Consider the following 922,746-nt stretch of genomic DNA (forward strand, 5'->3'; position numbering starts at 1 on the left):
GGCCATCCGGAGTATGTGGGCACGGTCGGCGAGGAGGTGTGGTGGACCGCGCCGCGCCCCGAGGAGGGCGGCCGCCGCGCCCTGATCCGGCGGCGGACCGACGGCGCGGAAGTGGCGGTGCTGGCCCCGCCGTGGAATGTGCGCAGCAAGGTGATGGGGTACGGCGGGATGCCCTGGGCCGCGGTGGACCGCGCGAGCGGCGGCCCGCTGGTGGTGTTCGTCCACTTCGCCGATCAGCGGCTGTACGTCCATGAGCCGGACGCCCCGGCCCAGGGCCCGCCGCGCCCGCTGACCCCGCTGTCTCCGGTGGGGGAGGGGCTGCGCTGGGCGGATCCGGTGATCCATCCGGACCGCGGCGAGGTGTGGTGTGTGCTGGAGGAGTTCACGGGCGAGGGGCCGACGGATGTGCGGCGGGTGATCGCCGCCGTGCCGCTGGACGGTTCGGCCGCCGAGGACCGGACGGCGGTGCGGGAGCTGACCGGCGACCGGCACCGCTTCCTCACCGGGCCCCGGCTCTCGCCCGACGGCCGGCGGGCCGCCTGGATCGTCTGGGACCACCCCCGGATGCCCTGGGACGGCACCGAGGTGATGCTGGCCGATGTCGCGGAGGACGGCTGCCTCACCGGCGCCCGGACCGTGCTGGGCGGGCCGGAGGAGGCGGTCGCCCAGATCGAGTGGGCCGAGGACGGCGCGCTGCTCGCGGCCACGGACCGCACCGGCTGGTGGAATCTGCACCGCCTGGAGCCGCCGGCGGAGGCGGCCGGCGCCACGGCGTGGGACCGGGCCCGGCCGGTGGCGCTGTGTCCCCGGGAGGAAGAGTTCGCCGGGCCGCTGTGGAAGCTCGGCCACCGCTGGTTCGCCCCGCTGTCCGGCGGTCTGATCGCGGTGCTGCACGGCCGGGGCGCGATGACCCTCGGCATCCTCGATCCACGGACCGGCGATCCCGCCGATGTGCCGGGCCCCTGGACCGAATGGGAGCCCACGCTGGCCGTCAACGGCACCCGGGTGGTCGGCGTCGCGGCGAGCCCGCACAGCGGCCATGAGGTGGTCGAGCTGGACGTCTGCACCGGCCGCTCCCGGACCATCGGCAGCGCCCACACCGACCCCGTGGACCCCGCATACCACCCCCGGCCGCGGACTCGCACCTTCACCGGTCCGGGCGGCCGGGAGATCCACGCCCAGGTGTATCCGCCGCACCATCCCGGCCACACCGCGCCGGAAGGTGAGCTTCCGCCGTATGTGATCTGGGTCCACGGCGGGCCCACCGGCCGCGCCCCGCTCGTGCTCGACCTGGAGATCGCCTATTTCACCTCACGCGGCATCGGCGTCGCCGAGGTCAACTACGGCGGCTCCACGGGCTACGGCCGCGCCTACCGCGAGCGGCTGCGCGGGCAATGGGGCGTGGTCGATGTCGAGGACTGCGCCGCCGTGGCCGAGGCGCTCGCCGACGAGGGCACCGCCGACCGCGCCCGGCTCGCGATCCGCGGCGGCAGCGCGGGCGGCTGGACGGCGGCCGCCTCCCTCACCGCCACCGAGCTGTACGCCTGCGCCACCGTCAGCTACCCCATCCTCGACCTGGTCTCCTGGGCCACCGGCGGCACCCATGACTTCGAGTCCCGCTACACCGAATCGCTGGTCGGCCCGCTCGCGGAGGTGGCGGACCGCTACCGCGAGCGCTCTCCGCTGTACCGGGCCGACCGCGTCGGCTCGCCCTTCGTACTGCTCCAGGGGCTGGACGACACCATCTGCCCGCCCGAGCAGTGCGAGCGGTTCCTGGCGGCGGTCTCCGGGCGCGGCGTACCGCACGCCTACCTCACCTTCGAAGGCGAGGGCCACGGCTTCCGCCGGGCCGATACGATGATCCGCGCCTTGGAGGCCGAATTGTCGCTGTACATCCAGACCTTCGGACTGCACAGATCCGATGTGCCCACCCTGGAGCTGCTGACGTCAGCGGCCCCGAACTCCACTGGAGGAGCGAGTTGACACCCCCACCGGCCCCGCGCGTCCTCGGCCGTGAGCCGCTGCCCGCCGCCGTCGCCGACGCCTGGCCGCAGGGCGGCGAGCCCGAGACCTGGCTGCTGAGCGTCTCCCGGTACACGGCGGCCATGGACACGGGCGCACCCGGCAAGACCCTGGACGCCGAGGAGCGGGAGCGGGCCGCGAAGTTCCTGCGGGCGGAGGACGGCGAGCGCTATACGGCGGCCCATATGGGGCTGCGGGAGCTGCTCGGCGCCTATCTGGGCCTGGCCCCGTCCGATGTGCCGTTCACCCGTGAGCCGTGCCCCGGCTGCGGCGGTCCGCACGGCCGCCCCGCCGTCTCCGGCACGCCGCTGCACTTCAACATGTCACACGCCGGTGATCTGGTGCTCTTCGCCTTCGCCGGCACCCCGGTCGGCGTGGACGTGGAGAAGCTCCAGCCCGTCTCGGTGGTCGACCAGGTCGCCGAGAGCCTGCACCCGAGGGAGCGCGCCGAGCTGAGCGCGCTGTCGCAGGCCGACCGGCCCGCCGCCTTCGCCCGCTGCTGGACCCGCAAGGAGGCGTATCTCAAGGGCCTGGGCACCGGTCTCTCCCGGGACCCGGCGGTCAACTACGTGGGCACCGGGCTCACCCCCGTGCCGGTCGGCCCGTGGACGATGACCGACATCCCGGTGGACGAGGGCATATCCGGTGGCGCCGGTTATGCGGCGGCCATGGCGCTGCTGTCATCATCGCCGCATGTCTGACATCCGGTACGTCAGCGAGGGAACCAGGGCGGCCATCCGCCGCACCCGCCGCGAGGACGGTGCGGAGTTCATCCGGCGCGCCCGGGAGAGCGTGGGGTTCCACCGCCCCTGGCTCACCCTCCCCACCACGGAGCAGGCGTATGAGTACTACATCAGCCAGCTGGAGCGCGAGGACCGCGAAGGCTTCCTCGTCTGCGTCCGGACCACCGGTGACCTCGCCGGATTCATCAACATCAACAACATCGTGCGCGGCGCCTTCCAGTGCGGCTCGATCGGCTACGGGGCCTTTCCACCCACCGCCGGACAGGGCTATATGTCCGAGGGGCTCGGGCTCGTGCTGCGCTACGCCTTCGGGCCGCTGGGGCTGCACCGCGTGGAGGTCAACATCCAGCCGGGCAACAAGGCGTCGATCGGGCTGGTGAAGCGCCATGGCTTCCGGCTGGAGGGATTCTCCCCCGACTTCCTCCACATCGAGGGCGCCTGGCGCGACCACGAGCGCTGGGCCATGACCAGCGACATGCTGGACAGCGGCCCGGAGCCGGCCGACGGCCCCGCCTGACAGGGCGGCATGATCGGTCCCGTAGCGCTCTGTTCAGCCGGCCCGCGACGTTGTTCCATGGTCACCTGACGGTCGCCGCAGCCGAGGTGGCCCAAGGCAGTCGGAGCGAGGGAGCCCGTGGCCACGAGCGTGCGACGCACCACCCTGACCCTTCCCACCGCCCCTCTCGGGCCGGACAACCCCCTGCCCGCGCTGCACCCCCTCGACGAGGTGCACCGCGTGGACGACCGCGTCCGGGCCACACTCCCGGCCGACATGGCCCGTCAGGTCGCCTATGAGCCACTGCGGTCGGTGCTGCCGGTGCGGCTGCGCGACGGCTACGGCCGCGACCGCGCCCCCGCCGCGCTCGACACGATCGTCCTGGAGAACGACCGGCTGCGGGCCACCGTGCTGCCCGGACTCGGCGGCCGCGTCCACTCACTCGTCCACCAGGTCACCGGCCGTGAGCTGCTCTACCGCAACCCCGTGTTCCAGCCCGCCGACTTCGCGCTCAACGGCGCCTGGTTCTCCGGCGGGATCGAGTGGAACATCGGCGCCACCGGCCACACCACCCTGTCCTGCGCACCCCTGCACGCCGCCCGGGTCCCCGCCCCCGACGCCGCCGACGGGGGCGCGATGGTGCGGCTGTGGGAGTGGGAGCGGCTGCGCGACCTGCCCTTCCAAGTGGATCTGTGGCTGCCCGCCGACTCCGCGTTCCTCTACGTGGGTGTCCGGATCCGCAACCCCCACCACCACCCCGCCCCCGTCTACTGGTGGTCCAACATCGCCGTCCCCGAGGACGAGCACACCCGCGTCCTCGCCCCCGCCGACGACGCCTGGCACTTCGGCTACGCCCGCACCCTCCGCCGGGTCCCGGTCCCCGAGTGGGACGGCGCCGACCGCACCTATCCGCTGCGCGGCGCCTACCCCGCCGACTACTTCTACGACGTGCCCGAGGGCGCCCGCCGCTGGATCGCCTCGCTCGACGCCGACGGCAGCGGCCTCGTCCAGACCTCGACCGATCTGCTGCGCGGCCGCAAGCTCTTCGTCTGGGGGGCCGGGCCCGGCGGGCGGCGCTGGCAGCGGTGGCTGACCGAGCCCGGCACCGGCGGCTACGCCGAGATCCAGGCCGGGCTCGCCCGCACCCAGCTGGAGCACGTCCCGCTGGAGGCGGGTGAGGAGTTCGCCTGGCTGGAGGCGTACGGACCGCTGTCCGCCGACCCGGCCGCCGTCCACGGCGCCGACTGGGCGGCCGCCCGCCGCGAGACCGAGACCCGCCTGGAGGCGGCGCTGCCGCGCGCCGCCGTCGACGCGGCCTACGCCGCCTGGCGCCCGCACGCCGACGCGGAACCCGCCGAGCACCTCGCCACCGGCTCCGGCTGGGGCGCGCTGGAGGTGGAGCGCGGCGGCTTCGAGCTGCCCGGTACGCCGTTCGACCCGGGCACGCTGGGCGAGGAGCAGGAACCCTGGCGCCGGTTGCTGCGCACCGGCGCCCTGCCCGACTGGGCGCCGGACGCCTCCCTCGTCGACCCCGGTGCCTCCCTGGTCGCGCCCGCCTGGCGCGACCTCCTCGAAGCGGTCCCCTCCACCGCCGCCGCCGAGTACCACCTGGGCGTCGCCCAGTGGCATGCGGGCGACCGCGCACAGGCCGAGCGCAGCTGGGAGCGGTCGCTGCGGTGCGCCGAGACGCCCTGGGCACTGCGCTGTCTGGCCGTAGCCGACACGGCGTCGGGTCATCCGGCGCGCGCGGCGGAGCGGCTGCTGCGCGCCGTACGGCTCCTCCTCGCCTCGACCGCCGCACACGCCGCCCAGGCGTCCGCGCCGGTCCCGGTGCTGGAGGCCCCGGTGCCGGACGTCCCGGTGCCGGAGGCGGCGGGCGCGGCAGCGGGGGCGGGGGCGTCGGCCGCCGTCTCCCTGGCCGCGCCGCCCGTCGCCGCCGATCCGGTCGCGCTGGAAGCGGCCGAGGCGTCCGAGGCGGCCGAGGCGGCGCTCGGCCGGGAGGCGATCGCCGCGCTGCTCGCGGCCGGCCGCGCCGACGACGCACGGGCGGTCCTCGACGCGCTGCGCCCCGCCATCCGGGCCCGCGGCCGCTTCCACCTGGTGCGCGCCCAAGTGCTGCTGGCCCAGGGCGATGCCCCGGCCGCACGGGCCGTCTTCGACGAGGGTTTCGAGGTCTGCGATCTGCGCGAGGGCGACGAGGCGTTGAGCGACACCTGGTACGCGGTCGCGGAGCGGCTGGTGGCGGGGGCCGGGGAGCCGCTGACCGAGGAGGTGCGGCGGCGGGCGCGGGCCGAGCATCCGCTGCCCGAGCGCTATGAGTTCCGTATGCGGCCCGCGTAGGGGTCTGCGGCCTGCAAGGGACCTGCGGCCTGCATAGGGATCTGCGGCCCGCTGGGCGCCGTCCTGCGCGGGGCACCACGAGCGTGGAGGCGCGTGAGCGGGAATCGCTGCACGGGCGGCTGACCGATGGGGCCGGAGGCGGGGGAGTCGGCCGGGCCCGGGGACGGGCCGGTGAGGTGGCTGGAGGACGAGCCGGCCCCGCGCTCCCGCGAGAGCGGGACGCTTCCTCCCAGGAGGGCTCGACCGGCGGGCCGGCCGCCGCGGCGGAGGCGGTCCGGATCGAGCGCGATGACTTCCGTGACGTGGACGATCTCTGCGAGGAGACCGACCACGAGGAGATCACCGCGGATCCGGGACCGTCCTCCTGGCGGGTCTGGCCCTCTTGAAGGGTCTGGCCCTCCTGACGGGTCTGCCGGACGGTGTGTTCACGGGCGGGTCACGCCATCGGATTCCGGTCGACGTACTCGAAGATCGAGCCGTCGGGGTGGCGGGCCACCAGGGTGCGGCCCACCGGGGCGGGCAGCGGACCGGCGACGATCTGCCCGCCGACCGCCGTGAGGTCGGCGACCGCCTGGTCCACGTCCTTCACCGCGATCGTCGCCGTGATCTTACGGAGAATCGACAGCTCCGACTCCGGGCCGCTCATCAGGAAGAAGCAGCCGACCGCCGCGACCGAGACGGGGCCGCGCTGGAAGCGCACCGCCTCGGCTCCCGTCAGCCGTTCGTAGACGGCGATCGCCGCGTCCAGATCGTCGACGCACACACGGAGTGAAGTCCCCAGAATATCCATGCGGGCGAGCCTAGTTGAACTGCTCAGACGCGGCAGAGGATCTCACCGTGCAGGACGGCGAACCAACCGTCCGGGGCCTCGCCCCAGGTCCGCCACGCCTCCGAGACGGACCGCAGCTCATCCTCGGTGGCATGGCCGCCGTCCACCGCGAGCCGGGCGTACGAGGAGGCGACCGTGCGGTCCGCCCACAGACCGCTCCACCACGCCCGCTCCTCCTCGGTGGCGTAACACCACGCCGTGGCGGTCGAGGTGATGTCGGTGAACCCCGCCTCCAGGGCCCAGGAACGCAGCCGGCGTCCGGCGTCCGGCTCGCCCCCGTTGGCCCGTGCCACCCGGTGGTACAGATCCAGCCAGCCGTCCATGCCCGGGACGGACGGATACCAGGTCATGGTGGCGTAGTCGGCGTCGCGCACCGCCACGAGCCCGCCCGGCGCGCATACGCGCCGCATCTCGCGCAGCGCCCGCACCGGATCGCCGACGTGTTGCAGCACCTGATGGGCGTGGACCACGCAGAAGGAGTCGTCGGGGTAGTCCAGCGCGTGGACGTCGGCGACCGCGAAGGAGACATTGGCCAGTCCGCGCTGCTCGGCCAGCGAGCGGGCCTGCTCCAGGACCGAGCCCGCCGCGTCGACGCCCGTGACCTGCCCCTGGGGGACCAGCTCGGCCAGGTCCGCGGTGATGGTGCCGGGCCCACAGCCGATGTCCAGGACGCGCATATGCGGCTTGAGGTGGCCGGTCAGATACGCGGCGGAGTTGGCCGCCGTGCGCCAGGTGTGCGAGCGCAGCACCGACTCATGGTGACCGTGGGTGTAGACGGCGGCGTCCTTCGACATGGTGGAACTCCCCCTTCGGGCCGGTGTTCGGTAGCTCCACCGTAGAGGGCATCTCGAATCACGAGAAGAACTGTCTCACGATGTGAGTGAGGGGTGCATGGCGAAGGGGGCGGTGGGGTCTGCCCCACCGCCCCCTTCGGGGCACGGGATTTGCTCAGGGCGGTTCGGTTACGTCGCCGAGGCTGATCACGCCTAACGGACGCCCCGCCTCGACCACCGGGAGCCGCCGCACCGCATGCCGCCGCATCAGCGCGGCCGCCTCGGCCACCTCCTCGTCCGGTCCGATGGTCACCGGGTCCGCGGTGCACACCGCATGGCAGGTGACCGCGAGGGGGTCGACGCCCTCGGCGACCGCGCGCAGGGTGATGTCGCGGTCGGTGAGCACCCCGAGCAGCTTCCCGCCGTCGGCCACCAGCACTTCGCCGATGTCCTGTGCGCGCATCAGCTGGGCGGCCTCCACCAGCGAGGCATCGGGGTGGACCGAGACCACGGGCCGTGTCATGACGTCCCGCACATGGCGCGGCGGGTCCTGGGACATCTGTGACATCTGTCCACTCCTTCGTGGGTGATGTGCTGCCCGCAGTACCCCGGCCGCGCCCTGCCATTCATGCGCGACGGAGACGCGCCGAGACCTCGGTCTCCTCGCCCTTCCTTACGTTCCCAGAGCTCCTACGTCCCAGGGCGCAGCCCCAGTGCCGAGACCACCTCCTGCACGGTGTGGAACGTCTGGTCCGCGGGCAGCTCCTCGGCCAGGTCCATCAGGCCGTCCGGTGCGTGCCGATCCTCCAGGGTGCGCAGCAGCGCCTCGCGATCGGCGGGGAACGACGTACGCCCCAGGCGGCGCGCGAATTCGAACCGCACCGCCTCTGCCTGACCGGTCGTCCCACGGGCCGGGACCGGCCCCAGGGTCACCTCCGGGTCGTCGTCGGCGGACGGCTCCGGGTCGTGCCACTCCTCGGCCCGGGTGGGGTGCCCGGAGCGGATCAGTCCCTGGAGCTCGTGCTTCATCTCATCGTCCTTGTGGACGCTCAGCCGGTCGCTGCCTCGCTGCATGTCGGTCCCCTTCCTCAGCGGGTCCGTTTGTCTCTCGGGTCGGTCGCGGTCCCGAGACGTGTCACTCCGTATCGCCCTCGTACGGCCAGCGCAGCAGTGCGCCCAGGCCGCCCACCGGGATGTCGCCGCCGTCCGTCTCCTCGTCGGCGGGCGCCACCGTCAGCACCTCGGCGCCGGTGACCACGGCCGAGCGGATCAGCGCGTCGTCGGCGCGGGCCGGGGACGGACGGGCATCGCCCAGGTACTGGACATCGGTACGGCGCAATGCGACCTGGTCCGGTTCGGTGCCGACCCATACCTCGCGGTAGAGGTCGACCCCGTCGGGGCGTACCAGCAACGAGCCTATGCGGTGTTCACGCGCCGCGTCGACCAGCGCCGGAACCCCTTCGGCGGCCGCCACGCGGCCGCCCGAGGGCGTCCGGCCGGCCCGGAACCGCTCCATCGCCGCCTCGTCGCGCTCCCGTGTGTACTGTGCGCGCGCCTCGTCCACTTCCTGTTCCAGCAGCCGGGCGGCGTGGGTGCCGGGCGGGGCGGAACCGGCGGCGCGGCCCCCGTGCGGGGTCTCCACGGCCGCCTCGCGCAGCGGCTTGGGCAGCTGGTCGTGGACCGCGCGCCGCTCGCGCGCGTCCCCGGCCAGCACCAGCAGATCGGCGTGGGTCTCCTCCTGGCAGGTACGCAGCTCATCGGCGATCAGCGCCGCGTTGTGCTCCCAGGTGTTCTCCGTCTTGAGCTGGAAGTGGCGTTCCGACCAGTCGGCACTGGCGGTCCGGTGCACCGGCCACTGCCGTCCCCGCACCGAGCCGACCCGCTCGCCACCGCGCCCGTGGCGCAGCTCGACGTCCGCGCCGGTGCGGTCGATGTAGGCCACCAGGCAGGACGGGTCCTCGCCGGTCAGCTCCAGCAGCGGCCCCACGTGTGGCAGCGCCGACCAGCACGGTGGTTCGCCCATCGGCGGCGGGGTCAGCAACGGCAGGTCGACGACCACCTCACCGGCCGTGGCGAAGACGGCCCACCCGGCCGGCCCGGCCGACCCGGCGGCGGGCGGCAACGCGGTCAGCCTGTCGTACACCGCACGGCAGGTGTCCTGGTCGGCGCCCTGCCGCTCCAGCCGACGGCTCGCCTCGCGGGCGGCGCGTTCCCGTTCCTCGGCCGCGGACTCGTCGGGGTGCGAGGTGTCGAAGTAGACGCTGGCCCACGGGCCAGGACGGTCGTAAAGCGGTTGGAGATGTCCGAGTCGCATGTACTCCCTCCAGGTTTTGCGTCCCCCACGCGTACCCCTCACCACGTCGTCAACACGGGCTCGTGCGGACGTTTGACGACCCCGGGGAGGGGGACCCGTCGATCGGCCGAGCGGCCCGTAGGGAGTGAGGAGCGGCGTCGGACGTGGGACATCAGGGGCCGCGTCCGACGCCGTGCCCTGCGTAGGTCCGGGTACCCGTGCCCCTGTTAACGGCGGTGGGGCACGGGTACCCGGCGGTACATGACTGACAAATCGGCCTATCCCAAGGCGGGTCTGCCGTCGGCCGGGGACCTGGCGGAACCGGTCGCACGGGCAGTCCGCGAAGAAGTACGCAGAGAGCTGCGCGAGCAGTCCGGGCGGCGCGCCGTCCGCCTCTACGGTGGCGCGGCGGCGGCCGCGCTGTACGCGGGAGGTGCGCTGACGGCGTGCCTGGTGCTGCTCTTCGCCATCGCCATTCCGGCGTGGGCGGCGGCACTGGTCGTGTTCGTGCTGTTGCTGGTGGCGGCCGGGTGGCTCAAGAATTCGGCGGGGCGGGGGGCGGGGCCTGCGGCTGTGCCGCGGCACGCTGCTCCTTCGGCGCCTTCGGGTCCTGGTGGTCCTTCCGCGGGCCAGGGCGCTCCTTCTGGCCCCTCCGGCCCTTCGGCCGGGCCCTCGCCACCGGAGCCTCCGCCGCCGCCTCCGTCTCCGGGGGCGGGGGGACCTCCGCCGCCTCCGCCGTCTCCGGGTGCCGGAGGGCCTCCTCCGCCGCCTCCCCCTCCGCAGACGGGGTGATCGTCCATGGCTGAGAATCCGCTACTGGCCAGGCATCGCGAGGCGCTCGACCTCTTCACCGAACGCGTACACGCCATCCGGCCCGATCAGTGGGACGGCCCGACGCCGTGCACCGAGTGGACCGTGCGCGATCTGGTGAACCATCTCGCGGTCGAGCAGATGTGGGTGCCGCCGCTGATCCACGAGGGGACGAGCGTCTCCGACCAGGGCGATGCGCTGGAGGGCGATCTGCTCGGGGACGACCCCGTCGCCACGTGGGACGCGGCGGCGGCCGCGGCGCGGGACGCCTTCCGGGAGCCGGGGGCCCTCGACCGGATGGTCGAGCTCTCGTACGGGGAGAGTCCCGCCACGCATTACTGCGCCCAGATGACGGCCGACGCGGCCGTGCACGCATGGGACCTGTCCCGGGCCATCGGGGCGGACGAGCGCATTCCGCGGTCGTTGGTGGACTTTTCGGTGCGGGAGGTCGCGCCGTACGCGGCGGATCTGGAGGAGAGCGGGCTTTTCGCGGCGCCCGTCGATCCGCCGCCGGGGGCGGATGCGCAGGCCCGGCTCTTGGCGCTGCTGGGGCGCGAGCCGTAGGCGTGTGAGTCCCCCACCCCGCCCCTTCCCGAACCGATGGGGCTCCGCCCCCTCGACCCCCACCGGAACTCCGCCCCGCCCCCGCGCACAGCGGACCCGGCGATGGCGCGGAGACCACAGTGGCGTGCCCACCCGCGCACAGGCCGCACGGGTGCGGCTTCACGCGGCCGGACGGCGCGGGCCATGCCTACCCCGTGGACGGTGCGGGTGGGGCACACCTCTGGGCGGTCGGGGGTCGCGAGGACGCCCACCGGCGGGCGGGCGGTGCGGCCGTGTCCGCGGGTGCCGGTGCGGCTACCCGTGGGCGGGCGTTGCGGGTGTGCCTACCCCGCCGTAGGCGGGGCGGTGTGGGCGTGCCCGCCGCCCCCCCGGTGGGTGCGGGTGCGGTTGCCCACCCGTGCGCCCCACCCGTGCGCGGCGACGCGCCGGGCGCGCCCGCCCCTGGGTGGGCACGCGGGCCTGTCGGACAGGCGGCGGCGCGGGCGATGGCGATGCGCACCCGTGCGCAGACGGTACGGGTGGGGCACCCCTTGGACGGGGCGGCACGACGGGTGGGCATACCCATGGACAGGTGGCGCGGGCGTGCGCACCCGTGCGCAGGCGGCGCGGGTGGGCACGCCCATGCTGGGCGCGCCCCGGGGGCGCGTGGGGGTGGGTGTGGGGCGGAGGGGGCTTCGCCCCGCGCCCCCAGGGGTGAACCGCGTCCCGCGGAATTCAGCAGCGGACTGCTGGGCGGTCCCAGTGGCGGTGGGCGGCTATCGCTTCGGTGAAGGCTTGGGTGAACTCCTCGCTCGCCGTGCCCGTGGTCGCGTCCGTGACCACGCCGCGGTCGGCGCAGACGTGGCCGTGGCCCGAGGCGATGTGGAGGCCCTCCGGTTCCAGGGTGGCCAGGATGCCGACGCCGGAGCCGAGTGCCCCGATGGGCTTGCCGTGGCGGTAGGCGTCGCGGACGAAGCGCATGGCGGTGCTGTCCGAGGCCAGGTCGGGGGTGCCGGTGGGGCCGCCGGGGAGGAGGACGGCGTCGTAGAGGACGGAGGCGACCGTGGGGAGGGCGCGGTCGACCGCGTAACCGTTGCCGTCGGCGCCGCGCACCTTGCCGTCGTGCGCGGCGAGGGCCTCGACGACGGCGCCCTGGGCGGTGAGCGCCTCCTGGGCCTGGGTGAGCTGCTCGGTGTCCACCCCGTCGGTGACCAGGACCGCGATCTGGCGGGTGCGGATCGAGCCGTCGCCCTGGAGGTTGTCGATGCTCAGCGCGGGCGAGGCCTGCGGCTTGTGGTTGGCGGCGCCCGGTTCCGGGTTCGCCACGCCGATGCCCTGGGCCACCTGCGAGGCCAGGTCGTAGTCGACGTGGGCCAGCTGGTCGACGGTGCGCTCCCGTACGTGCACCGCGCCGACCTTGCCCAGTTCGAAGCGGAAGGCGTCCACGATGTGGCGCTTCTCCCAGGCGCTCATGCTGTTCCAGAACAGCGCGGCCTGGCTGTAGAAGTCCTTGAAGGACTCGCTCCGCTTGCGGATCTTGTGGCCCTCGACCCGCTCCGCGTAGTGGGAGAAGGCATAGCCGTCCGCGCCGGCGATCGCCGGGCAGCCCCCGCCGAGGGAGTTGGGGGAGTAGTTGGTGCCCTGGTGGATCGCGGTCTGGTGGTAGCCGTCCCGGTGGTTGGTCCGGGCCGGGGCGACCGGCTGGTTGACCGGGAGCTGCGAGAAGTTGGGGCCGCCGAGCCGGATCAGCTGGGTGTCCAGGTACGAGAAGTTCCGGGCCTGGAGCAGCGGGTCGTTGGTGAAGTCGATACCGGGGACGACGTTCCCGGTGTGGAAGGCCACCTGCTCGGTCTCCGCGAAGAAGTTGTCCGGGTTGCGGTCCAGGACCATGTGGCCGATGGGCCGCACCGGCACCTGCTCCTCCGGAATGATCTTCGTGGCGTCGAGCAGATCGAAGTCGAAGTTGAACTCGTCCTCCTCCGGGACCAGCTGCACCCCCAGCTCGTACTCGGGGTACTCACCCGCCTCGATCGCCTGCCACAGGTCGCGCCGGTTGAAGTCCGGGTCGCGGCCCTGGCACTCCTGCGCCTCGTCCCACACCAGCGAGTGGACGCCGAGTTTCGGCTTCCAGTGGAACTTCACGAAGGTGCCGCGCCCCCGCGCGTCCACGAAGCGGAAGGTGTGCACGCCGAAGCCCTGCATCATCCGGAAGCTGCGCGGAATCGCCCGGTCCGACATCAGCCACATCATCATGTGCATGGTCTCGGGCTGGAGCGAGACGAAGTCCCACAGGGTGTCATGGGCGGAGGCGCCGGTCGGGATCTCGTTCTGCGGCTCCGGCTTGAGCGCGTGCACGAAGTCGGGGAACTTGATCCCGTCCTGGATGAAGAAGACCGGCATGTTGTTGCCGACCAGGTCGTAGTTGCCCTCCGAGGTGTAGAACTTCGTCGCGAAGCCCCGCACGTCGCGCACCGTGTCCGCCGAGCCCCGGGGCCCCTGCACGGTGGAGAACCGTACGAAGACCGGGGTGCGCACGGACGGGTCCTGGAGGAAGGCGGCGCGGGTGAACTCCGCGCACGACTCGTACGGCTCGAAGTAGCCGTAGGCGCCCGCGCCCCGCGCGTGCACGACCCGCTCCGGGATGCGCTCATGGTCGAAGTGGGTCATCTTCTCGCGGAAGTGGAAGTCCTCCATCAGGGTCGGGCCGCGTTCGCCCACCGTGAGGGAGTCATCGGTGTGGTCGACCGCCACACCCTGGTCGGTGGTCAGTGGTCCTTCGGCGGGATCGGCGGCACGGTACTTCTCGCGCTGCCGCTCCTTGCGGTTCTCCGTCATCGTGCCGATCCCTTCGTCGAGCCCTTCGCCGTCTTCGCGAACTCCTCCAGGAACGCCTCGTGGAACGCCTTGAGGTCATCGGGCTTACGGCTGGTGATCAGGGTGTTGGGGCCGCCGGTGCAGACCTTGACCTGCTCGTCCACCCACGTCCCGCCGGCGTTGGTGATGTCGGTGCGCAGGCTCGGCCAGGAGGTGAGGGTGCGGCCGCGTACGACGTCGGCCTCCACCAGCGTCCAGGGGGCGTGGCAGATCGCGGCCACCGGTTTGCCGGCGTCGAAGAAGCCCTTGGCGAAGGCGACGGCCGCCGTGTCCAGGCGCAGGAAGTCGGGGTTGGCGACGCCGCCGGGCAGTACCAGGGCGTCGTACTCGTCGACCGTCGCGTCCTTCACGACCTGGTCGACCTCGAAGGTGTCCGCCTTGTCGAGATGGTGGAAAGCCTGGACGCGGCCGGGCTTGGTGGACACCAGCCGGGGGGTGCCACCGGCGTCCCGGACCGCCTGCCAGGGGTCGGTCAGCTCAACCTGTTCCGTGCCTTCCGGGGCGACGAGAAAGGCGACCTTCATTGCTGTTCACGTCCTTCCGGTCCGGATATCGCTCTCGCATCTCGCATGCGTGCGTCCGGTGCGGCGGGTAGCCAGCCGGACGGGGTCGAAACGGGTACGTCACGCCTTTTCGGAGGATTTATTCCGGTGCGGCAGGAAGTCCTGCACCTTCGCCTTCAGGCCCTGCCGGACCATGCCCGCCCGGTCCGGGTCGCCCTTGACGATCGACTCGACCGTGGCCTCCATCTGCTCCCAGGTGGCGTGCGGCGGGATCGGCGGCACGGCCGGATCGGTGAGGAACTCCACGACCGCCGGGCCGTCCGCGTCCAGCGCCCGGCGCCACGCGTCCGCCACCTGCTCGGGCTTCTCCACCCGGATGCCGGTCATGCCGAGCGATTCGGCGAACCGCGCGTAGGACACGTCGGGGATCTCCTGCGAGGGCCGGAACTGCGGTGCGCCGCCCATCGCCCGCATCTCCCAGGTGACCTGGTTGAGGTCCTGGTTGTTCCAGACGCCGATCACCAGCCGGGGGTCCTCCCACAGGTGGCGGTACTTCGCCACCGTGATCAGCTCCGCCATGCCGTTCATCTGCATCGCGCCGTCCCCGACCAGCGCCACCGCCGGCCGGTCCGGACGGGCGAACTTGGCGCCGATCGCGTACGGCACCCCGCAGCCCATCGTGGCCAGCGTGCCCGACAGCGAGGCGCGCATCTCGCCGCGCATCGTCAGATGGCGGGCGTACCAGTTGGCGACGGAGCCGGAGTCGCAGGTGAGGACGGTGTCGGAGGGGAGCAGCGGGTCCAGGCAGTGGGCCACGTACTCGGGGTTGATCGGGTCGGCGGACACCTCCGCGCGCTGGGCCATCACCTCGCGCCAGCGCCGTACGCCCCCGATGATCTCCTCCTGCCAGTCGCGCGCCTCCTTGCGCTCCAGCAGCGGCAGCAGCCGCAGCAGGGTCTCGCGGGCGTCGCCGACCAGATTGACCTCGTAGGGATAGCGCATCCCGATCATGTGCGGATCGAGATCGATCTGCACCCCGCGCGCCTTGCCGAACTCCGGCAGGAACTGGGCGTACGGGAAGCTGGAGCCGATCGTCAGCAGCGTGTCGCAGTCCCGCATCATCTCGTACGAGGGGCGGGTGCCCAGCAGCCCGATGGGGCCGGTGACGTACGGCAGCTCATCGCCGAGCGCGTCCAGGCCGAGCAGCGCCTTGGCGACACCGGCGCCGAGGGTGTCGGCGATCCGCTGGACCTCCTTGCGCGCCCCGGCGGCTCCCTGGCCCACCAGGATCGCGACCCGCTCGCCCGCGTTCAGCACCTCCGCGGCCCGGTCCACGGCGGTGCTGGAGGGCACCGCGGACCAGCCGCTGCGGTCCAGGCTGGAGGGCACCATCTTGAACTCGTGGGTGGGCGCGGAGTAATCGAGCTCCTGCACATCCGCCGGGATGATCACGGCGGTGGGGGCACGGCGGGCGTAGGCGGTGCGGATCGCCCGGTCCAGGACGTTGGGCAGCTGCTCGGGGACGGTGACCGTCTCCAGGAAGTCGGAGGCCACGTCCTTGTAGAGGCTGTGCAGATCCACCTCCTGCTGGTACGAGCCGCCCATCGCGCTGCGGTGGGTCTGGCCGACCAGGGCCACCACCGGCACATGGTCCAGCTTGGCGTCGTACAGCCCGTTCAGCAGATGGATCGCGCCGGGGCCCGAGGTGGCCGCGCACACGCCGAGGCGGCCGCTGAACTTGGCGTAGCCGACGGCGTCGAAGGCCGCCATCTCCTCGTGCCGGGCCTGGATGAACCGGGGCTCGTTGTCGGCCCGCCCCCATGCGGCGAGCAGGCCGTTGATGCCGTCCCCCGGGTAGCCGAACACATGCTCGACGCCCCATTCGGACAGCCGGGCGAGGAGGTAGTCGGCCACTTTCATGGTCATGTGGGTCATCACTCCGTTCGGGGTTTCTTTCGGCCACTCGGCGATCCGGCCGTGACCGCTCGAGGTCTCAACCGGCCACCTGCGGCAGCACCTTGGTGCGGTAGAAATCGAAGAAGCCGCGCTGATCGGGACCGATCTGGTTGACGTAGACGGTGTCGAATCCGGCATCGGCGTACGCCTTCAGCGCGCCGACATGCGCCTCCGCGTCGTCCCCGCAGATCACCCGCTCGGCCAGCCGCTCGGGGGTGACCAGCTCGGCGGCCTGCTGGAACTGGCCCGGGGTGGTCAGCGTCGACAGCAGCGAGCCGGGCAGCGCCTCGGTCGGCCACAGCCGGTGGACGGTGCGCAGCGCCTCGTCCGGGTCCGGGCCGTAGCACACCTTCAGCCCGCCGCGGGCCGGCTTGCTGTTGCCGCCGGCGCCGCTGCCGCGCCGGAACCGCGCCACCAGCTCCGCGTCCGGGACCACGGTGATGAAGCCGTCGCCGACCCGCCCGGCCAGCGCCGCGGCGGCCGATCCGAAGGCCGCGATGTCGATGGGCACCGGCTCCTCGGGCACCGTGTACAGCCGTGCGTTCTCCACCGTGTAGTGCTTGCCGTAGTGGGTGACGCGGCGCCCCTCGAACAGCTGCCGCATCACCATCACGGCCTCCTCCAGCATCTCCAGCCGGACCGGCGCGGTCGGCCAGTGGTCGCCGAGCACATGCTCGTTCAGCGCCTCGCCGCTGCCCACGCCCAGCCGGAAGCGGCCCTCCAGCAGCACCGAGCTGGTCGCGGCCGCCTGGGCCACGATGGCGGGGTGCATACGGATGATGGGGCAGGTCACCGCCGTCTGCACGGGCAGGCTGGTGGCCTGTGCGAGGGCGCCGATCACCGACCAGACGAAGGGACTCTGACCCTGGGCGTCGTTCCACGGGTGGTAGTGATCCGAGATCCACAACGCGTGGAACCCGGCCTGCTCCGCCATCCGGGCCTGCTCGACCAGCTCCGCGGGCCCGTGTTCTTCGGCGGCCAGGAAATAGCCGTACTCGGTCATGGGGCCCTCCTCGAGCGCGGGATGCGGCAGATGCGACGGGTAACCGGCGCTCGGGGAAGAAAACCTCGGTCGGCGGGGCGCGGGGCGGGCACGGGGCGGCCCGTGGACCCGCGGAACCGGGGCGCGCCCCGGTCCCGCCCGTGGCCCGCCGGGAGCCGCCCGTGGCCCGGCCGGGCCACGCCCGGTGATCGTGTGGCGTGGGCGGGGGTTAGGTGATCGTGTGGCGCGGGCGGCGCTCACGTGGCCGTGCGGCGTACGCGGCGCCTACGTGTCCACGCGGCGCACGGCGGTTACGTGCCGTGGGCGGCGGCTGCGTGGCCGCGTGAAGTGATCGAGTGGTGCGGGCGGCGGCTGGGCGCGGGCGGCGGTTACGTGGTCACCCGGCGTGGGCGGCGGCTGCGTGGTCGCGCGGCGTGGGCGGCGGCTGCGTGGCCCGCGTGGCGCTGGCGGTGGTACGCAATCGCGTGGCGCTGGCGGCGGCAGTCGGCCGGGTCCTGCTTGGCCAGGGATTCCGTACGGTCGCCCGCCGCTTCCGGCGGGCCGAGCGCCACTACCCGGTGCGGGGCGTCGGAGTCGACCTCCGGATCACCGTCGCCAGATCCGGCCGGAACTCCGCGTGCCACGCCCCGGCGGCCGTCCCCGCGCCCGCCGGGGCGACGCGCGGCGGTGACGCGTTGGTGGGCGCGGTTACGTCCGCGTGGGTGTTCCCGGGCGGCCTTGGTGCCGCCCGGGGTGTCCCGTGCCGCTTACGTCTCGGCGGCCGGGGTGCGGGGAGTCGTGCGGGGCATGGTCAGGGCGATATGGCGGGAGATGCGGTCCGCCGCGCCCGCCTCCGCCATTTCGAAGGCCGCGCGCCCGCCCGTACGGAAGAGCGTGAGCGCCCCGCGGACCGGGTCCGTGGCGGAGGTGCGCAGGGGTATGCACAGCAGCGAGGTGACCTCCTCCCGGACCAGGACAGGCGCGCCCGTCGCATCCCGCCCGAAGGCGTCCGCGTCGGGCTGGCCGACCCGTAGCGCGGAGACCCCGTCGGACAGCGCGTCCACCACCAGGGGGCAGCCGGCCGGGTCCTGCTTGGCCAGGGATTCCGTACGGTCGCCCGCCGCGTCCGGCGGGCCGAGCACCACCACCCGGCGCGGGGCGTCGGAGCCGGTCTCCGGGGCCAGGTCGGCGATCACCCAGTCCGCGAACCGGCCGTGCAGCACCTGCGCCGCCCGGACCAGCACGGGCTCCGGCCCGCCGCCGTCGAGCGCCACTTTCAGCAGCGCCGTCGTCATGTCGTCGACCAGGTCCAGCAGCTGGGCATGGCGGGTCACCTCCGCCAGATCCGGCCGGGACTCCGCGTGCCACGCCCCGGCCGCCGTCCCCGCGCCCGCCGGATGGCCGGCCATCCCGGGCTGGAACGCCGCCAGCACCGCCGGATGGGGCTCGCCCGGCGGCCGCAGCGCGGCCAGGGTCACCCGCGCCTCGCCGTCGGCCGACGGCTGCGACAGCCGCACCGTCAGGCTGCGGTCGCCCTCGCCGCGGGCGACGGCGGCGACCTGCGAGCGCAGCGCCGCCTGCCCGTCGCGCCGCAGCGACGCGGTGAGCGGGCGCCCGGTGGCGTATCCGGCGCGGGTGTTGAACAGCTGGGTGGCGGCGAAGTTCATCCGCCGCACCACGGATTCGCGGTCCAGCAGCACCGCCGCGACCGGCATCCGCTGGAACAGCGCCCGCAGCAGCTGCTGTTCCTGCGGGCCGCCCCGACCGCCACCGGGGCGCGGGGAGGCGGCCGCCAGCTCCTCGTACCTCGGCCACAGCACGTCCACCACATGCTGGAGCTCGAAAAGAGCGGCGTCCAGCAGGGACAGCCGCTCCTGCGAGGGCAGCGCCCGCGCGGCCCGCAACTCGCCCACCCGTCTGCGGAAGTCTCTGAGCTCCGCACCAAATTCCTGCGCCCCTGGCATGGGCACACCGTAGCCTGACCGTTCGCGGCGCACGGCATGGGTGGTGTTTTCGGCTCAATGGCGTGGGAAGTCGAAAAAATCGGGGCCCCGCGGGGACGGGGCCGGACAGCGCAGCACACGGGAGCGAAAGGACCGGACTCGGCGATGCCCGGACGCACGCACGGCCGCCCGATATGCCAGACCGACGCGCCGACCCTCGGCCGCGGCCTGGCCGAGCTGGCGGAACAGGCCGCCGCCGGCACCCCGGACAGCTGTGGGGCCACCGCCACCGCCGTGCTCGCCCAGGACCCCCTCCGCGACGCGGACGCCGACCCGACCACCGCTGCCACCCACCCCGATCTGTCCGCGCTGGTGTCGGTCCAGCTGAACTCGGGCGAGGGCCCGATCCTCGCGGCGATCGACACCGGCCGCCCGGCGGGCGCCGACGACCTGCTCCACGACGACCGCTGGCCGCGCTACCGGGCACGGGCGCTGGCCGCGGGCGTACGGTCCACCGCCTCCCTGCCGTTCGCCTGCGACGGGCTCACCGTGACCGTCTCGGTCTACGGACTGCGCCCCGGCCCCCTGAAGAAGGCCGCCCAGGGCGTCACCGGGCTGCTCGGCGATCTGGCCACCGAGAGCATGGCCCGGGACCGGCTCTACCGCGCCGCCCTCGCCCAGGTGGACCAGCTGGACGCGGCGCTGCGCAGCCGGCCGGTGGTCGACCAGGCGTGCGGCATCGTCATGTACGTCCTGGGCTGCGACGCGGACCAGGCGTTCGATCTGCTGCGCCGCATCTCCCAGCGGTCCAACCGCAAGCTCGCCGAACTCGCCGAGACCGTGGTGCGCAGCCGCGGCCGCGGTCTGGAGAAGAACCTCATCGCGCTGGAGAAGAACCTCATCGCGTTCGACCGGTCAGCTGCTCCCGGACCCGGTCGGCCAGCGTCCGCCCCGGACCAGGGCCTTCCGGGCTGATCGGTTCCCTGACCGGTTCGCTGACCGGTGCCACGCCCCGCGCCGCGGCCGTCGCCTCGCTGACGCGCAGGCCCAGCGCCATCCGCTCCTCGGGGGTGAGCCGCTCCCGCAGCTCGGGGAAGACCAGGTCCTCCTCGCCGCGGATATGCATGGACACCACGTCCATCAGATCCCGGACCAGCGGGTCGAACCGCCGGTCCCGGGGGTCCACCGCGTCCAGGTCGGACAGGATCCGCTCGGCCTCGGTCAGCTCCTCGATCTCCTCGTCGGCGATCCGGTCGCCGTTCGGCAGCGCCTTGCGGACCGTGGGGTACAGATGGGCCTCCTCGGCCACGGAGTGCCGCACCACCTCCACCGTGATCCGGTCGACCAGCTGCCGCCGCAGCTCGGGCTCGGTGGCCGTCCGGTACCCCTCGAAGAGGGCGCGCACCGCGCGGTGGTCCGCGGTGAGCACGTCCACCACATCGTGTTGTTCCGGCGTCGCTGTCATGGCACCCGGGTCCCCGGCCGTCCTTCCGCGAAACGGAGCCGGGGATCTGCGAAGGTGGACAGAAAGGGGACAGAAGGAACAGAAGACGGACAGCGGACAGCAGACGGCGAACAGCGGAGAGAAAGAGTGGACGGAACCGGGCGGAAGGTGGACGTACGCCAACCGTGACGCGCTGGGAACAGGGCGGAGGTGTGGACGAATGCAGCGGCAGTGGACCGCCCCGGCTCCGGCCGACCGGGACGACGGCGGGCTGCCGGTCCTCCCGGAGCTGCTCGACAGCTTCGTCGCGGCGGCCGGCCACACCGCGCCGGAGCCCGTCGCCGGCTCCGCGGAGCTGCGCTCGGCCGCCTGCGGCTACTGGTCGCGGCGCGGGCTGTGGACCGACCCGGAGCACGTGGTGGTCGCCCCCGGCGCCGAGCCGCTGCTGCTGGCGCTGCTCGCCTCGGCCTCCCGAGGCGACGTGCTGCTGCCCCGTCCCTGCGCCGCCTGGTACGCACCGCTGGTGCGGCTGGTGGGCCGGCGCGGCCACCCCGCGCCCGTCCCGGCCGAATGCGGTGGGCTGCCCGATGCGTTCGCGCTGCTGGAGACCGTGCGCAGAATCCGCGCCGAGGGCGGCGTGCCCCGCATCCTGCTGCTGTCCGTGGCCGACGACCCCACCGGCACGGTGCCCCCGCCCGAGCTGCTGCACGAGGTGTGCGAGGCGGCGGTGGCCGAGAAGCTGCTGATCGTCAGCGATGAGACCTGGCGGGACACCGTCCACCATCCGCGGGGCACGGTGCTGCTCAGCCCCGCCGAGATGAGCCCCGAGCATGTGATCGTGCTCTCCGACCTGGTGGGCGCCTTCACCCCGGCGGGCTGGCCGGCCGCGATGGCCCGGTTCCCGGCCACCGAGCGCGGCGTGGAGCTGCGCGGCCGGGTGCTGTCCCTGCTCACCGCCGTACGGTCCGGGCTGCCCGCGCCCGTCGCCGCGGCCGCCGGGTACGCCCTCGGCGAGCCCGAACCGGTCCGGGACCGGATGGCCGCCGCGGCCCGAGCACACGGGGCCGTGGCCGCCGCGGCGTATCGCACGCTGACCGCCGTCGGGGCGCTGTGCCGCCCGCCACAGGCCGGCCGCCACCTCTACGCCGACCTCGACGAGCTGCGCGGGGTGCTCGCCGCCCGGGGCATCACCGACTCGGTGGAGCTGGAGCGCGAGCTGACCCGGCGGATCGGCCGGAGCGTGGCCGGAGGCCATCGCTTCGGCGACCCCCCGCACACCCTGCGGCTCCGGCTGGCGACCCTGCCGCTGCTCGGCGCGGCGGAGGAGCCGCGGCTGCGGGCGCTCCAGGCGCCGGACCCGCTGGAACTGCCCCATGTGGCCATGGCGTTGGCCGCCTTCGAGACGGCCTTCCGCGATCTGATCGGGGATGCCGAGGTGACCTGAGCCTTCGTGGACCACCACCTTCACGACACGCCGGCGCGGCAGGGCCGGCCCGGATACGGAAGGGAGCCAGGCCATGACCGATCACGCCGAACCGACCGAGCCGCCCGAACCGGCCGAACGGAGCCGCCCCCGCCCCGGCGCCACACCGCCCGAGCCAAACCCCACCCGCCCCGACACCGTTCAGCCCGGTGCCGCCCGGCCTGACGCCGCTCCGGGCGAGCCGAGTCGCGCCCGGTCCGACACCGTTCAGTCCGGTGCTGCTGCGCAGTCCGGTGCCGTACCGGCTGAGCCGAGCCGCGCCCGGCCCGATGCGGCCCGGTCCGATTCCGCCGCTCGGGCCGACACCGTTCAGCCCGACGCGGTTCAGCCCGGTGCTGCCGTTCAGTCCGGTGCCGCATCGGCTGAGCCGAGTCGTGCCCGGTCCGATGCGGCCCGGTCCGGTGCCGCCGCTCGGTCCGACGCCGTTCAGCCCGGTGCTGCCGTTCAGTCCAGTGCCGCATCGGCTGAGCCGAGTCGCGCCCGGCCTGATGCGGCCCGGTCCGATGCCGCCATCCGCCCCGACGCCGTCCAGCCCGGTGCTGCCGCGCAGCCCGGTGCCGCATCGGCTGAGCCGAGTCGCGCCCGGCCTGATGCGGCCCGGTCCGATGCCGCCATCCGCCCCGACGCCGTCCAGCCCGGTGCTGCCGCGCAGCCCGGTGCCGTACCGGCTGAGCCGAGTCGTGCCCGGTCCGATGCGGCCCGGTCCGGTGCCGCCGCTCGGCCCGACACCGCCCAGCCCGGTGCCGTCGCCCGGTCCCTGTTGGTTCCGGCCGTTCCTGAGCCGGCTGTTCCGCGGCCGTTGGGCGAGATCCGTAGCTGGCCGCGGTCTTTCCTCGATCGGCTCACCGCCCCGTTGCCGGGGGTGCGGGCGCTTGCCCGGCTGGCTCGGGAGGGGCGGCTGCGGCCGCCGGTGGAGTCGTTGCGGGAGATTCCCGAGCTGCCCTTCGAGCCGGGGCCGCTGCCGCTCACCGGGGCCGGGCGTACCGCGGTCATCTGGGCGGGGCACGCCAGTTGGGTGGTGCGGACCGGTGGGCTCACCGTGCTCACCGATCCGGTCTGGTCCCGGCGGATTCTGGGCACCCCGGCCCGGGTCACCCCGGTGGGGGTCCGCTGGGAGGATCTGCCGGGTGTCGACGCCGTCGTCATCAGCCACAACCACTACGACCATCTGGACGCGCCCACGGTCAAACGGCTGCCGAAGGCGACGCCGGTGTTCGTCCCCGCCGGGCTGGCTCACTGGTTCCGGGTGCGCGGATTCACCCGGGTGACCGAGCTGGACTGGTGGGAGGCGGCCGAACTGCCCGGTGAGACCGGCCCGGTCCGCTTCGACTTCGTCCCGGCCCACCACTGGAGCAAGCGCACCCTCACCGACACCTGCCGCTCGCTGTGGGGCGGATGGGTCATCACCGCGCCCGGCGGGCACCGGGTGTACTTCGCCGGGGACACCGGCTACGGCCACTGGTTCCAGCAGATCGGCCGCCGTTACCCGGGCATCGATCTGGCGCTGTTGCCCATCGGCGCCTATGAGCCGCGCTGGATGCTCGGCGCGGTGCACACCGATCCGGAGGAGGCCGTACGGGCGCACCGGGACCTGGGGGCGCGGGTGCTGGCGCCCATGCACTGGTCGACCTTCCTGCTCTCGGCCGAGCCGCCTCTGGAGCCGCTGCACCGGATCCGCGCTGCTTGGGAGGCCACCGGTCGCCCGCGCGGGGAGCTGTGGGACCTGCCGGTCGGAGGCTCCCGCGTGCTCGAATAACTCGAATAAGCAGCCGCAACGCCGGTTGCAGCGTGCGTCCCTCCCTGCCTGCCCTGCCTGCCTGGTAAACCCTCCGCCCCGCCCGCCCCGCGCCCTTCCCGGCGTCCCCCGCCCCAAACACAGAGGCCAAGTGGGGTAATCCGGCGCACAACTGGTAGATGGATCATAAGTGGCGAATGGTGCGGTCCACACCTAACTTCCTTTTCATGCGCACACCGAAACTTCGTCACCTCGCGGGCCTCACGGCCGTCCTCGTCATCGAACTCGCCCAGCTCCCCGGAGCCCACGCCGCCCCCGTCGATCAGACGGGGACCGTTCATGTGGTCGCGCCGGGCCAGTCCATCCAGGCCGCCGTGGACGCCGCCGAGCCCGGCGACACCATCGAGATCCAGCCCGGCGTCTACCGGGAGAACATCCAGATCACCACCGACCGGCTGACCCTGCACGGCGCGGGGGAGGCCACCGTGCTCTCCCCGGCCGATCAGCCGTCGGACAACGCCTGCGGCGCGGCCGGCCACGGCATCTGCGTCACCGGGACGGACCAGCAGCCCGTCTCGGATGTACGGATCAGCTCGCTGAAGGTCACCGGCTTCCCGAAGAACGGCATCTGGGGGTCCGGCACCGACCGGATGACCGTACGGGACACCGTCACCGAGCAGAACGGCCAGCAGGGCATGGGCCAGGAGCTGTCCACCCGTGGCGCCTTCGTCCACAACGTCTCGCGGGACAACGGGCAGTCCGGTGTCTTCCTGGCCAACACCATCGACGCCGAGGGCGGCGCCACCGACGCCCTGGGCACCGTGGTCGCCGCCAACGAGCTCAGCGGCAACCGGTCCGGTGTGGTGGTCCGCCGGCTGCGCGACCTCACGGTCGAGCGGAACACCATCACCGGCAACTGCGCCGGCGTGTTCATCGTCGGCGACGAATCGACCCCGCGCGCCGGGGACCTGACCGTGCGCTACAACGCCGTCACCGAGAACAACGCCTACTGCGCGGCCACCGACCGGCTCCCCTTCATCCAGGGCGCCGGAATCGTGCTCACCGGCGCCGAGGGCGCCCGGGTGACGGCCAACCAGGTGCACGACAACGTGGGCACCTCGCCCATGTCCGGCGGGATCGTGCTCTACACCAGCGTGGTCGGCGCCCCCAACGCCCAGAACGCCATCAGCCGGAACGTGCTGAGCGGCAACAAGCCGGCCGACCTGGCCGACCGGGACAAGGGCGAGGGCAACACCTTCACCGAGAACGTGTGCGAGCTGTCCGAGCCCACGGGCCGGTGCTGAGAGGCGGCGACATGACCACCCAAGAGAGCACCGACCCCGCGGCCGCCGGTCACCCCCCGCCGGCCGCGCTCCCGCCGGCCATGCAGCTGCGGGAGATCGTCTTCGGCGCCGCACGGGCGGCGTCGGTGCGCGCCGCGGTCCGGCTGGGGATCGCCGACGCGCTGGGGGAGCGGCCCGCCACCATCGGCGAACTGGCCTCCGCCGTGGACGTCGAGCCCGATCCGCTGCGCCGGCTGCTGCGCTCCCTGGCCTGCTGCCAGATCTTCGCCGAGACCGACGACGGCCGGTTCCGGCACACCGAGATGTCCCGGCTGCTGCGCGAGGACACCCCGGGCAGCCTGCGGAACATCGCCCTGTGGTGCACCGAGCCGTGGACCTGGGAGGCGTGGCCGCTGCTGGAGCGTGCGGTGCGCACCGGCGGCTGTGTGGTGAACGAGATCTACGGCAAGGGCTTCTTCGAGTATCTCCACGAGGACGCGCCCGAGTCGGCCCGGGTGTTCGACGCGGCGATGACCACCTCCAGCCGGCAGTCCGCCGCCGATGTCGCCGCCTTCCTCGACCTCGACGGGGTCAAGGAGGTGGTGGACATCGGCGGCGGCCAGGGACATGTGCTGGCCGGCCTGCTGGAGAAGCACCCGGCGCTGCACGGCGTGCTGCTGGACCTGCCGCAGGTGGTGGCGCACGCGGACGCGCGGCTGCGGGACGGCGGGCCACTGGCCGCGCGGGCGACGCTGGTGCCCGGCGACTGCCGTCGTGAGGTCCCCGTCGAGGCGGACCTGTACATCATCAAGAACATCCTCGAATGGGACGACGAGAGCACCCGCCGGACGCTCGCCAACGTGGTCGCGGCGGCCCGGCCCGGCGCGAGGGTGGTCGTCATCGAGAATCTCGTCGACAACAGCCTCTCCTCCTTCACCACCGCGATGGACCTGTTCCTGCTGCTCAATGTGGGCGGCCGGAAGCACACCGAGGACAGCATGGTGGCGCGGATGACCGAGGCCGGTCTGAACGTGACCGACATCCGGCCCGTCAACGGCGCTCTGCACGCCTTCGACTCCACGGTGTCCGCCACGGCCCGCCGCTAGCGGGTACGAACGCCACGGTGCCCGCGTCGTCCTTCCTCGACGACGCGGGCACCGCGGTGTGTCAGGCGTAGCGGTACGAGGCGAGGTGCGCGAACGCCACCACATTGGCCGTGTAGTCGTTGACCGTGTGGTCATAGGCGCCGCCGCAGGTGATCAGCCGCAGCTGGGCGTTGGGGGTGTCCCCGTACACCTCGCGGTCCGGGAACGCGTCCTTCTCGAAGGTCTTGATCCTGTCGACGACGAAGGTCGCGATGATCCCGTCCTCGCGGGTGATGGTCAGCTTGCTCTTGGGCTTGAGCTGGCTGAGGTTGTAGAACACCGCGGGACCGGTCTTGGTGTCCACGTGCCCGGCCACGATGGAGTTGCCGCGCTCACCGGGTGAGGGGCCGCCCTCGAACCAGCCCACCAGGTTCTGCTCGGTGTCCGGAGGCGGGACCAGCACGCCCTGGGCGTCCAGCGACAGCGGCACGAACGGCGCGCTCACCCCGATCGAGGGGATGTCCAGCTGGACCGCGGGGGAGCGCGGCAGCGCCGGTCCGGGCCGGGACTCGGGGGCGGCCGAGGACTCCGTGGAGGCGTCCGGGGATTCTTCCTCGAGCGAGGTGTCGTTCTCCGGTGTGGAGATGGACGTGGGGGACGTGGGGGACGTGGAGACGCCGGCCGTGGGTCCAGCCGGTGTCGCCGAGGTGTTCTGGGAGGCGGCGTCGACGGAGTTGTAGATGAGGAAGACGCCGATGAGGGCCGACGCGGCGGCCCAGCGGAGAGTGCGGGTGTTGCTGTCGGCAGCGCCCTGTTTGGCCGGCTTTCCCATAGGGGTGTTCGCCTTTCTCACAGCGCTTTTCTCCCAGCGCTCGTGGCGCCGCCGTGGCACCACCGCTGAGCGGTCGTGCCACGGCGGCAGGAAATTACGAAAGCGTCAGGCTCAGATCGCGGTGCCGGTCGGCTTGCGGCGGCGCAGGGCGTAGGCGCCCGCGCCCAGGCCACCGAGGAGCAGGACCGACCCGGCGGCCATGCCGCTGCCCGTGGTGGCCATGCCGCCACCACCGGTGTGGACGCCACCACGCGGCTTCTCGCCCTTCTCGTGGTCCTTCCACGAGCCGCCGGACCACTCGTGGTCGTCCTTCTTGCCGGACCACTCGTGCTCGCGCTCCTCCTTGCCGTGGCCGGACCAGTCGCGCTCGTCCTCGTCCTTGTCCCGGCCGGACCAGTCGCTCTCGTGCTCCTCCTTGCGCGGCTCCTCCTTGCCGTGCTCTTCCTTGCCCTGCTCTTCCTTGCCGTGCTCTTCCTTGCCCTGCTCTTCCTTGCCGTGCTCTTCCCGGTCCTTGTCCTTCCAGGAGCTGCCGCCCTGGCCGTAGCCGTCCTCGGAGGACTCCTGGCTGCTCGAGTACCCACCGTGACCGCCCGGGTCCGAGACGTCGGCGGCGAACGCGGCGGCGGGGGCGCCCAGGGTCAGGGTGGCGGCGATCGCCGCCCCGGTGAAGAGTGCGCGAGTAGATCGCATGAGTCATTCCTTCCGGCGCCGTCGCGATACTGACTATTTGCCAGATAAAGGGATCGCAGCGGCGTCTCATCCACCGTCAGCGAAGAGGACGCCCCCTGCCACTCGGCACGGCCCGCTATCTGCCGGGTTGTAAGCCCTCTGGGTGGAGATAAGCGCAATGATCACTCATTCGCCGCGCGAACGGGCTGATGCCGTGTCACCGGCTCGGCGGATATCCATCCGATGAGCCCAGTAGTGTGCCCAGTGCGCCCGCTGAAACGGAAATCCGAGTGCGCGTACGAAAAGGGGCCGCCGGGGGAGTGGAAACTCCCTCAGCGGCCCCGGGGTGCGGGCGATTCGGTTCGGCGGCACCATGAACCCGGCGGTTTCCGGGTGGATATGGCGCCCGGGTCCGGTGTGCTCCGCATCAGCCCGGATCGCGATCCCAGCGGTAGAACTCATGCGCCATGGCGTCCTTGGGCTCACGCCAGGTCGCCGGGTCGTACGCCTGCATATACGGCTGGAGCCGCGCGCTGACGTCGCGGAATGCCGGGTGCTTGGCGTACTTCATGACCTCGTCGGCCGGCGGCCGCTCGGCCTCGATCAGATGCAGATAGACATCGCCGAACTGGAACAGGCTGCGGCCGGTGACGCCGATCAGCTTGGGCAGTTCACCGCGGTCCGATTCCGCGAAGATTTCGGCCACTTTGGGGCCGGCGTCCCGTTGCATCTTGGCGACGATCATGGTGCGGTACATGCTCATGCCCCCACCGTTTCGCGGGCCCGCTGCTCGATTTTCTCCCGGATCAGATCCATCTGAATGCGGGAATTGCGATTGATGTGGTCCGCCATCGTGGGGTCGTCCACCGGTGCGTCGGGCCGCATTTCGAAGTCCTGGGTCCAGCGCATGCGGGTGCCGTCGGACTCCTCCTCGTACTCCCAGCGGATGTTCATGTAGGCGAAGGGGCCGGGCTCGACGCGGCGTGCCCAGACCGTGCGCACATCGCGGGCCGTCTCCCGCTCGGACACCCAGCTCCAGACCTTGCCGTTCTCGTCGGGGTGCATGGTGAGGCGGAAGGTGGTGGTGTCCCCGTTCCGCTGGAGCACCTCGACCGAGGCGTACTCGCTGAACAGCTGCGGCCAGTTCTCGAGGTCGTTGGTCATGTCCCAGACGAGGTCGAACGGCGCCTTGATCATGACCTCGTTGTCGGTGTGGCCTGCCATCTTCATGCTCCTGAGGTAAGTGAGGTGTTGATGACCTCGAGGAAGTCACCGGGGGTCTTGCAGCTTTCGGCACCCGGTTCGATCGGGGTGCCGTACCGGTTCTCCAGCTCGCCGACGATGGCGAGCAGACCGAGCGAGTCCAGGCCGTACTCCTCGAAAGTGGAGTCCGGCCGGTCCCGCATCGTGTCCGGGTCGACGGTGAGCCCCGCGCACCGCTTCATCAGCGTGGCCAGTTCGGCGTAGGACAGTTGGCTGGGCATCAGTAATCTCCTTCCGGTCCGCGGAGCACGAGCGCCGCGTTGCATCCCATGAGCCCTCGGCTGAGCACCAGCGCCGTCCGCAGTTCGGCGGGTCGGGAGCTGCGGGTGACGAGGTCGAGGTCATGGCAGACGTCGGTGACGTACGGGGTCGGGGGCACCACCCGGTGCTCCATGGAGAGCACCGCGGCCACCACGTCCAGCGTGGGGGCCGCGCAGTGCACCCGGCCGAAGCCGGCCTTCGGCGCGGTCACCGGGACCCGGGTGCCGTGCGGCCCCAGGGCGTCGGCGATCGCCAGCGCCTCGGCGCGGTCCGCCTCGGGCACCCCCAGCGCGTCGGCGAACACCACGTCGATCTCCTCGGGCGCGCACTCCGCGTCCTCCAGGGCGACCCGGATGGCCTGGGCCAGCCCCTCCCGGGACCGCTCCCACCGGGACGCCCCGGTGAAGGTCGAGCCGTAGCCGGCGATGAAGCCCCGGATGCGCACCCCGCGACGCCGGGCGGCCCCCTCCTCCTCCACCACCAGCATCGCCCCGCCCTCCCCGGGCGCGAATCCGCAGGCGTCCTCGGTGAACGGCAGATAGGCCCGGCCCGCGTCACGGGCCCGGCTCACCTCGTCCCACCCGAGCATGCAGACGACGGAGTACGGCGCCAGCGACGCCTCGGACGCGCCCGCGACCATCGCGTCCGCCCCCCGCCGGATGGACCGGCGGGCGTGCGCGAGCGCGTCCAGACCGCCGGCCTCGTCGTTGGCCACCACCCCGCAGGGTCCCTTGAACCCGCCCCGGATGGAGACCTGGCCGGTGCTGGCCGCGTAGAACCACGCGATGGACTGGTACGGGCCCACATGGCGCGGCCCCTTGCCGTACAGCTGCTGGAGCTCGCGCTGGCCGAACTCACCACCTCCGGAACCGGCGGCGGTCACCACGCCCACGGCGAATGGCGACATGTCGTCCACCGGCAGCCGGGCGTCCTCCAGTGCGAGATCGGCCGAGGCCATCGCGAAGTGGGTGAAGCGGTCGGTCTGGACCAGGAACCGCTCCTCGATCATCGAAGCCGGATCGAAGCCGCGGACCTGGCCCGCGATCCGGACCGGGAAGTGCTCACTGCCCTCACGGGAGAGCCGGTCCAGGAAGGTGATCCCCTCCCGGGTCGCCTTCCAGAAGGCATCGGTGCCCACCCCGTTCGGGGCGATCACACCGATGCCCGTCACGGCCGCACCCCGGTTCCGGGTGTTCATCGCGGCGTTCATGCCACCCTCCCGTCCGCCCGGCTCAGCACCACCGCCGACTGGAAGCCGCCGAACCCGCTGCCCACCGACAGCACATGGCGCAGCGGGAGGGCGCGGGCGGTGCGCGGGACGTAGTCGAGATCGCATTCGGGGTCGGGGGTCTCGTAGTTGGCCGTCGGCGGCACCACGCCATGGGCGAGGGCCAGGGCGCAGGCGACCACCTCGATGGCGCCGATCGCCCCCAGCGAGTGGCCCACCATGGACTTGATCGAGCTCATGGGGGTCCGGTACGCGTGCTCGCCCAGGGACCGTTTCACCGCCGCCGTCTCGTGCCGGTCGTTCTGCTTGGTGCCCGAGCCGTGCGCGTTGACGTAGTCCACGTCGGAGCTGTTGACGCGGGCGTGGCCGAGGGCGTGGTCGATCGCCTCGGACATCTCCAGCCCCTCCCGGGTCAGACCGGTCATGTGGTACGCGTTGCCATAGGTGGCGAACCCCCGGAACTCGCAGTAGGCCCGCGCCCCCCGGGCCCGCGCGTGCTCCAGCTCCTCCAGCACCAGCACGGCGGCGCCCTCACCGAGGACGAAACCGTCCCGGTGGGCGTCGAACGGCCGGGAGGCGGTGGCCGCGTTGTCGTTGTTCGCCGAGGTGGCCTTGATCGAGTCGAAGCAGGCCACCGTCAGCGGGGTGATCGGCGAGTCCGCGGCCCCGGCGATGCACACATCGGCCCGCCGCTCCTCGATCGCCTGGAAGGCGTAACCGATCGCGTCCAGACCGGAGGTGCAGCCGGTGGAGACGGACTGCACCGGGCCCTGCGCCCCGGTCAGCTCCGCCACTCCGGAGGACAGCGCGCTCGGTGAGAACGCGTGCTGGAGATGCGGACCGGCCTTGCGGTGGTCCACGTCCCAGTGCTCACCGGCGTCGCTGACCTTGACGTAGTCCTGCTCCAGCCGGGTGGACGCGGCGACCGCGCTGCCCAGCGAAACCCCTATCCGCCAGGGGTTGATCGCCTGGAGGTCGAGACCCGAGTCCCGGACCGCCTCCTGCGCCGCCACCAGGGCGAACTGCACATAGCGGTCGGAGCGTTCGATCTGCTCGAAGCTCAGACCGCAGGCCACCGGGTCGAAGTCGCATTCGGCGGCGATCCGGGAGCGGAACCGCTCCGCGTCGAAGAGGGTGATGTTGCGGGTGGCCGTACGGCCCGCGGTGAGCATGTCCCAGAACGCCGGAACGCCCAAGCCCCCGGGGGCGACGATGCCGAGCCCGGTGACCACCACTCGTCGGGTCACGACGCCGCCTCGGCGGGTTCGGCGGCCTCCGTGTCCACGTGACCGAGCTCGGGGCGCGGCGCCAGGGGCCCGAGGTGGAAGACCATCCGGGCCTCGGTGTCCCCCACGTTGCGGAACCGGTGCCGCATGTTGATGGGGATCAGGATCGCCTGGTCGGGGCGGAGCGGATGCGCCGTGCCGTCCAGGTCCACCTCCACCTCGCCGCACACGAGGTACACGAACTCCTCGGAGTACGGGTGGTAGTGCTCGGCGACCCGTTCACCGGGTCCCACGATGGCCATCCCCATGAAGCCGCTCGTGGCACCCGCCAGGCTCGGGGTGAGCATGGCGCGCACGTCACCACCGCGTCGGCGGTTGGGGGCGACCGCGGCGAGGTCGACGATGTGAGGGGACTGCGTGGTCATGATGAGTTCCTCCAGGTAGCGTCGCGCGGTCCGCGCCACGGGGTGGAAAACGGGGGAAGCGGGAGAAGCGGCGGGGAAGCGGGGCGAGGGGCGAGGGCGAAGGGCGAGGGGTGGACGGGACGGAACGGGACGGGACGGGACGTCAGTGGTCCGCCGCTCGGCGGTCGGTGACCGGGGTCATGTCGCAGTCGGCGAGGAAGCGGCGCAGCCCGTCGTCCACGGACAGGTCGATCGCCGCCCCCTCCGCCCCGAGGTCGAGCAACCGGCCCAGCACGGCGGCCGCCCGCCGTCCGCTGACACCGGCCGCCATGGCGGGGTTCCGGTCCAGCGGCACATTCAGATCCACCAGCCGGACCACGATGTCGTCACGCTGGAAGATGGTGCTGCTCAGCAGGGTCCTGGCGGACTGCTCCGCGGCCACCTCCCGGTTCACCGCCAGCTCGTCCTGGCGCGCCAGCAAGCTGGCCACCGCGGGTCCGCAGCCGGCCTTGACCGGGTAGAGCAGGGCGTGCCGGTGGACGTCCTCGGTGGGGCGCGGCCCGGCGGCCGTCATGTGGTGGACCACCGGGAGGGAGGCGCGGGCGAAGAACTCCCGTGCCGAGGCGGGGTCGTCGAGGTTGCGGTCCTCCTCCAGATACGGGTTGATGGCCTCCTCGACCGCCCTGATCTCCGGCTGCCGGGCCACGAACCGCAGCGCCGCGGTCAGATCCCCCTTGATCTCCACCGCCCGCACCACACGGTTGCCCCCCATGAACACGGAGGTGCGCACCAGCTCGGTGGTCTCGTCGACCCGCGCCTGGGGCGAGGCGTAATCGGCGAGGAGCTTGGCGACGGCGTCCTCGCTGCCGGGCTGCACCGTGAAGGTGAGCGCCTGCCGGACCAGCCCGTCGCCGACCCGCAGCGCGGCCTCCACCCCACGGGTGGTGACATCGACCGGCGCCGATCCGGCGGTCAGCGTCTCCCGCAGGATGCTGAACCGCAGCGAGCGGGTGTCCTCCACACATCCGTGGAAGGGCTTGACCATCTCCCGGTGCGCGGGGCTGTCCACCCAGGCCAGGAACGGAGGGGCGCTTTCCCACTCGCTGGTGATCAGCCATTGCGAGGGGTTCTCGATCGACTGGCACAGCTGGTCGCTGATGTGCCCGGGTACCGCGGCCACCTGCTGCGACAGCTGATCGTAGGCACGCAGAAAGCGCTGCTCGGCACCGCTGTTGACCTGCACCAGCAACACGACGCGCAACCTGGTGTCGGTGAGAGCGGATTCCACGGTCGTCGGTGTCTGATCCGCCGTGGCATCCGGCATCTCGGACAGGGTGCTCATATTCCACTCCTTATCTCGCGGGCGGGTCCTTCCGGGCATCGAGGACACCCGCCCGTTAGACGATCGTGGAGTGCTCCCACCAATGGCGCGAGATATGTGAGCCATCCGAGCGAACGCCTGGTCGGCGCATCGGAAGGGCCCGGAAGCACCGGGCATAGCAGCACAATGAACCGTCTTCCCGACAATGCTGAGCGTGTGCCCGTCCTCATCGCGGGCGGCTCCCTGGTGGGCCTGTCCGCCTCACTGTTCCTGGGCCGACTGGGGATCGGTCATCTGCTGGTCGAGAAACACCCGCGCACCTCGCACCACCCGCGCGGACGGGGGAACAACATTCGCACGATGGAGCTGTTCCGCACCGCCGGAGTGGAGCCCGCGATCCGCGAGGCCGCGTCCGTCCTGGCCGACAACCACGGAATCCTCCAGACGCCGTCCCTCACCGGTACGGAGGGCAACTGGCTCTTCCGGGAACTGGACCCGGACGGCAGAGCCGCCCGGATCAGCCCCTCCGGATGGTGCCTGTGCAGCCAGAACGACCTGGAGCCGGTGCTGCTGGGCGCCACCCGGGGACTCGGTGGCGAGGTGCGGTTCTCCACCGAGCTGATCTCCTTCGAGCAGGACGCGGACGGGGTCACCGCCGTGCTCCTGGACCGCAGGTCCGAGCGGCGCTCCACGGTCCGCGCCGACTACCTCATCGCCGCCGACGGCCCGCGCAGCCCGGTGCGCCGGGCGCTCGGCATCGGGCAGAGCGGACGCGGCGAGCTCTTCCACAACGTGTCCATCACCTTCCGCGCCAAGCGGCTCGCGGACGCGGTCGGGGACCGCCACTTCATCGCCTGCTACCTCACCAACCCGGAGGCCGACGGGGCCCTGCTGCCCGTCGACAACCAGGAGCAGTGGGTCTTCCACGCCCCCTGGCACCCCGAGCACGGCGAGCCGCTGGAGGCGTTCACCGACGAGCGCTGCGCCCAGCACATCCGCACCGCCGTCGGCATGCCCGACCTGGAGGTCGAGGTCACCGGAAAGGCGCCCTGGCATGCCGCCGAGCGAGTGGCGGACCAGTACTCCGACGGCCGGGTCTTCCTCGCCGGGGACTCCGCGCACGAGATGTCCCCCACCGGCGCCTTCGGCTCCAACACCGGTATCCAGGACGCCCACAACCTGGCGTGGAAGATCGCCGCCGTGCTCGGCGGCTGGGCCGGCCCCGGCCTGCTGGAGACCTACGGCACGGAGCGGCGGCCGGTCGCCCAGGCCACCAGCGCCCGCGCCGCCGCCCGTTCGGCCGAGCACAGCCACCCCGGCTACTCGGCACCGGCCACCGAGGGCCCGCAGAGCAATGTCATGGCCGTCGCCATGGGCTACCGCTATGTGCGGGGCGCGGTCGTCGGCACCGACCCCACCGCCCCCTGCGTGCCCGAACGCTTCAGGGTCTCGGCCGAACCCGGCAACCGCGCCCCCCATATGTGGGTCCACCGCTGCGGTGTGCGGCTGTCCACCCTCGATCTGTACGAGCGCACCTGTGTGCTGCTCACCGGGCCGGGCGGTGCCTCCTGGTACGAGGCGGGCCACCGCGCCGCCGACGCCCTCGGGGTGCCGCTGGACTGCTACCGGGTGGGCGAAGGACCGGACCACGAACTCGCCCCCGAACCGGGCGCGGACTGGGCCGAACTCCACGGCACCGCCCCCGACGGAGCGGTCCTCGTCCGCCCCGACGGCTTCGTCGCCTGGCGCGCGGAACGCTCGGTGCCGGACCCGGAAGCGGCGTTGACGCGGACCCTGCGAGAAGTACTGAACCTCACCCCCTGACCCCCGTCCCCCGGCCCCGCGCCTCCGTTTCCCCGGCCCCGCCGCCCCCGCGGGAGCGCTGCCGCGGCCACCGACCCGGCACGTGACCGGGCCCCGCGGCCCTCCGTCCCTGCGGGGGAGCCGTGTTGGGTGTCGGGCCGGGGCCACAGGGGCCAGCCGGGTCAGTCGCGCCAGCCGGGTTGGTCGGTCGGGTCGGCCCAGCCGGGCCAGTCGGGTTGGCCGGTCGGGCTGGCCGGGCCACGCGGGTCGGTCGGTCGGGTTGGTCGGGCCAGCCGGGCCACCGGGGCCAGACGGGCTAGCCGAGTTGGCCGGGCCACGATGGGTCGGCTGGGGCAGCCGGGTTGGTTGGGCCAGCCGGGTTGGCCGCGTCGGCTGCGTCGGCCGGGCCGGTCGGGCCACGACGGGTCGGTCGGGTCGGCTGGGGGGCGGAGGCCGGTGACATGGTCGGGGCGGGGGCAGCAGGGCTCCCGTCCCGGCGGCGGGGTCAGCCTGGGGCCTCGCTGTGGGCGTCGCCGGTGGTGCGGCGGCGCAGCCGCCGCCACAGTCCGGGGGCCGTGCTGATCACCACCGTCAGCACCACGGCCGCCGCCACCCCCTCCCACGGCTCGGGGAAGAGCGAGCCGCCCAGGATTCCGATCAGCTGATACGTCACCGCCCAGGCCAGCGCCGCGGGCCCGGCACCGCGCGCGAACCTGCGCAGTGGCCAGCGCGCCAGCAGACAGGCCAGCATCACCGGTATCCGCCCCGCCGGGATCAGCCGGGACAGCACCAGGACCGCCACCCCGTGCTCGTTCAGCCGGTCCCGCGCCTGGTCCAGCCGCTCCGGCGCCGCGTGGTCGTGAATCCGCTCCAGCCACCGCGAGCCGTTCTTCGAGCGCACTCCGCGCCGCCCGAGCCAGTACAGCATCACGTCCCCGCAGAAGGCCGCCAGCGCGGCCACCGCGAAGACCACCAGCAGCGACAGCGGGGGAGCGGTCTGGTGGATGGCGACCACCGCCGCCGAGGAGACCACCGCCCCGGTGGGCACCACCGGCACCAGCGAGCCGAGCACCACCAGCAGGAACAGCGAGGGATACCCCACCGCCTGCTGGGTCGACTCGGACGGCACACTGCGCGCCAAATCCGCCACGTTCGCCAAATCCGCCAAGCCCGCCAAAGCCCCCATCACCTGGCGGGCTCCAGCCGAACGCACTCCCCGTGCCCCAGCCGGTGCACCACCGCGTCGGGGGCCAGCCGCCCGGCGTGGCGTACGAAGTCGTCGCCCGGGGCGTGGAATTCATGCGGCCGGATCGCGTCCATCCCGATCGGCCAGTACGTCCCGTAGTGCACCGGCACCGCGCAGCGCGCCCCCAGCCGCGCCAGCGCCTGTGCCGCGCGGCCCGGGTCGAGATGGCCGTGGCCGAGGTACGGCCCCCAGCCGCCCACCGGCAGCAGCGCCACCTCGCACGGGCCCACCGCCTCCGCCATCCGGTCGAACAGCCCGGTGTCCCCGGCGAAGTACGTGGTCGACTCGCCGCTCAGCACATAGCCCAGCGCGGGCACCCGGCTCGGCCCGTACGGCAGCCGCCGTCCGTCGTGCGCGGCCGGTACGGCCCGGATGCGCACCTCGCCGACCGTGCACACATCCCCCGGGGCCATCTCCGTCACCCGCAGCCCGCGCGCCGCCACCACCCGCCGCAGTCCGGGCACGGCACGCCCGGCCCCGCGCGGCACCACCAGCTGGGTGCCGGGCGCCAGCTTGGCCAGCGAGCCGAGGTGCAGATGGTCGGCGTGCAGATGGGAGACCAGGGCCACGTCGGCCACCGCCGCGGCGGCCGGCGGTACCGGGCCCCGGCGCCGCCGCAGATGGGCCAGGCGCCGTACGAAGAGCGGATCGGTCAGCACCCGCACCCCGGAGTCCCGCACGGTCGCGGTGGCGTGCCCCCACCAGGTGATCTCCACCGACATCTCCCGCCTCCGTCCCTCGGGCCGTCCAACCGATCCTCTCACCCCACCGGGCGGACCCGTCCGGGCGGCCCGGCGGGGTGGAAATTCCATGGACCGGCGGGCGGCGCGTACGCCACGATGACCGGTGGCCCAGCCGCCGCTGCTGCCCGCCGACGGTGAACCCCTTCAGCGGGACCGGGCGCGACAGAAAGCGAAGCATCCGTATGAGCCGTGCGCTGCACCGGCGCGCCGTCGTCGCCGACGCCCACAACGACCTGCTGATAGCCGTCACCGCCCGCCCGCCGCACCGCTGGGCCGGCTACTTCCGGGAGCGCTGGCTGCCCCAGCTGCGCGAGGGCGGGGTGGACCTCCAGGTGCTGCCGGTCTTCATCGACGACCGGTTCCGCCCCGAGGGCGCGCTGCGCGAGACGCTGCGGATGATCGAGTGCGCCCACACCCTCGCCGAGGGCAACGCCGATGAGGTACGGCTGTGTCTGGACGGCGACGACATCGACGCCGCGCTCGCCGAGGGCCGGATCGCGCTGGTGCTGGCGCTGGAGAGCGCCCCCGGGCTGGACGCCGATGTGGAGCTGTTCTCCACCGTGCACCGCCTCGGGGTGCGCATCGCCTCGATCGCCCACTGGGGCCGTACCGCGCTGGCCGACGGCAGTGGTGAGGACGCCACCGGGAGCCGGCTCACCGAGGCCGGGGTCCGGGCGCTGCGCGAGATGGAGCGGCTGGGCATCCTCTTCGACGTCTCCCACCTGGGCGCCTCCGGGGTGGCCCATGTACTGGAGCTGGCCACCCGTCCCGTGCTGGCCACCCACTCCTCCGCCCGCGCGCTGCTGGACCATCACCGCAACCTCACCGATGAGCAGTTGCGCGGGATCGCCGCGACCGGCGGCCTGGTGTGCGTGAACTTCCTCGGCGAGTTCCTGGCCACCGACCAGGCCGACCGCACGGTGGACCGGCTGGCCGACCACATCCTCCACATCGCGGAGGTCATCGGCGTCGACCGGGTGGGTCTCGGCCCGGACTTCATCAAGGAGGTCAGCGACGACACCACCCCGCCCTGCTGCGAGGACGTCGAGTACGCCCGACTGCTGGTCCCCGGCCTCGAAGGCCCCCGCGGACTGCCTCTGGTGACCGAGGCGCTGATCCGCGGGGGCCTTCCGGAGGCAGACGTCGAGAAGATCCTCGGCGGCAATGTGCTGGACATCTTCCGCAAGGAACTGGGCCGCCCCCGTTGACACCCCCTTCCCCCGCCCGGCCCGAAGGGCGGTGCCCTACGGCCGGTGGCGGGGGCGGTGCCCTACGGCCCGACATGCCGGGGCGGTGAACTACCGCCCGGCGGCGGGGATGCTGCCCTACGGTCCGGCGGCGGGGCTGGTAAGCCACCGGCCGGTGGCGGGGACGTTGCCCTACCGCACGGTGCCGGGGATGGTGACTACGGCCCGGCAGCGGGGGTGGTGAATCACCGGCCGGTGGGGGCGGTGAGTCCATCGGCCGGTGGCGGGGATGGTGCCCTACGGCCCGGTGGCGAGGGCGATGAACTACCGCCCCGCGGCAGGGGTGGTGAGCCACCGCCCGGCGGCAGGGGCGGTGAATCACCGCCGGCAGCGGGGGCGGTGAACCACCGCCCGGTGGCGGGGACAGTGCCCTACGGCCCGACAGTGGGGGGTGAGCCACCCCCGGCCACGGTGCCCTACCGCCCGGCGGCGGCCAGGAAGGCGTCGATCGTGGCGAAGGTGGCCTGCGGTGCCTCCCGGGCGGGGAGGTGGCCCGCGTCCCGGATCAGCTCGAAGCGCGCCCCGGGGATGGCGGCGGCGTACGCGCGCCCGAAGTCGGGCGTGACGACCGTGTCGTTCTCGCCCCACACCGCGAGGGCGGGCACCTTCACCCGGGCGAGCCGGTGCAGCAGCTTCGGATCGGACAGCGACGGCCCGGTGTAGGCCAGCATCGCCCGGATGGCCTCGGGCGAGGGGCCCCGGGGCGGTTCCGGTGCGCCGGAGCCCTGCCCGGACGGCGGGGCAGCCGGGGCAGGCGAACCAGCCGGAGCAGCCGAACCAGCCGGGGCAGCCGGGGCAGGCGAACCAGGCGGGGCGGTGGGAATCCGCACCTCGTGCCCCTCGACCCGCGGTCCGATGGCGTCCACGATGATCAGGGCGCCGATGCGCCGGCCCCGGTCGCGCACGGTCATCTCGGAGGCGATCCAGCCGCCGAAGGAGCTGCCCAGGACGACGACATCGCTCAGGTCGCGGTCGTCCAGCAGTTCCAGATAGGTCTCGGCGAGGTCGCCGACCCCGGAGAACCACTCGGGCCGCGGGGTGCCGTCCCAGCCCGGGTGGGTCGGCGCCAGCACCCGGGAGGTGGCGGCGAAGTGGTCCACGACCCCGGTCATGGTGGCGGGGCCGCCGCCGCCATGCAGGACGAGCACGGGCCGGCCAGCGCCCACGTCCCGCACCGTCAGGGGGAGGCCGGGGTAGGGCTCGATGGTGAATCCCGTGGTCTGCTGGCTGGTCATCGGGCCGCACCCCCCGAGGTGACCGCGGTGAAGGCGTCCCGTGCGGTCCGCAGACCGTCCGGGCCGAAGAAGCCGGTGAGGTGCTCGGCCGACAGCGCGGCCGCCTCTTCGGCGCGCGGGAACATGGGTGTCTCGTAGGCGTTCAGGGCTGTCTCCAGGTCGTCGTGGGTGGCGAGGGCGAGGGCGAGTTCCGCGCCGTCGAGCATGGCGAGGTTGGCGCCCGCTCCCGCGAAGGGGGACATCAGATGGGCGGCGTCGCCCAGGAGCGTGACGCCGGGCACCCGGTCCCAGCGGTGGCCGATGGGCAGGGCGTGGATGGGCCGGGGGACGAGGGGGCCGTCGATGCCGGCGATCAGCGCGCGCAGTTGCTCGTCCCAGTCGGGGAAGAGGTCCAGGAGCCGCTTCTTGGACGCCGCCGGGTCCGCCGGGTCGATGAGGCCCGAACGGCTCCACTCCTCCGGCACCTTGACCGCGCTGTAGACGCGGATGCGGTCGCCGCCGTTGCGCTGGGCCGTCAGCCCCTTCTCGTCGGCCAGGGCGAACATCATGCCCTGTCCGACGAGTTCGGCGATGGCCGGGTGCCGGGTGCCGACGTCGCGCAGCAGACCGTCCACGAACGACAGGCCGGAGTAGACCGGGTCGGCGTGGGACAGCAGGGTCCGCACCCGGGACCACGCCCCGTCCGCGCCGACCAGCAGATCCGGCTCGACGGTCCGGCCGTCGGACAGGGTGAGCGTGGGCCGCCCGGCCGCCCCCATGGCGACCGTCCGCACCTTGTGGCCCCAGCGGACGGTCCCCTCGGGCAGCGAGCCCAGCAGCAGGTTCCGCAGTGCGCTGCGGTCGATCTCGGGGCGTTCCTCGCCCTCGCCCGGTTCCGGCGGGGGGATGCGGAGGCCGACGGTGGCGTCCTTGTCGAGCAGGCGCAGCTCCCCGCCCTCGGGACGGCTCAGCGGCCGGAACTCCTCGAGGAGTCCGGCGAGCAGCAGCGCGCGCTGGCCGGACTCCCGGTCCAGGTCCAGCGTGCCGCCCTGGTCGCGTGCGGTCGGCGACGCGTCCCCTTCGTAGACGGTCGAGGCGATGCCGTGCACGTGCAGGACGCGCGCCAGCGTCAGCCCTCCCAACCCCGCGCCCACGATGGCGATTCGGCGTTCTCCGGACATGGTGGTGCCTCCTTGGCTCGGCGGCGCCGGTGCGCTGCGGACGACAGGAGAGTAGGGCGACGAACGCGTTCGTGGCAAACGCGTTCGTTACGAACGCGTTCGTCAACGGGTACGATGACCCCATGACAGCGCACCCCACCGCCCCGCGGAGCCGCCGGGAACGTCCGGCGAAACCGGCCCTGACCCGGGAAGGCATCATCGCCACCACGGTCGACCTCATGCGTGCCGAGGGCCTGGAGCGGGTCACGATGCGCCGCCTGGCCCGGGAGCTGGACACCGGGCCCGCCTCGCTCTACGTCTACGTCCGCAACCTCGCCGAGCTGCACGCGGCCGTCCTGGAGGAACTCCTCGGCACGGTCGACCTGAGTCCGGCCGGTGCGGACGGCGACTGGCGCGACCGGCTGGTGCGGATTCTCACCTCGTACACCTCGCTGCTGTTCGAGTACCCCGGTCTCGCCCAGTCCGCCCTGGTGGCGCGCCCCTCCGGGAAGAACTATCTGAATCTGGGGGAGGCGCTGCTGACGCTGCTGGACGAGGGCGGTCTCGAGCCCGGCCGGGCCGCATGGCTGGTCGACCTGCTGATGCAGTTCGCCACCGCGACCGCGGCCGAGCACGCCCACCGCGCCCCCGGCGACACGCCCCAGAGCGAAGCGGACTGGCAGGCGCTCGCCGCGCGGGTGCGGGGCGCCTCCCCGCGCACGTATCCGCACATCGCCGCGCTCGGCCCCCGGCTGCTGTCCGGCTCCCCCCAGGACCGGCTGGTCTGGGGCTTCCACGTCCTCATCGCCGGGGCGCGGCACACCCCACTGCCCGAGACGCTCGCCCCGTCCCCGGTGGACGGCGGCGCGATCACCGCCGCTCGCCAGGACTGATATGCCCCGCTTCGACCCTCTGTGCCATGCTGTGAGGGGAGAAGCTTGGCGGTGCTATCTGCGGGATCTGCGGGATCTGCGGGCTTTCTCCTTCCGGGAGGCATGACTCGGGTACGCCCACGAAACCGGCGGTCCGCGCACGGAGGCGGTGCAGGCGGCTGTGACCGGGCATGTGCTGACGTTCACCGGGACCGCGTTGGTGGCTGTCTACGTGCTCGACGCGGAGGGGGCCGAACTGCGGCTGGCCGAGACGGTGAGCAGCGCCGGACGGCCGTACGCGCTGCCGGCCCGCTATCTGCTGTCCGGCCGGTCCCCCGTGGCCGACGCCTTCCGCACCGGGCGCCCCCTGTGGCTGTCCCCCGACGAACTCGCCGGCTACGGCCCCGGCACACCCGAAACCGACACCGCGCCCGGCACACCCGAAACCGGCGCCGCGCCCGGCACCGCGCCCGGCGTCTCGCTGGGCGCGCTGCCGCTCGGCGGGGACGGCAGGGGGCTCGGATGCCTGGTGGTCGTGGACGAGGCGCCCGACGGCATCGACGCCGACCGCCGGGGATTCCTCGAGCTCTACGCCCACCACGTGGCCGCCGGGCTCGAAGCGGCCGGCCCGCGCGCGCTCGCCCAGCCCGGATGCGAGCTGCCCGGCCTGACCCCGGACCGGCTGCGGGTCGGCTCGTTCGTCCTGGTCCTCGGCACCGGGCGGATGACCGCCGACCCCCAGGTGCTGGAGCTGTTCGGCTTCGCGCCGGAGGACTTCGACGGCCGGGTGGAGACCCTGCTGGCGGCCGCCGTACCGGACGACGTGCCCGTCCTGATGTCGGTCCTGGAGCCGGACATGCTGACCTCGGGCGCCGCCCACCTGGAGTTCCGCATCCGCCGGCCCAACGGCGAACTGCGCTGGCTGGGCCTGCGCTCCCGGGTCGAGACCGGGGCGGACGGCAGGCCCCGGCGCATGCTCGGCGTGGTCGCGGAGACCTCCTACCTGCGGCCCAGCGCCGACGAGGTGTCCCTGGTGCAGCGGCTGTCCGCCGCCCTGGCCGGGGCCACGACCATCCGCGACGTCGGCCGGGCCGTGGTCGGCGCGCTGTGCGAACCGCTGGGGGCGAGCCGGGTCGCGGTCGCCGAGCTCCAGGCCGACCAGCTGGTGGTCGGCCTCCTCGTGCCCGCCGAACCCGGCGCCTGGCCCGAGGTGTGGCGGTCCGCCTGGCGCTCCGAATGGCCCGAGCCGCCCAGCCACGCCCTGCCCTCGCTGACCGAGGCGCTGCGCGTGGGCCAGGTCAGCATCTGGCCCGAGGGCGCCGATCTCGAACCCGGCCTCGCCGGCATCGGCCCCGGCGGCCTCGCCCTCCTTCCGCTCCCGGCGGACGGCCGGACCGTCGGGGTGTGCCTGATCGGATGGGAGCGGCGGCACGCGTTCGGCCCGGAGGAGCGCTCGCTGCTGACCGCGACCGCCGGTCTGGTGGGGCAGGCCCTGGTGCGCGCCCACGCCCTGGACGCCGAGCACGAGCTGGCCACGATGCTCCAGCGCAGTCTGCTGCCCCGCAAGGTGCCGGAGCTGCCCGGCGGGGTGGCCGTCACCCGCTATCTGCCCGCGACGATGGGCCTGGAGGTGGGCGGCGACTGGTACGACGTGATCCCGCTGACCGAGAGCCATGTGGCGCTGGTCATCGGGGACGTGCAGGGCCACAGCGCCGCGGCCGCCACCATCATGGGCCAGATGCGCACCGCCATCCGCGCCTACGCCGTGGAGGGCCATCCACCCGATGTGGCCGTGGCGCACGCCAACCGCCTCCTCGTCGGCATGGAGACCGACCTCTTCGCCACCTGCTGCTACGCCGACCTCGACATGGAGGAGGGCGAGGCGTGGCTCGTCCGGGCCGGACACCTCCATCCGTTGCTGCGCCACCCGGACGGCAGCACCGAGGTCCTGGAGATCGAGGGCGGCCCGCCGCTGGGCGTGGTCGCGGACGCCGAGTTCCCGATGACCGCGGCCGGGCTGTCCGCCGGCACCCTGCTCGCCCTGTTCACGGACGGCCTGGTCGAGTCCGCCCGGCTCGACCTGGAGGACGGGATGCTCCGGGTCCGCCAGGCGCTCGCCCGCGCCGACCCGGCCGACCCCGGAGGGGTGGCGGACGAGCTGCTCGGCGGCGTCAGCCACCGCGAGGACGATGTCGCGTTGCTGTTGCTGCGCTACGACGGGATGCGGGTGCGGCCCACCCGGGCCGGCTGGACGGTGTGGCGGCTGCCCGACGCCGTCATGCACACCCGCCGCTTCACCGCGCGCACCCTGCGCAACTGGGGCGTGAAGGAGGAGCTGGACGTGGCCCTGCTGGTCACCTCCGAGCTGGTCACCAACGCCCTGGTGCACACCCAGGGCGAGGTGCGGCTCAGCCTGACGCTGACCGCGGACCGGCTGCGGATCGCCGTCAACGACCCGTCGCCGCGCACCCCCGTCAAACCGGCCACCGTGGACTGGGAGGCGACCGGCGGACGCGGGCTGCTGCTCGTCGAGGCCGTGTCGCAGTCCTGGGGCTCGGTGCCGCTGAGCGGGGGCAAGCAGGTCTGGAGCGAGGTCGCCCTGTCGTTCCGGCGGGAGGAGCCACCGGCGGCCGGAAGGGGGACGACCAGATGAGGTGTTTCCGTACCTACCCCCGTACGCGCCCGCACCCGCACCCGCGTACGCACCCCGGCCCGCACCCCCGTACGACCCGTGCGCGCCTCCGTGCGGCCGTCGCCGTCGCGGCGGGCCTGGTCCTGGCCGTGTCCCTCGCCGCGTGCGGCAAGGCGGCCCAGGTCGGCGAGACGTCCGGCCCGACCGGGCACCACCGCGGGGCCCTGCGGATCGGCCTGCTGCTCCCGGACAACGAGATCGCCCGGTTCCAGCGCTTCGACAAGCCACTGATCCAGCAGCGGGTCAAGGAGCTGTGCCCGCGCTGCACGATGACCTACGCCTACGCCCAGCACGACCCGGCCGCCCAGCGCTACCAGGTCGAAGCCATGATGGCGAACGGGGCCGACGTCCTGATCCTGGACGCGGTGGACACCAAGGCCATCCGCCACTCCGTGATCCAGGCCCACCAGGCCCATGTCCCGGTCGTCGCCTACGACCGGCTCGCGGAGGGACCCGTGTCCGGCTACGTCTCCTTCGACAACTATCGCGTCGGCCAACTCCAGGGCCAGGCGCTGCTGAGGGCCCTGGGCCCGGACGCCCGCGACCGCCAGATCGTCATGATGAACGGCTCCACCACCGACCCCAACGCGGCCTGGTACGAACGGGGCGCGCTGTCCGTCCTCAGGGGCGAGGTCAGGATCGGCAAGTCCTACCAGACCGTCGGCTGGCGGCCGGAGAACGCCAACCACAACATGACCGCCGCCATCGCCATCCTGGGTCCGCACGCCATCGACGGCGTCCTGGCCGCCAACGACGGCGTGGCCTCGGGCGTCATCGCCGCCCTCAAGACGGCCCGTATCCATCCGCTGCCACCCGTCACCGGCCAGGACGCCGAGCTCAACGGCGTCCAGCGGATTGTCGCGGGCGAGCAGTACATGACCGTCTACAAGCCGTTCAAACCCCAGGCGTACGCCGCCGCGGAGATGGCCGTCGCGCTCGGACACGGCAGGTCGCTCACCGGGATCGCCGACCGGAGGGTCGACAACGCCACCGCCCGCGACATCCCGACCGTGCTGCTCACGCCGCTGGCGGTGACCGTGCACAACATCAAGCAGACCCTCATCAAGGACGGCATGTATCGCGTCGATCAGATCTGTACCGCTAAGTACGCGGACGCGTGCCGCGAGGCCGGGCTCATCGGCTGACACGGCTCACCGAGCGAGCACGGCTCACCGAACGACGGGAAGGGAGGAGCGGATGGCTCATCAACCGCCGGCCCCGCCCCTGCTGGCGCTGCGGGGCGTCTCCAAGCGCTTCGGCGCGGTCCAGGCGCTCGCGGACGTCGAGCTGGAGATCCACGCCGGTGAGGTCATCGCGCTGGTGGGCGACAACGGCGCCGGGAAGTCCACCCTGGTCAAAGTGATCGCGGGCGTCGAACCGGCCGACGCGGGCACCCTCGAATGGCAGGGCCGCCCCGTCCACCTCGGCCGCCCGCACGACGCCCAGCACCTGGGAATCGCCACCGTCTACCAGGACCTCGCGCTCTGCGACAACCTCGACGTCGTCGGCAACGTCTTCCTCGGCCGCGAGATCCGCCGGGTCGGCGTCCTGAACGAGGTCGAGATGGAGCGCCGTACCCGGGACCTGCTGGCCACCCTCGCCATCCGCGTCCCCGATGTGCGCAGGCCCGTCGCCTCCCTCTCCGGAGGCCAGCGGCAGACCGTCGCCATCTCCCGGGCGCTGCTCGGCGAACCGCGCCTGGTCCTGCTGGACGAGCCCACCGCCTCCCTCGGCATCGAACAGACCGCGCACGTTCTCGACCTGGTGGAACGGCTCCGTGACCGGGGACTCGGGGTGCTGCTGATCAGCCACAACATGGGCGATGTCAAGGCCGTTGCGGACTGGGTCGCGGTGCTGCGGCTCGGCCGCAACAACGGGTTCTTCGACGTCACCACCACCTCCCAGGAGCAGATCGTCTCCTCCATCACCGGCGCGTCCGACAACGCGGTGACGCGGCGGAAGGAGGAGCTGTGAACGGATTCGGCGACCCGGGCGGCCCCGCCGAACGCTTCCCCCACGCGTTCGTGCGCCGACTGCGCGCCGGTGAACTCGGCTCCGTCCCCGTCGTGGCCGGACTCCTCCTGATCTGGATCGTCTTCCAGCTCCTCAACTCCCACTTCCTCTCCCCGCGCAACCTCTCCAACCTCAGCGTGGACATCGTCGGCACCGGCATGATCGCGGTCGGCGTGATCTTCGTCCTGCTGATCGGCGAGATCGATCTGTCGGTGGGCTCGGTGAGCGGCCTGGCCTCCGCCCTGTTCGCCGTGTTGAACGTCAACCACGGCATGCCCGAACCACCCGCCGTCATCCTGGCCGCACTCTGCGGTACGGCGGTCGGCCTCGTCCACGGCTTCTTCACCGCCGCCGTCGGCGTCCCCGCGTTCGTGGTCACCCTCGCCGGACTGCTGGGCTGGTACGGACTGATGCTCGCCCTCATGGGCAGCTACGGCTCCATCAACCTCGACGATCAGGGCCTGGTCGTCCAGTTGACCAACTACTACTTCGGCGATGTCGCCGCCGCGTACGGGCTCGCGGCGCTCGGCACCGCCGGATACTTCCTCGCCGCCCGACGAGACGCCAAGCGCCGCCACGCCGCCGGGGTGCCCGCCCGCTCCCGTGGCGAGATCGCCGTACGCACGGGGGCGCTCGCGGTGGTGGCCTTCGCCGCCGCGTATGTGCTCAACCAGTTCCAGGGCCTGCCGCTGGCCCTGCTGATCTTCCTGGCCGTCCTCGTCGTCCTGGACTACGTCCTGCGCCGCACGGCCTACGGGCGGATGATCTTCGCACTGGGCGGCGGGGTCGAGGCGGCCCGCCGCGCAGGCATCAACGTGACCTGGGTGCGGATCTCCGCGTTCATGATGTCGGGCCTGATGGCCGCCATCGGCGGACTCTTCCTGGCCTCCCGGATCAGCTCGGTCAGCCAGACGGCGATCTCCACGAACCTGTTGATGAACGCCATCGCGGCCGCCGTCATCGGCGGCACGAGCCTCTTCGGCGGCCGCGGCAGCATCTGGTCCGCGCTGCTGGGCGTCCTGGTCATCCAGTCGATCGCCTCCGGCGTGACCCTCCTGGACATCCAGGCCGCCGTGCAATACATGATCACCGGTGGGGTGTTGTTGCTCGCCGTCGTGATCGATTCCCTGTCCCGCCGTGCGCAGAAGACGCACGGCCGGGCTTAGGGGGTCAGCGGGTGGCGAAGGCCACGAAGTCCGTCCAGGCGGTGGCGGCTATGCGGAGGTGGGGACCGCCGGGGTTCTTGGAGTCCCGTATGTGGACGGTGGTGGGGGTGGTGGCGACTTCGACGCACTGGCCGCCGCTGGAGTCGCTGTAGCTGGACTTGTGCCAGTCGTAGGCGACCTCTATGCACTCGCCGCCTGTGTTATCGCTGTAGCTGCTCTTGAACCACACGAGTCTGCTCATAGCTCACCCATCAACTTCTCGATGAAGCTTGCGGATTCCTCCGGCCTGAGGGCCTGGGACCTGATCATGGCATAGCGGCGGGCCAGAACGCCCACCTCGTCCGGCTTGGACAACAGGATGCTCTGGCCGTGGCCTTCGAGGTAGGCCACGGAGGTCTCCTCGGGCGTCTCGAGCAGTGTCATCGGTCCAGGAAGCCCGGCGTGCCCAGCTTGGCTCATGGGCATGGCCTGAATGACGACATTCGGACGGGCTGCGCACTCGATGAGATGCGCGTACTGGGCACGCATGACCTCTGGCCCGCCGATTTCGCGCCGTAGCGCTGCCTCTTCGATGATGACGTTGACCACGGCTGCCGGTTTGCGGTCGAAGAGTGCCTTGCGGTCCATACGGGCCGCGACCAGCTTCGTGACCTCTTCCCTGTCAAGCGGGGGGAATGCGTAGTCGAACAGCGCGGTGGTGTACTCCTCCGTCTGTAGCAGGCCATGAATCAGTTGCGTGCAGTACGACGACAGACTCAGCGCTTCCTGCTCCAGCTGGGCGAGGCCCTGGAAGTGGGCCGGGTACCGCTCAAGCCGCAGATACTTGATCGCAGAACGCAGCAACCCGCCCGCGTCCAGAGCCTTCTCGGCCGCGTCGATGAACTCGTCCGTGGGTGGCTTCGCGCACGTCTCGACGGCGCTTACCGCCGACCCGGTGTAGTTCATCAGCGCGCCCAGCTCGTCCTGGGTGAGCCCCGCCCGCTCTCGTAGAAGCCGCAGCACAGCAGCGAAGTACTGGACGGTCGGCGGCGCGGAGTCCTTCTTCTTCGACGGGGCCATACAGGCCACCCCCCTCAACTTCGGTCAACGTCAATCAACCGGCGTTCGACAGGAGTTGCCGGTCGCCGCAGTCGACGCTCTGTTACTGGTGAAGGTAGCCGCCTGCACTGACAGTGGGAGCATGAACGCGGAAAGTCACGACGTAAATCCGCTCCATGGCTGGAAGCAGAGGTTTACGCCCGTCCCCCCATCCGTCCCTCACGCCCGCCGTGCCGCCGGTGCCGCTCTGCGGGCCTGGGGCCTGGACAAAGGCTCAGCCGGCCTCGTACTTCTGGTCCTCTCCGAGCTGGCGACGAACGCCGTCTGCCACGGGCGCGTACCGGGGCGGTACTACGAGGTGCGTATCGCATACGACGCAGAAAAAATGGTCGGGGTGGAGGTGTCCGACCCGAGGGAGGGCCGCCCCCGCCTCGCGGCCCCGGCACCGGAGGACGAATCCGGACGCGGTCTGGCGATCGTGGATGCCCTGGCCGAGGCGTGGGGCATCCGGGAGCGCATCGTCGGCAAGACGGTCTGGGCCCGCATCCGCTTGTAGGTGCGGCTTGTCAGCTGGTGCCCAGGGCATCGCGGAGGACGGTGATGGCCTGGGTGATCGCGGCCTGGGCCGCGTGCGTGCCGCGCAGGGCGTTGAGCATGACGAAGTCGTGGATGACGCCCTGGTAGCGGGTCGCGGTGACGGGGACACCGGCCTGGCGGAGCTTGTTGGCGTAGGACTCGCCCTCGTCGCGCAGAACGTCGGCCTCGGCGGTGATGACGAGCGCCGGGGGCAGGCCGGCGAGCTGGTCGACGGTGGCGCGCAGCGGTGAGGCGGTGATCTGGGCGCGCTCGGCCGGGTCGGTGGTGTACTGGTCCCAGAACCACTGCATGGCGTCGCGGCGCAGGAAGTAGCCCTCGGCGAACTGGTGGTAGGAGCCGGTGTCGAAGGCGGCGTCGGTGACCGGGTAGAACAGGACCTGCTGGGCGAAGTACAGATCGCCGCGTTCCTTGGCCATGAGGGTGAGGGCGGCGGTCATGTTGCCGCCCACGCTGTCACCGGCCACCGCGATGCGGGTGGCGTCCAGCCCCTTGGCGGCGCCGTCGGTGACGACCCAGCGGGCGACGGCGTAGTTCTGCTCGATGGCGACGGGGTAGCGGGCCTCGGGGGAGAGGTCGTACTCGGGGAAGACCACGGCGGCCTTCGCGCCGACCGCGAGTTCGCGGACCAGGCGGTCGTGGGTGTGGGCGTTGCCGAACACCCAGCCCGCGCCGTGGATGTAGACGATGACGGGCAGGGTGTCGGTGGCGCCGGCGGGCTTGACGATGCGGGCCTTCACGGAGCCGGTGGGTCCGCCGGACACGGTGATCCACTCCTCGTCGACCGCGGGCTTGGCGATCTCGCCGGACTGCACCTCGTCGACGGTCTTACGGCCCTCGACGGGGCCCAGGTCGAACAGGAACGGCGGCTGAGCGGTGGCGTTGGCGAACTCGGCCGCGGCCTGTTCCAGTACCGGCGCGGTCGGGGTGTATGCGGACACGGCGAACTCCTTGGCTGAAGGGAGCCTGGGGGCCCCGTCTGCCAGAAGACTATGACGCGATTAGATTGTGCACAAGTAAAAAGTGGGCGTTGAATAATTCGGTCGTAACGGTAGGCTCGGCTGAATGAGCACACGAGCGGAGGACAGGCACATGGCGCGGAACGACGGGCACGAGCAGGCCCGGGAGTTCTCCCTGCTCCTGGACGACCAGCTGTGCTTCGCCCTCTACGCGGCCTCGCGCGCGGTGACGCACCGCTACCGGCCGCTGCTGGAGGAGCTGGGGCTGACCTACCCGCAGTACCTGGTCATGCTGGTCCTGTGGGAACACGGCACGGTGTCGATCAAGGACGTCGGCGCCGCCCTCCACCTGGACTACGGCACGCTCACCCCGCTGGTGAAGCGCCTGGAGGCGGCGGGCCTGGTCCGCCGCGAGCGGCGCCCCGACGACGAGCGGACCGTCCGCGTCAGCCTCACCGGCCAGGGCGCGGAACTGCGGGAGCGGGCCGAGGCGGTGCCGAGCGCCATCGGCGCGGCCATGGCCCTGTCGACACAGGACTTCGACGAGGTCAAGCGTATTCTCCGGCAACTCACGACCAACGTTTCCACCGGGCCCTGACCGCCGGTCAGGCGCGGCGCCGTCTCGCGCCTTCGGCGCACTTGAGCAGCGGGGCAGGGGGGCGGGGGCCCGGCGCCGCCGCCGACTGACGGACCGGTGGGGGCGGAGGCCGGTGGCGGCTCGGCGTCGCGGGCGGTGCGGCCCGACCCGGAGTGCGAGCAGGGTCCGGGTACCCCTCCCCAAAACGCTTGATCTGACGCAACTAATTTGTCAATCAGTTTCCAGAGGGGTACCCACCCCCCGCCAACCCGGAACGAATCCGGCACTCCGGCAACGGCCCTGGCCCCCGAGCACGGAAGCCGCCACCGGCGCCCACACCCACGGACCCGGCGGACGGCGGCGGCGCCGCGCCCCCCACCCCCCGCCGCCGCTGCTCAATTGCGCCGAAGGCGCGAAACGGCGCCGCACCCAACCAACGACCCCAGCGCCCCGTAGCAGCCGTAGGACGTGAGCCGTACTCGTGGCCGCTTCCCGTAAGCGGAATCGATCCGTCCTGGTAACCCACCGTCCGCCGCGTCGCGGAAACGCTGTGCCACGCTTGAAGCCGGCTCGCGCGCCTGGCGCGGGCCGGTGATGCGAAGTGAGGGCGCGGCGTGCAGAAGCCCCGATGGAAGACCGTGGGGGGAGCCCTGCTGCGGGTGACGGCGGTGTGGGCGGTGTCCACGCTCACGATGCTGGCGCTCGCCGGGATTCTCCCCGACTTCAGCCTGAAGTCGGGCGACGGTGACAGCGCGACACGGATCGCGGTCACGGCGGCCAGCGGGGCCGGCGCCTTCGGGGTGCTCAGCGCGCTGGTGTGGCCGCTGCTCGTACGGGCGCTGCTGCTGATGCCCGCGCTGGTGCTGGGGCTGCTGGTGTTCGCGCTCAACGGCTCGATGCTGCTGATCGCCCTCAGCCTGATCCCGGACGGGCCGGGCACCGCCGAGCCGGAGACCGCCGTCGTGGTCGCGGCCGTGATGTCGGCCGCGTCGTCGGCCACCAGCACGTTCCTGACCGTGCGGGACGACGGGGCGTACCGGCGGCGGCTGGCGCGGCTGGCCGGGCGGCGCAGACGGCGGCTCGGTCAGGACGAAGGGGACGAACAGTCCCCGGGAACGGTGTTCCTCCAGCTCGACGGGGTGGGGCACGCCGTACTGCGGGAGGCGCTGCGGGAGCGCGAGAACCGGCCCCCGGTGATGCCCACCGTCGCGGGCTGGGTCCGCACCACCCACCGGGTGATGCCCTGGCGCACCGACTGGTCCAGCCAGACCGGCGCCAGTCAGCTCGGCATCCTGCACGGCTCCAACGAGGACGTGCCCGCCTTCCGCTGGTACGAGAAGAAGAGCGGGGAGGTGATGGTGAGCAACCGGCCGACCAGCGCGGCCGTGCTTCAACGCCGCGCGGCCGCCCGCGCGAGACACGACGGACTGCTCACGGTGGACGGGGCCAGCCGGGGCAACCTGTTCACCGGCGGCGCCGATCAGCTGGCCCTGGTGCTGTCGGTCGCGGCGCGGCGCGGCAAGCACAACCGCTCCCGGTCCGGATACTTCGCGTACTTCTCCGACCCGGCCAACGCGACCCGCACCGCCGTGTCGTTCCTCGCCGAGGTGGTCCGGGAGATCGGCCAGTCCACACGCGCCAAGCTGCGCCGCGAGACACCCCGGGTCAAACGGGGCGGGCTGTATCCGCTCATCCGCGCGTTCGCCACCGTCGTGGAGCGGGATGTGGTGGTGACGGCGGTGATGGGGGACATCCTCTCCGGCCGTACCGCGATCTACGCCGATCTGGTGGCCTACGACGAGGTGGCCCACCACTCGGGGCCGCGCGGCCGGGACGTCCAGCAGGTGCTCGCCCGGCTCGACCGCTCCATCGCGCTGATCGCCAACGTCGCCGAGTACGCCCCGCGCGACTACCGGATCGTGCTGCTGTCCGACCACGGACAGAGCCCCGGCGAAACCTTCTCGGGGGCGTACGGGCTGACCCTGGAGGACCTGGTGCGGGCCGGCTGCGGTCTGCCCGTGTCACGGCGGGCCGGGCGGACCTCGAGCGGTGCGGAGGCGCGCGAGGCGGGGCGGGCGGCGCTGCGCCGGCCGGAGAAGCCCGAGGTGGAGCCGGACGGGCGGGCCGGTGCCGCCAAGGCCGACGAAGACGTCGCCGCCCGCCATGCCACCGTGTCCGATCCGATCGTGCTCGCCTCCGGGAACCTGGGCCTGATCTCCTTCCCCGATGTGCCGGGACGGATGAGCCGCGAGCAGATCGACGCCCGCCACCCCACCCTGTTGCGCACCCTCGCCGACCATCCCGGGGTGGGCTTCCTGCTCGTACGGTCCGAGGCGCATGGCGCGGTGGTGCTGGGCGCGGACGGCGCCGAGCACCGTCTGGACACCGGGGAGGTGCTGGGGGGCGTGAGCCCGCTCGCCGCCTTCGGGCCCGGCGCCGAGGACGCCGTGCGGCGCACCGCGCACTTCCGGAACACGCCCGACATCATGGTCAACTCCGCCTACGACCCGGTGCGCGGCACGGTGCACGCCTTCGAGGAGCAGATCGGCTCGCACGGCGGACTCGGCGGCGAGCAGGGGCACCCGTTTCTGCTGTGGCCGGCCGAGCTGACCGCGCCGGTGGCGGCGGGGGAGGAGCTGATCGGGGCGGAGCAGGTGCACCGGGTGCTGCGGCGCTGGCTGGCGGAGGCGGACGGGCCCCAGGTGCCGGAGGAGGAAGCGGAAGCGGAGACCGCGGGGGAGGCGCGGGCCGGGGCCGACGCGCGGGCCGGGGCCGACGCGCGGCCGCCGGCCGGCGCGGAACTGCCGGAGGCGGCCGGCGCGGCGCACACCGTGCCGGAGTCCCGGCGCGACGGCGCCCCCGCCGCACCCTTCACCGTGGTCAGCCGGGGCGTACCGGACCAAGCCCGGTGATGCGGGCGCGCCGCGCCGCCGGGTCGCGGTCCGCGCCGCGCCCGGATCGGGTGTAAGCAAGAGATATGCGTTTGCCGCCCGACCTCACCCGGTTCGGTGGGGAAACGCGGTCGAGCCGGGCACTGTTCGCCCTCCCGCTCGCACTCATCGTGGCCGTCACGCTGATCGACATCCTCACTCCGGCCAGCGTCCACCTCGGCCCCTTCCTGATCGCCGCGCCCGCGATCACCGCGTCCTTCGCGGGTGCGGGCGGAACCGCCGCGATCGGCGCCCTGGCCTTCGTGGCCCAGGTCGTCATCGCCGTGTTCCACGGCGGTGTCACGACCACCAACCACGAGGCGCAGCTCGCCGCCATCGTCGTGCTCTCCGGCCTGGTGACGGCCTTCCGCTACGTCACCGACCGGCATCGGCGCCGGCTGCTCAGGGTGCGCTCGGTGTCCGTGGCCGCGCAGGAGGTGCTGTTGCGGCCGCTGCCCGAACGGATCGGGGAACTGAGCATCGCCTCGCTGTATCTCGCGGCCGACGAGGAGGCGCAGATCGGCGGTGATCTGTACGCGGCCGTCCGCACCCAGGGGGCGACCCGGCTGGTCATCGGGGACGTACAGGGCAAGGGGCTGGCCGCGATCGGCGACGCCGCCGTGCTGATCGGGGCCTTCCGCGGGGTCGCGTACCGCCATCTCTCGCTGCCGGCAATCGCCACCCACCTGGGCAGCTGCATGTGCTGGAACTGGCAGCACGTCCCCGGTGGCGGCCGGAACTGCCTGGAGTCCTTCGTGACCGCCGTGGTGGTGGACGTCTACGACGACGGCCCGATGGCCGGAATGGTGAACTGCGGGCACCCGCCGCCGCTGCTGCTGCACCGGGGCGAGGTCGCGACACTGGACGTGGACCAACCCGCGATACCGCTGGGCCTGGAGGTGCCGCGGGAGGGGGACTACCGGGTGGAGACGTTCCGCTTCGAGTACGGAGATCTCCTGGTGCTGCACACCGACGGGGTCATCGAGGCCCGGGACGCCGACGGCGCCTTCTACCCGCTCCCCGAACGGCTCGCGGCCTGGAAGGGCGGCGGCCCGCAGTCGCTGGTGGACCATCTCCACGCCGATCTGCTCCGGCACACCGGCGGGGTCGTCGACGACGACGCCGCCATCGTGGTGATCGCCCGCCGCGCCTGAGCCGGTCTCCTCCCTCCCGTGCTCTCCCGCCGCTCGCCCCCTCACCCCGTGGCCTCCGTGACCTGGACCGGCCCGCCGGGCGCGGGGGCGGCCTCCGGCGGCCGGCGGGACCAGCGGCCCGCGATGACCGCGCACACCATCAACTGGAGCTGGTGGAAGAGCATCAGCGGCAGGATCACCGGCCCGGCCGCGTCGCCGAACAGCACCGCGGCCATGGGCAGCCCGGTGGCCAGCGACTTGTTGGAACCGCAGAAGACGATGGTGACGCGGTCCGCCCGGCTGAAGCGCAGCCGCCGGGCGGTCAGCGACGTCGTGGTCAGCGCCAGCCCCAGCACGGCCGCCGCCACGCCCAGCAGCGCGCCCAGCCGGGCCGGGGTGACCTGGTGCCAGATGCCCTCCGTCATGCCCCGGCTGAACGCCGTGTAGACCACGAGCAGGATCGAGCCCCGGTCCAGGAGGCCGAGCACCTTCTTGTGGCGGCCGATGAAGGACGCGGTCCAGCGGCGCAGCGCCTGCCCGGCGAGGAAGGGGAGCAGCAACTGGGTGGCGATGGCCAGCAGCTCGTCCGCCGAGAAGCGGACGTCCGAGCCGATCAGCCACGCCGCGAGCAGCGGCGTGGCGATCATGCCGAACAGGCTGGAGTACGTACCCGCGCAGATGGCGGCCGGGACATTGCCCCGGGCGGTGGAGGTGAGGGCGACCGAGGACTGGACGGTCGAGGGCACCACACAGAGGAAGAGCAGACCGGTGGCGAGCCGGTCGGTGAGGAGGAACCGGGCGAGACCGGTCGCGGCCAGTCCCAGCAGCGGAAAGAGCACGAAGGTGCTCGCGCCCACCACCAGGTGCAGCCGCCACTGCCGCAGTCCGTGCAGCGCCTCGCGGGTGGACAGACGCGAACCGTAGAGGAAGAAGAGCAGCCCGATGGCGATGTCCGCGGCGGTGCCGGCGGCCGTGGCCGCCGGGCCGCTCGCGGGCAGCAGCGCCGCCACCGCGACCGTCCCGAGGAGGGCGGCGACATAGGGGTCCACCGCCCTCCCGAGCCGGCCCGGCCACGACAGCGGCCAGGATGTCCAGCGCACATCAATCACCGCTCTCGCCCTGCCACGGCGGGTGGCCGAGCTGTGCCACCCAGTCCGCACCGGCGGTGTCGCCGGCCACGACGTCGATGGCGCCGCCGCCCCCGTCGTGGTCGCTGCCCGCCGTGCCACGGCTCAGCAGCAGGGTGTTCAGGGTGCGGTCGACCTCCAGCCAGGAGTCCGCGAAGGAATTGTCGATGACCACCAGACCGTTGTGCCCCCCGGTGACGACCGATGGGGTGGCGTCCGGCTCGCAGTCGTCGCCCGGGGCGCTGCCCGTGGCCGGGTGGGCCGTGGCCATGGCGGGGGCCGCGGGGCCCGCGCACAGCACACTCGCGGTGGCGGCGAGGACGAGGCCCGTCGCGGACGGCCGGGGCGAGCCGGTCTCTTTTCTCGGCTTACGGCGCCGGCCGGTGCCGGGCCCGAGGAACGTCGAGGACCTGAGGAATGTCGAGGGCATGGCGTGTGGCCCCGGCTCAGACCTTGGCCGGCCGGCGGTTGCCGTGGTGCCTGCTGATGTTCTTCTCCAGCAGCTCCGTGGCGCCCTTGACCCCGATGGCCCCGGTCTCCCGGGTGTCCGGCAGCCGCCCGTCCGACGTCTTGAGATCGCTCAGCGCGCCGTCGATCGCCCCATGGGCGGCGAACAGACACGGGGTGCTGTAGATCGCGACATCCACCCCCAGTCCGGACAGTTCGGTCAGGGAGAGCCGCGGCGACTTCCCGCCCGCGATCTGGTTGAACAGCAGGGGCTTGTCGCCGATGACCCTGCGGACCTTGCGGATCCACTCCACGCTGCGCACCCCGTCGACGAGGACGACGTCCGCGTCGGTCTCGGCCAGCGCGGCCGCCCGGCGCAGGATCTCCGACTCCTCGGAGGCGTCCGTGCGCGCCACCACCACCAGGTCCTTCCTGGCGCTCAGCACCAGGTGGAGCTTTTCGAGGTACTCCTCGAGCGGCAGGAGCAGCTTGCCGTCCGCGTGGCCGCAGCGGCGCGGGCGCCGCTGGTCCTCCAGGATCACCCCGGAGGCCCCGGTACGCTCCAGCCGCTGCACCACATGGCAGGCGACCTCGTGGTCCACATAGCCGTCGTCGATGTCCACCAGCAGATGGTGTTCGGGGAAGGCGAGCCGCAGCCGCTCCACGAAGGCGAGCATGTCGGGCCAGGCGATGAAACCGATATCCGGCAGCCCGTAATGCGAGGCGGCGAAACCGAATCCGGATACGAAGAAGCCGTTGTAGTGCTGGGCGGCGATGGATGCCGAGTACATGTCGTAGATGCCGATGAGGGGTGTGGTGTGAGGCGAACTGATGGCCTCTCGGAGGGAATTGCCGTAGAGCATGATGTCCCCTTGATTCAGGAGCCTTTCGGCGGTGCATGACGGTTACGGGACTGCGTGCGCAGGTTTACGGGAGGTCAAGAGGCGGTAAAGCAACGCGCCGTGCATTCCCAGAAGATGCCTGGCCCGACTCGGGTTGGGGTCGAACGTTCCTCGAGTGCCGTGGACCGCGTCGCGAGTGGTGTGCGACACGCTTGGCATGCCGCGGGTCGCTCGGGGTATGCGCAACGAGCCTGTCCACGGAAAAGAGTTGCTTGTGCCTGTCCGAACCGATGTCGAAGCCTCCGCGTCCGCCGTCTCCCGGCACCGCCTGCTGTGGCGTGCCATCCAGCGACGCAAGAACCCCCCACTGCGCCGGAGCGACATCACGGTCACCGAGGAGAAGACCGTCCGGAAAGCGGTGAAGGCCGCGGCGCTGGGTAACGCCATGGAATGGTTCGACTTCGGGATCTACAGCTATCTCGCGGTCACCATCGGAAAGGTTTTCTTCCCGTCAGGTAATGATACGGTCCAGGTGCTTTCCTCCCTCGCGACCTTCGCGGTGGCCTTTCTGGTCCGCCCGGTGGGAGGCATGTTCTTCGGTCCGCTCGGTGACCGGATAGGCCGTAAGAAGGTATTGTCCTTCACGATGATCATGATGGCGTCCAGCACGCTCGCCATCGGACTCATCCCCGCCTATACGACCATCGGCTTCTGGTCGCCCGCGCTGCTCATCCTGTTCCGTATGCTCCAGGGATTCTCCACCGGTGGGGAATACGGCGGCGCCTCCACCTTCATCGCCGAATACGCGCCCGACAAACGTCGCGGGTACTACGGCAGCTTCCTGGAATTCGGCACGCTGATCGGCTACACCGCGGCGGCCGGACTGGTCACCATTCTCACCGTGACGCTCGCCGACTCCTCGATGGATTCCTGGGGTTGGCGCATTCCGTTCCTGGCCGCCGCGCCGATCGGACTGGTCGGTCTGTATCTGCGGCTGAAGCTCGACGACACCCCCGCGTTCCAGAAACTGGAGGACGAGGGCTCCACCAGCGCGGCGGACCGCGAGAGCCTGCCGTTCTGGCAGGTGTTCCGCACCCAGTGGCGGGCGATGGTGCTGTGCATGGCGCTGGTCGCCGCGTACAACATCACCGACTACATGCTGCTGTCCTACATGCCGACCTATCTGTCGGACACCCTCCACTACAGCAGCACCAGCGCCCTGGTCCCGATCATCATCGTGATGCTGGTGCTCATGGCCGCCATCACCTTCGTCGGCCGGTTCTCCGACCACATCGGCCGCAAGCCCGTGCTGATGGCCGGCTCCGTCGGCTTCCTGGTGCTCGCCGTGCCGTGCTTCCTGCTCATCAAACAGGGCGGGATCGTCCCGGTCTTCGCCGGGCTGCTGCTCCTGGGGCTGTGCCTGCTGCCGTACGTGAGCGTGATGTCCGCCTCGCTCCCCGCCCTCTTCCCGACGAATGTGCGCTACGGCTCGCTCTCCATCGCCTTCAACATCTCCGTCTCGCTCTTCGGCGGCACCACCCCGCTGGTGACCGAGGGCCTGATCAGCTCCACCGGGAACGATCTGATGCCCGCCTTCTACACGATGCTCGCCGCGGTCGTCGGCATCATCGCCGCCGCCGTGATGAAGGAGACGGCCCGCAAGCCGCTGGAGGGCTCGCCCCCCGCCGTGGCCACCAAGGAAGAGGCCATCGCGCTGGTGGAGTCCCAGCGCTCCTGAGCCCCCCCGGCCGGTGTCCCCGCCCCCGGCGCCCCCGGCCGCCATTACCTCGGCGGTAATCGACCCCCGCGCGCGACGGCGGCAGGGTTGAGCCATCGGGTTCCGGGCCGGCGCCCTCCGGTCCGGAACCCGGTTCGCAGCTGGGAGCTGGTCTCCACGGCCGACGGCTCCGCACCGGTCGCCGCGACCGACGTGATCGTCCTGGCCGAGGACGGCCGAATCCGCTCCGTCCTCGGCTTCCTGGACCGGGTCCCTACGGCCGGCTGAACCGCCCCAGCGCGGCGGCGGTCTCCGGGTCGGCCGGCAGGAACGTCTCGATGGCCAGCTCGGAGACCGTGACGTCCATGGGGGTGTTGAAGGTCGCGATCGTCGAGATGAACGACAGCACCCGCCCGTCGTGCTCGATCATCATCGGCAGCGCGAAGGGCGGGGTGTCACCGGCGGTGGCCGTCTCCCGGCCACCGGTCCCGGGCAGCGGATACGCGGCCACCTCGTCGTACAGCGCGCGCAGCGGCGCGGAGCGCATCAGCGCCAGCTGCCGGTCCATCTGGTCCAGCAGATGGCCGCGCCACTCCCGAAGGTTTCGGATGCGCGGGGCCAGCCCCTCGGGGTGGAGGGTGAGGCGCATCGCGTTCAGCGGCGGCTTCAGCAGATGCTCCGCCACCCCCTGAAGGAGCGCCGTGATGCCCCGGTTCGCCGCCAGCACCTCATAGGTGCCGTCCACCACCAGCGCCGGATACGGCTCATAGCCGGTCAGCAGCCGCTCCAGGGACGCGCGCAGGGCGCTCATCGACGGGTCGTCCACCGAACGCTCCGGGTAGTGCGGGGCGTAACCGGCGGCGACCAGCAGGGCGTTCCGCTCGCGGACGGGCACATCGAGCCGGTCGGCGAGCCGGAGCAGCAGCTCCTGGCTCGGCCGCGACCGGCCGGTCTCGATGAAACTGATGTGGCGGGCGGAGGAGTCGGCGCGCAGCGCGAGCTCCAGCTGGCTCAGCCGGCGGCGGTCCCGCCATGCGCGCAGCAGTGTGCCCACCCGGGGCGGCGCGGCAGTCGTCATGCCCCGAAGGTAGCCGACGCCCGGCGGCGCCCATCCGCCCATGGCAGGGTGGAGGGGCCGACCGGCGACCCGCGACGAAGGGAAGTGTCATGGCAGTCGAGCCGCTCACCGACCAGGAGATCCAGGGACGTCTGGAGCAGCTTCCCGGCTGGTCGTTCGCGGACGACCGGCTGACCCGGACGTACGTCTTCAAGGGGCACCCACAGGCGGCCGGGCTGGTCGCGGAGGTGGCCACGATCCAGGAGGAGCTCGACCACCACTCCGACCTGACCCTCGGCTACAACAAGGTGGCCGTCTCGGTGAACACCCACAGCGTCGGCGGCAAGGTGACCGCGCTCGACTTCGACCTCGCCGCCCGCATCGAAGCAATCGCCCCCCAACACGGCGCCCGCACCGACTGACTGGCCGGCCGACCGGTCGCCGCGCCGCGAGGGACGGTGCGCCGGGCTGGGCGGGCGCCGCGTCGCGCCGGGTGGGGCGGGATGGTTCCGCGTCGGGCCGCGCCGCGCCGGGCTGGGCTGGGCGGGATGGTCCCGCGCCGGGCCGGGTGGGTGCTGCGCCGCGCCAGGCCGGGTCGGATGCCGCGCCGTGTCGCGCCGGGTGGGTGCTATGCCGTGCTGCGCCGGGCGGGTGCTGCGCCCGGGTGGGTGCTGCGTCGCGCCGGGCCGTGCTGCGCCGCGCCGGGCTGGCGCTGTGCCGCGCCGGGCCGGGCTGGGCTGGGCGGGATGGTCCCGCGCCGGGCCGGGTCGGATGCCGCGCCGTGTCGCGCCGGGTGGGGCGGGATGGTTCCGCGTCGGGCCGTGCCGTGCCGGGTGGGGCGGGATTGGTGCGCCGGGCCGGGTGGGTGCTATGCCGGGCTGGGCGGGTGCTATGCCGGGCTGGGCGGGTGCTATGCCGTGCTGCGCCGGGCGGGTGCTGCGTCGCGCCGGGCCGTGCTGCGTCGCGCCGGGCGGCTGCTGCGCTGTGCCGGGCTGGGGCGGGTGTCGCGTCGGGTCGTGCCGGTAGCGCCTGCTCGCGCTCGCGTGGGACCGCCCCCGGCTTGGGCCGGGGGCGGTCTCGGCGCCCGGCGTCAGCCGGTGGTGAGGGTGAGCCCGTAGGTCGTCAGGATCGGGTTCACCGGCTGGTAGTACGTCGTCCCGCCGACCGTGCAGTTGCCGGAGCCGCCGGAGGTGACGCCCTGGGCCTCGCTGCCCGAGATGAACGAGCCGCCGGAGTCGCCCGGTTCGGCGCAGACGTTGGTGCGGGTGACCCCGCTGACCGTGCCCTGCGGATACTGCACGCTGGTGTCGTGCTGCTGGATGGTGCCGCAGTGCCAGCCGGTGGTCGAGCCGGAGCGGCAGACGGAGGAGCCCACCGGCGACTGCTGGGAGCCGGAGACGGTGACGGTGGTGGACTCGGGGCCGATCACCCACGGCTGCGGCACCCAGTCGGCGTTGGTGGACACCCATGCGTAGTCGTTGCCGGGGAAGCTGGAGCCCTGGAAGCTGCCCTGGGCCACCCGGTTGAAGCCGGTGGTGGTGTCGCCGGGATCGCCGCAGTGGCCGGCGGTGACGAAGCCGTTCTGGGTGCCCTGGGTCACCGAGAAGCCGATCGAGCAGCGGGCGGCGTCGTTGATGTAGAACGCCTCGCCGCCCCGCAGGTCGTACAGCGGCTTCGGCCGCTCGGCCGACTTCACGATCCGCACCACGGCCTGGTCCGCGCCGCTCGCGGCGACGAAGGCGGCCGCCTCGTCGGGCTCGGCCGACTGCACCACGACGCTGTTGGTCTTGACGTCGACGTACCAGGCGGACGCCACGTGGATCGCCGGGGCGCGCTGCGCGGCGGTGCGGTCCAGGGCGTCCTTGGCGTCGGTGAGGGCCTCGAGACTGTTCTTGACGACGGCGGCCTTGGCGCCGCCGGCCGTGATGGTGCCGCTCTGTTCCTCGTCGGTGGTGGCGACGGTGAGTTCGGCGGTGTTGCCGGACACCCACGCGCCGCCGTAGGCGCCGCCCAGGCTCTTGCGCAGCTCCGGTTCGGCGGCCCCGGCCCGGTATTCGTTGGATATCCGCGTCCGCGCCTCGTCGGCCGTCAGGCCCAGATCGCGCTGCATCGAGGCCAGCATCTCGGGGGGTATCTCCCGCCGGGGGCGGGGGGAGGGCTCGCCGGGGTCGGCCACCGCGGGCAGGCCGTTGCCCAGGAAGAGGGCGGCTATCGCGAGGGTGCAACCGGCGGCCAGCTCAAGGCCGGGACGGCGTCTGCGGGACATCTTCGGTCTCCTCGGCTAGGGAAATGGTCACGCTCTGTGCCCTTCTGGGCGCCAAGCGTAATAGCCGGGGAGGTGCCTCGCTCGGTGGGCGCATACGGGTCCGCCCCGCCGCGGGGGACGCGACGGGGCGGATGGGGCCGGATGGGGCCGGGCGGCCGGGGCCGGGTCTCAGACCGCGTTGAAGGTCTCGGGGTCCGAGCCCAGACGCTTGCCGGCCTCGAGGGAGTCGATCGCCGACAGGTCCTCGGCGTCCAGCTGAAAGTCGAAGACGTCGATGTTCTCCTTGATCCGCGACGGGGTCACGGACTTGGGGATCACCACATTGCCGATCTCCAGATGCCAGCGCAGCACCACCTGGGCGGGGGACTTCCCGTGCTTCTCGGCGATCGCCGCGAGCGTCGGGTCCGCCAGCAGGCCCTTGCCCTGGCCGAGCGGGGACCACGCCTCGGTGGCGATGTCATGGCGGGCGTTGAAGGCGCGCAGCTCCGCCTGCTGGAGCTGCGGGTGCAGCTCGATCTGGTCGACCACCGGGACGATCGAGGTCTCGGAGAGCAGCCGCTGGATGTGGGCGGGGTGGAAGTTGGACAGGCCGATGGCCTTGGCGCGGCCCTCGGCGTAGATCTTCTCGAACGCCTTCCAGGTGTCCAGGTACTTGTCGACCTTGGGCAGCGGCCAGTGGATCAGGTAGAGATCCACATAGTCCAGGCCGAGCTTGGCCAGCGAGGTGTCGAAGGCGCGCAGGGTCGAGTCGTACCCCTGGTCCGCGTTCCAGAGCTTGGTGGTGACGAACAGCTCGTCGCGCGCGATGCCCGACGCGGCCAGCGCCTTCCCCGTGCCCTCCTCGTTGCCGTATATCGCGGCGGTGTCGATGCTGCGGTAACCGGCCTCCAGCGCGGTGCCCACCGCGGTCCGCGCCTCGTCGTCCGGTACCTGCCAGACGCCGAAGCCGAGCTGCGGCATCCGGACGCCGTTGTTGAGGGTGATGAAGGGGACCTTGCTCACGAGCGGTCGATCCTTACGTCGGTTGTGGATGCTTGCTACCAGAGCCACAACGATCAGCGGCCGGCCCGCATTCCCGCCATCAGGTCATCGAATGGCCTGATCACTACCGTGGTGCCGCCAGGCGCAGCGGGTCCGCGAGCTCGTGCCGGAAACGGCGCAGGGTGTGTCCCTCGCGCACCGTCGCGCCCACCGCGACCGCCGCCCGGCTCACCGCCGCGCGCGGCGCCCGCACCACCATGGCCAGCCGGTACGTACCGTCGATGCGCACCGCTGAGGTGCGCCGGATCTCCCAGCCCGGGTCGGAGCGCAGCTCCCGCCGCGCCTCCAGCCAGACCCGCTCGCCGTACGCGGTGGGGACGCCGTGGCGGAATCCGAGCCGCGGGCCGAGGTGGGCCGCGCGCTCCGCTGCCCCGGCAACCGCCTGCCCGGTGAGCTGGCGCGGGGTCATGGACCAGGCCACCGGCTGGAAGACCGTGCCGCCCCGCCGCACCGGTTCGGCCGTGAGGGTGACATCGAGGTTGACCGAGTGCAGAACGGGGCCCGGGGTGTCCCGGGCGCAGGTCACCGACAGGTGCACCAGGTGGTAGACGGCGTTGTCCGCCTCCGTCCGGAGGAAGTCCAGCAGATCCGGATCCGGTCCGACGAGCTCCGCCGTCACCGGTAACGCCACCGGTCCGCCCAGGATCACGCGTCCGGCCAGCCTCGGGCCGGTGGGCTGGGGTGTCTCCTCGGACAGCAGGGCCAGTTCGCGTTCGGGAAGGTCGGGGAGAATGACATCGATCATTTCGTGCCCCCTTCGCGGCTCAGGAACGGTACAGCGCCTCGACCTCGGCGGCGTACGCCTGTTCGATGGCCTGTCGCTTCAATTTGAGCGACGGCGTCAGCAGACCATGCTCCTCAGAGAACTGCGCGGCAAGTATGCGGAAGGTACGAATCGACTCCGCCTGGGAGACGGTGGTGTTCGCCGCGACCACCGCCCGCCGGATCTCGGTCTCCAGGTCGGAGTCATGGACCAGGTCACCCGGCGGCAGCTCCGGTTTGCCGCGCATCGTCAGCCAGTGCGCGACCGCCTCCGAGTCCAGCGTGACCAGCGCCGCGATGTACGGGCGGTCGTTGCCCACCACGATGCACTGGGCGACCAGCGGATGCGCCCGCACCCGCTCCTCCAGGCCCACCGGGGAGACGGACTTGCCGCTGGAGGTCACCAGGATCTCCTTCTTCCGCCCGGTGATGGTCAGATAGCCGTCCTCGTCCAGCGTGCCCAGGTCGCCGGTGGCGAGCCAGCCGTCGCGCAACACCGCGTCGGTCGCCTTGGGGTCGCCCAGATAGCCGGCGAAGACCTGGCCGCCGCGCACCCACACCTCGCCGTCGTCGGCGAGGTGCACCGTGGTGCCGGGAATCGGCACGCCGACCGTCCCGAAGCGGGTCTGCTCGGGCGGGTTGGCGGTGGCGGCGGCGGTGGACTCGGTGAGGCCGTACCCCTCGTAGATGGTGACGCCCGCGCCCGCGAAGAACAGACCGAGCCGCCGCTCCATGCCCGAACCGCCCGACATGGCGTGCCGGACCCGGCCGCCCATCGCGGCACGCACCTTGCCGTACACGGTCCTGTCGAAGAACTGGTGCTGCATGCGCAGCGCGGCCCCCGGGCCCGGCCCGGTGCCGAACGCCCTGGCCTCCTGCGCCTCCGCGTACCGCACCGCCACGTCCACGGCCTTCTCGAACACCCCCGACTTGCCCTCCGCCTCGGCCTTGCGGCGGGCCGCCGCGAACACCTTCTCGAAGATGTAGGGCACCGCGAGGATGAAGGTCGGCTGGAAGGTCTGCAGATCGGGCAGCAGCGCGGCGGCCGAGAGCTTGGGCTGGTGCCCGAGCTTGACCTTGCCGCGGATGGCGGCGACCTCCACCATCCGGCCGAAGACATGGGCGAGCGGCAGGAAGAGCAGGGTGGCGGCCTCGTCGCCCCGCTTGGAGTGGAAGGCCTCCTCGTACCGCTCGACGATGTTGTCGCACTCGGCCATCAGATTGGCGTGCGTGATCACACAGCCCTTGGGGCGGCCGGTGGTGCCCGAGGTGTAGATGACGGTCGCGGTCTGCTCGGGCGTCACGGCCAGCCGGTGCCGTTCGACCACATCGTCCTCGATGGTCCGCCCGGCCGACAGCAGTTCCTCCAGCGCCCCCGCGTCCAGTTGCCACAGCCGCTTCAGATGCGGCAGCCGGCCGACCACCGAACCGACCGTCATCGCGTGGTCCTCGTGCTCCACGACACAGGCCGAGACCCCCGCGTCATGCAGCATCCAGCAGACCTGCTCGGCGGAGGAGGTGGGGTAGAGCGGGACGCTCTGGGCGCCGAGGGACCACAGGGCAAAGTCGAAGAGCGTCCATTCGTAGCGGGTGCGGGACATGATGGCGACGCGGTCGCCGAACCGGACACCATGGGCCAGCAGCCCCCTGGCGAGCGCCGTCACCTCGTCCCGGAACTGGCCCGCGGTCACGTCCTGCCACCGGCCGTCCGCCGCCTTGCGGGCCAGCGCCACCCGGTGGGGGTCGGACCGCGCGTGCTCGAAGACGGCATCCGCCAGTCCTCCGGCCTGGGGCGCCGTCGCCATCGGGGGGACGGTGAACTCGCGCAATACCTGCTCCTTGAAGCCGCTGGGCACAGCGCCGCGACCGTACCCGATCCGGCCCGGATGCGGGAGAGGTGTTTTGTGCCCGGAACGCACGGAATGCCGGGCGGCCGGTGAGGTGGCGGGCAGGCCAATCAGGCGTCGGCCAGGGCGGATTGCGAGGAGTCCGGCCCTATGCGCCCCGGCTGTGGCTCATATGTAACGGTCTTCTGCACGAAATCTTCCCGATCGCGGCACAGGGCCCGCCAGGATCGCGGCGGCGAGCCGCTCCGCCGCGGCGTGCGAGGCACCGTCCTGTCGCCGCCTTCCGTACAACAGCACGAAATCCACCGGGCCGAGGTCGGGCAGCCCGGCCCGTTCGGGCACCGGCGCCAGTCCGGGCGGAATCAGGCCATGGGTGTGCGCCATCACCCCGAGCCCGGCGCGCGCCGCCGCGACCAGGCCGTTGAGACTGCCGCTGGTGCACACGATCCGCCATGACCTGCCGTGCCGCTCCAGCACGTCCAGGGCGCGGGCCCGGGTCAGCCCCGGGGGCGGAAAGACGATCAGGGGGAGCGGACGGTCCGGATCCAGCCGCAGCCGTTCGGCGCCGATCCACACCAGCCGGTCCCGCCACACCAGCTGTCCCCCCGGCCGCTCCTCGGACCGCTTGGCCAGCACCAGATCGAGCTTGCCCGCCTCCAGCCGCTCGTGCAGCGTGCCCGACAGCTCGACGGTGAGCTCCAGATCCACCTCGGGGTGATCGCGGCGGAACCCCTCCAGGATCTCCGGCAGCCGGGTCACCACGAAGTCCTCCGAGGCGCCGAACCGCAGCCGTCCGCGCAGCCGGGTGCCGCGGAACCAGCTCGCCGCCCGCTCGTTCGCCTCCAGGATGGAGCGGGCGAACCCCAGCATCGCCTCGCCGTCCTCGGTCAGCTCCACCCCGTGGGTGTCCCGGGTGAACAGCTGCCGCCCCACGGCCGCCTCCAGCTTGCGCACCTGCTGGCTCACGGTGGACTGGCGCACCCCGAGGCGGTCGGCGGCCTGGGTGAAGCTGAGGGTCTGGGACACCGCGAGAAACGTACGGAGCTGGGCGGGGTCGTACATGGGGCCACCGTACGGGAGGTCATCACGGAACGCGATGACAGTCAGAGCGGTATGCGGGATTCCCGATGACGGTGATCAGGAGCACCATGGACGGGGCCCCGTCCGTGTCCATGGGCCGTGCCAGGGTCCACGCCAGGGCCAGGGTCCACGCCAGGGTTCACGCCAAGCCGGAGAACAGCGAGAAAGAGAACGAATGCCCAGCCCGCACCGCCCGCACCGCCCGTTCCCGCGCACGATCTCCCTCCCTTCCTGGCTCCCCCTGGACGGTTTCATCCTCGGACTCGTCGGCACCGTGGCGCTCGCCGCGCTGCTGCCGGTCAGCGGCCGGGCCGCCACCGTCACCGACGGCGCCACCACGGTCGCGGTCGCCTTCCTCTTCTTCCTCTACGGCGCTCGGCTCTCCACCCGTGAGGCGCTGGACGGGGTGCGCCACTGGCGGCTCCACCTGACCGTGCTGGTGTGCACCTTCGTCGTCTTCCCGGTCCTCGGCCTGGCCGCCCGCGGCCTGGTGCCGTACGTGCTGACGCACCCGCTCTACACCGGGCTGCTCTTCCTGTGCCTGGTGCCCTCCACGGTCCAGTCCTCCATCGCCTTCACCTCGATCGCCCGGGGCAATGTCGCCGCCGCGATCTGCGCGGGCTCCTTCTCCAGCCTGCTCGGCGTGGTCGTCACCCCGGTGCTGGTCGCGCTGCTGCTGGGCGGCAGCCAGGGCGGCTTCTCGGCCGACTCCATGGTCAAGATCGCGCTTCAGCTGCTGGCCCCCTTCCTCGCCGGTCAGCTGCTGCGCCGCTGGATCGGCGGCTTCATCTCCCGGCACCGGGCGGTGCTGCGCCTGGTGGACCGGGGCTCGGTGCTGCTCGTGGTCTACGCGGCGTTCAGCGAGGGCATGACCCGGGGCATCTGGCACCAGGTCACCCCGGCCCGGCTGGCCGTCCTGCTCGGCGTCGAGGCGGTCCTCCTCACACTGATGCTCACCCTCACCTCGTACGGCTCGCGCAAGCTCGGCTTCGTCCGCGAGGACCGGATCACGATCGTCTTCGCGGGGTCGAAGAAGAGTCTGGCGGCCGGGTTGCCGATGGCGAGCGTGCTCTTCGGCGCCCAGGCGAGCCTGGCGGTGCTGCCGCTGATGCTCTTCCACCAGATGCAGCTGATGGTCTGCGCGGTGCTGGCCCGCCGCTTCGCGGCGCGGGCGCCGGAAGCGGCGGATGCGGAGGCGGGGACCGAGGCGGATGCGGACGCGCCGGCGGGGTCCGGTGCGGACCCCGCGCTGACCCGCGTCTAGCTGTCCAGCCGCCGCGTCACCGCGTCAGCTGTGGGAGGACCGCACGCGGTCCAGGGGGAGGCGGACCAGGGTGCCCGAGTGGGGACCGTCGAGCGGGGCGTTGAACTCGCGGACCCGGCGCAGTTCGGTGTCGGTCAGCGCGCGGGCGTAGAGGCGGAACTCGTCCAGGTCGCCGGTCATCCGGGAGCGGCTGTCCACGGCCTGGCCGAGGTGGAGGCCGAAGGGCGCGGTGCGGCTCACGGTGCCCGGGGCGTCGGGGGCGGTGGCCGGGGCGCCGCCGTCCACGGCGAGGGAGAGCCGTCCGCCGCCGCGGATCAGGGCCAGGTGGTGCCACTGCCCGTCGTTGTACGGGGTGCCGGTGGCGACCGAGGCGCTGGTGAAGTTCGCGAAGCCGTTGACCGTGGTGATCAGCGCCCGGATCCGGTGACTCCCGGGCTCACCGCGCAGCCAGACCTGCGGCTGTTTGGTGCCGATGCCGCCCATCCACAGGAACGGATGCTGCCCGGAGGCGGCGGAGTAGCGGAACCACAGGCTCACGGTGAAGTCGCGGGTGCCGAGCGGCAGGGCGGTGCGGTACGGGACGCGTACGGCGTCGTCCGTGCCGTCGAAGGACAGCGCGCCGCCGAAACGGCCGTCGTCGCGCACCGCCGCACCGCCGAGCACGGTCGCGGACCGGGCGCCGGGCGCGCGGTCGTCGGTGGTGGGGGCGGGCGCCTGCCGGGGGCCCAGCCAGTCCTCGGTGAACCGGGCGAAGCGGATCTCGTCCCGGGCGTCCACCGCACCGCCCTCGTACAGCAGCCCCACCGTGTCCCGCGAGATCGCGACCATGTCGGAGTAGCCGGACCAGTCGGTGGTGACCACCGTGCCGCGATCGACACCGTCCCAGGTGCGGCCCTCGTCCCAGGAGGAGCGGATCATCATGGTGCGGCGCCGGTCGGGATCGGCGGGGGCGGAGAAGAGCAGCCGGCCGGGACCGTCGCGGCCGGGGTCGCGCAGCCGCAGGATCGACCCCTGCACCTGGGGAGTGGGCAGATCGGGGATGGTGCGGAAGGGCGCGGTGAAGCTCTCACCGCCGTCGCGGCTGATGGCGTAGTCGCGGTGGCCGAGGTCGGTGCCGTCCTGCTCCCGCCCGCTGACGTAGATCGCTCCGTCGGCCCGCTCCACCAGCGTCATCTCGGACGGCTTCTGGCGGAACGTGCCGTCGTCCGCGAGCGGGAAGGTGTCCACCGCGCCGATGCGCCAGCTGTCGCCGCCGTCGTCGCTGTAGGCGAGCGCGGCGTGGTTGTCGGTGATCCGGCCGCCGCCGTAGCTCTCGGTGTTGAGGGTGAAGACCAGCCGGCCCTTGTGCCGGCCGCGCTGGAGCTGGATGCCGTGGACGGGGCCGGTGGCGTACCAGGAGTTCCACTGGGGCGGCAGCAGCGAGGGGCTCAGATCGCGCGGGGCCGACCAGGTGGCGCCGTTGTCGTCGCTGTACTGGAGATGCGGGGTGCGGTCACAGGGGACGTCGCAGCTCTGGGAGTCGTCGCGGCCGGTGTTGTAGGTGCTGGCGAGCATGATGCGACCGGTGCGGGTGTCCACGATGGGCGCGGGGTTGCCATGGGTGTCACCGTCGCCCTCGTTGATCACCTGGAGCGGGCCCCAGGTGCGGCCGCCGTCGGTGGAGCGCTTGAGGACCAGATCGATGTCCCCGGCGTCACCGCAGTTGTCGACCCGGCCCTCGGCGAAGGCGAGCAGGGTGCCGTCCTTCGCTTTGACGACCGCGGGGATACGGAAGCAGGAGTACCCCTGCTCCTGGGCGGACGTGAAGAGGACCTGCTGGTCGAAGCCGGAGTCGGGGGAGGAGGCGGTACGGGCCGCGGACACGGATTCGTCCGTGTCCGCGGCCCGTACCGGAAGCGGAATCAGGGCCAGCGCCGCGGCGGTGAGGAGCACACCGGCGCGGCGGCGCCAGGGTCTGGTACGGGGACGTGTGCGGAGAACTGACGCCATGGTCACGGACCTGCCCTTCGGACCGCCCCTTGGGGGGCATCTGGCCATCACACCTGGACATCACGACATCAAGACATCCCATGTCTCGCGCATGGCTGCGGCAGAAGTGTCTCGTCCGGCGGCATCCCGGGACAAGAACCGTGCGTCATCTCTGTGTGACGCAGCGGAAGTTGGGCCAAGGGGCGGCAGGTGCGCCGCCGGGTCGGCCCATGGCCGGTGTCAGAGCTCATGGCGCCGCCGAGCGCCCGCACAGCGCGTGGTCGATCAGCTCCTTCACCGCCTGGTCCGCGGCGTCCTGCCGTCCCTCGTCCGCCTCGTCGAAGCTGTTCGTCGCGACGGTCACGGCCCGGCGGCCATCCGTGGTGATGCCATTCTCACTGCTGTAGCCCAGGGCGTTGCCGCCGTGGTGCCAGTAGAAGCCACCGCAGCTCAGCGGGGTGGTCTCCAGGCCCAGGCCCACGCGGCGCCCCGGCTCTTCGGGCATCGGCACGGTGCGCCGCATCTCGTCCAGTTCGGCGGGGCGCAGCAGCCGTCCGGTGAGGAGCGCGGTGAACAGGCGGTTGACGTCGCGTGGGGTGGTGACCAGGTCGCCCGCGGCGTCCGCCGCCGTGCCGTTGAACAGCGTGGTGTCGACCGGGCCCCCGCCGCCCTCCGCGTAGGTGTGGTAGCCGCGGGCGTAAGGAGCGGGAAGCACCGGGGCGTCGCCCGGCAGGGAGGTGCCGGTGAGCCCCAGCGGCCGGATGAGCCGGTCGCGCACCTCCGCGCGCCAGCCGCGCCCGGTGACCTTCTCGATGATCATTCCGGCGAGGACATAGCCGGTGTTGGAGTAGCGGTAGCCGGTGCCCGGCTCGAAGTCCGGGGCCTGCCGCACCGCGGCGGCGACCAGCTCCTCGGCCGTGTAGTGCCGGAACCGGTTCCGGTAGTAGCCGTCCGCCGAGTACAGGGCGGGGAGCAGCTCGGGGAGCCGGGTGACGTTGGGTACCCCGCTGGTGTGCTGGAGCAGCATCCGTACGGTGATCCGGCGGCCGTCGTTGCCGTGGCCGCTCACCACGCCCGGCAGCCACCGGTCCACCGGATCGCCCAGCGACAGCCGCCCCTCGCCCACGAGTTGGAGAACGACGGTGGCGACGAAGGTCTTCAGCGTGCTGCCCGCCCGGTAGTGGTCATCGGGCCGCATGGGGCGCCCCGTGCGGGTGTCGGCCGTGCCGCTGTGGGCGGTGGCCGTGCCGGACGAGGTGTCCAGGACGGCCGCCACCCCGACCGCCCCGGCCCGGTGGACCGCATCGGCGTCCTGGGCGAGCCGTGCGGTGTGCGACGGCGGCGGCGCGGCCGCCACCAGCGCGGCGACGGCCAGGCAGACGGCGGTGGCCGCGCGGGCGGGGGCGGCCGCGGTGGCCGCGGTCACCCGCCGGATCATCGCGCGCCGCCGCACAGCACGCGGTCGATGAGGCCCTGGAGGGCGCCTTCGGCCCTGAGCACCTGCTCGTCGTCGGCGGTCTTGCCGCTGCTGCTGATGGTCACCGAGCGCCGCCCGCCCTCGGCGAAGCCGGTGCGCACCGTGGCCCCTTCGAGATCGCCGCCGTGGCCCCAGCGGTAGCCGCCGCAGCTGAGCGGCTGCCGCATCATCCCGAGCCCGTACTGGAGGTGAGGGAACGCCACCTCGAAGTCCTCCGCGACGGGGACCGTGCGGCGCATCTCGGCGAGCTGCGCCGGGGGCAGCAGACGGCCGCTCAGCAGCGCGGTGAAGAACCGGTCCAGATCGCGGTCGGTGCTGATGAGCGAACCGGCCGCACCACCCCAGGAGACATTGCGGAGCGTGGTGTCCGTCCAGGTGCCGGAGCCGGGGAAGCGCTGGTACGTATGCGCGTACGGGCCCTGGAGCCGCGGATCGTCCCCGGGCTCGTAAGTACCGGTCAGGCCCAGCGGGCGGATGATGCGGTCGCGGACCTCCTGCGGCCACGTGTGCCCGGTGACCTTCTGGATGATCATCCCGGCGAGCACATAGCCGGGGTTGGAGTAGTTCCAGTCGGGCTCGGGGTCGTCGGCGGAAGCGGGCGGGAAGTCGGGCTGGTGCTTCACCGCCCCGGCCACCACCTGCTCCGGGGAGACATGGTCGAACCGGGTCCGCTCGAAGTCCTCCGCCGAGTCGCCGGTGTCGTCGCTGTAGGAGTAGTTGTGGATGCCGCTGGTGTGCTGGAGCAGATTCCGTACGGTGATCCGGCGGCCGTCGTTGCCGTTGCCGCTCACCACGCCCGGCAGCCACCGGTCCACCGGATCGCTCAGCGACAGCCGTCCCTCGGCGACCAGCTGGAGGACGACCGTGGCCACGAAGGACTTGGTGACGCTCGCGGCCCGGTAGTGCGCCCCGTACGGCATGGGACGGCCCGTGTTCAGCTCGGCCTCGCCCGCACGCGCGTGGATCCGGCGGTGGCCGTCGCGCACCTCCACCGTGATGCCGATGAAACCGGCGTCCTTCAGCGTCCGGGCCACCTCGCGGCGCAGCTCGTCCTCGGTGAGCCGGTGGCCGGCGGACGAGCCTGCGGACGCGGCGGTGGCGGGCGCTCCGGTGGCGGCGGCCGGGACGGCGGCCGCTCCGCCGACGAGGGCGGCGGCCACGGCGGCGGCCGTGGCGAACCGTAAGCGAGGGCGTTTCGTGGATGCGTTCATGCCTCACCAGCCTCCAGGCGCGGCAGCGCCCCGGCCATGCGGCAGGCCCCCGCGTTCAGGTGGGGACAGCCCCACGGCGGGGCTCAGCCCCACGGCCGGGTCCAGTCCCGTGGCCGGGCTCTGGTCGGCCGGTGCAGGGCGGAGCTATGGCGTCCGGTAGGGGCCGGCCGGCGCAGGGGGCGCTCCTCGCCGGCCGGCCCGCCAACCCGTGCAGCGGGCCGACCGCTCCTCAGGCCCCGCCGACCGCTGTCCGCAGGGCGAGCCGGTGCTCACCCGCGTACACGTTCATCGAGGTGCCGCGGAGGAAGCCGACCAGGGTCAGCCCCGTCTCCGCCGCCAGGTCCACCGCCAGCGAGGACGGCGCGGACACCGCCGCCAGCACCGGGATCCCCGCCATCACCGCCTTCTGCGCCAGCTCGAAGGAGGCGCGCCCGGAGACCATCAGCACCGAGCCCGACAGCGGCAGCAGACCCTGCTGGAGCGCCCGTCCCACCAGCTTGTCCACCGCGTTGTGCCGGCCCACGTCCTCCCGCAGGTCCAGCAGCTCACCGTCCGGGGTGAACAGCCCGGCCGCGTGCAGCCCGCCGGTCCGGTCGAAGACGCGCTGCGCCGCGCGGAGCCGGTCCGGGAGCGCGGAGAGCGTCTCCGGCTCGATCCGCACCGCAGAGCCTTCAGAGCCGCCAGAGTCCTCAGAATCTTCGCGGTCGTCCCCGAGCGGCCAGCGCGCGGTCGTCCGCACCGCGTCCAGGCTGGCCTTGCCGCACAGCCCGCAGGACGACGTCGTATAGACGTTGCGCTCGAGGGTGATGTCCGGGACGGGCACGCCCGGGGCGAGCTTCACGTCCACCACGTTGTAGGTGTTGGAACCGTCCTCGGTCGCGCCCGCGCAGTAGACGATGTTCGCCAGTTCCTCCGCGCGCCCGAGGACGCCCTCGCTCACCAGGAACCCGGCGGCGAGGGCGAAGTCGTCGCCCGGTGTGCGCATGGTGATCGCCAGCGGTTTGCCGTTCAGCCGGATCTCCAGCGGCTCCTCCGCCACGAGGGTGTCCGGCCGGGTGCTGACCGCCCCGTCCCGGATGCGGATGACGCGGCGTCGCTCGGTGACCCGTCCCATGTCGATCAGTCCTGGTTCTGTGCGTGGTTCTGTACGTGTTGGTAGCCGAAGCGGCCCTTGATGCACAGGTTCCCGTGTGTCACGGGATTATCGTGCGGCGAGGTGACCTTCACGATCTCATTGTCCTGCACATGGAGAGTGAGATTGCAGCCCACACCACAGTAGGCGCACACCGTCGTGGTCTCCGTCTGCGCCGACTCGTCCCAGGTCCCGGCCGCCCGCATGTCGAACTCGGTCTTGAAGCTCAGGGCGCCCGTCGGGCACACCTCGACGCAGTTGCCGCAGTAGACACAGGCCGAATCGGTGAGGGGCGCGTCGTGCTCGGTGGAGATACGGGCGTCGAAACCGCGGCCCGCGACCGCGATCGCGAAGGTGTTCTGCCACTGCTCGCCGCAGGCGTCCACGCATTTGTAGCAGAGGACGCATTTGCTGTAATCGCGGACGTACAGGTCGTTGTCCACCTTCGGCTCCTCGGCCACCCGGGCCGCCTCGGCACCGAACCGGTCCGGCTCGGCCCCGTACTCCTCGATCCACTCGGCGGCGCCCGGGGTCGTCGACAGATCGGTGGAGGAGGCCAGCAGCTCCAGGACGACCTTACGGCTGTGCCGGGCCCGCTCGGTGTCCGTGCGCACCTCCATGCCCGGCTCCACCCGGCGGGAGCAGGCCGGGGCGAGGGTGCGGGAGCCCTCCACCTCCACCACGCACACCCGGCAGGCGTTCTTCGGGGTGAGCGTGTCGCCCTGGCACAGGGTCGGGACGTCCTTGCCCGCGGCGCGGCACGCGTCCAGCAGGGTGCTGCCCTCCGGGGCGCGGACCGGCTCGCCGTCCAGGGTGAGGTCGACCAGACGGCGCGGGGGTCGCAGCGGTATCGCGGTCACTTGAAGGCTCCCAGACGGTCGATGGCGGACTCCACGGCGTTCCAGGCGGTCTGGCCCAGACCGCAGATCGAGGCGTCCCGCATGGCCCGGCCGACCTCGCGCAGCAGCGCGATGTCCCCGGCCGCGGCGTCGCCCGTAAGGTCCTTGATCCGGTGCAGCGCCTCCTCCTGCCGTACGGTGCCCACCCGGCAGGGCACGCACTGGCCGCAGGACTCGTCGCGGAAGAACTCCGCGATGCGCAGCAGGACGCGGGGCAGCTCGACACTGTCGTCCAGCACCAGCACCACCCCCGAGCCGAGCGTGGCGCCCGCGGCGCGGGTGCCCTCGAACGTGAGCGGGACGTCCAGCTCGTCGGGGCGTACGAAGGCGCCCGCCGCGCCGCCGAGCAGCACCGCGCGCAGGGTCTTCGGCGGCCCCGCGAGCTCCAGCAGCTCCCGCAGCGTCGCCCCGAACGGCAGCTCGTAGACGCCGGGGCGGGCCACCGTGCCGGAGACGCAGAACAGCTTGGTGCCGGTGGAGGCGGAGGTGCCGGTGCGCGCATACCCCTGTGCGCCTTCGATCAGAATGGGCAGCACATTGACCAGCGTCTCCACGTTGTTGACCGCGGTCGGCTTGCCGAACAGCCCTTTCTCGACCGGGAACGGCGGTTTGCTGCGCGGTTCACCGCGCCGCCCCTCGATCGAATTGAAGATCGCGGTCTCCTCACCGCAGATGTACGCGCCCGCGCCGCGCCGGATCTCGATGTCGAACGCGAACCCCTGGCCCATCACGTCCTCGCCGAGGAGGCCGCGGGCGCGGGCCCGGTCGATGGCGGTGCGCAGCCGGCGCAGCGCACGCGGATACTCGCCGCGCAGGTACAGATAGCCGCGGTGGGCCCCGGTCGCGTAGCCCGCGATGGTCATGGCCTCGACGAGGGCGTACGGATCGCCCTCCATCAGGACCCGGTCCTTGAAGGTCCCCGGTTCGCTCTCGTCGGCGTTGCAGACCAGATAGTGCGGATGGTCGGGCTGCTGGGCGGTGGCCGCCCACTTCCGCCCGGTCGGGAACGCGGCCCCGCCCCGCCCGACCAGACCCGCCTCGGTCACCTCCCGGATCACCCCGGCGGGCCCGAGCGCGAACGCGCGCCGCAGGGCGGCGTAACCGCCGTGGGCGCGGTAGTCGTCGAGCGACCCCGGGTCCACCACCCCGACCCGACGCAGCAGCACCAGACCGTCGCGCCCGGCCTCCGGCGCCGCGAGTGCGCTCCCGGGCGCGGAACTCCCCGTCCGCGCAACGGCGTTCGCGGTCTGGCCTGACGCCTGGCCTGACGCCTGGCCTGACGCCTGGCCTGACGCCTGGCCTGACGCCCTGCTGGGCCGTGGCGCGGGCGTGGGGGCGGGCAGGGCGGCAGAGGTGCCCGCCTGTGCGGGCTGGGCGGCCGGGGTTCGTGCTTGCGGCGCGGCGGCCGCCGCTTGCGGCTCGGCCGCCGCCTCGTGCGGCGCCGTCGCCGCGTCGGCGACCGCCTCGGCCGTGGCCGGGGCGACGACCGCCGTCCGCGGGGCCTCGCCCGCGCGGATCACCAGGGCCGCCGGGGCGCGTTCGCACAGGCCCAGGCATGGGCTGGGCTGCCAGACGGCTCCGGACCCCGCCGAGCCCGCCGGGCCCAGGTCCCGTTCGATCTTCGTGCACACCCGCGCGGAGCCCCGGGCGGCGCACGCCAGGTCCGTACAGACGTGGACGACGGTCGCCGGACGGGGTTTCACCGCGAACATCGCGTAGAAGGTCGCCACCCCGTAGCCCTCCGCCGGAGGGACCGTCAGCCGTCGGCACAGATAGGCCAGGCCGCCCTCGCTGATCCAGCCCACCCGGTCGTTGAGGGCGTGCAGCCCCGGCAACAGCAGATCGCGCCGCTCACGCGCCTCGCGGCCGCCGCGCGCCCAGCGCAGATCGGTGTCCGTACGGTCGTCCGCGCCCTCCCAGGCGGACGCGGGCGGGCCGAGCAGCGCGTCGACCGCCGCCCGCTCCTCGTCCGTGGGCTTGCTGTCACCGAAGCGCAGATCCACGATCAGCTCCTTACGGCGGTCACGGGAAGCTTCTCGATCCTTATGGCCGACGCCTTGAACTCCGCCGTCCCCGCGATGGGGCAGTTGGCCTCGATCGTCAGGGAGTTGGTGTCCACCTCGTCGGGGAAGTGCATGGTCATGAAGGCGAGTCCCGGCCGCAGCCCGGGGTCGATCCACACCGGCGCCACCACCGAACCGCGCCGCGAGGTGACCCGCACCCATTCCTCGGCCTCCACCCGGTAGCGGTCCGCGTCCTCCGGGCAGAGTTCGATGTACTCGCCGCGCCGCAGCGGGGAGGCGAACCCCCCGCTCTGCACCCCGGTGTTGTACGAGTCCAGGCGCCGCCCCGTGGTGAGCCGGATCGGGTAGGCGTCATCGGTCAGATCGACCGGCGGATCGTGCTTGACGGGGCCGAAGGGGGCGCGGGCGCCGCGCCGGGCCGGATCGCTCTCCCAGAGGCGGCCGTGCAGATAGGTGGGCTCCAGGCGGTCGGTGCTGGGGCAGGGCCACTGGATGCCCTGGTGCTTCTCCAGCCGCTCGTACGTCATCCCGAAGTGGTCCGGGGAGACGGCGCGCAGCTCGTTCCAGACCTCCTCCGCGTCCGCGAACTCCCAGTCGTGGCCCAGCCGCCGCGCCAGCTCGCAGAGGATGTCGATGTCCTCGCGCGCCTCGCCCGGCGGCTCCACGGCCTTGCGCACCCGCTGGACGCGCCGCTCGCTGTTGGTGGTGGTGCCGTCCGTCTCGCACCACGCGGCGGTCGCCGGGAGCACCACATCGGCCAGTTCGGCGGTCCTGGTCAGGAAGATGTCCTGGACCACCAGGTGCTCCAGGGACGTGAGCCGCCGGATGGCCTGCTCGGTGTCGGCCTCGGACTGGGCCGGGTTCTCGCCGATGCAGTAGACGGCGCGCAGCTCGCCCGCCTCCATCGCCTCGAACATCTCGGTCAGGTTCAGTCCGTAGCGCGGCTGGATGACCACGTCCCAGGCGCGTTCGAACTTCGACCGGACGGGCGGGTCCAGGATGTCCTGGAAGCCGGGCAGCCGGTTGGGGATGGCGCCCATGTCGCCGCCGCCCTGGACGTTGTTCTGGCCGCGCAGCGGCTGGAGCCCGGAGCCGTACCGGCCGACGTGGCCGGTCAGCAGGGCCAGATTGATCAGCGCCCGGACGTTGTCGGTGCCGTTGTGGTGCTCGGTGATGCCGAGGGTCCAGCACAGCTGGGCGCGTTCGGCGGTGGCGTAGGCGTGCGCGAGATCGCGGATCGCGTCGGCCGGGACGCCGGTGACCTTCTCGGCGACGCTGGGGGTCCAGGGCTCCACATGGGCCGCGTACTCCTCGAAGCCGCTGGTCGCGCGCTCGATGAAGGCGTGGTTGGCGAGCCCCGCGTGGATGATCTCGCGGCCCACGGCGTGGGCGAGCGGGATGTCGGTGCCCACGTTGAGCCCCAGCCAGCTCTCCGCCCATTCGGCGGTCGAGGTGCGGCGCGGGTCGACCGCGTACATCCGGGCGCCGTTCCGGATGCCCTTGAGGACGTGGTGGAAGAAGATCGGGTGCGCGAAGCGGGCGTTGGAGCCCCACATCACGATCAGATCGGTGTCCTCGACCTCCCCGTACGAGGAGGTGCCGCCGCCGGAGCCGAACACGGCGGACAGCCCCGCGACGCTGGGCGCGTGGCAGGTGCGGTTGCAGGAGTCGACGTTGTTGGTGCCCATCACCACCCGGGCGAACTTCTGGGCCACGTAGTTCATCTCGTTGGTGGCGCGGGAGCAGGAGAACATGCCGAACGCGTCGGGCCCGTGGGCCGCCGTCACGGCCCGGAATCCGGCGGCGGCCCGGCTGAGCGCCTCGTCCCAGGAGGCGGGGCGGAGTTCACCGCTCACCGGATCGCGCACCAGGGGGTGGGTCAGCCGGGGGTACTGCTTCTGCTGTCGGTCGCGCTGGCGGTTACGGGCCACGACGGGCTCCTTACGGCGGTCACGCCGCGCTGCGACGTGAGGGAACCGAGCGTCCGGGTATCGTCGACAGAATATTGAATACAGTATTCCCGAGAAGGGGGTCAAGGCATCGGACGCACCTCGATCCCACCGTGTCGCCCGGACCGCGAGGACATGCGGCGAGTGGCTGACCCGGCGTCAGAACCGCCGAACCCGTCTGACACATGGACAGTGTGGGTAAACTGTAGACAATAACCAATCCATGTATCCGGAAAACGACGAAGCCAGAGGGGGCGCGATGCCGGCCAGGGGACTACCCCAGGGTGCGGTGCCGAAGCTGGAGCGGCCCGGCCCACTCCGCGAGCGTGTCTACGAGGCGCTGCTCGAACTCATCACCACCCGCGCCCTCCGTCCCGGCCAGCACCTCGTGGAGAGCGAGCTCGCCGGTCATCTCGGGGTCTCCCGCCAGCCGGTGCGCGAGGCCCTCCAGCGGCTGAACACCGAGGGCTGGGTCGATCTGCGGCCCGCGCAGGGCGCGTTCGTCCACGAGCCCACCGAGGAAGAGGCCGATCAGCTCCTTACGGTGCGCACGCTCCTCGAGGCGGAGGCCGCCCGGCTGGCCGCCGCCGAGGCCGACGCGGCCGGGGTCGCCGCGCTGGAGGACCTGTGCGCCAAGGGCGAGCGCGCGGTGCTGGACGACGATGTGGACGGCGCGGTCGCGGCGAACGCCGAATTCCACGCCAAGGTGATGCGGCTGGCCGGAAACGCGGTCCTGTCCGAGCTGGCCGCCCAGGTGGACCGCAGGGTCCGCTGGTACTACACCCCGGTCGCCCGGCAGCGCGGCAAGCAGTCCTGGATCGAGCACCGCGAGTTGATCGCGGCCATCGCCGCCGGCGACGAACAGCGCGCCACGGCCGTCATGCGCGCCCACACCGAACACACCCGCCGCACCTACCACGAGCGCGACCGGTCCTGACCCTCCCGCCGCCCTTCCCGCCTCGCCACATCTCCCGCCGCCCCGCCTGTCGCCGGGCGGCGGCACCTTTTGGCGCCGGTGGACCGTGACGCCCTCGATCTCCTCACCCTCGCGCAGCAGGTCTGTCCCGAAATCAACTCCGCTTTGTCCTGCGACAGGAGAAAGTCGACGGCAATTCCGGCGCAAGTTCTTCCCACCCCCGACAACCGCTGCTACGTTCCCCGTGAAAGCCCGGCAGCGGGGCTCCAGGGATGCCGATATGACGGCGGGAGGGGCGGCGTGAGGCGCATGACGGCACGACCGGCCAACGCGCATCAGGCGCGACTGCTTCGCCTGCTGCGCGACGGCGGCCCCAACTCCCGTGCTCAGCTGGGCGATCAGATCGACCTCTCGCGTTCGAAGCTCGCCGTGGAGATCGACCGGCTGCTGGAGACCGGGCTGGTGATCGCGGACGGGCTCGCCGCCTCGCGCGGCGGCCGGCGCTCGCACAACATCCGGCTCGCGCCCGGTCTGCGGCTGCTCGGCGTGGACATCGGCGCCACCTCCGTGGATGTTGCCGTGACCAACGCGGAACTGGAGATTCTCGGCCACCTCACCCAGCCCATGGATGTGCGCGAGGGACCCGTCGCGGTCTTCGAGCAGGTGCTGGACATGGCCGCGAAGCTCCGGGCCTCCGGGGTGGCCGAGGGGTTCGACGGGGCGGGCATAGGAGTGCCCGGCCCCGTGCGGTTCCCCGAGGGCGTGCCCGTGGCGCCGCCGATCATGCCGGGGTGGGACGGCTTCCCGGTACGGGAGGCGCTCAGCCAGGAACTGGGCTGCCCGGTCATGGTCGACAACGATGTGAACCTCATGGCGATGGGGGAGCAGCACGCGGGCGTCGCCCGTTCCGCCAAGGACTTTCTCTGCGTGAAGATCGGCACCGGTATCGGCTGCGGGATCGTCGTCGGCGGTGAGGTCTACCGCGGTACGACGGGCAGTGCCGGCGACATCGGCCACATCCAGGCCGAACCCGACGGCCGCCCCTGCGCCTGCGGCAACCGCGGCTGCCTGGAGGCGTACTTCGGCGGCGCGGCGCTGGCCCGCGACGCCGAGGCGGCCGCCCGCGACGGCCGGTCCGCCGAACTCGCCGCCCGGCTGGAGGCCGCGGGGAGCCTCGCCGCCACGGACGTCGCCGCCGCGGCGTCCGCGGGCGACGCGACCGCGCTCGACCTCATCAGGGCGGGCGGCACCCGTACGGGCCAGGTCATCGCCGGGCTCGTCAGCTTCTTCAACCCCGGTCTGGTGGTCATCGGCGGCGGTGTCACCGGGCTCGGCCATACGCTGCTCGCCGCCATACGGACCCAGGTCTACCGCCAGTCCCTGCCCCTGGCCACCGGCAACCTCCCCATCGTGCTGGGCGAACTCGGCCCGGCCGCCGGGGTCACCGGCGCGGCCCGCCTGATCAGCGACCACCTCTTCTCCCCGGCCTGACGGCCCGCTCCGCCCGCTCCCCGTCCGGCCACGGCCGTCCGGCCCCGTCCGGCGGCTCGCAACTCCGGCACAGCGCACCAGCACGGCAGCAACACCACAACAGCACCACGGCAGCACGGCATCCGCACCGCCCCTCGGCGCACGCCACGCCGGGGCACGAGCCGCACCACCGGCGCACCATCGCGCCGCACCACTGAGCCGCACCACCGGCACCACTGAGCCGCACCACCGCGCCGCATCACCGCGCCGCGCCGTACCCCGTCGCGCCCCGCACCGCTCCACCGCGCCGCGCCGTACTCCGCCACGCGAGCGAACGCGAATGTGCGACCGACCCGCCCACCGCATCGAGCGACAGCGCACGTGCGAACCGCCGAGGAGGCCCGCCATGGCACCGGCACCACCCGACCCGCGCCCGCTCCTCACCCTGTCCGCGATCACCAAGTCCTTCCCCGGGGTCCGCGCCCTCGACGGCGTCGACCTCGATGTCGAAGCGGGTGAGGTGCACTGTCTGCTCGGCCAGAACGGCGCGGGCAAGTCCACGCTCATCAAGGTGGTGGCCGGGGCGCATCAGCCCGACGGCGGCGAGATCCGCTGGCAGGGCGCGCCGGTCACCCTCAAGTCGCCCGTCGCCGCCATGCGGCTGGGCATCGCCACCATCTACCAGGAACTGGACCTGGTGGAGGGGCTGTCCGTCGCGGAGAACGTCTTCCTCGGCCATGAGGTGGCCACCGCCGGTTTCGTCCGCTCCCGCGCCGCCCGCACCGCCACCGCCGCCCTCCTCACCCGGCTCGGCCACCCCGAGATCGACCCGGGCCGGCTGGTCGGGGAGCTCTCCGCGGCCGGGCAGCAGATCGTCTCCATGGCCCGCGCGCTCTCCCACGACGTCCGGCTGATCGTGATGGACGAGCCGTCCGCGGCCCTCGACCCCGACGAGGTCGACAACCTCTTCCGCATCGTCGGCGATCTCACCGCCGCCGGGGTCGCCGTCGTCTACATCTCGCACCGGCTGGAGGAGATCCGCCGGATCGGCGACCGCGTCACCGTGCTCAAGGACGGCCGCGCCGCCGCCCGCGGGCTGCCCGCCCGCACCACCCCCACCCGCGAGATCGTGGCCCTGATGACGGGCCGGGACGTGGAGTACGCGTTCCCGCGCCGCACCACGGCCGCTCCGGCGCCCACCGCCGAACCCGTGCTGCGGCTGGAACACCTCGCCAGGGAAGGGGAGTTCGAGCCGATCGACCTCGACCTCGCACCCGGTGAGATCGTCGGGCTCGCCGGACTCGTCGGCTCCGGGCGGTCGGAGATCCTGGAGACCGTCTACGGCGCCCGCCGCCCCACCTCGGGCCGGGTCTTCGTCGGCGGCCGCCCGCTGCGCCCCGGCAGCGTGACCGCCGCCGTGCGCGCCGGGCTCGGTCTGGCCCCCGAGGAGCGCAAGGCGCAGGCGCTGCTGATGCTGGAGTCCGTCACCCGCAATGTCTCGGTCTCCTCCCTGCCCCGCTTCTCCCGCGCGGGCTGGGTGGACCGCGGCGCGGAGCGGGCGGCGGCCCGCCGGTGCGTGCGGGAGCTGTCGCTGCACCCCGACGACCCCGAGCGGCCGGTGCGCACCCTGTCCGGCGGCAATCAGCAGAAGGCCGTGCTGGCCCGCTGGCTGCTGCGCGGCTGCCGGGTGCTGCTGCTGGACGAGCCGACGCGCGGGGTGGACGTCGGGGCCCGCGCCGAGCTGTACGCCGTGATCCGCCGGCTCGCCGACGACGGCATGGCCGTCCTGCTCGTCTCCAGCGAACTGCCCGAAGTCCTGGGCCTCGCCGACCGGGTGCTGGTGCTCCGCGAGGGCCGCGTGGTGCATACGGCGCCCGCGCGGGAGCTGGACGAGCACCGCGTCCTCGATCTCGTCATGGAAGGGAGCCCGTCGTGAATTCACCCGGGAGCAGGCCGGCGGCCGGCACCCCGGCCGACCCCGCACCGGTGCCGGGAGCGGGCGCCACGCTGACGGCCGGTCCGGCCGGCGGACCGCCGGCCGGCCGTGCCGGCGCCGACCCCCTGGGCCGGCTGCGGCGCCTGGCCGATCTGCGCAACCTCTCCCTCGTCGGGGTGCTGGCGGTGCTGATCGCCGTCGGCGGCTTCACCAAGCCCGATGAGTTCCTGAGCACCGACAACCTCCAGCTCGTGCTCACCCAGGCGTCCGTCATCGGCGTCGTCACCGTCGGCGTCACCTTCGTCATCACCAGCGGCGGCATCGATCTGTCGGTCGGCGCGATGGTCGCCCTCGCCTCCGTATGGGCCACCACCGTGGCCACGCAGGACTACGGACTCGGCGGCATCCTGCTGTGCGCGGTCCTGGTGGGGCTCGGCTGCGGACTGGTCAACGGGGTGCTCATCGCGTACGGCGGGATGGTCCCGTTCATCGCCACCCTGGCGATGCTGGCCTCGGCCCGTGGTCTGGCCCTGCAGATCAGCGACGGCAGGACCCAGGTCGTCACCGTCGACCCGGTCCTGGACCTCGGGCTCCCGGACGCCTACGTCCTCGGCATCCCCCCGCTGGTGCTCATCTTCGCGGCCGTCACGGTCCTGGGCTGGCTGGTGCTGAACCGGACGACCTTCGGCCGCCGCACCGTCGCCATCGGCGGCAACGCGGAGGCGGCCCGGCTCGCGGGCATCGACGTCAGACGGCAGCGGCTGATGCTGTATCTGCTCTCCGGGCTGTGCTGCGGTGTCGCCGCCTTCATGCTGATCGTCCTCACCGGCTCCGGCCAGAACACCAACGGCAACCTCTACGAACTCGACGCCATCGCCGCCGCGATCATCGGCGGCACGCTGCTCAGCGGCGGCCGGGGCACCATCACCGGCTCGGTCCTCGGCGTCCTCGTCTTCACCACCATCACCAATCTGTTCGCCCTGAACAACCTCCAGAGCGATGTCCAGCAGATCGCCAAGGGCGCGATCATCGTCGCCGCCGTCCTGGTACAGAAGGGTCGTTCGACGCCATGAGGTACGTCATGAGGGACGCCAAGAGCTCCGCCACCAGTCGCAGAAACCTGCTGCTGGGCACCGCCGCGGCGGGCGCGCTGTTCGCCGCCGGGTGCACCAGCAACGAGAACAACGACAGCGACGGGAGCAGCAAGCCGGCCGCCAACACCTCCGACGACAAGCCCGGTAAGGAGGTCACCATCGGCTTCGCCGGGCCGCAGGCCGACCACGGCTGGCTCAACGCCATCAACGAGCAGGCCAAGCGGCGCGCCAAGGAGTACCAGGACGTCACGCTGGAGGCCACCGAGGGCTCCAACGACACCGCCCAGCAGATCGGCCAGATCGAGACCCTCATCAACAAGAAGGTCGACGTCCTGGTCATCCTGCCCGCCGACGGCAAGGCGCTGACCCAGGTCGGGCTCAAGGCGATGCGGGCGGGCATCCCGGTGGTCAACCTCGACCGCGTCTTCGCCTCCCCGCAGGCGTACCGCTGCTGGATCGGCGGCGACAACTACGGCATGGGCCTCAACGCCGGGCACTACATCGGCGAGCAGCTCAAGGACAAGAAGAACGCCAAGGTCCTCGAGCTGGCCGGGATCGACAACCTGGAGCTGACCCGGCAGCGCACGAAGGGCTTCGACGACGCCCTGAAGAACTACCCCAACATCGAGAAGGTCGGCCGCCAGGCCGCGGAGTTCACCGTCGAGTCGGGCCAGGCGAAGATGGCCCAGCTGCTCCAGGCCCACTCGGGCTTCGACGCCCTGTGGAACCACGACGACGACCAGGGCGTCGGCGCGGAGCGCGCCATCAAGCAGGCCGGGCGGGACGACTTCCTCATGGTCGGCGGCGCGGGCGCCAAGCACGCCATGGACGCCATCAAGGCCGACAACACCGTGCTGAAGGCCACCGTGCTCTACCCGCCGACCATGGCCGCCTCCGCCATCGACCTCGCCCGCGCGCTCGGCCAGGGCAAGGGCGTCGGCGGTCTCGCGGAGCTGGAGATCCCGGCCTCCCTCACCCTCTACTCCGCCGTCGTCACCAAGGACAACGTGGACCAGTACCTCCCCACGGGATTCAGCTGAGCCCCGCACGGGCCCGGACCCCCCACTTCGCGTCGGTTTGCGATCGTCAGAAGGAGTCCCATGGAAAGTCCTGAAGCCTCAACGCTCGGCGTCGGCATGGTCGGCTACGCCTTCATGGGCGCCGCCCACTCCCAGGGCTGGCGCACCGTCGGCCGGGTCTTCGACCTGCCCGCCCGACCCGTGATGTCCGCCGTCTGCGGGCGCGACGCGGACGCCGTACGGGCCGCCGCGGAGCGGCACGGCTGGGCCGCCGCCGAAACCGACTGGCGGTCGCTGATCGCCCGGGACGATGTGCAGCTGGTCGATGTGTGCACCCCCGGCGACAGCCATGCCGAGATCGCCATCGCGGCCCTGGAGGCGGGCAAGCATGTGCTGTGCGAGAAGCCGCTGGCCAATTCCGTCGCCGAGGCGGAGGCCATGGTGGAGGCGGCGCGACGGGCCCGGGAGCGCGGACAGGTGGCGATGGTGGGCTTCAACTACCGCCGCGCGCCCGCCATCGCCCATGCCCGCACGATGGTGGCGGAGGGCCGGATCGGGGTGCTGCGGCACGTACGGGTCAGCTATCTCCAGGACTGGATCGTCGACCCGGAGTATCCCCTGGTGTGGCGGTTGCGGCGGGAGTACGCGGGCTCCGGCGCGCTCGGCGACCTGGGCTCGCACATCGTCGACCTCGCGCAGTACCTGGCGGGGGAGCGGCTGATCGGCGTCTCGGCGCTGACCGAGACGTTCGTACGGGAGCGGCCGCTGCCCGCCGGGGCGGTGGCGGGGCTCGGCGGCTCCGGGTCGGGCGGGGTGGCGCGCGGACCGGTCACGGTCGATGACGCGGCGCTGTTCACCGGCCGGTTCGGCTCGGGGGCGGTGGCGTCGTTCGAGGCCAGCCGCTTCGCCGCGGGCCGTAAGAACTCGCTCAGGATCGAGCTCAACGGCGATCGCGGGTCGCTCGCCTTCGATCTGGAACGGCTCAATGAGCTGTCGTTCCATGACCATACCGAGCCCGCGACCGACTCCGGGTTCCGCCGCATCCTGGTCACCGAACCCGACCACCCCTACCTCGAGGGGTGGTGGCCGCCGGGCCACGCCCTCGGCTACGAGCACACCTTCGTCCACCAGGCGCGGGACATGGTGCTCGCGATCGCCGGGGGGACCGGCCCCGAGCCCTCCTTCGAGGACGGGCTCCAGGTGCAGCGGGTGCTCGCCGCCGTCGAGGACAGTGCGGAGAAGAACTGCGTCTACACCCCCGTGTCCGCCTGAGGAGGAGGTCCGCATGCCCAGACCCTTCACGCTCTTCACCGGCCAGTGGGCCGACCTCCCCCTGGAGGAGGTCTGCCGGCTGGCCCGCGACTTCGGCTACGACGGCCTGGAACTCGCCTGCTGGGGCGACCACTTCGAGGTGGACCGCGCGCTCGGCGAACCCGGCTACCTGGACGGGCGGCGCCGGCTGCTGGAGAAGTACGGCCTCACCTGCTGGGCCATCTCCAACCACCTGGTCGGCCAGGCCGTCTGCGACTCCCCCATCGACGAACGCCACCAGGCCATCGTGCCCGCCCGGATCTGGGGCGACGGCGAGGCGGAGGGCGTCCGGCGGCGGGCCGCCGCGGAGATGGCCGACACGGCCCGCGCGGCGGCCGCCTTCGGGGTGCGCACCGTCATCGGCTTCACCGGCTCCTCCATCTGGCATCTGGTGGCGATGTTCCCGCCGGTGGTGCCGGGGATGATCGAGCGGGGCTACGAGGACTTCGCCGAGCGCTGGAACCCGGTCCTGGACGTCTTCGACGCCGAGGGCGTGCGCTTCGCCCACGAGGTGCACCCCAGCGAGATCGCCTACGACTACTGGACCACCCACCGGGCCCTGGAGGCCGTGGGCCACCGCCCCGCCTTCGGGCTCAACTTCGACCCCAGCCACTTCGTCTGGCAGGACCTGGACCCCGTCGGCTTCCTGTGGGACTTCCGGGACCGGATCTACCACGTCGACTGCAAGGAGGCCAGGAAGCGGCTGGACGGCCGCAACGGCCGCCTCGGCTCCCACCTGCCCTGGGGCGACCCCCGCCGGGGCTGGGACTTCGTCTCGGCGGGCCACGGCGATGTGCCATGGGAGGACGTGTTCCGGATGCTGCGCTCGATCGGCTACGACGGCCCGGTGTCGGTCGAGTGGGAGGACGCCGGAATGGACCGGCTCACGGGCGCCCCGGAGGCGCTGGCCCGGCTGAAGCGGTTCGACTTCGACCCGCCGACGGCGTCGTTCGACGCGGCCTTCGGCGGCGGCGAGAAGTAGCCCCCGGCCGGGCCCGTAAGCGGGCCGGGCCCGTAAGCGGGCCGGGCCCGTAAGCGGGCCGGACCGTAGGCGGGCCGGATCGTAAGCGCGCCGGACCGTAGGCGACCCGGCCCGTAACCGACCGGGCCGGTAACCGACCCGGCCCGGCCGGGCGGTCGAGGAACCCCACAGGCCCCTGGGTGGGGGACGGCACACACCGCGCCCCCACCCGGCTTTGTCCTGCCCGTGGACCAAGAGCCACCCGCTTTATGTCAAAGGGGTTTCCGGACCGGACAAACCCCGCTACGGTCCTTGATATGTACCGGTCACCCAGGGACCCCTCTCCCCGGACCGGTCACCCCGGCGCGACGGCGCGCGCCTGTGCCAGTCACGGCGGCCTGACGGCCCGCCCGTACACCCCCTCTTTCCACGGAGGATCAGCGTGCACAGGAAAAGGCTTCGACTGCGCGGGCCCCTCGCGCTCGTCACGAGCGGACTGCTCGTCGGCGCGGGGCTCGCGTTCACCGCTCCGCCGGCGGGCGCGGACCAACCCGCCCCGGTAGCGGAGGAGTTCCAGCAGGTCACCCTCGCCAAGGGGGTGGAGGAGACTGGCGAGCCCATGACGCTCGCCGTACTGCCGGACCGCTCGGTCCTGCACACCTCGCGCGACGGCACCCTGTGGCTGACCGACGAGGGCGGCGACACCAAGGTGTCCGGCAAGCTCCCGGTCTACACCCACGACGAGGAGGGGCTCCAGGGCGTCGGCATCGACCCCGGCTTCAGCGAGAACCGCGCCATCTACCTCTACTACGCGCCCCCGCTCGACACCCCCGCCGGTGACGCCCCCAACGAGGGCACGGCCGCCGACTTCGCCAAGTTCGACGGCGTCAACCGGCTCTCCCGCTTCACCCTCAACGCCGACGGCACCCTGAACACCGCCAGCGAGAAGAAGGTCCTCGACGTCCCCGCGTCCCGCGGCATCTGCTGCCACGTGGGCGGGGACATCGACTTCGACGCCGACGGCAACCTGTACCTGTCCACCGGCGACGACAGCAACCCGTTCGCCTCCGACGGCTTCACCCCCATCGACGAACGGGAGAACCGCAACCCCGCCTACGACGCCAGGCGTTCCGCGGGCAACAGCAACGATCTGCGCGGCAAGATCCTCCGCATCAAGGTGGCCGACGACGGCTCGTACACCGTCCCGGACGGCAACCTCTTCGCGCCCGGGACCGAGAAGACCCGGCCCGAGATCTACGCGATGGGCTTCCGCAACCCCTTCCGGATCAGCGTCGACAAGCCCACCGGCACGGTCTACGTCGGTGACTACGGCCCGGACGCGGGCGCCGCCAACCCCGAGCGCGGGCCCGGCGGCTCGGTGGAGTTCGCCCGGGTGACCAAGCCCGGCAACTACGGCTGGCCGTACTGCATCGCCGACAACAAGCCGTACCGCGACTACGACTTCGCCACCGGCACCTCCGGCCCGGCCTTCGACTGCGCCGCGCCCGAGAACACCTCGCGGTACAACACCGGGCTCACCGAGCTGCCGCCCGCCCAGCCCGCCTGGATCCCGTACGACAACGACTCCGTGCCCGAGTTCGGCTCCGGCTCCGAGTCGCCCATGGCCGGGCCGGTCTACCGCTATGACGCCTCGCTCGACTCCCCGGTGAAGTTCCCCGAGAGCTACGACGGGAACTTCTTCGCGGGCGAGTTCGGCCGCCAGTGGATCAAGCGGATCGAGCAGGGCGACGACGGCGCCGTACAGAAGATCAACGACTTCCCGTGGAGCGGCACCCAGGTCATGGACTCGGCCTTCGGCCCGGACGGCGCGCTGTACGTGCTCGACTACGGGCTGGGCTACTTCAACGGGGACGAGCACTCCGCGCTCTACCGCATCGAGAACGCCACCGACGGCCACTCGCCCATCGCCGAGGCGAGCGCCGACCGCACCTCCGGCAAGGCGCCCATGAAGGTCGCCTTCTCCTCCGCGGGCACCTCCGACGCCGACGGCGACACCCTCAGCTACCACTGGGACTTCGGCGACGGCGTGACCTCCGCCGCCACCAACCCCACCCACACGTACAAGAAGAACGGCACCTTCACCGCGACGCTCACCGTCAAGGACCCCACCGGCCGCACCGCCGGCGCCAACGTGCACCTGACGGTCGGCAACACCGCGCCCAAGGTGACGCTGCGACTGCCGGCCGACGGCCAGCTGTTCAGCTTCGGCGACGAGGTTCCGTTCAAGGTCACGGTGACCGACCCGGAGGACCGGACCATCGACTGCGCCAAGGTCAAGATCACCTACATCCTCGGCCACGACAGCCACGGCCACCCCGTCACCTCGGCAGGCGGCTGCTCCGGCACCATCAAGACCAACGCCGACGGTGAGCACGACCCCAACGCCAACATCTTCGGGGTCTTCGACGCCGAGTACACCGACGGCGGCGGGGGCGGCCAGCCCCCGCTGACCACCCATGACCAGAGCATCGTCCAGCCCAAGCACCGGCAGGCCGAGCACTACGGCGACGGCGAAGGCGTCTCGGTCGTCTCCCACGCCCCGGCCAACGGCGGCAAGACGGTCGGCGACATCCACAACGGCGACTGGATCTCCTTCACCCCCTACGTCCTGGGCAACGCCAAGGACTTCACCGCACGGGTCTCCTCGGCGGGCACGGGCGGCACGCTCGAAATCCGCGCCGGGTCCGCGACCGGACGGCTGCTCGGCACCGTCACCGTCCCGGTGACCGGCGACTGGGAGACCTTCCAGGACGTCAAGACCACGCTGCGGAACCCCCCGGCCCGCAGCACCACGCTCTGCCTCGTCTTCAAGGGCGGCGAGGGAGCCCTCTTCGACGTGGACGACTTCACGATCGGCACCACCGGCTGACGACCGGGGCCGGGGGCGGCCGCGCAGGCCGCCCCCGGCCCGGAGGAAGGAGCACGACGGATATGCATCCGCACCCTTCTCCGCACCCCAGACCCCACCCAGCCTCCGACCTAGGGTTTCTATCGGGCCCCAACTCCGGCCCCGGCCCGGGACCCGACTCCGGGTCGGGTTCCGGGTCCCGTTCCGGGGCCGACGCCGGATCCCGCCTCGAACCTCGCCCGAGGTCCGACCCCGGGTCCGGCTCCGGTCCTGACGCCAGATCCCGTTCCGGGTCCGACTCCCGATCCCGCCTCGGGTCCGGCTCCGGGCTCGACTCCGGGCCCCACCTCGGGGGCATCCCCGGGTCCGACTCCGGATCACATTCCGGGCCTGACGCCGGGTCTCGTTCTGGGTCCGGCTCCGGGTTTCTTCTCGGGTCCGGCCCTGGGGCCCGCTCCGGGCCCCACTCCGGACGTCGTTTCGGGCGTCGCCGCGGATCCCCGCGTGGGGCGCGCCTTGCTGCCGTCGGGGCTGCCCTGCTGCTCGCCCTGACGGCCCTGCCCGCCACCATGTCCGGGGCCGCCGCCGCCTCGGACCCGTCCGGCCGGGTGCTGGTCTTCTCCAAGACGGCCGGCTTCCGCCATGACTCGATCCCCGAGGGCATCGCCGCCATCGAGGAACTCGGCGAGCAGGGCGGCTTCGCCGTGGACGCCACCGAGGACGCCGCCGCCTTCACCCGCGCCAACCTGGCCCGCTACGACGCCGTCGTCTTCCTCTCCACGACCGGCGACGTCCTGGACACCGCCCAGCAGGCCGCGTTCGAGCGCTATGTGCGGGCGGGCGGCGGCTACGTCGGTGTCCACGCGGCCGCCGACACCGAATACGACTGGCCCTTCTACGAGGGCCTCGTCGGCGCGTACTTCCGGTCCCACCCCGCGATCCAGCAGGCCACCGTGGGCGTCGAGGACCATGCCCACCCCGCGACCGCGCACCTGGGGCGGACATGGGAGCGGACCGACGAGTGGTACGACTACCGGACCAACCCCCGGGAGCGGGTGCGGGTCCTCGCCACGCTCGACGAGTCCTCGTACCAGGGCGGCGCGATGGGGGAGGACCACCCCATCTCCTGGTGCCAGGAATACCGCGGCGGCCGCGCCTTCTACACCGGCTTCGGCCACACCAAGGAGTCCTACGCCGACCCGGCCTTCCGGCAGCACCTGCTCGGCGGCATCCGCTACGCCACCGGCGCCGCGCACGCCGACTGCCGCCCCGAGCGGGGCTACCGCCCGCTCTTCGACGGCACCTCGACGGACGGCTGGCAGCAGGCGGGCCCGGGGTCCTTCACCCTCGACACCTCGGCCGGAACGCTCACCTCGACGGGCGGCATGGGCCTGCTCTGGTACCAGGCGCGCGAGCTGCGCTCGTACTCGCTCAAGCTCGACTGGAAGCTGACAGGCGACAGCAACTCCGGGGTCTTCGTGGGCTTCCCGGCCTCCGACGACCCCTGGTCGGCGGTCGACAACGGCTACGAGGTGCAGATCGACGCCACGGACACCCCCGACCGCACCACCGGGTCGGTCTACGGCTTCCAGTCGGCGGACCTCGCCAAGCGGGACGCGGCGCTGAACCCGCCGGGGGAGTGGAACACATACGAGATCCGTGTGCAGGACGAACGGCTGCGGATCTGGCTCAACGGCGTGAAGATCAACGACTTCACCAACCGGGACCCGGCGCGCAGCCTGCGACAGGGCTACGTCGGTATCCAGAACCACGGGGAGGGGGACGAGGTCTCCTTCCGCGACATCCGCGTCAAGGACCTGCCGACGAAGGGCGGCGGCCACCACGACCGCTAGGCGCTACGACCACTAGGCCACCACGACCGCTGGGTCACCACGACCGCTGGGCGCCCCGGTCCGCCGCCCCGACGGCCCGAGGGGAGCCGTGGGGGCGGCGTGGCGGCGGGAAGGAGTACGCCGCCTCCTCCCCGCCGCCACCCAAGCCGCCCCACAGGAGCCGGGGCCCGACGGCCCCGACCACCCGGCCTCCGCCCTGGGGCCCCGGCCACTCCACACGGGTCCCCGGGGGCGGCAACCTCGTCTCGGCCCGGCGGTGGCCGCCGAGCCTGGCCACGGCCTTCCGCCACGGCCACGGCCACGGCCACGGCACGGGCTGTTGGGACAGATCCCGGGTCTCGGGACTCGGCCCCGAGCCTGGTGGCCGGACCCCGGTCCGGCCCTGGGACCGGTGGCCACTGATGCGGCCTTGGCCGTACCGCGTGTCCGGCGGGCCGTGCGCCTGGCGGGCCGTGCGCCTGGCGGACCGCTGCACCCCGCCCCCGTACCCGCACGGCCGCCCGACCACCCGGCAGGGCCCCACCCGACACCGACCACCCGACCGCGACAGACACCCGCAGGACGCAACAGACCCGGCGCCGCACCCGCACCCCCGCCGCCGCGAACCACCTGCGCAACCCACGCCCACCCGGGAGGCAGCCAGTGACCACCCGCCCCGACGACATCACCCCACCCCGCGACGCACCCCGTACGGGGGTCTGGCTCATCGGCGCTCGCGGTTCCGTCGCCACCACCGCCGTGGCGGGCTGTGCCGCCGTCGCCGGGGGGTTGCAGCCGGCGACCGGCATGGTCACCGAGACCCCGCCGTTCGCGGACAGCGGCCTTCCCGCGCTCGCCGACCTCGTCTTCGGCGGCCATGACACCGCCGCGACCCCGCTGCCCAAGCGGGCCGAGGCGCTGGCCGCCGACGGGGTGCTGCCGCATGGGCTGCCCGCCGCCGTACGCGCCGAACTCGCCGCCGCCGACGCGGCCGTCCGCCCCGGCGGACCGCAGCCCGGCGACGGCCGCGGTGCGGAGGAGCTGATCGCGGCCTTCGCGGCCGACCTCACCGACTTCCGCCGTACGCACGGGCTGGCCCGCGCCGTCGTCGTCAACGTCGCGTCCACCGAAGCGGCCCCGGCGGACGCCGACGCCCTGCCGCCCAGCTCCCTCTACGCCGCCGCCGCGCTGCGCGCCGGGTGCCCGTACGTCAACTTCACCCCCTCCACCGGTCTCCACCACCCCCGGTTGCGCGAGCCCGCCCGCCGCTCCGGTCTGCCGTACGCGGGGCGCGACGGCAAGACCGGGCAGACGCTGCTGCGGTCCGTACTCGCGCCGATGTTCGCGCAGCGGGCACTGGCCGTACGGACCTGGTCCGGTACGAACCTCCTCGGCGGCGGCGACGGCGCCGCCCTCGCCGACCCGGGCGCCGCGGCGGCCAAGAACGCGGGCAAGGCGCGGGTCCTCTCCGACAGCCTCGGCGAACTCCCCGACGGCGAGCTGCACATCGACAACGTGCCCGCGCTCGGCGACTGGAAGACCGCCTGGGACCATGTCGCCTTCGACGGCTTCCTCGGCTCCCGGATGATCCTCCAGACCATCTGGCAGGGCTGCGACTCGGCCCTCGCCGCACCGCTCGTCCTCGATCTGGCCCGGCTGACCGCCCGCGCCCATGAGCTGGGCCTCGCCGGGCCGCTCCCCGAACTCGGCTTCTACTTCAAGGACCCGGACGGCGGCCCGCCCGCGCTCGCCGACCAGTACGCGGCGCTCGTCGGCTTCGCCGAGCGGCTGCGGGGGCGGTCATGACGCGGACGGACAAGAAGAGGGCGGTGGGGACCTGGGGGGACTGGGCCGAACTGCTCCGCGTATCGGCCCTGTTCACGGTCCCCGGTGACGCCCTGGCAGGCGCGGCCGCGGCCGGCCGCGGCCCCAACCGGGGTACGGCGCTCGGGGTCTGCGCGTCGCTGTGCCTGTACGAGGCGGGCATGGCGCTCAACGACTGGGCGGACCGGGACGTCGACGCCGTGGAACGCCCCGGCCGCCCACTCCCGTCGGGCCGTATCGCCCCGGTCGCGGCGCTGACCGCCGCGACCGGGCTGACCGCCGCCGGACTGGCCTGCGCCGCCGCCGCGGGCCGCCCGGCCCTCGCCACGGCTACGACCCTGGCGGGCACGGTGTGGGCGTACGACCTGGGGCTGAAGAACACCCCCGCGGGCCCGCCCGCCATGGCCGCGACCCGCGCGCTCGACCTCCTCCTCGGCGCCACGGCCTCCGCCGGTCACCTGCGCCCGGCCCTGCGCCCGGCCGTCCTCCTGGGCGCCCACACCCTCGCGGTGACCACGGTCTCCCGGCGGGAGGCGGTCGGCGGCTCCTCGACGGCGCCCCTCGGCGCACTCGCGGCGGCAGCGGCGATCGCCTGGACGGCCACCCGTCACCCACCCCGCCCGGCCGCCACCCCGACCGGCGCGGGACCCGACCGCGTAGTGGTCCGCCACGCGGCGGTCGCGGCCGCACCCGGGGCCACCGCCCCGGAGCGTGGCCCGGCTGCCGGTGTCGCCGTCAGCCGGGGGCTCGGTCGCCTGCTGAGCCAGGGTGCGGGGAAGGCGCGGCGTGGTGGCCCGTCGGGGGGACTCGCCGGGGCCGTCCTGGCGGCCCCTGCCCCCATGAGAGGCGGCCCACCGGGCGGGCGGCGGGTCGGCCGTCGCCCCTCCGTGGGACCTGACCGCGTGGTGGGCCGCTCCGCGGTGGTTGCGGCCGCCGCAGGGGTCGGCAGCGCGGTTGGCCGGAGAATCGCTCGTGCGGGTGGCCAGGGCGCGCAGTTGCGGCGGGGCGGCCCGTCGGGGCGACTCGCCGGGTCCGCCGTGGCGGGCTTGGCCGCCGGCGTGGCCAAGCGACATGCGGTGGCCACGGCCCGCACCGGGCGCGGTGGCTCACCGGCGGGGTGGCCCGCCCGGCGGGGCACCCGAGGCGCGGGCGCTTGGCACCGCACGCGATCGACGAGCCGCTTCGCGGCCGTCGCGGCGGCCGTGCTCGCCGGGGGGTACGTCGCCACGGTCGCCCGGCCGTTGGCGCACGCCGCGCTCAACCCCTCCCCGTACCTCCTCCAGCGCGCCGTCGGCAGTGGCATCCGCGCGACGATCCCGCTTCAGGCCGTACTCGCCTCCCGCGCCGGGGCGCACCGTACGGCCGCCGGGCTGCTCGCGCTCGTACCCGTCGCCCGCCGGCTGGCGAGAAAGGTGAGCGCGACATGAGCCGCCCCACCCCGGAAGCCCTCCGCTTCGCCTACGGCACCAACGGTCTGACCGACCTCCGCCTGACCGACGCCCTCGCGCTGCTCGCCGACCTCGGCTACGACGGCGTCTCGCTGACCCTCGACCATATGCACCTCGACCCACTCGCCCCGGACCTCGCCTCCCGCACCCGCCGAGTCGCCCGCGACCTCGGGCGGCTCGGCCTCGGTGTCGCGATCGAGACCGGCGCCCGGTACGTCCTCGACGCCCGGCGCAAGCACCACCCCACCCTTCTCGACCCGGACCCCGAGGCCCGCGGCGCCCGCGTCGATCTGCTGCTGACGGCCGTCCGGGTGGCCGCCGACCTCGGGGCGCCGGCCGTGCACTGCTTCAGCGGAGTGCTGCCACCCGGTGAGTCGGAGCGGACGGCGTGGCGTCGGCTGGCGGACGCCATCGGGCCGGTGGCCGACGCCGCCGGGGCGGCGGGCGTGGCCCTGGCGATCGAGCCGGAGCCGGGGCATCTCCTCTCCGACCTCGCCGGATTCCACCGGCTGCGCACGGCGCTCGGCGACCCGGCGGCCCTCGGCCTCACCCTCGACATCGGCCACTGCCAGTGCCTGGAACCGGCCCCGCCCGCCGAGTGCGTCCGCGCGGCGGCGCCATGGGTGCGGCATGTACAGATCGAGGACATGCGGCGCGGGGTCCATGAGCATCTGCCCTTCGGCGACGGAGAGATCGACTTCCCGCCCGTGCTGGAGGCGCTGCGCGCCACGGGCTACCGGGGGCTCGTCGGCGTCGAACTGCCTCGCCATTCACACGCCGGTCCCGAACTGGCCCGCACCTCCCTGCGCTTCCTCAAGGACGCCGAACGGCTCGCCGAACGCGCCGCGATCGAGGGAGGCGTCCGGTGCTGACCCCGAGGGAACTGCGCGTCGCCGTGGAGAAGCGCCTGGACGAGGCCGGACGCGCCTGGCTGGACCGGGCCCTGACGGAAGCGGAAGCCGCGAAAGCGGCGCATACCGGCCCGCAGCCCGGCGCTTCCGGTCCCGCCCGCTGGGAGCTGGACTTCGCCTCCGCCGGCCGCCACGTCCGCCCCACACATGCCCGGCAGGCCGGGAACACGCAGCGGCCCGAAGGCACCCCCGAGACCCGCGAGGCCCGCGACACGCGTGAGGCCCCGGGCACTCGTGAGGTCCCGGGCACTCGCGAGGCTCCCGGTGCCCCGGAGGTGCTGGGTGCTCGTGAAGTCCCGGGCACTCGCGAGGCCTCGGGTGTCCGTGAGGTCTTGGGTGCCCTGGAGGTGCCGGGCACTCGCGATGCCAGCGAGGCTCGCGACGCGCGTGAGGCCCCGGGTGTCCCGGAGGTGCCGGGTGCCCGTGGGGCCCCGGGTGTCCCGGAGGTGCCGGGTGCCCGTGAGGCCCCGGGTGTCCCGGAGGTGCCGGGTGCCCGTGGGGCCCCGGGTGTCCCGGAGGTGCCGGGTGCCCGTGGGGCCCCGGGCGTCCCGGAGGTGTTGGGTGCCCCCGAGGGCGCCCGCGATGCCAGCAGGGCGCGCGATGTGCGTGAGGCCCGTGTGGCCCCGGGCGCCCGCGAAGTCCACGGCAGCCGCGGACCCCACCGCGCCCGAGAGGCCCGAGAGGCCGGGGCGGCACCGGATCTCCCCGACGCCGTCCGCGTCCTGCTCCTGCACGCCGCCAACGTGGACGCGCGTACAGCCGCGAGGCTGTACGCGCACGGCACCGGTGCCGAGCGCCGCGCCGTGCTCCTCGCGCTGCCGTATCTACGTATCGACGGGGCGGACGCCGTTCCCCTCGTCGAGGACGCCCTGCGGACCAACGACACCCGGCTCGTGGCGGCCGCCGTCGGCCCGTTCGCCGCCCGTCACCTCTCCCCGCACAGCTGGCGGCAGGCCGTGCTGAAGTGCCTGTTCACCGGCGTCCCGCTGACCGCCGTCGCCGACTGGGAGCGCCGTGCGCGCGGCGACGCCGAGCTGGCCCGCATGCTCACCGACTACGCCCGCGAGCGCACCGCCGCCGGCCGCCCCGTGCCCGGCGACCTCGACCCCGTGCTGGCCCGGACCCGCGCCCCGCTCGGCGAGGAGCCCCTGACCCGAGCCCCGTCCCGAGAGGCGTCCCTGCCCCGCGCCGTGTCCCGCGAGGAGTCCTGATGCGCATCTTCGATCCCCACATCCATATGACCTCCCGCACCACCAACGACTACGAGGCCATGTACGCCGCGGGGGTGCGCGCCGTCGTCGAGCCGTCCTTCTGGCTCGGGCAGCCCCGCACCTCGCCCGCCAGCTTCTACGACTACTTCGACTCCCTCCTCGGCTGGGAGCCCTTCCGGGCCGCCCAGCACGGCATCGCCCACCACTGCACCCTGGCCCTCAACCCCAAGGAGGCCAACGACCCGCGCTGCGTCCCCGTCCTGGACGAGCTGCCGCGCTACCTCGTCAAGGACGGCGTCGTGGCCGTGGGCGAGATCGGCTACGACTCGATGACCCCCGCCGAGGACGCCGCCCTCGCCGCCCAGCTCCAGCTCGCCGCCGAGCATGGTCTGCCCGCCCTCGTCCACACCCCGCACCGCGACAAGCTCGCCGGTCTGCGGCGCACCCTCGACGTCGTCCGGGAGTCCGCGCTGCCCCCCGACCGCGTCCTGGTCGACCACCTCAACGAGACCACCGTCGAAGAGGCCAAGGACAGCGGCTGCTGGCTGGGCTTCTCCGTCTATCCGGACACCAAGATGGACGAGGAGCGGATGGTCGCGATCCTGCGCGCGTACGGGCCCGAGCGGGTGCTGGTCAACTCCGCCGCCGACTGGGGGCGGAGCGATCCGCTCAAGACCCGCAAGGTCGGTGACCTGATGCGCGCCGAGGGTTTCACCGAGGACGACATCGACCTGGTGTTGTGGCGCAACCCGGTCGCGTTCTACGGGCTCAGCGGCCGTCTGGACCTGGACCTCGACAGTGAGGAGACCGTGGCCACCGCCACCCACGAGGGCAACTCCATCCTGCGCGGCGGCGCCCCGGCCACCCCGGCCACCTCGACCCCGGTCACCCCGGCAACCTCGACCCCGGCCACCCCGGCAGCCGCTGCATCGACGGGACGGTGAGTACCCCATGCGCTTCCGCCACCCCGACGGCTCCACCGTCCACCTCGCCTACTGCACCAACGTCCACCCCGCCGAGGACCTCGGCGGCGTCCTGGAGCAACTGAAACTGCACTGCGAACCGGTGCGCCGCCGCCTGGGCCGCGACCGGCTCGGCATCGGCCTGTGGCTGGCCCGCGACGCCGCCCGCGCCCTCAGCGCCGATCCCGCCGAACTGCGCCGGCTGCGCACCGCGCTGGACACCCGTGGTCTGGAGGTGGTCACCCTCAACGGCTTCCCCTACCAGGGGTTCGGCGCCCAGGAGGTCAAGTACCGCGTCTACACACCGGACTGGACCGACCCGGAGCGGCTGGAGCACACCACCCACCTGGCCCGGCTGCTGGCCGCGCTGCTGCCCGACGACATCGCCGACGGCTCCGTCTCCACCCTGCCGCTGGCCTGGCGCACCCCCTTCGACGCCGACCGGGCCCGCGCCGCCCGCCGCCACCTCACCACCCTCGCCCAGCGGCTCGACGCCATCCAGGAGCTCACCGGGCGCTCCGTCCGCATCGGCCTGGAGCCCGAGCCCGGCTGCACCGTCGAGACGACCGCGCAGGCCATCGAGGCGCTCACCGGGCCCGGCGGTCCGCCCCTGGAGCGCATCGGCGTCTGCCTGGACACCTGCCATCTGGCGACGCAGTTCGAGGATCCGCACGCGGCCGTCGACGCGCTCACCGCCGCCGGGGTCCCCGTCGTCAAGGCGCAACTGTCCGCCGCGCTGCACGCCGAGGACCCGGGCCGGCCCGCCGTACGGGAAGCCCTCGCGGCCTTCGCCGAGCCCCGCTTCCTCCACCAGACCCGCACCCGGGCCGCCGGAGGCGGCGTCCACGGCACCGACGACCTCGACCAGGCGCTGGCCGGCGGGCTCGACGACACCGCGCCCTGGCGATCCCACTTCCACGTGCCGCTGCACGCCCCGCCCGAGCCCCCGCTCACCTCCACCCTCCCCGTGCTCGCCGACGCCCTCGCCCGCCTCGTCGGCGGGCCCGCCCCGCTGACCCGCCACCTGGAGGTGGAGACCTACACCTGGCAGGCGCTCCCGCCCGAGCTGCGGCCCCGCACCCGCGAACGGCTCGCCGACGGCATCGCCGCCGAACTGGCCCTCGCCCGCGATCTGCTCACCGACCTCGGCCTCAAGGAGCTGCCATGAGCGCCCCGAGCCACGGGAGCGGCCCGACCCCGCTCCTCGTCCTCGACGTCGTCGGGCTCACCCCACGCCTGCTGGACCACATGCCCCGTCTCAAGGCGCTCGGCCGCTCCGGCTCCCACGCGGCGCTGGGCACCGTACTGCCCGCCGTCACCTGCGCCGCCCAGTCGACGTTCCTCACCGGCACCACCCCCGCCGAGCACGGCATCGTCGGCAACGGCTGGTACTTCCGCGAGCTGGGCGAGGTGTTGCTGTGGCGGCAGCACAACGGGCTCGTCGGCGGCGACAAGCTGTGGGACGCCGCCCGCCGTGTCCACCCGGACTACACCGTGGCCAACGTCTGCTGGTGGTACGCGATGGGTTCGGACACCGACATCACCGTCACCCCGCGCCCCGTCTACTACGCCGACGGCCGCAAGGAGCCGGACTGCTACACCCGGCCCCCCGAGCTGCACGACGAGCTCACCGAGAAGTTCGGCACCTTCCCCCTCTTCCACTTCTGGGGCCCCGGCGCCGACCTGGTCTCCTCGCGGTGGATCATCGACGCCACCCGCCACATCCTGCGTACCCGCCCCACCGATCTGGTCCTGGCCTACCTCCCGCACCTGGACTACGACCTCCAGCGGTACGGCCCCGACGATCCCCGCGCCCACACCGCCGCCGCCGAGCTCGACACCGCCCTCGGCCCGCTGCTCGACGACGCCACCGCCCGCGGCCGCACCGTCGTCGCGCTGTCCGAATACGGCATCACCCGGGTCTCCCGGCCCGTGGACATCAACCGGGCGCTGCGCCGCGCCGGGCTGCTGGAGGTGCACACCCAGGACGGCATGGAGTATCTGGACCCCGGCGCCTCCCGGGCCTTCGCGGTCGCCGACCACCAGCTGGCCCATGTATACGTGCGGCGCGCCGAGGACCTGGACGCCACCCGCACCGCGCTGGCCGGTCTCCCGGGGATCGCCGAACTCCTCGACGACGCGGGCAAGAAGGCCCACGGCCTGGACCATCCCCGCTCCGGGGAGCTGGTCGCGGTCGCCGCGCCGGACGCCTGGTTCACGTACTACTACTGGCTCGACGACGCCCGCGCCCCCGACTTCGCCCAGCTGGTGGAGATCCACCGCAAGCCCGGCTACGACCCGGCCGAGCTGTTCATGGACCCCAAGGACCCCTATGTGCGAGTGCGGGCCGCCACCGCGCTGGCCCGCAAGAAGACCGGGATGCGCTACCGCATGGCCGTCGTCCCGCTCGACCCCGCCCCGGTGCGCGGCAGCCACGGCCGCCTCCCGGACCGAGACGAGGACGGGCCCGTCCTCCTCTGCTCCCGGCCCGGCGCGGTCGGCGGCCGGGTGGCCGCCACCGATGTGAAGACCCTGCTCCTCCGACTCGCCGGCCTGACGAACGCAACCGAAGGAGACACCCCGTGAAGAGCGCCCACGACCACCCCGAACTGGCCGAGACCCTTCGCCGCCGCAGATTCCTCGGCGTCGCCGCGGGCGCCACGGCCGCCGGTCTGCTCGGCACCGGCACCGCCGCGGCCGCCCAGACGGGCACCACCACCGCCGCCGCCCAGCGCGGCCGGGGCGGTCCGCTGGTGCCCCGCGGCCATCTCGGCATCCAGCTCTACACCCTCCGCGACCAGGTGCAGTCCATCGGCTTCGCCCGGGTCTTCCAGGAGCTGGCCCGGTACGGCTACGACCAGGTGGAGTTCGCCGGATACACCCAGGGGTCGGCGGGCGCCATCACCCTCGAGCAGCTGAAGCGGCTGATGCGGGACCACGGGCTGCGCGGTATCGGCAGCCACGTCGGCTACTACTCCGACGACCCGAAGGCCTACACCTTCGCCACCAACCTCACCCAGGTGCTCGACGACGCCGAGGCGCTGGGCCTGCCGAACGTGGGCACCGCCTCCGGGCCCTGGCGCTACGGCACCACGGTGGACGGCTGGAAGCGGTGTGCGGAGGAGTTCAACACCTACGGCGCGGCGGCCAAGGCGCGCGGGCTGAAGTTCTACCAGCACAACCACGCCGAGGAGTTCTCCTTCGCCACCGACCGGCCGGACGTCCGGCTCTACGACGTGCTGCTCGCCGAGACCGACCCGGAGCTGGTCCACCTGGAGATGGACATCTACTGGGCGTACGTGGCCCAGTACCGCTTCGGCAGGAAGGCCGACGGCTCCCCGGCGCCCTTCGAGCCGCTGGACTACGTGTTGCGCGCTCCGCACCGCTATCCGCTCTTCCACGTCAAGGACGGCGAACACGACGAGACCGTCCCCGACGGCTACCGGATGGTGGACGTCGGGGACGGTGACATCGACTACCGCCGTTTCCTGACCGCGGTCGGCAGGACCCATGGCGGGCGCCGTGACCACCACTGGATGGTGGAGCACGACCAGCCCGCCGATTCGCTCACCACCGCCCGCCGCTCCGGCCGCTATCTGCGGTCGCTGCGGTGCGGCGGACGGGGCTGAGCGAGGGCCCTGTCACCGACCTCGGCGGAGAGAACGGCTAGACCGCCTCGCGGCTGATCGGGTGCGGGTTCGGGGCGATGCCCCGGATCCGCGGCCGGCCGGGCTGCCGCAGCAGCAGGGCCACCGCGGCGGCCACCATGGAGATGCCTCCGGCGAGCGCGTACGCGCCGTCGTAGCCCCAGGCGTCGACCACCATGGAGCCGAGGCCGCCGCCGAACAGCCCGCTGATCAGCTTTCCGCTGTAGACCAGGCCGTAGTTGGTGGCGTTGTAGTTCTCCCCGAAGTAGTCCGGGGTCAGCGCCGCGAACATCGGGTAGAAGGCGCCGCCGCCGAATCCGGAGAGGAAGGCGAAGAAGAGGAACAGCACCTCGTTGTGGATGTTGCCGGCCCAGATCACCCCGAACTGGGCCAGGCCCAGCACGACGATGACGAACACCAGGGTGGTCTTGCGGCCCCACAGGTCCGAGAGCCAGCCGACCACACCGCGTCCGATGCCGTTGATGACGGACATGATGCCCATGGACGAGGCCGCGACCAGCGGGCCGAATCCCACGTCCTTGGCGTAGTCGACCTGGAAGGAGATTCCGAAGATCGACACCCCGGCGGTGAGCACCAGGGACACCCACATCAGGGGCAGCATGCCGGTCCTGATGGCTTCCTTGGGCGTGTACTGCCGCACCGCCGGAGGGTTCTTCGCCAGGCTCGCCGCGCTCTTGGCGTTGCCGGAGTAGCCGATCGGGTCGATGTCGGCGGGCCACCAGTTCTTCGGCGGGTCCTTGAAGAACCAGGCGCAGATCGCCACGATGATCAGCACGTAGACGCCGATGAGGTCGAGGACCTCGTCGTAGTTACCGGTGTCGAACCAGTAGTTGAAGATGAAGATGAACGGCAGCGCGCCGTAGGCGAAACCGCCGTTGACGAAGCCCGTCTTCGCGCCGCGCCGCTCCGGGAACCACTTGCCCACCATGTTGATGCAGGTGGCGTAGACGAGTCCGGAGCCGAGCCCGCCGACGACGCCGAAGCCGACGATCGCCGCGAAAACGTTGTCGAGGTGGGCGAGGGCCACGAAGCCGATCAGACACAGCCCCGACCCCAGGTACATGGCCCTGCGGGCGGTCAGTAACCCCTTCTCCCGCAGCCATCCGGCGGGGAAGGCGATACCCGCCTGGAAGAACACCCAGACGCTGAGGATCCAGAAGGTGTTGCTCTGGGTCCAGCCGTGCGCGTCCGAGAGCGTGTCCTCCGCCGAGCCGTACGCGTACTCGGACACGCTGATGGCCATCATCGCGACCCACGGCAGATAGACCATCAGCTTCCGGCTGTGGCCCAGGATGTCGCGGTCGGTCTCGCCGATGCGATACGTGCGTCCCTTGCTGTCCTGCACTTCCCGGTAGGGGAGAACCCCTTCCGGCCGTTCTGCTGTGCTCATGTCGTCCCCTTGGCTTCGAAGGAACCCGGCCAGCGCCCCCTGTCCAAACTCTTCGTGCTCCGGGAAACGTGGCCGGCTATGTCGTGAGCAGCCCCGCTGACCTGGCCCAGCGGTACTTGGCGCCCAGGACGGCCACCGGCTTCTCGGTGGTGTACGGATAGGCCACCACCCCGCGCTCGAAGAGGTACGCGCACGCCTCCTCGACCTCGGTGTCACCCGCGAGCGAGGCCACCACCGGTTTCGAGATGCCCCGCTCCCGGAATTCCGCCACGACCCGCGCGGTCAGCTCGGCGAACACCATCGGCGGGGTGACGATGGTGTGCCAGTAGCCCAGCACCAGGGCGTGGATCCGCGGGTCCTCCAAGCCCAGCCGGATGGTCGCCTCGTAGGTGGCCGGCGGTTCGCCGCCGGTGATGTCCACCGGGTTGCCGGCCGCGCCGAACGGCGGGATGTAGCGGCGGAAGGCGGCGTCCAGATCCTCCGGGATCTCCATCAGGGAGAGCCCGTTGTCGACGATGGCGTCCGACAGCAGCACCCCGGAGCCCCCGGCGCCGGTGATGATGACGACGTTGTCACCCTGGGGGGTGGGCAGCACGGGCAGCGCCCGCGCGTACTCCAGCATCTCGTTCAGGCCCGGTGCCCGGATCACCCCGGCCTGTCGCAGGATGTCGTCGTAGACCGCGTCGTCCCCGGCCAGCGCTCCGGTGTGGGAACCGGCCGCCCTGGCGCCCGCCGCCGTACGGCCCGCCTTGAGCACCACCACCGGCTTCCTGGGCACCGTGGCCCGCGCCGCCGCCACGAAGGCGCGGCCGTCCTTGAGGTCCTCCAGGTGCATCGCGATGCACTGGGTGCGGTCGTCCTCACCGAACCAGGTGAGCAGGTCGTCCTCGTCCACGTCCGACTTGTTGCCGAGGCCGACGATCGCCGAGACACCGGTCCTGGTGGTCCGGGCGAAGCCGAGGATCGCCATCCCGATGCCACCGGACTGCGAGGTGAGCGCCACCGGGCCCTTGACGTCGTAGGGGGTGCAGAAGGTGGCGCACAGGTCCTGCCAGGTGGAGTAGTAGCCGTAGATGTTGGGCCCCAGCAGCCGGGTCCCGTGTGCCTCGGCGATCTCCACGATCCGCTGCTGGAGCTCGTGTTCACCGGTCTCGGCGAAGCCGGACGGGATCAGCACGGCGTTCGGGATGCCCTTGCGGCCGACCTCCTCCAGCGCGGCGGGCACGAACTTCGCGGGGATCGCGAAGACCGCCACGTCCACCTCGCCGGGGACGTCTCCGACGCGTCGGTACGCCTTGCGGCCCAGGATGTCGTCGGCCTTGGGGTTCACCGGGTGGATCTCGCCGGGGAAGCCGCCGTCGATGAGGTTGCGCATCACCGAGTTGCCGATCTTGCCGGGCTCGTTGGAGGCGCCCACCACCGCCACCGAGCGCGGCTGCATCAGCCGGCGCATCGTGCCCAGGATCTCCTCGCGCGAGTAGCGGCGGCGGGGCGGCGGGGGAGCGTCGCCGATCAGCAGCCGCACATCGGCGGCGAGCACCCCGCTCGCGGTGGCGAACACCGGGTTGAGATCGACCTCGGTGATCTCGGGGAAGTCCGCCACCAGCCGGGAGACCCGCACGATCAGGTCGGCGAGCGCCCCGCGGTCCACCGCCTCCCCGCCCCGCACCCCGCGCAGCACCTCGGCGGCGCGGATCCCGTCCAGCATCGACAGCGCCTCGTCCTCGCTCGCCGGGGCCAGCCGGAAGGTGATGTCCTTCAGCACCTCCACCAGCACCCCGCCGAGCCCGAACGCCACCACCTTCCCGAAGGTGGGGTCGGTGACCGCGCCGACGATGACCTCCTGTCCGCCGTCCGGGATCATCTGCTGCACCTGGACGCCCTGGATGCGGGCCTTCGGGTCGTAGGTGCGGGCGTTGGCCACGATCGCGGTGAACGCCCCCCGCACCTCGGCGCCGGACGTCAGCCCCACCCGGACCCCGCCCGCGTCGGTCTTGTGCAGGATGTCCGGGGACACGATCTTCAGGACGACCGGGAAGCCGATCCGGTCGGCGAGCGCCACCGCGTCGTCGGCGGACTCCGCCAGCCCCTCGGCCGGGGTCGGGATGGAGTACGCGTCGGTGATCCGTTTGCCCTCGGGCGCGGTCAGGGCCGTGCGCCCCTCGGCGCGGGCGGCGTCCAGCACCGCGCGCACGGCGTCCTTGTCGTACGTCACCGTCAGATCACTCCGTCCGTCTTGAGCAGCCGCACTTCCTCGTCGCCGAGCCCCAGCTCGCCGATGTAGATCTCTTCGTTGTGCTCACCCAGCAGCGGGGAGCGCTCGACCCGGACCGGGGAGTCGGAGAGCTTCAGCGGGGAGCCGACCGTGGTGAAGGAGCCGCGCTCGGGGTGGTCGACCTGGACGATCATCTCGTTGGCCGCGAGCGACGCGTCCTCCACGATCTCCTTGGTGGACAGGATCGGCCCGCACGGGATGTTGTGGGCGTTGAGCCGCTCCAGCACCTCCCACTTGGGCAGGGTGCTGGACCACTCCTCGATCAGCTGGAACATCTTGGCCAGCTTCGGCAGCCGCGCCTCGGGCGTCGCCCACTCCGGGTCCTCCGCCAGCTCCGGGCGGCCGATCAGCTGCGTGATCGGCGCCCAGCCGACCGGCTGCACGATGACGTACACGTAGTCGTTGGGCCCGCCGGGCGCGCATTTGACCGCCCAGCCGGGCTGGCCGCCACCGCTGGCGTTGCCACTGCGCGGCACCTCGTCGCCGAAGTCCTCGTTCGGGTACTCCGCCAGCGGCCCGTGCGCCAGCCGCTGCTGGTCGCGCAGCTTCACCCGGCACAGGTTGAGCACCGCGTGCTGCATCGCCACATTGACCCGCTGGCCGCGCCCGGTGTGGACGCGCTGGTAGAGCGCGGCGAGGATGCCCGCCACACAGTGCACCCCGGTGCCGGAGTCGCCGATCTGGGCGCCGGTGGCCAGCGGCGGACCGTCCTCGAAACCGGTGGTGGACATCGAGCCGCCCATGGCCTGCGCGACCACCTCGTACGCCTTGAACTTGGTGTACGGGCCCTCGCCGAACCCCTTGATCGAGGCGTACACCAGCCGGGGATTGATCTCCTGGATGCGCTCCCAGGTGAACCCCATGCGGTCCACCGCGCCCGGACCGAAGTTCTCCACCAGCACGTCGCTGCGGCGGATCAGCTCGGTCAGGATCTCCTTGCCGCGTTCGCTCTTGGTGTTGAGGGTGATGCTGCGCTTGTTGCAGTTGAGCATCGTGAAGTAGAGCGAGTCCACGTCCGGGAGATCCCGCAGCTGCTTGCGGGTGATGTCGCCGCTGGTGTTCTCCAGCTTGATCACATCCGCGCCGAGCCAGGCGAGCAGCTGGGTGGCGGACGGACCGGACTGCACATGCGTCATGTCGAGGACACGGATGCCGGCCAGGGCTTGACCGGGCTGGGCTTGACCGGGCTGGGCTTGATTGGCCTCAAGAGCCTGGGACATGGTGCGGCTCCCTCACTTGTACATCGTCTGGTTCATCGTTCCGGGGGCGTACGCGTCCGGGTCCACCCAGACGTTGATCAGCGACGGCTTGCCGGACTCCCGGGCGCGGCGCAGCGCCGGGCCGATGTCCGCCGGGTCCCGGACCTCCTCGCCGTAGCCGCCGAGCATCCGCGCGAACTGGTCGTAGGGCACATCGCCGAGGGTGTTGCCGACCCGCTCGCGCTCCTCGCCGTACTTGGCCTTCTGGCCGTAACGGATCTGGTTCATCGAGGAGTTGTTGCCGACGATGCCGACGAACGGGAGGTCGAAGCGGACCAGCGTCTCGAAGTCCCAGCCGGTCAGGGAGAACGCGCCGTCGCCGAAGAGCGCCACCACCTCCTTGTCGGGGCGGGCCTGCTTGGCGGCCATCACGAACGGCACCCCGACGCCGAGCGTGCCCAGCGGTCCCGGGTCCATCCAGTGGCCGGGCGACTTGGGCTGGACCACCTGACCGGAGAAGGTGACGATGTCGCCGCCGTCGCCGATGTAGATCGAGTCCTCGGTGAGGAAGTCGTTGATCTCGCTGACCAGGCGGTAGGGGTGGATGGGGGAGGCGTCGGAGCGGAGGTTGGGCAACCGCTTTTCGAGCGCCTTCTGCTCGGCGGCCCGCAACTCGTCCAGCCACTCCTTGCGCTTGCCCGCGCCGCCGTTGATGCGCCCCGAGGCGGCCTGGGTGACGGCGGAGAGCACCAGCCCCGCGTCGCCCACGATGCCGAGGTCGATGTCGCGGTTCTTGCCGACCGTGCGGTAGTCGAGGTCGATCTGGACCACGGTGGCGTCCGGGGAGAGCCGCTTGCCGTAGCCCATGCGGAAGTCGAAGGGCGTGCCGACGATGATGATGAGGTCGGCGCCCGCGAACGCGTAGCGGCGGGAGAGCTGGAAGTGGTGCGGATCGCCGGGCGGCAGCGTGCCGCGCCCCGCGCCGTTCATGTACGCGGGCACATTGAGGGTGCGCACCAGCTCGATGGCCGCGTCGGTGGCGCGGGTGGTCCACACCTGACTGCCCAGCAGGATCGCCGGCTTCTCGGCCCGGACCAGCAGGTCCGCGAGCTTCTGGACGGCCTCGGGGTCGCCGGCGCTACGGGTGGAGGCGCGGTAGTGCCCGGCCTGGGGGACGCGGGCCGTCTCCACCGGCACCTTGGCGTCCAGCACATCGCGCGGGATCTCCAGGAAGGAGGGGCCGGGGGCGCCGTGGAAGCACTCGCGGAAGGCCATGGAGACCATGTCGGCGGCGCGCGCGGTGTCCGGGACGGTGGCGGCGAACTTGGTGATCGGCGCCATCATGTCGACGTGCGGAAGGTCCTGGAGCGACCCCATCTTGTGCTGGCTGTGGGCGCCCTGGCCGCCGATGAGGAGCATGGGTGACTCGGCGCGGAAGGCGTTGGCGACGCCGGTGACCGCGTCGGTGGTGCCGGGGCCGGCGGTGACGACGGCGCAGCCGGGCTTGCCGGTGATCCGGGCGTAGCCGTCGGCGGCGTGGGCGGCGACCTGTTCGTGGCGTACGTCGATGACATCGATGCCCTCGTCGACGCAGCCGTCGTAGATGTCGATGATGTGGCCGCCGCAGAGGGTGTAGATGACCTCCACGCCCTCCGCCTTGAGTGCTTTGGCGACCAAGTGCCCGCCGGAGATGAGGTTCTGGCTGTCGTCGGGCATGGCGAATCGCGTCCCTTCGTAGGGGTCGGTGCTGCTCCGCAGGTGGATCGATGGATCGTGGATTGCATACAGTCGACGTTATCCTGTATGAACTTTGTTATCCCACCATCGGCCGAGCGATGTCCAGGGGGCGTGCGCCACTCGTTCGATCCAGCGCCGGATCAAGCGCTGTTGACCGGTCATCAGGGAGCGGGCTATGGACCTGTACGAACATCAGGCACGGGAACTCCTCGACCACGGCGGGGTGTTGGTGCCCCGGGCGGAGGTCGTGGACTCGCCCGAAGCCGCCCGCGCGGCCGCCGAACGCCTCGGCGGACGCGTCGTCATCAAGGCCCAGGTGAAGACCGGCGGCCGGGGCAAGGCGGGCGGGGTGAAACGCGCCGAGGACCCGGCCGCGGCCGAGCTGACCGCGCGCCGGATCCTCGGCATGGACATCAAGGGCCACACCGTCCACCGGGTGATGGTGGCCGAACCGGTCGAGGTGGAGCGCGAGCTGTACCTCGGCTTCACCCTCGACCGGGCCGCGGGCCGGTTCCTGGCCATCGCCTCCGCCGAGGGCGGGATGGAGATCGAGGAGGTCGCCGCGCACCGCCCCGAGGCGGTGGCGCGGATCGCGATCGACCCGGCCGAGGGGGTGACCGGGGCGAAGGCCGCCGAGATCGCCGCCGCCGGCCACCTGCCGCCGGAGACGGCCGGGACCATCCGCCGGCTGTGGACCGTCCTGACCACCCACGACGCTCTGCTGGTCGAGGTCAACCCGCTGGTGGTGACCCGCGACGGCGCGATCGTGGCCCTGGACGGAAAGGTCACCCTGGACGACAACGCCCGCTTCCGGCAACCGTCATGGGACGGCTCCGCCGACCGCACCGAGGCCCGCGCCGACGACCGCGACCGCACCCGGGAGTCGCTGGAGGCCCGCGCCGCGGCCGCCGGACTCGGCTACGTCAAACTCGACGGCCAGGTGGGCGTCATCGGCAACGGCGCGGGCCTGGTCATGTCCACCCTGGACGTCGTGGCCGGCTGCGGCGCCCGCCCCGCCGACTTCCTCGACATCGGCGGCGGCGCCTCCGCCCGGGTGATGGCCGACGGACTGTCCCTCGTCCTCGACGACCCGGATGTGCGCTCGGTCCTGGTCAACGTCTTCGGCGGCATCACCGCCTGTGACGCGGTGGCCGACGGCATCGTACGCGCCCTGGACACCGTCACCCTCACCAAACCGCTGGTCGTCCGGCTCGACGGCAACAACGCCGCACGTGGCCGGGCCATCCTCGGCCAATTGGCTCATCCACTCGTCCACCAGGCCGACACCATGGACGGCGCCGCCGCGCGGGCCGCCGAACTCGCCGCGTAGGGGGCTCACCTCATGGCCATCTTCCTCACCAAGGACAGCAAGGTCATCGTCCAGGGCATGACCGGCGCGGAGGGCATGAAGCACACCCGCCGGATGCTCGCCGCCGGCACCGATGTCGTCGGCGGCGTCAACCCGCGCAAGGCCGGCACCCGGGTCGACATCGACGGCCGTACGGTGCCCGTCTTCGGCTCCGTACGCGAGGCCATGGACGCCACCGGCGCCGACGTGAGCGTCCTGTTCGTCCCGCCGCCCCACGCCAAGGCCGCCGTCACCGAGGCCGCCGACGCCGGCATCCCGCTCGCCGTCGTCATCACCGAGGGCATCCCGGTCCACGACACGGTCGCCTTCCAGGCGTACGCACGGGCCCGCGCCACCAGGATCATCGGCCCCAACTGCCCCGGGCTGATCTCCCCGGGCCAGTCCAACGCCGGCATCATCCCCGCCGACATCACCAAACCGGGCCGGATCGGCCTGGTCTCCAAGTCCGGCACCCTCACCTACCAGCTGATGTACGAGCTGCGCGACCTCGGCTTCTCCACCTGCGTGGGCATCGGCGGCGACCCGGTCATCGGCACCACCCACATCGACGCGCTGACCGCCTTCGAGGCCGACCCCGACACCGACCTCATCGTGATGATCGGCGAGATCGGCGGCGAGGCGGAGGAGCGCGCCGCGGACTTCATCAGGGCCCACGTCACCAAGCCGGTCGTCGGCTATGTGGCGGGCTTCACCGCCCCCGAGGGCCGCACCATGGGCCACGCGGGCGCGATCGTCTCCGGTTCCTCGGGCACCGCCGCGGCCAAGAAGGCGGCGCTGGAGGCGGCGGGTGTGCGGGTAGGAGCGACCCCCACGGAAACCGCCCGGCTGGTGTTGGCCCTTCTGGCCGAACCATCCGGCAACCCAGCGTGATGTGAGCCGTACCCGCTCCGCGATCCGGCCACTGCCACGCCCCGTGCCGCTACCTTCCTCTCCGTACGGCCACGGACTGTGGGCTGTGCCCATGGACATGCGTCCATGGGCACAGCCCACGGACACACACCCGTACGGACCGCCACACCCCGCCCCGCCCGTGCAACGAGAGCGGAGACCACCGATGGCACCCACCCTCACCCTCAAACCCGGAACCGCCTGGGACGACGCCTGGCAGCGCTGTCTGGCCCTCGCCCCCGAGGCGTTCCAGGACGACCGAGTCCTCAACCTCTGGGACGGCACCTGGCACCGCGACGGCCGGGCCCTCCCCGCCACCACCCCCGTCGACGGCACCCCGATCGCGGGCCCGCCCCGGCTCGACGCCACCACCGCCCACCAGGCCGTACGCGCCTCCCTCGACCAGCACCGCCGCTGGCGCCACATCGCCCTCCCGGAGCGCCGGGCGCGGGTGGCCGCCACCCTCGACGCCCTCGCCGAACACCGTGAGCTGCTCGCCCTCCTCCTGGTGTGGGAGATCGGCAAACCCTGGCGGCTGGCCCAGGCCGATGTGGACCGGGCCATCGACGGCGTCCGCTGGTACGTGGGGGAGATCGACCGCATGACCGAGGGCCGCGCCCCGCTGCCCGGCCCGGTCTCCAACATCGCCAGCTGGAACTACCCGATGAGCGTCCTCGCCCACGCCATGCTCGTCCAGGCACTGGCCGGCAACGCCGTCATCGCCAAGACCCCGACCGACGGCGGACTGGCCTGCCTCACCCTCGCCTGCGCGCTCGCCGCCCGCGAGGGCATCCCGGTCACCCTCCTCAGCGGCAGCGGCGGTGAGCTCTCCGAGGCCCTGGTCCGCTCACCCGAGATCGGCTGCGTCTCCTTCGTCGGCGGCCGCGACACCGGCGCCCGGGTCGCCACCGCCGTCGCCGACCTCGGCAAACGCCACATCCTGGAACAGGAGGGGCTCAACGCCTGGGGCGTCTGGAACTACACCGACTGGGACGCCCTCGCCCCGCTGATCCGCAAGACCTTCGACTACGGCAAGCAGCGCTGCACCGCCTATCCGCGCTTCGTCGTCCAGCGCTCGTCCTTCGACGCCTTCCTGTCCGTCTACCTCCCGGCGGTGCGCGCCATCCGCGTGGGCCACCCGCTGGCGGTGGAGAACCCCTCCGACCACCTCCCCGACCTGGACTTCGGCCCCCTGATCAACGCGGCCAAGGCCAAGGAGCTGAGCGATCAGGTGGCCGAGGCCATCGACCGCGGCGCCGTCCCCCTCCACCGCGGCGACCTCGCCGACGGCCACTTCCTCCCCGGCCAGGACCTCTCCGCCTACGCCGCCCCCGTCACCCTCCTCAACCCGCCCTCGACCTCCCCGCTGCACCACGCCGAGCCCTTCGGCCCGGTCGACACCCTCGTCCTGGTCGACACCGAGGCCGAGCTGCTCGCCGCCATGAACGCCAGCAACGGCGCCCTCGTCGCCACCCTCTCCTGCGACGACCCGGCCACCTTCGACCGCCTGGCCCCCCAGATCCGCGCCTTCAAAACCGGCCACGGCACCCCCCGCTCCCGCGGCGACCGCGCCGAACTCTTCGGCGGCTTCGGCGCCTCCTGGCGCGGCGCCTTCGTCGGCGGCGACCTGCTGGTCCGCGCCGTCACCGAGGGCCCCGAGCCCGAGCGCCTCCCCGGCAACTTCCCCGACTACCAGCTGCTGCCCGACTGATCACCCACCGTGCCCACCCCCGCGTCTCCCCAGGTGAGCGCGGGGCTGGGCGGACGGCATACGCAGGTGAAACGCACTCCGAAACCTTGGTATCGTTGTGCCTGTCACCGCGGCCCACCGCGGGGACACACCTGGTCCGGGTGGCGGAATGGCAGACGCGCTAGCTTGAGGTGCTAGTGCCCTTTATCGGGCGTGGGGGTTCAAGTCCCCCCTCGGACACGTACCATTTCCCCACGGTTGTTCGTCGACCGTGGGGATTTGTCGTTCTTCGGGTCGAGCGTGACCTCGGCGTGCACGGTCGCTTGCGCTGGAGCGTAGGTGAGCCGGAGCCCCAGCAGGCGGTAGATCTCGGCCTTGTCTTCGGCCTCGGCTTGCTGAATGACGGTCGTCAGATCGCTGATGGACCGGACGAGCCGGGCGATCTCATCGCGGGACATTCTCGTGCCCGGCCCCTTCGATGCCGTACGGAGTTCGGCTTCGGCCCTGGCCCGACGGGTTTGTGTCTCGGCGATCCACTGTGTGACGAGGGTGGGGTCGGCGCCGGCTTCGAGGGCGGCTCGGTGGGTGGCCAGCTTGGCATCGCAGTCGGCGATGGCCTCACGGGCGGCCGCGACAGCGGCGGACTCTGGTTCGGGTGCCGCTGCGGTCGTCGCCATGAGGTCGATCGTGTCGTCGAGCCGGTGCGGCAGGAACACGGTCGCCAGCCAGCTGTCGAGTGGCACGGTGATCCAGCTCTCGCGCAGGTAGATGTTGCGCGGGTGGTGGACGCGGTTGGCCAGGGCGTATTCCTCGGGGAAGCGGCAGCGGTAGTAGGCGTCGCCGTGGGACCACTGTCCTTGCATCCGACGTGTGCAGATCCCGCAGGTAATGCGTCCGCGGTACAGGTAGGAGTTGCGGTGCGGTGCTTCTGGTGAGTGGTGCCGGGGCGCGAACGGACCGCGAAAAGGTCCTGGACGCGGGCGAAGACGTCATCGTCGACCAGCGGAGTGTGGACGATCTTCTTCGAGACGATCCACTTGTCCTGGCTGTTCGAGCGCATGGCGGTGGTGTAGCCGAGGGTGACGTCGTGGATATCGAGCAGTGCTTCGTGTTTGTGCTGCCGGTTCCAGACCTGACGGCCGGTGTAGCGGGGATTGCCGAGGATCGCGCGGACGGCGCTTTTGGCCCATGCACGAGTGTCGCGATGGGGGTTGCGGGCCCGGTCGTGGGCGGAGGGGCTGGGGATGCCGTCGCGGGTCAGGCCCTCGGCGATGGTGAAGATGCCGTGGCCGCTGAGGAACTCGGTGAAGATTCTGGCCACGACCGGGGCGGTGTCCGGGTCCGGTTCGAGGCCGTGCAGACGTTTGCCGTCGGCTGCCTTGCCGGGATTGGGGTGATGGCCGAGGTCGCTGAGCCGGTATCCGTACGGGGGCCTGCCGCCGAGGTAGCGGCCCTCCATCAGGGCCTGGGAGGCCATTGCGGAGTGCACGCGGACTTTGATGCGGTTGCGCTCGCCCTTCGACATGCCGCCGAAGACCGACATGATCAGGTCGTGGGCCTCGTTGTCCGGATCGATGGGACCGCCGACTTCCGGTACCCACAGCGGCACGCCGTAGTGGACGAAGAGTGGGAAGGTGTTGCCGAACTGGCTGCCGTAGAAGGCTCGCTGGGGCTCACCGATGCGTCGGCGAAGCGGGTGCGCGTGTCATCGGGACAAGGCGCACCGCTTCAGTTGATTCTGCCCGCCGCCGTAAATCGGATGTGATGCACACCACAGGGATTGCATGAGGAACCCGCGTAATGACTCCGGCGCCGCGCTCTCTCCATACCAGGTACCGCCGAAACCCACGTGCGGACCGCACTGCCGGGAGGGCTCTTACTCATGGACGGTCAGATGAACCAGCGGACGGTTCTGTTGCTGCTGGCGGGCGGCGGCTCTGTGTACGTCGCATTCGAACATCCTTCCTTCGGCGCTGCCCTCTTGGTCGGCGTCGGCGTGGTGACGCTGCTGCACCTTCTGCTGAAGGACCACTGACCCGTGCTGCCGGTTCGGCTGGCCCTCTGCATGGGGTATCGCCGAGATACGCGTCAAAGGGGCAATGAGTTGATCTTGGAGCCCTGAGCGCCTCGGCCCGTCACCCGTTCGGCTCAGTGTCGTTGGCTCCGCCCATCACGGCAACTTCTGGGAAGTGCTGCTGTACGGGCAGATCGGTCGGGACCGCGCGGTGATGTTCGACCTGGCAGAGAAGCTGGAGTTCACCGCCACGTCGGAGGACTGGACGGTGTTGAACGCGCTCGCGCACGCGAAGCGGCACCAAGGCGCTCGGGGCGAGTACATCACCGCCTTCGACGAGGAGGGCAAGGAGGTGGACATCTCCTTCGCCACGCAGAATTGGCGCAAGGCCGTGGTCGACAAGACCCGTACGGGGCAGTTCGTGCGCAAGCACTTCGAGGCGATGGTCTTCACCGCGCTCGCCGAGGAACTGCGCACCGGCGACGTCGCGGTGGTCGGCTCGGAGGAGCACGCGGACTGGTCCAAGCAGTTGCTGGACTGGGAGGTCGTGAAGGAGAAGCTGGGCACCTATCTGGTCGAGGTCGGCCTGTGCGAGGAGAGCGAGACCGGCGCGTTCGACGCGGCCTGTTTCCGTCGGCAGCTGGAGGACAAGCTCACCGCAGCCGCCGCGGCGGCGGATGCCGGGTCCCCGGACAACGAAGGCTTGGTCATCGACCCGGAGACCGGTATCCCGTCGCTGAAGCCGCACCGCTCGAAGGGGCAGCGGCCTTCGGCGAGGCGCCTAGGGCGTGTTTCGAAAGTAGCGCCGTCCGCCCGGAGGGCGGGCCCCGCGGCGTCTGGTGCGTGTGATCGCAAGGCGGAGGGTCGTCCTCGTAGTGGGCCTACTCGGACGATCCCGACAACGCGGCGAGCGCGCGTGCCAGGCGTCGCGGGGCAGGCGGGAGTTTCGAAACACGCCCTAGAGCAGGAGATCAAGGCCCGGATGCCGGAGCGCTCCCTTATGGGGATCGTAGCGAGGACCGCGTACTGGGTGGATTGGTGGCAGCGCTTCGGACCGGCCTCCGGCAACGAGCCGAAGTTGGACGATCCCTTCGGCCGCTACGTCATCACGACCTTCGTCAAGGGCACCAACATGGGCCCGTACGAGGCCGCCCGGCACATTCCCGGCGTGAGCGGGCACGAGCTGGCGTACGTGGCGAACCGGCACTTCTCGATCGTGCTGCTGAACGAGGCGATCGCCGACCTGGTCAACGCGCACGCCCGCTTGGACATCTCCCAGGCGTGGGGCGACGGCACCACTGTGGCGGCTGACGGCACCCACATGGACACCTACCTCGACAACCTGCTCGCCGAGACCTCGGTGAGGTACGGCAAGCCGGGCGGCATCGCCTACCACCACATCTCCGACACCTACGTCGCGCTGTTCACGCACTTCATCCCGTGCGGGTGTGGGAGGTCGTCTACATCATCGAGGGTCTGCTGAAGAACTCCTCCGAGGTGAAGCCGACCACCGTGCACGGGGACACCCAAGGCCAGTCCCAGCCGGTATTCGCGCTCGCGCACCTGCTGGGCTTCGATCTGATGCCCAGGATCAGGAACTGGAAGGGGCTGACCTTCTACCGGCTGGCCAAGACCACCGAGTACGTGCACATCGACGCGCTGTTCGGCGAGAGCGGCAAGAACGTCATCGACTGGGACCTGATCGAGTTCCAGTTCCGCCACCTGATGAAAGTCGCCGTCTCTGTACGGGAGGGGGCGATCTCCTCGTCCACGCTGCTCAAGCGGCTGCGCTCGGGCTCCAAGAAGAACGCCACCTACGCCGCGTTCCGTGAGGTCGGCCGCGTGATCCGTACCGGGCAGCTGCTGCGCTATCTCTCTGATCCGGCGCTTCGCCGTCGGGTGACCGCGGCGACGAACAAGACCGAAGCATTCAACGGCTTCTCGCAGTGGATCGGCTTCGGCAACCGCGGCGTCATCGCCGACAACGACCCCGTCGAGCAGGAGAAGGCGATGAAGTTCAACGCCCTGCTCACGAACGCCGTCATCTTCCATAACGCCCTGGACATCGCGGAGATCGTGCGGCAGCTGCTGGACGAGGGGTTGACGATCGAGCCGGAGGACCTGGCCCACATCTCGCCGTATCTCACCGAGCACATCAACCGATTCGGCGAGTACAGCACACACGAACTTGGCATCAAGCCCGACGCGTACGACCCGAAGCTGGACGTCGACTTCACCCCGCTCCGGGACGACACTCCAGGCAGTGACGACTAACCTGCGAGCCGCCTGACGAAGCGGATCGCAGGTGGGAACCTCACCGGCTCCCGGTGAGGTTCCGGCGGCCGGATGCCGGTGCGGCCCCCTCCTTCCCCGGTTTGGGCAAGAAGGCGTAGGCGAGGACGGAGCCGATAATCCTGGCCGCCGCGGCAGCGATCAGGACCCGGTTCAGGCCCTCGGACATGTCGGCAGCGCCGGGCTGGAACAGCACGCCGAAGGCCGCGACCCCGAATGTCTGTCCCAGCTGTCGGAAGGTGGTCAAGAATGCTCAGACCGCTGGGATCGTAGTCACCGACGTTTCTCCGGGGCGCCACGAGTGTGCGGGTTGGAGTTTCCGCAGTTCAGGAGCGGTCGCGAGCACTGTAGCTGATGCAACATGTGTGGTGCACGGGGCCTACACGTCTTCGTCGTCTTCGGCGACCGGCTCGGCGGACGCGCGGCGAACGATCTTCCTCACTGTCCCTCGCAGGGAGCGCAGCAGCTCCCGCTCGGCATCTTCCGTCCGGGCCTCGATGTTCCACTGCCGGATGTCGTCGACCAGGCTTCGACGGAGTGCACAGCTCGTCGGAGATCCTCCGGGGCCGACGGCACCGCCGTACGCGGCGGGCCGCCGCTTCGAAAGGAGGTCGTCCGTCCATAACGGACGGCAAAAGGCAAAGGCAAGGAGGTTACCCACTCCTTGCCATGCTCAACATATAGCGCACCAGGGGGCTTGCGGCAAGACCCCCGGCGTGCCACAGAATCGCCGGTCGAAGCCAGAACCTACAGAAACGGGTGTCGCGAAGTGCGTGTGTTGTTATCGACTTATGGGTCGCGCGGGGACGTCGAACCGCTGGTGGGACTCGCGGTGCGGTTACGGGAACTCGGCACGCAGGTGCAGGTGTGCGCGCCGCCGGACGAGGACTTCGCGCAGCGGTTGGGCGGTGTGGGCGTGCCGCTGGTGCCCGTCAGCCGGTCGGCGCGGGCGTTGACGAAGGAGGCCCCGCCGGCGTCGAGCCTGCCGCAGCGCGCGGCTGAGGTGATCGCCGGGCAGTTCGACGCGGTCACCGCGGCGGCCGAGGGATGCGACGTGCTGGTGGCGACAGGGATGATGCCAGCCGCGGCCGGAGCGCTGTCGGTGGCCGAGATGCTGGGCATCCGATCCGTGTCCGTGACCTTCCAGCAGCTCACCCTGCCGGCGCCGCACCGCCGGCCACTGGCGTATCCGGGGCGGCCGTTCCCGCCGGAGGTGACCGACAACCGGGTGCTGTGGGATCTGGACGCTCAGAGCATCGACGCGCTGTTCGGCGAGGCGCTCAACACGAACCGGGCGGCGGCCGGTCTGCCCCCGGTGAAGCACGTCCGCGACTACGTCATCGGCAACCAGCCATGGCTGGCGACGGACCCGATCCTGGATCCGTGGCAGGAGACACCCGACCTCGACGTCGTTCAGACCGGCGCGTGGATGGTGCCGGACGAACGCCCGCTCCCGGCCGAGTTGGTGGCGTTCCTGGAGGCCGACGCGCCACCGGTGTACGTGGGCTTCGGCAGCATGCCGATGCACGCCTCGACGGACGTCGCCCAGGTGGCCATCGAGGCGGTCCGCGCGCAGGGCCGCCGCGTCGTCATCGGGCGCGGCTGGGCGGACCTGGCGCTGATCGACGGCCGGGAGGACTGCTTCGCCGTCGGCGAGGTCAACCATCAGGCACTGTTCGGCCGGGTAGCCGCTGTCGTGCACCATGGCGGCGCGGGTACGACGACGACGGCCGCCCGGGTCGGCGCCCCCCAGGTAGTGGTTCCCCAGTTGGCGGATCAGCCGTACTGGGCCGGCCGGGTGGCCGAGTTGGGCATCGGCGCGGCACACGACGGTCCGACCCCGACCTTCGAATCCCTGTCGGCCGCGCTGAGCACGGCCCTGAGCCCCGAGACCCGCGCACGAGCGACCGCCGTGGCCGGCACGATCCGCACCAACGGGGCGACGGTGGCCGCGAAGCTGCTGCTCGACACGGTCAGCGGAAAAAGGCCGGCAATGTCCGTGTAAACCACGCCGGATCGTCGAGCCCCACGCCCCACGCGGAGGCCACGGGCAAAAGCACGCCCCCAACGCTGCACTCTCGCACCAGACCTCGACGCGGCGGCTCTGCGGGGCCCACAGGTTGCGCCGGTAGCCTTCCGCAGCGCGCTCCATGGCTCCTCGATGGAGTCGTACTGGAGCTCCTGCCGCACCATGCGGGTTCCGTCGGTGATCCATTCCCACGGGATCTTCCCGGACTCCCGCATATAGCCCAGTTCCCGGACGACGACCGAGTAGTTCCGGCACGAGGTGCCGGTGTCCTTGTCCCACAGCCGTCCGATGCCCAGGTAGTAGACGTGGCGCACGCTGCACGGCCGCGCCCCTTCCGCGATCGAGGACATCGCCTCGCGCAGGGCCTCCACCTGGTCCTTTGTCCAGCGGGAGCTTTTACGAAGCTAGCGTCGTAAAACGCCATACTTCCAGTGAACGCCCGAGGCGGTGTCGCCGTCACCGCCTCGGGGCGCCCTGTGCCGACTCCCGGCCGTGCAGCGGCTGGGAACCGGGCCCTCGCGCGTTTCAGCTGGTCACGGGCTGCTTGATCAGTCGGTGTGGCGGTTGAGCTGGGCCATCAGCTCGCGGTTGGCGGCGCGGGCGGCGGCGAGGTCGTCGTCACGCTCCTGGCGTTTCAGCTCCAAGTCGATCACCTGTTGTTCGAGGGTGGTGATCCGGGCCTTGAGCGGTTCGGTGTCCTCGGGGCCGCCGATGCCGGACTCACGCCAGACCTGCTCGCCCAGGACCTCGCTGAGGCGCGCTTCGAGGCGGCGGACCTGGGCGGCGAGCCGGGCGGTTCGGGCGTCGGCGGCCAGCAGATCGGCTTGCAGGGAGGTCCGGCTGACGGCAGGGCCTCGATCCGGGCCTGCCACGTCGCTTCCTGACGGATACCGGGTGTGAGTAGTTGCGGTACAGAAAGTGCCGTTGAGATTGATCATGGTCCGGCTGGCGTCGAGGTGAGCGGGTCGTCCGGCCGCCGGATGCGGACTCGGCGGGGGCGGGGGATGTCGTCGGCGTCCTGGAGGTCGGCGAAGTCGGCATGCGCCTGGGCGACGGCTTCGGGGGCGGCCTCGCTGTCGTCGACGCGTTCTCGCGGACCTGGGGCGTCGAGATCCTGGACGGTGGGAAAAGGGTCTGGGCCGAGCTGGAGAGCACCCTCGGACCGCGTATCGCCCAGCTGGCGGCTGCGGGTGACGGCGTTCCCGCGGCGAACGCGTGGGCCGACAGGCTCGTCGCCTTGCGTGATGCGACCGGCGCATTCGCTGTCCGCCTACATCAGCTCCACAGTCCCGCCACACGGGTCTGTATCGCTGAGGTCCTGGACCTTCACGCACCGCAGCGCTCACTGCTCGGCCGGCTCGCACCTCTGAGGGCTGACCCTGTCACCTTGACGTTCCTCACCTGGCAGTCGAGCCGGTCCGGTGGTGCAGGAGTCTCCGCCGCCGTTCCTTACAGGGCCGACACGCTGGCCCGGACTCGGCGCCGGGGTTGGGTGCAGGGCTTCGGCGGCCGTGACAACTGTGTCGCCATCGTCGCTGCTCCCGTCCTGGACCGGCGCAAGCGAGTTGTGGCCGTCTTGGAGATCTCCGGTCCGGTCGCGGTCCTCACCGATACTCCGGGGCGGACGCATGGCGAGTCACTGATCGCCGTTGCATCGGAGAGCGACGTGATCAGTGAATGCCTCTACCGCAAAGGCGCTGCAGTACCCGGCGCGCCGGCACAGAGGGTGAGCAGCCTGCACCTGCTGACCACCAGGCGGAGGACCGGATGAAAACAGCGTTCCAAGGCAAGATCCGGCCTCCGCGTGAGGGTGAGGCGCCCGCTGCCGCTGCGCTGGTCGTCGGGGCGTACCTGCGGGCCGTACGGCTCTCGCGTGGCGTGAGCGGCAAAGAGGCCGCGTGGGCGATTGGTGGTTCGGCAGCTAAGGTGTCGCGGCTGGAGACCGGCCGTCTGCACCGCGTTGCGGATGTCATCAGACTCCTGGAGTACTACGGCATCGATGGCAAAGCGCACCTGCGCGCCGTCGACCACCTGTTGCAGAAGCCGCACCGGCACGTGCTGCACGACGCGGTGCCGGGCTGGCTGGACCGGCTCCACGCCTGCCAGCGCCAGGCGGACAGCACGGTCATCCACACCGGACATGCCCTTCCGGACTTCCTGCGCATCCCGGACTACCCGGTGGGTCTGATGGCCCAGCACTTCCGCGCCGAGCTGCAACTCCATGTCCCGCCACGCGCGCCACTGACCGCCGGCACCGGCGAGGATGTGACGCTGCTGCTGGACGAGATGGGGTTGCACAGGCCCCTCGGCGAACCGGACGTGATGCCGGACCAGGTCGCGCATCTGCAGCAGCTCACCAGGTCGCCACAGGGACCGCGGATTCTGGTGGTGCCTCAGCGGGTCTTACCGCCCCGCGGCCTCCTGCTGTACCAGATGACACTCCACGGGCACACCCTCGTCGCGGAGGAACGGGCCGACTTCGTCATCTACCACACCGGTGAGGCCCTGGGCCCCTGGCAGCACAGGCTGCGAGTCGCCATGGACGCCGCCGTGCCCCTCGATGACGCAGCAGTGTGCGTGAACGATGGGGCGCGCCCCCGTTGAGGAGCGGGCCGCCGCACCGAGCCCTCCGGCGCGCCCGGTGCGCACTGAGAGCCGCCTGTACCTCGCCCCGGGAGGGGAGGGAGTCCTGTGAGCAACCACGTTGACCGTGCCCCAGCCGGCCGCCGGTGGATCAGCCTCGGCCTGCTGTTCGGCGGCCACTCATGCCACATCCCCGGCCCGCTCAGCGCCTTCCGCCCAGGCCAGGAGACACCCCTGAACTGGGACCCGGCCGCCCAATTGGACTCGGCACTGTGGGAGGTGCGGCACGCCGGATTCGACCCGGATGAGGACTACCCCCGCACGACGGACCGCCCCTGGCGACTCGTCTGCACCGGATGCGGCACTCCCCGGAGGTTGAGCCTGACCGCCATCCGTGGCGGCAGGCGGTGCTGCGGGCCCGAGCCCACGCCCTGACCGGGCGGGCCGCTGACCGTCCGGCCCCACCCGGACACACCCCAGGTCAGCAGCCCGCCCCTCTCTTCCGTCCCGCGCCAGCGTCATGCCGGGGCGGACATCACCGACATGCACCACCAATGAGAGGACAGCTATGAGCGGGGCCGTGCCCGCCAGCCTCCGACCGGACACCCCGATCGGCATCAAGTACGCCGACGACACCTGGCACGCGATCTCCACCGCGAACGACTGGGGCCGCTGCGTCCTCGACGCCCTGGGCGACCACACCGGCGCGGTCCTCGAAGACACGGCGTTACGCCACCTGGTGTGGTTCGTGCCTCCGGGAGGAGTCGACGGCTGGCCCACCCCCGAACCACTGCGTCTGACCCTGTACCGGGCTGGAGACAGCCTCCTCGTGCCCCGACTGAATGGCTACCGGGGAGTCAACGTGTGGCTCCGCACCCCGAAGGCGAACGGACTGTTCACCGACCCCAACACGCTGCGCTCGGCCATGGAAAGCCTGGTCGGGCCGCTGGATCAGGCAGCGGGACGAAGCCCCGTGGTGGTGTGCCACTTCTGCGCCACCCCCACGCGTGACGCTCAGGTGATCGACGCATGCGAGTCGTTCAGTACCGGCACCCACGTCCGCTACGCCTGCCACCCCTGTCTGAGCACGACCGGTGGCGACCGCGTCCACCTCCTCGCTCACCCGGAAGGCCCGCGATGAGCCCCCGTACCGAGCAGATGCTGTACGTCCTGGCCGTGGCCGCGCTCCTGGGCGTGCTCAGCTACGGCATCACCCACCACCCATGACCCCCACCCCGACCGGGCGCGCCCACGAGCCCCGGCCGGGGTGGTCCCAGGCTCCGGCCGCCGCTTCCTACCCCCGAGGGGAGGGCGGCCGGAGCCGTCACGACAGAAAGGAGACCGCTCGTGCGGCGGAGATGGGCTCTGGGCGAGTGCTGGCTGTGGTGCGAGCGCACCGCGGTCCCGGTGCTGTGGCTAGGGCCGGTCATCTGGTGGGCGGCAATGCCCCCCTGCACGCCTGCGAGCGGTGCATCCGGCACCTGGAACACAGAGACCAGGACGCTGCCCTCACCCGCGACGCGGATCCAACGAGGGCCGAGTGGCGGGGGCGACGGTGGGCCCCGGGCGAGTGCTGGCTGTGGTGCCAGCGCGTCGACCGGCCGACGCTGCTGCTCGGCACGGTCGAGCACGCGGATCACCAAGTGTCGCTCTACAGCTGCAACCTGTGCATAGAGCGCCTGGAGGACAAGGTGCGCGTCGCCCTTCCGTACGTCCCCGCCGGATGAGACTCCCGCCCCCGGCCGCGCTGACCTGAGCGTCGCCCGGCCGGGGCGCGGGCACTACCGCCAACCGTGGAGGCTCGTATCGCCGATCTGGAGGGCTGTGACCGCCGTGCTCGCCGCCACAGCGGCCCTCGGCGGCGCCACGGCCACGGCCGCCGCTTCCCCGCAGTCGGCAGCCGGACCGCCATAAATGGCCAGCCTCCTCTGCGTCTCAGGCTGCTCTAGGCCCAGGGGCGGGCACCACAGGGTGCCCGCCCCTGGGCCTTGCCGTTCCCGGGAGCGATCGATGCCCACCCATGCCGTCTCCCTTCCGAAGCCGCCTCTTCGGAGCTCCGCCCGTTAGCGCGCGAGCACGACGGCCGAAGGCGTGACCCGGCTGTCCCACTGCGGCACGCGACCCTCAATGGCCTGGGCCGCTACAGCTTCCGCGCCGCCGTCCCCACCGACGGGGCGCCTGCTGAGGGACCCGTCACAGCCGGTGCGGTGACAGACGACGAGGGATGGACCGGGAGCCGGGGCCGGGTCTGGGATGGGGTGTGGTCAGCCGTCGACGGCTTGGCGGATACGGCGGGAGGGGGTGAACGCATACAGGTCGAGCACGTCGGGCGGGTCGGCGAGCCCAGGGCCGCCCGAGCGCACCCAGGCTGCGATGTCGTCGGTGGCGTCGAGGTCGTTGACCAGGCCCAGCCAGATGGGGCGTCCGCCGGCGGCTCGTCCGGCGGTGGAGGGCTGGACGACGATGACGTTGGCGTGTTCGCAGGCGTCCAGGCAGTCGGTCACCCGTACCTGAGCGGTGCCCTCCAGCGCCCGGCGCAGTCCGGCGAGCTGGGCGGCGTGGTCGACGCCGGGGATCTTGGGGGTGCCGCAGCAGCAGCCGCGGCAGACGGTGACGGTACAGCGGGCTGCCCCGGCGGTGGCGGGGGCGGCCTTGCGGGCGCGGCGGCTCACCGGCCGGTCCCGGTGCGGGCGCGGCGCCAGGTGCCGTCGGCGAGCAGGCGCAGGCCGTTGAGGCCGACGATGACGGTGGAGCCCTCGTGGCCTGCGACACCCAGCGGCAGGGGCAGGTGGCCGACCAGGTCCCAGATGACCAGTCCGGTGATGAAGATCCCGGCGATGACCAGGTTCTGCACCACCAGGCGGCGCGCTTGGCGGGAGAGGCGGACAACGGTGGGGATGGTGGCCAGTTCATCGCGGACCACGACGGCGTCGGCGGTCTCCAGGGCGAGGTCGGACCCGGCGCGGCCCATGGCGATGCCGGTGTGGGCGGCGGCGAGTGCGGGGGCGTCGTTGACCCCGTCGCCGACCACCAGCACTTTCCGCCCGGCCTGCTCCATCTCCTGCACAGCACTCACCTTGTCCTGCGGCAGCAAGCCGGCGCGGACGTCGGTGATGCCGACCTCGTCGGCGAGCCGGGCGGCCGCGCGCGGGTTGTCGCCGGTGACCAGCACCGGGGCGGTGCTCGTCAGCTCTCCCAGGGTTGTGACGGTGGCAGCGGCCTCCTCGCGCAGCCGGTCGGCGATGCCCAGCACCCCCACCGGCGTGCCGTGCAGCGTGACCAGCACGGCCGTGCGGCCCTCTTCCTCCAGCCTCGCGGCCGCTGTGGCGGTCGGGTGGCTGGTGGGATTGTCCAGGAGGCGGGCGGGACTGCCGACCGCGACGGTGCGGCCCTCGACCTTCGCGCTCACCCCGGTTCCCGGGGAGGAGGCGAAGTCCTCCACCAGCGGGATGTCGAGGTCGCGGGCGCGGGCGGCGTCCACGATCGCGCGGGCCAGCGGGTGCTCGCTGGGGTGCTCGGCCGCCGCTGCCAGCCGCAGCAGCTCATCCTCGCTCAGGCCGGAGGAGGCCAGCGGGCGGATGTCGGTCACACGGGGGGTTCCCTCGGTCAGCGTGCCGGTCTTGTCCAGGGCAACCGCGTCCACCTGCCCGAGGCGCTCCATGACCACCGCGGACTTGACCAGCACGCCGTGGCGTCCGGCGTTGGCGATGGCGGACAGCAGCGGCGGCATCGTGGCCAGCACCACCGCACAGGGCGAGGCGACGATCATGAAGGTCATGGCGCGCAGCAGGGTGGACTGCAGATCGGCGCCGAAGATGAGGGGAAGGACGAACAGGGCGAGGGTGGCGGCGACCATGCCGATGCTGTAGCGCTGCTCGACCTTCTCGATGAACAGCTGGGTGGGCGCCTTGGTCTCGGAGGCTTCCTCGACCATGGCCACGATTCGGGCGATCACCGAGTCCGAGGGGTCGCGCTCGACCTTCACCCGCAGGGCGCCGGTGCCGTTCAGGGTGCCGGCGAAGACCTCGTCGCCCTCTTCCTTGGCGACGGGGAGGGGCTCGCCGGTGATGGTGGCCTGGTCGACCTCACTGGCCCCGTCCAGCACCCTGCCGTCGGCGCCGATCCGCTCGCCGGGCCGCACCAGGATGGTGTCGCCCACACTGAGCTGATCGGTCGGCACCGTCTCCTCGGTGCCGTCGTCGGCGAGCCGAGTCGCGGTCGTCGGGGCGAGATCGAGCAGGCCGCGTACGGAGTCGGCGGTGCGAGCGGTGGCGATCGCCTCCAGAGCGCCGGAGGTGGCGAAGATGACAATCAGCAGCGCACCGTCCAGCACCTGCCCGATCGCCGCCGCCCCCAGTGCCGCAACCACCATCAGCAGGTCGACATCCAGGGTCTTCTCCCGCAGCGCCTGCAATCCGGCCCAGCCGGGTTCCCAGCCGCCGGTGGCGTAGGTGAAGGCGAACAGCGGTCCCCACGCCCAGGCCGGCGCCCCGGTCAGATACAGCGGCAGCGCGATCAGGAACAGCACCAGCGCCGCGGCCGCCCAGCGGGCCTCGGGCAGCGCGAAGATCCGGGTCCTGCGCCTGGGCGCCACCGCTTCGCGCGCAGCGTCGCCAGGCGGGGCCGGACGGGTGAGAGTGGAAGACATCGAAACAGTCCTCTGGATGCGGAATCGACGACGGACAGAGTCCAACCCCACCACCGTAACAGGAATAAATGAACACTGATTCATGCGTTGATGGCGAGGCGTACCATGGGCGCATGGGTCACGGAGCCGCACCGCCTACCACGAACGTCCCGCGCGCACGCCTGGACGCAGCCGGCGCCGCCAAGGTCGCCACCACCCTGCAGGCCCTGGCCACCCCCTCACGCCTGCTCATCCTCGCCCGCCTGCGCGAAGGCCCCCTGCCGGCGACCGAGCTGGCCGCCGAAGTCGGCATGGAGCAGTCCGCCTGCTCCCACCAGCTGCGGCTGCTGCGCAACCTCGGCCTGGTCACCGGCACCCGCAAGGGCCGCTCAGTCGTCTACGCGCTCTACGACAACCACGTCGCCGAACTCCTCGACCAAGCCCTCTACCATGTCGAGCATCTCCGCCTCGGCATGAGCGACGCCGCAGCGCCCGCCCAGGAGCCGGAGCGCGACACCGCCGCCATCACGAGTGCCTGAGCCGCGCGGGCACTGCTCGGCGTGCGCGCGCTGCGAGAGGCCCGGACTCGATCAGGCTTCCACAGGCCGCCGTTCGTAGAAGTCCTCTCCAAACCCCCGGCGTTCTGCGAGACAGTGCTGAAACGCTGTCGGGGCGATCAGCCCCCTCGACCAAGTCGCAATCGCGGTGGACCGAAACGACGGTCCGACGTGTGAAGTCCCGGGCGGAGTCCGTGCCGCACCCGCGGCGGGAAAACCGCGACGAAGAACCACACCGCTCTCTTCATTCCTCGTGACCGCGCTCCGGGGGAGCCGGAGGTGCCGGTACCGCAGTGCCGCGGCCCGGGTCGGCCGTGACAGCCGGGCCCGCCCGTCCAGACGGCGCCGGCCGCCGCGGCGTCCAAACCGATCCGGAGGGTACGCGCGTTGCTCGACCGCCCAGCAGGAGTTGCAGAGCCAGCTGGATGTGCTCGAACCGGTGTGCAAGCGGAACTTCTCCGAGAAGATCAGCACGCGCCTGAAGACATGGCCGGAACTGGAGAAGGCGCTGAAGCTGGCGTACGACCTCCAGGAGGCCGCCCGACCAGGAAGCCATCCTCACCATCCACGAGCTCAAGCGCCTAGACCGCCGAACTGATGCCCCTGTCCAGCCGGCTCCATCGCGCTCTACGTGGGGTCGAGGCCGTGGCTGCGAAGCCAGGCCAGCGGGTCTATCGCGTCGCCGCCACCGGGGTGGACTTCAAGGTGTAGGTGTGGCCCTGACGAGTTGCCGGAGCTGCCTGCGAGACTGTGGCGTCTGTCGCGGCGGGTTGACGGTGTGGTGTCGAAGAACGGTCGAGCAGGCCGATTGCCCCGTAGCGGCGGTAGCGGTTGACCCACTTCGATGCACAGGCGCGCGAGATTCCCATCTCGGCGGCGACGTGCGCTATTGGACGAGTCCGGCAACGCTCGACAAGTCGGCGTCGACCCTCGACGGTCAGTGGAGCATTGGCGTGCCTCATGGGCAGTTTCCCGTGACGGTTTCGACATTGTCGGGGAAGCGATCTTCGGCCGTCATCACACCGGTTAGAGACTGACTGATGTGTGTGGTCATGGCCGCGGGCCGAACTCGGTGCTGTGGTCGATGGCCCACTGCGCAAAGGGGCGGGCCGGCCTACCGGTCAGGCGCTCGACATCATCGGTGACAAGGCGTGATTCAGGTCGTCGCGTTGACGCCGTGATGAGGGCGTCGACCAGCCGTTCGGGACGGCCGTCCGCGAGCATTCGTGCGCGCGCGATATCCACGGGGACCGGCTCGAAGCGCAACTTTCGTCCGAGGGCGGCACCGAGGATTCGGACCTGGTCGGCCCTGCTGAGCGGCTCGGGCCCGGTCAGCAGGTAGGGGGTGCGATCCGAATCGTCCTGGCGTCGAAGGAGGACCTCCGCGGCTGCGGCCGCGACATCCCCCTCGTCCACGACTGCTGTGCGCGCTATGTCCGGACCTCTGACCACGTCGCCTGCGCGCAGCTGTGCCGCCCAGCCCCGGGTGTTGGACGCCAGCGTGTCGCTGCGCAGCACGGTGGGATGCAGGCCGGCATCACGGAGCCGGCGTTCCATGTCCGCGTGTACCTGCACAATCGGGTCGCTTTGGCGAAATGAGGCGTCATCGATCGCAGTCGAGGAGAGGTAGACGACGCGCGGTGCTGCTGCGGCGAGTTCTGCGATCAGGGGCTCGGCGGGGGCGGTGTCGAGCAGCGGCCATATGAGGAAGACGGTGTCGATGTCGTCGAGCGCCGCACGGACGGAGTCGGCGTCGGTCAGGTCACCGCGCACCGACTCGATGCCGGGTCGCGGGCCAACACGGCGACGATCGAGGCACCGCACAGCTGTTGCGCGCGCATGCAGCCGGGCGAGGAGCTCACGGCCCAGGTTGCCCGTCGCGCCGGTGACCAGGACCGATCGGGAACAAGCAGGAGTAGGCGGGGTGGGAGAACTGTCAGGCATGCTGGGGAGGCTAAAGGTTCAGGTCGACATCAAGGCAAGGGCGGAATGGCGATAACGATCGGCGAGGCGGCTGCGCAGCTTGGAGTCGAGGCCCATGTCCTACGGCACTGGGAGCACGTCGGAGCACTCACGGTGCACCGGGACGCGAACGGTTACCGCCTCTACGACCACGACGTCCTGGAGCAGGCACGAACCGTGCTGAAACTGCGAAAAGTCGGGCTCTCGTTGCCAGAGGTCACCGCAGCGATGTCCCCGAAGAAGTCCGCAGCGCAGGAGGTCGTGCGCGCGAAGATCGCTGCGCTCGAAAGTGAGGTCCGCAGCAGACAGCAAGCGATCACCTTCCTCCGGCACACCGTCGAGTGTCGCCATCGGTACCTCGAGGAGTGCGCGGACTGCGCGACATTCGTCTGGGACCCTTGATCATCCGATGTGAGGAATTCGCGGTCGATGACCATGGCCCTTGATCAGTAGCAAGTGACCGCTGACATCAACGTCTTGGCCCGCAACACCTAGACAAGCCTCATCACCAAAGCCCAGAAGGCACTTTCGTGTTTCCGCTCAAGACCTGGACGCCACCGCAAGTGAAAGGCGGAGGCTAATAGCCTGATCGACCTCGCCTCGCGCCGCCTGACCGGCTGGGAGATCGCGGATCACATGCGCACCGATCTCGTCACCGGTGGCCTGGCCGCCGCCGAGCAGACCCGCGGCAGCCTCGCCTCGGCGATCGGTGCACACTGACCACGGCGCCCAGTACACCAGCCGGGCATTCGCCGACGCCTGCCGCAGAGCCGGCGTCCTGTTGTCCATGAGCGCGATCGGCTCCAGCGCGGACAACGCGCTCGCCGAGTCCTTCAAGGCAACGTTCAAACGCGAAACGCTCAAGGGCCGCAAGACCTGGTTCAGTGAGTGCGAAGCCCGCCTCGACACGTTCCGCTGGCTGCACCGCTACATCACCCGACGCCGTCACTCCCGCCTGGGGCACCGCAGCCCGATCGTCTACGAAACCGCGTCCCGAACAACACCAACTACGCTGACGTCAGCCGCATTATCCATGCCAGGCCGATCGTGACTCCGATCCATCCGAAGGAGTACAGAACCAGCATGTGCTGCGCCGACCAGTTCTGGTATTGGAGTCGACCGACCAGAATCATGCCCGAGACAGCATGCTAAAGATATGAGAGGCCATGCCGTTTGCCCTTTCGGACCGGAATCCACTTGGCCATGGCGAAGGAGAAAGGAATGTCGCCGCGGCGGCCATGAGTAACAGGTATACGAGGGGAAGCGAAGTGAGCATGAGGTACTCCTTTCGGCATGCATGAATGTGTGTGACCGCTACTTCAAGTCAGAGTGTCCAAGGTTTCTTGATCTTGAAGGGACCAGCCATGTCGAACATCACCCCGTACCTGGAGCGCAACCGCGCTTTCGCGGCCTCCGGCGCCCAGGCCGACGTCCCCGGGATTCCCTTCGTCCCGTTCGGACAGGTGTACCTGATCACCTGTATCGACCCGCGCGTGGAGCCCGCGGCCGTCCTCGGCGTCCGGCTCGGGGAAGCGATCGTCGCGCGCAACGTCGGCGGCCGCGTGACCCCCGCGGTCATCAGGGACCTCGCCTGGATCGTGCACCTGCACGAGAACAAGACCCCCGACGCGGACTGGTTCGAGATCGCCGTCATCCACCACACCGACTGCGGCTCGGGACTGCTCGCCGACGATGACCTGCGCGCCGGCTACGCCGCACGCGGCGGCTGGGACGAGCAGACCTCCTTGAAGATGGCCGTCCTGGAACCGTCCAAAACGGTCCAGGAGGACGTCGCCAAGCTGCGCTCGGCGCCCGAGCTCGCGCCGGGCATCGGCAACATCGCGGTCGGCGGCTACGCCTATGATCTCGCCACGGGGAGGGTCACCACGGTCGTCCAGTGAGTGATCGCGGACGCTCAGCGTCGGTCCAGCTGGCCGACACCGCTGTGACCGAGGTCCGGTGAACCGCACAGCGCCATCACCGCGGCCCGCGCAGGCGCGCAGCGTAGCGTGAGGGTGCGTGACGCCGTTGCCGACGACCGGAATCCGGGTGCTCATCACCGGCCGCTCGATGTGGGTCCAGGCCACCATGGCATCGATACGCTCTGGCTCGTCCAGGTACATCCACACCGCGGAGAGCAACGAAGCCGAAGGTCTCGCGGAGACCAGTCAGTGAGGGAAGAGCGTCGTCAGTTCAGTCGACCGCAGAATCCACGTGAAAGCGCCGCCCGACGGCCGGAGTTCCGGTGCGGGCTCCACGCCATGACGTGCCGCCGCCGGACGCGGATGTGGCAGCGGCGGGCCGTAGTCCACTACGGCAGAAACAGCTCACCGCGCAAGAGCGGTGTGTGCGTATGGTGCGTGTCGGTCCTCGGACACTCTCCATACGTACATGAGGGCTGTGATTCCACGATCACGGTCCTCTTTTTCACGTCGAAGATCAGTGCGAGTCCGAGGCTCTCGTACAGGGGCTGCTTGCGTCCGGGGGCGGCGGCGAGGAGCCGGTCCTTGACGGAGCCGAGTTCGGTGACCATCCGCTGGATCTGCTCGGTCGTGAGGTTCGTCGTCCGGCTCCGTGCCATGGCGAGGAGATCCTGCGGGGCTGCTGTCTTCTCGCTCTGTGCCGGCTCCTGCGTCGAGTGCGGCCCGGTACCGGGTGATACGGCGCTTGCAGTCGGCAACAGCGCGGCGGACGGTTTCGGCAGCCGTATCGGGCGCGGTGTCTGTTTCCTGGGCTTGTTGTAGTGCACGGAGAGTGGCTGTCAGCCGTCGGGGGCGAAGGCTGTGGCGATCCATTGGTCGAGAGGGGGCAGGATGACTTCCTCGCGTACGTACACGGAGAGTGGATGGTCCACTGCGGCGCTGCGCGCATACTCGGCGAGGCGACCGAGGCCAGCGCCTGGCGGTGACGACCGGGACCCTGGGGTGCCGGATCGGGCCCGGCTGATGGCTCCTTCGGCGTCGGCCGAGATCCCGGTGAAATCCCGCCAGTTCCGCGCCCGGTCGGTCCGCCTCGGCGAAGGCCCGGGTCCGCCGGGAAGAGATCGGCGATCGACCCCTCCTGCTGGTCTGCCGCGACGAGCGGTGAACCGCCGCTGCTGCCCGCCGTTGAGGAACGCGGCACCGTGCCACGGCGCCGCCCGTAAAACCGGTGGGTACCGTGCGCTACACTTGATCACGACGAGGCCGCCCGAACTCCGGGCAGCCGGACGTGCGTTGGTGGTCCAAGGAAAGGCGCCCCGCTTCCTGCGGGGAGATGCAGGTGCAAGGCCTGCCCAGCGCTCAGAGGACGAGCCCCCACCCCGCCCGCGGGGTGGGGGCTCGGTGCTGTTCTTCAGGACCGCGGGGCCAGGCGCAGCGTGGTGGCGCGGGCCTGTTCGCCGACCATGGGCTCGACGTAGCCGCTGTAGTGGCCGTACTTGGCCTGGTAGGCGGCATCGACCCGGTCGTTGATCGCGGGGTCGCCGACGGGGGCGAAGGTGACGTCGGCTTCGACTCCGCCGGCGGCGATGTGGCCGGCGTGGGTGGCCTGGGCGGTTTTCCACCAGGTGCCTCCGGTTCCGCGCCAGGAGCGGACGTACAGCTCGTCGCCGTCCCGTACGACCCAGATGGTGGTGGGCTCGCGCAGTGATCCGTCGTCGCGGCGAGGGGCGATGCGCAGTTCCTCGGCCGCGGCGATGCGCTTCAGCGTCTCGGTCTTCCAGGTGTTCATGAACCGGCCTCCTTCGTGGTGCGGGCACGGGCGTTGCGTTGTCCTGCCCGGGTCTTTCCTCCCGGGCCGTGCGGGGAGCGGGACCCGGCTGCCGAGGACCCTGTTCAGCGCCTGCCGGCGCGGCCGGCGTCCGCGGATACGTCCTCGGTGGCCGCCCAGGTGGCCAGCAGCCGCAGCGCGTCGTGGCCCGGGGTGTGGGGTCCGGCGCTGTACGCGGTCAGGGTCAGGCCGGGCTGCGCGGGCAGTTCCATGGCGTCGAAGTCGAGGGTGATCTCACCGATGGCCGGGTGACGGAAGGCTTTGCGACCGGTGTGGTGCAGGCGCACGTTGTGCTTGGCCCACGCGGTACGGAACTCCTCGCTGCGGGTGACGAGCTCGCCGATGAGCCCGGTCAGATCGCTGTCGCCGGGAGCCCGTCCGGCCTCGGTGCGCAGCAGGGAGACGGTCGTGTTCACGGACTGCTCCCAGTCGGGGAAGAAGTCGCGGCCGCGGGGGTTCAGGAACTGGAAGCGGGCGATGTTCACCGGGCGCGAGGTGTCATCGGTGAACAGCGGCGCGTACAGGGCGCGGCCGAGGCGGTTCACGGCGAGGATGTCGACGCGGCCGTTGCGGATGAAGGCCGGGGAGTCGGTCATGGAGTCGAGGACGCGCAGGACGCTCTCCGGGAGCGGCCCCCGGGGGCGTCTGGTGCGGCGGGAGGGACGCCTGGCGACGGCGCGGGCCAGGTCGTAGAGGTGTGCACGCTCGGCTTCGTCGAGCCGCAAGGCGTTCGCGACGGCGTCGAGGACTTCCTCGGAGGCTCCGGCGAGATGGCCCCGTTCGAGGCGAACGTAGTAGTCGACGCTGACACCGGCGAGCATCGCGACTTCCTCGCGGCGCAGACCGGGCACGCGCCGGTTGCTGCCGTAGGCGGGCAGTCCGGCCTGCCGCGGGGTGACCTTCGCGCGCCGGGAGGCCAGGAACTCGCGGATGTCGCTCTCGGTACTCACGTGTTCCAGGCTAGGGCGGACGGCACAGACGAGGGGGGTCCTGTCAGTACCTGGCACAGCCGTACCTTCCTCAGGCGCGTGACCCGCGGTTTCCTCGGTAGTGGGCGTTGCCGCGGCCCCCGGCGCACCCACCCCGCAAAGGCCGCCGAGAGGCTTCGGGCCGTCGGGACGGGCCCCTGACCACGGCACGGATGCCCGGTTTCCAGACTTTCACCACATGAGGAGTCGTCCTATGGCGAAGCAGTCCGCACCCCAGGAGCTGGCCGGAATCGCGCCCAAGCTCGTCGAGGTCACCGATGAGGTTCTCTTCGGCGACGTCTGGGAGCGGGCCGGGCTCTCCCCGCGTGACCGCAGCCTGGTCACCGTGAGCGTGCTCGCCGCGCTGTACCGCGGCGAGCAGCTCGGTTACCACCTCCGGGTGGCGCTGGAGAACGGGCTGAGCGTGGCGGAGCTGTCCGAGGCGATCACCCACCTCGCCTTCTACGCCGGATGGCCGAACGCCATGACCGCGATCACCCGGCTCAAGCAGATCGCCGACGAGCAGGCTGCCGCCTGACCGCGCGACGTGCCGCAAGGAGCACCACCTCATGGAACTGTTGAACAAGCAGCCGACGATGAAACTGCCCGCCGAGTGGTTCACCGGGGATGCGTGGGCCGATGTGATCCACCGCGGCGAGGAGCCCTCCCGCGCCCGCGCGAACGCGGTGCGTTTCGCGCCCGGTGCCCGGACCGCCTGGCACTCCCATGGCCTGGGGCAGACCCTTTACATCGTGGAGGGCATCGCCCTGATCCAGTCCCGCGGCGGTGAGGTCCTCGAAGCCCACCCCGGCGACGTGATCTGGACCCCGCCGGGGGAGGAGCACTGGCACGGCGCCGCCCCGGACCACTTCATGACACACCTCGCGCTGTGGGAGACCGACGAGGTCGACTGGCTCGAGCACGTCACCGACACCGAATACGGCGGCCCGCGCACCAGCACCCGCCGCTGAAACCCACGCCCCAGGAGTTCCTTGACGACGGCACGGCCGACGTCCCGCTCCCGGAGCGGGCCGCGCCGCGTGCCGGAGGCCAGGGGACCGGATCGTCCGTAGCCGTGCCCGGCAGGAGGGCATCGCAGGGGTTCAGGAGACCCTCAGCGCTCCCGTGTCGTGGGCGATCCGGCCGCCGACGACGGTGGCCCCGACCGTCACGCCCGCGATGCGGTCCGGGGCCACGCCCAGGAGGTCGTCGCTGAGGACGGCGAAGTCCGCGAGCTTGCCCCGGGACAGAGCGCCCTTGACGTGCTCCTCGTGGACCGCGTGGGCGGAGCCGATCGTGTACGCGCGCAGCGCCTCCGCTGCCGTCACCGCCTCGTGCGGGGCGATCGGCGCACCCGAGGCGGTCCGCCGGTTGACCATGTCGTGGATGCTCAGCAGCGGGTCGGACGCGACGACGGGCGCATCCGATGATCCGGGCAGCTCGATCCCCGCGTCCAGGAACGAGCGCATGCGGTAGGCCAGTTGGCCGCGGACCGGTCCGAGGGCGGCGAGCAGCCCGTCACCGGTCTCCGACAGGAAGCGGCCCTGCGGCACCGGGATCAGCCCGAGCCCGGCGATCCGGGCGACCTGTGCGTCCGAGGTGACCGCGGCGTGCTCGACCCGGTGGCGCACATCGGCTCGCGGGTGCCGCCGCTGCGCCTCCTCGTAGGCGTCCAGGACGATGTCCAGGGCCCGGTCACCGATCGCGTGCGTGGCGATCTGCCAGCCGCAGCGATGTGCCTCGCCGATGGAGCGGCGGATCTGCTCGGGGTCATGCTGGAGCAGGCCGCTGTTGCCGGGAGAGTCGTGGTAGTCGCAAGCCATCGCGGCCGACCGGCCGATCAGCGAACCGTCCGACATCATCTTCGTCGGCCCGACGCGCAGCCACTCGTCACCGAACCCGGTCCGCAGGCCGAGGTCGAGCCCGTACCAGTGGGAGCCCGGTTCGAAGACACCGCAGTCGTGCAACGCGGTGATGTACGGCATGACGGTCATGCGCACGCCGAGCTCGCCACGTTCCCGCACCCGCAGGTAGGCGTCCAGGTCGGCGGGGCCGTTGCCGATGCCGTCCGTGACCCCGATGCCCGGCTCGGTCACGCTGGTCAGGCCGACGGCGAGGGCGGCTCGCGCGCCGGCGGCGATGTTCGCGGTCCACTCGGCGGCGGGCTCAGGACGCAGTGCCCGCTCGACCAGCCCCATCGCGGTCTCCTGGAGCAGCCCCTCCGCCCGCCCGGCGGCGTCGCGCACGACCTGGCCGCCGGAGGTGTCGGGCACGGCGGCCAGGTCGGCGAAGCCGGCCCGCCTGAACGCCTCTGTGCTGGCCACGCCCATGTGGTGGGAGGTGTGCACCAGCCACACCGGGTGGCCCGGGGCGGCCTTGTCGAGCCCCTCGGCGGTGGGATGTGCACCGATCTTGTTCTGGTCGTAGCCCGCGCCCAGCACCCAGGCGCCCTCGGGCAGGGTCGCGGCGCGCTCCGCCACCGCCGCGTACAGGGCCTCCAGGCTCGGCGTGACGGCATAGGACACGTCGAGCTCGCGCAGACCCTTGCCGACCAGACTGAGATGGTGGTGGGCGTCGTTGAAACCGGGGACGGCGTGCGCGCCGCCGAGGTCCACGACCACATCGGCCGTGCATCCCGCCACCTCGTCGTCCAGGGCCGCGATACGGCCACCGAGGACGCCGATGGTGTGGACGGCGGGACGGCAGGGGTCGAGGGTGGTGAAACGTCCGTTGTGGAAGACAGCGTCGAGACGCACGGTGGTCAACTCCTTGAGGGGGGTAGTGTGCGGCGGCCGGCGCAGCGCCCTCGCGCGGCGGCCGCCGGGGCGGGACAGGGCCGTCAGACGGCCGCCGGCACCGGCCGCGACCGCGGTGCGTGCCGCCCGGTGAGGCGGGCGAGCGCGGCGACGCACGCCGTGGTGGCGAGCAACAGGGCCGCGTAGAACCCGGCCACGGGCCAGACGGAGCCGCCACCGGACGTCAGCAGGGCCTGGGCCACCAGCGGCGTGGTGCCGCCGATGAGTGTCGAGCAGAGCTGGTACGACAGCGAGATCCCGGTGTAGCGCAACCGGGAGGGGAAGGCGCGGGCGAGGAATCCGGCCAGGACGGCGTAGTACCCGGAGCCGCTGACGATGCCGAGCGCGATGCCGCAGAAGACCAGGACCGGACGCGCGGTGTTGACCAGCATGAACATGGGGACCGCTACGACGACGTTGCCGAGCAGGGAGCACACCATGAAGCGGCTCTCGCCGACCCGCTCGGAGATCAGGGCGGCGATCGGCTGCCACAGGAACTGCACCACGGAGATGGCGAGCAGGATGTACAGCATCGTCTGCCGGTCCATGTGCAATTCGTTGGTGGTCCAGGACAGGACGAAGGTGTTGGTGAAATAGGCCGCCGAGATTCCCATGATCGAGGCGCCGATGCCGAGCAGCACCGTCCGCCAAGCCGTCCGCAGCACCTCGGCGATCGGCAGCTTCACCACGTCGCCGCTCTCCTTGACCTGCGCGAAGTCCTCGGACTCCGCGACCTTCAGGCGGATCATCAGGCCGACCACGACGAGCAGCCCGGACAGCAGAAACGGCACGCGCCAGCCCCAGGACATGAAGGCGGAGTCGTCCAGGGTGGCGGCGGCCAGGAAGACCAGGGTGGCGAGAATCGCCCCGGCCGGGGAGCCCTGCTGCGCGAGCATCGCGTAGAGCGACCCCCGGCCCTTGGGGGCGTTCTCCGAAGCCATCAGGACGGCGCCGCCCCATTCTCCGCCCACGGCGATGCCCTGCACGGCCCGCAGCAGTGCCAACAGCAGGGGCGCGGCGATCCCCATCTGGGCGTGTGTGGGCAGCAGTCCGATCAGGAACGTGGCGGTGCCCATGATCACCAGCGTGGTGACCAGCGTGCCCTTGCGGCCCATCCGGTCTCCGAAGTGGCCGAAGACGATCCCGCCGAGCGGCCTGGCCAGGAATCCGACCCAGAAGGTCGCGAAGGAGGCCAGCACGCCCGCAGCCGGTGACACACCGGGGAAGAAGAGCTTTCCGAAGACGAGCGCGGACGCGGTGCCGTAGATGAAGAAGTCGTACCACTCGATGGTCGTGCCGACGAATGCGGCGAGGCCGGCGCGACGGGCCTGGCGAGGAGCGCCTGCGGTCCCGGCGGCAGCGGCGGGCTGGGGAGCGTTCATGGGGCCTCCGGACGGAGCGGGCCCTCGGGCGAGTGCACCGGGCGGTGGATGAGGACCGACCGAGCCCTTCGGCGGAGGGGCCGGGACGTTGAGCGGACAGCCACAGTTTGATTTCGGGCGCTCATGCCGTCTAATGCTTGGTTTCTACAGAAACCATGCCTGTGGGGCATGGGCAGGGCGAAACCTCGGGAGGCCCTCATGGAACTGCGGGTGCTGCGCTATTTCCTCGCCGTCGCCGAGGCGGGGTCGGTCACGGCGGCGGCGCGCCAGGTGCATGTCACCCAGCCTTCTCTCTCCCGCCAGTTGAGCGGCCTGGAGAAGGAGCTGGGTGTCGTGCTGTTCACCCGCCGTCCCGGCTCGCTCACCCTGAACGCCGCGGGCCACCGCTTCCGCCCCGTCGCGCGGGACCTGGTCCGCCGCGCCGAGCAGGCCGCCGAGACGATGGCCGCCGTAGGAAGGGGGGAAGGGGCGGCGCTCACCGTCGTCGCGTCCGCCCCCACGGTGGCGTACCTCCTGGCTCCGTTCATGGCGGAGGGCGGCGCCGCCGGGCCGACCCTCCAGGACGCCATCCAGGAGGAGCCCAGCAGGGTCTTCGACACGCTGCTGCGCAGCGACGCGGACCTCGGCGTCTCCACCAGCCCGGCCCCGGCTCCCCTGGAGTCGGCGTTCCTGGGCCGCACCCCCGTCATCGCGCAGGTGCCCCCCGACCACCCCTGGAGCGAGCGCGCGACCGTCACCCTCGCGGAACTGGTCACCGAGCCACTGATCGTGATGCCCCGCTCCCACGTTGCCCGGCTGGTCGTCGACGAGGCCGTCAGCCGCGCGAACCTCAGCCCCGCGGACATCGCCGAGAGCGGCTCCCCCGCTTTCGCCCAGGCCCTCGCCGCACGGGGCCGAGGAGTCTGCCTGGTCACCGATGACGCGCGCTTCGGGCTGCGCGAACTGATCGTCCACACCTCCGACGGGCCCCTCACCGTGCCCCTGTACGCCGGCTGGGACGCCTCCCACTACGCCCGCGCCTCCATTCACGCCCTGATCGACGGTTTGCGGACCCACATCGCCCACCGCGTCCAGCGGTTCCCGGGGCACGTGGACGCCACGGCACCGAGCCGGTCCCCGGCGTGGCCTCCGCCCGAAGCGGCGCCCGGACGCGGAGGCGGGGAGCCTCGCGGCGCGGCCGGCTCCTAGCGTTCCGCCCGCTCGACCGCCCGGCGCAGGAGACCGAAGAACTGGTCCCGCTCCTCGGCGGTGAACGGCGCGAGCATCTGCTCGTTCACCCCGACCACCGCGGGGGCGAGGCGGACGGCCAGCTCCCGGCCGTCGTCGGTGATGCGCACCAGCTTGCGCCGCCGGTCGCGCTCGTCCCTGGTGATGTCCACCAGGCCCCGTCGGCGCAGCCGTTCGAGCAGCGGAGCGGCAGTCGACTTGTCGAGATGCGCGAGCGCGCCGAGTGTGCCCTGGTCCATGTCTCCGTGGGCGTCCAGCAGGCTCAGCACGGTGAACTGCGGCCCGGTGAGGTCCTGGTGCACCTGCTCGTACCACAGCCGGGTGTGCACCTGGTTCAGCCGCCGCGCCAGAGGGCCGACCCCTCCGATGGCCTCGAGCAGGGCGTGGCGCTCCGCGTTCTCGTGGCCCATGGTCGGCGCCTCCGCTGCTGATTCGACGAGGACGTACGCAATCCTCCATGGAGGATACGTGGGCCCGCGCCTCTCCCGGGTCGCGCGTATCCGCAACGCCGTGACGTGCGCGGACACCGCTCACCGGACCTGCGTGGACGCCTCGCCGGACCTGCGCGGACGCCGCTCACCGCAGCCGCGCACGCCCGCGGGCCACGGAACTCGGGAACAACTTGATGAGGACGTACACGTCCTTTACGCTCGGCGGTATAGGACGTACACGTCCTAACTTGCCGGAGGAGGTCGCGGAGTGAAGCTGGTGGTGGCGATGACGGGGGCCACTGGTGCGCCGATCGGGGTGCGCCTGCTGGAGGCCCTCAAAGACCTGGGCGTCGAGACCCATCTGATCGTCAGCCGGTGGGCGCGGGTCACGCTGGCACAGGAGACGAACTCCTCGGCGCGTGACCTCGAGAGCCTGGCCACGGTCTCCCACAGCCCGGATGATCAGGGAGCTCCGGTCTCCAGCGGATCGTTCCGGGTGGACGGAATGGTGGTCGTGCCGTGCAGCATGAAGACGCTTGCCGCGATCCGCACCGGCTGCGGCGAGGGGCTCATCGGCCGTGCCGCGGATGTGATGCTCAAGGAGCGGCGCCGGCTGGTTCTCGTGGCCCGGGAGACTCCCCTGTCGGCCGTGCACCTGGAGAACATGCTCGAGCTGACCCGGATGGGCGCCGTGATCATGCCGCCAGTGCCCGCGTTCTACAACCAGCCCGCCACCCTTGACGACCTCGTCGAGCACATCGTCGCCCGCGTCCTCGACCAGTTCGGCCTGGACCTGCCCACTGCGCGCCGGTGGCAGGGGACGGTGAAGCCGGTCCGCCGATCCCGGCCGTCTCGCGGCGCCCGCGACCTCAACGGCCGCCTCGTGGGCGGCCACGCCATCGCTCCGGGATCTCCCGGCACCCCGTCGGACCCCACCCCGCCCTCCTGAACTCCGTTCACGCCGCGGCCGCACCGCCGGCCCCTCTCGCTTCTCACGCCAGGAAAGGCCCAGCCATGACACAGCACGGCACCGCACTCAACTTCCGTGACTTCGTGGAGGAGTTGCTCGCGGAAGGTGACGCGGTGGACATCCGCACCCCGGTCAGTCCCACCCTGGAGGCCGCGGCCATCACCAGGCGCGTCTACGAAACGAGGAGCCCCGCCCCGCTCTTCAGCAACCTGTCCGGGGCCGAGGCGGGATTCCGGATTCTCGGTGCGCCCGCCGGCCTCAGCGGTGCGCGGAAGGGCACCTACGGCCGGCTCGCCGCACATTTCGGTCTGCCCCGTGACACCACGCCGCGCGAGCTGCTGGAAAAGCTCATCTCCGCCATGCACGCCGACCCCGTCGCCCCCCGGGTCGTGGACACCGGACCGTGCAAGGAGAACGTCCTCACCGGGGACGACGTCGACCTGGAGCGATTCCCCGTTCCGCTGCTGCACGAGCGGGACGGCGGCCGGTACCTCGGGACCTACGGCTTCCACGTGGTGGCCACCCCCGACGGCCGGTGGACGAGCTGGTCGATCAGCCGGACCATGCTCCACGGCCGCACCACCCTGGTCGGCCCGTGCATGCCCCAGCAGCACCTCGGCGCCATCCACCGGATGTGGCGCGAGAGGGGCGAGCGCACCCCCTGGGCGATGGTGCTCGGCGCACCGCCCGCCGCCCTGGCCGCGGCCGGCATGCCCCTTCCCGCCGAAGTGGACGAGAGCGGCTACGTCGGCGCCCTGACCGGCAGCCCGGTCGAAGTGGTCCGCACCGAGACCAACGACCTGTACGTCCCGGCCAACGCCGAGATCGTGCTGGAGGGGTACATCAGCCCCGACGAGACCGCCCCCGAAGGGCCGATGGGGGAGTACCACGGCTACCAGTTCGCCGAGGGCAGGCCCCAGCCCGTCTTCCACGTCGAGGCCATCACCTTCCGCGACGACCCGATCCTGCCGATCTGTGTCGCGGGCCTGCCCCCCGAGGAGAACCACACGATCTGGGGCACCATGATCGCCGCCACCGGCCTGGACCGGTTGCGCTCCAGCGGCCTGCCCGTCTCGATGGCCTGGTGCTCCTACGAAGCCGCGACCTGCTGGATCGTTGTGTCCGTCGACACCCGTCGGCTGGCCCGGACGCGCCTGAGCGAACGCGAACTGTCCGACGCCGTGGCCGAGGTGCTCTTCGGCTCCCACACCGGATGGCTGGTACCCAAGGTCATCCTGGTCGCCGACGACATCGACATCACCGACATCGACCAGGTGGTGTGGGCCATGGCCACCCGCTACCACCCTGGCACCGGCGAATACCTCTACCCGGACGCACCGGGGATTCCCCTGGTGCCCTACCTCACCGAGGAGGAGGTGCGCACCGGGCGCGGCGGCAAGTCCGTCATGAGCTGCTTGCAGCCCGAACAGTTCGAAGGCCGCGCCCGGGGCACGGCTGCCGGCTTCCGCCACTCCTACCCCGAGGACGTGCGAAAGCGCGTATGCGAGAACTGGACCGACTACGGGTTCTCCGCGACAGGGCTTCCGCCTCGGTGAGTACGCGCAGGGGATCACCTCGCCGGGGCGCCGGTGTCCTGGACCTCGTGGTGCCCAACTTCCGGTTCATGGCCGCGACGGTACGCGTGACGGCCGTACGGGGAAGGAACCGCGGCGCCCATGAACTCACCCGGTGCAGCCTCCGGCCCGGATACGAGGCGGCCTTGCCGCGGGCGAAGTCGTCCAGCGTTTGCGCGGCGACCACCTCGGGCCGGTCGGTCACCCTGGGGTCCATGACGGCGGTGGTGTGGTCGAAGAAACCGGTGTCGGTCGCGCCGGGGTGGGCGCCCATGACACGCACCCCGGTGTCCCGCAGCTCCTCCGCGAGCGCCTCGGTGAAGAAGAGGACGAACGCCTTCGTCGCGGCGTAGTGACGGCCACGGCAGGCACGGGATGAGACCACCTGATCGTTGATCAACACGTAGAGTGCCATCAGACGAGTGTTGTTCAGTTCTTCGCTCACATATCAAGCTGAATGCCCTCCTCCCACGCCTGCGGACCGATCTCACTTCACGCGGTCTTCACGTGATCAACCACCTAGTTCGGCCTCGAGCGCACATGGTGTGCGATCGCCGCGTCGTCGTTCGCGCCGTACATGTCGTCGATCAACGCTGCGAACGAGTTCACGACGGCATTGCGCTTGATCTTGCCGTTCGCGGTCCGCTCGCCGCGCTCGACTTGCAGGGACCGCGGCAGAACGCGAAAGTCCTTCAACTGCTCTACGCGCGCGAGGTCCGCGTTGACCCGGGCGACCTCCGCTCGCAGGCGTTCGGCCAGCACCTCTGCCGACCGGGCCGCTGCGGATGTGCTCGGCTCGAGCAGGACGGTGAGGTACTTGCGGGCGTCGCCGACGACGATCGCTTCGTTGATCAGCGAGCTCTCCTTCAACCGGGTTTCGATGGGCTGAGGATTGATCGTTTTGCCGCCTCGGGTGATGATCACGTCCTTCTTCCGGCCGATGAGCCGGATGTCGCCGTGGGCTGTGCGCTCCATCAGGTCACCGGTGCGGAACCAGCCGTCCTGGAAAACAGCCTCGGTCTCCGCCGGGTTGCGCCAGTATCCGTCGAAGAGCAGGGGCGCGCGGATCAGCATTTCGCCATCGTCCGCGACTTTCACCTGGAACCGTGGGTCCGGGAGTTCTCTGCCGATGAAGCCCGGACGGGGGAACGGCTGGTTGAAATGAGCGATGGGACACCCGGCGGTCTCGGTGAGGCCGTAGTTCTCGCGAAGGTCGAGCCCCCAGATCTGCCAAATCGCGATGACACTTTCGGGCATGGCGGCAGACGCGGTGTAGGCAACGCGGATGCGATCCATTCCGACGGTTGCCCGCAGTGGCAAGAACACCCAACGAAGTGCGGCAGCGTACGCCATCCGCAGCGGTACCGAGGGCCGACGACGGGACCAGCGGCGTTCGGCTACTCTGCGGCCGGCCCACATGGCGGCGCCATAGGCGTAGCGACGACGTCGCGGCCAGACCTCCGTCTGTGCGATCAGTTCGCCGGCGATCTTCTCGTAGAACCGCGGCGGCCAGAGCACTGCTGTCGGCCGCACCGAACGCAACACGTCTTCGTAGTCAGCAATGCGGCAGTATGTGACCACCAGCCGTGAGAGCAGCGGCGCGAACACCGACACCAACGCCGGCGCCACGTGGGCCAACGGCAGGAAGCCCACGGCATCGTGCTCGTGGCGGAGGAGCTGCGGGTAGAGGCCGACGAAGGTCTGAACCGCGTGCTGAAGCGTGCGGTGCGTGTGGGTGACGCCTTTGGGAACTCCCGTGGATCCCGACGTGTAAAACAGCACCGCTGGATCGTCGACGGATCCGTCGGCGACCAGCTCGGACAGAGGATCGGCGCTGTCGGCTGCGTACCGTGTTCCTTCTTCGCACAGCGCTTCCCACGTTGTCCTTTTGATCACCTCGGGCAGCTCCGGCGGAGTGGCGTCGATTCCCACCACGAGCCGCAGCTTCGGTGTGTGTGCGGCGACCTCCGCCACCTTGATGAGCTCCGTCGTCGTCTCGCCGATGAAGGCGACGGCCTCGCTGTGTGCGAGGAGTTGCTCGATCTCGGCAGGTGAGTTGGTCGGATAGACGCCGATCACGACGCCGCCGACACTCTGGACGGCCAGCGCGGCGAACACCCACTCCGGGCGTGCGCTGCTCATCACCGCGACGCGATCGCCGTGCCGCACACCGTGCGCGACCAGGCCGAGTGCGAGATCTTGCACGCGATCCCGGTACGTTCGCCACGTGATCGCCTGCATGGCCCCATCCCGCCAGTAACGCAGCGCGACGGCGTCGGGTTCCCTGTTCGCGCGATCGAGCAGCAGTCCCGGTAGCGTCCGGGTCGGCTCGAAATTGATCAGATCCATGACACGGCCTCTCTTCCAGAGCCGACAAGCCCGGGTCCGATGAGATTCATGCGGCACTCTCCCCGAGGTGCAGGAAGTCACCTCGGTACCACGTCACCGGCTTGCCGCTGCCTGTCCGCGCGTCGTGTACACGGCCGATGAGGATCACATGATCTCCGCCGGGTACGACGTGATCCAGTGCGCAACGGATGACTGCCGCCGCATCGGGCAGGAGCGGGTGACCACTCTCATCGAATGCGAAGGCTCCGTACGCGAACTTGTTTTCACCTTTTGTCGCGAACTTGATCGCTAACTCCGCGTGTGCGGGTGTCACGATGTTGACGATGAACCGCTCAGCCGCCATGAAGACGGGAGAGCAGTTCGCTCCTCGGTCCAGGCACACCAGGACGAGCGGCGGATCGAGTGACAGCGCCGCGAAGGAACTCGCGGTGAACCCGTGCAGCGTGCCTGACGTGCTTCGCGTCGTCACGATCGTCACGCCTGAAGGGAAGCGGGCCAACGCCGAGCGGAAGGCGGCCGGGTCCAGCCCTTGACATTGATCAACCACGATATCCCTCGCGAGCAGCTCGGGCGGCAGGGTCGTTGAAGACCGTCCGCGCGTCGGCAACCGTGACGCGGAGCTGCTCTTCAACCGGCCAACGGGAAGTCCCTGAGTGAAGGGCCCGTTTCAGCGCCGCGAACACGGCAGGTGGTTTCGCCGCTGCCGCCCGTGCGTCCGCCATCGCGGTCGCGAGCAGGTCGCCCTGCTCGACCACCTGGTCGACGATGCCCATCCGCTCCGCGTCGAACGCGTCGACGGGCTCTCCGTTCAGCAGGAGGCGCCGGGCCGCGCGGTCGCCCAGGACCCCGCGCACTCGAGTGATCCCCTTCACGGCCGGCAGCATCCCGTGGTTGATCTCGGGGAAGACGAAACGCGCCTCAGCCGACGCGTACACCTTGTCGGCGAACAGGGCCATTTCGATGCCACCACCGACGCACCAGCCGTTGACCGCACACACCAGCGGCCGGGCAAAGTCCTCCAGCGCGCAGAGCAGCGCGTGAAACGACGCCATCCGCTCGACCATCGAATCGGCCCCGAAGCCGATGGCTTCCTTGATGTCGCCACCCGCGCAGAAGAAGCGCTCACCAGCTCCCGTCAGGACCACCGCGGGGGTGCCGGGGCCGTCGGCGAGGGTTTCCAGCGTCGTTGTCAGCTCGCTGACGAGCGAGTTGCTGAGCGCGTTCGCCGGCGGGTGGTTCAGGGTGAGTACCACCACGCCGTCCACTTCGTCGGACGCGTGCACAGCGCTGGGCGCTGTGTTGTGCGAGGCAATGCTCATGCTCGCCTTCCCTCAGTTCGCCAGTCCGCCGGCAGTGCGAGCGGAGGGGAAGTCCACGGGGCGCTTCTCCCGGAAAGCCTGGCGTGCTTCGGCGTAGTCGGCACCGGCGAAGTCGAGGATCTCGAGTGCCGAGGACAGCTCGTGCTGGGGCATCGCGTTGGTGAGCCAGGCGTTGAGCGCACGCTTGGTGAAACGGAGCGCCTGCTGGGAACCGCGGGCCAGCTGGGACGCGACCTCGAGGGCGCGGGGCAGCACCTGCTCGCGGGGAACGGACAGGCTCACGAGCCCGATCCGCTCGGCCTCGGCGCCCGTCAGCTTCTCGGAGGTGAGCACGTAGTACTTGGTCTTGGCCATGCCGACAAGCAACGGCCAGATGAGTGCGGCGTGGTCGCCGGCGGTCACACCGACCTTGGTGTGGCCTTCGATCAGCACCGCGTCGTCCGCGGCGATGCTGATGTCGGCGAGAAGCGCGGTCGACAGCCCGTAGCCGACCGCGGGGCCGTTGATCGCGGAGATGATCGGCTTCTCGATGCGCAACATCGTCGCGACCCGCTTGCGTTCGGTCTCCAGTATCGCGAGCGCGTCCTGGGGCGTGGGATCGGGCTGAGCGACGTCCATCCCGGTACAGAAGGCTTTGCCGGCCCCGGTGATGACGACGACCCGGGTCTGGTCGTCGCGCTCGACGTCGGCCCAGATCTGGTTCATCTCCTCGAACATCGGCAGGGTGAGCGAGTTGTACCGGTCGGGTCGATTGATCGTGATCTGGAGGATGCCGTTGTCGTGGCGTTCGGTGAGGACGTTGCCGGTGCCGTGGTGGTAGAGGGTGGTCATCGGCTGGTCTCCTTGGGGTGTGTGGGGTTGTGCTGGGAGTGGAACTGGCGGAGTGCTTCTTGGTGGGCGGGGCGTGCGGCTCGGATGTCGGCGAGTACGTCGTCGGCGGGGCGGATGACGTTGCGGGGGTTTTTGAAGTGGGGGATCACGTACTTGCCGAAGAGTTCGATCGAGCGCAGGAGCTGGTGGTGGGGGAGGCTGTCGACGCGGAGGACGAGTGCGTCGACGCCCATGTCGGCGTAGCGCTGTACGTGTTCGATGCAGTGGTCGGGGTCGCCGACCATGAAGCCTTGGGAGCGTTCGAACATGTACTCCTCGTCGTTGAAGTCGATGTTTTTGACGGCGCCCATGTAGGCGTAGTCCTGGGAGAGTTTGGAGAGCCGTTCGTAGGCGTCGGTGGAGAGTTTGGCCATCTCGAAGAGGGGTTTGGCCTCGGTGCGGGCTTGTGCTGTTGTCTCGGCGCAGTGCATGCCGCCGGAGATCGCGACCATCTTGCGGGGTGTGATCGGGTGGGGGTGGTCGGTGGCGGCGAGTGTGGTGTCGTAGAGCTTCACCATGTTTTCGACGAGGTCGAATCCGAGGTAGAGGCCGCCCATGATGGCGCCGATGCCCATGGTGGCCGCGGTTTGGACCGAGCTGGGGCTGCCGGCGGCGGCTGAGATGGGCGGGTAGGGCGTCTGCAGGGGCTTGGGGACCAGGCTGCGGGGCGGGATCTTGTAGTGCTCGCCCACGTAGGAGAAGGGGTCGTCGAGGAAGGCGCGGCGGATGAGTTCGACGCCTTCTCGCCACTGGGACTTGTTCTCGGACGGGTCGACTTCGAAGGCGCGCAGGGCGAGGGTGGTGTTACCGCGTCCGGTGCCGAGTTCGATGCGTCCGTTGGAGAGGATGTCCTCGGTCGCGACGCGTTCGGCCACGCGCAGGGCGTGGTTCATCCGTGTCGGCAGCAGTGTCACCAGGTGGATGAAGCGGATCCGGCTGGTGAGAGCCATCAGGTACGGGTAGAGCACCTCCGGAGCGGAGACCGAGGCCGTCCCGAGGGCGACGTGCTGCTCGGAACTGCCGAAGGCATCGAAGCCGACGCGCTCTGCGAGCAGTACCTCCTCGATCAGTTCCCGGTAGCGGTGCTCATGGGTGAGCCCGACCGGGGTGTCCCCCTCGGTCATGAGGATGAAGTCCATACCGACCCTTCCATCGAATGTTATTCGCCGCTAACGTAGGGCGTAGCACAGCCCAGGTCAAGACCACGAGAGAGAGCGAAGGCGTTAGTTCTGATTAACGTGCATGAGCCTCGACTGCGGGCCTGTCCCCATCCGTCGAGGAGTGACGCATCCGCGAGGTACTGGCCGAGCAGGCACAGGAGGAGGAGTGACCACACGTGAGCGAGTTGCGGATTGAGCGTTTGACCTCGCCTGACATCGCGAGTGCCATCGCGAGCGGTATGCGTACGGCGGTCCTGCCACTGGGCGCCACGGAGCAGCACGGTGCGCACCTGCCGATGTCGGTCGACAGTGATCACGCCGATCGACTGGGTGTTCTTGTCGCCGAGCGGCTTGGCGACGCGCTCGTGCTACCGACGGTGCGGATCGGCTGCTCGTCGCACCACCTCGGCTTCGCCGGAACGCTCTCGCTCCAGGCCGAGACGCTCGAAGCGATCTGCGCCGACTGCTGCGTGAGCCTTGCCGCGCACGGCTTCCGCCGGGTGCTGATCTTCTCGGCGCATATCGGCAACTACCCGGTGCTCAGTGACATCGAGCCGAAGCTCGCCGCGCGGCTTCCCTCCGACCTGGATGTCATCGCGTTCGCGGACTCGGCAGCGGTCCTCCGCGCGTGGCGCGATGCTGCTCAACGCGTCGCCGGCCTCGCCGGCCACGTCGGAGGCCATGCCGACGTCGCCGAAAGTTCGATCATGCTAGCGGTGCGGCCGGACGCCGTGAGGAACGATCGCGCCGCCGCGGGTTTCACCGGGTCCATGGATGACGCGTTGCTGGCCCGCGTATTCACTGACGGTGTCAAGGCAGTCGCACCTGGTGGGGTGCTCGGTGATCCGCACGGCATGTCGTCTGAGCTGGGCTTCGCCTGTCTGACCGCGGTGGCCGATCTGCTCGCGGAACACGCAAGGGCACGTTATCGGCCACTCACCTAGACTAGACTTCACATGTGTCGAGCTCACCTACCCCCCGTACCGCATCTCCCCGCACCACCCGTCGGCAGGTGCTGATCAAGGTCGCCGGAGAGTTGTTCAACGAGCGTGCCTTCGATGCGGTCACCACTGAGATGATCGGCGCGCGTGCCGGTGTGACCGGCCCCGCGCTCTACCGGCACTTCCCGAGCAAGCAGGCGTTGCTGATCGCCGTGCTCGAGGATCCGCTCAACGAACTACTGGCTCATGCCCGCAAGACGGCAGCCGAGGTGACGGATCCACGCAAGGCACTTGAGGAGATGATCGATTACCACGTCAAACGCAGTCTCCAGAACGTTCCGTCCACGCTGGTGTTCCTGAAGAACGAACACAACGTCCCCGAGGACGAACGCCATCGCATGCGACGCATGATGCGCCTCTACGCCGAAGAGTGGAGCGGACTGGTCACCCGGCTGCGGCCCGACCTGTCAGACGCGCAGACCCGCGTTCTCACACACGCCGTCTTCTCGATGATCAACGCGGTACCCCAGTTCAACAGCGGCCTCGATCCCGACGTCGTCGCGACGACCATCCGCACCGCCGCGATCAACGCGCTGCTCATCCCCGCGGACGCGATCTGACAAGAGTGGGAGTCCTGGACGCCCCAGACGAGGCCGAGGGTGACGTGCCCGTACACATGAACTGCGGGAACGGCGGTCAGCGCGGACAGTGTGGTGCCGACGACAAGAGGGACAGCGTTGGCGGCGACGAATGCACGCCGGGCACGACGCGTGGTTCCGCGGAGACTTTCACCGTGTTGCAGTCGGAGGGCATCGAGCGATGGGTCCGGTGCCGGCGGTGATCCGGTGAGGGCGAGGAGAAGGCGGGGTGCACGGAAACCTTCCGGGCTTCGAGGGCGGGTGACTCAGCCGGCGAGTATGGGTGCCTCGGACGCGCAGCTTGTTCCGGTGCGGAAAAGGTCGAGGATCTGGCCGACGGCTTGGGAGGGACACGAACAGGAATGTCAACGGCATCCGACGACGTCTCGGTCCGGGGCATGGCGGAGGCCGACCCGCTGCCGGACTGACCGCTACCGCAGCCCGTAGATCACTACGGTGTTGCCCCATGGGTCCCGGGCCACGGCCCGGACCTCGTGCGGGCCCTGCTCGGGCTCCCGGACTACGGATCCGCCGCCTTGTACGAGGGCGGTGAGCGCCGAGGTCACGTCGGGGACCTTGAACGACGCCGCGGGCACCCCACCGGTGACGTCCTCGGCCGGGCCGGTCAGGGCCAACGTGGTGCTGCCGGCGTCGAGGGCGGCGTAGCGGTCGCCGTCGACGAACTTCGTGGCCAGGCCGAAGGTGTCGGTGTAGAAGCGCACGGCGGCGTCGATGTCGGCCACCGGGTGCAGCACGTTCCCGATCTTCACGAGGTCGATCTCCACGGAATCACTCACCGGACGGCCGTAGCACGGCCTGAGCGGAGAGTCCCGCTACACCGCGCGCCGCGCGTGGATGAACCACTGGCGCGATCTGGCGGACGGTGGCGGTGTCGACACTGGTGGCCATGGCGGCATAGGTGCGAAGGGCCTTCGTCCGGGTCGGTTCAGAATTCTTCATCAGATCCATCACACGGCCTCTCCGCAAATCCACCAGAGCTGACGAGCCGGGGCCGATGTCATTCATTCAACGCTCTGCCCGAGGTGGAGGAAATCACCGCGGTACCACATCACCGGCTTGCCGCTACCTATGCGCGCGTCGTGCACGCGACCGATGAGAATGACGTGATCGCCGCCGGGTACGGCTTGCTCCAGCTCGCAGCGGATGACCGCTGCGGCGTCGGGCAGTATCGGGTGTCCGCCCTCGTCGGACTCGAAGCTCCCGTGTGCGAACTTGTCCTCGCCCTTCGTGGCGAACCTCATGGCCAACTTTGCATGCGCGGGCGTCACGATGTTCACGACGAACTGCTCAGCCGCTACAAAAGCCGGGAAGCAGTCCGCTCCTTGGTCCAGGCACACCAGAACAAGTGGTGGATCAAGCGACAGCGCCGCGAAGGAACTCGCGGTGAACCCATGCGGCGTGCCCCCGGCACTTCGGGTCGTCACGATCGTCACGCCGGCGGGGAAGCGGGCCAACGCCGAACGGAAGGCAGCCGCGTCCAGCCCCTGGACTTGATCAGCCATTCCACACCTCGCGGACACCTCGGACGGCAGGGTCGTGGTAGACGGTGCGCGCGTTGGCGAGGGCGGCGCTGGGCTGCTTCTCGTCAGACCAGTTGGCATCCTCGACCAGTTCCCGGTAGCGGTGTTCACGCGCGAGTCTGGTCGGGGTGTCCCCCTCAACCATGACGATGACGTCCATATCAGCCCTTCCTTCGAATGTTATTGGCGACTAACTTATGGCCTGGCTTGGGCGTGGTCAAGGCCCGTCTGGGGAGGCAGATACGTGAGTGCGCGGTAACCAGGGAGGGCGTCAGGTCGGTCCGTGGCCTAACTGTGCAGCTCTCGGTCGGTGACGCGACCGGGGTTGCGCTGGTCGCCCCTCCCGTGTGTGCTTGCTGGGCCTTGGTGTTATCGACAGGTAACGCCTTTGCCCTCTCTCGGCGCCTTGACCTGGGCTGGGCTACGCCCTACGTTAGCGCCGAATAACATTCGATGGAAGGGTCGGTATGGACTTCATCCTCATGACCGAGGGGGACACCCCGGTCGGGCTCACCCATGAGCACCGCTACCGGGAACTGGTCGAGGAGGTGCTGCTCGCAGAGCGCGTCGGGTCCTCCCCGGGTGTCCGTACCGAAGGCGGTGGTCGCGGAGGATCTTCCAGGTCTTCATGTGGGCGAAGACGCGCTCGACGCGGGCGCGGACCTGTTTGTGGGAGTTTGTGCGACCGGGTGGCCGAGATCAGGGGAAAGGTTCAGTTGCCGAGCACGGTCAGCAGCCCGAGCTTTTCCGCGGCGTCCGTGCCGTCGACGGGGGTGAGCCAGATGAGCCGTTGACGATTATCCTCGCTGAACAGGTTGAGGCAGTTCAGTTCCAGAATGCCTACTGCGGGGTGGACGATCCGCTTGCGTTCGTTACGTCGCACCGCCACCTCGTGCTGCCCCCACAGGTGCGCGAACTCGTCGCTGTGCTGTTCGAGCTCTGTGACCAGGCGGGCCGTTTCCGGATCGCCGTCATCACGGCGGCCGCTGGCAGCACGCAGATCGGCGACGTACGCGCGGGAGTGGTAGTCGTGGTCGTCCTCTGGGAAGACCTCGCGTGAACGCAGGTCGGTGAACCATCGGTATACACAGCTCGCCTCGAGCCCTTTCGCCGCCACGGGCGGGCCGAAGACCGTCTCTGCAACGGAGTTCTGTGCGAGTGTGACGTGCAGGTCGGTGACGATCTGGGCCGGGGTGTCGGCAAGGCGGTCGAGCAGGCTGAGCATCGTTGGTTCGACGTGCGAGGCTGGACCGCCCGGGATCGGCAGTGCTCGGTCGGCAAGGCGGTAGATGTGATCGCGCTCGTCGCCGGTGAGGCGCAGGGCGCGGGCGAGCGCGGCGAGCATCTGCTCTGAAGGCTGGGCGCCGCCTTGTTCCAGCTCGGTGTAGTAGTCGCTCGAGGCACCGGCCAGCATGGCAACCTCGTCCCGGCGCAGCCCCGGCACACGGCGCCTGGGACCGGTCGGCAGACCGACGTCGGAGGGACGGACGCGCTCGCGTCTTGATCTGAGGAACGCTCCCAGTTCACCAAGGTTCACACCGGCATTGTGCCCACATGGGCCGGTGCCCGGCCAGGGGGGCACCGGCTCCGCCCCAGAGCTCGCCTGCGTTCCAGCTACTCCAGCCCTCAAGGTAGGGATGGCGGCCCTAGGGAAAGGACCCGCTGGCTGCCCCTGCGCGGGTGCCGCACGGTGAATACAAGACATCGCTGCACAGGAAAGCCGGGAAACAGCATGCCCACATCCATTGAGAAGATTGCACTCGTTACAGGGGGCAACCGTGGTATCGGTCGCGCCACGGTCGAGGCCCTTGCCGCCGACGGCGTCGATGTCGTGTTCACCTACCGCTCCCACGAGGATGAGGCCGAGCAGGTCGCCGATGCCGTGGCCGCCGTCGGCCGAACCGCCCGGGCGATCCGGCTCGACGTCGCCGATACGGCTTCCCATTCCTCGTTCACCGCGACCCTGGCCGAGGTCCTGCGGGCCGCGTGGAGCCGGGAGAACTTCGACATCCTCGTCAACAACGCCGGCTTCTCCGGGGACAGTGCTCTGGGCACGACCGATGAGGAAACCATCGATCAGCTCTATCAAGTCCACTTCAAGGGCGTCTACCTGCTCACCCAGGCCCTCGCGACCGCACCCGAGGGCTCCCAGCCCCTGCTGGCCGACGGCGGCAGGGTCATCAACTTCTCCTCCTGCCTTTCACGGATCGTCACCGCGCCGTTCTCGGTCTACTCGGCGATGAAGGGCGCGATCGAGGTGCTGACCCGCTACTGGGCCATCGAGCTCGGCGGGCGCGGCATCAGCGTCAACACCGTCGCGCCCGGCCCAGTAGCCACTGACTTCGCCGGCGGATACCTGCGCGTCAGTGAGGAGTTCCGGAAGGCCATGAGCGAGATGACGGCCCTCGGCCGAGTCGCCTCTGCCGAGGACATCGGTCCGGCCGTGACGGCTCTGGTCAGTGACGCCACCGGATGGATCACGGCCCAGCGCATCGAGGTCAGCGGCGGAATCCACCTCTGACCCGCCCACCAGAAGGCTTTCGCGACTGCTGCATGACTGGGTGACAGCGGGTTCATGCCGCCAGCGTTGCGGGTGGGGTCACGATGGTCTTGTACTCGACAAGGGTCAACCGGACCGAGTCTCTCACATTTCGTGAGCCGGCTGGGGCTCGGTCTCCCAGCGCTGGTCGAGGAAGGCTACGACGTGTTCTGACAGCTCGTCGACTCCGCCGGTGGTCATCAGGTCCGGGCCGAGTGCTCCACCGTCTATGGCCGCTTCCGTCTACGGCCGCGTGTCGGGGTCTCCCATGCCATGACGGAAGCGGAGTTCGCCGGGACAGCCGCGCGTGGCCAGACCGACCTCGGCCCGGGCCCATCACCATGCGGCCGCCATGGTGATGGATCCGCACCTGCTGGCGACCCTGGAGCAGGCCGTCGCTGAGGAAAGGAGCTCCTCGAAAGGGACAAGAAACCCCAGTGACAGGCAGGAACACGGCGACGGACGCACGCCACTTCTCCGAGAACCCCCATGGACGCAACCCTGCCTCCATGCACGATCGCAGTGCTGGGGCAACGCGCTTGTGGGCGCTGAGCGGGGCGGCTTGCCGATGGCAAGCCGCCCTGGGCCGCTGCTACGACGGTTCGGGAGCTTTCCAGCGGGTGATCGAGAAGGTCACCGAGGCGGGGGCCTTGGCGGTTACGGCGGTCACCTTCAGCAGAGCGACGTCCTTGTCGAGACTGTCGAACCTGCAGAACCGGTCCCCGGTCCGCAGTTCGGAGACCGGTACCTCGAGTTCGTTGCTCTCGCCGCGCGCCGCGGCGTCCTGGCAAGCGGTGAGGTCCAGGTCGGCGGTGCCCTCCACCCGGGCCACGTATCCGCGGAACCACATCTTCGGGCTTCCGGACAGACAGCTCGGGGAGTACTCGATGTCTCCGCCGCCGCCGTTCAGCCTGCTCCTGTAGGTAACGACCGGCATGTCCGAACCGAGCCCAACGCTGCCCAGGACGCAGCCGCGCGCCTTGGCCACGTCGTCGGACACTGTGACGGGCTGGTTCTCGTAGACCTTGTCACCGGGTTGCGCCGGCGCGCCCTCGGTCTTCGCCGGCCCGGCCCACACGGTCGCCGACAATGTCAGCTCACCGACGGGGGATCCGCTCACCTTCACCACGCGCAGGAGGACCACGCGGCCGCCCGCGGCGAAGTCCTCGCAGAACCGGTCCCCCGCCGCCAGGGCCCCGGTCTTGTAGCGGTCGACGTGCGTGCCGTTGCCGACCGCTGCCCGTGCGGCAGCTTGGCAGCCCGCCTGGTCGAGGTCCCCGGCGTCCGCGGCAACCTTGGCGACGGGCACGTCGTCGAAGTCCAGCACCTCGTTGTCCCAGGAGCAGGGAGGCTCCCATGACAGGACAGGCGGCCTGCCCTCGTCCGTCTGGTCCCCGTCGTCGTTCAGGCGCGGGTTCGACTCACGGGGCCCGAGGACGCGCGGCCCGCTGTCCGCGAACTCCACGTAGAAAGAGAAGTCGGAAGGGCATCCGTTCTTGATCGCCTGGACATTACTCAGCGAGACTTCCTTGTCCCGGTAGAGCAGCCCGGTTCTGGAATCCGCCGACGCACCGGACGCTGACCCTTTCGGCGCACCGGACGCTGATCCGGTCAGACCCTCGGACTGCCCATCGCCGCCCCCACAACCTGCGAGAACCGCTGCCAGAAGCAGCACCAGGCCACCGCCCCGTAACGCCTTCCCCTGACGACCGTTGGTCCGCCACACGTCAACTCCCCCATCGGATTGGAAGCCACCCACCGTACCGAAGCGACTACCGGGGCGGTACCGACAGCAGCGGAGGATCGCACACCTGGCCTTCTTCTCGTGGTTGGCCGCGTGACGCCCGCCTCTGGCATCAGGCGGTTACGGCGTCCGGCGCCTGTAGGCCATGCGCCTCCACGGCTGCATGGACCACGTCGGTCGTGATGCCGCGGGATATCAAGGCCTGACGAGTACGGACCTCGTATCCGGCTGCGCCGTACAGACCTTCTGCCACGTGTTCGCGTGCCGACAGCGGCCGCGGCCCGGTGGCCGCGGCCGCTGTCGGCTCGGCGGTCCGTCGACGACCTGCCCGGCCATCCGTCCCGTGGCCGGGGGCGACATGGCTCGGCCGCGCTCGTCCAGGGGGGTCGGTCGGTGCAGGCGTGAGCGTTTGCGCGGGCTCAGGGGGACGTGGTCCAGCGGGGCGCGGTCTCGGCCCACTTGGCGTCCCACTGGGCGAGATTGCGGCGACGCAGGACCACGGTGACGCCGCGGTAGGCGGCGGCACCGGCGAGGGCCACGGTCAGGAAGGCGATGAGCGCCCAGCCCATGGTCCGGCTGCGGATCTGTTTGGCGGGCATGGGCGGCTCGGCGATCGCTCCGTCCGCGTCGAGCCATACGTCGACGGAGCTGCCCGCGCTGAGTCCGGGCAGGACGTCGGTCTTGGCGGTGCGGATCCGTCCGTCCGGGTCGGTGTAGCGGACCGTGGCCGGATAGCGGTTCTCTCTCGCCTCCGCCGACCCGGGCTCCGGATGGTCCGGGGCGTCGTGGGTGAGGACGGCGGTGGTGAGGTGCAGGGTCTGCCTCTGGTGCTCGGCGGCGGCGCGGTAGTGCCGGTGGGCGGCGTCACCGATGGCGAACATGGCACCGAGCCCCAGGACCGGTACGAGCAGCAACATCGCCAGGGCGATCCGGCCCTGGAGGCGGTCGGTGCGCCGGTACAGCGGATTGCGCCGCCAGCGCCACAGCGACAGGGGGTGCACGAGCTCGTGGTGCGGGGGATCCGGGGGCTGTGCGGGTGGTGGCACGCCGGACACAGTGGTTCTCCTTTCCGGGGCAGGGGGGTGGCGTACGGCAGACCCCGGCCGGTGAGGCGGCGGGGTCAGGGGGGCAGCGGGGCCAGCGAGGTCAGCGGAAGAGCGGGCCGGGCCCGGGTGGGGACGTGCCCCTGGCCGACGGATGTCCGTGCGCGGCCCGCAGCATCTTGGCGGCGCCGCGGATCGCCGCGGTGTGCGGGGTGGGAACCGTCCGCAGGGGCGCGTGCGTGCCGCCGACGAGCCGGTGAGTGAGGTCGGGGCGCAGTGCGCCGCCACCGGCCAGGAGGGCACCCCGGCTCAGGGCCTCGGCGGTCAGGGACGTGCGGTCCTGCCGGAGCATGGAGGTGATCATGATGCTGATGGCTTCGCTGATCTCCGCCGTGGCGGCGGCGTCCGCGAGGTCGGAGGTGCCGGCGAGGTCGGTGGCGCCGGCGAGGTCGGTGGTGCCCAGGGCGGTGCGGCGGGCGTCGAAGACCAGGCCGTCGACGAGGAGGACCACCTCGGTGAGGTGGGCGCCGATGTCCACCACGAGCAGCGGCAGGGAGAGGTCGGCGCCCGCGGCCAGGGCGATGGCGCGCGCGGTGGGGACGGTCAGGACCGCGCGGGGGCGGAGCACTTCCACGGCGGCACGGGCCCGTTCCCGGTAGGCGGGGCCGCCCAGCACCGGCGCGGTGACCACCACCAGCGGGCGGGTGAGGCGGGGCAGGCGGTGGCTGAGGAGCCGGTCGAGCATCCGGGCCGTTCCCGGAACGTCGACGATGGCGCCGCGCTGGACCGGGTACCCGCCCCAGCACCGGGGAAGGTGATGGTGGGTACGTCTAGGACCATCCCGCGGCCGGCTATCCAGGCACGGGTGCGGGCGCTGCCCAGGTCCAGGGCGAGGCCGCAGCAGTGCCGGCACAACGGCCAGGGCCGGTGCCGGTGCCCGGCGGGGGAGCCGGGCCGGAAGCGGCGGCGGACGGTCATCGTCCGGCCTCCCGCACCTGCTGGCACCGTGCGCAGTAGCGGGCCTGTGGAACGATCATCAGCCGGTCGCGCTCGATAGGGCGACGGCACAGGTGGCACGTGCCGTAGCGGCCCTCGGCGATGCGTCGCAGCGCCGCCTCCACGTCGGCGAGGACCATGCGCGCGGAGGCGGCGACTTCGACGTGCACTTCGGCCTGTGCCGCGGAGCGGCGCCGGAGCAGGTCCTCGGCGCGGGACGGCGCGGCGATCTCCCGCAGCTGTTCCTGGCGGAACAGGCGCTGTTCGTGGAGGTTCTCCCGCAGCGCGGCGAGATCCTCGGGCGACAGGTGCGCGGCACGGTCGCCGATGGTCTGATGGTTCACCACTTCACCCCTTTGAACAGGGCGGAGACGAAAACAGGGGGCTGGCGGAGCGGGTCAGGCGGTGGCGCGTCCCTGGCAGGCGACGCAGTACCGGGTGTAGGGGAGGATCTCCAGGCGTTCGGCGGGGACGGGCTTGGCGCAGCCCTGGCAGGTGCCGTAGGTGCCGTCCTCCACGCGGGCGAACGCCTCGTCGATCTCGGTGAGGACGCGCTGGATCGCCTCCCTCTGCGCGGACACCAGATGGGCGTCCGTGCTCGGGGCGCTCTCGTCGAGGGCACGCAGCTGAGCCAGCCGGCTGTTGCGGGCGTGTTCGAGGCGCTGACGGGTTTCATGAGAGGTCAGCCGCCCGGGGCGGGGACCGGTCTGGGCGGTGTCGAGCGGCACGATGAGGTCCTTTCGCGAAAGCGCGCCAGGCGCGGCAGTGGCCGCCCGGTACCGCCGGCCGCGGTCTCCACGACCGCGAGCACGGGCCGTACCAGGCGGCTCGATCACCTTCGACTCTGCTCGACCCGGCGTCGGAAGCCCATCGGGCGCGGACCCCATTTGCCCGGGGCAGCGGTGACCATGGGGCGATGGCGGGGGAGGGCGCATGGGTACCCGATGACCTCGGATATGGGTGACGGGCCCCATCGACCGCGCGCGGTGCGGGAGGCAGGCTGTGTCAGGCTCGGTCGTGATCAGTTGTGGCGGCTCCGCCGGGGTGCGATGGGCGACAGTAGAGCTGATCAGTAGAGCTGATCAGTAGAGCTGATCACACGCGGAGCGCAGAAGGAGGAACGTCCCCGGTGTCGCTGTTCTGGCGGATCTTCGGGCTCAACGCCCTGGTGCTGGGCACCGCTACGGCGCTGCTGCTGTGGGCGCCGGTGACCGTCTCCGTGCCGGTGCTGCTGACCGAGGCGATCATCCTGGTCGGCGGTCTCGCCGTCATGCTCGTCGCCAACGGCACCCTGCTGCGCTGGGGCCTGGCCCCGCTGGACCGGCTGACCAGGCTGATGACCACCGTCGACCTGCTGCGACCGGGCCAGCGGCTGCCCGTGCCCGGCGCCGGCGGCGGTAGCGAGGTGTCCGAGCTGATCCGCACCTTCAACGCCATGCTGGACCGGCTGGAGCACGAACGCGCCACGTCCAGCGCTCGGGCGCTGCTGGCCCAGGAGGCGGAACGCCGCCGCATCGCCCAGGAACTGCACGACGAGGTCGGGCAGAGCATGACCGCGATCCTGCTGGTGCTCAAGCGCGCCGCGGACGACGCCCCCGAGCCGCTGCGCGAGGAGCTCCAGCAGGCCCAGGAGATCACCCGGGAGAGCCTGGACGAGGTCCGCCGCCTGGTGCGCCGCCTGCGGCCCGGCGTCCTGGACGACCTGGGCCTGATCAGCGCACTGACCTCGCTCACGCAGGACTTCGCCACCCACACCGGGCTGCGGGTCGTGCGCCGCCTCGATTCCGATCTGCCCACCCTCGACCAGGAGAGCGAGCTCGTGCTGTACCGGGTGGCTCAGGAGAGCCTGACCAACGCCGCCCGCCATGCGGACGCGCGGCAGGTCGAGGTGAGCCTGCGCCGGGTGGGCGAGGCGGTGGTGCTGGAGATCACCGACGACGGCCGCGGCATCGAGGCCGCCTGCGAAGGCGCCGGGATCCGCGGCATGCGCGAACGGGCCCTGCTCGCCGGGGCCACCCTGGACATCACCTCGACGCCCGGCACCGGTACCCGGATCCGCCTCACCACACCCGCCCCCAGGAAGCAGCTCTGACCATGCCCGATCCGACCCCGCCCGGACCCACCACGGCCTCGGCACCGTCCGCCACGACCGGGAAGCCCATCCGCATCCTGCTCGCCGATGACCACGCTCTGGTACGCCGCGGCGTACGCCTGATCCTCGACAGGGAACCCGACCTGGAGGTCGTCGCCGAGGCCGGGGACGGTGCCGAGGCCATCGAGGCGGCCCGGAGCCAGGAGATCGACCTGGCCGTGCTGGACATCGCCATGCCGCGCCTGACCGGTCTTCAGGCCACCCGGGAGCTGGTGGCGCTCAAGCCGGGGCTGCGCATCCTGATGCTGACGATGCACGACAACGAGCAGTACCTGTTCCAGGCACTCAAGGCCGGGGCCTGTGGCTATGTGCTGAAGTCGGTTGCCGACCGCGACCTGGTCGCCGCCTGCCGGGCCGCGATGCGCAACGAGCCGTTCCTCTACCCCGGCGCGGTCACCGCCCTCATCCGCAACTACCTGGAGCGCGTCCGCCACGGCGAGGAAGACCCCGACCAGCTCCTCACCCCTCGTGAGGAGGAGGTCCTCAAACTCGTCGCCGAAGGGCACTCCTCCAAGGAGATCGCCGAGATCCTGTTCATCAGCGTCAAGACCGTGCACCGCCACCGGGCCAACCTCCTGCACAAGCTCGGTCTGCACGACCGGCTGGAGCTGACCCGCTACGCCATTCGCGCAGGTCTCATCGAACCCTGACGCCCGCCCCGCACCGACGTACGGGGCTCCGGTCGTCCACTCCCCGGCCGGAGCCCCCCCGGCCGGAGCCCCCCCCCGGCCGGAGCCCCGGACCGGCACCCCACGCCGAGCACCCCGCAGGAAGTCGAGCACCCAGCAGGAAGGGGACGGTGCATGCGCCCAGCGCCCCGCAGCACCCCGACCGCAGGTCACCGGCTCGCGGGGACGCTCATCGCGCTCCTCGCGAGCCTGCTGGCGTGGGTTCCCGCCGATGCCGCGCGCGCCGCTTCCGCTCCGGCGCCCGCGGCGTCCGCTCCGGTGCTCGATCCTGCCCCGGCGGCCACGGGCGCCGAGCGCCCCGACACCGGTCCCCACGCGGACGACCCGTATGCCATCGGCTGCGCGGCCCAGGCCAGGGTCCGCCACGACCACCTCGGCGAGCGCCCGTGCCCACCGGATCACCACGCCACCGACCCCCCGGACGCGGATGCCGGCCCGGCTGTCGGTACCCGTGCTTCAGCGCCTTCCGCATGCGCGCCCGTCTCTCCCGGCCGGTCGGCCCACGACCGCGGCCGGGCCCCTCCGGCACCCGCAGGTATCTGACGCGACCCATCACCCTTTCCTCCGTCGCGGCCGCGCGGGCCGCTGCCGCGGCGTGCCTGCCGGAGGCTCGTGTTGAAACGCCGGAACAACCGCCGGAACAACCGCACCAGGTCCTTGCGCGTGCGTGCGCTCCTCGCCCTCGCCGTGATCGCCGGATCGCTGGCCATCGCCCTCACCACGCCCGTCCGCCTCGGCCTCGACCTGCGCGGCGGCACCCAGATCATGCTGGAAACCCGCTCCACCCCCACCACCGACGCCGACGCCGCGGCCACCGACCGCACCGTGGAAGTGCTGCGCGGCCGCATCGACGCGCTCGGCGTCGCCGAACCGACCCTCGTCCGCTCCGGCGACCACCGCATCCTCGTCGAGCTGCCCGGCGTGCATGACCCGAAGAAGGCCGCCGACGTGCTGGGCCGCACCGCGCAGCTCACCGTCCACGCGGTCCTCGGCCCGGCCCGGACCGCCGACGGCGCCACCGCCCCGGCGACCGATCCGGCCAAGGAGCGCGTTCTGCCCGACGAGTCCGGACAGCCCCTGCGGCTGGGGGCCGCCGATCTGACCGGACGGGACGTCGAAGGCGCCGACGCCGGCTTCGACCAGCAGGGCGGTGCCGGATGGCACGTCGCGGTCGACTTCTCCAAGACCGGCCAGGACCAATGGCGGCAGGTCACCGCACGGGCCGCCTGCCACCCGGCCGGTGACCCGCAGCGCCGGGTCGCCATCGTCCTCGACAACAAGATCATCTCCTCGCCGCAGGTCGACCCCTCCGTACGGTGCGGGACCGGCATCCCGGGCGGCACCACCCAGATCACCGGCTCCTTCGACGACACCGAAGCCCGCGAACTGGCCCTGCTCATCTCCGGCGGAGCCCTGCCCGTACCGGTCGAGACCGTGGAACAGCGCACCATCGGCGCCACGCTCGGCGATGCGGCCATCGAGGCCGCGGCCTGGGCCGCCGGCATCGGCACCGCACTGACCGCGCTGTTCATCATCGCCGTCTACCGGCTCATGGGCCTGCTCGCGACCGCGGCCCTGGCCTGCTACGCCCTCATCTCCTACGCCGCCCTGGCCGCGCTCGGCGCCACACTGACCCTGCCGGGCCTCGCCGGGTTCGTCCTGGCGATCGGCATGGCCGTGGACGCCAACGTCCTGGTCTTCGAACGGGCCCGCGAAGAGTACGCGGCCCGCAGCCGCCCCACCCCCCGATCGGCACTGACGGCCGGGTTCCGCGGAGCCCTCAGCGCGATCGCCGACTCCAACATCACCACATTGATCGCCGCGGCCCTCCTGTTCGCCTTCGCCTCCGGCCCGGTGCGCGGCTTCGGCATCACCCTCGCCATCGGCGTCCTCGCCTCGATGGTCAGCGCCCTGGTGATCAGCCGGGTGCTCGCCGAGTACGCGGCCAACCGCCCCGCGGTCTTCCGCCGACCCCGCGTCACCGGCATCGCGAGCACCGGCTGGGTCCGCGACCGGCTGCTGCGCCGCGACCCGTTCCTGATGCGCCGTCCGCGCCGCTGGCTGGCCGCCTCCGCCGCACTCGCCGCCCTGGCCGCGTCGGGCATCCTCGTCCGCGGCCTGGACTTCGGCATCGAGTTCACCGGCGGCCGGCTGATCGAGTACACCACCAGCACCTCCGTCGACCCCGACCGGGCCCGCACCGCCCTCACCGACGCCGGGTTCCCCCGCGCGGTCGTGCAGTCCTCCGGTGACACCGGGCTCACGGTGCGCGCCGAGAACCTGACCAACGCCGACGAGGCCACCGTCACCGAAACCATCAGCGACCTCGGCGGCGAGACGAAGAAGGTCCGCGACGAGCTGATCGGCCCCAGCATGGGCGACGAACTGCGCCGCAACGCCCTCATCGCGCTCTCCCTCGCCCTGGGCGCCCAACTGCTGTACCTCGCGGTGCGCTTCCGCTGGTTCTTCGGGACCGCGGCCGTCGTCGCGCTCGCCCACGACGTGGTGATCCTCATCGGCGCCTTCGCCTGGCTCGGCAAGCCCATCGACGGGGTCTTCCTGGCCGCCCTGCTGACCGTCATCGGCTACTCGGTCAACGACTCCGTCGTCCTCTTCGACCGCGTCCGCGAACTGCTCGACCGCGACCGCACCACACCGCTTCCCCGCCTGACGAACCGGGCGATCCTGCAGACTCTGCCCCGTACCGTCAACACGGGCATGGGCGCGGCACTCATCCTCACCACCCTCGCCGTCCTCGCCGACGACACCCTCGCCGACTTCGCCCTCGCCCTGCTCATCGGCCTGGCGGTCGGCACCTACTCCTCCGTCTTCACCGCCGCCTCACTCACCATCGAGCTCCACCCGCCCCGGAAGGCGTCGCGTCCGCGGCCGTCGCGATTCACCCGGCGACACTCCCCCTCGGGGCAGAACGCGGTGTCGACCCCCGAGGAAACCGCTCGATAGTGTCACCGTCGTTTCCGAGCTCACGTCCTTCCCCACGGCGCCCGCCGCGCCGACCACGTGCCACCCGCTCGGTCACTCATCCAGAACGGCGGGCCCGTACCCGTGACACAGCGACGAAAGGACAGCGTCATGCGCAAGCGCTCCCTCACCCTCGTGGTCTTATCCGCCGCCTTCGCGGGCATCGCCGCCACCGCGCCCAGCGCGTCGGCGGCGGGCAGCAGCGCCTGCCCGGACGGCAACTTCTGTCTGTGGCCCACCTTCGCGTCCTACCCCACACCCGTCGAAACCCCGGTCCTGATGACCAGCGGTGACTGGTCCGGAGACGCCGACGGGCTCGTGTTCCAGAACACCGGGTCCCGCGCCGTCGACGTGGAATACACCACCTACATGAACGACGGGACCGTCCCGGTGGACGGCACGGTGTGCGTCACGACGAGCAAGGCGAGCAGGCAGTTTTTCTACAACCCGACCACCGTGCACAAGGTCACCTGGCGCGCCGACAACACGTGCTGACATGACCGCACCGCGGGCGCTTCCGGACCGGAGGCGCCCGCCTCTCCGCCAGCCCCGGCCACCCCGGCCTTCTCATGAGCGCTGACATCCTCGACGGGATCAGCGCCTCACGGGTGGCGACGTTCCGGTACAGCGTCGCACTGCCCACGTCGCCCGGCTCGTGCTCAAGCGCCTGACGGACGTGGCGGTCGACCGGTTCGGCCGGCTCGATGTCCTGGTTTCCAACACCGGCACGATGGCGGTGTCACCGTTCGACGAACTGCGCCAGGACGACTGGGACGCGCGACGAGATCGCCATCCCACCCTCCGCCGTCACCTCCGCGATCGGTTACGCGATCGAGCAGCCCGTCGGCATCGACATCAGCGAGGTCGTCGTCCGGCCCACCGTGCAAGCCTGACAACCGGGGGAGACAACCGCGTCTCCGGTAGCGGCAGGCTCGGGCACGTTTGACGTAAGGAACGGCATTCCCGGGCGCCAACCGGGTCGACCTCGACAGGCGGGCAGCAACCCGGAGTCGGCGTAGAACCGCTAGGCGCTTGCAGTCAGCCCACTGCGCCGGGCGAAGGCCCCGATCGGCATCAGCTTGGAATTCGGCACCCGCCCACGGCACATGTCAGAGCTTCGCCCTACGCTGGATCCGCTGCGCGTCGGTGCGGCAACGCAGGTGACCGTGCCGCACGTGCAGCAGACTTCGGTAGGGAAATGACGCGGGACGGGATGGACGGGTATGTGCCGGACCAGAGCTCCCCTACACGCCCGATCCGACCCGGGCGAATCAGTCCGAATCGCACCGCGCCGCGACCAACCGCGTTGCGTGCGTCACGCCTTGCACGGGAGGATGTTCCATGCGCACGAGACGTCACAGCGACGAGCGCAAACCGCGACCATCGGTTATCAAACGGTACGCGAGGCGTCCGGGGGAAGATGTATGAAGTTCGACATGGGAAGTACGACTCTGTCGACTCTCGGGAAGAGCACGATGGGGTCCAGCGACGACCTGGGGGCACTGATCCGGCTGCTGATCGCCGCCGCGGAGCCGCTGGAGGGGAAGTTCAACGGTGCCGGCAAGGTGGCGTTCGACTCGTTCAAGCTCCGCGCTGATGAGATCTCGGCCGCGCTGAACGGTTCCCTGCAGTCCATCCTGGGCGGACAGTCGGGCATGGACACCGCGTTCGCCACGGGTGATCAGGAGCAGGAGGACAACGCCCACCAGCACATGGCCAGTGCGAATTTTGAGGCCGCCCGCTTCTCCGGGCGATAGGGGGATTCCCGATGGGGCAGAGCCAGGACCGTAACTCTTACGACGTGGGCGCCTCGGTGGAGGTGCAGGGCAGCCTGCAGGGGATTATCGGCCAACTCGAGCAGGTCCTCGCCGACCGGGACCGTGCGGTGAAGGCCGCGATGGCGGACTTCACCGCTGACGGCGTCTCGGACGAATACCACGGCAAGGAGGTCCGCTGGAACCGTGCGGCGGCCGAGGTGCGGGAGATCATCCGCCTGGTGCGCTCGACACTGGAGAAGAACGACGGCACCGCTCAGTCGACGCTCGCCAAGGCCAAGTCGGCCGTGGACAACATCGGTTGATCCGTGAGACTCGAGGGCGCGGTGAGCAGGTGACGGGGCGGTAACTGGGGGATTTGGGCAATGTCCAAGTGGGACATCACCCCGTCCGGGGTCGAGTTCGTGACCTCGCTGGTGGGTGACGCGATAGACGACATCGACGCAGGCGTCAGGTCATACGGGAAGAATATGGAGAGCGCGGCCACCTCGGCCGGCACCATCAGCGAGCCCATGTGCGGGGCGGCCACGACCGGCCCGGTCGGGGCGGCTCTGGCACTGTTCGTCGAGAAGACCACGCGCGAGGCACTGTTCATCGGGGCACGGGCGGCCCAGTCGGCGAACGGCGCGCGCGAGGCCACCGCGTACTACATCGCCGGACATCACCACATGGCTGCCGACGCGCAGCACAAGGCCCTCGCGGCACCCACGATCGACTTGCCGGGCGACGACAAACGGGGTGGCGGCCACAAGTGAAGATGATCGATCCGGCGAGCATCCCGGAGTTCACCGGCGATCTGGAGCAGCTGGACAAGGACATCTCCGGGCTGCGCGGCGATGCGATCACCATCCGCGACGGCGGGATGCACGCTCACTCCCGTTTCCAGATGCTGGAGGCCTTCTACACAGCGCCGGAGGCCGACCAGCTGTTCGCCTCCACATGGCCGGCGGCTGTGAAAGCCGACGCCTTCGCCGGCGACCTGGAGACAGTGGCCGACGCGCTGGACACGTTCGCCTATGAGATCCGCCCGCTCGTCAAACGGCTGAAGCAGCTCAAGGCGGATGCTTTCGCGTTCGTCGACAGCGTCGAGGGTGATGACGACTGGACCGAGGACGAGGGCAAGGTCGACCGTCATCAGCAACTGTGGGACGGCGTGAACGCTGCCGTGGCCGCCTTCCAGGAGGCCGAGCGGAAGGCTTCCACCACCATCTCCGGGCTCGTGGGCGGCCCGAAGTTCGTGGCGGACGACGGTAGCCACACGCACAACCGCAAGCAGGTGATGTACGGCTACGATCTCGACAGCCTCGAACAAGCCAAGGAACTCCCCTGGGGCAGTCCGGTCAGCCAAACCTACGACGCTCTTGACTTCGGCCACCATTTCAAGAGCTTCGTCTGGGACGGCCTGATCGTCGACAACATCTGGGGCGGACTCAAGGGCCTCAAAACCCTCACCGGACTCGACGGTGGCGACGCGGCCGGCAAGGCCTGGGGGCATCTCGGAGATGTCGTCGGCGGCGTCGGCCAGTACACCATCAAGCCCTACGACGCGTTCATGGACTGGGCGTTCGGGGAGGACCAGGACAGCCCCGAGGAGACTCGGCAGAAGCAGGCCGCCAAGGACTTCGGCAAGTCCCTGGTCGCCTGGGACATGTGGAGCGAGAACCCCGCCCGTGCATCGGCGACCGTGGTTTTCAACGCCTTAACCCTCGGTACGGTTCCGGCCGCGCGAGCCATCAAGGGAGGCAAGGCAGGCGCGGCAGCCCAAGGGGCTGCCAAGATCGGCGAGTATCTCGACCCGCTCTCCGCAGCCTTCAAGGTAGGAGGCAAAGCAGCCAGTTCGCTGCCCAAGCTCTCTGAGCTCACAGCCACCATCCACGCCCTCGACAACGCCCCCGGTACGCACCGCCTCCACAGCCAGATCGAACTCTCTGACGGCTCCAAGGTCCGCATCGAGGACGGCGCGTTCATCCGTCTGGATGCGGACGGCAATCCCGTCCACGACACACCACGCCAGGAGCCGCGGGCGGACCAGCGAGCTTCCCAACACGAGGCCGCACCCGCGCAGCGGGAACCAGCCGCAGTCGGAGGTCATTCCCGGGCTGAGTCCATGCATTCTGGAAGTGCCTCGGGTGAAGGCGCGGGCCCTGCGTCCGACAAAGCGCCCGACAGGAAGCACCATGATTCCCCTAACTCATCCACCAGCCGCGACGTACCACACAGCAGTGGGCACACAGAAACAGGTGACAGCCGCCCTGGCTCTGGCGGAAGCGCCTCAGGCGGTCACGACAGCGATCTGATGCCAGACCACAGCAGCGAAGGAGGCGATACTGCCAAGACTCCACCGGAAGGAGACCCGTCCGGCGCGTCATCTACTGAGCGTGTGAATGATCCGCCGCCCGAAATGACTGCCGCGCAGAGAGCAGCGCATTGGACACATCTAGAAGAAGTGGAGAAGCGAAGTACAGGCGACTTCGATCACCTTCAGCGAGATCCAGACAAGAATGGCGGTATCTCCGAGCCTTCGAAGGACGAAGCGAGAGTTGGCCTGGACCTACGCGAGCAGGGCCGTCTTCCAGACGATATTCGCCGTCCCGTAGAAGCTGACCGCGGAGAATTCTACTCACCTAGCACCGGGAAGTACTACGACATCAAGGGTGTCCATTCTGACTGGCCGCCTTTCAACAACGTGCGCGACAAGTCTCAGTCTTTCCGGGGTGCATATAATCCGGCGAACAATGGCAAATGGGTCAAGAAGTTGTCGGAGCAGATAGTCGAGAAACGTCGCACGGTTATCATTGATGTACGAAACGCAAATCAAGCGGCGATAGACGACGTTAAGTCCATTGTCCAGAGGAACGGCTGGGAAGATCATGTCATCTGGTACCCGTAAAGGCTGGGCTCCGGGTCAATACCCTGACGACTCCGAAGCGGCACAGCGCCTGCGGGAATGGCTGCAGAGTGAGGAAGGAGGGCTCGACGCCGTCGGGCTCGATCTGAGTGGCGCCGATCTTTCGCAAGGCGATTTCTCCGAGTCCTGGTTCACCGACTCCAAGTTGGTCAACGTAAAGTTGATCGACGCCGACCTTTACCGCTCGGACGCGCAAGGCGCGGACTTCACCGGGGCAGACCTGACCCGGGCATCCCTCGTGCGGGCGAATTTTGACGACGCAGTTCTGCGGGGAGCCACCCTCGACGGGGCAGACCTCGTCAAGGCATCTCTGTGCGATGTCGACGCTTCACGGACGCACTGTCGTGGTACACAGTTCATGGGGGCATCGCTGCTCGACGTGGACCTCCGCGACGCAGACTTGACCGATGCAATGTTGCGGGAGAACTCGTTTAAGGTCCTCATGAATCATTCGACCATCCTCCATGGGGTATCGGGATCAGTCTTTGGCCCTGTGAAAATCTTCGAGCAGGACTCTGTTCGCACGCTGGGGGGCGCTGCCCTGGAAGATTGGATAAGAAGAAAAGGCGGCAACGTCCACGTAATCTCTGGAAATTAGACCGTGACAGGTCACCTAAATCCCGAGGTGGCGACGTACACCGTTGTAAGAGGTAATGAACGACCATGGCAGCGCAGGACTACGACAGTCAATTGCTGGAATCGGTGTCGGTGCGGCGTCGGCGGTTGCGGGATGCCTTGTTGCTGGGAACGCAGCGGCAGCGGCGGTCGGTGGATGAGCGGCTGGGAAAGGTTGTTGTCGGGACGGTGATTGCCGGGGTGTTGTGTGCCGGATGCGTGGGCTGGTCGTTCATTTCACACCGGGTCACCGGACAGAGTCCGTATGGGCCTTCGGCGCCTTCGATCGCGCCATCCGTGGGGAGTTCGGCCCGATGATAGGTTCGAACGCGTGGTAGCAGCGGGGACGACAAGCGGTACGGAACTGAGTCGGGTCACTCTCGTCGGCGAGCGGCGACGCATTGATCTCGTCCTTCCTTCTCAGGAACCGATCGGTCGGCTGCTGCCGGAAATTCTGCGGCTGCTGGACGATGAGGTTGCGGCGCGGCCTTCGTCTCGGCACCTCGTGACCGTCAGCGGTTCGGCGTTGGCGCAGGACAGCACGCTGGAGTCGGCCGGGGTGCCGGATGGTGCGGTGCTGCGGCTTGTGCGTGTCGAGGACGCGCCGTCGGCGCCGGTGGTGCATGACGTCAGCGATGAGGTGGCGGAGGACCTTGGCCTGCGCGCCTGGCGCTGGCGCCCGGCGGCGCGTCGGGTGTCGGCGGGGGTCGCCATGGTCGTGTGGGTGCTGGCCGCGGGGTTGGTGGCTCGTGGCGAGTTCGCGTCATCCTCTGTCATGTCCGTCGTGCTGTTCGCGGCGCTGGTGCTGGCTGTGGCGGGCGCGTTGACCGGGCGTACGGGGCGTGCGGGGCGTCGTGGGGTGGCCACGGCGCTAATCGTCGCGGCGGGTGCGCTCGGTGTTCTGGGCGCGTGGACGCTGGCCGACGCGCAGGCGTGGTCGGGTGCGGCGCGGCTCGCCGGGACAGCAGGGGCCGTGGCGCTGACGCTGTTGCTCCTGGGGTGGTTTTCGCCGCTGGGGCGTGGTGGGCTGATCGGGGCCGGGGCGGTCGCGGTCATGGCCGTCGGCTGGGAAGTTGCCTTGGCGTTGCAGGGCGGCGGTGCGACGGCTGGGGAGCAGGCCCGTGTGGGAGCGGTTCTGGCGGTCGTGTCGGTCGTGGTGCTGAGTGTGGTGCCGCGGCTGGCGATGATGGCGTCGGGGCTGTCCGCACTGGACGACCGGCGCTCGGGTGGAACGTCGGTGAGCCGCCACGAAGTGGCCACGGCGTTGACGGCCACACATCGCGGGCTGGCGCTCGCCACGCTCGTCGTGTCCGTCTCGGCAGGTGCGGCCGGGTTTATCGTGCTGCGTTCGCCCACGGTGTGGACGGTTCTGTTGGCCGTGGTCGTGGCCGTGGTGGTGGCGCTTCGCGCCCGGGCTTTCCCGTTGACCGTCGAGGTCGTGGGCGTGCTGCTGGCCAGTGTGGTCGTGGTCTTGCGGTTGATCGTGGTGTGGCTGGAGCGTTCCTCGGCCTACGGGCCGCTGGCCGTGCTCGTCGCGCTCGCGGTCATCTCGCTCGGGGCTTTGGCGGTGCAGCCCGCCGAGCATGTCCGGGTGCGTCTGCGGCGTGCGGGGGATCTGGTCGAGTCGGCCGGGGTGTGTGCCTTGCTTCCGCTGTTGATCGGGGTGTTCGGGGTCTACGGGCGCCTGTTGGACACCTTCGCGTAGGAGTGGCGGCATGTCTCAAGGGGACTGGCAGCAGGACGTGTTGCGGGAGCTGGGCCAGAGCCGAGCCGAGGAGAACGTGCAGAGGGGTTCCGCGGAGGTGCCGCCCGCCTCGGCATCGCTCTCGCCTTCGTCCGCACCTCCGGTGGATGCGGGGTCCGACTCCGCGCGGACCGACGCCCAGGTTCCGGCGCCTGGACCACAACCGCCCGGCAGCCGGGGGTCCCGGGATCCGGGGCTCCCCGTACACACGCCGGAGTCCGCTCCGACGGTCGATCCCCGGCTGTCGGGCGCGTTGGGGCGTCCGCTGCACGGGGATTCGATGGCGCGGCGGGCCCGCCGCGCCGTGCGCATGCTGGGGAGTTCCGTGGCTCGGGAGGTCACGGAGGGCACCCGGCTGGCGCAGGAGGTGCAGCAGCCGGTGACCACCGGGCGGGTGATCGCCGTGACGTCCATACGTGGCGGAGTGGGGAAGTCCACGGTGACGGCCTTGCTGAGCCGGATCTTCAATCACTACCGGCGGGATCCGGTGCTCGCGCTGGAGGCGGACACGGCTCTGGGCACGTTGCCGGTGCGGCTCGGTGCGGAGTCCGTGCGCTGGTCGTGTTCGGATCTGGCGCAGATTCTCACCCCATCCATGCAGTTGACGGATGTCATCGGTTATCTGGTGCCGGTGGCCGACGGCGGCTGGCTGTTGCCCGCGAGTCAGGGGCGGGTGGGGGCACCGCTGGATGTCCGCACATACCGCACGGTGACGATGGCGCTGCGCCGGTACTTCGCGGTGACCGTGGTCGATTGCGAGACGCTGCCGGGTGAGGTGGCGCGCACGGCGATGGACACCGCGCACGCCCGCGTGGTCGCCGCGCCGATGACCGCCGAGGGCGTCAACGGCACCCGTGTCGTCCTGGACTGGCTTGCCCAGTTGCCACACGCAGCCCTGGACAGCACGGTGGTGGCGCTCACGGCGAGTTCCCCAGACACGACACTTGATGTGCGGGCGGCGAGCGCGTACCTGCGGGAGACGGGAGCGGCGGTCGTACCCGTTCCATACGACCGCCATCTGGGCGGAGGAGGCCCCATTCTGAACGCCATGCTGGGACGGGACACCCGGGAGGCCGCCACCATGCTGGCCGCCGAAGTGATGCGGCGCGCTGTAAGGGTGCGGTGAGGACGGAATGACCCAGCGTGTGATCCACCGGCCCGCCCGCAGCACCCGTCCGCTTCCCCCCGCCTCCCCGCGCACCGTAGAGCCACCGCCCAACCTGCCCGAGGGCAAGATCGGCAATGCGGCGACCACGATGCTGCCGCTGGCCGGCGTCATGAGCTCGGTCGTGATGATGACCGTCATCCGCAACAGCCAGTTCGCCGCGCTCGGTGCCATCGTCCTGGTCTTCGCCCTGCTGGGGGCCGTTGCCCTCTTCTGGTCCCAGCGCGGCAAGGCGCAGCGCACGCGCCGCACGCAACGGGAACGGTACCTGGAGTACCTGGAAGAGCTCCGCGAGGAGTTCGGGCGGCTGGAGCGGGAGCGCCGTCAGGGGGCGCGGGTGCTGAATCCGCCGCCGGAGGCGCTGTACGACATCGTGCGGGATCCGGCGCGGCTGTGGGAGCGTCGTCGGCTGGACGGTGATTTTCTCCGGGTGCGGGTGGGCGTCGGCGAGGTGCCGGTGCAGGAGCTGACGGTGGGGCAGCATTCGGGCAGCGTTCTGACCCCGCCGGACCCGTTCATGCTGAACGAGGCCCGTGCGCTGCTGGGCCGCTTCGCAATCGCCACCGACTTTCCGCTCACGGTGCCGCTGGACCGGGCGGGCGATGTGTCGATCGTCGGCGACCGTGAGGGCGTACTGCGCGTTGCCCGAGCGCTGCTGCTCCAGGCCGCCGTGGCCCACGCGCCGGACGACCTCGCCGTGGGCTTCGCGTTCCCCGCGGAGCGGGAGGAGGACTGGTCCTGGGGCAAATGGCTGCCCCACGTGCTGGACACGGACGAGGGTGATGGTCCGGTGGCTGCCCGCCGTATCGCGGCCGGCCTGCCGCAGCTGTCCAAACTGCTGCCCACAGAATTGCGACGCCGCGCCTCGTACGCCGCCGAGGTACGACGCGGTCTGTCCGACCGGAACGCGCTACAGCTCACCGACCGGCTCCTCGTGATCAGTGACGCGTACGGGGAGGCGGCCTGTGAGCTGCCGCGTCCGGACGAGGCCGTGGCCCTGCGCGACATGGGCGTCACCGTGCTGCACCTGTTGGAGCGGCAAGTCCACGAGCCGGACCAGGTGAGTGTGCGCATCACCGTCGACGGTGAGCGGATCGAGGTCGAAGACTTGCGCACGCCGGAACCCGTACGCGCGACGGGCACCGTGGATGCCGTCACGCTCCCGGGTGCGGAAGGTCTGGCGCGCGAGCTCGCGCCGCTGAGGCTGTCGGCCACGTCCGCGCCCGAGGGCGCTCCCGTGGCCGGGCCGGTGGACTTCCCCGAACTGCTCGGCATCGACGACCCGGCCGCGCTGGACCTGGACCGGCTGTGGGCGCCGCGAGGCGAGCGGGCCTTCCTGCGCGTGCCGATCGGGCTCAGCGACCGCCACGAGCCCGTACTCCTCGATGTGAAGGAGTCCTCGGAACTGGGCATGGGCCCGCACGGGCTGTGCGTGGGGGCCACCGGCTCCGGTAAGAGCGAGCTGTTGCGCACCCTCGTCCTCGCCCTCGTCACCACCCACCCGCCCGAGGACCTGGCGCTGGTGCTGGTCGACTACAAGGGCGGCGCCACCTTCGCGCCGTTCGAGGATCTGCCCCATGTCGCCGGTGTGATCACGAACTTGGAGAACCAGGCGGGGCTGGTCGAGCGGGTGCACACGAGCCTGGCCGGAGAGGTCAAACGCCGCCAGCAGGTACTCAAGGACGCCGGGAACGTCGCCGACATCGGCCACTACGCGGCGCTGCGCGCGACGCGACGGCCGGAGCTGGAGCCGCTGCCGCATCTGTTCGTGGTCATCGACGAGTTCGGCGAACTGCTCACCGCAAAGCCCAACTTCATCGACCTGTTCTTGTCGATCGGCCGCATCGGCCGGTCGATCGGGGTGCACCTGCTGCTGTCCAGCCAGCGCATCGAAGGCGGCAAGCTCAAGGGCCTGGACACCTATCTGTCCTACCGTCTGGGCCTGCGCACCTTCTCCGCCGACGAGAGCCGCACGGTCCTCGACACCACCGACGCCTTCCACCTGCCGCCGCTCCCGGGCTTCGGCTATCTCAAGGTCGACACCTCGACCTACGAGCGTTTCAAAGCGGGCTACGTCTCCGGCGGCTACCGAGGCCCATCCCTGCGCAAGCCCCAGGACGACGAACCGCTCGCCCTGCCGTACCCGACCTTCAACACCCAACAAGCGCCGGAGCACGTGACCGCTCCCGAGCTCGAGAGCACCAAACGGGACACCGGACCCACCGTGCTGTCGGTGATGGTCGACCAACTACGCGGGGCTGCAGAGCCGGTACGCCGCATCTGGCTGCCGCCCCTGCCGGAGGCCATCACCCTCGACGCCGCGGCCGGGCCGGTCCAGGCATCGGACCGCGGCCTGCACCTCACCAGACGCCCAGACCACATGCGGGTGCCGCTCGGTGTCCTCGACGATCCGGCCAGGCAGTGGCAGGACCAGTGGCTGCTGGACCTGACCGTCGCGGGCGGACACGCGGCGATCATCGGCGGCCCGCAGTCCGGCAAGACCACCCTGCTGCGCACCCTCGCCCTGTCCCTCTCCCTGACCCACACCCCCCGCGAGGTCGCCGTTTACGGACTGGACCTGGCTGGCGGCGGACTCAGCGCCCTCACCGACCTGCCGCACGTCGGCGGCATCGCCGGACGCTCCGACCACGAACGAGCCACCCGCGCCGTCGCCGAAGTCCGCGCCATGCTGAACGAGCGCGAACAGCTCTTCCGCGACCACGGCATCGACTCCATCGCCCAACTCCGCACCCTGCGCGCCCAGGGCCGCCTGCTCGGGCTCTCCTCCACCGACATCGTGCTGCTCATCGACGGCTTCGGCGCGCTGCGCGACGAATTCGCCGACCTCGAGGACGCCATCACCGACCTGCTCAAGCGCGGCAGCGGCTACGGCATCCACGTGGTAGCCGGGATGCTGCGCTGGAACGACGTACGCATCGCCACCCAGTCCATGTTCGGCACCCGCGTCGAACTGCGGCTGAACGACCCCGCCGACTCCAGCATCGACCGCAAACTCGCCGAAACCCTCACCTCCGACACCCCGGGACGGGCCCTGACCGACGCGAAACTCTTCGCCCAGGTCGCCCTGCCCCGCATCGACGCCCACCCGGCAACGGGCGACCTCGCCGCCGCCCTCGAAGAGGCCGCACGCACGGTCCGCGCCACCTGGCACGGCGAACTCGCCTCCCCCGTACGCGTCCTGCCCAGCCGCCTTCCCCTGACGAAACTCCCCTCGCCCGCCATCGAACCCTCACGGATCCCCATCGGCCTCGACCAGGACGCCCTCGCCCCCGTACACCTGGACCTCTTCGCGCACGACCAGCACCTGCTGATCCTCGGCGACAACGCATGCGGCAAGACCAACCTCCTGCGGCTCATCGCCCGGCAGCTCACCGACCGCTACACGGACGACGAACTCGTCTTCGCCGTCTTCGACCCCCGTCGGGGACTGCGCGGAGTCATCCCCGAGCCCTACCGAGGCGGCTACGCCCACAACCCCAAGCTCTCCGCAGCCCTCACCACGGGCATCGCCAAGGAACTCGACAAGCGCCTGCCGGACGCAACGGTCGACCACGACGCCCTCGCCGACGAACCCGCCTTCAGCGGGCCACGCATCGTCATCCTCGTCGACGACTACGACATCCTCACCACCGCAGGGCAACAGCCCCTGGCCGGCTTCCTGCCCTACGTCCCCTCCGCCCAGGACATCGGACTGCACTTCGTCATCGCCCGCCGCGTCGCCGGATCCTCCCGAGCCCTGTACGAGCCACTGCTGACCACCCTGCGGGAGACCGGGACCGCCGCCCTCGTCATGACCGGCGACCGCACCGAGGGCCAGCTCTTCCCCGGCCTCTACGCCTCGGCCCAGCCACCCGGCCGCGGCACCCTGGTCCGCCGCGGCCGCCCCCACCAGCTCGTCCAGACCGCCCTCGCACCCGAGACCACCCCCGCCACCACCCCGGACCACGCCACGTGACCAAGGACGTCATCGCCCTCACCCCGACCATGCCCGACGTCCGCACCCTGCTGGCCGGGCTCTACGCGGGCGGCCCCGACGTGCGCGTACGCACCGCCGCCGACGGCGCCGTCGTCCAGCTCTGCACCCCGGACGGAAGCACCCTCGTCTCCATCGAGGCCCCCATCCTCATCCACACCCCCGGCGAACCGGCCCGCCTCCTCGGCACCGCAACCACCGGCCCGGACACCCCTGTCTGGTGGACCGAAGCACGCGCCACCACCGCCGTACCCGAGGCCGGAGCGCTCGCCGGCTCCTTCGCCGGACGCCTCGCCACCGTCCTGGGCGGCACCACCTGGCCACCGGAAGCGGCAACCACCGACGTCATCCCCCTCACCACCGACACCACAACAGTCCCCGCCAACACCGCCCCCCACCCAGCCATAGACGTCCTGACCGACACGACAGCGGTCGTCCTCCAGGACCGTCCCGTCATCCCCATGACGAGCTGGCTCTCCGACGCCCTGCGCACCGCCATCACCAGCGACCGCGCCCTCCACATCGTCACCCCCAACACCGCCCGCCTCACCCTCCCCACCCGCAACGCCCTGGGCGGACACCCCCACCGCTGGGTCGTCCAAGACCCACAAGAGGGCTACTACGACGGCCTCTCCGGCGCCGTACTGCGCTGGCACAACGGCACCTTCACCCCCACCCACACCACACCCGGCACCACGCCCGTCGCACCAGCCTTCACCAACACCCCGCACACCGGCGACCGCCAACTCATCCTCGCCCTCCGCACCCGCCACCCCGCAGACGACCAACTCATCCTCGGCCGCGCCCTCGAAACCACCTGGCGCCACCTCACCGGCACCCCACCCGCCGGATGGAGCACGGCCGAGCCCGTCAACCTGCCCTGGTCCACCCGCCAACTGACCGACCTCGCCCGCCGACGCGCACCCCAACCCACCTCGCTGATCGCCATCGGCCACCTCGACTGCCCCGCTCTCGCCACCATCCGCATCGCCCGCACCACCGCCGGAGTCGAAGAAGACATCACCCTTACCCTCGGCTACGGCGAACACGAACCCCCGCCACTGGAGGCGATCCCCAGCCTGGCCGAGGCCCTCACCGCCGCCGACCACGGCCTGACCTCGATGCTCACCTCACTGCGCCACGGCCCACGCGACCTCACGATCCCCCCGCACATCGCGACACCCCCCAACCCCATCGCCCTCACCCTCGGCCCCGAAACCGTCCACGACATCGGCACCCACCACGCCCAGCACCCACCCCTCAACCTCACCCCCGTCCAACTCGGCCCCACCTCCCGTCCCGCCCTCCACTACCCCCTCGGCGACGGCACCAACGACCAGACCTGGACCACCCTTAAACGCCTCACCCAACACCTGCGCGCGGGAACCTGACCGACAGTCAGCCCCTCACACACGACCCACGACATGCTTGGACGCCCCTGGTTTCGCATGGTCTGTTGACGGCGTCAACGCATATGTGCGACTGTCGTTAGCGAGTTAAGGTGTACGCTTCGTGCGGGGCGTACACACCTTGCAAGTGATGGGTGACACGGGGAGGGGCAGTGGGCTTGGAGGCGGTCGACGGACGGTTCCGCATCACAGGGATCGTGGGGCGCGGGAACATGGGGGAGGTGCACCGGGCCCACGACCTTCAAGCGGCCCCCGACTCCCCACACCAGGAGGTCGCGGTCAAGACGGTGCTGCGTGCCCGGACCGGAGTCGCCGTCGACGCGTCGAGTCCGAACAAGGACGTCGACCGTTTCCGCCGCGAAGTGCGGATCATGCGCATGCTCTCCCAGGGGCACCCCAATCTCACCCTGCTGATCGGCGGTGGTGTGGATCGGACACCGGGCGGCAGCGGCCTGCCCTACCTGGCCATGGAACTCCTGGACGGCCATCCGCTCGCGGACCTCATTGACGAAGAGCCTCAGCTGCCCGTTTCATGGGTCGCCGCCATCGGGGCGCAGATCGCCGCTGGTCTCGCCGCCGCCCACACCGCCGGGGTCGTCCACCGCGATCTGAAGCCGGCCAACGCGATGCTGACCCGCGACGGCACCGTCAAGATCCTCGACTTCGGCATGGGCTCGGTCGTCGACGACCCCGACCAGACGCGGCTGACGAGTACAGGCGTCAGCGTCGGCACGGCCCGGTACATGGCACCCGAGCAGTTCCGTGCCGAGCGGGTCTCCGCACCGGCCGACCTCTACGCGCTCGGCTGCATCCTGTACGAGCTGCTGATCGGACGGCCGCCCTTCTCCGCCAGAACCCCCTACGAGCTCTCCGAACAGCACCAGCACGAGAAGCCGCCGCGGCTCACCCTGGTGCGCCCGGACCTGCCCCCCGAGCTGGTCCGGCTGGTGGGCCGCCTTCTGGAGAAGGACGCCGAACTACGGCCCGAGAATGCTGCCCTTGTGCATGAGGCGCTGGTCCCGCTCGCGCTCGCATCGGACGATACCGCTGCCCTGCTGGCTCCGCACTGGCAGGTGATGGACCCGGTGGCACGGCTGCGTGCCCTGCTGCCCGAACCTGCCCCGGCCGCTCCCGCACCCATGCCGCGCAGGGAGCCGCGCCTGCCCGAGGCGATGGACGTCTTCGGTATCCACGCCGATCTGGTCAGCGAGTACGAGGACTTCACCAAGAGCGCCACGGTGATCCGGGACGCCCGGATCGAGGACTTCGTCGATGCCGACCTGGCGGCGAAGTCGCAGTGGCCCGACCCGTGGCTGTCGCTCAACCCGTTCTTCGCCGACGGCGGCCAGGTCACCGACCTCGTGCGGGACCACGTGCTGCATCCGAAGTGCGCGGAGATATTCCAGGCCGGCAAGAAGGAGACCTCGCTACGCCCGGACGGTCGGCCCCTGACCTTCCATCTCCACCAGCGGCAGGCAATCGAGGCCGCGCAGGCGGGCGACTCCTATGTGCTCACCACGGGCACCGGTTCGGGGAAGTCGCTGTCGTACATCGTCCCGATCGTGGACCACGTGCTGAAGGAGCGCCAGGCGGCGGGGCCGGACGCGGGTGCCCGGGTGCGCGCGATCGTCGTCTACCCGATGAACGCGCTGGCCAACTCCCAGCTGGGGGAGTTGGAGAAGTACCTGCGCCACGGATTCGGGAAGGGCCGGGAGCCCGTCACCTTCGCCCGCTACACCGGCCAGGAGTCCGATGAGGACCGCCGGGCGCTGCGCAAGAACCCTCCGGACATCCTGCTGACCAACTACGTGATGCTGGAGCTGATGCTGACCCGGCCGGACGACCGGTCCAGCCTCATCCGCATGGCCGAGGGGCTGCAGTTCCTCGTCTTCGACGAGCTGCACACCTACCGGGGCCGGCAGGGCGCGGACGTGGCGTTCCTGATCCGCCGGGTGCGCGAGGCATGCCGCGCGTCCGCGACCCTGCAGTGCATCGGCACCTCGGCGACCATGTCCACCGAGGGTTCCTGGGAGGACCAGCAGCGCGAGGTGGCCCGGGTCGCCGGCCGGCTGTTCGGTACGACGGTGCTGCCGAAGCGGGTCATCGGCGAGACCCTGGTCCGGGCGACCGAGGAGGCCCCCGAGACCGTGCCCGCCGAGCGGCTGCGGGTGCCGGCGGCACCCCGCTCGTACGAGGCACTGACGAAGGACCCACTGGCCCGCTGGGTGGAGTCCCGCTTCGGTCTGGAACGCGAGGAGGGTACGGGGCGGTTGCGCCGCTGTGCCCCGGGCACCGTCGAGGAGGCGGCGGCCGAGCTGAGGGCGCGGTCCGGGGTGCCTGAGGAGAGCGTGCGCGAGGCGATCCGGACGACCCTGGAGGCGGGGGCGCAGGCCAAGCATCCGGTGACGGAACGGCCGCTGTTCGCGTTCCGGCTGCACCAGTTCCTCTCCAAGGGCGACACCGTCTACACGACACTCGAGGATCCGCTCACCCGGCCGCTCACCCGCACCTACCAGCTGGAGTACCCGGACAGCGACGGCAAGCCGCTGTTCCCGCTGGCGTTCTGCCGTGAGTGCGGCCAGGAGTACCTGACCGTCTGGCGCACCGAGGACGGCGGCGCGTTTGGTTACGAACCGCGCCGGGACACCTCCGCCTCCGGGGGCCGCCAGGGCGAGGGCTACCTGTACCTGGGTATGCCCGGAGAGGACTACGAGTGGCCGGCCGACCCGCAGAAGGCCGTGGACGACCGGCGGCTGCCGGAATCGTGGCTGGAGCCGGACGCGCAGGGCGTGACGGTCGTCAAGAAGTCCTACCGGCCGCGTCTGCCCAAGCGCGTCGTCGTGGACGCCCACGGGAACGAGTCGGGCGAGGGGCTGGTGGCGGCGTTCGTCCCGGCGCCGTTCCTCTTCTGCGTGCACTGCCAGGTCTCCTACGAGCAGACCCGCGGCCGGGACTTCGCCAAGCTGGCCACGCTCGACCAGGAGGGGCGTTCCTCGGCGACCTCGCTGATCTCCGCGTCGATCGTGAAGTCCCTGCGGGCGGTGCCGGAGGAGAGTCTGGGCAAGGAGGCGCGCAAGCTCCTCACCTTCGTCGACAACCGGCAGGACGCCTCCCTGCAGGCCGGACACTTCAACGACTTCGCTCAGGTGACCCAGTTACGTGGCGCCCTCTACCAGGCCGCGGTGCGCGCCGGTGACGAGGGGTTGCGCCACGACGACCTGGCGGAGGCCGTCACCGAGGTGATGGGCCTGACGCCCCGCGAGTACGCGGCGGGCACCGACCTGCCCCCGTCCATGGAGCGCCGGGCCACCAAGGCCTTCCGGGACGTCGTGGGATACCGCCTCTACCGTGATCTCGAGCGCGGTTGGCGCATCACGATGCCGAACCTGGAGCAGACGGGGCTGCTGCGGATCGACTACGAGGACCTGGACTGGATCGCCGCCCACCCCGAACGCTGGCAGTCCGCGCACGCCGCTCTGCGCGACGCCGATCCTGCACTGCGGCAGGAGATCGCCCGGACGCTGCTCGACTTCATGCGGCGCGCCCTCGCCATCGATGTGCAGTACTTCCGCGACGACTTCGACACCTTGCAGCGGGCGAGCGAAGAGCGTCTGACCGGGCCATGGGTGCTCAGCGAGAGCGACCGGCCCGCGGTCGGCACCGCCTACCCTTACGGCTCGCGGCCGGGGATGGAGCGGACCGCGCAGTTCCTGTCGGCCCGCGGCAAGTTCGGCAAGTACCTGCGGCGGAACGTGCCCGACCTGCGCGCCGCGACCCTGGACGACGTCCAGTCCGTCATCGAGGACTTGCTGAAGGTGCTGCGCGACGCCGACCTGGTGCGCGAGGTGGACGCGACCCCCGAGCAGTCCGGGCCGGCCTACCGCCGCCGTGCGGCTCAGAAGCGCACCGGTTACCGGGTGTCGGCCGCCGCGCTGATCTGGCGGGCGGGGAACGGTGAGCGGGGCGCGATCGATCCCCTGGCGCGCACCTACACCAGCGGCGAGGGCCCGCGCGTCAACCCGTTCTTCCGTGACCTGTACCGCACCGCGGCCGCCGAGCTGGCCGGTCTGTACGCGCGGGAGCACACCGCGCAGGTCACCCCGGAGGACCGGCTGGAGCGCGAGCGGCTGTTCCGCGACGCCGAACTGCCGCTGCTGTACTGCTCGCCGACGATGGAGCTGGGCGTGGACATCTCCTCGCTCAACGCGGTGATGATGCGCAATGTGCCGCCGACCCCGGCGAACTACGCGCAGCGCTCGGGCCGGGCGGGCCGTTCCGGTCAGCCCGCGCTGGTGACGACGTACTGTGCGACGGGCAACAGCCACGATCAGTACTACTTCCGCCGTTCCCAGGACATGGTGGCGGGGCAGGTGGCCCCGCCGCGTCTGGATCTGGCCAACGAGGATCTGGTCCGCTCACATCTCCAGGGCATCTGGCTGGCGGAGACCGGGATGAAGCTCGGCACGGCGATACCCGAGGTCGTCGACGTCGCCTACGACCCCGACGGAGACGACCGCCCCGACCCCCAGATGCCGCTGCCCCTTCTCCCGGACATCCTTGGCGCGTCCCTGGACGAGGACGCCCGCAGGCGCGCGGCCGCCACCGCCCGTACCGTCCTCGCCCCGCTGATCGCGGAATTCGAGTCGACCACCTGGTGGTACGACGAGTGGATCGAGGACCGGATCGAGCGGGCCCCGGAGAGGTTCGACGCCTCCTTCGACCGGTGGCGGGATCTGTTCCGGGCGGCGGTCATCGACCAGTACGAGCAGAACAAGCGCGTCGTCGACCACACCCTCTCCCAGGGCGAGCAGAGCCGGGCGCGCTCGCGCCGGCGGGAGGCGGAGACGCAGACGAACCTCCTGCTGAACCGCTCCGCCGACAGCAAGTCGGTGATGAGCGACTTCAATCCGTACCGCTATCTCGCGTCCGAGGGGTTCCTGCCCGGTTACAGCTTCCCGCGGCTGCCGCTGGCCGCGTACATCCCGCGCTCCGGCAACCGCCGCAATGCCGACGGCGACTATCTGCAGCGTCCCCGCTTCCTCGCGATCCGCGAGTTCGGCCCGGGAGCGCTCATCTACCACGAGGGCGCCCGCTATCAGGTCACCCGGGTGCAGCTGCCGCCGGACGCATCGGGCGAGCTGGCGACGGCGGAGGCCCGCCGCTGCGACGGCTGCGGCTACCACTACGCCGTCAAGCCCGGCTCCGACACGTGCACGATGTGCGGGGCGGAGCTGTACGGCAAGCGCACCGGCCTGCTCCACCTGCACACCGTGTACACCACGCCGCGCGAGCGGATCTCCTCCGACGAGGAGGAGCGTCGCCGGGCCGGTTTCCGTCTGGAGACCTCGTACGCCTTCCAGGACCACGGTGCCCGCAAAGGGCGCCTCACCTCGCATGTCGCCGACGCCGACGGGGCGCCCGTCCTCGACCTCGACTACGGCGACTCCGCGACCGTCCGCATCACCAATCTCGGCCGTGTCCGCGACAAGGAGGGCGAGCCGGACGGCTACTGGCTGGACCTGGGCGACGGCCGCTGGCTCAACGACCGGGCCGCCGCGGACGCCATCGAGGGCACCGGCATGCCGGTGGTCGACGAGGACGGCAACGAGAAGCGCCGCAAGAAGCGGGTCCTGCCCTTCGTCGAGGACCGCCGCAACATCCTCGTGGTCACCCTGGAGGAGCCGCTGCCCGAGCCGGTGGCGTGGTCGTTCCTGTACGCGCTGGAGCGGGGCATCGAGGCGGCGTTCGAGCTGGAGGACTCCGAGCTGACCGCGGAGTTGCTGCCGCCGGAGGACGGTCCGCGCCGGCGCATGCTGTTCACGGAGGCCGCAGAGGGCGGCGCCGGTGTGCTGCGCCGCATCCAGCACGACAAGCACGCCCTCGCCAAGGCCGCCCGGACGGCACTGGAGATCTGCCACTTCGACCCGGAGACCGGCGACGACGAGGGCGGGCCCGCGGACGGCGAGAAGTGCGCCCGCGGCTGCTACGCCTGCCTGCTGACCTACGCCAACCAGACACACCACCGCCAACTCAACCGGCACGCCGCCCGCCCGCTGCTGGTGCGGCTGTCCGGCGCCCGCACCGAGCGGGAGGACCGCGGCGAGTCCCGAAGCGAACGCTTCCGCAGGCTCGCTCCGGCCGACGCGTCCCCGAGCGCCCAGCCGACCCCGGCGGAGGCGGATCTGGCGGCCCTTGTCGCGCAGGGTGACCTGCTCGGCTGGCTGAGGGCGAAGGGCTACCGGCTGCCGGACGAGGCCGGCGTCCTCGTCCCGGAAGCCGGAGCGTGCCCCGATCTCGTCTTCCGTCTGGAGGGGGCCAGCGTCGCCGTGTTCGTCGACGCCCCCGGCCAGAGGCCCGACTCCACCCGCGACATCGATGCCGGGTACCGCCTGGAGGAGGCCGGCTGGGACGTCGTGCGCTTTCCCACGGATGCGGACTGGGACGCCGTCGTCGAGCACAACGCCTCCTACTTCCACCTGCGTTGACCGCCGCACCCTCTTTCGATCCCAAGGAACTGAGACAGCTCATGAGCCTCACGTACACAGCCGGCTCCCTGGTCGCCGCCCGTGGCCGGGAATGGGTGGTGCTGCCCGAGAGCGCCCCCGACATGCTGGTGCTGCGCCCCCTGGGCGGGAGCGAGGACGACATCGCGGCCGTCTTCCCCTCCTTCGAGGAGGTGCGCCCGGCCGAGTTCGCGGCGCCGAGCCCGGCCGACCTGGGCGACCAGCGGGCCGCCGGTCTGCTGCGCACGGCGCTGCGCATCGGGTTCCGGTCGGGTGCGGGCCCGTTCCGTTCGCTGGCGTCGATCGCTGTGGAGCCCCGGGCCTACCAGCTGGTTCCGCTGCTGATGGCGTTGCGGCAGCGCACCGTGCGGCTGCTGATATCGGACGATGTGGGGATCGGCAAGACGGTCGAGGCGGGGCTGATAGCCAAGGAACTGCTGGCGCAGGGGGAGGCGACCCGGTTAGCCGTGCTCTGCTCTCCGGCGCTGGCCGAGCAGTGGCAGGGCGAGCTGCGGGAGAAGTTCGGCATCGACGCCGAGCTGGTCCTGGCCTCCACGGTGACACGACTCGAGCGCGGCCTGGAGCTGGGCCAGTCCCTGTTCGACAAGCACCCCTACACCATCATCTCGACGGACTTCATCAAGTCGACCCGGCACCGCGAGGACTTCATACGGCACTGTCCCGACCTGGTGATCGTCGACGAGGCCCACACCTGCGTGGCCGCCGACGACACCGCGCAGGGCGGCACCTCGTCCGCCGCGAACCAGCTCCGGTACGAGCTGCTGCGCAGGATCTCCGCCCAGACCGACCGGCACCTGCTCCTGCTCACCGCGACCCCGCACTCCGGCAAGGAGTCCGCGTTCCGCAACCTGCTCGGCCTGGTGCGGCCCGAACTCGCGACGCTGGACCTGGAGCCCGCGACGGGGCGAGCAAAGCTTGCCGAGCATTTCGTGGCCCGCAAGCGCGCCGACGTCCGCGACTACCTCACCAAGGAGGACGGTCTCGCCGACGACTCCCTCGCCGAGCGCACCGCCTTCCCGTCCGACCGCTGGACCAAGGACGAGCCGTACAAGCTGACGCCCGCCTACCGGGCGCTGCTCGACGACGCCATTGCCTATGCGCGGGACCGCGTCACGGCGGCCGGGGAGCAGGGCAAGCGGGAGGCCCGGATCGCCTGGTGGTCCGTGATCGCGCTGCTGCGCTCGATGGTGTCCTCACCCGCGGCCGCGGCGCAGACCCTGAAGACGCGGTCGGAGTCCGCCACCGCCCGCACCGCGCAGGAGGCCGACGCGCTGGGCGCCCCGGTGGCCGCCGACTCCGCCGAGAACGACCGGCTGGAAGGCATGGACGTCGCGCCGGGCGCCGCCGAGTCGGAGGAGGCGGGCGCCCGGCTGCTCGAACTCTCCCGGCGGGCGGCGCAGTTGGTGGGGCCGTCCGAGGACGCGAAACTCAAGGCGCTCACCCGGCATCTGAAGGGCCTGATCGCCGACGGCTACCACCCGATCGTCTTCTGCCGTTACATCCCCACCGCCGAGTACCTCGCCACCCAGCTCGAGGGCAAGCTCGGCAAGAAGACGAAGATCGCCGCGGTGACCGGTACCCTGTCCCCGCAGCAGCGTCTGGAGCGCATCGAGCAGCTCGCCGCCGAGTCCGCCGGTTCTGCCGAGGGGGCCGGTGACCCAGCCGTCCGCCGTGTCCTGATCGCCACCGACTGTCTCTCCGAGGGCGTCAACCTCCAGCACTACTTCGACGCCGTCGTCCACTACGACCTGGCCTGGAACCCCACCCGCCACGACCAGCGGGAGGGCCGCGTCGACCGGTACGGGCAGAAGCGCGACCAGGTCCGTGTCATCACCATGTACGGCGAGGACAACGGCATCGACGGCAAGGTCCTGGAGGTGCTGTTCAGGAAGCACCGGCAGATCAAGAAGGACCTCGGCATCTCCGTCTCCGTCCCCGACGAGACCGCCTCCGGCGTCACCGACGCGGTGGTGGAGTGGCTGCTGCTGCACGGACGGCAGGGCAGCCAGGAGAGCCTGTTCGACTTGGACGGCCACCAGGAGTCGTTCGACCGCATCGAGCGCGAGTGGAACTCGGCCGCCGAGCGGGAGAAGACCTCCCGCTCCAAGTACGCCCAGCGCGCCATCCATCCGGAGGAGGTGGCGCGCGAGGTGGCCGCCGTACGGGCCGCGCTCGGCGGCGCCGACGAGGTGCGCGATTTCGCCCTGGAGGCGCTGCGCGACCTGGACGCGCTGGTCCGCGACCCGCGCGACGGCACCGGCGACTTCACCGCCCAGCTCGGCGGCGCCCCGGCCGGCCTGCGCGATGCCCTCGCCGCAACCCTCGGCGGACGGCTGATCGAGGAGGACCGGGAGATCCCCTTCCGTACGACACCGGCGATCGCCCGCGGCGAGGCCGCGCTGGTCCGCACCGACCCGGCGATCGGCGCCATCGCCTCGTACGTCCTGGACTCGGCGCTCGACGCGAACACCCCGGGTCCCCGCCCGGCCCGCCGCTGCGGGGTGGTCACCACGGACGCGGTCACCATCCGCACCACGCTCCTGCTGGTGCGCTACCGCTTCCACCTCACCCTGCCGTCCCGCACCGGCGAGCGACAGCTGGTCGCGGAGGACGCCCGGCTGCTCGCCTACGAGGGGATGCCGTCGCGCGCCCGCTGGCTGGACGACGACGCGGCCGCCGCGCTCCTCGCGGCTCGCGCCACCGCCAACACCCACGAGCAGCTGGCCCGCAACCAGATCACCCGCGCGCTGGACGGCCTGCCGGGCCTGTCCGCCCACCTCACCGAGTACGGCACCCGCCTGGCCGCAGAACTCGACGCCTCGCACCGGCGCGTGCGCAAGGCCAACGAGGAGATCGTCCGCGGCCTGAAGGTCGTCCCGCAGGAGCCCGCCGATGTCCTCGGCGTGTACGTCTACCTGCCGCAGCCCGCCTCTACCGTGTCCGGAGCCGAAGCCTGATGTCCGCCGCCACCCGCACCGCCCTGGCCTTCACCGCCGTCACCACGGTCGGCGGACTGCTTCCCGCCGACATGCTCCTGCGCATCGCCGAGGCGCGGAACCTGCCGGGCACCAAGTCCGCCGACTACGGTCTGCCCGCGTCAGTCCCTGTGCGGGACGAGGCCGAGCGCGCCTGGGAGTACCTCAAGCCGCTCTGGCGCGACCTGCGCGCCGCCCTGCCCTCCGACCCGGCCACCGGCGCCCCCGCCGCCGACCCCACCGGCCGGGCCGGCACCGACTGGCTCGCCCAGCTCTTCCGCAAGCTGGACTTCGGCGCCCTGACGGAGGTCGGCGCGGCGGGCATACCCGCCGACTCCGACCCGGAGAAACGCTTCCTTGTCTCCCACCGCCACGGCCCGGCCCTGGTCCACCTGATCCCCTGGAACCAGGAACTCGACAAACGCCCGGCAGCGGGCCAGGTCCCGGCCCAGTCCATGCTCCAGGACTGCCTCAACCGCACCGAGGCCCACCTGTGGGCCGTCCTCACCAACGGCCGCCGCCTGCGTCTGCTGCGCGACTCCTCGTCCTTCTCCACCGCCGCGTACGTCGAGTTCGACCTGGAGGCGATATTCGACGGCGAGCTGTTCAGCGAGTTCGTGCTGCTGTACTGCGTGCTGCACGCGTCCCGGTTCGAGGTGGCGGAGGGGACGGCAGCTTCGGGGTGCTGGCTGGAGAAGTGGCGTACGGAGGCCGTCACGTCCGGGGCGCGAGCGCTGGACCAGCTCCGGTTGGGCGTGCAGAACGCGCTGACCGTGCTGGGTACGGGCTTCCTGCGCCACCCGGACAACGCCCGGCTGCGGGAGGACGTCGACCCGAAGGCGCTCCGGGATGCTCTGCTGCGGCTCGTCTACCGTCTGCTGTTCGTCTTCGTCGCCGAGGACCGGAACGCGTTGCTCGACCCGGAGGCCGATGAGCGGCAGCGGGACGCGTACGAGCGGTACTTCTCCTCGGCGCGGTTGCGTGAGCGGGCCCGGCGTCGTCAGGGCACGGCTCATGGTGACCAGTACGCGGCGCTGCGCATCGTCCTCGACGCCTTGGGTACGGAAGGTGGCCGTCCCGAGCTGGCCCTGCCGGGGCTGGGCGGTCTGTTCACGCACACGGACGCCGATGCCCCGCTGGACGGCCTGAAGCTGTCCAACGAGTCGCTGCTCGCCGCCGTACGGCACCTCGCCCAGGTCCGCGACCCGGGCGCGCGGCGCTGGCGGGCGGTCGACTACAAGCACCTTGACGCGGAGGAGCTGGGCTCGGTGTACGAGTCCTTGCTGGAGCTGGAGCCGAAGCACTCGGCGACGGACCGCAGCTTCGAGCTGATCGAGGTGGCGGGCAACAGCCGCAAGACGACAGGCAGTTACTACACCCCGTCCTCGCTCATCGAGTGCCTGCTGGACACGACGCTCGACCCGGTGATCAATGACGCCATCAAGCGGGGTGAGCAGCGAGCCACGGCGGCCGGCCGTCCCGACCCGACGGACGACATCGTCGATGAGCTGCTGTCCTTGACCGTATGTGACCCCGCGTGTGGATCAGGGGACTTCCTTGTCGCGTCGGCCCGCCGTATCGCCAAGCACGTGGCGTCCGTGCGTGAGCGAAACCCGGAGCCGACGGTCGACGCCATGCGTCACGCGTTACACGAGGTTGTCGCGCGCTGCGTCTATGGCGTCGATCTCAACCCGATGGCCGTGGAGCTGGCCAAGGTCTCCCTGTGGATCGAGGCCATGGAGCCGGGCAAGCCGCTCGGGTTCCTGGACGCCCATGTCAAGCACGGGAACGGCTTAATCGGTGCCACGCCGAAACTACTGGCGGAGGGTGTTCCGGACGACGCCTTCAAGCCGATCGAGGGCGACGACCGGAAGTACGCGTCCGGACTCGTCAAGCGCAACAAGGCCCAGCGGGGCGGCCAGGACGAGCTTCTGTTCGATGCGGATGTGCTGCCGGGCAACGAGCGCTACGCCGCCGAGCTGGCCCGCATCACCGCCGCCCCCGCCGACTCCTTGGAGCAGGTGCGGGCGCAGGAGTCCGCCTACCGGGCCTCAACGGGGTCGGCCGCGTACGTGCAGGACCTGCACGCTGCCGACGCGTGGTGCGCCGCGTTTGTGTGGCCCAAGCACGAGGGGGCGCCGGAGGCGCCGACGGATCAGGTGTTTCGGGCGCTGCGGGGGCGGGACCAGTCGCCTGTGCCGGATGCCACGCACGCCGAAATCCTGCGGCTTCGGGATGAGTACCGGTTCTTCCACTGGCACCTGGAGTTCCCGGAGGTTTTCGCCGTCCCGGAGTCGGGCGTCGGGGTTCAGGGGGGTACGGGTTGGGCCGGGGGGTTCGACGCGGTGGTGGGGAATCCGCCGTGGGAGCGCGTGAAACTCCAGGAGCAGGAGTTCTTTGCCCAGCGGGACCCCCGCATCGCCGAGGCCAAGAACGCCGCCGCGCGTAAGCGCCTCATCGCCGAGCTGCGCGACGACCGCGACGGTGCGCGCCTGTACGCCGAGTTCGGAGCCGCCAAGCGGCGGGCGGAGGGCGAGAGCCACTTCCTGCGCACCAGTGCGCGTTTCCCGCTGACGGGGCGCGGCGACATCAACACGTATGCGGTCTTCACGGAGACGGACCGCACACTGACGGGACCGCGCGGGCGGACGGGCGTGATTGTGCCGACGGGGATCGCGACGGATGCAACGACTCAGTTCTTCTTCAGAGACTTGATCACCAAGGGGCACCTTGCAGCGCTGTACGGCTTCGAGAACGAGGAGAAGATCTTCCCCGGAGTCGACCACCGCGTGAACTTCGCTCTGTTCTCCATGGTGGGTTCCGGCTCCCCCGACGAGCCGATCTCCATCGCCTTCCGGGTCCGTCAGACCGAGCAGATCCCGGAGCGCTCCTACCCCCTGACGGGCCGCGACATCCAGCTCCTCAACCCGAACACCGGCACATGCCCTGTCTTCCGCAGCCGTCGCGACGCCGAGATCACCCTGGGAATCTACCGCCGAGTGCCGGTTCTCATCGACGAGACAAAGAAGGCAAGCGGAAACCCCTGGGGCATCGCGTTCACGCGCATGTTCGACATGTCGAACGACTCTCACCTGTTCCGCCCCTCCGCCCAGTACGGCGAGACCTTGGACGATCTCCTCAAAGAAGGCTGGGCGCCCGACGGCAACGTCCTCTTCCGTGGTGAGGAGCGTCTGCTCCCGCTGTACGAGGCGAAGATGCTGCACTACTACGATCACCGCTTCTCCACGTACGAGAACGCCACGGAGAAGCAGCTTGCTGTGGGCACCCTGCCGCGTTTCACCGTGGAACAGCACGAGGATGCCTGCGCCGTACCGCTGCCCCGCTACTGGGTGCCGGAGCAGGATGTCCCGACTGGCGAAGTCGACAAGAACGGCCAACCCATCATGGAGCCAGGCGTCTGCAGCCGTCTGTCCGCCAAGGGTTGGGACCGGCAATGGCTCCTCGGTTGGCGTGACATCTGCCGAGCGAGCGATTCCCGGACTGCAATCACCGCGTTCCTGCCTTTGGCTGGCGTAGGTGACAAGTTCCTGCTGGAGCTCCCAGGGGTACCTCCGGCGCTCGTTCCGCTCTTGGGTGCCTGCCAATCGTCTTTTGTCTTCGACTACTCAAGCCGTCAAAAGCTCGGCGGCACCAGCATGAAGTACTTCACCTGGCGGCAGCTCCCCGTTCCAACCCCAGATTCCCTGAGGCCACACGCCGAGTTCGTCACCCCCCGGGTCCTCGAATTGGCCTACACCGCGACCGACATGGCCCCCTTCGCCCGCGACCTCGGTGACACCGGATCCCCGTTCCGCTGGGACGAAGAACGCCGTGCCGTGATCCGCGCAGAGCTGGACGCTCTCTTCTTCCACCTCTACGGCATCACCCGCGACGACACCGCGTACATCCTGGACACCTTCAATGTCACCCGCGACAACGACATCAAGGCACACGGCGAGTACCGCACCAAGAACCTGATCCTCGCCGAGTACGACCGGATGGCCGCCGCTGGCCTCACCCTGGAGACCCCGCTCACCGAGGGGGAGTTCGGTACCTACCGCTCCACTCTCACTCCGCCCCCCGGTCAGGGCCCCCGCCACGGCTGATCCGCCCCTCACCCAAGGAACCAACACCTCGTGGTGCGCCGAAGCCATACCAGTAACCCGCGCTCGGCCGTCGTTCTGACGTCGGGCGCGGACTGGGGTACGCGTGTCGCAGGGCAGCGGCGGGGGAGTGGGGCCGAGTTGCCGATGCCTCGGCGGCAGGTGGCGAAGGTCAAGGCGTTGCGGGAATCCCTCGGGCTGATAGGCGTGGCGATCAACGCCAAGCGCTGGGCTCAGGCGCGCTACATGCTCAGCCGGACACGGGCCTGGTCAACGCGCTGCCCGTCGACCAGACCATCAAGGAACGCAGGCAACTTGCCCTGCTACGGGCGAAGTTCAAAGCGAGCGGCACTCCCGCAGCCAAGCGCGCCGCGAAAACCAAGGCCGCTCCCGGGGTGCGGGCGGACGGCAAGAAGTCGGCCGCGGAACCCGCACCCCGGGAGGCTGCGCCGAAGTCGACTCCCGACCTCGGCGACCGCTACATCAACCGTGCCGCGCTCGGTTACGCCTCCGAGGCGCCCGACACGAAGCTCACGAACGACGCCCAGCCCTCGCGGCCCACAGCGAAGGGCGGGCGGGACAGGTCCTTCGAGTCCCTTACGTGAACGGCTCCTTCGGCTATCGCGACCTCCACGCAGCTGTCGCCCTCACTGCCGCTGTAGCTGGACTTGAACCAGGCAAGTTCCCTCGCGCCGCTGCTCATAGCTCTCCTCGCAGTCGCTCCAGCAGGACCCGGGATTCGTTGGGGTTCAGGGCCTGCGAGCGCAGTGTTTCATAGCGATGGCAGAGCACACTCACCTCTTTCGGGTCGGCGATGAGCCGCCCGTTCTTCTGCCCTTCGGCGTAGCCGAGCCGCCGCCCCTCCGGCGTCTCCAGAACCTGCACCGGACCATCCAGACACGCATGCAACCCCGCCTCCAGCGGAACCACTTGCAGCGTCACATTGCGCGGAGCGCTCCGCTCCAGCACGTGGTCCACCAGCCCCCGCATAGCCTCCGCATCCCCGAACCGCCGCCGGAACACATGCTCTTCGACGATGAAGCTGAACGGCACCTTCGGCCGGTCCCGCATCATCCGCTGCCGCTCCATCCGCGCCGCGAGCTGCTCCTCCAGCTCCTCGTCCGTCCGCAGCGGGATCGTGCCCTCGAACACCGCCCGCGCGTACGCCTCCGACTGCAACAACCCCGGCACCAACCGGCACTCGTACGTGCACAGGCTCACCGCCTCCCGCTCCAGCCGTGCCCACCGCCGGAACCAGGCGGCGAGCCCCACCTCACCCCGGGTGAGATGGCGGGCGGCCCTGCGCAGCGCACCCGTGTTGCCGGTCGCCTCCTCCGCGCGCTCCACGAACGCCTGGTCCGGCATGCGGCGGCCCAGCTCCACCGACTCCACGGTGTGCTTGGAGTACTGGACGACGGCGGCGAGTTCACACCGGCTGAGCCCCGCGTGTTCGCGTAAGGCCTGGACGACCGCGCCGAAGGTGCGCAGACTGTCCGAGGGCTGGGGTTCCCGCTCGACTTCTCCCGCCGGAGCCGTCCGGCCACCCCCACCCGTGGCCGCCTCCGTTTCGACGATGCCCATCCGCCGCCCCTTTCTCCAGCCCCCTCGGGCCCGCACACGTTCAGCCCCAGCGTGGCGGCCGAGCATGCGTACCGTCCACTCCATGTGCCCGTACGCTGACTCAGCGTACGTGATGTGAGCCTCGCCACAGGCCGATACGTGCGCCACGCTGGCGCCATGAACCAACCCGCTCCCCAACCGGCTCCCCACGTCACCACCGCCCCGCTCACCTTCACGCAGCTGATCTCCCCAACGCGGCGCGGCGCTCGGCTCGCCCGGCTGCTCAGCGCCGATCAACTGCGGTCCTGGGGCGTCCCGCAGGACCTCACCAAACGTGCCGAGATCGTCGTCGCGGAGCTTGCCGCGAACGCCGTGCTCCATGGCAGCCTGCCCGGCCGCAGCTTTCGGCTGACCCTCACGTTCGACACCGCACCCGGCCGCCTTCGCGTCGACGTCACCGACTCGCGCGGGGAACAAGTGGCCGCTGGTCCGTCCCGCGAGCGCCGCGCCCGACGCATCGCTCCCCACCAGCGGGCGCGGCCTCTCGCTCGTCGCCGCGATCGCCGACCGCTGGGACACGCTCCCCTATCCGCCCAGCGGCAAAACGGTCCGCGCCCTCCTCACGACACCCGTTCCCCCGCTGCACCCGAACTGACGACGTTCCGTCGGACACGCGTCCTCAGTTTGCGAGCGGCTGCGCGGGCCTTCGCGTCTGCCATGGCGATGGGCCGCTTGCGGCTGCCCTCGGTCTGGACGTCTGTACGACACGGTTTTCGGCACCCACTGGTTCTGGGACTATTCCGGAAACCGACGTTACGCAGTTGAATCCCCCGATTCAGGGCCGAAGGGCACCTCGTCCCCGCGATCATCCTCGGCCCAGCTCGACGGGGGCTGTCCGAAGATGGCACGTGCGGACTTGATCGTCAGTCGCCCGAGGACATGGTTGCCGCCGGCGCCGAGTGCAGCACCGATTCCCAGTGGCACCTGTTTGCTCAGCACCAGGACCCCCTGCTGGGTCCCGTACTTGGTGACGAACCGTGGTCCCAGCACCTTGTTGACCCGGTTGATCGCGCTCATGGGGATCGCACCGACGATGCGCCGTGCCCAGTAGGGGCCGGTGCGCCCGATGGCTTTGTCCAGAACCCGCACCGCCCCGTCGCCGAGGAGGACGGTCAGGACCAGGAGCTTGCGTCGCTCGAAGTCCTCAGGATGTATGGCATGAACCTCGGCCAGCGACAGCGTGTACAGCACTGACGCCTCGGTGAAGACCATGGCATCGGCCAGAGCCGTCGGGATACCGGCGCCGGGCACGATCCCTGCCGCGCCGGACGCTCCTCCGGACGCGGTGATGCCGGCGAGGTAGTAACGGTCCAACCGACGAATCAACTCCTGTGGAGTCTCGCCGGAATAGACTCGCCGCAGGCGCTCGACATTCTTTCTCGCCAGCGGCTGCTGGGCGACCAACGCCTTGTCGAGAGCCTGCTGAAGCATGCTCTTGACGTCATCGGCCTTGCTCATGGAGGTTCTGGTCCTCTCGGATCGCGAGCGCCTCGAGGGCGTCGACATACGGCCAGGTCTGAAGCTGGCGCTGACGGTGTGGGTGGGTGCGTCGGTTCTGGCACACGGGTCCGTCACTTCATCTGCACCCACCCGTGCAGCCCCTCCAGGTGGCGCGGCAGCCGGCTGCCCTGCCAACCCAGCACCAGCCGCTCCCGTGCACGGGTGACCATGACGTAGTACGCCATGCGCAGGGTCGCCGACGTGGGGTCGGTGGCGGCGTCGGTCTCGGTGTCCGCGATGACGACCGTGTCGAAGTCGAGGCCCTTGGTGCTGGCTCGGTGTACGAGGACGACGCCGGGGCGGGCGAGGTCGAGGTCGCGGTAGCGTCCCGAGGAGGCCGCCGAGCTGTACAGCTGGGGTTGGTGGGCGAGCCCGGCGCGTTCGAGGCGGCGCATGAGATCAGCCGCAGTGCGCGACGAGTTGGTGATGACGCCGATGCGGTCCTTCGGGTGCCGGGCCGCCATGGTGGCGATATGGCCGACGACGTCCTGGTTGCCGGAGTAGTGTCGGACGACGGGCAGGGCGCCGCTGCGGAAGGGCATCTCAGGACGGGTACCACCGGTGCGGAAGTGTTCGGCGAGGGAGGCGATCTCGCGCGTGTTGCGGTGGTTGCCGGTGACCTCTGCGCGTCCGGTGGAGCGCCCGAGGGCGTCGGTTATCTCGGTGAGGGTGCAGTTCGTCTCGGTGAGGCGTTGGCACTCGTCGGCGAAGACCGTGACGGAGGCGGCGGCGAGGCGGACCAACCGGTAGAAGCCTGGGGACAGGTCCTGGCCTTCGTCGACGACGAGGTGGGGGGTGGCCGCCTCGTTCTGGCCGAGGGTAGCGGCGGCCTGGTGGGTGAGGGCCGTCCAGTCGAACCAGCCGTCCTGGGTGCGCGGTGCGCCGTATCCGAAGTGACGCAGGACCCAGCCGTGGACGGTGGCGGCCTCGATGGGTGCGCCCGGGACCGTGAGGCCCTGAAGGGTGTCGCGCAGGAGCTGGCGCAGGAGGTTGGAGCGCGACAGCAGCAGGGTGGGTCGGCCGGTGAGGGCGAGGTGGACGGCGCGGTGCGCGGCGAGCAGGCTCTTGCCGCTGCCGGGTGGGCCGGTGACGACGTGGTTGCCCGTCAGCGGCAGGACGTCCAGGCAGTCGCGCTGGGCGGGGGTGAGGTCGGGGTGGAGGACGGAGGTGTGCGCGGCGGTCATGGGTCGTGTCATCCCAGGGCGGTGGCGGCCGCGTACTCGCGGCTGGCGGTGAGGACGTCGGTGAAGTAGCCGGGGACGAGGGCGGAGCCGACGACCAAGGCGCGGTCGAGCAGGGTGTTGCCGGTCTGGCAGCTCGTCTCGGGCAGCAGGGTGCAGGCGTGGCAGGCGGCGCGGTTGAGGTTGCCGAAGCCCTGGCCGGTGTGTTCGGCGCACAGCGGGTCGGCGGAGCACCAGGCGGCTGCCTCCAGCATGCGGATGAGTGTTTCGGCGAAGTGCGGGGCCTCGCCCTGCCGGACCAGGCCGCCGAGGGTGCCTTCCGCGTCGCCGGCGGCGGTGTAGATGAGCAGGCCGCGCTGGCCGTACTCGGTTCGCCCGTAGACGCGCTCGCGCAGGCTGGCGGTGGTGTAGCCGGAGTCGAAGGAGAGCTGGCGGATGAGCAGGTGGGCGAGGGTGTGCAGGAGCAGGAAGCGAGGGGAGAGTTCGCTGCCGAGGGTCTCGGCGAGCTGCTCGTCGCGGAACGACGCGTCGAGGTCGGTGCGGATTCCGTGGACGTGGGCCCGCACGCGGGGGTCGTTCTCCCAGGTGGTCAGGCGCTGCTCGTCGAGGGTGAGGACGATGCCCTCGCCGTAGACCTCGGTGGCGGGCAGCCAGCGCAGGCGGCCGCTGGTGTCGGCGGGTACGAGGGTGCCGCCCAGGGAGTGGCGGCGGAATCCGGTGAGTGCCCGCACCTCGCGGAGGCGGTCGGCGAGGATGACGCCGTCGATGTGCGCGTCGAGGGTGGCCCACGGCTCCTCCGCCTCGCCGTCGAGTCCGAGGCCGCCACGGCGGATCGCGAAGTCACCAGTCGGCTCGGGGAGTTCGATGGCGTCGAAGGCGTGCCACTCGTCGCGGCTGAGGTCGATCTTTCCCGACTCCGGGCGGTCGGCGGGCTGGGGCGCGGTGGAACCGGTGGCCTCGGCGATGAGCTGGTCGATGAGGCTGTCGGGGACGTGGGTGTCGTCCTGGATCATGGAGCGGAAGGTGTCGGCTCGGGGCGTATCGAGTACGTCGAGCAGGATCGGCCAGTAGCCGTGGCCCCGGACGGCCTCCGCCGCGTCCTGCTCCGCGCGCGGCAGCTCGGCGGACTGGGGGATGTCGAGAGCCGAGTAGACAACCGGGTAGTAGACATTGCCGGCGGTGCGCTGAACGATGTGCACCTGCTGGCCGCAGGAGGTGCTCTGGTGCGGGCGCTGCCAGGGGTTGCGGCCCGAGCAGCGTCCGCCCTGGGGGCCGAGGATGTCGAGCAGGTCGCGCTCGGCGCCGCAGGGCTTGCCGTCTTTCCCGGTCGCTCCGCAGTGCACCGAGAGCGCCTCGAGTCCGGAGGCGCGGTCGGCGACGCGGAAGCTGAGCCGGCGGGCCTTCCACGCGTCCTTCGCCTCGGAGCACTCGGCGCGCTGGTCGGTCGGGAGGTGGGAGTGGGCCCAGTACCACCAGTCGACGTCGTCGAGGTGGCCGTCGGCGCAGATGCGGACGAACCGCATCGGCGTAAGGCGGGGCGCGGCGGCGCAGGACGTGCAGACGGGAGGCTCGCCGGGCTTTTCGTGCTCACGCAGGAAGCGGACCATGCTCCGGCAGGCGCCGCAGAACAGCCAGCCGGGGAAGCGGACGTAGGGGACGCCGGGGCGGTCGGGCTGGTCGTAGCGGTCGTTGAGGGTGTGGGGCGCGGCGTAGAAGCCCGTGACGCCCAGCCGGGCGGCGAGCCGTGCGGAGGGGACCGCGGTTTTGCCCTGCGGCCAGGTTTCGATGCCGGCGGCGACGAACGACTCGCCCTGGACGTCGAGGACGGCGCCGACGCCGAACGGCAGCACGGTCTGTGCCTGGCGGACCCGCAGTTTGCGCTTCACTTTCCTGCTCCCGTCACAGTGATCTGGCATTCGCGGTCCACACTCCGCATGGAATTGAGGGTTTCCCACAGGCCGTAGCGCTGCTCGAAAACCTTGAGCAGGTTCCGGTGACCCTTCCCCTGGCTGCGGTAGAAGAGGTCCTTGCTCTCGGCGGCGGCTGTCCGGGCCTCCCGGTACCAGTCGGCCAGGAGATTGCCGAGTTCGGTGCGGACGTCGGCCCGTACGCCGTCGGCGCGGGCTCCCGTGGCGCCGCTCTCCGCGATGGCGGCGCGCTCGGCGAGGGCGTCGGCGATCCGCTCGGCCTCTTCCTGGTGGCGGGTGATGTGTCCGGCCTGGTTCTCGGCGGCCAGGCCGAGCCGGTGGCGGACCAGGATGACGAGCGCGGCGTGGAGGGCGCGGTGGCGGGCGGGTGGGGACCAGGGGGTGACGCTGGCGGGTTCGACGTAGCGGTAGAGCGCCCGGTGGTAGTCGAAGAAGGTCTCGTAGTGGGACCGGTCGCGCGGGCGGGTGGCGTTGAAGTAGGTGACGACGAGTCCGGGCACGCGGTGGCGGCCGACGCGGCTGGTGGCCTGGATGTACTCGGCGGTGGTCTTGGGCTGGCCCTGCATGAGCAGGTAGGCGAGCCGCTTCACGTCGACGCCGACGGAGAGCATGTTGGTGCACGGGAGGAAGGACACCGACAGCGGATCGTCCCAAGGTTTTTCGAGGCGGTCGAGGAGGATGGGCTGCTCGGCGCGCGGCAGGTTGCTGGTCAGTTCCTGTACGTCGCCGTGGCCGAGGGCGCGGACGCCGGCGCCTTCGTCGAGGCCCCGGAGCTGGGCGGGGATGTCGTCGCCGGCCGCGGTGACGGTGCGGCCGAGTTCCCGCAGGCTGTGGTGGTAGGCGACGAGGGTCCAGTAGTCGTCGCGGTGTTCCTCGGGGAGCTGGTGGACGCCCTGGAGCATGGCCGCCGTGGTGGCGACGGCGCCACGGCCCGCGGTGTGGCCCTGCGCCATGACGCCCAGGTAGAGGCGGCCGGGGCGGCCGGTGTCGGGGACGGCGAAGAAGCTGTCGCGGGCGTCGAGTCCGGACGGCGGGAAGAGCTGGACGTCCTGGTGGTGCAGGGCGCGGACCTGTTCGGCGGAGCGCCGGATGGTGGCCGTGGCGGCGACGACCTTGGGCGGGCGGCCGTCCGGGCCTGTGCACAGCTCCAAGATGGCCGCCTCGTAGAGGCCGACGGTGGTGCCCAGCGGGCCGGTGAGCAGGTGCAGCTCGTCCTGGATGATCAGGGACGGGGGCGGGTTGCCGACGCCGCTTTCGGTGCCGGTGGCGGCGCCGAAGAAGCTGCCGGATTCGGACTCCCAGGCGAGCCGGGCGAACTTGTCGACGGTGCCGAGGACGAAGGTGGGCGGGTGCCGGTAGAGGTGCTGGTCGACGACGGCGACGGGCAGGACGTCGTGGAAGGCGCACTTGTCGCGCGGGCAGTAGAAGGCGAAGGCGTCCGCTTCGGCGCGGATCCCGTAGTCGGCGCGGACGCTGGACCGGGTCGGCGGCAGGATGCGGGTGCCGCACCACGGGCAGCGGTCGAGGATGAAGACGTCCTCGGGGTGGGTAGCCTCGCGCTGCTGGTCGAAAGCGTCCTTGGCCTTCTGGAATGTGTTGGGGGTGGTGGTCTCGCCGACCCACAGGCCGATGGTGATCGGCTTGCCGCCGAGGCCGAGTCCGGGCTCGTCGCGGCGGAGGTGTTCCAGGGCGCAGATCGTGGTGGCGGCGCGCTGGAACTGCTGGGTGGTGAGCAGGCTGAGGGTGTAGCGGCTGAGCACGGTGGTCCCGCCGCCCTCGTCGCGGAGGCGGCGCAGGGCGATGGTGAAGGCGGCCAGGAGCAGGTACGCCTCGGTCTTGCCACCGCCGGTGGGAAACCAGATCAGGTCGGTGGTCGCGCGGTCGGGGTGGTCGGGTTCGGCGACCCCGTCGAGGGCGAGGAGGAAGAAGGCGAGCTGGAAGGGGCGCCAGGTGGCGTCGGGGTCGACGGGCGGGTCAAAGGCCACGGGCTCCGAGCGCGGGCGCCGCAGGCCGGCCTGGTCGGGGGCGGAGTGCCGCATCTGGAGCAGCATGGCGCGCTGCGCGATGCGGAAGGCGGCCAGCAGTTCGGGGCGGTCCGGGTCGCACAGGGTGCGCACGCCGGCCTCGATGCGGGCGACCGCCTGGTGGACACGGCCGAGGATACGATCCGCGGCCTCCCGCCCCCAGGGCGGCACGTCGACGGACCGCTGGCCCACGTACCAGGCGTGGTAGGAGGCGGCGAACTCCGCGAGCTCCTCGCGGAGTTGGTCGCCGCTGACAGCGGGGTCGGCCAGGTGGGCGAGGCGGAGCGCGGGTGCGTCGAGCGGGCCGCCGGCCCGGATGGCGGGCACCTCGGCACGTGGCAGGACCTCGGAGGCGAGACGTTCCACGGCGCCGTCCTCGCCGCGGTCCTCGCGGACGGCGCAGCCGTGGCCGACCGCATGAGTGACGACATGCCGGTACTGCAGGCGTAGTTCGCGCTCCTCGGGGTCCCGGCTGGCGAGCCGGACGCTGGGGTACGGCAGCACGGCGCCGTCGGCGGGGCGGACCGTGAGGCCGCACTGGAAGAGCATGTCATCCCAGCTCGGCGCCTTGCCGTCGGAGCCATCGTGGCGGGCCGTGTTGACCAGGGCCACGGTGATGAGCGTGCCGTCGCCGTAGGAGCGGCGGCGCAGCCGGATTTCCGCGCGGCCGTCGAGGACGGGCACGGTCTCCCGGTCCGGGCCGATGGTGTGGGTCTCGGCCGCGAGGGGGACACGGCGCCAGTGCCGGCCGCGCCCGGGTTCGCTCCGCCGGGTCTCGTAGCAGGCGGCGGCGCAGCCCACCTCGATGTGTGCGGCGTTGGTGTAGAAGCTGAGGCCGAGGGAGGCGGGTAGCCAGCTGTTGGTCTCGGGCACAGGGTCGGGGGCCGGATCCACGTCGGGGGCGTCCTGCTCGGCTCCGGGCGCATCGGGGTCGTCGGCCGCGAGGGCGAGCTGCCGCTCCAGCTCTGCCTGTTGCGGGTAGAGCGTGCCCATGAGGTACTGCCGGTCGGGCGGGGCATCGAGCATCTCGTCGTCATCGCCGACGGGGCCGACGAGCTGGCGAGTGAGGTAGTCGACCAGCTCTTGGCGCGGGTCCATGCACGGTTCCTTCGGATCAGAGGTATGTGTGGAGCGGGGACGGCGGGGTCCGCGGTGGACGCGGACGTTCAGGCGGCTGGCGGCTTCAGCCCGTGGCGGGCCAGCTGGCCGTGGAACTTCGCCCTGGCCTTTCCTTCGATCTGGCGAATGCGCTCTCGGGTGACGCCGAAGACGGCGCCGATGTCCTCCAGCGTGTCCGGCTCGTCACCGTCGAGACCGGTGCGCCGGACGAGGACGTGCCGCTCCCGCTCGGAGAGGTGCTCCAGAACGTGTCGCACGCGCGCCTGGAACTCCTTGCGGATCAACACGGCGGCGGGGCCGGGCAGTCGGCTCGGCCCGATGACGAGGTCACCAAGGGCCGTGTCGTCGCCGATGACCCGGTCCAGGGAGTCGGTGGGCCGGCTGATCCTGCGTATCCTCTCCACTTCGGCGAAGGTGAGACCGCTGACGTAAGCCACGTTGTCGACGGTCCTGGGTCGGCCTTCGCTGAGCAGCTTGCGTTCGGCCTTGGCGACCTTGGCGACCTTTTCATGAAGGTGCACGGGCAGCCGGATCAGAGTGCCTTCGTCGGCGATGGCCCGCGTGATGGCCTGCTTGATCCACCAGGTGGCGTAGGTCGAGAACTTGTAGCCCTTGGTGGCGTCGAACCTGCGGACCGCGCGCAACAGTCCGATGGTGCCGTGCTGGACGAGATCGTCAGTATCCAGCCCGCGTCCCTGGTGGTACTGCGCGATCTTCCATACGAGCCGCCGGTTGTGCAGGACGAGGCAGTCGTGAGCGCGTCGCCGCTCGTCGTCGGGGGACAGCGCCGCGATCTCCTCCTTTGGTACGTCGCGGCTGAGATGGTCGGCACTGCCGCGGAGGAGAACCGCGAGGCCCACTTCCTCCTCCGCCCTCAGCGTCACCCGGGCCGGGTTCCGGCGCCACCGGTCCGCTTCCAGCACGGCCCGCGCGGCGCGGACGGCGTCGGACAGTGTGTCGTGCGGGGCGACAGCGGCGGAACGGGTGCGCTTGGTGGTGTGCGGCGGCCTCGCGGAGGCGGCAGCCGGAGCGGGATCACGGCCCATCGGCCGGGCCTCACCGGGTACTGCCGGCTCGGCCGGTGTGCCGTGCGGGCGGGGACGGGCGATGGGGAAGTCGGCGGTCAGCTCACGGGCTTCGGCCAAGCTCAGCCGGTGGAGCCGCACCACGCCATCGTGGGCGAGCTTGCTGACGGTACCGTCGGCTGCGGCGTAGCGGGCCAGCATCCGCCGGGCCTGAGCCAGGCGTGCGGCCGCCTCGGTGGCGACGGGGCCGGGCGCGGCGGCGACGGGCGGTAAGGCAGCCGCTTTCGCAGATGGGGCTTTGGCCCGGGTCGTGAGGTCGGAGGCGGGCGTGGGGCGGTGGTTGGCGCGACCCCGGGGCGAGGCCTTCACGCGGAGGCCGACGGCGACGAGTCCGGTGCGCAGCCCTCGCCGCTGCTCGTCGGTCGTGAGCCCGAGTCGGTCCGTTTCCAGAGCGAAGGCCCGCTGACTGATGACTCCGCCACGAGTGGCGCCGCGTTTGAGCCTTTCGATGACGGACGGCAACTCTGCCTCGATCGCGCGCCGTTCGGCGTCGGTCATCGGCTCTCTCCCCATGAGACCCCCCTTGTCCGGCACTCGAGCGCCGGTTCCGCCCGGCGGAGTTGGCCGGACAAATCACACTGTAGGAGCACTGTGTTTACAGTGTCAACACGATCTTCGCTCCCCTTGCGTCACTTGACGGCGTCAACGGGTACAGTGATGCGGGTTCGCGCAGGCCTCGCCCTACCCGGAGGGTCATCCATGCCGCAGCCCGACCGTCTCCCCGGCACGCCCGACTTCCGCATCGCGCTGCCCAAGGACAGCGGTGAGGCGCACGGGCATCTGCTCACCGAGTTCGGCGGCAACGGCACGTACAAGTTCTGCCTGCACAAGGGGTCGATGGTGGCCGCCGAGGCATGGCCCGGACTCGGCGACCACGCCCGCCGCTTCCGCGCGGAGCTGCGCGCGAGCGGTGGGCTCGTGGACGCCCCCGCCGACCCCGGTCGGCCGCAGGCACCGCCGCGCTGGGTGGCGACCCGGGACATCGCCTGCAACTCCTCCTCGGCCGCCGCCGCGCTGGTGTACGGCTACGACGCCTCCGGGCCCGAGTCCTGGCGGACCGCCGAGGGTCACCCGCTCGCCGACTACCTGTCCACCACCTGGCGCGCCCCGCGCAAGGCGTGGCTGGTCCGCGGCTCCAACGTCTCAGGGCACAACCTGGTGCGGCAGCTGTGGCTGGAGGAAGGGTTCGTCTCACTTGCGGGCGCTCATCTGCCGCCTCTTGAGGAGGCCGATCCCACCAAGAGCGCGCTGCGCCGCTACGTCGAGGACGGGTACGAGGGGGCGGCCTCGTACCACCAGAAGCGGGGCCTGGTCGACGAGTTACACGCCTTCCTGACACAGATGCGGGTCGGTGACACGGTGGCCACCATCGACGGTGGCCGTCTGCTGGCCGGGCGGATCACCGGGGAGGCCGTGCAGACCCCGTCGCCGGGCGGGTTGTCGAATCTGCGGCGGGCCGTCAGCTGGCAGACGGACAGCCACGCGTACGAGGAGCTGCCGGACGAGGTGCGGCAGAAGCTGTCCGCGCAGCATGACGTCGTCGATCTGACCGGGGTCATGGACGCGCTGGACGAACTCACCGGGGATACGGAGCGGGCCTACCCGACGGCGGCCGGCGGCAGCGGCGAGCACCCGGGCGGCGGGGTGGCGCAGCGGGAGCCAGCACTGCCGGACATCACCGACGCCCTCGCCGCCGACCTCCTGGTCCACGACCGCGCCTGGCTGGAGGAGCTGCGCGAACTGCTTGTTGACGAAAAGCAGTTGGTGCTCCACGGCCCGCCGGGCACCGGCAAGACGTACACGGCTATGAAGCTGGCCGAGCACTTCGGCGGCGGCCCGGAACAGGTCAAGATCGTCCAATTCCACCCCTCGTACACGTACGAGGACTTCTTCGAGGGGTTCCGGCCCATGGAGGATCCCGAGACGCGGGACGTGGCCTTCCGGCTGACGGCGGGCCCGCTCCGGGAGCTGGCCGACCTCGCCTTACGCGAGGGGAACCGGCACGTCCCGCACTTCCTGATCATCGATGAGATCAACCGCGCCAACCTGGCGAAGGTCTTCGGCGAGCTGTACTTCCTCCTCGAGTACCGGAAAAGGTCCCTGCGTCTCACGTACTCCGGGGACGACTTCTACCTACCGCCCAACCTCTTCATCATCGGCACGATGAACACCGCCGACCGGTCGATCGCCCTGGTGGACGCGGCGATGCGACGCCGTTTCGCGTTCGTGGAGCTGTCCCCGCGCACCGAGCCGACCGCCGGACTGCTCGAGCGCTGGCTGAAGCGCGAGGGCAGGAACACGGAGCCCGCCCGCCTCCTCGACGCCCTCAACGCCCGTATAGACGACCCGGACTTCGCCATCGGCCCTTCGTATCTGATGAAGCCCGGTGTCTACCGCGAAGGCGGCCTGGAACGGACCTGGCGCACGAAGATCCTGCCGTTGCTGGAGGAGCACCACTACGGCGACGGTCTCGACGTCGCCGCCCGCTACGGCCTCGACGCGCTGCGCGAGCAGCACCCGTGACCGTGCCCGTGCCCGTGAGCGAGGTGACGCTGCGCGAGTACGGGCCCGCCGTCTCCGTCCCGCTGGGCGCCGGGGCCGGGCGGGCCCTCGCCGCCTCCGGCATCCTGCAGAGCGCCACCCCGGATCCCGGCCGGGACGGGCACTGGCTGCTGCGGGCGGGCAGCCGGGTCGGCGCCGTGCGCACGCCCGGCGGACCGGTCGTGCGGATCGTGCCCAAGACCCCGGTGAGCCGGCTGTTCTTCCTGCTCGGGTTCAGCCTCGACCCGGCGCGCGCCTGGCGCGACAGCCGGGAGGGCACCGTCGACACCGGCGCCTACGATGACGTCGTCCCCGGGCTCGCGCACGCCGTGGAGCGGCAGATCGACGCGGCGCTGCGGCAGGGGGTCCTCCAGGGCTACCAGGAGGTCGAGGAGACCGCGCTGGTCGTGCGTGGCCGGATACGCGAGGCCGAGCAGATCCGGCGGCACTTCGGCCGTACGCCGCCCGTGGAGATCATCTACGACGCGTACACCGCTGACACCGCCGAGAACCGCATCCTGCGCGCCGCAGCCGAGCGGCTGCTGCGGCTGCCGGGCGTCCCCGGGCCCGTCCGGCGGCGCCTCGCTCACCAGCGCGTACGTCTGGCCGACGCCTTGCCGCTGTTACCGGGACAGGAACTGCCGAGGTGGCAGCCGTCCCGGCTCAACTCCCGCTACCAGCCCGCGCTGCGGCTCGCCGAGGCCGTCCTGCGCGGCTCCTCACCGGAACATCGGCTCGCCGGGCCGGAGCCGCTCGCCGTGGACGGCTACCTGCTCGACATGAACAAGCTGTTCGAGGACTTCGTCACCGTCGCCCTGCGCGAGGCCTTTCGCGAGCACGGTCTGACCGCGCGTCTCCAGGATCTCCACCACCTCGACACAGCGGGTCTCGTACGGATGCGCCCCGATCTCGTCGTGCGCACCGGGGACGGCCGCACCCCGCTCGCCGTGGTCGACGCCAAGTACAAGGTCGAGAAGGCCGACGGGCTCCTCAACGCCGACCTGTATCAGGCGCTCGCGTACGCCACCGTGCTGGGGCTGCGCGAGGCGCACCTGGTGTACGCCGCCGGACGGCAGCCCGAACGCCGCCACGAGGTGCGCGGGACGGCGGCGGGGCCGGACAGCCAAGGGATGCACCTGTACCAGCACAGTCTCGACCTCTCCCGCGAACCAGAACAACTCCTGTCGGCCGTCAGGGACGTCGCCGGACGGCTGGCGTGGACGGCGTCACCTTCGTGATCACGCAACCCCGTCAGGCTGAAAGAAAGGAACCCCATGCCCCGGCTCGCCTTCGCCCAAAGCTTCTGGGACGGCTACGAGACGTTGGAGAAGCCGGTGCGAGCCGGAGTACGCAAGGCCATGGCGAAATTCCACACCATGAGCGCCGCCGAACTCAACGCCGATAAGGGACTGCACCTGGAGTCCGTCGAGAACGCCCGTGACCGGCGGATGCGCACTATCCGCGTCACCGACTTCTGGCGGGGCGTCGTCCTCGCCCCCGACGACGGCAGCGATGTGTTCCTGCTGGTCAACGTTTTGCCGCACGACGACGCCTACACCTGGGCGGCGAAGCGTCTGTACAGCGCGAACTCCGCGACCCGGGCTCTGGAGGTACGCGACGCCGTCGCCCTGGACGAGCTGACACCGCTGTACGAGACGGCCGCGCGCACGGCTCCCCGACTGCTGTTCGCGCACGTCTCCGACGGCACGCTGCGCGAGCTGGGCATCGACGATCAGGTGCTGCGCGCCGCGCGCTCCCTGGTGGACAAGGCCCAGCTGGAAGCGTTCGCCACGCTCCTGCCGGAGGACCAGCTGGAGGTGTTGCAGTACCTCGCGCAGGGCTTCAGTCCGGAAGAGGTCTACCGCGATGTCGTCGCCGTCCGCCGGCCCGCCGACGCGCCTGCCGAGCCGGTCGAGGACCTGGCCACGGTCATCGCCAACACGTCCGCCCGTATCCGGCTGGTCACCGGGGGGCGGGAGCTGGCGGAGATCCTTGAGAAGCCGTTCGCGGCCTGGCGGATCTTCCTCCATCCCTCCCAGCGGCGTGTCGCCTACCGCACTTCCTACGGTGGCCCCGTCCAGGTCACCGGCGGCCCCGGGACGGGGAAGACGGTGGCCGCCCTGCACCGGGTGGGGCACCTGCTCGGCCGTTCCGCCGACGGCCGGGTCCTGCTCACCACGTACACCAACGCGCTGGCCGCCGGGCTACGTGAGATGCTCGGCCTGCTTCTCGACGGGGACGAGAAGCTGCTGGCCCGGGTCGATGTGACGACCGTCGACGCCTACGCGCACGCCGTCGTGCGCGCCACGTCGGCGGCCCCGCCCAAGCCCATCGGCGACCGGGAACAGCGGCAGCTGTGGGAGAAGGCCGTCCATCAGCTCGGCCTGCCGTTCACCGCCCAGTTCCTGGCTCAGGAGTACCGGCACGTCGTGCTCGGCCAGAACCTCCGCGATCTCGACGCCTACCTCGGCGCGAGCCGCCGCGGCCGCGGCACCGGCCTCGGCCCTTCGCGCCGCCGGGAGGTGTGGCGGGGCGTGGAGCGGTTCGAGCAGCTCCTGCACGACCGCGGCGAGACCACGCACCTGCGGGTCTGTGCCCACGCTGCGGAACTCCTCGCCGGTGAACCGGCCCCGTACGCCCATGTCGTCGTCGACGAGGCACAGGACCTGCACCCCGCACAGTGGCGTGTGCTGCGCGCCGCCGTGTCCCCCGGCCCCGACGACCTGTTCGTCACCGGTGACCCGCACCAGCGGATCTACGATTCCCGAGTGTCGCTCGCCTCCTTGGGCATCGCCACGGCCGGCCGCAGCTTCCGGTTGCGCGTCAACTACCGCTCCACCGAGGAGATACTCGCCTGGTCGGCGCGGCTCCTCGCGCCCGTCACCGTCGACGCACTCGAAGGCGAGGGGACGGACTCGCTGGCCGGATACCGCTCGCTGCTGCACGGGCGCCGACCCCAGGCGCAGGGGTACGCGACCCGGCAGCAGGAGACCGAGGCCCTGGTGGGCCGGGTACGGGCGCTGCTCGCCGAAGGCCTCGCACCGCATGAGATCGGCGTGTGCGCGCGCTTCAACCTCTCCCTGGACGCGGCCGAGGAGAAGCTGAAGGCCGCCGGCATCCCGGTGCTGCGGGTCAAGGGGCAGACCACGCGGGGAGCGGATGGGGTACGGCTGGCGACGATGCACGCGATGAAGGGGCTGGAGTTCCGGGCGGTCTCCGTCCTCGGGGTCAGTGAGGGCGCTGTCCCGTTCGCCCGTGAGATCACCCCGCGCGAGGCGGACCCACTGCAGCACGACGCCGACCTGCTCCGGGAACGCTGCCTCCTCTTCGTCGCCTGTACGCGCGCCCGCGAAGCCCTGAGCGTGACGTGGAGCGGGACCGCGAGCCCGTTTCTGCCGCGCGCCGCCTGACCGGCCACCCGGAGCGGACGGGTGCGGGACACCTACCCGAGGCGCCCCGCACCGTCCTCACTCCGGCGGCGTCAGGGCGCCCGTGGCGAGGCCGTCACGGGCGACTTCGGCGAGCTGCCGGCTCAGCTCGTCGACCCTGCGCATTCCCGCCTCGAATGCGGACAGGGCCCGGAAAGCGGAGCCGTACCGCCGCTGGTCGTCGATGCCCATGCGAGGGATACGTGAGCCCCTGCTGTCGAAGCGGTAGGTCCCACTGGCACTGGTGGACCGGCGGGCGTTGACGGAGCTGCGCACGAAACCCTGCAGAAAGTCCGTGTCGAGCTGCTCGCTGGCCGACACCGGTTCCGGGCCGGCGTCGTGCGCGACGAGTCCGGCGCGGACGAGATCCGCGACGCTGGTGGTGGCCCCGTCCAGGGAGCCTGGGCCGCCGCCCGGCGCAAGCTCGGGCAGGAGGGTGGCGAGGCGACGGATCTGGTCCTCCAGCTCCTCGCGGAGGGCGGCGTATTCACCCGGATAGTCCCGGTGCCGGACCCGCAGATGGCTGCCGGGGGTCAGGTCGACCGTGTCGTCGAGAAGCTCGATCAGCGGCACCTCGGCGACCTGTTCGGGGCGTGGTTCCAGGCTTCCGTCGGGGCTGTTGCCGGTCAGGTCGACCATGCGCACGGTGTGGTTCGCGTCCGCGGCTCCCGTGTTCTCGGGGCGCCGCAGACACCACAGGTGGACGGGCAGGGCGTGAGAGGTCGCCGTCCCCGGTGGCAGGGCGACCACTTGGCGCACGATGCCCCGGCGTACGAGCTCCGCCCGGATGCGGCGGCCTGCCTTTCGGTAGGCGACTGAGGCAGGCATGACCATGAGGACGTGTCCGCCGGGTTCGGTGTGCGCGTAGGCGTGCTGGAGCCACGCGAGCTCCCCTTCGGCCTTGGAGGGGGTACCGAGTTCCCAGCGGGAGTCGAGCAGCAGCTCTTCCCGCCCCCACTCGGTTACGCCGGCCGGCGGGTCACAGACGACCAGGTCCGCCTTGAGATCCGGCCACGCGTCCGCGCGCAGCGAGTCACCTGCCACGACGAGTACTTCCGAGCGGCCCAGGAGATCGGCGCGGAGCTGTGCGAAACGGGCGCTGTCGGCGTCCATCTCCTGGCCGCGGCAGCACATCCCCGATGTGGAGGCTACGGACAGGAGCAGCACCCCGATTCCGCAGGCCGGATCGAAGACCGTGGAGTCGGCCGGCAGCTCCGGGGTGAAGTGACATACAGCCCGCACCACGCGCTCGGGAGTCACCTGGTCCGATCCCGTACGACGAGCGGAGTCCATGAACCGTTCGGTCAGCCCGTGCACGAGGTCGGCGGGTGCTCCCGTCCGGGCGAGACCCCGTACCCGGACGGCGATGTCATCCGGCAGTCCCGGCTCGTGTCCTCCTGCCAGCGCCCCGGCCACCTGCGCCAGGCCCGCGACCATCTGTTCGCCGTACGCGGCCCGCATGGCCTGCCACAGCTCGACCTCGGGCGATACCTCCCGACCTTTGCGCTGCCTGTCCAGCCATTCCTGGACCTCGGTGAGCGCGTAGAGCGGACTGTTCGCAGCACCTCCCGCCGGCGCGGGGAAGTCGTCGTAACGCCGACGCCAGTTGGAGACAGCGGCCCGTGTCACTCCGGCCAGCCGAGCGATCTCGGAGCCGGTGACAAGAGGTCCGACCGATGAAGCGGCACTGTCCGTCATGGTTTCAGTGTACACGGGCTGTCGCCCATATTCGTGACCAATATCCGTTAACTACATACACATGCCGATGTCAAAATCTTGCGTGTACTGGACCGGTGTGATGTCACGTGTTCTCGACCAGTCGCCCTCGCTCTGGTCCTGAGTGCAGGGTGGCCCGATTCCTTCCGGCTCCCCGCTGACGCGGAGGTGACGCGCAACCAAACGGGCAACAAAGTGATAATCCGTGCGCTGCCTGTCAACGTCTGGGTGGCGAAAGCACGCTGATGGACCCACGAAGCAGACGCTGCGCGAGCTTGAGCCTGCAGCTACGTCGGCGTCAGCACGGTCGTGAGGGGCGTCGACCGTGGGGATGTGCCGTTCCTCGGGCCGACGGCGGCCTCGGCGCGGCCGCTGTCGGCGGGATGGCCCGCGTCGGCACCCTGTGCGGTGGGGGCCGAGCGGACGGACGGGGTCGGCCCGCTCGTGATGGTGGGGAAGTGGTGTCACAAGATCCGCGCGTACCCGGTCTAACGATTGAGCCGGGAAGGAGGACGCCGTATGGATCACGGTGACGTGGTGCCGATCGCGGAGTTGCTCGACGAGCGTCGGTATCTGCTGGATGTGGCCTACTGGATGCTGGGCAACCGCGGTGAGGCGGAATGCGTCGTCGATGAGACCTATCGCCGGTGGTACGGGCTGTCGGACGCGGGGCGCGAGCAGATCACGGCTCCTCGCTCCTGGCTCGCGAAGACCGCCGGCGGGATCTGCCTGGGACGTCTCGTCCTGCCCGGCCGGGGCGCGGGAGGCCGCGCGGGCGGCCGCGGGGGAGGGCGCCGAACACGGGCGGCGGACGGCGAAGGGCCGTGGGCGGTGGTGGAGGGGGAGGTCAGCCGGGCGCTGCTGGACGCGTTGGACTCCGTGTCGCCCGCCGAACGGGCGGCGTTCGTGCTCAACGACGTCTTCGGGATGACCTCCGGCGCGATCGCCGACATCGTGGGACGCACGGAGGCGGAGTGTGCCGAACTCGCCCACCGGGTCCGCCGCGGGCTTCGCGCTCAGCGCTCACTCCCCACGACACCCGAACGGCACGACTCCCTCGCCCGCGCCGTTCGCGACGCCTGCGCCGCCGAAGACGCCGCACTGCTCGCCTCGCTCCTGTCCCCGGACGCCACGGCGTTCTTCGACGGCGGCGGTAAAGTCCGGGCACTGGCCGGCCCCGTCCACGGCAGCCGACGGGTCGCGCACAGCCTGCTCACCCTGCTGGCCGACCGCCCCCGCACCACCCTGGCCACGCACTCCGTCAACGGCCGCACCGGGCTCGTCGTCCGCTACGACCGCCAAGTCGCCGCCGTCATCAGCCTCGACATCGCCGACCGCCACATCGCACAGGTCTGGGTCACCCTCAACCCCGACAAACTCGATGCCTGGAACCACACCCCGGAAACCGGTGGCTCCGGCTCCGGCCGGAGCCCGGCACACCGGGGCGACGGCTGGTCCTGATCACTCAGCGGCCGGCGCCGTGCCGCGGTCACACACCAGGCGCAGGGCTGACGCCGGTCGCGAAGCGGGAACGCGAACCGAGGAATGCGGCGATCTTGCTCGGGCTCAGCACCCACATCAGCTTGTGGATGCCCTCCGTCGAGGCGGCTATCGCCACGAACGCGGAGGGCTTGCCATCTCGGTGGATCATCAAGCTCGTACGGCCGTTGGCATCGACCAGCCCGAGGTCCACATCCCGCCAGAACCGCGGATAGGACGTCGAGAGGTTGGCCACGCGGGCACGGCCCAGCACAGGGATACGAGCGGCGCCCCGCATCCCGTTGCCATCGGTCAGACTGACGACGTCGGGCGCGAAAAGTGCTTCCAACGAGGCCACGTCCCCCGTTCGAGCCGCTGAGACGAAGGCGTTCAGCAGGCGTCGGTGCTCCGTCGTGTCCACGCTCTCGCGCCGCTCGTCCGACAGGTGCTGACGAGCGCGGCTCACGATCTTCCGCACGTTGACGACACTGAGGTGAAGGATCTCGGCGATCTCGGGATAGGAGTAATCGAACGCCTCGCGCAGTACGTATGCGGCGCGCTCGGTGGGACTCAGCTTCTCCAGCACCAGCAGCAGAGCCATCTCCAGGGCCTCCGCGCGCTCCGCGCCCAGTGCGGGGTCCGCACTCGTGTCGACGGGCTCGGGCAGCCACGGTCCGATGTAGGTCTCCCGACGGACCCGCGCCGACTGTGCGACGTTGATGGCCAGACGGGTCGTCGTGCTCGAGAGAAAGGCCACCGGGCTGACCACCGCGGAGCGGTCGGTCCTCTGCCAGCGCAGCCACACTTCCTGGAGCACGTCCTCGGCCTCGGCCGCGCTGCCGAGCACGCGGTAGGCGATTCCGAAGAGACGTAATCGGTGCCGCACGAAGACGGAGACGGCCTCTTCGAGATCACTTGCCGTGGGGGACTCCGTGGGAGACGGTTCGACATGCATGATCCTGAGGTCTCCGTTCCTCCGGTTGTGGCTGTCCCGTGACAGGAGCACACGGTTGTCGCACGGCTACGGTACGGCGGGACGGCCGAGGCCGTCCCGCACCTCGGACGCGCTCGGTCGCGGAAGCACCGGCAGCCGTGTCGTCAGAGGTTGGAGAAGCGACCGGCCTGGGCGAGGAGCTGCTCGGCGTCGTCGAGCGGGGGGTAGATCCACACCGTATTGATGTCCTGCTTGAGACGCTTGGCCTCCTCGCCGGCCATCCGCACCACCCGGTCCCAGCCGGCTGTGGAGACGGCGCCGACCGGTCCGAGGTCCAAGGTGGTGGTGTAGGGATCCGGAGCGAAGGGCAGGGGCTCGGCTCCCAGAAGGTCAGCCGCCACATTGTGTCCGGCGAACTTGCCCATCGGCAGGGCGTGCTGGCAGCTTTGCAGCGTGAGGTGCCCCTCCTCCGCCGGCGCGACCGCGGTGTCGCCGGCCGCGTACACGTCGGGAACTCCGGGCACCCGGAGATACGCGTCCACGCCGAGCCGTCCCAGCCGGTCCCGCTCTCCAGGAATCTGGGCGGTCAAAGGGCTGGCGGCCATGCCGGCCGTCCATACGACGGTCGCCGCGGGGATCACCTCGCCATCGGAAAGGGCGACCTCCTCGGCGGTGGCCGAAGCCACGGTACGTCCCAGCCGGCACTCAATCTTCAGTTCGTCGATCGCACCCTCGATGCTCGGACGCGGGCCAGGGCCGAGCTCCGGGCCGAGGACATCGGCACGGTCGACCAGTACGACCCGCACCTCCTCGCCCGTACCCTGCGCACCGGCGAGGGCGCGCAACCGCTCGCCAAGGCCGGTGGCGATCTCCACGCCGGTGAATCCGGCGCCCACGACGACTGCCGTGTACCGGCCCGCGGAGGCGGCACGCCGGGGCAGCCGCCGCAGGTGGTGATCGAGCGCCGCGGCCGAGGGCAGGGTGTCGATGTCGAAGACGTGCTGTGCGCCGGGGACGTCAGGGCGCACCAGCTGGCTTCCGGTGGCCAGGACGAGCTTGTCGTAGGCGAGGGTCCGTTCCCCGCCCGTCCGCTCGACGGCCCGGACGGTACGGGCTCGGGTGTCGATGCCCGTCACCGTCGCGGTGACGCGGCGGACGCCGATCGGGCCGAGGACACGGTCCAAGGGCACCCGCTTGCTCTCCGGGTCGTCCTCGTAGAGGCGGGGACGAATCACCAGGTCGTCACCGCCGCTGATCAGGGTCACCCGGAGTTCCTCACCGGCCTTGCCGGCCTGCCGCGCGGTCCGTACGGCTCCCGCCGCGGCCCACACACCTGCGAAGCCACCGCCAACCACCAGGACGTTCTTCATCGTTCCTCCCTAGCCTGCTGACTGCCACATGCGTGGCGGGGGCCTGGCACACCGTCCCGCGAATGCCGCGTTCGGGCGCCCAGGTCCCACGACCGTTCCGCAGTCATGACCGAGTGCGGTGCGCATCTGTGACAGGTGTGGCCGGCTGACGTCGAACTCCGCCGTCCGCCGGGGACAGGCCCGGGGGACAGGCCGGAGGGAAGGGGGCCAGGGGGACAGGCCGGATGAGAGGCACGTCACCTCCGACGTCCTGTCACACACAGCCGGGTCACCCCGGTCATCACTGTGCATCCGCAACACGGCGAGGAGATCACCGTGGAATCCCTCCGCTCCGCCACCGCGGACTGAAGGAGAAGAGACATGTCCCTGTCCCTCCCGTTCGTCATCGATCCAGGCGGTGCCGACCGACACGCGGAACACCGGGCCCTGCGGGCTCGTGGTCCGGCCACCCGCGTGGACATCCTCGGCCTGTCCGCCTGGGCGGTCAGTGACCCTGCCCTCCTCAAAACCCTGCTCACCAGCCCTGATGTCTCCAAGAACGGCCGCGCTCACTACCCGGCTTTCGAGGAGACGACGCGCACGTGGCCGCTCGCCCTGTGGATCGAGGTGCAGAGCATGCTCACCGCCTACGGCGCGGACCACCGCAGACTGCGGCGGATGGTCTCCCCGGCCTTCAGCGCACGCCGCATCGCCACGCTGAAGCCGACCGTAGCGGCCATGGTCACCGAACTGATCGACGACCTTGCCTCGGTGCCCGCCGGGCAGGTGGTGGATCTGCGTGAGCGGCTGGCCTACCCGCTGCCCATCAATGTGATCGGCCACCTGATGGGTGTGCCGGAAGACCAGCGGGACGATTTTCGGCAGCTCGTCGACAACGTCTTCGACAGTACGCTCACGCCTGAGCAGGCCCAGGCCAATACCGCGCGTCTCTTCGAGACCACCGACCAGTTGATCGCCACCAAGCGCCGCAACCCCGGCGACGACATGACCTCCTTCCTCATAGCGGCCCGTGACGAGGAAGCGGACGGCTCCGGCTTCACCGACGCGGAATTGCGCGACACGCTGATCCTCATGATCAATGCCGGGTACGAAACGACCGTCAACGTCATCGACCAGGCCGTCTTCGCCATGCTGACCGCACCCGACCAGCTTCACCTCGTCCGCACCGGCCAGGCCGCCTGGGAGGACGTGGTGGAGGAGACCCTGCGCACCGAGCCCGCCATCACGTACCTGCCCATGCGCTTCGCCGTCACCGACATCGACCTGCCGGACGGGCAGACCATCTCCGCGGGGGACCCCATCCTCGCCGCGTACGCGGCCGCCAACCGTCACCCCGAGTGGCACGGGCCCGACGCCGACACCTTCGACGTCACCCGCGAGGTCAAGGACCACCTGGCATTCGGCTACGGCGTGCACTTCTGCCTCGGCGCTCCCCTGGCCCGTCTCGAAGTCGCGGAAGCCCTGCGTCAGCTCTTCGAGCGTTTCCCCGCCGTGTCGCTCGCGGTACCGGCCGACGCTTTGCCACCGGTACCCACCCTCATCAGCAACGGTCACCAGGAACTCCCCGTGCGGCTGCGCGCCGTCGACCAGCGGTGAGCCGCGGACGCGTGCCGGCCGTGCGACCGGTCAGGGGCAGTGGGCGATGGCCCGTACGGGGGCGCCCGAACCGTCCTTGACGGCGAGCGGGGCCAGGGTGAGCAGGCTCCAGCCGGTCAGCCGGTCGAGGTGGGTGAAGTTCTCGCCGATGAGCACGTCCGCGCCGAGCAGCAGCCGGTGCACCGGGCATGCGCGTGAGTCGGACGGATCGGGGGACGGTGTGTCCACGGCGATCATCCGCACTCCCCGTTCGAGCAGGGCGGCGGCCAGTTCGACGGATACGTACGGCCATGGCTCCAGGTAGGTGGGGGTGTTCCAGCGGCCGGCCCAGCCGCAGTCGACCAGGGCGAAGTCCCCGGGGCCGACCGGGCCGTACGCCGCCTCGAACTCGGCGAATGCGTTGCCGCGGTGTCCGCGGGAGCGGACGGACACCACGTACGGGGATCGGGCATGGCGCGCCGCGGGAGACAGGTGCCGGTGGACTTGCAGGGAACGGCCCGCCCGGATCGGGGAGGCTCGGCCCGCTCCTGCGGGGATGCCGGAGAACGCGGCGTGAACGCCAGGCGGCCCGCTGACGTATCAGTCGTGGTATACAAGCGCCGGTCGAACAGCCGGTCAAGAGTGTGCTGTGACACGAGCGCACCCTGGCGACGGACGCACCGGGGCGACGGTGAGGTGTTACCGGCGGCGGCGCATGGTCAGCGGCCGCGCGGCGCTGGGGCGTGGCGGGGGAGGCGCTCGGGTGGCCGCCTGTCGCGGCTCACTCGCAGTGGCTCACTCCCAGACGACGACGTTCCGCCGCACCGGCACCGCTTGGGTGTTGGAGGCGAACAGCTCCGGCGAACGCTCCCGGATCTGCTCGATGTCCTCGAAGACCGCGCGCAGGTGGTGCCGCATGGTGCTGCGGGCGCGCGTGAGGTCATGGTCGAGGACGGCCTCGAAGATCTTCTCGTGCTGGTCGGCGAAGACCGCCGGTGAGCTGGCCTCGAGGCCGAGGCGGCGGGCGCGGTCCAGATGGCCCTTGGCGGACACCACGGTCGACCAGGCGCGGCCATGGCTGCTCAGGTGCAGGAGCCCGTGGTGGAACGCCTCGTCCAGCGCGAAGAACTCCTCCACGTCGATCCCGGGTTCCCGCTGGCGGGCGAGGTTGCCGCGCAGATCGGCGACCAGACCTGGGTCCAGGTCCGCGGGAAGGTCGTCGAGCGCTGCCAGCTCCACGGCCTCGCGGATGAACTGGGCGTCCGCGACGCGGTCCGGGTCGACCCGTGAGACGAACGAGCCCACCTGCGGGAAGACCTGGACGAGGCCCTCCTCGGCCAGCAGGATCAGGCTCTCGCGCACCGGGGTCCGGCTGACACCGAGGGCCGCGGCCAGCTCGTTCTCGGACAGCGCGCTGCCCGGCGGGAGATCCAGGGTCAGGACTCTGCGCCGGAGCGTCTCGTAGACGACGCGGCGATTGGTGCGCCGCCTGTCGGGTCCAGCCATGCGCCCACCTTAGTAGACAGGGCTGAAGGACTAGTACACCAGCTTGACCGGCTCATCGACCGGTGCTTGTATACCAGGGCTGCTATGCCAGGACACGCCATGTCGGACGGGGCGAGGAAATGGGGAACCCATGAGCAGGATCGAACGGGCCGAGGTCCTCGTGGCCTCGCCGGGCCGCAACTTCGTCACCCTGCGGCTGACGACCTCGGACGGCGTCACCGGACTGGGGGACGCCACACTGAACGGCCGGGAGCTGTCGGTGGCCGGTTATCTGCGCGACCACGTCGTCCCGCTGCTGATCGGCCGCGACCCGGCCCGCATCGAGGACATGTGGCAGTACCTGTACCGCGGCGCGTACTGGCGCCGCGGCCCGGTGACCATGACCGCGATCGCCGCGGTCGACACCGCCCTGTGGGACATCAAGGGCAAGGTCGCCGGGCTGCCCGTCTACCAGCTCCTCGGCGGCCGCTCCCGGGACGGCGTACTGGTCTACTCGCACGCCAGCGGCACCGACGTGCCCTCGCTGCTCGACGATGTGGCGCGCTTCCGCGACCTGGGCTACCAGGCCATCCGGGCGCAGGCCGCCGTCCCGGACATCGGCGGCAGCTACGGAGTGCGCAAAGGCACCGTCTACGAGCCCGCCGCCCACTCCCTGCCGGATGAGCAGCCATGGTCCACGGAGGCGTACCTGGACTTCGCGCCCACCTACCTCGAGGCCGTCCGTGACCGCTTCGGCTTCGGCTTCCACCTGCTGCACGACGTCCACCACCGGCTGACGCCCATCGAGGCGGCCCGGTTCGGCAAGCGGGTGGAGGACTACCGGCTGTTCTGGATGGAGGACCCGACCCCCGCGGAGAACCAGGAGGCGTTCCGGCTCATCCGGCAGCACACCACCACCCCGATCGCGGTCGGCGAGGTGCTCAGCTCGATCTGGGACGTGCAGCACCTGATCACCGAGCAGCTCATCGACTACGTGCGGACCACGGTCGTGCACGCCGGCGGTATCACGCATCTGCGCCGGATCTTCGACCTGGCGGCCCTCTACCAGGTCCGCACCGGATCCCACGGAGCGACGGACCTGTCACCGATCACGCTCGCGGCAGCGGTCCACGTCGACACCGCCGTGCCGAATTTCGGCATCCAGGAGTACATGCCGCACGTCGCCGAGACCATGGAGGTCTTCCGCAGCGAGGTCCGCTTCGAGGACGGCATGCTCCACCCCGCGGACGTCCCCGGCCTGGGTATCGAGTACGACGACGAGGCGGCCGAGCGCTTCCCGTACGAACGCCGCTACCTACCGGTGGCCCGCCGCCTGGACGGCTCGGTCCACGACTGGTGAGGAACCCGTGACCACGCACCACCCGCTCCGCCGGGCCGCCCTGGACCGGCTCCCGCCGGCCCAGCGCCCGCCCGTCGACCCCCGCGAGCTGCGCCCCCGTATCGTCCACTTCGGACTGGGCGCCTTCCACCGGGCCCACCAGGCGGTCTACACCGAGACCGCCGCGGCGCGCTCCGGCGAACCATGGGGCATCGTCGCCGTCGCGCCCCGTTCCGCCGCGACGGCGACGGCCCTGCGCGCCCAGGACTTCCTGTACTCGGTGACCGACCGCACCCTGGGCCGGGGCCGCACCCGCGTGGTCGGCTCCGTCGTGGACGCCCTGGTGATGCGTCCCGACGCCGCCCGGATCGACGCACTGCTGGCCTCCCCGGAGGTGACCACGGTGACGCTGACCGTCACCGAGAAGGGCTACGCGCGCCACCCCGGCACCGGCGGTCTGGACCTCCGGGAACCCGGGATCGCCGCCGACCTCGCCGCCACGGCCGAGGCGGGGCGCGCCGAGATGGCCACCGTGGTCGGACGGCTGGCCGGCTCGCTCGCCGCCCGCTTCCGCCGCTGCGCGGCCCCGGTCAACGTCGTTTCCTGCGACAACGCGGCCGGCAACGGCGCGGCCCTGGCCCGTGTGGTGCGCGAGTTCACCGAAGCCTCGGCCTGGCCGGACCGGCGGGCGATGCTGGACTGGCTGGCGACCGCGGTCGCCTTCCCCGCGACGGTCGTCGACCGCATCGTCCCGGCCACCACGCCCGAGGACCGCGACGCCGCGTCGGCCGCCCTGGGCCTGCGCGACGAGATGGCCGTGTCCGGCGAGCCCTACCGGCAGTGGGTGCTGGAGGACTCCTTCCGGGCGGCGCGGCCGCGCTGGGAGCTCGACGGCGCGCTCGTCGTACCGGACGTCGCGCCGTACCAGCTGACGAAGCTGCGGCTGCTCAACGGCGCGCACTCGGCCCTGGCCTACCTGGGCGCGGCCGCGGGCTGCCGGACGGTCGCCGAGGCGATGGACACCGACTGGGGGGAGCGGCTCGTCCGCGGCTTCGGCGCGGAGGTCGCCCGCACCCTTCCGCCGGCCGGACCGGACCCGCAGAAGTACGTCGAGGACCTGGTGACCCGCTTCCGCAACCCGGCGATACGGCATCTGCTGCGCCAGATCGGTTCGGACGGCTCCCTCAAGATCCCCGAACGGTGGCTGGACGCGCTGCGCGCCCTCAGAGCGGACGGAACCCCCACACCCGTTATGGAGCTGGCGCTCGCGGCGTGGGCCGACGCCACCCGGCCCGGCGACGCCGGCGGCCGGCTCCACGGGATGACCGATCCCGCCGCGGAGGCGCTCGCCCGCTGCTGGCAACGGGCGACCGACCCGGCGACACCGGTCGCGCGGCTGCTGGCGGCGATCGGCGCACCCGACCTGGCCGAGCAGCCGGATCTCGTCTCCGCGGTGGCCGCCCGGCTTCCGGCGCTGCGCGCGGGCCGGATCGAACTCTGAACATCCAACCGGACCACTCCCGCCAAGACCCGACCCCAAGACCCGACCCGCACCGAACGGTCGCGCCGGCCTGCCCACCGGCCATCCGATCCACACCACAGCGACAGGGGCGAACGGCACGTGACGCAAGGAGGCGCACGATGACGCACACCACCCAGACGCCACCCGACCGCGCCACCCGGTCGACCCGGGACCTGACCCGGGCCGCGGTGTCCGGCTGGCTCGGTACGGCGATGGAGTTCATGGACTTCCAGCTGTACTCGCTCGCCGCGGCCGTCGTCTTCGACAAGATCTTCTTCCCCGACGTCAGCCCCGCCATCGGGCTGATCGCCGCGATGGCGACCTACGGGGTCGGCTATGTCGCGCGCCTGGCCGGTGCCGTCTACTTCGGTCGCCTGGGAGACCGGATCGGCCGCAAGAAGGTCCTGTTCATCACCATCGTCCTGATGGGAGCGTCGACCACGCTCATCGGCGCGCTGCCGTCCTACGCGACGATCGGGATCGCCGCCCCGGCCCTGCTCGTCGCGCTGCGCCTGATCCAGGGTTTCGGCGCGGGCGCGGAGATCGCGGGCGCCACCGCGATGCTGACCGAGTACGCACCGGTCAGGCGCCGTGGCCTGATCGCCTCCCTGGTGTCCCTCGGCACCAACTCGGGCACGCTGGCCGCTTCCGCCCTGTGGGCCGTGCTGCTCGGCGTCCTCTCCGACGAACAGCTGCTCAGCTGGGGCTGGCGGCTGCCGTTCCTGAGCAGCTTCCTGCTGCTGCTCTTCGCCGTGTGGCTGCGCTCGAACCTGAAGGAAAGCCCCGTGTTCGAGGAACGGCCCGACGTCGTCGACGGCGTCGCGCTGCCGCGCGAGGAGGCCGAGGCGGCCACCGCCGCCGAACAGCGGAGCGGCCTCGGGACCGGGCCGCACCGGCGCAAGGGCAAGGCGTTCTTCCTGGCGCTGGGGCTGCGCTTCGGCCAGGCCGGCAACTCGGGTCTCATCCAGACCTTCCTCGTGGGCTACATCGCCACCACGCTGACGGTGGACCGGTCCGTCCCGACCACCGCCATCGTCTACGGCTCGCTGCTCGGCTTCGTCACCGTCCCCGTGGCCGGAGCGCTCGGCGACCGGTTCGGCCGGCGGCCGGTCTACCTCGCGCTGACCGGGCTGACCATGGTCCTGGCGCTGCCCATGATGGCCGTCGTCGCCCACGGCGGCAGCGTGGCGCTGACCCTCGCGGTCGTCCTCGGTCTGAACATCGCCGTCCTCGGCCCGTTCTCCCTGGAGAGCGTCACGATGGCGGAACTCTTCGGCTCCCGCACCCGCTTCACCCAGCTCGCCGTGGCCAAGGAGATCGGCGGCATCCTGGCCACCGCCGTCGGACCCGTCATCGCGGCGACGCTGACCGCCGCCACGCACCACTGGTGGCCGATCGCCGCCATGCTCATCTGCTACTCGCTCATCACCTTCGTCTCCGCCTGGCTCGCCCCCGAGACCCGGGGACGCGATCTCGTCCGATGGGAGGACGCCCTGTGAAGGCCGTCGTCGTACACGGTGCCGGTGATCTGAGGATCGATCACCTGCCCGATCCGGTCCCCGGCGCCGGGGAGGTGCTCATCGCCATGGAGTGGGGCGGCATCTGCGGCTCCGACCTCGCCTACTGGCGCCACGGCGGGTCCGGCACGGCCGTCCTGAAGCACCCCATGGTCCTCGGGCACGAGGTCGCCGGACGCATCGTCCGGCTGGGGACCGGGGTAGCGGGGTTCGAGGCCGGGCAGCCGGTCACCGTCCACCCGGCCCGGACCGTCGGGGACGGGGCCCTGCCGGACCGGATCGCGGGGCGCACCAACCTCCACCCGCGCGTGCGGTACTTCGGCTCGGCCGCCTTCGACCCGCACACCGACGGCGGCTTCAGCGAGTTCAGGGCCGTCCGCGCCGAGCAGCTCAGACCGCTGCCCGACGGTGTGAGCACGCGGCACGGTGCCCTGGCCGAGCCCCTCGCCGTCGCGCTGCACGCCGTGCACCGCGCCGGTGACCTGCGCGGCCGGCACGTCCTCGTCAACGGAGCCGGCCCGATCGGATCGCTGGTCGTCGCCGCGGCGAAGCTGCGCGGCGCGGCCACGGTCGTCGCCGCGGACATCAACGACTCCTCCCTCGCCGTCGCCCGCGCCCTGGGCGCCGACGAGCTGCGCAACACCGCGCGCGGCGACCTGCTCCCCGACGACGTCGAGCTCGTCTTCGAGGCATCGGGAGCGCCGGCGGCACTGGGCCCCGTGCTCCGCGCCACCGCCCGTGGCGGCACCCTCGTGCAGGTGGGCAACCTCCCCGGCACCGCCGCCCCCGCCGTCCTCGGCGACCTGGTGACCCGTGAGATCACCTGGATCGGCTCCTACCGGTTCGTCGACGAGATCAGTGACGCACTGCGGGCCATGCGCGACGGCCTGGACGTGACGCCGCTCATCACCCACACCTTCGACCTCGACCAGGCGGCCGAGGCCCTGGCCGTGGCGGCCGACCGCACCAGCGGCAGCAGCAAGGTCCTGCTCCGGCTCGGCCAGGACCCGGCAGGAGGCCCGCGTTGACCACCGCGCACCGCGACGGCCCCCACCCGCCCGCCGGCACCGCACCCGGAGCGGTGGTGACCCTGGGCGAGACCATGGCGCTGCTGACCACGCCGGCGCAGGGCCGCGTGACCGCCGGGTCGGCCCTGCCCGTCGGGATCGGCGGAGCGGAGTCCAACGTCGCCATCGGACTCGCCCGGCTGGGCGTCCCGGCCACCTGGATCAGCCGGGTCGGCGACGACGCCCTGGGAACCTACGTCATCCGGGAGATCCGCGCCGAAGGGGTCCAGGTCGTCGCCCACCGGGACGACACCGCCCCGACCGGGCTGATGCTCAAGGAACTGCGCGGCGGTCTGCCCCGGCGGATCCGCTACTACCGGAGCGGAAGCGCCGCCTCCCACCTGTCCGCGGCCGACGTCGACGAAGCGGCCGTCGCGGCGGCCGACGTGCTGCACCTGACCGGCATCACCCCCGCCCTCGGCCCCGGTCCGCTCGCCGCCGTCGAACACGCCATCGCCACCGCCCGGTCGTCGGGAACCCTCGTCTCGTTCGACGTCAACTACCGGGCGACGCTGTGGCCGCGGTCCGAGGCGGCCCCGGTGCTGACCCGGCTGGCCTCCCTGGCCGACCTCCTCTTCGCCGGGCCCGCCGAGGCGGCGCTGCTGCTCGGCACGGACGAGCCCCGGCACGAGCCGGCGGACGTCGAAACCGGTGCGGCCCTGGCCCGGAAACTGGCGCGGCTGGGGCCCGGAACGGTCGTGGTCAAGCTCGGCGCCCTCGGCGCCCTGGCCCTGCGCCACGGCGAGACCCACCGGGCACCGGCCCGGCCCGTCACCGTCGTCGACGCCGTGGGGGCGGGCGACGCCTTCGTCGCCGGCTACCTCAGCGGTGTCGTCGGCGGCGCCCCCGTAGCCGACTGCCTCAGCACCGGGAACCTCCTCGGCGCCGCGGTCTGCGCCGCGCCGGGCGATTGGGAAGGGCTGCCCACCCGCGAGGAACTCGCGGCCCGGTCCGACGACGAGGAGGTCATCCGATGACCTCCCGCTGTGCACCGAACCCACCGGACCGGGGAAACACCATGAACCCACCGGACCGGGAAAACGCCGTGAACCCACCGGACCGAGGGAACGCCGTGCCCGCCCAGTCCCTGCTGCACACCTGCCCCGTCGTACCCGTGGTCGTGCTCGACGACCCCGCGCAGGCGCTGCCCCTCGGCGAGGCACTGCTCGCCGGCGGCATCGACGTCGTCGAGATCACCCTGCGCACCGCCGCCGGCGTCGACGCCATCCGCGCCCTGGCGGCGCTGCCCGGGATGCGCGTCGGCGCGGGCTCGGTGCTGGTGCCCGACCAGGTCGACCACGTGGTGGCCGCGGGGGCGCGGTTCGTCGTCAGCCCCGGCCTCTCCGCCGGTGTGGTCGACCGGGCCCGCGCGCTCGGGGTCCCGGCGCTGCCCGGCGTGGCCACCGCCTCGGACCTCATGGCCGCGGTCGGCCTCGGCCTCACCGAGGTCAAGGTCTTCCCGGCGGGACTGCTGGGCGGCCCGGCCGCCATCCGCGCCCTCGCGGCCCCTTTCCCCGGCATCTCCTTCATGCCGTCGGGAGGGGTGACCGCCGCCACCATGGCCGACTACCTCGCCCTCCCCGCCGTACCCGCCGTCAGCGGCAGCTGGATGGTGGACCGGACCCTGCTCGGCGAGGCCCGCTGGGACGAGGTCACCGCCCGGTCCGCGGCCGCGATGCGGCACGCGACCCGCTGAGGAACGGGGCCGGCGTGATGGTGCCGGCGAGTCAGGGTGAGCCTGTGGCGGCCCGCGCCATTCCGGCGGTCAGGGTGCTGCCGTCGGCCGGGTCGATCAGCAGGAACGAGCCGGTGCGGCGCGACGCGGCGTACGGGTCCACGGCCAGCGGCTCGGCGGTGCGCAGGACGACGCGGCCGATGTCGTTGGCGGCCAGTTCGCCGGGGTCCGGGTGCTGTGAGAGGTCGGCCAGGGTCAGGCGGGTGGGGATCTCCTTGACGATGGCCTTGACGGTGCGAGTGGTGTGCTTGACCAGCACCCGGTCACCGGGCCTGAGCGGGCGGTCGTGCAGATGGCAGACGGTCGCGGCCAGATCCTGGCCGGCCCGTACCGGGGCGTTCGCGGGTGCGATCAGATCGCCGCGGGAGATGTCCAGGTCGTCGGCGAGCCGGAGGGTGACCGACTGCGGCGCCCAGGCCACCTCCACCGACTGCCCCAGCGCGTCGATCGCCGCGATGGTGCTGGAGCGGCCGGCGGGGTGGACGGTGACCCGGTCGCCGACCCGCAGCACGCCGGACGCCAACTGGCCCGCGTAGCCCCGGTAGTCGGGATGCTCGGCGGTGCGCGGCCGGATGACGTACTGGACGGGGAAGCGCGCCGGGTCGTCGGTCGGGTCGTGGGTCACCGGGACCGTCTCCAGGTGTTCGAGGACGGTCGGCCCGCTGTACCAGTCCATGTGCGCCGAGCGGGTGACCACGTTGTCGCCCGCCAGCGCGGAGATCGGGACGGCGGTCACCTCCGGCACGCCCAGGGAGGCGGCGTAGCCGGCGAACTCGTCCGCGATCGTGGCGAAGGCGGCCTCGGCGTAGTCCACCAGGTCCATCTTGTTGACGGCCAGCACCACGTGCGGGACGCGCAGCAGCGCGGCCACGGCGGCGTGCCTGCGGGTCTGCTCGACCACGCCGTTGCGGGCGTCCACCAGGACCACGGCGAGTTCGGCGGTGGAGGCGCCGGTGACCATGTTCCGGGTGTACTGCACATGGCCGGGGGTGTCCGCGAGGATGAACCGCCGCCGGGGGGTGGCGAAGTAGCGGTACGCCACGTCGATGGTGATGCCCTGCTCGCGCTCGGCCCGCAGCCCGTCGGTGAGCAGCGCCAGGTCGGGGGTCTCCTGGCCGCGTGCCCGCGAGGCCCGCGAGACCGCCTCCAGCTGGTCGGACGGCACCGACGTGGAGTCATGCAGCAGACGGCCCACCAGGGTGGACTTGCCGTCGTCGACACTCCCGGCGGTGGCGAACCGCAGCAGCGCGGTGGCCGCCGACGGCTCGGTGCTCTCGGCTGTCGTGCGCATCGTCTAGAAGTAGCCTTCCCGCTTGCGGTCTTCCATCGCGGCCTCGGAGAGCTTGTCATCGGCCCTGGTGGCGCCCCGTTCGGTCAGCCGGGAGGCGGCGATCTCGGCGATCACCTTCTCGACCGTGTCCGCGTCCGAGTCCACGGCGCCGGTGCAGGACATGTCGCCGACGGTGCGGTAGCGCACCAGCCGGGTCGCCACCCGCTCACCGTCCTTGGGGCCGCCCCATGCGCCGGGTGCGAGCCACATCCCCGAGCGGGAGAAGACCTCCCGCCGGTGTGCGTAGTAGATCGAGGGGAGGACGATCTTCTCCCGGGCGATGTACTGCCACACGTCCAGTTCGGTCCAGTTCGACAGCGGGAAGACCCGCACGTGTTCGCCGGGGGAGTGGCGGCCGTTGTAGAGCTGCCACAGCTCGGGGCGCTGGCGGCGCGGGTCCCAGCCGCCGAACTCGTCCCGCAGCGAGAACACCCGCTCCTTGGCGCGGGCCTTCTCCTCGTCCCGGCGCCCGCCGCCGAACACCGCGTCGAACCGGTGCTCGTTGATGGCCTCCAGCAGCGGCAGCGTCTGGAGGGGGTTGCGGGTGCCGTCCGGACGCTCGCGGAGCCTGCCGTTGTCGAGGTACCGCTGCACCGAGGCCACGTGCAGCCGCAGGCCGTGCTCGGCCACGGTCTCGTCCCGGAAGCGCAGCACCTCGGGGAAGTTGTGGCCGGTGTCCACGTGCAGCAGCCCGAAGGGCAGCGGCGCCGGGGCGAACGCCTTCAGCGCCAGGTGCAGCATCACGAGGGAGTCCTTGCCGCCGGAGAAGAGGATCAGCGGGCGTTCGAACTCCCCCGCGACCTCGCGGAAGATGTGCACCGCCTCCGACTCCAGCGCGTCCACATGCGTCAGCGTGAACGGTGGGTACGTCACACCGGTGAAGGATGAGCCCGTCACACCAGCCCCCTCTCCATCAGGTGGGCGTAGAGCCTGCCGGCGCAGGCGGAGACGGTGCTGTCCCGGGTGTCCAGCCGCAGGTCCGGGCTCTCGGGCGGCTCGTACGGGTCGTCGACGCCCGTCAGCCCCGTCGGCTCGCCCGCCGCCTGCTGGGCGTACAGGCCCTTCACGTCCCGCCGCGAACACACCTCGACCGGCGTGGCCACATGCACCTCGACATAGGGTGTGGCCTCCGCCTCATGGCGGGTGCGGACGGCGGCCCGGCTGCCGGCGTAGGGAGCGATCACGGGGACGAGGACGCAGGCACCCCGTGCGGCCATGCGCTGGGCGGCGTAGCCGACGCGCCGCACATGGGTCTCGCGATCGGCGCGGGAGAAGCCGAGCCCCAGGGAGCCGGTGGCGCGGACCTCGTCGCCGTCCAGCACCTGAACCCGGCGGCCCGTGGCGCGCAGGAGTCCGGCGAGCGCGGTGGCGATCGTCGTCTTGCCCGCGCTCGGCAGGCCGGTCAGCCATACGGTGAAGCCGGTGGCCGGTGTCGCTTCCGGCTTGTCCCGCCTGGTGCGGGGGCCGGCTGCGTCCGAGTCCGTCAGGGGAGCGGTCGCTCCCTGGGAGGCCAGGTCCGTCACGCGGGCCTCCCCGGTCGGGCACCCCGGGAGGCGGGGTGCAGGGTCTCGAAGAGGCGCTGCCAACGCGGCTGGATGGAGTCGGGCGCGTAGGCGCGTGCCGAGTCGAGCGCGGCGGCTCCCATGTCGGCGCGCCGGCCCTCGTCGTCCATCAGCCGGGTCAGCGCTCCGGCGAGCGCGGCGGTGTCGCCCGGTGGGACGAGGAAGCCGTCCTTGCCGTCGGTCAGGACGTCGCGCGGCCCGGTGGGGCAGTCGAAGCTCACGATGGGCAGCCCGAGCGCCATGGCCTCGATCATGACCATGGGAAGGCCCTCGAAGCGGGAGCTGAGGACGTACAGGGACGCCTTGGTGAGTTCCCCGTCCAGGTCGGAGGTGTGGCCCATCAGGAACACGTTGTTGTAGAGGTGGTGTTCGTCGATGAGGTTGCGCAACGCCGTGTGCTGGGGTCCGGAGCCGTAGATGCGCAGCTGCCAGTCCGGGTGGTGCTCAAGGGCCCGGCCGAAGGCCGGGATCAGCAGGTCGAAGCCCTTCTGTGGCAGCAGCCGCCCGGCCGCGACGGCGATGTGCGCGGGGTAGTTGCCCGCTTGGCGCGGCGGTTTGTGCACCGCGTTGGGGACGCACACCACCCGGGCGCCGGGCAGCGTCTGTTCGTACGCCTCGCGATCGCCCTCGGTGAGTACGGCGATGATGTCGAAGCGTCCGTAAGTCCGGGCTATCGCCGCCTGGACGTCGCGGCGGTGCGAGCGCAGATTCATGTGTTCCTGCGCGACGAGGGGCAGGTGTCTGGGCGCGAAGCGGGCCGCGAGGAGGTTGAGCCCGGGGCGGGTGGAGACCAGGACGCCGTCGTCCAGACCGCGCAGATGGCGGATGACGGCGCGTTCCACCTCGGGGGTGAAGAACTGGGCGCCGAACTCCCCCGCCGGTACGTACGCCGGCCGGTGTTCGCGCGCGCTCCTCGTGCGCCGGGACCGCAGCCAGGCGAACGGGCTGTCCTCGCCGGCGGGTCCGGCTCCGGCTCCGGACTTCTCCCGCTCGCGTTCGTCGACGAGGGGGACGAGCCGCACCCTCGGATCGAGTGGAAACCTGGGTTCCGTGCGGCCTCGGCGGGCGCTGACGATCTCCACCTCGTGACCGGCGGCGGCCATGGCGGATGCCTGGTTGAAGACGGTGCGAATGGTGCCGCCCATCCCGTAGGCGTGCAGCAGCAGATAGCGGATCATCATGTGCGGGTCCGCACCTCACCGGGGGTCGGCACGCACTCGATGGACAGGTTGTCCTTGACGGTGTAGTACGGCCTGGCCGCCACGTCCGTCCCCGTCCCCGCACCCGCCGGCAGCGGCTGCGCGGGAAAGACCATCACCTTCTTCTTGTCGGCCACCCCGTCCAGCCGCCGCCCGAGACGCAGCCGCACCGCCCCGCCGTCGTCGTCCTGTCCGCTCAGGTACGCGTCCCACACGGCGGGCAGTTCGACCTCTCCCGGCGCGAGTTCGGACAGCGGTACGGTCACATCGAAGCGGACGCCGTCGAGCGGCGCCGCGTAGGTGCGCCGACGCTCGGGGTGGCCGCGCAGGACGAGGGCGAGCTGCCAGGCGTGGGGAGGGGCGCCGGGCGGTGCGCCGTGGATGTCGCCGGCCACGCGGATGCTCCCCTCCCGCGCCCAGACCTGGGCGACCTCCGCATGCCCGCCGTCAGCGGCCCGAGGCGCGTCCCGCCCATCGGCGGGAGCTGTGGTGTAGCCCCAGGCCGCGCTGATACATCGCAGGGGTTCAGGGATCTCGTCGTGGGCGGGCAGTGCGCGGCCGGGCTGGACACGTCCGGTGCGGATCTTCTCCTTCCAGTCCCCGAGGCCCTTCCGGAGCTGATCCTCGCCCCGGGCACCGTATGCGAGCATGCGGGGCTCCCACTCGACGCCGAGGAACGCGCAGATGCCCCGCAGGGCCGCCTCGGGATCGGCGGTCAGCTCTTCGTACCGCACGGTGTGGCCGGGCAGCGCCTTACGGGCGCGCTCGACGGCTCGCATATAGCGCAGCGCGTCCAGCGCCGCCTCGTCCGGGTCGCGCTTGTCCGGATCGGCCTCGTGCCAGGAGCGGGCGATGGAGGCGGGGTGGCGCAACAGGAAGAGGAAGCGGGCGTCGGGCCAGCACGCGGCGAGCCGCTGATAGGCGAAGGCGTTGCTGGGCGTCTTCTCGACGATGACGGGCTTGCCCACCCGGATCAGCTCCCGGTGCATCACCCGGTCCCACAGCAGGTGTTCCAGATCGGCGCGGTCCAAGTCCAGCTCCGCCATGGCCCGCTCGCTCAACGTGGTGCCGGGGCGGACCTCCAGCCTCCGTACGTGCAGCTCATGCGGGGAGTGCAGCTGGGAGTGGGCGTTCAGCAGCAGCCGCAGCAGCGTCGAGCCGGACCGTACGGGCGAGATGATGAAGACCGGTTTGCGCAGCAGCCGGTCGGTTTCCGGTTCGGCGGGTGGCCGGAAGGTGACGCGAGCCGCCCCGGACGTGACGGCGGCTGCTTTCGAGGAGGCCCCGGCGGTGGCTTTGGACACCGCCCGCGCGGGCGGTGCCACCCGGCGGATGGCGTAGCCCGTCCGGGACCCCAGCTGTGCGTTGAGCTGACGGAGGAACTTCATGTCGCGCCAAGTTAGGCACCGTTCCTGAGAGGAGGGACGGAAGACCCTGAGAATTCCGTAAGACGCGTTTCGGCCGACGCCGGCGGTGATGGCGGAACCCGCCAGCCGAACCCGTCAGGCGAACCCGCCAGCCGAACCCGTCAGGCGAATCCGCCAGCCGAACTCGTCAGGCGAATCCGTACAGGGCCGCCGGGTTGGTGACCAGCACCCGGTGGGTCGGTTCCTCGCCGAGCAGCGTCGTGAGCAGGGTCAGGGACCGCTCGTCGTCCACGGGCAGGTACGGCTGGACACGGCGCGGGTTCCGGTCGGCGGGGGTGCCGCCGGTGTGCGGCCAGTCGGAGCCCCACAGCAGGCGGTCCGGGCGGGCCGCGACCAGTGTGGCCAGGATGTCCCGCACATCGTCGTAGTCACCGGCGACCCGGTAGGGGGCGGAGAGCTTCAGCCACACGTGCCCGGTTTCCAGGAGTCCGAGGACGGTTTTCAGCGCGTCGGGCTCGTCCTTCGCCCCCGGCGTGACGCGGGCGAAGTGGTCGAGGACGACGGGAACCGGGAGGTCGGCGAGCGTGTCGGCCAGGGACGCCAGAGTGCGGGAACCGGCGTGCAGCTCCAGGTGCCAGCCGACCGCGCTGATCGTGCGGACGGTCTCCTCGATCCGCCGCCGGGCGCGCTCGGCGTCCGTCGTCGTGTGGACGCCCAGGTTGACGCGGGTGCCGCGGACCCCTGCCCGTTCCATCGTGGCCAGTGACGCGCGGTCGGTGCCGGGCGCGATCACGGCGATTCCCCGCGCGCTCGGGCCGAGTGCGCCGAGCGCGTCCAGCAGGCGGGAGTTGTCCGTGCCGTAGGGACTGGGCTGGACCAGGACGGTCCTGGTGATGCCGAGGCGGCGGTGCAGGGCGGTCAGTTCGGCGGGCAGGGCGTCGGGCGGGGTGTAGCCGCGGTCGGGTGCGTAGGGGTAGCGGGTGGCGGGGCCGAAGACGTGCGCATGGGCGTCACAGGCGCCGTCGGGGAGGGCCTCGGGGAGGGGTACGGCCACGGGGGCGGCTCCTTGTTTCACGGGTTTCGCCGGGGACCCTACTCCCGAATTTCTTGGTACAACAGTCTTCCAAAAAACCAAGCCGTGTGTTTGTGTATCCCTGGCGGTGGCATGCCGAGGACGCGGCGGCCACCTGCCTGATCCCCGTCCCTTGAGCCCCCTGGGCCAGCCTTCTGAGCCCCTTGAGTCCCTGAGCCCCCTTGGGCCCCCTTGAGCCGCAAAAGGACACCGCTATGTCCGATATCACCAGCTCCTCAGGCATCTCCTCCGGAGCGAAGCACTCCGCCGAAGCGCCGGTGGCCACGGATTCCGTGCCGCCTTCGACGCGGGCGGGGCGCCTGTGGCGCCGGGGGATGGACTTCGACATCGGGATCGTTCCGCTGCCGGTGTTCATCGCCCTCGCCGCGCTGATCGCGGCGCTGACCGCGACGGACAACATCACCGGTGAGCTCGCCGTGGTCATCGGCGTCATGTGCGTGTTCGCCTTCGCCCTGGGCGAGCTCGGCAAGCGGCTCCCCCTGGTCCGCGGCATCGGCGGGGCGGCGATCTTCGTGACGCTGGTGCCGTCGTACCTGGCCTACCAGGGGCTGATCCCGAGTGCCGCGCTCACCTCCATCGGCGGTTTCTTCGGCGACACCAAGGTGCTGAGCCTGTTCATCGCCTTCGTCATCGTCGGCAGCATCATGGGCATGGATCGCGGGGTGCTGGTCCGCGGCTTCGGGAAGATCTTCGCGCCGCTGGTCGCGGGCAGCGCCGTCGCCCTGGTGGTCGGCACCGCCGTGGGCACCGCGACCGGCCTCGGCTGGAAGCACACCGTGTTCTTCATCGTCGTCCCCATCATGGCCGGTGGCGTGGGGGAGGGCGCGATCCCGCTGACCATCGGCTACGCCGGCGTCCTGAGCGCCACCCAGGGCGAGCTGCTCGCCCAGGTGCTGCCCGCGGTGTTCGTCGGCAACCTCACCGCCATCCTCCTCGCCGGTCTCCTGAACCACCTCGGCAAACGACGCCCCGACCTGACCGGCCACGGACGCCTGGACGTGGCGGGCGGACCGGACCCGCTGGCGGCCGCCGAAGGCGAGCGGCCCGCCGCCCCGGTCACCGTGCAGCAGGTCGCCGCGGCCGGGGTCACCGCCGTCACCCTCTATCTGGCCGGTGTCCTCGCGCTGGATCTGTTCGACCTGCCCGCGCCCGTGGTGATGCTGGCCCTCGCGGTCCTGCTGAAGCTGGCGCACGGTGTCACGCCCCGCCTCCAGCAGGGCGCCGGGTTCGTCTACGACTTCTGCCTGGCCGCCATGGCGTTCCCCATGCTGTTCACCTTCAGCGCCACCCAGACCCCCTGGCAGACGCTGGTGAAGGGCTTCTCCCCGGCCCCGCTGGTCACCGTGGTGGCGACGGTCTGCGCCCTCGTCGGCACCGGGTTCGTCGTCTCCCGCTGGGTCAGGCTCCACCCCATCGAGGGCGCCCTGGTCACGGGCACCCACAGTGGCATGGGCGGCGCGGGCGACGTCGCCATCCTCACCGCGGCCGGCCGGATGCGGCTGCTGCCCTTCGCGCAGATCGCCACCCGGATCGGCGGTGGCATCACCGTGGCGCTGGCCCTGCTCGCGGCGCACACCGTGGGGCTGTGACCGCCCCGCCCACAGTCCCCGCCCACAGTCCCCGCCCACAGCGCCCCGCCCACAGCCCCCCGCCCACACCCCTCGCACACCCCCCACACCCTGGAACAGGAAAGGCAATCCGTGAACATCCTGGTACTGCCCGGCGACGGCATCGGGCCCGAGATCACCGCGGCCACCCTCGACGTGCTGAACGCCGTGGACAAGCGGCTCGGACTGGGGCTGACGTACGACACCCACGACATCGGCCTCGCCTCGCTGGCCGCCTCCGGCTCCACCCTGCCGGACGAGGTGCTGGACCGCGTCCCGCGCGCCGACGGTGTGCTGCTCGGCCCGGTCTCGCACTACGACTATCCGCCGCGCGCCGAGGGCGGCATCAACCCGTCCGCCGAACTGCGCACCCGCTTCCGGCTGTTCGCCAACGTCCGCCCCTGCGTCTCCCGCCCCGACCTGAGCGTTCTGCGCACCCCGATGGACCTGGTCATCGTCCGCGAGAACACCGAGGGCTTCTACTCCGACCGCAACATGTACGCGGGCGCCGGTGAGTTCATGCCCGACGAGGACCACGCCTTCTCCATCCGGAAGGTCACCGCCGAGGCCAGCCGGCGGGTGGCCCGCGCGGCCTTCGAACTGGCCCGGGGACGCCGTAAGAAGGTCACCGCCGTCCACAAGGCCAATGTGGTCAAGCTGTCGGACGGACTGTTCCTGCGCGAGGTGCGCGAGGTGGCCGCCGAGTTCCCCGACGTGGAGCTGGAAGAGCTGATCGTGGACGCCACCGCGGCGCTGCTGATCCGCAGCCCGGAGCGGTTCGACGTGATCGTGACGACGAACATGTTCGGCGACATCCTCTCCGACGAGGCGTCCGAACTCTCCGGCAGCCTCGGCCTCGGTGGCTCCATCAACGCGAGCGACACCCTGTGCGTGGCCCAGGCCCAGCACGGCTCGGCTCCCGACATCGCCGGTCAGGGCATCGCCAACCCCACGTCGCTGATCCTGTCCGCCGCGATGCTGCTGGACTGGCGCGGCCGGCGCGACGGCGACGACCGGCTCGTCCGCGCCGCCGCGGTGATCACCGCCGCGGTGGACACCACCCTCGACAACCCCGCCACCCGCACCCGCGACATCGGCGGCACCCTCGGTACCACCGACTTCGGCGCCGAGATCCGCCGTGTCATCGAGCGCACTGGAGAAACCGCCTGATGATCATTTCCAGCAACCCCGCCACCGGCGCCGAACTCGCCCGCTACCAGCCGCAGTCGGACCAGGAGGTGGACGCTGTCCTCGACGCGGCGGCCCACGCCCAGGCCGCGTGGCGCCGACGCGCCATCACCGACCGCACCCCCCTGCTGCGCGAGATGGCCCGTGTGCTGCGCGAGGGACGGGACGGCTACGCGGCGCTGATCACCGCCGAGATGGGCAAGCCGATCACCGAGGCCCGCGCGGAGATCGAGAAGTGCGCGGTGACCTGCGAGTACTACGCCGAGCACGCCCCGGCCCAGCTCGCGGACCGGCCGGTCGCCGCCGGCGCCACCGAGAGCGCCGTCGTCTACGACCCGCTGGGCGTCGTCCTCGCGGTGATGCCCTGGAACTACCCGTTCTGGCAGTTCTTCCGGTTCGCCGCCCCCGCGCTGGCGGCGGGCAACGGCGCCCTGCTCAAGCACGCGGGCAACGTGCCGCAGTGCGCGCTCGCCGTCGAGGAGGTCGTCCGCGAGGCCGGTGCCCCCGAGGGCCTGTGCCGGACCCTGCTGATCGAGGTCGACCAGGTGGCGGGTCTGATCGCCGATCCGCGCGTCGCCGCGGTCACCCTCACCGGCTCCACCGAGGTGGGCGCGATCGTCGCCGCCCAGGCCGCGGCCGTCCTGAAGAAGCAGGTGCTCGAACTCGGCGGCTCCGACCCGTTCGTCGTCCTGGCCGACGCCGATATCGCGCGGGCCGCCGCCACCGCCGTCGGGGCCCGGTACCTCAACGCCGGTCAGTCCTGCGTCAACGCCAAGCGGTTCCTCGTCGAGGAGCGGGTGGCCGATGAGTTCGTGGCCGCGTTCACCGCCGCGGCGGCGGCCCTGAAGGTCGGCGACCCGGCCGACCCGGACACCGCGATCGGCCCCATGGCCCGTGCCAACCTCCGCGACACCCTGCACGACCAGGTCACCCGCACCCTCGCCGCGGGCGCCGTGCTCGCCCTCGGGGGCGAGATCCCCGACGGTCCGGGCTGCTACTACCCGCCCACCGTCCTGGACCACGTCCGGCCCGGCATGGCCGCCTTCGACGAGGAGACCTTCGGCCCCGTCGCCGCCATCACCCGCGTCGCCGACGCCGACGAGGCGATCGCCCTGGCCAACCGGACCGAGTACGGCCTCGGCGCCGCCCTGTGGACGGGCGACCTCGACCGCGCCCGCCGGCTCGCCCGTGTCCTGGACGCCGGAGCGGTCTTCGTCAACGGCATGGTCGCCTCCGATCCGCGCCTGCCCTTCGGCGGCATCAAGAAGTCCGGCTACGGCCGTGAACTGGGCGCCGAGGGCATCCGCGAGTTCGTCAACACCAAGACCGTGTGCATCAACCACCCGGACCCGGCCGCCTGACCGCGTCGCACATGAACAACCACACGTACCGAAGCACCACCCCCACCCGACCAGAGAGGGAGACACCGCGCATGAGCTCCACCCCCGTCCCCGACCGGCCCTGCTGCGGCGGCTTCGCCCCCGCCGTGCTGCGCCCCGCGGAGCTGACCGCCTTCAGCCGCGGTGGCGGCGCCCGTACCATTCCGCTGGTCACCCGGGCGGTCGGCGCCGAGGTCTTTCTGACCGGCCAGACCCTCTTCGAGGGCGGCGCGGGCATTCCCCTGCACACCCACAACTGCCCCGAGAGCGTCACCATCCTCGAAGGCGACGCCATCGTGGAGATCGACGGCACCGAGCACCACGTGACCCGCTTCGACACCACCTACGTGGCCGCCGGCACCCCGCACCGCTTCCGCAACGCCTCGGACACCGCGCCGATGCGGATCCTGTGGATCTACGCCTCGGTGGACGCCACCCGCACCCTCGTGGAGACCGGCGTCACCGCCCGGGTCGACGCCGAGCACACCAAGCCCACCGGCACGACGAGCTGAGGACGGACCAGAACATGATCACGGAGATCGCCCAGATCGAGGTCCGGCCCGGGAGCGAGGAGGAGTTCGAGAAGGCCGTGACGGAGGCCCTCCCACTCTTCCTCGCGGCGGACGGCTGCGACGGAGTCGATCTGCACCGCGGCGTCGAGCAGCCGTCCCGCTACCGGCTCATGGTGCGGTGGGAGACCGTCGAACACCACACCGTGACCTTCCGCGAGTCCGAGGGCTTCGCCCGGTGGCGGGCCCTCGCCGGCCCGTACTTCGCCGCTCCGCCGCAGGTCGAACACGTATACTCCGTCCTTGCCCCATGACCGGCGGCCGGGATCGCACCGGTCCCGGCCAGCCCCGGCCACCCCTGCGGAGGCGCCAGCGATGAACCCGCCACCAGCGCGGAAGCGGACACCCGGCGCGGACGGCGCGGACGGTGCGGACGGCGTGCACGGTGCGGGCGGCGGCGCGGGCCAGGGGGCGACACCGCTGACCCGGCAGACGGCCGCCCGCATCGTGGAACACATCGCCACCGGCGGTCTGCCGGAGGGCACCCGGCTGGTCGAGCGCAACCTCGCCGACCTGCTGAAGGTCTCCCGCTCGCCCGTCCGCCAGGCCCTGCGGCTGCTGGCGGACGAGGGCGTGGTCGCGCCGGCCGCGCGCGGCGGCTTCACCGTGGCACTGACCGGCGAGGCCCTGACCCGGACGGCCACGGTCCCGCCCGCCGAGGACGACATCGAGGCGAGCTATCTGCGCATCGCCGCGGACCGCCTCGACGGCCGGCTGCCCGACCGCGTCACCGAGAACGCCCTCGCCCGCCGCTACGACCTCCCGCCGGGCCAACTCGCCCACATCCTGCGCCGCATCGCCGTCGAGGGCTGGATCGACCGGCTGCCCGGCTACGGCTGGGAGTTCCAGCCCATGCTCACCTCGATGGACGCCTACCAGGACAGCTACCGCTTCCGCCTGACCATCGAACCCGCCGCCGTCCTCGAACCCGGCTTCGTCCTCGACCGCGACGCGCTGGAAACCGTCCGCGCCCAGCAGCAACGCCTCGTCGACGGCGACATCTGGACCATCGGCAACGCGCAGCTGTACGACCTCAACAGCCGCTTCCACGAGGTCGTCATGGGCTGCAGCCACAACTCCTTCTTCATCGACGGCCTCCGCCGCGTCGACCGCCTGCGCCGGCTGATCGAATACCGCCGCTCCCTCAAACGTGACCGCGCCGTCGTCCGCTGCGCCGAGCATGTGCGGATCGCCGACCTCCTGCTGGTGGAACAGCGCGCCGAGGCGTCGGAGGCGCTCAGGGAGCACCTGACCACCGTCAGCAAGGAGAAGACGGACACGGACGCGCCAGGGGACATCGCCTGACGGCCGCCCACCCTTCCGGCCCCGCCGCCGCGCACTGCGCCTCGCGCGCCCGCGGAAGCACCGCGGGCGCGCCACCGTTCAGGAGCTGCCCGCCCCCGCGAACGGCACCTGCGCGGTGGGCTGTCGGGCCGGGGCGGGGTGGAAGGGGTGGGACCACAGGCCCTGGCGGCGCAGCAGGGGCAGGACGCCTTCGCCGAACCAGTACGCCTCCTCCAGGTGCGGATAGCCGGAGAGGATGAATTCGTCGATGCCGATGCCGTGGTATTCGGCGATCCGCTCGGCGACCTCGGCGTGGCTGCCCACCAGCGCCGTGCCCGCGCCGCCGCGGACCAGGCCGATACCGGCCCAGAGGTTGGGGTGGATCTCGAGGTTGTCCAGGCTGCCGCCGTGCAGGGCGAGCATGCGCCGCTGGCCCTCGGACTCGCTGCGGCCGAGGCCGGTCTGGATGGAGCGGACGGTCTCCGGGCCGAAGCCGTCCAGCAGCCGCCGTGCCTCCGCCCACGCCTGCTCGGCGGTGTCGCGGGTGATGACGTGCAGCCGGATGCCGAAGCGGACCGTGCGGCCCTGCTCGGCGGCGAGCGAGCGGATCCAGGCGATCTTCTGCGCGACCTGGGCGGGGGGTTCGCCCCAGGTGAGGTAGACGTCGGCGTGGCGGGCGGCGACCTGGCCGGCGGCGGAGGAGGAGCCGCCGAAGTAGATCTCCGGGACCGGGTCGGGGAGCCGGTTCAGCTTGGCGCCCTCGACGTGGAGGTGTTCACCGGCGAGGTCGACGGTCTTGCCGTCCCACAGGTCGCGGACGATGCTCAGGAACTCGCCGGTGCGGGCGTAGCGGGCGTCCTTGTCGAGGAAGTCGCCGTAGGCGCGCTGCTCCTGGCTCTCCCCGCCGGTGACCACGTTGAGCAGCAGCCGCCCGCCGGACTGCCGCTGGTAGGTGGAGGCCATCTGGGCGGCGAAGGTGGGCGAGAGGAAGCCGGGGCGGAAGGCGACCAGGAACTTCAGCCGCTCGGTGTGCTGACTGACCATCGCGGTGGTCAGCCAGGCGTCCTCGCACCAGGCGCCGGTCGGGGTGAGCGCGCCCACGAAGCCGAGGTGCTCGGCGGCGCGGGCGATCTGGGCGAGATAGCCGACGGACGGCGGGCGGTCCCCGCCGGCCGATGTGACGGGCGTGCCGTGGCCGCCGCCGACGACGTGGCGGCTGTCACCGTTGGTGGGCAGGAACCAGTGGAAGGTGAGGGACATGGTGCGACTCCGTTCAGAGGGCTACAGCAGCCCGTGCCGGGGTGGTTTCGTTCCGCTCAGCACATAGCGGCCGATGTGCTGGATCTTCCAGCGGGCCGGGTCGTGCAGGGTGTGGGTACGGGCGTCCCGCCAGTGGCGGTGCAGGCCCAGGGTGTCCAGGGCCGAGCGGGTGCCGGCGACCTCGAACAGCGAACTGCCCGTCTCCACGGCCGCGTTCGCCGCCGCCACCTTCGCCGCGGCCACCGCGATCGACGCCTCGGCGGCGGTGTCGTCGTCGAGGCGGGCCCGTGCGGCGTCCACCGCTCGGGCGGCGGCCGCCAGCAGGGCCTCGGCGCCACGGATCTGGAGGGCCAGTTCGCCGAAGCGCTGGATGAGCAGCGGATCCTCGGCGGCGGTGTCCACACCGCTCTCGAACCAGGGGCGGCTCTTGGTGCGGACGAAGGTGACCGCCTCCGCCAGCGCCCCCGAGGCGATCCCCGCGTCGATCGCCGCGTGCAGCAACTGCGCGACCGCGCCGTGCAGTTGGGGCCCGCGGAAGGTGAGGTGGTGCGGTACGACCCGGTCGGCCGGCACCGGCACGGCCGCCAGCCGGACGGTGCCGCTCGCGGTCGTCCGCTGGCCCATGCCATCCCAGTCGTCCACGACGGTCAGACCGGGCGCGTCCCTGGGCACATAGGCCACCTGGAGGTCGTCGTTCTCGCCCCGGGCCAGCACCGGGATCCAGTCGGCGAACAGCGCGCCGGTGGAGTAGTGCTTGACACCGGTCAGGGTGTACGAGCCGGCGGCGCCGGGGTCCAGCCGGGTGCGGATGTCCTGGACGTGCCGGGTGCCCGCCTCCGACTGGGCGTTGCCGAACCGCTTGCCCGCCAGCACCTCGCCGAAGAAGAACTCCCGCTGCGCCCGCGTGCCCTGTCGGCGCAGCACGTTGATGTACACGAAGTGGCTCTGCGGGATCTGGGCGAGGCTGGCGTCGGCGGCGGCGAGCAGCCGGAACACCTCGGCGAGGGTCACCGCGGCGACGTCCGCGCCGCCGTGCCCGGCCGGGACGGTGATCCCCAGCAGTCCGGACGCGGACAGCCGGTCCAGTTCGGCACGCGGCAGCCGGCGCCGCGCGTCGCGCTCGGCGGCGCCCGTACGGAACTCCTCGGCCAGCGCCGCGGCCACCTTCAGCGCCTCGGTGTCATCGGCGATGACATGGGCGGGCTCGGGCAGGGGCGACATGGTCAGCTCGCCGCCGCCAGCACGGTCGGGTGCGGGCCGAGCGCCGCCGAGAACTGGTCGACCACCTGCTCCAGCGCCTCGGCGGCCCCGGCCGCCACACGCACCCCGCCGTCCGGCTCGACCGTGATGTCCTTGTCGAGGGTGAACCAGCCCTGGACGATATGGGACGCGCCCATGGAGGACAGCACCGGCCGCAGCGCGTAGTCGATGGCCAGCACATGGGCCACGCTGCCGCCGGTGGCCAGCGGCAGCACGGTCTTGCCGGTGAGCGCGTACTGCGGCAGCAGATCCAGCAGGGACTTCAGCAGCCCGGAGTAGGCCGCCTTGTAGACCGGCGTCCCCACCACGACCCCGTCCGCCTGCTCCACCAGCGCCTTGGCCCGCACGATGGCCGGGTGCGAGAAGTCCGCGCCGAGCAGCGCGGTGGCGGGGAGGGTGCGTACGTCGAGCGGGATCACCTCATGGCCCTGGGCGGTCAGCCGGGCGTCCAGGTGGCGCAGCAGCCGGGCGGTGCGGGAGGTGGCGGAGGGGGAGCCGGAGAGGGACAGGACGGTGGCCATGAGCAACCCTTCGTGGTGCGGTCGGGGCAGGGGGACGGGAGGGGACCGCGGCGGCGGTCAGGACAGTGCGGGCTCGGGCTCCGGCAGCCGCGCCTCCAGCTCGCGGACCAGGGGCAGCACCCGCTTGCCGAAGTACTCCACCTCCTTGGGCACCCAATAGGCGAAACGCAGGGGTGCTGCGGGCATGCGGAACTCCCGGTGGAACGAATACGGGCATGGGGAATCGGCGCCACGGCGTCGAGCGGAATTCATCGCGGACGGGGCGGGGAAAGATCGGGCGGCGCGAAGGGGACGAGCGCCGGGGCGGGGCGGCCGCATTTCCTCGAGCGGCGGCCGGGACCCTTCCCGCGGGGCTTTGCGGGGCTCTGCGGGACTTTGCGGAAGAAGGGCCCTAGAAGCCTTTCCCGATCATGGGAGGCGAGGGGCAGTGAAGCGGAGGCGGACCCTCAGCGCTCGCTCGGACCCGATGGCAGGTCAGCCCGGACAGCAACAGAACGCGCTGGAGACACGCGCGAGGTCGACGTGGCGTCGCCGCGTGAGGTCCTGTCGCTTCATGTCACCGATCCAACCAGGGGGAAGTCCTGCCGGTCAAGAACGCCCGGGGCGTATTCCATATCGCGGACGCATGGACTGGGCTGCGGAAATTCCGCGGTGCCTGCTTCGAGATTACCCGGGAGGCGGGCCGGGGAGTGAGTCGGTATTCATGAGACCGTGATAGGGATCCCCTTGAACGGCGCGGACCGGGACGGGCATTCTGCGGCGTGTGCGTATCGAACAGCTGGAATACATCGCCGCGGTCACCCGCCTCGGCTCGCTCCGCCGCGCCGCCGAGGAACTGCATCTGTCCCAGCCCGCGCTCAGCGAGACGGTGCGCAATCTGGAACGCGAACTCGGCGTGGACCTGCTGGAGCGCAAGCGCTCCGGCGCCACGATCAGCGCCGAGGGACGGGAGCTGCTGCCGCATATCGTCAGCGTCATCGAGGCCGTCGACCGGCTGCGCGGCGCGGCCGGCGACCAGCACCGGGTCAGCCGGATGATCCGGCTGGGCACGGTCAACACCGCGACCGTCCCGCTGCTGATCCCGGCCGTCCGGGAGTTCCGCGCGACGCACCCGGTGACCCAGGTCGAGGTGGTGGCCGCGCAGCAGGCCGAGATCCACCGGGCGCTGCTGGAGGGGAGTTTCGACCTGGGCCTGGTCAACTACCTCCAGGGGGACGACGTCCCGCCCGCGCTGGAGACCACCGAGCTGCTGCGCGGCCGCCCGGTGGTCTGTCTGCGCCCCGACAGCCCGCTGGCGGCCCGGCCGACGGTGAGCGTGGCGGATCTGCTGGACGAGCGGGAGCCGCTGATCGTCATGCGCTCCGGCTATCTCATGCACCGTTTCATCCACCGGCTGCTGGCCGGGCGCACCCCGTCCTTCTCGTACTCCACCGACGGGGCCGAGATGGGCAAGCTGATGGTCGCCGAGGGGCTCGGCGTCACCGTGCTGCCCGACTTCAGCGTCATCGGCGACCCCCTGGAGCGCGGCGGCGCGATCACCTACCGGCCGCTCGCGGACGGCGAGGCCACCGAGGTGGCGCTGGTGATCCAGCGCCGCCGCTCGGGCTCGGTCCCGCGCGCCGTCCGCGATCTGCACCAGCTCTTCGTACGGCGCGCGGGGACGACGCCCTGAGCGGCTACGACGCCGACGCGGCAACGACCGCCTGCGCGGGCTACAGCTCCCTGAGCGCGGGCAGCAGTTGCTTCTCGGCCCAGTCCAGGAACGGCCGCTGGTGGTCGCCGCCGATCTGGACGAGGGCGACGTCCGTGAAGCCCGCGTCCACGTAGGGCCTGATCCGCTCGGTGAACTCCCCGATGTCGTCGCCGCACGGAATGGACGCGGCCACGTCCTCGGGCCGTACGAACTGGGTGGCGCCCGCGAAGGAGGCCGGCCCCGGCAGCTCCGAGTTGACCTTCCAGCCGCTCCCGAACCAGCGGAACTGGTCATGGGCGCGGGCGATCGCCGCGTCCCGGTCGGGGTCGTAGCAGACCGGGATCTGTCCGATCCGCGGCTTCCCGCTGCCGCCGTTGCGGTCGAACTCCGCCACCAGCTCGGACTTCGGCTCCGTCGCGATCAGGATGTCGGCCAGCTGCCCGGCCAGCAGGCAGGACTGCCGCCCGGAGACGGCGAGGCCGATGGGCGGCGGCTGGTCCGGCAGGTCCCACAGCTTGGCCGAGTCGACGTCGTAGTGGGTGCCGTGGTGGGTGACATAGCCGCCGGCGAACAGCGCGCGGATGATCTCGATCGCCTCTTGCAGCATCTCCTGCCGCACATCCGCCGACGGCCAGCCCTGGCCGACCACGTGCTCGTTCAGGTTCTCGCCGGACCCGAGCCCCAGCCGGAACCGCCCCTCGGACAGCAGTTGGAGCGTCGCCGCCTTCTGGGCGACCACCGCCGGGTGGTAGCGCACGGTGGGGCAGGTGACATACGTCGTCAGCGGGATCGAGGAGGTGGCCTGCGCGGCGGCACCCAGCACGCTCCAGGCGTAGGGCGCGTGTCCCTGGGAGGCCAGCCACGGGAAGTAGTGGTCGGAGGTCACCGAGAAGTCGAACCCGACCTGCTCGGCCCGGACCACGTCGTCGACGAGCTGACGTGGACCGGCCTGCTCGGTCATCATCGTGTATCCCCATCGAACCATGGCCCACGAGTACCGTCCGGCCCGGCTCCCAAACGTCCCAAACCGGCTTCCGGGGCGGGAAACGACTGGTCACGGCGTGCGGCGGCGGCTCACCCGGCGTAGCCGTCAGCCGAGCCTGGCGGAGATGACGGGGGCCAGGCGGTCGGTGATGGTGCGGTGGCCCTTGTCGTTGGGGTGGACGGAGTCGGAAAGGTCGTCGGAGGCGAGCCAGCCGGTGGTGTCGACGTAGGAGACCCGGGTGTCGCCGGAAGCGGTGACGGCGGCCTGGGTCTCGGTGCCGAACCGGCCGCTGAAGGTGCGCAGCGCGAAGATCCACGCGTCCGGGTAGGCGGTGCGGACCTTGCGCAGCAGGCTGGCGTAGGCGGCCTGGAACTGCGCCGAGCCGACCCCGCGGCCCACGTCGTTGGTGCCGAGGTTGATGACCACCGCGTCCGCCTGGTAGCGGGAGAAGTCCCAGTCGGGGGTGGCGGCGTTCGGGTTCAGCTTGGTGAACTGCTGCTCCAGGCTCATCCGGTCGTCCGCCGTGTCGACGAGTGCGGCGCCGCCCTGGGCGATCTGGGTGTGGTCGGCGCCGAGCCGCTCGCCGATGAGCCAGCCGTAGGCGGTGCGGGCGTTCTGCGAGGTGGTGGTGCCCACCGTGATCGAGTCGCCGACGAATTCGATCAGCTTCTCCGGGGCCGGCGGGGCGAAGGTGGTGGCGCCGCTGTCCAGGGTCAGGCCCTGGAAGACCGCGTCACCGTGGTAGGAGCCCGCGACCACCTGGTAGTTGACCTGGAGGGTGTGGTTTCCGGCCGACAGCGGGGTCGGGGTGAGGTTCACCGTGCCCTTGGCCTCGTCGTAGAAGGTGGCGGGGCCGCCGTCGATGCTGACCCACAGGTCGATCGCGTTCCGCTGTTTGAGCCCCACGGTGCGGCCGGTGAAGCCGGTGCGGAAGTAGGCGCCCGCCCAGTAGGGGGTGTAGGCGGTGGCCGAACTCCGGGTGTCCCAGCGGCCGGTGAACCTGATGTTGGGGTCGCCCGGCTGGCCGGGGGCGACGGCGGCCGCCTTGGTGGCGGCGGCGCCCACGTCGGCGGCGATGACCGGGGCCAGGCGGTCCGCGAACTTGGTGTGCCCGGCCTCGTTGGGGTGGCCGTTGCCGTCCTCGTAGTCGGTGCCGTCGGTGAGCCAGCCGGTGGTGTCCACGTAGCGCACCCGGGCGTCGCCCGCCGCGTTGCGCGCGCTCACGGCCGCCTTGGTCTCCGTCACATAGCGCTTCTTGAGGGTCTGTACGGCGAAGAGGGCCGCGTTCGGGTACGTCGCGCGGATGTCGCGCAGCAAAGTGGTGTACGCCGACTGGAACTCGGCGCCCGTGACACCGTGCCCGATGTCATTGGTGCCCAGGTTGATGACGACCGCGCTCGCCTGGTAGCGGGAGAAGTCCCAGTTCTGATCGCCGGTCGAGGCCGTCTTGAAGAACTGCGTGGCCAGTCCCACGCAGCCGTCCTTGCCCACCAGGCAGTAGCCCGAGCGGGCGATCTGGGTGTGCCGCATGCCCAGCAGCTCGCCGGTCTTCCAGCCGTACGAGTCCAGCGCGAGCCGGTCGGTGAGGGCGCCCGCGGTGATGGAGTCGCCCACGAACTCGAGGAGCCCGGACGGCACCCGAGGAGCGACGGTGCCCGCGCCCGCGTCCAGGACCAGGCCCTGGAAGACGGTGTCGCCGGAGCGGTAGGAGACCCGGAGGGTGTGGGTGCCCTGGGGCAGCGGCTGGGGGGTGAGGGTGACGGTGCCCTTGACGCCCGCGTAGAAGACGTCGGCGCCGCCGTCGACGCTCGCGTAGAAGTTCACCGCCTCCCGGGCCTTGATCTTCACCGTGGTGCCGGTGAACGCGGTCTGGAGGTAGCCGCCGGTCCAGTTGGGGACGGCGGCGGTGGCGGAGCTCAGGTCCCAGCGGCCGGTGTAGACGATGTTGGGGTCGGTGACTGAGCCGTCCCCCAGGGCCGCCGCCGGGGTCGCCGCCGGGGCCGCCGCCGGAGCCGACGCCCGTGCGGTGGCGCCGAGGCCGACCCCCAGTGCGCAGAGCGACGCGGTCATGACAAGAACGAAGAGCGTGCGTAAGGAACGTGAGGCGGGCGAGGCGTGCGGGATCGATGGCATGAGGGTCCCCTCGAGGAGGTGATGGCTGCTGCCTGGGAGCGCTCCCAGGCGTCCGTGGCTCCACGATGGAAGCTCTGAATCGGTTCAACGTCAAGGTGTGCGGCGATGGTCGTCCACGGCGGACGTTCACGGCGTAAGTCCACGGCGGACCCACAGCGAACCTCTTCAGGGATGCCGCCGCACGAGCATGTCCGCGCACTTCTCGCCGATCATCATCGTCGTGACGCACGGATTGACGGCGATGAGGAACGGCATGGCGGAGCCGTCCGCGACCCGCAGCCCCCGCACGCCCTTGACCCTCAGCTGCGGATCGAGCGGCGCGTCCGGGTCCTCGGGCGGGCCCATCCGCACGGTGCACGCCGGGTGGTAGGCGGTGTTGTGGGTCTCGCGGACATAACCGGCCAGCTCGTCGTCGCTGTGCACATCGGGCCCGGGAGCCAGCTCGGCGCCCGCCCACAGGGCCAGTGCGGGCCGGGCGGCGATCTTGCGGGCGAGCAGCAGACCGCGGGTCATGATCTCCATGTCGTAGCCGTCGGTGAAGTAGCGCGGGTCCACCCGCGGCTTGTCGCGGAAGTCCCGGCTGGCCAGCCGCACGGTGCCCCGGGAGCGGGCGCGGGTGACGTTCGGGGTGAGACAGAAGGCGTTCTCCGAGGTGGGATAGGAGCGGCGGTAGGTGTTCAGGTCGAAGGGCACCGCACCGTAGTGGAACATCAGATCGGGGCGGTCCAGGCCGGACTCGGTGGCGGCGAAGATGCCGATCTCCCACCACTGGGTGGAGGTGGTGACCATGGGCTGCTCGGCGTTCCACATGATGACGCCCTCGGGGTGGTCCTGGAGGTTCTGCCCGACACCGGGGGAGTCCACCAGCACCTCCACCCCCGACTCCCGCAGATGCGCGGCTGGGCCGATGCCGGAGAGCATCAGCAGCTTCGGGGTGTCGATGGCGCCGCACGAGACGATGACCTCGCGCCGGGCGTGCACCCGCAGGGTGCGGACCAGATCGGGAGGGAGGTAGTCCACCCCGACACAGCGCCGGTCCTCGTCCAGAACCAGCCGTTTGGCCCGCAGTTCGGTACGCACCCGCAGATTGGGCCGGGAGTCCATGACGGGATGGAGGTAGGCGACCGAGGCGGAGCAGCGGGTGCCGTCCTCGCGGGCGTTGATCTGGAACCAGTTGGCGCCGCGCAGCACCGTCGTGCCGGTGTTGAACGGGGTGACCGGGATGCCCGCCTCCTCGCAGGCCGTCAGCACCGCCCGGCCGCACGGGTCCTCCGGCGGCACGGTGCGGATCCTGACCGGGCCGTCGCGGCCGTGGTGGTCGCCGGGCGCGTCGTTGTCCTCCAGGCGCCGGAAGAGCGGGAAGCAGTCGGCGGCCGACCAGCCGTCCAGTCCCATGGCCGCCCATTCGTCGAGGTCCTCGGCGGGCGCCCAGAAGGCGATGCAGGAGTTGTGCGAGGAGCAGCCGCCCAGCACCTTGGCGCGGGCGTGGCGCAGAAAGCTGTTGCCCCGCTCCTGCGGTACGACCGGGTAGTCCCAGTCGTAGCCGGACCCCAGCAGCGACATCCAGCGGTTCAGCCGCAGCACGTTGTCGTCCCCGAGGTCCGACGGGCCCGCCTCCAGCAGGCATACGCTCACCGAGGGGTCCTCGGACAGCCGCGCCGCGACCACCGAACCGGCCGTACCGCCGCCGACCACCACATAGTCGAACTCGTCCACGGGCCTCTCGCCTCTTCTCACGGGGGATGGTGACGGCGGCGTGCTCGGCGAGCACACCCGTACCCGTCGTCGTCCGTGCCGTTGTGCGAGGACCCCTCCGGCCGGGGCTCCGACGGAGGTCCGGGAGGTCCGGCCGCCGTCACTCTCACTCGAACCACCGCTGCGGGCGGGGCGCGGTGTTGCGCCAGACGTGCTTGAGCTCCTGGTATTCGTGCAGCCCCGACGGGCCCAGCTCACGGCCGATACCGGACTGTTTCATCCCGCCCCACTCGGCCCGCGGGACATACGGATGGAAGTCGTTGATCCAGACGGTCCCGGCCCGCAGCCGGGACGCCACCCGGTGCGCCTTCTCCGCGTCCTGCGTCCACACCCCGCCCGCCAGGCCGTACACCGTGTCGTTGCCGAGCGCGACCGCCTCGTCCTCGTCCCGGAACCGCTCCACGGTGAGCACCGGACCGAAGGACTCCTCCTGCACCACGGACATGTCCGGGGTGCAGTCGTCCAGGACGGTCGGCAGGTAGTAGAAGCCCCTCTCCAGCGCCGGGTCGTCGGGCGGCGTCCCGCCGCAGCGCAGCACCGCGCCCTCGTCGATCCCCGCCGCCACATAGTCGGCGATCTTCCGGCGGTGCTCGGCGGAGATCAGCGGACCGGCGCGGGCGTGCTCGTCGAACGGTCCGCCCAGCCGGATGTTCCGGGCCCGGTGCACGATCTCGTCGACGAACGCGTCATGCAGCTGCTGCTGGACCAGCAGCCGGGCACCGGCCGAGCAGACCTGCCCGGAGTGCAGGAACACCGCCGTGAGCGCGTAGTCGACGGCCGTGTCGAAATCGCAGTCGGTGAAGACGACATTGGGGTTCTTGCCGCCCAGCTCCAGGGCGAGCTTCTTCACCGTGGGCGCGACCGCCGCCATGATCCAGCGGCCGGTGGCCGCCCCGCCGGTGAAGGACACCATGTCCACCCGATCGTCGGTGACCAGCGGCGCGCCCGCGGTGGCCCCCGAGCCGAGGACCAGATTGGCGGCACCCCCCGGCAGCCCGGCCTCCGCCAGCAGCCGCATCAGATGGATCGCGGTGTGCGGGGTCAGCTCGCTGGGCTTGAGGACGAAGGTGTTCCCGGCGGCCAGCGCGGGCGCCACCTTCCAGGCCGTCTGGAGCAGCGGATAGTTCCACGGCGTGATCAGCGCACACACCCCGACCGGTTCGTGCACCACCCTGCTGTCGATCTCCGGACTGCCCACCTCCACCACCCGCCCGGCGCCGGCGGAGGAGATGAGATCGCCGAACCAGCGGAAGCAGTTCGCGATGTCGTCCAGGTCGTACTCGCTCTCGACCAGCCGTTTCCCGGTGTCCATGGACTCGGCGCGGGCGAGCGTCGACTTCTCGCGCACCAGCAGATCGGCCACCCGCAGCAGCAGCCCGCCCCGCTCGGCGGCCGGGGTGCCGGGCCAGGACCCGCGGTCGAAGGCGTCCCGGGCGGCCGCCACCGCGGCGGCCGCGTCCTTGGGCCCCGCCTCGTCGACCACGGCGACCAGCGAGCCGTCCGCGGGACAGCGGACCTCGCGGCTGTGTCCGTCGAGGGCGGTCGTCCAGTGGCCGCCGATGAACAGCTCCGGCATGGGTGCCTCCGGGCTCGGACGACGGTGGCCGGCCCCGGGGTGGATCCGTCGACGCACCCGGCCGGCCCACACACCGAGCCTAAGTGGCGCCGGTCCCGCTCGCACGGCGTACGGAAGGCGTCGGGCGGGGGAGGCTCGGGGCGAGGAAAGCTCCGGGCGAGGCGGGAGGCGATGGCTCCCGGGAACGAGTGCCGCGGGAACGAGTGCCGGGGGAACGGGTGTCCCGGGAAACCATCTGCCGACCGTGCTCGGCTCAGCCGCTCTGGTGCCAGGCCCCGTCGGCGTAGTCGTACCCGTATTCGGGGCGCCCCTTGACACCGCTGGTGCGGAACGGCGAGCCGTGGTCGTCGATCCGCAGCGTCCCCGAGCGGCCGCCGCTCGTCCAGTCCAGCTCCAGGTACCAGCTGCAGTCGCAGCCGGACGTCCGGGCGTTGACCAGCAGCACCTCCGGATCGGAGGCCGAAACCCGGTAGGGGAGGCGAACGGCCGGGATCGGCTCGCCGCCGTCATTGCCGTCGGTGGGGCGGGCCAGCGGACGGGCGGCGTCCAGGTCGACCGAGAAGGCGCGCGGGGTGAGGGAGCCCCCACAGCCGTTCTCCATGGCGAACGACGACCACGCGAGCGGGGCGCGGCGGCCCACGACCCGTACGTGCAGGGCCTGGAGGACGACCGCCGACGAGGCGCGGCCCTGCACCGTGACCTCGACATTGGTGGTCCCGCCGTGCACCGCGCCATGGGCGGCGGCCCAGGTCGGGGCGTCCTGCTCGGTGGGCGGCGGGGCAACCTCGGAGGGGGGCCGGTCGATGAGATAGCGGTGGTCGCAGCCGTTCTCCCAGACATGGGAACGGGTGGAGAGGGTGAGCGGGGCCCGGGTGGAACCGCCATCGCCCGGCCCCTTGGCCGAGCCGGTCCCGGGGGAGCCGGAGGGAGCGCCTCCGGCCTTCCGCTCGTCGTCGCGTTCGCCCTTCGCGCCGTCGCGGGGCGCGCCGGACGCGTCGTCGCCGTTCGTCTCCTGACGGTCCAGCCGCCCACGGGCGGTCGGCCCGGCGGACGGGGCGGACGAGGGGGCGGTGGCGGTGGGGGGTGAGGCCGCCGTGTCCTGCCGCCCGTCCGCGCCGGGCGGCCGCACCTCGACCGCCGTGACGGCGAGCACGACGACGGCGGCGGCCCCGGCCAGCAACGCCCACGGCCGCCGCACCCGTGCCCCGACGACGGCCTCCCCACCGCCCCCCGCCACCGCCCGCAACCCCCGCCGCCCACCGGCCACGGACCCGGCCTCCGCCTTGACGCCACCCCCGAAGCCGCGCGGCCCCCGCCCGTCGCCGCCCCGCTCGGTGGTACCCCTGGGGCGGTGTGCGGTCCCGCGTTGGGGTGCGGTCCCGGGCTGGTGTGCGGTCTGGGGCTGGTGCGCGTCCTCGTGCCGGGGTGTGTCCCCGTGCCGGGGTGTGTCCCCGTGCCGGTCCGTGTTTCCGCGCCGGGGTGGGTTCCCGGGCTGGTGTGCGGTCCCGCGTTGGGGTGCGTCCCCGTGCCGGTCTGCGTCGGCGTGCTGGGGTGTGTCCTCGTGCCGGTCTGCGTCGGCGTGGTGGCGTGCGGTCCTGGGCCGGTCCGTGTCCTGGTGCCGGTCCGTGTCCGCGCGCTGGGGTGTGTCGCCGTGCCGGTGTGCGGTCCCGCGCTGGAGTTCGGTCCTGGGCCGGTCCGCGCCGCCGTGCCGGTGTGCATCCCCGGACCCGTATGCGTCCTCGGGCTGGGGTGCATTGCCGGACCCGTGCGCGTCCTGGGGGTGGGGTGTGTCCTCGTGCCGGTCTGCGTCGCCGCGCTGGGGCGCGTCCTCGTGCCGGGCCGCGTCCTCGTGTCGGTGTGCATTCCCGGACATGTTCGCGTCCTGGGGCTGGTGTGCGGTCCTGGGCCGGTCCGTGTCCTGGTGCCGGTCCGTGTCCTCGTGCCGGTCCGTGTCCCCGCGTTGGGATGCGTTCCCGTGGCGGTGTGTGGCGTCACGGCCGGGTGCCGTCTGGTCCGGCTCGGTGCTGACGGCGGGGTGGCCCGGTGAGGGGGCGGCCGCGATGTCGGTTTGGTGCGCGGGCGGGCGGGTGTCGGTGGCCTTCGCCAGGTTCTCGGTCCCGGTATCCGTGGCCTCACTGGGAGGAGGGGCCGGTCGGGCGTCGGGGCTCGCGATGACGGTCCCGGCGGCGTCCGACGGGGCGTCAGGCGCGTCGGACGGGTCGTCGTCGACGCCGCCTCGTGCGGCGGCCGCTCCCTCGTCGCCGACCGGGCGTACGGCGTCGGCCGCGCCCCCGCGCGGGGCCGACGCCGTGCCCTCACGGTCGGCCTCGCGGTCCGCCGCGCGGGCGCGGCGTTTGGCGGCGTCCGCGCGGACCCAGCGGCGGTGGAGGGCGAGCAGTTCCTCAGAAGTGGCGCCGCACAGCCGGGCGAAGCGCTCGACGGGGGCGTAGTCCGCCGGGACCGCGTCGCCATTGCAATAGCGGTGCAGCGTGGACGCGCTGACGTGCAGACGCGTGGCCAGCGAGCCGTAACTGCGGCCCGAGCGCTCCTTCAGCGCACGCAAGCGTTCGGCGAAGTCCTCGACCTCTTTGGCGTTCCCCACGCCCACCACCCCCCATATCGGCCCCGGCGCCGCGGCATCGTCCCGCGGGCGTCCCGCGAGCTCCTCGTGAGCGCGTTCCAGGGTGTTGTCATACCCCCAAGTCAGCGTACGTGCAGGCATTCCAGCGTCCCGAATGCCACGCCAGCCGTAGCGGCCACGGCCACGTGGCGCACACGCTTGTCCCGCCGTCGCGACCTGCCGGTGCGGCGGCGACATGCTGAGATCCTGAGATCGGGAAGAGACGAGGAACCACCTCATGCGCAAGCCCACGCACGCACTTCGCGGCGCCGCGCTCGGCGCGGTGTCCGCGGCCGCCGCCGTGGCCGTGGCCGTGGCCGGGACCGGACCGGCCCACGCCCAGACCCACACGCCGGCGGCCCGGACCACGGCGCAGGCCGTCCCCCGGAGCACGCCCGCCCACCTCGTGCCGAGGGAACTCCCGCCGCATCCGAAATCCGACTGGTACGCGAGCGATGTCACCAAGGGCCTGCCCGAGACCGCTCCGTTCTGCGTCGAGAAGACCCTGCCGTCGGCTGGGGCGACCCACCGCGCCTTCTGGACCGAGTACGACACCGGCGCCACCCAGATCGTGGTCAGGACCGGCACGGTGGAAGCCGCCCGTAAGCTCGCCGCCGCGGCCGAGCAGAAGATCCGCAACTGCGCCGCCGACTGGCAGCGCGACTACCCGCAGGGCACCGCCTCATGGCGGGACTACGGCGCGCTGACAGCCGAGGACGGCGCCCACGTCTACGGTGTCCACACCTCGTATCCGGACTCGGAGCCCGGCATCCACCTCTTCGGGGTGGGGCGCGACGGCCGGACCGTCACCGTCGTGGCCTGGGGGCAGATGGGCGACTACGACCAGGCGCCGCTGGCCGACTTCAAGCGGACCACCGCCACCGCCGTGGTCAAGCTGTACCACCCGTGACGGGGACGGGTCCCAAGAGGGTCCGAGGAAGATGACGGGCCCGAGGGGTCTGACGGGGAGCCGGGCCTGAGGGGGAGCCGGGCCTGAGGGGGAGCCAACGGACAGCTGATGGGGGATCAGTCGGCGACCCGAGGGGGAGGGCCCGAGAGGGGAGGGCCCGAGGGGAGGGCTCGACGGGGGCTGGAGGGGAGGGCTCGACGGGGGAGGGGGACCGGTGGCGGCAACGCGGGGGCACGGGGGTGCGCGCGTCGCCGTCACCTCCTCACCTCCCCGGAGCCCGGTGGCTCGCGCGTCCCGCGCTCACTCCGCCGAATCGGCGTCAAGCCCGACGGGCTGGGCCGCCATCTCCCGCAGGCCGGCATCAAGACTGATCCGCGGTCGATAGCCGAGGTCGGTGCGGGCGGCGAGCGGCGACTTCCGCCGGATGGGGGCCGAGCACGAGGTGGCGGTCAAACGAACGGATCGCAAGACCGTGATCCACCCACGGGTGGGCCGCCTGCTCCTGGACTGCGAGACGCTCGTCGGACTCGACCGCCAGCAGCGACTGATGGTGCTCACCCCCGCCGACCACGAGAGCCGCGAACGCCTGCGACTGCTCCAGGTGCTCGGCCTCCAAGAATTTCCCCAGGCGTACGGAACGCCGTCCCCGGACGGTGACGTCGCCGCCTCCTAGCGAGGCCGCACACCCGGGCGGGTGGCCGATATGGTCGGAAGACGCCGCACCACAGGACGCCCGACCGTCGGAGGTTATCCGTGCCGAACGGCTCGCTCTCCCTCGCCGCCTCGCTCTACCTGCTCTCCTACGACCCCGAGACCGGCCGCCCCACCGGTGCTCACACCGCCCTCCTGGTCCGCGCCGCCGCCCTCACCGAACTCGTCCAGCGGGGCCTGCTCACCGACAGCGACGGCAGCCCCTGTCCGGTGGCCGACGCGCTCACCGGGGACCAGGTGCTCGACGGGCTGCTGGAACTGATCGGTGAATCCCGGCCACGCAGCTGGCAGGTCTGGGTGGGGCACCACCCGCGGCTCACCGAGCACGCGGTCCGCGACCAGATGGTGGCGGCCGGCTATGTGCGGCAGAAGGGGAGGCGGGTGCTGGGGCTGTTCCCGGCCAAGGAGTACGTGCTGGAACGGCCCGAGCAGGCGGCCGGGATGCGGGACGACGCGGTGCGCGCGCTGCACGGTGGGCAGCCGGCGGCCGATGTGTCCGAACGGGACGCGGCGCTGGTCACCCTCGCGGCCGCGGGCGAGCTGCGGACGGTGGTGACGGCCACGGACGCCAAGGTCCGCAAGGACCGGATCCTCGAACTGGGGGAGCGCTGCGGAGGCATGGGTCCGGTGCTGGAGAAGGCGATCGCGCAGGTGCGGACGGCGCTCGCCGCCGCCGTCGTCACGACCATGCTGACGACGACCACGGTCACGACCACGACCTGACCCCTCACCGTGGCGGCCGCTCAGCCGCCGGTACCGGCCTCAGCCGGCTGTACGGCCTCAGCCGCCGGTACCGGCTCAGGCGTCGTTCAGCAGCGATGCCAGCCCCCCGTCCAGGTCGAGCTCCCCGGCCTCGTGGCCCTCGGGCACGACGGCGTACGAGCGGCCGAGGAATCTGCGGAGGTCGCCGGTGTCGAACTGGACCATGGCCATGCCCTCCGGGGCGTGGAACTCCAGGACCGTCCGCTGCGGTCCGCACGGCCACATCTGCACGTCCCCGCTGCCCGCCGGGCCCCGCAGCCCGGCCGCGAGCAGCTCCCGCCCGAACGTCCACTCCACGGCGGAGCCGTCGAGGGACGCCGAGGGCGGAAAGGAGACATGGACGGCGAACGGGTCGTTCCGCTCATAGTGCAGACACGCCGGGATCGCGCGTGACTCGGGTGTCGACGCGATGAGCTGCGCCTGGACGGCTTGGTCGATGACTGTGGTCACGTCGGCTCCCTTGCGATGGGTGCGGGGCGCTGTTCCCTTACGACTTACGACTCCCTACGACCGTTAAGACGTCTGGGCGATGAGGGCAGTGCACCCGTTTTCGGAGTGACGTGCGTCACGACTGATTTTTCGCCGGGACATACGGCATTTAGGGTGGCCAAACCATGCAAGGTCTCGGGCGCCGTGCGGAGCTGTTACAGAACGTCGGCAGTGTCGAGGCACCCGTCCCAGGGGTTGTTCCACCATGACCGAAGGTCCCGCGGCGCTCGACGCGGCCGCGTACACCCGTATCTACGAAGCCGAATATCCGCGTCTGTGCGGATATGCCCGAACTCTTACCGATAACCCCTGGGTTGCGGGGGACCTGGTGGCCGAGGCGCACTACAGCGTCTGGCGCCGGCTGCGCGCCGGGCACCCCCTCGGTGCCGACGCCGTCCCGGCCGAGCTGACGGGCGCCGTAAGGGCGCTGTCGGCCGGGGTGGGGAGCTGGGGTCCGCCGCAGCAGGCGTCGTACCTCGAACCGCTCGTCCAGGTCCTCGACGAGCTGCCGCAGCGATGGGTCAAGGCGCTGTGGCTCACCGAGGTGGACGGGCTCCCGCCGGAGGAGGTGGCGCGGCGGGCCGGGGCCGGTCCGGACGGCGCGGCGGCCCTGGTGGAGCGCGTCCGGGAGAGCGTGCGCCAGGAGTTCCTGCGCGCCCAGCCCGGCTATCCGGCGAGCGCCGCGTGCGGTGGGTACTGGGAGCGGCTGCCCGGCCATGTGCGGGGCACGGACTCCCCGCACGAGGCCGAGCAGCTCGCGGTGCACGTCGACGGCTGCCGGGACTGCCGGAGCCGGATGGAGCAGCTGGTGGCGGCCGACGGGCGGCTGCCCGCGCTGACCGGCCCGGCCCTGCTGGCGCTGTACGACCGGGACCAGGCGCGCTTCCTGGCGCCGCTGGTGGCCGCCGGTGCGCTGGGCGCCGTGGGGGCCGCCGGGGCGAGTGCCATGGCGACCGGCGGTGCGCATGCGGCCCGCTCGGGCGGGCCGCTGGTCACCACCCGCCGGTCCATACGTCACCTCGCTCGCGGGCAGGTGCGCCAGGCGGGGCCGGTGGCGGTCGCGGCGGCCGGGGCCGGGGTGATACTGGTCGCCGGGGCGGCGATCATGACGGGACTGGCGCTGACGGACGGCGGCGCGGCGGAGGCGCAGCAGCCCGCGGCGGCGTCGACACCGCCCATATCGAGCACGTCGGACTCTTCTTCCGGTTCCTCTGGTTCTTCTGGTTCCTCCAGCCCGTCCGGCTCCCCGTCCCCGACCGGTTCCGACGCGTCGGCCACGTCCGGGGCCTCGCGGCATGCGGACGGGGCGCGGTCGGGCGCTCCGGGGGAGGCGTCCCGGAGCCGGCCGGCCACGTCGAGCGCGCCCACGGGACACTCCCCGACGGATGTGCCCTCAAGCGCCGTATCGCCCTCGCGGAAGGCACCGTCGCCCTCTTCCTCCGCTTCCTCGTCCTCGTCGGGCGGCCCGTCGCACCGGCCGACCGCCGAACCGACCCAGGAGCCGACCGACGCCGGGACGACGGCCCCGCAGGACACCCCGAGCGAGCGGCCGACACGGCCCACGGCGAAGCCGACCGACAACGGCTCCGACGACGGCTCCGGCTCCGACTCCGACGGTTCCCGGGACTGCGTCTCGCTGGTGGTCCGGCTCTGCGTACGCTGACCTCGCCCCGGTGGTCGTACACGGTCACCGGGGTTCAATTCGTTCAGCCTCAATCACGGACTGTGTCAAGAGCGTTGCCCTCCGGAGCGTAAGCTCGAAAACGAGCCAGCGGTCCCAGCCGGACAGCGGGACCAGGAGGGATGGACCAATGACGTTCCAACCGCGCGAACTCTTCCCTGACCGCTCCGCACGCGACCTGTTCGGCGCGGAGGTCCGTCGCCACCGCGAGAAGGCGGACATGTCGCTGCGGCGGCTGTCCGAGGTACTGAACTACAGCAAGTCCCACTTGGCGCGCATCGAGGCGGCCGAATCGCTGCCGTACGACGACCTACCGGCGAAGCTGGACGCGTGCTTCGGCACGGACGGGTTGTTCGCGAGGCTGCACGCGCTCGCGAAGAACGAGCCGTTTCCCGGTAAGTACCGTCGGGTGGTGGAGATCGAAAGCCGGGCGGTCGTCATCGAGCAGTACATCAGCGGAAGTGCTTCCGGACTGCTCCAGACGCCGAAGTACGCGGAGTCATTGATGCGCAGTGTCCATCCGCATGCGCCGCACGCGGAGATCGAAGCGATGGTCAAGGCTCGTGTCAACCGGCAGGCGTTGTTGGATCGCCCCAAGCCGCCACGCTGCTGGTTCATCCTCGACGAGGCTGTACTGCGCCGCTCCGTTGGCGGGCCAGAGGTAATGCGTGATCAGTTGGCGTCTCTGATCCAGCGTGGGACAGAGTCACATCTGAGCATCCAGGTGCTTCCCTTCTCGGCGGGAGAGCATTCAGAGATGCTGGGCGGCGCGCTGACGCTCTACACGATGCCCGAGGGACCACAAGTGGCCTACGAGGAAGGCAGCCGGTCCGGGAGCATCGTCGAGGACCGAGAGGGAGTCGCAGTGCGCCGAGAGAACTACGATCTGCTCAGGGCCATGGCCCTCTCGCCTCGCGACTCGAAGGCGATGATCCGAGCCGTCATGAAGGACTGGACCCATGTCGATCAACCCGGACCTGAGCACTGCCGCGTGGCGCAAGAGTAGCTACAGCAATGGTGATGGCGGCGAATGCGTCGAGGTCGCCGACAACCTTCCCGGCCTCGTCCCTGTCCGCGATTCCAAGAACCCGGACGGCCCCGCCCTCATATTCCCCGCCGGATCGTGGGCCGCGTTCCTGGCCTCCTTCAAGGCATAGAAGATCGCCGCATGCTGGAACACGAACGGCTTCATGACCACGCACCGTAGCGTCGTGGCGGTGAACAGGCGTCCATAGCAGTCGAGTTGAGCACGGCCGACCGAGGTCATTCGGATTGGTGGTGGAGGCGAGCCATGAGAAAGGCACGTGCGGGTCTTACGGCGTTCGAGGCCCGTGCGGGAGAGGCCGCGCGGACTCTGCTGCACAACCAGGGCTACGACGGCGGGTGGGGTCTCACGCTCACGTCGGTGTCGTCGATCGTCAACACGAGTGAGGTCCTTCCGATCCTGCGGGCTGCCGGCCTCGCGGGGCAGCCGGTGCGCCAGGCGCTCGACTTTCTGACCGGCGCCATTCCGGGGCACTGCCGACCACGTCACAAGGGCGGTCGTGGCGAGCACACCCGCTTCGTCGCCTTCGGTCTGACCGGACTGCTGTCGCACCCACGTTTCTTCCACCATGACGGTGTGGTGGAGGCCGCGGCCTGGTGCGTCGGCTGGCTCGACGACCATCGCGTCGACCACGGCTGGCCCGAGGTACTCGGTCTCGACGACACCTCGCTGCACCAAACCGCCCTTGCAGTGCACGGGCTCGCCCAGCTCAGGGACACCCTCCACGAACTCGGCCCGGGTCTCGTCCTCCCCGGCGGAGTGGACACCACGAGCCTGCTGGGGCGAGTCGAGCCACTGATCGACCACGGCGTCCACGGTCTTCTCTACCACCGTCGACCCAGCGGCGCCTGGGGGTGGCGCACCTACGTCGATACGGACCCGAGCCCGAGCAAGACCGCGCTGTGCCTGTTGGCCCTCTCCGCGGTTGCCTCCGGGGCCGGTCCCGGAGGCGAACCGGCCTACCGGGACGCGCCCCGGGAAACCGGAAGCGCCCACGGCCCGGTGCGGAAGAAGCGGCTGTCCGAGGCGGTCGTCGAGGCCGGGCAGTGGCTGCTGCGCAACCACCACCGCTGGGAGACCTTCGTCGAGGACGACAAGGACGTACAGGGCACTGCCTGGGAGCATATGGCGTACGCGCTGTGCACCCAGGCCGCCATCCGGCCGGCGCCAACCCACACGATCCCCGGCTGTCCAAGGCGTGGCGGCTGATGGACGACCTGTGGGAGCCCGAGGCCGGGATGTGGAACGAACCCGGCGCATCCGGCAAGCGTTCCACTATCCGCGCGGCGTACTACACCGTCTCGGCCTACCAGGAGGCCCTCGGCCGTCTCGCCCGGATCGGCCTCGGCGAGGAGGCGGCCGGGTCCGGTGACAGCGACATTGCGGCGGAGATCCCCTTGAGGAGCGCTGAGCTTGCCGCTGGGTACAGGGTCCTGCTGACCACACCAGACATCGACGGCCCGGTCGTGTGTGAGCTGTCGGAGCGGCTGTTCGACCTGGCGAAGGTCGTGCACGACGGCCCCGGCGAGGGCATGTCGACCGAGCAGATCGCCCAGGCGCTATTCGTTGCGCCGTCCTCGGTGCCCAAGTACGTCCAACGCCTGAACCAGGCGGTGTCCGCCGCCCTCGGCGGCGCCCCGGCCCGGCTGCTGCTGCCCGGCACCGCGAACGGGGTCAGCGGCTACGCTTGGGCGCGCTCGAAGGCGACCGGGTAGTTCAGCAGGGCGAAGCGTGCCAGGGAACGGACCTGCTCGAAGGTCGGCAACTGCTCCAGGTCCTCCAGGCCGAACCACCCGGCCCCGTGCACCTCCTCCAACTGTGCCTCCACGGCCTGCTCGCCGGTGCCCGCCTGGCGGCGGACGTAGAAGAACTGGGCCAGGGCGGGGGTGGCGAACCCTTCCCGCTCGATGTCCACGTAGAACGGTGTCGGCTCGGGGGTGGCGTTGTCGTCGGCCGGATGGATGGCGGGCTGGCTGGAGATCGCCTCCACCAGCAGGCCGGTCTCCTCCTTGAACTCTCGCACCGCTGTTCCGGCGAAGGACTCCCCGGGCTCGATGTGGCCGCCGGGAGGGACCCACTTGTCGAAACGGTTGTGGTGGACGAGCAGCACTTTGCCGCGCTCGACGAGGTAGCCCGAGCAGATGTACACCAGGCCGATGTCGCGGGCGGTCCGGCCGTCGTGAATCAGAATCGAGCGAGGCACGCCCGCCACCATAGCCCACTCGCCCGTTCCCGAACTCGGGAGCACCGCCGAGGACTTGACCCGGATGTCATCGGATGCCGGATGACACGTCATCGGCGATGACATCGCAATGTCATCGCGTTCGCGTCATGACAGGCCGGAGGGTGGACACGTGTCCGCCGATGCCGATCCGGCAGTGGCGGGCGAAGGCCCCGCTCGGCGAGGGAAGGACCGTGATGCGCACCCGCACTCGCACCCCAGGCTGGCGTGCCCGTTACGACCAGTGGTTCACGGCCCCGCAGACTGTGGTTGTCCAGCCCACGACCTGGTGCAACCTCGACTGCCATTACTGTTACCTGCCTTTCCGCAAGCTTAGGCACCACATGGGCCCGGACGTCGCCGCCGCCCTGGCGATGTCGGTCGCCCAGCTCACAGCCGGCGGCGGCCCGCCCATCGGGATCGTTTGGCACGGCGGGGAGCCCCTCGCGATCGGCCCGCAGAAGTTCAGCGCGCTGCTCGCCCCCTTCGAGGATCTGCGCCGCGCAGGCCGCGTCCACCACTACGTGCAGACCAACGCCACCCTGATCACCGACATCTGGTGCGAGCTGTTGACCGCATACGACATTCGCGTGGGCGTGAGCGTCGACGGCCCGGCCGCCTTGAACACCGAGCGGGTCGACCTGCGCGGCAAGCCTGCCTTCCACCGGATTCTCCACGGCGTCCGGCGACTGCGTGCGCACGGCATCCCGTTCTCCGTGATTTCGGTCGTGGCCACCGAGTCCATCACCCAGCCCGAAGAGCTGCTGCGATTCCTGGCGGAGCTGGGCTGCCACTCGGCGGGGTTCAACATCGAGGAGGTTGAGGGTGTCAACACCCACCGGCAGTCGCCCACGCCTGCGCAAGCCGAGGAGTTCTGGTGCCGCACCCTCATCTGGACCCGCTCCCACGGCGACCGCCTGAAGGTGAGGGAACTTGAACGCCTCGCCGAGTACTTGCACCTGATCCGCTCTGGACAGCGCGCCGCATGGGACGAGCGGCGCCTCGATCCGATCCCCACCGTCTCCGTCACCGGTGACGTGGTGCTGCTCTCCCCGGAGCTCGCGGGCACCACCGATCCTGCCTACGAAGACTTCCGTGCCGGCAACATCCTCGACCAGCCCCTGCCCGTGATCTTGAGCGGCGCGCACCGACTCCGCTACGTCCGTGACTTCCTCACCGGCCTCGACCGCTGCCGGGGCGGGTGCGCCTTTTTCGACTTCTGTCGCGGCGCCCAGGCCGCCAATCGCTACTTCGAGAACGGCAGCCTGAGGTCCACCGAGACCAACTACTGCCGGGTCTCCCGGCAGGCCCTGGTCACGGCCCTGTCCACCCTCGCAACCAAGGAGAAAGGGCAAGCAACATGACACTGCTCGACGGATTAACCACTTCCGACGCCCCGGTCGTGGTGGACTTGATCTCCACCCACATCGCTTCGGTCCCGGTGGCTACTGGGGAGACATGGGACAACCGCCCCACATGGGACAACTGGCGGAAGAGTCCCGCACCTTTCGATAATAGGCCCACATGGGACAATTGGAATAAGAAGAAGTAGCCCGCCGTCGGCGGCACGCCCGTGCGAGGGCGCGCGGCCGGTGCCGCGTCAGGCCCATCGTTGGAAGGCATCTCAATGGGAACCCGCACGATCCGCCGCACGAGCGTCACCCTGCCCTCGCTGGACGAGTCCGGCCTGTATCTCTCCCATGTCACCTCGCTCGAAGGCGGTCGTGGCCGGGTCGCGGAGTTCCACTACGGCGACGCGGATCTGCGCGCGCTGGACCTGGCCGACACGCACCTGATCGATGGACGGATCTCCGGACTCAAGACCCAGCGCGCCCGGCTGGAGAAGCTCCGCGTCGACTCTGTGGAATTCACCGGGTGCGACCTGTCTTCCCTGCGCTGGGTCGACAGCAAGGTCACCCGTGCCGTCTTCCGAGACTGCAAGCTGATGGGCGTCATGTTGGAGGACATCACCCTTGATGACGTTTTGTTCGAGAACTGCAAGCTCGACTACAGCACCCTCACCCGCGTCCGGGCCGTCGGGCCCGTGATCTTCTCCCAGTGCTCCCTGCGCGAGACCACGTTCGACGCGGCCGACCTGAGTACAGCCGCATTCGACGGCTGCGATCTACGACTCGCCGAGTTCGACGGCGGCACGTACCACCACCTGGACCTGCGCGGCAACGACCTTTCCCAGCTCCGCGGCCTTGCCTCGCTCAAGCAGGTGATCATTGACCACGGACAGACGCTGCAACTGGCCGAGGCCCTCGCCGTGGAGCTCGACGTCACCTATGGCGAAGACCTCGGCGACAGGTAGCCCCTCACTCGCCCTCAGGAGGCCGCCATGGGTCCGCGGCTCTTATGCACAGCGTTCGACGACGTATGCGGCCGGTGTGACATCACACCGGTCCGGCTGACCCACGGTGAGCCCGGCTACGACGAGGCGCCATCGGCCCCGGCGGCGACTGGGCGCCCCTCACCGCCGCCGAGGCGGTGTACGTGATCTCCAGTACGAACATGACGAGCAGGCTCGTAACGTGGTCCGCATGATGACCAGTGCTGTCGATCCACGATATGAACTGCCCCGCGACTGGCCCACGACCGAGGCCGGGGCGATCGCCCTCCAGGAGCGGACGCGGGCGTCCGTGCTGATCGGCGGGGAGGTGCCCGCGCCGGGCACCGGGACCGGCGCGGTCGTCGGGGTGGACGTGGCGTACGACGACGAGCGCGACCTGGTCGCGGCCGCCGCCGTCGCCCTGGATGCCCGCGACCTCGCCGTCGTCGCGGAGGCGACCGCGGTCGGCCGGGTCAGCTTCCCGTACGTCCCCGGGCTGCTGGCGTTCCGTGAGATCCCGGCCGTCCTCGACGCGCTCGGCGACCTCCACCGGCGCCTCGGCAGCCGTCCCGACCTGGTGGTGTGCGACGGCTACGGGCTCGCCCACCCGCGCCGGTTCGGGCTGGCCAGCCATCTCGGGGTGCTCACCGGGCTGCCCACCATAGGCGTCGCCAAGAACCCCTTCGGCTTCCGCCATGCCGATCCGGGGCCGCGCCGCGGCGACTGGGCGCCGTTGCTCGACGGGGACGAGGAGGTGGGCCGGGCGCTGCGTACCCGCGACGGTGTGAAGCCCCTGTTCGTCTCGGTCGGCCACCGGGTGACCATCGCGGACGCCTGCGCGTACACCCTGCACCTGGCCCGCGACTACCGGCAGCCCGAGACGACACGGCGCGCGGACGCGCTGTGCCGCCGGGCCCTCAAGGCCGCCGGGATGTGACGAACCCTCCGGTGCCGGTGCCGCTGCCGCTGCCGGTGCCGGTGCCGGTGCGTTCCGGGGCCGTCAGACCCGTCGCGTCTCGGCCAGGAAGCAGCCGAACTCGACGGCGCGCACATGCACCGCCGCCACCCGAGGGTCCCGGTACAGCTCGGCCAGCCCCTCCTCGAGCGTCGGTTCGCAGCCGTCCAGCAGCCGGCCGCCGAGGATGCCGCCTTCGGCGGAGTACGCCCGCAGCACCCGGCGCGTGCCCCGGATGCCGTCCGGGATACCGGGGCCGGTCCAGCCGTCGCACTCCTCGGGGTGGATGAAGACCGGACCGACCTCGTCGTACGGGCCGGGTGTGGCGCCCGTCTCCGCGGCCCAGCGGCGCAGCGGGGCGTAGGAGACCAGCGCGATGGTCTCGTGCGGCCGGCTCCGGCCCAGGCAGCAGCGCATCGGGCTGCCGCCCTCCTCGCCCTCCACCACCGTGCGCGGCGGCTGCCCCGCGTCGTCGGCGGTCCGCAGCAGCTTCAGCGCCTCGGGCGCGATGGCCCGCAGCTCGTAGTTCTCGCTCATGCGGTCCAGGGTGGCCGGTGGACCCCCGGCGCGCTGGCGGGATTCGGACCAGGCGCTGAGGTGGGCGAGGTACTTGACAGGGCGGTGGTGCTCCGTCAGATTCGGGCCACCACAGGACGTCCGACGTCCGTATTGTCCCGCTGCCCAGGTCGTCCCGCTCTCCAGAAAGCTGGTGTCGATGAGTCTTCCGGCGCCCCTCACCGGTGTCGTGCCACCTCTGTGCACCCCGCTCACCTCCCTGGGCGAGGTCGACACCCGTTCCCTCGCCGCGCTCGCCGAGCGGCTGATCGACGCGGGGGTGAGCGCGCTGTTCGCGCTCGGCTCCAGCGGAGAGGCCGCCTATCTGGACGACCGCAGCCGCCGTACGGTCCTCGAGACGGTCATCGGGACCGCGGACGGCCGGGTGCCCGTGCTCGCCGGGGTGATCGACATGACGACCGCGCGGGTGCTGGACCACGCCCGTACGGCGGCGGAGCTGGGCGCGGACGGGATCGTGGCCACCGCTCCCTTCTACACCCGCACCCACCCCGTGGAGATCGCCGACCACTTCCGGCGGCTGCGCGACGGCGCGGACCTGCCGCTGTTCGCCTACGACATCCCGGTCTCCGTCCACTCCAAGCTGACGCCCTCGATCCTGCTCCCGCTGGCCGCCGACGCCACGCTGGCCGGGGTCAAGGACAGCAGCGGGGACGACGGGGCGCTGCGGCGGCTGCTCGTCGAGGTGCGCCGGCGCGGCCTGGGTGACTCCTTCACCGTGCTCACCGGCTCCGAGCTGTCCGTGGACGGCGCCCTGCTGGCGGGGGCCCATGGCGTCGTTCCGGGCCTGGCCAATGTCGATCCGGCCGGTTTCGTCCGGCTGTACCGGCACGCGCGCGCGGGACGCTGGGAGCAGGCGGCCGCCGAACAGGACCGGCTGGCCGCGCTCTTCGCCATCACCGACGCCGGGGACCCGGCGCTGATGGGCGGCAGTTCGTCGGGGCTCGGCGGCTTCAAGACCGCGCTGCGGCTGCTGGGCGTGATCGAGTGCGCGGACACCGCCGCCCCCCAGGTCCCGCTCGGCGAGGCGGCCGTCAAGACCGTACGTCAGCTGCTGGAGGAGGGAGGGCTGTTGACGTGACCGCAGCCGCCGAGGTGCCCTGGTACCGCGAGGTCTCCCCTGGCCAGTGGAAGTCCATGTTCGCCGCCTGGATCGGCTATCTGCTCGACGGTTTCGACTTCGTGCTGATCACGCTCGTCCTGACCGAGATAGCCGACGAGTTCGACCTGAGCACGGCCTCGGCGGCGACCCTGGTCTCCGGCGCCTTCATCACCCGCTGGCTCGGCGGGGCGGTGCTGGGCGCGCTGGGCGACCGCTACGGACGCAAGGCCGCGATGATCGTCAGCATCCTGCTCTACTCGCTCGGCACCTTCGCGTGCGGCTTCGCCTGGAACTACACCAGCCTGTTCACGGCCCGGCTGGTGATTGGCATGGGCATGGCCGGTGAGTACACCGCGAGCGCCACCTACGTCCTGGAGAGCTGGCCCGCGCGGCTGCGCAACCGCGCCTCCGGCTTCCTGATCTCGGGCTACTCCGGCGGCACCATCATCGCCTCCGAGCTCTACAAGTGGGTGGTGCCCCACTGGGGCTGGCGCTGGATGTTCTGGATCGGCGTGCTGCCGGTGCTGGTCGCGCTGTGGGTGCGGCGGGCCCTTCCGGAGGCCGGGGAGTGGGACGAGGAGGTGGCGACGGCGCGGGCGCGGCCGAACCCCTTCCGGCCGCTGTTCGCCGGGCGTTCCCGCGCCAGTGCCAACACGGCGCTGGCCGTGGCCGCGAGCACCGCGCTGTTCTGCGTCTTCACCCCGTTGGGCGCGGGCTGGCGCTGGCCGCTGTCGGTCCTGGCGGCGGGGTGTCTGGTCGCCTTCGCGGCCCAGCTCGGCGGACGCCGCCGCTGGTCGCTGTACATCGCCCTGACGTGCACGGTCTTCTGCGCGTTCCTCTACAGCTGGCCGATCCAGGCGCTGCTGCCCACCTATCTGAAGGAGCAGCTGGGATACACCCCCTCCGAGGTCACCGATGTGATGTTCTACGCCGGGTTCGGCACGATGGCCGGGTGCTGGCTCGCGGGATTCGCGGGCGACTGGCTCGGCACCCGGCGCGCCTACGCCTCCACCCTGCTCGCCTCGCTGGCCTTCGTCTTCCCGGTGTTCGCGGTGCGCGACAGCCTGGTCGGACTCGGCGTGCTGCTGTTCTTCCTGCTCGCGCTGAGCCAGGGGATCTCCGGCCTGCTGCCGAAGTACACCGCGGGTCACTTCCCGACCGAGAGCCGGGCCGCCTCGCTCGGCTTCGTCTACAACACCGGGGCGCTCGGCGGCGCGGTGGCGCCGGTGCTCGGCGCCCATCTGGCCGAGGGCATGTCCCTCGGCCGGGCGCTGGCGGTGCTCACCTTCGGGCTGACGCTGCTGGTGATCGTGCTGGTCGGTGCCGACGTGCCGCGCCGGCTGGGCCGGCTGACCGATCCGGCGGGCGACGAGGACCACCTCGGGCCCGGCCGGCCGCTGCCGGTGGCGGAGCCCGGCGTGGAGCGGACCTGATCCGGGGGCCGGCAGGGGCGGAGCGGCACTGATCCGGGACGCCGGCCGGGGCGGCACCCTCGAGGCACGCGGTTCCGCCACCCCGAGGCACTTGGCTTCGGCGCCACAGGCACGCGGTTCCGCCACCCCGAGGTACGCGGCTTCGGCCCCGAGGCGCGCGGCTCGGCGCCCCGAGGCACTTGGCTTCGGCGCCTACGGCCACGAGACTTCGGTGCACCGAGGTACGCGGCTCAGCGCCCCGAGGCGCGCGGCTTCGGTGCCCGAGGCACACGGCTTCGGTGCTCCGAGGTACGCGGCTTCGGTGCTCCTAGGCACACGGCTTCGGCGCCACAGGCACGCGGTCTCGCCACCCCGAGGTACGCGGCTCGGCGCCCTCGAGGTACGCGGCTTCGGTGCTCCGAGGCACACGGCTTCGGCGCCTACGGTCACGAGGCTTCGGTGCACCGAGGTACGCGGCTCGGTGCTCCGAGGTACGCGGCTCGGCGCCCTCGAGGCACGCGGCTTCGGTGCTCCGAGGTACGCGGCTTCGGCATCGGGGCGCGCGGCTTCGGTGCCGGCGAGGCACTTGGCTTCGGCGCCCACAGCCACGCCGCTTCGGCACCCCGACGCGCCACACCCGGCCCGCCGTACGGCCGCGGGGCCCAAGCCCCTCGTCCATCAAGGGGTTTGGTTGTCCACAGGCCCAGGAGGGGGCTTGTGGAATGCGGACCGCGTTCTTAGCATCGGCGGTGTTACAGCGGTGGTGTCACATGATGGGGACGGGATGATGGCGATGGAGGAGGGGGCGACCGCGGCCGGCCCGCTGGCCGGAGTGCGTGTGGTGGAGCTCGCGGGGATCGGTCCTGGCCCGTTCGCCGCCATGGTCCTCGGCGACCTCGGCGCCGATGTCGTCCGCGTCGACCGCCCCGGAGGCCCCGGGGGTCTGCGGATCGACCCGGACTACGACCTGGCGAACCGCAACAAGCGCTCGGTGCTGCTGGACCTGAAGACCGAGGAGGGCGCGGCCGCCGTGCTCGACCTCGTGGAGCGCGCCGACATCCTCATCGAGGGCTACCGCCCGGGGGTCGCCGAGCGACTGGGCGTCGGGCCGGACGCCTGTCTGGCCCGTAACCCCAAGCTGGTCTACGGCCGGATGACCGGATGGGGGCAGCAGGGCCCGCTCGCCGGGGTGGCCGGCCATGACCTCGGCTATATCGCCGTCAGCGGCGCCCTCAGCATGATCGGCGCAGTCGACGGCCCGCCCATCGCCCCCGCCAACCTCCTGGGGGACTACGCGGGGGGTTCGCTCTATCTCGTCATCGGCGTCCTCGCCGCCCTCCAGCACGCCCGCGCGGGCGGCCCCGGTCAGGTGGTGGACGCCGCGATCGTCGACGGCACCGCCCATCTGACCTCCGTCATCCACGGCATGATGGCCGCCGGTGGCTGGCGGGACCAGCGCGGCACCAATCTCCTCGACGGCGGCTGCCCCTTCTACGGCACCTATGAGACCGCCGATGGCGGCTATATGGCGGTCGCGCCCCTGGAGCGCAAGTTCTACGCGGAGTTCATCGAGCTGCTGGGGATCGCCGACCAGGCCCCCGCCCGCGACGACTTCGACAGCTGGGCCGAGCTGCGCGCCGCCATCGCCGACCGCTTCAAGCAGCGCACCCGCGAGGAGTGGACCGCCGTCTTCGGCGCCTCGGACGCCTGTGTCGCCCCCGTGCTGTCGCTGCGGGAGGCCCCGGCCCATCCGCAGCTCGCGGCCCGCTCCACCTTCCTCGACCACGGCGGGATCACCCAGCCCGCGCCCGCCCCGCGCTTCTCCGCCACCCCGGGCGCGGTGCGCCGCGCGCCCGCCCGGCCCGGGGCGGACACCGCCGAGGTGGCCCGCGACTGGGGTGTCACCTCCCTCGGCGAGGGAAGTCCGTCATGAGCCCCCGGTCCGTTCCCGGCCGGTCCGCCGAGCCGCCCCCGCCCCGCTGAGCCGTCCCGCCCAAACCCTCCCCGAAAGGCCGCTGACGTGAGCACCGAAGCGTATGTGTACGACGCCATCCGCACCCCGCGCGGGCGCGGGAAGGCCGACGGCGCCCTGCACGGCACCAAGCCCGTCGACCTGGTGGTGGGCCTCATCCAGGAGATCCGGCGGCGGTTCCCCGAGCTGGACCCGGCGGCCATCGACGACGTGGTCCTCGGCGTCGTCAGCCCGCTCGGCGACCAGGGCTCCGACATCGCCAAGATCGCGGCCATCGCGGCCGGGCTCCCGGACACGGTCGCCGGCGTCCAGGAGAACCGCTTCTGTGCCTCGGGCCTGGAGGCCGTCAACCTGGCCGCGGCCAAGGTCCGTTCCGGCTGGGAGGACCTGGTGCTCGCGGGCGGCGTCGAGTCGATGTCGCGGGTGAAGATGGGCTCCGACGGCGGGGCCTGGTTCGCGGACCCGATGACCAACTACGAGACCGGTTTCGTACCGCAGGGCATCGGCGCCGACCTCATCGCCACCATCGGCGGCTACAGCCGCCATGACGTGGACAGCTTCGCCGCGCTCTCCCAGGAGCGGGCCGCGCGGGCCTGGAAGGAGGGGCACTTCGACCGCTCCGTGGTCCCGGTCTGCGACCGCAGCGGGCTGACCGTCCTCGACCGGGACGAGCACATCCGCCCCGGCACCACCCCCGAGACCCTGGCGGGCCTCAAGCCGTCGTTCGCCACCATCGGCGAAGCGGGCGGCTTCGACGCGGTGGCGCTTCAGAAGTACCACTGGCTCGAGGCCATCGACCACGTCCACCACGCCGGGAACTCCTCGGGCATGGTGGACGGCGCCGCCCTGGTCGCCATCGGCAACCGCGAGGTCGGTGAGCGCTTCGGGCTGACCCCGCGCGCCCGGATCGTCTCCGCCGCCGTCTCCGGCGCCGACCCCACCATCATGCTCACCGGCCCGGCTCCCGCCACCCGTAAGGCGCTCGCCAAGGCCGGGCTGACCATCGACGACATCGACCTGGTCGAGATCAACGAGGCGTTCGCGGCGGTGGTGCTGCGCTTCGTGGACGACATGGGCCTGAGCCTGGACAAGGTCAATGTCAACGGCGGCGCGATCGCGATGGGCCATCCGCTGGGCGCCACCGGCGCGATGATCCTCGGCACGCTGATCGACGAGCTGGAGCGGCGCGGCGGGCGGTACGGGCTGGTGACGCTGTGCGTGGGAGGTGGGATGGGCATCGCGACGGTGGTCGAGCGGCTCCGCTGACGCCGAGTTCCCTCCCGCCCCTCCCCACCCCCGCCCCCCCGCGCCCGTCCCCTTCGCCCTGGAGACCTCAGATGACCCACCCCACCACCGCCTCCACCATCCGCTGGGAGCAGGACGACGAGGGCGTCGTCACCCTGGTGCTCGACGACCCCGGCCAGTCCGCCAACACCATGAACGCCGCGTTCATCGACTCCCTCGACGCGATCGCCGACCGCGCCGAGGCCGAGCGGGACGCCATCCGCGGCATCATCGTCACCTCCGCCAAGAAGACCTTCTTCGCCGGCGGCGACCTCAACGACCTCCTCCAGGTCGGGCCCGACCAGGCCCAGGAGGTCTACGAGAAGAACCTCCGCGTCAAGCGCGGGCTGCGCCGGATCGAAACCCTCGGCAAGCCCGTGGTCGCCGCGATCAACGGCGCGGCGCTCGGCGGCGGGCTGGAGATCGCGCTCGCCTGCCACCACCGCGTCGCCCTCGACGCCCCCGGCTCGCGCATCGGCTTCCCCGAGGTCACCCTGGGCCTGCTCCCGGGCGGCGGCGGAGTCGCCCGTACGGTCCGGCTGCTCGGCGTCTCCGACGCGCTGCTCAAGTGGCTGCTCCAGGGGACGCGCTACAACCCCCGGCGCGCCCAGGAGGCGGGGCTGGTGGACGAGGTGGCGGCCACCCCGGAGGAGATGCTCACCCTGGCGCGGGCGTTCATCGCCGCCCACCCCGAGTCGGCGCAGCCCTGGGACGAGAAGGGCCACCGGATCCCGGGCGGCACTCCGGCGCAGCCGAAGTTCGCCGTCAACCTGCCCGCCTTCCCCGCCAATCTGCGCAAGCAGCTGAACGGCGCCCCCTACCCGGCGCAGCGCAACATCCTGGCCGCCGCCGTCGAGGGCTCCCAGGTGGACTTCGAGACCGCGCAGACCATCGAGGCCCGGTACTTCACCGAGCTGGTCATCGGCCAGACCGCCAAGAACATGATCCAGGCGTTCTTCTTCGATCTCCAGGCGGTCAATTCCGGTGCCAACCGCCCCCAGGGGATCGAGGCCCGTCAGGTCCGCAAGGTCGCGGTGCTGGGCGCCGGGATGATGGGCGCGGGCATCGCGTACTCCTGCGCCAAGGCGGGCATCGAGGTCGTCCTCAAGGACGTGTCCGTGGAGGCCGCCGCCAAGGGCAAGGCGTACTCGGCGGGGCTGCTGGCCAAGGCGCTCGCCAAGGGCCGTACCACCGAGGCCGAGCGGGACGAGCTGCTGGCCCGGATCACCCCCACCGCCGACCTCCGCGATCTTCAGGGCTGTGACGCGGTCATCGAGGCGGTCTTCGAGGACCCGGCGGTCAAGCACAAGGTCTTCCAGGAGATCGAGGGCGTCGTCGCCCCGGACGCCCTGCTGTGCTCCAACACCTCCACCCTCCCCATCACCCTGCTCGCGGAGGGGGTGCAGCGCGCCGACGACTTCATCGGGCTCCACTTCTTCTCACCCGTCGACAAGATGCCGCTGGTCGAGATCATCAAGGGCGAGCGCACCGGCGACAAGGCGCTGGCCCGCGCCTTCGACCTGGTGCGGCAGATCAACAAGACCCCGATCGTGGTCAACGACTCCCGCGGCTTCTTCACCTCCCGCGTCATCGGCCACTTCCTCAACGAGGGCGTGGCGATGGTGGGCGAGGGCATCGACCCGGCCTCCGTGGAACAGGCCGCGGCCCAGGCCGGCTATCCGGCCAAGGTGCTCTCCCTGATGGACGAGCTGACCCTGACCCTGCCGCGCAAGATCCGCGAGGAGACGCGCCGGGCGACCGAGGAGGCGGGCGGCACATGGCGGCCGCATCCGGCCGACGCGGTCATCGACCGCATGGTGGAGGAGTTCGGGCGCCCCGGCCGCAGTGGCGGCGCGGGCTTCTACGACTACGACGAGACGACTGGCAAGCGCACCCGGCTGTGGCCCGGACTGCGTGAGCACTTCGGTTCGGGCGGTTCGGGCGGCTCGGGCGGCTCGGACACCGGGGGCACCGGCATCCCCTTCGAGGACATGAAGGAGCGGATGCTCTTCTGCGAGGCCATCGACACGGTGCGGCTGCTGGAGGAAGGCGTGCTGACCTCCGTCGCCGACGCCAACATCGGCTCGATCCTCGGCATCGGCTTTCCCGGCTGGACGGGCGGCGTGCTCCAGTACATCAACGGCTACGAGGGCGGTGTGGCCGGTTTCGTGGCCCGCGCCCGGCAGCTGGAGGCGGCGTACGGGGAGCGGTTCGCCCCGCCCGCGCTGCTGCTGGAGAAGGCGGAGCGCGGAGCGCGCTTCACGGACTAGCGTGCGCACGGGGCCGCGTGCGCTGACGGGGGCTCCCGTGCGCTGACGGGGGCTCCCATGCGTTGGCATGGGCTCCATGCGCTGACGGGGCTCCCGTGCGCTGACGGGACTCCATGCGCTGACGGGCCGGCCGGTGCGGCCCGTCAGCGCGGGCCGAGACGGCGTTCGAGCCGCTCGCTCACCTCCGGGCACAACTCCCGGGTGATATCCAGGAAGGCCGTCAGGACGGGGGAGCGGTCCTGGGCGCGGAACGACATCACCAGCTCCGGCAGCTCCACCCGCGGACTCACCTCGCACACCCGGGTGCCCGGCCGCGCCGCCACCCGCAGACACGCCGGCCCGAGCCCCACCCCCACCCCGCACGACGCCAGCCCGATGATGGTGTGCACATCCCGCGCCTCGGTGACCCCACCGGTCCGCGCGGGTGCGTCGGCGCCCTCGCCCAGCAGCCCGGCCAGCCAGCCGGCCACCACCGGCTCCTCATCCGCGGGCGCGACGATCAGATGCTGCCCCTTGAGCTGGTCGGTGCTCACCTTGCGCTGCCTGGCGAAGGGATGGGCGGCGCCGACGACCGCGACCAGATGGTCCCGGCCGACCGTGACCGCCACCAGATCCTCGGCACCCGCGCCCCGAGGCGCCCCGCGCCCGATCGCGACGTCCAGCTCGCCCGCGAGCAGCGCCGCCGTGGACCGGCGGGTCGACATCTCCTGAAGCCCCAGCCGCACCCCGGGGTGGTCGTGGACGAACCGGCCCAGCACGGACGGCAGCAGCTCCAGCAGCGCCGAACCGATGAAGCCGAGCCGCAGCCGCCCCGTCTCGCCCCGGGCGGCCCGGCCCGCGTCGGACACGGCTGCCGACATCTCCGCCAGCGCCCGGTGCGCCCTGGCCAGGAACGCCTCGCCGGCGGCGGTCGGGAACACCCCGCGCGCCGTACGGTCGAAGAGCCGCGCGCCCAGCTCCCGCTCCAGCGCCGCGATCTGCTGGGACAGCGGCGGCTGGGCGATGCCCAGGGCGGCCGCCGCCCGTCCGAAGTGCTGATGTTCGGCCAGCGCCAGGGCGTACCGCAGATGACGTGCCTCCATCGGGCCGAGGATACCGCGACGCGATATGCGGCGGATATCGGCGGGACGGTTGTCAGATATAGCGGTGGATGACGCCGTGCCGTCCGGGTGGACTGTCCCCCATGAGTTCCACGAGCGCCACGCATCCCGAGACCCCCGTGAGCGATTCCCGCCCCGGCCCTTCCGACACCGTGTTCGTGCTGGTCCACGGCGCCTGGCACGCCTCCTGGCAGTGGGCGTCCACCCAGCGCGCCCTGGCCCGGCGCGGCGCGGCGAGCCTCGCCGTCGACCTGCCGGGGCACGGCTTCGACGCCCCGCTCCCCTCGGGCTACCACCTCCCCGGCCAGCCGGACCTGGCCACCGAGAAGTCCGCGCTGGCCGGGCTGACCCTGGAGGAGTGCGCCGGGGCCGTCGTCACCGCGCTGCGATCGGTCCGCCGCCATCGGAAGGTGGTCCTCGTCTCGCACAGCGCCGGGGGCGCCGCCGCCTCCCTGGCCGCGGAGCGGGCGCCCGAGCTCGTCGACGAGCTGGTCCACCTGTCGTCCTTCGTCCCCGCCGGACGCCCCCGCTTCGCCGACTACCTGGCGTCCCCCGAGCAGACCGCGACCGTACGGGGGCAGGGGCTGATGCTGGGCGACCCAGAGGCCCTGGGCGCGTTCCGGATCAACCCGTTCTCCGCCGACCCGGACTACGTGGAGGAGCTGCGGCTGGCCTACTACCACGACGTCCCCGCCGCGTCCTTCGCCCGCTGGCGCCACGCCCTGAGCCCCGACCTGCCCTTCGCGGTGCCGACCACCCCGATCGCCCTGACCCGGGAGCGGTGGGGCAGCGTCCCGCGCACCTTCATCCGCTGCGCCGAGGACCGGGCGTGCACCCCCGCGCTCCAGGACCTGATGATCGCGGAGGCCGACGCGGCCATGCCGGACCACCCCTTCACCGTGGTCACGCTGCCGGGCAGCCATTCGCCGTTCGCCGCCCGCCCCGACGAGCTCGCCGCCGCGCTCACCGGGGGCCGCTGAACTCAGTCGGCGTCCTGCCCGTACCAGGCCCGCAGCTCGTGCTTCATCGACCGCTGGAACGCGATCACCAGGGCCTCCACCACCAGCGGCTGCATATGGGCCGACAGCGACTTCTTCGCCCGCATCCGCTCCGGTCCGCTCCCGGACTCGTGCTCCCGCTCGGGCCCCCACACCTCGTCCCGGAACAGCCGGCTCAGCTCCCGTGCCGCCGAGCGGGTGTGTTCCGAGACGACCGCGTGGGCCGTGCGTATCGTCTCCAGCTCGATCGGCATGTCCAGCAGCCGCAGCCCCAGGTGGAGCACCTTGGGGTCGATCCGGAACCGGTCCGGGTCGTCGGTGCGCTCCAGCGCCTCCAGCGCGGCCAGCCGGTCGATGTCCCCCTCCGTGAGCTCCCGTCCGGCCCGCCGGTCCAGCTGCTCACGGCTCGCCTCCTCGGGGGCGTCCGGACCCCAGGAGGCGACCAGGGCGCGGTGGATCGCCAGATCGTCCTCGCTCAGATCCCGCGGCAATTGGCTCAGATAGCGTTCGATGGCGGACAGGGTCATGCCGTGGCGCTGCAACTGTTCGATCAGCGCGAGCCGGGAGAGATGCTCGGGGCCGTAGTGGCCGACCCGGCGCGGGCCGATCACCGGGGGCGGAAGCAGCCCGCGGGTGCCGTAGAAGCGGATGGTGCGCACGGTCACCCCGGCGCGGGCCGCCAGCTCGTCGACGGTGAGGGTGGGTTCCTCGGTGCCGGGGATGGTCATCGGCCGTGCCTCGCTCTCCGCGTCGTCCTGTTCCGCCGTACTGCTGCCCGATCGGGCCCATCAGTATCGCTGTCGCACCAACACTGTGAAACCTCTCGCCGCGACGGGCTCACCCCCCGGACCGGTCCGCTCACCGGCGGCGCGGGCGCGCACACTGGAACACGAGAGGAGTGACCGCGTCACCGCGCCACCGCGTCATGCGTCACCGCACACCCGCTGGTCCCATGAGCACGCAGAGCCCCCGCGCCACCACCGAAGGCCACGACCCGCCGCCTCCCGGCGGCATCCTGTGGGCGATCGCGGGGGAGCTGCGCAGCGTGCTCGCCCTGCCGGCCGCGATGACCATGCAGGTGGCCCATCCGGCCGTCGGGGCGGGCGTGGACCGGTACTCCGTCTTCCGCACCGACCCCTGGGGGCGCGGCGAGCGCTCGCTGCGGTCGGTGCAGCTGTGGGTGTACGGCGGGGCGGAGGCCGAGGCGGAGGGCCGCCGGCTGCGCGGGCTGCACGCGTCCATCCAGGGCGTCGACGCGCACGGCCGCCCCTACCGCGCGCTCGACCCGCCCGTCTACGCCTGGGTGCACGCCACCGGCTATCCGGTCTATCTGCGGGCCCAGCGCTATCTGGGCATCCGCCCCTTCACCGCGGCCGAGGAGCGGCAGCTGTACGGGGAATGGCTGCGGATCGGGCGGGTGCTGGGCATCGACGACCGCGCCATGCCGGGGTCCGTCGAGGAGTTCTGGCCCTACTACCGCGCGATGGTGCGGGAACGGCTGGAGCCGACCGTCGTCGCCCGTGAGCTGACCGCGCCCGACGCGTCCGTGCCGCCGCCGGGTCCGCTGCCGCCGCGGCTGCTGTGGCCGCTGCTGCGCCCGCTGTTCACCCGGTTCCGCGCGTTCCTCACCGTGGGGCTGATGCCGCCGGACGCGCGGGAGGCGATCGGGCTGGAGTGGACCCCAGGACAGGAGCGGCGGCTGCGGTGGTTCGGGAGGGGCGTCCGGGTGGTGGTCCCGCTGCTGCCCGAGCGGCTGCGCTACCTCCCCATCGCCCGCGAGGCCCGGCGCCGCGCCCGTGCCGGACGGCGATGGCACCGTGGACGGCGCGGGTGGCGCATGGGCCCGAAGACCGGTCACCGCGCCTGATCGTCCTCGTCAGGTGCGCCGGCCCGATGGCGCTCGGCTGTCTCCGCCCGCGGGCGGCCTACTGCCGCGACGTCAGCCGGTGGGTCGTGCGCCAGGCGGCAGACGGTGCAACCGCCGGTAGGCTGTACGTCACCCGGTAGGCCGTGAGCCAACCGGTAGGCCGTGCGCCAGGCGGTAGACGGTGCAATCAGCCGGTGGGTCGTGCGTCAGCCGGTGGGTCGTGCGTCGGCCGGTGGGTCGTGCGTCGGCCGGTAGGTCGTGCGCCAGCTGGTAGACGGTGCGCCAGCCGTAGGCTGTGCGCCGACGGTAGACCGTACGAATGCCACGCGCCGTGGACGCGCGAGGCCCCGGCCGGGGTGGTGGAACACCCGGCCGGGGCCCCGAAGGCTCAGTGGCCGTGGGCTCAGTGGCCGTGCGCCCCGTGGCCGTGGGCGCTGTGCGTGTCCTGGATGCGCTGCCACGACTTCGGCCGCGCCGGAGTCTTGGCCGGGCTCAGCTCCGCCGCCCGCGCCTGCGCCGCGGCCGGCTTGCCAGGGGTGAACAGCCAGGTGTCGAAGAGCGAGGCCAGCGGCTTGCCCGACACCTTCTCCGCGTAGGTCACGAAGTCCTTGACCGAGGCGTTCCCGTACCGGTGCTCCGCCGTCCAGCCCTTCAGGATCGCGAAGAAGTCCTGGTCGCCGATGTGGTTCCGCAGCGCCTGGAGGGCCAGCGCGCCCCGGTCGTACACCGCGTCGTGGAACTGGTTCTCCGCCCCCGGGTCGCCCGGCTCGACCTGCCAGAAGGGGTCGTCGGCCGGGTAGGAGGCGTAGGTGTAGTCCGCCAGCTCCTGCGCGGTGCCCTCGCCCTCCTTCTCCGACCACAGCCACTGCGCGTAGCTGGCGAAGCCCTCGTTGATCCAGATGTCGCGCCAGTCCTTCAGCGAGACGCTGTCGCCGAACCACTGATGGGCCAGCTCATGCACCACCAGCGAGGTGTTCGCGCCCTTGGCGAACCCCTTCGGGCTGTAGAACGGCCGGGTCTGGGTCTCCAGCGCGTAGCTCGTCGGCACGTTGGGCACATAGCCGCCCAGTGCGTCGAAGGGGTACGGGCCGAAGACCGTGGACTCCCAGTCCACGATCTCCGCCGTCCGCTCCACACTGGCCCGCGCCGCGCCCGCGTTGTCCCCGAGGTCCTTGCTGTAGGCGTTGATCACCGGCAGACCGCCCGCGGTGGTGTCCGTCGTGATGTCGAACTTGCCGACCGCCAGCGTGGCCAGATACGTGGCCTGCGGCTTGCTGGAGCGCCAGTTGTAGCGGGTCCAGCCCAGCTTGGAGCTGGTCGACCGCAGGGTGCCGTTGCTGATCGCCTGTGTCCCGTCCGGCACCGCCACCGACACGTCGTAGGTGGCCTTGTCGAGCGGATGGTCGTTGCTCGGGAACCACCACCAGGCCGACTCCGGCTCGTTCGCCGCGATCCCGCCGTCCGGGGTGCGCAGCCAGGAGGTGAAGCCGCTCGCCACGACCTTCGAGGGGGTACCGCTGTAGCGCACCACCAAGGTGAAGGGGCTGCCGGAGGTCAGCGGCGCGGTCGGGGTGACCTCCAGCTCGTGGTCGCCGGTCGCCTCGAAGGCGGCCTTCTTGCCGCCCACCAGCACCTCGCTCACATCGAGCGCGAAGTCCAGGTTGAACCGGGACAGATCCTGCTTGGCGTCGGCCACGATCGTCGCCGTGCCCTCCAGCCGGTCCGTCGTCGGCTGGTACTTCAGCCGGAGGTCGTAGTGGGAGACGTCGTACCCGCCGTTGCCGTACGAGGGGTAGTACGAGTCCCCGATGCCGGGGGCGCCCGGCGTGGCGTCGGCCGCCGACGCCGGGATCGCCAGCAGCAGGCAGGCCGCGGCCGCGCCCGGGACGAGAAGTCTGTGGTGACGCACGAGTCCTCCAACTCGTTGGGGAGAACGATCACTGGCGACCTTATGTACTCCGCGCATCCACTCCGCGTCCATCACGCCGTCCGACATCCAATCGACATCCGGCCGCAACGCGCACCGATCCGGACCCGTTCGGACCCGCATCGCCCTCTTCTGCGCGGGAGTTGACTCGCGCTACCGTCCGGCCGTGCTGTTACCGAGGCGGACATCCCGCATCCCCTGGACCATGCTCGTGCTGTCGGCGGTCACCGCGCTGGTCGCCACCGCCGTATCGCTGCTGCCACCGCTCGGCGCCCCGGCCGCCCACGCCGCTTCCGCCGGACCGAACGGGCCAAACGGACTGAACGGTCCGGCCGAACCGCAGAGCGAACCCGTCTACTCCTACCAGAACGCCATCCGGGAATCCGTATGGGTGGACACGAGAGTCGACGGCGACGCGGACGGGCGCACCGACCGGGTCGCCGTCGACATCGTGCGGCCGCGCGAACCCGCTCAGCAGGGCCGCCGCATCCCGGTCATCATGGACGCCAGCCCCTACTACTCCTGCTGCGGACGCGGCAACGAGAGCCAGACCAAGACCTATGACGCCGCCGGGAATCCGGTCCTCTTCCCGCTCTTCTACGACAACTACTTCGTGCCGCGCGGCTACGCCACCGTCCTGGTCGACCTCGCCGGAACCAACCGCTCCGACGGCTGTGTGGACATCGGCGGCCGCTCCGACATCCAGTCGGCCAAGGCCGTCGTCGACTGGCTCAACGGCCGCGCGACCGGATACACCACCCGCACCGGCACCCGGACCGCCAGGGCGAGTTGGTCCAACGGGGCCACCGGCATGATCGGCAAGAGCTACGACGGCACGATCGCAGGCGGCGTCGCCGCCACCGGCGTCAAGGGGCTCAAGACCATCGTGCCGATCGGCGCCATCTCCTCCTGGTACGACTACTACTTCGCCAAGGGCGCCCCGCTCTTCGACTCCGGCCCGGACGGACTCTCGGACGCCGTCGAGAGCGATGACGCGCACGCCCGCTGCGCCGCCGTACAGCGACGCCTGGTCGATGGCGCCCCACGGAACGGCGACTGGACCGGTCTGTGGAGCGCCCGCGACTACGTACCGGCCGCCGGCGAGGTGCGGGCCAGCGTCTTCGCCGTCCACGGGGCGCAGGACCTCAACGTCCGCACCAAGCACCTCGGACAGTGGTGGGACGCCCTCGCCGACGCGGGCGTCGAGCGCAAGATCTGGCTCTCGCAGACCGGCCACGTCGACCCGTTCGACTTCCGGCGCGAGGAGTGGGTGCGCACCCTGCACCGCTGGTTCGACCACTACCTCCTCGGCATCGACAACGGCATCGAGCGCGAGCCGATGGCCGATGTCGAACGCGCCCCCGACCAGTGGTCAACCGACCGCGTCTGGCCCCCGTCCGGCACCCGGCAGACCACCTTGCGCCCGCGCGGCGGCACCACGGCCGGGGTGGGCGTGCTCGGCACCGAGCGGGCCGAACCCGGCGCGACGGAGAGCTTCACCGACGACCCCGCGCTGAGCGAGGCCGACTGGGCCGCGGCGATCGACACCTCGACGCCCGGCAAGGCGGGCTTCACCACCGGCCCGCTCAAGCGGGACCTGCGGCTGTCCGGCTCCGGCACGGTCACCGTCACCGCCACGCCCTCCGCCGGCAGCGCCCATCTCTCCGCGGTCCTGGTCGACCTGGGCCCGGCCACCATCCGGGACTACACCGCGGCCGGCGAGGGGATCACCACCCTCGACCGGCGCGACTGCTGGGGCAGCGGTACGGCGGGGGACAGCGGCTGCTTCAAGGAGACCGTCGCGGACCGGGAGAACGTCGACTACACGGTCTTCAGCCGCGGTTGGGCCGACCTCGGGCACTTCGCGGACGACGGCAAGGGCCGCCCGCTGACCCCGGGTACGGCGTACACCATCACCCTCGACCTCGCGGCGACCGACCATGTCGTCCCGGCCGGCCACCGCCTCGGCCTGATCATCGCCGGTACCGACGCGGGCCTTCTGGAACCGCCGTCCACCACCCCGCGGCTGACGCTGGATCTGTTCCGCACCTCGGCCCGCCTTCCGCTGGTCGGCGGTGCCCCGAAGGCCGCGGCCGCCCCCTCGCACCCGGCGGCCGCACCGCCGCTGAAGGGCGTCCGGGCCCCGCGGCGCCACACCCCGCTCCCGGCCCTGTCCACCGACCACATCACCGCAGGCCGGCCCGTCAACAGCCGCTGACCGAAGCCCTTTGCGGCACGCGAAAACCCCGGCCGTCGGCCGGTTGGCATGCCTCTCCAGGTCCTGGGTAGCCGCAACTCCACCACCTAAACCCAGTGAAAGGTTTTTTTGCGTGCCGCAGACAGGATCAACTTCGGGGGACGTCAGCGGCGTTCCTCCCGTCACCGTGGAGCTTCCCGGCCCTGACCCCGCCGGGCCCCATCGGACCCCCCGGACGGACCGCGTGGTCTTCGGCGTCTCCGCCGCGCTCACGCTGGCCTTCGTCGTCTGGGGGGCCGTTGCCACCGACACCCTGGAGAGCGTCTCGGACAGCATGCTCTCCGGGCTGATCCACAACGGTGGATGGGCCTTCGTCCTCGCCGCCTCGGGCTTTGTGATCTTCGCCCTCTGGCTGGCCATGAGCCGCTACGGCAAGATCACGCTCGGTAAGGAGGGCGAGGAACCCGAGTTCCGCACCGTCTCATGGGTCGCGATGATGTTCAGCGCGGGCATGGGCATCGGTTTGATGTTCTACGGGGTCAGCGAGCCGCTGGCCCATTTCATGGACCCGCCGCCCGGGACCGACCCCGGCAGCGCGGCCGAGAAGATGCAGACCGCGATGTCCACCACGCTCTTCCACTGGACGCTGCACCCCTGGGCCATCTACGCGGTGGTCGGCCTGGCCATCGCGTACAGCACCTTCCGCCGCGGCCGCAGGCAGACGATCAGCGCGGTCTTCACCCCGCTCATGGGCTCGAAGAACGCCAATGGCTGGGCCGGCCGGGTGATCGACATCCTGGCCATCTTCGCCACGCTCTTCGGCTCCGCCGCCTCGCTCGGCCTCGGCGCGCTCCAGATAGGCAGCGGTGTGGAGGTGCTCGGCTGGAAGAGCGATGTGGGCACGGGGCTGCTGGTCGCCGTCATCGCGGTCCTGACGGTCGCCTTCATCGCGTCCGCCGTCTCGGGTGTCGCCAAGGGCATCCAGTGGCTGTCCAACATCAACATGGTGCTGGCGCTGTTCCTCGCCGTCTTCGTCTTCGTGGCCGGCCCGACGATCATCATCCTCGATCTGCTGCCGACCTCCATCGGCTCGTACCTCGGAGACCTGCCGCAGCTGGTGGGCCGCACCGAGGCCACCGGCGGCCAGTCGGTCGCGGACTGGCTGAGCAGCTGGACGGTCTTCTACTGGGCCTGGTGGATCTCCTGGACGCCGTTCGTGGGCATGTTCATCGCCCGGATCAGCCGCGGCCGCACCATCCGGCAGTTCGTGGGCGGTGTGATCCTGGTCCCGAGCACCGTCAGCCTGATCTGGTTCGCCATCTTCGGCGGGTCGTCGATGAAGCTCCAGGCCGCGGGGAAGCTGGGGGAGGAGTCCACCCCTGAGGGGCAGCTGTTCGGGGTGCTGGACCAGTACCCGGTCGCCGGTGTGATGAGCGTGCTGGTGATGATCCTGGTCGGCATCTTCTTCGTCTCCGGCGCCGACGCGGCGTCCATCGTGATGGGCACCCTCTCGCAGAAGGGCGCCTTCGAGCCGACCCGTTTCGTCGTCGTCTTCTGGGGTGTGGTCACGGGCGCGGTGGCGGCCGTCATGCTCCTGATCGGCGGCGGCGGTGACGACGCCCTCACCGGGTTGCAGAATCTGACGATCCTGGTGGCGGCGCCCTTCACCCTGGTGATGGTGGGCCTGTGTTGGGCCCTGCTGAAGGATCTGCGCCGCGATCCGCTGATCGTCCGGGGCGAGAAGGGCGAGGAGGCCGTCGAGATGGCGGTCATCGCCGGCCATGAGAGGTACGACGGCGAGTTCGAGATCCGTATCGGCCCGGCGACCCCGTCCGACGCCGACACCCCGTCCTCCGACGACCCGTCCGCCTCCGACAGCCCGTCCGAGAACGAGGACGGCGCGGCCGTACCGGGCGACCGCGACCCCATGGCCAAGGCCCGCTAGCCCGCCAGCCGCCTCGGCCGACCCCGCCGTCTCCACCGGGTACGGCCTTCGCCCGCCGCCCGGACCCCACGGTCCGGGCGGCGCTCCGCGCAGGGGGGAGCGGCGACGTCGGGGAAGCGGCGACCCGGGCCGCCCGGCACACCGCCGTTTCCCCTGATACCGGCCCGAACCGGGAATACTTGGGCCATGATCTCCGAGTACGTGACCTTCGGGCTGGCGCCGGCGATGCGCGCGGGTGGTGTGCTGGCCGATGGCACGTACCAGACGCACCGCGACTTCCTGGACTTCGTGGTGGACGGCCGGCCCCTGCTGGCCCGCCTGGCCGACCTGGACGCGGTCTCGCCGCTCGCCGCCGGCCTCGGACCCTCCGTCTTCGCCGAGCAGGTGCGCAGGCTGCTGCTGGAGACGGAGTCGCCGCTGGAGGGGAGCCGGTTCGTCATCTACGGCTGCCCGGAGTGCGAGGGACCGGCGTGCGGGGCCGTCACCGCCGTCGTCGAACGGGACGGTCCGGACGTCGTCTGGCGTGACTTCGGCTGGCAGACCGACGAGACCGCGGACGTCGAGCGCGACGGCTACCACGGCATCGGCCCCTACCGCTTCCGAGGCGAGGAGTACCGCGCCGCGCTGGAGCGGCTGCTGTCCGCCGACGGCGCACCCGCGCCCGAGCTCCCGGCCGGACCGCGGGCGCTGCTCATCGGGCAGCGCGCCGCCGTCCTCGCCAAGCTCGCCGCCGCGCTGCGCCGGATCGGCATCGGCGCCGAGATCACCCTGGACGCGGCCTGCGCCCACGCGGACGAACTGCGCAAATACGGTGCGGTGGTGTTCGGCCGGACGGTGGGTCAGGAGGAGCGCGACGCGGTCCGGGACGCCTTCGCCGCGGCGCGCTCGGACGCGGTGTGCGTCACCGCGCTCACCCCGCTCGTCCCCGTGCTCGTCGCCCAGGTCGAACAGGCCCTGGACCGCACCCCCCACGACCGCCGCCGCCTCCTGCGCCTGACGGCGGTGGCGGGCGGCGCCGAGGCGGTGGTCGAGATCGCGTCCGCCTGCCGGGTGCGGCTGGTGGCCCACCGCCTCGACCGGCTGTCCCGGCACCACGCGCGCGAACTCTTCGACGACGTGCTGCACCCGGGCGCCCACCGCATCCCCCTGGACACCCGCGCCCTCCGCGGCCGATCCTTCCTGGAGGCCCGCACCAGCGACACGGTGCTGGTCACCCCCGTGAAACGGTAGGGCAGACGCCGCCCCCAGGTCCCACTGAGCGGCCCGGGGCCGACCAGGGCGATCATCCCGGGCAGCCCCCGCCCCCCCGCCCCCGGCCTCGCCGTGGCAAGGCCGGGGGCGGGGGGCGAACCGCGTTGCCGCCTGGAGGGCTAGCGCTGCTTCGGGTCCAGGAGGCCCGCGCGGCGCAGGGCGTCGGCCATTGCTCCGTTCACCGGGCCCGCGTCGCGGCCTCCGCCGCGCTGGCCACGGCCGCCGCCCTGGCGCTGCTGGGGCGCGCCGCGACGGCCTCCGCCGCGCTGGCCGCGGGCGTCGTCGGAGCGGCCGCGGTCACGGCCGCCGCCGGACGGGGTGCCCGCCTCGTCGTCGAGCCGGAGCGTCAGCGAGATCCGCTTGCGCGGGATGTCGACGTCCAGGACCTTCACCCGCACGATGTCACCGGGCTTGACCACATCCCGCGGGTCCTTGACGAACGTCTTGGACATCGCGGAGACGTGCACCAGGCCGTCCTGGTGCACCCCGATGTCGACGAACGCCCCGAACGCCGCCACATTGGTGACCACGCCCTCCAGGATCATCCCGGCCGACAGGTCGCCGATCTTCTCGACGCCCTCCTTGAAGGTCGCGGTCTTGAAGGCGGGACGGGGGTCGCGGCCCGGCTTCTCGAGTTCCTTGAGGATGTCACTGACCGTCGGCAGGCCGAAGGCGTCGTCCACGAACTCGTCCGGCCGCAGGCCGCGCAGCACCGCCGTGTTGCCGATGAGGGCGGACACATCGCCGCCCGCCTTGGTGGCCATCCGCCGCACCACCGGATACGCCTCGGGGTGCACGCTCGACGCGTCCAGCGGGTCGTCGCCGCCGCGGATGCGCAGGAAGCCCGCACACTGCTCATACGCCTTGGGGCCGAGCCGGGCCACGTCCTTGAGCGCCTTACGGTTGCGGAACGGGCCGTTGCTGTCGCGGTGGGCCACGATGTTCTCCGCGAGGCCGGTGCCGATGCCCGACACCCGGCTGAGCAGCGGGGCGGAGGCCGTGTTGACGTCCACCCCCACACCGTTGACACAGTCCTCGACGACCGCGTCGAGCGAGCGGGAGAGCTTCACCTCGGACAGATCGTGCTGGTACTGGCCGACCCCGATCGACTTCGGATCGATCTTGACCAGTTCGGCCAGCGGATCCTGGAGCCGGCGCGCGATGGACACGGCACCGCGCAGCGAGACATCGAGATCCGGCAGCTCCTGTGAGGCGAAGGCGGAGGCCGAGTACACGGAGGCGCCCGCCTCCGACACCATCACCTTGGTGAGCTTCAGCTCGGGGTGCTTGCCCAGCAGCTCGCCCGCCAGCTTGTCGGTCTCGCGGGACGCCGTGCCGTTGCCGATCGCGATGAGCTCCACATCGTGCTCACGGGCCAGCCTGGCGAGCTTGGCGAGGGACTCGTCCCACTGGTTGCGGGGGACGTGCGGATAGATCGTGTCCGTGGCCGCCACCTTGCCGGTCGCGTCGACCACGGCCACCTTCACACCCGTACGGAAGCCGGGGTCGAGGCCCATCGTGGCGCGGGTGCCCGCCGGGGCGGCGAGCAGCAGATCGCGCAGGTTGGCGGCGAAGACCCGGACGGCCTCGTCCTCGGCGGCCTGCCGCAGCCGCAGCCGCAGATCGATGCCGAGGTGGACCAGGACGCGGGTGCGCCAGGCCCAGCGCACCGTGTCGGCCAGCCACTTGTCGGCGGGGCGGCCGCGGTCGGCGATGCCGAAGCGCTGGGCGATGGAGCGCTCGTAGGAGGTGGGGCCGGTCTCCTCGGAGGGCTCCTCCGGCTCCAGGGTGAGGTCGAGGACCTCCTCCTTCTCCCCGCGGAACATCGCCAGCACCCGGTGCGAGGGCAGCTCGGTGAACGGCTCGGCGAAGTCGAAGTAGTCGGCGAACTTGGCCCCCGCCTCCTCCTTGCCCTCCCGCACCTTGGTGGCCACCCGGCCGCGCGTCCACATGCGCTCGCGCAACTCGCCGATCAGGTCGGCGTCCTCGCTGAACCGCTCGGTGAGGATGGCCCGCGCTCCCTCCAGCGCCGCGGCGGCGTCCGCGACGCCCTTCTCGGCGTCCACGAAGGCGGCCGCGGCGGCCATGGGCTCCACGGTCGGGTCGCCCAGCAGCCCGTCCGCGAGGGGCTCGAGCCCCGCCTCGCGGGCGATCTGCGCCTTCGTACGCCGCTTGGGCTTGTAGGGGAGGTAGATGTCCTCCAGCCGGGCCTTGGAGTCCGCGGCGAGGACCTGCGCCTCCAGGGCCTCGTCCAGCTTGCCCTGGGAGCGGATCGACTCGAGGATCGCGGCGCGCCGCTCCTCGAGCTCCCGCAGATAGCGCAGCCGCTCCTCCAGGGAGCGCAGCTGCGCGTCGTCGAGCATCTCCGTCGCTTCCTTGCGGTAGCGCGCGATGAACGGCACGGTGGAGCCGCCGTCGAGCAGCTCGACGGCGGCTTTGACCTGCCGTTCCCGTACGCCGAGTTCCTCGGCGATCCTGCCTTCGATGGACGTCGTCACGATCACGCTCCGCTTCCGGTCTGCACTGCCCCTGCATTGTGGCAGGTGGCACCGACGAAGCGGACGCGGCGGACCCATTCGGCGGGCCGGGAGGGTCGGGGGCGGGAATCACACATGCCTGCGACGGCGCGGCCCGCCCGCCGCGTCCGAGGCACCGCCGAAGAGGCGGGCCAGCGCGCGGAAGGGAAGTGTCACCACGGTCGCGATGGCGGCACCGATGGCGCGGAGCACGTCGGCGATGGCACGGAACACGGGGACCTCCTGTCGTCCGGTGGCGGGGTCGGCGGCGGCCGCCGGGCACCGTTCGCTACGCGGCGCACGGGCAAGCGCCGGCGTGCGCGGCGCGCGTTGTGGGCGCCCGGTTGTCAGACGGCCGATCGCGCACGACAAGCGGGTATCCCGGTGTGCTGCGGCCAAACCCCGCCCGGCCGGGCGGGGCTTGTGCCGGTCCCACCGAGTCGGGGGGCTCGGCGCCGCGGCCCGCCCCGCTCGCGCCGTGCTTCCCCCCGGAGGCACGGAACGGGCGCGGGGCGGACCCCCTCGACCGGTCCGGTCCGGGCCGACCCGATCCGACCCAGTCCGGCCCGGTCCGGATCAGCGGCTCAGCGGTTGCCCAGCAGGTCCGCCGGGAAGGCGCCGTTCTCGCGGGCGGTCTTGGTGAAGGAGGCGGCCAGCTCGGTCAGCCGGGCCACGCCCGCGGCGCCCAGGTGCTCGTACGGCGCCGCGTCCAGGCGGTCCGTCTCGTCCTCCAGGGACTGGCGCAGCCGCGCGCCCTCCTCCGTCAACTCGTTGTCGGCGGTGAGCAGTCCGCGGTCGCGCAGCCGCTGCCGGCCCGCCTCCCACTCCTCGGCGCTGAAACCGCGGGTGAGCAGGACCCACTTGGTGGACATGCCCTTACCGGTCGCGGTGTGGGAGGCCAGCGCCTCGACCGCGTCGAGCCCGGCGCCGACCAGCGTCATCAGATGGCCGTCGCCGCGGTACTCGCGCAGCAGCGTGGCGGCGTGCCACAGCGCCAGATGCGGGGCGTCCGGGACGGGCAGATCGGCGTGCGCGGCGTACAGGGGGCGCGCCAGGCGGGAACACGCCTCCGTGGCGCGCAGCGCCAGCTCCGCGGCCTCGGCCATCTCCTTGGAGGCGATGACCTCCTCGCCCAGCACCCGCCGCAGCACCGAGTCGGCTGCCCGCAGCCGGGCCTCCAGGGCGGCCTCGGGGGAGACCACGTCCCACGCGGCCGGAAGGTGGCGGGCGACCAGCTCATGGCTGAAGTGGAAGAAGGTCGCGGTGACGGTGCCCGGACCCACCCGTCCCATGGCCGCCGCGCGGGAGACGAAGTAGGCGGCGGAGCTGTCCTCCAGGCCCAGCTTGGCGAGTTCCTCGCCGCAGTCGGGGGAGAAGTAGATGGTGGAGTGGATCGGGTTGACGGCGCTGTAACACTGATACGCGGCGCGCTCGGGAAGTGTGGTCATGGACCGCACGTTACCGACAGGTAGTCACATCTGGTAACCCGGAATCCCTCACAATGCGTCAGGTCTCCCCGGCCGCCGCCGGATCGCCGTCGGACCGCGCCGGTTCCCCGGCCGGCGGGGTCCAGCCGAAGCGCGCGGGGCGGCCTTCCAGGAAGGCCGCGACGCCCTCGGCGGCCTCCTCGCTCAGCCGCGCCTGCTCCTGCCAGTACGCCACCCGGTCCGGCCCGGCGGGCCCGGCCGCGAACTCCTTGGCCGCCGCCTGGGTGAGCCGCGACCGGGAGGCCAGCGTCCGCGTGAACTCCGCCACCCGCTTGTCGAGCCCGCCCACCGGCAGTACCTCGTCCACCAGCCCGGTGCGCAGCGCCCGTTCGGTGTCGATCAGCTCGCCCGAGAACAGCAGGAACTTGGCGGTGGCCGGTCCCACCAGCTCGACCAGCCGGCGGGTCGAGCCGGGGAAGTAGACGATCCCGAGCTTGGCCGGGGTGATCCCGAAGCGGGCGCCCTCTTCGGCGAACCGCAGATCGCAGGCGGCCGCGAGCTGACAGCCGCCGCCCACGCAGGAGCCGCGCACCGCCGCCAGGGTCGGCTTGGGGAAGGCGGCCAGCGCCTCCTCGGCGGGCAGCGCGAGCCCGGTGGTCTCCTCGTGCGCGTCGTACGTGGTGCCCAGCGAGCCGATGTCGGCGCCCGCGCAGAAGGAGTCCCCGTGCCCGGTGAGCACCAGTGCCCGTACGGCGGGGTCGGCGGCCAGCCGGGCCAGCAGCGGGGGCAGGGCACGCCACATGCCGGGGGTCATCGCGTTGCGCTTGGCGGGGTGGCGGATGACCACGGTCGCTATGCCGTCGGCGACCTCGTGCTCCAGACAGGGCTCCATGCGGCGGATCGTATCCGGGCCGCGTCGGAATCCTGGTGAGCAGGAACAGTCGAGCGCGTGACCCCGGCATACGCCAACGATCAAAAACGTTCGATAAGAGCCAAGTTGTGCTCAGTTCGCCGGTCCGTACCAAAGCTTCCCAACACTCGGTACGAGTGGTCGGGCCGCGGCGAGGGGTGGGTGTCGGACATGGAGACCGTCGGAAGAGTCCCCGCCGAACCGGGCCATGCCCCGCCCCCGCCCCCGCGCCCGGCCCCGCCTCCGCCGGTCGCCTACGAGGGGGTGTGGCGGTTCACCGCACCCGCCCTCGACTCCTCCGTGCCCCAGGCCCGGCACGCGGTGCGCGAGCTGCTGGCCCACCAGCGGGTTCCGGCCGACGGCGAACTGGTGGAGAGCCTGCTGCTGATCGTCTCCGAACTGGTCACCAACGCCGTACGGCACGCCGCGCTGCTCTCCCCCGAGATCGCCGTCGAGGTGGCCCTGAGCCGGGACTGGGTGCGGGTCGCCGTCGAGGACAACCACCCCTACCGGCCCGTCGCCCTGGTGGCGGACCAGGGCCGGACCGGGGGGCGTGGACTGCTGCTGGTGACGGCGATCACGGAGGCGGCGGGCGGCGTCTACGACGTCGACCACACGGCGAGCGGCGGCAAGGTGGTCTGGGCCGCCCTGCCGCTGCCCGGCGCCGCTACCAGCCCGCAGCCGTCCCGGTGAGCTCCCGGATCGCCGGACGGGCCGCGTCCAGCACGGTCATGAACCACGCCGAGAACGGCCCCTCGGTGCGCAGCTTCTCCAGCTCGTCGGGGGTGACGAAGGCGACCTCGGCGATCTCCTCGGGATCGGGGCGCGGCGCCACCCGCACCAGCCCCGCGAAGAGGTGGTTGTACTCCTGCTCCACCAGGCCCGAGGCCGGGTCGGGGTGGTTGTAGCGGACCGTGCCCGCCTCCCGCAGCAGCGTGGGCGCCACGCCCAGCTCCTCACCGGTGCGCCGGGCGGCGGCCACGAACGGCGGCTCACCGGGGTAGGGGTGGCCGCAGCAGGTATTGGACCAGACCCCGGGGGAGTGGTACTTGCCCAGTGCGCGGCGCTGGAGCAGCAGGCGTCCTCTGTCGTCGAACAGGAACACGGAGAACGCCCGGTGCAGCCGGCCGGGCGCGAGATGCGCGGAGAGCTTCTCCGCGGTGCCGATCGTCGTACCGTCCTCGTCGACCAGCTCGAGCATGATCGGTTCCGCGGAACCACTCGGTGCGGAGGGCGCGGCCGTCTCGGCGGAGCCGCCGTTGGCAGGTGTGATCGGCATGACCATCCTCATAGTTCCGACTCGTGAACGTCCAAGTCTGCCGCAACTGTGCCGCCTGACCGTGTCAGTGGCACAGTTCGGCTTTGTGACCAGCATGCCCATCCGGTTCCCGCTAAGGTGCGGTGCCCGACGTCGAAACGCTCAGCCGCGCCGGGCCTCGGGGTGGTGCCGGCACCACCCCGCCCAGGCCGACTCCACCATCGCGCGGACATCGTGCCGGGCGCTCCAGCCCAGCTCCTTGGTGATCAGTTCGGTGGATCCGACGACCCGGGCCGGATCGCCCGCCCGGCGCGGACCGGTCACCGGAGTCAGTTCCGGGCGGCCGGTGATCTCACCGATCAGATCGGCCATCTCACGTACCGAGACGCCCTGACCGGTGCCGATGTTCACCGTGAGATCGCCCGGCGCCCGCTGCGCGGCCAGCCGGCGGGCCACGGCCAGATGGGCCGAGGCCAGGTCCTCGACATGGATGTAGTCGCGCACACAGGTGCCGTCGGGGGTGTCGTAGTCGTCACCGAAGATCAGGGGCGGCTGCCCCGCGGTGATCCGCTCGAACATCATCGGGATGACATTGGACACTCCGGTGTCGGCCAGCTCGGGGCGCGTGGCCCCCGCCACATTGAAGTAGCGCAGACAGGCCGTGGCGAGGGAGTGGGCCGCGCCCGCCGCCCTGACCAGCCATTCTCCGGCCAGCTTGGTTTCTCCGTAGGGATTGATCGGCCGGCACGGGGTGTCCTCGGTGACACGTTCCACATCGGGCATGCCGTAGACGGCGGCGGAGGAGGAGAAGAGGAAACGGCTGACCCCGGCCGCGACCGCCGCCTCCAGCAGCACCGTGAGCCCGTGCACATTCTCCCGGTAGTAGCGCAGCGGCTGCTCCACGGACTCCGCCACCTGCTTCTTCGCCGCGAGATGCACCACACCGGTCACGTTCAGCTCGGCGAAGGCGCGGTCCAGCAGCTCACGGTCGAGGGTGGAGCCGCATACCAGCGGGACGTCCTCGGGCAGCCGCGTCCGGACGCCGTCGGACAGATCGTCGAGCACGGCCACCGGCTCACCCGCCTCGGCCATGGCCCGCACGACATGCGACCCGATATATCCGGCACCACCTGTGATCAGCCATGTCATGCCCCGCACCCTATCCGCGGCGGGGCGGTCGCCGTTTGTGAAGGACAGCCGCCATCGACCATGATGATCGGCGGCGCGGAAGCGGTCGTTCCCCCGATCGTGTGGTGAATGTGCGGTGAACGGACGCTTCCATCGATCCGATAGCCTCTGCCGGACGTGCCGCCCGCCCCTCGTGGGGCCAGGGCGTGCGATGCCCGTTGTCCGCAGGGCCCAGGCCGGTGCCGCCAGTGGCGCGGCCACCATGTCAGCTGCCAAGGAGTGAGTTCGTCTGTCGACCGCGATTCTCACCGGTGCGCCGATCGCCGGCTCGTCCCTCGAGGGCGACCTGCGGTCGCTGGGCTTCGACGTGCGTACGGCGGCCGACGCCGCCGGCGTCACGGCGGCGCTCGCCGCCGTCCCCGCCCGGGAGCGGGTGGCCCTCGTCGACCCCCGCTTCGTCGGCCACGTCCACGCCCTGCGGCTGGCCCTCACCGACCCCCGCTTCCCCGCGGCCGCGACGCGCGGAGCACTGAGCGTCCAGCCCGAGGCGCGTACGGCACTGGCCCGCGCGGCGGCCGCTTCGGCCGCCGGGAACGGCGGTGGGGCGCTCCCCGCCGTCCCGGCATCGGTGCCCGCCACCGTGCCCGGCGGGGCGGGACCGGCCCAGCCGCCCGTCGGCTCCGCGCCGGACCCCGGCGCCGGGGCGTCCGCCGTCGGCGCGCTCGCCGCCGCGCCCGGTGAGGCCGCGCCCGCGGCCACTCCGGGCGCTGCCGACGCCCCCTCCTGGGTGGACGACATCGCCGCGCGTCTCGACGCCGACGGCGTCGCCGTCCACCGGCCCGAGCTCGGGGTGCTCGTCGCCGCCGTGCCCGGCGACGCGCCGGCGCGGGCGAGGGCGCGTGACGCCGTGGACGCGGTGGACGACGAGCGGGTGCGGCTGCGGAGTGCCGTGAAGTCGCGGGACGGCTTCTTCACGACCTTCTGCATCAGCCCCTACTCCCGCTATATCGCCCGCTGGTGCGCCCGGCGCGGGCTGACCCCCAACCAGGTCACCACCGCCTCCCTCCTCACCGCGCTCATCGCGGCGGCCTGCGCCGCCACCGGCACCCGGCCCGGGTTCGTCTCGGCCGGGGTGCTGCTGATCGCCTCGTTCGTGCTCGACTGCACCGACGGGCAGCTGGCCCGCTACTCGCTGCAGTACTCCACGCTCGGCGCCTGGCTGGACGCCACGTTCGACCGGGCCAAGGAGTACGCCTACTACGCGGGCCTCGCCCTCGGCGCCGCCCGCGCCGACGGCGATGACGTATGGGCGCTCGCGCTCGGCGCGATGGTGCTCCAGACCTGCCGCCACGTGGTGGACTTCGCCTTCAACGAGGCCAACCACGACGCCACCGGCAACACCAGCCCCACCGCCGCCCTCTCCGGCCGCCTCGACAGCGTCGGCTGGACGGTCTGGCTGCGCCGCATGGTCGTGCTGCCGATCGGTGAGCGCTGGGCGATGATCGCCGTGCTGACCGCGTTCACCACCCCCCGTATCACCTTCGCGGTGCTGCTCATCGGCTGCGCGCTGGCCGCCTGCTACACCACCGCCGGCCGGGTGCTGCGCTCGCTCACCCGCCGGGCGGAGCGTACCGACCGGGCGGCCCGCGCCCTCGCGGAGCTGGCGGACTCCGGTCCGCTCGCCGAGTCGGCCGCCAAGGCGGCCGCCCGTAAGGCGGGTTCCTACCTCGCCCCGCTCTCGGCCGCCCTCGGGGCCGCGGCCGTCCTGGCCGGCACCGCGGCCGCCGGTTTCGGCTCCTGGGTGCCCGTCGGATGCGCCGTGCTCTACGCGGTCCTCGCGGGGGTCGCCGTCGCCGCGCCCCTCAAGGGCCCGCTCGACTGGCTGGTGCCGCCGCTCTTCCGCGCCGCCGAATACGGCACCATCCTGATCCTGGCGGCCCGCTCGGAGGTGAACGGCGCCTTGCCGGCGGCTTTCGGGCTGGTTGCGGCGGTCGCCTACCATCACTACGACACGGTGTACCGCATCCGCGGTGGCACCGGGGCGCCCCCGCGGCGGCTGGTGCGGGCGATCGGCGGGCACGAGGGGCGGACGGTGGTGGTCACGCTCGCCGCTGCCCTGCTGCACCACCAGAACCAAGGTTTCACCATCGCGTTGACCGCTCTCGCGGCGGCCCTCGCGCTGACGGTGCTCATCGAGAGCATCCGCTTCTGGGTGTCCTCCAAAGCACCCGCAGTACACGACGAAACAGGAGAACCCGCATGATCGGCCTTGTGCTCGCGGCCGGCGCCGGACGGCGTCTGCGTCCCTACACCGACACGCTCCCCAAGGCCCTGGTGCCCGTAGGACCCGAGGGGAAGGAAGGCGAGACGACCGTCCTCGACCTGACCCTCGGCAACTTCGCGGAGGTCGGTCTGACCGAGGTCGCCATCGTCGTCGGCTACCGCAAGGAGGCCGTGTACGAGCGCAAGGAGGCCCTGGAGCAGCGGTACGGCCTCAAGCTCACGCTGATCGACAACGACAAGGCCGAGGAGTGGAACAACGCCTACTCCCTCTGGTGCGCCCGTGACGCGATCAAGCACTCCGTGATCCTCGCCAACGGCGACACCGTGCACCCGGTCTCCGTCGAGAAGACCCTGCTGGCCGCGCGCGGCAACGGCCAGAAGATCATCCTCGCGCTGGACACGGCCAAGCAGCTCGCCGAGGAGGAGATGAAGGTCGTCGCCGACCCCGACAAGGGCGTGCGGAGGATCACCAAGCTGATGGACCCGGCCGAGGCGACCGGTGAGTACATCGGCGTCACCCTCATCGAGGGCGAGGCCGCCGCGGACCTCGCGGACGCGCTGAAGGCCACGTACGAGCGCGACCCCCAGCTGTACTACGAGGACGGCTACCAGGAGCTGGTCAACCGCGGCTTCCAGGTCGACGTGGCCCCGATCGGCGACGTCAAGTGGGTCGAGATCGACAACCATGACGACCTGGCGAAGGGCCGTGAGATCGCGTGCCAGTACTGACGAGGCTCATCCCCTCGCCGCTCGTCGTCGACATTCGCGCGGGCGCCCTGGACGATCTCGCGGGGGTCCTCGCCGACCAGCGGATCTCCGCCTCCGGCAAGCTGGCCATCGCCATCAGCGGCGGCTCCGGCGCCCTGCTGCGCGAGCGGCTGGCGCCGGCGCTGCCGGGCGCCAGCTGGTACGAGGTCGGCGGCGGCACCCTGGATGACGCGATCAAGCTCGCCGACGCCATGAAGTCGGGCCACTACGACGCGGTCGTGGGGCTCGGCGGCGGCAAGATCATCGACTGTGCGAAGTTCGCCGCGGCGCGGATCGGCCTGCCGCTGGTCGCCGTCGCCACCAACCTCTCGCACGACGGTCTGTGCTCCCCGGTCGCGACCCTCGACAACGACGCGGGCCGCGGCTCGTACGGGGTGCCCAACCCGATCGCCGTGGTCATCGACCTCGATGTGATCCGCGAGGCGCCGGTCCGCTATGTGCGCTCCGGTATCGGCGACGCGCTCTCCAACATCTCCGCGGTCGCCGACTGGGAGCTGTCCAACCGCGAGACCGGCGAGCAGATCGACGGACTCGCCGCCGCCATGGCACGCCAGGCGGGCGAGGCCGTGCTGCGCCACCCCGGCGGGGTCGGCGACGACGCCTTCCTCCAGGTGCTGGCCGAGGGACTGGTGCTCACCGGCATCTCCATGTCGGTCGCGGGGGACTCCCGCCCGGCGTCCGGTGCCTGCCACGAGATCAACCACGCCTTCGACCTGCTCTTCCCCAAGCGCGCCGCCAGCCATGGCGAGCAGTGCGGCCTGGCCGCCGCCTTCGCGATGCGGCTGCGCGGGGCGCACGAGGAGTCGGCGCACATGGCCGAGGTGCTGCACCGGCACGGTCTGCCCGTGCTGCCCGAGGAGATCGGCTTCACCGTGGACGAGTTCGTCCAGGTCGTGGAGTTCGCTCCGAAGACGCGCCCCGGCCGCTACACGATCCTCGAGCACCTCGACCTCTCATCCGACGCGATCAGGGACGCATACGCCGACCATGCCAAAGCAGTCAGTCAAGCCATCAGTGGCTGAACTCCGCCCGGTCGTCCACCCCGCGGGGGTGAAGGACCGGCGGAGCGGTGAGCACTGGGCCGGGCGCCTCTACATGCGCGAGATCTCGCTGCGCTGCGACCGGCACCTGGTGAACACGCGGGTCACGCCCAACCAGCTGACGTATCTGATGACCGTCTTCGGCGTCCTCGCCGCCCCGGCCCTGCTGGTGCCGGGGATCGCGGGCGCCGTGCTCGGGGTGCTGATGGTCCAGCTCTACCTGCTGCTGGACTGCGTGGACGGCGAGATAGCCCGCTGGAAGAAGCAGTTCTCGCTGGGCGGTGTGTATCTGGACCGGGTCGGCGCCTACCTGTGCGACGCCGCGGTGCTCGTCGGCTTCGGTCTGCGCGCGGCCGACCTGTGGGGCTCCGGGCGGATCGACTGGCTGTGGGCGTTCCTCGGCACCCTCGCCGCGCTCGGTGCCATCCTGATCAAGGCCGAGACCGACCTGGTCGGGGTCGCCCGGCACCAGGGCGGTCTGCCACCGGTCAAGGAGGCGGCCTCCGAGCCGCGCTCGTCCGGTATGGCGCTGGCCCGCAGGGCGGCCGCGGCGCTGAAGTTCCACCGGCTGGTCCTCGGGGTCGAGGCGTCGCTGCTCATCCTCGTGGTGGCGGTCGTGGACCAGGTGCGCGGCGACCTGTTCTTCACCCGGCTGGGCGTTGCCGTACTGGCCGGTATCGCCCTTCTGCAAACCCTGCTTCACCTCGTGTCCATCCTCGCGTCGAGCAGGCTCAAGTGAACCCGAGCACCATGAAGGTCGGAGCGATCGTCCTGACGATGGGCAATCGCCCCGAGGAGCTGCGCGCACTCCTCGACTCGGTCGCCAAGCAGGACGGCGACCCGGTCGAGGTGGTCGTCGTGGGCAACGGATCGCCGCTGCCCACGCTTCCCGAGGGCGTCCGGACCGTCGAGCTGCCCGAGAACGTGGGCATCCCGGCGGGCCGCAACGTCGGCATCGAGGCGTTCGGACCCGGTGGGTCGGACGTCGATGTGCTGCTGTTCCTCGACGACGACGGGCTGCTGCCGGGCACCGACACGGCCGAACTGTGCCGGCAGGCGTTCGCCGCCGATCCCGGGCTCGGCATCATCTCGTTCCGCATCGCCGACCCCGACACCGGTGTCACCCAGCGTCGCCATGTGCCCCGGCTGCGTGCCTCGGACCCCCTGCGGTCCTCCCGGGTGACCACCTTCCTGGGCGGCGCCAACGCGGTCCGTACCGCGGTGTTCCAGCAGGTCGGAGGGTTGCCGGACGAATTCTTCTACGCGCACGAGGAGACCGATCTGGCCTGGCGGGCGCTGGACGCCGGCTGGATGATCGATTACCGGTCGGACATGGTGCTGCACCATCCGACCACCGCGCCGAGCAGGCACGCGGTCTACCACCGGATGGTGGCCCGCAACCGGGTCTGGCTGGCCCGGCGTAACCTTCCTGCCCTGCTCGTACCCGTCTACCTGGGCGTCTGGCTGCTGCTCACACTGGCCAGACGTCCGTCGAAAACCGCACTTCGGGCCTGGTTCGGAGGGTTCAGGGAAGGCTGGAAGACACCGTGTGGTCCACGTCGGCCCATGAAGTGGCGTACGGTATGGCGCCTGACCCGACTGGGCCGACCTCCTGTCATCTGACAAGCTCGTATCGAAGAGCATCGGGCGCGACCCGGGGCGCGGCCCCGCTCAGCGCACCCTGAAGACGAAAGTGTCAACTGTGAGCGAGACTACGCACGACGGTGCGGTAGCCGTGAGTGCCCCGCCATCAGCCGACGACGGCCTGTCCCCGGCCGAGCTGGCGAAGAAGTACGGGCTGTCGGTGAGCGGCGCCCGGGTGGGCCTCGGCGAGTACATCCGCCAGATGTGGGGCAGGCGCCACTTCATCCTGGCCTTTTCGCAGGCCAAGCTCACCGCCCAGTACAGCCAGGCCAAGCTCGGCCAGCTGTGGCAGGTGGTGACCCCGCTGCTCAACGCCGCGGTGTACTTCTTCATCTTCGGCCTGCTGCTGGGCGGCCGGGGCGGTATGAAGAACGACATGTACATCCCGTTCCTGGTGACGGGCGTGTTCGTCTTCACCTTCTCGCAGGCCTCCGCGATGGCCGGGGTGCGTGCCATCTCGGGGAACCTGGGCCTGGTGCGGGCCCTGCACTTCCCGCGTGCCTCGCTCCCCATCTCGTTCGCGCTCCAGCAGCTCCAGCAACTGCTCTTCTCGATGATCGTGCTGGTCGTCGTCCTGCTGGGCTTCGGGCACTTCCCGGACTTCGCATGGCTGCTGGTCGTCCCGGCCCTGGCGCTGCAGTTCGTCTTCAACACCGGTCTGGCGCTCATCCTGGCCCGGATGGGGGCCAAGACCCCGGACCTGGCGCAGCTGCTGCCGTTCCTCCTGCGCACCTGGATGTACGCCTCCGGCGTGATGTACCCGCTGGAGCACATGCTCAACAAGGCGGGAGCGCACCCTTGGGTGTCCGATCTCCTGCTGGCCAACCCGGCGGCGGTCTACATGGACCTGATGCGCTACGCCCTGATCAACGACTACCCCTCGTCGAACCTGCCGCCGCACGTCTGGGCGCTGGCACTGGGGTGGGCGGTGCTGATCGGCTTCGGGGGTTTCGTGTACTTCTGGAAGGCAGAGGAGCAGTACGGCCGTGGCTGAGCAAACCCTTGACAAGGCAGATAAAGCCGCCAAGGCGGACAAGACCGCCGAGGAGGGCCGGGCCGCCAAGGCGGGCGAGGGGGTCCAGGGGGCTCGCGCCGAGGCGCGGGTGCCCACCGTCATCGCCGACGACGTCCACATCGTCTACCGCGTCAACGGCGGCCCCAAGGGCCGGGGCAGTGCCACCGCCGCCCTCAGCCGCATCCTGGGCCGCAAGGGCGCCCCGGGCATGCGCGAGGTGCACGCTGTGCGCGGGGTCACCTTCGTGGCGTACAAGGGTGAGTCGATCGGTCTGATCGGGTCCAACGGCTCCGGCAAGTCGACCCTCCTCAAGGCCGTCGCGGGGCTGCTGCCCACCGAGCGCGGCAGTGTCTACACCGACGGCCAGCCGTCGCTGCTCGGTGTGAACGCGGCGCTGATGAACGACCTCACCGGTGAGCGGAACGTCATCCTGGGCGGTCTGGCCATGGGGATGTCGCGGGAGCAGATCCGTGAGCGCTACCAGGACATCGTGGACTTCTCGGGCATCAACGAGAAGGGTGACTTCATCACCCTGCCGATGCGGACCTACTCCTCCGGTATGGCGGCCCGGCTGCGCTTCTCCATCGCCGCGGCCAAGGATCACGACGTGCTGATGATCGACGAGGCGCTGGCCACCGGTGACCGGAAGTTCCAGAAGCGCTCCGAGGCCCGCATCCGGGAGCTGCGGAAGGACGCCGGAACGGTCTTCCTCGTCAGCCACAACAACAAGTCCATCCGGGACACCTGCGACCGGGTGCTGTGGCTGGAGAAGGGCGAGCTGTTGATGGACGGCCCGACCGACGAGGTCATCAAGGCGTACGAGAAGGAGACCGGCAAGTAGCCGCACCGCGAACGCCGGCCCTATAGACCATCAGGCCCCGCCGGGCAACCCGGCGGGGCCTTGTTGTCCACAAGCGGACCCCTGCCCCGGTCGGGGAATGCCCGTGCCCGCCTGGTGCGTTGAGCAGGGCGACGGGGGAGTCTGCACAGGGGGCTGACGGGGTGTCCAGTAGCGGTGCCGTGGGGGGAAGCAGCCATGCCGAGAGGGTGTTCCGGGTGCAGCGGGCCTTCACCCGGCTCGGCGGACGGGCCCATGGGCCCGGTGCGTTGGCCAGAGCGGCCGGTCTGGACGATTCGAGCGTCTACCGGATACTCCAGTCCGGGGTGCACGAGGGCATCTTCGTCCGCGAGGGCAGGGGGCTGTACCGGCTGGGCTCGGGCGCCCCGCAGCTCGGCCTCAAGGCGCTGGCCCACTCGCCCGCGCCGGAGGCCGCCCACGCCCTTCTGGAGGGGCTGCGCCGGGCCACCGGCGGCGCGCTGACCTTCCTCTATCTGCTGGCGCCGTTCGGCGGCGCACACCGGCAGTGCGTCGACATGGCCGTCGGCGACTCCGATCTGACGGAGCTGGGGATGACGCCGCGTGCGGTGCAGACCGTCGAGCACTCGCTGCGGGTGGGCGCGGCGGGGCGGGCGATCCTGGCGTATCTGCCGGAGGCCATCCAGTCCGAGGTGCTGGAGCGGCCGGTGCCCGCCGAGGCCGGGCCCGGCGCCTACCGGGACGACGTCCGGCTGGTCGCCTCGCTGCACCGGATCAGGGCGCGGGGCTACGCCCTGGGGCACGAGGAGTGCGCGGCGGGGTGGAACGAGTGCGCGGCGCCGGTCACCTGGGACGGACTGGTCATGGGCTCGGTGCTGGTGATGAAGCCCAAAAGGGTCATGCCGCGGTGTCCGGTGACCGTCATCGACGCGGTCGAGCAGACGGCGGCCGGGCTGGCCGATCTGGGGCGCGGCGGTCCCGTCCCCTCGAACGGGAATGATCCGACGCCCAAGTAAATTTACGGTAACAGGGGTTAACGCGAAGCGCATTCGGAGTGCTTCACCTGCCCTTTCTCGCGAGGCGAGAAAGGACCGGAAATCCTTGACTCGTACGGGCGTGCGGCCGCAATAATCAAGGTGGCAATCCAGTCTGATTCTTGCACGGGCGGCGGCTTGGTGCGCCGCATACAAGGGGGAAATCATCGTGTCCGACAGGGGCGGTCTTGCCGTCGTGTCCGATACTCCCGTGCCCAGCTGGTCACGGGAGCTGGAGCGGGTGTCGCTGTTATCGGCCCGGGAGGCCCAGACGTTCGCGCTGCTCGGCGCGGGCTGGTCCAACCGCCGTATCGCACTGCGGCTCCAGGTGACCGAGCGCACGGTGAAGGCGCACGTGGCCTCAATACTCGCGAAACTGCAGGTGGAATCCCGGCTGCAAGCCGGTCTGGTCGCCCTCAGCTACCGGCACCTGTACCAAAGTACAGTTTCCGAGCGGAACGTGGCCGGTTAGCGTTGCCCTGTCTGCCTCATTATCCGTCGGCCGGATATCGCATTGCACCAATCCGTCGCACAGCAATCGCGCCGTCATAGGAAAGGTATTCATGACTGACCGTTCCGGCCCGAGCGGAATGAACCCCGTGTGGACGCTGGTGGTGTCCGGACTCACCGTCTTCATGGCCGCCTTGGACAACCTCGTCGTCATCACCGCGCTGCCCGCCATCCAGCAGGACCTGGGCACCAGCCTCCAGGACCTGGAGTGGACGGTGAACGGCTACACCCTCACCTTCTCGGTCTTCCTGATGGCCGGCGCGGCCGCCGGGGACCGGTTCGGGCGCCGCCGGGTCTTTCTGGCCGGCCTGGTCGTCTTCACCGGGGCCTCCGCCGCCGCGGCGCTGTCCGGCAGCGCGGACGCCCTGATCGCCGCCCGGACCGTACAGGGCCTCGGGGCCGCCGTGGTGATGCCGCTGACGCTGACCCTGCTGACCGTCGCCGTCCCCGAGCGCCGACGCGGTCTGGCGCTCGGCGTCTGGGGCGCCCTCAGCGGGCTCGCGGTCGCGCTCGGCCCGCTGATCGGCGGGGCCGTGGTGGAGAAGATCTCCTGGGAATGGATCTTCTGGGTCAATGTGCCGATCGGTGTGGTGGTGCTGGTGCTCGGCCTGTGGAAGCTGGCCGAGTCCACCCGCCCGGACACCTCGCTCGACCCGGCCGGCACCGTCCTGGTCAGCCTCGGGGTGTTCGGGGTGGTCTACGCGCTGGTGTCCACCACCGAACACGGCTGGTCCAGCGGCCGGGTGCTCGGGTTCCTGGCCGGCGGGGCGGTGGTCCTCGCGCTCTTCGTCCTCTGGGAGCTGCGCAGCGCCGAACCCATGCTGCCGATGCGGCTGTTCCGCAATCGCGCGTTCAGCGCGGTCAACGCCGCCAGTCTGCTGATGTTCGCGGCCATGTTCGGACTGGTCTTCCTGCTCACCCAGTTCATGCAGAACATCCAGGGCTTCTCGCCGCTGGAAGCGGGCGTGAAGATGCTGCCGTGGACGGCGATGCCGGTCGTGGTCGCCCCGCTGGCGGCGCTGCTGACCGCCCGGCTCGGCAACCGCCTGGTGGTCGCCGCGGGGCTGCTGTTCGAGGCCGCGGGGCTGGCCTGGCTGGCCTCCGTGGTGAGCGTGGACACCGCGTACGCCGACCAGGTGCCCGGTCTGGTGCTCGGCGGAATCGGCCTGGGGCTGTTCTTCTCGCCCGTCGCGGAAATGGCGATGAACATCGTCGCACCCCGCGACCAGGGAATCGCCTCGGGCGCCAACAACACCTTCCGGGAGCTCGGTGGCGCACTCGGCGTCGCGGTGCTGACCTCCGTATTCACCACGCTGGGCGGATACGGATCGCCCCAGGAATTCGTGGACGGGCTGCGGCCCGCCTCCTGGATCGGCGCCGGAATCGCCGCCCTCGGCTGTCTGGCCATTCTCACGGCACCGCGCGGGCGCACCGCGCCGGGTGAATCGACGGTGATTTCCTCGGGCGCCGGCGAGACGGTCGAGGACGCACACCCGGGAAACCTTCCGAGCCGGTCGCGCAACTAGATTCGACAGGCCGAAGACAGCAGATCGAAGACAGGCCGAAGACAGAGCCAAACCAGAGCGAAGCCAGAACGAAGACAGAGCGAAAAGATGATCCAACCGGCCCCCGGAACCCGGGTGACCGTTGGGTATGGGGGTCGCTATGTACGACGTCATTGTGGTGGGAGCGCGCATCAGCGGGGCATCGACGGCGATGCTCCTGGCGCGAGCGGGGTACCGCGTCCTCCTGCTCGACCGGGCGAAATTCCCCGGCGGAAAGGGGGCCGCGACCAATCTGGTCCACCCCCCGGGAATTCTCCGGCTGAAGCGCTGGGGACTGCTGGACGAGGTGGCCGCCACCGGCTGCCCGCCCATTCACTCCTACGGTCTGCAGAGCGGCCCCGTTCACCTCATGGCCAAGCTGCCCGCCGTCGAGGGTGTGGCCGAGGCGTACTCCCCGGAGCGCCGCAAGCTCGATGAGATCCTGCTCCAGGCCGCCGTCAAGGCCGGGGCGGAACTGCGGGAACAGGTCGCGCTGCGCGAACTGCTGACGGATGAGCAGGGCACCGTCATCGGCGTCCGGGCCGAGACCGAGGACCGCACCCCCCTCGTGGCGCACGCCCGGCTGGTGGTCGGCGCCGACGGCTCGAACTCCACCGTCGCCCGGCTGGTGGGCGCGGAGAAGTACGAATCCCATCCGGTGCTCAACAAGAGCCACTGGTCGTACTGGGCCGGTCTGCCGCACGACGGCAAGGTGCGCACCTACCGCCACCGCCATCGGCACGCCTTCACCTGGCCCACCCACGACGGGCTCACCATCGTCGGCGTGGCCCTGCCGGTCAAGGACTTCAAGGCGGCGCCCGACGAGGAGCGCGACGCCACGGTCATCGCCGCCTTCGAGGACGTCGACCCCGAGTTCGCGGCGCGGCTGCGGGAGACCCGGCGCGCCGACACATGGATGACCGGCGCGGTCCCCAACTTCCTGCGCCACTGTCACGGCCCCGGCTGGGCCCTGGTCGGCGACGCGGGCTACACCCGCGACCCCATCACCGCGGCCGGTATCACCGACGCCCTGCGCGGCGCCGAACTGCTGGCGGAGGCCGTGGAGCCCGCCCTGTCCGGCGACCGCGACCTCACCGCCGCGCTCACCGACTACGCCCGGCGCCGCGACGCCCTGGTGAGCGGCCACTTCCGGTACACCCGCGACCATGCCGCGATCGCCGACTACAACCGCGAGGAGCTGGAGTTCATCCGGGCGATGGCCCGCAGCCCGCAGCACGGCAGTGGGATGGTCGGGATGTTCGCCACGATCGTCCCGCCGGCCGAGTTCTACTCCCCGGCCAACATCCATGCCCTCTTCGACCACATCCCCGCAGGCCCCGAGCCGGGCTGGAAGATCCGGATGGTGCGCTGGCTGGTGCGCGGCGCCCCCAGGCATCTGCCCCCGGCGACCCGGCTCGCCGACCGGCTGATCGCCGCCAACCTCGGGAGCATGGGCGCCTTCCTGCTCGGCTCCCCGGTCGCCCGAGCGGCCTAGCCCCGCCCTTCCGGCGCGCCCACGCGCCGGGGGCACTTCCGCGGCCCGCCCACGCGGCACGGCCGCGACCTCACAACGGCCATCGGCCGTCCACAGCGCCGCGTCACCCGTGCGGGTGGCGCACCTCATCCATCGTCACCCCTTCCACCAGGAGGTTCGGCATGTCCACCCACCTGCCCGTCGACGCCATGACGGCCTTTCTCTTCCCCGGTCAGGGCGGCTTCGACGGCGAGGCGCTCCGCCGCGCCAAGGAGCTCCACCCCCAGATCGGCCGGGTCTTCGAGCGGCTCGACGCCGTGACCGAGGAGCTGTACGCCCGCCGCCTCTCCGATGTGCTCTTCGGCGAGCGCAAGGCCGATCTGCGCGATCTGCTCGACAGCGACCCGTGGGCCTCCCAGGTCGCCATCTACGGCGCGGGCCTGGCCGCCTACGAGATCCTCGCCGCCCGGGGCGTCACCCCCGACGTCCTGGCCGGCCACAGCCTCGGCGAGATCACCGCCCTGGTGGCGGCCGGGGCCTTCTCGGTCGAAGACGGCGTCCGGATCGTCGCCCAGCGCGTCGCCGTGATCGAGCGGCAGGGCGGTGTCGACGGCCGCATGGTGGCCCTGTCCGCGAGCGCCGAGCGCACCCGCAAGCTGCTGGAGCTGGTGGACGAGCCGCTGCTGGCCGTCGCCACCGAGAACCACGACGAGCAGACCGTCGTCAGCGGCCCCGCCGGAATCCTGGACCGGGTCGTGGCGATCGCCGGACAGCTGGGCGTGGGCGCCATCGAGATCGACACCCCCTTCCCCTTCCACACCCCGGCGCTGGCCCCCGCCGCCCCCGAGTTCGCCGCGTACGTACGGAAGCTGGACCAGCATCCGCTGAACCGCCCCGTCTACTCGCCGATCCTCCAGCGCTACTACGAGCCCGGGGACGTGCTCGCCGACCTGCTGGCCGAGCACTTCACCCAGCCGGTGCGGTTCGCCGCGGCCGTGCGGCACCTGCGGGAGACCGGCGTCGGGGTGTTCGTGGAGGCGGGCGGGCGCGCCGCGCTCTCCAAACTGGTCGCCAAGGTGACCACGGGCTCCCCGGTGCGGTCGCTGCCCACGCTGGCCCTGACCGGCGGACGGCTCGCGCTCGACGGAACCCTCGAAGAGCTGCGCGAGGCCGGTCTCGCCGCGCCCGAGCGCGGCGGGCTCGCCGAACTGCTGGCCCCCTCGGTGCCCGCCGAGGTGTTCGCGGCGTACTGGAGCGAGCGCGGTCAGATGGTGCTGGAGCTGGTCCGCACCGAACTGGACGCCTTCCGCAAGTCCACCGAGTCCCGGCGCGCCGAGCCCGAGCCCGCCGCCGAGACCGCCCCGGCCCCGGCTCCGGCCGCCCCGGCTCCGGCCTCGCCCGGGTCCGGGCCGCGGCCGGAGGCGTACGACCGTGAGCGGCTCTTCGCGGAGCTGCGCACCCTCTACGCCGAAGCGCTCGAATACCCCGAGGACGTCTTCGAGGACGAGGTGCAGCTGGAGGCCGAGCTGGGCGTCGACTCCGTCAAGCAGGTCGAGCTCCTGTCCAGGGTCTCCAGCCGTTACGGGCTGCCGCCGCGCGAGTCCGGCTTCCGGCTGGCGACCTACAACACCATGGGCAAGATCACCGACTTTGTGCTCCAGCAGCTGAACGACCAGGGGGCCCACGCGGCGGCCTCCGCCGCGGGCTGAACCGCCCACCCCCTCGTCGCAGAAGTCGCAGAAGGAGTCAGTCGTTCCATGAAAGACCTCACGGGGAAGGTGGCCCTGGTCACCGGAGGTTCCAAGGGCGTGGGCAAGGCGATCGCGCGGACCCTCGCGGACCGCGGCGCCGCTGTCGTCCTCAACTACTTCCACTCGCACGACCAGGCCAAGCGCACCAGGGACGAACTGGTGGCACGCGGCGCCCGGGTCGAGCTCGCACGGGCCTCGGTGGCCCGGCAGGAGCAGGTCGACCGGATGTTCGCCGAGATCGAGGAGCGCCACGGGCGGCTGGACATCCTCGTCAACAGCGCCGCCAACGGGGCTCTGCTGCCCCTGGCCGAGGTGACCGACGAGGACATCGCCAAGGCCATCGACACCAACTACAAGGGCGGACTGCGCTGCGCCCGCGCCGCGGCCCCGCTGATGGCGCGCACCGGCGGCGGGTCGATCGTCACCGTCTCGGCGCTCGGCGGCTCGCAGATGGTGATGGCCAACTACTCGGCCTGCGCCCCCGCCAAGGCGGCCGCCGAGGCGGCGACCCGCTATCTCGCCGTGGAGTTCGCCCCGCTCGGCATCCGGGTGAACACGGCGTCGGCCGCGATGCTCGAAAGCGAGGTCGCGGACAAGTTCCCCCGGGCCCGGGAGATGCAGGAGGTGATCGCCAAGGCGACCCCCTTCGGACGGCTGGGCACTCCGGAGGAGTTCGCGGACGTCGTGGCCTTCCTGGCCTCCGACGCCTCGCGGTGGATCACCGGACAGGTGGTGCTCGCCGACGGCGGACTGACCCTGGGCGCGGCCCTCCTGTCCCCACCGACCGCCGCCCCCGCGGCGGGGGATGCCCGGGTGTCGGGGGTGGCCCCCGCGCCGGGGATGGCTGCCGCATTGGAGGAGACCGCCGCAGCGGGGGGAGTTTTTGCAGCGGGGGTGGCCGCCGCGCCGGGGGAGGTCCCCGTATCGGGGGCGGCTGTCGCGTCGGGGGTGGCCCCCACAGAGCAGGAGAACGCCGCAGCGGGGGTGGCCGCCGCGTCGGGGGAGGCCCCCGCGTCGGGGGTGGCTGCCGTATCGGAGGATGCCCGGGTGCCGGGGGTGGCCCCCGCGTCGGGGGTGGCTGCCGTATCGGAGGATGCCCGGGTGCCGGAGGCGGCTGCCGTGTCGGGGGTGGCTCCCGCAGAGCAGGAGAACGCCGTAGCGGGGGTGGCCGCCGCGTCGGGGGAGGTGCCCGCGTTGGGGGTGGCCGCCGTAGCGGGGGAAGTCCCCGTATCGGGGGCGGCTGTCGCGTCGGGGGTGGCCCCCACAGAGCAGGAGAACGCCGCAGCGGGGGTGGCCGCCGCGTCGGGGGAGGCCCCCGCGTCGGGGGTGGCTGCCGTATCGGAGGATGCCCGGGTGCCGGGGGTGGCCCCCGCGTCGGGGGTGGCTGCCGTATCGGAGGATGCCCGGGTGCCGGGGGTGGCCCCCGCGCCGGGGGTGGCTGCCGCATCGGAGAAGACCGCCGCGTCGGGGGAAGCCCCCGCGGCTGCCGCGCCGCAGGCGGTCGCGCCGGAGGGGGCCCCTGCACCGGAGTCCGCGGCCGTCGTGGCGGAGGCCGTACCGGAGTCCGCGCCCGCGCCCGTCGTGCCGTCCGAGCCCGTGGGGGCCACGGGCCCGGCCGCCGGCGTCGCCGAGGTCCTGGAGGCGCCCGATCCCGCCGGGCTCCCCGGCGTCCCCGGCGGCCCCGATGTCCCCGATGACGCGATCGCCGTCGTCGGCATGGGCCTGGCCGTTGCCGGGGCGAACAGTCCCGAGGAGTTCTGGAAGCTCCGTACGACCGGTGACGAGCTGTTCGTCAAGATCCCCCGGGACCGCTGGCGGCACGAGAACTTCCACGCCGTCGACACCGCCGCCGAGGACAAGGCGTACGCCGACCGCTGCGTCTTCATCACGGACTTCGAGGCCGTCCCCGGCTCGGTCGACAGCATGGCCGACGGCGCCGACGACCACGAGTTGACCACCATGTGGCTGCGCCACAGCCTGGTCCAGGCCCTCGGCGGGGTGCGCCGCCGGGACACCGACCGCTGCTCCTTCGTCGTCGGCTACACCCCCGACGGCAGCCAGCACCTCGAAGAGGCCGGGGTGCTGGACAGCGTCACCCGGATGACCCGCGACATCCTCCGAGACCTGCCGCTGGACGATGCAGAGCGCGCCGCCCTCGGCGGCGACATCGAAGCCGCCCTCGCCCGCCGCTACTGGCGCGCCGGACACGACCGTTCGCGGTTCCTGCCGCACCGGGTGGGCGAGTTGGCGATGCGCGGTCTGCTGCCGCCGTCCACCGAGCTGCACATGGTGGACACCGCCTGCTCCTCGTCGCTGTACGCGATCGACATCGCGGCCAAGGGCCTGCTCATGGGCAAGCAGGACATCGCCGTCTGCGGCGGCGCCTTCGCCCTCGCACCGCGCGGCACCGTGCTCTTCTCCAAGCTCCAGGGGCTCTCCAAGCGCGGTGAGGTGCACGCGCTGGACGAGGACGCCGATGGGGTGATCTTCGCCGACGGCGCCGCGCTGGTCGTCCTCAAGCGGCTGAGCCGGGCGCGGGCCGACGGCGACAAGGTGCTCGGGGTGCTCCGGGCGTTCGGCTCGTCCTCCGACGGCAAGGGCAAGGCCATCTACGCGCCCAACGCCGCCGGTCAGAGCCTGGCGGTGCGGCGCGCCCTGGAGGCGGGCGAGGTGGAGGGCGGCGCGGTGCAGTGGGTCAACGCCCACGCCACCGGCACCCCGGCCGGTGACCTCGCGGAGTTCACCACGCTGCGGGAGTACTACGGCACCGCCGGACCGGCCGCCGTGACCTCCAACAAGTCCCTGATCGGGCACACCGGCTGGGCGGCGGGCGTGGTCTCGCTCATCGAGAACCTGCTGGGCCTGGCCGAGCACACCATCCCCGGGCAGTTCCGCTTCTCCAGGCCCCGCGAGGACTTCCGGCTCGCCGAGACCGGACTGGAGATCACCCCCGAGCGCAAGGACTGGCCGGGCCGGCCGGACGGGCCGCGGCTGGCCGCGGTGTCCGGCTTCGGCTTCGGCGGTACCAACGCCCACCTGATCGTCTCCGAGTACTCCGAGTACCGCAGGCCCGCCGCCTCGCCGAACGCCAACGCCAAAACCACCGCCCCCGCCACCGTCACCAAGGTCCCGGACACCGGCAGTCGGGTGGCCATCGTCGGCTGGTCGGCCCATCTGCCAGGACTGGACGGCCGCGAGGAGGTCACCCGCTGGCTGGGCGGCGGCCCGCGCCCCCGTGACAGCTTCGGCGAGGAGTACCCGGCGCCGCCGTTCAGCAAGGTCCGGCTGCCTCCCAAGACCATCCGCGCCCTGGACCGCTGCCAGCTGATGATCGTGGAGTGCGCCCATCAGCTGCGCGACCGGATGCCCGAGTTCTGGCAGGAGCGGGCGCTCAAGACCGGGGTGTTCGTCGGCCACATGGGCCCGACCCGCGCCGCGATGCTCTACGCCAACCGCTGCTACCTCGACGACATCGCCGAGGCGCTCGGCGAGCTGCGCTCCGAGGCCCTGCCCGGTGTGCTGGAACGGCTCGGCGACCGCGTACGCGGCCTGATCCCGGCCTCCAACGAGGACTCCTTCCCCGGCCAGATGCCCAACATCATCTCGGCTCGGGTGGCGAACTACTTCGACCTCAACGGCCCGAACATGACGATGGACTCCGGATTCGCCTCCGCCGTCTCCTCGATCACCTCCGCGGCCCGCTATCTGCGCACCGGGGAGCTGGACTTCGCGCTCGCGGGCGGCATCAACGGCAACAGCCTCCCGGAGTACCGGACGCTGATCGGCGCGCTGCTGCCGCCGGAGGCCGAGGAACTCGCCGAGGGCGCCTTCCTGTTCGCCCTCACCACCGAGGAGCGGGCCCGCGCCGCGGGGCTCACGGTGCTCGCCTACGTGGACGAACCGCTCGGCGCCGTCGAGGCGGGGCGCGGCGAGTCCGCCCCGGACGAGGTCCTGCTGTGCGGTGCGCCCGCGCCCGAGCACGCCCGCTATCTGGGGGCGGCCGGCGGTCTGGCCGTCCTCAAGGCGCTGCACCGGCCCTCGGGGACCGTGGAGATCGCCACCGACGAGAGCGAGGGCGCCGCCGGGGCCCGGCTCCGGCTGACCATCCCCGGCGACGAGGTGGAACCCGGCGACGACCCCGGTTCCGGCGGCGCCGAGGCGGCCCCGGCCACGCTGCCAGCCGAGGCGGTCCCGGCCACGCTGCCCGCCGAGGCGGCCCCGGCCACGCTGTCCGCCGCGCGCCCCGCCACGCTGCCCGCCGCGTTCGCCACCGACGGGCGGCTCGCGGACGGCACCCCGGTACGGGTCCGCCGCCAGGTGCCCGTGCTGACCGAACTGCCCGCGCGCACCGTGCGCGAGCGCGTCCCCTTCCTCCCGGCCGGCGCGGTGGTGCTCACCGACGCCCCCGGGCCGCTCGCCGAGGTCGTGCCGCCGGGCGCGGACCTCACCGTCCTGTCCACGGCGCCGCTTGCCGCCCCGCGCTCCGGCTGGCACCACCTGTCCGAGGTCACCGAGGAGTCGGTCCGCCGGGCCCTGGCCGGCGCGGGCCCCCGGATCACCCACCTCAGGGTGGTCGGCGACCTCGGCGCGGCGGCCACGGACGGCCCCGCGCCCGCCCTCACCGCCCTGCACGACGCCGCCTACCTCACGCTCCAGCAGGCGTACGACGACCTCGGCGACCCCGGCTCCTCGGCCGTGGCGCTGCTGCTGGGCGCCGCTCCCGGCGGCACCCCGCACCCGTACACCGGGCTGTTCACCGGGCTGTGGAAGACCGCGGCCCTGGAGCGCGACGCGTGCCTGGCCTTCGCGCTGTGCACCTCCGCCACCGGCCTCGCCGGGGCCATCGCCCGCGCCGAGGAGGAGAGCGCGGCCGAGCGGGTCTTCCCCGTGGTGTTCGACATCGAGGGCGTACGGAAGGCGTATCTGCTCTCCGACGAGCCGAACGACCTGCGCGAGGGGGCGCCGGCCGTGCTCGGCCCGGACTCCGTCGTGGTGGTCGCCGGCGGCGCCCGGGGCATCACCGCCGAGGTGGTCAAGGCGGTCGCCGAGCACTTCCGGCCCCGGATCTACGTTCTGGGCAGCAACTCCCTGGACGACTACCCGCCGGAGACCTATCAGGGGACCGACGAGGAGTTCGCCGCCCGCCGCTCCGGCTACATCAAGACGGAGATCGCCCGGCGTGACGGCCGTACCGTCGCCGACATCAACCGCGCCTTCGACCGCATGGTCAACGCCCGCTGGGCGCGCCGGAACCTGGACGAGATGGCCGCCCACAGCGGGGCCGGCCGGGTCACCTACCTCACCTGCGACATGCGCGACGGCGCCGGGGTGGACCGGGCGATCGGCCGGGTCCTGGCCGAGCGGGGGCGGATCGACCTGCTGGTCAACGCCGCCGGGCTACAGCGCTCGGGGCTGATCAAGGACAAGGGCTTCGCCGAGTTCACCGCCATCCGCGATCTGAAGCTGGACTCCTATCTCCACCTCAAGCGTGCCCTGCGCACCGCCCCGCCCCGGCTGTGGTGCAACTTCGGCTCGCTGCTGGGCTACTTCGGGCAGCTGGGGGAGGCCGACTACGCCGCGGCCAACGACTTCCTGGCCGCCGCCGCCACCCACGCCCGCGCCACCGATCCGCAGGCGGACGAGGTCACCATCGGCTGGACGCTGTGGGAGGGCGTCGGCATGGGGGCCAACGAGCTGACCAAGGCGTACTACGAGCGCGCCGGCTCGTACAGCAACATGGCCGTCGCCGAGGGCGTCCACCACTTCGTCCAGGAGCTGCACGTCCCCGTGCGGCGCCCCTCCGTCGTCCACCTCGGCGACGCCGAGCGCGCCACGGTCGAGCGCTTCTACCCCGGCTACCTCTCCACCAGCGGCGAGCCGCGGCGGCCCGGGTTCTTCCTGCGCCGGCTGGTGGCGTCCGATGAGCGGTCCCAGGTCCACGAGTGCGCCTTCGACCTGGAGACGGACGGCTATCTGGAACACCACACGGTGCGCGGCGAGGCCACCCTGCCCGGCACCTTCGTCACCGAACTGGCCGCCGAGGCGGCCCGCGCCCTGGTCCCCGGCAAGCGGGTGATCGCCTTCGAGGACCTGCGCTTCGAGCACTTCCTGCGGGTCTACCGGGACCACCCGGCGGGCCCGAAACGCATCCGGGCGGAGCTGGTCGACGGCCCCGGTGAGGTGACCGCCGTCCAGGTGCGGATCAGCGAGGACGTGGTCGCGCCCAGCGGGGTGGTCCTGGTCAAGGACCGGGTCCACTTCCGGGCCCGGGTGCTGCTGGACACCGAGGCGCCCACCGCGCCGCGCTGGGAGGAGTGGCCGCCGGGGGAGGAGACGCCCGTCCCCGACCCGTACCACCAGCCCGGCTCCCCGGTGCGGCTGACCGGCCCCTTCGTCTCCACCACCGACACCCGCATCCACCCCCGGGGCAAGCGGGCCCGCTACGCGCCCGCCATCCCGGCCGGCGATCCGGTGTGGTCCCGTTTCACCGTGCCGGCCATCCTGCTCGACGGGCTGGCCCGGGTGGGGGTGCTGGACCTGGTCGACGGCCATCTGGTGCCGGTGGCCGCACCGCTGTCGATCCGCCGGATCGATCTGTACGAGGAGATCAGCGACCACGATCTGGCCGTCTCCCAGGCGGCCGTCGACCTCTTCGTCACCCCGCCGGGCTTCGATCTGACCGCCGACGCCATCAGCAACCGCTTCGTCGCGGTACGGCCCGACGGCCGGATGCTGCTCCAGATGAAGGACATGCGGGCCACCCTCATCGGCTACATCGACACCGAGACCGGCGAGGCCGTCCCGGCCCCGCAGCCGGCACCCGGGGAGGGCCTGGTATGACGGCGGCCGCTCAGGACGGGCCGGTCCAGCCGGTGACCCGGATGGTGTGGCGGCTCACCGAGCTGCCGCGCCCGGCCGGGCCGCACCCCCGGCTGGCCGGCATGCGGGTGCTGCTGATCGGCGGCGAACAGGACGTCGCCGCCGGGGTGGAGCGCGCACTGAAGGAACACGGCGCGCTGGTGCGCCGGGGGCCGGACGGTCCCGGCCCCGTGGACGCCATCGTCGACCTCACCGTGGGCCGGCCGTACGGTCCGGACCCGGCAGCCTCCGCCGGGGTCTGGCGGCGGGCGCTGACCGAGACCGTGACCGCGCTGCGCGGCGCTTACGACGACTGGGCCGCGGAGACCGCCGCGGACCGGCTGTTCTACCTCGCCGTCAGCTACCTCGGCGGCGGGATGGGCCAGCACCCGCGGGACGGTCTGGAGCAGCCGCTGGGCGGCATCTGGGCGGGGCTCGCCAAGACCCTGCACCGGGAGTTCCCCAACGTGGGCGCCCGCGTCGTCGACATCGACCTGGCCGCCTCCGCCGAACTGCCCGGCATCGTCGCCGCCGAACTCGGCCGCACCGGCGAGATCGAGGTCGGCTACCGCGACGGCCGCCGGTTCACCCTCACCCCCGAGGCCCGGCCGGTGGCCGCGCCCGCCCTCACCCTCGGCCCCGAGGACACCGTGCTGATCTCCGGCGGCGGCCGGGGCATCGGCTGGGAGCTGGCCCGGTCGCTGGCCGCCCGGCACGGCGCACGGGTCGTGGTGACCGGCCGGGAGCCGTTCCCGAGCGGGGACGAGCCCTGGTTCGGCGCGGACGAGGCCGGGTGGAAGCGCTACGAGAAGGACGTCTGGGCGGGCCGGGCCAAGGGCGAGTCGCCCGCGCTGATCCGCGGCCGGCTGGCCCGTACCCGCCGGCTGTGGGAGCTCGCCCGCCATATGACCGGCGCCCGGCGGGAGGGGCTGCGGGTGGAGTACGCGCGCTGCGACGTCACCGACCGGGCCCAGGTGCGCGAGCTCATCCGGCGGGTGACCGGGCCGGCGGGCGGCAGGCTCGCCGGGGTGGTGCACAACGCCGGGGTGGACACCGCCGCCCGGCTGCCGAAGAAGACCGACGAGGAGATCCTGCGCACCGTAGAGGTCAAGATCGAGGGCTTCCTCAACGTCTTCGAGGCGGTGCGCGACCGCGACCTGAAGTTCTTCTGCAGCGTCGGCTCCCTCACCGGACGGCTCGGCGGCATGGTCGGCCAGCTCGAATACGCGGCGGCCAACGACGGACTGGCCCGGCTGGGCCAGTGGGCCGCCCGCCGGGCCGCGTTCCCCGTGATGACCCTCGCCTGGCCCACCTGGGACCGCATCGGGCTGATCGCCAACTTCGCCGCGGCCCTGCGCTACATGGCCGCGATCGACGTGGCGGACGGTCTGGAGCGCTGGCGGGCCGAACTGCTGGGCGCTTCCGAGGGCGAGGTCACCTTCGTCGGGCCGCTGGGCCGGGCCATCGACCCGGGCCAGGCCGTCGGCTATCCGGTGGTGCCCGCGCTGCCCGGTTTCGCCACCGCCTACCCGAAGATCTTCCACCTCGGCGAGGTGACCGCCTACCAGCCGCACGCCCACCTGGCGGCCCGGGTCGTCCTCGACCCCGAACGCACCCCCGCGCTCGGCGACTTCCGCATCGACGGCGCCCCCGCCCTGCCGCCGTCCCTCCTGCTGGAGAACGCCCTGCGGGCCGCCGAATGGCTCGTCCCGGAGGACTTCCCCGAGCTGCGGGCCGACCGGCTGGAGGAGATCGTGGTGCCGCTGTCGCTGCTGCGCCTCGACGGCCCCGCGATCCGGCTGGTCCGCGAGGCCCGCGGGTTCCACGACGGGCACGACTGGATCGTGGAGGTCCGCTACCGCCACGAAGGCGCCGGGGACGGTGCGGAGGCGAGCCTGCGCATCGTCCACCAGACCGGCGGGCCGCGGCCGCCCGCCCCGCCGCGCCCCGCCGTCCGGCAGACCACCACCCTGCGCTCCGGGCCGCCGTTCCTGCTCTGGCGCGGCGCCGTGGTGCCGGTGTCCGGGTGGACCCCCGGGGACCGTCCGGTGGCCGAGGTCCCGCGCTGCCCGCCGGCCGACCTGTGGGCCACGCCCCTGGTACCCGGGACGGCTCTCCCGGTCGGCGCGCTGGAGAACGTGGTGCGGCACGGCACCACCCAGGGCGACGGGCTCTCGGCCACCGCCGACCCGCTGGTCATCGGCCGTATCGCGGTGCACTCCGCCGAGCGCGGACCCACCCGTGTCGAGGGCGATCCCTCGCTCGGCGTGTGGCGGATCACCGACGCACATTCCGGGGACCCCGTGGCGACCGTCTCGGGGTTCCCCGGCCCGCTGGGAAACACGACGGAATAGGAAGGCGATCCATGTCCACTCCCGAACAGAACAAGGCCGTCCTGGAGCGCTACTACGAGGAGTGCCTCAACAAGGGCAACCTGGACGTCATCTACGAGGGCGCCACCAAGGACCACATCAGCCACGGCACCGCCGCCAACGGCAAGGAGGGCGTGGAGCACCTGAAGGAGTGGGTGCGGCTCCAGCGCGCCTCCTTCCCCGACCTCCACGTCACCGTGGACGACTGGATCCTGGACGGGAACAAGGTCGTCAGCCGGTTCACCGCACGCGGCACCCACACCGGCGACGCCTACGCGGGCCTCATCCCGGCGCAGGGCCGCAAGCTGGAGATCCCCGGCATCGTCATCGACGAGTTCAACGACGAGGGCCTGATCGTGGAGAGCTGGTTCTCCATGGACACCTACGACCTGGCCACCCAGCTCGGGGCGTTCGACGCGCCCCCGGCGTGACCGGCCGCGAGCCGGCCCCGGGCTCCGGGGCCGGCACCCCGGTCCTCATCACCGGCTGCTCCTCCGGTATCGGCCGCGCCTGCGCGCTGCGGCTGCACCGGGCCGGGCACGTGGTGTACGCCACCGCACGGCGGCCCGAGACGCTGACGGAGCTGGCCGCGCTCGGCATCCGCACCATGCCGCTCGACGTCACCGACGAGCCGTCCATGGCCACCGCGGTCGCCGAGGTCGAGGCGGCGCACGGCGCGGTCGGTGCGCTGGTCAACAGCGCCGGCTACGCCATGTCGGGCTGTATCGAGGAAGCCTCCATGGCCGAGGTGCGCGAGCAGTTCGAGACCAATGTCCACGGACTGGTCCGGCTCAGCCAGCTGGTGCTGCCCGCGATGCGCGCCCGGGGCGGCGGCACCATCGTCAACATCTCCTCCATCTTCGGCCGTTACGCCGTCCCCGGCTCGGGCTTCTACAACGCCACCAAGCACGCGGTGGAGGCGCTGAGCGACTCCCTGCGGAACGAGGTGGCCGACTTCGGGGTGCGCGTCGTGCTCGTCGAGCCGGGGCCGGTGCGCACCACCCGGTTCGGCGCCACCTACGTCAGCAATCTGCGTCCGGTGAGCGAGACGTACGAGAGGTTCCGCCAGGAGAGCGCCGAGTACTTCGAGGCGATCTACACCGGCAGCCGCCGGACCCTGGCGGGCACCTTCGCGATCCAGGCCGACGACGTGGCCCGCAGGGTGGCGAAGGTGGTGGCCAAGGGCGCCCGCGGCGCCCGGCCGCGCGCCCGCTATCCCGTGGGATTCCTCGCCCACAGCACGATCGCCCTGCGGCGCCTGGCCCCCGACGCCCTTTTCGACCATCTCTTCGTGCGCCGCCTGTTTCCGGTGCCCCGCGGGCCGCGGCCGCGAAAGCAAGGAGACCACCGATGACCACAGCGACCTCCGCGCCGCGCCTCGCACCCGGCCCCAAGGGCGCCCCGCTGCTGGGCAGTCTGGGCCCCTGGAAGCGGAACACCGCCGAATTCCTCCTCGGTCTGCAGCGCGACTACGGCGAGATCGTCCGGATGCGGCTCGGCCCCTTCCTGGTGCACCAGGTGACCGACCCCGAGGCGGTGCGCCGGGTGCTGGTGGAGAACAACGGCAACTACGTCCGCGGCCCGCTCTACGAGCAGTTCGGCGTGGTCATGGGCAAGGGCCTGCTCACCACCGACGGCGAGTTCTGGCGCGGCCACCGGCGGACGGTGCAGCCGGTGTTCCTCAAGAACGCCATCACCGACATCATCCCCAACATCGTCCGGGCCACCGAGGAGATGCTGGAGACCTGGGAGCGCAAGGCCGCCGCCGGGGAGCCGGTCGATCTGATGACCGACATGCTGCGGCTGACCCTGGTCACCCTCAGCCGCTCGCTGTTCGCCTACGACATCAAGCCGGACTCGGCCCTGCTGAAGACGATCGTGGACGATGTGGTGGAGGTGATGTTCCGGCGCGGCACCGCCACCGAGATGCTGCCCTCCTGGGTGCCGACGGACCGTCAGCGCAAGATCCTGCGCATTCACCGGGTCTTCGACCGCATCGTGGCCGATGTGCGCCGCGCCTACGCCGAGACCGGGGAGGGGCCGCTGATCGCGCTGATGGAGCAGGCCACCGACCCGGCCACCGGGGAGCCCTGGACCGATCAGCAGATCAAGGACGAACTGCTCACCGTCTATCTGGCCGGCCATGAGACCACCGCCGTCGCCCTGTGCTGGACGCTGCTGTCGGTCGCCGCCCACCCAAGCGTCCAGGAGGAGCTGGACGCCGAGATCGCCACGGTGCTCGGCGGCGGGCCGCCGGACGCGCGGAGCGCCGAATCGCTCACGTACACCAAGATGGTCGTCGACGAGAGCCTGCGCATGCATCCGCCCATCTGGATCTTCCCCAGGGCGGCGGTCCAGGCGGACACCCTCGGCGGCTACGGCATCGAACCGGGCTCCTCGGTGCTGCTGTCCCCGCTGGTCTCCCACCACAACCCGCGCCACTGGGACAACCCGCTGGCCTTCGACCCGTACCGGTTCACCCCGCAGGCCATCAAGGAGCGGCCGCGGCTGGCGTATCTGCCGTTCGGATCGGGACCCCGGCAGTGCGTCGGCAACTTCATGGCGCTGCTGGAGCTGCGCATCATCGTGGCCATGGTGAACCAGCGCTTCCGGATCAGCCGGATCCCGGGGACCGAGCTGCGGTACGGCTCACCGGTGATCTCGCTGCGGCCGCTTGAGGACGTGCTGGTGACGGTGACCCCGCGCGAGCGGAGCACCGCCACGCCCCGGCCGGCCCGGCGGACCGCCCCCGTCGCCCCCGCCGCCTGCCCGCACCATCCGTAGGCCCCGCCGTCACCCGTCCGTGACCGCCGTGCTCCGGTATTCCTCCGGTGCTTATGGTCAAAGAATCGTAAACGCCGTACGGGCGGCCCGGGGCCGGAAGCCGGCCCCGGAGGGGGCCCGGGGCGGAAGTGGAAGCGGAGTTTCGGGTCCGGCTCGGCGCCGTCGGCCGCCGGTTATGCGCGCACCGCGGCCGGTGGCGGACGGCCCGCGCCGCCGGGAAGCCGGATCGGGGAAAGCGCTCACCGAATTGGCGGGCGGCGAGCGTAAAGGCGTCGGCGAAACGCGGTGAGGCTCGCGGCGTCGCCCGCGGGACGCGGGGGCTATGGGGGGAAAGGGTGTCCCGTCGGGCCGCGGCGGAGAATACGGGCGACGCGCGCCGGGCCACGTGGCCTGGCTCGTATGCCCCGGACCGCTCACCGAACGTGGGCGCCCGCGATTTCCGTGCCGTCGCGCCCGTTCCTGGTGGAACGGGCCGCGCGGGTGCTTTTCCGCGGGTGCGCCAAGGCCGTCCAGAACTCAAATTCACCTCCGCTACGATCGTTTACCGCAGGGTGGTGCCGACGATGACAGCAAACTTTTTTCCCATGCTCGGCGGGGCGCTCGCGCGCATTCTCTGCGAATGAATGTCCGACGCAAATGCGGCCGCTTCCGCGCGTCCCCCGGTGACCCGGACGGTGCCGGATGAGCCGTCCGGCGGAGCATCCCCCCGGATCTGTGGCAAGGTCGGGGAGCTAGCAGATGAGCCAGAGGTGCTGTCGTCGCCGCTGTTCACTAAACGGAGGCGCTGTATCGTGTGCGTGTACGCCGGGTTGTCGAACGGCGCAGCATCAGGGAGGGGGACGCGTGTCGCCAGGGGAAGCGCACGTCGCACCGTACTCACGGCGCGAGCGGCTGCGCATCGCGACCATCCGTGAAATCAAGGACGTCGCCCGGACGCTCCTGGTTCAGGAGGGCCCGGAAAATGTGACCATCCGGGCCATCGCGCGTGAGATGGGCATGACGGCTCCGGCCGTCTACCGCTACTTCAGTAGCCGGGATGCGCTGATCCTTCAGCTGCGCGTGGACATTTTCGAGGAGATGGCCCGCTTCATGCAGGGGGTCCTCGGACAGCATCCCGAGGAGGAGCCGGGCCGCCGGTGGATCAGCGGCGCTCGGGCGCTGCGCGTCTGGGCGATCAAGCACCCCCATGAGTTCGGGCTCATCCTCGGCCCGTGGGCCCCGGGGCTCGGCCGTGAGGAGACCAAGCCCGAGCGCCATATGAGCTGGGTCTTCGGCTCCGTCTACTCCGATCTGGTCGCCGATCTGTGGCGGGTGCGGGGCTTCCCCGCCCCCGCGGTCGAGGAACTCGACCCCGGGCTCGCGCGCACGCTCACCGCGCTCAGCGAGGACCAGGACGTCGACATGCCCCCCGGTGCCATCGCCGTGATGCTCCGCTGCTGGGTGCGGCTGTACGGGGTGATCTCCATGGAGGCGCTGGGCCATATGTCCTTCGCGCTCTCCGAGGGCCAGCACTTCTTCGAGTTCGAACTGCGCGATCTGTGCCGGGTGCTGGACATCTCCGAGTTCTACGAAGAAGTGGTCTGACCGGGCCCGACGAGGTCCGAAGGACCGTCCGAGGCCGGCCGCGGGCCCCCGGAACCGGTCCGGGGCCCGCGCCTGCCGGGTGGCCCGCGACCACCCGGCCGGGTCCGCCCGAAGGTCACATCGGGGTATCGCCCCGTACGGCTGTAGACCGGGAGGCGTAAGCTGTGGCAGTGCTCATCCGGATCATGTCGGAGCCGGACCGGTGTCCCCTGTTCGGGGGCTCGGGGCCGGAGCCAGTTGACAAGGCGGAGCGGCGTGTCCGGATCGGCCGACCCTGGCAACCGGTGTAGAACGGGGGATGTGACGGCATTGGCTACACGGCCCATCTCCAGCGCTCCCGCGGGGCCCGGTCGCCGGGATCCACGTGGCGTCCTGGGTCTCGCCCGTATGCCTGGCTGTCCACGGTGACCGTGGAGGACGAGCGCAGCGGGTCCCATACCACGTCGAGCGGCCGGAGTGGCGGGCAGGAAGCCGCCCGTGCCGTGCTCGACAAGGCCGCCCACGAGAACTTCCCCGTGGCCCCCTTCTTCCTGCCCCGCGCCTGGCGCACCGACCTGATGGCCGTCTACGGCTACGCCCGGCTGGTCGACGACATCGGCGACGGCGACCTGGCCCCCGGCGGCGCCGACGCCGAACTGCTCGGACTGGACCGCGAGCGGGCGGACGACGCGCTCGCGATGCTGGACGCGTTCGAGGCCGATCTGCACCGGGTCTTCCGGCCGTCGGCGGAACCGCGCCATCCGCTGCTGCGGGCCCTGCGCCCCACCGTCCGCCGTCACGGGCTCACCCCCGAGCCCTTCCTCGGCCTGATCGAGGCCAATCGCCAGGACCAGCGGGTCCGGCGGTACGCCACCTACCAGCAGCTCCTCGACTACTGCGAGCTGTCCGCCAACCCGGTCGGACGGCTCGTCCTCGGTATCACCGGCACCGCCAGCCCCGAGCGGATCCGCCGTTCGGACGCCATCTGCACCGCCCTCCAGATCATCGAGCACCTCCAGGACGTGGCCGAGGACCTCCGCAGGGACCGCGTCTATCTGCCCGCCGAGGACATGAAACGCTTCGGTGTGACCGAGGCCGACCTCGCCGCCCCCAGGGGCGGCGCGCGGTTGCGCGCGCTGGTCGCGAAGGAGGCGGAACGCGCCGGAGACCTGCTGAATGAAGGCACCCCCCTGGTGGGTAGCGTCCACGGCAGGCTCAAGGTGCTGCTCGCCGGATTCGTGGCCGGGGGGCGGGCCGCCTTGCGGGCGGTCGCGGCCGCGGGACATGACGTACTCCCTGGACCGCCCAGGCCCACCAAGCTCAGCCTGCTGCGCGAGGTGGGGGCGACACTGCGAAGAGAGGGGTGAGCCGGACCGTGAAGGGATCTCCGCACGCGTCCGCGCCAGTGCTCGCGGCGTACCGTTACTGCGAGGCCGTGACCGGACACCAGGCCCGTAACTTCGCCTACGGCATCAGGCTGCTGCCGACGGAGAAGCGCCGCGCGATGTCGGCCCTGTACGCCTTCTCCCGCCGTATCGACGACATCGGTGACGGCCCCCTCGAGCCCGCGGCCAAGCGCGCCCGGCTGGCGGACACCCGCGCCCTGCTGGACCGGGTGCGCGGCGGCGGGATCGAGGAGGACGACACCGACCCCGTCGCCGTCGCCCTCTCCCATGCCGCGCACCGCTTCCCGATCCCGCTCGACGCGCTGGACGAGCTGATCGACGGCGTGCTGATGGACGTGGCCGGGCAGACCTACGAGACCTGGGACGACCTCAAGGTCTACTGCCGCTGCGTGGCGGGCGCCATCGGACGGCTGTCGCTCGGCGTCTTCGGAACGGCCCCCGGCACCGGCCGCGGCGAGGACGAGCTCGAACGCGCCCCGCACTACGCCGACACCCTCGGGCTCGCCCTCCAGCTGACCAACATCCTCCGGGACGTCCGCGAGGACGCCGCCACCGGGCGCACCTACCTGCCCGCCGACGACCTCGCCAAATTCGGCTGCACCGCCGCCTTCCGCACCTCCACCGCGCCGCCCGACGCCGATTTCACCGGTCTGGTCCACTTCGAGGTGCGGCGGGCCAGGGCGCTCTTCGACGAGGGCTTCCGGCTGCTGCCGCTGCTGGACCGGCGCAGCGGGGCGTGCGTGTCCGCCATGGCGGGCATCTACCGCAGGCTCCTCGCCCGGATCGCCAGGGACCCCGCGGCGATCCTGCGCGGCCGCGTCTCGCTGCCCGGCCACGAGAAGGCGTATGTGGCGGTGCGCGGACTGGCCGGGCTGGACGCCCGCGCCGTCGAGCGCCGCGACCCCGGGAGGCCGGTGTGACCCCTTCGCCCCTGGGCCCCGCGGCTCCCGCCGGGCGCCGCCCCGCCGGACGGAGCGCGCTGGTGATCGGCGGCGGGCTCGCCGGTACCACGGCGGCGCTCGCGCTGGCCGACGCCGGGCTGCGGGTCACCCTGGTCGAGGGGCGCCCCCGGCTGGGCGGCCTCGCCTTCTCCTTCCACCGCTCCTCCCCGGCGGGCGAGTTGACCGTCGACAACGGCCAGCATGTCCTGCTGCGCTGCTGCACCGCCTACCAGTGGTTCCTGGACCGGGTCGGCGCCACCCGGCTCGTCCCGCTCCAGGACCGGCTGGACGTCCCCGTCCTCGACGCCGAGGGCCCGAGCGGACGGCGGCTCGGCCGGCTGCGCCGCACCGCCCTGCCGGTGCCGCTCCACCTGTCCGCGAGCCTGGCCACCTATCCCCATCTCTCCCTCGCCGAGCGCGCCCTGGTGGGCCGCGCCGCGCTCGCCCTGGGGCGGCTGGACCCCGAGGACCCGGCCCTGGACGGGGCGGACTTCGCCGGCTGGCTGCGCCGCCACGGCCAGTCGCCGCGCGCCGTCGAGGCGCTGTGGGACCTGGTCGGCGTGGCCACGCTCAACGCCACCGCGCACAACGCCTCGCTGGGCCTGGCCGCGATGGTCTTCAAGACCGGGCTGCTCTCCCGGCCCGGCGCCGCCGACATCGGCTGGGCCCGCGCCCCGCTCGGCGAGCTGCACCACACCCGCGCCCACCGCGCCCTGGACGCGGCGGGCGTGACGACCGAGCTGGGCACCCGGGTGGCCGCCGTCAGCCGCACCCCCGAGGGCCGCTGGAGCGTGCGGCGCGCCGGACGGCCGGGGGAGGAGCCGCCGGCCGGGGCGGACGGCGCGGATGTGCTCGTGCTCGCCGTACCGCAGCGCGAGGCGCACGCCCTGCTGCCCGACGGCGCCCTGAAGGACCCCGGCCGGCTGCTGCGGATCGGCACCGCGCCCATCGTCAATCTGCATGTGATCTACGACCGCACGGTGCTGCGCCGCCCGTTCTTCGCCGCCATCGGCTCCCCCGTCCAGTGGGTCTTCGACCGCACGGACGCCTCCGGGCTGCGGGGCGCGCCCGGGGCCGGGGACAGCCAGTACCTGGCGGTGTCGCAGTCCGCCGCGTACGACGACGTCGACCGCCCGGTCGCCGAGCTGCGCGCCCGCTATCTGCCCGAACTGGAGCGGCTGCTGCCGCTCGCCCGCGGGGCGCGGGTGCGTGACTTCTTCGTCACCCGGGAGCGCGCCGCCACCTTCGCCCCCGTCCCCGGCGTCGGGCGCCTGAGGCCCTCCGCCCCCACCGACGCGCCCGGCCTCTACCTGGCCGGTGCGTGGACCGCCACCGGCTGGCCCGCGACCATGGAGGGCGCCGTGCGCAGCGGTCTTTCCGCCGCCCGCGCGGCCCTCACCGACCTCGGCCGCCCGCATGTGAACCCGCTCCCCGCCCCGGGCGGGGGGACGCCCAAGGAGGCGGCATGAGCACCACCACCAAGAACAAAAGAGGAGAGACCGTGACCCCGGCGACCCCAGCTGTCGACACCGCAGGCGTCATGGCGCTGCTGGAGCGCGGCCGTACGCTCGCCACGCCGGTGCTGCGCGCCGCCGTGGACCGGCTGGCCCCGCCCATGGATACCGTCGCCGCGTACCACTTCGGCTGGATCGACGCCGAGGGAAAGCCGGCGGCCGGCGACGGCGGCAAGGCCGTGCGTCCCGCGCTCGCCCTGCTGTCGGCCGAGGCGGCGGGCGCCACCCCCGAGACCGGTGTGCCCGGCGCGGTCGCGGTCGAGCTGGTGCACAACTTCTCGCTGCTCCACGACGACCTGATGGACGGGGACGAACAGCGCCGGCACCGCGACACCGTGTGGAAGGTGCACGGCCCGGCCCAGGCCATCCTCGTCGGTGACGCCCTGTTCGCCCTGGCCAACGAGATACTGCTGGAGCTCGGCACCGTGGAGGCCGGGCGGGCCACCCGCCGGCTCACCTCCGCGAGCCGGAAACTGATCGACGGTCAGGCGCAGGACATCTCCTACGAGCACCGCGAGCGGGTCACCGTCGAGGAGTGCCTGGAGATGGAGGGCAACAAGACCGGCGCCCTGCTCGCCTGCGCCGCCTCCATCGGCGCCGTGCTCGGCGGCGCCGACGACCGCACCGCCGACACCCTGGAGCGCTACGGCTACCACCTGGGCCTCGCCTTCCAGGCCATCGACGACCTGCTCGGCATCTGGGGCGACCCGGAGGCGACCGGCAAGCGGACCTGGAGCGATCTGCGGCAGCGCAAGAAGTCCCTGCCCGTGGTCGCCGCGCTCGCCGCCGGGGGCACCGACTCCGAGCGGCTCGCCCAGATCCTCGCGGCCGACGCGCACAAGCCGGAGGAGGAGTTCGCCGACTTCTCGGAGGAGGAGTTCGCCATCCGGGCCGCGCTGATCGAACAGGCCGGCGGCCGGGACTGGACCTCCGCCGAGGCCCGCAGACAGCACGCGACCGCCATGGAGGCGCTCGACTCGGTGGACATGCCCGCCGAGGTCCGGGCGCGGTTCGTGGCGCTCGCCGACTTCGTCGTCGTACGAGAGAGATGATCGCCATCAACACCACCTAGTTCGCAGTCGCCGGCCGGCACCCAGCCGGGGTGCCGGCCGACGGAAGCCCCAAAGACGGCAGATGCACACACTGCAGAGGGGAAGCCATGACAGCGACACCGACCGTTCAACCCTCCGAGTCATCCGAGTCCAAGACGCTGACCGTCGCCCGTGAGGCGACGGCCCGTGCGGTGGAGCACCTGCTGTCCCGCCAGGACGAGCGGGGCTGGTGGAAGGGCGACCTGGAGACCAACGTCACCATGGACGCCGAAGACCTGATGCTCCGGCAGTTCCTCGGTATCCAGGACCCCGACACGCTCGCCGCCGCCGCCCGCTACCTGCGCTCCCAGCAGGCCGCCGACGGCACCTGGGCCACCTTCCACGGAGGTCCCCCCGACCTCTCCACCACCATCGAGGCGTATGTCGCCCTGCGGCTCGCCGGTGACGAGCCCGACGCCCCCCATATGGCCGCCGCCTCCGCCTGGGTGCGCTCCCGGGGCGGCGTCGCGAGCAGCAGGGTCTTCACCCGGATCTGGCTGGCCCTCTTCGGCTGGTGGCGCTGGGAGGACCTGCCCGAGCTGCCACCGGAGATCATCTACTTCCCGAAGTGGTTCCCGCTCAACATCTACGACTTCGGCTGCTGGGCCCGGCAGACCATCGTGCCCCTGACCATCGTCTCGGCCAAACGCCCCGTGCGCCCGGCCCCCTTCCCGCTCGACGAGCTCCACACCGACCCCCGCAAGCCCAATCCGCCGCGCCCCCGGGCTCCCCTCGCCTCCTGGGACGGCGTCTTCCAGCGGCTGGACCGGGCGCTGCACGCCTACCACAAGGTCGCCGTCCGCCCGCTGCGCCGGGCCGCGCTGCGCTCCTGCGCCCGCTGGATCGTGGAGCGGCAGGAGAACGACGGCTGCTGGGGCGGCATCCAGCCACCCGCCGTCTACTCCGTCATCGCCCTCCATCTGCTCGGCTACGACCTCGACCACCCCGTGCTGCGCGCCGGTCTGGAGTCGCTCGACCGGTTCGCGGTGTGGCGCGCGGACGGCAGCCGGATGATCGAAGCCTGCCAGTCCCCGGTCTGGGACACCTGCCTGGCCGCCATCGCGCTCGCCGACGCCGGTCTCGCCCCCGACCACCCGGCGCTGGTCAAGGCCGCCGACTGGATGCTGGCCGAGCAGATCGACCGGCCCGGCGACTGGTCGGTCCGGCGGCCCGCGCTGCCCTCCGGCGGCTGGGCGTTCGAATTCCACAACGACAACTACCCCGACATCGACGACACCGCCGAGGTCGTCCTGGCGCTGCGCCGGATCGACCACCCCGAACCCGAGCGGGTCGAGGCGGCCGTGCGGCGCGCCATGCGCTGGACCCTGGGCATGCAGTCCAAGAACGGGGCGTGGGGCGCGTTCGACGTCGACAACACCAGCCCGCTCCCCAACAAGCTGCCGTTCTGCGACTTCGGGGAGGTCGTCGATCCGCCGTCGGCCGATGTCACCGCGCACGTCGTGGAGATGCTGGCGCACGAGGGCAGGACCTACGACGCCCGCACCCGGCGCGGTATCGCCTGGCTGCTGTCCGAGCAGGAGCCGGGCGGCGCCTGGTTCGGCCGCTGGGGCACCAACTACGTCTACGGCACCGGCTCCGTCGTCCCCGCGCTGATCGCCGCCGGGGTCCCCGCCTCCCATCCGGCGATCCGCCGGGCCGTCCGCTGGCTGGAGAGCGTGCAGAACGAGGACGGCGGCTGGGGCGAGGACCAGCGTTCCTACCTCGACCCCGAGTGGATGGGCCGGGGCGCCTCCACCGCCTCGCAGACGGCGTGGGCGCTGCTCGCGCTGCTGGCGGCGGGGGAGCGGGACGGCACGGCGGTCGAGCGCGGGATCACCTGGCTCGCCGAGACCCAGCGGCCGGACGGGGGCTGGGACGAGCCGTACTTCACCGGCACCGGCTTCCCCTGGGACTTCTCCATCAACTACCACCTGTACCGGCAGGTCTTCCCGGTCACGGCACTCGGCCGGTATGTCCACGGCGAGCCCACCGGGGCGCGGCCGCGGAGCAGCTGATGTCCGCCGACCCGGCCCCGGAGCCCGGCGACGGGCCGTTGCTGATCGCCTGTGCGCTCGGCATCGAGCGGTTCGCCCTGCGCGGCGCCGGACTCGGCGCGGGGCTCCGCGCCGGTCCCGGTGCCGGCCCCGGTGCCGGGAGGGCGACCGTGCTGCGCACGGGCATGGGGCCGCAGTCGGCCGAGCGCGCCGTGACCCGGGCGCTGACCGGCGGGGCCGGTGCGTCCGGGGGGCGGCGCACCGCCGTCATCGCCACCGGCTTCTGTGCCGGACTGGCCCCCGGGATGCACCCCGGGGACCTCGTCGTCGCCGACGAGACCCGCGATCCGGCGGGCCGCACCGCGTGCACCGGCATCCGGATCCTCGCCGACGCGCTGTCACATCCGTCCCACGACGCCCCCCGCCGGGCCGTCCACATCGGTCCGGTGGTGGGATCCGACCATGTGGTGCGCGGCGCGGAACGGGCCGCGCTGCACCGCACCGGGGCCATCGCGGTGGACATGGAGTCCGCCGCGACCCTGCGCACCGCGGTTTCCCACGGCGTCCGTCCGGTTGCCGCCGTACGGGTGGTCGTGGACGCTCCCGAACACGAACTCGTCCGTATCGGCACACTATGCGGTGGAATATCGGCTTTCCGGGTACTACGGACTGTTCTTCCGGCTTTCTTTCATTGGTACCGTTCTTCGCTGCTCCCAGGAGGTGAGCTAGATGGCCATGCCGCTCCGCCAGACCATCCGGGTCGCGACGTATCTCTTTGAACAGAAAATGATCAAGCGGCGGGACAAGTTTCCGCTGATCGTCGAGCTCGAGCCGCTGTTCGCCTGCAACCTCAAATGCGAGGGCTGCGGAAAGATCCAGCATCCGGCGGGGGTGCTCAAACAGCGCATGCCCGTCGCCCAGGCGGTGGGCGCGGTGCTGGAGTCGGGCGCGCCCATGGTGTCCATCGCGGGCGGCGAACCCCTGATGCATCCGCAGATCGACGAGATCACACGGCAGCTGGTGGAGCGGAAGAAGTACGTCTTCCTCTGCACCAACGCGATGCTGCTGCGGAAGAAGATGCATTTGTTCACCCCGTCCCCGTATTTCGCCTTCGCGGTGCACATCGACGGACTGCGGGAGCGGCATGACGCGTCGGTGGCCAAGGAGGGGGTGTTCGACGAGGCGGTGGAGGCGATCAAGGAGGCCAAGCGGCGCGGCTTCCGGGTCACCACCAACTCCACCTTCTTCAATACCGACACCCCGCAGACCGTCATCGACGTACTCGATTTCCTCAACGACGAACTGAAGGTGGACGAGATGATGATCTCGCCCGCCTACGCCTATGAGAAGGCGCCCGACCAGGAGCACTTCCTGGGCGTCACACAGACCCGCGAACTGTTCCGGAAGGCGTTCGCCGGTGGCAACCGCCGCCGTTGGCGGCTCAACCACAGCCCGCTCTTCCTCGACTTCCTCGAGGGCAAGACGGACTTCCCGTGCACCGCGTGGGGCATCCCCAACTACTCCCTCTTCGGCTGGCAGCGCCCCTGCTACCTGATGAGCGACGGCTACGTCCCGACCTACCGCCAGCTGGTGGAGGAGACCGACTGGGACAAGTACGGCCGAGGCAAGGACCCCCGCTGCGACAACTGCATGGCCCACTGCGGCTACGAGCCCACCGCGGTCCTGGCGACCATGGGCTCCCTCAAGGAGTCGCTGCGCGCGGCCCGGGAGACCGCCGCCGGAGGCCATGGGTGAGGTGCCGCGTTCCGCGGCACCGGTCGCATCCGGCCTGCCCGCCGTGCGCGGGCAGGCCGCTGCTTCCGGTGGCCGCGGCCGCGCCGATCCGAGCACGACGAACACCGCGCGGCACACGGCGGACGAGGGGGGTCCCGTCGGGCCCCGGACGTCGCCGTGGGCTCGCGCACCGAGGAGGGGAACCGAGCATGCCGTTGCTGGAGAACATCCGGGGCCCGCACGACCTCAAGGCGCTGACCGGCGAGGAGCTGGAGGCGCTCGCCGATGAGATCCGAGAGTTCCTGATCACCGCGGTGGCCAGGACCGGAGGCCATCTGGGACCGAATCTCGGCGTGGTCGAGCTGTCCATAGCCCTGCACCGCGTCTTCGACTCACCCGCCGACCGCATCCTGTGGGACACCGGGCACCAGTCCTACGTCCACAAACTGCTCACCGGACGCCAGGACTTCTCCAAGCTCCGCCACAAGGGCGGGCTGTCCGGCTATCCGTCACGGGCCGAATCCGAGCACGACGTCATCGAGAACAGCCACGCCTCCACCGTGCTGGGCTGGGCCGACGGCCTGGCCAAGGCCAATGAGGTGCGCGGCGCCACCGACCATGTCGTCGCCGTCATCGGGGACGGGGCGCTGACCGGCGGAATGGCCTGGGAGGCGCTCAACAACATCGCCGCCGCCCGGGACCGCCCGCTCATCATCGTCGTCAACGACAACGAACGCTCCTACGCGCCGACCATCGGCGGGCTCGCCAACCACCTCGCCACCCTCCGGACCACCGACGGCTACGAGCGCTTCCTGGCCTGGGGCAAGGAGATGCTGCGGCGCACCCCCGTGGTCGGCCAGCCGCTGTACGGATCGCTGCACGGCGCCAAGAAGGGGTTCAAGGACGCCTTCGCCCCGCAGGGCATGTTCGAGGACCTGGGGCTGAAGTACCTCGGCCCCATCGACGGCCATGACACCGCGGCCGTCGAGTCGGCCCTGCGCCGCGCCAAGCGGTTCCACGGCCCCGTCCTCGTCCACTGCCTCACCGAGAAGGGCCGGGGCTATCCGCCCGCGCTGGAGGACGAGGCGGATCGTTTCCACACCGTCGCCGCGATGGACCCGCTCACCTGCGCGCCGCTGGTCCCCTCCGGCGGCCGGTCGTGGACCTCGGTGTTCGGCGAGGAGATGGTGCGGATCGGCGCCGAGCGGCCCGATGTGGTCGCCCTCACCGCCGCGATGCTGCACCCCGTGGGCCTGGCCGGTTTCGCCGAGGCGTATCCGGAGCGGGTGTGGGACGTGGGCATCGCCGAGCAGCACGCGGCGGTCTCCGCGGCCGGGCTCGCCACCGGCGGACTCCACCCGGTCCTCGCCGTCTACGCCACCTTCCTCAACCGCGCCTTCGACCAGCTCCTGATGGACGTGGCCCTGCACCAGTGCGGGGTGACGTTCGTCCTGGACCGGGCCGGTGTCACCGGCACCGACGGGCCGAGCCACAACGGCATGTGGGACATGTCCGTCCTTCAGGTGGTGCCGGGGCTGCGGATCGCCGCCCCGCGCGACGCCGACCAGCTGCGCGCCCAGCTGCGCGAGGCGATCGAGGTGGCCGACGCGCCGACCGTCATCCGCTTCCCCAAGGAGTCGGTGGGGCAGCCGATTCCGGCGATCGGCCGCGTCGGCGGGATGGACGTCCTGCGCGAGGGCGAGGATGTGCTCCTCGTCGCGGCCGGGGTCATGGCCACCGTCGCGCTGCGCGCCGCCGAACTGCTGGCCGAGCGCGGTATCGGCTGCACGGTCGTCGATCCGCGCTGGGTCAAGCCCGTCGACCCCGAGCTGCCCGGACTCGCGGCCCGCCACCGGCTGGTGGCGGTCGTGGAGGACAATGTGCGCACCGGCGGGGTGGGCGCGGCGGTCGCCCAGACGCTGCGGGACGCCGAGGTGGATCTGCCGGTGCGTACGTTCGGCATCCCCGAGGCGTTCCTGGCCCACGCCAAACGCGGCGAGGTGCTCGCCGACATCGGGCTCACCCCCGCCGAGATCGCGGGCCGGATCGGGTCGGCCCTGACCCGTACCGCGGCCCTGACCCGTACCGCCGCCGGGACCGGTACCCTCACCGGGCCCCGTACCGCCGCCGCCAAGGAGAGCCAGGGATGACAGCAGTTCAGCAGCGGCGTTCGGACTTCGACCTCGGAAAGCTCCTGGCCGAGCGTGGGTCGGAGCGGTACGACCTGCACAGCCGGCACCTCAACCACCAACTGCCCCGGATGCTGCACACCATCGGCTTCGACAAGGTCTACGAACGGGCCGAGGGCGCGTACTTCTGGGACGACCAGGGCCAGGACTACCTCGATATGCTCGCCGGCTTCGGGGTGATGGGCCTGGGCCGCCACCACCCCGTGGTCCGCAAGGCGCTGCACGACGTCCTGGACGCCGACCTGGCCGATCTGACCCGCTTCGACTGCCAGCCGCTGCCCGGTCTGCTCGCCGAGCGGCTGCTGGCCCACGCCCCGCATCTGGACCGGGTCTTCTTCGGCAACAGCGGCACCGAGGCCGTCGAGACGGCCCTGAAGTTCGCCCGCTACGCCACCCGGAAGCCGCGCATCCTGTACTGCGCACACGCCTTCCACGGGCTGACCACCGGCTCGCTGTCGGTCAACGGCGAGGACGGCTTCCGGGACGGATTCGCCCCGCTGCTGCCCGACACCGCGATCGCGATGGGCGATCTGGCGGCGCTGGAGCGGGAGCTGGCGCGCGGGGACGTGGCGGCGTTCGTGGTGGAACCCATCCAGGGCAAGGGGGTGCACGAGAGCCCGCCCGGCTTCCTGCGCGCCGCGCAGGAACTGCTCCACCGCCACAAGGCCCTGCTCATCGCGGACGAGGTACAGACCGGCCTCGGCCGCACCGGGGACTTCTTCGCCTACAGCCACGAGGACGGCGTCGAACCGGATCTGGTGTGCGTGGCCAAGGCCCTCTCCGGCGGCTATGTGCCGGTCGGCGCGACCCTCGGCAAGGACTGGATCTTCAGACGGGTCTATTCGTCGATGGACCGGGTGCTGGTCCACTCGGCCAGCTTCGGCTCCAACGCCCAGGCCATGGCGGCCGGACTCGCCGTCCTCGCCGTCATGGAGGACGAACAGATCGTGGCGAACGCCCGCCGCACCGGTGAGCTGCTGCGCACGCGCCTGGCCGCGCTCGTGGACCGCTACGAACTGCTGCACGACGTCCGCGGCCGGGGACTGATGATCGGCATCGAGTTCGGCAGGCCCAGCTCGCTGGGGCTGCGCAGCCGCTGGGCGATGCTGCAACGGGCGCGCAAGGGGCTGTTCGCGCAGATGGTCGTCGTCCCGCTGCTCCAGCGCCACCGCATCCTCACCCAGGTCTCCGGCGACCATCTGGAGGTCATTAAGCTGATCCCGCCGCTGATCATCGGCGAGCGGGAAGTGGACCGTTTCGTCGAGGCGTTCACAGCGGTCATGGACGACGCGCACGGGGGCGGCGGCCTGATGTGGGAGTTCGGCCGGACTCTTGTCAAACAGGCGGTGGCCCACCGCTGACCGATGGGGGACCGGCATGATCGACGCGACCACCGTACGGGCCGTCAACGCGATGACGGCGAGGTGGGCGCGGGCCACCGCCACCGACGGCGGCACGGTCTTCACCGCCGCTGGCGTCTGGCCGCTGCTCGCCCTGCTCGCCGGCGGGGCCGACGGCCCGGCCCGCCGGGAGCTGGAGGGCGCGCTGGGCGTCGGCGCGGACGCGGCCGGGGCGCTCGGCGGCGCGGCGCTCGGGGCGATGGCCGCCATGGCCGGAGTCGACGCGGCCACCGGGCTGTGGACCCGTCAGGACCTGCCGATCCGGCCCGAGTGGGAGGCCACGCTGCCGCCCGGCGTCCGCTCCGCCCTGACCGGGGACAGCGAGCGCGACCGCAAGGCGCTGGACGCCTGGGCGTCCCAGCGCACCCGGGGCGCGATCCCCGAGCTGCCGATGGCGCTCGACACCGGCACCCAGCTGGTGCTGGCCGGCGCGCTCACGGTGCGGACGGCCTGGCGGCAGCCGTTCCGGCCGGCGTGGCTGAAGCCGGAGAGCGGCCCGTGGCAGGGCCGTTCGCTGGCCGGGCTCTCCCGCACCATGGAGGACCTGGACGGGGTGCTGCGGGTCGTCCCCGACACCCCGGCCGGTCCGCTCACCCTGTCCGGGATCGCGGGCGACAACGGACTGGACGTCCATCTGGTCCTGGGCGCCGAGGGCGTGCCGGGCGGCGCGGTGCTGGAGGCCGGGACCGGCGCGCTGGCCGGGCAGTACGCGGGCTGGCCCGGCTCGGCGCTGCCGCTGGGCGCGGCGGGCCCCGGCGTCCAGGTCATGGACGTCCCGAGCTGGGACCCCACCCCTCGGGTCACGCTCACCACCCCGCAGTTCACCGTGCGGGCCCGGCACGATCTGCTGCGCCACGACGAGCTGTTCGGGCTGCGCACCGCCCAGGACGACTCCCGCGGCCACTTCCCCGGGATCAGCCCCGTGCCGCTGGCGCTGTCCGCCGGAGAGCAGTCCATGACCGCCTCGTTCAGCGCCGAGGGCTTCTGGGCGGCGGCGGTGACCGCGTTCTCCATGGGGGTCGGTTCGGCGCCGCCGCAGCGGACGGCGCGGGTGATCGTGGTGCGGTACGACCGGCCGTTCGGCTTCCTGGCCGTGCACCGGGCCACCGGCCTGGTGCTGACGGCGGGCTGGGTCACCGAACCGGAGGCCGGGTCCGAGACCATGTGGTGAGCAGTCCTCCCGCCCCCGGTCCGGGAGAGCGGGTCAGCCGGTGAGCAGCCGCTCCCGGAGCCGTTCGCGCCGCTCGGGGGTGAGCCCGAGCCCCTCGGAGAGATAGCGCTCGGTGCCGCCCCAGGTCTCCTCGATGGTCGCGAAGGCCGCCGCCAGATATTCGGCGCGTGCGTCGAAGAGCGGCAGCAACAGCGCCATGACCTCGGGGGACATGGGGTCGGAGCCGTCCTTCGGATCGCCCTTGCGCCAGATCTTGTACCGCCGGTGGGCGGCGGCCGACGCGAGGTAGTCGGCCTCGATGGCCTCCCGGTCGACACCGAGGGCCAGCAGGGTCACCGCGATGGACAGCCCTGCCCGGTCCTTGCCGGCCGAACAGTGCATCAGCGCCGGTGAGCTGTCCTCGGCCAGGTCACCGAGGACGCGGCCGTGCTCGACGATCCGGGTGGTGATGATGGCGCGGTAGGAGGCGGTCATGCGCTTCTCGGCCCGCCCCTCGGCGAGCAGCTTGCGCAGGGTGTCCAGATCGCCCTCGCGCACCATCGTCCAGAACCCGGCGCCGTCAGCCGGGTCGGACAGCGGCAGATTGACGTTCCGGACCCCGCTGAGCGTGACGTCCGGGCCCTCCAGCTTGATGTCGGCGGCGTTGCGGAAGTCGAAGACGGTGTGCAGCCCGAGCGAGTCGAGGAAGGCCGTGTCGGCCTCGGTGGCATGGGCGAGATGGCCGCTGCGGAACAGCACACCGGGGCGTACCCGGCGGCCGTCGGCAGCCGGCAGTCCACCGAGATCACGGAAGTTGCGCACCCCCACCAGCTGGGGTTCGGCCTGGGGGACCTGCGGCGACTGCGACTGCTGCGTCACGGGCTCTCCTTCACCATCGGCCGCCGACGCGGCTCGTCGACAAGGCGGCTGGAGCCGACCCTACGACATGGGTGCAACAGGCAACCGGTCCCGTGGAAGGCGCGGGGGCGTATTGCCGCGCCGCCCGCACTCTCCGATCCTTCCTGTGGAGACCTGTGGAGACGTGCAGAGAGCTGTAGAGACCCGAAGAGACCTGCGCAGACTGTGCGGACCTGTGCGGACCTGTGGCGATGGGTGGGGAACGCGATGATCGAAACCGGTGGCGGCGGTCGGCTCTGGGTGCTCTCGGGGCGGCACAGCGGCTACGCCCTGCACCTGACCGACCGTGATGAGCTGATCCATCTCCACTGGGGCCCGAGAATCGCGGTCGCGGACGCCGAGGCCCTGGCCGCCGAGCCGGAGCCGCCGGAGCGGGGGTTCGAATCCCCGCTGGACGGGCGCGAGGAGTACCCCGTGGAGGGCGGCCCGCGCTTCGCCCGCCCCGCCCTGTCCGTACAGGCCCAGGGCACGACCAGGTGTGGACCTCGGACAACACCGATCCGCTGCACCGGCTGGCCATCCAGCACGGCTTCAGCCAGCTCCACCCGGCCCGGGTGATGGCCGCCTGGGTCACCGACAGCCCCAACGCCATGGGCAACGCACGCGTCAGCTCGCTGCGCTTCCGCTTCGTCAGCGCGATGGCCGGAGTGCTGGGCGTCGGCGGCGACCTGACCCGCTGGAGCGCGGCGGAGCCGGCCGAGGCCCGCGACTGGGTGGCGCTCTACAAGCGGGTGCGCCCGGTCGTCCGGCACGGTGAGCTGTACCGGCTGCGGCCGCCGGACGGCGACGGGCTCAGCGTGGTGCAGTACGTACGCGGCGCGGAGACCGTGGTGCTGGCCTGGCTCCAGGCGCAGCACTACGGCCAGCCGCAGCCCCCGCTGCGGCTGCGCGGGCTCGACCCGGCGGCCACCTACCGGGATCTGGCGACCGGGCAGGTGCACCGGGGGGGGCGGTGCTCTGCCACCGGGGGCTGCGCACCGGGCTCAGCGGCGATCTGGACGCCGCCGTATTCCACCTTCGCCGAAACTGACCGGGTGGGATACATCACCCCACGTCAAGCCCTGGTTACGGTGGCGTAGGTCACGCCCTCGGGTGAATGATGTCCCGACGTGGCAGACGATAAGGAGAGATTCAGCAACGGTTCCATCGGGTCGTACGCAGCCGTCGGCGACAGCTTCACCGAGGGCGTCGGCGACCCCGGTCCCGATGGGGTGTTCGTCGGCTGGGCCGACCGGCTCGCGGTCCTGCTGTCCGACCAACGACCTCAACACGATTTCCGCTACGCCAATCTGGCCGTACGCGGTCGACTCCTTGACCAGATCGTGGCGGAGCAGGTGCCGCGCGCGATCGAGCTCGGCCCGGATCTGGTCACCTTCTGTGCGGGGGGCAATGACATCCTGCGGCCCGGCAGCGACCCCGACGATGTCGCCGAGCGCTATGAGGCGGCTGTCGCCGGCCTCAAGGCCCACGTCGGCACGGTGCTGCTGTGTACGGGCTTCGACACCAGAGGGGTGCCGGTACTACGCCATCTGCGGGGCAAGATCGCCACGTATACGGCGCACGTCCGGGCGATAGCCGACCGGCACGGCTGCCCGGTGCTCGACCTGTGGTCGCTGCGCTCGGTGCAGGACCGCCGGGCCTGGGACGCCGACCGGCTGCATCTGTCGCCGGACGGTCATACCCGGGTCGCGCTGAGGGCCGGTCAGGTGCTCGGGCTCGACGTCCCCGCCGACCCCGATCAGCCCTGGCCGCCGGAGGGCCAGCGCAGCGCCGCCGAGGTGCGCCGGGACAACATCCACTGGGCGCGCGAATATCTGGTGCCGTGGATCGGCCGGCGGCTGCGCGGAGAGTCGTCGGGCGACCATGTGGAGCCCAAGCGGCCGGATCTGCTGCCGCTGCGGCCGTGACCGTCCGGTGACCCGAAGCGGTCCCGGAGGAATAGGGGCAGACCCCCGTTGGCGCCCCGAGGCGTCCGCCCCGTGCGCTGTCGCTGCCCCTATTCCCTCGGCACCGCTCGTTCCGAACCCGTCGTCCCCCCGCGCCGTGCCTCAGACCGCCAGATAGGCCCAGACGGCGCGGCCCGCGTTCCCCTGGTTCGGCCTGACCCCCCATGCCTCCGAGAGGGCTTCCACCAGCATCAGCCCCCGGCCGCCCTCTTGGTCCGCGCTCACCGACCGGGCCTCCGGCACCGTGCGGGCGCAGCCCTGGTCGGCCACCTCGAGCCGCAGCCGGGTCCCTATGAGCTGGAGCGAACAGCGAACCTCCTCGCTGGAGGTGTGGCGCACCGCGTTGGTGAACAGCTCGGAGACGATCAGCTCGGCACTGTCCCGGGTGTCCTCGTCGATGCCCCATGAGCGCAGCCGCCAGACGACATGCCTTCTCGCCTCGGCCACGGACGTGCTCAGCGCCGGGAGACGGAACACGTCGTGGCGGGGCGGAGCGACCACGGTGCCGCCGCGCCCTAACCGGAGAGCCTCATAGGAAGGAGCCACGCCGACACTATGCTCTGTCACGATCGCGTCTGGCAAGGTTCAATCTGTAAATTACAGAATCGGAAGCGCAGGCTGTTCGGATTGCTGAGCCCATGCCAGACTGCTGTGTCGTGAAGGTACTTGGAGGGGGACGATAGTGGCGGATGCGCGGGCGGGCGGAGCCCCGACCGTCCTGCGAGTCGTGCTCGGCAAGCGGCTCCAGGACCTTCGGGAGAAGGCCGGGCTGTCGTTCGAACAAGCCGGGCGCGCCCTGGACGTCACCCATGCCACGATCCGCCGGATGGAGAAGGCCGAGGTCGGCCTGAAGCTTCCGTATGTCGAGAAGCTGCTGCGGACGTACGGCGTCACCGACCCGGAGGAGGTCGAGGGGTTCCTCGCGCTCGCGCGCGAGGCCAACAAGGCGGGCTGGTGGCACCGGTTCCGCGACGTCCTGCCGGAGTGGTTCAACACCTTCGTCAGCCTGGAGGTGGAGGCCAATCTGATCCGGGCCTACGAGCCGCACTACATCCCCGGGCTGCTCCAGACCGAGGACTACGCCCGCGCCGTGCTCCGCGCGGGCATGCCCCACGCACCCGAGACGGAGATCGAGCGCAACGTCGCACTCCGGATGGAACGCCAGGCCCTGCTCACCCGGGACAATCCGCCGATGCTGTGGGTGGTCATGGACGAGACGGTGGTGCGCCGCCCCATCGGCGGCACCGAGACCATGCGTGCCCAGATCTCACGCCTGATCGAGGAGGCGGAGGCGCCTCATATCCGGCTGCAGATCATGCCGTTCGACGCCGGCCCGCACCCGGCGATGTACGGTCCCTTCCATATCTTCCGGTTCCCGATCCCGGAGCTGCCCGATATCGCGTATACGGAGACGCTCGTCAGCGGCTCCTACTTCGACCAGCGCGATGATGTATCGGCGTTCCTGGAGGCCCTGGACCGGATGTGCGCGCAGGCCGCGCCTGCACAGACGACTCAGGCGATTCTGGGTCGCATTCGCAAGGAGATCTGAACGATGGATCGCATATGCGGGAACCGCGTCTACAGCGGCATGCCGGCCAGGGAACTCGGCAGCGAGGGCTGGCACAAGCCATGGAGCGGTGGCAATGGGGGAAGCTGCGTCGAGGCGATGAGACTGAAGGACGGCCGGGTGGCGCTGCGCCAGTCGACCGATCCGGACGGACCGGCCCTGATCTACACCCATCTGGAAATGAAACGCTTCATCCAGGGGGCGAAGGCCGGGGAAGCGGACTTTCTGTTCCTATGACGTCCGGTGTGACGTCCCGCGTGACGTCCCGTTCTGTGGCGCTCATCGTGACCAGGGGGATCGAGGGGGAAGCAGTGTGACCGACAGGATGACCGACCGACCACGAACCGACCGGCGGGGGCGGCGCCGGGATGCGTTCCAGCACACCGCCCGCGAACACGTCGTACAGCGGAAGCGACTCCAGGTGCACATAGCCGATATGGCAGTCGCAGACGGCCAGCGGACACCGGCGGGGCCGTAGCGCCGCGCGGTACGACCCGTCGTAGAGATTGCCCAGTTCGGCGGGGACGAAATGGCAGCGGCGCACCGTGCCGTCGCCGTCCACCGAGATCACCGAGGCGCCGGTCCGGCATGGCAGACCGGCGCTTCGGTGCGGATGGCGGCTGTATCCGAAGAGCGGGTCCAGCGCGGTCCACTCGGCCGCCTCGGCGTCCGTGTAGGTGTGGCCCTCCGCCGCGTTCACCCACAGGTACACCTGGTCGGGCAGGTCGGCGCGCAGCCGGCGGGCCCGGTCGAGGTGGGCGGGCAGCCCCACGATGCCGACGCTGTGGCGCACCCCGCGCGCGGCCAGCTCCCGGCACTTGGCCAGGAACCGGTCGTACGGCGTCTGGTCCGGGTGGTAGGTGCACCACAGGGCGAGGGTGGCGGGGTCGGCCTCGGCCGTCCAGCCGGTCCGGCAGCTCAGATTGGTCTGGATGGCGACGCGTCGCACATGGGGCAGATGGCTGAGCTCGATGAGCGCACGGCGGTACCAGGAGCGCACCAGCCCCTCGCCCCACGGGGTGAACAGCACCGACAGCCGGTCGCCGGTCTGCGCCGCCGCCCAGGCCGTGAACCGCTCCAGCGCGGCGCGGTCGGCGCGCAGCCGCTCCGGGCTGTCCCGGCGCTTGGCGAACGGGCAGTACGGGCAGTCGTAGTCGCACGAGGCGAGCGGGCCCCGGTACAGCAGGGTCAAGTCCATGCCTGCCTCCCTCACTTCAGCTCGTACGCGGCCATGGCGGCGCGCACGGCGGGCGAGAACAGCTCGGGGCCGAGCGCGTCGGAGTGCGCGAGACCCTCGGGGGACAGCCGCAGCCGTTCGGGAGCCGCGTCCGTATCCAGCCAGCCGCGCGCCGAGAACCGGTCCAGCTCGGCGGCGAAGTCCTGGGCCGGATCGGTGCCGAACCGGGCCCGGTATCCCGCCTGCTCCATCCCCTCGGCCTGGAGGACGGACTGCAGCAGATGGCGCCGGCGGGCCTCGTCGCCCGTCATCCACCGGCCGTGCTCGGCGCGGGCGAAGTCGGCGGCGGGCCGGGAGACATAGTCGTCGATGATGCCGCGGATCTCCCGCATGTCCACCGCGTAGTCGAAGGAGTAGTGCAGTTCGGAGGTGTAGGAGCGGGCGCCGCAGCCCAGGCCCACCATGCCGTCCGTCTGGCAGGCGTAGTCCTCGGCCCCGGTCGCGGGCACGTCGGCGCGGCGGAACATCCGCATCGAGACCTGCTCATAGCCGTGGCCGAGCAGATGGTCACGGCCCGAGCGGTACAGCCGCAGCCGCCGCTCGTCCCACTCCGCGTCCCACTCCGCCTCCGCCACTGCCTCCGCCACTGCCTCCGCCTCTGGCTCTCTGGCCTCCTTACGGCCGAGCCCGGTCAGCGGGCGGACATAGAGAGGGTAGAGATACAGCTCCTCGGGACGCCAGGCCAGGGCGGCGTCCAGGGACCGGCGCCAACTGTCCTCGGTCTGCCCGTCGATACCGTAGATCAGGTCGATGTTGAGCACCGGGATGCCCGCCTCCCGGACCCGGGCCAGCGCCGCCTCCACATCGGCCCGGCGCTGCGGGCGCACCGCCGAGCGCGCCTCCGCGTCGACGAAGCTCTGCACGCCCAGGCTCAGCCGGGTGGTGCCGCGCCCGGCCAGCACCGCGAGCCGGTCGGCCGTGGCGGTGGCCGGGGACGCCTCGACCGAGAGCGGCACGGCCGCCAGATCCGCGCCCATGCCCTTCTCGGCGATGTCGCACAGCCGCTCCAGCTCGGCCGCCTCCAGGAACGTGGGGGTGCCGCCGCCGAACGCCGCGGTGGCGAACCGGGCCCGCTCACCGAGCGCCTCGCGCACCGCCCCCGCCTGCCGCTCCAGCGCGTCCAGATAGGCGGTCACCAGCCCCTCGGGCGCCCCGATCCGGGTGAAGAGATTGCAGAAGCCGCAGCGCACCTCGCAGAAGGGGATGTGCAGATACAGCGACAGCGCGTCCTTCGGCTCGGCCGCCCACAGCTCGCGCAGCGCGGGACGGTCCGCGAGCGGCCGGTAGGCGGTTTTGTGCGGATAGGCGTAGACGTACGACTGGTAGGGGCGGACGGTGGAACCGAGCGTGCTGATGTTCATCGGGCCTCGAGAAAGAAGTGGGTGTACGGCACGGTCCAGACGACCTCATGGCCGAGCCGGTGGCCGGTGTAGCCGTCGTCGCCGTACGCGGTGCCGTGGTCGGAGCAGACGATCGCGAAGGTGGGGGCGCGGTCGCCCATGGCGGTGAAGAGCCGGTCGACATGGCGGTCCACGTACTCCAGGGCGGCGGCGTGGGTGGCGCGCGAATCGCCCGCCTCGCGGGTGGCGCCGGGCAGATGGAACCAGTTGGGCTGGTGCAGTGCCGAGACGTTGACGAAGAGGAACAGCCGCCGGTCCGGGGCCAGACCGGCGATCACCTTCTCGGCGCGGTCGATCTGGGCCTCGAAGGAGGTGGGCGACGGCACGCCGAACTCCGGCTCCCAGTGGCTCTCCTGGAAGTAGCCGGGCAGCACCGAGCCCAGCGGACCCCGCTTGTTGAAGAAGCCGACCCCGCCGATGCACACCGTGCGGTACCCGGCCGCCGCGAGCCCCGACACCAGATCGGGGGTCTCGAAGACATAGGTGCCCGCCGCGGTGGTCTCACTGCCCGCGAAGCGGGCCGCGAACAGCCGGCGGTGCGGTCCGGGGGCGGCCGGGGTCGGCAGGAAGCCCGCGAACATCGCCTGGTGGGAGGCGTAGGTGAAGCTGCCGGGGGCATGCCGCTCGTCCCAGACCCCACCGGGCAGACGGCTCGCCAGCCGCGGCGTCCGGCCGGCGGCCGCCAGCTCGGCCGCCACGTCGTAGCGGAGCGTGTCGAGAGTGATCAGCAGCAGGTCGTGGCTGCCCACGACCTCGTTCATATCGGGCTCAGCCAGCGGCATCGCGGTGGTGCCCCTTCCGCTCGCCGTGGTCGGTGCGCGTCTGGCCCGGCGCGTGGCCGCGGCGCACGGCGGCGACCTGCGCCGCGTAGGTGTCCAGTCCCTCGGCGCCGCTTCCGGCCAGACCGGTCAGCCGGGGCAGCAGATCGCCGAAGGCGTTGACCTCACCGACGGCGAACCGCCGCCACCTCAGCCCCGGCAGCAGATCCACCCCCACGCACAGGGTGTCCGGGAACTGCTCGGCCGCCCGCTCCGCGATGCCCAGCACCTCGCCCCAGGACACCCCGGCCTCCTCCGCCGCCGCGCGGGCGGCGGCCAGATCGCCGCGCACACCGCCGAGATGGAGATTGGTCATGGGGGAGCGGCTGGTGCGCACCACGGCGTGCGTCGCCCGGCCGGCCACCACCACGACCCGCAGATCGGCGACGCGCTTGCCCTGGGACGCCTTGGGCAGCCAGCGCTCGATGTGCAGCCCGTCCGGCGCCAGCCGGTCGACGATCGAGGCGACCTCCGCCTCGGTGTCGTACCGCCGCACCCGCAGCGAGTTGAACAGCCGGCCGTCCTCCGTGCGCTCCACGGAGGTGGTGGCCCGCACCCGGCCGGGACCCGCCGTCTCCACCGCGAGCACCCCCGACGCGGACGAGCCGTGGGCGAGCTTGACGAAGGCGCGCCGCATCCCCGAGGTGCCGAGCGCGGCGCGGACGTCCTCCCAGCCGCGCACCGGCGGCGCCTGCGGACCGGAGGTCGGCGAGGGCGGGACCGGCACCCCGGCGCGCTCCAGCACCCCGTGGCACAACCGCTTGTCGAACAGGACGGCCAGCTCGCCGGGGTCGTCCAGCAGGGTGGCACCGGCCGTGCGCGCCGCCGCCGCGATGCCCCGGACGGCCTCGGTGAACCGCGCGTACCAGCGGGCAGTGCCCTCCACCCGGGTGAGGTCCAAGGCGCCGCGCAGCAGCCACTCCACCTCCTCGTCCTCGCCCGGCGAGTCGATCCGTACGGTCTCGCCCGGCTCGAACGCGGCACCGCCGGTCAGCACATCGTGCCAGGCCAGCACCCGGGGCGCGGGCAGCCCGGCGGCGAGTGCGGCGTCGGTGAACATCTCCACCCGGCGGTTGCCGGGGTTGCCGACCACGGCGAAGCGCGTCTCATGCGGAGACGGCGGCATAGCGGAACTCCTCGTCTGGGGCGCGGGTGTCACTCGGAGACGGCGGTGTAGCGGAACACCTCGTCCCCGTCTTCGTCCTCATCACCCTTCTCGGACATCTCGACCTTCACCCCGGACGGCTCCAGGGCCGTGCGCAACCGCTCCTCCATGGCCGCGGAGAAGTAGTTGTGGTCCAGGTCGAGCCGCTTCAGGTGAGTGAGCGGCTGGCCGTCGAGCAGCGCCGCGGCGCCCTCGTCGGTGAGCACACCCATGGACAGGTCGAGGGATTCGAGCTGGGCGACCACGGGGGCCGCCGCCACGGCGGCCGCGATCTCGTCCTGGATCTCGCTGTTCTGCACGCCCAGGTGGCGCAGCGCGGGGAACCTGCCGCCGGCCAGGATCGGGGCGAGGTCGGCGACGGTGGCGTCGCCCCCGTACTCGTCCACCCCGAGCCACATCTCCAGGTGCTCGAGCGCGGGCAGGTCGCTGGCGGCGACACCGCGCACCACCGCGCCGGGCAGCCCGCCGGTCTCGAAGCGCAGCGTGCGCAGGTTGGCGTGGGTGACGGCGGGGAAGGACAGCTCGCTGCCACCGCGAACACCCAGCTCGCGCAGGCCGGGGAAGGCGCGGAGGACCGGTGTCACATCGGACTGCTGGATCCAGGAGATCTCCGACTCCTCCTGGGTGATGTCGCCGATGAAGACCGCCTCCAGCGAGGTCAGCCGGTCCTTGGCCATGAGCAGCTGCTCGATGGCGTCATCGGCGTCGCCCTCGTAGGTCTCGCCCCACAAGCCGATGATCACCGCCCGCACCCGGGAGGGGTCCACCGTGGTCAGGAAGCGCTGGAAACGCCCGTCGAAATCCTCGTCCGACTCATCGCTGTAGGGATCGTAGGAGATCCGCCAGGCGACCGCGCCCGGCTCGGGCAGCTCGGTCTCCGTGTCGGGCAGCGGGAAGTCGAAGGCCGGAAGACCGTACAGGTTTTCCAGGTGGTAGACCGACATGGGTGGTATCTCCTGATGCGTTCGCGTGGGCGTGCCCGATTCCGAATGGCGTGCGAAGAGTTGTACCAAGCGCCACCGACAGCCGCCCCGGCGGGCGTTGCCGGAGGCACGGAGACGGGCCGTCGCACGGCGTTGTCAGTACCTCCTCGTAGCGTCATGACCATCGACCGGGCCCCGTGTGGCGCGGTGGGTCCAACAGTGCTGCGTCTGAAAGGGAATGGGCATGTACCGACAGGGCGACGTCCTGATCGTTCCGGTGGCGGCGGAGGCGCTGCCGCCGGGTACCGACGCGCTGCCGCGGCAGCCGAGGGACGGTCGGGGCCGGCTGGTGCTGGCGCTCGGCGAGGTGACCGGGCACGCCCATGCGGTGGTCGGGCCGGGCACGTTGGTGCGCGAGCCGGGCCCGTTCGGCGTCTCGTACCTCCATCTCCCCGACGGCGGGCGGGTGGTGCACGAGGAGCATGCCGCGATACCGCTGCCCAAGGGCTGGTACCGCGTGGTGCGGCAGCGGGAGTACACGCCGGGCGCCGTGCGCGTCGTGGCCGACTGAGCGCGGCGGAGCGGACGATGACGACGGCAACGGTGACGGTGACGGAAACGGTGACGGCGACGGCGGGGGAGAACGGCATGAGTGGTGGGCACGCGCTCGCGGACGAGGACCGGGCCGCGCGCTGGCGCACGGTGGCCGCGGCCACCGGCCCGGCCGATCGCGAGGCGGCCGAGGCGGGCATCCGCCGCGCCTATGCGCAGGCCGGGCTCGCCGCGCCCGAGCGGATCGTCTGGGCCGGTTCCCCGCTGGCGGCCACGGCGGCCGTGCTGCTGCTGACAGGGAAGGAGGAGTGGCTGCCCCGGGAGTTGGCCGAGCGGGCGGCCGGTACCCTGCGGGCGGCCGGGGTCGAGCCGGTCGCGGGCGGCGCGGGAGCGTCGGTGCGGGAGGCCGTGCGCACCCAGCCGTGGGCGCGCGCCAGGCAGCGGCTCCATGACGACCTGGGCCCGGCGGGCTGGGCCGGGCGGTGGGCGCTCGCGGCGGCGCCGCTGTGGGAGGTCACCCGCGCGCTCACCGAGCGCGTCCGCACCGGGGTGACCGAGGCCCTGGCGCCCGCTCGGGACCAGGAGACGGCCGTCCGGCTCGCCCTGCTGGACGCGGTGCTGGGACAGCACGACGCGCCCTGGCTGGCCGCCGTCACGGACGAGGCGGAGTCCGGCCCGCTGGCCGGTGTCGCCGCGGTGGCCCGCGCCGCCGGCTGGTGGTGGCCGTACGAGAGGGTCGTGATCGTCGCGGAGCGCCCGGTGGAGCTGCACCGCGACGAGGCGGGCCGGCTCGACCGCGGCGACGGTCCCGCGCTCGCCTTCCCCGACGGCTTCGCGCTGTACGCCTGGCGGGGCATGCCGGTGCCCGCGGCCTTCCTCGAGCAACTGGACGAGCTGACCCCGGAGCGCATCCGCGAGGAGGAGAACGCGGAGCTGCGCCGGGTGATGCTGGAGCACTACGGCTATGAGCGCTATCTCCAGGAGTCCGGGGCGCAGCCGGTGCACCGCGACGAGACCGGGGTCCTGTGGCGCATCGCGCTGGACGGGGACGAGCCGGTGGTGATGGTCGAGGTGGTCAACTCCACGCCGGAGCCGGACGGTACGCACCGCACCTACTGGCTGCGCGTACCGCCCCGCGTCCGGACCGCCCGCGAGGGCGTGGCCTGGACCTTCGGGGTGGACGCCGACGCCTACCACCCCGAGCGCGAGACCTGACCCCGGACCCGCTCGCGGACGGCGGACCTTGCCCCGGCCCGCTCCCGGGCCCGGCCCTCGTCCCGGACTCGGTCCTGGCCCTGGCCGCTGGCTGGCCCTGGCCCTGGCTGCCGACCCTGGGCTCCCAGCGGGCCCTGCCCTGGCCGCCGGCTGCCGACCCCGGGCCCCCGGGCCCGGCCCTGGCTGCCGGTCCCGGCCTTGGCTGCCGACCCTTGGCTGCTGGTCTCGGCCCTTGGCGCCTGGCTGCTGGTCTCTGGCTGATGGCCCTGGCCCTGGCTGCCGACCCCGAACCCCCGGGCCCGGCCCTGGCTACCGATACCGGCCCCTGGCCCTCGTCCTGGCCGCCGGTCTCGGCCCTGGCTGCCGACCGCCGACCGCCGACCGCTGGCCCCTGGCCCCGGCCGCCGGTCCCGGGCCCCCGGGCCTGATTCCGGCCCTCGGCCCCGGGACGGATTCTGGCTTGGTCCCGGCCTGGTCCCGGCGAGGGGCACCGCCTCGTCCCTGGCCGGCTTCCGGGGTCGATTCGGAGCCCGGTTCCGGGCTCGCGGTCCGCGGCTCGCCGGTGCGCGGTGGTCTACGGCGGGCGCCTCCGGGCGGGCCGGCCCTCGTGCTTTTACTCATCTCCGTACAAAGGTCTGGTCTGGACCTTGACTGGTATAGACCAAACCGGTTTGAGTGTCCCCGGAGCCTCGAAGTTCCCCGGGGCATTCATTGAGAAGGAGATCGGCCCATGCGGAGAAGACGCGTTCTGGCGCCGCTCGCGGCGACCGCGGCGGTGTGCGCGAGTGTGCTTGTCATGCCCATGGCCTCGGCTTCGGCCTCGTCGGCGGGGACCACCGCCCAGGCGGCCTGTAGCGCCGCGAACTGGGTGGCGGGCAAGTGGTACGTCACCGGTGACATCGTCCGGTACACCGACGGCAATTACTACCGCGCCGAGCACGACAACCCGGGCTATGACCCGGTGATCAGCACCTGGTACTGGGAGCCGTACAACTGCGGCGGCTCCGGGGAGCAGAACCCGAGCGGCTTCGTGGTGACCGAGGCGCAGTTCAACCAGATGTTCCCGAACCGGAACTCGTTCTACACCTACCAGGGCCTGACCGCCGCCCTGAGCGCCTACCCGGGCTTCGCCAACACCGGCAGCGACACCGTCAAGAAGCAGGAGGCGGCCGCCTTCCTGGCCAACGTCAGCCACGAGACCGGCGGTCTGGTCCACATCGTGGAGCAGGACACCTCCAACTACCCGTCCTACTGCGACTGGAGCCAGTCCTACGGCTGCCCCGCCGGCCAGTCGGCGTACTACGGCCGCGGACCGATCCAGCTCAGCTGGAACTTCAACTACAAGGCCGCGGGTGACGCACTCGGCATCGACCTGCTGAACAACCCCTACCTGGTGGAGCGGGACGCCGCGGTGTCCTGGAAGACCGCCCTGTGGTTCTGGAACACCCAGACCGGGGCCGGCACGATGACGCCGCACAACGCCATGGTCAACCAGCGCGGCTTCGGCGAGACCATCCGCAGCATCAACGGTGCCAAGGAGTGCAACGGCAACAACCCCGGCCAGGTGCAGAGCCGGGTCGACACCTACCAGCGCTTCGTCCAGATACTCGGCACCACCGCCGGCTCCAACCTCTACTGCTGACCGTCCGCTGAACGGCCATCGGGCTCAGTAACGGGGAAACAGCGGGGAAATTGAGGTGCGCCGCGCCGCTGCCGCGCGCCAGCCTGGGCACATGGCGTGGACAGTGACGTACGACCTCGATGAGTTCCGGGCCGCGGCGGGTGGCTTTCTGCGCGCCCGCCCGGCCCGGCACACCACCCTGCTCACCGTGGTCTCCTCCCTGGTGGCGGCGGGCAGCGGCAGATACGGCGACCAGCCGCCGGTCTACGGCTGGTGGACCGGCGAGGAAGCGGACCCCGTATCAGCAGTGCAGGGCTCCGTACACGGCCCCGCGCAGGGGGCGTTTCTGTGCACCCCGCCCTACCCTCCGCTGCTCTCCCCTCTCTCCGGCGAGGCGGCCCAGGAACTCGCCCGCATCCTCGCCCGGGACCGTGAGTGGCAGATCACCGGCGTGAACGCCGGGCGCGAGACCGCCGAGACCTTCGCCACCGCCTGGCAGCGCCTCACCGGTGCGTCGAGCAGTGTCGAGCAGTTCCACCGGCTCTACCGGCTCGGTGACCTCATCCCGCCCGACCCCGCCCCGCCGGGCCGGGCCCGGACCGCCACCACCGCCGACCGCGATCTGCTGATCACCTGGTGCGAGGGGTTCGCCCGCGACACCGGCGCGCTGATGGGCGATGCCGCCAAGCAGGTCGACGACAAGCTCAGCCACGACGGGATCACGCTGTGGGAGCTCGACGGCCGGCCGGTGGCCTGCGCCGGCATCAGCCGTACGGTCGCGGACATGGCCCGGGTCGCCCTTGTCTACACCCCGCCCGAGCTGCGCGGGCGCGGTTACGCCGGCGCCGCCACGGCCGCCGTGAGCCGGGCCGCGCGGGCCGCCGGGGTCACCGAGGTCCTGCTCTTCACCGATCTCGCCAACCCCACCAGCAACGCCCTTTACCAGCGTCTCGGTTACCGCCCGGTGGAGGACCATCTGCTGCTGTCCTTCACCTCGGCCGACCACCCGGTTCCGGAACAAGGCCACCCCTCGTAAGAGTTGTGTCATTGCAGCCCGACGGCACAGCGCGTCGGGGTGCTCCGCAGCCCCCCTCACCATGGAGGATCCGTGACCGGCTCCCATCCGAAACGTTCCCGGCTCGCCGCCGCCCTGCGCCCCGCCGCCTTCGGGGCGGATCCCTCCGGGGAGCGGATGGAGCGCATCCGACGGTCGCCGAACTTCGCGAACGGTGTGTTCGTCAACCCGGTGGGCGCCCGCACCGCCCCGTCCGGTTCGATGCTGAAGTTCGCGGCCACGTACTTCCGCAAGGAGGAACGGATCCGCAGGGCCCCGGCCGGGACCGTGCCGGTGCACCCCACCACCGTCGCCGATCTGGCCGTTCCCCCCGCCTCCGGGCTGCGGCTGACCTGGATGGGACACTCCAGCGTGCTCGCGGAGATCGACGGGCGGCGGGTGCTGTTCGACCCCGTATGGGGACAGCGCTGTTCGCCCTTCGCGATGGCGGGGCCGAAGCGGATGCACCCGGTGCCGGTGCCGCTGCGGGAGCTGGGGCCGGTGGACGCGGTGGTCATCTCCCATGACCACTACGACCACCTGGACATGCCCACGATCCGGGCGCTGGTGCGCTCCCGCGCGATGTTCGTCGTCCCGCTCGGGGTCGGCGCCCACCTGGAGCACTGGGGCGTTCCGGCCGACCGGATGACCGAACTGGACTGGCACGAGTCCACCGAGGTCGCCGGTCTGCAGCTCACCGCCACCCCCGCCCGCCACTTCTGCGGGCGCGCGCTGCGCAACACCCAGCACACCCTGTGGGCCTCCTGGGTGGTGGCCGGTGGCGAGCACCGGATCTACCACAGCGGGGACACCGGCTACTTCCCCGGATTCGCGAAGATCGGCGCGGCGTACGGGCCGTTCGACGCGACCATGATCCAGATCGGTGCGTACTCCGAACACTGGCCGGACATCCACATGACCCCCGAGGAGGGCATGCGGGCCCACGTCGATCTCCAGGGCGGGGACCCGGCGAAGGGGATCATGCTGCCGATCCACTGGGGCACCTTCAACCTCGCCCCGCACCCGTGGGAGGAGCCCGCCGAGGGCACGGTCACGGCGGCACGGGCGGCCGGGGCGAACGTGGCCGTTCCGCGCCCGGGGGAGCCCTTCGAGCCGGTGCGCGGTCTCCCGCTGGAGCCGTGGTGGCGGGCGATCGCGGCCCGGCCGGTGACGGAGGTGCCCGCCGCGGCCGAGGGCGCGGCCGAGCCGGCCGGTTCCACCGGTTCCACCAGTTCCGCCGGTTCCACCGGCGCGTCGGGAGCGACCGGGGCGACCGGTGTGACGGGTGGCGCGGACCCCGCGATGCCCATTCCCCAGCCGTAACACGGCGGTTGGCGCCGCCCGCGTCTTTGTCGAATGGTGTCGAAACCCTTGTGGTGGACACGACGCGCTCGCTTCAATGGTTAGGAAAGGTTCCTAACGGATCGTCCCTGAGGGTCCAGGGCGGCCCCAGTGTGCCGGGGGCGGCCCCGGCGCACCCTCGGACGGCCGTGCGCACTTCCCCCACAGTCGACAAGGAACGGAGTCCCCATGTCCCCCATGTCCTCCAGGTTCGGGAGGGTCGGCCTCGCGGCGGTGGCGGTCACGGTACCGGCCGCGCTCGTCCTCACCGGCGTCGGCGTCGGGCAGGCATCCGACCACCTGCCGTCGTCGGCGGACGCGCGCCCCCACCACTCGGCGCCCAAGGCCGCCGCGGCGACCGGCCTGGACGACCCGGCGAAGAAGGAGATCGCCATGAAGCTGGTCTCCAGCGCCGAGAACTCCTCGCTCGACTGGCGCGCGCAGTTCTCCTACATCGAGGACATCGGCGACGGCCGTGGCTACACCGCGGGGATCATCGGATTCTGCTCCGGCACCGGCGACATGCTGGAGCTCGTCGAGTACTACACCCGGCAGAAGCCCGACAACGTCCTGGCCAAGTACCTCCCCGCGCTGCGCGAGGTCAACGGCGGCGACTCCCACGACGGCCTCGACCCCGGCTTCACCGAGGACTGGCGGAAGGCCGCCGCCGACCAGGCGTTCCAGGACGCCCAGGAGCACGAGCGCGACCGCGTCTACTTCAACCCCTCCGTCGAACAGGGCAAGGCCGACGGACTGGGCGCGCTCGGCCAGTTCATCTACTACGACGCGATCGTGATGCACGGCCCCGGGAACAGCCGGTACAGCTTCGGCGGCATCCGTAAGACGGCCCTGTCCCAGGCGAAGCCCCCGGCGCAGGGCGGCGACGAGGCCACGTACCTGCACGCCTTCCTCGACGCCCGTAAGGAGGCCATGAAGACCGAGGAGGCGCACAGCGACACCAGCCGGGTCGACACCGAGCAGCGGAAGTTCCTCAACGAGGGGAACCTCGACCTGACGCCCCCGCTGCGGTGGGAGGTCTACGGCGACCCGTACGAGATCAACTCCTGAGCCGGACCCCAGAGTTGGACCCCGGAGCCGGACTCCTGAGGCCCGCACCGGCGGCGCGTCTCGGGCTCGAGATCAGCCCGACGCCGCCGCCACCAGGGCCCGCATGATCCGTACGTCGTCGCCCGCCTCCGGGTGCCACTGCACGCCCAGCGTGAACGCCTCCGCGTCCGGCAGTTCCACCGCCTCCACCGTTCCGTCGCCCGTGGCATGGGCTGCCGGGATCAGGCCCTTGCCCAGGTGGGCCACGGACTGGTGGTGGAAGGTGGGGACGGACACCGGGGCCGGGAGGATCTCGGCGAGGCGCGTGCCCGGGACCGGTGTGACCTCGTGGTGGCCGAAGACGCCGGGCGGCCCCGCGTGGCCGTCGAGGTGCTGAAGGAGTGTGCCGCCGAGGGAGACGTTCAGCAGCTGATGGCCGCGGCAGATGCCCAGCAGGGGGACGCCGGCCGACAGGGCCGCGTCGATCAGGGCCAGTTCCCACGCGTCGCGCTCCCGTGCCGGCGGCCCCGTGCGCGGGTCGGCGGCGGCCCCGTACCGTACGGGTTCCACGTCCGGGCCGCCGGAGACGACCAGCCCGTCCAGACGGGCGACGACGGCGGCGGCCGAGCCGTCCGCGCGGTCCGGTGGCAGCATCGTCGCCAGGCCGCCCGCGCGCTGGACGAGGCGGTGGTAGCCCGAGGGCAGCAGCGCGGCGGGGAGGTTCCAGACGCCCCAGCTCGCCGAGGGTTCGAGGTAGGTGCTGAGGCCGATCAGAGGGGGCACGGTCGGTCCAATCTCAGTCGCGGGACAGTTCCGCCTCGGCCTCCGCCAGCGCCGCGAACTCCTCCTCCGGCGCGGCCGCGACCAGGCGGTGGCGGCTGTAGAAGGCGAAGTAGGCCAGCGCCACCGCGTAGACGCCCAGCGCGATGAAGGCCGCGTCCTTGTCCACCAGGAAGGTGGCCACCAGCGCCGAACAGGCCAGGACGAAGGCGAGGGACGACGTTACCGTGCCGCCGGGGGTGCGGTAGGGACGCTCCAGGCCCGGTTCGCGGCGGCGCAGGACGATGTGGGAGAGCGACATCAGGGCGTACGAGATGGTGGCGCCGAAGACCGCGGCGTTGAGCATCCGGGCGCCGTCGCCGGACCAGGCCGCGAGGGTGAAGCCGATGGCGCCCGGGACGAGCAGGCCCAGGTACGGGGCCTTGCGGCGGCTGGTCAGGGAGAGGAAGCGGGGCAGATAGCCGGCCCGGGAGAGGGCGAACAGCTGGCGCGAACCGGCGAAGATCAGCGAGAAGAAGGAGGCCACGAGCCCGGCGAGGCCCGCGTAGTTGACGACGCGGGACAGCGCGGTCGCCTTGCCTCCCGGCTGGAGCGCCTCGACCAGCGGGTTGCCCGCGTCCTGGAGGGCACCGGAGCCGCGCGCCCCGGTCGCGGCGAGGAAGGTGAGCAGGGCGAGGCACAGCAGGATGCCCATGGACCAGGCCATGGCCCTCGGCAGGGTACGGGCCGGGTCCCGGGTCTCCTCAGCCGCCAGCGGCACCCCCTCCACCCCCAGGAAGAACCACATGCCGAAGGGGAACGCCGACCAGATGCCGAGCAGTCCGAACGGCAGCCAGGAGGTGGCGCCGAACGCCGAATGGTCCACCGCGATGTCGTCGAGCGAGCCCGCGTCGAAGTCGGTGAACGCGCCGATCGCGAAGACCAGCAGCGCGGCGACCGCGACGGCGGTCACGACCAGGCTGAACCGCAGGGCCTCGCCCACGCCCCACAGATGGATGCCGATGAAGAGGACGAAACACGCCAGATAGACCGGCCAGCCGGACTCCAGTCCGAAGAGTCCGAGCGACTCGACGTAGTCGCCGATGAAGATGGAGATGGCGGCGGGGGCCAGGACGTACTCGATGAGGATCGCCGTACCGGTGAGGAAGCCACCCCAGGGGCCGAGGGCGCGCCGCGCGAAGCCGTAGCCGCCGCCCGCCGTGGGCAGGATCGCGGCCAGCTCGGCCAGGGCGAACACCATGCAGGCGTACATCAGGCCCATCAGCAGCGCGGCGATGGCCAGACCGCCGAAGCCGCCCTCCGCCAGGCCGAAGTTCCAGCCGGAGTAGTCGCCGGAGACGACATAGGCGACGCCGAGGCCGGTCAGCAGCAGCGGGCCCGCGCTGCCGCGCCGCAGGGTACGGCGCTCCAGATACCCGTCGCCGGGGGCCGGCGCCGACGCGCCGCCCGGTGGTGCGCCGACGGCGGAGGCGCGGGCGGACTCGGTGCGGGCGGACTCGGTTCCGTCGGCCATGGAGGCTCCTGCTCGACGCGGGGGGCGATGGCAAAGGTGTGGGGCCATACCTTTGCCTTCCGGCCGGCGATGCGCAAGACCTCCGCGTAAAACCGGCGTTACGGAGTGACGGGCGGAGGGTGGGTGGACGGCGGGCGGAGGGCGGACGGACCGCTGGCGGACCGTGGGCGGACCGCGGAATGGACGGCGGGTGGAGGGCGGACGGACCGCGGGTGGACGGCGGGTAGAGGGCGGACGGACGGCGGGCGGACCGTGGGCGGGCGGCGGACGGACCGTGGGCGGACAGGCGGGGCCGGACAGTGACGGACGGACCGCGGGCAGACAGGCGGGGCCGGTCCAGGGAGCTGCTGGGCGGGGCCGGTCCAGGGAGGCGCTGGGCGGGCCGGTCCGGGGAGCTGCTGGGCGGGGCCGGTCCAGGGAGGCGCTGGGCGGGGCCGGTCCGGGGAGCTGCTGGGCGGGGCCGGTCCAGGGAGGCGCTGGGCGGGGCCGGACCAGGGAGCCGCTGGGCGGGTCAGACCAGGAAGCCGCGCAGCAGCGCCGCCGTGCCCTCGCAGTGCTCCCGCATCACCTCGCGCGCCCCGTCCGCGTCCCGGTCCAGCACCGCCTCGACCAGCGCCGAGTGCTGGGCCTGTGAGTGCTCCAGGTTCTTCACCAGCAGCGGGATGCAGTCCAGCAGGTCGTTGACGGTCGCGCGGACGGCCGCGTACTGGGCGGCCAGCGACGGCGAGCCCGCCAGCTCCGCGAGCGTCAGGTGGAGCATCGTGTCCAGGCGCCGGTAGTCGGTGAGCGGGGCGTCCCGCGTCGCGTCGAGGGCCGCCTGCAGCCGGCGCGCCTGCCCGGCGTCGAGCCCGTGCGCGGCGCACAGCCCCGCCGCGCCCACCTCCAGGACCTCCCGGAACCGCAGAGTGTCCTCGACGTCGACGGCCGCGACCCGGCGCCGCAGTTCGTCCCCGTCGCCCCGGTTGGGCTCGGGCCTGGCCCGGACGAAGGTGCCGCCGTAGCGGCCGCGGCGGCTCTCCACCAGCCCCTGGTCCTGGAGCACCTTCAGCACCTCGCGCAGGGTCACCCGGCTGATCCGCAGCCGGTCGGCCAGCTCCCGCTCGGCCGGGAGCCGGCCGCCGTCGGGGACCAGGCCCAGCCGCAGCACCTGGAGTATCTGCTCCAGCGCCTCCTCGAAGCCGTTCCCGGCGCGCACCGGGCGCAGCACCGGCGCCAGCCGGTCGCCGCCCCCGCTCCGGCCCCCGCTCCCGGCCCCGCTCGCGCGCTCGCTCCCGGCCCCGCCCCCGTTCCCGTTTCCGATTCCGTCCATCGAACCGTCCGCACCTCCTTCCCAACCAATGGTCTGCGGTATTACCTTAAACGCCACCCCGCGCCCCCAGCCCCGCTCCGACGCCAGGAGGCCCCACCGTGGCAGACCGCACGCCCCCGCTCTCGGTCGACGAGCTGACCAGACTGGTCGCCGCCGGGGAGATCGACACCGTCGTCCTGGCCTTCACCGATATGCAGGGAAGGCTCCAGGGCAAGCGGTTCGCCGCCCGGTTCTTCCTCGACGACGTCCTGGAGCACGGCACCGAGGGCTGCAACTACCTCCTCGCCGTCGACGCCGAGATGAACACCGTCGACGGCTACGCCATGTCCTCCTGGGAGCGTGGCTACGGCGACTTCGCCATGCACGGCGACACCGTCACCCTGCGCCGCACCCCCTGGAACCCCGGCACCGCCCTCCTCACCGCCGATCTCGCCTGGCACGACGGCACCCCCGTGGCCGCCTCCCCGCGCCAGATCCTGCGCCGTCAGCTCGACCGGCTCGCCGAGCGCGGCTGGACCGCGTACACCGGCACCGAGCTGGAGTTCATGGTCTTCAAGGACAGCTACGAGCAGGCGTGGAACACCGGTTACCGCGGGCTCACCCCGGCCAACCAGTACAACGTCGACTACTCCGTCCTCGGCACCGGCCGGGTCGAACCCCTGCTGCGCCGCATCCGCAACGAGATGGGCGCCGCCGGGATGACCGTTGAGTCGGCCAAGGGGGAGTGCAACCTCGGCCAGCACGAGATCGCCTTCCGTTACGCCGACGCCCTGACCACCTGCGACCAGCACGCCGTCTACAAGACCGGTGCCAAGGAGATCGCCGCCCAGGAGGGCATGGCGCTCACCTTCATGGCCAAGTACGACGAGCGCGAGGGCAACTCCTGCCATATCCACCTCTCGCTGCGCGATGAGGCCGGGCGCCCCGTGCTCGCCGACGACGACGGCCCGTACGGCATGTCGCGGACCATGCGCCACTTCCTGGCCGGGCAGCTCGCGGCGATGCGCGACTTCACCCTGCTCTACGCCCCGAACATCAACTCCTACAAGCGGTTCCGCCCCGGCTCCTTCGCCCCCACCGCCGTCGCCTGGGGCCCGGACAACCGCACCTGCGCACTGCGCGTCATCGGCCACGGCCCCTCCCACCGGCTGGAGAACCGGCTGCCCGGCGGCGATGTCAACCCGTACCTGGCGGTGGCCGGGATGGTGGCCGCCGGGCTGTACGGCGTCGAGCGGGAGCTGGAGCTCCCCGAGGTCTGTACCGGCAACGCCTACAACGGCGCCGCCGCACACGTCCCAACCTCGCTGCGGGACGCCGCCGAGCTGTGGCGGAACAGCCCCATAGCGCGGGCCGCCTTCGGCGACGAGGTGGTCGAGCACTACCTCAACATGGCCCGCGTCGAGCAGGACGCGTACGACACCGCCGTCACGGACTGGGAGCGCTTCCGGTCCTTCGAGCGCATGTGAGGAACCACCAGGTGAGCAACGAGCACCCGCACCCCGCCGGCCACCCCCACGAGCACCGGGTCCTCAACCCGGCCACCGAGGAGGTCATCGCCACCGTCCCCGCCGCCACCCCGGGCGATGTGGCCGCCGCCGTCGCCCGCGCCACCGGGGCACAGCGCGGCTGGGCCGCCCTCGCCCCCGCCGACCGCGCCCGGCTGCTGCGCCGCTTCGCCGCCGTCGTGGACGATCACCTCGAGGAACTGGCCGTCCTCGAAGTCCGCGAGGCGGGTCACCCGATCGGCAACGCCCGCTGGGAGGCGGGCAATGTCCGCGATCTGCTGGACTACGCGGCCGGTGGAGCGGAGCGGCTGAGCGGCGCCCAGATCCCGGTGGCCGGCGGTCTGAACGTCACCTTCCACGAGCCGCTCGGCGTGGTCGCGGTCATCGCCCCGTGGAACTTCCCCATGCCGATCGCCGCCTGGGGCACCGCCCCCGCCCTGGCCGCCGGGAACGCGGTGGTCCTCAAGCCGGCCGAGACCACCCCGCTCACCGCGCTCCGGCTGGCCGAACTCGCCCTGGAGGCGGGCCTTCCCGAGGGGCTCTTCCAGGTGCTGCCCGGAGCCGGGCCGGTCGCGGGCGCCGCGCTGGTCGAGCACCCCGGCGTCGCCAAGGTCGTCTTCACCGGCTCCACGGCCGTCGGCAAGGAGATCATGGCCAGGTGCGCGGCGGGCGTGAAGCGGGTGACCCTCGAACTCGGCGGCAAGAGCCCGAACATCGTCTTCGCCGACGCGGACATCGAGCGGGCCGCGGCCTCGGCACCCGGCTCCTTCCTGGACAACACCGGCCAGGACTGCTGCGCCCGCAGCCGCATCCTGGTGCAACGGAGCGTCTACGACCGGTTCATGGAGCTGCTGGCGCCCGCCGTGACCTCCTTCGCGGTCGGCGATCCGGCCGACCCCGCCACCGCCATGGGCCCGCTGATCTCCGCCGCCCAGCGGGAGCGGGTACGGTCCTACGTCCCCGAGGACGCGCCCGCCGCGATCCGCGGCGAGGCCCCGAAGGGCAAGGGGTTCTGGTACCCGGCCACCGTGCTGGAGGCCACCGGCCCCGCGGACCGCGCCGCCGTGGAGGAGATCTTCGGCCCCGTCGCCGTCGTCCTCCCCTTCGAGGACGAGGCCGACGCCGTGCGGCTGGCCAACGCCACCGACTACGGCCTGTCCGGCTCGATCTGGACCCGCGACGTGGGCCGCGCCGTCCGGGTCTCGCGCGCCGTCGCCGCCGGGAACCTGTCCGTGAACTCGCACAGCAGCGTGCGGTACACCACCCCCTTCGGCGGCTACAAGCAGTCCGGCCTGGGCCGGGAGCTGGGCCCCGACGCCCTTACCGCCTTCACCGAGACCAAGAACGTCTTCATCAGCACCGAGGAGTGACTGACGTGACCGAGACCCCCGTGTGCCGCCGTCTGGTGGGCCGTACCGCCGTCGTCACCGGAGCGGGCAGCGGCATCGGCCTGGCCACCGCGCACCGCCTCGCCTCCGAGGGCGCGCAGGTCGTCTGCGCCGATATCGACGCGGGCGCCGGCAAGGCCGCGGCCGACGCGGTCGGCGGGCTCTTCGTCCAGGTGGACGTCACCGATCCCGAGCAGGTCGAGGCGCTCTTCAAGACCGCCTTCGACACCTACGGTTCGGTGGACATCGCCTTCAACAACGCCGGTATCTCGCCGCCCGACGACGACTCGATCCTCACCACCGGACTCGACGCCTGGAAGCGGGTCCAGGACGTCAACCTCACCTCCGTCTACCTGTGCTGCAAGGCCGCGCTGCCCTACATGCGGCGGCAGGGCAGGGGCTCCATCATCAACACCGCCTCCTTCGTGGCCGTGATGGGCGCCGCCACCTCGCAGATCAGCTACACCGCCTCCAAGGGCGGGGTGCTGGCCATGTCGCGCGAACTGGGCGTGCAGTTCGCCCGCGAGGGCATCCGGGTCAACGCGCTGTGCCCGGGGCCGGTCAACACCCCGCTGCTGAAGGAGCTGTTCGCCAAGGACCCGGAGCGGGCCCAGCGCCGGCTGGTCCACGTGCCGGTGGGCCGGTTCGCCGAGCCGGCCGAGATCGCCGCCGCCGTCGCCTTCCTGGCCAGCGACGACGCGTCGTTCGTCAACGCCGCCGAGTTCCTCGTGGACGGCGGGATCGCCGGGGCGTACGTCACCCCGCTGTAGTCCGCACGCGCGGTCCGGTCGCCGCGGTGTACGGAGCCGAGCCATGGCCATAGGCTGACCGAGTGACCATGAACACGCCCCCCGGCTGGTACCCCGATCCCGGCTACGCAGGCAGTGGCCCCGCCATGGAACGGTGGTGGGACGGCGCCGCCTGGACCGAGTACACCCGCGACGCCTCCGGCGCCGCGGACCCGGCCTTCGGCCCGCCGCCGCCCCCCTACCCGCCAGGGCGGCAGCAGGGCCGGGGCCGCGGTCCGAAGATCGCGGCGCTCGCCGTCGCGGTCGGGGTCGTCGTCGCCGCGATCGTCGGCGGCATCGTGCTGCTGGGCGACGACGGCGACGGCGGCGGGAGCGCCCAGGCCGGGTCCGCCTCCAGCAGCTCCGCCCCGCAGGACGGCGGCGGCCCGGACCCGGGCGTCCCGGCCCCGGGCAGCCCCTCGGACGGGCCCACCGACGCGCCCAGCGCGGCGCCCAGCTACGACCCGGACATCGCCCCGGACCCCGTCAACGGCATCAGCCTGCCGGTGCTCGACGGCTGGCAGGCGGGGCGCAGCAGCTCCGGCGGCGCGGGCGTCACCACCTCCCGCTACCCCTGCCCCGGCGACCCGTCCACCGACTGTGTGCGCGGCGGCGCCTTCTCCCGCACCGCCACGGGCTACCAGGCCACCTCCGCCAAGGGCATAGCCGAGGAGGACATCGCGCAGAACGCGGAGGAGTCCTACGGCCAGGACGAGGACACCGACCGCAAGGCGTACGGCGGGATCACCTCCCACAAGCAGCTCAAGGAGTCGGCGGTCGACGTCGCGGGCCAGAAGGGCTACCTGGTCCGCTGGAAGGTGGTGACGAAGAAGGGCGACGACGGCATCGTCCAGTCGGTCGCCTTCCCCTCGCCCACCGTGCCGGACACGATGGTCGTGGTGCGCTTCGGCTTCGACGCGAGCGACGAGGCGCCGCCGCTCAGCGACATGGACAAGATCGTCAAGGGCATCGAGGCGCTGGCGGGCGACGGCCAGTCCGTCTAGGCGGGGTACGCAAAGCGCCGTATTTCAGAGGAACGTGTCGGCCAGCCGGTCTGCCGAACGCGCCGGTCAGTCGGTCAGCTGGTCAGCCGTCCAGCCGGTCAGAGGAAGGTTTTGCCCTCGCCCCGGTACGTCGGCACGCTCGCCACCACCCGGTCCCCCTCGATCAGCCGCAGCGTGTCGAACCGCTCGCACAGCTCACCGGCTTTGGCATGCCGGAACCACACCTTGTCGCCGATCAGCAGATCGTCGGCGGCCGTGCCCAACAGCGGGGTCTGCACCTCGCCCGGCCCCTCCATCGAGTCGTACGAGAGTCCCTCGGGCAGATACGGAACCGGCAGCCGGTCCCGCCCCGCCGCGCCCGATGCCGGATAGCCGCCGCCGAGCACCGTCACCACGCCCACCCCCGGCCGGCGCACCACCGGCTGGGCGAACAGGGCGGCCGGGCGGCCGCGGAAGGAGGTGTAGTCGTCGAAGAGGCGCGGCTGGTAGAGCCCGGACCCGGCGGCGATCTCCGTCACCGCGTCCTCCGCGGCGGTGTGCTGCACACTGCCCGTGCCGCCGCCGTTGACGAACTCCAGGTCCGCCACGGCCCGCACCGCCCGGACGGCCGCGGCCCGGCGCGCCGCGAGCTCCCGGCGCGCCACGGACTGCATCAGCCGGACGGCGCGCGACCGCAGCGGGCGCCCCGCCACCGCGTCGCCCACGCCCGCCACATGGCCCTCGTACGCCATCAGCCCGACCAGCCGGAAGCCGGGGCGGCGGTCGATCGCCCGCGCCAGCGCGGCCAGTTGCTCCGGTGCGCGCAGCGGTGAGCGCAGCGCTCCGACCCGCACCCGCCCGCCGAGCATCCGCAAGGACGTGTCCAATTCCAGACAGACCCGGACCTCTTCGGCCCCGGCGCGAACGCTGTCGATCAGATCGAGCTGGGCGAGGTCGTCCACCATGACCGTCACGGCGGCGGCCAGCTTGGGGTCGTTGGTCAGGGTGGCGTACCCGCCCCGGTCGGTGGAGGGATAGGCGAGCAGCACATCGTCGAACCCCTCGCGGGCCAGCCACAGCGACTCCGGGAGCGTGAAGCTCATGATCCCCGCGAAGCCGTCCCGTGCCAGCACCCGTTCCAACAGCGCCCGGCAGCGCACCGATTTGCTGGCGACGCGGATCGGCTTGCCCTGCGCCCGGCGGACCAGATCCCGTGCGTTGTCATCGAAGGCCTCCAGGTCGACAATCGCCATGGGCGCTTCGAGATGGGCGGTGGCCCGGTCGTACCGGGCCCGGTCAGCGGCGGCAGGGGGCATGGACGAAGCTTGCCAGACCGCTGTTACCACTTGGTAGAGGGCGGCCGGTGCGCAGCGCCCCCGGCTGCCCGTAGAGTGTCGCGCACGCCACGACCGGCAGGTCAGCGGCGTGTTGTCCGTATAGGAGCCCGCCTGCCCGAAAGGCGGGTCGGCGGCGCGGCGAACCGGACGGAGCCAGGTGAACCAGGTGTCGACGGGTGCGAGGGGGTGCCGGTGAGCACCGACGCGGAACAAGCGCACTCACCTCACGACACGCCCCCACCACGCCCCGCACATCCTCCTCGCACGGCGCCCGCGCGACCCTCCGCGCCCCCGCCACGCCCCTTCGCGCCACCCGGGTTCACCCCGGACCCGGACACCCCCATCCTCGGCGTACGGGCCAAGGTCCCCCTCCCCAGGGGCGGCGCCGGGACCTCCGGCACCCGAGTGCCACCGCGCCCCCTCGCACCGCCGCGCCCCACCGGGCCCCCCGCGGCCGGCGGGCCGGGCGGCCGGCGCCGTGCGCCCAGCCGTACGGCGGCCGCCGCCGCATGTCTCGTCCTCGGCCTCGGGCTGCTCGGCGGGGCGGCGGCCGGCAGCTGGCTGGGCGACGACCCCGATGCCCCGCCGTCCACCGCCGACACCTACGCCCACGCCCGCTCCGCCTGGCACAGCGTCCCCGTGGCCGACCTCTTCCCGCGCACCCTGCGCGGCAAGGGCGCGGGCCCCGGCGGCGCCGACCGCGTCTGGACCCGGATAGCGGTCGCCCCGGACAGCAGCTGCGGCGGCGGATTCGACCCGCTGCTCGGCAAGGCGCTGGCCCCGGTGGGCTGCGAGCGGCTGGTGCGCGCCACGTACACCGACGCCACCAGCACCAGCGTCACCACCGTCGGAGTGCTGATCACCACCTCGGGCCCCGCCGGGATGCGGGCGCTGCACCAGCGCTTCGTGACCGAGAAACTCGACGAGCGCACCGACCTGATGCCCCGCACCTACGCCGCCAAGGGCACCGCGGCGGCTGGCTTCGGCGACGACCAGCGCGCCAGCTGGCGCATCCGCGTCCTCACCGACGCCCCCGCCGTCGTCTACGCCGTCAGCGGGTTCGCCGACGGCCGTAAGGTCACCGACCCGCAGTCGGCGGGCGAGGCGACCCAGCGGGGCGCCACCTCGGCCCCCGCCCAGTCGGGCCTCGGCAACGACGCCCGCGGCATCGCCGACGCGATCGAGACCGGATTCCGGCACGCCCTGTCCACGAGCACGGAGACCACGTCATGACCCGGACCGCCGGGATCGGGCGGCGCCTCGCCGTGGCCCTCGCCGCCGCCGGGCTGACCCTGGTGCCCGCCGCGCCCGCCGACGCCGACGGCATACAGGCCCAGGAGTGGGCGCTGGACGCCCTCCACGTCCGCGAGGCGTGGCAGACGACCAAGGGCTCCGGGATCACCGTCGCCGTCCTGGACACCGGTGTCGACGACCGCCACCCCGACCTCAAGGGCCAGGTGCGGACCGGCAAGGACCTGATCGGCTTCGGCGCCCGGCGCGGCGAGCGGGCCTGGGCCCGCCACGGCACCGCGATGGCCGGGATCATCGCCGGGCACGGCCATGGCGCGTCCGGCGACGAGGGCGTGCTGGGCGTCGCGCCCGAGGCGCGGATCCTGCCGGTGCGGGTGATCCTCGAGGACACCGACCCCGACCGTAAGAAGGCCCGTTCCAGCCGCGGCGGCGCGCTCGCCACCGGTATCCGCTGGGCGGCCGACCACGGCGCCGACGTCATCAACCTCTCGCTCGGCGACGACAGCGCCTCCGCCCACCCCGAGGCCGCCGAGGACGCCGCCGTACAGTACGCGCTGCGCAAGGGCGTGGTCGTGGTCGCCTCCGCGGGCAACGGCGGCGAGAAGGGCGACCGGGTCTCCTACCCGGCCGCCTACCCCGGTGTGATCGCCGTGACCGCCGTGGACCGCTACGGCGCCCGCGCCGCCTTCTCCACCCGCCGCTGGTACGCCACCGTCTGCGCACCCGGCGTCGACGTGGTCATCGCCGACCCCGACAAGCGCTACTACGAGGGCTGGGGGACCAGCGCGGCCGCCGCCTTCGTCTCCGGCTCCGTCGCCCTCGTCCGCGCCGCCCACCCCGAGCTCAGCCCCCGCCAGATCCGGCAGCTCCTCACCAAGACCGCCCAGGACGTCCCGGAGGGCGGCCGCAGCGATGATCTCGGCGCGGGCCTGGTGGACCCGGCGGCGGCGATCGCGGAGGGCGGCAAGGTGGAGCCGCAGACCCAGACCCCCGCCGTGGCCGGCTCCGCCCCACGCTTCTTCGGCAAGGGCCCGGACCACGCCCAGAGCGCACACGAGGAGTCCGGCCCCAACCGGATGGCGCTCCTCGCCGGACTCGCCGGCGCCGCCCTGGTCATCGCCGCGATCGCCCTGTGGCGCGGCTCGGGCCCCCTACGCCTGCCCCCGAGCCTGCGCGCCCTGCTCCCGCCAAGCCGAACGCGCTGAGCCGGACGGGGCCGGCGGCGGCCCGTTGGGTGTTGGGCCGGGCGCCGGGGGTGGTCGTCATGGTGGCGCCTTTTGGTGGTGGGCCGTTGGGTGGTGAGCCGGGCGCCGGGGCGGTCCTTCGCGGCCGGGGCCCGGCGGTGGACCGGACGCGTTGAGCCGGGTTGCCGGTGCGAGTCGTTCCGCGTTGTGCCGGGTCGGGGTGGCGGTGGCCTGTTGGGCGTCGAGCGGGGCGCCGGGACGGCCTTCGCGGCCGGGGCCCGGCGGTGGGCCGTCGGCGCGGGCTCACCGTAGGGGCCGCTCGCGGGGGTCCGTGGCGCCCCGCCCGGCCATCGGTGGCACCGCGCGGCACCCCCAACCGTTCCTCAGCCGGGTCCCGGCGCGGCCGCCCCTTGGCCCGCGCCGTTCGCTGCCGTGCCGCACCACGGCGCCTGCGTCGACATCGGTCGCCGCTGCCGTAACGGCGGCCGTGGCCGGGAGGGTCCGGTACGGATCACGGTGAGTCCGAACCGGCCGCTGATGCGCCACGGCGGCGGCCACAGCGCGGTCGCCACAGTGCGGTCGCCCTGCCCGCCGCGTCCGGGGCGCACCGCCCTCGATACCCTCATGGCGTGGCGCTCAAGAACATTCCCGACCCAGGCTTCTCCGGCGACGACGGCTCCGCCGATCCCCGCCTTACCGCGGCGCTCGCCGCCTGGGCCGATGACCGCTCCGCCGAACCGGAGGTGCTCGCCGCGCTCACCGAGGCCCGTCTCCTCGTCCCGGTGGTCGCGATGCTCGGGGAAGCGGAGGTGGGCCCCGATGGGCTGCGGCGCGACAAGACCAGCGATATGGCGGTGCCCACGCTGGAGGCCCCCGGCGGCCGGCGCGCCCTGCCCGCCTTCACCTCGCTCGAGACGCTGGCCCGCTGGCGCCCGGACGCCCGGCCGGTGGCCGTACCGCTGCGCCAGGCGCTGGAGGCCGCCGCCCATGAGAAGGCGGACACCCTGGTCCTGGACCTCGCGGGCCCGGTGCCGTACCAGCTGACCGGTCCCGCGCTGCTGGCCCTCGCCGAGGGACGGACCAGCGCCGATCCGCTCGCCGACCCGGCCGTCACCGAGGCGGTGCGCACCGTGCTGGCCGCCGAGCCGGAGGTGGTCCGGGCCCATCTGGCCCCGGCGGCGGACGCCGACGGGATGCTCGCGCTATCCCTGGCCCCCACCGCGCCGGCGCGGGAGACGGCGCACCGGGTGGCGGGCGCCCTGGCCGCCGACGAGGTGCTGCGGGCGCGGCTGGTGCGCGGGCTGACCCTGGCGCTGCTGCCACCGGACGCGAGGGTCCCCGGCGAACCGCTCTTCAGCCGCTGAGCGGCGGGCCCGCCGCTCCGGCCCGCTTCTCCGCATCCTCCATTCGGACCAACAGGCGAATCGTCCCGGTTCCCCCCACAATGCTTAGGCGACTGGCGGTCGGAATCTGCGTGAGGAGAGCGCCATGGAGACGAGAACGGTCGTAGCGGAGTGCATAGGGACCGCGATGCTGGTCCTCTTCGGAGTCGGTTCCCTGGTCCTGGCGGGCGACTACATCAACGCCCTCGGGATCTCGCTCGCCTTCGGCTTCACGCTGATCGCGATCGCCTACGCGTTCGGACGCGTCTCGGGCTGCCACATCAACCCGGCGGTGACCCTCGGGGTGCTGCTGGCCAAGCGCATCGACATCCGTACGGCGGTCGAGTACTGGATCGCGCAGTTCGTGGGCGCGATCGTGGGCGCGGCGGTGCTGTTCCTGCTCGCCAAGCAGGTGCCCCGGCTGCAGACGGCCGGTGCGTTCGGCAGCAACGGCTACGGCGGCCGCTCGCCGGTGGGCCTGGGCGCGGGCGGGGCCTTCCTGGCCGAGGTGCTGCTCACCTTCCTGCTGGTCTTCGTCTTCCTCGCGGTGACCAGCTCGGTGATGCCGGCCGGCGTCGAACCGGTCCCGGTGGGCCTCGCCTACGCCGCGGCCAACCTGATCGGCATCCCGCTGACCTGGGCCTCGGTCAACCCGGCGCGCAGCTTCGGCCCCGCGATCTTCGCGGGCGGCGACGCGCTGGGCCAGCTGTGGCTGTTCATCGTCGCCCCGCTGGTCGGCGGGGTGCTGGCCGCCGTGGCGCACCGGTTCACCCATCTGCACCCGGCGGCGGGACAGGCCGAGCAGGAGGGGGCGCCGCACCCGACGCCGGCGGCCGGACCGTGGGGACGGCTGCGCGGCGGCCACCGCCCCGAGGCGGGCGGCCCGGAAACCAAGGGCCCGGAGGCGGCCTGAGCCCGAGCCGGAGCCGCTCCGGGGACCCGGCCCGAAACGCCCCGGGGCCCGGTCCCGAAAGCTCCCGGAACCTCACGTGGCACCGAGCCCGCGAGGGGGCCCGGCCCGGGTCAGCCGAAGACCGGGCCCGTGTACTTCTCGCCGGGCCCCTTCCCCGGCTCGTCCGGCACCACCGACGCCTCACGGAAGGCGAGCTGGAGGGACTTCAGACCGTCCCGCAGCGGGCCGGCGTGGAAGGAGCTGATCTCCGTGGCGCTCGCCGTGACCAGCCCCGCCAGCGCGTGGATCAGCTTCCGCGCCTCGTCCAGGTCCTTGTGCTCGGGGCCCTCCTCGGCCAGGCCCAGGTTGACCGCGGCGGCGCTCATCAGGTGCACCGCGACCGTGGTGATCACCTCGACCGCGGGCACATCCGCGATGTCCCGGGTCATACGGTCGAAGTCGGGGGCCGGTGGCTGCCCGGCGTTGGCGTCGCTCATGGTGGTCGGGGCTCACTTCCTGATGGATGGTGCGCCCCAGCCTAGGCGGCCGCCCGGCGGGCGTTCGTACCGGTCGGGGGAACGGGGCGGGACGGACGCCGTTGACACCGCGGATGAGCATCCTGCGCGGGTGCTGGTATCGTAGATAAACGACCGGCCGGTCACCTGAGTGTCCGGCCCACAAGTGGAGGCTCCGCACTCCCACCTTCCGGTCCCCAGGGTCGGCAGGTCATCGGTCAGGCTGCGCCCCGCGGTGATATCGCGGCGGTGCTCCCGGTCAGTGAGGAGCCCCGCCTGTGTACCGTCCGGGGCGTTTTGTGCGCCACGGCGCGGTGGTCTCAACCGATACAGACTTACGCGGCAGTCCGCCAGGCGGTCGCGTGGTGCAACCGAGGAGGATCCATCAGCGCCGAGCCCCGCATCAACGACCGGATTCGCGTCCCCGAGGTGCGACTCGTCGGTCCCAGTGGCGAGCAGGTCGGCATCGTGCCGCTTGCCAAGGCCCTGGAGCTTGCGCAGGAGTACGACCTCGACCTCGTCGAGGTGGCGGCGAACGCCCGTCCGCCGGTCTGCAAGCTCATGGACTACGGAAAGTTCAAGTACGAGTCGGCCATGAAGGCCCGTGAGGCGCGCAAGAACCAGGCGCACACGGTCATCAAGGAGATGAAGCTCCGGCCGAAGATCGACCCGCACGACTATGACACCAAGAAGGGTCACGTCGTCCGGTTCCTCAAGCAGGGCGACAAGGTCAAGATCACGATCATGTTCCGTGGCCGTGAGCAGTCCCGGCCCGAGCTCGGCTACCGGCTGTTGCAGCGGCTCGCTGAGGACGTCCAGGAGCTGGGCTTCGTCGAGTCCAACCCCAAGCAGGACGGCCGAAACATGATCATGGTTCTCGGTCCGCACAAGAAGAAGACCGAGGCGATGGCCGAAGCCCGTGAGGCGCAGGCCGCCCGAAAGGCGGAGCGCCAGCAGGGCGGCAGTCCCGCTGAGGAGCCCGCCGAGGCGTGATCGGTCAGGCCCCCGGCCTGGACCGCACACACCGGAGCCGTACGGCTCCGGTGACGAACGTACACATATGACGCTTCCGGACGCCCGGATCGCGGTCACCCCCGCGCCCGCGGCCGCCCGGACAGCGCCCCGACGAGGAGAGAACGGCGACATGCCGAAGAACAAGACGCACAGCGGTGCCAGCAAGCGCTTCAAGCTCACCGGCTCCGGCAAGGTGGTGCGCCAGCGCGCCGGTCGCCGCCACCTTCTCGAGCACAAGCCGTCCACGTTGACGCGCCGCCTGGCCGGCAAGGTCGAGATGGCCCCGGCCGACGCCAAGAAGATCAAGAAGCTTCTCGGCAAGTGACGCCCCGCCCCGCTCCGGCGGGGCGAGCGCCAGACCGGGACCCATTCGTTTCCGGGCCGCGTGAGTCAGCCGCGGCCCCGTACAAGGAGTAAACAAGTGGCACGCGTCAAGCGGGCAGTCAACGCCCACAAGAAGCGCCGGGCGATCCTCGAGCAGGCCAGCGGCTACCGGGGCCAGCGCTCCCGCCTGTACCGCAAGGCCAAGGAGCAGGTCACCCACTCTCTGGTCTACAACTACAACGACCGCAAGAAGCGCAAGGGCGACTTCCGGCAGCTGTGGATCCAGCGCATCAACGCCGCTGCCCGCGCCAACGGCATGACGTACAACCGCTTCATCCAGGGTCTGAAGGCCGCCAACATCGAGGTGGACCGCAAGATCCTGGCCGACCTCGCGGTCAACGACGCGGGCGCGTTCGCCGCGCTGGTCGAGGCGGCCCAGAAGGCGCTGCCGAGCGACGTCAACGCGCCGAAGGCCGCGTAACCGCCGCGCCCCCAGCCTTGCCGGCTGAACGGACCCGCAGGTGCCCGGCACCTGCGGGTCCACTCGTGTCGGCGTCCACGACCAGGAATCGAGACCCCCACCCCATGGCCCCGCCCGAGCTGACCTCCCTCAGATCGCCCCGCGTCACCGCGGCCCGCCGGCTCGCCAAGCGCAGCTTCCGGGGCAAGGAGCGGCGGTTCATCGTCGAGGGGCCGCAGGCCGTACGGGAGGCCGTCGCGCATCTCGTGGAGGTGTACGCGACCCCCGAGGCCGCCGAGCGCCACGCCGACATCACCGAGGCCGCCCGGACCGCGGGCGTGCCCGTCCTGACCGCCTCCGACGCCGTGATCGCGGAGATGTCCGACACCGTCACCCCCCAGGGCGTGGTCGGGCTGTGCCGCTTCCTGGACTCGCCGTTCGAGGAGATCCTGCGCGCCCGGCCCAGACTCGTCGCCGTCCTCGCCCACGTCCGCGACCCCGGCAACGCCGGGACCGTGCTGCGGTGCGCCGACGCCGCCGGGGCGGACGCCGTGGTGCTGACCGACGCCTCCGTGGACCTGTACAACCCCAAGGCCGTGCGCGCCTCCGTCGGCTCCCTGTTCCACCTCCCCGTGGCCGTCGGGGTGCCCGTCGAGCGCGCGGTGAGCGGGCTGCGGGAGGCCGGGGCGCGGGTGCTGGCCGCGGACGGGGCGGGGGAGCGGGACCTGGACTCCGAGCTGGACGACGGGCTGCTGGGCGCCCCCACCGCCTGGATCTTCGGCAATGAGGCATGGGGCCTGCCGGAGGCTACCCGCGCACTCGCGGACGAGGTGGTGCGCGTTCCGATTCACGGCCGGGCCGAGAGCCTCAACCTCGCCACGGCCGCCGCCGTGTGCCTCTATGCCTCCGCTCGTGCGCAGCGCGCTCCCGCAGGGTGCCGCTCCGTCACATCGACCTAGTAGGGTTGCCCCCTCCGGGAGGGGACCGAGAGGGGGTGTGGGGATGGACGTCAGGACCTCCGGCGCCAGGGCGGCCGATGCCCATGCGCCCGGGGCGGAGCCGCCCGGCGAGGACCACGGCCGCCCGTCCACCGGGCCGGGACCCGGTGTGCCCGGCGGCGCGCCGGACGGGCTCGGGCTGCACCCCGACGATCTGCCCGACGGCCTGGTGGTGGCCGATGAGGCCGGCCTGGTCACGTTCTTCAACGCGGCGGCGGCGCGGATCACCGCCACCGACCCCTCGGACGCGATCGGCCGCCGCCTGGAGGTGGCCCTGCCGTTAGAGGACCTGGACGGCCGGCGCTGGTGGGCGCTGACCGATCCTTACGGAGGGCTGGCCATCCGGGCCGGCCAGCCCGAGCGGAACCTGCTGCTGCCGGGCGGCCGCGAGGTGCTGGTCTCGGCCCGCTACGTGCGCGAGCGGCCGACCGGGCCGGTGCGCCGGGTGGTGGTCTCTCTGCGCGGCACCGAGGCCCGCCGCCGCACCGAGCGCAGCCATGCCGAGCTGATCGCGACCGTCGCCCATGAGCTGCGCTCACCGCTGACGTCCGTGAAGGGGTTCACGGCCACCCTGCTGGCCAAATGGGAGCGCTTCACCGACGACCAGAAGCGGCTGATGCTGGAGACCGTCGACGCCGACGCCAACCGGGTCACCCGGCTGATCGCCGAGCTGCTGGACATCTCCCGGATCGACTCGGGCCGGCTGGAGGTGCGCCGCCAGCCGGTCGACCTCGCCGCCGCCGTCCGCCGCCATGTGCAGGCGCTCACCGCGGCCGGGCACACCGCCGAGCGCTTCCTGATCAGGGTCAGGGGGCCGCTGCCCCGGCTGTGGGCCGATCCGGACAAGATCGATCAGGTGCTGGGCAATCTGCTGGAAAACGCGGTGCGCCACGGTGAGGGAACGGTCACTATTGATATAGCGCCTGATATAGCGCCCGCACCGGCCAAGCCGGTCGCGGACGGTACCCCTGTCGAAAGGACCGCCGTCACCGTGAGCGACGAGGGCCCCGGTATCCCGGAGGAGTCGATGAGCCGCGTCTTCACCCGCTTCTGGCGGGGCAGCAAGCGCGGCGGCACCGGCCTGGGGCTCTACATCGTCAAGGGCATCGTCGAGGCGCACGGCGGGACGATCACCGTCGACCGGGCCCGCGGCGGCGGCGCGGAGTTCCGATTTACCCTGCCCGTGGGCACCCCGGCCTATCTGGCCTGATCCCCCACGGGCTTCTCCGGACGGAGCGGACCCGTCCGCGCGGCAGGTGCCGCGCGGCGTCCCCAGGAACAGCACCCCTCGCGCGCCCCTTAGACTCGGGCTTTGGCACCTTGGCGTCCCCTTCGTGGTCGCAGCGGTCGCAGCCGTCGTGAGCCGGGGTCGCGCAGCCGGGGGCACCTCCCAGCGGTAGCTGGGGGGACAATCGGAAGCACGGGAAGAGATGTCGGCACCCAATAAGTCGTACGACCCTGTCGAGGTCGAGGCACTGAAACCGGAAGAGATCGCCCGCAGGCGGGACGAGGCGCTCGCCGCCATCGCCGCGGCGGGGGACCTCGAGGCGCTGCGCGAGGTGAAGGTCGCCCACACCGGCGACCGCTCGCCGCTCGCGCTCGCCAACCGCGAGATCGGCGCCCTGCCGCCACACGCCAAGGCGGACGCGGGCAAGCGCGTCGGCCAGGCCCGCGGCCAGGTCAACCAGGCGCTGAAGGCCCGGCAGGCGGAGCTGGAGGCGGAGCGGGACGCCCGGGTGCTGGTCGAGGAGGCGGTGGACGTCACACTGCCGTACGACCGCACCCCGGCCGGTGCCCGCCACCCGATCACCACGCTCTCCGAGCGCATCGAGGACGTCTTCGTCGCGATGGGCTACGAGGTCGCCGAGGGCCCCGAGGTGGAGGCCGAGTGGTTCAACTTCGACGCGCTCAACTTCCCGCCCGACCATCCCGCCCGCGAGATGCAGGACACCTTCTTCGTGCGGGGCGCGAAGGGTGACCAGGACGGCGAGGGCTCCGGTGTGGTGCTGCGCACCCACACCTCACCGGTGCAGATCCGGTCGATGATCGACCGCGAGCCGCCCATCTACGTGATCTGCCCCGGCCGCACCTTCCGCACCGATGAGCTGGACGCCACCCACACCCCCGTCTTCCACCAGGTCGAACTGCTCGCCATCGACGAGGGCCTGACCATGGCCGACCTCAAGGGGACGCTCGACCACATGGTGCGGGCGCTGTTCGGCGAGGGGATGTCGACCCGGCTGCGGCCGAACTTCTTCCCGTTCACCGAGCCGTCCGCCGAGATGGACATGCTGTGCTACGTGTGCCGCGGCGAGTCCGTGGGCAACCCGGACCGGCCCTGCCGCACCTGCTCCAGCGAGGGCTGGATCGAGCTGGGCGGCTGCGGCATGGTCAACCCGCGGGTGCTCATCGCCTGCGGCGTGGACCCGGAGAAGTACAGCGGCTTCGCCTTCGGCTTCGGCATCGAGCGGATGCTGATGTTCCGGCACAACGTGGAAGACATGCGAGACATGGTCGAGGGTGATGTGCGCTTCACCCGGCCCTTCGGGATGGAGATCTGATGCGGGTCCCGCTTTCTTGGCTGCGGGAGTACGTCGACCTGCCCGCCGGTGAGACCGGCCGTGACGTACAGGCCAAACTCGTCGCCGCAGGGCTCGAGGTCGAGACGGTCGAGCAGCTCGGCACCGGCCTCAAGGGGCCCCTGGTCGTCGGGCAGGTGCTGGCCATCGAGGAGCTGGAGGGGTTCAAGAAGCCCATCCGCTACTGCCAGGTGGACGTCGGCCGGGCCAACGGCACGGGTGAGCCGCAGAACATCGTCTGCGGCGCCCGGAACTTCCGGGTCGGCGACAAGGTCGTGGTCGTACTGCCCGGCGCCGAGCTGCCCGGCGGCTTCGCGATCTCCGCGCGCAAGACCTACGGCAAGGTCTCCGAGGGCATGATCTGCTCCGCCAGCGAGCTGGGCATGTCCGACGAGCACGACGGGATCATCGTCCTGCCGCCCGAGCACGAGGCCGGCACCGACGCCATCGAGCTGCTGGAGCTGGTCGACGAGGTCCTCGACATCGCCGTCACCCCGGACCGCGGCTACTGCCTGTCGATGCGCGGTGTCGCCCGCGAGACCGCGACCGCCTACGAGCTGCCGCTGCGCGACCCGGCCCTCCTCGACGTGCCCGCGCCCAACAGCCACGGCTACCCCGTCAAGGTCGCCGACCCGATCGGCTGCGACCGCTTCACCGCCCGCACCGTCACCGGCCTCGACCCCGAGGCGCACTCCCCGATCTGGCTCCAGCGCCGGCTCCAGAAGGCCGGGATGCGCCCGGTCTCGCTCGCCGTCGACATCACCAACTACGTGATGCTCGAACTCGGCCAGCCGCTGCACGCCTACGACCGCTCCCGGATCAACGGGGCGATCGGGGTGCGCCGCGCCGAGCCGGGCGAGAAGCTCACCACCCTCGACGGCACCCAGCGCGCCCTGGACCCCGAGGACCTCGTCATCACCGACGAGAGCGGGCCCATCGGCCTCGCCGGCGTCATGGGCGGTGCCAACACCGAGATCGCGGACGCCACCGCCGACGCCGAGACCGGCCAGGTGACGGGCACCACCGAGGTCGTCATCGAGGCGGCCCACTTCGCCCCGGTCTCGGTCGCCCGCACCGCCCGCCGCCACAAGCTGTCCTCCGAGGCGTCCCGGCGGTTCGAGCGCGGCGTCGACCCCCAGGCCGCCTCCGCCGCGGCACAGCGCACCGTCGATCTGCTGGTGCTGCTCGCGGGCGGCACCGCGGAGGTGGGCGTCACCGAGATCATCGCGCCCAGCGCACCGCACACCATCACGCTGCCCGCCGACCACCCGGACAAGGTCGCGGGGGTGCCCTACGGCCGGGAGACCGTGGTGCGCCGGCTCCAGCAGATCGGCTGCGACGTCTACGGGGCCGACGACCTCACCGTCACCGTCCCCAGCTGGCGGCCCGACCTCACCGACCCCAACGACCTGGCCGAGGAGGTCATCCGGCTCGAGGGGTACGAGAACCTCCCCGCCACGCTGCCCCAGCCGCCCGCCGGGCGCGGGCTGACCGAGCGTCAGCGGCTGCACCGCCGGGTCGGCCGGGCGCTGGCCGGCGCCGGATACGTCGAGGCGCTGAACTACCCGTTCCTCGGCGAGGAGGTCCTCGACCAGTTCGGGCTGGCCGCCGACGACCCGCGGCGCGATGTGGTGCGGCTGGTCAACCCGCTGTCGGACGCCGAGCCCGCGCTCCGTACGACACTGCTGCCCGGACTGCTCGGCGCGCTGCGCCGCAACGACGGGCGCGGCGCGCACGACCTCGCGCTCTTCGAGACGGGTCTGGTCTTCCGCGCCACCGGCGACGAACCGGCCGCGGTCACCCTCCCGGTCGACCGCCGACCCACCGACGAGCAGATCGCCGCGCTCAACGCCGCGCTGCCCCACCAGCCGCGCCGCGTCGCCGTCGTCCTCGCGGGCGACCGTGAGCAGGCCGGCTGGTGGGGCAAGGGCACCCCGGTGAGCTGGGCCGACGCCATCGAGGCGGGCCGGATCGTGGCGCGCGAGGCGGGGGTCGAGCTGATCGTCCGCCAGGACCAGCAGGACCCGTGGCACCCGGGCCGCTGCGCCGCGCTGCTGGCCGTCGTCGACGGCGAGGAGATCCTCGTCGGCAACGCCGGCGAACTCCACCCGCGGGTCACCAAGGCCCTGGGCCTGCCCGAGCGCACCTGCGCGATGGAGCTGGAGCTCGACCGCCTGGAGCGGGCCGGCACCGGCCGCGTGGCCGCCCCCCACGTCTCCACCTTCCCGGTGGCCACCCAGGACGTCGCGCTGGTCGTGGACGCCTCGGTGCCCGCGGCCGACGTCGAGACGGCGCTGCGCGAGGGCGCGGGCGAGCTGCTGGAGTCGCTCCGGCTGTTCGACGTCTTCACCGGTGAACAGCTCGGCGAGGGCAGGAAGTCGCTGGCCTACGCGCTGCGCTTCCGCGCCCCGGACCGCACGCTGACCGCCGAGGAGATCGCGGCGTCCCGCGACGCCGCGGTGTCGGCGGCCGCCGACCGCACCGGCGCCACCCTGCGCGGAGCCTGACACCGACCGGCTCCCGCCGGTCGCCGCAACCCGGCCATGGGGCCGCACCCGCACCCGGGCGCGGCCCCATCACCGTCCCCGGCCGCGACGCCGCGCGCGCCGCTCGCCGAGTGGCGCGAGGTCCGGGCGGCCGCGTGGCCGCCGGCCCGCGCTGTCACCCGGACCTCCGGTCACGCGCGGTGGGGTGTTCGGGGCCGCCCGGGGCGTGGTGATGCCCGTGCCGGTGGCCATGGGGCGCACCGCGATCCGGGGCGCACGCCGTCGCCGTCCCCGCGCCGCGCCTGCCCGCTCCAGCCGGTGAATGGCGAACAGCCGATCCGGGGCACGGTGGGGTGTTCGGGAAGGGCCCTGGGGCGTGGTCACCCGATCAGGTGAGATCCGGAAGGGGCAGGTCCCTTTGACAGGGGCTGTCGCGAGAATCGTCCCGGTCGTACGGCCCATCGGGAGACCGACCGTCCAGGGGCCTGGCCGACCGCCTCATTGGCCGGCGTTGGGGGCGACACATGATCGGGGCATCGGCAGTCGGCGGCGCGTTCGCACGGGGAGCGCACAGGCTTCGGGTGGTCACCCGCGTGGCCCCCTGTCTATGGGTGCTCGGTGTCATCTGCTGGGAACTGCTGACCCCGCACGACACCGAGGTCGTCCCGCTCCTCGCCGCGGCCCCCGCCATCGCCTGTGCGAGCAGCGGCCGCCGCGGATACATCCTGCTACTCGGCGGCGCGAGCCTGCTGTGCGCCCTCGCCCCGCCGACCCCTCTGGAGCCCGACGGCGACGTGGAGGAGCCGCACGCGGGCCTGGTCACCTGCTGTGCCATCTTCGCCGTGGTCGTCGCCACCTACCTCGGCAACGGCCGCAGGCTGCGGCTGATCCGCGAACTGGAACAGCTCCGGGCGGTGGCCGCCGCGGCGCAGGACGTGGTGCTGCGGCCGCTCCCGGCCCGGCTGGAGGGGATCGAGCTGGCGGGCGGGCATCTGTCGGCCAGCCGGGGCGCCGTCGTGGGCGGCGATCTGTACGAGGCGCTGGCCACCCCGTACGGCGTCCGCGTCATCATCGGCGACGTCCGCGGCCACGGCCTCCCCGCGATCGGCACCGTCGCCGCCGTCCTCGGCAGCTTCCGGGAGGCGGCCCATGAGGAACCCCGGCTCACCGGTGTGCTGCGCCGGCTCGACCGCGCCCTGGAGCGCCATCTGCGGGCACGCGCGAGCGGGGAGTGCCCGCCGGACAGCCCGGTGGACGAGGAGTTCGTGACCGTCCTGCTGCTGGAGGTGGGCCCGGACGGCGAGGTCACCGCGCTCAACTGCGGCCACCCCTGGCCGTACCGCCTCCACGAGCAGCCGGTGGGCCCGGCCATCGCCCGGCAGACCGACCCCGGTGAGGTGCTGCCCCCGCTCGGTCTCTTCCCGCTCCCCGCCGAGCCGCCCGCCGCCCACTGGAGCGCCCTGGGCGCCGGCGACACGCTGGTGCTGCACACCGACGGCGCCGAGGACGCACGCGATGCCCACGGCACGTTCTTCCCGCTGCGCCGCGCCCTGTCCGAGGCCGCGGGGCCCGGACCGCTCGTCCCGACGGCGGTCGTCGAGGGGGTGCGCTCGGCGCTGCTGAGCCACACCGGCGGGCGGCTCGCCGACGACGTCGCGCTCGTCGCGCTGCGCTACGACCGCTGCCCGCTGTCCGCCCCCACGGCCCTCACCCTCCCGGCCGCCGACGCCGGCCGGAACTAGGGCCTGTCGTCACAGGGGGCGCCCTGCTCCCGACGCCTGGCACGGCCGCTCGCCGCGTTGTCGCAGCACCCACGTACGTCCACGTCCAGTACGAGGGCGGTGCTCCGCCTTGCGCCTCGCCGCTTTCACACCCCGTGTGAATCGCCCTCCACTACGCTGGCGCCACCGAGCGCTTCGGGAGGGCGAGATGGAGCCCAACACACTGCTCGACTCCGTGCTCGACGAGGCCGGAGTCTCCCACGCGGGACTGGCCGCGCATGTCAACGAGGCAGGCCGGGCCCGGGGGATGAAGCTGCGGTACGAACACACCGCGGTGGCCCGGTGGCTGAAGGGCCAGCGGCCCCGTGGCCAGGTGCCGGACCTCATCTGCGAGGTGCTGGGGGAGCGGCTGCACCGCGCCCTCACCCTGGACGACATCGGCCTGGGCACCCCCGGCAGCCCCCGCGGACCCGCCACCCCGCTCTCCGGGTTCGTCGAGCGTGCCACCGCGCTGTGGCGCTCCGACGAACAGCAGCGCCCGCATGTCGTCCAGGCCCCGGCGGTCACCGGCACCCCCGCCGTCATCCCGGTGTGGGAGTGGGAGAACCCGCCCGAGGACTCCGATGTCTCCCGGCGCGGTCAGACGCGGGTCAGCATGACCGACATCGAGACGCTGCGCGCCGCCCGCGCCCACTACGAGCAGATGTACCGCAAGGCGGGCGGCGTCGCGACCCGGACCCGGGTGGTGGGATTCCTCAACTCCGAGGCCGCGCCGCTGCTGCGCGGCGCTTACGGCGACGACACCGGCCGCCAGCTCCACCGGACGACCGGCGGCCTGGTGGCCATCGCCGGGATCTGCGCCTACGACTCCGACGCGCACGGCCTGGCCCAGCGCTACTTCCACCAGGCGCTGCGGCTCGCCAAGGCCAGCGGCGACCGGGGCCTGGGCGCCTATGTGATCGCGCTGCTGGTCAACCAGTCCCTGTTCATGAAGGAGTACCGGCAGGCGGTCGCCTTCGCCGAATCGGCGCTGCGTGCCGCGGGTTCCCAGATCACCCCCGCGCTCGCCGCCGACCTCTACGCCATGCAGGCCAAGGCGTACGCCCGGCTGGGCGACGGCGCCGGGACGCTGTCCTGCATCCGGCGCGCCGAGACGGCCGCCGACCGGATCAGACCCGGCCAGGAGCCCGACGAGACCGGCTATGTCCAGCCGGGTCTGGTGAACGTCCAGGTGGCCGAGGCGCTGCTGAGCCTGGGCGACCTCGGCGGCGCCCGCGAGCACGCCACCGCCGCGGTCGGCACCCCCGCGCACGACCGGGGGCGGGTGCACCGGCTCGCCATGCTCACCCATATCGAGCTGCGGCAGGGTGACGCGGACCGGGCGGGCGCCACGGCGGTGGAGATGACCGAGCGGGCGCGCGGCATGGAGTCCCAGCGGTTACGCGACCGGCTGCGGGCGGTACGGGAACACCTCGCGGCCAGCGGATGCGCCGCGACGGCCGCGGCCGCCGAGCTCATCGACGGGGCACTGCGCGTCCCTCTGTGACCGCGGTTCCGTTCGCGCTCCGCTCTCTCGTCAGCGGGTGGCCCAGGATGGCCTCCCGTTTCGACGAAAGGTGGCTGACCGTGCGATGGAAGAACCTCAGGGAGCAGACCGTGTACGAGAACCGATGGTTCCGGGTCAACCTCGCCGACGTCCGACTCCCCGACGGGCGTCATCTGGACCACTATCTGATCCGGCTCCGCCCCGTGGCCGTGGCCACCGCGGTGAACGCGGCGAACGAGGTGCTGCTGCTGTGGCGGCACCGGTTCATCACCGACGCCTGGGGCTGGGAACTGGCCGCGGGCGTCGTCGAGGACGGTGAGGACATCGCCGACGCCGCGGCCCGGGAGATGGAGGAGGAGACCGGCTGGCGCCCCGGCCCGCTGCGCCATCTGCTCTCCGTCGAGCCGTCCAACGGGCTCACCGACGCACGGCACCACATCTACTGGGCCGAGGAGGCGTCGTACGTCGGACACCCGGAGGACGACTTCGAGTCGGACCGCCGTGAATGGGTGCCGCTGAAGGCGGTGCCCGACCTGGTCGCCCGGGGCGAGGTGCCCGCGGCCAACATGGCGGCCGCGCTGCTGCTGCTGCACCACATCAGGCTCGGCTAGGCCGGACGGCGGATACGGACCGGGTCCGGTGGCGCGGTGGCGCGCTAGTGTCCCGCCGCCTGCCATACCGCGAGGGCCAGGGCGGAGACCCCGGTCAGGGCGGCGATGGAGGGCAGCGGCCAGCGTCCGTGTTCCAGTGTCCGTATCCGTCCGCCCAGTTGGTTCACGTCCTCCTCGGCCTGCTCTCCTCGGTGGTCGAGCAGGGCGAGCCGGCCGTCGACGCGGGTGAAGCCCACTTCGACGGTCCGGCGCAGTTCCGCGAGCTCCACGGCTAACGCGGCTTGCTCGGGCTCGGTGGTCACGGGTTGATCCCCTTCCGGATGTAACGTCCGTGCAGTGGTGACGCTTCGAGTCAAGCGCATGCCCAGGTGGTGCGGGAGCGTGTGTGGGGATGGTGTGTGTGTCACCGGCGCACACCCCGTGCGAAACGCGGGTACTCAGCCGGGTACTCCGCGCGGGTACTCAACGGGGCAGAAGGGACGGATGTGCGACTGATCGCCGCTGGGATGTGGGAATTCGGCGCCGACCAGGGACTGCGCCAGTTCGCCGAACTCGGCGTCGCCCTGGTGCTGTCCACTCTGATCGGGCTCGAGAGGGCGGTGCAGCAGAAGAGCGCCGGGCTGCGCACCCACACCCTGGTGGGCGTGGGCAGCGCGCTGTTCATGCAGGTGTCCCAGTACGGTTTCGCCGATGTGCTGCTGCGGGACCACATCAGCCTGGACCCCTCCCGGGTGGCGGCGCAGGTCGTCTCCGGTATCGGCTTCATCGGCGGCGGCCTGATCTTCGTACGGCGGGACGCCGTCCGGGGGCTGACCACCGCGGCGACCATCTGGCTGACCTGTGCGGTCGGCATGGCCTGCGGCGGCGGGCTGGCCCTGCTGGCCACCGCGGCCACCGTGGCGCACTTCCTGGTGGTGCGCGGCTATCCGCTGCTCACCCGCCGGCTGCCGGCCCTCTGGTCGGCCGAACGGGTGGAGGTGCAGCTCTCCTACCGGGTGGGCGGAGGGGTGCTGCCCCGCGTCCTGGAGCTGTGCACGGCCGCCGGGTACCGGGTGGTGCGGGTCCGGGTGGACCGGGCGCCCTGGAAGGGCCGGGACCGCACCACGCGGGTCGTCCGGGCCGAGGAGGAGGCCCGGCCCGCCGATACGGGCGTCGCCGAGGTACTGCTGGCCCTCGAGGGCACTGGGGACATCCTCCATCTGGTCGGGCAGATCTCCGAACTGGACGGCGTGCTCGGCGCCGACGCGGGCCACGACCTGGACGGCTCGGAGTGACGCCGTACCGCCACGGGCGCCCGAGCGCACACCGCACGGTCCACCGCACGACCCGGCGCGGCGGCCGCCGGTTCAGTCCGCCGGTTCAGAGCGCCCGCGCCCGCAGACGGCGCAGCATCCGCGCGTCGTCGAACCCCACCTCGCGCGCCGCGGCCTCCACCGTCGACCCCTGACCGATCAGGTGCTCGGCGCGCTCCAGCCGTAGCGCCTGCTGATAGCGCAGTGGGGTGAGCCCGCCGGTGGCGCGGGTGAACAGCCGGGTGAGGGTGCGTTCGCTGACCTGCGCCGTAAGGGCCAGATACGTCAGCGACAGCGGTTCGGCGAACCGCGCGTCGATGAGGTCCTGGACCCGGTGGACCACGTCGTCCGGATGGGAGCGGTGCCGCAGCATGACGCCGGCCTGCGGCTCATGGCCGTTGCGGCGGGCGAAGACGACCATGTTCCGGGCCACCCGGGCGGCGAGCGCCGGCCCGTGCCGGACCGCCAGCAGATGCAGCGCCAGATCGATCCCACTGGCGATGCCCGCCGAGGTCACCACCCGCTCGTCGGCGGTGAACAGCACATCCCGTACCACCGTCGCCCGGGGATGCCGGGCCGCCAGCTCGTCCTGGAGCTCATGGTGGGTGGTGCACCGGCGCCCGTCCAGCAGCCCCGCCCGGCCCAGCGCCAGCGCCCCGGCGCAGACGCCGGCCACGGTGCCCCCGGCCGCGTGGTGGGCGCACAGCCGCTCCAGCGCGTGCGGGCCGGGTTCCGGCCCGTCGTGCGGCGGCGACGACCGCCAGCCCGGCACCACGACCAGGTCGTCCGGGCCCGTCGCGGGCCACCGGGTGCGCGCGTTCAGCGTCAGACCCTGGGCGCTGGGCACCAGCTCCCGCTCGGCCACGTACGTGAGCTCATACGGCTGCCCGAGGTCCCGCGCCGTGTCGAACACCTGGGCCGGTCCGGACAGGTCGAGCAGATGGACCCCGGGCACCAGGACGAACACCACCCGGCTCATGCCGCGGCCGCTCCCGCCGCCTCCGCCTCCAGCTCGGCCACCGTGGCGATCCGGGCGAACCGGCCGCGCAGCACCGCCTCCGCGCGCTCGATGACCGCCTCGGCGCTCAGCTCGCCGATCGGATGGGTGGTGGTGGCGTCGGTGACGAACACGACCCGGTACCCCAGGTCGCTGCCGACCCGGGTGGTGGTCTCCACGCACTGCTCGGTACGGATACCGCAGACCACCAGCTCGCGCACGCCCGCCGTGGTCAGCAGCTGATGCAGGGGGGTGGTGGTGAAGGCGTTGTGGGAGGTCTTGTGGAGCACGGGCTCCCCCGGAGCGGGCCGCTCCAGTTCCGCCAGCAGGCGGACCTGACCCTGCTCCGGGTCGAACACACCTTCGCTGCCGGGCTCGGTGTGCAGCACCCAGATCACCTGGTCCCCCTCGGCACGGGCGAGCCGTACCAGCCGGTTGACCGGGTCCGCGATCCGCGGATCGGCGATCTGCTCCCAGGACGGACGGGCGCGGAAGGATTCCTGGACATCGACAACGATCAGTGCTCGGTTCATGGGACATAGTCTGACCAGGGTGAAAGCCCACTGCCAGGCACGATCGGGGCCGGTGGCGGAACGATCCGGTCAGGGCGGCCGTCCCGGGGAGCGGACCCGGCGGGGCCCTCAGTAGGTGTAGAAGCCCGAGCCCGTCTTGCGGCCCATCCGGCCCGCGTCCACCATCCGCAGCAGCAGTGGGGGAGCGGCGTACAGCGGCTCCTTGTACTCGGCGTACATCGAGTCGGCGATCGCCGTGATGGTGTCCAGGCCGATCAGATCGGCCAGCTTCAGCGGGCCCATCGGATGGGCGCAGCCCAGCTCCATACCGTTGTCGATGTCCTCGCGGCTGGCGATCCCGGACTCGAACATCCGGATGGCGGACAGCAGATACGGGATGAGCAGCGCGTTGACCACGAACCCCGCGCGGTCCTGGGCGCGGATGGCGTGTTTGCCGAGGACGTCGTGGACCAGCGCCTCGGAGCGCTTGATGGTCTCCTCACCGGTGGTGAGCGCCGGGATCAGCTCCACCAGCGCCTGCACCGGCGCCGGGTTGAAGAAGTGGATGCCGATCACCTGATCGGGGCGGGAGGTGGCGACGGCCAGCTTGACCAGCGGGATGGAGGAGGTGTTGGAGGCGAGGATGGCGTCCGGGCGGGTCACCACCTGGTCGAGCACCTGGAAGATCTCCGTCTTGACCTGCTCGTTCTCGACCACCGCCTCGATCACGAGATCGCGGTCGGCGAACTCCCCCAGATCGGTGGTGAAGCTCAGCCGGTCCAGCGTCGCGTCGCGCTGCTCCTCGGTGATCTTGCCGCGCTCCGCGGCCTTGCCGAGGGAGTTGGTCAGCCGGGTACGCCCTATTTCCAGGGCCTCGCCCGTGGTCTCCGCGACCATCACGTCCAGGCCGGAACGTGCGCACACCTCCGCGATGCCGGCACCCATCTGGCCACAGCCCACCACTCCGACGCGTTCGATGTCGGTCACATCGTGCCTTTCGCTGGTCCAGTCGTCCGTTGTGTCGTCCCCCCTGCGCCCCAGACGTTACCCTCCGGTTATCGGCAAGGGGCGGGCCGGGGCCGGATTCCCGGCCGTGGCCCGCCCCCGCTCCCCGCTCCCGCACGGGGCTCTCACATCACCGTCACGAGATGTCGCCGCGCAGGATGCCACGGCCGTTGGTGGCCACGTAGACCCGTCCGTAGACGCGCGGGTCGCCGGTGATGGCGGCGCCCGTCCAGCCCCACTGGTGGGCGTCGTCGTTGATCCGGGTCCAGCTCGCCCCGGCGTCGGTGGAGCGGAAGATGCCGCGCACCCCGCCGATCTTCGCGCTGGTGTAGAGCGCCTGGTAGGAGGCGCCCGGTGCCGCCTTGCCGAAGCCGATGGTGTCCGCCTGCTGGACGCCGCTGAGCTTGGTGAAGGTGGCGCCGGAGTCCGTGGAGTGCCACAGCCCGTAGGCCCCGCCGGTGCTGCCGCCCGCGAGCCAGATGTCGCCCTCGGTGCCCGGCAGCGCCTTGAACCGCACCGGGCCGTCGGCGGGCAGCCCGGAGGACGCCTTGGCGGTGAAGGTGGCGCCGCCGTCGGTGGAGACGTAGAAGACGCCCGCCTTGAAGCCGTAGAACTTCTTGGGGTTCTTGCGGTCGGACTCCACGACCGCTCCGGCCGGGATACCGCTCGACGCCGACCAGGAGGTGCCGAAACCGGTGGTGTGGTAGACGGCCGAGGTGCCCTCCGGGGCCCAGACGAAGCCGCTGCCGTCGGCCGCGGCGGCCACCGTGCCGCCGCCGGTGACCCCGGACGGTTCGCTGCCCTGCCACCAGTTGGCACCGTTGTCGGTCGAGAAGGCGATCCGCGGGGCGGAGTCGTTGTTGCCCACCCGCACCACGGTGTTCGGGCTGGTCTCGGCGTAGTCCAGGCTGGTGGTCGTGGTGAACGTGGGCGAGGTGTACATCTTCGCGGGCACCGCGTCCGGATCGGTGTGGCGGAAGCCCCCGATGTCACCGAGCGCGCTGAGCAGCGGGGCGCCGGTGGGCGGGCTGGCCAGGTCGTTGACCGCGGTCTCCTCCAGGCCCTTGACCATGGGCGTGATGGTGATTTTGCCGCCTGTGTCCCAGCTGGCGAGGTTCTCCGTGCCGTAGACCGTCGCCCCCGTGCCGTACATCATCCGGTTGGAGTCGAACGGGTCGATCTCCAGCGCCTCGGTCATCCAGCCCAGCTTCGGGGTCACTTCGGGCGGCGAGGGGTTGGTGCCGAAGGTCAGCCACGGGACGGACGAGACGTCCTGGGTGTAGCGGAAGGACCGGTTCGGGTAGCTGGTCCAGTCCCAGGCCCGGGTCCAGGTGGCGCCGGAGTCGGTGGAGCGGAAGATCTGGGTGTCCGGCCACCAGGAGCTGTACCCGGTCACCATCAGCGTGCCCGGTTTCTGCCGGTCCACCGTGAGCCCGCTGTAGCCGAAGTAGGTGTCGGCGTCGGTCATGGGGCTGATGTTGGTCCACTCCCCGGTCGCCGTGGCGTACCGCCACACCTGGCCCTTCTCCCCGTCGTACGGGCCGCCCTTGTCGCTGGTGGTGAGGTACAGATAGCCGTTCTTCGCATCGAGGACGCCCTTGTGGGAGAGGTAGCCGGTGGGCTGCCCGGCCACCCGCGACCAGGTGGCGCCCGCGTCCGTCGAGCGGTAGACGGTGTTGTCCTTGTCGGCCACGCCCACGTAGACGGTCTTCGTGGCGCTGCCCGGGGAACCGGTGCGCTCGTCGAAGGTCACCCACACCACGCCCTGGTTGTCGCTCAGATAGCCGGTGGTGTCGCTCGCGTCCTGGACGTACGTGCCGGGGTTGGGGAAGGCCGTCACCTTCGACCAGGTGACCCCGGAGTCGGTGGAGCGCCACAGCCCGTTGCCGCTCGGCGCGCCGAGGTAGAGCACGCTGTTCTTGTTGGGATCGACCGCCAGCCGTTCCCCCATGCCGCGGCCGGGCATGTTGCCGCCGAGCTTGAAGGGGAGGGTGGTGGACTGCCAGCTGGCGCCGCGGTCGGCGGAGCGCAGGATCGCGCCGTTGCCCGGGTCCCAGCTGTTGGTGTACGTACCGGCCGCCACATAGACCTTGTCGGGGTCCACCGAGTCGCTGGCCAGGCTCACCACCCCGGTCCAGCCCCAGTGGTCCCAGTCCAGCGAGTCCAGCAGCGGCACCCACCGCTTGCCGGACTGATCCCAGCGGTACGCCCCGCCGATGTCGGTGCGGGCGTAGGCGAGGTTCTTCTCCTTGCGGTTGAAGATGATGCCGGGGACGAAGCCGCCGCCGTCCACCCGGACGTTCCGCCAGGTGTAGGCGTCGGCCTGGGCCGCGCCCCGGTCGGAGGTGCCGGGGGCCGCGTCGGGGCGGGCCGCCGCGGGGGAGGCGGCCGCGGTGAGCAATCCGCCGACGAGCGCCAGCGCGGCCATGAGCGCGCCGATCGGTCTTCTGCCTTTGCTGCGCACGGGAACTTCCTCTCCGGACGTGGGGGTAGTGAGGCGTGCGGGCTGTGCGGGCGAAGATTTGGGAGCGCTCCCATGCGTGCGTCATCCGATGTTAGCGGCCGGATGGGCGCGCGAGAAGGGTGAAGTCAAGTGGTCCTCAAGGGGTGTTGGGGGCCGAGCGCCCGTATGCGCGCCATGCATTGCCCGGCGCCCGCAAGGGCCCCATCATCAGCGGGAGTTGCCGCCGCATCAGGCCCCCGTCGCCGTCATGTCACGCCCGGCGCGACACCCGGCGACGGAGGCCGTCCACGGCACGAGGACCGAGGCGAGGAGTGAGCATGGGTCGGATCACACGCAGGAGTCTGACGGTCGCGGCCGCCGGGGCGCTGGCCGCGACCGTCACCGCGGGCGACGCGCTGGCGGACGGGCGGGGCGGTGGGCACCGGCCCGAGTTCCGCGGAATGTGGCTGGCCACCGTGGCCAACCGCGACTGGCCGTCCAGGCCCGGTCTCGGCGCCGCCGAGCAGCGGGCCGAACTGCTCGCCTTCCTCGACACCGCCGTGGACCGCAGGCTCAACGCGGTCGTCTTCCAGGTGCGGCCGACGGCGGACGCGCTGTGGCCCTCACCGTACGAGCCGTGGGCGGAGTGCCTCACCGGCGTCCAGGGCCGGGACCCGGGCTGGGACCCGCTGGGCACCGCCGTGCGCGAGGCGCACCGGCGCGGTCTGGAGCTGCACGCCTGGTTCAACCCGTACCGGATCGCCAACCACACCGACCCCTCCCGGCTGGTCCCCACGCATCCGGCCCGGGTGCACCCCGAGTGGGCCGTGCCGTACGGCGGGAAGCTCTACTACAACCCCGGGCTGCCCGAGGTCCGCCGGTTCGTCCAGGACGCCATGCTGGACGCGGTCGCGCGCTATGACATCGACGCCGTCCACTGGGACGACTACTTCTACCCCTATCCGGTGGCCGGCCAGGTCTTCGACGACGACGCGGCCTACGAGCGCCACGGCGCGGGCTTCCCGGACCGGGCGGCCTGGCGGCGGAACAACATCGACCGTCTGGTGCACGAGACGGCCGTACGCGTCAAGCGGCTGAAGCCGCGGGTGCGGTTCGGCATCAGCCCGTTCGCCGTCTGGCGCAACCAGGCCACCGACCCGCTCGGCTCCGCCACCACGGCAGGGGTGCAGACCTACGACGACCTCTACGCGGACACCCGTGCCTGGGTGCGGCGGGGGTGGCTCGACTACATCGTGCCGCAGGTCTACTGGAACATCGGTTTCACCGCCGCCGACTACGCGGTGCTCGTCCCCTGGTGGTCCCGGGTGGTGCGGGGCTCCGGGGTGCGCCTCTACATCGGCGAGGCGCTCTACAAGGCGGGCGATCCGGCGCAGCCCGCGCCCTGGCAGGACCCCGCGGAGCTGTCCCGGCACCTCACCTTCGACCGGGACTTTCCGCAGGTGCGCGGCAATGTCTGGTTCTCGGCGAAGGAAGTGGCCGCCGACCGCAACGGCGCCATGGCGCGCGTGGTCGCCGACCACTATCCGTATCGGGTCCGTCCGCCCCGCTGAACCGGGCCGTGGCCCGTGGGACGGCTACCGCCGGCCGGGTCCGGTGGCCAGGTGGCGGACGACCGAGTCGGGGCCGGGGGAGAACAGGCACTCGTGGCCGTCGTCCTCGTAGCGGATACGGTAGGGCGGCTCTCCGTGGTCCCCGAGCACTTCGATGATCTCCGCCACACGGTCGTGAATTCCGACAACCCTGCCGTGCACCAGCAGCTTGTCGCCTACGGTCGCCTCCATCTGCGTGACCTCCTGTCCGCCGGAGGGCAATGCGATCTGCCGAGGACAATGCGATCCCTGAAGCCAGTCTATGGCTGGTTGTCCTGGTTTGCTCCGGCCGTGGGGTGATTCCGGTCCGCCGCTTCGGGGCTCCGGTCCGTCTTTCCGGGGCCCCGGTCCGCCAGTTCGGCGGCCCGGTCCGGCGCTTCGGGGGCCGGCGCTTCGGGGTGCGCCGCTTCGGGGTGCGCCGCTTCGGGGTGCGCCGCTGAGGACTTCCGCGCCCGGCCCGGCGCGGGGGTCCGTACCGCCGCCGGGACCCTGGCCCGCTGTGTCACCCCGATGCACACCAGCACCGCGAGGGCGGCGATGGGGGCGGCGGGGGTCAGCTCCTCGTCGAGGAGCAGCACCGACCACACCAGGGTGAGCAGCGGCTGGGCCAGCTGGAGCTGGCTGGCCCTGGCCACCCCGATGGCGGCCATCCCCCGGTACCAGACCACCAGGCCCATGAACTGCGAGCCGGCCGCCAGCCACACCAGCCCGGCCACCGCCCGGCCGCCGAGGTGGACGTCCTCGGCGGCCAGCGCGAGCACCGCGCCCGGCACCGACAGCGGCAGACAGCCCACCAGCGCCCAGCCGATCACCTGCCAGCCCGGCATATGGGCGGCCAGCCGGCCGCCCTCCGTATAGCCCGCCGCGCACACCAGCAGCGCGGCGAACAGATACAGATCGCCGGTGGTGAGCGCGCCGCCGCTCTGCTGCACCGCGAAGGCGATCACGACCGCGGCCCCGGCCAGCGCCGCCGCCCAGAACACCCGCGAGGGCCGCACTCCGGTGCGTACGGCGGAGAGGGCGGCGGTGGTCAGCGGCAGCAGGCCGACCACCACGGCCGAGTGCGCGGTGGTGGCGGTCTGGAGCGCGAGCGTGGTCAGCAGCGGGAAGCCCACGACGACCCCGGCCGCGACGACCAGCAGCCCAGGCCAGTGGCGGCGGTCCGGCACCGGGACCCGCAGGGCGGCCAGCGCCCCGCCCGCGATCAGTGCGGCGAGCACCATCCGGCAGGCGGTCGCCGACCAGGGGCCGAAGCCGGTGAGCGCCCACGCGGTGGCGGGGAAGGTGAGGGAGAAGGCGGCCACGCCGAGCGCGGCGAGCGCGGTGCCGGTCCGGGGGGCGGGTGGCGCCGGGGTGCCGGTACGGGAGGCGGACGGGGCCGGGGCGCCCCGGCCCGGCGCGGGGCCGCCTGCGGGGCCGCCGCTCACCGCTATCGCACTGCCCTCAGTAGCGCTATCCTGTGCTGTCATGCATCAGCGTAGCAGTGTGGCCGAACTCGCGGAATCGCTCCGGAAAGAGCTGGACCGCTACTCGCCGGGAGAGAAGCTGCCGTCCAGCCGTGCCCTGGTCGAGCGCTACCGGGTGAGCCCGGTGACCGTCTCCCGCGCCCTCGCCGCGCTCACCGCCGAAGGGCTGGTGACCACCCGCCCCGGCGCCGGCGCCTTCCGCGCCGACCGGCCACGGGACCGGGCACCACAGCCGGGCGACACCTCCTGGCAGGAGGTCGCGCTGAGCGTGGAGACGGCCGGTGAGTCGGTGCCGCGCTCGGTGGACGCCTCCGGCGTCCTGGCCACGCTCGCCGCCCCGCCGCCCGGGATCCTGGAGTTCAACAGCGGCTATCTGCACTCCTCGCTCCAGCCCGAACGGGCCCTGGCCGCCGCCCTGGCACGGGCCGGCCGGCGGCCCGGGGCGTGGGGCCGCCCGCCGGTGGAGGGGCTCGCGGAGCTGCGCGCCTGGTTCGCCCGGGAGATCGGCGGCCCGGCCGGAGTCCTCGGCGCCGCCGACGTCCTGGTCACCGCGGGCGGCCAGGCCGCGCTCACCTGCGCGCTGCGCGCGCTCGCACCGCCCGGCGCGCCCGTCCTGGTCGAGTCCCCCACCTACCCCGGGATCCTCGCCGCCGCCCGCGCCTCCGGGCTGCGGCCCGTCCCGGTCCCGGTGGACGCCGACGGAATCCGCCCCGATCTGCTCGCCGAGGCACTGCGGGCGACCGGCGCCCGGGTCGTCGTGTGCCAGCCGCTGTTCCAGAACCCCACCGGCGCCGTGCTCTCCGCACAGCGGCGCCGCGAGGTGATCGGGATCGCCCGTGCGGCGGGCGCGTTCGTGGTGGAGGACGACTTCGCGCGCCGGCTCGTCCACGAGGACGCGCCCCCGCTGCCCGCCACCCTCGCCGCCGACGACCCCGACGGGGTGGTGGTCCACGTCTGCTCGCTCACCAAGGCCACCTCGCCCAGCCTGCGGGTGGGCGCGCTCGCCGCCCGCGGCCCCGCGCTGGAGCGGCTGCGCGCGATCCAGGTCGTCGACAGCTTCTTCGTGCCCCGCCCGCTCCAGGAGGCCGCGCTGGAACTGGTCGGCGCGCCGGCCTGGCCCCGCCATCTGCGCGGCGTCGCCGCCGAGCTGCACGCCCGCCGGGAGGCGCTGGTCACCGCGGTCCGGCGGGAGCTGCCCGGACTTCAGCTGCGCCATGTGCCGCCCGGCGGCTACCACCTGTGGCTGCGGCTGCCTCAGGGCGCCGACGAGACCGCCCTGGCCTCCGCAGCGCTGCGCGCCGGGGTCGCCGTCGCCCCCGGCCGCCCGTACTTCTGCGCCGAACCGCCCGCGCCGCATGTGCGGCTGAGCTTCGCGTCGGTGGCGGGCGCCGGTGAACTGGCCGAAGGGGTACGGCGGTTGCGCACCGCGTGCGACGAGGTGCTGGGCGGGGCGTAGGGGCCCCGCCGGTGGCGGCCGGACGGAAATCCGTCGCGGTACCGGCCGGGCCGCTGGTAGGAAGAGCCCATGATCGACGGTTATGAGGTCTCCACCGACCCCGCCCGGCTCGACCCCGCCCGTATCCACCACTGGCTGTCCACCGACGCCTACTGGGCCCTCGGCCGCTCCCGCGAGAAGCAGGACCGCGCGATCGCCGGCTCGCTCAACTTCGGCGTGTACGACACCGCTTCGGGCGCCCAGGTCGCGTACGCCCGCGTGGTCACCGACCACGCCACCTTCGCCTGGCTCTGCGACGTCTACGTGGACCGGGCCGCGCGCGGCAAGGGCCTGGGCACCGCTCTGGCCGGCGCCGTACGCGACCACCTGGCACCCCACGGGCTGCGCCGCATCCTGCTCGCCACGCACGACGCGCACGGCGTCTACGCGAAGGCCGGCTTCGAGCCGCTCGACGACCCGGAGCACTGGATGGCCCTGGCCTTCTCCCGGCAGCGGGCCACCGGAGCGGGGGTGTGACCGTACGACGCCGGGATGACGTTTCGGCTGACGCCGGTCGCCGCCGGCCGTAGTTCCTCGCGGCTGGGGGAGCGCTTCGGCGAGGACCGGCCGCCAGGCCCGGAGGGCCGGCGCGCCGCCCCGGCGCTCCGGCCGCCGACCGCGGCGGAGCCGCGTTACCGCTCGCCGTCGGCCCGCGGCCGGGGGACCGGCGTCGCGCCGGGCTTTCCCCCGCTGGCCCAACTCGCCCTGCGTGACTGTGAGATGGGCCACTGGGCGGCCCGCTCGCCGGCCGATGTGAGGGCATGCGCACCGCGGGCGGTGGACGCCTGGCTCAGCGATCCGTGGTCCGCGCCGCACGCCCGCTCTCCCCGGTCACCCTCACCGGCCGGGCGGGCGAGCGGACGTTACGCGTGGGCGGTGTGGGACGCGGGCGCTCACGGGCCCTGCGTGACCTCTTCGGCCAGCAGGTCCATCAGCAGGCCGTCGTGCCACGTACCGTCCGGACCGCGCTCGTAGGACCGCATGACGCCGACCGGCCGGAAGCCGACCTTGCGGTAGCAGCGGATCGCGGCGGCGTTGTCCGCGGCCGGGTCGATCACGATCCGGTGGTGGCCCAGGTCGTCGATCAGATGGCGGGCCAGGGTGCGTACGGCGTCGGTGCCCAGCCCCCGCCCGTGCACCGCCGGGTCCAGATAGATGTCGATGCTCGCGTGCCGGTAGTCCGGATCGGCCTCGGCCGACCACTGGATCATGCCGATCACCGCGTCCTCGTACTCGATGGTCAGGTGCTCGCCGCCGGGCTCGGCCAGGTCCTCGCGCACCGCCGCCACCAGGTCCGCGCCACCTCGCCAGCGCGCGTAGACCTCGGGTTTCGCGCGGATCGCGGCCAGGGCGGGGACATCGGAGGGGGTGGTGGGGCGCAGCACCACCCGCGCGCCCCGCAGAGTCGTCGGCATGGTCGCGACGATCTCAGGAAGCGCGGGCGGTGACCAGAGCGCTTATGTCTGTCCGGTGTCTGTCCGGTGCCCTTTCGGATCTGGCCAGGGTCCTTTCGGGAAAGGGCCGAGTACCGGATATCTTGATGTCGAGCAATGTTGCAGACGTGGAGCGGAGCACCCGGTGACTGACTCGACCATCATCTATACGCACACGGACGAGGCCCCTGCCCTCGCGACGTACTCGTTCCTGCCGGTGATCGAGGCGTACGCCTCGACGGCCGGGGTCACCGTGGAGAGCCGGGACATCTCTCTGGCGGGGCGGATCATCGCCCAGTTCCCGGAGTACCTCGAGGAGGGCCAGCGCATCCCGGACGCCCTCGCGGAGCTGGGTGAACTCGCCAAGACCCCTGAGGCCAACATCATCAAGCTGCCGAACATCTCGGCCTCGATCCCGCAGCTGAAGGCGGCGATCGCCGAGCTTCAGCAGCAGGGCTACGCGCTGCCGGCCTACCCGGACGACCCGAAGACCGACGAGGAGCGGGAGATCCGCGCCCGTTACGACAAGGTCAAGGGCTCCGCCGTGAACCCGGTGCTGCGCGAGGGCAACTCCGACCGCCGCGCCCCCGCCTCGGTGAAGAACTACGCCAAGGCCAACCCGCACCGCATGGGCGCCTGGACGGCCGATTCCAAGACCAATGTGGCCCACATGGACGCGGACGACTTCCGCTCCACCGAGAAGTCCGTGGTGATCTCCGAGGACGGTGCGCTGCGCATCGAGCTGGCGGGCGACGACGGCTCCACCACCGTGCTGCGCGAGTCGGTGCCGGTGCTGGCGGGCGAGGTCGTGGACGCCTCCGTGATGCGCGTCGCGGCGCTGCGCGAGTTCCTCTCGGCGCAGGTCGCCCGCGCCAAGGCCGAGGGTGTGCTGTTCTCGCTGCACATGAAGGCCACGATGATGAAGGTCTCCGACCCGATCATCTTCGGCCACGCCGTACGGGCCTTCTTCCCCAAGACCTTCGCCGAGCACGGTGAGACCCTCGCCGCCGCCGGGCTGACCCCGAACGACGGTCTGGGCGGCATCCTCAAGGGTCTGGAGTCCCTGCCCGAGGGCGCGGCGATCAAGGCGTCCTTCGACGCCGAGCTGGCCGAGGGCCCGGAGCTGGCCATGGTCGACTCCGACCGCGGCATCACCAACCTGCACGTGCCGTCCGACGTCATCGTCGACGCCTCCATGCCGGCCATGATCCGTACCTCCGGCCACATGTGGGGCCCGGACGGCGAGGAGCACGACACCCTCGCGGTGATCCCGGACAGCAGCTACGCCGGGATCTACCAGGCCGTGATCGAGGACTGCCGCGCCCACGGCGCCTTCGACCCGGCCACCATGGGCTCGGTGCCCAACGTCGGTCTGATGGCGCAGAAGGCCGAGGAGTACGGCAGCCACGACAAGACCTTCGAGATCCCCACCACGGGCACCGTCCGCGTCCTGGACAAGGCGGGCAACGCGGTCATCGAGCAGGTCGTCGGCGCCGGTGACATCTTCCGCATGTGCCAGACCAAGGACGTGCCGATCCAGGACTGGGTCAAGCTCGCCGTCACCCGCGCCCGCGCCACCGGCGACCCGGCCGTCTTCTGGCTCGACGAGGGCCGCGCGCACGACGCCAACCTCATCGAGAAGGTCAAGGCGTACCTGCCCGAGCACGACACCGAGGGTCTGGACATCAGGATCCTGTCGCCGGTCGAGGCGATCAAGCTCTCCCTGGAGCGGATCCGCCGCGGCGAGAACACGATCTCGGTCACCGGCAACGTGCTGCGTGACTACCTGACCGACCTGTTCCCGATCCTGGAGCTGGGCACCAGCGCCAAGATGCTGTCGGTGGTCCCGCTGATCAACGGCGGCGGTCTGTTCGAGACCGGTGCGGGCGGCTCGGCGCCCAAGCACGTCCAGCAGCTGGTCAAGGAGAACTACCTGCGCTGGGACAGCCTGGGTGAGTTCCTCGCCCTCGCGGTCAGCTTCGAGCACCTCGCGCAGAAGACGGGCAACGCGCGGGCCCAGATCCTGGCCGACACCCTCGACCGGGCGACCGGCACCTTCCTCGCCGAGAACAAGTCGCCCAGCCGCCGCGTCGGTGGTATCGACAACCGCGGCAGCCACTTCTACCTGGCCCTGTACTGGGCCCAGGAGCTGGCCAAGCAGACCGAGGACGCCGACCTGGCCAAGGCGTTCGCCCCGCTCGCCGAGACCCTCACCGCCCAGGAGCAGAAGATCGTCGACGAGCTGATCGCCGTCCAGGGCTCCCCGGCCGAGATCGGCGGCTACTACCAGCCCGACCCGGCCAAGGCCGGGGCCGTCATGCGCCCGTCCGCGACCCTCAACCAGGCCCTCGCCACCCTCGGCTGAGGCCCGGCCGCACCACAGCACCACCGCACCACGAAACCGCCCCGACCGGACCCGTCCGGCCGGGGCGGTTTCCGCCCCGGCACCGTGCGCGGACGCTCGGCCCCGCAGGAGGGAACCCATGAGCACGGCACCCGACTCGCCCGGTGCCCCCGCCCCGGCCACGGCCGGCGCGACCGCGGTGACGAACCTGATCGCCCGCTACGCACAGCTGGTGGACGCCGGGGACTTCGCCGGCGTCGGTGACCTGTTCGCCGACGCCACCTTCACCGGCAGCGGCCCCTCCGCGCACGGCCGCGACGCCGTGGCGGCGATGCTCCGCGACAGCGTGATCCGCTACGAGGACGGCACGCCCCGCACCCACCACGTCACCAGCAACATCGCCGTCGAGGTCGACGAGGAAGCCGGCACCGCCGCCGCGGACTCCTACGTCACCGTCTTCCAGGCCGCGCCCGGCCTCCCCCTCCAGCCCATCGCGGCAGGACGCTACCGCGACCGCTTCGTCCGCGACGACGGACGGTGGCGCTTCCTCGAGCGCCGGGTCCACCTCCACCTGACCGGCGACCTCAGCCACCACCTGCGCGCATAGGTCACTGGCCCGGCGCCGTGACCAGGCCGGACCTCATTGCATAAAGCTGCGATCATACGTATAGTCATGCCATACTCAAGGGAGGATGGCGATGGCGATACGTGCTGCGGTGGCAGGGGCGAGCGGATACGCGGGCGGGGAGCTGCTGCGCCTGCTGCTCGCCCACCCCGAGGTGGAGATCGGCACCCTGACCGGCAACTCCAACGCCGGGCAACCCCTCGCCCAGCTCCAGCCGCACCTGCTGCCGCTGGCCGGGCGCGTCCTGGCGCCCACCACCGCCGAGGCGCTGGCCGGGCATGACGTGGTCTTCCTGGCGCTCCCGCACGGGCAGTCCGCCGCTGTGGCCGAGCAGCTCGGCGACCAGGTGCTGGTCATCGACTGCGGCGCCGACTTCCGGCTGAAGGACGCGGCGGACTGGGAGAGGTTCTACGGTTCACCGCACGCCGGCACCTGGCCCTACGGCCTCCCCGAGCTGCCCGGGGCCCGCACCGCGCTGGCGGGGTCCAGGCGCGTCGCGGTGCCGGGCTGCTACCCCACCGCCGTCTCCCTCGCGCTCTTCCCGGCGTACGCGGCGGGGCTGCTGGAGCCCGAAGCGGTGATCGTCGCCGCCTCCGGCACCTCGGGCGCGGGCAAGGCGCCCAAGCCGCATCTGCTCGGCAGCGAGGTCATGGGCGCCATGAGCCCGTACGGCGTCGGCGGCGGCCACCGGCACACTCCCGAGATGATCCAGAACCTGTCGGCCGCGGCGGGGGAGCGGGTCTCGGTCTCCTTCACCCCGACCCTCGCCCCGATGCCCCGCGGCATCCTCGCCACCTGCAGCGCCAAGGCCAGGCCCGGAGTGACCGGGGAGAGCCTGCGGGCGGTGTACGTCAAGGCGCTGCGGGACGAGCCGTTCGTCACCCTCCTCCCCGAGGGCCAGTGGCCCTCCACCGCCGCCGTGTACGGATCCAACGCCGCGCTGCTCCAGGTCGCCCATGACGAGGCGGCCGGCCGCGCCATCGTGATCAGCGCCATCGACAACCTCACCAAGGGCACCGCGGGTGGCGCGGTGCAGAGCATGAACATCGCCCTCGGCCTCCCCGAGGAGCTGGGACTTTCCACGATCGGAGTCGCTCCATGAGCGTTACGGCAGCCCAGGGCTTCACGGCCTCCGGTGTCGCGGCAGGGATCAAGGAGAACGGAAACCCCGATCTCGCACTCGTGGTGAACACCGGCCCGCGCCTGGCCGCCGCGGCCGTCTTCACCTCCAACCGGGTCAAGGCCGCCCCCGTCCTGTGGTCCGAGCAGGTCATCAAGGGCGGTCAGGTCTCCGCCGTCGTCCTCAACTCCGGTGGCGCCAACGCCTGCACCGGCCCGCTGGGCTTCCAGGACACCCACGCCACCGCGGAGAAGGTCGCCGACGTCCTCGGCCACAGCGCGGGCGAGGTCGTCGTCGCCTCCACCGGACTGATCGGCGTCCGGCTGCCCATGGACGCGGTGCTGTCCGGGGTGGACAAGGCCGCCGACGCGCTCTCCGCGCACGGCGGCGAGAAGGCCGCCATCGCCATCAAGACCACCGACACCGTCCACAAGACGGCCGTCGCCACCAGCCCGGCCGGCTGGACCGTCGGCGGTATGGCCAAGGGCGCCGGGATGCTGGCCCCGGGCCTGGCCACCATGCTCGTCGTCCTCACCACCGACGCCGACCTGGACGCCCCCGGCCTGGACACCGCGCTGCGCGCCGCCACCCGCACCACCTTCGACCGGATCGACTCCGACGGCTGCATGTCCACCAACGACATGGTGCTGCTGATGGCCTCCGGCGCCTGTGGTGTCACGCCCGACGCCGCGGAGTTCGCCGAGGCGGTCCGCGCGGTCTGCGCCGACCTCGCCCGCCAGCTGATCGGGGACGCCGAGGGCGCCTCCAAGGACATCCGGATCGAGGTCGTGGGCGCGGCCACCGAGGACGACGCCGTGGAGGTGGGCCGCTCCATCGCCCGCAACAACCTCCTCAAGTGCGCCATCCACGGCGAGGACCCCAACTGGGGCCGGGTGCTGTCCGCGATCGGCACCACCTCCGCCGCCTTCGAACCGGACCAGCTCAACGTGGCCATCAACGGCGTCTGGGTGTGCAAGAACGGCTCGGTCGGCGAGGACCGCGAGCTGGTCGACATGCGCTACCGCGAGGTCCGCATCACCGCCGACCTGTCCGCGGGCAGCGAATCGGCCGTGATCTGGGCCAACGACCTGACCGCCGACTACGTCCACGAGAACAGCGCGTATTCCTCATGAGCCAGCCGACCGCCCGTAAACACACCGCCCTGCCCAAGGCCCGCATCCTCATCGAGGCGCTGCCCTGGCTGACCCGCCACCACGGCAAGACCGTGGTGATCAAGTTCGGCGGCAACGCCATGGTCGACGACGAGCTGAAGGCCGCCTTCGCCCAGGACGTCGTCTTCCTGCGCCATGCGGGCCTGCGCCCCGTCGTGGTCCACGGCGGCGGCCCCCAGATCAGCGCCCAGCTCGACCGGCACGGCCTGGTGAGCGAGTTCAAGGCGGGGCTGCGGGTCACCACCGACGAGGCCATGGATGTCGTACGGATGGTGCTGGCCGGACAGGTCCAGCGCGAACTGGTCGGGCTGCTCAACCGGCACGGCCCGCTGGCCGTCGGCATGACCGGCGAGGACGCGCATCTGATGTCCGCCACCAAGCACTTCGCCGAGATAGACGGCGAGCGGGTGGACATCGGCCGGGTCGGCCAGATCACCGAGCTGGACACCGGCGCGGTCCAGGCGCTGCTGGACGACGGCCGCATCCCGGTCGTCTCCTCCATCGCCCGCAGCGCCGACGACGGCCACGTCTACAACGTGAACGCGGATACGGCGGCGGCCGCGCTCGCCGCCGCGCTGGGCGCCGAGACGCTGATGGTGCTCACCGACGTCGAGGGCCTGTACGCCGACTGGCCCGACAGCGACGAGGTGATCAGCAAGCTCACCGCGAGCCAGCTGGAGAAGCTGCTGCCGGAGCTGGCCAGCGGCATGGTGCCGAAGATGGAGGGATGCCTGTACGCCGTGCGCAACGGCGTCAGCACCGCCCGTGTCCTCGACGGGCGCGTCCAGCACTCCATCCTGCTGGAGATCTTCACCGACGAGGGCATCGGCACGATGGTCCTGCCGGACGGGGCCGTACCCCATCAGAATGACAACGACCCCCAGGGGGAGGACCAGTGAGCAACGAGGAGCTGACGCGGCGCTGGCAGGGGGCGCTGATGGACAACTACGGCACCCCCCGCGTCCCGCTCACCCACGGCGAGGGCGGCAAGGTCTGGGACGCGGACGGCAAGGAGTACCTCGACTTCGTCGGCGGGATCGCCGTCAACTCCCTCGGCCACGCCCACCCCGCCGTGGTGCGGGCCGTGTCCGACCAGATCGCCACCCTCGGCCATGTCTCCAACCTCTTCGTCGCCGAACCCCCGGTGGCGCTCGCCGAGCGGCTGCTCCAGCTCTTCGGCCGCTCCGGGCGCGTGTACTTCTCCAACTCCGGCGCGGAGGCGGTCGAGGCCGCCTTCAAGATCGGGCGGCGCACCGGACGCACCCATATGGTGGCCACCACCGGCGGCTTCCACGGCCGCACCATGGGCGCCCTCGCGCTGACCGGCCAGCCCGCCAAGCAGGACCCCTTCCGTCCGCTGCCCGGCGACGTCACCCATGTGCCGTACGGGGACGTGGAGGCGCTGCGCGCGGCCGTCACCACCGACACCGCCTTCGTCATCGTGGAGCCCATCCAGGGCGAGAACGGCGTCATCGTGCCGCCGGCCGGCTACCTCGCGGCGGCGCGCGAGATCACCCGGGCCACCGGCACCCTGCTGGTGCTCGACGAGATCCAGACCGGCATCGGCCGGACCGGGCACTGGTTCGAGCACCAGGCGCAGGGTGTCGAGCCCGATGTCGTCACCCTCGCCAAGGGGCTCGGCGCCGGGCTGCCGATCGGCGCCACCATCGCCTTCGGGCCCGCGGCCGAGCTGCTGACCCCGGGCCAGCACGGCTCCACCTTCGGCGGGAACCCCGTCGCCTGCGCCGCCGCGCTCGCCGTCCTGGAGACCATTGCCGCCGACGGCATCCTGGACCGGGTCAAGCGGGCGGGGGAGCGGCTGCGTAACGGAATCGAATCACTCGACCACGCTCTGGTGGACCGGGTCCGTGGCGCCGGGCTGCTGCTCGGTATCGTGCTCACCGAGTCCCTCGCGCCGCAGGTGCAGCAGGCGGCTCAGGACGCGGGACTCCTGGTGAACGCGGTCGCGCCGGATGTGGTCCGGCTCGCCCCGCCGCTCGTCGTCGCCGACGACGAGGTGGACACCTTCCTCCGGGAGCTGCCCGCCGTCCTGGACGCCGTCCACGAGGGTCACGGGGAACGACGAGCCGGAGACTGACGACACCGATGACCGAGGCGCAGCACACCGACGCACAGGACGCCAACCACGGACCGGCCCTGCCGCACACCCGCACCGCACGCCACCGCCGGATCGTGGACATCCTGAACCGGCAGCCCGTGCGCTCCCAGAGCCAGCTCGCCAAGCTTCTCGCCGACGACGGGCTCTCCGTCACCCAGGCGACGCTCTCCCGGGACCTTGACGAGCTGGGCGCGGTGAAGATCCGCAACACCGGCGGTGAGCTGATCTACGCGGTGCCGAGCGAGGGCGGCGACCGTACGCCGCGCGCCCCGCTCGGCGAGTCGGCGAGCGAGGCGCGGATGGCCCGGCTGGCGGGCGAGCTGCTGATCTCGGCGGAGGCGTCGGCCAACCTCGTGGTGCTGCGCACTCCGCCGGGCGCCGCCCAGTTCCTCGCCTCGGCCATCGACTCGGCGGAGCTGCACGACATCCTCGGCACCATCGCGGGCGATGACACCCTCCTGCTGATCAGCCGCGACCCGGCGGGCGGCCAGCCGCTCGCCGACCATCTGCTGCGGCTGGCCCAGAAGGAGCGTTAGCGCCCTTCCGGCGGATGATCTGCGCGCCGGCACTCCCCGGAGTGCCGGCGCGTCAGTCCGCTGACGCGTCGGCGCGGCGCCGGGCCCGGTACGACATCCAGGCCGCGACCAGCGCACCGGAGACGTTGTGCCACACCGAGAACACGGCGGCCGGGAGCGCGGCCAGCGGGCTGAAGTGGGCGGCGGCCAGGGAGGCGGCGAGCCCGGAGTTCTGCATGCCGACCTCGAAGGCCATGGCGCGGCTGGCGGGCGCGCCCAGCCGGGCCACCTTGCCCGCCCCGTACCCCAGCGCCAGGCCGAGCCCGTTGTGGAGCACCACGGCCAGCAGCACCAGCGCCGCCGCCGACTTGATGGTGTCCGCGCTGGCCGCCACCACGACCGCGACGATCACGCCGATCGTGACGGCCGACAGCCAGGGCAGCAGCCCCAGCACCCGGTGGATGAACCGCCCGGCGAACAGCCGGACCACCAGCCCCGCGACCACCGGCAGCAGCACGGTCTTGAGGATGTCGGTGACCATCGAGCCCGCGTCCACCGGCAGGAACTCCCCGGCCAGCAGCAGCGTCAGCGGCGGGGTGACCAGCGGTGCGAGCACCGTGGAGACGGTGGCGACGGACACCGACAGCGCCACATCGCCGCGCGCCAGGTACGTCACCACGTTCGAGGCCGTACCGCTCGGCGCGCAGCCGACCAGGATGACGCCGGCCGCCAGCTGGGGGGAGAGACCGAGGGCGTGCGCGATCAGCCACCCCAGCCCCGGCATGATCACGTAGTGCGCGACCAGTCCGAGGGCCACCGCCCACGGCCGCTTGACGACACCGGAGAAGTCCCGCGGGGTCATGGTCAGCCCCATGCAGAACATGATCACGCCGAGCAGGTAGGGCACGTCCGGAGCCCAGCCGCTGAAGGTGCCGGGCGTGCTGAGGCCGGCCGCGCCGGCGGCGAGCACCAGGATGGGGAAGACGGTGACGGCCCGCCGGGCCGCCCGGTCGGTGGAAGCGGACTCCGGCGACGAGGCGGGCGTCTGCGCCGCCGCCGTCGGGGAGTCCGCCGCGGAGCTGTTCGATTCGGAGCGCACCGCGTGATGGAACGCTTCCGGAGGCACCTTCCGCAACACCGTCTCGTTATGTGGTCACTACGCCCACTATGTGGCGGTGAGGGGCGGCAGCGGGAGCGGTAGCCCCGGCAGCCCGTCCATGCTGCTGGCGATGTGCTCCTTCTTGTGGAAGTAGCGGTCCAGCGACTCGTCGTCCTCCCGCTGGAAGCGGGAGGCGTGCAGCGGGCGGTCCTCGCGGTAGTCCATAAACGGGACCGCGTAGCCGCAGGTGTCCCGGATCAGCTCGGCGGTCACCACGATGATCGCCCGCAGCCCGTGGGCGCGGACGTCGATGTCCGGGAAGTGCTCCAGCAGCCCGGCGAAGCGCGGATCGTCACGGAACACCGGCTCGCCCCGGCCGTGGACGCGCACGATGTTCGGCGGGCCGGTGAAGGCGCACCACATCAGGGTGATCCTGCCGTTCTCCCGCAGATGGGCGACGGTCTCCGCGTTGCTCCCCGCGAAGTCCAGGTAGGCCACGGTCAGTTCGTCCAGCACGGCGAAGGAGCCGGTGAGCCCCTTCGGTGAGAGGTTCACCGTGCCGTCCCCGGCCAGCGGGGCGGTGGCGGTGAAGAAGATCTTCTGCTCTTCGATGAAGGTGCGGAGTCTGCCGTCTATGCGTTCGTACACCTTTCCCATGTGGCGCATTATCCCTGCGGATGGCGGCCAGGGCGATGGTTCCATGGGCGTATGGCCTCCAAGAAAGCCTCCGCACGAGCCTCGGCACGGTCCTCGTCACGGCCCTCCGCGACCGGGCCCGCGGTCCGGATCCGCCGGGTGTACGACACCCCCGAACCGGACGACGGCACCCGCGTCCTGGTGGACCGCGTCTGGCCGCGCGGTCTGGCCAAGGCCGACGCCCACCTGGACGAATGGACCAAGGACGCCGCCCCCTCCACCGAACTGCGCCGCTGGTACGGCCACGACCCGGACCGCTTCCCCGAGTTCACCCGCCGCTACCACGCGGAACTCGCCGACCCGGACCGCCGCGCCGCCGTCGACCACCTGCGCACCCTGGCCGCCGCCGGCCCCCTGACCCTCCTCACCGCGGTCAAGGACCTCGACCACGGCCATGTCCAGGTGCTGGCCGAGGCGATCCGCGGCCACGGCTGACCGCCGCCCCAGCCGCGGGCCATGCGCGCACTCCTCGTCGCGGCGGAGGCGGGACGGAGCCGGAGTCATACGCACAGCCCTGCCGCATAGCGGGCGAAACCGCTCGTGTGCCAGGTCGAGCCGTCGGCGGTGACGACGAACGCCTCGGCGTCGGACAGCCGTCCCAGCCAGGGGCGGGCGCGCTCGGCGTCCATCGCGCAGGCCGCCGTGGCCCAGGCGTCCGCGTCCGCCAGGCTGGTGGCGATCACGGTGACCGAGGCCGGTCCGCGCGCCGGGGGCAGTCCGGTGCGCGGGTCCAGGATGTGGCGGCCCCGCTCGGCCGGACCAGAGGTGGCCACGGCCAGTTCGCCGTGGGCCGCCACGACCGCCGCCAACTCGCCCCGGCGCAGCGGATCGGCGATGCCCACCCGCCATGGGCCGCCGTGCACCTGGACGTCGCCGCCGCCGTTCACACACACCGACCCGGCGCCCGCCGACACCAGCATCCGGGCCGCGCGCTCCACGGCCCAGCCCTTGACCAGGCCCGTCGGGTCGAGCCGCCGGCCGCCGTAGCGCGCGCTGAACCAGCCGCCGCTGCGGTGTTCGGCCACCTCGCACATCCGCAGCACCTCCCGGACCTCCGGATCGCACCGTGACAGCGTCAGCTCACCGCGGCCCAGCCGGCTGATCTGGCTGTCCCGGCGGTAGGTGGAGAACAGCTCGTCCACCCGGTGCAGCCCGGCCACGGCCCCGTCCAGCGCGGCCCGCACCCGGGGCCGGTCGGCGGCCGCGACGTCGCGCACGTCGAAGGAGAAGACCGTGCCCATGACGTGCTCGACATGGCGCAGCGGCCCGGGGCCCGCGGGGGGCTCGGCCGTCATCGGACCCCCGCCTTGTCCAGAGCGCTCTGTAAGGACCTGGCATAGCCCTCGCTCGTGTAGGTGGCGCCGGAGACCGTGTCCACCTGCGCGGCGGCCACCGCCTGCTGGTTGAGCTGGGGGACGGCGTCCTGGGCGATCTGCTCGCTCCGCGACCCGGAGTCCGGCGTCCTGACCGCCCGCGCGGCGGTGATCCTGCCGCCGCTGAGGGTGAGGCTCACCTGGACCGGGCCGTACTGCGTCCGGACGACGTCACCGGTGACCGTACGGGCATCGCCGTCGCCGGCCCGGCCGTCCGCACCGCCCCCGCCCGGCGCCGCCGTGGCCGCGACCGGGGGCGCCTGCCCCGGCTGGTTCCGGGCGACGGCCTGGCCGCCCCCCGCGCCTGGCTGCTTCAGCGCGAGCAGCAGCACCACACCGGAGACGGTCGCGGCCGTGCCCAGGACGACGCGGCGCAGCGGATGCTTCCTCTTCATGGCTTCACCTCGGTCACAGCTCGAAGGATTCGTGGTGGATCCGGCGATCCGGAACCCCCGCCGCACGCAGCGCCCCGTACGCGTGCTCGGCCAGGCCCGGCGGGCCGCACAGATAGACGTCGTGGTCCTCGATGTCGGGAAGCACCTGACGCAGCCGCTCCGCGGTGATCTCCGGCCGGGCGCCGTCCGGCCCGTTCACGGCGTACAGCAGCCGGGCCCCGCGCTCGGTCGCGATCTGCTTCAGCTCGTCCCACAGCGCCAGGTCCGCCACGCTGCGGGCCCGGTACAGCAGGGTGAGGTCACCGCCCTTGCCGGGCAGCGTCTCGAACAGCGCCCGGATCGGCGTGACTCCCGCCCCGCCCGCGATCATCAGCACCTTGCCCCGGCTGCGCCGCGCCGCGGTCATCGCCCCGTACGGGCCCTCCGCCCACACCCGCGTCCCCGGCGCCAGCGAGGCGAGCCGGGTGCTGTGGGCGCCCACCGCCTTCACCGTGATGCGCAGCAGCTCCGGCCGCGGCGGCGCGGAGAGGGAGTACGGATGGGAACCCCAGCGCATCCCCGGCGCCAGGAACCGCCACCGGAAGAACTGCCCCGCCTGCGCCCCGATCCGGTGCAGCCTGCGCCCCTCGATCAGCACCGACACCACCCCGGGCGCCTCCGGCACGACGGCCGCCACCCGCATCCGGTGCCGCAGGTTCAGCCGCAGCGGCACCAGCAGCCGGTACCAGACCACGAGGGCGGTGACCGTGCCGTACAGCGCGTACCAGGCGGTCTCGGCGGTCTGGTGCCCGACGAACTCGGCGCCCGTGGCGAGCTGGTGCCAGAACGTCAGGAAGACCGCCCCATAGGTGAACAGATGCAGGTAGTACCACACCTCGTACGGCATCCGGCGGCGCACCACCCCCGCCGAGACCAGCCCGACCACCACCAGCGCCGCGGTGCCGGCCGTCGCCTCGATCATCTCCGGGTAGTTCATGACCACGGTCACGGTCTGGTCGGCGAGGCCGGTGCCCGCCTGCTGGGCGTACCCCGCGAGGGTCAGCCCGACATGCGTCACGATCAGGCACAGCGCATACCGCCCGCTCATCGCGTGCCACCGCGCCACCCGGTCCGACCCCACCCGCCGCTCCAGCGCCGGAACGCGCGCCATCTGGAGGACGACGAGGGCGAGGACGTACCCGCCGAGCAGCCCGCTGAGCCGCCCGGCGTGGGTGAGCCACTGCGCGGTGCCGTCGACGTTCGGCGTGTTCCGCCACCACAGCGACCACACCGCCGCCGCGCCCGCCCAGCTGAGCAGGATCAACGGCACGGCGGGCGAACGGCGGGGCCGGATGCGGCGCATGGCCTGCCGCCGCCCGGCCCGGCTGTTCAGTAGCGTCGTCACGGCCTGTCCCCTTCCCTTGGGCTCCGGCGCAAGGGGGTACGGCCGGGAGTGCGGGATGACTCAACGGCCGCGGGGATTCACCGGCGGGGCTTCCGGCGACCGCTCAGGGACGCCAGCCGTACTGCGGCGGAATCCGCACATCGCCGCCCAGTTCGCGGGCGGCCCGCCGGGCCCAGGTGGGCTCGCGCAGCAGCTGGCGGCCGATCAGCACCGCGTCCGCCTCGCCCGCCGCGAGGATCTTCTCCGCCTGCTCGGGCTCGGTGATCTCGCCGACCGCCGCCACCGGCATCTCCGTCTCGCGCCGGACCCGGGCGGCGAACGGCACCTGGTAGCCCGGCCCGACCGGGATGGTCACACCGGCCGCGTTGCCCCCGGTGGAGACGTCCATCAGGTCCACGCCGTGCTCGGTGAGGACGCGGGCGAGGGCGACGGTCTCATCGGGGGTCCAGCCGCCCTCCTGAAGCCAGTCGGTGGCCGAGACGCGGAAGAAGAGCGGGAGCTCCTCCGGCCAGACCTCGCGTACCGCGTCGACGACCTCGACGGCGAACCGGACGCGGTTGTCGAAGCTGCCGCCGTAGGCGTCGGTGCGGCGGTTGCTGTGCGCGGAGAGGAAGTTGCCGATCAGGTAGCCGTGGGCGCCGTGGATCTCGATGACCTGGAAACCGGCGGCGAGGGCGAGGCGGGCCGAGGCGCGCCACCGGTCGACGACCTCGTGGATCTCCTCGACGGTCAGCTCGTGCGGGACCTTCAGGCCCGGGTACGGCTCGGCGCTCGGGCCGACCGGCTGCCAGCCGTGCTCGTCGGGAGCGACCGGGCGGTCGCCCTCCCAGGGCCGGCTGGTGGATGCCTTGCGGCCGGCGTGGGCGAGCTGGATGCCGGGGACGGTGCCCTGGCTCTTGAGGAAATCGGTGATCCGGCGCAGGCCGCCGGCCTGCGTCTCGTTCCACAGTCCGAGGTCGTGGGGGGAGATCCGGCCCTCGGGCGACACCCCGGTGGCCTCCATGATGATCAGCCCGGTGCCGCCCGCCGCCCGCGCTCCGTAGTGCTGGAAGTGCCAGTCCGTGGGCACGCCTTCGGCGAGACCCGTGGGGGCGGCGGAGTACATGCACATCGGGGGCATCCACACCCGGTTGGGGATCGTGACGGAACGCAGGGTGTAGGGCTCGAACAGGGAACTCACAAAAACTCCGTACCAGGGGGTTGGGGGAGGCGGCACCGAAAGATGCCGACGAGGCGCATTAGCAGCGCCTCGCATATATCCTCGCCCGAAATAGGCCGCGTATGCAAATAATGGCGCCCGGTCCGGCCCGCTCCGGTCCCGCCGCGTGTCGGCTCAACGCCGTCGGCGCGCCGCGGGCATCAGCAGATCGCTCACCACCGGCAGGTGGTCGGAGGCTTCGGGGTCCACCGTGACCACCTCGGCGGCGAGCGGGCCGATGTCGTGGGAGGCGAGGAGGTAGTCGATACGGGCGTGCGGGTCGGCGGCGTCGTAGGTGAAGCCGTCCCCGGTGCCGGCCTTTGTCCACACGTCGTCGAGCACACCGGTCAGGGTGCGGATCTCCGGGGCCTCGGACGTGGCGTTCAGATCGCCGACCAGGACGGTGCGCCCGGGGTTCGGCCCGAGGAGTTCGGCGATCCGGGCGGACTGCCGCTCGCGCTCCCGGCCGTCGTCGTGCTGAAGGTGCGTCACGGCGAAGGTGACGCGCGTACCGCCCACGTCCAGCGTGGCCCGGAGCAGACCGCGCTGCTCATGGCCGGGGACGAGCGGAAGGTGGGTGTTGGTCCAGGACAGGATCGGCCGGCGGGAGAGCACCGCGGTGCCGTACTGACGGCGCGGCCGGCCGGGCTCCTCCGGGTCCAGGTCGAGGTTGGCGCCGAAGGCGTACCGCATGCCCAGCCGCTCGCCCAGCCAGGCCGGCTGGTCGGCGAAGCCGCTGCGCCGCCAGTACCGGTCGACCTCCTCCAGGCCGATGACGTCCACTCCCAGGGCCTCGATCACCTGGGCGACGCGCTCCAGGTCCAGTACGTCGGCCGGGCTCGCGCCATGGTGGATGTTGAACGTGGCCACGCGCAGCCGCTCCTCCGTACCCGTGGCGGCCGCCGCCGCCCAGGCCGTCCCGGTGGCGGCGGTGGTGCCGAGGCCGATCGCCGCGGCGAGGAACCGGCGGCGGCCGGGAACAGTGATCAGGTGATCCATGCCGGTCAGCGTGCGTTCCGGTGCCGAACGTGGCCCCACGGCGCCGCTCACCGCGCCCGTACGTCCACCGTCCGGACGAGCCGCCGGCCTCACCGACGATCGAACTTGATCGGGTAGGACACCGTCGAGCGCGGCTCGGGCTGCTTCTTGTCGCCCTTCTTATCGCCCTTCTCGCTCTGGAAGTGGACGGGATACCGGTCCTTCTGGTCCGACTCGCCGTCGCGGGTGTTGCCGTCACCGTGGTTGTTGATCCACAGGACCCCCGCCACGATCGCTCCGAACACCATCATCTGCTTCTTCTGCACGGGTCCCGACTCCCCCTCGGTCCACAGCTGCGCTCTCCGCGTCATCCATGGTGACAGCACCGACCCGCCGGACAACCCTCTTGGGGCGCTTTGACGAAACATGCGGCCCAGTGCATACTTATACCTACGACCGTATGAAACGTAAGGAGGGACCCGTGACCGAGCGCGTCGTACTCGCCTATTCAGGCGGCCTGGACACCTCCGTCGCCATTGGCTGGATCGCCGAGGAGACGGGTGCCGAGGTCATCGCCGTCGCCGTGGACGTCGGCCAGGGTGGCGAGGACCTGGACGTCATCCGTAAGCGCGCGCTCGCCTGCGGGGCGGTCGAGGCGGAGGTCGCGGACGCGAAGGACGAGTTCGCCACGGAGTACTGCCTTCCGGCGATCAAGGCCAACGCGCTGTACATGGACCGCTATCCGCTGGTCTCCGCCCTGTCGCGGCCCGCCATCGTGAAGCACCTGGTCGCCGCCGCCCGCAAGCACGGCGCCGGGATCGTCGCCCACGGCTGCACCGGCAAGGGGAACGACCAGGTGCGGTTCGAGGCGGGCATCTCCTCCCTCGCACCGGATCTGACCTGCATCGCGCCGGTCCGGGACTACGCGATGACCCGGGACAAGGCGATCGCCTTCTGCGAGGCCAAGGGCCTGCCGATCGCGACCACCAAGAAGTCCCCGTACTCGATCGACCAGAACGTCTTCGGGCGGGCCGTGGAGACCGGCTTCCTGGAGGACATCTGGAACGCGCCGATCGAGGACGTGTACGAGTACACCTCCGACCCGGCCACCCCGCGCGAGGCCGACGAGGTGATCATCACCTTCGAGAAGGGCGTCCCGGTCGCGATCGACGGCGAGCCGGTCACCGTGCTCCAGGCCATCCAGCGGCTCAACGAGCGGGCGGGTGCCCAGGGTGTCGGCCGGATCGACATGGTCGAGGACCGGCTGGTGGGGATCAAGTCCCGGGAGGTCTACGAGGCCCCCGGCGCCATCGCGCTGATCACCGCCCACCAGGAGCTGGAGAGCGTCACCGTCGAGCGCGAGCTGGCCCGCTACAAGCGGCAGGTCGAGCAGCGGTGGGGCGAGCTGGTCTATGACGGACTGTGGTTCTCGCCGCTCAAGCGGGCGCTGGACGGATTCATCGCCGAGGCGAACGAGCAGGTCTCCGGCGAGATCCGGATGACCCTGCACGGCGGCCGGGCCGTGGCCACCGGGCGCCGGTCGCGGCAGTCGCTGTACGACTTCAACCTGGCGACCTACGACACCGGCGACACCTTCGACCAGTCCCTCTCAAAGGGCTTCATCGAGACCTTCGGCATGTCCAGCAAGATCGCCGCGAAGCGGGACCTCCAGCAGTAGCCCGCGTATCCGCGTACCATCACGGACCACCTCGCCTTCCCGCCGCACGGCGGGAAGGCGGTCGTACACCCACAGCACCACCCGCAACACCAACCACAGCATCACCCGCACAGCACCACCCCACAGCCTGAGGAGCAACAGCGTGAGCAACGGCAACAGCGGTGACGTCCGGCTCTGGGGCGGCCGCTTCGCCGACGGGCCGTCCGAGGCACTGGAGAAGCTCAGCGCCTCCGTGCACTTCGACTGGCGCCTGGCGCCGTACGACATCGCCGGATCCCGCGCCCACGCCCGGGTGCTGCACTCGGCGGGGCTGCTCACCGCCGATGAGCTGGAGCGGATGCTGGCGGGACTGGACCGGTTGGAGGCCGACGTCGCCTCCGGCGCGTTCACCGGCACCATCGCCGACGAGGACGTCCACACCGCCCTGGAGCGCGGTCTGCTGGAGCGGCTGGGCCCGGACCTCGGCGGCAAGCTGCGGGCCGGACGGTCCCGCAACGACCAGATCGCCACCCTCTTCCGGATGTATCTGCGCGACCACGCCCGGATCATCGGCGGGCTGATCGCCGACCTCCAGCAGGCCCTGGTGGGGCTCGCGGAGGCGCACCCCGACGTCGCGATGCCCGGCCGCACCCACCTCCAGCACGCCCAGCCGGTGCTCTTCGCCCACCACGTCCTCGCCCATGTGCAGGCGCTGTCGCGGGACGCGGAGCGGCTGCGGCAGTGGGACGAGCGCACCGCCGTCTCGCCGTACGGCTCGGGCGCCCTGGCCGGGTCCTCGCTGGGCCTCGACCCGCAGGCGGTCGCGGCCGACCTCGGCTTCGAGCGGGGTTCGTCCGCCAACTCGCTGGACGGCACGGCCTCCCGTGACTTCGTCGCCGAGTTCGCGTTCATCACCGCGATGATCGGCGTCGATCTGTCGCGGATCGCGGAGGAGATCATCATCTGGAACACGAAGGAGTTCTCCTTCGTGACCCTCCACGACGCCTTCTCCACCGGTTCGTCGATCATGCCGCAGAAGAAGAACCCGGACATCGCGGAGCTCGCCCGCGGCAAGTCCGGCCGGCTGATCGGCAACCTCACCGGGCTGCTGGCCACGCTCAAGGCCCTGCCGCTCGCGTACAACCGCGACCTCCAGGAGGACAAGGAGCCGGTCTTCGACTCCTGCGATCAGCTGGAGGTGCTGCTCCCGGCCTTCACCGGGATGATGGCGACGCTGACCGTCAACCGCGAGCGCATGGAGGAGCTGGCCCCGGCCGGGTTCTCGCTGGCCACCGACATCGCCGAATGGCTGGTGCGGCAGGGTGTGCCGTTCCGGGTGGCGCACGAGGTCGCGGGCGCGTGCGTCAAGGAGTGCGAGCGGACGGGCATCGAGCTCGACCAGCTCACCGATGAGCAGTTCGCGAAGATCTCCCCGCATCTGACGCCCGAGGTCCGCGGCGTCCTCAACGTGCCGGGCGCGCTGGCCGCGCGCAGCGGCCGCGGCGGCACCGCCCCGGAGGCGGTGCGGGCCCAGCTCGCGGAGGTCAAGGAGGATCTGGCGGCCCAGTACGAGTGGGCCGGCGCCAAGCGCTGAACGGGAGAGGTGGGGACGGCACCATGGGTTTCGAACGTCTTGCGGAGATCGCCACCCCTGAGGCGGGGGCGGCCCGGATCGGGCTCGGCCTGGCCGCGGTCGGCCGTCCCGCCTACATCAACCTCGGCCGGGACCAGGACCTCCCGGCCGAGCGCCCGGTCGAGGTGATGCGGCAGCGCAGCCATGAGCTGCTGGACGCCGCCTACGCCGCCGGCGTGCGCTATCTGGACGCGGCGCGCTCCTACGGCCGGGCCGAGGAGTTCCTCGCCGACTGGCTGCGCGACCGGCCGGACGCCGCGCGGGACGTGGTGGTCGGCTCCAAGTGGGGCTATACGTACGTCGCGGACTGGCGTACGGACGCCGAGACCCATGAGGTCAAGGACCACGGCGTCGAGCTCTTCGAGCGGCAGCGCGGGCTGACCGACGCGCTGCTCGGCGACCGGCTGGACCTGTACCAGATCCACTCGGTGACCCCCGAGAGCCCGGCCCTCACCGACCGCGAGTTGCACACCCGGCTGGCGGCGCTGGCCGCGGAGGGGGTGACGGTCGGCGTGTCCACCAGCGGTCCGCGTCAGGCCGAGGCGATCCGCGCCGCGCTGGCCGTGGAGGTCGACGGCCGGCCGCTCTTCCGCACCATCCAGAGCACCTACAACCTGCTGGAGCCCTCGGCCGGGGCGGCACTGGCCGAGGCCCATCAGGCGGGCCGGGCGGTCATCGTCAAGGAAGCCGTGGCCAACGGCCGGCTCACCGAGGCCGCCGGCGAGCGGCTGCCGGCGGCCCTGCGCGAGGTGGCCGAGGAGACCGGCGTCACCCCCGACGCCGTCGCCCTCGCCGCGGTCCTGCACCGCCCGTGGGTGACCGTCGTCCTCTCCGGCGCGGCCACCACGGCCCAGCTGCACGCCAATCTGGCCGCCGCCGGCCTGAGCCTGGACGAGCGTCAGGTGAGCGAGCTTCAGCGGTTGGCGGAACCCGCCGAAGGCTACTGGCGACACCGCTCCGAACTGCCCTGGTCCTGAGCCCCCGCCGGGGCCGTCGGTCCCCCGGCCCGGCGATGCCGAGCAGGGCGTGCGAGGGGACGGGGGAGACGCGGGGGCTAGAGCGCGCTCAGGAACATCCGGACCGCGCGGGCGTACCCGCGCGGCGCGTCGTCATGGATCCAGTGACCGCACCCGGCGAATTCGCGCAGCCGCGTGTTGGGGCGACGGGTGGCCATCTCGTGGGCGTGGCCCGGCGGCAGCAGCGGGCTGTGCTCGCCGCGCATCAGCAGCGCGGGGCAGGTGGAGCCCAGCCAGTCGTCCCAGAAGTCACCGCACATGGCCTGCTGGGACGCCATCATGTGGCTGGGCTCGAACAGCAGCCGCCAGCCGCCCGTGGGGTCCGGTTCGGCGCTGTCCAGGAAGTACGAGGCGTCCGGGATGCCCCGGGACTCGATGGCGGCGCGCAGGTTCTCCCGGTCCACGGCCCAGGTCGGCCAGCCGGAGACGTCGAGCACCGGATGGCTGACCACCGGACGGCCCGTCACCGCGCCGATGTCCTCGACGACAAGCGCGCTCACCAGATCCGGATGGCGGGCGGCGAGGGCGTACGCGCCGACCGCGCCGGTGGAGTGGGCGACGACCGGGACCGGGCCCAGCCGCAGCTCCCGCAGCAGCGCGGCCGCGTCGGCCACGTACTCGTCCAGCGTGAACGGGCCGCCGCCACCGGTCAGTCCGTGGCCCCGCTGATCGAGGGCTATCACCCGCCGTTCGGGGGCGAGGGCGGCAGCCAGGGGCGCGTACATCCTGCCCCGGCCGAAGTGGCCGTGCAGGGCCAGAACCGGGGTGCCCGGTCCGCCGAAATCGGTCAGGGCGAACCGCCGACCGCGCAGGATGACGAAGTCGGGGGAGGGCACGGTCATCGTGGTCACCCGGGGCACCATAGCGGCCGGGATCGGCGGTGACCACCAGGGAGCGGAATCCTATCTTCCGCCTGTGCGCCGGACCATGACCCTTCACCGGCGCGCCGGCCCGCCGTGCCCCGCAATTCACCGGAACGCCAGCCGCCAGCCACCGCACCTTAGCCGGACCCCGCGGCTATGACCGAGGCGACCCGGCGACTCGACCGCGGCGGCCGGCCGTACCTCGGGCGGGCTGGCTCGGAGGGGGAACGCGGTGGCCCGGGATGCCCAGCGCGGCGGCCCGATCGCATGACTGGGGCGACCCGGTGGCTCGACCGCGACGGCCCGGCCGTACCTCCGCAGGGCCAGGCCTGAACGAAAACCCGGTGGCCCGGGATGCCCAGCGCGGTGGCCCGGCCGTATGGCCGAGGCGACTTGGCGACTCGATCGCGGCGGGCCGACCGCGCCCCGGCCAGGCCGGGCTCGGAGGGGGTCCGCGGTGGCCCGGGATGCTCAACGCGGTGGCCCGATCGCATGACTGAGGCGACCCGGTGCTCGATCGCGGCGGCCCGCTGCGCCCCGGCCAGGCCAGGCCGGGGCGGGCCTGAAGGGGAAACGCGGCGGCCCGGACATACGGCCGCGGCGGTCCGGTACCCGGACCGCCGCGGCCGTATGGCGTGCGCTCGAACCCCTCAGGCGGCCGACTTCGCCTTCGTGGCGTACATGTCCACGTACTCCTGCCCGGACAGCCGCATGACCTCGCTCATCACCTCGTCGGTCACGGCCCGCAGCACATAGCGGTCGCGGTCCATGCCCTCGTAGCGGGTGAACTCCAGCGGCTCGCCGAAGCGGACCTCCACCCGGCCCGGCCGCGGCAGCCCCTTGCCGCCCGGCTGGATCCGGTCGGTGCCGATCATCGCGAACGGCACCACGGGCGCGCCGGTCATCAGGGCGAGCCGGGCGATACCGGTGCGGCCCCGGTAGAGGCGGCCGTCGGGGGAGCGGGTGCCCTCGGGATAGATGCCGAAGACCTTGCCCTCCTCCAGCACCCGGCGCCCCGTCATCAGCGCGGCGACGCCGCCGCGTCCGCCGTCGCGGTCCACCGGGATCATGCCGACGCCGGTGAAGAACCAGGCCATCAGCCGGCCCTTGAGGCCCTTGCCCGTGACGTACTCGTCCTTGCCGATGAAGAAGACCTGACGGTCACAGACCAGCGGCAGGATCATCGAGTCGATGAAGGTGAGATGGTTCCCGGCGAGGATCACCGGGCCCGAGCCCGGAATGCGCTCGGCCCCCTCGACCCGTGGGCGGAACATCAGGCGCATCAGCGGACCGAGTACTGCCTTCAGAAACGCGAATCGGGACACGGGCCCTCCGGTCGGGGTCAAATTCTGGGGCGCGTCGCCGTGCGGTCCGTCAACCTCGTACCGCACCGTTGCGCCGATGAGGACGATACTCGCCGGTTGCGCTCCGGCGCACACCAGGTTCACCCACCTGATACGCAGTGTTGACCCACGTTCCCCACGCGTTTCGCCCGAGGTCTCCCACGCGAAAGCCGCTCCCGCCTACCATCAGCCCGTCTTCTGACCGGATTTAACAGGTGCTGGGCACGGTGGTGAACACCGTGTCGAACACCACATCAAGGAGTGCTCATGGAACGGGAGCAACAGCCCGGACGGCGCGCCCTCCTGGGGGCCGCGGCCCTCGGCGCGGGAGCGATGGCGCTGGGCGGTGCGGGCACGGCGGCGGCCGCGGGCACGGAGGCGGGCGCCGCCTCGGGCGCGCCCGGCCGGAACCGTGAGCTGCCGGTGCCCACCGTCATCGGCCACCGCGGCGCCAGCGGCTACCGGCCCGAGCACACCCTCGGCTCGTACCAGCTCGCCCTGGACATGGGCGCGGACATCGTCGAGCAGGACCTGGTCCCCACCAAGGACGGCCATCTGGTCTGCCGTCACGAGAACGACATCACGGCCACCACGGACGTCGCCTCGCACCCGGAGTTCGCCGACCGCAAGACCACCAAGACGGTCGACGGCACGAAGCTCACCGGCTGGTTCACCGAGGACTTCACCCTCGCCGAGCTGAAGACGCTGCGCGCCAAGGAGCGCATCCCGGGCACCCGTCAGCACAACACCCTCTACGACGGCCGCTGGGAGGTGCCCACCTTTGAAGAGGTGCTCCAGTGGGCCGACCGCGAGGGCCGCAAGCGGGGCCGCCGGGTCTGGCTGTACGTGGAGACCAAGCACCCCACCTACTTCCGCAAGCTCGGGCTCGGCCTCGAGGAGCCGCTGGCCAAGCTGCTGCGCCGGTACGGCCGGCACAAGAAGGACGCGGCGCTGTTCCTCCAGTCCTTCGAGCCGAGCAGCATCCAGCGGCTGCGCAAGCTGGTCGACACCCCGGCGGTCGTGCTGCTGTCCACCATCGACAGCAGGCCCTGGGACTTCGTCGAGGCGAACGACCCGCGTACGGTCCGTGACCTGGTGGGGCCCGAGGGACTGAAGTGGATCGCGAGCTACGCCCAGGGCATCGGCCCTGATTTGTCGGTCATCATCCCCCGCACGTCCGACGGCAAGCTCGGCACGCCGACCAGCGTGGTGAAGGACGCGCACGCGGCGGGGCTGGTCCTGCACCCGTACACCGTGCGCGCCGAGAACACCTTCCTCCCGGCCGACTTCCGCCGGGGCAGCGACCCCAACGCCTACGGTGACGCCTTCGGAGTGTTCAAGGCATACTTCGAGACCGGAATTGACGGAATCTTCTCCGACAACCCGGACACCGCGCTCCTCGCGGCGGCGGACTTCCGCAAGTAACGCACACGCACCTCAGAAGTGACCGCGGGGCCGCGCGAGCGTCAAGGCGCGGCCCCGCGGCTTCCCCGGTCGGGTGACGAAACCGCCCCCCGGCAACCACCCCACGACCGGGCCTCGTCCCGCCCGGCATGGACCTTGTGAAGCAGCTGGGCCCGCTGCTGGCCGCCGAGGCGGCGGCCGAGGCGCACGGCGTCGGCGTCGAGCCCGCGGAACTCGAACAGGCCGTCTGGCTACGGCTGCTGGAGCGCACCCGCGACACCGGACCGCCGCCCCACCCCGCCCGCTGGCTGCGCTGCGCCGTACGGGCCGAGGTGCGCGGGGTCAGGCGCCGGGCGCGCCGCGAGGTGCCGTACGACCCGGTGGGCGGCGGCCCGCCCAGCGGCCCCGAGCCCCGCCCCGCCGAACACGCCGTGCTGGCCGCGGAGACCCGCCGGACGCTGCGCGCGGCGGTGCGGCGGCTGCCCGGCCGCTGCCCCGCGCTGCTCGCGGCGATGCTCTCCCGCTCCGATCCCACGTACCGCGAGATCGCCGGGCAGTTGGGAATGTCACAGGGGAGTCTGGGGCCGGTACGTTCCCGATGTCTGAGTTGCCTGCGCAGAATGCTCACGGCGGAGGTTGCGGCTCCTGAACCGTGGGGAAAGGAGCGATAGACAACCGGCGCCTCGGAGGCGGACGCCGATCGGCGGCGCCTCCACCCAGGCCATGAACCCCGGTCGCACTCCTACCCTCAAGGCGACCGGCGGAACCGAGAAAAGGGGAGGCATGCGCACATGGGCATGAGCGTGACCATCTCCGCGGCGACCGCGGACGACGCCGAGCAGATCCTGAAGCTGCAGTATCTGTGCTACCAGGGCGAGGCGGAGCTCTACGGCGACTACTCCATCGAACCGCTGACGGAGTCGCTCGACGACCTGCGCGCCGAACTGAGCGAGGGCTGCGTGCTCGTCGCCCGGCTCGGCGCGGAGGTCGTCGGCTCGGTCCGCGGGGCCGTCGACGACAAGGGGACCGCCGCCATCGGCAAGCTGATCGTCCACCCGCGCATGCAGCGGCACGGCCTGGGCGGGCGGCTGCTCGCCGCGATCGAGGAGCGGCTGGCCGGGGAGCGGGCCGCCAAGCGGTACCGGCTGTTCACCGGCCACCGCAGCGAGGGCAATCTGCGGCTGTACCGCCGTTACGGCTACGCCCAGGTGGGCACCGAGGAGGTCAACCGCCGGCTGAGCCTGATCACCCTGGAGAAGGACGCCGCGGCCAGCGCGTACGCCGCGAGCGCTTAGGCGGCGGCCTGACACGGTCGATCGCCGGCCGGGCCGGGAGCCCGTCCCGGCCGGCCGGCGATCGAGGACCGGGGGCCAGGGCGGTACCCCGGCAGGCTCGTGGCGGCGCTGACCGGACCCCGCAACCCTCGCGACGCCGCGTCCGGTCAGCCCCGCCGGGCCCGTCGCAGCCACAGCAGACCCGTGACCGGCAGGAAGACGGGGATGAACAGATAGCCCATCCCGTAGTCGGACCACACCGTCTGGTCGGGGAAGGCCGAGGGGTCGGCGAGGGTCCAGGTGCCCACGGTCAGCACCCCCAGCAGCTCCGCCGCACAGCACACGAACGCCGCCTTGCGCGCGCCCTCGCCGCCGCGCACCAGCGAGACCGTGATGAACGCGTACACCACGGCGGAGACCGCCGAGAGGATGTAGGCGAGCGGGGCCTCGTGGTACTGGGCGATCAGCTGGTAGACCGAGCGGGACGCGGCGGCCACGGTGAACACGCCGTAGAGCATCACCAGCAGCCGCCCGGGGCCCTGGCCCAGTCCGGTGCGCCGCTCAACCGTTCCGGTGTCCTCAGCCACCGACGCCTCCCCAGATGTCGTACAGCCGCACCTCGAGCACGGCCAGCACCACGGCCGCCGCGGAGACCGTCGCCGACCCCCAGCGGGTCCGCTCCGCGAGCGACATGAACGCCGCGATCGGCACCGCGAGCGCCGAGCCGATGAGATACGCCACAAAGATCGCCACCCCCTGCTGGGGGTCGTCACCGCCCGCCAGCCGCACCACTCCTATGATCAGCTGCACGATCGCCAGCACGGCCACCACGGCCATGCCGATGAAGTGCCAGTCCTTGGTCGGCTGGTCCCGGTAGGTGGCGAAACCGCACCAGGCGGCGAGGAGGAGCGCGGTCACACCGAGCGCGACCGTCAGCGCGTCGATCAACGGGACCTCCGCGCGGTGCGGCGGCGCACCCGACGGCGGCGCACACAGGGAGTGACAGGCATGGGACGAGGGTAATCGGCCCGGCCGGCCGCGCTGCGCCCGGCCCCGCGCCCCGGAGCGTTCCCCGCCCCCACGTACGCTGCGGCCCATGAAGATCTCCGCTGACGCACTGTTGTTCGACAACGACGGAACCCTCGTCTCGTCCCTGGACTCGGTCCTGCGCTGCTGGACCCGCTGGGCCGAGGAGTGCGGGATCGCCGCGGAGGACTTCGCCCGGGTCGAGCTGCACGGCCGCCCGGCCGACGACATCATCGCCGACCTGCTCCCCGCCGACCGCCGCCCCTGGGCGCGGGCGCGCATCGACGAGCTGGAGCTGGCGGACGTACCGGGCGGGGTGAAGCTGCTCCCCGGCACCGCCGAGCTGCTGGCGGGGCTGCCCGCCGGGCGCTGGGCCGTGGTGACCTCGGCCAACCGCAAGCTGGCCGAGGCCCGTCTGGTCGAGGTGGGAATCCGTCCGCAGACGCTGATCAGCGCCGATGACATCACCCGCGGCAAGCCCGACCCCGAGCCCTTCCTGCTGGCCGCCGAGCGGCTGGGAGTCGACCCGGCGCGCTGTGTGGTCTTCGAGGACGCCCCGGCCGGGCTCGCGGCGGGCCGCGCGGCCGGGATGCGGACCGTGGCCTTGGCCACAACGACCGACCGCAGCGAACTGGCCGCCGACATCGTGGTCGAGGACCTGTCGGCCGTGTCCGCACGGGTGATCGACGGGGAAGACGGCGCAGTGGAGATCACCGCCCGCCTCTGAACGTTGTCCCCGGTGCCCCTCCGAGCCGTCCACGGACCGATACGCCGTGTCCGTTATGCGGGCATGCTTGATGGGTCCGCACCGGTGTCTGCTTTACTTGCAGCCATGACCACGACGAGCTGCCGCACCCTTGCGACCGAGGCGATCCGCGCGCCCGGTGCTCGTTGTCGGTGTCGAATGTGTGACAGCTGAGGGCCCCTGCCCGCGCCTCGCGCCCCGAAGCGAGACCCGCTGAGCCGGACCGTGCGCCAGATGGCGCCCGACCGGACCCGCCCCGCGTCACCGGAACCCGGAACCGCGCCCACACGCCGCGCGCCCTCGGGTTCGCCCTGCCGCGTTCCGCAATGAAGGAGCCGTGCCCGGCGGCACCAACCGCCGTGCACTCAACAGTGACGGAATCCCTGTGATCACCACCACGGACCTGACCAAGGTCTACCGCTCACGAGGCCGCGAGGTAACCGCCCTCGACGGCGTCGATCTGCACGTCCGCGAGGGTGAGGTGTACGGCGTCGTCGGCCAGAGCGGCGCCGGGAAGTCCACCCTCATCCGCTGCGTCAACCTCCTGGAGCGCCCCACCTCCGGCACGGTCAGCGTGGCCGGTCAGGACCTCACCGCGCTCGCCGGGCGGGGACAAAGGGCGGGCTCCGCGCTGCGCCAGGCGCGCAGCCGCATCGGCATGGTGTTCCAGCACTTCAACCTGCTCTCCTCGCGCACCGTGCGGGACAACGTCGAGCTGCCCCTGGAGATCCTCGGCATCTCCGGCAAGGAGCGCACCCGCAAGGCCCTGGAGCTGCTGGACCTGGTGGGTCTGGGCGACAAGGCGAAGGCGTACCCGGCGCAGCTGTCCGGCGGCCAGAAGCAGCGCGTCGGCATCGCCCGCGCACTGGCCGGCGACCCCAAGGTGCTGCTGTCGGACGAGGCGACCTCCGCGCTCGACCCCGAGACCACCCGCTCGATCCTCCAGCTGCTGCGCGACCTCAATGAGCAGCTGGGCCTGACCGTGCTGCTCATCACGCACGAGATGGACGTCGTCAAGACCATCTGCGACTCGGCCGCGCTGATGCGCGACGGGCGGGTGGTGGAGTCCGGCAAGGTCACCGAGCTGCTGGCCACGCCCGGCTCCGAGCTGGCCCAGGCGCTCTTCCCGGTCGGCGGGGTGCCCTCGGGCGAGGACCGCACCGTCGTGGACCTCACCTTCCAGGGCGAGGCGGCCACCAAGCCGGTCATCTCCCAGCTGTCCCGTACGTACAACATCGACATCTCGATCCTGGGCGCCGCGATGGAGACCGTCGGCGGCCACCAGGTCGGCCGGATGCGGATCGAGCTGCCCGGCCGGTTCGAGGAGAACGTCGTCCCGATCGGCTTCCTGCGCGAGCAGGGCCTCCAGGTCGATGTGGCGGGGGTCGCCGACGGCCCGCGCGCGAACCCGACCCCGCTGCTCAAGGAGGGCGCCAAGTGACCTGGTCCGAGATGGAGCCCCTGCTGGAACAGGCGTGTTGGGACACCCTCTACATGGTCGGCTGGTCGGCGCTGATCGCCGTCGTCGGCGGACTGCCGCTGGGCGTGCTGCTGGTCCTCACCGACCGGGGCGGAGTGCTCCAGAACGTCGTGGTGAACAAGGTCGTCGGGCAGATCGTCAACATCGCGCGCTCGATGCCGTTCATCATCCTGATGGTCGCCCTGATCTCCTTCACCCGCCTGATCGTGGGCACCACCATCGGCCCCGAGGCCGCGATCGTGCCCCTGGCCATCGGCGCCATCCCCTTCTACGCCCGGCTCGTGGAGACCTCGGTGCGCGAGGTGGACGGCGGGCTGGTGGAGGCCGTGCAGTCGATGGGCGGCTCCACCTGGACCGTCGTCCGCAAGGTGCTGCTGCCCGAGTCGCTGCCCGCGCTGATCTCCAGCGCCACCACCACGATCGTCGCGCTCATCGGCTACTCCGCGATGGCCGGCACGGTCGGCGCCGGCGGCCTGGGCGACCTGGCGGTCCGCTACGGCTACCAGCGGTTCGAGACCGACCTGATGTGGATCACCGTCGCCATCCTCGCCGTGGTCATCTCCGTCATCCAGTTCGCGGGCGACCTCGCCGCCCGCGCCCTGTCGCACCGCGGCCGCTCCTCGGTCGCCCCGCGGCTGGTGCTGCTGCGCGGCCGGGCGACGACCGAGGAGCGGCCCGGAAAGCCCGCCGCGGTCCCGGCGGCGCGAGAGGCCGGACCCGCGGAGGCCGGACCCGTGGAGCCGACCAAGGTCCCCTGAGCCCCCTCCTGTCCCCCCAACCTCCCGTCCCTATCCCGCTTCGGCACCCGTGGCGGATCCGTGCGCCCCAGAAGAAAGGCACTTTTCGTGCGTAACACCACCAAGACCGTCACCACCGTCCTCGCCGCCGGCGCGCTCGCCCTCGGCCTCACCGCCTGCGGCGCCGGCTCCTCCGGCGACAAGAACGGCGCCCTGGTCGTCGCCGCGAGCCCGGTCCCGCACGCGGAGATACTCAACTACGTCAAGGACCACCTGGCCGACAAGGAGGGCCTCAAGCTCGACGTCAGAGAGTTCACCGACTACAACACGCCGAACCTCTCCACCCAGGACGGCTCGGTCGACGCCAACTACTTCCAGAACCAGCCCTTCCTCGACGACTTCAACAAGAAGAAGGGCACCGACATCGTGCCCGTCGTCACCGTGCACCTCGAGCCGCTCGGCCTCTACTCGCACAAGGTGAAGAAGGTCGACGAGCTGAAGAAGGGCGCCACCGTGGCCGTCCCGAGCGACACGGTCAACGAGGCCCGCGCGCTGAAGCTGCTGGACACGGGCGGCGTCATCAAGCTCAAGAGCGGCGTCGGCAACGAGGCCACCCCCAAGGACATCGCCGAGAACCCCAAGGGCCTGAAGTTCAAGGAACTGGAGGCCGCCCAGCTGCCGCGCTCGCTCGACGACGTGGACGCCGCGGTCATCAACGGCAACTACGCCATCGAGGCGGACCTCAAGCCCGCCAAGGACGCCATCCTCCTGGAATCGGCCAAGAACAACCCCTACGCCAACTTCCTGGCCGTGAAGAAGGGCAACGAGGACGACCCGCGCGTCAAGAAGCTCGCCAAGCTCCTCACCTCCCCCGAGGTCAAGAAGTTCATCAAGGACAAGTACCAGGGCTCCGTACTGGCGTCTTTCTGATCCCCGGTCTTTCCGATCCCCGGCACACCGCTCCCCGGCGTACCGCGCACCCCGCGGCCGTGATCACCTCGACAATGCCGTGATCACCGCAACAATTACGCCAACGTTCCACCCGCCGGCGGATCCCCGAGGCTCCGCATCCGCACCCCAGCCGGATGCGGAGCCTTCCGATTCACCCCCCGTGCTGCATTTCATCCGCACGATGCTGCATGCTGGGCCTCTCCACGATCCCGAAACGACTTCCGGTTACGGAGCGGCGCATGACATCCACTTTCCCGGACATCTCCATCAGCACGGAACGGCTGGTGCTGCGCCCGTTCGAGGAAGCGGACGTACCCGCGCTCGCGGACATGATGAACGACGAACTCGTCATCGCGTGGACCAGAGCGCCCTACCCGTACAGCCTCGGCGACGCCAGAGACCAGGCACTGCGGCTCGCCCCGGCGGAACGCACCACCGGCCGTGGCATCGTCTTCGCGGTCGCTGAGTTCCTCACCCAGCGGCTGGTCGGACTGGTGCATCTGCACAACACCGACTGGCGGCTGCTGGCCACCGAGGTCCACTACATCACCGCCCCCTGGGCGCGCGGTGAGGGCTATGCCTCGGAATCGGTGCTGGCCGTGGCCCGCTGGCTGTTCCAGGACCAGAAGTTCGAGCGGCTGGAGCTGCGCACCGCCGCCGGCAACACCGCCTCCCAGCAGGTCGCCCAGAAGATCGGCTGTATCAGCGAGGGCGTGCTGCGCAACGCCTGGATAGCCCGCACCCAGACGGAGGACGGCGGCTGGACCGATATGCGCACCGACCTCATCGTCTGGAGTCTGCTCGCCGAGGACCTCGACGGCGTCCCCGACCGGAACTCCGGGCCCGAGGGTTTCGGCGTCTACCCCAGCTACTCCGACTGGGCCTGACGCCCCCTCGCCCGCACTCCGCCGGGGCCAGGGCCCCTCCGACGGATCTCCGCGGCTGACGGAGATACGTCAGAAGGACCCTGGATCCGGTGCGTCCGCGCCCTCCGCTCCCTCGGCGCACCACCCCGTGCCCGCCCCCGCTCCGGAGGTCCGGACCAGCCGGGGTACTCTCTCTCCGCGCTGAGCGCCCGCGACTCGGCCCGCACCCAGGACCGCGACCCGCGCATCGGTGGCGCACCGGCCGCGACCCGCCCGTGACCCCTCACGGGCGCACCCCGCGACGCCCGCACCCGACAGACCCGACCCACCACGCACAACCCACCACGCACAGGGGAGAACAAGGACGATGGCCGACCGCGTCACGGTGATCGGTTGGGACGGCACCCCGCTCACGGACGCGGCCCGCTCCGCCCTCGGCGCGGCCACCCTCGTGGCCGGCGCCGCCCACCACCTGGCGCTGCCCGAAGTCCCGCCCGGCGCCGAACGGATCCGGCTCGGCAGCGTCGACCTCGCGGCCCGCAGGATCGCCCAGCACCGTGGCTCCGCCGTGGTCCTGGCCGACGGCGACCCCGGCTTCTTCGGCGTCGTCCGCGCCCTGCGCGCCCCCGAGCACGGGCTCGAGGTCGAGGTCGTCCCCGCCGTCTCCTCCGTCGCCGCCGCCTTCGCACGGGCCGGGATGCCCTGGGACGACGCCCAGGTGGTCGTCGCCCACAGCCGCGATCTGCGCCGCGCCGTCAACGTCTGCCGCGCCCACACCAAGGTCGCCGTGCTCACCTCGCCCGGCGCCGGCCCCGCCGAACTCGCACTGCTCCTCGGCCCGGTCCACCGCACCTTCGTCATCTGCGAGGCCCTGGGCACCGAACGCGAACGGGTCACCGTCCTCACCTCCGACAAGGCCGCCGACCACGCCTGGCGCGACCCCAACGTCGTCATCGTCATCGGCGGCTCCGGCGCCACCCCCGCCCCCGGCGGCCCGTCGGCCGGTGCCGCCCGCGGCGCGCTGTCGGGCGGCGGCTGGATCGCCGGACACGACCCCGGCTACCCGGGCGCCGTCCGCGGCTGGGCGCTGCCCGGACCCGCGTACGCGACCGTGCTGGGCGAGAGCGAGTCCCCGCAGCTGCGCGCCCTCCAACTCGCCCGCCTCGGCCCCCGCCTGGGCGACCTGGTCTGGGACATCGGCGCGGGCAGCGGCGCGGCCGCCGTCGAGACCGCCGGGTTCGGCGCCGCCGTCATCGCCGTCGACCGCGACCCGGACGCCTGCGAGCGCACCGCCACCCTCGCCCGCCGCTTCGCCGTACAGCTCCAGGTCGTCCAGGGCGTCGCCCCCGAGGTGCTGGAGGACCTGCCGGAGCCGGACGTGGTGCGGATCGGCGGCGGGGGCGCGTCCGTGGTGGCCGCGTGCGCCGCGCGCCGCCCCGAGCGCATCGTCACCCACGCCGCGACCCGCGACGAGGCGGAGGCCATCGGCGCGGCGCTGGAGGACGGTGGCTACGCCGTCGAATGCGTGCTGTCGCAGTCCGTCGAGTTGGACACCCGGGGCTGGACCGAACGGGAGCGCGCGGTCGCCTTCATGCTCTGCGGCCACCGCCCGCACCAGTGATTTTGTCCTTGTGACGTTCGCCCTGAGCTTCGCCCCGGTGACCTGCTCGGGGCATCGCGCGGGGTAGGCTGGCGGATCGTTGTACTGCCAGTACCGCTGCCCGGCGTTCGGCGCTTTATGGGCCAAAGGCCGGAATGTGCCCCTCCCTTGGCGGGGCCGCGGTAGGCAAGGCTCGGGCGTGTCTACGTGCCGCGCACGGCGCATGCTCGTTCTTGCTCAGGGGGCTTGCTCTCGGCGGTAGGCGGTTGGAAGGAGCACTAGCGATGGGCGAGGGGTACGCATGACCGACACCGGCCAGGTCCCGGGCGAGGGACTGCCGGAGAACGCAGGCGGACGACTCGGACACCCGCACCCGGCGGATGTCCACGCCCCGCCTGCCGACGCCGGTTACATCGAGCAGCCGCAGCCCGGTGTCCCTCCCGGCGCCGCCTACACCTTCCTCGACGGTCCCGAACACGGCGGCGAGGAGGACGATCTGCTGCTGATGCCGGGCGCCCAGGGCGCCTGGAGCGAGCAGCAGGCCCAGTACCAGACCGGGGCGTACGAGCCGGGAGTGCTCAACCCGGGGGTGCCCGACCCGGGCGCCGCCCCGTACGCCGATGCCCAGATGCCCGAACCACAGCCCGTGGTGGAACAGCCCGCACCGCAGCCGGCCCCCGCCCCGGCCGCGTACGCGGCGCCCGCCGCCCCTGCCGCTCACGCCCGGCGGCCGCTCCACCTGGGCCCGCCAGTGCCCGACACCTCCACCAGTGGCGTGGTGCGTTCGCTCGCCGACCGGGGCCCGGCGGCGGGTCGGCACGCCGCGCCCGTACGCCAGCCGGAGCCCCAGGCCGCGCCGCAGCCCGAGCCCGAGTACGGGGCGGGGCCCCGGCACGGCGCCCCGGCGCCTGAGCAAGCGGGGATGGCCGAGCAGCAGTTCGCCGGGGCCGAGCAGTACGCCGGACCCGAGCAGTACGCCGGACCCGAGCAGTACGGCGGACCCGAGCAGTTCGCCGGACCCGAGCAGTACGCCGGGCCCGAGCAGTTCGCCGAGGCCGAGCAACAGCAGCAGTTTGCCGCCGCCGACCCATTCGCCGGACCCGAGCAGCCCGTCCTGCCCGAGCAGCCTCTGACGGTCGACTACTCCACCGCGCCCCAGTACGCGGCCGGGCCGCAGTACTTCACCCCGCAGCCCGACGACCCGAGCAGACTGCCCGGTCCCCAGCTCGCGGACCTCCCGCACCTGGTCGATGCCCCGCAGCCGGGGGACGCCTGGGACTCCACGCCGCCGGTACAGCAGGCCGAGCCCGCGCCCGCTCCCGCAGAAACGGTCGGTCCGGCCGGGGAGTCCCAGGCCGTGGAGGCGCCCGAAGCGGAGCCCGCTCCCCAGCAGTTCGCCCAGCCCGAGGCGGTGGCGCCGGAGGCGCAACCGGTCGCGATGGACCAGGGGTACGTGGACCCCGCCGTCGCGGACCCGCACCAGGCGGGCCCGACCATCCCGGCCCAGGCCGGGGCGCCCGTCATGGAGCCCGCCCCGCAGGCCGTCCCGGCCGCGGAGCAGGTCGTCGACATCCCGGCCCAGGCCCAGGCCGAGCCCGTCGCTGCCTCGGTCGCGGAGGCCGCACCGGAGATCCCGGCACAGGTGCCCCACGAGCCGGTCGCGGAACCGGCGCCGCAGGAGCAGGCCGCGACCGAGGAGCCCCAAGCCCCCGTCGCGGAGGCCCCCGTCGCGGAGGCCGCTCAGCAACTTCCCGAGCAGCCCGCCGAATCGGCGGAGCCGACCGCCGTGGACCCGGGCCACTCGATAGTGGCCGACGAGACGCCCCAGCAGGCGGAGCCCGCCGAGCCGGAAGCCGAGCCCGCGACGCCGGAGGAGGCCCCCGCCGAGGCGCAGCAGCCGGAGTCCGAGCCGACCGCCACCGAGGAGGCGGCCCCCGAAGTTGCGGCCGAGGCCCCCGAGACCGAAGCGGCGGCCACTCCCGCCGCCGGATCCGCCGAGAACGAAGCCCCCGAGGCAGAGGCTCAGCCCACCGCACCCGAGACCGCGACCCCCCAGGACGAGGCCGCTCAGCCCGAGGCCGGGTCCGCCGAGCCGGAAGCCGGGGCCGCCGAGCCGGAGGCTGCTGAGGCCGAGACCAGTGCCCCGGAGGCCGTTGAGGCCGAGGCCGGTGATCCGGACGCGAGTGCATCGGAGGCCGCCGAGCCCGAGGCCACGGCCCCTCAGGGCGAGGTCACCCAGTCCGAGAGCGCTGAGCCCGCAGCCGTCGAGCCCGAGGTCGGGTCCGCTGAATCGGTGGCGGCTGAGCCGGAGGCCGTTGAGGCCGGGGCCGGTGGCCCGGACGCGGGCGCCTCGGAGGCAGAGCCCGAGGCTGCAGCCTCCCAGGGTGAAGCCGCCCAGTCCGATGGCACGGTGCCCGCAGCTGCCGAGGCCGAGGCCGCCGAACCAGAAGCCACGGAGCCGGAGGCCGCCGGGCCGGAGGCTGCTGAGGCCGAGACCAGTGCCCCGGAGGCCGGGGTGTCCGCAGCAGCTGGGCCGGAGGACGTTGAGGCCGGGGCCGGTGATCCGGACGCGAGTGCATTGGAGGCCGCTGAGCCGGAGGCCACGGCACCCCAGGGCGAGGCCGCCCAGTCTGAGAGCGCCGGGCCCGAGGCCGCCCAGCCCGAGGCCGGGTCCGCCGAGCCGGAAGCCGGGGCCGCCGAGCCGGAGGCCGTTGAGGCCGTTGAGGCCGAGGCCGGTGGCCCGGACGCGGGCGCCTCGGACGCAGAGCCCGAGGCCGCAGCCTCCCAGGGCGAAGCCGCCGAGCCCGAGGCCGGGGCCGCCGAACCAGTAGCCACACAGCCGGAGGCCGCTGGGCCGGAGGCTGTTGAGGCCGAGACCAGTGCCCCGGAGGCCACGGTGCCCGCAGCCGCTGAGCCGGAGGCCACGGCACCTCAGGGCGAGGCCGCCCAGTCTGAGAGCGCCGGGCCCGAGGCCGCCCAGCCCGAGGCCGGGGCCGCCGAACCAGAAGCCACACAGCCGGAAGCTGCCGAACCCGAGGCCGGAACCGCCGGGCCGGAGGCCGCCGCTCCGGAAGCCGAGCCCGAGAGCGCCGAGCCCGAGACCGCCGAGCCCGAGGCCGGCGAGACCGGGCCCGAGGCCGCCGAGCCCGAGCCCGAGACCGGCGAGCCCGAGCCCGAGGCCGGCGAGCCCGAGCCCGAGGCCGGCGCCCCGGAAGCCACGCAGCCCGCAGCCGTCGGCCCCGAGGCAACCGAGCCCGCGGCCGCCGAGTCCGAGGCCGCCGCCCCCGGCGCTACCGCCCCCGAAGCGGACCCCACCTCGGCGGCCCCGGCGACGGACACCCAGTCCGCGCCGGCCGCCGACCCCGCACCGGCCCCCGGCGCCGAGCCGGCCCCCGAGGCGGCCCCGGCATCGGAACCGAACCCCGAGGCGGCCCCCCACCCCGCCCCTGCCGCCGAAGCGGAACCGGAGAGCCCCACACCGGAAACCGAGAGCCCCGCACCGGCCCCCACCCCCCTCGGCCCCCCTGCCGACGGGTACGACGAGGCCGAGCGCGCCGCCGTCCACCGCGTGATGCGCGAGCGCCGGGACATCCGTAACGGCTTCCGGTCCGACCCCATCCCGCACGAGGTGTTGCTGCGCGTTCTCGAGGCCGCGCACACCGCGCCCAGCGTCGGGCACTCCCAGCCGTGGGACTTCGTCGTCATCCGCTCGGAGGAGACCCGGCGCGCCATGCACGAGCTGGCCATGCGCCAGCGGGACGCGTACGCCAAGTCCCTGCCCAAGGGCCGGGCCAAGCAGTTCAAGCAACTGAAGATCGAGGCGATCCTCGAGACCCCGGTGAACATCGTCGTCACCGCCGACCCCACCCGGGGCGGCCGGCACACCCTCGGCCGGCACACCCAGCCGCAGATGGCGCCGTACTCCTCCGCGCTCGCGGTGGAGAACCTGTGGCTCGCCGCCCGCGCCGAGGGCCTCGGCGTCGGCTGGGTCAGCTTCTTCGACGAGCGCGAGATGGTGCGTGAGCTCGGGCTGCCCGAGCATCTGGAGGTCGTGGCGTATCTGTGCGTCGGATACGTCGACGAGTTCCCGGAGGAGCCGGAGCTGATGCGGTCCGGGTGGTCCAAGCGCCGCCCGCTGTCCTGGGTCGTCCACGAGGAGACGTACGGCCGCCGCACCCTGCCCGGCGGGGAACCGCACAACCTGCTCCAGGAGACCCTGCGGGGCATCCGTCCGCTGGACGCCAAGGCGCTCGGCGAGGCGTGGGAGCGGCAGAAGCGGATGACCAAGCCGTCCGGTGCGCTGGGCATGCTGGAGATCATCTCCGCCCAGCTGAGCGGGTTGTCCCGGCAGTGCCCGCCGCCGATCCCGGAGCCCGCGGCCGTCGCGGTCTTCGCGGGCGACCACGGGGTGCACGCCCAGGGCGTCACCGCCTGGCCGCAGGAGGTCACCGGCCAGATGGTGGCCAACTTCCTGGGCGGCGGCGCGGTCTGCAACGCCTTCGCCGGCCAGGTCGGCGCCGAGGTGTGCGTGGTGGACGTCGGGGTGGCGAGCGATCTGCCCAGCACGCCCGGTCTGCTGCCGCGCAAGGTGCGGGCGGGCACCGGGGACTTCACCGTCGGCCCCGCGCTCACCCGCGAGGAGGTGCTGCGCGCGGTCGAGGTGGGCATCGAGACGGCCCGCGACCTGGTGGCCGCCGGGAACAAGGCGCTGCTCACCGGTGAGATGGGCATCGCCAACACCACCGTGTCGGCCGCCCTGGTCTCCGTCTACACCGGCGCCGACCCGGCCGAGGTGACCGGGCGCGGCACGGGCATCAACGACGAGATGCACGCGCGCAAGATCGATGTCGTACGGCGCGGTCTCGAGCTGCACCAGCCCGATCCGGCCGACCCCATCGGCGTTCTGGCGGCGTTCGGCGGCCTGGAGCACGCCGCGATCGCCGGTCTGCTGCTGGGCGGTGCCTCCCTGCGTACGCCGGTGATCCTGGACGGGGTGAGCGCGGGCGCCGCGGCGCTGGTCGCACGGGCCATCGCGCCCGAGGTGCTGGCGGCCTGCATCGCGGGCCACCGCAGCGCCGAGCCGGGCCATGTGGCGGCCCTGAACAAGCTGGGCCTGCGCCCCCTGGTCGACCTGGACCTGCGGCTCGGCGAGGGCACCGGCGCGCTGCTCGCCCTCCCGGTGGTGCAGAGCGCCGCGCGGGCGATGCACGAGGTGGCCACCTTCGACTCCGCAGGGGTCACGGAGAAGAACTGATGCCCGCCCCCGCCGCGTAAGGTGTCGGCGGGGGCCCCGCCCAGAGCCGATCAGCCGCTCCAGTGCCGCAGCGGCAGCGCATTCGCACGAGGAGAGCTGCACCGCCATGTCCGAAAACTTCGCATACCCCGTCGGACTGCGCCTTTCCGGGCGGCGGGTCGTCGTCCTCGGGGCGGGCCAGGTCGCCCAGCGCCGGCTGCCCGCGCTGATAGCGGCCGGTGCGGACATCCTGCTGATCTCACCGTCCGCCACGGCCTCCGTCGAGGCCATGGCCGAGGCGGGGGAGGTGCGCTGGGAGCGCCGCCGGTACCAGGAGGGCGACTTCGAGGGCGCCTGGTACGTCCTGATCACCACGGACGACCCGGAGGCCAATGCCGCCGCGTCCGCCGAGGCCGAGGCGCGCCGGATCTGGTGCGTCCGCAGCGACGACGCCGAGGCCGCCTCCGCCTGGACTCCGGCCACCGGACGCAGCGAGGGCGTCACCGTCGCCGTGCTCACCGGACACGATCCGCGCCGCTCCGCCGCCGTACGGGACGCCGTGGTGGAGGGGCTGCGCGACGGCACCCTGGCCGCGCCCCGCCATCGCGCCCGCGGCCCCCGGGTGGCGCTGGTGGGCGGCGGGCCGGGTGATCCCGACCTGATCACCGTGCGCGGCCGCCGCCTCCTCGCCGAGGCGGACGTGGTGGTCGCCGACCGGCTCGGCCCGCGCGATCTGCTCGACGAACTCCCGCCGCATGTCGAGGTGATCGACGCGGCGAAGATCCCCTACGGCCGCTTCATGGCCCAGGAGGCGATCAACAACGCGCTGATCGAGCACGCCAAGGCGGGCAAGTCGGTGGTGCGGCTCAAGGGCGGCGACCCCTTCGTCTTCGGGCGCGGCATGGAGGAGGCGGAGGCGCTGGCCGAGGCGGGTATCCCGTGCACCGTCGTGCCCGGCATCTCCAGCTCCATCAGCGTCCCGGGCGCGGCCGGGATCCCGGTGACCCACCGGGGCGTCGCGCATGAGTTCACGGTGGTCAGCGGCCATGTCGCCCCGGACGACCCGAGCTCCCTGGTGGACTGGGCGGCGCTGGCCAGGCTGCGCGGCACGCTGGTGCTGCTCATGGCCGTCGAGAAGATCGGCGCCATCGCCGCGACCCTGGTGGCGCACGGCCGCGCCGCCGACACCCCCGTCGCCGTCGTCCAGGAGGGCACCACCCCGGCCCAGCGCCGGGTGGACGCGACCCTCGCCACCGTGGGGGAGAGGGTCGCCGCCGAGGGCGTACGGCCCCCGGCGGTCGTGGTGATCGGCGACGTCGTCGCCCTTTCGTCCCGTGACCACGACTGATTCGTAACCGCCGGTAACATAATCGCGTCGGGCTCATTGGCACCGCATCCAGGACAAGGCAGTATCACTTAAGTGGCTGATCTCATCACCGTCGACGATCCGGACGACCCGCGACTGCGCGACTACACGGGTCTGACCGATGTGGAGCTGCGGCGCAAGCGGGAACCGGCCGAGGGCCTGTTCATCGCCGAGGGCGAGAAGGTCATCCGGCGCGCCCGGATCGCCGGTTACGAGATGCGCTCGATGCTGCTGTCGTCCAAGTGGGTCGATGTGATGCGGGACGTCATCGAGGACGTCCCCGCCCCCGTCTACGCCGTCAGCCCCGAACTGGCCGAACGGGTGACGGGCTACCACGTCCACCGCGGCGCCCTCGCCTCCATGCAGCGCAAGCCGCTGCCCGACGCGGAGTCGATCCTGCGGGACGCCCGGCGCGTCGCGATCATGGAGTCCGTCAACGACCACACCAACACCGGCGCCATCTTCCGCAGCGCGGCGGCCCTGGGCATGGACGCCGTACTCCTCTCCCCGGACTGCGCAGACCCCCTCTACCGGCGCTCGGTCAAGGTCTCCATGGGCGCCGTCTTCTCCGTTCCGTACGCCCGCCTGGAGAGCTGGCCGCGCGGTCTGGAGGCGGTCCGGGACGCGGGTTTCAAGATCCTCGCCCTGACCCCCGACGAGAAGGCCACCACCATCGACGACGCGGCCCCGCACCGCCTGGAGCGGGCCGCGCTGATGCTGGGCGCGGAGGGCGACGGACTCTCCACCCAGGCGCTGATGGCCGCGGACGAGTGGGTCCGCATCCCCATGGCCCACGGTGTGGACTCGCTCAACGTGGGCGCGGCGGCGGCGGTCGCCTTCTACGCGGTCACCTCGGGCCGGCCGGGCGGGACTCTGACGCCTACCGGCCGGGCGGGATCCTGACGCCTACCGGCCGGGCGGGACTCTGACGCCCACCGGCTGTCCGGACTCTGACGCCCACCGGTCGGCCGGGACTCTGACGCCTACCGGCTGTCCGGACCCTGAGACGCCTACCGGCTGTCGGGTATCTACTGGCTGTCCGGCGCCTGCCGGCTGTCCGGCACGGCCGCCACCGAGGGCGGCGCCGCGGACGACGAGACCGACCCCGTCGGTCCGGGCGCACCGCCCAGGCCGTTCGCCGGGCCCTGGCAGCCCTGCGCCGCCGCGATCCCCAGCGCCACCAGCAGCGTCACCACGACGAACACGGTCAGCCGCTGCCGCAGCAGCCGATGGTCCGGCCCGCTGGGGCGGCGTCCGTTCGGTGCGGTGCGCACGGGATGCGCGGGGCGCGCCGGACGGTCCGGCCGGTCGGGGCGGTCCGTGCGCACGGGCGGCCGCGGGCCCCGGCGCTGAGCCGGACGCGCGGGGGTGTTCCGCCCCGCGGGACGCCCCGAGCCCCCGCCTGTACCGGCACCGGGCCGCGAGGACGACGGCCCGCTTCGCGGCGTCGGCGTGCCGCCGGGGCGCCGCTCCGTGTCCTGGTCGGCGTGCGCCTCGGGACGCCGCCCCGGAGGGCGGCCCGGTGCTCCGCCGTAGCCCCCCGCGCCGGGCCCGTGCCCATGCGCCTCGCGCGCCGCGATCTCCTTCAGCCGCAGCGACAGTTGCAGGGTGCTCGGCCGGTCCTCCGGGGCCTTCGCCAGACAGGCGTGGAGCAGCGGCGCCAGGGCGTCCGGCACGCCCAGCAGCTGCGGCTCCTCATGCACCACCCGGTACAGCATCACCTCGGAACTCCCGTGCCCGAACGGCGAGTCCGCCGTGCAGGCGTACGCGAGCGTCGCGCCCAGCGCGAACACGTCGGTCGCCGGGGTCACCGCCGCGCCCCGCACCTGCTCGGGCGCGAGGAAGCCGGGCGAGCCCACCGCCGTGCCGACGTGGGTGAGGGTGCTGGCGCCGGTCGCCCAGGCGATCCCGAAGTCGATGATGCGCGGGCCCTTGGGGGAGAGCAGGATGTTGGAGGGCTTGAGGTCGCGGTGGACGACCCCCGCCTCATGGACCGCCAACAGCCCCTCCGCCAGCGCCGACCCGATCGACGCGACCTGCGCGGCGGGCAGCGGGCCCTCCTCGTTCACCTTGTCGTGGAGGGAGGGGCCCGGTACGTACTGGGTGGCGAGCCAGGGGCGGTCGGCCTCCAGATCGGCGGCCACCAGCCGGGCCGTACAGCCCCCGCGGATCCGCCGCGCGGCGGAGACCTCGCGGGCGAACCGGGACCGGAACTCCCGGTCCTCGGCGAGGTCCGGCCGGATCACCTTCAGGGCCACCCGCTGCCCGCGCCGGTCGGAGCCGAGGTAGACCACCCCCATACCGCCCGCGCCGAGCCGCCGGTGCAGCCGGAAGGAACCGACGACACGCGGGTCCTCGCGCCGGAGCCGCATCATCGCCATGTCCGTCCCCTACCTCCGGTGGGGAGGCCCCTTCCCTTAACCCCTGGTGGGGAGCCCCATCCGCTGCTCGTCTGCTTGCCGTTTGCCGCTGATTTGCCGTCGGTCCGCTGTTGTTGCCCATTGCTGTCCGCCTGACGTGCACAGCTTACGGATTGACGGCCCCGCGCGCTGAGAGGCCGCGCATGCGTCGGCCGATGGATTGTCAGTGGTGCCTGGGATCCTGGAGAAGTGGGCCGGAATCGTGGCAATCCGCGCTCGGCTCCGTGCGTGCGTGATCTCAAAAGGCCGTCTCAGAAGGGGGATTGAGACCGTGAAGGGTGATCGTGTGGAGATAGTGGTGGACGCGGGCGACACGACGCGGACCTACGAAGTGGTGGCCACAAGGGCGGGCCGGAGGGTCGAAACGGCGGTCCGGCGCGGGGTGGTGGAAGTGAGCGAAGTCACCCGTAATGGCTCCGTGGTGCGGACGGCCCGCTTCATGGCCAACCGGGTCCTGGCGCTGGTGGAGCAGCCGGTGCCGCGGGGCGAGGAAGGAGAGGCCGAGTAGCACCCGCCCCGGCCCTGGAAGGACTGCTCCGGGGCTCGGAGGAAGTCCCTCCGCGGACTCCGGAGGGATCTGTTCCGCGACCCTCTCCGGGATGACCCCAAGACATGGCGGCGCATCTCCACCCAGGGGAGTACTCGGTGCCTCCCGGGGTCATCCTCCGGGAGGCCCGGCAATCGGTACGAAGGCATGACGCCGGGCACCGGTGCGCGCGCCTAATGTTGTGGTCAAGCGGCGGGCGCAGCACTCGTCCCCCGAGGTCAGACGCTCGCCGCCCCCAGATGTGACGGAGGAGGGACGATGGCGGACACGGCCGGGCGCACGGTCATCCGGACACCTCGTCGCAGGTCCGTGGAGGCGGCGGCCGATGCGTTCGGCGGCTCGCGGACCGGCACTCGCCATCCCCTGGTCGCGGCGGCCATGGTGCTGCCGATGGCCATCCTCCTGACCATCACCTTCGGCGGCTGGGATGCCGTCGTCACACAAGCGTCGTCCGTGGCGGGAATGCTGGGGCGCTGAGGCGCCCCGGGTCCGGGAGAGCGGCCCGGACCGGGGACTTCCGGCCATCAACCCCGTGGGGACGGGGGTGCGGCGGACGGCACGATTGCCCGGACGGCTGGGGAGCCGTCCGGGCATCGCGCCGTTCGGGGCCATGCGGACCGCTGTCAGGACCACTCAACCGGGGCCGATGGCCGCGCGGTTCATGCACGAGCCCAGGGCGCTCGCGCCCGGCGCCGGCGGGGCCGGGGGTCAGCGCGGGCGCAGGCCGTTGATGAGCAGGGCGCAGACGGCCTCCAGGGCGGCCTCGGCCTCCGGGGCCTGCCACTCGGGGGCGTGTGCGGGGTGGTGATAGGCCATGGTGGCGGCGAAGACGGTCCGCGCCGTCGCGGCGGGGTCGGGAGAGGTGAAGTCACCGCTGCCGACACCGTCGGCGATGATCACGCGCAGCTGTTCGACCAGGCCGTCCACGTGGTCGGCGAACGCGCTGCTGTGCTCGGCCACCAGGACCCGGTAGGTCGCGAAGAGCTCCGGGTCGTCGGACATCAGGTGCCGCTTGGCGGTGAACAGCGTGGTGAGCCAGGTGCGCAGCCGCTCGGGCGCGGCCTGCCGGGTGTCGGCCGCGACCGCCGCGAGGGGCTCGCGTGCCCGGCCCAGCCAGCGCCGGGCGACGGCTTCGCGCAGCGCCGCCTTGGACGGGAAGTGCCGGTAGACGCTGGCGTGGCTGACACCCAGAGCCCGCGCCACGTCCAGCACCGTGGCCTTCGCCGGTCCATGGCGGCGTAGCACCTCCTCGGTGGCCGTCAGGATGGTCTCGGCGTCGAGTGCCGGGCCCGAACGCATCAGCGCTCGCCGTCCCGGACGGACCGCGCCCCGCGGTCCGTCACTCCGGCGACGGCCCCGGCGACGGCGGAGGCCGGCACCGACTGCTCGCTCACTGCCAGTTCCTCCTCGGTCAGGACAATCCGGCCGCGGACGGCGGAGGGGGCCGTCAGAAGACGGCGAGCGGATTGACGGGTACTCCGGTCAGTCCGTGGATACGCGGTGGCGCCACGGTGAGCAGGAAAGCATAGCGGCCCAGCTCCGCGCAGACGGCGGCGAGCTCGTCCACCTCGGCGGCGTCGATCAGGGGCAGGCCCATCATCGGTAGGGCGACGTGGTGCAGCGGCAAGGGGCATGCGGGGTCCAGTGCCGGGTGCGCGTCGCCGATGTCGCCGGCGTAGAGCGACGCGCCGCGCTGGTGCATCCATCGCACCGCGTCCAGGCTCATCCCCGGCATCGGCCGGTCGGGGTCGGGCGTCGCGGACCACCCGCAGCGCACGACCAGGGCGTCCCCTGACTCCAGCCGCACACCCTGACGCTCCTCGGCCGCCTCGAAGTCCCCGGAGGTGACCGCGTGGCCACTGGGCAGCGGGCCGTCGGCCGCCAGGTCGAGCAGGATCCCGCGGGTGGCGATCCCGGCGGCGTACGCCGCGGTGGAGCCATGCCGGGCGCCGGCCGGTGTCACGGCCTCGTCCACGGGGCGCCCCGGATAGACCCGGCCGTCCCGGACGATGTGCCCCAGCGCATCGAGGTGGGTCGAGCCCGGGTGGTGGTTGGTCACCAGCATCACGTCCGCCGTCGCCGGAGCCGGGGAGCCGACGTACACCATCACCTGCTGGACCGGCGAGGCGTCCTGGGTGGCAGGCGCGAAGGGGCCGCTGATGAGCGGCGTCGGCCGGATCGGAAGCGCGAGTGACACCGTTCGCCCGGTGCGGGCCTCCGCGGCGCCCCTGGCTCGGGCTTCTTCGTCGATGAGGTTGAGCGTGCCGCGCTCGTCGTCCTCGCCCCACCGGCCCCAGTTGCTCGGCAGGTCCTCCGACGCGCTGGTTCCCGTGTGTTGGGTGTTCGGTTCGGTGTCCATGGCGCCGAACGTACTGCCCTCGGTTACAGATGACAAATTATGTAACCCATATCGCGAGTGGAGGCACCCACGGGCCGCACTCGGGTGATCGCCCGACACCAGGAGCCCCGGAGCGTCGGCGCCCCGCCCGGCACCGGCTACGATCCCGGGGCAGCCGATGGGCAGCCGATGACAATGGGGGGGAGCCGTGAGCCAGACCGCGGCGCAGCTCGTCACCACCCTCCGCCGGGCCCGGCGCGACCCCACCGCCGAGGTGACCGTGCTGGCCGACCGCCCCGACGCCACCGTGGTCCGGTGCGGCCACGTCGTCGCCAAGGCGCATCCGCCCGGCACGGACCCCGCCGAGCTGGCCGTCCGGCTCGGGGTGGCCGCCCACCCGCGGTGCGCGGGGATACTGCTGCCGCCGGTCGACGGCATGGCCGCGCTGCCCGACGGCCGGCAGGTCACCCTCTGGCCGTACGGCGAGCCCGTATCGCCCGACCAGCCCGACGCCGCCCCCTGGGTCGAGGCGGGGAAGCTGCTGGCCCGGCTGCACGCCGTGCCGGTCGCCGAACTGCCCGGTCCGCTCCCGGCGATGCGCGGCCCGGCCAAGGCGGCCCGCGCCATCGCCCGGCTGCGGGCGGCGGCGCTCCCCGACACCGCGGCCACCCGGGCCGTACTGCGGGCCTGGGCCGGTCTGCCCGGCTGGGCGCGGGGTGTGGACCGGCGAGCGGGCGACGGCGGGGGTGAGGGCGACGGGCGCTGCCACGGCGGTCTCCGCCTCTGCCACGGCGATCTCCACCTCGGCCAGCTCATCCGCCACCGCGCCACCGACTGGCGGCTGATCGACATCGACGACCTCGGCCTCGGCGACCCGGCCTGGGACCTCGCGCGGCCCGCCGCCTGGTACGCGGCCGGGCTGCTCGAGCCCGAGGACTGGGAGCGGTTCCTGGGGGCGTACCGGGCCGCGGACGGTTCCGCTGCGGGGCAGCGCGACCCCTGGCCGCGACTGGACGTGCCCGCCCGCGCCCTCACCGTCCAGACCGCCGCGCTGGCGCTCGCCAAGGCGGCGGCCGCCGGGCGGGCGTTGGACGAGGCGGAGGAGGCGATGGTGGAGTCGGCCGTCCGCATCGCCCGGTTCATGGAGGCCGTAGGGTGAAGTCCACGCGCCCGGACGGGTGTTCCGGCGCGCTCCGCCCGAAGCATGAGGAGTTGAGCGGACGATGCAGTGTCCCAAGTGCCATGCGCCGATGCACACGTACAACCGCAACGGCGTGCAGATAGAGCAGTGCAGCGGCTGCCGGGGGATCTTCCTGGACTACGGGGAGCTGGAGGCGCTGACCCGCCTTGAGGCGCAGTGGACCCAGCAGATGCCGCCCGCCGCCCCGCCGGCCCCGCAGGCGTACCCGGCCGCGCCCGCGTGGGGTGCGCCGCACCACGGCGGCCACCACGGCCACCACAAGCACCACCGGGGCTTCGGGCACATGCTCTTCTCGTCCTGAGAAACGGCGAAGGGCCGGAGCTGTTCGCTCCGGCCCTCGGCCGATCCGAGTGGACGATACTGGGATTGAACCAGTGACCTCTTCCGTGTCAGGGAAGCGCTCTCCCGCTGAGCTAATCGTCCGCAGGACTGCGTGCGCGATACTGGGATTGAACCAGTGACCTCTTCCGTGTCAGGGAAGCGCTCTCCCGCTGAGCTAATCGCGCGGGATGGATCACGAGGATCCGAGTGGACGATACTGGGATTGAACCAGTGACCTCTTCCGTGTCAGGGAAGCGCTCTCCCGCTGAGCTAATCGTCCGAGGTGGAGACGGGATTTGAACCCGTGTAGACGGCTTTGCAGGCCGTTGCCTCGCCTCTCGGCCACTCCACCAGCCGTGGGGATCGAAACCCCCACTTCGAGCGGACGACGAGATTCGAACTCGCGACCCTCACCTTGGCAAGGTGATGCTCTACCAACTGAGCCACGTCCGCAGGTGTCGTTTCCCCGGGGCGCTTCCGCGTCCCGGCGACGTGTTGAACTCTAGCGGATTCCCGGGCCAGCTCAAATTCCGTTTCCGCAGCGTGCTGCCCTGCTCGCGCGCCGCACTCCCTCCCGAGGCCGCCCTGACCTGGGCGCCATAGACTCGCAACCGTGCCCGACCTGCCCCCGCTCGCCCGCTTCGGCGGACTGCTCGCCACCGATCTGCGCGAGGTCACCAGCGACCCGTCGGCCCTGGACACCCAGGGTTTCTGGGCCGTTGTCGCGGACTTCGAGGGCCGTCTGGTCTGCGCTCGCTTCGCGAACGTACGGACCGAGCCGGTGCCGGCCCCCGTGCCCGGCGGCTGGCGCGGCCCCGCGGCCGGTGAGTGGAGCTCGTCACTGGACCGGGCCGCCTACACCGCGGGCGTGCGGAGCGTCCGGCGCCGTATCGCGGCCGGCGAGGTCTACCAGGCCAATCTCTGCCGGGTGCTGTCCGCGCCGCTGCCCGATCCGGCCGGAGCCGATGTGGACGCGCTGACCGCGCTGCTGGCCCTGGGCAACCCCGCTCCGTACGCGGGCACCGTAAGGCTGCCGGGCCACGGGGTGGAGGTCGCCACGGCCTCGCCCGAGCTGTTCCTGCGGCGGGTCGGGCGCACCGTGGAGTCCGGCCCCATCAAGGGCACCGGCCGCCGCCCCGAGGACCTGCTGGAGAAGGACCACGCCGAGAACGTGATGATCGTGGACCTGGTCCGCAACGACCTGGGGCGGGTCTGCGCCACCGGCTCGGTGACCGTCCCGGCGCTCTGCGCGGTCGAGCCGCACCCGGGTCTGGTCCACCTGGTCTCCACGGTGCGCGGCGAGCTCGCCCCCGGCACCGGCTGGCCCGAGCTGCTCGCGGCCGCCTTTCCGCCCGGCTCGGTCACCGGCGCGCCCAAGTCCAGCGCGCTGCGCGCCATCGCGGAGCTGGAGACCGCGCCCCGCGGCCCGTACTGCGGCGGTATCGGCTGGGTCGACGCCGACCGCGGCACCGGTGAGCTGGCGGTCGGGATACGGACCTTCTGGATCGACCGCGGCCCGGCCGGGGCCGTGCTGCGGTTCGGCACCGGGGCGGGCATCACCTGGGGCTCCGACCCGGAGCGCGAATGGGATGAAACGGAACTCAAGGCCGCCCGGCTGCTCACGGTAGCGTCGGGTGTACAGCAGCCGACGGGAAGGGCGACGCGATGAAACCGGCCATCTGGCTCGACGGATCCCTCTGCGACCCGGACAGCGCCAGGGTGTCCGTATTCGACCATGGGCTCACGGTGGGCGACGGCGTCTTCGAGACCGTCAAGGCCACCGAGGGGCGGGCGTTCGCCCTCACCCGCCATCTGCGGCGGCTGGCCCGCTCCGCCGAGGGCCTGGGGCTCCCCGAGCCGGACGCGGACGAGGTGCGGCGGGGCTGCGAGGAGGTGCTCAGGGCCAATCCGGTGCCGTTCGGGCGGCTGAGGATCACCTACACCGGCGGCTTCTCGCCGCTCGGCTCCGACCGGGGCACGGCCGGCCCCACGCTGGTGGTCGCCCTGGTCGAGGCGGCCCGCCCGGCCGACTCCACGGCCGTGGTCACCGTCCCCTGGGCCCGTAACGAGCGCGGGGCGCTCACCGGTCTGAAGACCACCTCCTACGGCGAGAACGTGGTCGCGCTCGCCCGCGCCCGGCAACAGAACGCCACCGAGGCCCTCTTCGGGAACACGGTCGGCGCGCTCTGCGAGGGCACCGGCTCCAACGTCTTCGTGGTCCTCGACGGCGAACTGCACACCCCTCCGCTCTCCTCCGGCTGCCTCGCCGGGATCACCCGTGCCCTGGTGCTGGAGTGGGTGGGCGCGAAGGAGACCGACCTGCCGCTGGAGGCGCTGGACCGGGCCGAGGAGGTCTTCCTGACCTCCACCACCCGCGACGTACAGGCCGTGCACCGGGTGGACAGCCGCGCTGTGCCCGGCGCCCCCGGACCGGTCACCGCCGAGGCCATGCGGATCTTCACCGAGCGGGCGGCCGCCGACATCGACCCCTGATCCGGCGGCAGCGACCCGTGATCCGGCGGCAGCGGCGGGTCCGCGCCGGAAAAACGGGTGTCGAACGCCCGGCGGGCCGGTAGAAACACCCTCGTGACCACCACTCTGCGACCCACCGCGCCCGAACAGCGCACCGACGGCGGCGGGCGTGCCCGCTCGTACGAGGTATGCGTCAACAGCCGTCCCGTCGGCTCCGTCCGCCTGGCCACCGACGCCCGTCTGGGCCCGGAGGCCGGGCGTATCGAGCGGCTCGACATCGACGAGGCCGAGCGGCACCGGGGCCGCGGCACGGTCGCCGCGCTCGCCGCCGAGGAGGTGCTGCGCGGCTGGGGCTGCGCCCAGCTGGTGGTGAGCGTCCCCGCCCCGGCCACGACCGCCCTCGGGCTCGCGGCCGCGCTCGGCTACCGCGAGCGCGGCCGCAACATGCTCAAGCGGCTCACGGAGCCGCCCGAGCTGCCCCAGGGCAGCGCGATACGTCCCCTGGCGGAGGCCGACTACGCGGCGTGGTACGCCCATGAGCGGGCCGGGTACATCGCCAATCTCCTGGAGCGCGGACTCACCCGGCAGCAGGCCGACACCAAGGCGGACACCGACTACGGCACGCTGCTGCCGCAGGGCCCGGCCACCCCGGGCGCCCTGCTGCGCGTCCTCGCCCACGGCGGTACGGACGTGGGCACCGTCTGGGTCGCGCTGCGCACGGGGGAGCCCGACGCCGCCGAGCGCGGGGAGGCGTACGTCTACGCCGTCGAGGTCGCCGAGGAGTACCGCGGCCGGGGACACGGCCGCACGCTGATGCTGGCCGCCGAGCGCGCGACCCTGGCCCACCGGGCGCGCAGCCTGGGCCTGCACGTCTTCGGCGGCAACACTCCGGCGCTGCGGCTGTACGAGTCGCTGGGCTACGAGCCGGTCGAATACCAGCTCTACAAGCCGCTGCTCTAGGGCCGGGCGCGCCGCTCAGGGGCCCCTCCAGGGCCTTCCCCGGGCCTCCAGGGTCTCCCGGGCCCTTACGTCCTTACGGCTCTTACGGTCGCTCGGCGACGAGGCGGGCGGCGATCTCCTCGACGCGCTCCCGCAGCCCCTCCTGGCTCTTGCCGCCGTCGAGCCGTTCGCCGCCGATCACATACGTCGGGGTGCCGGTCACCCCGATCGCCCGGCCCTCGGCCTGGTCCGCGTCCACGATGAGGATGTGCCGCCCGTCGATCAGCGCGGTGTCCACCTCCTCGGCGTCCAGGCCCAGTTCCCGGGCCACCTCCACCAGCAGCGGCTCACCGCGCGTCCCGAGCTCCTCGGCGCGCTCCAGGACCGCCTCGACATACGGCCAGCCGTGCCCCTGGGCGGCGGCTTCCTCGGCCGCCTGAGCCGCCGCGTGGGCGTGCCGGTGGCGCTCCAGCGGGAAGTGGCGCAGCCGGATGTCCAGGGCGTCCCCGAAGCGGTCGCGCAGCGCGCGCAGATCGGCCAGGGCGGTACGGCAGTCGGGGCACTGCAACTCGCACCAGACGTCGAGCACGGGGCGGGGGGAGGGGTCGGTGTGGCTCATGGGGCCAGTCTTCCAGCCCCCGGCCCCTGCTCCGTACCCGGAGATGTCCCTGATCCCGGGCCGGGGTCATGGCCCACGCCGCCTTAAGGGGTGCACGATGGACATACCGGAACCCAGTCGCGGGAGGAACGATGCTGACCGACACCGTGTGCGCCGCGCTGTCCGCTGCCGGTCTGGGCATCGCCGGGCTGACCGCGTACCGCAAGCGGTTCCTGGCCGCGACCCGGATCGCCGCCTACGCCCTGATCCCGCTGGGCCTGGCGCTGACCGGCGTCCTGGACTGGGTGACCAACCTGGTCTTCCAGCCGACCGTCTGGGCGGGCTTCGGCGTGCTCGGCCTCTCCTGGGCGCTGTTCATGATCAGCCGGGCTGCCGAGCGCCGCTCCGGCGGCACCCGTAAGGAGCGGCGCTCGGCGGCCGCGGCGGAACGGACCGGGCTCTCCGCGGGCGCCTCGGAGCCCGCCCTGGGGCCGGGCCGAGGGGCCACCGGGGTCAAGGCGGCGGGAAGGTCCAAGGCCAGGGGCGGAACGAGCTCTGGCACAGATGACTTCTCCGACATCGAGGCCATACTCAAAAAACACGGGATCTGACCAGCGACCGGTCAAAAAACGATCACTGGTCGCAGGCGGGGCCGGGGCTGGGTCATGATCTCCGCGAGATGTTGCAATCACCGCCCGGGGAGCAATCCCCCATCGAAGGACCCCCTGTTCCGCCGAGCGACGAGCCCCGTGGCTGTCTCTTCGCCCTCTCGCAGCCGCCGCTGATGCTGTTCCTGGCGTTCATCGGCACCCTGCTCTTCGTGACCGCCGTCCACGACCTGTACCGGTGGTGAGGCGGCGACCCCTGCTGGTGGTGAGGCGGCGGCCCACCCCCGTCCCGGCCGCCCGGCCCCCGACCGCCGGGTGTGCGCGGTCAGCTCGCGGCCTCCCGGCGCCGGGCGCGGTACGCGGCGACATGCAGCCGGTTGCCGCAGGTGCGGCTGTCGCAGTAGCGCCGGGAGCGGTTTCGGGACAGATCCACGAAGGCGTGCCGGCAGTCCGGCGCGTCACAGCGGCGCAGCCGCTCCCGCTCGCCCGCCACCACGAGGAAGGCCAGCGCCATGCCGCCGTCGGCGGCGAGGTGGTCGGCCAGCGAGGCACCGGGTGCGAAGTAGTGCACATGCCAGTCGTAGCCGTCGTGGTCGGTGAGCCGGGGCGTGGTCCCGGCCGCGGCGATCATCGCGTTGAGCAGCTCGGCGGTACGGCGGCCGGCGGCCTCGTTCCCGGCCGCCGCGAAGACCTCGGCGAACCGGGCCCGTACGGCCCGGACGGCGGTGAGGTCGCGCTCCCCGAGCGCGCCGATGTCGCTGATGTCATTGCGCTCGACGAACCGGCGCAGTGCGGGGACGTCGGCGAGGTCGTCCCGGTCCGCGCCCTCGGGCGCGGTGTTCACCAGATCGACGACCACGTCGAGCGCGCACCGGGTGTCGTGGTTGATCAGCACGGTTGGCTCCCTGGCCGGCTGGGTCGGCGGCTGCCCCTGGGCTGCCCTCGATCTGCCCGACTCTAGCCCTGCCGGGGCCCCGGGTGTTCATCCGGCGGTGTCGCGCGTACACAGGACGGTGCCGTCACCGCGGACGGTGCCGCGGCGACGGCACCGTCGCCTGCCTCTGCCGTTGTCGTGATTGCCGTGGTCGGAATGGTCAGTACCGGTATGTTGCGGATGTCGCGTCCCGGCTTCGCGCCGTCTCCCCGAGTCGGACGGCCGAGCGCTCAGCTCTCGCCGGGTGTCAGCTCTCCGCCAGGATGTGGGAGAGCTCCGTGTCGAGGTCGAAGTGACGGTGCTCGGTGCCGGGTGGCACCGCGGCGTCGGTTCGCTTCAGGAACGACTCCAGGGCCCGCGCCGGGGCTTCGAGCAGTGCCTCCCCCTCCGGAGAGCTCAGGGCGATGCAGACCACACCCTGGCCGTGGCTGCGGGACGGCCACACGCGGACGTCGCCGGTGCCGGTGGGCCGGTGCAGGCCCTCGGCGAGAAGGTCGCGGGCGAACACCCATTCGACCGTCTCTTCGGCTCCGGTGTGGAAGGTGGCGTGCACGGCGTAAGGGTCGGCCGTGTCATACCGCAGGCCCGCGGGTACAGGCAGTGAGGACTCGCTCGACACAACGAGGCGCAGGTGCAGCTCGCAGCTGACCGTGGTGTTCATAAGCGCCAGGGCCTTTCGCTCAGTGTGCGCTCGGGGATTCGCACGTCGGCGAAATCGACATGCCACCTACGGTGCCGTTGTAAACCCCTCTGACCGTTTTGCGGCGCTTCTGGTAGCTCATGCGGCCCAGCTCCGGGGCGGCCGCTACCGCCGTTCCGGTGAGCTCGGGCGATCGGGTAAGTTGGGTCACATGAACGCGGAGAGTGACGGGCGGCAGGGGGGTTCCGAATCGGTGCCCCATGCCGCGACGGGGGACGATGCGCCGACGAAGGGGCCAGTGCTGGGTTCCCGGGCACCGCGGTTCATCCAGCGGTCGCGCCCGCTCCACCTGAGCTGGCAGGTCGGAGTGTTCATCGTCGGCCTCGCGGTCGTGGGCGTGGGCATCGTCATGCTGCCGCTGCCCGGTCCGGGGTGGCTGGTGATATTCGCCGGTATGGCGATCTGGGCGACCGAGTTCGTCTGGGCCCAGTTGGTGCTGGCCTGGACCAAGCGCAAGGTGACCGAGGCGGCGCACCGTGCGCTGGATCCGAAGGTGCGCCGGCGCAATCTCATACTGACCACGATCGCCGTGGTCGTCTGCGCGGCGGCGGTGTCGGTCTACGTGTGGAAGTTCGGCGTCGTGATGCCGTGGAAGATCGAGCAGTGACCGGCCCTGGCTCGTAGGGCTGGTCATGAGCACGGTCCGGCATACGCTAATGTTGGCCGTGCGCCAGGGCGATTAGCTCAGTGGGAGAGCGCTTCGTTCACACCGAAGAGGTCACTGGTTCGAACCCAGTATCGCCCACCCTGGACCGAGGGCCCGGAAGGCATCAGTCTTCCGGGCCCTCGGCGTTGTCGCATGTCCGAAGGTGTCCGGTGGCGGATGGCCGGTGGCGTTCGCCCCAAGCGCTTTCGTGCAGGCGCCTCACCCGATCCGATCGATCCTGTCCGAACCGTTGACGTAGGCGTCGCCGGTCCATAACTTGTCCCGGCAAGCGCTTGCCTAAAACGTTTCAAGCTGTGGGGGCGGTCGGACGACCTGCCCGGGAGGGGCGTGCATGGGTGCTCGGCGATGGACGGCGAGGGCAAGAGGGTTCCGGGCGGCCGCGGCCGCGGTGGCCGCGCTGGGGCTGCTGGCCACCGGCTGTGGCGGGGGGAGTGGCTCGGGAGACGGCAAGGTGACCATCCGCTACTCCTGGTGGGGCGCCAAGGATCGCGCCGAGCTGATCCAGAAGACGGTGGAGCTGTTCGAGAAGGAACATCCGAACATCACGGTCAAGACGGACTTCTCGGAATACACCGACTTCTGGAGCAAGTTCAACACCCAGGCCGCGGGCGGAAACGCCCCGGACGTCTTCCAGAACTCCTACGCCTTCTTGCGCAAATACGGCGACAAGAACCTGCTCCTGGACCTGAACGGTCAGGCCAAGGCGGGAAACCTCAGCCTGAAGGGTTTCCGCGACGGGCTGGAGAAGGCCGGCGATATCGACGGCAAGCTCCTCGGCGTGCCGGTCGGCGCCAATACCTTCGCCCTTTTCTACAACCCGGACGCCTTCAAGAAGGCCGGGGTGACCGTCGAGGACGGCTGGACCTGGGACGACTTCTTCGCGGCCGCCAAGAAGGTGCGCAAGAGCGACGGCACGCTCTACGGCGCGAGCGACAACGCCAATGTGATGTATCTGTACGACCTGTATATGCGGCAGAACGGCAAGGCGTTCTTCACCAAGGACGACAAGCTCGGCTTCACCAAGGACGACCTCACGCGGTGGTGGAGCCTGTGGCGGCAGCACGCCAAGGCCGATGAGCTGGTGCCGGGCAAGAAGTCCGAGCAGGCCAAGCCCAAGGCGTCGATCAGCGCCGATCTGTCGGCCGCCGAGTTCACCTGGGACAACTTCCTGGTCCGCTTCGCCGCCGAGACCAAGACCACCCTCGACCTCGGGCCGATCCCGACCACCGACGGCAAGCGGACCGGCCAGTACCTCTCCTCACTGATGCTCAGCGGCTCCGCCCGCACCCAGCACCCCAAGGAAGTCGCCCAGTTCATCGACTTCATGACCCATGACCCCGAGGTGGGCAAGATCATGGGCTACAACCGCGGCATCCCGGCGACCACCGCCCAGTACGACGCGTACAAGCCGCAGGGCGTCGACGCCAAGATCGCCGCGTATGAGAAGAGCGTCAGCGCCGAACTCGAGCCGATCACCCCGCATCCGGCCGGCGCCGATGTCGCCGAGGCCGCCTTCCTGAGGATCTACACCCAGGTCGCGCTGGGGCAGACCTCGATGGACAAGGCGGTCGACCAGTTCTTCGACGAGGCCGAGTCCGCGCTCGGGTCGTGAGGAGAGTTTCCGTGACACCGACCACGACGCGTGCGGCGGACGGGGCGCGGCCTCCCACCGGGACGTCCGGGGCGAAGGCCGCCCCGGGCCCCGGTGCCGCCCCCGCGGCGGGGCGGCGGCAGGGCCGCCGGGAGACCCTCGCGGGCTATCTCTTCCTGACCCCCTGGTGCATCGGGATCCTGCTGCTCACCCTCGGCCCGATGCTCGTCTCGCTCTATCTGGCGTTCACCGACTACAACCTCTTCGACTCGCCCCAGTGGATCGGGTTGCAGAACTTCCAGGACCTCCTCGAGGACGACCGCTGGTGGACCTCGGTCCAGGTGACGCTGAAGTACGTGCTGATCGGCACGCCGCTGAAGCTGGCGGCGGCGCTCGCCGTGGCGCTGTTGCTGGTCAAGCCCCGCAAGGGACAGGGCTTCTACCGTTCGGCGTTCTACGCCCCCTCGCTCATCGGCGCCAGCGTGAGCATCGGCATCGTCTGGCGGGCGATCTTCAACGACGACGCGATCGTCGACAAGTCCATGAGTCTCTTCGGCTGGGACGTCGGCGGCTGGATCGGCGACCCGGACTGGGCGCTGCCCACACTGATCACCCTCACCGTCTGGCAGTTCGGCGCGCCGATGGTGATCTTCCTGGCCGGGCTGAAGCAGGTGCCGAACGAGCTGTACGAGGCCGCCGCGATGGACGGCGCCGGCCGCTGGCGCCGGTTCCGGTCCATCACCCTGCCCATGATCTCCCCGGTGCTCTTCTTCAACCTGCTGCTGGAGCTCATCCACTCGTTCCAGGTCTTCACCTCTGCGGTGGTGATCGTGGGGGCGGGCACCAACACCGGCGGACCGGGCGACTCCCTGCTGGTCTACGGCTGGTACCTCTACGAGCAGGGTTTCCACAATCTGCGCATGGGTTACGCCGCCGCGATGGCCTGGATGCTGATGCTCGGCATCGGCCTGGTGACCGCGGTGCTGTTCAAGACCCAGCGCGGCTGGGTGCACTACGAGGAGGACGCCAGGTGAGCGCGGACCGGCGCGCCGCGCGGGCTGGACTGAGGAACCACGCGGCGACCAAGGAGCGTGCGGTGACGAAGGAAGTCCGTGCGGCGGAGCGCGCCGGGACCGAGCGGGAGGCGTCGTGAGTGCGTCTGCGACGGTCGGGCGCCGCCGGGCGCGCTCGGTGATCTGGCATGTGGGGGCGCTCGCCGTGCTGGCGGTGATCCTCTACCCCGTGGTGTGGGTGATCGGCGGCTCGTTCAAACCCGGTGACCAGATCATCGGCAGCCTCCAGCTGCTGCCCACCGATCCGATCGTCGACAACTACCGCCGGCTCGGCGACGGCATCGCGGACGTGCCGATCTCGACCTTCTTCACCAACTCACTGCTCCTGGCGGCCGGTTCGGTGATCGGCGTGCTGTTCTCCTGCTCGCTGGCCGCCTACGCCTTCGCCAGGATCCGCTTCGCGGGGCGGAACGCGCTCTTCACGCTCATGATCTCCACCCTGCTGCTGCCGTTCCAGGTGCTGATCATTCCGCAGTACATCCTGTTCCAGAAGATGGACCTGATCAACACCTATGTGCCGCTGCTGCTCGGCAAGTACCTGGCGGCGGACGCCTTCTTCGTCTTCCTGATGGTGCAGTTCATGCGCGGGCTGCCCCGGGAGCTGGACGAGGCGGCCCGGCTGGACGGCTGCGGCCATCCGCGCATCTACTGGAGCATCGTGCTGCCGCTGTGCCGTCCGGCCCTGATCACCAGCGCGATCTTCACCTTCATCTGGTCCTGGAACGACTTCATCGGACCCCTGCTCTATCTCAACGAACCGGACAAGTACACGGTCTCGATGGGCCTGAAGCTCTTCATCGACCAGGACTCCGTCGCCGACTACGGAGGCATGGTCGCGATGTCGCTCGTCGCCCTGCTGCCGGTGCTGCTCTTCTTCCTCGCCTTCCAGCGCTATCTGGTCGAGGGCGCGGCGACCTCCGGACTGAAGGGCTGAGACCGCCATGACAGAAGCCGCCGTACGCGGTGTGCAGCGGCCCGAGCGCGGCCCGCTGCGTTTCGCCCTGTTCGCCGAATGCCTGCTGACCGGCGTGTGGGTGGTGCTCGCCGCGCTGCCGGTGATCACCGTGCTGCCCGCCTTCGCGGCCGGCTGTGCGCATCTGCGGCGCCATCTGGACGGGGAGCGGTCCACCTGGCGGGACTTCCTCGCCGGGCTGCGGGAGGCGGCCCGGAGCGGCTGGCGGTTCTCCCTGCTGTGGTGGGCGGCGCTCGCACTGCTCGCCTTCGATCTGCGGGTGGCCCGCTCGGGGGCCCTGCCCGGCGGGCCCGCGCTGATCGCGGTGAGCGTGGCGGGCCTGCTCGCGGTGATCGTCCTCGGGCTCCGGACGGCGGCCGTGCGGCGGCCCGGCACCCCCTGGCCGACCGCCGCCCGTACCGCCGCACGCCAGGGCCTGGCCGCCGACCCCGGCGGATCGCTGCTGCTCGTCGGCGGGCTCGCGGTGCTCGCCGTCGCCGCCTGGCAGATGCTGCCGCTGATCGCCCCGGCCATGGGCGCCCTCGCGGGCTGTGCGGTCGCGGTGGAGCGGCGCGCCCGCGCCTGATCCGGCGCCGTCCGCCGCCTGCTGACCGGCTCCGTCCTGCCGTATGTCATGCACCTGCCCCTGACCAACCCCCCGTTCCCCCCCGCCCCCGTACGAAAGGTGAAGCGGACATGCCCCCGATCCCCCGACGCGACCTCCTCAAGGCCGCTGCCGTCACCGGCGCCGCCGTGCCGTTCTCCTGGCTGCTCGCCGGTAACGCCCCGAAGGCCGCCGCCGACAGTCCCGCGAGGAAGTCCGCCGACGAGCCCGTGGACATCACATGGCTGGAGGACGGCGGTCTGGGCGCGGCCGCGGGCTCCACCTTCGGCGTCCCCTGGCCCAAGGGCGCCCACCCCGGCGACCGGACGTTCACGCTGACCACCGCCGACGGCAAGGAGGTGCCGCTCCAGACCTGGGCCACCGCCTACTGGCCCGACGGCTCCCTCAAATGGACCGCGCACGCGGCGGGGGAGGGCCTCACCGGCAGCGCCTACCGGCTCACCACCGGCAAGCCCGCCGCGCCCGCCAAGAAGGTCACCGTCTCCGAGAGCGGCGGCGGGATCACCGTCGACACCGGGGTGATCAAGGCCGTGATCGGCAAGGACGGGAAGAAGCTCGTCCGCACCGTCACCCGTGGCTCCACCGAGATCGCCCGCGACGGCCGGCTGGTCCTGCTCCGCCAGGGCGGCCTCGACGACGGCGATCAGGGCAGCGCCGCGTGGGAGCGGTTCGACGGCGAGATCAGCGGGACCGAGGTCGAGCAGAGGGGCCCCGTCCGCGTCGTCGTCCGCATCGACGGCACACACCGCAAGGGCCGCCGCGGCTGGCTCCCCTTCAGCGTCCGGCTCTACTTCTACGCGGGCGCCGACTCCTTCCGCATGGTGCACACGATCACCTACGACGGCGATCAGAACAAGGACTTCATCCGCGGCCTCGGCGTCCGCTTCTCCGTACCGATGCGCGACGAGGCGTACGACCGCCACATCCGTATCGCGGGCGAGGGCAAGGGATTCCTCACCGAGGCCGTCAAGGGCGTCACCGGGCTGCGCCGCGACCCCGGCGCGGGCGTCCGCACGGCCCAGGTGAAGGGCGAGAAGCTGCCCGACCCGGCCACCTGGGACCAGCGCGTCACCTCCCGGCTGCACCTCATCCCCACCTGGGGCGACTACACCCTCTCCCAGCTCTCCGCCGACGGCTTCACCCTGCGCAAGCGCACCAAGCCCGGCCACGGCTGGATCGCCGCGGGCGGCGGACGCCGGGCGAACGGCTTCGGCTATGTCGGCGGCGTCAGCGGCGGACTCTCCTTCGGACTGCGCGACTTCTGGGAGAAGTTCCCCGCCCAGCTGGACATCCGCGGCGCCGCCGGGGACGAGGCCGAGGTCACCCTGTGGCTCTGGTCGCCCGAGGCCCAGCCCATGGACCTGCGCTTCTACCACGACGGCCTGGGCCAGGACAGCTACCCGGAACAGCTGGAGGGCCTCCAGATCACCTACGAGGACTACGAACCGGACTTCGGCACCCCGTACGGCATCGCCCGCACCAGCGAACTCACCTTCTGGGCCAACGCGGCCACCCCCGACGCCGACACCCTCGTCCGGCAGGCCGCCGCCGTGCGCACCCCGCCCCAACTGGCCGCCGGTCCCGCCGATCTGGCCCGCGCCAAGGTCTTCGGCGGCCTCTTCGCCCCCGTCGACCGCTCGACCCCCGCCAAGGCGAAGATCGAGAACCGGCTGGACTTCCTCTTCGACTACCACAAGGGCCAGGTCGAACAGCGCCGTTGGTACGGCTTCTGGGACTACGGCGACATCATGCACACCTACGACGGCGACCGGCACCAGTGGCGGTACGACGTCGGAGGCTACGCCTGGGACAACTCCGAGCTCTCCCCCGATCTGTGGCTGTGGCTGGCGTATCTGCGCTCCGGCCGCTCCGACATCTTCCGCTTCGCCGAAACCATGACCCGGCACACCGGCGAGGTCGACGCCTACCACCTCGGCACATGGGCCGGGCTCGGCACCCGGCACGGCGTCCAGCACTTCGCCGACAGCGCCAAACAGCAGCGCATCTCCACCGCCCTGTACCGCCGCTACTACTACTTCCTCACCGCGGACGAGCGGGTCGGCGACATCATGCACGCCCTCGTCGACTCCGACGAGACGTTCCTCGTCCTCGATCCGCAGCGCAAGGTCCGCGAGGACCCCGACTACGAGCCCGACCCGCACGCCCTGTCCATCGGCTTCGGCACCGACTGGAGCGGTCTGGCCGGTGCCTGGCTCACCGAATGGGAGCGGCGCGGCCCCAAGGCGAAGAAGGCCGAGGCGCGGCTGCGCTCCACCATGGAGACCATCGCGGCCCAGCCCAACGGCTTCGTCCAGGGCAGCGGCCTGTACGACCTCGACACCGGCAGGTACGCGATCGACGACGAGCCCAAGGTCAGCGTCTCCCATCTGTCCGCGGTCTTCGGCCTGGTCGAGGTCTGCGCCGAGGTGATCGACCTCATCGACATGCCGCAGTTCAAGGAGGCATGGCTGGACTACTGCCGCTACTTCAACGCCACCAAGGCCGAGCAGAAGGCCCGCTATGGCGCCGACTTCGGCTCCCTGATCCTGGTCCAGGGCCATTCGCGGCTCGACGCCTACGCCGCCGTGCAGCTGAAGGACGACGAGCTGGCCGCCCGCGCCTGGCGGAAGTTCACCGAGTACCACGAGGGCGACGGCTACCCGGACACCACCACCAGCTGGAAGACGGTCGAGCTCGAAGGCCCGGACGTACTGGAGCCCGGCGTCGAGGCGGCCTGGGTGAGCACCAACGCCACCGCCCAGTACGGCCTCGCCGCGATCCAGAACCTCGCGCTCGTCGGCGACAAGCTGCCGGGCTAGAGCTGGCGCCGGCCGCCACCGGCCGACCACACTGGGGGCATGGACTGGTGCCACTACCGCTTCCACAGCCGCTGGGACCTCGACGCTCCGCCCGCCGCCGTCTTCGCGGCGCTGGCGAACGCCGAGGACTATCCGTGGTGGTGGCCCCAGGTCCGTGAGGTCCGTCGGATCGACGAGCGCAGCGGCGCCGCCCGCTTCCGCTCCGTCGTCCCGTACGACCTGCGGGTGATCGTCAGCGAGGCACGTCAGGACCCGGCGGCCGGCGTACTGGAGATCCGCCTCTCCGGCGATCTGGAGGGATGGGTGCGCTGGACGGTCATGGCCCAGGACATCGGCACCCGCGCCCGCTTCGAACAGGAGGTGGTGGCCCGCAAACCGCTGCTGCGCCGCCTCGCGCTCCCCGGCCGCCCCGTCTTCCGGGCCAACCACGCCCTGATGATGCGCTCCGGGCGGCGGGGGCTGCGGGCACACCTCGCCGCACGGGCCGCCGGGCCGGCTGAGACTCCCGGGGCGACCGGACCGACTGAGACTCCCGGTGCGGCCGGGGCGGCCTCCGAGCCCTCCGGGCCCTCCGGCGGAAACGTGGTTTGAACCAAACCCGCCGCGACCTGTATTGTTCAGGTCGTTCCACCGGGGAGGGCCCCGAGGAGAACAACCCGGGCGATTAGCTCAGTGGGAGAGCGCTTCGTTCACACCGAAGAGGTCACTGGTTCGAACCCAGTATCGCCCACCACCCGATGAGGCCGGGCCGCCAGCAGGCGGCCCGGCCTCATGTCTGTGTGCTTGTGCGGCCCGGAGCTGGGTATCCGGATAAAACTTCCGTGGGTGACGAAGTGGAGGGGAACTCATGGCCGTAGCGAGCGCAGCCGTCCTGTCCCTGGACTGTGCCGAACCCGTAGAACTCGCCGAGTTCTACGCCCAGGTGCTCGGCGCGCAGATCCAGCCGTTGACCACCCCCGACCGGGTCGAGATCGTCGCACCCGGCGGTTCGCGGATGGCGTTCCTCAGGGACCACGGCTTCGCCCCGCCGAGCTGGCCGCGGCCGGACGACTCCCAGCAGGCCCATCTGGACCTGCTGGTGGAGGACATCGACGCCGCGGAGCGCCAGGTCGTCGACCTGGGCGCCCGACCGCTGGACACCAAGCACAACGGCGGCCCCCGCGATGTGCGGATCTACTCCGACCCGGCGGGCCACCCCTTCTCGCTCCGCAAGGGCTGAAGCGTCCGCGCTCAGCCCGTGCGGCGGAGCGAGAGCCGGACGTCAGGCGGCGGCCGCGAGGTCGGGCCGCAGCGGCCAGGCCGGATCGCAGACTTCGTCCGAGCCGTTGAGCGCGAACCACGCCTGGAGTCCGCGGGCCTGCGCCGCGTACCAGACCGTCTGGCGGGCGTGCAGCTCGGCGGGGGTCAGGGTCTCCAGCCGGGAGGCGAACCGGCGGCCCACCGCCCGTACGACGTTCAGCGCGGCCGCGGCGTCCGCCGCCGCGTCATGCGCGCCCGTCAGCTCCACGCCGTAGTGCGCACACAGATCGATCAGGGTGCGGCGGCCCTTGCGATAGCGGTCCAGATGCTTGTCCAGCACCCGTGGATCGAGAACGCTCAGCGACCGCAGCGACAGATAGCCCGCCAGGCTGGAGTTGCGATGCCGCTTCAACTCGCGGTCCAGCAACGTCAGATCGAACGGCGCGTTCATCACCACCAGCGGGGTGCCCCGCGCGGTCTGCTCCGCTATCGCCCGCGCCACCTCGTCCATCACCGGCGCCGGCCATCTGCCGTGATGCTGAAGATGGGCATCGGTCAGACCGTGTATCTCGGTGGCGGCCGGCGGCACCGGCACTCCCGGACTCACCAGCCAGCGCCGGACCTCCGGCAGACTTCCGGTCCCGCGCTGCACCACCAGGGCCGCCGACACGATCCGGTCATGTTCGACATCGACACCTGTGGTCTCCGTGTCAAACGCGGCGAGCGGCCCCTCGAACCAGGACGGCATGGCCTCAACTCCTCGTGCGCTTCCCGTCGATGACATCTGCACCCCGCCCCGACCAGGTGATACCCGGAGCGGGCAGCCCGAACCGCCGCTGTTTGCCGAGGTCCTGACGGGGAGACAACACAGATGTACGAGCCGGCGACGACCGGAAGGCGTCACGGACATGACGCTCGCGCAACCCGACCCGGCCCCGATGGCGAGCGGTCTCGCCCTGAGCGGACCACCTCCCGTGCGTGGCCAGATCGCCACCACCGCCTGTATGGAGACCCCTCAGGTGGGTTATCTGCACGCGGTGGCGGCCGCCGCCGGCTGCTCGCTGGCCCAGCCCTTCCCCGACCACGGCATCGACTGGCATGTCAGCCACAGCGCGCCCGGTCACGCCGTGGACGACGAAGTCACCATCAAGGTGCAGCTGAAGGCCACGTACCAGATCGCGCCGGACCCTCCCGGGCCGACCTTCGCGTTCACCCTCGACAACGACCACCTGGTAAAGCTCGCCCGCAGCCCGGTGTCCGTGCACAAGATCCTCGTCGTGATGATCGTGCCGCGCCGCCGGGAGGACTGGTTGCGGGCCGGTCATGACCGCCTGTCCCTGCGCCACTGCTGCTACTGGATCAACCTGGCCGGCCACCCGATCACGGGCCGCCGGCGGACCACCGTGCGGATCCCGACCGCACGCGTCTTCGACGACCGCGCGCTCTGCGAGATCATGACCCGGGTCGGGGCGGGAGGGAGACCGTGATGGACCGACCGTGGCCGCAGGACTCCCCGCCACCCCCGCCGGTCCCGCACCCCGACACGGTCGACCCGGCCGTCCTCGGCGCGCTGCTCGCCCGGCACGGCTGGCGCCGCCGCGGCGGCGCCCCGGGGCACTACGCCCGGTGGACCCCGCCGGGCCGCCTCGCGGGCGGCACCAGCCTGCTGGTGCCCGAGAGCCGGGACTTCCCCGACAGCGGCGATCTGCTCGGCGAGGCGCTGATGGCGCTCAGCCGCAGCGCCGCCCCCTCCGCCCGTGAGGTGCTCACCGCACTCGCCGTGCCCGGCGACGAGATCCGCTGGCGCCGCGCGGTGCCCGAATCCCCGGGCGGCACCGCCGCCTGGACCGCGCAGGAGCGGCTGCGCACCGCCGCCCGCGACACCCTGCTGGCCGGTGCGCTCGCCACCCGGGGCCGCGCGGGCTACTACGGCGCCCGGCACCGCCGCGCCGCCGAGGCGTGGCTGGAGCGGGTGCTGACCGGGCCCTCGGGCACGGAGTCCGCCGGCCGTGAGCTGACCGTCTTCGTGCCCGTCGCGGAGGACGGCCGCGCCACCTCCGTCACCCTGCTGCGCGCGCTGTACGCCCTCCGTGACGCCGCCGACTACCACCGGGCGACGGGCGGCATGGAGGCGTATGACGCGGCGGTCGCGGCGGGGGTGTGCCGGGAGCTGACCGATGCGGTGATCGCGCTGGTCCAGGGCACGGAAGGGGCTCGGGTGGCGCTGGAGTGGGCACCGGCCGCCGGTCCGCCGCCGGGGTTCGCCGCCCGGCCCGATCCGGTGGAGTTCTCGCCCGGCGATCTCCCGGGACTGCGGGAGGCGGGGGCCCGCTACGTCCGGGACGAGCCCTCCCCGCCGGTGCTGATCACCGGCGCGGTGGTGCGGCTGCGCCGTACCGGCCCCGGCGGACCCGGGACGGTGCGGCTGCGGGTGCTGTCCGGGGCGGATGTCGCACAGGTGCGGATCACCCTGGACGAGGACGACTACCGCATCGCCGGCCATGCCCATCTGGTGGGGCTGCCGATCCAGGTGCGGGGACGGCTGGAGAGCCGCGGCGGCTTCCGTCGGCTCAGCGGAGCCACCGGCGTCACCCCGGTCCAGGTGGACGAGGCCGAGCGGGACCGGCTGGTCAAGTCGCTCCAGGAGAACCTGGACTTCTTCGAGGAGGCGTGCGGCGGCGGCCCCTGACCGCCGCCCCGGGCCGTGGGGGGCCCGCACCACCGTTTCGCGGTCGCACCCGTCGGCTCGGTACGATTCACGCTGCGCGGTATTCGCCGCGGGGAGCCATCCTTCAGTCAGGAGAGACCGGTGTCAGACGTCCGTGTGATCATCCAACGCGATTCCGAGCGGGAAGAACGTGTGGTGGCCACGGGCACTACGACGGCGGACCTCTTCGCCGGCGACCGCTCGATCGTCGCCGTGCGCGTGGGCGGACAGCTCAAGGACCTGGCGTACCAGCCGGCCGAGGGCGACGAGATCGAACCGGTGGAGATCACCAGCCAGGACGGTCTGGACATCCTGCGCCACTCCACCGCGCATGTCATGGCCCAGGCCGTGCAGGAGCTGTACCCGGAGGCGAAGCTCGGCATCGGCCCGCCGATCAAGGACGGGTTCTACTACGACTTCGACGTGGAGACCCCGTTCCACCCGGAGGACCTCAAGCGCATCGAGAAGAAGATGCAGGAGATCCAGAAGCGGGGGCAGCGCTTCTCCCGCCGCGTGGTCACCGACGAGGGGGCGCGCGAGGAGCTGGCCGCCGAGCCGTACAAGCTGGAGCTGATCGGGCTCAAGGGGGCGGCCGCGGACGCCGCCGAGGGCGCGTCGGCCGAGGTCGGCGCGGGCGAGCTGACCATCTACGACAACCTCGACGCCAAGTCCGGCGAGCTGTGCTGGAAGGACCTGTGCCGTGGTCCGCACCTGCCGACCACGCGGCACATCCCGGCCTTCAAGCTGATGCGCAGCGCCGCCGCCTACTGGCGGGGCAGCGAGAAGAACCCCCAGCTCCAGCGGATCTACGGCACCGCCTGGCCGACCAAGGACGAGCTGAAGGCGTACCTGGACTTCCTCGCCGAGGCCGAGAAGCGCGACCACCGCAAGCTGGGCGCGGAGCTGGACCTGTTCTCCTTCCCCGACGAGCTGGGCTCGGGCCTGGCGGTGTTCCACCCCAAGGGCGGCGTGATCCGCAAGGAGATGGAGACGTACTCGCGGAAGCGGCACGAGGAGGCGGGGTACGAGTTCGTCAACACCCCGCACATCACCAAGGCGTGCCTCTTCGAGACCTCCGGCCATCTGCCGCACTACATGGACGGCATGTTCCCGCCCATGGAGTTCGAGGGCCAGGACTACTACCTCAAGGCCATGAACTGCCCGATGCACAACCTGGTCTTCCGGGCGCGCGGGCGGTCGTATCGCGAGCTGCCCCTGCGGATGTTCGAGTTCGGCACGGTCTACCGCTACGAGAAGTCCGGCGTCGTCCACGGCCTGACCCGGGCCCGCGGCTTCACCCAGGACGACTCGCACATCTACTGCACCAAGGAACAGATGGCCGATGAGCTCGACAGCCTGCTCACCTTCGTGCTGGACCTGCTCCGCGACTACGGCCTGAGCGACTTCTATCTGGAGCTGTCCACCCGGGACGACTCCGACAAGTTCATGGGCAGCGACGAGCAGTGGGAAGAGGCCACCGAGGAGCTGCGCAAGGCCGCTGAGAAGCAGGGCCTGGAGCTGGTCATGGACCCCGGCGGCGCGGCCTTCTACGGCCCCAAGATCTCGGTCCAGGCACGGGACGCGATCGGCCGTACCTGGCAGATGTCGACCATCCAGCTCGACTTCAACCAGCCGGCCCGGTTCGAGCTGGAGTACACCGCGGCGGACGGCTCCCGGCAGCAGCCCGTCATGATCCACCGGGCGCTCTTCGGCTCGATCGAGCGCTTCTTCGCGGTCCTGCTGGAGCACTACGCGGGCGCCTTCCCGGCGTGGCTGGCCCCGGTCCAGGCGGTCGGCATCCCGATCGGTGACGGCCATGTGCCGTATCTGGAGGAGTTCGCCGCGCAGGCCAGGGCGAAGGGCCTGCGGATGGAGGTGGACTCGTCCTCGGACCGGATGCAGAAGAAGATCAGGAACGCGCAGAAGTCCAAGGTGCCGTTCATGATCATCGCCGGTGACGAGGACATCGCGGCCGGCGCGGTGAGCTTCCGCTACCGCGACGGCTCGCAGAAGAACGGCATCCCGATCGACCAGGCGCTGGCCGAGATCGTCGACGCCGTGGAGCGCCGGATCCAGGTCTGATCCACAGCGGTCTCCACGGAGGCCGGGATTCTGAGGGGCGGTCCCGAGGCGGGGCCGCCCCTCGGCTCTTCCTCACCCCTGCCGGGCGAATATGCTGGCCCGCATGACGAGTGAGCCGGAACAGCAGATCGGAGTGGGGACGCCTGACGCGTTCCAGCGCCTGTGGACGCCCCACCGGATGGCCTACATCCAGGGGGAGAACAAGCCGACCGGCCCGGGTGCGGGCGACGGCTGTCCGTTCTGCTCCATTCCGGAGAAGTCCGACGAGGACGGCTTGATCATCGCCCGCGGTCGCTCCGTGTACGCCGTGCTGAACCTGTACCCGTACACTGGCGGCCACCTGATGGTCGTCCCGTTCCGGCACATCGCCGACTACACCGATCTCACCGCCGAGGAGACGGTCGAGCTGGCGGAATACACCAAGGCCGCCATGACCGCGCTGCGTACCGCCTCGGGTGCGCACGGTTTCAACATCGGGATGAACCAGGGCACGGTGGCCGGCGCCGGGATCGCGGCGCATCTGCACCAGCATGTGGTGCCGCGCTGGGGCGGGGACACCAACTTCATGCCCGTCATCGGCAGCACCAAGGTGCTGCCGCAACTCCTCGCCGACACCCGCCGGTTGCTCGCCGACGCCTGGCCGAAGGCGGAGGCGGGGGCAGAGGCGGAGGCATAAGCACGGGCACGGACCCGGCAGGCGAAACGAGAAGGCCCCGGCCGCACGGCCGGGGCCTTCTCGTGCGGTGCGGCCTTACGCGGCCCTACGCGTCGTACAGATCGGCCTTCTTCGGGGCCGCCTCCTGGATCTGGCCGCTGAGCGCCAGCGAGCGGTTGCCGAAGCGCTCGGTGTCCACGCCGTGGCGCTTGAGCACCCCGATGGCCGCCTCATGGACCACCCGCAGCACCGGGGTGGCGGCGCGCAGGGCGTCGTCCGCCATGAACCGGTGCCGCCACGGCTTGTCCGCCCAGGCATGCCGCAGACCGAACGGCTCGGGCAGGACCAGCTTGCCGCCCAGGTGGTCCAGGATCGGCGGGTACCAGGTGAAGGGGGCGCGCGCGGCCAGCCGCACCACCTCCTTGGCGTTCACCAGCGGCAGCGGGATGGACTTGGTCTCCCAGAACCGGATCGGCTTGGCGACGGTCTTGCTGGGCGCTGAGGGCTTGCTGGTGAACATCGGGTGCACCGGCCCCAGGGCGTGCCCGGTGACCTCGATCCGCAGCGTCTTGTGCAGCAGGGTCACCGTGATCATCAGCGTGATCACCAACTGGCCGTCCCAGAGCACGAACTGCACACCCAGATAGTGCCGGTCACCGGCGCCGAACTGCTGCGTGTCGCAGATCCGCTGGAGGTCCACGCCCTTTATCTGGAAGCCCTCCTCCTCGGAGGTGCCGCCGCGCGAGACCGACTTGGCCCCCTCGCCGATCGGCGAGACCACCCAGTGGCGCACGGAGGGCGGCGGGAAGCCACCGGTGTGCAGCGGGGTGCGCTCCAGCATGCGCAGCTGGTCATGGATCGCCCGTATGACGTCCCAGCTGCGGAAGGGGTCGATCTCCTTGTCCGGATCGGCCGAGACCAGGTCCTCGGCCAGCTGCCAGCTGCCCCAGCGGGTGCCCATGCCCAATATGCCCTTGGGGCCGGCGTAGAAGACCACATTGCTGTGCTGCTCGGCGGTGAGCTTGTGGAGCGACTTGCGCAGCTCCTCGGCGGCGGTCTGGCCCGGGTGGTTGGGCACGGTCTCGGGCACCTTGGCGCCTATGCCGCCGCCCGAGAGCAGCCCGCCCCAGGCGTCCCGGAGCTCCTTGGCGGTGCGCTCGCAGATCTGCTTGGCGATGTACCAGCCGATCACCGGGGCGACCACGACGCCCCGCAGATAGATCCCCCAGAAGCCGCTGAAGGGCAGCTTGATCAGGAAGATCAGGACCATGATGCCGAGTGCCAGCAGCAGCGCCGTGCCGAGCGCCCCCATCCGCTTGTCCTGGGCCCCGGCGACCGAGCGGCGCAGCTGGAAGGCGCCGAGCCAGAGCAGCGTCCCGGGCAGGAACAGCAGCCCGAAGATCACCATGACGGCGGTGAGCCGCGCGTCCCGGGTCTTGCGGATGCGGTTGGCGGCCAGGCAGTGCTCCACGACCGTCTGCGGCTCCATGCCGAAGGACTGGATCACCTGGCCCCGGCCGCCGCCGAGCATTCTCGTCTGGACGGCGCGCGCGAACGCCTCGCCCAGATTCGGCTCGAAGAGCGACATCCTCGGGGCCTTGACCTCCGAGACGGTCCACTCCGAGTTGGCCTCGAGCAGCTTTGCCACGGGGTCGTCGCGGTAGGCGGCCGAGGCGAGTGCCTGGGTCGCCGCCGTCTGTCCCGCCGCCCCCGAGAGGGGAACCTGCGCCCCGGGACTGAAATCGAATCCGTCCGTCACCAACGCCCCCAATACGGCACGCTCTTGCGCTGCGACCTCAGCGTATCCGGGGTGTGCACCGCCTGTCGCCAGGGCGTGTGCGGCCTGTGGAAAACCCTGGTGGAGAAAACGGTCCGGGACAGCCGGCGGCGGCGGTCCGCCCGCCCCGGCGCGTCCGGGGCGGGCGGAACCGTGACGTACGCCACGGAAGGGCCGTGAACTACGCCTCGGCGGCGACGCGTTCGCGCATCCGCTCGGCCAGCTGATGGGGCATCGGCTCATGCCGGGCGTAGGAGCGGCTGAACCGTCCCGTGCCATGCGACAGCGATCGCAGATCAACCGCGTACCGACCGATCTCGATCTCCGGCACATCCGCCTTGATCAAGGTCTGTCCGCGGCCGGACTGTTCGGTGCCGACGACCCGGCCGCGCCGCCCGGACAGATCGCTCATCACGGCGCCGACGTAGTCGTCCGAGATCAGCACGCCCAGCTCCACCACCGGTTCCAGCAGGTCGATCCGGACGTCGGCGGCCGCCTCGCGCAGCGCGAGCGCACCCGCCGTCTGGAAGGCCGCGTCGGAGGAGTCCACCGAATGCGCCTTGCCGTCCAGCAGCGTGACCCGCACGTCGACCAGCGGGTAGCCGGCGGCGACGCCGCGCGCCGCCTGGCCGCGCACGCCCTTCTCGACGGACGGGATGAACTGCCGGGGCACCGCGCCACCGACGACCTTGTCCACGAACTCGATGCCCGAGCCCTCCGGCAGCGGCTCGACCTCGATCTCGCAGATCGCGTACTGACCGTGCCCTCCCGACTGCTTGACGTGACGGCCGCGCCCGGCGGACTTCGCCGCGAAGGTCTCGCGCAGCGAGACCTTGTACGGCACCGCGTCCACCTGGACGCCGTACCGGCTGCGCAGCCGCTCCAGCGCCACGTCCATATGCGCCTCGCCCAGGCACCACAGCACCACCTGGTGGGTGTCCGGATTCTGCTCCAGGCGCATCGTCGGGTCCTCGGCGACCAGCCGGGACAGGCCCAGCGACAGCTTGTCCTCGTCCGGTTTGCTGTGCGCCTGGATGGCCACCGGCAGCAGCGGATCGGGCATCTGCCAGGGCTCCATGAGGAGCGGCTGGTTCTTGGCCGAGAGCGTGTCCCCGGTCTCGGCGCGGGTCAGTTTGGCCACGCACGCCAGATCGCCCGCGATGGCCTGGGCGAGGGTGCGCTGCTGCCTGCCGAACGGCGTGGACAGGGCGCCGACCCGCTCGTCCACATCGTGGTCCTCATGACCGCGGTCCTCCAGACCGTGTCCGGACACATGCACGGTCTCGTCGGGGCGGAGCGTGCCGGAGAAGACCCGCACCAGCGAGATCCGGCCGACATACGGGTCGGAGGAGGTCTTGACGACCTCGGCGGCCAGCGGACCGTCCGGATCGCACACCAGCGGCGGGCGCGGCGCGCCCTGCGGGGTGGTGACGGCGGGCGCCTCGCGCTCCAGCGGGGTGGGGAAGCCGCCGGTCATCAGATCGAGCAGTTCGGTGGTGCCCAGGCCCTGTTTGGACCCCTCGGCGGCGGGCGCCGCCGCGAGGACGGGGTGGAAGCTGCCGCGTGCGACGGCCTTCTCCAGGTCCTCGATCAGCGTCTTGACGTCGATCTCCTCGCCACCGAGGTAGCGGTCCATGAGGGTCTCGTCCTCGCTCTCGGCGATGATCCCCTCGATGAGCCGGCCGCGGGCCTCCTCGATCAGCGGCAGCTGGTCCTCCCGGGGCGGCGATTCGGTGCGCACCCCAGAGGAGTAGTCGAAGACCCGCTGGGTGAGCAGTCCGATGAGCCCGGTCACGGGGGCGTGCCCGTCCGGCCCCGGCGCGCCCCGCAGCGGCAGGTACAGCGGCAGCACGGCGTCGGGGTCGTCGCCGCCGAAGCTCTCCCGGCACAGTTCGGTCATCTCCTCGAAGCCGGCGCGGGCCGCCTCCAGGTGTGTGATCACGATGGCGCGCGGCATCCCGACCGCGGCGCACTCGTCCCAGACCATGCGGGTGGCCCCGGTGATGCCCAGGGCGTCCTGGGCGGCCGAGACGACGAAAAGGGCCGCGTCCGCCGCTCGCAGACCGGCCCTGAGTTCCCCGACGAAATCGGCGTAGCCCGGGGTGTCCAGGAGATTGATCTTGATCCCGTCCCATTCGACGGGGACCAGGGACAGCTGGATCGAACGTTGCTGCCGGTGTTCGATCTCGTCGTGGTCCGAGAGGCAGCCGCCGTCCTCGACCCTGCCCGCCCGGTTGACCGCGCCCGTCGCCAGCGCGAGGGCCTCCACCAGCGTCGTCTTTCCGGTCCCGCTGTGGCCGACCAGAACCACATTCCGCAGGGAGCTGGGCCGGTCGGCCGCCACTGCCCTTCCGGCGGCCCCTGGGTGTGTACTCGTCTTGTCGCCCATGTGTCTCGCCTCCCGGTCGACACCTTGCGATACTTCGAGCTTTCCACCGCCGTAACGGTGCGTCCATACGTCGCACATCCGGCCGTACCACGCATGGGGCCCCGAAGCTGTCCGACAGGTGCACGGCGGCCCACCCGGGCGTGGCTACGATGGGCGCGCCGGTGGCCCCTTGACCATCCGGCCCGTTTCGACCCCCCGGGAAGGTCATGCTGAACAAGTACGCGCGTGCGTTCTTCACGCGTGTTCTCACACCGTTCGCCGCCCTGCTCATCCGCCTCGGGGTCAGCCCCGACGTGGTGACCCTCACCGGCACCGCCGGCGTCTGCGCGGGCGCACTGGTCTTCTATCCCCGGGGGGAGTTCTTCTGGGGCACGGTCGTCATCACGCTGTTCGTCTTCTCCGACCTGGTCGACGGCAACATGGCGCGGCAGCTGGGGCGCTCCAGCCGCTGGGGCGCGTTCCTGGACTCCACGCTGGACCGGGTCGCGGACGGCGCGATCTTCGGCGGTCTGGCGTTGTGGTACGCGGGCCGGGGGGACGACAATGTCCTGTGTGCGGTGACGATCTTCTGCCTCGCCAGCGGCCAGGTGGTCTCGTACACCAAGGCCCGCGGTGAGAGCATCGGGCTCCCGGTGAACGTCAACGGGCTGGTGGAGCGCGCCGAGCGACTGGTGATCTCGCTGGTGGCCTGCGGCTTCTCGGGTCTGCACGCGTTCGGCGTGCCGCATATCGACATCCTGCTCCCGATCGCGCTGTGGATCGTGGCCGTCGGCAGCGCGGTGACCCTCGTCCAGCGGGTGGTGACCGTGCGCCGGGAGGCCGCCGAGGCGGAGGCCGAGGAGCGGACGGTGCCCCAGGGGGGCGAGACGCGGTGAGGGACAGGCTGACCGACGCGCTGTACGGGCTCGGCTGGAGCACGGTCAAGAAGCTCCCGGAGCCGGTCGCGGCGCGCCTCGGTCAGCGCATCGCCGACCAGACGTGGAAGCGGCGCGGCAAGGGCGTGCTGCGTCTGGAGGCCAATCTGGCGCGGGTGGTCCCGGACGCCTCGGCGCGGCGGCTCGCGGAGCTGTCCCGGGCGGGCATGCGCTCGTACCTGCGCTACTGGATGGAGTCCTTCCGGCTGCCGGTGTGGAGCCCGGAGCGCATCGGGGGCGGCTTCGACGTCAAGGACGTGCACCATCTGGTGGACGGCCTCGCCGCGGGCCGGGGCGTGATCCTCGCGCTGCCGCACATGGGCAACTACGACCTCGCCGGGGCCTGGGTGACCACGCATCTGAAGGTGCCCTTCACCACGGTCGCCGAGCGGCTGAAGCCGGAGTCGCTGTACGACCGGTTCGTGGCCTACCGCGAGGGGCTGGGCATGGAGGTGCTGCCGCACCAGGGCGGGAGCGCCTTCGGGACGCTGGCCCGGCGGCTGCGCTCGGGCGGTCTGGTGTGCCTGGTCGCCGACCGGGATCTGTCGGCCTCCGGGGTGGAGGTGTCGTTCTTCGGCGAGCGGGCGAAGATGCCGGCCGGGCCCGCCGCGCTCGCCCTCCAGACCGGTGCCCTGCTGCTGCCGGTGACCCTCTGGTACGACGAGTCGCCGGTGATGCGCGGCCGGGTGCATCCGCCGGTCGAGGTGCCCGCGGACGGGAACCGCGCGGAGCGGATCGCCGTCATGACCCAGGAGGTGGCCGACGCCTTCGCCTCCGGGATCGCCGAGCACCCGGAGGACTGGCACATGCTGCAACGGCTGTGGCTCGCGGACCTGGAGCACGGATCCGGACGTCCGGGACGTCCTGGACCCTCCCGAATGGAGAAGCCGTGAGGATCGGGATCGTCTGCCCGTACTCCTGGGACGTCCCCGGCGGTGTCCAGTTCCACATCCGCGATCTGGCCGACCACCTGATCCGGCGCGGCCACCAGGTCTCCGTGCTGGCCCCGGCGGACGACGAGACGCCGCTGCCGCCGTACGTGGTCTCCGCCGGGCGCGCCGTGCCGGTGCCCTACAACGGCTCGGTGGCCCGGCTGAACTTCGGCTTCCTGTCGGCCGCGCGGGTGCGCCGCTGGCTGCACGACGGCGCCTTCGACGTGATCCACATCCACGAGCCCACCTCGCCCTCCCTGGGGCTGCTGGCCTGCTGGGCGGCCCAGGGGCCGATCGTCGCGACGTTCCACACCTCCAATCCGCGCTCCCGGGCCATGATCGCCGCCTATCCGATCCTCCAGCCGGCGCTGGAGAAGATCAGCGCGCGCATCGCGGTCAGCGAGTACGCGCGGCGGACGCTGGTGGAGCACCTCGGCGGTGACGCGGTCGTCATCCCCAACGGCGTCGATGTGGACTTCTTCGCCGACGCCGAGCCGAAGGAGGAGTGGCAGGGGGACACGATCGGCTTCATCGGCCGGATCGATGAGCCCCGTAAGGGGCTGCCGGTGCTGATGCGCGCCCTGCCGAAGATCTTCCAGGCCCGGCCGGGGGCACGGCTGCTGGTCGCCGGGCGCGGCGACGAGGAGGAGGCCGTGGCCGGTCTGCCGGGGCCGCTGCGGGAGCGCGTCGAGTTCCTGGGGATGGTCAGCGACGAGGACAAGGCGCGGCTGCTGCGCAGCGTGGATGTCTACGTCGCGCCCAATACGGGCGGCGAGAGTTTCGGCATCATCCTCGTCGAGGCGATGTCGGCGGGCGCCGCGGTCCTCGCCAGCGACCTGGACGCGTTCGCGCAGGTGCTGGACGGGGGAGCGGCGGGTGAGCTGTTCGCCAACGAGGACGCCGACGCCCTGGCGGCGGCCGCGGTGCGGCTGCTGGGCAACCAGGAGCGGCTGGCCGAGCTGCGCGAGCGGGGCAGCCGGCACGTACGGCGCTTCGACTGGTCGACGGTCGGGGCGGACATCCTCGCGGTCTACGAGACGGTGACGGACGGGGCGGCGTCCGTGGCCGCCGACGAGCGCACGCGGCTGTGGACGCGTCTGGGGCTCGCCCGGGACTAGCCGAATGACGCGTCTGGGGCCGGCGGCCTGCGCCGGGACCGGCCGGACGCTCCGGGGCTCGCGTCGGGACCGGCCGGATGCCCCGGGGGCGTCGCGTGGGACCGCCGGGCCCCGGGGCCCGTGCCGGGACTGGCGGGAGTTCCCGGACGGGGCGCTGCGCGGGACCGCCGGGGTCTCGCGCGGTGGGGCCGGACCACCGTGCCGTACGCGGCCGTGCCGAGCCGCCGCGGCTCAGGGCTTCGCCCCGTCCGGCGGGCGCGGCAGGCGGTAGCGTGGCGGGCCGTGAGCACCTTGATCTGGATCGCGGTGGCCCTGGTCGTCATCGCCGTCTATCTGAGCTGGACCGCCGGGCGTCTCGACCGGCTGCACAGCCGTCTGGACGCGGCGCGGGCCGCCCTCGACGCACAGCTGCTGCGGCGTGCCTCCGTCGCGCAGGAGCTGGCCACCGCCGGAGTGCTCGACCCGGCCGCCTCGATGGTGCTGTACCAGGCCGCGCACGCCGCCCGGCAGGCCGAGGAGGAGCACCGCGAGGTCGCCGAGAGCGAGCTGAGCCAGGCGCTGCGGGCCGTCTTCGAGGACGGCGCACAGGCCGAGGCGGTACGGCAGGCGCCGGGCGGTGAGGACGCGCTGGGGGAGCTCACGGAGGCGGTAAGGCGGGTGCCGATGGCCCGGCGGTTCCACAACGACGCGGTGCGCGCGGCGCGGGCGCTGCGCCGCCATCGCACGGTGCGCTGGTTCCGGCTGGCCGGCCACGCGCCCTTTCCGCTCGCCTTCGAGATGGACGACGAGCCCCCGCCGGCCCTCGGGCGGGTGCCGGACACCGAGGAGCCCGAGCGCGGAGGCGAGCCGCACACCGACTGAAGCGTCCCCGGACCCTGGCGCCTTGCATGCCTGCGTGCCTTCCGCGCCTGTGTGCCTTCCGTGCTTTCCGCGCGCCGGGGAGGTCCGGGGCGCTTCGAGCCACAGGCCTCCGATTGGCCCTTGCCGCGCCGTGCCCGGACCCGCTTTTGTCATTCGTGTAACACACACGCTTGAGACCTGGACCAGATGGCCGGGTCATGTACCGGCATCGAACAGCCCTACGATGGGTTCATCGCACTTTTCATCACCGAGTGAGGTCAAACCGTGTCCATCACGCCCGCCAGCACGTCCAACTCCGAGGCCCCCGCGACTGGCACCGCCCGCGTCAAGCGCGGTATGGCCGAGCAGCTCAAGGGTGGCGTGATCATGGACGTCGTCACCCCCGAGCAGGCCAAGGTCGCCGAGGACGCCGGTGCCGTCGCGGTCATGGCCCTGGAGCGGGTGCCCGCCGACATCCGTAAGGACGGCGGCGTGGCCCGGATGTCCGACCCGGACATGATCGAGGGCATCATCAACGCCGTCTCCATCCCGGTCATGGCGAAGTCGCGGATCGGCCACTTCGTCGAGGCCCAGGTGCTCCAGTCGCTCGGCGTCGACTACATCGACGAGTCCGAGGTCCTCACCCCCGCCGACGAGGTCAACCACAGCGACAAGTGGTCCTTCACCACCCCGTTCGTCTGCGGCGCCACCAACCTGGGCGAGGCGCTGCGCCGGATCGCCGAGGGCGCGGCGATGATCCGTTCCAAGGGCGAGGCCGGTACCGGCAACGTGGTCGAGGCGGTGCGCCACCTGCGTCAGATCAAGGGCGAGATCGCCCGGCTGCGCGGTCTGGACAACCACGAGCTCTACGCCGCCGCCAAGGAGATCCGCGCCCCGTACGAGCTGGTCGCCGAGGTCGCGCAGACCGGCAAGCTGCCGGTCGTGCTGTTCTCCGCCGGCGGTGTCGCCACCCCGGCCGACGCCGCGCTGATGCGCCAGCTCGGCGCCGAGGGCGTGTTCGTGGGCTCCGGCATCTTCAAGTCGGGCGACCCGGCCAAGCGCGCCGCCGCGATCGTGAAGGCCACCACCTTCTACGACGACCCCAAGGTCATCGCGGACGCGTCCCGGAACCTCGGCGAGGCCATGGTCGGCATCAACTGCGACACCCTCCCCGAGTCCGAGCGGTACGCCAGCCGCGGCTGGTAACCGGCGCCCGCACGGCACCACCTGGCACCACGCGTCCCGGCGTCCGGCCCGGCGCGTGGTGCCCCTGACGTCCGAGAGGTCTTCGCTTCCGTGACTACGTCGTCCACGTCCACCTCCGCCCCCGTGATCGGTGTGCTCGCCCTCCAGGGCGACGTACGCGAACATCTCGCCGCGCTCACCGCGGCCGGGGCCACGGCCCGGCAGATCCGCCGTCCCGAGGAGCTCGCCGAGATCGCCGGCCTGGTGATCCCCGGCGGCGAGTCGACCACCATGTCCAAACTCGCGGTCGTCTTCGGGCTGCTGGAGCCGCTGCGCGAGCGGGTCCGGGCCGGACTGCCGGTGTACGGTACCTGCGCGGGCATGATCATGCTCGCGGACAAGATCCTCGACGGCCGGGACGACCAGGAGACCATCGGCGGCATCGACATGATCGTGCGCCGTAACGCCTTCGGCCGTCAGAACGAGTCGTTCGAGGCCGAGATCGAGGTCCAGGGCATCGAGGGCGGCCCGGTCGAGGGGGTCTTCATCCGCGCGCCGTGGGTCGAGTCCGTGGGCGGCGGTGCCGAGGTGCTCGCCACGTTCGACGGGCACACCGTCGCCGTCCGGCAGGGCAACGTCCTGGCCACCTCGTTCCACCCCGAGCTGACCGGCGACCACCGGGTGCACCAGCTCTTCGTGGAGATGGTGGGGCGCGCGTAGCGCTCGGCCGAGGGTGGTGGGAGACGGGAGGGCAGTGCGCGCCACGGGCTGAGCCTGTCCCGGTAGGATCTCAGGCGTTCGTACAGCAATGGGTTACGCGAAGGAGACAGGCGGATGTCCGGCCACTCTAAATGGGCTACGACGAAGCACAAGAAGGCCGTGATCGATGCCAAGCGCGGCAAGCTCTTCGCGAAGCTGATCAAGAACATCGAGGTCGCGGCCCGGATGGGCGGTGCCGATCCGGAGGGCAACCCGACGCTCTTCGACGCCATCCAGAAGGCGAAGAAGCAGTCGGTTCCGAACAAGAACATCGACAGCGCGGTCAAGCGCGGTGCCGGTCTCGAGGCCGGTGGCGCCGAGTACGAGACGATCATGTACGAGGGCTACGGGCCCAACGGCGTGGCCGTGCTCATCGAGTGTCTGACCGACAACCGCAACCGCGCCGCCTCCGACGTCCGCGTCGCGATGACGCGCAACGGCGGTTCGATGGCCGACCCGGGCTCCGTGTCGTACCTCTTCAACCGTAAGGGCGTCGTCATCGTCCCCAAGGGCGAGCTCTCCGAGGACGACGTGCTGGGCGCGGTGCTGGACGCGGGCGCCGAGGAGGTCAATGACCTCGGTGAGTCCTTCGAGGTCATCAGCGAGGCCACCGACCTGGTCGCGGTCCGTACCGCGCTCCAGGACGCGGGCATCGACTACGACTCGGCCGACGCCAACTTCGTGCCCACGATGCAGGTCCAGCTCGAGGAAGAGGCCGCGCGCAAGATCTTCAAGCTGATCGACGCACTCGAGGACAGCGACGACGTGCAGAACGTCTTCGCCAACTTCGACGTCTCCGACGAGGTCATGGCCAAGGTGGACGCCTGACGCCCGATCGGCGCGGCGGCCGGCAACTGCGACGGGTCGGCGGGGCACCACCCCACCGGCCCGTCGGCGTTGTCGGCCGGTGTTGTCGGCGGCAGCCGCTAGCCTGCCGGAACAGGTGACCGAAACCCGGTGAGGGGAGGGGCGCGGTGCGCGTGCTGGGCGTGGACCCGGGGCTGACCCGATGTGGCGTCGGTGTGGTCGAGGGGGTCGCGGGCCGCCCGCTGCGAATGCTCGGCGTCGGCGTCATACGGACCGGGGCGGACGCCGCGATCGGCGACCGGCTCGTCCTGATCGAGCGCGGCATCGAGGAGTGGCTGGATATCCACCGGCCCGAATGCGTCGCCGTGGAGCGGGTTTTCAGCCAGCACAATGTGCGCACCGTCATGGGCACCGCCCAGGCCAGTGCCGTCGCGATGCTGTGCGCGGCCCGCCGCGGGCTCCCGGTCGCGCTGCACACCCCCAGCGAGGTCAAGGCGGCCGTGACCGGCTCCGGGCGCGCCGACAAGGCGCAGGTCGGCTCGATGGTGACGCGGCTGCTGCGGCTGGACGCACCGCCCAAACCGGCCGACGCCGCCGACGCCCTGGCGCTCGCCATCTGCCATATCTGGCGGGCCCCCGCGACCAACCGCCTCCAGCAGGCCGTCGCCGCCCACCGCACCACGAGCACCGCACGCCCCTCGGGCACCACGAGCACCGTGCGCACCACGAAAGGCCGTATCTCATGATCGCGTTCGTCTCCGGTCCGGTGGCGGCCGTCGCCCCGGACACCGCCGTGATCGAGGTCGGCGGGGTGGGCATGGCGGTCCAGTGCACCCCGGCCACCCTGTCCGGGCTGCGCGTCGGCGAGCAGGCCCGGCTGGCCACCTCCCTCGTCGTCCGTGAGGACTCGCTGACCCTCTACGGCTTCGCCGACGACGACGAGCGCCAGGTCTTCGAGCTGCTCCAGACCGCCAGCGGGGTCGGCCCCCGGCTGGCCCAGGCCATGCTGGCCGTGCACTCCCCGGACGCGCTGCGGCGCGCGGTGTCGACCGGGGACGAGAAGGCGCTCACCGCGGTCCCCGGCATCGGGAAGAAGGGGGCCCAGCGGCTGCTGCTGGAGCTCAAGGACCGGCTCGGCGAGCCGCTCGGCTCCGCCGTGCCCGGCGCCCGCTCCGCGCCCGCCCCCGGCTGGAGCGATCAGCTGCACACCGCGCTGGTCGGCCTCGGCTACGCCACCCGGGAGGCCGACGAGGCGGTCGCCGCCGTCACCCCGCAGGCCGAGGAGACGGTGGCCGCGGGCGGCACGCCCCAGGTGGCCCAGCTGCTGCGGGCCGCCCTCCAGACCCTGAACCGCACACGGTGAGCCACCGCCGGCGCGGCAGGCCGCGGCCGGCGGCACCACTCCAGACGACATCGCGAGGCGAAACGCAGTGAACTGGGACGAGACCGCACCGGCAACCGCCGACGACGCCCCGCCCGGCGCGGGCCGGCGGCTGCTGGGCGCCGACGCCGACGGCGACGACCAGGCGGTGGAGGCCGCGCTGCGCCCCAAGGACCTCGGCGAGTTCGTCGGGCAGGAGCGGGTGCGCGAGCAGCTGGACCTGGTGCTCAAGGCGGCCCGGCAGCGCGGTGGCACCGCCGACCACGTGCTTCTCTCCGGCGCGCCCGGACTGGGCAAGACCACCCTCTCCATGATCATCGCAGCCGAGATGGGTGCCCCGATCCGGATCACCTCCGGCCCGGCCATCCAGCACGCCGGCGATCTGGCCGCGATCCTGTCCTCCCTCACCGAGGGCGAGGTGCTCTTCCTCGACGAGATCCACCGGATGTCCCGGCCTGCCGAGGAGATGCTCTACATGGCGATGGAGGACTTCCGCGTCGACGTCATCGTCGGCAAGGGGCCCGGGGCCACCGCCATCCCGCTGGAGCTGCCCCCGTTCACCCTGGTCGGCGCCACCACCCGGGCCGGGCTGCTGCCGCCCCCGCTGCGCGACCGCTTCGGCTTCACCGGCCATATGGAGTTCTACGCCCCGGCCGAGCTGGAGCGGGTCCTCCACCGCTCCGCCGGGCTGCTCGACGTGACCATAGAGGCCGAGGGCGCGGCCGAGATCGCGGGCCGCTCCCGCGGCACCCCCCGGATCGCCAACCGTCTGCTGCGCCGGGTGCGCGACTACGCCCAGGTCAAGGCGGACGGCGTGATCACCCGCGAGATCGCCGCCAGCGCCCTCGCCGTGTACGACGTGGACGAGCGCGGCCTGGACCGGCTGGACCGGGCGGTGCTCAGCGCCCTGCTCAAGCTCTTCGGCGGCGGCCCGGTGGGCCTGTCGACCCTGGCGGTCGCCGTGGGGGAGGAGCGTGAGACGGTGGAGGAGGTCGCCGAGCCCTTCCTGGTCCGGGAGGGGCTGCTGGCCCGCACCCCCCGGGGACGGGTCGGCACCCCGGCGGCCTGGGCCCATATGGGACTCACCCCACCGCAGCAGGCCGCCGGCGGCGGTCAGGCGGGCCTGTTCGAGGCATAGCGACGCCTAAGCGCTCGCTTACCCGGCATCATGGCGTAGAGGACCAATAATGGCGGGGTCAGGAACCCCGGTACCGCGCCGGGCGTTGTTCCATTGGCGTGGGCTCGCTTAGACTCCGCCGATGCCGTCCGTATGCCGTCCGCTCACTGTGCGGTATACCCACCCCCGTAGACCAGGCCGCTCCCCGCGGTCGTGTGAAGGAATTTCCGTCCCGTGAATATCGTGACTCTCCTGCCGTTCATCGTGCTTATCGGGGCCATGTTCCTGATGACGCGTTCGGCCAAGAACAAGCAGCGCCAGGCCCAGCAGATGCGCGAAGAGATGCAGCCGGGCAGCGGCGTGCGGACCATCGGCGGCATGTACGCGACGGTCAAGGAGGTCCACGACGACACGGTCCTCCTCGAGGTGGCCCCCGGCGTCCACGCGATCTACGCGAAGAACGCGGTGGGAGCCATCCTCCCGGACGACGAGTACAACCGCATCGTGCACGGCATCGACCCCGATGAGGACGCCACCGAGACCCCTGTCGTACCCGACGACGCCTCCTCGCTGACCGAGGCCGCCGACGGCGACGCCCCCGCCGACAAGGCCGGCGAGGCCGACGAGAAGGCCGGGACGACGGACGCCAAGAAGATCGACCTCGGCAAGGACGACGCCCCCGCGGCGGACGCCTCCGGGGACGACAAGCGGGACGGCGGCACCGACGCGAAGTAAGTCCGTCACCCGGGAACCGCGGCACGCCCCGATCGGCGCGCCGCGGTTCCCTGGGACGGTCCAGGCTCCGGCGGGGCTCGTCCCCACAAGACTTCGTGGCCGCCCGGCGCACACCCGATGCCGGGCGGTTGGACAGGGAGATACGAGAAGGTGGCAGCACCGAAGAAGGGCCGCAGGTCCTCAGGGTCACAGGGCAGGCCAGGGCGCGCCTTGGCCGTCATCCTGATCGCCATCGTGGGCCTGACCGCGGGGATGTTCGCCTCCGGTCACACCACGCCGCGACTGGGTATCGACCTCGCGGGCGGCACCAGCTTCACGCTGGAGGCCAAGAACCAACCGGGTAAGCCCAACGCGATCAACTCGGACAACATGAACACCGCCGTGAGCATCATCGAGCGGCGGGTCAACGGTCTGGGCGTGTCCGAGGCCGAGGTCCAGACGCAGGGCGACAAGCACATCATCGTGAACATCCCCAAGGGGACGAACGCGAAGCAGGCCCGGCAGCAGGTCGGCACCACCGCCCAGCTCTACTTCCGGCCGGTGACGACGACCACCAGCGGCGAGAAGACCCCCGAGCCCAGCTCCACCCCCAGCCCGTCCAGCAGCGCCGGCGACAAGGGCGACAACAAGAGCTCCGGCAAGGACGACAAGGCGTCCGGCACACCGTCGGCGTCGTCCTCGGCGTCTTCTTCCGCCACCGCCAGCCCCAGCACCCAGGGGCGGGCCCTCTCCGAGGGCCTGAAGGCCGACAAGACGCCCAGCGACAGCCCCTCGCCGACGAAGACCCCGAAGGCCGACGAGTCCACCAGCCCCTCGGACTCCACCAGCCAGGACGACCTGACCAAGCAGTTCCAGAACCTGGACTGCACCACCAAGGCGGGCCGCGCCGCGGCGGCCGAGAAGGCGGCCAACGCCAAGCCGACCGACTCCGTGCTGGCCTGTAGCGAGAAGGGCGACGCCAAGTTCATCCTGGCCCCCTCCGAGGTCGAGGGCACCGACGTGGACGACGCCTCGGCGGTCTTCGACAGCCAGAACGGGGCGGGCTGGATCGTCCAGCTCGACTTCAACGGCAAGGGCTCCAAGAAGTTCGCCAAGACCACCGGTGAGCTCACCAGCAAGACCTCCCCGCAGAATCGCTTCGCGATCGTCCTGGACGGCGCGGTCGTCTCCGACCCCGAGGTCACCCAGGGCGCCATCACCGGCGGCCGGGCCACCATCTCCGGCGGCTTCACCCAGCAGAGCGCCGAGAACCTGGCCAACGTGCTGTCCTACGGTGCGCTGCCGCTGTCCTTCGACATCGCCGACGAGACCACCGTCTCCGCCGCGCTCGGCGGTGAGCAGCTGGAGGCCGGTCTGATCGCCGGCGCCATCGGCCTCGCGCTCGTCGTGGTCTACCTGGTCGTCTACTACCGCGGCCTCGCCCTGGTGGCCATGGCCAGCCTCGGCGTCTCGGCGATCCTGACGTACACGATCATGGTGCTGCTCGGCCCGGGTATCGGCTTCGCGCTGAACCTCCCGGCGGTCTGCGGTGCGATCGTGGCCATCGGTATCACCGCCGACTCGTTCATCGTCTACTTCGAACGGATCCGCGACGAGATCCGGGAGGGCCGCTCGCTGCGCCCCGCCGTCGAGCGGGGCTGGCCGCGGGCCCGGCGCACCATCCTGGTGTCCGACTTCGTGTCGTTCCTGGCCGCCGCGGTGCTCTACATCGTCACCGTCGGCAAGGTGCAGGGCTTCGCCTTCACCCTGGGGCTGACCACGCTGCTCGACATCGCCGTGGTGTTCCTCTTCACCAAGCCGCTGATGACGATCCTCGCCCGCCGTCCGTTCTTCGGGAACGGCCACTCGTGGTCCGGTCTGGACCCCAAGCGCCTCGGGGTCAAGCCACCGCTGCGCCGTCGCCGTCCCGCCGCCCCCGGCCCCGCCGACACGAAGGAGGCGTGAGATGTCGCGACTCGGCACTCTCGGCGCCAGGCTCTACCGAGGCGAGGTCGGCTACGACTTCGTCGGCAAGCGGAAGATCTGGTACGGCGTCTCGATACTGATCACCATCACGGCCATCGTGGGCCTGGCGGTGCGCGGCCTGAACATGGGCATCGAGTTCTCCGGCGGCGCGGTCTTCACCACCCCCAACAACACCAAGGTCTCCGCCTCCGATCTGCGTCAGGCGGCCGAGAAGGCGGCCGGCGACCACACCGTCGTGGTCCAGGAGCTCGGCCGCGGCGGCGTGCGGATCCAGATCAGCGAGCTGGACACCAAGGAGGCCCTGCCGGTCCAGGAGGAGCTCGCCAAGGAGCTGCACGTCACCACCAGCAAGATCGACACCCAGCTGGTCGGCCCGAGCTGGGGCGAGCAGATCGCCAGCAAGGCGTGGCAGGGTCTGGCGATCTTCATGGTGCTGGTCGTGATCTACCTCGCCATCGCCTTCGAATGGCGGATGGCGCTGGCCGCCCTGATCGCGCTGATCCACGACCTCACCATCACCGTCGGTGTCTACGCGCTGGTCGGCTTCGAGGTCACCCCGGGCACGGTGATCGGTCTGCTGACGATCCTCGGTTACTCGCTCTACGACACCGTCGTGGTCTTCGACGGTCTCAAGGAAGCGTCGAAGGACATCACCAAGCAGACCCGCTTCACCTACAGCGAGGTCGCCAACCGCAGCCTCAACTCGACCCTGGTGCGGTCCATCAACACCACGGTCGTGGCGCTGCTGCCGGTCGGCGCGCTGCTGTTCATCGGCGGCGGTGCGCTCGGCGCCGGCATGCTCAACGACATCTCGCTGGCGCTCTTCGTCGGCCTCGCCGCCGGTGCGTACTCCTCGATCTTCATCGCGACCCCGCTGGTCGCCGATCTGAAGGAGCGCGACCCGAAGATGAAGGCGCTGGCCAAGCGGGTGAAGGCCAAGCGCGCCGCCGCGGCCAAGACCGAGGCCACCGACCCGGCGGCCGAGGAGGACGACGCGCGCGACCTGGAGGACGCCGCGGCGGCCCCCGCCGGGGTCGTCGGCCAGCGCCGCCAGCCCGCCTCCCGTAACCGGGGCCGCGGCCGGCCCTCGGGCAAGCGGCGCTGAGCGGGAAGGGCGAGGGGACACCCAGATGACAGAGGCAGAGGTGACACAGACTCCGGCAGGCAGTCCGGACGGCTTCGGCGGCGCCGCCGCCGAGGAGCTGCGCGCGCTGCTGCTCAGCCGGATCCAGGACGTGCCGGACTACCCCGAGCCGGGCGTGATGTTCAAGGACATCACCCCGCTGCTCGCCGACGCCGCCGCCTTCGGCGCGCTGACCGAAGCGCTCGCCGAGCTGTGCGTCCGCCACCGGGCGGACAAGGTGGTGGGCCTGGAGGCGCGCGGCTTCATCCTCGCCGCCCCGGCCGCCGTCCGCGCCGGAATCGGCTTCGTACCGGTCCGCAAGGCCGGCAAGCTCCCCGGCGCCACGCTCGGCCAGGCGTACGAGCTGGAGTACGGCACCGCCGAGATCGAGATACACGCCGACGCGCTGGAGCCGGGTGACCGGGTGCTGGTGATCGACGACGTGCTGGCCACCGGCGGCACCGCCGAGGCCTCCCTCCAGCTCATCCGGCGGGCCGGCGCCCAGGTCGCCGGGGTCGCCGTGCTGCTGGAGCTCGGCTTCCTCGACGGCCGCGGCCGGCTGCTGGGCGCGCTCGACAGCGCCCCGCTGGAGGCCCTGATCACGGTCTGAGCAGGGTCCGGGCCCGCGCACCGGGCCGGGACGACCGCCGGAGGGCGGGGACGGCGCACCGCCGGGTCCCCGCCCTCCGTCATATCCGCCCATGCCCGCGTCCTGCCCCCGCTTCACGGTCGGGAGGCAAGCGGAGTGGCGGGATCGATACCATGGCAGCCCGACCTCCTGAGGTCCGGACCGCTTGAGGAGTGCCCTTGCCAGACGAGGCCCAGCCGCTCTCGCCCAAAGTCCGTCCGGGCGGAACCCCCTCCGCACAGCCGGACGCGCCCACCGCCGCCGAGCCGACGGCGGCCCCAGGCGTGTCCAACAACGGTGGCGGCGGCCCGGCCCGGCGCGGCCCCGAGCAGACGAACCCCAAGCCCGCCCCCGGCCGCGGCAGCGCCCTGCCCGCCACCACGCCCCCCGCGCGCCCGGTGCAGAGCCCCGCCCCCCGCACCGGCTCGTCCAACCGCGTCCGGGCCCGCCTGGCGCGCCTGGGCGTCCAGCGCTCCAGCCCGTACAACCCGGTGCTGGAGCCGCTGCTGCGCATCGTGCGGGGCAACGACCCCAAGGCGGACGCCTCGACGCTGCGCCAGATCGAGCGCGCGTACCAGGTGGCCGAGCGCTGGCACCGCGGCCAGAAGCGCAAGAGCGGCGATCCGTACATCACCCACCCCCTCGCGGTGACCACGATCCTCGCCGAGCTGGGTATGGATCCGGCCACTTTGATGGCCGGGCTGCTGCACGACACCGTCGAGGACACCGAGTACGGCCTGGACACCCTGCGCCGTGACTTCGGCGACCAGGTCGCCCTGCTCGTCGACGGCGTCACCAAGCTGGACAAGGTCAAGTTCGGCGAGGCGGCCCAGGCCGAGACCGTGCGCAAGATGGTCGTCGCCATGGCCCGGGACCCCCGGGTGCTGGTCATCAAGCTCGCCGACCGGCTGCACAACATGCGCACCATGCGCTACCTCAAGCGGGAGAAGCAGGAGAAGAAGGCCCGCGAGACCCTCGAGATCTACGCTCCGCTTGCCCATCGCCTGGGCATGAACACGATCAAGTGGGAGCTGGAGGACCTCGCCTTCGCGATCCTCTACCCCAAGATGTACGACGAGATCGTGCGGCTGGTCGCCGAGCGGGCCCCCAAGCGCGACGAGTACCTGGCCGTCGTCACCGACCAGGTGCAGAACGATCTGCGGGCGGCCCGGATCAAGGCGACCGTCACCGGCCGGCCGAAGCACTACTACTCCGTCTACCAGAAGATGATCGTGCGCGGCCGGGACTTCGCCGAGATCTACGACCTGGTGGGCATCCGGGTGCTCGTCGACACCGTCCGCGACTGCTACGCGGCGCTCGGGACCATCCACGCGCGGTGGAACCCGGTGCCGGGGCGGTTCAAGGACTACATCGCGATGCCCAAGTTCAACATGTACCAGTCGCTGCACACGACGGTCATCGGGCCCAGCGGCAAACCGGTCGAGCTCCAGATCCGCACCTTCGACATGCACCGCCGCGCCGAGTACGGCATCGCCGCGCACTGGAAGTACAAGCAGGAGGCGGTGGCCGGCGCATCCAAGGTGCGCACCGATGTGCCCCGCCGGGCCGGCAAGGACGACGCCATCAACGACATGGCGTGGCTGCGGCAGCTGCTGGACTGGCAGAAGGAGACCGAGGACCCGGGCGAGTTCCTGGAGTCCCTGCGCTTCGACCTGTCCCGGAACGAGGTCTTCGTCTTCACCCCCAAGGGCGATGTCATAGCGCTGCCGGCCGGGGCCACCCCGGTCGACTTCGCCTACGCGGTGCACACCGAGGTCGGCCACCGCACCATAGGCGCCCGGGTCAACGGGCGGCTGGTGCCGCTGGAGTCCACCCTCGACAACGGCGACCTGGTGGAGGTCTTCACCTCCAAGGCGGCGGGCGCCGGGCCCTCCCGTGACTGGCTGGGCTTCGTCAAGTCGCCGCGCGCCCGTAACAAGATCCGCGCCTGGTTCTCCAAGGAGCGCCGCGACGAGGCCATCGAACAGGGCAAGGACGCGATCGTCCGGGCGATGCGCAAGCAGAACCTGCCCATCCAGCGCATCCTGACCGGGGACTCGCTGGTCACCCTCGCCCATGAGATGCGCTACCCCGACATCTCCGCGCTCTACGCGGCCATCGGCGAGGGCCATGTCTCCGCGCAGAACGTGGTGCAGAAGCTGGTCCAGGCGCTCGGCGGCGAGGAGGCGGCCAACGAGGACATCGCCGAGACCGCCCCGCCCATCCGCAGCCGCGCCAAGCGCCGCTCCAGCGCCGATCCGGGCGTCGTGGTCAAGGGCGTGGAGGATGTGTGGGTCAAGCTGGCCCGCTGCTGCACGCCGGTCCCCGGCGACCCCATCATCGGCTTCGTCACCCGCGGCAGCGGCGTCTCCGTGCACCGCGCCGACTGCGTCAACGTGGACTCGCTCTCCCAGCAGCCCGAGCGCATCCTCGAGGTCGAATGGGCGCCCACCCAGTCGTCCGTCTTCCTGGTCGCCATCCAGGTCGAGGCGCTGGACCGGTCCCGGCTGCTGTCGGACGTCACCCGGGTGCTGTCCGACCAGCACGTCAACATCCTCTCCGCGGCCGTGCAGACCTCCCGCGACCGGGTCGCCACCTCGCGCTTCACCTTCGAGATGGGCGACCCCAAGCACCTGGGCCACGTCCTGAAGGCCGTGCGCGGCGTCGAGGGCGTCTACGACGTCTACCGGGTCACCTCGGCCCGCGCCCGCTGAGCCTCGGCCCGCGCCCGCTGAGCGCGCGTACGACGGCGGCCCCCGACGCCTCGCGCCGGGGGCCGCCGCCGTATCCCGTGTCGGCCGGGTGGGGTCAGCCGCCGAACTCCTGGAGCCCCTTCAGCGCCTGGTCCAGCAGCGCCTGGCGGCCCTCCAGCTCCTTGGAGAGCTTGTCGGCCTTCGCGTTGTTCCCCGCCGCGCGGGCCGCGTCGATCTGGGCGCGGAGCTTGTCGACGGCGTCCTGGAGCTGGCCGGTGAGCCCCTCGGCGCGGGCCCGCGCCTCCGGGTTGGTCCGCCGCCACTCCGCTTCCTCGGCCTCCTGGATGGCGCGCTCCACCGCGTGGATCCGGCCCTCGATCCGGGCGCGGGCGTCCCTCGGCACATGGCCGATGGCCTCCCACCGCTCGTTGACCGACCGGAAGGCCGCGCGGGCCGCCTTCAGGTCCGAGATCGGCAGCAGCTTCTCGGCCTCGACGACGAGCTCCTCCTTACGGGTGAGGTTCTCCCGCTGCTCGGCGTCGCGCTCCGCGAAGACCTCGCTGCGCGCCTGGAAGAAGATGTCCTGCGCACCGCGGAAGCGGTTCCACAGGTCCTCCTCGGCCTCGCGCTGCGCCCGGCCCGCGGCCTTCCAGTCCGTCATCAGCTCCCGGTACCGGGCCGCGGTCGGACCCCAGTCGGTGGAGCCGGAGAGCGCCTCGGCCTCGGCGACCAGCTTCTCCTTGGTCTGACGGGCCTCCTCGCGCTGGGCGTCCAGCGCCGCGAAATGCGCCTTGCGCCGCTTGGAGAACGCCGAGCGGGCGTGCGAGAAGCGGTGCCACAGCTCGTCGTCGGTCTTGCGGTCCAGGCGGGGCAGCCCCTTCCAGGTGTCCACCAGGGCGCGCAGCCGCTCCCCGGCCGCCCGCCACTGCTCGCTGGCGGCCAGCTGCTCGGCCTCGGCGACCAGCTCCTCCTTGGCCCTGCGGGCCTCGTCGGCCTGGACCGCCTTGGCCGCCTTGCGCTGCTCGCGGCGGACCTCGACCTGCTCGGCGAGCTTGTCGAGCCGCTCCCTGAGCGCGCCCAGATCGCCCACCGCGTGGTGCTCGTCGACCTGGTGCCGGATGTGATCGATGGCCGTCGTCGCGTCCTTGGCCGACAGGTCGGTGGTCTTGACCCGGCGCTCGAGGAGGTCGATCTCGACGACCAGACCGTCGTACTTGCGCTCGAAGTAGGCGAGGGCCTCTTCCGGCGATCCCGCCTGCCACGACCCGACGACCCGCTCACCGTCGGCCGTACGCACGTACACGGTCCCCGCCTCGTCGACGCGGCCCCAAGGCTCGCTGCTCACAGCGCCTCCTCCACATGATGCCGGGGCGGGCGCGCGGCCCGTGGGCATCGTCCACAGTTTCTTCCGGCCGGGATACGCCCGGCCGGTCTCACAGCAGGATGGCGGCCACCAGGGGCAGGCACCCTACACAACGCCAACATAGGCGACCGGTGCCCCGGCTGTCCGTATCCTGCGCGACCGAAATTTCGCAGTACGCACGTCAGCCACCTCAGGACTTGGTGACCGTCGCCTTGTTGATCACCACGCTGGCGTTCGGGGCGGTGTTCATCGTCTGGTCCGCGGGAGCCGCCCCGGCGTCGGCGATCTTCTTCAGGACCTTCATACCGGCCTCGTCCACGGTGCCGAAGGGTGTGTAGTCCGCCGGGAGCTCGCTGTCCTGGTAGACCAGGAAGAACTGGCTGCCGCCGGTGTTCCGGCCCTGCTTGGTCTGGGGGTTGTACTGGTTGGCCATCGCGACCGTGCCGGCCGGGTACTTGCCGCCCTTGAGCGAGGAGTCCTTCAGGTTCTCGTCCGGGATGGTGTAGCCGGGGCCGCCCGCGCCGGTGCCCTGCGGATCACCGCACTGGAGCACATAGATCCCCGAATTCACCAGGCGGTGGCACTTGGTGTGGTCGAAGAACCCCTTGCCCGCCAGGAAGTCGAAGGAGTTGACCGTGTGCGGCGCCTTGCCGGCGTCCATGGCGATGGAGATGTCGCCACAGGTCGTCTCCAGTTTCATCGTGTAGGAGGCCGACTTGTCGATCGTGATCGACGGCTCCTTCTTCCACGACAGCTTCTTCGGCTTCTGGTCCGCCACCTTCTTCGCCTCCTTGGCGCACGGGTCCGGAGCCTTGCTGGTGGCGGCGGCCGAGGGGGTGCCGGACGCGGCGGCGTCGTCCTTCTTGTCCTTGTCGTTCCCGGACAGGGCGCCGGTGGCCGCCACGGCGCCGCCTCCGGCCAGGACCACGGCCAGTACGGAGGCGATCACCACATTGCGCTGGCGCGCTTTGCGCCGGGCGGTTTCGCGCCGCTGCTGCTGCCGAAGGTACTTCTCCCGGGCGAGTTGCCGCCGCCGCTGCTCGTTACTGACCACCGGGTCGTCTCCTCATGGCGTGTGCCGTCGGTGTCCTGCTGTTGTGTATGAGGGTTCGGGCGTACCGTATACGGGTTCGCTGTGGCGGGGGCGCCGCCGGTAGGCTCTGGTGCTGCCGACAAACCTCCACCGGACGACTTTTAAGGACGATCGTGCTCATTGCCGGGTTCCCCGCCGGGGCCTGGGGGACCAACTGCTATCTGGTCGCCCCCGCCGCCGGTGAGGAGTGCGTGATCATCGACCCGGGCCATCAGGCGGCCCAAGGCGTCGAGGAGGCGGTCGCCAAGCATCGGCTCAAGCCCGTCGCCGTCGTCCTCACCCACGGCCACATCGACCATGTCGCCTCGGTCGTCCCGGTCTGCGGCGCGCATGACGTACCGGCCTGGATCCACCCGTCCGACCGCTTCATGATGAGCGATCCCGAGAAGGCCCTCGGGCGCTCCATCGGCATGCCGCTGATGGGCGAGCTCACCGTGGGCGAGCCGGACGACGTCAAGGAGCTGGCCGACGGCGCCGAGTTGAAGCTGGCCGGTCTCGAGTTCTCCGTCGCGCACGCCCCGGGCCATACCAAGGGGTCGGTGACCTTCCGGATGCCCGAGCAGGCGGACATCCCGTCCGTCTTCTTCTCGGGCGATCTGCTCTTCGCCGGCTCCATCGGACGCACCGACCTGCCCGGCGGTGACCACGCCGAGATACTCGAGTCGCTGGCCCGTGTGGTCCTGCCGCTCGACGACTCGACCGTGGTGCTGTCCGGCCATGGCCCCCAGACCAGCATCGGCCGTGAGCGTGCCGCCAACCCGTATCTGCGCGAGGTGGCCGCCGGCCTGGGAGACGGCGTACAGCGCCCGGCTCCGCGACGAGGAATGTGACGAGAGACTTCCGTTGAGCACCTTCAAGGCCCCCCGGGGCACGTACGACCTGATCCCGCCGAACTCCGCCAAGTACCTCGCGGTGCGCGAGGCGCTCGCCGCACCGCTCAAGCGCTCCGGCTACGGCTATATCGAGACCCCCGGCTTCGAGAACGTGGAACTCTTCGCGCGCGGCGTCGGCGAGTCCACCGACATCGTGACCAAGGAGATGTACACCCTCACCACCAAGGGCGGGGACGAGCTCGCGCTGCGCCCCGAGGGCACCGCCTCGGTGCTGCGTGCCGCCCTGGAGGCCAATCTGCACAAGGCCGGGTCCCTGCCGGTCAAGCTCTGGTACTCCGGCTCGTACTACCGCTACGAGCGGCCGCAGAAGGGCCGCTACCGCCACTTCTCGCAGGTCGGCGCGGAGGCGATCGGTGCCGAGGACCCGGCCCTGGACGCCGAGCTGATCATCCTGGCCCACGACGCCTACCGCTCGCTGGGGCTCCGGAACTTCCGCATCCTGCTGAACTCACTGGGCGACGCCACCTGCCGCCCCGTCTACCGGTCCGCCCTCCAGGACTTCCTGCGCGGCCTCGACCTGGACGAGGACACCCGGCGGCGCGTCGAGATCAACCCGCTGCGGGTGCTGGACGACAAGCGCGAGGCGGTCCGCAGGCAACTGGCCGACGCCCCGCTGCTGCGCGACTACCTGTGCGAGGAGTGCAAGGCGTACCACGCGGAGGTCCGCGACCTGCTCACCGCGCGGGGCGTGGCCTTCGAGGACGACGAGAAGCTGGTGCGCGGCCTGGACTACTACACCCGTACGACCTTCGAGTTCGTCCACGACGGGCTGGGCTCGCAGTCCGCGGTCGGCGGCGGCGGACGCTACGACGGGCTGTCGGAGATGATCGGCGGCCCGGCGCTGCCCTCGGTGGGCTGGGCGCTCGGCGTGGACCGTACGGTGCTGGCGCTGGAGGCCGAGGGCGTCGAGCTGGAGCTGCCCGACGCCGTCAGCGTCTTCGCGGTGCCGCTGGGGGAGGAGGCCAGGAAGGTCCTCTTCGGCCTGGTCGGCGAGCTCCGTAAGGCGGGTGTGGCCACGGACTTCTCTTACGGCGGCAAGGGGCTGAAGGCCGCGATGAAGGCGGCCAACCGCAGCGGTGCGCGCTACGCGATCGTGGCGGGCGAGCGCGACCTCGCCGAGAACGCGGTCCAGCTGAAGGACATGGAATCCGGCGAGCAGGCGCCGGTGCCGCTGGCCGAGGCGGTCGAGGCGATCCGCGCACGCCTCGCCTGAGCGCGGCGCGCAAGGGGTGCTCGGGGCTCTGGCCCTGAGCACCCCTTGCGAGTTCCTACGGCAGCCCCAGCCGCATCGCGCTGGTGACCGCCGCGGTGTGGTCGGCCACGGCGAGCCTGCCGAAGGCCCCCAGGCGGTCCGGCGTAACACCGGCAGTTCGCCACAGCGTGCCGAGGACGTACGCGGCCGGGGATATCGGTGTGCCGCGCAGCCGCCGCGGCACCTTCTCGTCCCGTTCGAGCGCGCACCGTCAACTCGGCCGGGGCCGATTCATCCTGCCAAACGGTGCCGACCCGGGAACGCCACCCCCGTCCCCCGGAGGCGGGGTCCCGGCCCAGCACCGCGACCTCACCCGCGTCCCGGCTCCGCTGGCCCTGAAGGGTCTCCACGGCCGTGCTCTTGTCCGCCCCGTCGGGTCCCAGGAGCCCGACCACCTCACCCTGCCGGATGCCCAGGTCAACGCCGTCCGGCGCGGTCACCGCGCCATAGCGCTCGCGCGGCCGGCGCACCCGTACCGCTTCTCCCGCCATGCCCATGAGCCCGACGGTGCCGCCACGGGTGCCGGGGGACGACCGGGAAGCCCGTCTTATGTCCTCCGAACGGGGGGCAGGGCACCATGGCATGGCCGCGATAAGCGCGCCCTACGGCGAGAGCGGGTGCGGCACAATGGCCGTGCCCGGCAGGGCCGGAGACTGTGGAGAGCGACGGACGGCGAGTATGGCGACGACAGTGGTGGACGATGTGGAGTCCGGTGAGGCGCACGAGGGCGCTCGGGTCGGGACGGGAGGCGGTCGTGCTTTCGCCCTCCTGCTCGTGATCACCGGTGCGCTGGGTCTCCTCGCCGCCTGGGTCATCACGATCGACAAGAACAAGATCCTCGAGTACAAGGCCGACGGTAAGGTCTTCACCCCCGGTTGCAGCCTCAACCCCGTCGTCTCCTGCGGCAACATCATGGAGAGCGACCAGGCCCAGGCCTTCGGCTTCCCGAACCCGATGCTCGGGCTGGTCGCCTACGGCATCGTGATCTGCGTGGGCATGTCCCTGCTGGCCGGGGCGCGCTTCCCGCGCTGGTACTGGCTGACCTTCAACGCGGGCTGCCTCTTCGGCGTCGGCTTCGTGACCTGGCTCCAGTACGAGTCGCTGTACGTCATCGGCTCGCTGTGCCTGTGGTGCTGCCTCGCCTGGGTCGCCACGATCGTGATGTTCTGCTACGTCACCGGCTACAACCTCAAGCACGGATACCTGCCCGCGCCGGACGGGCTGCGGCGCGGTCTCATGGAGTTCCACTGGGTGGTCCCGGTGCTGTGGATCGGCGTCATCGGCATGCTGATCCTGACCCGCTGGTGGGATTTCTGGACCGCCTGACGCGGGGCTCGGCCCGAAAGGGAAGAGTGTCAGAGGCGTGGCATAGGCTTCCCGCGTGGAGCCAGACCTGTTCACCGCCGCCGCAGAGGACCGTCAGGAGAAGGACCCGGCCAGCAGCCCGCTGGCCGTGCGGATGCGTCCGCGCACCCTCGACGAGGTCGTGGGCCAGCAGCATCTGCTGCGCCCGGGATCCCCGCTGCGCCGGCTCGTGGGCGAGGGCGGCGGCGGACCGGCCGGGCCGTCGTCGGTGATCCTGTGGGGCCCGCCGGGCATCGGAAAGACGACGCTGGCGTATGTGGTCAGCCAGGCCACCCAGAAGCGCTTCGTCGAGCTGTCGGCCATCACCGCCGGGGTCAAGGAGGTCCGGGCCGTCATCGACGGCGCGCGCCGCTCCTCCGGGGCGTACGGCCGGGACACCGTGCTCTTCCTGGACGAGATCCACCGCTTCAGCAAGGCCCAGCAGGACTCGCTGCTGCCCGCCGTCGAGAACCGCTGGGTGACGCTGATCGCGGCCACCACCGAGAATCCGTACTTCTCGGTGATCTCCCCGCTGCTCTCCCGCTCGCTGCTGCTCACCCTGGAGCCGCTCACCGACGACGACCTGCGCGGACTGCTGCGGCGCGCGCTCACCGACGAGCGTGGGCTCGCCGGGGCCGTCACCCTTCCGGAGGACGCCGAGGCGCATCTGCTGCGCATAGCGGGCGGTGACGCCCGGCGGGCGCTCACCGCGCTCGAGGCGGGCGCCGGGGCGGCCCTGGACAAGGGCGAGTCCGAGGTCACGCTCGGCACGCTGGAGGAGGCGGTCGACCGGGCCGCGGTGAAGTACGACCGCGCGGGCGACCAGCACTACGACGTGGCCAGCGCCCTCATCAAGTCCATCCGCGGCTCGGACGTGGACGCGGCGCTGCACTATCTGGCCCGGATGATCGAGGCGGGGGAGGACCCGCGGTTCATCGCCCGGCGGCTGATGATCTCGGCGAGCGAGGACATCGGTCTCGCCGATCCGACCGCCCTGCCCACCGCCGTGGCGGCGGCGCAGGCCGTGGCCCTGATCGGCTTCCCGGAGGCCGCGCTCACGCTGAGCCACGCCACGATCGCGCTGGCGCTCGCGCCCAAGTCCAACGCCGCCACCACGGCGATCGGCGCGGCGCTGGCGGATGTGCGGGCGGGGCTCGCGGGCCCGGTGCCGCCGCATCTGCGCGACGGCCACTACCAGGGCGCAAAGAAGCTCGGCCATGCGCAGGGCTATCTCTACCCGCACGATCTGCCGGGCGGGATCGCGGCGCAGCAGTACGCACCGGACACCATCCACGGCAAGCGGTACTACGAGCCGACGCGGTACGGGGCCGAGGCGCGGTACGCGGATGTGGTGGAGCGGGTGCGGGCGCGGCTGCGGGGCGATCCGCCGCCGTCCGCCGACGGTTCGGCCCCGGCCTCGTCCTAGCCGGGGGACCCCGGACTCAGCCCACCGGCCCAGCCCACCGACCTGGCCCGCGAATCGCCTCAGCCGGTCGCGGCGTCGAACAGGGCCTGCATCGCCCGCCGCAGTTCGAGCACGTTCCGCACCGGCTCGGGGAAGTCGAAGCGCGCGTCGAACGGCCGGTCCGTCTCGTCCGTGAAGCGCACCCGCAGGCCGAAGCGGTCCAGGGCCACCGGGGTGGCCGGGCCCCGGGTGCAGACCATGGCGGAGCGGTCGCCGAGCAGCGCGCACAGTCCGCGCACCTGATCGCTGTGGGCGGCGTGCAGATGCTGGAGCAGATCGGCCTCGTGCCGGACGAGCGGATCGGGGGCGGCCGTCGCGAAGTCGTCCGGCTCCACGTCGGCCACGCCCCACAGGTCGTCCACGCACGCCTCGCCGACCTCCAGCCGCAGCAGCGTCCAGGCGGCCCTCCCGGCGGGCCCGACACCGGCGGCCGGCCCACCGGACCGCGGGGGCCGCGGCGCCTGGTCGAGGCCGAGCAACTCGCCCACCGGATGCCGCTCGGCCAGCAGCGCCGCCGCGGCGCGCGTCCGCTCCCCACACGGGACGGGGGTGAGCCAGCCGGCCACCCAGGCGCGGCCGCGGATGCGGTGGCGCATCGCGACGGGGGCGACGTCGGTGATCTCCATCACGCAGGTCAGCTCGTCGTCCTGGGCGTACGCGGCGGCGCGGGCGGCGGCGGAGCCTCCGGGCACGAGCAGCAGCACATCACCGTCGGGAGCGACGGTACGGGCGGCCGGACCGTCCGCCCCCAGATCGTCCAGGGGCTCGTTTCCGGGAACCGTCAACGACGCCGTAGCCTTGGATTCCACGAGAGTACGTACGCGCTCTGCCGGCGTCGGCCGCAGGGTGTCTTCCATGGGACGCGGCTGACCCTCCTCGGGGCTCTGACCAGTGCTGGGCAGGGGGATCCCAGGTCGAAACATGCGTTCTCCTCGGCTAAGGTAAGGCTCACCTAACTTACATGGAGGTTCGTTCCCCGTGAACCAGTCGCGTCCCAAGGTCAAGAAGTCGCGGGCGCTCGGCATCGCCCTGACTCCGAAGGCCGTCAAGTACTTCGAGGCCCGCCCCTACCCGCCGGGTGAGCACGGCCGTGGCCGCAAGCAGACCAGTGACTACAAGGTCCGGCTGCTGGAGAAGCAGCGGCTGCGTGCCCAGTACGACATCAGCGAGCGCCAGATGGCCCGCGCCTACGACCGCGCTCGGAAGGCCGAAGGCAAGACGGGTGAGGCCCTGGTCGTCGAGCTCGAGCGCCGGCTGGACGCGCTCGTCCTGCGGTCCGGGATCGCCCGCACCATCTACCAGGCCCGCCAGATGGTCACCCACGGCCACATCGAGGTCAACGGCCGCAAGGTCGACAAGCCGTCCTTCCGGGTCCGCCCGGACGACGTGGTGATGGTCCGCGAGCGCAGCCGCGACAAGCACCCCTTCCAGGTGGCGCGCGAGGGTGGCTACGCCCCCGACGGCGAGACCCCGCGCTACCTCCAGGTCAACCTGAAGGCGCTCGCCTTCCGCCTCGACCGGGACCCCAACCGCAAGGAGATCCCGGTGATCTGCGACGAGCAGCTCGTCGTCGAGTACTACGCCCGCTGATCCGGCGGAACGGACGGACGGTACGGCGGTACGGCGGTACGCACCAAGCCCGCGGGTTCCCCTTCGACACCGGTCGGCGGGGAACCCGCGGGCTTGTCCGATGGCCGCCCCCGGCGGGCCGCCCACCGACCCTTATCCGTTTCGGGTGCGCCTGCGCGGCGCGATAAGGTCGATACCTGCCGCCCGCGCCCGGAGACCGCCCGAGAGCGGTGGGCGACGAAGACCTGAACGACCAGCAGCACGATCAGTACGACCAGCACGACAACAAGACCAAACGACGACGAGCGGCGACAGGGAGCGGTGCGACGTGTCCGGTGGAGAGGTGGCCGGGATCCTCGTGGCCGTCTTCTGGGCGATCCTGGTGTCCTTCCTCGCCCTCGCGCTGGTGAGGCTGGCCCAGACGCTCAAGGCGGCCACCAGACTGGTGGCGGAGGTCACCGACCAGGCCGTCCCGCTGCTCAGCGAGGCGTCCGCGACCGTGCGCGAGGCGAACACCCAGCTCGCCCGGGTGGACTCGATCGCCGCCGACGTCCAGGAGGTCACCTCCAACGCCTCCGCGCTCTCCTCGACCGTCTCCACCGCCTTCGGCGGACCGCTGGTCAAGGTGGCCGCGTTCGGCTACGGCGTCCGGCGGGCGATCGGCCGCAAGGGCCGGGCGGAGGACGAGCCCGCGCCCGCGCGCACCGTCGTCATCGGCAAGACCCTGCCGTCCGCCCGCCGGGGCGGCCGCCGCACTCGTGGATCGAAGGGCTGAAGGACCGGATGTTCCGCCGCACATTCTGGTTCACCACCGGCGTCGCCGCCGGGGTGTGGGCCACCACCAAGGTCAACCGCAAGCTCAACCAGCTCACCCCGGAGAGCCTGGCCGCCCAGGCGGCCGACCGGGCGGTGCTGGCGGGCCGGCGGATCAAGGTCTTCGCCCTCGACGTACGGGACGGCATGGCCGACCGCGAAGCCGCGCTCAAGGACGCGCTCGGGCTCACCGCGCCGCCCCCGGACGACCGCAGGCAGCTGCCGGCCCAGCGCGGCCGGGCCCAGCTCACCCGCACTTCCCCCTACAAGATCCACAAAGCCGGAAATGAGGACCACTGATGGAGTCGGCTGAAATCCGCCGCCGCTGGCTGCGCTTCTTCGAGGAGCGCGGGCACACCGTCGTGCCGTCGGCGTCGCTCATCGCGGACGACCCGACGCTGCTGCTGGTCCCCGCGGGCATGGTCCCCTTCAAGCCGTACTTCCTCGGCGAGGTCAAGCCGCCCTTCGACCGCGCCGTCAGCGTGCAGAAGTGCGTGCGCACCCCGGATATCGAAGAGGTCGGCAAGACCACCCGCCACGGCACCTTCTTCCAGATGTGCGGGAACTTCTCGTTCGGCGACTACTTCAAGGAAGGCGCCATCCGTTACGCCTGGGAGCTGCTGACCAGCTCCCAGGAGGCGGGCGGCTACGGCCTCGACCCCGAGCGGCTGTGGATCACCGTCTACGAGCAGGACGACGAGGCCGAGCGCATCTGGCGCGAGGTGGTCGGCGTCCCCGCCGAGCGCATCCAGCGCCTGGGTATGGACTCGAACTACTGGTCCATGGGCGTCCCCGGCCCCTGCGGCCCCTGCTCCGAGATCAACTACGACCGCGGTCCGGAGTTCGGCGAGGAGGGCGGCCCGGCCGTCAACGACGAGCGCTACGTGGAGATCTGGAACCTGGTCTTCATGCAGTACGAGCGCGGTCCGGGCGAGGGCAAGGAGAACTTCCCGATCCTCGGCGACCTGCCCAGCAAGAACATCGACACCGGCCTCGGTCTGGAACGCCTGGCGATGATCCTCCAGGGCGTACAGAACATGTACGAGACCGACACGCTGCGCGTGATCATGGACAAGGCCACCGAGCTGACCGGCGTCGCCTACGGCGCCGCCCATGACACCGACGTCTCGCTGCGCGTGGTCGCCGACCACATGCGCACCTCCGTCATGCTCATCGGCGACGGCGTCACCCCCGGCAACGAGGGCCGCGGCTATGTGCTGCGCCGCATCATGCGCCGCGCCATCCGCAACATGCGCATCCTCGGCGCCACCGAGCCGGTCGTCGGCGAGCTGGTCGACGTCGTCCTGAAGACGATGGGCCAGCAGTACCCGGAGCTGCTGACCGACCGCAAGCGCATCGAGACCGTCGCCCTGGCCGAGGAGTCCGCCTTCCTCAAGACGCTCAAGGCCGGCACCAACATCCTCGACACCGCCGTCACCGACACCAAGGCCGCCGGTGGCAGCGTGCTCTCCGGCGACAAGGCGTTCCTGCTCCACGACACCTGGGGCTTCCCGATCGACCTCACCCTCGAGATGGCCGCAGAACAGGGCCTCTCGGTGGACGAGGAGGGCTTCCGCCGGCTGATGAAGGAGCAGCGGGAGCGCGCCAAGGCCGACGCCAAGGCCAAGAAGACCGGCCACGCCGACCTGTCCGCCTACCGCGAGGTGGCCGACAGCTCCGGCCTCACCGAATTCACCGGCTACACCCACACCGAGGGCGAGTCCACCGTCGTCGGTCTGCTGGTCGACGGGGTGTCCTCGCCCGCCGCCTCCGAAGGCGACGAGGTCGAGGTCGTCCTGGACCGCACCCCCTTCTACGCCGAGGGCGGCGGTCAGCTCGCCGACACCGGCCGGATCAAGCTCGACACCGGCGCCGTGGTGGAGGTCCGGGACGTCCAGCAGCCGGTGCCCGGCGTCAGCGTGCACAAGGGCGTCGTCCAGGTCGGCGAGGTGACGGTCGGCGCCGGTGCGCACGCCCGGATCGACGTCAGGCGCCGCCGCGCCATCGCCCGCGCCCACAGCGCCACCCACCTCACCCACCAGGCGCTGCGCGACGCCCTGGGTCCGACCGCCGCCCAGGCCGGTTCGGAGAACTCGCCCGGCCGCTTCCGCTTCGACTTCGGCTCGCCGGCCGCCGTGCCCGGCACGGTGCTCATGGACGTCGAGCAGAAGATCAACGAGGTGCTCTCGCGGGAACTCGACGTCACCGCCGAGGTGATGAGCATGGACGAGGCCAAGAAGCAGGGCGCCATCGCCGAGTTCGGCGAGAAGTACGGCGACCGGGTGCGCGTGGTGACCATCGGCGACTTCTCCAAGGAGCTGTGCGGTGGCACGCATGTGCACAACACCGCCCAGCTGGGTCTGGTGAAGCTGCTCGGCGAGTCCTCCATCGGCTCCGGTGTGCGCCGGGTCGAGGCCCTAGTCGGCGTGGACGCGTACAACTTCCTCGCCCGTGAGCACACGGTCGTCTCCCAGCTGACCGACCTGGTCAAGGGCCGCCCCGAGGAGCTCCCGGAGAAGATCTCCGGCATGCTGGGCAGGCTCAAGGAGGCCGAGAAGGAGATCGAGCGGTTCCGCGCCGAGAAGGTGCTCCAGGCCGCCGCCGGTCTCGCCCAGGGCGCCAAGGACGTCCGGGGCGTGGCCCTGGTCGCCGCCAAGGTGCCGGACGGCACCTCCGCCGACGATCTGCGCAAGCTCGTCCTGGACGTGCGCGGGCGCATCCCGGGCGACCGCCCGGCCGTCGTCGCCCTCTTCACCGTGGGAGGCGGCCGCCCGCTGACCGTGATCGCCACCAACGAGGCCGCCCGCGAGCGCGGTCTCAGGGCCGGTGACCTGGTCCGCACCGCCGCCAAGACGCTCGGGGGCGGAGGCGGCGGCAAGCCGGACGTCGCCCAGGGCGGCGGCCAGAACCCGGACGCCGTCGGCGAGGCCATCGAGGCCGTCGAGCGGCTCGTCACGGAATCGGCCTGACCGCCGTGCGACGCGGCAGGCGCATCGCCGTCGACGTCGGGGACGCCCGGATCGGGGTCGCCTCGTGCGACCCCGACGGGATCCTCGCCACGCCCGTGGAGACCGTGCCGGGACGCGACATCCCGGCCGCCCACAAGCGGCTCGTGGCCATCGTCGAGGAGTACGAACCCATCGAGGTGGTGGTCGGCCTGCCGCGCTCGCTCAGCGGGCGCGAGGGGCCTGCCGCGGGCAAAGTGCGCACCTTCGCACGCGAGCTGGCGCGGCGGGTCGCCCCGGTGCCGGTGCGGCTCGTCGACGAACGCATGACCACCGTCACGGCGTCCCAGGGGCTGCGTGCCTCCGGAGTGACGTCGAAGAAGGGCCGCTCGGTGGTGGACCAGGCGGCCGCCGTGGTGATCCTCCAGAGCGCGCTGGAGACCGAGCGGGTCTCCGGCCGGGCTCCCGGAGAAGCCGTCGAAGTGGTCATCTGATCGCGGTACGGTAACGTTCCGCGCGACATGGCCGCCGTCGCCCGTGCCACGAGCACACCGAACGGTGGCCACCGCCGTCGCTAGGGGATCGATGACTGAGTACGGCCGGGGACCCGGCTCCCAACCGTGGCATCCCGAGGATCCGCTGTACGGGGACCAGGAGTGGACCGCACACCAGACCGTGGCCGGTCAGGACGCCTACACCCAGGGCCCGCACGCCCAGGACCCCTACGCGCAGAACGCCTACGCGCACGATCCGTACGGCCAGGGCTCCCACGGCCAGGGCGCGTACGCACAGGATCCGTACGGCCAGGACTCCTACGGCCAGGACCCCTACGGGCACCAGCAGTATCCGCACGGATATCCGCAGGACGCCCACCAGCACCAGCAGCCCCACTGGGACGGCCAGGAGGCCGGCTATCCGCACCAGCGGCACCAGCAGGAGTACCCCGGCCAGGAGGCTGCCTACCCGGCCCAGGACGGCTCGTACGGGGGCATGGACCCGCACGATCCCTACGGCGATCCTTACGGCGGCGGCCAGGGCGCCTCGTACCCCGTCCAGGACGGTTACGCCCAGGACGGCTACCAGGGGCAACAGCAGTCGCCGCAGCCCCCTCATGGGTCCCAGGGCGGCCATGAGGTACAGGGGACGCAGCAGATGCCCGTGGTGCCCGCGGAGCACCAGGTGCCGCGCCAGCGTCAGGCCCCCGAGGAGCCGGCCACCGAAGAGGGTGAGGAGGAGCAGCACCCGTTCTTCCTCGACGGCGGCGGCCGGGACCTGGACGACACGGCGGACGACGACGGCGAAGAGGACGAGCGCCCCGGCCGGAAGGCCAAGGGCAGACAGCCCAAGAAGCGCCGTAGCGGCGTGGCCTGCCTCTTCGTGACCGTCGTCCTGGTGGGCGCGGTCGGCGGAGGCGGCTACTTCGCCTACGACTTCTGGCAGAGCCGCTACGGCCCCGCGCCCGACTACGCCGGCGAGGGCACCGGCCGGATCGAGGTGGAGATCCCCTCCGGTTCCGGCAATGCCGAGATCGGCTCGATCCTCGCCGACAAGGGAGTGGTCAAGAGCAGCGGCGCCTTCGTCGAGGCCGTGGAGGACAGCGGCAAGTTCGTCCAGCCGGGCACGTACAGCCTCCGCAAGCAGATGTCCGGCGCGGCGGCGGTCAAGCTGATGCTCGACCCCACCAGCAGCAACGCCCTGATCGTCACCGAGGGCATGCGCGACGCCGCCGTCTACGCGGCGATCGACAAGAAGACCGGCGTCAAGGCGGGGACCACCGCGGACGTCGCCCAGAAGGAGGCCAAGAACCTCGGGCTGCCCTCCTGGGCCGATGACAGCAGCAAGATCAAGGATCCGCTGGAAGGGTTCCTGTTCCCGTCCCGTTACAGCGTGGGCAAGGGCGCCAAGCCCGCGGACGTGCTGCGGAAGATGGTCGCCGAGGCCAACCGCAACTACGCCCAGCTGGACCTGGAGGGCAAGGCGAAGGACCTGGGCCTGGACGGCCCGTTCCAGCTGATCACCGTGGCCAGCCTGGTCCAGGCGGAGGGCGTCACCCACGACGACTTCCGCAAGATGGCCGAGGTCGTCTACAACCGGCTCAAGCCCACGAACCCCGAGACCTGGGGCAGGCTGGAATTCGACTCCACGTACAACTACATCAAGAACCAGAGCAAGCTGGATATCCCGATCAGTGAGATCAAGGGATACGACAACCCGTACAACACCTATTTCTACAAGGGGCTTCCGCCCGGTCCGATCGGAAATCCCGGCCACGACGCGCTGCGGGCTGCGATGAATCCGACATCCGACGGGTGGTACTACTTCGTCGCGGTCAGCGGAAAGAGCTACTTTTCGAAGACCTACGCGGAACATCAGAAGTGGGTCGACAAGTTCAATAGGCAGCGCACGAACAATGGTTGAGGAAAGATGTCGGAAAACCGCAGGGCAGCGGTGCTCGGCTCGCCGATCGCCCACTCCCTGTCACCGGTGCTCCACCGCGCCGCGTACCGCGAACTGGGCCTGAGCGGCTGGACGTACGACCGCTTCGAGGTGGACGAGACCGGGCTGCCCGACTTCTTCAAGCGGCTCGGCGAGGACGACGGACCGGCCTGGGCCGGGCTGTCGCTGACCATGCCGCTCAAGCGCGCCGTCATCCCGCTGCTGGACGAGATCAGCGACACGGCGGCGTCGGTGGAGGCCGTCAACACGGTCGTCTTCACCGACGACGGCCGCAGGCTCGGTGACAACACCGACATCCCGGGCATGCTGGCGGCGCTGCGGGAGCGCGGCGTCGGGCGCGTACCGCGCGCCGCCGTGCTGGGCGCCGGCGCCACGGCCTCCTCGGCGCTGGCCGCGCTCTCCCGGATCTGCGACGGTGAGGTCACCGCGTACGTCCGCAGCGAGGCCCGCGCCGCCGAGATGCGGCAGTGGGGCGAGCGGCTGGGCATCGCGGTGCGCACGGCGGACTGGGGCGACGCGGCCGAGGCGCTCGGCGCGCCGCTGGTGATCGCCACCACCCCCGCGGGCACCGCCGACGCGCTCGCCACGGCCGTACCGGACCGCCCCGGCGCGCTCTTCGACGTCCTCTACGACCCCTGGCCGACGCCGCTGGCCGCCGCCTGGTCGGCGCGCGGCGGCTCGGTGCTCGGCGGCCTGGACCTCCTGGTGCACCAGGCGGTGCTCCAGGTCGAGCAGATGACCGGCCGCGCCCCCGCGCCCCTGGCCGCGATGCGCGAGGCGCTGGCGGCCCGCTGAACCCTCGCACGGGCCCCTCGGCGGCCCCTGCCCGGTCCTCGCCTGACGGCCTCGGAAACGGTCCGAAACGGTCCACCCCATGGACGGCGAAACCGGGGAGTCCCTCGGTCGTGGGAGGATCGGAAGTGCGGACCGGAGTCGCGCGGACCGGGCCGCGCCGCAGGACGTCGAGGCACGCGCATGAGGGAGCACCGTTGAGCAGGTTGCGCTGGCTGACCGCGGGGGAGTCGCACGGCCCCGCACTCGTGGCGACGCTGGAGGGACTGCCCGCCGGGGTGCCGATCACCACCGACATGGTGGCGGACGCCCTGGCACGACGGCGGCTCGGCTATGGCCGCGGTGCCCGGATGAAGTTCGAGCGCGACGAGGTCACCTTCATCGGCGGCGTACGGCACGGGCTGACCCTCGGCTCCCCGGTCGCGATCATGGTTGGCAACACCGAGTGGCCGAAGTGGGAGCAGGTCATGGCCGCCGACCCGGTGGACCCCGAGGTCCTCGACGGGCTGGCCCGTAACGCCCCGCTGACCCGCCCCCGCCCCGGCCACGCCGACCTCGCGGGGATGCAGAAGTACGGCTTCGACGAGGCCCGGCCGATCCTGGAGCGCGCCAGCGCCCGGGAGACCGCCGCCCGCGTGGCGCTGGGCACCGTCGCCCGCTCCTACCTCAAGGAGACGGCCGGAATCGAGATCGTCTCGCATGTCGTGGAGCTGGCCGCCGCGAAGGCGCCGTACGGCGTCCACCCCAAGCCCTCCGACGTCGAGAAGCTCGACGCCGACCCGGTGCGCTGTCTGGACGCCGACGCGAGCAAGGCGATGGTGGCCGAGATCGACCAGGCCCACAAGGACGGCGACACGCTCGGCGGCGTCGTCGAGGTGCTCGCGTACGGCGTGCCGGTGGGCCTCGGCTCCCATGTGCACTGGGACCGCCGGCTCGACGCGCGGCTGGCCGGTGCGCTGATGGGCATCCAGGCCATCAAGGGCGTCGAGGTCGGCGACGGCTTCGACCTCGCGCGGGTGCCCGGCTCCCAGGCCCATGACGAGATCGTCTCCACGGACGAGGGCATCCGGCGCTCCTCGGGCCGCTCCGGCGGCACCGAGGGCGGGCTGAGCACCGGCGAACTGCTGCGCGTCCGGGCCGCGATGAAGCCGATCGCGACCGTGCCGCGGGCGCTGGCCACGGTCGATGTGGCCACCGGCGAGGCCACCAAGGCCCACCACCAGCGCTCCGACGTCTGCGCCGTCCCGGCGGCCGGGATCGTCGCCGAGGCGATGGTCGCGCTGGTCCTGGCCGACGCGGTCGCGGAGAAGTTCGGCGGCGACTCGGTCACCGAGACGCGCCGCAACGTCGAGAGCTTCCTCGACAACCTGGCGATCCGGTGAGCGACGCACGCGAGGCCGCCGGGCGGCAGACGAATGACGACGCGCGCCTTCGCCGAGCGGGCGGAGAAGCGAACGATACGGCGGGGCTGAGCGACGCACGCGAGGCCGCCGGGCGGCAGACGGATGACGACGCGCGCCTTCGCCGAGCGGGCGGCGGTGACATGAGCCGCTGCCGCGGCGGGGCGAACGATACGGCGGGGCTGAGCGACGCACGCGAGGCCGCCGGGCGGCAGACGGACGAGGACGCGCGCCTTCGCCGACCGGGCGGAGACGGGGCGAACGACAAGACGGGGCCGAGCGGGTCGGCCGGTGTGCGGCCCGCCGTGGTGCTGGTCGGGCCGATGGGCGTCGGCAAGACCACCGTCGGGCAGGTACTCGCGGAGCGGCTCGGCACCACCTTCCGCGATACCGACCTCGACATCGTCCGGACGGCGGGCAGGGAGATCGCGGAGATCTTCATCGACGAGGGCGAGCCGCACTTCCGTGAGCTGGAGCGGCAGGCCGTACGGGCCGCCCTCGCCGAGCACCCGGGCGTACTGGCCCTGGGCGGTGGCGCGATCCTCGACGAGGGCACCCGGGCGCTGCTCGCCGGGCTCCCCGTCGTCTTCCTGGAGATGGGGGTCCACGAGGCGGTCAAGCGCACCGGACTGGACTCCCCGCGCCCGCTGCTCGCGGTCAATCCGCGTCAGCGCTGGCGCGAGCTGATGGAGCAGCGCCGCCCGCTGTACACCGAGGTCGCCCAAGCCGTGGTCTCGACCGAGGACCGTACCCCCGAGGACGTCGCCGACGCCGTCCTGGACGCACTGGAGCTGAAGAACGCATGAGCACCGACACCCCCACGCGCATCCAGGTCGGAGGCACCGCGGGCACCGCGCCGTACGAGGTGCTGATCGGCCGGCAGCTGCTCGGCGAGCTTCCCGGGCTGATCGGCACCGCAGCCAAGCGCGTCGCCGTCCTGCACCCCGAGGCGCTGGCCGAGACCGGTGAGGCCATCCGCCAGGACCTCGCCGAGCAGGGGTACGACGCCATCGCGATCCAGCTGCCCAACGCGGAGGAGGCCAAGACCGCCGAGGTGGCCGCGTACTGCTGGAAGGCGCTCGGCCAGACCGGCTTCACCCGCACCGACGTGATCGTCGGCGTCGGCGGCGGCGCGACCACCGACCTCGCCGGGTTCGTCGCCGCGACCTGGCTGCGCGGAGTGCGCTGGATCGCCGTCCCCACCACGGTGCTGGGCATGGTCGACGCCGCCGTCGGCGGCAAGACCGGGATCAACACGGCCGAGGGCAAGAACCTCGTCGGCGCCTTCCACCCGCCGGCCGGGGTGCTGTGCGATCTGGCCGCGCTGGACTCGCTGCCGGTCAACGACTACGTCAGCGGGCTCGCCGAGATCATCAAGGCGGGCTTCATCGCCGACCCGGAGATCCTGGAGCTGATCGAGCGGGACCCGGCCGCCGCCCGTACGCCCACCGGTCCGCACACCGCCGAGCTCATCGAGCGCTCCATCCGGGTCAAGGCCGAGGTCGTCTCCAGCGACCTCAAGGAGTCCGGGCTGCGGGAGATCCTCAACTACGGGCATACGCTGGCCCACGCCATCGAGAAGAACGAGCGCTACAACTGGCGCCATGGCGCGGCCGTCTCCGTGGGCATGGTCTTCGCCGCCGAGCTGGGCCGGCTGGCGGGCCGTCTGGACGACGCCACGGCCGACCGGCACCGCGCCGTCCTGGAGGCCGTGGGGCTGCCGCTCACCTACCGTGGCGACCAGTGGCCCAGGCTGCTGGAGACCATGAAGGTCGACAAGAAGTCCCGGGGTGACCTGCTGCGCTTCATCGTCCTCGACGGCCTCGCCAAGCCCACCGTCCTGGAGGGGCCGGACCCGGCGGTGCTGCTCGCCGCGTACGCCGAGATCTCCCGCTGAGCCGGCGCGCACCCGCCGTCTCCTTTCCACCGGCTCCGTCGCCGTCGCGTCACAACTTCATCATCGCCCTCGCGGCCCGCGGCCTCGCCGCGGGCCGAGAACACCCCTCCAACTCCTCACAGTTGCGGTCCTTGAGGGACGAATTGCCTGGCCGGCAAGGGGTGGCGGGCAGGCAAAGGGTTTGTGGGGCGTTCACACAGCGGCGGTGTGGGCAGGTACCGTTCGACAGGAGCGGCCTCACCGCCGTGTCAGCACGCGACAGTTGTCGGACGAGAACTGCCTGTACGAGACGGAGTGCCACCGGATGCAGCATGCAGTGGGGGCTCCGCTGCCACCGCCCCACCAGCCGGGGCCGGTCCCGGGGCCGCGGGGCGCGGGCTGGGCCCAGGGCGCGAGTGCCAGCCATCACCCGGGACCCCATCCGAATCCCCCCGCACCGCCCGCGCCTCCCATGCCCGGACATCCCGCACCGCCCGCGCACCACCCGGTGTCGCCGCCACCGGCCCCGCCCGCGCACCCCGGGGCGCCGCTGGAGACGGTGAACACCACCGGCCATGTCCAGCTGCCGCCCGGCGGCCCGGTGCCGCTGCCGCACCCTTCGCCGGACCCGTCGGTCGCCGACGCCTCACAGGCGGCGGTGGCGGTGCTGCTGATCGGACCGGCCGGGGCGGGCAAGACGACGGTGGCGCGCTACTGGGCCGACCGCCGCCGGGTGCCGACCGCGCACATCAGCCTGGACGATGTGCGGGAGTGGGTCCGGTCCGGTTTCGCCAACCCCCAGTCGGGGTGGAACGAGAACTCCGAGGCGCAGTATCGCCTCGCCCGCCGCACCTGCGGCTTCGCCGCCCGTAACTTCCTGGCCAACGGCATCTCCTGCATCCTCGACGACGCCGTCTTCCCCGACCGTCCGGTCGTCGGCCTCGGCGGCTGGAAGCGCCATGTAGGCCCCGGGCTGCTGCCGGTGGTGGTGCTGCCGGGCCTGGAGATCGTGCTGGAGCGGAACGCGGCCCGCACCGGCAACCGCCGCCTCAGCGACGAGGAGGTGGCGCGGATCCACGGCCGGATGGCGGGGTGGTACGGCTCCGGTCTGCCGATCATCGACAACTCCACCTATGACGTGGAGACCACGGCCCGCATGCTCGACGAGGTGGTCGCCCGCTCCATCGCGAGCCCGCCCAGCTGGTAGGACCCCCGTCCGGCCCCGTTCGACCGGCCGTGCCCGCCGGGCGTGCGTAGGCTCGGGAACATGTCCGAGGTGTACGCGGCCCGACGCGCCCGTCTGCGCGATCAGTGCACCGCGGCCGGGAGCGCGGCGGCGGTGGTGTCCCGGCCCGCCAATGTGCGCTATCTGTGCGGCGAGGTGCCGCCCGGGGCCGTGCTGTTGCTGGGCCCCGTCCAGGACGTGCTGGTGGCCGCCGACGTCCCGTTCCCCTCTCCGCTCCCCTCCTCCCTCCCTCCGCGTCCGGAGGAGCCGCGGCTGCTCGTCCTGCCCGGGGCGGACCGCGATCCGGCGGTGGCCGCCGCCGATCTGGCCGCGGCGGACGGGGCCGACTCGCTGGCCGTGGAGGAGCACGATCTGACCGTCGCCCGCCACCGGGCGCTCGGCGCCGCGGCTCCTCGGGTCCGCCTCGCCGATCTGGGCCGGGCCGTGGAACAGCTGCGGATCGTCAAGGACGACGAGGAGATCGCCTGTATGCGGATCGCCGGGGAGCTCGCCGACCAGGCGCTCGGCGAGCTGCTGGAGTCGATCCTGGTGGGCCGCACCGAGCGGCATCTGGCGCTGGAGCTGGAGCGCCGGCTGGTGGACCACGGCGCGGACGGCCCGGCCTTTCCCACCGTCGTCGCGGCGGGGCCCCATGCGGGGCGCCCCGGCCATCTGCCCACCGACCGGCGGGTCGAGGAGGGCGACTTCCTCACCATCTGTCTCGGTGCCGACTACCGCGGCTACCGCTGCCAGGTGGGCCGTACCTTCGTCATCGGACCCTCGCCCGCGGACTGGCAGGTCGAGCTGTACGACGTCGTCTTCGCCGCCCAGCGGGCCGGGCGGGAGGCGCTGGTGCCGGGCCGGGCGTACCGGGATGTGGACCGGGTGACCCGTCAAGTGCTGGACGCGGCGGGCTACAAAGACGCGCTGGAACCGTGTACCGGACACGGCGTGGGCCTGGAAATCCAGGAGGACCCTCGGCTCACACCCTCTGCCATGGGTAAACTGGACGCTTGTGTGCCGGTCACCGTCGAGCCGGGGGTCCACCTCCCGGGCCGGGGCGGTGTCCGGATCGACGACACGCTCGTCGTCCGCCCCGAGGCGGACGGCGGACCCGAGCTACTCACCATCACGACCAAAGAGCTGCTCGCGCTCTAGGCTTCGGCCGCGGCTTGGCTACGGCCTTACGCTTCGGCTTCGGCCTGCGAACGGCGCGTCGCATCTCTTCGGTCTCCGCCAGCGCAGTCCAGGAGATCCCGCAACCGTGGCATCCACGAACGACCTCAAGAACGGCATGGTGCTCAAGCTCGACGGCGGCCAGCTGTGGTCCGTCGTCGAGTTCCAGCACGTCAAGCCCGGCAAGGGCCCTGCTTTCGTGCGCACCAAGCTCAAGAACGTGCTGTCCGGCAAGGTGGTCGACAAGACCTTCAACGCCGGCGTGAAGGTCGAGACGGCCAATGTCGACAAGCGCGGCATGCAGTTCTCGTACAAGGACGGCGAGAGCTTTGTGTTCATGGACATGGACACCTTCGACCAGATCTACATCACCCCCGAGGTCGTCGGAGACAACGCCCGCTACCTGCTCGAGGGCTTCGAGGCCGTCGTGGCGATGTACGAGGGCAACCCGCTGTACGTCGAGCTGCCCGCCGCCGTCGAGCTGGTGATCGAGTACACCGAGCCGGGTGTCCAGGGCGACCGCTCCACCGGCGGCACCAAGCCCGCCAAGCTGGAGACCGGCTACGAGATCGGCGTGCCGCTGTTCATCACCACCGGTGAGAAGATCAAGGTCGACACCCGCTCCGGTGAGTACCTCGGTCGGGTGAACAACTAACCGTGGCTGCCCGCAACAAGGCCCGTAAGCGTGCCTTCCAGATCCTCTTCGAGGCCGATCAGCGCGGCAGCTCCGTGCAGACGGTGCTCGCGGACTGGATCCGGCACGCCCGGACCGACGACCGGCAGCCGCCGGTCAGCGAATACACGATGCAGCTCGTCGAGGGGTATGCCCAGCACATCGGGCGGATCGACGAGCTGATCGCCACCTATGCGGTGGGCTGGACGCTGGACCGGATGCCGGTCGTCGACCGGAACCTGCTGCGGCTGGGCACCTATGAGCTGGTGTGGGAGGACGCGACCCCGGACGCGGTGGTGATCGACGAGGCGGTGCAGCTCGCCAAGGAGTTCTCCACCGATGACTCGCCGGCCTTCGTCAACGGTCTGCTGGGCCGTATCAAGGAGCTGAAGCCGAGTCTGCGCCGCGATCAGGAGCACCAGGCATAACCCCGCGCCGGACCGCTGGGCCGGAGGCCGGACGCCGCATGAGCCTGTCCTCACCGGCGAAGCGCGACTGAGCATGACAAAGCCGCCGGTGGCGATGGAGACCCAGAAGGGTCCCACCGCCACCGGCGGCACGTTTCTGCTGCTGGAGAAAGCCGATGCAGAGGGGCGAGAACGACTCAGACGTCCTCGTGCTGGACCGCGCGGCGGGCGTCGGCGCCCAGCACGCCCCAGCTGATCAGCTGCTCGGTCAGCACGGACGGCGACTGGTCGTAGATGACGGCGAGGGTGCGCAGATCGTCCTGGCGGATGGAGAGCACCTTGCCGTTGTAGTCACCACGCTGGCTCTGGATCGTCGCGGCGTACCGCTGGAGCGGGCCCGCCTTCTCGACCGGCACATGTGCCAGCCGCTCCAGGTCCAGTACCAGCTTCGGCGGGGGCTCCGCGGCCCCGGCCGGGCTCGTGCCCGGAAGCAGCTCCTGCACCGGGACGCCGTAGAAGTCGGCCAGCTCGGCGAGACGCTGCACGGTCACGGCACGGTCACCGCGCTCGTACGACCCCACCACCACGGCCTTCCAGCGGCCCTGGGACTTCTCCTCGACACCGTGGAGGGAGAGGCCCTGCTGGGTGCGGATGGCGCGGAGCTTGGCCCCGAGCTGTTTGGCGTATTCGCTGGACATAAAGCTCCCCGGACGCTGTATCGACGTGCGGCTTCACCGCGCGGCTGGTCACTCACTGTGAGGTTACGCAGCGTAATTTCCATTCGTCAAGCCGAACGGAGCGGAGGGGCTCCGGCCAGGGGCGTTGACGGGGGCACTCGCTGCCCCTGCTAGTGTGAATGGCGCAAATCCGACCGTCCTTTAAGGTCCGTCCCGTGAGGCGGAGAAGGAGGTCCGTTTCGTATGGACGCACACACCTCGGACGCCGCGCGCTCCGTGCTGGAAGCACCGGATATCGCGCGCGTTCTGACCCGCATCGCCCACGAGATCGTCGAGCGCGCCAAGGGCGCCGATGACGTGGTGCTGCTCGGCATTCCCACCCGTGGTGTCTTTCTCGCCCGGCGGCTGGCCGCCCGGCTCGAAGAGATCACCGGCAGGCCCGGCCGGATTCCGGTCGGCTCGCTGGACATCACGATGTACCGCGACGACCTGAGGCTGCGCCCGGCCCGCGCACTCGCCCGCACCGAGATCCCCGACGACGGCGTCGACGGCCGTCTGGTGGTCCTCGTCGACGATGTGCTCTTCTCCGGCCGCACCATCCGTGCCGCGCTGGACGCCCTCGGTGACATCGGGCGACCGCGCGCGGTCCAGCTGGCGGTCCTCGTCGACCGCGGTCACCGGGAACTGCCGATCCGCGCCGACTACGTCGGCAAGAACCTCCCCACGTCGCTGCGGGAGACGGTCAAGGTCCAGCTCACCGAGGAGGACGGCCGCGACAGCGTGCTCCTCGGGCTGCGCGCGACCACCCCCGCGGACGGGAAGTAGCGCCCCACTCCGACGGCGAGGAGAGCCCCGGCGATCCCGGGGCACCCGCCCGGACGGACCACCGGTGCCCGTAGGACACCGGTCCCCGCGCCTGCCCGCCCGCCTGCCCGCACCTCTTCTGTCACCCACGGAGCAACCGGATGAAGCGCCACCTCATCTCGGCCGCCGACCTCTCGCGCGACGACGCCGTCCTGATCCTGGACACCGCCGAGGAACTGGCCCGGCTCGCCGACCGGCCGATCAAGAAACTGCCCACCCTGCGCGGCCGTACCGTCGTCAACCTCTTCTTCGAGGACTCGACCCGTACCCGCATCTCCTTCGAGGCGGCCGCCAAGCGGCTGTCCGCCGACGTGATCAACTTCTCCGCCAAGGGCTCCTCGGTCTCCAAGGGCGAATCCCTGAAGGACACCGCGCTCACCCTGGAGGCGATGGGCGCCGACGCCGTCGTGATCCGCCACCACGCCTCCGGCGCCCCGCACCGGCTCGCCACCTCCGGCTGGATCAACGGCGCCGTGGTGAACGCGGGCGACGGCACCCATGAGCACCCCACCCAGGCGCTGCTCGACGCCTTCACCATGCGCCGCCACCTGAGCCCGGAGGGCTCCGGCGTCGGACAGGACCTGGCCGGGCGCCGGATCACGATCGTCGGCGACGTGCTGCACAGCCGGGTGGCCCGCTCCAACGTCCATCTGCTGTCCACCCTGGGCGCCGAGGTCACGCTGGTCGCCCCGCCGACGCTGGTCCCCTTCGGCGTGGAGAGCTGGCCCTGCGAGGTCGCCTACGACCTGGACTCGGTGGTCGGCAAGTCCGACGCCGTGATGATGCTGCGCGTCCAGCGCGAGCGCATGAACGCCGCGTTCTTCCCCACCGAGCGGGAGTACGCCCGCCGCTACGGCCTGGACGGCGACCGTATGGCGCGGATGCCGGAACACGCCATCGTGATGCACCCCGGCCCCATGAACCGCGGAATGGAGATCACCGCTGAGGTCGCGGACTCCGACCGCTGCACCGCCGTCGAGCAGGTCGCCAACGGTGTCTCGATCCGCATGGCCGTCCTGTATCTGCTGCTCGGCGGGAACGAGTCCGCCGTCGCCGCCCGCACCGAGGAGAGCAAGTGACCATGAGCGACACGAACAAGACGCTGCTGCGCGGCGCGAAGGTGCTCGGCGGCGAGCCGCGGGACGTCCTGATCGAGGGGGAGCGCATCGCCGCGGTCGGCTCCGGCCTGGACGCCGACGGCGCCACCGTGATCGACGCCACCGGGCAGATCCTGCTGCCGGGCCTGGTCGACCTCCACACCCATCTGCGCGAGCCCGGCCGTGAGGACTCCGAGACGGTCCTGACCGGCACCAAGGCCGCCGCCGTCGGCGGCTTCACCGCGGTCCACGCCATGGCCAACACCTTCCCGGTCGCGGACACCGCGGGCGTCGTCGAGCAGGTCTGGCGGCTGGGCAGGGAATCCGGCTACTGCGACGTCCAGCCCGTCGGCGCGGTGACCGTCGGACTGGCGGGCAAGAAGCTCGCCGAACTGGGTGCGATGCACGACTCCGCCGCCGGGGTGCGGGTCTTCTCCGACGACGGCAAGTGCGTGGACGACGCGGTGATCATGCGCCGGGCGCTGGAGTACGTGAAGGCGTTCGACGGCGTCATCGCCCAGCACGCCCAGGAGCCCCGGCTGACCGAGGGCGCCCAGATGAACGAGGGCGTCGTCTCCGCCGAGCTGGGCCTGGGCGGCTGGCCGGCCGTCGCCGAGGAGTCGATCATCGCCCGCGATGTGCTGCTCGCCGCGCACGTCGGCTCCCGGGTGCACATCTGCCATCTGTCCACCGCGGGCTCGGTCGAGATCGTCCGCTGGGCCAAGTCCAAGGGCTGGCACGTCACCGCCGAGGTCACCCCGCACCATCTGCTGCTCACCGATGAGCTGGTGCGCTCCTACAACCCGGTCTACAAGGTGAACCCGCCGCTGCGTACCGAGGCCGACGTGATGGCGCTGCGCGAGGCCCTCGCCGACGGCACCATCGACTGCGTGGCCACCGACCACGCCCCGCATCCGCACGAGGACAAGGACTGCGAGTGGGGCGCCGCGGCCATGGGCATGGTGGGCCTGGAGACGGCGCTGTCCGTGGTCCAGCACACCATGGTGGACACCGGGCTGCTGGACTGGGCGGGCGTCGCCGACCGGATGTCGGTACGTCCCTCGGCCATCGGCCGCCTGGCCGGCCACGGCCGCCCCGTCGCCGCCGGGGAGCCCGCCAACCTCACCCTGCTCGACTCCGCTTACCGTGGTGTGGTGAACCCCGCGGGCTTCGCCTCCCGCAGCCGCAACACTCCCTACGAGGGCCGCGAACTGCCGGGCCGCGTGACGTACACGTTCCTGCGGGGGCGGGCGACGGTTGTGGACGGGAAGCTGGCGTGACATCTCCGAGTCATCCGGTGGCGGGCCTCGCGCATTTCGCGGGCCTCGCGGCCGAGCAGAAATCGCAGGAAGTGACGGACTGGGCGGCGCGGCTCGGCTGGGTCGTCGGGCTGCTGCTGGTCATCGCGCTCGTCTACTGGCTGATGCGCGAGGGCTGGAAGTGGCGCGGCACCCTCCAGGGCGACCTCCCCGAGCTGCCCGCGGCCCCCGACGAGCCCGGTGAGGCCGTGCTCGCCCACCCGTCGCCCACCACCACCCTCAAAGGAAATGAGCCCCTTACACTCAGCGGCCGCTACCACGGCTCCACCACCGCCGGGCAGTGGCTGGACCGGATCGTCGCCCACGGCCTCGGCACCCGCAGCCGGGCCGAGCTCACCCTCACCGACCGGGGCGTGAGCGTGGTGCGACCGGGCGCCCGGGACTTCTTCATCCCCGCCGCCGAGCTGCGCGGCGCCCGGCTCGACAAGGGCATCGCCGGCAAGGTCCTCGCCGAGGGCGGACTGCTGGTGATCACCTGGCGGCTGGGCGAGAAGCTGATCGACTCGGGCTTCCGCTCCGACCACGCGGCCGAGCACCCGGCCTGGGTCGACGCCCTCACCTCCCTGAGCGCGAGCGACGAGAAGGCCCCGAGCAGCCAGAACGCCCCGGGCGACCAGAACACCCCGGACAACCAGAACAACCCCAGCAACCAGACGGAAGGCGCCGCACGATGACGACCTCCACCCGGGGGGCCAGCGCCCCCGCCGTACTCGTCCTGGAGGACGGCCGCACCTTCCGCGGCCGCGCCTACGGGGCCGTGGGGGAGACCTTCGGCGAGGCCGTGTTCTCCACCGGAATGACCGGCTACCAGGAGACCCTGACCGACCCCTCCTACCACCGCCAGGTCGTCGTGATGACCGCCCCGCACATCGGGAACACCGGCGTCAACGACGAGGACCCGGAGTCCCAGCGGATCTGGGTCTCCGGCTATGTGGTGCGCGACCCGGCCCGCACGCCCTCCAACTGGCGCTCCCGCCGCTCGCTCGACGAGGAGCTGGCCGCCCAGGGCGTCGTCGGCATCAGCGGCATCGACACCCGCGCCCTCACCCGCCATCTGCGGGAGCGCGGCGCCATGCGCGTGGGCATCTTCTCCGGCGAGGCACTCGGCGACGAGGCCGCGCTGCTGGCCAAGGTGCGCGCGGTCCCGCAGATGAAGGGCGCCGACCTGAGCGGCGAGGTGGCCACCGGCGAGGCCTACGTGGTCCCCGCGATCGGCACCAAGAAGTTCACCGTCGCCGCGATCGACCTGGGCATCAAGGGCATGACCCCGCACCGGATGGCCGAGCGCGGCATCGAGGTGCACGTCCTGCCCGCGACCGCGACGGTCGAGGACGTCTACGCGGTCGGCCCGGACGGGGTGTTCTTCTCCAACGGGCCGGGCGACCCGGCCACCGCCGACCACCCCGTCTCCCTGATGCGGGCCGTGCTGGAGCGCTCCACACCGCTGTTCGGCATCTGCTTCGGCAACCAGATCCTCGGCCGGGCGCTCGGCTTCGGCACCTACAAGCTGAAGTACGGGCACCGCGGGATCAACCAGCCGGTGCAGGACCGCACCACCGGAAAGGTGGAGGTCACCGCCCACAACCACGGCTTCGCCGTGGACGCCCCGCTCGACGCGCCGTCCGACACCCCCTACGGCCGCGCCGAGGTCTCCCACGTCTGCCTCAACGACAACGTCGTCGAGGGGCTGCGGCTGCTCGACCGCCCCGCGTTCAGCGTCCAGTACCACCCCGAAGCCGCCGCCGGTCCGCATGACGCCGCGTACCTGTTCGATCGCTTCGTGTCCCTGATGGAGGGCCAGCGTGCCTAAGCGCACCGACATCCAGTCCGTTCTGGTCATCGGCTCCGGCCCGATCGTCATCGGCCAGGCCGCCGAGTTCGACTACTCCGGCACCCAGGCGTGCCGGGTCCTGAAGTCCGAGGGCCTGCGGGTCATCCTGGTCAACTCCAACCCGGCCACGATCATGACCGACCCGGAGATCGCCGACGCCACCTATGTCGAGCCGATCACCCCGGAGTACGTCGAGAAGATCATCGCCAAGGAGCGCCCGGACGCGCTGCTGCCCACCCTCGGCGGCCAGACCGCGCTCAACACCGCGATCTCCCTGCACGAGGCGGGCACCCTCGAGGAGTACGGCGTCGAGCTGATCGGTGCCAACGTCGAGGCGATCCACAAGGGCGAGGACCGCGACCAGTTCAAGGAGGTCGTGGAGGAGGTCCGCAAGAAGATCGGCCACGGCGAGTCCGCCCGCTCGGTCATCTGCCACTCCATGGACGACGTCCTCGCGGGCGTCGAGCAGCTCGGCGGCTACCCCGTCGTGGTCCGCCCCTCCTTCACCATGGGCGGCGCGGGCTCCGGATTCGCCCACGACGAGGACGAGCTGCGCCGCATCGCCGGCCAGGGCCTGGCCCTCTCGCCGACCACCGAGGTGCTCCTGGAGGAGTCCATCCTCGGCTGGAAGGAGTACGAGCTGGAGCTGATGCGCGACCGCAACGACAACGTCGTGGTCGTCTGCTCCATCGAGAACTTCGACCCCATGGGCGTGCATACCGGTGACTCGATCACCGTCGCCCCGGCGATGACGCTCACCGACCGCGAGTACCAGATCCTGCGGGACATCGGCATCGCCGTCATCCGCGAGGTCGGCGTCGACACCGGCGGCTGCAACATCCAGTTCGCGGTCAACCCCGAGGACGGCCGGGTCATCGTCATCGAGATGAACCCGCGCGTCTCCCGCTCCTCGGCGCTCGCCTCCAAGGCCACCGGCTTCCCCATCGCCAAGATCGCCGCGAAGCTGGCCGTCGGCTACACCCTGGACGAGATCCCCAACGACATCACCCAGGAGACCCCGGCGTCCTTCGAGCCCACGCTCGACTACGTCGTGGTCAAGGTGCCCCGCTTCGCCTTCGAGAAGTTCCCGGCCGCCGACCCCCGGCTCACCACCACCATGAAGTCGGTCGGCGAGGCCATGGCCATCGGCCGCAACTTCACCGAGGCGCTCCAGAAGGCGCTGCGCTCGCTGGAGAAGAAGGGCAGCCAGTTCGACTTCAGCGGGGAGCCCGGCGACAAGGCCGAGCTGCTGGCCCAGGCCGTCGTCCCGACCGACGGCCGGATCAACACCGTGATGCGGGCGATCCGCGCCGGGGCCACCCCGCAGGAGGTCTTCGACGCCACCAGGATCGACCCGTGGTTCGTGGACCAGCTCTTCCTGATCAAGGAGATCGCGGACGAGCTCGCCGCCGCCGACAAGCTCCACCCCGAGCTGCTCGCCGAGGCCAAGCGGCACGGCTTCTCCGACGCCCAGATCGCCGGCATCCGCTCGCTGCGCGAGGACGTGGTCCGCGAGGTGCGGCACGCGCTGGGCATCCGGCCCGTCTACAAGACGGTCGACACCTGCGCCGCCGAGTTCGCCGCCAGGACCCCGTACTTCTACTCCGCCTACGACGAGGAGTCCGAGGTCGCCCCGCGCGAGAACCCCGCAGTGATCATCCTCGGCTCGGGCCCCAACCGCATCGGCCAGGGCATCGAGTTCGACTACTCCTGCGTCCACGCCTCCTTCGCGCTGCACGACGCGGGCTACGAGACCGTCATGGTGAACTGCAACCCGGAGACCGTCTCCACCGACTACGACACCTCCGACCGGCTCTACTTCGAGCCGCTCACCCTGGAGGACGTCCTGGAGATCGTCCACGCGGAGACGCAGGCCGGCCCGGTCGCGGGCGTCATCGTCCAGCTCGGCGGCCAGACCCCGCTGGGCCTCGCCCAGGCGCTCAAGGACAACGGAGTGCCGATCGTCGGCACCTCGCCCGAGGCGATCAACCTCGCCGAGGAGCGCGGCGCCTTCGGCCGGGTGCTGACCGAGGCCGGGCTGCCCGCGCCCAAGTACGGCACCGCCTTCTCCTTCGAGCAGGCCAAGGGCATCGCGGCCGAGATCGGCTACCCGGTCATGGTCCGCCCCTCCTACGTCCTCGGCGGCCGCGGCATGGAGATCGTCTACGACGAGCCCTCGCTCGCCGCGTACCTGGAGCGGCACGCCGGGCTGATCTCCGAGCACCCCGTGCTCATCGACCGCTTCCTCGACGACGCCATAGAGATCGACGTGGACGCGCTCTACGACGGCCAGGAGCTCTACCTCGGCGGCGTCATGGAGCACATCGAGGAGGCCGGGATCCACTCCGGCGACTCGGCCTGCGCCCTGCCCCCGATCACCCTCGGCGGTTTCGACATCAAGCGGCTGCGCACCTCGACCGAGGCCATCGCCCGCGGGGTGGGCGTCCGCGGGCTGATCAACATCCAGTTCGCGCTGGCCGGGGACATCCTCTACGTACTGGAGGCGAACCCGCGCGCCTCCCGTACCGTCCCCTTCACCTCCAAGGCCACCGCGGTCCCGCTGGCCAAGGCCGCCGCCCGGATCTCGCTGGGCGCCACCATCGCCGAGCTGCGCGCCGAGGGACTGCTGCCCTCCAGCGGCGACGGCGGCACGCTGCCGCTGGACGCGCCGATCTCCGTCAAGGAGGCCGTGATGCCGTGGAGCCGGTTCCGGGACGCCTCCGGGCACGGGGTGGACACCGTCCTCGGCCCGGAGATGCGCTCGACCGGTGAGGTCATGGGCATCGACTCGGTCTTCGGCGCGGCCTACGCCAAGTCGCAGGCCGGGGCGTACGGCGCGCTGCCGACCAAGGGGCGGGCGTTCGTCTCCGTCGCCAACCGCGACAAGCGCTCGATGATCTTCCCCGCCCGGGAGCTGGTCGGCCTCGGCTTCGAGCTGCTGGCCACCTCGGGCACGGCCGAGGTGCTCAAGCGCAACGGCATCAACGCGACCGTGGTGCGCAAGCACTGCGAGGGCGAGGGCCCGAACGGGGAGAAGACCATCGTCCAGCTCATCCACGACGGCGAGGTCGACCTGATCGTCAACACCCCGTACGGCACCGGCGGCCGCCTCGACGGCTATGACATCCGTACGGCGTCCGTCGCCCGCGGCGTCCCGTGCCTGACCACCGTCCAGGCGCTCGCGGCCGCCGTCCAGGGCATCGAGGCGCTGGGCCGGGGCTCGGTCGGCGTCCGGTCGCTCCAGGAACACGCGGAACATCTGACCGCCGCCCGCGAGGAGTGAGGCGAGGAGGGGGACACCGGCCGGTGTCCCCCTCTTCATGAGCCCGCTCCATGAGCCCACCTCTCGCCCGCGCCCAGAAAGCCCCTCATGTACGCGCTCCTGTTCCACCTGATCTTCCGGCGGATGGACCCGGAGAAGGCACACCACCTGGCCTTCTCCTGGATCCGGCTGGCCGCCCGCATCCCGGTCCTGCGCACCTTCGCCGCCGCCGTCCTCGCCCCCCGCCACACGGCGCTGCGCACCGAGGCGCTGGGCCTGCGGATGCACGGGCCCTTCGGGCTCGCCGCCGGATTCGACAAGAACGCCGCCGGTATCGACGGCATGGCCATGCTGGGCTTCGACCATGTCGAGATCGGCACGGTCACCGCCCAGCCGCAGCCCGGCAACCCCAAGCGGCGGCTCTTCCGGCTGGTCGCCGACCGCGCCCTGATCAACCGGATGGGGTTCAACAACGAGGGCTCGGCGGCGGTCGCGGCCCGGCTCGCGGCCCGGCGCCCGGCCTTCCGTACGACGGTCGGCGTCAACATCGGCAAGACCAAGGTCGTCCCGGAGGCGGAGGCCGTCGCCGACTATGTGACCTCCGCCGAGCGGCTCGCCGTCCACGCCGACTACCTCGTCGTCAACGTCTCCTCGCCCAATACCCCCGGACTGCGGAATCTCCAGGCCGTGGACCAGCTGCGGCCGCTGCTGACCGCGGTCCGCGAGGCCGCCGACCGCACGGTCACCGGCCGCCGGGTGCCCCTTCTGGTCAAAATCGCGCCGGACCTCGCCGACGAGGACGTGGACGCGGTCGCCGATCTCGCGGTCGAGCTCGGCCTGGACGGCATCATCTCCACGAACACCACGATCGCGCGGGACGGCCTCGGCCTCACCTCCCCCGCGCGGCTCACCGCCGAGACCGGCGGCCTGTCCGGCGCCCCCCTGAAGGCGCGCTCCCTTCAGGTGCTGCGCCGCCTGTACGCCCGGGTGGGGGACCGGCTGACCCTGGTCGGGGTGGGCGGGATCGAGACCGCGGACGACGTCTGGGAGCGGATTCTGGCCGGTGCCACGCTGGTGCAGGGCTACAGCGGCTTCATCTACCGGGGCCCGTTCTGGTGCCGTGAGATCCATCACGGCCTGGCGGCCCGGCTGGCCGCGAGCCCGTACGCCACCCTCGCCGAGGCCGTCGGCGCCGAGGCCACCGCGTAAACCCGCCCACCGGCCCTACCCGACAACGCAGCGGTGCGGACGGGTCCGCACCCCGAGGAGACACCGATGACCAGCCCCACCCCGTTCGGCGCCCGCCTGCGCGCCGCCATGGACGACCGCGGCCCCCTGTGCGTCGGCATCGACCCGCACGCCTCCCTCCTCGCCGACTGGGGCCTGGGGGACGATGTGGCCGGTCTGGAGCGGTTCACCCGGACCGTCGTGGACGCCCTCGCCGAGCGGGTCGCCGTCCTCAAGCCGCAGTCGGCCTTCTTCGAGCGGTTCGGCTCACGCGGTATCGCGGTGCTGGAGCGGGCCGTCGCCGACGCGCGCGCCGCCGGGGCGCTGGTGCTGATGGACGCCAAGCGCGGCGACATCGGGTCGACCATGGCCGCGTACGCCTCCGCCTACCTGGACCCCTCCGGTCCGCTGTTCTCGGACGCCGTCACCGTCAGCCCCTACCTGGGCTTCGGCTCGCTGCGCCCGGCGCTGGACGCGGCGCGGGCCGCCGGGGCGGGCGTCTTCGTGCTGGCCCTGACCTCCAACCCGGAGGGCGCCGAGGTGCAGCACGCGGTGCGGCCCGGCGGGACGACCGTCGCCGCCTCGGTGCTGGCCGCGCTCAAGGCCGAGAACGCCGCCGAGGCCGCCGAGGGCCGCCTCGGCTCGTACGGCGCGGTCGTCGGCGCGACGCTGGGCGGGGCGGTCCGGGAGGCGGGCGCCGAGCTGGCGATCGACGGGCCGCTGCTGGCCCCCGGCATCGGCGCCCAGGGCGCGACCCCCGCCGATCTTCCCGCGGTCTTCGGCCCGGCGGTCCGGAACGTCGTTCCAAGCGTCAGCCGGGGGGTGCTCCGGCACGGTCCGGATGCCGCGGCGCTGGTCGAGGCAGCCTCGCGAATGGCCGATGACGTGCGTGCCGTGGCCGAATAACCGGGTTGGTTTGCTCCTAAATGTCCGAGTCGAGCGAGTCTGACCAGGACTTTTCATCTGTTCTCGCTGACTGGAGCGGAATGGGCCGCTAGTCTCCGACGAGAGCGAACGCGCTGCTGCGTTGCGCGTTGCTCCCCAGGTGAGGGGCGACTAGGTTCCTCACGGTCCATATCCGACAGTTCGACATCCGAGGTGACGTAGGCGTGGCTCTTCCGCCCCTTACCCCTGAACAGCGCGCAGCCGCGCTCGAAAAGGCCGCCGCGGCTCGCCGGGAGCGCGCCGAGGTCAAGAATCGACTCAAGCACTCCGGCGCCTCCCTGCACGAGGTCATCAAGCAGGGCCAGGAGAACGATGTCATCGGCAAGATGAAGGTGTCCGCTCTCCTCGAGTCCCTGCCCGGCGTCGGCAAGGTCCGCGCCAAGCAGATCATGGAGCGGCTCGGCATCTCCGAGAGCCGTCGTGTGCGGGGTCTGGGCTCCAACCAGATCGCGTCGCTCGAGCGTGAGTTCGGCGGCGCCGCCGGCTGACGTTTCCAGGCACTCCCGGGAACCTGGATAATCGCTGCATGGCAGCACACTCCGCACGACCGCGACTGACCGTGCTCTCCGGCCCCTCCGGGGTCGGTAAGAGCACGGTCGTCGCCCATATGCGCAAGGAACACCCCGAGGTCTGGCTCTCGGTCTCCGCCACCACCCGCCGGCCGCGTCCGGGTGAGCGGGACGGTGTTCACTACTTCTTCGCGGACGACGGGGAGTTCGACAAGCTCATCGCCAATGGTGAGCTGCTGGAGTGGGCCGAGTTCGCGGGCAACCGCTACGGCACTCCGCGCGAGGCGGTCATGGACCGCCTGGAGGCGGGCGAGCCGGTGCTGCTGGAGATCGATCTGCAGGGCGCCCGGCAGATCCGCGAATCCATGCCGGAGGCGCAGCTGGTCTTCCTCGCGCCGCCGAGCTGGGAGGAGCTGGTGCGCCGGCTCACCGGCCGGGGCACCGAGGCGCCCGAGGTGATCGAGCGGCGCCTGGAGGCCGCCCGGACCGAGCTGGCGGCCGAGTCCGAGTTCGATACCACCTTGGTCAACACCTCCGTCGAGGACGTGGCGAACGAGCTGCTAGCCTTGATGCGAGTGGCTTGATCTTCGATTCACTCTTGCCCTGAGGCGACATAAGGAAGGCTAGAGAGTGTCCTCTCCCATGACCGCGCCCGAGGGGATCATCAACCCTCCGATTGATGAGCTGCTCGAGGCCACCGACTCCAAGTACAGCCTGGTGATCTACGCGGCCAAGCGCGCGCGGCAGATCAACGCGTACTACTCCCAGCTCGGTGAGGGCCTGCTCGAGTACGTCGGTCCCCTCGTGGACACCCACGTCCACGAGAAGCCCCTGTCGATCGCGCTCCGCGAGATCAACGCGGGCCTGCTGACCTCCGAGGCCATCGAGGCCCCGGCTCAGTAAGTTCCAGATCGTTTTCGATCGCCCACCACCGGCCCGGCAGTCCTGCCGGGCTCGTGGTGTGTCATGGGTACGTGCGGCGACCGGCGTACCGTGACGGGGCGTAGACGTACCCGGTGGGGAGAGCCGAGCGATGGACAAGCCGAGGGTGGTCCTGGGTGTCAGCGGTGGGATCGCCGCCTACAAGGCGTGCGAGCTGCTGCGCCGCCTCACCGAGTCCGGCCATGCCGTACGCGTCGTGCCGACCGCCTCGGCGCTGCACTTCGTCGGCGAGGCGACCTGGTCGGCGCTGTCCGGGCAGCCGGCGACGACCGAGGTCTGGACGTCCGTCCACGAGGTGCCCCACGTCCGCATCGGCCAGTCCGCCGACCTGGTCGTGATCGCCCCCGCCACCGCCGATCTGCTCGCCAAGGCCGCCCACGGCCTGGCGGACGACCTGCTCACCAATACGCTGCTCACCGCGCGATGTCCGGTGGTCTTCGCACCCGCGATGCACACCGAGATGTGGGAGCACCCCGCCACCCAGGAGAACGTGGCGACGCTGCGCCGCCGCGGCTCGATCGTCATCGAGCCCGCCGTGGGACGGCTCACCGGTGTGGACACCGGCAAGGGGCGGCTGCCGGACCCCGGGGAAATCTTCGAGGTCTGCCGGCGGGTGCTGGCCCGCGGCGCCGAAGCGGCCACCCCCGACCTGGCCGGCCGCCATGTCGTGGTGAGCGCCGGCGGCACCCGTGAGCCGCTGGACCCGGTGCGCTTCCTCGGCAACCGCTCCACCGGCCGGCAGGGGTACGCCCTGGCCCGTGCCGCCGTCGCCCGGGGCGCGCGGGTGACGCTCGTCTCGGCCAACAGCGAGCTGCCGGATCCGGCCGGTGCCGACGTGGTGCGCGCGGGCACCGCGGCACAGCTGCGGGAGGCCGTGCTCAAGGCCGCCGCGGACGCCGACGCCGTGGTGATGGCCGCCGCCGTCGCCGACTTCCGCCCCGCGCACTACGCCGAGGGGAAGATCAAGAAGCGTGACGGCGTGGAGCCGGAGCCGATCGCCCTGGTGCGCAATCCGGACATCCTCGCGGAGATCTCCGCGGAGCGCGCCCGCCCCGGCCAGATCGTCGTCGGGTTCGCCGCCGAGACCGACGACGTGCTCGCCAACGGCCGCGCCAAGCTCGCCCGCAAGGGGTGCGATCTGCTGGTGGTGAACGAGGTCGGGGAGCACAAGACCTTCGGCGCCGAGACCAACGAGGCCGTGGTGCTCGCCGCCGACGGCACCGAGACGGCCGTGCCGCACGGCCCCAAGGGCGCGCTCGCCGACACCGTCTGGGACCTGGTGGTCCGCCGCCTGGGATGAGCCCGGCCCCGCGGCCGCCGTGCGGCCGATCGGGCTCATGACACGTCCGCATCCCGGAGGCGTGGCTGTATTTCCGCTTGAGGCAGGGTATCTTCCCGGACACGGCCTGCCCGTTCTGTGGGACGGGGATGCTTGACCGGTGGACGTGCCGGATAAACTGGCCCAGGAACCGCGCCGGGCGCAGCCCCCGAGCGGTCCCGACCATGATCAGCCAGCAGCCGCTGCAACCCCAGGGAGCGATGTGTCCCGCCGCCTGTTCACCTCGGAATCCGTGACCGAGGGCCACCCCGACAAGATCGCCGACCAGATCAGCGACACCATCCTCGACGCCCTGCTCAAGGAGGACCCGACCTCCCGGGTCGCCGTCGAGACCTTGATCACCACCGGCCTGGTGCACGTGGCCGGGGAGGTGACCACCAAGGCGTACGCCCCGATCGCGGCCCTCGTCCGGAACAAGATCCTCGAGATCGGCTACGACTCGTCGAAGAAGGGCTTCGACGGCGCCTCCTGTGGCGTCTCGGTGTCGATCGGCTCACAGTCCCCGGACATCGCGCAGGGTGTGGACTCCGCCTATGAGCTGCGGGTCGAGGGCGACGAGGACGAGCTGGACAAGCAGGGCGCGGGCGACCAGGGCCTGATGTTCGGGTACGCATGCGACGAGACGCCCGAGCTGATGCCGCTGCCGATCAACCTGGCGCACCGGCTCTCCCGCCGGCTGTCCGAGGTCCGCAAGAACGGGACCATCCCCTACCTGCGCCCCGACGGCAAGACCCAGGTCACCATCGAGTACGACGGCCACAAGGCGGTCCGCCTGGACACCGTCGTGGTCTCCTCGCAGCACGCCTCCGACATCGACCTGGACTCGCTGCTGGCCCCCGACATCCGGGAGTTCGTGGTCGAGCACGTGCTGAACGAGCTGGTCGAGGACGGCATCAAGCTGGAGACCGAGGGCTACCGCCTGCTGGTCAACCCCACCGGACGGTTCGAGATCGGCGGCCCGATGGGTGACGCCGGCCTCACCGGCCGCAAGATCATCATCGACACCTACGGCGGCATGGCCCGCCATGGCGGCGGCGCCTTCTCCGGCAAGGACCCCTCCAAGGTCGACCGCTCCGCCGCCTACGCCATGCGCTGGGTCGCCAAGAACGTGGTGGCCGCCGGACTCGCCCAGCGCTGCGAGGTGCAGGTCGCGTACGCCATCGGCAAGGCCGAGCCGGTCGGCCTCTTCGTCGAGACCTTCGGCACCGCCGCGGTCGACGCCGAGAAGATCGAGAAGGCCATCTCCGAGGTCTTCGACCTTCGCCCGGCCGCGATCATCCGCGACCTCGACCTGCTGCGCCCGATCTACGCCCAGACCGCGGCGTACGGCCACTTCGGCCGTGAGCTCCCCGACTTCACTTGGGAGCGCACCGACCGCGTCGACGCCCTCCGCGCCGCGGCGGGCCTGTAGGACCCGACCCCCGGGGCCGGCAGGGCCCCGGGACGGTCACGGCTTCGGCGAAGGCCCGGACGCCCCCGCGGCGTCCGGGCCTTCGCGTTCTCCCTGCCCGTGCGTGGCCGGCCCTGTCCGCGCGGGTCCGTCCCTGTCCGTGCGGTCTGCTAAGACTTGATCTGTGAGCAGGGACAACGAGCGGCCGAAGGACCCGGCGCAGCCGTCGGGAGGCGAGCAGCTCGCGCTCATCCGGGAGACCGTGCGCAAGGCCAAAGTGCCCCGGGCCAAGCCGCGGACCTGGCGCGGGGCCGCGCTGGCCGGCGAGCTGCCGGTGGCGCGGGTGCTCGTCGACAAGGGCCCGGTCCACCTCGACAAGCTGTGGGACTACGCGGTGCCGGCCGAGATGGACGCCGAGGCCCGGCCCGGAGTGCGGGTGCGGGTGCGGTTCGGGGCCGGCACGGGGAAGGTGCGCGAGGGGCGGCGCGAGGGCGGCGGACTGCTCGACGGCTACCTCATCGAGCGCGTCGCCGAGTCCGAGTACCGGGGCCCGCTGGCCGCGCTCGCGCAGGTGGTCTCCCCGGAGCCGGTGGTGGGGCCGGGGCTGCTGGCGCTGTGCCGGGCGGTCGCCGACCGGTACGCCGGATCGCTCGCCGATGTGCTCCAGCTGGCCCTGCCCAAGCGCAACGCCCGCGCCGAAGGTGAGCCGTCACCGCCGCCGCTGCCCCCGCCGGGACCGCCCGCGCCCGGCAGCTGGGACCGCTATCCGGCCGGGCCCGGGTTCCTGGAGGCGCTGGCCCGCGGTGACCGGCCGCGCGCCGTATGGACCGCGCTGCCCGGACCGCACTGGCCCCGGGAGTGGGCCACCGCCGTAGCCGCCACGCTCGCCTCCGGCCGCGGGGCGCTCGTCGTCGTCCCCGACGGGCGGACCGCCGCGCGGGTGGACGCGGCGCTCGCGGAGGCGCTCGGCGGTCCGGGGCGGCATGTGCTGCTCACCGCCGACCTCGGGCCCGAGGAGCGCTACCGCCGCTGGCTGGCGGTCAGCCGGGGCTCGGTCCGGGCGGTGGTGGGCACCCGGGCGGCGATGTTCGCACCCGTCCGGGACCTGGGGCTGGTGGGGATCTGGGACGACGGGGACCGCAGCCACAGCGACGACCGGCTGCCCCAGCCGCACGCCCGCGATGTGCTGCTGCTGCGCGCCGTCCATGAGCGGACGGGCTTTCTGCTGGGCGATCTCGGCCGTACCGTCGAGGCCGCCCAGCTGGTGGAGAACGGCTGGGCCCGGCCGCTGGAGGCCGGGCGTGAGCAGGTCCGGGCGGCCGCCCCGCTGATCCGTACGGTCGACGAGGGCGAGGTGGCCCGCGACGCGGAGGCCCGCGCCGCCCGGCTGCCCACGCTCGCCTGGCAGACCGTACGGGAGGCGCTGACCCGGGGCCCGGTGCTGGTGCAGGTGCCGCGCCGGGGCTATGTGCCGAGGCTGGCCTGTGAGCGCTGCCGGGAGCCCGCGCGCTGTGCGCACTGCTCGGGTCCGCTGGAGGCGCGGGACGCGGACCATCTAGTGTGCGGATGGTGCGGGCGGGCCGAGTCCTCCTGGCACTGCCCCGCATGCGGGGGCGTACGGCTGCGGGCGTCCGTCGTGGGCGCCCGGCGCACCGCCGAGGAGCTGGGCCGGGCCTTCCCGGCCGTCCCCGTCCGCACCTCCGGCCGGGACCATGTGCTGACCTCGGTGCCGGACCGCCCCGCGCTCGTCGTCAGCACACCGGGCGCCGAGCCCGTGGCGGAGGGGGGCTACGCCGCGGCGCTGCTGCTCGACGGCTGGGCCCTGCTCGGCCGCCCCGATCTGCGCGCCGGTGAGGACGCGCTGCACCACTGGCTGGAGGCGGCGTCGCTGGTCCGCGGCCACGGCGCGGGGGGCGGGGACGGCGAGAGCGATCGGGGCGGCACCGTGGTGATCATGGCCGAGCCGACGCTGCGGCCCGTCCAGGCGCTGGTTCGCTGGGACCCGGCCGGATACGCGGCGCGTGAGCTGGCCGAGCGGTCCCAGCTGGGCTTTCCGCCCATCTCACGGATGGCGGCGGTGACCGGCCCCGCGGAGGCGGTGGAAGAGCTGATCGCCTCGGCCGGACTGCCCGGGGAGGCCGAGAAGCTGGGTCCCGTGCCGCTGCCCCCGGCGCCCCCCGGCCGCCCGCGCCGCCCCGGGGACCCGCCGCCGGGCGAGGTCTGGGAGCGTGCGCTGCTCCGGGTGCCCCCCGGCCAGGGCAGCGCCCTCGCGGCGGCCCTCAAGGAGGCGAAGGCCCGCCGCCTGGCCCGGGGGGTGAAGGACCCCGCGGTGCGGATCGACCCTCTGGACATCGGCTGAGCCGGTCCTTGCCCAGTCCGCGGACGGCACCTCCCGGCGGTGGCCGGGACTGACCCGGCGTCAGCCGTGGCGGGGGCCGGGGAAGGGGCTGGAGCTGGGCCGGGGGTCCTCGCGGAGGTGCGGCGTCGACTGCGGCGGGACCGTGCGCGCGGCGGGCACCGAGGGGACGGCGGCGGACTCGGCGGGGCGGCCGGTGGACGGCTCGCCGCCCTCGGACGCGTTCTTCGCGGCGGCCCGGCGGGCGCCGTAACGGCGGTGCACCGCCTGCTTGGTGACGCCGAGTGCCGAGCCCACCGCGTCCCAGGAGAAGCCGAGCGAGCGGTCGAAGTCGACCGCCGCCGTGACCAGTGTCTCGACGCTGTCCCGCAGCTCCTGGGCGAGCCGCACGGTGGGGGCCGGGGCGCGTCCGTAGACCACGAAGCCGGCGGACGGGCCGGTGCGCCGGGGGCGGTAGACATTGCCGAGCTGGGCGGTGAGCGTGCGCAGCGCGTCCACCTGCCGGCGGACCCGCTCGATGTCCCGGACCAGGAGGTGCAGGCTGGCCCGTGCCTGGGCGTCATGAGTTGCGTGGTCGGCCATGTACAAGCCTCTCGAACCGGCGTTGACGGGGGATGGGGTGGATGAGGGATGCGGTGCTGGACGGGGAAGAGGGACGGACGGCGGGAAACGCGTCGGGCCGCTCGGCGGCGGCCCGACGCGGGTCAATCTGCCTTGACCAACGCGGCACCCGCCCGTCGGTCACGGTCCGGGGGCGTGCGGGAGTCCGCCCGTACGCCCCCTCGCCTCGGCGGACCATAGACTTCAGACGCTGTTCCCGAGTGCCCGACGTTCGTGTCGTATCCGCTGTGTGAGAGGTAGTTCGCCACCCATGAGGCTCGTCTTCGCCGGTACCCCCGAGGTCGCCCTGCCCGCTCTGGACGCGCTGATCGCGTCGGAGAAGCACGAGGTGGTGGCCGTGGTGACCCGTCCCGACGCGCCAGCCGGACGCGGTCGCCGGATGGTGGCCGGCCCGGTCGCCGAGCGGGCCGAGGAGGCGGGCATCGAGGTGCTCAAGCCCGCCAGGCCGCGCGACCCGGAATTCCTCGCCCGGCTCGGCGAGATCGCGCCGGACTGCTGCCCGGTGGTGGCCTACGGCGCGCTGCTGCCCAAGGCCGCGCTGGACATCCCGGCGCACGGCTGGGTCAATCTGCACTTCTCGCTGCTCCCCGCGTGGCGGGGCGCGGCCCCCGTGCAGCACGCCGTGCTCGCGGGCGACGAGATGACCGGCGCCTCGACGTTCCAGATCGAGGAGGGGCTGGACTCCGGGCCGGTGTTCGGGGTGGTGACGGAGGAGGTGCGGGCCACCGACACCAGCGGCGATCTGCTGACCCGGCTCGCCCTCGCCGGTGCGGGGCTGCTCGCGGCGACGATGGACGGCATCGAGGACGGCACCCTGCGCCCGGTGCCGCAGCCGGCCGAGGGCGTCTCGCTCGCCCCGAAGATCACCGTCGAGGACGCGCGGATCGACTGGACGGCGCCCGCCCTGCGCGTCGACCGGCTGGTGCGGGCGTGCACGCCCGCACCGGGGGCGTGGACCACCTTCCGGGGGGAGCGGCTGAAGGTCGTCTCGGCGCGGCCGGTGGCGGACCGTACGGACCTGGAGCCCGGCCGTCTGGCCGCGACCAAGAAGGCGGTGTACGTGGGCACGGGCAGCCATGCCGTGGAGCTGACCTGGGTGCGTCCGCAGGGCAAGAAGCCGATGCTCGCGGCGGACTGGGCGCGCGGGGTGCGGATCGCGGAGGGCGAGCGGCTCGGCGCCTGACCGGGGGCGGGAGGTGGGCGCGCCGGGGCGGTGGGAGTTGACCTCAACCTAAGTTGAAGTCTTACGTTCCTCACGAGACCTCGGAGGTACGTGATGGACATGCAGGCCACCGCCTGGCAATCCCTTTACCGGACGGCCAATGCCGCAGACGACCGGCGGCCCTTCTCCCGCGAGACACTGCGCCGCATCGGCGCCTTCGCCCGTCCGCACCGCCGCCCGCTGCTGCTGTTCCTGGTGCTGAGCACGGTCACGGCGGTGCTCGCGGTGGCTACACCGCTGCTGGCCGGCCGGGTGGTGGACGCGATCGTCCACCGTTCGGGACAGCAGACGGTCCTCGGGCTGGCCGGGCTCATCGCCGCGATCGCCGTGGCCGAGGCGGCCCTGGGGCTGCTGACCCGCTGGCTGTCGGCGAACATCGGCGAGGGGCTGATCCTCGATCTGCGCACCGCCGTCTTCGACCACGTCCAGCGGATGCCGGTGGCGTTCTTCACCCGGACCCGCACCGGTGCGCTGGTCAGCCGGCTCAACAACGACGTGATCGGCGCGCAGCGGGCGTTCAGCGACACCCTCTCCGGGGTGGTCGGCAATGTCGTGACGCTGCTGCTCACCCTGGTCGTGATGGTCGGGATCTCCTGGCAGATCACCCTGCTGACGCTGCTGCTCCTGCCGCTCTTCCTGCTGCCCGCCCGCCGGGTGGGCGGGCGGCTGGCGAAGCTGCGGCGCGAGGCGGCCGCGCACAACGCGGCGATGGGCACCCAGATGACCGAGCGCTTCTCCGCGCCCGGGGCGACGCTGGTCAAGCTGTTCGGCCGGCCCGCCGAGGAGTCCGCCGCATTCGCCGTACGGGCCCGGCGGGTGCGGGACATCGGGGTGCGCACCGCGATGGTCCAGGTCTCCTTCGTGACCGCCCTGACCCTGGTCTCCGCCCTGGCCCTCGCCCTGGTCTACGGCCTCGGCGGCTGGTTCGCGCTGCACGGGCGGCTCGACCCCGGCGCCGTCGTCTCGCTCGCGCTGCTGCTCACCCGGCTCTACGCGCCGCTGACCGCGCTGGCCGGGGCGCGGGTGGAGGTCATGAGCGCGCTGGTCAGCTTCGAGCGGGTCTTCGAGGTGCTCGACCTTCAGCCGCTGATCACCGAGAAGCCGGACGCCCGGGAGGTCCCGGAGGGGCCGGTGTCGGTCGAGTTCGACCGCGTCGACTTCGGCTACCCGGCCGCGGACAAGGTCTCCCTCGCCTCTCTGGAGGAGGTGGCCACCCTGGACACCCGCGGTGGCGTCCAGGTCCTGCACCAGGTGTCCTTCCGCGCCGAACCGGGCCAGATGGTCGCGCTGGTGGGCTCCTCCGGCGCCGGGAAGTCGACCATCGCGCAGCTGCTGCCGAGGCTCTACGACGCCGACGCCGGCGCCGTACGGATCTCCGGGGTGGACGTCCGCGACCTGACCGCCGGCTCGCTCCGCGCCACCCTCGGCCTGGTCACCCAGGACGGCCATCTCTTCCATGACTCGATCCGCGCCAATCTGCTGCTGGCCCGGCCCGAGGCCACCGACGAGGAGCTGTGGGAGGTGCTGCGCCGGGCCCGGCTGGAGGGACTGATCGCGGCCCTGCCGGACGGTCTCGACACCGTCGTGGGCGAACGCGGCTACCGGCTCTCCGGCGGTGAGCGCCAGCGGCTGACCATCGCCCGGCTGCTGCTGGCCCGCCCCCGTGTGGTGATCCTCGACGAGGCCACCGCGCATCTGGACGCCACCTCGGAGGCCGCCGTGCAGGAGGCGCTCGCCGAGGCACTGGAGGGGCGCACCGCGGTGGTGATCGCCCACCGGCTGTCCACGATCCGGGCCGCGGATCTCATCCTCGTCGTGGAGGACGGCCGGATCGTGGAGCGCGGTACGCACACCGCGTTGCTGGCCGCCGGCGGTCGCTACGAGGAGCTGTACCGCACCCAGTTCGAGCAGCCGGCGGCCAAGGACGCGTTGGCCGTGGACGGGAGGACCGTGGACGGGACGGCCGTGCCCGGCGGCCCCACGACCGCCGAGGCCCCGGCGACGTAGGCTGGTCCCTTCAGCCCGATCCGTCCCCCGGAGCACATTTCCCGTGACCGACCAGCCCCGTCGTCGCCGCCCCCACGCCCCGAACCGGCCAGGCAAGCCCTACCGCCGTCCGCAGAAGGACCCCGTGCGGATCCTCGCCTTCGAGGCGCTGCGGGCGGTCGACGAACGGGACGCGTACGCCAACCTCGTGCTCCCGCCCCTGCTGCGCAAGGCGCGGGAGAGCGCGGAGGCCGGCCACGGGCCGCGGTTCGACACCCGGGACGCGGCGCTCGCCACCGAGCTGGTCTACGGCACGCTGCGCCACCAGGGCACCTATGACGCGATCATCGCCGAATGCGTGGACCGCCCGCTGCGCGAGGTGGATCCGCCGGTGCTCGATGTGCTGAGCCTCGGCGCCCACCAGCTGCTGGGCACCCGTATCCCCACGCACGCCGCCGTCTCCGCGAGCGTCGAGCTGGCCCGGGTGGTGCTCGGCGACGGGCGGGCCAAGTTCGTCAACGCCGTGCTGCGCCGGATCGCCGGCCATGACCTCGACGGCTGGCTGGAGCGGGTCGCCCCGCCCTACGACGAGGACCCCGAGGAGCATCTGGGCGTCCGCCACTCGCATCCGCGCTGGGTCGTCTCCGCCCTGTGGGACGCGCTCGGCGGCGGCAGCGCCGGTATGGAGGAGCTGCTGGCCGCCGACAACGAACGGCCCGAGGTCACCCTCGTCGCCCGGCCCGGCCGGGCCACGGCCGGGGAGCTGCTGGCCGCGGTGGGCGAGGGGGCCGCGGTGCCGGGCCGCTGGTCCCCGTACGCGGTGCGGCTCACCGAGGGCGGCGAGCCCGGGGCGCTGGAGGCGGTGCGCGAGGGGCGCGCCGGGGTGCAGGACGAGGGCAGCCAGCTGGTGGCCCTCGCACTGGCCAACGCCCCGCTGGAGGGGGCGGACCGGCGCTGGCTGGACGGCTGCGCCGGCCCCGGCGGCAAGGCCGCGCTGCTCGCCGCGCTCGCCGCGGAGCGCGGCGCCTTCCTGCTGGCCGCCGAGAAGCAGCCGCACCGGGCCCGGCTGGTGGCCAGGGCCCTGGCGGGCAACCCCGGCCCGTACCAGGTGATCGCCGCGGACGGCACCCGGCCGCCGTGGCGGCCCGGCGGTTTCGACCGGGTGCTGGTGGACGTGCCGTGCACCGGGCTCGGTGCGCTCCGCCGCCGCCCCGAGGCCCGCTGGCGGCGCCGCCCCGAGGACCTCGACGGCTTCGCCCCGTTGCAGCGCGGGCTGCTGCGGGAGGCCCTGGCCGCGGTGCGGATCGGCGGGGTGGTCGGCTACGCGACCTGTTCCCCGCATCCGGCCGAGACCAGGGCCGTGGTCGAGGACGTCCTCAAGGGGCGTGGCGGCCCGCCCGCCACCGCGGAGTGGATCGACGCCCGCCCGCTGCTGCCCGGGGTGCCCGAGCTGGGCGACGGCCCCGACGTCCAGCTGTGGCCGCACCGGCACGGTACGGACGCGATGTATCTGGCCCTGCTGCGCCGCACCGGCTGACCGCACCCGGCCCGGTCCCGGGGCGCGGCTATTCCTCCGGGACCGCCGGCAGGGCCTCCCGGGGCCGGTCGGTCGGGGCGTAGCGGGTATCGGCGCGGGCGGTCGGGCTGAGGTCCTCGTGCACCGCGCGGGCCACCGCCTCGATGGTGGCCACGCCCGCCTCCATGGTGTGGTTGTCCTGGGTGAGCACGGTAAGCGTGTAGTCGTGGCCGCCGCCGGTGAAGGCGCCGATGCTGTGCACCCGCCAGCCGTGCGTGGACCGCTCCAGCCAGCCGTTCTTCACATGGATCCGGGTGCCGCCCGGGGCACCGGCCGGGGTGCCCCAGCGCTGGGCGTGGACGACCTTGCCCATCAGGGTGAGGAGGTACCGGCGGGAGGCGTCGCTGAGCACCGTGTTCGGGTGGGTGATCAGGCCCAGGAGCCGTTCCTGGTCGTTCGCGGTGATCCGGGTGAGGCCCCAGTAGCCGTCCTTACCGGGCACGGTGTCGGTCATTCCGGCCGTCCGCAGGAACGCCGTGACCCGGGCGGGTGTGAGCTGCTTCCACAGCTTGCTGGTCGACCCGTTGTCCGACTTGGTGATCATGGCGGTGGCCAGGGTCTTCTCGCGCTTGGTCAGGGCCCGGCGGTGATGTTGCGCGTCCCACAGCAGCGTCGCCAGGACCGTCACCTTCACCACGCTCGCGGAATCGAACCGCTGGTTCGCGCGCAGGGTGCAGGAGGTGTGCGTGGTGTGATCGCGGAGGCTGATCGCGGTGGTGGCGGACCGGCCGCGCAGCGCGGCCGCGATGTCCTTGGACAGCTTGCCGGCCAGCCCGGACCGGTGCGAGACGCAGACCGGGCGCGTTGCGGTGGCCGCGGTGGTGGCGGTGGCCGCGGTGGTGGCGGCAGAGGTGGCGGAGGCGGCCGGGGCGGTGGCGGAGGCGGCCGAGGCGGCCGAGGCGGGCCCCGCCCCGGCGACCGGCGCCATGACGACGGCCGCCGCCAGCGCCGCGCACACCACGGCGCGGGGGTGTCGGGGTAGTCGGTGTCTCGTCACCCGGATCGCCTGTTTCCCTCGTCCCCATGATCCCGTCTCCGACGCCGTCCGTCGATCCGGGCGGGACCCAAGTGATCACGGCGGTGGGCGCCTTCGCGCTGATCCCGGCTCCATGGACCGGCGCCGGTCGTGGGAGGCTTGGTGCCATGGCCCTCCAGATCAGTCCCAGCATCCTGTCCGCAGACTTCTCCCGCCTGGCGGACGAGGCCAAGGCGGTGGAAGGCGCCGACTGGCTCCACGTCGACGTCATGGACAACCACTTCGTCCCCAACCTCACCCTCGGTGTCCCTGTGGTCGAAGCGCTGGGCAAGGCCACGGACACACCGATGGACTGCCATCTCATGATCGAGGACCCGGACCGCTGGGCGCCGCAGTACGTCGAGGCGGGGGCCGGTTCGGTCACCTTCCACGTGGAGGCCGCGGCCGCGCCGGTCCGGCTGGCGCGCGAGATCCGGGCCAAGGGCGCGCGGGCCTCGATGGCGCTCAAGCCGGCCACGCCCATCGAGCCGTACGAGGACCTGCTGCCCGAACTGGACATGCTGCTGGTGATGACCGTGGAACCCGGCTTCGGCGGCCAGGCGTTCCTGGACATCATGCTGCCGAAGATCCGCCGCACCCGGCAGCTCATCGACAAGCACGGACTGGAGCTGTGGCTCCAGGTGGACGGCGGGGTCTCGGCCGCCACCATCGAGCGGTGTGCCGAGGCGGGCGCCGATGTGTTCGTGGCGGGCTCGGCGGTCTACGGTGCCCAGGACCCGGCCAAGGCCGTCAGCGAACTGCGCGGGCTCGCCGAGAAGGCGACCGGCGCCCCCGGAACACCCGGCCACGCGGCTACCGGTCGGTGAACTCACGGGCAATGGGCAAACCAACTCCGCCGTTTCTGACAGGATGAACGGTGAGTCCGGACAGTGAATAGTGAGGAGACCGCGGTGTCGACGGGCCGTTCAGCCACGCGGATGGGACCCGCCGAACTGGTGCAGGCGGCGGCCATGGCGCGCCGCTTCTACCTCGAGGGCAAGTCCAAGATCCAGATTGCCGAGGAGTTCGGCGTCAGCCGCTTCAAGGTCGCGCGTGTGCTGGAGACGGCGCTCGAGCGCGATCTGGTGCGCATCGAGATCCGAGTTCCCGCCGAACTCGACGCCGAGCGCTCCGACGCGCTGCGCGCCCGCTACGGGCTGCGCCACGCGGTCGTCGTGGAGTCCCCGGCCGACGCCGAGGCCGACACCCCGGACCCGGAGAACCTGGGCGAGGTGGCCGCGGACCTGCTGGGCGAGCTGGTGACCGAGGGGGACGTGCTGGGGCTGGCCTGGGGACGTTCCACGATCCACATGGCGGCCGCGCTGCACCGGCTGCCCCCGTGCACCGTGGTCCAGCTCACCGGCGTGTACGACGCGGGTACGGCGGAGCGCGGTTCGGTGGAGGCGGTGCGCCGCGCCGCCGCCGTCTCCGGCGGGGAGGCGCACCCCATCTACGCGCCGATGCTGCTGCCGGACACGGCCACCGCGGACGCCCTGCGCGGCCAGACCGGGATCGCCCGCGCCTTCGAGTACTTCGACAAGGTCACCGTGGCCTGCGTCTCCATCGGCTCCTGGGAGGCCGGGATCTCCACGGTCTACGACATGCTGTCGGAGGAGGAGCGGGCCCACTACGAGAGCCTGGGCGCCGCCGCCGAGATGTCGGCCCACCTCTTCGACGCCGAGGGCCGCCGCATCGGCCGTGACCTGGGCGAGCGCTGCATCACCGTGGAGGCCGACCGGCTGCGCCGGATCCCCGAGGTGGTGGCCATCGCGGGCGGCCGCCGCAAGGCCGAGGCGATCGGGGCGGTGCTGAGGTCCGGCCTGGTCACCAGCCTGGTGACGGACACCGCCGCGGCGGACCACCTGCTCGCCGAGATCACCCCCGGCGCCCGCCCCGCCCTGGACCGCGCGGACCCGGACGGCGCATAGCCGGCCGCCTACGCCCTGACGGGCGGAGCGTCCCGGCCCCGCGACGCCCGGCACGGTGCCCCAGCCACGGCCGGGGGACGCCGGCCCGCGACGCCGGCGCGGCGCCTCCGGCCACCGCCGGGATGCGTGGCGTCTCCGGTACGGCTGGGAGATGTCGGCTTGTGACGCTCGGCGCGGCGTCTCCGGCCACGGCTGGGAGGCGTCGGCTTGCGACGCCCGGCATGGCGCCCCGGCACGGTCGGGGGACGTGGCGCCTCCGGCCATGCGCCCGGTGATCCGGGCCAGCCCGGCGAGGCCGTGACACAGTCCGGGGTCGTCGATCCCCCGCAGGCCGCCGGGGCGGGCGAAGACCGCCCGTATCGCCTCGGCCGCGGTGTGCACCCACGCGTCCTCGCCGAGCGCGACTCCGGCGAGGTGGAGCGCGCGGGCGATGCCCGGGGTGCCGTAGCACCAGCTCGCCCGCTGGGGCTCCAGGACCGGCCGGGCGGGGGCCAGTTCCTGGTCGGCGGAGACCGTACCGGGCCATCCGGGGCCGGCGTCCGGGTGCTCCTGACGCCAGCTCATCAGCCATCGGGCGATACGGCGGATGGCCGTGTCGTGGTCGGGGACGCGCAGTCCGCGCGTCCAGCACAGGGACAGCAGCGCGAGCGGTCCGGCGGCACCGTGGGCGAGGCCCAGGTCGAGCACCCACTCCCGTCGCCGCGGGTCCGCGGCGGCGGGCCACGGGGGGCTGAACCAGCCGGGCAGCGGTCCGGCCTCGGCCGTGACGGGCTCGGTTGGCACGAAAGGGCACCCAACGGCGTCTTGGAGTAGATGATCATGGACCGGCGGCGGCCGCGACGCGTCGGTCACTCGCCCTCGGGCGGACGCTCGGGTAACGTTTCGACGTAAGGCAGGTTGCCTGCCGGCACGGAGCAACCCCCGCGGCCCCTCTTCGGAGGACTATATGAGTGCGGGGGTCTTTTGTTGTGCCGCCGCGGAGCGACCTGCGTCGTTTCGCGTGAATGTGAGACTCATGCGTTTCCTCGAGCCCGGTACGGGACGCCACGTGGAATCGTCCCCGGTTCCCTACGACCTGACCTACGACGATGTGTTCATGGTGCCGAGCCGCTCCGCGGTCGGCTCCCGCCAGGGGGTGGACCTGGCCTCGCCCGACGGCACGGGCACCACCATTCCGCTCGTCGTCGCCAACATGACCGCGATCGCCGGCCGCCGCATGGCCGAGACGGTGGCCCGCCGCGGTGGCCTCGTCGTCATCCCGCAGGACATCCCGATCGACGTCGTCACCGATGTCGTCCGCTGGGTCAAGAACCGCCATCTGGTGCTGGACACCCCGATCGTCCTCGCCCCCTCGGGGACCGTCGCCGACGCGCTGTCGCTGCTGCCCAAGCGGGCGCACGGCGCGGGGGTGGTGGTCGAGGACGGGCGTCCGGTGGGGGTGGTGACCGAGTCCGACCTGACCGGCGTGGACCGCTTCACGCAGCTGTCCGAGGTGATGTCGCGGGAGCTGATGGTGCTCGACGCGGACATAGACCCCCAGGAGGCGTTCAACCGCCTCGACGCCGCCCACCGCAAGCTGGCGCCCGCGGTCGACGCGGACGGGAAGCTGGTGGGCATCCTGACCCGCAAGGGCGCGCTGCGCGCGACGCTCTACAAGCCCGCGGTGGACGCCGCGGGCCGGCTGCGGATCGCCGCCGCCATCGGGGTCAACGGCGATGTGGAGGGCCGTACGAAGGCGCTCCTGGACGCCGGGGCGGACACCCTCGTCGTGGACACCGCCCACGGCCACCAGGAGTCGATGATCAGCGCGCTCAGGGCGGTCCGGGACCTCGGCCCGCGGGTGCCGGTGGTGGCGGGCAACGTCGTGGCCGCCCAGGGGGTGCGCGATCTCATCGAGGCCGGTGCCGACATCGTCAAGGTCGGCGTCGGACCGGGGGCGATGTGCACCACCCGGATGATGACCGGCGTGGGCCGGCCGCAGTTCTCCGCGGTGCTCGAATGCGCCGCCGAGGCGCGGAAGTTCGGCAAGCACGTGTGGGCCGACGGCGGCGTACGCCACCCCCGCGACGTCGCCATGGCGCTGGCCGCCGGGGCGTCCAACGTCATGATCGGCTCCTGGTTCGCGGGGACGTACGAGTCGCCCGGCGACCTCCAGCACACCGCCGAGGGCCGGCCGTACAAGGAGAGCTTCGGCATGGCGTCGGCGCGCGCGGTGCGCAATCGCACCAGCGAGGAGTCGGCGTACGAGCGGGCCCGCAAGGGGCTGTTCGAGGAGGGCATCTCCACCTCGCGGATGTTCCTGGACCCGGCCCGGCCGGGGGTCGAGGACCTGATCGACGCGATCGTCGCGGGTGTGCGCAGCTCCTGCACCTACGCGGGCGCCGCGTCGCTGGAGGAGTTCCACGAGCGGGCCGTGGTGGGCGTGCAGAGCGCCGCCGGCTACGCGGAGGGCCAGCCGCTGCACGTCTCCTGGGATTGAGGCTCAGCGGGGGCCGGCTCCGGTCCGGCCCACACACGACCGTGGCCCCACTCGGCTCGGGTGAGTGGGGCCACGGCGATCTCTCGTGGTGTGCCTCACCTCGCCACTCCGCGCTGCTCACCCCTGGTGCGGGGGAGCGCGTGGCGCGGGGGGCTGGTGAGGGTGATCTGCCGCACCAGCTGGTGGAACGAGACCAGCGCGGCGACCGGGGGAAGACCGGCGACGGCCATGCTGGGCGCGTTCTTCGGGGCGTGGGCGACACACAGGAACACCGCGATGGTGGAGAAGAGCACCACCACGGCCCAGGAGTGGGCCGCGCCCCGGCGGTGCAGGGCGGCCCGCAGCACCGACAGCGAGGCGACCAGCCAGGGTCCGTAGACCAGCAGGGGCCACCACGCCGCCATGGACTCCGAGGTGCTCGGGGAGGCCAGATAGCGCAGCGGACGGTAGGAGATCATTCCGCCGAGCACGCTCAGCATGGCGACGATGACCGTGGTGACGGCCGCGAAGAGCAGGCTGATCACGTGCAGCCACGGCATCGTCGGCAGCCGGAACCGGACCCGGCGGCGCTTGCCGCGCCCGCGCACATGCGCGGGGGAGGGGGAGGGCGAGGGGGCGCGGAGCGGGCCGGCCGGTCCGATGGGGCCGGTGGTGTGCACCGGCTCCTCGGCGGAGGTGGTCTGGAGCAGCCGGGCCAGGTCTCCCTCCAGGTCCCAGCGGCTCTCGATGGTCTCCGGGTCGGGCAGGGAGAAGTCGGGCAGCGGGAAAGGGTTCATCTCATGGTCGACGGCCGCCTCGAACCGCTCCCCGGGAGGGGGCGCGGGGGCGGGTCGGTGGCCGGTGGGAGAGGGCCCGTAGCCGCCCGGCCTCGGCTCGGTGTACGTCATGCCGTGACGCCCGGTTCCGGGGTGTCGGAGCGCTGGAGGAAGTCGGCCTCGATCCGGCCCAGCGCCCGGAGGAAGTCCTCCCACACTCTCGCGCGGTATTCGAGCGGATAGCGCTCGCCGTCACCCCCCTGGTCACGGGGCCGGAACACGGGTTCGGCCGGGAGGCGGGAGTGATCGGGTGGTTGCAGGCTGTCAGTGGTCACGTCCCCACCAACGACCGCTAAAATAGTGCAGTATCGCGGCATTCGGGTGAAACGCGCGCTGACGCGCGCAGTGTCTCGCAACGATTCCACGCCGCGCGCCCCCGCGCGCAACGTTGCGACGGGGATGCGCAACCATGGTGCATTACGGCCGTCGGCGGACGGCTCATAGGGTCTTGCGCTGACGTGGAGTGGCGGGGACCGGCTGCTCGGCGATTCCAACCTGCGGGTTTGCCTTCCGGGCACCCGTATGTCCGCAGTTCGGTCGCCACCACCTGATGGCAGCGATGGCAGCGATGAAGGAGCCACCCAAGTGTCGGAGCACGGCGCAGCACCGCCCGCTACCCAGCAACCGGAATCAGACCCTCCGGTCGGTGGACTGGGCGCCCGGCTGATGCGGCGCAAGCCGGTGGAGCGGCTGGTCGCCGAGGGCGGCCAGGGTGAGGGCGGGAGCCTGCGGCGCTCGATGGGCGTATGGCAGCTCACCATGATCAGCATCGGTGCCACGCTGGGCACCGGTATTTTCGTGGTGCTCGGCGAGGCGGTACCGGACGCCGGACCTGCGGTCGTGGTGTCCTTCGTCATAGCCGGTCTCACCGCGCTGTTCTCCGCGCTGTCCTACGCCGAGCTGGCGGGCACCATCCCGGTCTCCGGCTCCTCCTACTCCTACGCCTACGCCACCATGGGCGAGCTGATCGCCTGGATCTGCGGCTGGTGTCTGATCCTGGAGTACGGGGTCTCGGTGGCGGCCGTCGCCGTCGGCTGGGGCGAGTACCTCAACGAACTCCTCGACGGTGCCTTCGGCGTCACCATCCCCGACGCCCTGGCCGCCCCGCCCGGGGACGGCGGCGTCTTCAATCTGCCCGGTCTGCTGGTGGTGCTGCTGGCCATGGCGTTCCTGCTGGGCGGCGCCAGGGAGAGCGCCCGCGCCAACGCGATCATGGTGGGTGTGAAGATCGCGGCGCTGATCCTGTTCTGCGCCGTCGCCTTCACCGGCATCCGGGCCGGGAACTACACCCCGTTCATGCCGCTGGGCATGGCGGGCGTCAGCGCCGCCGGTGCCACCCTCTTCTTCTCCTACATCGGCTTCGACGCCGCCTCCACGGCCGGTGAGGAGGCCAGGAACCCGCAGCGCGACCTGCCCCGCGCGATCATGCTCTCGCTGGTCGTCGTGACCGCGCTGTACTGCCTGGTCGCCGCCGTGGCGGTGGGCGCCCTGCCGTGGCAGCGGTTCTCCGGCACCGAGGCCGCGCTCGCCTCGATCATGAAGGATGTCACCGGCCAGGGCTTCTGGGCCGTGCTGCTCGCCGCCGGTGCGGTCGTCGCGATCGCCTCCGTGGTGCTGACCGTGCTCTACGGGCAGACCCGCATCCTCTTCGCGATGTCCCGGGACGGGCTGGTGCCCAAGGTCTTCTCCACGGTCCACGCCGGGACCGGGGTGCCCCGCGCCAACACCCTCATCGTCTCGCTCTTCTGCGGTGTCCTCGCCGCCGCGGTCCCGCTCGGCCAGCTCGCCGACGCCACCAGCATCGGTACGCTCTTCGCCTTCGCGCTGGTCAACATCGCCGTGATCGTGCTGCGCCGGACCCGGCCCGCCATGCCCCGCACCTTCCGGGTGCCGCTGTCCCCGCTCTTCCCGCTGATCGGCTTCGCGCTGTGCCTGTGGATGATGAGCAGTCTCCAGCCGGTGACCTGGGTGGTGTTCGGGGGCTGGATGGCCGTTGGCCTTGTGCTGTACTTCGCCTACGGCTTGCGCCGATCCCGACTGGCCACGGCAGAGAAGTGATTCCCCCGCAGTGCGACTGAACGATCTCGACGAACGCATCGTCCACGCCCTCGCCGAGGACGCCCGCCGCTCCTACGCCGACATCGGCGAACTGGTCGGACTGTCCGCGCCCGCCGTCAAACGGCGGGTGGACCGGCTGCGCGCCGAGGGCGCCATCACCGGCTTCACGGTGCGGGTCGACCCGGCGGCGATGGGGTGGGAGACCGAGGGCTTCATCGAGCTGTTCTGCCGCCACAAGACCTCCCCGGCCGACATCCGGCGGGGCCTGTCGCGCTACCCCGAGGTGGTGTCCGCGTCGACCGTCACCGGTGACGCGGACGCCATCGTCCAGGTCTTCGCCTCCGATATGCGCCACTTCGAGCGGGTGCTGGAACGGATCGCGGGGGAGGCGTTCGTGGAGCGCACCAAGTCCGTGCTGGTGCTCTCGCCCCTGCTGCGGCGGTTCGGCTCGGGGACGCCCTCGTAGGCGCGGACGGCGCCGAACGGTGCTGCACGGCGCCGAATGGTGCTGCACGGCGCTGAACGGCGCCGGGGCGGCGGCGCCGGCCGAGCGGGAGGTCCGGTGCGAGGGCCCGGTGCGCAATGAATCGCCGCGCACCGCGCCCCACGCGTCATGAATCGACGCCGGACGCAATGATCGCGCCTTGTTGGGCGATCCGGAGGCGACGTACTGTTTTTACGCCCCTCCGCCCGCCCGTCTCGCCTCAAGGTCTGCCCATGCCGCCGCTGCGCACCGCTCTGCTCCAGAACTCCGGTCACCCCGGCGACCCCGCCCAGAACCTCAAGGTCCTCGACGAGGCCGCCGCCCGCGCGGCGGCCGACGGGGCCGGGCTGCTCGTCACCTCCGAGATGTTCCTGACGGGCTATGCCATCGGCGGCGGCGTACGGGAGCTGGCCGAGCCCGCCGACGGGCCGAGCGGCCGGGCCGTGGCCGAGATCGCCCGGAACCACGGCCTCGCCATCCTCTACGGCTACCCCGAGCGCCACGCGGGAGCCGTCCACAACTCCGCCCGGCTCGTGGGCCCGGACGGCACCGAACTCGCCAACTACCGCAAGACCCACCTCTACGGCTGCTTCGAGCGGGACGCGTTCACCCCCGGCGAGACCCCCGTCGTCCAGGCAACCCTCGGCGAGCTGACCGTCGGCATCCTGATCTGCTACGACGTGGAGTTCCCGGAGAACGTCCGGGCCCACGCCCTGGCCGGGACCGATCTGCTGCTGGTGCCCACCGCGCAGATGCACCCCTTCGAGTTCGTCGCCGAATCCCTGATCCCGGTACGGGCCTTCGAAAGCCAGATGTACATCGCGTACGTCAACCGCAGCGGACCCGAGGGGGAGTTCGACTTCATCGGCCTCAGCTGCCTGGCCGGGCCCGACGGCGCCACCTGTCTGCGGGCCGGCCGCGGGGAGGAACTCCTCCTCGGCGACGTCGCCCCCAAGCTGCTGGCCACCTCGCGCCGGATCAACCCGTATCTGCGCGACCGCCGCCCCGGTCTGTACAGCTCTCTCGGCTGATCCGGCCCCGCCGCACCCGACCCACCCGTACCGCCCAGTACCACCCGTACCACCCTCAGCAGCCAGGAGTCCGTAGCCCATGACGTCCACGGTGCCCAACGCCGTCCACGACGAGCGGGACGCGCACGCTCCCGATCCCCTTCCGCCCGTCACCATGTTCGGTCCGGACTTCCCCTACGCCTACGACGACTACCTCGCCCACCCCGCGGGCCTGGGCCAGATACCCGCGACCGAGCACGGCGCCGAGGTCGCGGTCGTCGGCGGCGGTCTGTCCGGCATCGTCACCGCCTACGAGCTGATGAAGATGGGTCTGAGGCCTGTGGTCCACGAGGCCGACCGGATCGGCGGACGGCTGCGTACCGTCGGCTTCGAGGGCTGTGACGACTCGCTGACCGCCGAGATGGGCGCGATGCGCTTCCCGCCGTCCTCCACCGCCCTCCAGCACTACATCGACCTGGTGGGCCTGCGGACCGAGCCGTTCCCCAACCCGCTGGCCCCCGACACCCCCTCGACCGTCGTCGACCTCAAGGGCCGGTCCCACTACGCCCGCACCATCGACGATCTGCCCCCGGTCTACCGCGAGGTGGCCGACGCCTGGCGGACCTGTCTGGAGGAGGGAGCGGACTTCTCGGACATGAACCGCGCCATCCGCGAGCGGGACGTCCCCCGGATCCGGGAGATCTGGGCGCGGCTGGTGGAGAAGCTCGACAACCAGACCTTCTACGGCTTCCTCTGCGACTCCCCGGCCTTCGCCTCCTTCCGCCACCGGGAGATCTTCGGCCAGGTCGGCTTCGGCACCGGCGGCTGGGACACCGACTTCCCCAACTCCATCCTGGAGATCCTGCGGGTCGTCTACACCGAGGCCGACGACCACCACCGCTCCATCGTCGGCGGCAGCCGGCAGCTTCCGCTGCGGCTGTGGGAGCGAGAGCCCCAGAAGATCGTCCACTGGCCCCAGGGCACCTCGCTGTCCTCGCTGCACGGCGGTGCGCCCCGGCCGGCCGTGACCCGGCTGCACCGGGCCGCGGGCGACCGCATCGTGGTGACCGACGCGAGCGGTGACATCCGCTCGTACCGGGCGGTGGTCTTCACCGCGCAGTCCTGGATGCTGCTGTCCCAGATCGACTGCGACGACTCGCTCTTCCCGATCGACCACTGGACGGCGATCGAGCGCACCCACTACATGGAGTCCAGCAAGCTGTTCGTGCCGGTGGACCGGCCGTTCTGGCGGGACAAGGACGAGCGCACCGGCCGGGACACGATGAGCATGACGCTCACCGACCGGATGACCCGCGGCACCTATCTGCTGGAGACCGGCCCGGACCGGCCCGCCGTCATCTGCCTCTCGTACACCTGGTGCGACGACAGCCTCAAGTGGCTGCCGCTGTCGGCCAACGAGCGGATGGAGGTGATGCTCAAGTCGCTCTCGGAGATCTATCCGGGCGTCGACATCCGCAAGCACATCATCGGCAGCCCGGTCACCGTCTCCTGGGAGAACGAGCCCTACTTCATGGGCGCGTTCAAGGCCAACCTGCCCGGCCACTACCGCTACCAGCGGCGGCTGTTCACCCACTTCATGCAGGACCGGCTGCCCGCCGACCGGCGGGGCGTCTTCCTCGCGGGCGACGACATCTCCTGGACGGCGGGCTGGGCCGAGGGCGCCGTCCAGACCGCGCTCAACGCGGTCTGGGGCGTCATGCACCACTTCGGCGGCTCCACCGATCCCACGAACCCCGGGCCGGGCGACCTGTACGACCGGATCGCGCCCGTCGAACTGCCCGAGGACTGAAGCGGTCCGGCGGGAGCCCGTTCAGCGCGCCGACGGCAGCGGAGTGAGCAGGAAGCGCCCGACCAGGCCCACCGTCGCGTCGATCCGCTCGGCGAACTCCGCCGCCAGCTCCGGCAGTCCGCGCAGCCCCCACAGTGCGCGGAACGCCGCCCACGCGGCGTCCCGCGCCTTCTCCAGGCTCCACGAACCCACCAGATGGGTGAGCGGATCGGCCACGTCCAGCAGGTCGGGACCGGGCATCAACTCCTCCCGGATCCGCTCCTCCATCCCCGTGAGCAGCGTGCCGATCCGGTCGAAGTCGCCCTCCAGGACGTCCGGCTCGACACCCCGGGCCCGGCAGGTGTCCAGCAGCGCGAGCGCCAGGTCGTGGCCGATATGGGCATTGATCCCGCAGAGCGCGAACTGCACCGGGTGGACGTCCGGATGGCGCCGCAGCTCGAACAGCGGCCGCCAGCAGGCGGGCGGCCGCGCCCCCGTGGTCACCGCGTCGACCGCCGCCAGATAGCGCCCGGCGAACCGCACGTCCAACTCCTCGGTGGCGGACGGGTCATGGAAGTATCCGTCCGCCAGTCGGCGGCCGACCTCCTCGGTGACCGACAGGTACACCCCGTTGAAGACCGCCACCCCGTCCCCGGGCGGCAGCGCCGCGCCGAGCGCGCCCATGCGCGCCACGACGTTCTTCACGGTGTGCGGAGCCGGCCGCGTGTGCGTGGGCATCGTCATGGACGCCACAGTGGCAGGCCGGACCGGGGGCGGTCCTGCCGTACGCCGCCACGTCCCCTGGACGGCTGAACGCCGCGTCAACCGGTGCGTACGTCCAGGGCTACCGAGGACTACCGGCTAGGCCGGCCGGTCGTCGTCGTATTCGCTGGTGCCCGCGTCCAGCAAGGGCTCCTGCTGCTTCAGATGCGCCGGGGCCAGGGCGCGCAGGACGTGGTAGCCGAGCAGCACCACGATGGTGCCGAGCGCGATCCCGCCCAGCTCGAAGTTCTGGCTGACCTTCAGGCTGACGCCGCCGACGCCGATGATGACGCCCGCCGCGACCGGCACCAGATTGAGCGGATTGCGCAGGTCAACCTTGTTGTGCACCCAGATCTGCGCACCGAGCAGCCCGATCATGCCGTAGAGGATCACGGTGATCCCGCCCAGCACCCCACTGGGCACCGCCGCCACCACCGCGCCGAACTTCGGGCACAGCCCGAAGAGCAGCGCGAACCCCGCGGCCGCCCAGTACGCGGCGGTGGAGTACACCCGGGTGGCCGCCATGACGCCGATGTTCTCGGAGTACGTCGTATTGGCCGGGCCGCCGACCGCCGTGGAGATCACGGTCGCCGCGCCGTCCGCGGCGATCGCCGTGCCCAGCTGGTCGTCGAGCGGATCGTCGATCATCTCCCCGACCGCCTTCACATGCCCGGCGTTCTCGGCGATCAGCGCGATCACCACCGGCAGCGCCACCAGCACCGCCGACCAGTGGAAGCTCGGCGCGTGCAGGGACGGCAGACCGATCCAGTCCGCCTTGGTCACCCCGGACAGATCCAGCCGCCAGTGGTCGGTGACCCGTCCGCTGCCGTCCACCGAGTGGATCATGCCGAAGACGCGGTCGAAGACCCAGGAGACCGCATAGCCGAAGACCAGCCCCAGGAAGATCGCGATCCGCGACCAGAAACCCCGCAGACAGACCACGGCCGCCCCGGTGACCAGCATCGTCAGCAGCGCGGTCCACTGGTCGGCGGGCCAGTACGTACCGGCGGTCACCGGTGCCAGGTTGAACCCGATCAGCATGACCACCGCGCCGGTCACTACCGGCGGCATCGCGGCGTGGATGATCCGCGCGCCGAACTTCCGTACCGCCAGACCGCTCAGCAGCAGCACCCCGCCGACCACCAGGATCGCCCCGGTGACGGCGGCGCTGCCGCCGCCCTGCGCCCTGATGGCGGCGGCCACACCGACGAAGGACAGGCTGCAGCCCAGATAGCTGGGGATCCGGCCGCGGGTCGCGAGCAGGAAGAGGACGGTCGCGACCCCGGACATCATGATCGCGAGGTTGGGGTCGAGCCCCATCAGCACCGGGGCGACAAAGCTCGCCCCGAACATGGCCACGACATGCTGCGCGCCCAGCCCCGCCGTCCTCGGCCAGGACAGCCGCTCATCCGGCTTGACGACGGCACCGGGGGCGGGGGTGCGCCCATCGCCGTGCAGGGTCCAGCGCACGCCGAGGCCCATGACTGCTCCACTTCCTTGCTACGGGGGGAATCGCACCAATGTTAGATGGCCGAAAATATGCCCGTTGCAGCTATGTGCGGGTGCCGCCTGTGACGTCATCGGTGACGTCATCCGTGACGTGATCGGTGACGTCATCTGCGAAGTCCTCGGCCAGTGACTGCGCCTCGGCATAGGTGGGCAGGCCGGCGGTCCGGTCCGGGTCGGTACCCAGGTCGGTACGGCCGGTGGGGTGGGCGATCGTCCAGGCCAGTTCGACGGCGCGGTCCAGCGCGGCCCGGAAGAGCAGCGAACCGCAGCTGATCCGGCGCACCCCGAGCTCCGCCAGCCGCTCATAGGTGTGGCGGCCGGGTGCGAAGAGGATGTTCAGCGGGGTTCCGCCCAGGTCGCGGACGAGTGCGCCGATGTCCCGCTCATCGGTGAGCGCGGGCACGAAGACACCGTCGGCGCCCGCCCGGACATACGCTTCGGCACGCTCGAAGGCGGCGGCGCGGGAGGGCGGCACGGCTCCGGCGCCACCGATCGCGGCGAGCCAGTGGGTGTCGGTCCGGGCGTTCACGAACAGCCGGGGCACCCGCTCCTTGACCGCCGCGATCACCGCGCACTGCCGGGCCAGGGGCGCGAGGGTGCCGTCGGGGCGTCCGTCCTCGATGTTCACGCCGACGACCCCGGCCCGGTCCAGCTCGGCCGCGAGCGCCGCGACCTCCTCGGGCCGGTCGCTGAACCCGCCCTCGATGTCGACGCTTACCAGCGCGGGAAGACGCGCGATGCCCCGGGCGAGGGCGAGGGTCCGGTCGCGGGTGGCGCCCGTCGCGTCCGGCAGCCCGGCCGCCGCCGCCACGCCGAGACTGGTGGTGCCGATGGCGGGAAAGCCGCGCCGGGCGAGGGCCGCGGCGGAGGCGTGGTCCCAGGCGTTGGGCAGCAGCAGGGGCCGCTCGCCGTGGTGGAGCCGGTGGAAGGCGGTGTGGCGGTCGAGCGGGGTGGGCGCAGTGCCGTCGCCGGTGTCGTCGGTCATACCGCCGACCGTAGATCCGGATCGTTTCGGCCCCCACCGAACGATGACGTGGTCACCCGGTGGTGTTGGTGTCGTGGCCGGGTGGCCCGGTCACCCGGTGGTGTGGTCACCGAAGGGGCGCCATGCCCGGTGGTGTCGTGACCGGGGTGCCGCCGCTCGCCGCCATTCCGCCGTCACCCGGTGGCGCCGTCACCCGAAGGGGCGTCGTGACCCGGTAGTGCCGCTGCTCGCCGCCATCCGCCGTCCCTCGTCGCCCGCCTCAGCCGTCGCCCGCGCCGTCCCTGCCGCCCCCGCCGTCACTCCGGGGCGGTGATGCCGAGCAGTTCGTCCAGCGCGTGTTCCCCCTCCGGGCTCACCCGCAGCGCCCGTCCCTTGCCGATGCGGACGCACCAGCCGGTGTCCAGGACATGACGGCACAGGGCGGCCCCGGCGAGTCCCGCCAGATGCGGGCGGCGCTCGGTCCAGTCGAGACAGCTGCGGACCATCGGCCGCCGTCCGCGCGACGCGGTGCTCGCGAGGTCGATGCCGAGCTCCCGGAACCAGGCCATCCCCGCGTCGGTCAGCGCGAACCCGGTCACCTTCTGGAGCAGCCCGCGCTCCAGCATGGCGTCCGTGATGGCGGTCCCGAGCCGCCCGGCGAGGTGGTCGTAGCAGGTGCGGGCCCGCGCCATGGCGCCGCTCGCGCTGGCGGCGCGCAGCGAACGGGGCGGTGGCGGGGGCGCGGCATGGGCGGACAGGTCTTCGATCAGCTGCGCGATCTGGGGCCCGGCCAGCCGTACGTAGCGATGCCGACCCTGGCGCTCCTCCGCCAGCAGTCCGCCCTCGATGAGCCGGGTCAGATGCTCGCTCGCCGTCGACGGGGCGACCCCGGTGTACCGGGCCAGCTCCCCCGCGGTCCACGCCCGCCCGTCGAGCAGGGCGAGGCACATGGCGGCGCGGGTCTCATCGGCGACGAGCGCGGCCAGCCGGGCGAGCTGGGGTCCGCGGAGTCCGCTGGGTGCGGTGGACCGGGTGGGCGTGGTGGGGCTCATGGGTCCATGGTGCGGGGCGGACGTTGCGGCCCGCACCGAAGGGTCGGGGCACGGGGCGGGTGCGGCCCGTCGCCGGGGGCGCCGCCGGTCGGTGCGGCTTTTGTCGCGCACCTGCGGCGGCGCAGGGGGGCCGGGTTCGGCGCCATCACCGTCCGGCAGGCAGCCGGGGCCGTCCCCCGGCCTCCGGCTCCCGTGCCCCGGCCCGTCAGGGCAGTGTGGCCTCGGACGCGGACGGATCGGGCCGCGCCGCCGAGTCTGGCGACGAGGGCGTCCGCAGCACCCCCGCGCCCGCCACCAGCCCCAGCGTCAACGCAGTGACCAGGCAGAACGAGATCGTCAGCGAGGTCAGGTCGGCGATCGAACCGATCGCCGCCGGGGCGATCAGCCCCGAGGTGTACGTGATCGTGGCGACGCCCGCGATGGCCTGGCTCGGGGCCGGGCCGCTGCGGCCCGCGGCGGCGAAGGCCAGCGGCACCACGACCGCGATGCCCAGGCCGATGAGGCCGAATCCGGCGATGGCGAGGGCGGGACCGGGGGCGGTGACGACGAGCAGCCCGCCGGCGGTGGCCAGGACACCGCCCGTGCGTACGGTCCGCACCGGGCCGAAGCGGCCCACCACCGCGTCCCCGATGAGCCGGGCGCCGGCCATCGTGCAGGAGAAGGCGGTGGTGCAGGCGGCGGCGACCCCGGGGGAGGAGTCCAGGACGTCCCGCAGATAGACCGCCGACCAGTCCAGGCTCGCGCCCTCGGCGAAGACCGCGCAGAACCCCACCGCGCCGATGATCAGCGCGGAGCGGGGCGGCAGGGCGAAACGGGGCGGCGGGTGCTCCTCGGGGGCGCTGCGCAGATCGAGGACCCAGTGGCAGGCCACCGCGCCGAGCACGGTGAGAACCGCGGCGGCGATGCCGAGGTGGAGCCGGGCGTCGGACTCGGCGTGCGCGGCGATCGTGCCCGCCGCGGAGCCGGTGAGCGCGCCCGCGCTCCACATGCCGTGCAACCCGGACATGATCGAACGGCCGAGGCGGTTCTCGACCTCCACGCCGAGGGCGTTCATGGCGACGTCGGACATCCCGGAGGTCGCGCCGTAGACGAAGAGCACCCCGCACAGCCAGACCAGACCGGGGCTGACCGGCGGCATCACCAGCCAGGCGGTCCACAGGGCGAGCAGCCCGCGCAGCGCCGCGCGGGCGCCGAAGCGATGGCTGATCCGCCCGGCCAGGGGCATCGCGACCGAGGCCCCGATGGCGGGAAAGGCGAGCGCCAGGCCGAGCTGACCGGCGCTGAGGTCCAGCCGCTCCTGGATCCAGGGGATGCGGGTGGCGAAATTGCCGGTCACCGCGCCGTGCACGGCGAACACCGCCGCGACGGCCACCCGTGCCCGCCGTACGGGGCGCATCTCGGGCGTCCCGGATTCTTTGAGCCTGCCCATACCTGTCGCACCCTCCCCGCAGCGCGGCCTGTACCGATGGTCACAGCTGGTCCCAGATCCCGAATGGTCCCAGCGGAAACTATCAGGAAGGCTCCCTGATAGATAGAGTTTTTCCGGCAGCCTTCTGGAAGGATCCCGGCATGACCTCGACGAGCGCGTCCGTGGCGGGCCGCACCGCCTCCCCGAGTACGGCGCGGGCCATCAACGACCGCCTCGCCCTCCAGCTGCTCAAGGACAAGGGGCCGTTGACCGCGGGGCAGCTGAAGTCGCTCACCGGCCTGTCCCGCCCCACCATCGCGGACCTCGTCGAGCGGCTGCGGCAGACCGGACTGGTGGCGGTGGTGGGGGAGACGGGGGCGGAGCGCCGGGGGCCCAACGCCCGGGTGTACGGGATCGTCGCCGACAGCGCGCATGTGGCCGGGGTCGACGTCCGTACCGACAGCGTCGCCGTATGCGTGGCCGATCTGCTGGGCCGGACCCTGGCCGAGGAGTCGCTGCCGGTGGCCCCGGACACGGACCCGGCGCGGACCGTGGCGGCCGCGGTGGCCCTGGTGGAGCGGGTGGCCGAGCGGGCCGGGGCGGTGCGGCTGCACCACATCGGCATCGGGGTACCCGGTCTCATCGACCCCGCCACCGGGGAGCTCAACGCCACCAGCGGACTGCCCTCCTGGCACCGTGAGCTGGCCACCGCGCTGCACGGCGGTCTCGCGGCGCCGGTGCTGCTGGAGAACGAGGTCAATCTGGCGGCCGTCGCCGAACAGCGGCTGGGCGCGGCGCGCGACCGCGACACTTTCGTCCTGCTGTGGCTCGGCCACGGCGTCGGCGCGGCCGTGGTGCTCGACCGGATGCTGCGGCGCGGTGCCTCCGGCGGCACCGGCGAGATCGGCTTCCTGCCGGTGCCGGGCACCTCGGGACTGCCCTCCGCCACCGGCTGCGACGGCGGGTTCCACTCCCTGGTGTGCAGCGCCGCGGTCTGCGAACTCGCCAAGGAGCACGGCCTGACGGCCGCCGCGGGCGGTGCGGGCGGCGAGGCCCGGCGCGGGGCCGGAACGGAGGACGCCGGTGCGGCGGAGGCGGTGATCCGCGCGGCCCTCGGGGCGGGGGAGCGGGGCGAGCCGTTCCTGGACGAGCTGGCGGCCCGGATAGCGGTGGGTGTCGCCGCGATCTGCGCGGTGCTCGACCCGGGATGTGCGGTGCTCGGTGGTGAGGTGGGCCGGGCCGGGGGCGATGCGCTCGCCCGGCGGGTCGCGGAGCGGGTCGCCCGGCTGTCACCGCTGCGGACACGGGTGTGCGCGGGGGCGGTGGGCGGCGGCGGGGTGCTGCGCGGGGCCGTGCTCACGGCGATGGACGCGGCGCAGAACGAGCTGTTCGGCGCCGCCTAGGCCGCCTGGTCCGGCGCCTGGTCCGGCTTCCTCGTTTTCGGCCGCTTCGGTCTCCTCGTTCGGCCTCGGTTCGGCCTCGTTCGGCCTCGGTCCGGCTCCGGGGCGCACCGGCCGCGGCCGGCCCCCTCGCCACCGGGTGAGGGAGGCCACACCCACCTCGCATCCCACCTGCGCTGATGGCCATGGCAGACTGGGGCCGTACCAGTGACGTCAGCGCACTCCGGGGTCGGTGAAAATCCGAACCGGCGGTTACAGTCCGCGACCCGTCCGCTGCCAGCGGCCGGTTGACCAGGTGAAATTCCTGGACCGACGGTGAAAGTCCGGATGGGAGGCAGTGCGCGGCGGTAGCGACATCACCGGTGCGCCGCCTCGGCGGTCCGCCCTTCCCCGGCGCGGACCCGTTGCCGAACCCGGCGTGCTGGCGACGCCGTTTCCGCTTCCGTGTCATCTCGACAGCCCCGGAGTCCGTGCCCGAAGAGGCAGGAGGACCCGGTGGCCACCGCAGCCGAAACCCAGGCGATGCGCCACGCCGTCGCGCTCGCCGCCCGCGGCCTCGGCCACACCAGTCCCAACCCCGTGGTCGGCTGCGTCATCCTCGACGCCGACGGCCGGGTCGCCGGCGAGGGCTGGCACCAGCGGGCGGGCGGACCCCACGCCGAGGTCCACGCGCTGCGCGCGGCGGGAGAGCGGGCCCGCGGCGGCACCGCCCTCGTCACCTTGGAACCCTGCAACCACACCGGCCGCACCGGTCCCTGCGCCCAGGCCCTGATCGCCGCCGGGATCGCCCGCGTCCGCTACGCCGTCGCCGACCCCACCGCACAGGCCCGGGGCGGCGCCGCCACTCTCGCCGCCGCCGGGATCGACGTCGCGGCCGGGCTGCTGGCGCAGGAGGCCGAGGCGGTCAACGAGCCCTGGCTGACCGCGATGCGCCGCGGCCGCCCCTTCGTGCTGTGGAAGTACGCCGCGACCCTGGACGGCCGCAGCGCGGCCGCCGACGGCACCAGCCGGTGGATCACCTCCCCCGACTCCCGCGCCGATGTGCACCGGCTGCGCGCGGAGGCCGACGCCGTCGTCGTCGGCTCCGGCACCCTGCGCGCCGACGACCCCCACCTGGCCGTACGGGGCCGGGAGTCAGTCACCCAGCCGCTGCGGGTCGTCGTGGACTCGGGCGCCACCGTCAAGCCCGGCGCCCGGGTCCTGGACGACGCCGCTCCCACGCTGATCGCGGTGGCCGAGGACACCAGCACCGCCCATCTGCCCCGGCGGCCGGGCGTGGAGACCGTACGGCTGCCGCGCGCGGCCGGGACCGGCCTGCTGATCCCCGCGCTCCTGGCCGAACTGCATGGCCGCGGGGTGCGCTCCGTCCTGCTGGAGGGCGGGCCCACCCTCGCGGGCGCGTTCCTCGCCGCGGGCGCGGTCGACAAGGTCGTCGGCTATCTCGCCCCCGTTCTGCTCGGCGCGGGCCCCGCCGCCCTCGCCGACGCCGGAATCACCACCATCACGCGGGCGTTGCGGCTCGAGACGGTCGATGTCACCCGGCTCGGCCCCGATCTGCGCGTCACCGCCGTTCCCACGGTTGTCACCACCCCCGCCACCCCCACCACCCCCGCTTCCCTCGCCGAGGAGAACTGAAGTGTTCACCGGAATTGTCGAAGAACTGGGTGAGATCGTCGCCATCGAGCACCTGGGCGACGCGTCCCGCTTCCAGGTGCGCGGCCCCGTCGTCACCGAAGGGGCGAAGCACGGCGACTCCATCGCCGTCAACGGCGTCTGTCTCACCGTCGTCGACATCATCGGTGACGCCGAGGGCGACCGGTTCAGCGCCGATGTGATGGCCGAGACGCTGGAACGCTCCAGCCTCGGCGCGCTCGGCGTTGGCTCCCGGGTCAACCTGGAGCGCCCCATGGCGCTCGGCGGGCGGCTCGGCGGCCACCTCGTGCAGGGCCATGTGGACGGCACCGGCACCATCGTGGAGCGCAAGCTCTCCGAGCACTGGGAGATCGTGAAGATCTCGCTGCCCGCCGAACTGAGCCGCTATGTGGTCGAGAAGGGCTCCATCACGGTCGACGGCATCAGCCTCACCGTCGTGGACGCGGGCCCCGACTACTTCACCGTCAGCCTCATCCCGACGACCCTCGCGCTCACCACGCTCGGGGTCAAGCAGGCCGGGGACCCGGTCAACCTCGAGGTGGACGTGCTCGCCAAATACGTCGAGCGGCTGCTGGGACGGGACGGCGGCGCCCAGAACGACGAGGCCACCGACGAGGCCACCCCATGAGCGCCGCACCCGCGGCCGCCGGCCCGCACCTGGTGACGATGCCCGCGCCGCGGCGCCGCGCGGGCGGAGAAGCGATTGCAAAGGACACCCCATGAGCGAGGCATACGCGGTCCCCGAGCCGCACCAGAGCGGCCCGGCCGCCCCACTGCGCACCGCGCGGTGGCCCGACGAACTGGTGCTGGACCCCATTGAGCGGGCCATCGCGGAAATCGCCGCGGGCCGCCCCGTCGTGGTCGTGGACGACGAGGACCGGGAGAACGAGGGCGACCTCGTCGCCGCGGCCGAGACGATCACCCCCGAGATCGTCGCCTTCATGATGAACGAGTGCCGCGGGCTCATCTGCGCCCCCATGGAGGGCGCCGACCTCGACCGGCTCCGGCTCCCGCAGATGGTCGAGGAGAACACCGAGTCCATGCGGACCGCCTTCACCGTCTCGGTCGACGCCACCGCCGAACACGGCGTCAGCACCGGTATCTCCGCCGCCGACCGGGCCGCCACCCTGCGGCTGCTGGCCGACCCGGCCACCACCCCCGGCGAGCTCGTGCGCCCCGGCCACATCTTCCCGCTGCGCGCCCGCCCCGGCGGAGTGCTCGCCCGCGACGGCCACACCGAGGCCGGGGTCGACCTCGCCCGGCTGGCCGGACTCCGCCCGGCGGCCGTGATCTGCGAGATCGCGGGGGAGGACGGTGCCATGCTGCGCCTGCCCGCCCTGGTCGCCTTCGCCCGCAAGCACGACCTGGCGATCGTCTCCATCGCCGACCTGATCGCGTACCGCAAGCCCGCCGAACCGCTGGTGCGGCGCGAGGCCGAGACCCGGCTGCCCACCGCCTTCGGCGACTTCCGGGCGTACGGCTACCGCGCGGCCGACGGCGTCGAGCACATCGCGCTGGTCCAGGGCGAGCTCGGGGACGGCGAGGACGTGCTGGTCCGGGTCCACTCCGAATGCCTCACCGGCGACGTCTTCCACTCGCTGCGCTGCGACTGCGGCCCCCAGCTGCACGCCGCCCTGGAGCGGGTCACCGCCGAGGGCCGTGGCGTCGTCCTGTACCTGCGCGGCCACGAGGGGCGCGGCATCGGACTGCTGTCCAAGCTGCGCGCCTACGAGCTCCAGGAACTGGGCCGGGACACCCTGGACGCCAACCTGGAGCTCGGCCTGCCCGCCGACGCGCGGGACTACGCCGCGGGCGCGGAGATCCTCGCCGACCTCGGCGTGCGCTCGCTGCGGCTGATGACCAACAACCCGGAGAAGACCACGGCGCTGGTCGGGCACGGGCTGCGGGTCACCGGCCGGGAGCCGATGCCCGTCCAGGCCGGGGAGCACAATCTCCGCTATCTCCGGACGAAGCGGGACCGGATGGGGCATGACCTGCCCTGGCTGGACGGTGACCGGGCCGAGCCCGTATCGGCCTGCGGCAACCAGTAGCAGCCATCCCCACACACTCGGTACCTGCGCATATGCAGGCACGCACTACCGAAGAACCCCAAGAACCACCGAAGAACCACCGAGGAGAGACGTGAGCGGTAAGGGCGCCCCCGAACTGTCCGTGAAGAACTGCGGAGACCTGCGCGTCGCCGTCATCGCCGCACAGTGGCACGAAAAGGTGATGGGCGGGCTGCTCGACGGCGCCCTGCGCGCGCTGGGAGAGCTCGGCATCGACGAGCCCACCGTGCTGCGGGTGCCGGGCAGCTTCGAGCTGCCGGTGGCCGCCAAGGTGCTCGCGGGCCACGGCTACGACGCGATCGTGGCCCTGGGCGTGGTCATCCGCGGCGGCACCCCGCACTTCGACTACGTCTGCCAGGGCGTCACCCAGGGGCTGACCCAGGTCAGCGTGGCCACCGGCGTGCCCATCGGCTTCGGCGTGCTGACCTGCGACACCGAGGAGCAGGCCATCGACCGGGCCGGACTGGAGGGTTCCAGCGAGGACAAGGGCCACGAGGCGGTCACCGCCGCCGTCGCCACCGTCGCCGGCCTGCGGTCGGTCGCCCGGCCCTCGCGCTGAGCCGCGCCCCGGGCCCCCAGTAGGATGGCGCACACCATGTCCAAGAAGACGTTCGAGGAGCTCTTCGCCGAGCTCCAGCAGAAGGCCGCCACGGCCGACCCCGCCTCCTCCCGTACCGCCGAGCTGGTCCACGCCGGTGTGCACACCATCGGCAAGAAGGTCGTGGAGGAGGCCGCCGAGGTGTGGATGGCCGCCGAGTACGAAAGCGACGAGGCGACCGCCGAGGAGATCTCCCAGCTCCTGTACCACCTTCAGGTGATGATGGTCGCCAAGGGGCTGACCCTCGACGACGTCTACGCCCACCTCTGACCCACCCGTAACCCCGCCCGCCCCGGCACCGGCTCCCGCCGACGGGCCACCCGGCCACCCGGCCACCCGGCTACCGAACTACCGAAGGAAAGAGCACTCATGCTGCGCATCGCCGTCCCCAACAAGGGTTCACTGTCCGAGCCTGCGTCGGCGATGCTCCATGAGGCCGGCTACCGGCAGCGCAAGGACCGCAGGGAACTGGTCCTCGTCGACGCCGAGAACGAGGTCGAGTTCTTCTTCCTCCGCCCCCGCGACATCGCCGTGTACGTGGGCTCCGGCCGGCTCGACATCGGCATCACCGGCCGTGACCTGCTGCTGGACTCCGGCTCCCAGGCCGAGGAGATCATGCAGCTCGGCTTCGCCGGGTCCACCTTCCGCTACGCCACCCGCCCCGGCACGGCGAAGGACGTCAGCGAGTTCGGCGGGATGACCGTGGCCACCTCCTTCTCCGGACTGGTCACCAAGCACCTCGCCGACAACGGCGTGGACGCCGCCGTGGTCCACCTCGACGGCGCGGTCGAGACCGCCATCCAGCTCGGTGTCGCCGAGGTCATCGCGGATGTGGTGGAAACCGGCACCACCCTGCGCAACGCCGGGCTGGAGATCATCGGCGAGCCCATCCTGGAGTCCGAGGCGGTCGTCATCCGCCGCACCGGCGCCCCCACCGACGACCCCAAGGTCCAGCAGTTCCTCCGCCGGATGCAGGGCGTCCTGGTCGCCCGGCGCTACGTGATGATGGACTACGACATCCGGGTGGAGCAGGTGGAGCGCGCCGTGGCGCTCACCCCGGGCCTGGAGTCGCCCACCGTCTCCCCGCTGCACCACGAGGGCTGGGTCGCGGTCCGCTCGATGGTCCCCACCAAGGACGCTCAGCGGATCATGGACGAGCTCTACGACCTGGGGGCACGGGCCATCCTCACCACCGGCATCCACGCCTGCCGCCTCTGACGGCTTCCCCCTCGCCTCCCTGACCCCAGCCCTGCCCCTTCCCTGCCCTTTCCCTGCCATCGAGAGGCCGGCCACGTGTCCGCCCCCGCGTCCCCGCCCACCCTGCCCGTCACCTTCCGGCCGACCAGGACCCGGGCCGTGCTGATGACGGTCGGCGTCGCCGCCCTGGTCGTCCTCACGGCCGTCGCCCTGCTGCTGGAGTCGCTGGGGCCGGGGGAGAGGGCCAGCTTCGTCGTCACCGGACTGCTGTTCTTCGGGGTGCTGATGCTGCTCAGCCGCCCCAAGGTGGTGGCCGAGGAGGGCGGGGTGACCGTGATCAACCTCACCACCAAGCGCCGGCTGGAGTGGGCGGAGGTGCTCCGGGTCAATCTGCGCCCCGGCGACCCCTGGGTCTATCTGGACCTCGCCGACGGCACCAGCCTGCCCGCGATGGGCATCCAGCCGGGCATCGCGAAGGCGCGGGCCATCGACGACGCGCGCGCCCTGCGCGCGCTCGCCGAGCGGCACGGCACCGGCCGTGCCGCTCACTGAGCCACCCGGCCGGGCGGCCCGGCCGGTGCGGCGGCCCGGCCGGTGCGTGCGGCGGCCCGGCCGGTGTGCCGATCGGCACTCCAACGGCGCGAGGGGCCTGCCCGTCACCCCCCATCCTTGATTACCCTGTTGCCGGGGCCGAACGGTGCCCCGCCCCGCCTCTTGCTGAGCGCACGCCCCCGTGCGCCCCGGCGGGCTCCCCTGCGACCCGAGGAGTGACTCCCTCCGCAGATGGACGGATCGTCCTGTAGTACCTGCGCCGCCGCCGACCACGAGGCGGCGGCATGAGCATCACGCTGTCCCTCCTGCTGCTGTCCGCGGCACTCGTCCTGATCCTCGCCAACGGCTTCTTCGTGGCCGCCGAATTCGGCCTGGTCACCGTCGAGCGGCCGGACGCCGAGCGAGCCGCCGACGAGGGCGACCGGCGCGCCCGTACCGTCGTCGAGGCGCTGCGCGAGCTGTCCTTCCAGCTCTCCGGCACCCAGCTCGGCATCACCATCACCTCGCTGATCGTCGGCATGCTCGCCGAGCCCGCGCTCGGCCATCTGCTGACCGCCCCGCTGGAGGCGGTCGGGCTGCCCCACGGGGCCGTCTCCGGCATCGCCGTCGTGCTGGGCATGCTGCTGGCCTCCGCCGTCCAGATGGTCATCGGCGAGCTGGTGCCCAAGAACTGGGCGGTCTCCCGGCCGCTCCAGGTCGCCCGCTTCGTCGCGGGCCCGCAGTACGCCTTCGCCCGCTTCTTCCGGCCCGTGATCGCCCTGCTCAACACCGTGGCCAACCGGCTGGTGCGGGCGCTGGGTGTCGAGCCCACCGAGGAGCTGGCCTCCGCCCGTACCCCCGGTGAGCTGGTCTCGCTGGCCCGCCACTCGGCGCGGGCCGGCGCGATCGAGCAGGACACGGCCGATCTGTTCGTCCGGACCCTGGCCCTGGGCGAGCTGACCACCCAGCATGTGATGACCCCGCGGGTGCGGGTCAGCGCGCTGCACTCCTCGGCGACCGCCGTGGATGTGCTCAACCTCACCCGGGCCACCGGGCTGTCCCGCTTCCCCGTCTACCGCGACCGGCTGGACGAGGTCATCGGAATGGTGCACCTCAAGGACGCCCTCGCGGTGCCCGCGCGGGACCGGCTGCGCACCCCCGTCAGCCGGATCGCCCAGCCCCCGCTGCTGGTCCCCGAGACGCTGCCGGTCCAGCCGCTGCTGGAGCGGCTGCGCAGCGAGCAGCCGATAGCCGTCGTCGTCGACGAGTACGGCGGCACGGCCGGTGTGGTCACCCTGGAGGACATCGTCGAGGAGCTGGTCGGCGAGGTGCGCGACGAGCACGACGACGAGGCCGCGGAGACCCCCGACCTGGTGCAGACCGCCACCGAGGACGGCCGCCCCGCGTGGGACGCCGACGGCGGCTGCCGCGTCGACGCCCTGCGCCGGATCGGCCTCGACGCGCCCGACGGGCCGTACGAGACCGTGGCCGGGCTGGTCGCCGATCTGCTGGCGCGGATCCCGGTCCCCGGCGACACCGCCGAGCTGCCCGGCTGGCAGCTGGCCGTCCGGCAGGTCGGCCACCACCGGGCGGAGCTGGTGCGCATCGTCCGTACGAAGCCGGGTACCCCGCCCGTGCACGCGAGTGCCGGAGCAATGGCCGGGGAGGAGAACGCGCGATGAGTCTGGTACAGCTTCTCTTCGCCGCCCTGCTGGTCCTCGCCAACGGCTTCTTCGTGGGCGCCGAGTTCGCCCTGGTCTCGGTGCGCCGCAGCCAGATCGAGCCGCGCGCGGCCGAGGGCTCCGGGCGCGCCCGTACGGTGCTGACGGGCCTGGAGAACCTGCCGCAGATGATGGCGGCCGCGCAGTTCGGCATCACCGTCTGCTCGCTGACCCTGGGCGCGGTCGCCGAGCCGACCGTGGCCCATCTGCTGGAGCCGGTGTTCCACCTCGTCCACCTGCCCGAGCAGCTGGTGCACCCCCTGGGCTACGCCATCGCGCTCGCCGTGGTCGTCTGCCTGCATCTGGTCATCGGCGAGATGGTGCCGAAGAACCTGGCCATGGCGGCGCCGGACCGGACCGCGCTGTGGCTCGGCCCCGGACTCGTCGCCTTCGCGCGGCTGTGCCGGCCGGTCACCGCGCTGCTGGGGGCGTGCGCTCGGCTGGTGCTGCGGCTGTTCCGGGTTGAGCCCAAGGACGAGATCGAGGCCGTCTTCACCAGTGAGCAGCTGACCCATCTGGTCGAGGACTCCCATCAGGCCGGACTGCTCGACCCCGGTGAGCACGAGCGGCTCGCGGACGCCCTGGAACTGGGCAGCCGCCCGGTCACCGACGTCCTCCTGGACCCGGCGGGCCTGGTCACCGTCGACCCCTCGGTCACCCCCCGGCAGATCGAGGAGCTGACCGTGCGGACCGGCTACTCGCGCTTCCCGGTGCGCGGCCCCGGCGGCGCCTTCATGGGCTATCTGCACGTGAAGGACGTCCTGGAGCTGGAGTTCCCGGAGCGGGCCGTGCCACAGCGGCTCTGGCATCCGATCGAGACGCTCCGGGCGGAGCTCCCGCTGGACGACGCCCTCACCGCGATGCGCCGGGCCGCCTCCCACCTGGCGGCCGTCGCCGACGCGTCGGGCACGGTGCTCGGGCTGGTCGCCCTGGAGGACGTCCTGGAGATGCTGGTGGGCGAGGTCCACGACCCCTCCCACCGGGACGAGGGCCGCCCCGGCCGGGTGACCGGACAGCGGGGCGAGCCGACGGCCCCGGCGGACGAACCGGCGATGGTCGCGCGGTAACCCACCCAACGACGCCAAGCCTTCGCCCCGCCAGGGGCGAAGCTTCCGGCGTCCGGCCTCCGGCCTGCCTCCCGGCCTCCGGCCTCTGGCGTCCGGCGTTCGGCTTCCGGCCACTGGCCCCGGCCCGTGGCTCCCGGCGTCCGGCCCCGGGCCCTCGGCGTCCGGCCCCGGGCCCCCGGCTTCCGGTGCCCGGGGTCCGACCTCCGGCTTCTGGCCCCGGCGTCCGGCCCCGGGCCCCCGGCTTCCGGTGCCCGGCGTCCGACTTCCGGCCTCTGGCCCCGGCGTCCGGCGTTCGGCGTCCGGCCTCCGCCCTGCCTCCCGGCCCCCGGTCAGAGGCGAGGCCCCTGAGCCCCGCCTCCGGGCGAGCCCCCGGCTCCCGGTGGAGTCTCCGGCTCCTGAGCGAGCCCCCTGGCTCCTGGTGGAGTCTTCTGGGTGGGCCCTCGACTCCGGGGCGGGGCTCCGGGCTGCCGGGTGAGTCCGCGGCCCGGGGCGAGTCTCTGGCCCCGGGGCGAAGCTCTGGCTCCTGGGCGAGTCCCCGGCCCCGGGTGCCCCGCAGGCTGGACCCACCGCGGCTGGGGCGGACGTCGCTCGGTGGAGCACTTTTCGGTGCCGGGCGGCGGAGCCCACCGTGTCGGCCGTGCTCCGGACCTGCGTCGCTCGGCGGCGCGCAGCCGGGGCCATGCTGCAGGCCGGGGCCAGGCGGCGGCATGCGGCCATGCGGCAGGCCGGCCATGGGACGGGGCGCGGCCGTGCGGCGGGGCGCGGCCATGCGCACGCAGGCCGGGGCCAGGCGACGGGGCGGGGCACCCCCCGCGCGGTTCGGCGGGGGCGGTGTTCAGGTGAGCGGGGGGTCCTGGGGGTCGCGGTACATGGGGCCGCGGCCGGACAGGACCTCCCCGTACGCCTGCATCAGATCCGGCAGCCGCAGCGTGGCGAGGTCGTCGCGGGTCGGGGTGCCGGTCCAGCCGGAGAGCCGCAGATCGCGGTAGGCGCAGCTCTTCTCGTACAGCGTGCGCAGGAACCGGCCGTTCCCCAGCTCGTCGATCCAGCCCTGGTCCACCACATGGCCGCTGATGCTGCGCAGCTCCTCCAGGGCCTCCTCGTCCCACACGTCCCCGTTCTCCGCGGCCAGCACCTCACCGATCCGGGTGAGCTCCAGCGGGCGGTAGCTGGGGAAGTCCACGCGCGTGGTGAAGCGGGAACCGAGGCCGGGGTTGGCGGCCAGCAGCCGGTCCATGCCCTCGGGATAGCCGGCGAGGATCACCACGAGCCGGTCGCGGTTGTCCTCGGCGCGCTTGAGCAGCACCTGGAGCGCCTCGTCGCCGTAGGCGTCGCCCTTGCTGTAGCCGGAGTTGGACAGGCTGTACGCCTCGTCGACGAAGAGCACCCCGCCGAGCGCGGAGTCGATCAGCTCATTGGCCTTCACCGCCGTCTGGCCCAGGTACTCGCCGACCAGATCGGCGCGCCCGGCCTCCACCAGGTGGTCGCCGCCGAGCAGGCCGAGGGCGTAGAAGACCCGGCCGAGGATGCGGGCCACGGTGGTCTTGCCGGTGCCGGAGGGGCCGGAGAAGACGAAGTGCCGCTTGGGTGGCTGGACCGGCAGGCCCTGCCCGGCGCGCAGCCGCGCCATGTGGAGCTGCGCCGACAGCGCCCGCACCTGCCGCTTGACCGGCTCCAGGCCGACCATGCGCTCCAGCTCCTGTAGCGCGCTCTCCAGCAGCACCGGATCGGAGGGGCCGGGCTGGGACGGCAGACCCGCCCGCTCACGGGTGCCGCCCGCACCCACCACGGCCGGGCCCATCCGGGGCGGTCCCGCGGGTCCCGCGGGTCCCGCGGGTCCCGCGGGTCCCGCGGGTCCCGAGGGTCCCTCGCCCGGGGCCCGCGGATCGCGGCCGTCGGTGGGCAGCGGATCGGTGGGCAGCGGATCGGCGGGGTCGGTGGCGGTGCTGTCCCGGCCGTCCACATCCTGGCCGCCGGTCCCGGCCAGCGAGATGGTGGCCAGATCCGCGGGCTCGTCCAGCCCGTCGGACTCGGCGATCGCCGCGAGCCGCGCCGAGGTGTCCATGAAGGCGGAGTCGATGCGGTGCACGGCGCGGTAGAGGGGGAGCGCGGCGGCGCTGCGCCCGGTGCCCTCATGGGCGCGGGCGAGCCAGTAGCGCAGCTCCTTGCGCTGGGGCTGTTCGCTGCGGCAGCGCATCAGGGCGGCGGCGAGCAGCGGTTCGGCCTGGCTGTACATCTCCAGCCGGACCCGCGCCATCCCGGCGAACAGACCGGCCTCGATGCCCAGGAACGGATCGTCCAGCAGCGGGTCGGTGTGGCGCACCAGCTGCTCCCAGTCCTTGACCAGATAGGCGCGGCAGGCGTGCAGGAAGCGGGCCTGGGGATCGGCCTCCACCGGAGGGCAGCCGGCCAGCGCCCGGTCCAGCTCGGGCACATGGCGGCCGTCGAGCCAGTGCGAGGCATGGGCGAGCAGCAGATCCCGGCCGGTTTCCAGCACCGGCTGGACCCACCAGCCGAGCCAGTACCAGGAGTTGAGGGTGCGGCGGTGGCGGGCGCGCTGCTCGCCGAAGCGGTCGCGGTGCCTGTACATCCGCAGCAGCGCGGCCGCCGTGTCGGCTCGCAGCGCGTGCAGTCCGAGCCAGGCGTCGGCCATGCCGGGATCGAGCCGTGTCGCGGTCCGGAACTCCTCCTCGGCCTGTGCGTACGCGCCCATCGTGTAGGCGTCGACGGCTCGCAGCCAGGCGAGATCGGCCGGGGCGTGCGAACTGTGCGTGCCGAAATCCATCACGTCCCCCACAACCCCTGCCCCCGTGGATGCCGCAGGGGCGACTGCCCCTTTCGCATCGTACCTGCGCAGGCCGGATGGGCCGAGGGTGCCGCACTGCTGTTCGTCGCAATCCCACAAGGTCGGGCGGGTGTGCGCGGGGGCGTGTAAGGGGCGCGCGGGTCCTGAGACAGATCGTCACGCAGGGTGAGCGAGCGGCGGCGCAAAGGAGCGGAAAACCGGCGCCAGACAGGACGAAGCCCCCGATCACGGGGGAACAACCGGGGGCTTCGCGTTGTGGGACGACTCGTACGAGTCGCACATTGAGAACGTAAGACCTGTATGGGCCCCGGGTCAAGCCGAGTTGGGGCACGCGTCACGCGTCGGGCGCGGTCCGCCCCGGTCGGCCACATCGGGTCACGCTGTGTGAGGGCAGAGGGTGTTTCGGTCGGTCGCCGCAGGTCCCGGTAGCACCTCATACCCCTCCTTTCGCTGGAGTACCAACCCTCCGGCGTACGGACGGGAGGGGTCGTCGGCGAAATGCGCACGCTCGGCGGGCAGCCATCCGTCCCAGAATGCGGACAGCCCCGGACCGTCCCGCAGCTGTCCGCGCCGCCAGGAGTCCCGGTCCGGCAGCTCCATCCACAGCAGTCGGGCCAGCCACGGGCGCACCGCGCGGCGGCCGCTGCCCACCCCCTCCAGCAGCACGACCGGCGCCGGATCGAGCCGCCGCCGGGTGACGGCGAAGCGGCGCTCCACCCAGTCGTACGGGGCGTATCGCGCGGCCGCGCCCCGGGCGAGCGGGGCGAGCACCTGGGTCCGCAGCCGTTCCGCCCAGCCGAAGAGCTCCTCGTGCGTGGCGAAGTCGTCGGTGTGCAGCACGGGCGCGCCGCCGAGTGCCTCGGCGAGCCGCCCGGCGAAGGTGGTCTTCCCGGAACCGGCGTGCCCGTCGACCGCGACCAGCCGGACCGGCCCGCAGGACGGCGGCAGCGCGCACAGGCGCCGCGCCAGCGCGTCCAGGGTGCCAACCGGTGGGTATGTTCGCATCGGGACCACCATACGGCCCCTCCGGCTCGTTCACGCCATTGGTTCACACCAATATTGATGCAGCGGGCGCCGGGGGAATCACTGGCCTGGGACCCCTCGCGGCGGCCATAGTTGTGCGACTGCCGCAGTTGTGCGACTGCCGTGCACCCGCCGCCCATTGGACTGGACGACGACTGGGGGAAACCCGCATGACCAGATCCGGATCCACACCCCGCCGCTCCGTGCTCGCCGCCGCCCTCGGCGTCGCGGGCGCCGCCGCCGTCTCCACGACGGCCGTCACGGCCGCCTCCGCGGCGCGGACCTCCACGACCCCCGGGACGTCCACGACCCCCGGGACCTCCGCCGCCCCGGCGGCCTCCGAGGCCACGGCCACCAAGGCCAAGGCCGGCCGGGTCGCGGAGTACCACGGCTGGAGCGGCCACGCCGACTGGCTGGCCGGTGCCGCCAAGGGCGTCCGCGCCGAGGCCGGTGCCCGCCCCGGCATCGTGATCTCCCGCCCGCTGGGCAGCGTGGACTACACCGACCCGCACACCGGCACCAAGGCCGCCTGGGAGTACGCCACCTGGACCTCCCCGGTGCGCACGCTCTCCGTGCCCGCCACCGAGGCCATCGTCTCCTGGAACGCCCGCACCCCCGCCGGCACCTGGATCCAGATCGAGCTGAAGGGCACCTACACCGACGGCTCCGCGACCCCCTGGTACGTGATGGGCCGTTGGGCCTCCGGCGACGGCGCCTCCTCCATCCGGCGCACCTCGGTGGACGGCCAGAGCGACGACAAGAGCTCGGTGTGGACCGACACCCTCTCCATCGACGACCCGGCCGACGGGCTGCGGCTGGCGACGTACCAGGTGCGGCTCACCCTCCACCGCAAGCCCGGCACCACCCTCACCCCCACGGTGTGGCGGGTCGGCGCGATGGGCTCGGACGTCCCCGACCGGTTCGAGGTGCCCGCCTCCACGCCGAGCCTGTCCACGGGGCGCGAGCTGGCCGTACCGCGCTACTCGCAGGAGATCCACAAGGGCCAGTACCCGGAGTACGACAACGGCGGCGAGGCGTGGTGCAGCCCCACCTCCTCGCAGATGATCATCGAGTACTGGGGCCGCAAGCCCTCCGCCGCGGACCTGGCCTGGGTCGACCCGGACTACGCCGACCCGCAGGTCTGCCACGCCGCCCGGTCCACCTTCGACTACCAGTACGAGGGGTGCGGCAACTGGCCGTTCAACGCCGCGTACGCCGCCACCTACCGCGATCTCCAGGGTGTGGTCACCCGGCTGGACTCGCTCACCGACGCCGAGAAGCTGATCGACGCCGGCATCCCGCTGATCACCTCGCAGTCCTTCCTCGCGACGGAGCTGGACGGCGCGGGATACGGCACCTCGGGCCACCTGATGACCGTCGTCGGCTTCACGGCCGACGGCGACGTCATCGCCAACGACCCGGCCTCGCCGGACAACGAGGCGGTCCGCCACGTCTACCAGCGGCGCCAGTGGGAGAACATCTGGCTGCGCACCAAGCGCTACGACGCGAACGGCCAGGTCAAAAGCGGTACCGGAGGGGTGTGCTACCTCTACTTCCCGGCCAGGCCGACAGCGGCTCAGCGCCGCGTCCTGCGGGAGCTGGGGATCCGGTAGTCGGGCTGGGCCGGGCTGGAAGCCTGAAGGCCCGTGCCCGGCCGGTTCATCGGGCGTGGGCCAGCAGGCGCCGCAGGACGTCGTCGGCTACCCGCCCCACCGTGTCCGCGGGGCCGCCGTCGATCTCCCGCAGCCCGGTCGGACTGGTGATGTTCACCTCGATGAGCCGGTCTCGTATGAGGTCGACACCGGCGAAGGCGATCCCCCGCCCGATCAGCTCGGGGCGGAGCACCGCACAGATCGCGCGGTCGGTCTCCGTGAGGGGGACCGCGGTCGCCGAGGCCCCGACGGCCATGTTGCACCGGAAGTCGGGCGCCTTGGCGGTGCGGCGGAGCGCGGCGACCGGTTCGCCGTCGACGACGAGGACTCTGCGGTCGCTGTGGGTGCCGTCGTCGACGAAACGCTGAAGTACCACGTGTCGCCGCCCCCGCGCGGTGCCGACCTCGATCAGGCCGGGGAGGTTCGGGTGTCCGTGTTCCAGCAGCAGGACGCCACGTCCGCCCATGGCATCCGTCGGCTTGAGGACCGCCCGGCCCCATCGCCCCACCGCGTCGGCCAGTTCCGCCGCGGAGGCGCTCACCACGGTCTCCGGGGTGAGCTCGGGGAAGCGCAGCGCGAAGAGCTTCTCGTTCGTGCTCCTCAGCGCGTCAGGGCTGTTGCACACGGGAGTGCCGCGTCGCTGCGCGAAGTCCAGGAGATACGTGGCCCGCAGATAGTCCTCGTCCACCGGCGGATCGGTGCGTACGAGCACGAGGCCGACATGGTCCAGGTCCACGACCTCGGCCGGGCCGCGGCCGAGGAAGCCGGACCGCGGATCGGCCGCGCGGGCGCGGGCGAACACTTTGCCGTCACGTACGGACAACTCGCGCATCTCGGCCATGAGTACCTGGTGACCGCGCGCCGCGGCGGCCCTCATCAGCGCGATCGACGAGTCGTGACCGGGGTCGAGCCGGTCCGGCGGGTCGACGAGGAACAGCAGCCTCATGCGCGGAGCCCGGTGTCCACCAGCCGCCGCGGGTTGTGGACCAGGATCTGCCGGCGCAGCGCGGCGTCGTCCACCCAGTCGCAGAAGAGGTCGGCGAGGTCGGCGACGTCCGGCGCGGACTCTCCCATCCGTACGAAGGGCCAGTCCGAGCCCCACAGCAACCGTGCCGGCGCGGCCTCGACCAGGGCGTCGTGGAACGGGCGGGCGTCCGCGTAGCCCCGGTCGGGGTCTCCCACGCGGCACAGCGTCAGCTTCACCCAGGCCGCGCCGTCCTTCACGCGGTCGAGCAGGGCACGGAAAGCCGCCGAGTCGGGGCCGGCGGCCACATCGGGCTGCGCCAGATGGTCCAGGACGACCGGGACGCCGGTGCCGGAGAACTCGTCCACCAGCCGGACGCAGTCCTCCAGCCCCGCCCAGATCTGCGCGTGGATGCCCAGCTCGCGCATGACCGGCGCCAGGGCACGGAACGCCTCGGTCCCGATGGCGCCGGGGAAGCGCGCGCCGGTGGCCGGGGCGATGCGGTCGTTGAACCGCAGGGCCCGGACGCCGGCGGCGTGCAGCCGTGCCAGCTCACCGGCCGGGCAGTCGGCGGTGGCCACGCCTACGCCCACGGCCCGGCCCTCCGACCGCGCCAGCGCGTGCTCCAGCGCGCTCGTGTCGTTCCCGTAGGGCGCGGGCTGTACGAGCATCCCGCGCGCGGTGCCGGTGCGGTCGAGCATGCCGAGGTACGTTCCCGCAGGCGCGTCCGGGATCGGATAGGTGGACGGGCCGGTCGGGAACCGGTCGAAGGGCCCGAAGACGTGGGAGTGGCAGTCCCAGGCGTCGGCCGGGAAGTCCCGGGCCGCACGCGTGGGCATGCGCGGCGGGACGGTGCCGTCTGTCGTGGTCACGGCTCAGCCCGCCGTCTTCGTCATCTCGGCGGGCGCGCCGAGTGTGGCTTCGGGCAGCTCCATGAGCCGGCGCACCGGGCCGGCCGCGGACGCCAGTGGGCGCTCCCCGCCGGGCACCGGGATCCGGTGGACGTTCAAGGTCATGGCGACCAGCGTGTAGTAGCCGACGACGGACGAGAGTTCGACGGCTCCCACCTCGCCCCAGCGCTGCCAGACCCGCTGGTACACCTCTTCGTCGACATCGCCGGTCTGCTGGAGCGTGCGGGCGAACTCATGGACGTCGTAGGCGTCCTGGTCGTGGAAGACGGGGGGCTCACCGACCCGGAGGGCCTCGACGATCTCCGCTGCCAGACCCGCGCGCAGCGCGGCGTCCGCGTGGATCGACCATTCGAGCTGGGCGGTCCAGCGACGGGCCACGACGAGGATGGCCAGCTCGTTGAGGTGTTCGGGCAGGCTGGTGCCGTACCGCAGGATCTCGCCGAACCGCTGCCAGCGGTCGGCGAGTTCGGGCCGGTGCAACGCCGCTCTCAGCGGTCCGACCAGCCGGGCGCGGGGTCCGTTCACGACGTCGCGGTAGACCCTCTCCTGCTCCGGGGTCATCACCTCGGGGTCGAACAGTGGGATGCGGGGCACGAAGGACTCTCCTGGTTCTCGTTCGTTCGCTGAAGAGGGCGGTGACCGGCTCGTCAGGCGCGGGTTTCGGCCGTGAGCTCGTGGGTGATCTCCGCCCCGTGCTGTCCGAGCAGTGGCGGGGCCGTGTCGAAGTCGAGCGCGGCGTTGCGAAAGCGCAGGGGGCTGACCACCTGGGGAACGGAACCCAGGGTCGGGTGCGGCAGGTGCCGGACCATCTCGCGGTGGCGCACCTGCTCGTCGGCGAAGGCCATCGGCACGGTGTTGATGGGGCCGCACGGCACCGAACGGCTGCCGAGTTCGTGCAGCCAGTGCTCGAGGTCGCCTTCGGCCAGCGTGTCCCGGATGAGGGAGGTGAGCGCTTCCACGTTGCGCACGCGGGCCTCGTTGGTGGCGTAGTCGGGGTCGGCGGCGAGGTCGGGCATGCCGAGCGCCTCGCAGAACTGGACGAACTGCCCGTCGTTGCCGACCGCGACGACGAGGTGGCCGTCCCGGCAGGGGTACACGTCCTGCGGCTGGATGTTCGGGTGCCGGTTGCCGCGGCGGACCGGCACGTCACCGGAGATCAGGTGGTTCATCGCTTGGTTGGCGAGGATGCCGACCTGGACGTCCAGCATGGCGAGGTCGATGTGGTCGCCCTCCCCGGTGCGGTCCCGGTGGGCGAGGGCGGCCAGCACGCCGGTGGCCGCGTACATGCCGGTGAAGAGGTCCACCACCGGGATGCCGACCTTCTGCGGGCCCCCTCCCGGCCGGTCGTCGGGCTCGCCGGTGACGCTCATCAGCCCGCCCATGGCCTGGATCATGAAGTCGTAGGCGGCCTGGTCACGACGCGGGCCGGTCTGGCCGAAACCGGTGATCGAGCAGTAGATGAGGTCGGACTTGACGGCCCGCAGGTCCTCGTAGCCCAGTCCGTACCGGTCGAGCGTGCCGGCCTTGAAGTTCTCCAGCACGATGTCGCTGGTGGCGGCGAGCCGGCGGACGAGTTCCTGCCCCTCGGCGGTGGCGAGGTCCGCGGTGACCGAGCGCTTGCCCCGGTTGACGGAGAGGAAGTAGCCGGACTCCGTGTCCAGGAACGGCGGTCCCCAGGAGCGGGTGTCGTCGCCGGTGCCCGGCCGTTCGACCTTGATGACGTCGGCGCCGAGGTCGGCGAGCACCTGGCCGGCCCACGGTCCCGCCATGATGCGGCTCAGGTCGAGCACGCGCACATGCGTCAGCGGGCCCGTCACGACGCGCTCCCGGTGGCGAGTGCGGCGGAGTCGTCGACGATCCGCGTGGCGCGCATCGACGGACGCTCGGACACCTCGGCGTGCCATGCGGCGAGGTTCGGCCGCCCGGCGCGCCAGTGAAGTACGTCCCAGCGGAAGTCCAGGTGCGCCAGGGCGATCGCCACCGACACCCGGCCGATGTCGAAGCGTTCCCCGAGTTCGCCGGCGCGGGACTCGAGGTGGTCGAGCGTCGTCGTCACCTTCAGGCCGAAGGCGTCGAGGTAGGGGTCGGCGGCGTCGTGGGCGAGGCCACGGTCACGATGCCAGTTGCGCCATATGAGGAGCAGGTCGAGCAGGCCGTCACCGAGGGCCTGGAGCGAGGCCGCCCGGAAGTACTCCGCCTCGTCGCGCGGGTACAGCACCGTGTCACCCGCCCTGCGGGCGAAGAACTCGCAGATCACCCGGGAGTCGAGCAGGACGCGCCCGTCGTCGAGCAGCAGTGTGGGGATCTTGTTGAGCGGATTGGCGCTCAGCACCTTGGGGTTGGGCTCGGACATCTGCACCGGGGTGCGTTCGGTCTCGACGTCGTCCACCTGGCCCGTCTCGTGCAGTACGACCATGACCTTGCGGACGAACGGTGATTTCGGGGACCAGAACAGTCGCACCACAGACTCCTAAGTCATTAATGCAGCTTTATAGCTTTTTACGGTAAGGGTGTGCCCCTGTCGGTGGCAAGTCACCTCTGGGTCAGGCGTGGACGGAGATGTCCAGACGGACGACGTCACCGCGGTACATGCCGTCACCGACGAAGACCACGGACCCGTCCGCGTCGACCGCCGTGCGCTGGAGCCGGGCGATCGGCGAGTTCAGCGGGACGTCGAGTTCGCTGCTGAGCTCGACGTCGGCCATCACGATCGTGAGCGTCTGGTGCACGGTGGTCAGACGCAGGCCGGGCATGTCCTTGAGTATCCGCAGCGTGGTGTTCTCGGCGAGCTGTTCGTCCGTGATCCGTGCGGCCCACCGCTCCGCGATGTAGGCGTCGCCGAGGTAGTAGGGGCGCCCGTCGCGCGAGTGGCGCCGCCGCCAGTGCCGGTACGACGGCGCCAGTGTGCCGTCGGCGTGCTCGACGCGCGGCGGACGGGCGGCGACGTCACTCGCCAGCAACTCGACCTCGATACCGGGAGGGGAGAGCAGCAGGCCGTTCCAGTCGGTGGGGACCTCGCACCACAGGTCCTGCTGCGGCCGCCGCCTGACGAAGGTTCCCTTGGCGCGGTACCGCTCGATCAGCCCGGCCTCTTCGAGCAGTCCGAGTGCCTGCCGGATCGTGGCGGGTGCGACGCTCCACTCCTCCGCCAGCTCCACAACGGTGGGAATGCGCTCCCCGACGGCCCAGTGACCCGATTCGATACGCCGGCGGAAGATCGTGGCCAGCTGGTTGTACCGGGCAACGCCGGCGCTGGTGCCGTGGGGGTTGATCGCCATGCCGGCCATTGTCGCAAACCGGCCGCACGACGGGAGCACGAGCGGTCAGACCGTGCCCTCGGCACGGGCCGGACGGATGAGCAGGAACATCACCAAAGCACCGGCTCCCAGGATCGCCCCGTAGAGCAGCTGGTTGTACGCCTGGGTGCCGGTCGTACTGCTCAGCCATCCGGTGATGGTGGGCGTGAGCAGGTTGCCGATGCCGGCGAAGGCGGTGATGGTGGCGATACCGCCCGCGGCCGCGGTGCCCCTGAGCAGAGCGGCCGGCATGCTCCAGAACGGCCCCATCGCCCCCATCGTTCCCACGGCTATCACCGTGAGGACCACGAGCGCGAGCCAGGTCGTGTCCGCGACCAGCGGCAGCAGGAGCCAGCCGGCGGTTCCCACCAGGGCGAAGCCGCCGGCGTGCATGCGGCGCTCCTGGGTCCGGTCCGAATGACGGGCGTTGAGGTACTGGACGACCACCGCCACGACGAATGGCACCGCGCTCAGCAGCCCGATCTGCGCCACGCTGAGCGAGCCGGCGTCCTTGAGGATCGTGGGGAGCCACAGGAACAGACCGCTCGTGCTGGTCATGATGCCGAAGCCGAGCGCGGCCAGACCCCAGAACCGCCCGCTGCGCAGCGCGGCACCGTAGGAATGGGGAACCTTCTCCCCGGTGGGCCGGTCGCGCTCGACCTCGGCGGCGACGAGACGGCGTTCGTCCGGGGTGAGCCAGTGCGCGGATTCCGGACTGTCGCTGAGCACGAAGTACACCACCACGCCGAGCAGACAGGCGGGCAGCCCCTCCACCAGGAAGACCCACTGCCAGCCGTCCAAGCCCCAGATTCCGTCCATCCCGTCCATGATCCCGCCGGACACGGGGCCGCCGACGATGCCCGAGATGGCCATCGCGGACAGGAAGATCGCGCTGGTGCTGGCTCGCCGGTTGGAGGGGATCCAGTAGGAGAGGTACAGCAGGACGCCGGGAAAGAATCCCGCCTCGAAGACGCCGAGGAGGAAGCGCACGGCGTAGAAGTGGCCGGGTGACACCATGAACGCGGTGACCGCGGAGACGAGCCCCCACGGCACCATGATCCGCAGAAACGTCTTGCGGGCTCCGACCTTGTGCAGCATCAGATTGCTCGGCACCTCGAACAGGACGTAGCCCAGGTAGAACAGGGAGGCCCCGAGGCCGAACACCGCGTCGGAGAACCCGAGGTCCGTGGAGAACGCGAGTTTCGCGAACCCGATGTTGGACCGGTCGATGAACGCGACCACGTAGCACACCACGAGCAGCGGCAGGATGCGCCATTTGATCTTTCGATAGACCGCGTCGGCTCGCAGGTTCCCGACGTCTCCTGTCGCGGTCACCGGCGTGGTTTCCGTCGCCATCGGCTGGCTCCTCGTCGTTGAGTTTTCGCGACGGAGCGGCCCACCGTCGCGATGCTGGCGAGGACGCTAGGCACCGACCAGGTAAAAGTCAATGACCTATCTTTTTGATTGTTGCGAACTTCCGCGCTACGTTCGACGGGTCGGCGTTGCCCATCACGGGGGGACCGTAACCTTGGCGATCAGCTATGACCTGCTGAAGAGCGTCACGTCGCAGATGTACGCGCGGTCGCTGCGGGCGGTACCCGCCGATGCGAAGAAAGCCCTGGCGGACGCCCGGACCCGGGAGACGGACTCCGTCGCGCGCACCACGTTGGACCTGATGGTGGCCAACGCGACGGCGGCCGAGGAACGCGGGCACTTCCTGTGCAGCGACTCCGGGGTGCCGACCTATCAGATCCGGGTCGGGACACAGGCGAGGTTCGACGGCGACATCAGACGAGCGATCCGGGACGGGTTCGCCGAACTCGTGGCCACCTCCGACCCGCCGCTGCTCAAGCACGTCACCAACCCGCTGACCAACGAGCGCGGTCATACCGGCAAGGACATGCCCATCGTCACCTTCGACCTGGTCGACGGCGCCGACGACGTGGAGATCATCTGCTCGCCCAAGGCACTCGGCTCCGGACGGTGGGCCGCACTGGAGATCTTCACGTTTCCCTCGATGGCCGAGATCGAGGAGTACATCATGAGGGTCGTCCTCACAGCCGGCTCCCAGGCCTGCCCGCCCGTGATCGTGGGCGTCGGGATCGGCGGCACCTTCGACTACGCCACCAAGCTGGCCAAGGAGTCGGTCGTACGGCCGATCGGTCAGAGCCATCCCGAGCCGGTCATCGCCGCCATGGAGGAACGGCTGCTCGACGCGGTGAACAAGACCGGGTTCGGCCCGATGGGCACCGGGGCGCCACCACCGCCATGGCCGTGCACGTCGACTACGCGTCCGGGCACGGGTTCACGCCCGTCGCCGTGTGCTTCAACTGCTGGATCGACGCGTCGGTGGCGGCCATGCGCGAGACGGGTTGCGTGTACCTCTCCTTCCTCGGCGGCGGCTGCACATTGCTGTCGGACGCCATCAGGCGTGTCACGGCGGTGCACTGGACCGAGATGGTGGAGCACTACCGCCTCGTCCAGGTCGAGGTCGAAGCGCTGGGGCCGCTGACGGTCGGGATCGACGCGCACGGCGGGAGTATCTACCGGGACGTGCGGGACAACGCTCGGGCCAGGCTGCCGGAGATCCTCGACGGACTCGCCGAAGCGAGACAGAACTGACCAGACCGTCCCCAGGAACCGTCCCCAGGAACCGTCCTCAGAACTGGATACAGTTTCGTCTCGGGGTCGGCCGAGACCGAGGCCCGCCTCGCATCGTCCTGACCGTCGTCAGTCGGCGGATTCGAGAACGAACCGCAGCGTCTCCCGGATCGTCTTCGGGTCGTGGGCTCCCGCCACGGACGCGATGACGGTCAGTGCCGTGCGGGCCAGGTGCTCGGCGACCAGCCGCGAGGTGCGCCGGCCGTCGTGTGCCTGTGCGGCACGGAGGATCTCCTCGTGGCCGGCCCGCCCCATCGCGATCAGGGCCAGTCGGTAGCTGGGCTCGTTGTGGTAGATGCGCAGGTAGCGCACCGAGTGGTCCCACATCGACTCCACCTGCGTACGCAACCGGTCCTCCGTGTGGGAGAAGAGCAGGAAGTGGAACCGGCGGTGATGCTCGGTGGCCCCTTCCTCGTCACCGTCCGACGCCGAGGCGTTCATGGCCGTCAATGCGCTCTCCAGCTCGGCGGTTTCCTCCGCCGTGAGCCGCGGCACCGACAGCAGCACCGCGAGCGGTTCGTTGACCAGCCGCATCGAGTAGAGGGCCTCCAGGTCCGGGAGGGACAGCGGGGAGACCCGGATCCTGCGGTTGAAGTCCAACTGCACCAGACCTTCGGTCTGCAGCCGCCGCAGCGCCTCGCGCAGCGGCGTCCGGCTGACCCGCAGGTCCGCGGCGAGTTGCACCTGGGAGATCCAGGTACCGGGTCGCAGTTCACCCCTCAGGATCGCGTCGCGTACGTGCTCGTACGCGAGGGTCATGCTGTCGCCGGTCAGGTCAGAGGGCCGCCGGCCGGAGGGATGCGCGGGGGTGGTGGACACAGGCTTCACAGTAGCGGATACACCTTCCTCGGTGATGACCGCGAGCCGAGAGGAAAACTGTATCCAGTTCTCTTGGATTGAAAAGCTCATCTGTGTAGAGTCCGGCCACATGACATCACCTGTAGACACCTCAGCGACCGTGCACGGCGTCCGCTTGGAGATCCACGGTCAGGTGGCCGAAGTGGTACTCGACCGCGCTCCGGTCAACGCGGTCACCGTCGGGATGTACGAGAGGCTCACCACCGTCTTCCGCGAACTGTCGGCCCGGACCGACGTGCACGCGGTCATCCTCCGGTCCGCCGTACGGATCTTCAGTGCCGGAGCCGACATCAAGCAGCCGGTGGAGGCGGTCAGCCCCTCCGAGAGCGCGGCCGAGTTCCGGCAGCGCATGGCGCGGACCGCTTACGAGGCCATCCTCGACTGCACGCTTCCCACGATCGCCGTGGTCAACGGAGCGGCGGTCGGCGCCGGGGCGGTCCTCGGCGCCTGCTGCGACATCCGCTACGCCGCGGACGACGCGCGGATCGGACTGCCAGAGATCAACGCCGGCCGTTGCGGCGGCGGCGCCCATCTGATGCGGCTGCTGCCCCAGGGGCAGGTCCGGCTCATGTACCTCACCGGCGACCCCGTGGACGCGGCCGAGGCGTACCGCATCGGCCTGGTCCAGCGCGTCGCCGCGCCCGACGCGATTCTCACCGAGGCCCGCGAACTGGCCGCCCGGCTCGCCGCGAAGAGCCCGCTCGGGCTCCGGCTGGCCAAGCAGGCCCTCAACGAGGCGGAGAACCTGCCCGTCCGGCCGGGGTACGCCGCCGAGCAGGTGTACACGCTGCGGCTGGGCGCCCACCCCGATGCCGCGGAGGCCGCGAAGGCCGTCCTGGAGAAGCGGGAGCCGGTCTGGTCCTGGCCCGGTGTCGGGGAGCACTGAGCCGAACGGGCCGAGCCGAACCCATGCCGCACGTCAGAAAGAGTCTTCCGTGAGTGAGCACCTCCGTACGACCAACGGCGCCAAGGGCGCGGCGGGCGTCCGCCGCGCCTTCCGCGCACCGCGCGACACCTTCGTCCCCGGCCCGGAAACGGAGCGGGTCCCGTGAGCACCGTGACCATCGACGAGCGTGACGACCGGGTCGTCGTCACGCTGGACCGGCCCGACGCCCGCAACGCCGTCAACGCGGCGATGATCGGTGAGCTGCACGAGGTGTGCGCACGGCTGGAAGCGCGCCCGAAGCCCCTGCTGCTGACCGGTTCCGGCGGGGTCTTCGCCGCCGGTGCCGACATCGCCGAACTGGCCGAGCGCGGCCGGGAGGAAGCCCTGCAGGGCATCAACAGCCGCCTCTTCGACCGCCTGGCCCGGCTTCCGCAGCCCACCGTCGCCGCCGTCGACGGCTACGCACTGGGCGGGGGCGCGGAGCTCGCCTTCGCCTGCGACATCCGTATCGCCTCGGAGACGGCCGTCTTCGGCAACCCCGAGCCGGGTCTCGGCATCATCGCCGCCGCCGGGGCGTGCTGGCGGCTGGCCGATCTCGTCGGCACGTCCGTCGCCAAACAGGTCCTGCTCGGCGGGATACGCCTGGACGCGGAGCGCGCCCACCGCCTGGGCCTGGTCGCCGACGTGGTGCCGGCCGCCGACCTGCACGCGCGGGCCCATGGGCTGCTGGACCGCATGACCCGCTCGTCCGCTGCCGCCCTGCGGCTCACCAAGCTCGTCGTCGACTCCCCGGGCGGCCACCCGTACGTGGACGACCTCGCTCAGGCGGTGCTGTTCGAGACAGCCGACAAACGTGACCGGATGGCCCGGTTCCTGACCAAGGAGACGACCCGATGACAGCGGCACCCCAGCGGATCGGAGTGATCGGCGGCGGCCGGATGGGCGGGGGGATCGCGCAGGTCTTCGCCGCCGCGGGCGCGCATGTGACCGTGGTCGAGAGCTCGCCACAAGCCGCCGACGCCGCCCGCGCACGCATCGCGGACAGTCTCGAGCGGGCTGTCCGGCGGGGGAAGTCGGACGTCGATCCCGCCGACGTACTGGGCCGGCTCGACCTGGTGCCCGCTGTGTCCGGGCTGCCCGCGGAGGCGGATCTCGTGGTGGAAGCGGTACCGGAGATCCCCGGTCTGAAGGCCGAGGTGCTCACCGCCGCCGAGCAGGCGGTCTCCCCGCGGACCGTCCTCGCCACCAACACCAGTTCGCTGTCGGTGACCGAACTCTCGGCCGTCCTGGAGCACCCCGGACGCTTCCTGGGCATGCACTTCTTCAACCCCGTCCCCGCCTCCAAGCTGGTCGAAGTGGTCACCTCACCGGCCACCTCGGACGCCGTCCGGGACCAGGTGCTCGGGTACGTCGGAGCGCTGGGCAAGAAGGACGTGCTCGTACGCGACTCGCCCGGGTTCGCCACCAGCCGCCTGGGTGTGCTGCTCGGTCTGGAGGCGATCCGCATGCTGGAGGAGGGGGTCGCCGACGCCGACGCCATCGACACCGCCATGGAACTGGGTTACGGCCACCCCATGGGCCCGCTGCGCTCCACCGACCTCGTCGGCCTCGACGTACGCCTCGCCATCGCCGAGCATCTGCACCGCACCCTCGGTGACCGCTTCGCCCCGCCGCGACTGCTGCGCGACAAGGTCACCGCGGGACAACTGGGCCGCAAGACCGGACAAGGCTTCCACGCCTGGCCTCAGTGACCGGCTGATCGAACCGGCTGATCGAACCGGCTGGGAGGGAGCGTGACAAGGGTCATCGTGCACCGTCGTCCCTCTCCGGCGTGCGGCGTGCGCGCTGGTGGCGGCTGCCTTCCCCGGCCACCGCCACCAGCTCCGCCGCCGGCCCCACCAGCCGCCGTCCCACCGGCCAGACCGCCCGCAGCGCACGCGTGAGGTCCACCCCCGCCACCTCGATCCCGACCAGGCGCCCCTCGGTGATGTCTCCGCGCACGGCCAGTTCGCTCAGCACCGCGGGCCCGGTACCGGCGATCACCGCCCCGCGGACGGCGGCCGTCGAGCCCAGCTCCAGCAGTGCGCGGGCGCGGCCGTGCCCGGCCAGGTGCAGCGCGCGGTCCAGTGTCTGGCGGGTGCCGGAACCGCGCTCGCGCAGCACCAGCGGCGTGCTGGACAGCTCCCGCGCGGACAGCGGCTGACGGCGGCGGGCCCAGCGGTGGCCGGGGTCGGCCACGACGACCAGCCGGTCCTCGGCGACCTGCCGCGTCGACATCACATGTGCCAGGTGCGGTCCCTCGACGAAGCCGACGTCGGCGTCGCCCGACTCGATCAGGGCGGGGACATGTTCGCTGTTGGTGACCTGGAGCCCTATGTACAGCTCGGGCCGGCGGCTCCGCAGTTCGCTGATCCAGGCGGGCAGCAGGTACTCGGCGATGGTCAGGCTCGCCGCCACCCGCAGTTCGGCCTCCCGCCGGTTGCGCAGCGCGTCGGACCTGGTGAGCAGGGCGTCCACCTCGTCCAGGACGCGCCGGGCGTGGCCCGCGACGATCTGGCCCGAGGCGGTGAGCCGCGAGCCTCGGCGGGTGCGGTCGACCAGAACCAGCCCGAGCGCCCGTTCCAGGGTGGACAGGCGGCGGCTGGCCGACGGCTGCGCGATCCGGAGCCGTTCGGCGGCCCGGCCGAGGCTGCCCAGCTCGGCGACGAGGACGAGCAGCCGCAGCGACTCCAGGTCGGGAGTGCGGGCGGGCGCCGGGGCGGCGCCGGGCGTGCGAGCGGCGGGAAGGTCGGCGGAAGGCGGTGTCACAGCTCCAGCGTATGAGTCACTCATAGCGCGGCGCTATGACCTGCTGCCCGATCGGGGGCTACAGCGGGGCCGCGCCGCGGCGAAGAGTGTGGACCATGCCCGATGACAGTGCTCCTCCCGCCCACGGCTCCCCGGCACGGGCCCCGTCCGGCTCCGCGACCGCCGCGAAGGATCCGGCCGCGCCCGCCTCCGGGCCGTCCCGGAAGCCCGCCCCCGCTCGCGGCGTGCGCGGCGCCGTCCTCGCCCGCCTCCCTGGCCTCGCCCTCGCCGTCTCCATCGCGGCCGTGGCCACCGCGCTGGGCCGGCTGGTGCCGGTGGTCGGCGGGCCGGTGACCGGGATCGTGCTGGGCGTGCTCGTGGCGGTGGCGGTGCGGCCGGGCGCCGTGCTGCGGCCGGGTATCGCGTTCGCCGGACGAGGTGTGCTCCAGGCCGCGGTCGTGGTGTTGGGCGCGCAGCTGTCGTTGGGGCGGATCGTGACAGTGGGGCTGGGGTCGTTGCCGGTGATGCTCGTGACCCTCGCGGCCTGCCTGGCCGCCGCGTCCTGGCTGGGGCGGCGCCTGGGCATCGTCCGCGACCTGCGCACCCTGATCGGGGCCGGCACCGGGATCTGCGGCGCTTCGGCGATCGCGGCGGTCACGCCGGTCATCGGCGCCGCCGAGGCGGAGGTGGCCTACGCGGTCTCCACCATCTTCGTCTTCAACGTCGCCGCCGTCCTGGTCTTCCCGGCACTCGGCCATCTGCTGCACATGAGCCAGCACGCCTACGGGCTCTTCGCCGGTACCGCGGTGAACGACATGTCCTCCGTGGTCGCCGCCGCCACCACCTACGGCGGACCCGCGGCGAACTACGCGGTGGTCGTGAAGCTGGCCCGCACCCTGCTCATCATCCCCGTCTGCCTGGGCCTGGCCGCGCTGGCCCGCCGCCGCGCGGCGGCCGCCGCGGGTTCGGCCGGGGCGGGCCGGCCCGAGGCCCGGCGGGTCCGCGTCGGCCGTCTGATCCCCTGGTTCCTGGTCGGCTTCCTCGCCCTGGCCGCGATCAACACCGCGGGACTCGTCCCCCATGCGGCCCACCAGCCGCTCAGCACGCTCGCCGGCTTCCTCATCACCGTCGCCCTGTCCGCGATCGGCCTGTCCACCGAACCGGCCACGCTGCGGCGCACCGGCCCCGCGCCGCTGCTGCTGGGCGGCCTGCTGTGGGGGGTGGTCTCCGTGACCAGCCTGGCGACGCAGTACCTGCTCGGACACCTGTGAGCGGCGTCAGGGGTCGGCGCACAGCTCGTCGGTGGTGTCCGGAAGCCGGCCGCGTGGCGTGAGCCGCACCGCCCCGTCCGGACCGTAGATCACTCGGGTCGGTCGTCCCGCGCGGTGGTGCAGCACAGGATGCGGAAGCCCTTCTGCGAGGCGTACCGCTCGGTCGGCCATCCCTGCTCGCTGAGCCAGCGCTGGAGCGAGTCGGCGCCCAGGTGCTTCTGCACCACGAGGTACGCCTTGCCGCCCGGTACGAGCCGATCCAGCCAGTGCCGCAACATGGCGTGGAGCTGCGGCTTGCCGATACGGATGGCCGGGTTGGAGACGATGAAGTCGAAGCGCACGTCGTCGGGTACGTGTTCCGGGCGGGCGCAGCGTACCCCGCGCATGCCGAGCCGCTCGGTGTTCCGGCGGCAGAGCTCCAGCGCGTGGTCGTTGACGTCGATGGCCCACAGCGTCGACTCGGGCGAGGCTCCCGCGAGGGCGACGGTGAGCGGGCCGTAGCCGCATCCGATGTCGAGGAACGTGCCCCGCGCGGGCGGCTGCGGCAGCGCGCGGAGCAGGACGGACGTGCCGGGATCGACGCGTGAGGCGGAGAAGACGCCGGGCGCGGTGAGGAGTTGCACCTCCTCCACGGGCCCGTACGGCAGGCGCAGCGGCACCGACGACGTCTTCGCGCCGATGCCCTGGTCACCAGGAGTTGTGAAGTAATGAGCCATGCACCGATCATGGCACGCAGCGCAGTTGACGCCGGGTAAGCGGCCCAACGCACTAGAATGCGCTGGTCATGCGAACGCAACAGCAACACACCGCACATTCCCCGACATCCCTGTCCCGGTGGTCGATTGGCGACCCGTCGGATGCCGCCGTCTCGGCCGGCGAAGGTGTCGTGGCCCTGACCGCTGACGGTCTGTCGGAGGGGACGCGCCGTGGTGGTGCCGTCGTGCTCGGGCTGCACGAGGCCATGGTCCGTGACGATCTGCCGCGCGCGCCGCTCGTCGACGTGCACCTGCCGACCTACCGCGGCAAGGCGCTCGTCACCGTGCTGAGTTGGCTGGTGGCGCGGCATCTGGTCACCGAAGGCGGCACGGCCGGGTGGTTCTTGACCAAGCAGCAGGGCGCGGGCTCATTACCTGCGTTGCTGACGGACCTCGGCTGGCGGGACGTCAGTCGCTCCCGTGCGGGCAAGCTGTACCGGATCGCGGGCCGTCCGCCCACGGAGGTCACGCCGCCCCAGCCGCGCACCTTCACCGCACGGATGGACGGCCACGCGCTGACGTTCGCCGCCGACTACGGCGTCTTCTCGCCGGGCCATATCGACGAGGGCACGGCTCATCTGCTCGACGTGGCACTGCGGCAGCCCCACGTGTCCACCGTCGCCGATGTCGGTGTCGGCTACGGTCCACTCGCCCTGGGCCTGGTGCGTGCCGGAGTGGCCGATCGGGCCGTGGCCACCGATGTGGACAGCGTGGCACTGTGGTTGGCCGGCCGTAACGCCGAGGCCAACGGCGTGCCGCTCAAGGTGGTCTGCAGCACCGACCCGATGGAGATCGAGGACACTCCGCTGACGGTGTGCAACGTGCCCACGCACATCGACCTGGCCAGGACCACCGCTCTCATGCGCGGGCTGGCGCATCGCGCGGCCGAGGGCCGGCGGCTGCTCGCCGTCGTCCACGCCAGCCTCGAGGAGCGGTATGTGCGACACCTGGCCGACGTGGGTCTGACAGCGCGGCGCCACCCCGGTAAGAGCCATGTGGTACTGGAGGCCGGTGGCTGATCGGCGGCTGATCGGCGGTGTTTCCGGTGGGGCCCGCGCGGCCCTCCGGGGTAGGTGTGCTCCACCCACGGAGCGGGGTATGTAGCGTTCCATGATGCTCGAACAAGCGTCACCCCAAGGGACGGTTGTTGTCGGCGGCGGAATGGCGGGGCTCGCGGTGGCCCGCGCCATGTGCGAAGAGGGGGCGGAGCCTCCGCTGGTCCTGGAGGCGGGGCCGGACATCGGCACGCGGCATTACCGGTCCCGTTACGACGGCGTCCGCGCCGACGAGATGTGGCTTCATCCCGTCACCGACCCTCATTTCTGGCGGCCTTACGTGTCCGCCAACGACAATTGGACGGACATCGCCGGGCTGCGCCGCTGCGTCGGCGGCCGCTCGCTGTACTGGCACGGTGTGGTGCTGCCACTTGAGGAAGCGGTACTCAACGACACCGCGGCATGGCCCCGGGAGATCGCCGAGGACCTGACCCGGTCCTGGCGCGGCGGCCCTTCCCTGTACGACCGCGAGAGGCGGCGGCTGGAGGAGTGGACCGGACGTTCGCTCACCCTCGAGCCCACCGAGCACACCGATCTCGGCCTGGACGGACTGGCGTTCTCCTCACTGCCCAAGGCCGTGCGACCGGACGGGGACGACGGCCGCTGGGAGGCGTACTCACCCCTGCACGACGGCGCAGCCGATGTCGTCGCCGATGCCGAGGTCCTGGGCGTGCTGGTGACGGACGGCAGGGTCCGCGGCGTCCGCCTGCGGCGCCCGGACGGCGCCGTGGCGGACGTGCGCGCCGACCGTGTGGTGCTCTGCGCCAGCACCTTCGAGAACTCCCGGCTCGCCCTCCAGGCGCTGTACGACACCGGTGCGCGCGATGTGCCCGTCCTGACCGGCCTGGTCGACAAAGTGGCCCAGGGGGTGGTGGTGCCCGTCGCGGTGGACCGGCTGCCCGATCCGTGGCGGCGGCTGGCGTCCAGCGGCGAGAACCTGCTGGCTCCCTGCCCGCCGGGTCCGGGCGGCGCGGTGGGCAATCTCTTCCTGCACACGTCGACGACGCCCGACGGATTGGCACTCCTGGAGTTCTATGTGCTGGGCGAGCAGCACCGGGGCGAGCACGGCAGGCTCATCTGCGATCCGGCCGGGCCGTGGCCATGGCCCGTCGTCGTCGACGGCCGCCACGACGCCGTCGACGACGCCATCATCGAGGCGCAGCGGCAGCTGCTGACCACCGTGTGGGAGACCGTGCGCGGCCGCCTGGGCCTGGATCCGGCCACCCTCCACTTCACCGATCCGCTCGGTGCCGAGCCGCTCGCCACCACCTTCAAGCGGACCGCCGGCATCACCTCGCCCAGACCACCGCACACCTATGCCTTCCGGCTGGGAAGCGAGCTGCACGAGGCGGGCACCCTGCCGTACGGACCGATGCTCACCACCGACGGCGAACTGCGTGGTGTCCGCGGGCTGTACGTCAGCGGACCGGCCACCTTCCCCCGGACCGGCGCGGCCAATCCGGTCCTGACGATCCTCGCCCTGGCCAGGCGCCTCGGGGCCCATCTGGCGAAGTAGCCCCGACCGCGCCGCCACCCGCCCCGGGGCCATCCGCCCCGGGGTCACGCTTTTACCCTGTGCCTGGAGGAGCTTCAGACGTTGCCGACGGACAGGTCATGTCCGCGGCGATGGTGATCTAGGGGAATTCCTCATACCCGGTAGAGGCTCTTGCCTTCGACCTGACGCACCGTCATGATCGATGCAGCTGAGTTGTTCGTGCTCGCGGACGCGATCGGCGAGCGCGCCCTGGGATGGAAGCCCGGCACTCCCATCGAGGACGCGCTCAACCGCACGATCGCCTGGTACCGGACTCGGCACTCGGAGCGGCGACGTGCTCGTCGGTGACCGTCGAGGCCCGCCGCCGCGAGGTGTGGCCCAAGAAGGGACCGGCGGGTACCGGTCCAGGCGGAGGAGCGTCAGGGCCGCCGTGCTCGTGGATCGCGCCCAGGCGCTCCGTCCGGTGTCACCTGACGTCTCCCTCACGGTCGTCGGAGCTGGTGATCAGGAATTCCCAACCCCGTTTGCGCAGCAGGTAACCCGCCTGGAAACGGCTCTCCGACCCCAGGCGCTCCATGACTTTCGCGATGTGTCTGCGGCATGTGCGCACCGAGATGTCCAACCGCCGGGCGATCTCCTCGTCGCGTATGCCCTGGACCAGCAGTCGGACGATGTCCTGTTGCACGCTGTCGGCCAGCTCGCGGGCCTCGTGCTGTCTCCCCGCCTCACCCGCGAAGTCCAGGCCCTGCTCCCAGGACCGGTCGAACGCGCGGGCCAGGAAGTCGACCACGGACGTCTCCCGGACGACGACGCTGCCCTGGGCACCGTCGCCGATGAGCACCGCCACCTGCCGGTCGAACACGACGATCCGGTCGTGCAGCTCGCCGACGGTGCGCACCTCGGCGGCCGCTCGGCGTGCCGCCGAGGTATGGGCTCGGGTGGTGGCGTCGAGCCGTGACGGATGCTGGTACAGCACCCGGACCCGCACCCCGTCGTGCACCCCGTCACGCGGTCTGGTCTCACCCCATAATGCCTGCCGGAGTGCTCTGGGCACGGGATCCTTGCCGGGGTTGGCGACCAGCACCTCGCGCGTACACGACGCGGCGAGGTCGCTCAGCGCGTCATCCACGTCGTCGGCACAGGAGAGCGGTTCGGTCGCGCTCTGGTCGCCCGCGACGAGGTAGATGGACATCAGCCGGTCGAATTCGTCACGCGTCCGGCTGACCTCCAGCCGGTACCGGGTGATGGCGTTCTCCAAGGGGAGCATCGCCTCGGCGAGCGCCGCGTCGGGTCGGGCGGCGACGATCGCGCTCCGGTCGGGCAGCTCCCGCAGCAGTCGCCAGTCCACCAGCGTCTCCACGGCGTCCCGCAGCTCGCTGGGGCTTAAACCCAGGGCGGTGGCCATGGCCGGGTAGTCGACTTGCCTGTTCTCCAGGACCCAGTCGTAAACCTGGTAGGCGTGTTCCTCCAGCCGCGGTGGCAGCAACATCGTCGTGTCGGCTTTCGGTGGCCGATGGGCGCGATGGGAATCGGTCACCCTTCCCCGACCATTTCCGTTGTCCACGAATTCCCTTTCCATGCGTTGGCTACTCCCTGCTTCGCACGAGCCCGTCATGCGTAAACCTGCTTTCGTCAACCTGCCGGTGCCGTGAAATGACGACATCGTCGAGCGGACGGTCGGGTGTTGTGGGATGAGGGAGGTGGTGCGACGTGCGGGCGAAGAGCGGGTGGCGAACCATCCGTCGCCGTGGTGCCGGGAGCCGCGTGCCGCCGACTCACCAGGCGCCTGGTGTTCCCCAGATGCTGACGTCCGTACAAGCCGATGCCAGGCGCGTCCACGCTGGGCAGCGTAGCCGCCGGAACAGGACAGGAACAGGGCGCGGGACGGCAGTTGAGGCACATGCACCCGGCAACACAGGTGGGTGCCATGTCGGGGTGGCGGGCGTCGGCGTCGTCAACGGTGCGCTGAGCGGCTGTGGACACGGTGAGTATGCCGGGCCGGTGACAGTAGTCGGCTGGAGGGATGCCACGGCCGTGGAGCCGGAAGCATGATCGTCACGTGTCCGGGGCGAAGTCGGCTCGTGCTCTTCGCCGGTCCCAGTAGTCAGGAGTCGTGATGCTGTCTCGGTGTCGAAGAGACTCGACGCGTCGGGTGACGGGAAGCCCGGTGTCCGGACGCGGCACGCGGGAATGCGCCTCATGAGCGGTGATCTCGGTCCCGCACTGCCGGAGGACCAATTTCGACGACTGGCTCACGAAACGGCCGACATCGTGGCCGACTATCTGGCCGGCATCCGCCAGGACCCGGTCGTCCGCGTCATGCCGGACACCGTGCGACGGCGACTGAAGGAACAAGAACTCGGCGATGATTCCGTTTCCGCCGCGCAATTGGTACAGGAAATCAGAGAATTCGTCCTGCCGTATCCGATGGGCAACGGGCATCCGCGGTTCTTCGGCTGGATAAACTCGGCCCCGGCGCCGGTCGGCATCCTCGCGGAAATGCTGGTGGCCGCGCAGAATCCGAGTGCCGATGTGGGCGATATCGCGGCGCTGCACGTGGAAACCGCTGTGCTCGAGTGGTTCAAGGATCTGATGGGATTCCCCTCGGCGGCGGCGGGAATTCTAATCAGCGGCGGAACGATGGCGACCCTGACCGGCCTGGCCGCCGCCCGCCAGTGGGTCGCCGAGAGCGATGGCTGGGACGTCCGCCGAGACGGGGTACGGCCACCTGACGGACGGCGGTTGCTCGTCTATGTCTCCGAGGAGACGCACAGCTCCGTGCGCAAGGCCGTCGAACTGCTGGGTCTGGGATCTTCGGCGCTGAGAACCGTCGAGGTCGACGATGGCTATCGGATGGATCCCGACGCTCTCGCGCGGCGGATCGAGCGGGATGCCGAGCTGGGCGAGCGACCCTTCTGCGTCGTCGCCACCGCGGGCACGGTCAACTCGGGCGCGATCGATCCCCTGGCACGCATCGCGGACATCTGCGACCGGCACGGTCTGTGGCTGCACATCGACGGCGCGTACGGCGCGATCGCGCGTACCCATCCCCGGGTGGCGCCGGAGTTGCGGGGGATCGCCCGAGCCGATTCCCTGAGCATCGATCCGCACAAGTGGCTCTCGGTGCCGGTGGAGTGCGGATGCGCGCTGGTCAGGGACGGAGAGCTGCTGCGCCGGACGTTCGCCTACGTCCCGCCGTATCTGCACACCGAAGAGGGAGTGGGCATCGGCGGACCCGATTTCGCCCAGTACGGGTTCCAGCAGACCCGGGGATTCCGCGCGCTGAAGCTGTGGGCGGTGCTGCGCCACATGGGCCTGCGGGGACTGCGGGAGATGATCGGGCGGCACCTGGCTCTCGCACGCGAACTGGCGGCACTGATCGACGACGCGCCGGACCTGCACATGGCGGCGCCGGTCACGCTGTCGGTCGTGGCGTTCCGCTATGTCCCGGCCGGCGCCACCGACGATCCCGAGGCGCTGAACAGGCTCAACCGCGCCATCGAGGCCGAGGTGCAGAACGACGGCCGGGTCTTCCTCACCACCACCCGGCTGCGCGGGCGGCTGGTCCTGCGCGCCTGCGTACTGCACTACGACACGCGTTCGGAGGATCTCGTCGAACTCGTGCACGTGGTCCGGGAGGTCGGCGCCGCCCTGGCCGCGAAAGGCGCGTCCGATCCGTCCTGGCCATCCATGGAAGCGGAGGGAACTTAAGCCATGAGCAACTGCGACGTCACTCTCGAACCCAGCTTCACGATCGCACCGGTGCCGCCCCGGATGTTCGGCGCCCTGGTGGAGCACATGGGCCGCTGTGTGTACGGCGGCGTCTACGAGCCCGGCCACCCCAAGGCCGACGCCGCCGGCCTGCGCCAGGACGTCCTCCAACTGACCCGCGAACTGGGCGTCACCATGGCCCGCTATCCCGGTGGGAACTTCGTCTCCAGCCTCGACTGGGAGGACACCGTCGGTCCCGTCGAGGAACGCCCGACCCGCCTCGAACTGGCATGGCGGGAGATCGAACCCAACACCTTCGGCCTGAATGAGTTCATGTCGTGGACGCGGCTGGCCGACGCCGAACCGATGATGGTGGTGAACTTCGGCACCCGCGGTCTCGCCGACGCGTGCAACCTGCTCGAGTACACCAACTTCCCCAGTGGTACGAAGTACTCGGACCTGCGCATCTCACACGGTGTCCGGGACCCGTACGGCATCAAGTTGTGGTGCATCGGCAATGAGCAGGACGGCCCGTGGCAGATCGGGCAGAAGTCGGCCGTGGAGTACGGTCTCGCCGCGGCCGAGACGGCCAAGGCGATGAAGCGGATCGACCCGACCATCGAGGTGGTCTCCTGCGCCAGCTCCTGGCGCTTCCTGCCGACCATGAACAGCTGGCAGGCCACCGTACTCGAGCACGCCTATGAGTATGTGGACTACGTATCCCTGCACGGCTACTTCGAACCCATCGAAGGCGACCGCGCCGGATACCTCGCCTCCGGCCTGGTCATCGAGGAGCTGATCGACGCGGCGGTGGCCACCTCGGACTACGTCGGCGCGAAGCAGCGGTCGAAGAAGAAGCTCCAGGTGGCCTTCGACGAGTGGAACATCTGGTACGAGAGCCGGTTCAGCATCGACGACCGGTACGCCGACCAGAGCCTCACCTGGGAGTTCGCGCCACGGCTGATCGAGGACACCTATACGGCCGAGGACGCGGTGGCGGTCGCGGGCATATTGATGAGCCTGCTCAGGCACAGCGATCGGGTGACGGTCGCCTGCCTGTCGGAGCTGGTCAATGTGATCGCCCCGATTCGTGCCGAGCCCGGCAGCGAAGCCTGGCGCCAGACCACCTTCTATCCCTTCGCGCTGATGGCGCGGTACGCCCGCGGCGACGTCCTGCGGATCGAGCCGCGGGTGGAGAAGCTGCACTCGGCCACGTACGGCGATGTGCCGGCGGTCGACGTGCTGGCCACTCACGATCCGGAGTCCGGTGCCGTCGCCGTCTTCGCGGTGAACCGGCACAGCGAGCCGATGACACTCCAGGTCGCGATGCGGGCCCTGCCGGAGATGTCGGTCGTCGAGCATGTGGTGATGGGCGGTACCCGGCTCGACGCCACCAACACGGAGGCGCACCCGGAGCAGGTCGTGCCGGAGCCCAGCAAGGAGCACGAGATCGCTGATCACAAGCTCCTCGCGCAGCTGCCGCCGACCTCCTGGACCATGCTCCGGCTCGACCCCACGGCCGCACTGCGCGACTAGCGGACGTCCCCGAGGCGAAGCGTGATGAGATGAGTGGTGGTGTGGTGTGGCTGCGGGCTTCCAGTGCATCGACCTGTCGGCGTGGTACAACAACGTGGGATTGACGAGGCCGGACAACACCTCCGCGGGTGCGTTCAACGTCTGGCGCAACTCGCTGCCCGCGCCCGAACTGCCGTGCGGACAGCGCGTCACCGTCGAGGGTGTTCCGTTTCTCCTGCCGCCGGCCGACGGCGACCGATACGACAACGTACGGTGCGACGGGCAAGTGGCGCCGGTGCCCCGCGGTGCGTACGACTGGGTCTATCTGCTCACCACCGCCGAGCGCAGGGTCGAGGACGAGATGGCCCTGCACTTCGCCGACGGTGCCGTGGACTTCGAACCGCTGCGGGTGTCCGACTTCTGGGTGGCCCCCGCGGCGTTCGGTGAGACCGCGGCCTTCACCACCACCGTCATGCACTATCCCCGCCACGTCCAACGGAACGTGCCGGCGACCGTCTGGTCCCAGCGGGTCCCGGTCACCCGCAGAGGGCGGCTGCGCGCCGTCCGGTTCCCGGACAACCTCGCCGTCCACATCCTCGCCATGACCTTGTGCGAGGCGGAGCGGAGGTCCCACGGTGCCGACTGATGCGACGCGTGGACACGATGAAGTGGCCCAGTGGTACCGGGACCCGGTGAGCTGCCTGCAGTCGACACTGGCCACGGTGCTGATCCACGCGGGCGAGGACCCGCTGGCCGCCCTCGGCCAGGCATGGGAGTTCCGTTACCTGCCGGGGGATGTGCGGCCGGAGGAGTTCTACTGGCCGTGCCGCGTCCCCGGTGACCTCGCCCGCAGCGTACTGCCGTACCTGAAGGTGACGTCCCGGTGGCACGCACTGCACGCCTCCGATCCCCTCACGCCCTGGCAGGACGCGCTGGAATGCGGTGAGCTGCCGATCGTCGTCGTCGACAACTACCACCTGCCGTTCCGGCCCGCGTATCACGATGTCCACGCCGCCCACCTGCTGGTGCTCTGTGCCGTGGACCGCGACTCCGGTACGGTCCACGTCTCCGACGCCATGCCGCCCGCTTTCCACGGCACCCTCGCCGTCGAGGACCTGCTGCGCGCGTGCGATTCCCCCTGCCCACCCGACCACCAGGACAGATTCTTCAGCGGCCAACCCGTTGGCGGGCGCTGGCTCCAGGTCCGGCTGGACGCGCCGAGCCCACCGCTGACCAGGCAACGGCTGCGCGAGGTGCTGACGGAGAACCTGCGCGGCTTCACCCAGGACGGGGCCACCCCGGCATCCCACTGGGCCGGCCGGGACGGTCTGCGCCGCTACCGGGACCTGCTCGCCCACGCCGTACGGGCCGCGGCCGTCCCGACGCTCGGCGAGGTCTACACCCACGGCTGGAGCCAGCAGGCCCAGGCCGCCCTGCACGGGGAACTGCTGCGGCGGTGCGGTTTCGCATGGGAGCTGCCCCGGCTGGCCGAGGCCGGACGGCGGGTGGAGCACGTGGCGCACAGCTGGACGGCGGTACGGGTGTGCGCGGCTCACTGGAGCGCCTCGCCCCCGGGGCCGAGGAAGTCGCCGGAGCGGCTGCTGCGCCACTTCGACCGGCTCAGCCGGTCCTACGACGTCGCCCTGGCGGCGGTCGACGAAGCGGTGCGGGAGTTGTGATGACACGACCCGCGTCGCGCGACGTGACGAGCATGCGACCAGGGAGGGTGTAGTGAGTACCACGCAACGGCCGACGGGCACGGCCGTAGGCAGACGGGCGAGGCTCGCCGCGTTCGGCGGGACGCCGGCCGTGCCGCCGGGCGCACGCGACCTGCCCTGGCCGGTGATCACTGAGGAGGACCGGGCGGCGCTGTTCGCGGCCTTGGACGGTGGCCGGCTGGTGTCCAACACCGACGGACCGACCGCGGTGAGCGAACTGGAGGCCCGCTGGGCCGAGTTCTGCGGCGTCCCGCACTGCGTCGCCACCTCCAACGGCACGACCGCGCTGGCCACCGCGCTGTACGCACTGGGTGTGGGGCCGGGAGACGAAGTGATCGTGCCCGCGCTCAGTTTCATCGCCACCGGACTGGCCCCGCTGCACCTGTCGGCGGTGCCGGTCTTCGCCGACGTCGACCCGGTCACCATGACCCTCGACCCCCGGTCGGCCGCGGAGCTGATCACCGAGCGCACGGCCGCGATCATCCCCGTCCATCTGCACGGGCACCCGGCCGACATGGACGCCGTGGGCGTATTGGCGGCACGGCACGGTCTGGCCGTCATCGAGGACGCGGCGCAGGCACACGGCGCGATGTGGCGCGGCCGGCCCGTCGGCTCGCTCGGCGACTGCGCGGCCTTCAGCCTTCAGGTCACCAAGAACCTGCCCACCTGCGGAGAGGGCGGACTGCTCACCACATCGGACCCCGAGGTGGCCGAACGCGCCACGCTGGCCCGCCAGTTCGGCGAGGAGATGGTCCCCGGCAGGGAGCGCGACTACGTGAGCCGCATCCTGGGCTGGAACCACAAGATGAACCCGCTCCAGGCCGCGTTCGCGCTGTCCCAGCTCGACAGGTTCGCCGCGTACGAGGCCGCTCGGCAGCGCACCATCCCGCCGTTCCTGGCCAGGATCGCCGAGCTGCCGGGGATCACCGTGCCCACGGTCCACCCCGGTGCCACCCACGCGTGGCACATCCTGCGCTTCCGGTTCGATCCGGTGGCGGCGGGCATGGACGGGGTGAGCCCCGTGGGCTTCCGGCGCACCCTCCACCGGTTGCTGCGCGCCGAAGGCGTGCCGGTGTCCCGGTACCAGGTGATGCCGCTGCCCGAGCAGAAGGTCTTCACCGACCAGGCCGGCATCGGGCGCGGTCACCCCTGGACCGGCGCGCCACCGCCACCGAGCGCACCCCATCCGGTGGCCACCGGCATCGTCGAGGACTCGCTCACCCTCCAGCGCAGACATCTGCACCCGGCCGCGGGTGAGCTGCTGGAGCGGTACGCCACCGCGTTCGAGAAGGTCTGGCACCACCTCCCGACCGTCGAGTCGATGGCGAGGGCGGCGGCATGACGCCGATGGCGAGACCGGACGTACGGGAGGCCGCCGAGCATCCGCTGGAGCCCACCGCCGCCGGCCGTGCGGACCTGGAAGCGGTGTCGCACCGCATCCGCCATCACATCGTGGACATGTGCGCCACGCCGGAGGGCGGACACCTGGGCGGGTCCATGTCGGCGGCGGACATCCTCGCGGTCCTGTACTTCTCCGTACTGCGTGTCGACCCGGCGCGCCCACACCATCCGGACCGGGACATCTTCCTGCTGAGCAAGGGGCACGCGGCCATCGCGCTCTACGCCACGCTGGCCGAGCGCGGCTTCCTGCCGGTGGCGGAGCTGGGCGGCTTCGGGACCCGGCGGGGACGGCTGATGGGACACCCGGTGACCGCGGTGCCCGGCGTGGAGCTGCCGACCGGCTCGCTCGGACACGGCCTGTCGCTCGGCATCGGCTTCGCGATGGCCGCGCGCTGGGCGGGGAGCCGCCGCCGCACCTTCGTCCTCCTGGGCGACGGCGAGTTGCAGGAAGGCTCGTGCTGGGAAGCGGTGATGGCCGGTGCGGGACACGGCGTCGACAACCTGGTGGCCATCGTGGACCGCAACGGACTCCAGCTCGCCGGCGAGACCGACCAGGTCTGTCCGGCCGGACCGCCGGCCGAGCGCTGGCGCGCCTTCGGCTGGGAGGTGCGGGAGGTGGACGGACACGACCACGCGGCCGTGTCGGACGCGCTGGCCCGCACACCCTGGGTGCCGGGCAGGCCCAGCGTCGTCATCGCGCACACGGTGAAGGGCCGTGGGCTGCCGTTCCTCGCCGGAAAGCCGGCCGGCCACTACGTCACGCTCTCCGAGGAGAACCGCCAGCGGGCACATCGCATACTCGACATCGGCGCGCGGCGGGGAGGACGAGCATGAACCGGCCGGTCGCCACCCGTACCGCCTACCGCGACCATCTGATCCAGCTGATGCGCACCGACCCCCGGGTGGTCTGCGTGGACACCGACACCGGCCTCTTCGCGGGCGCGGACTTCGGTCCCGCCGCCGAGCGCTACCTGAATCTGGGCATCGCCGAGCAGAACGCCATGGGAGTCGCCGCGGGACTGGCCGCCTCCGGATGGCGGCCGTACGTCAACACGATGGCCGCCTTCGCCGCCAGCCGGGCCGTTGAGTCAGTGAAGATCGACATCGCGTACAACGGGTTGCCCGTGTGCGTCGTGGCCACCCACGGCGGCGTGGCCGCCGGTCACCTGGGCCCGACCCACCATGCGCTGGAGGATCTGGCGGTGATGCGGACCCTGCCCAACATGACGGTCCTGGTACCCGGCGACGCCGCGGCCACCGTCAGCCTGCTGGAGCAGGTGCGACACCGCTCGGGCCCCGCCTACGTCCGCCTCGGCCGGAAAGCCACCCAGCCCCTTCCCCGCACCGACGGCGAGCCGGTCGTGGGCGAGCTCCAGCAGATGCGCAGCGGAGACGACGTGGTCATCGTGGCCACGGGCCCGCTGCCCACCCTGCGCTCGCTGGCCGCCGCGGACGCGCTCCACCACCACGAGGACATCCACGTATCGGTGGTCCAGGCGCACACGCTCAAACCGTTCGACCCGGCCGCGCTGCTTCACACGGTCCTGACCGCCCGACTGGTCGTCACGGTCGAGGAGCACTGGCGCACCGGCGGCCTGGGCTCCACGGTCGCCGAGGTACTGGCCGACGCGTGCGGCCCACCCCTGGTCCGGCTCGGCTTTCCGGACGGTTTCGGGCACACCCCCGGAACCCAGGAACAACTGCTCGACGCGGTGGGGCTCACGGCGGCGGGGATCGCCGACCACATCCGGCGCGCACTGCGGACCGACAGGCGGAGGACGACGGTATGAGCGCACCAGTGGCCGGGGACGCGGTCGCCGTACTCGCCTCGCGGGTGGGCGTCGAGGAGAAGCGCATCCTCACCGAGCTCCAGCGCCGCGGCGTCTGCTGCGAACAGGTCGACGTCCGGACGCTGTGGACCGATACGCGGGCCCCCGCCGGACGGTGGCGACTGGCGATCAACCGGGAGATCGGCTTCTACCGCTCGGTCCACACCGCCCGCGCGCTGCAAGCCCAGGGAGTGCGGGTCTGCAACTCGGCCGAGGCCACCGAGGTGTGCGGGGACAAGTGGCGCAGTGCCCTGGCATTCGACCGAGCGGGCCTGCGGACGCCGCGCACCGTGCTCGCGTTGAGTCCGGACGCGGCACTGGACGCGCTCGACGCCATCGGCTACCCGGCCGTGCTCAAGCCCCTGGTCGGCTCGTGGGGCCGGATGGTCGCGTTCGTCCCCGACCGGCGGACGGGCCGGACCCTGCTGGAATACGTCGCCGCGCTGCCCCATCCCCAGTCCCGCGTCGTATGCGTGCAGGAGTACATCGGCGGCGGGCGTGAACTGCGGGTGCTGGTGGCCGGCGGCGAACCGGTGGCGGCGATGTGGCGACGCGGCGCCGACTGGCGGGGCAACGTCGCCCTGGGCGGTCGCGGGACGTACTGCGAACCGAGTGCGGACGTGGCCACGACGGCGGTTGCGGCGGCCGACTGCGTCGGCGCCGACATCGCGGGGGTGGACCTGATCGAGACCGACGACGGTGGCGTGCGGGTACTGGAGGTCAACCACCGTGTCGAGTTCGCGGGGCTCCAGGCCGCGGCGGCGGACCGGGTCGATGTCGCCGCACGCCTGGTGGACCACGTCCTGCGGGAGGTCCGATGAGTATCCGGGTGGCCGTCGTCGGAGGCGCCGGATACATCGGCGGCGAACTGCTGCGCCTGCTGCTGCTCCACCCGCGGGTCGAGGTCGCCGCGGTCACCTCCACGCGGCTGGCCGGCCGCCGGATCGACGGCAGCCACCCCAACCTGCGTGGCCTGACGGACCAGCGGTTCCTCGCCCCGGAGCACCTGAGCGACTACGACGTGGCCTTCCTGGCCATGCGGCACACCGAGACGATGGGCTGGCTCACCCGCCACAGTGGCCTGGCGAAACTGGTCATCGACCTGTCCGCCGACTTCCGGCTGCGCGATCCGGCCGTCTTCCAGCGCTATTACGGCCTTCCCCATGACACCCCCGGCGCGTTGGACTCCTTCGTGTACGGACTGCCGGAGCTGCACCGGGCCGAGCTGCGCGGCGCCGACCGCATCGCGGTACCGGGGTGCACCGCCGCGGCGGCCATCCTGGCTCTGCATCCGCTGGCCGCCGGTGACCTGATCACGGGCCGGGTCGTGGTGGACGCACGCACCGGTTCGAGCGGCGCGGGCGCCGGCGCGGGCGAGCAGAACCTCCACGCCGAACGCAGCGGCGCGATGCGGGTCTTCGCACCCGTGGGACACCGCCACGAGGCCGAGATCAGCCAGGAGACCGGGCGAACCGTGACCATGACGGCGACCGGGTTCGAGGCGGTGCGCGGCGTCCAGGTCGTCTGCCATGTGGCCCTGCGCGAGGGCGTGGACGAGATGGCGGTACGCAGGGCCTACCGCCACCACTACCAGGACGAGCGGTTCGTGCGCGTGGTGGCCGCGAAACGCGGCAACTACCGCTTCCCCGAGCCGAAGATCCTGTCCGGCTCCAACCTCTGCGACGTCGGCTTCGCGACGGGCACCGGCCTCGGCACAGCCGACGCGGCCATCGCCGTCGGAGCGCTGGACAACCTGATGAAGGGCGGCGCGGGCAACGCCGTGCAGTGCATGAACCTGCGCATGGGCTGGCCCGAAGAGCTCGGGCTCACGTTTCCCGGACTGCACCCGATCTGAGGAGGTGGCGATGGCGGAGCTCACGGTGGTGAAGTGCGGGGGACACACGGCGGTCGAGCCACGGGCGGTGTGCCGCGATCTGGCCTGGCTGCGCTCGACGGGCCACCGGGTGGTGCTGGTCCACGGAGGCTCGGTGGACATCGATCGGTTCGCCGACCGGCTCGGGGTACCGCGGCGCCGGCTGCGTGCCACGAACGGGACGGTGGCCCGGCACACCGACCAGGCCATGCTGGAAGTGGTGCAACTGGCCCTCGGCGGCGTGGTCAAACCCAGGTTCGTCAGCGAGCTGGCGAAAGTGTCGGTACCGGCGGCGGGACTGACCGGCATGGACGCGGGCCTGGTCCTCGCCCGGCGCAAGGCCGTCACACGGACCGTCGTCGACGGTCGCGTCGTGGTCGTCCGGGACAACCACGCCGGGCTCATCGAGCGCGTGAACACCCCTCTCCTGCGGCAGATGCTCGCCTCGGACGTGGTGCCGGTCCTCTCCCCACCCGCGATCACCGAGGACGGCGCCGCCGTGAACGTCGACGCCGACCGCATGGCGGCCGCCGTCGCCTCGGCCCTGTCGGCAACGAGCCTGATCATGCTGACGGCAGCCCCCGGCGTACTCCGCGATCCGCACGACGAGGCATCCGTGCTGCCGGTGTGCCACGTGGACGGCGGTACCGCCGACGCCGAGCTGGCGGGCGGCATGGCCGTGAAGGTGCACGCCGGGGAGCGGGCGCTGCGTACGGGCGTGCCCCGCGTGGTGGTGGCGGACGGGCGGCTGGACCACCCGGTACGCGCGGCGATGGAGGGTGGCGGAACCACCCTGAAGAGGGCATCCGACGGTGTGCGGAGGCATGGATGAACGGACGTCCCGAGGTCTCCGCGAGCGAGGCGACCGAGCTGTTGCGCCATATCGTCGAGATCCCGTCGCCGTCGTACCACGAGGCCGCGCTGGCGCGTTATCTGGTGGAACGCTTACGGAGCTGGGGCTTCACCGCCTCCGTGGACCCGGCCGGCAACGTGATCGGTGAGCTGGACCGCGGGCCGGGGCCGACCGTCCTGCTGCTGGCCCACATGGACACCGCCCCGGGCACGCCCCGGGTGAGATGTGCCGACGGCCGCCTCTACGGGCGCGGCACGGTGGACGCGAAGGGGCCGCTGGCGGCCATGGTGTGCGCCGCCGTCAACGCGCACTCCTTCCGGGGGCGACTGCGCCTGGTCGCGGCGGTGGAGGAGGAGACGCCGGGCTCGCGTGGTGCCACCGAGTACGTCCGCCGTGGCCACCGTCCGGACGCGCTGATCGTCGGCGAGCCGAGCGGCGTGGACACCGTGGTCCTGGGCTACAAGGGACGGCTCGACCTCCGGTACGACGTGCGCTGTCCCGCGGCACACCCGACCAGTCCGGAGCCGCGGGCGACGGAACTGGCGGTGCTGGCGTGGCGGTCGCTGCTGGAGATGCTCGGCCCCGCCTCCCATTTCGCCTTCGACCGCCCCGGCGTCACGCTCACCGAACTGAGCGGCGACCTGACGACCGCCTCGGCACACCTCACCGTCCGGACCCCGCCGGGCTTCGACGCCGACGCCTGTGCCGGGGAACTCCGGCAGCGGGTCGGGCGGGGCGAGGTGAGCGTCGTCCACGCGGTACCGGCGTGCCGGGTGCGGCGGACCGACCCGGTGGTCCGTGCGCTGACGCGCGCGATCCGCGGGCAGGACCTGCTACCGCGCGCCAAGGTCAAGACCGCCACCTCGGACATGAACACCGTCGCTGAGTACTGGGAGGTTCCGATGGCCACCTACGGTCCCGGTGACAGCCGGCTGGACCACACGGAAGACGAGCACATCGTGCTCGTCGAGTACCACCGGTCGATCGCGGTACTCGCCGAAGCGCTCACCGCGCTGCCCGCGTCCCTCCCGGCCATGCCACGACCCGCCCCGGGCGCGCAGGGGCCGGGCAGGGCGTGGGCGGCGACGCAGGGGCGGCTGTCATGACGCGGCCGCCGAGCGTCCTGGCGCTGTGGAGCGCTCCGCGGTCACGGTCCACCGCGTTTCTGCGCATGATGGTCGAGCGCGGCGACCACACCGTGCTGCACGAGCCGTTCTCCCATCTGCTCGACTTCGGTCACGCCACGGTCGGCGAGCGCGAGGTGCGCAGCGAGGACGAGCTCATCGCCGCGATCCGCCGGCAGGCCGCTAAGGGTCCGGTGTTCTTCAAGGACACCACCGACTTCCGCTACGAGGGACTGCTGGCGGACACGGCGTTCCTGCGCGAGGCCACCCACACCTTCATCGTGCGCCACCCGGCACCGGTCATCGCCTCCCACTACGCCCTGAACCCCGATGTGGGCCGGGACGACATCGGCTTCGGCCGGCTGGCGGAAATCTATGACGCGGTACACGCGGCCACCGGAACCGAACCGGTGGTGATCAGCTCCGAGGAACTGGTGGCGGACCCGGCGACCACGGTGCGGGCATACTGCGACGCCGTCGGGCTGCGGTTCGCCCCGGCGGCCATGTCCTGGCAGGCCGGCCTGCTGCCGCAGTGGCAGCGGACCAGCCGCTGGCACGAACACACCAGCCGCACGACCGGTTTCGCGGACGTGGGGACGAGCTATCCGGACACGGTGGACAACCACCCTCTCCTGCGTGACTTCTTCCAGTACCACCTGCCGTACTACCAGAAGCTGTATGAGCGTCGGCTGACCCCGAAGAACGGAAATACCGTGCACGACCAACGCAAGGCGGTGGAGAAATGACAACGGAAACCATGGATCAGTCGGACAGCGTGAAGCTGGACTGCCCGATGTGCGAAAGCCCGATCCGGTACCAGGACACCGTGGTACTCAACGAGATCATCGAATGCGGCGAATGCCGCAGCGAGCTCGAGGTGGTCAGCGTGGACCCGCTCCTGCTGGCCCTCGCTCCGGATGTCGAGGAGGACTGGGGAGAGTAGCCGGCTCCCCCCACACGACATGGGGATCGGCCGATCGGTGTGGGCCGGAGCGGTCCGGCCCATCCCGATCGGCGCGTCCCGCACACCGCATCGGCATGACAGCGACAACCACAAGGAGGAGCCATGACCGTCGCGGCCCTTGTCGTCTCGCACAACAGGTGCGACCTTCTGAGGAAGTGCCTGTCGGCGCTGCTCGCGCAGACTCGGCCGCTGGACGAGATCCTGGTCGTCGACAACGATTCGAGCGATGGCAGCGTCGACATGGTGCGCCGTGAGTTTCCCTCCGTCACGGTGGTGCGGAGTCCGACCAACATCGGCGGCGCCGGCGGCTTCTCGCTGGGGGTCGACACCCTGCTCGGGCATGGCCACAGCTTCGCCTGGCTCATGGACGACGACGCCGAGCCGAGGGAAGACGCCTTGGAGCCGCTGCTGTCCGCCATGCACGCCACGGGGGACAAGCCCGGCTTCGTCGCGTCGACGGTACTCGCACCCGACGGAACCAAGATCCCCAGTCACATTCCGCTGCGCATACCCGTGGCGGAGAACCATGGACTGCCCACGCCCCCCGACACCTACCCGGCGGCGCATTCGACCTTCGTGGGCGTGCTCATCAATCTGGAGACGGCCGGCAGCACCTACCTTCCCATCGCCGACTTCTTCATCTGGTGGGACGACTCGGAGTACACCTCCCGGCTCCAGACCCTCGCCGGCGGACTCGCCAGCACCACCAGCATCGTGGTGCATCCGGACAAGCCGGAGTGGAAGGACCTCGGTCCCCGTCTGCGTTTCGATGTCCGCAACCGGATCTGGATCCTCAAGCACCGTCGACTCGCCTCCGCCCGGGGCCGGGAACGCGCCGCCGAGGCGTTCTGGACGGGAATCTGGTCGCAGGCGAAGAACGCCCGCCGGAAGGACCGGTTCGTCCGGTACCTGGTCCAGGGCCTGTGGGAGGGCGTCTTCACCCGGCCGCGGCCGGTGCTCCCGGCCCGTCGTACGGCGAACGACAGCCCATGGACGGAATCGGGCAGCCGCCCGTGAGGTCACCCGCTCAAGCCGACGGGGTATACGACGTCGATCCCGCGCATACCCCGTCCAGCGGACTGACGATACCGGCCCGGAACGCGAAGGAGACGAGCTCGGCCCGGTCACGCACATGCAGCTTCTGGCGGATTCTGTACAGGTGGGTGCGGACGGTCGACGAACTGATGAACAAGGTGCGTGCGGTGTCGTCCAGTGAGTTGCCCAGGGCGAGCGTCACCACGATTTCGCGCTCCCGGCGGGTGAGTATCTGAGCCCGCACTTGGAGCACGCGGTCCACGATGGCCGTCCTCGCCCTGAGCCAGTTGATGAGATCACCGGCCAGGGACGGCATCACGTAGATGTCCCCGTTCGCCACCGCCTCAACGGCCCGGATCATCTCGACCGAATCGGCGTCGCCCGCGATGACACCCCGGACTCCGGACTCGAGCAGAGCGTTCGTCGCGGCGGCGGTCGTCTCGTGGGAGACCGCGAGCACCGGCGGGCAGACCTCGCTGTCGGCCCCGAGCCAGCGCATCACCTCGCCCATCTCACCGCTGGTCGCCGAAAGGTCGGCGACGACGAGGTCCGAGTGCGTGGTCCGCCAGACGGCGAAGCTGTCGCGGGGATCCGTCGTGACGTCCACGACCGACACGCGCGGCGCCGCACTCAGCATGGTGCGCAGCCCCTCGCGGGTGATCGCTCGCGGTGCGCAGACAACGACCTCGATACTCATGAGCGGAGGCGTGTGGCGAAGCGCGGCAGAAGGTGGTTGTCAAAGAGACTCAGCGCCGAGCCGATGGCCATATGCATGTCCAGATACTTGTAGGTGCCGAGGCGTCCCCCGAAGAACACATCGGGCTCGCTCCGGGCCAGCTCCCGGTAACGGGAAAGGATCTTCCGGTCGTTCCGCGAATTGATGGGGTAGTAGGGCTCGTCCGAGCGCTCGGCGAATCGTGAGAACTCGCGCATGATCACCGTCTTGTCGGCAGGGTAGTGATCCCGCTCCGGATGCAGGTGCCTGAACTCATGTATCCGGGTGAACGGCACGTCCGGATCCGCGTAGTTCACGACCGAGGTGCCCTGGAAGTCACCCGTTGCCCGCACCTCGGTCTGGAAGTCGAGGGTGCGCCATCCCAACTCGCCTTCCGCGTAGTCGAAATACCGGTCCAAGGGACCGGTGTAGACAATGGGAACGCCGGGCGGCACCTCTTTCCGGTGCTCGAAGAAATCGGTGTCGAGCCGTACCTCGATGTTCGGGTGGTCGGCCATGTTCCGCAGCCAGGCGCCGTACCCGTCCTTCGGCAACCCCTCGTAGGTGTCGGAGAAATACCTGCCGTCGAATGTGTAGCGCACCGGAAGCCTGCCGATGATCTCGGCAGGGAGGTCGCGCGGGTCGGTTTGCCACTGTTTCGCCGTGTAGTGCCGGATGAATGCCTCGTAGAGGGGACGGCCGATCATGGAGACGGCCTTGCCCTCGAGTGTGTGGGGATCGGCCGTCTCGGCCGCTTGTTCCCTGATCAGGGCGCGTGCCTCATCCGGCGCCAGCACTCTGCCGAAGAAACTGCAGATGGTGCCGAGATTGATGGGCATGGAGTAGATCTTGCCGCCGTGCACCGTATACACGCGGTGCTGGTAATCGCTGAACTCGGTGAACCGGTTCACATAGGTCCATACTCTGTCATTGGACGTATGGAACAGGTGCGACCCGTAGCGATGCACCTCTATTCCGGTTTCCGGATCGGCCTCGCTGTATGCGTTGCCTCCGATATGGGAACGGCGTTCCAGCACCGTGACGCGAAGGCCGAGCTCGGCAGCGCATCGCTCGGCGATAGTGAGGCCGAACAGTCCGGATCCGACAACGAGTAGGTCCATCTCGATGCTCCATCCCTCCGAGCGATCACAACGACTGGTGCGTTCAGGGCCGGCGCAGCGATTCGAGCCGTCGGCGATGTCGCCGGTACGTCGATCGCATCCGGGGGAACGCGAGGGCGAGCCTGCCGTGGCTGGTCAGCGTCTGGACCAGAAGCCTGCGAAAGACATCCGGCCGACGTTCTCTGCGGGTCCAGTGAGATCCGTCGGGGCTGGTGACCGTCGCGCCACCGAGAGCGGCCAGAACGTGCCATGCCGCCTGGTCGGTGGACAGGCGGGGGTGTCCGCCGGCGGTATGTCCGCCGGAGACGGGAAGACAACCCCGGACGAGTTCCGCCACCAGGCGCAGGACGGACGCTCCGGAGGTTCCGGGCGGCTGTGCCACCTGCCGGGGAAGGTCCCCGGCGCCGTCGTCGTGGGTTTCCTCGGTGACCTCGACCGGCCCGGCCACCGGTGCGAAGCGCTCGTACACCCGCGCCGCGCGCTGCCTGGCGGTGGGCAGCGACGACGACAGGGCGTCGGGGCCTGCCAGGAAGTCCCGGATTCCGGCGCTGCGCAGGGCGACGTTCCAGTACTGCATGCTCACGAGGTGGCGGAGGGTGTCCATCAGATGAGCACCGAAGAGCACGGGGAAATGCGACAACCGCCCGTGCAGCGCCGCCGTCACCATCCTGTTGCGGCTGTGGAAGTACGTCTGCCAGTTGTTCTCCTCGTCCTTCTTCCACCAGGGCTCGTGCCAGACCGCGATACCGGGAACGGAGACGGTGGGGAATCCCCGGCTCTTGGCTCGCAGGCCGTACTCCACGTCGTCCCACTTGAGGAACAGCGGCAGGGGCCCGCCGACCTGCTCCGCCACCGTCCTGGGGATGACGCAGGTCCACCAGCTGTTGTAGGAGACGTCGATGCGCCGGTGCAGCCACGGTGTGGCACGGAGTGGGTGTGCCGAGAAGTCGTGGTCGTACTCCGAATGCGCCGGCTTCAGCCAGGTGAAGGCGCGCCGGTCGATGAGTTCTCCCATGACATAGAGCTGTGACGGGATCTCCCGATTCAGCATCTGTCCGCCGACGAGCAGCGGACGAGCGGCGTAGCGCGCGAACGCGATGCCACGCAGCACACAGTCCGGCTCCAGCACGATGTCGTCGTCCATGAAGACGATCTGCTCGCACTCGGGTTCGTCCAACGCGCGCCGCATCACCTGCGCGTATCCTCCGCTGCCGCCCAGGTTGGGCTGGTCGACCACGAGAAGCTGCTCGCCGAGGTCGGCTGCCAGGTCTGGGAACCCCGGCTGCGCGGTGACCTTGTCACTGCCCTGGTCCACCACCACCAGTCGCTTGACCACGGCCCGCAGCGCCGGATGGCCGGCCACCACCCGCATGGTCGCCAGGCAGTCCCGCGGGCGGTTGAAGGTCGGCATCCCGACGACTGCCGCGGCCCGGCCCGGTGCCGGGGTCAGGGCGTTCCACGATCCTCGCAGGAGCCGCGCCTCCTGCTGCCCTTGCGGGGCGATGTCGAACCAGTACCAGCCGCCGTCGTCGAAACCCGCCAGCGGCAGCTCGATGTGAACGTCGCCCTGGCCGCGGTGCCGGATCTCCGCCGCCACGTCGGCCTCGCCGTCGGCGGAGGAACGGTGCACCGTGACCACCACGTCCCCCACCAGCGACAGGCTCAGGCGCACCCGGTCCAGAATCGACCAGCGGGCCCAGTAACCCGCGGGGAACGCGTTGAGATAGCCGCAGAAGGACACCGTGTCGCCGCCTGCGAGCGCCATTCCCTCCCGGGAGGCCGCCGTCGGCCCTCCCGAAGTTTCCAGCAGCAGGGACACATGACCCCGTTCTGCCTGGTCGCCGGGGAGCAGGACGCGTTGCAGCACGGTGTCGGCCTGCTGTCGCGTCACAGGGCTGCGGGGCGGGCGGTACGTATCCATGTCTCAGTCCTCCCGGGTGGCCGTGCGCGGCGCGTCCAGCACACGTCACTGGCTCATGGAGCGGCTGGAGCGAGGGTGATGAGGTTCCACGAGACGGGGGGAAGGGTCTGCCGGCAGTTCCCCGCCTCGGCCGAGGTGATCGGGAGGTCTCGCGGTCGCACCCGCAGCGGGTTCTCAGGGGTGTTGACGGCCGAGGTGTCGTCGTCCGCCAGCGCCTGGTGTCCGGTGACGGCCAGCCGGCCGAAGCCGGTGGCCGTGCCGTGCAGAGTGATGGGCTGCCGGCTTCGGTTGACGGCGAACAGGGCGATACCGCCGTCGGTCTCGTCGTGCGTCGCCACCACGTCCACGGCGGGGACGGGGCCGAACCTGTCCGTGTCGATCGTCGGAGCGCTGAGTTCGGGCCGCAGCACATCGCCACGGGCGTGGCGGGCGGTGAGGGCGAACGGATGGAAGATCGGCTGTTTCCAGGCGGACGTGGCGCCGAACGTCCTGATCGGCGCGATGACGTTGACCAGTTGCGCCTGGCAGGCGATACGCACCCGGTCGGCGTGGCGCAGCAGTGTCATCAGCAGGCTTCCCGCGACCACGGCGTCCCTGACCGTGAAGTCGTCCTCGATGATGGCGCGGGGGCCGTCGGACATCGACGACCACTCGTACGGCTCCCGGAACCGGGACTGGTACCACACGTTCCATTCGTCGTACGCCAGGTGGATGCGGCGCTGCCGGCGCTGGCGTGCCCGTACGAAGTCCACCGCCGCGATGACATCCTCGATGTGCCGGTCCATGGCGCACGCGGAGGCCAGGAAGGACTGCTCGTCGTACTTCTCGGGGTCGTAGTACTGGTGCAGCGACACGTAGTCGACGTGCTCATAGGCCGCGTCCAGGGCCTCGGCTTCCCAACTCGCGTACGTGGACATCGTCATGTTGGAACTGCCGCACAGCACCGTCTCGATGCTGCTGTCCACGAGCTTCATGGCCTGAGCCGCCTGGCCGGCCACCTCGCCGTAGGAACGTGCGCTCCGGTGCCCGACCTGCCAGGACCCGTCCATCTCGTTACCGAGACCCCACAGCCGCACCCCGAACGGGTCGGCCGCGCCGTTCTTCTGGCGCAGCTCGGCCAGTGTGGTCCCCTTCGCCACGTTGCAGTACTCCACGAGAGCGGCCGCTTCGCCAGGGCCCCGGGTGCCCAGGTTGACCACCATGTACGGGTCCACCCCGGCGCGGTCGGTCCAGTCCATGAACTCATGGAGCCCGAACGCGTTGGTCTCAACGGTGCGCCATGCCAGGTCGACCGTGCGAGGACGGTTCTCCAGCGGACCGACGCCGTCTTCCCAGCGGTGGCTGGAGACGAAGTTCCCGCCGGGGTAGCGGATCGTGGTGGCCCCGAGTTCCCGGGTCAGCTCCAGTACGTCGCCCCGGAAGCCCGTGTCCGCCACCGCCGACGGGTGTCCGGGGTCGTACACACCGCCGTAGACGCCACGGCCCATGTGCTCGATGAAGGATCCGAAGATGCGGCGGTCGATAGCACCGATACGGAAGTTCTTGTCGACTCGTACGGTCGCCGTTGTCATGACCATCCATTCTCGAACCGCGCTGGTACCTGGTTCAGAGGATTCGCAGTGGGCGTTACTTCCGTCCATAGCTGATCAACATCAGGATGCTGCACGACCACAACCTGACGGAAGAAGGTGGCGGTGTGTCCGTCACGGACGGTACGGTGTCCGGCGGTCTCCCGTGACCGGGCTGGTCAGCGTCGTGTGAGTCGGGAGGGAGAGATGTGACGCCACGCGGTCGCGCGAGAAGTGTCACCATCAAGGACGTGGCGAACCTCGCCGAGGTTTCCCCGAAAACCGTGTCCAACGTGGTCAATGGGTATGTGCACGTGAGCCCGGTGACGAGAAAGCGGGTTCAGCGGGCCATCCAGGAGCTCGACTTCCGACCGAACAGATCGGCCCGGAATCTGCGCCGGGGCAGTACCGGCATCATCGGGATCATCGTCCCCGAATTACCTATGTCCTACTTTGCCGAACTCAGCCGGCAGTTGCTCATGGCGGTCGAGGAGCACGGCCGTACCTTGCTCATCGAGCAGACCCTGGGGGACAGGCGGCGGGAGGAGGCGGTCATCGACCATCTCGGCGACCGGTTCGTCGACGGGGTGGTGGTGAGCCCGCTCGCTCCGCACGGCCGCGCGTTCGCCGGGCGCGCGGACATGCGGTTCGTCTTCATCGGGGAACGCCCCAGCGGCTGTTCCGCCGACTATGTGGGCATCGACAATGTCGCGGCCGCCCGGGAAGCCGTCACCCATCTGGTACGCGGCGGCCGGCGGCGCATCGCGGCCATCGGCATCCAGCCCGAGCCGTGCACCGGCACGCCATTACTGCGGCATACGGGTTACCGCCAGGCGCTGGCAGCGGCCGGGCTGCCGGTGGACAGCCGGCTGGAGAAGGGAACCGCCCGCTACCACCTGCGCGAGGGGGCGCAGGCGATGCGCTCGCTGCTGGAGGAGCCCGACGCGCCGGACGCGGTGTTCTGCTTCAACGACGCACTGGCTCTGGGGGCGTTACGGACGCTGCACGAACGCGGACTGCGGGTCCCCGACGACGTCGCCGTCATGGGTTTCGACGACTTCGAGGCCGCGGAGTTCAGCACGCCGAACCTGAGCAGCGTCGCCTCGGACAAAGCCGCCATGGCCCGCAGCGCGGTGCGTCTGTTGCTGGAACGGATCGATGTGCCCGACCGGCCGGCCAGGGAGATTCTGATCGGGCACACCCTGCGGATCCGCGAATCCACGGAGGGCGGATTGTCCTAGCTCACGCTCCTGACCCGTTTCAGATCACCGTGCTCAATCACGGCCGGCCATCAAAAACCCCGCCTGCAACCGGCTTTCCGCACCGACCTGTTCGACCAACTCGGCGATGTGCCTGCGGCACGTCCGTACCGATATCCCGACCCGACGGGCGATCACGCCGTCGCGAGCGCCCTGGACGAGCAGATGGAGAATGCGGCGCTTGACCTCGTCACCGGTCAGCGCCTCGGCGTCGAGCTCGGCCTGCTCGGCCGGCGACACCGCCTCCGACCAGTGCTGTTCGAAGGCGCCCCGGAGCATGTCCAGCACCGTGGTCTGCCGGACCACGACCGCGCTGCCCGCCCGGCCTCCCGCGGCCGGGATGAACGCGGCATGCTCGTCCAGGACCACCAGGGGCCCCGCCACCTGGGGCACGACGCGCACCTGCGCTCCGGCACGGGCGGCGGTCGATGCGCAGCGCCGCGCCGCCCAGTCGTCGTCCAGCACCTCGGCCGCGCACACCGCCCGCACCCGCACACCGCGCTTGGACAATGACGGGGTCTCCGCCAGCACCTGGTTGAGCAGACCGCCGAAGCCCTCCGTCCCGGCGTGCAGCAGCAGCACTTCCCGTACGCTGCCCTCGGCGATCTCGCTGACCAGCAGGTTGATCCCGACGCCCTCCGGAATCATGCCGATGGTGTCGCTCCCGCGCCGCATATGTCGCTTGCGGTGCCGCCGGTACATGGACATCAGCCTGCGGAAATCGTCGTTCAGCCGGTCCGCCTCATCACGGAACTCCACGATCTGCTTCTCCAGCGGGCCCACGATGTTCGCCGCTACGGCATCCGGCCTGCCCGCGACCAGCCGCCCCTTCCCGTCCGTGTGCAGCAGCCGCAGCCGCAGGAGCCGTTCCAGACATTGGTTGAAGAGGGGAACACTCAGTCCCAGCTGCTCGGGAATCGCGTCGACTTCCGTGCGTCCCCGGTCGAGGACCCATCGATAGACGACCCAGCTAATGTCGTCCAGAGTGGAAATGACGCGTGGATCACTGTGCCCCCGTTCCGCACCCGGCACGACACCACCTAGTTCCTCTTGGAGAGACAGCGCGGCCTCCGGTTTCCGCCTACCGACGCTGAATCGTTACCCGCATAACTAGTTGGCAAATCCAGGGATCGGCCGCCCGCCCCGGACCCGGCGCCCGTCCCAATAGGCGTGATCTTTGGACCGTCCACCGCGACCGCGATAGTGGAACGGCTGATTCCGGGCGGTTTGCGGGAGGTATTCCCACGGTTTGTGCCTCCGGATCATCGTCCGCGCCGCGTCCGGTGGTCGTCATGTTGAGGCAGTGCAGCATGGTGACGGTACCCCGCCCTAGACGCGCACATCACGGCTCATAAAGATTGCCCCTAGCCTCAACGCAGCCGTCCGAGGGGGGAATCCCGTGGTAGGAGTGCGTCTCGACCACCTTCGGGTCGATGTCAAAGACATCGACCGGGCCGAACGGTTCTACTCGGAGGCATTGGGACTGCGGCGGATCGTCCGGTATGAAACCGAGAATGGTGTCATCCTGCAGATGGGTCCCGGCGGAGCACCACCCGGAGTCGAGCTGTGGTTCGAGCACGGGCTGGAGCCCCGCCCGAGTGCGACGGAACACCTGGCGTTCGCCGTCGACGACGTCCGCGGCCTGCTGGAACGCGTCCGCGCTCTCGGCTACGAGGTGGAGAGGGAACCGTGGCAGATCGGTGACGAGACCGTCGCCTTCGTCCGCGATCCCGACGGGCATCTGGTGGAGTTCAACGATTTCGTCGGCCGGTGACTCGACGAACCGCACTCTCACGCGCGCATCCGGCCGGGCACGGCTCGTACGCATCGTCAGGAGATGATCAGTGATACTGGCCAGTACCGTCCTGCAAACCGCACACGGCACCTTCGATGTCGCCACGCACGGCGCGGACGGCCCGGAGCGGTGCCTCTCCATCTCTCAGGGTGAGCTCGGAAAGGACGGCACAGCCGTTCGGCTTCACTCGTCGTGCGTCTTCGGCGAGGCATTACTCGCCTGCGACTGTGACTGCGGGCCGCAATTGGCCACCGCCCTCGACGAGATCAACCGGCGCGGCGCGGGCCTCGTGGTCTACCTGTATCAGGAGGGCCGCGGCGCCGGGCTGGACCTCAAGATCCGCGGCATGGAGCGGCAGCGCTTGGAGGGCATCAATTCCTACCAGGCGTATTCCTCGCTCGGCCTGCCACGCGACCTGCGCGACTACTCCCTGGCGGCAGTGGCGATGAAAGACCTCAAAGTGTCCAAGAACGTCACCCTGCTGTCGAACAATCCCAGCAAGCGCGGGGCGATGGAGAAACTGGGGTACCGCATAGTCGACCAGGTGGCGATGTCCTACCAGGTGAGCCGGCGGGCCTATGACTATCTGCTGATGAAGCAGAGCGAGGGCATGCACACCCTCGATTTCGACAAGATCGACTTTGTCGACTGAGCCCGCGGCGGGCCGCCTGTACATCGTCGACTTCACCGGTTTGGGCAGCGCCTGTCTGGCAGTGCCGGTGCTGCGCGGCATGGAGGAGGCGAATCCACGGGTCCGCTACACCTACCTGGAGAACGCCCTGCTGCGCGACCCGGAACTGCTGGACGCCGCCGGCCTGCGTGGCCTGGTCGGTCTGGCGCCGTCGCGATGGCGACGGTTCGACCGCTCGGACTGGACGGACATCGCGGAGTTCATCGAACGACACCGATTGGACACCGTGGTGAACTTCCGTAATCCCGACCTCGCCGTCGACGGACGGTACGCGGAGTTCCGGGACTGGTGCGGGCGCAGCGGGCTCCGGCTGCGCTGGCACGATCTGTACGAGGTGGACGACGTGGGCCCGCTGCACGTCCGGGAGCGCATGGCGAGGGTGCTCGCCGCCGCCGGGCTCACGGTGGCGCCCGCACCCGACGAGTGGCTTCGCGGACCGGCACCGCCCCCTCGCGGACACCGCGACCAACCGCTCGTCGGCCTGTTCAGCAGCGCCAGCTCGACCGCCAAGCGCTGGCCGACCGACCGGTGGCTGGGCCTGGCCCGCGAACTGGCGGCGGACGATGTGACGTTCGTGGTGCTGAGCGGCTCCGGCGGTGATGAGCTGGATCTCACGCTCGATCTGGCCGAGCGGCTGGCGGCGGTGGTCCCGCGGCACCGCCTGGTCCTCGCCCCGGCGGGAGGTGTGCGTGAGCTCGTGGCGCGGCTGAGCACGCTGTCGGTGCTCGTGGCCAACGACACCGGCGTCGGCCACGTCGCCGCGGCGTGCGGCACCCCGGTGGTGTCCGTTTTCCTGTCGACCGACGCACGGGTGTGGCGGCCCCGGTCCCGCACCGCCGTGGCCGTACAGAGCGCGGTGGGCGCGCGCTGCCCGAACCAGCGACCGCTCCAGGGCAACTGCACCCGTCACTACGACACCTGCGACGCGCCGTGCCACCTGGACCTGCCCCCCGAAGTGATCGCGAAAGCCGTGCGGAATGTCCTTCCCGCGCAGTGAGGGAGTACCCATGCCATCCCGTGAACTGACTGTCGCCGCACCGGAGTTCGTCGGAACAGGACCGCTGGTGGACTCACTCGACCGGCTGACGGTGCTGCGGGACCTCGGCGTGTCCGCACTGGAGCTGTGGTCGCCGTGGCAGGTGACCGAGGACGACGCGGCCGAGGTCGGCGCGGCGCTGCGGGCCGTCGGGGTGCGGGTGGCCTGCGTGTCCTCGCCCAGTTATCTGCACGGGGAGGAGACCGGCACCGGGCGCCGGCTCATCGAATCGAGCATCCGGATCGCACATGAGCTGGGCGCGGGACGCGTCAACACCTACTTCGGCCACGGTGGCGACGGCGACGACCGCCACGCCGCCCGCACCTACGCGGGGCTGGTCGCCCCGCTGCTGGACCAGGCGGCGGAAGCGGGCGTGCTGATCGTGCTGGAGAACGAGTTCGACGGCTTCGGGCACGACCCCGAGCACTACGACATCTCCCGGCGGGCCGCGTCGCTGCTGCACCTGGCCGAGGTCATCGACCACCCCGCGTTCCGGCTCAACTTCGACGCGGCGAACTTCGCCTGCGCGGGCGAGGAGGTCGCCAAGGCGGCCGCGCTGCTCGCACCACACGTCGGATACGTACACGTCAAGGACGTGATCACGGTCGGACCCGGACACGACGGCGCGGCGGCGGGCTGGAACACCTACACCGACGGCGACCACACCTACCAGACCGTCGAGCTGGGCACCGGCGAGGTGCCCTGGGACGACGTGCTCGACCGGCTGGAGGGCGCGGGCTACGACGGACCGTTCACGCTGGAACCGCACTGCCAGCCCGAACTGCTCGCCGACCAGCTGGCCGTGTCCGTGGCCTACCTCACCAACCGGTGATGACCATGACGGCAACCGGCGCGGGCGTCACCGCCACCGCCGCGGCGACCTACTTCCGCCTGCGCCGCGAACTGGTGTCGCCGGGGTGCGAGCGGCTGGTGGTGCCCGCGGACGCGGGGACACCGTTCTGGTCCTGGTACGCGGGGTGGCTGCGGGGCGGCGAGGTCCGCGTCGAGGCCGGCCCCGCCGCGGGCCTGGCGTTCCCCGAACCCACTGGGGAGGTCGCGCAGTGGTGCTCGGGCGGTCTCGCCTCGGCCTACACCGACCTGCTGGTGAACCACCTGTCGCCCACGCGACTGAGCTACCACGGCTTCGCGGCCGAGGTCGAACCGCACCGCGGTGGTGCACCGCTGCTGTTCACCCTCGCCGTACTGTCGGCGCACCGCGGCGCGGCGTGCTCCTACGTCGGTGTCGCCCGGCGCGCCGCCCTGGCCGCGCCCGCCGGCCCGCCCGGCCCGACGGACCTCGACGCGGACCTGGAGTTCCTCGCGCGGTGGAACGAGTTCCACCCGGCGCTGCGGCTGCGCACGGTCTGCGGCGACCTCACCCGCGAACGGCTGCTGGCCGCGCTGCCACCGGGCGCCGAGCACCAGCTGGAGGGCTGCGGCCGCACCGGCGCCGCGCCGTGGTGCGGCGACTGCGCGCTGTGCTTCGACACCTTCTACGCCGCCAAGGCGGTGGGACGCCCACTGGGATTCCGGCTGTCCCGCCGCATCTTCGAGGAGCGCTACACCCGCGACTACCGCACCTGGCTGGACGCCGAGTTCCGCGGCGCCCAGGACGGCGGGCCGCAACTCCTGGCGAGGTTGCAGATCGTCCACGGCCTGAAGTGCGACCCGGGCGCGGACGTCGACCACGGGCAGCAGAAGCCGACCGGCACCCACCACGAGGAGCAGCACACATGACCGATCAGGCCGTCTCCAGCAGCGGGGCCACCGCCGTCGACCGCGGCGCCGGCACGCCCTGACGCGCCGGTCCCGCCGTACTCGGGGAGCTGTCCGGGAGGACCAGTGGATCGTACCTACGAAGAGGAGATCGCCACCCTCGGCGCCACCTGGCGCGCCTGGCAGCGGTGGCGGGGCGAGGCGGAACTCGGCGCGCTGACCGGGCGGCTGGGCGGCCCGGCGGCGTTCGTCGCCTCGGGCGGCTCGCTCGCGGTGGCGCACCTGGCCGCCGCGGCCTACGAACGCCGGTGGCGGCAGCCGGCAGCCGTGCTCACGCCGGTGGAGTTCGCCCTGTCGCCGGTGGAGTTCGGCACCGTCGTGGTGATCTCCGACAGCATGAGCCACCCCGACGCCCTGCTGGCCGCCGACCTCGCCGCGGCCGGCCGGGCCCGCGCCGTGGTGCTGTCGAACCGGACCGCCGAGGAGCTGCGGGACCGTCTGACGGACCGGTTGGCGATCGTGTCCGCGCCCCGGCCGGGACGCGACGGATGGATCGCGACCAACTCGGTGCTCAGCCTGAGCCTGGGCGCGCTGACCCTGCTGGGAGCGGACGAGGGCGCGCCGGACCCGGACGAGGTGGTGGCGCGCTGGGTCGTGGGCGGACTCCTGCGCGCGGACGCGGACATCACAAGGCCGCGCCTGCTCTGCCTCTACACACCCGGTCTGCGCAATGTCGCGGTGGACCTGGAAACGCGGGTCATGGAGGCGGGACTGGGGTCGGTCACCATCAGCGACCTGCGCAACCTCGGCCACGGCAGGCACGTCGGCCTCTACCGCAACGCCGGGTCGACGAGCGTGCTGGTGCTGGCCGAGCGGCGCTGGGCGCCACTGGTGCGCGGCACGGTCGACTCGCTCCCGCCGGCGGTCGAGGCCACGGTGTGGCAGGCCGGGTGCGACGACGCCTGGGCGCCGGTGGAACTGCTGGTGCCCAGCGCCGCGTTCCTCGCCTCGCGCGCCGCGGAGGCCGGCGTCGACCCCGGCAACCCGGAGGTGTGGCCCGGCGGCAACGCGCTGTTCCGCACCCGGGTGGCCGATGTGGTCCCGGATGTGCTGGGGGAGCGGGGATGACCGGCGACGCCCTCCTCGACACCCTCCTCACCAGCTGTGTGGTGGTCACCAGCCGGGACGGCGACGAGCCGCGCGGATGCCTCGTCGGCTCCGTCATGCCGGTCGGCTACGACGCGGGTGTGGTGGCGTTCGCGCTCACCGCGGGCTCGCGCACCGAGCGCGCGGTGGCGGGCAGCGGCGTCGCCGCGCTGCATGTGCTGGCCGCCGACGACCTGGCCACCGCGCGGGTGTTCGCCGCGGACGGGGACCGGTTCGCCAGGGTGCCGTGGTCGGCGGGCGCCCTGGGCGCACCGGTCCTCGGCGGCGTGGTGGGCGTGCTGGAGGTGGCCGTCACCGCGTCCTGCGTCGCGGGCGGCTGCCGGGTCTTCTGCGGTGAGGTGCGCCACGCCACCTCGGCGGGCACACCGGACCGCGTCCTGACGATCACCGAAATCCGCGAGCGGGGCGTCGAGCCCGCGCGCGCCTCGATGGGAGGGGGCACATGAACCACATGGAAACCGGCCCCCAGCACGTGGCCAGGCTCCGGCGCTCGCTGGCCGGTCTCGACCTGCCCCTGCTGGAGAGCTGGGGCAGGTCGCTGGCGCACGTGCTGGGCGGTGGCGGGCGGCTGCTGGCCGCGGGCAACGGCGGATCGGCCGCCGAGGCCCAGCACCTGACCTCGGAGCTGGTGGGCAGGCTGCGGGACGAACGCGAACCGCTGTCGGCCATCGCGCTGCACGCCGAGACCTCCAGCGTCACCGCCATCGGCAACGACTACGGCTTCGACGAGGTGTTCGCCCGCCAGGTCCGGGCGCACGGCAGGCCCGGCGACATCCTGGTGGTGCTGTCCACGTCCGGGCGCAGCGAGAACCTGCTGTGCGCGGCACGGGCCGCCCACGAGGCCGGGCTGACCGTATGGGGCCTGACCGGGCCCGAACCCAACCCGCTGGCGGAGCTGTGCGACGAGGTGCTGGCGGTGCGGGCGGAGGGCACGGCGACCATCCAGGAGTGCCACCTGGTCGCCGTGCATGTGCTGTGCGCGGAGGTGGACGTGGCCCTCGGCGCGTCCAGCCGTGCGCCCGAGCGGCGCCGGGACGGTCCGGCGCCCCTGGTGGTGGTGGGCGACGCGCTGCTCGACCACGACATCGTGGGCGTGGTGCGGCGGCTGTCGCCCGAGGCGCCGGTGCCGACGGTGGACAACGCGCAGGTGCGGGCGCGCCCCGGTGGCGCCGGCCTCGCGGCGCTGCTCGCCGCCCGTGACGACCGGCCGGTGGTGCTGGTCACGGCCCTGTCGGCGGATCAGGAAGGCGGCGAGCTGGCCGACTTGCTGCGCGCGCACGATGTGCACGTGATCGACCTCGGCGCCGACGGCACGACCCCGGTCAAGTCCCGGGTGCGGACGGAGGACCGCTCGCTGCTGATGCTCAGCCGCGCCTCCGACCGCAGGGTCCGATTACGCCGCCGGCTGACCGAGGCCGAGCGGGACCTGCTGCTCGGCGCCGCCGCGGTGCTGGTGTCCGACTACGGGCGCGGGGTCACGTTCGACGAGTCCGTGCGCGCGGCGCTGACCGCCGCCGCGCCCCGGACACCCGTCGTATGGGATCCGCACCCGCGCGGCGCCGAACCGGTGTCCGGTGTCCGGCTGGTCACCCCCAACTCCCAGGAGGCCGCCCACTTCGCGGGCGGGACCGGCACGGGCCTGGTGGGCGACGTCGACCGGGCCGGCACACTGCTGGACCGGTGGCGGGCGGGCGGCGTGGTGATCACCCGCGGCGGCAACGGGGCGGTGCTGCTGGAGTCCCGCGACGGCGCCCCGCTGGTGGTGCCCGGCGTCCCGGTCACCGCGGCCGACACCTGCGGCGCGGGCGACCGGTTCGCCGTCGCGGTGGCCTCGCTCCTCGCCGACCGGGCGCTGCCCGCCGAGGCGGTCACCGCGGCCGTCGGCACCGCGACCGAGTTCGTGGCGGCGGGCGGTGCGTCGGCGCTGGTGTCCGACACCGCGCCGGAGCCGGCGCGGCCGGGTGTGGCGGAGCGCGGCACGGCGGAGAGCGACCTGACGGCCCTGCTGGCGCGGGTGCGGGCGCGGGGCGAGGAGGTGGTGGCCGCGGGCGGCTGCTTCGACCTGATCCACCCCGGCCACATCGCCCTGCTGGACCAGGCGCGCCGGCTAGGCGGATGCCTGGTGGTGTGCCTGAACGACGACAACTCGGTGCGCAGGCTCAAGGGCGAGACCCGGCCGGTGGTGCCGCAGCAGGACCGCGCCGCGGTGCTGGCCTCGCTCGGCTCGGTGGACGCGGTGGTGCTGTTCGGCGAGGACACACCGGAGGAGGTCCTCAAAATCATCAGGCCGGACATCTACGTCAAGGGCGGCGACTACCGCGTGGAGGACGTGGCCGAGGCCGCGCTGGTCGCCGAGTGGGGCGGCCGCACGGTGATCGTGCCCTATGTCGAGGGCCGCTCCACCACCAGCATGATCTCCCGCATCCACGACAGCGGGAGCCGGGTGTGAGCCGGCCGGCCACGCCGCTCCATGGCCACGCGGCCGTAACCCATCAGCCGCCACGTTGCAGGACACGTCGAGAGAGTCGAGAGAACGGAGGGCCGCGGTGCCCGGTCCAGGCTGGTACCTGATCGACGACGCCGAGGAGCGCGAGGTCGTCGAGGCGTTACGAGAAGGCCACCTCAGCCGCTACCGGTTCGGCGACGAGTCGGCCGTGTCCAAGACGATGCGGTTCGAGCGGGAGATGGCCGCCCTGCTCGGCAGCCCGCACGCGCTGGCCGTGAACAGCTGCACCTCGGCGCTGGTGGCCGGGCTGACCGGTCTCGGCGTCGGCCCGGGGGACGAGGTGATCGTGCCCGGCTACACCTTCATCGCCTCCATCGCGGCGGTGCTCTTCACCGGTGCCCGGCCGGTGCTGGCCGAGATCGACGAGAGCCTGACGCTGGCCCCGGACGACGTCGCGGCGAAGCTCACCCCACGGACCAAGGCGATCATGCCGGTGCACATGATCGGCGCCCCCGCCGACCTGGACCGGCTGCTCGCGGTCGCGGACGGCGTACCCGTACTGGAGGACTGCGCGCAGGCGTGCGGCGGTTCGTACCGCGGCCGGCGGCTGGGCACCATCGGCGTGGCCGGGGCCTTCTCGTTCAACACCGGCAAGACGATGACCACGGGCGACGGCGGCCTGCTGGTCACCGGGTCGCCGGAGGTGTACCGGCAGGCGTTCGCCTTCCACGACCACGGGTTCGCACCGGACCGGGCGGGCCTGGTCGAGGACGGCCCGCGGATGGGGCTCAACCTGCGGATGCACGAACTGGCCGCGGCCCTGGGCCTGGCCCAGGTGCGCAAGCTCGACCGCGCACTGGAACACTGCCGCGAACTGGCGGCCGTGGTGCGCGAGGGGCTGGACGGTGTGCCGGGCGTCGGCCACCGCGTCATCCACGACGAGGGCTGGTGCGGCACGGCCCATGTGCTGATCTTCGAGGATCCGGCGCGGGCGGCGGCGTTCGCACGCGAACTGGGCGGGTCCACCCTGGACGCCTCGACCAAGCACAACTACGCCCGCGCGGGCCAGCTGCACGCCGAGTTCACCCGGACCGACGCGGGCGGCGAGCGACGGATACGCAACGCAGCCCCCGGCGACCTGCCGCGCACCGACGACCTGCTGTCCCGGTCGGTCGCGCTCAGCGTGGGCGTGGTGGACGGCTATCTGGGCACCCTGGGCGAGGTCACCGTGCGCGACACCGCACAGGAGGCCGCGGCGAAGACCGCCAAAGTGCGCGAGGTCCTGCTGCGCACCGCCTCGCCGGAGGCGATGCGATGACCGGGGAGGTTCTGGTCACCGGAGCGGCCGGGTTCATCGGAGGCCACCTCGCGGCGGCGTGCCGCCGGGCGGGGTTCACCGTGACCGCGCTGGACCCCGCGCCGTCCGGGGAGGAGAGCACGGCCGCCGACGGTGTCGTCCCGGCCACCGCCGGCGACGCCGGCCTGCTGGCCGATGTGCGGGCCGGGCGGTACCGGGCGGTGCTGCACCAGGGAGGGATCAGCTCGACCCTGGAGACCGACCGCGACCTGCTGCGGGCGGTGAACGTCGACGAGCCGCTGGCCCTGGCCGAGGCGTGCGCCGCCGCCGGGACACCCTTCGCCTACGCCTCCTCGCACAGCGTCTACGGCACCATCCGCGGCCGGTTCGCGGTCGTCGAGGAGGACGTGGCCGACCCGGACCGCTGCACCGGCCCGCTCAACGACTACGCCTGGTCGAAACTGACCCTGGACCAGGAGATGACGGCGCGGTTCGGCGACGACGCGCCGTGGTCCGGCTACCGGTACACCAACGTGTTCGGCACCGGCGAGGAACGCAAGGGCAGCATGGCGTCGATCATTTCCCAGCTGCTGCGGCAGGCCGCCACGGGCGTCCCGCTCCGGCTGTTCGCCGACACACTGGAGGCGTGCCGGGACTACGTACCGGTGGAGACGGTGGTCGACACGCTGCTGGACGTGATCCGGCAACCGCCGCCACCCGGCGTGTACAACCTCGGGTCGGGCGTTCCGGTGAGCTTCGCCACGCTGCTGGGCTGGTGCGGCGAGCTGCGCGGTGAGGACGGACTCGCCGTCCACCTGGTGCCCAACCCGGTGAGCGGCCGTTACCAGTACTGGACGTGCGCGGACCAGAGCCGGACCGGCGCGGTCCTGCCCCGGGCCCGCGGCCTGGCGGTCGAGGAGGTGCGCTCGGCCGCGCACCGGCTGTACCGCACCTTCGCCGGCGCCACCGCCCAGCCGGTCCCGTGACCGGCCGGCGTGTGGTGCGGGCGCCCGCCCCGGACGGCACATGGTGGCCGCGGATCGTCCACGGCCCGGTGCCACCGCGGCCGGGACCGCGGTGGCGGCTGGTCCGGGTGACCACGGCCGGGATCTGCGGCAGCGACCTGCGCGGTCTGGCGGAGGCGCCGGTGGACGGCGCGGTGGACCCGGCCGGAGTCGTTCCGGGACACGAGGTGGTCGGCGTGCTCGCCGACGGTCCCGGCGGCGGCGAGCGGGTCGTGGTGCATCCGCTCGTCACCTGCGCCGCCCGCGACGAGCCACTGTGCGCGGCGTGCCGGAACGGCCGGTTCGGGCAATGCGAGTCCTTCTGGCGGCCCACCGTGCGGTGGAGCAAGTCCCTCGGGTTCAGCGCGGACCTCGGCGGCGGATGGGCCGACTGGGTGTGGGCCCACCCCGCCATGGTGCGGCCGTTGCCACCGGACCTGCCCGACCGCACGGCCGTCCTGGCCGAGCCACTGTCGGTGGCGGTCTCCGGGGTGCGCTCGGTGCGCCACCACGCGGGGGACGACGTCGTGATCGTCGGCGGCGGCACACTGGGGCTGCTCACCGTGGTGGCGGTGGCGTCCGTCCTGCCCGGCAGCCGATGCTTCGCCCTGGTACGGCACGACTTCCAGGCGGACGCGGCCCGCGCGCTGGGCGCGGAGCCGGTGCGGACACCCGCCGACCTCCCGGGCGCCCGGCCCCGCGGCGCCGACGTGCTCATCGACGGGCCGGGGCTCGCGGTGGACGCGGGGGGTACGTCATCGTCACTGATCACCGCGATGCGCGCGGTCCGCGCGGGCGGCACGGTGCTGACGCTGGGCAACCCCGATGAGTGCACCGACCTGACCCCGCTGTGGCTGAAGGGGCTGACCCTGCTCGGCCACCTCGAACACGCCGCCGACCCCAGCCCCCGCCCGCCCGAGGCGGCGGACTCCCTCGACGAGGCGGTGCGCCTGCTCGCCGCGGCGCCAAACCTGGGCCGCCGCCTCGTCACCCACACGTTCGCCCCCGACGAGGTGGAGCGCGCGCTCGCCGTCGCCCGCGCGCGCCGGACCCACCGCGCGATCAAGGTCATCCTGCGACACCCCTCATGAGGAGAGCCGTGCTCATCGTCTTCGACCTGATGGACACCTTGCTGACCGATCCGTTCCTGCGCGCTCACGAGGCCGCGTGCGGGCTGACGTTCGCCGAGTTCGAGGCGGTGCGCCCGGACGGCGTGTACCACCGGCTGGAACGGGGCGAGATCACCGAGGCCGACTACTGGCGCAGTCTCATCGACAGCGGCCTGGACTGGGACGTCGAGGAGTTCCACCGGGTGCGCCGCGAGGGCTACGCGTGGATCGAGGGCATGCGCGACCTGGTGTCCGACTGCACCGCCGTCAACACGGTCGTGATCGGGTCGAACTACGCCGACTGGATCGACGAGGTGGTACGGGACCACCTGCACGGACTGGACGTGGGCGTCTTCGCCTCGTGCCGGCTGGGCGTGCGCAAGCCCTCGCCCCGGTTCTTCGAACTGGTGGCGGACGCCACGAACACGCCACTGCGGGAGGTGCTGCTGGTGGACGACAAAGGCGTCAACACCGACGCGGTGGCGGCGCTCGGCGGCATCGGCGTCCGGTTCACCGACGCGACGGACACCCGCCAGGCACTGCGGAAGGCGGGAGTGGCCGGTGTCTGAGCGCTTCGAGGGGATCGCGTACACCCTGACCTCCGCGGGCGAGGTCGTCGTACGGCAGCGGTCCGTGCCCGCGGATCGGACGGTGCTCCGGGTGGCCGCCGCGGGTGTCTGCGGCACCGACCTCATCGACTTCCGGGGGCGGCTGGACCGGCCGGGCACGCTGCCGGACACCTCGCCCGGCCACGAGATCGCGGGCACCGTCGTGCACAGCGAGGACGGGTGGCCCGTGGGGACGCCCGTGGTGGTCGACCCGGCGTTCCACTGCGGCGCCTGCGGCCCGTGCGCGGCCGGCCGGACCAGCTACTGCGAGCGGCTGCTGCTGCTGGGCCACACCTACGGCTCGGGAGGTCTGGCGCGGTACGTGGCCGTGCCGGGGACGGCGCTGCTGCGGATGCCGGACCGTATCGACGTGGTGTCCGCGGCCCTGGTGGAACCGCTGGCCTGCGCGCACCACGCGGCGGCCAAGGTCACCTGCGACGGGCCGGCGCTGGTGCTCGGCGCCGGCACCATCGGACTCGGCGTGGCGCTGCTGCTGCGGGCGCGGGGGCTGGAGGTGGCGGTGGCCGACCCGGCACCGGTCCGCGCCGCCCTGGCGGCGGACCTCGGCCTGCCGGTCGGCCGCCCGGACGGCGCACTCCCGGTCGTGGTGGAGGCGTCCGGCACGGCGGCGGGCTTCCACGACGCGCTGGACGCGGTCGCCCGTGGCGGGCACGTCCTGGTGGCGGCGCAGCACAGCGGCACCCTGACGGTGGACGCCGGCCTGGCGTTCGGCAAGGAGCTGCGGCTCAGCTGGTCGCTCGGCGCGCTCCGGGCCGACTTCCACGCCGTGCTGCGGCTGCTCGCCGCCGGTGTGCTCGATCCGCGCCCCCTGGCCACCCCGGTCCGGCCCGAGGACTTCGGCACGGCCACGTTCCGGGACATGGCGGCGGGACACACCGCCAAGCCCGTCGTCGTCTGGGACGCTCAGCTGTAGTGCTTCAACTCGATCCGGTGGCCATCGGGATCGAGGACGAACGCCATCGTCTCCCCTTCGATGGAGAACGGCTCCCGCTCCACCTTGTAGCCGAGACGGCGGACCCGCTCGACCCATGAAGGCACGTCATCGGCCAGGAACGCGACGTGCTCGGTCGGGCTGGCGGCCGGGGTGAGATCGCGCAGCATGGTGAGTTCGACGCCGGGCGGCCGGCCGCCCGGCGCCATCATCTGGATGACACCGTCCGGCAGGTCGTAGCGGAACACCCGCTGAAAGCCGAGGGCGTCGCGGTAGAACGCCTCGGCGGCGTCCATGTCCCGTACGTCGAGGCGGACGCTGTCGAAACGCAGGTCGGCCACTGTGTCTCCTTCCTGGGGCCCGGATCGGGGCCCGGGGTGCGGATCGGGGGGCGGTCCCGCCGGGACGCCCCCCGATGATTCCTCCTGAAGGCGTCAGCGGACCCGGAAGTCCACGACCCGGTGCTCCCACAGCAGGAGCAGTGCGTCCAGGGTTTCCTCGTCCGCGGGCAGTCCATGGGCCGCCGCCGACGTCGGCCCCGACGCGGCCGCCCGGAGCAGGCCGAACACCGGCTCCGACACGGCGACGGGCTTCGCCCCCTGGGTACGGAACGACACGACGCGGGTCACCGAGCCGTCGGCCGTCGCCACCTCGCGCAGCCGGGTCGCCGGGTGGAGCACCACGTCCGCGGTGTGGAGCACGGCGCGGAACCCGGGCTTGCGCCGGACCGCGTGGCCGGGCACGACGGCCAGGTCGAGCGTCGTGGTCACCAGACACCGCAGCACATCGCCCACCGACTGCACGATCGGCTCGGCGAAGTTGTTGAACGACGTGTTCAGCACCACCGGCACATCCGTGGCCGCGCGGAAACCGTCGATCAGCTCCCACATCACCGGATTGGTTTCCCGGTGCACGGTCTGCACGCGTGCGCTGCCGTCCACGTGGGTGACGGCGGGCAGTTTCTCCCGCCATTCGGGGCGGACGTCCACGACGCAGCCCATGAAGTCCAGGCGCGCCTTGGTGGCGGTGAGGTCGAACACCTCGCGCGCGGACTCGGCGAGGACCGCCGGGGCGAAGGGCCGGAACCCCTCCCGCTTCTTGATCATCGCGTTGACCCGGTCGCGGCTGCCGGCGTCGCGGGGATCGGCCAGGATGCTGCGGTGGCCGAGGGCCCGCGGCCCGAACTCGGACCGCCCGTGCGCCCAGCCCACGACCTGGCCGGACGCGACCGCCGACGCCGCGTACCGCGCCTCCTCACCCGGCGCGATCTCCTCCACGTCCACGAAGGCGCGCCACCCGGCCAGTTCGGCCCGCACCACGTCCCGGCCGCCCAGGTCGGGCCCGAGGAAGGCGTTGACGAGCCCCTTGCCCCGGCGGCCGCCGGTGACCTCCGCCTGCCGGTGCTGCGCCGCACCCGCCGACGCGCCCGCGTCGTGCGACGCCGGGTGGACGAAGACCTCGTCGAACAGACCCCACTGGAGGACGCGTCCGTTGGCCGTCGAGTTGTGGGCCACACCACCGGACAGACACAGCCGGCCGGCCCCGGTCTGCCGCGCCCAGTGGCTCAGCAGATGGCGCTCCACCTCCTCCAGCGTCGCCTGGAGGGCCGCCGCCAGGTCGGAGTCCTGCTGCCGGATCGGCTCACCGCGCCTGCGCGGTGCGAACCCGGCGTGCAGCAGGTGCTCCACCACGGCGCCGCTGTTCATGGTGTACCCGCCGTCGTCCAGCAGTGCGTAGTACGGGCGGAAGCAGTCGCGGTACACCGACGGGTCACCGTAGGGCGCGAGTCCCATGACCTTGTACTCGTCGAAGCGGCGGAAGCCGAGGAACGGCAGCAGCGCCAGGTACAGATGTCCCAGCGAGTGCTGATCGGGGTAGCTGTGCAGCAGCTTCATGCCGCCGTCGGCGCAGTCGAACACCGAAACACCCTCGGCCTCGCCATTGCCGTCGATGACCACCGCCAGCGCGCTGTCGAACCCCGAGTCGGCGAAGGAGCCGAACGCGTGGGCGCGGTGGTGCTTGGTGAAGTGGACGTCACCGTGCTGGAACTCCCGTCCCAGCGCCTCGGTGAGGCGTGTCGTCAGCAGCTCCCGCGCGGAGAGCACGGGCACATCGGGGAACTTCAGGTACTCGTGGCCGACCTCCAGGTCGGCGTAGTCCTCCCCGAAGAAGAACGCCACGTCGTCGACGTCCTGCGCGCGCACGCCGGCCAGCTCCAGGCAGGCCTTCGCCGCCGAGGCGGGGAACAGGTTGGAGTGCTTGAGCCGGTTGAGACGTTCCTCCTCGACCGCGGCGACCACCGTCCCGTCCACCACCAGGGCCGCGGCGGAGTCGTGGAACAGCCACTCCGGTACGTCGGGCATGAACGTCCCGGCCAGGTCGGCGAAGCTGCCCGTGATACCCAGCGTGATCATCTGCTGCCTCCTCGCGTCACGCGGCTGTCCAGCGCCGTGCAGTGGCCTCACCCTCGTCGAGACGGTAGGCGGCGCGCCCGTCGACCACGACCTGGGCGCCGGCGCCCAGCCGCACGGTCCACGCGGGCGGCTCCTCGTCCCCGGCGGGCCGCCACGCCTGGCCGCCGTGGGCGATGGACACGGTGGCATCGCCGGTCGTGGTCAGGACGACCACCGAACGGACCGGTCCCAGGGCGTGCGCCGGGTCCGGCTTCTCCACGGAGATCCACGCACCGTGTGCGGCGGCCTGCTCACCGGGCCCACGAGCCGCGCCCAGCAGCGGGCCGACGACGTCCAGCCCCTCGTCGGCGTACGCCCATCCCCGCAGCGCCACGGCCCGAGCGGCCAGATCGGCCGACTCGAACTTCACCCGCGCATCGCGCGTCGATCGCGTCTGGTCCACGTTCACGCTCCCGTCTCGTGGGACACCGCCGGCAGCACATCGAAGCCGTCGTACCAAGCCCTGGTCCGGCCCGCGTCGAGCAGGCGCGGATTGAACCACTCCCACCGCGCGCCATCCGGCTCGGTCACCTCCCGGTGGAACCGGTGGAAGCCCTCCTTCTGCCGCCTGGCCTCCCGGAACGACTGGCCGAACGCGCACTTGGCGCAGATGGCCATCTCGGCGTTGCGGGAGCGGAACTCGCGGGACTCCGGCTTCGCCCAGATCTCCTCGAGCGTCTCGTGCTGAAGGTTGCCGAGCACCTTCTCGCCGTTGTAGTCGTGGCAGCACGGGACGACCCGCCCGTCCCACAGGATGGCCACGGAGTTCCACGGCCGGGTGCACGGTTCGGTGTAACCGGCCGACGTGTGCTCGCCCAGCTCGGCCACCAGCTCGTCGTCGAAGTCCCAGCGCTCGAGCCGGATCACCACACCGCGGTCGACACCCAGCTCCTCGCAGTAGGCGAGGAACCGCTCGGCCTCATCGTTGTTGGCGTGCATATTGATCATCTGGAGGGTGAGGTTGGTGTCGTAGCCGCCCTCGTCGCGCAACCGCACCAGCTCGCGCAGATTGCGGTCGGCGACGTCGAGCCGGGCCGCCCGGCCGCGGATGGACTTGTAGACGTCCGGGTCCAGGGAGTCCAGCGACAACACCATGTTCGCGATGCCCGCGCTGAGGACCGCCTCGGCCCGCTTGGGCAGCAGACTCGGCGGATTGCACGACAGGCCGGTGCGCACGCCGTGGCTCAGCGCGATGGCGATGGCCTCGCCGACGCCCTTGTGCAGCAAGGACTCCCCGAAGTGGTGCAGTGCGCAGAACTTCGTGTCACCGCTGACCTGGCTCATGATCGAGTCGAACAGCTCCAGCGACATGTCGCCGAGGCCGCGGTCCATCTCGAAGGTACGCGGGCACATCTTGCAGGTGTACGGGCAGCGGTTGGTCAGCTCGATCTGCTCGATCTTGGGCAGTCGGCCCGACTGCCGGGACGGACCGCTGTCGAGCCACCTGTTGGCCTCGTCGCGGTCCGCGAAGACCAGTTCCATCTCCTCGGCGACCGCGGGGAGGCCGATCGGATCGGACGGCGAGTTGTAGATCGCCTCCAGCGCCTCCACGGTCGCCCACGTGTCGACGGCCTGCTTCTTGGTGATGTGGTTGGTGAGGACGACGGCGTCGTCGACCTGCCGGTAGCTGAAGAACGGCAGCAGATACACCTCAGACCTCCGCGACCTTGTCCGCGGTGGCCTCCTCCTCGTACACCGCGTCACCGTGGAACAGCCGCCACCGCAGCTCGTCGACGGTCGTGGGCGGTACGTTGTGCACGTTCAGATACCGCCGGGCGCGCGGGCTGAGCCGGGCGAGCACGTCCTCGGGCACGGCGCGGGTGAAGTCCATCTGCGGCCGGTACCAGGGCGCGGTGAACAACGTCTTGATCAGGGCGCGTGGCACGTCCGAGCCGTTGGTGCCCGCACAGTGCCAGATCCGCGCGTCGAACACGACGCCGTCACCGGGTTCGACCTCCAAGGGCACCGACAGCGGCGCCATCACCTCGGGGTCCGGCTCGTCGGCGAGGGTGAGGTGGCTGCCGGGGACGACCCAGGTGGCGCCGTTCTCCTCGCGCACCCGGTCGAAGTAGTAGAGGACGTTGACACCGGGAATCCTGTGGGGCGGGAACGACACACCGGTGACGTCCATCAGGTCCGTGTGGTAGTCCCACGGGTAGCGCCCCTGCCCTGGGAACAGGGTCAGGGCGTCAAAGCAGTTGAGTATGCCCCGTGGGCCGAGGAACGCGTCGACGATGTCGAGCGCGGGCGAGGTCTCCAGCAGGGCGTGGAAGACATCGTCGGCGGCGGCCAGGTTGCGCAGCGCGCCGCGTTCCCGCATCCCGACGAGGCGCTCGACGCCATGGGTCTCGTCGTCCAGCTCCGACAACCGGTGCAGTGCTTCTCTGGTCCGCCGGGTCTCCTCGGGCGAGAGGACGCCCGGAAGCACCGCGTACCCTGTCGTCCGCACCTTGCCGATCACGTGGTCGAGGTCGATCGCACTGGCAGGCAATGGCCTTCTCCCCTCGCGGTACGCACTTCGTCTTCCTGGCGCGACACTGGAGGCCGAGTTTTCAGCAACCGGTGGTGGCCGTCCACGGTTCGCGATCGTCACGATGCTGCACGACCACAAGCTGTCCAGGGGCAGGGCAGGGGACCGGGTGCAGCGGGTTGACAGGTCTGTGCCGGGCCCAGATCGTTTGAGACGTCATCGTCGAAGGAGCTGAAAAGTGGCAACGATCGCTGATGGTGTGCACCAGAGCGTGCGGAAGACTCTTTGGCGAACTGTTCAGCAGACACGCTTTCCGCTTGACCGCCCCATCGAAACGCTGCCCCTCTACGTCTCCTCTCATGCTGAATCCCTGACGGCGGGCGATGCGAACGGTACAGGGAACGACGAAAGGGCAGTCGTTTCGGGTGGAGTTGCGTCCATGGCGGCCTACTTCAGCGCCTTTCCGGCCAGTTATTGGCACACCTGGACATCGCGTCGTCACGTCAGGTTGAAAATAACAGTGAACGGCGCATGCACGGTGACGGTTCTCAGGTCGGACGAGCACGGCGACGCAACGCGGGTGCTTTCCAAGGACGCGGCGCAGGACAGTTCCTTCGACGAGGTTCTGCCCTTGGACGCATTCCAGCGAGGTGGGTGGTACTGGTTCGAGGTCGCCCCGCAGGGTCCGGCCGTCCGGATCGTGAATGCCGAATGGCAGGTGCAGGACGACCGGGGAAAGCAGGGCACCGTGACGATCGTGATCACGACTCATGATCGACCGGAAACCTGTATGGGCCTTCTGAAGAGTTTCGGTGAGGTGATCCGCCTCGGCGGACGGGTGGAACATATCGTCGTCGTCGATCACGGCCGGCGGTATCCGGTCGCGGACAATCCGCACTTCGGTGACCTCGACCCCGAAGTGGTCCGCCGGCTGCGGGTCGTGAAGCAGCGGAACCTGGGCGGAGCCGGAGGGTTCGGGCGCGGCATGTACGAAGCCATCAGGGAGGAACTGAGTGATTACGTAGTGGTCATGGACGATGACGTGGCCGTGGACCCGGAAAGCTTCATCAGGGGCCTGGCTTTCGCCGATTTCTGCCGGGAGCCCACGATCGTGGGTGCCCATATGTTTGAGATGAACGAACCGTGTGTGCTGTCCACGTTCGGCGAGGGGATCGACCGGCGTGACTACATGTGGGATTCGGTACCCGGAGTTGTTGATTCATTCGACTTGTCGCTCCATGACCTGCGGAGGACTCCGTGGCTCCATCGGCGTTTCGATGTCGACTACAACGCCTGGTGGACATGTCTCATTCCGGTCGACGTCATAAAATCCATTGGGCTTCCGCTGCCTGTTTTCATCAAGTGGGATGATATCGAGTACGGGCTCCGGGCTGGTGCGCATGGCATCCCCACGGTCAGTCTTCCGGGGTTCGGGGTCTGGCACGAGTCCTGGCGGGAGAAAGACGCTCACAATTGGCAAGCCTATTATCTTCTGCGTAATCGCTGCATTGCCGCCTTGATCCACTCGCCGCATCGTCGCGGCACCGGCGTTGTCCTGACGAATCTCGCCTTCGATATCGAGTCGCTGTTGTGCATGCGCTACTCGACTGCCGCTCTCAGGTGCCAAGCGCTGATCGACCTGCATCGAGAGCCGGCGGATCTGCTCCGCGAGTCCGATGGCAAGCTCGCGTCATTGAACAGCTTGCGCCAGGGTTTCCTTGATGCCTCGGAACGGGCTGAGGACCCCGATCAGATCTCAGTCGAAGCGACACCGCACAGGAGCGATCACACATCACCGAAAAGCAAGATCGCCACACTGCTGCGGATCTGCGCGCTGATATGCCGGCACGCGTTCACGGACCGGCGGCATACGGTTGCTCCGGTGCTTCCTGCCGCGATGGACGAATGGCGGGACATCGGTCACCGTGACGCGGTCGACATCTACTTTCCCAACGGGGATCTGGTGTCCCGGCGCAGGCGGAGCCGTTCGCTGTTCGTGAGTTCCCTCAAAGGCTTGCTGAAGGAGCATGCGCGGCTCTGGTGGAATTGGCCGAAATTGGCTCGGATGTATCGGGCGTCGGCGAGCCACCTGGTCTCGCCGGACACCCAGGGGGCGTTCCTTTTCGATGCGAAGGAGCCCCGCTGACCCCGCTCGGACGACGGTGTGCGGTGCCGCGCGATACGACGGCACCGCACACCGTGCGGGTCACGAAGGACCGAGGTCAGCCCTCCGCGCCCACGAGTTCGGCGCGCGGCGCCTCCTTCAGCTCGCGGAGAGCCGTCAGCACGGCCCAGAGCTGGTAGAGAAGTACGGTCAGCTCCGCGACCGCCAGAGCGGCCAGGGCGCCGGCGGTGCCGTAGTGGTGGCCGATCGCGGGCACGAGCACCAATCCGACGACGGCCCCGAGGATGGTGCTGGTCAGAACCTTGGCAAAGAGACCGAGACTGGCCAGGCACACGATGCCCGTGACTTGCGAGAGAGCGATGGCGCCGACGATGAGGCCCAGAAAAAGCGAAGAAGCAAGCGAAATCGAGATTTCGCCGTCCGTGGTGAGGCGAAGAATGGGCGCGGCGGTGCACGCGGCGGCGGTCGCCAGCGTGGCGGAGGTCGCCACCCCGATCACCAGTGCCCGAAGGATTCTGGGGACCACCAGCCGCTGGTCTGTCGAGGGCACCCAGCCCTGGAGAACCTTGGTGACAGGCGTCGCCAGAGAGAGCGCGGACCGCTCGAGGCGTTCCGCCGCGGCGAAGGACGCGACCGCACCGTGGTTCACGGCTGCCAGAAGAAGCACGGGGAGCGTCACATACAGCGCTGTCGTGGCACCCGTGGCCGCGGCGGCGGCATCCTTGCGCAACGCCGCCACGACATTGGAGAAGTGGAAGTCACTGGCACGCAGCCGTCGCGAACCCAGAATCTGTACGGACGCGACAACAGGACTTACCATCGCGCCCAGCAACGGCAGCACAAGAATCGGCAGCACAAACCCGGACAGCACCGTCAGCCAAGCACCCAACAGGGTTGCCGCTACGTTCGGAACGGTTTCGAGAAGAACCAAGGAACGACTGTCGCCCGTTCCGATGTAGAACCAGGACGGCGACAGTCCGGAAAGCGTTCCGGTCAGGCCCGCGACGATGGCCAGGTAGGAGTGATCGGTGGCGAACCACAGGCCGATCACTCCGAAAAAGACGGCGGGAACGAACAACCATATCCGCGCCCCGATCGACTCGGCATAGTAGTCTTTGCGTGCCTGTGGATCTGCTCGGGCGATGACCGGTGGCCCGGCAATTTCCCACCCCCATATGACGGCAATTGCTCCGATCACTCCGAAGGCCTGTCCGATGGCGACAGTTCCGTAGGTGTCCGCATCGGCGACCCGGGAGACTGCCCACAGCACGATGAACGACGGGACCGTGGACATGACCGAGTCGACCATGAATAACGACAACCGTCGTGTCATTACCATGACATTGCCCTGCTTGGCGCCTATGACAAGCCTCCTCGTTCGACTGGTGGTGGCAGCTGCCGACTTGACGACGCGTTCGACCCGCAGCGCCAGAGCCTATACCGTCACCACGGACGACCGTGCGGTGCTAAAGGGAGCCCCGACGTGCCCAGAACAGGGCATGTCCGCCGGCGCCTTCCGGAACGAACTCTTCCCGTTCGACGGTCAGACCGGCCTCAGTGATCCAGGTGCGGTTCGTGGCCGCGTCGGCGTGGCTCCACCACATCGCGGCACCGCTACCGAGCCAGTTCTCCTCGACGCCGGTCCGCGCACCGTACCCGGTGGTGGCCACGAACCAGCCCCCCGGGCGCAGCCACTCGGCGATCCTCCGCAGCAACGGCGGCTGTTCGGGCAGCGGAATATGGATGAGAGCGTAGAAGGAAACAACCGCGTCGAAGGAAGCGGCTTCGAAGGACACGGCCGATGCGTCCGCGCAGATGAACTCCGCCTCGGGCACCCGCGCCCTGGCCCGTCGAATCTGTACCTCGCTGATGTCGACACCGATGACCCGGTAGCCATCGGCGGCCAGATCACGGGCGACCGGCACCCCGCTTCCGCATCCCAGGTCCAGCACCGTCCCGCCGGGCGGGATCCGTCGCCGCACATCGCCGAGCCACTGCCGGTACTTCGTCTCCGCGCCATATGCCTCGTCATAGCGCGAGGAGACAATGTCGTACCCACGCCGGACAATCTCTTTGGGGTCTTCGGGGTCCACGCCGGGCTAACGCCGCCCACCAGGCCGGAGCCTCGCTCGGCGGGCTTCTTTCACCCATCGCTGTACCTCGTTTGGAGTGACCTCAACGATGCACGAGCCGAAGAACGAGCCGAAGAACGAGCCGGTGAACGAGCCGATGCACGAGTCATCGATGGACGAGGCCGAGCTGCGGAGCCTGACGCCGAGCGTGCTCGCCGTCCTCGTCCGCCGCGGAGCCGATTTCGCGGCGGCCGAGGACGCCGTGCAGGACGCACTCGTCGAGGCGGTCCGCGTCGGGCCGGCCGACCCTTCCCCAAGCTCTTCGAGCAGGGGATACCCCAGACGGGATGCGAAGGGCTGGCTGATCACCGTGGCCTGGCGCAAGTTCCTCGACGCCACCCGGGCGGACACCGCCCGCCGCCGGCGTGAGGACCTCGTCGAGAGGGAGCCGGCGCCCGGCCCCGCGCCCGGGGTGGACGACACGCTCCAGCTCTACTTCCTCTGCGCCCACCCGTCCCTGACCCCGTCGTCCGCGGTCGCGCTCACGCTGCGCGCCGTCGGCGGGCTGACCACCCGCCAGATCGCCAGGGCCTACCTGGTGCCCGAGGCGACCATGGCACAACGGATCAGCCGGGCCAAGCGCACCGTCTCCGGTGTGCGGTTCGACCAGCCCGGCGACGTGGCCACCGTGCTGCGCGTCCTCTACCTGGTCTTCAACGAGGGCTACTCCGGCGACGTCGATCTCGCCGCCGAGGCCATCCGGCTCACCCGGCAGCTCGCGGCCGCGGTCGACCACCCCGAAGTGGCGGGGCTGCTCGCCCTCATGCTGCTCCACCACGCCCGGCGCGCCACCCGGACCGCGCCCGACGGCAGCCTGGTGCCGCTCGCCGAGCAGGACCGCGGCCGGTGGGACACCGAGGCGATCGCCGAGGGCGTCGAGCTCCTCCAGGCGGCCCTGGCCCGCGACCGGCTGGGCGAGTTCCAGGCCCAGGCCGCCATCGCGGCACTGCACGCCGACGCGCCCACCGCCGGGGAGACCGACTGGGCGCAGATCGTCGAGTGGTACGACGAGCTGGCCCGCCTGACCGACAGCCCGGTCGTCCGGCTCAACCGCGCGGTGGCCGTCGGCGAGGCCGACGGACCGCGCGCCGGGCTGGCGGCGCTCGCGGCGCTGGACGCCTCCCTGCCCCGCCACGCCGCGGTGGCGGCGTACCTCCACGAGCGCGACGGGGACCTGGCGACGGCGGCCCGGCTGTACGCCGAGGCGGCCGGGAAGGCACCCAGCCTCGCCGAGCGCGATCACCTGACGCGCCAGGCCGCCCGGCTCAACACCCGCCGCCGCTGACCACGCTCCGTCACGCGGCGGCGCGCACCTCCCGCGCGGCGTCCGCGTCCAGCGCGACCCGGACCAGGGCCGCGGCCAGCCGGGGGAGGTCCTCCTCGGCCACCAGCCGCCCCAGCGCCTCGGCGCTCTTCGGCAACCCGACGCGCTCGGCGCCCTCCAGCGCCTTGCGGTCGAAGTACGGGGCGAACTCGGGCCATACGCCCTGTGCCTCCCGCAGGAAGATGTTCACCCCGGCCGGGCCGATGCCGTTGATCTCCCGCAGCAGCTTCCCGGGGTCCCCGGCCTCGCGCATCCGCCGCAGATCCCCCCGGTACTCCCGGTTCACCAGCTCGGCCGCCTCGCCCAGCTGGCCGGCGGTCCGCTCGTCGTAACGCCGGTAGCCGCCCTCGCCGAGCGCGTCGACCCGCTGCTGCCAGGTGGCCTCCGCCATCCGCCGCGGGCTGCGCATCCCCGCGTCGAAGAGGGCACGGGCGGAAGCGACGGCGATGTCGGACCTGATCCGCGCGGACAGCAGATGTGCGAGCACCAGCAGCTGGTAGAGCGGGCCGGGGGTGTTGCGGAGCTTGATCCCGGCCTCGGTGGCGAAGGTGGTGCCCTGCTGGTCGAGCAGGTTGCGCGCCAGGCTCTCGTTCTTGTCGCTCATGTGCGGATACCGCCTCGTCGTGTGATGCCGTGCCTCGGCCACGGGTGCCCGGCGACGCCCCGGTCACTCGGGGCCATTCCTCATGATCTTCCACATACGGGTGGCCACGTGGAGGTTGAGCCTGCTGTCCACGTCCGCCAGATCGCTGCCGCTGATCTCGCGGATGCGCCGCAGCCGGTAGCGGAGGGTCGAGCGGTGGATGACGAGCGCCTCGGCCGTCCGGCTGTAGTTGCCGCCGCGGTCGAAGTACTCGGAGAGGGTCTCCACCAGGTCCGTGTGGTGCAGGGCGTCGTAGTCCAGCAGCGGGCCCAGCCACTCCCGGACGAACCGCTCGACCTCCCGGTGGTCGTTCCCGGTGCGCAGGATCCGGTACAGCCCCAGGTCGTCGAAGAACGTCATGCCGTGCGCACGGTGCGAGCGGCGGCGTACCTCCAGCGCCCGCAGCGCCTCCTGGTACGAGCGGGGCACCTCGCGCGGAGTGTCGCAGGAACCGCCCACCCCGACCGCCCCGCTGTCCGTGCCCAGCTCACGGCCGAGCGCGGTGTGCAGCGACCGCTCATCCGCGGCTCCGTCCGCCTCCGGCGCGCCCTGGACCACCAGGACCGCCGTGTCCGAGCGCAGGGCGGACAGCATCCGCAGGCCCAGGCCCGCGGCCGCCCGGCGCACGGCCTTGAGGAAGACGTCGTCGGCCGGCCGGTCCGCCCAGCGCACCACGATCACATGGTGCGGACCGCGCAGATCGTGGCCGAGCGCCTCGGAGCGGGCGTACGCACCGGTGTCGTCCGTGCCCGCGAGCAGATCGGCGACCAGCTCCCGGCGCAGCCGCAGCTCCACCTCGGCCAGCTCCCGCAGATGGGCCAGCTCCAGGCCCAGCGAGGTCGCGGCCTGGTCCAGCGCCCGGACGGCCCGCGCGTCGGCCCGGCCGTCCGGGTCCAGCAGGAACAGCGCGCCCAGCACCTCACCGCGCGGATCGGCCACCGCCAGCAGCCGGTCCCGCACCCGCACCGGCCGCGGCCGGCGGGCGGCCTCGCGCAGCAGCTCCTCGCGCCGCGCCGGATCGGGCTTGGGGTAGGGGTCCGGGCGGCCCGGACCCGCCCAGGCCCGGAGGTTGCCGAACCGGTCCTCGGCCGCGGCCGCCAGCCCGGTGATCCGGTGCAGCGTGCGGACGATGCCGTCCTCGCCGTCGCCGTGGGCGGCCGAGCGGGCGAGGGCGTCGTGGACCTCCCGCAGCTGGTCGAGGTCGGTCAGCGAGGAGTCCAGCCGCCGCCGTATCGCCTCCCGCTCGTCCCGCGCCCGGCGCAGCTCCACGGCCTGGACGCGTTCCCGGCGGTGCGCGGCGGCGGTGGCCAGCGCCGCCGCGGTCTGCCGGACGAGCAGGCGGAGCAGCAGCCGTTCGTCCTCGCCCGGCCGGTCGCGGTAGCTCACCACCAGGGCGCCGTGCAGCCCGTCCGGCTCATGCGGACCGTCCGGTACGCGCAGCCCGAACGCCCAGCCCCAGGCCCGCCGGGGGAACCGCACCGGCCCGTCCCGCCCGGCCAGCTCCCGGACCTGCGCGTCCAGGGCCCCGGTGGCGCGCGCACCGTCGTGCGGACAGCGGACCAGACCGCCGCCGCCGTCGCCGTCCACGAGCCGCAGATACCCCGCCTCGGCGCGGCCCGTCCCGACCGCGCTGACCTGCGCCATCGCCCGGCGCAGGATCGCTGCCTCGTCCTGGTCCTCGATCCCGTCGAAGCCGCTGAACAGGGTCAGGCAGCGGCGCAACAGCGGATCGTGGGCGGCGGCTGGTGGGGCCATCGCGTCACTCCGTGTGTCCTCATGTGTCGAAAACGGTCCACGTCGCGAGTACCCGATTCATGGCAAATCACCGCATGGGGGCGAAAAGGGTGCGAGGTGTTCGGCATCCTGGGTGCCGGAGGCCGCGCCGAGGCGTACGGAAGTGACGCATTTCCCAATTCGGATGCCGGTCAACGAGGTTGGCGCCCCGCCAGAACCGGGCTCCGGAAGCGGGCTTCGCGGTCCACTTTCACTGGAACGCCCACTGGAGGGACGAGGTCAGCGTGGGCCTCGGGCCGTCGGCAGATGACCGTGGCAGGTGCCCGGTATCACCCGGCCGCGCGCGTCGCCGTGATCACATCCGGATTGAAGATTTCCGTTTTTCCTTTCCTCATCGAACGGTTGATCAGTAATCTCGCCTCAGCAGCGGGTTGCCGTGCCGCTCTCCGGCGTGCTCAACTTCCCCGAGGACGCGGACGACCCGAGGGCGGCCCCGGAAGCCGGAAGAGGGCGAAGGAAGTGCAGGACGTGGACTGGCGGCCGGAGGGCATCGACGCCGCAAGCGAGGACGCGGCGGGCGAGGACGGGCCAGGCGACAGGGGCACACCCCATGTCGGTCGCCCGGGGGAGCGCACGATATGACCTCCGGACCGGGCGGGCCGAGATGTGACGGCGGCGCCGGGGACGCCGCCGGGAACCTCGCCCCCACGGAGAGCGACGCGCTGAGGCGGTTCGCGGGCATCTGGTGCCGGGCCGTCCATCCGCTGGCGGCCACGACGATGAAGCCCGACGAGTTCGAGGACTATCTGCTGCCGCTGGCCCGCCGGTTGAGCGTCGCCCTGCGCACCTCCCCTTTCGACGCCGAGGCGGCGTACGAGGTCGGCGCCGCGCTGGTGGGCGCCCAGTGCACCGAGCCCGAGGCGCTGCCCGCGATCCTGGGCGTCATCGACGCGCATCTGGTGCCGTGCTCGGCGTCCCCCGGGCTGCCCTCCGAGCCGGCCGACGGGCCGCTGACGGACGAAGAGCCGCTGACGGGCGAAGAGCCGCTGACGGACGGGAAGCCGCTGACGGACGAGGAGGCGCGCGCCCGCTGTGTGCGGCTCCAGCACGCCCTGGCCGCCGGATTCGTCCGCGAGCTGCGCAAGCGCGAGCGCGATGAGCAGGAGGCCATCGCGCGGGCCGCGCTGGCCGCCCGGTCCGAGGCCGAGAAGGCGCTGCACGCGAGCGAGGCCAAGTTCCAGGCCGTCTTCGAGGGCGCGGTCATGGGCGTCGGCATCGCCGGACTCGACGGCGAGGTGCTCGTCGTCAACGACGCCCTGGCCCGGATGTTCGGCGGGATGGACTTCTTCCGCCCCGGCCGCAACGTCACCGAGTTCGTCCACCCCGATGACGTACCGGGCGCCCATGAGCTCTACCGCGAGCTGATCAGCGGCGAACGCGACCACTTCCGCATCGAGAAGCCGCACTACCGCGACGACGGCAGCGTGTTGTGGACCAATCTGACCGTCATCCTGCTGCGCGACTCCGGTGGCGCCCCGCAGTACCAGCTCGCCCTCGCCGAGGACATCACCGAGCACCGGCTGCTGCGGGAGCGGCTGCGCTACGAGGCGACCCATGACGAGCTGACCGGGCTGCCCAACCGCACCCTGTTCCTGGAGCGGCTGGACCAGGTGCTCGCCGCCGACGCCGACGCCGAGCGGTTCGGGGTGTGCTACCTGGACCTGGACGGCTTCAAGGCGGTCAACGACAGCCTCGGGCACGCCGTCGGCGACCGGATGCTCAAGGCCGTCGCCGAACGCCTCCAGAGCTGTGTCAGGACCCCCGGCGAGCTGATCGCCCGGGTCGGCGGCGATGAGTTCCTCGCCCTGGTCACCGGCCCCGCGGCGCAGGCCGAAGGCACCGCGCTGGCCCGCCGGATGCTCGCCGCGCTCGCCGAACCCGTCCGGGTCGAGGGCCGTGAGCTCCAGGTGCGGGCCAGCATCGGCGTGGTCGACGGCCGGGCCGGGGAGATCGGCCGGGCCGAGGTGCTGCGCAGCGCCGACATCACCATGTACCGCGCCAAGGCCGCGGGCGGCAATCGCTACGAGCTCGCCGACGCCGACTCCAACGCCCGGGTGATCGCCCGCCACAGCCTCACCAACGGGCTGCCCTCCGCCCTGGAGAAGGGCGAGTTCTTCATCGAGTACCAGCCGCTGGTACGGCTCGCCGACGGCACCGTGCGCGGTGCGGAGGCGCTCGTCCGCTGGCTGCATCCGGTGCACGGAGTGCTCGGCCCGGACCAGTTCATCCCGCTCGCCGAGGACACCGGGCTGATCGTCCCGCTCGGCCGCTGGGTGCTGGAGCAGGCCGCCCGGCAGGCGTGCGAGTGGCGCGACGCGGCCGGGCCCGGCGGTGAGCCGCTGCGCGTCAACGTCAATCTCTCGCCGTGCCAGCTGAGCCATCCCACCCTGGTCTCCGACACGGTGGCGGTCCTGGAGAACTCCGGGCTGTGCCCCAGCGCGCTGTGCCTGGAGGTCACCGAGAACGACCTCGTCGGCGCCGACGAGAGCGCCCTGCGGCCCCTGCGGCAACTCGCCGACCTGGGTGTGGACATCGCCCTGGACGACTTCGGCACCGGCTACTCCAACCTGTCGTACCTGCGCCGGCTCCCGGTGAGCACCCTCAAGCTGGACCGCTCCTTCACCCGGGGCATGCAGCGCGCCCCGGCCGATCCGGTCGACGTCAAGATCGTCGAGGGGATCGTCTCGCTGGCCCATACGCTGGACCTCGCGGTGACGGTCGAGGGCGTGGAAACCGCCGTCCAGGCCGAGCACCTGCGGGTGCTCGGCTGCGACACCGCCCAGGGCTGGTACTACGCCCGGCCCGGCCCGCCCGAGCGGCTGCACACCCTGGCGCTGGCCGACGCCAGCTGAGGGCGCCGAGCGGCCGCCGCCCTGGCGGCGGCCGCTCGGCGCCCCCGCGGGCGCGCCGCTCAGCCCGCCTGTTCCGGGGAGTGAGCCTGCTCCAGAGGGTCCGCCTGCTCCAGCAGCCGTGAGCGGATCAGGAAGCGCACGCCCTCCGGCGCCTCGAGCGAGAAACCGCTGCCGCGGCCCGGCACCACGTCCACCGTGAGATGCGTATGCCGCCACCGCTCGAACTGCGAGGCCGACATCCAGAACCCCACCGGCTCCTGGACCCCGTCCACCTCCAGCTCCCCGAGCAGCACATCCGATCCGCCGGTACGGAACTCACCGAGCGGATAGCACATCGGCGCGCTGCCGTCACAGCATCCGCCGGACTGGTGGAACATCAGCGGGCCGTGCTCCGCCCGCAGTCTGCGGATCAGCTCGGCGGCGGCCGGTGTCAGGGCGATACGGTCCATGGGCGATCCCTCTCCGATCGTGGTCACCGGGTTGCCAGGGGCCCCATTCAGCACACTCCCCGCCACGTTGCGAGAACGTTGCCCACACAGCGTCAGCGGCGCGGTGGCGCTCGCCGCCGGGTGACGGTTGGGCCGACTCCACGCCCGGGTCGCGGCGCGCCGCCGCCTCAGGAGCGGTCGCCACGCCCCGCGTCCCGGCCCGAACGCAGCACCCGGGACAGGCCGAGGGCGGCCGTCCGCACGGCCGGCGCCAGCTGGGCGGGGCGGAAGCGGGCCCGCGGCACGGCCACGGACAGTGCGGCCACGGCCGTCGGCCCGTCGAAGACGGGAGAGGCGATGCAGCTGACGCCCATGGCCGCCTCCTGCTCCTCATAGGCGAGGCCGGACACCTGGATCTGCTCGATGGCGGTGCGCAGCCGCGCCGGGTCGGTGACCGAATGCGGGGTGAGCCGGGGCAGTGGCTCCGCCAGCACCTCCTCGGTCAGCTCGTCGCCGGAGAACGCCAGCAGGGCCTTGCCCACGCCGGTGCACGTCAGCGGCAGCCGGCCGCCGATGCGGGACGGCAGCGACAGGGCCTGGTGACCGTGGATGCGCTCCACGTACACCACGTCGTGTCCCTCCCGCACACCGAGGTGGATGGTCTCGTGCGTGGCCTCGAAGAGGTCCTGGAGGAAGGGCAGGGCCGACTCGCGCAGGCCGTGCCGGCGCGGCACCAGCGACCCCAGTTCGAAGAGCTTGCCGCCGAGCCGGTAGGTCTCGCCGTCGCGTTCGAGCAGACCCAGGCGCACCAGGTCGGCGCAGAGGCGGAACGCGGTCGTCTTGGCCAGCCCCGTACGGGCGGCGATTTCTGTGAGACGGAACGCACCGCCGTCCGGCCGGAAGCAGTCCAGCACCACAACCGCCTTGTCGAGCATGTTTCCCTGCGCACTGTTCCGTGTCATGGAACGTATTTTGCCCCCGCTCGGAGCCCCCGCCTATACCTGGCATGGCACGGGCCGAGCAGCCCATGCCACTTCTCCACAGCCCCGACCCGCCCCGAACCCAGTCCCGGAGGTACCCCGCATGCCCGTTCCGCACCGCCGCACCCGCGCACACGGCCGGAGGCGAGGATGAGCGCCCATGAGTCCGCGGGTGCCGTGGCCAAGGTGGTGGCCGTCCTGGACGAAGCCATCCGCAGCGGCGTCCCCTGCCCTCCGGTGCGCTCGCTCCTGCCCGAGGCGGACGTCGAGGCGGCCTACGCCGTGCAGCGCCGGTACACCGAGCGCGCCGTCGCCGCGGGCCGGCGGCTGGTGGGCCGCAAGATCGGGCTGACCTCGCCCGCCGTCCAGCGGCAACTCGGCGTCGACCGGCCCGACTTCGGGGCCCTCTTCGCCGACATGGCCGTGCCGGAGGGGGAGAAGATCGCCCCCGGGCGGCTGCTTCAGCCGAAGGTCGAGGCGGAGGTCGCCCTGGTGCTCGGTGCCGACCTGCCGCACCGCGACCCGACCGTCGCCGATCTGCTGCGGGCCACGGCGTTCGCGCTGCCCGCGCTGGAGATCGTGGACAGCCGGATCGCCGACTGGGACATCACCATCGTCGACACCGTCGCCGACAACGCGTCCTGCGGCCTGTTCGTCCTCGGCGGCACCCCCGTCCCGCTGGACCGGGTCGACCTGCGCGGTGTGACGATGACCCTCACCAAGAACGGCCGGACCGTCTCCGAGGGCACCGGCGCCGACTGCCTGGGCAGCCCGCTCACCGCCGCGCTCTGGCTGGCCTCCACCCTCGCCGGTCTGGGCGACCCGCTACGGGCCGGAGACATCGTCCTGACCGGCGCGCTCGGCCCGATGGCCGTGGCGGCCGAGGGCGACGAGTTCACCGCCCGTATCGAAGGTCTCGGCACCGTCGGCGCCGCGTTCGCCTCCTCGGCCACGGAAGCGGGCACGGAAGCCACGGAAGCCACAGAAACAGCCACGGAAGCCACGGAAGCGGCCCCGGGAGCCACGGAAGGAGCCGGAGCATGACCACGAAGGTCGCCGTCATCGGATCGGGCAACATCGGCACCGACCTGATGATCAAGGTCCTGCGGCTCTCGGACTCCCTGGAGATCGCCGCCATGGCCGGCATCGACCCCGGCTCGGACGGCCTGGCCCGCGCCCGCCGTCTGAAGGTCGCCACCACCCACGAGGGCGTGGACGGCCTGACCGGACTGGACGAGTTCGCCGACGTGTCCCTGGTGTTCGACGCCACCTCGGCCGGCGCCCACCGCCGCCACGACGAGGTGCTGCGCGCGCTCGGCCGCACGGTGGTCGACCTCACCCCCGCCGCGCTGGGCCCGTACGTGGTGCCACCGGTCAACGGCGACGCCCACCTGGACGCGCCCAACGTCAACATGGTCACCTGTGGCGGGCAGGCCACCATCCCGGTCGTGGCCGCCGTCGCCGCGGTGACGCCGGTGCACTACGGCGAGATCGTCGCCTCGATCTCCTCGCGCTCGGCCGGCCCCGGTACACGGGCCAACATCGACGAGTTCACCGAGACCACCTCCGCGGCCATCGAGCGGGTCGGCGGCGCGGCCCGCGGCAAGGCCATCATCGTCCTCAACCCCGCCGAGCCGCCGCTGATCATGCGGGACACCGTGCACTGCCTGGTCGGCGACTGCGACGACGCCGCGGTGACCGCCTCGGTGGAAGCGATGGCCGAGCGGGTGCGCGCTTACGTCCCCGGCTACCGCCTCAAGCAGAAGGTGCAGTTCGACCGCGTGGCGGCGGACGATCCGCTGCGGTCCCTGCTGCCCGCCGGGGAACGGTCCGCGGCGGCCGCGAAGGTGTCGGTGTTCCTCGAGGTAGAGGGCGCCGCCCACTACCTGCCCGCCTACGCCGGCAACCTCGACATCATGACCTCGGCCGCCCTGCGCACCGCCGAACGCATGGCCGCCCACAGCTCGGAGACGGTGACCGCATGACCCCCACACCCACCCTCTACGTCCAGGACGTGACCCTGCGGGACGGCATGCACGCCGTCCGCCACCGCTACACCGTCGACCAGGCCCGCACCGTCGCCACCGCCCTCGACGCGGCCGGGGTCGCCGCGATCGAGATCGCCCACGGCGACGGCCTGTCCGGCTCCAGCATCACCTACGGCGTCGGCGCGCACACCGACTGGGAGTGGATCGAAGCCGTCTGCGACGCCGTCGAGCACGCGGTGCCCACCACGCTGCTGCTGCCCGGTATCGGCACCCTGCACGACCTGCGCCGGGCCCACGCGCTCGGCATCCGCTCGGTCCGCGTCGCCACCCACTGCACCGAGGCCGACATCTCCGCCCAGCACATCGCCGCCGCCCGCGAGCTCGGCATGGACGTGGCCGGTTTCCTGATGATGTCCCACATGGCCGAACCGGCCGAACTGGCCCGCCAGGCCAAGCTGATGGAGTCCTACGGCGCCCACTGCGTGTACGTCACCGACTCCGGCGGCCGGCTCACCATGGACGGCGTCCGGGACCGGTTCCGCGCCTACCGCGATGTGCTGGACCCGGCCACCGGACTGGGCATCCACGCCCATCACAACCTCGGGCTGGGCGTGGCCAACTCGGTCGTCGCCGTCGAGAACGGCGTCACCCGCGTCGACGCCTCCCTCGCCGGCCAGGGCGCCGGAGCCGGCAACTGCCCACTGGAGGCGTTCATCGCGGTCGCCGACCTGATGGGCTGGGAGCACGGCTGCGACCTGTTCCCCTTGATGGACGCCGCCGACGACGTGGTACGCCCACTCCAGGACCGCGACGTGCGCGTCGACCGCGAGACCCTCACCCTCGGCTACGCGGGCGTCTACTCCAGCTTCCTGCGCCACGCCGAGGCGGCCGCCCACCGGTACGGCCTCGACACCCGCACGATCCTCGTCGAAGTGGGCCGGCGCAAGATGGTCGGCGGCCAGGAGGACATGATCACCGACATCGCGCTCGACCTGGCCGCGCGGCACACCGCCGGCTGACCGCGAGGGGCGCCCCCGGCCGGGGGCGCCCCACGCGGCGCGTGTCAGCCGGGCATGGTGAGCCAGTCGGCGATGTGGCCGGCGGTGGTGGCGGCGTGCTGGTTGACGAGGGTGAAGTGGTTGCCCGAAGCGGTGAGCGTGGTGGTGAGGTGCGGAAGGACCGTCTGCCAGTCGGGCGGCACCGGATCCGTCCCGTCCGGCACGGGGAAGGGGTCCGAGGCACGCAGGAGCAGGGTCGGGAAGGGGGTCGGCACGGGGGCCCACGTACGCAGCAGCCGTTCCATCCAGGCGTAGGCGGACAGGTCGGTGGCGGTGTAGCCGTCGGTGAGGTGCTCGCGTGCGTACAGCCCGTGCCACAGGTGGGGTTGGAGCGCTCGGGCGGTGGCGGACTCCAGGATGTAGGTGTCCACGAGGACGACCGCCCGTACGGGGGTGCCGCGGTCGGCGAGACGGCGGGCCGTCTCGTGCGCGAGGATGCCGCCGGACGAGGTGCCCAGGAGGATCACCGGCTCGGCGGTGTCGCCGCCGGTGCTCGCGACCACGGCTCGGGCCAGCCCTTCGACGAGTGCTTCCCGGGTGGCGGGCAGTTCCTCGTCGGTGCCGAAGCCGGGAGGCGTCAGACAGGAGACCGACCAGTCGTCGGGGAGCGCTTGGGCGAGCGCGTAGTAGGTGTGGGGCCCGGTGAGGGGAACGATGGGGGCCACGCAGAACACGTGGGTGCCCGAGGTGCCGGTGGTGAGCCGGTCGACCGTGGGCGGGAGGGGCCCACTGCCCTTGGGCCGGAGGGCGGCGAGGTCCAGGAGCAGGGTCTCGGCCTCGTTCACCCGGCCCGTCCGCATGGCCTCGCGGTGGAGCCGGGTGACCAGGTCGGCCGTCGGGACGACATCGGTGGCGCCGTCCTGTGCCGACGGCGCGGCGAGGTGGTCGAGGAGATGGTCGGCCAGGTCGGCCGGGGTGGGGTGGGTGAGGACGACGGTGCTGGGCAGCGGCGTGCCCAGTGCCGCGGCAAGCCGGTTGCGCAGGTCGACCGCCGCGAGGGAGTCCATGCCGTGGTCGCGGAACGCCGAGTGCTCGCCGATCGCCTCGCCGGACGAGTGGCCGAGAGCCACGGCGGCCTCGCTCCGCACCAGGTCCAGGAGGTCCCTGCGCCGTTCCCCGGCGGGAAGGCTCCGCAGTCGCACCGCGAACTCGCCGTCGCGGCTCGGGGCCGCGGGCACGGCGAGGGACCGTGCCTCCGGAAGCTCGCCGAAGAACGGGCGGGAGCCGGCCGCGGTGACGACGGAGAGATAGCGCTCCCAGTCGATGTCGGCGACCGTCAGCGTGGTCCGCTGCTCATGCAGCGCCTGGGCGAGCCCGGCCAGGGCCACGTCGCCGTCGAGGAAGGCCATCCCGCTGCGGATGAGGTGCTCGCCGTCCTGCCGGTTCAGCCGCGGGCGGGCCTCCTCCCAGGGGCTGAAGGAGATCGCCGTCGCACAGGCGCCGCGGGCGCTGCGCTGTGCCGCCAGCGCCTCCAGATACGCGTCGCCCGCCGCCTGCGCCCCGTGGTCGCCGATGCCCCAGACACCGGCCAGTGAGGAGAAGAGCACGAAGGCGTCCAGCGGGGTGTCGCCGAGCAGTTCGTCGAGGTGCGCGGCGCCCGCCACCTTGGCGCGCACCGCGTCGGCGACCTGCGCGAGGTTCGCCGTGCCGAGGGGGCCGAGGGCGCGGGTCCCCGCCGTGTGCACCACCGCGCGCACCGGAGTGCCGTCCGTGGAGAGCCGGTCGAGCACCGCGGCCACGGCGGCCCGGTCGGTCACATCACACCGCACCACCTCGACGCTCGTCCCCTGGGCGGTCAGCTCGGCCGCCAACTCGGCCGCGCCCGGTGCCGCGAGGCCGCTCCGGCTCAGCAGCACCAGGTGCCCGGCTCCCTGCCGGGCCAGCCAGCGGGCGACCCGGCTGCCGAGCGTCCCGGTGCCGCCGGTCACCAGGGTCGTGCCGCCGGGCACCCAGGTGCCGGGCGCGTCGGCCGGTGCCGCCGCCCGCTCCAGCCGCCGGACGAGCACGCCCGAGGAGCGCACCGCCGCCTGTTCGTCTCCCGGGCCCGCCGCGAGCAGCGCGGCGAACCGCCTGGCCGCCTCGGGGTCGAGCCGCTCCGGCAGGTCGGCCAGCCCGCCCCGCAGCGATGTCGCCTCCACGGCCGCGGTGCGCCCGAGTCCGAGGACCATCGCCTGCCGCGGGTCGCGCACCGGGTCGGCCGGGCCGGTCGAGACCGCGCCACGGGTCACCGTCCACAGCGGCAGCTCGGCGCCGGCCCCCATCAGCGCCTGGATCAGCGACACGGTCAGCGCCAGACCGGCGGGCAGTACGGGCTCGCCGCTGTCCGCCTCCTCGGCCGCCGCGAGCAGCGACAGCACTCCGGCCGTGCCGTCGAGGTCGCCGAGCCGTTCCGCCAGCACCTCGGGATCGGCGCAGGTCCCGTCGAGGACCACCCGGTCCACCCGGGCGCCGTGCGCGGTCAGCGCGGACACCACATCGGCGTCGTCGATGCCATCGGTGGTGAGGACCCGCCAGGTTCCGGTCAGTGCGGGGGCGGCGGGGACCCGCAGCGGCGTCCACACCGTCCGGTAGCGCCGCGCGCTGGTCAGGGTGTGCTCGTCCTGCCGCCTGCGCCACGCCGACAGCGCCGGGAGCACCGCGTCGAGCGCGTCCTTGTACTCGGTGTACTCGGCTTCGAGGCCGAGCAGGGTGGCGACCGCGGTGGCATCGCCTTGGCCCACGGCCTCCCACAGCGGCTCGTCGGCGGAGTGGGTCCGTCCGGGCGTGGTGGCGGGCGGGGCGCTCCAGTATGTCTCGTGCTGGAAGGCGTAGGTGGGCAGGTCCACCGTGCGGCCACCGGACAGCACCATGCCCCAGTCGACGGGCACGCCGTGGGCATGGGCCTCCCCGAGCGCGCGAAGGACGCGGTCCCATCCACCGTCGTCGCGGCGCAGGGTGCCCAGGGTGACCGCCGGGCTGCCCGCGTGCTCGATGATCTCGCTGGTGCCGACCGCGAGCACCGGATGCGGGCCGACCTCGATCATGGCCCCGTAGCCCTCGCGTACGAGAGCCGCCATGGTCTCGGCGAAGGACACGGTCTGCCGCAGATTCCGGCACCAGTACCGGGCGTCCAGCTCTTCGGTGTTCAGCCGGTTCCCCGTCACCGTGGAGTAGAACGGCACGTCCGACGGGCGGGGCCGTACCGGTGCCAGCAGTTCGAGCAGCTCTGCCTCGATCTCGTCGATCTGCGCCGAGTGGGCGGCGAAGTCCACCCCGCCCAGCCGCCAGCGCATGATCCTGGCGGCCGACAGACCGCGTTCGACCTCGTCGAGCGCGGCCGGATCGCCGGAGAGCGTCACCGTCCTCGGTCCGTTGACCGCCGCGATCGACACCGCGCCGGACGTCCCGTCCAGCAACTCCCGTACCCGCTCCGGCGTTGCCATCACCGACATCATCGCGCCGCGCCCGGACAGGCGCTCGTGGATGAGCCGGCTGCGCAGCGCCACCACGCGGGCACCGTCGTCCAGCGACAGACCGCCGCTGACGCAGGCGGCGGCGACCTCGCCCTGGGAGTGGCCGATCACGGCGGCCGGTTCGACGCCGAACGAGCGCCAGAGGGCGGCGAGCGAGACCATGACCGTCCACAGCACGGGCTGGAGCACATCGGGCCGCCCGTCCATCGGGGGAGCGCCGGACTCGCCGCGCAGCACACCGGTGGGCGACCAGTCGAGGTACGGGGCGAGGGCCGCCTCGCACGCCGCGACGCGGTCGGCGAAGACGGGGGAGACATCGAGCAGTTCGGCCGCCATCCCCGCCCATGCCGCGTCCTGCCCGGGGAACACGAAGACCACCGGACGGCGCTCGCCCGCCGTGCCCCGCACCACGGCGGGCGACGAAGTGCCCTCGGCCAGGGCCGCCAGGCTCCCACGCAGCGCCGCCAGGTCGTCGCCCACCAGCACCGCCCGGTGCTCGAACGTGGCACGGGTCGTGGCCAGTGAATACCCGACGTCCACGGGCCGCAGTCCGGGGTGGTCGTCCAGGTGTGCGAGGAGTTTCGCGGCCTGGGCGCGCAGCGCTCCGGCCGACGTGCCGGACAGTGGCCAGGCCACCGGCCGGTCCGGCGCGGGATCCGCGAGCGCGGGTCGACCGGCGGGCCGTGGGGGCTGCTCCAGGATGGCGTGGGCGTTGGTCCCGCTCATGCCGAACGCCGACACCGCGCACCGCCGCGGCCGGCCGAGGTCGGGCCACGGCGCGGCCTCGGTCAGCAGCCTGAGCGCGCCCGAGTCCCAGTCGACGCGGGAGGACGGTTCGGTGACGTGCAGGGTCTTCGGCAGCTCGCCGTGGAGCATCGCCATCACCATCTTGATGACCCCCGCGACACCGGCGGCCACCTGGGTGTGTCCGATGTTGGACTTGACCGAGCCGACCAGCAGCGGCGGATTGCCGCCCCGGTCCTGGCCGTAGGTGGACAGCAGGGCATGGGCCTCGATCGGATCGCCCAGCGCGGTGCCGGTTCCGTGTGCCTCGACCGCGTCGACATCGGACGCCGACAGCCCGCTGTTGGCGAGAGCCTGCCGGATGACCCGCTGCTGGGCCGGTCCGCTCGGCGCGGTCAGCCCGTTGGACGCACCGTCGGAGTTCACCGCCGATCCGCGGACGACCGCCAGCACCCGGTGGCCGTGCCGGACCGCGTCCGACAGCCTCTCCAGCACCAGCAGACCGGCGCCTTCGGCGATGCCCATGCCGTCCGCCGACTCGGCGAACGCCTTGCACCGCCCGTCGGGCGCCACGACCCGGTGCCTGCTCAGCGAGACGAGGGTGTCGGGGCCGGTCAGCACCGTGGCGCCGCCGGCGAGGGCGAGGGTGCTCTCCCCCGAGCGCAGCGACTGGCACGCCATATGCAGCGCGACCAGGGACGACGAGCAGGCCGTGTCCACCGTCACGGCCGGCCCGCCCAGGTCGAACAGGTAGGCGAGGCGGCCCGACAGCACGCTCGGGAGGGTGCCGGTGAGCTGATAGCCGTCGGAGTCCGCGGACACGTCCGCGCCGTAACTCTGGGCGGTCGCCGAGACGAAGGTGCCCGTCGTGCTGCCCCGCAGGGACGTGGGGTCGATCCCGGCGCGTTCGAACGCCTCCCAGGCCAGCTCCAGCAGCATCCGCTGCTGCGGGTCCATCGCGGCGGCCTCGCGCGGGGAGATGCCGAAGAACGCCGCGTCGAACTCGGCCGCGCCGTCGAGGAAGCCGCCCGCCGCCGAGTAGGTCGTGCCCGTGCGGTCCGGGTCGGGGTGGTACACACCCGGACCCCAGCCGCGGTCGGCGGGCAGCGGAGACGTGGCGTCCACGCCCTCGGCCAGCAGCTCCCACAGCTGCTCGGGCGAGCGCACCCGGCCGGGGAACCGGCAGCTCATTCCGATGATCGCGATCGGCTCCTCAGCGGGTGCCCCGGCCGTCGGGCCCGCCGCCGCGGTCGGGGCCGGCTCGGCGCCCTCCGCTCGCTCGTCGGCGCCGCCGTACAGTGCGGTCCACAGATGGCCGGCCAGGGCGTCGGGCGTCGGGTGATCGTAGACCAGGGTCGACGGCAGGCTCAGGCCGGTCCGTTTCCGCAACGCGTTCCGCAACTGGCCGGCGGTCAGCGAGTCGAAGCCCATGTCCTTGAACGTCCGCCCGCTCGCGACCGCCAGGGGATCCGCGTGCCCGAGCACCGACGCCACCTGCTCACGCACCAACTGGGACAGGGCGGCACGGGTCTGGTCGGCCGTCAGCCCGGTCGGCAGACCGGAGCCGCGCTCGGTGGCCGCCGCCCGGCGGGCGGTTCCGGCGGGGACCAAGCCGCGCAGGACGGCGGGCACGGTGTGCCGCGCGCGCAGGGCGGCCCGGTCGACGCGTGCCGCGACGACGACGGCTTCGTCCACCGCGCCCGCGGCGTCGAACCAGGCCAACCCCTGATCGACGGGGAGCGTCGGCAGCCCGGCCGCGGTGATCCGCCGCAGCTGGGCGTCGCTCAGCGCGGCGGACATCCCGCTGTCCTGGGGCCACGGCCCCCAGCCGATGGACAGGCCCGCGAGCCCTTCGGCGGTCCGCCGCCGCGCCAGCGCGTCCAGGAACGCGTTCGCCGCGGTGTAACCGGCCTGCCCCGCGTTGCCGAGGACGCCGAACACCGAGGAGAACACCACGAACGCGCTCAGACCCAGGTCACGGGTCAGCTCGTGCAGATGCCACGCGCCGTCCAGCTTCGGGCGGAACACCGTGTCCAGCCGGTCCGGAGTCAGCGCCGCGACCAGTCCGTCGTCGAGCACACCGGCGGCGTGCACCACACCGGTCAGCGGGTGCTCGTCCGGGATCGCCGTCAGCAGGGCGGCAACGGCCGCACGGTCGGAGACATCGCAGGCGACGGCGGTCACCCGTGCGCCCCGCCCGCTCAGCTCGGCCAGCAGTTCCCCGGCGCCCTCGGTGTCGGCCCCCCGACGGCCGGCCAGCACCAGGTGGCGCACCCCGTGCGCGGTGACCAGGTGCCGGGCGATCAGCGCGCCGAGACCGCCGAGGCCGCCGGTGATCAGCACGGTGCCGTCGCCACCCCACACCATCTCCGGCGCCACCGGGTCCGTGACCTCGACGGAGGCCAGTCGAGGGATCAGCAACCGCCCGTGGCGCAGCGCCAGTTCGGGCTCATCGCGGTCCGGCGCCGCGCGGAGTGCCGCCACGGCGGCCGGCACCGGATCATCGTCGTCCGCGGGGTCCAGGTCGAGCAGGACGAACCGGCCGGGGCTCTCCTGCCGGGCCGATCGCACCAGCCCCCACACCGCGGCCGCCACCACGTCGGGGGCCGCGCCGGGTGCCGTGGCCACCGCTCCGCGGGTCACGAACACCACCCGCGCGGGCCCGCCGTCACCGGCCTCGGCCGCGTCGGCCGCCTCGTCCGCGTCGGCCGCTTCCAAGTGTTGTCGCACTGTGTCGAGCACGGACGCGGTGACGGTACGGACCGCCTCCGGCACCGGCACGCCGACCGGCGCGGCGACCGGGACCAGCACCGCCTCCCCGGCCGCCACCGGGTCGTGCCCCGCGGTGTCCGGCGCCGGGGCGGGCAGCCAGTCCAGGCGCAGCAGCGGCCGCGCCGCCGTGGCCGCCGGGGGGCGGACGTCCGGCGAACGCAGCGTCAGCGTGCGCACGGTCGCCACCGGATCGCCCGCGGTGTCGGCGGCGGTCAGCGTGACCGTGTCGTCGCCCGTCCTGCTCATCCGTACCCGCAGCACCGACGCGCCCACGGCGTGCAGGGACACCCCGGACCAGCTCGCCGGCAGCCGTCCGCCGTCCGGGCCGTCGAGCACGGCCGGCGAGGCCAGGTGCAGCGCCGCGTCCAGCAGGGCGGGATGGAGGCGGAAGGCGTCGGCCTCGTCGGCGAGCGCCTCGGGAAGCGCGACCTCGGCCAGGACCTCGTCGCCGGCCCTCCAGGCCGCCCGGACGGCCCGGAACGCTGGCCCGTAGGCGAGCCCGGCGGCGCGCCGCCGCTCATAGAACGCGTCGAGATCGACGGGTACGGCGTCCGCGGGCGGCCACGCCCGCCGGTCATGGGCGTCGGCCGCGGGGGCGCCCGGCGCGAGCGTGCCCGTGGCGTGCCGCGTCCAGGGCACGTCGGGTGCGCCGACGGGCCGCGAGTGGATACTCAGGGTGCGCCGGCCGTCGTCGCCGGGACCACCGAGCGCCACCTGGATCCGCACCCCGCCGTCGTCCCGCCCGGACAACACCAGCGGTGCGACCAGGGTCAGCTCCTCGACGAGGGCGCAGCCGACCTCGTCGCCCGTCCGTATCGCCAGCTCGACGAATCCGGCGGCGGGGAAGGTCACCTGCCCGGCCACCACATGGTCGGCCAGCCATGGACGCGCCGCCACCGACAGCAGGCCGGTGTACAGCAGACCACCGGTCTCGGGCAGTTCCACGACCGCGCCGAGCAGCGGATGGTCCACACCGCCGAGCCCCGCCGGGACCGCACCGGTCGCCGATGTGCCGGCGACGGGCGTGGTCCAGTACCGCTCCCGCTGGAACGCGTAGGTCGGCAGCGCGATCCGGCGCGCGCCGGTACCGGCGAACAGTTCGGCCCACCGGATCGGTACACCCCGCACATACAGCCGGGCGGCGGCCGTCAGTGCCGTGGACTCCTCGCCGCGGTCCTTGCCCAGCAGGGACACGGCCTCCACCCGCGCCACGTCGGGCAGGGCGTCCTGCGCCAGCACCGACAGCGTGGCGTCCGGGCCCAGTTCGAGGAAGGTGCGCGCACCGGCCCGTGCCGCGGCGCCGACCGCGTCGGCGAACCGCACGGTCAGCACGATGTGCTGAACCCAGTGGTCGGCGGTGCCGATCCGCTCACCGGTGACGGTCGAGATGATCGGGATACGCGGCTCGCCGAAGGCCAGACCCTTGGCGACCGTGCGGAAGTCCTCCAGCATCGGCGCCATCAGCGGGGAGTGGAACGCGTGGCTGACCCGCAGCCGGGTCACCGTGTGGCCGTCGGCGGCGAAGCGGTCCGCGATGGCCTCCACCTCGCCGGCGTCCCCGGAGACCACCACCGCCCGCGGTCCGTTGACGGCGGCGAGTCCCACCCGGTCCCCGCAGCCGGCGAGCAGCGGCGTCACCTCGTCCTCGGTGGCCCGCAGCGCGACCATGGCCCCGCCCTCCGGAAGCGCCTGCATCAGCCGTCCGCGGGCGGCGACGAGGGTGCACGCGTCGGGCAGGGACAGCACCCCGGCCACATGCGCCGCCGCGATCTCCCCGACCGAATGCCCGATCAGCAGATCCGGCGCCACCCCCCAGGACTCCAGCAGCCGGAACAGGGCCACCTCGAGGGCGAACAGCGCGGGCTGGGCGTATGCGGTGCGGTTCAGCGCCTCCGCGTCGTCGCCGAACACCACCTCGCGCAGCGGCCGTTCCAGCTCGCCGTCCAGGAGTGCGCAGACCTCGTCCCACGCCGCCGCGAACACCGGGTACCGGGCGTGCAGTTCGCGTCCCATCCCCAGCCGCTGGGCGCCCTGGCCGGCGAACAACAGTGCCATCGGGCCGGGGTCGCCCGCCAGGCCCTCGGCCACCTTCCAAGGCCGCGCGGCGCCGTCCCCGGCGGTGTCCGTCGCGGCCAGGAGGACGGCGCGGTGCTCCAGTTCGGAGCGTGTCGTGGCCAGGGAGAAGCCGATGTCCGGCGCCGCCGCGCCGGTGTCGGCCACGAAGGCGGCCAGCCTGTCCAGCTGCCCGTCCAGCGCGGCCTGGGTACGCGCCGAGACCGGCCAGGGCACCACACCGGGCCGCGGCTCCGCCGGCGATCCGGCCGGTGGCCGCGCGCTGGGCCGGTCGGGCCGGTCCCGCGGTGGCTGTTCGACGATCACATGCGCGTTGGTGCCGCTGATCCCGAACGACGACACGCCCGCGCGGCGAGGTCGCTCGGCCGGTGGCCACGGGGTGGCCCCGGTGAGCAGTTCCACCGCGCCGGCCGACCAGTCCACCTGCGACGACGGCGCGTCCACATGCAGGGTCCGGGGCAAGACGCCGTGCCGCATCGCCAGGATCATCTTGATGACGCCCGCGACACCGGCGGCGGCCTGGGTGTGCCCGATGTTGGACTTGAGCGACCCCAGCAGCAGCGGACGGTCCGGGTCCCGGCCCTGTCCATAGGTGGCGAGCAGCGCCTGGGCCTCGATCGGGTCACCCAGCCGGGTGCCGGTGCCGTGCCCCTCCACCGCGTCCACGTCCGACGGGGCCAGGCCGGCACTGGCCAGGGCCTGGCCGATCACCTGCCGCTGCGCGATGCCGCTGGGCGCGGTCAGGCCGTTCGACGCCCCGTCCGAGTTGACCGCGGAACCGCGCAGCACCGCCAGCACCCGGTGGCCGGCCCGGACCGCGTCGGACAGCCTCTCCAGCACCAGGACGCCCACCCCCTCGGACCAGCCGGTGCCGTCCGCGGCCTCCGCGTACGCCTTGCAGCGGCCGTCGGGCGACAGGCCGCCCTGCCGGGCGAACTCCACGAAGATCCCGGGCTCCGACATCACGGTGACACCGCCGGCCAGCGCCAGGGAACACTCGCCACCGCGCAGCGCCTGCGCCGCCAGGTGCAGCGCCACCAGGGACGACGAGCACGCCGTGTCCACGGTCAGCGCGGGCCCCCGCAGCCCCAGGGCGTAGGCGACGCGGCCGGACAGGACGCTCGGCGACGTGCCGGTCAGCAGATACCCTTCCGCGGCACCGGCGCCGTCCTTGAGCCGCGGACCGTAGTCCTGGGCCATCGCCCCGAGGAACACCCCGGTGCTGCTGCCGCGCAGTGACGACGGAGCGATCTCGGCCCGTTCCACCGCCTCCCAGCTCACCTCCAGGGCCAGCCGTTGCTGCGGGTCCATGGCTTCCGCCTCGCGCGGGGATATCCCGAACAGCGCCGCGTCGAAGCGGTCCGCGTCGTACAGGAACCCGCCCGGCCTGCCGGTCGCCACCATCTCCGGCGCCCATCCCCGGTTGACGGGCATGTCGGAGATGGCATCCGCCTCGCCCGACACCAGTTCCCACAGCTCCTCCGGTGAGGTCACCCCGCCCGGGTAGCGGCAGGCCATGCCCACGATCACCACCGGGTCGTCCTCCGGTACGGCGCGGGGCGCCGGCGACGCGTCACCGGTCACCGGGCCGGTGAGCCGCGTGGCCAGATGTTCCGCGCACGCGGCCGGCGTGGGATGGTCGAACAGCACGGTGTTGGGCACCCGCAGTCCGGTCGCGGCCCTCAGCCGGGTCGCCAGCTCCACCGTCATCGCCGAGTCGAAGCCCAGTTCCTTGAAGGGCCGCGCCGGGTCCACCCGCTCCGCGTCGGCGAAGCCCAGGACCACCGCCGTCTCCGCGCGGACCAGCCGTGCCACCTCGGCGCGGGTCCACCGGGCAGCGGATTCCCCACGCTCCGGCTCCGGATCGGTGGCGTGCCCGGTCACCGGCGCGGAAACGGCCGGAACGGCATCGCGCACCGCGACCTCGCCGGCCGCCTCCTGGAGCCAGTACCGCTCCCGCTGGAACGCGTACGTCGGCATGGCCACCCGCCGGGCACCGGTCCCGGTGAACAGCCGCGGCCAGTCCACCGGCACACCGCGCACGTACACCTCCGCCAGACAGGTCAGGAACCGGTCGGCCCCGCCCAGTCCCCGGCGCAGCGTGCCGACGGTGACCGCCTTGACGTCGGCCGTGTCGATGACCTCCTGCACCGCGGCGGTCAGCACCGGGTGGGAGCTGACCTCGACGAAGACGCGATGGCCCTGGCCGAGCAGCGTCCGGACGGCCGGTTCGAAGCCGACGGTCCGCCGCAGATTGCGGTACCAGTACCCGGCGTCCATACCGGTGGTGTCCAGCCACTCGCCGGTCACCGTGGAGTAGAACGGCACCTCGGCCCGGCGCGGGCGGATGCCCTCCAGCGCGGCCGTCAACTCGTCGCGCACCCGCTCCACCTGGGCCGAGTGCGAGGCGTAGTCCACCGCGATCCGGCGCACCCGTACCTCCGCGCCCGACAGCTCCTCGAACAGCTCGTCCAGCGCCGCCGGCTCACCGGAGACCACCACCGAGCCCGGCCCGTTGACCGCCGCGATCGACACGCGGCCGTCCCAGCGGAGCAGCCGCGCCTCGGCCTCGGCCCGGGGCAGTGCCACCGACAGCATGCCGCCCCGCCCCGCCAGGCGGCGTGCGATGGTCTGGCTGCGCAGCGCCACCACCCGGGCCGCGTCCTCCAGGGAGAGGGCACCGGACACGCACGCCGCCGCGATCTCTCCCTGGGAATGGCCCACCACCGCGTCCGGGACCACCCCGTGCGCCTGCCACACCGCCGCGAGGGAGACCATCACCGCCCAGGAGGCGGGCTGGACCACATCCACCCGTTCCAGTGACGGCGCCCCCTCGGCCTGCCGCAGCACCTCCACCAGCGACCAGTCCACATGAGGCGCGAGCGCGGCGGCACACTCGGCCAGCCGCCGGGCGAACACCGGGGACTCCGCCATCAACCGGACGCCCATGCCCGCCCACTGCGACCCCTGCCCGGGGAAGATGAACACCGTCTTGCCCTCGACATCGGCGACTCCCCGCACCACGCCCGGCGCGGACTCGCCGTCGGCCAGCGCCGTCAGCGCCTCCGAGGCGGCCGACCGGTCCGACGCGAGGACGACGGCACGGTGGTCGAACGCGGTCCGGGTGGTCGCCAGGGAGAAGCCCACGTCCACCGGACGGAGCCGGTCGTTCCCGGCCAGATGGGACGCGAGGCGGACGGCCTGCGCACGCAGCGCCCCGGGAGTCCGGCCCGAGACCGGCCACGGCACGGTGCCACCCGCCATCAGAGCGCTGTCCGCCGCACCGGTGTCCGGGTCCGCCGCCGCGGACGTGTCCCCGGACGCCGGCTCGCTGGCGGACACCACCAGGTGGCAGTTGGTGCCGCCCATGCCGAACGACGACACCCCGGCCAGGGCACGGCCGTCGCGGTAGGGCCAGGGACGAGTCGACGTCACCACATCCAGGTTCCACTCGCCGAAGCGGATCCGCGGATTGGGGTGTTCGAAGTTCAGGCTCGCCGGGAGTTCACCGTTCCGCAGCGACAGCACGACCTTCATCAGGCCGGTGATGCCCGCGGCGCCCTCCAGGTGTCCCACGTTCGTCTTCGCCGAACCGACCAGCAGGGGGCTGTCCGTGGCCCGGCCCGCCCCGTACACCGCGCCGAGCGCCGCGGCCTCCACCGGGTCGCCCACCCGGGTGCCGGTCCCGTGCAGTTCCACGTACTGGACCGCGGCCGGGTCGACGCCCGCACGCCTGCAGGCGGTCTGGATGACCGCCCGTTGCCCCTCGGGGTCGGGGGTGGTCAGGCCGTCGCCGGGGCCGTCGTTGCCGACCGCGCTTCCCTCGATGACGCACAGGATCTCGTCCCCGTCGGCCAACGCCGTCGCCAGCGGCTTGAGCAGGACCATCCCCGCACCCTCGCCGCGCACATACCCATTGGCACGTGCGTCGAAGGTGAAGCACCGGCCGTCCGGGGACAGGGCGCCGAGCCGGGCCGCGGCCTCCGCGCTGTCCGGGATCAGATTGAGGTGCACACCACCGGCGAGCGCGGTGGCCGACTCCCCGCGCCGCAGGCTCTCGCAGGCCAGGTGCACCGCCACCAGCGACGACGACTGCCCGGTGTCCACCACCAGGCTCGGTCCCCGAAGGCCCAGGACGTAGGACAGCCGGTTCGCGGCCATGCTGCGGTTCAGGCCGGTCAGGGTGTGATGACCGATCGCCGCCGGTCCTCTGAGCCGGTCCAGCGCGCCGTAGTCATCCGCGGTCATCCCGATGAACACCCCGGTGTCGCTGCCGCGTACCGCGGCCGGCGGCAGGCCCGCGTCCTCCAGGACCTCCCAGCCCAGCTCCAGTACGAGGCGCTGCTGCGGGTCCATGGCCCGCGCCTCACGCGGAGAGATCCCGAAGAACTCCGCATCGAAACCGTCGACGTCCTCCAGGAAGGCACCCCAGCCGGTCTCGCCGGAGGCCGCGGCCCCGCTGTCCCATCGGCCCGGCGGCACCTGTGAGACCGCGCTCGACCCGCTGGACAGCAGCCGCCAGAACTGCGCGGGATCCGCCGCGGACGGCAGCCGGCAGGACACTCCGATCACCGCGACGGCGGTATCCCGCTCCCGGAGTCGCTCAGCGGACGCGGACATGGACTCGCATCGGCTCACGGCACCGATCCCTCAACTCGTCGTCTTCGCAGGCCCGGCAGGACAAGGACGGATACGGATTGGTACACGTCCGTCTCCAGAAATCCGGCGACACCGAACTGTTGTATCGAGTCATGATCAACAGTGGCCTCGATGATACATGGCCATGGCTGGAAAATGTTTTGGGATTTTTACTGTCCGCCTTTACCGCCGATCCCAAATATTAGGGATTTCCCTAGATCTCCGGCGTTTGAAAGTCCGTGCGATCACTTATCGTTGGACCTCGACCGGTGAAAAAGTGCCACAACGCCACGCCGCCCGTCCATGAGACGTCGACGCGCCAACACAATTCACGAAGGTGAGAGAATGCGGCCCAGGATCGATCCGCAGGACGCGGACGACTTCGCCGTCACACCCGCGGGCCAGGTCTACGCCCAGGAGATCGGCCAGTCACTCAACGGGCTCCTCGCGGACCGGCCCCCGCCGAACGTCCACCGGACCATCGCCAACCACCCGACGCTGCTGCCCGCGATGCAGCCGCTGATGTCGCATGTGGCGGGCGACGTCCTGCCGGCCCGCGAACGCGAACTCGTCATCCTGCGGACGGCGTGGCGTTCACAGGCCTCGTACGTCTGGGCGCACCACCACGCCGCGGGGCTGTTCGTCGGGCTGAACGAGACGGAGATCGCCCGAGTCGCCTCGGAGGACACCGCCGACTGGACGCCGTTCGAAGCCACTCTGCTCCAGGCGGTCGACGAGCTCCACACCAAGTCAGCGGTGTCGGACGGCACATGGAAGCGGCTGGCCGAGCGCTACAGCGAGGAGCAGATCCTCGAACTGCTGGCCCTGGCCGGAACGTACAAGACCCTGGCGTTCATCCTGAACTCCTGTCTGGTGCCGATCGACCCCTGGATGGAGCGTCCCGCGCTGCTGCCGGCCGACCCGGGACAGCTGACCTCCGGCAGACACGCACGCCCGCGGGAGCCGCTCACGCAGGCGGGCTCCGAGACCTGGAACCAGCGGATCGTCTTGCAGAACGACACCGGACTCTCCCAGCTCACCCCGTCGTCGGCCAGCCCCGAACTGCCACTTCACGAGATCCTCGTCCGTTACCCGGACCTGCTGTCCACGGTGAACGCGCCCGGCTCCAACTCCTCGCTCCTGCTGATCCGCAGGAACTCCACGGACGTCATGCCGGACACGGACGGCTATTCCTTCAGCGCCACCCACCTCTTCGCCGATTCCTCGGGTGTCCCGATACTCGTGGAAGTGGTGGAACCACACGACACGTGGAACGCGCACAGCGCCCTCGCCAAAATCCTCGACTACGCGGGCAGCGGGGCGCGGCACTGGCCGGTCCACATACTCCAGCGGTCGCTCGAGTACACCGCCCAATTGCAGGACAGCACCGGAGAGCAGTTGCTGGCGGAGATGGGGTATCCCATCGACGCGGGTTCGTTCCTGCGTACGATCGAGGCGAATCTGGCCCTCGGCAGGCTCCGCATGGCCATTGTGGCCAGCCGATTTCCGCCCGAATTCAACCGGGTGATCGCATTCCTCGGTCAGCAGCTGCACCCCGCCGAGGTGTACGGCATCGAACTGCGCCGCTTCTCCGACGGGTCCCACGCCGCGTTCATCCCGAGGGTGGTCAGCTGAACGACCCCATGGCGTCGGGAGGCGGTGCTTCCCGACGCCATGAGGAGGGCTCAGGCGCCCTGGAGACTGACGGCGTTCAGCTTCATCGTGGGCGACGGGGCCTGCGGCTCCGGAACCAGATGCAGCCGCCGGATGTCCTGGTGCGCGGGTGCGGGCAGCCCGGCCCGGCAGTCACACGGTTCATCGGTGAAACCGGCGAACCGGTAGGCGATGTCCATCATCCGGTTGCGCTCCGTCCGCCGGAAGTCCGCCACCAGGTGGACGCCCGCGTGTGCGGCCTGGTCGACGAGCCAGCCGAGGATCACCGAACCGGCGCCGAACGACACCACGCGGCACGACGTGGCCAGCAGCTTCAGATTCCAGACCCCTGGGTGCTTCTCCAGCAGTTCGAGACCGACCGCGCCATGCGGTCCGAACCGGTCGGTGAGCATGGTCACCAGCACCTCGTGGCGTGGATCGGCCAGCAGCGTGCGCAGGTCCGCCAGGGAGTAGTGCACTCCGGTCGCGTTCATCTGACTGGTGCGCAGCGTCAGCTCCTCCACCCGGGACAGCTGTTCCTCGGTGGCGCGCTCGATGTCCATCACCAGGTCCAGCGAGCGCAGGAAGTCATCGCTCGGCCCCTGGAACTCCGCCTCGGCCGCCTTCCGCTGGAACCCGGCCTGGTACATCTGCCGACGGCGGCGCGCGTCCACCGTCACCGTCGCCGGGCTGAATTCCGGCAGGGTGGAGAACTCGGGCAGCCGCTCGGCGGCGTAGCAGCGCACCTCCGGCAGATGGAACCGGACCTCCGCCAGCTCCGCCGGCTGGTCATCGACGAAAGCGATCGTGTCGAGCGCGAAGTTGAGCTCGGCGGCGATCTCTCGCACCGCATCGGACTTCGGGCCCCAGCCGATGCGCGGCAACACGAAGTACTCGGCCACGCCCAGCTCCACCAGCTGCTGCCACGCCTGGTCGTGGTCGTTCTTGCTGGCAACCGACTGGAGGATGCCCCGGCCGTCCAGTTCGGCGATGAGCTCCCGCACCGGGGCGGCGAGCGTCACCTTCCCGTCCTCCAGCAGCGTGCCCTGCCACAGGGTGTTGTCGAGGTCCCACACCAGGCACTTCACGATCGGGGGCGGTTGGGCCACAGCGCTTCCTTGGGTCATGACGCCGGCATCGACACGGCGTGGTCGGCGAGGATCAGCTGGCAGATCTCGGTACTGCCCTCGATGAGCTCCATGAGCTTCGCGTCGCGGTAGGCGCGCTCGACCACATGGCCCTCGTGCGCGGCGGCCGAGCCCAGGACCTGTACGGCCGCGGCGGCGCCCTGCGCGGCCTGGACCGCGCTCACCTGCTTGGCCAGGACCCCGGCGACGACCATGTCGGGGGAGCCGCTGTCCCAGCACCGGCTGGCGTGTTCACACACCCGGGTGGCGATCTGCTCGGAGGTCAGCAGATTCGCCAGGTGGCGGCCGACCAGCTGGTGTTCGGCGAGCGGCTTTCCGAACTGCCGCCGGACGCGGGCGTGGCCACGGGCGGCGTCGAGACAGGCCCGCAGGATTCCCACGCAGCCCCAGGCGACCGAGAGGCGTCCGTACGCCAGCGCGCTGGTCACCAGGAGCATCAGCGGCTGCCCGCCGCCGAGCACCGCGGTGGCGGGCAGCCGCACATCGTCGAGGTGTACATCCGCGTGTCCGGCCGCCCGGCAGCCGGACGGACGCGGGACCCTGCGGACGGTGACGCCCGGGGTCGACACGGGCACCACGACGGCGGCCGCCCCGGAACCATGGCGTCCGACGACGACGATCAGATCGGCGTAATGGGCCGCGGTGGTCCAGACCTTCTGTCCGCGGACGACGACGGTGTCACCGTCCGGTTCGATGGTCGTGGTCATCGCCGACAGATCGCTGCCCGCCTCCGGTTCGCTGAACGCGACGGCGGCGAGCCGGCCACCGGCGAGCTTCGGCAGGTACTGGGCGTGCTGTTGCGGACTGCCCAGGCGCTGGATGGTCCACGCGGCCATGCCCTGCGAGGTCATCACGCTCCGCAGCGAACTGCACCGGCTGCCGACATGGGCGGTGAACTCACCGTTCGCGGCGCTGCTCGCCGCGAGTCCGCCGAAGGTCTCCGGCACTCCCGCACACAGCAGGCCGCGGGCGGCCAGTGTCCGCAGAACGTCGTCGGGGATCAGACCGTTCCGGTCCCACTCCGCGGCCCGGTCACCGACGAGATCGTCGACGAGTTCGCGCGCACCGGCGAGCGGCTCAGGCATCGGCGGTGTGCCCGGCGCCGAGCAGACGCCCCACCAGGGCGGTCATGCCCGCAATGGTGCGGAAGTTGTCCCGCTTCAGATCGTCCCCCAGGATCTGCACGGAGAACTCCTGCTCCAGATGGACGACGAGCTCCATCGCGAACATCGACGACACCAGCCCCGAGGCGAAGAGATCCTGGTCGGCAGGGACCTCCGCCTTGACCCGCTCCGAGACGAACGCCGTAATCGCCTGCTCGATCCCCTCGGCGGTGATCGGCTGGTCCATATTCACGAAAGCACCTTTCCATAGTCATAGAAACCCCGCCCCGTCTTGCGCCCCAGATCGCCGCGGCGCACCTTCTCCAGGAGAAGTTCACAGGGCTCGAAGGTGGAATTCCCGGTCCGCTCGGCCAGCAGCCGAAGAGCGTCCGCGAGATTGTCCAGCCCGATCAGATCGGCGGTGCGCAGCGGACCGGTGGGGTGACCGAGGCATCCGTGCATCAGCCGGTCCACGGACTCGACGCTCGCGACGCCCTCGGCCACGATCCTCACCGCTTCATTGATCATGGGATGCAGCAGCCTGCTGGTGACGAACCCCGGCGCATCGCGCACGACGACCGTCTTCTTCCCCAGCCGCTCCAGGGCGGACCGGACCGCGGCCATGGTCTCGTCGCCGGTCTGCGGACCACGGATGACCTCGACCATCTCAATGAGATAGGCCGGATTCATGAAGTGCGCCCCGGCCAGGTCCTCGGGGCGTCGCACCGACTTCGCCAGCTCGGCGACGGGGATGCCCGAGGTGTTGGTGATCACCGGGATTCCGGCGGGGAGCATGCCGGAGATCTCCGCCATGATCCGCGCCTTGAGCGAGGCGTCCTCGGTGATCGCCTCGATCACGACACCGGCGTCCGCCGCGTCCGTGCCGGACAGCGTCGTGGTCAGCGTTCCGGCCGCCTGCCCGTCGGGGAAGGCGCCCATGAACTGCCCGTGCCGCATCTGCTGGGCGATTTCCGTCCGGGCCTTCTGGAGTATGTCGTCCGAGACGTCGACCAGGACGACATCCACCCCGCGGCCCAGTGCCAGTGCGGTGATGCTGCGCCCCATGACCCCCGCACCGAATACGGCGATCGTGTCCGATCGGGAATTCACCGTCACCCATCTCCACATCGTCGTCCAACCGGGCACGCCCTGTGTGCGGCGCATAACGGGCGGGCGGGGTTCACCTGCTGAAAAACAGCCAGGCAATAGCAACTTCAGCGGAGAAATTACGCTGATCATCCGGAGGACGTCAAAGGATGAGGTAGCGCCCTAGGGAGATCCACAGTGTTCTTCGCGAGGCCGGGCCCGAGGTGAACCACCGCGGGTGGGGATGCGTCTTCCCGCTATCAGGCGGACGGCGTGCGACTCACGGTGTGGACGGTGCGCTCAAAAAGGGCGCCTGCCGGACATCCGTCCTGGTCAGGCGCCCTTTTCTGCGCGTCTAGAAGAAACCCAGCTTCTTCGGCGAGTACGACACCAGCAGGTTCTTCGTCTGCTGGTAGTGGTCCAGCATCATCTTGTGGGTCTCGCGGCCGATCCCGGACTGCTTGTAGCCGCCGAAGGCGGCGTGCGCCGGATAGGCGTGGTAGCAGTTGGTCCACACCCGGCCCGCCTGGATGGCGCGTCCGGCGCGGTACGCGGTCGTGCCGTCCCGGGTCCACACGCCCGCGCCCAGCCCGTAGAGCGTGTCGTTGGCGATCCCGATCGCGTCGGCGAGGTCGGTGAACCGGGCCACCGCCACCACCGGCCCGAAGATCTCCTCCTGGAAGACCCGCATGTGGTTGCCGCCCTCGAAGATCGTGGGCTGGACGTAGTAGCCGCCCTCCAGCTCACCGCCGAGTTCGGCGCGGCTGCCGCCGGTGAGGACGCGGGCGCCCTCCTGCCGGCCGATGTCCAGGTACGAAAGGATCTTCTCGAGCTGGTCGTTGGAGGCCTGAGCGCCGATCATGGTGTCGGTGTCCAGCGGATGCCCCTGCGTGATCTTCTCCGTACGGGCCACGGCCGCGTCCATGAACGCCTCGTAGTGGCCGCCCTGGACCAGCGCCCGCGAGGGGCAGGTGCACACCTCGCCCTGGTTGAGGGCGAACATGGTGAAGCCTTCCAGCGCCTTGTCCAGGAAGTCGTCGTCGGTGGCCGAGACGTCGTCGAAGAAGATGTTCGGGCTCTTGCCGCCGAGCTCCAGGGTGACCGGGATCAGGTTCTCGCTCGCGTACTGCATGATCAGCCGGCCGGTCGTGGTCTCCCCGGTGAAGGCGACCTTGGCCACCCGGGAGCTGGACGCCAGCGGCTTCCCGGCCTCCACGCCGAAGCCGTTGACGATGTTGACCACACCCGGGGGCAGCAGATCGGCCACCAGGTTCATCCAGACGTGGATCGAGGCGGGCGTCTGCTCGGCCGGTTTCAGGACCACCGCGTTGCCCGCGGCCAGCGCCGGGGCGAGCTTCCAGGTGGCCATCAGGATGGGGAAGTTCCACGGGATGATCTGGGCGACCACGCCCAGCGGCTCGTGGAAGTGGTACGCGACCGTGTCGTGGTCGAGCTCGGAGAGACTGCCCTCCTGGGCCCGGATCGCCCCCGCGAAATAGCGGAAGTGGTCGATGGCCAGCGGGATGTCGGCGGCCAGCGTCTCCCGTACCGGCTTGCCGTTCTCCCAGCTCTCCGCGACCGCGAGCGCCTCCAGGTTCTGCTCCATCCGGTCGGCGATCCGCAGCAGCACCGAGGCGCGTTCCGCGGGCGCGGTGCGGCCCCAGGCGGGTGCGGCCGCGTGGGCGGCGTCCAGGGCCCGCTCGACGTCCTCGGCGGTACCCCGGGCGATCTCCGTGAACGGCTGCCCGTTGACGGGGGTCGGGTTCTCGAAATAGCGGCCCTGGGCGGGCGGCACGTACTCCCCGCCGATCCAGTGGTCGTAGCGCGGCTGGTAGCTGACGACCGATCCCTCGGAGCCGGGGCTTGCGAAACGCGTCATGGGGCGGCCTCCCGTGGTGTCACGCGTGATGGATCCGGTGTTCCGGTTGCCGGGCGCGTCGTGCGGACGCGTCCCGGGCTCCGCCCGCGCCCATGCGGCCGGAGCCGACGGTGAGGCTAGGCGCGGCCACGTTGCGCGGACGTTGCGTCACGGGAGGCGGGGCGCGCGTACCGGCCGCCGTCGGCGTACCGGGCGCCATCGGCGTACCGGCCGCCGTCCGGGTACCCGGCCTCGCCCGGCAGCCCGTACAGCTCCCGCAGCCGCCGCACCCGCGCCGCCGGCCCCGCCCGCCCCGGCGCATCCGCCGGAAGCGCGGTCAGCAGCGCCTCCGCGACCTCCAGATCGTCCTCGCCCCACGGCGTCTGCGCCCAGTGCCGCAGCAGTTCGGGATCGCCGTGGGACAGCACGGCACGCCGCAGCCCGTCCTCCAGCACCTGCCGCATCCGGCACACCCCGGGCGCCTCCGACAGCGGCAGCAGCGGCCCCGGATACGTCCGCAGTGCGGTGGACACGTCACCGGCGGCCAGCGCGTCGGCCGCGGCCCCAAGATCGGTCCGCACCGGTGCGCAGAGCCGGTACGGGCGCGAGCCCAGCAGCGGGCCCACCAGCCGGCGCAGCCGCGACAGCTCGGCCCGCAGCGTCACCGGGGACCGGTCGTCGGCCCGGGGCCCGTACAGCTCGAGCGTCAGCCGGTCGCCGGACAGCCCCTCCGGATGGCCGGCCAGCAGCACCATGATCTCGCTGTGCCGCCGCCCCAGCCGCAGCCGCCGTCCGTCGGCCACCAGCACGGCCTCGTCCCGGCCCAGCGCCGTCAGGCAGATCCGCGGCTCGCGCGCCCGCGGCCGCTCAGCGGCCAGTTGGGCCTCGGCGGCGCGGGCGGTCGCCTGCACCAGGGCCAGGCTGTGCGGGGCGGCCAGATGGTCCCCGCCGGTGATGTCCACCGCGCCCAGCAGCCGCCCGGTGTGCGGATCGTGGACGGGGGCCGCGGCGCAGGTCCACGGCTGCACCGTGCGGTTGAAGTGCTCGGTGGCGAAGATCTGCACCGCGTGGTCGACGGTGAGCGCCGTCCCGGGCGCGTTGGTGCCGGCATGGCGCTCGTCCCAGCGCGCCCCGGCCACGAAGTTCATCCGCTCGGCCCGGTTCCGTACGCCCGCGTGCCCCTCCACCCACAGCAGCCGGCCCTGTTCGTCGCAGACCGCGAGCAGATGGGCCCCGTCGTAGGCGATGCCGCCCAGCAGCTCCCGGAACAGGGGCATCACCCGGGCCAGCGGATGGTCCGCCCGGTACGCGTCCAGCGCGCCGTCCGCCAGATCGATCGGCGCCTTGCACTCCTGGGCGACCCGTGCGTGCGCCGAGCGCCGCCAGGATTCCGCCACCACCGGGCGCACGGCGGGGCCCACCGCCCCCTCGGTCAGAAACGCCTCATGGGCGCGGCGCACGGCACGGGTGCGCTCCGCCGGGTCGGTGCCGGACGCCATCGCCAGCCAGGGATTGACCACGGTGCCTCATTCAGCGGTACGGAGGGGGCGGGGGAGTCGGCCGGCCGGCTGCGGCCGGTCAGGGGTGGGCGGACGGGGCGGGGGCGGGCATGACACCGGGCGGGGAGGCATAGCCGCAGGAGTGGCAGATCTTCCACCCGTCCTGGTTGACGGCGAGTTGGCCGCCGCAGCTCGGGCACTGCTCGGTGCTCATGATCGTTCCTTTGGTTCACGTACAGGGGCGGTGCGGGCCGCCCCTGCGCTCAGATTTCCTTGTGGGGCGGATGCCCCGCAATAGTCAGAACAAGCCGCGTTCGGGTACGCGCCCCGGACGGCGCGCGTTCACCCGGGGTGCGGCGCGAGGGATCTCCTCCGCCTACGCTCCTCGCGCCCCCTCGCGCAACGCTTGAACCCTTGACGACCGGTCGGCTGAACCCTTGACGACGGGACCCCGGACGACCGCCCGCCGCGCCCGCACAACGCGCCCGGTGCGCACGACAACGCGGGCGGGGAGCCGGTGATGGCTCCCCGCCCGCGTCGGCGAGGGATCTATGGGGTCAGCTGATGGACTTGATCAGCTCACCGTTGGAGGTGTCGCCACTGAGCTCCCAGAAGAAGGTGCCGCCCAGGCCCTGCTGCTGCTTGTAGGTCATCTTCCCGGCGATGGTGGAGGGGGTGTCGTAGCTCCACCACTGGTTGCCGCAGTGGGCGTAGGCCGTCCCCGCGACCGTGCCGGTCGCCGGGCAGGAGTTCTTGAGGACCTTGTAGTCCTCGATGCCCGCCTCGTAGGTGCCGGGCGCGGCGCCGGTCGCCGTGCCGCCGGGGGCGTCCTGGCTGACGCCGCTCCAGCCGCGTCCGTAGAAGCCTATGCCCAGCAGCAGCTTCGAGGCCGGGACGCCCAGGCCCTTGAGCTTCTGGATGGCGGCGTCGGTGTTGAAGCCGTCCTGCGGAATGCCGTCATAGGAGGTGAGCGGCGAGTGCGGGGCGGTGGGGCCCTGTGCGGCCCAGGCACCGAAGAAGTCGTACGTCATCGGGTTGTACCAGTCGACGTACTGCGCGGCGCCCGCGTAGTCGGCGGCGTCGATCTTGCCACCGGAGGAGGCGTCGGCCGTGATCGCGGCGGTCACCAGGTTGGACGAGCCGAACTTGGCACGCAGCGCGGCCATCAGGTTCTTGAAGGCGTCCTTACCGCTGCTGTCGCAGGTGTTGCCGCAGGCGTTGGGGTACTCCCAGTCGATGTCGATGCCGTCGAAGACATCCGCCCAGCGCGAGTCCTCGACCAGGTCGTAGCAGGACTGGGCGAACGCCGCGGGGTTCTTGGCGGCCTCGGCGAACCCGGAGGACCAGGTCCAGCCGCCGAACGACCACAGTACCTTGAGGTTCGGGTGGAGCTTCTTCAGCTTGCGCAGCTGGTTGAAGTTGCCGCGCAGCGCACCCGCGTCCCAGGTGTCGGCCTGGCCGTCGACGCTGCTCGCCGCGTCGTACGCCTTGTCGTAGTCGGCGTAGGAGTCGCCGATGGCGCACTTGCCGCCGGTGACATTGCCGAAGGCGTAGTTGATGTGGGTGAGCTTGGCGGCCGAGCCCGAGGTCTCGATGTTCTTGACGTGGTAGTTCCGCTGGTAGATGCCCCATTCGGTGAAGTAGCCGACGACCTTGTCACCGGCGGCCTTCGTGGTGGGGGTCCCGGCGGCCTGGGACGCGGCTGTGGGTGTTCCGACGCTCTGGGGTTCACCGGCGGCGGCCGAGCCCGCGAGCAGAGTGGCGGTCACGACCGCCGTACAGGTCGCCGCGAGCGCGGCGAACAGTCTGCGTGGTCTGAGCATGGAATCTCCTCGGTGGGGGGTGAGGGGAGAGTGAACTGCCCGACGACCTGCCCAAAGCTTGACATGAACGCGCAGGACAGGGTGGGGAAACGGTAGAAGGACTAGACCAGTAGGGTCAATGGTCTGGGCCAATTTGCTCCGCATGCGCGTCATCGGGGAGTGCGCGCGGGGGATCGTCGGCGGTTCCGCCGCACCCCGGCGTACGCCGCCGCGGCACCGTCGGCGGCGGCGACCGGCCGTGCGGGGTCTCTCCACCCGGGGGTTCGCCGCGGCCCGGCCGGCCGTCGGCCTCGGCGCCCGCACCCTGGCCTGCCGCGCTCGCGCCCGCTGCGGCGGCAAGGAACGACCGGCCGCGTACTTCTTGGCGATGCCGGGCGGCGCGGGCACCGTGGGGCACGGCCGGTTCGCCGACCGTCCGAATCCCCCTCGACAAGGCGTGGAGCCCCGGCGCCCGCCGCATCGGCGACAAGAATCAGGGGTTCCTGATCACTCTGTCGCTGTCGGCGCGGACCGTCGGGACGTCGCGGGACCTACGTCGTCCGCTTCGCCCAGGCGGCAGCCGGGTGAAGCGCTCGCGTACCCCGCGCGGCGGCGGCAGTACGGCCGGCCGAGGGCCGGCGTCCAGGGGCTGCGTTCCATGCCCGCCGGCATGCCCACCCGGATCGAGGCCGGGCGCGCCTCGTACGGGCACCGCGCTGCGGATCGCCACCGACGCCGGTCAACTGCTCGGCGGATACGGCTACCCGGCGGACCTCCAGGTCGGGCGCGTTATGCGCGAAGTCGAGGTCGCCCGGATAGTGGAGGGTGCCAAGAGGCCGCCCATCAGGTGCGGCGGGGCGTCATCGCCCGCATGCTCGTGGGCCCCGAGCCGCAGAGCCGGGCTGCCGGCGCATGGGCGAGCAGCGCATGGGCGCGTAGCGCATGAGCGGGTGGCGCGTGAGTGAGTCGTGCAGGGGGCGCGATCGGCGCCCCCGCCGTGTTCCTAGCGCCGCGTCACCGGGAAACGGACCGGCCGGGAGCCGGGGCCGCCGAGGTGCGAGAACGGCTGCATCCGCCAGTCCAGACCCTCCGGAAGCGTCAGCAGCAGCGCGGCGTCCCGCTCATAGGCGTCCAGCGACGCGTCGGCGGGGGTGGCGTCGGTGACCCGGCGGCCGGTACCGGCGCAGACCGTGAGGCCGAACGGGTCCCACGGGGAGGAGCACAGCGCGTGCTCCGGAAGGACGTCCTCGTTGGCGAGGAGCGCGATGGGGCGCGTGCAGTCCGGGCAGATCACCCGGAACATCTCATAGGTGTCGTTGTTCTCGTCGGTGTCGATGTCGCCTGCGTCGAGGCGCTCAAGATGAGGCATGAGTTTCCCCCTCGTGTGGGCCGGCCAGGCACGTCGTCCTCGACCACAGCAAGCATTTCCCTCGCGGCCGCATAGGTAATCGCCGCAACTCATAGGACACCCATGAGGATATGTGGCGTTCGTCACATGCCCGATGCAGATGCGGTGCGGACGCGGTGCGGATGCGGTCCATGAGGAGCCTGTGCCGGCCGCGCCCACCGGCTGTGCCGGAGCGCCCCCGACCACATAAGGTGATCGGCTGTGGAGGAGTTGGACAGACAGATCGTGGAGCTGCTCGTCAAGGACGGGCGGATGAGCTACACGGACCTGGGCAAGGCCACCGGCCTGTCCACATCGGCCGTGCACCAGCGGGTTCGCCGCCTCGAACAGCGGGGCGTGATCCGCGGCTACGCCGCCGTCGTGGACCCCGAGGCGGTCGGGCTCCCCCTCACCGCGTTCATCTCGGTCAAACCCTTCGACCCCAGCGCGCCCGACGACATCTCCGAGCGGCTCGCCGAGGTGCCCGAGATCGAGGCGTGCCACAGCGTCGCGGGCGATGAGAACTACATTCTCAAGGTGCGCGTCGCCACCCCGCTGGAGCTGGAGCACCTGCTCAGCCGGATCCGCTCACTGGCCGGGGTCTCCACCCGCACCACCGTGGTCCTCTCCACGCCCTACGAGGCGCGCCCGCCGCGCATCTGAACACCTCCCGCCCCCTTACTCTCGCACCCCCACCGAGGCAGCCCGCCGTGAACGACCCGACCCCCGCCCAGGCCCCCGAAGCCCGCACCGTCCTGCTGCGCGGAGGCGAGGTCCACAGCCCCGCCGATCCGTTCGCGACCGCGATGGTCGTCGAGCGCGGCACCATCGCCTGGGTCGGCTCCGAAGGGGCCGCGGACAGCTTCGCCGACGGCGTGGACGAGGTCATCCAGCTGGACGGGGCGCTGGTGACGCCCGCCTTCACCGATGCGCATGTGCACACCACCGCGACCGGGCTCGCCCTCACCGGGCTCGATCTCACGGGCGCCCGTACGCTCGCCGACGCGCTGGAGCGGGTGCGCGCCCACGCCGCCGCCCGCCCCGCCGACCGGGTGCTGCTCGGCCACGGCTGGGACGCCGCCCGCTGGCCCGAGGGACGTCCGCCCTCCCGTGCCGAACTCGACGCGGCGACCGGCGGCCGCCCCCTGTACCTCACCCGCATCGATGTGCACTCCGCCGTCGTCACCACCGCGACGCTCGACCTCGTCCCCGGCGTGTCCGAGCTGGCCGGCTACCACCCCGACACGCCGCTGACCGGCGCCGCCCACCACGCGGTGCGGGCCGCCGCCCACGCGGGCCTCACCGAGCGGCAGCGCGCCGAGGCCCAGCGGGCCGCCCTCGCCCGCGCCGCCTCGCTGGGCATCGGCACCGTCCACGAGTGCGCAGGGCCGGACATCTCCTCCGAGGACGACCTCACCGGGCTGCTGCGGCTCGCCGCCGAGGAGCCGGGGCCGCGGGTGTACGGCTACTGGGCCGAGGCCGCGAGCAGCGCCGCCGACCTGGACAAGGTGCGCGAGCTCGGCGCCATCGGCGCGGCGGGCGACCTCTTCGTGGACGGGGCGCTCGGCTCCCACACGGCCTGTCTCCACCAGCCGTACGCCGACACGCCGCACACCGGCACCGCCCATCTGGACGCGGCGGCCGTCGCCGCGCATGTCATCGCCTGCACCGAGGCCGGGATCCAGGCCGGTTTCCACGCCATCGGCGACGCCGCCGTCACGGCCGTCGTGGAGGGCGTACGGGCCGCCGCCGACAAGGTCGGCCTCACCCGCGTCCGGGCCGCTCGGCACCGCGTCGAACACGCCGAGATGCTCACCCCCGAGACCATCGCGGCCTTCGCCGAACTCGGCCTCACCGCGTCCGTCCAGCCCGCCTTCGACGCCCTCTGGGGCGGTACGGACGGCATGTACGCCCAGCGGCTCGGCCCCGAGCGGGCCCGCACCCTCAACCCCTACGCGGCGATGCTGCGCGCCGGTGTGCCCCTGGCGCTCGGCTCCGACAGCCCCGTCACCCCGCTCGACCCCTGGGGCACCGTGCGCGCCGCCGCCTTCCACCGCACCCCCGAGCACCGGATCTCCGTCCGCGCCGCCTTCACCGCCCACACCCGCGGCGGCTGGCGGGCCATCGGGCGGGACGACGCGGGCGTCCTGGCGCCCGGCGCGCCCGCCGACTACGCGATCTGGCGGACCGGTGAGCTGATCGTGCAGGTGCCCGACACCCGGGTCGCCGGGTGGTCGACCGATCCGCGCTCGGGCACCCCCGGCCTGCCCGATCTCACCCCCGGCGGCCAACTGCCCGTGTGCGTGCGCACGGTGGTGGGCGGACGCACCGTCCATCTCCGTCCGGACGAGTGACGCGCGGGCACGCCGTACGCCGAACGATGAGCCCCCGGCCTGTCGTGGCATCTGAACACTGTCCGTACTGACCTGGTCATTTGAGGAAACGGCGCAGGTCATGCGGCTGTTGACAGGGTGCGGTCGGTGGCCGGTAGGTTCGGCTGCGTCCACCACAGGACGCCCGACCGGGGAATCTTCACGCAGTCGTCGAACGCCGCTGGGCCAGAGGGAGACGCGCCGCCGCGGCGCGCCACCACTGGGAGCCAGGTCCAGCGCACGGGGGCGAGGGAGGGATCGCCGGGTCGGCAGGTGCGACCCGGGAGGGGCCCGGACGCTCAGTAGACAACGGCTCTCGGTCGACCCGCAGCCAGCGGGTCCCAGGCCGGCCCGAAGGGCGTCGGGCCCCCATCCGCACGCGCACACGGCGGACCGCCCCCGGCGCGGGGGCGGCACCGCCGCCGGGCGGGGAACCCCCGCCAGGGCCGGGACGTTCCGTACCTCGGGGCCACATTCCGCACCTCCGGAGCACTTCCGCGCACCCGCGTTATACGGTCAGCTCACCACAGCACGACCTTGCAGGAAGGCCGCACCGTGCCATCGGGTTCCGACACCACCGCCGAAGCCGCCCCCACCGGGCCGGGCGCAGACAGACCGGGTCAGCGGACCGGTTCCGCCGCCGTGCCGCCCACCGGCGGCGCCGCCGAGAGCGGTGCCGCCGGGGAGACCGAGACCGGGACGGGGACGGCGGCGTCCGCGCCCGTGTCCGGGCCGGTCGCCGGGGAGCGCCGGCCCGGCCGGCTGCGCCGTCTGGGCCGGCTCGCCCGCCGCGAGGCGCGGCGCAGCGCGCTCGCGGCGGTCAGCGGGCTCGCGCTCGGCTTCGCCTTCCCGCCGTTCGGGGTGTGGCCGCTGTCCCTGGTGGCCGTCGCCGCCCTGGCCCTGCTCACCCGCGGCCGCACGGCCCGCCAGGGCGCCTGGACGGGCTTCGCCTTCGGGCTGCCGTTCTTCCTGCTGCTGCTGAAATGGCTCAGCGTCGTGGGCTGGGACGCGGTGGTGGGCCTGTCCGCCATCGAGGCGGCCTTCCTCGCGCTGATGGGGGCCGGCCTGGCCCTGGTCTCCCGGCTGCCGGTACCGGCCCTGTGGCCGCTGTGGACGGCCTGTCTGTGGGTCACCGAGGAGTGGGCCCGCGACCGGGCGCCCTTCGGCGGCTTCCCCTGGGGCCGGCTGGCCTTCGCCAACACCGGGTCGCCCTACACCCCGCTCGCCGCGCTGGGCGGCGCCCCGCTGGTCACCTTCGCCGTCGCGCTGACGGGCGGGGCGCTCGCCTCCGCCGCCCTCGTCCTGTGGCGGCTGCGCGGCACCGGGGGCCTCTCACCGCGCGGCGCCCTGCCCGCCGCCGGGGCGGTGGCCGTCGCCGCCGCCGTGACGGCGGCCGGATTCGCGGTGCCCATCCCCACCGCCGCCGCCGACTCGGTCGACATCGCCGTGGTCCAGGGCAATGTGCAGCAGGCCGGAATGGACTTCCTGGGCCGCCCCATGATGATCCTCAACAACCATGTGAAGGCGACCCTGGACCTGGCGAAGGACGTCAAGGCCGGCCGGATCGCCAAGCCCGATCTCGTCATATGGCCGGAAAACGCCTCCGACCTCGACCCCTACCAGTACCGCGAGGCCTACGCCCGGATCGACGAGGCTGTCAAGGCGATCGGCGTTCCGGTGCTGGTCGGAGCCCTGGTCGACCATCCGACCAAGCAGGGCTACGTGGAGAACCAGGGCATCGTCTGGGACCCCGAGACCGGCCCCGGCGCCTCGTACACCAAGCAGCACCCGGTGCCCTTCGGCGAGTACGTCCCCTTCCGCCAGCAGCTCAGCAAGATCATCACCCGGCTCCAGCGGGTGCCCCGCGACTTCTACCCCGGCGACCACACCGGGGTGCTGAAGGTCGGCCCGGCCCGGCTCGGCGATGTGATCTGCTTCGAGGTCGCGTACGACGAGATCGTCCGCGACACGGTCAACGCGGGCGCTCGGGCGATCGTCGTCCAGACCAACAACGCCACGTACGGGCGCAGCGGCCAGCCCGAGCAGCAGCTGGTCATGTCCAAGCTGAGGGCGATCGAACACGGCCGTCCGGTGATCACCGCGGCCACCAGTGGGATCAGCGCGGTGGTCTCCCCGGATGGCACGATCGAGCAGCGGACGAAAGAATTCACGCAAGATGTGCTCACCGCGCGCATCCCGCTGCGTGACGGCAAGACCCTGGCCGACCGCGTCGGTGCGATCCCTGAGTGGGTGCTCGCTATGGTGGGCGTTCTGTCCTGCGCGGCCGCGATCATGATCGGCCGTCGGGGACGTACGGACTAGAAGGGGCAGTAGCCGTGAGCGACGCACGCGAGGCCGACCAGCCGCGCCGGAGCAACGACCGTGACGATTCGCCTCGCGGGCGGAGAAGCGAACAATCCGACGCCGTGAGCGACGCACGCGAGGCCGACCAGCCGAGCACCGAGGCCGACGAGCCAAGCACCAAGGCTGAGGAGTCGAGTGCCAAGGCCGACGAGCCGCGCCGTAGCAGCGAGAGTCAGGACGACGGCGGGCGGCGGAAGTACGGTCCGCTCGGTACGACCTTGGTGATCATCCCGACCTACAACGAGGCGGAGAACCTCAAGCCGATCGTCGCGCGGGTCCGGGAGTCGGTTCCGGACGCGCACATCCTCGTCGCGGACGACAACAGCCCGGACGGCACGGGCAAGGTCGCCGATGAGCTGGCTGCCGAGGACGACCACGTCAAGGTGTTGCACCGCAAGGGCAAGGAGGGCCTCGGCGCCGCCTATCTGGCCGGCTTCCGCTGGGGGATCGAGCACGGCTACGGCGTACTGGTGGAGATGGACGCCGACGGCTCCCACCAGCCCGAGGAGCTGCCCCGGCTGCTCACCGCGCTCAAGGGCGCGGATCTGGTGATCGGTTCCCGCTGGGTGCCCGGCGGCCGCATCGTCAACTGGCCCAAGTCCCGCGAGTTCATCTCCCGCGGCGGCAGCACCTACTCCCGCCTGCTCCTCGATGTGCCGATCCGCGACATGACGGCCGGCTACCGCGCGTTCCGCAAGGAGACGCTCGAGGGCATCGGCATGGACGAGGTCGCCTCCCAGGGCTACTGCTTCCAGATCGACCTGGCCTGGCGCGCCGTCAAGGCGGGCTTCCACGTCATCGAGGTCCCGGTCACCTTCATCGAACGCGAGCGCGGTGAGAGCAAGATGAGCCGCGACATCGTCACGGAGGCGGCCTGGCGGGTCATGTCCTGGGGCGTGGGCACGCGGGTCAACAAGATGCTGGGCCGCAAGGACTCCTAGGGCGTGTTTCGAAAGTAGCGCCGTCCGCCCGGAGGGCGGGCCCCGCGGCGTCTGGTGCGTGTGATCGCAAGGCGGAGGGTCGTCCTCGTAGTGGGCCTACTTGGACGATCCCGACAACGCGGCGAGCGCGCGTGCCAGGCGTCGCGGGGCAGGCGGGACTTTCGAAACACGCCCTAGGTCCCTCGAGGTCCGCACGTGAGGCGGACGCCGCTGAGCGCGGCTCAGCGGATCCCCGGGACGGTCAGCACCGTGAGCAGCGCCGTCCCGGCGACCAGCCAGGCGACGTAGTCGCCGATGTGCCCGGACTGCAGCCGCCGTACGGGCGCGAGCAGCGCGGCCGTCCCGTCGCGGGCCGGCCGCCGTACCGCCAGTGTGGCGAGGGCGATGGCGAGGGCCGTGGAGAGCAGCCCCAGCACGATCCCGGTCGGCTGCCAGTGCGGTGGCGGGAGCGCCGGGGCGGCCGCGGCCCGTGCGTCGAGGACCGTCCGCCGGTAGCCGCCGGTGTCGGTGAACAGCGCCCCGGCCCGGCCCATCGCGGAGGCGACGGCCGGGACCGCCCCGACGGCCAGCGACGCGGCCAGCAGCGCGGCGGGCACCGCCACCAGGGGCACCGGGATGCGCCCGAGGCGGCGGCCGGTCTCGGGCTCCTCCTCGCCGGTGGTCTCCGGTTCACCCTCTTGGTCCCGGGGGCGCCGGCCCGCTCCGGCGAAGATCCGCAGCCCGGCGCGGAGCACCGCGCCCCCGGTCACCGCCGACACCAGGACGTAGAGCGCGGGCAGCCATCCGGCGGTGTGTCCCGCGGCCTCCTCGGCGACGGCCTTGCCCAGACCGGAGCCGAACGGCGGCAGCCCGCACAGGGCCAGACCGCCCACCGCGAACAGGGCGCCGACCACCGGGAGTTCCCGGGCCCGGCCGAACAGCTCGTGCTCGTCGACGGTCGCGTACCGGTCCAGCAGCACCCCGACACAGGCGAAGAGGGCCGCCTTCACGCCCGCGTGGCCGAGGACGTACAGCGCGGTGCCCGACACCCCCTCGGGGGTCAGTACGGCCACGCCGATCAGGAACAGCCCGGTATGGGCCACGGTCGAGAACGCCAGCAGCCGCTTCAGATGGCGCTGCTGCCAGCACATCGCCGCCCCCAGCAGCGCCGTGAGGACGCCCAGCACCAGCAGGGCGCGGGTGAACGCGGGGTGGCCGAGCCCCCCGGGCCCGGCGAAGACCGTCCAGTAGACCCGGGCGACCCCGTAGACGCCGAGCTCCACCATCACCCCCGACAGCAGCATGCACACCGGCGTCGGGGCGACCGCGTGCGCGTCGGGCAGCCAGAAGTGGAACGGAACGGCGGCCGCCTTCACCAGCAGACCGGTCGTCACCAGCACGAACGCGGCGAGCACCAGCCCGTCCGGCCCGCCCGCGTCAAGCCTCCGCCCGATCTGGGCGAACCCCAGCTCCCCGGTGCGCGCGTACAGCAGCGTGATGCCCAGCAAGGTGGCGTAGCCGCCGAGGGAGTTCACCACCCCGAAGGCCAGCGCGCCCTGGAGCGGTTTCGGCTCCTCGACCCGGAAGCCGGTCAGCGCGTAGGCCGCCACGCCCATCAGCTCGAAGAAGACGAAGGCGTTGAACAGGTCGCCGGTCAGCGCGAAACCGCACATGCCCGCCTGGAACACCAGGATCAGCGCGGGGAAGGAGCCGGTGTGCCGGCGCGGCGGCTCCTCGAAGTAGCGCCAGGAGTAGATCAGGACGGCGACGACGAGCAGCGAGACCAGCGCCGCGAGCCCGGCCCCCAGCGGATCGCCGACCAGCACGATGCCCACTCCGCTGCCGCCCACCGGCCGCCAGCCGCCCACCCACTCCACCGGATACGCCCCCGGCCCGGCATGACCGGCCCGGACCAGCACCAGCAGCGCCGCCACGGCGGTGGCGGCGGCGAAGGCGCAGCCCAGGAGGTCGGAGACGAGCCGGGGGAGCCGCCGTCCGGCGGCCACCAGCACCGCCGCGCCCAGCAGCGGCACCGCCACCACCAGCGGCAGCAGCCGCGCGCTGTCCACCGGCTCAGCCCTTCAGCTCGGACAGGGCGTCCGGATCGACCGTGCCATGGCGTTTGCGCAGCTGGACGACGAGCGCGAGCAGCAGCGCGGTGACCGTCGCGCCGACCACGATGTCGGTGAGGGCGAGCGCCTGGACGACCGGGTCGACCACCCGGCTGTCGGTGGGCGTGTCGGCGAAGACCGGGGCGGTGCCGCCGTGCCGGTAGCCGACGGCGAGCAGCAGCACATAGGTGGAGGACTGGGTGACGGCCAGGCATCCCACGGCATGGATGAGGTCCCGGCTGGTCACCAGCCCGTACACACCGATCAGAAAGATCCATCCGGCGACCAGGTACGGCAGGACCGTCACGCTCGCTCCCTCTCGTCGTCTCCGTCGTCTCCGTCGTCTCCGTCGTCTGCGTCGTCTCTGTCGTCCGCGTCGCCGTTTCCGGTGTCTCCGGTGTCCTGCGCGTCCTCCTCGCCTTCCCCGGGCTCCTCGATTTCCACCGCCTGGTCCAGGAACCGGGCCAGCAGGACCACGACCCCGCTGGCCACCTCCAGGCCGACGGCCGCGTTGAGCACGGGCACCGTGCCGCCCGAGGACAGGGTCGCGAAGGTGCCGAAGGGAAGGACGTTCGCCAGGAACGCCGACCCCGCGAGGACGGCCGCGAGCCCGGTGACGACATAGGCCGCCTCGCCGACCGCCTCCCCGACCTCGTACAGGGCCAGCGGCCGGACGCGCTCCAGGGCCCGGTAGTCGGCGGCGACGTAGAGCAGGTGCAGCGCCGTGGCGGCGACCACCCCGCCCTGGAAACCACCGCCCGGACTGATCTGGCCGTGCGCGATCACATACAGGCCCACCAGCAGCGCGAGCGGCAGCGTCAGCAGCGCGAACCGGCGCACCCGGGGGTGCACCACGGCGGGCTCGGGGGTCGTGCGGTGCTCGTCCTGGGTCTGGCGGAGCAGCACCACGGCACCGAGCACGGCGGCGAAGAGGATGGTCTCCTCGCCGAGCGTGTCGAAGGCGCGCAGATCGAAGTTGACGGACGCGATGACATTGGCCGTGTGATGGCCCAGGGCGGCGTGCACGGCCCGCACACCGTACGGGTGGTAGCCGCTGCCGAACGACGGCAGGCCGAAGCAGGCGACGGCGAACAGCGCGGCGAACCCGGCGGCGCCCACCAGGAAGACCCACAGCCTGAGCCGTGCGCTCATCGCTCACGGCCCGCCGTCGTCTCGTCCCCGCCGCGGCCGTTCCCCGAGCGGCGCCGCACCTTGCGCACGGTCAGCAGGATCATCAGGGGCGTCACCGCGGAGCCGACGGCGAGCTGCGAGAGCGCGACGTCCGGCGCCTGGAGGAAGGTGAACAGCAGGGCCAGCGCGAGCCCGAGGAAGGACAGCACCAGCGCCTGCCGCACCGGGTCCCGGTTGAGCACGGCGGCGGTGGCGGCGCCCGCGACCAGCAGCAGCGCCACGACGATCAGCACCTCGGTCATGTCGTGGTGCCCCCGTTTCCGCCGCGCGCGCTGGTCACCACGCTGCCCGCGATCAGCAGCGCGCCGATCAGCAGCAGCTTCGCCATCGCCCGGCCGGGCCCGGTCGCCACGCACAGCGGCAGCACGGTCGCGGGCACCCCCACCAGCGCCGTCCACCGCACCAGCCGCGAATCGGGCAGGACGTCGAGGAAGCGGGCGTAGATCAGCGTTCCGGTGGGCCCCAGCACGCTGACCACCAGCGCCACATCCGTGTACGAGGAGCGGCCGAAGCCCTGCGCGGCCAGCAGCAGCGCCAGCCCGGCCAGCAGTGCGGTGAGGTTCTGGCCGACCAGCCGGTCCTGCGCCGAGCCGTGGGCGATCCGCCACAGCACCGGCACGAGCGCGAGCAGCGGCACCAGCGCCGCCGCCAGCCAGCCGTCGGAGGCGCTCACCGGTCCGCCACCGCCCGGCGCCCGGCGCGGGCGAGGAGGGCGGCGGCCAGCGCGGCGGCCGCGCCCACCAGGACCTCCAAGGGGTCCACGGTGCTGATCAGCACCAGCCAGAGGCCGGTCAGCGCCGCCCACCACACGAGTACCTCCAGCACAGCCGCCATGCGACACCTCCGCTCGACACCTCCGCGGCGGCGGGTACCCGCGACCGCCGCCGCCGATTCCCCGCCGAATCCATCCGGCCTACCCGGCTTCCCCGGCCCATCCGCCTCATCCGGCCTTTCTGGCCCGCGTCGGACCCTCTGGGACCCGTCGGACGTTGGAACCCGTGAGATCCCCTTGGCCGCACGGCCCCGGGCTCCGGACAGCGCACGGACCCGGGCACACTTGGAGGCATGATGACCGGCGCATCGCAGCAGAGCGACCCGACCCGCCCGAAGCGCTCACGCGCCCGCACCTTCGTACCGCTGGGGATCGCCGCCTGGCTGGTCGTGGAGATCTGGCTGCTGACCCTGGTGGCGGACGCGGCCGGCGGGGTGACCGTCTTCCTGCTGCTGGTCGCGGGCGCGGTGGTGGGCGCCGCCGTCGTCAAGCGCGGCGGCCGCCAGGCCTGGCAGAGCCTGGCCGGGTCGATACGGCCGGGCACCGGGGAGCCCTCGGCGCGGCCCGGGAGCTCCTTCACGATGCTCGGCGGGCTGCTGCTGATGGTGCCGGGACTGATCTCGGACGCGGCCGCGCTGCTGTGCCTGTTCCCGCCGACCCAGGCGCTGCTGCGGCGCCGCGCGGAGAGCGCGCTGTCGCGCCGCATGGGGTTCGTCCCCGGATCGCCGTCCGACCCCTTCCAGCAGGCCCGTGAGCAATGGGAGCGCCGGGACGGGCGGGAGCGCCCGGGGCAGGGCACGGTCATTCAGGGCGAGGTGATCCGGGACGGGAACGACCAGGACCGGGACCGGAACCGGGGCGGCGAAGGCGAGCCGGGACCGGGACTGCGACCGCGCGACCGGGGCTGAGCCCGGGGCTGTGACGGGAGCTGAGTGACCGGGGCCGGGGGCTGACAGCCACGTCCGCGCTCAACGAGGACAAGGGCCGGGGCCACTGCTCAAGCAGTGGCCCCGGCCCTCGTTACCTCAGTGCTGCCGCTCGGAATCAGGCAGACTTACGGGTGTCCCGCGGATGCACGGCGATGTTCATGGCACCGGAGCGCAGGACCGCCAGCCGCTCGGCCAGCACCTCCTCGAGCTCCTCGCGGGTGCGCCGCTCCATGAGCATGTCCCAGTGCGTGCGCGCGGGCTTGCCCTTCTTCTCCTCAGGTCCGTCGCCGTCCACCAGGAGTGCCATGGCGCCGCACGCCTTGCACTCCCACTCCGGCGGGATCTCCGCCTCTACCGAGAACGGCATCTCGAATCGATGGCCATTCTGGCATGCGTACTCCACCGCCTGGCGCGGGGCCAGATCGATGCCGCGGTCGGTCTCGTAGCTGGTCACCACGAGTCGCGTGCCGCGAAGAGCTCGCTCACTCATGAATCGTGCCTCCCGGGCTTGTCGCCCACAGGACAGGTGTCGCTGTCGTCGTCATCCGGTCAACGTCCGGTCGGCGGTGAAGATTCCCGTATTGGGACATGCGTCGCCCGTCGTGCCGCCCCGTTGTTCTACCCACCGGCGCCCGGTTTGTCACATCTGGCAGCAGATGTCACCCAGCGTTTCTGGTACTTTAGCGCGCAGTAACGGTCCGCCTGGTAGGCCGAGGGCGTACACTACCGCCCCGACCGCGTCAGCTCTAAATCAGGTCCTGGACCTGGGGTTCGACGCCGCCCCGCGCCACGATCCCGGAGCCCGTCCCGGCCGGTGCGGGAATCGCGAAAACGCGCAGGAAGAACTGCGACAGCGGCCCGATGGCCAGCGCGAACAGCACCGTACCCACCCCCACGGAGCCGCCCAGGGCGAAGCCGGTGGCCAGCACCGCCAGCTCGATCCCGGTCCGCACCAGCCGGATCGACCACCCGGTGCGCCGGTGCAGGCCCGTCATCAGCCCGTCCCGCGGGCCCGGACCGAACCGGGCCGAGATGTAGAGCCCGGTGGCCGCGCCGCACAGCACGATCGCGAAGACCAGCATCGGAATCCGCACCGCCAGGGCGTCCGGCTCCGGTATCAGCCACAGGGTGGCGTCCACCGTCACTCCGATCACCAGCACGTTCGACACCGTGCCCAGCCCCGGCCGCTGGCGCAGCGGGATCCACAGCAGCAGCGCGGCGGCGCCGACGACGATCGTCACCGTGCCGATCGACAGCGAGGTGTGCTCGGCGATGCCCTGGTGAAAGGCGTCCCACGGGTCGAGACCGAGCGTGGCGCGCAGCTGGAGCCCCATGGACACGCCGTACAGGACGAGCCCCACGTAGAGCTGGACGAGACGGCGAGGAAGGCGGGACGGGCGGGGAAGGGAGGACGGGTCAGGAAGGGAGGACGGGTCAGGAAGGGGATCGGACAATGCGTGCTCCTGGTGTGAGTGGCCTGCGGCATGTCACTCTGAGGTCCGGAACCAGTCCAGTTCCATGGCCAATATGTGAAAGGTGGACCGTGTCCGATGAGTCCATGGACCTCTGCGGTCGGGGCACCGCAACTGGCCCGGCTGCTCGGGTCACAGCACACCCGTGACGGCGTGGCCGCCGGGGCCGCGGCCGCCCTGACCGGGGGCCGCCGCGTCCCCGCCTACCGTGCCCTCGCCGACGGCGTACGGCTGCTCGTCCTGGAGGGCCGGGTTCCGGTCGCGGCCCGGCTCCCCGCCGAGCGCGAACTCGCCGCGGCGCTCGCGGTCAGCCGCACCACCGTCGCCGCCGCCTATGAGGCGCTGCGTGGCGAGGGGTTCCTCGAGTCCCGGCGCGGCGCCGGGAGCTGGACCGCCATGCCCGCCGGAAGCCCGCTGCCCACGCGGGGGCTCGACCCGCTCCCGCCCGAGGCCGCGGCCTCCGTCATCGACCTCGGCTGTGCCGCTCTGCCCGCCCCCGAACCCTGGCTCACCCGCGCGATGCACGGCGCCCTCGAGGAGCTGCCGCCCTACGCCCACACCCACGGCGACTACCCCGCCGGGCTGCCCGCCCTGCGCCAGGCGCTCGCCGACCGCTACACCGCCCGTGGCATCCCGACCATGCCCGAGCAGATCATGGTCACCACCGGCGCCATGGGGGCGGTCGCCGCCGCCTGCCGGCTGATGGTCCGGCCCGGCGAGCGGGTCGCCGTCGAATCGCCCAGTTACGCCAACATCCTCCAGCTGATGCGGGAGGCGGGCGCCCGGCTCGTCCCCGTCGCCATGGGCGACCGGCTCGCGGGCTGGGACATCCCGTCCTGGCGCCAGGTCCTCAGCGCCGCCGCACCCCGGCTCGCCTACGTCATCGCCGACTTCCACAACCCCACCGGCGCCCTCGCCACCGAGGAGCAGCGCCGGCAGCTCGTGGACGCCGCCCGCTCCGCCGGAACGATCCTGGTCGCCGACGAGACCATGGCCGAACTGCGCCTGGACGACGACGCCGGGCAGCCCCGGCCCGTCTGCGCCTTCGACCCGGCGGGCAGCACCGTGATCACCGTCGGCTCGGCGAGCAAGTCCTTCTGGGCGGGGATGCGCATCGGCTGGGTGCGCGCCGCGCCCGACGTCATCCGCAGCCTGGTCGCCGCCCGCGCCTACGCGGACCTGGGCACCCCCGTCATCGAACAGCTCGCCGTCGCCTGGCTGCTGAGCACCGGAGGCTGGGAGGAGGCCGTCGAGGTCCGCCGGGCACTGGCGCGCGACAACCGGGACGCGCTCGTCGCCGCCCTCCGGCGCCATCTGCCCGACTGGGAGTTCACCGTCCCGCACGGCGGGCTCACCCTCTGGGCCCGCACCGGCGGCCTCTCCGGCTCGCGCATCGCGGACGCCGGCGTCCGGCTGGGGGTCCGGGTGCCGTCGGGGCCCCGCTTCGGGGTGGACGGCGCGTTCGAGGGATACGTACGGCTTCCGTTCACCGTCGGCGGAGCGGTCGCCGAGAAGGCCGCCACCCGGCTGGCCGCAGCCGCCGACCTGGTGGCCACGGGCGCCACGATCGAGGCCGAAACGCCCCGCACGTACGTGGCCTGACCGGCCGGGACACGTTCCGGCGGTACGTGCCCGGCCGGGTGACGCCCCTCCGGTGGGGCGTCACCCGGCCGGGTGCGGGGGTGGGGGTGTGGTGGGCCCTGGCGGGACGTGATCCGGTGGGCTGCCCGACGGGTCATCGCCCGGCGGTCATCGCGCGCCGGGGGTGTCACCCCGGCGCGTCCCCTGGCGTGGCACCACCCGGCTGGTGTCGGGGGTGGGGGTGCCGCGGGTCCTGGTGGGGCGTGCCCGGCCGGGACGTGAACCGGCGGGCCGCCCAGCGGGTCATCGCCCGGAGGGGCGTCACCCGGCCGGGTGCGGGGGTGGGGGTGTGGTGGGCCCTGGCGGGACGTGATCCGGTGGGCCGCCCAGCGGGTCGTCGCCCGGCGGGGCGCCCCTTTGTGGGACGCCTCCGGTGGGGCGTCCTTGCGCGGGGCGTCACCCGGCCGGGTGCGGGGGTGGGGGTGTCGTGGATCCTGGCGGGACGTGAACCGGCGGGCCGCCCAGCGGGTCATCGCCCGGTGGGGCGCCCTTTGTGGGACGCCTCCGGTGGGGCGTCCCTCGGCGTGGCGCCAATCGGCCGGTGCCGGTGCCGGTGCCGGGGTCGGGGGTGCCGCGGGTTCTGGTGGGGCGTGCCCGGCCGGGACGTGAACCGGCGGGCCGCCCAGCGGGTCATCGCCCGGAGGGGCGTCACCCGGCCGGGTGCGGGGGTGGGGGTGTGGTGGGCCCTGGCGGGACGTGATCCGGTGGGCTGCCCGACGGGTCATCGCCCGGCTCATCGCCCGGCTCATCGCGTGGCGGGGCGGTCCCGGCAGGGTTCACCCGGTCGGGGGCGGGGGTGGTGTTGGGTTTTGGGTGGGGAGCAGGCGGAGGACGGCCTGTCGCTCGGCTTCGCCGGCTGCCTCGTCGTACGGGTCGGGCGTGGCCGGTACCTGGAGGCGGTGGACCGGGCCCGTGCCGAGGCGGGCGTAGCCGCGGCCCGGGGGGACCTCGGGCGTCGGTGTGGTGTGCGGCGGCGCCCCGAGGGCGGCCGTGAGCTGCTCCGGCGAGGCCGGGCCGAGGACCACTCGGGCCCGGGTGTTGCTCCGCACGGTCTCGCTCAGCCTCTCGGCGGTGTCCAGCTGATCGGCCACCACGACCCGTACGTTCGCCGCCCGGCCGTGCCGCAGCGGCACGGCCAGCAGTTCCTGTGGATCGGTGCGGCCGTCGGCCGCCGCGAGATGGCTCAGCACCGACGGCCGGTCCAGCAGGACCCACAGCGGGCGCTGGATGTCCTCCGGCGGCGGATGGCCCAGCTGGCGGGCGCGGTTGGCGGCGATCAGCCGGCGCTCGGTCTCGTGCCCCGCCCACTCCAGCGCCGTCAGCGTCCCGGCCAGCCCGCACTCCACCGCCAGCACCCCCGTACGACCGCTCAGACACGCGTACTCGCCGGTGCCGCTGCCGTCCACCACCAGCACCTCGCCGTGGGGCAGCGCCTGGAGCGCGATGGACCGCAGCAGGGTCGTGGTGCCGCTCCCCGGCTGGCCGAGCGCGAGGAGATGGGGTTCGGTCGACCGCGGGCCGGTGCGCCAGACCACCGGCGGTACGTCCTGCGTCTCCGGCTCGCTCCCCGCCGCCTTCCTGAGCCTCCCCGCACCCCCTGTGCCGCCCGTGCCCCCCGCGTCCTCCGCGTCTTCCGCGTCTTCCTCGCCCGTCTCCGGGGCCGTCAGCACCGGAAGTGTCCGCTGCACCGACGAGGCGTCGGTGAAGCCCAGCACGGTCTCGCCGGGCGCGGTGACGAAGCGCTGGGCGTGGATCGCGGTGGACAGGGCGGGCAGCACGGTCAGGGTGAGACCGTTGGCCTCCTCGTCCCACTCGAACAGGTACTCGCGACCGCGTCCCGACTTCGCGTACAGCAGTTGCTCGATCCGGGTCCGGGCGGCGGGGTCGCCGTCGGTGAAGTACGCGGGGTAGCGCAGGTGCAATCGGGTGATCCGGCCGCCCTCGTCGAAGGCGAAGGAGTCGAACACCGTGGACCAGTCGCCGCCGTGGCGGTAGAGCGGGCTGGGGTCCTCGGCGGCGGAGAAGTACGGCACCAGCGCCTCGTAGAGCATGCGCAGCCGCTCGGTGCCGTCCGCGCCGGGCGGTCCCGGTGCGGCGGTGGCGCCCCCGCGCCCGGCCCAGCCCGCCGCGCCGATCAGGCTGATCGCCGCCGCCAGCGGCCCGTACGGCAGCAGGAAGAGGACGAAGCCGCAGGCGGCCACCAGGAAGAACACCGGGCCGCGGCGGTCGCCGGGCAGTTCCGCCCATCTGCGCCGCCCGGCGGCGGCGAGCACGCGCGCGCCCCGGGAGAGCGCGACCAGCGGGTGGAGCACATCGGCCACGCCATCGGCCGTGGTGCGGGCGAACGCGCGCCCGCGCATGAGCGGGACGAGCGGACTGCCCGCGGCGCTGCCGAGGCGGGGGCGAAGGCCGAGGCGGGGGCGGGGGAGCGGTCTCCGGACCACGTCAGATCTTGATCCCGCCCAGGAGGCTGGCGAGGCTCGCACCGCCCGCTTTGATGCTCGGCGCGATCGCGGTGGACGCGAGATAGAAGCCGAAGAGGGCGCAGATGACGGCGTGCGACGCCTTCAGGCCGTCCTTGCGGAAGAAGATGAAGACGATGATGCCGAGCAGGACGACGCCGGAAATGGAGAGGATCATCACGGTCTCCTGGCTGGTGGGGGACGGTCAGTCACCATGAGGTGTTCCAGGATCACAGCATGTATCCACCGGGCGAAAGGTGCAATTGGGTGGATTATCGGTGTAATCATCACCATGGGTGTGTGGCACCGTGAACCGGTCGCCCTCCCGGGGCCGGTCGGCCGCCCCTCCTTAGGGTGGTGATCACATACTCAGGTAGCGAAGCCGGAGGCGACACGCCATGACCGAATCGAACCCCGAGAGCGAGCCCGCCCACGACCCGGAGGTGCTGCAACTGGCCGCCAAGGTCTTCGACCTGGCCCGGCACGGGGACACCGATACGCTCGCCGCCTACGTGGACGCGGGTGTCCCGGCCAACCTCACCAACGACAAGGGCGATTCCCTGCTCATGCTCGCGGCCTACTACGGCCATCCCGCGACGGTGTCGGCACTGCTGGAGCGCGGCGCCGACCCCAATCGGGTCAACGAGCGGGGCCAGACCCCCATCGCCGGAGCCGCGTTCAAGGGCGAGGAGGAGGTGCTGAGGGTGCTGCTGGCCAAGGGTGCCGACCCCCGGGCCGGATCGCCCTCGGCCGTCGAGACGGCGCGGATGTTCGGGCGGGAGGATCTGCTCGCGCTGTTCGAGGGCCCGGGGTCGGCGTAGTCGGCGTAACGGAGACCGCCGAAGCCGCCGTTCGGCCGTTCCGCCGTTAGGTCGTTCTGCCGTTCGGCCGTTTGCGTTCCGTCAATTGACCGTTCAAGAGGTGAAGCGCGCGACCTCATTCGCCCGCTGTACGTCCAGGGCCCAGGGCCCCCGGGCCGGTCGTCGGTGTCGGCCCCGGGGTCCTCGGCTCCGCCTCGGCCCCGTCGAACAGAGGCCGACGCCGTAGTGTCCTGAGGGTTCGACTTCTGTCGGTTCAGGGGGAGTTGGGCCGGAAGCCGCATCGAACTCTTTGAGGCAAGCAGGTCCAGACCTATTGACATGCCTCGAACAGCGCTGGACATTGTGTCTCCCCGGAGGTGACCGATGACGGCCCAGGCGCAGGAAGCCCAGTTCTCGACGGGCGCTGATGCGCACGCCTCCGGTCCGTACGCCTGCCGTAGCGCAGCGGGCCACGGCCCGTAGCCGCCGGACGCACACCTTCCCCCCACGGACCGGCACCGCCGGTTCCATCCCCCACACAGGAAGGCACCACCGTTCCATGAGTAGGACCCTGCGCAATACCGTGATCGGTCTGCTGTCGGCGACCGCGCTCGCCGCCACCCCCTGGTTCACCACCCCGGCCACGGCGACCCCGCAGACCACCGCCGCCGCCGAGTTCACCGACAACTTCGACGGCCCGGCGGGCAGCGCGGTCGACGCCTCCAAGTGGGGCTACGAGACCGGCGACAACGTCAACAACCACGAACGGCAGTACTACACGGACGGCACCAAGAACGCGGCGCTGGACGGCAACGGCAACCTCGTCATCACCGCCCGCAAGGAGAACCCGGCCGACTACAACTGCTGGTACGGCCGGTGTGAGTACACCTCCGCCCGCCTCAACACCGCCCAGACCTTCACCACCGCCTCCGGCCATGTCGAGGCCCGGATGAAGCTGCCCCAGGGCCAGGGCATGTGGCCCGCCTTCTGGATGCTCGGCAACGACATCGGCAGCGCGGGCTGGCCCAACTGCGGTGAGATAGACATCATGGAGAACGTGGGCTTCGAGCCCAGCACCGTCCACGGCACCATCCACGGCCCCGGCTACTCCGGCTCGGGCGGCATCGGTGCCGGCTACACCCTGCCGAACGGCGCCAAGTTCTCCGACGACTTCCACACCTTCGCGATCGACTGGTCGTCCGAGAAGATCACGTGGTCCGTCGACGGCAATGTCTACCAGACCCGCACCCCCGCCGACCTGAACGGCAACCGCTGGGCGTTCGACCACCCCTTCTACATCATCCTCAACCTGGCCGTCGGCGGTTACTGGCCCGGCGACCCGGACGGCAGCACCACCTTCCCGCAGCAGCTGGTCGTCGACTACGTCAAGGTGACGGGCGGCAGCTGACGGCGGCAGCCGATGTGGAGGCCCGCCACGGGTGCCGTGAGCGGGGCCTCCACATCGGCGCTCGGTCGTCCGTGCGCCGCCGCTCGGCCTCGCGTGGCATTCCCTGGGCGGCCACCTGCCGGGGGCGGGTAGCGTGCCGCCATGGACATCGGTGATGTGGTCGAGGACTTCCAACTGCCGGACGAGACCGGCACCGCCCGTTCGCTCACCGGGCTGCTGGCGGACGGCCCGGTGGTGCTCTTCTTCTATCCGGCGGCCTTTACCCCCGGCTGCACCAAGGAGGCGTGCCACTTCCGGGACATCGCGGCCGAGTTCCGGGAGCTGGGCGCCCAGCCGGTCGGGGTCAGCGCCGATGCGGTGGCGAAGCAGGCGGAGTTCGCCCAGGCGTACTCCTTCGGCTATCCGCTGCTCTCGGATCCGGAGGGGACGGTACGGGAACGGTTCGGGGCGAAGCGCGGGATCGCGGCGGTGCCGACCAAGCGGGTCACCTTTGTGATCGACACCGATCGCACGGTGCTGGAGATCGTCAAGAGCGAGTTCCGGATGAGCGTGCACGCGGACCGGGCGCTCGCGGCCCTGCGCCGCAGGAGCGGATAAGGCCGGGTCGGGCCGGCTCAGCTGGGCAGGCACCCGGCCCGGGGCCGGTCGCCAAGACCGGCCCCGGACCGTCGAACCGTCAGCTCAACCGCTGGAAGGTGAACGAGAACGCGGCGGGTGCCGCGTCCAGACGGTGCTCGTCCAGTACGCCCGGTCCGCAGGACTGGCTGCCGATGCCCTGCTGTCCGTGGTCGAGGTTCACCCACACCGTCTCGTTCGACGCCTCCAGATCCGGTGTGTGCTCGGCCGCGTCGAGCTGCTCGGTGGTCCAGCGGCGTGCGGTGAACCAGAAGGCCGGCTCGCCCTCGATCCGTACCCCCGACCCATCGGGCGCGGTCAGCCGCACCCAGCGGACATCGGCGCGGGCGCCGTTCTCCTGCGGACGGACGTACGGCGTCTGGAGCGCGTCGACCGACAGCGCCCACCGGCCGATCCGCGCGGCGGCGCGGGTGTCCGGGTACGCCTCGCCGGGGCCGCCGCCGAACCACTCGGCGGCGCCCAGCGCGGCCGGGAGCCCCAGCCGCAGGCCCAGGCGCGGCAGCGGGCAGGTCCACTCGCCCAGCGGGGTGACGGAGACCGCCAGGCTCAGCCGTCCCGGCCCGTCGGCGGTCCAGCGGTAGACGGTCTCCAGGGCGAGGTCGACGGCGGCGGGCGCGACCCGGGTACGGACGGTCAGCGCACCGTCCGGCGTCGTCTCCACCGCGTCGACGCGGTGCCGCATCCGGTGCAGTCCGAGCCGGCGCCATGTCACTCCCCAGCGCTCGTCCGGCTGCCAGGACGCGCCGTTGTCGTTGTCGGTGGGCGCGCGCCAGATGTCCAGCCGGGGCGGTTCGGTGACCGGCAGGCCGCCGAGGGCCGTCAGGGCGCCGGTGGCCGCGTCGAAGACCCCGGGGCCGAGTACGATCCGGTCGCCGTCGCGGCGCGGCGCCTCCCCCGAGGCGAGGGCGCGCAACCGGCCGGTGCCGGGGGCGACGGCGGGGAGCTGGGCCCAGGCCACCGGGTGGCCCGCCTCGGCCCACGCCGTCGCGGCCGCGAGCCGCGCCTCGACGGTCCACCGGGTCTCCGCCCCCGCCTCGGCGCCGGGCGGCGCCGGAAGCTTCAGATCGGCGGATTCGCCGGGGCCCAGGGGTGGCACCGCGAGCTCGCCCGAGCCGATCGCCTCGCCCTCCGCCTCATAGGTCCAGGAGAAGGTGAGATGGGACAGATCGGCGAAGTCGTGGCCGTTGGTGATCCGGACCGTGCCGTCGGCCCCGTCGCCCTCGATCCGCACCGGCTCGATGACCTTCTTGTACTCGACCAGTCCGGGGGAGGGGGTGCGGTCGGGGAAGAGCAGCCCGTCGCATACGAAGTTCCCGTCGTGCAGCTCCTCGCCGAAGTCCCCGCCGTAGACGTGGTAGAAGCGGCCGTCGGGGGCGCGCCGGGTGAAGCCGTGGTCGATCCACTCCCAGACGAAACCGCCCTGGCACCGCTCATGGTTCTCAAACAGCCGCTGGTACTCGCTCAGTCCGCCCGGCCCGTTGCCCATGGCGTGGGCGTACTCGCACAGGATGAACGGCAGCGCCCGGCGCTTGGCGTCCAGCTCCGCATCGGCCCACGGCGCCTCGGTGCGCCGGCCGATCCGGTCGACCTCCTCGTGCGGTGCGTACATCCGGGAGTAGACGTCCGTGTCGGCGCAGGACGGATCGCCCTCGTAGTGGATCGGTCGGGACGGGTCGCGCTCCCGCACCCAGGCGGCCATGGCGGACAGCCCGCGCCCGGTCCCGCACTCGTTGCCCAGCGACCACATCACCACGGCCGGATGGTTCTTGTCGCGCTCGACCATGCGGGCGGCCCGGTCGAGCAGCGCGGGGGTCCAGCGGTCGTCGTCCACCGGGTTGTTCCGCCAGCCCAGCTCGACGAAGCCGTGGGTCTCCAGATCGCATTCGTCGATGACCCACAGCCCCAGCTCGTCGCAGAGCCCGAGGAAGGCCGGATGCGGCGGATAGTGGCTGGTGCGCACGGCGTTGATGTTGTGCTGCTTCATCAGCACCAGGTCGCGGCGCATGGTCGCCAGGTCCACCGCCCGCCCGTGCTCGGGGTGGAACTCGTGCCGGTTGACGCCGCGGAAGAGCACCCTGCGGCCGTTGACCTTGAGCAGCCCGTCCTCGACCACCACGGTGCGGAAGCCCACCCGCAGCGAGACGCTCTCGCCCGCGGTGGTCAGCCGCGCCTCGTACAGCCGGGGCGTCTCCGCCGTCCACGGCTCGACGGGGACGGTGGCGCTCTCCCCGGTGGCCAGGTCCAGGCCCAGCTCGGGGACGGTGACCCGGCCGCCGGGGTCGGCGTCGATCCGCAGCGTGCCCTCGCCGGTGGTGTGGTCGTACGAGGCGTGGACGAAGTAGTCGGCGAGCGCGCCCTCGGGGCGGTGCTCGAGCGTCACCTCACGGAAGATGCCGGGCAGCCACCACTGGTCCTGGTCCTCCAGATAGCTTCCGGAGGACCACTGGTGGACCCGTACGGCCAGCACGTTGCCCGACGGCTTGAGCAGGCCCCCGACCGCGAACTCGTGCGGCAGCCGGCTGCCCTTGAAGGTGCCCAGCTCCTCGCCGTTGAGCCAGACCCGGGCGCAGGACTCGACGCCCTCGAAGCGCAGCACCGCGTCCCCGCCCTCGGGCCAGTCGCCGGGCAGGTCGAACCGGCGCAGATGGTCGCCGGTCGGGTTCTCGGTGGGGACGCGCGGCGGGTCCACCGGGAAGGGGTAGCGCACATTGGTGTAGATCGGCGCCCCGTGGCCGTGCAGCACCCAGTGGCCGGGCACCGGGATCTCGTCCCAGCCGCGGGCGTCGTATCCGGGGCGGGCGAAGGAGTCGTCCTCGGCGGTGGCGGTCGGCGACAGCCGGAAGGACCACGTCCCGTTCAGGCTCAGCCGCACGGCGTCGGAGGAAGGGGTCCAGGGACGGGGCGGCAGCGCTCCCGTGCCCGGGGAGACGTCCTCGTAGTAGGGCAGTGGCGTGTGCTGCGTGGAGCTCATCGTTCTCCTCGGTCAGCCCTTGGTACCGGTCTGTGCCACACCCTGCCCCAGCGGGCGCCGCGATGACCAGGGGTCATGGGAGGACCCGGGGTGCGGGCGGGTCCCCTGACGCGGGTCGCGTTATGCCGTCGACCGCCACCGGAGGTGGCATTAGCCTGACCGTCATGAGCGACCTCCAGACGATCCACGACGTCCCTGTCCTGATGTGTGCCCCCGAGGGCGAACTCATCGGCTGTGAACGCGACGCGCTGGATCTCATCGGCAACGCCGGGTACCAGGGTGCCCAGTGGGTCGTCGTCCCGGCCGGACGGTTCGACGAGGCGTTCTTCCGGCTGAGCACACGCGTGGCCGGCGACATCATCCAGAAGTTCGTCCAATACGGTCTGGGGCTGGTGGTGCTCGGTGACATCTCCCGGCATACGGAGGCCAGTTCGGCGCTGCGGGACTTCGTCCGCGAGTGCGATCGGGGGCGGCAGACCTGGTTCCTCCGGGACGTGGAGGAGCTGCGGGAGCGGCTGAAGAGTTGACCCCTGCGGGTGGGTCGAGGCTCAGCCGGTTTCGAGCACCGCGCGGACGACCGGCCCGGCGGCATCCCCGCCGTGGCCGCCGGCGGTGACCACGGCGGCGGCCGCCACATCGTCGCGGTAGGCGGTGAACCAGGCGTTGGTCTCGGCCTGGCCGTCGATCTCGGCCGAGCCCGTCTTGGCCCCGATGTCCCCGGTGAGCCCGGACATCGCCGAAGCGGCGGTGCCGCTGGTCGCGGTCAGCCGCATCATGGCCTTCAACTGCGCCACGGTGGCCGGGCCCAGGCCGCGGTCGCTGGTGGCGATCTCCCGGTGGTCCACGGAAGGCGGCACCAGGACGGGCTGCTTGAAGGTGCCCGTCCGGGCGGTGGCGGCGACCGACGCCATGGTGAGCGGGTTCATCTGGACCGTGCCCTGGCCGATCATGGCGGCGGCCTTGTCGTCGCCGCCCCCGCTCGGCACCGCACCGTCGAACGTGGTGATCCCCACCCGCCAGTCCAGCCCGATCCCGAACACGGACCGCGCCTCCTCGGCCACCGCGCCATCGGGTACGGCTCCGGCGAGCGAGACGAACGCGGTGTTGCAGGAGGCCGCGAAGTCCTGCGCGAAGGTGGCGCCGGGCAGCTCGCCGTTCTCGACGTTGTGGAACGGCATGCCCTGCGCGTACGACGCCGTCCTGGGGCAGGGCACCGGGAGGCCCGGAGTGACCTTGCCGGCCTCCAGCAGGGTGGCCGCGGTGACTATCTTGAACGTCGAGCCCGGCGCGGTCTGCCCCTGCAACGCGGCGTTGAACTCGGTCCGGTCGGAGTTGGCCACCGCCAGGATCTCCCCGGTGCTGGGCTTGAGCGCCACCACGGAGGCGCCGTCGCGCGTGGCCACGGCCTCCTCCGCGCTCTTTTGGACCGCGGCGTCGAGGGTGGTGCGCAGGGTGCCGGGCTTGCCCTTCGCCACCACGTGAAGCGTCGCCCCGGTGGTCCCGTCGGCCTTGACCACCGACACCTCCACCCGCGCCGCGCCGCCCACGGCCGTCCCGTATCTCGACCGCAGCGCGGTCAGCACCGGGTCGAGCGAGGGATAACGGCCCTGCGGCAGCTCCTTGCCGTCCCGGTCCAGCACCCGGACCGGCGGATTGTCCGCCAGATCCGTCCGCAGCGTGTCGGTGGCCCCGAGCCGGGGGTGGAGGACCGAGGGCTCCCAGTCGACCAGCGGTTTCTTGGTGGTCCGGCCGCGCACCACGGTCAGCCGCGACGTGTAGGTCCAGCGGGAAGTGGCCTTGTCGAAGACCACCTCGGCCTTCACGGTGAACGACACCGTGGTGCCGTGCTCCGCGCCCGGGGTGAGCGTCACCCTCTTCACATGGGCGTCGTCGCGATAGCGGCTCAGCGCGCCCAGGGCCGCCTCGGCGTTGTTGGTGTAGCCCGCGGCCAGCATGTCATTGCCGTCCGCCCAGGCGTCGAGGAACTCCCGGGCCGTCTGCCGGGCCTCCTCCGCGGTCACCGGGCCGTCGCGCAAGCCCGTGGTGTCGCCGCCGGTCACGCCCCGGTACAGGTTGTACCCGCCGTAGCCGGCGATCCCCAGGAGCCCCGCCGTCGCCGCCCCGAAGGCGACCTTCCCCAGCACCCGCAGCACCTGCATGGCGTGCCCCCGCTTTTCACGTGTGGCCGGCTCGTGTGGCTCAGGCGGCCTGCTCCATCTCGCCGCGCAACGCCCGGGTGTAGACCCTCAGCAACCGGCTGTACTCGGCACGCTCCGAAGGCCGCAGCGCACGGCCGCCCCGGGCCCGCAGAAAGACGCGTATCGCCTCGTTGGCCTGGTCGGTGGTGGAGGTGGTCAGTAAGGCGGGTTGATGAGGAGGAGTCGGACGCATGCCATAAGAGTAAGGGCCCCTACCGACATCAGCACCGGCTTAAACCGCCCAACTGCGGTGTTACCGCCGGTATGTGAGGAACGCCGCATCCACCGCGCGGGTGTTCCCCTCCCTGTCCCCATGGCATATGCCCCGCCCCGGCCGGGGCATGCCTCCCGCTGACCCATCAGCTCCGACCAGCGGTTTCCGGTCCTGTGAGGATCACCTCGAGGGTGCGGGGGCCGTGGACGCCCTCGACGCGGTCCAGTTCGATGTCGCTGGTCGCGGACGGGCCCGAGATCCAGGTCAACGGGCGGGTGGGATCGAGGCGTTCCAGGGCCTGGGGAACGGAGTCCACGACCTGGTCGGGCACCCGGATGACGCAGACGTGGTGGTCGGGGACCAAGGTGATACGGCGTCGTCCCTGGTCGGGGGCGGCGTCCAGGACCACGGTGCCGGTCTCGGCCACGGCCACCGCGCACGCCGTCACCACGCTGGAGACCGCGTCCAGATCATGCGGGGTCAGCTCCGCCGTGTCCGGAACCCGGCGCACCGAATCGGGCACGGCGGACAGCCAGGAGGCGGGGAGGCCGGGGGGTACGGCCACGCCGGTGGCGCCGCGGTCGGCGAGGAGACGGGCGATCAGGGCCGGGAGGGACGGGGCGTCGACGCGGTGGACGATGGCGCGGTAGTCGGCCAGGTGCTCCGCGAGGAGGTCCACGCTCTCGGCGGCGGTCCGGTCACCGTGCACCCGGTGGTAGGCGCGCTCGACCGGCACCTCGTCGGGTGTCTCGGCGCGCGGCACATCGGTCAGGGCACGGCGGACGCGGGCCATGACCAGGGCGCGGGAGCCGAGACTCCGGGGAGCGGGACCCTGCGGCCCGGAGTGCTGGGGCCGGCCCTGTGGCCCGGAGTCCCGGGAGCCTGGGGCTTGCGGGCTCATGTGGTCTTCCTTCCCTCCGTGCGGCTCTCGCCCCGGGTCCGTTGCCACCAGTCGCGGAACGACTCCTCCGGCACCCTCGGCAGTTCCCGCGTATCGCTCCACGCCCGTCCCGGACCGGGCAGCCGGCGCGGGTGGAAACGGCGGGTGCGGGAGGCCAGGCGCTGGCCGGTGCGCAGCACCCGGGGGTGGTCCAGGGTCCAGCGGGCGGCGCGCATCGCGGCGCGCTCGGCGGCGTGGCCCTTGGCCGGCTTGATGACGGTGCGGGTGCCGCGGACCGAGGCGGGGCCGCCCTCGACCACGCGCTCACGGAGGTGGACCAGGACCTCCGGGATGTCGATGGCCACCGGGCACACCTCGTAGCACGCCCCGCACAGGGAGGACGCGTACGGCAGCGAGGCGTCCACCTCGCTGCCGGTGCCGCGCAGCTGGGGAGTGAGGATCGCGCCGATCGGCCCCGGGTACGCCGACCCGTAGGCATGGCCGCCCGCCCGCTCGTACACCGGGCACACGTTGAGACACGCCGAGCAGCGGATGCAGCGCAGCGCCTGCCGGCCCACGGTGTCGGCGAGCGTGTCGGTGCGGCCGTTGTCCAGGAGCACCAGATGGAAGGCGCGCGGCCCGTCCTCGTCGGTGGTGCCGGTCCAGGTGGAGGTGTACGGGTTCATCCGCTCGGCGGTCGAGGAGCGGGGCAGCAGCTGGAGGAAGACCTCCAGGTCCTGGAAGGTGGGCACCACCTTCTCGATGCCGACGACGGAGATCAGCGTCTCGGGGAGGGTCAGGCACATCCGGCCGTTGCCCTCGGATTCCACGACCACCAGCGTGCCGGTCTCCGCGACCATGAAGTTGGCGCCGGAGATCCCCACCTTGGCGTTCAGGAACTTCTCGCGGAGGTGCAGCCGCGCGGCCTCCGCCAGATCGGCGGGCGCGTCGGTCAGCCCCTCCGGCGCCGGGCGGCCCCACTGGGCCATCCGCTCGGCGAAGATGTCGCGGATCTCGCCCCGGTTGCGGTGGATCGCCGGAACCAGGATGTGCGACGGGAGGTCGTCGCCGAGCTGCACGATCAGCTCGGCCAGGTCGGTCTCGTACGCCGTGATCCCGGCGGTGGCGAGGGCGCTGTTCAGGCCGATCTCCTGGGTGGCCATCGACTTGACCTTGACCACCTCGCGCTCGCCCGTGGCCTGGACCAGCTCGGTGACGATGCGGTTCGCCTCCTCCGCGTCCGCCGCCCAGTGGACGTGGCCGCCGGCCGCCGTGACCGCGCTCTCCAGCCGCTCCAGGTAGTGGTCCAGATGGCGCAGCGTACGGTCCTTGATGGCCGCGCCCGCGGCGCGCAGCCGCGACCAGTCGTCCAGTTCCGCCACCGCCGTGGCGCGCTTGGCGCGGATGGTGTGGGTGGCGTGGCGGAGGTTGGCGCGCAGCTGGGTGTTGCGGGTCGAGGCGTCGGCCGCCCGCGGGAAGGAGGGCATCCCGAGGTAGGTGGCTTGGTGGGTTCCGCTCACCAGACGTTCCCTTCCGTGCTGGCCAGGATCTCGGCGATGTGCACCGGACGGACCGTGGAGCCCTGGCGGGCGAGCGTGCCGCCGATGTGCATCTGGCAGGAGTTGTCGACCGTGCACACGGCCTCGGCGCCGGTCGCGGTGATGTTGCGCGCCTTGTCCGCCCCCATGGCCGCCGACACGGCCGCGTTCTTGACGGCGAACGTACCGCCGAAGCCGCAGCACTCCTCGGCCCCCGGCAGCTCCACCAGGGTCAGCCCCCGCACGGCGGCGAGGAGCGAGCGCGGACGGTCGCCGAGTCCCAGCATCCGCAGCCCGTGGCAGGTGGGGTGGTAGGTCACGGTGTGCGGGTAGTACGCGCCGACGTCGGTGACCTCCAGGACGTCGGTGAGGAACTCGGTGAGCTCGTAGGTCTTGGGGACGGCCTCGGCGGCCGCGTCCGCGAGCTCCTGGCCACGCCCCTCGGCGGCGGCCTTGGCGCCGATCCGGGGGTAGTTGTCCCGCACCATCGCCGCGCACGAACCCGAGGGGGTCACCACGTAGTCGTAGTCGCGGAACGCGGTGGCGTAGCGGCGCACCAGCGGTTCGGTCTGGTGGCGGTAGCCGGTGTTGAACTGCGGCTGGCCGCAGCAGCTCTGCGCGTCCGGGAAACCGACCTCCACGCCGAGCCGTTCCAGAAGCGTGACCACGGCCTGGCCGGTGCGCGGATAGAGGGTGTCGTTGACGCAGGTGATGAAGAGCGCTACGCGCACGGTTCCTCCTCGTGGCCCTGGCCGGTGGCAGCCCCGGTGGCCTGCCCTGTGACCTGCGCGTCCCCCAGCCGGGCGGCTGCCCGGTCCCACGCCGAATGATCACCTGTGGGCTCATACTGCCTCAGCGGCTGGGTGCTGTGAAGCAGCGTGCGCAACTCGGCCAGACCGCCGCTGACGCTGCCGGCCGTACGGGCCTGCACCAGGACGTTTCCCAGCGCCGCCGCCTCGGCCGGGCCCGCGACCACCGGAAGCCCGCAGGCGTCGGCGGTGAGCCGGCACAGGAGCTCGTTGCGCGCACCGCCGCCGACGATGTGCACCACGCCGACCGTACGGCCGGACAGCCGCTGGGCGTCCTCGATCGCCCGGCGGTGCGCCAGGGCGAGCGAGTCCAGCACACAGCGGGTGGTCTCGGCGGGGGTGCGCGGGACGGGCTGGCCGGTGCGGCGGCAGGCGTCGGCGATGCGGTCGGGCATGTCGTGCGGGGCGATGAAGGCCGGGTCGCCGGCATCGACCACCGAGCGCAGCGGAGTGGCCTCGGCCGCCTCCCGGAGCAGGGCGGTGAGGTCCGTACGGGAGGCCAGACCGCCTCGGGCGTCCCAGCTGCGCACACACTCCTGGAGCATCCACAGGCCCATGATGTTGCGCAGATAGCGGACCGTGCCGTCCACGCCCAGCTCATTGGTGAAGTTGGCCGCGCGGCTCGCCTCCGTGAGCACCGGCGCGTCCAGTTCGAGTCCGGCCAGGGACCAGGTGCCGGTGGCGATGTACGCGAAGTCGGGCGTGGTGGCCGGGACGCCGACGACGGCGGACGCGGTGTCGTGCGAGCCGACGGCCGTGACGGGGGTGGGCGCCGTGAGACCCGTTTCGGCGAGGACGTCCTGGCGCAGGGTCCCGGCGGGGTCGCCCGGACGGCGCAGCGGAGGGAAGAGCGTGAGGTCGATCCCGAGGGCCTTGGCCACGGGGCGGGCCCAGTCGCGGGTGCGGGGGTCGATCAGCTGGGTGGTGGAGGCGTTCGTCAGCTCGGTGCCGGCCTCGCCCGTCAGCCAGTACGCGATGAGGTCGGGGATGAGCAGCAGGCGGTGGGCGGCGGCGAGGGCGGGGGTGCCCTGGGCCGCCATGAGCTGGTAGATCGTGTTGAAGGGGAGGTGCTGGAGGCCGGTGGCGGCGTAGAGGGCCGGGGGCGGGAGCGCCGCCGCGGCCCTTTCGGCCGTGCCGGTGGTGCGGGTGTCCCGGTAGTGGACGGGGTTGGCCAGGAGGGTGCCGTCGGCGGCGAGCAGGCCGTAGTCGACCGCCCAGGTGTCGATGCCGACGCTGGTCAGGCCGCTGCCCCTGGTGTGTGCCGCGGCCGCCCCGAGGCCGTCCAGGACGCCCTGGTACAGGGACAGGACGTTCCAGTGCAGGGTGCCCAGGACACGGGTGGGCTGGTTGGGGAAGCGGTGCACCTCGTGGAGGGTCAGCCGGTCGCGGGCGACCTCGCCGACCATGACGCGGCCGCTGGACGCACCGAGGTCCACGGCGGCGAAGTGGTGTTCTTGGGCGGGCACGTGGACCTCGTGGTGAGTGGTGTGATGACGGTGGTTTCGTACCGGCGGGGGACGGGGCCTTGGGGACGGGGACCGGGCCCCCGCGACCCCGTCCCCCTCGCGCGGGTCAGCGCAGGAACGCCGCCGCGACCCCCGCGTCGACCGGGACGTGCAGACCCGTGGTGTGCGTCAGGTCGCCGCCGACGAGGGCGAAGACCGCGTTCGCCACGTGGGACGGGAGTACCTCGCGCTTGAGGAGGGTGCGCTGGGCGTAGAACTCGCCCAGCTTCTCCTCCGGGACGCCGTAGACCGCCGCGCGCTTGGCTCCCCAGCCGCCCGCGAAGATGCCGCTGCCCTGGACCACCCCATCGGGGTTCACACCGTTGACGCGGATGCCGTGTTCGCCCAGCTCGGCGGCGAGCAGGCGGACCTGGTGCGCCTGGTCGGCCTTGGTCGCGGAGTACGCGATGTTGTTCGGGCCCGCGAACACCGAGTTCTTGGAGGCGATGTAGACGATGTCGCCGCCCATGTTCTGGGCGATCAGCACGCGGGCCGCCTCGCGTGCGGCCAGGAAGCTGCCGCGCGCCATGATGGAGTGCTGGAGGTCCCAGTCCTCGGCGGTGGTCTCCAGCAGGGGCTTGGAGATGGAGATGCCCGCGTTGTTGACCAGGATGTCCACCCCGCCGAAGGCCAGGGCCGCCTGGTCGAACGCCGCCTTGATCCGCTCCTCGTCGGTGACGTCCACGGTGACGGCCGTGGCCTTGTCCGGGCCGCCCAGTTCGGCGGCCACGTCAGCAGCGGAGCCGGCGTTGATGTCCGCCACCACCACACATGCGCCCTCGGCCACCAGGCGGTGTGCGATCGCCTTGCCGATGCCCGACCCCGCGCCGGTCACCAGGGCGATCCGGGTGGCGAGGGGCTTGGCCTTCGGCATGCGCTGGAGCTTGGCCTCCTCCAGCGCCCAGTACTCGATGCGGAACTTCTCCGACTCCTCGATGGGCGCGTAGCGGGAGACCGCCTCGGCACCGCGCATCACGTTGATCGCGTTGACGTAGAACTCGCCGGCCACCCGGGCCGTCTGCTTGTCCTTGCCGTAGCTGAACATCCCCACCCCGGGGACCAGCACGATCGCGGGGTCCGCGCCGCGCATCGCCGGGGAGTCGGGGGTGGCGTGGCGTTGGTAGTAGGCGGCGTAGTCGGTGCGGTAGGCGGTGTGGAGTTCCTTGAGGCGGGCGATCGTCTCGTCGAGCGGTGCGTCCGGGGGGAGGTCCAGCACCAGGGGGCGGACCTTGGTGCGCAGGAAGTGGTCCGGGCAGGAGGTGCCGAGCGCGGCCAGCCGCGGGTGTTCGGCGCGCGCGACGAAGTCCAGGACGGTGTCGGAGTCCGTGAAGTGGCCCACCTGGGGGCGGTCGGTGGAGACCAGGCCGCGGATGACGGGGGCCAGGGCCGCCGCGCGGGCGCGGCGTTCGGCGGGCGGGAGGGTGGTGTGGACGACCGGACCGAAGGGGTCGGCCTTGCCGCGCGCGGTGAGGAACTCCTCGGCGGTACGGATGATGCGCAGCGAGTTGGCCTCGCACTCGGCGGAGGTGTCACCCCAGGCGGTGATGCCGTGGCCGCCGAGGATACAGCCGATGGCCTGCGGGTTGGCCTTCTTGATGGCGGCGATGTCCAGGCCCAGCTGGAAGCCGGGACGGCGCCAGGGCACCCACACCACCTGGTTGCCGAAGCACTCCTTGGTGAGGGCCTCGCCGTCGGCCGCGCAGGCCAGGGCGATACCGGAGTCGGGGTGGAGGTGGTCGACGTGGGCGGCGTCGACCAGGCCGTGCATGGCGGTGTCGATGGACGGCGCGGCACCGCCCTTGCCGTGCAGGCAGTAGTCGAAGGCCGCGACCATCTCGTCCTCGCGGTCCACCCCGGGGTAGACGTCGGTGAGCGCGCGGAGCCGGTCCAGGCGGAGTGCGGCGAGGCCGGAGTGGGTGAGGGTGCCCAGGTCGCCACCGGAGCCCTTGACCCACATCAGCTCGACGTCCTGGCCCGTGACGGGGTCGGGGGCGGTGCCCTTGGCGGAGGTGTTCCCGCCCGCGTAGTTGGTGTTGCGCGGATCGGAGCCGAGCCGGTGTGAGCGGTCCAGCAGCGCGGCCGCCTCGGGATGCGGTTGTGCGGTCATGTCGTCCTCTTCGTGTGTTGGCCCACTTCGGGTGTCGGCCCACCGAGCGGCGGGGTCATGCGCCCCAGCCCGCCTGCTGTCCTCCGACGCGCTCCGCCACGATCCGCTCCGCCCAGCCGGAGGCCCGGTACGCCGCCATCGGGTCGGGGTCGATGCCCAGTTCCTCGCGCACCTCGGCGAGGAGGGGGCGGACATCGGTGTTGTACGCGTCCATCAGGACCGCGTTGGCGCCGAGCACATCGCCCGAGCCCTGGGCGGCGGCGAGGGCGTCCCGGTCGACCAGGAGGGCCTTGGCGGTGGCCTCCTGGACGTTCATCACGGAACGGATGATCGCCGGGATCTTCGGTTCGATGTTGTGGCACTGGTCGAGCATGAAGGCGACCCCCGAGGTCAGCCCGCCGCCGCGGACCACCTCGTACATGATCCGGAAGAGCTGGAAGGGGTCGGCGGCGCCCACCATCAGGTCGTCGTCCGCGTAGAAGCGGGAGTTGAAGTCGAAGGCGCCGAGTTTCCGCTCGCGCAGCAGGAGGGCGACGATGAACTCGATGTTGGTGCCCGGGGCGTGGTGGCCGGTGTCCACGCACACCTGGGCCTTGGGGCCGAGCTTGAGGCAGTGGGCGTAGGCGGTGCCCCAGTCCGGGACGTCCGTGGTGTAGAAGGCCGGCTCGAAGAACTTGTACTCCAGCAGCATCCGTTGGCCCTCGCCGAGGCGGTCGTAGACCGCGCTCAGCGCCTCGGCGAGGCGGTCCTGGCGGGCGGCGATGTCGTCCTGGCCGGGGTAGTTGGTGCCGTCGGAGAACCAGAGCTTGAGGTCCCGGGAGCCCGTGGCGTCCATGATGTCGACGCATTCCAGGAGGTGGTCCAGCGCCTTGCGGCGGACCGCCGGGTCGGGGTGGGTGACCGAGCCCAGCTTGTAGTCGTCGTCCTGGAAGACGTTGGAGTTGATGGCGCCCAGTTTCAGGCCGCGCTCCCGGGCGTACGTGGCGAGCGCCCCGTAGTCCTCGACCGTGTCCCAGGGGATGTGCAGGGCCACGGTCGGGGCCACTCCGGTGAACGCGTGCACCTGCGCGGCGTCGTCCAGCTTCTCCTGGGGGGAGCGCGGGACGCCGGGCTGGGCGAAGACCTTGAAGCGGGTTCCGGAGTTGCCGTACGCCCATGACGGCGTCTCGACCGCCTGGCTCTTGAGGGCCGCCTTCACGGCCGGAACGTCAGACATGAGTCTCCTTGGCATGAAACGATTCAAGAAACCTAGCCGTGCAGCCGGTCGTGCGTCAAGAAGGGATGGCGTGTCAGGCGGGTCTGAAACGTGAGGAGTTTTATCCCGTGCGTACCCCCTTGACGGGCGCATAACGCAAGGCTAGCTTCCCGGAATCCGCATTGAAACATTTCATTTGTTGCGTTGGGTAAGTGATCAGGAGACCCCGTGAGCCAGCCTGCTTCGACCGGTGTGCCGGTCCTCGCCCTCGAGGGGGTGAACAAATCCTTCGGCGCCGTACGGGCCCTCCGGGACGTCTCGCTCCAGCTCTTCGCCGGTGAGGCCCACGCCCTGGCCGGTGAGAACGGGGCGGGCAAGTCGACGCTCATCAAGACCCTCGCCGGGGTGCACCGGCCCGACTCCGGCCGGGTGCTGCTCGACGGTGAGCCGGTGGTCTTCCACGGCCCCGCCGACGCCCGTGACGTCGGCATCGCCGTCATCTACCAGGAGCCGACGCTCTTCCCCGATCTGTCCATCGCCGAGAACATCTTCATGGGCCGGCAGCCCCGCCGGGCCCTGGGCCGCATCGACCACAAGGCCGTACGGAGCTCCACCGCCGCCCTGATGGCGCGGCTCGGCGACGACCTCGACCCGGACCGGCCGGCCAGGGGCCTGTCCATCGCCGATCAGCAGATCGTCGAGATCGCCAAGGCGCTCTCCTTCGACGCCCGGGTGCTGATCATGGACGAGCCGACGGCGGCGCTGACCGGAAGCGAGACCGCCCGGCTCTTCTCGGTCGTGACGGCGCTGCGCGCCGAGGGCGCCGCCGTGCTGTTCATCTCCCACCGCCTGGAGGAGATCTTCGAGCTCTGCCAGCGGGTCACCACCCTGCGGGACGGCCGGTGGGTGGCCTCCGAACCACTGGCCGGGCTGACCCAGGACGATCTGGTCCGCCGCATGGTGGGCCGGGAGCTGACCGAGCTCTACCCCAAACAGGACAGCCGGGTCGGGGAGACCGCGCTGTCGGTGCGGCGGCTGACCCGCGAAGGCGTCTTCCGGGACGTCTCGTTCGAGGTGCGGCGCGGTGAGATCGTCGCGCTCGCCGGTCTGGTCGGCGCCGGGCGCACCGAGGTCGCCCAGGCCGTCTTCGGCGTGGACCGGGCGGACGCGGGCGAGGTGCGGGTCGACGGGACGGTGCTGCGGCCCGGTTCGCCGACCGCCGCCATGGACGCCGGGCTCGCGCTGGTCCCCGAGGACCGGCGCCAGCGCGGTCTGGTGATGGAGATGTCCATCGAACGGAACATCGGGCTGACCGGTCTCGACCGGCTGGGCCGCGCGGGGCTGGTCAAACGGGCTCTGGAGCGCGGCCGCGCGGCCGACTGGGCGGTCCGGCTCCAGCTGAAGTACGGCAGTCTCGCCGACCACGTCGGGGTGCTCTCCGGCGGCAACCAGCAGAAGGTCGTCCTCGCCAAGTGGCTGGCGACCGAGCCCACGGTGCTCATCGTCGACGAGCCCACCCGCGGGATCGACGTCGGCACCAAGGCCGAGGTGCACCGGCTGCTGTCGGCACTGGCCGCCGACGGGCTCGCGGTGCTGATGATCTCCTCCGATCTGCCCGAGGTGCTGGGCATGGCCGACCGGGTCCTGGTGATGCACGAGGGCCGGCTGGTCGCCGAGATCCCGCGCGCCGAGGCCACCGAGGAGTCCGTCATGGCAGCCGCGACCGGGCTCACGAATGGCGCCGATGGCGCCGGTGTCGCCGGTGAGGCCGCCGCGACCGGGCTCCCCCGCGCCACCGGCGCGAGCGGGCACCCCCACGCCACCGGTGACACGGGCGCCACCGGGCCCACCGGCGCCAACGGCGCCACCGCAGAAGGGACCCGCACGTGAGCGCGACCATCCAGAAACCCGGGCAACCCGCCGCCGCGCCGGAGACGGCCCGCTCGGCGCGTTCGCTCGTCGACGCCGTCTTCCGCGCGCGGGAGATCAGCATCGCCGGGGCCCTCGTCCTGCTGGTGCTGTTCACCTGGATCGCCGAGCCGCGCTTCCTCGATGGCCAGGGCATCAAGGACCTGCTGCTCAACGCGGCCATCCTGGTGCTGCTCGCGGTCGGGCAGTCGGTGGTGGTCATCACCCGCAACATCGATCTGTCGGTCGGCTCCGTGGTGGGGCTGTCCGCGTTCGCCTGCGGGAAGTTCGTCTCCGGCACCGACCACGGGGTGCTGACGGTCCTGGTCCTCGGCGTCCTCGTCGGCGCGGGCTGCGGCGTCGTCAGCGGGGCGCTGGTGAGCTTCGGGCGGGTGCCCGCGCTGGTGGTGACCCTCGGGATGCTCTACATCATCCAGGGCGTCGACTACTGGTGGGCGCAAGGAGCGCAGATCAACGCGGCCGATGTGCCGCAGTCCGTGCTGGACCTGGGCAGCGGCAGCGTGCTGGGCGTCCCGTATCTCCCGCTGATCTCCTTCGTGGTGCTGGCCGGCACCGCGTACGTCCTGCGCACCTACCGCGGCGGCCGTGAGCTGTACGCCATCGGCTCCAGCCCGGAGGCCGCCCGGCTGGCCGGGGTGCCGATCCGGCGGCGGGTGCTCGGCGCGTATCTGTTCTCCGGCGCCGTCTCGGGCTTCGCGGGCGCGCTGTGGCTGGCCCGCTTCGGCACCGTCGTCGCGGACAACGCGCACGGCTGGGAGCTGACCGTGGTCAGCGCGGTGGTGGTCGGCGGCGTCGCCATCGTCGGCGGCACCGGGACGGTGTGGGGCGCGGCGCTGGGCGCGCTGCTGCTCACCACCATCAGCGGCGCCCTGGCCGTGCTGAAGGTCGACTCCTTCTGGCAGGACGCCATCGCGGGTGCGCTGCTGCTGGCGGCCATCAGCGTGGACCGGATCGTGAGGGTGCGCATGACCCGTGCGCTGAGGAAGAGGAGCGCACGATGAAGCTCAGCGCGATCAAGCTCAGGTGGGACACCGCCGTCGGGGTGCTGCTGGTGGCCGTCTTCATCACCGGCCTGGGCACCACGGACGGCTTCGCGAGCCACGACAACCTCGCCTTCGCCTTCAACGACATCGCCGAGGTGGCGCTGATGGCGCTGCCGATGACGCTGCTGGTGGTGGCCGGGCAGGTGGACCTGTCGGTGGCCTCGATGCTCGGCCTGGCCAGCGCGCTCACCGGCGAACTGTGGGACGCGGGCTGGGCGTTCGAGACCATCGTGCCGATCGTGCTGCTGGTCGGGGTGGTCGGCGGGCTGATCAACGGCTGGCTGGTGACCCGGGTCGGGCTGCCCTCGCTCGCCGTCACCATCGGCACGCTCGCCCTCTACCGTGGACTGGCCTCGGTGGTGCTCGGCACGGGCGCCATCACCGACTTCCCCGAGACGTACGCCAAGTGGGCCGTGGACACCACCACCGTGCCCGGCACCTTCCTCACCTACCCCGTGGTGCTGTTCATCGTGCTGGCCGCCGTCGCCGCCGTGGTGCTGCACGCCACCGGGCTGGGCCGGTCGCTGTTCGCCATCGGGGCCCAGGAGGACGCCGCGTACTTCGCGGGCATCCGCGTCAAACGCGTCAAGCTGCTGCTGTTCGTCGTCAGCGGGCTGATCTCGGCCTTCGCGGGGATCGTGTTCACCCTGCGGTACGGCAGCGCACGGGCCGACAACGGGCAGGGCTTCGAGATGCTCGTGATCGCCTCCGTCCTGCTGGGCGGCGTCGACTTCGACGGCGGCAAGGGCACGCTGTTCGGCGCCGTCGCCGGGGTGCTGCTCATCGGCGTCCTGAAGAACCTGCTGACCCTCAACGACGTGGCCAACGAGGTCCAGGTGATCGTCACCGGACTGCTGCTGGTGGCCTCCGTCCTCACCCCCCGTCTGATCACCACCGTGAGCGCCTGGCGCCACCGGCGCGCCGCCGCCCAGGCCGGCTGATCCACCCAGGCGCGCCGCGCCACGCACGCACGGCACCGCATCACGCACGCACGCGCCACCCACGCACGCACCGCGAAAGGTCTCCTCATGTTCCAGCGTTCCCCCGAACAGCACCGCCACCGCGCCGCCGCCACCGCCGCGGCGGTCTGCGCCCTGGCCGTGGCCCTGGCCGGCTGCGGCGGCACCACCAAGAAGGACAACGACAACGGCGGCGCCGCCAAGAGCGACGCCAAGGCCGACCCCGACGCGCCGCTGAAGAAGGGCCTCAAACTGGCCTACCTGCCCAAGCAGATCAACAACCCCTACGAGAAGATCGTGGACGAGGCGGGGATCGCCGCCGCCGGGGAGTTCGGCGGCAAGGGCAAGGAGGTCGGCCCGTCCGACGCCAGCGCCTCCTCCCAGGTGTCGTACATCAACACCCTGGTCCAGCAGCGGCAGGACGCCATCCTGATCGCGGCCAACGACCCCAACGCGGTCTGCGGCCCGCTCAAGCAGGCCATGAAGAAGGACATCAAGGTCGTGGCGTACGACTCCGACACCGCCCCGGCCTGCCGCCAGCTCTTCATCAACCAGGCCAGCTCCGAGGAGATCGGCCGCAGCCAGGTCCAGCACCTCGCCGAGCAGCTCGACTACAAGGGCGAGATCGCGATCCTGTCGGCCACCCAGAACGCGACCAACCAGAACACCTGGATCGAGTTCATGAAGGACGAGCTGAGCAAGCCCGCCTACAAGAACATGAAGCTGGTCAAGACGGTGTACGGGGACGACGACGACCAGAAATCCTTCCAGGAGACCCAGGGCCTGCTCAAGGCGTATCCGAAGCTCAAGGGCATCATCTCGCCCACCACGGTGGGCATCGCCGCGGCCGCCCGCTACATCAGCGGCTCCTCGTACAAGGGCAAGGTCGTGCTGAACGGCCTGGGCACGCCCAACCAGATGCGCAAGTACGTCAAGGACGGCACCGTCGAGCAGTTCGCGCTGTGGGACCCCAAGAAGCTCGGCTACCTCGGTTCGTACGCCGCGGCCGCGCTCGCCTCCGGACAGATCACCGGGGCCGAGGGGGAGAAGTTCACGGCCGGGAAGCTCGGCGAGTACACGGTCGGCAAGGACGGCGAGGTCATCCTCGGCCCGCCCACCGTCTTCGACAAGTCCAACATCGACAAGTACCACTTCTGAGGCGGCCGGTGATGCGGCGGGTGTGTTTTCTGCTGAAGGTCCGCCAGGACCGGATCGAGGAGTACCGCGAGCGGCACGCGGCCGTCTGGCCCGAGATGCGGGCCGCGCTCTCGGAGACCGGCTGGCACAACTACTCGCTCTTCCTGCGCGAGGACGGGTTGCTCGTCGGCTATCTGGAGACCGAGGACTTCGAGGCGGCCCAGGCCGCGATGGCCGCCACCGAGGTCAACGCCCGCTGGCAGGCGGAGATGGCGCCCTTCTTCGAGGCGCTCGACGGCGCGCGACCGGATGAGGCGATGAAACCGCTCACCGAAGTGTTCCACCTCGCCTAGGCGCCGGTCCGGGGCCCCGCGCCCCGGACCCGCCGCACGGCCCCTCCACCCACGCCCAGGACGGAGACGCTCAAGATGAGATCACTTGCCGCCGTCGTGCTCGCCACCGCCCTGCTCGGCGCCGCGACCCCGGGCACGGCCGCCGCCGCGGCCGCCCCAGGGCCCGCGGTCAGCCGGCTCGCCGACACCCAGCTCGACCCCAGGGCCCTGTACTTCGAGTCGTACAACGGCCTGGTCAACAACAACGCCTTCCAGAAGAACGGGCTGCTCACCTACAAGGGCTATCAGTACGCCGTCTGGTACACCGGCGACCGCAGCGCGGTCGTCGCACGCCGCGCCCTCAGCGAGCGGAGCTGGCAGACCGTCACGCTGCCGCACCGGCTCACCGCCGACGACTCGCACAACGTCATCTCCATGGGTGTCTCGCGGATCGACGGCCGGCTGCACCTGAACATGGACTCCCACAGCAGCGGCTTCTTCTACGTGAAGTCGGTGGCCGGGCTGCTGGACGACCCCGCCGGACACCCCTGGACCAGCGGCCAGTTCGGCGCCGTCCAGACCACCCTCGACGGCCTCGCGCTCACCTCCCAGTTCACCTATCCCCAGTTCATCGCCACCCCCGAGGGCCGGCTCCAGCTCAGCTACCGCACCGGCGTCTCCGGCAACGGCCGCAACGCGCTCGCCGAGTACGACGGAAACACCTGGACCGACCTCGGCGCCTGGTCCTCCGCCACCGGCACCTACACCAGCGAGCACGGCTCCAGCACCGCCCGCAACATGTATCTGCACGGCATCGACTACGGGCCCGACGGCCGGTTGCACGCCTTCTACACCTGGCGCGAGCAGAACAACGCGGTGATGTGCACGAGCGGCGGCCTCACCAACCACGACACCGGCTACGTCTACAGCTCCGACCGCGGCCGCACCTGGCGCAACGCGGCGGGCGCCGTCGTCGGCACCACCGGCGGCTTTGACACGGTGGCGGTCGGCGACGCCGGAACGGTCGTCGATCCGCTCAACCCCGACCACTCGCTGATGAACCAGGAGAGCCAGGCCACCGACTCCGCCGGCCTGCCCCACGCCCTGATCAGCTATGTCCCCGGCCGCTTCGGCCAGTGCACCACCGACTACGTGGCCGACCGGACGTCCAACGGCCGCGTCTTCCACCTCTCCAAGGACGCGGCCGGCACCTGGAAGAAGACCGAGATCCCGGTGCCCCTCGGCTCCAGCCAGCGCACCCACCTGGTCTTCGACCGCTACGACAACGCCTACGCCGTGATGCCGTACGGCCGGATCGTGGCCGCGTCCAAATCCTCGGGCTGGACGGACTGGAAGACCCTCTTCGACGGCAGCGGTCTGAACGCCTTCGGCGAGGTCGTCGTGGACGACACCCGCCTCGCCCAGGACGGTGTCCTGTCGTTTCTGTACCAGCGGAAATCCAGCGGCACCACGCCCTCCGCCCTCCGCGTCATCGACTTCAAGCTCCCTTCTTGATGGCGTCCGGGGTGGGCATCAAGGAGGTGGCACGCGAGGCCGGGGTCTCGGTCGGCACCGTTTCCAACGTCATCAACCGCCCGGAGTCGGTGTCCGAGGCCACCCGCGACCGGGTGCAGGCCGTGATCGAGCGGCTGGGCTACGTACGCCAGGAGTCCGCACGCCAGCTGCGGGCCGGCCACAGCCGCATCGTCGCGCTGCTGGTGCTGGACATGGCCAACCCGTTCTTCGCACAGATCGCACGCGGCGCGGAGCGCGCGGCGCGGGAGGCGGGGCTGGGGGTGATGGTGTGCAACAGCGCGCACAGCCCCGAGGCGGAGGCCGTCTACCTCGGCCTCTTCGCCGAGCAGCGGGTGCGCGGCGTGCTGATGACCCCGGCCGATATGACCGGGCGCAACCTCGCCTCCTTCCGGCGGCGGCCCATCCCCTTCGTCCTCGTCGACCGGGTGCTGCCCAGCGCCGAGGGCTGCTCGGTCTCGGTCGACGACGTCACCGGCGGCCAACTCGCCGTCCGCCACCTCCTCGGCCTCGGCCATCGCGCCATCGCCTATGTGAGCGGGCCGATGCGGCTGGCCCAGTGCCGCGACCGCCGCGAGGGCGCGCTGCGCGCCCTGCGCGCGGAGGGCCTCGGCGCGTCCGCGCTGCGCCATGTCGAGGTGGAGCGGCTGGATGTGGTCTCGGGCCGGGACGCGGGCGCGCGGCTGCTGGGCATCTCACCGCGGCCGACGGCGGTGTTCTGTGCCAACGACCTGCTGGCGCTGGGGGTGCTCCAGGCGCTGTACGGGGCGGGGGTGTCGGTGCCGGGGGAGGTGGCGTTGGTGGGGTACGACGACATCGAGTTCGCGGCGGCGGCCGCGGTGCCGCTGACGTCGGTACGGCAGCCGGCGTTCCGGATGGGACACGCGGCGGCCGAACTGCTGATCGAGGAGACGGGGAAGCGCGCCGGGGACCACCGTCACCAGCGGATCGTCCTCCAGCCCGAACTCGTCGTCCGCGGATCGAGCCTGGCCCGGTCACGCTGAGCCGCTGTGTGCGGCGGCCCGGGGGCGGCGCGCCTGGTCCGTGGCTGGGCGGCTGTGTGCGGCGCGGCCCGGTCCTGCCCGACCGGTCGAACAGGGCACTACCATGGTCCCGCGACCGTGGTGGGTCGCGGGAAGGCGGATGGTCGGGGTCGTGGGACGCATGGTGGGGATCAAGGACGTCGCGCGGCAGGCGGGAGTGTCGGTCGGCACCGTATCGAACGTGATCAACCGGCCCGAGATGGTCGCCGAGGCCACCCGCGACCGGGTGCAGGCCGTGATCGAGCGGCTGGGCTACGTACGCCAGGAGTCCGCACGCCAGCTGCGGGCCGGGCGCAGCCGGATCATCTCGCTGCTGGTGCTGGACATGGCGAACCCCTTCTTCGTGGACGTGGCGACCGGCGCGGAGCGCGCGGCGCGCGAGGCCGGACTGGGCGTGATGGTGTGCAACAGTGCCCAGAGCCCCGAGGAGGAGGCCGACTACCTCGGCCTCTTCGCCGAGCACCGGGTCCGGGGCGTGCTGGTCACCCCGGCCGATGTCACCGGCACCAACCTGGAGAGCTTCCGGCGCCATGACATCCCGTTCGTCTTCGTGGACCGCGAGGTGCCCAGCGCCGACGCCTGCTCGGTGTCGGTCGACGACATCGCGGGCGGGGCGCTCGCCGGCCGCCACCTGATCGCCCAGGGACACCGCTCCGTGGTCTACGTCAGCGGCCCCATGCAACTCCCGCAGTGCCAGGACCGGCGCGCCGGGCTGCTCCGCGCGTTCGCGGAGGAGGGGCTGCCGGCGGAGTCGATGGTGCACATCGAGGCCGAGCTGCTGGACGTGGCGTCGGGCCGGGACGCGGGCGCGCGGCTACTGGGCATCTCACCGCGGCCGACGGCGGTGTTCTGCGCCAACGACCTGCTGGCGCTGGGCGTGCTCCAGGCGCTCTTCGCGGCCGGCGTCTCGGTGCCGGGGGAGGTGGCGTTGGTGGGATACGACGACATCGAGTTCGCGGCGGCGGCCGCGGTGCCGCTGACGTCGGTACGGCAGCCGGCGTTCCGCATGGGGCGTGCGGCGGCCGAACTGCTGATCGAGGAAACCAGTGAGGAGGCGACCGGCCATCAGCACCGCCGGATCGTCCTCCAGCCGGAACTCGTGGTACGGGACTCGACGTTCGCCCCCAGACCGGCGGTGTGACGCGGTCTCCGGGCGGCACGGTGGCGGGCCCGTCTCCCGCGGCGCCGTCGGGCCCGCGCCCGCCGCGTTCCGGGCGCCGCTCTCGGCCGCGCCGCGTGATCGGGCGGTCCGCCCGCCGTGTTGTCGGCCCCGTCCCCGCCGTGTTGTCGAGACGGTCCCCCCGCAGCGTTGTGGGTGCCGTCCCCGACCGCGCCGCCGGGCGCGTGCCGGGTCCGCGCATCTGCGCGCTGCGGATGTTCGGGTGGCCGCGGACCTTCGCAGCCCGAGCCCCCGCCGGATCCGCTACGAGGAAGACCCCAGCGCGTGGCCCCGACCGGCGGCCACCGGTGCCGGGGCAGAGACCCGGCCAGGGGCGGTGGCCGGGTTCGGGGCGTGGGGCGCGCTCGTGACGGTGGCTGCATCCGGGGCGTGGTGTGCGCCCGAGTCGTTGGCCGGGGCCGTGGCCGTGATGGTGGCTGAGCCCAGGGCGTGGTGTGCGCCCGAGTCGTTGGCCGGGGCCGTGGCCGTGATGGTGGCTGAGCCCAGGGCGTGGTGTGCGCCCGAGACGGTGGCCGGGGCCGTGGCCGAGACGGTGGCCGAGGCCGTGGCGAGGGGTGCCGTCGGGACTCCCTCCAGCAGTGCCCGGATGTCCCGGACGGCCGCCCGGCCCGCCCGGTTGGCGCCGACCGTGCTGGCCGACGGCCCGTAGCCGACCAGATGCACCCGCGGATCGCGGACCGCCCTGGTCCCCTCGACGGCGATCCCACCACCCCGCTCGCGCAGCCTCAGCGGGGCAAGATGGTCGATCGCGGCGCGGAAACCGGTGGCCCAGAGGATGATGTCCGCCTCGACGTGGCGCCCATCCGCCCAGGTCACCCCGTCCGGGGTGATCCGCTCGAACATCGGCAGCCGCTCCAGCACCCCCTTCTCCCGGGCGCGCCGCATCGCCTCCGTCATGGGCAGCCCGGTCACGGACACCACGCTCTTCGGCGGCAGTCCCCGCCGCACCCGCTCCTCGACCAGCGCCACGGCCGCCCGCCCCTGTTCCTCGCCGAACGGCCCCTCACGGAACACCGGCGGGCGCCGCGTCACCCAGGTGGTCTCCGCCGCGACCTCCGCGATCTCCAGCAGATGCTGTACCCCGGAGGCGCCGCCCCCGACGACGATCACCCGCCGCTCCGCGAATGGCTCGGGCCCCGGGTACTGGGCGGTGTGGAGCTGCCGTCCCCGGAAGGTCTCCTGTCCGGGGTAGCGCGGCCAGAACGGCCGGTCCCAGGTCCCGGTCGCGTTGATCAGCGCCCGCGCGGACCACGTTCCGGCCGAGGTCTCGACGTGGAGTCGGCCATCGTCCCCGTCGCGTACGGCGGCGACGTGCACGGGCCGGACGACCCGCAGATCGAAAGTGCGCTCGTACCGGGCGAAGTACGCGGGGACCACCTCGGACGAGGGCCGCTCGGGATCCGCGTCGTCGCTGGTCAGCCGCATGCCGGGCAGGTCGTACATCCCGTGCACCTTGCCGTACGTCAACGACGGCCACCGGAACTGCCACGCCCCGCCGGGCGCGGGCGCGTGGTCGAGCACGACGAAGCCCGAGCCCGGCTCGTACCCGGCCCGCCGCAGGTGGTAGGCCCCGGACAGCCCCGCCTGCCCGGCGCCGATGACCACGACGTCCACGTTGTTGTTCATGCTTCTACTAACTCTGCTCGGCCGTGGTCTCTTCCCCGTCCTCCTCCAGCCGCCGCCCCCGGCTCTCGGCCACCCGCAGCGCGTCATGCAGCGCCTCGGCGAGCCGGTGCCCCACGAAGCGGAGCTCACGGGCGCCGGCCCGGTGGTCCCGGAGCAGCGGCCGCGCGTGTCCCAGGAGATCGGCCGCGGTGCGGAGCCGCACGGCCTCCATCTACGGTCCGTCGCGTGCAACTCGGCTCTGACGCGCAGCGGCAACCCGATGGAACTCTGGACCATGGGGGGCGGCGCCGCCGCCGACTGACGGGCCGGCGGACGTGGCGCCGGTGGCGACCTCCGCGCTCGGTGGCCGAGGCCCATCCGGACTGCGGCTAGCTGGCGGCTGGGCACGCCCCCTCCGGTGCGGCGCCCCGCCCCTCCCGGTACCCCCCTAAAAACGCTTGATCTGACGCAACTCATTTGTCAAATGGTGCCCAGGGGCGCCCCCTGCTCCGCTGCTAACAAGGCCAGTGCGCCGACGAACGCGATCTCCACCGAGATGGGTGGCTGCCGGCCCCAGCAGCGGAGTCTGTTCCCCGAGCCGGTGCCGACGTCGGACAGTGTGCGGCGCATCGCGTCGACGGCGTAGGCCAAGGGGTTCGCCAACACCGCGCCGCAGCCGGACGTGTCCCGGACAAGCCCCAGGCACGCCAATGACCAGTACGGACAAGCTGCACGATGTCCCGGACGCTTGAACCTGTTGCGCCGTACGCGACAGCCGCAGCACGCTTCCGTGGCATGCAGCCCGCCGCTGCCGCAGAGGGGCTGACCGGGGAGAGCGGGCTGTAGTAGCTGACCAAGCGCGTGCTGGACTCCGCCCTGGAGGGCGAGATCAGCAGCGGGGGTACGGCGTGACCGGATAGTGGCGTCCGCGGCCTTCAGACCGCACCGGTGAACGAACGTCTGTCGCTCGATACCAGTGTTGACGCTGTCAGGCGGCGAGAGCGGGCCTGGGTGAGTGGGCTCCGCCGCCGTACGGACTTCCGGGTGAGACGGCGGGTCATCAACGTGATGGACACCCAGGCGATGAGCGTCTCGCTGACCTGCGGCAGCCTCTCGTGGCCCCGGCAGCGTCGGCGGGCTCGCATGATCCACGACAGCGAGCGTGCCACTCGACATGCACCGGAGGTCTGTCTGATGAATGGACCTCGGTCATACATATGGGGGAGAACATGCGCTATGAGGAGGCTCCACACCGCCGTTTCCGCGAGCACCCGGCTGTGCCGGATGCTCCATCCCTTGTCCCGGCACAGCCCGACGTTGCTCTACCCGATCCCCGATTACGCGGTGAGGTGCTCTGCTACCGCGTTTTTCCGTGCGCTGACGGTGTCCCGCACTCTCTCACCACCGACGGCCGCGTTCGCATGATCTTGCTCGCCGAGCGCGGTACGGAACGCCACCCGGATGTTCCCCCAGTGCTGATCGACTCGTTGCTGTCCGGGCTGAAAACCCCTACAGGCGACACGTTGGGGGACGGAGAACACGGGACCGGCGTGGAGGTGGCCCTGGAACCATGGGCCGTGTTCCGTCTTTTCGGCACATCGCCGGAGGACCTGGGGGCCGCGATCAACGACCGGGACCGTTTCCCGGGTTCCCTCGTCCACGCCGTGGCGAGGAATGTCTCCGGCACCAGGGACTGGGCGGCCCGCCGCGCCGTGATCGACGCGGCCCTCGTGGAGCGCCAGGCAGCGAATCCGCCGTGCCCGGTGCCGCTGCGGCAGGCCTGGCGGCGGCTCGTGGAGACCGGAGGCAGGATTCCCATCAGGCGGTTGGCCGCCGATGTCGCCTGGAGCCAGAACCAGCTGGCGCGCCGTTTCCGGGAGCAGATCGGGCTCTCTCCGAAAGTCGCGGCCCGTGCACTGCGCCTGCGTCGTGCGCTGCGCCTGCTGGCAACCGGTCAGGCCGCCGTCCGCGCCGCCATGGACTGTGGTTTCTGCGACCCGGCCCATCTGAGCCGGGAATGCACCGCCCTGACCGGGCGACCGCCGAGCCAACTGCTCGCCGCCCGCTCGGTATTCCACCAGAGGACCGTACGAAGACGGTGATTTCCTCCAAGTGCACACGCTTCCCGAGTGGCAGATTAGTCATCGGCCGAGAATTGGAAGGAAATCGGCCGGGAACCGACAAAGGAGAAAACGGAATGAATGGCACCGAACTCGCGTATGAGGCTCCGATGATCGCGGAGGCCGGCGGCTTCGCCGAGGAAACCCGTATCACCTGCTGCGGACGCTGGTTCGACGGGATCATCGGCTACTACTTCGACCTCTGATCGGAACGCCTGGTCCACCGAGGCGCTGACCCGGCCGGGAGTGGATACTCCCGCCTTCCCGGCCGGGTCGGCGCACCATCTCGCAGGTCGAACCGTCAGTGCGGGGAACAGGATATCGGTATGGAATTCGTGATCCTTCCAGATCACCCAGTGAGCGAGGAAATCAAAGAACTCGTACCCCGCTCGGCGCGGTCCCGGGTAATCGTCCACCCCTCCGGTCGGCCATGGCTTGTGGGATGCTGGTCCGAGACGGACATCGTGACGGCCGAAGCCAGGGACGCCCGGATTGCTCTCTTCGGGCCGGTTTCCGCGACAGCGGAAGCGCTGTCGCGACGGCTGCAGCGGGTGCGCTCGGTCAGCGATGCCGACCAGGTGGCCCGAGCGTTGCACGGATGCTTTCATCTGGTCGCGTCGGTCGGCGGCCTCGTACGGGCCCAGGGCAGCATCTCCGGGGCATGCCAACTCTTCTACGGCTCCGTCAAGGGCGTGACCATCGCGGCGGACCGTCCGCAGACGCTGGCTGCCATGGCCGGAACCGGCGTCGACGAGGAACTGCTGGCCATGCAGTTGCTGGCCCCCTTCGGGCCCCCCTGGCCATTGAGTACGCGGTCGGTATGGCGCGGTGTACGGGCGTTGGGTCCGGGACAGCATCTGGAGATCCGGCCCAATGGGTCGGAACGCACCAGGACGCACTGGACGCCTCCCGAACCGGTCGTTCCTCTCGCGGTGGGGGCGGGTGCCGTGCGTGAGGCACTGGAGAACGCCGTCGCGGTGCGGATCCGCGGAAGCGGCACCATCAGCGCGGACTTGTCGGGCGGCAAGGATTCCACGAGCCTGTGCTTTCTGACTGCGCGACAAGACGTCTCCCTCGCAACCCTGCACCTGTGCTCGTCGGACCGCGCCAACGAGGACAGGCTTTGGGCCGAACGCAGCGCAGCCCTGTTGCCGGACGCCGAACACGTGACTGTTCCCATGGGTGACACTCCGGGGTTCTTCGCGGAATCGGCTCTGGCCGCCAGGCAGGAGCTGGAAGCACCGCTGACCATGACCCGCAGGCCCATGCTCGAGTACATCGCGGGCTTCGCCGCCTCGCGCGGAGCCACCCGGCACCTCCAGGGCATCGGAGCAGACGAACTGTTCCGGCCGAGCCTGATGTCACTGCACGCCCTTGTCCGCAGCCGGCCGTTGGCGGCTGTGCCGCATGTGCGGGCGGTGAAGTCGATGCGCCGCTGGAACGCCGTCACGACGGTGCGCAGTCTGATGGGCCACCGGACATACCCCCAGTGGCTGGCCGCATCCGCCGACCAGATCACCGGGGAACGCGTCCTGGGCACCGGAGTCGGCTGGGAGGTGGCATCGAGGGTGCCGCCGTGGACCACTCCAGAGGCGGTTGACGCGATTCGCCGCCTCCTGCGCCGTACCGCCGCCGAGGAACCGGAGCCGTTGTCCCCGCTGCCGGTGCACCATGAGATGCTGCGGCTGATGCAGGCGAACGGCACGATCGTCCGGGCGTCGTCCCGGGTGGTGGCGGACCACGGAGTGTCGTTCCAGGCTCCCTTCCTCGATGACCAGGTGCTCACTGCGGCCATGTCCATCCGCCTGGTGGACCGGCACCGGGCGGACCTGGTCAAGCCGATCCTCACCGCCGCCATGCGCGGCATCGTGCCGGACGGCATCCTTGACCGGCAGACCAAGGGAGACTTCGGCCCCGACCTCTACGTGGGCTTGCGCCACCATCGGGGCCATCTCCTGGAGATCTTCCAGGACTCCCTTCTCGCCCGCATGGGACTGATAGATGCCGCAGGCCCTCGTGCCGCCCTGCGCACCATGCATGCGGACGCCGGCCTCCTCATGCCCCTCGACATGACGCTGGCCAATGAACTGTGGCTGCGCTCACTGCCGTCCCATGTCTCGGTTCCGAACGGGTCCCCGCTCACGCGGACAAGCAGCAGCCACACAGTGCAGAACACCAAGCCTGTCCTCGCCGAAGGAAGACCATGACCTTTTCCCTCGCGCCGCACATGACCATGACCGAGACCGACACCGGCATGGTGCTGCTGGACGAACGCAGCGGGCGCTACTGGCAGATGAATGACACCGGCGCGCTCGTGCTGCGCTGTCTCCTCGACGGCGGATCGGCGGAATCCGCCACCTCCGAGCTACGCAGGCGCTTCCCCACCGCCACTGACGACTTCGCCGCCGACGTCGAGAAGCTGATCGCCGCCGTGCGGACCGCAGGGGTGGTGATCGCATGACCGCCAGGGCACTGAGTCTTGAGCCGTCCACGGCTCCGCCGTGGCGTGTGCGCCCGGTCGCACTGTGCGTTGTCGGGGTCGCCCGGTTGCTCGCCAAGCTGCCTCCGCGACGGCTGCGGCAGGTGATGGAGACGGTGCGGCGTGGTGCCAGGCCCGCGAACGAGGCGGAGACCCTGCGGGCTCGCAACGCCGTGGTGGCTATGAGCGTGCCCTGCGCCGGGCCAAGGTGCCTGCAGCGGTCCATCGCCACCGCGCTGCTCTGCCGTACGCGAGGGGCGTGGCCGGACTGGGTCACGGGAGTGCGCACTCAGCCTTTCAGAGCCCATGCCTGGGTGGAAGCGGACGGCAAGCCGGTCGGCGAGAGCACCGACGAGGTGAGGCACTTTCACATCCTCATCAGGGTGCCGGGCCGGCGATGAGCGCGACTCCGGACACCGAGCCGACCTTACTCACCGAGGACCTCCGCAAGACATACGGCACCGTTGAGGCCGTACGGGGTCTGAATCTCACCGTTCGCCGCGGCGAGATCTTCGGATTCGTCGGCCCGAACGGAGCGGGCAAGAGCACGTCGGTCGGAATGTTGAGCACGCTCCTGCGCCCCACCGCGGGATGGGCCATGGTTGCGGGATACGACGTGCGATACGAACGGCACAAGGTACGCGGCAGCATCGGCATCGTCTTCCAGGAGACCACCCTCGACACGGATCTGACCGCAGAGCGCAATCTTCGCTTCCACGCTGATCTCTACTGCTTGCCCGGACGCGAGGGGCGGCGCAGGGCACTGGCCATGCTCGACCTGATGGGACTGGCCCAGCGGCGCTCAGACCGGGTACGGACCTTCTCCGGTGGTATGCGCCGCAGACTGGAAATCGCCCGCGGGCTGCTGCACGGTCCCAAGGTCCTGTTCCTGGACGAGCCGACCACCGGGCTGGACCCGCAGACCCGGGCGGTCATCTGGGAACACCTCCACCGGCTCCGCACGGAAGAAGGGACCACCGTCTTCCTGACCACCCACCACCTGGAGGAAGCCGAGCACTGTGACCGGATCGCCATCATCGACGGCGGCCGTGTGGTCGCACAGGGTTCACCCGCCGAACTCAGGTCAGTCATCGGTGCCGACACGATCCTCCTGCGCACCGGACACGACGAGGCAGTGGTGCGGGCGCTGCGCGAGCGCTTCGCTCTGGAAGGAGTGGTTACGCCACAAGGCGTCCGCGTGGAGGTTAAGGATGCCGCGGCGTACATCCCTCGTCTGTGCGCCGGGCTTGACATCCCCCTGCACTCGGTGACCGCCGCTCCGCCGAGCCTGGACGACGTCTTCCTGCACTACACCGGTCGCACGATAAGGGAGGTCGGCGCCGACCTCCCGATGAGGAAGGGATAGACCATGGCGCGTACCGAAGCTTCTCCCGAGTCCCGGCTGGAGGCGCCGTGGGACGGGCCCCCGGCCGGCTTCGGCGGCCTCGCTGGGGACTTGCGCGCGGTCAGGGTGATGTGGCAGCGCGAGCTCATCCGGCTCTCGCGCAATCGGATCGGCAGCGTCATGAGCCTCCTCACCCCCCTGCTGTTCCTGCTGGTGCTCGGAACAGGGATGAACTCCGTGACAGCCAGGGCGGGCGCCGACGGCACCGACTACCGCACGTATCTCCTGCCCGGAGCCGTACTCATGGTCGTGATGGCGCCCGCGCTGAACACCGGGATGTCGATCGTGTGGGACCGGCACGCCGGCTTCCTGCGCGAGATGCTCGTAGCGCCAGTACACCGCACCGCGTTGATCAGCGGAATCTGCCTGGGCGGCGCCACAGCGGCAACTGTCCATGGGGTACTGCTGCTCATGGCGGCCGCGCTCTTCGGCGCCACGTTCGCTCCGCTACTGCTGGTGCCGCTCGTCATGGAACTCCTCGCGATCACGCTGGCCTTCACCGCACTAGGCGCACTGGCTGCCGTCAGCGTCGAACGCATGGAGACATTCCAGTCCGTTGTCGGAATCGCCATGACCCCGTTGATCTTCCTGTCCGGGGCCTTCTTTCCCAGCAACGGCCTCCCCGGCTGGCTCCAGGGCGCTGTGCTGGCCAACCCACTCAGTTACGCGACGGACGCGATGCGCCAGACTCTGGCCACCGACGGTTCCGGCAACACAGGGGCGGGACTGCACTGGGCGGGATGGCAGGTGCCCGTGATGCTTGAAGTCGCGGCACTCAGCCTGCTCGCTCTGACAGCGTTGGCCGCCGCCGCACGACGGTTCTCCCGGACCGACTAGTGTCCTGCGCCGGTAGTCCGTCGTCAGATCTCGCATGAGTTCTTCTGCCGGGGTGCCGGTGCCGCGTCGTGGTCCGAAGCTGGAGCCGCTGCTGTTGGCGGATGATGAGCGTGCTGTGCTGGAACGCTGGACGCGGCGGGCGAACTCCGCCCAGGCTCTGGCGTTACGGGCTCGCATCGTGTTGGCCTGCGCAGGCCCCGACATCCCTCCCATCGTCCAGGTGGCCCGGGACCTGCGGATTGCCGCGGACACGGTGCGCAAGTGGCGGCGGCGGTTCCTGGCCGAGCGGCTGGACGGCCTGGCCGACGAGCCCCGGCCGGGACGACCGCCGACCATCAGCGTGGATCAGGTGGAAGCGGTCGTGATCGCCACCCTGGAGGAGATCCCGAAGAACGCCACCCAGTGGTCGCGCGAGTCGATGGCCGAGCACAGCGGCCTGTCGAAGTCCACCGTCGGCCGCATCTGGCGGAAGTTCCAGCTCAAGCCGCATCTGACGGACACCTTCAAGCTGTCCACGGGTGTCGAGTCCGAGCGGCTCGTGGCCGTCCCGCCGTACGACCTGGCCGGAGCGTTGGCCGTTCAACCGTGCCCACAGCCAGGCCACGGGCGACAGGACGACCCGCAGATCAAGATCTTCCCGCGCTACCAGCTGCGTGCGGTGCGGTGCAGATCCTCGAAGCTTGCGTGCAGGTGATGCCCGAGCGTGCCATGCTGCGGGTCGGCCAGCCACCGGGCTGAGGCGAGCTGGTAGGCGGCGACGGAGACGGTGGCGGTCAGCGTGGCCGCCGGGTCGGAGATTCCCCGCGTGCGCAGTGCGCCGGCGATCGCCTCGCCGAGGGCCGCCAGTTTCGCCCGTTCGCGTTCCCGCAGATCGGTATGTGCGTCGAGGATGTGCCTGCGGCGCTGTGCTGCGTCCCGGCGCTGGTCGAACCAGTGACTGCGGGCCGTGAACGCCGCGGCGATCGCGTCGAGCGGGGACTGCTCCGCGGGTGCCGCGCCCACCGCTTCACAGACCTCGGCGATGAACCGGTCCTGGTCGGGGAAGAGCACCTCGCGCTTGTCGGCGAAGTGGTTGTAGAAGGTGCGCTCGGTCAGGCCGGCTCGCGTCGCGATCTCGGCGACTGTCGTGCGTTCGTAGCCGCGCTCGGCGAACAACTCGATCGCGGCTTCCTGCAGTCGTTCCTGCGTGCCGGCCGGCCATCGTCCCATGGCACGCAGAGTAACGACTGCAGAGACTGCAATCAAGGTGTACGGTGATTTCAGAAACTGTAATCACCGTGGCGCTGCGGGACAGAGGCTGCGGCGATGACGACGTCAGTCCTATGGACCGGAACAGGCGAAGGAGCTCGGGATGAACGCTGCCGGAACGCGGGTCGGAGTGTTCCTGGGAGGTGGAGGCACGTCCGCGCAGGAACCCGGCATGACCAACCTTGTGGACCGGGCCGTGGAGTTCGCGCACGAGGTGGCCGACGCCGGCGTGCAGACCGTGTGGTTCGGGCAGGCGTCGGCTTACGACGCGCCCCAGCTCGCGGCGCTGGTGGGCCGGGCGGAGCCCAGGGTCCACGTAGGCACCTCGGTCGTGCCGATGTATCCCCGCCATCCTCTGCTGCTCGCGGCGGCGGCGAAGACGGCGCAGGCATCTACCGCAGGGCGTTTCCGGCTCGGTGTCGGGCTCGGCGCACGCACTGTGCTCGAGCCGCAGTTCGGCCTGCCGTATCCGCCGCAGATCCAGCACCTGCGCGAGTACCTCACCGCGCTGCGCCCGCTGCTGGACGGCGACGACACCGCCTTCGAAGGGGAGACGCTGGCGTCCCGCCCGGTCGGCTCGACGGCCGTGGCCGGGGCTTCCCCGGCGGTCCCGGTCCTGGTGGCCGCGATGGGGCCGCGGGCCCTCGCGGCTGCGGGCGAGTTGGCCGAGGGAACGATTCCGTTCCTCGCCGGGCCTCGCACGCTCGCCGAACAGATCGTGCCGGTCATCACCGAAGCCGCCGCCGCGGCCGGGCGGCCGGCCCCGCAGATCGTGGCCGGGGTGCCCGCGGTGGTCACCGACGATGCCGCAGCCGCCCGCGACCGCGTATCAGCTGCCCTCGGCTTCTACGACAGCATCCCGTCCTACCGGAAGGTCATCGCGACCGAGGGATTGTCGAACGCGGCGGACCTGCTGATCGCCGGCGACGAGGACACCGTCGCCGCCGGTTTGCGCCGCTATCTCGACGCCGGGGCCACCGAGGTCATGATCACCCACACCGACCTCTTCGATGCGGAAGACCGCGCGCGGACCTGGGCCATCGCCCAGCGTCTGTGAACCGGGACCGAACCGGCCGCACCGCCCCCGGCTCCTTCTGCCGTGACCGCGGTGTGGTTCCCGGCCGCCCGGCCCCGCCGCGCCCGCGGAAAGGGAGTACCGCCGGCCAGGTTCCAGCGGAGCAGGACGAGCGGCGGTCCGCTCGAACAGCGCCGACACGACGTCCGGCCTGATCAAAAGCGGCACCGAGGGCGCCGGCCCCGCCCCGCAGGAATCCACCTGCACGCGCAACGGGCCGGGAAACAACCGTTCCCGGCGCGCACCAGGAAGCCCGGCCAGGACGCCGGGTCTGTCGCGTTCACAGGAGACACGATGCCCAACGAGCTGAACCACATCATCGTCCACTGCCGCGACCGGCGTGAGTCCGCCGCGTTCCTGGCCGAGCTGATGGACGCCCCCGCCCCCTGCGACTGGGGCCTGTTCACCCAGGTGGACACATCGAACAACGTCGGCATCGACTTCGCCGACGCCCTGGTCCCGCCGGACCGCATCAACGAGAGCCACCTCGCCTTTCTCGTGACCGACGACGAGTTCGACTCGATCCTGGAGCGCCTGAAGGAGAAGTCGATCAGGTTCTGGGCGGACCCGCACAAGTCCAAGGAGGGCGAGATCAACCATCTGTTCGGCGGTCGCGGGGTCTACGCGCTCGACCCCGGCGGCACGGTTCTGACCGAGTTCATCACCGCCCCCTACCCCTACTGCTGAGAGCTGCCCCGTGCGGCACCCGCACAGTTCACGGCAGGGCAGCTCGTGTTCGATCCAGTTGTCTCCGAAGGAGATGAGGACGGAGCCCTCGGCGTGCTTGCTCCAGCCGCGTTCGATGGTGACGGGACGCCACTGTGCGGGGACCTGATCCACGCGCTGATGGTCGGCGGTCGTCCCGGCCGGGGCTCGTCGGCCAGGCCGTCCAGCCGCTCGGCCAGGAACCGCCGCCGCCACTTGCGCACCGTGTCCGCGGCAATCCGCAGGTCCCGGGCCACCTGGACGATGGGAGGGATGTCGGGGCCTGCGCAGGCCAACACGATGCGAGCCCGTAACGCCAGAGCCTGGTCTGACGCTTCCGGCGCCCTGGCAGGCCAGGCTCCAGGCAGGTGAAAACGAGGGCCTCGCCGACACGCTGACGAGTGTGTCTCCGAGATCATCGGCACGCTCGGCGGCTCCGAGGGCGCGGGCTCCGTGCTGCGGGACGCGCGGGAGCGCCTGGTCAAGCTTGGCGGGCCGTTCATTCCTATTCGCTGCGGTGGGCCGCCCCTTCGAGGGCCTGCCGGTGGGGCCGGGTGACCGGTTCGCGTTCGAGTTCACCACGACCATCAGCGACGACGGCGTCCACCCCGCCTACGCGCTCACCGGCGAGCTGCACCGGGGCAGCGGCCCGGCGGCTGATCGTGGTGGTCGGCCGGGGGCGCCTCATCCGCCGGGGGTGCCGTCGGCCGCGACGATCAGATTGAGCACGGTGATGTGCTGTCCGCAGTTCGGGCACTCGTGGTCGGTGCTGAGCGGGGGCACCGGCGACCGGCGGTGGACCCGGTCCGTGGCGGCCGGAAGATCCGGGGTGTCCGCGCTGCGGCGGTTGGCCCGCCACCACCGGTTCTTGCATCTGGAGTCGCAGAACCTGCGCGTCGGGTTCCTGCTGGTCCAGGTGAACTCGGCGCCGCATTCGGCACACCGCCGGGCTGCGGTGACCATGTAGCCTCCTCGGTCGGCTCGCGGTGAGACAGATTCCGCATCCATGCGTCCAGTAGAGCCCTGCCGGGGTTTCGGCGCCGTAACGCCGACGGCCGGCCCGGCGTCGTCCGTCGGTGTCGCGGCGCGATCCGGCCGGATGCGGTGAAACCTCGCCGAAACCGCCCCCTGTGGAGGATGGGCGCGCCGACGACGAGGGCAGGTGAGGTGTGCACGATGTCCATCCCCGTACATGGACGGACGACCACGCGAAGAACCGGATTGTCACTCCCTCCCGATCTGTCGCTGTCCGAGTGGCGCCACCTCGGTCAGCAGATCCACACCATCGCCGACTCCTCGGCATGGTGGCTGGGCGACTGGCTCATCTTCGGCCAGGAGCACTACCCCGACCGCTACCGCCGGGCGCTGAAGCAGACCTCGCTCGACTACCAGACCCTCCGCAACTACGCGTGGGTGGCCCGGAAGTTCGAGCCCGGTCGACGGCGGGCCAGGCTGAGCTTCCAGCATCATGCCGAGGTGGCCGCCGTATCCGAGGCCGAGCAGGACGTATGGCTGACCCGGGCCGAGGAGGGGGGCTGGACCCGGAATGAGTTGCGTCGGCGCATGCGGATGCGGCGTCAAACTCCTGAGGAACCGGACGAGCGGGCCGTCGTGCACGTGAGCGTCGTCGCCGAACGCAGAATCCGTTGGCAGCGCGCCGCGGAGATCGCCGGGCTCGATTTCCGGGAGTGGATCATCCGGATGCTGGACGAGGCGGCGGCCGACGACCCCGTTCCGGGTATTCCTGGCCCCGCGACCGACCCTCCTGCCTTGGGGGTGTAAGGAACTCCGCATAACGCCGCGACAACTCTGCGTAGAGCCTCCGCCCATGGTTTCTGTCCCGCCGGCGGGACAGAAACCATGGGCGCCGCGGCATGGGCTGTGGAATCATTTTCCACGCGGCCGGAGAACGAGACGCCGCGTGAATAGCCGGTGCAGCGGCGGTGCTTGAGCCTCATGGGATACGTCCTGTCTCGCTGGTCCCAACAAGCACGTCAGAAGGGCACGCCACCGCCGCTGCCCGGAGGGCGCCACGCCGTGTGGATACGGGGTGTCAAACCGCCGGACCGCTGTTAGAGTCGGCGACAGAAGACGAACGGCCTTTTCGCGATTGTGCGAAGTGGAGCAACGGGGGGTGGCCGACTTTGTTCGGTCACGGTCGGCGATCTTCGGTGCGGCGTTCAGAGTTCGTCTGCCACCCCCCGTATGGAATTCCTTTCGAGGCGAGCTCGCCTTGGAGCGGGGGGTGGCGATGTTCGAGCAAGAACTCGAGGAAGTGGTTGTCGAAGTCGACATCGCGTCGATATCGACAGCTGAATCACCCAGAAGTTCAGGGGAGGATCCGGAGCACATACAAGCGCTGGCGGAAACCGAAGCGCCGTTACCGCCCATCATCGTTCACCGGTCCACGATGCGGGTGGTCGACGGCGTGCACCGGCTACGGGCCGCGGAGCTCCGCGGCGACAAGAAGATCAGGATCAGGTTCTTCGACGGCAGCAAGGCCGACGCGTTCGTCCTCGCCGTCGGATCGAACATCACTCATGGACTGCCACTGTCGATGGCGGACCGGAAGTCCGCGGCCGCGCGCATCATCGTGTCGCACCCCCAGTGGTCGGACCGGATGATCGCGTCGGTGTCGGGCATCTCGGCGGGCACCGTGGCCGAGATCCGCCGCCGGACGTCGGCCCAGGACGTGGACGGCGGCAGCCGGATCGGCCAGGACGGCCGGGTCCGTCCCATCAACAGCGCCGCGGGGCGCGAACTGGCGAGCAGGCTCATCACGGCGAACCCGGGCCTGTCGCTGCGGCAGATCGCCCGCGCCGCGGGGATCTCCCCGGAGACGGCCCGGGACGTCAGAAACCGTATGAGCAGGGGCGAGGACCCCCTGCCGAAGTCGCGCGGCGCGGCCAAGGCGACCGCGGGCCGAGCGGCCGAGGCGGCGCTGGACCGGGCCACGGCGGGCGCGGCCGCCGCCGCGGTGGTCCCGATGGCCGAGCGCCTCGCGGCCGTGCACCGCCTCACCTCGGACCCCGCCCTGCGGTTCAACGAAACGGGCCGCAGGCTGCTCCGGCTGCTCAACGTCAACATGCTCAAGCCGGAGGAATGGCAGGAAATCATCGCGAACGTACCGCCGCACTGCAGCAGCATCGTCGCCAGCCTCGCCCGTGAGTGCGCGGGGATGTGGGACGAGATCGCGGTGCGGGTGGATCTCCAGCTCGCCTAGACCAGCTCGGACCAGGGCCCCCCACCCGGGGCGTCCAACCAGCGAGGCTCTCCGGTTGGACAGCTCCGGCCCACCAGGTCACGCCGACATACTCACATGCCCACATGCCGGCATTCCGGCATTCCGGTACACCGAACCGGCCAGGACAGAAAGATCCGTCCTGGCCGGTTCGGTATGCGGTATGTGCGGTGTGCGGTAGCCGTCGTTCAGCGTACGGTGCGCAGGCCACGGGCCTCGGTGACATCGGCGCAGCCCGCCAGCCCCAGGGACGTCCGCAGTTCGGCGGCCAGCAGTTCGAACACCCGCCGCACGCCCGCTTCGCCGGCCGCGGCCAGGCCCCACATCACCGGCCGCCCCACCAGCACCCCGGCCGCGCCGAGGGCCAGGGCCCGCAGGATGTCCGTACCGCTGCGGACGCCGCTGTCGAGCAGCAGTTCACAGCGGCCGCCGAGCACGGGTGCCAGCTCCGCCAGCGCGTCCAGGCTCGGCACGGCGCCGTCGAGCTGACGGCCGCCGTGGTTGGAGACCACCACCGCGTCGACCCCCGACTCGGCGGCGCGCAGCGCGTCCTCCGGTGCCAGGACGCCCTTGAGCACCAGCGGCAGCCGGGTGTGTTCCCGCAGCCGGGCCACCGTGGCCCAGGTCAGCGCCGGGGAGAACGCCTGGCCGGTGTGCGCGGCCACGGCCGAGCCGGCCGTGGGCCTGAGGTGCGCCGTACCGCCGGTGTCGATGGTGGCGGCCCGCACCTCGGCCGGGAGTGTGAACCGGTTGCGCACGTCCCGCAGCCGGCGGCCCATCCACGGCACGTCGACGGTGAGCATGAGCGCCTCGCAGCCGGCGTCCTCGGCCCGGCGGGCGAGCTCCAGCGTCCGGGCGCCGTCGCGCAGCCAGTACAGCTGGAACCAGACGGCCCCGCCGACCGCGGTGATCTCCTCGACCGGCACGCTGCTCAGCGTGGAGACCGTGAACGGCACCCCCGCGGCCTTCGCCGCCCGCGCGGTGGCGAGTTCGCCGTCCGGGCTGACCAGCCGGTGATACGCGACCGGGGCCACGGCCAGCGGCATGGCCGCCGGCCGACCGAGCAGCGTGGCGTCCGTGGTGCATCGCGAGACGTCCCGCAGCACCCGGGGGACGAGGAAGGTGCGGTCGAACGCCGCGCGGTTGGCGGCCAGCGTCGTCTCGGCACCGCTGCCGCCCGCCACGAAGTCCCGGACGTCCGGGGGCAGAACGGCGGCGGCGGCGTGCTCGAAGTCGGCCACGCACTCGGCGGTGGCCGCCGACCGGTCAGCGTCGGACGTCACGCTGCCCGGTCCTCTCCAGCTCCACGGCCTCGTACAGCGCCTTGATGTTGGCGCTGCCGAAGGTCTGGGCGCCCTGCCGCTCGATGACCTCGTAGAAGAGGGTGTGCCGCGGGTGGGTGGAGGCGGTGAAGATCTGGAACAGCTGCCCGTCGTGGTCCTCGTCGGCGAGCACTCCGGTGGCGCGCAGGTCGGCGAGGCGCCGCGGGCCGAGGTCGATCCGCTCACCGAGCAGGTCGTAGTACGCGTCCGGGGTGGTGAGGAAGACGACGCCGCGGTCGGCGAGGGCGCGTACGGAGTGGACGGCGTCCTGGGAGGAGAAGGCCAGGTGCTGCACGCCCGCGCCCTGGTGGCTCTTCAGGAACTCGTCGATCTGCCCCGGCAGGGCCGTGTCGTCGGGCTCGATGAGGGTGAGCGTGACGGTGCCGGCCGGGCTCTGCACGACCTTCGAGTGCATCGCCTGGGCGCCCACGACGATGTGCTCCGCGAAGACGTCCCGGAAGCCGAGCGCCTGCTGGTAATAGGCGACGGCCGGGCCGAGTCCGCCGGTGTCCAGGCAGACCGCGATGTGGTCGAGGTCGAGCAGGCCCACCCCGGTGCTCGGCGGGGCGGCGGCCGGCTCCGCCGGTACGAAGCCGGCGGGCAGCCCGGGGCCGGCCCCCGGAGCGCGCTGGACCAGGGTGTGGACGACGTCCCCGAAGCCCCCCAGCGCGGCGGTCACGGCCGGGCCGTCACCGGTGTGCCGGACCGGCCGCCGGTGGACCCGGGCGCCGCCCGCCACCGCGGCCTCGAAGGCCGCCGGCACATCGGCGGTGCGCAGCGCGATGTCCGCCACGCCCTCGCCGTGGGTGAGCACGTACGCCGAGGCGGGGTGGTGGCCGGAGGTCGCCTCGGTGAGGACGAGGGTGATCCGCCCCTGCCGCAGCGCCAGGCTGCGGTGGTCGGCGGAACCGCCGCGGCCGACGACGGTGAACGCATACCGCTCGACCCACTGGGACGCGCTCGAATCGAGGTTTTCCACATACAACTCGACATAGTCGACGGCGAGATCCGCGAGCGGCTGGGCTGCCTTCGATGAATTCCTCATGTCTGTCCCCCAGATCCGGAAGAAAACCGAGCCCGCCGAACTCTAGGCGGCCCTTCGGGCGTCCAGCCATCGCAGTCATTCCAGGGGTTATCGGACTCGTGGACGCCGGACCTTCTCCATAAACTGTGCCGCCTTCATAATCTGTGTGCCGCGCATGTGTTTCCGGGCGCGGTTCCCTTGGACGGGTGATGCTTGTGATGCGCACCATGGCTGTCATCGGCACCGGCCTGATCGGTACCTCGGTCGCGCTCGCCGCCGCCGCGCAGGGCGTGTCGGTGTATCTCTCCGACCGCGACAGGACCGCCGCCAGGACCGCCGCCGCACTCGGCGCGGGCCGCGCGCAGGAGCCGCCCGAACCGGTCGACCTGGCCGTGCTCGCGGTGCCGCCGAGCCAGGTCGCCGCCGTTCTGATCGCCTGTCAGGGCCGCGGCCTGGCCCGCGCCTACACCGATGTGGCGAGCGTGAAGGCCGGGCCGGAGCAGGCCGTGCTCGGCCGCGCCCCGGACCCCGCCGCCTACGTCGGCGGTCATCCGCTGGCCGGCCGGGAGCGGTCCGGGCCGCTGGCGGCGCGGGCCGAGCTGTTCCGGGGCCGGCCCTGGGCGCTGACGCCGCACCCGCTGACCTCGCGCGCGGCCCTGGACCGGGGCCTGGAGCTGGCCGAGCTGTGCGGCGCCGCCCCGGTGGTGATGCGGAGCCGGGAACACGACGAGGTGGTGGCGCTGACCTCGCACGTTCCGCATCTGCTGGCCGCTGTGATGGCGGCCCGGCTGCGCGACGGCCCGGCCGGGGTGCCGCTGCTGGCCGGGCAGGGCCTGCGCGATGTGACCCGGATCGCCGCCGGCGACCCCCGGCTGTGGGGCGACATCCTGCGGTCCAACGCGCGGGCCATGGCCGGGGTGGTGCAGGAGCTACGAGCGGACCTCTCCCGGGTGGCGGCGGCGCTGGACGTGCTCGCCGAGGCCGACGACGGGGCCCGCGACCAGGGCGTACGGACCCTGGAGGAGCTGCTCGCCCGGGGCGTCGCCGGGCTCGCCCGGCTCCCGCGGCCGGGCGCCGGGCCGCCCGAGGGGCGGGCGGCGCTGCGGGTCCTGGTCCCGGACCGGCCCGGCGAGCTGGCCCGGTTGCTGGGCGCCGTCGCGGCCTTCGGCGTCGCCGCCGACGACATCGCCGTGGAGGCCGCGGAGGAGAGCGGGCTGAGCGTGCGCATCCCCGTTCCCACGGCCGACGCCGAGCGGATCGAGGCCGGGCTCGACGCCGTCGGATACGCCGTCCAAGTGCGCAGTCCGGCCAATTGGACGGCGTTGTCGAAACGCTGACGAGCGTGTGAAGCTAAGGCATCCGAGCCACCCTCATCCATTGTCGCCGGGGGAAATTCATGGCAGGAACCACCGTTGCCGCGCAAACCCGTTCGCGGGAATATCTGGAAATGGCGGAGCTGCACGGCAGCGTTTCCGAGCCGGTGCTGGACACGATGAACTTCCTCAATGAGGTGACCCATCGCTATCCGGACGCCATTTCCTTCGCCCCGGGCCGGCCGTACGACGGCTTCTTCGACACCGAGCAGGTCTTCGGCCACATTCGCCGGTATCTGGACCACCTGGCGGAACAGGGGAGCACGCAGGCCGACATCCGCACCGCGCTGTACCAGTACGGGCCGACCGCGGGGCTGATCCGCCGGATCGTCGCGGACGCGCTGCGCGCGGACGAGGACATCGACGTGCCGGCCGAGTCCATCGTGGTGACCGTCGGCGCCCAGGAGGCCATGCTGCTGGTGCTGCGCGCGCTCATCACCGGCCCCGACGACGTACTGCTGGTCTCCAGCCCCTGCTACGTGGGGATCACCGGCGCGGCCCGGCTGCTCGATGTGGCCGTGCGCCCGGTGGAGGAGCGCGAGGACGGCTTCAGCGCCGCCGACCTGGAGGCCGCGGTGCTGGCGGAGAAGGCACGCGGCCGCCGCCCCCGCGCCTTCTACGTGGTGCCCGACCACTCCAACCCGTCCGGGAACACCATGGGGCCGAAAGCCCGGGAAGAGCTGCTGGAGCTCGCCGGGCGCCACGACTTCCTGATCCTGGAGGACAGCCCGTACCGGCAGGTGAGCCCCGGCACCCCCGAGCCCACGCTGAAGTCCCTGGACCGGGCCCGCCGCGTGGTGCATCTGGGCTCGTACTCCAAGACCGTCTTCCCCGGCGCCCGGGTCGGCTTCGTCGTCGCCGACCAGCGGGTCCGGGACGCCTCGGGCGGCGAGCGGCTGCTGGCGGACGAACTCGCCAAGATCAAGAGCATGGTGACGGTGAACACCTCGTCGCTGAGCCAGGCCGCCGTGGCGGGCGCGCTGCTCGGCGCCCGTGGCCGGCTGTCGGAGCTCAACGCCGAGGCGGCCGCCTACTACGGCCAGGCGATGCGCGAGGTGCTGCGGCAGCTGGACGCCCGGCTGCCCGCCGCCCGCCGGGAGGCCCTCGGGGTGCGCTGGAACGAGCCCGGCGGCGGCTTCTTCCTCACCCTGCGGGTCCCGTTCCGGGTGGACAACACCGTACTGACCACGTCCGCACAGGACTTCGGCGTGATCTGGACGCCGATGACGCACTTCCATCCCGGCACCGGCGGCCACCACGGCATCCGGCTGTCCATCAGCTATCTGACACCCGCCGAGATCGAAGAGGGCACGGCGAGGCTCGCCCGCTTCATCGAGGCGCACAGCGCGCAGCCGCGCACCAGCGGTACCCAGCGAGAAAGGTGAGACACGTGTCCGGACTGAGTCGCAAGCGACGGCCTCGGAGCAAGCCGCGCATGTGGGGGTGGACCTTCAGATGACCCTGGCAGCCGAGTCGCGGCCCCGCGCCCTCGGCGTGGGCACGGCGGTGACGTCCACGTCGTACACCCAGCGGGAGGTGCTCGACGCCTTCCGGATCACCGACCCCAAGATCCGTTCCGTCTTCCTCAACAGCGCCATCGAGCGCCGCCACCTGACGCTCCCGCCGCCGGACGGCACCGGCGGCCGCGTCCACGAACCGCAGGGCGACCTGCTCGACAAGCACAAGGCCAAGGCCATCGAGATGGGCGCCGAGGCGTTGCGCGCCTGTCTGAAGCGGGCCGGCGCCGACCTGTCCGAACTGCGCCACCTGTGCTGTGTGACCTCCACCGGACTGCTCACCCCGGGACTGAGCGCCCTGCTCATCAAGGAACTCGGCATCGACCGGCACTGCGGCCGCTCCGACATCGTGGGCATGGGCTGCAACGCCGGCCTGAACGCGCTGAACGTGGTCGCGGGGTGGGCCGCGGCCCACCCCGGCGAACTCGCCGTCGTGCTCTGCGCCGAAGCCTGCTCCGCCGCGTACACGATCGACTCCACGATGCGCACCGCCGTCGTCAACAGCCTCTTCGGCGACGGTGCGAGCGCCATCGCGCTCCGCTCGGGCCCGGACGGTGTGACCGGCCCCGAGGGGCCGCGCATCATCAAGTTCGCCAGCTGCCTCATCCCCGACGCCTGCGACGCCATGCGCTACGACTGGGACCGGGACCAGGGCCGCTACAGCTTCTACCTGGACCCGCTGATCCCCTATGTGGTCGGCGCCCACGCCGAACTGGCCGTGGACCGGCTGCTGGCCGGCACCGGCCTGCGCCGCAGCGACATCGCCCACTGGCTGGTGCACTCGGGCGGCAAGAAGGTCATCGACGCCGTCGTGGTCAATCTCGGGCTGACCCGGCACGACGTCCGGCACACCGTGGGCGTGCTGCGCGACTACGGCAACGTGTCCAGCGGCTCGTTCCTGTTCTCCTACGAACGGCTCCTGGACGAGGGAATCGCCCAACCGGGCGAGTACGGACTGCTGATGACCATGGGGCCCGGCTCCACGATCGAGACGGCGCTGGTCCAGTGGTGACCACGGAGGGTGTCATGGAAGAACCGCTGACCGTGGTCATCGACGGGGCCCAGCCGCCGTCGGCCGCGACCGTGCACGCCGTGCGCACCGTGTGCGACCAGGCCGAGGACCGCCCCGGCGCCGGAGTCGTCGCCGTACGGGTCAGCGGCGCCCCGGCAGCGGGCTGGACCGACGGCCTGGAGGTGATGGGGATCAGCAAGTGGGAGCGGACACTGCGCCGACTGGAGCGGCTGCCGCGGGCCACGGTCGCGGTGGCCTCGGGCGACTGCGGCGGCGCGGCCCTGGACGCGTTCCTCACCTGCGACATCCGGGTGGTCACCCCGGGCACCCGGCTGCTCGTCCCCGGTGACGGGACGGCGACCTGGCCCGGCATGGCCGGCTACCGGCTGGTCCAGCTGGCGGGCGTCGCGCGGGTCCGCCGGGCGCTGCTGTTCGGCCTGCCCATCGAGGCCTCCGAGGCGGTCGCGCTCGGCGTCGCCGACGAACTGGCCGACGACCCGGCCGGTGCGGTCGCGGCCGCCGCCGCGCTGGCCGGCGGGCTGACCGGCAAGGAGGTCGCCATCCGGCGGCAACTGCTCTTCGACGCCGCGACGACCAGCTTCGAGGACGCCCTCGGCCCGCATCTGGCCGCCTGCGACCGGGCGTTGCGGACCCCCGTGGTGGAGGCGTCGTGACCGTCCCGCTGTGGCCGGAGCTGCGGGACGCGGCCCGCCGCGTCGACGAACTGGTGGCGGTGCTGCCCGAACCCGGCGCGCGGCTGCCCGAGCAGCGGACGGAGATCGCCGCGGCGAAGGACACCGCCAGGGCGCTGCGGACCCGCTATCTGCGGACCCACGCCGACGCCGTGTACGACCACCTCACCCGCGGCCGCGCCGGCGAACTCCGGATCGCCGAACTCGTCGCGGCCGCCGCGGCCGAGTTCCCCGCGCTGCTGCCCACGGCCGGGCAGCTCGCGGCCGACCGCGGCCGGCGGCAGGCGGACAAGGAGGGATACGAGATCGACCAGGGCGTCTTCCTGCGTGCCGTCCTGGGCTCGCCCCGGTCGGGGCCGCATCTGCTCGACGCGATGCTCCGGCCGACACCGCGGGCGCTGCGGCTGCTGCCCGAGTTCACCCGGACCGGCGTCCTTCGGACGACCTCCGTCCGGATGGAGCGGCGGGACGGCACGGCCTATCTGACCATGTGCCGGGACGACTGCCTGAACGCCGAGGACGAGCAGCAGGTCGACGACATGGAGACCGCCGTCGACCTCGCGCTGCTCGACCCCGAGGTGCGGGTGGGGGTGGTGCGCGGCGGCACGATGAGCCATCCGCGCTACCGGGGCCGGCGGGTGTTCAGCGCGGGCATCAACCTCAAGAGCCTGCACTCCGGCGAGATCTCGCTGGTCGGCTTCCTGCTGCGCCGCGAACTCGGCTACCTCCACAAACTCGTCAGGGGAGTACGCACCACGGACGCGCCCTGGCACTCCCCGACGGTCCAGAAACCCTGGATCGCGGCCGTCGAGACGTTCGCCATCGGCGGCGGCACCCAGCTGCTGCTCGTCTTCGACCATGTGCTGGCCGCCTCGGACGCCTATCTCAGCCTGCCCGCGGCCCGCGAGGGCATCGTGCCCGGGGCGGGCAACTTCCGGCTCGGCCGGCACACCGGACCACGGATCTCCCGGCAGGTCATCCTCCAGGGCCGCCGCATCCGGGCCACCGACCCCGACGCCCGGCTGCTGATCGACGAGGTCGTGGAGCCGGAGCGGATCGACGAGGCCGTGGCCGGGGCCGTGGAGCGGCTGCGCGGCCCGGCCGTCGTGCCCAACCGGCGGATGCTGGTCGGGGCCGAGGAACCGGTCGAGGAGTTCCGCCGCTACATGGCCGAGTTCGCGCTGCAACAGGCCCTGCGCCTGTACGGCGAGGACGTCATCCGCAAGGTGAGCCGGTTCGCGGGGCGCGGCGCATGACCGCCCCCCGCGACGCCCGGCCGCGCTACCACGAAGAGCAACGACGCCAGGAGGCGCACACATGAGCAGTGAGGATCGCAAGGCGTACGAGGGACACAACGAACGCACGGACCGTGGGGAACACACTGAATACGACGTCGTGGTGGTCGGGGGCGGTCCCGGCGGTTCGACCCTGGCCGCGCTCGTGGCCATGCAGGGCCACCGCGTCCTGATCCTGGAGAAGGAGACCTTCCCGCGGTACCAGATCGGCGAATCGCTGCTGCCGTCGACGATCCACGGCGTCTGCAAGCTGACCGGGGTGTCGGAGAAACTGGCCGCGGCCGGCTTCACGCCGAAGAAGGGCGGCACGTTCCGATGGGGCGCCAACCCCGAACCGTGGACGTTCTCCTTCTCGGTGTCCCCGAAGATCGCGGGCGCCACCTCGCACGCGTACCAGGTCGAACGCTCGAAGTTCGACAGCATTCTGCTGGAACACGCGGTGGAGAAGGGCGCCGAGGTCCGCTTCCAGGCGGCGGTCTCCGATGTGATCGAGGACAGCGAGCGGGTCACCGGGGTGCGGTACACCGACGCCGGCGGGGTCGAGCACGAGGTGCGCGCCACATACGTGGTGGACGCGTCGGGCAACGGCAGCCGGCTGCACAAGCGGGTGGGCGGCACCCGGGAGTACTCGCAGTTCTTCCGCAGCCTCGCGCTGTTCGGCTACTTCCGGGGCGGTAAGCGGCTGCCCGCCCCCAACTCGGGCAACATCCTGTCCGTGGCGTTCTCCAGCGGCTGGTTCTGGTACATCCCGCTCACCCCCGACCTCACCAGCGTCGGCGCGGTCGTCCGGCGGGAGAACGCCGACAAGGTCCAGGGCGATCCGGAGCAGGCCCTGCGGGCACTCATCGACGAATGCCCGATGATCAAGGACTATCTGGCGGACGCCACCCGGGTGACCGACGGCCAGTACGGCCAGCTGCGGGTGCGCAAGGACTACTCGTACCACCAGACCTCGTTCTGGCGGCCCGGCCTGGTGCTCATCGGTGACGCCGCCTGCTTCGTCGACCCGGTCTTCTCCTCCGGTGTCCACCTGGCCACCTACAGCGCCCTGCTGGCGGCCCGCTCGATCGGCAGCACCCTGGCCGGACTGGTCTCCGAAGAGGCCGCGTTCACCGAGTTCGAGGCCCGCTACCGCCGCGAGTACGGCGTCTTCTACGAGTTCCTGATGTCCTTCTACGACATGCACGTCGACGAGAACTCCTACTTCTGGTCGGCGAAGAAGGTCACCCGGAACCAGCACACCGAACTGGAGTCCTTCGTCGAACTGGTCGCCGGCATCTCGTCCTCGGAGTTCGACCTCGACGGGGCCGAGTCGGCCGCACTGCGGATGAAGTCCAAGTCGGCGGAGTTCGTCTCCGCCATCGAGGAGATGTCCACCGACAGCGAGGGCAACATGACCCCGCTGTTCCGCTCCTCCGCGGTGCGCCAGGCGATGCAGGAAGGGGCGCAGGTGCAGAGCCGGGCGTTCCTCGGCGAGGACCTCGGCCCGGACGTGCCGATGTTCCCCGGCGGGCTGATCACCTCCGACGACGGCATGCTCTGGCAGCCCGGACCGGCCTGACCATGCCCGTCCACCGGATCAACGGGATCCAGCTGCACTACGAGGAGCACGGAACGGGGGACCCGGTCGTCATGGTGACCGGCACCGGGGCCCCCGGCCGGATGTGGCGCACCCACCAGGTCCCCGCGCTCAAGGCGGCCGGCTTCAAAGTGATCACCGTCGACAACCGGGGCATCCCGCCCAGCGATCCCGGCACCGAGGGCTTCACCCTCGACGACATGGCCGCGGACATCGCGGGCCTCATCGAGCACCTCGGCGCGGCCCCGTGCCGGGTCGTGGGCTTCTCCCTGGGCGGCATCATCGTCCAGGAACTGCTGCTCGCCCGGCCGGAACTCGTCCGGGCGGCCGTGCTGATGGCGACCAGCGGCCGGGCCGACACCTTCGCCACCGCCCAGGCGATCGCGGAGATGGACCTGGCCGACAGCGGGGTGAAACTCCCGCCCCGCTACGCCGCCTACGTCAACGCGCTACAGAGCCTGTCCCCGCAGACCCTGGGCGACGAACAGCGGCTCCGCGACTGGCTCGACATCTTCGAGCTCTCCGCCGTCGACCTGGCCTCCGTCCGTGGCCAGCTCGGCCTGCAACTCATCCCCAACCGGCTGCCGGCGTACGCGGCCATCCGCTGCCCGTGCCTGGTGCTGAGCTTCCAGCACGACCTGATCGTGCGGCCGCAGCTCACCCGCGAGGTCGCCGACGCCATCCCCGGCGCCCGCCACACCGAGATCCCCGGCTGCGGACACTACGGCTACCTGGAGAAACCGGCCGCGGTGAACGCCGCGCTCATCGACTTCCTCACCGCGCCCCTCGCCGATGGGACACCGGCCCGGACCCATGAGCGGGCGGGTGCGGAAAGCCGACCGTGAAGACGAGGCCACCCTCCGGGCGGGCCTCGACGCCGAGGGTGGCGTCGTGCGCGACCGCGATGGCCTGCACGATCGACAGCCCCAGACCGAGGCCGTCCCGGTTCGTCCGGGGGTCGCCGAGCCGCTGGAACGGCTGGAACATCTGGTCCACCGCGCCCGGCGGCACCACCGGACCGGAGTTGGCCACCGTCAGCACCGCCCGGCCGGACCCCTCCGCCACGGCCACCTCCACCCAGCCGTGCGGCTCGTTGTGCCGCAGTGCGTTGTCCACCAGATTGACCACGAGCCGCTCGGCCAGCGGCCGGTGGCCCGCCGCGACCGCGGCCGACGGCGAGCAGCGCAGGGTGACCAGCCACCGCTCCGCGTCCGCCCGGCGCGCGGTGACGACCTCCTGCGCGAGCCGGCCCAGGTCGAACGGCCGGCGCACCTCGATGCCCGCGTTGCCGCGGGCCAGCGTGAGCAGCGCCTCGATCAGCCGCTCCTGCTGGGCGCCCGCGGCGAGAATCCGCTCATGCGCCGCGCGCAGCGACGCCACGTCCGCGTCGGGATCCGACAGGGCGAGCTGCCCCAGCGTCCGCTGCCGGGCGAGCGGGGTGCGCAACTCGTGCGAGGCATTGGCGACGAACCGGCGCTGCGCCTCGAACGAGGACTCCAGCCGGCCGAGCAGACCGTCGAACGTGTCGCCCAGCTCCTTGAGCTCGTCGCTCGGGCCCTCGAGGGCCAGACGCCGGTGCAGACTCGTCGCCGAGATGTCCCGGGCCGCGGCGATGACCGTACGCAGCGGCCGCAGTATCCGCCCGGCGACCACCCAGCCCAGCGCGATCGAGATCATCGACATCAGCGCGAGCGCGATGGCGGACTGAACGAGGAGGTCGTGCAGCACGGCGTCCCGCTGAAGCTCCATGAGCTCCCGCGCCGGGCCCGGAAGGATGTCGCGGACACTCTCCCCACTGTGTCCCTGGGGCGGCGGCACCGGCGCGGCGGGCCCGGCGGTCTCGCCCTCCCGCGGACGACCGCCGCCCGGGGCGGGCTGGACCCCGGAGAGGGAGCCGTTGGCGTTGAGCACCAGCAGATACGTGACCGTCAGCAGCGCCGCCCCGGAGAGCAGGAACAGCGCCCCGTACAGCAGGGTCAGCTTCAGCCGGACCGTACGCCGCGGCAGCAGCGGACGCGCGAGCCGGCCGGTGAGCCGGGGAAGCGGCGGAGACATGAGCCGGCCGGTGAGCCGGGAGAGCGGCGGCATCGGCGGGCCTCAGATCCGGTAGCCGCGCTTGGCGACGGTCTCGATCACCGGCGGATCGCCCAGCTTGGCCCGCAGCCTGCTGATGGTGATCTTCACGGCGCTGGTGAACGGATCGGCGGCCTCGTCCCAGACCCGCTCCAGCAGCTCCTCCGCCGAGACGGCCCGGCCCTTGGCCGACAGCAGCAGCTCCAGCACACCGAACTCCTTGGGCGCCAGCTCCAGCGGCCGGCCCGCCCGGGTGGCCTTGCGGCGCGCCGTGTCCACCACGAGATCTCCGTGGCGCACCACCGGCGGCACGGCCGGATGCGCCCGCCGGGCCAGCGCCCCGATCCGGGCCACCAGCACCGGGAAGTCGAACGGCTTGGCCAGATAGTCGTCGGCCCCCAGATTCAGCCCGTCGACGAGATCCTCCGCCGAGGCGGCGGCGGTCAGCATCAGCACCCTGCTGCGGCAGCCCGACGTGATCAGCTCGGAACAGATCTCGTCGCCGTGCACCCCGGGCAGATCCCGGTCCAGCACGATCACGTCGTAGTCACTGAGCAGAGCGCGCTCCAGACCGCTCTCCCCGTCGTACGCCACGTCGACGGCCATCTGCGCCCGCCGTAAGCCGACCGCCACCGCCTGCGCCATTTCCTGGTCGTCCTCCACCACGAGCACGCGCACTCGCTCCCCCTCCTCGGTCCGTCCAACCGGCCATGACCACACCACTTGGACAACGAGATCCAGAATGCGCCGGACACGGTTTCCACGGGGTTTCGGCCGCAGTCCACGTGCTGTCGCCCAAGTGCCCCTGTCCAAGTGCCCTTGCCTAAGCGCCCTTGTCCAAGTGCCGTTGTCCAAGTGCCGTTGTCCAAGTGCTGTCGTCCAAGTGCCGAGAATACGCGGTTGGACGCCGCTTCAATAGTCGACCTTGCTGCTTCCGACAGGCCCCCGTTACTTTGAATTCCGGCCTCACCCCGGAGCAGTTGAGAGGAGCGGTGATGACCAACCCGTTCGACGACGAAAACGGTTCGTTTCTGGTCCTGCTGAACGACGAGGGCCAGTATTCGCTGTGGCCCGCCTTCGCCGAGGTACCGGCCGGATGGCGGGTCGTATTCGGCGAGGACGCCCGCAAGAACTGCCTGGACTACATCGAGGAGAACTGGCGGGACATGCGCCCCAAGAGCCTCATTGACCAGCTCACATAGTTCGGAACCATCGAAGCCGAGGAGAGCGTCGTGTCCATAGGCGGCCCAGGGCCGATGATGATTCGCGCGGTGGGCCCCGACCCATCCGTGACCAAGCAGAAAATAAAACCCGGGACCGCGAAACGGATACTTCCGTATACCCGGCCGTACCGTGTCAGCATAAGTCTGCTGCTGCTCATGACCGTGCTGAACGCCGCCATTGTGGTGGCCACTCCCATCCTCTTCAAATACCTCATCGACAATGGCATCGCCCAGCACGACTCGGACGTTGTCGTGGGTATCGCGGTGGCGGTCGGCGGACTGGCGGTGCTCGGCGCGCTGCTGGGTTTCGGGGAGGCGTGGTACTCGGCCCGGGTCAGCGAAGGGCTCGTCTACGAACTGCGCACCGAGGTCTTCGACCACGTACAGCGCCAGCCGCTGGCGTTCTTCACCCGGGCCCAGACCGGCGCCCTGGTCAGCCGGCTCAACGCGGATGTGGTCGGCGCCCAGCAGGCCCTGACGTCGCTGCTGTCCACGGTCGTCTCGGCCGCGCTGACACTGCTGTTCGTCCTCGTCACGATGTTCTACCTGTCCTGGGTGATCACCGTGATCTCCCTGGTCGTCCTGCCCTTCTTCATCCTGCCCGGCAAGGTCGTCGGACGCCGGCTACAGCGGCTCACGCGGTCCCAGATGGAGCGGAACGCCGAGATGGGCGCGCTGATGAACGAGCGCTTCAACGTGACCGGCGCGCTGCTGGCCAAGCTGTACGGCCGGCCGAGCCGCGAGATGCGCCAGTTCACCGGGCTGGCCGGGAAGGTCCGCGACCTCGGCGTCGTGACCGCCGTCCACGGCAAGCTGCTCTTCTTGTCGATGGTCCTCCTCAGCGCGCTCGCCACCGCCGTGGTCTACGGCGTCGGAGGGCGCCTCGTCATCGACGGGGCCTTCGAAATCGGCACCCTGGTGGCCCTGGCCACCCTGCTCACCCGGCTCTTCGGCCCGATCAACCAGCTCTCCAGCGCCCAGGCCAACGTGGTCACCGCGCTCGTCAGCTTCGACCGGCTCTTCGAGATCCTCGACCTGAAGCCGCTCATCGCCGAGAAGCCCGACGCCACCGCCCTGCCCCGGGACGGCCGCGCACCGGAGATCGTCTTCGACGGCGTCTCCTTCTCCTACCCGGCCGCCGCGGACGTCTCGCTCGCCTCCCTCGAGTCGATCGCCATGCCGCAGCCGGAACGCACCAGGAACGAGCGGACCCTGCGCGACCTGAGCTTCCGGCTGCCTGCCGGGAAACTCACCGCCCTCGTCGGCCCCTCCGGCGCCGGCAAGACCACCATCACCCACCTCGTGCCCCGGCTGTACGACCCCGTCGAGGGCACCGTCCGCATCAACGGGCACGACCTGCGGGACCTCACGCTGGAGTCGCTCTACGACACCATCGGCGTCGTCACCCAGGACGCCTATCTCTTCCACGCCACCATCGGGGACAACCTCCGCTACGCCCGCCCGGAGGCCACCGAACAGGAGATGATCGACGCCTGCAAGGCCGCCCAGATCTGGGGCCTGATCGAGTCGTTGCCCCATCGCTTCGACACCGTCGTCGGCGACCGCGGCTACCGGCTCTCCGGTGGCGAGAAACAGCGCATCGCCATGGCCCGCCTGCTGCTCAAGGCGCCCCCGGTCGTCGTCCTCGACGAGGCGACCGCACACCTCGACTCCGAGTCCGAGGCCGCCCTGCAACGGGCGCTGGAGACCGCGCTGGCGGGACGCACCTCACTGGTGATCGCCCACCGGCTGTCCACCATCCGCGACGCCGACCAGATCCTCGTCATCGACGACGGCCGGGTACAGGAGAGCGGCACCCACGAGGAACTCCTCGCCCTGGACGGCCTCTACGCGGAGCTGTACCGAACCCAGTTCGCCGGCCACACGCCGGCCAACGGCCACCGGCCCGCTCCCGAACCGATCGGGCCCCGTGGGCCGTACCCGGGCGGCCCCCGTGGGCCGTTCCCGGCCGGCTCGGGGGGCGGGCCTTTCCCGGGGCCGGGACCTGGCCCCGTCCCCTTCCCGGGTCCGTAGCCCGACACCCTCACCACCACCCGTCACCGCCCCCGCCACCGCGTACCGCAGCAGAGGGAGACGTCCATGCATGGCACGACCGAATCCTGGCGCTCGCTCGGCGAGTTGTTCGACGCCCAGGCGGCTGTCTCTCCGGATGCGGTGGCGGTGGTGGGTGCGGGTGGTGAGGTGTGGTCGTACGGGGAGTTGCGGGAGCGGTCGGATCGGGTGGCGGGGGTGCTGGCCGCGCGGGGTGTGGGGCGCGGTGATCTGGTGGCGGTGGTGTTGGAGCGGTCGGTGGATGTGGTGGCGGTGTGGTTGGGGGTGGTGAAGGCGGGGGCGGGTGTCGTGCCGGTGGATCCGGCGTATCCGGCCGAGCGGATCGGGTGGATGCTCGAAGACGCGGAGCCTGCGCTCGTTCTGTGTTCGGAGGGGACGCGGGCGCTGGTCCCGGCTGGGGTGGAGTGCTGGGCGTGGGATCCGTCCGGGACGGCTGAACCGGCGCCTGTGGTCTCGGTGGGTGCGGATGATGTGGCGTATGTGATTTATACGTCGGGTTCGACGGGTCGTCCCAAGGGTGTGGTGGTGACGCATCGTGGTATCGGGAATTTGGCGGCGGCGCAGATTGAGCGGTTTGCGGTGGGTGCTGATGCGCGGGTGTTGCAGCTGGCGTCGCTGAGTTTCGATGCGGCGGTTTCCGAGATGTGTATGGCGCTGCTGTCGGGTGCTGCTGTGGTGGTGGCGGGTGGGGACAGGTTGCCGCCGAATGGTGCGTTGGGTGAGGCGGTGGCGGAGTTCGGGGTGACGCATGTGACCGTGCCTCCGTCGGTGCTGGCGACGGTGGAGGAGTTGCCGGAGAGCCTGCGTACGTTGGTGGTGGCGGGTGAGGTGTGTCCGTCGGGGCTGGTGGAGAGGTGGGCTCGCGGACGGCGGATGATCAACGCGTACGGGCCGACCGAGATCACCGTCTGCGCGACGATGAGTGAGCCCTTGGAGGCGTCCGGGCCGGTGCCGATCGGCCGTCCGATCACCGGCACACGGGTGTTCGTGCTGGATGAGCACCTGCGGCCGGTCCCCGAGGGCGTGCCGGGCGAGCTGTACGTCGCGGGCCCGGGGCTCGCACGCGGCTACCTGCGCCGCCCCGGGCTGACGGCGGAGCGTTTCGTGGCGTGTCCGTTCACGGGGGGACGGATGTACCGCACCGGCGACCTCGCCACCTGGACGGCGGACGGCGAGCTGGTCTTCCGCGGCCGCGCCGACGAGCAGATCAAGGTACGCGGCTTCCGCGTCGAACCCGGCGAGGTCGAGACCGTCCTCACCCGCCACGCGAGCGTCGGCCAGGCGGCGGTGACGGCCCGCGAGGACCGCCCCGGAGACAAGCGGCTCGTCGCCTACGTCGTCCTCGACGGCGCGGCCGGCGCCGCCGAGCTGCGCGACCACGTCGCGGCCCACCTGCCGGACTACATGGTGCCCAGCGCGGTCGTCCTGTTGGACACGCTGCCGGTCACGGTGAACGGCAAGCTCGACCGTGCCGCCCTCCCCGCCCCCGACCACACCGAGGCGGCGAAGGGCCGTGGTCCGCGGACGCCCGCCGAGGCGATCCTCTGCCGCCTCTACTGCGAGGTCCTCGGCCTGGAACGGGTCAGCGCGGAGGCGTCCTTCTACGAGCTCGGCGGCGACTCGATCCTGACGATGCTGCTGGTGTCGGTCGCCCGGCGTGCCGGGCTGGTGATCGCCCCGTACCAGGTGTTCGAACTCTCGACCCCGGCCCGCCTCGCCCGGATCGCCGAACCGCTGCGCGAGGACCCCGCGAGGTCCCTGGCCGCGCAGGCGCGCAGCGCGGAGCGGCGTGCGGAGCTGCCCGCGTGGACCGAACTGCTCGCCCCCGGTGACCCGTTGCTCACCACCCGCCCCGCCGACCCGGCCCGCGACGCGGACGCTCCGGTGCGGCACGCCTCCGTACGCATCCCGGCCCGCACCACGGTGGCCGCCCTGACCGGCCTCCCGGCGGCGTTCCACACCGATGTCGACACCGTCCTGCTGACCGGCCTGACCGCGGCCCTCGCCGCCTGGCGCGACGGCCAGGACCGGACCGGCGGTTTCCTCGTGGACGTGGCGGCGCCGGACCACGGGCGTGGCGCCCTGGCGGGCGGTGCCGATCTCTCCCGAACCGTGGGCTCCTTCGCCCACCGCCACCCCGCCCGGCTCGACACCGGGACCCTCGACCTCGCGGCGATCCGCGCCGGCGGCCCCGCCGCGGGCCGGGCCGTGAAACGGATCAAGGAACAGCTGCGGGCCGTCCCCGGCGACGGACTGGGCTACGTCCTGCTGCGCCATCTCAACCCCGACACCGCCGCCACCCTCGCCGCCCTGCCCGCCCCGCAGCTCGGCTTCACCGGCCCCGGTGACGGTTCCCGCCTCGGTGACGGTCCCGGCCTCGGTCCCGGCCTCGGTCCCGGCGGCGGCGACCGGCCGCCCGCCCACCCGCTCGAAGCCTCGGCACGGGTCGAGGGAGCCGAACTCGTCCTCAGCCTGGCCTGGCCGGAGCCCCTCCTCGACGCGCCTGCCGCCCGGCGCCTGCTCGACGGCTGGGCGGCGATGCTGACCGGCCTCGCCGCTCACACCGGCGGTGGCCACACCCCGTCCGACTTCCCGCTGACGACGCTCGACCAGGCCCAGATCGAGGAGCTCGAAGCCGAGGTGCCGGGTGGCCTGGTCGACGTACTGCCCCTGTCACCGCTCCAGGAGGGCCTGCTCTTCCACGCGATGTTCGACGAGCGGGAGCGGGACATCTACGTGGAACAGAAGGTCCTGGAGCTCGAAGGGCCGCTGGACGTCGCGGCGTTGCGTGCCACCTGGCAAGCGCTCGTCGAACGGCACGGCAGCCTGCGCACCGGCTTCCGCCGACCGGTCGGCGTGGACGAGCCCGTCCAGGTGATCGCCCGCCAGGTCGACGTGGTCTGGCGCGAGGTGGACCTCTCGCACCTCACCCTCCAGGATGCGCGGGACCGGGCCGACCGGCTGGAGAGCGCGGAACGGGCCCGCCGCTTCGACCTCGCGACCCCGCCGCTGGCACGCATCCTGCTGGTCAAGACGGGCCCCGACCGCCACCGCATGGTCGTCACCCTGCACCACATCGTGCTCGACGGCTGGTCGCTGCGCATCCTCATCCGCGAGCTGTGGGCCGTCTACGCGGCGGGCGGCCACGCCCGCGACCTCGCGCCGACCACCCCCTACGGGGACTACCTGGCCTGGCTCCGCCGCCAGGACCGAGAGGCGGCGCGCACCGCCTGGCGGCGGGCGCTCGACGGCGTCACCGAGCCGACGACGGTTGCCGCACTCGACCCGAACGCCGAGCCGGTCCTCACCCGCAAGGCCCTGGCCGAGACCGACGGCCATCTCCCCGGCGCGCTGCGTGAGCTCGCCCGTGGCCACGGCGTCACCCTGAACACCGTGCTCCAGGTGGCCTGGGCCCAGGTCGTCGGCGCGCTCACCGGCCGGCGCGACGTGGTCTTCGGCGCCGCCGTGGCGGGCCGCCCGCCGGAACTCGCGGGGATGGCGGACATGCTGGGACTGTTCATCAACACCATCCCGGTACGGGTCCGGCTGCACCCGGCCGACACCATCGCCGACCTGCTCACCGTGGTACAGGCCCAGCAGTCCGCACTGCTCGGCCACCAGCACCTCGGCCTCAAGGAGATCCAGCGCCTGGCCGGTCCGGGCGCCACCTTCGACACCCTGATGGCCTTCGAGAACTTCCACGCGGGCGAGACCGGACCGCCCGCCCCCCTGCGGCTGACCGCCGGCACGACCCGGATGGCCACCACCTTCCCGTTGACGCTGGGAGTGGATCCGGCGGATGAGCTGAAGTTCTGGCTGGACTACCGCCCGGACGCGTTCGACGAGAACGCGGCCCAGGGCGTGGTGCGGCGGCTGGTGCGGGTGCTGGAACAGATGGCGGCCGACCCGGCACGGCGGGTGAGTGAGATCGATGTGCTGGGTGGTGCGGAGCGGGAGCGGGTGGTGGTGGGGTGGAACGCCACGGGTGGCGTGGTGCCGGTGGGTGCGTTGGGGGAGCTGTTCGACGCCCAGGCGGCTCGGACTCCGGACGCGGTGGCGGTGGTGGGTGCCGGTGGTGAGGAGTGGTCGTACGGGGAGTTGCGGGAGCGGTCGGATCGGATGGCGGGGGCGCTGGCCGCGCGGGGTGTGGGGCGCGGTGATCTGGTCGCGGTGGTGCTGGAGCGGTCGGTGGATGTGGTGGCGGTGTGGTTGGGGGTGGTGAAGGCGGGGGCGGGTGTCGTGCCGGTGGATCCGGCGTATCCGGCGGAGCGGATCGGGTGGATGGTCGAGGACGCGGGGCCGGTGCTGGTGGTGTGTTCGGAGGGGACGCGGGGGGTGGTGCCGGCTGGGGTGGAGTGCTGGGTGTGGGATCCGTCCGGGACGGCTGAATCGGCGCCTGTGGTCTCGGTGGGTGCGGATGATGTGGCGTATGTGATTTATACGTCGGGTTCGACGGGGCGTCCCAAGGGTGTGGTGGTGACGCATCGTGGTCTCGGGAATTTGGCGGTGGCGCAGATTGAGCGGTTTGCGGTGGGTGCTGATGCGCGGGTGTTGCAGCTGGCGTCGTTGAGTTTCGATGCGGCGGTTTCCGAGATGTGTATGGCGCTGCTGTCGGGTGCTGCTGTGGTGGTGGCGGGTGGGGACAGGTTGCCGCCGAATGGTGCGTTGGGTGAGGTGGTGGCGGAGTTCGGGGTGACGCATGTGACGGTGCCGCCGTCGGTGCTGGCGACGGTGGAGGAGTTGCCGGAGAGCCTGCGTACGTTGGTGGTGGCGGGTGAGGTGTGTCCGCAGGGGCTGGTGGAGAGGTGGGCTCCCGGACGGCGGATGATCAATGCGTACGGGCCGACCGAGGTCACCGTGTGCGCGACGATGAGTGAGCCTCTCGATATGGGTGGCCCGGTGGTGATCGGGCGCCCGATCCGCAATGCGAAGGCGTTCGTGCTGGACGTGCATCTGCGGCCGGTGCCGGTGGGTGTGGTGGGTGAGTTGTATGTCGCGGGTCCGGGGCTTGCGCGCGGGTACTTACGTCGTCCGGGGTTGACGGCGGAGCGTTTTGTGGCGTGTCCGTTCACGGGTGGGCGGATGTATCGGACCGGCGATCTCGTGCGGTGGACGGTTGGCGGTGAGTTGGTCTTCGTGGGCCGTGCGGATGAGCAGGTGAAGGTTCGTGGGTTCCGGGTGGAGCCGGGGGAGATCGAGGCGGTGCTTGCGGCGCACGGGGGTGTGGGTCAGGTGGCCGTTGTGGTGCGGGAGGACCGTCCCGGTGACAAACGGCTCGTCGCGTACGTCGTCGCTGCGGAAGGGGAAGCGGACCCGGCCGGGCTGCGGGAGTACGTGGCCGAGCGGCTGCCGGACCACATGGTCCCCGCCGCGGTCGTCGCCCTGGATGCCCTGCCGGTCACGGTGCACGGCAAGCTGGACCGCGTCGCCCTCCCCGCCCCCGACTTCGCCGACGCCGCCGGCCGCGGCCCCGCCACACCGGCCGAGGAGATCCTCTGCGGCCTGTACTGCGAGGTCCTCGGGCTCGAACGTGTCGGTGCCGAGGTGTCGTTCTTCGACATCGGCGGCGACTCGATCCTCGCCATGAAGCTCATCGCCCGGATCGGCGCCGTCCTCGACACCGAGCTGAACATCGGTGAGCTGTTCGCCGCCCCGACCGTCGCCGGGGTCGCCCGCCTCGTCGCGGCGGAGGGCGGTACGGCCGCCCGGCCCGCGCTGACGCCGCGGCCGCGGCCGGAGGTGCTGCCGCTCTCGTACGCCCAGCGGCGCATGTGGTTCCTCAACCAGCTCGAAGAGACCAACCCGGGTGCCGGCGCGGTCTACAACCTTCCGCTGGCGCTGCGCATATCGGGAGACCTGGACGTCGCCGCGCTGGAAGCCGCCCTCGGCGACGTCGCCGACCGGCACGAGAGCCTGCGCACGGTCTTCCCGGAGACGGATGGCGAACCGCGCCAGCAGGTACTGGTGGGCGAGGCGGGCCGGCCCCGGCTGGTGGTCATGGAGATCAGCGAGGAACTCCTCGCGGCGGAGCTCGGGGTGCACGCGGACCGCGGCTTTGATGTGACCGTCGATCTGCCCTGGCGGATCCGGCTGCTGAACACGGGCCCGGCGGAGTATGTGCTGCTGATCGTGGCGCATCACATCGCCGTCGATGGCTGGTCGATGGGTGTGCTCGCGCGGGACATCGGTGTGGCGTATGCCGCCCGGCGGGCGGGTGGTGCGCCGGGGTGGCAGCCGCTGCCGGTGCAGTACGCGGACTACGCGCTCTGGCAGCGCGAGGTGCTGGGTGATCCGGAGGACCCGGACAGCGTGATCAGCGGTCAGCTGGGCTACTGGCGGCAGGCGCTGGCAGGGGTGCCCCAGGAGCTGGCGCTGCCGACCGACCGGCCCCGGCCGGCGGTGTCCTCCTTCCGGGGTGGCGAAGTGCCGATCCGGATCAGCGCGGAGACCCACACCCGGCTGCTCGAGGTCGCCCGTCGCGGTCGCGCGACCATGTTCATGGTCGTGCACGCCGCCCTCTCCGTGCTGCTCAGCCGAGTGGGTGCGGGCACCGACATCCCCATGGGCGTGCCGATCGCCGGCCGCGGTGACCCGGCGCTCGACGACCTGGCCGGGTTCTTCGTCAACACCCTGGTCGTCCGCGCCGATCTGAGCGCGAACCCATCCTTCACCGAGCTGCTGGAGCAGGTACGGACGTCGGACCTGGCCGCGTACGCCCATCAGGACGTGCCGTTCGAGCGGCTCGTCGAGGATCTCAACCCGTCCCGCTCGCTCTCCCACAACCCGCTGTTCCAGGTCCTGCTGGCGATGCAGAGCGTACCGGCGGCGCAATGGGGCCTGCCGGGACTGCGGGTCCGGCGGATACCGGCGGCCGGCCAGGTCCCGGCGCGCTTCGATCTGTCGGTCGACCTGGCCGAGCATCGTGATGGGGCGGGGGCTCCGGCGGGGTTGGGCGGGGCGTTGTTGTATGCGGTGGATTTGTTCGACGAGGGTACGGCGCGGGGGTTGGTGGAGCGGTTGGTGCGGGTGTTGGAGCAGGTGGGGGCTGATCCGTGGGTGCGGGTGAGTGAGGTTGATGTGTTGGGTGTGGGTGAGCGGTCGCGGGTGGTGGAGGAGTGGAATGCCACCGGGGCCGTGGTGCCGGGTGGGTCGGTGGTGGAGCGGTTTGAGGGGTGGGCCAGGGTGGCGCCGGATGTGGTGGCGGTGCGGTGTGGTGAGGAGGTGTTGTCGTATGGGGAGTTGGATCGGCGGGCGAATCGGTTGGCGCGTTTTCTGAGTGGTGTTGGTGTGGGTCGGGAGTCGCGGGTTGCGTTGTGTTTGCCGCGGTCGGTGGGTGTGGTGGTGGCGGAGTTGGCGGTGTGGAAGGCCGGTGGTGCGTTTGTGCCGTTGGATCCGGAGTATCCGGTGGACCGGCTGGGGTTCGTGATCGCGGACAGTGGCGCGCAGGTGGTGTTGGGTACGGCGGAGAGCCTCACCGATGTCCCGCTCGGCGACGCTCGTGCTGTTCTTCTTGAGGATGTTGGCGGGGTTTCGGATGAGCCGTTGGGGACGGTGATTCTTCCGGAGCAGTTGGCGTATGTGATCTATACGTCGGGTTCGACGGGGCGTCCGAAGGGGGTGGCGGTTGCGCATGGTGGGGTGGCGAATCTGGCTGAGGTGATGCGTCCGGTGTTGGGGATGGACGCGGGTGTGGTGGCGTTGCAGTTCGCCTCGTTCAGTTTCGATGCGGCTGTTTTGGATGTGGTGGTGACGTTGGCCTCGGGGGGCACTTTGGCTGTGGCGACGGCGGAGGAGCGCAGGGATCCGCAGGCGTTGGCGGGGATGGTGGGTCGGTGTGGGGTGTGGGTGGCGAGTGTGGTGCCGTCGTTGTTGGGGGTGCTGGACCCGAGCGCTGTGGCGGGGGTGGGGAATTGGGTGTTGGGTGCGGAGCGGTTGAGTGCGGAGCTGGCGGGGCGGTGGTCGGCGGGTGCGCGGGTGTGGAACACCTACGGCCCGACCGAGGCCACTGTCATCACGACCGCCACCGCCGGCCCGCTGGACCCCGCGTTGGAGGATGCTCCGCCGATTGGCCGTCCCCTGCCCAACGTCCGTGTCTATGTCCTGGACGAGTTTCTCAAGCCGGTGCCCGTAGGCGTCGTGGGCGAGGTGTATATCGCTGGTGCCGGTCTGGCGCGGGGGTATATCGGTCGTGCGGGGTTGTCGGCGGAGCGGTTTGTGGCGTGTCCGTTCGCGGTTCCGGGTGGGCGGATGTATCGCAGTGGTGACCTGGCGAAGTGGACGGCTGATGGTGAGCTGGTCTTCGCGGGGCGGGCTGATGAGCAGGTGAAGATCCGTGGTTTCCGCGTCGAGCCCGGCGAGATCGAGGCTGTGGTGGCGGCCTGCGAGGGTGTGGGTCAGGTCGCGGTGGTGGTCCGTGAGGACGGTCCGGGGGACGGGCGGCTGGTCGCCTATGTGGTCCCCAGTGGTGAGCTTGACGTGGCGGTGGTGCGGGAGTTCGCCGCCGACCGGTTGCCGGAGTACATGGTCCCGTCGGTTGTCGTGCTGGAGGCGTTGCCGCTGACGGTCAACGGCAAGCTGGACCGTTCCGCGCTGCCGGCCCCGGACACGGCCGGTATGGCCGGGGGCCGCGCGCCCGCCACCCGCACCGAGGAGATTCTCTGCGGGTTGTTCGCGGAGGTGCTGGGGCTGGATGAGGTGAGTGCGGATGCGTCGTTCTTCGAGTTGGGTGGTGACTCGATCATGTCGATGCTGCTGGTGTCGAGGGCGCGTAAGGCGGGTTTGGTGGTGTCGGCGCGGCAGGTGTTCGAGCGGCGGAGTCCGGCGGAGTTGGCTGTGGTGGCCGGTGATGTGGCGGTTGCCGACGCCGTGGTGGGGGGCGGTGATCCGGGTTCGGGTGAGGTGCCGTTGACGCCGGTGATGCTGGAGTTGTTGGGGCGGGCCGGGGCGGAGCGTGTGGGTGGGGTGTATCAGTCGACGGTGGTGGTGGCTCCGGCGGGGATGCGGCTGGAGACGTTGACCGAGGCCGTTCAGGCGGTGGTCGATCACCATGACATGCTGCGGGCGCGGCTGGAGGTCGAGTCCGGGCCTCGTCTCCTGGTTCCCCCGGCCGTGTCGGTGGCTCCGTGGGTGCGTCGGGTCGACGCGGCCGGAGCCGGGGCTGGTGGCGGTCTTGACCGTCTCATCGCCGAGGAGTCGCGGGCCGCCGCGGATCGGCTGGATCCGCGGGCGGGTGTGATGGTGCAGGTGGTCTGGTTCGACACCGGCCCGGACACCCCCGGACGGCTCCTGCTCAGCGTCCATCACCTGGCGGTGGACACGCTCTCCCTCCGTATCCTCGTCCCGGACCTCGCACAGGCATACGCAGACCTGGTTGCGGGCCGCGAGGTGGTGCTGGAGCCGGTGCCCACCTCCTTCCGGCACTGGGCCCGCGCCCTGAAGACCGAAGCCACCAGCCGCCCGAGGCTCGCCGAACTCCCCGCCTGGACCCGACTGCTGCGTGGCGCGGAGGCACCGCTCGGCGGCCGGTCCCTGGACCCGGCTCGCGATGTAGGCGCCACGTTGCGGCGGGTTTCCGTGACGGCCTCCGCGGAGCTCACCGGCACCTTGCTGACGGCGGTCCCGGCCGCCTTCCACGCCGGGATCGACGATGTGCTGCTCACCGCCCTGGCCTCCGCGGTCGCGGAGTGGCGGCGGCATCGCGGGCAGGACACGGGGGGCGGGGTTCTGGTGGATGTGGAAGGCCACGGCCGGACGGCCGGCGGTCTCGATCTGGTCCGTACGGTGGGCTGGTTCACCAGCAGCCACCCGGTGCGGATCGACCCCGAGACGCTGGACTTCGCCGGGCTGCGCGACGGCGGGCCGGTGGCGGGACGGGTCGTCAAGCGGATCAAGGAACAGCTCCGCGCGGTCCCGGGCGACGGCCTCGGCCACGGTCTGCTCCGGTATCTCAATCCCGAGACCGCACCCACGCTCGCCGCGCTGCCGACGGCCCAGATCGGCTTCAACTACCTGGGCCGCTTCGCCGACGGGACACCGGATCGGACGGCGGCCTGGTCCGCCGCCCCGGAAGGCGGTCTCGGCGGCGGAGCGGGCGACGAGGTCCCGTCGGCCCACGCCCTGGAGGCCGTCGGCCTGGTCCGCGACCTGCCGGACGGCCCGCTGCTCACGCTCACGCTCGCCTGGCCCCGAGACCTCCAGCACACCGAGGACATGCGGCAACTCGCCGACGGCTGGCTGGCGATGCTCACCGGCCTCGCCACCCACACCACCGGCTCCGGCGGTGGCCACACACCGTCGGACTTCTCACTCATCACGCTCGACCAGAACCAGATCGACGCGCTCGAAGCGGAACTCGCGGACAAGGGGGGAGCACGATGACTCAGATGCGCGTCCAGGACGTCTGGCCGCTGTCGCCGTTGCAGGAGGGCCTGCTGTTCCACGCGGTGTACGACGAGCGGGGCACCGATGTCTACGTCGAGCAACTGGTGCTGGACCTGGCCGGAAACGTCGACCTCTCCACGATGCGGACCTCATGGCAGGCGCTGCTCGACCGGCACGACAGTCTGCGCGCCGGTTTCCGGCAGCTGGCCGGGGTGGCACAGCCGGTGCAGGTCATCGCCCGGGGCGTGACGCTGCCGTGGCGTGAGGAGGATCTGTCCGGGCTGGACGCGGAGGTGGCCTGGGCGGAGTCGGAGCGGCTGGGGGTCGAGGAGCGGGAGCGGCGTTTCGATCTGGCGGTGCCGCCGCTGCTAAAGGTGTTGGTGGTCAAGGTCGGGCCGGAGCGGTACCGGATGATGGTCACGTTGCACCACATCCTGCTGGACGGCTGGTCGTTGCCGGTGCTGATGCGGGAGCTGTGGACGTGTTACGAGGCCGGTGGCAGCGCCCACGGCCTGCCACCCGTCACCCCGTACCGCGACTACCTCGCCTGGCTCGCCCGCCAGGACAACGAAGCCGCACGTGACGCCTGGCGGCAGGAGCTGGCGGGTGCCGATGAGCCGACACTGGTGGCCCCGGGTGACCGGTCCGCCGCCCCTGTCGCCTCCGGCAAGGCGGCCACCGACGCCGGCGCCGCGCTCGCCACCCGGCTGCGGGACCTCGCCCGCCGCAGCGGCCTGACCCTGAACACCGTGATCCAGGCCGCCTGGGCCGTCGTACTCGGCCGCCTGACCGGCCGCCGCGACGTGGTGTTCGGCGCGACGGTGGCGGGACGGCCGGCGGATCTGCCCGGTATGGAGAGCATGCTGGGGCTGTTCATCAACACGGTGCCCGTACGCGTGCGCCTGGACCCGGCACGGTCGGTCGCCGAGACGCTGACGGAGCTACAGGACCGGCAGTCGGCACTGCTGGACCACCAGCACCTGAGCCTGACCGAGATCCAGCGGCTGGCCGGACCCGGCGCCACGTTCGACACCATCATGGCGTTCGAGAACCACCCCATCGGGGCGCAGGAGTCCACCGGGGCCACCACCGGAGTGCGGATCACCGGCACCGCGATGCGCGAGTCCACCAACTTCCCGCTGTCGCTCGGCGTACACCCGACGGAGGAGCTGCGGCTGCGGCTGGACTACCGGCCGGACCTGTTCGACACCGAAGCGGCCCAGGCACTCCTCGATCGCGTGGTGCGGGTCCTGGAGCAGATGGCGGCAGATCCGGAAGCGCTGGTCGGTCGGCTGGATGTGTTGGGTGTGGGTGAGCGGGTGCGGGTGGTGGAGGAGTGGAATGCGACGGGGACTGGGGTGCCGGGCGGGTCGGTGGTGGAGCGGTTTGAGGGGTGGGCCTCGGTGGCGCCGGATGTGGTGGCGGTGCGGTGTGGTGAGGAGGGGTTGTCGTATGGGGAGTTGGATCGGCGGGCGAATCGGTTGGCGCGTTTTCTGAGTGGTGTTGGTGTGGGTCGGGAGTCGCGGGTTGCGTTGTGTTTGCCGAGGTCGGTGGGGGTGGTGGTGGCGGAGTTGGCGGTGTGGAAGGCGGGTGGTGCGTTTGTGCCGTTGGATCCGGAGTATCCGGTGGACCGGCTGGGGTTTGTGATCGCGGACAGTGGCGCTGAGGTGGTGTTGGGTACGGCGGAGAGCCTCACCGATGTCCCGCTTGGCGACGCTCGTGCTGTTCTTCTTGAGGATGTTGGCGGGGTTTCGGATGAGCCGTTGGGGACGGTGATCGTGCCGGAGCAGTTGGCGTATGTGATCTATACGTCGGGTTCGACGGGTCGTCCGAAGGGTGTGGCGGTTGCGCATGGTGGGGTGGCGAATCTGGCTGAGGTGATGCGTCCGGTGTTGGGGATGGACGCGGGTGTGGTGGCGTTGCAGTTCGCCTCGTTCAGTTTCGACGCCGCCGTTCTGGACGTTGCGGTCACCCTCGCTGCCGGTGGCACTTTGGCCGTTGCCACGTCCACGGAGCGTGGTGATCTGGAGGCGTTGGCGGGGATGGTGGGCCGGTGTGGGGTGCGGGTGGCGAGTGTGGTGCCGTCGCTGCTGGGGGTGTTGGACCCGGGCGCTGTGGCGGGGGTGGGGAATTGGGTGTTGGGTGCGGAGCGGTTGAGTGCGGAGCTGGCGGGGCGGTGGTCGGTGGGTGCGCGGGTGTGGAACACCTACGGTCCGACCGAGGCGACCGTCATCACCACCGCCACCGCCGGTCCGCTGGACGCGGGGCTGGAGGAGGCCCCGCCGATCGGCCGTCCCCTGCCCAACGTCCGTGTCTATGTCCTGGATGCGTTCCTCAAGCCGGTGCCCGTAGGCGTCGTGGGCGAGGTCTATATCGCTGGTGCCGGTCTGGCGCGGGGGTATATCGGCCGTGCGGGGTTGTCGGCGGAGCGGTTTGTGGCGTGTCCGTTCGCGGTTCCGGGTGGGCGGATGTATCGCAGTGGTGACCTGGCGAAGTGGACGGCTGATGGTGAGCTGGTCTTCGCGGGGCGGGCTGATGAGCAGGTGAAGATCCGTGGTTTCCGTGTCGAGCCCGGCGAGATCGAAGCCGTTCTCAGTGGCCACCCGGCCGTGGCCCAGGCTGCCGTGGTCGTCCGTGAGGACCGTCCGGGGGAGCGTCGTCTCGTCGCTTACGTCGTCCCCGATGGCGAGCTCGACCTGGCGGTCCTGCGTGGCCTGGCCGCCGACCGGCTGCCGGAGTACATGGTCCCGGTGATCGTGCGCCTTGACGCCCTGCCACTCACCGTCAACGGCAAGCTGGACCGTTCCGCACTCCCCGCCCCCGACACCACCGGAACGACCGGGGGCCGCGCCCCCGCCACGCCCACCGAGGAGATCCTCTGCGGGCTCGTCGCCGAAGTCCTGGGCCTGAACCAGGTCGGGGCCGACGCCTCCTTCTTCGAGCTCGGCGGCGACTCCCTGCTGGCCATGCGGCTCATCGCCCGTATCCGCCGCGTCCTCGACACCGAACTGCGCATCGCCGACCTGTTCGCCACCCCGACCGCCGCCGACACCGCCCGTCGGATCGACACCGAGCACGGCGACGCGCGGCCGCCGCTGAAGCCGCAGCCGCGCCCCGAGCTGCTGCCGCTGTCGTACGGCCAGCAGCGGATGTGGTTCCTCAACCGACTGGCAATGACCGGCGAGGGCACCGGGGACGCCGAGGGCACCAAGGCCACCGGGGACGCCGAGGGCACCAAGGGCACCGGGGCCACCGAGGACACCAAGGCCACCGGGGCCACCGGGGCCATCGAGGGCACTCGGGGCATCGAGCGCGCCGAGGGTGTCTACAACATGCCGCTCGCGCTGCGGCTCTCCGGCGGTCTCGACACCGGCGCGCTGGAAGCGGCCCTCGCCGACGTGGCCGACCGGCACGAGAGCCTGCGCACGGTCTTCCCCGAGACCGACGGCGTACCGTGGCAGCGGGTGCTGGACGGCCCCGAGGCGCATCCGCCGCTGGTCGTGGTGGAGATCCCCGCCGACCGGGTCGACGCGGAGCTGAGCGAGCACGCCGGGCGCGGCTTCGATCTGCGCGCCGAACTCCCTTGGCGGGCACGGCTCTTGGTCACCGGACCCACGGAGTACGTGCTGCTGATCGTGGCACACCACATCGCGGTCGACGGCTGGTCGATGGGTGTCCTCGCACGGGACCTGAGCACGGCCTACGCGGCCCGGCGGCAGGGCCGGGCGCCGGCGTGGGACCCGCTGCCCGTGCAGTACGCCGACTTCGCCCTCTGGCAGCGGCAGCTGCTGGGCGAGCGGGACGACCGCGACAGCCTGCTGAGTGATCAGCTCGCCTACTGGCACGACGCCCTGGCCGGCGCGCCGCAGGAGCTGGCGCTGCCCACGGACCGACCGCGCCCGGCGGTGTCGTCGTACGCGGGCGGCCTGGTCCCCGTCCGGATCGACGCCCGTACCCACGCCCGCCTCGCCGAGGTCGCCGAGCGCCACGGGGCCACGGTCTTCATGGTCGTGCACGCCGCGCTGGCGGCGCTCCTCGCCCGCATGGGCGCCGGCACCGACATCCCCATCGGCACGGCCACCGCCGGCCGTGGCGACGCGGCGCTGGACGGGCTGACCGGCTTCTTCGTCAACACGCTCGTACTGCGCACCGACCTGAGCGGCGACCCCGCCTTCACCGAACTCCTGGCCCGGGTACGCGGGACCGACCTGGCCGCGTACGCCCACCAGGATGTGCCCTTCGAGCACCTCGTCGAGGACCTCGCGCCGTCACGCTCGCTGTCCCGCAACCCGCTGTTCCAGGTCATGCTGTCGCTGCGGAACGTCCCGCCCGCGCAGTGGGACCTGCCCGGCCTCCAGGTCCGGCTGACCCCGCCCGGCTCTCTCGCCGCCCGCTTCGACCTGTCGTTCGACCTGTCCGAACACCGTGACAGCGACGGCAGCCCGGCCGGTATCGGCGGCGACATCCTCTATGCCACCGAACTGTTCGACGAGGACACCGTCCAGGACCTGGCCCGGCGGCTGGCGCGGGTGCTGGAACACATCGCCGCCGACCCCGCCGTGCCCCTCAGCCGGCTGCGCGTCCTGGACCCGGCCGAGCGGCGCACCGTCGTCCAGGACTGGAACCGCACGGCCCGGGAGGTGCCGGAGGGCACGCTGGCCGAGCTGTTCGAGGCACAGGTGCGCCGGACCCCCGACGCGGTGGCCGTCGTCGGGGCCGGGCGCGGCCTGACCTACGCACAGCTGGAGGCGGAGAGCAACCGGCTGGCGCACGAGCTGATCGCCCGTGGCATCGGTCCGGAGGACCTGGTCGGCGTGGCCATGGAGCGGTCCGTCGAGCTCATGGCCGTGCTGCTGGCCGTGGTCAAGGCGGGCGCGGGCTATCTGCCCGTCGACCCCCGCTACCCGGCGCCCCGGATCGCGTTCATGCTGGCCGACGCCCGGCCGCAGCTGATGCTGTGCACCGGCCGGACCGAGGCCGCGCTGGTCGCCGCCGAGGCCACGTTGGGTGCCGAGGCCACGTTGGGCGTCGAGGCTACGTTGGGCGCCGCCGAGGCCGTGCGCGGCGCCGCCGATGCCGTGTCGGGCGCCGAGCCGCTGCCCCGGCTGGTCCTCGACGCCCCGGAGGTGGCCGCCGCACTGGCGGACCGCCCGGTCACCGCCCCCGGCGACGCGGACCGCGTCCGCCCGCAGCGGCTGCGCCACCCCGCGTACGTCATCTACACCTCCGGCTCCACCGGCACCCCGAAGGGCGTCGTGGTCACCCACGGCGGCGTGGGCAGCCTGGCGGCCAGCCATATCGCCCGGTTCGGGTCCGCACCTGGCGCGCGTGTCCTCCAGTTCGCCTCGCCGAGCTTCGACGCCGCGTTCGCCGAGTTCTGCACCGCCCTGCCCGCCGGGGCCACCCTCGTCATGGCGGACCGGGACATGCTGCCGCCGTACGGGTCGCTGGCCGCCGTGGCCGCCGAGTTCGGCGTGACACATCTGACCGCGCCGCCGTCCGTGCTCGCCGCCGCCGAAGAACTGCCCGCCACCGTGACCACCGTGGCGGTGGCGGGCGAGGTGTGCCCGCCCGCGCTGGTCGCCCGGCTGGCGCCGGGCCGGCGGATGCTGAACGCCTACGGACCCACCGAGGCCACCGTCTGCGTCACCCTGAGCGACCCGCTCACCCCGGCCGACGCCGATGCCCCGGTGCCGATCGGCCGGCCACTCGAGAACGGGCAGACCTACGTCCTGGACGAGTTCCTGCAACCCGTCGCCGCCGGTGTCACCGGAGAGCTCTATCTCGCCGGCCCTGGCCTGGCCCGTGGCTACCTCGGCCGCCCGGCGCTGACCGCCGAGCGCTTCGTGGCCTGCCCGTTCGCCGCCGCCGACGAACCCGGCACCCCCGGCGGACGGATGTACCGCACCGGTGACCTGGCCTACTGGACCCCGGACGGCCGGCTCGTCGTCGTCGGCCGGGCCGACACCCAGATCAAGATCCGTGGCTTCCGGGTGGAACCCGGCGAGATCGAGGCCGTCCTGGACACCCACCCGGCCGTCGGCCGGTCCGCCGTCGTGGTCCGCGAGGACCGCCCCGGGGACCGGCGGCTCGTCGCCTACGTCGTCCCCGAGGACACCAAGGGACCGGCCGGCGGGCTGCGGGAGTACGTGGCCGAGCGGCTGCCGGACCACCTGGTCCCCGCCGCGGTGATGGCGCTCGACACCCTCCCCCTCACCGTGAACGGCAAGCTCGACCGCGACGCCCTGCCCGCCCCCGACTACGCGGGCCTGACCGGCCGGCACGCGCCCGCGACCCCCATCGAGGAGGCGCTGTGCGGACTGTTCGCCGAGATCCTCGGCCTCGACCGGATCGGCGTCGACGCGTCGTTCTTCGCGCTGGGCGGTGACTCGCTCCAGGCCACGCGGCTGATCGCCCGGATCCGCGCCGTCCTGGACGCCGAGCTGAGCATCCGGCAGCTGTTCGCCGAGCCCACCGTCGCCGGGGTCGCCCGCCGGCTCACCGGCGGGGGCGAGGTACGGCCGCCGCTCACCCCGCAGCCCCGGCCGGAGGCCGTACCGCTGTCGTTCGGGCAGCGGCGGATGTGGTTCGTCAACCAGATGGAGGAGGCAGGGCAGGGCGGCGAGGCCGCGTACAACCTCCCGCTGCGCTATCGCATCTCCGGCGACCTCGACGTGCCCGCGCTGGAAGCCGCCCTGGGCGACCTCGCGGACCGGCACGAGAGCCTGCGCACCCGCTACCCCGAGACGGACGGCGTACCGCGCCAGCACGTCCTCGACCGCCAGGCCGGCCGCCCGCCACTGGTCGTCCTCGACACCCCCGCCGACCGGGTCGAGCAGGTGCTCGCCGCACAGACCGAGGAACGCTTCGACCTCAGCGCCGACCTCCCGTGGCGCATCAGGCTGCTGAAGACGGGACCCGAGGAATACGTGCTGCTGATCGTGGCGCACCACATCGCGGTCGACGGCTGGACGATGGACCTGCTCCTCAAAGACCTGCGGCTGGCCTACGCGGCCCGGCGAGCAGGCCACGCCCCCGGCTGGCAGCCGCTGCCGGTGCAGTACGCCGACTACACGCTCTGGCAGCGCCGGCTGCTCGGTGACCTGACCGCCCCCGACAGCCTGATCAGCGCCCAGTTGGACTACTGGCGGCAGACCCTGGCCGACGCGCCCCAGGAACTCGCACTGCCCGCCGACCGGCCCCGTCCCGCCATCTCCTCGTACCGTGGCGGGGCGGCCGGGGTGCGGATCGGCGTGCCCACCCATGCCCGGCTGGCGGAGGTCGCGCGACGCGGCGACGCCACCATGTTCATGGTTGTGCACGCGGCGCTGACGCTGCTGCTGTCCCGGCTGGGCGCGGGCACCGACATCCCCATCGGCACGGCGACGGCGGGCCGTGGGGACGCGGCGCTGGACGGGCTGGCCGGTTTCTTCGTCAACACGCTCGTGCTGCGCACCGACCTGAGCGGCGACCCCACCTTCGAGCAGCTGCTGGCCCGGGTGCGGGACACCGATCTGGCCGCCTACGCACACCAGGACCTGCCCTTCGAGCACCTCGTCGAAGACCTCAACCCCGTGCGCTCGCTGGCCCGGCACCCGCTGTTCCAGGTCATGCTCTCCGTGCAGACGATGCCACCCCAGCGGTGGGAGCTGCCCGGCGTCGAGGTGCGGCCGATGACACCCGGGGCAGCGGCGGCCCGGGTCGACATGTCGCTGACCCTGGCCGAGCACCGGGACGGCGAGGGCAACCCGGCCGGGATCGACGGCCATCTGCTGTACGCCACGGACCTGTTCGACGAGGCCACGGCGTGCGCGGTGGCGGAGCGGCTGGTGCGGGTGCTGGAACAGATCGCCTCGCATCCGGCGGCTCGGGTGAGCGAGCTCGATGTGCTGGGTGGTGCGGAGCGGGAGCGGGTGGTGGTGGGGTGGAACGAGACCTCTGCCGAGGTGCCGGTGGCTTCCTTGGGGGAGTTGTTCGATGCCCAGGCGGCTCGGACTCCGGGTGCGGTGGCCGTGGTGGGTGCCGGTGGTGAGGTGTCGTCGTACGGGGAGTTGCGGGAGCGGTCGGATCGGGTGGCGGGGGTGCTGGCCGCGCGGGGTGTGGGGCGCGGTGATCTGGTGGCGGTGGTGTTGGAGCGGTCGGTGGATGTGGTGGCGGTGTGGCTGGGGATTGCCAAGGCCGGGGCGGGGTTCGTGCCGGTGGATCCGGCGTATCCGGCCGAGCGGATCGGGTGGATGCTCGAAGACGCGGAGCCTGCGCTCGTTCTGTGTGCTGAGGGGACGCGGGCGCTGGTCCCGGCTGGGGTGGAGTGCTGGGCGTGGGATCCGTCCGGGACGGCTGAACCGGCGCCTGTGGTCTCGGTGGGTGCGGATGATGTGGCGTATGTGATTTATACGTCGGGTTCGACGGGGCGCCCGAAGGGTGTGGTGGTGACGCATCGTGGTCTCGGGAATCTGGCGGTGGCGCAGATCGAGCGGTTTGCGGTGGGTGCTGATGCGCGGGTGTTGCAGCTGGCGTCGTTGAGTTTCGATGCGGCGGTTTCCGAGATGTGTATGGCGCTGCTGTCGGGTGCTGCTGTGGTGATGGCGGGCGCGGACAGGTTGCCGCCGAATGGTGCGTTGGGTGAGGCGGTGGCGGAGTTCGGGGTGACGCATGTGACCGTGCCGCCGTCGGTGCTGGCGACGGTGGAGGAGTTGCCGGAGAGCCTGCGTACGTTGGTGGTGGCGGGTGAGGTGTGTCCGCAGGGGCTGGTGGAGCGCTGGGCTCCCGGACGGCGGATGATCAACGCGTACGGGCCGACCGAGGTCACCGTGTGCGCGACGATGAGTGGGCCTCTCGATGTGGGTGGCCCGGTGGTGATTGGGCGCCCGATCCGCAATGCGAAGGCGTTCGTGCTGGATGTGCATCTGCGGCCGGTGCCGGTGGGTGTGGTGGGTGAGTTGTATGTCGCGGGTCCGGGGCTTGCGCGCGGTTATCTGCGTCGCCCCGGGTTGACGGCGGAGCGTTTTGTGGCGTGTCCGTTCACGGGTGGGCGGATGTATCGGACCGGTGATCTCGTGCGGTGGACGGCCGATGGTGAGTTGGTTTTCGTGGGCCGTGCGGATGAGCAGGTGAAGGTTCGTGGGTTCCGGGTGGAGCCGGGGGAGATCGAGGCGGTGCTCGCGGCGCACGGGGGTGTGGGTCAGGTGGCCGTTGTGGTGCGGGAGGACCGTCCCGGTGACAAACGGCTCGTCGCGTACGTCGTCGCTGCGGAAGGGGAAGCGGACCCGGCCGGGCTGCGGGAGTACGTGGCCGAGCGGCTGCCGGACCACATGGTCCCCGCCGCGGTCGTCGCCCTGGATGCCCTGCCGGTCACGGTGCACGGCAAGCTGGACCGCGTCGCCCTCCCCGCTCCCGACTTCACCGACGTCGCGGAGGGGCGCGCTCCCGCCACTCCCACCGAGGAGATCCTCAGCAGCCTCTACCGCGAGGTCCTCGGGCTGGAGTGGGTCAGCGCCGACGCCTCCTTCTTCGAGCTCGGCGGCGACTCCCTGCTGGCCATGCGGCTCATCGCCCGCATCCGTGCCGTCCTCGACACCGACGTCAGCATCGGTGACCTGTTCGCCGCCCCGACCGTCGCCGGCGTCGCCCAGCTGGTGGGCGAACTCGGCGGCGAGACCCGGGCGCCGCTGACGGCGCGGCCCCGGCCGGATGTGCTGCCGCTGTCGTACGAGCAGCAGCGGATGTGGTTCCTCAACCGGCTCGAGAACACCGGCGAGGGTGCCGCGTACAACCTTCCCCTGGCTCTGAGGCTCTCCGGCCCCCTCGACGTCGCCGCTCTGGAAGCCGCCCTCGGCGACGTGGCCGACCGGCACGAGAGCCTGCGCACGATCTTCCCGGAGACCGCGGGCGTTCCCCGTCAGCAGGTCGTGCACGGCGCGGCGGGTCGGCCCGCGCTGACGGTGGTGCACACGACCGCCGCCGAGGTGCCCGCGCAGCTCGCGGCGTACGGGAACCAGCCGTTCGATGTGCGCACCGAACTGCCGTGGCGCATACGGCTCTTGGTGACCGGCCCCGCCGAGTACGTGCTCTTGGGCGCCGTCCACCACATCGCCGCCGACGGCTGGTCGATGGGCGTCCTCGCGGGCGACATCGGCGCCGCCTACGCGGCCCGGTGCGCGGGTCGGCCGCCCGGATGGGAGCCGCTGCCGGTGCAGTACGGGGACTACGCGCTGTGGCAGCGTGAGGTGCTCGGTGACCTCGGTGATCCGGGGAGTGTGATCAGCGGGCAGCTGGCCTACTGGCGGGAGACGCTCGCCGGTGCCCCGCAGGAGCTGGATCTGCCGACCGACCGGCCCCGCCCGGCGGTGTCCTCGTTCATCGGCGGCGAGATGCCGTTCGAGGTGGGCGCGGAGACGCACGCCCGGCTGGTGGAGCTCGCCCAGCGCGGCCGGGCGACGATGTTCATGGTGGCGCACGCGGCGCTGGCGGTTCTGCTGGCGCGGATGGGCGCGGGTACGGACATCCCCATCGGTACGGCGACGGCGGGCCGTGGGGACGCGGCGCTGGACGGGCTGGCCGGTTTCTTCGTGAACACCCTCGTACTGCGCACCGACCTGAGCGGCGACCCGACGTTCGGCGAGCTGCTGGCGCGGGTGCGGGAGACGGATCTGGCCGCGTACGCGCATCAGGACGTGCCGTTCGAGCGGCTGGTCGAGGACCTCAACCCGACCCGGTCGCTGGGCCGGCACCCGCTGTTCCAGGTGTCGCTCACCCTGCAGAACCTGCCGCAGAGCCGTCGGCAGTGGGAGCTGGCCGGGCTGGAGGTGAGCGGCCTGCCCGCCGCCTCACCGGCGGCCCGGTTCGATCTGTCGGCGACGGTGGCCGAGCGGCGTGACGCGGACGGAGCGCCGACCGGACTGGTGGGCTCGTTGCTGTATGCGGCTGATGTGTTCGATGAGGGTTCGGTGGGGTTGTTGGCGGGGCGGTTGGTGCGGGTGTTGGAGCAGGTGGGGGCTGATCCGGGGGTGCGGGTGAGCGAGGTCGATGTGCTGGGTGGTGCGGAGCGGGAGCGGGTGGTGGCGGAGTGGAACGCCACCGAGCGGGCCGTTCCCGTCCGGTCCTTGGTGGAGTTGTTCGGTGTGCGGGTGGCTGAGTCGCCGGGTGCGGTGGCGGTGGTGGGTGTGGATGGCCGGGAGTGGTCGTTCGCGGAGCTGGGGGAGTGGTCGGACCGGGTGGCGGCTGGGTTGGCTGCGCGGGGTGTGGGGCGTGGGGATGTGGTGGGTGTGGTGTTGGAGCGGTCGGTGGAGTTGGTGGCGGTGTGGTTGGGGGTGTTGAAGGCGGGTGCGGGGTTCGTGCCGGTGGATACGGGGTGGCCGGCAGCCCGGCGCGGATTGGTGTTGGGGCAGGTGGGACTGGTGGTGGCGGACCGGGGTTCGGGGGTGCCGGGTGCGGTGTCGGTGGATGAGCTGTGTGAGGGGCGGGGTGTGGCGCCGGATGTGGTGGTGTCGGCGGAGGATGTGGCGTATGTGATGTTCACGTCCGGTTCCACGGGTGTGCCGAAGGGCGTGGCGGTCGGGCATGGTGCGCTGGCCGCGCTGGTGGTGGACGGGTGCTGGAGTGCGGCGGCGCGTGGTCGTGTGGTGTGGCATGCGCCGCATGCGTTCGACGCGGTGCTGTTGGAGGTGTGGGTGCCGTTGGTCAGTGGTGGCCGGGTGGTGGTGGCGCCTCCGGGGCGGTTGGACGCGGCCACGTTGGCGGGTCTGGTGGCGGCGTATGGGGTGACGGCCGTGCATGTGACGGCTGGTTTGTTCGGGGTGCTGGCGGAGGAGTCGCCGGAGTGCCTGTCGGGTCTGGCCGAGGTGCTGACCGGTGGGGATGTGGTGCCCGCGGGGGCGATCGCCCGGGTCAAGGCGGCGTGTCCCGGGATCGAGATCCGGCATCTGTACGGACCCACCGAGACGACTCTGTGCGCCACCACTCATGTCGTTCCCGGCAAGAGCGAGGCTCCGGTGGTGTTGCCGATCGGCAGGCCGCGTGACAACACCAAGGCATTCGTCCTCGACGAATACCTGAGGCCCGTCCCCGTAGGAGTGAGGGGCGAGCTGTACCTCGCCGGCGCCGGACTCGCACACGGATACACGGGTCACCCCGGCCTCACGGCCGAGCGCTTCGTCGCCGCGCCCTTCGCCGAGCCGGGGGCACGGATGTACCGCACCGGTGACCTCGCACGCTGGACCGCGGAGGGCGAGTTGGTCTTCGCGGGTCGGGTGGATGAGCAGGTGAAGGTCCGTGGGTTCCGGGTGGAGCCGGGGGAGATCGAGGCAGTGCTCGCGGCTCACGGGGGTGTGGGCCAGGCCGCGGTCGTCGTGCGGGAGGACCGCGAGGGGGACAAGCGGCTGGTCGCCTACGTGGTGTGGGACGGTGCGGGTGACGTGGCCGGGCTGCGGGAGTACGTGGCCGAGCGGTTGCCCGATTACATGGTCCCGGCCGCCTTCGTTCCCCTCGGTGTCCTTCCCGTGACCGCCAACGGCAAGCTCGATCGCGCCGCGCTTCCGGCCCCCGACTTCGGTGGCGCCACCGCCGGGCGGGGCCCGGCCACACCCACCGAGGAGATTCTCTGCGGGCTGTTCGCCGAGGTGCTGGGCCTGGAGTGGGTCGGCGCGGAGGACTCCTTCTTCGACCTCGGCGGCGACTCCCTGCTGGCCATGCGGCTCATCGCCCGCGTCCGCGCCGTCCTGGGCGCGGAACTCACCATCGGCGAGCTCTTCGCCGCCCCCTCGGTCGCCGGTGTCGCCCGGCTGGCCGGTGCCGCGACCGGCCAGGCACGCTCGGCACTGGTCGCGCGCCCTCGGCCGGAGGTACTGCCGCTGTCGTACGAGCAGCAGCGGATGTGGTTCCTCAACCAGCTCGAAGGGGCGGGCGAAGGCGCGGCGTACAACCTTCCCCTCGCCCTGCGGATGTCCGGCGACCTGGACCTCGCGGCGCTGGAAACCGCCCTGGGCGACATCGCCGACCGGCACGAGAGCCTGCGCACGATCTACCCGGCGGCCCAGGGCGTTCCCCGCCAGCAGGTGCTCGAAGGCGCCGCCGGCCGGCCGCCACTGGTCGTGGTGGACATCACCGAGGACGAGATCGAGGAAGCCCTCACGACCCACCTGGGCCGCGGCTTCGACGTCAGCGTCGACCTGCCCTGGCGCGTCCGGCTGCTCAGGACCGGCCCCACGGACCACATCCTGCTGATCGTGGCACACCACATCGCGGTCGACGGCTGGTCGATGGGCGTCCTCACGCAGGACCTGGAAACCGCCTATACCGCACGCTGCCAGGGTCGGCTGCCCGGGTGGGAACCGCTGCCGGTGCAGTACGCGGACTACGCGCTCTGGCAGCGCGACGTGCTCGGCGACCTCGGCGACCCGCGAAGTGTGATCAGCGGGCAGCTGGCCCACTGGCGGGAGACGCTCGCCGGCGCGCCCGAGGAGCTGGAACTGCCGACCGATCGGCCCCGCCCGGTCACGCCGTCGTTCCGTGGGCACACCCTGCCGGTGGAGGTGGCCGCGGAGACGCACGCCCGGCTGGTGGAGCTGGCGCGGGACGGCCGGGCGACGATGTTCATGGTCGTGCAGGCCGCGCTGGCGGTTCTGCTGTCGCGGCTGGGCGCGGGTACCGATATCCCCATCGGTACGGCGACGGCGGGTCGTGGGGACGCGGCGCTGGACGGGCTGGCGGGGTTCTTCGTCAACACGCTGGTGCTGCGCACGGATGTCAGTGCCGACCCGACGTTCGGCGAGGTGCTGGCGCGGGTGCGGGAGACGGATCTGGCCGCGTACGCGCATCAGGACGTGCCGTTCGAGCGGCTGGTCGAAGATCTCAACCCGACCCGTTCGCTTTCCCGGAACCCACTGTTCCAGATCACCCTCGTCCTCCAGAACCTGCCCGTGTCCCAGGGACGGTGGAATGTCCCCGGACTGCGGGTCGGGCCGCTGGAGGCCACGTCGCAGGAGTCGACCGCCAAGTTCGACCTGTCGCTGACCCTCGCCGAACGGCGGAACACCGAAGGCGATCCGGCCGGGCTCTCGGGCTCGCTGCTGTATGCGACCGATCTGTTCGATGAGGGCACGGTGCGGTTGTTGGCGGAGCGGTTGGTGCGGGTGTTGGAGCAGGTGGGGGCTGATCCCGGGGTGCGGGTCAGTGAGGTCGATGTGATGGGGGAGCTGGAGCGGGCGCGGGTGGTGGCGGAGTGGAATGCCACGGAGCGTCCGGGGCCGGTGGATTCGGCGGGGGCGGCGGCGTCGTTGGTGGAGCTGTTCGGGGCGCGTGTTGCTGAGGCGCCGGGTGCGGTGGCTGTGGTGGGTGTGGATGGCCGGGAGTGGTCGTATGGGGAGTTGGCGGAATGGTCGGACCGGGTGGCGGGTGCGCTGGCCGCGCGGGGTGTGCGGCGTGGCGACCTCGTGGGTGTGGTGATGGAGCGGTCGGCTGAGTTGGTGGCGGTGTGGCTGGGAGTGGCGAAGGCCGGAGCCGGTTTTGTGCCGGTGGACACGGGGTGGCCGGCAGCACGGCGCGGGCTGGTATTGGGGCAGGTGGGGTTGGTGGTGGCGGACCGGGGGCTCGGGGTGCCGGGTGCGGTGCCGGTGGACGAGCTGTTCGGTGCGCTGGAGGGTGTGCCGGGTGCGGTGCCGGATGTGGTGGTCTCGGGGCAGGACGTGGCGTATGTGATGTTCACGTCCGGTTCCACGGGTGTGCCGAAGGGTGTGGCGGTGGGCCATGGTGCGCTGGCCGCGCTGGTGACGGATGGGTGTTGGAGTGCGGCGGCGCGTGGTCGGGTTCTGTGGCATGCGCCGCATGCGTTCGACGCGGTGCTCTTCGAGGTGTGGGTGCCGTTGGCCAGTGGTGGCCGGGTGGTGGTCGCGCCGCCGGGCCGGATGGACGCGGGCACGCTGGCGGGGTTGGTGCGGGCGTATGGGCTGACGGCCGTGCATGTGACGGCTGCTCTGTTCGGTGTGCTCGCTGAGGAGTCGCCGGAGTGCCTGTCGGGCCTGGCCGAGGTGCTGACCGGTGGGGATGTGGTGCCCGCGGGCGCGATCGCCCAGGTCAAGGCGGCTTGCCCGGGGATCGGGGTCCGGCATCTGTACGGCCCCACCGAGACCACCCTGTGCGCCACCACACACATCGTCCCCGCCCACGCCGAACCTCCGGTGGTGTTGCCGATCGGCAGGCCGCGCGACAACACCAAGGCATTCGTCCTCGACGAATACCTCAAGCCCGTCCCCATCGGGGTGCGGGGCGAGCTCTATCTCGCCGGCGCCGGCGTCGCACACGGCTACCTCGGCCGACCGGGGCTGTCGGCGGAGCGGTTCGTGGCATGCCCGTTCACGGGCGGCCGGATGTACCGCACCGGCGACCTCGTGCGGTGGACGGCCGAGGGTGAGCTGGTCTTCGGGGGCCGAGCGGACGAGCAGGTGAAGATCCGTGGCTTCCGGGTGGAGCCGGGGGAGATCGAGGCCGTGCTCGCCGCACACGAGAGCGTGGGTCAGGCCGCGGTCGTCGTCCGTGAGGACCGAGAGGGTGACAAGCGGCTCGTCGCCTACGTCCTCCCCGCGGCGGGCGACGGCACCCAAGACCTGGCCGGGTTGCGGGAGTACGTGGCCGAGCGGCTGCCCGCGTACATGGTCCCGGCCGCCCTCGTTCCCCTCGACACCCTCCCCGTCACCGCCAACGGCAAGCTGGACCGCGCCGCCCTCCCCGCCCCCGACTTCGGTGGCACCACCGCCGGACGGGGCCCGGCGACACCGACGGAGGAGATCCTCTGCGGGCTCTTCGGCGAGGTGCTGGGCCTGGAGTGGGTCGGCGCCGAGGACTCGTTCTTCGAGCTCGGCGGGGACTCCCTGCTGGCCATGCGGCTCATCGCCCGGATCCGGTCGGTCCTGGGCACCGTACTCAACATCGGCGAGCTGTTCGCGGCTCCGACGGTGGCCGGTGTGGCCCGGCTGTTCGACGCCACCTGCCAGGACGGTACCGCTCGGCCCGCGCTGACCCCGCGGCCGCGGCCGGACGTGCTGCCGCTCTCCTACGCCCAGCGGCGCATGTGGTTCCTCAACCGGCTCGCAGACGTGGGCGAGGGCGCGGGCTACAACCTTCCGCTGGCGCTCCGGATATCGGGAGACCTGGACGTCGCCGCGCTGGAAGCCGCCCTCGGCGACGTCGCCGACCGGCACGAGAGCCTGCGCACGGTCTTCCCGGAGACGGACGGCGAACCGCGCCAGCGGGTCCTGGCGGGCGAGGCGGGCCGGCCGCCGCTCATCGTCGTCGAGACCACACCGGACGAGCTCGGTGCGGCCCTGGCGGCGCACTCCGGGCGCGGCTTCGAGCTGAGCGCCGAACTGCCTTGGCGCATCCGGCTGTTGGCGACCGGCCCGGCGGAGTATGTGCTGCTGATCGTGGCGCATCACATCGCCGTTGACGGCTGGTCGATGGGTGTGCTCGCGCGGGACATCGGTGTGGCGTATGCCGCCCGGCGGGCGGGTGGCGCGCCGGGGTGGCAGCCGCTGCCGGTGCAGTACGCGGACTACGCGCTCTGGCAGCGCGAGGTGCTGGGTGACCCGGAGGACCCGGACAGCGTGATCAGCGGCCAGCTGGACTACTGGCGCGAGGCGCTGGCCGACGCGCCCCAGGAGCTGGCGCTGCCGACCGACCGGCCGCGCCCGCCCGCGTCCACGTTCCGGGGCGGCACGGTGCCCCTGCGCGTGAACGCCGAGACCCACGCCCGGCTGGTGGCGGCCGCCCAACAGGGCAACGCGACCATGTTCATGGTGGCCCAGGCCGCGCTGGCCGTACTGCTGGCGCGCCTGGGCGCGGGCACCGACATCCCCATCGGCACCGCGATCGCCGGCCGTGGCGACGAGGCCATGGACGACCTGGCCGGGTTCTTCGTCAACACGCTGGTGCTGCGCACGGATGTCAGCGCCGACCCGACGTTCAGCGAGGTGCTGGCGCGGGTGCGGGAGACCGATCTGGCCGCCTACGCCCATCAGGACGTGCCGTTCGAGCGGCTGGTCGACGTGCTGAGCCCGGCGCGGTCGCTGTCGCGCAACCCGCTGTTCCAGGTCATGCTCGCGCTCCAGAGCGCCGCGCCGGAGGAGTGGGAGCTGCCCGGCCTGGCGGTCGACACCTTGCCGTCGACCGCGGATCCGGTGGCCCGCTTCGACCTGTCGGTGACATTGATCGAGCACCGTGATGGGGCGGGGGCTCCGGCGGGGTTGGGCGGGGCGTTGCTGTATGCGGTGGATTTGTTCGACGAGGGTACGGCGCGGGGGTTGGTGGAGCGGTTGGTGCGGGTGTTGGAGCAGGTGGGAGCCGATCCGGAGGTGCGGGTCAGTGAGGTCGATGTGCTGGGTGTGGGTGAGCGGGTGCGGGTGGTGGAGGAGTGGAATGCCACCGGGGCCGTGGTGCCGGACGGGTCGGTGGTGGAGCGGTTTGAGGGGTGGGTCAGGGTGGCGCCGGATGTGGTGGCGGTGCGGTGTGGTGAGGAGGTGTTGTCGTATGGGGAGTTGGATCGGCGGGCGAATCGGTTGGCGCGTTTCCTGAGCGGGGTTGGTGTGGGTCGGGAGTCGCGGGTTGCGTTGTGTTTGCCGCGGTCGGTGGGTGTGGTGGTGGCGGAGTTGGCGGTGTGGAAGGCCGGTGGTGCGTTTGTGCCGTTGGATCCGGAGTATCCGGTGGACCGGCTGGGGTTCGTGATCGCGGACAGTGGCGCGCAGGTGGTGTTGGGTACGGCGGAGAGTCTGTCGGGGGTGCCGCTTGGCGACGCTCGTGCTGTTCTTCTTGAGGATGTTGGCGGGGTTTCGGATGAGCCGTTGGGGACGGTGATCGTGCCGGAGCAGTTGGCGTATGTGATCTATACGTCGGGTTCGACGGGTCGTCCGAAGGGCGTGGCGGTTGCGCATGGTGGGGTGGCGAATCTGGCTGAGGTGATGCGTCCGGTGTTGGGGATGGACGCGGGTGTGGTGGCGTTGCAGTTCGCCTCGTTCAGTTTTGACGCCGCCGTTCTGGACGTTGCGGTCACCCTTGCCTCTGGTGGCACTTTGGCTGTGGCGACGGCGGAGGAGCGCAGGGATCCGCAGGCGTTGGCGGGGATGGTGGGGCGGTGTGGGGTGCGGGTGGCGAGTGTGGTGCCGTCGTTGTTGGGGGTGTTGGACCCGAGCGCTGTGGCGGGGGTGGGGAACTGGGTGTTGGGTGCGGAGCGGTTGAGTGCGGAGCTGGCGGGGCGGTGGTCGGCGGGTGCGCGGGTGTGGAACACCTACGGCCCGACCGAGGCCACTGTCATCACCACCGCCACCGCCGGCCCGCTGGACCCGGCGTTGGAGGAGGCCCCGCCGATCGGCCGCCCGCTCCCCAACGTGCGTGTCTATGTCCTGGATGCGTTCCTGAACCCCGTGCCGGTGGGTGTCGTGGGCGAGGTGTATATCGCTGGTGCCGGTCTGGCGCGGGGGTATATCGGTCGTGCGGGGTTGTCGGCGGAGCGGTTTGTGGCGTGTCCGTTCGCGGTTCCGGGTGGGCGGATGTATCGCAGTGGTGACCTGGCGAAGTGGACGGCGGATGGTGAGCTGGTCTTCGCGGGGCGGGCTGATGAGCAGGTGAAGATCCGTGGTTTCCGTGTCGAGCCCGGCGAGATCGAGGCCGTTCTCAGCGGTCACCCGGCCGTGGCCCAGGCTGCCGTGGTCGTCCGTGAGGACGGTCCGGGGGAGCGCCGTCTCATCGCTTATGTGGTCCCCGATGGCGAGCTCGACCCGGCGGTCCTGCGTGGCCTGGCCGCCGACCGGTTGCCGGAGTACATGGTCCCGTCGGTTGTCGTGCTGGAGGCGTTGCCGCTGACGGTCAACGGCAAGCTGGACCGTTCCGCGCTCCCGGCCCCGGACACGGCCGGTATGGCCGGGGGCCGCGCGCCCGCCACCCGCACCGAGGAGATTCTCTGCGGGTTGTTCGCGGAGGTGCTGGGGCTGGATGAGGTGAGTGCGGATGCGTCGTTCTTCGAGTTGGGTGGTGACTCGATCATGTCGATGCTGCTGGTGTCGAGGGCGCGCAAGGCGGGTTTGGTGGTGTCGGCGCGGCAGGTGTTCGAGCGGCGGAGTCCGGCGGAGTTGGCTGTGGTGGCCGGTGATGTGGCCGCTGGTGGTGGTGTGGTGGGCAGTGGCGATCCGGGTACGGGTGAGGTGCCGTTGACGCCGGTGATGCTGGAGTTGCTGGGGCGGGCCGGGGCGGAGCGTGTGGGTGGGGTGTATCAGTCGACGGTGGTGGTGGCTCCGGCGGGGATGCGGCTGGAGACGTTGACCGAGGCCGTTCAGGCGGTGGTCGATCACCATGACATGCTGCGGGCGCGGCTGGACGTCGAGTCCGGGCCTCGTCTCCTGGTTCCCCCGAGCGTGTCCGTGGCCCCTTGGGTGCATCGGGTCGACGCGGCCGGAGCCGGGGCCGGAGGTGACCTTGACCGTCTCATCGCCGAGGAGTCGCGGGCCGCCGCGGACCGGCTGGATCCGCGGGCGGGTGTGATGGCGCAGGTGGTCTGGTTCGACACCGGCCCGGACACCCCCGGACGGCTGCTGATCCTCCTCAACCACCTCGTGGTGGACGGCGTCTCGTGGCGCGTCCTGCTACCGGACCTGGCCGAGGCGTACACGGAGCTGGCCGCAGGCCGTGAGGTCGTGCTGGAGCCGGTGCCCACCTCCTTCCGGCACTGGGCCCGTGCCCTCCAGGCAGATGCCACCGGTCAGCAGAGGCGTGCCGAACTCCCCGCCTGGACCCAGGTACTGGACGGTGCCGACCCGCTGCTCACCCCACGGGCCGTGGACCCGGAGCGGGACCTCGGCGGCACCGTCCGGCAGCTGTCGGTGCAGGTGTCCACGGAGGTCACCTCGGCGCTGCTGACCAGTGTGCCGACGGCGTTCCACGCGGGTGTCGACGATGTGCTCCTGACCGGGCTGACGGCGGCGGTGACCGAGTGGCGGCGCAGGCAGGGCCAGGACACCGCCGCGTTCCTGCTGGACATCGAGGGCCACGGCCGGGTCCCGCTGGCCGAGGGTGTGGATCTGACGCGTACGGCGGGCTGGTTCACCAGCAGCTACCCGGTGCGGCTCGACATCGGCGTCGTCGACTTCATGGAGCTGCGCTCCGGCGGGGCCGTGGCGGGACGGGTCGTCAAGCGAGTCAAGGAACAGCTGCGGGCCATCCCTGGCGACGGGCTGGGCTACGGGATGCTCCGGTATCTCAACCCCGAGACCGCACCCACGCTCGCCGCGCTGCCGACGGCCCAGATCGGCTTCAACTACCTGGGCCGCTTCCCCGGCCGCCAGAGCCGGCAGCCCGTGGAACAGCACGCCTGGCAGACCGTCGGCGAAGGCGGCCGGGGCGGCGGCGCCGACGACCGGATCCCGGTCATGCACGCCCTGGAGGCCATGGGCGTCGTCCACGACCTGCCCGACGGCCCGCAGCTCACCCTCATCGTGTCCTGGCCGGCGGAGCTGCTGGCGGAGTCGGCCGCCCGGAGCCTGGCCGACGGCTGGGCCGCGATGCTCACCGGGCTGGCCACGCACACCACGGACGACGGCACCGGTGGCCACACCCCCTCCGACTTCCCGTTGGTGGAGATCAGCCAGAGCGAGTTGGACGAGTTCGAAGCGACAGCGCAGCAGATGGAAGAAGGAGCTTGAGATGACCGACTCCGCTCTGGTGGGGGTATGGCCGCTGTCGCCGCTACAGGAGGGCCTGCTCTTCCATGCGATGTACGACGAGGAGGGCATCGACGTCTACGTCGAGCAGATGATCCTCGGTCTGGAGGGCACGCTCGACGCCGCAGCCCTGCGTGCCTCGTGGCAGGCGCTGCTCGACCGGCACGAGAGCCTGCGCGCCGGCTTCCAGCGGCGCGCCTCCGGAGCGCCGGTCCAGCTGATCATGCGCCGGGTGACGCTGCCGTGGCGGGAGGAGGATCTGTCCGGGCTGGACGCTGAGGTGGCCTGGACGGAGTCGGAGCGGCTCGGGGTCGAGGAGCGGGAGCGGCGTTTCGATCTGGCGGTGCCGCCGCTGCTGAAGGTGTTGCTGGTGAAGGTCGGGCCGGAGCGGTACCGGATGATGGTCACGTTGCACCACATCCTGCTGGACGGCTGGTCGTTGCCGGTGCTGATGCGGGAGCTGTGGACGTGTTACGAGGCCGGTGGCAGCGCCCACGGCCTGCCACCCGTCACCCCGTACCGCGAGTATCTGGCCTGGCTGGCCCGGCAGAACAAGGAAGAAGGCATGGCGGCCTGGCGGCGGATGCTGGCCGGTGCCGATGAGCCGACGCTGGTGGCGCCGGCCGAGTACAACGGGGCGCCGACGCACTCCGCCATGGTGTCCGCCAAGGCGAGCAACGACCTGGATCAGGCGCTGCGCGAGCTGACGCGCCGCACCCCCGGCCTGACCCTGAACACGGTGGTTCAGGCCGCCTGGGCCCTCGTCGTCGGAAAGCTGACCGGCCGACGGGACGTGGTGTTCGGCGCCAGCGTGGCCGGGCGGCCGCTGGACCTGCCGGGCATGGAGAGCATGCTGGGACTCTTCATCAACACGGTGCCCGTACGCGTGCGCTTCGACCCGGCGCGGTCGGTCGCCGAGACGCTGACGGAGTTACAGAGCGAGCAGTCGGCACTCGTTGATTACCAGTACCTGAGCCTCAGTGACATCCAGCGGCAGGCCGGGCCCGGCGCGATGTTCGACACGATCATGGCGTTCGAGAGCTTCCCCTCGGGCACGAACGCGCGGAAGCCGTCGGGCGACGAGGCCGGTCGACGCGGACCGGGCGGACTGAAGTTCACCGAGCACGGCCTCCGGGAGTCGATCAATTACCCGCTTGGCCTGGTGGTCGGCCCGAGCGGCGGCCTGGGCATGCGGCTGAGCTACCGACCGGACCTGTTCGATGAGGAGACGGCCCAGGGGCTGGTCGACCGGGTGCTTCGGGTGCTGGAGCAGATGGCGGCTGACCCCGAGGCGCTGGTCGGTCGGCTGGATGTGCTGGGTGTGGGGGAGCGGGTGCGGGTGGTGGAGGAGTGGAATGCCACCGGGGCCGTGGTGCCGGGCGGGTCGGTGGTGGATCGGTTTGAGGGGTGGGCCAGGGTGGCGCCGGATGTGGTGGCGGTGCGGTGTGGTGAGGAGGTGTTGTCGTATGGGGAGTTGGATCGGCGGGCGAATCGGTTGGCGCGTTTCCTGAGTGGTGTTGGTGTGGGTCGGGAGTCGCGTGTTGCGTTGTGTTTGCCGAGGTCGGTGGGTGTGGTGGTGGCGGAGTTGGCGGTGTGGAAGGCCGGTGGTGCGTTTGTGCCGTTGGATCCGGAGTATCCGGTGGACCGGCTGGGGTTCGTGATCGCGGACAGTGGCGCCGAGGTGGTGCTGGGTACGGCGGAGAGTCTGGCCGGGGTGCTGGTGGGCGACGCGCGCGTGGTGTATGTGGAAGAGGCGGACGGGGTCTCGGATGAGCCGTTGGGGACGGTGATCGTGCCGGAGCAGTTGGCGTATGTGATCTATACGTCGGGTTCGACGGGTCGTCCGAAGGGTGTGGCGGTTGCGCATGGTGGGGTGGCGAATCTTGCTGAGGTGATGCGTCCGGTGTTGGGGATGGACGCGGGTGTGGTGGCGTTGCAGTTCGCCTCGTTCAGTTTTGACGCCGCCGTTCTGGACGTTGCGGTCACCCTTGCCTCTGGTGGCACTTTGGCTGTGGCGACGGCGGAGGAGCGTAGGGATCCGCAGGCGTTGGCGGGGATGGTGGGGCGGTGTGGGGTGCGGGTGGCGAGTGTGGTGCCGTCGTTGTTGGGGGTGTTGGACCCGGGCGCTGTGGCGGGGGTGGGGAACTGGGTGTTGGGTGCGGAGCGGTTGAGTGCGGAGCTGGCGGGGCGGTGGTCGGTGGGTGCGCGGGTGTGGAACACCTACGGTCCGACCGAGGCGACCGTCATCACCACCGCCACCCCCGGCCCGCTGGACCCGGCGTTGGAGGAGGCCCCGCCGATCGGCCGCCCGCTCCCCAACGTGCGTGTCTATGTGCTGGATGCGTTCCTCAATCCGGTGCCCGTAGGCGTCGTGGGCGAGGTGTATATCGCTGGTGCTGGTCTGGCGCGGGGGTATATCGGCCGTGCGGGGTTGTCGGCGGAGCGGTTTGTGGCGTGTCCGTTCGCGGTTCCGGGTGGGCGGATGTATCGCAGTGGTGACCTGGCGAAGTGGACAGCCGACGGTGACCTGGTCTTCGCCGGGCGGGCTGATGAGCAGGTCAAGGTGCGTGGTTTCCGTGTCGAGCCGGGTGAGATCGAGGCCGTTCTCAGCGGTCACCCGGCCGTGGCCCAGGCTGCCGTTGTCGTCCGTGAGGACGGTCCGGGGGACAAGCGGCTGGTCGCCTATGTGGTCCCCAGTGGTGAGCTTGACGTGGCGGTGGTGCGGGAGTTCGCCGCGGACCGGCTGCCGGAGTACATGATCCCGTCCGTTGTCGTGCTGGAGGCGTTGCCGCTGACGGTCAACGGCAAGCTGGACCGTTCCGCGCTCCCCGCCCCCGACACCACCGGAACGACCGGGGGCCGCGCCCCCGCCACCCCCACCGAGGAGATCCTCTGCGGGCTGTTCGCCGAAGTCCTCGGCGTCGAGCGGGTCAGCGCGGACGCCTCGTTCTTCGAGCTCGGCGGTGACTCGCTGCTGGCGATGAGGCTCATTGCCAGGATCCGGGCGGTCCTCGACACCCGGATCTCCGTCCGTGAGCTCTTCACCGCCGCCACCGTCGCCCTCCTCTCCCGCCGCATCGAGGAAGAGGGCAGCGCGGACGGCCGGGCCCGCCCCGCGCTGGTGCCGTTCCTCCGGCCGGACTCCGTACCCCTGTCGTACGCCCAGCGGCGGATGTGGTTCCTCAACCGCCTCGAAGGTGTCGGGGAAGGCGCGGGCTACAACCTGCCGCTGGCGCTCAGCCTTTCGGGCGAGCTCGATGGGGCTGCGCTGGAGGCGGCGCTCGGGGATGTCGCCGACCGGCATGAGAGCCTGCGTACGGTCTTTCCCGAGACCGATGGCGAACCGCGGCAGCGCGTACTGACGGACGGCGCCGGCCGGCCGCCGCTGGTGGTCGTGGAGACCACGGAGGACGAACTGCCGCAGGCCCTGGCGGCGTACTCCGCCCGCGCCTTCGACCTGAGCGTCGATGTGCCGTGGCGAGCGCGGCTGTTGAAGACGGGGCCGGCGGAGCATGTGCTGCTGATCGTGGCGCATCACATCGCGGTCGACGGCTGGTCGATGGGTGTGCTGGGCCGGGAGATCGGGGTGGCGTACGCGGCCCGGCGGGCAGGCCGCGCGCCCGGCTGGGAGCCGTTGCCGGTGCAGTACGCGGACTACGCGCTCTGGCAGCGTGAGGTGCTGGGTGATCTGGAGGACCCGGACAGTGTGATCAGTGGCCAGCTCGGCTACTGGCGCGAGGCGCTGGCCGGTGCACCGCAGGAGCTGGTGCTCCCTGCCGACCGGCCCCGGCCGACGATGTCCTCCTTCCGCGGACGCTCCCTGCCGGTGCGGGTGAGCCCGCGGGTCCACGCCCGGCTGGTGGCGCTCGCCCAGCGTGGGCGGGCCACCATGTTCATGGTCGTCCAGGCGGCACTGGCGCTGCTGCTGTCGCGGATGGGCGCGGGGAAGGACATCTCGATCGGCACGGCGGTGGCGGGGCGTGGGGACGCGGCCCTGGACGGGCTGGTGGGGTTCTTCGTCAACACGCTGGTCCTGCGGACCGATCTGAGCGGCGATCCGGCCTTCGTGGAGTTGTTGGCCCGGGTGCGGGAGACGGATCTGGACGCGTACGCGCATCAGGACGTGCCGTTCGAGCGGCTGGTCGAGGACCTCAATCCGGCCCGGTCGCTGGGGCGCAATCCGCTGTTCCAGGTCTCTCTGGGCATGCAGGGCGCGCCGCTGGGTGAGGAGCGGTTGTGGAATCTGCCGGGGCTGCGGGTTCGCCCGTGGGAGTCGGAGGCGGAGGCTTCGGCGCGTGTCGACCTTGCCGTCGACCTGGTCGAGCACCGCGACGGAGACGGCAACCCGGGCGGGATCCATGGCACGTTCCTGTATGCCACCGATCTCTTTGACGAGCGGACGGTGGAGGCGCTGGCGGAGCGGCTGGTGCGGGTGCTGGAGCAGATCGCCTCGGATCCGGCGGCCCGGATGAGCGAGGTCGAGGTGCTGGGCCGTGGGGAGCGGCAGCGGGTGGTGGCGGGGTGGAACGAGACCTTTGCCGAGGTGCCGGTGGCTTCCTTGGGGGAGTTGTTCGACGCCCAGGCGGCTCGGACTCCGGACGCGGTGGCGGTGGTGGGTGCGGATGGTGAGGAGTGGTCGTACGGGGAGTTGCGGGAGCGGGCGGATCGGGTGGCGGGAGCGCTGGCCGCGCGGGGTGTGGTCCGCGGTGACCTGGTCGCCGCGGTGCTGGAGCGGTCGGCGGACCTGGTGGCGGTGTGGCTGGGGGTGGTGAAGGCCGGGGCGGGGTTCGTACCGGTGGATCCGGCGTACCCGGCGGAGCGGATCGGGTGGATGATCGGGGACGCGGCGCCCGCGCTCGTCCTGTGCTCCGAGGAGACGCGGGCGTTGGTTCCGGCCGGGGTGGAGTGCCTGGTGCGGGACCCGTCCGAAGCGGTGGGGCCGGCGCCCTCGGTCTCGGTGGGTGCCGATGATGTGGCGTACGTGATCTACACGTCGGGTTCGACGGGTCGGCCGAAGGGTGTGGCGGTGACGCATCGCGGCATCGGGAACCTGGCGGCCGTGCAGATCGAGCGGTTCGCGGTGGGTGCTGACGCGCGGGTGCTGCAACTGGCGTCGCCGAGCTTCGATGCTTCGGTGTGGGAGTTCATGGCGCTGCTCGCGGGTGCCGCTCTGGTGATGGCGGACCCGGCCAAGCTGCCGCCGAACGGCTCGCTGGCCGCCACGGTCAAGGAGTTCGGCGTCACCCATGTGAACGTGTCGCCGTCGGTGCTGGCCGCCGTGGAGGAGTTGCCCGACAGTCTCGGCACCGTCGTGGTGGCGAGTGAAGTGTGCCCGCCGGCGCTGGTGGAGAAGTGGGCACCGGGGCGGCGGCTGGTCAACGGGTACGGCCCGACCGAGGTCACTGTCTGCGCCACCCTGAGTGCGCCCCTCGAGGCGGCTGGTCCGGGCCCGGTGCCCATCGGCCGTCCGATCCTCAACACCCGGGCGTTCGTACTCGACGAGCATCTGCACCCCGCGCCCGTGGGTGTGCTGGGCGAGCTCTACGTCACGGGCCCGGGGCTCGCGCGTGGCTACCTCGGCCGTCCGGGTCTGACCGCGGAGCGATTCGTGGCGTGTCCGTTCACGGGCGGGCGGATGTACCGCACCGGTGACCTCGCCCGGTGGACGGCCGACGGTGAGCTGGTCTTCGGTGGCCGCGCCGACGAGCAGGTCAAGGTACGTGGTTTCCGTATCGAGCCCGGGGAGATCGAGGCCGTCCTCACCGGCCACGAGAGCGTTGACCAGGTGGCGGTGATCGCCAGGGAGGACCGCGCCGGGGACCGGCGCCTGGTGGCCTACGTCGTCCCGGACGGTGCGGTGGACACGACCCGGTTGCGGACGTTCCTGGCCGACCGGCTGCCCGACTACATGGTCCCGGCCGCCTTCGTGACGCTCGACGCGCTCCCCGTCACGGTGAACGGCAAGCTCGACCGCGCCGCCCTCCCCGCCCCGGACTTCACCGGCGCGGCGACAGCGGGACGTGGCCCCCGGACGCCCACCGAGGAGCGCCTCTGCGCACTCTTCGCCGAGGTGCTCGGTCTGGAGCAGGTGGGTGCCGAGGCGTCGTTCTTCGATCTCGGCGGCGAGTCGATCCTCGTGATGAAGCTGATCGCCCGGATCCGCGCCGTCCTCGGTGCCGAGGTCAGCATCCGCGCACTGTTCACCGCCCCGACCGTCGCCGACGTGGCCCGGCTGCTCGACGCCGGAACGGACGCCGATGACACCGGCACCGGTCTGCTGCTGCCGCTCCGGACGGAAGGCGACCGATCGCCCCTGTTCTGTGTCCACCCGAGCACCGGCCTGGGGCGCTGCTACGCGGAGCTCACGGACCACCTGCCGCCGGACCGTCCGGTCTACGCGTTGCAGGCCCGCGGTTTGGCCACGGACGAGCCGCTGCCGGACACCGTCGAGGAGATGGCCGCGGACTACGTCGCGCGGATCCGGACCGTACAACCGGCCGGGCCCTATCACCTCCTCGGCTGGTCGTTCGGCGGCACCGTGGCCCATGCGATGGCAGCGCTGCTGCAACGGCAGGGCGAGACGGTGGACCTCCTCGTCAGCCTCGACGGCTACCCGGGCACCGAGGAGGCGGAGCCGGCCGAAGGGCCGGCCGGCCGGCAGCGCAGGCGGGTCCGGACGCTCTCGGAGATCCAGCGGGTCAACGCGCACAACATCCGCCTCCTCCAGCACCACACGCCCGGCGTCTTCCACGGGGAGCTGCTGCTCTTCGTCGCCACGGAGGGCCGGCCCGGGTCGGCCCCGGCGCGGACGGCTCCGGACGGCTGGGCGCCGTACGTCGACGGGCGCGTCGAACGGGTCCGGATCGCCTGCGATCACGACGGGATGCTCACCGGAAAGCCCCTCGAAACGATCGGCCGGCTCATTTCCGCGCAGCTGCTCACGAAGGAATAAGGAGAGGGTATGGACGAGAGGGAGAACGCGGCCGCGGGCGGGGCGCCCGAGGGCACGCGCCGGCAGAGCCGAATCGGCATTCTGGTCGTTTCAATCGGGGCCGCCCTGGCGATCGCCATGGTGGCGGGCGGACTGGGCTTCGCGCTCGGCTCCGATGATTCTTCCCCGAAAAGCTCCGCGGGCGCCGGTTCGGGGGACAAGAGGGCCAAAAGTATGGCTTTCGTCGAATGTCTGCGGGAGAACGGGGTGCCGGACTTCCCCGATCCCGCCGCGGACGGCTCCATTCTGCTCGACCCGAACAGCGGTATAGACGTCGGGGGCGGTGCGTACAAGAAGGCGGAGAAAGCCTGCGAGCGTCTGATGCCCGAAGGCCGCCGGGCCTCACCGCCACCCGGCGGGATGCCCGATCTGACGAAGTACGTGGAGTGTATGCGGAAGAACGGCGTGCCCGACTTCCCCGATCCCGAAGGGGGCGGCTTCGCTCCCGAGAAGGCCGGGATCGATGTCGAGTCGTCCGAGTTCCGGGACGCCCACAAGGCCTGCCGGCAGCACCTGCCCGCCGGGGCGCCGTCGCCCGCGTAGCCCCGTGGGGCGCCTCCCGTGGCCCCGGTCCGCCGGACGTGTGGTCCGGTGGACCGGGGCTTCCGTATGCCCGGCGACAGCGAAACCTCGGCGAAACCGCGGCCTCGGTAGAACAGGGGGTACAGGAAATCCAGAAGAATTGGGGGACAGCGGCATGGTGGTTGTCACGGAGCGGTCGGCGGATAACATCTCCGCACCCAAAAAGAAGGTGCGACGCAATACCACACTGGCGGCGCTGCTGGCCGGGATCGCCCTGTTCGCCACTGCCTGTGGCGGCGATGACGAACCGGATAAGAGCGTGGCCAGCGTCGGCTCCGGAAACGACTCGCAGTCCAAGCAGCCGGAGGCCGGCAGCCAGGCCAACGGGCTGAAATTCGCGCAGTGCATGCGGGAGAACGGTCTGACCGATTTCAAGGACCCGAAGCCCGGGGAGGGCATGGGCGCCGGGATCGACCCGCAGTCGCCGGAGTTCCAGAAGGCCGAGAAAGCCTGCAAGCAGTACATGCCGGCGCCGCCCCCGGAGGAGGGCGGCGGCGGTCCGGGCGATGTGTGGTCGACCGACGACAAGCTCAAGTACGCCAAGTGCATGCGGAACAACGGCGTGCCGAGCTTCCCGGACCCGGACGAGAACGGTGGCTTCAAGCTCGAGGTCGACCCCACCACGCCGCAGTTCCAGAAGGCGGAGGAAGCTTGCAAGAAGTACCAGCCCGAGTCCCTGCGCAACATGGAGCCCAACAAGCCCGGCGGGGGTTCGGCGTGAGCGCGACCCAGACACCCACGGAGGACGAGGAAGCCAGCCCGCCGGAGCGGCAGAGCGCGCCGCCACCCGCGCGGCGCAAGCGGCGCGGGCTGACCGCGCTGGTCGTGGTGGCGGTCGTGGTGGCGGCCGGGGCGGGGGTCGTCGTGGCCGATCCGTTCCAGGACACCGCCAAGGACGCGTCGGCCAAGACCACCGCCCGCACCGGGCTGGCGAAGGTCACCCAGGGCACCCTGTCGGCCCGCACCCTGGAGAACGGGACGCTCGGTTACGCGGGTTCGTACGACGTCGTCAACAACACCAAGGGCACCATCACCGAACTGCCCGCCGTGGGCGATGTGATCGGCCAGGGCCATGTGCTCTACCGGGTGGACGGCAAACCGGTGGTGCTGCTCCAGGGGGCCGCCGCACCGGTCTACCGCGACCTCGCCTACGGAGCCGAGGGGGCGGACGTCCGGCAGCTCAACGCCGCGCTCGTCACCCTCAAGTACGCCACCAAGGCGCAGATCGACCCCGACTCGGACTACTTCAGCATGCAGACCTTCTACGCCCTCAAGGAGCTTCAGGAGGACGTCGGGCTGAAGGCGTCGGGTGAACTGCCCGTCGGGCAGGCGGTGTTCCTGCCCGCCGAGGAGATCCGGGTCATCAAGACCGGGGCCGTGCGCGGTGGCCCGGCCGGACAGGGCCAGAACATCCTCCAGGTGTCCTCGACCAGGCGGCAGGTCACCGTCCAGCTCAACGCCAGCCAGCAGACCGGGGTGGCGGTCGGCGACAAGGTGACCATCACCCTCCCCAACGGCAAGACGACCGCCGGTGAGGTGTCGTCGGTGGGGAAGGTGGCGAAGCAGGTCGAGGACAAGACCACCATCGAGGTGCAGATCAAGCCGAAGGACCCGAAGGCCACCGGCGGGCTCGACCAGGCGCCCGTCCAGGTCGCCATCGTCTCCGACACGGTGAAGGACGTGCTGTCGGTGCCGGTCAACGCGCTGCTGGCGCTCGCCGGCGGCGGCTACGCCGTCGAGGTCGTCGAGAGCGGCGGCAAGCACAAACTGATCGCGGTGCGGACCGGGCTCTTCGACGACAGCGAGGGCAAGGTCGAGGTCAGCGGCGCCGGGCTCGCGGTCGGCCAGAAGATCGCGGTGCCCACGTCATGACCGGCATGGAGACACAGACGGCTCAGACGGCCCAGGCGGCCCGGACCACCACGACGTCCCAGGCGACCGAGACGGTCCAGACGCCGCCGGCCGGTGTTCAGGGCCCCCGCGAGGCGGTCCTGGAGCTGGAGGACGTGACCAAGGTCTACCCGGGCGCGTCCCCGGTCGTGGCGCTGGACGGGGCCGGTTTCACCATCCACCGGGGTGACCTGGTGGCGATCGTGGGTCCGTCCGGCTCCGGCAAGTCGACCCTGCTTCAGGTGATGGGCACCCTGGACCGGCCGACCTCCGGGAAGGTACGGATCGTGGGGGAGGATGTCGCCGCGATGTCCGACCGGGCGCTGGCCGGGCTGCGTGCCATCCGGATCGGCTTCGTCTTCCAGCAGTTCTTCCTGGCCGAACACGCCACCGCGCTGGAGAACGTCGCCGACGGAATGCTGTACGCGGGCGTCCGCCGCCCGGCCCGGCTGTCGGCGGCCGCCGCGGCCCTGGACCGGGTCGGCCTCAGCCACCGGATCCACCACCGGCCGCCGCAGCTGTCCGGTGGCGAGCGGCAACGCGTCGCGATCGCCCGTGCCCTGGCCGGCGACCCGGCGATCGTGCTGGCCGACGAGCCCACCGGCAACCTCGACAGTGTCGCCGGCGCCGCCATCTTCAAGCTGTTCAGGGAACTCAACGCCGAGGGCACCACCATCGTGATGATCACCCACGACCGGGAGCTGGCGGCCCGGCTGCCGCGCCGGATCGAGGTCCTCGACGGCCACATCGTCGCGGACGTCCTGTCGGCGGAGGATCCCCTGGACACCGAAAGGCGGCTGCCATGACCGCCACGGCCACCGCCCCCGGCCGGCTCTATCCCGCCGATCTCGCCCGGACCGCCAGCGTGGGCCTGCGCACCCGGCGGATGCGGGCCGCCCTGTCGGCGCTGGGCATCGCCATCGGCGTCGCCGCGATGGTGGCGGTGCTCGGGCTGTCGTCCTCGTCGCAGGCCGGACTGCTCGCCGAGATCGACAAGCTGGGCACCAACCTGCTGAAGGTCACACCGGGCCAGTCGCTGGGCGGCGGGGACGCGAAGCTCCCCGTCGAGGCGCCGGGCATGATCTCCCGGATCGGCCCGGTCGAGGCGGTGCAGAGCACCGGCAAGACCGACGCCGAGGCATACCGCAGCCCGCACATCCCGGCCCTCAACACCAACTCCCTGTCGGTGAACGCCGCCAGCCTGCGCCTGCCGGCCGCGGTGCGCACCTCGATGGCCCAGGGCAGATACCTCAACGCCGCCACCGCGCGGCAGCCGGTCGCCGTCCTCGGCTGGGATGCCGCGAGCCGGCTGGGCATCTCCCGGATCCACCCGGACATGCGCATCTGGGTCGGCGGTCAGTGGTTCTACGTGTCCGGGGTCCTCAAGCCCGCCAAACTGACACCGGAGATCGACTCGGCGGTGCTGGTGGGCTATCCGGCCGCGGAGAAGTACCTGGACTTCGACGGCCACCCTTCCACGGTGTATGTGCGGTCGGACACCGACCAGGTCAAGGAGGTGCGCCAGGTGCTGGCCGCCACCGCCAACCCGCAGAACCCCAGTGAGGTCAGCGTCACCCAGCCGTCGGCCGCGCTCGAGGCCCGCGCCGCCGCGCAGTCGGCGCTCGACGGGCTGTTCCTCGGACTGGGCGCGGTGGCCCTGCTCGTCGGGGGCATCGGCGTCGCCAACACCATGGTCATCTCCGTGCTCGAACGCCGCTCGGAGATCGGTCTGCGGCGGGCACTCGGCGCCACCCGGGGCACCATCCGGACGCAGTTCCTCTCCGAGGCGGTCCTGCTCGCCATGCTCGGCGGTGTGGCCGGGGTGGCTCTGGGCACGCTGGCGACCTTCGTCTACGCCGGCGTCAAGGGCTGGGAGACCGTCGTCCCGGTGCTCGCCTGGGCGGGCGGACTCGGCGCGGCCGTGGCCATCGGTGCCATCGCCGGGCTGCTGCCCGCCCTGCGGGCGGCCCGGATGCAGCCCACGGAGGCGCTGCGGACGGTCTGACCGAAGCTGCCCGGCACCGTGGTCTTCCCCCGTCCCGGTGCCGGGCTCCCCGCCGTTCGGGGCGGCGTGGGGGAGGCGTTGGGGGAAGCATTCGGGAAACGCACGCCCATGCCGTCACCATGACACACCGTCGGCGGCACCCGCGCCGACACCCACCCCGGCACTCTCCGTCCAGATGTCCAAGTGCACATTTCCGTCCCGCCGCCCGCTCCCCGAGACTGGGCGGAACTCGTGACGCGGAGGGGGCATGGCCATGAGTGGCGGCGCGCTCGAAGAGACCATCCGTGATGTGCTGATCGGCCTCGCCGTGGTCGTGCCCGTGGCCCTCTTCTGCGGGCGGATCGCCCAGCGGCTGCGGCAGCCGGCCGTACTGGGGGAAATCGCGGCCGGTCTGATGCTGGGCCCCAGCCTGCTGGGTATGTTCCCCGGCGATCCGACCGGGGCCCTCTTCCCGGCCGAGGCCCGCCCCTTCCTCCAGCTGCTGGCCCAACTGGGCCTCGTCCTCTTCATGTTCGGGGTGGGCTATCACCTCGACGTCGCGCATCTGCGCGGCCGGGGGCGCCAGGTGATGTCGGTGTCGTTCAGCTCCGTCGCCCTGCCGTTCGCGCTGGGCACCGGCCTGGCCGTCGGGTTCGCCACCTGGGGCCTCACCGAGCGGGGGCGGGCGGGGTTGCTCGGTCCGGCGCTGTTCCTGGGCGCGGCCATGTCCATCACGGCCTTCCCGGTGCTCGCCCGCATCCTGACCGACCACGGCCTGGCCCGCGAGCGCATCGGCAACGTGGCGCTCGCCTGCGCCGCCCTCCAGGACCTGCTGGCGTGGGGCATTCTCGCCGTCGTGGTCGTCGTGGTGAATGCCGACGGGCCCTGGCCACTCGCCCGGATGGCGTTGCTGTCCACCCTCTTCGTCCTCGGCATGCGGTACGTGGTCAGGCCCGCGCTGCGCCGGCTGCTGGCGCCCGAGCGGCCCTGGAACCGGGACAGCGCCCTGGCCCAGGGGGTGGTCTTCGGCGGCCTGCTGCTGTCGGCCTGGGCCACTGACGCGATGGGGCTGCACACCGTGTTCGGCGCCTTCGTCTTCGGCGCCGTCGTACCGCGCCGGCAGCTCGAAGCCCACGCGCCGGACGTGCCCGCGCGCATCGAGCAGTCGAGCCTGCTGCTGCTCCCGGTCTTCTTCGCCGTCACCGGACTGTCGGTGGACTTCCAGGGCCTCGGCGCGCAGGGCCTGGTCATGCTGCTCGCCGTGCTCCTGGTGGCCTGCGCGGGCAAGTTCGTCGGCGCCGCGGTGGCCGCCCGGCTCACCGGGGCCACTCCCCGGCAGTCCATCACCCTCGGGGTGCTGCTGAACGCGCGGGGGCTCACCGAACTGGTGCTGCTCAACGTGGGCCTCGCCCTCGGTGTCATCGACGGGCGCCTCTTCACCGTGATGGTGGCCATGGCCGTGATCACCACGATGATGACCGGCCCGCTGCTCCAGCGCCTGTCGCCGGCGCCCCGGTCGCTCACCGTCGGCCGCGGTGGCGAACACGGGGACGCCGGCGATGCCAAGGGCGCCGGCGACGCGGAAGGCGCCGGCGATGCCGGAGCCTCCGCTGAAGACGCCGGTGTCGCCCGGTGAGTGCCGCGAGCGGTCACTCGGCTACGGCGCTCAGGGAGCCGTGACGACGGCGCCGCCGCCCGCTCCGGCCGTGATCCGGCCAGGGCACAGCTTCCGTGCCGCGAGCCCGCTGAGGATCTGCGGTACCGCGTTGACGGTGGTCTGGTAGCCGCCGTCGTGCATGAGGATGATGCTGCCCGCCCGCATGGTGGCGGCGGCCTGGACGATCTGCTGGGTGCCGGCCCCGTTCCAGTCCTGGGAGTCCACCGACCACAGCACCTCGGTCAGCCCGAGCCGGGCCTCATCGGCCTTGATCTGCGCGTTGGTCTCGCCGTAGGGCGGGCGGAACAGGGTGGGGGTCTGCCCGGTGATGCGCTGGATGGTGCTCTGGGCGCCCGCGATCTCGTTGTACGCGGCCGGTTCGCCGATCTGGGGGAGATGCGGATGGGTGGAGGTGTGGTTGGCGATCCACATGCCCGCCGACTGCTCGGACCTGAGCAGGTCCGGGTACTGCTCGGCGTGCTGTCCCCAGATGAAGAAGGTGGCCTTGGCGCCGCCCGCCCGCAGGGCCGTCAGCAGCGCCTGCGTCGACGCGGGATTCGGCCCGTCGTCGTACGTCAGACCCACGTATCCGCCCGAGCAGTCGGCCCAGGCGGTGTTGGTGCCCGCCGCACCGTGCGTGGCCGCCGGGGACGGAGCGGCGGAGAACGCCGCCAGGGCGGCCGTGGCCGCGGCGACGAGCCCGGCCCTTAGACGTTTGCGGCTGCGGTCGCGGGTGCTTACGGCCACCCGTCGGCCGGTACTCCCGGTTGCTGCTTCCCCGGTCATCTCTCCTCCTCGCGCGTGAGTGACAGTGAGTTGAACACGGCGTGCCCGCGGGTGCGTCATCGGCCGGCTAGGAGGCGGTGCAGGAGCCGATGGTGGGGGCCGACCAGTCCCCGTTCGCCATGACCGTGAAGCCGAAGCTGGTCGTCGCTCCCGCGCTCAGGTTGCCGTTGCCGTTGGGTTTCACCGTCATGACCTTGCCGCTGCTGTCCCAGCTGGGTGTGGAGTTCCAGGTGGCGGAGACGCGCTGCGCGGAACGCACGGTCACCGTGACCGTCCAGCCGCTGATGGCGGAACTGCCGGCCGTCACCGTCACCTGGCCGTTGAAACGGTCGCCCCACCGCTGCGTCTCGGAGTACGACGCGGTGCACGACCGGCCACCGCCACCGCCATCGTCACCGCCACCACCGCTGGAGCCGCCGAGCGCCGCCAGCACCGCGTCGTACGCGGGCTTCTTGCCGTAGTTGTCGTCGAACAGCAGCGGGGTGCCGCTGGCCCGCCACGAGTACTTGTCGGGGATGCCCCAGACGGTGATCCCGGTGCAGCGGGACACGGCCAGGCACGCCTGGGTGACCCGGCGGTAGTTGTCGGCCTGGGCCGAGCCGGAGCCCTCGATGTCCAGCTCGGTGATCTGCACGTCGACGCCGAGGTCGGCGAAGCGCTGGAGGTTCTGCTGGTAGTCGGAGGGGACCGGGGACTGGCTGTTGAAGTGCGACTGGAAGCCGACGCAGTCGATCGGAACCCCGCGCGCCTTGAAGTCCTTCACCAGGTTGTAGACGGCGTTGCTCTTCGCGTTCTGACCGTCGGTGTTGTAGTCGTTGTAGCAGAGTTTGGCGCTGGGGTCGGCCGCACGGGCGGTGCGGAACGCCTCCTCGATGAAGCCGTCGCCGAGCTTGTCCTGGAACGGCGAACTGCGCCGCGCACCGCTGTTGCCGTCCTGGAATGCCTCGTTGACCACGTCCCAGGCGTAGATCTTGCCCTGGTAGTGCTGCATCACCTTGGTGATGTGGTTGTTCATCGCCGAGCGCAGATCGGTGGCGCCCAGACCGCTGACCCAGCCGGGCAGCTGGGAGTGCCAGACCAGGGTGTGGCCGCGGATCTTCATGCCCTTGCCCTGCGCATGGCTGACGATCTGGTCGGCGGAGGTGAAGTTGAACGAGTTCCGGGAGCTCTCGACGGCGTCCCACTTCATCTCGTTCTCGGGTGTGACGGCGTTGAACTCGGTGTCCAGCGTGGCGGCGTACTGCGCCTCACCGAGGTGGTTGGCGGCCACGGCGGCGCCGAAGTACCGGCCCTTGGCGGCCGCCGCGCCACCGAGGGTGCTCGCGGCGCTGGCGGTACCGGACAGGGTGAGGACGCCGGCGGCGGTGAGGAAGCCGACGACACCGAGGGTGAACGCTCTTCGGACACGTAACCGGGGACGCTGGGCTCCGCTAGGGGAGCGCCTCGGCTCATGACGACGGGTACTGGTGACCATTGCTGTCCCTTCTTCCGGGGGCCGGACGGTCTCGAGCCGACCGTCCGGCCGTGCTGGGGAGGTGCCGATGGGCAACGATCGATGCGGAGTATGCTGCGGAGCTGACGCAACGTCAACGCTTCCTTCCGGAATTATTCCGGTAGGAAAGATTCTGCCTCCCTCGCTGATGCCGCCTCTGAGCTGTTGCTTTGTGGAGCAGATGGATGTTGGCCGTTGGCGTGGAGGATCTTTCGGTCCCGGCCTCCGAAAAGTTTTCGGTGGCGGGTGATGTGCTGTCCGCCGCCACCGGTGCTCAAGGGCAACGGTGGTGTCCGCGCGGTGAAGGCTTGACCGGGCGCGAAGTGGCTCCTACAGTCCTCACACCTCCGAGGTAGATCGATTAACCACTCGTTAACCGCCTGGTTGGAGACCCCCGCAGTGCACTCACCGCTGACTCGGCGCGGCTTCCTCGCCGCCGGTTCCGGCCTCGCCGCCGCGACCGTCCTGCCCGGCCTGTCCGGCTGCTCCGCGCTGACCGGGGCCGACTCCGACCCCCACACGCTCGTCGTGCACAGCCAGCTGGGCACCACCGCCCCGGGGTCGCCCACCTACCTCGCGGCCCTGGACCGGTTCCGCGCGGAGAACCCTGGACTCAAGGTCAAGAACCTCATCAACGGCGACGACCTCGCGCAGGTCTACGAGACCTCACGGCTGGCCCGCAAGGAGCCGGACGTCGTCATGGTCAACCTCTACGACAAGACACTGGCGTGGACGGACGTCGGCGCCACCGTCGACGTCAAGGGCTACCTGGACGACTGGGGGCTGCGCGAGCGCGTGCGCCCGGAGGCGCTCGGCGCGTGGACCGACGCCAAGGGCCGGCTGCGGGCCTTCCCCTACTTCGCCACCAACTGGCCGATCGCCTACAACAGGGCACTGCTGGACCGGGCGGGTGTCGACGCGATACCCACCACGGGCGATGAGCTGATCGCCGCGGCGCGCAAGCTGCGGGCCAAGGGGATCGCGCCGGTGACCGTCGGCGGCAACGACTGGACCGGGCAGAAACTGCTCGCCCAGATCATCCAGACCTTTCTCACCGAGGACGAGGCCAGGCACGCCTATTCCACGGGAGACTTCGGCAGCAGGGGCGCCCGGGAGGGCATCGACTACTTCGTGACGCTGCGCGACGCGGGCGTCTTCGCAGACAAGGCGCAGGGCCTCACCTCGGACTCGATGACCACGCAGTTCAACACGGAGGCCGCCGCCATCGAGTCGGCCATGTCCTCGGCGCTGGCGAAGGTGCCCGCGAAGGTGGCCGAGCACACCGAGGTCGGCGGCTGGCCACTGGCCGGCGGCGCCGCGCACGACAAGCCCACCATCCTGCGGACCTACACCCTGATCGGGTTCTGGATCAGCCCGAACGGCACCAAGAAGATCGACGCGGTGGAGAAGTTCGTGCGCTTCATGTACCGCCCCGACACCGTCTCCCGGTTCATCGAGGAGAGCGGCCGCGACATGGCGCTGCACTCCGACGCCGTCAGTACGCGTTTCCCGCTGGTCGCCGCCGCGCAGCGGCTGGGCTCCCGGGTGAGCCAGGTGCTGCTGCCCGATGTGTACGTCCCGCCCGCCGCCGCCCAGCCACTGATCACCGCGACCAGTACGTCCTTCACCCGAGGCACCAGCGCCGCGAAGGTCCGCGCCGCGCTGGAGACCGCGTACCGCTCCGCGTGACCCGCCCGCCCGCTCGTTCACACCCCGAGCCCGACTCCACGGGAGCCACCCCATGACGACGCTGACGTCGACCCCGGGCGGGGCCGCGGTCCGCCACCCCGCTCCGCCCGCCACCACGGCCCGTTCGCGCACACCCCGGCAGGGCGGCACGATCCTCGCCGTGCCCGCGCTGGTCTGGTACGCGATCTTCATGATCGGCCCGGTGGCCGCCATCTTCGTGATCGCCGCCCTGCACTGGCCGGGGATGCTCCAGCCGGTGTCCTTCGCCGGTCTCGGCAACGTCCGCACGGTCCTCGACGACCCCGTCTTCTGGGACGCGGTGCGCAACACCGCCGTCCAGCTGGCGGTGGCGCTGCCGATCATGATCGTGTGCGCCTACATGCTGGGCTACTACGTCGCGCAGCGGCCGCCCGGACACCGTGTCATCCGCTATCTGCTGTTCATCCCGGGCCTGATCTCCACCCCCGCCAAGGCGATGGTGTTCTACGCGGCGCTGTCCCCGGACGGGCTGGTCAACGGGGCGCTCCAGGGCGCGGGGCTCGGTTCGCTCACCGACGCCTGGCTCGCCTCGCCGTCGACGGCCCTGGCCTGTCTCATCGCCCTGGACGTGTGGAGCGGGATCGGCTTCACCGCCGTCCTGTTCGCCGCCCGGCTCGGCAGCGTCCCCGACGACCTCGGCGAGGCGGCGCAGCTGGACGGGGCCGGGCACTGGCGGACCATGTGGCGCATCCACTTCCCGGTGATCCGCGACTACGTCGGCGTCGTCACCATGCTCCAGTTCCTGTGGACCCTCTTCGGCTCGGCGCAGCACGTCCTGCTGCTCACCCAGGGCGGTCCCGGCAGCTCCTCCACGACGCTGTCCTTCCTCGTCTACCAGAAGGCGTTCATCGCGGCCGACCTGGGCTACAGCCAGACCGTCGGCGTCATCCTCTTCCTGGCCGGGCTCGTCGGGCTGCTCGCCATCCGCCGCGCCTTCCGGCAGAACTACTGATCGAAGGCGGCTCACCATGAAACTCGGGAAACGCTGGCTGCCCGCACACCTTCTGGTGTGGACCTACGCGGTGCTGCTGATCGTGCCGCTCTACTACTTCCTCGCCTCCGCGTTCAAGAGCAACGAGGAGATCTTCGCCCACCCCTTCGCGCTGCCGGAGTCCTTCGGCTTCGGCAACTTCACGACCGCCTACCACAGCGCCGACCTGGGACCGGCCATCGTCAACTCGGCGCTGGTGACGGTCCTTTCCCTGGCGCTGACCCTGCTGCTGGCGCTGCCCGCAGCGTTCGCGCTCGCCCGGTCGACCGGGCGGCTGGCGTCGGCGATGGAGAAGGTGTTCTCGCTCGGTTTCCTGATCCCGACGTTCGCGGCGCTCTTCCCGACGTTCCTGCTCGCCGCGGCGACCGGACTGTTCCACACCCGCGCCTTCATGGTCCTCTTCCTGCCCGCCACGGCGATGCCGCTGTCGGTGGTGATCCTGGTGCAGTTCATGCGGACCATCCCCCGGGAGATGGAGGAGGCCGCCCGGATGGACGGCGCGTCCACCTACACGGTGCTGCGGCACATCTACACGCCGATGTGCCTGCCCGGCATCGCGACCGTGGTCCTCCTGAACTTCCTCACGTTCTGGAACGAGTACCTGTACTCGCTCGTCATCATCGGACCCGACCCCGAGCAGCGCACCGTGCAGGTGGCGCTGCCCACCCTGAAGGCGATCACCGGCACCGACTACGGTGTCCTCACCGCCGGCACCGTACTGACCCTCATCCCCGTGTGGGTCGTCTACACGGTGCTCCAGAAGCGCATGCAGGCGGCACTCGTCAACGGGGCGGTGAAGATGTGAGGGCGCCCACCGGGACGCCGGGCCGGCGTCCCACCATCAAGGAGGTGGCGGCCGCCGCCGGGGTGTCGACCGCGGCCGTGTCCCAGGCGTTCAACGACAAGGGCCGGCTGTCGGAGACGACCCGGCGGCGCATCCTGGACACCGCGCTGGAACTCGGCTGGTCGCCGAGCGCGTCCGCCGCCGCCCTGCGCAGCGCCCGCACCCGCACCCTGGCCCTCGTCGTCCGGCGCCCCACCGATGTGCTCGGCGCGGACCCGCACTTCAGCGAGCTGATCACCGGTATCGAGGGCGAACTGGCGCCGCGCGGCTACGGTCTGCTGCTGCACCTGGTCGCCGGTGCGCAGGAGGAACACGCCCTCTACAAGCGGCTCGCGGCCGAGGGCCGGGTGGACGGGGCCGTGCTCACCGACGCCCGCGCCGACGACCCGCGCCCCGCCCTGCTGGCCCGCCTCGGCCTGCCCGCCGTGCTGCTCGGCCCGCCCGACCGCACCGCCGCGGTGCCGCGCGTCGGCCTGGGCCACCAGGGCGCCGCGGTCGAGGAGACCGTCCACCACCTGCTCGGGCTCGGACACCGGCGCATCGCCTATGTGGCGGGCCCGGCCGACCTTCAGCACACCCGGCTGCGGGGCGGTGTCTTCGAGGCGGCCCTCCGGCAAGCGGGGTTGCGGCCCTACGCGGTGCTGCACACCGACTTCACCGAAGTGTCCGCCGTCGCCGCCACCGAGGCGCTGCTGGACGGCGCCGACCGCGCCACGGCGATCGTCTACGCCAACGACTCCATGGCGATGTGCGGCATCGGCGCCGCCCGGCGCGCCGGTCTGCGGGTCCCCGAGGACCTGTCCGTCGTCGGCTACGACAACCTGCCGCTCGGCCGCTGGCTGCACCCCCGGCTCACCACGGTCGACCAGCAGGTGCAGCGGGTCGGCGCGGCCGCCGCCCGGCTGCTCCTCGCGCGCTGCGGCGAGGACGTCCAGGACACGGTGCTCGACGACCGGCCGCGGCTGGTCGTCCGCGAGTCCACCGGACCCGCCCCCGGCTGACGCCCCGGCCCCGCGCCGCCACCACGGACCGCCCCGGACACCCGCAATCACGACCGCCCACCAGCACCACCGCCCCCACACCGCACCACCGACCTCCGGATAGGACCATGCGACGCCACAGCGCCCAGCTCACCCACCACCCCGCCGTCCTGCCCTGGCTCGGCGCCAACTTCTGGTCCCGCACCGGCGGGCCCCTGATGTGGCGCGACTACGACCCGACGACGGTCCGCGCGGAACTGCGGGTGCTGCGCGAGCACGGCCTGACGATGACCCGGTCGTTCTTCTACTGGCCCGACTTCCATCCGCAGCCGCACCGCATCGACGAGACGCTGTGCGAACGCTTCCGCGACTTCCTCGACGCCCACCACGAGATCGGCATGGGGACGGTGCCCACCTTCATCGTCGGACACATGTCGGGCGAGAACTGGGACCCCGCCTGGCGCGGGGGCCGCGATCTGTACGAGGACGTGTGGATGGTCGGCCGCCAGGCGTGGTTCGCCTCCCAGATGACCCGCCGCTTCAAGGACCACCCGGCGGTCACCGGCTGGCTCATCACCAACGAGATGCCCGGATACGGCCGGATCTACCAGGTGGACCCGCCCTCCTCCGAGGTGGTGACGGCCTGGGCGCAGGCCATGTGCAACGCCGTACGGGCGGCCGGCGGCACCCAGCCCGTCTCCCTGGGCGACGGCGCCTGGGGCATCGAGGTCACCGGCCGCGACAACGGCTTCTCGCTGCGCGAGACCGCCGAGTACGTCGACTTCGTCGGCCCGCATGTGTACCGCTCCGACACCGACCGGCCCCGTCAGCACCTGCGCGCCGCCTTCGAATGCGAACTGGCCTCGGTCACCGGGCAGCCCGTCGTCCTGGAGGAATTCGGCCTCTCCACGGACACCGTCTCCGAGCAGAACGCGGCCGCCTACTACCGGCAGACCCTGCACAACTCGCTGCTCGGCGGGGCCACCGGCTGGATCGCCTGGAACAACACCGACTACGACGACCTGTGGGACCGCTCGCCGTACGACCACCACCCCTTCGAGATGCACTTCGGCATCACCGACCGCACCGGCGCCCCCAAGGCGCCACTGCGCGAACTCGCCGCGTTCGCGACCACACTGAAGGCCGTGGACTTCGCGCACTGCCGGCGCGCCGACGCGGACGCGGCGCTGGTCGTGCCCGCCTTCCTGGAGCGCGGCTACCCCTACAGCAGGCCCGCCGACCGCCCGCTGATCTTCACCTCCCTGCACCAGAGCTATGTCGCCACCCGCGCCGCCGATCTGCCGGTGGGCTTCACCCGGGAGGCCGACGGTCTGCCCGGCGACGCGGCCCTGTACCTGCTGCCGGCCACCCGCCAGCTCACCACCCGCACCCGGCGCGAGCTCGAACGCCGCGCCCACGCGGGCGCCACCGTCTACCTCTCGTTCTGCTCCGGCGAACACCCCGGGACCCGCGGCCCGTGGTTCGACGACCTGGACGGGCTGTTCGGCGTCGAACTCCAGCTCTCCTACGGTGTCGCCGAGCCCATCGAGGACGACGTCCTGGAGATGACGTTCACCGGCGACTTCGGCGGACTCACGGCCGGGGACACCCTGCGCTTCCCCGTCGCGGGCAACGAGGACAGCCGGGCGTACCTGCCGGTCCTGGCGCGGGACGCCCGGGTGGTGGCCGTGGACGCACACGGCCGCCCCGCCCTGCTGGTGCGCGACACCGGGCACGGCCGCACCGTGCTGGCCACCTATCCCCTGGAGCACATGGCAGCCCGCACCGCGCGGGTCAACCCCGAGGATACCCACCGCCTCTACGCGGCGCTCGCCGAGGTCGCCGGGGCCCGCCGCCCGGTGACGGTCGACTCCGCCCACGTCGGCGCGGACCTGCTGATCCACCGGGACGGACGCCGCTTCGTGTGGCTGGTCAGCCAGAGCCCCGAGGAACTCACCGTCCGCCCGGACGCCGACGGCACGCTGCACGACCTCGCGTCCGGCGCGCCGGCCCCGGAGGTGACGCTCGACCCCTACGGTGTGCGCGTGGTGGAGCTGAGGTGACCGATCAGCTCTACCGCGACCCCTCGGCCCCCGTGCCGGAGCGGGTCCGCGACCTGCTGGGGCGCATGACGCTCACCGAGAAGGTCGGCCAGGTCAACCAGCGCATGTACGGCTGGCACGCCTACGAGCGCCACGAAGGCGGCCACCGGCTCACCGACGCCTTCCGCGCCGAGGTCGCCGCGTACGACGGGATGGGCGCCCTGTACGGGCTCCAGCGGGCCGACGCGTGGTCCGGCGTCGGCTTCGCCGACGGCATCCCGGCGGCGGACGGGGCCCGGGTCGCGGACACGGTGCAGCGACATGTGGTGGAGAACACCCGGCTGGGCATACCGGTGCTGCTGGTCGAGGAGGTTCCGCACGGCCACCAGGCCCTGGACGGCACCGTGCTGCCGGTCAACCTCGCCACCGGCGCCACCTGGGACCCCGCCCTCTACGAGGCCGCCGCGGCGGCGGTCGCCGCTCGGCTGCGGGCACGCGGCGGCCATGTGGCGCTCGTCTCCGCCCTCGACCTGGTGCGCGACCCGCGCTGGGGCCGCGCCGAGGAGTGCTTCGGCGAGGACCCGTATCTGGCGGCCCGGCTCACCGAGGCGCTGGTGCGGGGCGCGCGCACCGCCGACGTGGCCGTCGTGCTCAAGCACTTCGCCGGCCAGGGGGCCACCGTCGGCGGCGCAACAGCGCGGCCACCGAGCTGAGCGCCCGCGAACTGCACGAGATTCATCTGGCGGCGGCCAGGGCCGGGGTACGGGCCGGCCACGTGCGGGGGCCGGCGGCCGCGCTGTTCAGCCCGCGAGTCGGCCGCTAGTCTGTCTGCGCTGTAGCGGGCCGCTCCCGCTCCGTGCCGCGCGTCGGATGCCGTGTGGCTTCCCCACACGGACCGCACGGCCCGGCCGGAACGGCCCTTGCTGTCGCACTAAGGACATCGGACATGGAATTCCCCCCTTCGGAGCTGGCGTCCCTGGCGGTCGAGCCGCTGATGACACGGGACTTCGAGACCCGGCCCGCCGCGGTCTACTCGCGCCTGAGAGCCCGTTACGGACCGGTGGCGCCCGTCGATCTGCACGGGGTCCCGGTGTGGCTGGTGCTCGGCTACCGCGAAGTGTGGGAGGTCCTGCGCGACGAGAACGTGTGGAAGAAGGACGTCCAGCACTGGCGGTGGCTGAACGAGGGCAAAGTCCCCTCCGACTGGCCGCATCTGCCCAGCTATCAGGTCAGCCATCTGCTGGTCCAGGACGACCAGCGGCGCAAGGCGACACGCGCCGCCGTGGAGGAGGCGATCGCCCCGTTCCAGGACCCCCATGCGCCGGAGTCCTTCGAGCTGGCGAAGGCCGTCTCCCGGCACGCCGACGAGTTGATCAGCTTCTTCGCGGACGGCAGCGACAGCGGATGGGTGGACCTGGGCGCGCAGTTCGCACGGGCGCTGCCGCTGATGGCCGTCAACCGGCTGTTCGGCTTCCCGGTCGACCAGGGCGACGAGGTCTTCATGGACTCGTGGCGCATGGTGGACGGCGGCCCGGAGGCCGCCGCGGCCGTGGGCCGGCTGGTGGCCGCGACGACCGAACTCGCCGCGTACAAGAAGCAGCACCCCGGCGACGACCTGACCACCCGGCTGCTCGCCGTCGAGCCCGCGCTGACGGTGGAGCAGGTCGGGCTGGAGCTGTACGCCATCATCGTCATCATGGCGGAGCTGGTCAGCCACGCCATCACCAACAGTGTGCTGGAGGTGCTGGCCGGGGAGGCCGGGGCGCGGGCCGGCCTGATGGCGGGGCCCGTCGAGGAGCTGGTCAACCGCGTGCACATCGCCTCGCCACCGTGGGTCAACCTCACCTTCCGCTTCCCCGTGGTCGACACCGACCTGGGAGACTTCCGGCTGGCCGCGGGCGACGCGGTCGTGCCCTCGATCGCCGCCGCGCACGGTGACCCGGTGTTCGCCACCCCCGGCAGCCAGGAGGCGTCGGTGAGCTCGCGCGCCCATCTGGCCTGGGGCGCGGGGCCGCACCAGTGCCCGGGGCGGGGCATCGCCGACATGATCGTCACCACGGCGGTGGGCAAGCTGTTCGAACGGTGCGACCTCGAACTGGGGCTGCCCGTCGACCAGTTGCCCTGGCGCTCCTCGACGCACGTACGCGGGCTGAAGTCCTGCCCCGCCCGGTTCCACATGCGGATGCGGCCGACCCCGGTGGCGCCCCCGGCCCCCGAGGCGGCCGCGCCCACCCCGGCGCCCGAACCCGCTCCGGCGCCCGAACCCGCGACGCCCGCCCCCGCCCAGCCGGAACGGCCCCGCTCCGCGCTCTGGCGCTTCCTGGCGAGCCTCCGCCGAGGCTAGGACGAGCAACAAGGCGTCAGGACGGCACGAAGCCGGCGGTGGCATGCGGCCGCCGCCGGCACATGAGTGACGCGCATCAGATCAGGGTGCGTTCGATCCGGCTGAGCGTGGCGTCCTGCCCGGCTTCCCTGGCCTCCCCGGCCTTCCCGGCTTCCCCGGTCTTCGGGGCCGTGGGCACACCATGCCGTGTCCCGGTGCCGCCCACCCGTTGGGAGAGCAGATAGGCGATGATCTCCGCTTCCTGCTCCTGGACGTCGTCGTAGGTCGCGCGCAGGAGCATGTCACGCACGAGGTCGGGGTCGAGGTTGGGGAAGAGAAGGCGGGCGCTCGCCTCGTCCAGCCAGCCTGCCCCGCGATGGCAGCAGATGATGTGGCCCAGCTCATGCAAGATGATGTGCTCCTGATGCGCGCTGGTCGTGTTGGCGTCGTAGAAGATGAGGTCCTCGTCGCGCGCGGCGACCCACATGCCGCACGGGTGCGACGCCGGCATCTGCATCGGGACCAGCGTGATCGGGCGGCCGCGGACCTCGCCGAGATGGCGGCACAGTTCGGCGACATCGGCCACCTCCGGCAGATCCAGCTCGGCGATCCGCCGCGCACCCGCCTTCCGGAGCTTCTTGAGCTGGCTGCGCCGGTCCTGACCGGCCGACCGCCCCTTCTTGGCGCCCCTCACACCGAGTCCCTCATACCGAGCTCCTCTCTGCCGAGCCCCTCACGCCGAGCCCTTCACTCCGGGTCGTCCGCGGCGTCGGTGACCGGCGGAAGACCCTGCAACTGCCGGTACTGGTCCATGAGGGTCGTGATGGCCTGGAGGTTCTCCTTCTTCATCCCGGCCGCCCGCATCGCCACGGCGCGGACCCCCGCCTGTCGCAGCGCCTCGATGGCGGCGAGCTCGCTGAGCACCGACTCGGCGACCTGGTCGTCGAAGAAGTAGGCCACCGACACGCCGAAGAAACGCGCCAGGGCGGCCAGCAGGTCCGGTGAGGGATTGGAGCGCTTGCCCGTCCGCAGCTGCGACAGATACACGCCCCCGACCTTGAGTTCGGGGTTGGACCGCTTCAGCTCCTCCGCCACCTCGGCGTTGGTCCAGTGCCTGCCCTTGGGGCGAACCGTCTTGAAGAGGTTGTCCAGACGCACGGCCAGCAGGGGACGGTCCTCGCTCTCGGACATCGTGCGGCTCCCCTCCCGTCACCCCTTCGGTATTGCCCCCGGTTATTCGTGAGTCTCCCAGATCAACTGCCAGTTGACAATCGCGCGGAACTCCGCCACCGTGGACCTTGTCGATAGCTGCCAGCTAACTTCGTCGGCGGGGGTGGCCGAGTTGGCCGGCGGCTATCGGCCTGGTCCGGCCCGGTCTTCCGGGTCCGGGTCCGGTGGAAGAAACGGGGGACCACGGGGGATATCCCGCCCGGCCTGACACGGGGGCAGACCGGGCGGGAACTCTCAACGCGCCCTGCCGAGCTTGCGGTAGGCGGAGGCGACCTTCGTCAGCCACAGGACCTCCGCGGCGAAGTTGTCGGTGTCGCGGTCCGCGAAGTCCCGCGCGTCCGCGTTGTGTTCCGGGATGGTGCCGGTGCGCTTGGCGTGCAGGGCCTGTCTGATCTGCGCGGCCTCGGCGAACGCCTGCCGGGAATCTTCACCGCCCGTGAAGTCCGCTTCCCCGTCCCCGCTGGCGGTGCGGTCGATGTAGGGACGTAACTCCCGCCATCCGTCGCGGATTTCGATGACCCGTCGGTGGAGGCGGTAGTCGAGGTCGGAGACCGAAGCGCCGGGCGGCTCCAGGACGATGTCCGGGGAGGACTCGTACAGGTCCCGCCAGAGCGGGTAGAGGGCCCGGTAGGACCGGTACCCGCGCGCCCACTCCAGCAGCCTGGTGGCGGAGGCCCCCCAGGAGGAGATCGTCAGGCTGAGCGAGAGGGTGATGATGCCCAGGGCGCTGAAGACGGAGGCGGCGAGCGTCCAGGCACCGATGTCGATCCCGCACGCGGCGGTGAGGACGTTGACCACCCTGGCCAGGAAGTACAGGAACAGGAGCACCGCGGTGACGGAGAGCAGCCGCAGGGCCTGCCGCAGCGAGGTCCTGCCCGCCATACGGGCGTAGGGGCCGCACTGGCGCAGGATGGTGACGCACGGGACCGCCTGGGAGAGCATGAAGGCCAGGAGGTAGGTGAGGACCAGCGGCTGGCCGCTGCCGGTGTTGAAGTCCGAGGCCGGCCGGTCGGGGCCGTCGGCGATGAAGAAGAGCGCCGTCAGCAGCGCGTTGAGGACGACGCCGGTGACCAGCCACCAGCGGGCCTTCCGTCCGGTGTCCTCACCGTCGGTCGCCCAGCGCAGCAGGATGATCTGCGCGCTGACGACGAAGGCGACCGCCGACAGGTGCATCAGCAGGATGGCGAGGTTGCCGACGCCCAGGAAGCGCTCGTTGCCCATCGCGACGGTACCCATCGTGAAGGTGAGGCACTGGAGCAGCAGAGCGACCACCAGTGTGCGGTAGGCGGTGTCCCGCCAGCTGCGTCTCATCTGCGACAGCCGGTAGACGAGCGCGGCGTACGACGAGAGCGCCGATATGGCGAAGCAGAGGGTCTTAGCGGTGTTCACGGCCCTTTCCCCACAGGTGCCGCGCACGCGGCGGACGGTTTCGGTCGGTGGTGTCGCCCAAGGGATCCATGGGCCCGATGCCTTCGGCCGCCACGGCGATGGCGCCCGGCTTCACCAGCAGTTGACGCGCGGTGGTCGCAACGGCCGTCCGCGGCCCGGTGGTGTCATCGGCACAAGGTGTTCCGAGAACATCCATGGTCAAACCGTACCGTGGGTAAGGCGGTTCAGCCGGTCTTCCGCGCCACGCCGCCGTAGTAGCCGATCTGGCCGGGCCGGGTCGGCGGCGGGGTGTCCGGGCGCCAGAACGGGACCTCCGCCAGACCGGGCTCGACCAGCGTGAAGCCGTCGAAGAACCGTTCGACCTCGGCGCGGGAACGCAGGTTGAGGGGGGCGGTGGCCTTGTCGTACACGGCCTGGGCCGCGCGCCGGTCGGCGAAGTCGCCCGTGGCGTGGGAGAGCACCAGGAAGCTTCCGGCCGGCAGCGCGTCGCGCAGGGTGGCGACGACCCGCTCGGGCTGCTCCGCCTCCGTGAGGAAGTGGACGACGGCGACGAGGAGCACCGCGACCGGCTCGCCGAAGTCGATGACCCGGCGGACCTCGGGGTGGTCCACGATGCCCTGCGGGTCGCGCAGATCGGCGAGCGCGATATTGGTCAGGGCGGACCCGCGGAGGAGCACATTGGCGTAGGTGTTGACGATCGGGTCGTTGTCGACGTACGCGACGCGCACGTCCGAAGCCACCTCCTGGGCGATCTCGTGCACATTGGGCGAGCTGGGCAGCCCGGTGCCGATGTCGAGGAGCTGCCGGACGCCGCTGCCGACCACGTGGCGCACGGCTCGCCGCAGGAAGGCGCGGTTGGCCTGGACGCCGAGCCGCACCTCGGGTGCCGCGTCGACGAGCCGGTCACCGGCGTCGCGGTCCACCTCGTAGTTGTTCTTGCCGCCGAGCAAGTAGTCGTAGATGCGCGCGGGATGTGGCCTGCTGGTGTCGATCTGCTCGGCACGGAAGCCGTTCTCTGTCACGCTGCGCTCCTCTCGACAACCGTCCCCAGGCCCCGTCCTGCGATCGGCTGACGACAGCTTTTCATATCAACGCCGATACGGTGCTGGTCAAGCGCATCGACCCGCCCCCGATTCATCGGCCGGTCAGGACTGGGCGGCCGCGGCGGCGGCCTTGGCGCGCGCCTCGCCCTTGCGGCGCGACCGCTTGCCGTACCACGCCGTCCATATGCCGAGGCTGCCGAGCACGCTGTAGATCATGACCGGGCTCAGGATCACCATGGTGTCAGTTCTGAGCGTGAACGCCAGCACGATCCGCACCGCGGCCTCCACGCAGTAGGCCACGCCCCAGACCGTCGTCATCGTGATGAGGCTCCTGCGGAAGTCCTCGAACCGCCACAGGCCGTTCCACCAGGCGACGCTCGCGTCGGTGCCGTCGGTGGAGAACTTGCGCCCGAAGTAGAACATCAGTGGGCGCGGCGCCAGCAGCGTGGCCAGGCACAGCAGGCCGAACAGCCCGGTGATGGACGAGTCCTTGATCAGCAGAGCGCGCGCCGAATGCGCGCCGACGAGCGACACCACCGCGGTGATCACGATGAACACCATGGTGACGACGGCGAATTCATCGAGGCGGCGGCGCCAGGCAAGGTGGACGGCGCTGTCCAGCACCAGCCAGGCGCTGCTGGTCAGCAGTGCGGCGAATTCGCTCCAGCCGTGGTCGCGCAGCGCGTGGTACGTCATGATCGGCGCGACGACGTTGAGGCTGAGCGTGATGGCCCAGCTGAGAATGGCGGCGCCCTTGGAGCGGGCGGGTGCCGCCGGGCGCTCGCCGGTCTGCGCTGCCGCCGTCTCCGGTGCGCGCTCGGCGCCTTGCTCGGTGGTGGTGTTTCGAGTGAGCACGGTTCCCCTGTAAGAGTTCCTGTGATGTGGAGAGAAGAACGTAAAACAGGCACGTCGGGAGGGGACAGTGCTGCGGCGCCAAATGTCACCAAAGTCTCGCCGGAAGCTCGTTTGAGGAGAGCGATGATGAGCAAGTTGCTGCTGGGCTCACATTTGCGCGGCCCCGGTCGGGGTTTTTCGGAGAGGGAGGGCCGGTGTATCGAGAAGGCCCGAGAATTCCTCCCGTAAACAGCTGTTTCCGCGTATCGCAGTTACACCGGAAAATCCCTTCCAGTACCCCTGATAGCGGGTCATAGTCGTTAGCTGAAGATCGCGATGGCCTCGACGGTCAGTTCCCCGGTCCGCGGGTTCCAGTCCCGCACCTTGCCCAGACAGCGTGCCGGGAACGTGCCGTCGTGGCTGTCGTCGTTGCGCAGCCCGTCGGTGGCGCAGACCACGCGGACCTGTGGCCCTTGGGCCGGGTCCTCCGGGTCGCCGTACGGGGCGAGGAAGACGGTGCGCGCGTCGGTCTGCCCGGCCTTGCGGAACCGGCCCCGCAGGGAGACGAAGTCCTCGATGTCGCGCAGCCGGACGGCCGCCCCGGCCCCCCGGCCGGGGCGGCCGTCCGTGTCCAGGGAGCGGGCCAGGGCGTGGTTCCAGGTGATGGTGCGGGTCCTGAGGTCACCGTGGACGATGGCGTCGGTCCGCTCCAGGGTGTCCACGATGAGGCCGATCACCGTGATGGGCTTGGCGCTCTCGATGTACGTGCTGATCTCCTCGCGGCTGACGTTCCGGCCGCCGCTGACGCCCACACCGAAGATCCGGGCCCGCAGCGATCCGTCCGTGCTGCCGGTGATCCGGTGCTCGACCTCCCGCTCCAGCGCCTTCTCGTAACGGCCCATCTCGTACAGGTTCATGATGGCCCGGTCGTGGAGGTAGAGGCAGATCCCCTCCGTCGGCTTCTCCGAGCTCTGTCTGAGGCGTCTGCGGTACCGGTGCGCGCGGATCACCAGCAGGACCACGGCGACGATCAGGCTGACGGCGGTCGCCGCCCACACCAGCGTCCAGGGCCACCAGACGCTCCACCACATTCCGCTGTCAACAGCCACGGATCTCCTTGAAGGCGTCGGGGAGGGAACGGGCGCCCGCGTCCACCACGCGCCCGCCGGTCGTACGCGCCGCCCGGGTCAGCTCCGCGGTGTCCGCCGCGCCGAGGCGGAGCGGGAAGGTGGGGATGGAACGGACCGTCTCCGCCCGTGCCGCGTACCGTCGCCGGAACTCCTCGAAGGTGATGCCGGAGGTGTTCTCACCGTCGGTCATGAGGACGATCGAGACCGGCTGCCCGGGGTGGTCGCGGACGATGCCGGACGCCTTCCGGTAGGCGTGGTCGAGCGCGGACCAGATGGCGGTGGAGTCGTCGAAGCCGTCCGCCGCGACGAAGGAGTCCACGGACCGCAGGTCCCGCCGCCCGCCGACGGTGACGTCGCGCTCGGCGAGGACGCGGCCGCCGAAGCGCATGACGGTGATCCGCTCGCCCTGGTAGAACCGCACGAACTTCCCCGTGGCGGAGGTGTCGGCGCCGCTGAGCCCGGCGAACGCCGAGCGCAGCGCGGCCACCCGGGCGCCCCGCATCGAGGTGGAGAAGTCGAGGAGGAAGATCACGTGGTTCGGGGTGGGCGACCGGGGGTCGCCGTAGTCCTCGACCAGTTGGTCCACGACCGCCCGCTGGTCCGGGAAGTACAGCGCGTTGCCGATGTCGGCCCGCAGCCGGGGGTCCCTGCGCACCTGGGGGCCGAGTGGCCGGCGCAGTGTGCGTTCCATGATTTTCTGCTGGGTGGACGCGCTCTTCAGCCAGGCCACCACCTTGTCGTACGCGTCGCGCTTGGCCGGGTCGAGCAGGAGCAGCGGGTAGTCGGACAGCACCATGCCGTCCTTCGGGTAGATGATCTCCAGCTTTTCGTGGAGCCTGCCGCCGGCGTTGAGCGACAGCAGCTCCGATTCGTAGGTGATCAGGGCGTCCAGCTCGTCCTGGTGGGCGATGAACTCCTCGCGCAGCTCCGCGCTGCTCTCCGCGGTGACCTTCTGGCCGGTACGGAAGCCACGCAGCCGGTCACAGGAGATGTCCTCGGCGCGCAGCGCGCTGCCGGTCCCGGCCGCGGCGGTCGCGACGCCGACGAGCGCGGAGAGGCCGCTGTTGGTGCGCTTGGGGTCGGCCATGCCGAAGCGCACCGAGCCCGCGGCGGCGGCGTCGGCGATGTCCGCCCAGGACACCTGACCGCCCTTGGCCCGCGCGCGCAGGGCCCTGGCGGTGTCCGGCTTCACGCCGACGACCACCGGGGAGAGCATGGTGGTGGTGGCGAGCGGCTTGTCGGCCGCGCCGTGGGACTCCTTGAGCCTGAGCTGGAAGTAGCGGTCGGAGGCGAGCCAGGCGAGATCGTGGTGGTACGCACCGGGGGTCAGCCCGTCCCCGGCGTCCACGGTGGCCCGGTACTCCATGTCCAACTCCACCCCGGTGTCCCGGCGCAGGTCGTCCAGGAGCGGCGCCATGTCCCGCAGCTCCGAACTCGCCAGCACCCGCAGGGTGGTGGGCTCCTCGTCACCGGAGCCGCAGGCGGTGGCGCTGGCCGTGCCGAGCAGGGCCAGACAGAGCGCGAGAACCACCCGGCGGTGCGGACGCCGCCTCATGAGGACGCCTCGGAGGTCGTCTTCGGCGGCGGGCAGTCGCCGACGGACGTGATCATCCGTTCCAGCAGCGGCAGGCTCGGCAGCGTCGCCTTGGTGTCGTTGGCCGCCGAGGCGGGGGCCGGGATGCCCTGGTCCGCCAGGAACCGGTACAGCGCGGTGCTGGTCGCCTTGGAACTGGAGTCCAGGACGCGGAAGCCCAGTTCCATCGCCCGGCGCTGGAGCTGTTCATCGGTGGCGAGCAGTTCCCCGAGCCGGTCGCCCTTGGGGGTGAGCGCGATGTATTCGGGCTCGGTCAGGAACTGCGTCGACGGATAGAGCAGGACCCGCTCCGCGTCGGGCTTTCCGGTCTGCTGCCGTTGCCGTATCTGGTAGGCGAAGTACTGGTGCTCGTAGACCACCACGATCGGGGCGACGCCCTTTCCCTCGGGCACTTCGTAGGTCTTGAACATCTCCTCCGAAGGCAGCCCCTGGGAGACGAGAGTCGGCTTGATCAGCTCGGCCACGCGGTCCGCCGCCGCGTCGTTCGTCGGGACGGCGTTTCCGTTCTCCACGAAGGCGACCAGCCCCAGATACGTTCCGGCGTGGTTGGCCTCGCAGATGTTCGACGTCTGGGCCAGGATGCGGTTGCCGTTCGTCGTCCGGTGTCTCCTTCCGATGCCGATCTCGTCCCAGGTCTTTCCGCGCGCGCTCACGTCGATGAACTTCCCCATGTCGAGGGTGTAGTAGAGCGGGTCGTTCCGCTGCCCGCCGGTGCCCTGCCGTGGCGTGGCCAGACCGTTGTCCCGCAGGGTTTCGGCGTATTCGCGGTAGGTGGCCAGCACGATGGGGCTGACGAAGGGCGAGCGCGCCTTCGCGTACCCGTCCCTGCGATCGTTCTTGATCATCTCCGCCGCGGGCTGGCCGGACGGGAAGGCGAAGTCGTATCCGTCGAAGCTGGTGGTGGCGATGTCACGGGAACCCATCCGGGTGATGTGCACCCTGATGCCGTGTTTCATCAGGATGCGCTGGACCTCCTCGTCCTCGAAGAACTCCGCCTTGGAGGCGATCTTGCCCTCGAGCGTGGTGACCCCTTCGAAGGGGAGCAGGAGATGCCCTCCGGCGGTGAGCGCGAGCAGTCCGGCCACGGGGAAGGCGAGCGCGGTCACGAGCGCACGGAGGGCGCGGCCCCGCAGGGCGAGACGTCGCGAAGGGCCGCGGATCTCCAAGCGTGGCTCCTCCGTATGGGATCTGTCGGCGGTCACCGGCTCCTCCTGGCTGGGAAAGGGGCAGGATCGTGTCCGACGCCCCTGGCGGATGCGTGAATTCCGTCGGGAGGACGCCCTAATTCACCGTGGCCGCTCCGCACCGGATGCGCCCCGGCCCCCGGACATCACGGCGAACGCTCGGTTAACGCCTCGGAACGACGCTTTCCGGCCAGCTTTGGTCTGTACCTGGCAGTGATCGCCTCCGAGGGCAAACCTGTGGGACGTGCACATGCCCCTTGATCGCACGTCAAGGAAGGACCAGCCTCATGCGGCACCGACGGATCAGAGAGACCCCCACGCCACGAGCCGTCCCGCGCGGCCCCCGCGTCCTCACGGCCGGCTGCGCCCTGGCCGCCCTCGCGCTCACGGCCGGCCCCGCCCCCGGCGCCCTGGCCGCCCCCGTCCCGGCGCGGGGCGCCGCCGCGATCGCGTCCGCGGTGCCGGCCGCCCCCGACACGGCGGCCCACACCGTCACCCTGGTCACCGGTGAGCGGGTCACGCTCCGCCCGGACGGGGGCGTCGTGGTGACGGCGCGGCCGGGCGCCACGGCGGACTATGTCACCCAGCGCGTCGACAACGATGTCTTCGTCATTCCGATGACCGCGCTGCCGTATCTGGGCCGCACCCTGGACCCCGCGCTGTTCAATGTGTCCGCCCTGGTCAAGGCCCAGGTCACCACCACACCGGTGCGGGTCGAGGCCACCGCGGGCGCCACGGCCCCGCCCTCGGGTGCCGCCTTCGGCGCGGCGCTGGCGAAGCAGGCCGGCGCCGAGGCGGCCGAGGGTTCCGTCGGCGACGGCCCGCTGTTCGGCGGCGTCACCTCCGTGACACCGGCCATCGCCACGGCCGGTGAACGAACCGCCCCGCGTCCGTCGGCCGTCCACCGGGCGGACCACCCGGTGAAGGTCACCGTGCTCGGCCCGGACGGCGAACCCCGCGCGGGCACCACCACGTTCGGACTGGCCAACGTCGACGACGCCGCCCTCTATCAGGAGCCGTACCTCCAGGCCGTCGACGGCGAGAAGCGGATCGACGTCCCCGCCGGCCACTACACCGCCATGGTCGCCGCCGCGACCCTCGGCAGTGACGGCACCCCGGACGCCATCCGCCTCGCCACCGCCGAGTTCACCGTCTCCGACGGCGCCACCGGCACCGAGGTCGTACTCGACCTGCGCAAAGCCACCCAGCGGATCACCTTCTCGACCCCGCGGGCGGCTCAGGAGAGCCAGCTCATCCTCGGCTACCGGCGCGTCGACGCACAGGGCGACCCGGCGCTCTACAGCACCACCGGCGTCACCGGCGGCCTGCCCACCTATGTGCAGCCCTCCAGCCGGCCCGTCACCACGGGCGACCTGCGCTTCAACGTCTACACCCACCGCGACGCGCCCGCCGAAGCGGCCGAGCCCTACTCCTACGACCTCAAGCTGGACAACCCGGCCGGCCGGATCGCGAAGAACCAGCACTACAAGGTCACCGGACGCCAACTGGCCACGGTGAAGACCAACTACCACAGCGATACGCCGGGCCGCGCCCAGGAGATCGCGCGTCTGATGTACCTGCCGTACGAGACGGGCGGGGAGGCGCTGTCCCAGCCGTTCAAGACACCCGCGCAGCGGGTCGAGTACATCGGCGGCTCCGCCGGCGCCTCCTACCACGACTGGCTCAAGGCCGGGGAACGGCGCTTCGTCTCCCAGAAGCAGCCCCTCCGGCCGGGCCGGACCACCACGGTCGACTGGCTGCGCGGCCCGCTGGTCCCCGGATTCACCGAGCCCGCGCCAGGCGCCGCCGCCCTGGACGAGACGTGGTACTGCACGGCCTGCCGCAAGGGCGACGCGCTCACCTTCTCCCTGGCCACGGTCACGGACTCGGGCGGCCACCACGACCTCGCGTTCCCGTCCGACATCAGCTCCTCGCACCTCGCGGTGGTCTCCGGTGACACGACCCTGTACGAGAGCGACGGCACCTCCGGCGTCGTCCTGGGCGCGCCGCCAAAGAAGGCCGCGTACACGGTGGTGTACGACCAGACCAGGACCAACAGCGACTTCCACCAGTCGCTGACCACGCACACCGAATGGACCTTCGCCTCGGCGCACTCGGGCGGCCAGACCGTGCCGGACGACTGGGCCTGCGTATCCGACCAGGGCGAGTACGACGGGCCCGAGCAGTGCTCGGCGCTGCCGGTCGTCGTCCCGCACTACCAGCTCGGCGCCACACTGGACGGCACCGGCCCGACCGGCGACGACCACCTCGTGGCCACCTTCGGACATGTGCCGGGCGTGGTGGCGCCGCCCGCCGTCACCGAGGCGACCGTCGAGGTGTCCTTCGACGGCGGCGAGCACTGGACGACGGCGTCCACCACCTCGCTGGGCAAGGGCGGGTTCCGCGCCGACTGGACCACCCCGGACTCGGCGGCGGGCCGGGACGCGTCCCTGCGCGTCACCGCCACCGACGCGGACGGCAACGCCGTGACGCAGACCGTGCAGAGCGCGTTCACCGTGGCCGCCGCCCAGGGCTGAGGCCGTGGCGGAGCGCTGAAGACGGGGCGGGGGCCGCTCGGGCCGCGCGGCGGCCCCCGCTCACCCACGATGGCTCTGGAGCCAGTCGTAGAGCGTCCGGTGGGAGAAGTACGTCTGCTGCATCTGCTCTCCCGACATCCGGTACATCTCGACATCGTGCGAGTCGATGGCCTTTTGACAGGTGAGGGCGGCCCGCTCGGACTGGTCCAGGAACGTGGTCCAGTACCGATGGCCCTTCTCATCGGGTACGGGGAAGTAGTGGCGGGCGTCCGCGACGCGGCGCTCGATGTCCTGGCAGATCGGGCGTACCCGGGCGACGACCGCCCCGTAGTCGGAGGCTCGCGTCGCGGCGGTGGTGAAGGTGTTCTCCTCGTGGCCGATGCCGTCCAGGTGTTCGCTGCCGCCGTACCTCAGCCACGCGAGCACGCGCACCGTGTGGATGCGTGGTGAGGTGGCCGCGGGGACCCGCACCCGGGACGGCGTGGTGCCGTCGGGTGTCACCGAGGAGACCTCGGTCAGGGCGAGTTCACTGGTCGAGGCGAAGGCGAGCGCCACGCCCCAGACGGCGGCCACCAGGAAGCGACGGCGTCCGGCCGCGGTGTCCGGCACCTCCGCCGGCGGCGCGGGGCGGCGGCGGGGGAGGCCCGCGAGGACCAGCATGGCCGCCGCGACGGTGAACATCCCCAGTCCCAGAACGCCGAGCCCGGGGTCCACGGTGCTCGTCCAGCCCTCGTGGGGGCGCCATCCGCAGGTGTCATAGGCGATGTCGAGCCGTCCCAGACAGCCGTCCGCGGAGGCCAGCAGGAAGCTCCACAAAAGCCCCAGCAGCGCGGTGACGCCCGCCGTGACCAGTCCGGTCAGCAGCCGGTAGGTACGGTCCCCGGCGCCGGCCACCCACGCCGCGACGACCATCGCCCCGATCAGCGCCACCAGCACCGCCACGGAGTCGGAGAGGGTGGCGACGGCCGGCCGGCCAGGGCCCGGCCGCACCACATGGTGCACGCACACCTTGGCCACGATCAGCGCGCACAGGGCCAGCACCCCACCGCCGACGCCGCAGCGCACGATCCGGCGCACCGGCAGCCCCCGGCCCGGTCGCACACCATCCCCCCGTGCCCAGCGGGGTGCCGCCGGGGTCCGGTGCCACAGGCACGTCAGCAGCGGCAGCAGCCACAGCACCCCCGCCACCCACATCAGGAGCTGCTCCGAGGAGATCACGAACTGGTCGGTGCCCAGCCGGCCGGCCACCCAGCTCACCGCCAGCACCGTGCGCAGGGCGCCGGAGTCGGCCTCGGCCAGTCCGGGGTACCACGTGGCGTACACCGTGAGCAGGCCCTCGCGGTTGACGATCGAGCGGCCCTGCACCCACGTGTACCCGTCCGACTGCCACCACGAGAACCACAGCCCGAACACGAGCCCCGTGGCCACCAGGCCCAGCAGCACAACGGGGCCCAGTGTCCGGCCACGCCAGGTCCGGGCCCACAGTTCGGCGTGCTGAGCCGTCCACCAGCAGATCACGACGCCGATGAGGAGCAGTATCAGCAGGAACCACGGTCGCGCGGGGAGCCAGCGGTCGGCGGCGCGGCCGAGCACCACCTCACCGGTCACCAGGCCCGCCCCGAACCACACACCGGCCCGTATCCCGGACGGGCCGCGCCGGCCGGAGAGCACCGCGTGGACGGCGGCCCGCCACAGGATGGTGCCCACGACCACGGCCGCCAGCCCCGCCCCGAGCAACGCGCAGCCCCACTCCGCCCATCCGGGCAGATCGCCCTGGCCCAGGGTGGCCGAGGTGCCCGCCCAGCCGGAGACGATGATCGCCGCCGCACCGGTCAGGAACATGGGCAGGCGTGGGACGTCGAACAGGCGCACGGGGTCGGCCACCGCCTGGTGCCGCCGCGTCCAGTCCGGATGGGTGCGCCACAGACCGGCGAACGCCCCCAGCGCGTGCCTGACCCGGCCGGCGTCCGGCGGCGCCCCGGCGCGGTGGCTCCACACCCGTGGGTCGGCCCCCCACTTCGCGGCGTCGATATCGGCGTAGAACTCCCTGGTGCGCAGCACGTCGGCGCGCGCCAGGTACACCAGCGCGATCAGGAAACCGGCCTGGAGCAGTTCGTAGACGGTGCTCGGGCGGCTGGACGCCGCGAAGGCCGTGGACGATTCCCGCAGGAAGTCCCGCCGGAAGTAGGCGGCGGCGATCAGCAGGTTGGCCGGCAGCGGCACGGCGAGGAACACCCGCCACAGGGCCACGGTGCCGTAGGTGATGTCAACATCGCGGTTGCGGATATGGGCGAGTTCGTGCAGCACCACTCCGCGGAAACCGGCGGGGTCGGCCGGCCGGCGTGCGAGCAGCCCACCGTGCAGACAGATCGTGTAGTGGGGCCACCGCCCGAACACGACCGCGCTGGGCGTGTGCGCGGCCGGGTCGATGACGACCCGTGGGGAGCGGGCCAGGCCGGCGGTGGCGACCAGTTCGTCGATGAGGTGACGCACCTCGCCGGCCGGATCGACCCGCTGGTCGAGCGGTACGACCTTGCCACGCCGGCCTTTCCAGCGCGGCAGCGCCCAGTGCAGGACCCCTACGGCGGCGATCAGCAGGGCCAGTTCCAGCAGCACCGGCCACCCGGGCAAGCGGTGCTCGAAGCGGTCCATGCACGCGTCCAGCGCTTCCGGGACCCCTGGGCGCTTCAACGCCAGTTGGTTCGCCTGGCGGTCACCGATGGGGTCGACGCCCGCGGCGAAGAAGCACCCGAGGCCGCCGAGGGCGTTCCCCTCGGGCCTGAACGCGTAGGACAGGACATAGTTGACATCGTCGAGCGCCGTCAGGCTCGCCACCAGGACCAGCACCATCAGCAGCACGAAACGGGGTGTGGTCCCCGCGCTGAGGACGCGTTCGTCGACGCGTGCGGCCGGCGCGGACACGGCTACGCCCGGGTGCCCTGCTCGTCGGTGTCGTCCTCGCCGCCCTCGGCCCCGTCGTCGGTCCGGCCGGCCCCGTCGGTTCCGTCGGCCTGGACGGGCAGGAGAAGACGAGCCGCCACGCGGTCGGCGAGCACCTCCGCGCGCTCGGGTTCCAGCCCGCTGCGCGCGGACAGCTCCAGGATCCGCCGCCGCACCTCGGCGACCTGCTCGGGGGTCAGCGCGGGCACCACCAGAGGGTCGGACGGCCGGCGGAACACCCTGCCGAGCCGTCTGCCCACCCTGGCGGGAACGCCGTCGACCGTGCGGCCGATGACCTTGCGCACACTCTCGTCCAGCGCCACCCACACCACCGGAGTGGCCAGGCAGACCATCTCCTCCAGCCCGAACCCCAGGGGCTCCCGGCCCCTGCGGCGGCTGGTCAGCCGCGCCACCACCGTATCGTCGTCGAACCGGCTGAGCCCCGCCACGACGGGCAGCTCCTCGGGTGCCACCTCGGCGATGACCGCGCCCACCACCTCGCGTAGCCGCTGCCCGGACGGAGCCCGGTCCGGCGTCCCCGCTGTGTTCACCTCGCCCCTCCCCGCGCTCACTTGGTGCTGAAGCGCAGGACCGCGCCATCCCCGGTGACGGCGACGGCGCGGACGGTGACCGTATCGCCGCCCGCATCGCCGAACGATCCGGTTCCGCCGGACGTCAGCGTGAGCTGTCCCGCGCCGCCCTCGGGTCCGCCGTTGCTCACCTTGGCCTTGGTCTCCGTGAGCGATACGCGCACCCGCCACGCGCGGAGCGGGAAATCCACCTGCTTCGTCACCAGGATCTCGCACCTCCCGTCCGCGCAGGCGCCGGTGTCCGAGCCGTCCGCGGCCTTGGGCAGCGGTTCGGGCGGGGCGCACGGGGGCGCGGCGCGGTAGGCGGCGAAGAGTTCCGGCTCCTTGGCGACCACGGTCGACAGCCCCGGCGCGGGCCTCTTCAGGGACTCGATCAGCTTGCCGACACGTTCGGCCCGGTCGACCGAGTCCTCCGCGGGGCTGGTGAAGCCGCTGTTGTCGGTGAGCGCGGTGACCTTCGGGCGGATGGTCGCGACCTGCTCGGCCAGGCTGTCGTGCAGCCGGTCCGCGGCGGCGATGCCCGACGACGGCACGCCGCCGAGCTTCTCCGCGACCTCGTCGAGCGACGAGGAGGTGCTCGACAGGTAGCCCATGGCGGTGAACTCGGGCCCGATCAGCGCGTCCTCGGGCGGATCGGTGATCTCCTCGATCTCGTCCGCGCTGTCCGCCTTCACCGTCTCGTAGAGCTTGGTGGCCGCACACATCCGGCCGGCCCAGGTCACCAACGCCCGGCTGGGCCCGGCGGCCTTCGACGCGCTCGCCGAAGGCCGCCGGGCCGAGTCGCCCAAGTCCTCGGTGTCCGAGGCACATCCGCCGACGGCCAGCGCCGCCCCCACCGCCAGCGTGACCCCGACCGCCAGCCCGGCCACGCGTCCCATCCCCGTCGTCACCGGCATGGTCCATCCCCTCTTCCCGCTGCTTCGGCCTCGGCCCGCAATCCTGCCGCCGGGGCTCCGGGACCCCTCCCCGCCGTTTCGGTATCACGGGAACCGGGCCGCCCCACTCGTCAGTGGGAAAACGTGCCGGGGGAGTGCGGGGTCACGCGCCCCGCCTGATACGTCCGAGCAGGCGCGGGGCGAGCTGCCGGACGCCGGTCGCGGTGACCAGTTCCATCGACGGTACGACGCAGCCCAGCCTGCGTTGCAGTACGGAGCTCAGCTCGGCCGCCATCAGCGATTCCAGCCCGAGCTGGTCGAGCCGGGTGTTCGGATCGATCCGCTCCGGCGTGGTCTGGAGCACCGTCGCCAGTGCCGAGACCAGCACATCGGTGACGATGCCCAGCGCTTCCGGCTCGGCCACCGAGCGCACCCGCTCCGGCACGTTCCCCTCGGCGTCATCGACGGTGGCCTCCCGCGCGGGCAGCACCTCGGTGAAGCGCGGCGCGGCGACGGTGGGAAGCAGTTTCGCGGTCTGCGACCAGTCCGTGTTCCCCACCATGATGACGTCCACGTCGGGATCGGTGATGAACTCCCCCAGCAGCCTGGTGGCCGCTTCCGAGTCGAGTTCCCCGAAACCGGCCTGTCGCATGGTCTCGGCCATTCCGGCACGGTCGACATAGCCGGTGTCGGAGATGGCGCACCACTGCACGGCCAGCCCCGGCAGCCCCGCCGCCCGGCGCTGCCGGATGATCGCCTCGCCCGCCAGGTTGCCCGCGGCGTAGGTGCTCTGCCGCAGGTTTCCGGCGAGCGCGGAGATGGAGCTGTAGAAGACGAAGAAGTCCAGCGGCAGATCACGGGTGACCTGGTCCAGATGGGCCGTCCCGGCCAGTTTCGGGCTCACCACCGCCCGGGTCCGCTCGTCGTCGAGTTCCACCGCGACGGCGTCGTCGAGAACGTCGTCGAGCACCATGGCGGAGTTGATGACCCCCCGCAGCGGACGCCCGGTGGCCTCGATGGCGTCCACCAGCCGCCGGGTCGCGGCGGGGTCGGTGATGTCGGTGGCGTAGGCGGTGGCCGTCGCCCCTTCCGCCGCGATGCGCTCGATGACGGCACCGGCTTCCGGGTGGGCGGCGCCACCGCGGGAGGCCAGGGCCAGGTGGCGCGCCCCGCACCGGGCCAGCCACAGGGCGGTGGCCGCGCCGAACCCGCCCAGCCCGCCGGTGACCAGATACGTCGCCTCCGGATCCAGGGCGACGGGTGGCCGCGGTATCCGTACCGGGACGGGTTCCGCCGGGTCGAAGGTGATGACGATCTTGCCGATGTGCCGGGAGTCCCGCAGCAGCGCCATGGCCTCGGCGATCTGGTCCGCGGGGTAGGTCATATGGGGCAGTGGCCGGTAGACCCCGGCCCCGACGCGTTCGGTCAGTTCGGCGATCAGCCGCTCGGCCACCTCGCCGTCGCCCTTGAGGAGGCTGGTGAGGTCGACCCCGAAGAAGGCGAGGTCCCGGCTGAACGGCCGCAGAGCGAGCGCGTTGTCGGCGAGCACATCGCGCTTTCCGAGTTCCACGAACCGGCCGTGCGGGCGCAGCAGTTCCATACCGCGGCCCAGCGCTTCCCCCGCGACCGAGTTGAGCACCACGTCCACTCCGCGGCCCGCGGTGATCTCGCGGACCTCGTCGGCGAAGCCGAGGCCGCGCGAGTCCAGCACATGGCGGTAGCCGAGCAGGCGCAGGAGCTGACGTTTGGCGGGGCTGCCCGCGGTGGCGATGACCGTGGCCCCGACGTGTTCGGCGTACCGCAGCGCGGCCAGCCCCACCCCGCCGGCCGCCCCGTGGACCAGGATCGTCTCCCCCGGGCGGAGCCGGGCCAGGTAGTCGAGGCCGTAGTGCACCGTGGCGAACACCGTCGGGATGGTCGCGGCCTCGGTGCACGACATGCCCTCGGGGACCGGGATGGTGAGCCGGGCGCGGCAGCGCAGATGGGAGGCGAGGCTTCCGGCGTGCGGGACCATCACCCGGTCGCCGACGGCCCGGTCGGTCACCCCGGTCCCGACGCGGACCACCACGCCCGCGCATTCGCTGCCCAGCAACGGGACGCCGGTGTCCGGGGTCTCGGCCATGGGCGGCACCAGCCCCCGGGAGACCATGACGTCGGCGTAGTTGAGCGCCGCCGCCCGAACCTCGATGACCACCTCTCCCGGGCCCGGTTCGGGTACGTCCACCGCCGTCCAGGCCAGTCCGCCGTCCGGCATGGCCAAGGCGAAGGGGCGGACGGGGTGGGTGGCGGTCCGGCGCTCGGCGACCCGTGGCACGAAGCGCCCGCCCGCGGTGAGCACGACCTCGTCCTCGTCGGTCCCGGCGAGCAGCTCCGCGCAGACGTCCGCCGCGGTGGCACCGGGGGTCACCGCGATCCTGCGAACCCTCAGCAGCGGGTTCTCACTGGTCAGGGTGCGCGCCTGGGCCCAGGCGGCGGCCGGGGCGGGCCGTTCGGGGACCGCGGTGTGCTCGCCGCCGGTCAGGACCCAGGCGTGCACGTCGCGGTGTTCCGGCAGCGCCTGGCAGGCGGTGACCATCGCCCTGAGGACGGCCGCCTGCCGGACCACCAGCTCGACGGTGTCCTCCCCTTCGCCACCGGACCCCTCGCCACCGGCCGCCTCGCCACCGGGTCCGTCGTCAGCGGTCTCGTCGCCGAGCAGCACCAGGATTCCGGTGCTCTCCTCGGTGCTGGCGAGGGCGGCGCCCCAGCGTGCGGCGTCGTTGGAGGCGTCGAGCCGGGTCACCGTGCGGCCCAGCGTGCGCAGCCGCGCCGCCACGGCGTCGGGCAGCTCCCCGATGCCGTCGGCGCCGATGCCGTCGGCGACCACGAGGAAGTGGCCGGGCGCGGTGTCCGGGGGCGTGGGCGCGGGCGCAAGCGGTGCGCGTCCGGCCCGGTCGGCGAAGAGCACCGAGCAGGTCGGGTCCGCCCCGAGCTGGGCCACGCCGTCGAACCCCGCGGAGCGCAGCACGTCGGGCCACTGCTCGCGGGCGAGCAGGATGTCCTCGCGCAGGTCCGTGTCGGTGAAGTCGTCCGCCGACGCCAGCAGCCCGTAGCAGGGGGCGAAGAGGTCGTTGTCGTGGAACTCCACGGCGAGCAACCGGCCGCCGGTGTCCAGGAGTTCGCGGACATGGCCGAGGGCCCGGCGGACATCGGTGGTGGCGTGCAGGACGTTGGCGGCGATCACCAGGTCGAAGGATCCGGTGGCGAAACCCTGTGCGGCGGGGTCCCGGTCCAGATCCAGCGTCCGGTAGTCGAGGAAACGGTGTTCGGCGAACCGGTTGCGGGCCCGGGGGAAGAACGCGCTGGAGACGTCCGTATAGGTGTAGGTGGTGCGAGCGGCGGGCAACCGGGGCAGCAGCCAGGCGGTGGTGGACCCGGTACCGGCACCGACCTCCAGGATGCGCAGCGGCCGGTCCGCGGGCCAGGCTTCGACCAGCCCGGTGATCAGCTCCCTGGCGATCCGGTTCAGGTACTGGTGTCCCACGGAGGTCGTGTAGTGCAGTTCGGCGAGGCGTTCGGTGTCCGAGAACAGCAACCGCATCGGGTCCACGTCCCCCGTGAGCACCCCGGCCAGCTGCGGACCGCACCGCGCGTACATGAGCACGTCCGGCGCCATGGCGGGGAAGTCCCGCAGCAGTTCGGAGACCAGCCGCCGCGGTTCCGGGCTCCGGCCGAGGACACCCTCCCGTTCGGCGAGCGACCTCAGCCTGTGGTGCAGCCGCCGGTTGCGCGGCCGCGCGCCCGCCGCCTCCAGCTCGGCGAGCGCGGCCACCACGAAGTGGGCGGTCAGGTGTTTGACGCGGCGGACGAAGGAGTGGCTGTCGTGCCGCCGCAACGCCGTGGTCAGCGCCTCGATCTCGGCGGTGCGCGCGGCGGCGAGCGCGGTGGCGGACGGCAGTCCGGCCGGTCCGGTGGCCCCGGGCAGCGGGGCGGCCCGGAGCGTAGTGACGATGCGGTGGACGCCGCTCGCCGCCCCCTTGTTCCTGCGCACCGTGACACCGCCCAGTTCCATGGCGACGGTGCCGTCCGGGTCCGCGATGGTGATGTCCACCACCGCCTCCCGCAGCGACAGGCCGCGGGTCCGTACCAGCGCCACTCCCCGGTCGGCGGGGGTGCGCCAGAGCCGGACCCGCTCGAACCCGGCCGGCAGGAACTGGTGCACCTGCCCGTTCTCGACCTGCGGGAACAGCGCCCAGATGGCCTGAAGCGCGCAGTCCACCAGGGCCGGGTGGACGTGGAACCCCTGGGCCCCGCCCGGGTTGGTGTAGTCGACGAGCACGGTGTCGTCGCCGACGGCGAGCCGCTGGACACCGCGGAAGGCGGCTCCGTACGCCAGCTCCACCTGCCGCATCCGCGCATAGTGCGCGTCCCCGGAGACCTCGCTCGTCGCGGCCTTCCGGATGCCCGGCACGTCCAGTGGCGCCGGGGGCCCGCCGGGCAGCCGGCGCACCCGCCCCCGGGCGTGTTCCTGCCAGTCCTCGTCGCGCCGGCGGGAGGCCACCCGGGCCACCTCACCGGAGAGCCAGGTCTGCACGGTGACGTCCATGTCCGGGTCGTCCCACGGCAACACCAGCGCCTTGCCGATGTCCAGGCCGGTGATCTCCACCTCGCCCTCCCGTACGATCCGGCCGGCCGCGAGGGCCATCTCCAGATACGCGGCACCCGGCATCACCACCGCCCCGCTGACCCGGTGGTCGCCGACCCAGCCCAGCCGCGACGGCTCCACCGGGGTCTGCCACGTGGGTTCCACGCTCGGCAACCGGTCCCCGAGCAGGGCGTGCCCCGACGCCTGACCGGCACCCGACCGCGCGGACCACCAGTCCGGGGCGCCGTTGAAGTGGTGTTCCCGCTGCCATGGATAGGCGGGCAGCGGCACCACCCGGCCGGGCACCGGGAACCAGGTGTCCCAGTCGACCTCGGCCCCGGCCGCCAGCACCGTGGCGCAGGTGGTCCGCAGCGCGTCCGGGCCGGGAGCCCGGCGGACCAGTGTGCCGACCGTGGTCACCGGCCGGTCCGCGGTGGCGCACTGCTTGCGCAGATAGCCGCGCAGCACCGGATGCGGGCCGATCTCCACGAGCGTGCCGCAGCCGTGCTCCTCCACCAGCGCCCTGACGGCGGATGCGAACAGCACCGGTTCCCGGACGTTGCGCCACCAGTACCCGGTGGTGAGCTGGGTGCCCGGCAGGGTGCCACCGGTGACCGTGGAGACGAACGGCACCGATCCGGCGTGGGGCGCCAGCCCGGCCAGCGCCGTGTGCACCCGGTCCCGGATGGGGTCCATCGACCGGCTGTGGAAGGCGTAGTCCAGGTCCAGGTCCCGGAAGAAGACGCCGCGGCGCCGCAGTTCGTCGCCCAGCGCGGACAGTTCCTCGGCGTTTCCGGCCAGGGTGACATCGTCGGGGCTGTTCACCGCGGCCAGCTCCAGACCGCTGCCGGTGAGCAACTCGGCGATCCCGTCGGCCGGGAGCCCCACCGCCGCCATCCGCCCGCCGCCGGCCGTCGCCACCTGTGCGAGGCTGCGTTCGACGGTCACCCGGCAGGCCGTCGCCAGGTCCAGCACCCCGCAGGCGTACGCCGCGGCCACTTCACCCACCGAATGCCCCGCCACCGCGGCGGGCCGGATGCCGCGCTCCGCCAGCAGTGCGGTCAGGCCGACCTGCACCGCGAACAGCAGCGGTTGGGCGACCTCGGTGCGCTCCAGCTCCGGTGCCGCGGAGCGCAGCGCCGCGAGCACCGACCAGCCCAGACGCCCGGCCAGCTCCGCGTCCACCTCGGCGACCGCGTCGCGGAACGCCGGTTCGGTGTCCAGCAGATCCGCGCCCATGCCCGCCCACTGGGCGCCGTTGCCGGAGTACACGAACGCCACCGGGCCCGCACTCGCCCCCGCGGCCGCGCCCCCGGGCACGGGCGTGCCCTGGGCGACCGTCTCCAGCAGGGTGGCGGCCTGGTCGGCGCTGTCCGCCAGCACGGCGACCCGTTCGCGGTGGTGCCCGCGCCGGAGGCAGCTGGTGAACGCCAGGTCGTAGAAGGAGCCCGGCTCGCGCAGCCGGGCGGCCGTCCGGCGGACGGCCTCGGTGAGCGCCTCCGGGGTGGCCGCCGAGACCAGCACCGGCAAGGACGCCGTCTTCGGTGGCGCGGGCACGGAAGGTGCGGGCGGTGGCCCGAGAACGGCGTGCGCGTTGGCCCCGCCGAAACCGAACGAGTTGACCGCCAGCGCGCCCGCCTCCAGGGGCCGTGGCGCGGTCACCGGTTCCAGGCCCCATGCGGAGAAGTCGATGGCGGGGTTGAGCGGTTCGGCGTGCAGCGACTCCGGGATCACCCCGTGGCGCAGCATGAGCACGGCCTTGAGCAGACCGGCGATGCCCGCCCCGGACTCCAGGTGGCCGACGTTCGACTTCACCGAGCCGACGGGCAGCGGCGTACCGCGGTGCATGCCGAGGGCCCTGCCCAGCGCCTGGCACTCCAACGGGTCGCCCACCAGCGTCCCGGTGCCGTGGGCTTCCACATAGGACACGTCCTCCGGGCGCACTCCGGCCCGCCGGTGCACCCGACGTATCAGGTGTTCCTGCGCCTCCGCGCTGGGCAGCGACAGACCGGGGGTGCGCCCGTCCGAGCCCACTCCGGTGCCGAGGACCACGGCGTGCACGGTGTCCCCGTCCCGCCTGGCGTCGGCGAGGCGCTTGAGCACCACCACCGCGCCGCCCTCGGCGCGCACGTATCCGTCGGCGTTCGCGGAGAAGGGGCGGCAGCGGCCGCTGCGGGACTGCATGGACGCCTTGGAGAACCCGACGAAGTCGCCCGGGTTCAGCAGCAGATTGATACCGCAGGCGAGCGCCACCTCGCCGTCCCCGGCGCGCAGCTGTACGCACGCCTGGTGCAGGGCGAACAGGGACGAGGAACAGGCGGTGTCCACCGCCATGGACGGGCCCCGCAGATCGAACAGGTGCGAGATCCGGTTGGCGGTGTTGCACAGCGCCGAGCCCGCGATCGTGTACGCCGTGATGGTCTCCGGGTGGGCGGACTGGAGCTGGCCGTAGTTGCCGTTGCTCACCCCCACGTAGACCCCGGAATCCGTGCCGGCGAGCGTCCCCGGATCGACACCGGCGTCGTCGAGGGCCTCCTGGGCCATCTCCAGCAGCAGTCGCTGCTGCGGGTCCATCCGGCTCGCCTCCCGGGGCGACAGCCCGAAGAACGCGGCGTCGAAACCGGTGATGTCCTCCAGGAACCCGCCCGCGGCCGAGTACGTCTTGCCGGGACGCCGTGGATCGGGGTCCACGAAGCGGCGTGTGTCGAACCGGTCCGCCGGTACCTCACCGACCAGGTCGCGCCCCGTGGCGAGCGCGGCCCACAACTCCTCGGGGTCGGTGATGCCCCCCGGTAACCGGCAGCTGAGCCCGATGATGGCGATATCGTCGGATCGCTCGGCACGAGCGAACGGGGCAGCGGTCCGTATGTACTTCTTCTGTTCTGACATCCCGGCCGAGAGTACCAACGCGGCCCGGTGACCTGCGGACGTGTGCTTCGCCTCGACGGCAATGGCTTCTACGCCGGGCTTTTTCGCAGCGCCAAGCGCCTCCGAGTCCGGCTGAGCCCGTCCGAGCCCGTCCGAGCCACCACCCGGACGGCATAACGGTGCATAATCGGGCAAAAATTGTCCGCGTGGCGCCAAACTTGAATCTGTCGTTTCTCTGTACCGTTCGCCTTCATGAGGGTAGGTTCGGCGCCATGACCGCATCCCAGACTCCGACCACTGCCGAGGAGCTGCGCGGTGCCGGCCTGCGGGTGACGGCCGCCCGCATCGCGCTGCTCGAGACCGTCCGGGACGGTGACCATCTCGGCGTCGAGGCGATCGCCTCCGGAGTGCGCGACCGCGTAGGCCATATCTCCCTCCAGGCCGTGTACGAGGGCCTCCACGCACTGACCGCGGCGGGCCTCGTACGCCGCATCGAACCGGCCGGCGACCCCGCCCGGTTCGAGGGACGGGTCGGCGACAACCATCACCATGTCGTGTGCCGATCGTGCCGCGCCGTCGCCGACGTCGACTGCGCGGCGGGTGAGGCGCCCTGCCTGACCGCGTCCGACGACCACGGCTTCGCGATCGACGAGGCCGAGGTCATCTACTGGGGCCTGTGCCCCGACTGTTCGAGCGCCACCAGTTCCTGCGCACCATGATCCGCCCAGTTCGGAAGGATTCCCATGTCTGAGAACCATGAGGCAATCGTCGTAGACCCCAAGACCGACGGGGAAGGGGGCTGCCCGGTCGCGCACCGCGCACCGCACCCGACTCAGGGCGGCGGCAACCGTCAGTGGTGGCCGGAGCGGCTCAACCTGAAGATCCTGGCCAAGAACCCACCCGCGGCGAACCCCCTCGATGAGGAGTTCGACTACGCCGAGGCCTTCAAGAACCTCGACCTCGCCGCCGTGAAGCAGGACATCGCCGAGGTGCTCACCACCTCGCAGGACTGGTGGCCGGCCGACTTCGGCCACTACGGCCCGTTCATGATCCGTATGGCGTGGCACAGCGCGGGCACCTACCGGATCAGCGACGGCCGCGGTGGCGCCGGCGCCGGCCAGCAGCGCTTCGCCCCCCTCAACAGCTGGCCGGACAACGCGAGCCTGGACAAGGCCCGCCGTCTGCTGTGGCCGGTGAAGAAGAAGTACGGCCAGAACATCTCCTGGGCCGACCTGCTGATCCTCACCGGCAACGTCGCCCTGGAGTCCATGGGCTTCACCACCTTCGGCTTCGCCGGCGGCCGCGAGGACGTCTGGGAGGCCGAGGAGGACGTGTACTGGGGCCCGGAGACCACCTGGCTCGGCGACGAGCGCTACTCCGGCGACCGTGAGCTGGAGAACCCCCTCGGCGCGGTCCAGATGGGCCTCATCTACGTCAACCCGGAGGGCCCCAACGGCACCCCGGACCCGATCGCCGCGGCCCGCGACATCCGTGAGACGTTCCGCCGGATGGCGATGAACGACGAGGAGACGGTCGCCCTCATCGCGGGCGGTCACACCTTCGGCAAGACCCACGGCGCGGGACCGGCCGACCACGTCGGCCCCGACCCCGAGGCCGCCCCCATGGAGCAGCTGGGCCTGGGCTGGCAGAGCACCTACGGCACCGGCAAGGGCGCCGACGCCATCACCTCCGGCCTGGAGGTCACCTGGACCAGCACGCCCACCCAGTGGAGCAACGGCTTCTTCGACAACCTCTTCGGCTACGAGTGGGAGCTGACCAAGAGCCCGGCCGGCGCCCACCAGTGGCGGCCGAAGGACGGTGCGGGCGAGGGCACGGTGCCGCACGCCCACGACTCCTCGAAGAAGATCGCCCCGAACATGCTCACCACGGACCTGGCGCTCCGCTTCGACCCGATCTACGAGCCGATCTCCCGCCGCTTCCACGAGCACCCCGAGGAGTTCGCGGACGCCTTCGCCCGCGCCTGGTTCAAGCTGACCCACCGCGACATGGGCCCGAAGTCGCTGTACCTCGGCCCGGAGGTGCCGCAGGAGACCCTGCTGTGGCAGGACCCGCTGCCGGAGGCCGAGGGCGAGCCCATCGACGCCGCGGACATCGCGGCCCTGAAGGCCAAGCTCCTCGACTCGGGCCTGAGCGTGTCGCAGCTGGTGTCCACCGCGTGGGCGTCGGCCTCGACCTTCCGGGGCAGCGACAAGCGCGGCGGCGCCAACGGCGCGCGCATCCGCCTCGAGCCGCAGCGCGACTGGGAGGTCAACGACCCCGACCGGCTCGCCGCGGTCCTGCGCACCCTCGAGGGCATCCAGCAGGAGTTCAACTCCGGCGCCAAGAAGGTGTCCCTGGCCGACCTGATCGTGCTCGGCGGCGCCGCCGCCGTGGAGAAGGCCGCCAAGGACGCCGGGTACGACATCGAGGTGCCGTTCACCCCGGGCCGTGTCGACGCGACCGAGGAGCACACCGACGCGGAGTCCTTCGCCGCGCTCGAGCCGACCGCCGACGGGTTCCGCAACTACCTCGGCAAGGGCAACCGGCTGCCGGCCGAGTTCCTGCTGGTCGACCGGGCCAACCTGCTGACCCTGAGCGCCCCGGAGATGACCGTCCTCGTCGGTGGCCTGCGCGTCCTGGGCGCGAACCACCAGGAGTCGCCGAACGGCGTCCTCACCGAGACGCCCGGGGTGCTGACCAACGACTTCTTCGTCAACCTGCTCGACATGGGCACGGTGTGGAAGGCCACCTCGGAGGACCAGACCGCGTTCGAGGGCCGCGACCGGGAGACGGGCGAGGTCAAGTGGACCGGCACCCGGGCCGACCTGGTCTTCGGCGCCAACTCCGAGCTGCGGGCGCTCGCCGAGGTCTACGCGAGCGATGACGCCAAGGAGAAGTTCGTCAAGGACTTCGTCGCGGCGTGGGTGAAGGTGTCGAACCTGGACCGGTTCGACCTCGTCTGACCCATCTGACAGCTGACAGGGACGTCCGGGCCGGTCCGGACGTCCCTGCGTCATGCGGGCCCAGCGCCCTGGGCCACATCGGCCCGGGGCGACTACCCCTGCGAACCGATGCCGGTCAGCGACCGCACTTCCATCTCCGACTGCTTCGCGGAGTCCGCGGGCCGCTTGCTGAGGACCGTGCCGAGGAACCCGCAGAGGAACGAGAGCGGGATCGACACCAGACCGGGGTTGGTGAGCGGGAACCAGTGGAAGTCCACGCCCTTGATGACCGCCGTGGGACTGCCCGAGATCGCCGGCGAGAAGATGATGAGCACCAGGCCGGAGCCCAGACCGCCGTAGATGCTCCACAGCGTGCCGGTGGTGTTGAAACGCTTCCAGAACAGTGTGTAGAGAATCGTCGGCAGATTGGCGGACGCGGCGAGCGCCAGGGCCAGTGACACCAGGAAGGCCACGTTCTGGCCGTTGGTGACGATACCGCCGACGATGGCCAGGGCACCGATCACGAGCGCCGTCAGCCGCGCGACCCGGATCTCGGACCGCGGATCGGCCTTTCCGTTCCGGATCACGTTGGCGTACACGTCATGGGCGAACGAGGCCGACGCGGCCAGGGTCAGACCGGCCACGACCGCCAGGATCGTGGCGAAGGCCACCGCGGAGACGACACCCAGGAGCATCGCACCGCCGATCTCGAAGGCGAGCAGCGGCGCCGCGGAGTTCTCCCCGCCCGGCGCGTTGACGATCCGGTCCGAACCGACCAGAGCGGTGGCGCCGTACCCGACGATCAGGATCGACAGGTAGAAGATGAACATCGACCAGGAGCACCAGACCACCGACCGCCGGGCCTCCTTGGCGTCCGGCACGGTGTAGAAGCGCATCAGCACGTGCGGCAGGCTGGAGATGCCGAGGACCAGCGACAGCGACAGCGAGACGAAGTCGAGCTGGTCCATCGAGTTCTTGCCGTACCAGCCACCCGGGTTGAGCAGATCCCCGCCCAGCGGGCTGTTCTGCGCGGCCTGATCGAGGATCGCCGAGAAGCTGAACCCGAACTTGCCGATGAGGAACACGCTCATGAAGGTCACGCAGAGCAGCAGCAGACCCGCCTTGATGATCTGCACCCAGGTCGTGCCCTTCATGCCGCCCACCAGGACGTAGAAGACCATGACCACGCCGACGCCTGTGATGACCAGGGCCTGCCCGGTCTTGCTGGTCACGTTGAGCAGCAGGGCGATCAGACCACCGGCGCCGGCCATCTGGGCGAGCATGTAGAAGAACGTGATCACCAGCGTGGAGTTGGCCGCCGCCGCGCGCACCGGGCGCTGTTTCATGCGGTAGGCCATCACATCGCCGACCGTGAACCGCCCGGTGTTGCGCAGCCGCTCCCCGACGAGCAGCAGGGCGACCAGCCAGGCGACAAGCCAGCCGACGGAGTAGAGGAACCCGTCGTAGCCGTGGACGGCGATCGCCCCGGAAATACCGAGGAAGGACGCCGCGGAGAGGAAGTCACCGGAGAGCGCGATACCGTTCTGCACGCCGGTGAAAGCGCTTCCCGCGGCGTAGTAGTCGGATGTCGTCGAATTCCTGTTGGTGGCCTTGTAGACGATGTAGAGCGTAATGAGAACGAAAACGAAGAATACGCTCAGGTTGATGATCGGGCTGCCGGTCGTGGAGGCTGCGATCTGCACTGTCATTTCTTGCCGACTCCCGCCAGCTCGTGGATCCGGTCCACCTGAGGATCGAGTTTCTTACGCGCGTAGCGCCGGTACGTCAAGACGATCAGCATCGTCGACACGAACTGGAGCAGGCCGAAAACGGTGCCGATGTTGACCGCGCCGAACAGCTTGCGGCTCATAAACTCGTGGTCGTAGGCGGAGAAGAGCACGAAGGTCATGTACCAGCACAAGAAGAAGGCGCTCATGGGGAAGACGAACCAGAGCAGTCTCCTGCGGAGCAGCTTGAACTCCGGGCTCTGCTGAATCGCCTGGAAATCGGGCTCCCCGATGTCGTCACCGCGGTCGGCGAACCCCGGTCCGGCGGCCCGCTCGGATGGCCTGGCAGCGGGAGGTCGCACCGCATTGTTCATGGTTGTCTCCGGGGTTTTTCTGACGAGGCGTCCTTCGGAGCGCCCGGCTCGGGCGGCGGGGACGGGCAACCGGCGGCCCTTGACGCGGCAAGTGTAGTGAGGCGCCGTACGCAGTCAACGCCGCCCCCGGTGCTCGTCCGCCCAGGTGGACGCGTGAGACGGCGGGCATCCGGTTCAGGTGTCATCTCGGTTACGGTAAGGGGCCGCCGCGCCCCATGCTTTGTCGCATCCCTTCCGTGTTGTCCCCTTTGAAAGGAGGTCAGAGGATGACAGACGATCAGCAACGCATCGTTGCGGGACATTTCCGGGCCCGGCGTTGTGTCCCAAGTGGCCCCACTGATAGAACCTCCCCTCGTGCAGAACGTCCCATCGTGCGCGAGCACGGGTGCAGTGGACGCGCCACTGGGCAGTGAGTCTGCCGCTGGCATATGACGACTGCTCCGCGCTCGCCACTCCCTCCCCCGAGGTGTTAGAGAGTACGGTCAGGAATGCAGTCTGCGGGGGTGTTCCCGAAGAGCCGGAGGTAGGTTGATCTGTGGGTTTCCTCGATCGCTCTCGCATCATCGCCGAGCCGGGCTGGAATCGTTGGCTGATTCCGCCGGCTGCGCTCGCGATTCACTTCTCCATCGGCCAGGCGTACTCCTGGAGCGTTTTCAAGACACCCCTGGAAGATTCCCTAGATATTTCGGGGACGGCTAGCGCCCTCCCCTTCCAGATCGGCATCCTGGTGCTGGGACTCTCTGCCGCGTTCGGTGGAACGCTGGTCGAGAGGAAAGGACCGCGATGGGCCATGTTCGTGGCGCTCGTGGCCTTCTCGTCGGGATTCCTGATCGCCGCACTCGGTGTCGCCACGAGCAGTTACTGGCTGGTCGTGCTCGGGTACGGCGGCATCGGCGGCGTCGGCCTCGGTATCGGGTACATCGCACCGGTGTCCACCTTGATGAAGTGGTTTCCGGACCGGCCGGGCATGGCCACCGGCACGGCGATCATGGGTTTCGGTGGCGGTGCGCTGATCGCCTCTCCCTGGTCCACCGAGATGCTCAAGGCGTTCGGCAGCGACACCAGCGGTATCGCGCAGGCGTTCCTGGTGCACGGCCTGGCCTACGCCGCGTTCATGTCGCTGGGTGTGGTGCTCATCCGGGTGCCACCGGAGGGCTGGCGGCCGGCCGGCTGGACGCCTCGCGACGACGCCGGGAACAAGCTCGTCACCACCGCGAACGTATCGGCGAAGAACGCGGTGAAGACCCCGCAGTTCTGGCTGCTCTGGGTCGTGCTGTGCATGAACGTTACTGCTGGTATCGGGATCCTGGAGAAGGCCGCCCCGATGATCCAGGACTTCTTCCAGGACACGGACAGCCCGGTGAGCGCGACCGCCGCCACCGGGTTCGTCGCGCTCCTGTCCCTGGCCAACATGGCCGGTCGCTTCGTGTGGTCCTCGGTTTCCGACGTGGTCGGCAGGAAGAACATCTACCGCGTGTACCTGGGTGTCGGCGCCCTGCTCTACCTCACCATCATGCTCGAGAAGGACAGCAGCACCGTGTTGTTCGTCGTCTCGACCATGGTGATCCTGTCGTTCTACGGCGGTGGCTTCTCCACCGCACCGGCCTACCTCAAGGACCTGTTCGGCACCTACCAGGTCGGCGCGATCCACGGCCGGCTGCTGACCGCCTGGTCGGTCGCCGGGGTCGCCGGGCCCCTCATCGTGGACTCCATCGCGGACGCCGCGCATGAGGACGGGCACACGGGGCCGGGTCTGTACTCCTTCTCGTTCTCCCTCATGATGGGATTGCTCGTCATCGGCTTCATCGCCAACGAGCTGGTACGTCCGGTGAATCCGAAGTTCCATGAACCGGAGTCGGCGAGCTCGAAGGAGTCGGCGACGCCGGAAGAAGACCCCGATCCCATCCCGGCAGAGAGGCGGTAAACCGTGACGGACGCAGACGGCCCCGCGCCGAAGGCGACGACGAGTTCCCCCGTCGTGCTGGTCGTGGCGTGGCTCTGGGTGGCCATTCCGTTTCTGTACGGTTTGTATGAACTCGGCGTGAAGAGTAGCAAGTTGTTCGAGTGAGGTAGGCCGCGCCGGCGCATCGCCGCATCGATGCGCCGGCGCGCTGCCGGGTGTTCGACTTCCCCTTCCGGGGAAATCCCAGGAGAAACGGCATCGTGATACATCCCTGTGGGCAAGCCGGTCCGAGCGCGGAGCGCGTCTCATGACCCCGGGCAGGCATGCGGCCGCGCGCGATCGCTCGCCGTCGTGGTGGGCCGGCGTCGTGGAGTGGCGGAACTGGCGGCTGCCGGTGAAGCTGGGTGCCGTTCTGGTGGTGCCCGCCCTGCTCGCCGTCGCCTTGGGCGTCGTGCAGATCCAGCGCGACGTCGAACGCGCGAACACCTACGCGGACATGCAGCGGCTGGTCGAGCTGCGCGGTGAGCTGATGCCGTTGATCGGCGATCTCCAGATGGAACGGACCATGTCGGCCGAGCGGCTGCGTGGCGGTGCGTCCACCCACGAGGCCATGCTCCGGCAGCAGACCGGGCGCGTGGACCGCGCTCAGGCCGCCGTCGCCCGGACCATGAAGCGGGCACCCCGGCTCGAGGGGGCCTCGGCGCTCCGTTACCACGACGCGGTCAAGCTTCTGGACGGGCTGTCCGCCCTGCGCCGGCAGGTGACGTCCAAGGAGATCAGCTCGTGGACCGCGGTGAACGACTACAGCGAGATCATCAACGGTCTGCTCGACCTGGACCAGGCACTCGGCAGCCGGTTCGGTGAACCCAAGCTGTCCGGGACGGCGACCGCGCTGTACGACCTCGAGGTGGTCCAGGAGCAGGTCCACCTCCAGCATGTGATCGTGCTGGAGGGGGCCGAGCCCGGCAAGCTGGATGATGGCCGGCTCCTCAGGGCGCTGGCCGAGTCCGCGATCCGCATGGGGGACAAGCTGGGCGACTTCCGGGCCGTGGCCACCGAGGCGGAGAAGCGGGCCTACCAGCGGACGGTCACCGGCCCGGAGGTCGAGCGGCGCGCTCAGTTGCTCAATGCCGCGTTGTACCAGTCGGCGCGGTCGGAGCAGCCGGGCATCGGGCAGAACGGCACCGGGGACGCGACGCGGTTCTCCGTCCGCGACTGGAACAGCAGTTCGGAGCGGACCGGAGCGCTCATCGACACGGTGGCGAAGAGCCTCGCCGACCGGCTCCGGGTGACCTCCGCCGATCTCCAGGACCAGACGAGCGACCGGGCCGGCGCGGAGTCCGTGCTGCTCTTCGCCGTGCTCCTGCTCGCCCTCGCCATCGGCATCGGCATCGCCCGCCATCTGCTGCGTTCGCTCACCATCCTTCGCTTCACCGCGCTCGACGTGGCCGAGCGGCGGCTCCCGGAAGCGGTGTCGAGCATCCGCGAGGGCGAGGTGTCCACCACGTCGATCAGCGCGGTGCCGGTCCACACCACGGAGGAGTTCGGACAGCTGGCCAGGGCGTTCGACGCGGTGCACGGGCAGGCCGTGCGGCTGGCCGCCGAGCAGGCCGCGCTCCGTGGCGACCTGCGGGACACCCTGGTCAACCTCTCCCGGCGCAGCCAGAGCCTGGTGGACCGGCTGCTGCGGTTGATGGAGGAGCTCGAGCTGCACGAAGAGGACCCGGACCAGCTGGCCAGCCTCTTCAAGCTCGACCACCTGGCGACCCGTATGCGGCGCAACAACGAGAACCTGATGGTCCTGTGCGGCAGCACACCGGTCCGCCCCTCCGAGCAACGCGTGCCACTGGACCGCGTGTTGCGGGCCGCGGTCTCCGAGATCGAGCACTACCAGCGTGTGGTGGTCGAGCCCGTTCCCTCCGTCGAGGTGATCGGGTACGCTGCCGGTGACCTGGCGCGAATGGTCGCTGAGCTGCTGGACAACGCCACCGCGTTCTCCCCGCCCGAGACCCAAGTGGTCATCAGCAACACACTGCGCCCGGACGGTTCCGCACTGATCGAGATCCACGACGAGGGATTCGGGATGAGCGGTGCCGAATTGGCCAAGGCTCATCGGCGCGTAGCGGGGGACGCATCCGTGGAGGTACCTACGTCCCGCCAGATGGGCCTATCGGTCGTCGGCCGGCTGGCCCGCCGGCACGGCGTCACCGTGGAGCTGATATCGGACCGGGCCACCCGTGGCGGACTCCGGGCCGGTGTGCTGGTCCCGGCCAAGCTGATGCTGACCGACAAGCCCGCCCTCGCGGGCCGAGCAGGTTCACTGCCCGTCAGGCAGACCTCCGCCCAGGCCTCCGAGCCGGTGCGGACCCGCCCGGAGGCCGGCGGTGCCACCGCCGCACCGCTGCCGCGCCGCGCCCCCGACCTGGCCCGCTCGATACGCGGCGGTGACACCCCGGCGGTTTCCGGGCGCGGCGAACGTCCCCTGCCGAGCCGCCCCGGTTCCCCGCGGGCGTTCGCCGACCCCCAGCAGACCAAGGGACTGCCGCGCCGGAAGCCCGGCGGCGGGGCCGGCCGGCCCACCCCCTTCGGCGAGGACGCGCCGAAGCGGATCGGCGGCCGCCCCGGCACCGGCGGCGCACCCGTGAACGGCCGCGCCGCCGCGGCCCCCGGGCAGCCGCTGGTGCCACCTCAGCGGTCGCGTCCGGCCCCTCCGGAACAGGGCGCCGCTGCCTCGCCGTGGTTCGCGCCGACCGCCTCCGGGGAGGCACCGACGGGCCCGCGTGGCGAGGAGCGGCCCGCCGGGCGGACGCCCGCCGAGCGGCAGCCGGCCGAGCGGCGGTTCACCGAGCGGCAGCCGGCCGAGCGGAAGCCGGCGGACCACCCTCCGGCGTCCGGACTTCCCCGGCGGCCCGTTCCGGCTCCGCCCGGGTCCCCCCAGGAGAGCCGGCCGGGGCCCGCGGGCGACCGTCGCCGCGCCGACCAGGAGCCGTCGGGCGGAGCGCAGTCGGCCGGCCGCCCCCAGGCCGAACGTCCCCAGGCAGAACGGCCCCAAGCCGAACGTCCCCAGGCCGAACGCACCCAGGCCGGGCTGCCCCGGCGGGTGCCGCGCCAGAGTCCGGCACCGGACCGGGCCAAGCCCCCCGCGCCGGACCCGGCCAAACCGCGTGCCGCCGGGGACGAGGCGGCCGCGCGGGTGGACGCCGGCCGCACCCACAGGTTCCTCAGCAACTACCAGTCAGGCATCCGTCGGGCTCACCCCGACGAGACGTAAGGGCTCAGCGAAGATGGACAGGAAGAACCCATGACCTCACCCCACCTGCGGGAGGTGAGCCAGTTCGGATGGCTGGTCACCAACTTCACCGAGCGGGTGCCCAATGTGGCACACGCCGTGGTGGTCTCGGCCGACGGACTGTTGCTCACCGCCTCGAACGGGCTGGCGGACGATCGTGCCGAGCAGGTCGCCACCATCGCGGCGGGGGCCATCAGTCTGATCCAGGGCGCCGCCCAATGCCTGATGACCGGTGATGTGCGGTCGTCCGTCATCCAGATGCAGTACGGAAACATGCTGCTGATGTCGATCAAGGACGGCTCGTGCCTCGTGGTGCTGGCGGCGCCGGACTGCGAGATCGGTCAGGTGGCGTACGAGATGACGGTCCTGGTCGATCAGGTCGGCGAGATGCTGACCCCGGAACTACGCGCCGAGCTTCAGGAGTTGAATCTCCAGGGAATGCATCGGACAGCAGTCAAATAGGCCGGACGGGGAGATCATGAGCACCGGTGAGGGCCCTTCCGGGCAGGGATCTCGGAGAGAACAGGGGGCGGAGGACGAACAGACTTTCGCCGATGTGCTCAACGCCTTCAGTTTCGGCAAAGGGCGACGCGGGCGGAAGGCGTCTCGCTCCGGCGGGACGCCCGAGCCCCCGTCCCCGGCGGAGACCGAGGACGTCCGGCCGGAGAGCCGCGCGGAATCCTTCCCGCGGACGCCGCCGGAGCGTGAGCAGTCGGACGGCTGGGAGTCCGAGCACGATGAGAGCCAGGGCCCGGCCTCGCTGGTGCGTGCCTACTCATGGACGCGCGGGCGGACCAGGTCCCACCATCACTTCGAGGTCGAGACCCTGGTGACCACCACCGAGCTGGGGCACCGCTCCACCGACGTGGTGCAGGCGGACCACTACCCGGTGATCGCGCTGTGCCAGGAGCCGCGGTCGGTGGCCGAGGTGGCGGCCATGCTCTCGGTGCCGCTGGGCGTGGCCAAGGTCCTGCTCGGCGACATGGCGGAACGCGGGCTGATCGTCGTGCACCGGACGCCCTCCGCGGAGGGCGAGGTCCCGGACCGCGCCCTGATGGAGCGGGTGCTGGTGGGGCTTCGACGGATCTAGCGAAAGGCGCCGGAACCGCGCCGCCCTCTGCCGGAGAGAGTGCTCTCCGGCAGAGGGCGGCGCGGTTGTCGTTGATGCCTGGAATGTTCCTCGGCGAGCGCGCACTCGCTGATCGCTTGTGCGCGTTCGAAGCCAATATTGAGCAGTTTCAAACTCTTGACGTGGCTCGACCTGATCGGTTTACTCCCTGACACGCCGATGTCACGTAATCGGCGGCAGAGGTACGCCCAGCCGGTATGCGGCCCCGCCGCGAGCCCGGACCAAGTCGCCAGGTCGCTGTCTGCGACCGAGGCGGGGCCGTGCCCCCGGATCATGGAGCTCTCAGCGATGAGCCTGAACCGTATGCGCATCCGCACCACCCTGGGCGCCGCCGTGGCCTGCGCCGCGGCCGCCACGGTCGGTTTTCTCGCCCCCGGTACCGCCTCGGCCTCGGCCGCCGCGGTCACCCTTCCGCCGGTGCACGCCGGCTTCGACTACCAGATCGGCGGGGCGTACACCCCGCCGGCCGGGGTGCGGGTGGTCAGCCGCGACCACAGCGCCTCCCCGGCCTCCGGCCTGTACAACATCTGTTACATCAACGCCTTCCAGACCCAGGCCGTCGGCGACCCCGGCGGCCCGGACGACTGGGACCAGGACCTGTTGCTGAAGGACGGCGACGGCGAGGTCGTCATCGACCCGGACTGGGACGAGGCGATCCTGGACATCACCACCGACGCGAAGCGGCGCAGCATCGCGGACAAGATCAAGGTCCAGATCGACGAATGCGCCGCCAAGGGCTTCAACGCGCTGGAGCTCGACAACTTCGACACCTACACCCGGGAGGTCGTCGAGGGCCGGATCACCGCCTCGCACGCCCAGACCTACATCCGCATCCTCTCCGCCTACGGCCATGACAAGGGCCTGGCCGTCGGCCAGAAGAACACCGTGGAACTGGCCCCGAACCACACGGCGAACGGCCTGGACTTCGCCATCGCCGAGGAGTGCGGCAGCTGGAACGAGTGCTCCCGGTACCTCTCGGCGTTCGGGAACCACGCCATCTTCATCGAGTACAAGGACGCGGGCATGAAGAAGGCATGCCAGTACGGTGACCGGGTGAGCGTCGTGCAGCGTGACGTCAACGTCTCACCCGCGGGCAGCAGCGGCTACGTCCGCAAGACCTGCTGAAACCCCGCCCCCGGCGGGCACGCCACCCCCCACGCTCGACTCCGGGGGGCCGGGTGCGCGGGACGGTCCCCGTCCCGCCCCGGCTCCCCGGCCTGCCGCGGCCATGCCCGGACCGCCATGCCGTTCCGAGGGCGCCGCTCATTCATTGATCAACTGGAGGCAGACATGGACGCGGTTCATCGCGTGCGCGGCGGCCCGTCCCGGCGTGACGTCCTGCGGGGCGGTGGTGCGCTGGCGCTCACCGGCGCCGCGGGTGCGGCGGTGGCCGGATGCGGTACCGGCCTGGGGGTGGACTCCGACGGAGTCGTCCACATCGAGGTGTGGCACGGGCAGACCAGCTCCGCGCTGAACGTGGTCAAACGGCTCGTGGCCGACTTCCACCGGAGCCACCCGAAGATACGCATCGATCTGAGCGGCGGGGTGCTGGCGGACGACATGCTCCAGAAGGTGATGGCCGGTCTGGTGGCCGGCTCCCCGCCCGATGTCGCCTACATCTTCGGCTCCGACCTGGCCAGCGTCGCCAGAAGCTCCCAGCTGGCGGACATGACGACGGTCGTGGAATCCGGGCAGGTGCCCTGGAAGCAGTACTGGCCCGCCGCCCGGGACGGCGTCACCGTCGACGGTGTGGTCCGCGCGGTGCCCGCGGTGCTGGACGCGCTCGCCGTGGTGTGCAACAAGACGCTCTTCCACCGGGCCGGACTGGACCTGCCCGCGCCCGGCTGGACCTGGCAGGACTTCGTCGAAACCGCCAGGAAGCTGACCGACCGCGGCAAGGGCACGTTCGGCACCGGCTGGCCCGCCGCGGGCGACGAGGACACCGTGTGGCGGATGTGGCCCATGATCTGGGATCTGGGCGGGGAGGTCATCGACGAGGACACCCGGCGGATCGGGTTCGCGGGCGAGCCCGGCATCCGCGCTCTGGAAGTGCTCCAGGCGCTCGCCCAGGACAGAAGCGTCTACGTCGACCCCAAGCCCGGTGGCGAGCAGATGTACCAGGCGTTCGCGTCCGGCCGCCTGGGGATGGTCGCGACCGGCCCCTGGCAGCTGCCCGACATCCGCCAGGCCGAGATCGACTACCACGTCGTCCCGCTGCCCAGCTTCAGCGGCAGACCGGTGACCATCTCCGGCCCCGACACCTGGAGCGTGTTCGACAACGGCTCCGCGCGTCTGAAGGCCGCCCGGACGTTCGTCGGCTGGCTCATGCGGCCCGGACCGGCGTACCTCTGGGACACCGGGGTGGGCAGCCTGCCGCAGAGCCGGCCGGCCGAGCGCCGGCCGCGGTGGCGGGCGCACGCGGCCGAGGTGCCCGGTCTGTCGGTGTTCACCGAGGCGCTCCGGACCGCCCGGGTGCGTCCCGTCGACCGGGCCTACCCCAAGATCTCCATGCCGTTCGGCGAGGCCATCACCGCCGTCCTGCTCGGGAAGAGCACACCGGCCACGGCGCTGCGGCGATGCGCCGACGAAGCCAACGCCGCCATGGCCACGGTGCGTTGAGGAGCTCCACATGTCCCGTCTGCCCACCCCCATCACCCTTCCGGACGTGACGCCACCGGCCGGTCCGGCACGCCGCCGACGCCGCCGGGAAGCCGCCACGGCCTGGGCGTTCGTCCTCCCCTCCGTCCTGGTCATCCTGGGCCTGAGCGTCATCCCCGTCCTGTGGTCACTGCTGCTGTCGTTCCAGTACAGCGACCTCCTCACGCCGAGCGTCTGGGTGGGCTGGGACAACTACCGCCAGCTGGCCGACGATCCGCAGTTCGGGCAGGCCGTGCGCAACACACTGGTCTACACGGCGCTGTACGTGCCGCTGAGCATCGGCCTGGGGCTGTTCCTGGCGCTGGTCCTCAACCGCCGCATCCGGTTCGTCGGCCTCTACCGCACCCTGCTCTTCGTGCCGTTCGTGGTCTCGGCCGCCGCCCAGGGCGTCCTGTTCGCCTTCATCCTCGACCCGGAGTTCGGCGCGGCCAACTCACTGCTGCACCGCATCGGAGTCTCCCCCCAGGGCTTCCTGTCCGATCCGGCCCAGGCCCTGCTGGTCCTGGTGGGCATCTCCCTGTGGAGCGGCACCGGCTTCTGCGTCGTGATCTATCTCGCGGCGCTCCAGGACGTCCCCCGGGAGCTCGTCGAGGCCGCCACCCTGGACGGTGCGGACCGCCGGCACGTGCTGCGCCATGTCACCCTGCCCACCATCGCACCGGTCAGCGTGTTCCTGCTGCTGTGGCAGACGATCACCGCCCTCCAGGTGTTCGACCTGGTGTACGTGACGACGAAGGGCGGGCCGCTCGGATCCACCACCGTGATCGTCTACTTCGTCTGGGAACAGGCGTTCCGGAACTTCACCGCCGGCTACGGGGCCGCGGCGGCCTACGTCCTCGGCGCCGCCCTGCTCCTGATCGCGGCCGGGACCCGTCTGGTCCGGCGCCGCGAGGACCGCCGTCTCAAGGGAGCCACGTCATGACGGACCTGTCCCACCTCCCGGGGAGGACCGCCGACCGGCTCCGGCCGGCCGGCCGGACCTCCGAAGAGCCCGTGGCCCGCCCACGGCGCCGGCTCCGGCTGCCGTTCAGCCCGTGGCATCTGCTGCTCGCTCCGCTGGCGCTGCTCTTCGCCGTACCGCTGATCTGGCTGGGGCTCAGCTCCGTAATGAGCGACGCGGAGATCAACCGGTTCCCGCCGGCGCTCTGGCCCTCCGGCATCGACCTGGACGGCTACCGGTACGTCCTGGGCAACGCGATGTTCCCGCGCTGGTTCGCCAACTCCCTGATCGTCTCGGCCGTCGCGGTCGTCTCGAACCTGCTGCTCGGAACGCTGGGCGGATACGCCTTCGCCCGGATGCGGTTCGGCGGGTCCCGGGTGCTGCTGGTGCTGATGCTGGCCACCATGGCCATCCCGTTCCAGCTGACGATGATCCCGACCTTCCTGGTCATGCGGAAGCTGGGACTCACCGACACCCTCGGGGCGCTGATCGTCCCGTCGCTGGTGACGCCGTTCGCGGTGTTCCTGCTGCGGCAGTTCTTCCTCTCCCTGCCCAGGGAGCTGGAGGAAGCCGCCTGGATCGACGGGTGTTCGCGGCTGCGGGTGCTGTTCCAGATCGTGGTCCCGCTGTCCCGCCCGGCGCTGAGCACCGTCGCCGTCCTCACCTTCCTCACCACCTGGAACGACCTGTCGTGGCCGCTCATCGCCCTGAACCACGAGGCCAACTACACCCTCCAACTGGGCCTGACCACCTTCCGGGGACAGCACCACACCCAGTGGTCGGCCGTGATGGCGGGCAACGTCATCACCGTCCTGCCGGTGCTGCTCGCCTTCCTCGCCGCCCAGAAGACCTTCGTCCGGTCGATCACCTCCACCGGCCTCAAGGGCTGACCACGCTCCGCACCACCCCTCATCGCACCTCTTCGGGAACCTTCATGCCGCCCAGCTTCGACCTGCTCGTCATCGGGGACGCCAACCCCGACGTCATCATCGGACCGCTCGACGCCCCACTCGCCTTCGGCCAGCGCGAACAGCTCGTCGACAGCGGCGCACTCACCATCGGCGGCTCCGCCGCGATCACCGCGTGCGGCGCCGCCCGGCTGGGGCTGCGCGTGGCCTTCGCCGGACGCGTCGGGGACGACGGCGCCGGACACTACATGCGCGACCGGCTCGCCGCGCACGGCGTCGACGTCCAGGCGCTGCACCTGGACGAGAGCCGGCCGACACCGCTCACGGTCATCGTCACCCGCGGCGACGACCGTGCCATCCTCACCGCGCCGGGCACCCTCGCCGCGACGACCGGGGCCGACGTCCCCGAACGCCTGCTCACCTCGGCCCGGCACGTCCACTCCGCGTCCTTCTTCCTCATGCCGCAGCTCGCCGCCGACCTGCCCGGCCTCTTCGACACCGCCCGCGCGGCGGGCGCCACCACCTCGCTCGACACCAACGACGACCCCTCGGGCCGATGGGACCTCGCGCCACTCGCGCCCGTCCTGGCCCGGACCGACATCCTGCTGCCCAACGCGGACGAGGCACACCGGCTGGCCGGCACCGACGGCACCTCCGTCGCCGCGGCCGCCGAATCCCTCGCCCGCCAGGTCCCGCTGGTGGCCGTCAAGAACGGGGCGGACGGCGCCCTGTGCCACGACGGCCGGACCCTGCACACCACCGCCGGCCTCCGGGTGACACCCCAGGACGCCGTCGGCGCGGGCGACAGCTTCAACGCGGGCTTCCTGGCCGCACGGCTGGCGGGCCGGTCCACCACCGAGGCGCTCGACCTCGCCGCCGTATGCGGTGCGCTGTCCACCCGCGCCGCAGGCGGCACCACCGCCCAGCCCACCTGGGAAGAAACCCTCACCCACCTCACCGCCAACGGAGACAGCCCGTCATGATCAACCCCAAAATCGTGCTGGTCGGCGCCGGCAGCGTCGTCTTCACCCAGGGCCTGCTGGCGGATCTGTTCGCCTTCCCCGAGCTGAGGACCGCGCACATCGCCCTGCACGACATCGACGCGGAACGCCTGGCCACCGCCGAGGCCGCCGCGCGGTACATCGCCGGGAAACGGGACGCCGCCGTGCGCATCACCGCACACGCCGACCGGCGCGCGGCGCTCGAAGGCGCCGACTTCGTCATCAACATCGTCCAGATCGGCATGGGCGAGGCCACCCGTACCGACTTCGAGATCCCCGCGCGCCACGGTGTGCGGCAGACCATCGGCGACACCCTCGGCGTCGGCGGCATCTTCCGCGCCCTGCGCACCTTCCCGTTCCTCAAGGCGCTGGGCGAGGACATCGCCGCCGTGTGCCCCGAGGCGTGGCTGCTCAACTACACCAACCCGATGGCCATGAACGTGCAGTACCTGGTGGCGGCGACCGGTCTGACCCGGGTGGTCGGCCTGTGCCACTCGGTGCACTGGACCATGCACGACCTGTGCGCCCTGCTCAAGGTCCCCTTCGAGGAGGTCACCTACCGTGCCGCCGGCGTCAACCACCAGGCGTGGGTGCTGCGGTTCGAGCACGACGGCACCGACCTGTACCCCCGGCTGGACGCCCTGATCGCCGAGGACGAGCAGCTGCGCCGCCGGGTGCGTGTCGACATGTACCGGCGGCTGGGCTACTACCCGACCGAGACCAGCGAGCACTCTTCCGAATACGTGCCCTGGTACCTGCACCACGACAGCGAGATCGAGCGGCTGCGGCTGCCCATCGGCGCCTATCTCGGCATCGTCGAGGAGAACGTGGCCGAGTACGAGCGCACCCGCGACGCCCTCGCCAGCGGCGCGTGCATCGACGTCGAGGGAACCATGGAATACGCCCCGCAGATCATCCACTCCATGGTGACCGGCACCCCCAGGACCGTCTACGGCAATGTGCCCAACCGGGGGCTCATCGAGAACCTCCCCGCCCACGGCGTCGTCGAAGTGCCATGCCTGGTCGACCGGTCCGGTGTCCAGCCGACCCGGGCCGGTGCCCTCCCCCCGCAGCTCGCCGCGCTCAACCGCACCTACCTCAGCATGAACGACCTCGTGGTGCGCGCCGCCCTGGAGGACGAGCCGCGCCACATCCGGCACGCGGCCATGACCGACCCGGCGACCGCCGCCGCCCTGCGGGTCGAGCAGATCTGGGAGCTGTGCGACGACATGGTGCGCGCGCACGCCGACCGGCTGCAACCCGCGCTGCGCGCCACCCTCGGCAGCTGAGAACCCTCGCCGCCACCCACCTACGTCACGGAGAATCATGTCCCACACCAGTGATGAGATCGCCAGCCAGCCGGAGTGCTGGGAGCGGGCGGTGAGCGAAGCGCCGCGCCACGCCAAGGCGCTGCCCGCGCCGGGCGAGCGGGTCGCGGTCATCGGCTGCGGCACCTCGCTGTTCATGGCCCAGGCGTACGCGCGGCTGCGCGAAGGCATCGGCCACGGCATCACCGACGCCTATCCGGCGTCCGAGGCGCGGCTGCTCAGGCCCTACGACCGGATCCTCGCCCTCACCCGGTCCGGCACCACCACCGAGATCGTCTCGGCGCTCGAGGAGGCCGCGGAACCGGCGCGGATCACCACGGTCACCGCCGTCGCCGACTCCCCGGCGACGGCCAAGGCCGACGAGGTGATCTGCCTGGACTACGCCGACGAGCGGTCGGTGGTGCAGACCCGGTTCCCCACCACCGAACTGCTGTTGCTCCGTGCCCACCTCGGGCTCCCCACCGACGACGCGCTCGCCGACGTGGCCACCGCGCTCGCCTCGCCGCTCCCCGACGAGCTGACCGGCGCCGAGCAGATCACCTTCCTCGGGGCCGACTGGAGCGTGGGCGTCGCCCACGAGGCCGCGCTCAAGGTGCGCGAGGCGGCGGCCCATTGGACGGAGTCCTACTCCGCCATGGAGTACCGGCACGGCCCGATCGCCGTGGCCCGCGCGGGCCGGGCCGTGTGGAGCCTGACCCCCGTGGCGGACTCACTCGCCGACCGGGTCGGCGCCACCGGGGCGTATCTGCGCCAGGGCGTTCTCGATCCGCTGGCCGAACTCGTCCTCGCCCAGCGCCTGGCCGTCCGTCTCGCCGAGAACGCCGGCCGGAACCCCGACCGGCCCGAGCACCTGACCCGCTCGGTCATCCTCGGCTCCCAGGACTGAACCGACCGACCGGCTGAACCTCCCCTCACCACCAGGACGTCTCCCATGCCCCTCGCCTCCACCGACCGGGTCCTCGCCGCCACCCCGCTGGCCGCGGGCGCCTTCAACGTCGTACTCATCGAGCAGCTCGAAGCGGTCCTCACCGGGGCGGCGCGGGCCGGGCTGCCGGTGATCGTGCAGATCAGTGAGAACGCCGTGGCCTACCGCGGCGCGCTCGCGCCGCTCGCCGCGGCGGCCCACGCGGCCATCGCCGCCACCGAAGTGCCGGTGGCCCTCCACCTGGACCACGCCACCCGGGTCGACCTCATCGAGGAGGCCGTGGCCCGCGGCTTCACCTCCGTCATGTACGACGGGGCGCACCTGCCCTGGGAGGAGAACGTGGCCCGCACCCGGGAGGTCACCCAGTGGTGTCATGAACGGAAGGTGTTCGTCGAGGCGGAGCTCGGCGAGATCGGCGGAAAGGACGGAGCACACGCGCCGGGTGTCCGGACCGATCCGCGGGAGGCGGCGCGGTTCGTCGCCGACACCGGCGTCGACGCCCTCGCGGTCGCGGTCGGCACCTCCCACCAGATGAGCGACCGGACCGCCACGGTCGACCTGGACCTGGTGCGCGCACTGCGCGCCGCCGTACCGGTACCCCTGGTGCTGCACGGCTCGTCCGGGGCGGACGACGCGACGCTCCAGGCGGCCGTCCACGCCGGCATGAAGAAGATCAATATGTCGACCCATCTGAACGTGGTCTTCACCGGAGCCGCCCGCGCGACGCTCGACGCCGACCCGGCCGTGGTGGACCCGCGCCGCTATCTGCGGCCGGCCCGCCACGCCATGGCCGGCGAAGTGGCCCGCCTGCTCCGGCAGCTCAACACCCCGCAGCAGGTGCTCACGGCGACCGCCCCGGCGGCCCGCTGAGAAAGAACGCCTGAGAAACAGCGTCCGAGCAAGAGTGCCCGAGAAACAGTGCCCGAGAAATAGTGTGCCAAGCGGCTCTCGGGCGCGGCCGCGGCACACGGGCGCGGGACCAGTCGGCGAGGTGGCCGACGGCCGGGCGCTCCGGAGACCTCAGTCCGGGGCGTCCACGGGGCCGTCGGTCACCTCGCCGAGCACCTCCCGCACCTGGCCCCGGAGCCATGCGTGGGCCGGATCGCCGTCGTGGCGGTGGTGCCAGGTCATGACCATCCGGGCCGGGGGCAATTCCACGGGGAGCCGCCGGGTGACGAGGCCGAGCCTCGCCGCGGCGGGTCGGCAGACCCGCTCGGCCACGATGACCACGGCGTCCGAACGGGACACCACCTCCAGCGCCGCGGCGCTGGTCGGCAGGGACGCGATCACCCGTCGGCGCAGGCCCCGCTCGGCGAGGGCGTCGTCGACGGCGTTGTGCAGCCGGCCACGGCGCGAGACGGTCACGAAGGCCATCCGGGTGAGCTTGTCGACATCGACCCTCCCCTTGGCCAGCGGATGGCCCCGCCGCAGTACCAGGACCATCCGGTCGGTACCCACCACGTCGGAGGAGATCTCGGGACGGTCCGGCTCCCGGGCGCCGATCTCCAGGTCGACGTGGCCACGGGTGAGATCGGGCTGGTCGGCGGACGCCTCGGCGAGCAGGCTCAGGCGGATGTTCGGGGCCGTGGCACCGACCCTGGCGATCAGCGGCGCGGCGAGGGCGCCCAGCAGCGCGTCATGACCGCGCACCGTGAAGTGGCGGCTCAGCCGGGCCAGGTCGAGCCGGCGCACGGGGGTGAGCACGGCGGTGGCCCGCCGGACCAGTTCGCGGGTCTCCTCGCGCAGTTCCAGGGCGCGCGGGGTCGGGACCATGGTGCGGCCGGCCCGTACCAGGATCTCGTCGCCGGTCGCGCGCCGGATCCGGGCCAGTGTCCGGCTCATCGCCGGCGCTGAGAGATTCAGCCGGTCCGCCGCCCCGGACACGCTGTTCTCCTCCAGCAGCGCGTCGAGCGCCACGAGCAAGTTGAGATCCACATGCGCCACGGTAAGGGGTCCGCGGCACCGGGTCAGGACAGCGGGGAGATGGGGGTGGGCAGGGCGATCGTGGAGGTGGCGTGGGCGATGTTCTCCGGGCCGTTCTCCGGCGGCCAGAATCCCTGTTCGTAGGAGGTCCGGCGGATCTCCAGCCGGGCGTTGAGGTCGGGGAAGGGCCAGATGTGGGTGATGCGGGGGATGCCGTCCAGGCCGTACATGGCCGTCGTCAGGGGGTGGAGCCGGACGCGTGGCGGCACCGCGGCCTCCCAGCCGGCCATCGTGGGCACCAGACCGCCGACCTTGAGGTGGTAGGTGCGGAACTCGTAGACGGAGCCGTAGTGGCCCGGCTCGACCGGTGGCAGGAAGGGGAACGGCGCGTAGCTCTCCACCTGGAAGGCGGTCAGGTGCTCGCCGATGCCGAACGGATCGGAGCTGGTGAGGACGCGCCGGCGCTCCTCGGAGAGTTCCTCGGCGTCCTCGAAGCCGCGCAGCACGAGCAACTGCCCGACGATGACGCCGTGTTCGGGCTCCCAGCAGCCGAGCAGCCGGCCGCCGGCACTCGTGGTGTAGGTCTCCAGCGCGGACAGGGCCTTGGGGACGGTGCGCAGCTTGAGGGACAGGGTCGCGAGTTCGTAGAGCATGCTAAAGTGAAGCATCACTTTAGTTACGGAGGCAAGCCCGGAGGAGGACCCGCCCGTGGACACCACCGCCGACGTGCCTGACGTGCCCGGCGTGTCCGAGGGGCGCGGAACGCGGCAGCGTCCCCGGAGTGCGCGCAGCGCACGGGCGCATGACGCGGTCCTGACCGCGACCAGCGCGCTGATGCGCGAGGAGGGCATGGCCGCGGTCACCATCGACCGGATAGCCGGCCGGTCCGGTGTCAGCACGGCGACCATCTACAAGCACTGGCCCTGCAAGGCCGCCATCATGGCGGAGGCGTTCGGCCGGGACACGGCCGAGGCGGTGGCCTTCCCCGACACCGGCCGCCCCGTCGCCGACCTGGTCACCTACGCGACCGATCTGCTGACCTACTACACCAGCCCGGAAGGCACCCTCTTCGGGCAGCTGCTGGCCGCCTGCGCCGCCGAGCCGCAGGCGGCGCCGTACTTCCACGAGTTCTTCCTGCTGCCCCGCAGGGCGGCGCTGGAGCCGTACTGGGACCGGGCCGCCGAAGCGGGACTGACCCGGCCGGGCGTGGACGCGTCAACGGCCACGGACGTGCTGCTGGGCGCCCTGGCGTTCCGCCTGATGGCCGGGCACGCATCGCTGGCCCCCGACGAGGTGCGCACGCTGGTGGAGTACGCCCTGCACGGTCTGCTCGTACCGGCGGACGCGGGGGACGGCGCACCATGAGGTGGCCCCCGCCACCGGGCGGGGGCCACCTTCGGCGGGTGCCGGGTTCTCAGCGCGTGTACACCTCGGCACGGTCCACGCTCACGAACGAGGCCCCCGACTGGGCGTTGTGCTCGCCGGTGACCCGGACGCGCAGGGTGTGCCGGCCGTAGGCGAGCCGGGGACTGAGGTACTGGAGGGTCTCGCCGGTGCGGATCGCGCCGTAGAAGTCGACGCGTTGCTCGGCGCCGCCGTCGATGCTGAGGGCGGCGATGCCGTTGCCGGTGTCGCGCACCGACAGCAGGGCGATCCGGGTTCCGGTGAAGGAGAAGGTGGCGGTGTTGCCCGCCCGGTCGCTCCAGTGGTCGTCGCTCCAGAAGCACTGGGTGGCGCAGCCGGTGCCCGAGTTCCAGGTGCCGGTGTACGCGACGGTGCCGGCGCCGCTGGAACGGGCGTCGTCGTTGATCCAGTACGTGCCCGCTCCCGGGTCGCCGGAGGGCAGGTCCTGTGTGGCCCCCATGGCGAGCGGCCGGCCCAGGTCGGGGCTGCCGTCGGCGCGCCAGGAGATCTTCTGGGCGCGGGTGGTGCGGTCGGTGTAGGTGTTCACCGACGTGGTCTTGGCGTGGTAGACGATCCAGTCCTCCGTGCCGTCGGGGGAGCGGAAGAACGCGTGGTGGCCGGGGCCGAAGACGCCGTGGTCGTCGGCGCGGGAGAACACCGCGCCGGTGTGCTGGGTCCAGTTGCCGGGCACGAGGGGGTCGGCGCCGTCCGGCAGGGACATCATCCAGACCTGGTAGTCCGGCTTGCCCGTGTCGCAGGTGGAGTACGTCATCCAGGTGCGGCCGTTGCGGTACAGGAACTCGGCGCCTTCGCGCACCTCGGGGCAGCCGCCGGCCGCGTTGAAGGCGACGGCGTTGCCCGAGACGGTGTAGGGGTTGGACATCGGGGCGATGTTGATGCCGTTGTGCTGGTACTGGTTGATCCCGGAGTAGGCGAGGTAGAGCCGCCCGTTGAGCTGGAGGACGCTGGGGTCGATGGCGAAGTCGTTCGGGTGGTTGGGCGGTGTCAGACGGGACTTGAAGTGGTAGGGGCCCGCCGGGTCGTCACGGTCGGACTCCAGCACGTAGATCCGGTGGTGGTCGTCCACGCCGTCGTCGGCGGTGTAGTAGAGGTACCAGCGCTCGTTGAAGCGGTAGAACTCCGGTGCCCAGATGTGCTGGTTGCGGGAGCTGTCGGTGTCCGTCCACACGGTGATGGGGTCGGCCTCGAGCAGGGTGCCGAGCGAGGAGGAGCGCCACATGCGGATGCTGCCGCCCTGCGTGGTGGTCAGGTAGTAGGACCCGTTCCAGAAGGTCATATACGGGTCCGGACCGGTGTTGAGCGGATTGCGGAAGGTGCCCGCGGCGGCTTGCGGTGTCGCTTCGGTGCGCGGTGCCGTGGCGGCGCCGGGGGTCGCGGCGGTGGCCGCCGGGGTGGCGACGAGGCCGCACAGGATGGCCAGAAGTGCGGTGAGCAGTGCCGCGTAGCGGCGGGCGGTGCGGGGCCCTGGGCCCATGGATGGCTCCTCACATCGGGTCGAGCGCGGGTGGTGGGGGGTTGGCGGCGGGTGGCCGGCCCGTCGGGTGGTGCGACGGGTCACCGGCCGTCCGCGGCCGTCAGCGCGCCGAGTGCACTGGCCTGGGTGCGCCAGTCCACCTGGTTCGGGGTGGTGCCCGACCAGCGCTGGCCGAGCCGGTTGAGGGAGTCCCGGTCGGTGCGCCAGATCGAGTCGGCCTGCCGGGTGATGTACGCCCGGTACGTGGCCGATCCGGTGGCGTCCGCGAGATCGTCGAGATGCCGCATGAAGACGCCCTTGAACTGTTTCTGGTTGTCGTCGCAGGTGTTCGTGCCGGTGTCGCAGGACTCGGTCAGGACACCGTCGCGGGTCAGCGCCGTCGAGGTGGTCGCGGCGTCGGCCAGGCGCCGGGCGGTGTCCAGGTACTGGCCGTTGCCGGTGGACCGCCACAGTTGGGTGAAGGCGCCGATGGCGAGCCCCTGGTTGTAGCTCCACACGGTCTGGCCGTTGTTGCGGCAGCCGCTGGTCAGCCCGTCGTTGACCAGTCCGGAGCTGTTGATCATGCCGCTGTTCAGGTACCAGGTGGCGGCCGTGGCCGCCCGGTCGCCCCACACGGTGTCGCCGGAGACCCGCTGGTGCAGCGAGGTCGTCAGCCACAGGTACAGCCCGTTGGTCACGGCGTTCTTGTAGGTGCGCTCCCGGTCCCACCACACACCGCCGCCGCAGGTGCCGGTGTCCCAGTACTGGTGGACGTAGGTGGCGATGGTGACCGCCTCGTCCAGATAGCGCCGCTCGTGCGTGTAGTCGTACGCGGTCAGCCAGGCCACCCCCCACCAGGCCGCGTCGTCGATGGCGCGGCTGATGAAGTGGCCCTCCACCGCGTCGGAGCTGCGCCCGCCGGCCGGGAAGACGCCGCGGTTCTGCTCGAAGGTGCGGGCGATGACCCAGTCGTAGTCGTGCCGTCCGGTGCGCTCGGCGAAGTCGATGAGCGAGGTGACCGCGACGGCCGAGTTCCACCAGCTGCTGCGCCACCAGCCCTCGTAGGTCTGGTACGACGCCATCAGCGCGTCCGCCGCGGCGCGCGCCCGGGTCGGCGCGGGCCTGACCCAGGCCGTGCAGCTGCCCTCCTGGTGGGCGGCCTCTCGGCCGCATGCGCGGACCGCGCCGCCGAACATCAGCCCGCGCGGGTCCCGGGTGGCGAACATGGCCGTTCGTGTCGAGGTCTTGCCCGAGGCCACGCTGGTACGGCCGAGGGAGGAGCCCTCGGGCCAGGTGGCGCCGTTGTCCCAGGAGCGGTCGAGCCAGATCTCGTCGCCCGCGCCGCCGCTGTCGATGACGCCCCACGCCATCCCGTTCTTCTGGTCCACGTGGACGCTGATGGTGCGTCCGAACAGCGTGGTCGAGGGCACCGGGCGGTCGTCGCCGGCCGCGGTGGCGGGGTCGGCGCCGTCGCAGAACGTGCCGTCGCACACCTTCGGGTAGACCCAGCCGGTGCAGGTGACGCCGCCGGCGTCACCGCAGGCGCGGACCCAGCCGCGCCGGTGTGCCACCGGGTCGGTGAGGTTGTACATCAGGGTGCGGGTGCCGGTCCAGGTGCTGGGGATGCTCGCCTTGCCGAGCAGGCCGTCCCAGGAGGCGCCCCGGTCCCAGGAGCGGTCGAGCCAGACCGCGTCACCGGTCACGCCGTTGTCGATGCTGGCCCAGGCCATGTTGTCGGGGTCGGACACATGCAGCCGGAGGATGCGGCCATGGAGGTTGACCTCCGGCACGGGGAAGGTTTCGCGCTGTGCCTTGGAGGGGTCGAGGGTGTCGCACGCCAGCGCGCAGACCGGGGTGGCGGCACGGGACGGTGTGGGGAGGAGGACGAGACCGGCCAGGGCGATGGCCAGGGTCAGGAGTCCGCGAAGGACCCGGTGGAGACGCGCTGACATGACGTACCCGCCTTTCCGTGGGGGCCGTGCGCGTGCGGAGGTGGGGGAGGGGAGGGGAGAGGCGGCGGCCGCCCGCGCGGGGCGGCCGCCATGACGGGACCGAAGGCGCGGGCCGGTCGGGCCGTGCCCGCGGGTGGCGTCAGGGAGCCCAGGGGGGCTCGATCGCCCAGGTGGTGTCCTCGGTGAAGGTGGCCGGGTTGTCCCAGTCGTGGGTGCCGCCCGACTGGGCCAGCCACAGCTCGGCGTCGATGTGCCGCAGATACTGGCCGGGGAAGTTGGCGGCCGACATCCGGATGCCGCCGTTGCCCTGGATCGGGCACCAGGTCGCGTCCTGCTGGTACACGGTGGAGCCGTCGCCCGCCTCGCGCCGGACGCGGAAGTCGCGGTGGCGCAGGTATTCGCCCGGGTAGTTGCGGGACTCGAAGGAGTAGCAGAGCTTGTTCGCCAGTCCCGGCCGGACGGTCCAGGTGGCGTCCTTCTTCAGCAGGTCGGAGCTGGCCGCGTTGACCACCTCGGTGAAGCCCAGCCCGTCGTAGTGGCGGATGTAGCGGTCGGTGTAGCCGGGGGTGGTGACCCGGATCGACACGGACTGCCCGACGGACAGTTTCACCGGTGCGCCGACCGTGCGGGACGCGGCGATGAGCGCCTCGTTGGCCGCCCGCACCCGGGCCTGGTCGACCTTGACGACCTGGCGGTCGTAGGTCATGAGTCCGTTGGCCTCGTTCTCCACATCGGTGATCTGCGTGTAGACGGAGGCCGACAGGCCGCCCGCGGGCATGGAGTTCTCCCGCAACCCGTCGAGCAGGCCGACGAGCCGGTTGTTGAGCGCGGATGTACTCGGCTGGTCCTCGTTGCTGAACCCGCCGCCCGGATACCACTCGTGGCCGGACACCCGGTAGCCCAGACCGCCGTACTCGCCGAGCACCGAGGCCCGCGCCGACTCGGTCGGGGTGTTGCCGGGGCCGACGTAGTTGTGGTTGTCGATGACGTCGCCGTTGCCGCCGTCCCGCGCGGCGCAGCAGTTGACCCCGCTCATGTTGTCGACCAGGCGGGAGGGGTCGTACGCCTTGACCATGTCCGCGATCCGGGCCTGGTCGTACTGGCCCCAGCCTTCGTTCTGATCGACCCACTGGATGAGTGAGGGCGAGCTGCGGTGCTGGTCGATGATGGCGCGGTACTCGCTCTCCCACTGGGCGCGGGCCGCGGTGTCCGGGGTCTTGGAGCTGTCCATGGAGGGCATGTCCTGCCACACCAGCAGCCCGAGCCGGTCCGCCCAGTAGAACCACCGCTGCGGTTCGACCTTGATGTGCTTGCGGACCATGTTGAAGCCCAGGTCCTTGTGTTTCTGGAGGTCGTACTTGAGGGCCTCGTCGGTGGGCGCGGTGTAGATGCCGTCCGGCCAGTAGCCCTGGTCCAGGGTGCCGGTCTGGAAGACGAACTTTCCGTTGAGCACCGGCCGCCGGACCCCGTTCACGTCCTTCACCGCGATCGACCGCATACCGGTGTAACCGCCGACCTTGTCGGCTCCGGCGCTGCCGGTCAGCTCGGCCGTGACGTCGTACAGGAACGGGTCCTCAGGGGTCCACAGATGGGCGCCCGGCACCGGCACCGAGAGTTCGGTGCCCACCGTGCCGGTGGCGCTGCCCACCGTGGTGCCGCCGCTGGAGACGGTGACCTTGACACCGGCGCCGTCCGCCCCGGAGCCGCGCACCGTGACCCGCAGGGTGTTGTCCTGAAGGTGCGGGACCATGTCCAGGCGGGTGATGTGCGCGGTGGGGGTGGGCTCCAGCCAGACGGTCTGCCAGATGCCGGACGCGGCGGTGTATTCGATGCTCCGGTCGGCGTGCGGGGCGATGTCCTGGATGCGCTGCTTGCCGAAGGCCTGACCGCCGGAGTCCGTCGGGTCGTACACGGAGACGACGATGGTGTTGGTGCCGCCGTTCAGCAGGGGCGTGATGTCGTAGGAGAAGGCGTCGTACCCGCCGCGGTGGACGGCGCCGGCCTGGGTGCCGTTGACCCAGACCGTGGTCTCCCAGTCGGAGGCGCCGAAGTTGAGCTGGACCCGGCGGCCGCTCCAGCCGGAGGGCACCGTGAAGGTGCGCTGGTACCAGAGCTTGTCATTCTGGGTGATCTTGCGGTGGATGCCGGAGAGCGCGGACTCGGGTACGAACGGCACCCGGATCTGCTCGCCGAACGTGGCGGGCTGTCCGGCGTCACGGGAGGTGACCGCGAAGTTCCAGATGCCGTTGAGATCGGTCCAGTCGTTCCGGGTGAGCTGCGGGCGCGGATATTCCGGCAGGGGGTGGTCGACCGGGACTTGATGGGTCCACGGGGTCGTCATCGGTGCGGGTTTGGGGTCCCAGGCCGGGGCGGCGTGGGAGGGGCCGGCGCCGGAGACGAGCAGGGCGGTGGCGGCCAGCGTGGGGACCACGGCGGCGGCCACGCGCCGCCGCCAGGTCCGTCTCGGGCGGAAAAGTGCGGGGAAGCGGAGGAACAAGTGTCTGAGCACGCTGCTGCTCCATGGTCCGGTTGGCCCCACCGCCCGTCGAGGCGGCGGAACTCTTCCACAGGGAACACTTGCTGCACGAATACCAGAGCACTCGGATCTGTGGTTTGTCCAGACCTTGGGACAACGTTGTCGGTCAGGCCGACTCCCGTGCGCGGCGTCCTCGGGCGGACCGTCGGCGCACGGAAGACGGTGCGATCCGGCTCATACCGCCCGGGACGGCCCGGTGGCGTCCCCCGGCGACCAGCGGGGCCGGATGCCCGCGATATGGCAGGTCATGAAGTACAGCGGAATGGGCGGGGTGTAGGGCGAGTCGTCCTGGGGGTGATGGACCAGGCGGGGGTGGCGGGAGCGCACCAGACGTCCCGCGCCCCGGTCGGTCACACAGGCCCCGACCGCGTAGCTGGTGAACGGCGGCCAGGCGACGTCGATATGCGATCCGGAGGGCACGATCCACCACCACCGATGATCGTCGGCGAAGACACAGCCGATGCGGGGCAGGGAGCGCATGACCCGCCGTCCGATGTCCGCGGGCATCCCCACCGCGTCGTAACCCAGCCTGGTGGGCAGCCCGTCCGGTATCCGGAGGCGCCGGCAGTGGTGTCGCCGGAAGCTCGTCGTGCCGGGCGACGAGGCGTCAGGGGCGATATGCGGTCGGTCCATGAGTCAGCGGCGCTCTTCCGTCCGCGACGCCAGCTCGGCCCATACGATCCGCCCCCGCCCGTGCGGGGCGTCCCTGACCCCCCAGGCGCTGCTCACCGCGCCGACCAGCAGGAGCCCGCGGCCGCCGTGCTCGTCGGGGCCCGGGGTGCGCGGCGCGGGCAGGGTGTGGGCCCGCGCCTGGTCCTCGACCTCGATGCGCAGAAGTCCCGCGCCACCGCCCAGTCTGCACTCCAGGCGATCGCTGGCGGTGTGCGCGATCACGTTGGTGACCAGCTCGGAGACCACGAGAAGGGCGTCGTCGCACATCTGGGAGCCCACGCCCCAGGCGAGCAGCCGCTCGCGCACGGCCGCGCGGACCGTGCCCACCGAGGAGGCGGTGGCCGGCAGCCTTAAGGCGCATGCCGGGTGCGTGTCCTGTTCCCGCGGCGTCCGAGGGGGAGCCGGGGGCAGGGCGAGGGAAGCCACGAGCGGTCGCCTTTCGTCTGCCTTCGCACCATGGACCGTGCCGCTCCCGCACTGCGCAGTGCCTACGGACGAACCCACGCAAGCGTTCCCACCGTGATCGGACGGTGTGACCACTGTGACAGCTGCAATAAGCGAGTTGCAAGCGGTAAGTTGAAAATTGCAAGTTGCCAACGGAGCCGAGAGGGAGGGTGATCACCCGGCGCGGCGCTCGTGACACACTGCAACGGTGAAGCTGGGTGTGGGGAGGTGGAGCGTGGCGGCGGAAACCGCATGGGGCGGTGCTCCCCCCGTCCTGCGCCTGATCCTCGGCAGGCAGCTGGAGGAGCTGCGGACCCGCGCCGGTCTGACGTACGACCAGGCGGGCGCGGTGATCGGGGTCAGCCACTCGACCATCCGCAGGATGGAATCCGCCAAGGTGGCCCGGCTCAGACTTCCGGACGTGGAGAAGCTGCTCCGGACGTACGGCGTCACCGACCAGCGTGAGCTGGACACCTTCCTGAAGTCGGTGCGCGAGGCCAACAAGCGCGGCTGGTGGCACACCTACCGCGATGTGATGCCGGACTGGTTCGCCGCGTATCTGAGCCTGGAGCAGGCGGCACTCCAGATCCGTGGCTACGAGGCGCAGTTCGTCCACGGGCTGCTCCAGACGGAGGACTACGCCCGTGCGCTGCTCAGCGCCGGCCATCCGCATGCCGCGCCGGAGGCCACCGAGCGCAGGGTCGCTCTGCGGATGCAGCGTCAGGAACTGCTGACCCGCGAGACCCCGCCCCGGGTGTGGGTCGTGATGGACGAGACGGTGCTGAGGTGGCCGGTCGGGGGCGCGGCCGTGATGCGCGCCCAGATCGACCACTTGATCGAGGTCAGCGCCCTGCCCCATGTCACCGTGCAGATCATGCCGTTCCGCAACGGTCCGCATCCCGCCATGCCGGCCGGTGCGTTCGACGTCTTCCGGTTCCGGGCCAAGGAGTTGCCCGACATCGTCTACCTCAGCGGGCTGGTCGGCGCCGTGTACCTGGACAAGGAGGAGGACGTGGTGGTCTACCGCGAGGTCCTGGACCGGTTGGGCGCCCAGTCGGTGCCCGCCCGGAAGACCGAGGACGTCCTCGGCGCGATTCGCAAGGAGCTCTGAAACGCCCTCAGCAGCGCACTCAGCAGCGCACCACTGACGATCCACGAAGATGCATGACCCGAAGACCGATGACGATCCAGACGATCCCATGGGAGGGGACGCGTTGAGCGAGAACGGATGGTCGGCCGACCGTATCGACACCGAGAGCGCGCATTCGGCACGTATCTACGACTACATCCTCGGCGGCAAGGACTACTACCCGGCCGACAAGGAAGCGGGCATCGCCATGTCCCGGGAGTGGCCCGCCCTGCCGATCCATATGCGGGCCAACCGCGACTTCATGAACCGGGCCGTGCGCTATCTGGCGGAGGAGGCGGGGGTCCGGCAGTTCCTGGACATCGGGACCGGCATCCCGACGTCACCCAACCTCCACGAGATCGCTCAGACGGTCGCCCCGGACGCCCGGGTCGTGTACGTGGACAACGACCCCATCGTCCTCACCCTCTCCCAGGGCCTGCTCGCCAGCACCCCCGAAGGCAGGACCGCCTATGTCGAGGCGGACATGTGCGACCCCGCCACCATCCTGGGCGCCCCCGAACTCCGCGACACCCTCGACCTCAGCCGGCCGGTCGCCCTGACCGTGATCGCCATCGTGCACTTCGTCCTGGACAAGGACGACGCCTACGGCATCGTCAACCGCCTCCTGGAGCCCCTGCCCTCCGGAAGCTATCTGGCGATGTCCATCGGCACCGCCGACTTCGCGCCGGACGAGGTGGCCCGGGTCGCTCGCGAGTACGCGGCGCGCGACATGCCCATGCGCCTGCGCACCGAGGCCGAGGCCAAGCGGTTCTTCGACGGCCTGGACCTGGTCGAACCCGGCCTCACCCAGGTCCACAAGTGGCGCCCGGACGGCGCCGGCACGGAAGACATCAAGGACGAGGACATCGCCATGTACGGGGCGGTCGCCCGAAAGCCCTGAGCAGCCCAGCCCCTACGCCCGCCAGCTGTAGCGGCGCTCCGGGCGCCCGGCGGTGCCGTAGCGCAGGGAGACGTCGGCGTTTCCGGTGGCGTGGAAGTACTCCAGGTAGCGGCGGGCGCTGACCCGGGAGATACCGGTGGTGGTGGCCGCCTCGGCGGCGGAGACGGTGCCGTCCGCCTCGCGCAGGGCGCGTTCGACGAGCTGGGCGGTCTCCACGCTCAGGCCCTTCGGCAGGGCGCTGCCCGCCGGGGGTGCGAAGGCCCCGGCCAGGACGCGGTCCACGTCCGCCTGGCCGCGGACCACCGTGGTGAGCAGCCGCCCGCGCTGGGTGGCGTACCGTTCGAGGCGGGGCTGGAGGTCCTCGTAGTCGAAGGGCTTGAGGAGGTAGTCGACCACGCCCTGGCGGACGGCGCCGCGCACCGCGTCCGCCTCCCGGGCCGCGGTGATCACCATGACGTCGCAGTCGTGGCCCGCGGTGCGCAGCCGGGGGATGACGTCCAGGCCGAAGAGGTCCGGCAGGTACAGGTCGAGCAGGACCAGGTCGGGGCGGAGGGCGTCGACCGCCTCGATGGCCTGTTCACCGGTGTGGGCGGTGCCGACGACGCGGAACGGTGCCACCCGTTCGACGAAGGTGCGGTGGACGCGGGCCACCATGAAGTCGTCGTCCACCACGAGCACGTCGATCGTGCCGGCCGGCTCGGTCATCGGGTCGCTCCTTCCGCCACCGCGTCGGCGGGGTGGCTGACGGACATGCGGGCGCTGAACATCGCGCCCTGCGGGGTGTTGGTCACCGCGACCTCGCCGCCGCGGCGCTCGCAGACGAGCCGGGTGAGGGCGAGCCCGATACCGCGCTCGCCCTCCCGGGCGGCCTTGGTGGTGAAGCCGTGGGCGAAGACCTCCTGGGCGAGTTCGGGGGCGACACCGGGACCTGAGTCGCGCACCACGATCTCCACGCTGGCGTTGTCCTGCCGCAGCTCCACCTCCACCCAGGGCTCGTCGCCGGTGCCGGGTTCGGATGTGGCGGCGTCGATGGCGTTGTCGACCAGATTGCCCACCACGGTCGCCACATCGGCGGCGTCCTCGGGGGTCAGCCGGCCGAGGGCGGTGCGGTCCGACAGGCGCAGGGCCACCTTCCGCTCGGCGGCCTGGGACGCCTTCGCCATCAGCAGCGCGGCGACGGCGGTGTCCCGGACCCGGCGGCCGATGGACATGTCGAGCGACTGGCGGCGCTGGTTCAGCGCCCGGATGTAGCGCACCACCTCCTCCTGCTCGCCGATCTGGATCAGCCCGGAGATGGTGTGCAGCTGGTTGGCGAACTCATGGGTCTGCGCCCGCAGCAGCTCCGAGGTGCTGCGGAAGGAGCCGATCTCGCGCTCCAGCCTCGCCAGCTCGGTGCGGTCCCGCAGGGTGGTGACGGAGCCGAGCGGCCGTCCGTCCTTGACGACGGTCATCCGGTTCATCACCAGGACGCGGCCGTGCCGGACGACGACCTCGTCCTTGGGGTCCGCCGACTCCTTCCGCGCACCGGCCAGCACGTCCAGCAGCCGCCCCTCGATGCCGAGCTCGGCCAGGTCCCGGCCCACGCAGTCCTCGGGCAGGTCCAGCAGCCGTCTGCCCACGTCGTTGACGAGGGTCACCCGCTGCTGCGGATCGAGGGCGACGACGCCCTCGGCGATGCCGTACAGCATCGCCTCGCGGTGCTCGGCCAGCCCGGTGATCTCACGCGGCTCCAGGCCGAGGGTCTGCCGTTTGACGCGCCGGGCGAGCAGCCAGGAGCCGACGACGCCGAGCGCGCTGGCGACGCCGAGGTAGACGGGCAGGTAGGAGGAGGCGCCGCTGAGCCGCTGCCACACCGTGGGGGACGCCTCGCCGATCATGACGGTGCCCAGGTTCCGGCCCAGGTCGTCCCCCGTGGCGCCGAGGACCGGCACCTGGGCCACCAGCTCCCGGCTGCCGTCCCAGTCCAGCGTGCCCGACCAGCCGCGGCCCTCGGCGACCCCCTTGCCCAGCGGCAGCCGGTCGCCGAGCACCGTGGGGTTGGTGGAGCTGACGATGCGGCCCTCGCGGTCGGCCACCGTCACGGACGTCACCCGCGACTGCACCCGCGTGGAGTACACCAGCGGGGCCAGCGCCTCCGCCGGGGAGGGCCCCACCAGCCGGCTGCGCACCAGCGGCTGGGCGGCCAGCTGCTCGGCGAGCGCACCGACCCGGCGGCCCTCCACCCGGTCGAAGGTGGCCTCCGACTGCGCGAGCGAGACCGCGGCGACCGCCATCAGCACCACGACCACGATGGCGAGCTGGAGGACCAGCATCTCGCCCGCGAGCGTTTGGCGACGGAACGCGGCGACCACAATGAACTCAATCTCTCCTGCTGACACAACCTGGGCAGGTGTTCCGCCAGGCCGCACAATCATGGCGTCCGCCGTGTGGGAAGCGAAAGGGAGGTGTGCCATGAGAGGCCGTACCCGCGCCCTGTCCGGCGCCCTCGCCGTGGTGCTGTCCCTGCTCGTCGGGGCCTGCGGCGCCTGGCCGGGCACCGGCGACGCCGCGGCCGACGGCCGGCGGATCGTGGTGCCCAACACACCCGGAGGCGGGTACGACACTACGGCACGGACCGTGGCCCGGGTGCTGGAGGAGACCGGGACCGCCTCGGACGTGGAGGTGTTCAACCTGCCCGGAGCCGGTGGCACCGTCGGTCTCCAGCGCACCGTCGACGAACGGGGCAACGGCCGGCTCGCCCTCCAGATGGGCCTCGGTGTGCTCGGCGCGTCACATGTCGCACACGCGAAGGTGACCGTCGCGCAGACCACGCCGATCGCCCGCCTGATCGAGGAACCCGAGGCGGTGGTGGTCCGCGCGGGCTCGCCCTACCGCACCCTCGCTGACCTGGTCGCCGCCTGGCGCGAGGACCCTCCAGGCGTCACGGTCGGGGGCGGCTCCTCACCGGGCGGCCCGGAGCACCTGCTGCCCATGGCCCTGGCCGACGCCATCGGCATCCAGCCGAAGAAGGTGCGGTACGTCGCCTACGACGGCGGGGGCGGCGACCTGCTGCCCGCGCTGCTGGACGGCCGGGTCGACTTCGCCACCAGCGGCGTCGGCGAGTTCCTCGGCCAGATCGCCGCCGGGCAGCTGAGGGTGCTCGCGGTCACCAGCGACCGGCCCGTCGCCACCCTGCCCGGGGTGCCGACGCTGAAGGCGGCCGGGATCGACCTGGTCTTCGACAACTGGCGGGGGATCGTCGCCCCGCCCGGCATCAGCGCCGCGGACCGGAAACGCTGGATCGAGGCGCTGACCGCGCTGCACACCTCCCGGCAGTGGCAGGCCGAGCTCACCCGCCACGGCTGGACCGACGCCTTCACCACAGGTGGCGCCTTCGCCACCTATCTGGCCCGGCAGGACAAGGCCGTGGCCGAGCTGGTCCGACACCTCGGACTGGACTGACCCACGCCCCCGACGGGCGCCACCGGCTGCCGCCGGTGGCGCCCGCGGACCCCTGCTCCAGACCACCCCGACCCACCCCCCGCACCACCCCTGACCCGCCCCTGCCCTGGTGGCGTACGAACCCGCATGTCCCGGAAAGGCACCGCATGACCGCACACACCTGGTGGCTGCTGCTCATCCTCACGGTGGCGATCGCAGCCCTGATCTACCTCATCAACTCCCGGCTGCGGATCCACCCGTTCGTCGCGCTGATCCTGGTCAGCGTGGGCACGGGGATCGCGGCCGGGGAACCCGTGGCGAAACTCACCGGCTCGATCGAGGAGGGTGCGGGCGGCACCCTCGGCGACGTCGGCGTCACCCTCGCCCTGGGCGCCATGCTCGGCCGGCTGCTGTCCGACTCGGGCGCCACCGACGCCATCGCCCGCGCCCTGGTGGCCCGCGCCGAGCCCCGCAAGCTGCCCTGGCTGGTCGGCGCCGCGGCGTTCGTCATCGGCGTGCCCATGTTCTTCGAGGTGGGTCTGATCGTCCTGCTGCCGCTGATCTTCAGCGTCGCCCGCCGGCTGGAGGGCCAGGCAGGCACCAAGGGCAGCCCCTACGTCCTGTTGGGCGTGCCCGCCATCGCCTCGCTGTCCACCCTGCACGGCATGCTGCCGCCCCACCCCGGACCGCTCACCGCGATGACCGGTCTGCACGCCGACCTCGGCCTCACCCTCGGTGTCGGCCTGGTCTGCGCCGTGCCCACCGTCATCCTGGCCGGTCCCGTCTACGCCCGCTGGATCGCGCCCCGGCTCCTCGACGTCCGCCCGGACGCCGAACTGGTGGCGCAGTTCGCCGGCGCCGAGCGGGAGCCGGAGCCCGCCCCGGCCGCCTCGGGGCCCGGTGCGCAGGCGCGTACGGAGGCGTCCCGCCGGACCGGTGTGCCCACCGGCCTGGCCGTGGCGGCGGTGCTGGTGCCCGTCGTCCTGATGCTGCTGCGCACCGTGGCCGAGACGCTGATGGACGAGTCGAGCGGGCTGGGCGCGGCCCTCGTGTTCGCCGGAGAGCCGCTGGTGGCGATGCTCGCCGGGTTCCTCTTCGCCCTCGTGGTGACGATCGCCCGCTCCGACCGCTCCGGTGAACAGACCCGCGCCTCCCTGACCGACAGCCTGAAGTCCATCGCGGCGATCCTGCTCATCATCGGTGGGGGAGGGGCGTTCAAGCAGGTCCTCCAGGACTCGGGGATCGGCGATGCCATCGCGTCGGCCGCCGAGGGCGCGCATATCAATGTGATCCTGCTGGGCTGGCTCATCGCCCTGCTGCTGTCGCTGACCACGGGCTCGGCCACCGTCGGCATCGTCTCCGCCACCGGCATCGTGGCCCCGCTGATCGGGGACGGCGGTGGCCTGGAGGCGTCCCTGCTCGTGGTCGCGATCGGGGCCGGTTCCATCGGCCTGAACTATGTCAACCACGCGGGGTTCTGGCTGGTGAAGGAGTCGTTCGGGATGGACCTCGGCCAGGCCACCAAGACCCAGACCGCGGTGCAGACCCTGGTCAGTGTGTTCGGTCTGGCGATGGCCCTGCTGCTGTCGGTGTTCGCCTGAGCCGCCGGTCGCCCAGGGCCCGGCGGCCCTTTGGGGTGAACGGCGGGTGAGGTGGGCGGTGGTGTCCCGCCTCGCGCCGACGGTGCCCCGGCCGGAACGATTCCGGCCGGGGCACCGCCGTGTCACGCTCGAGGAGCTCGCGGGATCAGTCCCGCTGCGCTCCCTTGGGGAGCTGGCGCCACTTCACCTCGGTGTCGGTGTCGTACGTCCAGTCGAGCATCTTCTTCGCGTCCGGGTAGCGGTCCGCGTCGTTGAGGACGACTCCCACGACCGTCTTGTCGCCGCGCTTGGCGGCGAACACCAGACAGGGGCCGGCGGGGGTGGTGGTCCCGGTCTTGACGCCGATCGCGCCCTCGTACGACCCCAGCAACTGGTTGGTGTTGTCCCAGGAGTAGTACCGGGTGCGACCGTTGGCCGCGGGTGCCTCCTGCTCGGTGGACACCGACTTGACGACCGTGTCGAACGTGGCGTTCTCCATGGCGTGGCGGGTCAGCTGTGCCAGGTCACGGGGCGTCGAGTAGTTGTCGGCATCGGCCGAGACACCGTCGAAGGAGTCGTACTGGGTGTTGGTCAGACCCAGGTCCTCGGCCTTCGTGTTCATCTTGGAGATGAACGACTTGGTGCGCTCGTCCGTGGTGTCGCCGGTACCGAAGGTGTCGGCCAGCGCCATCGCCGCGTCACAGCCCGACGGGAGCATCAGCCCGTACAGCAGCTGGTTGACGGTGAGCTTGTCACCGGTCTGGAGGTCCGCCGTGCTGGCGCCCGCCTTGGTCACGTAGTCGCGGTACTCCTGCTTGATGGTGACCTGCTGGTTGAGGTCCACACCCTTGGTCTCGAGTACCACGAGGGCAGTCATGATCTTCGTGGTGCTCGCGATCGGACGCTTGGTGTCGGCGTCCTTGGCCATCAGCTCCTTGTTGGAGCCGGTGTCGAGCAGGTAGGCGCCCTGGGCGCTGACCTCCGGTGGTGGCTCGGTCGAAGCCTGGGCCATCGCCACCGGAACCGCGATCGATACGGCCACCGTGGACGCGACCGCCGCGACTTTCCAGCGACGGGTCACGGTTCCACGACGTTTATGCATTCGCCCTCCGTTTCGGTTGGGGATTGTTTCGGGCGAGCGCATCGTCTCACCGGGCGAAAAGCGGGGATGCTTCGGGGTATCGGTCCAGCGATGTCTTTGGGGAATCAACCAGTCTTCGGACCTGCGGAGTTGACCGAACGGTGGATGTCGTAAGGCAGGTGTGGGGATTTCGGGTGGGAATTCGGGCGATCGCCGGAGGAGGGGCACGAATGCGGCACGGCCATCGTCGGGCGCGGACGGGTTCCGGCCGGAGGCCTTGACGGCTCCCAGGTGCGATGCAATGGATGGGAGCGCTCCCGTCAACGGCGATGGGAGCGCTCCCAATGCCGTTTCGCGGAAAGCCATCAGGCGCTCACTCCTTGGAGTCGTGATGAGACGGAAAAGATCCCTGGCCGCCTTACTGGCCTTACTGGTCGGCCTTTTCGGAATGGCGGGTCTCGTGCGGACCGCCCACGCCGAGCCGGCCCGCTCGGCAGCCCCCTCGGCCCGCCTGGCTCAGGGTCTGCACATCAGCGAAGGGCGGCTGTTGGAGGCCAACGGCAACGACTTCGTCATGCGCGGTGTCAACCACGCCCACACCTGGTACCCGGGTGAGACACAGTCACTGGCCGACATCAAGGCCCTGGGCGCCAACACCGTCCGGGTCGTCCTCTCCAACGGCCACCGCTGGACCGAGAACAGCCCCGAGGACGTGGCCGCCGTCGTCGCCCAGTGCAAGGCCAACCGGCTGATCTGCGTCCTGGAGGTGCACGACACCACCGGCTACGGCGAGGAGGCCGCGGCCGCCTCGCTCGACCAGGCGGCCGACTACTGGATCGGCCTCAAGAGCGTACTGGCCGGCGAGGAGAACTACGTCATCATCAACATCGGCAACGAGCCCTGGGGCAACACCGACCCGTCCGGCTGGACCGCCCCCACCGTCGCCGCCGTCCAGAAGCTGCGCGACGCCGGGTTCCAGCACACCATCATGGTGGACGCCCCCAACTGGGGGCAGGACTGGCAGAACGTGATGCGCACCAACGCGCGGACCGTCTACGACGCCGACTCCACCGGCAACCTGATCTTCTCGATCCACATGTACAGCGTCTATGACACGGCGCAGGAGATCACCGACTATCTCAACGCCTTCGTCAACGCCGAACTGCCCATCGTCGTCGGCGAGTTCGGCTGGCAGGACTCCTACGGCGACACCGACGAGGACACGATCCTGTCGGCCACCAGATCGCTGAAGCTCGGCTACCTGGCCTGGTCCTGGAGCGGCAACACCGATCCCATCCTGGACCTGACCACCGACTTCGACCCCACCCGGCTCACCGACTGGGGCAACCGCATCTTCAACGGCCCCGACGGCATCGCGGAGACCTCCGTGGAGGCCACCGTCTACGGCGGCGGCTCGGGCGGCGACACCCAGGCCCCGACCGCCCCCGGCACCCCCACCGCCTCCGCCGTGACGGCCACCTCCGCCACTCTCACCTGGCCCGCCGCCACCGACAACGTGGGTGTCGCCGCCTACGACGTCGTCCGGGTCAGCGGCGGCACCGAGACGAGGGTGGCCACCGCCACCGGCACCACGACGACCCTCACCGGCCTGACCGCCGCCACCTCCTACACCTTCGCCGTCTACGCCCGGGACGCGGCCGGCAACCGCTCGGCACGCTCGGCCACGGTCGGCGTCACCACTACGGAGGGCGGCGGCTCCGGCGCCGGTTGCTCGGTCGGCTACCGCGTGGCAGGCGAGTGGGGCGCCGGCTTCCAGGGCGAGATCGCCATCCGCAACACCGGCACCGCCGCCATCACCGGCTGGACCCTGACGTTCACCTTCGCGGACGGCCAGGTCATCACCAACATGTGGGGCGGCACACCACGGCAGACCGGCGCCGCGGTGACCGTCACCGCCGCCTCCTACACCGCCACCATCCCGGCCGGCGGCTCGGTCACCCTCGGCTTCACCGCCGACAAGGGCGGCACCAACTCCGCGCCGACCGCCTTCACCCTCAACGGCGGCACCTGCGCCACCGGTTAGCGTCCCCGCGGGCCGGCGGTCAGTCCTCGGTCCGGAGCGGCTGGGCGACGACGCGGCCACGGACCTCGCCGAAGCCGATGCGGGTGCCGTCCGGGCCGGGCGCGGTGGCCGTGATGGCCACCTCGTCGCCGTCCTCCAGGAAGGTCCGGGTGGACCCGTCGGGCAGCGTCACCGGATCCCGCCCGTTCCAGGTGATCTCCATCAGGCAGCCGCGCTCCCGCGGGCCGGGGCCGCTGACCGTGCCGGAGGCGTAGAAGTCCCCGGTGCGCAGCGAGGCGCCGTTGACGGTCATGTGCGCGAGCATCTGGGCCGGTGTCCAGTACATCGCGCTGAACGGCGGGCGGGAGACCACCTGTCCGTTGAGACGGACCTCCAGCGCCAGGTCCAGGCCCCAGTCCTCGCCGTCGCGCAGGTACGGCCGCAGCGGTTCGGTGCGCTCGGGCGGGGCGGTGCGGGCGGCGCCCAGCGCGTCCAGCGGCACGATCCACGGCGAGACGGACGTCGCGAAGGACTTGGCGAGGAACGGCCCGAGCGGCACGTACTCCCACGCCTGGAGGTCCCGGGCGCTCCAGTCGTTGACCAGGCAGACGCCGAAGACGTGGTCGGCGAAGTCGTCGACGCCGACCCGGGTGCCCCGCGGCGACGGGGTGCCGACGACGAAGCCGACCTCGGCTTCGATGTCGAGCCGCCGGGAGGGGCCGAACGGCGGTTCGGCACCGTCGGCCGGCCGGGTCTGACCCCACGGGCGGACCACGTCCGTCCCGGAGACCACCAGCGTGCCGGACCGGCCGTGGTAGCCGATCGGCAGGTGCTTCCACTGCGGGGTCAGCGGCTCCTGTCCCGGGCGCAGCATCCGGCCGATGTTCGCGGCGTGGTGCTCGGAGGCGTAGAAGTCCACGTAGTCGGCCGGTTCGAACGGCATCAGCATCCGCACCCGGTCGGCGCGGTGCAGCGCCGGTTCCACCGTGTCCCGCCCGGAGGCGTCGGTGAGCAGGGCGGTGATCTTGGCGCGGACGTCCCGCCAGCGGTCGCGGCCCTGGGCCAGGAAGGCGTTCAGGGCGGGCCGGGCGAAGGTGTCGTCGTCCAGCGCGCGGGCCAGGTCCAGGACGTGTTCGCCGATGGCGACGCCGACCCTTGGCGCGCCGCCGTCCGGCGCGAACACGCCGTAGGGAAGGTTGTGCAGGGTGAACGGGGAGTCCTCGGGCACGGGGACCCAGCAGCGGGAGGTCATGGCGGGGGCAGTCCTTTCAGGCGGCGTCGAGGAGGGTGCGGGCCTCGGACACCGGCGTACGGGTGGAGCAGGAGCCGTAGGAGACCAGCAGGGCGCGGGCGGCGTGCGCGGCCTGCTGGGACAGCGCGGCCAGGTCGCGCGCGAGGGTGCCGGCGTCGGTGGTCTCCAGCGCGCGCAGCACGGGGGCCGGCTCGCCGGGGTCGGCGGCGGCGCGTGCGGCGGCCAGCAGGAGGTTCAGATAGCCGTGGTGGGTGAAGCCCGTCCCGGGGTCCCGGTGGCGCACCGCGTGGTGCAGCCCGGCGGTCGCCTTGAACGGGACGCCGGAGCGCGCACACGCCGTGACGAAGTGCGCGACCTCGGCCGGGGAGGGGAACAGCCCGGCCCGTACGCCGCCGCAGCGCAGCTTGGCGCCGAGGCCCGGGACAGCCGCCGTGCCCATCGCCGCGAGCAGGGCGTCGACGCCGTCCGGGGCGGCCGGTTCCAGGAACACCGGCACCCCGGCGCCGGCGGTCGCGTCCAGCACGGCGGGCACCGCCACGGCCGGATCGGTGCCGAACGCGGTGAGCGGCGCCTCGATCAGGGCGGTCTCCAGGCGGTCGTCGGCGGCGACCGTGGCCAGGGCGGCGCGCAGCCGGTCCGCCGGGGCGCCCGGCCCGGCCGTGTCCGCGATCAGCCCGAGCCGCAGCCGGTCGGCGGTCCGCAGCTTGGCGCGGACCTCGTCCAGCCGGCCGACCGGGACCAGGAGGCGCAGGGTGTGCATGGGGTGGCCGGCCGCCCGGTCCCGGCGGTGCCGGGCCACCGCCTCGGCCGGCGGCAGCGCCGTCGGGGGAAACAGGCCGGCGTCGTCGACGAGCCCGGTGAGCAGCGCGTTCACGCGGCCGGCCCCCGGCCCGCCCAGGTCCAGGCGTAGCCCGGGTCCTCCGCGGCGAGCGCGCCCTCGCCGAGTTCCAGCGGGCGGAAGGTGTCGACCATCACGGCCAGTTCGTCGAAGAACTCGGCTCCGATGGAGCGCTCGTAGGCGCCGGGCTGCGGCCCGTGGGCGTGCCCGCCCGGGTGCAGCGACACCGAGCCCGGCCCGATGCCGGAGCCCTTGCGGGCCTCGTAGTCGCCGCCGCAGTAGAACATCACCTCGTCCGAGTCCACGTTGGAGTGGTAGTACGGCACGGGGATGGCCAGCGGGTGGTAGTCCACCTTGCGGGGGACGAAGTTGCAGATCACGAAGTTGTCGCCGTCGAAGACCTGGTGCGCGGGCGGCGGCTGGTGCACCCGCCCGGTCAGCGGTTCGAAGTCGTGCACGCTGAAGGTGTACGGGTACAGGCAGCCGTCCCAGCCGACCACGTCGAACGGGTGGGTGGCCTGGGTGAACACGGTGCCCAGCACCTCCCCGCGCGGGCCGCGGTGCTTGACGTACACGTCCACGTCGGTGCCGGTCGCCAGCAGTGGCCCGTTCGGGCCGTGCAGGTCCCGCTCGCAGTACGGGGCGTGCTCCAGCAGCTGTCCGTTGCGGGAGAGGTAGCGGCGGGCGGGGGAGATGTGCGAGTTCGCCTCCACGCAGTACAGCCGCAGCGGCTGGTCGCCCTGCGGGAGCCACCGGTGGGTGGTGGCCCGGGGCAGCAGCACATAGTCCCCGGGGCGGGCGGTCAGCGTGCCGAACACGGTCTCCACGGTGGCCGAACCGGCCTCCACGTAGACGCACTCGTCGCCGATGCCGTCGCGGTAGAACGGCGAGGCGGTGCCGGCGACGACGTAGGAGATGCGCACGTCGGCGTTGCCGAGCAGCAGCCGCCGTCCGGTCACCGCGTCGGTGTCGTGCCAGTCGTCACCGGACCACAGGGCGTGGAGCTTGAAGTGGCGCGGCTTGAGCGGGTGGTTGGCGGTGGTGTTCTGGCCGGTGAGGTCCCAGGGACGGGAGTCGGTGATGGCCGAGGGGATCTCACGGTGGTAGAGCAGCGAGGAGTCGGAGGAGAACCCCTCCTCGCCCATGAGTTCCTCGAAGCGCAGACGGCCGTCGGCGTCCCGGTGCTGGGTGTGCCGCTTGGGCGGGATGTCACCGGCACTGCGGTAGTAGGGCATGGCTGTTCCTTGCGTCGGAGTGGGTCAGACGCCCGCGGTGGTGGGCACGGCGGAGGCGTCGGCGGGCTGCCGGTCCCGGGGCACCTTGAGGACGGCGAGCATCGCGGCGCACACCACGAGACAGGCGATGGGGAAGTACAGGCCGACGGTGACGTCGTCGGCGGTGGCGTTCTTGCCGATGATGTAGGGGCTGAAGAAACCGCCCAGCGCGGCGATGGAGTTGATGCCGGCCAGGCCCACCGCGGTCTGCTCGCGCGGCAGCACCCGCGCCGCCAGCGCCCAGTACGGCGCCATGTAGCCGAGTACGCCGACCGCGACCAGCGACAGGCAGATCAGCGCGGGCACCGGGTCGTGGCGGAAGGCGATCGTGCCGGCCAGGCCGAGCGCGCCCAGCAGCATCAGGCCGATGACGTGGAGGCGACGCTCGCCGGTGCGGTCCGAGGTGTGTGCCACCAGCAGCATGCCGACCGCGCCCACCAGGTACGGGATGGTTCCGAGCAGACCGATGTTGGTCGCCGAGTAGCCCGGGTCGAGCTGCTGGACGATCTTCGGCAGGAAGAACGAGAAGCCGTACAGGCCGCACGCGGCGAAGAAGTTGGCGACCGCGAGGTAGAGCACCTTGCGGTTCTTCATCGCCCGCAGCTGGTCCCGGACGGTCTCCTTGTGGGCGGGTCCGGCCGTGTACTCCTTGTCGATCTGCGACTGGAGCCAGGTGCGCTCGGCGGGCGCCAGGAACCGGGCGTCGGCCGGCCGGTCGGGCAGCCAGACCAGCGTGACCAGGCCGATCAGCACCGCGGGCGCGCCCTGGAGGATGAACACCCAGCGCCAGCCGCTCAGCCCGAACCAGTGGACGTGGTCCAGGATCCAGCCACCGGTCATGGAGCCGAGGATCATCGCCACCGGCTGCGCCAGCGCCAGCAGCGCGATGGCCCGGCCGCGCTCCCTGCCCCGGTACCAGAACGTCAGGTACAGCAGCAGACCGGGGAAGAGGCCGGCCTCGGCGATGCCCAGCGCGATGCGCGCGATGTACAGGTGGGTGACGCTGGAGACGAAGCCGGTGACCGCGGTCACCACGCCCCAGCTGATGGCGATGCGGGCCAGCCACAGCCGGGCCCCGACCTTCTTCAGCATCATGTTGCTGGGGATCTCCAGGACCACATAGGCCAGGAAGAAGATCGCGGCGACGGCGCCGAAGGTGGCCGTCGTGATGCCCAGCTCCTGCTCCATGCCCAGCTGGGCGTAGCTGATGTTGGACCGGTCCATGTAGTTGAACACGTACAACAGGCCCACGATGGGGAAGATCCGGTACGAGACCTTCCTGGTGACTCTGCTGCCCAGGGCGGTGTCCTCGGCGTTGAGGTGCGCTCCCATGACGGCTCCTGAGGGAAGAGGGGGAGGGGGTCAGCGCCCGCGGGCCGCGCCACGGCCCGCGATGCGCCCCATGGTGAGGGCGTTGGCAACGGCGTTGCCGCCCCCGACGTACCGCATGCCGAGCACCCCGCCGCCGGCCTCCCCGGCGGCGAACAGCCCGGGGACGGGGGTGCCGGTGCGGTCCAGCACGGCGGCGTCGTGGTCGATCTCCAGACCGGTGTGCGTGCACACCAGCTCGGCGGGCAGCACCCGGACCGCGTAGAACGGCCCGGCCGCGATCGGGTCCGGTGGCTGCGGGGAGCCCTTGGCGGCGAGGGACTCCTCGCGCAGGAACTCCGGGTCCGCACCGGTCGCGGCGAGCCGATCGTTCCACCGCGCGACGGTGGCGGTCAGCGCGTTGGCGGGGACGTCCATGGCGGCGGCCAGCTCCGGCAGGGAGCCGGCGCGCAGCACCCGGCCGGCGCGGGCCTCCTCGGCGACCCGCTCGGGTGTCCAGTCCGCGTAGCCGACCGGCAGTCCCTGCCGGGCCCGCTCGTCGAACACCGCCCATACGGGTCCGTCCTGGGCCAGGATGATGCCGCTGGAGACGGCGTACGAGGCGTCCTCGTCCATGAAGCGGCGCCCGGCGCCGTTCACGTACACCCGGGACTTCGGCGGGAACCCGGCCTGCCAGTGGTGGTACCGCTGGAAGGATGCGGTTGGCAGCATCAGGCCCCAGCCGTGCCCGGTGAGCGCGCTGCCGGTCTGCTCCGCGAACGCCACATGGTCGCCGCGGCTGCCCGGCGCCGCCACCACGAACAGCGCCTCGCCCGCCGCGCGCGCCTCCGGGTAGTACCGGTCGAGCAGTTCGGGGTGCTGGGCGAAGCCGCCGCTGGCGACGACCACCGCGCCGGCCCGCACCTCGATGCCGTCGGCCACCACGCCCACCACCCGGCCGTCCTCGGACAGCAGCCGCTCCACACGGGTGCCCAGCACCACCTCCACACCGCGCTCGCGCCGCGCCCGGTCCAGCACCCGCACCAGGCCGTAGCCCTGGTCGCGCGGGACGTGGCCGCGCCAGACGTCCTCCACCCCGGCCCGGCACAGGCCCGGGGTGTGCGCGTCGGGCGAAACGGCGGCCGGTACGTCCAGGCCCAGGCCCAGCAGCCACTCCAGGGTGGGACCGGCGGCGGCGCAGAACGCCCGGATCAGGCCCGGCTTGAGCCGCCACTGGTTGAGGTCCATGTAGTGCTGGAAGTGGCGCTCGGCGGTGTCCTCGACGCCCAGGCCGCGCTGCACGCTGGTGCCGGCCGCGGTGAACATGCCGGCGGAGAGCTGTGTGGAGCCGCCCAGTTCCCGTTCGGACTCGAACAGCGCCACCTGTGCGCCCTGTTCGGCCGCGCTGACCGCGGCGGCCAGGCCGGCCCCGCCGCCACCCACCACGATCACGTCGAGTGCGTCGAAGTCGGTCATCACAGTGCTCCTTCGGCGTCGTCGAGGATGCGGTGGTAGAGCCCGTTGGAAACCAGACCGCCGTCGAGGGTGATCTCGCTGCCGGTCATGTAGGAGCTGCGGTCGGAGAGCAGGAACAGCACCGCGTCGGTGACCTCGCCCACCTCGCCCAGCCGCCCGGCCGGGATGCTGCGCCGGGCGGACGCGACGAACGTGTCCGACCCGGCGAGCAGGCCCGTGCCGACCAGTCCGGGGTGCAGCGAGTTGACCCGGATGCGCCAGCCGGCCAGCTCGCCGGCCGCGGACTTCGACAGCCCGGTCAGGCCCCATTTGCTCGCCGAGTACGACGGCGAGAAGTAGCCGATCTGCCCGGAGATGGAGGAGATGTTGACGATGGCCCCGCCGCCGCTGTCCCGCATCAGGGGCGCGACGGCCCGGATGCCGTGGAACGGGCCGGACAGGTTGACCCGCAGCACCCGCTCCCACACCTCCTCGGTGGTGTCCATGAACCGCAGGCGGCGGGAGATACCGGCGTTGTTGACCAGCCCGTCCAGGCGGCCGTCGGCGGCCCGTACGGCGTCCACGACCGCGCGCCAGCCGGCCGGGTCGGTGACGTCCAGGGCGTGTCCGGTGGCCCGGCCGCCCGCCTCGGTGATCTCCCGCACCACGGGGGCGCAGTCGGCGACGTCGGCCAGGTGGACATGGCTGCCGCGGCGGGCCAGCGCGCGGGCGTGCTCGGCGCCCATCCCGCCCGCCGCCCCGGTGACGAGGACCACGGACGGGTAGCGCACCGTCTCGCGGTGCCCGTCCGGGCCGCCGCCGGTGGAGTGGCCCGGCTCAGACATGGCGCGATCCGCCGTCGACGGCGATGCTGTGCCCGGTGACGTAGCGGGCACTGTCGGAGAGCAGGAACAGCAGCACGCCGAGCACTTCCTGCGGGGAGCCCAGCCGGTGCAGCGGCACGCTGTCCAGCGCGTGCGCGAGCGCGGCCGGATCCTCGCGCACCCACCGGGTCATCTCGGTGTCGATGTAGCCGGGCGCGATCGCGTTGACCCGCAGGCCCTGGTCGCCCAGCTCCACCGCCAGGGATTCGGTCAGATGGGCCACCGACGCCTTGGACGCGCAGTACGCGCCACGCCCCTTGCGCACCCGGACCGCCGACACCGACGACATGTTGACGATCGCGCCGCCGGGCCGCATGTGCCGGGCGGCGGCCTGCGAGCCGAACAGCACGCCCTGCACATTGACCTTCAGCACCGCGTCGATCTGCTCGGGCGAGATGTCCGGCACGAAGGCGTGCGGGAAGATGCCGGCGTTGTTGACCCAGTGGTCCAGACGGCCGGACTCGCGGTGCGCCAGCCGGGCCAGCTCCTCGTGGCCGGCCGGGTCGGTCACGTCCACGGCGGCCGGCACCACCCGGCCACGGGAACCGCCCTCGGGCAGCGCGTCCCGCTGGGTGTTGATCGCCTCGGCGGTCGCCTTCATCGTGTCGAGGTCGATGTCGGCGGCGATCACGTTCACCCCGCGCAGCGCCAGGCCCTCGCTGAACACGGCGCCCATGCCGCGGGCGGCGCCGGTGACGACGGCGGTGGTGCCGGCCAGTTCCGGGTGGACGGCGGCGGGCCGCCGGTTGTCGACCCGGCCGGGACCTTCGGCGGCCGCTTGCGGGGGTGTGGTGTCGCTCATCGGTTCCGTTCCTTCGTCGTCGAAGTTCCGTTGTCCAAGGTTGCCGGGGGTGCCGGGGGCCCGTCGTGGTCGCAGGGGCCCGTCGCGGCTGCCGGAGTTCCGTCGTGGCGCGGGGGTCCGGTCGCGGCCGTCGGGGCGCGCGGGTGCCGGAGGTGGCGCGGACGCCGGGGAGGTCCGCCGCCGTACGGACGCGGGAGGCGGCCGTACGGGGCGGCGGGGTACGGGCGCGGGGCCGGGGTCATGCCCCGGCGGCGCCGGGGAGGTCGTCGCGGCGCACGGTGCGGGCGGCGATCCGCCACCCGTCGCCGTCGTGGACGACCTGGTCGGTGAGGGTGGTGAACCGCTCGGTGCGCGGTGTCCCGCCCCGGGGGGTGGCGACGATCTGCAAATAGGCCTCCACCCGCAGGGTTCCGGCCCCGTCGTCGCCGGTCACGGCGATGTTGCCGATCACATGCCGGCGCACCACGCCCTCGGCGGCGCAGTCGGCGGCGAACCGCTCGGCGAACGCGGTCAGGGCGGCGGTGCCGGTCACCGGTGCCGGGTAGCTCGGTGAGTCGAAGGTGGCCCCGGCGGTGAAGGTCGCGGCCCATTCCGCGGCCCGGCCACCGTCGATGAGATGGCTCTGGAGGGCGTAGAGCTGGTGGATGTCGGCGAGCTGAGGGTTTTCGGCCAGCCGGGCGCTGGCGGGAAACGCTGGCGCGCTGGGGTTCATGCGGGCGTCCCTTCGGCACGAGGTCCCGCGCCGGCGGCCGTCCCGAGCGGCCGGAGCGGGAGCTTGCTCCGCACAAAAGCTGTGTGCGATAATCGCACTCACTGTGCGAATAATGGGAGCATAGGCAGCCTGGCTGAAACCCGTCAAGGGATGGATTCGTGAACTCACCACCGCAGACCCCGTCGGTCCCCGAGGTCGATTCCGGCATGTCCAAGACGCTCCACCACGGGCTGCTGATCCTCAGAGTCCTCTCGGAACACCCGCGGGGCCTGACCGTCAGCGAGCTGGCGGAGGCCATCGGGGTGCACCGCACGGTCGCCCACCGTCTGGTGCGGACCCTGGAGGCGCACCAGCTCTGCCGCCGTGACCACCAGCGCCGGATCGTCCTCGGCACCGGTCTGGTCAGCCTCGCCGAACCCGTCCAGCAGGATCTGCGCGCACTGGCCCGCCCGATCCTCGACGAGCTGGCCGAGACCACCCGCGCCACCGCCCACCTGCTGGTCCGCGAGGGCGCCGCCGATATGCGCGCGCTCATGGTGGTGGAACCGCGCGGGGCCCTGGTGCACGTGTCCTTCCGGCCCGGTCAGACCCACTCCATCGAGCACGGCTCGGGCGGCCTCGCCCTGCTCGCCCGCGGCCCCCACCGCGAAGGGGAGCGCCCCGAGGTCACCGAGGCCCGCGCCAAGGGGTACGCCGTCACCACGGGCGAGGTCATCCCCGCCGTGACCGGCATCTCCGCCGCCGTCCCGGCGCGTGGCGGCGAGGCGACCACCAGTATCGGCATCTCGGTGTTCGAGCACACCGCCATCGACGAACTCGGCGCCGTCGTCGTCCGCGCCGCGGCGCGCCTGGGCGAACTGCTCGACTAGGAAGCGACGACGAGCGGAGCCGCGGCGTCACGCCGTGCCGCGGGTCAGTGCGCGGGCGCACCAGCCGATGACCGCGGCGTTGAGCAGGGCACCGAAGGCGACGGTGAGGACGATCCCGGGGATGCCGTCGGGCGTCGGCAGCATCAGCACGAGGAGACTGCCGGGGGCGGTGGCGAGGATCGGTATCACGCCCGCCATGGACCCCTCCGCGTCGCCGAAGAGGTGCACGGCGACCGCCCACAGCAGCAGGGCGGCGCACAGCGCCAGGTAGCCGAGGGCGACGACGTGGGTGAGGGCCCGGCGCAGGCGGTGCGGGAAGGACGGTGCGGAGGCGGTCACGGCGGTGGGCTCCTCGGGCGGGGTCAGGTGTGGAGGTCGGGCGGGTTGGGGCGGGCGAGGCCGAGGTCGTAGGCGAGGATCGTCGCCTGGACCCGGTCGCGCAGCCCGAGCTTCCGCAGCAGCGCGTTGACATGGGACTTGACGGTGCCGACGGTGATGCCGAGTGCGTCGGCGATCTCCGCGTTGTTGAGGCCGGAGGCGACCAGGCCGAGCACATGGCGTTCCCGGCCGGTGAGGCTGTCCAGCGCCCCGTGCGCGTACCCGGTCCGGTGCGCGGGACCCGGTCCGGAGGTGTAGTGGCCGATGAGCCGGCGGGTCGCGGACGGGGCGAGGACGCTCTCGCCGGCGGCGACCACGCGGATGCCCCGCAGCAGTTCGGCGGCGCGCACATCCTTCAGCAGGAACCCGGAGGCGCCGGCGCGCAGCGCGTCGAAGACGTACGCGTCGAGGTCGAAGGTGGTCAGCACCAGGACGCGCGGCGCGTCCTGGTGGCCGGTGATGATGCGGGTGGCCGCGATGCCGTCCAGCTCGGGCATCCGGACGTCCATGACGACGACGTCGGGCGCCAGTTCCGCGGCGAGGCGCACCGCGGCGGCGCCGTCACCGGCCTCGCCGACGACCGTCATGTCCTCCTCGGCGTCGATCACGGCGGCGAACCCCGCCCGGACGATTCCCTGGTCGTCGACGACCAGCACTTTCAGGCTCATCGCCACCCCTCCTCGTCGTTCCGTGCCAGGGGCAGGGCGAGCCGGACCGTGCCCGGTGGCTCGGTGGTCAGGGTGCCGCCGAGCGCCGTGGCCCGCGCCGTCAGCCGCTCCCGTACGACGGGCGCGGCGGCGCGCGGCACACCGGTGGCGGTGAGCGTCAGCACGTCGTGCGCGGCGTCGAGTTCGAGCACGGCGGGCTCCTCCCCGGCGACCGCGAGCACCGTCTCGGCGACGTGGTAGGCGGCCAGGTCCACCGCGGTGGGCAGCCGTTCCGGCAGGCGACCGGCCGGCCGGACCTCGACGTCGCGGCCGGTGGCCCGGCACTGGCGGACGAGCAGGTCGAGCGCCTGGAGGGTGGGCTGCGGCCGCAGGGCGGGCGCCGTCTCGCCGTCCCGGACCGCGTCGAGCAGGGCGCGCATCGCGGCGAGGGCCTCGCGGGCGCGTTCGGCGGTGGCGTCGAGGCGGCCCGCCTCCGCCTCGGCGACCATGTCGGTGATGCGGTCCAGCACGGTGGTCTCCAGGCCGACGGTGATCCGGCGGCGCTCGGCCCAGGCGTCCCGGACGGCCTCCTCGGTCCAGCCGGCGAGGCGTGCGTCCCGCGCGTTCCGGGCGGTCCGCTCCCGTCGCCCGCACCGTGTCCCGCCCCACCGGGCGGCGCAGACCACCAGGCAGGCCCCGGCCGTCGCGCCCGCGGCGACCTGCCAGGCGGCGACGGTCGTCCCCCGGCCCAGGACGGCCGCGGTCGCGGCCACCGCGTGTGCCGCCACGGCCGCGACCGTGCCGAGGTACGCCGGGGCGCGCGGAGCGTCAGCGGCCAGGCAGGTCCGGGCCGCGGTCACCGCGAGCGCCGCACCAGTGGCGAGCATGCTCAGCGCGGGCGGCAGCAGGACCGGTCCGCCATAGGTTCCCGCGGCCATCGCCACCGGCCAGAGCAGGGCCAGGCCGCACAGGACGCCGAGCGCGGTACGGGGCGCCCGGCGCAGCCACAGCAGCGCGACCGCCTGGGCGATGGCCAGCAGCGTGAAGAGCGGCCCGGCCGATATGTGCGCCCCACTCGGCGCGGTCTCCGGCCGGATGATCAGCGAGGGCAGCAGCGGCTGCCACCACAGGCCGACAGCGGCCGTGAGCTGCGCCAGGCGGTAGGTACGCGGGACGGTCCGCTCCACCGGCGCGGCACTCCGCCCCGGCAGCACCGCGCGCACCTCCCAGCCGCCGTCCGCCGTCGGGCCGCTGGTCAGCGTGCCGCCCGCCTCCCGTGCCCGGGACCGCAGGAAACCCTGGCCGCGCCCGGAGCCGAGCCCCGCGCCGTGCGCCGGCGAACCGGCCTCCGGCGCCGCGCTGGTGACGACGACCTCGGTGCCGGTGTCGCCGTACCGGCAGCGCACCCGTGTGTGCGCCCCGGGGGCGTGGCGTGCGACGTTGGTCAGCGCCTCGCGGACGATGCCGTACGCCGCGTCCGCGACGGCGCCGTCCGGCAGCGGGTCGATCTCGCAGTCCACCCGCTGGTCCAGCCGGCGGAATCCGGCCACCAGCGCCGTCAGCCGTTCCTCCGGCGAGGGCTGTTCCTCCCGTGCGGGCGCCGGCGCCCGGACCGAGCGCAGTGCCCGGGTGACCTCACGGCCGGAGTCGACCGCGAACCGCAGTGCCTCCTCGACGAGTTCGGGGCGGCGGTCGCGCAGTCCGAGCGCCGCGCCCGCCGTGACCACCACGGCCGTCAGATGGTGGGCGCTGACGTCGTGCAGCTCGCGCTCCATCCGGCGCCGTTCGACCGCCGGGAGTCGGTGGCGCTCCGCCTCGGCCCGCGCCAGCAGCCGTTCGGCCGTGGCCCTCGCCCGCCGGACCTGCCGGGCCCGCAGGCCGGCGCCGCACGCGGCGGCATACAGCAGGGCGGTCAGGACGAGGTCGAGACCGTCGGGTCCGCTGAGCCCGTGGAGGCTGATCCCGTACAGGAGCTGCCAGGCGGCGAGCGTGACCACGCACAGCACCGAGGTGAAGGTGTCGCGCTCGGTCGCCACGGTGCACAGGGCCAGCGCCACGCCCGCTGTGCCGAGCACCGCGACCGCCCCGGCGGGCAGCGGCCCGGCACCCAGCGCACAAGCGGCGACGGCCACGGCGAGCGCGACCACGGGCCGGGTGCGGCGCAGCGCGAGCGCGGCCGTGGTCACCCCGGCGACCAGCGCCGCCCCGAGAAGGGCGGCCGCGGGCGGCACGGCGCCGCGCACCAGCGCCGCCCCGGGCCACACCACGGCCTGGACGCAGGTCAGCAGGACCGGTGCCCACCGGTCGTCGGTTCGCTTCATGATGCGAAGAGTCTAGGAGCGCGTCCCTCCGCCCCGGCTCCGGCTGGAGGCGGAGCCGGATCTCCAACCGGGGTTGCAGACTCTGTCTCCGGTTGGAGGCGCTGATCATCCCGCGGCGTGAGGAGCGGACGCCGTCGCGGGCCATAGGCTCGATCATGTCGATGAGGCGGCCGGCCGGCGGTTCTTCACCGCCCTTCCGTGCACTGCCTCGTCGGCTTCAGCACCGCAGTGGCGATCCCGCGGAGCGACGATCCCGCGGAGCGACGATTCCCTTTTCCTGCCTACTTCGGAGGTTCTCCCATGTCCAAGCGCGTTCTGCTGTCCTCGTGCGTCGGTGCGGTCGTCGTCGGCGGCGGTGTCGTCGCGACGACCGCCTGGGGCGCCACGGCGCCGACCCTGGCGAACACCTCGGTTCGCTACGTCGCGCCGTCCGCCGACCGCTCGGGCTCGCTCACCTTCACCGCGGACGTCCATGACGACTCGGGCGTCGCGGACCTGAAGGTCCTGGCCTGGCCGGCGAGCTCGAAGCTCGACCCCACCGAGAGCGAACTGCGGTCCGTGGAGAGCGCCACGTGCCGGAGCCTCACGTCCGGCACGTCCCGCTGCACCTACACGGTCCGGGTGACGCGGGCCGAGGCGACCGAGGGCACGTGGTACGTCTCGGCACTGGCGACGGGCGGGGACGGGAACACGGCGTTCGTGTCCCGCGCCGCCGAGTTCCAGGTCACGCGCTGATCGCGCGGGCCCTTCGGTCGCCCCGGTCGCCCGGCGCCCGGTTCCCCTTCACCGGGCAGGAACAGCCGCCACCGCCACGGGACGGTGACGGTGGCGCCGACCGCGTGCGCGCTCACCGCGCGGTCAGTACAGGGACTGCACCGCGTCCCGGTTGAAGGGGACGAGTTCACTCAGCCGGCCGGTGAGGACCTTGTCGGCCCACTGCGGGTCGGCGAGCAGTGCGCGGCCGACCGCGACGAGGTCGAACTCGTCCCGCTCCAGGCGGTCGAGGAGCCGGTCGATGCTCTCCACGGCCGCCTCCGCACCGTTGATGGAGGCCTTCTGGAAGGCGTCGTCCAGGCCGACCGAGCCGACGGTGATGACCGGCTTGCCGGTGAGCTTCTTCGTCCACCCGGCGATGTTCAGGTCCGAGCCCGTGTCGGGGAACTCCGGCTGCCAGTAGCGGCGTCCGGAGGCGTGGAACGCGTCGACCCCCGCCTCGGCCAGCGGGGTGAGCACGGCTTCCAGTTCCTTGGGGTTCTCGGCGAGCCGGACCTCGTAGTGCTCGCCCTTCCACTGGGAGAACCGGAGGACGACGGGGAAGTCGGGCGCGACCTTCTCGCGGATGGCGGCCACCAGGTCGGCGGCGAAGGTGGTCCGCGAGGCCAGGTCGCCCCCGTAGGCGTCGGTGCGCCGGTTGGTGCGTTCCCAGAGGAACTGGTCGATGAGGTAGCCGTGTGCGCCGTGCAGTTCCACGCCGTCGAAACCGATCCGCTCGGCCTCCCGCGCGGCCTCGGCGAAGGCGCCGATGACGTCGTCGATGTCGGCGCTGGTCATCGTCCCGCCCGCGCCGGGCGTGCCGTCCAGCGCGATCCCGGACGGCCCCAGGGACGGGGCGTCGGGGAACGGCGGCGCTCCGGCGGGCCGCTGTATGCCCACATGCCACAGCTGGGGCATGATCGCGCCGCCCTGCGCGTGCACGGCGTCGACGACCCGTCCCCAGCCGGCGAGTGGCGCCTCGCCGTGGAACCGGGGGATGGCGTCGTGGAAACCGGCGGACTTGTGGTCGACGGTGGTGCCCTCGGTGATGATCAGACCGGTCCCGGCCGCCGCCCGGCGCGCGTAGTAGGCGGCGACGTCCTCACCGGGGATGCCGTCGGGGGAGTGCTGGCGGGTCATGGGCGCCATGACGATGCGGTTCGGCAGCTTGGCCGAACCCAGTGTGAACGGACGGGACAGTGCCGTGGCCGCGCGAGTGCTCACTGTTGTTCTCCTGCCGTGACGTATCCGGGGGTGGCCGCTTCCGGTGTTTCCCGGACTCCTAAAATGTGCATCTGAAAGATACGCTTTTACCGGCGTAAACTGCAACTGTATCGATTGCATATGCGGCAGGGGTGGCACGGACCGTCGAGTAAGCTGTGCCGATCTGCGGGCGGAGGCGGAGGTGGAGACCGTGCTGGACATCCGGTTCTCGCGTGCGCTGCGGCTGATGATGTTCCTCGCGGTGGCCGGCGACAGGGAGGGATCCCCGCCGCTGAGTTCGGCCCAGTTGGCTCACAAGCTGAACACCAACCCGAGTCTGATCCGCAAACTCCTCGTACCGCTGACCGACGAAGGGCTCGTCGTCTGCGTCAAGGGCCGTACCGGCGGGGCCAGGCTGGGCCGGCCGGCCGACCGGATCACCCTGGCGGAGATCTATCGCTGTGCCGTCGGCGACAAGCCGCTGTGGGCCCCCTCGCCGGAAGCGGAGCCCGTGTGCGAGGTGACCACACACGCCGGTGAGTACTTCGCCGCGCTCACCGCCGAGGCAGAGCAGGCGGTGCTCGCGTCGCTGGGTGACCGTACGCTCGCGGACAGTGTGCGGGAACTGCGCCGTCTCGACGCGGACCGCGCGCAGCGGGCCTGAACCGGCGCGGTTCGCCCTCGGCAGTGAACCAGTGGGCCCCGGCCGACGTCTTTCCTGTCCCGGGCCGTTTCCCGGGCCTTTCTCGCCCCTGCCCTCAGAGAGAGTTCACTGTGACTGCCGACGAACGCCACCGGACAGACGACCAGCACGACGGCTCGAGCCCGTGGTGGTGGGGGATCGGGCCGATGGGGGCGGTCGGCCTCATCGTGTTCGGCATCGCCGCGGCCGGGTGGTCCGCCCTCGGGATGCCGGGCAGCGCGTCGGACGACGACCGGACGGTCGACTACTACCAGGCGGCGAGGGTCATCGCCATCGGGATGGTCGTCGGAGGCACCGCCCTGCTGGGGCGCCTGCGCCACCGCGCCACGCGCACCGATCAGGCGGAGGAGCGGGACGGCCACTGATGGCCGGACGTATCCGTCGCCCCTGCTCTCCGGGCCGGACGGCCGGCCCGGAGACCGCTGTGGGCAGACGCGCTACGGCAGCGTGTCGGCCACGACGGAGGCGGCGTCCGCGATCAGCTTGTCGTCGTATTCGGCGTCCTTGTCGCCGCGGTTCGACATGATCGCCACGACGATGGGAGCGCTGTCGGGAGGCCACACCACGGCGATGTCGTTGCGGGCGGCGTAGGTGCGGCCGGCTCCGGTCTTGTCGCCGACCACCCAGCCCTTGGGCACCCCGGCCCGGATCAGCTTGTCGCCGGTGGTATTGGTCCGCAGCCACTTCGTGAGCCGGGCGCGTTCGCCCTTGCCGAGGACATCGCCGAGGACGAACGCGCGCAGATCCTCGGCCATCGCCCGCGGTGTGCTCGTATCGCGTGTGGAGTCCGGGGCCCATACGTTCAACTCCGGCTCACGGCGCTCCATGTGGATGACGTCGTCGCCCAACTTCTCGAGCGTGGCGTCCAGCGCCTTGGGGCCGCCGAGCGCGTCGAGGAGCAGGTTGGCCGCGGTGTTGTCGCTGTAGCGCACGGCGGCGTCACACAGTGCGCCCAGGGTCATCCCGGTCTTGACGTGTTTCTCGGTCACGGGGGCGTAGTCGAGCAGATCGTCCTGGGAATACCTGATCACTCGGTCCAGTCCGCTCAGCGAGTACTTCCGCAGGACGGCGCCGGCGGCCAGCGCCTTGAACGTGGAGGCGTAGGCGAACCGTTCGCCATCGCGATAGGCCACCTCCCGTCCGGTGCCGGTGTCGATGGCGTAGACCCCCAGCCGCGCGTCGTAGGCGCGCTCCAGCTTCTTGAACTCGCCGGTGAACGATGTCGCGCCGGCGGATGAGGAACTCGACGCTTTCGGCTTGTCCGGGGACCCGTCCTGGCCACAGGCCGTCAGTGGGACGAGGAGCGCGAGCGCGGCGAGCGCGCCCAGGGCGGTGTGGCGGGCACGGGTGAATCGCATGGTCGAAACCTCCGGATGGGTCCCCGCAACGCGGGGGCGCGCGGGGACGAGAAGACCAGGCCCCTCGCCGGGGCGTGGTGTCGGGTGTCGTCACTCTCGCCGTCGGGTGCTATGCGGTCCAATACGCTCGTGCGCCTCTTCATGCGGATCTGGCATAGGGTGCCGGGTGTGGATCTGGTGGGAGTGTGCCGGGCGTTCGTCAGCGTGAGCGAGCGCGGAAGTTTCACCGTGGGAGCGGCCGCTGCCCGGATGTCCCAGTCGGTGGCCAGCCGCCGGGTGGCCGCCCTGGAGGAACGCTTCGGTGAGCAGCTCTTCGAGCGCACCTCGCGACGCGCCGTTCTCACCCCCTTCGGGCGGGACATGCTGCCGGTGGCCAGGCAACTCGTGCAGGCGGCCGATGTGCTGCTGCACGAGGCGGAAGCCGCCAAGCGCAAGCCGTGGCGGCTCGCCGTGCCCGGCATCTGCTCCACGGCCGGTCTCGCCCGCCTGGTCGCCGAGGCACGGGGGCACGGTGTCACGCTCGACCTCCGTGTCGCGGCGCCGGCGCAGCGCCTGGAGCTCATCCACGCCCAGCAGGTGCGGGCCGCCCTGCTCGCGGTGCCCGCGGACGAGGCCACCTGGTCCGTGCCGCTCGGACTGGCCGGTGTCCAGGAGCCCGGTGTGCGGCGGGTCTACCTCGAGACGCTGCGGGTCGGACGGGCTTGCCCGGGGCCGGCCCGCCGGGTCTGGATCCAGCCCGAGGACGACGTTCCGCACATCCGCGACCCGCTGACCCTGCTGCGCGACGCGGTCGGTCTGCGGCCCGCGCAGCTCGTGGCCGCGACCGACCTGACGACCGCCGCCGCCGAAGTCCTCTGCTCCCGCGACCTGTTGCTGTGCTCTCCCGCGCAGGCCGCGGAACTCGCCCTGAAGTGGCGGCCCATCGGTGAGCTCACGCTCAGCCGGGGGTTCGCCCTCGCCGCCGCCGCGGGCGGCAACCCACAGCACCTCGAAGGACGTCTGGGCGGCGCCATCGCCCACTGCCTGGGCGCGGGCACCCAGCCGGACACCACGGAAGGGGCGGAGGCGTGAACACCGAGGCACTGCTGCGCGATCTGCGCGGGCAGTTGCGCGACGGCGGCTTGCACGGCTGTCTGCTCGTGCGGGACCTCCACACGGGGGACGAGCTGGGCATCGACCCGGACACCCCGCTGCCCTCCGCCTCCCTGGTCAAGATCCCGCTCGCGCTGGCGACGCTGGAGCGCATCCGGCGCGGCGAACTGGACGGGGCGACGATGCTCGAGGTGTCCCCCGGGCGGATCACCGCACCCGGTCCCACCGGACTCAGCCGGTTCCGCCACCCCGCCCGGGTCGCCGTCGACGACCTGCTCTACCTGAGCACCTGTCTGAGCGACGGAACGGCGGCCGAGGCGCTGTTCGGCCTCACCCCGCCCGCCCAGGTCGCCGACATGCTCCACGAGTTCGGGCTGCGTGGCATCATCGTCCGGCATGGCATCCGCGAAGTGGCCGAAACCCCCGGGCTGCGCTTCGACGCCGCGCAGCGGCATCTCGCCCACGCCCTCGCCATCGACGCGGGCACCAGCGGCCGCGGCCACCGGGTGCCGCAACTCGACACCACCCGCACCAACATCGGCAGCGCGCGCGCCCATGTGGATCTGCTCCAAGCCCTGTGGACCCCCTCGGCGATCCACCCCGAAGTGGCGCGGCGGGTACGCGACCTCATGGCCCACAACGTGCTGCGGCACCGGCTCGCCCCCGACTTCAGCTCCGACGCCACCACCTGGTCCTCCAAGACCGGCACCCTGCTCAACCTGCGCCATGAGATCGGCGTCGTCGAGCACTCCGACGGTCAGGCGTTCGCCATCGCGGTGCTCACCGAGTCACTCGTGCCCGCCGGAACCCAGCCCGGCGCCGAAGCCCTCATGGCGCAGATCGCCCGCACACTGCGCGACCACCTCCGGCAGTTGTAGGGCCACGTCGGGGCGGGAGCGGGTGACCAGCCCGGTCCGGCTGGTCACCGGCCGTGCTCAGAGGGTGCGGCCGAACAGGTCCAACAGGGCCTGCCAGTGGCGCTCGGTGGCCTCGGCGTCGTACGCGGAGGTGTCGGCCTGGGTGTAGCCGTGCCGGGCCCCCGCGTAGACCTCGGTGCGGTGGCGGACACCGGCCTCGTCGAGGGCCTTCTCCAGACGCTCGATCTGCTCGGGAGGAAGGGCGTGGTCCTGGTCCGCGTGTCCGAAGTACACCTCGGCGGTGATCCGTCCGACCACCGTGTGCGGGCTGTTTGGTGCCTCGGTGGCCAAGCTGCCACCGTGGAAACCGGCCATCGCGGCGACGCGGTCGGGGTAGGCGCCGGCGGCGCGCAAGGCCAGTCCGGCACCCAGGCAGTAGCCGGTGAGGCCCACGGGCCCGTCGGTGGCCTGAGGGCAGGAGGCCAGCCAGTCGAGATAGGCGCCGGCGTCGCGCACCGTGAGATCGGGAGTCAGCTCCGCCGCGATCGGGAGGAGCTTTTCGAGGATCTCCGGACGCGTCGCGACGTCGAGGAAGTCGGGCAGCTCCGTCAGGGGAGCCCGCCCGTGCCGGTAGAAGACGTTGGGCACCAGCACGGTGTAACCGGCCCCGGCCAGCCGGTCGGCCATCGTCCGCAGGTGGGGCCGGAGCCCGAAGGCGTCCATGTACAGCACGACGGCCGGGTGGCGGCCGGAGTCGTCGGGATGGGCCAGGTAGGCATCGGCGACGCCGTCCTGGGTGGGGATGTCCACGTCTGTTCCGCGCACTGCGGTCATGGGGGGTCCTTCCTTCGTTCGTACCGGATCGCGGGCGAGTACCGGATCGCGGGCGACCCGGCGGGCCCGTGCCCTCAGAGGCATCCCTCGGGCAGCCGAGCCCCGCCGGCACATACGTGTCTGATCGCCGCGGCGATCGAATAGCAGTCGAAGAGCGCCGAATGCTCCCGGCCGGCCACGGGTCTGGGCAGGCCCAGCGCCTCCCACAGGCGACCGGAACTGGCCGATGCGGTGGTCGGTGCGACGGCGTTCAGCCAGGGGCGGATGTTCAGGAAGCCGGCGGTGAGGAAGCCGTTCTTGACCTCTTCGCCACGAGCCCGCGCCCACCCCGTGTTCTCCCCGAGGACGATCATGTCGTTGCCGTAGGAGAGCACGGACTGCCCCTGGCAGAAGCCCAGGAAATCACTGAGCGCTTCGGCCGGCGCGACTCCCTCCCGGTCCACGGTTTCCTGGTCGATGCCCGTGAGACCGGTGAAGTACGGGGACAGCCGCGGATTGACCACCGGCCGCACCAGCGCCTCGTACTCCTCGACCACACAGTGGTCTTCGGCGGAATCGCCGGCACTGATGCGCAAGGCGCCGATCTGGACTATCTCGCGAAGCTGCCCCGGCCCCGTCCAATCCCGTTCGAGCGCTCCCGACCATGAGGTGAATTCAAGGTCGAACACGACAAAGGTCGACAAACGGTCTCTCCTCGTGTCGGGGTGGGGGCCGAACGAACCCGGACGAGCTGCTGCCCAGGAGACTACTCCTCGGCTGGTGGTGGCGCGGGACGGCCCGGTGTCCGCCCCGCGCGGTGCCTCAGGAGAACCTGTGCCCCAGGAGAGCCGGTGTCTCAGGAGAAGGTGTCGGGCCCCACGTCGCCGGGGTCGGGACCGCCGCGTACCCCGGTGTCGAGCGCGTCGATGGCGGACACCTCGTGCGGGGTCAGCGAGAAGTCGAAGACGCCGATGTTCTCCGCGATGCGGTGGGGTGTGACGGACTTCGGGATCGCGCACAGGCCGTGCTCGATGTGCCAGCGGAGGATGATCTGGGCCGGGGTCTTGCCGTACTTGTCGGCGAGGCCGGTGAGGGCCGGGTTCCGGAGCGGGTCCTCGGCCTCGCTCGGCCGGTCGCCCCAGTAGCGCGTCACTCCGCCGATGGGCGACCAGGACTGGGTGACGATGTCGTGGCGGACGTCGAACGCGCGCAGCTCCGGCTGGTTGAAGTGCGGGTGCAGTTCGACCTGGTTCACCGCGGGCACCACATCGGTGCGCGCCATGAGATGGGACAGGTGTTCGGGGGTGTGGTTGCACACCCCGATGGCCCGTACCCGGCCGTCGGCCAGCAGCTTCTCGGCGGCCCGGTACGAGGCCACCGTGGTGTCGAAGGCGGACGGGACGGGCCAGTGCAGCAGATACAGGTCCAGGTGGTCGAGGCCGAGTTTGGTGAGACTGGTGTCGAAGGCGCGGAGGGCGGCGTCGTAGCCGTAGTCCGTCAGCCACAGCTTGGTGATGACGAAGATGTCCTGGCGGCCGATGCCCGAGCGGGCGATGCCCTCGCCGACCTCCTTCTCGTTGCCGTAGGCGGCCGCGGTGTCGATCAGCCGGTAGCCGTTCTCGATCGCGGTCGTCACCGCGGCGACGGTCTCGTCGGGCGGACTCTGGTAGACGCCGAGGCCCAGAGCGGGCATCCGCACGCCGTTGTTCAGGGTCAGCAGAGGGGCTGGGCCATTCGGTCCATTCATACGGGTTCCTTGGGTGCGTCGGAGACCGGCGGACCGCTACCGGTGCCGTCTTCCCGCACCGGAGCGCGTCCGCTTGTACTGCGACAGGGGTTCCCGGTGACGGGCCGTGCGCTCGCCCCGTACGCCGAACGTCACCACGTTGGCGCGATCGGCGTGCCGTGCCCGGCCTCGTACGGCGGCCGATGTACATCGGCCGATCACGGCGATGTGCGGTTCTCGTCGGCCGTCATGTCCTGTGTGCCGATGACCGAGAGGAGCTCCAGCTGGGCGGCGCCTTCGGTGCCGGGCGGGGCGCTGAACCACAGCAGGCGCTGGCGGCCGTCCTCGCTGAACAGGGAGTGGCAGTCCAGTTCGATGATGCCCAGCGCGGGGTGGACGATGCGCTTGTGGTCGGTCCGCCGGAGGGCGACGTCGTGGGTGTCCCAGAGGGCGGCGAACTCCTCGCTGCGGCGGCGGAGCGAGGCCACCATCCGCTGCACTTCACTGTCGCGGCCGCGCCGGGCGGCCACGGCCTGGAGGTCGGCGACGAAGACCCGGGAGTGGTGGGGGTGGTCCTCGGGCGGGTAGAGCGCACGGGCGTCCGGGTCGGTGAACCACCGGTGGACGAAGCTCGCCTCGGGGCCGCGCACCGCCACCGGCCGGCCGATCAGGGCGACGGCCAGCTCGTTCTGCGCGAGGATCTGGTGCAGGTCGGTGATGATCTGCGCGGGCGTGGTGGTCAGCCGGTCCAGCAGGCCGAGCAGGGCCGGCTGGACCTGCGCGGCCGGGCCGTGCGTCGCCGGGGGAACGGGGCGGTCGGCGAGGTGGAACAGATGGTCGCGTTCGTCGCCGTTCAGCCGCAGCGCACGGGCCAGGGAGGTCAGCACCTGGGCCGAGGGCTGAGCGCCGCGTCCGCGCTCCAGCTCGGTGTAGTAGTCCGCGGACAGCCCGGCCAGCTGGGAGACCTCCTCGCGCCGCAGTCCGGGCACCCGGCGCCGTGGACCGGTGGGCAGGCCGACGTCGGCCGGGCGGATCCGGTCGCGCCGGGACTTCAGGAACGCGGCGAATGCGGAGTGATTCACGCCCCCCATGGTCCCTCGTACCGGTGAGCCGAGCCAGGGGCTGACAACCCCTGGGTGGGGACAGCCCTGGCTGGCCCGGAAACCCCGGTCCAGCCTGGAGACACCGACGGGGTCGTCCGCGCCGACGGCGGCATCGTCCGACCGCCACGCGATCACCCCTGCGACACGAAGTACGACACGAAGTACGACACGAACGACGACACGAACGACGACAGGAAAGAAGAACGACCATGCCCTTCGCGAACTTCAAGGTTCCCGCCGGATCCCTCGACGAGAAGCAGAAGGAGGAGATCGTCACCCGTGCCACCGAGCTGTACGTCGACATCTACGGTGAGCGCGCCCGCGCCAACACCATGGTCCTGGTCGAGGAGGTCACCGACGGCGGCTGGGGCATCGGCGGCAACGTCCTGACCCTCGCCATGCTCCAGCAGCCGCCCGGCGAGTGACCCCTGGCCGGCGCCGGGCCGGGCGTGCGCCGGTCGTCGCCGTGGGTGCGTAGGGTGGCGCGGGTGCGAATAGCTGTGGCTTCCGGCAGGCGCGCCGGTTATCGACGTTGGCCGGGGCGGGCGGCGATATCCGCGCTCGCGCTGTGGTTCCTCTTCTCCGTCTACGACGACGTGCGGCAACGGCTGGTCTTCGACCCGGCCCGGGACACCGAGGCGTTCGCCGGGGACTGGGCGCCGGTCTGCGCCGGGGCCCTGGCCGCGGCGATGGCCGTGCTGGCCGTCGTGCGCGGTCCCCGGTGGGTACCGCGGGCCGTGCTGGTGGCCTGTGCCGGCACCTTCGCGGCCACGGCCGCCTACCACCTGCTGCCGGTGAACATGGTGACCAGCGAGACCAGCGGCACCGAACTCATGGGACAGCTGATCCTCCTCGCGGTGGCGGTGCGCCGCTGCACCCCTGGGCCGGCCCTGGCGGCCGTGGCGGCGGTCGGCGTCAGCGTGTTCTCCGTCCCGGTCCTGCGGGACTTTGACCCCGGCGACTTCTCCGACAGCACCGTGCTCATCCTGGCGCTGGCCTTCGTCTGCGGCCTGGTGCTGCGGCTCTACGACGCCCAGCAGGAACGCACCGGACAGCTCGTGCGGCAGGAGGAACGGCTCGCGCTGGCCCGGGACCTGCACGACACCGTGGCCCACCAGGTGACCGCGATCGTGGTGCAGTTGCAGGCCGTGCGCCATGTCACCGGACGTGGCACCCCCGACCCGCAGGCGCTGAACGAGATGCTCCAGGCCGTCGAGCACGCGGGCGGCGAGGCGCTGACGTCGATGCGGCGGCTGGTGGGCTCGATGCGCGGGGACGAGACCCCGCGCCATCCGGAGAACCTCGGCGAGGTCCTGTCCCGCATCGCCGAGGAGTCCCGGGCGGCCGGACTGCCGGTCCGCCTCGACCTCGGGCGGGACCTGCCCGAGGACGTACCGGCCGAGGTCACCGGCGGGCTGAGCCGGGTCCTCCAGGAAGCCCTGACCAACGCGCAGCGCTATGCGCGCGGAGCGCGGTCGGTGGACGTGTCCGCCCGGGTCGCGGCAGACCGCGCCGAACTGGTCGTCGAGGACGACGGACACGGGTCCGCGTCCGGACACCGCGGCAGCCTCGGCCGGCTCGGCGGCGGCTTCGGCATCATCGGCATGCGGGAGCGGATCGAACTGCTCGGCGGCAGCTTCGAGGCGGGGCACCGCCCCGAAGGCGGGTGGCGGGTCCGCGCCTCCGTACCCTTGCGTCCCGACGAGGCGTCGCGGAACCCGCGCGCATGGGCTCGGCACGCCGTACGGAGCGGGTTGCGGCTACGGGAGGGCAGGACGGCATGACCATACGCATCCTGGTCGCGGACGATCAGCATCTGGTGCGGGCCGGGTTCCGCATGGTGCTGTCGGCCGAGCCCGACATGGAAGTGGTGGCCGAGGCCGCCGACGGCGCGGCGGCCCTGTCGCTCGCCCGGGAGACCCGGCCGGACGTGTGCCTCGTGGACATCCGGATGCCCCCGCCCGACGGTCTGGAGGTCACCCGCCGACTGGCCGGCGGTGGCCGGCCCGGAGCCCCGAAAGTGGTCGTGGTCACCACCTTCGACCTCGACGAATACGTGTACACGGCGCTGTCGAACGGCGCCTCGGGCTTCCTCCTCAAGGACGCCGGCCCGGCGCTGCTGACGGAGGCCGTCCGCGCGGCGGTCCGCGGGGACGCCATGGTCGCCCCGCAGATCACCCTGCGCCTGCTGGAGCACTTCACCAAGGCGCGGCGGTCCGGCGCAGCCGAGCCGGCCGATCCGCTGACCGACCGCGAGGAGGAAGTCATCCAGGGCATCGCCCGCGGACTGACCAACCCGGAGATCGCCGCCGAGCTGTACATCGCGCCCAGCACCGTCAAAACCCATCTGGGCTCGATCCAGGCGAAACTCGGCCTGCGCAACAGGGTCGAGGTCGCGGCCTGGGCCTTCCGTACCGGGCGTGCGCAATAGCGGTGGCCGTCCCGCGGCGATCTCCCCCGATCGGGGGAGACGGCTTTCGGATGAACGGGGGATCCGCCCGCGGGGGGTGCGGCGGGACGCTCGGATACGTCGCCACCAGCGGCGGCGCCCTCTGCCACGAGGGACATCCACCGAGCGTCCACCGAGGATCCGCATGCACGCCCATCAGTCCCCTTCCGCCCCTGCGGCCTTCGCGGCCCACGCCACCGACCTGACGAAGGTGTACGGCACGGGAGACACCCGTGTGGTGGCGCTCGACGCGGTCACGGTCGGCTTCGTCAGGGGGCAGTTCACCGCGATCATGGGGCCGTCCGGGTCGGGGAAGTCCACCCTCATGCACTGCATGGCCGGTCTCGACTCGCCGTCCTTCGGATCGGTCCGGGTGGGCGACACGGAGATCGGCGCCCTGAACGCCCGTCAGCTCACCCGGCTGCGCCGCGACCGCGTCGGCTTCGTGTTCCAGGCGTTCAACCTGCTGCCCACCCTGACCGCCGCGGAGAACATCACCCTTCCCCTGGACATCGCCGGCCGCAAGCCGGAGCGGGCCTGGCTGGAGAGCATCATCCGGACCGTCGGCCTGTCCGAGCGGCTCGGCCACCGGCCCGCCCAGCTCTCCGGCGGACAGCAACAGCGCGTCGCCGTCGCCCGCGCGCTGGCCGGCCGGCCCGACATCGTCTTCGCCGACGAGCCCACCGGCAACCTCGACTCCCGCAGCGGCGCCGAGATCCTCGAGTTCCTGCGGGGTTCCGCGAGCACGCTGGGCCAGACCGTCGTCATGGTCACCCACGACCCGGTCGCCGCCTCCTACGCGGACCGCGTCGTCTTCCTCGCCGACGGCCGCATCGTCGACGAACTCCACGCCCCCACCGCCGAGGCCGTCCTGGAACGGATGGGACGCCTGACACCGGCACACGTCTGACGCCGCGCATGTCTGACGCCGCGTATGTCTGACGCTGCGCGCATGTCTGACGCTGCGTCAAGCGATACAGCGCACGCCTGACGCTGCGCACGTCTGACGCCCGCTCGTCTGACGCCGCGCAGTCTGACGCCCGCACGTCTGACGCGCGCAAGTCTGGCCCCACACGTGACGCCGCGCATGTCTGACGCCGTGCAACGCCTGACGCCGTGCGGGCCTGATCCGCGCAAGCCTGACGCCGTGCGGGTCTGAGCGGCGCATGCCTGACGGCCGCGCACGTCTGACGGCCGCGCGCATGTCTGACGCCGCGATGTCTGACGCCGCGACGTCTCACGTCCGCCCCCTCCGCCCAAGCCCTCCCACCGGCACCCTCCCGGAAGGCCGCCCCGTGTTCCGTACCGCCGTGCGCAACGTCCTGGCGCACAAAGCCCGTCTGCTGATGACCATGCTCGCCGTTCTGCTCGGCGTGGCCTTCGTCGCGGGCACCCTCGTCTTCACCGACACCGTCGGCAACGCCTACAAGGAGCGTTTCCTCACCACCCTGCGCGATGTCTCGGTCCAGGCCACACCCCCGTTCGACGAGAAGACCGGCGAGCCCGGAACCCTGACGGAGGACACGCTGCGGCGCCTGCGACAGCTGCCCGGCGTGGCGTCCGTCACCGGCTCCGTCGACGGCTTCGCCGCCGTGGCCGCGAAGGACGGCCACCCCCTCGGCGAGGATCAGCGGACCGCCGCGGGCAACTACGTCCCCCAGGCCGACGGCAAGGACGCCCGCCACCCCCTGACCGCCGGACGGGCCCCCACTGGCCCCGGCGAGGTGCTGCTGGACGCCGACACCGCCGACCGGGGCGGCTACCAGCTCGGTGACACCGTTCGGCTGGCCGTCGACGGACCGGTGCTGCACAAGAAACTCGTCGGCATCGTCCGTACCGACGACACCCACGGCTCCGGCGGCACCCTCGCGCTCTTCGACAACGCCACGGCGCAGCGGCTGCTCCTGAAGCCCGGCCAGTACAACGGGGTCGGCCTGGAGGCCGGCCGCGGCGTATCCGAGGACCGGCTCGCGGCCGAAGTGCGCGATCTGCTGCCCGAGAACTCCGAGATCAGCACGGGAGCGCGGCTGCGCGAGCAGCAGCGCGCCCAGGCCGCCGAGGGGGCGGAGAAGCTCAACCAGGTGCTGTTCGTGTTCGCGGCCATCGCGCTGTTCGTCGGCGTGTTCGTCATCGGCAACACCTTCACCATGCTCGTCACCCAGCGTGCGCGGGAGATGGCCCTGATGCGGGCCGTCGGCGCCCACCGCCGTCAGGTGACCCGTTCCGTCCTCATCGAGGCCGCCCTGCTGGGGCTGTGCGCCGGCGCGGCCGGGTTCCTCCTCGGCATCGGCGTGGCCATGGGCATCCGGCAGCTGTTCGGGTCCACCGGGTCGGGCTTCCCCGACGGGCCGCTGATCGTCGCCCCGCGCACCGCAGTGGTCTCCTTGCTGGTGGGCGTCGTCGTCACCATGCTCGCCGCCTATCTGCCGGCCCGCCGCGCCGCCACCGTGCCGCCCGTGGCGGCCATGTCCGCGCTCCACACGCCCCCGCCGGTCCGCGGCCTGCGCAGGCGCAACATCACCGGCGCCGCCCTGATCGTGGTCGGTGTGCTCGGGGTGCTGGTCACGACGTCCAGCGGTGACGAGGGCACGACCCTCGTCCTCCTCCCGGCCGCCCTGCTGCTCCTCGGCATCATCGTGGTGACACCGGCGCTCTCCGGCCCGGCCATCGCCCTGGCCGGCCCCCTCCTGCGCCGCTTCGGCGTCCCGGGCACGCTGGCGCCGCGCAACGCCCGGCGCGATCCGCGGCGCACCGCCTCCACGGCCTCGGCCCTGATGATCGGGCTGTCCCTGGTCACCGGCCTCACGGTGGTCGCGGTGTCCGCCACCACATCGCTGCACCGAGGAGCCGAGAACACCGTCACGGCCGACTTCGAGATCTCGACGCGGAACAGCGGCCCCCTGCCCGCGTCGGTCCACGACACCCTGGCGAAGTCCGCCGAGGTGACCTCCTCCAGCCCGCGGCGCACGGGCACCGTGCGGATCGGCGGCGACGCGGTGGACCTGACCGGTGTGGACCCGCGGACCATCGGCGACCTCGTCCACCCGGACTTCGTGTCGGGGTCGCCCACCGCACTGGGCGCGGGCGGCGGCAAGAGCCTGCTCATCGACACCGCCACCGCCGACCTCCACGGATGGACCACGGGCCGGCGCGTTCCGGTGGTCTACGAGGACGGCAGCCGGGACACCCTGCGGATCGGCGGCGTCTACCGCGGCAACGACTTCCTCCCGGCCACGATGATGCCGCTGGCCACGCTCCAGCCCCATCTGACGGAAGTCCAGGACACCGCGGTCTGGGTGCGCACCAAGGACGGTGACGGCGACATCGCCCGGCGATCCCTCCAGCGCGCCCTCGACCACAACCCCCTCATCCAGGTGCGGAACACCGACGACCTGGCCGAGGAGGCCGGCGGCGAGGCCGTCACACTGCTCCTCGACGTCCTCTCCGGACTGCTGGCCATGGCCGTGGTGATCGCCGTCCTGGGAGTCGTCAACACCCTCGCGATGTCCGTGTTCGAGCGCACCCGTGAGATCGGGATGCTGCGCGCGGTGGGGCTCCAGCCCGAGCAGACGAAGCGGATGGTCCGCCTGGAGTCCGTCCTGATCTCGCTCTTCGGGGCCCTGCTGGGCATCGGCGCGGGCCTCTTCCTCGGCTGGGCCGCGGGCAGGCTCGTCTCGGACAGCATCCAGGGGTACGAGATGGTCATCCCCTGGGACCGCATCGCCGTGGCCCTGGCGGGCGCCGTACTCGTCGGGGTGATCGCCGGGCTCTGGCCCGCCCGCCGGGCGGCCCGGCTGAACATCCTCACGGCCCTCAAGGCGGACTGAGGCCCGTCACGGGCGGGCGTACGCACGGGAGGCGGTGCGGGCCGGCGGGGCGGGCCGCGCGCACGGGAGGCGGGGCGGGCGTGGCGCACGGGAGGCGGTGTGAGCCGCTACGCCGCCGCCAGCAGGAGGCGCACCGCCTCTTTCGCCCGGTGGGCGGGTTCGGCGCTGCCGGTGATCGCCGCGGTGGTGATGGCGCCTTCGGCCAGCAGCGCCACGTGGCCGGCCAGCGAGGCCGGTTTGCCCGCGGCGGCTGTCAGATCGGCGAGATACCGGAAGAACGCCTCCTTGTGCGCGCGTGCCGTCTCGGCGACGGCCGGCGAGGTGGCCCCGAGCTCTCCGAAGGAGTTGCCGAAGGCGCAGCCGCGGAAGTCCGGTTCGCCGAACCACTCGTGGAGCCAGTCGAAGACCGCCAGGACGCTCTCCTCGGGCGTGCTCCGGGTCTCGGCGTACGCGGCCAGTCTCTGCCGCCACCGGATGTCGCGCCGCCGCAGGTACGCCTGCACCAGGTCCCCCTTGGACGGGAAGAGCTGGTAGAGCCGTTTGAGGGAGACACCTGACGCGGAGCGGATCTGGTCCATGCCCACCGCCTGGATGCCCCGCCCGTAGAACAGGGCCTCGGCCGCGTCGAGTATCCGGAGTTCCGCGGTCTCGGGACTGCTCATCTCGCCGTTCTCCTGGTGCCGGTCGGTCAGAGGCCGAGGTCGCTCAGACCGGGGTGGTCGTCGGGGCGGCGCCCGAGCGGCCAGTGGTACTTGCGCTCCGACTCCGTGATGGGGAGGTCGTTGATGGAGGCGTGGCGGCGGCGCATCAGACCGTCGTCGTCGAATTCCCAGTTCTCGTTGCCGTAGGAGCGGAACCAGTTGCCGGAGTCGTCGTGGCATTCGTAGGCGAAGCGCACGGCGATGCGGTTGCCGTCGAACGCCCACAGCTCCTTGATGAGCCGGTAGTCCAGTTCCCGCGCCCATTTGCGGGTGAGGAAGGCGACGATCGCGTCGCGCCCGGTGAGGAACTCCGCGCGGTTCCGCCAGCGCGAGTCGACGGTGTAGGCCAGGGCCACCTTCTCGGGGTCACGGGAGTTCCAGCCGTCCTCCGCCAGCCGGACCTTCTCGATGGCGGTCTCCCGGGTGAACGGCGGGAGCGGGGGGCGTGGCGCGGCTGTCACATCGTCTCCTGAGGCCGGCGGGGGAGTGGAGAACGGGCGTTCTCCGCTGCGGCGGCCACCGTACGAGAACGCTGGTTCTCGCGCAAGACGGGGGCGGTGATCAGCGGTTCCGCCGCAGTGGGTACCGTGCGAGCTGGAAGAACCGTGCTCGAGGACAAGGCAGGGACCGGGCGTGTTGATCGATGATCTGCGGCAGGAGCTGCCGGACGGCCGGATGGTCGAGGACCCCGGCGTCGCCGCCGGATTCGTCCACGACGAGGCGGAGTGGGCGCCGTACGACACACCCCTCGTGGTGGTGCGGCCACGCACGGCCGAGGAAGTGCGTGCCGTGGTGCGCGCCTGTGTACGGCACGGTGTTCCGCTGGTCACCCGGGGCGCCGGCACCGGCCTCTCCGGTGGCGCCAACGCCGTCGACGGCTGTGTCGTGCTCTCCACCGAGTCCATGGACACCATCCACGAGATCGACCCCGTGGAGCGCCTCGCCGTCGTCGGACCCGGTGTGGTCAACGACGACCTGCGAGCCGCCTGCGCCGAGCACGGGCTCTGGTACCCGCCGGACCCGGCGAGCGCGCCCTGGTCCACCATCGGCGGCAATGTGGCGACCAACGCGGGCGGGCTGTGCTGTGTGAAGTACGGCGTCACCCGCGACTATGTGCTCGGCCTGCAAGTGGTCACCGGCACCGGGGAACTGGTGCGGCTCGGCCGCAGGACCGCCAAGGGCGTCGCCGGGTACGACCTGGCCGGGCTGATGGTCGGATCCGAAGGCACCCTGGGAGTGATCACCGAGGTCACGGTGCGGCTGCGGCCCCAGCGTGAGGCGGAGCGCACGGTCGCCGGATACTTCTCCTCGGTCGTGGCCGCCGGCCGCGCGGTCGCCGCCATCGGGGCCGCGGGGCTCACCCCGTCCGCGCTCGAACTGATCGACCGGCACTGTCTGGCGGCGGTCGACAAGTGGAAGAACATGGGGCTGTCCGTCGACGCGGACGTGGTGCTCCTCGGGCGTACGGACGCCCCGGGCCCGGCCGGCGCCCAGGAGGCCGAGCGCATGCTCGCCTGTTTCGAGGAGGCGGGCGCCACCTGGGCCGCGCAGTCCACGGACCAGGAGGAGGCCGACGCGCTCTTCTCGGCCAGGCGGCTCGCCTATCCGGCGCTGGAGCGGCTGGGCCCGGTGCTCACCGAGGACGTATGCGTGCCCAAGGCGGCCGTACCGGAGATGCTGGCGCGCATCGAGCGCGCCGCCGCCCGGCACGACACCCTCATCGCCAACATCGCGCACGCCGGTGACGGCAACCTCCATCCGCTGCTGATCACCCAGCCGGGCGACACGGCGGCCCGGGAGCGGGCCCAGGCGGCGTTCCACGAGATCATCGCGGACGCGATCGACCTCGGTGGCACGGTCACCGGCGAACACGGTGTGGGCCTGCTGAAGCGAGACGGTCTGGAGCGGGAGCTCGCACCGGCCGTCCTGGACATGCACCGGGCGGTCAAGACGGCCCTCGATCCGCACGGCATCCTCAACCCGGGCAAGGTCATCACCCGCGGCTGAGCGCGCGGCCGGTCCGCCGCCGCGCGCACCGAGGACACCCGACGCCCGAAAGGCGAGCGACCCCCATGGCAAGCACCGACGTCCCGCGGCAGGTCAGCGGCCACGCCCGCGCACTGGACGGCACGCTCCTGGCCTACCAGCACCACGGCACCGGACGGCCGCTGGTGCTGCTGGCCGGACAGGCCAACAACCACCACTGGTGGGACGGCATACGGGCGGACTTCCACGACACGCACAGCACCCTCACCCTGGACTGGCGCGGCACCGGGGAGAGCGGAAAACCCGATGTGCACTACTCGACGCGGGGCCTGGCCGAGGATGTGATCGCCGTCCTGGACCATCTCGGCATCGAACGCGCCGACCTGTACGGGACCTCCATGGGAGGACGGGTCGCCCAGTGGGTCGCCGCCCGCCATCCGGACCGGGTCCGGCGGCTCGTCCTCGGCTGCACCTCACCCGGCGGGCCACGGGCGACGGAGCGCGACACGGCGGTGCGGCGCTCCCTGGCCCAGGCCGACGCGCGGGCGGCGCGGGAAGCGCTGACCGACCTCATGTACACCCCGGCCTGGCGGTCCGGACACCCCGGGCCCTATACGACCCTCGGCGACCCCGGTATGCCTCCGCACGCCCGCCGGCGCCACCTGGTGGCCAGCAATGAACACGACGCCTGGGACGCGCTTCCGCTGATCGGCGCGGACACCCTGGTCCTGCACGGCGCGGAGGACCGGCTCACCCCGTCGGCCAACGCTCCGCTGCTCGCCTCCCGTATCCCCCGGGCCCGTACCCACATCTTCGAGGGCGCCCGGCACGGCTACTTCGAGGAGTGCCGCCCGCAGGCCGGGGCGATCGTGTCGGCGTTCCTGGCGGAGCCCACCATGTGATCGGGTGGCGGGCGGGCGCGCCCCGGGACGCGCCCAGCCTCCACGAGATCCCCCTCAGGAGGTGTCCGCCCACCGGGACGCCCCGGAGTGGGCGTCGGGTACGCACTGCCCCCGGCCGGTCACCGTGGTGTCCGCGCGCGGGGCGAGCCGCCCGCGCAGGGACACCACCGTCAGCAGGGCCGACGCCGTGCCGATGAGCGGCACCGTGAAGGCCGCGCTCGCGCCGAAGCCGTCCGCCAGCTGTCCGGCCGCCGTCACCGCCGCGGCCTGCCCCAGCGCGACCGAGCCGGTCAGCCAGGTGAACGCCTCCGTCCGGGACGTGGCCGGGACCAGGGTCTCCACCAGCGTGTATCCAGTGATCAGCGCAGGTGCGATACACAGCCCCGCGAGCAGCCCGAGCCCGCCCAGCGGCAGTGGCGTGGGCGCCGCCCACAGGGTCGAGCAGACCAGCGCCAGCGCGGCGTAGGAGGCCAGCAGCCGCCGCTGCGGGGAGGTGCGCCAGGTGATGGCGCCACAGGCCGCGCCCGCGAGCATGTCGCCCGCCGCGAACACGCCGTACAGCACACCGTTCAGGCCCGGCCGGCCGTGCTCCTGGCTGAAGGCGGTCAGGGCGACCTGCATACCGCCGAAGACCGAGCCGATGCCCAGGAAGACCACGGCCAGGACGCGCACACCCGGTACGGACAGGGCCGAGGCGTGCCGCTCCCTTGGGTCCGCCCGGCCCGGGGCCGGCGGCGGTGCGGTCCGCCGCTGGGCCGCGAAGAGCAGCCCGCCCACCAGCGTCAGCGCCGCCTCCGCGATCAGGCCGGACGCCGGGTGCACACCGGTGCTCAACCCGGTGGCGAGCACGGGGCCGATGACGAACGTCAACTCGTCCGTGACCGACTCGAACGCCGCCGCGGTCGCCAGCAGCGGATGGCGCCCGGGGCGCGGTCCGGACCCGTCCGGGGCGCCGCTGCCGAGGACGGCCGCCCAGCGGGCCCGCACCATGGGCCCGATCTGCGGTACGGAGGCGCCCGTCGGCACCGCGGCGGCGATCAGCGCCCACAGCGGCGCGTGTGCCAGCGCGAGCACGGTCAGCAGGGCCGCGGCCGCCGCGTGGCTCAGCACGCCCGGTACCAGGACCGCGCGCTGCCCGTAGCGGTCGGCGAGCTTGCCGCTCTGGGGCGCGAACAGCGCCATGGCGACGCCGGTGACGGCCGCGACCGCACCGGCGACGCCGTAGGACCCGGTGGTGTGGCGCAGCAGCAGCACGATGCTGAGCGTCAGCATCGCGAACGGCTGCCGGGCGGCGAAGCCGGGCAGCAGGAAGGTCCAAGCGCCCGGTGTGCGCAGCAGGTGCCGGTAGCCGGCGCGCGGGACGGGAGGGGGAGTCGGGGAGACCGCGGGTGCCACGGCCGATGCCTTTCCGCCGCCTGGTAGCGCACTCCGGCCGGCATGGCAGAATGCGCCGAGAGCTGTCCTCTCGCGCGGGACCGGGGTAGATACCGGGTCCGCGCCGACAAGGGCGGAAGGACCGCGGCCGCCGAGCGGTCGCGCCAGCTCTGCGTCAGGCAGAGTGGTTCGTTGCTTGCGGCGACATCGTACCGGGACGCCGCCACCTCGCCGGTTGCCGGTATGCCGCGCCGGACCGACGCCGCCCGCTCGGCCGCGTCACGATGCCGACTGTCAACAGGTGACACGTTTCCGACTACTATGATCGCTTGTGGAGCAGAAGGAGGCCCCGTCCGTGACCGGTCCGAGCCTGGCCAGTCTCACCCGTTCGATGACCCTGCGGGAGCGTGCGCTCGTGGCGTTGCGGACGGCCATCACCAGCGGCCAGTACCGCCCCGGTGACCACTTGGGGGAAGTGGAGATCGCCGAGCGGCTGTCGGTGAGCCGCGGGACGGTACGGGAGGCGCTGCGCCACCTCCAGCAGGAGGGACTGGTCACCCCCGGGGCGCGCGGCATGCTCCGGGTGTCCCAGCTGACCCCGACCGAGGTCCGGGAGCTGTTCCAGGTGCGCGAGGCCCTGGAGGGACTCGCGGTGACGCAGATCATCCAGTCCGCGCGCGGTCCGGAGGCGGCGCGGGCGCTCCGGGAGGCCCTGGAGCGGCTCCAGGAGACCGTCGATGCCGCTGTGGACCTGAACGCGAAGGTCGAGGCGGATCTCGCCTTCCACCTCCTGCTGTGCGAGCTCTCCCGGAACTCCGTCCTGCTGAAGACCTGGCGCCAGCTCGAGGGCCCCATCCGTGTGGTGATCATGAGCGCCGCGGGTGAACGCCGTGAAGTGGCCATGTCCGCCTCGAGCCATCTGCCGGTCGTGGAGGCGATCGAGCGTGGGGACGCCGCGGCGGCGCAGCGGGTTCTGCACGCCCATATGGCCTCGGCCGTCGACCAGTTGGGCATCGGCCGCGGCGGTGACCGCGAAACCGGGAGCGACTGACCCGCCGCCCCTCCCTCGCCCGCACAGGCCCACCGGGACATCCGGTGGGCCTTCTGGGTATGCGCTCCCGTCCTGACGAGCCGACCGGCCCGGCCGCCCGCGGCGGTCCGTACCGGCGCGGCTGACCAGGCTTTTTCCGCCGGAGGGGTTGACACCGCCGGTTTCACTCCGCAGCATCGAGGTCGACTGTTAACAGTCGGCAGCCAACAGGGAGGAGGTGGGGGATCGCCACCGCCCTCTCCTCGGCCGTCGGCCGGGTGGGGCCCGCGGCCCTCTTCAGCCGCTACGGGCTGCCGGGACTCGTGGCGGCGCTGCTGACCCGCGAGACCTGGGGCGCACAGGAGCGGCACGAGGCCGGCCTCGCGACGAGGGGGACCGCCGCCGCGGCCACGCCCGCGCCCCAGCTCCGCCGACACCCCACCGAGAGGAAGGGACCGACATGACCTCCACCCCGTCCACCGTCCTGGGAGCCGCTCCGCCGGCTCAAGAGCACACCACCCGGCAGGAACGGATCCGCGCCCTGCGGGACTCCGCCTACCGCATCCGGATGCACGCCCTGAACATGGGCGAGGTCCAGGGACAGGGCTACATCGGACAGGCGCTCGGCGTGGCCGACGTCCTCGCCGTCGTCTACAAGGACGTCCTCGACCACCGCCCCGACGAGCCCGACTGGCCCGAGCGGGACAGGCTGCTGCTGTCCATCGGCCACTACGCCATCGCCCTGTACGCGGCGCTCGCGGAGGCCGGTGTCCTCGACACCGAGGAACTCGCCACCTACGGAAGCGACGACTCCCGCCTGCCCATGTCGGGCATGGCCACCTACACCCCCGGCATGGAGATCTCCGGCGGCTCCCTCGGCCACGGACTGGGCATCGCGACCGGCATGGCGCTGGGCCTGCGCTACCGGGGCAGCGACGCCCGCGTGTACAACCTGCTCTCGGACGGTGAGCTGGACGAGGGCTCCACCTGGGAGGCCGCGCTGGCCTGCGCCCACCACCGGCTCGACAACGTGACCGCCATCGTCGACGTCAACGCCCTCCAGGCGGACGGCCCGACCGCGGGCGTACTGCGCACCGAGCCCGTCACGGCCAAGTGGGAGGCGTTCGGCTGGCATGCGATCCGGGTGGACGGCAACGACGTCGACGCGCTCGTCACCGCCTTCGACAGCCTGCGCGAGCACCGGGGATCGCCGTCGGTGCTCATCTGCGACACCAAGGTCGGCCGCGGGGTGCCGATGCTCGAAACCCGCGAGAAGGCGCACTTCATGCGGGTCGAGGAGCACGAGTGGCAGATCGCCCGCGAGCAGCTCACCCAGAACCACGAAGCCGGCCGGGCGGACGGACCCGACGGCCGGAGCGACGCCACTGAGGGAAAGGGACCCGCCGCATGAACACCCCCGCCGCCACCGTGCCCCCGGCGCGCAGACTCACCACCTCCGCGATGATCGCCTCCATCGCCGAAGAGGGACAGCGCACCACCAAGGCCCCCTTCGGACACGCGCTGAACCGGCTCGCCGAGGAACGCCCCGATGTGGTCGGCCTCTCGGCCGACCTGGCCAAGTACACCGATATGCACATCTTCCGGGACGCCCACCCCGAGCGCTTCTTCCAGATGGGCATGGCGGAACAGGCGATGCTGGGCGCGGCCGCCGGACTGGCGGAGGTGGGCCTGACGCCCTTCGCCTCCACCTACTCGGTGTTCGCCACCCGCCGTGCCTACGACTTCCTGTGCCTGGACATCGCCGAGCCCGGACTCAACGTCAACGTCGTGGGTGCCCTGCCCGGACTGACCACGGGCTACGGCCCCAGCCACCAGGCCACCGAGGACCTGGCCATCCTGCGCGGCATGCCCGGCCTGACGATCGTGGACCCGGCGGACTCGGTCGACATCGAGCAGGCCGTCCCCGCCCTGGCCGCCCACCCCGGACCCACCTACACGCGGCTGCTGCGCGGCGCCGTGCCCACGGTCCTGGACGAGTACGACTACCGGTTCCGGCTCGGCCGGGCCGCCGGACTGCGCGGCGGGCGCGATGTGCTCTTCATCTCCACCGGCCTGATGACGGTGCGCGCCCTGAGCGCGGCCAAGGAACTGGAGCGGGACCACATCGACGTCGCGGTCCTGCACGTCCCGACCATCAAGCCCTTCGACAGCGACACGGTGGTACGGGAAGCGGCCAAGGGACGGCTCGTGGTCACCCTCGAGAACCACACCCTGGTCGGCGGACTGGCCGAGTCCGTGGCCTCCAGTCTGGCGTACGCGCAGACCACGGCGCGCATCGTGCCGATCGGACTGCCGGACGCCTTCCTCGCGGCGGGTGCCCTGCCCACCCTGCACGACCGGTACGGCCTGTCGGTCGCGGCGATCAAGGAACGCGTGCGCCGGGAACTGTGACCCGGGCCCACCCCGTCATCGCCTTCCTCGCCCGGCCCGAGACCGGGTATGTGACGGGTGCCACGTATGACATCAACGGCGGCTCCCGCATACACTGACCGCCCGTCACGGACCGTGCCCGAGAGGCCACTTATCGAAGGTCCTTGCGAATCGACCTTGATCAAGGGTTGCGTCACCCCCTACGGCCAAAGTAACAACGGGTGGCATGAACTTGTTCAGCCGTACCTCCCGCCGCACGGGCGCCGGCGCCGCACCGGTGATACCTTCTGCCCGTGCGGCGTCCGGCCGCGCCGTTTCGCCCGATCCCGGCCTCGAGGCGCTCACCGGCGAGTGGATCGTCGACCCGGCACACAGCCGGATCGGGTTCTCCGTCCGGCATGCCATGGTGACCACAGTGCGTGGCGCCTTCACCGAGTTCGAGAGCCGCCTGTACTTCGACGGCCGCGACCCGCGCCGCTCCCGGGCCGAGGTCCTGCTCTCCACCGCCAGTGTCGACACCGGTGTCGAGCAGCGCGACGACCACTTGATGGGCCGCGACTTCCTGGACGCGAGAACCTACCCGCACATCCGGTTCCTGAGCACCGATGTGCACCTCGCGGGTCCGGACCTCTACCGCATGGCCGGGGATCTCACGATCCGGGACGTCACTCGCCCCGTCGTCCTGGAGCTCACCTATATCGGACATGTCACGGACCCCTTCGGCTACCAGCGGGTGGGCTTCGACGGCACCACCACCATCAACCGTTCCGAATGGGGCCTGACCTACAGCGCCAAGCTGGCGGAGGGCGGCGCCCTGGTGAGCGAGAAGGTCCGCCTCCAGTTCGACATCGCCGCCATTCGCACGGCCCCCGACCCCGGCTTCTGAGGAGCCCCCGCCGGGGGAGGGCGCCACCGTCAGCGAGGCGTGCGGCCGCCGCCCTCGCGGTCCAGGGCGCGGACCACATCGAGGGTCATCGTGGTCGCGCTGCCCAGGTAGCGGGCGGGGTCGCACAGTTCCCCGATCCGCTCGGCGCCGATCTGGTCCATCAGCGTGGCGTGCGCGCGCAGTTCGGCCTCCAGTGTGGTGCCGGTCTCGATGGCGGTGCGGCAGGCCTCGTAGACCACGTCGTGGGCCTGCTGACGGCCCAGAACGGGCGCGATGTCCATCATCACGGCTTCGGCGACGATGAGCCCGCCGGTGAGGTGGGTGTTCCGGCGCATCCGGGCCACGTTCACCTCCAGACCGGAGAGCATGAACTCGGCCTGGTGGAGCGAGCTGGACAGGAGCAGGAAGGCTTCGGGCACCGCGGCCCACTCCAGGTGCCAGGGGCCGGTGGCGCGTTCGAAGTCCTGCATCATCGCGTCCAGCACGGTCGAGGACTTCTCGCGCAGCAGCTTGGCGGCGGCGAACATCAGCTCGCTGGAGATGGGGTTGCGCTTCTGCGGCATGGTCGAGCTGGCCCCGCGTCCGGGGACGAACGGCTCCGCCAGCTCCCCGAACTCCGAGGAGCACATCATCATCACATCCCAGGCGATCTTGCCCAGGGAGCCGCCGATCGCGGCGAACAGTGTGACGAGCTCCACGAGCCCGTCCCGTGCCACATGCCAGGTGATCGCGGGGTCCCGCAGCCCCAGCTCGGCCGCCAGCACGGCACGCGTCCGAAGGCCCTCCGGCCCTGTGCCGAGCGAGGCCAGGGTTCCGGCGGCGCCGCCGAACTGCACCATCAGGGCGCGTCCGCGGGCCTGCTCCAGCCGCTCGGCGTGCCGGTCCAGGGCGGAGAGCCACACGGCGCAGCGGTAGCCGAAGGTGACGGGGAGGGCGTGCTGGAGATGGGTGCGCCCGGCGGTGACGGTCTCGGCATGCTCCTCCGCGAGCCGCTGCAGCGCCCGGCGCACCCGGTCGAGCTGGTCCTGGAGCAGGGCGACGCCGTCCTTGCACTGGAGCATCACCGCGGTGTCCATGATGTCCTGGGTGGTGGCACCCCAGTGCAGATAGCGGCCCGCGTCACCGCACTGGTCCGCCACCTGCCGGACGACGGGCAGGACCGGATAGCCGACGATCTCCGTCTCGGTGCGCAGCCGCTCCAGGTCGAGACCGTCCAGACCGGCCTTGGCGGTGATGTCCTCGGCGGCCTCGACGGGGATGATGCCGACCTCGGCCTGGGAACGGGCGAGAGCGGTCTCGGTGTCGATGACGCGCTGGACGTAGGCGGTGTCGCTGAAGATCTCGCGCATGGCCGGGGTGCCGAACATGTCGCGGAACAACAGGGAGTCGAAGACGGTACTGCTCATGTGCTGGTTCACTTCCCGGTGGTGGGGCTGGTAGGAGCGGGTTCGGACAGGGCGACGCCGTCCGGCCGGGAGGCCGTCCGCGGCGCGGCGGGCGCGTCATCGGGTTCGGGCTGGGCGAGGAACGCGGCGGGATCGGCCAGGGCGCGCCGCACCGTGTCGACGTCCATCTCCTTGCACCACTTGGCCAGGACGAAGGTGGCGACCACATTGCCGAAGGTGTTGCAGAACGCGGTGGCCATCGACATGAAGCGGTACACCCCGAAGAGCACGGCGGCGCCCTCGACGGGGAGGTTCCCGGTCGCCGCCACGGTGGAGGCGAAGACCACGAAGGTCCCGCCGGACACGGTGGCCGCGCCCTTGGACGTCAGCAGCATGATCAACAGCAGCCCGAGCTGTTCGGGGATGCCCATCGGGATCCCGTAGGCGTTGGCCACGAACAGGGTGCAGATGGACATGTAGAGGGAGGTGCCGTCGAGGTTGAACGCATAGCCGGTGGGGACGACCAGGCCCACGGTCTGCTTCGAGCACCCGACCCTGGTGAGCTTCTTCAGCAGTCCGGGCAGGGCGGCCTCGGAGGAGGCCGTGCCCAGGACGAGTGTCATCTCCACGCGTACGTAGCGCAGGATGCGCCAGACGCTGAACCCCGCGAGCAGGCAGACCAGCCCCAGCACGCCGAACACGAAGACGGCGACGACCAGCCAGTACTCCAGGACGAGCTCGGTCAGGGCCAGGAGCATCTTGCTGCCGCTGGTGCCCACCGAGTAGGCGATGGCACCGAAGGCGCCGATCGGGGCGAGCTTCATGACGACGTTGACGAAGCCGAAGAACGCCTCCGAGACGACCTCCAGACCGGCGTTGATCCGGTCCTGCATCCGCGGCTTGAGGGACAGCACACCGATACCGAACAGCACGGCCACCACGACGACCTGGAGCAGCTGGCCGGAGGAGAAGGCACCGACGAAGTTGTCGGGGACGATGTCCCGCAGGAAGGCGGTGACCCCGTGCTCGCCCTGGTCGGCCGAGGGCGCCTGGGCCGCCTCGGCGCCCGGGGCGAGCGCCCCCGCCCCCTTGCCCACCCCGAACAGGTTCGCGGCCGCCAGGCCGAGCAGCAGGGCGAGGGTGGAGACGGCCTCGAAGTAGATCAGCGCCAGGAAGCCGATGCGGCTGGCCTTCTTCAGGTCGCCGGCGGAGGCGATGCCCATGACGACGGTGAAGAAGACCAGGGGCGCGACCCCCGCCTTGATCAAGGCCAGGAACAGGTCCCCGAGGATCTTCAGGTCCGCCGCGAAACCGGGGAAGGCGAAGCCGACCGCGATACCGAGGACCATCGCGATGACGACCTGTGCCATGAGCCCCCGGTACCAGCGGTGGCGAGCCGGTGGGGGCGAGGTGGCGTCCAGTAGCTGCTCCTGAGACCTCATGCGGGCACATCCTTGTCTAGACATGAGTGTCTAGACAAGAATGCTCGCAGAAACAGGTGTGTCAAGAGGTGTTCACATGGCGGGCGGCCGGCGGCCGCCGGTCGTCACTTGCGCTGGAGAACCGTCTCGTAGACGAAGCGGTCACCGGCGTGGGTGCTCACCGCGACCTCGAACAGCGCGCCCGAGGCGTCGTAGTAACGGCGTACGAACTCCAGCCCCGGGCTGCCCGGTTCCACCCCGAGGTGTGCCGCCGCCTCCGCGGGCACCCCCACCGCCCGGACCCGCTGGACCACCCGCTCCACGGCCCGGCCGGTACGGGCCTCGATCAGATCGGCGATCAGCTGGGGGCTGCCCTCCAGATCGCCCGCGACCGCCTTGGCGTCCCCCGGCCCCAGATACACCCGGGCCCAGGAGACGACCTCACCGGCCCGGCCGGGGTCCCGCCGGGTGGAGGTGACACACACCTGCCGGGACCCCTCGGCCAGGTCGGTGACCGTGGCGAGGGCGGCGTCCACCGTCACGGGTTCGACCGACAGGATGCCGCGCACGGCCGATTCGCCGTACTGGGTCAGGTCCTCGACGCTGCCCAGCTGGGCGGTGAACTCGGCCACCGGCGCCGAGCGTTCCACCCGGGTGCCGGTCCCCGGGTGCCGGGAGATCAGACCGGCCACGTCCAGACGCTGCAACGCCCGCCGCAGCGTTTCCCGGGAGACGCCGTACTCGGCCGCCAGCTCGGGCTCGGTGGGCAGCAACTCCCCGACCGGCCACCGCCCGGCGGCGATCTTCCGCATGAGATCGCCGGCGATCACCACATACCGCGGCTCCCGCACGACGCATCTCCTCGGCTGCTCAGGTCCTGGCCATCGAAAATCCTAGAGCACCGCCGATCGGGGCCGGGCAGCCGGCACCTGCCCCCGCGAGGTCTCATGCCCGCGTGCCTGACGCCGCCACCGGGGCGCCGGCCAGCGTGTCCAGCACGGCGGTGGCCACCTCGGCGGCCTGGGCCCGGATCTCCGGAATCGCGGTGCTCTCCCACAACTCCCCGCGCCGGGTGGCACCCAGCGTCCACAGCGGTGCGTCCGGCCCGTCGGCCGGTCTGACCCGCCCGTCGGGGTGGGTCCGCAGGCCGAGACCGAGCGGCCCGGGTGCGGCCAGACCCGCCGCGAACAACTCCCTGAGCAGGGGGTCCGCCGTGCGGCGGGCATCGGTCTGCGGGCCCGTGCAGTTGACGACCGCGCCGACGGTCAGGGTCCGTCCGTCGGCGAGACCGATCCGCAGCCCGCCCGTGGTGGCGGCCGCCTCGGCCACCCTTCCGGCCCGTACCGACAGCCGCCCCTCGGCCAGACACCTCGCCAGCCGGTCCGCGGTGGCGGGTGCCATGCGGTGCCGGTGCACCTCCCACCGGCGGGCCTCCTCGCCGACGAACCTGGCCCGGTCCGACTCCGGCAGCCGCTGCCACAGGGCGGCGGTCAGCGGTCGCAGCCCGTCGATGGCCGGACGCCAGTCCCCGTGGCCGCGCCGGGTCCGGGCCACATGCCGCAGGACCGCGCGGCGCAGGGCGTCCAGACCGGTGCACCCGGTGAGACCGTCAGCGGGTGTCACGGGGGCGGCGGGGGCGGGGGCGTGGCCCTGGGGGAGCAGGCCCGAGCGGGACACGGCGTGGACGGTGCGGCCGGACCGGGCGAGGGTCATGGCGATGTCCACCATGGTCAGCCCGGTGCCCACCAGCAGGACATCCCGCTCGTCGGGGACGTGGTCGAGCGCCCCTGGGGCCCAGGGGTTGGCGACGAAGGCGTCGGAGTCCCGCAGCGCGGGCGGTGCCCAGGCGACGGACGGCGGGTGGCTCCCGGTGGCCAGGACCATGGCGTCGACGGTGAGTTCGCGGCCGCCGGCCGTCCGCAGCGTCAGCCGCCCGCCCGTGCGGACGGCCCCGGCCACCCGGTCCCGCACCCTGACCACCGTCCCCGGTCCGGTGGCGACCCGCTGTTGGAGATGGTCGGCGAGATAGCTGCCGTAGAGGTGGCGCGGGGCGAATCCGCCGGGCGCCATCCGGCTGTCGGCGCGGCCGCTCAGCCAGCGGACGAAGTCGTCCGGGTCGTCGGCCGTGGCGCTCATCCGGGCGGCCGGCACATTCAGCAGATGGCGGTGGTCGGTTGTGGCGTAGGCCGGGCCGCGGCCGGTCGTGGCCGCCGGGTCGATGAGTGTGATCTCCAGTGGCCGGCCACGCCGGGTGGCCACCTCCAGCAGGCGGGCGGTGATGAGGGTGCCGGCCGCTCCGGCACCGGCGACCGCGACGCGACAGTGCGCCTCTCCACGGGTCATGGGCGAGCCCCCGCTCGTTACTAGACTTTCCCTATCGGAGTACTAGGGAAAATACCCCACCCGGCGGACCGTGACGATGGACGGCACAAGACGAGGAAGAACGCGGCGATGAGGGCGAACTCCTTGGGTAGAGTTCATACACCTGCCATTTGTTCAGCTACATGAATGGACGTCGATGTTTGACGGAGCGCCCCTGCGCATCACGGATGTCACCATCACCCCTGTCGCCTTCCGCGACCCGGCCCTGCTCAACTCCGTCGGCGTCCACGAGCCCTTCGCGCTCCGCTCGATCGTGCAGATCCACACCGACGCGGGGCTGACCGGCCTCGGTGAGACCTACGCGGACGAGCTCCACCTGGAGCGCCTGACGGCCGTCGGGCACGAGATCGTCGGGCTGGACGCCTTCGCCACCGAGGAGCTGCACCAGCGCGTCAAGCGGGTCATCGACCGGGTGGGCGGCTCCGGGGGCTCCGGGCTCACCGGCATGATCACCACCAGCAGCACCGTCGACCGCGTCGCCTCCCCGTTCGAGGTCGCGCTCCTGGACCTCCAGGGCAAGGCCGTCGGGCGCCCCGTCTGCGATCTGCTCGGCGGCGCCGTGCGCTCCAAGGTCCCGTTCAGCGCGTACCTCTTCTACAAGTGGGCGGCCCACCCCGGCCAGGAGCCGGACTCCTGGGGCGAGGCCCTCGACCCCGACGCCCTCGTGGCCCAGGCCCGGCGGATGGTGGACGAGTACGGCTTCACCGCGATCAAGCTGAAGGGCGGCGTCAGGCCCCCGGAGGAGGAGATCGAGGCCATCCGGGTGCTGCGCCGCGCCTTCCCCGGCCATCCGCTGCGCCTGGACCCCAACGCCGTCTGGACGACCGGGACGTCGGTGAAGGTGGGGCGCGCGCTCGAAGGGGTGCTGGAGTACCTGGAGGACCCCACCCCCGGGATCGACGGCATGGCCGCGGTCGCCCGCGAGGTCCCCATGCCGCTGGCCACCAACATGTGCGTGGTCGCCTTCGACGAGCTGGCCCCCGCGGTCGCCGCCGACGCCGTCCAGATCGTCCTCTCCGACCACCACTACTGGGGCGGACTGCGCCGTTCCAAGCTGCTCTCCGGCATCTGCGAGACCTTCGGCATGGGCCTGTCCATGCATTCGAACTCGCATCTGGGGATCAGCCTGGCCGCGATGACCCACCTGGCCGCGGCCACTCCGAACCTCACCTACGCCTGCGACACCCACTGGCCCTGGAAGACCGAGGACGTGATCGTGGACGGCGCGCTGAGGTTCGTGGACGGCGCGATGCCCGTGCCGAGCGCCCCCGGACTCGGGGTGGAGCTCGACCCCGATGCCCTGGCGCGCCTGCATGAGCAGTACCTCCACTGCGGACAGCGCAACCGCGACGACACCGGGTACATGCGGCGCTTCGACCCGTCCTTCCGGGCGGACCTCGCCCGCTGGTGACCCGCGCCGGGCCCGCCTCCTGGAGCACCTCTCTTCTCGAATACCTCGATCGAGGTAGGCCGACGTCGGTCACCTGCTGTATCCGGATTTCGGCTAAGCGTACGAAGTCCCAGGCCAGGACGTTTCCATAGCCTCTGGAGGACGGAAAAGACGCCGAAACCCTCGGAAGTGCTGAAGTCGTGTCTCACGCCGCTCCTCCCGTACGTCCTGCCCCCGACCGGACCGGACCGACCGATCGGGCCGGCCGCCGTCGCCGGCGCACGCTGGCCGCCGCGGTCACCGCGGCCATCGCGGCCGGTGCCCTGTCCGCACCCGCGGCGATGGCCGTGGGCCACCCCGCACGGCACGGCGCCGGGACGGCCGCCCCGAAGGCCGACACCGGCTCTCCGGTGCGGGTGAACCAGGTCGGCTACCTGACCTACGGACCCAAGAAGGGCACCGTCGTCACCTCCGCCACCAAGCCCCTGACGTGGACGCTGCGGGCCGCCGACGGCACCGAGCGGGCGCACGGGACCACCACCCCCGCCGGGATCGACCCCAGCTCCCGGCAAAACGTCCAGACCTTCGACTTCTCGGCGGTCACCGAGGCGGGCAAGGGGTACACCGTCACCATCGACGGGAAGAAGAGCGAGCCGTTCACCATCGGTGACCACCTCTACGGCTCGCTGCGCGGCGACGCGCTGGCGTACTTCTACCACAACCGCAGCGGCATCAAGATCGACGCGGACCTGGTGGGGCGCGAGTACGCCCGTCCCGCGGGCCACGACAAGGCGGCCCCGCACCGTGGCGACACCGACGTCCCGTGCGTCAAGGGCGTGTGCGACTACCGCCGGAACGTCTCCGGTGGCTGGTACGACGCCGGTGACCAGGGCAAGTACGTTGTCAACGGCGGTATCTCGGTGGCCCAGCTGATGTCCGCCTACGAGCGCACCCGCACCGCCAAGGGCGCCGACGCCGCGCCGCTGGGCGACGGCCGGCTCCGGGTGCCCGAGCGTGGCAACGGCGTCCCGGACATCCTGGACGAGGCCCGCTGGGAGATGGAGTTCCTGCTGCGCATGCAGGTGCCCCAGGGCAAGCCGCTCGCCGGTATGGCGTTCCACAAGGTGCACGACCGGCACTGGACCGGGTTCCCGACCCGGCCGGACCAGGACACGCAACAGCGTGAGCTGCACAAGCCGTCCACCGCGGCCACGCTCAACCTCGCGGCCGCCGCCGCGCAGAGCGCCCGCCTCTTCAAGCCGTACGACCCGGACTTCGCGGCCCGCTGCCTGCACGCGGCCCGGACCGCCTGGGCCGCGGCCACGGCACACCCGAAGATCTTCGCCAGCGACAAGGACTCCACCGGCGGCGGGGCCTACGGTGACCGGAACGTCGGCGACGAGTTCTACTGGGCCGCGGCCGAGCTGTTCATCACCACCGGTGATCACGGCTACGCCAAGGCGGTGCTGGACTCGCCGCTGCACCGGGACCTCGACGCGCTCTTCCCGCGCGGCGGCGGTATGTCCTGGTCGTCCACCGCGGGCCTCGGAGAACTCGACCTGGCCACCGTCCCCAACAAGCTCACCGCCAAGCAGCGCGCGCAGGTGCGCGCGATGGTGACGAAGGCCGCCGACCGCTACGCCGCGGACTCCGCCAAGTCGGCCTACGGCGTTCCGTACGCGCCGAAGGACGGCAAGTACGAGTGGGGCTCCAACAGCCAGGTGCTGAACAACATGGTCGTGCTCGCCACCGCACACGATCTGACGGGCAAGGACCGCTATCTCGACGCGGTGCTCCGCGGCCTGGACTACGTGCTGGGTGAGAACCCGCTCAACCAGTCCTACGTCACTGGCTACGGCGAACGGAACTCGCACAACCAGCACCACCGCTTCTGGGCGCACCAGCGTGACCACCGGCTGCCGCATCCGGCCCCCGGTTCGCTGGCGGGTGGCCCGAACTCCGGACTCCAGGACCCGGTGGCGAAGAAGAAGCTGAAGGGCTGTGCCCCGGCGATGTGCTACACCGACGACCTGATGGCGTTCTCCACCAACGAGATCACCATCAACTGGAACGCGCCGCTGGCCTGGATCGCCTCGTACGTCGACGATCTCGGCAACGGCGCGGCGGCGCGGCCCGCGAGCTGACCCGTCCCGGCCCGTGCCCGGTCATGACGGCGGCGCGGCGCCCCCCGCTCGGGGAGGCGCCGCGCCGCGTGGCACGAGGGGGGGGTGTCAGTCCGCGCCGAACTCCATCGCGGCGCTGTCGAGCAGCTGGTCCTGTCCGGACACCTTCCCGTCCGAGGCGATCGCCTCCGAGGCGCCCTGGGGCATCGCGCCGATCAGCCCGGTCGAGGCCGCCTGCGCGGCGCCGATCAGCGCCGGGTGCGCGTTGCCGACCATGCCGAGCCCGGCGTACTGCTCGAGCTTGGCGCGCGAGTCGGCGATGTCCAGGTTGCGCATGGTCAGCTGGCCGATCCGGTCCACCGGCCCGAAGGCGGAGTCCTCGGTCCGCTCCATCGAGAGCTTGTCCGGGTGGTAGCTGAACGCCGGTCCGGAGGTGTCCAGGATGGAGTAGTCCTCACCGCGCCGCAGCCGCAGCGTCACCTCGCCGGTGATCGCGGCACCGACCCAGCGCTGCAGCGACTCGCGCACCATCAGCGCCTGCGGGTCCAGCCAGCGGCCCTCGTACATCAGCCGGCCGAGCCGCCGGCCCTCGGTGTGGTAGGTGGCGAGGGTGTCCTCGTTGTGGATCGCGTTGACCAGCCGCTCGTACGCGGCGTGCAGCAGCGCCATGCCCGGTGCCTCGTAGATGCCCCGGCTCTTGGCCTCGATGACGCGGTTCTCGATCTGGTCCGACATGCCCATGCCGTGCCGGCCGCCGATGGCGTTGGCCTCCAGCACCAGATCGACGGCGGAGGCGAACTCCTTGCCGTTGATCGTCACCGGCCGGCCCTGCTCGAAGCCGATGGTGACGTCCTCGGCCGCTATCTCGACCGCCGGGTCCCAGAACCGCACGCCCATGATCGGCTCGACGATCTCGATGCCGGTGTCGAGGTGCTCCAGTGACTTGGCCTCGTGGGTGGCGCCCCAGATGTTGGCGTCGGTGGAGTACGCCTTCTCGGTGCTGTCCCGGTAGGGCAGGTCGTGGGCGAGCAGCCACTCCGACATCTCCTTGCGGCCGCCGAGCTCGCTCACGAAATCGGCGTCCAGCCACGGCTTGTAGATCCGCAGGGAGGGGTTGGCCAGCAGGCCGTAGCGGTAGAACCGCTCGATGTCATTGCCCTTGAAGGTGGAGCCGTCGCCCCAGATCTGCACGTCGTCCTCGAGCATGGCGCGGACCAGCAGGGTGCCGGTGACCGCCCGCCCGAGCGGGGTGGTGTTGAAGTAGCTGCGGCCACCGGAGCGGATGTGGAACGCCCCGCAGGCCAGGGCCGCGAGCCCTTCCTCCACCAGGGCCGCCCGGCAGTCGACCAGGCGGGCGACCTCCGCGCCGTACGTCGTGGCGCGCCCGGGGACCGAGGCGATGTCGGGCTCGTCGTACTGGCCGATGTCGGCGGTGTAGGTGCAGGGCACCGCGCCCTTGTCGCGCATCCACGCGACCGCTACCGAGGTGTCGAGGCCGCCGGAGAAGGCGATCCCGACGCGTTCGCCGACGGGGAGGGAGGTGAGAACTTTGGACACAGCAGGATTATGCAGTGTCACGCATGATCATGCAAGGCCCCTGGTGACACCCGTGGCCGGCGCCCGTCGGTGGCCGGGGTGACGGGCGCCGGCGCGGGGCGGCGGTCACGCGCCGAGATAGGCCTCCACCTCGCTGATCTGAGCCGCCGGCCAGCCCGTGTTACCGGTGACGTTGAGCTTCAGATAGCGCACATTGGTGTTGGCGGGCAGATCGACGGTGACCGTGTTGCCGGTCGCCGGGTCGAAGCGGTAGCCCTTAGAGCCGACCACCGTCGCGTACGACGAGGCCGAGCCGTCGGTGCTGCCCAGCACGGACAGGGTCTGGGTGCGGGCGCCCCACGCGGACGAGGGCGGCAGCTTCAGCACCACCCGGCGGACGGCCTGGGTGGAGCCGAGGTCCACGGTCAGGGCCTGCGGGAAGGCGTTGTTGGCGGACTCCCAGTAGGTGCCCGCGTCGCCGTCCACCGCCTTGCCGGGGGTGTAGACGTCCGTGGAGCCGGTCGCGGTGGCCGGACGGCCCTTGGCCAGGTTGCGGCCCGGGTCGGGCTCCGGGCTGCCCTTGCCGGGCTCGGGCCAGCTGGAGCAGTCCGACCAGGAGCTGCTCCAGCCGTCGTTGCCGCCCCCGTCGGTGACCTCGAAGGTGCCCGAGCCGGTCGGGAAGGGGCAGTTGTAGACGCCCGCCACGCCCACGCTGGAGGCCGTGACATCGCTGAACTTCGCCGCCCCCGGCGCCTCGGCCTGCACCACGACCGTTCCGGGGTTGGTCACGGTCGCGCCGGACACGGTGACGTTCTTGACCGCGTTGCCTTTCCCGCCGCCGGAGACGAACTCGAAGGCGCTGTACGGGCTGTCCTTGACGGTGGTGTTGGTGATGTTGACGGTGGCGTCGATCGCGCTGTCGTAGGAGTCGACGCGCAGGGCGCCCATCGGGTGGTTCCAGTTGGGGTTCATGGCGCCCGTGCGGACCAGCGTGTTGCCGTCGACCGTGATCGTGCCGGCCAGCGGGTGGAAGGGGTCCGCGAACTTCTGGTTGGAGATGGCGATACCGCTGCCCAGGGCGTTGGTGTCGGAGATCAGGTTGTTCTTGACCGTGATGTCCGTACCGCCGTAGATCGCGATGCCGTTGGCGAGGTTCGGCTGCGAGATGGTGTTGTTCTCGAAGCTGCTGTCGGTGTCCGGCGAGTTCAGCGACCACATGGCGAGTGAGTCGTCGCCCTGGTTGCGCAGGAAGTTGTTCCGGACCGTCACGTTCTTGGCGGTGCCGTTGAGGTTGAGGCCGTCGGCGGTGGTGTCCAGGATGCGGTTGTCCTCCACCACGAGGTTGTCGTTGTTGCCCATCAGCCACAGACCGACCTTCACGTGCTGGATCCACATGCCCGACACGCTGGAGTTTGGACCGAGCGAACCGTTGACGAAGTTGTCCGGGTTGGAGTCGACACGCTCGGTGACCTCGCCGATGACCGCGAAGTCCTTGATGTGGACCTTGCCCGAGGAGCTGCTCTGGTCGATGAACCGCGAGGTGTGCACGACGGAGTGCCAGCTGCCGGCGCCCTGGAGGGTGACGTTCTGGACGCCGTTCAGGGAGGAGGTCAGCTTGTAGTCACCCGGCGGGATCCAGACCACTCCGCCCTGGGCGGCGGCGATGGCGTCCCGGAACGCCTGCGTGGAGTCGCCCTGTCCGGTGGGGTCGGCGCCCTTGGCGGTGACCGACACCGACCCGGCCGGCTGGCTCGCGGCCGCGTCGACCTGCTCGAAGTCGGCCACATCCACGGTGACCTGGGTGTTCGCCGCCTCGAAGGCGATCTTGTCACCGGCCTTGACGTTCTGGCCGAGCAGCAGCCGGGCGTTGTCGTAGAAGTGGTGGGTCTTCGACCCCACGATCCAGCTGGTGTCCACGTACGAGTACTTGGAGGTGACCGTGAGGCTCTTGGCGAGCTTGGTGCCGTTGACATAGACGTCGAGCGATCCCGACTGGCCGTCCGGAACGCTGTAGGCGACGTTCACCGCGTTGGCGTCGCGGGGCGCGGTGAACTCGACGCGCTGACCGGCGGCGAGGCGGACGGCCTGGCGGCCGGATGCCTCGGAGGCCGGCGTGCCCTGGGTGAAGTCCGGGCCGATCTTCGTGCCCGTGGTGGTGGCCGACTCGGCCTCGACCGAGGTGAGGGGGAGCGAGGCCCCCGCCGCCGCGTGCGCGGCGGTGGGGGTCAGGGTGACCAGCATGCCGGCCGCCAGGGCGACGGTCGCCCCGATGGCCGACAAGCGCCTGGCGGATGCCGATGAGGTGGTGCGGTGCATGTGCTGATCCCTTCATCGTGGGGGGTGGGATAGCGGGGTGGGGTGGTGACGGCTCAGCGGAGCAGCCAGGCCGCCGTGTCCCGCGGCAGACGGCCCTGGTCGTCCAGCGGGCCGCTGGTGAGCAGGGTGCGGGAGTGGTCGTCCAGCACGGTGGGGGTGTCGGCCAGGTTGACCACGCAGACCAGGCCGTCCGTACGGGCGAAGGCGAGGACCCCGTCGGGCGCGGGGAGCCAGGTCAGCGGTCCGTCGCCGAAACCGGGGGTGTCACGGCGGATGCGGATCGCCTCGCGGTAGAGGGTGAGCATCGACTCCGGGTCCCGTTCCTGGAGGTCGGCCGCGTACGCCGCCCAGTGCGCGGGCTGCGGCAGCCACGGCTCCCGGTCGGAGCCGAAACCGGCGTACGGCTCGTGCGCCGCCCACGGCAGCGGCACCCGGCAGCCGTCCCGGCCCGGGTCGGTGCCGCCGGAGCGGAAGTGCATCGGGTCCTGGATGCGGTCACGGGGGATGTCGGCCTCGGGCAGGCCCAGTTCCTCCCCCTGGTAGACGTAGACGGCGCCGGGCAGGGCCAGCGCCAGCAGGGCGGCGGCCCGTGCCCGCCGGGTGCCGAGGGCGAGGTCGGTGGGGGTGCCGAAGACCTTGGTGGCGAAGTCGAAACCGGTGTCCTCGCGGCCGTAGCGGGTCACCGTGCGGGTCACATCGTGGTTGCACAGCACCCAGGTGGCCGGCGCGCCCACGGGAGCGTGTTCGGCGAGCGTCTCGTCGATCGAGGTGCGCAGCCGCCCGGCATCCCAGGGGCAGGCCAGGAAGGAGAAGTTGAACGCGGTGTGCAGCTCGTCGGAGCGCAGATAGCGGGCGAAGCGCTCGGCGTCGGGCAGCCACACCTCGCCGACGAAGACCCCGCCGTACTCGTCGGCCACCCTGCGCCAGGAGCGGTAGACGTCGTGCAGTTCATCGCGGTCGACGTACGGATGCGGATCGCGGCCCTCGACGAAGTCGGGCAGCCGGGGATCCTTGACCAGGAGGGCGGCCGAGTCGATGCGGACGCCCGCGACCCCCCGCTCGAACCAGAAGCGCAGGATGTCCTCGTGTTCCTGGCGCACCGCCGGGTGGGCCCAGTTGAGGTCGGGCTGCTCGGGGGCGAACAGGTGCAGATACCAGTCGCCGCCGGGCAGCCGGGTCCACGCCGGGCCGCCGAACTCCGACGTCCAGTCGTTGGGCGGCAGCTCACCGTGGTCCCCGCGGCCCGGACGGAAGTGGAACAGCTCGCGCTCGGGCCCGCCGGCGAGCGCGGCCCGCCACCACGGGTGCTGGTCGGAGACGTGGTTCGGCACCACGTCGACGATGGTGCGGATGCCCAGCTCCCGGGCCTCGGCGATGAGCTTCTCCGCCTCGGCCAGGGTGCCGAAGGCCGGGTCGATGGCGCGGTAGTCGGCGACGTCGTAGCCGCCGTCCTTCATGGGGGACTGGTACCAGGGGCTGAACCACAGCGCGTCGACGCCGAGTTCGGCGAGGTACGGCAGCCTGGCGCGGACGCCCGCCAGGTCGCCGGTGCCATCGCCGTCCCCGTCGGCGAAGCTGCGCACATACACCTGGTAGATGACGGCGGAGCGCCACCAGTCGTGGGGTGTCCGGGCAGGAGTGGGCTGGGCCACGGTGGGTGCCTTTCTGTCGAGGGGGCGGTGTCAGCCCTTCGTGCTGCCCGCGCTGATCCCGGCGATGATGTGCCGCTGGAAGACGAGGAACAGCGCGACCATCGGGATGCTGGCGATGACCATCGCGGCGATGAGCACGGTCAGCTGGATGTTCTGCGACAGCTGGACGAGTGCCACGCTGATCGGCTGCTTGCCGGTGTCGGAGAAGACCATCAGCGGCCACAGGAAGTCCTGCCACACGGCGACCAGCGCGAAGATCGACACGACCCCGAGCACCGGACGCGACATGGGCAGCACGATCGACCACAGGGTGCGCAGCTTTCCGGCGCCGTCGATCTCGGCGGCCTCCAGGACATCGCGCGGCAGCTGGTCGAAGAACCGCTTGAGGAGATAGAGGTTGAAGGCGTTGGCGACGGCCGGCAGCCAGATCGCCAGCGGATCGTTGAGCAGGCTGGTGTGGATCAGCGGCAGGTCGGCGACGGTCAGGTACTTCGGTACGACCAGCGCCTGGGCCGGGACCATCAGCGTGGCCAGGATGCCGCCGAGGATCACCTTGCCGAAGGCGGGCTTCAGCTTGGACAGGGCGTATGCGGCGGCCGTGCAGAAGACCAGCTGGAACACCCAGGCGCCGGCCGCCTGGACCACCGTGTTCCACAGGTGCCGCGGCAGCTCCATCAGCTCCCAGGCGTCCTTGTAGCCGCTGAGGTGCCACTGTTCGGGCACCAGGGTGGGCGGGGTCTGCGCCACCTCGTCCGGCGACTTCATCGCACCGGACACCATCCAGTAGACGGGGAAGAGGAAGGCGAGTGCGAACAGCACCACCACGGCGCCGAAGACCGTCCAGTAGACGGCCCGGCCGCGCGGGCGGGCCAGGGCGGTGGGGGAGACGAGGGTCCGGGTGCTCATGCGTCCTCCTCCCCGGAGCGGGTCAGCCGCAGATAGAGGGCGGAGAAGGCGCCGAGCAGCACCAGCAGCATCACGCTCAGCGCACAGGCGCCACCGAAGTCGTTGTACAGGAAGGCGTACTTGTAGATCAGGTAGAGGACGGTGACCGTGGAGTTCTCCGGACCGCCACCAGTGATCACGAAGGGTTCGGTGAAGACCTGCATCGTCGCGATGATCTGGAGCAGCATCAGCATCAGGATGACGAACCGCGTCTGCGGGATGGTGACGTGCCGGATGCGTTGCAGCAGGCCCGCGCCGTCCAGTTCGGCCGCCTCGTACAGCTCACCGGGGATGGATTGCAGCGCCGCCAGATAGATCAGGACCGTGCCGCCCATATTGGCCCAGGTGGCGACGATGACGAGGGACACCAGGGCGGTGTCGGCGCCGTTGGACCAGTTGGAGGTGGGCAGATGGAGGAAGCGGAGCGCCTCGTTGGCCAGCCCGGCGCCCGGGTCGTAGAACCACTTCCACAGCAGGGCGCTGACCACCGGCGGAATCATCACCGGCAGATAGACCACGACCCGGAAGAACGCCTTGGCGTGCCGGAGTTCATTGAGGACCAGGGCCAGCAGGAACGGGATCGCGAAGCCGATGAGGAGGGCGAGGGCGGTGAAGGTGAGGGTGTTCCGCCAGGCCGCGGTGAACTCCGGATCGTGCCAGACGCGGGTGAAGTTGGCGGTGCCCACCCACTCGGGGGATGAGCCGGGGGTGTACTTCTGGAAGGCGATCACGACCGCGCGGATCGCCGGGTACCAGGAGAACAGCGCGAAGCAGATGAGGCCGCCGAGGAGGAAGCCGTAGGCGCGGGCCTGGTCGGCCAGCCGGCGCCGCTTCCGGCCCCCTGCCGGGGGCGGCGCCTGCACCGGGCGTACGGCGATCGCCTCGGCGGGCGGCCGCGCAGCGGTCTTGGTCATGGGGTCAGCCCCTGGCCAGAATGTTGTCGATCTTGTCGGAGGCGTCATCCAGGAGCTTGTCGATGTCGGCGTCCTTCTTGGTCAGGACGGCGGAGACGGCCCCGTCGAGCACGGAGTAGATCTGCTGGGCGTGCGGCGGCTCGATCTTCATCTCCAGCTTCCGGTTGCCGTCGAGGAAGCTCTGGTAGTTGGCGACCGGGACGTTGGCGTTGGCCTTCTTGACCTGCTGGTCCTTGGCGTCGGCGGTGCCGGTGAACAGCCGCGGCTCGGGCAGGCCGACGGGGGCGTCGTTCTTCTTGGCGCGGGCGTAGTCGCCGAGGAAACCCTTGCCGGGGGTGAGGAACATGTGGTCGAGCCACTTCAGGCCGGCCCGGATCTGGGCGGGCGAGTCCTTCTTGTTGAACATGTAGCCGTCGCCGCCGAGGAGCGTGCCCTTGCCACCGGGCATGGGCGCGATGGCGAGGTTCTTGTAGCTGCCGCCGTTCTGCTTCACCAGGATCGGGAGGTTGTCGGGCGCGGCGAGGTACATGCCGAGCTTGCCGGAGCCCATCATCTGCTGGGCGTCATTGATGATGAGCAGCTGCTTGCTGCCCATCGAGTCGTCCGACCAGCGCATGTCGTGCAGGTTCCGCAGGACGGCGTGCGCCTCGGGGGTGTCGATGGTGGCCTTCTTGCCGTCGGGGCTGACGACGTTCCCGCCCTGTGAGTACAGCTCCGCGGTGAAGTGCCAGCCGCCCTGGTTCTGCGCGCTGTAGTCCGCGTAGCCGACCGTGCCACCGCCCAGCGCGGCGATCTTCTTGGCGGCGGCGCGGACCTCCTTCCAGGTCGTCGGCGGCTTGTCCGGGTCGAGGCCGGCCTTCTCGAAGAGCCGGCGGTTGTAGATCAGGCCCATCGAGTAGCCGGTGCGCGGGATGCCGTAGACCTTGCCGTCGACGGTGTAGATGTCGCGCAGCTGCTTCTGGAGGGTGTGGTAGCTCTTCAGTTCCTTGAGGTACGGGGTGAGATCGGCCGCCTGGTTGATGTCGACGACGTGCTGGGCGTCGGTGAAGTACGTGTAGAAGACGTCCTCCATCTGACCGCCGGCGAGCTTGGCGTCGAACGTCTTCGGGTCCTGGCAGGGGAACGCGTCATGGGTGACGACGTCGATGTCCGGGTTCTGCTTCTCGAAGGAGGCGACGTCCTCCTCGAAGAACCTGCGGTCGACCTTGGCGCTCTTGGGCGGCATGCAGTTGACCGTGATGCGTGTCTTCCCGTTCGCCGAGTCCCCGCCTGACCCGCCGCACGCGGTGAGGGCGAGGGAACAGACACTGAGCGCGATGAGGCTACGGCGGAACCCGGTGCTTCTCATTGGTGGACCCCTCTGGACATGAGCAGGGAAGCCCCACGGCCGTGAGCGGGCGCACACAGCGGTGAGTGCGCCGCAACTCAAGCACCGTCACCATCCGACCGCAAGATGTTGCGCAGAGATTGTAATTATTCAACTCCACTGCGAATTAAGCCGATCGTCTGTCGGTCGGTCCTGTCGGGATGTCTCGCTCTCACTCCCGCGGAGCCTGTGCGGTGGAGCCGCGGACCACCAGCTCCGGCTCGAACAACAGCTCCTCGGCCGGTACGGGCACGCCGCCGATCTGCGCGTGCAGCAGTTCCACCGCCGCCCTGCCCATGGCCTCGATGGGCTGGCGGACGGTGGTGAGCGGCGGCTCGGTGCAGTTCATGAGCGCGGAGTCGTCGTAGCCGACCACCGAAATCCGCGACGGCACGTCCAGCCCCTTGCGGCGCGCCGCTCGTATCGCCCCCAGGGCCAATGGGTCGCTGGCGCAGATGATGCCGGTGACTCCCCGGTCGATCAGCCGGGACGCCGCGGCGTGGCCGCCCTCGATCGAGAAGATCGCGCGGGCCACGAAGTCGTCCGGCAGATCGCCCGCGATCGCCCGTGCGGCGGCCAGTTTGCGCGCCGACGGCATGTGGTCGGCGGGCCCGAGCACGAGCCCGATCCGCTCGTGGCCGAGGGAGGCCAGATGCCGCCACGACTGTTCCACGGCCACCGCGTCGTCGCACGAGACGTTCGGGAAACCGAGGTGCGCGATGGCCGCGTTGAGCAGCACCACCGGGATGTTGCGCTGGGCGAGCAGCCGGTAGTGCTCATGCGGCGCGTCGGCCTGCGCGTACAGCCCCCCGCCGGCGAACACCACCCCGGAGACCTGCTGTTGCAGCAGCAGGGACACGTAATCGGCCTCGGAGACCCCGCCCTTGGTCTGTGTGCACAGCACCGGAGTCAGTCCGAGCTGCGCCAGTGCCCCGCCGATGACCTCGGCGAACGCCGGGAAGATGGGGTTCTGCAACTCGGGCAGGACCAGCCCCACCAGCCGGGCGCGGTCGCCCCGCAGCTGTGTGGGCCGCTCGTAGCCGAGGACGTCCAGCGCGGACAGGACCGCCTGCCGGGTGGCATCGGAGACCCCGGGCTTGTCGTTGAGCACCCGGCTGACCGTGGCCTCGCTGACACCCACCTTTTTCGCCACTTCAGCAAGTCGTCGCGTCATACACGCAAGCGTAGCGCAAAGAATTGCAAGTAGCTTGCGTATCGGGTCGAGGCGGGGGCCCGGTCCGGGTGGCCGCCGGGACGGCCGGACTCAGGCGCCGAGCCGGCCACCCGTCAGTCGCGCCAGCGGGCGGCGACGCCGAGCGGCGCGCTGCCGAAGGATCACCACGGTGGCGCCCGCGGCGGCGGCCCCCGCACCGGTGACCACGGCCAGGATCTTCCGCGCCTTGATCGTCATCCAGGCCGTACCAGCCGCCGCGGCCGCCTTCTCGGGCGCCTGAGCCGCCACGCCACGACCGGTGGCCACGGCCTTCCCGGCGGCCACCTGGGCCTTGTCGGCGGCGACGTGAGCGGTCTGCGCCGCGCCCGCCACCGTGTTCTTCGCCGTGGTTCCGGCCTCGCTCGCGGTGTCCTTGGCCTTCTCCGCCGTCTTCTTGGCCTTGGTGGCGGTGGACTTCGCGGTCGCGTTGGCGTTCCGGACGGTGGTGTGTGCGTTCTTCTTCTCAGCCATGTTCTCCGCGTTACCACTCGACCCCACAGCAAACCCGCGGTACCTCGTCGCGGCCCGGGTTCCGGCGGGCCGTGATACGTGCCACTTCGCCCCCTCAGCGGTGCGGCATTCGCCCCATACGGGATGCGATCGCGCCGAGCGCGCCGTAGCGGCCACCGGCCGCCGCGCGCTACCGTCTCGGGAAAACGACGGCGTGACGGAAGCCCGGTGAGAACCCGGCACGGTCGCGCCACTGTGTGTCCGGCGAAGGCCCCGTACGCGGATCGCCGCCGGACGAGTCAGACCCGCCGCCGTCGTATGAGCACCAACGACAGGGACGCGTGTTTCCCCAGGAGGTTCCGCCATGGCCCAGTTCCGCTCCGGCGAGGGCGGCCACGCCCGGCCGCGTGCCGACCGCCATCTGCCCGGCCGCTTGGGCCGCTGACCCGGTCTCATCCCGTATCGGCCGCTTCGGGCCGTATGAGCCCTACCCCGCAGAGGAACCCCTGTGCCTTCCGTACGCCCTGCCCGTCTCACCGCCGTCCTCGTGGCCGGCGGTCTGCTGCTGGCCACCGGCTGTGGTGGCGGCCCGTCACCTGCTGGATCGTCATCGTCATCGAGGAACGCCGCCGGATACCCGCGCACGCTGGACAACTGCGGCCAGAAGGTGCGCGTCACCGCCCCGCCGCAGCGGGCGGTGTCGCTGAACCAGGGATCGACGGAGATCCTGCTCTCCCTCGGCCTCGCCGACCGGATGGCCGGCACCGCCACCTGGACCGACCCGGTGCTGAAGGACCTGCGGAAAGCCGACGCCACGGTGGAGCGGCTCGCCGACAACATGCCCTCCTTCGAGAAGGTGCTGGACCAGGAGCCGGACTTCGTGTCCGCGTCGTTCGAGTCCACGCTGGGCAAGGGCGGCGTGGCCACCCGCTCGCAGTTCGACACGCTCGGCGTGCCCACCTACGTCTCCCCGGCCGACTGCGCGAAGGACAACAGCGGCGACGGAGACGGAGCGCGCGCCACCCGGCTGACCATGGACGACATCTACGGCGAGATCCGGGACCTGGCGACGGTCTTCGGCGTGGCCGAGCGGGGCGAGAAGCTCATCGGCGAGCTCACGGCCCGGGTGACGTCCGCGACCCGGAACGTGGATGCCTCCGGTGCCACCCTGCTCTACTGGTTCGCCAACTCCGAATCCCCGTACCTGGCGGGGTGCTGCGGCGCGCCGGGCATCATCACCGACGCCGTCGGCGCGCAGAACGCCTTCGGCGACACCCACCAGGAATGGCCCCAGATCAACTGGGAGACGGTCGCCGACCGCAACCCCGATGTCCTGGTGCTCGGCGATCTGACCCGCAAACAGCAATCGGCCGAGACCGCCGCGAAGAAGATCCGGTTCCTGGAGTCCCACCCGGCGACCCGGTCGATGGACGCGGTCCGGCACAAGCGGTATGTGCTGCTCAGCGGGCAGGCCATGAATCCGTCGATCCGTACGGTCGAGGGCATCGAGAAGGTGGCCGCCGCGCTGCACACGTTCGGCCTCGACCGGGGAGACCGGTGAACTCGGTGAGACCGGTGAACCCGGTGAGGCAGGCGCGGCGTGGGCGCAGACTGCGGTTCGCGGCACTGTGCGGGGCCGGAACCACCGCGTTGCTGGTGTCCGTGGCCCTGGCCATCACGATCGGCCCGGCCGATATCCGCGTCGGCGACGTATGGGCCGTGGTGGGGTCTCATCTGGGCCTGGGCACCTCCGACCTGACGCCCATCCGGGATGGCATCGTCTGGGAGCTGCGACTGCCGCGGACCCTGCTCGCCGCGGTGTGCGGGGCCGGACTCGCGGTGTGCGGGGCGGTGATGCAGTCACTCCTGCGCAACCCGCTCGCCGACCCCTTCGTGCTGGGGGTCTCGTCCGGCGCGTCCACCGGAGCGGTCGCGGTGGTGGTGCTGGGGGCCGGTGGCGGGGCGGTCACCGTGTCGGTGGGGGCGTTCGTGGGCGCGGTGGTCTCGTTCGCGCTGGTCCTGCTGGGCAGTCAGGTGCTGGGCGGGACCACGGACCGGGTGGTGCTGTCCGGGGTCGCCGGGATGCAGTTGTTCTCCGCGCTGACCTCGTTCGTCGTGATGACGGCCGCCGACGCCGAGCAGACCCGTGGCGTGCTGTTCTGGCTGCTGGGATCGCTCGGCAACGTCGGCTGGAGCGAGGTGTGGGTGTGCCTGGCCGTGCTCGCCGTGGCGCTGCTGGTCTGCGCGGCCCACGCGCACGCCCTCGACGCCTTCGCGTTCGGCCAGGACGCGGCGGCCACGCTCGGCGTCCCCGTGGCCCGCACCCGGCTGATCCTGCTGTCCGTCACCGCGCTGCTGACCGCGGCGCTGGTCAGCTCGGCCGGAGCCATCGGCTTCGTCGGGCTGGTGCTCCCGCACGCCACCCGCGCCCTGGTCGGTTCCGGACACGGCCGGCTGCTGCCGGTCACCGCGCTGACCGGTGCGGTGTTCCTGGTCTGGGTCGACACACTGGCCCGTACCGCACTGGACCCCCAGGAGGTGCCGGTGGGCGTGGTCACCTCGCTGATCGGCGTACCGGCGTTCGTCCTGGTCCTCTACCGCTCCCGGAAGGTGACCACGTCATGAGCACGGGCACGGGCACGGACGCGGCCATGGGCACGGACCCGGACACGGGTCTGCGCGCGGAGCGGGTGACGCGTACCGTGGGCGGCCATCTGATCGTGGACGGTGTCAGCGTCACCCCGCCGCCGGGCTCCCTGGTCGGACTCCTCGGCCCCAACGGCTCCGGGAAGTCCACCCTGCTGCGGCTGCTGGCCGGTGTCCTCGCCCCCACCTCGGGCGTCGTCACCCTCGACGGCCACCCCTTGAACGCCCTGCCCCGCAAGGCGATCGCCCGCCGTATCGCCGTCGTCGAGCAGAACGCCGCCACCCAGGCGGAGCTGACCGTGGGCGAGGTGGTACGCCTCGGCCGCGTCCCGCACCGCCGTGCCTGGTCGGCGGTGTCGGCGGCGGACGAGGAAGCCGTGCGCCACGCCCTGGCACGCACTGGGCTCATGGACCGCGCCGACCAGCTGTGGCACACGCTCTCCGGCGGCGAACGCCAGCGTGCCCAGATCGCCCGCGCGCTCGCCCAGGAACCGCGCGAACTGCTGCTGGACGAGCCGACCAACCACCTCGACATCCGCCATCAGCTCGACTTGCTCTCGCTCGTCGCGAGCCTGCCGGTCACCACCGTCATCGCGCTGCACGATCTGAACCTGGCGGCGATGTACTGCGACCGGCTCATCGTGTTGCGGGAGGGCCGCGTCGCGGCCGGCGGCACCCCACGGGAGGTCCTCACCGAGGACCTGGTCGCGGAGGTGTACGGGGTGCGCGCGGACATCACCCACGACGCCCCCCACGGACGGCCCCACATCCGCTTCCTGGGCGGCCAGGGGTCTTCGGGTCAGCCGTTGCGGTAGAGGGCGGTGAGCAGTTCGACCGCGGTGTGGGTGGCGGGGTGCGGATCGTCCCGCCACCAGGCGAGGCGTACCGCGATCGGCTCCGCGTCGCGGACCGGCCGGTAGGCGATGCCGGGCCTCGGGTACTGGTTGGCGGTGGACTCCGCCGTCATGCCGACGCGGCGGCCCGCGGAGATCACGGTGAGCCAGTCCTCGACGTCGTGGGTCTCCTCTGTGGCCGGCCGGGAGTCGGGCGGCCACAGCTCCGCGGTGGTGGTGCCGGTCCTCCGGTCCACCAGCAGGGTGCGCCCGCTGAGGTCGGCCAGCCGGACCGAGCGGCGCCTGGCGAGGGGGTCGTCGGCGGCCACGGCGCACAGCCGCCGCTCCAGCCCGACGATGGCCGAGTCGAAACGGCGCTCGTCCAGCGGTCTGCGGACGACGGCCAGGTCGCAGGCGCCCTCCGCCAGCCCCGCCGTGGCGGAGTTGACGCGGACCAGGTGCAGTTCCGTCTCGGGGTGCGCCTGGGCCCAGCGGCGCTGGAAGGCCGGGGTGTGGCGGCCCAGTGCGGACCAGGCGTAGCCGATCCGCAGATGGGCGTGGCCCGAAGTGGCCTCCCGGACCAGGCCGTCCACCTCGGCCAGGACCCGCCGGGCGTGTCCCACCACGCGCAGCCCGGTGCCCGTCGGGGCCACTTCGCGGGAGGTTCGCCGCAACAGCCGCACTCCCAAGGCGCGTTCGAGCGAGGCCAGGGTGCGGGACACGGCCGCCTGGGAGACACCGAGCGCGATGGCGGCGTCGGTGAAACTGCCCTCGTCGACGATCGCGACGAGGCAGCGCAGCTGCCGAAGCTCCACATCCGTACCAGCATCCATACGTCTAGCGTATAGACAGGAACACCGAACGCATTTTGCGTATGCGCGGACCGGTCACACGATCGACGCATGCCAGCCGCCCCCGCGCCACGTAGCCCCGCCGCACGATCGGCGGAATCCGCCCACCAAACCCCGGCGACCGTGTCCGACGACGCCGACCCCGCTCCGACCCGGACCGGGCGGCGGTCCGCCGGTGTGGCCATGATGATCGGCAGCGGTCTGTCCAACCAGACCGGCGCCGCGATCGGCTCCCATGCCTTCCCCGTCCTCGGTCCGGTCGGGGTCGTCGCGGTCCGCCAGTACGTCGCCGCGATCGTCCTGCTGGCCATCGGCAGGCCCCGGCCGCGGACCTTCACCTGGTGGCAGTGGCGGCCGGTGGTGGGGCTGGCCGTGGTGTTCGGCACCATGAACCTGTCCCTCTACACCGCCATCGACCGCATCGGCCTCGGGCTGGCGGTGACCCTGGAGTTCCTCGGCCCGCTGTGCGTCGCGCTGGCCGCCGCACGGCGCCGGGTGGACGCGTGCTGTGCGCTGATCGCGGCGGCCGCCGTGGTGACCCTCATGCGTCCGCGTCCCTCGGCCGACTACCTGGGCATGGGGCTGGGACTGCTGGCCGCGGTGTGCTGGGCGTCGTACATCCTGCTCAACCGCGCTGTGGGCCGGCGCGTCCCCGGCGCCCAGGGGTCGGCGGTGGCCGCGGCGCTCTCCGCCCTGATGTTCCTGCCGGTCGGGATCGCCGTCGTCGTCCGGCAGCCGCCGACGGTGAGCGCCGTGGCGTACGCCGTGACCGCGGGTGTGCTCTCCTCGGCCGTGCCGTACCTCGCCGACCTGTTCACCCTGCGCCGGGTGCCCGCCCAGGCGTTCGGGCTCTTCATGAGCGTCAACCCCGTCCTCGCCGCCCTGGTCGGATGGGTCGGCCTGGGGCAGAACCTGGGGTGGGCGGAGTGGACGAGCACCGGTGCCATCGTCGCGGCCAACGCGCTGAGCATCCTCACCCGGCGCGGCTGATACGCCGACAGCGCGCGTGCTCGGCAACGCGTGTGCCGGTAGGGCGTGTCCTCGGCAGCGTGTGCTCGGCAGCGCGTGTGCCGTGTCCCGGCACCTCGGACGGTCCGGGGGGCGGCGGAGTCCACCGCCCCCCGGACCACCGCTCAGCCGGCGGCGGTGGCTTCCAACAGCGCCTCCGCGTCGGCGATCGCCTCGGCCAGGACGGCGGGCTCCGGCCGCAGCCCGCCCACGAGCGTGTCGATACCGCGCAGGCCCGCCCGCTCAAGGAGCCGCTTCTCGTTGGTGACCCACTCACCGCGTGCCGCCAGCACCGCGTGCGCCGTCTCCATGGCGGCGGTGGCCACCGCCCCCGCGACCTCGGTGGCCTGGCCGCGCACCGCGTACGCGGCCGTGGCGTACCGCAACGTCAGCGCCGCGCGCCCGCGCCACACCGGGGGCGCCGCCGCGCGCAGCGCCTCCGGGTACTCGGGGCGGGGCAGGGTGCCGCGCAGCACCTGGTTGAGGGCGAGTTCGGCGACCACCAGATAGCTGGGGATGCCCGCGAGGTGGAACATCAGCGGCTCCCAGCGGAAGCGTCCCTGCCGCGACTCGGCGAGTTCGTGGTCCACCACGTCGAGGTCGCGGTAGTGGACATCCACGCGCCGTCCGTCGATCGTCAGCCAGGCGCCCCCGTTGAAGACACCGCCGCCCCAGTCGCCGAGGCCGAAGACCTCGCCCTCCCAGCCGATGGCCCGCAACTCGGCCGGGTCGAAACCGCCCCGGTAGTACAGGGCCAGGTCCCAGTCGCTCTCGGGGGTGTGGGTGCCTTGCGCACGCGAGCCACCGAGGGTGACGGCGCGCACGGCGGGCAGGGCGGCGAGCCGCTCGGCGACATCATTGAGAAACAAGTCGTCGGTCATACGGATCCGATCGTGTGAAGTGGATGACGGATGCGGATGGGCACACCGATCGAACGCCGGAGCGGACATGGCTCGGACGGCGTTGCACGGAGGGTGCGGATGGTTTCGGTGTGCCGGGTCATCACTTCATGGCGCCGATCCTACCGTCTTCCGGGCTCGCGAAGCGGCTCAGACCGTCCAGCCGAGTACGGAACGCGCCTTCTCGGTGCGCAGCACCGGCACCTTCCCCGCCTGACCGGGCGCTTCCCGACGCGACGGGCCGGAGCCGGCGGCGGCCTCGCACGCATGTCGCGCACGCTCATGCCGGTCGACCTCAGGCATCCCAAGGACCTGATCGTCTCCACCAGGGCGGGGTGGTAGCGCCGGTGGGCTTGAGGTCAAGCGGAATGTCGGTCCGCCGTAAGGCGCCCGGCGAGGGGTTACCGGGGCGTGCCGCCGGAGGGGACGGCGGACGGGGGAGTGGGTGCGCCGGGGCGCCTTCGGGGCGTGGCGATGGCGATGTCGTGCATGAGCAGCAGCGCCCCGAGGGCGAGCAGCCCGGCGACGCATCCGCTCCAGGCGACGGTGGAGCCGATGGCCGTCGCGGTGGGCGCGGCCGTGCCGGAGTGGCCGATCAGGGACTGGGCGCAGGCCAGGCCGACCGCGCCGCCGATCTGCTTGGTGAGGGCGGAGCCCGCGGTGGCGGTGCCCATGTCGGAGCGCGGGACGGCGTTCTGGGTGGCGATGGTGATCCCGCCCATGGCCGGTCCGGTGCCGAGCCCGACGAGCAGCAGCGACACGGACGTCAGCGCGAGGGGTGTAGTGGCACTCAGGGCGAAGAAGGCGGCGGTGCCGGAGGTGAGCAGCCCCGCACCGGTGAGCAGGACCGGCTTGACGTGCCCGCTGCGCAGAACGGCGGCGGCGGTCAGCCGGTTGCCCAGCGTCATGCCGATGAGCAGGGGGAGCAGCAACAGGCCGGAGACGGTGGCCGAGTGGCCGCGGATGTGCTGGAAGTACAGCGGCAGGAAGATCCCGACCGGCGCGGCGGCGACCTGGAAGAAGAAACCGGCGGTCAGCAGGGCCGAGTAGGTGCGGTGCCGGAACAGCCGCAGGGGCAGGACGGGCACGGCGGCCCGGCGCTCGACCGGTAAGAGCAGCGCGAGCAGCGCCGGCCCGCCGAGCAGGCAGCCCATGACAGCCGGATCCGTCCAGGACGGGGCGTGGCCGGCGGTCGCGTTGCCCTTGAGGCTGAGGCCGGTCAGCGTCAGGGAGAGCCCGGCGGCGAGGAGGAGGATGCCCGCCACGTCGAGCCGGCCGGACGGCGGGGCGGCGGGCCGGTGGTCGGGCAGGGCCAGGGCGATGACGGCGACGGCGGCCAGCCCGAGGGGCAGATTGAGCCAGAACGCCCAGCGCCAGCCGACGTGATCGGTGAGCAGACCACCGAGGATCGGGCCGCCCACCATGCCCAGGACCATCATGGTGGCCATCGCCGTCTGCATCCGGATCAGGCCGTGCGGACGGGACGGCGGGTGGAGGTCGCGGACCAGCGCCATGCCGAGGGTCAGCAGGGCTCCGGCGCCCAGGCCCTGCACCGCGCGGGAGACGATCAGGGCCGGCATGGACGCGGACAGGCCGCAGGCGATCGAGCCGGCCAGGAAGACGGTGACCCCGCCGATCAGCAGCCGGCGGCGGCCATGGAGGTCGGAGAAGCGGCCGTAGACCGGCACGCTGACGGAGGAGGTCAGCAGATAGGCGGTGACGAGCCAGACGTACCAGGAGTCGCCGCCGCCGATCTGCTGGACGATGCGCGGGAGCGCGGTGCCGACCACGGTGCCGTCCAGCATGGCCAGGAAGGCGCACCCCAGCAGGGCCGAGGTGACCAGGGCCCGGCGGCGGGAGGGGAGTTCCCCGTACGGGTCGGGTCCGGTCATCACCGGCCCTCCCCGGGCGTCGCGAGCGCGCCGTGCAGGAAGAGGTCCACGAGTTCCTCGGTGGTCAGCGGGTCGGGAGCGCCCAGCCGCCCGGCCGACATCAGCATCAGCTGGAAGGCGTCCGCGAGCCGTTCCGGGGCGAGCCGCAGGGCGTCCCGGTCGGGTTCGAACAGCGCGGCCAGCGCGGCGCGCGGCCCGGCCAGGCTCGCCTCGCGGTCCGGCAGCCGCCCGTCCTTGCCGGGCTTGGGGGCGACGCGTTCCAGCCGGCCGGCCGCCGCGAGCGCCCCGGCGACCGCGCCGATGCGCGCCATGTGCCCGCGCACCACATCGGCCGCCTCGGCGAGCCGGGCCGCCAGCGGCTGGTCCAGGGCGATCGACTCCAGATGGGCGACGGTGTCATCGGGCCGCACGGCCTCGGCCATACAGGCCGCGAGCAAGGTGTCCTTGTCCTCGAAGACGCGGAAGATCGTGCCTTCCCCGATGCCCGCGGCTCGGGCGATCTTCGCCGTCGTGACGGCGGCGCCGTACTCGACGACGAGGGGGAGCGCCGCGGCGACGATCATCGCGCGGCGCTGGTCGGGGTGCATGGCCGGCGCACGGCGGCGGGGCGGGGGCGGGGTGGAGGAGTTCTCTGCCATGCGGGTACGGTACGGAGTGAGTACTCACTCCGTCAATGATGGGTGGATTGAGCATGACAGGCCGCCCCGCCCCGGTGGGCTCTATGCTGAGCGCGATGTTCACACCCCAGGGCCCCACCCTCCGTGAGCTCGTCGTCCAGGCGCTGTCCTCCGTCGAGCGCGGCTACGACCTGCTGGCCCCGAAGTTCGACCACACCCCGTACCGGACCCCGGCGGCGGTGCTGGACTCCGTGACAGGCACCCTGCGCCGGCTCGGGCCCTTCGACAGCGGCCTGGACGTGTGCTGCGGAACCGGCGCGGGCCTGGGGGTTCTGCGGCAGGTGTGCCGGGAGCGGGTCACCGGCGTCGACTTCAGCGCGGGCATGCTGACCGTGGGCCGGGCCCGCACACCGGTGGTACCGGACGCCCCGCGCACGCACTGGGTACGCGCCGACGCGCGCGCCCTCCCGTTCGGGCCGGTCTTCGATCTGGCGGTGAGCTTCGGCGCGTTCGGCCACTTCGTACCGCGAGAGCGGCCGGGGCTCTTCGCCCAGGTGCACTCCGTGCTCCGTCCGGGCGGCCGGTTCGCCTTCCCGATCGTGGCACCGGCCCGTCCAGGCTCCCGGCTCTACTGGTCGCTCCTGGCCTTCGACACCGCGATGCGGGTGCGCAACGCGCTGTGGCGGCCGCGCTTCGTGATGTACTACCGGACCTTCCGGCTCGCGGACGTACGGGAAGAGCTGGTGCGGGCCGGGTTCGAGGTCGAACTGCAGGCACTGGAGGAACTCGGCCGGCGGGCGGACGGCAGCCCCCGCTGCCGACTGGTGGTGGCCACCCGGCCGTCCTGAGCCCGGCCCGCGCGGTGCACGGCGGCCCGCGCTCGCGGCAGCAACCCGGGTGGTCGCGGCACCCCGAGCGGCCCTCTCGGCGCCCCGAGCGGCCGTGGCGGCAACCCGAGTGGCCGTGGCGGCAACCTCGGGCTGACAGCCTGTCAGCTACCGAGGGAGTTCACAGTGCGCTCATTCCTCGCGCGTCTGGCCACCGTGCCGGCCGCCTTGGCCGCGCTGGTCGCCGCGCCCGGTGCGGCGACGGCGGCCCCGGCGCGGACCGCCGCCGACTGGAACCCGCCCGCGAACCTGGTGCAGCCGCTGGGCGAGGTGTGGAACCACGTGGAGTCGACCTATCCGGATCTCTACGGCTTCCGCAACTACGGCTGGGACCAGGTCATGGCCAACCGGGGCAGTGTCAACTACTGCGTCCGCTGGGAGTCCGACGCCCCGGTCAGCGCCGCACTGCGCGACCGGATCCACGCCGCGCTGAAGAAGCAGTTCGCCACGTGGATGGCGGCCATGGTGGAGAACGGCACGGGCCACAACGCCTGGCCGTACACCAGTGTGCCGGTCACCATCGTCGGCTGGGCGGTGAAGGACCGCTCGACGCTCCAGTGGACCGACAACTCCGTGGACGTCTACGCCGGGAACCTCGACGGCGGCGGCGCCCCGCAGTGCTCACCCGACTGCGGCCGCTTCTTCCACCAGAACGGTGACTACTCGCGCTGTCCCGGTGGCGCCGCCCACCACTACGACCAGTCGCTGTGGCTGACGAAGGGGTTCGAGGGCGGTGCCGGCGGGGACTGGGGCCAGCGGGTGGGGCAGGAGTACTTCACCGGTGCGCTGAACCAGGAGGACATCCACATCTATCTCCACGAAGTCGGCCACACCTTCGGCCTGGACGACTTCTACGACTGGACCCCGACCGGCCAGTGCTGCTTCCTCATGAAGGCGGGAAGCGCCACCCGGATCACGGAGTTCGACACCTGGATGCTCCGTGACGTCTGGCGCCACCTCAAGAGCCGCTACGGCTACTGAGGCGGCACCCTGGGTGGGTCCCGAAAGACCCGCCCTCCGACCGGTTACGAGGAAACCGGACCCACCCGGAACCAGTCGAACTCCGCCACTCCGCCCCGGCCGCCGGCCGCCGGACCGGTGGCGAAGAGTCCCACGGTCGCCCCGATCCACTTCCCCGCGGTCGCCGGGAACGGCGCCCCGAGCGGGGTGAACCCCCGCCCGTCCACGTCGGCCGCGAACCGGCACTCCGCTCCCGGCAGCACACGCACCCGCAGCCGTACGGCCGAACGACCGCGCGGCAGCGGTACCGGCGTGACCGCGTCCGCCTCGGCGGCGTCCTGGGCCGCGGTGCGGCAGACGAGGACGATCCGGTCGCCGTCGTGCCGCAGGCCCACCCAGGCGTAGGTCTCGCCCAGGATCACCAGCCCGGCCCGGGACCCCTCGGTCGTGGTGGACAGCCTCAGCGAGGTCGTCGCGGTGAAGGACTCGGCGGGCAGCCGCTGGCCCAGCACATTGGGCAGCAGCCGGAGGTCATGGGCGACCGGGCTCGGCCGGCAGGCCAGCGCGAGCCGGCCCGGGGAGCGGCGCAGCGACCACCACGCCGGGTCGGGGTTCGCCTGCCACGTCCACTGCCGGCCCAGCTCGGCCCCGGTGAACTCGTCACCGGTGGCCGGCGCGGTCACCGCCGGGCGGGCGGCCACGCGCGGTTTGGTGTGCACCAGCACCGGCGTACCCCGGCCACTGCCGTCGTCGGTGCCCATCACCGGCCACCCGTCGGTGCGCCACCGCATCGGCTGGAGGTGCACCACCCGTCCGTAGGGCCCGCGGTCCTGGAAGTGCAGGAACCAGTCCTCGCCGCCCGCGGTGGTCACCCACGCCCCCTGGTGCGGCCCGTTGACGGGGGTGTCGCCCTGGGCGAGGACGACGCGCTCCTCGTAGGGGCCCCGGATGTCGCGGGAGCGGAACGCCGACTGCCAGCCGTTGGTGACGCCTCCGGCCGGAGCGAAGATCCAGTACCAGCCGTCCCGTTTGTAGAGCTTCGGCCCCTCCAGCGTGGTGTAGCCGGGGAGTTCATCGCCGTTGATCACGATCTGGCCCTCGTCGAGCAGACCGGTCCCGTCCGGGCTCATACGGTGCAGCGTGAGCCGGTTGTTGATACCGCTGCGGCTCTTCGCCCAGGCGTGGACCAGATACGCCTGCCCGTCCTCGTCCCACAGCGGACAGGGATCGATCAGCCCCTTGCCCGTGGCGACCGGATGGGGCGCGCTCCAGGGCCCGCGCGGATCGGTGGCGTGCACCATGAAGATCCCGAAGTCGGGATCGGGGTAGAAGATCCAGAACTTGCCGTCGTGATGGCGCAGGGCGGGGGCCCACACCCCTTCGCCGTGCCTGGGCTCGCTGAAGTGGTCCCTGGGCCGCAGCTCGGTCAGGGCGTGTCCGATGACGCTCCAGTTGACCAGGTCGGCCGACCGCAGGATGGGCAGTCCGGGCACGCGGTTGAAGGTGGAGGCGACCAGATAGAAGTACGGGCCGACCCGGATCACGTCGGGGTCGGACCAGTCGGCGTTGAGCACCGGGTTCTGATAACGGCCGTCCCCGAGGTCCGCCACCCAGGGCAGGTCTGTCCGCGCCGCGGCCGGCTCACCCGTGGCCACCGCCTGGTCCGCGTGGCCTGCCGGGTCCGGGTGGCCCGCGGACCCGGACGGTCCACCGGGCCGTGATGCCGCCGAAGCCGGGGTGGCGGAGGCGATTCCGCCGAGCACCGTCGATCCGGCGACCGCGCCGAGGCCGGTCCACAGCACCTGCCTGCGACTGTGTTCGCTCACTGTTCCCTCCGGGGCGACTCATCAGTGGTGCGTCCGTCGGTAAGCGCTTTCCGCCGGAGTCTGTCAGCGCGTCGTCGCATCTTCAAGACGCCGTCCACATCCGCCTCAGGACGACCGGTGGCCCCGGCAACCTCTCCGTGCGCGGCGGCGACAGCCGGACGGAAGGTGTCGTCGAGCAGTGGGAGTGTGGGCCATGGAAGCCATACGCCGAGCGGTGGGGCGCGGCAGGCGCCGTGCGCTGGGGGCGGTCGTCGTGTCCCTGACCCTGGCCGGCACGGCCGGCCTGGCGGGACAGGGGGCGTTCGCCGAGGACGGGACGGCGCCGGCGGCCGCGTCGGCCTCCGCGTCCTTGAGCGCCGATGTCGCCGACGGTTTCGCGTCGGTCAACGCGCTGGGCCAGAACGGCACGTACGGGGGCCGGGACGGCAGTACCGTCACCGTGCGCACGCTCGCCGATCTCGAGAAGTACGCGACGGCCTCGCAACCGTACGTCATCGTGGTGGCCGCGGCGATCACCATGGACCCCAAGGGCAAGGAGATCAAGGTCGCGTCCGACAAGACGATCGTGGGCTCGGGCACCTCGGGCCAGATCGTCGGTGGTGGCTTCTTCCTCGGCGAGGGCGTGCACAACGTCATCATCCGGAACCTGACGATCCGTGACTCCTACGAGGGCGTGTGGAACGACAAGGAGCACGACTGGGACGCCATCCAGATGGACGGCGCCCACCATGTGTGGATCGACCACAACGATCTGCGGCATATGGCCGACGGTCTGATCGACAGCCGTAAGGACACCACCTACCTCACGGTGTCCTGGAACCGATTGCAGCAGAACAACAAGAGCTTCGGGATCGGCTGGACGGAGAACACCACGGCCGACATCACGATCCACCACAACTGGTTCCACGAGAGCGAACAGCGCAACCCGTCCGCCGACAACATCGCCCACGCGCACCTGTACAACAACTACCTACAGGACGACCCGGGGACGGACATCAACTCCTCCTACGGCAACTATGCCCGCGGGAACACCAAGATGGTGCTGGAGAACAGCTACTTCGAGGGCTACCGGAACCCGGTCATCAAGGACAGTACGGCCACCCTGGTCCAGCGCGGCAACATCTTCGTCAACACCACCGGCCGCAACGAGAGCGGTGGCACCGCGTTCGACCCGAAGGCGTACTACGCCTACTCCCTCGACTCCGCCGACCGGGTCCCGTCCGTCGTGAAGTCCGGCTCCGGCCCCACCACGGCCATCGGCACCACCGGCTGACCGGACCGGGCCCGGCGGCGGGTGCCCGCCGGGCCCGGAGGCGGGTGCCGGTGCGCTCATACGGCCTGGTAGTCGGGGAGGTCCAGCGCCGAATGCGCGCTCCGGCTCGCGCCGCTGAGTGCGAAGGACCGGTCGCGCAGCGCCTCGTTGCGCCGTGTCAGGTCCTCGGCGGTGCGCGGGGAGAGACCGGCGCTCCCTTCGGTGGCGAGCGCCTGGTTCCTCTCCACGAACGGCCTCAGCCTGCGCTCGTAACTCCCGAAGGCGTCCGCATGGCAGGCGCCTGCGGCCAGTTCACCGGCCAGGACGTAGGCGCCGGCCAGGGCCAGGCTCGATCCCTGGCCGGAGAAGAACGACGGCGCGTAGGCGGCGTCGCCGATCAGGGCGACCCGGCCGGTGGACCACCGGGGCAGGTGGATCTGGCTGACCACGTCGAAGAAGAGGTCGTCGCTGCCCCTCATGGCGGCGACCATGCGCGGGACCTCCCATGCGTATCCGGCGAAGATCCCGGCCACCAGGTCGCGCTGGGCGTCGGGGTCGCGGAAGGAGTCGAGGGGTGGTTCGGGGCGCAGGAAGCTGAGGAAGGCGTGGACCCGGTCGTCGTCACGGGGTGCGTAGAGGACGGCCGTCCTGCCCGGGACGTTCCAGGTGCGGCCCTCGTGTGCGAGCCCCAGGTGGTTGGGCATGGTGAACCCGGCGAAGCAGTGGTCGAGGTAGCGGTGGTAGTCCTCCTCGGGGCCGAAGGCCAGGCTCCTGGTCTGCGAGTGGATGCCGTCGGCGCCGATGACCAGGTCGAAGGTGCGCCGGGTGCCGCCGCGGAAGGCCACGTCCACGCCGCCGGCGTGGTCGTGGAGGGTGGCGATGGAGTCGTTGAAGAGGAGTTCGACGTCGTCGCGGATCGCGCCGTAGAGGATCTCGGCCAGCTCTCCGCGGGGGATCTCGAGGTCGTGGCCGTCCTCGCCACCGGTGATGTCTTCGGGTCGGACGGCGGCTACCGGATGGCCGTCCGCGTCGACGAAGGAGAGCCGGCGGATGCCGACGTGGGCGTCCCGGAGCTGGGGGAGCAGCCCCATGCGCCGGACGACCTCGACCGCCGTGCCGCGGATGTCGATGGGGTATCCGCCGCCGCGTAAGGCGGCCGCCTTCTCGACGATGGTGACCGCGAAGCCGTACCGGCGGAGCCAGTAGGCCAGCGCGGGGCCGGCGATGCTGGCGCCGGAGATCAGGATCGTGCGCTGTGGTGCGGTGGTCCTGCCGCCCATGGCGTTCCTCTCCGGCCCTCCCACGGGGGAGGGCCTAGCGCGTACCTAACTCAGGTATCCTTTTTGGTGGCATGAAAGGGCCCCGAAGGTGGGGCTGTTGAGACAACCATATACCTAAGTTAGGTAGATATGGAGGCGGGATGGCCGCGGAGGGACCGGAGGTCGGGCCGGGCGCCGGTGATGAGCACGGCGTATCGGCCATGCTGCCCCGTCTGATGCAGCTCAGCGGGGCCGTGAACCGGGGCCGTGTGGTCGAGCGTGCCATGGAGGCCGCCGGTGTGTCCGTGGACCGGCCCGCGATGTCGGTGCTCGTCTCCTTGCACGTGGCGGGCGGTCCACTGCGCGTGGGGGAGATCGCCGAGCGGATGCAGGTCGTCGGACCCCATGTCACCCGCCAGGTGAACGAGTTGCAGCGGCGAGGGCTGGTCCACCGGATCACCGATCCGGACGATCAGCGCGCTCGGCTCGTCGAGCCGACCGCCGAAGGGGCGGCGGCCACGGACCGCTACCTGCGGACCGTCCTCGGATGGCTCGGCGGTGTGCTCGCCGACTGGAGCCCGCGCGACCGCGAGGTCTTCGGCCGGCTGCTCGCGCGCTTCGTCGACGACCTCACCGCCCACCTCGCCGCCTTCGACGACGACGGCCGGTCCGCATGAGCGCCGCGGGCCGCACGGCCCGCTGAGGCCGGGACGCCGACCCGTACCGCACGGCCCCTATGCGGCGTGTCAAACGCTCGTGTGCCGGGTGAGGGGCAGCCGATAGGAAGCGCCTATACGGGGCATCGATTTTTGGTCGTGGACCCCCGGCGTGTGACCCGGTTCACTGTGGCGGAAGTCAGTGCGATGCCGGTCGGGCTCGGTGTCGTGCGAGCAGGGAGGTTGCAATGACGCAGACCCCGGACGGCGCCGCACACGGTGGACAGCGGGCCTCGGGTACCCGGGTCTCGGGTAGCCGGGTCACGGCGGGCACGTCGAAACCGTGGTTCCGGCAGCTGTACATACAGGTGCTCATCGCGATCGTCATCGGCATCGTGCTGGGCTGGCGATGGCCGGATCTGGCCACGTCGATGGAGCCGATCGGCGCGACATTCATCACCGCGATGAAGATGCTGATCGGGCCGATCGTCTTCCTGACCATCATCAGTGGCATCGCCGGGGTGGCGGATCTGAAGAAGGTCGGCCTGACCGGCATCAAGGCGCTGACCTACTTCCAGGTCGGCACGATCGTCGCCCTGATGACGGGACTGGTGGCCATCAACGTCTTCCGGCTCGGCGACGGTGTGCACGCCGATCCGTCCACGCTCGACACCTCGGGCGACGCCGGCCAGTACATCCAGCAGGGCGAGCACCAGCACTGGTGGGAGTTCCTCACCAACCTGGTGCCGGACAGTTTCTTCGGGGCGTTCGTCGAGGGCGACATCCTCCAGGTCATCTTCCTGGCCGTGATCTTCGGCATCGCGCTCAAGTCGGTGGGCGCGGTCGGCGAACCGCTCATCGTGGGTGTCCACCGCCTCACCGAGGTCGTCTTCAAGGTGCTGTCCTTCGTCATGAAGGCCGCGCCGCTCGGCGCCTTCGGCGCAATGTCGTACGCCATCGGGAAGTTCGGGCTGTCCACGCTGACCAGTCTCGGCTCGCTGATCTTCCTCTTCTACGCCACGTCCATCGTGTTCGTCGTGGTCGTCCTGGGCGGGGTGCTCGCCGCCTATGTGAAGCTGAACATCTTCCAGCTCTTCCGCTACTTCAGGGAGGAGTTCTTCCTCGTCCTGGGCACCTCCACCGCCGAGCCGGCGCTGCCGGGGCTCATGCGCAAACTACAGTTCATGGGCGTCGAACGGTCCACGGTGGGGCTCGTGGTGCCGACCGGCTACAGCTTCAACCTCGACGGTGCGGCGATCTACCTCTCCCTCGCCACGCTCTACATCGCCCAGGCCACCGACACGCCCCTGTCCCTCACCCAGCAACTCGGCCTGCTCGCGGTGATGCTGCTGACGTCCAAGGGCGCCGCGGGCGTGGCGGGCGGTGGTTTCATCGCCCTCACCGCGACCCTGTCCACGGTCGGCCACGTCCCGGCCGCGGGCATCATGCTCATCTTCGGGATCGACAAGTTCATGTCGGAGTGCCGGGCGCTGGTGAACTTCTTCGGCAATGCCGTGGCCACCTTGTTCATCGCCAAGTGGGAGGGGGGTCTGGACCTGGCCAGGGCGCGTGAGGTGCTGGCGGGCAGGGCCGGGGACCCACCGGTCGCGGGTGCGGCCGAGGACACCCCGGCGGTCCCGGCCCAGGGCGTCCCGGCGGTCCCGGCCGAGGACCGGGACGCCGCGTCCGCTCCGGCCCGCCCCGAGGCGGGTACCGAGGTCAAGGGCGGTACGGCGGCGGTGGCCGAGGTGACGCGCTGATGGTCTCCGTCGTGATCGCCCCGGACAAGTTCAAGGGATCCCTCAGCGCCGACGACGTCGCCCTCGCCCTGGAACGCGGACTCCTGGAGCGGGCCCCGCACATCCGGGTCAGCCGCCTCCCGCTCGCGGACGGCGGCGAGGGCAGCGTGGCTGCCGCGTGCTCCGCGGGGTTCACCGCCAGGCGGGTCACCGTGACCGGGCCGACCGGGCGACCGGTCACCGCGGCCCTCGCCGTCCGCGGTGGCACCGTGCTCATCGAGGCCGCCTCGATCTGCGGACTCGGGGTGCTGCCGAACGGCCGGCCGGCGCCCCTCGAGGCCACCAGCCGTGGCATCGGCCAGGCCATCCGGTACGCGCTGGCGGACACACCGGACACCGTCGTCCTCGCTCTGGGCGGGGTGGCCACCACCGACGGGGGCGCCGGTCTGCTCCAGGCGCTCGGCGCCCCGCTGTCCCACGCGGACGGCTCGCCGATCGGTCCGGGCGGTGGCGGTCTCGCGGGGCTCCACTCGGCCGGCCTCGCCGGGGTGCGCGACGCACTGGCCGGAGTCGATCTCGTACTGGCCACCGATGTGGACAATCCCCTGCTCGGGCCGAGGGGCGCCGCCGCCGTCTACGGTCCGCAGAAAGGAGCGAACGAACACCAGGTGCACACGTTGGACGCCGCACTCGGACACTTCGTACGACGGCTGGAGGCGGGCGGTGCGGCGGACGCGGCGGCCCTCGCCGAGCAGCCCGGGGCCGGGGCCGCCGGTGGGCTCGGCTTCGCCGGGCTGCTGCTGGGCGGACGGGTGTGCTCGGGGGCCGACTACTTCCTCACCCTCCTCGGCGCCGACCGGCTGCTCGCCGGGAGCGACTTCGCCGTGACCGGCGAGGGCAGTCTCGACGAGCAGTCGCTGTCGGGGAAGCTACCGGTCGCGCTGGCCCGGCGGGCGCGGGCCCACGGAGTACCGGTGCACGCCGTCGCGGGCCGGTGCACCCTGCCCGCGGGCCGGACCGCCGCCCACTTCCGCTCCGTGCAGGCCCTCACCGAGCTGACCGACCGGGACTGCGCGAACGACAGCGCCCTGTCCGCGGCACTGCTCACACGGTGCGGACACACCCTCGCCGACCGCTGGCTCCCGTCCGACGACGACACGGCGGCCCTGCCACGAACCTCGTGACCGCGCTTGGCCCTCGTGACGGCGCGCCCGAATCACGTGACCGCGCCGCGGGCGACGCGGCCACGCCCGGATCTCGTGACGGCGTTCGGGTGTCGCGACCGTCGCCCGGCCCTCGTGCCCGCGTCCGGATCGCATGTCCGCGCGCCCGAGTCGCGTGGCCGCGCGTTCGCGACCACGTGGCCGCGAGCCCTGTCCTCGTTACCGTGGCGCGGGCGGCATGGCCGCGTCGGGTCGTGTGGCTGTATCCGGGCCGGTGGCCGTGCCCATGACCTCGTGGCCGGGTCCGGGTGCGTGGGCGCGCCGGGCCTTCGTGATCAGGCGCCCGTGACCATGTGGACGGGCCGCGGGCGGTGTGACCGTGTCCGGGTCGTGTGGCTGTACCCCGGGCCGGGTGGCCGCGCCAGGACTGCGTGGGCGTGAGCCCGGGTCGTGTGGCTGCATCCGGGCCGGGTGGCCGTGTCCATGGCCTCGTGGCCGCGCGGCCATGTTCGGGTCATGTGGCCGACGCGGCCACGAGGGCATGGCCGCGCGCCCTGTCCTCGTGGCCGCGTCCGAACCCCGCGCTGCCGGATACGGGTCACTGCCGGATAGGTAGTCTGCGCCTATCGAACGAGGTCACGAACCCGGGAGGCGCCGTGGACGCCCGGCAGCTCGAATACTTCCTCGCCATCGTCGAGCACGGCGGCTTCAGCAAGGCCGCAGCCGCGCTTCATGTGGCGCAGCCGTCGTTGTCGCAGGCGATGGCCAATCTGGAAGCCGACCTCGGGGTGGCCCTCTTCCACCGGGTGGGGCGCGGTGTTGTGCTCAGCGAGGCCGGTGAGGAGTTGCTGGAGCCCAGTCGCCGGGTGTTGCGGGACATGGCGGCCGTGCGCGACACCGCCGCCGCGCTCTCCGGGCTGCACGGCGGCACCGTGGAAGTGGCCACCATGCCCTCGCCCGGTATCGAACCGCTGACCACCCTCATCCACCGGTTCGCCGAACTGCATCCGGCGGTCACGGTCAGCACCCACGCCGCCTTCACCCCGGACGAGGTGGTGTCCCTGGTTCGCAGTGGCGCCTGCGAGCTGGGGCTGCTCGGGTCGCCGAACCCGGTGACGGTGGCCGGGTTGGACGTCCTACAGGTCGAGGACCAGCCGTTCGTGGTCGTCGCGGCACCGGACGGGCCCGTCCGGGACGACGTCACGATCCGCCCCGAGGACCTCGCCGGGCAGAAGCTCATCGCCTCGCGGACGGGCAGCCTGATGCGCAGCATCGTGGACGACATCACCGCGGGCGGCCGTGGCACCGGGATCGTGACGGTCGTCGACCACCGCACCTCGATCCTGCCCCTGGTCCTCACCGGAGTCGGGATCGCCGTACTGCCCTCGTCCTGGACCCGGCTGGCCCGGCGGTGCGGGGCCGTGGTGGCGCCCATCGAGCCCACCGCCCATCTCCATGTGGCGATGGTCAGCCTCCCGGCACATCTCACCCCCGCCGCCCGCGCCTTCCTCGCCCTCACCACCTCCCTGGCCCGGCAGCGGACCAAGGGCCCCGCCGCCGCACGGACGCGAAAATGATCGGCCACGCCTATGGGTCGCATCGAAAGCAGGTCTTGGACGCGCCCTGACTGTGGTGTGTTGACTCGAACCGACCGAAGCCGGCGAAGCCGCCGGGCATCCCCGCCCGCGTCGCCCGGTCGAGGAATCCACCCCAGCCCTGCCACGCGCCGGAGGCATCCGTGACCACACCCCGCACCTTCCGCATAGCCGCCATCCCCGCCGACGGAGTGGGCAAGGAGGTCGTGGCCGCCGGCCGGGCCGTCCTGGACGCCCTGGCCGAGCACTCCCGGGGCTCCGAGGGTGCCTTCGCCTTCGCGTGGGAGGAGTTTCCCTGGGGCTGCGAGTTCTACGAGCGGACCGGCAAGATGATCGACGACGACGGCCTGGACCGCCTCAAGGACTTCGACGCCATCTACTTCGGCGCGGTCGGCTGGCCCACCGTCCCCGACCACATCAGCCTGTGGGGGCTGCGCCTGAAGATCTGCCAGAGCTTCGACCAGTGGGCCAACGTCCGTCCCGTGCACTTCCTGCCCGGCATCACCAGCCCGCTGCGCAAGGCCGACGACAGCGAGCTCGACTGGGTGGTGGTCCGTGAGAACAGCGAGGGCGAATACGCCGGTCTGGGCGGCCGGAACCTCTCCGGCCGTGGGCCGGGTGGCGAAGTGGCCGTGCAGTCCGCCCTGTTCACGGAGGTCGGCTGCGAGCGCATCATACGGTTCGCCTTCGAGCTCGCCCGCACCCGGGCCCGCCGCAAGGTCTCCTCGGTCACCAAGAGCAACGCCCAGCAGTACGGCATGGTGCTGTGGGACGACGTGTTCCAGCGGGTGGCCGCCGACTACCCGGACGTGGAGACCGAAAGCGTCCTGGTGGACGCGATGTCCGCGAAGTTCGTGCTGCGCGCCGAGGACCTGTCCGTCGTCGTGGCCTCCAACCTCAACGCCGACATCCTCTCCGACCTCGGCAGCGCCCTCGCCGGCAGCCTCGGCCTGGCCGCCAGCGCCAACCTCAACCCCGAGCGCCGTTTCCCCAGCATGTTCGAACCCGTCCACGGCTCCGCCCCGGACATCGCCGGGCAGGGCCTCGCCAACCCGATCGGCGCGGTCGGCAGCGCGGCCCTGATGCTGGACCACTTCGGCCTCCCGGACCAGGCGGACCGGCTGCGGAAGGCGATCGAGGCCACGACCGCCGCCGGGATCCTCACCCGCGACGTCGGCGGCACCGCCACCACCGAGGACGTCACCAAGGCGCTCATCGACGCGCTGAACGGCTGAAGGTAGCGGCCGGACGGCGGTGGATTCGGTCGGCGGCGGAGGTCGAGCGTCCAGAGACCTCCGCCGCCGGGACACCCCATCCACGGAGCATTGTCGAGGGGTGCCGTTCGAGGGGGAGTGCGGTCAGCGCTTGACCTTGCGGGTCGCCCGCAGCCACTCCTTGTTCATCGCGGTGATGGAGAACAGTGGGATGCCCTTGGGGCAGGCCGTGGCGCACTCCCCGGTGAGGGTGCAGCCGCCGAAGCCCTCGGCGTCCATCTGGGACACCATGTCCAGTACCCGGGTCTCCCGCTCGGGAGAGCCCTGCGGCAGCACATTGAGGTGGTTGACCTTGGCCGAGGTGAACAGCATCGCCGCGCCGTTGGGACAGGCCGCCACGCAGGCGCCGCAGCCGATGCACTCGGCGTGCTCGAACGCGTAGTCCGCGTCCGCCTTGGGCACCGGAGTGGCGTGTGCCTCCGGCGCGGACCCGGTCGGGGCGGTGATGTAGCCGCCGGCCTGGATCACCCGGTCGAACGCGGAGCGGTCCACCACCAGGTCCTTGATGACCGGGAAGGCGGAGGCGCGCCAGGGCTCGATGTCGATGGTGTCGCCGTCCTGGAAGGACCGCATGTGGAGCTGGCAGGTGGTGGTGCGCTCCGGACCGTGGGCGTCACCGTTGATCACCAGGCTGCACGCACCGCAGATGCCCTCGCGGCAGTCGTGGTCGAAGGCCACCGGCTCCTCCCCCTTGACGATGAGCTCCTCGTTGAGGACGTCGAGCATCTCCAGGAAGGACATGTCCTCGGAGACGTCGTCGAGCTGGTAGGTGGCCATGGCACCGGGGGTGTCGGCGTTCTTCTGGCGCCATACGCGCAGGGTGAGCTTCATGCGTAGCTCCGCTGAGTGGGGTGGACGTACTCGAAGGTCAGCTGCTCCTTGTGGAGCACGGGGGCGGCGCCGGTGTCGGTGAACTCCCAGGCCGCGGCGTAGGAGAACTCCTCGTCCTTGCGGGCGGCCTCGCCGTCGGGGGTCTGGGACTCCTCGCGGAAGTGGCCGCCGCAGGACTCGGCCCGGTGCAGGGCGTCCAGGCACATCAGCTCGGCCAGTTCCAGGTAGTCCACGATCCGGTTGGCCTTCTCCAGCGACTGGTTGAACTCCTCGCCGGTGCCCGGCACCTTGATCCGCCGCCAGAACTCCTCGCGGATCTGCGGGATGCGGTCCAGCGCCTTGCGCAGCCCCTCGTCGGTGCGGGCCATACCGCAGAACTCCCACACCAGCTCGCCGATCTCGCGGTGGAAGGAGTCGGGGGTGCGGTCGCCGTCCACGGCCAGCAGCCTGGCCAGCCGGTCCTCGGTCTCCCGCACGGCCTCGACGGCCGCCGGGTGCGAGGCGTCGACCTCGTCCTTGTGCGGGTTGCGGGCCAGGTAGTCGTTGATCGTCGACGGCAGGACGAAGTAGCCGTCGGCCAGGCCCTGCATCAGCGCGGAGGCGCCGAGCCGGTTGGCGCCGTGGTCGGAGAAGTTGGCCTCGCCGATCGCGAACAGCCCCGGCACGGTGGTCTGGAGGTCGTAGTCGACCCACAGCCCGCCCATCGTGTAGTGGATCGCGGGGTAGATGCGCATCGGGACCTCGTACGGGTTCTCCGCCGTGATCCGCTCGTACATGTCGAAGAGGTTGCCGTACTTCTCCTCGACCGCCTTGCGGCCCATCCGGGCGATGGCGTCGGCGAAGTCCAGATAGACGCCCTGGCCGCCGGGGCCGACCCCGCGTCCCTCGTCGCACACGTTCTTCGCGGCGCGGGAGGCGATGTCGCGCGGCACCAGGTTGCCGAACGACGGATAGATCCGCTCCAGGTAGTAGTCGCGCTCGTCCTCGGGGATCTCGGCCGGCGGACGGGTGTCGCCCTTCGCCTTGGGCACCCAGATCCGCCCGTCGTTGCGCAGCGACTCGCTCATCAGGGTCAGCTTGGACTGGTGGTCCCCGGAGCGCGGGATGCAGGTCGGGTGAATCTGGGTGAAGCAGGGGTTGGCGAAGTAGGCGCCGCGCCGGTGCGCCCGCCAGATGGCGGTCGCGTTGGAGTTCATGGCATTCGTCGACAGGTAGAAGACGTTGCCGTAACCGCCGCTGGCCAGCACCACCGCGTCGGCGAAGTACGTGGAGATCTCGCCGGTCACCAGATCGCGGGCGACGATGCCACGCGCCCGCCCGTCGACCACGATCAGGTCCAGCATCTCGGTGCGGGCGTGCAGCTCCACATTGCCCGCCGCGATCTGGCGGGACAGCGCCTGGTAGGCGCCGAGCAGCAGCTGCTGGCCCGTCTGGCCGCGGGCGTAGAAGGTGCGGGAGACCTGCACACCGCCGAAGGAGCGGGTGTCCAGCAGACCGCCGTACTCCCGGGCGAAGGGCACGCCCTGGGCCACGCACTGGTCGATGATCTCCACCGAGATCTGCGCCAGGCGGTGGACATTGGACTCGCGGGCGCGGAAGTCGCCGCCCTTGACGGTGTCGTAGAACAGCCGGTGCACCGAGTCGCCGTCGTTGCGGTAGTTCTTCGCGGCGTTGATGCCGCCCTGGGCGGCGATGGAGTGGGCCCGGCGCGGTGAGTCCTGGTAGCAGAACTGGACCACGTGGTAGCCCTGCTCGGCCAGGGTGGCGCCGGCGGCGCCACCGGCCAGGCCGGTGCCCACCACGATGATGGTGTGCTTGCGGCGGTTGGCGGGGTTGACCAGCTTGGCCTGGAAGCGGCGGGTGTCCCAGCGCTCGTTGACCGGCCCGGAGGGGGCCTGCTCGTCCTTGATCGGCTCGCCGACGGTGTACTCGGTGTATTCGTTGTAGGAGGTCATGGTCAGCTCACCACTCCGGTCATGACACCGACGGGTACGGAGATGAACCCGGCGGTGAGAACGATCGCCAGGACGTTCGCGATGGTCTTGAGCGCCCGGTCACGGGTGCGGTTGCCCGCGCCGAGGGTCTGCGCGGCGCTCCAGAAGCCGTGCCGCACATGCATGCCCATGGCCAGCATGGCCACGATGTAGATGACGTTCCCGTACCAGGTGGAGAAGGTGTCCACCACGTTCTGGTACGGATGGCCCTCCTGGAACCCGTCGGGGTGCACGGTGCCGGTGGTGAGGTCCAGGACGTGCCACACGATGAACAGGCCCAGGATCACCCCGCCCCAGCGCATGGTCCGGGTCGCGTAGCTCATCCGTGGCTTGGAGTGGACGTACTTCTGCGGACGGGCCTTGATGTCGCGGCGGCTCAGCTGGTAGGCGGACACGCCGTGCAGGATCACCGAGGCGAGGAGGATGACACGGGCGATCCACAGACCCCACTGATGGTGCAGAACGGGCGCGCCCATGACGCGGAGCCAGTGCCCGTAGGCGTTGAACTCCTCCGGGCCGAAGAAGATCTTGGTGTTCCCGAGCATGTGGACGGCCAGGTAACCGATCATGATCAGGCCGGTCACGCCCATGACGATCTTCTTGCCGACGGTCGACTGCCAGAAAGTGGACGCCATGGACGGCCGTCGGTCCGTCCGCGTTGTCAATGCCATGGACACGACGTTAAGACCGGACGGGTCCAAAGAGCCAAGATATGAAATCGATCATCTCGATAGACGTTGGCTATCGAGGCTGCCCCGAGACGGTCCGGTACCGGTCCGACGGGCGGTGCGGGAACCGCTCAGATCCAGCCACGTTCGATCCCCTTCGGGGACATATCAGCGGAACCCCTCACGGGTGATGTCGACGGCCTGGCGGAGGAGGTCCACGGGGTCGCACTCCCCGCGTTCCAGGGCGGCCTGCCCGACGACACGGAGGGCGGCCAGCACGGTCGCGGCGAGCACCTGGGCGCGCAGCGGCCCGTCCGGCCCGGCGGGCAGGCGCTCCTCCACGGCCTCCGCGAAACCCCGCTCGGCGGCGGCGTAGGTGGCCACCACCTCGGGGAGGAGCGACGGATCGAGCCGCAGGGTCCGGTAGCGCTCCTCCCGCGCGGGGTCCGGGGCGTCCTCGGCGGCGTGCTGCTCGGCGGCCCGCAGCAGCGCCGTCATCAGGGACTCCTCCGCGGGGCGGGTGCGGAAGAGCTCGACCAGCCGGGCCGTGCGCGCCCGGTCCTGGTGCAGCAGCGCCTGTTCCTTGCTGGCGAAGTAGTTGGAGAAGGTGCGCCGGGAGACGGTGGCGGCATCGGCGATGGCCTCCACCGTGAGGTTCTCGACACCGTGCTCGGTGGCCAGCCGCACGGCGGCGTCGTGCAACGCCTGGCGGGTCGCCGCTTTCTTGCGCTCACGCAGGCCGGTACTCATCGCGGTCGAGGATACGGGAAAGGCCGGTTCTTGCGGGTCACTTCTTGCTCAATGGGAAATCTTGCACAGTGAGAAAGTTTCTGTGAGGCTGACACCGCGTCACCGACCAGGAGAGGACGGCCCATGTCCACCCCCCGCCATCCGTCCACCGCCGGCTCCCCGGACCCGGCGGAGCTGGGCTTCGACCCCGATGCCCTGCGCGCGAAGTACCGGGCCGAGCGCGACCGCCGCATCCGCCCCGATGGCAGCAAGCAGTACCGGCGCGTCACGGGAGAGTTCGGTGCCTACGCAGACGACCCGTACGCGGACACCGGCTTCACCCGCGCGCCGCTCACCGACCGGGTCGAGGTGGCCGTCATCGGTGGCGGGTTCGGCGGTCTCCTCGCGGGCGCCCGGCTGCGGCAGGCCGGTGTGCGGGACATCCGGATGATCGAACAGGGCGGGGACTTCGGCGGCACCTGGTACTGGAACCGCTATCCGGGGATCCAGTGCGACATCGAGTCCTACGTCTACCTGCCCCTGCTCGAGGAGATCGGCTACGTACCGACGTGGCGGTACGCGCCGGGCGAGGAGATCCGGCAGCACGCACAGGCGATCGGGCGCCACTTCGACCTCTACCGCGACGTCTGCTTCCAGACCCAGGTGACCGCACTGCGGTGGGACGAGGCCGAGTCGGAGTGGATCGTCCACACCGACCGCGACGACCGCATCCGGGCGCGCTATGTGGTGATCTCCAGCGGAACACTCAGCCGGCCGAAACTCCCCGGCATCCCCGGGATCGAGACCTTCAAGGGGCATACGTTCCACACCAGCCGCTGGGACTACGGCTACACCGGTGGCGACGCGAGCGGCGGCCTGAGCCGGCTCGCCGACAAGCGCGTGGCCCTCATCGGCACCGGAGCGACCGCCATCCAGGTGGTGCCGCACCTGGGGCGGGACGCCGAGCATCTGTACGTGTTCCAGCGCACGCCGTCCTCGGTCGATGTGCGCGGCAACCGCCCCACCGATCCGCAGTGGGCCGCATCGCTGACGCCCGGCTGGCAGCGGCGCCGCAGGGACAACTTCCTCACCGTGGTCACCGGCGGCCAGGTGGACGAGGACCTGGTCGGCGACGGCTGGACGAGCACCGCGCGGCTCCAGCAGAAGCTCATTCCCACCGACAGCTATGCCGGTCTCCCGCCCCAGGAGCGGGAGCGCCTCTACGAGATCGCCGACTTCCAGAAGATGAACGCCATCCGCGACCGGGTGGACTCCGTCGTGGCGAACCCGTCGACGGCCGAGGCGCTCAAGCCCTGGTACCGGTACATGTGCAAGCGGCCCACGTTCAGCGACACCTATCTCGACACCTTCAACCGGCCCAACGTCACGCTGGTGGACACGGCCGACCACGGGGGCGTCGAGCGCATCACCGAGCACGCCGTCGTGGTCGGCGGGGCCGCGTACGAGGTCGACTGCGTCATCTTCGCGACCGGGTTCGAGGTCGGCGTCTCCGGCGTCACCTCAGGACTCCTGCCGGTGCACGGACGCGGCGGTGTCACCCTGACCGAATCCTGGCGCGACGGCCCCAAGACGCTGCACGGCTTCTACAGCCACGGCTTCCCGAACCTCTTCCAGCTCGGCCCGCTGCAGAACGCCAGCGCCGTCAACTATGTGCACATCCTCGATGAGCAGGCGATCCACGTGGCCGAGGTGCTCGCAGAGGCGCGCGAGCGCGGGGCCCGGTATGTCGAGCCGACCGCCGTGGCCGAGGCGGCCTGGTGTGCCACGATCCGTGAGAAGGCCGCGGACCTGCACGCCTTCCAGGCCGAGTGCACCCCCGGCTACTACAACAACGAGGGCATGCCCAGGGAGCGCAGCGAGTCGTTCGGCGACGGGCCGATCGCCTTCCACGCCCTGCTCAGGCGCTGGCGGGCGGAGGGCGGCATGGACGACGTGCTCGTCATCTGACTCCGGGGAAACGCTGACCGGACCGCGGACACCAGACCAGAACAGGGAGCGACGATGCACCCCAGCCGGTTCGACGACACCGGCCACCTGCAGGCCACGAGCGACCGTCTGGAGGTGCGACGGCTCACCCGGGCGAACCGGCTGTGGGGATCCAACGGCGTCACCTTCGGCCCCGACGGACGGCTGTACGTGGCGCAGTTCCTCGCCGGGCAGATCAGCGCCGTGGACCCCGCCTCGGGCGACATCGATGTGGTGGTGCCGCTCGACGGCCCCGTCGAGGCGCCGGACGACCTGGCCTTCGGGGCGGACGGCTCGATGTACATCGCCGATCTGACCCCCGGCCGGGTGTGGCGGCGCAGCGCCGACGGCGCGTACACGCTCGTCTCCGACCAGGTGGCGGTCCCCAACGGCATCACCTGCGTCGGCGACCGCCTCTTCGTCAACGAGATGAAGATGAACGGCCGTCTGATGGAACTGTTCCCGGACGGCGGGGACCCCGCGGTACTGACCGACGGACTGGCCCTGGGCAACGCGATGCAGCTCGGTCCCGACGGCTGTCTGTACTACCCCCAGATGATGCGCAACCAGGTCTGGCGGATACCACCGGACGGAGGGGTGCCCGAGCTGGTCGCCGAGGAGGTGGACGACCCGGTCGCGGTGCGGTTCGACCGGGGCGGCGTCCTCGTCGTCCTCTCCCGTGGCATGGCCGGGCTGGTGACCCGCATCGATCTGGCCACCGGGGCGCGGTCGGTCGTCGCCACCGGTATCGCGGGGCTGGACAACGCCGCGTTCGACCACGAGAACCGGATGTTCGTCTCCAGCTACGCCAGTGGCGGGATCGCGGAGCTGGCTCCCGACGGCCGGACCCGGGTGGTGGTCCCCCGGGGGTTCGACGGACCCTTCGGCATCACGGTCGACCTCGGCGGCACGGTGTACGCGGCCGACCACTTCAGCATCGCGAGCCCGGATGTCTCCGCGCCCCACCCCGACTCGGCCTCCGACGCCGCCTCCGGTTCCGGCTTCGACGAGGGCGGGCCGGAGCCCGGTGTCGTCACCCGCGAGCTGATGTACTCCGTGCACAACGTCACCGCCGACAACGGCCTGCTGCACCTCACTTCGCAACTCGGCGACGTGCGCACCTACGACCCCGTGCGCAGGACCACCCGGGTCCGGGCGACCGGGCTGGACCGGCCCACCGGAATCGCCGTCGGACCGGACGGCTCCCTGGTGGTCGCCGAGACCGGCGCCGGCCGCGTCCTGCGCATCGACGACACCGACACCGTCAGCGTGCTCGCCGAGGGACTCGACCACCCCCTCGATGTCGCCTTCGACGCCGGACAGCGCTGTTACGTCAGCGACGACCGGCGCGGCGCGGTGCTCCGGCTGGAGGACGACGGCGCGGCGGTGGTCGTCGTGGACGGGCTCGGCGAACCGCAGGGCCTGGCCGTGCGCGGGGACGAGCTGTTCACGGTCGAGGTGGCGCACCGGCGGCTGCGGGCGATCTCGCTCGCCACCGGAGAGAGCAGGATCGACGCCGAGAACCTGGCGGTCGGCCTGCCGCCCGGG

The 922,746-nt window shown here is 71.8% G+C and carries 749 protein-coding genes, 8 tRNA genes, 21 pseudogenes and 1 riboswitch (2 of these 779 running past the window's edge); of the genes and pseudogenes, 461 read left to right on the plus strand and 317 right to left on the minus strand.

The features are described 5' to 3' along the window. The 5 genes from PS467_RS31715 to PS467_RS31735 all read left to right on the plus strand — a co-directional run. On the plus strand, positions 1 to 1,983 hold the 3' portion of the coding sequence (locus tag PS467_RS31715) for a S9 family peptidase (RefSeq protein WP_311040017.1). The gene continues 66 nt to the left of window position 1, outside the view; 1,983 of the gene's 2,049 nt are visible here — the last part of the coding sequence; the start codon falls outside the window, past its left edge; the stop codon is at positions 1,981 to 1,983. Beyond that, positions 1,980 to 2,723 carry a 4'-phosphopantetheinyl transferase family protein gene (locus PS467_RS31720; protein WP_311038079.1) on the plus strand — a complete coding sequence of 248 codons (744 nt, stop codon included), beginning with the start codon at positions 1,980 to 1,982 and terminating at the stop codon, positions 2,721 to 2,723. Before PS467_RS31715 ends, PS467_RS31720 begins: the two co-directional genes overlap by 4 nt. Continuing rightward, on the plus strand, positions 2,716 to 3,282 hold the full coding sequence (locus tag PS467_RS31725) for a GNAT family N-acetyltransferase (protein WP_311038080.1): 567 nt from the start codon (positions 2,716 to 2,718) through the stop codon (positions 3,280 to 3,282). Before PS467_RS31720 ends, PS467_RS31725 begins: the two co-directional genes overlap by 8 nt. Before the next feature lie 117 nt (positions 3,283 to 3,399). Continuing rightward, positions 3,400 to 5,601, plus strand: coding sequence for a DUF5107 domain-containing protein (locus tag PS467_RS31730; protein WP_311038081.1), 2,202 nt, complete (start codon positions 3,400 to 3,402; stop codon positions 5,599 to 5,601). Positions 5,602 to 5,777: 176 nt separating this feature from the next. Continuing rightward, a complete protein-coding gene (locus PS467_RS31735) occupies positions 5,778 to 5,987 on the plus strand; it encodes a hypothetical protein (RefSeq protein WP_311038082.1) in 210 nt (69 codons plus the stop codon). 50 nt (positions 5,988 to 6,037) lie between these two features. On the opposite strand, the gene PS467_RS31740 is transcribed toward PS467_RS31735, so the two are convergent. From PS467_RS31740 to PS467_RS31760, 5 genes are all read right to left on the minus strand, one after another. Further along, a complete protein-coding gene (locus PS467_RS31740; RefSeq protein ID WP_268975111.1) occupies positions 6,038 to 6,391 on the minus strand; it encodes a VOC family protein in 354 nt (117 codons plus the stop codon). Between the two features lie 23 nt (positions 6,392 to 6,414). After that, positions 6,415 to 7,224, minus strand: a complete 810-nt coding sequence (locus PS467_RS31745; protein WP_311038083.1) for a class I SAM-dependent methyltransferase — start codon at positions 7,222 to 7,224, stop codon at positions 6,415 to 6,417. A gap of 154 nt (positions 7,225 to 7,378) precedes the next feature. After that, a complete protein-coding gene (locus tag PS467_RS31750) occupies positions 7,379 to 7,762 on the minus strand; it encodes a CBS domain-containing protein (protein WP_311040018.1) in 384 nt (127 codons plus the stop codon). Positions 7,763 to 7,893: 131 nt separating this feature from the next. After that, positions 7,894 to 8,277 (minus strand): DUF2795 domain-containing protein, encoded by a 384-nt coding sequence (locus tag PS467_RS31755; RefSeq protein WP_268975113.1) that lies wholly within the window; start codon positions 8,275 to 8,277, stop codon positions 7,894 to 7,896. Positions 8,278 to 8,338: 61 nt separating this feature from the next. Next, on the minus strand, positions 8,339 to 9,517 hold the full coding sequence (locus tag PS467_RS31760) for a baeRF2 domain-containing protein (RefSeq protein WP_311038084.1): 1,179 nt from the start codon (positions 9,515 to 9,517) through the stop codon (positions 8,339 to 8,341). A 240-nt stretch (positions 9,518 to 9,757) separates the two neighbouring features. Between PS467_RS31760 and PS467_RS42205 the strand changes: the two genes are divergently transcribed. Together PS467_RS42205 and PS467_RS31765 are read left to right on the plus strand one after the other, a co-directional pair. Beyond that, a complete protein-coding gene (locus PS467_RS42205) occupies positions 9,758 to 10,288 on the plus strand; it encodes a phage holin family protein (RefSeq protein ID WP_432280659.1) in 531 nt (176 codons plus the stop codon). A 6-nt stretch (positions 10,289 to 10,294) separates the two neighbouring features. Beyond that, on the plus strand, positions 10,295 to 10,870 hold the full coding sequence (locus PS467_RS31765; RefSeq protein ID WP_268975116.1) for a TIGR03086 family metal-binding protein: 576 nt from the start codon (positions 10,295 to 10,297) through the stop codon (positions 10,868 to 10,870). A gap of 714 nt (positions 10,871 to 11,584) precedes the next feature. On the opposite strand, the gene PS467_RS31770 is transcribed toward PS467_RS31765, so the two are convergent. The 5 genes from PS467_RS31770 to PS467_RS31790 form a co-directional block, all read right to left on the minus strand. Further along, complete coding sequence (locus PS467_RS31770) at positions 11,585 to 13,684, minus strand: catalase (RefSeq protein ID WP_311038085.1); 2,100 nt, start codon at positions 13,682 to 13,684, stop codon at positions 11,585 to 11,587. Continuing rightward, positions 13,681 to 14,247, minus strand: coding sequence for a type 1 glutamine amidotransferase domain-containing protein (locus tag PS467_RS31775; RefSeq protein ID WP_268975118.1), 567 nt, complete (start codon positions 14,245 to 14,247; stop codon positions 13,681 to 13,683). The genes PS467_RS31770 and PS467_RS31775 overlap by 4 nt, the downstream gene beginning before the upstream one ends. Positions 14,248 to 14,346: 99 nt before the next feature. Beyond that, on the minus strand, positions 14,347 to 16,152 hold the full coding sequence (locus PS467_RS31780; protein ID WP_311038086.1) for a thiamine pyrophosphate-requiring protein: 1,806 nt from the start codon (positions 16,150 to 16,152) through the stop codon (positions 14,347 to 14,349). Positions 16,153 to 16,219: 67 nt separating this feature from the next. Then, entirely contained in the window at positions 16,220 to 17,185 is a 966-nt protein-coding gene (locus PS467_RS31785) for a TIGR03557 family F420-dependent LLM class oxidoreductase (RefSeq protein ID WP_311038087.1), read from the minus strand. A gap of 746 nt (positions 17,186 to 17,931) precedes the next feature. After that, the gene (locus PS467_RS31790; protein WP_311038088.1) at positions 17,932 to 19,077 is read right to left on the minus strand and encodes a PAS domain-containing protein; all 1,146 of its coding nucleotides are present in this window, start codon (positions 19,075 to 19,077) and stop codon (positions 17,932 to 17,934) included. A 195-nt stretch (positions 19,078 to 19,272) separates the two neighbouring features. Between PS467_RS31790 and PS467_RS31795 the strand changes: the two genes are divergently transcribed. Further along, positions 19,273 to 20,082: an ANTAR domain-containing response regulator gene (locus PS467_RS31795; RefSeq protein ID WP_311038089.1), complete on the plus strand. Its 810-nt coding sequence runs from the start codon at positions 19,273 to 19,275 to the stop codon at positions 20,080 to 20,082. Here PS467_RS31795 and PS467_RS31800 read toward each other — a convergent pair. Further along, positions 20,006 to 20,572: a hemerythrin domain-containing protein gene (locus tag PS467_RS31800; protein ID WP_311038090.1), complete on the minus strand. Its 567-nt coding sequence runs from the start codon at positions 20,570 to 20,572 to the stop codon at positions 20,006 to 20,008. The two genes, PS467_RS31795 and PS467_RS31800, sit on opposite strands and share 77 nt — an antisense overlap. 199 nt (positions 20,573 to 20,771) lie before the next feature. Between PS467_RS31800 and PS467_RS31805 the strand changes: the two genes are divergently transcribed. From PS467_RS31805 to PS467_RS31820, 4 genes are all read left to right on the plus strand, one after another. Then, positions 20,772 to 21,995 (plus strand): aminotransferase class I/II-fold pyridoxal phosphate-dependent enzyme, encoded by a 1,224-nt coding sequence (locus tag PS467_RS31805; RefSeq protein WP_311038091.1) that lies wholly within the window; start codon positions 20,772 to 20,774, stop codon positions 21,993 to 21,995. 796 nt (positions 21,996 to 22,791) lie between these two features. Further along, positions 22,792 to 23,790, plus strand: coding sequence for an MBL fold metallo-hydrolase (locus PS467_RS31810; protein WP_311040019.1), 999 nt, complete (start codon positions 22,792 to 22,794; stop codon positions 23,788 to 23,790). Positions 23,791 to 23,996: 206 nt separating this feature from the next. Further along, entirely contained in the window at positions 23,997 to 25,073 is a 1,077-nt protein-coding gene (locus tag PS467_RS31815) for a right-handed parallel beta-helix repeat-containing protein (protein ID WP_311038092.1), read from the plus strand. Between the two features lie 11 nt (positions 25,074 to 25,084). Then, a complete protein-coding gene (locus PS467_RS31820; RefSeq protein ID WP_311038093.1) occupies positions 25,085 to 26,158 on the plus strand; it encodes a methyltransferase in 1,074 nt (357 codons plus the stop codon). Between the two features lie 61 nt (positions 26,159 to 26,219). Here the strand turns inward: PS467_RS31820 and PS467_RS31825 are convergent, their stop codons facing one another. From PS467_RS31825 to PS467_RS31865, 9 genes are all read right to left on the minus strand, one after another. Further along, a complete protein-coding gene (locus PS467_RS31825; RefSeq protein WP_311038094.1) occupies positions 26,220 to 26,969 on the minus strand; it encodes a class F sortase in 750 nt (249 codons plus the stop codon). A gap of 111 nt (positions 26,970 to 27,080) precedes the next feature. Then, positions 27,081 to 27,659 carry a hypothetical protein gene (locus tag PS467_RS31830; RefSeq protein ID WP_311038095.1) on the minus strand — a complete coding sequence of 193 codons (579 nt, stop codon included), beginning with the start codon at positions 27,657 to 27,659 and terminating at the stop codon, positions 27,081 to 27,083. Positions 27,660 to 28,065: 406 nt separating this feature from the next. After that, positions 28,066 to 28,395 (minus strand): TcmI family type II polyketide cyclase, encoded by a 330-nt coding sequence (locus PS467_RS31835; RefSeq protein ID WP_311040020.1) that lies wholly within the window; start codon positions 28,393 to 28,395, stop codon positions 28,066 to 28,068. 2 nt (positions 28,396 to 28,397) lie between these two features. Further along, a complete protein-coding gene (locus PS467_RS31840; RefSeq protein WP_268975129.1) occupies positions 28,398 to 28,862 on the minus strand; it encodes an SRPBCC family protein in 465 nt (154 codons plus the stop codon). Between the two features lie 2 nt (positions 28,863 to 28,864). After that, on the minus strand, positions 28,865 to 29,122 hold the full coding sequence (locus tag PS467_RS31845) for an acyl carrier protein (RefSeq protein WP_311038096.1): 258 nt from the start codon (positions 29,120 to 29,122) through the stop codon (positions 28,865 to 28,867). Beyond that, a complete protein-coding gene (locus PS467_RS31850; RefSeq protein WP_311038097.1) occupies positions 29,122 to 30,372 on the minus strand; it encodes a ketosynthase chain-length factor in 1,251 nt (416 codons plus the stop codon). Before PS467_RS31850 ends, PS467_RS31845 begins: the two co-directional genes overlap by 1 nt. After that, entirely contained in the window at positions 30,369 to 31,637 is a 1,269-nt protein-coding gene (locus PS467_RS31855) for a beta-ketoacyl-[acyl-carrier-protein] synthase family protein (protein ID WP_268975132.1), read from the minus strand. The genes PS467_RS31850 and PS467_RS31855 overlap by 4 nt, the downstream gene beginning before the upstream one ends. Continuing rightward, positions 31,634 to 32,041 (minus strand): cupin domain-containing protein, encoded by a 408-nt coding sequence (locus PS467_RS31860; protein WP_268975133.1) that lies wholly within the window; start codon positions 32,039 to 32,041, stop codon positions 31,634 to 31,636. The genes PS467_RS31855 and PS467_RS31860 overlap by 4 nt, the downstream gene beginning before the upstream one ends. A gap of 142 nt (positions 32,042 to 32,183) precedes the next feature. Next, a complete protein-coding gene (locus PS467_RS31865; RefSeq protein ID WP_311038098.1) occupies positions 32,184 to 33,362 on the minus strand; it encodes a SchA/CurD-like domain-containing protein in 1,179 nt (392 codons plus the stop codon). Positions 33,363 to 33,527: 165 nt separating this feature from the next. On the opposite strand from PS467_RS31865, the gene PS467_RS31870 reads away from it, so the two are divergent. Further along, the gene (locus PS467_RS31870; RefSeq protein ID WP_311038099.1) at positions 33,528 to 35,165 is read left to right on the plus strand and encodes an FAD-dependent oxidoreductase; all 1,638 of its coding nucleotides are present in this window, start codon (positions 33,528 to 33,530) and stop codon (positions 35,163 to 35,165) included. A 484-nt stretch (positions 35,166 to 35,649) separates the two neighbouring features. Here PS467_RS31870 and PS467_RS31875 read toward each other — a convergent pair whose 3' ends face one another. After that, on the minus strand, positions 35,650 to 36,330 hold the full coding sequence (locus tag PS467_RS31875) for a DedA family protein (protein ID WP_311038100.1): 681 nt from the start codon (positions 36,328 to 36,330) through the stop codon (positions 35,650 to 35,652). Then, a complete protein-coding gene (locus tag PS467_RS31880) occupies positions 36,330 to 37,112 on the minus strand; it encodes an MBL fold metallo-hydrolase (RefSeq protein ID WP_311038101.1) in 783 nt (260 codons plus the stop codon). The genes PS467_RS31875 and PS467_RS31880 overlap by 1 nt, the downstream gene beginning before the upstream one ends. Positions 37,113 to 37,315: 203 nt before the next feature. Here PS467_RS31880 and PS467_RS31885 point away from each other — a divergent pair, with 203 nt between their 5' ends. Then, complete coding sequence (locus tag PS467_RS31885) at positions 37,316 to 38,341, plus strand: dipeptidase (protein WP_311038102.1); 1,026 nt, start codon at positions 37,316 to 37,318, stop codon at positions 38,339 to 38,341. 455 nt (positions 38,342 to 38,796) lie between these two features. On the opposite strand, the gene PS467_RS31890 is transcribed toward PS467_RS31885, so the two are convergent. Continuing rightward, the gene (locus PS467_RS31890; protein WP_311038103.1) at positions 38,797 to 39,615 is read right to left on the minus strand and encodes an alpha/beta fold hydrolase; all 819 of its coding nucleotides are present in this window, start codon (positions 39,613 to 39,615) and stop codon (positions 38,797 to 38,799) included. Further along, positions 39,612 to 40,775, minus strand: coding sequence for an FAD-dependent oxidoreductase (locus tag PS467_RS31895; RefSeq protein ID WP_311038104.1), 1,164 nt, complete (start codon positions 40,773 to 40,775; stop codon positions 39,612 to 39,614). Before PS467_RS31895 ends, PS467_RS31890 begins: the two co-directional genes overlap by 4 nt. Positions 40,776 to 40,897: 122 nt before the next feature. Between PS467_RS31895 and PS467_RS31900 the strand changes: the two genes are divergently transcribed. The 5 genes from PS467_RS31900 to PS467_RS31920 all read left to right on the plus strand — a co-directional run bounded on the left by PS467_RS31900 (position 40,898) and on the right by PS467_RS31920 (position 47,497). After that, positions 40,898 to 41,647: a TetR/AcrR family transcriptional regulator gene (locus PS467_RS31900; RefSeq protein ID WP_311038105.1), complete on the plus strand. Its 750-nt coding sequence runs from the start codon at positions 40,898 to 40,900 to the stop codon at positions 41,645 to 41,647. A 160-nt stretch (positions 41,648 to 41,807) separates the two neighbouring features. Continuing rightward, entirely contained in the window at positions 41,808 to 44,279 is a 2,472-nt protein-coding gene (locus PS467_RS31905) for a SpoIIE family protein phosphatase (RefSeq protein ID WP_432280766.1), read from the plus strand. Then, entirely contained in the window at positions 44,276 to 45,463 is a 1,188-nt protein-coding gene (locus PS467_RS31910; protein ID WP_311038107.1) for a sugar ABC transporter substrate-binding protein, read from the plus strand. Before PS467_RS31905 ends, PS467_RS31910 begins: the two co-directional genes overlap by 4 nt. A gap of 52 nt (positions 45,464 to 45,515) precedes the next feature. Continuing rightward, the gene (locus tag PS467_RS31915) at positions 45,516 to 46,292 is read left to right on the plus strand and encodes an ATP-binding cassette domain-containing protein (protein WP_311038108.1); all 777 of its coding nucleotides are present in this window, start codon (positions 45,516 to 45,518) and stop codon (positions 46,290 to 46,292) included. Then, on the plus strand, positions 46,289 to 47,497 hold the full coding sequence (locus PS467_RS31920; RefSeq protein ID WP_311038109.1) for a sugar ABC transporter permease: 1,209 nt from the start codon (positions 46,289 to 46,291) through the stop codon (positions 47,495 to 47,497). Before PS467_RS31915 ends, PS467_RS31920 begins: the two co-directional genes overlap by 4 nt. 4 nt (positions 47,498 to 47,501) lie before the next feature. Here the strand turns inward: PS467_RS31920 and PS467_RS31925 are convergent, their stop codons facing one another. Both PS467_RS31925 and PS467_RS31930 read right to left on the minus strand, forming a co-directional pair. Beyond that, positions 47,502 to 47,738 carry a DUF397 domain-containing protein gene (locus PS467_RS31925; protein WP_311038110.1) on the minus strand — a complete coding sequence of 79 codons (237 nt, stop codon included), beginning with the start codon at positions 47,736 to 47,738 and terminating at the stop codon, positions 47,502 to 47,504. After that, positions 47,735 to 48,556 carry a helix-turn-helix domain-containing protein gene (locus tag PS467_RS31930; protein ID WP_311038111.1) on the minus strand — a complete coding sequence of 274 codons (822 nt, stop codon included), beginning with the start codon at positions 48,554 to 48,556 and terminating at the stop codon, positions 47,735 to 47,737. Before PS467_RS31930 ends, PS467_RS31925 begins: the two co-directional genes overlap by 4 nt. 121 nt (positions 48,557 to 48,677) lie before the next feature. On the opposite strand from PS467_RS31930, the gene PS467_RS31935 reads away from it, so the two are divergent. Then, positions 48,678 to 49,091, plus strand: coding sequence for an ATP-binding protein (locus PS467_RS31935; protein WP_311038112.1), 414 nt, complete (start codon positions 48,678 to 48,680; stop codon positions 49,089 to 49,091). Between the two features lie 10 nt (positions 49,092 to 49,101). Here PS467_RS31935 and PS467_RS31940 read toward each other — a convergent pair whose 3' ends face one another. After that, complete coding sequence (locus PS467_RS31940; RefSeq protein WP_311038113.1) at positions 49,102 to 50,070, minus strand: alpha/beta hydrolase; 969 nt, start codon at positions 50,068 to 50,070, stop codon at positions 49,102 to 49,104. Between the two features lie 124 nt (positions 50,071 to 50,194). Between PS467_RS31940 and PS467_RS31945 the strand changes: the two genes are divergently transcribed. The 3 genes from PS467_RS31945 (at position 50,195) to PS467_RS31955 (ending at position 54,749) form a co-directional block, all read left to right on the plus strand. Beyond that, the gene (locus PS467_RS31945) at positions 50,195 to 50,686 is read left to right on the plus strand and encodes a MarR family winged helix-turn-helix transcriptional regulator (RefSeq protein ID WP_432280660.1); all 492 of its coding nucleotides are present in this window, start codon (positions 50,195 to 50,197) and stop codon (positions 50,684 to 50,686) included. Between the two features lie 671 nt (positions 50,687 to 51,357). Then, complete coding sequence (locus tag PS467_RS31950; protein ID WP_432280767.1) at positions 51,358 to 53,577, plus strand: phage holin family protein; 2,220 nt, start codon at positions 51,358 to 51,360, stop codon at positions 53,575 to 53,577. 65 nt (positions 53,578 to 53,642) lie between these two features. Continuing rightward, the gene (locus PS467_RS31955; protein WP_311038115.1) at positions 53,643 to 54,749 is read left to right on the plus strand and encodes a PP2C family protein-serine/threonine phosphatase; all 1,107 of its coding nucleotides are present in this window, start codon (positions 53,643 to 53,645) and stop codon (positions 54,747 to 54,749) included. Positions 54,750 to 54,790: 41 nt separating this feature from the next. Here the strand turns inward: PS467_RS31955 and PS467_RS31960 are convergent, their stop codons facing one another. The 3 genes from PS467_RS31960 to PS467_RS31970 are packed head-to-tail and all read right to left on the minus strand — an operon-like array spanning position 54,791 to position 57,165. Further along, positions 54,791 to 55,837 (minus strand): bile acid:sodium symporter family protein, encoded by a 1,047-nt coding sequence (locus PS467_RS31960; protein ID WP_311038116.1) that lies wholly within the window; start codon positions 55,835 to 55,837, stop codon positions 54,791 to 54,793. Then, positions 55,830 to 56,285 (minus strand): hypothetical protein, encoded by a 456-nt coding sequence (locus PS467_RS31965; protein WP_311038117.1) that lies wholly within the window; start codon positions 56,283 to 56,285, stop codon positions 55,830 to 55,832. The genes PS467_RS31960 and PS467_RS31965 overlap by 8 nt, the downstream gene beginning before the upstream one ends. Before the next feature lie 16 nt (positions 56,286 to 56,301). Beyond that, entirely contained in the window at positions 56,302 to 57,165 is an 864-nt protein-coding gene (locus PS467_RS31970) for an isocitrate lyase/PEP mutase family protein (protein ID WP_311038118.1), read from the minus strand. Positions 57,166 to 57,382: 217 nt separating this feature from the next. Here PS467_RS31970 and proP point away from each other — a divergent pair, with 217 nt between their 5' ends. Further along, a complete protein-coding gene (gene proP / locus PS467_RS31975) occupies positions 57,383 to 58,882 on the plus strand; it encodes a glycine betaine/L-proline transporter ProP (protein ID WP_311038119.1) in 1,500 nt (499 codons plus the stop codon). Between the two features lie 138 nt (positions 58,883 to 59,020). Continuing rightward, positions 59,021 to 59,149, plus strand: a pseudogene (locus PS467_RS31980) (nuclear transport factor 2 family protein); the annotation flags it as partial. Here the strand turns inward: PS467_RS31980 and PS467_RS31985 are convergent. Then, entirely contained in the window at positions 59,136 to 59,939 is an 804-nt protein-coding gene (locus PS467_RS31985) for a helix-turn-helix domain-containing protein (RefSeq protein WP_311038120.1), read from the minus strand. The pseudogene PS467_RS31980 and the gene PS467_RS31985 sit on opposite strands and share 14 nt — an antisense overlap. A gap of 89 nt (positions 59,940 to 60,028) precedes the next feature. On the opposite strand from PS467_RS31985, the gene PS467_RS31990 reads away from it, so the two are divergent. Next, positions 60,029 to 60,340: a 4a-hydroxytetrahydrobiopterin dehydratase gene (locus PS467_RS31990; protein WP_311038121.1), complete on the plus strand. Its 312-nt coding sequence runs from the start codon at positions 60,029 to 60,031 to the stop codon at positions 60,338 to 60,340. A 668-nt stretch (positions 60,341 to 61,008) separates the two neighbouring features. Here PS467_RS31990 and PS467_RS31995 read toward each other — a convergent pair. The 5 genes from PS467_RS31995 to PS467_RS32015 all read right to left on the minus strand — a co-directional run bounded on the left by PS467_RS31995 (position 61,009) and on the right by PS467_RS32015 (position 66,896). Continuing rightward, positions 61,009 to 62,184, minus strand: coding sequence for a S1 family peptidase (locus tag PS467_RS31995; protein ID WP_311038122.1), 1,176 nt, complete (start codon positions 62,182 to 62,184; stop codon positions 61,009 to 61,011). A gap of 168 nt (positions 62,185 to 62,352) precedes the next feature. Further along, complete coding sequence (locus PS467_RS32000; RefSeq protein ID WP_311038123.1) at positions 62,353 to 63,186, minus strand: aldo/keto reductase; 834 nt, start codon at positions 63,184 to 63,186, stop codon at positions 62,353 to 62,355. A 103-nt stretch (positions 63,187 to 63,289) separates the two neighbouring features. Then, complete coding sequence (locus PS467_RS32005) at positions 63,290 to 63,970, minus strand: hypothetical protein (protein ID WP_311038124.1); 681 nt, start codon at positions 63,968 to 63,970, stop codon at positions 63,290 to 63,292. A gap of 19 nt (positions 63,971 to 63,989) precedes the next feature. Beyond that, positions 63,990 to 65,792 (minus strand): AMP-dependent synthetase/ligase, encoded by a 1,803-nt coding sequence (locus PS467_RS32010; protein WP_311038125.1) that lies wholly within the window; start codon positions 65,790 to 65,792, stop codon positions 63,990 to 63,992. Between the two features lie 210 nt (positions 65,793 to 66,002). Then, the gene (locus PS467_RS32015; RefSeq protein WP_268975159.1) at positions 66,003 to 66,896 is read right to left on the minus strand and encodes a LysR substrate-binding domain-containing protein; all 894 of its coding nucleotides are present in this window, start codon (positions 66,894 to 66,896) and stop codon (positions 66,003 to 66,005) included. Positions 66,897 to 67,089: 193 nt separating this feature from the next. Here PS467_RS32015 and PS467_RS32020 point away from each other — a divergent pair, with 193 nt between their 5' ends. Beyond that, positions 67,090 to 68,178: a bile acid:sodium symporter family protein gene (locus PS467_RS32020; protein WP_311038126.1), complete on the plus strand. Its 1,089-nt coding sequence runs from the start codon at positions 67,090 to 67,092 to the stop codon at positions 68,176 to 68,178. A 24-nt stretch (positions 68,179 to 68,202) separates the two neighbouring features. Here the strand turns inward: PS467_RS32020 and PS467_RS32025 are convergent, their stop codons facing one another. The 7 genes from PS467_RS32025 to PS467_RS32055 all read right to left on the minus strand — a co-directional run bounded on the left by PS467_RS32025 (position 68,203) and on the right by PS467_RS32055 (position 78,820). Next, positions 68,203 to 70,167 carry an exo-alpha-sialidase gene (locus PS467_RS32025; RefSeq protein WP_311038127.1) on the minus strand — a complete coding sequence of 655 codons (1,965 nt, stop codon included), beginning with the start codon at positions 70,165 to 70,167 and terminating at the stop codon, positions 68,203 to 68,205. Between the two features lie 226 nt (positions 70,168 to 70,393). Next, a complete protein-coding gene (locus tag PS467_RS32030; RefSeq protein WP_311038128.1) occupies positions 70,394 to 71,572 on the minus strand; it encodes a serine hydrolase domain-containing protein in 1,179 nt (392 codons plus the stop codon). Positions 71,573 to 71,580: 8 nt separating this feature from the next. Next, on the minus strand, positions 71,581 to 72,834 hold the full coding sequence (locus tag PS467_RS32035; protein WP_311038129.1) for a serine hydrolase domain-containing protein: 1,254 nt from the start codon (positions 72,832 to 72,834) through the stop codon (positions 71,581 to 71,583). A gap of 229 nt (positions 72,835 to 73,063) precedes the next feature. Beyond that, positions 73,064 to 73,948, minus strand: a complete 885-nt coding sequence (gene fdhD, locus PS467_RS32040; RefSeq protein WP_311038130.1) for a formate dehydrogenase accessory sulfurtransferase FdhD — start codon at positions 73,946 to 73,948, stop codon at positions 73,064 to 73,066. A gap of 5 nt (positions 73,949 to 73,953) precedes the next feature. After that, positions 73,954 to 74,826 carry a 2Fe-2S iron-sulfur cluster-binding protein gene (locus PS467_RS32045; RefSeq protein WP_311038131.1) on the minus strand — a complete coding sequence of 291 codons (873 nt, stop codon included), beginning with the start codon at positions 74,824 to 74,826 and terminating at the stop codon, positions 73,954 to 73,956. After that, positions 74,823 to 76,868, minus strand: a complete 2,046-nt coding sequence (locus tag PS467_RS32050) for an NAD(P)H-dependent oxidoreductase subunit E (protein ID WP_311038132.1) — start codon at positions 76,866 to 76,868, stop codon at positions 74,823 to 74,825. Before PS467_RS32050 ends, PS467_RS32045 begins: the two co-directional genes overlap by 4 nt. A gap of 2 nt (positions 76,869 to 76,870) precedes the next feature. Continuing rightward, positions 76,871 to 78,820, minus strand: a complete 1,950-nt coding sequence (locus tag PS467_RS32055; protein WP_311038133.1) for a molybdopterin oxidoreductase family protein — start codon at positions 78,818 to 78,820, stop codon at positions 76,871 to 76,873. A 277-nt stretch (positions 78,821 to 79,097) separates the two neighbouring features. Here PS467_RS32055 and PS467_RS32060 point away from each other — a divergent pair, with 277 nt between their 5' ends. The 17 genes from PS467_RS32060 (at position 79,098) to PS467_RS32140 (ending at position 102,231) form a co-directional block, all read left to right on the plus strand. Continuing rightward, complete coding sequence (locus PS467_RS32060; RefSeq protein ID WP_268975168.1) at positions 79,098 to 79,775, plus strand: GntR family transcriptional regulator; 678 nt, start codon at positions 79,098 to 79,100, stop codon at positions 79,773 to 79,775. Between the two features lie 288 nt (positions 79,776 to 80,063). Further along, a complete protein-coding gene (locus tag PS467_RS32065; RefSeq protein ID WP_268975169.1) occupies positions 80,064 to 81,245 on the plus strand; it encodes an ROK family transcriptional regulator in 1,182 nt (393 codons plus the stop codon). A gap of 385 nt (positions 81,246 to 81,630) precedes the next feature. After that, positions 81,631 to 83,160 (plus strand): sugar ABC transporter ATP-binding protein, encoded by a 1,530-nt coding sequence (locus PS467_RS32070; RefSeq protein ID WP_311038134.1) that lies wholly within the window; start codon positions 81,631 to 81,633, stop codon positions 83,158 to 83,160. A 50-nt stretch (positions 83,161 to 83,210) separates the two neighbouring features. Beyond that, on the plus strand, positions 83,211 to 84,233 hold the full coding sequence (locus tag PS467_RS32075; protein ID WP_432280768.1) for an ABC transporter permease: 1,023 nt from the start codon (positions 83,211 to 83,213) through the stop codon (positions 84,231 to 84,233). An 8-nt stretch (positions 84,234 to 84,241) separates the two neighbouring features. Further along, entirely contained in the window at positions 84,242 to 85,294 is a 1,053-nt protein-coding gene (locus PS467_RS32080) for a substrate-binding domain-containing protein (protein ID WP_311038135.1), read from the plus strand. Positions 85,295 to 85,354: 60 nt separating this feature from the next. Then, complete coding sequence (locus tag PS467_RS32085; protein WP_311038136.1) at positions 85,355 to 86,545, plus strand: Gfo/Idh/MocA family protein; 1,191 nt, start codon at positions 85,355 to 85,357, stop codon at positions 86,543 to 86,545. A 13-nt stretch (positions 86,546 to 86,558) separates the two neighbouring features. Then, entirely contained in the window at positions 86,559 to 87,566 is a 1,008-nt protein-coding gene (locus tag PS467_RS32090; RefSeq protein ID WP_268975174.1) for a sugar phosphate isomerase/epimerase family protein, read from the plus strand. Between the two features lie 421 nt (positions 87,567 to 87,987). Further along, complete coding sequence (locus PS467_RS32095; RefSeq protein ID WP_311038137.1) at positions 87,988 to 90,435, plus strand: PQQ-dependent sugar dehydrogenase; 2,448 nt, start codon at positions 87,988 to 87,990, stop codon at positions 90,433 to 90,435. A gap of 548 nt (positions 90,436 to 90,983) precedes the next feature. Next, on the plus strand, positions 90,984 to 92,267 hold the full coding sequence (locus PS467_RS32100; protein ID WP_311038138.1) for a ThuA domain-containing protein: 1,284 nt from the start codon (positions 90,984 to 90,986) through the stop codon (positions 92,265 to 92,267). Between the two features lie 642 nt (positions 92,268 to 92,909). Further along, complete coding sequence (locus PS467_RS32105; protein WP_311038139.1) at positions 92,910 to 94,052, plus strand: inositol-3-phosphate synthase; 1,143 nt, start codon at positions 92,910 to 92,912, stop codon at positions 94,050 to 94,052. A gap of 23 nt (positions 94,053 to 94,075) precedes the next feature. Continuing rightward, positions 94,076 to 95,497, plus strand: coding sequence for an SCO3242 family prenyltransferase (locus tag PS467_RS41945; RefSeq protein WP_432280661.1), 1,422 nt, complete (start codon positions 94,076 to 94,078; stop codon positions 95,495 to 95,497). Continuing rightward, the gene (locus PS467_RS32115) at positions 95,494 to 96,390 is read left to right on the plus strand and encodes a sugar phosphate isomerase/epimerase family protein (protein ID WP_311038140.1); all 897 of its coding nucleotides are present in this window, start codon (positions 95,494 to 95,496) and stop codon (positions 96,388 to 96,390) included. The genes PS467_RS41945 and PS467_RS32115 overlap by 4 nt, the downstream gene beginning before the upstream one ends. A 593-nt stretch (positions 96,391 to 96,983) precedes the next feature. Further along, the gene (locus PS467_RS32120) at positions 96,984 to 97,640 is read left to right on the plus strand and encodes an EboA domain-containing protein (RefSeq protein WP_432280769.1); all 657 of its coding nucleotides are present in this window, start codon (positions 96,984 to 96,986) and stop codon (positions 97,638 to 97,640) included. Beyond that, entirely contained in the window at positions 97,640 to 98,584 is a 945-nt protein-coding gene (locus PS467_RS32125) for a TatD family hydrolase (protein WP_311038141.1), read from the plus strand. Before PS467_RS32120 ends, PS467_RS32125 begins: the two co-directional genes overlap by 1 nt. Positions 98,585 to 98,591: 7 nt before the next feature. After that, positions 98,592 to 99,770, plus strand: coding sequence for a metabolite traffic protein EboE (gene eboE, locus PS467_RS32130; protein WP_311038142.1), 1,179 nt, complete (start codon positions 98,592 to 98,594; stop codon positions 99,768 to 99,770). Then, positions 99,767 to 101,188: an alkaline phosphatase family protein gene (locus PS467_RS32135; protein ID WP_311038143.1), complete on the plus strand. Its 1,422-nt coding sequence runs from the start codon at positions 99,767 to 99,769 to the stop codon at positions 101,186 to 101,188. Before eboE ends, PS467_RS32135 begins: the two co-directional genes overlap by 4 nt. Beyond that, a complete protein-coding gene (locus PS467_RS32140) occupies positions 101,185 to 102,231 on the plus strand; it encodes a sugar phosphate isomerase/epimerase family protein (protein ID WP_311038144.1) in 1,047 nt (348 codons plus the stop codon). Before PS467_RS32135 ends, PS467_RS32140 begins: the two co-directional genes overlap by 4 nt. 37 nt (positions 102,232 to 102,268) lie before the next feature. Here the strand turns inward: PS467_RS32140 and PS467_RS32145 are convergent, their stop codons facing one another. The 4 genes from PS467_RS32145 to PS467_RS32160 all read right to left on the minus strand — a co-directional run bounded on the left by PS467_RS32145 (position 102,269) and on the right by PS467_RS32160 (position 108,850). Continuing rightward, entirely contained in the window at positions 102,269 to 103,660 is a 1,392-nt protein-coding gene (locus PS467_RS32145; RefSeq protein WP_311038145.1) for an OFA family MFS transporter, read from the minus strand. Positions 103,661 to 103,736: 76 nt separating this feature from the next. Beyond that, entirely contained in the window at positions 103,737 to 105,875 is a 2,139-nt protein-coding gene (locus PS467_RS32150; protein ID WP_311038146.1) for an acetate--CoA ligase family protein, read from the minus strand. A 2-nt stretch (positions 105,876 to 105,877) separates the two neighbouring features. After that, positions 105,878 to 107,155, minus strand: coding sequence for a formyl-CoA transferase (frc, locus tag PS467_RS32155; RefSeq protein ID WP_311038147.1), 1,278 nt, complete (start codon positions 107,153 to 107,155; stop codon positions 105,878 to 105,880). A 12-nt stretch (positions 107,156 to 107,167) separates the two neighbouring features. Beyond that, positions 107,168 to 108,850, minus strand: a complete 1,683-nt coding sequence (locus PS467_RS32160) for a thiamine pyrophosphate-binding protein (RefSeq protein ID WP_311038148.1) — start codon at positions 108,848 to 108,850, stop codon at positions 107,168 to 107,170. A gap of 181 nt (positions 108,851 to 109,031) precedes the next feature. Here PS467_RS32160 and sucC point away from each other — a divergent pair, with 181 nt between their 5' ends. The 4 genes from sucC (at position 109,032) to PS467_RS32180 (ending at position 113,058) form a co-directional block, all read left to right on the plus strand. Beyond that, a complete protein-coding gene (sucC, locus tag PS467_RS32165) occupies positions 109,032 to 110,201 on the plus strand; it encodes an ADP-forming succinate--CoA ligase subunit beta (RefSeq protein ID WP_311040024.1) in 1,170 nt (389 codons plus the stop codon). A gap of 12 nt (positions 110,202 to 110,213) precedes the next feature. After that, on the plus strand, positions 110,214 to 111,110 hold the full coding sequence (gene sucD / locus PS467_RS32170; RefSeq protein WP_311038149.1) for a succinate--CoA ligase subunit alpha: 897 nt from the start codon (positions 110,214 to 110,216) through the stop codon (positions 111,108 to 111,110). A gap of 184 nt (positions 111,111 to 111,294) precedes the next feature. Continuing rightward, positions 111,295 to 112,839 (plus strand): aldehyde dehydrogenase family protein, encoded by a 1,545-nt coding sequence (locus PS467_RS32175; RefSeq protein WP_311038150.1) that lies wholly within the window; start codon positions 111,295 to 111,297, stop codon positions 112,837 to 112,839. Between the two features lie 134 nt (positions 112,840 to 112,973). Further along, a tRNA-Leu gene (locus tag PS467_RS32180) sits at positions 112,974 to 113,058 on the plus strand. On the opposite strand, the gene PS467_RS32185 is transcribed toward PS467_RS32180, so the two are convergent. Together PS467_RS32185 and PS467_RS42210 are read right to left on the minus strand one after the other, a co-directional pair. Further along, positions 113,040 to 113,723, minus strand: a complete 684-nt coding sequence (locus PS467_RS32185) for a recombinase zinc ribbon domain-containing protein (protein WP_349256490.1) — start codon at positions 113,721 to 113,723, stop codon at positions 113,040 to 113,042. The genes PS467_RS32180 and PS467_RS32185 overlap by 19 nt on opposite strands. A 116-nt stretch (positions 113,724 to 113,839) precedes the next feature. Continuing rightward, positions 113,840 to 114,361 (minus strand): annotated as a pseudogene (locus PS467_RS42210) (recombinase family protein); the annotation flags it as partial. Positions 114,362 to 114,700: 339 nt separating this feature from the next. On the opposite strand from PS467_RS42210, the gene PS467_RS32195 reads away from it, so the two are divergent. Next, entirely contained in the window at positions 114,701 to 114,853 is a 153-nt protein-coding gene (locus tag PS467_RS32195) for a hypothetical protein (RefSeq protein WP_311038153.1), read from the plus strand. A gap of 979 nt (positions 114,854 to 115,832) precedes the next feature. Then, a pseudogene (locus tag PS467_RS32200) lies at positions 115,833 to 117,106 on the plus strand (Tn3 family transposase). Positions 117,107 to 117,146: 40 nt separating this feature from the next. Here PS467_RS32200 and PS467_RS32205 read toward each other — a convergent pair. Further along, positions 117,147 to 117,371 carry a hypothetical protein gene (locus tag PS467_RS32205; protein ID WP_311038154.1) on the minus strand — a complete coding sequence of 75 codons (225 nt, stop codon included), beginning with the start codon at positions 117,369 to 117,371 and terminating at the stop codon, positions 117,147 to 117,149. 528 nt (positions 117,372 to 117,899) lie between these two features. Between PS467_RS32205 and PS467_RS32210 the strand changes: the two genes are divergently transcribed. Then, entirely contained in the window at positions 117,900 to 119,129 is a 1,230-nt protein-coding gene (locus tag PS467_RS32210) for a glycosyltransferase (RefSeq protein WP_311038155.1), read from the plus strand. 572 nt (positions 119,130 to 119,701) lie between these two features. Here the strand turns inward: PS467_RS32210 and PS467_RS32215 are convergent. Beyond that, the gene (locus PS467_RS32215) at positions 119,702 to 120,025 is read right to left on the minus strand and encodes a hypothetical protein (protein ID WP_311038156.1); all 324 of its coding nucleotides are present in this window, start codon (positions 120,023 to 120,025) and stop codon (positions 119,702 to 119,704) included. Positions 120,026 to 120,192: 167 nt separating this feature from the next. Here PS467_RS32215 and PS467_RS32220 point away from each other — a divergent pair, with 167 nt between their 5' ends. From PS467_RS32220 to PS467_RS32240, 5 genes are all read left to right on the plus strand, one after another. Beyond that, positions 120,193 to 120,924, plus strand: a complete 732-nt coding sequence (locus tag PS467_RS32220) for an IclR family transcriptional regulator (protein WP_311038157.1) — start codon at positions 120,193 to 120,195, stop codon at positions 120,922 to 120,924. Further along, positions 120,921 to 121,757, plus strand: coding sequence for a Scr1 family TA system antitoxin-like transcriptional regulator (locus PS467_RS32225; protein ID WP_311038158.1), 837 nt, complete (start codon positions 120,921 to 120,923; stop codon positions 121,755 to 121,757). Before PS467_RS32220 ends, PS467_RS32225 begins: the two co-directional genes overlap by 4 nt. A gap of 87 nt (positions 121,758 to 121,844) precedes the next feature. Beyond that, positions 121,845 to 122,171 (plus strand): hypothetical protein, encoded by a 327-nt coding sequence (locus PS467_RS32230; protein ID WP_311038159.1) that lies wholly within the window; start codon positions 121,845 to 121,847, stop codon positions 122,169 to 122,171. Positions 122,172 to 122,316: 145 nt separating this feature from the next. Continuing rightward, entirely contained in the window at positions 122,317 to 122,877 is a 561-nt protein-coding gene (locus tag PS467_RS32235; RefSeq protein ID WP_311038160.1) for a hypothetical protein, read from the plus strand. Between the two features lie 271 nt (positions 122,878 to 123,148). Continuing rightward, positions 123,149 to 123,463: a hypothetical protein gene (locus tag PS467_RS32240; RefSeq protein WP_311038161.1), complete on the plus strand. Its 315-nt coding sequence runs from the start codon at positions 123,149 to 123,151 to the stop codon at positions 123,461 to 123,463. A gap of 537 nt (positions 123,464 to 124,000) precedes the next feature. Here the strand turns inward: PS467_RS32240 and PS467_RS32245 are convergent. Both PS467_RS32245 and PS467_RS32250 read right to left on the minus strand, forming a co-directional pair. Then, the gene (locus PS467_RS32245) at positions 124,001 to 124,408 is read right to left on the minus strand and encodes a (2Fe-2S) ferredoxin domain-containing protein (protein ID WP_311038162.1); all 408 of its coding nucleotides are present in this window, start codon (positions 124,406 to 124,408) and stop codon (positions 124,001 to 124,003) included. Beyond that, positions 124,405 to 126,384 carry a heavy metal translocating P-type ATPase gene (locus PS467_RS32250; RefSeq protein ID WP_311038163.1) on the minus strand — a complete coding sequence of 660 codons (1,980 nt, stop codon included), beginning with the start codon at positions 126,382 to 126,384 and terminating at the stop codon, positions 124,405 to 124,407. The genes PS467_RS32245 and PS467_RS32250 overlap by 4 nt, the downstream gene beginning before the upstream one ends. A 113-nt stretch (positions 126,385 to 126,497) precedes the next feature. Between PS467_RS32250 and PS467_RS32255 the strand changes: the two genes are divergently transcribed. Together PS467_RS32255 and PS467_RS32260 are read left to right on the plus strand one after the other, a co-directional pair. Then, on the plus strand, positions 126,498 to 126,902 hold the full coding sequence (locus tag PS467_RS32255) for an ArsR/SmtB family transcription factor (protein ID WP_311038164.1): 405 nt from the start codon (positions 126,498 to 126,500) through the stop codon (positions 126,900 to 126,902). A 271-nt stretch (positions 126,903 to 127,173) separates the two neighbouring features. Next, a complete protein-coding gene (locus tag PS467_RS32260) occupies positions 127,174 to 127,518 on the plus strand; it encodes a recombinase family protein (RefSeq protein ID WP_311038165.1) in 345 nt (114 codons plus the stop codon). A gap of 142 nt (positions 127,519 to 127,660) precedes the next feature. Here PS467_RS32260 and PS467_RS32265 read toward each other — a convergent pair. Beyond that, a pseudogene (locus PS467_RS32265) lies at positions 127,661 to 127,882 on the minus strand (helix-turn-helix domain-containing protein); the annotation flags it as partial. Between the two features lie 88 nt (positions 127,883 to 127,970). Continuing rightward, positions 127,971 to 128,864, minus strand: coding sequence for an NAD(P)H-binding protein (locus tag PS467_RS32270; protein ID WP_311038166.1), 894 nt, complete (start codon positions 128,862 to 128,864; stop codon positions 127,971 to 127,973). Between the two features lie 45 nt (positions 128,865 to 128,909). On the opposite strand from PS467_RS32270, the gene PS467_RS32275 reads away from it, so the two are divergent. The 3 genes from PS467_RS32275 (at position 128,910) to PS467_RS32285 (ending at position 130,783) form a co-directional block, all read left to right on the plus strand. Then, complete coding sequence (locus tag PS467_RS32275) at positions 128,910 to 129,284, plus strand: MerR family transcriptional regulator (RefSeq protein ID WP_311038167.1); 375 nt, start codon at positions 128,910 to 128,912, stop codon at positions 129,282 to 129,284. A gap of 307 nt (positions 129,285 to 129,591) precedes the next feature. Then, positions 129,592 to 129,933, plus strand: a complete 342-nt coding sequence (locus PS467_RS32280) for an integrase core domain-containing protein (RefSeq protein ID WP_432280662.1) — start codon at positions 129,592 to 129,594, stop codon at positions 129,931 to 129,933. Positions 129,934 to 130,246: 313 nt separating this feature from the next. Then, positions 130,247 to 130,783, plus strand: coding sequence for a carbonic anhydrase (locus PS467_RS32285; RefSeq protein ID WP_311038169.1), 537 nt, complete (start codon positions 130,247 to 130,249; stop codon positions 130,781 to 130,783). Positions 130,784 to 131,193: 410 nt separating this feature from the next. Here the strand turns inward: PS467_RS32285 and PS467_RS32290 are convergent, their stop codons facing one another. The 3 genes from PS467_RS32290 to PS467_RS32300 all read right to left on the minus strand — a co-directional run bounded on the left by PS467_RS32290 (position 131,194) and on the right by PS467_RS32300 (position 133,582). Beyond that, positions 131,194 to 131,463, minus strand: a complete 270-nt coding sequence (locus tag PS467_RS32290) for a hypothetical protein (RefSeq protein WP_311038170.1) — start codon at positions 131,461 to 131,463, stop codon at positions 131,194 to 131,196. 752 nt (positions 131,464 to 132,215) lie between these two features. Then, positions 132,216 to 132,593 carry a DUF2255 family protein gene (locus PS467_RS32295; RefSeq protein WP_311038171.1) on the minus strand — a complete coding sequence of 126 codons (378 nt, stop codon included), beginning with the start codon at positions 132,591 to 132,593 and terminating at the stop codon, positions 132,216 to 132,218. A gap of 104 nt (positions 132,594 to 132,697) precedes the next feature. Then, complete coding sequence (locus PS467_RS32300) at positions 132,698 to 133,582, minus strand: helix-turn-helix transcriptional regulator (RefSeq protein ID WP_311038172.1); 885 nt, start codon at positions 133,580 to 133,582, stop codon at positions 132,698 to 132,700. Positions 133,583 to 133,814: 232 nt separating this feature from the next. Between PS467_RS32300 and PS467_RS32305 the strand changes: the two genes are divergently transcribed. Both PS467_RS32305 and PS467_RS32310 read left to right on the plus strand, forming a co-directional pair. Continuing rightward, positions 133,815 to 134,138: a carboxymuconolactone decarboxylase family protein gene (locus PS467_RS32305; protein WP_311038173.1), complete on the plus strand. Its 324-nt coding sequence runs from the start codon at positions 133,815 to 133,817 to the stop codon at positions 134,136 to 134,138. A gap of 31 nt (positions 134,139 to 134,169) precedes the next feature. After that, a complete protein-coding gene (locus tag PS467_RS32310) occupies positions 134,170 to 134,571 on the plus strand; it encodes a (R)-mandelonitrile lyase (RefSeq protein ID WP_311038174.1) in 402 nt (133 codons plus the stop codon). Between the two features lie 132 nt (positions 134,572 to 134,703). On the opposite strand, the gene PS467_RS32315 is transcribed toward PS467_RS32310, so the two are convergent. After that, positions 134,704 to 136,356 carry an amidohydrolase gene (locus PS467_RS32315; RefSeq protein ID WP_311038175.1) on the minus strand — a complete coding sequence of 551 codons (1,653 nt, stop codon included), beginning with the start codon at positions 136,354 to 136,356 and terminating at the stop codon, positions 134,704 to 134,706. An 83-nt stretch (positions 136,357 to 136,439) separates the two neighbouring features. Next, a complete protein-coding gene (locus PS467_RS32320) occupies positions 136,440 to 137,777 on the minus strand; it encodes an MFS transporter (protein WP_311038176.1) in 1,338 nt (445 codons plus the stop codon). 198 nt (positions 137,778 to 137,975) lie between these two features. Between PS467_RS32320 and PS467_RS32325 the strand changes: the two genes are divergently transcribed. Then, entirely contained in the window at positions 137,976 to 138,965 is a 990-nt protein-coding gene (locus tag PS467_RS32325) for a LysR family transcriptional regulator (protein WP_311038177.1), read from the plus strand. Here PS467_RS32325 and PS467_RS32330 read toward each other — a convergent pair. Next, the gene (locus tag PS467_RS32330) at positions 138,962 to 139,414 is read right to left on the minus strand and encodes a MarR family winged helix-turn-helix transcriptional regulator (protein WP_311038178.1); all 453 of its coding nucleotides are present in this window, start codon (positions 139,412 to 139,414) and stop codon (positions 138,962 to 138,964) included. The genes PS467_RS32325 and PS467_RS32330 overlap by 4 nt on opposite strands. A 289-nt stretch (positions 139,415 to 139,703) precedes the next feature. Here PS467_RS32330 and PS467_RS32335 point away from each other — a divergent pair, with 289 nt between their 5' ends. The 3 genes from PS467_RS32335 (at position 139,704) to PS467_RS32345 (ending at position 142,332) form a co-directional block, all read left to right on the plus strand. Then, the gene (locus PS467_RS32335) at positions 139,704 to 140,384 is read left to right on the plus strand and encodes a UbiX family flavin prenyltransferase (protein WP_311038179.1); all 681 of its coding nucleotides are present in this window, start codon (positions 139,704 to 139,706) and stop codon (positions 140,382 to 140,384) included. A 65-nt stretch (positions 140,385 to 140,449) separates the two neighbouring features. After that, positions 140,450 to 141,961, plus strand: coding sequence for a UbiD family decarboxylase (locus PS467_RS32340; protein WP_311038180.1), 1,512 nt, complete (start codon positions 140,450 to 140,452; stop codon positions 141,959 to 141,961). A 233-nt stretch (positions 141,962 to 142,194) separates the two neighbouring features. Further along, a complete protein-coding gene (locus PS467_RS32345; protein ID WP_311040119.1) occupies positions 142,195 to 142,332 on the plus strand; it encodes a hypothetical protein in 138 nt (45 codons plus the stop codon). Here the strand turns inward: PS467_RS32345 and PS467_RS32350 are convergent. From PS467_RS32350 to PS467_RS32375, 6 genes and pseudogenes are all read right to left on the minus strand, one after another. Further along, positions 142,272 to 142,394 (minus strand): annotated as a pseudogene (locus tag PS467_RS32350) (hypothetical protein); the annotation flags it as partial. The gene PS467_RS32345 and the pseudogene PS467_RS32350 overlap by 61 nt on opposite strands. 104 nt (positions 142,395 to 142,498) lie before the next feature. Then, a complete protein-coding gene (locus PS467_RS32355; protein WP_311038181.1) occupies positions 142,499 to 144,328 on the minus strand; it encodes an AMP-dependent synthetase/ligase in 1,830 nt (609 codons plus the stop codon). A gap of 46 nt (positions 144,329 to 144,374) precedes the next feature. Beyond that, positions 144,375 to 144,875 (minus strand): flavin reductase family protein, encoded by a 501-nt coding sequence (locus PS467_RS32360; protein ID WP_311038182.1) that lies wholly within the window; start codon positions 144,873 to 144,875, stop codon positions 144,375 to 144,377. Further along, on the minus strand, positions 144,868 to 145,647 hold the full coding sequence (locus tag PS467_RS32365) for an enoyl-CoA hydratase/isomerase family protein (RefSeq protein WP_311038183.1): 780 nt from the start codon (positions 145,645 to 145,647) through the stop codon (positions 144,868 to 144,870). The genes PS467_RS32360 and PS467_RS32365 overlap by 8 nt, the downstream gene beginning before the upstream one ends. A gap of 12 nt (positions 145,648 to 145,659) precedes the next feature. Next, positions 145,660 to 146,478, minus strand: coding sequence for an enoyl-CoA hydratase/isomerase family protein (locus PS467_RS32370; protein WP_311038184.1), 819 nt, complete (start codon positions 146,476 to 146,478; stop codon positions 145,660 to 145,662). Then, positions 146,475 to 147,656 carry an LLM class flavin-dependent oxidoreductase gene (locus PS467_RS32375; RefSeq protein WP_311038185.1) on the minus strand — a complete coding sequence of 394 codons (1,182 nt, stop codon included), beginning with the start codon at positions 147,654 to 147,656 and terminating at the stop codon, positions 146,475 to 146,477. Before PS467_RS32375 ends, PS467_RS32370 begins: the two co-directional genes overlap by 4 nt. A 197-nt stretch (positions 147,657 to 147,853) precedes the next feature. On the opposite strand from PS467_RS32375, the gene PS467_RS32380 reads away from it, so the two are divergent. Then, entirely contained in the window at positions 147,854 to 148,621 is a 768-nt protein-coding gene (locus PS467_RS32380) for a creatininase family protein (RefSeq protein WP_311038186.1), read from the plus strand. 68 nt (positions 148,622 to 148,689) lie between these two features. Further along, positions 148,690 to 149,238, plus strand: coding sequence for a TetR/AcrR family transcriptional regulator (locus PS467_RS32385; protein WP_311038187.1), 549 nt, complete (start codon positions 148,690 to 148,692; stop codon positions 149,236 to 149,238). A 449-nt stretch (positions 149,239 to 149,687) separates the two neighbouring features. Here PS467_RS32385 and PS467_RS32390 read toward each other — a convergent pair whose 3' ends face one another. From PS467_RS32390 to PS467_RS32410, 5 genes and pseudogenes are all read right to left on the minus strand, one after another. Next, positions 149,688 to 150,053 (minus strand): VOC family protein, encoded by a 366-nt coding sequence (locus PS467_RS32390; protein ID WP_311038188.1) that lies wholly within the window; start codon positions 150,051 to 150,053, stop codon positions 149,688 to 149,690. 225 nt (positions 150,054 to 150,278) lie between these two features. Then, on the minus strand, positions 150,279 to 150,779 hold the full coding sequence (locus PS467_RS32395) for a flavin reductase family protein (protein ID WP_311038189.1): 501 nt from the start codon (positions 150,777 to 150,779) through the stop codon (positions 150,279 to 150,281). Beyond that, the gene (locus tag PS467_RS32400) at positions 150,772 to 150,957 is read right to left on the minus strand and encodes a hypothetical protein (protein WP_311038190.1); all 186 of its coding nucleotides are present in this window, start codon (positions 150,955 to 150,957) and stop codon (positions 150,772 to 150,774) included. The genes PS467_RS32395 and PS467_RS32400 overlap by 8 nt, the downstream gene beginning before the upstream one ends. 431 nt (positions 150,958 to 151,388) lie before the next feature. After that, a pseudogene (locus PS467_RS32405) lies at positions 151,389 to 151,472 on the minus strand (IS5/IS1182 family transposase); the annotation flags it as partial. Positions 151,473 to 151,509: 37 nt separating this feature from the next. Then, positions 151,510 to 152,334 (minus strand): MmyB family transcriptional regulator, encoded by an 825-nt coding sequence (locus PS467_RS32410; protein WP_311038191.1) that lies wholly within the window; start codon positions 152,332 to 152,334, stop codon positions 151,510 to 151,512. A gap of 195 nt (positions 152,335 to 152,529) precedes the next feature. Between PS467_RS32410 and PS467_RS32415 the strand changes: the two genes are divergently transcribed. Further along, on the plus strand, positions 152,530 to 153,318 hold the full coding sequence (locus PS467_RS32415; protein ID WP_311038192.1) for an SDR family NAD(P)-dependent oxidoreductase: 789 nt from the start codon (positions 152,530 to 152,532) through the stop codon (positions 153,316 to 153,318). A 610-nt stretch (positions 153,319 to 153,928) separates the two neighbouring features. On the opposite strand, the gene PS467_RS32420 is transcribed toward PS467_RS32415, so the two are convergent. From PS467_RS32420 to PS467_RS32440, 5 genes and pseudogenes are all read right to left on the minus strand, one after another. Continuing rightward, a complete protein-coding gene (locus tag PS467_RS32420; RefSeq protein ID WP_311038193.1) occupies positions 153,929 to 154,801 on the minus strand; it encodes a hypothetical protein in 873 nt (290 codons plus the stop codon). A 698-nt stretch (positions 154,802 to 155,499) separates the two neighbouring features. Continuing rightward, positions 155,500 to 156,135: an Rv1733c family protein gene (locus PS467_RS32425; RefSeq protein WP_311038194.1), complete on the minus strand. Its 636-nt coding sequence runs from the start codon at positions 156,133 to 156,135 to the stop codon at positions 155,500 to 155,502. A 91-nt stretch (positions 156,136 to 156,226) separates the two neighbouring features. Continuing rightward, positions 156,227 to 157,101, minus strand: a pseudogene (locus PS467_RS32430) (rod shape-determining protein). After that, a complete protein-coding gene (locus PS467_RS32435; protein ID WP_311038195.1) occupies positions 157,098 to 157,466 on the minus strand; it encodes a TraR/DksA family transcriptional regulator in 369 nt (122 codons plus the stop codon). The pseudogene PS467_RS32430 and the gene PS467_RS32435 overlap by 4 nt, the downstream one beginning before the upstream one ends. Positions 157,467 to 157,517: 51 nt before the next feature. Further along, positions 157,518 to 157,847, minus strand: coding sequence for a TraR/DksA family transcriptional regulator (locus tag PS467_RS32440; RefSeq protein ID WP_311038196.1), 330 nt, complete (start codon positions 157,845 to 157,847; stop codon positions 157,518 to 157,520). 401 nt (positions 157,848 to 158,248) lie between these two features. Between PS467_RS32440 and PS467_RS32445 the strand changes: the two genes are divergently transcribed. From PS467_RS32445 to PS467_RS32530, 17 genes are all read left to right on the plus strand, one after another. Continuing rightward, positions 158,249 to 159,211, plus strand: a complete 963-nt coding sequence (locus tag PS467_RS32445; protein ID WP_311038197.1) for a HAMP domain-containing sensor histidine kinase — start codon at positions 158,249 to 158,251, stop codon at positions 159,209 to 159,211. A 2-nt stretch (positions 159,212 to 159,213) separates the two neighbouring features. Continuing rightward, on the plus strand, positions 159,214 to 159,921 hold the full coding sequence (locus PS467_RS32450; protein ID WP_268975277.1) for a response regulator: 708 nt from the start codon (positions 159,214 to 159,216) through the stop codon (positions 159,919 to 159,921). Between the two features lie 702 nt (positions 159,922 to 160,623). Next, on the plus strand, positions 160,624 to 162,924 hold the full coding sequence (gene secD, locus PS467_RS32455; RefSeq protein WP_311038198.1) for a protein translocase subunit SecD: 2,301 nt from the start codon (positions 160,624 to 160,626) through the stop codon (positions 162,922 to 162,924). A gap of 129 nt (positions 162,925 to 163,053) precedes the next feature. After that, positions 163,054 to 163,437, plus strand: a complete 384-nt coding sequence (locus tag PS467_RS32460; RefSeq protein ID WP_311038199.1) for a hypothetical protein — start codon at positions 163,054 to 163,056, stop codon at positions 163,435 to 163,437. 929 nt (positions 163,438 to 164,366) lie between these two features. Continuing rightward, on the plus strand, positions 164,367 to 164,699 hold the full coding sequence (locus PS467_RS32470) for a hypothetical protein (protein ID WP_311038200.1): 333 nt from the start codon (positions 164,367 to 164,369) through the stop codon (positions 164,697 to 164,699). 11 nt (positions 164,700 to 164,710) lie between these two features. Then, entirely contained in the window at positions 164,711 to 165,022 is a 312-nt protein-coding gene (locus PS467_RS32475) for a pore-forming ESAT-6 family protein (protein ID WP_311038201.1), read from the plus strand. 60 nt (positions 165,023 to 165,082) lie between these two features. Continuing rightward, positions 165,083 to 165,472 (plus strand): DUF6507 family protein, encoded by a 390-nt coding sequence (locus tag PS467_RS32480; protein ID WP_311038202.1) that lies wholly within the window; start codon positions 165,083 to 165,085, stop codon positions 165,470 to 165,472. Beyond that, on the plus strand, positions 165,469 to 167,607 hold the full coding sequence (locus PS467_RS32485) for a hypothetical protein (protein ID WP_432280663.1): 2,139 nt from the start codon (positions 165,469 to 165,471) through the stop codon (positions 167,605 to 167,607). Before PS467_RS32480 ends, PS467_RS32485 begins: the two co-directional genes overlap by 4 nt. Continuing rightward, positions 167,588 to 168,223 (plus strand): pentapeptide repeat-containing protein, encoded by a 636-nt coding sequence (locus PS467_RS32490; RefSeq protein ID WP_311038203.1) that lies wholly within the window; start codon positions 167,588 to 167,590, stop codon positions 168,221 to 168,223. Before PS467_RS32485 ends, PS467_RS32490 begins: the two co-directional genes overlap by 20 nt. A gap of 65 nt (positions 168,224 to 168,288) precedes the next feature. After that, complete coding sequence (locus PS467_RS32495) at positions 168,289 to 168,558, plus strand: hypothetical protein (protein ID WP_311038204.1); 270 nt, start codon at positions 168,289 to 168,291, stop codon at positions 168,556 to 168,558. A 13-nt stretch (positions 168,559 to 168,571) separates the two neighbouring features. Beyond that, positions 168,572 to 169,945 carry a type VII secretion integral membrane protein EccD gene (gene eccD / locus PS467_RS32500; protein ID WP_311038205.1) on the plus strand — a complete coding sequence of 458 codons (1,374 nt, stop codon included), beginning with the start codon at positions 168,572 to 168,574 and terminating at the stop codon, positions 169,943 to 169,945. Between the two features lie 10 nt (positions 169,946 to 169,955). After that, a complete protein-coding gene (locus PS467_RS32505) occupies positions 169,956 to 171,110 on the plus strand; it encodes a MinD/ParA family ATP-binding protein (RefSeq protein WP_432280664.1) in 1,155 nt (384 codons plus the stop codon). Positions 171,111 to 171,117: 7 nt separating this feature from the next. Then, positions 171,118 to 175,125 carry a type VII secretion protein EccCb gene (gene eccCb / locus PS467_RS32510; RefSeq protein ID WP_311038207.1) on the plus strand — a complete coding sequence of 1,336 codons (4,008 nt, stop codon included), beginning with the start codon at positions 171,118 to 171,120 and terminating at the stop codon, positions 175,123 to 175,125. Next, a complete protein-coding gene (locus PS467_RS32515; protein ID WP_311038208.1) occupies positions 175,122 to 176,534 on the plus strand; it encodes a DUF6177 family protein in 1,413 nt (470 codons plus the stop codon). Before eccCb ends, PS467_RS32515 begins: the two co-directional genes overlap by 4 nt. A 170-nt stretch (positions 176,535 to 176,704) precedes the next feature. Next, positions 176,705 to 183,037 (plus strand): protein kinase domain-containing protein, encoded by a 6,333-nt coding sequence (locus tag PS467_RS32520; RefSeq protein WP_311038209.1) that lies wholly within the window; start codon positions 176,705 to 176,707, stop codon positions 183,035 to 183,037. Positions 183,038 to 183,078: 41 nt separating this feature from the next. Beyond that, a complete protein-coding gene (locus PS467_RS32525; protein ID WP_311038210.1) occupies positions 183,079 to 186,033 on the plus strand; it encodes a DEAD/DEAH box helicase in 2,955 nt (984 codons plus the stop codon). Further along, positions 186,033 to 190,157: an Eco57I restriction-modification methylase domain-containing protein gene (locus tag PS467_RS32530; RefSeq protein WP_311038211.1), complete on the plus strand. Its 4,125-nt coding sequence runs from the start codon at positions 186,033 to 186,035 to the stop codon at positions 190,155 to 190,157. The genes PS467_RS32525 and PS467_RS32530 overlap by 1 nt, the downstream gene beginning before the upstream one ends. A gap of 499 nt (positions 190,158 to 190,656) precedes the next feature. Here PS467_RS32530 and PS467_RS32535 read toward each other — a convergent pair whose 3' ends face one another. Further along, positions 190,657 to 190,857, minus strand: coding sequence for a DUF397 domain-containing protein (locus tag PS467_RS32535; RefSeq protein WP_311038212.1), 201 nt, complete (start codon positions 190,855 to 190,857; stop codon positions 190,657 to 190,659). Next, positions 190,854 to 191,735, minus strand: a complete 882-nt coding sequence (locus PS467_RS32540; RefSeq protein WP_311038213.1) for a helix-turn-helix domain-containing protein — start codon at positions 191,733 to 191,735, stop codon at positions 190,854 to 190,856. The genes PS467_RS32535 and PS467_RS32540 overlap by 4 nt, the downstream gene beginning before the upstream one ends. Before the next feature lie 156 nt (positions 191,736 to 191,891). Here PS467_RS32540 and PS467_RS32545 point away from each other — a divergent pair. Then, positions 191,892 to 192,369, plus strand: a pseudogene (locus PS467_RS32545) (ATP-binding protein). A gap of 158 nt (positions 192,370 to 192,527) precedes the next feature. Here the strand turns inward: PS467_RS32545 and PS467_RS32550 are convergent. The 5 genes from PS467_RS32550 to PS467_RS32570 form a co-directional block, all read right to left on the minus strand. Then, the gene (locus PS467_RS32550) at positions 192,528 to 193,232 is read right to left on the minus strand and encodes a hypothetical protein (RefSeq protein ID WP_311038214.1); all 705 of its coding nucleotides are present in this window, start codon (positions 193,230 to 193,232) and stop codon (positions 192,528 to 192,530) included. Between the two features lie 113 nt (positions 193,233 to 193,345). Further along, entirely contained in the window at positions 193,346 to 194,470 is a 1,125-nt protein-coding gene (locus PS467_RS32555; protein WP_311038215.1) for an AAA family ATPase, read from the minus strand. Further along, positions 194,467 to 196,341, minus strand: coding sequence for a DrmB family protein (gene drmB, locus PS467_RS32560; protein ID WP_311038216.1), 1,875 nt, complete (start codon positions 196,339 to 196,341; stop codon positions 194,467 to 194,469). The genes PS467_RS32555 and drmB overlap by 4 nt, the downstream gene beginning before the upstream one ends. After that, a complete protein-coding gene (locus PS467_RS32565) occupies positions 196,338 to 199,505 on the minus strand; it encodes a helicase-related protein (protein WP_311038217.1) in 3,168 nt (1,055 codons plus the stop codon). Before PS467_RS32565 ends, drmB begins: the two co-directional genes overlap by 4 nt. A gap of 68 nt (positions 199,506 to 199,573) precedes the next feature. Further along, the gene (locus PS467_RS32570) at positions 199,574 to 201,109 is read right to left on the minus strand and encodes a sigma-70 family RNA polymerase sigma factor (protein WP_311038218.1); all 1,536 of its coding nucleotides are present in this window, start codon (positions 201,107 to 201,109) and stop codon (positions 199,574 to 199,576) included. 201 nt (positions 201,110 to 201,310) lie between these two features. Between PS467_RS32570 and PS467_RS32575 the strand changes: the two genes are divergently transcribed. From PS467_RS32575 to PS467_RS32585, 3 genes are read left to right on the plus strand one after another with little or no spacing between them, the layout of a single operon-like run. Further along, complete coding sequence (locus PS467_RS32575) at positions 201,311 to 203,134, plus strand: McrB family protein (RefSeq protein WP_311038219.1); 1,824 nt, start codon at positions 201,311 to 201,313, stop codon at positions 203,132 to 203,134. Beyond that, positions 203,131 to 204,390, plus strand: coding sequence for an McrC family protein (locus tag PS467_RS32580; protein WP_311038220.1), 1,260 nt, complete (start codon positions 203,131 to 203,133; stop codon positions 204,388 to 204,390). The genes PS467_RS32575 and PS467_RS32580 overlap by 4 nt, the downstream gene beginning before the upstream one ends. A gap of 36 nt (positions 204,391 to 204,426) precedes the next feature. Next, a complete protein-coding gene (locus tag PS467_RS32585; protein WP_311038221.1) occupies positions 204,427 to 206,562 on the plus strand; it encodes a UvrD-helicase domain-containing protein in 2,136 nt (711 codons plus the stop codon). Positions 206,563 to 206,619: 57 nt separating this feature from the next. Here the strand turns inward: PS467_RS32585 and PS467_RS32590 are convergent, their stop codons facing one another. After that, complete coding sequence (locus tag PS467_RS32590) at positions 206,620 to 208,278, minus strand: N-6 DNA methylase (protein WP_311038222.1); 1,659 nt, start codon at positions 208,276 to 208,278, stop codon at positions 206,620 to 206,622. Positions 208,279 to 208,815: 537 nt separating this feature from the next. On the opposite strand from PS467_RS32590, the gene PS467_RS32595 reads away from it, so the two are divergent. After that, a complete protein-coding gene (locus PS467_RS32595; protein WP_311038223.1) occupies positions 208,816 to 209,757 on the plus strand; it encodes a sigma factor-like helix-turn-helix DNA-binding protein in 942 nt (313 codons plus the stop codon). Positions 209,758 to 209,785: 28 nt separating this feature from the next. On the opposite strand, the gene PS467_RS32600 is transcribed toward PS467_RS32595, so the two are convergent. Continuing rightward, positions 209,786 to 210,730, minus strand: a complete 945-nt coding sequence (locus PS467_RS32600) for an RNA polymerase sigma-70 factor (protein ID WP_311038224.1) — start codon at positions 210,728 to 210,730, stop codon at positions 209,786 to 209,788. A gap of 143 nt (positions 210,731 to 210,873) precedes the next feature. Beyond that, positions 210,874 to 212,079 carry an NAD(P)/FAD-dependent oxidoreductase gene (locus tag PS467_RS32605; protein WP_311038225.1) on the minus strand — a complete coding sequence of 402 codons (1,206 nt, stop codon included), beginning with the start codon at positions 212,077 to 212,079 and terminating at the stop codon, positions 210,874 to 210,876. Between the two features lie 360 nt (positions 212,080 to 212,439). On the opposite strand from PS467_RS32605, the gene PS467_RS32610 reads away from it, so the two are divergent. Then, the gene (locus PS467_RS32610; RefSeq protein ID WP_311038226.1) at positions 212,440 to 213,675 is read left to right on the plus strand and encodes a cytochrome P450 family protein; all 1,236 of its coding nucleotides are present in this window, start codon (positions 212,440 to 212,442) and stop codon (positions 213,673 to 213,675) included. 30 nt (positions 213,676 to 213,705) lie between these two features. Here the strand turns inward: PS467_RS32610 and PS467_RS32615 are convergent, their stop codons facing one another. Together PS467_RS32615 and PS467_RS32620 are read right to left on the minus strand one after the other, a co-directional pair. Further along, positions 213,706 to 214,107, minus strand: a complete 402-nt coding sequence (locus PS467_RS32615) for a cyclase family protein (protein ID WP_311038227.1) — start codon at positions 214,105 to 214,107, stop codon at positions 213,706 to 213,708. A gap of 342 nt (positions 214,108 to 214,449) precedes the next feature. Then, complete coding sequence (locus PS467_RS32620) at positions 214,450 to 215,160, minus strand: GntR family transcriptional regulator (RefSeq protein WP_268975282.1); 711 nt, start codon at positions 215,158 to 215,160, stop codon at positions 214,450 to 214,452. 130 nt (positions 215,161 to 215,290) lie between these two features. Between PS467_RS32620 and manD the strand changes: the two genes are divergently transcribed. The 6 genes from manD (at position 215,291) to PS467_RS32650 (ending at position 222,280) form a co-directional block, all read left to right on the plus strand. Beyond that, a complete protein-coding gene (gene manD / locus PS467_RS32625; RefSeq protein WP_311038228.1) occupies positions 215,291 to 216,499 on the plus strand; it encodes a D-mannonate dehydratase ManD in 1,209 nt (402 codons plus the stop codon). Positions 216,500 to 216,506: 7 nt separating this feature from the next. Then, the gene (locus PS467_RS32630) at positions 216,507 to 217,979 is read left to right on the plus strand and encodes a mannitol dehydrogenase family protein (protein WP_311038229.1); all 1,473 of its coding nucleotides are present in this window, start codon (positions 216,507 to 216,509) and stop codon (positions 217,977 to 217,979) included. A 140-nt stretch (positions 217,980 to 218,119) separates the two neighbouring features. Next, positions 218,120 to 219,499, plus strand: a complete 1,380-nt coding sequence (locus PS467_RS32635; RefSeq protein WP_311038230.1) for an MFS transporter — start codon at positions 218,120 to 218,122, stop codon at positions 219,497 to 219,499. Continuing rightward, a complete protein-coding gene (locus tag PS467_RS32640; RefSeq protein ID WP_311038231.1) occupies positions 219,496 to 220,545 on the plus strand; it encodes an L-idonate 5-dehydrogenase in 1,050 nt (349 codons plus the stop codon). Before PS467_RS32635 ends, PS467_RS32640 begins: the two co-directional genes overlap by 4 nt. Then, entirely contained in the window at positions 220,542 to 221,561 is a 1,020-nt protein-coding gene (locus PS467_RS32645; protein ID WP_311038232.1) for a sugar kinase, read from the plus strand. Before PS467_RS32640 ends, PS467_RS32645 begins: the two co-directional genes overlap by 4 nt. A 95-nt stretch (positions 221,562 to 221,656) precedes the next feature. Continuing rightward, on the plus strand, positions 221,657 to 222,280 hold the full coding sequence (locus PS467_RS32650; protein ID WP_311038233.1) for a bifunctional 4-hydroxy-2-oxoglutarate aldolase/2-dehydro-3-deoxy-phosphogluconate aldolase: 624 nt from the start codon (positions 221,657 to 221,659) through the stop codon (positions 222,278 to 222,280). A gap of 31 nt (positions 222,281 to 222,311) precedes the next feature. Here PS467_RS32650 and PS467_RS32655 read toward each other — a convergent pair whose 3' ends face one another. The 6 genes from PS467_RS32655 to PS467_RS32680 all read right to left on the minus strand — a co-directional run bounded on the left by PS467_RS32655 (position 222,312) and on the right by PS467_RS32680 (position 228,831). Beyond that, a complete protein-coding gene (locus PS467_RS32655) occupies positions 222,312 to 223,610 on the minus strand; it encodes a sulfate adenylyltransferase subunit 1 (protein WP_311038234.1) in 1,299 nt (432 codons plus the stop codon). A 3-nt stretch (positions 223,611 to 223,613) separates the two neighbouring features. Beyond that, on the minus strand, positions 223,614 to 224,546 hold the full coding sequence (gene cysD, locus PS467_RS32660; RefSeq protein ID WP_432280665.1) for a sulfate adenylyltransferase subunit CysD: 933 nt from the start codon (positions 224,544 to 224,546) through the stop codon (positions 223,614 to 223,616). Then, positions 224,543 to 225,136, minus strand: a complete 594-nt coding sequence (cysC, locus tag PS467_RS32665) for an adenylyl-sulfate kinase (RefSeq protein ID WP_432280770.1) — start codon at positions 225,134 to 225,136, stop codon at positions 224,543 to 224,545. Before cysC ends, cysD begins: the two co-directional genes overlap by 4 nt. Before the next feature lie 32 nt (positions 225,137 to 225,168). Beyond that, on the minus strand, positions 225,169 to 226,392 hold the full coding sequence (locus tag PS467_RS32670) for a glycosyltransferase family 4 protein (RefSeq protein ID WP_311038237.1): 1,224 nt from the start codon (positions 226,390 to 226,392) through the stop codon (positions 225,169 to 225,171). Then, complete coding sequence (locus PS467_RS32675) at positions 226,389 to 227,798, minus strand: sulfotransferase family protein (RefSeq protein WP_311038238.1); 1,410 nt, start codon at positions 227,796 to 227,798, stop codon at positions 226,389 to 226,391. Before PS467_RS32675 ends, PS467_RS32670 begins: the two co-directional genes overlap by 4 nt. A 166-nt stretch (positions 227,799 to 227,964) precedes the next feature. Continuing rightward, on the minus strand, positions 227,965 to 228,831 hold the full coding sequence (locus PS467_RS32680; protein ID WP_311038239.1) for an amidohydrolase family protein: 867 nt from the start codon (positions 228,829 to 228,831) through the stop codon (positions 227,965 to 227,967). A 233-nt stretch (positions 228,832 to 229,064) separates the two neighbouring features. Here PS467_RS32680 and PS467_RS32685 point away from each other — a divergent pair, with 233 nt between their 5' ends. The 6 genes from PS467_RS32685 to PS467_RS32710 all read left to right on the plus strand — a co-directional run bounded on the left by PS467_RS32685 (position 229,065) and on the right by PS467_RS32710 (position 234,918). Then, entirely contained in the window at positions 229,065 to 230,459 is a 1,395-nt protein-coding gene (locus PS467_RS32685; protein ID WP_311038240.1) for a 2-hydroxycarboxylate transporter family protein, read from the plus strand. 111 nt (positions 230,460 to 230,570) lie between these two features. After that, positions 230,571 to 231,647, plus strand: a complete 1,077-nt coding sequence (locus PS467_RS32690) for an isocitrate/isopropylmalate dehydrogenase family protein (RefSeq protein WP_311038241.1) — start codon at positions 230,571 to 230,573, stop codon at positions 231,645 to 231,647. Continuing rightward, positions 231,647 to 233,026, plus strand: a complete 1,380-nt coding sequence (locus PS467_RS32695; protein WP_311038242.1) for an NAD-dependent succinate-semialdehyde dehydrogenase — start codon at positions 231,647 to 231,649, stop codon at positions 233,024 to 233,026. The genes PS467_RS32690 and PS467_RS32695 overlap by 1 nt, the downstream gene beginning before the upstream one ends. A 71-nt stretch (positions 233,027 to 233,097) precedes the next feature. Continuing rightward, positions 233,098 to 233,556 carry a cupin domain-containing protein gene (locus PS467_RS32700; protein WP_311038243.1) on the plus strand — a complete coding sequence of 153 codons (459 nt, stop codon included), beginning with the start codon at positions 233,098 to 233,100 and terminating at the stop codon, positions 233,554 to 233,556. A 14-nt stretch (positions 233,557 to 233,570) separates the two neighbouring features. After that, positions 233,571 to 233,867 (plus strand): antibiotic biosynthesis monooxygenase family protein, encoded by a 297-nt coding sequence (locus PS467_RS32705; protein ID WP_311038244.1) that lies wholly within the window; start codon positions 233,571 to 233,573, stop codon positions 233,865 to 233,867. Between the two features lie 61 nt (positions 233,868 to 233,928). Then, on the plus strand, positions 233,929 to 234,918 hold the full coding sequence (locus tag PS467_RS32710; RefSeq protein ID WP_311038245.1) for a GntR family transcriptional regulator: 990 nt from the start codon (positions 233,929 to 233,931) through the stop codon (positions 234,916 to 234,918). A 78-nt stretch (positions 234,919 to 234,996) separates the two neighbouring features. On the opposite strand, the gene PS467_RS32715 is transcribed toward PS467_RS32710, so the two are convergent. The 5 genes from PS467_RS32715 to PS467_RS42215 form a co-directional block, all read right to left on the minus strand. Next, complete coding sequence (locus tag PS467_RS32715; protein ID WP_311038246.1) at positions 234,997 to 236,157, minus strand: LLM class flavin-dependent oxidoreductase; 1,161 nt, start codon at positions 236,155 to 236,157, stop codon at positions 234,997 to 234,999. Positions 236,158 to 236,178: 21 nt separating this feature from the next. Continuing rightward, positions 236,179 to 237,378 carry an SfnB family sulfur acquisition oxidoreductase gene (locus PS467_RS32720; protein WP_311038247.1) on the minus strand — a complete coding sequence of 400 codons (1,200 nt, stop codon included), beginning with the start codon at positions 237,376 to 237,378 and terminating at the stop codon, positions 236,179 to 236,181. A gap of 2 nt (positions 237,379 to 237,380) precedes the next feature. After that, the gene (gene ssuE, locus PS467_RS32725; protein WP_268975297.1) at positions 237,381 to 237,938 is read right to left on the minus strand and encodes an NADPH-dependent FMN reductase; all 558 of its coding nucleotides are present in this window, start codon (positions 237,936 to 237,938) and stop codon (positions 237,381 to 237,383) included. Between the two features lie 57 nt (positions 237,939 to 237,995). Then, positions 237,996 to 238,124: a hypothetical protein gene (locus PS467_RS32730; RefSeq protein ID WP_311040120.1), complete on the minus strand. Its 129-nt coding sequence runs from the start codon at positions 238,122 to 238,124 to the stop codon at positions 237,996 to 237,998. A 288-nt stretch (positions 238,125 to 238,412) separates the two neighbouring features. After that, a complete protein-coding gene (locus PS467_RS42215) occupies positions 238,413 to 238,493 on the minus strand; it encodes a putative leader peptide (RefSeq protein WP_361259773.1) in 81 nt (26 codons plus the stop codon). 208 nt (positions 238,494 to 238,701) lie between these two features. On the opposite strand from PS467_RS42215, the gene PS467_RS32735 reads away from it, so the two are divergent. Next, positions 238,702 to 239,610 carry a LysR family transcriptional regulator gene (locus PS467_RS32735; protein ID WP_311038248.1) on the plus strand — a complete coding sequence of 303 codons (909 nt, stop codon included), beginning with the start codon at positions 238,702 to 238,704 and terminating at the stop codon, positions 239,608 to 239,610. 40 nt (positions 239,611 to 239,650) lie between these two features. Here PS467_RS32735 and PS467_RS32740 read toward each other — a convergent pair whose 3' ends face one another. The 5 genes from PS467_RS32740 to PS467_RS42220 form a co-directional block, all read right to left on the minus strand. Next, positions 239,651 to 240,616, minus strand: a complete 966-nt coding sequence (locus PS467_RS32740; RefSeq protein WP_311038249.1) for an LLM class F420-dependent oxidoreductase — start codon at positions 240,614 to 240,616, stop codon at positions 239,651 to 239,653. Between the two features lie 105 nt (positions 240,617 to 240,721). Next, positions 240,722 to 242,686, minus strand: coding sequence for a GDSL-type esterase/lipase family protein (locus PS467_RS32745; RefSeq protein ID WP_311038250.1), 1,965 nt, complete (start codon positions 242,684 to 242,686; stop codon positions 240,722 to 240,724). Between the two features lie 228 nt (positions 242,687 to 242,914). Next, entirely contained in the window at positions 242,915 to 244,465 is a 1,551-nt protein-coding gene (locus PS467_RS32750) for a GMC family oxidoreductase (RefSeq protein WP_311038251.1), read from the minus strand. Positions 244,466 to 244,610: 145 nt separating this feature from the next. After that, positions 244,611 to 246,080, minus strand: a complete 1,470-nt coding sequence (locus PS467_RS32755) for an aldehyde dehydrogenase family protein (protein ID WP_311038252.1) — start codon at positions 246,078 to 246,080, stop codon at positions 244,611 to 244,613. Between the two features lie 253 nt (positions 246,081 to 246,333). Next, positions 246,334 to 248,682: a helix-turn-helix domain-containing protein gene (locus PS467_RS42220; protein ID WP_432280666.1), complete on the minus strand. Its 2,349-nt coding sequence runs from the start codon at positions 248,680 to 248,682 to the stop codon at positions 246,334 to 246,336. A gap of 256 nt (positions 248,683 to 248,938) precedes the next feature. On the opposite strand from PS467_RS42220, the gene PS467_RS32765 reads away from it, so the two are divergent. From PS467_RS32765 to PS467_RS32775, 3 genes are all read left to right on the plus strand, one after another. Next, the gene (locus tag PS467_RS32765) at positions 248,939 to 249,610 is read left to right on the plus strand and encodes a hypothetical protein (protein WP_311038253.1); all 672 of its coding nucleotides are present in this window, start codon (positions 248,939 to 248,941) and stop codon (positions 249,608 to 249,610) included. A 394-nt stretch (positions 249,611 to 250,004) separates the two neighbouring features. Beyond that, positions 250,005 to 250,283: an MmyB family transcriptional regulator gene (locus PS467_RS32770; RefSeq protein WP_432280667.1), complete on the plus strand. Its 279-nt coding sequence runs from the start codon at positions 250,005 to 250,007 to the stop codon at positions 250,281 to 250,283. Positions 250,284 to 250,363: 80 nt separating this feature from the next. After that, on the plus strand, positions 250,364 to 251,044 hold the full coding sequence (locus tag PS467_RS32775) for a GOLPH3/VPS74 family protein (RefSeq protein ID WP_311038254.1): 681 nt from the start codon (positions 250,364 to 250,366) through the stop codon (positions 251,042 to 251,044). Positions 251,045 to 251,119: 75 nt separating this feature from the next. Here PS467_RS32775 and ssgD read toward each other — a convergent pair whose 3' ends face one another. Further along, positions 251,120 to 251,533 carry a spore wall synthesis regulator SsgD gene (ssgD, locus tag PS467_RS32780; protein ID WP_268975305.1) on the minus strand — a complete coding sequence of 138 codons (414 nt, stop codon included), beginning with the start codon at positions 251,531 to 251,533 and terminating at the stop codon, positions 251,120 to 251,122. A 244-nt stretch (positions 251,534 to 251,777) separates the two neighbouring features. On the opposite strand from ssgD, the gene PS467_RS32785 reads away from it, so the two are divergent. From PS467_RS32785 to PS467_RS32805, 5 genes are all read left to right on the plus strand, one after another. After that, positions 251,778 to 253,235: a hypothetical protein gene (locus PS467_RS32785; RefSeq protein ID WP_311038255.1), complete on the plus strand. Its 1,458-nt coding sequence runs from the start codon at positions 251,778 to 251,780 to the stop codon at positions 253,233 to 253,235. Positions 253,236 to 253,383: 148 nt separating this feature from the next. After that, positions 253,384 to 254,259, plus strand: coding sequence for a helix-turn-helix domain-containing protein (locus PS467_RS32790; RefSeq protein WP_311038256.1), 876 nt, complete (start codon positions 253,384 to 253,386; stop codon positions 254,257 to 254,259). Next, positions 254,213 to 254,410 carry a DUF397 domain-containing protein gene (locus PS467_RS32795; protein WP_311038257.1) on the plus strand — a complete coding sequence of 66 codons (198 nt, stop codon included), beginning with the start codon at positions 254,213 to 254,215 and terminating at the stop codon, positions 254,408 to 254,410. The genes PS467_RS32790 and PS467_RS32795 overlap by 47 nt, the downstream gene beginning before the upstream one ends. A 134-nt stretch (positions 254,411 to 254,544) precedes the next feature. After that, entirely contained in the window at positions 254,545 to 255,507 is a 963-nt protein-coding gene (locus PS467_RS32800) for a prenyltransferase/squalene oxidase repeat-containing protein (protein WP_311038258.1), read from the plus strand. Beyond that, the gene (locus PS467_RS32805) at positions 255,507 to 256,013 is read left to right on the plus strand and encodes a helix-turn-helix domain-containing protein (protein ID WP_311038259.1); all 507 of its coding nucleotides are present in this window, start codon (positions 255,507 to 255,509) and stop codon (positions 256,011 to 256,013) included. Before PS467_RS32800 ends, PS467_RS32805 begins: the two co-directional genes overlap by 1 nt. Here the strand turns inward: PS467_RS32805 and PS467_RS32810 are convergent. Next, on the minus strand, positions 255,980 to 256,501 hold the full coding sequence (locus tag PS467_RS32810; protein WP_311038260.1) for an NUDIX hydrolase: 522 nt from the start codon (positions 256,499 to 256,501) through the stop codon (positions 255,980 to 255,982). The two genes, PS467_RS32805 and PS467_RS32810, sit on opposite strands and share 34 nt — an antisense overlap. Before the next feature lie 215 nt (positions 256,502 to 256,716). Between PS467_RS32810 and amcB the strand changes: the two genes are divergently transcribed. The 4 genes from amcB to PS467_RS32825 all read left to right on the plus strand — a co-directional run bounded on the left by amcB (position 256,717) and on the right by PS467_RS32825 (position 259,788). Beyond that, complete coding sequence (gene amcB, locus PS467_RS32815) at positions 256,717 to 257,883, plus strand: cyclophane-forming radical SAM peptide maturase AmcB (protein ID WP_311040026.1); 1,167 nt, start codon at positions 256,717 to 256,719, stop codon at positions 257,881 to 257,883. Further along, positions 257,880 to 258,071 carry a multiple cyclophane-containing RiPP AmcA gene (gene amcA, locus PS467_RS42225; protein ID WP_432280668.1) on the plus strand — a complete coding sequence of 64 codons (192 nt, stop codon included), beginning with the start codon at positions 257,880 to 257,882 and terminating at the stop codon, positions 258,069 to 258,071. Before amcB ends, amcA begins: the two co-directional genes overlap by 4 nt. A 75-nt stretch (positions 258,072 to 258,146) precedes the next feature. Next, positions 258,147 to 258,833 (plus strand): pentapeptide repeat-containing protein, encoded by a 687-nt coding sequence (locus PS467_RS32820; RefSeq protein ID WP_311038261.1) that lies wholly within the window; start codon positions 258,147 to 258,149, stop codon positions 258,831 to 258,833. Positions 258,834 to 259,065: 232 nt separating this feature from the next. Next, on the plus strand, positions 259,066 to 259,788 hold the full coding sequence (locus PS467_RS32825) for an endonuclease V (RefSeq protein WP_311040027.1): 723 nt from the start codon (positions 259,066 to 259,068) through the stop codon (positions 259,786 to 259,788). A gap of 63 nt (positions 259,789 to 259,851) precedes the next feature. Here PS467_RS32825 and PS467_RS32830 read toward each other — a convergent pair whose 3' ends face one another. After that, positions 259,852 to 260,343, minus strand: coding sequence for a DUF1203 domain-containing protein (locus PS467_RS32830; RefSeq protein WP_311038262.1), 492 nt, complete (start codon positions 260,341 to 260,343; stop codon positions 259,852 to 259,854). A gap of 178 nt (positions 260,344 to 260,521) precedes the next feature. Between PS467_RS32830 and PS467_RS32835 the strand changes: the two genes are divergently transcribed. From PS467_RS32835 to PS467_RS32855, 5 genes are all read left to right on the plus strand, one after another. Continuing rightward, positions 260,522 to 261,460: a dihydrodipicolinate synthase family protein gene (locus PS467_RS32835; protein ID WP_311038263.1), complete on the plus strand. Its 939-nt coding sequence runs from the start codon at positions 260,522 to 260,524 to the stop codon at positions 261,458 to 261,460. Positions 261,461 to 261,516: 56 nt separating this feature from the next. Further along, positions 261,517 to 262,914, plus strand: a complete 1,398-nt coding sequence (locus PS467_RS32840; RefSeq protein ID WP_311040028.1) for a sialate:H+ symport family MFS transporter — start codon at positions 261,517 to 261,519, stop codon at positions 262,912 to 262,914. 766 nt (positions 262,915 to 263,680) lie between these two features. Further along, positions 263,681 to 264,826: a CaiB/BaiF CoA transferase family protein gene (locus tag PS467_RS32845; protein ID WP_311040029.1), complete on the plus strand. Its 1,146-nt coding sequence runs from the start codon at positions 263,681 to 263,683 to the stop codon at positions 264,824 to 264,826. Between the two features lie 87 nt (positions 264,827 to 264,913). Continuing rightward, positions 264,914 to 266,131, plus strand: coding sequence for an acetyl-CoA C-acetyltransferase (locus PS467_RS32850; protein WP_311038264.1), 1,218 nt, complete (start codon positions 264,914 to 264,916; stop codon positions 266,129 to 266,131). 71 nt (positions 266,132 to 266,202) lie between these two features. Beyond that, entirely contained in the window at positions 266,203 to 268,419 is a 2,217-nt protein-coding gene (locus tag PS467_RS32855; RefSeq protein ID WP_311038265.1) for a 3-hydroxyacyl-CoA dehydrogenase NAD-binding domain-containing protein, read from the plus strand. A gap of 143 nt (positions 268,420 to 268,562) precedes the next feature. Here PS467_RS32855 and PS467_RS32860 read toward each other — a convergent pair whose 3' ends face one another. Next, positions 268,563 to 269,501 carry a LysR family transcriptional regulator gene (locus PS467_RS32860; protein ID WP_311038266.1) on the minus strand — a complete coding sequence of 313 codons (939 nt, stop codon included), beginning with the start codon at positions 269,499 to 269,501 and terminating at the stop codon, positions 268,563 to 268,565. Positions 269,502 to 269,602: 101 nt separating this feature from the next. Here PS467_RS32860 and PS467_RS32865 point away from each other — a divergent pair, with 101 nt between their 5' ends. Continuing rightward, positions 269,603 to 270,499, plus strand: coding sequence for an alpha/beta fold hydrolase (locus tag PS467_RS32865; protein ID WP_311038267.1), 897 nt, complete (start codon positions 269,603 to 269,605; stop codon positions 270,497 to 270,499). Between the two features lie 2 nt (positions 270,500 to 270,501). Here the strand turns inward: PS467_RS32865 and PS467_RS32870 are convergent, their stop codons facing one another. Then, positions 270,502 to 271,245, minus strand: a complete 744-nt coding sequence (locus PS467_RS32870; protein ID WP_311038268.1) for a MerR family transcriptional regulator — start codon at positions 271,243 to 271,245, stop codon at positions 270,502 to 270,504. Positions 271,246 to 271,469: 224 nt separating this feature from the next. Between PS467_RS32870 and PS467_RS32875 the strand changes: the two genes are divergently transcribed. Beyond that, positions 271,470 to 272,384, plus strand: coding sequence for an oxygenase MpaB family protein (locus PS467_RS32875; protein ID WP_311038269.1), 915 nt, complete (start codon positions 271,470 to 271,472; stop codon positions 272,382 to 272,384). 403 nt (positions 272,385 to 272,787) lie between these two features. Here PS467_RS32875 and PS467_RS32880 read toward each other — a convergent pair whose 3' ends face one another. Then, on the minus strand, positions 272,788 to 274,293 hold the full coding sequence (locus tag PS467_RS32880) for a M1 family metallopeptidase (protein ID WP_311038270.1): 1,506 nt from the start codon (positions 274,291 to 274,293) through the stop codon (positions 272,788 to 272,790). A 223-nt stretch (positions 274,294 to 274,516) separates the two neighbouring features. On the opposite strand from PS467_RS32880, the gene PS467_RS32885 reads away from it, so the two are divergent. The 3 genes from PS467_RS32885 (at position 274,517) to PS467_RS32895 (ending at position 279,683) form a co-directional block, all read left to right on the plus strand. Beyond that, positions 274,517 to 276,529, plus strand: coding sequence for a Xaa-Pro dipeptidyl-peptidase (locus tag PS467_RS32885; RefSeq protein WP_311040030.1), 2,013 nt, complete (start codon positions 274,517 to 274,519; stop codon positions 276,527 to 276,529). A 112-nt stretch (positions 276,530 to 276,641) separates the two neighbouring features. Continuing rightward, a complete protein-coding gene (locus PS467_RS32890) occupies positions 276,642 to 278,453 on the plus strand; it encodes a BCCT family transporter (RefSeq protein WP_432280669.1) in 1,812 nt (603 codons plus the stop codon). Between the two features lie 186 nt (positions 278,454 to 278,639). Then, complete coding sequence (locus tag PS467_RS32895; protein ID WP_311038271.1) at positions 278,640 to 279,683, plus strand: oxidoreductase; 1,044 nt, start codon at positions 278,640 to 278,642, stop codon at positions 279,681 to 279,683. Between the two features lie 140 nt (positions 279,684 to 279,823). On the opposite strand, the gene PS467_RS32900 is transcribed toward PS467_RS32895, so the two are convergent. The 4 genes from PS467_RS32900 to PS467_RS32915 form a co-directional block, all read right to left on the minus strand. Beyond that, positions 279,824 to 282,202 carry a Tex family protein gene (locus tag PS467_RS32900; protein ID WP_268975320.1) on the minus strand — a complete coding sequence of 793 codons (2,379 nt, stop codon included), beginning with the start codon at positions 282,200 to 282,202 and terminating at the stop codon, positions 279,824 to 279,826. Between the two features lie 108 nt (positions 282,203 to 282,310). Beyond that, positions 282,311 to 282,454 carry an LPFR motif small protein gene (locus tag PS467_RS32905; RefSeq protein WP_164502495.1) on the minus strand — a complete coding sequence of 48 codons (144 nt, stop codon included), beginning with the start codon at positions 282,452 to 282,454 and terminating at the stop codon, positions 282,311 to 282,313. A gap of 350 nt (positions 282,455 to 282,804) precedes the next feature. Further along, positions 282,805 to 283,668 (minus strand): SCO6745 family protein, encoded by an 864-nt coding sequence (locus tag PS467_RS32910; RefSeq protein WP_311038272.1) that lies wholly within the window; start codon positions 283,666 to 283,668, stop codon positions 282,805 to 282,807. 58 nt (positions 283,669 to 283,726) lie between these two features. Continuing rightward, on the minus strand, positions 283,727 to 284,539 hold the full coding sequence (locus tag PS467_RS32915; protein WP_311038273.1) for an enoyl-CoA hydratase/isomerase family protein: 813 nt from the start codon (positions 284,537 to 284,539) through the stop codon (positions 283,727 to 283,729). A gap of 189 nt (positions 284,540 to 284,728) precedes the next feature. Here PS467_RS32915 and PS467_RS32920 point away from each other — a divergent pair, with 189 nt between their 5' ends. After that, positions 284,729 to 285,250 (plus strand): ATP-binding protein, encoded by a 522-nt coding sequence (locus tag PS467_RS32920; protein ID WP_311038274.1) that lies wholly within the window; start codon positions 284,729 to 284,731, stop codon positions 285,248 to 285,250. Here the strand turns inward: PS467_RS32920 and idi are convergent. Together idi and galE are read right to left on the minus strand one after the other, a co-directional pair. Then, positions 285,225 to 285,836, minus strand: a complete 612-nt coding sequence (gene idi / locus PS467_RS32925) for an isopentenyl-diphosphate Delta-isomerase (protein WP_311038275.1) — start codon at positions 285,834 to 285,836, stop codon at positions 285,225 to 285,227. The two genes, PS467_RS32920 and idi, sit on opposite strands and share 26 nt — an antisense overlap. A gap of 141 nt (positions 285,837 to 285,977) precedes the next feature. Continuing rightward, on the minus strand, positions 285,978 to 286,964 hold the full coding sequence (gene galE, locus PS467_RS32930; RefSeq protein WP_311038276.1) for a UDP-glucose 4-epimerase GalE: 987 nt from the start codon (positions 286,962 to 286,964) through the stop codon (positions 285,978 to 285,980). Between the two features lie 298 nt (positions 286,965 to 287,262). Here galE and PS467_RS32935 point away from each other — a divergent pair, with 298 nt between their 5' ends. From PS467_RS32935 to PS467_RS33070, 28 genes are all read left to right on the plus strand, one after another. Beyond that, positions 287,263 to 289,206, plus strand: a complete 1,944-nt coding sequence (locus PS467_RS32935; protein WP_432280771.1) for a DUF5941 domain-containing protein — start codon at positions 287,263 to 287,265, stop codon at positions 289,204 to 289,206. Next, on the plus strand, positions 289,203 to 289,955 hold the full coding sequence (locus tag PS467_RS32940; protein WP_268975327.1) for a phosphocholine cytidylyltransferase family protein: 753 nt from the start codon (positions 289,203 to 289,205) through the stop codon (positions 289,953 to 289,955). Before PS467_RS32935 ends, PS467_RS32940 begins: the two co-directional genes overlap by 4 nt. Further along, positions 289,943 to 291,016 (plus strand): iron-containing alcohol dehydrogenase family protein, encoded by a 1,074-nt coding sequence (locus PS467_RS32945; protein WP_268975328.1) that lies wholly within the window; start codon positions 289,943 to 289,945, stop codon positions 291,014 to 291,016. The genes PS467_RS32940 and PS467_RS32945 overlap by 13 nt, the downstream gene beginning before the upstream one ends. Further along, entirely contained in the window at positions 290,982 to 291,773 is a 792-nt protein-coding gene (locus tag PS467_RS32950) for a CDP-alcohol phosphatidyltransferase family protein (RefSeq protein WP_268975330.1), read from the plus strand. The genes PS467_RS32945 and PS467_RS32950 overlap by 35 nt, the downstream gene beginning before the upstream one ends. A gap of 11 nt (positions 291,774 to 291,784) precedes the next feature. Then, complete coding sequence (locus tag PS467_RS32955; RefSeq protein WP_311040032.1) at positions 291,785 to 292,657, plus strand: glycosyltransferase family 2 protein; 873 nt, start codon at positions 291,785 to 291,787, stop codon at positions 292,655 to 292,657. A 79-nt stretch (positions 292,658 to 292,736) separates the two neighbouring features. Then, positions 292,737 to 293,672: an ABC transporter permease gene (locus PS467_RS32960; RefSeq protein WP_311038278.1), complete on the plus strand. Its 936-nt coding sequence runs from the start codon at positions 292,737 to 292,739 to the stop codon at positions 293,670 to 293,672. Next, the gene (locus PS467_RS32965) at positions 293,665 to 294,534 is read left to right on the plus strand and encodes an ABC transporter ATP-binding protein (RefSeq protein WP_311038279.1); all 870 of its coding nucleotides are present in this window, start codon (positions 293,665 to 293,667) and stop codon (positions 294,532 to 294,534) included. Before PS467_RS32960 ends, PS467_RS32965 begins: the two co-directional genes overlap by 8 nt. 215 nt (positions 294,535 to 294,749) lie before the next feature. Then, positions 294,750 to 295,526: an IclR family transcriptional regulator gene (locus PS467_RS32970; RefSeq protein WP_349256475.1), complete on the plus strand. Its 777-nt coding sequence runs from the start codon at positions 294,750 to 294,752 to the stop codon at positions 295,524 to 295,526. 214 nt (positions 295,527 to 295,740) lie between these two features. Then, a complete protein-coding gene (locus tag PS467_RS32975) occupies positions 295,741 to 296,016 on the plus strand; it encodes a response regulator transcription factor (protein WP_311038281.1) in 276 nt (91 codons plus the stop codon). 91 nt (positions 296,017 to 296,107) lie between these two features. Further along, positions 296,108 to 297,580 carry an MFS transporter gene (locus PS467_RS32980; protein WP_311038282.1) on the plus strand — a complete coding sequence of 491 codons (1,473 nt, stop codon included), beginning with the start codon at positions 296,108 to 296,110 and terminating at the stop codon, positions 297,578 to 297,580. A gap of 139 nt (positions 297,581 to 297,719) precedes the next feature. Next, the gene (locus PS467_RS32985) at positions 297,720 to 299,093 is read left to right on the plus strand and encodes an NAD(P)/FAD-dependent oxidoreductase (RefSeq protein ID WP_311038283.1); all 1,374 of its coding nucleotides are present in this window, start codon (positions 297,720 to 297,722) and stop codon (positions 299,091 to 299,093) included. 161 nt (positions 299,094 to 299,254) lie between these two features. Beyond that, positions 299,255 to 300,781 carry an acyltransferase domain-containing protein gene (locus tag PS467_RS32990; protein WP_311038284.1) on the plus strand — a complete coding sequence of 509 codons (1,527 nt, stop codon included), beginning with the start codon at positions 299,255 to 299,257 and terminating at the stop codon, positions 300,779 to 300,781. 48 nt (positions 300,782 to 300,829) lie between these two features. Then, the gene (locus PS467_RS32995; protein WP_311038285.1) at positions 300,830 to 307,663 is read left to right on the plus strand and encodes an SDR family oxidoreductase; all 6,834 of its coding nucleotides are present in this window, start codon (positions 300,830 to 300,832) and stop codon (positions 307,661 to 307,663) included. Next, the gene (locus tag PS467_RS33000; protein WP_311038286.1) at positions 307,660 to 310,035 is read left to right on the plus strand and encodes an SDR family NAD(P)-dependent oxidoreductase; all 2,376 of its coding nucleotides are present in this window, start codon (positions 307,660 to 307,662) and stop codon (positions 310,033 to 310,035) included. The genes PS467_RS32995 and PS467_RS33000 overlap by 4 nt, the downstream gene beginning before the upstream one ends. A gap of 11 nt (positions 310,036 to 310,046) precedes the next feature. Next, a complete protein-coding gene (locus PS467_RS33005) occupies positions 310,047 to 310,484 on the plus strand; it encodes an ester cyclase (RefSeq protein ID WP_311038287.1) in 438 nt (145 codons plus the stop codon). After that, complete coding sequence (locus PS467_RS33010; RefSeq protein WP_311038288.1) at positions 310,481 to 311,407, plus strand: SDR family NAD(P)-dependent oxidoreductase; 927 nt, start codon at positions 310,481 to 310,483, stop codon at positions 311,405 to 311,407. The genes PS467_RS33005 and PS467_RS33010 overlap by 4 nt, the downstream gene beginning before the upstream one ends. Further along, complete coding sequence (locus tag PS467_RS33015) at positions 311,404 to 312,837, plus strand: cytochrome P450 (protein ID WP_311038289.1); 1,434 nt, start codon at positions 311,404 to 311,406, stop codon at positions 312,835 to 312,837. Before PS467_RS33010 ends, PS467_RS33015 begins: the two co-directional genes overlap by 4 nt. Before the next feature lie 843 nt (positions 312,838 to 313,680). Further along, positions 313,681 to 314,421 carry a TetR/AcrR family transcriptional regulator gene (locus PS467_RS33020; protein WP_268975343.1) on the plus strand — a complete coding sequence of 247 codons (741 nt, stop codon included), beginning with the start codon at positions 313,681 to 313,683 and terminating at the stop codon, positions 314,419 to 314,421. Between the two features lie 482 nt (positions 314,422 to 314,903). Continuing rightward, positions 314,904 to 315,767: a squalene synthase HpnC gene (gene hpnC / locus PS467_RS33025; protein ID WP_268977200.1), complete on the plus strand. Its 864-nt coding sequence runs from the start codon at positions 314,904 to 314,906 to the stop codon at positions 315,765 to 315,767. Further along, the gene (gene hpnD, locus PS467_RS33030) at positions 315,764 to 316,726 is read left to right on the plus strand and encodes a presqualene diphosphate synthase HpnD (RefSeq protein ID WP_432280670.1); all 963 of its coding nucleotides are present in this window, start codon (positions 315,764 to 315,766) and stop codon (positions 316,724 to 316,726) included. Before hpnC ends, hpnD begins: the two co-directional genes overlap by 4 nt. After that, complete coding sequence (gene hpnE, locus PS467_RS33035; protein ID WP_311038290.1) at positions 316,723 to 318,216, plus strand: hydroxysqualene dehydroxylase HpnE; 1,494 nt, start codon at positions 316,723 to 316,725, stop codon at positions 318,214 to 318,216. The genes hpnD and hpnE overlap by 4 nt, the downstream gene beginning before the upstream one ends. Next, complete coding sequence (locus tag PS467_RS33040; protein WP_268975347.1) at positions 318,213 to 319,313, plus strand: polyprenyl synthetase family protein; 1,101 nt, start codon at positions 318,213 to 318,215, stop codon at positions 319,311 to 319,313. The genes hpnE and PS467_RS33040 overlap by 4 nt, the downstream gene beginning before the upstream one ends. Before the next feature lie 107 nt (positions 319,314 to 319,420). Beyond that, complete coding sequence (gene shc / locus PS467_RS33045; RefSeq protein WP_268975348.1) at positions 319,421 to 321,367, plus strand: squalene--hopene cyclase; 1,947 nt, start codon at positions 319,421 to 319,423, stop codon at positions 321,365 to 321,367. Next, positions 321,367 to 322,125 (plus strand): phosphorylase family protein, encoded by a 759-nt coding sequence (locus PS467_RS33050; protein ID WP_311038291.1) that lies wholly within the window; start codon positions 321,367 to 321,369, stop codon positions 322,123 to 322,125. The genes shc and PS467_RS33050 overlap by 1 nt, the downstream gene beginning before the upstream one ends. After that, positions 322,076 to 323,101 (plus strand): adenosyl-hopene transferase HpnH, encoded by a 1,026-nt coding sequence (hpnH, locus tag PS467_RS33055; RefSeq protein ID WP_268975350.1) that lies wholly within the window; start codon positions 322,076 to 322,078, stop codon positions 323,099 to 323,101. The genes PS467_RS33050 and hpnH overlap by 50 nt, the downstream gene beginning before the upstream one ends. A gap of 188 nt (positions 323,102 to 323,289) precedes the next feature. After that, a complete protein-coding gene (dxs, locus tag PS467_RS33060) occupies positions 323,290 to 325,230 on the plus strand; it encodes a 1-deoxy-D-xylulose-5-phosphate synthase (RefSeq protein WP_311038292.1) in 1,941 nt (646 codons plus the stop codon). After that, the gene (locus PS467_RS33065) at positions 325,227 to 326,630 is read left to right on the plus strand and encodes an aspartate aminotransferase family protein (protein ID WP_311038293.1); all 1,404 of its coding nucleotides are present in this window, start codon (positions 325,227 to 325,229) and stop codon (positions 326,628 to 326,630) included. Before dxs ends, PS467_RS33065 begins: the two co-directional genes overlap by 4 nt. Positions 326,631 to 326,646: 16 nt before the next feature. Beyond that, a complete protein-coding gene (locus tag PS467_RS33070; protein ID WP_311038294.1) occupies positions 326,647 to 327,840 on the plus strand; it encodes a serpin family protein in 1,194 nt (397 codons plus the stop codon). A 33-nt stretch (positions 327,841 to 327,873) separates the two neighbouring features. Here PS467_RS33070 and PS467_RS33075 read toward each other — a convergent pair whose 3' ends face one another. Next, positions 327,874 to 328,698: a tyrosine-protein phosphatase gene (locus PS467_RS33075; RefSeq protein ID WP_268975354.1), complete on the minus strand. Its 825-nt coding sequence runs from the start codon at positions 328,696 to 328,698 to the stop codon at positions 327,874 to 327,876. A 246-nt stretch (positions 328,699 to 328,944) separates the two neighbouring features. Between PS467_RS33075 and PS467_RS33080 the strand changes: the two genes are divergently transcribed. The 3 genes and pseudogenes from PS467_RS33080 to PS467_RS33090 all read left to right on the plus strand — a co-directional run bounded on the left by PS467_RS33080 (position 328,945) and on the right by PS467_RS33090 (position 330,644). Next, the gene (locus PS467_RS33080) at positions 328,945 to 329,295 is read left to right on the plus strand and encodes a hypothetical protein (RefSeq protein ID WP_311038295.1); all 351 of its coding nucleotides are present in this window, start codon (positions 328,945 to 328,947) and stop codon (positions 329,293 to 329,295) included. Next, positions 329,208 to 329,767: pseudogene (locus PS467_RS33085) on the plus strand (GH36 C-terminal domain-containing protein); the annotation flags it as partial. The gene PS467_RS33080 and the pseudogene PS467_RS33085, both read left to right, overlap by 88 nt. Before the next feature lie 79 nt (positions 329,768 to 329,846). Then, complete coding sequence (locus tag PS467_RS33090) at positions 329,847 to 330,644, plus strand: SGNH/GDSL hydrolase family protein (RefSeq protein WP_268975356.1); 798 nt, start codon at positions 329,847 to 329,849, stop codon at positions 330,642 to 330,644. 141 nt (positions 330,645 to 330,785) lie between these two features. Here the strand turns inward: PS467_RS33090 and PS467_RS33095 are convergent, their stop codons facing one another. Further along, entirely contained in the window at positions 330,786 to 331,229 is a 444-nt protein-coding gene (locus PS467_RS33095) for an ATP-binding protein (protein ID WP_311038296.1), read from the minus strand. Between the two features lie 136 nt (positions 331,230 to 331,365). Here PS467_RS33095 and PS467_RS33100 point away from each other — a divergent pair, with 136 nt between their 5' ends. Together PS467_RS33100 and PS467_RS33105 are read left to right on the plus strand one after the other, a co-directional pair. Next, positions 331,366 to 332,232, plus strand: coding sequence for a Sco1979 family transcriptional regulator (locus PS467_RS33100; protein WP_311038297.1), 867 nt, complete (start codon positions 331,366 to 331,368; stop codon positions 332,230 to 332,232). Positions 332,233 to 332,235: 3 nt separating this feature from the next. Continuing rightward, the gene (locus tag PS467_RS33105; RefSeq protein ID WP_268975359.1) at positions 332,236 to 332,487 is read left to right on the plus strand and encodes a DUF397 domain-containing protein; all 252 of its coding nucleotides are present in this window, start codon (positions 332,236 to 332,238) and stop codon (positions 332,485 to 332,487) included. Here PS467_RS33105 and PS467_RS33110 read toward each other — a convergent pair. Genes PS467_RS33110 through PS467_RS33130 form a run of 5 tightly spaced genes read right to left on the minus strand, consistent with a single transcriptional unit; the run spans position 332,441 to position 337,814 of the window. After that, positions 332,441 to 333,448, minus strand: a complete 1,008-nt coding sequence (locus PS467_RS33110) for an STM4011 family radical SAM protein (protein ID WP_311038298.1) — start codon at positions 333,446 to 333,448, stop codon at positions 332,441 to 332,443. The genes PS467_RS33105 and PS467_RS33110 overlap by 47 nt on opposite strands. An 11-nt stretch (positions 333,449 to 333,459) precedes the next feature. Then, the gene (locus PS467_RS33115; protein WP_311038299.1) at positions 333,460 to 334,848 is read right to left on the minus strand and encodes an STM4012 family radical SAM protein; all 1,389 of its coding nucleotides are present in this window, start codon (positions 334,846 to 334,848) and stop codon (positions 333,460 to 333,462) included. Then, positions 334,845 to 335,648: an STM4013/SEN3800 family hydrolase gene (locus tag PS467_RS33120; RefSeq protein WP_311040033.1), complete on the minus strand. Its 804-nt coding sequence runs from the start codon at positions 335,646 to 335,648 to the stop codon at positions 334,845 to 334,847. The genes PS467_RS33115 and PS467_RS33120 overlap by 4 nt, the downstream gene beginning before the upstream one ends. A gap of 7 nt (positions 335,649 to 335,655) precedes the next feature. Further along, positions 335,656 to 336,831 carry an STM4014 family protein gene (locus PS467_RS33125; protein ID WP_311038300.1) on the minus strand — a complete coding sequence of 392 codons (1,176 nt, stop codon included), beginning with the start codon at positions 336,829 to 336,831 and terminating at the stop codon, positions 335,656 to 335,658. Positions 336,832 to 336,860: 29 nt separating this feature from the next. After that, positions 336,861 to 337,814, minus strand: coding sequence for an STM4015 family protein (locus PS467_RS33130; RefSeq protein WP_311038301.1), 954 nt, complete (start codon positions 337,812 to 337,814; stop codon positions 336,861 to 336,863). Between the two features lie 223 nt (positions 337,815 to 338,037). Between PS467_RS33130 and PS467_RS33135 the strand changes: the two genes are divergently transcribed. From PS467_RS33135 to PS467_RS33160, 6 genes are all read left to right on the plus strand, one after another. Next, positions 338,038 to 338,364 (plus strand): DUF8820 family protein, encoded by a 327-nt coding sequence (locus PS467_RS33135; RefSeq protein WP_311038302.1) that lies wholly within the window; start codon positions 338,038 to 338,040, stop codon positions 338,362 to 338,364. A 77-nt stretch (positions 338,365 to 338,441) separates the two neighbouring features. Continuing rightward, positions 338,442 to 339,560 carry a DUF6745 domain-containing protein gene (locus tag PS467_RS33140; RefSeq protein WP_311040034.1) on the plus strand — a complete coding sequence of 373 codons (1,119 nt, stop codon included), beginning with the start codon at positions 338,442 to 338,444 and terminating at the stop codon, positions 339,558 to 339,560. Positions 339,561 to 340,290: 730 nt separating this feature from the next. Then, complete coding sequence (locus tag PS467_RS33145; protein ID WP_311038303.1) at positions 340,291 to 341,202, plus strand: glycoside hydrolase family 19 protein; 912 nt, start codon at positions 340,291 to 340,293, stop codon at positions 341,200 to 341,202. Positions 341,203 to 341,293: 91 nt separating this feature from the next. Continuing rightward, a complete protein-coding gene (locus PS467_RS33150) occupies positions 341,294 to 342,217 on the plus strand; it encodes a GNAT family N-acetyltransferase (RefSeq protein WP_311038304.1) in 924 nt (307 codons plus the stop codon). Positions 342,218 to 342,289: 72 nt separating this feature from the next. Next, on the plus strand, positions 342,290 to 343,558 hold the full coding sequence (locus tag PS467_RS33155) for an MBL fold metallo-hydrolase (protein ID WP_311038305.1): 1,269 nt from the start codon (positions 342,290 to 342,292) through the stop codon (positions 343,556 to 343,558). A gap of 207 nt (positions 343,559 to 343,765) precedes the next feature. Further along, positions 343,766 to 344,644, plus strand: coding sequence for a chitosanase (locus tag PS467_RS33160; protein WP_311038306.1), 879 nt, complete (start codon positions 343,766 to 343,768; stop codon positions 344,642 to 344,644). Between the two features lie 72 nt (positions 344,645 to 344,716). On the opposite strand, the gene PS467_RS33165 is transcribed toward PS467_RS33160, so the two are convergent. The 3 genes from PS467_RS33165 to PS467_RS33175 all read right to left on the minus strand — a co-directional run bounded on the left by PS467_RS33165 (position 344,717) and on the right by PS467_RS33175 (position 348,225). Beyond that, a complete protein-coding gene (locus PS467_RS33165) occupies positions 344,717 to 345,406 on the minus strand; it encodes a gamma-glutamyl-gamma-aminobutyrate hydrolase family protein (protein ID WP_311038307.1) in 690 nt (229 codons plus the stop codon). A gap of 13 nt (positions 345,407 to 345,419) precedes the next feature. Then, positions 345,420 to 346,916: an ethanolamine permease gene (gene eat / locus PS467_RS33170; protein ID WP_311038308.1), complete on the minus strand. Its 1,497-nt coding sequence runs from the start codon at positions 346,914 to 346,916 to the stop codon at positions 345,420 to 345,422. 511 nt (positions 346,917 to 347,427) lie between these two features. Continuing rightward, positions 347,428 to 348,225 (minus strand): FadR/GntR family transcriptional regulator, encoded by a 798-nt coding sequence (locus PS467_RS33175; protein ID WP_311038309.1) that lies wholly within the window; start codon positions 348,223 to 348,225, stop codon positions 347,428 to 347,430. A 98-nt stretch (positions 348,226 to 348,323) separates the two neighbouring features. Between PS467_RS33175 and PS467_RS33180 the strand changes: the two genes are divergently transcribed. The 4 genes from PS467_RS33180 (at position 348,324) to PS467_RS33195 (ending at position 352,910) form a co-directional block, all read left to right on the plus strand. Next, positions 348,324 to 349,691, plus strand: coding sequence for a glutamine synthetase family protein (locus tag PS467_RS33180; protein WP_311038310.1), 1,368 nt, complete (start codon positions 348,324 to 348,326; stop codon positions 349,689 to 349,691). 11 nt (positions 349,692 to 349,702) lie between these two features. Continuing rightward, positions 349,703 to 351,100: an aldehyde dehydrogenase family protein gene (locus PS467_RS33185; RefSeq protein ID WP_311038311.1), complete on the plus strand. Its 1,398-nt coding sequence runs from the start codon at positions 349,703 to 349,705 to the stop codon at positions 351,098 to 351,100. After that, on the plus strand, positions 351,097 to 351,888 hold the full coding sequence (locus PS467_RS33190; protein ID WP_311038312.1) for a 3-oxoacyl-ACP reductase: 792 nt from the start codon (positions 351,097 to 351,099) through the stop codon (positions 351,886 to 351,888). The genes PS467_RS33185 and PS467_RS33190 overlap by 4 nt, the downstream gene beginning before the upstream one ends. Positions 351,889 to 351,956: 68 nt before the next feature. After that, a complete protein-coding gene (locus tag PS467_RS33195) occupies positions 351,957 to 352,910 on the plus strand; it encodes a DUF2510 domain-containing protein (RefSeq protein WP_311040035.1) in 954 nt (317 codons plus the stop codon). Positions 352,911 to 353,008: 98 nt separating this feature from the next. Here PS467_RS33195 and PS467_RS33200 read toward each other — a convergent pair whose 3' ends face one another. After that, positions 353,009 to 354,205: an amino acid deaminase/aldolase gene (locus PS467_RS33200; RefSeq protein ID WP_311038313.1), complete on the minus strand. Its 1,197-nt coding sequence runs from the start codon at positions 354,203 to 354,205 to the stop codon at positions 353,009 to 353,011. Positions 354,206 to 354,631: 426 nt separating this feature from the next. On the opposite strand from PS467_RS33200, the gene PS467_RS33205 reads away from it, so the two are divergent. The 4 genes from PS467_RS33205 to PS467_RS33220 all read left to right on the plus strand — a co-directional run bounded on the left by PS467_RS33205 (position 354,632) and on the right by PS467_RS33220 (position 358,956). After that, a complete protein-coding gene (locus PS467_RS33205) occupies positions 354,632 to 355,459 on the plus strand; it encodes a hypothetical protein (protein ID WP_311038314.1) in 828 nt (275 codons plus the stop codon). Then, the gene (gene mycP / locus PS467_RS33210; protein WP_311038315.1) at positions 355,456 to 356,682 is read left to right on the plus strand and encodes a type VII secretion-associated serine protease mycosin; all 1,227 of its coding nucleotides are present in this window, start codon (positions 355,456 to 355,458) and stop codon (positions 356,680 to 356,682) included. The genes PS467_RS33205 and mycP overlap by 4 nt, the downstream gene beginning before the upstream one ends. 608 nt (positions 356,683 to 357,290) lie before the next feature. Next, positions 357,291 to 358,025 (plus strand): SseB family protein, encoded by a 735-nt coding sequence (locus tag PS467_RS33215; protein ID WP_311038316.1) that lies wholly within the window; start codon positions 357,291 to 357,293, stop codon positions 358,023 to 358,025. 124 nt (positions 358,026 to 358,149) lie between these two features. Beyond that, entirely contained in the window at positions 358,150 to 358,956 is an 807-nt protein-coding gene (locus tag PS467_RS33220) for an aquaporin (RefSeq protein ID WP_311038317.1), read from the plus strand. A 110-nt stretch (positions 358,957 to 359,066) separates the two neighbouring features. Here PS467_RS33220 and PS467_RS33225 read toward each other — a convergent pair whose 3' ends face one another. After that, positions 359,067 to 359,432, minus strand: coding sequence for a DUF1844 domain-containing protein (locus PS467_RS33225; RefSeq protein WP_311038318.1), 366 nt, complete (start codon positions 359,430 to 359,432; stop codon positions 359,067 to 359,069). A 345-nt stretch (positions 359,433 to 359,777) separates the two neighbouring features. Here PS467_RS33225 and infC point away from each other — a divergent pair, with 345 nt between their 5' ends. The 10 genes from infC (at position 359,778) to PS467_RS33275 (ending at position 371,189) form a co-directional block, all read left to right on the plus strand. Next, positions 359,778 to 360,443, plus strand: coding sequence for a translation initiation factor IF-3 (infC, locus tag PS467_RS33230; RefSeq protein ID WP_137981027.1), 666 nt, complete (start codon positions 359,778 to 359,780; stop codon positions 360,441 to 360,443). Positions 360,444 to 360,594: 151 nt separating this feature from the next. Further along, positions 360,595 to 360,789 carry a 50S ribosomal protein L35 gene (gene rpmI, locus PS467_RS33235; protein ID WP_020867203.1) on the plus strand — a complete coding sequence of 65 codons (195 nt, stop codon included), beginning with the start codon at positions 360,595 to 360,597 and terminating at the stop codon, positions 360,787 to 360,789. Between the two features lie 96 nt (positions 360,790 to 360,885). Beyond that, positions 360,886 to 361,269 carry a 50S ribosomal protein L20 gene (gene rplT / locus PS467_RS33240; protein ID WP_078639975.1) on the plus strand — a complete coding sequence of 128 codons (384 nt, stop codon included), beginning with the start codon at positions 360,886 to 360,888 and terminating at the stop codon, positions 361,267 to 361,269. Between the two features lie 104 nt (positions 361,270 to 361,373). Beyond that, on the plus strand, positions 361,374 to 362,207 hold the full coding sequence (locus PS467_RS33245) for a TrmH family RNA methyltransferase (protein ID WP_311038319.1): 834 nt from the start codon (positions 361,374 to 361,376) through the stop codon (positions 362,205 to 362,207). Between the two features lie 43 nt (positions 362,208 to 362,250). Next, entirely contained in the window at positions 362,251 to 363,456 is a 1,206-nt protein-coding gene (locus PS467_RS33250; RefSeq protein WP_311038320.1) for a sensor histidine kinase, read from the plus strand. 220 nt (positions 363,457 to 363,676) lie between these two features. Continuing rightward, positions 363,677 to 364,807: a phenylalanine--tRNA ligase subunit alpha gene (gene pheS / locus PS467_RS33255; RefSeq protein ID WP_311038321.1), complete on the plus strand. Its 1,131-nt coding sequence runs from the start codon at positions 363,677 to 363,679 to the stop codon at positions 364,805 to 364,807. Further along, positions 364,807 to 367,332 carry a phenylalanine--tRNA ligase subunit beta gene (pheT, locus tag PS467_RS33260; protein ID WP_311038322.1) on the plus strand — a complete coding sequence of 842 codons (2,526 nt, stop codon included), beginning with the start codon at positions 364,807 to 364,809 and terminating at the stop codon, positions 367,330 to 367,332. The genes pheS and pheT overlap by 1 nt, the downstream gene beginning before the upstream one ends. Positions 367,333 to 367,835: 503 nt before the next feature. Continuing rightward, positions 367,836 to 369,053, plus strand: a complete 1,218-nt coding sequence (locus tag PS467_RS33265; protein ID WP_311038323.1) for a PP2C family protein-serine/threonine phosphatase — start codon at positions 367,836 to 367,838, stop codon at positions 369,051 to 369,053. A 187-nt stretch (positions 369,054 to 369,240) separates the two neighbouring features. After that, positions 369,241 to 370,578 carry an NsdA family TPR-like regulatory protein gene (locus tag PS467_RS33270; RefSeq protein ID WP_311038324.1) on the plus strand — a complete coding sequence of 446 codons (1,338 nt, stop codon included), beginning with the start codon at positions 369,241 to 369,243 and terminating at the stop codon, positions 370,576 to 370,578. Between the two features lie 47 nt (positions 370,579 to 370,625). Beyond that, a complete protein-coding gene (locus PS467_RS33275) occupies positions 370,626 to 371,189 on the plus strand; it encodes an NUDIX hydrolase (protein ID WP_268975390.1) in 564 nt (187 codons plus the stop codon). Between the two features lie 44 nt (positions 371,190 to 371,233). Here the strand turns inward: PS467_RS33275 and PS467_RS33280 are convergent, their stop codons facing one another. After that, positions 371,234 to 371,491, minus strand: a complete 258-nt coding sequence (locus tag PS467_RS33280; protein ID WP_268975392.1) for a hypothetical protein — start codon at positions 371,489 to 371,491, stop codon at positions 371,234 to 371,236. Between the two features lie 204 nt (positions 371,492 to 371,695). On the opposite strand from PS467_RS33280, the gene PS467_RS33285 reads away from it, so the two are divergent. Further along, positions 371,696 to 372,463, plus strand: a complete 768-nt coding sequence (locus tag PS467_RS33285; RefSeq protein ID WP_311040036.1) for an MgtC/SapB family protein — start codon at positions 371,696 to 371,698, stop codon at positions 372,461 to 372,463. Between the two features lie 85 nt (positions 372,464 to 372,548). Here PS467_RS33285 and PS467_RS33290 read toward each other — a convergent pair whose 3' ends face one another. The 4 genes from PS467_RS33290 to PS467_RS33305 all read right to left on the minus strand — a co-directional run bounded on the left by PS467_RS33290 (position 372,549) and on the right by PS467_RS33305 (position 377,459). Then, positions 372,549 to 373,460 carry a GlxA family transcriptional regulator gene (locus tag PS467_RS33290; protein WP_311038325.1) on the minus strand — a complete coding sequence of 304 codons (912 nt, stop codon included), beginning with the start codon at positions 373,458 to 373,460 and terminating at the stop codon, positions 372,549 to 372,551. After that, a complete protein-coding gene (locus PS467_RS33295; protein WP_311038326.1) occupies positions 373,457 to 374,011 on the minus strand; it encodes a cysteine hydrolase family protein in 555 nt (184 codons plus the stop codon). Before PS467_RS33295 ends, PS467_RS33290 begins: the two co-directional genes overlap by 4 nt. Positions 374,012 to 374,119: 108 nt before the next feature. Continuing rightward, a complete protein-coding gene (locus PS467_RS33300; RefSeq protein WP_311038327.1) occupies positions 374,120 to 374,977 on the minus strand; it encodes a 3-hydroxybutyryl-CoA dehydrogenase in 858 nt (285 codons plus the stop codon). 154 nt (positions 374,978 to 375,131) lie between these two features. Continuing rightward, complete coding sequence (locus PS467_RS33305) at positions 375,132 to 377,459, minus strand: xyloglucanase (RefSeq protein ID WP_349256476.1); 2,328 nt, start codon at positions 377,457 to 377,459, stop codon at positions 375,132 to 375,134. 317 nt (positions 377,460 to 377,776) lie between these two features. On the opposite strand from PS467_RS33305, the gene PS467_RS33310 reads away from it, so the two are divergent. Then, positions 377,777 to 379,009, plus strand: coding sequence for a glycoside hydrolase family 10-like protein (locus tag PS467_RS33310; RefSeq protein ID WP_311038328.1), 1,233 nt, complete (start codon positions 377,777 to 377,779; stop codon positions 379,007 to 379,009). Between the two features lie 24 nt (positions 379,010 to 379,033). Here the strand turns inward: PS467_RS33310 and PS467_RS33315 are convergent, their stop codons facing one another. Together PS467_RS33315 and PS467_RS33320 are read right to left on the minus strand one after the other, a co-directional pair. Continuing rightward, positions 379,034 to 379,240, minus strand: a complete 207-nt coding sequence (locus tag PS467_RS33315) for a DUF1918 domain-containing protein (RefSeq protein ID WP_268975397.1) — start codon at positions 379,238 to 379,240, stop codon at positions 379,034 to 379,036. 296 nt (positions 379,241 to 379,536) lie between these two features. Next, a pseudogene (locus PS467_RS33320) lies at positions 379,537 to 380,517 on the minus strand (DMT family transporter); the annotation flags it as partial. Between PS467_RS33320 and PS467_RS33325 the strand changes: the two are divergent. Both PS467_RS33325 and PS467_RS33330 read left to right on the plus strand, forming a co-directional pair. Further along, entirely contained in the window at positions 380,516 to 381,970 is a 1,455-nt protein-coding gene (locus PS467_RS33325) for an aminotransferase-like domain-containing protein (RefSeq protein ID WP_311038329.1), read from the plus strand. The pseudogene PS467_RS33320 and the gene PS467_RS33325 overlap by 2 nt on opposite strands. Before the next feature lie 69 nt (positions 381,971 to 382,039). Then, entirely contained in the window at positions 382,040 to 382,486 is a 447-nt protein-coding gene (locus PS467_RS33330) for a GNAT family N-acetyltransferase (RefSeq protein ID WP_311038330.1), read from the plus strand. A gap of 416 nt (positions 382,487 to 382,902) precedes the next feature. On the opposite strand, the gene PS467_RS33335 is transcribed toward PS467_RS33330, so the two are convergent. Next, the gene (locus PS467_RS33335; protein ID WP_311038331.1) at positions 382,903 to 383,424 is read right to left on the minus strand and encodes a GNAT family N-acetyltransferase; all 522 of its coding nucleotides are present in this window, start codon (positions 383,422 to 383,424) and stop codon (positions 382,903 to 382,905) included. Between the two features lie 163 nt (positions 383,425 to 383,587). Here PS467_RS33335 and PS467_RS33340 point away from each other — a divergent pair, with 163 nt between their 5' ends. From PS467_RS33340 to PS467_RS33370, 7 genes are all read left to right on the plus strand, one after another. Then, entirely contained in the window at positions 383,588 to 385,807 is a 2,220-nt protein-coding gene (locus tag PS467_RS33340) for an NADP-dependent isocitrate dehydrogenase (RefSeq protein WP_311038332.1), read from the plus strand. A 118-nt stretch (positions 385,808 to 385,925) separates the two neighbouring features. Further along, positions 385,926 to 386,393: a nuclear transport factor 2 family protein gene (locus PS467_RS33345; protein WP_311038333.1), complete on the plus strand. Its 468-nt coding sequence runs from the start codon at positions 385,926 to 385,928 to the stop codon at positions 386,391 to 386,393. Between the two features lie 91 nt (positions 386,394 to 386,484). Further along, positions 386,485 to 387,513 carry an N-acetyl-gamma-glutamyl-phosphate reductase gene (gene argC, locus PS467_RS33350; protein WP_311038334.1) on the plus strand — a complete coding sequence of 343 codons (1,029 nt, stop codon included), beginning with the start codon at positions 386,485 to 386,487 and terminating at the stop codon, positions 387,511 to 387,513. Then, complete coding sequence (argJ, locus tag PS467_RS33355; RefSeq protein WP_311038335.1) at positions 387,510 to 388,664, plus strand: bifunctional glutamate N-acetyltransferase/amino-acid acetyltransferase ArgJ; 1,155 nt, start codon at positions 387,510 to 387,512, stop codon at positions 388,662 to 388,664. The genes argC (PS467_RS33350) and argJ overlap by 4 nt, the downstream gene beginning before the upstream one ends. Then, a complete protein-coding gene (gene argB, locus PS467_RS33360) occupies positions 388,661 to 389,602 on the plus strand; it encodes an acetylglutamate kinase (protein ID WP_311038336.1) in 942 nt (313 codons plus the stop codon). The genes argJ and argB overlap by 4 nt, the downstream gene beginning before the upstream one ends. Next, positions 389,599 to 390,801 (plus strand): acetylornithine transaminase, encoded by a 1,203-nt coding sequence (locus PS467_RS33365; RefSeq protein WP_311038337.1) that lies wholly within the window; start codon positions 389,599 to 389,601, stop codon positions 390,799 to 390,801. Before argB ends, PS467_RS33365 begins: the two co-directional genes overlap by 4 nt. 8 nt (positions 390,802 to 390,809) lie before the next feature. Continuing rightward, positions 390,810 to 391,358, plus strand: a complete 549-nt coding sequence (locus tag PS467_RS33370; protein ID WP_268975411.1) for an arginine repressor — start codon at positions 390,810 to 390,812, stop codon at positions 391,356 to 391,358. A 52-nt stretch (positions 391,359 to 391,410) separates the two neighbouring features. Here the strand turns inward: PS467_RS33370 and PS467_RS33375 are convergent, their stop codons facing one another. Together PS467_RS33375 and PS467_RS33380 are read right to left on the minus strand one after the other, a co-directional pair. Beyond that, positions 391,411 to 392,436, minus strand: a complete 1,026-nt coding sequence (locus tag PS467_RS33375; RefSeq protein ID WP_311038338.1) for a bile acid:sodium symporter family protein — start codon at positions 392,434 to 392,436, stop codon at positions 391,411 to 391,413. Positions 392,437 to 392,502: 66 nt separating this feature from the next. Next, complete coding sequence (locus tag PS467_RS33380) at positions 392,503 to 393,093, minus strand: pyridoxamine 5'-phosphate oxidase family protein (protein ID WP_311038339.1); 591 nt, start codon at positions 393,091 to 393,093, stop codon at positions 392,503 to 392,505. 51 nt (positions 393,094 to 393,144) lie between these two features. Here PS467_RS33380 and PS467_RS33385 point away from each other — a divergent pair, with 51 nt between their 5' ends. Next, complete coding sequence (locus tag PS467_RS33385; RefSeq protein ID WP_311038340.1) at positions 393,145 to 393,567, plus strand: DUF488 domain-containing protein; 423 nt, start codon at positions 393,145 to 393,147, stop codon at positions 393,565 to 393,567. A 65-nt stretch (positions 393,568 to 393,632) separates the two neighbouring features. Here PS467_RS33385 and PS467_RS33390 read toward each other — a convergent pair whose 3' ends face one another. The 6 genes from PS467_RS33390 to PS467_RS33415 form a co-directional block, all read right to left on the minus strand. After that, on the minus strand, positions 393,633 to 394,427 hold the full coding sequence (locus PS467_RS33390; RefSeq protein WP_311038341.1) for an FAD:protein FMN transferase: 795 nt from the start codon (positions 394,425 to 394,427) through the stop codon (positions 393,633 to 393,635). Then, entirely contained in the window at positions 394,424 to 394,900 is a 477-nt protein-coding gene (locus PS467_RS33395) for an FMN-binding protein (RefSeq protein ID WP_311038342.1), read from the minus strand. Before PS467_RS33395 ends, PS467_RS33390 begins: the two co-directional genes overlap by 4 nt. A gap of 13 nt (positions 394,901 to 394,913) precedes the next feature. After that, positions 394,914 to 396,242: a ferredoxin reductase family protein gene (locus PS467_RS33400; RefSeq protein WP_311040038.1), complete on the minus strand. Its 1,329-nt coding sequence runs from the start codon at positions 396,240 to 396,242 to the stop codon at positions 394,914 to 394,916. Between the two features lie 145 nt (positions 396,243 to 396,387). Continuing rightward, positions 396,388 to 397,464 (minus strand): NADH:flavin oxidoreductase/NADH oxidase, encoded by a 1,077-nt coding sequence (locus tag PS467_RS33405; RefSeq protein WP_311038343.1) that lies wholly within the window; start codon positions 397,462 to 397,464, stop codon positions 396,388 to 396,390. A gap of 153 nt (positions 397,465 to 397,617) precedes the next feature. Further along, a complete protein-coding gene (locus PS467_RS33410; RefSeq protein ID WP_311038344.1) occupies positions 397,618 to 398,481 on the minus strand; it encodes an endonuclease/exonuclease/phosphatase family protein in 864 nt (287 codons plus the stop codon). An 89-nt stretch (positions 398,482 to 398,570) separates the two neighbouring features. Next, entirely contained in the window at positions 398,571 to 398,831 is a 261-nt protein-coding gene (locus PS467_RS33415) for a hypothetical protein (RefSeq protein WP_311038345.1), read from the minus strand. A gap of 110 nt (positions 398,832 to 398,941) precedes the next feature. Between PS467_RS33415 and PS467_RS33420 the strand changes: the two genes are divergently transcribed. The 3 genes from PS467_RS33420 to PS467_RS33430 all read left to right on the plus strand — a co-directional run bounded on the left by PS467_RS33420 (position 398,942) and on the right by PS467_RS33430 (position 402,727). Next, positions 398,942 to 400,138 (plus strand): argininosuccinate synthase, encoded by a 1,197-nt coding sequence (locus PS467_RS33420; protein ID WP_311038346.1) that lies wholly within the window; start codon positions 398,942 to 398,944, stop codon positions 400,136 to 400,138. A 142-nt stretch (positions 400,139 to 400,280) separates the two neighbouring features. Continuing rightward, the gene (gene argH, locus PS467_RS33425) at positions 400,281 to 401,711 is read left to right on the plus strand and encodes an argininosuccinate lyase (protein WP_268975419.1); all 1,431 of its coding nucleotides are present in this window, start codon (positions 400,281 to 400,283) and stop codon (positions 401,709 to 401,711) included. Between the two features lie 23 nt (positions 401,712 to 401,734). Beyond that, positions 401,735 to 402,727, plus strand: coding sequence for an aldo/keto reductase (locus tag PS467_RS33430; protein ID WP_311038347.1), 993 nt, complete (start codon positions 401,735 to 401,737; stop codon positions 402,725 to 402,727). A 77-nt stretch (positions 402,728 to 402,804) separates the two neighbouring features. Here the strand turns inward: PS467_RS33430 and PS467_RS33435 are convergent, their stop codons facing one another. Together PS467_RS33435 and PS467_RS33440 are read right to left on the minus strand one after the other, a co-directional pair. Further along, the gene (locus PS467_RS33435) at positions 402,805 to 403,608 is read right to left on the minus strand and encodes an alpha/beta fold hydrolase (protein ID WP_268977206.1); all 804 of its coding nucleotides are present in this window, start codon (positions 403,606 to 403,608) and stop codon (positions 402,805 to 402,807) included. A 671-nt stretch (positions 403,609 to 404,279) separates the two neighbouring features. Beyond that, complete coding sequence (locus PS467_RS33440) at positions 404,280 to 404,954, minus strand: lysophospholipid acyltransferase family protein (protein WP_432280671.1); 675 nt, start codon at positions 404,952 to 404,954, stop codon at positions 404,280 to 404,282. A 285-nt stretch (positions 404,955 to 405,239) separates the two neighbouring features. On the opposite strand from PS467_RS33440, the gene PS467_RS33445 reads away from it, so the two are divergent. The 3 genes from PS467_RS33445 to PS467_RS33455 all read left to right on the plus strand — a co-directional run bounded on the left by PS467_RS33445 (position 405,240) and on the right by PS467_RS33455 (position 407,671). After that, positions 405,240 to 406,397, plus strand: coding sequence for a glycerophosphodiester phosphodiesterase (locus PS467_RS33445; RefSeq protein ID WP_311038348.1), 1,158 nt, complete (start codon positions 405,240 to 405,242; stop codon positions 406,395 to 406,397). Positions 406,398 to 406,525: 128 nt separating this feature from the next. Next, the gene (locus tag PS467_RS33450; protein ID WP_268975422.1) at positions 406,526 to 407,047 is read left to right on the plus strand and encodes a sigma-70 RNA polymerase sigma factor region 4 domain-containing protein; all 522 of its coding nucleotides are present in this window, start codon (positions 406,526 to 406,528) and stop codon (positions 407,045 to 407,047) included. A 120-nt stretch (positions 407,048 to 407,167) separates the two neighbouring features. Continuing rightward, positions 407,168 to 407,671, plus strand: coding sequence for a GNAT family N-acetyltransferase (locus tag PS467_RS33455; RefSeq protein WP_268975423.1), 504 nt, complete (start codon positions 407,168 to 407,170; stop codon positions 407,669 to 407,671). A gap of 146 nt (positions 407,672 to 407,817) precedes the next feature. Here the strand turns inward: PS467_RS33455 and PS467_RS33460 are convergent, their stop codons facing one another. After that, positions 407,818 to 408,237 (minus strand): hypothetical protein, encoded by a 420-nt coding sequence (locus PS467_RS33460; protein ID WP_268975424.1) that lies wholly within the window; start codon positions 408,235 to 408,237, stop codon positions 407,818 to 407,820. Next, the gene (locus PS467_RS33465) at positions 408,230 to 408,598 is read right to left on the minus strand and encodes a hypothetical protein (protein WP_311038349.1); all 369 of its coding nucleotides are present in this window, start codon (positions 408,596 to 408,598) and stop codon (positions 408,230 to 408,232) included. Before PS467_RS33465 ends, PS467_RS33460 begins: the two co-directional genes overlap by 8 nt. 148 nt (positions 408,599 to 408,746) lie before the next feature. On the opposite strand from PS467_RS33465, the gene PS467_RS33470 reads away from it, so the two are divergent. The 9 genes from PS467_RS33470 (at position 408,747) to PS467_RS33510 (ending at position 422,557) form a co-directional block, all read left to right on the plus strand. Next, entirely contained in the window at positions 408,747 to 409,403 is a 657-nt protein-coding gene (locus PS467_RS33470) for an HAD-IA family hydrolase (RefSeq protein ID WP_311038350.1), read from the plus strand. Positions 409,404 to 409,806: 403 nt separating this feature from the next. Beyond that, complete coding sequence (locus PS467_RS33475; RefSeq protein ID WP_311038351.1) at positions 409,807 to 410,862, plus strand: methionine ABC transporter ATP-binding protein; 1,056 nt, start codon at positions 409,807 to 409,809, stop codon at positions 410,860 to 410,862. Continuing rightward, positions 410,859 to 411,659 (plus strand): methionine ABC transporter permease, encoded by an 801-nt coding sequence (locus PS467_RS33480; protein WP_311038352.1) that lies wholly within the window; start codon positions 410,859 to 410,861, stop codon positions 411,657 to 411,659. Before PS467_RS33475 ends, PS467_RS33480 begins: the two co-directional genes overlap by 4 nt. 87 nt (positions 411,660 to 411,746) lie before the next feature. Further along, positions 411,747 to 412,568 (plus strand): MetQ/NlpA family ABC transporter substrate-binding protein, encoded by an 822-nt coding sequence (locus PS467_RS33485; RefSeq protein WP_311038353.1) that lies wholly within the window; start codon positions 411,747 to 411,749, stop codon positions 412,566 to 412,568. A 260-nt stretch (positions 412,569 to 412,828) separates the two neighbouring features. Then, positions 412,829 to 413,476 (plus strand): GNAT family N-acetyltransferase, encoded by a 648-nt coding sequence (locus PS467_RS33490; RefSeq protein WP_311038354.1) that lies wholly within the window; start codon positions 412,829 to 412,831, stop codon positions 413,474 to 413,476. A gap of 346 nt (positions 413,477 to 413,822) precedes the next feature. After that, the gene (gene cbiE / locus PS467_RS33495) at positions 413,823 to 415,076 is read left to right on the plus strand and encodes a precorrin-6y C5,15-methyltransferase (decarboxylating) subunit CbiE (protein ID WP_268975431.1); all 1,254 of its coding nucleotides are present in this window, start codon (positions 413,823 to 413,825) and stop codon (positions 415,074 to 415,076) included. A 280-nt stretch (positions 415,077 to 415,356) separates the two neighbouring features. Beyond that, the gene (cobT, locus tag PS467_RS33500) at positions 415,357 to 420,309 is read left to right on the plus strand and encodes a nicotinate-nucleotide--dimethylbenzimidazole phosphoribosyltransferase (RefSeq protein ID WP_311038355.1); all 4,953 of its coding nucleotides are present in this window, start codon (positions 415,357 to 415,359) and stop codon (positions 420,307 to 420,309) included. Between the two features lie 106 nt (positions 420,310 to 420,415). Next, positions 420,416 to 421,636, plus strand: a complete 1,221-nt coding sequence (cobA, locus tag PS467_RS33505) for a uroporphyrinogen-III C-methyltransferase (RefSeq protein ID WP_268975433.1) — start codon at positions 420,416 to 420,418, stop codon at positions 421,634 to 421,636. Positions 421,637 to 421,708: 72 nt separating this feature from the next. Then, the gene (locus PS467_RS33510; protein WP_311038356.1) at positions 421,709 to 422,557 is read left to right on the plus strand and encodes a TrmH family RNA methyltransferase; all 849 of its coding nucleotides are present in this window, start codon (positions 421,709 to 421,711) and stop codon (positions 422,555 to 422,557) included. 125 nt (positions 422,558 to 422,682) lie between these two features. Here the strand turns inward: PS467_RS33510 and PS467_RS33515 are convergent, their stop codons facing one another. Beyond that, the gene (locus PS467_RS33515) at positions 422,683 to 424,035 is read right to left on the minus strand and encodes a serine/threonine-protein kinase (RefSeq protein ID WP_311038357.1); all 1,353 of its coding nucleotides are present in this window, start codon (positions 424,033 to 424,035) and stop codon (positions 422,683 to 422,685) included. Between the two features lie 310 nt (positions 424,036 to 424,345). Between PS467_RS33515 and PS467_RS33520 the strand changes: the two genes are divergently transcribed. Both PS467_RS33520 and PS467_RS33525 read left to right on the plus strand, forming a co-directional pair. Beyond that, positions 424,346 to 424,582: a DUF8836 family protein gene (locus tag PS467_RS33520; RefSeq protein ID WP_030826850.1), complete on the plus strand. Its 237-nt coding sequence runs from the start codon at positions 424,346 to 424,348 to the stop codon at positions 424,580 to 424,582. Positions 424,583 to 424,879: 297 nt separating this feature from the next. Beyond that, positions 424,880 to 425,098, plus strand: a complete 219-nt coding sequence (locus PS467_RS33525; RefSeq protein WP_311038358.1) for a hypothetical protein — start codon at positions 424,880 to 424,882, stop codon at positions 425,096 to 425,098. 231 nt (positions 425,099 to 425,329) lie between these two features. Here PS467_RS33525 and PS467_RS33530 read toward each other — a convergent pair whose 3' ends face one another. Both PS467_RS33530 and PS467_RS33535 read right to left on the minus strand, forming a co-directional pair. Beyond that, positions 425,330 to 425,920 (minus strand): TetR/AcrR family transcriptional regulator, encoded by a 591-nt coding sequence (locus tag PS467_RS33530; RefSeq protein ID WP_311038359.1) that lies wholly within the window; start codon positions 425,918 to 425,920, stop codon positions 425,330 to 425,332. Positions 425,921 to 426,068: 148 nt separating this feature from the next. Next, a complete protein-coding gene (locus PS467_RS33535; RefSeq protein ID WP_311038360.1) occupies positions 426,069 to 426,980 on the minus strand; it encodes a cyclase family protein in 912 nt (303 codons plus the stop codon). 187 nt (positions 426,981 to 427,167) lie between these two features. On the opposite strand from PS467_RS33535, the gene PS467_RS33540 reads away from it, so the two are divergent. Both PS467_RS33540 and PS467_RS33545 read left to right on the plus strand, forming a co-directional pair. Next, positions 427,168 to 428,118: a phosphotransferase gene (locus PS467_RS33540; RefSeq protein WP_311038361.1), complete on the plus strand. Its 951-nt coding sequence runs from the start codon at positions 427,168 to 427,170 to the stop codon at positions 428,116 to 428,118. Positions 428,119 to 428,182: 64 nt separating this feature from the next. After that, positions 428,183 to 428,461, plus strand: a complete 279-nt coding sequence (locus PS467_RS33545; RefSeq protein ID WP_311038362.1) for a TFIIB-type zinc ribbon-containing protein — start codon at positions 428,183 to 428,185, stop codon at positions 428,459 to 428,461. A 50-nt stretch (positions 428,462 to 428,511) separates the two neighbouring features. Here PS467_RS33545 and PS467_RS33550 read toward each other — a convergent pair. The 5 genes from PS467_RS33550 to PS467_RS33570 all read right to left on the minus strand — a co-directional run bounded on the left by PS467_RS33550 (position 428,512) and on the right by PS467_RS33570 (position 428,934). Next, positions 428,512 to 428,583 (minus strand) — tRNA-Val (locus tag PS467_RS33550). Positions 428,584 to 428,594: 11 nt separating this feature from the next. Continuing rightward, a tRNA-Val gene (locus tag PS467_RS33555) sits at positions 428,595 to 428,666 on the minus strand. Positions 428,667 to 428,689: 23 nt separating this feature from the next. Then, positions 428,690 to 428,761 (minus strand) — tRNA-Val (locus tag PS467_RS33560). Position 428,762: 1 nt separating this feature from the next. Next, positions 428,763 to 428,833: transfer RNA gene (locus PS467_RS33565), tRNA-Cys, on the minus strand. A gap of 28 nt (positions 428,834 to 428,861) precedes the next feature. Further along, a tRNA-Gly gene (locus tag PS467_RS33570) sits at positions 428,862 to 428,934 on the minus strand. A gap of 160 nt (positions 428,935 to 429,094) precedes the next feature. Between PS467_RS33570 and PS467_RS33575 the strand changes: the two genes are divergently transcribed. The 3 genes from PS467_RS33575 to PS467_RS33585 all read left to right on the plus strand — a co-directional run bounded on the left by PS467_RS33575 (position 429,095) and on the right by PS467_RS33585 (position 431,913). Further along, positions 429,095 to 430,150, plus strand: coding sequence for a chorismate-binding protein (locus tag PS467_RS33575; protein WP_311038363.1), 1,056 nt, complete (start codon positions 429,095 to 429,097; stop codon positions 430,148 to 430,150). Further along, positions 430,147 to 430,974, plus strand: coding sequence for an aminotransferase class IV (locus tag PS467_RS33580; protein ID WP_268975442.1), 828 nt, complete (start codon positions 430,147 to 430,149; stop codon positions 430,972 to 430,974). The genes PS467_RS33575 and PS467_RS33580 overlap by 4 nt, the downstream gene beginning before the upstream one ends. Positions 430,975 to 431,067: 93 nt before the next feature. Continuing rightward, positions 431,068 to 431,913, plus strand: a complete 846-nt coding sequence (locus PS467_RS33585) for a GNAT family N-acetyltransferase (RefSeq protein WP_311038364.1) — start codon at positions 431,068 to 431,070, stop codon at positions 431,911 to 431,913. An 82-nt stretch (positions 431,914 to 431,995) separates the two neighbouring features. On the opposite strand, the gene PS467_RS33590 is transcribed toward PS467_RS33585, so the two are convergent. Then, complete coding sequence (locus PS467_RS33590; RefSeq protein ID WP_268975444.1) at positions 431,996 to 432,511, minus strand: DsbA family protein; 516 nt, start codon at positions 432,509 to 432,511, stop codon at positions 431,996 to 431,998. 131 nt (positions 432,512 to 432,642) lie between these two features. Here PS467_RS33590 and PS467_RS33595 point away from each other — a divergent pair, with 131 nt between their 5' ends. Together PS467_RS33595 and PS467_RS33600 are read left to right on the plus strand one after the other, a co-directional pair. Next, positions 432,643 to 433,101, plus strand: a complete 459-nt coding sequence (locus PS467_RS33595; RefSeq protein WP_311038365.1) for a hypothetical protein — start codon at positions 432,643 to 432,645, stop codon at positions 433,099 to 433,101. A gap of 68 nt (positions 433,102 to 433,169) precedes the next feature. Further along, entirely contained in the window at positions 433,170 to 433,343 is a 174-nt protein-coding gene (locus PS467_RS33600) for a hypothetical protein (protein ID WP_268975446.1), read from the plus strand. Positions 433,344 to 433,423: 80 nt separating this feature from the next. On the opposite strand, the gene PS467_RS33605 is transcribed toward PS467_RS33600, so the two are convergent. Both PS467_RS33605 and PS467_RS33610 read right to left on the minus strand, forming a co-directional pair. Further along, positions 433,424 to 433,993: a CGNR zinc finger domain-containing protein gene (locus PS467_RS33605; protein WP_268975447.1), complete on the minus strand. Its 570-nt coding sequence runs from the start codon at positions 433,991 to 433,993 to the stop codon at positions 433,424 to 433,426. A 286-nt stretch (positions 433,994 to 434,279) separates the two neighbouring features. Further along, entirely contained in the window at positions 434,280 to 434,693 is a 414-nt protein-coding gene (locus tag PS467_RS33610) for an SsgA family sporulation/cell division regulator (RefSeq protein ID WP_003959770.1), read from the minus strand. 190 nt (positions 434,694 to 434,883) lie between these two features. Here PS467_RS33610 and PS467_RS33615 point away from each other — a divergent pair, with 190 nt between their 5' ends. The 11 genes and pseudogenes from PS467_RS33615 to PS467_RS33665 all read left to right on the plus strand — a co-directional run bounded on the left by PS467_RS33615 (position 434,884) and on the right by PS467_RS33665 (position 443,678). Beyond that, positions 434,884 to 435,339, plus strand: a complete 456-nt coding sequence (locus PS467_RS33615; RefSeq protein ID WP_311038366.1) for a TIGR02611 family protein — start codon at positions 434,884 to 434,886, stop codon at positions 435,337 to 435,339. 66 nt (positions 435,340 to 435,405) lie between these two features. After that, a tRNA-Val gene (locus PS467_RS33620) sits at positions 435,406 to 435,477 on the plus strand. A gap of 253 nt (positions 435,478 to 435,730) precedes the next feature. Continuing rightward, complete coding sequence (locus PS467_RS33625; protein WP_311038367.1) at positions 435,731 to 437,011, plus strand: ABC transporter substrate-binding protein; 1,281 nt, start codon at positions 435,731 to 435,733, stop codon at positions 437,009 to 437,011. Positions 437,012 to 437,022: 11 nt separating this feature from the next. After that, a complete protein-coding gene (locus tag PS467_RS33630; RefSeq protein WP_311038368.1) occupies positions 437,023 to 438,024 on the plus strand; it encodes a carbohydrate ABC transporter permease in 1,002 nt (333 codons plus the stop codon). Continuing rightward, positions 438,021 to 438,143, plus strand: coding sequence for a hypothetical protein (locus PS467_RS33635; RefSeq protein WP_311038369.1), 123 nt, complete (start codon positions 438,021 to 438,023; stop codon positions 438,141 to 438,143). The genes PS467_RS33630 and PS467_RS33635 overlap by 4 nt, the downstream gene beginning before the upstream one ends. Then, complete coding sequence (locus tag PS467_RS33640) at positions 438,140 to 438,997, plus strand: carbohydrate ABC transporter permease (RefSeq protein WP_311038370.1); 858 nt, start codon at positions 438,140 to 438,142, stop codon at positions 438,995 to 438,997. Before PS467_RS33635 ends, PS467_RS33640 begins: the two co-directional genes overlap by 4 nt. 7 nt (positions 438,998 to 439,004) lie before the next feature. Then, a complete protein-coding gene (locus PS467_RS33645; RefSeq protein WP_311038371.1) occupies positions 439,005 to 439,601 on the plus strand; it encodes a DUF624 domain-containing protein in 597 nt (198 codons plus the stop codon). Between the two features lie 110 nt (positions 439,602 to 439,711). After that, positions 439,712 to 442,459 (plus strand): exo-rhamnogalacturonan lyase family protein, encoded by a 2,748-nt coding sequence (locus PS467_RS33650; protein WP_311038372.1) that lies wholly within the window; start codon positions 439,712 to 439,714, stop codon positions 442,457 to 442,459. 39 nt (positions 442,460 to 442,498) lie between these two features. Continuing rightward, a pseudogene (locus tag PS467_RS33655) lies at positions 442,499 to 442,939 on the plus strand (SRPBCC family protein); the annotation flags it as partial. A 178-nt stretch (positions 442,940 to 443,117) separates the two neighbouring features. Continuing rightward, positions 443,118 to 443,192, plus strand: a tRNA-Val gene (locus PS467_RS33660). A 114-nt stretch (positions 443,193 to 443,306) separates the two neighbouring features. After that, positions 443,307 to 443,678 (plus strand): VOC family protein, encoded by a 372-nt coding sequence (locus PS467_RS33665; protein ID WP_311038373.1) that lies wholly within the window; start codon positions 443,307 to 443,309, stop codon positions 443,676 to 443,678. A 42-nt stretch (positions 443,679 to 443,720) separates the two neighbouring features. Here PS467_RS33665 and PS467_RS33670 read toward each other — a convergent pair whose 3' ends face one another. Beyond that, entirely contained in the window at positions 443,721 to 444,446 is a 726-nt protein-coding gene (locus tag PS467_RS33670; protein WP_268975456.1) for a 3'-5' exonuclease, read from the minus strand. Positions 444,447 to 444,606: 160 nt separating this feature from the next. On the opposite strand from PS467_RS33670, the gene PS467_RS33675 reads away from it, so the two are divergent. From PS467_RS33675 to PS467_RS33690, 4 genes are all read left to right on the plus strand, one after another. Continuing rightward, positions 444,607 to 445,185, plus strand: a complete 579-nt coding sequence (locus PS467_RS33675) for a DUF4365 domain-containing protein (RefSeq protein WP_432280672.1) — start codon at positions 444,607 to 444,609, stop codon at positions 445,183 to 445,185. Next, the gene (locus PS467_RS33680) at positions 445,185 to 446,387 is read left to right on the plus strand and encodes a serine/threonine-protein kinase (RefSeq protein ID WP_311038374.1); all 1,203 of its coding nucleotides are present in this window, start codon (positions 445,185 to 445,187) and stop codon (positions 446,385 to 446,387) included. Before PS467_RS33675 ends, PS467_RS33680 begins: the two co-directional genes overlap by 1 nt. Positions 446,388 to 446,507: 120 nt before the next feature. Then, positions 446,508 to 448,487 carry a threonine--tRNA ligase gene (thrS, locus tag PS467_RS33685; protein ID WP_311038375.1) on the plus strand — a complete coding sequence of 660 codons (1,980 nt, stop codon included), beginning with the start codon at positions 446,508 to 446,510 and terminating at the stop codon, positions 448,485 to 448,487. Positions 448,488 to 448,578: 91 nt separating this feature from the next. Then, positions 448,579 to 449,163, plus strand: coding sequence for an HIT family protein (locus PS467_RS33690; RefSeq protein ID WP_311038376.1), 585 nt, complete (start codon positions 448,579 to 448,581; stop codon positions 449,161 to 449,163). A gap of 85 nt (positions 449,164 to 449,248) precedes the next feature. On the opposite strand, the gene PS467_RS33695 is transcribed toward PS467_RS33690, so the two are convergent. Further along, positions 449,249 to 450,901 (minus strand): AbeC-like domain-containing protein, encoded by a 1,653-nt coding sequence (locus tag PS467_RS33695; RefSeq protein ID WP_268975460.1) that lies wholly within the window; start codon positions 450,899 to 450,901, stop codon positions 449,249 to 449,251. A gap of 199 nt (positions 450,902 to 451,100) precedes the next feature. Beyond that, a complete protein-coding gene (locus PS467_RS33700) occupies positions 451,101 to 453,308 on the minus strand; it encodes an elongation factor G-like protein EF-G2 (protein ID WP_311038377.1) in 2,208 nt (735 codons plus the stop codon). 206 nt (positions 453,309 to 453,514) lie between these two features. Here PS467_RS33700 and pgsA point away from each other — a divergent pair, with 206 nt between their 5' ends. From pgsA to PS467_RS33775, 15 genes are all read left to right on the plus strand, one after another. Next, complete coding sequence (pgsA, locus tag PS467_RS33705) at positions 453,515 to 454,183, plus strand: phosphatidylinositol phosphate synthase (protein ID WP_268975462.1); 669 nt, start codon at positions 453,515 to 453,517, stop codon at positions 454,181 to 454,183. Continuing rightward, positions 454,180 to 455,115, plus strand: coding sequence for a phosphatidylinositol mannoside acyltransferase (locus tag PS467_RS33710; RefSeq protein WP_311038378.1), 936 nt, complete (start codon positions 454,180 to 454,182; stop codon positions 455,113 to 455,115). Before pgsA ends, PS467_RS33710 begins: the two co-directional genes overlap by 4 nt. Further along, a complete protein-coding gene (locus PS467_RS33715; protein WP_268975464.1) occupies positions 455,112 to 456,272 on the plus strand; it encodes a glycosyltransferase family 4 protein in 1,161 nt (386 codons plus the stop codon). The genes PS467_RS33710 and PS467_RS33715 overlap by 4 nt, the downstream gene beginning before the upstream one ends. Before the next feature lie 282 nt (positions 456,273 to 456,554). Continuing rightward, positions 456,555 to 457,133 carry a hypothetical protein gene (locus PS467_RS33720; RefSeq protein ID WP_311038379.1) on the plus strand — a complete coding sequence of 193 codons (579 nt, stop codon included), beginning with the start codon at positions 456,555 to 456,557 and terminating at the stop codon, positions 457,131 to 457,133. A gap of 264 nt (positions 457,134 to 457,397) precedes the next feature. Continuing rightward, positions 457,398 to 458,318 (plus strand): pyridoxal 5'-phosphate synthase lyase subunit PdxS, encoded by a 921-nt coding sequence (gene pdxS / locus PS467_RS33725; protein WP_268975466.1) that lies wholly within the window; start codon positions 457,398 to 457,400, stop codon positions 458,316 to 458,318. 90 nt (positions 458,319 to 458,408) lie between these two features. After that, on the plus strand, positions 458,409 to 459,017 hold the full coding sequence (gene pdxT / locus PS467_RS33730) for a pyridoxal 5'-phosphate synthase glutaminase subunit PdxT (protein ID WP_311038380.1): 609 nt from the start codon (positions 458,409 to 458,411) through the stop codon (positions 459,015 to 459,017). Positions 459,018 to 459,131: 114 nt separating this feature from the next. Continuing rightward, positions 459,132 to 459,884 (plus strand): YebC/PmpR family DNA-binding transcriptional regulator, encoded by a 753-nt coding sequence (locus PS467_RS33735; RefSeq protein ID WP_268975468.1) that lies wholly within the window; start codon positions 459,132 to 459,134, stop codon positions 459,882 to 459,884. A 146-nt stretch (positions 459,885 to 460,030) separates the two neighbouring features. Further along, positions 460,031 to 460,609, plus strand: a complete 579-nt coding sequence (ruvC, locus tag PS467_RS33740; RefSeq protein ID WP_311038381.1) for a crossover junction endodeoxyribonuclease RuvC — start codon at positions 460,031 to 460,033, stop codon at positions 460,607 to 460,609. Further along, positions 460,606 to 461,226, plus strand: a complete 621-nt coding sequence (gene ruvA, locus PS467_RS33745) for a Holliday junction branch migration protein RuvA (RefSeq protein ID WP_268975470.1) — start codon at positions 460,606 to 460,608, stop codon at positions 461,224 to 461,226. The genes ruvC and ruvA overlap by 4 nt, the downstream gene beginning before the upstream one ends. A 67-nt stretch (positions 461,227 to 461,293) precedes the next feature. Next, a complete protein-coding gene (gene ruvB / locus PS467_RS33750; protein ID WP_311038382.1) occupies positions 461,294 to 462,382 on the plus strand; it encodes a Holliday junction branch migration DNA helicase RuvB in 1,089 nt (362 codons plus the stop codon). 213 nt (positions 462,383 to 462,595) lie between these two features. After that, positions 462,596 to 463,096 carry a preprotein translocase subunit YajC gene (yajC, locus tag PS467_RS33755; protein ID WP_311038383.1) on the plus strand — a complete coding sequence of 167 codons (501 nt, stop codon included), beginning with the start codon at positions 462,596 to 462,598 and terminating at the stop codon, positions 463,094 to 463,096. Between the two features lie 150 nt (positions 463,097 to 463,246). After that, positions 463,247 to 465,040, plus strand: a complete 1,794-nt coding sequence (gene secD, locus PS467_RS33760) for a protein translocase subunit SecD (protein ID WP_311038384.1) — start codon at positions 463,247 to 463,249, stop codon at positions 465,038 to 465,040. A 1-nt stretch (position 465,041) separates the two neighbouring features. Next, positions 465,042 to 466,166 carry a protein translocase subunit SecF gene (gene secF, locus PS467_RS33765; protein WP_311038385.1) on the plus strand — a complete coding sequence of 375 codons (1,125 nt, stop codon included), beginning with the start codon at positions 465,042 to 465,044 and terminating at the stop codon, positions 466,164 to 466,166. 25 nt (positions 466,167 to 466,191) lie between these two features. Continuing rightward, complete coding sequence (locus PS467_RS33770; protein WP_311038386.1) at positions 466,192 to 466,794, plus strand: adenine phosphoribosyltransferase; 603 nt, start codon at positions 466,192 to 466,194, stop codon at positions 466,792 to 466,794. Positions 466,795 to 466,991: 197 nt separating this feature from the next. Then, the gene (locus PS467_RS33775) at positions 466,992 to 469,526 is read left to right on the plus strand and encodes a RelA/SpoT family protein (protein WP_268975476.1); all 2,535 of its coding nucleotides are present in this window, start codon (positions 466,992 to 466,994) and stop codon (positions 469,524 to 469,526) included. A gap of 94 nt (positions 469,527 to 469,620) precedes the next feature. Here the strand turns inward: PS467_RS33775 and PS467_RS33780 are convergent, their stop codons facing one another. Beyond that, positions 469,621 to 470,850: a DUF349 domain-containing protein gene (locus PS467_RS33780; protein WP_311038387.1), complete on the minus strand. Its 1,230-nt coding sequence runs from the start codon at positions 470,848 to 470,850 to the stop codon at positions 469,621 to 469,623. Positions 470,851 to 471,058: 208 nt separating this feature from the next. Beyond that, the gene (locus PS467_RS33785; RefSeq protein ID WP_311038388.1) at positions 471,059 to 471,922 is read right to left on the minus strand and encodes a peptidylprolyl isomerase; all 864 of its coding nucleotides are present in this window, start codon (positions 471,920 to 471,922) and stop codon (positions 471,059 to 471,061) included. Positions 471,923 to 472,074: 152 nt separating this feature from the next. On the opposite strand from PS467_RS33785, the gene PS467_RS33790 reads away from it, so the two are divergent. Together PS467_RS33790 and hisS are read left to right on the plus strand one after the other, a co-directional pair. Further along, a complete protein-coding gene (locus PS467_RS33790; protein WP_311038389.1) occupies positions 472,075 to 472,791 on the plus strand; it encodes an MBL fold metallo-hydrolase in 717 nt (238 codons plus the stop codon). 13 nt (positions 472,792 to 472,804) lie between these two features. Further along, positions 472,805 to 474,067 (plus strand): histidine--tRNA ligase, encoded by a 1,263-nt coding sequence (gene hisS, locus PS467_RS33795; RefSeq protein WP_311038390.1) that lies wholly within the window; start codon positions 472,805 to 472,807, stop codon positions 474,065 to 474,067. A 160-nt stretch (positions 474,068 to 474,227) separates the two neighbouring features. Here the strand turns inward: hisS and PS467_RS33800 are convergent. Next, positions 474,228 to 474,311 (minus strand): annotated as a pseudogene (locus PS467_RS33800) (ABC transporter permease); the annotation flags it as partial. 1 nt (position 474,312) lies between these two features. Beyond that, positions 474,313 to 474,603, minus strand: a pseudogene (locus PS467_RS33805) (ATP-binding cassette domain-containing protein); the annotation flags it as partial. A gap of 181 nt (positions 474,604 to 474,784) precedes the next feature. On the opposite strand from PS467_RS33805, the gene PS467_RS33810 reads away from it, so the two are divergent. Then, positions 474,785 to 475,432, plus strand: coding sequence for a vitamin K epoxide reductase family protein (locus PS467_RS33810; protein ID WP_311038391.1), 648 nt, complete (start codon positions 474,785 to 474,787; stop codon positions 475,430 to 475,432). 55 nt (positions 475,433 to 475,487) lie between these two features. Next, complete coding sequence (locus PS467_RS33815; RefSeq protein ID WP_311038392.1) at positions 475,488 to 476,876, plus strand: replication-associated recombination protein A; 1,389 nt, start codon at positions 475,488 to 475,490, stop codon at positions 476,874 to 476,876. Between the two features lie 59 nt (positions 476,877 to 476,935). Here PS467_RS33815 and PS467_RS33820 read toward each other — a convergent pair whose 3' ends face one another. After that, positions 476,936 to 477,700: a DUF2470 domain-containing protein gene (locus tag PS467_RS33820; protein ID WP_432280673.1), complete on the minus strand. Its 765-nt coding sequence runs from the start codon at positions 477,698 to 477,700 to the stop codon at positions 476,936 to 476,938. A gap of 193 nt (positions 477,701 to 477,893) precedes the next feature. On the opposite strand from PS467_RS33820, the gene rpsD reads away from it, so the two are divergent. From rpsD to nusB, 14 genes are all read left to right on the plus strand, one after another. Further along, positions 477,894 to 478,505, plus strand: coding sequence for a 30S ribosomal protein S4 (rpsD, locus tag PS467_RS33825; protein WP_311038394.1), 612 nt, complete (start codon positions 477,894 to 477,896; stop codon positions 478,503 to 478,505). Positions 478,506 to 478,812: 307 nt separating this feature from the next. Continuing rightward, on the plus strand, positions 478,813 to 479,259 hold the full coding sequence (locus PS467_RS33830) for a DUF948 domain-containing protein (RefSeq protein WP_268977210.1): 447 nt from the start codon (positions 478,813 to 478,815) through the stop codon (positions 479,257 to 479,259). 8 nt (positions 479,260 to 479,267) lie between these two features. Beyond that, positions 479,268 to 479,597 (plus strand): DUF6167 family protein, encoded by a 330-nt coding sequence (locus PS467_RS33835; protein ID WP_268975485.1) that lies wholly within the window; start codon positions 479,268 to 479,270, stop codon positions 479,595 to 479,597. Then, positions 479,597 to 482,266, plus strand: coding sequence for an alanine--tRNA ligase (gene alaS / locus PS467_RS33840; RefSeq protein WP_311038395.1), 2,670 nt, complete (start codon positions 479,597 to 479,599; stop codon positions 482,264 to 482,266). Before PS467_RS33835 ends, alaS begins: the two co-directional genes overlap by 1 nt. Further along, complete coding sequence (gene ruvX / locus PS467_RS33845) at positions 482,263 to 482,736, plus strand: Holliday junction resolvase RuvX (RefSeq protein ID WP_268977211.1); 474 nt, start codon at positions 482,263 to 482,265, stop codon at positions 482,734 to 482,736. The genes alaS and ruvX overlap by 4 nt, the downstream gene beginning before the upstream one ends. Positions 482,737 to 482,827: 91 nt before the next feature. After that, on the plus strand, positions 482,828 to 484,660 hold the full coding sequence (gene mltG / locus PS467_RS33850; protein ID WP_311038396.1) for an endolytic transglycosylase MltG: 1,833 nt from the start codon (positions 482,828 to 482,830) through the stop codon (positions 484,658 to 484,660). A 6-nt stretch (positions 484,661 to 484,666) separates the two neighbouring features. Beyond that, the gene (locus PS467_RS33855) at positions 484,667 to 485,494 is read left to right on the plus strand and encodes a shikimate dehydrogenase (protein ID WP_311038397.1); all 828 of its coding nucleotides are present in this window, start codon (positions 484,667 to 484,669) and stop codon (positions 485,492 to 485,494) included. A gap of 194 nt (positions 485,495 to 485,688) precedes the next feature. Beyond that, positions 485,689 to 486,873, plus strand: a complete 1,185-nt coding sequence (aroC, locus tag PS467_RS33860) for a chorismate synthase (RefSeq protein ID WP_311038398.1) — start codon at positions 485,689 to 485,691, stop codon at positions 486,871 to 486,873. 341 nt (positions 486,874 to 487,214) lie between these two features. Beyond that, positions 487,215 to 487,697: a shikimate kinase gene (locus PS467_RS33865; protein ID WP_311040040.1), complete on the plus strand. Its 483-nt coding sequence runs from the start codon at positions 487,215 to 487,217 to the stop codon at positions 487,695 to 487,697. Then, positions 487,694 to 488,788 carry a 3-dehydroquinate synthase gene (gene aroB, locus PS467_RS33870; protein WP_311038399.1) on the plus strand — a complete coding sequence of 365 codons (1,095 nt, stop codon included), beginning with the start codon at positions 487,694 to 487,696 and terminating at the stop codon, positions 488,786 to 488,788. Before PS467_RS33865 ends, aroB begins: the two co-directional genes overlap by 4 nt. A gap of 304 nt (positions 488,789 to 489,092) precedes the next feature. Beyond that, the gene (locus PS467_RS33875; protein ID WP_311038400.1) at positions 489,093 to 489,974 is read left to right on the plus strand and encodes a Pro-rich N-terminal domain-containing protein; all 882 of its coding nucleotides are present in this window, start codon (positions 489,093 to 489,095) and stop codon (positions 489,972 to 489,974) included. A 60-nt stretch (positions 489,975 to 490,034) separates the two neighbouring features. After that, positions 490,035 to 491,150: a M24 family metallopeptidase gene (locus PS467_RS33880; RefSeq protein ID WP_311038401.1), complete on the plus strand. Its 1,116-nt coding sequence runs from the start codon at positions 490,035 to 490,037 to the stop codon at positions 491,148 to 491,150. A gap of 106 nt (positions 491,151 to 491,256) precedes the next feature. Then, the gene (gene efp / locus PS467_RS33885; protein WP_037951647.1) at positions 491,257 to 491,823 is read left to right on the plus strand and encodes an elongation factor P; all 567 of its coding nucleotides are present in this window, start codon (positions 491,257 to 491,259) and stop codon (positions 491,821 to 491,823) included. 2 nt (positions 491,824 to 491,825) lie between these two features. After that, positions 491,826 to 492,269, plus strand: a complete 444-nt coding sequence (nusB, locus tag PS467_RS33890; protein ID WP_268975494.1) for a transcription antitermination factor NusB — start codon at positions 491,826 to 491,828, stop codon at positions 492,267 to 492,269. A gap of 176 nt (positions 492,270 to 492,445) precedes the next feature. Here the strand turns inward: nusB and bldD are convergent, their stop codons facing one another. Continuing rightward, positions 492,446 to 492,946: a transcriptional regulator BldD gene (gene bldD / locus PS467_RS33895; RefSeq protein ID WP_014056259.1), complete on the minus strand. Its 501-nt coding sequence runs from the start codon at positions 492,944 to 492,946 to the stop codon at positions 492,446 to 492,448. A gap of 222 nt (positions 492,947 to 493,168) precedes the next feature. Here bldD and pyrR point away from each other — a divergent pair, with 222 nt between their 5' ends. The 14 genes from pyrR (at position 493,169) to PS467_RS33965 (ending at position 510,009) form a co-directional block, all read left to right on the plus strand. Continuing rightward, positions 493,169 to 493,750, plus strand: a complete 582-nt coding sequence (gene pyrR, locus PS467_RS33900; RefSeq protein ID WP_311038402.1) for a bifunctional pyr operon transcriptional regulator/uracil phosphoribosyltransferase PyrR — start codon at positions 493,169 to 493,171, stop codon at positions 493,748 to 493,750. Between the two features lie 140 nt (positions 493,751 to 493,890). After that, complete coding sequence (locus PS467_RS33905) at positions 493,891 to 494,868, plus strand: aspartate carbamoyltransferase catalytic subunit (RefSeq protein ID WP_311038403.1); 978 nt, start codon at positions 493,891 to 493,893, stop codon at positions 494,866 to 494,868. Positions 494,869 to 494,870: 2 nt separating this feature from the next. Further along, the gene (locus tag PS467_RS33910) at positions 494,871 to 496,166 is read left to right on the plus strand and encodes a dihydroorotase (RefSeq protein WP_311038404.1); all 1,296 of its coding nucleotides are present in this window, start codon (positions 494,871 to 494,873) and stop codon (positions 496,164 to 496,166) included. Then, positions 496,163 to 496,879: a PH-like domain-containing protein gene (locus tag PS467_RS33915; protein ID WP_311038405.1), complete on the plus strand. Its 717-nt coding sequence runs from the start codon at positions 496,163 to 496,165 to the stop codon at positions 496,877 to 496,879. The genes PS467_RS33910 and PS467_RS33915 overlap by 4 nt, the downstream gene beginning before the upstream one ends. Then, positions 496,876 to 498,015 carry a glutamine-hydrolyzing carbamoyl-phosphate synthase small subunit gene (gene carA / locus PS467_RS33920; protein ID WP_311038406.1) on the plus strand — a complete coding sequence of 380 codons (1,140 nt, stop codon included), beginning with the start codon at positions 496,876 to 496,878 and terminating at the stop codon, positions 498,013 to 498,015. The genes PS467_RS33915 and carA overlap by 4 nt, the downstream gene beginning before the upstream one ends. Further along, complete coding sequence (carB, locus tag PS467_RS33925; protein ID WP_311038407.1) at positions 498,008 to 501,319, plus strand: carbamoyl-phosphate synthase large subunit; 3,312 nt, start codon at positions 498,008 to 498,010, stop codon at positions 501,317 to 501,319. Before carA ends, carB begins: the two co-directional genes overlap by 8 nt. Before the next feature lie 87 nt (positions 501,320 to 501,406). Continuing rightward, positions 501,407 to 502,507 (plus strand): quinone-dependent dihydroorotate dehydrogenase, encoded by a 1,101-nt coding sequence (locus tag PS467_RS33930; protein WP_311038408.1) that lies wholly within the window; start codon positions 501,407 to 501,409, stop codon positions 502,505 to 502,507. A gap of 66 nt (positions 502,508 to 502,573) precedes the next feature. After that, positions 502,574 to 503,431 carry an orotidine-5'-phosphate decarboxylase gene (pyrF, locus tag PS467_RS33935; RefSeq protein ID WP_311038409.1) on the plus strand — a complete coding sequence of 286 codons (858 nt, stop codon included), beginning with the start codon at positions 502,574 to 502,576 and terminating at the stop codon, positions 503,429 to 503,431. A 203-nt stretch (positions 503,432 to 503,634) separates the two neighbouring features. Next, entirely contained in the window at positions 503,635 to 503,958 is a 324-nt protein-coding gene (locus PS467_RS33940) for an integration host factor (RefSeq protein WP_009713618.1), read from the plus strand. A 38-nt stretch (positions 503,959 to 503,996) separates the two neighbouring features. Beyond that, entirely contained in the window at positions 503,997 to 504,563 is a 567-nt protein-coding gene (gene gmk / locus PS467_RS33945) for a guanylate kinase (RefSeq protein ID WP_268975506.1), read from the plus strand. Between the two features lie 58 nt (positions 504,564 to 504,621). Continuing rightward, positions 504,622 to 504,882: a DNA-directed RNA polymerase subunit omega gene (gene rpoZ, locus PS467_RS33950; RefSeq protein ID WP_432280772.1), complete on the plus strand. Its 261-nt coding sequence runs from the start codon at positions 504,622 to 504,624 to the stop codon at positions 504,880 to 504,882. 130 nt (positions 504,883 to 505,012) lie between these two features. Further along, entirely contained in the window at positions 505,013 to 506,221 is a 1,209-nt protein-coding gene (coaBC, locus tag PS467_RS33955; protein ID WP_311038410.1) for a bifunctional phosphopantothenoylcysteine decarboxylase/phosphopantothenate--cysteine ligase CoaBC, read from the plus strand. Positions 506,222 to 506,462: 241 nt separating this feature from the next. After that, the gene (gene metK / locus PS467_RS33960; protein ID WP_268975509.1) at positions 506,463 to 507,671 is read left to right on the plus strand and encodes a methionine adenosyltransferase; all 1,209 of its coding nucleotides are present in this window, start codon (positions 506,463 to 506,465) and stop codon (positions 507,669 to 507,671) included. A gap of 163 nt (positions 507,672 to 507,834) precedes the next feature. Continuing rightward, positions 507,835 to 510,009, plus strand: a complete 2,175-nt coding sequence (locus PS467_RS33965; protein ID WP_311038411.1) for a primosomal protein N' — start codon at positions 507,835 to 507,837, stop codon at positions 510,007 to 510,009. A gap of 60 nt (positions 510,010 to 510,069) precedes the next feature. Here PS467_RS33965 and PS467_RS33970 read toward each other — a convergent pair whose 3' ends face one another. After that, on the minus strand, positions 510,070 to 510,588 hold the full coding sequence (locus PS467_RS33970; protein ID WP_268975511.1) for a hypothetical protein: 519 nt from the start codon (positions 510,586 to 510,588) through the stop codon (positions 510,070 to 510,072). Between the two features lie 289 nt (positions 510,589 to 510,877). On the opposite strand from PS467_RS33970, the gene fmt reads away from it, so the two are divergent. From fmt to PS467_RS33985, 3 genes are all read left to right on the plus strand, one after another. After that, positions 510,878 to 511,810: a methionyl-tRNA formyltransferase gene (fmt, locus tag PS467_RS33975; protein ID WP_311038412.1), complete on the plus strand. Its 933-nt coding sequence runs from the start codon at positions 510,878 to 510,880 to the stop codon at positions 511,808 to 511,810. A 93-nt stretch (positions 511,811 to 511,903) separates the two neighbouring features. Further along, positions 511,904 to 513,856, plus strand: coding sequence for an ABC transporter ATP-binding protein (locus tag PS467_RS33980; protein ID WP_311038413.1), 1,953 nt, complete (start codon positions 511,904 to 511,906; stop codon positions 513,854 to 513,856). A gap of 43 nt (positions 513,857 to 513,899) precedes the next feature. Beyond that, a complete protein-coding gene (locus PS467_RS33985; protein ID WP_311038414.1) occupies positions 513,900 to 515,372 on the plus strand; it encodes an RsmB/NOP family class I SAM-dependent RNA methyltransferase in 1,473 nt (490 codons plus the stop codon). 28 nt (positions 515,373 to 515,400) lie between these two features. Here PS467_RS33985 and PS467_RS33990 read toward each other — a convergent pair whose 3' ends face one another. Further along, the gene (locus PS467_RS33990; RefSeq protein WP_311038415.1) at positions 515,401 to 516,408 is read right to left on the minus strand and encodes a serine hydrolase; all 1,008 of its coding nucleotides are present in this window, start codon (positions 516,406 to 516,408) and stop codon (positions 515,401 to 515,403) included. Between the two features lie 146 nt (positions 516,409 to 516,554). Here PS467_RS33990 and rpe point away from each other — a divergent pair, with 146 nt between their 5' ends. Both rpe and PS467_RS34000 read left to right on the plus strand, forming a co-directional pair. Then, the gene (gene rpe / locus PS467_RS33995; RefSeq protein ID WP_311038416.1) at positions 516,555 to 517,253 is read left to right on the plus strand and encodes a ribulose-phosphate 3-epimerase; all 699 of its coding nucleotides are present in this window, start codon (positions 516,555 to 516,557) and stop codon (positions 517,251 to 517,253) included. Positions 517,254 to 517,364: 111 nt separating this feature from the next. Continuing rightward, on the plus strand, positions 517,365 to 518,354 hold the full coding sequence (locus PS467_RS34000) for a sugar-binding transcriptional regulator (RefSeq protein WP_268977212.1): 990 nt from the start codon (positions 517,365 to 517,367) through the stop codon (positions 518,352 to 518,354). Between the two features lie 270 nt (positions 518,355 to 518,624). Here PS467_RS34000 and PS467_RS34005 read toward each other — a convergent pair. After that, a pseudogene (locus tag PS467_RS34005) lies at positions 518,625 to 519,206 on the minus strand (lanthionine synthetase LanC family protein); the annotation flags it as partial. A gap of 163 nt (positions 519,207 to 519,369) precedes the next feature. Here PS467_RS34005 and PS467_RS34010 point away from each other — a divergent pair. Then, entirely contained in the window at positions 519,370 to 520,833 is a 1,464-nt protein-coding gene (locus tag PS467_RS34010; protein WP_268975517.1) for a GuaB1 family IMP dehydrogenase-related protein, read from the plus strand. Between the two features lie 95 nt (positions 520,834 to 520,928). Here the strand turns inward: PS467_RS34010 and PS467_RS34015 are convergent, their stop codons facing one another. Beyond that, complete coding sequence (locus PS467_RS34015) at positions 520,929 to 521,720, minus strand: DUF2637 domain-containing protein (protein ID WP_311038417.1); 792 nt, start codon at positions 521,718 to 521,720, stop codon at positions 520,929 to 520,931. Next, entirely contained in the window at positions 521,717 to 521,923 is a 207-nt protein-coding gene (locus PS467_RS34020) for a hypothetical protein (protein WP_268975519.1), read from the minus strand. Before PS467_RS34020 ends, PS467_RS34015 begins: the two co-directional genes overlap by 4 nt. A 310-nt stretch (positions 521,924 to 522,233) precedes the next feature. Here PS467_RS34020 and PS467_RS34025 point away from each other — a divergent pair, with 310 nt between their 5' ends. From PS467_RS34025 to PS467_RS34040, 4 genes are all read left to right on the plus strand, one after another. Beyond that, a complete protein-coding gene (locus PS467_RS34025; RefSeq protein ID WP_311038418.1) occupies positions 522,234 to 523,706 on the plus strand; it encodes an amino acid permease in 1,473 nt (490 codons plus the stop codon). Positions 523,707 to 523,716: 10 nt separating this feature from the next. Continuing rightward, complete coding sequence (locus tag PS467_RS34030; RefSeq protein ID WP_268975521.1) at positions 523,717 to 524,172, plus strand: Lrp/AsnC family transcriptional regulator; 456 nt, start codon at positions 523,717 to 523,719, stop codon at positions 524,170 to 524,172. A gap of 251 nt (positions 524,173 to 524,423) precedes the next feature. Next, positions 524,424 to 525,221 carry a carbon-nitrogen hydrolase family protein gene (locus tag PS467_RS34035; protein ID WP_311038419.1) on the plus strand — a complete coding sequence of 266 codons (798 nt, stop codon included), beginning with the start codon at positions 524,424 to 524,426 and terminating at the stop codon, positions 525,219 to 525,221. Between the two features lie 79 nt (positions 525,222 to 525,300). Continuing rightward, positions 525,301 to 527,010, plus strand: a complete 1,710-nt coding sequence (locus PS467_RS34040; protein WP_311038420.1) for a flavin monoamine oxidase family protein — start codon at positions 525,301 to 525,303, stop codon at positions 527,008 to 527,010. A 21-nt stretch (positions 527,011 to 527,031) separates the two neighbouring features. Here PS467_RS34040 and PS467_RS34045 read toward each other — a convergent pair whose 3' ends face one another. The 5 genes from PS467_RS34045 to PS467_RS34065 all read right to left on the minus strand — a co-directional run bounded on the left by PS467_RS34045 (position 527,032) and on the right by PS467_RS34065 (position 532,705). Next, a complete protein-coding gene (locus PS467_RS34045; protein WP_311038421.1) occupies positions 527,032 to 527,733 on the minus strand; it encodes a DUF5995 family protein in 702 nt (233 codons plus the stop codon). Positions 527,734 to 527,850: 117 nt separating this feature from the next. Continuing rightward, positions 527,851 to 529,233: a uracil-xanthine permease family protein gene (locus tag PS467_RS34050; RefSeq protein ID WP_311038422.1), complete on the minus strand. Its 1,383-nt coding sequence runs from the start codon at positions 529,231 to 529,233 to the stop codon at positions 527,851 to 527,853. A gap of 70 nt (positions 529,234 to 529,303) precedes the next feature. Continuing rightward, the gene (locus tag PS467_RS34055) at positions 529,304 to 530,245 is read right to left on the minus strand and encodes an isocitrate lyase/PEP mutase family protein (protein ID WP_311038423.1); all 942 of its coding nucleotides are present in this window, start codon (positions 530,243 to 530,245) and stop codon (positions 529,304 to 529,306) included. A 296-nt stretch (positions 530,246 to 530,541) separates the two neighbouring features. Continuing rightward, positions 530,542 to 531,276, minus strand: a complete 735-nt coding sequence (locus PS467_RS34060) for an ArsR/SmtB family transcription factor (RefSeq protein WP_311038424.1) — start codon at positions 531,274 to 531,276, stop codon at positions 530,542 to 530,544. A 205-nt stretch (positions 531,277 to 531,481) separates the two neighbouring features. Beyond that, on the minus strand, positions 531,482 to 532,705 hold the full coding sequence (locus tag PS467_RS34065) for an MFS transporter (RefSeq protein WP_311038425.1): 1,224 nt from the start codon (positions 532,703 to 532,705) through the stop codon (positions 531,482 to 531,484). Positions 532,706 to 532,845: 140 nt separating this feature from the next. Between PS467_RS34065 and PS467_RS34070 the strand changes: the two genes are divergently transcribed. The 10 genes from PS467_RS34070 to PS467_RS34115 all read left to right on the plus strand — a co-directional run bounded on the left by PS467_RS34070 (position 532,846) and on the right by PS467_RS34115 (position 542,920). Beyond that, positions 532,846 to 534,087, plus strand: coding sequence for an ROK family transcriptional regulator (locus PS467_RS34070; protein WP_311038426.1), 1,242 nt, complete (start codon positions 532,846 to 532,848; stop codon positions 534,085 to 534,087). A 211-nt stretch (positions 534,088 to 534,298) separates the two neighbouring features. Next, positions 534,299 to 534,429: riboswitch (FMN riboswitch) on the plus strand. A gap of 150 nt (positions 534,430 to 534,579) precedes the next feature. After that, on the plus strand, positions 534,580 to 535,719 hold the full coding sequence (ribD, locus tag PS467_RS34075; protein WP_311038427.1) for a bifunctional diaminohydroxyphosphoribosylaminopyrimidine deaminase/5-amino-6-(5-phosphoribosylamino)uracil reductase RibD: 1,140 nt from the start codon (positions 534,580 to 534,582) through the stop codon (positions 535,717 to 535,719). Position 535,720: 1 nt separating this feature from the next. Next, positions 535,721 to 536,365 carry a riboflavin synthase gene (locus PS467_RS34080; protein WP_311038428.1) on the plus strand — a complete coding sequence of 215 codons (645 nt, stop codon included), beginning with the start codon at positions 535,721 to 535,723 and terminating at the stop codon, positions 536,363 to 536,365. Positions 536,366 to 536,456: 91 nt separating this feature from the next. Continuing rightward, positions 536,457 to 537,788, plus strand: coding sequence for a bifunctional 3,4-dihydroxy-2-butanone-4-phosphate synthase/GTP cyclohydrolase II (locus PS467_RS34085; protein ID WP_311038429.1), 1,332 nt, complete (start codon positions 536,457 to 536,459; stop codon positions 537,786 to 537,788). A 91-nt stretch (positions 537,789 to 537,879) separates the two neighbouring features. Continuing rightward, positions 537,880 to 538,365 (plus strand): 6,7-dimethyl-8-ribityllumazine synthase, encoded by a 486-nt coding sequence (gene ribH / locus PS467_RS34090; protein WP_311038430.1) that lies wholly within the window; start codon positions 537,880 to 537,882, stop codon positions 538,363 to 538,365. Positions 538,366 to 538,401: 36 nt separating this feature from the next. Continuing rightward, the gene (locus tag PS467_RS34095; RefSeq protein ID WP_498076488.1) at positions 538,402 to 538,674 is read left to right on the plus strand and encodes a phosphoribosyl-ATP diphosphatase; all 273 of its coding nucleotides are present in this window, start codon (positions 538,402 to 538,404) and stop codon (positions 538,672 to 538,674) included. Between the two features lie 99 nt (positions 538,675 to 538,773). Further along, on the plus strand, positions 538,774 to 539,622 hold the full coding sequence (gene hisG, locus PS467_RS34100; protein WP_268975537.1) for an ATP phosphoribosyltransferase: 849 nt from the start codon (positions 538,774 to 538,776) through the stop codon (positions 539,620 to 539,622). A gap of 75 nt (positions 539,623 to 539,697) precedes the next feature. After that, complete coding sequence (locus PS467_RS34105) at positions 539,698 to 540,153, plus strand: PH domain-containing protein (protein ID WP_311038431.1); 456 nt, start codon at positions 539,698 to 539,700, stop codon at positions 540,151 to 540,153. 290 nt (positions 540,154 to 540,443) lie between these two features. Continuing rightward, positions 540,444 to 541,814, plus strand: coding sequence for a hemolysin family protein (locus PS467_RS34110; protein ID WP_311040041.1), 1,371 nt, complete (start codon positions 540,444 to 540,446; stop codon positions 541,812 to 541,814). Then, positions 541,811 to 542,920, plus strand: coding sequence for a hemolysin family protein (locus PS467_RS34115; protein ID WP_311038432.1), 1,110 nt, complete (start codon positions 541,811 to 541,813; stop codon positions 542,918 to 542,920). The genes PS467_RS34110 and PS467_RS34115 overlap by 4 nt, the downstream gene beginning before the upstream one ends. A gap of 835 nt (positions 542,921 to 543,755) precedes the next feature. Here PS467_RS34115 and PS467_RS34120 read toward each other — a convergent pair. Further along, positions 543,756 to 545,705, minus strand: coding sequence for an AAA family ATPase (locus tag PS467_RS34120; protein ID WP_311038433.1), 1,950 nt, complete (start codon positions 545,703 to 545,705; stop codon positions 543,756 to 543,758). 396 nt (positions 545,706 to 546,101) lie between these two features. After that, complete coding sequence (locus tag PS467_RS34125; RefSeq protein ID WP_311038434.1) at positions 546,102 to 546,731, minus strand: uridine kinase family protein; 630 nt, start codon at positions 546,729 to 546,731, stop codon at positions 546,102 to 546,104. Between the two features lie 188 nt (positions 546,732 to 546,919). On the opposite strand from PS467_RS34125, the gene PS467_RS34130 reads away from it, so the two are divergent. Beyond that, positions 546,920 to 548,362, plus strand: a complete 1,443-nt coding sequence (locus PS467_RS34130; protein WP_311038435.1) for a C39 family peptidase — start codon at positions 546,920 to 546,922, stop codon at positions 548,360 to 548,362. A gap of 46 nt (positions 548,363 to 548,408) precedes the next feature. Here PS467_RS34130 and gshB read toward each other — a convergent pair whose 3' ends face one another. From gshB to PS467_RS34165, 7 genes are all read right to left on the minus strand, one after another. Next, positions 548,409 to 549,347: a glutathione synthase gene (gene gshB, locus PS467_RS34135; protein ID WP_311038436.1), complete on the minus strand. Its 939-nt coding sequence runs from the start codon at positions 549,345 to 549,347 to the stop codon at positions 548,409 to 548,411. Continuing rightward, positions 549,344 to 550,237, minus strand: coding sequence for an amidohydrolase family protein (locus PS467_RS34140; RefSeq protein WP_311038437.1), 894 nt, complete (start codon positions 550,235 to 550,237; stop codon positions 549,344 to 549,346). The genes gshB and PS467_RS34140 overlap by 4 nt, the downstream gene beginning before the upstream one ends. A 3-nt stretch (positions 550,238 to 550,240) precedes the next feature. Beyond that, positions 550,241 to 550,870, minus strand: a complete 630-nt coding sequence (locus PS467_RS34145) for a carboxymuconolactone decarboxylase family protein (protein ID WP_311038438.1) — start codon at positions 550,868 to 550,870, stop codon at positions 550,241 to 550,243. 53 nt (positions 550,871 to 550,923) lie between these two features. Further along, a complete protein-coding gene (locus PS467_RS34150) occupies positions 550,924 to 552,093 on the minus strand; it encodes a CaiB/BaiF CoA transferase family protein (protein ID WP_311038439.1) in 1,170 nt (389 codons plus the stop codon). Further along, on the minus strand, positions 552,090 to 552,737 hold the full coding sequence (locus tag PS467_RS34155; RefSeq protein ID WP_311038440.1) for a glutathione S-transferase: 648 nt from the start codon (positions 552,735 to 552,737) through the stop codon (positions 552,090 to 552,092). The genes PS467_RS34150 and PS467_RS34155 overlap by 4 nt, the downstream gene beginning before the upstream one ends. An 82-nt stretch (positions 552,738 to 552,819) precedes the next feature. Continuing rightward, positions 552,820 to 553,554: a GntR family transcriptional regulator gene (locus PS467_RS34160; RefSeq protein ID WP_311038441.1), complete on the minus strand. Its 735-nt coding sequence runs from the start codon at positions 553,552 to 553,554 to the stop codon at positions 552,820 to 552,822. A gap of 45 nt (positions 553,555 to 553,599) precedes the next feature. After that, entirely contained in the window at positions 553,600 to 554,928 is a 1,329-nt protein-coding gene (locus tag PS467_RS34165; RefSeq protein ID WP_311038442.1) for an MFS transporter, read from the minus strand. 214 nt (positions 554,929 to 555,142) lie between these two features. Between PS467_RS34165 and PS467_RS34170 the strand changes: the two are divergent. Next, positions 555,143 to 555,814: pseudogene (locus PS467_RS34170) on the plus strand (fumarate hydratase); the annotation flags it as partial. Between the two features lie 116 nt (positions 555,815 to 555,930). After that, positions 555,931 to 556,194 (plus strand): fumarate hydratase C-terminal domain-containing protein, encoded by a 264-nt coding sequence (locus PS467_RS34175; RefSeq protein WP_311038443.1) that lies wholly within the window; start codon positions 555,931 to 555,933, stop codon positions 556,192 to 556,194. Between the two features lie 108 nt (positions 556,195 to 556,302). On the opposite strand, the gene PS467_RS34180 is transcribed toward PS467_RS34175, so the two are convergent. Continuing rightward, positions 556,303 to 557,052, minus strand: a complete 750-nt coding sequence (locus PS467_RS34180; protein WP_311038444.1) for a GntR family transcriptional regulator — start codon at positions 557,050 to 557,052, stop codon at positions 556,303 to 556,305. A 109-nt stretch (positions 557,053 to 557,161) separates the two neighbouring features. Between PS467_RS34180 and PS467_RS34185 the strand changes: the two genes are divergently transcribed. The 3 genes from PS467_RS34185 to PS467_RS34195 all read left to right on the plus strand — a co-directional run bounded on the left by PS467_RS34185 (position 557,162) and on the right by PS467_RS34195 (position 559,728). Beyond that, on the plus strand, positions 557,162 to 557,977 hold the full coding sequence (locus tag PS467_RS34185; protein ID WP_311038445.1) for an enoyl-CoA hydratase-related protein: 816 nt from the start codon (positions 557,162 to 557,164) through the stop codon (positions 557,975 to 557,977). A gap of 162 nt (positions 557,978 to 558,139) precedes the next feature. Beyond that, positions 558,140 to 558,874, plus strand: a complete 735-nt coding sequence (locus PS467_RS34190; protein ID WP_311038446.1) for an enoyl-CoA hydratase/isomerase family protein — start codon at positions 558,140 to 558,142, stop codon at positions 558,872 to 558,874. Next, the gene (locus tag PS467_RS34195; RefSeq protein WP_311038447.1) at positions 558,871 to 559,728 is read left to right on the plus strand and encodes a 3-hydroxyacyl-CoA dehydrogenase family protein; all 858 of its coding nucleotides are present in this window, start codon (positions 558,871 to 558,873) and stop codon (positions 559,726 to 559,728) included. Before PS467_RS34190 ends, PS467_RS34195 begins: the two co-directional genes overlap by 4 nt. A 52-nt stretch (positions 559,729 to 559,780) precedes the next feature. On the opposite strand, the gene PS467_RS34200 is transcribed toward PS467_RS34195, so the two are convergent. After that, the gene (locus tag PS467_RS34200; protein WP_432280674.1) at positions 559,781 to 560,785 is read right to left on the minus strand and encodes a LysR family transcriptional regulator; all 1,005 of its coding nucleotides are present in this window, start codon (positions 560,783 to 560,785) and stop codon (positions 559,781 to 559,783) included. Between the two features lie 95 nt (positions 560,786 to 560,880). On the opposite strand from PS467_RS34200, the gene PS467_RS34205 reads away from it, so the two are divergent. Continuing rightward, positions 560,881 to 562,035, plus strand: a complete 1,155-nt coding sequence (locus PS467_RS34205) for a YeiH family protein (RefSeq protein ID WP_311038448.1) — start codon at positions 560,881 to 560,883, stop codon at positions 562,033 to 562,035. An 89-nt stretch (positions 562,036 to 562,124) separates the two neighbouring features. Here PS467_RS34205 and PS467_RS34210 read toward each other — a convergent pair whose 3' ends face one another. Next, a complete protein-coding gene (locus PS467_RS34210) occupies positions 562,125 to 562,751 on the minus strand; it encodes a class I SAM-dependent methyltransferase (RefSeq protein WP_311038449.1) in 627 nt (208 codons plus the stop codon). 170 nt (positions 562,752 to 562,921) lie between these two features. On the opposite strand from PS467_RS34210, the gene PS467_RS34215 reads away from it, so the two are divergent. The 3 genes from PS467_RS34215 (at position 562,922) to PS467_RS34225 (ending at position 565,688) form a co-directional block, all read left to right on the plus strand. Next, positions 562,922 to 563,809 (plus strand): methyltransferase, encoded by an 888-nt coding sequence (locus PS467_RS34215; protein ID WP_311038450.1) that lies wholly within the window; start codon positions 562,922 to 562,924, stop codon positions 563,807 to 563,809. Between the two features lie 91 nt (positions 563,810 to 563,900). Then, positions 563,901 to 565,361, plus strand: coding sequence for an NAD(P)-binding protein (locus tag PS467_RS34220; protein ID WP_311038451.1), 1,461 nt, complete (start codon positions 563,901 to 563,903; stop codon positions 565,359 to 565,361). A 174-nt stretch (positions 565,362 to 565,535) separates the two neighbouring features. Then, entirely contained in the window at positions 565,536 to 565,688 is a 153-nt protein-coding gene (locus tag PS467_RS34225) for a hypothetical protein (protein WP_311038452.1), read from the plus strand. Between the two features lie 118 nt (positions 565,689 to 565,806). Here PS467_RS34225 and PS467_RS34230 read toward each other — a convergent pair whose 3' ends face one another. Further along, positions 565,807 to 566,829 (minus strand): helix-turn-helix transcriptional regulator, encoded by a 1,023-nt coding sequence (locus PS467_RS34230; RefSeq protein ID WP_311038453.1) that lies wholly within the window; start codon positions 566,827 to 566,829, stop codon positions 565,807 to 565,809. Positions 566,830 to 567,539: 710 nt separating this feature from the next. Here PS467_RS34230 and PS467_RS34235 point away from each other — a divergent pair. The 14 genes from PS467_RS34235 (at position 567,540) to PS467_RS34300 (ending at position 581,345) form a co-directional block, all read left to right on the plus strand. After that, positions 567,540 to 569,051: a pyridoxal phosphate-dependent decarboxylase family protein gene (locus tag PS467_RS34235; RefSeq protein ID WP_311038454.1), complete on the plus strand. Its 1,512-nt coding sequence runs from the start codon at positions 567,540 to 567,542 to the stop codon at positions 569,049 to 569,051. A gap of 3 nt (positions 569,052 to 569,054) precedes the next feature. Continuing rightward, positions 569,055 to 570,587 carry an arabinosylfuranosidase ArfA gene (arfA, locus tag PS467_RS34240; RefSeq protein ID WP_311038455.1) on the plus strand — a complete coding sequence of 511 codons (1,533 nt, stop codon included), beginning with the start codon at positions 569,055 to 569,057 and terminating at the stop codon, positions 570,585 to 570,587. A 46-nt stretch (positions 570,588 to 570,633) separates the two neighbouring features. After that, positions 570,634 to 571,212 carry a beta-sandwich domain-containing protein gene (locus PS467_RS34245; RefSeq protein ID WP_311038456.1) on the plus strand — a complete coding sequence of 193 codons (579 nt, stop codon included), beginning with the start codon at positions 570,634 to 570,636 and terminating at the stop codon, positions 571,210 to 571,212. Between the two features lie 46 nt (positions 571,213 to 571,258). Continuing rightward, positions 571,259 to 572,245 (plus strand): BtrH N-terminal domain-containing protein, encoded by a 987-nt coding sequence (locus tag PS467_RS34250; RefSeq protein ID WP_311038457.1) that lies wholly within the window; start codon positions 571,259 to 571,261, stop codon positions 572,243 to 572,245. Between the two features lie 52 nt (positions 572,246 to 572,297). Then, positions 572,298 to 573,626, plus strand: coding sequence for a DegT/DnrJ/EryC1/StrS family aminotransferase (locus PS467_RS34255; RefSeq protein ID WP_311038458.1), 1,329 nt, complete (start codon positions 572,298 to 572,300; stop codon positions 573,624 to 573,626). A 5-nt stretch (positions 573,627 to 573,631) separates the two neighbouring features. Beyond that, positions 573,632 to 574,519: a transketolase gene (locus PS467_RS34260; protein WP_311038459.1), complete on the plus strand. Its 888-nt coding sequence runs from the start codon at positions 573,632 to 573,634 to the stop codon at positions 574,517 to 574,519. After that, positions 574,516 to 575,475 (plus strand): transketolase family protein, encoded by a 960-nt coding sequence (locus PS467_RS34265; protein WP_311038460.1) that lies wholly within the window; start codon positions 574,516 to 574,518, stop codon positions 575,473 to 575,475. Before PS467_RS34260 ends, PS467_RS34265 begins: the two co-directional genes overlap by 4 nt. Further along, entirely contained in the window at positions 575,472 to 576,335 is an 864-nt protein-coding gene (locus tag PS467_RS34270) for a RimK family alpha-L-glutamate ligase (protein ID WP_311038461.1), read from the plus strand. The genes PS467_RS34265 and PS467_RS34270 overlap by 4 nt, the downstream gene beginning before the upstream one ends. After that, positions 576,332 to 577,369 carry an N-acetyl-gamma-glutamyl-phosphate reductase gene (argC, locus tag PS467_RS34275; protein ID WP_311038462.1) on the plus strand — a complete coding sequence of 346 codons (1,038 nt, stop codon included), beginning with the start codon at positions 576,332 to 576,334 and terminating at the stop codon, positions 577,367 to 577,369. Before PS467_RS34270 ends, argC (PS467_RS34275) begins: the two co-directional genes overlap by 4 nt. A gap of 10 nt (positions 577,370 to 577,379) precedes the next feature. Further along, on the plus strand, positions 577,380 to 578,219 hold the full coding sequence (locus tag PS467_RS34280) for a [LysW]-aminoadipate kinase (protein WP_311038463.1): 840 nt from the start codon (positions 577,380 to 577,382) through the stop codon (positions 578,217 to 578,219). After that, the gene (locus tag PS467_RS34285) at positions 578,216 to 579,346 is read left to right on the plus strand and encodes a M20/M25/M40 family metallo-hydrolase (protein WP_311038464.1); all 1,131 of its coding nucleotides are present in this window, start codon (positions 578,216 to 578,218) and stop codon (positions 579,344 to 579,346) included. Before PS467_RS34280 ends, PS467_RS34285 begins: the two co-directional genes overlap by 4 nt. After that, a complete protein-coding gene (locus PS467_RS34290; RefSeq protein WP_311038465.1) occupies positions 579,343 to 580,110 on the plus strand; it encodes a sulfotransferase-like domain-containing protein in 768 nt (255 codons plus the stop codon). The genes PS467_RS34285 and PS467_RS34290 overlap by 4 nt, the downstream gene beginning before the upstream one ends. Next, positions 580,107 to 580,307 (plus strand): lysine biosynthesis protein LysW, encoded by a 201-nt coding sequence (gene lysW, locus PS467_RS34295; RefSeq protein WP_268975574.1) that lies wholly within the window; start codon positions 580,107 to 580,109, stop codon positions 580,305 to 580,307. The genes PS467_RS34290 and lysW overlap by 4 nt, the downstream gene beginning before the upstream one ends. Before the next feature lie 123 nt (positions 580,308 to 580,430). Then, complete coding sequence (locus PS467_RS34300) at positions 580,431 to 581,345, plus strand: glycosyltransferase family 2 protein (protein WP_311038466.1); 915 nt, start codon at positions 580,431 to 580,433, stop codon at positions 581,343 to 581,345. A gap of 10 nt (positions 581,346 to 581,355) precedes the next feature. On the opposite strand, the gene PS467_RS34305 is transcribed toward PS467_RS34300, so the two are convergent. The 4 genes from PS467_RS34305 to arfA (PS467_RS34320) are packed head-to-tail and all read right to left on the minus strand — an operon-like array spanning position 581,356 to position 586,691. Continuing rightward, complete coding sequence (locus PS467_RS34305) at positions 581,356 to 582,060, minus strand: response regulator transcription factor (protein WP_311038467.1); 705 nt, start codon at positions 582,058 to 582,060, stop codon at positions 581,356 to 581,358. Beyond that, positions 582,057 to 583,199 (minus strand): UDP-galactopyranose mutase, encoded by a 1,143-nt coding sequence (glf, locus tag PS467_RS34310; RefSeq protein ID WP_311038468.1) that lies wholly within the window; start codon positions 583,197 to 583,199, stop codon positions 582,057 to 582,059. The genes PS467_RS34305 and glf overlap by 4 nt, the downstream gene beginning before the upstream one ends. 43 nt (positions 583,200 to 583,242) lie before the next feature. After that, the gene (locus PS467_RS34315; RefSeq protein ID WP_311038469.1) at positions 583,243 to 585,120 is read right to left on the minus strand and encodes a glycosyltransferase; all 1,878 of its coding nucleotides are present in this window, start codon (positions 585,118 to 585,120) and stop codon (positions 583,243 to 583,245) included. A gap of 53 nt (positions 585,121 to 585,173) precedes the next feature. Further along, a complete protein-coding gene (arfA, locus tag PS467_RS34320; RefSeq protein ID WP_311038470.1) occupies positions 585,174 to 586,691 on the minus strand; it encodes an arabinosylfuranosidase ArfA in 1,518 nt (505 codons plus the stop codon). Between the two features lie 248 nt (positions 586,692 to 586,939). On the opposite strand from arfA (PS467_RS34320), the gene PS467_RS34325 reads away from it, so the two are divergent. Then, positions 586,940 to 587,929 (plus strand): LacI family DNA-binding transcriptional regulator, encoded by a 990-nt coding sequence (locus PS467_RS34325; RefSeq protein ID WP_311038471.1) that lies wholly within the window; start codon positions 586,940 to 586,942, stop codon positions 587,927 to 587,929. A 33-nt stretch (positions 587,930 to 587,962) separates the two neighbouring features. Here PS467_RS34325 and PS467_RS34330 read toward each other — a convergent pair whose 3' ends face one another. Continuing rightward, on the minus strand, positions 587,963 to 588,979 hold the full coding sequence (locus PS467_RS34330) for a hypothetical protein (RefSeq protein ID WP_311038472.1): 1,017 nt from the start codon (positions 588,977 to 588,979) through the stop codon (positions 587,963 to 587,965). Between the two features lie 367 nt (positions 588,980 to 589,346). On the opposite strand from PS467_RS34330, the gene PS467_RS34335 reads away from it, so the two are divergent. The 14 genes and pseudogenes from PS467_RS34335 to PS467_RS34400 all read left to right on the plus strand — a co-directional run bounded on the left by PS467_RS34335 (position 589,347) and on the right by PS467_RS34400 (position 601,750). Beyond that, a complete protein-coding gene (locus PS467_RS34335) occupies positions 589,347 to 589,721 on the plus strand; it encodes a VOC family protein (RefSeq protein WP_268975582.1) in 375 nt (124 codons plus the stop codon). 70 nt (positions 589,722 to 589,791) lie between these two features. Beyond that, positions 589,792 to 590,394: a GTP cyclohydrolase II gene (locus tag PS467_RS34340; protein ID WP_268975583.1), complete on the plus strand. Its 603-nt coding sequence runs from the start codon at positions 589,792 to 589,794 to the stop codon at positions 590,392 to 590,394. Then, complete coding sequence (locus PS467_RS34345; protein WP_311038473.1) at positions 590,384 to 591,430, plus strand: glycosyltransferase family 9 protein; 1,047 nt, start codon at positions 590,384 to 590,386, stop codon at positions 591,428 to 591,430. Before PS467_RS34340 ends, PS467_RS34345 begins: the two co-directional genes overlap by 11 nt. A gap of 10 nt (positions 591,431 to 591,440) precedes the next feature. Then, positions 591,441 to 592,301 carry a sugar phosphate isomerase/epimerase family protein gene (locus PS467_RS34350; RefSeq protein ID WP_311038474.1) on the plus strand — a complete coding sequence of 287 codons (861 nt, stop codon included), beginning with the start codon at positions 591,441 to 591,443 and terminating at the stop codon, positions 592,299 to 592,301. After that, the gene (locus PS467_RS34355) at positions 592,301 to 593,206 is read left to right on the plus strand and encodes a hypothetical protein (RefSeq protein WP_311038475.1); all 906 of its coding nucleotides are present in this window, start codon (positions 592,301 to 592,303) and stop codon (positions 593,204 to 593,206) included. The genes PS467_RS34350 and PS467_RS34355 overlap by 1 nt, the downstream gene beginning before the upstream one ends. Positions 593,207 to 593,311: 105 nt before the next feature. Then, the gene (locus PS467_RS34360) at positions 593,312 to 594,313 is read left to right on the plus strand and encodes a hypothetical protein (protein WP_311038476.1); all 1,002 of its coding nucleotides are present in this window, start codon (positions 593,312 to 593,314) and stop codon (positions 594,311 to 594,313) included. Next, the gene (locus PS467_RS34365) at positions 594,310 to 594,798 is read left to right on the plus strand and encodes a flavin reductase family protein (RefSeq protein ID WP_268975589.1); all 489 of its coding nucleotides are present in this window, start codon (positions 594,310 to 594,312) and stop codon (positions 594,796 to 594,798) included. The genes PS467_RS34360 and PS467_RS34365 overlap by 4 nt, the downstream gene beginning before the upstream one ends. Continuing rightward, positions 594,795 to 595,358: pseudogene (locus tag PS467_RS34370) on the plus strand (D-sedoheptulose-7-phosphate isomerase); the annotation flags it as partial. The gene PS467_RS34365 and the pseudogene PS467_RS34370, both read left to right, overlap by 4 nt. After that, on the plus strand, positions 595,344 to 596,801 hold the full coding sequence (rfaE2, locus tag PS467_RS34375) for a D-glycero-beta-D-manno-heptose 1-phosphate adenylyltransferase (protein WP_349256491.1): 1,458 nt from the start codon (positions 595,344 to 595,346) through the stop codon (positions 596,799 to 596,801). The pseudogene PS467_RS34370 and the gene rfaE2, both read left to right, overlap by 15 nt. Positions 596,802 to 596,898: 97 nt before the next feature. Beyond that, positions 596,899 to 598,116 (plus strand): DegT/DnrJ/EryC1/StrS family aminotransferase, encoded by a 1,218-nt coding sequence (locus PS467_RS34380; protein ID WP_311038477.1) that lies wholly within the window; start codon positions 596,899 to 596,901, stop codon positions 598,114 to 598,116. Then, entirely contained in the window at positions 598,113 to 599,081 is a 969-nt protein-coding gene (locus tag PS467_RS34385; protein ID WP_311038478.1) for an NAD-dependent epimerase/dehydratase family protein, read from the plus strand. The genes PS467_RS34380 and PS467_RS34385 overlap by 4 nt, the downstream gene beginning before the upstream one ends. Beyond that, complete coding sequence (locus PS467_RS34390; protein ID WP_311038479.1) at positions 599,078 to 600,190, plus strand: zinc-dependent alcohol dehydrogenase; 1,113 nt, start codon at positions 599,078 to 599,080, stop codon at positions 600,188 to 600,190. Before PS467_RS34385 ends, PS467_RS34390 begins: the two co-directional genes overlap by 4 nt. Then, positions 600,187 to 600,777: an HAD family hydrolase gene (locus tag PS467_RS34395; RefSeq protein WP_311038480.1), complete on the plus strand. Its 591-nt coding sequence runs from the start codon at positions 600,187 to 600,189 to the stop codon at positions 600,775 to 600,777. The genes PS467_RS34390 and PS467_RS34395 overlap by 4 nt, the downstream gene beginning before the upstream one ends. Beyond that, on the plus strand, positions 600,770 to 601,750 hold the full coding sequence (locus PS467_RS34400) for a zinc-dependent alcohol dehydrogenase (RefSeq protein ID WP_311038481.1): 981 nt from the start codon (positions 600,770 to 600,772) through the stop codon (positions 601,748 to 601,750). Before PS467_RS34395 ends, PS467_RS34400 begins: the two co-directional genes overlap by 8 nt. Here the strand turns inward: PS467_RS34400 and PS467_RS34405 are convergent. The 5 genes from PS467_RS34405 to PS467_RS34425 all read right to left on the minus strand — a co-directional run bounded on the left by PS467_RS34405 (position 601,741) and on the right by PS467_RS34425 (position 606,712). After that, entirely contained in the window at positions 601,741 to 602,109 is a 369-nt protein-coding gene (locus tag PS467_RS34405) for a VOC family protein (protein ID WP_311038482.1), read from the minus strand. The genes PS467_RS34400 and PS467_RS34405 overlap by 10 nt on opposite strands. A 93-nt stretch (positions 602,110 to 602,202) precedes the next feature. Then, positions 602,203 to 604,182: a carbamoyltransferase family protein gene (locus tag PS467_RS34410; protein WP_311038483.1), complete on the minus strand. Its 1,980-nt coding sequence runs from the start codon at positions 604,180 to 604,182 to the stop codon at positions 602,203 to 602,205. Positions 604,183 to 604,198: 16 nt separating this feature from the next. Continuing rightward, positions 604,199 to 604,624 (minus strand): hypothetical protein, encoded by a 426-nt coding sequence (locus tag PS467_RS34415; protein WP_311038484.1) that lies wholly within the window; start codon positions 604,622 to 604,624, stop codon positions 604,199 to 604,201. Positions 604,625 to 604,626: 2 nt separating this feature from the next. Beyond that, positions 604,627 to 605,871, minus strand: a complete 1,245-nt coding sequence (locus PS467_RS34420; protein WP_311038485.1) for a radical SAM/SPASM domain-containing protein — start codon at positions 605,869 to 605,871, stop codon at positions 604,627 to 604,629. A 1-nt stretch (position 605,872) separates the two neighbouring features. Next, positions 605,873 to 606,712 carry a phytanoyl-CoA dioxygenase family protein gene (locus PS467_RS34425; protein ID WP_311038486.1) on the minus strand — a complete coding sequence of 280 codons (840 nt, stop codon included), beginning with the start codon at positions 606,710 to 606,712 and terminating at the stop codon, positions 605,873 to 605,875. Positions 606,713 to 606,929: 217 nt separating this feature from the next. Here PS467_RS34425 and PS467_RS34430 point away from each other — a divergent pair, with 217 nt between their 5' ends. Further along, the gene (locus PS467_RS34430; RefSeq protein WP_311038487.1) at positions 606,930 to 608,837 is read left to right on the plus strand and encodes a glycosyltransferase; all 1,908 of its coding nucleotides are present in this window, start codon (positions 606,930 to 606,932) and stop codon (positions 608,835 to 608,837) included. A gap of 76 nt (positions 608,838 to 608,913) precedes the next feature. Here PS467_RS34430 and PS467_RS34435 read toward each other — a convergent pair whose 3' ends face one another. Then, on the minus strand, positions 608,914 to 610,125 hold the full coding sequence (locus PS467_RS34435; RefSeq protein ID WP_311038488.1) for a hypothetical protein: 1,212 nt from the start codon (positions 610,123 to 610,125) through the stop codon (positions 608,914 to 608,916). A gap of 157 nt (positions 610,126 to 610,282) precedes the next feature. Further along, positions 610,283 to 610,909, minus strand: a complete 627-nt coding sequence (locus PS467_RS34440) for a class I SAM-dependent methyltransferase (protein ID WP_311038489.1) — start codon at positions 610,907 to 610,909, stop codon at positions 610,283 to 610,285. 151 nt (positions 610,910 to 611,060) lie between these two features. On the opposite strand from PS467_RS34440, the gene PS467_RS34445 reads away from it, so the two are divergent. Beyond that, positions 611,061 to 612,233, plus strand: coding sequence for an RNA polymerase sigma factor (locus tag PS467_RS34445; protein WP_311040044.1), 1,173 nt, complete (start codon positions 611,061 to 611,063; stop codon positions 612,231 to 612,233). Positions 612,234 to 612,243: 10 nt separating this feature from the next. On the opposite strand, the gene PS467_RS34450 is transcribed toward PS467_RS34445, so the two are convergent. Further along, positions 612,244 to 612,876, minus strand: a complete 633-nt coding sequence (locus PS467_RS34450) for an HhH-GDP family DNA glycosylase (protein WP_311038490.1) — start codon at positions 612,874 to 612,876, stop codon at positions 612,244 to 612,246. A 63-nt stretch (positions 612,877 to 612,939) separates the two neighbouring features. Further along, positions 612,940 to 614,670 (minus strand): PucR family transcriptional regulator, encoded by a 1,731-nt coding sequence (locus tag PS467_RS34455; RefSeq protein WP_311038491.1) that lies wholly within the window; start codon positions 614,668 to 614,670, stop codon positions 612,940 to 612,942. A gap of 617 nt (positions 614,671 to 615,287) precedes the next feature. Between PS467_RS34455 and PS467_RS34460 the strand changes: the two genes are divergently transcribed. Then, positions 615,288 to 617,561 (plus strand): putative bifunctional diguanylate cyclase/phosphodiesterase, encoded by a 2,274-nt coding sequence (locus PS467_RS34460; protein ID WP_311038492.1) that lies wholly within the window; start codon positions 615,288 to 615,290, stop codon positions 617,559 to 617,561. Positions 617,562 to 617,620: 59 nt separating this feature from the next. Here PS467_RS34460 and PS467_RS34465 read toward each other — a convergent pair whose 3' ends face one another. Continuing rightward, the gene (locus tag PS467_RS34465) at positions 617,621 to 618,010 is read right to left on the minus strand and encodes a DUF779 domain-containing protein (protein ID WP_311038493.1); all 390 of its coding nucleotides are present in this window, start codon (positions 618,008 to 618,010) and stop codon (positions 617,621 to 617,623) included. Between the two features lie 167 nt (positions 618,011 to 618,177). Next, complete coding sequence (locus PS467_RS34470) at positions 618,178 to 618,924, minus strand: IclR family transcriptional regulator (protein ID WP_311040045.1); 747 nt, start codon at positions 618,922 to 618,924, stop codon at positions 618,178 to 618,180. 195 nt (positions 618,925 to 619,119) lie between these two features. Here PS467_RS34470 and PS467_RS34475 point away from each other — a divergent pair, with 195 nt between their 5' ends. From PS467_RS34475 to dmpG, 3 genes are read left to right on the plus strand one after another with little or no spacing between them, the layout of a single operon-like run. Next, positions 619,120 to 620,013, plus strand: coding sequence for a 2-keto-4-pentenoate hydratase (locus tag PS467_RS34475; protein WP_311038494.1), 894 nt, complete (start codon positions 619,120 to 619,122; stop codon positions 620,011 to 620,013). Further along, positions 620,010 to 620,954, plus strand: coding sequence for an acetaldehyde dehydrogenase (acetylating) (locus PS467_RS34480; RefSeq protein WP_311038495.1), 945 nt, complete (start codon positions 620,010 to 620,012; stop codon positions 620,952 to 620,954). The genes PS467_RS34475 and PS467_RS34480 overlap by 4 nt, the downstream gene beginning before the upstream one ends. Continuing rightward, a complete protein-coding gene (gene dmpG / locus PS467_RS34485) occupies positions 620,951 to 621,976 on the plus strand; it encodes a 4-hydroxy-2-oxovalerate aldolase (RefSeq protein WP_311038496.1) in 1,026 nt (341 codons plus the stop codon). The genes PS467_RS34480 and dmpG overlap by 4 nt, the downstream gene beginning before the upstream one ends. A gap of 44 nt (positions 621,977 to 622,020) precedes the next feature. Here the strand turns inward: dmpG and PS467_RS34490 are convergent, their stop codons facing one another. Further along, positions 622,021 to 635,676 carry a type I polyketide synthase gene (locus PS467_RS34490; RefSeq protein ID WP_311038497.1) on the minus strand — a complete coding sequence of 4,552 codons (13,656 nt, stop codon included), beginning with the start codon at positions 635,674 to 635,676 and terminating at the stop codon, positions 622,021 to 622,023. A 363-nt stretch (positions 635,677 to 636,039) separates the two neighbouring features. Between PS467_RS34490 and PS467_RS34495 the strand changes: the two genes are divergently transcribed. Then, positions 636,040 to 637,329, plus strand: coding sequence for a carboxymuconolactone decarboxylase family protein (locus PS467_RS34495; RefSeq protein ID WP_311038498.1), 1,290 nt, complete (start codon positions 636,040 to 636,042; stop codon positions 637,327 to 637,329). A 50-nt stretch (positions 637,330 to 637,379) separates the two neighbouring features. Here PS467_RS34495 and PS467_RS34500 read toward each other — a convergent pair whose 3' ends face one another. From PS467_RS34500 to PS467_RS34535, 8 genes are all read right to left on the minus strand, one after another. Continuing rightward, positions 637,380 to 638,474: an HAD-IIIC family phosphatase gene (locus tag PS467_RS34500; protein WP_432280675.1), complete on the minus strand. Its 1,095-nt coding sequence runs from the start codon at positions 638,472 to 638,474 to the stop codon at positions 637,380 to 637,382. Further along, positions 638,471 to 639,580 carry an acyl-CoA dehydrogenase family protein gene (locus PS467_RS34505; RefSeq protein ID WP_311038500.1) on the minus strand — a complete coding sequence of 370 codons (1,110 nt, stop codon included), beginning with the start codon at positions 639,578 to 639,580 and terminating at the stop codon, positions 638,471 to 638,473. The genes PS467_RS34500 and PS467_RS34505 overlap by 4 nt, the downstream gene beginning before the upstream one ends. Then, the gene (locus tag PS467_RS34510; protein ID WP_311038501.1) at positions 639,573 to 639,845 is read right to left on the minus strand and encodes an acyl carrier protein; all 273 of its coding nucleotides are present in this window, start codon (positions 639,843 to 639,845) and stop codon (positions 639,573 to 639,575) included. The genes PS467_RS34505 and PS467_RS34510 overlap by 8 nt, the downstream gene beginning before the upstream one ends. Before the next feature lie 2 nt (positions 639,846 to 639,847). Next, positions 639,848 to 640,726 carry a 3-hydroxyacyl-CoA dehydrogenase family protein gene (locus PS467_RS34515; protein WP_311040046.1) on the minus strand — a complete coding sequence of 293 codons (879 nt, stop codon included), beginning with the start codon at positions 640,724 to 640,726 and terminating at the stop codon, positions 639,848 to 639,850. Between the two features lie 313 nt (positions 640,727 to 641,039). Next, a complete protein-coding gene (gene adh, locus PS467_RS34520; protein WP_311038502.1) occupies positions 641,040 to 642,563 on the minus strand; it encodes an aldehyde dehydrogenase in 1,524 nt (507 codons plus the stop codon). Positions 642,564 to 642,679: 116 nt separating this feature from the next. Beyond that, positions 642,680 to 644,062: a GAF domain-containing protein gene (locus PS467_RS34525; RefSeq protein ID WP_311038503.1), complete on the minus strand. Its 1,383-nt coding sequence runs from the start codon at positions 644,060 to 644,062 to the stop codon at positions 642,680 to 642,682. A gap of 58 nt (positions 644,063 to 644,120) precedes the next feature. Then, positions 644,121 to 644,255: a hypothetical protein gene (locus PS467_RS34530; RefSeq protein ID WP_268975615.1), complete on the minus strand. Its 135-nt coding sequence runs from the start codon at positions 644,253 to 644,255 to the stop codon at positions 644,121 to 644,123. A 343-nt stretch (positions 644,256 to 644,598) separates the two neighbouring features. Then, positions 644,599 to 645,864 (minus strand): glycoside hydrolase family 18 protein, encoded by a 1,266-nt coding sequence (locus PS467_RS34535; protein WP_268975616.1) that lies wholly within the window; start codon positions 645,862 to 645,864, stop codon positions 644,599 to 644,601. A 563-nt stretch (positions 645,865 to 646,427) separates the two neighbouring features. On the opposite strand from PS467_RS34535, the gene PS467_RS42230 reads away from it, so the two are divergent. Beyond that, on the plus strand, positions 646,428 to 646,808 hold the full coding sequence (locus tag PS467_RS42230; RefSeq protein ID WP_432280676.1) for an acyl-CoA dehydrogenase family protein: 381 nt from the start codon (positions 646,428 to 646,430) through the stop codon (positions 646,806 to 646,808). 38 nt (positions 646,809 to 646,846) lie between these two features. On the opposite strand, the gene PS467_RS34540 is transcribed toward PS467_RS42230, so the two are convergent. Continuing rightward, the gene (locus tag PS467_RS34540) at positions 646,847 to 647,212 is read right to left on the minus strand and encodes a hypothetical protein (protein ID WP_268975617.1); all 366 of its coding nucleotides are present in this window, start codon (positions 647,210 to 647,212) and stop codon (positions 646,847 to 646,849) included. 240 nt (positions 647,213 to 647,452) lie between these two features. Between PS467_RS34540 and PS467_RS34545 the strand changes: the two genes are divergently transcribed. The 4 genes from PS467_RS34545 to PS467_RS34560 all read left to right on the plus strand — a co-directional run bounded on the left by PS467_RS34545 (position 647,453) and on the right by PS467_RS34560 (position 652,907). Further along, positions 647,453 to 647,893 carry an Lrp/AsnC family transcriptional regulator gene (locus tag PS467_RS34545; RefSeq protein WP_030838994.1) on the plus strand — a complete coding sequence of 147 codons (441 nt, stop codon included), beginning with the start codon at positions 647,453 to 647,455 and terminating at the stop codon, positions 647,891 to 647,893. A gap of 47 nt (positions 647,894 to 647,940) precedes the next feature. Beyond that, the gene (locus tag PS467_RS34550; RefSeq protein WP_432280677.1) at positions 647,941 to 649,584 is read left to right on the plus strand and encodes an amidohydrolase; all 1,644 of its coding nucleotides are present in this window, start codon (positions 647,941 to 647,943) and stop codon (positions 649,582 to 649,584) included. Positions 649,585 to 650,157: 573 nt separating this feature from the next. Beyond that, complete coding sequence (lnt, locus tag PS467_RS34555; protein ID WP_311038504.1) at positions 650,158 to 651,924, plus strand: apolipoprotein N-acyltransferase; 1,767 nt, start codon at positions 650,158 to 650,160, stop codon at positions 651,922 to 651,924. A 260-nt stretch (positions 651,925 to 652,184) separates the two neighbouring features. Further along, positions 652,185 to 652,907: a polyprenol monophosphomannose synthase gene (locus tag PS467_RS34560; RefSeq protein ID WP_268977218.1), complete on the plus strand. Its 723-nt coding sequence runs from the start codon at positions 652,185 to 652,187 to the stop codon at positions 652,905 to 652,907. Positions 652,908 to 653,128: 221 nt separating this feature from the next. Here the strand turns inward: PS467_RS34560 and PS467_RS34565 are convergent, their stop codons facing one another. From PS467_RS34565 to PS467_RS34590, 6 genes are read right to left on the minus strand one after another with little or no spacing between them, the layout of a single operon-like run. Beyond that, a complete protein-coding gene (locus PS467_RS34565) occupies positions 653,129 to 654,955 on the minus strand; it encodes a complex I subunit 5 family protein (protein ID WP_311038505.1) in 1,827 nt (608 codons plus the stop codon). Positions 654,956 to 654,959: 4 nt separating this feature from the next. Then, a complete protein-coding gene (locus tag PS467_RS34570; protein WP_268975620.1) occupies positions 654,960 to 655,304 on the minus strand; it encodes a sodium:proton antiporter in 345 nt (114 codons plus the stop codon). Further along, positions 655,301 to 656,149, minus strand: coding sequence for an MnhB domain-containing protein (locus tag PS467_RS34575; RefSeq protein ID WP_311038506.1), 849 nt, complete (start codon positions 656,147 to 656,149; stop codon positions 655,301 to 655,303). Before PS467_RS34575 ends, PS467_RS34570 begins: the two co-directional genes overlap by 4 nt. Continuing rightward, complete coding sequence (locus PS467_RS34580) at positions 656,146 to 656,430, minus strand: DUF4040 domain-containing protein (RefSeq protein ID WP_268975622.1); 285 nt, start codon at positions 656,428 to 656,430, stop codon at positions 656,146 to 656,148. Before PS467_RS34580 ends, PS467_RS34575 begins: the two co-directional genes overlap by 4 nt. Continuing rightward, complete coding sequence (locus PS467_RS34585; protein ID WP_311038507.1) at positions 656,427 to 656,861, minus strand: MrpF/PhaF family protein; 435 nt, start codon at positions 656,859 to 656,861, stop codon at positions 656,427 to 656,429. Before PS467_RS34585 ends, PS467_RS34580 begins: the two co-directional genes overlap by 4 nt. Continuing rightward, positions 656,858 to 657,022: a hypothetical protein gene (locus PS467_RS34590; RefSeq protein WP_268975624.1), complete on the minus strand. Its 165-nt coding sequence runs from the start codon at positions 657,020 to 657,022 to the stop codon at positions 656,858 to 656,860. The genes PS467_RS34585 and PS467_RS34590 overlap by 4 nt, the downstream gene beginning before the upstream one ends. 234 nt (positions 657,023 to 657,256) lie before the next feature. On the opposite strand from PS467_RS34590, the gene fxsA reads away from it, so the two are divergent. Continuing rightward, on the plus strand, positions 657,257 to 657,868 hold the full coding sequence (fxsA, locus tag PS467_RS34595; RefSeq protein WP_311040048.1) for an FxsA family membrane protein: 612 nt from the start codon (positions 657,257 to 657,259) through the stop codon (positions 657,866 to 657,868). Between the two features lie 136 nt (positions 657,869 to 658,004). Here the strand turns inward: fxsA and PS467_RS34600 are convergent, their stop codons facing one another. After that, on the minus strand, positions 658,005 to 658,379 hold the full coding sequence (locus tag PS467_RS34600) for an RNA polymerase-binding protein RbpA (protein ID WP_014056358.1): 375 nt from the start codon (positions 658,377 to 658,379) through the stop codon (positions 658,005 to 658,007). Positions 658,380 to 658,635: 256 nt separating this feature from the next. Then, on the minus strand, positions 658,636 to 659,343 hold the full coding sequence (gene yczE / locus PS467_RS34605) for a membrane protein YczE (protein ID WP_432280678.1): 708 nt from the start codon (positions 659,341 to 659,343) through the stop codon (positions 658,636 to 658,638). 96 nt (positions 659,344 to 659,439) lie between these two features. On the opposite strand from yczE, the gene PS467_RS34610 reads away from it, so the two are divergent. Then, positions 659,440 to 660,963 (plus strand): SCO1417 family PLP biosynthesis transcription factor, encoded by a 1,524-nt coding sequence (locus PS467_RS34610; RefSeq protein ID WP_311038508.1) that lies wholly within the window; start codon positions 659,440 to 659,442, stop codon positions 660,961 to 660,963. An 815-nt stretch (positions 660,964 to 661,778) separates the two neighbouring features. Here the strand turns inward: PS467_RS34610 and PS467_RS34615 are convergent. Beyond that, positions 661,779 to 663,362, minus strand: a complete 1,584-nt coding sequence (locus PS467_RS34615; RefSeq protein WP_311038509.1) for a P-loop NTPase family protein — start codon at positions 663,360 to 663,362, stop codon at positions 661,779 to 661,781. A gap of 85 nt (positions 663,363 to 663,447) precedes the next feature. After that, positions 663,448 to 663,642 carry a hypothetical protein gene (locus PS467_RS34620; protein ID WP_268975627.1) on the minus strand — a complete coding sequence of 65 codons (195 nt, stop codon included), beginning with the start codon at positions 663,640 to 663,642 and terminating at the stop codon, positions 663,448 to 663,450. A 220-nt stretch (positions 663,643 to 663,862) separates the two neighbouring features. On the opposite strand from PS467_RS34620, the gene PS467_RS34625 reads away from it, so the two are divergent. The 3 genes from PS467_RS34625 to PS467_RS34635 all read left to right on the plus strand — a co-directional run bounded on the left by PS467_RS34625 (position 663,863) and on the right by PS467_RS34635 (position 666,269). Then, on the plus strand, positions 663,863 to 664,285 hold the full coding sequence (locus tag PS467_RS34625) for an ankyrin repeat domain-containing protein (RefSeq protein ID WP_268975628.1): 423 nt from the start codon (positions 663,863 to 663,865) through the stop codon (positions 664,283 to 664,285). 538 nt (positions 664,286 to 664,823) lie between these two features. Beyond that, entirely contained in the window at positions 664,824 to 665,672 is an 849-nt protein-coding gene (locus tag PS467_RS34630) for a glycoside hydrolase family 16 protein (protein ID WP_311038510.1), read from the plus strand. A 141-nt stretch (positions 665,673 to 665,813) separates the two neighbouring features. Then, positions 665,814 to 666,269, plus strand: a complete 456-nt coding sequence (locus tag PS467_RS34635) for a peroxiredoxin (RefSeq protein WP_311038511.1) — start codon at positions 665,814 to 665,816, stop codon at positions 666,267 to 666,269. 79 nt (positions 666,270 to 666,348) lie between these two features. Here the strand turns inward: PS467_RS34635 and PS467_RS34640 are convergent, their stop codons facing one another. Continuing rightward, entirely contained in the window at positions 666,349 to 669,279 is a 2,931-nt protein-coding gene (locus PS467_RS34640; RefSeq protein WP_311038512.1) for a glycoside hydrolase family 2 TIM barrel-domain containing protein, read from the minus strand. A gap of 164 nt (positions 669,280 to 669,443) precedes the next feature. Here PS467_RS34640 and PS467_RS34645 point away from each other — a divergent pair, with 164 nt between their 5' ends. Next, the gene (locus PS467_RS34645) at positions 669,444 to 669,806 is read left to right on the plus strand and encodes a DUF4180 domain-containing protein (protein WP_311038513.1); all 363 of its coding nucleotides are present in this window, start codon (positions 669,444 to 669,446) and stop codon (positions 669,804 to 669,806) included. 21 nt (positions 669,807 to 669,827) lie between these two features. On the opposite strand, the gene PS467_RS34650 is transcribed toward PS467_RS34645, so the two are convergent. From PS467_RS34650 to rhaI, 8 genes are all read right to left on the minus strand, one after another. Then, positions 669,828 to 671,438, minus strand: a complete 1,611-nt coding sequence (locus PS467_RS34650; protein WP_311038514.1) for a penicillin-binding transpeptidase domain-containing protein — start codon at positions 671,436 to 671,438, stop codon at positions 669,828 to 669,830. Positions 671,439 to 671,478: 40 nt separating this feature from the next. After that, positions 671,479 to 671,670: a hypothetical protein gene (locus PS467_RS34655; protein ID WP_268975634.1), complete on the minus strand. Its 192-nt coding sequence runs from the start codon at positions 671,668 to 671,670 to the stop codon at positions 671,479 to 671,481. 166 nt (positions 671,671 to 671,836) lie between these two features. Further along, positions 671,837 to 672,484, minus strand: a complete 648-nt coding sequence (locus PS467_RS34660; protein ID WP_311040050.1) for a LutC/YkgG family protein — start codon at positions 672,482 to 672,484, stop codon at positions 671,837 to 671,839. 104 nt (positions 672,485 to 672,588) lie between these two features. Then, complete coding sequence (locus PS467_RS34665; protein WP_311040051.1) at positions 672,589 to 674,058, minus strand: lactate utilization protein B; 1,470 nt, start codon at positions 674,056 to 674,058, stop codon at positions 672,589 to 672,591. A 29-nt stretch (positions 674,059 to 674,087) separates the two neighbouring features. After that, a complete protein-coding gene (locus PS467_RS34670; protein WP_311038515.1) occupies positions 674,088 to 674,840 on the minus strand; it encodes a (Fe-S)-binding protein in 753 nt (250 codons plus the stop codon). Continuing rightward, positions 674,831 to 676,384, minus strand: coding sequence for a rhamnulokinase (locus PS467_RS34675; RefSeq protein ID WP_432280679.1), 1,554 nt, complete (start codon positions 676,382 to 676,384; stop codon positions 674,831 to 674,833). Before PS467_RS34675 ends, PS467_RS34670 begins: the two co-directional genes overlap by 10 nt. A 106-nt stretch (positions 676,385 to 676,490) precedes the next feature. Continuing rightward, positions 676,491 to 678,530, minus strand: coding sequence for a bifunctional aldolase/short-chain dehydrogenase (locus tag PS467_RS34680; protein ID WP_311038516.1), 2,040 nt, complete (start codon positions 678,528 to 678,530; stop codon positions 676,491 to 676,493). 55 nt (positions 678,531 to 678,585) lie between these two features. Beyond that, positions 678,586 to 679,746 carry an L-rhamnose isomerase gene (gene rhaI, locus PS467_RS34685; RefSeq protein WP_311038517.1) on the minus strand — a complete coding sequence of 387 codons (1,161 nt, stop codon included), beginning with the start codon at positions 679,744 to 679,746 and terminating at the stop codon, positions 678,586 to 678,588. 207 nt (positions 679,747 to 679,953) lie between these two features. On the opposite strand from rhaI, the gene PS467_RS34690 reads away from it, so the two are divergent. From PS467_RS34690 to PS467_RS34725, 8 genes are all read left to right on the plus strand, one after another. Continuing rightward, a complete protein-coding gene (locus PS467_RS34690) occupies positions 679,954 to 681,615 on the plus strand; it encodes a sugar ABC transporter ATP-binding protein (RefSeq protein ID WP_311038518.1) in 1,662 nt (553 codons plus the stop codon). Beyond that, the gene (locus PS467_RS34695; protein ID WP_311038519.1) at positions 681,612 to 682,655 is read left to right on the plus strand and encodes an ABC transporter permease; all 1,044 of its coding nucleotides are present in this window, start codon (positions 681,612 to 681,614) and stop codon (positions 682,653 to 682,655) included. Before PS467_RS34690 ends, PS467_RS34695 begins: the two co-directional genes overlap by 4 nt. Then, entirely contained in the window at positions 682,652 to 683,638 is a 987-nt protein-coding gene (locus PS467_RS34700; protein WP_311038520.1) for an ABC transporter permease, read from the plus strand. The genes PS467_RS34695 and PS467_RS34700 overlap by 4 nt, the downstream gene beginning before the upstream one ends. Before the next feature lie 87 nt (positions 683,639 to 683,725). Next, positions 683,726 to 684,814: a rhamnose ABC transporter substrate-binding protein gene (gene rhaS, locus PS467_RS34705; RefSeq protein ID WP_311038521.1), complete on the plus strand. Its 1,089-nt coding sequence runs from the start codon at positions 683,726 to 683,728 to the stop codon at positions 684,812 to 684,814. 11 nt (positions 684,815 to 684,825) lie between these two features. After that, a complete protein-coding gene (locus tag PS467_RS34710; RefSeq protein WP_311038522.1) occupies positions 684,826 to 685,146 on the plus strand; it encodes an L-rhamnose mutarotase in 321 nt (106 codons plus the stop codon). Positions 685,147 to 685,221: 75 nt separating this feature from the next. Continuing rightward, positions 685,222 to 686,640, plus strand: coding sequence for a BNR repeat-containing protein (locus PS467_RS34715; protein WP_311038523.1), 1,419 nt, complete (start codon positions 685,222 to 685,224; stop codon positions 686,638 to 686,640). Beyond that, the gene (locus PS467_RS34720; protein WP_311040053.1) at positions 686,640 to 687,662 is read left to right on the plus strand and encodes a LacI family DNA-binding transcriptional regulator; all 1,023 of its coding nucleotides are present in this window, start codon (positions 686,640 to 686,642) and stop codon (positions 687,660 to 687,662) included. The genes PS467_RS34715 and PS467_RS34720 overlap by 1 nt, the downstream gene beginning before the upstream one ends. 160 nt (positions 687,663 to 687,822) lie before the next feature. Then, complete coding sequence (locus PS467_RS34725) at positions 687,823 to 688,842, plus strand: LacI family DNA-binding transcriptional regulator (RefSeq protein WP_311040054.1); 1,020 nt, start codon at positions 687,823 to 687,825, stop codon at positions 688,840 to 688,842. A gap of 594 nt (positions 688,843 to 689,436) precedes the next feature. Here PS467_RS34725 and PS467_RS34730 read toward each other — a convergent pair. Beyond that, positions 689,437 to 690,507: pseudogene (locus PS467_RS34730) on the minus strand (NAD(P)-binding domain-containing protein); the annotation flags it as partial. Between the two features lie 7 nt (positions 690,508 to 690,514). After that, entirely contained in the window at positions 690,515 to 690,709 is a 195-nt protein-coding gene (locus PS467_RS34735; RefSeq protein ID WP_311038524.1) for a hypothetical protein, read from the minus strand. 1,006 nt (positions 690,710 to 691,715) lie between these two features. On the opposite strand from PS467_RS34735, the gene PS467_RS34745 reads away from it, so the two are divergent. From PS467_RS34745 to PS467_RS34780, 8 genes are all read left to right on the plus strand, one after another. Beyond that, on the plus strand, positions 691,716 to 692,588 hold the full coding sequence (locus PS467_RS34745; protein WP_311038525.1) for an AraC family transcriptional regulator: 873 nt from the start codon (positions 691,716 to 691,718) through the stop codon (positions 692,586 to 692,588). A 95-nt stretch (positions 692,589 to 692,683) separates the two neighbouring features. Then, entirely contained in the window at positions 692,684 to 692,812 is a 129-nt protein-coding gene (locus PS467_RS34750) for a lasso RiPP family leader peptide-containing protein (protein WP_268975648.1), read from the plus strand. Between the two features lie 258 nt (positions 692,813 to 693,070). Then, positions 693,071 to 694,813 (plus strand): asparagine synthase-related protein, encoded by a 1,743-nt coding sequence (locus tag PS467_RS34755; RefSeq protein ID WP_311038526.1) that lies wholly within the window; start codon positions 693,071 to 693,073, stop codon positions 694,811 to 694,813. Next, a complete protein-coding gene (locus PS467_RS34760) occupies positions 694,810 to 695,067 on the plus strand; it encodes a lasso peptide biosynthesis PqqD family chaperone (RefSeq protein WP_268975650.1) in 258 nt (85 codons plus the stop codon). Before PS467_RS34755 ends, PS467_RS34760 begins: the two co-directional genes overlap by 4 nt. Continuing rightward, a complete protein-coding gene (locus PS467_RS34765; RefSeq protein ID WP_311038527.1) occupies positions 695,064 to 695,486 on the plus strand; it encodes a lasso peptide biosynthesis B2 protein in 423 nt (140 codons plus the stop codon). The genes PS467_RS34760 and PS467_RS34765 overlap by 4 nt, the downstream gene beginning before the upstream one ends. Further along, a complete protein-coding gene (locus PS467_RS34770; protein ID WP_311038528.1) occupies positions 695,483 to 696,451 on the plus strand; it encodes an ABC transporter ATP-binding protein in 969 nt (322 codons plus the stop codon). Before PS467_RS34765 ends, PS467_RS34770 begins: the two co-directional genes overlap by 4 nt. Before the next feature lie 3 nt (positions 696,452 to 696,454). Beyond that, positions 696,455 to 697,327 carry an ABC transporter permease gene (locus PS467_RS34775; protein ID WP_311038529.1) on the plus strand — a complete coding sequence of 291 codons (873 nt, stop codon included), beginning with the start codon at positions 696,455 to 696,457 and terminating at the stop codon, positions 697,325 to 697,327. 34 nt (positions 697,328 to 697,361) lie between these two features. Further along, positions 697,362 to 698,021: a helix-turn-helix domain-containing protein gene (locus PS467_RS34780; RefSeq protein WP_311038530.1), complete on the plus strand. Its 660-nt coding sequence runs from the start codon at positions 697,362 to 697,364 to the stop codon at positions 698,019 to 698,021. Here the strand turns inward: PS467_RS34780 and PS467_RS34785 are convergent. Next, a complete protein-coding gene (locus PS467_RS34785; RefSeq protein WP_311038531.1) occupies positions 697,970 to 698,536 on the minus strand; it encodes a TetR/AcrR family transcriptional regulator in 567 nt (188 codons plus the stop codon). The two genes, PS467_RS34780 and PS467_RS34785, sit on opposite strands and share 52 nt — an antisense overlap. Positions 698,537 to 698,678: 142 nt before the next feature. Between PS467_RS34785 and PS467_RS34790 the strand changes: the two genes are divergently transcribed. Together PS467_RS34790 and PS467_RS34795 are read left to right on the plus strand one after the other, a co-directional pair. After that, positions 698,679 to 699,632: a TIGR03564 family F420-dependent LLM class oxidoreductase gene (locus tag PS467_RS34790; RefSeq protein ID WP_349256477.1), complete on the plus strand. Its 954-nt coding sequence runs from the start codon at positions 698,679 to 698,681 to the stop codon at positions 699,630 to 699,632. A gap of 312 nt (positions 699,633 to 699,944) precedes the next feature. Beyond that, a complete protein-coding gene (locus PS467_RS34795) occupies positions 699,945 to 700,337 on the plus strand; it encodes a VOC family protein (RefSeq protein WP_311038533.1) in 393 nt (130 codons plus the stop codon). Positions 700,338 to 700,397: 60 nt separating this feature from the next. On the opposite strand, the pseudogene rph reads toward PS467_RS34795, so the two are convergent. The 4 genes and pseudogenes from rph to PS467_RS34815 all read right to left on the minus strand — a co-directional run. After that, a pseudogene (gene rph / locus PS467_RS34800) lies at positions 700,398 to 700,490 on the minus strand (ribonuclease PH); the annotation flags it as partial. A gap of 5 nt (positions 700,491 to 700,495) precedes the next feature. Then, positions 700,496 to 700,858 (minus strand): annotated as a pseudogene (locus tag PS467_RS34805) (helix-turn-helix domain-containing protein); the annotation flags it as partial. 2 nt (positions 700,859 to 700,860) lie between these two features. After that, positions 700,861 to 701,043, minus strand: coding sequence for a hypothetical protein (locus PS467_RS34810; protein ID WP_311038534.1), 183 nt, complete (start codon positions 701,041 to 701,043; stop codon positions 700,861 to 700,863). Beyond that, on the minus strand, positions 701,040 to 701,318 hold the full coding sequence (locus PS467_RS34815; protein WP_311038535.1) for a DNA gyrase inhibitor YacG: 279 nt from the start codon (positions 701,316 to 701,318) through the stop codon (positions 701,040 to 701,042). The genes PS467_RS34810 and PS467_RS34815 overlap by 4 nt, the downstream gene beginning before the upstream one ends. A gap of 258 nt (positions 701,319 to 701,576) precedes the next feature. On the opposite strand from PS467_RS34815, the gene PS467_RS34820 reads away from it, so the two are divergent. Both PS467_RS34820 and PS467_RS34825 read left to right on the plus strand, forming a co-directional pair. After that, positions 701,577 to 702,137 carry an LmbU family transcriptional regulator gene (locus tag PS467_RS34820; RefSeq protein WP_311038536.1) on the plus strand — a complete coding sequence of 187 codons (561 nt, stop codon included), beginning with the start codon at positions 701,577 to 701,579 and terminating at the stop codon, positions 702,135 to 702,137. Between the two features lie 469 nt (positions 702,138 to 702,606). Continuing rightward, a complete protein-coding gene (locus PS467_RS34825; protein WP_311040055.1) occupies positions 702,607 to 703,578 on the plus strand; it encodes a ParB/RepB/Spo0J family partition protein in 972 nt (323 codons plus the stop codon). Positions 703,579 to 703,784: 206 nt separating this feature from the next. Here the strand turns inward: PS467_RS34825 and PS467_RS34830 are convergent, their stop codons facing one another. Both PS467_RS34830 and hppD read right to left on the minus strand, forming a co-directional pair. Continuing rightward, a complete protein-coding gene (locus PS467_RS34830; RefSeq protein ID WP_311038537.1) occupies positions 703,785 to 704,879 on the minus strand; it encodes an alpha-hydroxy acid oxidase in 1,095 nt (364 codons plus the stop codon). Further along, on the minus strand, positions 704,863 to 705,963 hold the full coding sequence (gene hppD, locus PS467_RS34835; RefSeq protein WP_311038538.1) for a 4-hydroxyphenylpyruvate dioxygenase: 1,101 nt from the start codon (positions 705,961 to 705,963) through the stop codon (positions 704,863 to 704,865). Before hppD ends, PS467_RS34830 begins: the two co-directional genes overlap by 17 nt. 206 nt (positions 705,964 to 706,169) lie before the next feature. On the opposite strand from hppD, the gene PS467_RS34840 reads away from it, so the two are divergent. From PS467_RS34840 to PS467_RS34870, 7 genes are all read left to right on the plus strand, one after another. Further along, positions 706,170 to 707,279 (plus strand): prephenate dehydrogenase, encoded by a 1,110-nt coding sequence (locus tag PS467_RS34840; protein ID WP_311038539.1) that lies wholly within the window; start codon positions 706,170 to 706,172, stop codon positions 707,277 to 707,279. A 59-nt stretch (positions 707,280 to 707,338) separates the two neighbouring features. Further along, positions 707,339 to 708,700, plus strand: coding sequence for an aminotransferase-like domain-containing protein (locus tag PS467_RS34845; RefSeq protein WP_432280680.1), 1,362 nt, complete (start codon positions 707,339 to 707,341; stop codon positions 708,698 to 708,700). Positions 708,701 to 708,770: 70 nt separating this feature from the next. Then, the gene (dpgA, locus tag PS467_RS34850; RefSeq protein WP_311038541.1) at positions 708,771 to 709,844 is read left to right on the plus strand and encodes a 3,5-dihydroxyphenylacetyl-CoA synthase DpgA; all 1,074 of its coding nucleotides are present in this window, start codon (positions 708,771 to 708,773) and stop codon (positions 709,842 to 709,844) included. A gap of 14 nt (positions 709,845 to 709,858) precedes the next feature. Next, complete coding sequence (gene dpgB / locus PS467_RS34855) at positions 709,859 to 710,518, plus strand: enoyl-CoA-hydratase DpgB (RefSeq protein WP_311038542.1); 660 nt, start codon at positions 709,859 to 709,861, stop codon at positions 710,516 to 710,518. Continuing rightward, a complete protein-coding gene (gene dpgC, locus PS467_RS34860; RefSeq protein ID WP_311038543.1) occupies positions 710,515 to 711,792 on the plus strand; it encodes a (3,5-dihydroxyphenyl)acetyl-CoA 1,2-dioxygenase DpgC in 1,278 nt (425 codons plus the stop codon). Before dpgB ends, dpgC begins: the two co-directional genes overlap by 4 nt. Before the next feature lie 61 nt (positions 711,793 to 711,853). Continuing rightward, a complete protein-coding gene (locus PS467_RS34865; RefSeq protein ID WP_311038544.1) occupies positions 711,854 to 713,392 on the plus strand; it encodes a tryptophan 7-halogenase in 1,539 nt (512 codons plus the stop codon). Between the two features lie 2 nt (positions 713,393 to 713,394). Then, on the plus strand, positions 713,395 to 714,255 hold the full coding sequence (locus PS467_RS34870; protein ID WP_311038545.1) for an alpha/beta fold hydrolase: 861 nt from the start codon (positions 713,395 to 713,397) through the stop codon (positions 714,253 to 714,255). Here PS467_RS34870 and PS467_RS34875 read toward each other — a convergent pair. Beyond that, positions 714,185 to 715,465, minus strand: a complete 1,281-nt coding sequence (locus tag PS467_RS34875) for a sensor histidine kinase (RefSeq protein WP_311038546.1) — start codon at positions 715,463 to 715,465, stop codon at positions 714,185 to 714,187. The genes PS467_RS34870 and PS467_RS34875 overlap by 71 nt on opposite strands. A gap of 42 nt (positions 715,466 to 715,507) precedes the next feature. After that, positions 715,508 to 716,161, minus strand: a complete 654-nt coding sequence (locus PS467_RS34880; protein WP_268975674.1) for a response regulator transcription factor — start codon at positions 716,159 to 716,161, stop codon at positions 715,508 to 715,510. Between the two features lie 317 nt (positions 716,162 to 716,478). Here PS467_RS34880 and PS467_RS34885 point away from each other — a divergent pair, with 317 nt between their 5' ends. The 11 genes from PS467_RS34885 to PS467_RS34935 all read left to right on the plus strand — a co-directional run bounded on the left by PS467_RS34885 (position 716,479) and on the right by PS467_RS34935 (position 762,938). After that, positions 716,479 to 716,685 (plus strand): MbtH family protein, encoded by a 207-nt coding sequence (locus tag PS467_RS34885; RefSeq protein WP_020866836.1) that lies wholly within the window; start codon positions 716,479 to 716,481, stop codon positions 716,683 to 716,685. 54 nt (positions 716,686 to 716,739) lie between these two features. Beyond that, complete coding sequence (locus PS467_RS34890) at positions 716,740 to 718,740, plus strand: ABC transporter ATP-binding protein (protein WP_432280773.1); 2,001 nt, start codon at positions 716,740 to 716,742, stop codon at positions 718,738 to 718,740. Positions 718,741 to 718,806: 66 nt separating this feature from the next. After that, the gene (locus PS467_RS34895; RefSeq protein ID WP_311038548.1) at positions 718,807 to 729,156 is read left to right on the plus strand and encodes a non-ribosomal peptide synthetase; all 10,350 of its coding nucleotides are present in this window, start codon (positions 718,807 to 718,809) and stop codon (positions 729,154 to 729,156) included. Further along, a complete protein-coding gene (locus tag PS467_RS34900) occupies positions 729,153 to 749,837 on the plus strand; it encodes a non-ribosomal peptide synthase/polyketide synthase (protein WP_311038549.1) in 20,685 nt (6,894 codons plus the stop codon). The genes PS467_RS34895 and PS467_RS34900 overlap by 4 nt, the downstream gene beginning before the upstream one ends. Before the next feature lies 1 nt (position 749,838). Further along, the gene (locus tag PS467_RS34905; RefSeq protein ID WP_311038550.1) at positions 749,839 to 756,807 is read left to right on the plus strand and encodes a non-ribosomal peptide synthetase; all 6,969 of its coding nucleotides are present in this window, start codon (positions 749,839 to 749,841) and stop codon (positions 756,805 to 756,807) included. 9 nt (positions 756,808 to 756,816) lie between these two features. Then, entirely contained in the window at positions 756,817 to 757,389 is a 573-nt protein-coding gene (locus PS467_RS34910; RefSeq protein ID WP_311038551.1) for a hypothetical protein, read from the plus strand. Between the two features lie 139 nt (positions 757,390 to 757,528). Beyond that, positions 757,529 to 758,149, plus strand: a complete 621-nt coding sequence (locus PS467_RS34915; protein ID WP_311038552.1) for a hypothetical protein — start codon at positions 757,529 to 757,531, stop codon at positions 758,147 to 758,149. After that, on the plus strand, positions 758,146 to 759,300 hold the full coding sequence (locus PS467_RS34920; protein ID WP_311038553.1) for an efflux RND transporter periplasmic adaptor subunit: 1,155 nt from the start codon (positions 758,146 to 758,148) through the stop codon (positions 759,298 to 759,300). The genes PS467_RS34915 and PS467_RS34920 overlap by 4 nt, the downstream gene beginning before the upstream one ends. Before the next feature lie 5 nt (positions 759,301 to 759,305). Continuing rightward, positions 759,306 to 760,124: an ABC transporter ATP-binding protein gene (locus PS467_RS34925; protein WP_311038554.1), complete on the plus strand. Its 819-nt coding sequence runs from the start codon at positions 759,306 to 759,308 to the stop codon at positions 760,122 to 760,124. Next, a complete protein-coding gene (locus PS467_RS34930; protein ID WP_311038555.1) occupies positions 760,121 to 761,323 on the plus strand; it encodes an ABC transporter permease in 1,203 nt (400 codons plus the stop codon). Before PS467_RS34925 ends, PS467_RS34930 begins: the two co-directional genes overlap by 4 nt. Before the next feature lie 247 nt (positions 761,324 to 761,570). Then, a complete protein-coding gene (locus PS467_RS34935; RefSeq protein WP_311038556.1) occupies positions 761,571 to 762,938 on the plus strand; it encodes a cation:proton antiporter in 1,368 nt (455 codons plus the stop codon). 30 nt (positions 762,939 to 762,968) lie between these two features. Here PS467_RS34935 and PS467_RS34940 read toward each other — a convergent pair whose 3' ends face one another. Both PS467_RS34940 and PS467_RS34945 read right to left on the minus strand, forming a co-directional pair. Then, positions 762,969 to 763,706 carry a polysaccharide deacetylase family protein gene (locus PS467_RS34940; protein WP_311038557.1) on the minus strand — a complete coding sequence of 246 codons (738 nt, stop codon included), beginning with the start codon at positions 763,704 to 763,706 and terminating at the stop codon, positions 762,969 to 762,971. Between the two features lie 106 nt (positions 763,707 to 763,812). Beyond that, a complete protein-coding gene (locus tag PS467_RS34945; protein WP_311038558.1) occupies positions 763,813 to 765,219 on the minus strand; it encodes a glycoside hydrolase family 10 protein in 1,407 nt (468 codons plus the stop codon). A 417-nt stretch (positions 765,220 to 765,636) separates the two neighbouring features. On the opposite strand from PS467_RS34945, the gene PS467_RS34950 reads away from it, so the two are divergent. The 7 genes and pseudogenes from PS467_RS34950 to PS467_RS34980 all read left to right on the plus strand — a co-directional run bounded on the left by PS467_RS34950 (position 765,637) and on the right by PS467_RS34980 (position 774,166). Continuing rightward, positions 765,637 to 766,926, plus strand: coding sequence for an ABC transporter substrate-binding protein (locus PS467_RS34950; RefSeq protein ID WP_311038559.1), 1,290 nt, complete (start codon positions 765,637 to 765,639; stop codon positions 766,924 to 766,926). A gap of 52 nt (positions 766,927 to 766,978) precedes the next feature. Next, positions 766,979 to 767,917: a carbohydrate ABC transporter permease gene (locus tag PS467_RS34955; RefSeq protein WP_268975688.1), complete on the plus strand. Its 939-nt coding sequence runs from the start codon at positions 766,979 to 766,981 to the stop codon at positions 767,915 to 767,917. A 16-nt stretch (positions 767,918 to 767,933) separates the two neighbouring features. After that, on the plus strand, positions 767,934 to 768,761 hold the full coding sequence (locus PS467_RS34960; RefSeq protein WP_311038560.1) for a carbohydrate ABC transporter permease: 828 nt from the start codon (positions 767,934 to 767,936) through the stop codon (positions 768,759 to 768,761). Further along, on the plus strand, positions 768,758 to 769,801 hold the full coding sequence (locus tag PS467_RS34965; RefSeq protein ID WP_311038561.1) for a LacI family DNA-binding transcriptional regulator: 1,044 nt from the start codon (positions 768,758 to 768,760) through the stop codon (positions 769,799 to 769,801). Before PS467_RS34960 ends, PS467_RS34965 begins: the two co-directional genes overlap by 4 nt. Before the next feature lie 107 nt (positions 769,802 to 769,908). Further along, positions 769,909 to 771,843, plus strand: a complete 1,935-nt coding sequence (locus PS467_RS34970; RefSeq protein WP_311038562.1) for a cellulase family glycosylhydrolase — start codon at positions 769,909 to 769,911, stop codon at positions 771,841 to 771,843. Next, positions 771,840 to 772,594, plus strand: a pseudogene (locus PS467_RS34975) (glycoside hydrolase family 3 N-terminal domain-containing protein); the annotation flags it as partial. The gene PS467_RS34970 and the pseudogene PS467_RS34975, both read left to right, overlap by 4 nt. Positions 772,595 to 772,768: 174 nt before the next feature. Continuing rightward, positions 772,769 to 774,166, plus strand: a complete 1,398-nt coding sequence (locus tag PS467_RS34980) for a cytochrome P450 (RefSeq protein WP_311038563.1) — start codon at positions 772,769 to 772,771, stop codon at positions 774,164 to 774,166. A 76-nt stretch (positions 774,167 to 774,242) separates the two neighbouring features. On the opposite strand, the gene PS467_RS34985 is transcribed toward PS467_RS34980, so the two are convergent. The 8 genes from PS467_RS34985 to PS467_RS35020 all read right to left on the minus strand — a co-directional run bounded on the left by PS467_RS34985 (position 774,243) and on the right by PS467_RS35020 (position 782,567). Continuing rightward, a complete protein-coding gene (locus PS467_RS34985) occupies positions 774,243 to 774,839 on the minus strand; it encodes a toxin (protein WP_311038564.1) in 597 nt (198 codons plus the stop codon). A 53-nt stretch (positions 774,840 to 774,892) separates the two neighbouring features. After that, positions 774,893 to 775,336, minus strand: a complete 444-nt coding sequence (locus PS467_RS34990; RefSeq protein WP_311038565.1) for a helix-turn-helix domain-containing protein — start codon at positions 775,334 to 775,336, stop codon at positions 774,893 to 774,895. A gap of 273 nt (positions 775,337 to 775,609) precedes the next feature. After that, positions 775,610 to 776,764 (minus strand): MAB_1171c family putative transporter, encoded by a 1,155-nt coding sequence (locus PS467_RS34995; RefSeq protein ID WP_311038566.1) that lies wholly within the window; start codon positions 776,762 to 776,764, stop codon positions 775,610 to 775,612. A 224-nt stretch (positions 776,765 to 776,988) separates the two neighbouring features. Beyond that, positions 776,989 to 777,786, minus strand: a complete 798-nt coding sequence (locus tag PS467_RS35000; protein ID WP_311038567.1) for an SAM-dependent methyltransferase — start codon at positions 777,784 to 777,786, stop codon at positions 776,989 to 776,991. Between the two features lie 123 nt (positions 777,787 to 777,909). Then, entirely contained in the window at positions 777,910 to 778,662 is a 753-nt protein-coding gene (locus PS467_RS35005; RefSeq protein WP_311038568.1) for a VC0807 family protein, read from the minus strand. A gap of 299 nt (positions 778,663 to 778,961) precedes the next feature. Beyond that, entirely contained in the window at positions 778,962 to 779,750 is a 789-nt protein-coding gene (locus PS467_RS35010; protein WP_311038569.1) for a hypothetical protein, read from the minus strand. After that, positions 779,740 to 781,326: a substrate-binding and vWA domain-containing protein gene (locus PS467_RS35015; RefSeq protein ID WP_311038570.1), complete on the minus strand. Its 1,587-nt coding sequence runs from the start codon at positions 781,324 to 781,326 to the stop codon at positions 779,740 to 779,742. The genes PS467_RS35010 and PS467_RS35015 overlap by 11 nt, the downstream gene beginning before the upstream one ends. Further along, the gene (locus tag PS467_RS35020) at positions 781,323 to 782,567 is read right to left on the minus strand and encodes a hypothetical protein (protein ID WP_311038571.1); all 1,245 of its coding nucleotides are present in this window, start codon (positions 782,565 to 782,567) and stop codon (positions 781,323 to 781,325) included. Before PS467_RS35020 ends, PS467_RS35015 begins: the two co-directional genes overlap by 4 nt. Before the next feature lie 269 nt (positions 782,568 to 782,836). Here PS467_RS35020 and PS467_RS35025 point away from each other — a divergent pair, with 269 nt between their 5' ends. Continuing rightward, positions 782,837 to 785,086, plus strand: coding sequence for a hypothetical protein (locus PS467_RS35025; protein ID WP_311038572.1), 2,250 nt, complete (start codon positions 782,837 to 782,839; stop codon positions 785,084 to 785,086). A 60-nt stretch (positions 785,087 to 785,146) separates the two neighbouring features. Here the strand turns inward: PS467_RS35025 and PS467_RS35030 are convergent, their stop codons facing one another. The 4 genes from PS467_RS35030 to PS467_RS35045 all read right to left on the minus strand — a co-directional run bounded on the left by PS467_RS35030 (position 785,147) and on the right by PS467_RS35045 (position 797,004). Further along, complete coding sequence (locus PS467_RS35030; protein ID WP_311038573.1) at positions 785,147 to 788,008, minus strand: M48 family metallopeptidase; 2,862 nt, start codon at positions 788,006 to 788,008, stop codon at positions 785,147 to 785,149. Positions 788,009 to 788,010: 2 nt separating this feature from the next. Then, a complete protein-coding gene (locus tag PS467_RS35035) occupies positions 788,011 to 788,577 on the minus strand; it encodes a hypothetical protein (RefSeq protein ID WP_311038574.1) in 567 nt (188 codons plus the stop codon). A 17-nt stretch (positions 788,578 to 788,594) separates the two neighbouring features. Then, positions 788,595 to 789,512 carry a hypothetical protein gene (locus tag PS467_RS35040; protein WP_311038575.1) on the minus strand — a complete coding sequence of 306 codons (918 nt, stop codon included), beginning with the start codon at positions 789,510 to 789,512 and terminating at the stop codon, positions 788,595 to 788,597. 142 nt (positions 789,513 to 789,654) lie between these two features. Further along, positions 789,655 to 797,004: an SDR family NAD(P)-dependent oxidoreductase gene (locus tag PS467_RS35045; RefSeq protein WP_311038576.1), complete on the minus strand. Its 7,350-nt coding sequence runs from the start codon at positions 797,002 to 797,004 to the stop codon at positions 789,655 to 789,657. A gap of 251 nt (positions 797,005 to 797,255) precedes the next feature. On the opposite strand from PS467_RS35045, the gene PS467_RS35050 reads away from it, so the two are divergent. Together PS467_RS35050 and katG are read left to right on the plus strand one after the other, a co-directional pair. After that, positions 797,256 to 797,702, plus strand: coding sequence for a Fur family transcriptional regulator (locus tag PS467_RS35050; protein WP_268975707.1), 447 nt, complete (start codon positions 797,256 to 797,258; stop codon positions 797,700 to 797,702). Positions 797,703 to 797,726: 24 nt separating this feature from the next. Beyond that, complete coding sequence (katG, locus tag PS467_RS35055; protein WP_311038577.1) at positions 797,727 to 799,946, plus strand: catalase/peroxidase HPI; 2,220 nt, start codon at positions 797,727 to 797,729, stop codon at positions 799,944 to 799,946. A gap of 92 nt (positions 799,947 to 800,038) precedes the next feature. Here katG and PS467_RS35060 read toward each other — a convergent pair whose 3' ends face one another. Then, positions 800,039 to 801,634, minus strand: coding sequence for a monocarboxylic acid transporter (locus tag PS467_RS35060; protein ID WP_311038578.1), 1,596 nt, complete (start codon positions 801,632 to 801,634; stop codon positions 800,039 to 800,041). Beyond that, the gene (locus PS467_RS35065) at positions 801,631 to 802,026 is read right to left on the minus strand and encodes a DUF485 domain-containing protein (RefSeq protein ID WP_268975710.1); all 396 of its coding nucleotides are present in this window, start codon (positions 802,024 to 802,026) and stop codon (positions 801,631 to 801,633) included. Before PS467_RS35065 ends, PS467_RS35060 begins: the two co-directional genes overlap by 4 nt. Positions 802,027 to 802,561: 535 nt before the next feature. On the opposite strand from PS467_RS35065, the gene PS467_RS35070 reads away from it, so the two are divergent. The 13 genes from PS467_RS35070 to PS467_RS35130 all read left to right on the plus strand — a co-directional run bounded on the left by PS467_RS35070 (position 802,562) and on the right by PS467_RS35130 (position 816,977). Continuing rightward, on the plus strand, positions 802,562 to 803,950 hold the full coding sequence (locus PS467_RS35070; protein ID WP_311038579.1) for an L-lactate MFS transporter: 1,389 nt from the start codon (positions 802,562 to 802,564) through the stop codon (positions 803,948 to 803,950). A gap of 3 nt (positions 803,951 to 803,953) precedes the next feature. Further along, the gene (locus PS467_RS35075) at positions 803,954 to 804,094 is read left to right on the plus strand and encodes an MFS transporter small subunit (protein ID WP_268975713.1); all 141 of its coding nucleotides are present in this window, start codon (positions 803,954 to 803,956) and stop codon (positions 804,092 to 804,094) included. Positions 804,095 to 804,236: 142 nt separating this feature from the next. Next, positions 804,237 to 807,200, plus strand: coding sequence for a sensor histidine kinase (locus PS467_RS35080; RefSeq protein ID WP_311038580.1), 2,964 nt, complete (start codon positions 804,237 to 804,239; stop codon positions 807,198 to 807,200). A 30-nt stretch (positions 807,201 to 807,230) separates the two neighbouring features. Continuing rightward, positions 807,231 to 807,680: a roadblock/LC7 domain-containing protein gene (locus tag PS467_RS35085; protein ID WP_268975716.1), complete on the plus strand. Its 450-nt coding sequence runs from the start codon at positions 807,231 to 807,233 to the stop codon at positions 807,678 to 807,680. 16 nt (positions 807,681 to 807,696) lie between these two features. Next, the gene (locus PS467_RS35090) at positions 807,697 to 808,308 is read left to right on the plus strand and encodes a DUF742 domain-containing protein (protein WP_311038581.1); all 612 of its coding nucleotides are present in this window, start codon (positions 807,697 to 807,699) and stop codon (positions 808,306 to 808,308) included. A gap of 327 nt (positions 808,309 to 808,635) precedes the next feature. Further along, positions 808,636 to 809,472, plus strand: coding sequence for an endo alpha-1,4 polygalactosaminidase (locus PS467_RS35095; protein ID WP_311038582.1), 837 nt, complete (start codon positions 808,636 to 808,638; stop codon positions 809,470 to 809,472). A gap of 165 nt (positions 809,473 to 809,637) precedes the next feature. Continuing rightward, positions 809,638 to 810,966 carry an ABC transporter substrate-binding protein gene (locus tag PS467_RS35100; RefSeq protein WP_311038583.1) on the plus strand — a complete coding sequence of 443 codons (1,329 nt, stop codon included), beginning with the start codon at positions 809,638 to 809,640 and terminating at the stop codon, positions 810,964 to 810,966. Positions 810,967 to 810,976: 10 nt separating this feature from the next. Then, a complete protein-coding gene (locus tag PS467_RS35105; RefSeq protein ID WP_311038584.1) occupies positions 810,977 to 811,927 on the plus strand; it encodes a carbohydrate ABC transporter permease in 951 nt (316 codons plus the stop codon). Beyond that, on the plus strand, positions 811,924 to 812,835 hold the full coding sequence (locus tag PS467_RS35110) for a carbohydrate ABC transporter permease (protein ID WP_311038585.1): 912 nt from the start codon (positions 811,924 to 811,926) through the stop codon (positions 812,833 to 812,835). Before PS467_RS35105 ends, PS467_RS35110 begins: the two co-directional genes overlap by 4 nt. Before the next feature lie 44 nt (positions 812,836 to 812,879). Further along, complete coding sequence (locus PS467_RS35115; RefSeq protein ID WP_311038586.1) at positions 812,880 to 813,836, plus strand: carbohydrate kinase family protein; 957 nt, start codon at positions 812,880 to 812,882, stop codon at positions 813,834 to 813,836. Then, positions 813,833 to 815,143 carry an alpha-glucosidase/alpha-galactosidase gene (locus PS467_RS35120; RefSeq protein WP_311038587.1) on the plus strand — a complete coding sequence of 437 codons (1,311 nt, stop codon included), beginning with the start codon at positions 813,833 to 813,835 and terminating at the stop codon, positions 815,141 to 815,143. Before PS467_RS35115 ends, PS467_RS35120 begins: the two co-directional genes overlap by 4 nt. A 37-nt stretch (positions 815,144 to 815,180) precedes the next feature. Continuing rightward, entirely contained in the window at positions 815,181 to 816,068 is an 888-nt protein-coding gene (locus PS467_RS35125) for an SIS domain-containing protein (RefSeq protein ID WP_311038588.1), read from the plus strand. Between the two features lie 45 nt (positions 816,069 to 816,113). Further along, on the plus strand, positions 816,114 to 816,977 hold the full coding sequence (locus PS467_RS35130) for a class II fructose-bisphosphate aldolase (protein WP_311038589.1): 864 nt from the start codon (positions 816,114 to 816,116) through the stop codon (positions 816,975 to 816,977). A gap of 150 nt (positions 816,978 to 817,127) precedes the next feature. On the opposite strand, the gene PS467_RS35135 is transcribed toward PS467_RS35130, so the two are convergent. Further along, complete coding sequence (locus PS467_RS35135) at positions 817,128 to 818,042, minus strand: LysR family transcriptional regulator (protein WP_311038590.1); 915 nt, start codon at positions 818,040 to 818,042, stop codon at positions 817,128 to 817,130. 32 nt (positions 818,043 to 818,074) lie between these two features. Next, positions 818,075 to 818,683: an NIPSNAP family protein gene (locus PS467_RS35140; RefSeq protein ID WP_311038591.1), complete on the minus strand. Its 609-nt coding sequence runs from the start codon at positions 818,681 to 818,683 to the stop codon at positions 818,075 to 818,077. Positions 818,684 to 818,738: 55 nt separating this feature from the next. Here PS467_RS35140 and PS467_RS35145 point away from each other — a divergent pair, with 55 nt between their 5' ends. Next, entirely contained in the window at positions 818,739 to 819,395 is a 657-nt protein-coding gene (locus tag PS467_RS35145; protein WP_311038592.1) for a TetR/AcrR family transcriptional regulator, read from the plus strand. A gap of 49 nt (positions 819,396 to 819,444) precedes the next feature. Here PS467_RS35145 and PS467_RS35150 read toward each other — a convergent pair whose 3' ends face one another. The 5 genes from PS467_RS35150 to PS467_RS35170 all read right to left on the minus strand — a co-directional run bounded on the left by PS467_RS35150 (position 819,445) and on the right by PS467_RS35170 (position 826,494). Further along, positions 819,445 to 820,929 carry a glycoside hydrolase family 43 protein gene (locus tag PS467_RS35150; RefSeq protein ID WP_311038593.1) on the minus strand — a complete coding sequence of 495 codons (1,485 nt, stop codon included), beginning with the start codon at positions 820,927 to 820,929 and terminating at the stop codon, positions 819,445 to 819,447. Positions 820,930 to 821,009: 80 nt separating this feature from the next. Then, complete coding sequence (locus tag PS467_RS35155) at positions 821,010 to 822,860, minus strand: glycoside hydrolase family 76 protein (protein WP_311038594.1); 1,851 nt, start codon at positions 822,858 to 822,860, stop codon at positions 821,010 to 821,012. 139 nt (positions 822,861 to 822,999) lie between these two features. Next, positions 823,000 to 825,303 carry an AbfB domain-containing protein gene (locus tag PS467_RS35160; protein ID WP_432280774.1) on the minus strand — a complete coding sequence of 768 codons (2,304 nt, stop codon included), beginning with the start codon at positions 825,301 to 825,303 and terminating at the stop codon, positions 823,000 to 823,002. A 267-nt stretch (positions 825,304 to 825,570) separates the two neighbouring features. Next, on the minus strand, positions 825,571 to 826,029 hold the full coding sequence (locus tag PS467_RS35165) for a hypothetical protein (RefSeq protein WP_311038595.1): 459 nt from the start codon (positions 826,027 to 826,029) through the stop codon (positions 825,571 to 825,573). A 3-nt stretch (positions 826,030 to 826,032) separates the two neighbouring features. Further along, positions 826,033 to 826,494, minus strand: a complete 462-nt coding sequence (locus PS467_RS35170; RefSeq protein ID WP_311038596.1) for an ATP-binding protein — start codon at positions 826,492 to 826,494, stop codon at positions 826,033 to 826,035. A gap of 253 nt (positions 826,495 to 826,747) precedes the next feature. Between PS467_RS35170 and PS467_RS35175 the strand changes: the two genes are divergently transcribed. Further along, positions 826,748 to 827,623: a Sco1979 family transcriptional regulator gene (locus PS467_RS35175; protein ID WP_311038597.1), complete on the plus strand. Its 876-nt coding sequence runs from the start codon at positions 826,748 to 826,750 to the stop codon at positions 827,621 to 827,623. 103 nt (positions 827,624 to 827,726) lie between these two features. Then, positions 827,727 to 828,542: an SAM-dependent methyltransferase gene (locus PS467_RS35180; protein ID WP_311038598.1), complete on the plus strand. Its 816-nt coding sequence runs from the start codon at positions 827,727 to 827,729 to the stop codon at positions 828,540 to 828,542. Between the two features lie 12 nt (positions 828,543 to 828,554). Here PS467_RS35180 and PS467_RS35185 read toward each other — a convergent pair whose 3' ends face one another. Both PS467_RS35185 and PS467_RS35190 read right to left on the minus strand, forming a co-directional pair. Continuing rightward, entirely contained in the window at positions 828,555 to 829,247 is a 693-nt protein-coding gene (locus tag PS467_RS35185; protein WP_311038599.1) for a response regulator, read from the minus strand. Continuing rightward, the gene (locus PS467_RS35190; RefSeq protein ID WP_268975734.1) at positions 829,244 to 830,893 is read right to left on the minus strand and encodes a sensor histidine kinase; all 1,650 of its coding nucleotides are present in this window, start codon (positions 830,891 to 830,893) and stop codon (positions 829,244 to 829,246) included. The genes PS467_RS35185 and PS467_RS35190 overlap by 4 nt, the downstream gene beginning before the upstream one ends. Before the next feature lie 100 nt (positions 830,894 to 830,993). On the opposite strand from PS467_RS35190, the gene PS467_RS35195 reads away from it, so the two are divergent. Both PS467_RS35195 and PS467_RS35200 read left to right on the plus strand, forming a co-directional pair. Beyond that, positions 830,994 to 831,983 carry a Bug family tripartite tricarboxylate transporter substrate binding protein gene (locus PS467_RS35195; RefSeq protein WP_311038600.1) on the plus strand — a complete coding sequence of 330 codons (990 nt, stop codon included), beginning with the start codon at positions 830,994 to 830,996 and terminating at the stop codon, positions 831,981 to 831,983. A 146-nt stretch (positions 831,984 to 832,129) separates the two neighbouring features. Then, positions 832,130 to 833,563 (plus strand): GntP family permease, encoded by a 1,434-nt coding sequence (locus tag PS467_RS35200; RefSeq protein WP_311038601.1) that lies wholly within the window; start codon positions 832,130 to 832,132, stop codon positions 833,561 to 833,563. 145 nt (positions 833,564 to 833,708) lie between these two features. Here the strand turns inward: PS467_RS35200 and PS467_RS35205 are convergent, their stop codons facing one another. Next, on the minus strand, positions 833,709 to 834,644 hold the full coding sequence (locus tag PS467_RS35205; protein ID WP_268975739.1) for a D-alanyl-D-alanine carboxypeptidase family protein: 936 nt from the start codon (positions 834,642 to 834,644) through the stop codon (positions 833,709 to 833,711). A gap of 370 nt (positions 834,645 to 835,014) precedes the next feature. Between PS467_RS35205 and PS467_RS35210 the strand changes: the two genes are divergently transcribed. Further along, positions 835,015 to 836,667: a cellulase family glycosylhydrolase gene (locus tag PS467_RS35210; RefSeq protein ID WP_311038602.1), complete on the plus strand. Its 1,653-nt coding sequence runs from the start codon at positions 835,015 to 835,017 to the stop codon at positions 836,665 to 836,667. Between the two features lie 19 nt (positions 836,668 to 836,686). Here PS467_RS35210 and fahA read toward each other — a convergent pair whose 3' ends face one another. From fahA to PS467_RS35250, 8 genes are all read right to left on the minus strand, one after another. Continuing rightward, positions 836,687 to 837,898 carry a fumarylacetoacetase gene (fahA, locus tag PS467_RS35215; protein ID WP_311038603.1) on the minus strand — a complete coding sequence of 404 codons (1,212 nt, stop codon included), beginning with the start codon at positions 837,896 to 837,898 and terminating at the stop codon, positions 836,687 to 836,689. 16 nt (positions 837,899 to 837,914) lie between these two features. Further along, complete coding sequence (locus PS467_RS35220; protein ID WP_311038604.1) at positions 837,915 to 838,772, minus strand: hypothetical protein; 858 nt, start codon at positions 838,770 to 838,772, stop codon at positions 837,915 to 837,917. Continuing rightward, a complete protein-coding gene (locus tag PS467_RS35225; protein ID WP_311038605.1) occupies positions 838,769 to 839,971 on the minus strand; it encodes a homogentisate 1,2-dioxygenase in 1,203 nt (400 codons plus the stop codon). Before PS467_RS35225 ends, PS467_RS35220 begins: the two co-directional genes overlap by 4 nt. A gap of 24 nt (positions 839,972 to 839,995) precedes the next feature. Next, entirely contained in the window at positions 839,996 to 841,342 is a 1,347-nt protein-coding gene (locus PS467_RS35230) for an MFS transporter (RefSeq protein ID WP_311038606.1), read from the minus strand. Between the two features lie 30 nt (positions 841,343 to 841,372). After that, positions 841,373 to 842,794, minus strand: a complete 1,422-nt coding sequence (locus tag PS467_RS35235; RefSeq protein WP_311038607.1) for an FAD-dependent oxidoreductase — start codon at positions 842,792 to 842,794, stop codon at positions 841,373 to 841,375. Further along, positions 842,794 to 843,564, minus strand: coding sequence for an SDR family NAD(P)-dependent oxidoreductase (locus PS467_RS35240; RefSeq protein WP_432280775.1), 771 nt, complete (start codon positions 843,562 to 843,564; stop codon positions 842,794 to 842,796). Before PS467_RS35240 ends, PS467_RS35235 begins: the two co-directional genes overlap by 1 nt. Positions 843,565 to 843,610: 46 nt before the next feature. After that, on the minus strand, positions 843,611 to 844,459 hold the full coding sequence (locus PS467_RS35245) for an SDR family NAD(P)-dependent oxidoreductase (protein ID WP_311038609.1): 849 nt from the start codon (positions 844,457 to 844,459) through the stop codon (positions 843,611 to 843,613). Positions 844,460 to 844,697: 238 nt separating this feature from the next. Next, a complete protein-coding gene (locus PS467_RS35250; protein ID WP_268975747.1) occupies positions 844,698 to 845,171 on the minus strand; it encodes a nuclear transport factor 2 family protein in 474 nt (157 codons plus the stop codon). A 206-nt stretch (positions 845,172 to 845,377) separates the two neighbouring features. On the opposite strand from PS467_RS35250, the gene PS467_RS35255 reads away from it, so the two are divergent. Continuing rightward, the gene (locus PS467_RS35255; protein ID WP_311040057.1) at positions 845,378 to 846,040 is read left to right on the plus strand and encodes an IclR family transcriptional regulator; all 663 of its coding nucleotides are present in this window, start codon (positions 845,378 to 845,380) and stop codon (positions 846,038 to 846,040) included. Positions 846,041 to 846,067: 27 nt separating this feature from the next. Here the strand turns inward: PS467_RS35255 and PS467_RS35260 are convergent, their stop codons facing one another. From PS467_RS35260 to PS467_RS35270, 3 genes are read right to left on the minus strand one after another with little or no spacing between them, the layout of a single operon-like run. Then, positions 846,068 to 846,379 carry an SCO4225 family membrane protein gene (locus PS467_RS35260; RefSeq protein ID WP_311038610.1) on the minus strand — a complete coding sequence of 104 codons (312 nt, stop codon included), beginning with the start codon at positions 846,377 to 846,379 and terminating at the stop codon, positions 846,068 to 846,070. 23 nt (positions 846,380 to 846,402) lie between these two features. Then, positions 846,403 to 847,086 carry a response regulator gene (locus PS467_RS35265; RefSeq protein ID WP_311038611.1) on the minus strand — a complete coding sequence of 228 codons (684 nt, stop codon included), beginning with the start codon at positions 847,084 to 847,086 and terminating at the stop codon, positions 846,403 to 846,405. Continuing rightward, entirely contained in the window at positions 847,083 to 849,386 is a 2,304-nt protein-coding gene (locus tag PS467_RS35270) for a sensor histidine kinase (protein ID WP_311038612.1), read from the minus strand. Before PS467_RS35270 ends, PS467_RS35265 begins: the two co-directional genes overlap by 4 nt. Positions 849,387 to 849,686: 300 nt before the next feature. Between PS467_RS35270 and PS467_RS35275 the strand changes: the two genes are divergently transcribed. Then, entirely contained in the window at positions 849,687 to 850,121 is a 435-nt protein-coding gene (locus PS467_RS35275) for a DUF5707 domain-containing protein (protein WP_311038613.1), read from the plus strand. A 123-nt stretch (positions 850,122 to 850,244) separates the two neighbouring features. Here PS467_RS35275 and PS467_RS35280 read toward each other — a convergent pair whose 3' ends face one another. After that, positions 850,245 to 851,363 (minus strand): NADH:flavin oxidoreductase, encoded by a 1,119-nt coding sequence (locus PS467_RS35280; protein WP_311038614.1) that lies wholly within the window; start codon positions 851,361 to 851,363, stop codon positions 850,245 to 850,247. A 181-nt stretch (positions 851,364 to 851,544) separates the two neighbouring features. Here PS467_RS35280 and PS467_RS35285 point away from each other — a divergent pair, with 181 nt between their 5' ends. Together PS467_RS35285 and PS467_RS35290 are read left to right on the plus strand one after the other, a co-directional pair. Further along, positions 851,545 to 852,006 carry an RrF2 family transcriptional regulator gene (locus PS467_RS35285; protein WP_311038615.1) on the plus strand — a complete coding sequence of 154 codons (462 nt, stop codon included), beginning with the start codon at positions 851,545 to 851,547 and terminating at the stop codon, positions 852,004 to 852,006. 110 nt (positions 852,007 to 852,116) lie between these two features. Continuing rightward, on the plus strand, positions 852,117 to 852,410 hold the full coding sequence (locus PS467_RS35290; protein ID WP_311038616.1) for a hypothetical protein: 294 nt from the start codon (positions 852,117 to 852,119) through the stop codon (positions 852,408 to 852,410). A 72-nt stretch (positions 852,411 to 852,482) separates the two neighbouring features. Here PS467_RS35290 and bla read toward each other — a convergent pair whose 3' ends face one another. After that, positions 852,483 to 853,403, minus strand: a complete 921-nt coding sequence (gene bla, locus PS467_RS35295; RefSeq protein ID WP_311038617.1) for a class A beta-lactamase — start codon at positions 853,401 to 853,403, stop codon at positions 852,483 to 852,485. A gap of 141 nt (positions 853,404 to 853,544) precedes the next feature. On the opposite strand from bla, the gene PS467_RS35300 reads away from it, so the two are divergent. Then, the gene (locus PS467_RS35300) at positions 853,545 to 854,474 is read left to right on the plus strand and encodes a LysR family transcriptional regulator (protein WP_311038618.1); all 930 of its coding nucleotides are present in this window, start codon (positions 853,545 to 853,547) and stop codon (positions 854,472 to 854,474) included. Continuing rightward, the gene (locus tag PS467_RS35305) at positions 854,471 to 855,373 is read left to right on the plus strand and encodes a serine hydrolase (RefSeq protein WP_311038619.1); all 903 of its coding nucleotides are present in this window, start codon (positions 854,471 to 854,473) and stop codon (positions 855,371 to 855,373) included. The genes PS467_RS35300 and PS467_RS35305 overlap by 4 nt, the downstream gene beginning before the upstream one ends. Before the next feature lie 57 nt (positions 855,374 to 855,430). Here PS467_RS35305 and PS467_RS35310 read toward each other — a convergent pair whose 3' ends face one another. From PS467_RS35310 to PS467_RS35325, 4 genes are all read right to left on the minus strand, one after another. Next, on the minus strand, positions 855,431 to 856,186 hold the full coding sequence (locus PS467_RS35310) for a dienelactone hydrolase family protein (RefSeq protein WP_311038620.1): 756 nt from the start codon (positions 856,184 to 856,186) through the stop codon (positions 855,431 to 855,433). 74 nt (positions 856,187 to 856,260) lie between these two features. Then, positions 856,261 to 856,869: a 3'-5' exonuclease gene (locus tag PS467_RS35315; RefSeq protein ID WP_311038621.1), complete on the minus strand. Its 609-nt coding sequence runs from the start codon at positions 856,867 to 856,869 to the stop codon at positions 856,261 to 856,263. Positions 856,870 to 857,021: 152 nt separating this feature from the next. After that, positions 857,022 to 857,912, minus strand: coding sequence for an aldo/keto reductase (locus PS467_RS35320; protein ID WP_311038622.1), 891 nt, complete (start codon positions 857,910 to 857,912; stop codon positions 857,022 to 857,024). A 197-nt stretch (positions 857,913 to 858,109) separates the two neighbouring features. Next, positions 858,110 to 858,982, minus strand: a complete 873-nt coding sequence (locus tag PS467_RS35325; RefSeq protein ID WP_311038623.1) for a helix-turn-helix transcriptional regulator — start codon at positions 858,980 to 858,982, stop codon at positions 858,110 to 858,112. Between the two features lie 221 nt (positions 858,983 to 859,203). Here PS467_RS35325 and PS467_RS35330 point away from each other — a divergent pair, with 221 nt between their 5' ends. The 5 genes from PS467_RS35330 (at position 859,204) to PS467_RS35350 (ending at position 865,270) form a co-directional block, all read left to right on the plus strand. Further along, positions 859,204 to 859,419: a tautomerase family protein gene (locus tag PS467_RS35330; protein WP_268975763.1), complete on the plus strand. Its 216-nt coding sequence runs from the start codon at positions 859,204 to 859,206 to the stop codon at positions 859,417 to 859,419. A 63-nt stretch (positions 859,420 to 859,482) separates the two neighbouring features. Further along, positions 859,483 to 860,778 (plus strand): sensor histidine kinase, encoded by a 1,296-nt coding sequence (locus PS467_RS35335; RefSeq protein WP_311038624.1) that lies wholly within the window; start codon positions 859,483 to 859,485, stop codon positions 860,776 to 860,778. Beyond that, positions 860,775 to 861,425, plus strand: coding sequence for a response regulator (locus tag PS467_RS35340; RefSeq protein ID WP_268975765.1), 651 nt, complete (start codon positions 860,775 to 860,777; stop codon positions 861,423 to 861,425). Before PS467_RS35335 ends, PS467_RS35340 begins: the two co-directional genes overlap by 4 nt. Before the next feature lie 163 nt (positions 861,426 to 861,588). Beyond that, complete coding sequence (locus PS467_RS35345; protein WP_311038625.1) at positions 861,589 to 862,353, plus strand: ABC transporter ATP-binding protein; 765 nt, start codon at positions 861,589 to 861,591, stop codon at positions 862,351 to 862,353. Between the two features lie 385 nt (positions 862,354 to 862,738). Further along, complete coding sequence (locus PS467_RS35350; protein ID WP_311038626.1) at positions 862,739 to 865,270, plus strand: ABC transporter permease; 2,532 nt, start codon at positions 862,739 to 862,741, stop codon at positions 865,268 to 865,270. Positions 865,271 to 865,377: 107 nt separating this feature from the next. On the opposite strand, the gene PS467_RS35355 is transcribed toward PS467_RS35350, so the two are convergent. Together PS467_RS35355 and PS467_RS35360 are read right to left on the minus strand one after the other, a co-directional pair. Beyond that, positions 865,378 to 865,932 carry a TetR/AcrR family transcriptional regulator gene (locus PS467_RS35355; RefSeq protein WP_311038627.1) on the minus strand — a complete coding sequence of 185 codons (555 nt, stop codon included), beginning with the start codon at positions 865,930 to 865,932 and terminating at the stop codon, positions 865,378 to 865,380. 26 nt (positions 865,933 to 865,958) lie between these two features. Continuing rightward, positions 865,959 to 866,432 (minus strand): nuclear transport factor 2 family protein, encoded by a 474-nt coding sequence (locus PS467_RS35360; protein WP_311038628.1) that lies wholly within the window; start codon positions 866,430 to 866,432, stop codon positions 865,959 to 865,961. A 214-nt stretch (positions 866,433 to 866,646) separates the two neighbouring features. Between PS467_RS35360 and PS467_RS35365 the strand changes: the two genes are divergently transcribed. After that, a complete protein-coding gene (locus PS467_RS35365; protein WP_311040058.1) occupies positions 866,647 to 867,978 on the plus strand; it encodes an FAD-binding oxidoreductase in 1,332 nt (443 codons plus the stop codon). Between the two features lie 65 nt (positions 867,979 to 868,043). Beyond that, positions 868,044 to 868,859 (plus strand): alpha/beta fold hydrolase, encoded by an 816-nt coding sequence (locus PS467_RS35370; RefSeq protein ID WP_311038629.1) that lies wholly within the window; start codon positions 868,044 to 868,046, stop codon positions 868,857 to 868,859. Between the two features lie 54 nt (positions 868,860 to 868,913). Here PS467_RS35370 and PS467_RS35375 read toward each other — a convergent pair whose 3' ends face one another. Then, complete coding sequence (locus PS467_RS35375) at positions 868,914 to 870,254, minus strand: MFS transporter (protein ID WP_311038630.1); 1,341 nt, start codon at positions 870,252 to 870,254, stop codon at positions 868,914 to 868,916. Positions 870,255 to 870,588: 334 nt separating this feature from the next. On the opposite strand from PS467_RS35375, the gene PS467_RS35380 reads away from it, so the two are divergent. The 4 genes from PS467_RS35380 (at position 870,589) to PS467_RS35395 (ending at position 874,540) form a co-directional block, all read left to right on the plus strand. Beyond that, a complete protein-coding gene (locus PS467_RS35380; RefSeq protein ID WP_311038631.1) occupies positions 870,589 to 871,284 on the plus strand; it encodes a GntR family transcriptional regulator in 696 nt (231 codons plus the stop codon). A gap of 439 nt (positions 871,285 to 871,723) precedes the next feature. Beyond that, positions 871,724 to 872,674 carry a transketolase gene (locus PS467_RS35385; protein WP_311038632.1) on the plus strand — a complete coding sequence of 317 codons (951 nt, stop codon included), beginning with the start codon at positions 871,724 to 871,726 and terminating at the stop codon, positions 872,672 to 872,674. Continuing rightward, positions 872,671 to 873,675: a transketolase family protein gene (locus PS467_RS35390; RefSeq protein WP_311038633.1), complete on the plus strand. Its 1,005-nt coding sequence runs from the start codon at positions 872,671 to 872,673 to the stop codon at positions 873,673 to 873,675. Before PS467_RS35385 ends, PS467_RS35390 begins: the two co-directional genes overlap by 4 nt. Positions 873,676 to 873,880: 205 nt before the next feature. Continuing rightward, positions 873,881 to 874,540 carry a YceI family protein gene (locus PS467_RS35395; RefSeq protein ID WP_311038634.1) on the plus strand — a complete coding sequence of 220 codons (660 nt, stop codon included), beginning with the start codon at positions 873,881 to 873,883 and terminating at the stop codon, positions 874,538 to 874,540. 29 nt (positions 874,541 to 874,569) lie between these two features. On the opposite strand, the gene PS467_RS35400 is transcribed toward PS467_RS35395, so the two are convergent. The 4 genes from PS467_RS35400 to PS467_RS35415 form a co-directional block, all read right to left on the minus strand. Then, positions 874,570 to 875,946: a class-II fumarase/aspartase family protein gene (locus PS467_RS35400; protein ID WP_311038635.1), complete on the minus strand. Its 1,377-nt coding sequence runs from the start codon at positions 875,944 to 875,946 to the stop codon at positions 874,570 to 874,572. Between the two features lie 8 nt (positions 875,947 to 875,954). After that, the gene (locus PS467_RS35405) at positions 875,955 to 877,367 is read right to left on the minus strand and encodes a cation:dicarboxylate symporter family transporter (protein WP_311038636.1); all 1,413 of its coding nucleotides are present in this window, start codon (positions 877,365 to 877,367) and stop codon (positions 875,955 to 875,957) included. Positions 877,368 to 877,471: 104 nt separating this feature from the next. Beyond that, positions 877,472 to 878,197: a GntR family transcriptional regulator gene (locus PS467_RS35410; protein WP_311038637.1), complete on the minus strand. Its 726-nt coding sequence runs from the start codon at positions 878,195 to 878,197 to the stop codon at positions 877,472 to 877,474. Positions 878,198 to 878,291: 94 nt separating this feature from the next. Beyond that, positions 878,292 to 879,689, minus strand: coding sequence for an FAD/NAD(P)-binding protein (locus PS467_RS35415; protein WP_311038638.1), 1,398 nt, complete (start codon positions 879,687 to 879,689; stop codon positions 878,292 to 878,294). A gap of 175 nt (positions 879,690 to 879,864) precedes the next feature. Here PS467_RS35415 and PS467_RS35420 point away from each other — a divergent pair, with 175 nt between their 5' ends. Together PS467_RS35420 and PS467_RS35425 are read left to right on the plus strand one after the other, a co-directional pair. Next, complete coding sequence (locus tag PS467_RS35420; protein ID WP_311038639.1) at positions 879,865 to 881,139, plus strand: glucarate dehydratase family protein; 1,275 nt, start codon at positions 879,865 to 879,867, stop codon at positions 881,137 to 881,139. Between the two features lie 320 nt (positions 881,140 to 881,459). Further along, positions 881,460 to 883,262, plus strand: coding sequence for a glycoside hydrolase family 9 protein (locus tag PS467_RS35425; protein ID WP_311040059.1), 1,803 nt, complete (start codon positions 881,460 to 881,462; stop codon positions 883,260 to 883,262). Positions 883,263 to 883,349: 87 nt separating this feature from the next. On the opposite strand, the gene argG is transcribed toward PS467_RS35425, so the two are convergent. The 8 genes from argG to PS467_RS35465 all read right to left on the minus strand — a co-directional run bounded on the left by argG (position 883,350) and on the right by PS467_RS35465 (position 893,654). Beyond that, on the minus strand, positions 883,350 to 884,798 hold the full coding sequence (argG, locus tag PS467_RS35430; protein WP_268975780.1) for an argininosuccinate synthase: 1,449 nt from the start codon (positions 884,796 to 884,798) through the stop codon (positions 883,350 to 883,352). A gap of 105 nt (positions 884,799 to 884,903) precedes the next feature. Beyond that, positions 884,904 to 887,093, minus strand: a complete 2,190-nt coding sequence (locus PS467_RS35435) for a discoidin domain-containing protein (RefSeq protein ID WP_311038640.1) — start codon at positions 887,091 to 887,093, stop codon at positions 884,904 to 884,906. A 53-nt stretch (positions 887,094 to 887,146) separates the two neighbouring features. Next, entirely contained in the window at positions 887,147 to 888,745 is a 1,599-nt protein-coding gene (locus PS467_RS35440; protein ID WP_311038641.1) for a glycoside hydrolase family 13 protein, read from the minus strand. 30 nt (positions 888,746 to 888,775) lie between these two features. After that, complete coding sequence (locus PS467_RS35445; RefSeq protein WP_268975783.1) at positions 888,776 to 889,651, minus strand: carbohydrate ABC transporter permease; 876 nt, start codon at positions 889,649 to 889,651, stop codon at positions 888,776 to 888,778. Further along, on the minus strand, positions 889,648 to 890,604 hold the full coding sequence (locus PS467_RS35450; protein ID WP_311038642.1) for a carbohydrate ABC transporter permease: 957 nt from the start codon (positions 890,602 to 890,604) through the stop codon (positions 889,648 to 889,650). Before PS467_RS35450 ends, PS467_RS35445 begins: the two co-directional genes overlap by 4 nt. A gap of 4 nt (positions 890,605 to 890,608) precedes the next feature. After that, a complete protein-coding gene (locus PS467_RS35455) occupies positions 890,609 to 891,952 on the minus strand; it encodes an ABC transporter substrate-binding protein (RefSeq protein ID WP_311038643.1) in 1,344 nt (447 codons plus the stop codon). A gap of 190 nt (positions 891,953 to 892,142) precedes the next feature. Further along, entirely contained in the window at positions 892,143 to 893,144 is a 1,002-nt protein-coding gene (locus PS467_RS35460; protein WP_311038644.1) for a LacI family DNA-binding transcriptional regulator, read from the minus strand. Positions 893,145 to 893,234: 90 nt separating this feature from the next. Beyond that, the gene (locus tag PS467_RS35465; protein WP_311038645.1) at positions 893,235 to 893,654 is read right to left on the minus strand and encodes a hypothetical protein; all 420 of its coding nucleotides are present in this window, start codon (positions 893,652 to 893,654) and stop codon (positions 893,235 to 893,237) included. A 487-nt stretch (positions 893,655 to 894,141) separates the two neighbouring features. Between PS467_RS35465 and PS467_RS35470 the strand changes: the two genes are divergently transcribed. The 3 genes from PS467_RS35470 to PS467_RS35480 are packed head-to-tail and all read left to right on the plus strand — an operon-like array spanning position 894,142 to position 897,094. Next, the gene (locus tag PS467_RS35470) at positions 894,142 to 895,194 is read left to right on the plus strand and encodes an ABC transporter substrate-binding protein (RefSeq protein WP_311038646.1); all 1,053 of its coding nucleotides are present in this window, start codon (positions 894,142 to 894,144) and stop codon (positions 895,192 to 895,194) included. A 50-nt stretch (positions 895,195 to 895,244) separates the two neighbouring features. Continuing rightward, positions 895,245 to 896,258, plus strand: a complete 1,014-nt coding sequence (locus PS467_RS35475; protein WP_432280776.1) for a FecCD family ABC transporter permease — start codon at positions 895,245 to 895,247, stop codon at positions 896,256 to 896,258. Beyond that, positions 896,255 to 897,094, plus strand: coding sequence for an ABC transporter ATP-binding protein (locus PS467_RS35480; RefSeq protein ID WP_311038647.1), 840 nt, complete (start codon positions 896,255 to 896,257; stop codon positions 897,092 to 897,094). The genes PS467_RS35475 and PS467_RS35480 overlap by 4 nt, the downstream gene beginning before the upstream one ends. On the opposite strand, the gene PS467_RS35485 is transcribed toward PS467_RS35480, so the two are convergent. Beyond that, positions 897,079 to 897,945: a LysR family transcriptional regulator gene (locus tag PS467_RS35485; RefSeq protein WP_311038648.1), complete on the minus strand. Its 867-nt coding sequence runs from the start codon at positions 897,943 to 897,945 to the stop codon at positions 897,079 to 897,081. The two genes, PS467_RS35480 and PS467_RS35485, sit on opposite strands and share 16 nt — an antisense overlap. 69 nt (positions 897,946 to 898,014) lie before the next feature. On the opposite strand from PS467_RS35485, the gene PS467_RS35490 reads away from it, so the two are divergent. After that, positions 898,015 to 898,953, plus strand: a complete 939-nt coding sequence (locus PS467_RS35490; protein ID WP_432280681.1) for an EamA family transporter — start codon at positions 898,015 to 898,017, stop codon at positions 898,951 to 898,953. 143 nt (positions 898,954 to 899,096) lie between these two features. Here the strand turns inward: PS467_RS35490 and PS467_RS35495 are convergent, their stop codons facing one another. From PS467_RS35495 to PS467_RS35510, 4 genes are all read right to left on the minus strand, one after another. Further along, positions 899,097 to 899,852 carry a nucleotidyltransferase domain-containing protein gene (locus PS467_RS35495; protein WP_311038649.1) on the minus strand — a complete coding sequence of 252 codons (756 nt, stop codon included), beginning with the start codon at positions 899,850 to 899,852 and terminating at the stop codon, positions 899,097 to 899,099. Positions 899,853 to 900,020: 168 nt separating this feature from the next. After that, positions 900,021 to 900,173, minus strand: coding sequence for a hypothetical protein (locus PS467_RS35500; RefSeq protein ID WP_311038650.1), 153 nt, complete (start codon positions 900,171 to 900,173; stop codon positions 900,021 to 900,023). A gap of 98 nt (positions 900,174 to 900,271) precedes the next feature. Beyond that, positions 900,272 to 901,762 carry an MFS transporter gene (locus tag PS467_RS35505; RefSeq protein ID WP_311038651.1) on the minus strand — a complete coding sequence of 497 codons (1,491 nt, stop codon included), beginning with the start codon at positions 901,760 to 901,762 and terminating at the stop codon, positions 900,272 to 900,274. Beyond that, positions 901,762 to 902,400, minus strand: coding sequence for a TetR/AcrR family transcriptional regulator (locus PS467_RS35510; RefSeq protein WP_311038652.1), 639 nt, complete (start codon positions 902,398 to 902,400; stop codon positions 901,762 to 901,764). Before PS467_RS35510 ends, PS467_RS35505 begins: the two co-directional genes overlap by 1 nt. Before the next feature lie 95 nt (positions 902,401 to 902,495). Here PS467_RS35510 and PS467_RS35515 point away from each other — a divergent pair, with 95 nt between their 5' ends. Together PS467_RS35515 and PS467_RS35520 are read left to right on the plus strand one after the other, a co-directional pair. Then, positions 902,496 to 903,227 (plus strand): class I SAM-dependent methyltransferase, encoded by a 732-nt coding sequence (locus tag PS467_RS35515; RefSeq protein ID WP_311038653.1) that lies wholly within the window; start codon positions 902,496 to 902,498, stop codon positions 903,225 to 903,227. A gap of 165 nt (positions 903,228 to 903,392) precedes the next feature. After that, positions 903,393 to 904,247 (plus strand): hypothetical protein, encoded by an 855-nt coding sequence (locus PS467_RS35520; protein ID WP_311038654.1) that lies wholly within the window; start codon positions 903,393 to 903,395, stop codon positions 904,245 to 904,247. A gap of 44 nt (positions 904,248 to 904,291) precedes the next feature. On the opposite strand, the gene PS467_RS35525 is transcribed toward PS467_RS35520, so the two are convergent. Beyond that, positions 904,292 to 905,836 (minus strand): glycoside hydrolase family 43 protein, encoded by a 1,545-nt coding sequence (locus tag PS467_RS35525; protein WP_432280777.1) that lies wholly within the window; start codon positions 905,834 to 905,836, stop codon positions 904,292 to 904,294. A 409-nt stretch (positions 905,837 to 906,245) separates the two neighbouring features. On the opposite strand from PS467_RS35525, the pseudogene PS467_RS35530 reads away from it, so the two are divergent. Beyond that, a pseudogene (locus PS467_RS35530) lies at positions 906,246 to 907,319 on the plus strand (pectate lyase family protein); the annotation flags it as partial. A gap of 62 nt (positions 907,320 to 907,381) precedes the next feature. Here the strand turns inward: PS467_RS35530 and PS467_RS35535 are convergent. Further along, the gene (locus PS467_RS35535; RefSeq protein WP_311038655.1) at positions 907,382 to 908,584 is read right to left on the minus strand and encodes an FAD-dependent monooxygenase; all 1,203 of its coding nucleotides are present in this window, start codon (positions 908,582 to 908,584) and stop codon (positions 907,382 to 907,384) included. 140 nt (positions 908,585 to 908,724) lie between these two features. Here PS467_RS35535 and PS467_RS35540 point away from each other — a divergent pair, with 140 nt between their 5' ends. The 5 genes from PS467_RS35540 to PS467_RS35560 all read left to right on the plus strand — a co-directional run bounded on the left by PS467_RS35540 (position 908,725) and on the right by PS467_RS35560 (position 914,951). After that, entirely contained in the window at positions 908,725 to 909,240 is a 516-nt protein-coding gene (locus tag PS467_RS35540; RefSeq protein ID WP_311038656.1) for a MarR family winged helix-turn-helix transcriptional regulator, read from the plus strand. Positions 909,241 to 909,467: 227 nt separating this feature from the next. Further along, positions 909,468 to 910,979, plus strand: coding sequence for a C4-dicarboxylate transporter DctA (gene dctA / locus PS467_RS35545; RefSeq protein WP_311038657.1), 1,512 nt, complete (start codon positions 909,468 to 909,470; stop codon positions 910,977 to 910,979). Next, positions 910,979 to 912,142, plus strand: coding sequence for a glycerate kinase (locus PS467_RS35550; RefSeq protein WP_311038658.1), 1,164 nt, complete (start codon positions 910,979 to 910,981; stop codon positions 912,140 to 912,142). The genes dctA and PS467_RS35550 overlap by 1 nt, the downstream gene beginning before the upstream one ends. 635 nt (positions 912,143 to 912,777) lie before the next feature. Continuing rightward, positions 912,778 to 913,698: a LysR family transcriptional regulator gene (locus PS467_RS35555; protein ID WP_311038659.1), complete on the plus strand. Its 921-nt coding sequence runs from the start codon at positions 912,778 to 912,780 to the stop codon at positions 913,696 to 913,698. A gap of 161 nt (positions 913,699 to 913,859) precedes the next feature. Then, the gene (locus PS467_RS35560; RefSeq protein WP_311038660.1) at positions 913,860 to 914,951 is read left to right on the plus strand and encodes a tartrate dehydrogenase; all 1,092 of its coding nucleotides are present in this window, start codon (positions 913,860 to 913,862) and stop codon (positions 914,949 to 914,951) included. A gap of 123 nt (positions 914,952 to 915,074) precedes the next feature. On the opposite strand, the gene PS467_RS35565 is transcribed toward PS467_RS35560, so the two are convergent. The 4 genes from PS467_RS35565 to PS467_RS35580 all read right to left on the minus strand — a co-directional run bounded on the left by PS467_RS35565 (position 915,075) and on the right by PS467_RS35580 (position 919,233). Beyond that, positions 915,075 to 915,821, minus strand: a complete 747-nt coding sequence (locus tag PS467_RS35565; RefSeq protein ID WP_268975806.1) for a succinate dehydrogenase/fumarate reductase iron-sulfur subunit — start codon at positions 915,819 to 915,821, stop codon at positions 915,075 to 915,077. Further along, positions 915,818 to 917,776, minus strand: a complete 1,959-nt coding sequence (locus PS467_RS35570; RefSeq protein WP_311038661.1) for a fumarate reductase/succinate dehydrogenase flavoprotein subunit — start codon at positions 917,774 to 917,776, stop codon at positions 915,818 to 915,820. Before PS467_RS35570 ends, PS467_RS35565 begins: the two co-directional genes overlap by 4 nt. Before the next feature lie 2 nt (positions 917,777 to 917,778). Beyond that, complete coding sequence (locus PS467_RS35575) at positions 917,779 to 918,486, minus strand: succinate dehydrogenase (RefSeq protein WP_268975808.1); 708 nt, start codon at positions 918,484 to 918,486, stop codon at positions 917,779 to 917,781. 165 nt (positions 918,487 to 918,651) lie between these two features. Beyond that, a complete protein-coding gene (locus PS467_RS35580) occupies positions 918,652 to 919,233 on the minus strand; it encodes a TetR/AcrR family transcriptional regulator (RefSeq protein WP_311038662.1) in 582 nt (193 codons plus the stop codon). Between the two features lie 123 nt (positions 919,234 to 919,356). Between PS467_RS35580 and PS467_RS35585 the strand changes: the two genes are divergently transcribed. Both PS467_RS35585 and PS467_RS35590 read left to right on the plus strand, forming a co-directional pair. Then, complete coding sequence (locus tag PS467_RS35585; protein ID WP_311038663.1) at positions 919,357 to 921,180, plus strand: flavin-containing monooxygenase; 1,824 nt, start codon at positions 919,357 to 919,359, stop codon at positions 921,178 to 921,180. A 54-nt stretch (positions 921,181 to 921,234) separates the two neighbouring features. Beyond that, positions 921,235 to 922,746 carry the 5' portion of a hypothetical protein gene (locus tag PS467_RS35590; protein WP_311038664.1) on the plus strand. The gene runs 147 nt beyond the window's last position, so the window shows 1,512 of its 1,659 coding nt (coding positions 1–1,512); its start codon is at positions 921,235 to 921,237; its stop codon lies beyond the right edge, outside the window.

This window comes from Streptomyces luomodiensis (assembly GCF_031679605.1).
In the GTDB taxonomy this organism is placed as follows: domain Bacteria; phylum Actinomycetota; class Actinomycetes; order Streptomycetales; family Streptomycetaceae; genus Streptomyces; species Streptomyces luomodiensis.

Coding starts and splice junctions, on each gene's coding strand:
- PS467_RS31725 (WP_311038080.1), top strand. CDS start 2,716: ATGTCTGACATCCGGTACGTCAGCGAGGGAACCAGGGCGGCCATCCGC.
- PS467_RS31740 (WP_268975111.1), bottom strand. CDS start 6,391: ATGGATATTCTGGGGACTTCACTCCGTGTGTGCGTCGACGATCTGGAC.
- PS467_RS31745 (WP_311038083.1), bottom strand. CDS start 7,224: ATGTCGAAGGACGCCGCCGTCTACACCCACGGTCACCATGAGTCGGTG.
- PS467_RS31750 (WP_311040018.1), bottom strand. CDS start 7,762: ATGTCCCAGGACCCGCCGCGCCATGTGCGGGACGTCATGACACGGCCC.
- PS467_RS31755 (WP_268975113.1), bottom strand. CDS start 8,277: ATGCAGCGAGGCAGCGACCGGCTGAGCGTCCACAAGGACGATGAGATG.
- PS467_RS31760 (WP_311038084.1), bottom strand. CDS start 9,517: ATGCGACTCGGACATCTCCAACCGCTTTACGACCGTCCTGGCCCGTGG.
- PS467_RS42205 (WP_432280659.1), top strand. CDS start 9,758: ATGACTGACAAATCGGCCTATCCCAAGGCGGGTCTGCCGTCGGCCGGG.
- PS467_RS31765 (WP_268975116.1), top strand. CDS start 10,295: ATGGCTGAGAATCCGCTACTGGCCAGGCATCGCGAGGCGCTCGACCTC.
- PS467_RS31770 (WP_311038085.1), bottom strand. CDS start 13,684: ATGACGGAGAACCGCAAGGAGCGGCAGCGCGAGAAGTACCGTGCCGCC.
- PS467_RS31775 (WP_268975118.1), bottom strand. CDS start 14,247: ATGAAGGTCGCCTTTCTCGTCGCCCCGGAAGGCACGGAACAGGTTGAG.
- PS467_RS31780 (WP_311038086.1), bottom strand. CDS start 16,152: ATGACCATGAAAGTGGCCGACTACCTCCTCGCCCGGCTGTCCGAATGG.
- PS467_RS31785 (WP_311038087.1), bottom strand. CDS start 17,185: ATGACCGAGTACGGCTATTTCCTGGCCGCCGAAGAACACGGGCCCGCG.
- PS467_RS31795 (WP_311038089.1), top strand. CDS start 19,273: ATGCCCGGACGCACGCACGGCCGCCCGATATGCCAGACCGACGCGCCG.
- PS467_RS31800 (WP_311038090.1), bottom strand. CDS start 20,572: ATGACAGCGACGCCGGAACAACACGATGTGGTGGACGTGCTCACCGCG.
- PS467_RS31805 (WP_311038091.1), top strand. CDS start 20,772: ATGCAGCGGCAGTGGACCGCCCCGGCTCCGGCCGACCGGGACGACGGC.
- PS467_RS31815 (WP_311038092.1), top strand. CDS start 23,997: ATGCGCACACCGAAACTTCGTCACCTCGCGGGCCTCACGGCCGTCCTC.
- PS467_RS31820 (WP_311038093.1), top strand. CDS start 25,085: ATGACCACCCAAGAGAGCACCGACCCCGCGGCCGCCGGTCACCCCCCG.
- PS467_RS31825 (WP_311038094.1), bottom strand. CDS start 26,969: ATGGGAAAGCCGGCCAAACAGGGCGCTGCCGACAGCAACACCCGCACT.
- PS467_RS31830 (WP_311038095.1), bottom strand. CDS start 27,659: ATGCGATCTACTCGCGCACTCTTCACCGGGGCGGCGATCGCCGCCACC.
- PS467_RS31835 (WP_311040020.1), bottom strand. CDS start 28,395: ATGTACCGCACCATGATCGTCGCCAAGATGCAACGGGACGCCGGCCCC.
- PS467_RS31840 (WP_268975129.1), bottom strand. CDS start 28,862: ATGGCAGGCCACACCGACAACGAGGTCATGATCAAGGCGCCGTTCGAC.
- PS467_RS31845 (WP_311038096.1), bottom strand. CDS start 29,122: ATGCCCAGCCAACTGTCCTACGCCGAACTGGCCACGCTGATGAAGCGG.
- PS467_RS31850 (WP_311038097.1), bottom strand. CDS start 30,372: ATGAACGCCGCGATGAACACCCGGAACCGGGGTGCGGCCGTGACGGGC.
- PS467_RS31860 (WP_268975133.1), bottom strand. CDS start 32,041: ATGACCACGCAGTCCCCTCACATCGTCGACCTCGCCGCGGTCGCCCCC.
- PS467_RS31865 (WP_311038098.1), bottom strand. CDS start 33,362: ATGAGCACCCTGTCCGAGATGCCGGATGCCACGGCGGATCAGACACCG.
- PS467_RS31870 (WP_311038099.1), top strand. CDS start 33,528: ATGAACCGTCTTCCCGACAATGCTGAGCGTGTGCCCGTCCTCATCGCG.
- PS467_RS31875 (WP_311038100.1), bottom strand. CDS start 36,330: ATGGGGGCTTTGGCGGGCTTGGCGGATTTGGCGAACGTGGCGGATTTG.
- PS467_RS31880 (WP_311038101.1), bottom strand. CDS start 37,112: ATGTCGGTGGAGATCACCTGGTGGGGGCACGCCACCGCGACCGTGCGG.
- PS467_RS31885 (WP_311038102.1), top strand. CDS start 37,316: ATGAGCCGTGCGCTGCACCGGCGCGCCGTCGTCGCCGACGCCCACAAC.
- PS467_RS31890 (WP_311038103.1), bottom strand. CDS start 39,615: ATGACCAGCCAGCAGACCACGGGATTCACCATCGAGCCCTACCCCGGC.
- PS467_RS31895 (WP_311038104.1), bottom strand. CDS start 40,775: ATGTCCGGAGAACGCCGAATCGCCATCGTGGGCGCGGGGTTGGGAGGG.
- PS467_RS31900 (WP_311038105.1), top strand. CDS start 40,898: ATGACAGCGCACCCCACCGCCCCGCGGAGCCGCCGGGAACGTCCGGCG.
- PS467_RS31910 (WP_311038107.1), top strand. CDS start 44,276: ATGAGGTGTTTCCGTACCTACCCCCGTACGCGCCCGCACCCGCACCCG.
- PS467_RS31915 (WP_311038108.1), top strand. CDS start 45,516: ATGGCTCATCAACCGCCGGCCCCGCCCCTGCTGGCGCTGCGGGGCGTC.
- PS467_RS31925 (WP_311038110.1), bottom strand. CDS start 47,738: ATGAGCAGACTCGTGTGGTTCAAGAGCAGCTACAGCGATAACACAGGC.
- PS467_RS31930 (WP_311038111.1), bottom strand. CDS start 48,556: ATGGCCCCGTCGAAGAAGAAGGACTCCGCGCCGCCGACCGTCCAGTAC.
- PS467_RS31935 (WP_311038112.1), top strand. CDS start 48,678: ATGAACGCGGAAAGTCACGACGTAAATCCGCTCCATGGCTGGAAGCAG.
- PS467_RS31945 (WP_432280660.1), top strand. CDS start 50,195: ATGAGCACACGAGCGGAGGACAGGCACATGGCGCGGAACGACGGGCAC.
- PS467_RS31950 (WP_432280767.1), top strand. CDS start 51,358: ATGCTGGCGCTCGCCGGGATTCTCCCCGACTTCAGCCTGAAGTCGGGC.
- PS467_RS31955 (WP_311038115.1), top strand. CDS start 53,643: ATGCGTTTGCCGCCCGACCTCACCCGGTTCGGTGGGGAAACGCGGTCG.
- PS467_RS31965 (WP_311038117.1), bottom strand. CDS start 56,285: ATGCCCTCGACATTCCTCAGGTCCTCGACGTTCCTCGGGCCCGGCACC.
- PS467_RS31970 (WP_311038118.1), bottom strand. CDS start 57,165: ATGCTCTACGGCAATTCCCTCCGAGAGGCCATCAGTTCGCCTCACACC.
- proP (WP_311038119.1), top strand. CDS start 57,383: ATGCGCAACGAGCCTGTCCACGGAAAAGAGTTGCTTGTGCCTGTCCGA.
- PS467_RS31985 (WP_311038120.1), bottom strand. CDS start 59,939: ATGACGACTGCCGCGCCGCCCCGGGTGGGCACACTGCTGCGCGCATGG.
- PS467_RS31990 (WP_311038121.1), top strand. CDS start 60,029: ATGGCAGTCGAGCCGCTCACCGACCAGGAGATCCAGGGACGTCTGGAG.
- PS467_RS31995 (WP_311038122.1), bottom strand. CDS start 62,184: ATGTCCCGCAGACGCCGTCCCGGCCTTGAGCTGGCCGCCGGTTGCACC.
- PS467_RS32005 (WP_311038124.1), bottom strand. CDS start 63,970: ATGATCGATGTCATTCTCCCCGACCTTCCCGAACGCGAACTGGCCCTG.
- PS467_RS32010 (WP_311038125.1), bottom strand. CDS start 65,792: ATGGCGACGGCGCCCCAGGCCGGAGGACTGGCGGATGCCGTCTTCGAG.
- PS467_RS32015 (WP_268975159.1), bottom strand. CDS start 66,896: ATGTACGACCCCGCCCAGCTCCGTACGTTTCTCGCGGTGTCCCAGACC.
- PS467_RS32020 (WP_311038126.1), top strand. CDS start 67,090: ATGCCCAGCCCGCACCGCCCGCACCGCCCGTTCCCGCGCACGATCTCC.
- PS467_RS32025 (WP_311038127.1), bottom strand. CDS start 70,167: ATGGCGTCAGTTCTCCGCACACGTCCCCGTACCAGACCCTGGCGCCGC.
- PS467_RS32035 (WP_311038129.1), bottom strand. CDS start 72,834: ATGAACGCATCCACGAAACGCCCTCGCTTACGGTTCGCCACGGCCGCC.
- fdhD (WP_311038130.1), bottom strand. CDS start 73,948: ATGGGACGGGTCACCGAGCGACGCCGCGTCATCCGCATCCGGGACGGG.
- PS467_RS32060 (WP_268975168.1), top strand. CDS start 79,098: ATGCCGGCCAGGGGACTACCCCAGGGTGCGGTGCCGAAGCTGGAGCGG.
- PS467_RS32065 (WP_268975169.1), top strand. CDS start 80,064: ATGACGGCACGACCGGCCAACGCGCATCAGGCGCGACTGCTTCGCCTG.
- PS467_RS32070 (WP_311038134.1), top strand. CDS start 81,631: ATGGCACCGGCACCACCCGACCCGCGCCCGCTCCTCACCCTGTCCGCG.
- PS467_RS32080 (WP_311038135.1), top strand. CDS start 84,242: ATGAGGGACGCCAAGAGCTCCGCCACCAGTCGCAGAAACCTGCTGCTG.
- PS467_RS32085 (WP_311038136.1), top strand. CDS start 85,355: ATGGAAAGTCCTGAAGCCTCAACGCTCGGCGTCGGCATGGTCGGCTAC.
- PS467_RS32090 (WP_268975174.1), top strand. CDS start 86,559: ATGCCCAGACCCTTCACGCTCTTCACCGGCCAGTGGGCCGACCTCCCC.
- PS467_RS32100 (WP_311038138.1), top strand. CDS start 90,984: ATGTCCGGGGCCGCCGCCGCCTCGGACCCGTCCGGCCGGGTGCTGGTC.
- PS467_RS32115 (WP_311038140.1), top strand. CDS start 95,494: ATGAGCCGCCCCACCCCGGAAGCCCTCCGCTTCGCCTACGGCACCAAC.
- PS467_RS32125 (WP_311038141.1), top strand. CDS start 97,640: ATGCGCATCTTCGATCCCCACATCCATATGACCTCCCGCACCACCAAC.
- eboE (WP_311038142.1), top strand. CDS start 98,592: ATGCGCTTCCGCCACCCCGACGGCTCCACCGTCCACCTCGCCTACTGC.
- PS467_RS32135 (WP_311038143.1), top strand. CDS start 99,767: ATGAGCGCCCCGAGCCACGGGAGCGGCCCGACCCCGCTCCTCGTCCTC.
- PS467_RS32145 (WP_311038145.1), bottom strand. CDS start 103,660: ATGAGCACAGCAGAACGGCCGGAAGGGGTTCTCCCCTACCGGGAAGTG.
- frc (WP_311038147.1), bottom strand. CDS start 107,155: ATGTCCCAGGCTCTTGAGGCCAATCAAGCCCAGCCCGGTCAAGCCCAG.
- PS467_RS32160 (WP_311038148.1), bottom strand. CDS start 108,850: ATGCCCGACGACAGCCAGAACCTCATCTCCGGCGGGCACTTGGTCGCC.
- sucD (WP_311038149.1), top strand. CDS start 110,214: ATGGCCATCTTCCTCACCAAGGACAGCAAGGTCATCGTCCAGGGCATG.
- PS467_RS32175 (WP_311038150.1), top strand. CDS start 111,295: ATGGCACCCACCCTCACCCTCAAACCCGGAACCGCCTGGGACGACGCC.
- PS467_RS32195 (WP_311038153.1), top strand. CDS start 114,701: ATGGACGGTCAGATGAACCAGCGGACGGTTCTGTTGCTGCTGGCGGGC.
- PS467_RS32220 (WP_311038157.1), top strand. CDS start 120,193: ATGCGCCTGGGCGACGGCTTCGGGGGCGGCCTCGCTGTCGTCGACGCG.
- PS467_RS32225 (WP_311038158.1), top strand. CDS start 120,921: ATGAAAACAGCGTTCCAAGGCAAGATCCGGCCTCCGCGTGAGGGTGAG.
- PS467_RS32250 (WP_311038163.1), bottom strand. CDS start 126,384: ATGTCTTCCACTCTCACCCGTCCGGCCCCGCCTGGCGACGCTGCGCGC.
- PS467_RS32255 (WP_311038164.1), top strand. CDS start 126,498: ATGGGTCACGGAGCCGCACCGCCTACCACGAACGTCCCGCGCGCACGC.
- PS467_RS32270 (WP_311038166.1), bottom strand. CDS start 128,864: ATGCCTGACAGTTCTCCCACCCCGCCTACTCCTGCTTGTTCCCGATCG.
- PS467_RS32275 (WP_311038167.1), top strand. CDS start 128,910: ATGGCGATAACGATCGGCGAGGCGGCTGCGCAGCTTGGAGTCGAGGCC.
- PS467_RS32285 (WP_311038169.1), top strand. CDS start 130,247: ATGTCGAACATCACCCCGTACCTGGAGCGCAACCGCGCTTTCGCGGCC.
- PS467_RS32290 (WP_311038170.1), bottom strand. CDS start 131,463: ATGGCACGGAGCCGGACGACGAACCTCACGACCGAGCAGATCCAGCGG.
- PS467_RS32295 (WP_311038171.1), bottom strand. CDS start 132,593: ATGAACACCTGGAAGACCGAGACGCTGAAGCGCATCGCCGCGGCCGAG.
- PS467_RS32305 (WP_311038173.1), top strand. CDS start 133,815: ATGGCGAAGCAGTCCGCACCCCAGGAGCTGGCCGGAATCGCGCCCAAG.
- PS467_RS32310 (WP_311038174.1), top strand. CDS start 134,170: ATGGAACTGTTGAACAAGCAGCCGACGATGAAACTGCCCGCCGAGTGG.
- PS467_RS32320 (WP_311038176.1), bottom strand. CDS start 137,777: ATGAACGCTCCCCAGCCCGCCGCTGCCGCCGGGACCGCAGGCGCTCCT.
- PS467_RS32325 (WP_311038177.1), top strand. CDS start 137,976: ATGGAACTGCGGGTGCTGCGCTATTTCCTCGCCGTCGCCGAGGCGGGG.
- PS467_RS32330 (WP_311038178.1), bottom strand. CDS start 139,414: ATGGGCCACGAGAACGCGGAGCGCCACGCCCTGCTCGAGGCCATCGGA.
- PS467_RS32340 (WP_311038180.1), top strand. CDS start 140,450: ATGACACAGCACGGCACCGCACTCAACTTCCGTGACTTCGTGGAGGAG.
- PS467_RS32345 (WP_311040119.1), top strand. CDS start 142,195: ATGACGGCGGTGGTGTGGTCGAAGAAACCGGTGTCGGTCGCGCCGGGG.
- PS467_RS32355 (WP_311038181.1), bottom strand. CDS start 144,328: ATGGATCTGATCAATTTCGAGCCGACCCGGACGCTACCGGGACTGCTG.
- PS467_RS32365 (WP_311038183.1), bottom strand. CDS start 145,647: ATGAGCATTGCCTCGCACAACACAGCGCCCAGCGCTGTGCACGCGTCC.
- PS467_RS32370 (WP_311038184.1), bottom strand. CDS start 146,478: ATGACCACCCTCTACCACCACGGCACCGGCAACGTCCTCACCGAACGC.
- PS467_RS32375 (WP_311038185.1), bottom strand. CDS start 147,656: ATGGACTTCATCCTCATGACCGAGGGGGACACCCCGGTCGGGCTCACC.
- PS467_RS32395 (WP_311038189.1), bottom strand. CDS start 150,779: ATGGCTGATCAAGTCCAGGGGCTGGACGCGGCTGCCTTCCGTTCGGCG.
- PS467_RS32400 (WP_311038190.1), bottom strand. CDS start 150,957: ATGGACGTCATCGTCATGGTTGAGGGGGACACCCCGACCAGACTCGCG.
- PS467_RS32415 (WP_311038192.1), top strand. CDS start 152,530: ATGCCCACATCCATTGAGAAGATTGCACTCGTTACAGGGGGCAACCGT.
- PS467_RS32450 (WP_268975277.1), top strand. CDS start 159,214: ATGCCCGATCCGACCCCGCCCGGACCCACCACGGCCTCGGCACCGTCC.
- PS467_RS32460 (WP_311038199.1), top strand. CDS start 163,054: ATGCGCAAGCGCTCCCTCACCCTCGTGGTCTTATCCGCCGCCTTCGCG.
- PS467_RS32470 (WP_311038200.1), top strand. CDS start 164,367: ATGAAGTTCGACATGGGAAGTACGACTCTGTCGACTCTCGGGAAGAGC.
- PS467_RS32475 (WP_311038201.1), top strand. CDS start 164,711: ATGGGGCAGAGCCAGGACCGTAACTCTTACGACGTGGGCGCCTCGGTG.
- PS467_RS32480 (WP_311038202.1), top strand. CDS start 165,083: ATGTCCAAGTGGGACATCACCCCGTCCGGGGTCGAGTTCGTGACCTCG.
- PS467_RS32490 (WP_311038203.1), top strand. CDS start 167,588: ATGTCATCTGGTACCCGTAAAGGCTGGGCTCCGGGTCAATACCCTGAC.
- PS467_RS32495 (WP_311038204.1), top strand. CDS start 168,289: ATGGCAGCGCAGGACTACGACAGTCAATTGCTGGAATCGGTGTCGGTG.
- PS467_RS32505 (WP_432280664.1), top strand. CDS start 169,956: ATGTCTCAAGGGGACTGGCAGCAGGACGTGTTGCGGGAGCTGGGCCAG.
- eccCb (WP_311038207.1), top strand. CDS start 171,118: ATGACCCAGCGTGTGATCCACCGGCCCGCCCGCAGCACCCGTCCGCTT.
- PS467_RS32525 (WP_311038210.1), top strand. CDS start 183,079: ATGAGCCTCACGTACACAGCCGGCTCCCTGGTCGCCGCCCGTGGCCGG.
- PS467_RS32530 (WP_311038211.1), top strand. CDS start 186,033: ATGTCCGCCGCCACCCGCACCGCCCTGGCCTTCACCGCCGTCACCACG.
- PS467_RS32535 (WP_311038212.1), bottom strand. CDS start 190,857: ATGAGCAGCGGCGCGAGGGAACTTGCCTGGTTCAAGTCCAGCTACAGC.
- PS467_RS32540 (WP_311038213.1), bottom strand. CDS start 191,735: ATGGGCATCGTCGAAACGGAGGCGGCCACGGGTGGGGGTGGCCGGACG.
- PS467_RS32550 (WP_311038214.1), bottom strand. CDS start 193,232: ATGAGCAAGGCCGATGACGTCAAGAGCATGCTTCAGCAGGCTCTCGAC.
- PS467_RS32555 (WP_311038215.1), bottom strand. CDS start 194,470: ATGACACGACCCATGACCGCCGCGCACACCTCCGTCCTCCACCCCGAC.
- PS467_RS32565 (WP_311038217.1), bottom strand. CDS start 199,505: ATGGACCCGCGCCAAGAGCTGGTCGACTACCTCACTCGCCAGCTCGTC.
- PS467_RS32570 (WP_311038218.1), bottom strand. CDS start 201,109: ATGACCGACGCCGAACGGCGCGCGATCGAGGCAGAGTTGCCGTCCGTC.
- PS467_RS32575 (WP_311038219.1), top strand. CDS start 201,311: ATGCCGCAGCCCGACCGTCTCCCCGGCACGCCCGACTTCCGCATCGCG.
- PS467_RS32585 (WP_311038221.1), top strand. CDS start 204,427: ATGCCCCGGCTCGCCTTCGCCCAAAGCTTCTGGGACGGCTACGAGACG.
- PS467_RS32590 (WP_311038222.1), bottom strand. CDS start 208,278: ATGACGGACAGTGCCGCTTCATCGGTCGGACCTCTTGTCACCGGCTCC.
- PS467_RS32595 (WP_311038223.1), top strand. CDS start 208,816: ATGGATCACGGTGACGTGGTGCCGATCGCGGAGTTGCTCGACGAGCGT.
- PS467_RS32600 (WP_311038224.1), bottom strand. CDS start 210,730: ATGCATGTCGAACCGTCTCCCACGGAGTCCCCCACGGCAAGTGATCTC.
- PS467_RS32605 (WP_311038225.1), bottom strand. CDS start 212,079: ATGAAGAACGTCCTGGTGGTTGGCGGTGGCTTCGCAGGTGTGTGGGCC.
- PS467_RS32610 (WP_311038226.1), top strand. CDS start 212,440: ATGTCCCTGTCCCTCCCGTTCGTCATCGATCCAGGCGGTGCCGACCGA.
- PS467_RS32620 (WP_268975282.1), bottom strand. CDS start 215,160: ATGGCTGGACCCGACAGGCGGCGCACCAATCGCCGCGTCGTCTACGAG.
- manD (WP_311038228.1), top strand. CDS start 215,291: ATGAGCAGGATCGAACGGGCCGAGGTCCTCGTGGCCTCGCCGGGCCGC.
- PS467_RS32635 (WP_311038230.1), top strand. CDS start 218,120: ATGACGCACACCACCCAGACGCCACCCGACCGCGCCACCCGGTCGACC.
- PS467_RS32655 (WP_311038234.1), bottom strand. CDS start 223,610: ATGCGCACGACAGCCGAGAGCACCGAGCCGTCGGCGGCCACCGCGCTG.
- PS467_RS32670 (WP_311038237.1), bottom strand. CDS start 226,392: ATGATGATCCGCTATCTGCTGCTGCACGCCTACGGGATGGGCGGCACC.
- PS467_RS32675 (WP_311038238.1), bottom strand. CDS start 227,798: ATGAAGTTCCTCCGTCAGCTCAACGCACAGCTGGGGTCCCGGACGGGC.
- PS467_RS32685 (WP_311038240.1), top strand. CDS start 229,065: ATGTCCGATATCACCAGCTCCTCAGGCATCTCCTCCGGAGCGAAGCAC.
- PS467_RS32695 (WP_311038242.1), top strand. CDS start 231,647: ATGATCATTTCCAGCAACCCCGCCACCGGCGCCGAACTCGCCCGCTAC.
- PS467_RS32700 (WP_311038243.1), top strand. CDS start 233,098: ATGAGCTCCACCCCCGTCCCCGACCGGCCCTGCTGCGGCGGCTTCGCC.
- PS467_RS32705 (WP_311038244.1), top strand. CDS start 233,571: ATGATCACGGAGATCGCCCAGATCGAGGTCCGGCCCGGGAGCGAGGAG.
- PS467_RS32710 (WP_311038245.1), top strand. CDS start 233,929: ATGAACCCGCCACCAGCGCGGAAGCGGACACCCGGCGCGGACGGCGCG.
- PS467_RS32715 (WP_311038246.1), bottom strand. CDS start 236,157: ATGTCCCTCACCTTCCACTGGTTCCTGCCCACCAACGGTGACAGCCGC.
- PS467_RS32720 (WP_311038247.1), bottom strand. CDS start 237,378: ATGTCGCCCCTGCCCGAGCCCGCCCATGTCATCGCCGATGACACCGAG.
- ssuE (WP_268975297.1), bottom strand. CDS start 237,938: ATGGCCACCGTCCTGTCCCTCTCCGGCTCCCCCTCCGCCACCTCCCGC.
- PS467_RS32730 (WP_311040120.1), bottom strand. CDS start 238,124: ATGCCCGCAGCACCCCTGCGTTTCGCCTATTGGGTGCCCAAGGAGGTG.
- PS467_RS42215 (WP_361259773.1), bottom strand. CDS start 238,493: ATGAAGCGACAGGACCTCACGCGGCGACGCCACGTCGACCTCGCGCGT.
- PS467_RS32740 (WP_311038249.1), bottom strand. CDS start 240,616: ATGGTTCGATGGGGATACACGATGATGACCGAGCAGGCCGGTCCACGT.
- PS467_RS32745 (WP_311038250.1), bottom strand. CDS start 242,686: ATGACCGCGTCGCTCTGCGCACTGGGGGTCGGCCTCGGCGCCACCGCA.
- PS467_RS32755 (WP_311038252.1), bottom strand. CDS start 246,080: ATGCCGGAGCTGTTCATCGGCGGCCACTGGACGACCGCCCTCGACGGA.
- PS467_RS32765 (WP_311038253.1), top strand. CDS start 248,939: ATGCGCAAGCCCACGCACGCACTTCGCGGCGCCGCGCTCGGCGCGGTG.
- PS467_RS32785 (WP_311038255.1), top strand. CDS start 251,778: ATGACCGAAGGTCCCGCGGCGCTCGACGCGGCCGCGTACACCCGTATC.
- PS467_RS32790 (WP_311038256.1), top strand. CDS start 253,384: ATGACGTTCCAACCGCGCGAACTCTTCCCTGACCGCTCCGCACGCGAC.
- PS467_RS32795 (WP_311038257.1), top strand. CDS start 254,213: ATGTCGATCAACCCGGACCTGAGCACTGCCGCGTGGCGCAAGAGTAGC.
- PS467_RS32800 (WP_311038258.1), top strand. CDS start 254,545: ATGAGAAAGGCACGTGCGGGTCTTACGGCGTTCGAGGCCCGTGCGGGA.
- PS467_RS32805 (WP_311038259.1), top strand. CDS start 255,507: ATGGACGACCTGTGGGAGCCCGAGGCCGGGATGTGGAACGAACCCGGC.
- amcB (WP_311040026.1), top strand. CDS start 256,717: ATGCGCACCCGCACTCGCACCCCAGGCTGGCGTGCCCGTTACGACCAG.
- amcA (WP_432280668.1), top strand. CDS start 257,880: ATGACACTGCTCGACGGATTAACCACTTCCGACGCCCCGGTCGTGGTG.
- PS467_RS32820 (WP_311038261.1), top strand. CDS start 258,147: ATGGGAACCCGCACGATCCGCCGCACGAGCGTCACCCTGCCCTCGCTG.
- PS467_RS32825 (WP_311040027.1), top strand. CDS start 259,066: ATGACCAGTGCTGTCGATCCACGATATGAACTGCCCCGCGACTGGCCC.
- PS467_RS32830 (WP_311038262.1), bottom strand. CDS start 260,343: ATGAGCGAGAACTACGAGCTGCGGGCCATCGCGCCCGAGGCGCTGAAG.
- PS467_RS32835 (WP_311038263.1), top strand. CDS start 260,522: ATGAGTCTTCCGGCGCCCCTCACCGGTGTCGTGCCACCTCTGTGCACC.
- PS467_RS32840 (WP_311040028.1), top strand. CDS start 261,517: ATGTTCGCCGCCTGGATCGGCTATCTGCTCGACGGTTTCGACTTCGTG.
- PS467_RS32845 (WP_311040029.1), top strand. CDS start 263,681: ATGGCGATGGAGGAGGGGGCGACCGCGGCCGGCCCGCTGGCCGGAGTG.
- PS467_RS32855 (WP_311038265.1), top strand. CDS start 266,203: ATGACCCACCCCACCACCGCCTCCACCATCCGCTGGGAGCAGGACGAC.
- PS467_RS32860 (WP_311038266.1), bottom strand. CDS start 269,501: ATGGAGGCACGTCATCTGCGGTACGCCCTGGCGCTGGCCGAACATCAG.
- PS467_RS32865 (WP_311038267.1), top strand. CDS start 269,603: ATGAGTTCCACGAGCGCCACGCATCCCGAGACCCCCGTGAGCGATTCC.
- PS467_RS32870 (WP_311038268.1), bottom strand. CDS start 271,245: ATGACCATCCCCGGCACCGAGGAACCCACCCTCACCGTCGACGAGCTG.
- PS467_RS32875 (WP_311038269.1), top strand. CDS start 271,470: ATGAGCACGCAGAGCCCCCGCGCCACCACCGAAGGCCACGACCCGCCG.
- PS467_RS32885 (WP_311040030.1), top strand. CDS start 274,517: ATGCTCGTGCTGTCGGCGGTCACCGCGCTGGTCGCCACCGCCGTATCG.
- PS467_RS32895 (WP_311038271.1), top strand. CDS start 278,640: ATGATCTCCGAGTACGTGACCTTCGGGCTGGCGCCGGCGATGCGCGCG.
- PS467_RS32910 (WP_311038272.1), bottom strand. CDS start 283,668: ATGACCACACTTCCCGAGCGCGCCGCGTATCAGTGTTACAGCGCCGTC.
- PS467_RS32915 (WP_311038273.1), bottom strand. CDS start 284,539: ATGGAGCCCTGTCTGGAGCACGAGGTCGCCGACGGCATAGCGACCGTG.
- PS467_RS32920 (WP_311038274.1), top strand. CDS start 284,729: ATGGAGACCGTCGGAAGAGTCCCCGCCGAACCGGGCCATGCCCCGCCC.
- idi (WP_311038275.1), bottom strand. CDS start 285,836: ATGCCGATCACACCTGCCAACGGCGGCTCCGCCGAGACGGCCGCGCCC.
- galE (WP_311038276.1), bottom strand. CDS start 286,964: ATGACATGGCTGATCACAGGTGGTGCCGGATATATCGGGTCGCATGTC.
- PS467_RS32940 (WP_268975327.1), top strand. CDS start 289,203: ATGATCGGCCTTGTGCTCGCGGCCGGCGCCGGACGGCGTCTGCGTCCC.
- PS467_RS32950 (WP_268975330.1), top strand. CDS start 290,982: ATGCCAAAGCAGTCAGTCAAGCCATCAGTGGCTGAACTCCGCCCGGTC.
- PS467_RS32955 (WP_311040032.1), top strand. CDS start 291,785: ATGAAGGTCGGAGCGATCGTCCTGACGATGGGCAATCGCCCCGAGGAG.
- PS467_RS32980 (WP_311038282.1), top strand. CDS start 296,108: ATGACTGACCGTTCCGGCCCGAGCGGAATGAACCCCGTGTGGACGCTG.
- PS467_RS32985 (WP_311038283.1), top strand. CDS start 297,720: ATGTACGACGTCATTGTGGTGGGAGCGCGCATCAGCGGGGCATCGACG.
- PS467_RS32990 (WP_311038284.1), top strand. CDS start 299,255: ATGTCCACCCACCTGCCCGTCGACGCCATGACGGCCTTTCTCTTCCCC.
- PS467_RS32995 (WP_311038285.1), top strand. CDS start 300,830: ATGAAAGACCTCACGGGGAAGGTGGCCCTGGTCACCGGAGGTTCCAAG.
- PS467_RS33000 (WP_311038286.1), top strand. CDS start 307,660: ATGACGGCGGCCGCTCAGGACGGGCCGGTCCAGCCGGTGACCCGGATG.
- PS467_RS33005 (WP_311038287.1), top strand. CDS start 310,047: ATGTCCACTCCCGAACAGAACAAGGCCGTCCTGGAGCGCTACTACGAG.
- PS467_RS33015 (WP_311038289.1), top strand. CDS start 311,404: ATGACCACAGCGACCTCCGCGCCGCGCCTCGCACCCGGCCCCAAGGGC.
- PS467_RS33040 (WP_268975347.1), top strand. CDS start 318,213: ATGAGCACCACCACCAAGAACAAAAGAGGAGAGACCGTGACCCCGGCG.
- shc (WP_268975348.1), top strand. CDS start 319,421: ATGACAGCGACACCGACCGTTCAACCCTCCGAGTCATCCGAGTCCAAG.
- PS467_RS33050 (WP_311038291.1), top strand. CDS start 321,367: ATGTCCGCCGACCCGGCCCCGGAGCCCGGCGACGGGCCGTTGCTGATC.
- hpnH (WP_268975350.1), top strand. CDS start 322,076: ATGGCCATGCCGCTCCGCCAGACCATCCGGGTCGCGACGTATCTCTTT.
- dxs (WP_311038292.1), top strand. CDS start 323,290: ATGCCGTTGCTGGAGAACATCCGGGGCCCGCACGACCTCAAGGCGCTG.
- PS467_RS33065 (WP_311038293.1), top strand. CDS start 325,227: ATGACAGCAGTTCAGCAGCGGCGTTCGGACTTCGACCTCGGAAAGCTC.
- PS467_RS33070 (WP_311038294.1), top strand. CDS start 326,647: ATGATCGACGCGACCACCGTACGGGCCGTCAACGCGATGACGGCGAGG.
- PS467_RS33080 (WP_311038295.1), top strand. CDS start 328,945: ATGATCGAAACCGGTGGCGGCGGTCGGCTCTGGGTGCTCTCGGGGCGG.
- PS467_RS33105 (WP_268975359.1), top strand. CDS start 332,236: ATGGATCGCATATGCGGGAACCGCGTCTACAGCGGCATGCCGGCCAGG.
- PS467_RS33110 (WP_311038298.1), bottom strand. CDS start 333,448: ATGGACTTGACCCTGCTGTACCGGGGCCCGCTCGCCTCGTGCGACTAC.
- PS467_RS33115 (WP_311038299.1), bottom strand. CDS start 334,848: ATGAACATCAGCACGCTCGGTTCCACCGTCCGCCCCTACCAGTCGTAC.
- PS467_RS33120 (WP_311040033.1), bottom strand. CDS start 335,648: ATGAACGAGGTCGTGGGCAGCCACGACCTGCTGCTGATCACTCTCGAC.
- PS467_RS33125 (WP_311038300.1), bottom strand. CDS start 336,831: ATGCCGCCGTCTCCGCATGAGACGCGCTTCGCCGTGGTCGGCAACCCC.
- PS467_RS33130 (WP_311038301.1), bottom strand. CDS start 337,814: ATGTCGGTCTACCACCTGGAAAACCTGTACGGTCTTCCGGCCTTCGAC.
- PS467_RS33135 (WP_311038302.1), top strand. CDS start 338,038: ATGTACCGACAGGGCGACGTCCTGATCGTTCCGGTGGCGGCGGAGGCG.
- PS467_RS33140 (WP_311040034.1), top strand. CDS start 338,442: ATGAGTGGTGGGCACGCGCTCGCGGACGAGGACCGGGCCGCGCGCTGG.
- PS467_RS33145 (WP_311038303.1), top strand. CDS start 340,291: ATGCGGAGAAGACGCGTTCTGGCGCCGCTCGCGGCGACCGCGGCGGTG.
- PS467_RS33150 (WP_311038304.1), top strand. CDS start 341,294: ATGGCGTGGACAGTGACGTACGACCTCGATGAGTTCCGGGCCGCGGCG.
- PS467_RS33160 (WP_311038306.1), top strand. CDS start 343,766: ATGTCCCCCATGTCCTCCAGGTTCGGGAGGGTCGGCCTCGCGGCGGTG.
- eat (WP_311038308.1), bottom strand. CDS start 346,916: ATGGCCGACGGAACCGAGTCCGCCCGCACCGAGTCCGCCCGCGCCTCC.
- PS467_RS33175 (WP_311038309.1), bottom strand. CDS start 348,225: ATGGACGGAATCGGAAACGGGAACGGGGGCGGGGCCGGGAGCGAGCGC.
- PS467_RS33195 (WP_311040035.1), top strand. CDS start 351,957: ATGAACACGCCCCCCGGCTGGTACCCCGATCCCGGCTACGCAGGCAGT.
- PS467_RS33200 (WP_311038313.1), bottom strand. CDS start 354,205: ATGCCCCCTGCCGCCGCTGACCGGGCCCGGTACGACCGGGCCACCGCC.
- mycP (WP_311038315.1), top strand. CDS start 355,456: ATGACCCGGACCGCCGGGATCGGGCGGCGCCTCGCCGTGGCCCTCGCC.
- PS467_RS33220 (WP_311038317.1), top strand. CDS start 358,150: ATGGAGACGAGAACGGTCGTAGCGGAGTGCATAGGGACCGCGATGCTG.
- PS467_RS33225 (WP_311038318.1), bottom strand. CDS start 359,432: ATGAGCGACGCCAACGCCGGGCAGCCACCGGCCCCCGACTTCGACCGT.
- rpmI (WP_020867203.1), top strand. CDS start 360,595: ATGCCGAAGAACAAGACGCACAGCGGTGCCAGCAAGCGCTTCAAGCTC.
- PS467_RS33245 (WP_311038319.1), top strand. CDS start 361,374: ATGGCCCCGCCCGAGCTGACCTCCCTCAGATCGCCCCGCGTCACCGCG.
- PS467_RS33250 (WP_311038320.1), top strand. CDS start 362,251: ATGGACGTCAGGACCTCCGGCGCCAGGGCGGCCGATGCCCATGCGCCC.
- pheS (WP_311038321.1), top strand. CDS start 363,677: ATGTCGGCACCCAATAAGTCGTACGACCCTGTCGAGGTCGAGGCACTG.
- pheT (WP_311038322.1), top strand. CDS start 364,807: ATGCGGGTCCCGCTTTCTTGGCTGCGGGAGTACGTCGACCTGCCCGCC.
- PS467_RS33265 (WP_311038323.1), top strand. CDS start 367,836: ATGATCGGGGCATCGGCAGTCGGCGGCGCGTTCGCACGGGGAGCGCAC.
- PS467_RS33270 (WP_311038324.1), top strand. CDS start 369,241: ATGGAGCCCAACACACTGCTCGACTCCGTGCTCGACGAGGCCGGAGTC.
- PS467_RS33275 (WP_268975390.1), top strand. CDS start 370,626: ATGGCCTCCCGTTTCGACGAAAGGTGGCTGACCGTGCGATGGAAGAAC.
- PS467_RS33285 (WP_311040036.1), top strand. CDS start 371,696: ATGTGGGAATTCGGCGCCGACCAGGGACTGCGCCAGTTCGCCGAACTC.
- PS467_RS33290 (WP_311038325.1), bottom strand. CDS start 373,460: ATGAGCCGGGTGGTGTTCGTCCTGGTGCCCGGGGTCCATCTGCTCGAC.
- PS467_RS33295 (WP_311038326.1), bottom strand. CDS start 374,011: ATGAACCGAGCACTGATCGTTGTCGATGTCCAGGAATCCTTCCGCGCC.
- PS467_RS33310 (WP_311038328.1), top strand. CDS start 377,777: ATGGGTCGGATCACACGCAGGAGTCTGACGGTCGCGGCCGCCGGGGCG.
- PS467_RS33315 (WP_268975397.1), bottom strand. CDS start 379,240: ATGGAGGCGACCGTAGGCGACAAGCTGCTGGTGCACGGCAGGGTTGTC.
- PS467_RS33325 (WP_311038329.1), top strand. CDS start 380,516: ATGCATCAGCGTAGCAGTGTGGCCGAACTCGCGGAATCGCTCCGGAAA.
- PS467_RS33330 (WP_311038330.1), top strand. CDS start 382,040: ATGATCGACGGTTATGAGGTCTCCACCGACCCCGCCCGGCTCGACCCC.
- PS467_RS33335 (WP_311038331.1), bottom strand. CDS start 383,424: ATGCCGACGACTCTGCGGGGCGCGCGGGTGGTGCTGCGCCCCACCACC.
- PS467_RS33345 (WP_311038333.1), top strand. CDS start 385,926: ATGAGCACGGCACCCGACTCGCCCGGTGCCCCCGCCCCGGCCACGGCC.
- argC (WP_311038334.1), top strand. CDS start 386,485: ATGGCGATACGTGCTGCGGTGGCAGGGGCGAGCGGATACGCGGGCGGG.
- argJ (WP_311038335.1), top strand. CDS start 387,510: ATGAGCGTTACGGCAGCCCAGGGCTTCACGGCCTCCGGTGTCGCGGCA.
- argB (WP_311038336.1), top strand. CDS start 388,661: ATGAGCCAGCCGACCGCCCGTAAACACACCGCCCTGCCCAAGGCCCGC.
- PS467_RS33370 (WP_268975411.1), top strand. CDS start 390,810: ATGACCGAGGCGCAGCACACCGACGCACAGGACGCCAACCACGGACCG.
- PS467_RS33380 (WP_311038339.1), bottom strand. CDS start 393,093: ATGGGAAAGGTGTACGAACGCATAGACGGCAGACTCCGCACCTTCATC.
- PS467_RS33385 (WP_311038340.1), top strand. CDS start 393,145: ATGGCCTCCAAGAAAGCCTCCGCACGAGCCTCGGCACGGTCCTCGTCA.
- PS467_RS33390 (WP_311038341.1), bottom strand. CDS start 394,427: ATGACGGCCGAGCCCCCCGCGGGCCCCGGGCCGCTGCGCCATGTCGAG.
- PS467_RS33395 (WP_311038342.1), bottom strand. CDS start 394,900: ATGAAGAGGAAGCATCCGCTGCGCCGCGTCGTCCTGGGCACGGCCGCG.
- PS467_RS33400 (WP_311040038.1), bottom strand. CDS start 396,242: ATGCGCCGCATCCGGCCCCGCCGTTCGCCCGCCGTGCCGTTGATCCTG.
- PS467_RS33410 (WP_311038344.1), bottom strand. CDS start 398,481: ATGGATCACCTGATCACTGTTCCCGGCCGCCGCCGGTTCCTCGCCGCG.
- PS467_RS33415 (WP_311038345.1), bottom strand. CDS start 398,831: ATGACGCGGAGAGCGCAGCTGTGGACCGAGGGGGAGTCGGGACCCGTG.
- PS467_RS33430 (WP_311038347.1), top strand. CDS start 401,735: ATGGGTTTCGAACGTCTTGCGGAGATCGCCACCCCTGAGGCGGGGGCG.
- PS467_RS33435 (WP_268977206.1), bottom strand. CDS start 403,608: ATGACCGTGCCCTCCCCCGACTTCGTCATCCTGCGCGGTCGGCGGTTC.
- PS467_RS33445 (WP_311038348.1), top strand. CDS start 405,240: ATGGAACGGGAGCAACAGCCCGGACGGCGCGCCCTCCTGGGGGCCGCG.
- PS467_RS33450 (WP_268975422.1), top strand. CDS start 406,526: ATGGACCTTGTGAAGCAGCTGGGCCCGCTGCTGGCCGCCGAGGCGGCG.
- PS467_RS33455 (WP_268975423.1), top strand. CDS start 407,168: ATGGGCATGAGCGTGACCATCTCCGCGGCGACCGCGGACGACGCCGAG.
- PS467_RS33470 (WP_311038350.1), top strand. CDS start 408,747: ATGAAGATCTCCGCTGACGCACTGTTGTTCGACAACGACGGAACCCTC.
- PS467_RS33490 (WP_311038354.1), top strand. CDS start 412,829: ATGACATCCACTTTCCCGGACATCTCCATCAGCACGGAACGGCTGGTG.
- cbiE (WP_268975431.1), top strand. CDS start 413,823: ATGGCCGACCGCGTCACGGTGATCGGTTGGGACGGCACCCCGCTCACG.
- cobT (WP_311038355.1), top strand. CDS start 415,357: ATGACCGACACCGGCCAGGTCCCGGGCGAGGGACTGCCGGAGAACGCA.
- cobA (WP_268975433.1), top strand. CDS start 420,416: ATGTCCGAAAACTTCGCATACCCCGTCGGACTGCGCCTTTCCGGGCGG.
- PS467_RS33515 (WP_311038357.1), bottom strand. CDS start 424,035: ATGGCGATGATGCGGCTCCGGCGCGAGGACCCGCGTGTCGTCGGTTCC.
- PS467_RS33525 (WP_311038358.1), top strand. CDS start 424,880: ATGGCGGACACGGCCGGGCGCACGGTCATCCGGACACCTCGTCGCAGG.
- PS467_RS33530 (WP_311038359.1), bottom strand. CDS start 425,920: ATGCGTTCGGGCCCGGCACTCGACGCCGAGACCATCCTGACGGCCACC.
- PS467_RS33535 (WP_311038360.1), bottom strand. CDS start 426,980: ATGGACACCGAACCGAACACCCAACACACGGGAACCAGCGCGTCGGAG.
- PS467_RS33545 (WP_311038362.1), top strand. CDS start 428,183: ATGCAGTGTCCCAAGTGCCATGCGCCGATGCACACGTACAACCGCAAC.
- PS467_RS33580 (WP_268975442.1), top strand. CDS start 430,147: ATGAAACCGGCCATCTGGCTCGACGGATCCCTCTGCGACCCGGACAGC.
- PS467_RS33590 (WP_268975444.1), bottom strand. CDS start 432,511: ATGAGCCACACCGACCCCTCCCCCCGCCCCGTGCTCGACGTCTGGTGC.
- PS467_RS33595 (WP_311038365.1), top strand. CDS start 432,643: ATGCTGACCGACACCGTGTGCGCCGCGCTGTCCGCTGCCGGTCTGGGC.
- PS467_RS33600 (WP_268975446.1), top strand. CDS start 433,170: ATGTTGCAATCACCGCCCGGGGAGCAATCCCCCATCGAAGGACCCCCT.
- PS467_RS33610 (WP_003959770.1), bottom strand. CDS start 434,693: ATGAACACCACGGTCAGCTGCGAGCTGCACCTGCGCCTCGTTGTGTCG.
- PS467_RS33615 (WP_311038366.1), top strand. CDS start 434,884: ATGAACGCGGAGAGTGACGGGCGGCAGGGGGGTTCCGAATCGGTGCCC.
- PS467_RS33625 (WP_311038367.1), top strand. CDS start 435,731: ATGGGTGCTCGGCGATGGACGGCGAGGGCAAGAGGGTTCCGGGCGGCC.
- PS467_RS33645 (WP_311038371.1), top strand. CDS start 439,005: ATGACAGAAGCCGCCGTACGCGGTGTGCAGCGGCCCGAGCGCGGCCCG.
- PS467_RS33650 (WP_311038372.1), top strand. CDS start 439,712: ATGCCCCCGATCCCCCGACGCGACCTCCTCAAGGCCGCTGCCGTCACC.
- PS467_RS33665 (WP_311038373.1), top strand. CDS start 443,307: ATGGCCGTAGCGAGCGCAGCCGTCCTGTCCCTGGACTGTGCCGAACCC.
- PS467_RS33670 (WP_268975456.1), bottom strand. CDS start 444,446: ATGCCGTCCTGGTTCGAGGGGCCGCTCGCCGCGTTTGACACGGAGACC.
- PS467_RS33675 (WP_432280672.1), top strand. CDS start 444,607: ATGACGCTCGCGCAACCCGACCCGGCCCCGATGGCGAGCGGTCTCGCC.
- PS467_RS33680 (WP_311038374.1), top strand. CDS start 445,185: ATGGACCGACCGTGGCCGCAGGACTCCCCGCCACCCCCGCCGGTCCCG.
- PS467_RS33690 (WP_311038376.1), top strand. CDS start 448,579: ATGCTGGCCCGCATGACGAGTGAGCCGGAACAGCAGATCGGAGTGGGG.
- PS467_RS33700 (WP_311038377.1), bottom strand. CDS start 453,308: ATGGGCGACAAGACGAGTACACACCCAGGGGCCGCCGGAAGGGCAGTG.
- pgsA (WP_268975462.1), top strand. CDS start 453,515: ATGCTGAACAAGTACGCGCGTGCGTTCTTCACGCGTGTTCTCACACCG.
- PS467_RS33735 (WP_268975468.1), top strand. CDS start 459,132: ATGTCCGGCCACTCTAAATGGGCTACGACGAAGCACAAGAAGGCCGTG.
- ruvA (WP_268975470.1), top strand. CDS start 460,606: ATGATCGCGTTCGTCTCCGGTCCGGTGGCGGCCGTCGCCCCGGACACC.
- secF (WP_311038385.1), top strand. CDS start 465,042: ATGTCGCGACTCGGCACTCTCGGCGCCAGGCTCTACCGAGGCGAGGTC.
- PS467_RS33770 (WP_311038386.1), top strand. CDS start 466,192: ATGACAGAGGCAGAGGTGACACAGACTCCGGCAGGCAGTCCGGACGGC.
- PS467_RS33810 (WP_311038391.1), top strand. CDS start 474,785: ATGGCGACGACAGTGGTGGACGATGTGGAGTCCGGTGAGGCGCACGAG.
- PS467_RS33835 (WP_268975485.1), top strand. CDS start 479,268: ATGTTCCGCCGCACATTCTGGTTCACCACCGGCGTCGCCGCCGGGGTG.
- alaS (WP_311038395.1), top strand. CDS start 479,597: ATGGAGTCGGCTGAAATCCGCCGCCGCTGGCTGCGCTTCTTCGAGGAG.
- mltG (WP_311038396.1), top strand. CDS start 482,828: ATGACTGAGTACGGCCGGGGACCCGGCTCCCAACCGTGGCATCCCGAG.
- PS467_RS33855 (WP_311038397.1), top strand. CDS start 484,667: ATGTCGGAAAACCGCAGGGCAGCGGTGCTCGGCTCGCCGATCGCCCAC.
- PS467_RS33865 (WP_311040040.1), top strand. CDS start 487,215: ATGGGCGTCGGCAAGACCACCGTCGGGCAGGTACTCGCGGAGCGGCTC.
- aroB (WP_311038399.1), top strand. CDS start 487,694: ATGAGCACCGACACCCCCACGCGCATCCAGGTCGGAGGCACCGCGGGC.
- PS467_RS33875 (WP_311038400.1), top strand. CDS start 489,093: ATGCAGCATGCAGTGGGGGCTCCGCTGCCACCGCCCCACCAGCCGGGG.
- PS467_RS33880 (WP_311038401.1), top strand. CDS start 490,035: ATGTCCGAGGTGTACGCGGCCCGACGCGCCCGTCTGCGCGATCAGTGC.
- bldD (WP_014056259.1), bottom strand. CDS start 492,946: ATGTCCAGCGAATACGCCAAACAGCTCGGGGCCAAGCTCCGCGCCATC.
- pyrR (WP_311038402.1), top strand. CDS start 493,169: ATGGACGCACACACCTCGGACGCCGCGCGCTCCGTGCTGGAAGCACCG.
- PS467_RS33905 (WP_311038403.1), top strand. CDS start 493,891: ATGAAGCGCCACCTCATCTCGGCCGCCGACCTCTCGCGCGACGACGCC.
- PS467_RS33910 (WP_311038404.1), top strand. CDS start 494,871: ATGAGCGACACGAACAAGACGCTGCTGCGCGGCGCGAAGGTGCTCGGC.
- carA (WP_311038406.1), top strand. CDS start 496,876: ATGACGACCTCCACCCGGGGGGCCAGCGCCCCCGCCGTACTCGTCCTG.
- PS467_RS33930 (WP_311038408.1), top strand. CDS start 501,407: ATGTACGCGCTCCTGTTCCACCTGATCTTCCGGCGGATGGACCCGGAG.
- pyrF (WP_311038409.1), top strand. CDS start 502,574: ATGACCAGCCCCACCCCGTTCGGCGCCCGCCTGCGCGCCGCCATGGAC.
- gmk (WP_268975506.1), top strand. CDS start 503,997: ATGGCAGCACACTCCGCACGACCGCGACTGACCGTGCTCTCCGGCCCC.
- rpoZ (WP_432280772.1), top strand. CDS start 504,622: ATGACCGCGCCCGAGGGGATCATCAACCCTCCGATTGATGAGCTGCTC.
- coaBC (WP_311038410.1), top strand. CDS start 505,013: ATGGACAAGCCGAGGGTGGTCCTGGGTGTCAGCGGTGGGATCGCCGCC.
- PS467_RS33970 (WP_268975511.1), bottom strand. CDS start 510,588: ATGGCCGACCACGCAACTCATGACGCCCAGGCACGGGCCAGCCTGCAC.
- fmt (WP_311038412.1), top strand. CDS start 510,878: ATGAGGCTCGTCTTCGCCGGTACCCCCGAGGTCGCCCTGCCCGCTCTG.
- PS467_RS33980 (WP_311038413.1), top strand. CDS start 511,904: ATGGACATGCAGGCCACCGCCTGGCAATCCCTTTACCGGACGGCCAAT.
- rpe (WP_311038416.1), top strand. CDS start 516,555: ATGGCCCTCCAGATCAGTCCCAGCATCCTGTCCGCAGACTTCTCCCGC.
- PS467_RS34000 (WP_268977212.1), top strand. CDS start 517,365: ATGGGACCCGCCGAACTGGTGCAGGCGGCGGCCATGGCGCGCCGCTTC.
- PS467_RS34010 (WP_268975517.1), top strand. CDS start 519,370: ATGCGTTTCCTCGAGCCCGGTACGGGACGCCACGTGGAATCGTCCCCG.
- PS467_RS34015 (WP_311038417.1), bottom strand. CDS start 521,720: ATGACGTACACCGAGCCGAGGCCGGGCGGCTACGGGCCCTCTCCCACC.
- PS467_RS34035 (WP_311038419.1), top strand. CDS start 524,424: ATGCCGCCGCTGCGCACCGCTCTGCTCCAGAACTCCGGTCACCCCGGC.
- PS467_RS34040 (WP_311038420.1), top strand. CDS start 525,301: ATGACGTCCACGGTGCCCAACGCCGTCCACGACGAGCGGGACGCGCAC.
- PS467_RS34045 (WP_311038421.1), bottom strand. CDS start 527,733: ATGACGATGCCCACGCACACGCGGCCGGCTCCGCACACCGTGAAGAAC.
- PS467_RS34050 (WP_311038422.1), bottom strand. CDS start 529,233: ATGGGCCTCGGCGTGCGCTGGACCCTGCACGGCGATGGGCGCACCCCC.
- PS467_RS34055 (WP_311038423.1), bottom strand. CDS start 530,245: ATGACCGACGACACCGGCGACGGCACTGCGCCCACCCCGCTCGACCGC.
- PS467_RS34060 (WP_311038424.1), bottom strand. CDS start 531,276: ATGAGCCCCACCACGCCCACCCGGTCCACCGCACCCAGCGGACTCCGC.
- PS467_RS34065 (WP_311038425.1), bottom strand. CDS start 532,705: ATGGGCAGGCTCAAAGAATCCGGGACGCCCGAGATGCGCCCCGTACGG.
- PS467_RS34070 (WP_311038426.1), top strand. CDS start 532,846: ATGACCTCGACGAGCGCGTCCGTGGCGGGCCGCACCGCCTCCCCGAGT.
- PS467_RS34085 (WP_311038429.1), top strand. CDS start 536,457: ATGAGCGAGGCATACGCGGTCCCCGAGCCGCACCAGAGCGGCCCGGCC.
- PS467_RS34095 (WP_498076488.1), top strand. CDS start 538,402: ATGTCCAAGAAGACGTTCGAGGAGCTCTTCGCCGAGCTCCAGCAGAAG.
- hisG (WP_268975537.1), top strand. CDS start 538,774: ATGCTGCGCATCGCCGTCCCCAACAAGGGTTCACTGTCCGAGCCTGCG.
- PS467_RS34115 (WP_311038432.1), top strand. CDS start 541,811: ATGAGTCTGGTACAGCTTCTCTTCGCCGCCCTGCTGGTCCTCGCCAAC.
- PS467_RS34120 (WP_311038433.1), bottom strand. CDS start 545,705: ATGGATTTCGGCACGCACAGTTCGCACGCCCCGGCCGATCTCGCCTGG.
- PS467_RS34125 (WP_311038434.1), bottom strand. CDS start 546,731: ATGCGAACATACCCACCGGTTGGCACCCTGGACGCGCTGGCGCGGCGC.
- PS467_RS34130 (WP_311038435.1), top strand. CDS start 546,920: ATGACCAGATCCGGATCCACACCCCGCCGCTCCGTGCTCGCCGCCGCC.
- gshB (WP_311038436.1), bottom strand. CDS start 549,347: ATGAGGCTGCTGTTCCTCGTCGACCCGCCGGACCGGCTCGACCCCGGT.
- PS467_RS34160 (WP_311038441.1), bottom strand. CDS start 553,554: ATGGCGATCAACCCCCACGGCACCAGCGCCGGCGTTGCCCGGTACAAC.
- PS467_RS34165 (WP_311038442.1), bottom strand. CDS start 554,928: ATGGCGACGGAAACCACGCCGGTGACCGCGACAGGAGACGTCGGGAAC.
- PS467_RS34175 (WP_311038443.1), top strand. CDS start 555,931: ATGCGCGAGACGGGTTGCGTGTACCTCTCCTTCCTCGGCGGCGGCTGC.
- PS467_RS34185 (WP_311038445.1), top strand. CDS start 557,162: ATGACATCACCTGTAGACACCTCAGCGACCGTGCACGGCGTCCGCTTG.
- PS467_RS34195 (WP_311038447.1), top strand. CDS start 558,871: ATGACAGCGGCACCCCAGCGGATCGGAGTGATCGGCGGCGGCCGGATG.
- PS467_RS34205 (WP_311038448.1), top strand. CDS start 560,881: ATGCCCGATGACAGTGCTCCTCCCGCCCACGGCTCCCCGGCACGGGCC.
- PS467_RS34210 (WP_311038449.1), bottom strand. CDS start 562,751: ATGGCTCATTACTTCACAACTCCTGGTGACCAGGGCATCGGCGCGAAG.
- PS467_RS34220 (WP_311038451.1), top strand. CDS start 563,901: ATGATGCTCGAACAAGCGTCACCCCAAGGGACGGTTGTTGTCGGCGGC.
- PS467_RS34225 (WP_311038452.1), top strand. CDS start 565,536: ATGATCGATGCAGCTGAGTTGTTCGTGCTCGCGGACGCGATCGGCGAG.
- PS467_RS34230 (WP_311038453.1), bottom strand. CDS start 566,829: ATGTTGCTGCCACCGCGGCTGGAGGAACACGCCTACCAGGTTTACGAC.
- PS467_RS34235 (WP_311038454.1), top strand. CDS start 567,540: ATGAGCGGTGATCTCGGTCCCGCACTGCCGGAGGACCAATTTCGACGA.
- arfA (WP_311038455.1), top strand. CDS start 569,055: ATGAGCAACTGCGACGTCACTCTCGAACCCAGCTTCACGATCGCACCG.
- PS467_RS34260 (WP_311038459.1), top strand. CDS start 573,632: ATGGCGAGACCGGACGTACGGGAGGCCGCCGAGCATCCGCTGGAGCCC.
- PS467_RS34265 (WP_311038460.1), top strand. CDS start 574,516: ATGAACCGGCCGGTCGCCACCCGTACCGCCTACCGCGACCATCTGATC.
- PS467_RS34270 (WP_311038461.1), top strand. CDS start 575,472: ATGAGCGCACCAGTGGCCGGGGACGCGGTCGCCGTACTCGCCTCGCGG.
- argC (WP_311038462.1), top strand. CDS start 576,332: ATGAGTATCCGGGTGGCCGTCGTCGGAGGCGCCGGATACATCGGCGGC.
- PS467_RS34280 (WP_311038463.1), top strand. CDS start 577,380: ATGGCGGAGCTCACGGTGGTGAAGTGCGGGGGACACACGGCGGTCGAG.
- PS467_RS34285 (WP_311038464.1), top strand. CDS start 578,216: ATGAACGGACGTCCCGAGGTCTCCGCGAGCGAGGCGACCGAGCTGTTG.
- PS467_RS34290 (WP_311038465.1), top strand. CDS start 579,343: ATGACGCGGCCGCCGAGCGTCCTGGCGCTGTGGAGCGCTCCGCGGTCA.
- lysW (WP_268975574.1), top strand. CDS start 580,107: ATGACAACGGAAACCATGGATCAGTCGGACAGCGTGAAGCTGGACTGC.
- PS467_RS34300 (WP_311038466.1), top strand. CDS start 580,431: ATGACCGTCGCGGCCCTTGTCGTCTCGCACAACAGGTGCGACCTTCTG.
- PS467_RS34305 (WP_311038467.1), bottom strand. CDS start 582,060: ATGAGTATCGAGGTCGTTGTCTGCGCACCGCGAGCGATCACCCGCGAG.
- glf (WP_311038468.1), bottom strand. CDS start 583,199: ATGGACCTACTCGTTGTCGGATCCGGACTGTTCGGCCTCACTATCGCC.
- PS467_RS34315 (WP_311038469.1), bottom strand. CDS start 585,120: ATGGATACGTACCGCCCGCCCCGCAGCCCTGTGACGCGACAGCAGGCC.
- arfA (WP_311038470.1), bottom strand. CDS start 586,691: ATGACAACGGCGACCGTACGAGTCGACAAGAACTTCCGTATCGGTGCT.
- PS467_RS34350 (WP_311038474.1), top strand. CDS start 591,441: ATGCCATCCCGTGAACTGACTGTCGCCGCACCGGAGTTCGTCGGAACA.
- PS467_RS34355 (WP_311038475.1), top strand. CDS start 592,301: ATGACCATGACGGCAACCGGCGCGGGCGTCACCGCCACCGCCGCGGCG.
- PS467_RS34365 (WP_268975589.1), top strand. CDS start 594,310: ATGACCGGCGACGCCCTCCTCGACACCCTCCTCACCAGCTGTGTGGTG.
- PS467_RS34385 (WP_311038478.1), top strand. CDS start 598,113: ATGACCGGGGAGGTTCTGGTCACCGGAGCGGCCGGGTTCATCGGAGGC.
- PS467_RS34395 (WP_311038480.1), top strand. CDS start 600,187: ATGAGGAGAGCCGTGCTCATCGTCTTCGACCTGATGGACACCTTGCTG.
- PS467_RS34410 (WP_311038483.1), bottom strand. CDS start 604,182: ATGATCACGCTGGGTATCACGGGCAGCTTCGCCGACCTGGCCGGGACG.
- PS467_RS34435 (WP_311038488.1), bottom strand. CDS start 610,125: ATGGTCGACTCGGTCATGTCCACGGTCCCGTCGTTCATCGTGCTGTGG.
- PS467_RS34445 (WP_311040044.1), top strand. CDS start 611,061: ATGGACGAGGCCGAGCTGCGGAGCCTGACGCCGAGCGTGCTCGCCGTC.
- PS467_RS34450 (WP_311038490.1), bottom strand. CDS start 612,876: ATGAGCGACAAGAACGAGAGCCTGGCGCGCAACCTGCTCGACCAGCAG.
- PS467_RS34455 (WP_311038491.1), bottom strand. CDS start 614,670: ATGGCCCCACCAGCCGCCGCCCACGATCCGCTGTTGCGCCGCTGCCTG.
- PS467_RS34460 (WP_311038492.1), top strand. CDS start 615,288: ATGACCTCCGGACCGGGCGGGCCGAGATGTGACGGCGGCGCCGGGGAC.
- PS467_RS34465 (WP_311038493.1), bottom strand. CDS start 618,010: ATGGACCGTATCGCCCTGACACCGGCCGCCGCCGAGCTGATCCGCAGA.
- PS467_RS34470 (WP_311040045.1), bottom strand. CDS start 618,924: ATGCTCGACAAGGCGGTTGTGGTGCTGGACTGCTTCCGGCCGGACGGC.
- PS467_RS34475 (WP_311038494.1), top strand. CDS start 619,120: ATGAGCGCCCATGAGTCCGCGGGTGCCGTGGCCAAGGTGGTGGCCGTC.
- PS467_RS34480 (WP_311038495.1), top strand. CDS start 620,010: ATGACCACGAAGGTCGCCGTCATCGGATCGGGCAACATCGGCACCGAC.
- dmpG (WP_311038496.1), top strand. CDS start 620,951: ATGACCCCCACACCCACCCTCTACGTCCAGGACGTGACCCTGCGGGAC.
- PS467_RS34490 (WP_311038497.1), bottom strand. CDS start 635,676: ATGTCCGCGTCCGCTGAGCGACTCCGGGAGCGGGATACCGCCGTCGCG.
- PS467_RS34495 (WP_311038498.1), top strand. CDS start 636,040: ATGCGGCCCAGGATCGATCCGCAGGACGCGGACGACTTCGCCGTCACA.
- PS467_RS34500 (WP_432280675.1), bottom strand. CDS start 638,474: ATGACCCAAGGAAGCGCTGTGGCCCAACCGCCCCCGATCGTGAAGTGC.
- PS467_RS34505 (WP_311038500.1), bottom strand. CDS start 639,580: ATGCCTGAGCCGCTCGCCGGTGCGCGCGAACTCGTCGACGATCTCGTC.
- PS467_RS34510 (WP_311038501.1), bottom strand. CDS start 639,845: ATGGACCAGCCGATCACCGCCGAGGGGATCGAGCAGGCGATTACGGCG.
- PS467_RS34515 (WP_311040046.1), bottom strand. CDS start 640,726: ATGTGGAGATGGGTGACGGTGAATTCCCGATCGGACACGATCGCCGTA.
- adh (WP_311038502.1), bottom strand. CDS start 642,563: ATGACGCGTTTCGCAAGCCCCGGCTCCGAGGGATCGGTCGTCAGCTAC.
- PS467_RS34530 (WP_268975615.1), bottom strand. CDS start 644,255: ATGAGCACCGAGCAGTGCCCGAGCTGCGGCGGCCAACTCGCCGTCAAC.
- PS467_RS34535 (WP_268975616.1), bottom strand. CDS start 645,864: ATGCTCAGACCACGCAGACTGTTCGCCGCGCTCGCGGCGACCTGTACG.
- PS467_RS34540 (WP_268975617.1), bottom strand. CDS start 647,212: ATGCCTCATCTTGAGCGCCTCGACGCAGGCGACATCGACACCGACGAG.
- PS467_RS34575 (WP_311038506.1), bottom strand. CDS start 656,149: ATGAGCGCACGGCTCAGGCTGTGGGTCTTCCTGGTGGGCGCCGCCGGG.
- PS467_RS34580 (WP_268975622.1), bottom strand. CDS start 656,430: ATGACCGAGGTGCTGATCGTCGTGGCGCTGCTGCTGGTCGCGGGCGCC.
- PS467_RS34590 (WP_268975624.1), bottom strand. CDS start 657,022: ATGGCGGCTGTGCTGGAGGTACTCGTGTGGTGGGCGGCGCTGACCGGC.
- fxsA (WP_311040048.1), top strand. CDS start 657,257: ATGACCGGCGCATCGCAGCAGAGCGACCCGACCCGCCCGAAGCGCTCA.
- PS467_RS34600 (WP_014056358.1), bottom strand. CDS start 658,379: ATGAGTGAGCGAGCTCTTCGCGGCACGCGACTCGTGGTGACCAGCTAC.
- PS467_RS34610 (WP_311038508.1), top strand. CDS start 659,440: ATGAGTCCATGGACCTCTGCGGTCGGGGCACCGCAACTGGCCCGGCTG.
- PS467_RS34615 (WP_311038509.1), bottom strand. CDS start 663,362: ATGCGCGGGCGCGCGTTCGCCCGCACCACGGCCGATGGCGTGGCCGAT.
- PS467_RS34620 (WP_268975627.1), bottom strand. CDS start 663,642: ATGATCCTCTCCATTTCCGGCGTCGTCCTGCTCGGCATCATCGTCTTC.
- PS467_RS34625 (WP_268975628.1), top strand. CDS start 663,863: ATGACCGAATCGAACCCCGAGAGCGAGCCCGCCCACGACCCGGAGGTG.
- PS467_RS34630 (WP_311038510.1), top strand. CDS start 664,824: ATGAGTAGGACCCTGCGCAATACCGTGATCGGTCTGCTGTCGGCGACC.
- PS467_RS34635 (WP_311038511.1), top strand. CDS start 665,814: ATGGACATCGGTGATGTGGTCGAGGACTTCCAACTGCCGGACGAGACC.
- PS467_RS34640 (WP_311038512.1), bottom strand. CDS start 669,279: ATGAGCTCCACGCAGCACACGCCACTGCCCTACTACGAGGACGTCTCC.
- PS467_RS34645 (WP_311038513.1), top strand. CDS start 669,444: ATGAGCGACCTCCAGACGATCCACGACGTCCCTGTCCTGATGTGTGCC.
- PS467_RS34650 (WP_311038514.1), bottom strand. CDS start 671,438: ATGCAGGTGCTGCGGGTGCTGGGGAAGGTCGCCTTCGGGGCGGCGACG.
- PS467_RS34655 (WP_268975634.1), bottom strand. CDS start 671,670: ATGCGTCCGACTCCTCCTCATCAACCCGCCTTACTGACCACCTCCACC.
- PS467_RS34660 (WP_311040050.1), bottom strand. CDS start 672,484: ATGGCCCGCGTCCGCCGTGCCCTGACCGATGTGCCGCGCGCCGAGACA.
- PS467_RS34665 (WP_311040051.1), bottom strand. CDS start 674,058: ATGCCCTCCTTCCCGCGGGCGGCCGACGCCTCGACCCGCAACACCCAG.
- PS467_RS34680 (WP_311038516.1), bottom strand. CDS start 678,530: ATGACCGCACAACCGCATCCCGAGGCGGCCGCGCTGCTGGACCGCTCA.
- rhaI (WP_311038517.1), bottom strand. CDS start 679,746: ATGTCTGACGTTCCGGCCGTGAAGGCGGCCCTCAAGAGCCAGGCGGTC.
- PS467_RS34700 (WP_311038520.1), top strand. CDS start 682,652: ATGAAGCTCAGCGCGATCAAGCTCAGGTGGGACACCGCCGTCGGGGTG.
- rhaS (WP_311038521.1), top strand. CDS start 683,726: ATGTTCCAGCGTTCCCCCGAACAGCACCGCCACCGCGCCGCCGCCACC.
- PS467_RS34710 (WP_311038522.1), top strand. CDS start 684,826: ATGCGGCGGGTGTGTTTTCTGCTGAAGGTCCGCCAGGACCGGATCGAG.
- PS467_RS34715 (WP_311038523.1), top strand. CDS start 685,222: ATGAGATCACTTGCCGCCGTCGTGCTCGCCACCGCCCTGCTCGGCGCC.
- PS467_RS34720 (WP_311040053.1), top strand. CDS start 686,640: ATGGCGTCCGGGGTGGGCATCAAGGAGGTGGCACGCGAGGCCGGGGTC.
- PS467_RS34725 (WP_311040054.1), top strand. CDS start 687,823: ATGGTGGGGATCAAGGACGTCGCGCGGCAGGCGGGAGTGTCGGTCGGC.
- PS467_RS34745 (WP_311038525.1), top strand. CDS start 691,716: ATGCGCTATGAGGAGGCTCCACACCGCCGTTTCCGCGAGCACCCGGCT.
- PS467_RS34750 (WP_268975648.1), top strand. CDS start 692,684: ATGAATGGCACCGAACTCGCGTATGAGGCTCCGATGATCGCGGAGGCC.
- PS467_RS34760 (WP_268975650.1), top strand. CDS start 694,810: ATGACCTTTTCCCTCGCGCCGCACATGACCATGACCGAGACCGACACC.
- PS467_RS34765 (WP_311038527.1), top strand. CDS start 695,064: ATGACCGCCAGGGCACTGAGTCTTGAGCCGTCCACGGCTCCGCCGTGG.
- PS467_RS34770 (WP_311038528.1), top strand. CDS start 695,483: ATGAGCGCGACTCCGGACACCGAGCCGACCTTACTCACCGAGGACCTC.
- PS467_RS34775 (WP_311038529.1), top strand. CDS start 696,455: ATGGCGCGTACCGAAGCTTCTCCCGAGTCCCGGCTGGAGGCGCCGTGG.
- PS467_RS34780 (WP_311038530.1), top strand. CDS start 697,362: ATGAGTTCTTCTGCCGGGGTGCCGGTGCCGCGTCGTGGTCCGAAGCTG.
- PS467_RS34785 (WP_311038531.1), bottom strand. CDS start 698,536: ATGGGACGATGGCCGGCCGGCACGCAGGAACGACTGCAGGAAGCCGCG.
- PS467_RS34790 (WP_349256477.1), top strand. CDS start 698,679: ATGAACGCTGCCGGAACGCGGGTCGGAGTGTTCCTGGGAGGTGGAGGC.
- PS467_RS34795 (WP_311038533.1), top strand. CDS start 699,945: ATGCCCAACGAGCTGAACCACATCATCGTCCACTGCCGCGACCGGCGT.
- PS467_RS34810 (WP_311038534.1), bottom strand. CDS start 701,043: ATGAGGCGCCCCCGGCCGACCACCACGATCAGCCGCCGGGCCGCTGCC.
- PS467_RS34815 (WP_311038535.1), bottom strand. CDS start 701,318: ATGGTCACCGCAGCCCGGCGGTGTGCCGAATGCGGCGCCGAGTTCACC.
- PS467_RS34825 (WP_311040055.1), top strand. CDS start 702,607: ATGTTCGAGCAAGAACTCGAGGAAGTGGTTGTCGAAGTCGACATCGCG.
- hppD (WP_311038538.1), bottom strand. CDS start 705,963: ATGAGGAATTCATCGAAGGCAGCCCAGCCGCTCGCGGATCTCGCCGTC.
- PS467_RS34840 (WP_311038539.1), top strand. CDS start 706,170: ATGGCTGTCATCGGCACCGGCCTGATCGGTACCTCGGTCGCGCTCGCC.
- PS467_RS34845 (WP_432280680.1), top strand. CDS start 707,339: ATGGCAGGAACCACCGTTGCCGCGCAAACCCGTTCGCGGGAATATCTG.
- dpgA (WP_311038541.1), top strand. CDS start 708,771: ATGACCCTGGCAGCCGAGTCGCGGCCCCGCGCCCTCGGCGTGGGCACG.
- dpgB (WP_311038542.1), top strand. CDS start 709,859: ATGGAAGAACCGCTGACCGTGGTCATCGACGGGGCCCAGCCGCCGTCG.
- PS467_RS34865 (WP_311038544.1), top strand. CDS start 711,854: ATGAGCAGTGAGGATCGCAAGGCGTACGAGGGACACAACGAACGCACG.
- PS467_RS34870 (WP_311038545.1), top strand. CDS start 713,395: ATGCCCGTCCACCGGATCAACGGGATCCAGCTGCACTACGAGGAGCAC.
- PS467_RS34875 (WP_311038546.1), bottom strand. CDS start 715,465: ATGTCTCCGCCGCTTCCCCGGCTCACCGGCCGGCTCGCGCGTCCGCTG.
- PS467_RS34885 (WP_020866836.1), top strand. CDS start 716,479: ATGACCAACCCGTTCGACGACGAAAACGGTTCGTTTCTGGTCCTGCTG.
- PS467_RS34890 (WP_432280773.1), top strand. CDS start 716,740: ATGATGATTCGCGCGGTGGGCCCCGACCCATCCGTGACCAAGCAGAAA.
- PS467_RS34895 (WP_311038548.1), top strand. CDS start 718,807: ATGCATGGCACGACCGAATCCTGGCGCTCGCTCGGCGAGTTGTTCGAC.
- PS467_RS34900 (WP_311038549.1), top strand. CDS start 729,153: ATGACTCAGATGCGCGTCCAGGACGTCTGGCCGCTGTCGCCGTTGCAG.
- PS467_RS34905 (WP_311038550.1), top strand. CDS start 749,839: ATGACCGACTCCGCTCTGGTGGGGGTATGGCCGCTGTCGCCGCTACAG.
- PS467_RS34910 (WP_311038551.1), top strand. CDS start 756,817: ATGGACGAGAGGGAGAACGCGGCCGCGGGCGGGGCGCCCGAGGGCACG.
- PS467_RS34925 (WP_311038554.1), top strand. CDS start 759,306: ATGGAGACACAGACGGCTCAGACGGCCCAGGCGGCCCGGACCACCACG.
- PS467_RS34930 (WP_311038555.1), top strand. CDS start 760,121: ATGACCGCCACGGCCACCGCCCCCGGCCGGCTCTATCCCGCCGATCTC.
- PS467_RS34935 (WP_311038556.1), top strand. CDS start 761,571: ATGGCCATGAGTGGCGGCGCGCTCGAAGAGACCATCCGTGATGTGCTG.
- PS467_RS34945 (WP_311038558.1), bottom strand. CDS start 765,219: ATGGTCACCAGTACCCGTCGTCATGAGCCGAGGCGCTCCCCTAGCGGA.
- PS467_RS34955 (WP_268975688.1), top strand. CDS start 766,979: ATGACGACGCTGACGTCGACCCCGGGCGGGGCCGCGGTCCGCCACCCC.
- PS467_RS34960 (WP_311038560.1), top strand. CDS start 767,934: ATGAAACTCGGGAAACGCTGGCTGCCCGCACACCTTCTGGTGTGGACC.
- PS467_RS34970 (WP_311038562.1), top strand. CDS start 769,909: ATGCGACGCCACAGCGCCCAGCTCACCCACCACCCCGCCGTCCTGCCC.
- PS467_RS34980 (WP_311038563.1), top strand. CDS start 772,769: ATGGAATTCCCCCCTTCGGAGCTGGCGTCCCTGGCGGTCGAGCCGCTG.
- PS467_RS34990 (WP_311038565.1), bottom strand. CDS start 775,336: ATGTCCGAGAGCGAGGACCGTCCCCTGCTGGCCGTGCGTCTGGACAAC.
- PS467_RS35015 (WP_311038570.1), bottom strand. CDS start 781,326: ATGAGGCGGCGTCCGCACCGCCGGGTGGTTCTCGCGCTCTGTCTGGCC.
- PS467_RS35025 (WP_311038572.1), top strand. CDS start 782,837: ATGCGGCACCGACGGATCAGAGAGACCCCCACGCCACGAGCCGTCCCG.
- PS467_RS35040 (WP_311038575.1), bottom strand. CDS start 789,512: ATGCCGGTGACGACGGGGATGGGACGCGTGGCCGGGCTGGCGGTCGGG.
- PS467_RS35045 (WP_311038576.1), bottom strand. CDS start 797,004: ATGTCAGAACAGAAGAAGTACATACGGACCGCTGCCCCGTTCGCTCGT.
- PS467_RS35050 (WP_268975707.1), top strand. CDS start 797,256: ATGACCGCATCCCAGACTCCGACCACTGCCGAGGAGCTGCGCGGTGCC.
- katG (WP_311038577.1), top strand. CDS start 797,727: ATGTCTGAGAACCATGAGGCAATCGTCGTAGACCCCAAGACCGACGGG.
- PS467_RS35060 (WP_311038578.1), bottom strand. CDS start 801,634: ATGACAGTGCAGATCGCAGCCTCCACGACCGGCAGCCCGATCATCAAC.
- PS467_RS35065 (WP_268975710.1), bottom strand. CDS start 802,026: ATGAACAATGCGGTGCGACCTCCCGCTGCCAGGCCATCCGAGCGGGCC.
- PS467_RS35080 (WP_311038580.1), top strand. CDS start 804,237: ATGACCCCGGGCAGGCATGCGGCCGCGCGCGATCGCTCGCCGTCGTGG.
- PS467_RS35085 (WP_268975716.1), top strand. CDS start 807,231: ATGACCTCACCCCACCTGCGGGAGGTGAGCCAGTTCGGATGGCTGGTC.
- PS467_RS35090 (WP_311038581.1), top strand. CDS start 807,697: ATGAGCACCGGTGAGGGCCCTTCCGGGCAGGGATCTCGGAGAGAACAG.
- PS467_RS35095 (WP_311038582.1), top strand. CDS start 808,636: ATGAGCCTGAACCGTATGCGCATCCGCACCACCCTGGGCGCCGCCGTG.
- PS467_RS35100 (WP_311038583.1), top strand. CDS start 809,638: ATGGACGCGGTTCATCGCGTGCGCGGCGGCCCGTCCCGGCGTGACGTC.
- PS467_RS35105 (WP_311038584.1), top strand. CDS start 810,977: ATGTCCCGTCTGCCCACCCCCATCACCCTTCCGGACGTGACGCCACCG.
- PS467_RS35110 (WP_311038585.1), top strand. CDS start 811,924: ATGACGGACCTGTCCCACCTCCCGGGGAGGACCGCCGACCGGCTCCGG.
- PS467_RS35115 (WP_311038586.1), top strand. CDS start 812,880: ATGCCGCCCAGCTTCGACCTGCTCGTCATCGGGGACGCCAACCCCGAC.
- PS467_RS35120 (WP_311038587.1), top strand. CDS start 813,833: ATGATCAACCCCAAAATCGTGCTGGTCGGCGCCGGCAGCGTCGTCTTC.
- PS467_RS35125 (WP_311038588.1), top strand. CDS start 815,181: ATGTCCCACACCAGTGATGAGATCGCCAGCCAGCCGGAGTGCTGGGAG.
- PS467_RS35130 (WP_311038589.1), top strand. CDS start 816,114: ATGCCCCTCGCCTCCACCGACCGGGTCCTCGCCGCCACCCCGCTGGCC.
- PS467_RS35140 (WP_311038591.1), bottom strand. CDS start 818,683: ATGCTCTACGAACTCGCGACCCTGTCCCTCAAGCTGCGCACCGTCCCC.
- PS467_RS35150 (WP_311038593.1), bottom strand. CDS start 820,929: ATGGGCCCAGGGCCCCGCACCGCCCGCCGCTACGCGGCACTGCTCACC.
- PS467_RS35155 (WP_311038594.1), bottom strand. CDS start 822,860: ATGTCAGCGCGTCTCCACCGGGTCCTTCGCGGACTCCTGACCCTGGCC.
- PS467_RS35165 (WP_311038595.1), bottom strand. CDS start 826,029: ATGGACCGACCGCATATCGCCCCTGACGCCTCGTCGCCCGGCACGACG.
- PS467_RS35185 (WP_311038599.1), bottom strand. CDS start 829,247: ATGACCGAGCCGGCCGGCACGATCGACGTGCTCGTGGTGGACGACGAC.
- PS467_RS35195 (WP_311038600.1), top strand. CDS start 830,994: ATGAGAGGCCGTACCCGCGCCCTGTCCGGCGCCCTCGCCGTGGTGCTG.
- PS467_RS35200 (WP_311038601.1), top strand. CDS start 832,130: ATGACCGCACACACCTGGTGGCTGCTGCTCATCCTCACGGTGGCGATC.
- PS467_RS35205 (WP_268975739.1), bottom strand. CDS start 834,644: ATGCATAAACGTCGTGGAACCGTGACCCGTCGCTGGAAAGTCGCGGCG.
- PS467_RS35210 (WP_311038602.1), top strand. CDS start 835,015: ATGAGACGGAAAAGATCCCTGGCCGCCTTACTGGCCTTACTGGTCGGC.
- fahA (WP_311038603.1), bottom strand. CDS start 837,898: ATGACCTCCCGCTGCTGGGTCCCCGTGCCCGAGGACTCCCCGTTCACC.
- PS467_RS35225 (WP_311038605.1), bottom strand. CDS start 839,971: ATGCCCTACTACCGCAGTGCCGGTGACATCCCGCCCAAGCGGCACACC.
- PS467_RS35230 (WP_311038606.1), bottom strand. CDS start 841,342: ATGGGAGCGCACCTCAACGCCGAGGACACCGCCCTGGGCAGCAGAGTC.
- PS467_RS35235 (WP_311038607.1), bottom strand. CDS start 842,794: ATGACCGACTTCGACGCACTCGACGTGATCGTGGTGGGTGGCGGCGGG.
- PS467_RS35245 (WP_311038609.1), bottom strand. CDS start 844,459: ATGAGCGACACCACACCCCCGCAAGCGGCCGCCGAAGGTCCCGGCCGG.
- PS467_RS35250 (WP_268975747.1), bottom strand. CDS start 845,171: ATGAACCCCAGCGCGCCAGCGTTTCCCGCCAGCGCCCGGCTGGCCGAA.
- PS467_RS35255 (WP_311040057.1), top strand. CDS start 845,378: ATGTCCAAGACGCTCCACCACGGGCTGCTGATCCTCAGAGTCCTCTCG.
- PS467_RS35265 (WP_311038611.1), bottom strand. CDS start 847,086: ATGAGCCTGAAAGTGCTGGTCGTCGACGACCAGGGAATCGTCCGGGCG.
- PS467_RS35270 (WP_311038612.1), bottom strand. CDS start 849,386: ATGAAGCGAACCGACGACCGGTGGGCACCGGTCCTGCTGACCTGCGTC.
- PS467_RS35275 (WP_311038613.1), top strand. CDS start 849,687: ATGTCCAAGCGCGTTCTGCTGTCCTCGTGCGTCGGTGCGGTCGTCGTC.
- bla (WP_311038617.1), bottom strand. CDS start 853,403: ATGCGATTCACCCGTGCCCGCCACACCGCCCTGGGCGCGCTCGCCGCG.
- PS467_RS35300 (WP_311038618.1), top strand. CDS start 853,545: ATGCGGATCTGGCATAGGGTGCCGGGTGTGGATCTGGTGGGAGTGTGC.
- PS467_RS35310 (WP_311038620.1), bottom strand. CDS start 856,186: ATGACCGCAGTGCGCGGAACAGACGTGGACATCCCCACCCAGGACGGC.
- PS467_RS35320 (WP_311038622.1), bottom strand. CDS start 857,912: ATGAATGGACCGAATGGCCCAGCCCCTCTGCTGACCCTGAACAACGGC.
- PS467_RS35325 (WP_311038623.1), bottom strand. CDS start 858,982: ATGGGGGGCGTGAATCACTCCGCATTCGCCGCGTTCCTGAAGTCCCGG.
- PS467_RS35330 (WP_268975763.1), top strand. CDS start 859,204: ATGCCCTTCGCGAACTTCAAGGTTCCCGCCGGATCCCTCGACGAGAAG.
- PS467_RS35340 (WP_268975765.1), top strand. CDS start 860,775: ATGACCATACGCATCCTGGTCGCGGACGATCAGCATCTGGTGCGGGCC.
- PS467_RS35345 (WP_311038625.1), top strand. CDS start 861,589: ATGCACGCCCATCAGTCCCCTTCCGCCCCTGCGGCCTTCGCGGCCCAC.
- PS467_RS35355 (WP_311038627.1), bottom strand. CDS start 865,932: ATGAGCAGTCCCGAGACCGCGGAACTCCGGATACTCGACGCGGCCGAG.
- PS467_RS35365 (WP_311040058.1), top strand. CDS start 866,647: ATGGTCGAGGACCCCGGCGTCGCCGCCGGATTCGTCCACGACGAGGCG.
- PS467_RS35370 (WP_311038629.1), top strand. CDS start 868,044: ATGGCAAGCACCGACGTCCCGCGGCAGGTCAGCGGCCACGCCCGCGCA.
- PS467_RS35385 (WP_311038632.1), top strand. CDS start 871,724: ATGACCTCCACCCCGTCCACCGTCCTGGGAGCCGCTCCGCCGGCTCAA.
- PS467_RS35390 (WP_311038633.1), top strand. CDS start 872,671: ATGAACACCCCCGCCGCCACCGTGCCCCCGGCGCGCAGACTCACCACC.
- PS467_RS35395 (WP_311038634.1), top strand. CDS start 873,881: ATGAACTTGTTCAGCCGTACCTCCCGCCGCACGGGCGCCGGCGCCGCA.
- PS467_RS35400 (WP_311038635.1), bottom strand. CDS start 875,946: ATGAGCAGTACCGTCTTCGACTCCCTGTTGTTCCGCGACATGTTCGGC.
- PS467_RS35405 (WP_311038636.1), bottom strand. CDS start 877,367: ATGAGGTCTCAGGAGCAGCTACTGGACGCCACCTCGCCCCCACCGGCT.
- PS467_RS35415 (WP_311038638.1), bottom strand. CDS start 879,689: ATGACCCGTGGAGAGGCGCACTGTCGCGTCGCGGTCGCCGGTGCCGGA.
- PS467_RS35420 (WP_311038639.1), top strand. CDS start 879,865: ATGTTTGACGGAGCGCCCCTGCGCATCACGGATGTCACCATCACCCCT.
- PS467_RS35425 (WP_311040059.1), top strand. CDS start 881,460: ATGGCCGTGGGCCACCCCGCACGGCACGGCGCCGGGACGGCCGCCCCG.
- PS467_RS35435 (WP_311038640.1), bottom strand. CDS start 887,093: ATGCACCGCACCACCTCATCGGCATCCGCCAGGCGCTTGTCGGCCATC.
- PS467_RS35445 (WP_268975783.1), bottom strand. CDS start 889,651: ATGAGCACCCGGACCCTCGTCTCCCCCACCGCCCTGGCCCGCCCGCGC.
- PS467_RS35450 (WP_311038642.1), bottom strand. CDS start 890,604: ATGACCAAGACCGCTGCGCGGCCGCCCGCCGAGGCGATCGCCGTACGC.
- PS467_RS35455 (WP_311038643.1), bottom strand. CDS start 891,952: ATGAGAAGCACCGGGTTCCGCCGTAGCCTCATCGCGCTCAGTGTCTGT.
- PS467_RS35460 (WP_311038644.1), bottom strand. CDS start 893,144: ATGACGCGACGACTTGCTGAAGTGGCGAAAAAGGTGGGTGTCAGCGAG.
- PS467_RS35465 (WP_311038645.1), bottom strand. CDS start 893,654: ATGGCTGAGAAGAAGAACGCACACACCACCGTCCGGAACGCCAACGCG.
- PS467_RS35480 (WP_311038647.1), top strand. CDS start 896,255: ATGAGCACGGGCACGGGCACGGACGCGGCCATGGGCACGGACCCGGAC.
- PS467_RS35485 (WP_311038648.1), bottom strand. CDS start 897,945: ATGGATGCTGGTACGGATGTGGAGCTTCGGCAGCTGCGCTGCCTCGTC.
- PS467_RS35490 (WP_432280681.1), top strand. CDS start 898,015: ATGCCAGCCGCCCCCGCGCCACGTAGCCCCGCCGCACGATCGGCGGAA.
- PS467_RS35495 (WP_311038649.1), bottom strand. CDS start 899,852: ATGACCGACGACTTGTTTCTCAATGATGTCGCCGAGCGGCTCGCCGCC.
- PS467_RS35500 (WP_311038650.1), bottom strand. CDS start 900,173: ATGCCTGAGGTCGACCGGCATGAGCGTGCGCGACATGCGTGCGAGGCC.
- PS467_RS35505 (WP_311038651.1), bottom strand. CDS start 901,762: ATGACCGGACCCGACCCGTACGGGGAACTCCCCTCCCGCCGCCGGGCC.
- PS467_RS35510 (WP_311038652.1), bottom strand. CDS start 902,400: ATGGCAGAGAACTCCTCCACCCCGCCCCCGCCCCGCCGCCGTGCGCCG.
- PS467_RS35515 (WP_311038653.1), top strand. CDS start 902,496: ATGTTCACACCCCAGGGCCCCACCCTCCGTGAGCTCGTCGTCCAGGCG.
- PS467_RS35535 (WP_311038655.1), bottom strand. CDS start 908,584: ATGGGCGGCAGGACCACCGCACCACAGCGCACGATCCTGATCTCCGGC.
- PS467_RS35540 (WP_311038656.1), top strand. CDS start 908,725: ATGGCCGCGGAGGGACCGGAGGTCGGGCCGGGCGCCGGTGATGAGCAC.
- dctA (WP_311038657.1), top strand. CDS start 909,468: ATGACGCAGACCCCGGACGGCGCCGCACACGGTGGACAGCGGGCCTCG.
- PS467_RS35550 (WP_311038658.1), top strand. CDS start 910,979: ATGGTCTCCGTCGTGATCGCCCCGGACAAGTTCAAGGGATCCCTCAGC.
- PS467_RS35565 (WP_268975806.1), bottom strand. CDS start 915,821: ATGAAGCTCACCCTGCGCGTATGGCGCCAGAAGAACGCCGACACCCCC.
- PS467_RS35570 (WP_311038661.1), bottom strand. CDS start 917,776: ATGACCTCCTACAACGAATACACCGAGTACACCGTCGGCGAGCCGATC.
- PS467_RS35575 (WP_268975808.1), bottom strand. CDS start 918,486: ATGGCATTGACAACGCGGACGGACCGACGGCCGTCCATGGCGTCCACT.
- PS467_RS35580 (WP_311038662.1), bottom strand. CDS start 919,233: ATGAGTACCGGCCTGCGTGAGCGCAAGAAAGCGGCGACCCGCCAGGCG.
- PS467_RS35585 (WP_311038663.1), top strand. CDS start 919,357: ATGTCCACCCCCCGCCATCCGTCCACCGCCGGCTCCCCGGACCCGGCG.